The organism is Verminephrobacter aporrectodeae subsp. tuberculatae (assembly GCF_026127385.1).
GTDB lineage: Bacteria > Pseudomonadota > Gammaproteobacteria > Burkholderiales > Burkholderiaceae_C > Acidovorax > Acidovorax aporrectodeae.
This window is the reverse complement of sequence record NZ_QZCX01000001.1, coordinates 1,306,436-1,981,233: the sequence shown is the minus strand read 5'-3', so window position 1 is coordinate 1,981,233 and position 674,798 is coordinate 1,306,436. Positions and strand designations below refer to the sequence as shown.

547 protein-coding genes, 3 tRNA genes, 3 rRNA genes, 1 other RNA gene, 15 pseudogenes and 1 riboswitch (1 of these 570 cut by a window edge) are annotated in these 674,798 nt (G+C 66.1%); of the genes and pseudogenes, 264 read left to right on the top strand and 305 right to left on the bottom strand.

From position 1 onward, the window contains the following. Window positions 1-17,755 (bottom strand): SwmB domain-containing protein (locus D5041_RS08485; protein ID WP_265284353.1); only part of this gene is annotated, 17,755 nt, incomplete at its 3' end. Window positions 17,756-18,518: 763 nt separating this feature from the next. Between D5041_RS08485 and D5041_RS08480 the strand changes: the two are divergent. The 5 genes and pseudogenes from D5041_RS08480 to D5041_RS08460 all read left to right on the top strand — a co-directional run. Then, window positions 18,519-18,797 (top strand): annotated as a pseudogene (locus D5041_RS08480) (BrnT family toxin); the annotation flags it as partial. 23 nt (window positions 18,798-18,820) lie between these two features. Further along, window positions 18,821-19,117, top strand: a complete 297-nt coding sequence (locus D5041_RS08475; protein WP_265283267.1) for a BrnA antitoxin family protein — start codon at window positions 18,821-18,823, stop codon at window positions 19,115-19,117. A gap of 105 nt (window positions 19,118-19,222) precedes the next feature. After that, complete coding sequence (map, locus tag D5041_RS08470) at window positions 19,223-20,038, top strand: type I methionyl aminopeptidase (RefSeq protein ID WP_265257719.1); 816 nt, start codon at window positions 19,223-19,225, stop codon at window positions 20,036-20,038. Window positions 20,039-20,088: 50 nt separating this feature from the next. After that, complete coding sequence (locus tag D5041_RS08465; RefSeq protein ID WP_265257720.1) at window positions 20,089-20,424, top strand: STAS-like domain-containing protein; 336 nt, start codon at window positions 20,089-20,091, stop codon at window positions 20,422-20,424. After that, window positions 20,421-20,909, top strand: coding sequence for a hypothetical protein (locus tag D5041_RS08460; protein WP_010104955.1), 489 nt, complete (start codon window positions 20,421-20,423; stop codon window positions 20,907-20,909). Before D5041_RS08465 ends, D5041_RS08460 begins: the two co-directional genes overlap by 4 nt. Before the next feature lie 65 nt (window positions 20,910-20,974). On the opposite strand, the gene D5041_RS08455 is transcribed toward D5041_RS08460, so the two are convergent. The 14 genes from D5041_RS08455 to D5041_RS08390 form a co-directional block, all read right to left on the bottom strand. Continuing rightward, window positions 20,975-22,516 (bottom strand): alkaline phosphatase family protein, encoded by a 1,542-nt coding sequence (locus D5041_RS08455; protein ID WP_265257722.1) that lies wholly within the window; start codon window positions 22,514-22,516, stop codon window positions 20,975-20,977. A 161-nt stretch (window positions 22,517-22,677) separates the two neighbouring features. Beyond that, complete coding sequence (locus D5041_RS08450; protein ID WP_010104961.1) at window positions 22,678-23,574, bottom strand: ABC transporter permease; 897 nt, start codon at window positions 23,572-23,574, stop codon at window positions 22,678-22,680. A gap of 1 nt (window position 23,575) precedes the next feature. Further along, a complete protein-coding gene (locus D5041_RS08445; RefSeq protein WP_010104962.1) occupies window positions 23,576-24,508 on the bottom strand; it encodes an ABC transporter permease in 933 nt (310 codons plus the stop codon). A 5-nt stretch (window positions 24,509-24,513) separates the two neighbouring features. Next, window positions 24,514-25,512, bottom strand: coding sequence for an ABC transporter ATP-binding protein (locus D5041_RS08440; protein ID WP_502321495.1), 999 nt, complete (start codon window positions 25,510-25,512; stop codon window positions 24,514-24,516). 207 nt (window positions 25,513-25,719) lie between these two features. Then, the gene (locus tag D5041_RS08435) at window positions 25,720-26,652 is read right to left on the bottom strand and encodes a MurR/RpiR family transcriptional regulator (RefSeq protein WP_265284351.1); all 933 of its coding nucleotides are present in this window, start codon (window positions 26,650-26,652) and stop codon (window positions 25,720-25,722) included. 140 nt (window positions 26,653-26,792) lie between these two features. After that, a complete protein-coding gene (locus tag D5041_RS08430; RefSeq protein WP_265257726.1) occupies window positions 26,793-27,965 on the bottom strand; it encodes a Gfo/Idh/MocA family protein in 1,173 nt (390 codons plus the stop codon). 25 nt (window positions 27,966-27,990) lie between these two features. Next, complete coding sequence (locus D5041_RS08425) at window positions 27,991-29,016, bottom strand: ABC transporter permease (RefSeq protein WP_265258691.1); 1,026 nt, start codon at window positions 29,014-29,016, stop codon at window positions 27,991-27,993. A gap of 124 nt (window positions 29,017-29,140) precedes the next feature. Further along, the gene (gene iolG / locus D5041_RS08420; protein ID WP_265284350.1) at window positions 29,141-30,145 is read right to left on the bottom strand and encodes an inositol 2-dehydrogenase; all 1,005 of its coding nucleotides are present in this window, start codon (window positions 30,143-30,145) and stop codon (window positions 29,141-29,143) included. Window positions 30,146-30,180: 35 nt separating this feature from the next. Next, window positions 30,181-30,963 carry a TIM barrel protein gene (locus D5041_RS08415; protein WP_265257728.1) on the bottom strand — a complete coding sequence of 261 codons (783 nt, stop codon included), beginning with the start codon at window positions 30,961-30,963 and terminating at the stop codon, window positions 30,181-30,183. Window positions 30,964-31,019: 56 nt separating this feature from the next. Continuing rightward, window positions 31,020-31,817, bottom strand: a complete 798-nt coding sequence (locus D5041_RS08410) for an ATP-binding cassette domain-containing protein (RefSeq protein WP_029554388.1) — start codon at window positions 31,815-31,817, stop codon at window positions 31,020-31,022. A gap of 1 nt (window position 31,818) precedes the next feature. After that, window positions 31,819-32,922: an ABC transporter permease gene (locus tag D5041_RS08405; protein WP_010104972.1), complete on the bottom strand. Its 1,104-nt coding sequence runs from the start codon at window positions 32,920-32,922 to the stop codon at window positions 31,819-31,821. 40 nt (window positions 32,923-32,962) lie between these two features. After that, a complete protein-coding gene (locus D5041_RS08400) occupies window positions 32,963-33,904 on the bottom strand; it encodes a sugar ABC transporter substrate-binding protein (RefSeq protein WP_265257729.1) in 942 nt (313 codons plus the stop codon). 62 nt (window positions 33,905-33,966) lie between these two features. Continuing rightward, complete coding sequence (locus D5041_RS08395) at window positions 33,967-35,511, bottom strand: sugar ABC transporter ATP-binding protein (RefSeq protein WP_407702240.1); 1,545 nt, start codon at window positions 35,509-35,511, stop codon at window positions 33,967-33,969. Window positions 35,512-35,594: 83 nt separating this feature from the next. Beyond that, window positions 35,595-36,527: a sugar ABC transporter substrate-binding protein gene (locus D5041_RS08390; protein ID WP_265284349.1), complete on the bottom strand. Its 933-nt coding sequence runs from the start codon at window positions 36,525-36,527 to the stop codon at window positions 35,595-35,597. 279 nt (window positions 36,528-36,806) lie between these two features. Here D5041_RS08390 and D5041_RS08385 point away from each other — a divergent pair, with 279 nt between their 5' ends. The 4 genes from D5041_RS08385 to iolB are packed head-to-tail and all read left to right on the top strand — an operon-like array spanning window position 36,807 to window position 42,580. Continuing rightward, complete coding sequence (locus D5041_RS08385; RefSeq protein ID WP_265284348.1) at window positions 36,807-38,789, top strand: bifunctional 5-dehydro-2-deoxygluconokinase/5-dehydro-2-deoxyphosphogluconate aldolase; 1,983 nt, start codon at window positions 36,807-36,809, stop codon at window positions 38,787-38,789. Between the two features lie 50 nt (window positions 38,790-38,839). Continuing rightward, the gene (gene iolD, locus D5041_RS08380) at window positions 38,840-40,738 is read left to right on the top strand and encodes a 3D-(3,5/4)-trihydroxycyclohexane-1,2-dione acylhydrolase (decyclizing) (protein WP_407702239.1); all 1,899 of its coding nucleotides are present in this window, start codon (window positions 38,840-38,842) and stop codon (window positions 40,736-40,738) included. 38 nt (window positions 40,739-40,776) lie between these two features. Beyond that, entirely contained in the window at window positions 40,777-41,709 is a 933-nt protein-coding gene (gene iolE, locus D5041_RS08375) for a myo-inosose-2 dehydratase (protein ID WP_265257732.1), read from the top strand. 31 nt (window positions 41,710-41,740) lie between these two features. Continuing rightward, window positions 41,741-42,580: a 5-deoxy-glucuronate isomerase gene (iolB, locus tag D5041_RS08370; RefSeq protein ID WP_265284347.1), complete on the top strand. Its 840-nt coding sequence runs from the start codon at window positions 41,741-41,743 to the stop codon at window positions 42,578-42,580. A gap of 33 nt (window positions 42,581-42,613) precedes the next feature. Here iolB and D5041_RS08365 read toward each other — a convergent pair whose 3' ends face one another. Genes D5041_RS08365 through D5041_RS08355 form a run of 3 tightly spaced genes read right to left on the bottom strand, consistent with a single transcriptional unit; the run spans window position 42,614 to window position 46,265 of the window. Then, a complete protein-coding gene (locus D5041_RS08365; RefSeq protein WP_029554602.1) occupies window positions 42,614-43,048 on the bottom strand; it encodes a GNAT family acetyltransferase in 435 nt (144 codons plus the stop codon). A gap of 22 nt (window positions 43,049-43,070) precedes the next feature. Then, on the bottom strand, window positions 43,071-43,550 hold the full coding sequence (locus D5041_RS08360) for a hypothetical protein (RefSeq protein WP_138927979.1): 480 nt from the start codon (window positions 43,548-43,550) through the stop codon (window positions 43,071-43,073). Between the two features lie 48 nt (window positions 43,551-43,598). Continuing rightward, complete coding sequence (locus D5041_RS08355; RefSeq protein ID WP_265284346.1) at window positions 43,599-46,265, bottom strand: DUF349 domain-containing protein; 2,667 nt, start codon at window positions 46,263-46,265, stop codon at window positions 43,599-43,601. A gap of 18 nt (window positions 46,266-46,283) precedes the next feature. On the opposite strand from D5041_RS08355, the gene D5041_RS08350 reads away from it, so the two are divergent. The 3 genes from D5041_RS08350 (at window position 46,284) to D5041_RS08340 (ending at window position 49,013) form a co-directional block, all read left to right on the top strand. Beyond that, complete coding sequence (locus D5041_RS08350; RefSeq protein ID WP_010110003.1) at window positions 46,284-46,601, top strand: hypothetical protein; 318 nt, start codon at window positions 46,284-46,286, stop codon at window positions 46,599-46,601. 402 nt (window positions 46,602-47,003) lie between these two features. Further along, the gene (locus D5041_RS08345; protein WP_265284345.1) at window positions 47,004-47,780 is read left to right on the top strand and encodes a lytic transglycosylase domain-containing protein; all 777 of its coding nucleotides are present in this window, start codon (window positions 47,004-47,006) and stop codon (window positions 47,778-47,780) included. Between the two features lie 327 nt (window positions 47,781-48,107). Next, complete coding sequence (locus D5041_RS08340) at window positions 48,108-49,013, top strand: DMT family transporter (protein ID WP_081479944.1); 906 nt, start codon at window positions 48,108-48,110, stop codon at window positions 49,011-49,013. Window positions 49,014-49,067: 54 nt separating this feature from the next. On the opposite strand, the gene D5041_RS08335 is transcribed toward D5041_RS08340, so the two are convergent. The 3 genes from D5041_RS08335 to D5041_RS08325 are packed head-to-tail and all read right to left on the bottom strand — an operon-like array spanning window position 49,068 to window position 51,206. Next, window positions 49,068-49,742: a hypothetical protein gene (locus D5041_RS08335; protein ID WP_010109996.1), complete on the bottom strand. Its 675-nt coding sequence runs from the start codon at window positions 49,740-49,742 to the stop codon at window positions 49,068-49,070. A 37-nt stretch (window positions 49,743-49,779) separates the two neighbouring features. Beyond that, a complete protein-coding gene (locus D5041_RS08330; RefSeq protein WP_265257738.1) occupies window positions 49,780-50,646 on the bottom strand; it encodes a biotin--[acetyl-CoA-carboxylase] ligase in 867 nt (288 codons plus the stop codon). Between the two features lie 8 nt (window positions 50,647-50,654). After that, window positions 50,655-51,206: an SET domain-containing protein gene (locus tag D5041_RS08325; protein ID WP_265257739.1), complete on the bottom strand. Its 552-nt coding sequence runs from the start codon at window positions 51,204-51,206 to the stop codon at window positions 50,655-50,657. Window positions 51,207-51,348: 142 nt separating this feature from the next. On the opposite strand from D5041_RS08325, the gene D5041_RS08320 reads away from it, so the two are divergent. Beyond that, window positions 51,349-54,237, top strand: a complete 2,889-nt coding sequence (locus D5041_RS08320; RefSeq protein WP_265284344.1) for a DNA topoisomerase III — start codon at window positions 51,349-51,351, stop codon at window positions 54,235-54,237. Between the two features lie 112 nt (window positions 54,238-54,349). Here the strand turns inward: D5041_RS08320 and clpA are convergent, their stop codons facing one another. The 3 genes from clpA to dnaE all read right to left on the bottom strand — a co-directional run bounded on the left by clpA (window position 54,350) and on the right by dnaE (window position 60,761). Beyond that, a complete protein-coding gene (gene clpA, locus D5041_RS08315; RefSeq protein ID WP_265284343.1) occupies window positions 54,350-56,701 on the bottom strand; it encodes an ATP-dependent Clp protease ATP-binding subunit ClpA in 2,352 nt (783 codons plus the stop codon). A gap of 55 nt (window positions 56,702-56,756) precedes the next feature. Further along, window positions 56,757-57,116 carry an ATP-dependent Clp protease adapter ClpS gene (gene clpS, locus D5041_RS08310; protein ID WP_010105939.1) on the bottom strand — a complete coding sequence of 120 codons (360 nt, stop codon included), beginning with the start codon at window positions 57,114-57,116 and terminating at the stop codon, window positions 56,757-56,759. Between the two features lie 84 nt (window positions 57,117-57,200). Next, on the bottom strand, window positions 57,201-60,761 hold the full coding sequence (gene dnaE / locus D5041_RS08305) for a DNA polymerase III subunit alpha (protein WP_265284342.1): 3,561 nt from the start codon (window positions 60,759-60,761) through the stop codon (window positions 57,201-57,203). Window positions 60,762-60,965: 204 nt separating this feature from the next. Between dnaE and bamD the strand changes: the two genes are divergently transcribed. The 5 genes from bamD (at window position 60,966) to D5041_RS08280 (ending at window position 68,258) form a co-directional block, all read left to right on the top strand. Next, entirely contained in the window at window positions 60,966-61,763 is a 798-nt protein-coding gene (gene bamD / locus D5041_RS08300; protein ID WP_265284340.1) for an outer membrane protein assembly factor BamD, read from the top strand. A gap of 187 nt (window positions 61,764-61,950) precedes the next feature. Then, window positions 61,951-63,690 carry a type I secretion system permease/ATPase gene (locus D5041_RS08295; protein WP_265284338.1) on the top strand — a complete coding sequence of 580 codons (1,740 nt, stop codon included), beginning with the start codon at window positions 61,951-61,953 and terminating at the stop codon, window positions 63,688-63,690. A 52-nt stretch (window positions 63,691-63,742) separates the two neighbouring features. Beyond that, on the top strand, window positions 63,743-65,482 hold the full coding sequence (locus D5041_RS08290) for a type I secretion system permease/ATPase (RefSeq protein WP_265284337.1): 1,740 nt from the start codon (window positions 63,743-63,745) through the stop codon (window positions 65,480-65,482). A 112-nt stretch (window positions 65,483-65,594) separates the two neighbouring features. Beyond that, window positions 65,595-66,911, top strand: coding sequence for an HlyD family type I secretion periplasmic adaptor subunit (locus tag D5041_RS08285; protein ID WP_265257743.1), 1,317 nt, complete (start codon window positions 65,595-65,597; stop codon window positions 66,909-66,911). A gap of 6 nt (window positions 66,912-66,917) precedes the next feature. Beyond that, a complete protein-coding gene (locus D5041_RS08280) occupies window positions 66,918-68,258 on the top strand; it encodes a TolC family outer membrane protein (protein ID WP_010105926.1) in 1,341 nt (446 codons plus the stop codon). Window positions 68,259-68,334: 76 nt separating this feature from the next. On the opposite strand, the gene D5041_RS08275 is transcribed toward D5041_RS08280, so the two are convergent. Both D5041_RS08275 and aptA read right to left on the bottom strand, forming a co-directional pair. Beyond that, window positions 68,335-69,855 (bottom strand): CoA-acylating methylmalonate-semialdehyde dehydrogenase, encoded by a 1,521-nt coding sequence (locus D5041_RS08275; protein WP_010105924.1) that lies wholly within the window; start codon window positions 69,853-69,855, stop codon window positions 68,335-68,337. Between the two features lie 90 nt (window positions 69,856-69,945). Next, window positions 69,946-71,307 (bottom strand): omega-aminotransferase AptA, encoded by a 1,362-nt coding sequence (gene aptA, locus D5041_RS08270; RefSeq protein ID WP_265283253.1) that lies wholly within the window; start codon window positions 71,305-71,307, stop codon window positions 69,946-69,948. A gap of 111 nt (window positions 71,308-71,418) precedes the next feature. On the opposite strand from aptA, the gene D5041_RS08265 reads away from it, so the two are divergent. Continuing rightward, the gene (locus D5041_RS08265) at window positions 71,419-72,396 is read left to right on the top strand and encodes a LysR family transcriptional regulator (RefSeq protein ID WP_407702238.1); all 978 of its coding nucleotides are present in this window, start codon (window positions 71,419-71,421) and stop codon (window positions 72,394-72,396) included. 97 nt (window positions 72,397-72,493) lie between these two features. On the opposite strand, the gene D5041_RS08260 is transcribed toward D5041_RS08265, so the two are convergent. Further along, the gene (locus D5041_RS08260) at window positions 72,494-73,363 is read right to left on the bottom strand and encodes an LpxL/LpxP family acyltransferase (protein ID WP_010100233.1); all 870 of its coding nucleotides are present in this window, start codon (window positions 73,361-73,363) and stop codon (window positions 72,494-72,496) included. Further along, window positions 73,360-74,214 carry a lysophospholipid acyltransferase family protein gene (locus D5041_RS08255; RefSeq protein ID WP_265257746.1) on the bottom strand — a complete coding sequence of 285 codons (855 nt, stop codon included), beginning with the start codon at window positions 74,212-74,214 and terminating at the stop codon, window positions 73,360-73,362. Before D5041_RS08255 ends, D5041_RS08260 begins: the two co-directional genes overlap by 4 nt. A gap of 132 nt (window positions 74,215-74,346) precedes the next feature. On the opposite strand from D5041_RS08255, the gene metK reads away from it, so the two are divergent. Together metK and D5041_RS08245 are read left to right on the top strand one after the other, a co-directional pair. Then, complete coding sequence (gene metK / locus D5041_RS08250; RefSeq protein WP_010100236.1) at window positions 74,347-75,531, top strand: methionine adenosyltransferase; 1,185 nt, start codon at window positions 74,347-74,349, stop codon at window positions 75,529-75,531. A gap of 47 nt (window positions 75,532-75,578) precedes the next feature. Beyond that, a complete protein-coding gene (locus D5041_RS08245) occupies window positions 75,579-76,598 on the top strand; it encodes an adenylyltransferase/cytidyltransferase family protein (RefSeq protein ID WP_010100237.1) in 1,020 nt (339 codons plus the stop codon). Window positions 76,599-76,730: 132 nt separating this feature from the next. Here the strand turns inward: D5041_RS08245 and rrf are convergent. The 11 genes from rrf to holA form a co-directional block, all read right to left on the bottom strand. Further along, a 5S ribosomal RNA gene (gene rrf / locus D5041_RS08240) occupies window positions 76,731-76,843 on the bottom strand. Window positions 76,844-76,976: 133 nt separating this feature from the next. Beyond that, window positions 76,977-79,859 (bottom strand): 23S ribosomal RNA (locus D5041_RS08235). Window positions 79,860-80,200: 341 nt separating this feature from the next. Beyond that, window positions 80,201-80,276 (bottom strand) — tRNA-Ala (locus D5041_RS08230). A gap of 38 nt (window positions 80,277-80,314) precedes the next feature. Continuing rightward, a tRNA-Ile gene (locus D5041_RS08225) sits at window positions 80,315-80,391 on the bottom strand. A gap of 74 nt (window positions 80,392-80,465) precedes the next feature. After that, window positions 80,466-81,998, bottom strand: a 16S ribosomal RNA gene (locus D5041_RS08220). Together the 16S, 23S and 5S rRNA genes with 2 tRNA genes alongside form the textbook arrangement of a ribosomal RNA operon. 396 nt (window positions 81,999-82,394) lie before the next feature. Then, on the bottom strand, window positions 82,395-83,351 hold the full coding sequence (gshB, locus tag D5041_RS08215) for a glutathione synthase (protein WP_265284336.1): 957 nt from the start codon (window positions 83,349-83,351) through the stop codon (window positions 82,395-82,397). A 37-nt stretch (window positions 83,352-83,388) separates the two neighbouring features. Then, entirely contained in the window at window positions 83,389-84,576 is a 1,188-nt protein-coding gene (locus D5041_RS08210) for a benzoate/H(+) symporter BenE family transporter (RefSeq protein ID WP_265284334.1), read from the bottom strand. A 32-nt stretch (window positions 84,577-84,608) separates the two neighbouring features. After that, entirely contained in the window at window positions 84,609-86,477 is a 1,869-nt protein-coding gene (locus tag D5041_RS08205; protein ID WP_265284333.1) for a potassium transporter Kup, read from the bottom strand. A gap of 255 nt (window positions 86,478-86,732) precedes the next feature. After that, complete coding sequence (gshA, locus tag D5041_RS08200; protein ID WP_265284332.1) at window positions 86,733-88,022, bottom strand: glutamate--cysteine ligase; 1,290 nt, start codon at window positions 88,020-88,022, stop codon at window positions 86,733-86,735. A 128-nt stretch (window positions 88,023-88,150) separates the two neighbouring features. Continuing rightward, complete coding sequence (locus D5041_RS08195) at window positions 88,151-89,431, bottom strand: glutamate-5-semialdehyde dehydrogenase (RefSeq protein WP_265284330.1); 1,281 nt, start codon at window positions 89,429-89,431, stop codon at window positions 88,151-88,153. A 69-nt stretch (window positions 89,432-89,500) separates the two neighbouring features. Beyond that, window positions 89,501-90,556, bottom strand: a complete 1,056-nt coding sequence (gene holA / locus D5041_RS08190) for a DNA polymerase III subunit delta (RefSeq protein ID WP_265283247.1) — start codon at window positions 90,554-90,556, stop codon at window positions 89,501-89,503. 199 nt (window positions 90,557-90,755) lie between these two features. Between holA and rocF the strand changes: the two genes are divergently transcribed. Continuing rightward, on the top strand, window positions 90,756-91,766 hold the full coding sequence (gene rocF, locus D5041_RS08185; RefSeq protein WP_265284329.1) for an arginase: 1,011 nt from the start codon (window positions 90,756-90,758) through the stop codon (window positions 91,764-91,766). Here the strand turns inward: rocF and D5041_RS08180 are convergent. From D5041_RS08180 to D5041_RS08170, 3 genes are all read right to left on the bottom strand, one after another. Further along, window positions 91,732-92,238, bottom strand: a complete 507-nt coding sequence (locus D5041_RS08180) for an LPS-assembly lipoprotein LptE (protein WP_265257754.1) — start codon at window positions 92,236-92,238, stop codon at window positions 91,732-91,734. The two genes, rocF and D5041_RS08180, sit on opposite strands and share 35 nt — an antisense overlap. A gap of 75 nt (window positions 92,239-92,313) precedes the next feature. After that, window positions 92,314-94,989, bottom strand: coding sequence for a leucine--tRNA ligase (gene leuS / locus D5041_RS08175; RefSeq protein ID WP_265257755.1), 2,676 nt, complete (start codon window positions 94,987-94,989; stop codon window positions 92,314-92,316). A 141-nt stretch (window positions 94,990-95,130) separates the two neighbouring features. After that, a complete protein-coding gene (locus tag D5041_RS08170; RefSeq protein WP_265284408.1) occupies window positions 95,131-96,201 on the bottom strand; it encodes an aldo/keto reductase in 1,071 nt (356 codons plus the stop codon). A 220-nt stretch (window positions 96,202-96,421) separates the two neighbouring features. On the opposite strand from D5041_RS08170, the pseudogene D5041_RS08165 reads away from it, so the two are divergent. The 14 genes and pseudogenes from D5041_RS08165 (at window position 96,422) to D5041_RS08100 (ending at window position 112,282) form a co-directional block, all read left to right on the top strand. After that, window positions 96,422-98,297 (top strand): annotated as a pseudogene (locus tag D5041_RS08165) (glutamine--tRNA ligase/YqeY domain fusion protein). Between the two features lie 29 nt (window positions 98,298-98,326). Beyond that, window positions 98,327-99,622 (top strand): AAA family ATPase, encoded by a 1,296-nt coding sequence (locus D5041_RS08160; protein WP_265284328.1) that lies wholly within the window; start codon window positions 98,327-98,329, stop codon window positions 99,620-99,622. Further along, window positions 99,615-100,124: a hypothetical protein gene (locus D5041_RS08155; protein ID WP_265284327.1), complete on the top strand. Its 510-nt coding sequence runs from the start codon at window positions 99,615-99,617 to the stop codon at window positions 100,122-100,124. The genes D5041_RS08160 and D5041_RS08155 overlap by 8 nt, the downstream gene beginning before the upstream one ends. Window positions 100,125-100,311: 187 nt before the next feature. Continuing rightward, window positions 100,312-101,256, top strand: a complete 945-nt coding sequence (locus D5041_RS08150) for a MurR/RpiR family transcriptional regulator (RefSeq protein ID WP_010107539.1) — start codon at window positions 100,312-100,314, stop codon at window positions 101,254-101,256. Between the two features lie 52 nt (window positions 101,257-101,308). Beyond that, entirely contained in the window at window positions 101,309-102,280 is a 972-nt protein-coding gene (locus tag D5041_RS08145) for an isoaspartyl peptidase/L-asparaginase family protein (protein ID WP_265284407.1), read from the top strand. Between the two features lie 49 nt (window positions 102,281-102,329). Next, window positions 102,330-103,031 carry a creatininase family protein gene (locus D5041_RS08140; RefSeq protein ID WP_265284326.1) on the top strand — a complete coding sequence of 234 codons (702 nt, stop codon included), beginning with the start codon at window positions 102,330-102,332 and terminating at the stop codon, window positions 103,029-103,031. A 43-nt stretch (window positions 103,032-103,074) separates the two neighbouring features. Next, window positions 103,075-104,052 carry an ABC transporter permease gene (locus D5041_RS08135; RefSeq protein ID WP_265257760.1) on the top strand — a complete coding sequence of 326 codons (978 nt, stop codon included), beginning with the start codon at window positions 103,075-103,077 and terminating at the stop codon, window positions 104,050-104,052. After that, entirely contained in the window at window positions 104,049-104,957 is a 909-nt protein-coding gene (locus D5041_RS08130; RefSeq protein WP_265257761.1) for an ABC transporter permease, read from the top strand. Before D5041_RS08135 ends, D5041_RS08130 begins: the two co-directional genes overlap by 4 nt. Then, complete coding sequence (locus D5041_RS08125) at window positions 104,954-105,982, top strand: ABC transporter ATP-binding protein (protein WP_265284325.1); 1,029 nt, start codon at window positions 104,954-104,956, stop codon at window positions 105,980-105,982. The genes D5041_RS08130 and D5041_RS08125 overlap by 4 nt, the downstream gene beginning before the upstream one ends. Beyond that, window positions 105,979-106,965, top strand: coding sequence for an ABC transporter ATP-binding protein (locus D5041_RS08120; protein WP_265284324.1), 987 nt, complete (start codon window positions 105,979-105,981; stop codon window positions 106,963-106,965). Before D5041_RS08125 ends, D5041_RS08120 begins: the two co-directional genes overlap by 4 nt. A gap of 39 nt (window positions 106,966-107,004) precedes the next feature. After that, complete coding sequence (locus tag D5041_RS08115) at window positions 107,005-108,603, top strand: ABC transporter substrate-binding protein (RefSeq protein ID WP_265284323.1); 1,599 nt, start codon at window positions 107,005-107,007, stop codon at window positions 108,601-108,603. A gap of 40 nt (window positions 108,604-108,643) precedes the next feature. After that, window positions 108,644-109,891: an aminotransferase class I/II-fold pyridoxal phosphate-dependent enzyme gene (locus tag D5041_RS08110; RefSeq protein WP_265283243.1), complete on the top strand. Its 1,248-nt coding sequence runs from the start codon at window positions 108,644-108,646 to the stop codon at window positions 109,889-109,891. A gap of 170 nt (window positions 109,892-110,061) precedes the next feature. Next, window positions 110,062-110,949: an Rpn family recombination-promoting nuclease/putative transposase gene (locus D5041_RS08105; RefSeq protein WP_265284322.1), complete on the top strand. Its 888-nt coding sequence runs from the start codon at window positions 110,062-110,064 to the stop codon at window positions 110,947-110,949. Window positions 110,950-111,130: 181 nt separating this feature from the next. Then, window positions 111,131-112,282: an MFS transporter gene (locus D5041_RS08100; protein ID WP_265284321.1), complete on the top strand. Its 1,152-nt coding sequence runs from the start codon at window positions 111,131-111,133 to the stop codon at window positions 112,280-112,282. A 275-nt stretch (window positions 112,283-112,557) separates the two neighbouring features. On the opposite strand, the gene D5041_RS08095 is transcribed toward D5041_RS08100, so the two are convergent. Further along, complete coding sequence (locus D5041_RS08095) at window positions 112,558-113,646, bottom strand: DEAD/DEAH box helicase (RefSeq protein WP_265284319.1); 1,089 nt, start codon at window positions 113,644-113,646, stop codon at window positions 112,558-112,560. Next, window positions 113,631-115,193: an ATP-dependent nuclease gene (locus D5041_RS08090; protein WP_265284318.1), complete on the bottom strand. Its 1,563-nt coding sequence runs from the start codon at window positions 115,191-115,193 to the stop codon at window positions 113,631-113,633. The genes D5041_RS08095 and D5041_RS08090 overlap by 16 nt, the downstream gene beginning before the upstream one ends. A gap of 229 nt (window positions 115,194-115,422) precedes the next feature. On the opposite strand from D5041_RS08090, the gene D5041_RS08085 reads away from it, so the two are divergent. From D5041_RS08085 to D5041_RS08030, 12 genes are all read left to right on the top strand, one after another. Then, a complete protein-coding gene (locus D5041_RS08085) occupies window positions 115,423-116,955 on the top strand; it encodes an NAD-dependent succinate-semialdehyde dehydrogenase (RefSeq protein ID WP_265284317.1) in 1,533 nt (510 codons plus the stop codon). Further along, entirely contained in the window at window positions 116,948-118,339 is a 1,392-nt protein-coding gene (locus D5041_RS08080; RefSeq protein WP_265284316.1) for an aspartate aminotransferase family protein, read from the top strand. The genes D5041_RS08085 and D5041_RS08080 overlap by 8 nt, the downstream gene beginning before the upstream one ends. Window positions 118,340-118,573: 234 nt before the next feature. Then, window positions 118,574-119,935 carry an SWIM zinc finger family protein gene (locus D5041_RS08075; RefSeq protein ID WP_265284315.1) on the top strand — a complete coding sequence of 454 codons (1,362 nt, stop codon included), beginning with the start codon at window positions 118,574-118,576 and terminating at the stop codon, window positions 119,933-119,935. Beyond that, the gene (locus D5041_RS08070; RefSeq protein WP_265284314.1) at window positions 119,932-121,479 is read left to right on the top strand and encodes a DUF5691 domain-containing protein; all 1,548 of its coding nucleotides are present in this window, start codon (window positions 119,932-119,934) and stop codon (window positions 121,477-121,479) included. Before D5041_RS08075 ends, D5041_RS08070 begins: the two co-directional genes overlap by 4 nt. Then, window positions 121,476-122,555, top strand: a complete 1,080-nt coding sequence (locus tag D5041_RS08065) for an ATP-binding protein (protein ID WP_010104501.1) — start codon at window positions 121,476-121,478, stop codon at window positions 122,553-122,555. The genes D5041_RS08070 and D5041_RS08065 overlap by 4 nt, the downstream gene beginning before the upstream one ends. Before the next feature lie 20 nt (window positions 122,556-122,575). Further along, on the top strand, window positions 122,576-124,927 hold the full coding sequence (locus tag D5041_RS08060) for a DUF5682 family protein (RefSeq protein ID WP_265284313.1): 2,352 nt from the start codon (window positions 122,576-122,578) through the stop codon (window positions 124,925-124,927). Further along, window positions 124,924-126,135 (top strand): VWA domain-containing protein, encoded by a 1,212-nt coding sequence (locus tag D5041_RS08055; RefSeq protein WP_265284312.1) that lies wholly within the window; start codon window positions 124,924-124,926, stop codon window positions 126,133-126,135. Before D5041_RS08060 ends, D5041_RS08055 begins: the two co-directional genes overlap by 4 nt. Window positions 126,136-126,485: 350 nt before the next feature. Beyond that, a complete protein-coding gene (locus D5041_RS08050; protein ID WP_265284310.1) occupies window positions 126,486-135,221 on the top strand; it encodes a two-partner secretion domain-containing protein in 8,736 nt (2,911 codons plus the stop codon). Next, on the top strand, window positions 135,205-135,582 hold the full coding sequence (locus D5041_RS08045; protein WP_265257776.1) for a chalcone isomerase family protein: 378 nt from the start codon (window positions 135,205-135,207) through the stop codon (window positions 135,580-135,582). Before D5041_RS08050 ends, D5041_RS08045 begins: the two co-directional genes overlap by 17 nt. A gap of 63 nt (window positions 135,583-135,645) precedes the next feature. After that, a complete protein-coding gene (locus tag D5041_RS08040) occupies window positions 135,646-136,023 on the top strand; it encodes a hypothetical protein (RefSeq protein WP_265257777.1) in 378 nt (125 codons plus the stop codon). A 63-nt stretch (window positions 136,024-136,086) separates the two neighbouring features. Further along, the gene (locus D5041_RS08035; RefSeq protein ID WP_265283233.1) at window positions 136,087-136,515 is read left to right on the top strand and encodes a hypothetical protein; all 429 of its coding nucleotides are present in this window, start codon (window positions 136,087-136,089) and stop codon (window positions 136,513-136,515) included. A 109-nt stretch (window positions 136,516-136,624) separates the two neighbouring features. Then, the gene (locus D5041_RS08030) at window positions 136,625-138,151 is read left to right on the top strand and encodes a ShlB/FhaC/HecB family hemolysin secretion/activation protein (protein ID WP_407702249.1); all 1,527 of its coding nucleotides are present in this window, start codon (window positions 136,625-136,627) and stop codon (window positions 138,149-138,151) included. A gap of 174 nt (window positions 138,152-138,325) precedes the next feature. Here the strand turns inward: D5041_RS08030 and D5041_RS08025 are convergent, their stop codons facing one another. The 14 genes from D5041_RS08025 to D5041_RS07960 form a co-directional block, all read right to left on the bottom strand. After that, entirely contained in the window at window positions 138,326-138,727 is a 402-nt protein-coding gene (locus D5041_RS08025) for a hypothetical protein (RefSeq protein WP_265284309.1), read from the bottom strand. Between the two features lie 8 nt (window positions 138,728-138,735). Further along, window positions 138,736-139,386 (bottom strand): hypothetical protein, encoded by a 651-nt coding sequence (locus tag D5041_RS08020; RefSeq protein WP_265284308.1) that lies wholly within the window; start codon window positions 139,384-139,386, stop codon window positions 138,736-138,738. Then, window positions 139,376-139,891: a phage tail protein gene (locus D5041_RS08015; protein ID WP_265284307.1), complete on the bottom strand. Its 516-nt coding sequence runs from the start codon at window positions 139,889-139,891 to the stop codon at window positions 139,376-139,378. Before D5041_RS08015 ends, D5041_RS08020 begins: the two co-directional genes overlap by 11 nt. Further along, the gene (locus D5041_RS08010) at window positions 139,888-140,658 is read right to left on the bottom strand and encodes a phage tail protein I (RefSeq protein ID WP_265284306.1); all 771 of its coding nucleotides are present in this window, start codon (window positions 140,656-140,658) and stop codon (window positions 139,888-139,890) included. Before D5041_RS08010 ends, D5041_RS08015 begins: the two co-directional genes overlap by 4 nt. Further along, on the bottom strand, window positions 140,651-141,757 hold the full coding sequence (locus D5041_RS08005) for a baseplate assembly protein (RefSeq protein WP_265284305.1): 1,107 nt from the start codon (window positions 141,755-141,757) through the stop codon (window positions 140,651-140,653). The genes D5041_RS08010 and D5041_RS08005 overlap by 8 nt, the downstream gene beginning before the upstream one ends. Next, complete coding sequence (locus tag D5041_RS08000) at window positions 141,754-142,107, bottom strand: GPW/gp25 family protein (RefSeq protein ID WP_265284304.1); 354 nt, start codon at window positions 142,105-142,107, stop codon at window positions 141,754-141,756. The genes D5041_RS08005 and D5041_RS08000 overlap by 4 nt, the downstream gene beginning before the upstream one ends. Window positions 142,108-142,173: 66 nt before the next feature. Then, window positions 142,174-142,707 (bottom strand): phage baseplate assembly protein V, encoded by a 534-nt coding sequence (locus D5041_RS07995; RefSeq protein ID WP_265284303.1) that lies wholly within the window; start codon window positions 142,705-142,707, stop codon window positions 142,174-142,176. 1 nt (window position 142,708) lies between these two features. Then, window positions 142,709-143,875, bottom strand: coding sequence for a phage late control D family protein (locus D5041_RS07990; protein WP_265284302.1), 1,167 nt, complete (start codon window positions 143,873-143,875; stop codon window positions 142,709-142,711). After that, a complete protein-coding gene (locus D5041_RS07985) occupies window positions 143,863-144,069 on the bottom strand; it encodes a tail protein X (protein ID WP_265284301.1) in 207 nt (68 codons plus the stop codon). Before D5041_RS07985 ends, D5041_RS07990 begins: the two co-directional genes overlap by 13 nt. Continuing rightward, entirely contained in the window at window positions 144,069-144,974 is a 906-nt protein-coding gene (locus D5041_RS07980; protein ID WP_265284300.1) for a phage tail protein, read from the bottom strand. The genes D5041_RS07985 and D5041_RS07980 overlap by 1 nt, the downstream gene beginning before the upstream one ends. Further along, window positions 144,974-145,753, bottom strand: coding sequence for a phage tail tape measure protein (locus D5041_RS07975; protein WP_265284299.1), 780 nt, complete (start codon window positions 145,751-145,753; stop codon window positions 144,974-144,976). Before D5041_RS07975 ends, D5041_RS07980 begins: the two co-directional genes overlap by 1 nt. A 40-nt stretch (window positions 145,754-145,793) precedes the next feature. After that, entirely contained in the window at window positions 145,794-146,474 is a 681-nt protein-coding gene (locus tag D5041_RS07970) for an IS630 family transposase (protein WP_265284006.1), read from the bottom strand. Beyond that, entirely contained in the window at window positions 146,471-146,896 is a 426-nt protein-coding gene (locus D5041_RS07965) for a helix-turn-helix domain-containing protein (protein ID WP_265256950.1), read from the bottom strand. The genes D5041_RS07970 and D5041_RS07965 overlap by 4 nt, the downstream gene beginning before the upstream one ends. A 42-nt stretch (window positions 146,897-146,938) precedes the next feature. Beyond that, window positions 146,939-148,672, bottom strand: coding sequence for a phage tail tape measure protein (locus D5041_RS07960; protein ID WP_265284297.1), 1,734 nt, complete (start codon window positions 148,670-148,672; stop codon window positions 146,939-146,941). Window positions 148,673-148,702: 30 nt separating this feature from the next. Between D5041_RS07960 and D5041_RS07955 the strand changes: the two genes are divergently transcribed. Continuing rightward, window positions 148,703-148,984: a hypothetical protein gene (locus D5041_RS07955; protein WP_265284296.1), complete on the top strand. Its 282-nt coding sequence runs from the start codon at window positions 148,703-148,705 to the stop codon at window positions 148,982-148,984. Window positions 148,985-149,043: 59 nt separating this feature from the next. Here D5041_RS07955 and D5041_RS07950 read toward each other — a convergent pair whose 3' ends face one another. The 24 genes from D5041_RS07950 to D5041_RS07835 form a co-directional block, all read right to left on the bottom strand. Then, window positions 149,044-149,349, bottom strand: coding sequence for a phage tail assembly protein (locus D5041_RS07950; RefSeq protein WP_265284295.1), 306 nt, complete (start codon window positions 149,347-149,349; stop codon window positions 149,044-149,046). Window positions 149,350-149,376: 27 nt separating this feature from the next. Further along, complete coding sequence (locus D5041_RS07945; protein WP_265284294.1) at window positions 149,377-149,901, bottom strand: phage major tail tube protein; 525 nt, start codon at window positions 149,899-149,901, stop codon at window positions 149,377-149,379. A gap of 2 nt (window positions 149,902-149,903) precedes the next feature. After that, the gene (locus D5041_RS07940) at window positions 149,904-151,334 is read right to left on the bottom strand and encodes a phage tail sheath subtilisin-like domain-containing protein (protein WP_265284293.1); all 1,431 of its coding nucleotides are present in this window, start codon (window positions 151,332-151,334) and stop codon (window positions 149,904-149,906) included. 3 nt (window positions 151,335-151,337) lie between these two features. Then, complete coding sequence (locus tag D5041_RS07935) at window positions 151,338-151,565, bottom strand: hypothetical protein (protein ID WP_265284292.1); 228 nt, start codon at window positions 151,563-151,565, stop codon at window positions 151,338-151,340. Beyond that, complete coding sequence (locus D5041_RS07930; RefSeq protein WP_265284291.1) at window positions 151,562-152,026, bottom strand: Gp37 family protein; 465 nt, start codon at window positions 152,024-152,026, stop codon at window positions 151,562-151,564. Before D5041_RS07930 ends, D5041_RS07935 begins: the two co-directional genes overlap by 4 nt. Next, on the bottom strand, window positions 152,026-152,460 hold the full coding sequence (locus D5041_RS07925; RefSeq protein WP_265284290.1) for a gp436 family protein: 435 nt from the start codon (window positions 152,458-152,460) through the stop codon (window positions 152,026-152,028). The genes D5041_RS07930 and D5041_RS07925 overlap by 1 nt, the downstream gene beginning before the upstream one ends. Window positions 152,461-152,463: 3 nt before the next feature. Then, the gene (locus D5041_RS07920; RefSeq protein WP_265284289.1) at window positions 152,464-152,796 is read right to left on the bottom strand and encodes a capsid cement protein; all 333 of its coding nucleotides are present in this window, start codon (window positions 152,794-152,796) and stop codon (window positions 152,464-152,466) included. After that, window positions 152,793-153,164 (bottom strand): hypothetical protein, encoded by a 372-nt coding sequence (locus D5041_RS07915; RefSeq protein ID WP_265284288.1) that lies wholly within the window; start codon window positions 153,162-153,164, stop codon window positions 152,793-152,795. Before D5041_RS07915 ends, D5041_RS07920 begins: the two co-directional genes overlap by 4 nt. Before the next feature lie 15 nt (window positions 153,165-153,179). After that, window positions 153,180-154,103 (bottom strand): major capsid protein, encoded by a 924-nt coding sequence (locus D5041_RS07910; RefSeq protein ID WP_265284287.1) that lies wholly within the window; start codon window positions 154,101-154,103, stop codon window positions 153,180-153,182. A 10-nt stretch (window positions 154,104-154,113) separates the two neighbouring features. Next, complete coding sequence (locus tag D5041_RS07905; RefSeq protein WP_265284286.1) at window positions 154,114-155,247, bottom strand: peptidase; 1,134 nt, start codon at window positions 155,245-155,247, stop codon at window positions 154,114-154,116. A 192-nt stretch (window positions 155,248-155,439) separates the two neighbouring features. Further along, window positions 155,440-155,892, bottom strand: a complete 453-nt coding sequence (locus D5041_RS07900; RefSeq protein ID WP_265284285.1) for a phage virion morphogenesis protein — start codon at window positions 155,890-155,892, stop codon at window positions 155,440-155,442. Window positions 155,893-156,005: 113 nt separating this feature from the next. Continuing rightward, window positions 156,006-157,163 carry a phage head morphogenesis protein gene (locus D5041_RS07895; RefSeq protein ID WP_265284284.1) on the bottom strand — a complete coding sequence of 386 codons (1,158 nt, stop codon included), beginning with the start codon at window positions 157,161-157,163 and terminating at the stop codon, window positions 156,006-156,008. Further along, window positions 157,156-158,616: a DUF935 domain-containing protein gene (locus tag D5041_RS07890; protein WP_265284283.1), complete on the bottom strand. Its 1,461-nt coding sequence runs from the start codon at window positions 158,614-158,616 to the stop codon at window positions 157,156-157,158. Before D5041_RS07890 ends, D5041_RS07895 begins: the two co-directional genes overlap by 8 nt. After that, window positions 158,613-160,136, bottom strand: coding sequence for a hypothetical protein (locus D5041_RS07885; protein ID WP_265284282.1), 1,524 nt, complete (start codon window positions 160,134-160,136; stop codon window positions 158,613-158,615). Before D5041_RS07885 ends, D5041_RS07890 begins: the two co-directional genes overlap by 4 nt. Next, window positions 160,133-160,678: a DUF3486 family protein gene (locus D5041_RS07880; RefSeq protein ID WP_265284281.1), complete on the bottom strand. Its 546-nt coding sequence runs from the start codon at window positions 160,676-160,678 to the stop codon at window positions 160,133-160,135. Before D5041_RS07880 ends, D5041_RS07885 begins: the two co-directional genes overlap by 4 nt. Then, window positions 160,678-160,989 carry a hypothetical protein gene (locus D5041_RS07875; protein WP_265284279.1) on the bottom strand — a complete coding sequence of 104 codons (312 nt, stop codon included), beginning with the start codon at window positions 160,987-160,989 and terminating at the stop codon, window positions 160,678-160,680. The genes D5041_RS07880 and D5041_RS07875 overlap by 1 nt, the downstream gene beginning before the upstream one ends. Next, complete coding sequence (locus tag D5041_RS07870) at window positions 160,982-161,359, bottom strand: hypothetical protein (protein WP_265284278.1); 378 nt, start codon at window positions 161,357-161,359, stop codon at window positions 160,982-160,984. The genes D5041_RS07875 and D5041_RS07870 overlap by 8 nt, the downstream gene beginning before the upstream one ends. Window positions 161,360-161,374: 15 nt before the next feature. Then, on the bottom strand, window positions 161,375-162,010 hold the full coding sequence (locus tag D5041_RS07865) for a hypothetical protein (protein WP_265284277.1): 636 nt from the start codon (window positions 162,008-162,010) through the stop codon (window positions 161,375-161,377). Then, complete coding sequence (locus D5041_RS07860; RefSeq protein ID WP_265284276.1) at window positions 162,003-162,140, bottom strand: hypothetical protein; 138 nt, start codon at window positions 162,138-162,140, stop codon at window positions 162,003-162,005. Before D5041_RS07860 ends, D5041_RS07865 begins: the two co-directional genes overlap by 8 nt. After that, window positions 162,137-162,769: a transglycosylase SLT domain-containing protein gene (locus tag D5041_RS07855; RefSeq protein ID WP_265284275.1), complete on the bottom strand. Its 633-nt coding sequence runs from the start codon at window positions 162,767-162,769 to the stop codon at window positions 162,137-162,139. Before D5041_RS07855 ends, D5041_RS07860 begins: the two co-directional genes overlap by 4 nt. 2 nt (window positions 162,770-162,771) lie before the next feature. Continuing rightward, window positions 162,772-163,116, bottom strand: coding sequence for a putative holin (locus tag D5041_RS07850; RefSeq protein ID WP_265284274.1), 345 nt, complete (start codon window positions 163,114-163,116; stop codon window positions 162,772-162,774). A gap of 376 nt (window positions 163,117-163,492) precedes the next feature. Next, window positions 163,493-164,308 carry a hypothetical protein gene (locus D5041_RS07845; RefSeq protein ID WP_265284273.1) on the bottom strand — a complete coding sequence of 272 codons (816 nt, stop codon included), beginning with the start codon at window positions 164,306-164,308 and terminating at the stop codon, window positions 163,493-163,495. Between the two features lie 113 nt (window positions 164,309-164,421). Further along, window positions 164,422-164,862 carry a hypothetical protein gene (locus tag D5041_RS07840; RefSeq protein ID WP_265284272.1) on the bottom strand — a complete coding sequence of 147 codons (441 nt, stop codon included), beginning with the start codon at window positions 164,860-164,862 and terminating at the stop codon, window positions 164,422-164,424. Between the two features lie 2 nt (window positions 164,863-164,864). Then, window positions 164,865-165,281 carry a helix-turn-helix domain-containing protein gene (locus D5041_RS07835; RefSeq protein ID WP_265284271.1) on the bottom strand — a complete coding sequence of 139 codons (417 nt, stop codon included), beginning with the start codon at window positions 165,279-165,281 and terminating at the stop codon, window positions 164,865-164,867. A gap of 100 nt (window positions 165,282-165,381) precedes the next feature. Here D5041_RS07835 and D5041_RS07830 point away from each other — a divergent pair, with 100 nt between their 5' ends. From D5041_RS07830 to D5041_RS07775, 12 genes are all read left to right on the top strand, one after another. Continuing rightward, complete coding sequence (locus tag D5041_RS07830; protein ID WP_265284270.1) at window positions 165,382-165,630, top strand: helix-turn-helix domain-containing protein; 249 nt, start codon at window positions 165,382-165,384, stop codon at window positions 165,628-165,630. Beyond that, on the top strand, window positions 165,627-165,818 hold the full coding sequence (locus D5041_RS07825) for a hypothetical protein (protein ID WP_265284269.1): 192 nt from the start codon (window positions 165,627-165,629) through the stop codon (window positions 165,816-165,818). The genes D5041_RS07830 and D5041_RS07825 overlap by 4 nt, the downstream gene beginning before the upstream one ends. 4 nt (window positions 165,819-165,822) lie before the next feature. Further along, the gene (locus D5041_RS07820) at window positions 165,823-166,131 is read left to right on the top strand and encodes a helix-turn-helix domain-containing protein (RefSeq protein WP_265284268.1); all 309 of its coding nucleotides are present in this window, start codon (window positions 165,823-165,825) and stop codon (window positions 166,129-166,131) included. 16 nt (window positions 166,132-166,147) lie between these two features. Beyond that, complete coding sequence (locus tag D5041_RS07815; RefSeq protein WP_265284267.1) at window positions 166,148-167,188, top strand: hypothetical protein; 1,041 nt, start codon at window positions 166,148-166,150, stop codon at window positions 167,186-167,188. 3 nt (window positions 167,189-167,191) lie between these two features. After that, window positions 167,192-168,970, top strand: coding sequence for a DDE-type integrase/transposase/recombinase (locus tag D5041_RS07810; protein ID WP_265284266.1), 1,779 nt, complete (start codon window positions 167,192-167,194; stop codon window positions 168,968-168,970). Beyond that, the gene (locus D5041_RS07805; RefSeq protein WP_321162200.1) at window positions 168,967-170,265 is read left to right on the top strand and encodes an ExeA family protein; all 1,299 of its coding nucleotides are present in this window, start codon (window positions 168,967-168,969) and stop codon (window positions 170,263-170,265) included. The genes D5041_RS07810 and D5041_RS07805 overlap by 4 nt, the downstream gene beginning before the upstream one ends. A gap of 1 nt (window position 170,266) precedes the next feature. Continuing rightward, window positions 170,267-170,476: a hypothetical protein gene (locus D5041_RS07800; RefSeq protein ID WP_265284264.1), complete on the top strand. Its 210-nt coding sequence runs from the start codon at window positions 170,267-170,269 to the stop codon at window positions 170,474-170,476. A 184-nt stretch (window positions 170,477-170,660) separates the two neighbouring features. Further along, window positions 170,661-171,158 (top strand): HI_1489 N-terminal domain-containing protein, encoded by a 498-nt coding sequence (locus D5041_RS07795; protein WP_265284263.1) that lies wholly within the window; start codon window positions 170,661-170,663, stop codon window positions 171,156-171,158. Continuing rightward, entirely contained in the window at window positions 171,155-171,535 is a 381-nt protein-coding gene (locus D5041_RS07790; protein WP_265284262.1) for a hypothetical protein, read from the top strand. The genes D5041_RS07795 and D5041_RS07790 overlap by 4 nt, the downstream gene beginning before the upstream one ends. After that, window positions 171,532-171,810: a hypothetical protein gene (locus D5041_RS07785; protein WP_265284261.1), complete on the top strand. Its 279-nt coding sequence runs from the start codon at window positions 171,532-171,534 to the stop codon at window positions 171,808-171,810. Before D5041_RS07790 ends, D5041_RS07785 begins: the two co-directional genes overlap by 4 nt. Window positions 171,811-171,839: 29 nt before the next feature. Continuing rightward, window positions 171,840-172,466, top strand: a complete 627-nt coding sequence (locus tag D5041_RS07780; protein WP_265284260.1) for a DUF3164 family protein — start codon at window positions 171,840-171,842, stop codon at window positions 172,464-172,466. Beyond that, window positions 172,463-173,098, top strand: a complete 636-nt coding sequence (locus D5041_RS07775) for a gp16 family protein (RefSeq protein WP_265284259.1) — start codon at window positions 172,463-172,465, stop codon at window positions 173,096-173,098. Before D5041_RS07780 ends, D5041_RS07775 begins: the two co-directional genes overlap by 4 nt. A gap of 185 nt (window positions 173,099-173,283) precedes the next feature. Here D5041_RS07775 and D5041_RS07770 read toward each other — a convergent pair whose 3' ends face one another. Beyond that, on the bottom strand, window positions 173,284-174,243 hold the full coding sequence (locus tag D5041_RS07770) for an IS5 family transposase (protein WP_265284258.1): 960 nt from the start codon (window positions 174,241-174,243) through the stop codon (window positions 173,284-173,286). Between the two features lie 115 nt (window positions 174,244-174,358). Here D5041_RS07770 and D5041_RS07765 point away from each other — a divergent pair, with 115 nt between their 5' ends. From D5041_RS07765 to D5041_RS07755, 3 genes are all read left to right on the top strand, one after another. Next, on the top strand, window positions 174,359-174,637 hold the full coding sequence (locus tag D5041_RS07765; protein ID WP_265284257.1) for a Mor transcription activator family protein: 279 nt from the start codon (window positions 174,359-174,361) through the stop codon (window positions 174,635-174,637). Window positions 174,638-174,642: 5 nt separating this feature from the next. Continuing rightward, complete coding sequence (locus tag D5041_RS07760; protein WP_265284256.1) at window positions 174,643-175,011, top strand: DUF1353 domain-containing protein; 369 nt, start codon at window positions 174,643-174,645, stop codon at window positions 175,009-175,011. A gap of 479 nt (window positions 175,012-175,490) precedes the next feature. Further along, window positions 175,491-176,009, top strand: coding sequence for a toxin-activating lysine-acyltransferase (locus D5041_RS07755; protein ID WP_265284255.1), 519 nt, complete (start codon window positions 175,491-175,493; stop codon window positions 176,007-176,009). A 61-nt stretch (window positions 176,010-176,070) separates the two neighbouring features. On the opposite strand, the pseudogene D5041_RS07750 reads toward D5041_RS07755, so the two are convergent. The 3 genes and pseudogenes from D5041_RS07750 to D5041_RS07740 form a co-directional block, all read right to left on the bottom strand. After that, window positions 176,071-176,595, bottom strand: a pseudogene (locus tag D5041_RS07750) (nucleotidyl transferase AbiEii/AbiGii toxin family protein); the annotation flags it as partial. Next, complete coding sequence (locus D5041_RS07745; RefSeq protein ID WP_265284253.1) at window positions 176,579-177,400, bottom strand: type IV toxin-antitoxin system AbiEi family antitoxin domain-containing protein; 822 nt, start codon at window positions 177,398-177,400, stop codon at window positions 176,579-176,581. The pseudogene D5041_RS07750 and the gene D5041_RS07745, both read right to left, overlap by 17 nt. Window positions 177,401-177,662: 262 nt before the next feature. Then, the gene (locus D5041_RS07740) at window positions 177,663-178,115 is read right to left on the bottom strand and encodes an Lrp/AsnC family transcriptional regulator (RefSeq protein ID WP_265284405.1); all 453 of its coding nucleotides are present in this window, start codon (window positions 178,113-178,115) and stop codon (window positions 177,663-177,665) included. A 149-nt stretch (window positions 178,116-178,264) separates the two neighbouring features. Here D5041_RS07740 and D5041_RS07735 point away from each other — a divergent pair, with 149 nt between their 5' ends. Beyond that, entirely contained in the window at window positions 178,265-179,392 is a 1,128-nt protein-coding gene (locus tag D5041_RS07735) for a saccharopine dehydrogenase family protein (RefSeq protein ID WP_265283231.1), read from the top strand. 54 nt (window positions 179,393-179,446) lie between these two features. On the opposite strand, the gene D5041_RS07730 is transcribed toward D5041_RS07735, so the two are convergent. Next, on the bottom strand, window positions 179,447-180,094 hold the full coding sequence (locus D5041_RS07730) for a GntR family transcriptional regulator (RefSeq protein WP_265284252.1): 648 nt from the start codon (window positions 180,092-180,094) through the stop codon (window positions 179,447-179,449). Window positions 180,095-180,286: 192 nt separating this feature from the next. Here D5041_RS07730 and scpA point away from each other — a divergent pair, with 192 nt between their 5' ends. Genes scpA through D5041_RS07690 form a run of 8 tightly spaced genes read left to right on the top strand, consistent with a single transcriptional unit; the run spans window position 180,287 to window position 188,376 of the window. Further along, complete coding sequence (gene scpA / locus D5041_RS07725) at window positions 180,287-182,455, top strand: methylmalonyl-CoA mutase (RefSeq protein WP_265284250.1); 2,169 nt, start codon at window positions 180,287-180,289, stop codon at window positions 182,453-182,455. Further along, window positions 182,452-183,462 (top strand): methylmalonyl Co-A mutase-associated GTPase MeaB, encoded by a 1,011-nt coding sequence (gene meaB, locus D5041_RS07720; RefSeq protein WP_265284249.1) that lies wholly within the window; start codon window positions 182,452-182,454, stop codon window positions 183,460-183,462. The genes scpA and meaB overlap by 4 nt, the downstream gene beginning before the upstream one ends. Window positions 183,463-183,495: 33 nt before the next feature. Then, the gene (locus D5041_RS07715) at window positions 183,496-185,028 is read left to right on the top strand and encodes an acyl-CoA carboxylase subunit beta (protein ID WP_265257783.1); all 1,533 of its coding nucleotides are present in this window, start codon (window positions 183,496-183,498) and stop codon (window positions 185,026-185,028) included. A 15-nt stretch (window positions 185,029-185,043) separates the two neighbouring features. Beyond that, window positions 185,044-185,361 carry a hypothetical protein gene (locus D5041_RS07710; protein WP_265284248.1) on the top strand — a complete coding sequence of 106 codons (318 nt, stop codon included), beginning with the start codon at window positions 185,044-185,046 and terminating at the stop codon, window positions 185,359-185,361. A gap of 13 nt (window positions 185,362-185,374) precedes the next feature. Continuing rightward, complete coding sequence (locus D5041_RS07705) at window positions 185,375-185,557, top strand: hypothetical protein (RefSeq protein ID WP_265284247.1); 183 nt, start codon at window positions 185,375-185,377, stop codon at window positions 185,555-185,557. Next, window positions 185,554-185,838: a hypothetical protein gene (locus tag D5041_RS07700; RefSeq protein ID WP_265283225.1), complete on the top strand. Its 285-nt coding sequence runs from the start codon at window positions 185,554-185,556 to the stop codon at window positions 185,836-185,838. Before D5041_RS07705 ends, D5041_RS07700 begins: the two co-directional genes overlap by 4 nt. A gap of 13 nt (window positions 185,839-185,851) precedes the next feature. Beyond that, window positions 185,852-187,900 (top strand): acetyl-CoA carboxylase biotin carboxylase subunit, encoded by a 2,049-nt coding sequence (locus D5041_RS07695; RefSeq protein WP_265284246.1) that lies wholly within the window; start codon window positions 185,852-185,854, stop codon window positions 187,898-187,900. Then, window positions 187,900-188,376, top strand: coding sequence for a VOC family protein (locus D5041_RS07690; RefSeq protein WP_010104771.1), 477 nt, complete (start codon window positions 187,900-187,902; stop codon window positions 188,374-188,376). The genes D5041_RS07695 and D5041_RS07690 overlap by 1 nt, the downstream gene beginning before the upstream one ends. A gap of 17 nt (window positions 188,377-188,393) precedes the next feature. Here the strand turns inward: D5041_RS07690 and lplT are convergent, their stop codons facing one another. After that, window positions 188,394-189,698, bottom strand: coding sequence for a lysophospholipid transporter LplT (gene lplT, locus D5041_RS07685; protein ID WP_265284244.1), 1,305 nt, complete (start codon window positions 189,696-189,698; stop codon window positions 188,394-188,396). A gap of 143 nt (window positions 189,699-189,841) precedes the next feature. Here lplT and alr point away from each other — a divergent pair, with 143 nt between their 5' ends. Further along, entirely contained in the window at window positions 189,842-190,996 is a 1,155-nt protein-coding gene (alr, locus tag D5041_RS07680) for an alanine racemase (RefSeq protein ID WP_265284243.1), read from the top strand. 44 nt (window positions 190,997-191,040) lie between these two features. On the opposite strand, the gene D5041_RS07675 is transcribed toward alr, so the two are convergent. The 7 genes from D5041_RS07675 to D5041_RS07645 form a co-directional block, all read right to left on the bottom strand. Then, the gene (locus tag D5041_RS07675; protein WP_265284242.1) at window positions 191,041-192,360 is read right to left on the bottom strand and encodes a tryptophan--tRNA ligase; all 1,320 of its coding nucleotides are present in this window, start codon (window positions 192,358-192,360) and stop codon (window positions 191,041-191,043) included. A gap of 20 nt (window positions 192,361-192,380) precedes the next feature. Next, a complete protein-coding gene (locus D5041_RS07670) occupies window positions 192,381-193,049 on the bottom strand; it encodes a site-2 protease family protein (protein ID WP_265284241.1) in 669 nt (222 codons plus the stop codon). A gap of 49 nt (window positions 193,050-193,098) precedes the next feature. After that, a complete protein-coding gene (locus D5041_RS07665) occupies window positions 193,099-193,740 on the bottom strand; it encodes an L-threonylcarbamoyladenylate synthase (protein WP_265283221.1) in 642 nt (213 codons plus the stop codon). An 11-nt stretch (window positions 193,741-193,751) separates the two neighbouring features. Beyond that, entirely contained in the window at window positions 193,752-194,618 is an 867-nt protein-coding gene (locus D5041_RS07660; protein WP_010105731.1) for a 3',5'-nucleoside bisphosphate phosphatase, read from the bottom strand. A 39-nt stretch (window positions 194,619-194,657) separates the two neighbouring features. After that, window positions 194,658-195,431, bottom strand: coding sequence for a metallophosphoesterase family protein (locus D5041_RS07655; protein WP_010105729.1), 774 nt, complete (start codon window positions 195,429-195,431; stop codon window positions 194,658-194,660). An 87-nt stretch (window positions 195,432-195,518) separates the two neighbouring features. Further along, window positions 195,519-196,811: a Glu/Leu/Phe/Val family dehydrogenase gene (locus D5041_RS07650; protein ID WP_265257790.1), complete on the bottom strand. Its 1,293-nt coding sequence runs from the start codon at window positions 196,809-196,811 to the stop codon at window positions 195,519-195,521. Between the two features lie 186 nt (window positions 196,812-196,997). Next, the gene (locus D5041_RS07645; RefSeq protein ID WP_265284240.1) at window positions 196,998-197,879 is read right to left on the bottom strand and encodes a PPK2 family polyphosphate kinase; all 882 of its coding nucleotides are present in this window, start codon (window positions 197,877-197,879) and stop codon (window positions 196,998-197,000) included. A gap of 123 nt (window positions 197,880-198,002) precedes the next feature. Between D5041_RS07645 and phaR the strand changes: the two genes are divergently transcribed. From phaR to D5041_RS07610, 7 genes are all read left to right on the top strand, one after another. Further along, window positions 198,003-198,581, top strand: coding sequence for a polyhydroxyalkanoate synthesis repressor PhaR (gene phaR, locus D5041_RS07640; protein ID WP_010105725.1), 579 nt, complete (start codon window positions 198,003-198,005; stop codon window positions 198,579-198,581). A gap of 48 nt (window positions 198,582-198,629) precedes the next feature. Then, window positions 198,630-200,033, top strand: coding sequence for a 30S ribosomal protein S12 methylthiotransferase RimO (gene rimO / locus D5041_RS07635; protein ID WP_265284239.1), 1,404 nt, complete (start codon window positions 198,630-198,632; stop codon window positions 200,031-200,033). A gap of 40 nt (window positions 200,034-200,073) precedes the next feature. After that, window positions 200,074-201,087 (top strand): fumarylacetoacetate hydrolase family protein, encoded by a 1,014-nt coding sequence (locus D5041_RS07630; protein ID WP_010105721.1) that lies wholly within the window; start codon window positions 200,074-200,076, stop codon window positions 201,085-201,087. Window positions 201,088-201,265: 178 nt separating this feature from the next. Next, window positions 201,266-202,411, top strand: a complete 1,146-nt coding sequence (locus tag D5041_RS07625; protein ID WP_265284238.1) for an ABC transporter substrate-binding protein — start codon at window positions 201,266-201,268, stop codon at window positions 202,409-202,411. Between the two features lie 336 nt (window positions 202,412-202,747). After that, on the top strand, window positions 202,748-203,896 hold the full coding sequence (locus D5041_RS07620; protein WP_265284237.1) for an ABC transporter substrate-binding protein: 1,149 nt from the start codon (window positions 202,748-202,750) through the stop codon (window positions 203,894-203,896). A gap of 138 nt (window positions 203,897-204,034) precedes the next feature. Next, window positions 204,035-205,489 carry an exodeoxyribonuclease I gene (gene sbcB / locus D5041_RS07615; RefSeq protein WP_265284236.1) on the top strand — a complete coding sequence of 485 codons (1,455 nt, stop codon included), beginning with the start codon at window positions 204,035-204,037 and terminating at the stop codon, window positions 205,487-205,489. Between the two features lie 19 nt (window positions 205,490-205,508). After that, complete coding sequence (locus tag D5041_RS07610) at window positions 205,509-206,756, top strand: cystathionine gamma-synthase family protein (RefSeq protein ID WP_265257797.1); 1,248 nt, start codon at window positions 205,509-205,511, stop codon at window positions 206,754-206,756. 12 nt (window positions 206,757-206,768) lie between these two features. Here the strand turns inward: D5041_RS07610 and D5041_RS07605 are convergent, their stop codons facing one another. Beyond that, window positions 206,769-207,419: a lytic transglycosylase domain-containing protein gene (locus D5041_RS07605; RefSeq protein WP_265284235.1), complete on the bottom strand. Its 651-nt coding sequence runs from the start codon at window positions 207,417-207,419 to the stop codon at window positions 206,769-206,771. 26 nt (window positions 207,420-207,445) lie between these two features. Beyond that, window positions 207,446-209,173, bottom strand: a complete 1,728-nt coding sequence (locus tag D5041_RS07600) for a proline--tRNA ligase (protein ID WP_265283216.1) — start codon at window positions 209,171-209,173, stop codon at window positions 207,446-207,448. Window positions 209,174-209,266: 93 nt separating this feature from the next. Between D5041_RS07600 and D5041_RS07595 the strand changes: the two genes are divergently transcribed. The 13 genes from D5041_RS07595 to D5041_RS07535 all read left to right on the top strand — a co-directional run bounded on the left by D5041_RS07595 (window position 209,267) and on the right by D5041_RS07535 (window position 221,104). Next, window positions 209,267-209,926, top strand: coding sequence for an RNA pyrophosphohydrolase (locus D5041_RS07595; RefSeq protein ID WP_010100172.1), 660 nt, complete (start codon window positions 209,267-209,269; stop codon window positions 209,924-209,926). An 80-nt stretch (window positions 209,927-210,006) separates the two neighbouring features. Further along, window positions 210,007-210,957, top strand: a complete 951-nt coding sequence (locus tag D5041_RS07590) for an ABC transporter ATP-binding protein (RefSeq protein WP_010100170.1) — start codon at window positions 210,007-210,009, stop codon at window positions 210,955-210,957. Next, a complete protein-coding gene (locus tag D5041_RS07585) occupies window positions 210,954-211,709 on the top strand; it encodes an ABC transporter permease (RefSeq protein WP_010100168.1) in 756 nt (251 codons plus the stop codon). The genes D5041_RS07590 and D5041_RS07585 overlap by 4 nt, the downstream gene beginning before the upstream one ends. Before the next feature lie 14 nt (window positions 211,710-211,723). Then, the gene (locus D5041_RS07580; RefSeq protein ID WP_010100167.1) at window positions 211,724-211,966 is read left to right on the top strand and encodes a BolA family protein; all 243 of its coding nucleotides are present in this window, start codon (window positions 211,724-211,726) and stop codon (window positions 211,964-211,966) included. A 13-nt stretch (window positions 211,967-211,979) separates the two neighbouring features. Beyond that, window positions 211,980-213,254, top strand: coding sequence for a UDP-N-acetylglucosamine 1-carboxyvinyltransferase (gene murA, locus D5041_RS07575; protein WP_265257801.1), 1,275 nt, complete (start codon window positions 211,980-211,982; stop codon window positions 213,252-213,254). After that, entirely contained in the window at window positions 213,251-213,922 is a 672-nt protein-coding gene (gene hisG / locus D5041_RS07570; protein ID WP_010100164.1) for an ATP phosphoribosyltransferase, read from the top strand. Before murA ends, hisG begins: the two co-directional genes overlap by 4 nt. After that, window positions 213,919-215,292 carry a histidinol dehydrogenase gene (hisD, locus tag D5041_RS07565; protein WP_265284234.1) on the top strand — a complete coding sequence of 458 codons (1,374 nt, stop codon included), beginning with the start codon at window positions 213,919-213,921 and terminating at the stop codon, window positions 215,290-215,292. Before hisG ends, hisD begins: the two co-directional genes overlap by 4 nt. 88 nt (window positions 215,293-215,380) lie before the next feature. After that, on the top strand, window positions 215,381-216,064 hold the full coding sequence (locus tag D5041_RS07560; RefSeq protein WP_029554014.1) for an N-acetylmannosamine-6-phosphate 2-epimerase: 684 nt from the start codon (window positions 215,381-215,383) through the stop codon (window positions 216,062-216,064). Then, entirely contained in the window at window positions 216,051-216,938 is an 888-nt protein-coding gene (locus D5041_RS07555) for an ROK family protein (RefSeq protein WP_265284233.1), read from the top strand. Before D5041_RS07560 ends, D5041_RS07555 begins: the two co-directional genes overlap by 14 nt. A gap of 22 nt (window positions 216,939-216,960) precedes the next feature. Next, window positions 216,961-218,280, top strand: coding sequence for an extracellular solute-binding protein (locus tag D5041_RS07550; RefSeq protein WP_265284232.1), 1,320 nt, complete (start codon window positions 216,961-216,963; stop codon window positions 218,278-218,280). A gap of 60 nt (window positions 218,281-218,340) precedes the next feature. Next, window positions 218,341-219,204 (top strand): carbohydrate ABC transporter permease, encoded by an 864-nt coding sequence (locus D5041_RS07545; RefSeq protein WP_040891662.1) that lies wholly within the window; start codon window positions 218,341-218,343, stop codon window positions 219,202-219,204. After that, complete coding sequence (locus D5041_RS07540; RefSeq protein WP_265284231.1) at window positions 219,201-220,031, top strand: carbohydrate ABC transporter permease; 831 nt, start codon at window positions 219,201-219,203, stop codon at window positions 220,029-220,031. The genes D5041_RS07545 and D5041_RS07540 overlap by 4 nt, the downstream gene beginning before the upstream one ends. A gap of 11 nt (window positions 220,032-220,042) precedes the next feature. Further along, window positions 220,043-221,104 carry an ABC transporter ATP-binding protein gene (locus tag D5041_RS07535; RefSeq protein ID WP_265284230.1) on the top strand — a complete coding sequence of 354 codons (1,062 nt, stop codon included), beginning with the start codon at window positions 220,043-220,045 and terminating at the stop codon, window positions 221,102-221,104. Window positions 221,105-221,145: 41 nt separating this feature from the next. Here the strand turns inward: D5041_RS07535 and D5041_RS07530 are convergent, their stop codons facing one another. Then, entirely contained in the window at window positions 221,146-221,454 is a 309-nt protein-coding gene (locus D5041_RS07530) for a DUF2917 domain-containing protein (protein WP_265284229.1), read from the bottom strand. A 201-nt stretch (window positions 221,455-221,655) separates the two neighbouring features. Between D5041_RS07530 and D5041_RS07525 the strand changes: the two genes are divergently transcribed. From D5041_RS07525 to tatC, 13 genes and pseudogenes are all read left to right on the top strand, one after another. Then, window positions 221,656-223,107: an aminotransferase-like domain-containing protein gene (locus tag D5041_RS07525; protein WP_265284227.1), complete on the top strand. Its 1,452-nt coding sequence runs from the start codon at window positions 221,656-221,658 to the stop codon at window positions 223,105-223,107. A gap of 95 nt (window positions 223,108-223,202) precedes the next feature. Then, entirely contained in the window at window positions 223,203-224,345 is a 1,143-nt protein-coding gene (locus tag D5041_RS07520; RefSeq protein WP_010101377.1) for a pyridoxal phosphate-dependent aminotransferase, read from the top strand. 97 nt (window positions 224,346-224,442) lie between these two features. Further along, window positions 224,443-225,045: an imidazoleglycerol-phosphate dehydratase HisB gene (hisB, locus tag D5041_RS07515; RefSeq protein WP_010101374.1), complete on the top strand. Its 603-nt coding sequence runs from the start codon at window positions 224,443-224,445 to the stop codon at window positions 225,043-225,045. Window positions 225,046-225,096: 51 nt separating this feature from the next. Then, entirely contained in the window at window positions 225,097-225,750 is a 654-nt protein-coding gene (gene hisH / locus D5041_RS07510) for an imidazole glycerol phosphate synthase subunit HisH (protein ID WP_265284226.1), read from the top strand. A gap of 37 nt (window positions 225,751-225,787) precedes the next feature. After that, entirely contained in the window at window positions 225,788-226,528 is a 741-nt protein-coding gene (hisA, locus tag D5041_RS07505; protein WP_010100340.1) for a 1-(5-phosphoribosyl)-5-[(5-phosphoribosylamino)methylideneamino]imidazole-4-carboxamide isomerase, read from the top strand. 42 nt (window positions 226,529-226,570) lie between these two features. Then, window positions 226,571-227,371 (top strand): imidazole glycerol phosphate synthase subunit HisF, encoded by an 801-nt coding sequence (gene hisF, locus D5041_RS07500; protein WP_010100342.1) that lies wholly within the window; start codon window positions 226,571-226,573, stop codon window positions 227,369-227,371. Window positions 227,372-227,439: 68 nt separating this feature from the next. Then, window positions 227,440-228,252, top strand: coding sequence for a bifunctional phosphoribosyl-AMP cyclohydrolase/phosphoribosyl-ATP diphosphatase HisIE (hisIE, locus tag D5041_RS07495; RefSeq protein ID WP_029554033.1), 813 nt, complete (start codon window positions 227,440-227,442; stop codon window positions 228,250-228,252). Further along, window positions 228,249-228,638, top strand: a complete 390-nt coding sequence (locus tag D5041_RS07490; RefSeq protein ID WP_265284225.1) for a DUF4870 family protein — start codon at window positions 228,249-228,251, stop codon at window positions 228,636-228,638. Before hisIE ends, D5041_RS07490 begins: the two co-directional genes overlap by 4 nt. Next, complete coding sequence (locus D5041_RS07485; RefSeq protein ID WP_265284224.1) at window positions 228,631-229,659, top strand: patatin-like phospholipase family protein; 1,029 nt, start codon at window positions 228,631-228,633, stop codon at window positions 229,657-229,659. Before D5041_RS07490 ends, D5041_RS07485 begins: the two co-directional genes overlap by 8 nt. Before the next feature lie 30 nt (window positions 229,660-229,689). Beyond that, a complete protein-coding gene (locus D5041_RS07480; protein ID WP_265284223.1) occupies window positions 229,690-230,046 on the top strand; it encodes a histidine triad nucleotide-binding protein in 357 nt (118 codons plus the stop codon). Window positions 230,047-230,100: 54 nt separating this feature from the next. After that, window positions 230,101-230,454: pseudogene (tatA, locus tag D5041_RS07470) on the top strand (Sec-independent protein translocase subunit TatA). A gap of 28 nt (window positions 230,455-230,482) precedes the next feature. Then, entirely contained in the window at window positions 230,483-230,944 is a 462-nt protein-coding gene (gene tatB / locus D5041_RS07465) for a Sec-independent protein translocase protein TatB (RefSeq protein ID WP_265284222.1), read from the top strand. 58 nt (window positions 230,945-231,002) lie between these two features. Continuing rightward, a complete protein-coding gene (tatC, locus tag D5041_RS07460; protein ID WP_010100355.1) occupies window positions 231,003-231,797 on the top strand; it encodes a twin-arginine translocase subunit TatC in 795 nt (264 codons plus the stop codon). Between the two features lie 3 nt (window positions 231,798-231,800). On the opposite strand, the gene D5041_RS07455 is transcribed toward tatC, so the two are convergent. Continuing rightward, complete coding sequence (locus D5041_RS07455; protein ID WP_265284221.1) at window positions 231,801-232,943, bottom strand: S1C family serine protease; 1,143 nt, start codon at window positions 232,941-232,943, stop codon at window positions 231,801-231,803. Between the two features lie 186 nt (window positions 232,944-233,129). On the opposite strand from D5041_RS07455, the gene D5041_RS07450 reads away from it, so the two are divergent. The 3 genes from D5041_RS07450 to D5041_RS07440 all read left to right on the top strand — a co-directional run bounded on the left by D5041_RS07450 (window position 233,130) and on the right by D5041_RS07440 (window position 234,580). After that, the gene (locus D5041_RS07450; RefSeq protein WP_010100359.1) at window positions 233,130-233,432 is read left to right on the top strand and encodes a ribbon-helix-helix domain-containing protein; all 303 of its coding nucleotides are present in this window, start codon (window positions 233,130-233,132) and stop codon (window positions 233,430-233,432) included. Next, complete coding sequence (locus D5041_RS07445) at window positions 233,432-233,740, top strand: type II toxin-antitoxin system RelE/ParE family toxin (RefSeq protein ID WP_010100361.1); 309 nt, start codon at window positions 233,432-233,434, stop codon at window positions 233,738-233,740. The genes D5041_RS07450 and D5041_RS07445 overlap by 1 nt, the downstream gene beginning before the upstream one ends. Window positions 233,741-233,812: 72 nt before the next feature. Then, window positions 233,813-234,580, top strand: a complete 768-nt coding sequence (locus D5041_RS07440; protein WP_040891715.1) for a Nif3-like dinuclear metal center hexameric protein — start codon at window positions 233,813-233,815, stop codon at window positions 234,578-234,580. 21 nt (window positions 234,581-234,601) lie between these two features. Here D5041_RS07440 and D5041_RS07435 read toward each other — a convergent pair whose 3' ends face one another. Next, complete coding sequence (locus tag D5041_RS07435; RefSeq protein WP_010100365.1) at window positions 234,602-235,351, bottom strand: LytR/AlgR family response regulator transcription factor; 750 nt, start codon at window positions 235,349-235,351, stop codon at window positions 234,602-234,604. Further along, window positions 235,332-236,519: a sensor histidine kinase gene (locus tag D5041_RS07430; RefSeq protein WP_010100367.1), complete on the bottom strand. Its 1,188-nt coding sequence runs from the start codon at window positions 236,517-236,519 to the stop codon at window positions 235,332-235,334. The genes D5041_RS07435 and D5041_RS07430 overlap by 20 nt, the downstream gene beginning before the upstream one ends. A gap of 53 nt (window positions 236,520-236,572) precedes the next feature. Between D5041_RS07430 and argH the strand changes: the two genes are divergently transcribed. The 3 genes from argH to D5041_RS07415 all read left to right on the top strand — a co-directional run bounded on the left by argH (window position 236,573) and on the right by D5041_RS07415 (window position 241,727). Next, a complete protein-coding gene (gene argH, locus D5041_RS07425) occupies window positions 236,573-238,063 on the top strand; it encodes an argininosuccinate lyase (protein ID WP_265257810.1) in 1,491 nt (496 codons plus the stop codon). Between the two features lie 138 nt (window positions 238,064-238,201). Next, the gene (locus D5041_RS07420; protein WP_265284220.1) at window positions 238,202-240,487 is read left to right on the top strand and encodes a bifunctional diguanylate cyclase/phosphodiesterase; all 2,286 of its coding nucleotides are present in this window, start codon (window positions 238,202-238,204) and stop codon (window positions 240,485-240,487) included. A gap of 40 nt (window positions 240,488-240,527) precedes the next feature. Continuing rightward, window positions 240,528-241,727 carry an alpha-hydroxy acid oxidase gene (locus D5041_RS07415; protein WP_321161777.1) on the top strand — a complete coding sequence of 400 codons (1,200 nt, stop codon included), beginning with the start codon at window positions 240,528-240,530 and terminating at the stop codon, window positions 241,725-241,727. Here the strand turns inward: D5041_RS07415 and D5041_RS07410 are convergent. From D5041_RS07410 to D5041_RS07390, 5 genes are read right to left on the bottom strand one after another with little or no spacing between them, the layout of a single operon-like run. Next, window positions 241,717-243,048, bottom strand: a complete 1,332-nt coding sequence (locus tag D5041_RS07410; protein WP_265284218.1) for a TolC family outer membrane protein — start codon at window positions 243,046-243,048, stop codon at window positions 241,717-241,719. The two genes, D5041_RS07415 and D5041_RS07410, sit on opposite strands and share 11 nt — an antisense overlap. Window positions 243,049-243,103: 55 nt before the next feature. Next, a complete protein-coding gene (locus D5041_RS07405) occupies window positions 243,104-243,442 on the bottom strand; it encodes a rhodanese-like domain-containing protein (RefSeq protein WP_265284217.1) in 339 nt (112 codons plus the stop codon). Between the two features lie 9 nt (window positions 243,443-243,451). Beyond that, window positions 243,452-244,159, bottom strand: coding sequence for a protein-L-isoaspartate O-methyltransferase family protein (locus tag D5041_RS07400; RefSeq protein ID WP_265284216.1), 708 nt, complete (start codon window positions 244,157-244,159; stop codon window positions 243,452-243,454). Between the two features lie 45 nt (window positions 244,160-244,204). Continuing rightward, window positions 244,205-247,402, bottom strand: a complete 3,198-nt coding sequence (locus D5041_RS07395) for an efflux RND transporter permease subunit (protein ID WP_265284215.1) — start codon at window positions 247,400-247,402, stop codon at window positions 244,205-244,207. 6 nt (window positions 247,403-247,408) lie between these two features. Continuing rightward, a complete protein-coding gene (locus D5041_RS07390; protein WP_265284214.1) occupies window positions 247,409-248,587 on the bottom strand; it encodes an efflux RND transporter periplasmic adaptor subunit in 1,179 nt (392 codons plus the stop codon). A 373-nt stretch (window positions 248,588-248,960) separates the two neighbouring features. Here D5041_RS07390 and D5041_RS07385 point away from each other — a divergent pair, with 373 nt between their 5' ends. The 10 genes from D5041_RS07385 to D5041_RS07340 all read left to right on the top strand — a co-directional run bounded on the left by D5041_RS07385 (window position 248,961) and on the right by D5041_RS07340 (window position 257,261). Beyond that, complete coding sequence (locus D5041_RS07385) at window positions 248,961-249,329, top strand: hypothetical protein (protein ID WP_265257813.1); 369 nt, start codon at window positions 248,961-248,963, stop codon at window positions 249,327-249,329. 154 nt (window positions 249,330-249,483) lie between these two features. Next, a complete protein-coding gene (msrA, locus tag D5041_RS07380) occupies window positions 249,484-250,020 on the top strand; it encodes a peptide-methionine (S)-S-oxide reductase MsrA (protein WP_010100383.1) in 537 nt (178 codons plus the stop codon). A 111-nt stretch (window positions 250,021-250,131) separates the two neighbouring features. Further along, window positions 250,132-250,551 (top strand): Fur family transcriptional regulator, encoded by a 420-nt coding sequence (locus D5041_RS07375; protein WP_265283287.1) that lies wholly within the window; start codon window positions 250,132-250,134, stop codon window positions 250,549-250,551. Continuing rightward, complete coding sequence (locus D5041_RS07370) at window positions 250,548-251,222, top strand: ATP-binding cassette domain-containing protein (RefSeq protein WP_265283202.1); 675 nt, start codon at window positions 250,548-250,550, stop codon at window positions 251,220-251,222. The genes D5041_RS07375 and D5041_RS07370 overlap by 4 nt, the downstream gene beginning before the upstream one ends. Further along, entirely contained in the window at window positions 251,219-252,454 is a 1,236-nt protein-coding gene (locus D5041_RS07365; protein WP_265283201.1) for an FtsX-like permease family protein, read from the top strand. Before D5041_RS07370 ends, D5041_RS07365 begins: the two co-directional genes overlap by 4 nt. Window positions 252,455-252,500: 46 nt before the next feature. Next, a complete protein-coding gene (locus D5041_RS07360; protein WP_010110464.1) occupies window positions 252,501-252,740 on the top strand; it encodes a hypothetical protein in 240 nt (79 codons plus the stop codon). A gap of 12 nt (window positions 252,741-252,752) precedes the next feature. Beyond that, complete coding sequence (locus tag D5041_RS07355) at window positions 252,753-253,346, top strand: hypothetical protein (protein WP_265283200.1); 594 nt, start codon at window positions 252,753-252,755, stop codon at window positions 253,344-253,346. Between the two features lie 41 nt (window positions 253,347-253,387). Next, complete coding sequence (locus tag D5041_RS07350) at window positions 253,388-253,783, top strand: hypothetical protein (protein ID WP_265283199.1); 396 nt, start codon at window positions 253,388-253,390, stop codon at window positions 253,781-253,783. 189 nt (window positions 253,784-253,972) lie between these two features. Further along, window positions 253,973-256,066, top strand: coding sequence for a TonB-dependent receptor domain-containing protein (locus D5041_RS07345; protein ID WP_265283198.1), 2,094 nt, complete (start codon window positions 253,973-253,975; stop codon window positions 256,064-256,066). 322 nt (window positions 256,067-256,388) lie between these two features. Continuing rightward, window positions 256,389-257,261 carry a MurR/RpiR family transcriptional regulator gene (locus tag D5041_RS07340; RefSeq protein WP_265284213.1) on the top strand — a complete coding sequence of 291 codons (873 nt, stop codon included), beginning with the start codon at window positions 256,389-256,391 and terminating at the stop codon, window positions 257,259-257,261. Between the two features lie 39 nt (window positions 257,262-257,300). Here D5041_RS07340 and D5041_RS07335 read toward each other — a convergent pair whose 3' ends face one another. The 10 genes from D5041_RS07335 to D5041_RS07290 all read right to left on the bottom strand — a co-directional run bounded on the left by D5041_RS07335 (window position 257,301) and on the right by D5041_RS07290 (window position 267,245). After that, window positions 257,301-258,299, bottom strand: a complete 999-nt coding sequence (locus D5041_RS07335; RefSeq protein ID WP_265284212.1) for a porin — start codon at window positions 258,297-258,299, stop codon at window positions 257,301-257,303. Between the two features lie 124 nt (window positions 258,300-258,423). After that, on the bottom strand, window positions 258,424-258,960 hold the full coding sequence (locus D5041_RS07330) for a cucumopine synthase-related protein (RefSeq protein ID WP_010101086.1): 537 nt from the start codon (window positions 258,958-258,960) through the stop codon (window positions 258,424-258,426). After that, on the bottom strand, window positions 258,957-259,382 hold the full coding sequence (locus D5041_RS07325) for a DUF3830 family protein (RefSeq protein WP_010101084.1): 426 nt from the start codon (window positions 259,380-259,382) through the stop codon (window positions 258,957-258,959). The genes D5041_RS07330 and D5041_RS07325 overlap by 4 nt, the downstream gene beginning before the upstream one ends. A 40-nt stretch (window positions 259,383-259,422) precedes the next feature. Beyond that, window positions 259,423-261,207 (bottom strand): urocanate hydratase, encoded by a 1,785-nt coding sequence (hutU, locus tag D5041_RS07320; RefSeq protein WP_265283194.1) that lies wholly within the window; start codon window positions 261,205-261,207, stop codon window positions 259,423-259,425. A 15-nt stretch (window positions 261,208-261,222) separates the two neighbouring features. Beyond that, window positions 261,223-262,788, bottom strand: coding sequence for a histidine ammonia-lyase (gene hutH, locus D5041_RS07315; RefSeq protein ID WP_265284211.1), 1,566 nt, complete (start codon window positions 262,786-262,788; stop codon window positions 261,223-261,225). Window positions 262,789-262,803: 15 nt separating this feature from the next. Further along, the gene (locus D5041_RS07310) at window positions 262,804-263,595 is read right to left on the bottom strand and encodes an ABC transporter permease (RefSeq protein ID WP_265284210.1); all 792 of its coding nucleotides are present in this window, start codon (window positions 263,593-263,595) and stop codon (window positions 262,804-262,806) included. 8 nt (window positions 263,596-263,603) lie between these two features. Further along, a complete protein-coding gene (locus tag D5041_RS07305; RefSeq protein ID WP_265284209.1) occupies window positions 263,604-264,479 on the bottom strand; it encodes an ABC transporter permease in 876 nt (291 codons plus the stop codon). Beyond that, window positions 264,476-265,531: an ABC transporter ATP-binding protein gene (locus D5041_RS07300; RefSeq protein WP_010101075.1), complete on the bottom strand. Its 1,056-nt coding sequence runs from the start codon at window positions 265,529-265,531 to the stop codon at window positions 264,476-264,478. The genes D5041_RS07305 and D5041_RS07300 overlap by 4 nt, the downstream gene beginning before the upstream one ends. Window positions 265,532-265,551: 20 nt before the next feature. Beyond that, window positions 265,552-266,547 carry an ABC transporter substrate-binding protein gene (locus tag D5041_RS07295; protein WP_265283190.1) on the bottom strand — a complete coding sequence of 332 codons (996 nt, stop codon included), beginning with the start codon at window positions 266,545-266,547 and terminating at the stop codon, window positions 265,552-265,554. Window positions 266,548-266,888: 341 nt separating this feature from the next. Beyond that, entirely contained in the window at window positions 266,889-267,245 is a 357-nt protein-coding gene (locus D5041_RS07290) for a TfoX/Sxy family protein (protein ID WP_265257819.1), read from the bottom strand. Between the two features lie 145 nt (window positions 267,246-267,390). Here D5041_RS07290 and D5041_RS07285 point away from each other — a divergent pair, with 145 nt between their 5' ends. Together D5041_RS07285 and D5041_RS07280 are read left to right on the top strand one after the other, a co-directional pair. Further along, the gene (locus D5041_RS07285) at window positions 267,391-268,305 is read left to right on the top strand and encodes a dihydrodipicolinate synthase family protein (protein ID WP_265284208.1); all 915 of its coding nucleotides are present in this window, start codon (window positions 267,391-267,393) and stop codon (window positions 268,303-268,305) included. Between the two features lie 23 nt (window positions 268,306-268,328). Continuing rightward, entirely contained in the window at window positions 268,329-269,363 is a 1,035-nt protein-coding gene (locus D5041_RS07280; protein WP_010101067.1) for an Ldh family oxidoreductase, read from the top strand. Between the two features lie 24 nt (window positions 269,364-269,387). Here the strand turns inward: D5041_RS07280 and D5041_RS07275 are convergent, their stop codons facing one another. Further along, window positions 269,388-270,056: a GntR family transcriptional regulator gene (locus D5041_RS07275; RefSeq protein WP_265257825.1), complete on the bottom strand. Its 669-nt coding sequence runs from the start codon at window positions 270,054-270,056 to the stop codon at window positions 269,388-269,390. Between the two features lie 158 nt (window positions 270,057-270,214). On the opposite strand from D5041_RS07275, the gene D5041_RS07270 reads away from it, so the two are divergent. From D5041_RS07270 to D5041_RS07265, 4 genes and pseudogenes are all read left to right on the top strand, one after another. Further along, a complete protein-coding gene (locus D5041_RS07270) occupies window positions 270,215-271,324 on the top strand; it encodes a mandelate racemase/muconate lactonizing enzyme family protein (protein WP_265284207.1) in 1,110 nt (369 codons plus the stop codon). 57 nt (window positions 271,325-271,381) lie between these two features. Continuing rightward, window positions 271,382-271,468: pseudogene (locus tag D5041_RS22105) on the top strand (hypothetical protein); the annotation flags it as partial. A gap of 64 nt (window positions 271,469-271,532) precedes the next feature. After that, a pseudogene (locus D5041_RS22100) lies at window positions 271,533-271,730 on the top strand (enolase C-terminal domain-like protein); the annotation flags it as partial. Between the two features lie 49 nt (window positions 271,731-271,779). Continuing rightward, entirely contained in the window at window positions 271,780-271,923 is a 144-nt protein-coding gene (locus D5041_RS07265) for a hypothetical protein (protein WP_265283186.1), read from the top strand. 14 nt (window positions 271,924-271,937) lie between these two features. Here the strand turns inward: D5041_RS07265 and D5041_RS07260 are convergent, their stop codons facing one another. The 6 genes from D5041_RS07260 to D5041_RS07235 form a co-directional block, all read right to left on the bottom strand. After that, entirely contained in the window at window positions 271,938-272,969 is a 1,032-nt protein-coding gene (locus D5041_RS07260; RefSeq protein ID WP_265284206.1) for a proline racemase family protein, read from the bottom strand. Window positions 272,970-272,984: 15 nt separating this feature from the next. Next, window positions 272,985-273,707 carry an amino acid ABC transporter ATP-binding protein gene (locus D5041_RS07255; protein WP_265257829.1) on the bottom strand — a complete coding sequence of 241 codons (723 nt, stop codon included), beginning with the start codon at window positions 273,705-273,707 and terminating at the stop codon, window positions 272,985-272,987. Continuing rightward, window positions 273,700-274,350 (bottom strand): amino acid ABC transporter permease, encoded by a 651-nt coding sequence (locus D5041_RS07250; RefSeq protein ID WP_010105577.1) that lies wholly within the window; start codon window positions 274,348-274,350, stop codon window positions 273,700-273,702. Before D5041_RS07250 ends, D5041_RS07255 begins: the two co-directional genes overlap by 8 nt. Before the next feature lie 8 nt (window positions 274,351-274,358). Further along, window positions 274,359-275,030 carry an amino acid ABC transporter permease gene (locus D5041_RS07245; protein WP_010105576.1) on the bottom strand — a complete coding sequence of 224 codons (672 nt, stop codon included), beginning with the start codon at window positions 275,028-275,030 and terminating at the stop codon, window positions 274,359-274,361. A gap of 20 nt (window positions 275,031-275,050) precedes the next feature. Then, window positions 275,051-275,872, bottom strand: coding sequence for an ABC transporter substrate-binding protein (locus tag D5041_RS07240; RefSeq protein ID WP_201766147.1), 822 nt, complete (start codon window positions 275,870-275,872; stop codon window positions 275,051-275,053). 245 nt (window positions 275,873-276,117) lie between these two features. After that, complete coding sequence (locus tag D5041_RS07235; RefSeq protein ID WP_010105573.1) at window positions 276,118-276,738, bottom strand: hypothetical protein; 621 nt, start codon at window positions 276,736-276,738, stop codon at window positions 276,118-276,120. Between the two features lie 278 nt (window positions 276,739-277,016). On the opposite strand from D5041_RS07235, the gene otsB reads away from it, so the two are divergent. Continuing rightward, the gene (gene otsB / locus D5041_RS07230) at window positions 277,017-277,775 is read left to right on the top strand and encodes a trehalose-phosphatase (protein ID WP_010105571.1); all 759 of its coding nucleotides are present in this window, start codon (window positions 277,017-277,019) and stop codon (window positions 277,773-277,775) included. Window positions 277,776-277,855: 80 nt separating this feature from the next. Then, entirely contained in the window at window positions 277,856-279,235 is a 1,380-nt protein-coding gene (locus tag D5041_RS07225) for an alpha,alpha-trehalose-phosphate synthase (UDP-forming) (RefSeq protein WP_010105569.1), read from the top strand. Window positions 279,236-279,284: 49 nt separating this feature from the next. Here the strand turns inward: D5041_RS07225 and D5041_RS07220 are convergent, their stop codons facing one another. The 4 genes and pseudogenes from D5041_RS07220 to D5041_RS07205 all read right to left on the bottom strand — a co-directional run bounded on the left by D5041_RS07220 (window position 279,285) and on the right by D5041_RS07205 (window position 282,602). Next, window positions 279,285-279,581 (bottom strand): BTH_I0359 family protein, encoded by a 297-nt coding sequence (locus D5041_RS07220; protein WP_010105567.1) that lies wholly within the window; start codon window positions 279,579-279,581, stop codon window positions 279,285-279,287. 204 nt (window positions 279,582-279,785) lie between these two features. Further along, on the bottom strand, window positions 279,786-280,895 hold the full coding sequence (locus tag D5041_RS07215) for a DUF3108 domain-containing protein (RefSeq protein ID WP_265284403.1): 1,110 nt from the start codon (window positions 280,893-280,895) through the stop codon (window positions 279,786-279,788). A gap of 79 nt (window positions 280,896-280,974) precedes the next feature. After that, the gene (locus D5041_RS07210) at window positions 280,975-281,511 is read right to left on the bottom strand and encodes a GNAT family N-acetyltransferase (protein WP_265283183.1); all 537 of its coding nucleotides are present in this window, start codon (window positions 281,509-281,511) and stop codon (window positions 280,975-280,977) included. 139 nt (window positions 281,512-281,650) lie between these two features. After that, window positions 281,651-282,602: pseudogene (locus D5041_RS07205) on the bottom strand (Bug family tripartite tricarboxylate transporter substrate binding protein). Window positions 282,603-282,946: 344 nt separating this feature from the next. Here D5041_RS07205 and rimP point away from each other — a divergent pair. From rimP to rbfA, 4 genes are all read left to right on the top strand, one after another. Beyond that, window positions 282,947-283,531, top strand: a complete 585-nt coding sequence (gene rimP, locus D5041_RS07200; protein WP_029554405.1) for a ribosome maturation factor RimP — start codon at window positions 282,947-282,949, stop codon at window positions 283,529-283,531. Between the two features lie 93 nt (window positions 283,532-283,624). Further along, window positions 283,625-285,109, top strand: a complete 1,485-nt coding sequence (gene nusA / locus D5041_RS07195) for a transcription termination factor NusA (protein ID WP_010105166.1) — start codon at window positions 283,625-283,627, stop codon at window positions 285,107-285,109. 23 nt (window positions 285,110-285,132) lie between these two features. After that, window positions 285,133-288,000, top strand: a complete 2,868-nt coding sequence (infB, locus tag D5041_RS07190) for a translation initiation factor IF-2 (RefSeq protein ID WP_265284205.1) — start codon at window positions 285,133-285,135, stop codon at window positions 287,998-288,000. An 8-nt stretch (window positions 288,001-288,008) separates the two neighbouring features. Then, window positions 288,009-288,380, top strand: a complete 372-nt coding sequence (gene rbfA / locus D5041_RS07185) for a 30S ribosome-binding factor RbfA (RefSeq protein ID WP_265284204.1) — start codon at window positions 288,009-288,011, stop codon at window positions 288,378-288,380. 46 nt (window positions 288,381-288,426) lie between these two features. Here rbfA and D5041_RS07180 read toward each other — a convergent pair whose 3' ends face one another. From D5041_RS07180 to D5041_RS07140, 9 genes are all read right to left on the bottom strand, one after another. After that, on the bottom strand, window positions 288,427-288,720 hold the full coding sequence (locus D5041_RS07180) for a hypothetical protein (protein ID WP_010099965.1): 294 nt from the start codon (window positions 288,718-288,720) through the stop codon (window positions 288,427-288,429). Between the two features lie 58 nt (window positions 288,721-288,778). Then, window positions 288,779-289,051, bottom strand: coding sequence for a FixH family protein (locus tag D5041_RS07175; RefSeq protein ID WP_265257832.1), 273 nt, complete (start codon window positions 289,049-289,051; stop codon window positions 288,779-288,781). 60 nt (window positions 289,052-289,111) lie between these two features. Continuing rightward, complete coding sequence (ccoG, locus tag D5041_RS07170; RefSeq protein ID WP_265284203.1) at window positions 289,112-290,557, bottom strand: cytochrome c oxidase accessory protein CcoG; 1,446 nt, start codon at window positions 290,555-290,557, stop codon at window positions 289,112-289,114. 33 nt (window positions 290,558-290,590) lie between these two features. Continuing rightward, complete coding sequence (ccoP, locus tag D5041_RS07165; protein ID WP_010099961.1) at window positions 290,591-291,505, bottom strand: cytochrome-c oxidase, cbb3-type subunit III; 915 nt, start codon at window positions 291,503-291,505, stop codon at window positions 290,591-290,593. Between the two features lie 31 nt (window positions 291,506-291,536). Further along, entirely contained in the window at window positions 291,537-291,674 is a 138-nt protein-coding gene (locus tag D5041_RS07160) for a cbb3-type cytochrome oxidase subunit 3 (protein ID WP_010099960.1), read from the bottom strand. Window positions 291,675-291,689: 15 nt separating this feature from the next. Further along, entirely contained in the window at window positions 291,690-292,334 is a 645-nt protein-coding gene (gene ccoO, locus D5041_RS07155) for a cytochrome-c oxidase, cbb3-type subunit II (RefSeq protein ID WP_010099959.1), read from the bottom strand. A gap of 18 nt (window positions 292,335-292,352) precedes the next feature. Next, complete coding sequence (gene ccoN / locus D5041_RS07150; RefSeq protein WP_265283180.1) at window positions 292,353-293,792, bottom strand: cytochrome-c oxidase, cbb3-type subunit I; 1,440 nt, start codon at window positions 293,790-293,792, stop codon at window positions 292,353-292,355. Window positions 293,793-293,857: 65 nt separating this feature from the next. Next, window positions 293,858-293,995: a cbb3-type cytochrome oxidase assembly protein CcoS gene (ccoS, locus tag D5041_RS07145; protein WP_010099956.1), complete on the bottom strand. Its 138-nt coding sequence runs from the start codon at window positions 293,993-293,995 to the stop codon at window positions 293,858-293,860. Further along, window positions 293,995-296,370, bottom strand: coding sequence for a heavy metal translocating P-type ATPase (locus D5041_RS07140; protein ID WP_265284202.1), 2,376 nt, complete (start codon window positions 296,368-296,370; stop codon window positions 293,995-293,997). The genes ccoS and D5041_RS07140 overlap by 1 nt, the downstream gene beginning before the upstream one ends. A 132-nt stretch (window positions 296,371-296,502) precedes the next feature. On the opposite strand from D5041_RS07140, the gene D5041_RS07135 reads away from it, so the two are divergent. Both D5041_RS07135 and D5041_RS07130 read left to right on the top strand, forming a co-directional pair. After that, a complete protein-coding gene (locus D5041_RS07135; RefSeq protein WP_265257837.1) occupies window positions 296,503-296,946 on the top strand; it encodes a universal stress protein in 444 nt (147 codons plus the stop codon). 55 nt (window positions 296,947-297,001) lie between these two features. Beyond that, a pseudogene (locus tag D5041_RS07130) lies at window positions 297,002-297,218 on the top strand (universal stress protein); the annotation flags it as partial. Window positions 297,219-297,290: 72 nt separating this feature from the next. On the opposite strand, the gene D5041_RS07125 reads toward D5041_RS07130, so the two are convergent. The 9 genes from D5041_RS07125 to D5041_RS07085 all read right to left on the bottom strand — a co-directional run bounded on the left by D5041_RS07125 (window position 297,291) and on the right by D5041_RS07085 (window position 307,827). Beyond that, complete coding sequence (locus D5041_RS07125) at window positions 297,291-298,844, bottom strand: malonate--CoA ligase (protein ID WP_265284201.1); 1,554 nt, start codon at window positions 298,842-298,844, stop codon at window positions 297,291-297,293. Between the two features lie 86 nt (window positions 298,845-298,930). Next, window positions 298,931-299,914: a Bug family tripartite tricarboxylate transporter substrate binding protein gene (locus tag D5041_RS07120; RefSeq protein ID WP_265284200.1), complete on the bottom strand. Its 984-nt coding sequence runs from the start codon at window positions 299,912-299,914 to the stop codon at window positions 298,931-298,933. Window positions 299,915-299,995: 81 nt separating this feature from the next. Further along, a complete protein-coding gene (gene mfd / locus D5041_RS07115) occupies window positions 299,996-303,460 on the bottom strand; it encodes a transcription-repair coupling factor (RefSeq protein ID WP_265284199.1) in 3,465 nt (1,154 codons plus the stop codon). A 202-nt stretch (window positions 303,461-303,662) separates the two neighbouring features. Next, the gene (locus D5041_RS07110; RefSeq protein ID WP_265284198.1) at window positions 303,663-303,926 is read right to left on the bottom strand and encodes an EamA family transporter; all 264 of its coding nucleotides are present in this window, start codon (window positions 303,924-303,926) and stop codon (window positions 303,663-303,665) included. A 62-nt stretch (window positions 303,927-303,988) separates the two neighbouring features. Continuing rightward, complete coding sequence (locus D5041_RS07105; protein ID WP_265284402.1) at window positions 303,989-305,002, bottom strand: IS701 family transposase; 1,014 nt, start codon at window positions 305,000-305,002, stop codon at window positions 303,989-303,991. 155 nt (window positions 305,003-305,157) lie between these two features. After that, entirely contained in the window at window positions 305,158-305,574 is a 417-nt protein-coding gene (locus D5041_RS07100; RefSeq protein WP_265257841.1) for an NUDIX hydrolase, read from the bottom strand. A gap of 27 nt (window positions 305,575-305,601) precedes the next feature. Further along, window positions 305,602-306,435: a protein phosphatase 2C domain-containing protein gene (locus D5041_RS07095; protein ID WP_265284197.1), complete on the bottom strand. Its 834-nt coding sequence runs from the start codon at window positions 306,433-306,435 to the stop codon at window positions 305,602-305,604. A gap of 11 nt (window positions 306,436-306,446) precedes the next feature. After that, on the bottom strand, window positions 306,447-307,193 hold the full coding sequence (locus D5041_RS07090) for a TauD/TfdA family dioxygenase (protein WP_081479766.1): 747 nt from the start codon (window positions 307,191-307,193) through the stop codon (window positions 306,447-306,449). A 61-nt stretch (window positions 307,194-307,254) separates the two neighbouring features. Then, window positions 307,255-307,827, bottom strand: coding sequence for a DUF6444 domain-containing protein (locus D5041_RS07085; RefSeq protein ID WP_265284196.1), 573 nt, complete (start codon window positions 307,825-307,827; stop codon window positions 307,255-307,257). A gap of 106 nt (window positions 307,828-307,933) precedes the next feature. On the opposite strand from D5041_RS07085, the gene D5041_RS07080 reads away from it, so the two are divergent. The 10 genes from D5041_RS07080 to D5041_RS07035 all read left to right on the top strand — a co-directional run bounded on the left by D5041_RS07080 (window position 307,934) and on the right by D5041_RS07035 (window position 318,819). Continuing rightward, complete coding sequence (locus D5041_RS07080; RefSeq protein ID WP_265284400.1) at window positions 307,934-308,941, top strand: ABC transporter substrate-binding protein; 1,008 nt, start codon at window positions 307,934-307,936, stop codon at window positions 308,939-308,941. Between the two features lie 179 nt (window positions 308,942-309,120). Further along, a complete protein-coding gene (locus D5041_RS07075; protein ID WP_265284195.1) occupies window positions 309,121-310,173 on the top strand; it encodes an ABC transporter ATP-binding protein in 1,053 nt (350 codons plus the stop codon). After that, on the top strand, window positions 310,170-311,030 hold the full coding sequence (locus tag D5041_RS07070; RefSeq protein WP_029554234.1) for an ABC transporter permease: 861 nt from the start codon (window positions 310,170-310,172) through the stop codon (window positions 311,028-311,030). The genes D5041_RS07075 and D5041_RS07070 overlap by 4 nt, the downstream gene beginning before the upstream one ends. Further along, a complete protein-coding gene (locus tag D5041_RS07065; RefSeq protein ID WP_265284194.1) occupies window positions 311,027-311,821 on the top strand; it encodes an ABC transporter permease in 795 nt (264 codons plus the stop codon). The genes D5041_RS07070 and D5041_RS07065 overlap by 4 nt, the downstream gene beginning before the upstream one ends. Then, on the top strand, window positions 311,818-312,927 hold the full coding sequence (locus tag D5041_RS07060; RefSeq protein WP_265284193.1) for an NAD(P)/FAD-dependent oxidoreductase: 1,110 nt from the start codon (window positions 311,818-311,820) through the stop codon (window positions 312,925-312,927). Before D5041_RS07065 ends, D5041_RS07060 begins: the two co-directional genes overlap by 4 nt. Then, entirely contained in the window at window positions 312,920-313,231 is a 312-nt protein-coding gene (locus tag D5041_RS07055; RefSeq protein ID WP_029554236.1) for a (2Fe-2S)-binding protein, read from the top strand. Before D5041_RS07060 ends, D5041_RS07055 begins: the two co-directional genes overlap by 8 nt. Beyond that, window positions 313,228-314,649, top strand: a complete 1,422-nt coding sequence (locus D5041_RS07050) for an FAD-dependent oxidoreductase (RefSeq protein WP_265284192.1) — start codon at window positions 313,228-313,230, stop codon at window positions 314,647-314,649. The genes D5041_RS07055 and D5041_RS07050 overlap by 4 nt, the downstream gene beginning before the upstream one ends. A 16-nt stretch (window positions 314,650-314,665) precedes the next feature. Continuing rightward, window positions 314,666-314,815 (top strand): hypothetical protein, encoded by a 150-nt coding sequence (locus D5041_RS07045; protein WP_265284191.1) that lies wholly within the window; start codon window positions 314,666-314,668, stop codon window positions 314,813-314,815. A 50-nt stretch (window positions 314,816-314,865) separates the two neighbouring features. Beyond that, complete coding sequence (locus tag D5041_RS07040; RefSeq protein ID WP_265284183.1) at window positions 314,866-317,409, top strand: DNA internalization-related competence protein ComEC/Rec2; 2,544 nt, start codon at window positions 314,866-314,868, stop codon at window positions 317,407-317,409. A gap of 102 nt (window positions 317,410-317,511) precedes the next feature. Continuing rightward, window positions 317,512-318,819: a circularly permuted type 2 ATP-grasp protein gene (locus D5041_RS07035; RefSeq protein WP_265284190.1), complete on the top strand. Its 1,308-nt coding sequence runs from the start codon at window positions 317,512-317,514 to the stop codon at window positions 318,817-318,819. 82 nt (window positions 318,820-318,901) lie between these two features. On the opposite strand, the gene D5041_RS07030 is transcribed toward D5041_RS07035, so the two are convergent. Continuing rightward, entirely contained in the window at window positions 318,902-319,738 is an 837-nt protein-coding gene (locus tag D5041_RS07030; protein WP_456119845.1) for a DMT family transporter, read from the bottom strand. Window positions 319,739-319,860: 122 nt separating this feature from the next. On the opposite strand from D5041_RS07030, the gene D5041_RS07025 reads away from it, so the two are divergent. Then, window positions 319,861-320,778, top strand: a complete 918-nt coding sequence (locus D5041_RS07025) for a LysR family transcriptional regulator (protein ID WP_265284189.1) — start codon at window positions 319,861-319,863, stop codon at window positions 320,776-320,778. Here D5041_RS07025 and D5041_RS07020 read toward each other — a convergent pair. From D5041_RS07020 to D5041_RS07005, 4 genes are all read right to left on the bottom strand, one after another. Beyond that, window positions 320,742-321,911 (bottom strand): fatty acid desaturase, encoded by a 1,170-nt coding sequence (locus D5041_RS07020; RefSeq protein ID WP_265284188.1) that lies wholly within the window; start codon window positions 321,909-321,911, stop codon window positions 320,742-320,744. The two genes, D5041_RS07025 and D5041_RS07020, sit on opposite strands and share 37 nt — an antisense overlap. 10 nt (window positions 321,912-321,921) lie before the next feature. Beyond that, complete coding sequence (locus D5041_RS07015; protein ID WP_265284187.1) at window positions 321,922-322,776, bottom strand: aspartyl/asparaginyl beta-hydroxylase domain-containing protein; 855 nt, start codon at window positions 322,774-322,776, stop codon at window positions 321,922-321,924. Between the two features lie 92 nt (window positions 322,777-322,868). Next, the gene (locus D5041_RS07010) at window positions 322,869-323,660 is read right to left on the bottom strand and encodes an iron-containing redox enzyme family protein (protein ID WP_265284186.1); all 792 of its coding nucleotides are present in this window, start codon (window positions 323,658-323,660) and stop codon (window positions 322,869-322,871) included. Between the two features lie 268 nt (window positions 323,661-323,928). Beyond that, a complete protein-coding gene (locus tag D5041_RS07005; protein ID WP_265284185.1) occupies window positions 323,929-324,615 on the bottom strand; it encodes a hypothetical protein in 687 nt (228 codons plus the stop codon). 114 nt (window positions 324,616-324,729) lie between these two features. Between D5041_RS07005 and D5041_RS07000 the strand changes: the two genes are divergently transcribed. The 3 genes from D5041_RS07000 to D5041_RS06990 all read left to right on the top strand — a co-directional run bounded on the left by D5041_RS07000 (window position 324,730) and on the right by D5041_RS06990 (window position 329,792). Continuing rightward, a complete protein-coding gene (locus D5041_RS07000) occupies window positions 324,730-327,273 on the top strand; it encodes a DNA internalization-related competence protein ComEC/Rec2 (protein WP_265284183.1) in 2,544 nt (847 codons plus the stop codon). Between the two features lie 102 nt (window positions 327,274-327,375). Next, on the top strand, window positions 327,376-328,839 hold the full coding sequence (locus tag D5041_RS06995; protein ID WP_010103490.1) for a circularly permuted type 2 ATP-grasp protein: 1,464 nt from the start codon (window positions 327,376-327,378) through the stop codon (window positions 328,837-328,839). Beyond that, complete coding sequence (locus D5041_RS06990; protein ID WP_265257864.1) at window positions 328,833-329,792, top strand: alpha-E domain-containing protein; 960 nt, start codon at window positions 328,833-328,835, stop codon at window positions 329,790-329,792. The genes D5041_RS06995 and D5041_RS06990 overlap by 7 nt, the downstream gene beginning before the upstream one ends. An 18-nt stretch (window positions 329,793-329,810) precedes the next feature. Here the strand turns inward: D5041_RS06990 and D5041_RS06985 are convergent. From D5041_RS06985 to D5041_RS06975, 3 genes and pseudogenes are all read right to left on the bottom strand, one after another. Beyond that, a pseudogene (locus D5041_RS06985) lies at window positions 329,811-330,041 on the bottom strand (hotdog fold thioesterase); the annotation flags it as partial. A gap of 122 nt (window positions 330,042-330,163) precedes the next feature. Beyond that, on the bottom strand, window positions 330,164-330,586 hold the full coding sequence (locus D5041_RS06980; protein ID WP_265283169.1) for a hotdog fold thioesterase: 423 nt from the start codon (window positions 330,584-330,586) through the stop codon (window positions 330,164-330,166). A 126-nt stretch (window positions 330,587-330,712) separates the two neighbouring features. After that, on the bottom strand, window positions 330,713-332,695 hold the full coding sequence (locus tag D5041_RS06975; RefSeq protein ID WP_265284182.1) for a DNA topoisomerase IV subunit B: 1,983 nt from the start codon (window positions 332,693-332,695) through the stop codon (window positions 330,713-330,715). Window positions 332,696-332,837: 142 nt separating this feature from the next. Between D5041_RS06975 and D5041_RS06970 the strand changes: the two genes are divergently transcribed. The 3 genes from D5041_RS06970 to D5041_RS06960 are packed head-to-tail and all read left to right on the top strand — an operon-like array spanning window position 332,838 to window position 335,121. Then, window positions 332,838-334,049: an MFS transporter gene (locus D5041_RS06970; RefSeq protein WP_407702235.1), complete on the top strand. Its 1,212-nt coding sequence runs from the start codon at window positions 332,838-332,840 to the stop codon at window positions 334,047-334,049. A gap of 11 nt (window positions 334,050-334,060) precedes the next feature. Next, window positions 334,061-334,219 (top strand): hypothetical protein, encoded by a 159-nt coding sequence (locus tag D5041_RS06965; RefSeq protein ID WP_265257868.1) that lies wholly within the window; start codon window positions 334,061-334,063, stop codon window positions 334,217-334,219. Then, window positions 334,219-335,121: an EamA family transporter gene (locus D5041_RS06960; RefSeq protein ID WP_265284180.1), complete on the top strand. Its 903-nt coding sequence runs from the start codon at window positions 334,219-334,221 to the stop codon at window positions 335,119-335,121. The genes D5041_RS06965 and D5041_RS06960 overlap by 1 nt, the downstream gene beginning before the upstream one ends. A 28-nt stretch (window positions 335,122-335,149) precedes the next feature. On the opposite strand, the gene D5041_RS06955 is transcribed toward D5041_RS06960, so the two are convergent. Both D5041_RS06955 and D5041_RS06950 read right to left on the bottom strand, forming a co-directional pair. Beyond that, window positions 335,150-335,431, bottom strand: coding sequence for a helix-turn-helix domain-containing protein (locus D5041_RS06955; protein WP_265257870.1), 282 nt, complete (start codon window positions 335,429-335,431; stop codon window positions 335,150-335,152). Next, window positions 335,428-335,766: a type II toxin-antitoxin system RelE/ParE family toxin gene (locus D5041_RS06950; RefSeq protein ID WP_029554102.1), complete on the bottom strand. Its 339-nt coding sequence runs from the start codon at window positions 335,764-335,766 to the stop codon at window positions 335,428-335,430. The genes D5041_RS06955 and D5041_RS06950 overlap by 4 nt, the downstream gene beginning before the upstream one ends. A 42-nt stretch (window positions 335,767-335,808) precedes the next feature. On the opposite strand from D5041_RS06950, the gene D5041_RS06945 reads away from it, so the two are divergent. Then, the gene (locus D5041_RS06945; protein ID WP_265284179.1) at window positions 335,809-336,369 is read left to right on the top strand and encodes a class I SAM-dependent methyltransferase; all 561 of its coding nucleotides are present in this window, start codon (window positions 335,809-335,811) and stop codon (window positions 336,367-336,369) included. A 16-nt stretch (window positions 336,370-336,385) separates the two neighbouring features. Here the strand turns inward: D5041_RS06945 and nadA are convergent, their stop codons facing one another. From nadA to D5041_RS06910, 7 genes are all read right to left on the bottom strand, one after another. Next, on the bottom strand, window positions 336,386-337,522 hold the full coding sequence (nadA, locus tag D5041_RS06940) for a quinolinate synthase NadA (protein ID WP_265284178.1): 1,137 nt from the start codon (window positions 337,520-337,522) through the stop codon (window positions 336,386-336,388). Next, complete coding sequence (gene nadC / locus D5041_RS06935; protein WP_265284177.1) at window positions 337,519-338,388, bottom strand: carboxylating nicotinate-nucleotide diphosphorylase; 870 nt, start codon at window positions 338,386-338,388, stop codon at window positions 337,519-337,521. The genes nadA and nadC overlap by 4 nt, the downstream gene beginning before the upstream one ends. Before the next feature lie 22 nt (window positions 338,389-338,410). Next, a complete protein-coding gene (locus tag D5041_RS06930) occupies window positions 338,411-339,505 on the bottom strand; it encodes a zinc-binding metallopeptidase family protein (RefSeq protein ID WP_265284175.1) in 1,095 nt (364 codons plus the stop codon). A 103-nt stretch (window positions 339,506-339,608) separates the two neighbouring features. Next, entirely contained in the window at window positions 339,609-340,820 is a 1,212-nt protein-coding gene (locus D5041_RS06925; RefSeq protein ID WP_265284174.1) for a M48 family metallopeptidase, read from the bottom strand. Continuing rightward, window positions 340,820-342,061, bottom strand: a complete 1,242-nt coding sequence (locus tag D5041_RS06920; protein ID WP_265284173.1) for a YjgN family protein — start codon at window positions 342,059-342,061, stop codon at window positions 340,820-340,822. Before D5041_RS06920 ends, D5041_RS06925 begins: the two co-directional genes overlap by 1 nt. Window positions 342,062-342,394: 333 nt before the next feature. Further along, window positions 342,395-343,225 (bottom strand): Fic family protein, encoded by an 831-nt coding sequence (locus D5041_RS06915; protein WP_236610617.1) that lies wholly within the window; start codon window positions 343,223-343,225, stop codon window positions 342,395-342,397. After that, entirely contained in the window at window positions 343,185-343,538 is a 354-nt protein-coding gene (locus D5041_RS06910) for a DUF6444 domain-containing protein (protein WP_138927772.1), read from the bottom strand. The genes D5041_RS06915 and D5041_RS06910 overlap by 41 nt, the downstream gene beginning before the upstream one ends. A 65-nt stretch (window positions 343,539-343,603) precedes the next feature. On the opposite strand from D5041_RS06910, the gene D5041_RS06905 reads away from it, so the two are divergent. The 4 genes from D5041_RS06905 to D5041_RS06890 all read left to right on the top strand — a co-directional run bounded on the left by D5041_RS06905 (window position 343,604) and on the right by D5041_RS06890 (window position 347,191). Then, window positions 343,604-344,191 carry a 3'-5' exonuclease gene (locus tag D5041_RS06905; protein WP_010100501.1) on the top strand — a complete coding sequence of 196 codons (588 nt, stop codon included), beginning with the start codon at window positions 343,604-343,606 and terminating at the stop codon, window positions 344,189-344,191. 127 nt (window positions 344,192-344,318) lie between these two features. Next, window positions 344,319-345,248, top strand: a complete 930-nt coding sequence (locus D5041_RS06900; RefSeq protein ID WP_265284398.1) for a polyprenyl synthetase family protein — start codon at window positions 344,319-344,321, stop codon at window positions 345,246-345,248. A gap of 44 nt (window positions 345,249-345,292) precedes the next feature. Next, window positions 345,293-345,369 (top strand) — tRNA-Pro (locus D5041_RS06895). 436 nt (window positions 345,370-345,805) lie between these two features. Next, window positions 345,806-347,191 (top strand): Fic family protein, encoded by a 1,386-nt coding sequence (locus D5041_RS06890; protein ID WP_265284172.1) that lies wholly within the window; start codon window positions 345,806-345,808, stop codon window positions 347,189-347,191. 108 nt (window positions 347,192-347,299) lie between these two features. Here the strand turns inward: D5041_RS06890 and D5041_RS06885 are convergent, their stop codons facing one another. The 15 genes from D5041_RS06885 to D5041_RS06815 all read right to left on the bottom strand — a co-directional run bounded on the left by D5041_RS06885 (window position 347,300) and on the right by D5041_RS06815 (window position 400,094). Continuing rightward, window positions 347,300-348,274: a sugar kinase gene (locus tag D5041_RS06885; RefSeq protein WP_265284171.1), complete on the bottom strand. Its 975-nt coding sequence runs from the start codon at window positions 348,272-348,274 to the stop codon at window positions 347,300-347,302. Continuing rightward, complete coding sequence (locus D5041_RS06880) at window positions 348,271-349,791, bottom strand: mannitol dehydrogenase family protein (RefSeq protein WP_265284170.1); 1,521 nt, start codon at window positions 349,789-349,791, stop codon at window positions 348,271-348,273. The genes D5041_RS06885 and D5041_RS06880 overlap by 4 nt, the downstream gene beginning before the upstream one ends. Window positions 349,792-349,805: 14 nt before the next feature. Further along, window positions 349,806-351,017 carry a D-mannonate dehydratase ManD gene (manD, locus tag D5041_RS06875; protein ID WP_265284169.1) on the bottom strand — a complete coding sequence of 404 codons (1,212 nt, stop codon included), beginning with the start codon at window positions 351,015-351,017 and terminating at the stop codon, window positions 349,806-349,808. Window positions 351,018-351,056: 39 nt separating this feature from the next. After that, entirely contained in the window at window positions 351,057-351,842 is a 786-nt protein-coding gene (locus D5041_RS06870; RefSeq protein ID WP_265284168.1) for an amino acid ABC transporter ATP-binding protein, read from the bottom strand. Continuing rightward, entirely contained in the window at window positions 351,839-352,498 is a 660-nt protein-coding gene (locus tag D5041_RS06865) for an amino acid ABC transporter permease (protein ID WP_010103357.1), read from the bottom strand. Before D5041_RS06865 ends, D5041_RS06870 begins: the two co-directional genes overlap by 4 nt. Window positions 352,499-352,509: 11 nt before the next feature. Then, entirely contained in the window at window positions 352,510-353,175 is a 666-nt protein-coding gene (locus D5041_RS06860; RefSeq protein WP_265283156.1) for an amino acid ABC transporter permease, read from the bottom strand. Window positions 353,176-353,226: 51 nt separating this feature from the next. After that, entirely contained in the window at window positions 353,227-354,264 is a 1,038-nt protein-coding gene (locus tag D5041_RS06855) for an L-idonate 5-dehydrogenase (RefSeq protein WP_010103355.1), read from the bottom strand. A 30-nt stretch (window positions 354,265-354,294) separates the two neighbouring features. Continuing rightward, window positions 354,295-355,149, bottom strand: a complete 855-nt coding sequence (locus D5041_RS06850) for a substrate-binding periplasmic protein (RefSeq protein ID WP_265284167.1) — start codon at window positions 355,147-355,149, stop codon at window positions 354,295-354,297. 25 nt (window positions 355,150-355,174) lie between these two features. Beyond that, entirely contained in the window at window positions 355,175-355,993 is an 819-nt protein-coding gene (locus D5041_RS06845; protein WP_010103353.1) for a substrate-binding periplasmic protein, read from the bottom strand. Between the two features lie 44 nt (window positions 355,994-356,037). After that, window positions 356,038-356,778, bottom strand: a complete 741-nt coding sequence (locus D5041_RS06840) for a FadR/GntR family transcriptional regulator (protein WP_265257886.1) — start codon at window positions 356,776-356,778, stop codon at window positions 356,038-356,040. A 250-nt stretch (window positions 356,779-357,028) separates the two neighbouring features. Continuing rightward, window positions 357,029-357,238, bottom strand: a complete 210-nt coding sequence (locus D5041_RS06835; protein WP_010103350.1) for a hypothetical protein — start codon at window positions 357,236-357,238, stop codon at window positions 357,029-357,031. A 55-nt stretch (window positions 357,239-357,293) separates the two neighbouring features. Beyond that, a complete protein-coding gene (locus tag D5041_RS06830) occupies window positions 357,294-371,639 on the bottom strand; it encodes an Ig-like domain-containing protein (RefSeq protein ID WP_265284166.1) in 14,346 nt (4,781 codons plus the stop codon). A 368-nt stretch (window positions 371,640-372,007) separates the two neighbouring features. Continuing rightward, window positions 372,008-382,201 carry an Ig-like domain-containing protein gene (locus tag D5041_RS06825; RefSeq protein ID WP_265284397.1) on the bottom strand — a complete coding sequence of 3,398 codons (10,194 nt, stop codon included), beginning with the start codon at window positions 382,199-382,201 and terminating at the stop codon, window positions 372,008-372,010. Next, window positions 382,167-388,208, bottom strand: a complete 6,042-nt coding sequence (locus tag D5041_RS06820; protein WP_265284165.1) for an Ig-like domain-containing protein — start codon at window positions 388,206-388,208, stop codon at window positions 382,167-382,169. The genes D5041_RS06825 and D5041_RS06820 overlap by 35 nt, the downstream gene beginning before the upstream one ends. 441 nt (window positions 388,209-388,649) lie before the next feature. Next, window positions 388,650-400,094, bottom strand: a complete 11,445-nt coding sequence (locus D5041_RS06815; RefSeq protein WP_265284164.1) for an Ig-like domain-containing protein — start codon at window positions 400,092-400,094, stop codon at window positions 388,650-388,652. 294 nt (window positions 400,095-400,388) lie between these two features. On the opposite strand from D5041_RS06815, the gene D5041_RS22095 reads away from it, so the two are divergent. Further along, complete coding sequence (locus D5041_RS22095) at window positions 400,389-400,586, top strand: Ig-like domain-containing protein (RefSeq protein WP_407702248.1); 198 nt, start codon at window positions 400,389-400,391, stop codon at window positions 400,584-400,586. A 215-nt stretch (window positions 400,587-400,801) separates the two neighbouring features. On the opposite strand, the gene D5041_RS06810 is transcribed toward D5041_RS22095, so the two are convergent. The 10 genes from D5041_RS06810 to D5041_RS06765 all read right to left on the bottom strand — a co-directional run bounded on the left by D5041_RS06810 (window position 400,802) and on the right by D5041_RS06765 (window position 422,087). After that, window positions 400,802-412,825 carry an Ig-like domain-containing protein gene (locus D5041_RS06810; RefSeq protein ID WP_265284163.1) on the bottom strand — a complete coding sequence of 4,008 codons (12,024 nt, stop codon included), beginning with the start codon at window positions 412,823-412,825 and terminating at the stop codon, window positions 400,802-400,804. Window positions 412,826-413,172: 347 nt separating this feature from the next. Beyond that, on the bottom strand, window positions 413,173-414,438 hold the full coding sequence (locus D5041_RS06805) for an ABC transporter substrate-binding protein (protein ID WP_050809512.1): 1,266 nt from the start codon (window positions 414,436-414,438) through the stop codon (window positions 413,173-413,175). A gap of 85 nt (window positions 414,439-414,523) precedes the next feature. Continuing rightward, entirely contained in the window at window positions 414,524-415,528 is a 1,005-nt protein-coding gene (locus D5041_RS06800) for a CobW family GTP-binding protein (RefSeq protein ID WP_265284162.1), read from the bottom strand. Then, window positions 415,528-415,845, bottom strand: a complete 318-nt coding sequence (locus D5041_RS06795) for a hypothetical protein (RefSeq protein WP_265282637.1) — start codon at window positions 415,843-415,845, stop codon at window positions 415,528-415,530. The genes D5041_RS06800 and D5041_RS06795 overlap by 1 nt, the downstream gene beginning before the upstream one ends. A gap of 14 nt (window positions 415,846-415,859) precedes the next feature. Further along, window positions 415,860-416,744, bottom strand: a complete 885-nt coding sequence (locus D5041_RS06790) for a polysaccharide deacetylase family protein (RefSeq protein WP_265284161.1) — start codon at window positions 416,742-416,744, stop codon at window positions 415,860-415,862. A 76-nt stretch (window positions 416,745-416,820) separates the two neighbouring features. Continuing rightward, window positions 416,821-417,948, bottom strand: a complete 1,128-nt coding sequence (locus D5041_RS06785; RefSeq protein ID WP_265284160.1) for an ABC transporter ATP-binding protein — start codon at window positions 417,946-417,948, stop codon at window positions 416,821-416,823. Further along, entirely contained in the window at window positions 417,924-419,141 is a 1,218-nt protein-coding gene (locus D5041_RS06780; RefSeq protein ID WP_265257895.1) for an ABC transporter substrate-binding protein, read from the bottom strand. Before D5041_RS06780 ends, D5041_RS06785 begins: the two co-directional genes overlap by 25 nt. Before the next feature lie 58 nt (window positions 419,142-419,199). Continuing rightward, window positions 419,200-420,051, bottom strand: a complete 852-nt coding sequence (locus D5041_RS06775) for an ABC transporter permease (RefSeq protein WP_265284159.1) — start codon at window positions 420,049-420,051, stop codon at window positions 419,200-419,202. Window positions 420,052-420,053: 2 nt separating this feature from the next. Then, a complete protein-coding gene (locus D5041_RS06770; protein ID WP_265257896.1) occupies window positions 420,054-420,920 on the bottom strand; it encodes an ABC transporter permease in 867 nt (288 codons plus the stop codon). A 21-nt stretch (window positions 420,921-420,941) separates the two neighbouring features. Then, window positions 420,942-422,087, bottom strand: coding sequence for an ABC transporter ATP-binding protein (locus D5041_RS06765; protein WP_265284158.1), 1,146 nt, complete (start codon window positions 422,085-422,087; stop codon window positions 420,942-420,944). A gap of 308 nt (window positions 422,088-422,395) precedes the next feature. On the opposite strand from D5041_RS06765, the gene D5041_RS06760 reads away from it, so the two are divergent. The 5 genes from D5041_RS06760 (at window position 422,396) to D5041_RS06740 (ending at window position 427,889) form a co-directional block, all read left to right on the top strand. Then, window positions 422,396-423,403, top strand: coding sequence for a GntR family transcriptional regulator (locus D5041_RS06760; protein WP_265257898.1), 1,008 nt, complete (start codon window positions 422,396-422,398; stop codon window positions 423,401-423,403). Between the two features lie 143 nt (window positions 423,404-423,546). Beyond that, entirely contained in the window at window positions 423,547-424,962 is a 1,416-nt protein-coding gene (locus tag D5041_RS06755; RefSeq protein WP_029554499.1) for an ABC transporter substrate-binding protein, read from the top strand. Between the two features lie 18 nt (window positions 424,963-424,980). Then, a complete protein-coding gene (locus tag D5041_RS06750; RefSeq protein WP_265257899.1) occupies window positions 424,981-425,751 on the top strand; it encodes a 6-phosphogluconolactonase in 771 nt (256 codons plus the stop codon). A gap of 17 nt (window positions 425,752-425,768) precedes the next feature. Continuing rightward, a complete protein-coding gene (locus tag D5041_RS06745) occupies window positions 425,769-426,785 on the top strand; it encodes an N-acetylglucosamine-6-phosphate deacetylase (protein WP_265284396.1) in 1,017 nt (338 codons plus the stop codon). 18 nt (window positions 426,786-426,803) lie between these two features. Continuing rightward, window positions 426,804-427,889, top strand: a complete 1,086-nt coding sequence (locus D5041_RS06740; RefSeq protein WP_265284157.1) for a Gfo/Idh/MocA family oxidoreductase — start codon at window positions 426,804-426,806, stop codon at window positions 427,887-427,889. Between the two features lie 28 nt (window positions 427,890-427,917). On the opposite strand, the gene D5041_RS06735 is transcribed toward D5041_RS06740, so the two are convergent. Next, entirely contained in the window at window positions 427,918-428,844 is a 927-nt protein-coding gene (locus D5041_RS06735) for a hypothetical protein (RefSeq protein ID WP_265284156.1), read from the bottom strand. Window positions 428,845-429,059: 215 nt separating this feature from the next. On the opposite strand from D5041_RS06735, the gene D5041_RS06730 reads away from it, so the two are divergent. Continuing rightward, the gene (locus tag D5041_RS06730; RefSeq protein ID WP_265257903.1) at window positions 429,060-429,767 is read left to right on the top strand and encodes a PD-(D/E)XK nuclease family transposase; all 708 of its coding nucleotides are present in this window, start codon (window positions 429,060-429,062) and stop codon (window positions 429,765-429,767) included. Between the two features lie 54 nt (window positions 429,768-429,821). Here the strand turns inward: D5041_RS06730 and D5041_RS06725 are convergent, their stop codons facing one another. Further along, entirely contained in the window at window positions 429,822-430,352 is a 531-nt protein-coding gene (locus tag D5041_RS06725) for a molybdenum cofactor biosynthesis protein MoaE (RefSeq protein ID WP_265257904.1), read from the bottom strand. Between the two features lie 68 nt (window positions 430,353-430,420). On the opposite strand from D5041_RS06725, the gene D5041_RS06720 reads away from it, so the two are divergent. Then, window positions 430,421-430,738: a hypothetical protein gene (locus D5041_RS06720; RefSeq protein ID WP_010106284.1), complete on the top strand. Its 318-nt coding sequence runs from the start codon at window positions 430,421-430,423 to the stop codon at window positions 430,736-430,738. Window positions 430,739-430,760: 22 nt separating this feature from the next. Here the strand turns inward: D5041_RS06720 and moaD are convergent, their stop codons facing one another. From moaD to D5041_RS06690, 6 genes are read right to left on the bottom strand one after another with little or no spacing between them, the layout of a single operon-like run. Next, complete coding sequence (gene moaD, locus D5041_RS06715; RefSeq protein WP_010106286.1) at window positions 430,761-431,012, bottom strand: molybdopterin converting factor subunit 1; 252 nt, start codon at window positions 431,010-431,012, stop codon at window positions 430,761-430,763. Then, window positions 431,009-432,280: a molybdopterin molybdotransferase MoeA gene (locus D5041_RS06710; protein ID WP_265284155.1), complete on the bottom strand. Its 1,272-nt coding sequence runs from the start codon at window positions 432,278-432,280 to the stop codon at window positions 431,009-431,011. The genes moaD and D5041_RS06710 overlap by 4 nt, the downstream gene beginning before the upstream one ends. After that, window positions 432,265-432,834 carry a molybdopterin-guanine dinucleotide biosynthesis protein B gene (gene mobB / locus D5041_RS06705; RefSeq protein ID WP_010106287.1) on the bottom strand — a complete coding sequence of 190 codons (570 nt, stop codon included), beginning with the start codon at window positions 432,832-432,834 and terminating at the stop codon, window positions 432,265-432,267. Before mobB ends, D5041_RS06710 begins: the two co-directional genes overlap by 16 nt. Before the next feature lie 34 nt (window positions 432,835-432,868). Then, the gene (thrC, locus tag D5041_RS06700) at window positions 432,869-434,308 is read right to left on the bottom strand and encodes a threonine synthase (protein ID WP_265284154.1); all 1,440 of its coding nucleotides are present in this window, start codon (window positions 434,306-434,308) and stop codon (window positions 432,869-432,871) included. A gap of 7 nt (window positions 434,309-434,315) precedes the next feature. Further along, complete coding sequence (locus D5041_RS06695) at window positions 434,316-435,650, bottom strand: homoserine dehydrogenase (RefSeq protein WP_010106291.1); 1,335 nt, start codon at window positions 435,648-435,650, stop codon at window positions 434,316-434,318. A 27-nt stretch (window positions 435,651-435,677) separates the two neighbouring features. Beyond that, on the bottom strand, window positions 435,678-436,937 hold the full coding sequence (locus D5041_RS06690) for a pyridoxal phosphate-dependent aminotransferase (RefSeq protein WP_265284153.1): 1,260 nt from the start codon (window positions 436,935-436,937) through the stop codon (window positions 435,678-435,680). A gap of 100 nt (window positions 436,938-437,037) precedes the next feature. Between D5041_RS06690 and D5041_RS06685 the strand changes: the two genes are divergently transcribed. The 4 genes from D5041_RS06685 (at window position 437,038) to D5041_RS06670 (ending at window position 440,301) form a co-directional block, all read left to right on the top strand. After that, window positions 437,038-437,409, top strand: a complete 372-nt coding sequence (locus tag D5041_RS06685) for an Mth938-like domain-containing protein (RefSeq protein ID WP_010102866.1) — start codon at window positions 437,038-437,040, stop codon at window positions 437,407-437,409. 160 nt (window positions 437,410-437,569) lie between these two features. Continuing rightward, a complete protein-coding gene (locus D5041_RS06680) occupies window positions 437,570-438,055 on the top strand; it encodes a peroxiredoxin (RefSeq protein WP_010102864.1) in 486 nt (161 codons plus the stop codon). Between the two features lie 115 nt (window positions 438,056-438,170). Beyond that, on the top strand, window positions 438,171-439,913 hold the full coding sequence (locus D5041_RS06675; protein WP_010102862.1) for a PhoH family protein: 1,743 nt from the start codon (window positions 438,171-438,173) through the stop codon (window positions 439,911-439,913). Window position 439,914: 1 nt separating this feature from the next. After that, entirely contained in the window at window positions 439,915-440,301 is a 387-nt protein-coding gene (locus tag D5041_RS06670) for a hypothetical protein (RefSeq protein WP_010102860.1), read from the top strand. A gap of 34 nt (window positions 440,302-440,335) precedes the next feature. On the opposite strand, the gene pyk is transcribed toward D5041_RS06670, so the two are convergent. The 4 genes from pyk to D5041_RS06650 all read right to left on the bottom strand — a co-directional run bounded on the left by pyk (window position 440,336) and on the right by D5041_RS06650 (window position 443,730). Then, window positions 440,336-441,772: a pyruvate kinase gene (gene pyk / locus D5041_RS06665; RefSeq protein ID WP_265284152.1), complete on the bottom strand. Its 1,437-nt coding sequence runs from the start codon at window positions 441,770-441,772 to the stop codon at window positions 440,336-440,338. 137 nt (window positions 441,773-441,909) lie between these two features. After that, window positions 441,910-442,656 (bottom strand): SDR family oxidoreductase, encoded by a 747-nt coding sequence (locus D5041_RS06660; protein WP_265284151.1) that lies wholly within the window; start codon window positions 442,654-442,656, stop codon window positions 441,910-441,912. 96 nt (window positions 442,657-442,752) lie between these two features. Further along, the gene (locus D5041_RS06655; RefSeq protein ID WP_265282621.1) at window positions 442,753-443,274 is read right to left on the bottom strand and encodes an EVE domain-containing protein; all 522 of its coding nucleotides are present in this window, start codon (window positions 443,272-443,274) and stop codon (window positions 442,753-442,755) included. A gap of 18 nt (window positions 443,275-443,292) precedes the next feature. Beyond that, on the bottom strand, window positions 443,293-443,730 hold the full coding sequence (locus D5041_RS06650; RefSeq protein ID WP_010102851.1) for an SRPBCC family protein: 438 nt from the start codon (window positions 443,728-443,730) through the stop codon (window positions 443,293-443,295). Window positions 443,731-444,052: 322 nt separating this feature from the next. Between D5041_RS06650 and D5041_RS06645 the strand changes: the two genes are divergently transcribed. The 4 genes from D5041_RS06645 to D5041_RS06630 all read left to right on the top strand — a co-directional run bounded on the left by D5041_RS06645 (window position 444,053) and on the right by D5041_RS06630 (window position 447,896). Further along, the gene (locus tag D5041_RS06645; protein ID WP_407702234.1) at window positions 444,053-445,036 is read left to right on the top strand and encodes a YncE family protein; all 984 of its coding nucleotides are present in this window, start codon (window positions 444,053-444,055) and stop codon (window positions 445,034-445,036) included. Window positions 445,037-445,052: 16 nt separating this feature from the next. Further along, window positions 445,053-445,877: a polysaccharide deacetylase family protein gene (locus D5041_RS06640; protein WP_265310984.1), complete on the top strand. Its 825-nt coding sequence runs from the start codon at window positions 445,053-445,055 to the stop codon at window positions 445,875-445,877. Between the two features lie 31 nt (window positions 445,878-445,908). Then, window positions 445,909-446,919 (top strand): sterol desaturase family protein, encoded by a 1,011-nt coding sequence (locus tag D5041_RS06635; RefSeq protein WP_265257913.1) that lies wholly within the window; start codon window positions 445,909-445,911, stop codon window positions 446,917-446,919. Window positions 446,920-447,053: 134 nt separating this feature from the next. Further along, window positions 447,054-447,896 (top strand): EI24 domain-containing protein, encoded by an 843-nt coding sequence (locus D5041_RS06630; protein ID WP_010102844.1) that lies wholly within the window; start codon window positions 447,054-447,056, stop codon window positions 447,894-447,896. An 11-nt stretch (window positions 447,897-447,907) separates the two neighbouring features. Here the strand turns inward: D5041_RS06630 and fabI are convergent, their stop codons facing one another. After that, window positions 447,908-448,699: an enoyl-ACP reductase FabI gene (gene fabI / locus D5041_RS06625; protein ID WP_265257915.1), complete on the bottom strand. Its 792-nt coding sequence runs from the start codon at window positions 448,697-448,699 to the stop codon at window positions 447,908-447,910. 44 nt (window positions 448,700-448,743) lie between these two features. Between fabI and D5041_RS06620 the strand changes: the two genes are divergently transcribed. Genes D5041_RS06620 through D5041_RS06605 form a run of 4 tightly spaced genes read left to right on the top strand, consistent with a single transcriptional unit; the run spans window position 448,744 to window position 454,382 of the window. Then, complete coding sequence (locus tag D5041_RS06620) at window positions 448,744-450,588, top strand: extracellular solute-binding protein (protein ID WP_265284149.1); 1,845 nt, start codon at window positions 448,744-448,746, stop codon at window positions 450,586-450,588. 20 nt (window positions 450,589-450,608) lie between these two features. Continuing rightward, the gene (locus D5041_RS06615; protein WP_265284148.1) at window positions 450,609-451,634 is read left to right on the top strand and encodes a microcin C ABC transporter permease YejB; all 1,026 of its coding nucleotides are present in this window, start codon (window positions 450,609-450,611) and stop codon (window positions 451,632-451,634) included. A 4-nt stretch (window positions 451,635-451,638) separates the two neighbouring features. Further along, entirely contained in the window at window positions 451,639-452,685 is a 1,047-nt protein-coding gene (locus tag D5041_RS06610; protein WP_010102838.1) for an ABC transporter permease, read from the top strand. 29 nt (window positions 452,686-452,714) lie between these two features. Next, window positions 452,715-454,382, top strand: coding sequence for an ABC transporter ATP-binding protein (locus tag D5041_RS06605; protein WP_407702247.1), 1,668 nt, complete (start codon window positions 452,715-452,717; stop codon window positions 454,380-454,382). A gap of 14 nt (window positions 454,383-454,396) precedes the next feature. Here the strand turns inward: D5041_RS06605 and D5041_RS06600 are convergent, their stop codons facing one another. Next, window positions 454,397-455,836 carry a sensor histidine kinase gene (locus tag D5041_RS06600; protein ID WP_265282612.1) on the bottom strand — a complete coding sequence of 480 codons (1,440 nt, stop codon included), beginning with the start codon at window positions 455,834-455,836 and terminating at the stop codon, window positions 454,397-454,399. Window positions 455,837-455,838: 2 nt separating this feature from the next. Then, the gene (locus D5041_RS06595) at window positions 455,839-456,513 is read right to left on the bottom strand and encodes a response regulator (RefSeq protein ID WP_010102832.1); all 675 of its coding nucleotides are present in this window, start codon (window positions 456,511-456,513) and stop codon (window positions 455,839-455,841) included. A gap of 281 nt (window positions 456,514-456,794) precedes the next feature. Here D5041_RS06595 and D5041_RS06590 point away from each other — a divergent pair, with 281 nt between their 5' ends. The 5 genes from D5041_RS06590 (at window position 456,795) to tfpZ (ending at window position 461,501) form a co-directional block, all read left to right on the top strand. After that, on the top strand, window positions 456,795-457,574 hold the full coding sequence (locus D5041_RS06590) for a Stp1/IreP family PP2C-type Ser/Thr phosphatase (protein WP_010102825.1): 780 nt from the start codon (window positions 456,795-456,797) through the stop codon (window positions 457,572-457,574). A 7-nt stretch (window positions 457,575-457,581) separates the two neighbouring features. Further along, window positions 457,582-458,220: an FHA domain-containing protein gene (locus D5041_RS06585; RefSeq protein ID WP_265284146.1), complete on the top strand. Its 639-nt coding sequence runs from the start codon at window positions 457,582-457,584 to the stop codon at window positions 458,218-458,220. Between the two features lie 218 nt (window positions 458,221-458,438). Beyond that, complete coding sequence (locus D5041_RS06580; RefSeq protein WP_265284145.1) at window positions 458,439-458,954, top strand: pilin; 516 nt, start codon at window positions 458,439-458,441, stop codon at window positions 458,952-458,954. Between the two features lie 88 nt (window positions 458,955-459,042). Then, window positions 459,043-460,737, top strand: coding sequence for a PglL family O-oligosaccharyltransferase (locus D5041_RS06575; RefSeq protein WP_265284144.1), 1,695 nt, complete (start codon window positions 459,043-459,045; stop codon window positions 460,735-460,737). Then, window positions 460,734-461,501 carry a TfpX/TfpZ family type IV pilin accessory protein gene (gene tfpZ, locus D5041_RS06570; RefSeq protein ID WP_265284143.1) on the top strand — a complete coding sequence of 256 codons (768 nt, stop codon included), beginning with the start codon at window positions 460,734-460,736 and terminating at the stop codon, window positions 461,499-461,501. The genes D5041_RS06575 and tfpZ overlap by 4 nt, the downstream gene beginning before the upstream one ends. 34 nt (window positions 461,502-461,535) lie before the next feature. On the opposite strand, the gene moaC is transcribed toward tfpZ, so the two are convergent. Continuing rightward, entirely contained in the window at window positions 461,536-462,027 is a 492-nt protein-coding gene (gene moaC / locus D5041_RS06565; RefSeq protein WP_010102819.1) for a cyclic pyranopterin monophosphate synthase MoaC, read from the bottom strand. Window positions 462,028-462,194: 167 nt separating this feature from the next. Here moaC and D5041_RS06560 point away from each other — a divergent pair, with 167 nt between their 5' ends. After that, entirely contained in the window at window positions 462,195-463,685 is a 1,491-nt protein-coding gene (locus D5041_RS06560) for a M48 family metalloprotease (RefSeq protein WP_265284142.1), read from the top strand. Here the strand turns inward: D5041_RS06560 and D5041_RS06555 are convergent. From D5041_RS06555 to D5041_RS06530, 6 genes are all read right to left on the bottom strand, one after another. Then, complete coding sequence (locus D5041_RS06555; RefSeq protein ID WP_265257926.1) at window positions 463,653-464,006, bottom strand: phage holin family protein; 354 nt, start codon at window positions 464,004-464,006, stop codon at window positions 463,653-463,655. The genes D5041_RS06560 and D5041_RS06555 overlap by 33 nt on opposite strands. 25 nt (window positions 464,007-464,031) lie before the next feature. After that, window positions 464,032-464,787, bottom strand: coding sequence for a TerC family protein (locus D5041_RS06550; RefSeq protein ID WP_010099694.1), 756 nt, complete (start codon window positions 464,785-464,787; stop codon window positions 464,032-464,034). Between the two features lie 382 nt (window positions 464,788-465,169). After that, complete coding sequence (locus D5041_RS06545) at window positions 465,170-465,433, bottom strand: hypothetical protein (RefSeq protein WP_265284141.1); 264 nt, start codon at window positions 465,431-465,433, stop codon at window positions 465,170-465,172. Further along, entirely contained in the window at window positions 465,430-467,343 is a 1,914-nt protein-coding gene (gene feoB, locus D5041_RS06540; protein WP_040891508.1) for a ferrous iron transporter B, read from the bottom strand. Before feoB ends, D5041_RS06545 begins: the two co-directional genes overlap by 4 nt. Continuing rightward, window positions 467,340-467,684 carry a FeoA family protein gene (locus D5041_RS06535; protein ID WP_265282669.1) on the bottom strand — a complete coding sequence of 115 codons (345 nt, stop codon included), beginning with the start codon at window positions 467,682-467,684 and terminating at the stop codon, window positions 467,340-467,342. The genes feoB and D5041_RS06535 overlap by 4 nt, the downstream gene beginning before the upstream one ends. Window positions 467,685-467,817: 133 nt before the next feature. Continuing rightward, the gene (locus D5041_RS06530) at window positions 467,818-469,368 is read right to left on the bottom strand and encodes a fumarate hydratase (RefSeq protein ID WP_265284140.1); all 1,551 of its coding nucleotides are present in this window, start codon (window positions 469,366-469,368) and stop codon (window positions 467,818-467,820) included. A gap of 133 nt (window positions 469,369-469,501) precedes the next feature. Here D5041_RS06530 and fumC point away from each other — a divergent pair, with 133 nt between their 5' ends. The 4 genes and pseudogenes from fumC to D5041_RS06510 all read left to right on the top strand — a co-directional run bounded on the left by fumC (window position 469,502) and on the right by D5041_RS06510 (window position 474,384). Then, on the top strand, window positions 469,502-470,914 hold the full coding sequence (gene fumC, locus D5041_RS06525) for a class II fumarate hydratase (protein WP_407702233.1): 1,413 nt from the start codon (window positions 469,502-469,504) through the stop codon (window positions 470,912-470,914). A 151-nt stretch (window positions 470,915-471,065) separates the two neighbouring features. Then, complete coding sequence (locus tag D5041_RS06520; protein WP_265284139.1) at window positions 471,066-471,983, top strand: hydroxymethylglutaryl-CoA lyase; 918 nt, start codon at window positions 471,066-471,068, stop codon at window positions 471,981-471,983. Between the two features lie 63 nt (window positions 471,984-472,046). Then, a complete protein-coding gene (gloB, locus tag D5041_RS06515; protein WP_265257930.1) occupies window positions 472,047-472,823 on the top strand; it encodes a hydroxyacylglutathione hydrolase in 777 nt (258 codons plus the stop codon). Further along, window positions 472,820-474,384, top strand: a pseudogene (locus tag D5041_RS06510) (LysM peptidoglycan-binding domain-containing protein). The gene gloB and the pseudogene D5041_RS06510 overlap by 4 nt, the downstream one beginning before the upstream one ends. A gap of 33 nt (window positions 474,385-474,417) precedes the next feature. On the opposite strand, the gene recR reads toward D5041_RS06510, so the two are convergent. The 3 genes and pseudogenes from recR to dnaX all read right to left on the bottom strand — a co-directional run bounded on the left by recR (window position 474,418) and on the right by dnaX (window position 477,313). Then, on the bottom strand, window positions 474,418-475,008 hold the full coding sequence (gene recR / locus D5041_RS06505) for a recombination mediator RecR (RefSeq protein WP_010101497.1): 591 nt from the start codon (window positions 475,006-475,008) through the stop codon (window positions 474,418-474,420). 74 nt (window positions 475,009-475,082) lie between these two features. Further along, window positions 475,083-475,415: a YbaB/EbfC family nucleoid-associated protein gene (locus D5041_RS06500; protein WP_010101499.1), complete on the bottom strand. Its 333-nt coding sequence runs from the start codon at window positions 475,413-475,415 to the stop codon at window positions 475,083-475,085. Window positions 475,416-475,463: 48 nt separating this feature from the next. After that, window positions 475,464-477,313 (bottom strand): annotated as a pseudogene (gene dnaX, locus D5041_RS06495) (DNA polymerase III subunit gamma/tau). Window positions 477,314-477,381: 68 nt separating this feature from the next. Here dnaX and ffs point away from each other — a divergent pair. Next, window positions 477,382-477,478: signal recognition particle sRNA small type (gene ffs, locus D5041_RS06490), an RNA gene on the top strand. A 73-nt stretch (window positions 477,479-477,551) separates the two neighbouring features. Here the strand turns inward: ffs and D5041_RS06485 are convergent. Both D5041_RS06485 and D5041_RS06480 read right to left on the bottom strand, forming a co-directional pair. Next, window positions 477,552-481,019 (bottom strand): UvrD-helicase domain-containing protein, encoded by a 3,468-nt coding sequence (locus D5041_RS06485; RefSeq protein WP_265284137.1) that lies wholly within the window; start codon window positions 481,017-481,019, stop codon window positions 477,552-477,554. Window positions 481,020-481,042: 23 nt separating this feature from the next. Then, window positions 481,043-483,523 (bottom strand): PD-(D/E)XK nuclease family protein, encoded by a 2,481-nt coding sequence (locus D5041_RS06480; RefSeq protein WP_265284393.1) that lies wholly within the window; start codon window positions 483,521-483,523, stop codon window positions 481,043-481,045. A 182-nt stretch (window positions 483,524-483,705) separates the two neighbouring features. Here D5041_RS06480 and trxA point away from each other — a divergent pair, with 182 nt between their 5' ends. Then, window positions 483,706-484,038, top strand: coding sequence for a thioredoxin TrxA (gene trxA / locus D5041_RS06475; protein ID WP_010100671.1), 333 nt, complete (start codon window positions 483,706-483,708; stop codon window positions 484,036-484,038). 215 nt (window positions 484,039-484,253) lie between these two features. After that, entirely contained in the window at window positions 484,254-485,516 is a 1,263-nt protein-coding gene (rho, locus tag D5041_RS06470) for a transcription termination factor Rho (protein WP_010100669.1), read from the top strand. A 237-nt stretch (window positions 485,517-485,753) separates the two neighbouring features. Here the strand turns inward: rho and D5041_RS06465 are convergent, their stop codons facing one another. Continuing rightward, window positions 485,754-486,929, bottom strand: coding sequence for an MFS transporter (locus tag D5041_RS06465; protein WP_265284392.1), 1,176 nt, complete (start codon window positions 486,927-486,929; stop codon window positions 485,754-485,756). A 195-nt stretch (window positions 486,930-487,124) separates the two neighbouring features. Here D5041_RS06465 and uvrA point away from each other — a divergent pair, with 195 nt between their 5' ends. From uvrA to D5041_RS06445, 4 genes are all read left to right on the top strand, one after another. Beyond that, entirely contained in the window at window positions 487,125-490,199 is a 3,075-nt protein-coding gene (uvrA, locus tag D5041_RS06460) for an excinuclease ABC subunit UvrA (protein WP_265282603.1), read from the top strand. Window positions 490,200-490,379: 180 nt separating this feature from the next. Continuing rightward, window positions 490,380-492,101, top strand: coding sequence for an arginine--tRNA ligase (gene argS, locus D5041_RS06455; protein ID WP_265282602.1), 1,722 nt, complete (start codon window positions 490,380-490,382; stop codon window positions 492,099-492,101). A gap of 12 nt (window positions 492,102-492,113) precedes the next feature. Further along, the gene (locus D5041_RS06450) at window positions 492,114-492,722 is read left to right on the top strand and encodes an SPOR domain-containing protein (RefSeq protein ID WP_265284136.1); all 609 of its coding nucleotides are present in this window, start codon (window positions 492,114-492,116) and stop codon (window positions 492,720-492,722) included. Between the two features lie 159 nt (window positions 492,723-492,881). Next, a complete protein-coding gene (locus D5041_RS06445; protein ID WP_010105780.1) occupies window positions 492,882-493,535 on the top strand; it encodes a thiol:disulfide interchange protein DsbA/DsbL in 654 nt (217 codons plus the stop codon). A 29-nt stretch (window positions 493,536-493,564) separates the two neighbouring features. On the opposite strand, the gene D5041_RS06440 is transcribed toward D5041_RS06445, so the two are convergent. The 6 genes from D5041_RS06440 to D5041_RS06415 form a co-directional block, all read right to left on the bottom strand. Continuing rightward, the gene (locus D5041_RS06440) at window positions 493,565-493,837 is read right to left on the bottom strand and encodes an STAS domain-containing protein (RefSeq protein ID WP_010105778.1); all 273 of its coding nucleotides are present in this window, start codon (window positions 493,835-493,837) and stop codon (window positions 493,565-493,567) included. 16 nt (window positions 493,838-493,853) lie between these two features. Beyond that, entirely contained in the window at window positions 493,854-494,495 is a 642-nt protein-coding gene (locus tag D5041_RS06435) for an MlaC/ttg2D family ABC transporter substrate-binding protein (protein WP_265284135.1), read from the bottom strand. Window positions 494,496-494,575: 80 nt separating this feature from the next. Then, on the bottom strand, window positions 494,576-495,346 hold the full coding sequence (locus tag D5041_RS06430; protein WP_010105774.1) for an MlaA family lipoprotein: 771 nt from the start codon (window positions 495,344-495,346) through the stop codon (window positions 494,576-494,578). Window positions 495,347-495,402: 56 nt separating this feature from the next. Then, a complete protein-coding gene (gene mlaD, locus D5041_RS06425; RefSeq protein ID WP_010105772.1) occupies window positions 495,403-495,891 on the bottom strand; it encodes an outer membrane lipid asymmetry maintenance protein MlaD in 489 nt (162 codons plus the stop codon). Between the two features lie 31 nt (window positions 495,892-495,922). Continuing rightward, window positions 495,923-496,705, bottom strand: a complete 783-nt coding sequence (gene mlaE / locus D5041_RS06420; protein WP_010105771.1) for a lipid asymmetry maintenance ABC transporter permease subunit MlaE — start codon at window positions 496,703-496,705, stop codon at window positions 495,923-495,925. Then, entirely contained in the window at window positions 496,702-497,520 is an 819-nt protein-coding gene (locus D5041_RS06415; protein WP_029554454.1) for an ABC transporter ATP-binding protein, read from the bottom strand. The genes mlaE and D5041_RS06415 overlap by 4 nt, the downstream gene beginning before the upstream one ends. Window positions 497,521-497,877: 357 nt before the next feature. On the opposite strand from D5041_RS06415, the gene D5041_RS06410 reads away from it, so the two are divergent. From D5041_RS06410 to D5041_RS06395, 4 genes are read left to right on the top strand one after another with little or no spacing between them, the layout of a single operon-like run. After that, window positions 497,878-499,251, top strand: a complete 1,374-nt coding sequence (locus D5041_RS06410) for a glutamine synthetase family protein (RefSeq protein WP_265257939.1) — start codon at window positions 497,878-497,880, stop codon at window positions 499,249-499,251. Further along, window positions 499,232-500,035 (top strand): gamma-glutamyl-gamma-aminobutyrate hydrolase family protein, encoded by an 804-nt coding sequence (locus tag D5041_RS06405; RefSeq protein ID WP_265284134.1) that lies wholly within the window; start codon window positions 499,232-499,234, stop codon window positions 500,033-500,035. Before D5041_RS06410 ends, D5041_RS06405 begins: the two co-directional genes overlap by 20 nt. Then, entirely contained in the window at window positions 500,032-501,405 is a 1,374-nt protein-coding gene (locus D5041_RS06400; protein WP_265284133.1) for an aldehyde dehydrogenase family protein, read from the top strand. Before D5041_RS06405 ends, D5041_RS06400 begins: the two co-directional genes overlap by 4 nt. Before the next feature lie 18 nt (window positions 501,406-501,423). Then, the gene (locus D5041_RS06395) at window positions 501,424-502,212 is read left to right on the top strand and encodes a 3-oxoacyl-ACP reductase (RefSeq protein WP_265284132.1); all 789 of its coding nucleotides are present in this window, start codon (window positions 501,424-501,426) and stop codon (window positions 502,210-502,212) included. A gap of 51 nt (window positions 502,213-502,263) precedes the next feature. Here D5041_RS06395 and otnI read toward each other — a convergent pair whose 3' ends face one another. The 24 genes from otnI to D5041_RS06275 all read right to left on the bottom strand — a co-directional run bounded on the left by otnI (window position 502,264) and on the right by D5041_RS06275 (window position 543,514). Continuing rightward, window positions 502,264-503,103: a 2-oxo-tetronate isomerase gene (gene otnI, locus D5041_RS06390; protein WP_265284131.1), complete on the bottom strand. Its 840-nt coding sequence runs from the start codon at window positions 503,101-503,103 to the stop codon at window positions 502,264-502,266. 90 nt (window positions 503,104-503,193) lie between these two features. Beyond that, on the bottom strand, window positions 503,194-504,453 hold the full coding sequence (otnK, locus tag D5041_RS06385; RefSeq protein ID WP_265284391.1) for a 3-oxo-tetronate kinase: 1,260 nt from the start codon (window positions 504,451-504,453) through the stop codon (window positions 503,194-503,196). Window positions 504,454-504,460: 7 nt separating this feature from the next. Then, complete coding sequence (ltnD, locus tag D5041_RS06380; RefSeq protein ID WP_265284390.1) at window positions 504,461-505,456, bottom strand: L-threonate dehydrogenase; 996 nt, start codon at window positions 505,454-505,456, stop codon at window positions 504,461-504,463. An 84-nt stretch (window positions 505,457-505,540) separates the two neighbouring features. Further along, a complete protein-coding gene (locus D5041_RS06375) occupies window positions 505,541-506,374 on the bottom strand; it encodes a carbohydrate ABC transporter permease (protein ID WP_265284130.1) in 834 nt (277 codons plus the stop codon). After that, window positions 506,371-507,264 (bottom strand): carbohydrate ABC transporter permease, encoded by an 894-nt coding sequence (locus tag D5041_RS06370; protein WP_265284129.1) that lies wholly within the window; start codon window positions 507,262-507,264, stop codon window positions 506,371-506,373. Before D5041_RS06370 ends, D5041_RS06375 begins: the two co-directional genes overlap by 4 nt. A gap of 22 nt (window positions 507,265-507,286) precedes the next feature. Further along, window positions 507,287-508,621: an ABC transporter substrate-binding protein gene (locus D5041_RS06365; protein ID WP_265284128.1), complete on the bottom strand. Its 1,335-nt coding sequence runs from the start codon at window positions 508,619-508,621 to the stop codon at window positions 507,287-507,289. Between the two features lie 88 nt (window positions 508,622-508,709). After that, a complete protein-coding gene (locus D5041_RS06360) occupies window positions 508,710-509,093 on the bottom strand; it encodes a VOC family protein (RefSeq protein WP_265284127.1) in 384 nt (127 codons plus the stop codon). 176 nt (window positions 509,094-509,269) lie between these two features. Next, a complete protein-coding gene (locus D5041_RS06355; RefSeq protein WP_265284126.1) occupies window positions 509,270-510,316 on the bottom strand; it encodes an ABC transporter ATP-binding protein in 1,047 nt (348 codons plus the stop codon). Beyond that, entirely contained in the window at window positions 510,313-511,296 is a 984-nt protein-coding gene (locus D5041_RS06350; protein ID WP_010105752.1) for an ABC transporter ATP-binding protein, read from the bottom strand. The genes D5041_RS06355 and D5041_RS06350 overlap by 4 nt, the downstream gene beginning before the upstream one ends. A gap of 15 nt (window positions 511,297-511,311) precedes the next feature. Further along, a complete protein-coding gene (locus tag D5041_RS06345; RefSeq protein ID WP_265257947.1) occupies window positions 511,312-512,223 on the bottom strand; it encodes an ABC transporter permease in 912 nt (303 codons plus the stop codon). 31 nt (window positions 512,224-512,254) lie between these two features. Continuing rightward, window positions 512,255-513,829 carry an ABC transporter substrate-binding protein gene (locus D5041_RS06340; RefSeq protein WP_265284125.1) on the bottom strand — a complete coding sequence of 525 codons (1,575 nt, stop codon included), beginning with the start codon at window positions 513,827-513,829 and terminating at the stop codon, window positions 512,255-512,257. An 80-nt stretch (window positions 513,830-513,909) separates the two neighbouring features. After that, window positions 513,910-515,127, bottom strand: a complete 1,218-nt coding sequence (locus D5041_RS06335) for a M20 aminoacylase family protein (protein WP_010105745.1) — start codon at window positions 515,125-515,127, stop codon at window positions 513,910-513,912. Then, the gene (locus D5041_RS06330; protein WP_010105742.1) at window positions 515,127-516,107 is read right to left on the bottom strand and encodes an ABC transporter permease; all 981 of its coding nucleotides are present in this window, start codon (window positions 516,105-516,107) and stop codon (window positions 515,127-515,129) included. The genes D5041_RS06335 and D5041_RS06330 overlap by 1 nt, the downstream gene beginning before the upstream one ends. Window positions 516,108-516,165: 58 nt before the next feature. After that, entirely contained in the window at window positions 516,166-517,749 is a 1,584-nt protein-coding gene (locus D5041_RS06325; protein ID WP_265284124.1) for an ABC transporter substrate-binding protein, read from the bottom strand. Between the two features lie 174 nt (window positions 517,750-517,923). After that, window positions 517,924-519,504, bottom strand: a complete 1,581-nt coding sequence (locus D5041_RS06320) for an ABC transporter substrate-binding protein (RefSeq protein ID WP_265284123.1) — start codon at window positions 519,502-519,504, stop codon at window positions 517,924-517,926. Between the two features lie 136 nt (window positions 519,505-519,640). After that, on the bottom strand, window positions 519,641-521,221 hold the full coding sequence (locus D5041_RS06315) for an ABC transporter substrate-binding protein (RefSeq protein ID WP_265284122.1): 1,581 nt from the start codon (window positions 521,219-521,221) through the stop codon (window positions 519,641-519,643). Window positions 521,222-521,238: 17 nt separating this feature from the next. Further along, entirely contained in the window at window positions 521,239-522,822 is a 1,584-nt protein-coding gene (locus tag D5041_RS06310; RefSeq protein WP_265284121.1) for an ABC transporter substrate-binding protein, read from the bottom strand. A gap of 77 nt (window positions 522,823-522,899) precedes the next feature. Beyond that, the gene (locus D5041_RS06305; protein WP_265284120.1) at window positions 522,900-524,483 is read right to left on the bottom strand and encodes an ABC transporter substrate-binding protein; all 1,584 of its coding nucleotides are present in this window, start codon (window positions 524,481-524,483) and stop codon (window positions 522,900-522,902) included. 160 nt (window positions 524,484-524,643) lie between these two features. Beyond that, entirely contained in the window at window positions 524,644-526,227 is a 1,584-nt protein-coding gene (locus tag D5041_RS06300) for an ABC transporter substrate-binding protein (protein WP_265257953.1), read from the bottom strand. Between the two features lie 115 nt (window positions 526,228-526,342). Next, window positions 526,343-528,445, bottom strand: coding sequence for a methionine--tRNA ligase (gene metG, locus D5041_RS06295; RefSeq protein ID WP_265284118.1), 2,103 nt, complete (start codon window positions 528,443-528,445; stop codon window positions 526,343-526,345). Window positions 528,446-528,554: 109 nt separating this feature from the next. Continuing rightward, window positions 528,555-528,698 carry a hypothetical protein gene (locus tag D5041_RS06290; RefSeq protein WP_265284117.1) on the bottom strand — a complete coding sequence of 48 codons (144 nt, stop codon included), beginning with the start codon at window positions 528,696-528,698 and terminating at the stop codon, window positions 528,555-528,557. 76 nt (window positions 528,699-528,774) lie between these two features. Further along, the gene (locus D5041_RS06285; protein ID WP_265284116.1) at window positions 528,775-530,262 is read right to left on the bottom strand and encodes a trypsin-like serine peptidase; all 1,488 of its coding nucleotides are present in this window, start codon (window positions 530,260-530,262) and stop codon (window positions 528,775-528,777) included. Between the two features lie 329 nt (window positions 530,263-530,591). Continuing rightward, window positions 530,592-541,772: an Ig-like domain-containing protein gene (locus tag D5041_RS06280; RefSeq protein ID WP_265284115.1), complete on the bottom strand. Its 11,181-nt coding sequence runs from the start codon at window positions 541,770-541,772 to the stop codon at window positions 530,592-530,594. A gap of 485 nt (window positions 541,773-542,257) precedes the next feature. Then, window positions 542,258-543,514: a patatin-like phospholipase family protein gene (locus tag D5041_RS06275; RefSeq protein ID WP_265282575.1), complete on the bottom strand. Its 1,257-nt coding sequence runs from the start codon at window positions 543,512-543,514 to the stop codon at window positions 542,258-542,260. A 149-nt stretch (window positions 543,515-543,663) separates the two neighbouring features. Between D5041_RS06275 and apbC the strand changes: the two genes are divergently transcribed. After that, window positions 543,664-544,755 carry an iron-sulfur cluster carrier protein ApbC gene (gene apbC, locus D5041_RS06270; protein WP_265257958.1) on the top strand — a complete coding sequence of 364 codons (1,092 nt, stop codon included), beginning with the start codon at window positions 543,664-543,666 and terminating at the stop codon, window positions 544,753-544,755. Between the two features lie 2 nt (window positions 544,756-544,757). On the opposite strand, the gene D5041_RS06265 is transcribed toward apbC, so the two are convergent. Further along, window positions 544,758-547,283 carry an Ig-like domain-containing protein gene (locus D5041_RS06265; RefSeq protein WP_265284114.1) on the bottom strand — a complete coding sequence of 842 codons (2,526 nt, stop codon included), beginning with the start codon at window positions 547,281-547,283 and terminating at the stop codon, window positions 544,758-544,760. Between the two features lie 601 nt (window positions 547,284-547,884). On the opposite strand from D5041_RS06265, the gene D5041_RS06260 reads away from it, so the two are divergent. The 3 genes from D5041_RS06260 to trhA all read left to right on the top strand — a co-directional run bounded on the left by D5041_RS06260 (window position 547,885) and on the right by trhA (window position 549,242). Beyond that, window positions 547,885-548,328: a CBS domain-containing protein gene (locus D5041_RS06260; protein ID WP_265284113.1), complete on the top strand. Its 444-nt coding sequence runs from the start codon at window positions 547,885-547,887 to the stop codon at window positions 548,326-548,328. 123 nt (window positions 548,329-548,451) lie between these two features. Further along, a complete protein-coding gene (locus D5041_RS06255) occupies window positions 548,452-548,583 on the top strand; it encodes a hypothetical protein (RefSeq protein WP_010110371.1) in 132 nt (43 codons plus the stop codon). After that, complete coding sequence (gene trhA / locus D5041_RS06250) at window positions 548,583-549,242, top strand: PAQR family membrane homeostasis protein TrhA (protein WP_265282572.1); 660 nt, start codon at window positions 548,583-548,585, stop codon at window positions 549,240-549,242. The genes D5041_RS06255 and trhA overlap by 1 nt, the downstream gene beginning before the upstream one ends. A 15-nt stretch (window positions 549,243-549,257) precedes the next feature. On the opposite strand, the gene D5041_RS06245 is transcribed toward trhA, so the two are convergent. Continuing rightward, window positions 549,258-549,401, bottom strand: a complete 144-nt coding sequence (locus D5041_RS06245; RefSeq protein WP_265284112.1) for a hypothetical protein — start codon at window positions 549,399-549,401, stop codon at window positions 549,258-549,260. After that, complete coding sequence (locus D5041_RS06240) at window positions 549,395-549,769, bottom strand: AMP-binding protein (RefSeq protein WP_265284111.1); 375 nt, start codon at window positions 549,767-549,769, stop codon at window positions 549,395-549,397. Before D5041_RS06240 ends, D5041_RS06245 begins: the two co-directional genes overlap by 7 nt. A 236-nt stretch (window positions 549,770-550,005) precedes the next feature. Here D5041_RS06240 and D5041_RS06235 point away from each other — a divergent pair, with 236 nt between their 5' ends. Continuing rightward, window positions 550,006-550,431: a hypothetical protein gene (locus tag D5041_RS06235; protein WP_265284110.1), complete on the top strand. Its 426-nt coding sequence runs from the start codon at window positions 550,006-550,008 to the stop codon at window positions 550,429-550,431. A gap of 93 nt (window positions 550,432-550,524) precedes the next feature. Here D5041_RS06235 and D5041_RS06230 read toward each other — a convergent pair whose 3' ends face one another. Continuing rightward, the gene (locus tag D5041_RS06230) at window positions 550,525-551,517 is read right to left on the bottom strand and encodes a Bug family tripartite tricarboxylate transporter substrate binding protein (protein ID WP_265284389.1); all 993 of its coding nucleotides are present in this window, start codon (window positions 551,515-551,517) and stop codon (window positions 550,525-550,527) included. A 23-nt stretch (window positions 551,518-551,540) separates the two neighbouring features. Continuing rightward, window positions 551,541-551,909 (bottom strand): annotated as a pseudogene (locus D5041_RS06225) (AMP-binding enzyme); the annotation flags it as partial. 852 nt (window positions 551,910-552,761) lie between these two features. On the opposite strand from D5041_RS06225, the gene D5041_RS06220 reads away from it, so the two are divergent. Next, window positions 552,762-555,527, top strand: a complete 2,766-nt coding sequence (locus tag D5041_RS06220) for a hypothetical protein (protein WP_265284109.1) — start codon at window positions 552,762-552,764, stop codon at window positions 555,525-555,527. A 1,960-nt stretch (window positions 555,528-557,487) separates the two neighbouring features. Here the strand turns inward: D5041_RS06220 and D5041_RS06215 are convergent. Then, window positions 557,488-558,795 (bottom strand): ISL3 family transposase, encoded by a 1,308-nt coding sequence (locus D5041_RS06215; RefSeq protein WP_265284108.1) that lies wholly within the window; start codon window positions 558,793-558,795, stop codon window positions 557,488-557,490. An 11-nt stretch (window positions 558,796-558,806) separates the two neighbouring features. On the opposite strand from D5041_RS06215, the gene D5041_RS06210 reads away from it, so the two are divergent. The 4 genes from D5041_RS06210 to D5041_RS06195 all read left to right on the top strand — a co-directional run bounded on the left by D5041_RS06210 (window position 558,807) and on the right by D5041_RS06195 (window position 566,016). Further along, window positions 558,807-559,871, top strand: a complete 1,065-nt coding sequence (locus tag D5041_RS06210; RefSeq protein ID WP_265284107.1) for a hypothetical protein — start codon at window positions 558,807-558,809, stop codon at window positions 559,869-559,871. A 145-nt stretch (window positions 559,872-560,016) separates the two neighbouring features. After that, window positions 560,017-562,773 carry a hypothetical protein gene (locus D5041_RS06205; RefSeq protein WP_265284106.1) on the top strand — a complete coding sequence of 919 codons (2,757 nt, stop codon included), beginning with the start codon at window positions 560,017-560,019 and terminating at the stop codon, window positions 562,771-562,773. Between the two features lie 66 nt (window positions 562,774-562,839). Further along, complete coding sequence (locus D5041_RS06200; protein ID WP_265257567.1) at window positions 562,840-564,177, top strand: IS4 family transposase; 1,338 nt, start codon at window positions 562,840-562,842, stop codon at window positions 564,175-564,177. Between the two features lie 150 nt (window positions 564,178-564,327). Then, a complete protein-coding gene (locus D5041_RS06195) occupies window positions 564,328-566,016 on the top strand; it encodes a hypothetical protein (RefSeq protein ID WP_265284105.1) in 1,689 nt (562 codons plus the stop codon). A 37-nt stretch (window positions 566,017-566,053) separates the two neighbouring features. Here the strand turns inward: D5041_RS06195 and D5041_RS06190 are convergent, their stop codons facing one another. The 12 genes from D5041_RS06190 to D5041_RS06135 all read right to left on the bottom strand — a co-directional run bounded on the left by D5041_RS06190 (window position 566,054) and on the right by D5041_RS06135 (window position 577,371). Beyond that, on the bottom strand, window positions 566,054-567,061 hold the full coding sequence (locus D5041_RS06190) for an Ldh family oxidoreductase (RefSeq protein ID WP_265284104.1): 1,008 nt from the start codon (window positions 567,059-567,061) through the stop codon (window positions 566,054-566,056). A 2-nt stretch (window positions 567,062-567,063) separates the two neighbouring features. Next, window positions 567,064-567,993, bottom strand: a complete 930-nt coding sequence (locus D5041_RS06185; RefSeq protein ID WP_265257964.1) for a hydroxyacid dehydrogenase — start codon at window positions 567,991-567,993, stop codon at window positions 567,064-567,066. Window positions 567,994-568,006: 13 nt separating this feature from the next. Next, window positions 568,007-568,987 carry a Bug family tripartite tricarboxylate transporter substrate binding protein gene (locus D5041_RS06180; protein WP_265284103.1) on the bottom strand — a complete coding sequence of 327 codons (981 nt, stop codon included), beginning with the start codon at window positions 568,985-568,987 and terminating at the stop codon, window positions 568,007-568,009. 5 nt (window positions 568,988-568,992) lie between these two features. After that, window positions 568,993-570,168 (bottom strand): UxaA family hydrolase, encoded by a 1,176-nt coding sequence (locus D5041_RS06175; RefSeq protein WP_265257966.1) that lies wholly within the window; start codon window positions 570,166-570,168, stop codon window positions 568,993-568,995. A gap of 33 nt (window positions 570,169-570,201) precedes the next feature. Further along, the gene (locus tag D5041_RS06170) at window positions 570,202-570,483 is read right to left on the bottom strand and encodes a UxaA family hydrolase (RefSeq protein ID WP_265257967.1); all 282 of its coding nucleotides are present in this window, start codon (window positions 570,481-570,483) and stop codon (window positions 570,202-570,204) included. A gap of 130 nt (window positions 570,484-570,613) precedes the next feature. Beyond that, window positions 570,614-571,615 carry an alcohol dehydrogenase catalytic domain-containing protein gene (locus D5041_RS06165; protein ID WP_010099890.1) on the bottom strand — a complete coding sequence of 334 codons (1,002 nt, stop codon included), beginning with the start codon at window positions 571,613-571,615 and terminating at the stop codon, window positions 570,614-570,616. A gap of 27 nt (window positions 571,616-571,642) precedes the next feature. Then, window positions 571,643-572,410: an SDR family NAD(P)-dependent oxidoreductase gene (locus tag D5041_RS06160; protein WP_265284102.1), complete on the bottom strand. Its 768-nt coding sequence runs from the start codon at window positions 572,408-572,410 to the stop codon at window positions 571,643-571,645. An 11-nt stretch (window positions 572,411-572,421) separates the two neighbouring features. Continuing rightward, on the bottom strand, window positions 572,422-573,735 hold the full coding sequence (hpsN, locus tag D5041_RS06155) for a sulfopropanediol 3-dehydrogenase (RefSeq protein WP_265282562.1): 1,314 nt from the start codon (window positions 573,733-573,735) through the stop codon (window positions 572,422-572,424). 103 nt (window positions 573,736-573,838) lie between these two features. Further along, a complete protein-coding gene (locus tag D5041_RS06150; RefSeq protein ID WP_265282561.1) occupies window positions 573,839-574,888 on the bottom strand; it encodes an ABC transporter substrate-binding protein in 1,050 nt (349 codons plus the stop codon). Window positions 574,889-574,935: 47 nt separating this feature from the next. After that, the gene (locus tag D5041_RS06145; protein WP_265284101.1) at window positions 574,936-575,733 is read right to left on the bottom strand and encodes an ABC transporter ATP-binding protein; all 798 of its coding nucleotides are present in this window, start codon (window positions 575,731-575,733) and stop codon (window positions 574,936-574,938) included. Between the two features lie 37 nt (window positions 575,734-575,770). Beyond that, complete coding sequence (locus tag D5041_RS06140) at window positions 575,771-576,553, bottom strand: ABC transporter permease (protein WP_265284100.1); 783 nt, start codon at window positions 576,551-576,553, stop codon at window positions 575,771-575,773. After that, the gene (locus tag D5041_RS06135; protein ID WP_265284099.1) at window positions 576,553-577,371 is read right to left on the bottom strand and encodes an ABC transporter permease; all 819 of its coding nucleotides are present in this window, start codon (window positions 577,369-577,371) and stop codon (window positions 576,553-576,555) included. The genes D5041_RS06140 and D5041_RS06135 overlap by 1 nt, the downstream gene beginning before the upstream one ends. A gap of 157 nt (window positions 577,372-577,528) precedes the next feature. Between D5041_RS06135 and D5041_RS06130 the strand changes: the two genes are divergently transcribed. Then, complete coding sequence (locus tag D5041_RS06130) at window positions 577,529-578,572, top strand: LacI family DNA-binding transcriptional regulator (RefSeq protein WP_010103315.1); 1,044 nt, start codon at window positions 577,529-577,531, stop codon at window positions 578,570-578,572. A 91-nt stretch (window positions 578,573-578,663) separates the two neighbouring features. On the opposite strand, the gene D5041_RS06125 is transcribed toward D5041_RS06130, so the two are convergent. Both D5041_RS06125 and D5041_RS06120 read right to left on the bottom strand, forming a co-directional pair. Further along, window positions 578,664-579,413: a GntR family transcriptional regulator gene (locus D5041_RS06125; RefSeq protein ID WP_265284098.1), complete on the bottom strand. Its 750-nt coding sequence runs from the start codon at window positions 579,411-579,413 to the stop codon at window positions 578,664-578,666. 101 nt (window positions 579,414-579,514) lie between these two features. After that, window positions 579,515-580,570 (bottom strand): LacI family DNA-binding transcriptional regulator, encoded by a 1,056-nt coding sequence (locus tag D5041_RS06120; RefSeq protein ID WP_010103321.1) that lies wholly within the window; start codon window positions 580,568-580,570, stop codon window positions 579,515-579,517. Between the two features lie 196 nt (window positions 580,571-580,766). On the opposite strand from D5041_RS06120, the gene D5041_RS06115 reads away from it, so the two are divergent. From D5041_RS06115 to D5041_RS06075, 9 genes are all read left to right on the top strand, one after another. After that, a complete protein-coding gene (locus tag D5041_RS06115) occupies window positions 580,767-582,080 on the top strand; it encodes an ABC transporter substrate-binding protein (protein ID WP_265284097.1) in 1,314 nt (437 codons plus the stop codon). A 51-nt stretch (window positions 582,081-582,131) separates the two neighbouring features. Further along, complete coding sequence (locus tag D5041_RS06110) at window positions 582,132-583,001, top strand: carbohydrate ABC transporter permease (protein ID WP_010103325.1); 870 nt, start codon at window positions 582,132-582,134, stop codon at window positions 582,999-583,001. Between the two features lie 13 nt (window positions 583,002-583,014). Next, window positions 583,015-583,830 (top strand): carbohydrate ABC transporter permease, encoded by an 816-nt coding sequence (locus tag D5041_RS06105; RefSeq protein ID WP_010103327.1) that lies wholly within the window; start codon window positions 583,015-583,017, stop codon window positions 583,828-583,830. Window positions 583,831-583,840: 10 nt separating this feature from the next. Beyond that, window positions 583,841-584,815, top strand: a complete 975-nt coding sequence (locus D5041_RS06100) for an alcohol dehydrogenase catalytic domain-containing protein (protein WP_265284096.1) — start codon at window positions 583,841-583,843, stop codon at window positions 584,813-584,815. A gap of 11 nt (window positions 584,816-584,826) precedes the next feature. Further along, window positions 584,827-585,888, top strand: a complete 1,062-nt coding sequence (locus D5041_RS06095) for an ABC transporter ATP-binding protein (RefSeq protein ID WP_010103329.1) — start codon at window positions 584,827-584,829, stop codon at window positions 585,886-585,888. 7 nt (window positions 585,889-585,895) lie between these two features. Further along, window positions 585,896-586,852: a PfkB family carbohydrate kinase gene (locus tag D5041_RS06090; RefSeq protein ID WP_265284095.1), complete on the top strand. Its 957-nt coding sequence runs from the start codon at window positions 585,896-585,898 to the stop codon at window positions 586,850-586,852. A gap of 6 nt (window positions 586,853-586,858) precedes the next feature. After that, window positions 586,859-587,905, top strand: a complete 1,047-nt coding sequence (locus D5041_RS06085) for a tagatose 1,6-diphosphate aldolase (protein WP_236610684.1) — start codon at window positions 586,859-586,861, stop codon at window positions 587,903-587,905. Window positions 587,906-587,979: 74 nt separating this feature from the next. Continuing rightward, a complete protein-coding gene (locus D5041_RS06080; RefSeq protein ID WP_407702229.1) occupies window positions 587,980-589,410 on the top strand; it encodes a phosphomannomutase/phosphoglucomutase in 1,431 nt (476 codons plus the stop codon). Between the two features lie 96 nt (window positions 589,411-589,506). After that, window positions 589,507-590,850, top strand: a complete 1,344-nt coding sequence (locus D5041_RS06075) for a 3-deoxy-D-manno-octulosonic acid transferase (protein WP_265284093.1) — start codon at window positions 589,507-589,509, stop codon at window positions 590,848-590,850. 33 nt (window positions 590,851-590,883) lie between these two features. Here D5041_RS06075 and D5041_RS06070 read toward each other — a convergent pair whose 3' ends face one another. From D5041_RS06070 to D5041_RS06060, 3 genes are all read right to left on the bottom strand, one after another. After that, window positions 590,884-591,900: a D-alanine--D-alanine ligase family protein gene (locus D5041_RS06070; RefSeq protein ID WP_265284092.1), complete on the bottom strand. Its 1,017-nt coding sequence runs from the start codon at window positions 591,898-591,900 to the stop codon at window positions 590,884-590,886. Between the two features lie 8 nt (window positions 591,901-591,908). Then, on the bottom strand, window positions 591,909-592,601 hold the full coding sequence (locus D5041_RS06065) for a glutathione S-transferase family protein (RefSeq protein WP_265257981.1): 693 nt from the start codon (window positions 592,599-592,601) through the stop codon (window positions 591,909-591,911). Window positions 592,602-592,672: 71 nt separating this feature from the next. Beyond that, window positions 592,673-593,245: a 5-formyltetrahydrofolate cyclo-ligase gene (locus D5041_RS06060; protein ID WP_265284091.1), complete on the bottom strand. Its 573-nt coding sequence runs from the start codon at window positions 593,243-593,245 to the stop codon at window positions 592,673-592,675. 15 nt (window positions 593,246-593,260) lie between these two features. Between D5041_RS06060 and D5041_RS06055 the strand changes: the two genes are divergently transcribed. Then, complete coding sequence (locus D5041_RS06055) at window positions 593,261-595,276, top strand: lytic transglycosylase domain-containing protein (RefSeq protein WP_265284090.1); 2,016 nt, start codon at window positions 593,261-593,263, stop codon at window positions 595,274-595,276. 42 nt (window positions 595,277-595,318) lie between these two features. Here the strand turns inward: D5041_RS06055 and dgt are convergent, their stop codons facing one another. Both dgt and D5041_RS06045 read right to left on the bottom strand, forming a co-directional pair. Beyond that, window positions 595,319-596,710: a dGTP triphosphohydrolase gene (gene dgt / locus D5041_RS06050; protein WP_265284089.1), complete on the bottom strand. Its 1,392-nt coding sequence runs from the start codon at window positions 596,708-596,710 to the stop codon at window positions 595,319-595,321. A 43-nt stretch (window positions 596,711-596,753) separates the two neighbouring features. Beyond that, window positions 596,754-596,915 (bottom strand): hypothetical protein, encoded by a 162-nt coding sequence (locus D5041_RS06045; protein WP_265257985.1) that lies wholly within the window; start codon window positions 596,913-596,915, stop codon window positions 596,754-596,756. 579 nt (window positions 596,916-597,494) lie between these two features. Here D5041_RS06045 and D5041_RS06040 point away from each other — a divergent pair. From D5041_RS06040 to D5041_RS06015, 6 genes are all read left to right on the top strand, one after another. Beyond that, complete coding sequence (locus D5041_RS06040; protein WP_265284088.1) at window positions 597,495-598,403, top strand: hypothetical protein; 909 nt, start codon at window positions 597,495-597,497, stop codon at window positions 598,401-598,403. Between the two features lie 126 nt (window positions 598,404-598,529). Then, window positions 598,530-599,147, top strand: a complete 618-nt coding sequence (locus D5041_RS06035; RefSeq protein ID WP_265284087.1) for a hypothetical protein — start codon at window positions 598,530-598,532, stop codon at window positions 599,145-599,147. Window positions 599,148-599,276: 129 nt separating this feature from the next. Further along, on the top strand, window positions 599,277-599,873 hold the full coding sequence (locus D5041_RS06030; RefSeq protein ID WP_265282551.1) for a hypothetical protein: 597 nt from the start codon (window positions 599,277-599,279) through the stop codon (window positions 599,871-599,873). Window positions 599,874-599,999: 126 nt separating this feature from the next. Continuing rightward, complete coding sequence (locus tag D5041_RS06025; RefSeq protein ID WP_265284086.1) at window positions 600,000-600,641, top strand: hypothetical protein; 642 nt, start codon at window positions 600,000-600,002, stop codon at window positions 600,639-600,641. A gap of 100 nt (window positions 600,642-600,741) precedes the next feature. Beyond that, the gene (locus D5041_RS06020) at window positions 600,742-601,728 is read left to right on the top strand and encodes a tripartite tricarboxylate transporter substrate-binding protein (RefSeq protein ID WP_010107730.1); all 987 of its coding nucleotides are present in this window, start codon (window positions 600,742-600,744) and stop codon (window positions 601,726-601,728) included. Between the two features lie 4 nt (window positions 601,729-601,732). Next, window positions 601,733-602,776, top strand: a complete 1,044-nt coding sequence (locus D5041_RS06015; protein WP_010107728.1) for a Bug family tripartite tricarboxylate transporter substrate binding protein — start codon at window positions 601,733-601,735, stop codon at window positions 602,774-602,776. 12 nt (window positions 602,777-602,788) lie between these two features. Here the strand turns inward: D5041_RS06015 and D5041_RS06010 are convergent, their stop codons facing one another. From D5041_RS06010 to tsaD, 9 genes are all read right to left on the bottom strand, one after another. Then, window positions 602,789-603,106, bottom strand: coding sequence for a DUF1840 domain-containing protein (locus D5041_RS06010; protein ID WP_265257991.1), 318 nt, complete (start codon window positions 603,104-603,106; stop codon window positions 602,789-602,791). Continuing rightward, entirely contained in the window at window positions 603,067-604,404 is a 1,338-nt protein-coding gene (locus tag D5041_RS06005; RefSeq protein WP_265284085.1) for a class I SAM-dependent methyltransferase, read from the bottom strand. Before D5041_RS06005 ends, D5041_RS06010 begins: the two co-directional genes overlap by 40 nt. A gap of 32 nt (window positions 604,405-604,436) precedes the next feature. Then, on the bottom strand, window positions 604,437-605,645 hold the full coding sequence (locus tag D5041_RS06000; RefSeq protein WP_265257993.1) for a winged helix-turn-helix domain-containing protein: 1,209 nt from the start codon (window positions 605,643-605,645) through the stop codon (window positions 604,437-604,439). A 7-nt stretch (window positions 605,646-605,652) separates the two neighbouring features. Then, a complete protein-coding gene (locus D5041_RS05995; RefSeq protein WP_265284084.1) occupies window positions 605,653-606,285 on the bottom strand; it encodes a glutathione S-transferase family protein in 633 nt (210 codons plus the stop codon). A gap of 294 nt (window positions 606,286-606,579) precedes the next feature. Further along, complete coding sequence (locus tag D5041_RS05990; RefSeq protein WP_010107723.1) at window positions 606,580-607,128, bottom strand: phosphonate degradation HD-domain oxygenase; 549 nt, start codon at window positions 607,126-607,128, stop codon at window positions 606,580-606,582. Window positions 607,129-607,148: 20 nt separating this feature from the next. After that, the gene (phnE, locus tag D5041_RS05985; RefSeq protein WP_010107721.1) at window positions 607,149-607,952 is read right to left on the bottom strand and encodes a phosphonate ABC transporter, permease protein PhnE; all 804 of its coding nucleotides are present in this window, start codon (window positions 607,950-607,952) and stop codon (window positions 607,149-607,151) included. A gap of 61 nt (window positions 607,953-608,013) precedes the next feature. Further along, entirely contained in the window at window positions 608,014-608,958 is a 945-nt protein-coding gene (gene phnD, locus D5041_RS05980) for a phosphonate ABC transporter substrate-binding protein (protein ID WP_265282549.1), read from the bottom strand. A gap of 43 nt (window positions 608,959-609,001) precedes the next feature. Further along, a complete protein-coding gene (gene phnC / locus D5041_RS05975) occupies window positions 609,002-609,856 on the bottom strand; it encodes a phosphonate ABC transporter ATP-binding protein (protein WP_010103381.1) in 855 nt (284 codons plus the stop codon). A 226-nt stretch (window positions 609,857-610,082) separates the two neighbouring features. Further along, entirely contained in the window at window positions 610,083-611,111 is a 1,029-nt protein-coding gene (gene tsaD / locus D5041_RS05970) for a tRNA (adenosine(37)-N6)-threonylcarbamoyltransferase complex transferase subunit TsaD (RefSeq protein ID WP_265257997.1), read from the bottom strand. A gap of 127 nt (window positions 611,112-611,238) precedes the next feature. Here tsaD and D5041_RS05965 point away from each other — a divergent pair. Further along, window positions 611,239-611,502: pseudogene (locus D5041_RS05965) on the top strand (type II toxin-antitoxin system RelB/DinJ family antitoxin); the annotation flags it as partial. A gap of 90 nt (window positions 611,503-611,592) precedes the next feature. Beyond that, on the top strand, window positions 611,593-611,919 hold the full coding sequence (locus D5041_RS05960) for an addiction module antidote protein (protein WP_265258713.1): 327 nt from the start codon (window positions 611,593-611,595) through the stop codon (window positions 611,917-611,919). 58 nt (window positions 611,920-611,977) lie between these two features. Here the strand turns inward: D5041_RS05960 and put2H are convergent, their stop codons facing one another. Beyond that, window positions 611,978-613,117, bottom strand: coding sequence for a putrescine 2-hydroxylase Put2H (gene put2H, locus D5041_RS05955; RefSeq protein ID WP_265257998.1), 1,140 nt, complete (start codon window positions 613,115-613,117; stop codon window positions 611,978-611,980). Window positions 613,118-613,384: 267 nt separating this feature from the next. On the opposite strand from put2H, the gene xseB reads away from it, so the two are divergent. The 4 genes from xseB to D5041_RS05935 all read left to right on the top strand — a co-directional run bounded on the left by xseB (window position 613,385) and on the right by D5041_RS05935 (window position 617,707). Next, complete coding sequence (gene xseB / locus D5041_RS05950; protein ID WP_265257999.1) at window positions 613,385-613,621, top strand: exodeoxyribonuclease VII small subunit; 237 nt, start codon at window positions 613,385-613,387, stop codon at window positions 613,619-613,621. Further along, entirely contained in the window at window positions 613,618-614,568 is a 951-nt protein-coding gene (locus tag D5041_RS05945) for a polyprenyl synthetase family protein (RefSeq protein WP_265258000.1), read from the top strand. Before xseB ends, D5041_RS05945 begins: the two co-directional genes overlap by 4 nt. Before the next feature lie 8 nt (window positions 614,569-614,576). Continuing rightward, window positions 614,577-616,472, top strand: a complete 1,896-nt coding sequence (dxs, locus tag D5041_RS05940; RefSeq protein WP_265284083.1) for a 1-deoxy-D-xylulose-5-phosphate synthase — start codon at window positions 614,577-614,579, stop codon at window positions 616,470-616,472. A gap of 152 nt (window positions 616,473-616,624) precedes the next feature. Further along, complete coding sequence (locus D5041_RS05935; protein WP_265284082.1) at window positions 616,625-617,707, top strand: TRAP transporter substrate-binding protein; 1,083 nt, start codon at window positions 616,625-616,627, stop codon at window positions 617,705-617,707. Here the strand turns inward: D5041_RS05935 and D5041_RS05930 are convergent. Beyond that, on the bottom strand, window positions 617,704-620,091 hold the full coding sequence (locus D5041_RS05930; RefSeq protein ID WP_265284081.1) for a 2OG-Fe(II) oxygenase: 2,388 nt from the start codon (window positions 620,089-620,091) through the stop codon (window positions 617,704-617,706). The genes D5041_RS05935 and D5041_RS05930 overlap by 4 nt on opposite strands. Window positions 620,092-620,150: 59 nt before the next feature. After that, window positions 620,151-621,113 (bottom strand): Bug family tripartite tricarboxylate transporter substrate binding protein, encoded by a 963-nt coding sequence (locus D5041_RS05925; protein ID WP_265282545.1) that lies wholly within the window; start codon window positions 621,111-621,113, stop codon window positions 620,151-620,153. Between the two features lie 428 nt (window positions 621,114-621,541). Between D5041_RS05925 and D5041_RS05920 the strand changes: the two genes are divergently transcribed. From D5041_RS05920 to D5041_RS05895, 6 genes are all read left to right on the top strand, one after another. Continuing rightward, on the top strand, window positions 621,542-622,033 hold the full coding sequence (locus D5041_RS05920; RefSeq protein WP_029554391.1) for a universal stress protein: 492 nt from the start codon (window positions 621,542-621,544) through the stop codon (window positions 622,031-622,033). A gap of 101 nt (window positions 622,034-622,134) precedes the next feature. Next, on the top strand, window positions 622,135-623,355 hold the full coding sequence (gene pncB, locus D5041_RS05915) for a nicotinate phosphoribosyltransferase (protein ID WP_265282544.1): 1,221 nt from the start codon (window positions 622,135-622,137) through the stop codon (window positions 623,353-623,355). A 47-nt stretch (window positions 623,356-623,402) separates the two neighbouring features. Further along, the gene (locus D5041_RS05910) at window positions 623,403-624,854 is read left to right on the top strand and encodes a sodium:proton antiporter (RefSeq protein WP_265258005.1); all 1,452 of its coding nucleotides are present in this window, start codon (window positions 623,403-623,405) and stop codon (window positions 624,852-624,854) included. A gap of 18 nt (window positions 624,855-624,872) precedes the next feature. Then, window positions 624,873-625,868, top strand: a complete 996-nt coding sequence (locus tag D5041_RS05905; protein ID WP_265284080.1) for a 2-hydroxyacid dehydrogenase — start codon at window positions 624,873-624,875, stop codon at window positions 625,866-625,868. Window positions 625,869-625,993: 125 nt separating this feature from the next. Beyond that, window positions 625,994-626,326 carry a type II toxin-antitoxin system RelE/ParE family toxin gene (locus D5041_RS05900; RefSeq protein ID WP_265258006.1) on the top strand — a complete coding sequence of 111 codons (333 nt, stop codon included), beginning with the start codon at window positions 625,994-625,996 and terminating at the stop codon, window positions 626,324-626,326. Next, entirely contained in the window at window positions 626,319-627,446 is a 1,128-nt protein-coding gene (locus tag D5041_RS05895) for a helix-turn-helix domain-containing protein (RefSeq protein WP_265258007.1), read from the top strand. Before D5041_RS05900 ends, D5041_RS05895 begins: the two co-directional genes overlap by 8 nt. A 10-nt stretch (window positions 627,447-627,456) precedes the next feature. Here the strand turns inward: D5041_RS05895 and D5041_RS05890 are convergent, their stop codons facing one another. The 5 genes from D5041_RS05890 to D5041_RS05870 all read right to left on the bottom strand — a co-directional run bounded on the left by D5041_RS05890 (window position 627,457) and on the right by D5041_RS05870 (window position 632,904). Further along, entirely contained in the window at window positions 627,457-628,395 is a 939-nt protein-coding gene (locus tag D5041_RS05890) for a cation diffusion facilitator family transporter (RefSeq protein WP_265258008.1), read from the bottom strand. A 188-nt stretch (window positions 628,396-628,583) separates the two neighbouring features. Continuing rightward, entirely contained in the window at window positions 628,584-630,860 is a 2,277-nt protein-coding gene (gene gspD, locus D5041_RS05885; RefSeq protein ID WP_265284079.1) for a type II secretion system secretin GspD, read from the bottom strand. Between the two features lie 126 nt (window positions 630,861-630,986). Then, window positions 630,987-631,604, bottom strand: coding sequence for a hypothetical protein (locus D5041_RS05880; RefSeq protein WP_265258010.1), 618 nt, complete (start codon window positions 631,602-631,604; stop codon window positions 630,987-630,989). Further along, on the bottom strand, window positions 631,604-632,221 hold the full coding sequence (locus D5041_RS05875) for a hypothetical protein (RefSeq protein WP_265258011.1): 618 nt from the start codon (window positions 632,219-632,221) through the stop codon (window positions 631,604-631,606). Before D5041_RS05875 ends, D5041_RS05880 begins: the two co-directional genes overlap by 1 nt. A 68-nt stretch (window positions 632,222-632,289) precedes the next feature. Then, window positions 632,290-632,904 (bottom strand): hypothetical protein, encoded by a 615-nt coding sequence (locus tag D5041_RS05870; RefSeq protein ID WP_265258012.1) that lies wholly within the window; start codon window positions 632,902-632,904, stop codon window positions 632,290-632,292. A gap of 238 nt (window positions 632,905-633,142) precedes the next feature. On the opposite strand from D5041_RS05870, the pseudogene D5041_RS05865 reads away from it, so the two are divergent. From D5041_RS05865 to D5041_RS05845, 5 genes and pseudogenes are all read left to right on the top strand, one after another. Next, window positions 633,143-633,838 (top strand): annotated as a pseudogene (locus D5041_RS05865) (IS5 family transposase); the annotation flags it as partial. A 438-nt stretch (window positions 633,839-634,276) separates the two neighbouring features. After that, window positions 634,277-635,149, top strand: coding sequence for a fumarate hydratase (locus D5041_RS05860; RefSeq protein ID WP_029554255.1), 873 nt, complete (start codon window positions 634,277-634,279; stop codon window positions 635,147-635,149). Between the two features lie 6 nt (window positions 635,150-635,155). Then, window positions 635,156-635,800 (top strand): fumarate hydratase C-terminal domain-containing protein, encoded by a 645-nt coding sequence (locus D5041_RS05855; protein ID WP_265258013.1) that lies wholly within the window; start codon window positions 635,156-635,158, stop codon window positions 635,798-635,800. After that, window positions 635,797-636,783 (top strand): Bug family tripartite tricarboxylate transporter substrate binding protein, encoded by a 987-nt coding sequence (locus tag D5041_RS05850; protein WP_265258014.1) that lies wholly within the window; start codon window positions 635,797-635,799, stop codon window positions 636,781-636,783. The genes D5041_RS05855 and D5041_RS05850 overlap by 4 nt, the downstream gene beginning before the upstream one ends. 12 nt (window positions 636,784-636,795) lie before the next feature. Beyond that, window positions 636,796-637,545 (top strand): HpcH/HpaI aldolase family protein, encoded by a 750-nt coding sequence (locus D5041_RS05845; RefSeq protein WP_265284078.1) that lies wholly within the window; start codon window positions 636,796-636,798, stop codon window positions 637,543-637,545. Here D5041_RS05845 and D5041_RS05840 read toward each other — a convergent pair. The 10 genes from D5041_RS05840 to D5041_RS05795 form a co-directional block, all read right to left on the bottom strand. After that, entirely contained in the window at window positions 637,520-638,287 is a 768-nt protein-coding gene (locus D5041_RS05840) for a DNA-binding transcriptional regulator (protein ID WP_010103657.1), read from the bottom strand. The two genes, D5041_RS05845 and D5041_RS05840, sit on opposite strands and share 26 nt — an antisense overlap. Window positions 638,288-638,338: 51 nt before the next feature. After that, window positions 638,339-639,175: a hypothetical protein gene (locus D5041_RS05835; protein WP_265284077.1), complete on the bottom strand. Its 837-nt coding sequence runs from the start codon at window positions 639,173-639,175 to the stop codon at window positions 638,339-638,341. Between the two features lie 18 nt (window positions 639,176-639,193). After that, the gene (locus D5041_RS05830) at window positions 639,194-639,823 is read right to left on the bottom strand and encodes a flavin reductase family protein (RefSeq protein WP_010100510.1); all 630 of its coding nucleotides are present in this window, start codon (window positions 639,821-639,823) and stop codon (window positions 639,194-639,196) included. Between the two features lie 42 nt (window positions 639,824-639,865). Further along, window positions 639,866-640,315 carry a nuclear transport factor 2 family protein gene (locus D5041_RS05825; RefSeq protein ID WP_265258017.1) on the bottom strand — a complete coding sequence of 150 codons (450 nt, stop codon included), beginning with the start codon at window positions 640,313-640,315 and terminating at the stop codon, window positions 639,866-639,868. A gap of 23 nt (window positions 640,316-640,338) precedes the next feature. After that, the gene (locus D5041_RS05820; protein ID WP_010109920.1) at window positions 640,339-641,238 is read right to left on the bottom strand and encodes an amidohydrolase family protein; all 900 of its coding nucleotides are present in this window, start codon (window positions 641,236-641,238) and stop codon (window positions 640,339-640,341) included. A gap of 119 nt (window positions 641,239-641,357) precedes the next feature. Further along, complete coding sequence (locus D5041_RS05815; protein ID WP_010109919.1) at window positions 641,358-642,551, bottom strand: His/Gly/Thr/Pro-type tRNA ligase C-terminal domain-containing protein; 1,194 nt, start codon at window positions 642,549-642,551, stop codon at window positions 641,358-641,360. Between the two features lie 51 nt (window positions 642,552-642,602). Beyond that, window positions 642,603-643,679 (bottom strand): asparaginase, encoded by a 1,077-nt coding sequence (locus D5041_RS05810; protein WP_010109918.1) that lies wholly within the window; start codon window positions 643,677-643,679, stop codon window positions 642,603-642,605. Window positions 643,680-643,872: 193 nt separating this feature from the next. After that, a complete protein-coding gene (paeA, locus tag D5041_RS05805) occupies window positions 643,873-645,225 on the bottom strand; it encodes a polyamine export protein PaeA (RefSeq protein ID WP_010109917.1) in 1,353 nt (450 codons plus the stop codon). Between the two features lie 132 nt (window positions 645,226-645,357). Then, window positions 645,358-646,368, bottom strand: coding sequence for a cytochrome d ubiquinol oxidase subunit II (locus D5041_RS05800; protein WP_265282537.1), 1,011 nt, complete (start codon window positions 646,366-646,368; stop codon window positions 645,358-645,360). 64 nt (window positions 646,369-646,432) lie between these two features. Continuing rightward, entirely contained in the window at window positions 646,433-647,803 is a 1,371-nt protein-coding gene (locus D5041_RS05795) for a cytochrome ubiquinol oxidase subunit I (protein WP_265284076.1), read from the bottom strand. Between the two features lie 692 nt (window positions 647,804-648,495). Between D5041_RS05795 and htpG the strand changes: the two genes are divergently transcribed. The 14 genes and pseudogenes from htpG to D5041_RS05725 form a co-directional block, all read left to right on the top strand. Then, a complete protein-coding gene (gene htpG / locus D5041_RS05790; RefSeq protein WP_265282535.1) occupies window positions 648,496-650,481 on the top strand; it encodes a molecular chaperone HtpG in 1,986 nt (661 codons plus the stop codon). Between the two features lie 198 nt (window positions 650,482-650,679). After that, the gene (ribBA, locus tag D5041_RS05785; RefSeq protein WP_265284075.1) at window positions 650,680-651,801 is read left to right on the top strand and encodes a bifunctional 3,4-dihydroxy-2-butanone-4-phosphate synthase/GTP cyclohydrolase II; all 1,122 of its coding nucleotides are present in this window, start codon (window positions 650,680-650,682) and stop codon (window positions 651,799-651,801) included. Between the two features lie 5 nt (window positions 651,802-651,806). Beyond that, window positions 651,807-652,271 (top strand): 6,7-dimethyl-8-ribityllumazine synthase, encoded by a 465-nt coding sequence (gene ribH, locus D5041_RS05780; protein WP_010100400.1) that lies wholly within the window; start codon window positions 651,807-651,809, stop codon window positions 652,269-652,271. Continuing rightward, window positions 652,268-652,834, top strand: a complete 567-nt coding sequence (nusB, locus tag D5041_RS05775; protein WP_265258023.1) for a transcription antitermination factor NusB — start codon at window positions 652,268-652,270, stop codon at window positions 652,832-652,834. Before ribH ends, nusB begins: the two co-directional genes overlap by 4 nt. Window positions 652,835-652,870: 36 nt before the next feature. Continuing rightward, window positions 652,871-654,058, top strand: a complete 1,188-nt coding sequence (locus D5041_RS05770) for a pyridoxal phosphate-dependent aminotransferase (RefSeq protein ID WP_029554037.1) — start codon at window positions 652,871-652,873, stop codon at window positions 654,056-654,058. A 95-nt stretch (window positions 654,059-654,153) separates the two neighbouring features. Next, window positions 654,154-655,020 (top strand): sulfurtransferase, encoded by an 867-nt coding sequence (locus D5041_RS05765; RefSeq protein WP_265284074.1) that lies wholly within the window; start codon window positions 654,154-654,156, stop codon window positions 655,018-655,020. A gap of 56 nt (window positions 655,021-655,076) precedes the next feature. Continuing rightward, window positions 655,077-655,745, top strand: a complete 669-nt coding sequence (locus D5041_RS05760; protein WP_265258025.1) for a GNAT family N-acetyltransferase — start codon at window positions 655,077-655,079, stop codon at window positions 655,743-655,745. A 171-nt stretch (window positions 655,746-655,916) separates the two neighbouring features. Further along, entirely contained in the window at window positions 655,917-657,530 is a 1,614-nt protein-coding gene (gene lnt, locus D5041_RS05755) for an apolipoprotein N-acyltransferase (RefSeq protein WP_407702228.1), read from the top strand. A gap of 99 nt (window positions 657,531-657,629) precedes the next feature. Then, complete coding sequence (fabA, locus tag D5041_RS05750; protein ID WP_265282531.1) at window positions 657,630-658,160, top strand: bifunctional 3-hydroxydecanoyl-ACP dehydratase/trans-2-decenoyl-ACP isomerase; 531 nt, start codon at window positions 657,630-657,632, stop codon at window positions 658,158-658,160. Further along, window positions 658,157-659,371: a beta-ketoacyl-ACP synthase I gene (fabB, locus tag D5041_RS05745; protein ID WP_265258027.1), complete on the top strand. Its 1,215-nt coding sequence runs from the start codon at window positions 658,157-658,159 to the stop codon at window positions 659,369-659,371. The genes fabA and fabB overlap by 4 nt, the downstream gene beginning before the upstream one ends. Window positions 659,372-659,395: 24 nt before the next feature. Beyond that, entirely contained in the window at window positions 659,396-659,779 is a 384-nt protein-coding gene (gene crcB / locus D5041_RS05740; protein WP_010102026.1) for a fluoride efflux transporter CrcB, read from the top strand. Window positions 659,780-659,827: 48 nt separating this feature from the next. After that, window positions 659,828-660,691 carry an LOG family protein gene (locus tag D5041_RS05735; RefSeq protein ID WP_265282530.1) on the top strand — a complete coding sequence of 288 codons (864 nt, stop codon included), beginning with the start codon at window positions 659,828-659,830 and terminating at the stop codon, window positions 660,689-660,691. Between the two features lie 156 nt (window positions 660,692-660,847). Beyond that, on the top strand, window positions 660,848-661,258 hold the full coding sequence (locus D5041_RS05730; protein WP_265258030.1) for a DUF5990 family protein: 411 nt from the start codon (window positions 660,848-660,850) through the stop codon (window positions 661,256-661,258). Then, window positions 661,258-661,686, top strand: a pseudogene (locus D5041_RS05725) (GNAT family N-acetyltransferase); the annotation flags it as partial. The gene D5041_RS05730 and the pseudogene D5041_RS05725, both read left to right, overlap by 1 nt. Window positions 661,687-661,796: 110 nt before the next feature. On the opposite strand, the gene D5041_RS05720 reads toward D5041_RS05725, so the two are convergent. Further along, window positions 661,797-662,603, bottom strand: coding sequence for a PP2C family protein-serine/threonine phosphatase (locus D5041_RS05720; RefSeq protein ID WP_010101506.1), 807 nt, complete (start codon window positions 662,601-662,603; stop codon window positions 661,797-661,799). 194 nt (window positions 662,604-662,797) lie between these two features. On the opposite strand from D5041_RS05720, the gene yoaA reads away from it, so the two are divergent. The 4 genes from yoaA (at window position 662,798) to D5041_RS05700 (ending at window position 667,301) form a co-directional block, all read left to right on the top strand. After that, window positions 662,798-664,840 carry a DNA repair helicase YoaA gene (gene yoaA / locus D5041_RS05715; protein WP_265284386.1) on the top strand — a complete coding sequence of 681 codons (2,043 nt, stop codon included), beginning with the start codon at window positions 662,798-662,800 and terminating at the stop codon, window positions 664,838-664,840. A gap of 288 nt (window positions 664,841-665,128) precedes the next feature. Next, entirely contained in the window at window positions 665,129-665,809 is a 681-nt protein-coding gene (locus D5041_RS05710; protein ID WP_265282529.1) for a GspH/FimT family pseudopilin, read from the top strand. Between the two features lie 70 nt (window positions 665,810-665,879). Continuing rightward, a complete protein-coding gene (locus tag D5041_RS05705; RefSeq protein ID WP_265258034.1) occupies window positions 665,880-666,305 on the top strand; it encodes an NfeD family protein in 426 nt (141 codons plus the stop codon). A 75-nt stretch (window positions 666,306-666,380) separates the two neighbouring features. Continuing rightward, window positions 666,381-667,301, top strand: a complete 921-nt coding sequence (locus D5041_RS05700; protein WP_010104478.1) for an SPFH domain-containing protein — start codon at window positions 666,381-666,383, stop codon at window positions 667,299-667,301. Window positions 667,302-667,306: 5 nt separating this feature from the next. On the opposite strand, the gene metW is transcribed toward D5041_RS05700, so the two are convergent. The 3 genes from metW to D5041_RS05685 form a co-directional block, all read right to left on the bottom strand. Beyond that, on the bottom strand, window positions 667,307-667,891 hold the full coding sequence (gene metW, locus D5041_RS05695; RefSeq protein WP_010104476.1) for a methionine biosynthesis protein MetW: 585 nt from the start codon (window positions 667,889-667,891) through the stop codon (window positions 667,307-667,309). Further along, on the bottom strand, window positions 667,888-669,015 hold the full coding sequence (gene metX / locus D5041_RS05690) for a homoserine O-succinyltransferase MetX (protein WP_029554333.1): 1,128 nt from the start codon (window positions 669,013-669,015) through the stop codon (window positions 667,888-667,890). Before metX ends, metW begins: the two co-directional genes overlap by 4 nt. Window positions 669,016-669,150: 135 nt before the next feature. Continuing rightward, the gene (locus D5041_RS05685) at window positions 669,151-669,717 is read right to left on the bottom strand and encodes a TMEM165/GDT1 family protein (RefSeq protein WP_265282528.1); all 567 of its coding nucleotides are present in this window, start codon (window positions 669,715-669,717) and stop codon (window positions 669,151-669,153) included. Window positions 669,718-669,723: 6 nt separating this feature from the next. Continuing rightward, window positions 669,724-669,929: riboswitch (yybP-ykoY riboswitch) on the bottom strand. Between the two features lie 237 nt (window positions 669,930-670,166). Between D5041_RS05685 and rbp (D5041_RS05680) the strand changes: the two genes are divergently transcribed. Beyond that, on the top strand, window positions 670,167-670,499 hold the full coding sequence (gene rbp, locus D5041_RS05680) for an RNA-binding regulator (RefSeq protein ID WP_029554332.1): 333 nt from the start codon (window positions 670,167-670,169) through the stop codon (window positions 670,497-670,499). 237 nt (window positions 670,500-670,736) lie between these two features. Then, window positions 670,737-671,246, top strand: coding sequence for an RNA-binding regulator (rbp, locus tag D5041_RS05675; protein WP_265284073.1), 510 nt, complete (start codon window positions 670,737-670,739; stop codon window positions 671,244-671,246). Window positions 671,247-671,324: 78 nt separating this feature from the next. Here rbp (D5041_RS05675) and D5041_RS05670 read toward each other — a convergent pair whose 3' ends face one another. The 4 genes from D5041_RS05670 to D5041_RS05655 form a co-directional block, all read right to left on the bottom strand. Further along, window positions 671,325-672,098 (bottom strand): SDR family oxidoreductase, encoded by a 774-nt coding sequence (locus tag D5041_RS05670; RefSeq protein ID WP_010104467.1) that lies wholly within the window; start codon window positions 672,096-672,098, stop codon window positions 671,325-671,327. Between the two features lie 40 nt (window positions 672,099-672,138). Next, window positions 672,139-672,447, bottom strand: coding sequence for a winged helix-turn-helix transcriptional regulator (locus D5041_RS05665; protein ID WP_010104465.1), 309 nt, complete (start codon window positions 672,445-672,447; stop codon window positions 672,139-672,141). A gap of 185 nt (window positions 672,448-672,632) precedes the next feature. Then, complete coding sequence (locus tag D5041_RS05660) at window positions 672,633-673,073, bottom strand: gamma-butyrobetaine hydroxylase family protein (RefSeq protein ID WP_265284071.1); 441 nt, start codon at window positions 673,071-673,073, stop codon at window positions 672,633-672,635. Between the two features lie 116 nt (window positions 673,074-673,189). Continuing rightward, a protein-coding gene (locus D5041_RS05655) for a GMC family oxidoreductase (protein ID WP_265284070.1) crosses the window boundary here: on the bottom strand, window positions 673,190-674,798 show its 3' portion. 5 nt of this gene lie beyond the right edge of the window; the window shows 1,609 of its 1,614 coding nt (coding positions 6-1,614); its start codon lies beyond the right edge, outside the window; it ends in the stop codon at window positions 673,190-673,192.

Genomic DNA, 674,798 nt, shown 5'->3' with positions numbered 1-674,798 from the left:
CCCCCGTGTTGGTCACGCCCGCGAGGTTCACGCGGATGGTGTTCGTCGTGTCGTTCACGTTGGCCGTGGGCGTGAAGGTCGCCGTCCAGGTTCTGCCGTCTGCCGCGGCCGTGAGCGGGCCCAGCGTGCCGTTGGCGTCGGTGAGCACGACGTCGTCGGCCGCAAAGCCGCTGACGGCCTCGCTGAAGCGGAAGGTGACGGTCGTCGTTTCTCCCGCAGTGAGCGCGACGTCGGCCAGCGTGATCGTGGCCGTAGGGCCTGTGGTGTTACCGCCGGAACGCGTGTCCACGCTGTACTTGGCGCTGGTGAATATGCGCGCATCGCTATTGCCCGCCACGTCCGTCACGCCGCCCTTGACGCCGATGGCGTTGTCCGCTCCGCCGTTGGTGTTGGCCGTGGGCGTGAAGGTCGCGGTCCAGGTTTTTCCGTCTGCGCCGGCCGTCAAAGGGCCCAGCGTGCCGTTCGCGTTCAAGAGGTCTATCTTGCTGGCATCAAAGTTCGTGACGACCTCGTTGAAGCTGAAGGTGACGGTGGTGGTTTCGCCAACGGTCAGGGTGCTGTCGGCCAGCGTGATGGTGGCGACGGGGGGCCGAAGGTCGACGTCGTAGCGGACCGTGGAGTCCGCTGTGCCCACCCCGGTGTTGCCCGCGAGGTCGGTGATTCCGGCCAGGTTCACGCGGATCTTGTTGCCCGTCGAGTTGGGGATGTCAGGGGATGCCTGTATGTAATCCTCGCGACTCGGGGCCGCCAGCGTGACCGTCCAGGTCGTGCCGCCGTCGGTGCTTTGCAGGTTGGACAGCGTCACGCCGGACCCCTCCGCGGTCAGGTCATCGAGGCTGAAACTGCTGGCAGCGATGGCTTCGGAGAAGCGGATGGTGACGGTGGTGCTTTCGCCAAGGCTCAGTTTGTTGTCGCCGATCGTGATCGGGTCGGTGGCGGCCAGCGTGGGACGCTGGGTGTCCGGTGCAGGAGGTCCCATGACGGGGATGGCCAAAAAGCTCCCCAGGTGGTTGCCGACCTCGTCCCGTATGCCGCTGGTGTCGCTGGGCGTGCTGTCGCTGTAGGCGACGGTGACGCTCTGGCCCGGTGTCGCGTGACTGGTCAGCGTCAGCGTAATCGTTTTTGCCTGCGCATTCACAAGCACATTGGTGACGTTGTTGCGCTCACCACCAGAGCCGCCCATCCGCACCGTGAAGTCCTCGTCCGCCGGTTTGTGGATCGGGTCTGCGTCCAGATTGCTCGCGTCGTTGAAGCTGAGCACCAGTTGGTCGCCGTTGACCGTGGCGGTGTTGATCGCCGGGGGCGTGGTGTCTGCTGGCGCGGGCGTGTTGTTCGTCACCGCCTGGCCGCTGAAGCTCACTGCGTCGTTGCCCGCAGCGTCCTGCACCACGGCGCCGGATGCGGGCTTGGTGTAGCTGACGGTCACCGTCTCCGTGCTGGCCACGGCGCGGCTCAGTGTCAGCGTCACGGTCTTGGTCGTGGCGTTCACCACGGCGCTGCGCACGGTGATGGCCGCCGTGCCTGCGGCGTTGTTCACCGCATAGCCTGCGTTGCCCGCGAGCGCTGCTCCGTCCAGGGTGCCCGCTTCGGTGTAGCTGATCACCAACTGGTCGCCGTTGACCGCGGCGCTGCTGAACACCGGGGGCGTGGTGTCCGTTGGCGCGGGCGTGTTGTTGGTGACAGCCTGGCTGCTGAAGCTCACTGCGTCGTTGCCCGCAGCGTCCTGCACCACGGCGCCGGATGCGGGCTTGGTGTAGCTCACGGTCACCGTCTCCGTGCTGGCCACGGCGCGGCTCAGCGTCAGCGTCACGGTCTTGGCCGTGGCGTTCACCACGGCGCTGCGCACGGTGATGGCCGCCGTGCCTGCGGCGTTGTTCACCGCATAGCCTGCGTTGCCCGCGAGCGCTGCCCCGTCCAGGGTGCCCGCTTCGGTGTAGCTGATCACCAACTGGTCGCCGTTGACCGAGGCGCTGCTGAACTCCGGGGGCGTGGTGTCTCCGGTGGTGGAGTCTCCGGCGGGGGGACCTCCGGTGGTGTCTACGGTGTAGTTGGTGCTGCTGACTCGACCCGCGCCGGCGTTGCCAGCGGCGCCGGTCACCCCGGCGAGGTCTACGGTGATGACATTCACCGGGGCGTTGACGTTGGCCGTGGGCGTGAAGGCGGCCGTCCAGACCGTGCCCGCAGCGTTGGCCACGGGCGCGCTCAGCGTGCCGTTGGTGCACACGATGTCGCTGATCTCAAAGCCGTTGACGGGCTGGGTGAAGGTGAAGGTGACGGTGGTGGCCTCGCCCCTGGTGAGCGCGTTGTCGGCCAGCGTGATCTCGACGCCGAGCGTGTTGTTCGTCACCGCCCGGTTGCTGAAGCTCACTGCGTCGTTGCCCGCAGCGTCCTGCACCACGGCGCCGGATTCGGGCTTGGTGTAGCTGACGCTCACCGTCTCCGTTGCGGTCACGGCGCGGCTCAGCGTCAGCGTCACGGTCTTGGCCGCCCCGTTCACCACGGCGCTGCTCACGATGATGGCCGCCGTGCCTGCGGCGGTGTTCACCGTAAAGCCTGCGTTGCCCGCGAGCGCTGCCGCGTCCAGGGTGCCCGCTTCGGTGTACGTGAGCACCAGTTGGTTGCCGGTGACCGTGGCGCTGTGGAACTCCGGGGGCGTGGTGTCTGCTGGCGCGGGCGTGCCATGGGTCGGGATCACTCCGTTGAAGTTCGCCGCCTGGTTGCCGGCAGCGTCCCGCACCCCGTTGCCAGATTCGGGCTTGGTGTATCTGACGACCACCGTCTCCGTTTCGGCCACGGCGCGGCTCAGTGTCAGCGTCACGGTCTTGGCCGTGGCGCCTACCACGGCGCTGCTCACGGTGATGGCCGCCCTGCCTGCGGCGGTGATGATCGTAAAGCCTGCGTTGCCCGTCAGTGCCGCCGGGTCCAGGGTGCCCGCTTCCGTGTACGTGAGCACCAGCTGGTCGCCGGTGACCACGGCGGTGCTGATTACCGGGGGCGTGGTGTCTGCTGTCACGGGTTTTTCGTTGAAGTTCGCCGCCTGGTTGCCGGCAGCGTCCCGCACCCCGTTGCCGGATTCGGGCTTGGTGTAGCTGACGGTCACCGTCTCCGTTTCGGCCACGGTGCGGCTCAGCGTGAGCGTGACGGTCTTGGCCGTGGCGTTTACCACGGCGCTGCTCACGGTGATGGCCGCCGTGCCTGCGGCGGTGTTCACCGTAAAGCCTGCATTGCCCGCGAGCGCTGCCCCGTCCAGGGTGCCCGCTTCCGTGTACGTGAGCACCAGCTGGTTGCCGGTGACCGTGGCGGTGTTGATCACCGGGGCCGTGGTGTCGGCTGCTGGCGTGTTGTTGAGCACCGCGGTGGCCGCAAAGCTGGCCGCGTCTTGGCCGTAAATGTCCTGTATTGCGTGGGTGTCGTCGTAGGCCACTCTGGGGTCGGCGTAGGCGACGGTCACTGACTGGCCCTGGGTGACCGCGGTGGCCAGCGTCAGCGTCACGGTCTTGGCCTCGGCATTCACGACGACGTCGCGGACGGCCCGGGCGGTGCCAGCGACGAGCACCGTAAAAGCCCCCGTGGCCGGCTTGTTGGTCGCGTCCAGGTTGCTGGCGTCAGTGAAACTGAGCACCAGTTGGTCGCCGTTGACCCTGGGGCGTTGCGTCTCGTCGGTGGTGATCAACACCGGGGCCACGATGTCCGTGCGCACCGCTGTGGTCGGAAAGCTGAGCAGGCGGTTGCCGGCTGTGTCCTGTATGGCACTCTCGTTGGTGGGCGTGCTGTCCTGGTAGGCGATGGTCACGGTCTGACCCGGTCGCACGGAGGTGCTCAGTGTCAGATAAAGGACTGTCCCGGATGCGTACTCTGCGGCCGTGGCCGTGACGGCTTGGCCATCGACGAGCACCGTGAAGTCGTTGTGGTTCGGTCGGGCCGTACCATCTTTCAGGTCGCTCGTGCCGTGGAAACTGAGGAACACCAAGTTGGCGTTGACCCTGGGCCCCTGCTGACCGGTGGTGATCAACACCGGGGGCGTGGTGTCTGCTGGCGCGGGGGTGTTGTTCGTCACGGCCTGGCTGCTGAAGCTCACTGCGTCGTTGCCCGCAGCGTCCTGCACCACGGCGCCGGATTCGGGCTTGGTGTAGCTGACGCTCACCGTCTCCGTTGCGGTCACGGCGCGGCTCAGTGTCAGCGTGACGGTCTTGGCCGTCGCGCTCACCACGGCGCTGCTCACGGTGATGGCCGTTGCGCCAGCGGCGGTGTTCACCGTAAAGCCTGCGTTGCCCGTGAGCGCTGCCGCGTCCAGGGTGCCCGCTTCGGTGTACGTGAGCACCAGTTGGTTGCCGGTGACTGTGGCGCTGTGGATCACCGGGGGCGTGGTGTCTGCTGGCGCGGGCGTGCCATGGGTCGCGATTACTCCGTCGAAGTTCGCCGCCTGGTTGCCGGCAGCGTCCCGCACCCCGTTGCCGGATTCGGGCTTGATGTATCTGATGACCACCGTCTCCGTTTCGGCCACGGTGCGGCTCAGCGTCAGCGTCACGGTCTTGGCCGCCCCGTTCACCACGGCGCTGCTCACGGTGATGGGGGCCGCCGTGCCAGCGGTGTTGATCGTAAAGCCTGCGTTGCCCGTCAGTGCCGCCGGGTCCAGGGTGCCCGCTTCCGTGTACGTGAGCACCAACTGGTTGCCGGTGACCACGGCGGTGCTGATCGTGGGGGGCGTGGTGTCTGCTGACGCAGGCGTGCTGTTGGTGACGACCTGGTTGCTGAAGCTCACTGCGGCGTTGCCCGCAGCGTCCTGCACCACGGCGCCGGATGCGGGCTTGGTGTAGCTGACGCTCACCGTCTCCCCGTGGGTCACGGCGCGGCTCAGCGTCAGCGTGACGGTCTTGGCCGCCCCGTGCACCACGGCGCTGCTCACGGTGATGGCCGCCGCGCCTGCGGCGGTGTTCACCGTAAAGCCGGCGTTGCCCGCGAGCATGATGGCGGCTCCGTCCAGGGTGTTGGCTTCGGTGTACCTGAGCATCAGCTGGTTGCGGTTGACCGTGGCGGTGATGAATACCGGGGGTGTGGTGTCCAGTGTCATGTTGTCCACTGCCGTGGACAGGAAGCTGGTCAGGTGGTTGCCGGCTGTGTCCTGTATGCCCTTGTTGTCTGCGGGCGTGCTGTCGTTGTAGGCAACGGTTACGCCGCGCTGACCATGCGCTATGGGGGTGGTCAGCGTCAGGATCATGTCCTTGGAGATTCCATTGATGCTGACATTCGTGACGATATTCGCCACGCCATCGACGAGCACGGTGAAATCCCCATTGGCTGGCAGGCGGTCCCGGGCTTGGACCATGTTGCTCTGGTCGCTGAAGTTGAGCGCCAACAGATTGCCCGAGACCCTGGGGCGACCGTCGCCGGCGCCGATCAGCTGCGGGGGCGTGGTGTCTGCTGCAGACGTGCTGTTGGTGACGACCTGGTTGCTGAAGCTCACTGCGTCGTTGCCCGCAGCGTCCTGCACCACGGCGCCAGTCGCGGGCTTGGTGTAGCTGACGGTCAGCGTCTCGGCCGGGGCCACGGCGCGGCTCAGCGTGAGCGTCACGGTCTTGGCCACCCCGTTCACCACGGCGCTGCTCACGGTGATGGCCGCCGCGCCCGCGGCGGTGTTCACCGCAAAGCCGGCGTTGCCCGCGAGCGCGGCCCCGTCCAGGGAGCCCGCTTCGGTGTACCTGAGCACCAGTTGGTCGCCGGTGACCGTGGCGCTGTGGAACGCCGGGGGCGTGGTGTCTGCTGATTGGGTGTCCACGGTGTAGTTGACGCTGGTGGCGATGCCGGTACCGAACGTGTCTCCCAGGTCGGCTACGCCGCCCAAGTTGACGCGGATGGTGTTGGTCGCGTCGTTGCAGTTGGCCGTGGGTGTGAGGGACGCGGTCCAGGTTTTGTTGTCGGTGGTCGTGAGCGGGCCCAGCGTGCTGGTGGTGGCGTCGAACATGACGTCATGGATCGAGAATTCGAGGACCTCCTGGTTGAAGGTGAAGGTGACGGTCGTCGTTTCGCCCACGGTGAGCGCGGTATCGGCCAGCGTGATCGTGACGGCAAGTGGCACGGTGCTCACGGTGAAGTTGTCGCTCGTGGCGCGGCCGGTCCCGGCAACGCCTGCGGCGTCGGTCACGCCCCTGAGGTCCACGCTGATGGTGTTGCTCGCGTCGATGACGTTGGCCGTGGGCGTGAAGGTGGCCCGCCAGGTTCTGCCGTTGCTGCCGAGTATGAGTTCGTTGAGCGTGCCGTTCGCCTGGGTCAGGTCCACGTCATCGCGCGTGAAGCCGGTGACGGGCTTGTTGAAGGTGATGGAGACGATCGTCGTTGTTCCCGTCGTGAGGTGCTCGTCGAACAGAGTGATGCTGGCGGTCAGGTCGCTGGTGTTGGACGCTGGCGTGTTGTTCGTCACGGCCTGGTCGCTGAAGCTCACGGCCTCGTTGCCCGCAGCGTCCCGCACCACGGCGCTGGTCGCGGGCTTGGTGTAGCTGACGCTCACCGTCTCCCCGTGGGTCACGGCGCGGCTCAGCGTGAGCGTGACGGTCTTGGCCGCCCCGTGCACCACGGCGCTGCTCACGGTGATGGCCGCCGCGCCCGCGGCGGTGTTCACCGCAAAGCCGGCGCTGCCCGCGAGCGCTGCTCCGTTCAGGCTGCCCGCTTCGGTGTACGTGAGCACCAGCTGGTTGCCGGTGACCACGGCGCCGTGGAACGCCGGGGGCGTCGTGTCTGCTGCTTCCGATCGCGTGTCGTTGAGCACTGCGGGGGCCGCACGGCTGGCCGCTTCTTGGCCGTCCATGTCCCGCGTTGCGCTGCTGGTCCGCGTGTCAATGCTGTACGGCCTGCTGACGGTGGTCATTCTTGGCACATTGCCCGCCAGGTCCGATATGCGGCTCAAGTCGAGGCGGATGGTGTTGCCGCCGGCGTTGACGTTCGCGGTGGGCGTGAAGGTGGCGATCCAGGTTCTGCCATCTGCGAGGGGGGTCAGCGGGCCCAGCGTGCCGTTGGCCCCGGACAGGTCGATGTCACCGAGCTCAAAGCCGGTCACGGGCTCGCTGAAGCTGAAGAGGGCTTTGGTGGTTTCGCCCGCAGTGAGGGCGCTGTCGAGCAGTCGGATGGTGCAGCGGGGAGCGATGACGTCGATGTCGTAGGTGACCGTGGAGACGGCCTGGCCCGCACCGGCGGTGCCTGCGGAGTTGCTCACGCCGGCGAGGTTGACGCTGATCCGGTTGCCCACTGAGTTGTATGTGCGGGGGTTTGGGACGCGTGCGAGATCATCCGCGTTCGGGGCCGTCAGCGTGACCGTCCAGGTGCTGCCGCCGTCGGTGCTGCTCAGGTCGTCGGACAGCCTCGCGTAATCGCCCACGCTCAGGTCGGCGGTGCTCAGGCCCCTGATGGCTTCGGAGAAGCGGATGGTGACGGTGGTGCTCTCGCCAAGGCTCAGTTTGTCGTCGCCGATCGTGATCGGGTCGATCGCGGCCAGCGTGGGGCCTTCCGTTGCCGGCGTGTTGCGCGTGTCAATGCTGTACGGCCTGCTGACGGCGGTCATTCTTGGCACATTGCCCGCCAGGTCCGATATGCGGCTCAAGTCGAGGCGGATGGTGTTGCCGCCGGCGTTGACGTTCGCGGTGGGCGTGAAGGTGGCGATCCAGGTTCTGCCATCTGCGAGGGGGGTCAGCGGGCCCAGCGTGCCGTTGGCCCCGGACAGGTCGATGTCACCGAGCTCAAAGCCGGTCACGGGCTCGCTGAAGCTGAAGAGGGCTTTGGTGGTTTCGCCCGCAGTGAGGGCGCTGTCGAGCAGTCGGATGGTGCAGCGGGGAGCGATGACGTCGATGTCGTAGGTGACCGTGGAGACGGCCTGGCCCGCACCGGCGGTGCCTGCGGAGTTGCTCACGCCGGCGAGGTTGACGCTGATCCGGTTGCCCACTGAGTTGTATGTGCGGGGGTTTGGGACGCGTGCGAGATCATCCGCGTTCGGGGCCGTCAGCGTGACCGTCCAGGTGCTGCCGCCGTCGGTGCTCCTCAGGTCGTCGGACAGCCTCGCTTGACCGCCCACGCTCAGGTCGGCGGCGGTCAGGCCCCTGATGGCTTCGGAGAAGCGGATGGTGACGGTGGTGCTCTCGCCAACGCTCAGTTTGTCGTCGCCGATCGTGATCGGGTCGATCGCGGCCAGCGTGGGGCCTTCCGTTGCCGGCGTGTTGCGCGTGTCAATGCTGTACGGCCTGCTGACGGTGGTCATTCTTGGCACATTGCCCGCCAGGTCCGATATGCGGCTCAAGTCGAGGCTGATGGTGTTGCCGCCGGCGTTGACGTTCGCGGTGGGCGTGAAGGTGGCGATCCAGGTTCTGCCATCTGCGAGGGGGGTCAGCGGGCCCAGCGTGCCGTTGGCCCCGGACAGGTCGATGTCACCGAGCTCAAAGCCGGTCACGGGCTCGCTGAATCTGAAGAGGACGTCGGTGGTTTCGCCCGCAGTGAGGGCACTGTGGGCCATTCGGATGGTGCAGCGGGGAGCGATGACGTCGATGTCGTAGGTGACCGTGGAGACGACCTGGCCCGCACCGGCGGTGCCTGCGGAGTTGCTCACGCCGGCGAGGTTGACGCTGATCCGGTTGCCCACTGAGTTGTATCTGTTGTGGTGGTTTGGGTCGCGTGCGAGATCATCCGCGTTCGGGGCCGTCAGCGTGACCGTCCAGGTGGTGCCGCCGTCGGTGCTGCTCAGGTCGTTGGACAGCCTCGCGCGGCCGCCCACGCTCAGGTCGGCGGTGCTCAGGCCCCTGATGGCTTCGGAGAAGCGGATGGTGACGGTGGTGCTCTCGCCAAGGCTCAGTTTGGCGTCGCCTATCGTGATCGGGTCGGTCGCGGCCAGCGTGGGGCCTTCCGTTGCCGGCGTGTTGACCGGGGCGCAGCGGAACGCCGGGGGCGTCGTGTCTGCTGCTTCCGATCGCGTGTCGTTGAGCACTGCGGGGGCCGCACGGCTGGCCGCTTCTTGGCCGTCCATGTCCCGCGTTGCGCTGCTGGTCCGCGTGTCAATGCTGTACGGCCTGCTGACGGCGGTCCCTCTCGGCACATTGCCCGCCAGGTCCGATATGCGGCTCAAGTCGAGGCCGATGGTGTTGCCGCCGGCGTTGACGTTCGCGGTGGGCGTGAAGATGGCGGTCCAGGTTCTGCCATCTGCAAGGAGGGTCAGCGGACCCAGCGTGCCGTTGGCCCTGGACAGGTCGATGTCACCGAGCTCAAAGCCGGTCACGGGCTCGCTGAATCTGAAGAGGACGTCGGTGGTTTTATCCGCAGTGAGGGCGCTGTCGTCCAGTCGGATGGTGCAGCGGGGAGCGATGACGTCGATGTCGTAGGTGACCGTGGAGACGGCCTGGCCCGCACCGGCGGTGCCTGCGGAGTTGCTCACGCCGGCGAGGTTGACGCTGATCCGGTTGCCCACTGAGTTGTATGTGCGGGGGTTTGGGTCGCGTGCGAGATCATCCGCGTTCGGGGCCGTCAGCGTGACCGTCCAGGTGCTGCCGCCGTCGGTGCTCCTCAGGTCGTCGGACAGCCTCGCGCGGCCGCCCACGCTCAGGTCGGCGGTGGTCAGGCCCCTGACGGCTTCGGAGAAGCGGATGGTGACGGTGGTGCTCTCGCCAAGGCTCAGTTTGTCGTCGCCGATCGTGATCGGGTCGGTCGCGGCCAGCGTGGGGCCACCCGCTGCTGGCGTGGGGCCTCCCGCTGGCGTGTTGTTCGTCACGGCCTGGTCGCTGAAGCTCACGGCGTCGTTGCCCGCAGCGTCCTGCACCACGGCGCCGGATTCGGGTTTGGTGTAGCGGACGGTCACGGTCTCCGTTGCGGCCACGGCGCGGCTCAGCGTGAGCGTGACGGTCTTGGCCGTTGCACTCACCACGGCGCTGTTCACGGTGATGGCCGTGCCCGTGGTGCTGCTCACCGCAAAGCCTGCGTTGCCCGCGAGCGCTGCCGCGTCCAGGGTGCCCGCTTCGGTGTACGTGAGCACCAGCTGGTTGCCGTTGACCACGGCGCTGTGGAACACCGGGGGCGTGGTGTCTGCTGATTGGGTGTTCACGGTGTAGTTGGCGCTGGTGGCCATGCCGGTACTGGGCTTGCCTGCAAGGTCGGTGACGCCGGCCAAGTTGACGCGGATGGTGTTGGTCCTGTCGTAGAGGTCGGCCGTGGGTGTGAGCGATGCGGTCCAGGTTTTTCTGTCGCGGGTCGTGAGCGCGCCAAGCGTGCTGGTGCTGGCGTCGAACACGACGTCATCCCTCGAGAAGCCGTAGACCCTCTGGTTGAAGGTGATGGTGACGGTCGTTGTTTCGCCCACGGTGAGCGCGGTATCGGCCAGCGTGATCGTGGCATCAGGTGGCGCGGTGGTCAGGATGAAGTTGTCGCTCGTGGCGCGGCCGGTCCCGGCAACGCCTGCGGCGTCGGTCACGCCCGCGAGGTTCACGCTGATGGTGTTGGTCTCGTCGATGACGCCCGCCGTGGGCGTGAAGATGGCCGACCAGGTTCTGCCGTCGGCGCTGAGTATGGGTTCGCTGAGCGTGCCGTGGGTCTGGGTCAGGTCGATGTCATCGCGCGTGAAGCCGGTGACGGGCCTGTTGAAGCTGATGAAGACGGTCGTCGTTTCTCCCGTCGTGAGATGCTGGTCCCAGTCGGACAACCAGATGGTGGCGCTCAGGCCGCTGGTGTCGGGCGCTGCGGTGCTGGTGCGCGTGTCAATGTTGTACTCGTAGCTGACGGAGGTGGTTCTCGGCGCATTGCCCGCCAGATCCGATACGCGGGTCATGTCGAGGCGGATGGTGTTGCCGCCGGCGTTGACGTTCGCGTTGGGCGTGAAGGTGGCGGTCCAGGTTTTGCCATCTGCGAGGAGGGTCAGCGGACCCAGCGTGCCGTTGGCCCTGGACAGGTCGAAGTCACCGACTTCAAAGCCGTTCACGGGCTCGCTGAAGCTGAAGGTGGCGGTGGTGGTTTCGCCCGCAGTGAGGGTGCTGTCGGCCAGCCTGATGGTGCAGTAGGGATTGAGGACGTTGATGTCGTAGGTAACCGTGGAGACGGCCCGGCCCGCACCGGCGGTGCCTGCGGAGTTGGTCACGCCGGCGAGGTTGACGCTGATCTGATTGCCCGTCGAGTTGTATGTGAGGTAGTCGAAGTTTGGGTCGCGTGCGTAACCGCGTGTGAAATCATCCCAGCCCGGGGCCGTCAGCGTGACCGTCCAGGTGATGCCGCCGTCGGTGCTCCTCAGGTTGTCGGACAGATGCGCGCCTCCGCCCACGACCAAGTCGGCGGTGGTAAAGCCACTGATGGCTTCGGAGAAGCGGATGGTGACGGTGGTGCTCTCGCCAAGGCTCAGGTTGTTGTCGCCGATCGTGATCGGGTCGGTCGCGGCCAGCGTGGGGCCTCCCGCTGCCGGCGTGTCGTTCGTCACGGCCTGGTCGCTGAAGCTCACTGCGTCGTTGCCCGCAGCGTCCTGCACCACGGCGCCGGATTCGGGTTTGGTGTAGCGGACGCTCAGCGTCTCATTTCTGGTCACGGCGCGGCTCAGCGTGAGCGTGACGGTCTTGGCCGCTTCGTTCACCACGGCGCTGTTCACGGTGATGGCCGTGCCCGTGCTGCTGCTCACCGCAAAGCCGGCGTTGCCCGCGAGCGCTGTCCCGTCCAGCCGGTTGGCTTCGGTGTAGCTGATCACCAGTTGGTCGCCGTTGACCACGGCGCTGTGGAACACCGGGGGCGTGGTGTCTGCCACTCCCGATGGCGTGTTGTTGAGCACTGCGGTGGCCGTGAAGCTGGCCGCGTCCTGGCCGTAAATGTCCTGTATTGCGGAGGGGTCGTCGTAGGCCGGTCTGGGGTCGTCGTAGGTGACGGTCACCGACTGGCCCCAGGTGACCGCCGTGGCCAGCGTCAGCGTCACGGTCTTGGCCTCGGCATTCACGGCGACGTCGCGGACGGCCCGGACGCTGCCATCGACGCGCACCGTAAAAGCCTCCCTGGCCGGCTTGTTGGTCGCGTCCAGGTTGTTCTCGTCCTGAAAACTGAGCACCAGCTGGTCGCCGTTGACCCTGGGGCGCTGCGCCTCGTCGCTGGTGATCAGCACCGGGGCCGCGCCGTCCATGTCCGTGCGCACCACCGTGGTCGGGAAACTGAGCAGGCGGTTGCCGGCTGCGTCCCGTATGGCGCTCTCGTCGGTGGGCGTGCTGTCCCGGTAGGAAACGGTCACGGTCTGACCCTGCCGCGGGGCGGTGCTCAGTTCCAGGATCATGTTTTTTCCGCGTCCATGGAACGTGGTCGTGGCGGCGACGGCTTGGCCATCGACGAGCACCGTGAAGTCGCTGCCGTTCGGTTTGTGGGCAGTAAGACTCTGGCTCAGGTCGCTCGCGGCGTAGAACCGGAGGTACAGGTCACTCCCGTTGACTCTGGGGGCATTGATACCGGTGGTGATCAGCTCCGGGGGGGTGTTGTTCGTCACCGCCCGGTCGTTGAAGTGCACTGCGTCGTTGCCCGCTGCGTCCTGCACCACGGCGCCGGATTCGGGTTTGGTGTAGCTGACGGTCACCGTCTCATCCGGGGCCACGGCGCGGCTCAGCGTGAGCGTGACGGTCTTGGCCGCCCCGTTCACCACGGCGCTGCTCACGGGGATGGCCGCCGTGCCTGCGGCGTTGTTCACCGTAAAACCGGCGTTGCCCGCGAGCGCTGCTGCGTCCAGGGTATTGGCTTCCGTGTACGTGAGCACCAGCTGGTTGCCGATGACCGTGGCGCTGTGGAACTCCGGGGGCGTGGTGTCTGCTCCGGGCGTGGTGTCTGCTCCGGGTGTGGTGGCTGACGTGTTGTTGGTCACCGCCCTTTCGCTGAAGTTCGCTGCGTCGTTGCCCGCAGCGTCCTGCACCACGGCGCCGGATGTGGGTTTGGTGTAGCTGACGGTCACCGTCTCGGCCGGGGCCACGGCGCGGCTCAGCGTCAGCGTGACGGTCTTGTCCGTTGCATTCACTACGGCGCTGCTCACGGTGATGGCCGCCGTGCCTGCGGCGGTGTTCACCGCAAAGCCAGCGTTGCCCGCGAGGGCTGCTGCGTCCAGGGTGCCCGCTTCGGTGTACGTGAGCACCAGCTGGTTGCCGGTGACCACGGCGCTATGGAACTCCGGGGGCGTGGTGTCTACTGGCGCTGGCGTGTTGTTGATGACGGCCCGGTCGCTGAAGTTTGCTGCGTCGTTGCCGACAGCGTCCTGCACCACGACGCCGGATTCGGGTTTGGTGTAGCTGACGGTCAGCGTCTCGCTGTTGGCCACGGCGCGGCTCAGCGTGAGCGTGACGGTCTTGGCCGTGGCGTTCACCACGGCGCTGCTCACGGTGATGGCCGCCGTGCCTGCGGCGGTGCCGACCGCATAGCCTGCGCTGCCCGCGAACGCTGCCGCGTCCAGGGTGCCCGCTTCGGTGTACGTGAGCACCAACTGGTTGCCGGTGACCACGGCGGTGCTGATCATCGGGGGCGTGGTGTCTGCTACCACGGGGTTTGCGCTGAAGTTCGCCGCATGGTTGCCGGCAGCGTCCTGCACCACGGCGCCAGATTCGGGCTTGGTGTAGCTGACGGTCACCGTCTCCGTTGCGGCCACGGCGCGGCTCAGCGTGAGCGTCACGGTCTTGGCCGTGGCATTCACTACGGCGCTGCTCACGGTGATGGCCGCCGTGCCTGCGGCGGTGTTCACCGCATAGCCTGCGTTGCCCGCGAGCGCTACCGGGTCCAGGCTGTTGACGTCGGTGTAGCTGATCACCAGTCGGTTGCCGGCGACCGCGGCGCTGCTGAACACCGGGGGCGTGGTGTCTTCTGGCGGGGACGTGTTGCTTGCTCCCACGGGCGTGATGTTGGTCACTGCCATCCTCTGGAAGTTGGCCGCGTGGTTGCCCGCCGCGTCCTGCACCACATTGCCGGATGCGGGCTTGGTGTAGCTGACGCTCAATGACTCACCGTGGATCGTGATACGCCCTTCGAATGTCAGCGTCACGGTCTTGGCTATTGCGTTCACCACGGCGCTCTTGATGTAGAAGCGTTCTACTGCCCGGCCGCTGCTGTCGTTGATGTCTACCGTAAAGCCTCCAGTGCCCGACAGCGCTACGTCGTCCAAGTTGTTCTGGTCGGTGTAATTGATCACCAACTTGTCGCGGTTGGCCGTGGCGCTGTGGAACACCGGGGGCGTGGTTTCGGATACGCCTGTGTTGTTGGTCACCGCTGTGGCCGCGAAGCTGGCCACGTCGTTGCCGAGGACGTCCTGGATTGCATTACTGTCGTCGTAGGTCGTGGGGTCGGTGTAGGCAACGGTCACGCTCTGACCCTGCACCACGGGGGTGCTCAGCGTCAGCGTGACGGTCTTGGCCGCCCCGTCCACGGCGGTCGCAGTGACCGCGATGGCGTTGCCTCCGACAAGCACCGCAAAGGCATCGCCCGCCGGCCCGCGATACGGGTCCGCGAGCTGGTTCGCGTCGTCGAAGCTGAGCACCAGTTGGTTTGCGTTGACCACGGCGCTGCTGAGCACCGGGGGCGTGTCTTCCGCATGGAGCACGGGCTTTTCGCTGAAGTTCGCCGCATAGTTGCCGGCAACGTCCTGCACCCCACCGGATTCGGGCTTGGTGTAGCTGACGGTCAAGGTCTCCGTTTCGGCCACCTCGCGGTCCAGAAACAGCGACACGGCCCTGAGCGTTGAGTGCACCACGGCGGCGTTCACGGTGATGGCCGTGCCCGTGCTGCTGCTCACCGTAAAGGCGGTGCTGGGCGTGAGCGCTGTCACGAGCAGGGTGTTGGCTTCGATGAAGTTGATCACCATTCCGATGCCACGGACCATGGCGCAGCTGAACTCCGGGGGTGTGGTGTCTGGTGGCGCTGGCGTGTTGTTGGTCACCGACGTGGCCGCGAAGCTGGCCACGTCGTTGCCGGCTGCGTCCTGGATGGCGTTGGCGTCGTTGCCGGTCGTGGGGTCGGTGTAGGCAACGGTCACGCTCTGACCCCATGCCACGGGGGTGGTCAGTGTCAGCGTGACGGTCTTGGCCACCGCGTCCACGGCGGTCGCAGTGACGGCGTTGGCGTTGCCTGCGACGCGCACCGCAAAGGCCTCGCCCGCCGGCTTGCGGCCCGGGTTCGCGTCCAGTTGGCTCGCGTCGTTGAAGCTGAGCACCAGTTGGTTGCCGTTGACCGCGGCGCTGCTGAGCACCGGGGGCGTGGTGTCTGGTGGCGCTGGCGCGTTGTTGGTCACCGACGTGGCCGCGAAGCTGGCCACGTCGTTGCCGAGGATGTCCTGGATTGCATTCCCGTCGTTGTAGGTCGTGGGGTCGGTGTAGGCAACGGTCACGCTCTGACCATGCACCACGGGGGTGCTCAGCGTCAGCGTGACGGTCTTGGCCGCCCCATCCACGGCGGTCGCAGTGACGGCGTTGGCGTTGCCTCCGACAAGCACCGCAAAGGCATCGTTGGTCGGCCCGCGATACGGGTCCGCGAGCTGGTTCGCGTCGTCGAAGCTGAGCACCAGTTGGTTTGCGTTGACCACGGCGCTGCTGAGCACCGGGGGCGTGTCTTCCGCATGGAGCACGGGCTTTTCGCTGAAGTTCGCCGCATAGTTGCCGGCAACGTCCTGCACCCCACCGGATTCGGGCTTGGTGTAGCTGACGGTCAAGGTCTCCGTTTCGGCCACCTCGCGGTCCAGAAACAGCGACACGGCCCTGAGCGTTGAGTGCACCACGGCGGCGTTCACGGTGATGGCCGTGCCCGTGCTGCTGCTCACCGTAAAGGCGGTGCTGGGCGTGAGCGCTGTCACGAGCAGGGTGTTGGCTTCGATGAAGTTGATCACCAGTCCGATGCCACGGACCATGGCGCAGCTGAACTCCGGGGGCGTGGTGTCTGGTGGCGGGGGCGTGTTGTTGACCACCGACGTGGCCGCGAAGCTGGCCACGTCGTTGCCGGCGGCGTCCTGGATGGCGTTGGCGTCGTTGCCGGTCGTGGGGTCGGTGTAGGCAACGGTCACGCTCTGACCCTGCGCCACGGGGGTGGTCAGCGTCAGCGTGACGGTCTTGGCCACCGCGTCCACGGCGGTCGCAGTGACGGCGTTGGCGTTGCCTGCGACGCGCACCGCAAAGGCCTCGCCCGCCGGCTTGCGGTCCGGGTTCGCGTCCAGTTGGCTCGCGTCGTTGAAGCTGAGCACCAGTTGGTTGCCGTTGACCGCGGCGCTGCTGAGCACCGGGGGCGTGGTGTCTGGTGGCGCTGGCGCGTTGTTCGTCACCGACGTGGCCGCGAAGCTGGCCGCGTCGTTGCCGAGGACGTCCTGGATTGCATTACTGTCGTCGGTCGTGGGGTCGGCGTAGGCAACGGTCACGCTCTGACCATGCGCCACGGGGGTGGTCAGCGTCAGCGTGACGGTCTTGGCCACCCCGTCCACGGCGGTCGCAGTGACGGCGTTGGCGTTGCCTCCGACAAGCACCGCAAAGGCATCGTTGGTCGGCTTGCGATACGGGGTCGCGTCGAGCTGGTTCGCGTCGTCGAAGCTGAGCACCAGTTGGTTGCCGCGGACCGTGGCGCTGCTGAGCGTCGGGGGCGTGGTTTCCTCACTGGTCTGGATCACGGCCTTTTCGCTGAAGTTCGCCGCATAGTTGCCGGCAACGTCCCGCACCCCACCGGATTCGGGCTTGGTGTAGCTGACGGTCAAGGTCTCCGTTTCGGTCACGGCGCGGTCCAGAAACAGCGACACGGCCCTGAGCGTTGAGTGCACCATGGCGGCGTTCACGGTGATGGCCGTGCCCGTGCTGCTGCTCACCCTGAAGCTGGTGGGCGTGGCGAGCAATTCCCCCAGCAGGGTGCTGGCTTCGGTGTAGTAGATCACCATTCCGATGCCACGGACCCTGGCGCTATGGAACTCCGGGGGCGTGGTGTCTGCTGGCGGGGGCGTGGTGTCTCCCGGCGCGGGCGTGGTGTCTGTTTGCTCGGCCGTGTTGTTTGCTGGCGTGTTGTTGACCGCCGCTGTGGCCGCGAAGCTGGCCACGTCGTTGCCGGCGGCGTCCTGGATTGCGTTGGCGTCGTTGCCGGTCGTGGGGTCGGTGTAGGCAACGGTCACGCTCTGACCCCGCGCCACGGGGGTGCTCAGCGTCAGCGTGACGGTCTTGGCTGCCGCGTCCACGGCGGTCGCAGTGACGGTGTTGGCGTTGTCTCCGACGCGCACCGCAAAGGCCTCGCCCGCCGGCTTGCGGTCCGGGTTCGCGTCCAGTTGGCTCGCGTCGTTGAAGCTGAGCACCAATTGGCTTGCGTTGACCACGGCGCTGCTGAGCACCGGGGGCGTGGTGTCTGCTGTCGTGTTGTTGGTCACCTCCTTGTTGCTGAAGTTCAGCGCATTGTTGCCGCGAACGTCCTGCACCCCTTGACCGAACGTGGGCTTGGTGTAGCTGACGGTCACCATCTCCGCTACGGCCACGGCGCGGCTCAGTGTCAGCGTCACGGTCTTGGCGTATATGTTCATCGCGACGCTGGTGACGGTGATGGCCGCCGTGCCTGCGCCGGTGTTGACCGTAAAGCCGGCATTGCGTATGAGTGCTATCGGGTTCAGGGTGCCGGCTTCCGTGTACGTGAGCACCAGTTGGTGGCCTTCGACCGTGGCGGTGTTGACCTCCGGGGGCGTGGTGTCTGCTCGCGCGGGCCCTGTTGGCGGCATGGGCCATATTTTTGTTTTGGCGCTGTCCTGCTCGGTGGCCGTATCGACTATTTCGGTCGGTGATGTGTTGTCAGGCATGGTTTTCCTTCGATGGTGAATGGGTGTTGGATGGGGTTTGGGCTCCTGCCACGCGGTGGACAGGGCCCTTGGTTTGCGCTGGTGCTACTTCATGCGGGCGATGCGGCGGCGGGCGCGCCGCGTGCCCGGGGTGATGGGCTTGCCCGTGGCTTGGATGCCTTGGTCGTTGATCCTGGCGTGCTCCGTTGCTGCGCACGGGGGTGCTTGCGAAGTCCGCCGGCAATGTGTGATCGTCCCCTTGTCTCTGCTGCCGGCCCCGGCAGGGGGTTGCGTTGGACCCCGCGCCAGCGGCGCAGGATGCGGCGGCTGGCGCCCGAGCCCTTGGCGATTCGGCAGACGGGGAGCAATGCTTGGCACGGTTGTGTGTCATGTGCTGTCATAAATTGCTTTTTGAAACGTTGGTAGTGTAACCACTGTTTACGGAAAATTTTCAATTCCAGTTTATTTTTTGGGCATTTATCTGCTTGCCCCTTGCTTCGCCACCGTGCGGCGCCTCCCCCGAGGGGTCTGCGGCGGGGATGGGCGCTGGCGATCGACCGCGGCGCGGCGCCGCTGTTCCCTGGGCGGCTCCCTGTAGCGAGGGGCCCGAAGCGGGGGCTGCGGTTCGGGGCGGTCAGCGGATTCGTCGACTGCGCGGGGAGCCAGCGGTTCGCCGAAGGGGACCGGGGCGATCTGGCGTTTGTTGGTTTTTATACAAGAATAAACGTCAGATATGTGACTGTTTTGCTCATGGAATACCCACCGGGCGGCGGATTTTTGGGCATTGCATCTATTCCCCCATGGCCTTGCTCCCTCCGGAGGATGGGGCGTTGGCGGTTGCTGGCGATCGCCAACGGGCGGTCCTGGAAGCGAGCGCGCGCGTGGCCTTCCGTTCTCGGTGGTTGAGCCGTTGGACTGGTCTGACGCAGTGATCGAAGAGAATGACCGCAAGGACTACGGCGAGCGCCGATTCCGTGTTCTCGGCTTCATTCGGGACCGATTGCACGCGATGGTGTTCCCGCCACGTGCTGGCAAGGTGCATGTCATCAGCCTGCGCAAAGCGAACCAACGTGAGGTGAGACAAGCATGCGCAAGAAAACCAGGCCTGAACTTCCGGACGACGAGAACCCGGAATGGACGCAGGAGGACTTCGCCAAGGCGCGTCCGGCGAGCGAGGTATTGCCCCAAATTTTTGGCGCGGAGGTCGCCAAGAAAATGCTCAGGCCCCGTGGCCGCCCACGGGCCGAGTTCCCGAAGGAGCGCATCAACATCCGGCTGTCGCACACGGTGATTGCGCACTTCAAGTCGGCAGGCGAAGGCTGGCAGACGCGCATTGACGCCGCCCTGCGCGCGTTCATCGCCAAGCATCCGCGCGGTCGTTGACGGGCTGCCCGGCCCCCCGATGGGCTCCTCGTGGAGGGGCGCCCCCGGTGTCGCTCCCGGGAGGCCCGGCGCCTGCGGCCGGAGGGCGATGGATAATCGCGCCCCATGAGCATCCTCATCAAAAGCGCCGAAGACATTGCCGGCATGCGTCTGGCGTGTCGCCTGGCATCCGAAGTGCTGGACCATATTGGAGCGCACGTCCGGCCCGGAATCAGCACCCACGACATCGACCAGCTGGGCGCCAAATGCATGGCCCGGCAGGGGACGGTGTCGGCCACCGTGGGTTATCAGCCGCCCGGTTATCCGCCCTACCCGGCGTCGCTATGCACCTCGGTGAACCATGTGGTCTGCCATGGAATTCCGAACGACAAGCCGCTGAAAAAGGGCGACATCGTGAACGTGGACGTCACCGTCATCACCCCGGACGGCTGGCATGGCGACAACAGCCGCATGTACTTGGTCGGCGAGACCTCGATTGCCGCCAAGCGCCTGTGCGCCGTCACTTTCGACGCGATGTGGCACGGCATCGCACAGGTCAGGCCCGGCGCGCATCTGGGCGACGTGGGGTACGCGATCCAGAAGTTCACCGAGAGCCATGGCTTTTCCATCGTGCGTGAGTTCTGCGGCCACGGCATCGGCAAGAGGTTCCACGAAGCGCCGCAGGTGCTGCACTACGGCAGCCCCGGAACGTTTGAGGAGCTCCGCCCCGGCATGGTCTTTACCATCGAGCCGATGGTCAACGCGGGCCGCCGCGAGGTCAAGGAATTGGGCCGCGACGGCTGGACCATCGTGACCCGGGACCACAGCCTTTCGGCGCAATGGGAGCACACCGTGCTGGTCACGCCCACCGGGTACGAGGTGATGACCCTGTCGGCGGGGTCGCCGCCGCCGCCGGCCTTTGTGGCGGCGACCACCACATAGAACCCCGATCTATTGCAGTCGAGTCTGCCCTCTGCATCCGGAGAATCCCCATGACCACCACATTGCGCATAGCAGACTTTACCCGGTATCCAGGCGGACGATACAAGAGGATCAGCAAGTTCAGCGGTGAAGAATATCGGGACGATTACTTGGCCCCCGCCCTTGAAAAGGAAGAAATGGTCGTTGTGGTGCTGGATGGTACCGTTGGCTACGGCAGCAGCTTTCTGGATGAGTTGTTTGGCGGCATCGTCCGAAAAATGCATTGGCGCTCCGTGAGCGACTTCGACGCGCATATCTTGCTGCAATCCGAAGACCGCAGCTTCATCACCGAGACGCGGCAGTACGTGGCGGACGCCGTCAGTTCAAACAACACCGTTCGCCCATGACCCCCACAGCCTGGGATGCGCTGGCCAAGATCATTCCCCCTGTGTTGATCGTTGCCGGCTGGTACGTGGTGGTGTCCAACCAGGCGCGCCAATCCCGAAGGAAGGTCATCCGGGAAGAGTTGGAGACCTTGCTCACCCTCGTCACTGAGTTGGGTGAGATGGCGATAAAGTTTCACACGCATTCCTACGATGATGATCTGCGCCGGAATATATTGATTCGATTCGCGCGGATTACTCGGCGGGCGGAGTTGTTGCCCCGCATTGCCAGAACAAGCTGGATAACATGGGATGCGGTTGCGGCAAAACGCCTTCCGGACCCGACTGATCGCATTATCGCGCTACGCCAGGCAGTCACACTGCACCACTTTGATGACCCCAAACAACCCGCCCTGGGCACGGATTCCCGCGAAATGGATTTGATTGTGAATGCCTGCCACGATCTTCTGATGTCTCTGGACGAGATACTGATTACGGCGTTGGACTGAGCGCGTGTGCATTGGATGGACTGCACAAGCAAGGCAGGAGCGCCCGCCTCTGTGGCCCCAGTGGCCTATCCCCGCGAGCGCAGTCCCTCGGGCGAGGCGGCGTAGCCGGTCAACGTCCGCTCCGCGTGCAGCAAACGCCAGTCGAGCATTTTTTGCGCGTAGACCAGTTGCTGCGCGGCGTATTCGGGCTGTCCGGCGACGCTGTTCATTTGCTGCGGGTCGCGCCGCAGGTCGAAGAACAGGGGCGCGCTGGCGGCGAAGTGCACGTATTTGTAGTGCTCGTCCTGCACCACGGCCAGCGCGCATTCGTCCATCTCCAGGCCGAGTGCGGTTTCTGCCTGGGACGTGGAGATGTTGCGGAAGTCGTATTCGTAGTGGACCTCGGTGCGCCAGCGCGCAGGGGCTGCGCCTTCCCGAACGAAGGGCAGCAGCGAGCGGCCGTCGCAGGCCCGGGGCGTGGGCTGCCCCAACCAGTCGAGCAGGGTCGGCATGGTGTCTACGACCTCGGTGAAGTGATCCACCTGCGTGCCGCGCGTGCCGTCGGCCGCGCGCGACGGGTCGCGGATGACCAGCGGCACGTGGTAGCTCTCGTCGAAGTAGCCGATCTTGCCCAGCAGGTGGTGGTCGCCGAGTTGCTCGCCATGGTCGCTGGTCATCACGATCAGGGTGTCGTCCCACTGGCCCGTTTCCTTGAGGTAGCCAAAGACCCGGCCGAGCTGGTCGTCGATTTCGCGTATCAGGCCATAGTAGGTCGCGCGCATCTGGCGCACTTCGGCGTCGTCCATCGCGCTGCCCAGGCCCTGGCCGTTCTGGAAGAAGTTGCTGCGCGGGATGCTTTCCACGTAGTAGCGCAGCAGGGGGTGCTGCTGCCCTTCGGCCTGCGCGCTGGCCGCGCGCACGGGGGAGGGGCAGCGTGCGGGGTCGTACATCTCGTTGTAGGGCGCGGAGGCAATGAACGGCGGGTGCGGGTGCCAGTAGCCCAGGTGCAGAAACCAGGGCTTGTTGCGCGTGCTGCGCAGGTAATCGATTCCGAGCCCGGTGAACCAGGCCGTGTTCGACAGATGCGCGGGGATGCGGCTTGGCTTGCGGCTCGCGCCGATCTCGCCGGGGCCCAGGTCTTGCGGCAGAAAGAGGTCCCAGGGGTTCTCGGGCACGGAGAAGCCCTGCGCGGTGAGCCACGGGAAGTAGGTCTCCAACTTGGTCAGCCCCCAGGAGCCGACGGGCCGCCAGGCCTCCATGTCGGCGCCGAGCGAGCGAAAGCGCGGGTCCGCGTGCGCGGTCACGCGCGGGTCGGGGGTGGTGGTGGTGTAGCCGACCAGCGCCGGGTCGTAGCCGGCCTTGCGCAGTTCGAGCGCGAGGTTCGTGTGGCGCGCGTCCAGCGGGGTGGTGTTCTGGACCTCCCGGTGGTTCATCATGTACAGGCCGGTCAGCAGGCTGGCGCGGCCCGGGCCGCAGGGGACGGCCTGGGTGTAGTGGCGTTTGAAGGTGACGCCTTCGGCGGCCAGCGCGGCGATATTCGGCGTCTCGACCACCGGGTGCCCGAGCATGGACAGGCAGTCTCCCCGCCACTGGTCGGCGATGATGAACAGCACGTTTTTTTTCTTCATGGTTTTCTCCTTACGGGGAATCATGGATGGTTTCAATGGGGCAGCGCAGCGGGATGGGGGCGAGCGCGCGGCCGGTCCCCGAGCATACCCAAGGTCGGTGAACGTCCGCTGCCGCGTGCGGCAAGCGCCCGTTGCGCATGCGCGCAGGCGAGTTGGTCAGGTCAGCGCAGGCTGGGGTCGAGGCGATCGCGCAACCAGTCCCCGAGCATGCCCACGGAGAAGCTGGTCAGGACGATCACGGCGCTCGGGGTGAGCAGCATCCAGGGCGCAGTTTGCAGGTATTCGCGGCCATAGCCGACCATATTCCCCAGGCTGGTCATCGGGGGCTGCACGCCAAGCCCCAGGAACGACAGGCCGGACTCCAGCAGGATCACTTCGGGGAAGGTCAGCGTGACGCCCACGATCAGGGTGCTGGCGATGTTCGGCAGCACGTGCAGCAGGTATACGCGCAGCGGCGAGGCGCCGATGTCGAACGCCGCAGCCGCGTACCCCTGCTCGTTGGCCGCGATGCACAGGCCGCGCGTGATGCGCGTCGAGCGCTCCCAGCCGTACAGGCCCATGAGCGCGATGAACAGGGTCAGCGTGTTGCCAAAGAAGGCCAGCACGGCGAGCGCAATGATCATGAACGGCATGGCCGCCTGGAAATCGACCAGGGTCAGCACGAGTTGCTCGACCCAGCCCCGGAAATGCGCCGCCAGAAATCCCAGAAAGACCCCCAGCGTGGCCGACAGCAGGGTGCTCACGAGGGCCACCAGCAGGCTGATGCGGATGGAGAGCATCAGGCGCGAGAGGATGTCCCGGCCCAACTCGTCCGTTCCCAGCCAGTGCTGCGCCGATCCGCCCATGAAGTACGGCGGCGCCAGCCGGGCCTGCAGGTCGATCTGGTTGTGCGCGTAGGGCGCCAGGTGGCCGGCGAGCAGCGCGACGGCGACGGTGGCGAGCATCCACAGCGCGCACAGCAGCACCAGCGGCGGGTAGGCGCGCAGCAGGTAGCGCAGGCGCTGGCGCCAGCCTGCGGTGGTGGGGACGGTGCTCTGCGGCAGGGCAATCGCAGACATATCAGTCCTTGGCAGCCCGGCCGTGGTGCAGCCGGGGGTCGATCCATCCGTACAGCGCATCGACGATGAGGTTTGACGTCACCATGGTCGCGGCCACGAGCAGCAGCAGGCTCTGCACCACGGCCAGATCGCGGTTGGCGACGGCAATGACCAGCAGCCGCCCGGCGCCGGGCCAGGAAAAAACGCTTTCCACGACCACGGTGCCGGCGATCAGGCTGCCGACCATGAAGCCGATGATGGTCACGGTCGGAATGGCGGCATTCGGCAGGGCGTGCCGGCGCACGACCGCGCGCCAGAGCAGGCCCTTGGCCGACGCCGTACGGATGTACGCCTGGCCCATCACCTCGAGCATCGCCGAGCGGGTGAAGCGGGCCAGCACGGCAGCGCCCCCCAGGCTCAGCGTGAGCACCGGCAGGATCGCGTGCCTCCAACTGCCCGCGCCGCCGCTGGGCAGGCAGCCCAGGCCGACGGCGAAGACCAGCACCAGCACCAGGGCGAGAACGAAGCTGGGGATGGTGTGGCCGGCGACGGACAGGCCCATCACGCAGCGGTCCATGGCCGAGTTGCGGTGCAAGGCCGCGCAGACGCCGGCGGGCACGCCGATCAGCAGCTTGAGCACGAAGGCCGGCAGCGTGATCGCCAGCGTGGCGGGCAGATGCTGCATGACCAGCGCCATCGCCGGGCTGTTGTCGCGCATCGAGTAACCGAAATGGCCCTGCAGCAGGTTGCGCAGGAATCCCAGGTACTGCTGCCACAGCGGGGCGTCGAGCCCCCAGCTGCGGCGAAACGCTTGCAGCGCCTCGTGCGGGACGTCGGGCGAGAGGATCATCAGCGCCGGATCCCCGGACGAGCGCAGGATCAGGAAAGCAAAGCTGAGCACCAGAAAAATCGTCAGCAGCGCCCGCAGCAAGCGCACGACGAGGTAGGCCGGCATGCGCGTCAGGCCTGCGCCAGGAGGTGGCACGCGGCCGCGTGGCCGGGTGCGATTTCGCGCAGCGCAGGCCGCACGGCGCGGCACGCGGGCATGGCCTGCGCGCAGCGGCTGTGGAACGCGCATCCCGCAGGCGGCGCAGCGGGGTTGGGTGGCTCGCCGCGGAGCACGATGCGCGGCGCTCGCGTGCTGCGCCATGGCGACGGGACCGCCGCGACCAGGGCCTGCGTGTAGGGGTGCGCCGGATGGCTGAAGAGCGCTTGCGCCGTGCATTGCTCGACGATCCGGCCCAGATACATCACGGCCACTTCGTGGCTCAGCTGGCGCACGACCTTGAGGTCGTGGCTGATGAACAGGTAGGCGAGCTGGTGCTGTTCCTGGAGGTCTTGCAGCAGATTGATCACCTGCGCCTGGATCGAAACGTCGAGCGCGGAGACGGGTTCATCGCAGACCAGCAGCGCAGGCCCGAGGATCAGCGCCCGCGCCAGCACCACGCGCTGGCGCTGGCCGCCCGAGAGCTCATGCGGGTAGCGCGCCATCAGCGCGGGGGTGAGCCCGACCGCGGCGAGCATCGCGCGGGCGCGCTCGCGGCGCTCGGCCGCCGTCCCCCGATGGAAAATCGCCAGCGGTTCCGCCACCTGGTCTTGCGCGGGCAACCGGCGGTCGAGCGCCGCGAGCGGGTCCTGGTAGACCATCTGCATCCGCTGGCGCAAGGCGCGCCAGCGCGGGCCGCGCACCGAGGGCACGGGCTGGCCCTCGAAGAGCACCTCGCCGCCGGTGGGCGGCAGGAGCCCGAGCACCAGGCGGGCGGTGGTGGATTTTCCGCAACCCGACTCGCCGACCAGGCCCAGGGTCCGGCCCGCGGGCAGGCCGAGGGAGACACCGTCCACCGCGCGCAGGGTGGCGGGCCGGCGCCAGGGGGCGCTGCGCACCGGGTAATGGCGCGCGAGGTCCCGGACTTCAAGCAGGGGGTTCATGCGGCGCGCAGGGGGTGGATCGACGGCCATGCCGCCGCGGTCAGCGCCGTGCAGGCAATGGCGCGCGCCATCAGCCGGTCCAAAGTTGTCGTTGTCATGGGGGGTCTCCGTGTGCACCCCTGGACTATGGAAAACAAAAATGTCCGGACAAAGGCAGTTGGATGACGCGTTCATGAACGCTGCGCTGCCCCTCCCCCTCTCGCACCCACGCACCCACGCACCGTGCGCGGCCGTGTCTCAGGTGCCGGCTTTCTTCAGCAGCGACAGGTGCGCGTGCGCGACGGTCCTCAGGCCGCTGCCGCTGCGGCGCCCGGCGTCGCCGGACTGGGAGGAGAGTTCGAGGCGGTACGCGAGCGCGACGAACAGGCTCTGCGCCAGGCCCATCGCGGCCGTGAGGGCGCGAAAGCCGAAGGTGGCGCTGTCTTGCACGATCAAGCAGGCCTCGGCCGCGCCCGCGATCGGGCCCATGCGGCTGTCGGTGATGGCGATGAGCCGCGCGCCGCGCTGCCGGGCCTGCTGCGCGAGCTGCACGGTTTCCTCGGCGTAGGGGGCGAACGAGATCGCAATCAGCGTGTCGCCGGCGCGCACCGAGCGTATCTGCCCCTGCTGCATGCTGCCGAGCGCGTTCAACAGGCCGATGCGCTTTTCGGTGTGTTGCAGCGCGTAGTCCAGGTACACGGCCACGGGAAACGAGCGGCGCGAGCCGGCGATCCAGATCGCCTGCGTGTTCGCCAGCAGTTCCACGGCGCGCGCAAAGTCCTGCTGGTCCAGCGTCTGGCGCAGCTGCTGCATCCCCGCGATGCTGCCCTTGATGAATTCGTCGGCGATTTCCTCGGGTTGCAGGTCCGGGGACCCGGACTCGATGAGCTCGCGCAGGCGCAGCTTGTACGCGCGCCCCGGCGCAATCTGCTCGGCCAGCCCTTCGCGGAACAAACGCTGCATCTCCGAGAAGCCGGAGAAGCCGAAACGCTTGGCAAAGCGCACCATGGCGGATGGCTGCACGCCGCATTGCCCGGCCACCGACTGTATGCCTTCGAGCCCCAGCTGGTCGCGGTGCGCCTCGACGTGGCGCGAGATCACCTTGAGCTGCCGGCTCAGGCCGTCGTATTCCTGCGTGATGCAGTGCAGGAACTGTTCAACGGATTCGGGGGGGGGCGGGGGTGGTTTCATCGCAGGGCACGAAATCGGCGATCGCGGCAGGCCCGATCGTAACCGCTCGTATGTTCCCGTTTCCGATGGCAATGCTGCGGCGCAGGCCATGCGCGGCTGCCGGGGCGGCGGACCCATGCGGACCATGCCAAGCGCACGCGTCAGCAGTAATCGACCCAGACGCCGCCGGCGTCGGCCGAGCGCACGCAGTTCTCGACCCAGCGCACGCCCTCGACGCCCGCGTCGATGTCCGGGTAGTGGATTGTGCGCAGCGCCTCGGTGTCGCGCCGGTCGCTCGCGTCCATCGCCAGCGCAAAGCGGTAGTAGAGGTTCGACCAGGCCTCGAACAGCCCCTCGGGGTGGCCCGCGCTGATGCGGTCGTCGTGCAGCGCGTCCGGGTGCAGGTAGTCCATCCCGCGCTCGAACACCTGCGCCGGCGCGCCCTGGACCTCGTAGCGCAGTTGGTTGGGGTGCTCGTCCCACCATTCCAGGCTCGCCCGGGAGCCGATGACGCGGATCTTCTGGCCGTGCATGGAGCCGGCGTTCACCGCGCAGGCCCACAGGTAGCCGACGGCGCCGCCGCGGTACTGCATGATGGTGAAGGCGTTGTCCTCCAGCGGCGCGCGGCTCTTGACGAAGCTTTGCCGCGAGCACATCAGCCGCTCGATCTTCAGCCCGGGCAGCATCAGGCCGCAGATGTACAGCGGGTGCGTGCCGATGTCGCCGAGCACGTAGCTCGGGCCGGCGAACTTCGGATCCACGCGCCAGCGCGTCGATGGGTTGTCGCTCTCGAGCGGCGCGCTGTGGAAGCCGTGCGCGAACTGCATGTGCACGATGCGGACGTCGCCCAGGTCGCCGCGCGCGATCATCTCGCGCGCCTGCGTGATCAGCTGGTGGCCGGAGTAGCCGTAGGTGACCCCGACGATCTTGTTCTTTGCCTGCGCGAGTTCCCGCAGTTCCAGCGCCTGCGCGCTGCTCACGCACAGGGGTTTTTCGCAGACCACGTGCAGCCCGGCGTGCAGCGCGGCCTGGCAGATCTCGAAGTGGGTGTCGTTGGGCGTGGCGACGGATACCGCGCGCATGCCGTCCGGGCGGCGCGCCTCGGCCTCGAACAGGGTCTTGTAGTCGGCGTAGCAGCGCTGCGCGCTGAGCCCGAGCCGCTGGCCGAATGCGCGGCCACGTTCGGCGTCGATGTCGAAGGCACCGGCGACGAGCGCGAAGCTGCCGTCGCGCAGCGCGGCCGAGCGGTGGACATAGCCAATCTGGCTGCTCTGCCCGCCCCCGACCATGCCCCAGGGGATGGGCAGGCCGGAAGGGATTTCTCCGTTGATCATGCTGCAAATACTCCTTGGTGGGTGTTCATGCGCGGCGCTTCTTGTTGCGGTACTGGTCGGCGATCACGGCCGCGACGATGATCACGCCCTTGACCATTTCCTGGTAGTAGGCGTCGATGCGGATAAAGGTAAAGCCCGAGGTCATGACGCCGAGGATCAGCACGCCGATCACGGTGCCGGTGATGCGCCCGAGCCCGCCGGCCGTCGAGGTGCCGCCGATGACCACCGCGGCGATCGCGTCGAGTTCGTACATCACCCCCATTCCGGACTGGCCGGAGATCGCGCGCGCGGCCGTCACGGTGCCCGCGATGCCGCTGAGCATGCCCGCGATCACGTAGATCCAGACCAGGTGCTGGCGCACGTTGATTCCCGAGACGATGGCCGCCTGGCGGTTCGCGCCGATGGCGTAGGTGGATTTGCCAAAGCGCGTGTAGCGCAGAACCACGTGGAACACCCCGGCGACGAACAGGAAGATGAGGACCGGGTTCACGCCCGAGCCGATGGCCGCGAAGTCGTCGGTGAGCATGGACACCGGCATGCCGTTGGTGAACCATTTGGCAAAGCCGCGCACCGCGACCATGGTTCCCAGCGTGGCGATGAAGGGCGGGATCGCCGTAAAGGCCACGAGCGAGCCGTTGATCAGGCCGACGAGCAGCCCCACGGCGGTGCCGGCGAGCAGCGGCCAGATCAGCGGCAGGTCGGTGAGCTGCGGAAACACCGCGCGCGGAAAGTCCGACACCTGCGCCAGGCTCGCCGAGACCACGGCGGCGGCGGCGACCACGGAGCCGGAGGACAGGTCGATGCCGCTGGTGATGATGACCAGGTTCACGCCCACGGCGATGACGCCGATCACCGCCATCTGCAACACGATGATCTGCAAGCGCTCGGTGTTCAAGAGAAAGCTCTGCCCCACCACGGCCCAGCCCACGGCCTCGAAGAACAGGCCGATCCCGAGCAGCACCAGCAGGGTGCTCAGCTCGGGCGGCCACCTGCGCCTGCGCCGCCGCGTCTCCAGCGGCGCGGCCGGCGCGCCCGGGGTTGGCTGCGCCATGCCCATGCCCACGTCCGCCGGCGTCGTTGTCGTCTTCATGTCCTGTCCTCCTGCGGGGTGCGCGTTGCAAGCTGGAACCACTCCTGGAACGCGCGCAACAGGGTGCAGGGCGGGGCCCGGGGGTTCAGGTCGGGCGTCCGCCGATGAGTTTCACGGTCCTGCCTTCTTGCCACGAGAGCGTTGCCGCGTCGGCCACGGCCAGCGCGTGCACGCCGTCGCGCAGCGTCACCGGGTAGTCCGATCCGGACTGCACGGCGTCCACGAAGGCGCTCCACTCGGCCGCGTAGGCTTTCATATAGCGTTCCAGGAAAAAGTATTCCGGCTTGGCGGCCTGCGCGCCTGCGGTCGTGATCCGGGTGACGGTGTGCTCCAGCACGTTGCCGGCAGACAGCAGACCGTCCGAGCCCAGGAGTTCAATGCGCTGGTCGTAGCCGTAGACGGCGCGCCGGCTGTTCTTCACGACCGCCATGCGACCGTCTGCGAAATGCAGCGTGATCACGGCCGTGTCCAGGTCCCCCGCGGCGCCAATCGCGGGATCGACGATGCTCGAGCCGATCGCGGTGACCGAAGCGGGGGCCGCGCCGAAGATCCAGCACGCCATGTCGAAGTCATGAATCGCCATGTCGCGGAACAGCCCGCCGGACAGCTTGACGTAGCCCACCGGCGGCGGCGCCGGGTCGAACGAGGTGATGGACAGCAACTCGCCCTTGCCGATTTCACCGGCGTCGAAGGCGCGCTTGAGCGCGGCAAAGTTGGGGTCGAACCGGCGGTTGAAGCCGATCATCACGGGCCGGCCGACCTTGGCCACCACGGCCTGGCAGGCCAGCGCCCGCTCCAGGTTCAGGTCCACGGGTTTCTCGCACAGCACGGCCTTGCCCGCGCGCACCGCGGCCTCGATGAGCGCCGCGTGCGTGTCCGTGGAGGTGGCGATGAGCACGGCGTCGATCCCCGGGTCGGCCATGATCTCCTGCGAGGACAGGGGCCGGGCGCCATGGGTCGAGGCCAATTCACGCGCCGCCTGCGCGTCGATGTCGGAGACCGCCACCAGCTGGCTGCGCCGGTCGGCGGCGATGCTCCTGGCGTGCACTTTGCCGATGCGTCCGGCACCGAGCAGACCCACTTTGATCATGATGACTCCTGAGAAATGAAAACGGTCGAGGGGGGTTAAATCGTGAACGCCGCCCGGAAGGCTTGCAGCGCCGCCTCCGGGTCGCCCGAGGCAAAGGCCTCCAGGGCCACGGGGCCGCGGTAGCCCATGGCGTGCAGCGCGCGCGCGACGCCGGCGTAGTTGATTTCGCCGCTGCCCGGCTCCCGGCGCCCGGGAACGTCGGCCACCTGCACCTCGCCGATCCAGGGCAGGCATTGGCGGCACAGTTCGATCAGATTGCCTTCGCCGATTTGCGCGTGGTAGAGGTCCAGATTCAGGCGCAGGCGCGGATGGTTCAGCGCCGATACCAGCGCCAGCGTGTCCTGCGCCCGGGCGAAGGGAACGCCGGGGTGGTCCACGGGCAGGTTCAGGTTCTCCAGCGTGAAGGTCACGCCCTCCTCGTCGGCCATGTCGGCGATGCGCGCCAGGGTGTCGCGCGCCTTGAGCCACATGGCGCCAGTCACCGTCTCGCAGGCCGCCACGGGCAGGCCGTGCTCGTCCAGGCCGGTGCCGTGCAGGTTCAGCCGCGCAACGCCCAGGCGCTTGCCGACCTGCGCGGTCTCGCGCGCGCTGCGCAGCAATTCGGCCGCGCCTTCGTCGTCCGCAAGGCGGCCGTGCAGGTAGCCGTTCATGATGGAAAAGCGCGCGCCGGATTTCTCCAGCATCGCCAGATCGTGCGCGGGCCAGTTCCACAGGCCGACCTGGAATCCGAGTTCGGTCAGGCGCTTGACGCGCCACTGCATGGGTTTGTCGCGCCAAAGCATTTCGGCGCACGCGGCAAGCTCAAAACTGTCGTGCATGTTTTCGGGTTTCCTGTGTGGAGTGCGTGGACTGTGTGGATCGGGGCCGGCCGCGCTCAGACCGTGCCGCCCAACGAGCCGTCGAGCGTGGCGAGTTCCTGCCCGCTGGCCATCAGGTTTTGCAGTTGCTCGGCGCTGATTTCGCTGCGCGTTGCGGTGCCCAGGGTCTTGCCGCGGTCGAGCACGGTAAAGCGGTTCCCCACGGCCATGGCGTGGCGCACGTTGTGCGTGATGAAAACGACGCCGATCCCGAGTTTGCGCACGCGGTCGATCGTGGCCAGCACGTTCGCCGTCTGGCGCACCCCGAGCGCCGAGGTCGGCTCGTCGAGGATCAGCACCTTGGCGCCGAAGTACACCGCGCGCGCGATCGCCACGCATTGGCGCTCCCCGCCGGACAGGGTGCCCACGGCCTGCCCGGGTTCGCGCAGGCGGATTCCCATGCGCTGCATCTCGGCCATGGTGATCTCGTTCGCACGCTGGACGTCGAAGCGCTTCAGCGGCCCCCAGCCCTTGGTCGGCTCACGCCCCATGAAGAAGTTGCGCGTCACCGACATCAGCGCAATCATGGCCAGGTCCTGGAACACGGTGGCAATGCCGGCGTTCATCGCCTGCCTGGGGCTCTCGAGCACCACCTCCACCCCATTCACCAGCATGCTTCCGCGCGACGGCCGGTGCACGCCCGACATGGTTTTGATGAAGGTCGATTTGCCCGCTCCGTTGTCCCCGAGCAGGCAGTGGCATTCGCCCGCGTTCACGCTGAACGAGACGCCGGAGAGGGCGATGATGTTGCCGAAATGCTTTTCGATGCCGCGCATCTCGACCAAGGGATGCACCACCTCAGGGGGGGATTCCATCTCAACGCTCCCCGGTCGCACGCTTGCGGATGATGTTGTTGAAGAGCACGGCCACCAACAGCATCGTGCCCAGGAAGACCAGGTACCAGTCCTGATCGATTTTTGTGTAGGTCAGCCCGATCATGACCATGCCGAAGATGATCGACCCCAGGAACGCGCCGACGGCCGAGCCATAGCCGCCGGTGAGCAGGCAGCCGCCAATCACCGCGGCGATGATGGCCTCGAACTCCTTCTGGAATCCCCGGCGCGCGTCCGTCGATCCGCTGTCGAGCACCGTGATGATCGCCACCAGCCCCGCGCACAGCGCGGCAAAGACGAACAGCCCCGTCTTCACCCTGCGCACCAGCACGCCCGAGTTCTCCGCCGCCGTGGCGTCGCCACCGGAGGCAAAAATCCAGTTGCCCAGCGGGGTGCGCAGCAGCACCCAGGTGGCCACCGCGGTCAGCAGCACGAACCAGACGATTTCCACGGGAATTCCCGTGATCATCGGCTCGCCGGTCGGAAAGCGCGGGATCAGCCCGCGCGCGTCCAGCGCGGCGAACGTTCCTTCCAGCGCCTTGCCGCTGAAGAGCTCGAGCAGCGCGCTGTCCTGGACGGCCTCGCTCACGCCGCGCAGCTGCGTCGATCCCCCGGTGGCCCATTTCAGACCCACCAAGCTCAGGCCGCGCAAAACGAAGAGGAACGCCAGCGTCACGATGAAGCTTGGCAAACCGGTGCGCAGGACGATCCAGGCGTTCACCGCGCCGATCGTGCCGGCGATCAACAGGGTGATGAACACCGCGACGATCAGCGGCAGCTTGAAGACGACGATGGCGCTGGAGAAAACCAGGCCGGCGAAGGCGATCATGGATCCGATCGAGAGGTCGAATTCGCCGCCGATCATCAGCAGGGCCGCGCCCAATGCCAGGATCCCCAGCTGCGCCGCCGGGGTCAGGAAATTCACCAGGCCGGCCAGGCTGAACATCACCGGGTCCGCGCAGAGCATGAAGAACACCGTCACCAGGACCAGGCCGGCGACGGCGCCGAGTTCGGGCCGCGCCATGAAGCGCGCCAGCGGCGACATGCGCTTGAGGCGGTCGTCGGCGTTCTTTTCCGGGGCGTTCATGGCGTCTGCATGCAAGAGGGGGTGCTGCGCCGTTGCCGCATCAGCGGATTCCCTTGGCGGACAGCTCGATCACCTGCGCGGCCTTTTCTGCGGTCACCAGGTTCGGGCCGGACGGCACGTTGCCCGCGGGGATCAGACCGTACTTCGCGTGCAGCGCCAGAAAGCTCACCGGCAGGTAGCCTTGCAGGAACTGCTGCTGGTCGATGGCGAACGCCGCTTCCTTCGCGGCAATGGCCTTGAGGAAGCCCGCAGACAGGTCAAAGGTCGCCAGATGGATCTTCGCCATGCGGCCCGAGTCCTTGGCCGCGGCCAGCGCGGGTTCGCCCACGGTCGCGGCGCCGAGCAGCATGATGGTGTCGAGGGTCGTGTCCGAATCCAGCGCCGCCTTCACCTTGGCGCGCGCCTCGGCGGGGTCGTTGCCCGTGGGCAGCACCTTGGACTTTCCGGCAAAGCCGTCCGCAAAGCCCTTGCAGCGCTGGTCCAGCGAGACGTTGCCCACCTCCTGGTTCACGCAGATGCCATTCTTTCCGCCCATGGCCTTGAGTTTCTCGCCGGCAACGCGGCCCGCCTCGTATTCCGATTGGCCAACGTGCAGCAGGGCCCCGAGCTTCTTGGAAAACTCCTGCCCGGAGTTGATCGTGATCACCGGGATTCCGGCCTTCACCGCGCGCTGGATCGCCGGGCCCAGGGCCGATGCGTCGGGCAGGGACACCACGAGGCCGTCGGGTTTCTGGTTCACTGCGGCGTCGATGAGCCGGCTCATCGCGACCATGTCAAAGCTCTCGGGCGCGCGGTAGCTGACCTTGATTCCCGCGTCCTTGGCCGCGGCTTCGACGCCGTTTTTCACGACCGACCAGAACGCGTCGTTCGCCTGGCCGTGCGTCACGACGGCGATGTTCTGCGCGTGCGCGGCGCCGGACGCCAGGGCCACCAAGGCCGTTGCAGCCAGCGCCGTCACGGCCATCTTGCGGGTGAATTTCATGTTTGCTCCTTGACTTGTTTGCGTAAAAAAAACCGCTCTTGCGCGCTGCTGCAACCGGGCCCTCAGCGCGATGCCAACTCCATGATGCGCACCTGGTCCGCGTCCTTGCGCTCGACGATTCCGGTCATCCGGCCCTCGTGCATGACCAGGATGCGGTCGCACATGCCGAGCACTTCGGGCAGCTCCGACGAGATCATCACAATGGCCACGCCCTCGGCCGCGAGCCGGGTCACGAGGCGGTGGATTTCGGCCTTCGCGCCCACGTCGATGCCGCGCGTCGGTTCGTCGAGGATCAGGATCCGGGGCCGGGTCAGCAGCCAGCGGCCGATGAGCACCTTCTGCTGGTTTCCGCCCGAGAGGTTCTGTATGGTTTCGTGCAGCCCCGGTGCCTTCACGCGCAGCGTGCGCAGCATGTCCTCGCAGCCCCGGCGCAGCAGCCTCTGCTGCACGAAGTTGCACTTCACGTAGCGCGCGCGCAGCACCGCCGCTTCCAGGTTCGCGAGCAGGTCGAGGATCAGAAAGCAGCCGCTCTCCTTGCGGTCCTCGGTGAGAAAGGCCATTCCCTGGCGCATCGCCTGCGCGGGCGTGGCGATGCGCACCGGCCGGCCGTCGATGCGGATCTCGCCCGAGGTCGCCGGAACCACGCCGAACAGCGCCTCGGCGACGTTCGAGCGGCCCGAGCCGACGAGTCCGGCGAGACCGAGGAACTCGCCGGCGCGCAGGTCGAAGCTCACGTCGCGGAAAACGCCCTCCACGGCCAGGTTGCGCACGGACAGAACGACCTCGCCGATCGGCAACTCCTCCTTGGGGAACAGCTGCGCGATCTCGCGCCCGACCATCATGCGGATGATCTCGTCGCGCGTGACGTCGCAGGCGGCGTGCGTGCCGATGTAGCGGCCGTCGCGGAACACCGAGAACTCGTCGGCGATCTCGAACAGCTCGCTCATCTTGTGCGTGATGTAGACGATTCCCTTGCCCTGCGCGCGCAGCTGGCGAATGATGCCGAACAGGTGATCGACCTCCTTGTCGGTCAGCGCCGAGGTGGGTTCGTCCATGATCAGCACGTCGGAGTCGAACGACACCGCCTTCGCGATCTCGACCATCTGGCGGCTCGCCACCGTGAGGCTGCGCACCTCGGCCTCGGGGTCCACGTCGATCGCCAGGCGCTCGAACAGCGCCTGCGTGTGCCGGCGCAGCGCGCCGTGGTCGATCAGGCCGAAGCGGTTCTTCGGCTCGCGCTGGATCCAGATGTTCTCCGCCACCGTCATATAGGGCATCAGGTTCAGTTCCTGATGGATCATCGCGATGCCCCGATTGAGCGCGTCCAGCGGGCTGCCCAGCGTCACCGGCTGGCCCTTGACGCGGATCTCGCCCCGGTCCGGCGCGTGCACGCCGGCAAGAATCTTCATCAGCGTCGACTTGCCCGCGCCGTTCTCGCCCAGCAACGCGTGCACGCTGCCCGGGCGCAGGCGGAACTGCACGTCGTCGAGCGCGCGCACGCCGGGAAAGGACTTGCCCACCTCGCGCACTTCGAGCAGGTAGTCGGGTGCGGCCGGTCGTTCGCCCCCGGCAAGGGACGCTGGCCGATCCATCAGGACGCTGGACATGGAAGGACTCTCCTCGCAAACCATTCGCAATGGGCCGGGTAGTGCACGCGCCGATCCGTCGGCCGTGCACGCCCGGACGACCCTTAGTTCTTGCCCGCGTATTGGGCCAGGTTCGCGGGCGTGACGAGCTCGAACGGCACGTTCACGAAACGCTCCACGCTCTGCTTTTTCGCCAGCCGGATGGCCGCGTCGATCGCACCCGCACCCTGCCCGGCGGCGTTCTGGAAGACCGTGACCTTCAAATCACCGGCCTTCATCGACGCCAGCGCGTCGGGCGTTGCGTCTATGCCCGCAACGACGGTCTGGGGCGTCCATTTCTTGGTCGCCTTGAGCGCGTTGATCGCGCCGATGGCCATCTCGTCGTTGTTCGAGACGATGGCGTCGAACTTCAGGCCCGAGCTCAGCCAGTTGGTCGTGATGTCCTGGCCCTGGGTGCGGCTCCACTTGCCCTCGCGCTTGTCGATGATCTTCATGGCGGCGCATTCCTGCGTCGCGAGCAGGTCTTCGACCGCCTTGGTGCGCGTGCGCGCCGCCTCGTTCGAGAGGTCGCCCAGCAGCATCAGGATGCTGCCCTTGCCGCCGAGCAGCTTGCACACCTGCTGCGCCTGCAAGCGGCCCGACACCGTCTCGTCGGACGCGACCACGACCACGCCCGCGGGCAGCTTCTCGAAGTCCACCGGCTTGCGGTTCACGTAGACCAGGGGGATCTTCGCGTCGAGCGCCATGCGGGTCATCTTGGGCGTGGCGTCGGTGTCCACGACGTTGACGATGATCGCCTCGACCTTCTGCGCGATCATGTTCTGGATCTGGCTCAGCTGCTTGCCGACGTCGCCGCCGGCGTCCTCGATCTGCACGCTGGCGCCGGCCTTCTTGGCCGCGTCGGAGATGCCGGTGCGCAGGATGGTCAGGAAGGTGTCGTCGAACTGCGCCATGGTCACGCCGATTTTCTGCGCGCAGACCAGCGATGAAGCCAGCAGGGTGGCGGCCGCCGTCGCGGCCAGGAACAGTTTTTTCATCCCGATGTCTCCTCTGATGGGTATGGGTGCCGGGCGCCCGGATCGGCCGGATCGGACAGGCGCCAGCAGGATGCCAGTGTAGTTTTGCAGCGCCGGTTTTTAGAAAATATTTTCTAAGTGATTTCACCTAGGGAATTTTATTTCCAGCCTGGCTAGACTCCGCTCGCCTGCCACGAGAGCGCGGCAGGGGGTCGCCCCGGCACGCCCGCGGGGAAACGACCGCCACTCCATCCACATCGCCGCCGACAACGGGCAACGGGCCTGAGAACTGACACTGACATGAGCGTCCTGAAATTTCCAAGTGGTCGCCGCATCGACCTGGCCTGCCTGGGCCGGGTGGCCGTGGACCTCTACGCGCAGCAATTCGGCAGCCCGCTCGAAGACGCGCGCAGCTTCCAGATGTACCTCGGCGGTTCGTCCGGGAACCTGGCCTTCGGCGTCGCCCGGCTGGGGCTGAGGACGGCGATGATCTCGCGCGTCGGCGACGAGCAGATGGGCCACTTCCTGCGCCAGACGCTGGAGCGCGAGGGCTGCGACACCAGCCAGTTGCAGACCGACCCCGAGCGCCTGACCGCGCTGGTGCTGCTCGGCCTCAAGGACCGCGACAGCTTCCCGCTGCTCTTCATGCGCGAGAACTGCGCCGACATGGCGCTGCGCGCCGACGCGATCGACGCGGACTTCATCGCCGGCTGCCGCGCGCTGTCCATTACCGGCACGCACCTGTCCACCCCGACCACCCGCGCGGCGGCGTTGACGGCGCTCGGCCACGCACGCACGCATGGCCTGGTGCGCGTGCTGGACATCGACTACCGGCCCGTGCTGTGGGGCCTGACGCCGCGCGGCGCGGGCGCGAACCGCTACGTTCCCGACGCCAGCGTCACGCAGCAGTTGCAGGAGGTGCTCGGCGAATTCGACCTGCTCGTCGGCACCGAGGAGGAGTTCCTGATCGCCGGCGGCGTGCCGCACGCGCTCATGGCCTCGCTGCAAGCGGTGCGCCAGCACAGCCAGGCGGTGCTCGTCGTCAAGCGCGGCGCGCTGGGCTGCTGCGTCATCGAGGGCGCGCTGCCCGCGCGCATCGAGGACGCGCCAAGCTACCCCGGCGAGCGCGTCGAGGTGCTGAACGTCCTCGGCGCGGGCGACGCCTTTCTCTCTGGGCTGCTCACGGGCCTGCTCCAGGGCCGGGACTGGGCCGAGTCCACGCGCCTCGCCAACGCCTGCGGCGCGATCGTGGTCTCGCGCCACGCCTGCTCGGCGTCCATGCCCACGCCGGCCGAGCTGGCGCACTGGTTCGGTGGTCAGCGCCATCCCCGGGTGGACGCCGACCGGCAACTCGCGCACCTGCACCGCGTGAGCGTCACGCGCCGGCGCTGGGACGATCTGTGCGTGATGGCCTTCGACCACCGCAGCCAGTTCTACGATCTGGCGCACACCGCCGGCGCCGACGAGGCGCGCATCAATCCGCTCAAGCTGCTGCTGCTGCGCGCCGCCGAGCAGGTGGAGCGCAGCCACCGCTTGCAGGGCCGCGTCGGGGTGCTGATCGACGGCGGCGCCTACGGCTGCGACGCGCTGGCGCAGGCCACCGGGCGCGGCTGGTGGGTCGGCCGGCCGGTGGAACTGCCGGGTTCGCGCCCGCTGCGCTTCGACGGCACGCGCTCGCTGGGGTCGGCGCTGGTGCACTGGCCCACCGAGCAGGTCGCCAAGTGCCTGGTGCACTACCACCCGGACGACCCCGTGGACCTGCGCCTGGAACAGGAACAGACCCTGCTCGAACTCTGGGAGGCGACGCGCGCGAGCGGCAACGAACTGCTGATCGAGCTGATCCCGCCGCGCCTGCAAACGCCGGCCACGCCGGCAGCGCAGACGGACGGCGCGGACGAGGTGCTGCTGCGCGCCGTCAAGCGCCTGTACAACCTGGGACTCCGGCCCGAGTGGTGGAAGCTCGCGCCGATGCGCCCCGATGGCTGGTCGCAGCTCGCGGCGCTGATCGCCGAGCGCGACCCGTATTGCCGCGGCGCGGTGATCCTGGGCCTGAACCAGCCGCTGGAGTATCTGGCCGAGAGCTTTCGCTGCGCGGACAACCCGATCGTCAAGGGCTTCATGGTCGGGCGTACCCTGTGGGCCGAGGCCGCGCTCGAATGGCTGCGCGGCCGGATCGGCGACCAGGCCCTGATCGACGCGGTCGCCGGCAACTTTGCCCGGCTGGTGGACGCCTGGCAGGGGCGCAGCCTGCACGGCCCGACCGGGGCGCCGAGCCCGCAATGACGACGACAACGATGACAACAACGATGACCATGACGATGGAGCCGACCGCAATGACGATGCAAACCGCCCAGGCCAGCGTGCGCCTGACCGTGGGCCAGGCGCTGGTGCGCTACCTGGCCGCGCTGCAGGCCGAGGTCACCGGGCCCGACGGCGAGACCGAAATCCTGCCCTACTGCGCGGGCGTTTTCGCGATCTTCGGCCACGGCAACGTGACCGGCCTGGGCGCAGCACTGGAGGCCGAAAAGGACCGCTTGCCGACGCTGCGCGCGCACAGCGAGCAGGGCATGGCGAACGCTGCCGTGGCCTTCGCGAAGGCCCACTTCCGCCAGCGCATCATGGCCGTGACGTCGAGCATCGGCCCGGGCGCGACGAATATGCTGACCTCCGCGGCGCTGGCGCACGTGGCGCGGCTGCCGCTGCTGCTGCTGCCCGGAGATGTCTTCGTCTCGCGCCTGCCCGACCCCGTGCTGCAACAGTTGGAGAGCTTCGAGCAGGGCGAGCTCAGCGTCAACGACTGCTTTCGCCCGGTGACGCGCTACTTCGACCGCATCACGGCGCCCGAGCAACTGCTCGTGGCCCTGCCGCGCGCCATACAGGTCATGACCGACCCCGCGCAATGCGGCCCGGTGTGCCTGGCGCTGCCGCAGGACGTACAGACCTTCGCCTGCGACTGGCCCCTGGACTTCTTCCAACCGGCGCGCATCCGCCTGCGCCGCCCGCCGGCAGACGCCGTGGAACTGGCCGCGGCCGGCGCGCTGCTCAGATCGGCAAAGAGGCCGCTGATCGTCGCCGGCGGCGGCGTGCTCTACAGCCAGGCCTGGGACGCGCTGCGCGCCTTTGCGCAAACGCACGGCGTCCCGGTGGCGGAATCGCAGGCCGGCAAGGGCAGCCTCGCCTGGGACCTGCCGCTGAACCTGGGCGCGATCGGCGTCACCGGCTCGCCCGCAGCGAACCGCGCCGCCGGGGAGTGCGACCTGGTCCTTGCCGTCGGCACGCGCCTGCAGGACTTCACGACCGGATCGCACGCGCTGTACGCGCGGGCCCGGCTGCTGAGCCTGAACGTCCAGCCCCTGGACGCCGGCAAGAAGCGCGGCCAGCAGCTCGTGGCCGACGCGCGCACCGGCCTGGAGCAGCTCTCGGCGGAACTCGCCGGATGGCGCGCCGACCCGGACTGGACCGCCGGCTGCCGCGAGCAGGCCGCCGCCTGGGTCGCGCGCGTGACGCAGCTGACCACCCGCCCCCCGGAAAACGCGCTGCCCTACGAGGCCGAGGTCATCGGCGCGGTGCGCGAATCCGCCGCCGACGCGGGACTCGACAGCGCGCGCAACGACGTCGTCGTGTGCGCCGCGGGTACGCTGCCCGCCGAACTGCACAAGCTCTGGCGCAGCGCATTGCCGGGCAACTACCACATGGACTACGCCTATTCGTGCATGGGCTACGAGGTCGCCGGCGGCCTGGGCGTGAAGCTGGCGCGGCCCGAGCGCGAGGTCATCGTGATCGTCGGCGACGGCTCGTACATGATGCTCAACTCCGAGCTCGCGACCTCGGTGCTGCTCGGGCGCAAGATCATCGTCGTGCTCCTGGACAACCGCGGCTTTGGCTGCATCGAACGGCTGCAAACCCGGACCGGCGGTGCGAGCTTCAACAACCTGCTCGACGCCTGCGTTCCCGAGGGCGGAACGCGCTCGGCGATCGACTACGCGCTGCACGGCCGCGCGCTCGGCGCCGAAGCCGTGCACGTGCGCAGCGTCGAGGAACTGCGCCGCGAAATGCGCCGCGCCCGGGCGGCGACGCAGAGCCAGCTGCTGGTGATCGACACCACGCACCAGCGCACGACCGACGACGGCGGCGCGTGGTGGGAGGTGGCCGTGCCGCAGGTCTCCCCCCGCCCCGGGGTGGCCGCCGCGCAGCGCGACTACCTCGAAGCCAAGACCCGGCAGCGCCGCTGAGCGCCAGCCCCGAACCACCCGACCCGACCCATACCACCATGACGACCTGGAACGTCCGCATCGGCATCAATCCGCTGTCCTGGATGAACGACGACCTGCCGCAACTCGGCGGCGAGACCGCGCTCGAGACCGCGCTCGCCGAAGGCGCGCAGATCGGCTACGCCGGCTTCGAGCTGGGCCACAAGTTTCCCGGCGACGGCCCCGCCTTGCAAGCCAAGCTCGCCGAGTTCGGCCTGGTCTGCGTCTCGGGCTGGTACAGCGGCATGCTCGCCGAGCCCGCGCCCGGCCAGAGCGACGCGCAGGCCGTGGCCGCCGAGATCGAGCGCTGTGAGGCGCATATGCGCAAGCTGCAACACAACGCGGTGCAGGTGGTGGTCTACGGCGAATGCGCCGCGACCATCCAGGGCCAGATCGACACACCGCTGTCCCGGCGCCCGCGCTTTGCCGACGCCGCCGCGTGGCAGCGCTACGCCGCGCGCCTGAACGCCTTTGGCGCACACCTGCTGGCCCGCTACGGAATCCGGCTCGCGTACCACCACCACATGGGCGCCTACGTCGAGTCGCCCGCCGACATCGACCAGCTGATGGCGCTGACCGACCCGCAAAGCGTCTTCCTGCTCTTCGACACCGGCCACGCCTTCTTCGGCGGCGCCGCCGACCCGGTGGCGCTGCTCGGAAGGCACGTGGCCCGCGTAGCGCACGTGCACTGCAAGGACGTGCGCGCGCAGATCGTCGCGCAGGCGCGCAGCAGCGGCTGGAGCTTTCTCGACGCCGTCGTCAACGGCGCCTTCACCGTTCCGGGCGACGGCGCCCTGGCCTGGGAGCCCCTGCTGCGCGTTCTCCGGGACGCCGGCTACGCGGGCTGGCTCGTCGTCGAAGCCGAGCAGGACCCCGCCGTCGCGCCCAGCCAGCCATACGCGCGCAAAGGCTACGACACGCTGCGCGCGCTGGTCGATCAGTTGGGCCGCTAAGTACACCCCCCCGCGCGAGGAGAACACCCCGATGCCGATTTCCCCCCTGCTGATCAAGGCCGCGCCCGGGCGCGAGATATGCTGCGTCACGCCGGCGTCTGCCGGTTGGCAGCACGTGGGCTTTCGCGCGCTGCGCCTCGGCGCCGGCGAGCACGAGAGCCTGGAGACGGGAGCGCGCGAGCTGTGCGTGGTGGTGCTCACCGGGAGCGTCGACGTGCAGGTCGGCGGGCAGCGCTTTGCAGGACTCGGCAAGCGCGACAGCGTTTTCGAGGAAATCTCGCCCGACGCGCTGTACCTGCCCGGCGGCCAGCAGCTGACGATCACGGCCACGCGCGCCGCCGAGGTCGCCCTGTGCAGCGCGCCCTGCGTCGAAGGCAAGCGGCCCGTGTGCCGCATCGACGGCGCGGGAATGCGCCGCAGCACCCGCGGGGCGGGCAGCAACGCACGCCATGTCTGCGACATCCTCATGGGCGACAACCCGGCGGCCGAACGGCTGCTGGTGGTCGAGGTCATCACCCCCGCGGGCCACTCCAGCAGCTACCCGCCGCACAAGCACGACCGCGACGCAGCGCCCGACGAAACCCTGCTCGAAGAGACCTACTACCACCGGCTCGACCCGCCGCAGGGCTTTGCGTTCCAGCGCGTCTACACCGACGACCGGAGCCTGGACGAGGCCTGCGCCGTGGAGAACCACGACGTGGTCCTGGTGCCGCGCGGCTACCACCCGGTGGTGGCCCCGCACGGCTACCGGCTGTACTACCTGAACGTGATGGCCGGCCCGGGCCGCACCTGGGTCTTTCGCAACGACCCGGCGCACGAATGGATGCTGCACCCGGCAGCCAGCGGCCCAGCGCAGAAGACCCGGCCGTGAGCACCCCGGCACGGATGCTCTCCCCGGTGCGTTTCACAGATCCGGAATCAGGCGCTTGCCCAACGAGAAGACCTCGTCGCGCGCGTATCCCAGTTGCGCATAGAAGCCGAGCACCCGGGAATTGTTGCTGCGCACCAGCACGTTGATCTTCGCGCAGCCGAGCGCCAGCAAGCGCTGTTCCACTTCGGCCATCAGGCGCCGCCCGACGGACAGGCCTTGCACGCCGGGGGCCACGGCCAAGTAGTAGACGGACCCGCGGTGCCCGTCATAACCGGCCATGGCGGTGCCCAGCAGTTCCTCGCCAGCGCCCTCGGCCGGTCGGGTGGCGACCAGAAACAGCCCGGGCTGCACCCGCAGCTTGCGGGCAATATCCTTGTGCGGGTCGTTCCAGGGCCGAAGCAGGCCGCAGCCATGCCAGAGCGCGATGGCTGCGGGCTCGTCGGCCGGATCGAACGGGCGGATGCGCAGCGCGTCCACGGTTTTCCCATTTTCAGCGGTGCGAATCGCCCAATCTGGCCAAGTGAACTTCGTTAATGTGGACGACGGCATTGTGCCCGTCCCTCACATTTGGAATTACAAGTTCGCTGGCCTTCGTGAAGCGATGGCCGACCCTGATCGAATAGGAATTGAAAGCCCAGCTCACAAAGCCGGTGAAAAAAACGGCGTCCTCGACGTCTCGCCACTTCACGCCGGTGATGCCTTTGTTCCAGGGAAAGACACCGCGAAAGAACCAAACGCCATCATCGTCGGTGAACAAGATCATGCTGCGCAGGTAGAGCACCTGATAGACAAATATCGCCAGTGCTACCAGGGCAGCAACGACGCCCAGGGACGGATTCAGTGTGCCCAGGACAACGGCCAGCGCCGAGAGGAGGAAGAACACCACCCCGGGCCGGACGTATGCCACCCACGACATCCGATATTGATTGAACCGTATGCCGCCCGATGTTTCGTTATTTTCTGATTCCATGGTAGACCATCCGAAAAAAACAGGGGAGCGCGCTGGTCCGCTTTCCCGTCATTTGCGCAGCAGCGTCTTCAACGCGCCCTGCAGGCGGCGTGCGCTGCCCGCATCGCTGGCGCTCGCGAGCACGCGGGCCGCGTCCTGGCCCCAGGTCTGGGCGGGCGCGGGGTCGTTGCGCCGGGTGAGCAACTGCAACTGCAGCATGCGCCGCGCAGCGATGTGCTCTGCCGGGGTGGGCGCCTCGGCCGCCATCTCCAGGCGCAGCAGCGCTTCGGACGCATCGCCCTGCGGCGCGCACGACAGGGCCTGCACCCAGGCGCTGCGCACCGCGGGCGGCACACGCCCCCCCAGGTCCTGCGTCGCGGGGACCTGGGCCGCATCGCGCTTTTCCCAGGCCGTGAGCAGCTGCGTCAGGGCCTCGCCATGCGCCTGCGCCGCGAGCTTCTTGAGCGCCAGCTGGGCGTTCTCCATGGCCTCACGCTGCGCGCGGAAGGCGGTGTCGCCCAGGCGCGGGGCGCGCTCCTCGGGCGCGGGGCGCTGGCCTCGGGCGTTGCGCTCGTCCCCGCGGCCTGCGGCGCGCGGGCCCCGGCTGGCGTCCCGATCCCCCACACGGGCGTCGCGCCACTCGCCGGGGCGCGCGCCCCGGCCAGGCGCGGCGGGCGCGTCCTTCTTCATTCCGGGGCGGTCGTCGCCGCGCACCGCGCGCACGGGACGCTGCGCGGCCTTGGGCGCATCCGCAGTGGCCGCGCCCGCGCCAGCGTTCTCCGGCACCGTGTCAGGCGCTGTATCAGACGCTTCCGCTTCGGTCGCATTCGGGGAAGGTTGCGCCTGCGCCGGCTCGTCACTGCGCGCCTGCTCTGCCGCCTGGGACTGACCGCGCAAGGCCGCTTCCAGCGCCTGCAGGGCCGTGCGGATGCGCTGCGTGTCGCCGCTCGCGTTGGCGGCTTCGAGGGCCTTGGAGGCGTCGAGGACCATGCGGTCGTGCGCCGTCAGCTCGGTGAGCGCGCGCTCGCGCTGCGCCGACTTGCGGCTGAAGGCCTCGTCGATGGGCTTGCGAAACGCGTCCCAGAGCTTTTGTTCCTGCCTGCGCTCGAGCGCAACGGTCTGCGCCTCGACCTGCCAGCGCTGCTGCAGGGCCTTTATGGCGTCGATGCGCAGCGTGGGCGCGGCGCCCAGCGCCGCAGCCTCCTCGACCAGGGCCTGGCGGCGGACCAGGCTCTCCTTCTGCGCGGCCTCCAGGGGCGCGGCGGCCAGGTCCATGGCCTGTTTCCACAGCGGCTGCAACTCGGCAAAGAGCTTCTCTCCCACGTGGCCGCCCTCGCGCCAGCGCTCGGCAAACTGCTGCAGCGCACGGTGCGTGGCCTTCCAGTCTCCGGATGCGGCGTGCGCCTGCGCCCAGACGCTGAGCTCTTCGATCAGCGCCAGGCGCCGGGCCTTGTGTCCGGCGGCCTCGGTGCGCAGCTTCTCGAGCCAGACCTCGACCACCTTGTGCGCGGTGTTGCAGGCCGTATCAAACCGCTTCCACAGCGCGTGGTTCGGCGCGCCGCCCTGATCCGCCTGCTTCCACTGCTCGCGCAGGCGGCGCAGGGTTTCCTGCATCTTGCGCCCGCCCAGCGCCTGGCCTTCGGGGCGCTCGAGCAGCGCCTCGGCCTGCGCCACGAGGTCTTCGCGCAGTTGGTCGGCGCTCCAGCGCTGCCAGCCCTCGAGTTCCCCCGCGGCGACCAACGCGCTGTGCACCTGCTGCTCGAGCGCATTGTCTATGTGCCTGCCGTGCTGTTTGAGAACGGCGCGCAGCGCGGCCGCGGCACCGACGCTCGCCTTGCCGTGGCCTTCGGCGGTTTCCTTTTCCAATGTCACCAGGGCTTCGCGCACGGTCTGGACGGCCTTCTCGAGCACCTCGGGCGCCACCTTGGGTTTGGGCGCATGCGCCGGCTCGGCGGGCAGGCCGCGCGCGGCGCGCAGCTCGTCGGCCCACACGGGCACCGGCGGCAAGGGCGCGGCCGCGTCCTCGGCGGCGGCGATGGCCTGCGCGAGCGCCGGCTGAAACGCATCCCAGACCACCAGCAACTGGCTGCGGGACGCGTCGAGCAAGGGGGGAAAGCGCATATCCACGCTCGCCCAGCACGCATCGCCGGTGAGTTCCCGGGCCTGCTCCTGCCAGCGGGCGACGTCCGTGCGCAGCGGTTCGAGCGCTGCGAGCGCGTCGCGCCAGGGCTTGGTGGAGAACACCTCGATGCGCTGCGCCAGCAGCACGGCGGCCTCGCGCTGTACCTGCACGCGATGCTGCAGGTCTTCGATGACCCGCACCCGGTCCGCCAATTGCAGCTTGAGCAGCGACAGCGGCTCGCGCGACAACGGCGCGCCGGCCTTGGCCGCGTCGCGCTGCCAGGCCATCGCGTCGGCGATGTTCAGCTTTGGCGCAGTGAGCAGCGCCTGGGCCTTCTCGGCCCATTCGGCGGCAATGGCTTCCTGCTCCTTCGCGCGGCGGATTTCATTCAGGCGCTCGCGCACCGCACGGGCTGCGCCCTTGTCGCGCGCGCTGAGCTCCTTGAAGACTTCCTGCAACTGCCCGGATGCGGGCTCGGTGGCCAGCCAGTCGCGGATGCGCGCGGCGCGCTCGCCCGAGGTGGCGGCAGAAAAGGCGCCGCCGGTCAGCGCGTCGAGCGCATGCGGCGCCTGGGGTTTGGCCGGGACTGGATTCACTTCAGATGCGTCGGACATGTGGCTGCAGGAAAAAAAATGGAAACAGGGATCCAGTGGACGGCGGAGGCCACGTTGCGCGCGCTCCGCCTGGGGGTCTGCCGTGGCGGGCGCAGCGCACGCGCCAAGGCAGCAACTATGGAAAAGGCTATTTTCACCGGGTTTGGCACACTGCGGAAACAAACAAGAAAGCCCGACGGACAGCACCTCGTGGCCTGCCCGCCGGGCTTGACGGCTGACACAACGGTCTTTGCCATCGCTCGCAACGCGGAGATGAACGGTCCGCATGGCGCGGAGGCAAGGTATTGCCCCCAAGGGTTTGCCATGGAAGCGGCATCTGCTGCACCTTGGCACTGAATGCCCTCGGAGGGAGACTTCGCTTCGTCTGGCGACGCCTGAATTCCACAGGCCATGCGGACCTTACCAAAGTCGCAGCGACAACTCAAACAGGATTCTCAATGGAAACAAGATGATCGATTGAATTTTTCATGAGCCCCCACGGAACAGCGCCCATCCTGCGCTGCGCAGTTCTGGAGGATTTTCTGAAACTTTTCATAACCAAAACGTCCTAAAATTACTTTTGTTAGTATTGACTGTGTATTTCGCAGGCTTCTAGAATCCGCCGCTTCACCAACGAGCCCCACAAGAAAAACCGGCCCACAGCCGAACCCGGCTCAATCAGATCAGGGAATCCCCCCTCGAAATCCGATGGCGATCTGCCCAAGGGGCGCAGTCCCGCCTCCAGAGAAAAGGAGATTCATGACAGCATCAGAAAAAACCGTCTCCGGCCTGCGCCGCCTTGCCGTGCGCGCGACCGGGGAGGCTCTTGCCATCACCCGCAACGGCCTGACCCTCGTCGGCCTGGCCGTTGCCTTTGTACTCATCGTCCTCACGGCCCGCCCGGACCTGCGCCAAGCCGGCAAGGAGCAGCTCCAGCACTGGTTGCAGGCGCGCCAGGTGGACCCGGTGGAAATCCCCGCCCCCCTTGCTGAGCCCAAGGCCAGCGAGCACGCCACGGCCGGAAACCCCAAGGAACTGCCCCGGGAGCAAGCCGCCGTGGCCTTCTGGCTGAGCAAAAAGTACCGTGTGGCCACCGAGCCGCTGGGCGTGCTGGTGGCCGAAACCTACGGCATCGGCGCGCGCTCCAGGATCGATCCGGCGCTGATCTTGGCCATCATGGCCATCGAATCGAAATTCAATCCGTTCGCGCAGAGCGCCATGGGCGCCCAGGGCCTGATGCAGGTCATGACCCGGGTGCACGCCGACAAGTACCAGAACTTCGGCGGGCACGCCTTCGACCCGGTGAGCAACCTGCGCGTGGGGGTCAAGGTCTTGCAGGAATGCATTGCGCGCGCCGGCTCCCTGGAGGGCGGCCTGCGCCATTACGCGGGCGCGGCCAACACCGACGACGGCGGCTATGTGGCCAAGGTAATGGCCGAGTACCTCCGCCTGCGCCAAGTCGCTGGCCGCCCGCTGCCCATCGACCCGCCACAGGCTCCTGCGGCCCCGAGCATTTCGTCCGACAGCGCTGCATAGCACGGCGGTGCTCTCCGGCCTCTGACGCCAGGCCACCGCCGGGCCCGCCGAACGCAGGCGTCCCGACTGCCGCGTTTCGTCCAGGTGTTTTCCTTCGCGCCGAGGTGGCGCGCTCAGCGGGACGCCGGCATCCAGATCGCGCTTGAGGCTTTTTATCGACGCAACGCCCTGGCTGAGAACGCTGGGCAGCGGGTTTCTGGTAGAAAGCATTGGCAATGCACGCGGCCGAGCCACAGTTGACAGGCACGCACGCCAACGCCAGCGCACCATGCGATCCAGGATTTGTGCCACCGCGCCGGATCCGACCCCTATCCGGAGAATGATTTGATGGCACGGGCAAAGGAAAATCCAGTGTGGGCCCAGGCAGCACTGGTCCTCGCGGTTTTCTTTTGGGCAAGCTCATTTGTTGCCATGAAACACGCCGTGGGTCATATGGACCCGGGATTGATCGTCCTCATCAGAATGATCATTGCCTCGTCATGCTTTATCCTGATATACAGGCTATGGCGTGGCATGGCATACACGCGCGGCGATTGGAAATACTTTCTCATCATGTCGGTGTGCGACCCGGGCCTTTACTTCTTTCTTGAATCGCAGGCGTTGAAGTACACGTCTGCGTCCGCAGCAGGGACGATCAACTCGCTGCAGCCCCCTCTGCTCGCCCTGTCGGCCTGGGTCTTCCTCAGGGAGCGTCCCAGCCTGGTGACTTTCATTGGCGCCGCGATCTCCATCGTCGGCGCAGTCCTGCTGACAGCCGCTTCGCCGAGCATCGAAAGCTCGCCCAATCCCTGGCTCGGGAATACGCTGGAATTCGGGGCCATGGCGTCCTCGACGATCTACATCGTGGTGCTGAAAAAACTGTCCGACCGCTACAGCCCGCTCTTCCTGACCGCCCTGCAGGCGTTTGGTGGCGCGCTTCTCTTTGCACCCCTGCTTTGGACCGCCGATATCCCCGCCACAGTGCCCACCAGTGCGTGGATCGCCATCTTCTACCTCGCGACCTTCGTCACGTTCGGCGGGTATTTTCTATACAACTGGGGCGTCGCAAAATCAACTGCCATGATCGCCAGCGCGTATCTCAATCTGATCCCGGTATTCTCGGTGGGGCTGGCGTTCGTATTTCTCGACGAACGATTGACGATATTCCAGATTTGCATGGTTCTTGTGATCATCATGGGCGTTTTTGTGAGCCAAAGCGCCCAGTTTCGCCGCCCGGCCGCCCTGCATCAGTAGCCTGACCCACCCTCGCTCGATGAAGCGCTGCGGTTGGTCGCCCATGCACTCGGCTCAGCCGCAGGCGCGCAGCGTCTTGCCGGCCATGGCGTTGCGCAGGGTCTCGAGTTGCGGGCGCAGCGCCTCGTTGACTGCGGGCAGGCGCAGCGTAAAGCCCGGGGATTCGGGGCGTTCCTGGACCACGCGGGCCGTGCGCACGCCCTGGCTGACCAGGTTCGCCAGTTCGCGCTTGGCGGCGTTTTCCGAAGAGAAGCGGCCCAGCGACAGGCCCGGCTCCAGCGTGCCGCCCGCGCGGTCGAAATCCACTTTGCGCGTGCGCAGTTCGGTGCGCTTTTTGTCCAGCGTTTCCAGGTCGTCGAAACGCCCCATGTAGACCATCCAGCGGCCGGTCTGCAGGGGCGTGGGCTCGAGCACCCAACTGTCCTGGGGCAGGGCCGCGGTTGCGGCGCGCAGGGCGGCCGCCTGGCGTTCGTCGAAAACGCCGGCCTGCAGGCATTCGCCGGCGGGTTGCGCGGACACAGGGGGCTGCGGGTCCGGGGGGCCTGCCGCTGCGCCCGGGTTCGGATTCGACTTCAGGATCTGCAGCGTCTCGGGCCGGATCTGCTGCCGCATGCGCTGGGGTTCGGTCTGCTCTTGCGGGGCCAGGCCCCAGGGGCGCAGCAGGCCATGCGACCAGGCGCCGTAGCCGGCGTTGGCCAGCAGCAGCACGATCAGTGCAAAGCGCAGCATGGAACGGACCCTTTCGACAGAGAAAACATCACACCGATCACACCGGCTGCGCGGCGCTGGGCCGGACGCTGATTTCGGCGCCGCTGATGGCCTGCAGTGCGCCGGCCATGCGCACCAGCAGCGCGCCGTCCTCGCGCACGCCATGCGCGCTGCCCGTGCGGCCGTCGCTGAGCGCCACGGCGCGGCCGTGCAGCAGGTCGCGGGCCGCAAAACGCGGCTGCACGGGGCCAAAGCCGTGCTGCTCGAACGCCTGCAGCATGGCCACCAGCGGTCCCACGATGCGCAGCAGCGCGGCGGGGGCGTCGAGCCCGGGCTCCAGGTCCTGCAGGCTGCCTGGCGGCAGGCTCAGGCCCTCGGCGCTGCGCGGCAGCACGTTGATGCCTATGCCAAGCACCGCGTAGCGTGCTGCGCTGCAGGAGGCCGCGGGCCCGCGCGCTACGAGGCTGGTCGTCTCCAGCAGGATTCCGCCCAGCTTGCGCTCGCCCGCTGCGCTGTCCAGCCACAGGTCATTCGGCCATTTCAGGCCCAGGCGTGCGGGCCGCTGCGCACCCCGGGGGGGCAGCACGGGTTGCAGACTCTCGGCCACGCTCACCCCCACGGCGAGCGAGAGGCCGGACCAATCCCGGGGCGCAAATGGCAGCCCCAGGGACATCGTCAGAGAGGGGATTGCGCCCCCCGCGCCGTGCGCCGCGCCGTGCGCCGCGTCGCTGTGCCACACGCGCCCCAGCCGCCCGCGCCCTGCGGTCTGCCGTTCGGCCACGAGCAGGCTGGGCGCGCAGCGACCGGCGCGCGCACGGCGCATGAGCTCGGTGTTCGTCGAATCGACGCTGGGCAGCACTTCGACGGCAAAGCCCGGCAGCAGCGGTGACACCGCTGCGCACAGGGTCTCGACGGGCCAGCGCATGGGGGTGGTCACCGGGCGGCCTGCCGGTTGCGTTTCGGCGCCGCGTCCGGGGCCGGGTGTGCGGCCGGCGCCCGGCGGCGCTTGGGGGCGAGCAGCGTGCCCCGGCAGTTCCTGCTGCCGCACCAGCAGGGGTACTCGGCTTTGAGCCGGGGCGTGTAGCGCTCGTCAACGACCAGGCCGTAGTCGTAGTTCAGTTCCTCGCCGGCCTTGATGCGGCGCAGCGCCGTGATGAAGATGCGCCCGTCGCGCATGTCGGCGTGGCAGTTCGGGTCGCAGCTGTGGTTGATCCAGCGCGAGGCGTTGCCGCCAAACTTCCCGTCGATCACGTGCTCCTCGTCCACATGGAAGTAAAACGTGTGGTTGGGCTGCAACGGGTCGTGCGGATGGCGCTCCTGCGCTTCCTGCCAGCGGATGATCTCGCCGACGTACTCCAACAGGACCTCGCCTGCGGCAATGTCCTGCATGGCAAACACGCCCTTGCCATGCACGCCCGAGCGCCGGACCTGGATGCGGCGCCCCCGCGCACGGGTTGGGGCTGCGGGCGATGTGAAACGGGACATGGAAAAACTCTGTTAACTTGATGGTGCACGCAGGTGCGCGCGCGTAGGCGTGCGCGCGAAAGCCCGGATTGTAGAAGCTGTAGAGGCTTGTGAAAGCGCCCGGGCCGACCCTGGCGCGCAAAGACTGGTAGGGAGCCCCCAAATGACCAAGACCCTGGTAATTGCAGAAAAACCCTCGGTGGCGCAGGACATCGTGCGCGCACTCACGCCCGTGGCCGGCAAGTTCGTGAAGCACGAAGACCACTTCGAGAGCGAGCACTATGTAGTCACCAGCGCCCTGGGCCACCTGGTCGAAATCCAGGCCCCGGAAGAATTCGACGTCAAGCGCGGCAAGTGGAGCTTTGCCCACCTGCCCGTGATCCCGCCGTACTTCGACCTCAAGCCCGTGGACAAGACCCGCAGCCGCCTGAACGCCGTCGTCAAGCAGGCCCGGCGCAAGGACGTCACGCGGATCATCAACGCCTGCGACGCGGGCCGCGAGGGGGAGCTGATCTTCCGCCTGATCGAGCAGTACGCCGGCGGCGCCAAACCCCTGGGCAAGCCGGTCCTGCGCCTGTGGCTGCAGTCCATGACGCCGCAGGCCATCCGCGACGGCTTCGACGCGCTGCGCAGCGAGCAGCAAATGGCGGGCCTGGCGAGCGCCGCGCGCAGCCGCTCCGAGGCCGACTGGCTGGTGGGGATCAACGGCACGCGCGCCATGACGGCGTTCAATTCGCGCGACGGGGGCTTCTTTCTGACCACGGTGGGCCGGGTGCAGACGCCCACGCTGTCGCTGGTGGTCGAGCGCGAAGAGAAAATCCGCGGCTTCGTGAGCCGCGACTACTGGGAAATCCACGCCAGTTTTGGCGCGCAGGCGGGCGCGTACCCCGCCAAGTGGTTTGACCCCGAGTGGAAAAAAAGCGCCGACGCCGAGGCCAAGGCCGACCGCGTCTGGTCCGCGGACCAGGCGCAGGCGATTGCCGACGCCGTGCGCGGCAAGCCGGCCAGCGTCACCGAAGAGAGCCGGCCCACCACGCAGGCCTCGCCCCTGCTGTTCGACCTGACCAGCCTGCAGCGCGAGGCGAACGGCAAATTCGGCTTCTCGGCCAAGACCACGCTGGCGCTGGCGCAGAGCCTGTACGAGCGGCACAAGGCGCTGACCTATCCGCGCACCGATTCCCGCGCTCTGCCCGAGGATTACCTGCCGGTGGCCAAGCAGACCTTCGAGATGCTCGCCGCCAGCGGCATGCAGCATCTGGCGCCGCACGCCCACACGGCGCTCAAGAACGGTTACCTGCGCGCGTCCAAGCGCATCTTCGACAACACCAAGGTGAGCGATCACTTTGCCATCATCCCCACGCTGCAGGCCCCCAGCGGCCTGAGCGACGCCGAGCAAAAGCTCTACGACCTGGTGGTGCGTCGCTTCATGGCGGTGTTCTTCCCGAGTGCCGAGTACACCGTGACCATACGGATTTCCACCGTCGCCCCGCACCGCTTCAGAACCGAGGGCAAGGTGCTCGTCAAGCCTGGCTGGCTGGCGATCTACGGCAAGGAAGCCGCCGCCGAGGTGGAGGGCGGCAAGGACGGCGACAAGGGCCAGAACCTGGTTCCCGTACTGCCCGGCGAAATGGTGCACACCCTGGCCGCCGAGGCCAAGGGCCTGAAGACCCGGCCGCCTGCGCGCTACTCCGAAGCCACGCTGCTGGGGGCGATGGAGGGCGCCGGCAAGCAGCTCGACGACGACGAACTGCGCCAGGCCATGCAGGAAAAGGGGCTGGGCACGCCGGCCACACGCGCGGCGATCATCGAAGGTCTGCTGCACGAGAAATACATGCTGCGCGAGGGCCGCGAAATCATCCCCACGGCCAAGGCCTTCCAGCTCATGACGCTGCTGCGCGGGCTCGGGGTCGAAGAGCTGTGCCGCGCAGACCTCACGGGCGAGTGGGAGTTCAAGCTCGCGCAGATGGAAAAGGGCCGGCTCAGCCGCGAATCCTTCATGGCCGAAATCGCCACCATGACCGGGCGCATGGTGAAAAAGGCCAAGGAATACGACCGCGACACCATCCCCGGCGACTACGCCACCCTGCAAGCGCCCTGCCCCAATTGCGGCGCCGTGGTGAAGGAAAACTACCGCCGTTTTGCCTGCACCGGCGCCGGCGGCAAGGGCGAGGGCTGCGGCTTCAGTTTTGGCAAATCGCCCGCGGGCCGCACCTTTGAAACCGCCGAGGCCGAGGCCCTGCTGCGCGACCGCAGGATCGGCCCGCTGGAAGGCTTTCGCTCCAAGGCCGGCTGGCCCTTCCGCTCGGAGATCGTCATCCGCTACGACGAAGAGGCCAAGAACTACCGGCTCGAATTCGACTTTGGCGACGACCGGGCCGCCGAGGAATCGGGCGAGTTGGTCACGTTTGCCGACCCGTCCCTGGGCCCCTGCCCCCTCTGCGGCGCCGAGATACACGAGCACCGCGGCAATTACCTGTGCAGCAAGGCCGTTCCCACGGCCGCGCAGCCCACGCCCAGTTGCCGTTTCAAGAGCAGCACGGTCATCCTGCAGCAGGCCGTGGAACGCGGGCAGATGGAGAAACTGCTGGCCACCGGAAAGACCGACCTGCTCGACAAGTTCGTGAGCCAGCGCACGCGCCGCGCCTTCAAGGCCCACCTGGCCTGGGACAAGGACGCGGGCAAGGTCGGCTTTGAATTTGCGCCCAGCAAGTTCCCGCAGCGCAAGCCTGCCGTCGCCGCTGTCGCTGCCAAGGCGGCGTTGCCGGCAAGAAAGGCCGCAGCCAAGAAGACCGCCGCGGCCAAGACCTCCCCCCGCGCCAAGGCCAGCGCAGGCAAGCTCCCCAACGCCGCGCTGGCCGCCGTGATCGGCAGCGCGCCCGTGACCCGCCCCGAGGCGATCAAAAAGCTCTGGGAATACATCCGGGAGAACAAGCTGCAGGATCCCCGGAACAAGCGCAGCATCGTCGCGGACGCGAAGCTGCGCGCCGTGTTTGGCAAGGACCAGGCGGGCATGTTCGAGCTCGCGGGAATCCTTGGGCAGCATCTGGGCTGATGCTCCCTGGCGTCAGCTGTCCGTGGCGACAGCCGCAGCCCGCATGGCCCCGGACGGGCGTTGCTCAGCGGACGCGCGCTCCGGCGCTTGGGGCGGCGCGTGGCTTGCCGAATCAGTCGGCAGTCGCCTCTTCGGGCGCAGTCGGTTCCCCCTTGGCGCTGCGGTCCTTCTTGGGGAAGGACTGAATGTCGAGCAGCACCTCGGGCGTCTCCACGCCCTTGTCGCCGGTCTTGAGCTCGATGTCCACCGTCAGGCGCCCGCCTTCGGTCAGGCGCCCGAAGAGCAGTTCGTCCGCCAGGGCCCGGCGGATGGTGTCCTGGATCAGGCGCTGCATCGGGCGCGCGCCCATCAGGGGGTCGAAGCCCTTCTTCGCCAGGTGCTTGCGCAGGGCGTCGGTGAAGGTGACTTCGACCTTTTTCTCGGCGAGCTGGGTTTCCAGTTGCAGCAGGAACTTGTCGACCACGCGCAGGATGATCTGCTCGTCGAGCGCCTTGAAGCTGACGATCGCGTCCAGGCGGTTGCGGAACTCGGGAGTGAACAGGCGCTTGATGTCGCCCATTTCGTCGCCCGCTTGGCGCGAGTTGGTAAAGCCGATGTTCGCCTTGTTCATGGCCTCGGCGCCGGCGTTCGTGGTCATGATGATGAGCACGTTGCGAAAGTCCGCCTTGCGCCCGTTGTTGTCGGTCAGCGTGCCATGGTCCATCACCTGCAGCAGCACGTTGAAGATGTCCGGGTGCGCCTTCTCGATTTCGTCGAGCAGCAGCACGGCGTGCGGCTTCTTGGCGATGGCTTCGGTGAGTAGCCCGCCCTGGTCGAACCCGACGTAGCCGGGGGGCGCGCCGATGAGGCGGCTGACCGCGTGGCGCTCCATGTACTCCGACATGTCGAAGCGGATCAGCTCGATTCCCATGATGTACGCGAGCTGCCTGGCCGCTTCGGTCTTGCCGACGCCGGTGGGGCCGCTGAACAGGAACGAGCCGATCGGCCGATCGCCCTTGCCCAGGCCCGAGCGCGCCATCTTCACCGCGCTGGCAAGCACTTCCAGGGCATTGTCCTGCCCGAAGACGACGCTCTTGAGGTCGCGCTCGAGCGTCTGGAGCTTGCTGCGGTCGTCGTTCGACACGTTCGCCGGCGGGATGCGCGCGATCTTCGCGACGATTTCTTCGATCTCGGTCTTGCCGATGGTCTTCTTGCGCTTGCTCGGAACCAGGATGCGCTGGGCGGCACCGGCCTCGTCGATCACGTCGATCGCCTTGTCGGGCAGGTGGCGGTCGTTGATGTACTTGGCGCTGAGTTCGGCCGCGGCCTGCAGCGCCGCGATGGCGTACTTGACGCTGTGGTGCTCTTCAAAGCGGGATTTGAGCCCCTTGAGGATGTCGATGGTCTCGGCCACGCTGGGCTCGACCACGTCCACCTTCTGAAAGCGGCGCGACAGCGCGGCGTCTTTCTCGAAGATGCCGCGGTATTCGGTGAAGGTGGTGGCGCCAATGCATTTGAGCTGGCCATTGGAGAGCGCCGGCTTGAGCAGGTTGGATGCGTCGAGCGTTCCGCCCGAGGCGGCGCCGGCGCCGATCAGCGTGTGGATCTCGTCGATGAACAGGATGGCGTTGGGCTTGTCCTTGAGCGACTTGAGAACGCCCTTGAGGCGCTGCTCGAAGTCGCCGCGGTACTTGGTTCCCGCGAGCAGGGCGCCCATGTCGAGCGAGTACACCACGGCCTCGGCCAGGATCTCGGGCACGTCGCCCTGCGTGATGCGCCAGGCCAGGCCCTCGGCTATCGCGGTCTTGCCGACGCCGGCTTCGCCCACCAGCAACGGGTTGTTCTTGCGCCGGCGGCACAGGATCTGGACCGTGCGCTCGACCTCGTAGTGGCGGCCGATCAGGGGATCGATCCGGCCGTCCTTCGCCGCCTGGTTCAGGTTCTGCGTGAATTGCTCCAGCGCAGACGCCTTCTCGTTGCGCTCGGAGACGTTGTTTTCCTCGCCCTCGGTCTGGCTGCTGTCCACCTTGGCGGGCTCGGGCGGGTCGCCCTTCTTGATTCCGTGGGCGATGAAATTCACCACGTCCAGGCGGGTGACGCCCTGCTGGTGCAGGTAGTACACGGCGTGCGAGTCCTTCTCGCCGAAGATCGCCACGAGCACGTTCGCGCCGGTGACTTCTTTCTTGCCGTTGCCCGTGGACTGCACGTGCATGATGGCGCGCTGGATCACGCGCTGAAAGCCCAGCGTGGGCTGGGTGTCGACCTCGTCGGTGCCGGCCACCTGGGGCGTGTTGTCCTTGATGAAATTCGTCAGCGCTACGCGCAAATCGTCGATATTCGCAGAACAGGCGCGCAGCACCTCCGCCGCGCTGGGGTTATCGAGCAGTGCCAGCAGCAGATGCTCCACGGTAATGAATTCGTGGCGCTGCTGGCGGGCCTCGACAAAGGCCATGTGCAAGCTGACTTCCAGTTCCTGGGCAATCATGTGAACTCCTTTGTGCTTGCGTGGAAGGGATGGGGAATCGGGATGGAAAACCGGGTCATTCAATCGGCTCACTCACACATTGCAGCGGGTGGCCCGCCCTGAGGGCGGCGTCCAGCACTTGATCCACCTTGGTGGCGGCGACGTCGCGGGAATACACGCCGCAGATGCCTTTGCCGTCGAGATGGATTTTCAACATGATCTGGGTCGCCGTTTCACGGTCCTTGTTGAAAAACTCCTGCAGCACCACGATGACGAACTCCATGGGGGTGTAGTCGTCATTGAGCATGACCACCTGGTACATCTGGGGCGGCAGGGTTTTTTCCGGGCGCCTTTCGAGCACGACCGAACCGCCATCGTCCTGCGCAGGCCCGGGCACGGATGGGGGTGAGGGTGGTTTTGTGACCATGAAAATCATTCTAGCGATCCGCGCGCGCTGCTGGCGTGAAAGAAATGTGGGGTAGGTCCGGTTTTTTCCAAGCCGGCGCCCGCACGCCGTGTACTACCTGGCCTGCCCTGTCGCCTGCGCTTCATAAACCACGCAGACCGCGCCGCCGCCGGCCTGCGCCGTCCAGGCGGCGAGCGCGGCGTCGCTCGGGTAACAGCGCGCGCCGTCGCCCAGTTGCAGTTGCGCGCCGGCTGCGCCGTCCTGCGCCACGCAGCGCAGCTGCATGCGCACGCGCAGGCCGTGGAGCAGTTCCTCGCCTTCGGCGCTGTCTTGCCGACGCGCGGGAAACTCCTGCAGCAAGCGCTGGACCTGCGGCCTGCGCGCTCCCGCCGTCACCTGCAGGTATTTGCCAAAACGGCAGCGCGCCCCGGCCAGATCCCAGATCTGCTGCACCTTCATGCGCAGCCCGCCGCTGAAGTAATCGGGTTGCAGGCGCCCCGCGAGCACCACGAATTCGTCTTCCTTGAGCTGATTGCGGCAGGCCTCGAGCAGGGGCTCGTCGGCCGAGGCCTCGATGCTGCCGGATTTGTCGTCCAGGCGGAACAGCCCGAGCTTGCCGCGCAGGCCACTGATCACGCGCAGCTCGGTGATGATCCCGGCCAGCAGCAGGGGCTCGCGGCTGTCTTGCAGCGCGCCGATGGGCGTGTGCACGAAACGCCGCACCTCCGTGGCCACCTCGTCGAACAGGTGGCCCGACAGGTAAAACCCGATCGCCGTCTTCTCCTGCGCGAGCGTCTCCCGGATTCCCCAGGGAACGGCCTCGACCAGGTCCGGCTCCTGCGTGCTCGATCCGTGCGCGTCGTCGCCCATCGCGTCGAACAGGCCCCCCTGGTTCATGTTCGCCAACGTGGCCGCAGCGAAATCGAACGCCCTGTCGATCGACGCGACGAGCGCGGCACGCTGGCGGTTGATCGAATCGAAGGCACCGGCCTTGATGAGCGCCTCGACCGTGCGTTTGTTCAGGCGGCCGCGGTCCACGCGCACGCAGAAATCGAACAGGCTCTTGAAAGGTCCGGCGCTCGGCCCCTGCGGCCCCTCGCCGCGCCCCTCGCGCGCCGCGACGATGGCTTCGATGGCCTGCTGGCCCGTGCCCTTCACGGCGCCGAGCCCGTAGCGGATGATCTTGTCGGTGACGGGCTCAAAGCGGTGCACGCCGCGGTTCACGTCCGGCGGCTCGAACGCGAGCCCCATCTTCTGCGCGTCCTCGAACAGCAGCTTGAGCTTGTCGGTGTCGTCCATTTCCACGGTCATGTTGGCGCAGAAAAACTCCGCCGTGTAATGCACCTTGAGCCAGCCCGTGTGGTACGCCAGCAGGGAATACGCGGCCGCGTGCGACTTGTTGAAGCCGTAGCCGGCGAACTTCTCCATCAGGTCGAACACCTCGTCGGCCTGCTCCCGGGGTATGCCCTTTTCTGCCGCCCCCTTGCGGAAGATGGCCCGGTGCTCGGCCATCTCCTCGGCCTTTTTCTTGCCCATGGCGCGGCGCAGCATGTCGGCGCTGCCCAGGCTGTAGCCACCGAGCACCTGCGCGGTCTGCATCACCTGCTCCTGGTACACCATGACCCCGTAGGTCTCGGCGAGCACGGGCTCCATCAGCGGGTGGGGGTAGAGCACCTCCTCCTTGCCGTGCTTGCGGTTCACGAAGCTCGGAATCAGGTCCATGGGGCCGGGGCGGTACAGGGCGTTGAGCGCGATCAGATCCTCCAGCCGGCTGGGGCGCGCCTCTTTGAGCATCCCCTGCATGCCGCGGCTTTCAAACTGGAACACCGCCTCGGTCCGGCCCTCGGAGAACAGGCGGTAGGTCGGGCCATCGTCGAGCGCAATGGCTTCGTAGCTGAAGTGCTCCTGCCCCTTGTGGCGCGCGCGGATGAAGTCGCGCGCGATTTCCAGGATCGTGAGCGTGGCCAAGCCCAGGAAGTCGAATTTCACGAGGCCGATGGCCTCGACGTCGTCCTTGTCGTACTGGCTCACGGCCGATGCGCTGCCCGGCTGCTGGTACAGCGGACAGAAGTCCGTGAGCTTGCCCGGCGCAATCAGCACCCCGCCGGCGTGCATGCCGACGTTGCGCGTCAGTCCTTCGAGCTTTTGCGCCATCTCGATGACGGTCCTGACGTCTTCCTCCTTGCGCACCCGCTCGGCGAGCAGGGGTTCGAGCTCGAGCGCGTAGTGGTTCTTGTCGCCTTCCTTTTTCGGGTCCGGCGGGTACTGCAGCGTGTACGACACGCCGGGCTTTCCCGGAACCAGCTTGGCGATGCCATCGCACAAGCCGTAGCCGAAACCCAGCACCCGGCCCACGTCGCGGATCGCGGCCTTCGCGGCCATGGTGCCGAAGGTGGCGATCTGGCTCACGGCGTTCTTGCCGTACTTCTCCTTGACGTAGTCGATCACGCGGTCCCGGTTGGACTGGCAAAAATCGATGTCGAAGTCGGGCATCGAGACGCGCTCGGGGTTCAGGAAGCGCTCGAACAGCAGCTTGTATTCCAGCGGGTCCAGGTCGGTGATCCCGAGCGCATACGCCACCAGCGAGCCCGCCCCCGAGCCCCGGCCGGGCCCTACGGGACAGCCATTGTTCTTGGCCCAGCGGATGAAGTCCCCGACGATGAGAAAGTAGCCGGGAAAGCCCATCTCGATGATGGTCCCGATCTCGAACTCCAGGCGCTCCACGTAGCGCGGGCGCTGCCGGTCGCGCTGCGCCGTGTCCGGGTACAGGCGTTGCAGGCGCTCTTCGAGCCCATCGAACGAGGCGACGCGGAAATAGGCTTCGATCGGCATGCCGTCGGGCGTGGGAAAGTCCGGCAGCTGCGGCTTGCCCAGCGCCAGCGTGAGATTGCAGCGCCGGGCGATTTCCAGCGTGTTCCCGATGGCGGAGGGCACGTCCGCGAACAGGGCCTGCATCTCGGCCGCAGACTTGAAATACTGATCGCGGGTGAACTTGCGCACGCGCTGCGGGTTGGCCAGGATCTCGCTTTGCGCGATGCAGACGCGGGCCTCGTGCGCCTCATAGTCGTCCGCAGCGGGAAACTGCACCGGGTGCGTGGCCACCACGGGCAGGTTCAGGCGCGCGGCGAGCTGGGCCGCCGCCGCCACGTGGCCCTCGTCGTCCGCGCGCCCGGCGCGCTGCAGTTCAATGTAGAAGCGGTGCACGAAGATCCCGGCCAGCCGCAGCGCGAGGTCGGCGGCACCGGATGCGTCGCCCTTGAGCAAGGCCTGGCCCACGGGCCCCGCCTGCGCGCCTGCGAGGGCGATCAGCCCCCCGGAAAGCTCCTCCAGCCAGGCCCAGGTGCACAGCGCCTGGTTCTTCACGGTGTTGCCCGTCCAGGCGCGCGCGAGCAGTTCCGACAGATTCAGGTAGCCCTGGTGGTTCTGCACCAGAACGATGAAGCGCGTGGGCCCGGCGCCGTCCTCGCCCTGCAGAAAAATCTCGGCACCCAAAATCGGCTTCACGCCCTTGGCCCGGGCTTGGCTGTAGAACTTGATCGCGCCAAAGAGGTTGCTCAGATCGGTGATGGCCAGCGCCGGCTGACCGTCCCGGGCGGCCGCCTCGGCCACCTCGTCGATCCGGTTGGTTCCGTCAACGACGGAAAATTCGGTGTGCAGGCGCAGGTGAACAAACATGCAGCGATTGTAGAAAGCCCTGCGCCGATTCCCGACGCCTCTGCGCGCGTGCGCCCGTCCTGACCGCCAGGTGCGCCGGTACAATGCCCCCTGTCCGGCGTGGCGCGACTGCTTTGGCGGATGCGCACCATGTGCGCCGCACGCCCGAGCAGAAAGAAACGCCCCTGCCCCCCTGTTTCCCCCATTTGCCGAAAGCTGCTTGCGATGCTGCGTGCCCCACTGCCTTTTGTTTCTGCCCTGCTGGCCGTTGCCTTGCTGGCTGGCTGCTCCAGCACCACCGAAGACAAAACGGCGGGCTGGAGCCCCGAACGCATCTATTCCGAAGCGCAGGACGAACTGAACAGCGGCGCCTACGACAAGGCGGTGCCGCTGTTCGAAAAGCTCGAAGGCCGCGCGGCCGGAACGCCGCTGGCGCAGCAGGCGCAGATCAGCAAAGCCTACGCGCACTACAAGGCCGGCGAAAAAATCCAGGCAGTGGCCACGCTCGAGCGCTTCATGAAACTGCACCCGGCCAGCCCCGCGCTCGACTATGCGCTGTACCTCAGGGGCCTGGCGAACTTCAACGACAACCTCGGCCTGCTCTCGTTCATCTCGCGCGAGGACCTCTCCGAACGCGACCAGAAAGCGGCCAAGGACTCGTTCGAGGCATTCAGCGAACTGCTCTCGCGCTTCCCGCAATCGCGCTACGCGCACGATGCGCGCCAGCGCATGACCTACATCGTGAACGCGCTGGCGCAATATGAGGTGCACGTGGCGCGCTACTACTTTCAGCGCGGTGCGTACGTGGCGGCCATCGGCCGCGCCCAGACGGCACTGGCCGACTACCAGGGCGTTCCGGCACTGGAAGAAGCGCTGTACATCCTGATCCGCTCCTACGACGCGCTGGGCATGGCGCAGTTGCGCGACGACGCGCGCCGCGTGATGGACCAAACCTACCCGCAAAGCGCCTATATGAATGGCGGATTCAAGAGCCACTCCGATCCGTGGTGGAAGGTCTGGTGAGCCGCATGGACGGCGTGCCGCAAGCAAGCGCTGCGCATGCCCGCGCGGCCTGCTGACCCAACCCTGCACGCCTCTTGTTGCAATTGTGCGATACTTGAAACCTTTCGCCTGCCAGACCCCGGCCCCGTAACCCTCACCGTAACCGTATCCTTGCCATCCCTCGGCAGGTCTACCAACCACCCATCGCATGTCCGTACCCGCAGCGCCGTCCGAAATCCAGCAGGCTCTGGCCAAGCTCACCCCGTTCTTCCGGCGCGCCTTTGCCTTCAGCGTGCTCTCCGGACTCTTGGTCCTCGGGCCCACAGCCTATATGTTCGAGGTCTACGACCGGGTGGTGAACAGCCGCAACCACATGACCCTGGTCATGCTGACGCTGTTGGTGCTGCTGGCCATCGCGGTCATGGAAATTCTCGAATGGGCGCGTGCCGAAACCCTGCGCGAAGCAGGGTCCTCGCTGGAGCAGACGCTCGCGCCCCGGGTTTTCAACGCCATCCATGCGGCGCACCTGAAACAGGGCGTGGCCGTCGGGGTGCAGCCCATGATGGATTTGCGCGTGGTGCGCGACTTCTTCTATGCGCCGGCACTCGGGGCGGCCATGGAAACACCGGTGGCGCTGATTTTGCTGGTCCTGCTGTTCATGATCCATCCCCTTCTGGGCTGGGTGTCGCTGGCCGGGGCGGTGCTGCAGACCGGCATTTCGTGGCTCAACGAGCGCAGTACCAGCCCCGCATTGCGCGACGCGAACCGGTCGGACACGCAGGCGCGGACCTGCGTGGACGGCACCTTGCGCCACACCGACGTGATTGCCGCCCTGGGAATGGAACAGAACATGCGCCAGCGCTGGCTCGCGCTGCACGACGAGGGTCTGGGCTTGCAGTCCCGGGCCTCGGACAATGCCGGAATTTTTCAGGCCCTGGGCAAGTTCTTGCAGACCACGCTGTCTTCGGCGCTCCTGGGTCTTGGCGCCTGGCTGCTGATGTACGACAAACTGCTCGGCGGGCCGGGAATGCTGATCGTCGGCTCGGTGCTCGGCGGGCGGGTGCTCGCGCCGCTGGTGCAGGTGGTGTCGCAATGGCGCGCGGTGGTCCAGGTCCGCGGGTCGTGGGAGCGGCTCAAGCAGCTTTTGCAGCGCCTGCCGCCGCCGACGCCGGACATGCCCTTGCCCAAGCCCAAGGGACGGGTGGCGGTGGAGAACCTCGTCGCCGGCGTCAGCGCCGGCACGCCGCCCTTCATCAAGGGCCTGTCGTTCGCCTTGCAGCCGGGAGAAGTGCTCGCAGTGCTCGGCTCCTCGGCGGCGGGCAAGACCACGCTGGCGCGCATGCTGATGGGGCTGTGGTCTCCGGTCGCCGGGAGCGTGCGCCTCGATGGCGTGGACGTGAGCGTGTGGAACAAGACAGAACTGGGGCCCCATGTGGGCTATGTGCCGCAGGACGTGGAACTGCTCGCGGGAACGCTGGGCGACAACATCGTGCGCTTTGGCAAGCCCAACGAGGAAGCGATGCACGCCGCGGCCCGGGCCGTAGGCCTGCACGCGTGGATCATGTCGCTGCCTCTGGCCTACGACTCCCCCGTGGGAGACGCCGGGGTCATGCTCTCCGGCGGCCAGCGCCAGCGCGTTGCGCTCGCGCGGGCGTTGTACGGCACGCCGGTGTTCATCGTGCTCGACGAGCCCAACGCCAGCCTGGACGAGATCGGCAACATCGCCCTGATCGAGGCGCTGCACGCGTGCAAGGCGCGCGGCACCAGCTGCGTGATCATGACCCATTTGCCGAGCGTGCTCGCCGTGGCGGACAAGGTGCTCGTTCTGCAAGCGGGCACGCAGCAGGCTTTCGGGCCGCGCGACGAGGTGCTCGCCGCGCTGCGCAACAGCGTTTCCGCAGGCCCTGCGGGAACGCGTACGACGATCGCCGTACCACAGATTTCCTGAGCAATTGACCGTGAACGACCGACTGAACCCACCCCCCCAACGAACGAGCACCATGTCCCCCAGCGGTTTTTTCCCACGCAGCGAAATCACCCTGGCCCTGAAACGCCTGCGGCGTGAATGGGTCGTGGTTGCGATCTTCAGCATGGTGGCGAATGTGCTCATGCTGGTGCCCACGCTGTACATGCTGCAGGTGTACGACCGGGTGCTGGTCAGCCTCAACGAGTTGACCTTGCTTGCCATATCGCTGATCACGCTGTTTCTCTTCGCCATCATGGCCTTCGCCGAATGGGCCCGCTCGCGCCTGCTCGTGCGCGTCGGTGTGCGTCTGGACCGGCTGCTCAGGGAGCGCGTCTTCAGCGCGGGGTTTGCGCGCGGTGCCGGCGGCGGAGCGAATCCGGGGCAGCCGTTCAGCGATATGACCGAGTTGCGCCAGTTCCTCACCGGGCCCGGAATTTTTGCCTTCTTCGACCTGCCGTGGGTTCCCGTCTACCTCGGCGTGCTATTCCTGCTGCACCCGCTGCTCGGCGCCGTGGCGCTCGGTTTCACGCTGATTCAGGCGGCGCTGGCGTGGCTGGGGCACCACCGCACCGTGACCCCGCTGGAGGAACTTGCCAAATCCCAGACCAAGGCGTACTCCTACATCGACGGCAAGCTGCGCAACGCCGAAGCCGTCGAAGCCATGGGAATGCTGCAACCGCTGTACCAGCGCTGGAAGCTCCTGCACGCAGACTGTGCCGGGCGGCACGCGGCGGTGCAGGGGCTGACGCACCGCGTGATGGCCTGGAGCAAATCCGTGCGCTATGCGCAGCAGTCGCTGTCGCTGGCGACGGGGGCCTTGCTGGTGATCGACGGCCAGCTGACCGTGGGCGCGATGATTGCAGCGAACGTGCTGATGACCCGGACGCTGGCGCCGATCGACCAGTTGGTGAGCACTTGGCGCGGCTTTGTCGGGGCCCGCGCGGCGTTCCGGCGGCTCGGGCAACTGCTGGCCGACAATCCGCCCGCACCGGTTGCCAAGCCCCAGCGCTTGCACGGTGAGGTGCAACTGCGCGCACTGCAGGCGACTGCGCCGAGCCGCCCCGAACCCATTCTGCGCGGCATCGATTTGCACGCCGCCCCGGGCAGCTTGACGGTGGTGTTGGGCCCCTCGGGTTCGGGCAAGTCCACGCTGGCGCGGGTGCTGGTCGCGGCCTGGCCCGTCGCGCGCGGGGAGTATCTGATCGACGGCCGGCCCATCGCCGAATGGGCCCAGGCAGGGCTGGCCCAGCAGGTGGGTTATCTGCCGCAGGATACGGCGCTGTTTGGCGGAACCATCGCCGAGAACATCGCACGCTTTTTCCGGGTGGACTCGGCGAAAGTCATCTCCGCCGCCCGCTACGCCGGCCTGCACGAGATGGTGCTGCGCTTCCCCAAGGGCTACGACACGCCGATCGGCGAAGCGGGCAGGTTGCTCTCGGGCGGACAGCGCCAGCGCATCGGACTGGCGCGCGCGCTGTACGGCGACCCGGCGCTGCTGGTGCTCGACGAACCGAATGCCCATCTCGACGATGCGGGCGAGGCCGCGCTGCTCGAAACCATTCGCGGGCTCAAGGAGCGTGGCAAGACCATCGTCATGGTGACGCACCGCGCCGGAGTGCTCGCACTGGCCGACCAGGTGCTGGTCCTGCACGCGGGCAAAGTAGAGTTTCAGGGACCGCGCGACCAAGTTTTCGCCCAGATGCAGGCAGCACGGGATGCCCCCCCAAAAGCCCCCGGGGGCGCCTTGCCGGCCCCGCAGCCGCGGCCTGCCTGATCTTGTCTGACCCAATCCCAATGGCACGCTGCATTTTTGAGCGCCTATTTTTTAAAGCCCTATTCCCATGGACAGCACCGAACCTTTGAAACAAGCCCCTGCGGCATCTCCCATGACCGGGATCCGACCCGCTCCCGTAGCACCGCCTTCCGACACGGGGCGTGCGGCGCGTACCGGACTGTTGGTCCTGGGCCTGGGGCTGGGTGGTTTTCTCCTGTGGGCCGCTTTGGCGCCGCTCGATGAAGGCGTTCCCAGCCCGGGGATGGTCGCCATCGATACCAAGCGCAAGGCGGTGCAGCACCTGAGCGGGGGCATCGTCAAACAAGTCTTCGTGCGCGAGGGCGACGTGGTCGCGGCCGGTCAGCCTTTGATTACCCTGGACGACGCGGTGGCCAAGGCCAACTACGAGGCGGTCCGCCAGCGTTACCTCGGACTGCGCGCGGTCCAGGGCCGCCTGCTGGCCGAGCAGGCCGGGGCCGCCACCATCAGCTTTCACCCGGACTTGGTGGCGACCCGCTCGGACCCGCTGATCGGGCCGCAGATGCAGCAACAGACGCAGCTGATGCAGTCGCGGCGCGCGGCGTTGCACGCCGAAGTGCAGGCCATGGAGGAGAACATCCAGGGCCAGAACTCCCTGCTGCATTCGATTGCCGGCATGCTCGTCGGTCGGCGCGGGCAGTTGGACCTGCTGCAGGACGAACTGAACCACACGCGCGAACTCGTCAAGGAAGGCTATATCCCGCGCAACCGGCAACTCGAGCTCGAGCGCTTGGTGGGCGATTCCAACCTGGCGATCACCGAGCTTCTGGGAAATACCGCGCGCACCCAGCGCGGCATCGCCGAGGTGCGCCAGAAGATCCTGGCGCGCCAGCAGGAATACCGCAAGGAAGTCGAGACCATGCTCGGCGACATCACCCGCGAGGTGCAGTCGGACGCGGACAAATACGTGGCGCTCAAGGCGGACCTGGAGCGCACCGAAATCCGGTCGCCGGCCGCGGGCCAGGTGGTGGGCCTGACGGTGCAGTCCGTAGGGGCCGTGGTGCAAGCGGGACAGCAGCTCATGGGAATCGTCCCCCCGGACGAAGCCCTGATACTGGAAGCGCGCATCGCCCCGCACCTGATCGACAAGGTGCACCCCGGCCTGCATGCGGACGTGCGCTTCTCGTCCTTCGCGCATTCCCCGCATCTGGTGGTAGAGGGCGAAGTCGCGTCCATCTCGGGCGACCTGCTCACGGACATGCACACCAACGTGACCTACTACCTGGCGCGCGTCAAGGTCACTCCCAAGGGCATGAAAACCCTGGGTTCCCGCCTGATGCAGCCGGGAATGCCCGCGGAAATCGTGATCAAGACCGGCGAGCGCACCATGCTGACCTACTTGCTCGGGCCCTTGCTCAAGCGGGTGGCCAGTTCTTTGAAAGAGGAGTGAAACGCCATGGCATTGCTCACCACACCGCTGAAGAAGAAGCCATCCTGGCTGGCCTGCACGGCTGCGCTGGGCCTGCTCGCCGGACCCAGCGCAGCCATGGATTTGATGCAGGCCTACCAGATCGCCTTGCAACAGGACGCCACCGTGCGCGCCGTCCGCGCTGCGGCGCAGGCCAGCGACGAGTTGGTGGAGCAGGCCAAGGCCCAGCGCCTCCCGGACATTTCGTTCAACGCCACGCGCAACCGCAATGACCTGGCGAACAAGGCCAAGCCGCACGATTACTACTCCAGCCACAATGCCTCGCTGAGCCTGCGCCAGCCCATCTTCCACATGGCGACGGTGGTGGGCGTGGAGCAGGCACACAGAACGCGTGCCGACGTGGAAGCGCAGTTGCAGCGTGAATTGCAGAACCTGGGCGTGCGCGTGAGCGACGCCTATCTGCAGCTGCTGTTTTCCCAGGACCAGCTGGCCCTGATGCAACTGCAAAAGGACGCCACCACCACCGGGCTGGACGCAGCGCACAAGCTGTTGAAGGCCGGCAAGGGAACGCGCACCGACATCGACGAAGCCCAGACCAAGCTGGACATTGCGATTTCCCAGGAGCTCGAAGTCCGGCAGCAACTGGACTACGCGCGCCGCCAGCTCGAGATCCTCGTGAATCAGCCGGTCGAGACCCTCAGCCCACTCGATGCCGACCGCCTGTCCGCCTGGTCGCCGGAGCTGCGCAGCGTGCAGGACTGGCTCACGCAGGCCGAAGACAGCAGCCCGGACATCCAGCAGCTCAAGGCGCGCGTGGACGTCGCCCGGCTGGAGATCGAGAGGGCCGCGAGCGGGCATCTGCCCACGCTCGACGCGGTCGCACAGTGGACGCGCAACTACCGGGACGGTGACGCCTCTGCGCGCAACTCGAATTACACCCAGGGCTCGATTGGCCTGCGGCTGAACCTGCCCCTGTACGCCGGCGGCGAGGTGAACTCGGCGGTGCGCAAGGCCGTTGCCGAGGAACTGCGGGCCAAGGAAATGCTGGAGGCCGGGCGCCGCGAACTGAGCCTGCGCATCCACACCGAGTTTCGTGGCGTGAGTGAAGGGCGCGTGCGCATCCAGGCGCAGGAGCAAGTGGCACGCTCGGCGGCGCAAATGGTGATATCGATACGCCAATCGTTCAAGGGGGGAGTCAGAACCCTGCTCGACCTGCTGAACGCGGAGCAGGAGAAGGAACGCGCACTGCGCGACTTGGCCCGCATGCGCTACACCTATCTGATGTCCTGCGTGCGCCTGCAGTCGCTGGTCGGAAGCAACGGTGAGGCCAGCATTGCGGCAATCAACGCCTTGCTCACGACGCCCTGACCCTGAGCACACGCCCCCGTCCGCGACCCGTCAGTGATTCCTTCGGTCTACGGACGGGCGCTGGCGGCGCTGCGCTTCAGCGGTTGCTTGGAAAGCTGAATACCGCACCCTCGCGCACGCCGGCGGAGGGCCAGCGCTGCGTGATGGTCTTGCGCTTGGTGTAGAAGCGCACGGCGTCGGGCCCGTAGGCGTTCAGGTCGCCGAACAGGCTGCGCTTGAAGCCACCGAACGAGTGGTACGCCACAGGAACAGGCAAGGGCACGTTCACGCCCACCATGCCGACCTGTATATGGTCGCTGAAGTAGCGCGCGGCCTCGCCGTCGCGCGTGAAGATGCAGGTGCCGTTGCCGTATTCGTGCGCGTCGATCAGGTCCATGGCCTCCTGCAGCGTCTTCACGCGCACCACGCCGAGCACGGGGCCGAAGATTTCCTCTTGGTAGATCTTCATTCCGGGCCTGACTTGGTCAAACAGACAGGCGCCCAGGAAGTAGCCGTTTTCGTGGCCCGGCGCAACCTGCACGCCGCGGCCGTCAACCACCAGTTCGGCGCCTTCGGCGACGCCGCTGTCCACGTAGGCCCTGACCTTTTCAAAATGCTGTTTCGTGACCAGTGGGCCCATGTCGTTGCCGTTGTCGGTTCCCGGGCCGACCTTCATTTTGGCGATCTCGGTCTTCAGGCCCGCGACCACGGCGTCACCCACCGCGTCGCCCACGGCGACGAGCAGCGGAATGGCCATGCAGCGCTCGCCGCAGGAGCCGTAGGCGGCACCCATCAGGGCGCTGACGGCGTTGTTCACATCGGCGTCGGGCATCAGCACGGCGTGGTTCTTGGCGCCGCCGAGCGCCTGCACGCGCTTGCCATGCGCGCAGCCGGTGGCGTAGATGCTTTGCGCAATGGGGGTCGAGCCGACGAAACTCACGGCCTTGACGCGCGCGTCGGTGAGCAGCGTGTCCACCGCTTCCTTGTCGCCATTGACCACGTTGAGCACACCCGGAGGCACTCCCGCCTGCAGCGCGAGTTGGGCGATGAACAGCACACTCGAGGGGTCGCGCTCCGAGGGCTTGAGCACGAAGGTATTCCCGCAGACGAGCGCCATGGGCCACATCCACAGCGGAACCATGGCCGGAAAGTTGAACGGCGTGATTCCGGCCGTGACGCCCAGCGCCTGGAACTCGCTCCACGAATCGATCGACGGGCCGACGTTGCGGCTGTGCTCGCCCTTGAGCAGTTCGGGGGCGTAGCTCGCGTATTCGACGTTTTCGATTCCGCGCTGCAACTCGCCGTGCGCGTCAGACAGCACCTTGCCGTGCTCGGCGGTGATGAGGGCTGCGATCTTGTCGGCGTTTTCTTCGAGCAACCCCTTGAGCCGGGACATGACGCGCGCACGCTTGAGCGGCGGCGTGTTGCGCCACGCGGGGAAGGCGGCCTGCGCCGAGGCGATGGCCTGCTCCACCGTGGCCCTGTCGGCCAGCGCCACGCTGCTGCTGCTCAGGCCGGTGGCGGGGTTGAACACCGGCTGCGTGCGCGCGGCGTCGGCGACGATGCGGCCATCGATCAGGTGACCGATGGTGTGGGTGACGGACTGGTCGTGCTTCATGATGCTCTGCGTAGTAGATGCTGCAGCGGCCTTCCGTTCCGGCAGCTGCAACGCGGCTATGGATGGTGAACGGCCCGACTTGCTCGGTGCTTACGCGGTTTCGGCGAGTGCCTCGCCGAGCGCGTTGATCAGGCGGTCGATCTCGGCCTTTTCGCTGACGAACGGCGGCGCGAGCTGCATGGTGTCGCCGCCGTAGCGCACGTAGAAGCCCTTTTTCCAGCAGTTCATGGCGATTTCGTAGGGGCGCCTCGCGGGCTCGCCCGGCATCTGGGCGATGGTGAACCCGGCCGCCAAGCCGAAGTTGCGGATGTCCAGAACGTGCTTGACGCCCCTGAGGCTGTGCACGGCCTGTTCGAAGTGCACGGCGAGCGCCTGCACGCGGCCAAGCATGTCTTCCTTTTGCAGCAGGTCGAGCGCCGCAATGCCCGCCGCGCAGGCCACGGGGTGCGCCGAATAGGTGTAGCCGTGCGGGAACTCCGGCAGGTAGTCCGGGCCACCCGCGGCCATCAGGGTGTCGTAGATTTCCTTGCGCACCACCACGCCGCCGAGCGGCTGCACGCCGTTGGTCACCTGCTTGGCAAAGTTCAGCAGGTCGGGCGTCACGCCGAAGGCCTCGGCGCCGGTCCAGGCGCCGCAGCGGCCAAAGCCCGTGATCACTTCGTCGAAGATCAGCAGGATGTTGTTCTGCGTGCAGATCTCGCGCAGGCGCTGCAGGTAGCCCACGGGCGGGACCACGACGCCGGCCGACCCCGCGAAGGGCTCGACGATCACGGCAGCGATGTTCGACGCGTCGTGCAGCGCGATCACTTCGAGCAGGCGATCGGCGAGCTCCTTGCCCGTGGGCGGCATGCCCTTGTGAAAGGAGCCTGCGGGCGGCTGGGTATGCGGCAGGTGGTCGGCCTCGATGCCCTGGCCGAACAGCCTGCGGTTGGCGCCGATTCCGCCCACCGAGAGGCCGCCGAAGTTCACGCCGTGGTAGCCCTTTTCCCGGCCGATGAGGCGCGTCTTGCTGCCCTGGCCCTTGGTGCGCCAGTAAGCGCGCGCCATCTTCAGCGAGGTGTCCGCCGATTCGGATCCCGAGTCGGTGAAGAACACGTGGTCCAGGCCCGCAGGCGTCAGCGCCTTGATGCGGTTGGCCAGCTCGAACGACAGCGGGTGGCCGAACTGGAACGCGGGTGCATAGTCGAGCTTTTGCGCCTGTTTGCCGATGGCTTCGGCGATCTCGCGGCGACCGTGGCCCAATCCCGTACACCACAGGCCCGAGAGGCCGTCGAAGATCTTGCGGCCTTCGGCGTCGGTGTAGTAGGCGCCGCTGCCCGCAACGATCATGCGCGGGTTGGCCTTGAACTGGCGGTTTGCCGTGTAGGGCATCCAGTGCGCATCAAGCCATTCGGCGTCCATGCGGGGGCCTTGCGCGCCGGTTGCGGGTTTTTCGATATTGACGAAGCTCATGGGAAGGTCTCCAGTGCGAAACGCGACGACAAGGAATGGATCGGGCCCGGCATTGTTGCGCCGGGCGTTGATCTCTCAAATAATCCAATATCAATGTTTGCTTGACGATTCATGCAAGTAAGAACCTCTGCGACGCCCGCCAAAATCTCTGCCTCTGCGGCCCCGGCCCGACAGCGCGCCATCCTCGGCCAGCTCAGCGACATGGATTTGCGCCTGCTGCAGGTGTTCAAGAGCGTGGTCGAATGCGGCGGCATGGCGGCCGCCGAGCTTGAGCTGAATATCGGCGCGAGCACCGTGAGCCGCCACATGAAAGACCTGGAGACGCGCCTGGGTCTGACGCTGTGCCGCCGCGGCCGGGGAGGATTTGCGCTCACCGCCGAAGGCCAGCGGGTGTACGACGAGACCCTGCGCTTGCTGGCCTCGGTGCGCGGCTTTCGTGACAGCATCGACGACATCCACTGCCGCATGGGCGGGCAATTGGCGGTGGCCATTTTCGACAAGACGGCGAGCAACCCGGCGGCGCGCATCGGCCAGGCCATCGCCGCCTTCAGCGCCGCGGCGCCGGATGTGCAGTTGCAACTGCACGTGGGCTCGATCAACGCCATCGAGCGCGGTGTCATCGACGGCAGCTACCAAGTAGGAATCATCCCCGCGCACCGCAACTCGCACAGCCTGGCCTACGCCAACCTGTTTGCCGAGTCCATGCTGCTGTACTGCGGAGCGGACCACCCGCTGTTTGGTGCGTCCACACCCCCCGCCGGTTGGCAGGCGGTGCGCCACTACCAATTTGCCGGGCTGGGCTACCACTCGCCGAACATGGAACTGAGCCACCAGGCCCAGCTGCGGCGCGCGGCCACCGGTTTTGACCAGGAGTCCATCGCCACGCTGATCCTGTCGGGCCGCTTTCTCGGTTTCTTGCCGGACCACTACGCCGAGGCGTTCGAGCGCCAGGGCCGCATGCAGGCCGTGAACCCGGCGCTGTTTCGCTACAACTGCCAGTTCGTGAGCCTGATGCGCCGCTCGCTCGTACCCGCCAGAGCGGCGCAGGCGTTTGCCCAGTGTCTGCAAGATGCGCACACGGCAGGCTGATGGGGCCACGCCCCGGATGCACACGGCGCATCCCACCGGGCGTGCTCCTGCCACGCAGCGTCTGCGCAGCCGGCGCCCGGTCCGGATCAGGGAGGTCTCAGGAGTACACCGGAGGCTCGCCCTCGGGCCGCGTCTTGAAGCGCTTGTGCACCCAGTAGTACTGGCCCGGCGCGGCGTCGATGTAGGTTTGCAGCCGCGCATTCATCTGCGCCGTGTCGGCCTCGGCGTCGGCGCTCGGATAGTCGGGCCAGGCGGGCGTGATTTCGGCGCAGTAGCCGGCGCGGGTGAGGCGCGTGACCATTGCAATCACCTTCGCCCGCCCCAGCCGCGCAAAGCGCGGGAGCGAGGGCAGCGTGGCGGCCGCAACGCCGTAGAACGGAACGAACAGCGAGTCGTTGCGGCCAAAGTCCATGTCCGGCAGCAGGTACAGCAGGCCCCCCCGGCGCAGATTCTCGATGATGGGTTTCACACTGCCGCTGCGGTTGAGCATGCGCACATTGCCAAAGCGCTGGCGGCCCGCGCGCAACCAGGCGTCGACCGCCGGGCTGGGGTGGGTGGAGAAGATCGACGTGAACGCCCGCGACGTATGCAGCGTCAGCGCCGAGCCTCCGGCATCCATGCCGTAGAAATGCGGCGCAAAGATGATGCAGGGGGCATCGCCCTGCAATTCCTCCAATGCGCCCTGCAATTGCACGCGCCGCAGCACCACGTCCGCCGGCGCGAGCCACAGCCAGCTGCGGTCCAGCCACGACTGGCAGAACAGCACAAAGGTTTCGCGCGCCCATTGGCGGCGCTGCCGCGCGCTGGCCTGCGGGTAGCACAGGGCCAGATTGCGCAATGCCACGCGGCGGCGCGGCACGGCCAGCGCGTACAGAACGCGCCCGATGAACCAGCCCATGCCGCGCAGCACGGGCAGCGGCAGGCGCGCCAGCACCCGCATGAACCATACCCCCAGGCGCCCCGTCATGCGTCCACCCCGGCAGAAGAAGGGGGCACGGCGCGCGGTGGCTTGTAGCGGCCGTAGCCCCAGAGGTACTGCCCGGGGCATTGGCGAATGAGGTATTCCATGGCCTGATTGATTTGCAAGACGGCGGCCTCCAACGGGGCTGACAGCGGCTGCGCCAGCGGTTCGAAATAGGTGACGAAACCACGGCCCCAGGCCAGGCGCTCGCAGCGCGCCAGCACGATGGCAGCGCCCGTCTGCTGCGCCAGGCGCACGGCCAGGGTCATGGTGTAGGCGTCGCGGCCGAAGAAGGACGTCCATTGACCCTGCCCCTGCGGCGGCACCTGGTCGGGCAGCAGGCCCACGGCCTCGCCACGGCGCAGTGCCCGGATCATCTGGCGCACGCCCGCGAGCGTGGTGGGCAGCAGCAGCACGCCGGGCCGGTTGCGCGCGGTTTCCATCAGCTTGGCCAACCAAGCCTGGCGTGCGGGGCGGTAGAGCGCGGTGATCGGTCCGTGCTCGGCGCCCCAGCGCTGCGCGATCGCCTGCACCACGATCTCGAAACAGCCCTGGTGCGGTGAGAGGAACACGATGCCGCGCCCGGCCGCGTAGGCCCGCTCCACGCAGGACTCGCCCTCCAGGTGGCAGGACAGCGGCGCCCCCAGCCACAGGCGCGGCAGTTCGGCCACCATGCGGCCCGCATGCGCCACGGCGGCGCGCACGGCGCGAAACGGATAGCCCGCGAGCGCCGAATGCGCGCGAAAGCGGCGCCGGTACGTGGGCGACGCACAGAACGCCACCCAGCCCAAGGCTGCGCCCAGCGCATGCAAAAACCACAGTGGAAACACGGAAAGAAATCGGAAAACGACTGGCATTAGAATGGCAGGGTCGCTGAGTTAAATGAGCAACTTGCAGGGCGACGTTAAAAAAATCTGCTAAAGCGTTCGCCAAAGCTCCCACGGAGTCAGGGCAACGCCCCAAATACCGAAACCCAGGAGTTTATTCAAATGGCGAACGACTTTCTCTTCACCTCGGAATCCGTCTCCGAAGGCCACCCCGACAAGGTAGCCGACCAGATCTCGGACGCCATCCTGGACGCGGTCTTCCGGCAGGACCCCGAAAGCCGCGTCGCTGCCGAGACACTGGTCGGCACCGGCCTCGTGGTGCTGGCCGGCGAAATCAGCACCAAGGCGCACGTGGACTACACCCAGGTGGCGCGCGACACCATCCGGCGCATCGGCTACGACAACACCGACTATGGAATCGACCACAAGGGCTGCGCCGTGCTCGTGGCCTACGGCAAGCAGAGCGGGGACATCGCCCAGGGCGTGGACCACGCAAGCGACGACCCCTTGAACACCGGCGCCGGCGACCAGGGCCTGATGTTCGGCTACGCCTGCGACGAAACGCCCGAGTTCATGCCCGCGCCGATCTACTACGCGCACCGCCTGGTCGAACGCCAGGCCCAGTTGCGCAAGGACGGCCGCCTGCCCTTTCTGCGCCCCGACGCCAAGAGCCAGGTCACGCTGCGCTACGTGGACGGCAGGCCGCACAGCATCGACACCGTGGTGCTCTCCACCCAGCACGACCCCGACCAGTCGGAGACCGCGACCAGGATGAAGCAAAGTTTCATCGACGCGGTCGTCGAGGAAATCATCCGGCCCGTGCTGCCCAAGGAATGGCTGCTGCCGCACACGCGCTACCTGATCAACCCCACCGGCCGCTTCGTCACCGGCGGCCCGCAGGGCGACTGCGGCCTCACGGGCCGCAAGATCATCGTCGACACCTACGGCGGTGCCTGCCCGCACGGCGGCGGCGCGTTCAGCGGCAAGGACCCGACGAAGGTAGACCGCTCGGCAGCCTACGCCGCGCGCTACGTGGCCAAGAACATCGTGGCCGCGGGCTTGGCGCGCCAGTGCCAGATCCAGGTGGCGTATGCCATCGGGGTTGCCCGGCCCATGAACATCACCGTGTACACCGAGGGCACGGGCGTCATCGCCGACGAGCGCATTGCCGCGCTGGTCAGCGAACATTTCGATCTGCGCCCCAAGGGCATCATCCAGATGCTCGACCTGCTGCGCCCGATCTACGAAAAGACCGCCGCCTACGGCCATTTCGGACGCGAAGAACCCGAGTTCACTTGGGAGCGAACGGACAAGGCCGGTGCCCTGCGTGCGGCAGCCGGCCTGTAAGCTGCGCGGCGCCGGCGCGCAGGTCCCGCGCGGCGGACCGGAGACATATGTACGACACCGCCATCTGCATCGGGCGTTTCGAGCCCGTCCACAACGGCCACTTGGCCCTGCTGCGGCGCGCACTCGACAGCGCGCCGCAGGTCATCGTGGTACTGGGCTCGGCCTGGCAGGCACGCTCGCTCAAGAACCCTTTCACCTGGCAGGAACGCGAAGCCATGCTGCGCGCTGCCCTGCCCGCCGCAGCCAACGCCCGCGTGCAAACGCTGGCCGTGCGTGACCACTACAACGAAGCCCTGTGGGTCAACGCCGTGCGCCAGGGCGTGGCCCGGATCACGGCAGGCGGAGCGCGCACCGCTCTGGTGGGGCATTTCAAGGACGCCACGAGCAGCTACCTGGACGCATTCCCGGGCTGGGAACTGATCCCTGTGCCGCGCCAGGGCCGAATCGACGCCGCCGCGATCCGCGACGCGTACTTTGGCGCGACGCCCGACACCGTGCGCCCTGCGCTCGCCCCCCTGGCCAACGAGATTCCCCCAAGCACCCTCGCGGCGCTGGAACGCTTCGCACAAACCCCGCAATACCCCGCCCTGCAAGAGGATTGGCGCATGCTGCGCGGCTGCCGCCAGTCCTGCACGCCCGTATTCGTGGCAGTGGGCGCCGTGCTGCGCTGCCAGGACCAGGTGCTGCTGATGCGCCGCGCCAGCGCCCCCGGGAAGGGGCTGCTGGCCGTTCCCGAAGGCTGCATCGCGCCGCGGGAAACCGTGTGGCAATCGTGCCTGCGCGCGTTGCGCGAGGAAGCCCGCTGCACGCTGCCCGAAGCCGCCTTGCGCGCCGCATTCCGGTCCATGGCCGTATTCGACCACCCCGAGCGCAGCCAGCGCGGACGCACCCTGGCGCACGCGCATTATTTCGACCTTGGAACGTCGGCCTTCCCCACGGCACAGACCGGCGACGCTGCGTTGCAACTGCCATGGACGCCGATCGTGCAACTGGCGGCCATGGAGGAGGAATTCTTCGAAGACCACTTCCACATCCTGGACCACTTCCTGTCCATCACCACCGGCTGAGAAACACCCATGCGGCCATGGCTGCAAACAAATCGGCGCTGAAAAGCATGCGGGGTGACGCCCCCCCCCGAAACAGTTGCACAAAGACAAACCCCCCAGCCTTGTGGGCTGGGGGGTTTGAGGGCTGTAATAGCCTGACGATGACCTACTTTCACACGGGAACCCGCACTATCATCGGCGCAAGGTCGTTTCACTGTCCTGTTCGGGATGGGAAGGAGTGGGACCAACCTGCTATGGTCATCAGGCATAACCGGGTGTCACCCTGGCTTCGCGTCAGGGCGACGCATTCATAGAGTCTGGAATCAGATTTTGTATTTTGACTGCGTCCACATGGCATAACTATCCTGTCCTTGACGGCTCCGAGTCCATCAAAGTTATAGGGTCAAGCCGCACGAGCAATTAGTACAGGTTAGCTCAACGCATTGCTGCGCTTGCACACCCTGCCTATCAACGTCCTGGTCTTGAACGACTCTTCAGGGGGCTCAAGGCCCCGGCAGATCTCATCTTGAAACGAGTTTCCCGCTTAGATGCTTTCAGCGGTTATCTCTTCCACACTTGGCTACTCGGCCATGCCACTGGCGTGACAACCGATACACCAGAGGTGTGTCCACTCCGGTCCTCTCGTACTAGGAGCAGCATTCCTCAAATCTGCAACGCCCACGGAAGATAGGGACCAAACTGTCTCACGACGTTTTAAACCCAGCTCACGTACCTCTTTAAATGGCGAACAGCCATACCCTTGGGACCGGCTACAGCCCCAGGATGAGATGAGCCGACATCGAGGTGCCAAACACCGCCGTCGATATGAACTCTTGGGCGGTATCAGCCTGTTATCCCCAGAGTACCTTTTATCCGTTGAGCGATGGCCCTTCCATTCAGAACCACCGGATCACTATGTCCTGCTTTCGCACCTGCTCGACTTGTCAGTCTCGCAGTCAAGCACGCTTTTGCCATTGCACTATCGTCACGATTTCCGTCCGTAACTAGCGTACCTTCGAACTCCTCCGTTACGCTTTGGGAGGAGACCGCCCCAGTCAAACTGCCTACCATGCACTGTCCCCGATCCAGTTTCATGGACCAAGGTTAGAACCTCAAACACACCAGGGTGGTATTTCAACGTCGGCTCCATACAATCTGACGACTGCACTTCTTCGCCTCCCACCTATCCTACACAGATCTGTTCAAAGTCCAATACAAAGCTACAGTAAAGGTTCATGGGGTCTTTCCGTCTTTCCGCGGGGAGATTGCATCATCACAAACATTTCAACTTCGCTGAGTCTCAGGAGGAGACAGTGTGGCCATCGTTACGCCATTCGTGCAGGTCGGAACTTACCCGACAAGGAATTTCGCTACCTTAGGACCGTTATAGTTACGGCCGCCGTTTACTGGGACTTCAATCAAGAGCTTGCACCCCATCATTTAATCTTCCAGCACCGGGCAGGCGTCACACCCTATACTTCCACTTTCGTGTTTGCAGAGTGCTGTGTTTTTATTAAACAGTCGCAGCCACCGATTTTTTGCAACCCCTTCCGGCTCCCTCTGTTCGAGTTCACCTACTCAGGGCATACCTTCTCCCGAAGTTACGGTATCAATTTGCCGAGTTCCTTCTCCTGAGTTCTCTCAAGCGCCTTAGAATACTCATCTCGCGCACCTGTGTCGGTTTGCGGTACGGTCGCGTGTAGCTGGAGCTTAGTGGCTTTTCCTGGAAGCAGGGTATTACTCGCTTCGTCTGCTTGCAGACTCGTTATCACCCCTCATCTCAGCCCGGCGGATTTGCCTTCCGGGCACGACTACCGGCTTGAACCAACTCTTCCATCCGTTGGCCGAGCTAACCTTCTCCGTCCCCACATCGCACTACACTTCGGTACAGGAATGTTCACCTGTTTCCCATCAGCTACGCATCTCTGCCTCGCCTTAGGGGCCGACTCACTCTACGCCGATGAACGTTGCGTAGAAAACCTTGCGCTTACGGCGAGGGGGCTTTTCACCCCCTTTCACGCTACTCATGTCAGCATTCGCACTTCTGATACCTCCAGCATCCGTCTCCAGACACCTTCTCAGGCCTACAGAACGCTCTCCTACCACTTGCGATTCCTCGCAAATCCGCAGCTTCGGTAACTGGCTTGAGCCCCGTTACATCTTCCGCGCAGGACGACTCGATCAGTGAGCTGTTACGCTTTCTTTAAATGATGGCTGCTTCTAAGCCAACATCCTGACTGTCTTTGCCTTCCCACTTCGTTTCCCACTTAGCCAATTTTAGGGACCTTAGCTGGCGGTCTGGGTTGTTTCCCTCTTGAGTCCGGACGTTAGCACCCGGTGCTCTGTCTCCCAAGCTCTGCTCTGCGGTATTCGGAGTTTGCATAGGTTTGGTAAGTCGCCATGACCCCCTAGCCTAAACAGTGCTCTACCCCCGCAGCCAATACTTGAGGCACTACCTAAATAGTTTTCGGAGAGAACCAGCTATTTCCAAGTTTGATTAGCCTTTCACCCCTATCCACAGCTCATCCCCTAGTTTTGCAACACTAGTGGGTTCGGACCTCCAGTACCTGTTACGGCACCTTCATCCTGGCCATGGATAGATCACTTGGTTTCGGGTCTACACCCAGCGACTTCTTCGCCCTCTTCGGACTCGATTTCTCTTCGGCTTCCCTATTCGGTTAACCTTGCCACTGAATGTAAGTCGCTGACCCATTATACAAAAGGTACGCAGTCACCCCTCTCAGGGCTCCTACTTTTTGTAAGCATGCGGTTTCAGGATCTATTTCACTCCCCTCCCGGGGTTCTTTTCGCCTTTCCCTCACGGTACTTGTTCACTATCGGTCGATTACGAGTATTTAGCCTTGGAGGATGGTCCCCCCATCTTCAGACAGGATTTCTCGTGTCCCGCCCTACTTTTCTCCAGCTCAGTACCACACTCCAGTTTTCGTCTACAGGGCTATCACCTTCTATGGCCGGGCTTTCCATCCCGTTCTTCTAACTGTCTTGCTATCTCTGGAAGGCTCTTCCAATTTCGCTCGCCACTACTCTCGGAATCTCGGTTGATTTCTTTTCCTCGGGCTACTTAGATGTTTCAGTTCGCCCGGTTCGCCTCGCATGCCTATTTATTCAGCATGCGATACCTCTTTCAAGGTGGGTTTCCCCATTCAGATATCTCCGGATCTCAGCTCTTTTGCCAGCTCCCCGAAGCTTTTCGCAGGCTATCACGTCTTTCTTCGCCTGTAATCGCCAAGGCATCCACCACATGCTCTTAGTCACTTGACCCTATAACTTTGACGTCTCTTTCGAGCCGCCTCCGTCTTCTTCAAGGACCTGCCAGGTCTTTCACCTGGCGCGTTATGCCGTAATGCGACTCCGGATCTTTCGATCCTTCATCGTTTACTTGAATTTCAAACCAAGTTTGAATATTCGTTTTGACGCAATCAAAATTTCTCGTCGCCAGCCATCCCGCTTCCACCTCTTACGGCTTCGCGGTCCTCGCCGGCGACTCTGATTTCGACTCTATGAATTTTTAAGGAACAGCCGATTGATCGCTTGATGTCGATCAACAACGAAGCAGCCTCTCTCGAAGCCGCTTCGGTGTTGAATGCCTTTCCCACTGCACTTGGTGGAGGATGACGGGATCGAACCGACGACCCCCTGCTTGCAAAGCAGGTGCTCTCCCAGCTGAGCTAATCCCCCTTCTTTCCGTGCCTGCCTCGGTTGCCCGCTCCGCCTCTTGGTGGGTCTAGTTGGGCTCGAACCAACGACCCCCGCCTTATCAAGACGGTGCTCTGACCAGCTGAGCTACAGACCCCCGTCGGCTCGCGCCAACCTTCCCTCCTACAACCGATGAGTGTGGACGTTCAATCTTGAATGCTTTCTTCCCAGAAAGGAGGTGATCCAGCCGCACCTTCCGATACGGCTACCTTGTTACGACTTCACCCCAGTCACGAACCCTGCCGTGGTAATCGCCCTCCTTGCGGTTAGGCTAACTACTTCTGGCAGAACCCGCTCCCATGGTGTGACGGGCGGTGTGTACAAGACCCGGGAACGTATTCACCGCGACGTTCTGATCCGCGATTACTAGCGATTCCGACTTCACGCAGTCGAGTTGCAGACTGCGATCCGGACTACGACTGGCTTTTTGGGATTGGCTCCCCCTCGCGGGTTGGCTTCCCTCTGTACCAGCCATTGTATGACGTGTGTAGCCCCACCTATAAGGGCCATGAGGACTTGACGTCATCCCCACCTTCCTCCGGCTTGTCACCGGCAGTCTCATTAGAGTGCCCATCTTAATGTAGCAACTAATGACAAGGGTTGCGCTCGTTGCGGGACTTAACCCAACATCTCACGACACGAGCTGACGACAGCCATGCAGCACCTGTGTTACGGCTCTCTTTCGAGCACCTCTCCATCTCTGGAGTCTTCCGTACATGTCAAAGGTGGGTAAGGTTCTTCGCGTTGCATCGAATTAAACCACATCATCCACCGCTTGTGCGGGTCCCCGTCAATTCCTTTGAGTTTCAACCTTGCGGCCGTACTCCCCAGGCGGTCAACTTCACGCGTTAGCTTCGTTACTGAGTCAGTCAAGACCCAACAACCAGTTGACATCGTTTAGGGCGTGGACTACCAGGGTATCTAATCCTGTTTGCTCCCCACGCTTTCGTGCTTGAGCGTCAGTACAGGCCCAGGGGATTGCCTTCGCCATCGGTGTTCCTCCGCATATCTACGCATTTCACTGCTACACGCGGAATTCCATCCCCCTCTGCCGTACTCCAGCCATACAGTCACATATGCAGTTCCCAGGTTGAGCCCAGGGATTTCACATCTGTCTTGCATGACCGCCTGCGCACGCTTTACGCCCAGTAATTCCGATTAACGCTCGCACCCTACGTATTACCGCGGCTGCTGGCACGTAGTTAGCCGGTGCTTATTCTTACGGTACCGTCATCTGCCCCAATTATTCATCAGGACCCTTTCGTTCCGTACAAAAGCAGTTTACAACCCGAAGGCCTTCATCCTGCACGCGGCATGGCTGGATCAGGCTTGCGCCCATTGTCCAAAATTCCCCACTGCTGCCTCCCGTAGGAGTCTGGGCCGTGTCTCAGTCCCAGTGTGGCTGGTCGTCCTCTCAGACCAGCTACAGATCGTCGGCTTGGTAGGCCTTTACCCCACCAACTACCTAATCTGCCATCGGCCGCTCCGTCCGCGCAAGGCCTTGCGGTCCCCTGCTTTCATCCTCAGATCTTATGCGGTATTAGCAAAGCTTTCGCTCCGTTATCCCCCTCGATCGGGCACGTTCCGATGTTTTACTCACCCGTTCGCCACTCGTCAGCGTCCGAAGACCTGTTACCGTTCGACTTGCATGTGTAAGGCATGCCGCCAGCGTTCAATCTGAGCCAGGATCAAACTCTTCAGTTCAATCTCGTCTTCTCTTGCCCTTGCGGGCTACTCAAAAGAATCAAAGTGAATCTTCACTTCTGTCTCATGAGCATTTGCGGCCCCCAGGTTCTCACCCGGGCGCCAGTTCCTTGGAACTTGGCATTCGCCATCAAACGCCCACGCTTATCGGCTGTTTATTTTTAATGATCCGGATTGCAAGGCCGCCCCTCGGGGTTTCCTTGCCTTCCAACTCAGCCTCGATCGGCCAAGCCGCAGATTCTAGCGCAATTCCTGAAGAAGCGTCAAACTTTTTCTGACTTTACTCTTCAGTCAGTTCCGGGCTCACCGCTTGCGACAGCTTCGGAGCCCTTCCCCTGAGCGAAGCCCGCGATCATACACCGGATTCGATCGGGGAGTCCAAGAGACTGAAAAAATTCAGCGGCGCAGCGAAGCCACCGCAGCCTCCAGGGCGTCGATGAACAGGGAGGCGGCGTCGCAACCCGTCTGGTCAAAGATCTCCTGAAAGCAGGTCGGGCTGGTGACGTTGATCTCGGTCACGCAGTCGCCTATCACGTCAATCCCCGTCAGCAGCAAGCCGCGCTCGTGCAGCACCGGACCCAGGGCTTCTCCGATCTCCCGGTCGCGTGCGGACAGCGGCCTTGCAACGCCCTTGCCTCCGGCCGCCAAGTTGCCGCGCACTTCGCTGCCCTGGGGGATGCGGGCAAGGCAGAAGGGCACGGGCTTGCCGCCAATGATGAGGACGCGTTTGTCCCCTTCGACGATCTCCGGCAGGAATTTCTGCACCATCACGCTCTGGGCGCCATGGCGGTTCAGGGTCTCGGTGATGCTGCCCAGATTCAGGCCGTCGGGCCCCACGCGAAAGATTCCCATGCCTCCCATGCCGTCGAGTGGCTTGAGGATGATGTCCTGGTGCTCGGCGTGAAAGCGCTGGATGTCCGCTGCCTCGCGCGTCACCAGTGTGGGGCCGATGAACTGGGGAAATTCCATGATCGCCAGCTTTTCCGGGTGATCGCGCAGGGCCCGCGGCCTGTTGAACACCCGAGCGCCGTCACGCTCGGCCTGCTCCAGCAGGTGCGTGGCGTAGAAGTACTCGCTGTCGAAAGGCGGGTCCTTGCGCATGAGCACCGCGTCAAAGTCCGCCAGCATGGCGCTGCGCTGCGTTGCGGCCGCGTACCAATGGATGGGGTCGCCGGTGAGTTGGATGTCCCGCACCTGCGCGCTGACGGGGCTGCCGCGTTGCCATGTGATGTGCCGCACCTCGCACACCGTGAGGGTGTGCGTGCGCTGCTGCGCCGTGCGCATCATGGCAAACGTGGTGTCCTTGCAGATCTTGAAGCTTTGCAGGGGATCGGCGATGAAGAGCAGTTTCATGGTCTCGGATCAGAAAGGGTATGCGTCCGAAGCCGATCTACCCACCCCCGGCCCGCGAACGCCGGTACTGTTGCACAAACAGTGCAATGCTGCCGCAGACCACGCCCCAGAATGCGGCCCCCACGCCGGCAATGACCACGCCGCTGAGAGTCACCAGAAAGGTGATGAGCGCGGCTTCGCGGTACGGCTCGTCGCGCAATGCGCTGGCCAGACCATTGCCGATGCTGCCCAACAGCGCCAGGCCCGCGATGGCCGCCACCAGTTCCCGGGGAAACGCGGTGAGCAGTCCGGTGATCACGGCACCGAAAAGCCCGATCGCCACATAGAAAACGCCGAACGATACCGTCGCCGTGTAGCGCCGGCTGCGGTCCTCGTGCGCTTCGGGTCCCATGCACATGGCTGCCGTGATGGCGCCGAAGTTCAGCGCAAAGGCGCCAAAGGGCGCCAGCACCAGGGTCGCCAGACCGGTGAGCGTGATGAGCCGCGACACGGGCATGTCGTAGCCCGACGCACGGATCACCGCCACACCGGGCAGGTTCTGCGACGCCATGGTGACGACGAACAGCGGAATCGCCAGGCTGACCGCGGCCGCCACGCTGAACCGGGGCGCCGTGAAAACCGGCATCGCCAGTTCCAGGGGCACTGCGGACCAGACCATCTGACCTTGCAGGGCGACGAACACCACGGCGACGACGAGCGTGATGACCACGGCGTAGCGCGCCGCCAGCCTGCGGCTGAGCAGATAGGCCATGAGCATCAGGAGCACCAGCGGCAGCGCCGTCTGGGCGGCGCTGAACGCCTGCAGGCCGAACCGGGCCAGCACGCCGGCGAGCAGCGCCGCGGCAATTTCCATGGGGATGCGGTTCATCACGCGCTCGAACCAGCCGGTGATTCCCGCCAGGATCATGAGCGCCGCGCTCAGCATGAACGCGCCAATGGCTTCGCCCATGCTGAAGCCGCCCACCAGCCCGGCCGTTGCCAGTACGGCGGCGCCGGGCGTGGACCAGGCCACCATGACGGGCTGCCGCAGCAGCAGTGAAGGCCCCAGCGAGCACAGCCCCATTCCCAGACCCAGCGCCCACAGCCAGGAACTGATCTGCGCCGGCGTGGCGCCGAACGCCTGCGCGGCCTGGAATACGATGGCCACCGAACTGGTAAAGCCCACGAGCACCGCAACAAACCCGGCGACGAATGTCGAGAGGCTCAGGTCTTTGAAAAATTGCATGGGCAGGATTCTGGCATCGCCCGGTGTGGCAATCAGATTTCGATCTTCGAGCCCAGTTCGACCACGGCGTTGTTCGGCAGGCGCAGGAAGTCGGCGGCGCCGCTGGCGTTGTGGTGCATCTGGGCAAACAGTTTTTCGCGCCAGGGGGCCATGCCGCTGCCGATGGTGGGAATGACGGTATCGCGCGACAGGAAGTAGCTGGTGCTCATGGGTTCGAGTTCGCAGCCGCGCCCGCGCAGCAGGTCGAGCGCGCGCGGCAGGTCCGGGTCGTTCTTGAATCCGTAGTGGATCATGACCTGCCAGCAGTCATGGCCCAGGGGCTCGACCTGCAGCCTCTTGTCCAGCCCGATCCAGGGGATTTCGTGGTTGTGCACGGTGACGAACAGGTTCTGCTGGTGCAGCACCTTGTTGTGCTTGAGGTTGTGCAGCAGCGCATTCGGCACGGCACCGGTTTCGGCGGTCAGAAAGACGGCGGTCCCCTCGACGCGCGTGGGCGGGTTGATGAAGACCGACTCCAGAAAGGCCTTGAGGTCGATGGCGTCGGCACGCAGTTTCTCGTTGAGCAGCCTGCGCCCTTCCTTCCAGGTCATCATCAGGGAGAACACGATGCCACCGATCAGGAGCGGAAACCAGCCCCCCTGGAACAGCTTGAGCAGGTTGGAGGCAAAGAACGCCAGGTCCACCACGGCAAAGCAGCCGGTGGCCGCGACGCACAGCGCCAGCGGGTAGCCCCAGCCGTAGCGGATCACGTAGAAGGTCAGCGTGGTGGTGATCAGCATGTCCAGCGTCACGGCGATCCCGTAGGCCGCAGCCAGGTTGCTCGACGAACGGAACATCACCACCGCCAGCACGATGCTCACGAACAGCCCCCAGTTGACCAGCGGTATGTAGATCTGACCCGTGTCGCGCACGCTGGTGTGCTGGATGTTCAGGCGCGGCAGGTAGCCCAGTTGGATCGCCTGCTTGGTCACGCTGAACGCGCCGGTGATCAGCGCCTGCGAGGCGATCACCGTGGCCATGGTGGCCAGCACCACCAGCGGGATCAGCGCCCAGTCGGGCGCCATCATGTAGAACGGGTTCTGGATCGCCTCGGGCTCGACGAGCAGCAGCGCCCCCTGACCAAAGTAGTTCAGCGTGAGCGCGGGCATGACCACGGCAAACCAGGCCAGGCGGATGGGCCGCTTGCCGAAATGGCCCAGGTCGGCGTACAGCGCCTCGGCGCCCGTGACGCACAGAACCACGGCCCCCAGGATGATGAAGCTGGTCCCCGGATGGGCGAACATGAAGCTCAGCGCATGGTACGGGCTCAGGGCCCACAGAATCTCGGGGTGTCCGACGATGTGCGAGACGCCGAGCAGGGCAATGGTGATGAACCACACCAGGGTGATGGGACCGAAGAATTTGCCGATGCCACCGGTGCCGCGTTTTTGCACGGCGAACAGGCAGAACAGCACCACCAGCGTGATCGGGATCACGAACCGCTTGGAGTGGATCGACATCACCTCCAGCCCCTCGACGGCCGAGAGCACCGAAATCGCCGGGGTGATGACGCCGTCGCCATAAAACAGCGAGGTGCCGAAGATGCCCACTGCGAGCAGCGTTGCCCGCAGGCGGGGTTTGTCCTTGACGGCCTGCGAGGCCAGCGCCAGCATGGCGATCAGACCGCCTTCTCCGTGGTTGTCGGCGCGCAGCACCAGCACCACGTACTTGAGCGAGACGATGAGCGTCAGCGTCCAGAAGAAGATCGAGAGGATGCCGTAGACGTTGGTCTCGGTGAACGGCACGTGGCCGGACCCGAAGACCTCCTTGACGGCGTACAGCACGCTGGTGCCGATATCGCCGTAGACGACACCAACGGCGCCCAGCGTGAGCACCACGAGCGATGACTTGGAGTTTTGCACTGACCATCCCCGCGCACTGAGCCTGGCGGGGTTCCGTTACTTTTTAGGGAGCGCTATTGTGCGCCCGCGCTGCACCCGCTCCGCAGCAGGCGTCCGAGGGGATGCTCCATGTTGCGGTGCAACAACTGACCGCTTGACTGCGCTGCTGCACGCGCCCCGGTGCATGAAACCAGCGGCCAGCGCGCGGAGCCGGTTTCGCCGGGCCGCTGCTGGCGTCCCTCTGGGGGGGAAGACGCGCAGCGGCTCAGGGGGGACCTAATACACCTCGGCGTCCGGATTCGTCGCCTCCAGTTCGTAGCTCGCCGCGAGCATGGCCAGGCGCGCGACCACGCCGTACATGTAGAAGCGATTGGGCGCGCTCGCGCCGGGGCGCACGCCGGGCTGGGTCATGTGCACGCTGTGCTCGAAGGCCAGCGGCACAAAGCCCGCGCCCGGGGTGTTCAGGCTCTCGTCCGTGCCCCGCTCGGCGTGCATGCGGTAGAAGCCGCCCACCACGTAGCGGTCCACCATGTAGACCACGGGCTCGGCCACGGCGTCGTGCACCCGCTCCTGCGTCAGCACGCCCTCCTGGATGATGAGGTCGCTGCCCGGCTGGCCGTCCCCCCCGATCAGCGCCTTGCGCGCCCTGCGCTTGAGCGCATCCAGATCCTTGGCGTCGCGCACCGTCAGGATGCCCACGCTGGCCTTGCTGTCGTCCGCCTTGACGATGACGAAGGGCTTCTCGTCGATTCCGTATTCCTTGTACTTGCGGCGCATCTTGGCCAGCAGGGCGTCCACGCAGGTCTGCAACGGCTCCATGCCCGGGCCCGCGCCCAGTTGCGCCCCGGTGCACTGGTCGTACAGGGGGTTGATGAGCCAGGGGTCGATGCCCAGCATCTTGCCAAAGCGCTTGGCCACTGCCTCGTAGTTCTTGAAATGCGTGCTCTTGCGGCGCACGCTCCAGCCGGCGTGCAACGGGGGCAGCAGGTACTGCTCGTAAATCTCTTCCAGAATGCCCGGAACCCCCGCCGACAAATCGTTGTTCAGCAAGATGGTGCAGGGGTCGAAGTCCTTCAGGCCCAGGCGGCGCCTGCTGCGCACCACGGGCTCCAGGGTGATGGCGTCACCATTGGGCAGCGCGACCCGCGTCGGCTTCTTGATCGCGGGGTTGATCGAGCCCACGCGCACGTTCAGGCCCGCCATGTTGAAGATGCGCACCAGCTGCGCCACGTTGGCCAGATAAAAGGTGTTGCGCGTGAGGTTCTCGGGAATGATCAGCAGGTTGCGCGCCTCGGGGCAGATCTTTTCGATGGCCGCCATCGCCGCCTGCACCGCCAAGGGCAGCATTTCGGTGCTGAGGTGGTTCCAGCCCCCCGGAAACAGGTTGCTGTCCACCGGCGCCAGCTTGAAGCCCGCGTTGCGGATATCGACCGAGGTATAGAACGGCGGTGTGTGCTCCATCCATTCCAGCCGGAACCAGCGTTCGATCGCGGGCATCGCGTCAAGAATGCGCTGTTCGAATTCGTTGATCGGCCCGGTCAGGGCCGTGATGAGATGCGGAACCATAAGAGCCCTCGGGAAACGCCGGCGCCCGATTGTAGGGACTCAGGGTTCAGTCACTGCGTGCCTGGATGCGCTCAGGGGTTGGGCAGTTACAGCGGGCCATGCGCTTGCCCGCCCCGCGTACCTTGGCATCAACTGCGGACTTCGCCCTCGCCCAGCACCACGTACTTGAGCGAGGTCAGCCCCTCGATGCCCACCGGTCCGCGCGCGTGGAGCTTGTCGGTGCTGATGCCGATTTCTGCGCCCAGCCCGTACTCGAAGCCGTCGGCAAAGCGCGTGCTGGCATTCACCAGCACGCTGGCCGAATCGACCTCGCGCAAAAAGCGCTGGGCGTTCCCGTGGTGCGTGGTCAGGATGGCGTCGGTGTGGTGGCTGGAATAGTGGTTGATATGGGCAATGGCCGCGTCCACACCGTCCACTACCTTCACGCTGATGATGGGCGCGAGGTATTCCTCGGACCAGTCCTGCTCGGTCGCGGGCACCAGTTTGGCGCCGGCCACAGCGGCCAAAATCGCCAGCGCCTCGGGACAGGCGCGCATTTCCACGCCCTTGGCGGCGTACACGGCGCCGATCCGGGGCAGAAACTCGGCGGCCACGGGCCTGGCCACCAGCAGGCCCTCGCTGGCATTGCAGGGGCTGTATTTGTGGGTCTTGGCGTTGTCCGCCACTTTCACGGCCATGGCCACGTCGCAGGGGGCGTCCACATAGGTGTGGCAGTTGCCGTCGAGGTGCTTGATCACCGGCACCCGGGCATCGCGGCTGACGCGCTCGATCAGCCCCTTGCCGCCGCGCGGGATGATCAGATCGACGAACTCGGGCATGGCGATGAGTTGGCCCACGGCGGCGCGGTCGGTGGTCTGCACCAGTTGCACCGCGTCTGGCGGCAGACCGGCCTCGGCGAGCGCCTGCTGCACCAGCCGGACCAGCGCCTGGTTCGAGGCCATGGCCTCGGAGCCACCGCGCAAAATGCAGGCGTTGCCGCTTTTGATCATCAGGCTGGCGGCCTCCACGGTCACGTTCGGGCGGCTCTCGTAGACCATGCCGAACACGCCGATCGGCACGCGCATCCGGCCCACGCGGATTCCGCTGGGCTGCTGCTTGAGGCCCAGAACCTCGCCGATGATGTCGGGCATGGCCGCCAGCTGTTCGCACCCCTGGGCGCAGGTTTCCAGCACCTGGGGGCCGAGCTTCAGGCGATCGACCATGGGCGCGGCCAAGCCGGCGGCGTGGGCCTGCTCCAGGTCGCGGGCGTTCTCGGTCTGGAGCGCCGGGGTGTTGTCGCGCAAGCGCCGGGCCAGCGCCGTCAGCGCCCGGTTCCTGCTGGCCGCCGGCGCCCTGGCCATCAGCGCAGCGGCGGCCCGGGCCTGGTGGCCGAGGGTGCGCATGTGTTCAGCCAAGTGCAGCGTGTCCATCGGGCGATTGTGCCGCAGATGGCCCACCAATGGCCCACCAGGCGCGGCCCGACAGGCGGTCAGATCCGGTCAGCGCGCAGCCTGCGTCAGCCGGCACAGTTGCAGCGCCAGCCGTTGCAGCGCGAGCCAGCTGTTGGCGGGCCAGTCGGGCAGCTTCAGGCCCTTGACGATGCCGTCGACGGTGTGCGCCGATTGCAGCAGCCGGGCCAGTGCCGCGGCGCTGGCCTGGGGCAGGATGCGCTCGAACAGCCGCTCCTTGGGGCCCCAGATGCGGTTCTCGCGCAGCGCCATCGGCAGCGGGTGGCCGGCGCTCAGCGCGCCTTTCACGCGCCAGAGCGCGCGGATGTCTTCGGCCAGCACCCAGTGCACCAGCACCTCGGACACGCCTTCGGCCTGCAAGCCATCGAGAATGCGCTGCACGCGGGCGGTCTGCCCGGCGAGCACGGCTTCGGACAGCTGGAACGCGTCGTAGCGCGCCACGTCGAGCACCGCGGCTTCGACCTGGGCCTGCGTCAGCTCGCCGGCCGGGTGCAGCAGCGCCAGCTTCTGGATTTCCTGGTGGGCGGCGAGCAGGTTGCCTTCGATGCAGTCGGCAAAGAACTGCAGCGTGCGCTGGCCTTCCTCGCCGGCCCGCACGCGCTGGCCCTGGGCGGCCAGGCGCCGGGCGATCCATTGCGCCAGCGCGCCGCGCTCGACGGGGTCGATCTGTACCGCGGCGCCCTCGGCGGCAAGCGCGGCAAACCAGTCGCCGGCGCGCATGGCCCGGTCCAGGCGCGGCAGCAGCACCAGCGTCAGGGTGCTGTCGTTGCCCCGGGCCGATTGGGCCAGCTGCTGCAAGGCTGCGCTGCCGTTCTTTCCGGGCTTGCCCGTGGGGATGCGCAGTTCGACGATCTGCCGCTCGGCAAACAGGCTCAGCGAGCCCCCGGCCGCGAGCACCGCGCTCCAGTCGAAGTGCGCGCCCGACACGGTGAACACATGGCGCTCGGTGTGGCCCCGGGACCGGGCTGCGGCGCGGATCGCGTCTGCCGCCTCTTGCTGCAGCAGCGGCTCGTCGCCATGCAGCACATACAGCGGCGCCAAGCCCCGCTGAAGATGCGCGCAAAGTTGGTCCAGGGCGACTTGCATGCGGCAAAGTGTAGCGCCGCTCCGATCGGGGCCGGCAAAACGTCCCGCGCGCAAAAAGCAGGGTTTGCGGGGGCGATGGCACGGCTTTCGCGCTTTGCCCGGGTGCTGCGCCGTTGGAGAATCCGACCCCGAGCGCCACCGTGGTGCAGTATCCGTATCCGGGCGTGGACAGCGTCCGCCAAAAGAGTCCGACCAAGCCATGAACCCCAGCACCCAGCACCGCGCAGCATCCACCCGCCCGATCGCGCTCATCGGCGCCCCCACCGATATCGGAGCCAGCGCACGCGGCGCGGCCATGGGGCCGGACGCCCTGCGTGTGGCCGGGCTGCAAACGGCGCTGGAGAACCATGGCCTGCGGGTACTCGACCAGGGCAATCTGAGCGGCCCGGCGAATCCCTGGCAAACGCCGGTGCAGGGCTACCGCCATCTGCCCGAGGTGGTGCAGTGGAACCAGAGCGTGTTCGACGCGGTGTCCGCCGCGTTGCACCAGGGCCATCTGCCGATATTGCTCGGGGGTGACCATTGCCTGGGGCTGGGCAGCATCAGCGCCGTGGCGCGCCACTGCGCCGCGCTGGGCAAGCCGCTGCGCGTGCTGTGGCTCGACGCCCACGCCGACTTCAACACCAGCGCCCTGACGCCCAGCGGCAATCTGCATGGCATGCCGCTGGCCTGCCTGTGCGGCTTGGGCCCGGGGGCGCTGACGCAGCTGGCCAGCCTGCCCGGCGGCGCGCCGGCGCTGCGCCCGCAGCAGATCCGCCTGATCGGCGTGCGCAGCGTGGACCCGGGCGAAAAGCGCCTGGTGCATGAACAGGGGCTGGAAGTCTTCGACATGCGCTACATCGACGAGGTCGGCATGCGCCAGACCATGCAGCAGGCATTGGCCGGGCTCGACGCCTCGGACGCCGATTTCCATCTGCACGTCAGCTTTGACGTGGATTTTCTGGACCCCGAGATCGCGCCCGGTGTCGCCACCACGGTGCCCGGCGGTCCGACCTACCGCGAGGCGCAGCTGTGCATGGAGATGATCGCCGACAGCGGCCGGCTGGCCTCGCTGGACATTGTGGAGCTCAACCCGGCGCTGGATCTGCGCAACCGGACGGCGGAACTGGCCGTGGACCTGGTGGAGTCGCTGTTTGGCAAGAGCACGCTGATGCGCGCGCCCTCGTCCCCAGGGGTCAGGGCTGCCTGGCGGCCGCCAGGCGGCGCATGAGCTGCTGCACCAGATCGGTCCGCATGTCGCGGTACAGCAGGGCCTCTTCGGCCTCCTTGGCCAGGGCGATGCTTTCGTTGTAGCTGATGTCGCGCTGCTGCAGCAGCTCGGTTTCGGGAATCAACTCCCCGCCCGCAGGCGTGTGCAGGCGAAAGCGGATGCGCAGCCGTAGCTGCAACTCCCGCACCTGGCCCGACGCGTTCAGCCCCACGACCACGCGCTCCTGCTGCTCTTGCAGCAGGGCAAAAATGGCCTGCGCGCCCGGCAGCTCGGCCGGATCGCGCAGCACCCTGAGCTGCGTGCCCGCGCCCTCCAGCGTCCGCTGCAACTGCCGCGCGAACGGCGAACCCATGGGCGCCGCAATGTAGAGCGAATCAAAACTGAACGCCGGCACGCCCCGCGGTCGAAAACCACAGGCGGGAAGCAGCAGGGCCAGGGTGGCCAGGCACAGCCATGCGCGCCGCTTACGCATCCATGCGCTCCGTCACCCACGACCGGAGAGAACGGGCACACCCCGGGGATCCGCCGCAGGCGACTCGGGGGGATTTCATTTCAGCACCACATTCACCAGGCGTCCGGGCACCACGATCACGCGCTTGGGCGCGGCCCCGGCGGCCTGCGCGGCAAAGACCGGGCTGGCCAAGGCAATGCGCTCGATCGCGGTCCTGTCGGCCTGCGCGGGCACCAGGATCGCGCCGCGCAGCTTGCCGTTGACCTGCAGCATGAGTTCGATCTCGTCCTGCACCAGCGCCTGGGCGTCCACCTGCGGCCAGGGTGCGTCGAGCAGATCACCGAGTGCGGCCGCATAGCCCAGGCCGCTCCACAGGCCGTGCGTGATGTGCGGCGTGACCGGGTACAGGCAGCGCAGCAAAATGCCGAAACCCTCGGTCAGCGCCAGAGGATCGGCCGGGTCGCTGGCCTGGAAGTCTTCGAGCGCGTTGAGCATCTTCATCGCGCCCGAAACCACGGTGTTGTACTGCATGCGCTGGTAGTCATAGTCCACCTGCCTGAGCAACTGGTGGATCTCGCGCCGCAGGGCCTTGGCGCCCTTGCCGAACGCCGCATCCCGGGCTCCGCTGGCGCCGGCCGGCACGGCCGCCTGCACGTCGGTGGCAGACAGCCGGGCGCCAAAGCTCCACACCCGGCGCAAAAAGCGGTAGCTGCCTTCGACGGCGGCGTCGTTCCACTCGAGCGTGGCCTCGGGCGGGGCGGTGAATATGGTGTACAGACGGGCGGTGTCGGCGCCGTACTTGCCGATCAGGTCCTTCGGATCGACGCCGTTGTTTTTCGACTTGGACATGGTGCCCACGCCCTCGTAGGCGATGGCCGCTCCCGCCGGCAGGTCGCCCACGGCGCGGACCAGCCGGGCGCCAACGATCTTGCCCGCCGCGTCGTGCACATGCTCGACATCCTGCGGCCAGAAGTAGTCCCGGCCGCCGTTGTCGCTGCGGTGGCTGTAGATATGGTTGAGCACCATGCCCTGCGTGAGCAGCCGGGTGAAGGGCTCATCGACCTGCACCAGGCCCAGGTCGCGCATCACCTTGGTCCAAAAGCGCGCGTACAGCAGGTGCAAGATGGCGTGCTCTATGCCGCCGATGTACTGGTCCATGGGCATCCAGTAGTTGGCGCTATCAGTCACCATGGCTTGGTCGTTCTTCGGGTCGCAATAGCGCATGAAGTACCAGGCGCTGTCGACGAAGGTGTCCATGGTGTCGGTCTCGCGGCGCGCGCCCTGGCCGCATACCGGGCAGGTGACGCCGGCGTGAAAGCCCTCATGCCGCTGCAACGGGTTGCCCGAGCCGTCGGGGATGCAGTCCTGCGGCAGCACCACGGGCAGGTCCTTCTCGGGCACCGGAACGGCGCCATGCACGCTGCAGTGGATGATCGGGATCGGCGTGCCCCAGTAGCGCTGGCGGCTCACGCCCCAGTCGCGCAGGCGCCAGGTGGTTTTTTTCTCGCCCAGGCCCTTTTGCTCGAGCGCGTGGGCCACGGCGTGCACCGCGTCCTTGTGGTTCAGGCCGCTGAAGCTGTCGGAATTGATGGTCACGCCGCGCTGCTTGTCGGCGTACCAGTCCTGCCACCGGTGGTAGTCGAAATGCGCGCCATCGACCAGCACCACCTGCCGGATCTCGATGCCGTACTTGAGCGCGAACGCAAAGTCGCGCTCGTCGTGCGCCGGCACGCCCATCACCGCGCCGTCGCCGTAGCCCATGAGCACATAGTTGCCGACCCAGACCTCGACCGGCTCGCCGGTCAGCGGGTGCGTGACCGACAAGCCGGTGCGCAGGCCCTTTTTCTCCTGCGTGGCGAGCTCGGCCTCGGTGGTGCCGCCGGTCCGGCACTCCTCGATGAAGGCGGCCAGCGCAGGGCAGGTTCTCGCGGCGTGCGCGGCCAGCGGGTGCTCGGGCGCCACGGCGCAAAAGGTCACGCCCATGATGGTGTCGGCGCGCGTGGTGAACACGTACATCCGGCCCCCGCCGATCGGCGCGCCATCGTCGCCCGCAACGTCGTGGGTAAAGGCAAAGCGCACGCCCTCGCTCTTGCCGATCCAGTTTTCCTGCATCAGCTTCACACGCTCGGGCCAGCCGGGCAGTTTGTCGCCGGTCACGAAGTCCAGCAGTTCCTCGGCGTAGTCGGTGATCCTCAGGTAGTAGCCCGGGATCTCGCGCTTCTCGACCGGTGCGCCGGTGCGCCAGCCCTTGCCGTCGATCACCTGCTCGTTGGCCAGCACGGTCTGGTCCACCGGGTCCCAGTTCACGACCTGGGTCTTGCGGTAGGCAATGCCCTTTTCGAGCATCCTCAGGAACAGCCACTGGTTCCACTTGTAATAAGCGGGGTCGCAGGTGGTGACTTCGCGGCTCCAGTCGATGGCCAGGCCCAGGGGCTGCATCTGCTGCTTCATGTACGCGATGTTGTCGCGCGTCCATTGGGCCGGGGACATGCCGTTCTTGAGCGCCGCGTTTTCGGCGGGCAGACCGAAGGCGTCCCAGCCCATGGGCATGAGCACGTTGTAGCCGCTCATGCGCAGCTGGCGCGTGAGCATGTCGTTGATGGTGTAGTTGCGCACATGCCCCATGTGCAGCTTGCCGCTGGGGTAGGGCAGCATCGAGCAGGCGTAGAACTTCTTGCGGCTGGCGTCTTCCGTCACGCGGTAGGCGTCGCACGCGCTCCAGTGCGCGTGCGCGGCGCGTTCCACGTCATGGGGAAAGTATTTGTCTTGCATGGGAGCTCGGGGGTGGAGCAGGCGTTCATCCGCCGGCTGCGCGAATTCTAGACCGCCAGGCGCGGCCTGCCGTGCGGGCCCGCGCCGCCGATCACGGCTCACGCGCGCCCCCGCCCGGAACACCCGCCATGCGGGTGCGCGTCAATCCACCCGGGCCACATCCTGCACCGGCGCGATCGGCGCGTCCGCACGCAACAGGCCTTCGCGCCTCAGGTCCTGCCACAGCGCGTCGGGAATCGGTGCCGCCATGGAAGCAACGTTGCCGCGCACCTCCTCGGCCGTGATCGCGCCGGGAATGACGCTCACGACGGCGGGATGCATGAGCGGAAACTGCAACGCCGCGTCCCGCAGGGCGACCCCGTGCGCCTGGCACACGCGCTCGATCTCGCGCACGCGCCGCAGCACCGGCTCCGGTGCCGGCGCGTAGTTGAAGCAGGCGTCCGGCTTGGCGCCGCTGGCCAGCACGCCGGAGTTGAAGGGCCCCCCGATGACCACGCCCATGCCCCGGCTCTGGCACAGGGGCAGGAAACTGTCCAACGCCTCCTGCTCCAGCAGGGTGTAGCGGCCCGCCAGCAGGAACAGATCGACGTCGCTGTTGCGCGCCACGGTTTCGCACACCTGCCACTCGTTGACGCCGATCCCGATCGCGTCCACCACGCCCTGGCTGCGCAATTCGGACAGCGCGCGCAAGCCGCCGTCGAGGAACTCGCGCGTGCGCCGGGCGCTCGCTTCGGCGCTGCCATGGGTAAAGATGTCGATGTCGTGGCAAAGCGAAATGTCCACGCGATCGAGCCCGAGGCGCTCGAAGCTGGTCTCGAAGCAGCGCAGCACGCCGTCGTAGGAATAGTCGTAGACCACCTCCCGCGAAGGAACGTCGAAGAACTTGCCGATCCCGTCCCGGTGTTGCGCGTCGGTGCGGCGCAGGATGCGCCCCACCTTCGTGGACAGCAGGAAGTCGCCGCGTGGCCTCTCGCGCAGAAAGGACCCGACGCGCACCTCCGCGAGACCGTAGCCGTACAGCGGGGCGGTGTCGAAATAGCGCACGCCGCCGGCCCACGCGGCCTCCAGCGTGTCGAGCGCCTGGCGGTTCGGGATCGGGCGATACAGGTTGCCCAGCGGAGCGCTGCCAAAGCCGAGCGCGCTGAAGTCGAGTGGCCGTCCGCTGCGGCCTTGGTATCGTCGGCCAGGAAGGGTTGCCGGGGCTTGGCGCATCACGGATCGCTTTCCAAAAAAAACAGTGGGGAAGTATGTGGACGCTGCCAGAGCGCATGCGATGCACGCGCGCATGCAAGGCGGCGCACGCGCACTGTATGCGCCGCGCATCCGACGCCCTGCCCGTGTTTTCCCTGGTGCGCGGAGCCCAATGGAAGTGATCCCGTGCAAGGTGGCCGCGAGCCCGAGGGCCCGGCAAGCCGCCGCCTAAAATGGCCCGATGAGCACCCCGACACCGGCCCCCGCGAGCGCAGCCGCCCCCGAAGCCGCCAAACCCGGCAACTTCCTGCGCCAGATCATCGAGCACGACCTGGACCTGGGCACCTACGCCAGCCGCCGCTGGGCCGGATCGCCCGGCGACGCCACGCACCACGCCCGGGGCGAACCCGACCCCGCCCGGATCCGCACCCGCTTCCCGCCCGAGCCCAACGGCCACCTGCACGTGGGCCACGCGAAGAGCATCTGCATCAACTTTGGCCTGGCGCGCGACTACGGCGGCGTGTGCCACCTGCGCTTTGACGACACCAACCCCGAGAAAGAGGACGCGCAATACGTCGACAGCATCATCGACGCGGTGCAATGGCTGGGTTTCGACTGGCGCCAGCCAGGCAACGACCGGCCCTACCAGGCGAGCGACTACTTTGGCTTCATGTACCGCGCGGCCGAATACCTGATCGAGGCCGGACACGCCTACGTGGACGAGCAGACGGTGGAGCAGATCCGCGTCAACCGGGGCGACTTCGGCAGGCCCGGAGTGAACAGCCCCTTCCGCAGCCGCAGCCCGGCAGAAAACCTGGCGCGCTTTCGCGAAATGCGCGACGGCCTGCACGAGGACGGCTCCATGGTGCTGCGCGCCAAGATCGACATGGCCAGTCCGAACATCAACATGCGCGACCCGACCCTCTACCGCATCCGCCGCGCCACGCACCACAACACGGGCGACACCTGGTGCATCTACCCCATGTACACCTACGCGCACCCGATCGAGGACGCGCTCGAACAAATCACCCACAGCCTGTGCACGCTCGAATTCGAAGACCAGCGCCCCTTCTACGACTGGCTGCTGGAGCGCCTGAGCGAAACCACGAAGCACCCCGACGGACGCACCATGGGCGGCCTGCTGCCCGGCCCGCCCCCGCGCCAATACGAATTTGCACGCCTGAACCTCACCTACGTCATCACCAGCAAACGCAAACTGGCGCAACTGGTGTACGACCACAAGGTCAGCGGCTGGGACGACCCGCGCATGCCCACCCTCGTCGGCCTGCGGCGCCGCGGCTACACCCCCGCCGCGCTGCAACTGTTTGCCGAACGCATCGGCGTGAGCAAGAGCGCCAGCTGGATCGACTACAGCACGCTCGAAGGCTGCCTGCGCGAGGACCTGGAGTCCAAGGCGCACCGCGGCATGGCCGTTCTCAACCCGGTGAAACTCGTGCTCAGCAACTGGGACGAAGCCATGGGCGCAGGCCATCTGGAGCCCTGCACCCTGCCCGCCCTGCCCCACCCGCCCCGAAGGCGTGGACAACCCCATGCGCCACTTCCGCCTCGGCAAGGAGGTATGGATCGAACGCGAAGACTTTGAAGAGACCCCCCCCAAGGGCTACAAACGCCTTTATCCGCCCCGGCCAGGGGCTGGCGGTGAAACGCTCCAGGGAAACAGGGTGCGCCTGAAGGGCGGCTACGTCATCGAGTGCAGCGGCTGCACCAAGGACGCCTCCGGCAAGATCACCGAGGTGCAGGCCCGCGTGGAGCCCCACACCAAGAGCGGCACCCCCGGCGCCGACAGCGTCAAGGTCAGGGCCGCCATCACCTGGGTGGGCGTGGCCGACGGCGTGCCCGCCGAAGTGCGCATGTACGACCGCCTGTTCCTCGACGCCCAGCCCGACGCAGGCGGCAAGGACTTCATCGAAAGCCTGAACCCCGACAGCCTGAAAGTGCTGACCGCCATCGTCGAGCCCTCGCTCGCGAACGCCAGACCGGACGACAAGTTCCAGTTCGAGCGCCACGGCTACTTCGTCGCCGATCGGCTGGACCATCGGGCCGGCGCGCCGGTGTTCAACCTGGCTGTGGGGTTGAAGGACCGTTGGGAAAAATAACCGCACTGCCAGATGCATGGAGGATGAAAGTGATTACTGAACTCCGGCTGGAGAACTGGAAAAGCTACGAGAAGTCTTCGCTGCACATCGATCCATTGACGGTACTGATCGGGGCAAACGCCAGTGGAAAATCCAATGCTCTCGACGCTTTCATTTTCCTGCACCGCATTGCATCGGGAACAATGCTTACAACAGCGTTGAAGGGAGAAGATAAAGCATTGCCAGCCATGCGGGGTGGAGTCGATTGGGCAGCCCAAAGACCAGGCAGCAAATTTGCTGTCGGAGCCATTTTCAAAGCCGATGAATCCACCGATTACGAATACCGCATCGAATGCCGGGTTTCTGAAAATCGCTGCGACGTGACTTCCGAACAGCTGATCAGGAAAAAATACCGGACGAATAAAGACAAAGAACGCATGCCACTTTCAGGTGGAGTCCACTTGTTCAAGACAGACTCCTGCCAGGACATGGCGCCCAACGTCGTTGCCCGCCTGTATAACGGGACGAAAGGCGCACCCAAGGTGCTTGGCCGTACGCACGCAGTTTTGTTTCAGCTGGATGGACAAAAACTGCGCCAAGAAATCCAGGACGGTGTCACTCTCGCCATTTCCCGTCTCAAAGAAATTTTTTATCTGGACCCGGTTCCGTCGCACATGCGCGATTACTTGCCGCTCTCTGACAAGCTGGACTCTGATGCAAGGAACATCGCGGGAGTCATTGCCGCCCTCCCGAAGGCCCAGCAGGGGGAAATAGAGCACGTGCTGACACAATATGCGAGCAGACTGCCCGAACGAGATATCCGGCGTGTCTATGCGGAAACCGTGGGAAAGTTCAACTCCGATGCCATGCTCTATTGCGACGAAGATTGGCAGGGAATGGGTGAGCCCCACACGGTCGATGCACGCGGAATGTCCGATGGAACCCTGAGGTTTCTGGCAATCCTGACAGCGCTCCTGACGCGCCCCAAGGGAAGTTTGTTGGTCGTCGAGGAAATCGACAATGGCTTGCATCCTTCTCGCGCCAGCATGCTTCTGGAAATGCTCAAGACCGTTGGAGCGGAGCGCGAAGTCGACGTGCTGGTCACGACGCACAACCCCGCACTGCTTGACGCAATGGGCACCGGGATGATTCCGTTCATCACCATCGCGTACAGGGACAGGACGACGGGCCACAGTGTTCTGAAGTTGCTCGAAGACATCAAACAACTGCCACAATTGTTGGCACAAGGAACGGTCGGACGCTTGTCGAGCAAAGGCTTGATTGAAGGATCGCTACAGCAGCAGTCTTTTGATTTCGAAGCGTTGATCGAGCCTGGCAATGTCTAAAGTCCTGGTCCTCGATACCTCGATCCTTTGCTGCTGGCTTCGAATCCCTGGAAAAGATACGGCAGGTCCGAGAAATGACCCATGGGATTTTCATCGGATTGATGCGCTGTTGACTGCCGAGAAGAAGTTGGGGAGCCTGTTCGTTTTACCAATCGCCAGCTTGATCGAAACGGGAAACCATATTGCACAATGCAATGGAGCTCGATTCGAGCTGGCAACAACTCTGACAAAGCACCTGCTCAGATCCATAAAAGCAGATTCCCCGTGGGCAGCATTCACGGCGCAATCTGCTCTCTGGGAGGCAGACAATCTGCAAGCGTTGGCCAATACCTGGCCCCAATTGGCTGCCGGAGGTACCAGCATTGGCGACGCCACGATAAAACATGTTGCCGAATACTACGCTTTGGCTGGATTTGAAGTTCAGATCATTACTGGAGATCAGGGATTGAAGGCATACCAACCCGCCCGGCCCCCCCGCCTTCCCCGCCGACGGGGCGGTTGATTCTTGCAGTTCCCGTCCAGACAGGGCTGAGCTTCCTCCCTGAGGACCCCCTGCCTTCCCGACAACGCGACCGCGCCCTTGGACCTCGGGGCTCCATGCGAGGACACCCGACGCCCCATCCCCGGGGACGCCGGCATGGATGAAAAAAAAGATTGCAAAAAACGCGGGACATGAAAAAATAGACCCAATGGCGCGCCCCACCCCCCAACCTCCCGCCTCGACGACGATGTTCGAGACCCCGGCGATGCAGCGCATCATTCGCCTCTACCCGTCGCTGTCACGCGCGCAGCAGCGCATTGCGGACCATGTGCTGCACCATGTGTTCGACGTGGCGACGGCGTCCATCGAGGAATTGGCGCAGGCCACCGGCGTGTCGGTGGCGACGGCGAATCGTTTCGCGCGCACCATCGGCCATGAGGGCTATCCCGAGTTCCGCGCCGACCTGCTGCAAACCTTCAAGGCGGCGCTGGAGCCGGTGGAAAAGCTGCGCGCACGCCAGACCGGCGCACTTGCGCACGACACCCTGGCCACGGTGATGGCGCAATCGGCCGACAACCTGGAGGCCACGGCCCGCATGCTCAGCGCGCACACCTGCGAACAGCTGGTGCGCGCCTTGCGGCAGGCTGAGCGCGTCTACATCGTCGGCTTTGGTGGCAGTGCCTTTCTCGCCAGTTCGGCGCTCCACCATCTCGACCCCCATTGCCGCAACGCACACCTCATCGGCGGAGAGGGTGGCGGCGAGCAGGCGGTGCGGCGCATGAACAAGCTGCGCGCCAAGGACCTGGTGCTCGGCATTTCATTTCCACGCTACTCGGCCGACACCGTGCGCCTGATCGACTTTGCCCAGCAGCGGGGCGCGCTGGTGGCGGCGCTGACCGACGGGCCGGCATCGCCGCTGGTGGGCTTTGCGCAGCACGTTCTCTACGTGAAGGCCGACAGCACCCTGCTGTCGCACTCGAACGTCGCGGCGCTGGCTGTCATCGAGGGGCTTGGCGCCGCCCTTGCGCAGGAGCATCCCGACGCGCTGGCGCAGGCGCGCGATCTGACCGGGCAGCTGATGCCCTACCTCTACTTCGAACGCGCGACTGCCCCGCGCGCCCGGTCTGCCGCGCGTGCCAAACGCAAGCCCTGAATCCTCCCGATCCGACCGCCGCCCGCCCGGGGGCGACGGCCGCCTTGCGCCCGTGGTCGCCATCCATGGCGGCGCGGGAACCATTAGCAGGACCCGCATGACGCAGCAAGGCGAGCAGGCGCACGCGCAGGCCCTGCGCGACATCCTGCTGGCCACGCAAGACGTTCTGCACGCGGGCGGCAGCGCGCTCGACGCCGTGACCCTGGCCGTCCGGCTGCTGGAGGACTGCGAGCTGTTCAACGCGGGGCGCGGTTCCGTCTTCACCCGGGACCAGACGCATGAGATGGACGCCGCCGTCATGGAGGGCACGGGACTGCGCGCCGGGGCGGTTGCCTGCGTCAAGCGGGTGCGCAACCCCGTGCTCTCGGCGCGCCTGGTCATGGAGCGTTCCGAGCATGTGCTGCTGGTCGGCGAAGGCGCCGATGCCTTCGCCCAGGTTCACGGCATGGCGATGGTGCCCGCTTCCTATTTCTCCACGCCCGAGCGTTTGCGCCAATTGCAGCGTGCCAAGGAGTCGGGGGGCGCGCAGCTGCTTCTGGACCATGACGGCGCGAGCCTCGCGGATGGCGCGCAGCAGGCCCCGGCGGGCGCGCCCCTTGATGGCGACACCAAGCACGGCACCGTGGGTGCGGTGGCCTGCGACGCGCAGGGCCATGTGGCCGCAGCCACCTCCACGGGCGGCCTGACGAACAAGATTCCGGGCCGCGTCGGCGACACGCCGCTGATCGGCGCTGGCTGCTATGCGGACGACGCGACCTGCGCCGTTTCGTGCACCGGCATCGGCGAGGCGTTCATGAAGGCGGTCGCCGCGTACGACGTGGCTGCGCTCATGGCGTATGGCGGACTCAGCCTGGACCACGCCGCGACGCGGGTGGTGCAGCACAGGCTCGGCCGCTTCCATGGGCGCGGCGGATTGATCGCGGTGAATGCGCATGGCGAGGTGGTGATGCCCTTCAACACCGAAGGCATGTACCGCGGCCATGCCCGGGTGGGCGCGGAGCCGGTCGTCGGCATCTACGCCTGAAACGCGGCGCAGGGGCGTAGCGCTCGCGGCGGAATCGAAAGGAACACACATGCGAATCCGGGATTGCAACTGGATGCAGATCGAGGCCTATCTCCAGCGCGACGACCGCGTGGTCCTGCCCATTGGCAGTACCGAGCAGCACGCCTACCTCAGCCTGTGCACGGACGCCATCCTGGCCGAGCAGGTGGCGGTGGACGCCGCGCAAGCCATCGGGGTGCCGGTCTACCCCGCGTTGCCCTTTGGCCTTTCGCCCTATTTCATGGCGTTCCCCGGCACCGTGTCGCTGCGCGTCGAGAGTTATCTCGCGCTCATCCAGGACATGCTCGATAGCGTGGCCGCGCATGGCTTCAGGCGCATCCTGATCGTCAACGGCCACGGCGGCAACCAGCCCGCGGCCAGCCTGGCCATGCAATGGATGGCACGCAATATGCAGGTGCGGGTCAAGTTCCACAACTGGTGGAACGCACCCAAGACCTGGGCCAAGGTCAGGGAGATAGACCCCGTGGCATCGCACGCATCCTGGATGGAGAACTTCAGCCACACCCGCATCGCGGGCGTGGGGCAGCCGCAGCACCAGCGGCCCATGATCGACCTGGAGCGCCTGCGCCAGATGCACCCCGGGGAGGTGCGCCGTTACCTGGGCGATGGCAACTACGGCGGGCACTACCACAAGCCCGAAGACGTGATGCAGGCGCTGTGGCAGGTGGCGGTGTCCGAGACGGCAGAGGTCCTGGACGGCCCATGGCTATGACCGGCAAGGCGATGCGGGCCGTCGGCCGCCCGGAGGTGGCGCGGTGCTGAACTTCGTGCTGCGCCGCAGCGTGCAGGCGCTCGCCGTGCTGCTGCTGATGTCGCTTCTGGTGTTCGCGGCCGTGTACGCCATTGGCAACCCGATCGACATCCTGATCAATCCGCAGGCCGATCAGGCGCTGCGCGAGGAGACCATCGCACGCTACGGACTCGACCAGCCGGTGCTGCTGCAATACCTGCTCTTTCTGAAGAACGCGCTCGCGGGCGATTTCGGCACCTCCTTCATCTACGACACCCCGGCGCTGGGCCTGATCCTTTCCTGTCTTCCGGCGACGCTGGAGTTGGCGCTGGTCGCGATGCTGCTGAGCGTGTCGCTGGGCGTGCCCCTGGGCATGCTCGCGGGCTACCGGCCGCATGCGTTTTCGACCCGGCTCATCATGGGCGCGACGGTGCTGGGCTTCTCCGTTCCGGCGTTCTGGATGGGTCTGATGCTCATGCTGCTCTTCGCCGTGCAACTGGGCTGGTTCTCTTCGGGCGGGCGCGGCGAGACCGTCGCGCTATGGGGTGTCGAATGGTCGGTTCTGACCCTGGACGGCTGGCGCCACCTGCTGCTGCCGGCGCTCAACCTGGCGCTCTTTCGCTTGGCGCTGATCGTGCGGCTCACGCGCGCCGGCGTGCGCGAGGCCCTGCTCGCCGACTACGTGCTCTTCGCCCGCGCCAAGGGCGTTGCGCCACTGCAAGTGATGCTGCGCCACGTGATGCGCAACATCATGATTCCCATCGTGACGGTGCTGGGCCTGGAGTTCGGGCACATGATCGCCTTCTCGGTGGTGACCGAATCGATCTTTTCCTGGCCGGGCACCGGCAAGCTGGTGATCGACGCCATCCGCACGCTGGATCAGCCGGTGGTCGTCGCGTACCTGCTGCTGGTGGTGTTCCTCTTCATCCTGATCAACACCGCGGTGGACATCCTGCACCCCCTGCTCGACCCGCGCATGCGCCGCCTGGGAGCGAATCGATGAGCGCCGGCCCGCGCGCGAACCCGGCCGCCCCCGGTGGCGGGCTCGTCCAGGCGCTGTGGCGCGACTTCTCCCGGAGCCATCTGGCCGTGGTGGCCCTGGCGGTGCTGGTGCTGGTCGTGCTCGGGGCACTCGCCGCACCCTGGATCAGCCCGCAAGACCCCTACGACCAGGCCGCACTGAACCTGGCCGACGCCCGCCTGGAGCCCGGCAGCACGGGATCGGGCGGCTACACGCACGTTCTGGGCACCGACGCGGACGGACGCGACCTCTACAGCGCCATCGTCTACGGCACGCGCCTGTCGCTGGGCATCGGGCTGCTCGCGGGGCTGATTGCCTTGCTGCTCGGAACCATGCTCGGGCTGCTGGCGGCGTTTCGCGGCGGTTGGGCGGAGAGCGCCATCATGCGCGTGGTGGACCTGCAGCTGTCGTTCCCGCCGCTGATGCTGGCCCTGGTGCTGGTCGCTTCGATGGGGCAGGGCAAGCTGCAGGTGATCGTGGCGCTGGTGGCCGCGCAGTACGCCTATTTCGCGCGCACGGTGCACGGCGCGGCCTCGTCGGAGCGGGAAAGGGAATACATCGAGGCCGCCGCCGCCATTCCCCTGCCGCCGTACACGGTGGCCGTCGGCCATTTGCTGCCGAACGTGCTGCCGCCGCTGATCGTGGTCGGCACGGTACAAATTGCCAGTTCCATCGTGCTGGAGGCCACGCTGTCCTTTCTGGGCGTGGGCCTGCCGGTCACCGAGCCCTCGCTGGGAACGCTCATCTACCGGGGCTTCGAATACATGCAAAGTGGCCGCACCTGGATCAGCGTCTACCCCGGCGCGGCGCTGGTCATCCTGATGCTCGCCATCAATCTGGTGGGCGACCAGCTGCGCGACGCGCTGAACCCGCGATTGAAGAAATGACCCCCCGGCCATTGCCCTTGCCTGCCACGGCGCTCCATGCGGCGGCGCCGACCCCGGTCCTCGAAGTCCGGGGATTGAAGACGCACTTCCACACCGACGCCGGCGTGCTGCGGTCGGTCGATGGCGTGTCGTTCACGCTCGGGCGCGGCGAGATCCTGGGCATGGTCGGCGAGTCGGGGTCGGGCAAGAGCGTGACGGGCTTTTCCATCATGGGCCTGGTCGATCCTCCCGGGCGCATCGTCGCAGGCTCGATCAAGCTCAACGGGGTCGAATTGGTGGGGCGCCCCGAGAAGCAGCTGCGCGCCTTGCGCGGCCTGAAGATCGCCATGGTCTTTCAAGACCCGATGATGACCCTCAACCCGGTCCTGCGCGTCGCCACCCAGATGGTCGAAGCGATCCAGGTGCACGAAGCGGTGGGCCGGCGCGAGGCCATCGAGCGCGCCCGCGCGGGCCTGATCCGAGTCGGCATCGCGGCGCCGGACGAGCGCCTGAGGGCCTACCCGCACGAGCTCTCGGGCGGCATGCGCCAGCGCATCGCCATCGCCATTGCGCTGCTGCACAGGCCCGATCTGATCATTGCCGACGAGCCGACCACGGCGCTGGACGTGACCATACAGGGCCAGATCCTGGCCGAGGTGCAGCAGCTGGTGCGCGACGAAGGCGTCTCGGTGCTGTGGATCACGCACGACCTGTCGGTGGTCGCCGGGCTGGCCGACCGGGTCTGCGTGATGTACGCGGGCCGCGTCGCCGAATACGCCGGCGTGGACGCGCTGCTGGACACCCCCTTGCACCCGTATACGCAGGGCTTGATCGGGTCGGCGTCGAGCCACGCGAGGAAGGGCGCGCCGCTCTACCAGATTCCGGGGATGACCCCCTCTCTGTCCGAACTGCCGCCGGGCTGCGCCTTTCAATCACGCTGCCCGCGCGCCGACGCGCAATGCACGCGGCCGCCCCCGATGCAGGAGCGAACGGCGGGACACCGTCTCTGGTGCTGGCATCCGGCGCTGCAAGGAACTGCCGCATGAGCCTGCTGCAACTGAGGAACATCTCCAAGCGCTTTGCCACGGCGCCGACGCTGGTGCAGCGCGTGGGCGCCGCGCTGGGGCGCGCCAGGCCGCCGGCGACCGTGCACGCGGTCAGCGACGTGTCGCTGGAGATCGCGCAAGGCGAGGTGCTGGGCCTGGTGGGGGAATCGGGCTGCGGCAAGTCCACGCTGGCGCGCGTGGCTGCGGGAATTCAGCTGGCCAGCAGTGGCCAGGCCCTCTACCGGGGCCAGCCCGTGGCCGTGCAACGCGGCACGCGGGTGCACAAGAGCACGCGCCAGGTGCAGATGATTTTTCAGGACCCCTACGCATCGCTCAATCCGCGCCACCGGGTCGAGCGCATCGTCGGCGAGGGCGCGTTCGTGCATGGCCTGATCGACAAGCCGGGGCTGAGGGACTACGTCTGCGACTGCATGCTGCGCGCGGGCATCGATCCGGCTTACCGCCTGCGGTACCCGCACCAGTTCTCCGGCGGACAACGGCAGCGCATCGGCGTGGCCCGGGCACTGGCCATGCAGCCGGAGTTTCTGGTGTGCGACGAGGCAGTGGCCGCGCTGGACGTGTCCATTCAGGCGCAGGTGCTGAACCTCTTCATGCAGCTGCGCCAGGATTTTTCGCTGACCTACCTCTTCGTGAGCCACGACCTGGGGGTCGTGCGCCACTTGTCCGACCGGGTGGCCGTGATGTACCTGGGGCGTCTGGTGGAACTGGCGCCGGCCGAGGACATCTTTGCACGCGCGAACCACCCCTATACCCGGGCCCTGCTGGACAACATGCTCACGCTGGATGCACGGCGCCGGCGCTTTCGCGCGATTCAGGGCGAGATCCCTTCGCCGCTCGATCCGCCCAGCGGTTGCGCATTCCATCCCCGCTGCCCGCACGCCCTGCCCCGCTGCAAGCAGGAGACACCGCAGCCCCAGCGCATTGCACCCGGGCATTTCTCGGCCTGCCACCTCAACGGCTGAGCGGCCCCGCATCCTTCACCATCCAACAGGGGAAAACACATGCAAGTCCTGAAATACGCCGTGCCGAGAACCGTGCTGGGAGCCGCCCTGGCCGGCGCGATGCTGTTCGGCGCCACCGCCGCGGCGCATGCGCAGGAGCTCAGAATCGGCGTGCGCGCCGGCCCCGAAGCCATGGACCCGCACTACATGGCCATCGGCAACCAGATCGCCGCCATCAAGAACGTCTACGAAGCGCTGGTGTCGCAGGACGAGCAGCTCCGGATACAACCCGCGCTGGCCACCGCATGGAAATTGCTCGACGACACCACCTGGGAGTTCAAGCTGCGTCCCCAGGTCAAATTCCATGACGGCAGCGAACTGCACGCGCGCGACGTCAAGTTCTCGCTCGAACGGGTGCCCAGGGTGGCGGGACCGAATGGCGGGCTGGTGATCAACACGCGCAACATCACCGAGGTGCTCGTCCTCGACAGCCTGACGGTGCGCATCCGGACCTCCATCCCGAATCCCTCGCTGCCGCAGGATCTGGCGCGCATCATGATCGTTCCGGCGCACATTGGCGACGACGCCCAGGTGGCTGCGTTCAACAGCGGCAAAGCGGCCATCGGGACCGGCCCGTTCAAGCTGCTGTCCTTCAAGCCCCGCACCGAGTTGCTGCTCGAGCGCTTTGATTCCTACTGGCGCGGCCCCGCCGACTGGAAGCGCGTGCAATTGCTGGAAATCTCCAACGACGCGGCGCGCCTGGCCGCGCTCGCGTCCAGGCGCGTGGACCTGATCAACTTCGTGCCCTATGGCGACGTCGCCAAACTCAAGAAGAACAGCGACTACACGGTGCTGCACGGCGATTCGATCTACATCTTCTTGCTCTACCCCGATTTCAGGGCGCAGAGCGACCTGATCACCGACAAGGCGGGCAAGCCCCTGGCGAGCAATCCGCTGCGCGACAAGCGGGTGCGCGAGGCGCTGTCGCTGGCGGTGGACCGCAGAACCATCGCCGCGACGGTGCTCGAAGGCCTGGCCAAGCCGGCCAATCAAATCATCGTGGACAAGTTCTTTGGCGCCATCGAGAAACCGGCGCCAGCGCAAACCAATCTCCAGAAAGCCCGGGAACTGCTGGCGCAAGCGGGGTATCCGGACGGCTTCGCGCTGCCGCTGCATTGCACCAGCGACCGGCTGCCCGGCGACGCCGCGCTGTGTTCCGCCCTCGGCCAGATGCTGGCCAAGGTCGGCCTGGGCGTGAAAGTCAACGCGGTGTCCCGCACGGTCTTCATTCCGGCCCGCGCGCGGGGCGAGTACGTGCTGTCGCTGGCCGGCTGGGGCTCGCTCACCGGCGAAGCCGGCTACACGCTCGCAGCCCTCGCGCATACCAACGACAAATCCAAGGGCTTTGGCGCGTTCAACTTCACGAACTACTCCAACCCCGGCACGGACGCGGCGATTTCGGTGGCGATGCGCGCAATGGACAGCGACCGGCGCCGACTGCTCCTGTCCGGCGCAATGCAGGCGGTGCAGGAGGACTACGCCATCATCCCGCTGGTACAGCTGTCCTCGGTATGGGCCACGCGCGCGAAAACACTGGCGTTCACACCGCGCGTGGACGACGAGACCCTTGCCTATTTCATCCAGGCCGTCAAGAAATAAGGCGCCGCCTACGGAACCCACGGAACCCACGGAACCCCCGATGAAGCAGTTGCTCAGGAGCCAGTGGACGCAGACACGGCGCTGGCTGCAAGGCAAACCGGTGCGCCTGCAACCGCTGCTTTGCGCGACGCTGGACAGGGACGACGTGGCCCTGGCCCGCGCCTGGCGCGCGCAACCCGGGCAATGGCAGTCGCGCGCGCCGGTGGACGAATTCACGCGCCAGTTTTGCCACTGGCTGGGGGTGCGCCGCGGCTGGGCCTTCATGGGCGGGCGCGCGGCGCTGTACGCCATCGTGCAGGCCCTGGAACTGAAGGCCGGCGACGAAGTGGTGCTGCCGGCATTCACCTGCCAATGCGTGCTCAACGCCTGCACGTACCAGGGCGTGCGTGTGCGCTGGGCGGACATCGAGAACCAGAGTTTTGGCATGGACGCCGACGCCCTGTCCAAGGTGCTCGGCCCCGCGACCAAGGCGATCATGATCCAGCACAGCTTTGGACTGATCAACCGGGACTTCGAGCGCCTGCTGCAACTGGCGCGCGAACGGGGGCTGTGGGTCATAGAGGATTGCGCGCACGCCACCGGGGCCGAATGGCGTGGCCGCAAACTCGGCACCTTCGGGGACATCGCGCTCTTCAGCAGCGAGCGCTCCAAGATCATCAACACCATTCACGGAGGCATCGTGGTCGCGCAGCACGACACGCTGGCGCGGCGCATGGACGCAATCCACGCGCGCGCCGCAGTGCCCAGCGACGCCGAGATCGCGCGCCTGCTGAATACGGTCGAATACGGCTGGTACGTGCACAAGCACCGCTGGCGCCCCTTCACCGCCGCCTGGGCCGAGTGGCGCTTTGGCGCGCAAGTCCTCGCGCAAATGCAGCCCGAGGAATTCGAAGGCCGCTTCGTGCCACGCTACGCGCAGCGCATGGTCGCGCCGGTCGCGGCGCTGGGACTGAACCAGTTGGCGAAGATGGCGCACTACCAGGAAAAGCGGCGCGCGGGCGCAGCGCACTGGGACGCCTGGTGCGACAAGCAGGGCCTGCGCCGGCCCCTGGTGCTGCCCGATTCGCAGCCGGCGTATCTGCGCTACCCCGTCCTCGTCGAGCCGCAGCAGCGCGCGGACCTGCGCTGGGTCGCGGACAGGCTGGGAATGACCGCCGGCGTCTGGTTCAGCAGCGTCACGCACCCCGTCGCGCGCGACAGCGTGGGCTGCCCCGTGGGCGAGGACGCGGTGCGCCGCGTGCTCAACCTGCCGACCATTTTTGTGGAAGCGGTCCGGGCCAGCCCCTGAGCCAGCCATTCCCGTTCAGCGCGCCGGTGCCGTGATGCACACCCGGCAGGTCCATGCAAGGCATTGCTTGCCATGAAATACACTGCGGCGTCGGGGGCCGTCGGATCCGTTGGCGCAGCGCGCCCACGCCTCGCCGACGGCGTGTTCCATGCCAACCGGAGTCCTCGCCCATGAATCTGAGCTACCTCGACCCCAAGATCGATCTGGTCTTCAAGCGCATCTTCTCGCGCGCTGATCTGCTCAAGGATTTTCTCAACGCCGTTCTGCCGCTGGACGCTCCGGTCGAAACGCTGACCTATCTGCCCGCCGAACAGGCGCCGCAAATCCCGGGCATGCGGTTTTCCATCGTCGACGTCAAATGCCACGACCAGAGCGGCCAGGTGTTCGTCGTCGAGATGCAGATGCTGTGGACCGACGCCTACTTCTCGCGCATCCTGTTTGGCGGCGCGCAGGCCATCGTCAACCAACTCTTCTCGGGCGCACCCTACCAATCGCTGTGCCCGGTCTACTCGGTCACGGTGCTCAACGACGTTTTCAAGCAAGATGCCAACGAGAAAGACTGCTGGCTGCACCACTACAAGATCACCAAACTCGCAGACCCCGGAGATATCCTGCAAGGCTTGCAGTTCGTCATCCTGGAACTGCCCAAATTCACGCCCCAAACGCAGGTCGAAAAACGAGTGACCGCGCTGTGGCTGCGCTTTCTGCGCGAGGCCGGCAAGCCGGACTTTGTCCCCGACGAGAGCCTGCTGTCCTACGCGCCGGTCGCCGACGCGGTCAAGCTCACCGAGTTCGCAGGGTATAGCGCCGTCGAAATCGAGAACTACCAAAAGTATCTCGATGCGCTGCGCAACGAAAAAAGCGTGCTGCTCGATGCCGTGACAAAGGGGCAAACTGAAGGGCGGACCGAGGGACGGACCGAGGGACGGATCGAGGGACGGATCGAGGGACGAACGGAGGTTGCGCGCAATCTTTTGCCGCTGCTCGATGACGAGGCCATCGCGCAAGTCAGCGGCCTGACCCTGTCGGCCATCAAAAAGCTGCGCGAAGGGGCTTGATCCGTGCATGACAGAGGTCCCTCCCCCAAGTGCCTCGGTGAGGCCATGAACATCGTCAGAAGGCAGGCCCCCCCGCATGGCCTTGCTTGTCGCCAAACGGGCAAGTCGCCATCGGCGGGCCGCAAGTCTTCGGCTCAGCAGTTGGCGTTCAAGGTACCTGTGCAACGACTGGAGCTATTTCATGAATGAACGGCGCCACGCAATGCCCCTGGCGTTTGCACTGTGCGTCATCACCGCCGGCGTCAACTTGCAGGCACCGCTGTACGCGACCTACGCCCGGATCGACGGTGTGGGTGTCATGGCCACGACCATCGCCTTTTCCTTCTACGTCGCGGGGGTGCTGCCCATCCTGCTGGCGCTCGGCGGCTTGTCTGACCGCATCGGCAGGCGGCGGGTCATGCTCATTGCGCTGCTGCTGTCTGCCTCCGGCACCGGCCTGATGCTGGCTTACCCGCATATCCCCGCGTTGGCCCTGGCCCGTTTCGTCCTGGGCGCCGGCACCGCGCTCATGTCCGCCACGGCAACGGCTTACATGATGGAGTTGATCGGTTCGGAAGACACCTCTGGCGCCGCCAATTGGGTCACCGCGAGCACCTCCATCGGCTTCGGCCTGGGCCCGGCGCTGACCAGCGCCTGCCTGATGTTTCAGGAGACCGTGCGTCCCCCGAGCTTTCCGCTGCACCTGGCGGCCACGGCACTCGCCGTCTGTCTGGTGTGGCGACTGCCCGAGACCGCGTCCCGGCGCGCAGGGGCTCCCGCGTCGATGCTGCGGCTACCCTGCTTTACCCGCAAGGGCCTTTGGTATGGCAGTGCCATCTTGCTGTGCTGGGCCACCACCGGACTGGTGATTTCCATCCTGCCGTCGGCGCTGGCAACGCATGGTCTGTCCATGTATTCCGGTCTGTCCACGATGCTGGCGATCAGCTGCGGCCTGCTGTTCCAGCCCATGGCCCGAAAGCTGGAGCCCGGCCGCTCGACAAGAATCGGCCTGTTGATCCTGCTGCCTGCCTACGCCATGTTGGCGTGGGGGGCCTGGTCAGGCACCTTGGTCGCCGTCCTCGCAGGCTCCCTGCTTGCCAGCAGCGCTTGTTATGGCTTTGTCTATCTGGGCGGCCTGGCCGGCACGGCCAAGGCGGCTGCGGCCCCCGAGAGAACCCGAGCCAGTGCAGCCTATTTCCTGATGGCCTATATCGGCTTTAGCGTCCCCGTGGTCTTTACCGGGCTGATTGCCGACCACTACGGCATGCCCATTGCGCTGCTTGCTTTCGGGATTCTTCTGCTTGCGGGCACGGCCATGCTGCTGCCCACATGGAAGCGACCCGCCAAATGCTAAGGGCAAGGGGAGGCGCTGCGCGCAGGCAGAACGCAGAAGAGATGGCCAAAAACGCCAGGATTCCAAGCCGAATGGCCGAGACACCCTGCTGGCTCGGAGCAGAGCCCGAGAGCCCGGCAACGTCCGCCGAGACGCGACCACCTTATTCGCTGCGCAGTAAATATTTCCGAAGCATAGAATATCCGCCATCGCTCGTTCCAGATTCGAAAGGAACTGGCAGCGACGATTCGATCGAGATTTTTGGGGAGAAAGAAAATTGAACGCACGGCCGACTATCAAGCCTTCTTCCCCTTGAAGCGGCGTCGCTTCGTCGCCACCTCAACGGCAGGTGACACTGGCCACACAGTCTTGAATCCGGCAAGCAGCTGCTCTGTCACTAGATAGAGGTTGCCACGAGCTCTCGAGAAAGCCACGTAAAGCTTATTACGCGTCAGTGGAGCAGCCTCTTGCAGCTTCTTCGCAGTGAAAGCCTCGGAGGTCGTCTTGTTCAGCACGACGCAAACATCCATATGATGATCATCTCCTTTGGATCCGCCCCAGTTCTGCGAATAACAGCCATAGTCGTGATGTTTTTGGTAGAAGAGTTTTATGGTTTTGTCGTTTGCATGCATACGGTTGGCATCTTCTTGCGATTCCAGAAAACGCATCTCCGTGGCGAAGTCGGAATGAGACTGGATATCGATACCCAGATGCTCGCGAATAAAGTTGCAGATGGTCGGACTGCAACGATGGCTTTTAGCAAGTGACGTTGTGTCCACGCGCAACCCCGCATCGGCGAAACGCTTCTTGTACTTCTCATAGTCCTCATGAAGTGTGGCATTTTTCCTACCGTCATGGCTTGTTACATAAGTATGCTGGAAAAAGTCTCCGACCAGGAGAATGTCAACTTTGCAGTCGCATAGTCTGAGTATCAGGTCGAAGTCATACCCTCCCATATCCTGTACTTCGTCGATACAAACCACGTCGAAATACTTTTCGACCCGGGCTGCTACATCGTCCATCGCTTGTTCTGCGATGAGGAGCGCAATTCTGCTGTGATACATCCATTGCGCCCCATCGACATAGTAGTCGCGCTCTTTTGCGCTGGCGCGACCTCTCGGAGGCTGATTGAACGTTACTCCACGGGTACGCCATTCCATGGCCAGAACTGGCCGGTAGCAAAAGCCATAGAGAAACGAGAAATAGGTTTTCAGGACGATGTTCGGTGGCATGTGGCCGAACTTCTCGATGATTTTTCGACGTAGATTGGTGAAGTTGTTGTCTGTGTATGTCAGGAGCAAGAAACGCCGCTCTAGATCCAGTCCATTGACGATGCGCGTCGTTTTCCCGGCTCCGGCAACGGCAAAAATTACGCTCTTATCCATACGATTGCCTCAGACAGGTATGCCGGAGCTGAGAGGGCTGCTTCCTTCTTGCTCAGTAACTCGAAGGCGGCTTCGGTCTTGTTTTTAAGCATATAATCCTGCGCTGTCAGTTTGACGCGTCTCGGTAGGAACAACTCATCGCAGATAGTTTTGTTGTCCTGATAGAAGCAAATCTCGAAGGTGTCGCGGCCCGGGTCCTTGTCAGAGAAGATTCGAATGTGCGACACGGCATAGTCTGCATAACGGTCCACACAATTGCTCTGGTAGTCCCCATCGTTGTCTCGAACGACGGCTGTCTTGATGCCGAGCAGTTTCGCCAGATCCAGATAGCGTTTGAAGCTTGTGCCACCAACAGATATCACGTGGACGCCGTCTTTTTCGAGCGTCACCTCGCCCGGGTGCTTCTTGTAGAGGGCGTCGAGCAGGATGAATTCCGCATCGCCTTCGACCAACATGACTTTGGCGGAGAGTGCGAACTCAAGAACGTTATTGTCGGGCGCCTTAATGAAGAAGGTAGCTGTCTCCTCAGACAAATCCTTCAGCCTCACAGGACTATCCCCCTTGCCGAGCAGTACCGCCTTTCGAAGGTCTAGGCGAGCGCAAATCTGGTTACTGTGAGTAGCAATGAAAAGCTGCTTTTTCTCAGACTCGGAGATGCGCGCAATGAGCCGCTTCATGTTTGAGTGGCTCAGGTGATTTTCAGGCTCTTCCAAGAGCAAGACGTCCAGACTGTGGCCGGCATTGTTTCTCATCAGCGCAAATTCTGTCTTGATCAGGCACTGCCGTCCCTTTCCCTTGCTGTTGATGGGGATGTCTTGCTCTGTGATAACCAAATCGCTCTCAAGGTTCGATCGAGGATCTGTCCGCACCGCGAACTTGTAGTTCGGCAATTTTTCGTTGAGATCACCCAGCGACCCACTCTTAAATACAGATTTGCTCTTCCGATACAAATTCTCATGCTTGTTTCGCTCCAAGACCGTCGCATGCGCAGAGTAGACCGAGCGGGTGTACTCCCTTGTGGCATATTCGTTGTTGATCAGCGAACTGTCGATCACGAGATGCTTGATTGGCCGCCTCTGAGAGTAGGGTTGATCTGCAAAGGTCGTGAACTTGATCGCATAGAACTCAAAAGGGAAGTTGTGGTGTTCATCCTTCAGAACTTCCGCGATCTCCTTGCTGTATTCATCGATGGGCTCGCATGCCATGCGCAGACCATCGCGCATGATCCCTTTTGAATTGTTCTTCCCGTTGAGATCGGCATTGTTCTGCTCGGAAAGATAGATCTCGACGAAAAGCTTAGGTAGATCCTCGTATTTTTTTTCGCCATCCAAGAACCGCTTGACGACGTCGAGGTTGAAGAGCGTTTCGAGCCCGATCGCTTCGACCTTGCTGCGGCTTCCGCTAAGTACCAAGTCCAGTGCCAGTAGGACTGAGCTCTTGCCAGCCTCGTTGTCGCCAATGAGGATATTGAGGCTTTCGTCGCACTCCAGTTCGAATGTCTCGAACCGCTTGAAATTGGACAGGATGATTCTTGTTATCGTCTTCATTCGGATGCCTTTGCGGTGAGGGCCTGTTGGATGTACGAGAGGACTGCGTCGAGCAGTTCCTTGGATTCTATGGGATCGTCGCCGTGCCACCAGCACACCCATCCCATCCGGCGTTCTCTCGCAAAAGCGGCGCATTATCGAGATTCCTTCGGCGCCGCCACGGTGTTTCAGAAGCACTCTCGCCGACCCCATGCCTAGACTCCCGCAAAGCCAAGGGAGAACTGTTTTCATGCATGCACTGACCCATAGCGCCGCAGCGGGCCTGCATCCGGCCCTGGATCGGCTTTCGGATCGCGGGCTGCTCAGGGAGTGCGCTTATATCGGCGGGCGCTGGAGCGCTGGGGAAAGTGAGAAATTTGCCGTCACCGACCCGGCGAGCGGCATGTTGTTGGCGCGCGTTGATGCGCTTGGCGCGGCCGACGCGCGCCGGGCCATCGACGCTGCGTCCGGCGCCCTGCCGGAGTGGAAGGGCATGCTGCCCGCGGCGCGGTCCGAGCTGCTGCGCCAGTGGCATGCGCAAGTGCAGTCGGCGCGCGAGGATTTGGCGCTGCTGATCACGCTCGAACAGGGCAAGCCGCTTGCGCAGGCGCGTGGCGAGGTCGCCTACGCTGCGTCCTTTATCGCGTATTACGCCGACGAGGCGCTGCGCGTGAACGTCGAGGGCGTGACCAGCCATTTGCCGGACGCGCGCATGTGGCTCCAGCGCGAACCCGTTGGCGTGGCCGCGCTGCTCACCCCCTGGAACTTCCCGTGCGCCCTGCTCACGCGCAAGGCGGCTGCGGCGCTGGCGGCCGGCTGTACGCTGGTGTCGCACCCTTCCTCGCATACGCCGCTGTCGGCCCTGGCGCTGGCCGAACTCGCCGGGCGCGCGGGCCTGCCGCCCGGCGTGTTCAACGTCGTCACGGGCGACGCGGGCCCGATTGCCGAGACCTATTGCAGCGACGGGCGCGTGCGCGCCATCAGCTTTACGGGATCCACCGAGATCGGGCGCATCGTCGCCCGTGCTGCGGCCTCGAGCGTGAAGCGCGTGGTCATGGAACTCGGCGGCCACGCGCCGCTGATCGTCTTTGACGACGCCGACCTCGGGCGCGCCGTGGACATTGCGCTCGACGCGAAATTTGCCACTTCGGGGCAGGACTGCCTCGCGGCCAACCGCATCTACGTGCAGCGGCGCCTCTACGCGCGCTTCTGCACGGCCTTTGCCCACAGGGCCGCCGGTTTGCGCGTCGGCGAAGGGCTGGACGAGGCCGTGGATATCGGCCCGCTGATGCACGCCGGCGTGAAACGCAAGGCGCAGGCGCAGATCGCCGACGCCCTGCAGCGCGGCGCACGCCAGCTCACGCCGCAGCGCGCCGTTCCGGGTCCGCTGTTTCTTGCGCCGACCGTTCTCGCCGACGTTCCGGACGCGGCGCTGATCATGCGCGAGGAGACCTTCGCCCCGGTCGCGGCGCTGTGCCCGTTCGACACCGAGGACGAGGTGCTCGCGCGGGCCAACGACACCGAATACGGCCTCGCCGCCTACGTCGTGACGCGCGACGGCGCGCGCGCCGCGCGCATGGCGAATGCGCTGGACTACGGCATGGTGGCCATCAATCGCGTGAAGATGACCGGCGCGCTCGTCCCTTTTGGCGGGATGAAGCAATCCGGGCTCGGCCGCGAGGGCTCGCGCCACGGCCTCGAAGCCTTTACCGACTTGAAATACATCTGCCTCGACCTGCAGCGCGAGCACACGCTTTCCAACGGAGACCCCCACCATGCTTGATCCAACCGAACCCGCCACGAATGAACTGGGCGCCTGGGACCGCGACCATCTCTTTCACCCCTCGACCCATATGGCGCAGCATGCGCGCGGCGAGACGCCGAACCGCGTCATCGTCGGCGCCGAGGGCGTGTACATCATCGATCGGGAGGGCCGGCGCAGCCTCGACGCCTTCGCCGGGCTCTACTGCGTGAACGTCGGCTACGGCCGCAAATCGATTGCCGAAGCGATCGCCAGGCAGGCGGCCACGCTGCCCTACTACCACGCCTACGCCGGCCACGGCACGGAGCCCTCGATCCGGCTCGCCAAAATGATCATCGAGCGCGCGCCGGCGGGGATGAGCCGGGTCTTCTTCGGCCTCTCCGGCTCGGACGCGAACGAGACCAACCTCAAGCTGGTCTGGTATTTCAACAATGTCCTCGGACGGCCGGAGAAGAAAAAAATCATCTCGCGCTGGCGTGGCTACCACGGCTCGGGCGTGATGACCGGCAGCCTGACCGGGCTTGCGGCCTTTCACAATCAGTTCGACCTGCCCAAGGCGCCGATCCTGCACACCGAGGCCCCGTACTACTACCGCCGCGCCGACCGCAGCATGGGCGAGGAGGCTTTCTCGCAGCACTGCGCCGACAGGCTGGAAGCGCTGATCCAGGCCGAGGGGCCGCAGACCATCGCGGCCTTCATCGGCGAGCCGATGCTCGGCACCGGTGGCATCGTTCCGCCGCCCGCGGGCTACTGGCCCAAGATCCAGGCGGTGCTGAAGCGGCACGACATCCTGCTCATTGCCGACGAAGTCATCACCGCCTTCGGACGGCTGGGCAGCATGTTCGGCGCCGGGCATTACGGCATCGAAGCCGACCTCATCACCGTCGCCAAGGGCCTGACCTCGGCCTACGCCCCGCTGTCCGGCGTGATCGTCTCGGAGAAAATCTGGCGCGTCCTGGAGCAGGGCTCCGACGAATACGGACCGATAGGCCATGGCTGGACCTATTCCTCGCACCCGCTGTGCGCCGCAGCGGGCGTGGCGAATCTCGAACTCGTTGACGAGCTCGACCTCGTTGCGAACGCGCGCACCGTCGGTGCCTATTTCAAGGGCGCGCTCAGCGACGCCGTGGGCGGCCAGCGCTGCGTCGGCGAGGTGCGCGGCGAGGGGCTGCTGGCAGCGATCGAACTGGTGCGCGACAAGGACGACCGGGTCTTTTTCGACGCCAGCGAAAAGGTCGGCCCACGCGTCGCGGCCGCGCTGCTGGCGCACGGTGTCATCGCGCGCGCCATGCCGCAGGGCGACATCCTCGGCTTTGCGCCGCCGCTGTGCCTGACGCGGCAGGAGGCCGACACCGTCGTCGATGCCACGCGCAAGGCGATCGCGCAGGTCATGGCCGAGCGCTGACCGGCGCCCGTATGCATGGCGGACTGGTAACGCGGTCGCGGCGCCGCCGCGTAGCGCCAGTCCCCAGGGATCGTTTGCAAAATATCGCAACCTCCGCGCGCGCCCCGAATGGGGTCGGCGCGGGGGTCCGGCAGTTACGCGCATGGCATATCATTTGCGCAGGCTCGTGCCCCCTCTGCGGGCATGGCCCTGGCCCCACCCTTTCCCGAGAACTCCAGAAAAAACCTTCGTCCCATGCAACTGACTGCGCAATCCGTCCTGAGTCTGGCCCCGGACGAGGCCTCGGCCAAGGCCGCCAAGGGGCTTTTGGCGCCGGGCAAGTGGGGATCGAGCCTGGGATCGAGCGAACGCGCGGTGTGGGGCGCCTGCCAGGGGAGCGGGGCCAAGCCGTATCAAACCCAGGTCGACGTCACGGGGGCCGCGCCAACGTTCAAGTGCTCCTGCCCAAGCCGCAAATTTCCCTGCAAGCACGGCCTGGCGCTGATGCTGCTGCGCGCCGATTGCGCGAACCTTTTCGCCTCCGTCCAGGAACCGCAGTGGGTCTGCGACTGGCTTGACTCGCGCAAGGAGCGCGCGCAAAGAAAGCAGGACAGGACCGATGCCATTGCGCTGGATCCGCAGGCGGCAGCGGCTGCGCAGACGGCTTTGGCCAAGCGCGAGGGCGAGCGCTGGAAGCGCATCGAGGCCGGTGCCGACGATCTCGAGCGCTTTCTCATGGACCGGATTGCGCAGGGCCTGGCCACCCTGGAGCGCGGGAATCTCGAAGCCTGGAACCAGTTGGCCGCGCGCATGGTCGATGCGCAGGCTCCCGGGCTCGGGGAGCTCCTGTGCCGCGCGGCCGCCGCCGTGGGAGTCGGCCCGCAATGGCCCGCCGCGGTGCTGGCCCTGATGGGGCGGATGCAGTTGTGCATCGACGCGCTGCGCCATCGGGAAGACCTGCCCGGCCACCTCGTCTGCGACCTCCAGGCTGCGCTCGGCTGGGCCGCCGACTCCGACGCCGCCCTGGCGCAGGGCGAGCGCGTCGAGGACACCTGGCTGGTCGTTGGCTGCGTCGTCCAGGAGCGTGCGCAGCGGCTCAGCGAGCGGCGCGTGTGGCTCTACGGCGCGCGTTCCGGGCGCAGGGCGCTGGTGCTTGATTTCAGCCACAACGGCCGGGGCTTCGAGACCCATTGGCCCCTCGGCTGCGGCGTGCGCACGACGCTCGCGTTCTACCCCGGGGCAAGCCCGCTGCGCGCCCTCCCCTGCGCCGCGGTCGAAGCCGCGCAAACACCGGCCTGGCCCCATTTGCCGTCGTCCGGCGAGTGGCAGCTGGCGGCGAATCAGCTGGCGGCGAATCCCTTCGCGCCGCTGTCGCTGGTGCTTTTGCCCAAGGTCGCCGCGGCGCGCCATGAGGACCGTTGGTGGCTGCACATGCTCGACGGCGACCCCGGGCGCGCCGTCCCCCTGGAGACCCGCACGGACTGGGCCTGGGACCTGCTGGCGCTGACCCATGGGCTGCCCGCACAGCTGGCCGGCGAGTGGGACGGTCAGGTCCTGCGACCGAGCTGCGCGCGCTCTCCGGAAGGGTTTCTGACATTTGCCGATCGGATCGCATGAACCCGGACATCCTGCTGGACTGCGCGCTCCCGGGCACGGACCGGGCCCCCGGCCTGCCGACCTTTGAGGGCGGCGGCAGCGTCGCGCATTTCCTCGCCCAGGTCAGCCGGGCGCAGCAGCCGCCCGCGCTGAAGTTGCTGCGCAGCGCGGCCATCCTCGGCGTGTGCGGGCGTGCGGGATTCGAGCCCCCGCTGCGCGACGAGCCCCCCTTGGCAGACGCGGGCGCAGAGCCTGAGTCTGCGGCCCGGGCCGCGCTCCTGGAGCAGGTGCTGGAGCAGCCAACGCAGCGCCTCGTGCACGAAGCGCTCAGCCGGATGGCCGCCGCCAAGCTGTGCATCCCGACGCCCTTGCTGCGCCAGGCACTGGACCTGGGGGCCAAGACTGCGGCGCTGCGCGACGCGGTGACGCGCGTTCTGGGCGCGCGCGGCCGCTGGCTCGCGCTGCAGGACGCCTCCTGGTCCTACGCCAGGTCGGCTGCGGACGACCTGGACGACGCAGCGATATGGAACTTCGGCTCACTCCAACAGCGCACCGACGTTCTGCAGCGCCAACGCCAGTGCGCGCCCGACGCGGCGCGCACGCGCCTGTTGGACGGAATCGAACAGCAACCACCCGGCGAGCGGGCAGTTCTGCTCGGTACCCTGCGCGTGAATCTTTCGCTGCGCGACGAGCCCGATCTCCAAAAGCTCCTGCCGAATCGCGCACGCGAGCCCCGGCGCGTCGTGGTCGGCCTGCTCGCATCCCTGCCACAGAGTGCTTTCGCGCAGCGGATGCAGTTCCGCCTGGCAACATTGCTGAAGAAAAAGAAAGGGCTTTTCGGAGGATCGTGGGAAATCAATCCGCCCGAACGGTTTGAGGAAGGTTGGAAGTCCGACGGCCTGCTGTCGGAAAAGCCCGCCGGGCAGCCACTCGGCGAACGCGCCTGGTGGCTGCTGCAGCTGGTCGCATCGACGCAGCCCGCGTGGTGGTGCGAGCACACCGGTTTGCCGCCGGACAAGCTGGTCCGTTGGGCCGCGCAGGGCCTCTGGGCCGATTCGCTCATCGGAGGGTGGATCCAGGCCCTCGAGGTCATGGACGCCCCGGGCTGGCCCCAGGCGCTGTTGCGGCACGCGCGCGAGCAAGACCTGCTGAGCAGCGAAGACATGCTCACGCAGCGGGTCCCCGCTTCCGAACCCAATGCGGCCTGGCTGCGCCAGTTGGAATCGGACAGCGCGATGAACGTTGCCCAGACCATTGTGCTGCGCTGCCCCATGGGTCAGAGCGTCTCTGCCGCGCTGTCGAAGGCCCTCGTGGCCGGCCTCCTCGGCGAATACGCGCAGGAGAAAAACATCTGGTCCACGCGCCTGCTCTTGCCCGAAATCGTCTGTGCCCTCGACCCCGGCGCGCTCGGCCCGCTGCAGAACCTGCCTGTCCCCGAGGGGGCTGGCGCGTCGATGCAGGAGGCCCTGCGGCAGACCCAGACCAACATCCAGATCCGCTTGGCGTTCCCCGCGTGGATCGCCACTGCACCCGATTCGACCCCACCCGAGCACACAGCACCATGAGCCAACTTCTCCGCCACCACGCCGAACAGGTCTTCGCCCAGGAGATCGAAGAACTGATCGCGCAAGACACGCATCAGCGCCCGCAGAACTGGAAGATGTCGCCCTGGGCCGTGGTGACCTACCTGGTCGGCGGCAAACTGCAAAATGGTTTCGCCGTCACGCCCAAGTACATCGGCCAGCGGCGCCTCATGGAAATCGCGGTTTCCACGCTGACCACCGACCGCGCGCTGCTGCTGTACGGCGTTCCCGGAACCGCCAAGTCGATCGTCTCCGAGCACTTGGCCGCCGCCATCTGTGGCGACTCGACACGCCTCATCCAGGGCACGGCCGGAACCAGCGAGGAGCAAATCCGCTACGGCTGGAACTACGCGCTGTTGCTGTCCCAGGGGCCCAGCGATGCGGCGCTTGTCCCCAGCCCCCTGATGAACGCCATGCGGGACGGGGCGATCTGCCGCATCGAGGAGCTGACGCGCATTCCTGCCGACGTGCAGGACACGCTGATCACGGTCTTGTCAGAAAAAACCATGCCGGTTGCGGAGCTGAACTCCGAAGTCCAGGCGGTGCGCGGCTTCTCGGTGATCGCCACGGCAAACAACCGCGACAAGGGCGTGAACGAACTGTCGAGTGCCTTGAAGCGGCGCTTCAACACCGTGATCCTGCCCGTGCCGGCAAGCGAAGACGAGGAGGTCCGGATCGTCGTCCAGCGCGTCACCGAAATGGGTCGCGCGCTCGAACTCCCCGCAGAGGTGCCCGCGCTCAAGGAGATCCGCCGGGTGGTCCAGATCTTTCGCGAGCTGCGCAATGGCCACACCGAAGATGGCCGATCCAAGGTAAAGACGCCTTCCGGAACGCTTTCCTCGGCGGAGGCCATCTCCGTGCTCACGAATGGCATGTCCCTGGCGGCGCACTTCGGCGACGGCGAATTGCGCGCCGACGACATCGCCAGCGCAATGATCGGCGCCATCGTTCAGGACCCGGTCCAGGACGCCGTGGTCTTCGGCGAGTACCTGGACACGATCGTCAAGGAGCGTTCGGGCTGGGCCGATCTGTATCGCGCGCTGCGCGAGCGCGTCTGAAGGGCGACGCAGTCGGCACCATGACCGGACCCGCATCCCCATTCCACATCTTCGGCATCCGGCACCACGGACCGGGGTGCGCGCGCACGCTCGTGCGCACGCTCGACGCGCTCGCGCCCGACTGCATCCTCGTCGAAGGCCCGCCCGAGGCGAACGACATGCTCGGGTACATCGCGCACGCGCAGATGGAGCCGCCCGTCGCCCTGCTCGTGCACGCGAGGGACGACACGGCCAACTCCTTGTTCTATCCGCTCGCCGAGTTCTCGCCCGAATGGCAGGCCCTGCGTTGGGCGCTCGCGCACGCCGTCCCGGCCCGGTTCATGGATCTGCCAGCGGCGAACATCCTGGCCCTGCGCCCCGAAGCGGCTGCGCAGATCGAGCCCGCGGCAGACGCGCAGCCGGACCCCGACCAGGCGCTGCCCGAGCCCTGCGCGCCTGCGGCCGATGCATCCAATGCCGATGCCGATGCCGACATCAACACCGACGCCACCGATCAGCAGCCTTGGTCGAACGATCCCCTGGACTGCCTCGCCCAAGCCGCGGGCCACGCCGACGGCGAGGCCTGGTGGAATCACCTGGTCGAGGAACGCGGCGAGGGGCAGGACCTCTTCCTGGCCATCGCAGAAGCCATGCGCGCCCTGCGCGAGCAGTTGCCCGATGGCCTGCACCGCAGCGCAGACGACACCCGGCACGAGACGCTGCGCGAAGCGCATATGCGCCAGACCATGCGCCAAGCCCTGAAGGACGGGTTCGGCCGCATCGCCGTGGTCTGCGGGGCATGGCACCTGCCGGCCCTGGAGACGCATCCCCCGGCAAAGGCAGATGCCGCGCTGCTCAAGGGGCTGCCTGCGACCAAGACGAGCGCCACCTGGGTGCCCTGGACTTACCCGCACCTGAGCCGCACCAGCGGCTATGGGGCGGGCGTCCATGCGCCCGGCTGGTACGAGCACCTGTGGTCGCACGACCCCGCGCTCAGCCCGCGCTCGGTCGCGTGGCTCGCGCACGTCGCCGCCCTGCTGCGCAGCAAGGACATCGACTGCTCGTCGGCGCACATCATCGAAGCCGCGCGCCTGGCGGATACGCTCGGCACGCTGCGTGGCCGGCGGGCGCCGGGCCTGGAAGAGATCAACGAGGCCATCGTGAGCGTCATCTGCATGGGCAACACCGCGCCCATGCAGCTGATCGGGACGCAGCTGATCGTCGGCGAGCGCATCGGGCGTGTTCCGGACACCGTCCCCATGGTCCCGCTGCAGCAGGACTGCGAACAGTCGCAAAAGCGGCTGCGCCTGCGGCCGCAAGCGCTCGCCAAGATCCACGAACTCGATCTGCGCAACGAGACCGACTTGGCCCGCAGCCAGTTGCTGCACCGCCTGCGCATCCTCGGCGTGGACTGGGGGACGCCCAAGGGCGCAGGAAGCACGCGCGGAACCTTCAAGGAAGTCTGGGAACTGGAGTGGGCGCCGGGGTTCTCCGTCGCGCTCATCGAAGCCAGCCGCTGGGGCGCGAACCTCGAAGCGGCCGCAAGCGCCAAGCTCGTCGACGCGTGCCGCAGCACCGAGGAGCTCACGGAACTTGCCCAGGCCATCGACAAGGTCTTGCTCGCGGATCTGAAGTCGGCCGTCGGACCGGTGACCTCGGCCCTGGAGAATCGCGCGTCGCTCACGGGGGACGTGGGTCAGCTTCTCGCCGCGATCGCTCCTCTGGCGAACATCCACCGCTATGGCAGCGTGCGCAAGCTCGATACCGCCGTCGTCGCACGGGTTCTCGACGGCATCATCGTGCGCGCCGGAGTCGGTCTCCTGGCCGCCTGCAGCGGCATCGCGCAGGACCTCGCGCAGGCGCTGCGCGAGCACATTCTGGCTGCGCACGCGGCGATCGGCATGCGCCAGGACGCGCAGCTGTGGGCAGACTGGTCCCGCGCGCTCGGTCACGTGGCGCACGCCGAAACGGCCGACACCCTTTTGCGCGGCATGTCCTGCCGCCTGCTGTTCGACGCGCAGGTCTTCGACGGCGCGCAGGTGGCGCAGCAGCTCACGCGGAATCTTTCGCCGGCCAACGACCCCTTGCAGGCGAGCAACTGGCTCGACGGATTCCTCAACCGCAACGCCCTGGTCCTGCTGCACGACACGGCGCTCTGGAGCCTGGTCGATGACTGGGTCGCGACGCTTGCGCCAGAGCCTTTCATCAGCATTCTTCCCCTCGTCCGGCGCACTTTCTCGGCCTTTGACAAGACCGCGCGCAGCAGCCTGGGCCAGCTTGCCGCGCGCGAAGCCAGCGCGCCCGCCCTCCCCCGTGCAAGGCTTTGCTGGAACGAGGAGCGGGCCGCGCAGGCCCTGCCCGTCCTGGCCAAAATCTTCGGAATCACCGCATGAACGAGCCCATGGACAACGACGACCCGCTGCGCGCCGACACGGCCGGGCGCCTGCAACGCTGGCGCCTCGTTCTCGGGGCCGCGGCCGAGGAAAGCTGCGGCAAGCCCGACGGCTCGTTCGAAGAAATCGACAAGGCCCTTGCCGCGCTATACGAACCTGACGAACAAGCATCTCTTGGCAAGGGCCGCCGCAGGCCCGCTGTCGCCCGCTGGCTGGGCGACATTCGCAAGTACTTCCCCTCGGCGGTCGTGCAGGTGATGCAACACGACGCCATGGAGCGCTTGAATCTGCGCGAACTGCTCCTGCAACCTGAAATGCTGGAACACGTTGCGCCGGACGTTCATCTCGTGGCGGACCTCATGGCACTCAACGGGGTCATCCCCGAGGAGACCAAACACACTGCGCGGATCGTGGTGCGCAAGGTCGTCGACGCACTCATGCAAAAGCTCGAAGCGCCAATGCGGACGGCGGTTTCCGGGGCCATCAACCGCAGCGTGCGCAACAACCGGCCCCGGTTCGCCGAAATCGACTGGAACCGGACGATCCGCGCCAACCTGCGCCACTACCAAGCGGCGTACCGCAGCATCGTCCCGGAGCGCCTCATCGGCTTCGGCCGCAAGATGCGCAGACCGCAGCGCGAAGTGCATCTGGTCATAGACCAAAGCGGATCGATGAGCCACTCCATCGTCTACAGCTCGATCTTCGGCGCGGTCATGGCGTCCATGCCGGCGCTCATGACCCGCCTGGTCCTGTTCGACACGCACGTCGTGGACATGACCGATGCGCTCGAAGACCCCGTTGACCTCCTCTTTGGCGTCCAGTTGGGTGGCGGCACCGACATCGAAGGGGCCGTGGGCTACGCACAGGGCTGCATCCGCGATCCGCGCAACGCGATCATGGTGCTCATCTCGGACCTCTACGAGGGCGGGGTGAGCGCCAAGCTGATCGCCCGCGCCATGGAACTGCTGGCGTCGGGCGTGCAACTCATCGTCCTGCTGGCGCTTTCGGACGAGGGCAAGCCAGCCTACGACCGGGCGCTTGCCGCCAAACTGGCCGCCATCGGCGCTCCCTGCTTCGCCTGCACGCCCGCGCATTTCCCGGGGCTCATGGCCGCCGCAATCAAGCGCGAGGACGTGAATATTTTTGCTTCCAAAGCGGGGATGGTCACGGTCGCGCCCGAGCAGCAGTCATTGCGCCAAACCGCGTAGCCGCCCCCATCCCCCCCCGCACGCCGGAGTCCATTGGCACAGGGGACGATTCCGCGGGCCCCGTGCGCATGGCGGATCTCCACCCGGTTGCGGCCAGCGCAACACCAAGGGTTTTTCCGAGTTCAAACCGCGTCCCGATTACGTTCATTCGTTACTTGAGTAACGTACAATTGGCGACTATTACTGCAAGCCCAGCGCAAGAACACCGGCCAGCGAGCCGGGCCAGCGCACCAGACCCCGGGTGTCACCGCACAGCGTGTGGCTGATTGCCACAGGCGGTGGCGCCATCGCGTCGCCAAGCGTTCCCGGGAATCACCCTCTCCCAGACTTCTGTGTTCAAAGAGTAATCCATGAACCAACACCGCCATCGCATCATCTTCAACCAAGCGCGCGGCATCCTGATGGCCGTCGCCGAAACGGCGCGGGGCCATGGCGGGGCAGGTGGCGAAGCGCCGGCCCCCGCGCACACCTTGCTTGCAACGATCAAACCGCTGACCTTCCTTGTCTGGGGTTTGCTCGGGCTGGTCATGGCCCCCGCGGCCCGGGCGCAAATCATTGCGGACCCCAACGCTCCCGGAAATCAACGCGCGACGGTCCTGTCCGCGCCCAACACGGTGCCGCTGGTGAACGTCCAAACGCCCAGTGCCGCGGGGGTTTCACGCAATACCTACAGCCAATTCGACGTGCAGCCGCAGGGGGCGATCCTGAACAACAGCCGGACCAACGTGCAAACCCAACTCGGCGGTTGGGTTCAGGGAAACCCCTGGATGGCCAAGGGCAGCGCGCGCGTGATCCTGAATGAAGTCCATTCCAGCAACCCGAGCCTGCTGCGCGGCTACGTGGAGGTCGCCGGGCAGCGCGCGCAGGTCGTGATTGCGAATCCCTCGGGGGTGGGCTGCGACGGCTGTGGCTTCATCAACGCGCAGCGCGCCACGGTCACCACAGGCACGCCGCTCATGAACGGCGGCAATCTGGAGGGGTTTCGCGTGCAGCGTGGCACGGTGACGGTCACGGGCAATGGCATGGACGCCAAGAGCACCGATTACACCGACCTGATCGCCCGGGCCGTGCAGGCCCATGCGGGCATTTGGGCCAAGGAGTTGAAGGTGCTCGCGGGCGCCAACCAGGTCCGCGTGGATCCAGGCACCGGCGACTCCAGCGTGGGCCAGACCACGGCCGGCACGGGCACGGCCCCGGGGTTTGCCATGGACAGCGCGCAGCTCGGCGGGATGTACGCTGAAAAAATCACTTTATTGGCGACCGAGGCGGGCGTTGGCGTGCGCAACGCGGGCAAGCTCTACGCCAGCGCGGGGGACGTGCTCATCAGCGCCGACGGCCAGTTGCAGAACGCGGGGCAAATCACCAGCAGCGCGCAGACCCGGATCGACACGCAGCAGGGCGTGCAGAACACGGGCACCATCCACGCCCGGGGCAACGCCGAAATCACCACCCGCGCAGACATCGACAACCGGGGCGTTCTCGCCGCGCAGGGCGACACCACGCTGAATGCGACCGGTGCGCGGAGCCAAATCACCAGCCACAGCGGCTCCGTGCTGGGCGCGGGCGTGCGCACCGACGGCAGTCTGGGCGCCACCGGAGCGCTCAGCGCGAACGCCAGCCAGTCCATCGCAGCGCATGGACAAAACCTGAGCGGCGGCGATCAGCGCCTGAGCGCAGGGGCCATCGATCTGTCGGGCAGCCAAACCAGTGCGCCCAATCTCTCGGCGACAGCCAGCCAGGGGGACATCGATTTTGCCCACGCCACGGTCGTGGTCAGCCAAACGCTGAGCGCGAACGCGCACCAGACACTGCGCACCGATGGGGCCCAGGTCTCGGCCGAGCAAATCCATGCGCGGGCCCACGACCTCTCGAACGTGGACGGCCAGATCGCCCAAACGGGCCAGGCCGACATGGCGCTCGATTTACCGGGAAACCTGGACAACACCCGAGGTCGGCTGGCGAGCAACAGCAGCGACATAAACATCCGCGCCAACACGCTGACGAATACGCAGGGCCGGATCGAGCACGCGGGCACGGGCACGCTGGCGATCGGGGCCACTGCGCTGCGTGGTGCCCAGGGCACGATCTCCAGCCATGGCGCCCTGGAGCTGACGGCCCCTTCCGCGGTGCTCGATCGGGCCACGACAACCGCCCGGCAACTGAATATCCGCAGCACCCGGCTCTCGCACCGGGGCGGCCGCATGACGCACACCGGCAACGATGCGGCCCACATCGCCGCGAGCCAGCAACTGGATAACACCGGGGGCACGATCTCCAGCCATGGCGCGACCACGCTGACCGTCGGTGCGCTGAAGAACCAGGGCGGCAGCATACAGACGGCGGGGTCCGAGGACGCGCACCTCACGATCACGGCCAGCGCCGGGATCGACAACGGCAACGCGGGCAGCATTTCCAGCAGCGGCAACGCGGCGATTGCGGCGCAGAGCATCGACAACACCGAGGGCAAAATCAGCGCCGGGCAAGCGCTGACCGTGCGCACCACGCAGGCCATCGAGAACACCCGCGGCACGATCGCAGCCACGGACCAGCTCAGCCTGAGCGCGAATCAAATCAACAACCAGGCGGGCACCATCGGCTCCGTCCAGGGCGGGGTCGAACTCACGGTCCAGGGCGGCGCGCTGAACAACCGGGAAGGGCGCATCGAAGCCGCGCAGGCAACGACGATTTCCGCATCGGGAATCACCAACACCGATGGCGTGATCTCGGGAAAGACCCTGAGCGCCAACAGCCAGAACCAGAGCTTCGACAACACGCGCGGCAAGTTGATCGCAACGGGCACGCAGGAGACCGACACGCTGGCCATTCGGAGCGGGGCCCTGACGAACGACCGCGGTCTGATCCAGAGCGCATCCACGTTGACGGTCGATACCCACGGCCAAACGCTGCGCAACACCCAATCGGGGAGCAGCGGCGGCATCGTGGGCCAAAGCAGCGTGCATCTGCGCACGGGCGACCTCGACAACCAGGCGGGCTATATCGGAAGCAAGGCCGCGCTGCGCATCGACGGCGCGGCGCTCGCGAATACGCAGGCCGGAAAAATCGTCAGCAGCGCAGCCACGACGATCCATGCCGACTCCCTGGACAACCAAGGCGGGCAGGTCCAGGCCGTAGGCGATATCGACCTTCGCCTGCGCGGCAGCCTGGACAACACCGGCAGCCTGCTGCGCTCCGGTCAGCAACTGCGCATCGACGCGGAAAGCTTGCGCAACGCCAACACCCGCGGGGACAACCAGGGTCTGGAAGGCAAGGACCTGGTCCTGCGCGCCGCCCACATCGACAACACCGCAGGCGCAATCCGCTCGAGCAACGACGTGACCCTGACCAGCAGCGCAAGCCTGAACAACGCGCAAGGGCTGATCAGCGCAAGGAATACCCTGACCCTCCAGGACACCGGGGCCACCAAGGCGCTGGCGATCACGAATACCGGGGGGACGCTGATTGCCGATCGGCAACTCAGCGTCCACAGCGCCAGCCTGTCTGGCGACGGGGAGGCCATGAGCCTGGGTGATTTGCACATCCAGCTGAGCCAAAGCCACGTGAACGCCGGCAGGATCGTGGCCAATGGCAACGCCCGCGTGGAAGTCGGCGCCACGTTCACGAACCAGGGCACGCTGACGGCCGGGAACACGCTCGATGTCAGGGCCGCAGACATGGACAACCAGGCGGGCGGCAGCATTTCCGCGAACCGGGTCGAACTGCGAGCCACCGGTGCGTTGGACAACCGGGGCAGCATCAACGCCAGGGAAACGGTGCTCAAAGCCCAGACCCTGAACAACCTGGGCACCGGAAAAATCTATGGGGACCACGTCGCCATCGGCGCGAGCACGGTGACGAATACCGCCGAGGACGGCAAGGCAGCGGTCATTGCCGCGCGCAATCGGCTCGACGTGGGCGCGGACACCATCCACAACCGCGAACACGCCATCCTGTTCAGCGGCGCGGATCTGGCCATCGGCGGCGGCCTCGACTCCAGCGACCGCGCCACCGGGCAGGCCACGGCGCTGAACAACGCGAGCGCCACCATCGAGGCCATAGGCAGCGCGCACATCAGCGCCAAGACCGTCAGCAACACCAACCAGGACTTCCACACCACCATCAAGACCTCGGAAAAAAACATTCTCGAATACCAAGGCACTTGCATCGCCCCCACGGAATGGGGGGACCAGGACTGCAAACCCGCAGGCCCGACCAAGCGCTACGCCGCGGGCACGCCGGGTGTCGAGATCTTCCACGACGAATCCGATCATCTGCGCACCCCGGACAATGGATATGAAATCTGGCTCGCGTACAACTACACGCGCCGCATCCGGGAACCCCATATCGATAAAACGGACCCCGGAAAAATCATCTCCGGCGGCGCCATGCAGATCACGGCGGACACCGTCCACAACGACAAGAGCCAGATCATTGCCGGCGGCAGCATCACCGGCGCCATCGGCAAGCTGAACAACACGGACGCCAAGGGCCAGCGCGTTACCACGGATACCGGCACCGAGACCACTCACTCGCGGGAGCGCCATAAGGGACGCGACAAGAGCAAAAGCCTCGTCGCGGACTACAAGCCCGCAGACACGGTTGAGGAGGTCTCCCTGGAATCCGTGGTCTACCGCGAAAACGCCGATTCCAGCGCCGGCACGGGCCCCGAGATTGCGCGCCTGTCCACCGATGCCGTGGACCAAACGCCGGACGCGGTGGGCAAGGCCAGCGGCTCCACGCAGGGGGCCCAGCGCCTCACGCCGATCACGGAGGTGGTGCCCGCCGCGCGCAGCAACGCCAGCGGCCCGGCCACCGTGGTGCGCACCGGGGGCATCAACACCACGGTGCCGAACAACAGCCTGTTTGCGCTCACGCCCAATTCCGCAGCGCATTACCTGGTGGAAACCGACCCGGCCTTTGCCAACTACCAAAACTGGCTGGGTTCAGACTACCTGCTGAGCGCCCTGTCCATCGATCCGGCGCGGGTCCAGAAGCGTTTGGGCGACGGCTTCTACGAGCAGAAACTGATCCGCGAACAGGTCGCGCAGCTCACGGGCCGGCGCTTTCTCGCCGGATACGAGAACGACGAAGCGCAGTACCGGGCCCTGATGAACAGCGGCGTGAGCTTTGCCAAGGCGCATCACCTCGTCCCCGGCGTCGCGCTCTCCGCCGCACAAATGGCGCAGCTGACCAGCGACATTGTCTGGCTGGTAGAAAAAGACATTACCCTGGCCGACGGCAGCACGGCCAAAGCGCTGGTGCCCCAGCTCTATGCGCAGGTGCAAAGCGGCGATTTGCAAGCCGGCGGCGCCCTGATTGCGGGCAATAACGTCCAGCTCGATCTGACAGGCAATCTGCTCAATAGCGGAACCATTGCGGGGCGGCAGGTGGTTTCCCTGAGCGCCGAAAACATCGACAACCTGGGCGGACGCATTCTCGGCCAGGACGCACACCTTGCTGCGCGCACCGACCTGAACACCATCGGGGGCAGCATTACCGCCAGCGACAGCCTGGTGGCCCAGGCCGGGCGCGACATCAACGTCGAATCCAAGACCCGCACGCAACACAACGCGCAAGGCAGCCGAACCCACGTCGATCGCGTCGCCGGGCTGTACGTCACGGGCAGCGCAGGCACCCTGTTGGCCAGCGCCGGGCGCAACGCGAATCTGATTGCCGCAGCGATTCAGAACCAGGGCAGCGGCGATACCCGCATTACCGCAAAAAACAACGTCAACCTCGGCACGGTCACGCAGGGCCAGAGCGACCACATCGTCTGGAACCACACGACCCAGCGCAGCGATGCGCGCCAGAGCGAAGTGGGCACGCAAATCCAGGCCCAGGGGAACGTGCGCCTGCAAGCGGGCAACGACCTCAACGCCAGAGCCGCCGACGTCACGAGTACGCACGGCGCGCTGACCGCCATCGCGGGCAACGACGTGAACCTCTCCGCGGGCCAGGCCAGGGCCCAAATCGACGACGCGCGCCAGTCCAGGAGCCGCAGCAGCATTTTCTCCAGCAAGACCACGACCCGGCGCGACACGCTGGATCAGACCACCGCGCAGGCGACGACATTCTCCGGAAAAACCACGACCATCCTCGCCGACCGGGACATCACCCTCACGGGCAGCAACGCCGTCAGCGACAATGGGACCACGCTTGTCGCAAAAAACAATGTCCGCATCCAGGCGGCCACCCATACCACGCAGGAAAGCCAGTTCAAGGACGAGAAAAAATCCGGCATCTTCAGCGGCGGTGGCCTGAGCGTCACGATCGGCACGCAGCAGCAAAGCACCGACAAGAAAGGGGTTTCCACGACCGCAGCCGCCTCGACGGTGGGCAGCACGCAGGGCGACGTCATCATTCGCGCAGGCCAGAGCTACACCCAAACGGGCAGCGACGTGCTCGCGCCCCAAGGCAATATTGCGATCGACGCCAAACGCATCGAGGTGCTGGAAGCGCGCGAAACCAGCCGCGACCAGACGGAGACCCAATTCAGGCAAAGCGGCCTGACGATTGCGCTCAGCAACCCCGTGACCAACGCCATCCAGACAGCAGAGCAAATGAAGTCTGCGGCGAGCAAGACGAGCGACTCGCGCATGCAGGCACTCGCACTGGCCAGCACGGCGCTCAGCGCCAAAAACGCCATGGACGCCGTGCAGGCCAACCCCGGCGAAGCCGGCGGAATCAACCTGAGCATCAGCATCGGCTCCTCCCGCAGCCAGAGCAATAGCACGCAAACCAGCAACCGGGCCGCAGGATCGACCGTGGCCGCGGGCGGCAACGTCAGCATGGTCGCCAGCGGCGCCGGACAGGACAGCAACCTCACGATCCAGGGCAGCACCGTCCGGGCGGGAAACAATATCCAGCTCAGCGCCGACAACAAGGTCAACCTGCTGGCCGCGAAAAACACGACCGAACAGCACAGCACGAACAAGAACTCCAGCGCCAGCATCGGGGTGTCGTTTGGCACCGATGGCTTTCTGGTCACGGCCAGCGCCAGCCGCGGCCGCGGCAAGGCCGACGGCAACGACGTGACGTGGACCAACACCCACGTGGACGCCGGCAATCAACTCAGCATCCGCTCGGGCGGAGATACGACCCTCCAAGGCGCGGTCGCAAGCGGCAAGCAGGTCATCGCCGACGTGGGCGGCAATCTGAAAATCGAAAGCCTGCAAGACACCAGCCAATTTGCCAGCACACAGCAAAGCGTTGGTGGAAGCATCTCCGTGGGCGTCGGCAAGGTGGGCGGCAGCCTGAATATCAGCAAGAGCAACGCCCAGGGCGATTTTGCCAGCGTGACCGAGCAATCGGGAATCAAGGCCGGCGACGGCGGATTCCAGATCAACGTCAAAGGCAATACGGACCTCAAGGGCGCCGTCATCACCAGCACGGACCGGGCCGCGCAAGACGGAAGAAACAGCCTGAATACCGCCACGCTCACGCAGAGCGACATCCAGAACCGCGACAACCACGATGCGAGCGGCTTCAGCATTGGCGTTTCCTCCAGCGGTGGCAGCAGCGCAGGCATTGGCTCGGACAAAGGCAGCCAGAGCAGCACCACGCAGTCCGGAATCAGCCAAGCGGCCGTCACGATTACCGACAACGCCAAACAGCAGGACCTGACCGGAAAAACCGCAGCAGAAACCGTCGCAACGCTGAACCGCGACGCATCAACGGACAAGAACACCAGCGCAGCCCTGACCCGGGCGCGCGACGGCAACCAGCTGATTGCCGACGTGCAGGCGCAGAGCCAGATTACTGCGGCGTTTGGAGCCAATGCCGCCAAACAGGTGGGACACTACGCGGGCAACAAGGCCAGAGAACTGCGCAGCCAGGGCAACGACGCCGAAGCCAAGAAATGGGACGAAGGCGGCGAATACCGCGTCATATTGCACACCGCAGCCGGGGCGCTCGGGGGCGGACTGCAGGGCGCAGCAGGGGCAGCAGCCAGTGCGACCGCCATGGCCGAAATCGGCAAGGCCATCGACAACATGGACGTGCCGGCCCCCGTCAAGCAGGTCCTGGGCGCCGTGGCCGCCGCGGCCATTGGCACGGCCGCAGGAGGTGGGGCAGGCGCTGCGGCGGCATTCAACACCGATTTGAATAACCGGCAGTTGCATCCCACAGAAATCGAATGGATCCGATCCAATGCCAAGCGCTATGCAAAGCAACAAGGCATTACGCCCGAAGAAGCCGAACAGCGTCTTTCAGAGCAAGCCTTCCGACAAGTGCAGACTGGAACAGAAGGCAATGCAACCACAGAGGACGTGCAAGCCTCGGCATTCCTGAGACAAGCAGCAAATCAACTGCTCCCAGGTGATCCCCACGTTCCGGAGCAAAACGTTGGCTACATGTTTTATGCCACACCGGATCAGAGAACCAATGCCAGTATGTATTTGGCAAGCACCGTTGCCTACGCTGACTTTTACAAAAAAAATGGTCTCAAGCAACCCACAGCAGAGCAACTGACCCAGGCAGCGCAACGAGATGCGCAAATTCGTGCCAATTTGAGTACCGCCACCAAGGCAGCATTGGGTGCAGCCGCGTCGATAGCACTGGGTGGTCTGGGTCCGACTTTGCTGCAATGGGCCTTGAGCAATCCCATTGCGGCCACACAGGCGGGGACCATTACTGCCGAAACTGCTGCAGCGATTGTGAGCGGAGCCGTTACACCCACTGGTCTGTTGCAGCAAGTCAGCAATCCACAAGCTGCACGCGTTGTGTACAATAGGCTGGCTGCAGCTGCCACAAAAAATATCGGAAGCCGGGAGGTGGTGCTGGGTCGCTTCCATGCGGGCAGCGCCAATTCTTATGAGCAGATAGCCCAGGCTCGTGGTGCAACGTATTACGAAGTAGCGGGTTGGAATGGCATTGAGAAAGAACTGGGTAGCAGAGAAAAGATGTGGGAGATCAATAAATCATTTCTCGACACAGCGATTGCCGATGGGAAACGTTTTGTGTTTACGAGTGATCCGGAGAAAATTCTGAATAGTGCACCTGGATCATTTTCAGCAAGAGAAGTCAACCATTTGAAGAATTTCTTCATATTTGAACAGAAAGGAGATCTGTGGCATGGAATTAAGAAATGATCCCCAGAGCCATTATGCGCTCAATGCTTGCATTGATAAATACTACGGAAGCAAGGGTCTGCCCTGCCTTCCCTATGGGGGAGTGCAAATTAGAACGAGCGTTATCGATGGACAGATTCATGAGGATGTATATGAAAAAGTCTATTTCGTTGCCAGAAAGTACTTCATCAAATACAGCATACCGATTGACACGAAGAACTGCTTTGCAATGCTTTCGTTTGCCATCGGTCCAAACTATGTCCCGATGACATGGTTGGTCACCGAAGAGAATGAGTCAAAATTCCGCGTGGACAACACAACAGAAGCCGTTGTGCACAACCTTGCCATGCTGGATGAATATTTGGCGGGCCGATTGATTTGAGCAAGAATATGAAACAAACAACACACCCCGATGAATTGGTTGAAGTGCAAAGGAAAACTTAATATGAAATTGAAAAATGATCCCCAAAGCTATGCTGCGCTCGATGCTTGTATTGATAAATACTACCGAAATAAAGGCTTGCCTTGCCTACCCTATGGAGAAGGGATAGTTAAAACAAGCGTTATCGATGGAAGGATTTATGAAGAGGTATATGAAAAAGTCTATTTCGTTGCCAGAAAGTACTTTATCAAGTACGGCATACCAATTGACACGAGAAACTTCTTTGCGATGCTTTTTCTTGCGATCGGACCAAACTATGTTCCGATGTTTTGGTTGGTCACCGAAGAGAATGATTCAAAATTCAGCATGGACAGCACCACAGAAGCAGTTACGCATAATCTTGCCATGCTGGATGAATATCTGGCAGGTCGATTGATTTAAGCAGAAACATGAAACAAACGACGCGCTCCGATAAATTAGTTGAAGCATAATGGCAAGTTTGATATGGAATTGAAAAATGATCCACAAAGCCATGCTGCGCTTGATGCTTGTATTGATAAATACTACCGAGATAAAGGCGTGCCTTGCCGACCGTATGGGGAAGGAATAGTCAAAACAAGCGTTATCGATGGAAAAGTTTATGAAGATGAATACGAAAGAATTTATTTTGTCGCCAGGAAATACTTTATCAATTACAGCATACCGATTGACACGAGAAACTTCTTTGCAATGCTCTCGCTTGCTATCGGACCAAACTATGTCCCGATGAGGTGGTTGGTCGCCGAGGAGAATAAATCCAAATTCAGCATGGACAGCACCACGGAAGCGGTTGTGCATAACCTTGCCATGTTGGATGAATATTTGGCGGGTCGATTCGATCGCGTGGACAAGGCAGGGTCGATTACCGGATGGGTGCGGCGCATTCTTGGCTGATGGCTTAATCGACGCGAAACCCGAAACTTGAAAGGACCTTCACTTGATCAAACCAAAATCAAAAAACATCCCGGCTGCCCCGCAGGAAGCCGGGTATTTATCCGCATTACTGGGTTCAACGCTCGCCTGCGCAACGGCGCTGCTGGCCGCCACGGCACTCCCTGCTTTTGCGCAGCCGACTCCGGCCCAGTCCGCCGCGGATGCGCTTTTGCGCCAGCAAGAGCGTGAGCGTGTATTGCGCGAGCAGCAGGAGCGCGCGCCGGATGCGCGCCTGCCCCAACCGGAGGCGCCCCAGGGGCTGGAGCGCTTGCCCGACAGCGAAACGGACTGCGTCCACATCAAGGGCATCACCTTGATCGGGGACAGTGCGGACTCGTTTCAGTGGGCGATTTCCCATGCAAACCAGCTGGCCGATGGCAGCCCCGATCCGGCGACGGACCGTTGCTTGGGTACGCGCGGTGTGAATCTGGTGATGCGGCGCATCCAGAACGCCATCATCGCGCGTGGTTTTGTTGCCGCGCGTGTCCTCGCGGGCCCGCAGAGCCATTTGGCCGAAGGCCGGCTGGAGCTGACCCTGTTTCCGGGACGGATTCGCCACATCCGGTTTGCGCCCGAAACCGATAGCCGCGCGACGCAGTGGAACGCCGTTCCCGCCCGGCCTGGCGATCTGCTCAACTTGCGCGACATCGAGCAGGCCCTGGAGAACTTCAAGCGGGTTCCTGGCGCTGAAAGCGATATCCAGATCGTTCCCGCCGAGGGGCCGGATGCCGAGCCGGGTCAGAGTGATTTGATCATCCAGTGGAGGCAGGGCTTTCCTTTCCGGGTCAGCCTCTCGGCGGACGATTCCGGGAGCCGGGCCAGCGGGAAATACCAGGGCAGCGTCACCGTCTCCTACGACCACTGGTGGACGCTGAACGACTTGTTCTACATCAGCCGCAGCCACGATCTGGGCGGGGGCGATCCGGGCGCACGGGGCACGCGGGGTCATACCGTGCATTACTCCCTGCCTTTTGGCTATTGGTTGCTCGGGTTCACGGCAAGCCAAAACCGCTACCACCAATCGGTTCCGGGGGCCACCCAGACCTATGTCTACAGCGGAACCAGCCAGAACGGCGAGGGCAAGCTCTCCCGTTTGATCTACCGCGACGCGGTGCGCAAGACCACGCTGTCCTTGAAGGGCTGGACCCGCGCATCGAAGAATTTCATCGACGATACCGAGGTCGAGGTGCAACGCCGCCGCACGGCGGGGGTGGACGTCGGCGTTGCGCACCGTGAGTTCATCGGTTCCGCCACGCTCGATGCGAATCTCAATTACCGCCGGGGCACGGGCGCCTGGAATTCCTTGCCAGCGCATGAGGAGGCCTTTGGTGAGGGCACTTCGCGCCCCAAAATCATCACGGCAGACGCACAGTTCAACGCCTCCTTCAGTCCGGGAAACCAGCGTTTGCGCTACACCGGCGCTTGGCGTGCGCAATGGAACAGAACCCCTCTGGTGCCGCAAGACCGGTTTTCCATTGGCAGTCGCTACACCGTGCGTGGCTTCGACGGGGAGAACCAGCTTCTCGCGGAACGGGGTTGGCTGCTGCGCAATGATCTGGGATGGGCCCTCGGACAATCCGGCCAGGAGCTTTATTGAAGCGGCGCGCGATAAATGGGCGCGGAAAAGCGCGATAAATGCGATCTCAGTTGGTTTCGCTGGCCGCAAGAAATTTTCACAAAAGCACCCTCGACGCCACGTTGGCCAGATCAAAGACGCATCCGATCGCGTCCCCCTCACCCCCTTGGCGCCCATGCGGGCATCAAGTTTTCCTTAGACAACGGGCCCAGGCGCCTGGGCCGCTGCGAGCGCGGTGGACACAGAGTTGGACAGCCGGGTCATGTCGGCCAGCACCTTTTCGGGGCCGCCCGTCTTGACCATGAAAGGCAGCTTCAGCGCGCCGGATTTGACCGCCATATCCACCGCTGCGCCAATGGCCGCCAGAGGCTCTGCGGCCGCGTTGACCTCAGCCAAAGACTTGGCCTTGGACAGCCCCACGGTCAGTTGCGACAGGCCAACCACCACCACTCCCAGAACATCGGCCATCACGCCTTCACGGCTCTGTGGGTCGGCTTGGCGGTCAATGGCCGCACGGATGACAGACTTGCGCGCCTCCTCGGCATCTCTTTCAGTGGCAGGGGTTGGCAAAGCAAAAGATGGATTGTTTTCACTCATGATGTTCCTTAAAGGGCAAGAAGGTTGATCAGACCAAATCCGGTGGTTGCACCGGTAGCGGGAGCGGCGCTGTTGTCGTTGACCACACTCCAGTCTGCGGGGTTTGTCGACGGCGAGGTATTGAAATGGAAGATCACATCGACCACAAATGCCACATTGAAGTTTATGGCCTGCGGCGTACCAAAGACTAGGCAAGCGTTGTTGGTTGCGGGGTCTTCTGCCAGCCAGACGCCATTCTTCGTGGTGTTCCCCCGGCGCAGCACGCTGCGGTTTGTATAGAGGCCCGCTGTCCCGTCGCTTGATCGAGCGCCCCGGCTGATGTAGCTCGCCACGACGAAGTCAATGATCTTTGCCTCTCCGTAGTCATATCCTTGAACCTCAAAACGCACCATCGAATTGGCGGTAAACGAAATCGGCGTCTTCACAATCCAGACCCCGTCTTTCGAAGAGCTAGATCCATCTCTGCCACGATAATGAGCGACAGACAGAGCCCGCGTGACCCCTCCAAGGGTATAGACGCGATTGGCCTGCATGGCAGTCACAGCCTGCTGCGCGAGAGCCTGATTTGATGCCTCGATCTGGCTCTTCCACAGCGCGACCGCCTGGGTCAACGCGTTCTGAGCCGTGATGGCGTCAGATAGTTGTTGTTCAAGACTCACGATTCACCTCTTTCATTAGGTAGTGGTTTTGCAGGACAAGCCGATTCGTGTCGCACAGGGAGCGCAGCACGGTGGCCAGTTGCGGGGCGACGGTCAGGCCCACGTTCGGGGCCTGGGCGGTGATCTGGATGACACCGTCCACCGCCTCGTTGAGCGCCAGATCAAGGCCGAGCAGCCACTCAAAGTTTTGGCTCTTGTAGCCCAACTCGGCCCCTGCTGTTGACCAGTAATAGACCAGCGTGTTGGCGGCCCAGATGCCCACCTCACGCACCCAGAACGCAGCCGCGCCGTCAAAGACCGCGTCGAGGTGAATCTGGTCCGTGCCCACGCGGCGGCCATAGACCGAGACCCGCTCGCGCTCGCTACGCAGATTGGTGCGGGTATCGTCAATCGCCCCGGCGCCATCGCCGATGGAGATATGGGTCAGATTGATCGAAATACCGGAGTTGTTGGCGTTGAATGTCGCCTGCCTTCCGGCCACGGTCTTCGTGGGGTGCAAGATCATTGGGGAGCTCCTGAAACAGTGGGCAAAAGCATCAGCGCCCGGCGCTGCGTCAAGCGCAGTGCACAGCAACTGCGGGTGCGGCAATCGGCGGTCATGCGCGTGGCGCCAGGGTGAGCAGAGACATGCACAGGCTGCGCAGGCCGGGCGATCACTGCGCTCGCTGTGCTGGTTCGCGCACAGTGGGCCGTCTTGTCCCTGGCATCTGCGCGTATGACCGCAGCGGGCCGCAGCACGGCCACCGACCGGGTTGTGGTCGCCAGACCAACCCCCACCCGCGCACGAAAATGGCTCCTGACCGGTTTCCAAAAGCGCACCAAGCGCAAAACAGCATCGGTGCGTTCAGGGCTCAACACCGGCTGGCCCGCAGGGGCCTCGGTCAACAGCAGGTCGATCAGAAAGGTGTGCGGTGCGCCCTGCGGCGTCTGCTCCCACCATTCGGTGATGCGCGCAGTCATGTGCATCAGATCGAGCGCACGTTGCACTGCATAGCGCGTTCCTTTGATCCGATGCAGCGCTACGGCTTCTTTGAGCAAGGCTCGCTTCTTTGCTTCGGTGGCCGGGCCAAAGCCCGCGAAGTCCCAGCCCGCATCGCCCAAGACGTTAAATTGTTCTGCCAGGTGCGACAGCGCTGACACATGCACCGTATCGACAAGATAGACCAGCAACGAGGACAGATTGATGTCGCTGATCCGCGCGGCCAGTTGACCCAATGCCCGAAAGCGTGCATCGCCGGCCAGCGGCGGCGCGAGCAGCAGTCCGTCAGCCATCGACCGTCCCCGCAACGACCAAGTTGATGCTGGTGCAGCGTGCCCATTCGTTCGTGGCAAGCACGATCTTCGCGGGGGAACTGCGCACGACGTCGTACACGCCTGCGACCTTGAGCGCCGCATCCACCTGCACCGGCACCACGTCGCGACCGAGGCCGGCTGCGCGGTCGGCTCTGTAGGCTTGCGCGGCGGCCTGCGCCTGGGCCAGCACACTGGTGGCGTCGGTGTTTTTGTAGAGCACCAGCTCGGCGCTGATGGTGTAGTCAATCGCCCTGGGCGCCAGCGCCTGCACTTGATCTGTCAGCGGGCGCACGCGATCCGCAGAGCATGTGGCCTGGACCAACGCGAGCATGTTGGCGTCGGGCAGTCCGGTGGTCAGCAGCGGGTAGAGCTGGACCACGCCGGGCGTGGGCGATAGCACCGCGACGTCGACGATGCTCTGGTGCGCGCTCTTGGCGTGGAAGACGTAGGCCAGGCGGCTGCCCGCGGTGCTGAAAACTTCCGGCGCGAGCTTGATGCGTTCGCGCAAGCGATCGTCTTCTTCTTGTCCGATGCCGCCGTAGGTGATCGTGGTGTTCGCGGCCGCCACGTCGGCGTCGCCGAGCGCGTCGACCAGGTTGTTGATCTGCCCCGGCTGCCAGGCGTTGGCCGCGACGCCGGGCTCCTCGCTGGTCGCGGCTGCGTCGAGCGACAGTTGGCCGGACTGCAGAGTGACATCGGCATCGGTGGCGAAGGTGACGCTGCCGTCGCCCCCCTCGACGCGGGTGCCTGCGGGGATCAGCAGGTTCGTACTCATCGCTTGCGCGAGGACAAAACGCAGGGTGGTTTTCGCCGGCTGCGCGGGCAGGCGCGTGACGCCCACGAGCTCGCCCAGGTAGTCGAGCATTGGCGCGCGGGCGTAGGCGACAAGGTTCTGTTTTGCGACCTCCTGGATGCCGATACGCACCAGGGTCTCACGGTAGGCGATGATGTCGATCAGCAGGCACTCGACATGCGCCGGGTAAAGGGTCTTGCCGCTCAGTTGCTCGTACTGCGCGACGATCTCGGCCGTGATGGCCTGCGGATCACGGTCGATGAAACTCGGCTCGGGCAGGCTCACAGGCGCACCGCCGTTTCATGTTTCACGCCATCGGCCAGCTTCCACTGCACACGCAGGGTGATCCGGGACTCTTCGATCGCGGTCTTGACCTGGACGAGCTCGCAGCGCGGCTCCCACAGGCGGATGGCTTCGACGGTCTCGCGCACCAGGTGCGGCACGGCTTTGTCGATCGGGTAATCAAGGTAGATGTGCACATGCGAGCCGAAGTCCGGTCGATGCGGGTCGCTGCCCTTGGGGGTACCAAGGATCACACGGATGGCCTGGTGGATGTCCGCTTCGGCCTCGACCACATCGAAGCTGCCCAGGGCGGGCTGCCAATGAAGGGAAGAAATGTCAGACGGCCTGGTCATCGGTCTATCGTGCCGCCCTGTTTTGCCGATGGATATTAATGAACGTTAAGGCTCGCGCCTTCACCTTCAGTGCCTGTGGTGGTTGGAGTTGCCGCCGCCATCCATCACCGTGCCGTCAGCGTCGAGGTTGCCACTGATCCGGACGTTGCCGGTGATTTCGGTCTGCGGCGCGTCGAGCGTGATCTTGCCGCCGGCCTTAAGCACGATGTCGGCACCGACCTCGACGACCAGCTTGCGGATGCCCCCCTTGACCGTCAGTTGATGGCGCACGCGGTCATACTCGATCTCGGCGCCGTCGTCAAAGCGCAGATGGTGTTTGTCGCCGCTACTCACCGGCGGGGCATCGGCGCTGGAATAGACCGCGCCCAGCACCATGCCGTCTTCGCCGTGCGCGTCAAGGAGCACTGCGACATGTTCACCAATGTCGGGCAGGTGGTAATGCTTGTCGCGCAGCGTCTTGGCTTGCAGCACCGGCAGCCAGGCGGTGCGCAGGTTGTCGCAATCTGGCAAGCGCACACGCACGCGGCAGGCCGCAGCGTCGACGGCCGAGACCGTGCCGAATTTGAAGCTGGCGCCGGATTCTTGCAGGGTCTCGCTCATTTCATTTCTTCGTGCGTGCCGGGGTGGTGTCAACCACGGCGACCTGGCCATTTTTTTGAACGCCGTAAACGTTCAGCGGCTTCTTGTGCGACTTCTTCTTTGCCGCTGTGCCCGACGTGCCCGGAGCGACACGCTTGACTTCGAGCTCGGTGACATAGCCGCCCCGGTCGATGCGGTGGCGCGCCGATTCAACCAAGTATTTGCCGCCCAGTCTGCCGCAGTCGAGCAGCATGAACGTGGTGCCGGCGACCAACAGAGGGTTGCCCGGCAGGCTCAGGCTGCCTGATGTCTGCTGCAGGTTGGCTGCTGCCAGCGCCGCCTGTGTCTTCGCTTGTACGGCCGCTCTGGAGCCACGAGAGGACAGCTTGAGCGTGTCGCCACTGGTGGATTGACCGGACTGTTTCTTCGCACCTGCTCTGCTCTGGCCGACCTCGGTCACTTGGCCGTCCTTCACGCCGTAGACCACGAGCTTCTTGCTCTTGGGGTCGTGGTACTTGCCCTTGGCCTCTTGGTAGACGTCCTTGATCTTGTCGCGCATCCGGATCGAAATCAGGTCCGTCGCCCGGAGGATGGCCACTGCGCTGCCATCGCGCAGGTCGGCCAACTCGGTGAAGACGAGCTTGCGCCCGACGATTTTGAAGGCGTAGCCGTACTCGCGCGCCAGGCGCGTGAGGAACTCGACATCGCGTTCCTGATACTGCGTCACCCGGTCGATGCGGATATCGCGGATTTTTCCGGTCAGCGTGAGCTTGTTGCGCCGGGCGATGCGCTGGGCAATCGCCGCCAGCGTGGTGTTTTCAAACGGGCGGCTTGCGCGCGTGCGCACCGACTTCCTGATGCCGGTGGACAAGCCCCGAATCGACACTGTTGCCGGTGGCTGGGCGAACTCGATCTCGTCGATCTCGAACACCCCACAGGGCAGCAGCGGGGCCGCCTGGTAGCCGATCCTGAGCGACAGAGCGTTGCCCTTTCCCGGGTACCAGTGCCGCACCCAGCGGCCGTCCGCGTCTTCGAGCTCGACCTCGATTTCGTCGGACTGCCCGGACAGGTAGTCCGTATAGGTCACCGAGCGCACGTAGGACGTGATGTCGCTCGTGATGTTCTTTTGCTCGTAGGAGAGCACGAACACCGGGTGCGCGACCTGCGTCACGGCGCTCAACGCAGCCACGGCGGCAGTTCCTCGAACAGGTCTTGCCGCTCGATCACCGGCACTGCAAGGCTCAGGCCGCCGGGCAAGGTGGTGCTCAGCGGCGCATGCGGGTTGATGGCAACGATGCGTTCGTACTGGAACGGATCGCCGTAATAGCGCTGCGCAATCTGGTCCCAGCGCTCGCCTTCGGTGGTGATGTGCGTCAGGTACATCAAAGCGCCCGCGTCACAACCTTGGTGGCCAGACGGCTGATGCTCGGCGCCACCGACGCCAGCGCACCGGCCGCGGCCGAGAGCTGACCGGCAACGTAGTCGATGCGGCCCACGATGGTGCCGACGTGCACCACCGACAGCGCGCGCTGCGCATTGCGCACCGCGCCCAGGGCGTCATCACCGGCGCGCAGGAGGTCGGACGCCTCGGGCAGTTTGCCGCTCAGGCGCGCCAGCGTCAGCGAAAGGTTTTCCAGCGGGGCAGCGACCCGTTTCATGCCGTTGAGCAGACCGGGCGCCCGGCCCAGCGCCGCCACCGGGTTCGCGTGCAGCTTCTGCGTCATGTGCACGTCGTCCACCGTCACCCGCAACTCCGACTGCGCCTGGGTTGCCGAGGTCACCGCCTGCGGAATGCTGTCGCGCACGGCACCACTGCTGGCCGGCGGTGCGATATTTGCGCCCACGGGCAAGGTCCGGGCGGTGGCCGGCGGCAGCCGGGGCTGGACGGCCAACGGCGGCCGCGGGTTTTTCTTGTCGCCCACGAATTCGCGCAGTGTGATGCTTGCTTCGAGCGCGATCAGCGTACCGGATTTGTCCGTGTGCTTGGCGATAGCCTGCACGTCGGTCAGCACGAAGCGGCCTTTGTAGCTGCCGTTACCGAGCACCAAGGCCATTGCCTCGTGCGCCGACAAGGCGCCCCGGAGTTTGGCCAGTTCGGCCTCCGGGTCGCAGTAGTGCAGATGGAAGGCGAGCTGGATGCGTATTTCGTCGAGCTTGTCGCCGATGAACTGCAGGCGCGGCTTGCCCTCGATCAGCGCATGCTCGGCGAAGTCGGCGCCCAACTGCGACTCGAAACCGTCGAAGTAGGCGATCAGGTCGAACTGGACGTGGCCCAGGAGCGCAAACATCAGTAGGCCCTGCGTGTTTGTTGCGCGGCTATGCGCTTGATCAGTTGTTCCAGCTCACGCAGCGAAATGTTCAGCGCCTCGGTGATCTGGCCTTTGACGGCACCGGCCGCGCCGCCCTGGACCTGGATCGTCGGGCTGAAGTGGATGGTCACTGCGCCGGCGCCGCCGGCCGCCGCACCTGCTGCACCGGCGCCAGTGCGGCCCGTGTTGATGCGCTGTGCGGCGGCCGCCGCCGTGTCCGAGGCCATGCCGGCGGCCGCTTTGGACGCCAGCCTGGCAGAGCGGCCGATGCCGATCGCCGTGCCCTGCGCGATGTTGTCGCCAAACCCCATAAAGACACGCGACGGTGACTTGATGCCCAGCGTGTTCGTGAACCAGCCCTTCACGTCTTTGCCGAAGCCGACAATGGCGTCCCGGGCCGCGCCGAGCTTGGCCTTGACGCCGTTGACCAGGCTGCCGACCAGGTTCGCGCCGAAGTCTGTGAAGCTTTTTGGCAGGTCGATGCCAAACCATTTCAGCACGCTGGCGAATGCTCGGTAGAACAGACCCAGCGGCGACCACTTGAGGATCAGTCTGGCCACGCCGCCGATGCCTGCGGCGAAGGCTGATCTGACCTCGCCCCACAAGCCCAGGAAAAAGCGCTTGATCGGCGACCAATAGCGATAGATCAGGTATGCGCCCATGGCGATGCCGGTGATAGCCAGCCCAATCGGGTTCATGAACAGTGCGCGGCCGAGCCAGAAGACGGCCTGCGTGGCCAGACGCAGACCGGTCAGCAAGCCACCCGCGAGCGTTCTGCCTAGTACAGACGCCTAGGAGTTATGAAACATAATGGCGTCCCAATTTTTCATCCGCATCCTGCCGCGTGAACTTCCACTCAATGGTTCGCCGCTGAGCGTTTCTAGCCTGCTGCCACGCATCGACTTCGTCTCGCAGAAATTCTCGACTGCCCATCCGTCGGTCCAAGCACTGACGACTCAGGACGCTGATTTCAACCTCGGCCATGTTCAGCCAACTGGCGTGTTTGGGGGTGTAGTGAAAGTCCACTCGGCGCAAGAGCTTGTCTGCCGCTGTCTTGCCCAGCACGTCCTCGAAGGACTTTCTGAAGTGTGTGTTCAGATTGTCCAAAACCAGATGAACCCGGCGCGCATTGGCGTAGTTGTTCGTCAGCAACTCTTGGACGAACGCTACGAAATCCACCTTGCACCGGCGTTCAGTCACCGTGACTACGCGCCTGCCTGCCTTGGGTTCGACAGCCACAAACAGATTGCTCGTGCCCTTACGCACATATTCGTAGTCCACCTTGGCAGGACTGCCCCGATCCATCGGCAGCGGTGCACGGCTGTGCTCGACGAGTTGAAGACTCTTCTCGTCGATGCAGATCACTGGCTCAGTTGCCCGCAGCGGCTTGGCGTACAGCCTAAGCACGTTGTACATGCGCCGCCGGTACTCTTGCGTCAGCAGGCCGATGCACCACATCACCCTGCGCCAGGGTTTCAAGTAGTTTTTTTTAGTATGCGTCGCACGGTATCCCGACCCATGCAACTGAGGCCAGGCTCTTGGCGTATAGCGTGTTCGAGCTCCATCAGCGTCCAGCGGTTGCGCCCCGAAGGAGGTGCCGAACAAGCCAGCGCCACCACCCGCGCTTCGTCGTCCGTGTCGTACTTGCAAGGCCCACCTGAGCGCTTCAAATCGAACAGCGCCAACGTTAGTCCACCTTCCAGATACGCCAAGCGTGTGCGCCACACAGTGGTCCTCCCTATCCCCAGCACGGCCATGATCTGGGACTCCGGAACGTTCTGATCTAAGCACCACAGCACATGCGCACGGTTGACCTCTCGCGAATGATGCAGTCCCTTGCTGCGCATCTTGCCCACCGTTTTGCGGTCTTTGTTGGTCAAGTGCAGTTCGGTCTGGCGCATAGCAACACCCCTGGTCATCAATTGGTGATCGCATGATTTTACTCATGTTCCATGAATCCTAGGCGTCGGTACTAGTGACAGTGCCCAGCCGCCCAGCTTGCCGAACCAGCCGGCGAGCTTGGCGGCACGTTCGGCGCCCATGCCGAAGAACTGCAACAGCAGGGAAAAGCGGGATGCGCCGCCGGCAACCAGCGCCCGGAAGATGGTGAAACGGCTGGAGAGAACGCCCCAGGCCGTGGCGACGGAATTGGCCGGTGCCAGGAACAGGAAGTTGCCCAGGAAACGCAGACCGAAAACGGCGGTGCGCATGGCGATCATGCCCCCGACCAGACCGACGATGCTGCGAAGCACAACGGGATTGGCCTTCGCCCACTCGCCAAAACTGCGCACCGTTGGGCCAAGCCCGTCGAGCGCGTCCGAGAGCGCCGGCAGGAAAACGTTGCCCACGGTGATCGCCACGTCTGTGATCTGCGTGGTGAAGCGCTCCCACGCCTTCTGCATGGTCTGCGCCCGCTTGATGTAGTCGCCGTCAATGGTGCCCAGCGCCTGCTGGCCGCCCATGTCCTTCTTGTTTTGCTGGTACTTGTCCCAGCCCTGGCGCATCGCGATCAGGTGATTGACCGTCTGGATGTCCTGGAACACCGACGACAGACCGAAGGACTCCATCAAGGCCCGCATCGCGTCCTTGTCGCCCTTGGCCCCGGCGGCCTCCCACTTCTTCATGAAGTCATCGCCCTTTTTGTCGATGAACTTCATGGCAATCATCAGTGACGATTCGTACTGGTTGTAGCCCGCCGCCACATACTCGGCCATCGACTCCTCGTAGGCCACGCCCGCCTTCTCGAAATGATCCTTGGTGGTTTTGACGTTCATGTGCGACAGCCAATTGGTGAGGTTGGTCACCGCCTCTCCAGGCGTGCCTGTTGCGCCCATGCCAACTTCCAGACTGGCCACGATTTGCGTCAGCGCCTCCTGGCCCTTGATACCCTTGGCCGCGAACTGCGCCGCCAGGGTCGGCAGAGAGCCGGCCATGTCTTTCAACTCGAAGCGCCCCAGCTTGGCACCGAAAGCCGCCCGGTTGAGCGCTTCCTTCATCTGTGCCTCGCCCTGGATGCCCAGCGTTTGCGAGAGGGAGAACATCATCTTGGCCAGATCGTTCATCTCGGCATTGGTCGCCGTAGCCGCCTTGCCCAGCAGCGCGGAGAGCTTGCCCGCCTCATTGGCGTTCATGCCCGAGGCCACCAGGGTACTGACGCCCCGAACGATCGCCTCGTGTGACTGATTGGTGGTCAGCGCGGCCTGGCGCATCGCTTCGCCCAGGGCAATTTCTTCCTTGGCCTCGAGATTGCCGGTGATGGCGATGTCGCGCAGGCCGGCCTCGAACTTGGCGGCCTGTTTGACCGATGCGAGCAAAGGTGCGCCCACGGCCACCGCCGTGGCGGCGCTCTCCTTCATACCGGCCCAATGTTCCTGCCGGGCGTTCTTGAGTTCTACCCCCTTGGCCATACTCGCCGCCAGCGCCTCCTGTTTCTGGCGCAGGGTGTCGAGGGTGCGTCCCAGCTTCTCGTAGTCGCGGTTGATGGCCGCCAGCGTGCCGCCGCCGAGCTTGCCCATCGCCCGTTGCATGGCCTCGCCCATCTGGTCGTGCTGCTGCTTGAGTTTGGCCGTCGTGGCGCCCAGCGCGTCCAGCGTGCGCTTGGCGCCGCCGAACACCGCCATGTAGGAGCCTTGCAGCACGGCGCCGATGGCGACACTGACCAACAACTCTTTCGCCATCAGAAACTCCCTTCGCTATACTGCAAAATCATGAACGCCACTCCCAATCCCAATCCCAAAACCGACGACATCGGCGCCACCATCGGCGCCGTGGCGCAATTCATTGGCGCAGCCGTCGCCTGCATCGGGCTGGTGCTGTGGGCATGGAGTCTGGCGGCCGGCAGCATCCTCGGCTTCGTCCTGCTGTTCCTGCTCGGGGCGCTGTTCGTCGCGCCGCTGGTGGCCTGGGGCCTGCCCGCCGTAGCGCTGGCGGCGGGGCTGATCGCGCAAGGCGTGGTCGCCCTCATCCATTGGCGCCGTTCTCGCGCCTGATCTGCGCGCTTGCTTCGTCGACCCAGCGGCAAAACTCTGCGACCGTCAGCCGGTCGATTTCACTCGGTTGGAACCGGAACCACCGCGCCAGCAGCGACGCCCCCGTCCACAGCGTTGCCGGTGATACCCAGCACGTCCAGAAATCGGCCTTTCAGCACTTGGTAGTCGGCGGCGTCCATTTCGTCGAGGTCTTCCGGCACCAGGCTGGCCATGCGCGCCACGCCCAGCAACTCCATTTGCGCCGGATTGCCATTGGCCTGGTCGCTGATGGCCTTGATGTCGCGCACCTTCAGGCGCCGCGTCGTGACGATCTCGATTTTCTGGCCGGTCTGGGTGGTGAAGGGGAATTTCAGTTTGATTTCCATGATGAGCTTCCGTGTGGTTTTGATAGGTCAACCGCCAATGTTTCTGCGGTAGTCGGCCAGCATGTCCTCGCCGCCGACGCGAAAGATGTTTGCCAAGTAGTCCAGCTCCAGCATTTCTTCTGCATTGACCACTTGCTTGATATAAGTGGCCGAGAAGGCCGAGCCGAATTCGGCGTTGTCATGCTGCTTGTAGGTGCCCAGCGGGTTCTTCTTGAACATCACGGTCAGGAAGGTGACCAGGCTGACTTCCTGGATGCGGCCCTGCGCGCCGTAGGTCTCGATGCTGGAGCGGCACTGCAACTGCACCGCCTTGAATGGGTTGGCCACGGTCTTGGCCACGTCCGTGTACAGCGAGTTCCACTTGATCTCGCCTTCGAGCTTGTCAAAGCCCGCGGGCAGTTCGATCTTGCCGACCATGCCCAGCGCCTTGTGCTCCTGCATGATCGCCGAAATGTCGGGCAGCTTGATTTCCTCGGCGCGCCCGAGCAGCGAGTTGCCGTTCACGTAGATGTTGGCATTGGTGATGCGGTTGATTTCAATCTTGCCGGCCATGATCAGTTGCCTCCCTTGAGCGTCAGCAGGTATTCCGAAGTGATCTCGGTCTCAAACGTCAGACGCTCCAGCGGCGGCGGCGGGGTGTACTTGTAGCTGATCAGCAGATGCCCATTGGCCAGCTCAGTCTCCTCGTTGCGCGCCGGATCGAACCACGCCTTGAAGCCCAGCAGCGCGCCGTCGCCGATCAGCTTGCGGCCGTAGCCGTTGACCGACTCCACCAGGGCATCGATCAGCGCCTGGCTCAGCGGCATGTCGATGAACTGCTGGCTGAAGTAGCGCAGCGACTCGTTGATCACGTCGCCCGTGCGGCGCACGTTCTCGAAGTTGCGCATGTGGCTGACGCTCGGCCATGCCGCGGTGCGATTGCCCCACAGCCGAAAGCCCGTGCCGTAGCTCGAAAACACCGTGGTGATGCCCTGTTCGTTGAGCAGGTTCACTTCCGACTGCGGATCGTCGATCATCGCCGAGAGTTGGCGCTCGACGCCGGTCACTCCGGCCAGTTCCTGGTTGGAGCTGGACCACCAGAAGCCCTTGTCCAGATCGACCTTGGCGCGCAGACCCGCGGCGCGCGCCGACAAGGGCTCCAGGCGCTCGGCGTTGCGCACCGGGTCGTACACCTTCACATGCGGATAGCACAGCCGGACGCGATCGCTGGAGGTGTTGAAGTTGATGCTGCCTGCCGATCCGCGACCTGCCAGTGCCTGGGCGTAGGTGGTGCCGATCGGCGCGTCGATGTAGGCCACCGCGTCCAGTTGGTTGGCCATTGCGATCATTTCGGTCGCCACCGAATTCTGCGTGCAGAAGGCCGGGGCGATCAGAATCTTGGCGAAGAAGCCGAACAGGTTGTAGGTGTCCTTGAGCGCCTTCAGGCCCGTGCGCACGCCGGCTGCGTCGACGGCGCCGATGATGTCGGCCACCGTGACCTTGGTCGGGTCGGCGTAGTCGTAGCTGGCTTTGACGCTGGCACTGGCCACGATGCGCCCGCCCTTGACACGGGTCAGTGCACCGGTGAGCGTGTCCGCCGTGTAGTCGGTGCCGGGCGCGTAGATGGTCGCGCCGTCGTTGCTCTTGACCACCAGGGCGGCCACCGCGCCGTGGGCGAGCTTCGCGCGGTCGGTGGATGCGTCAAAGGCAATGCTCTCGGACGCCACGGCCGTTTTGTGGGTCGCGGGGTCGAGCACGTTGATCACGATCACCGTGCCGGCACCGTGGTCGTAGATCGCATCGAGTGCTTGCGGGATGGTAAAGCCCGCAAGCTGCGAGCCGAACGCGGCAGCATCCTTCTCGGACAGGGTCAGGGTGGCGCTGTTGACCGCGCCGATCGGCGCGGTGCCGATCAGGCCGATCACGGCCGACTTCACCGCGCGAACGGGACGCTTGCCTTTTTCGACCTCGATGGTCTCCACACCATGCAGGTAGTTTGCAGCCATCGCTCACGCTCCTTTCGCTGCGGGTTCATCGGTGCCGGCGCTGGTGCGCGTCGGCGTCCTGGCGGCCGGCTTGACCGGGGTCAGGTGACCCAAAGCCAGCAGCGTCCTGGTGTACTCGTGCTCTTGCGGCAACTCGACCTCGGCGCCGGGGTGGAGCATCACTTCTTCCTGGGCTTCTTCGCCCTTTTGCAGCGTCACGCCGCTGATCGGCCCGATGTAGCAGTATTTCATTGGCTTTCCTCGTAAGTAACCAGGGTCAGGGGTGTTTCGGTGTTGACGTCGGCGTTCTCGATCTGCATGGCCTCGGAGGCCACATCCACGGCGTACTGCCAAAGGCCGGCCGCCTCGCCCAGGAACTTCTCGGACACGATCCAGACCTTGCGGCAGTCCGGCGGGCGAAAGCCCACCAGCGCCTGCCGCACTGCATCGAGCACGTCGACGGCGCCACCGCGGCCATTGAGCTGGCGCAGGATCACCGTGATCGACAGCTTCACGGTGCGTGGCTGGGCGATGTAGGTGACATCGACGGTCGTGCTGAATTGGCTCCCCAGATAGCTCACCAAGAGCGCGCCTTTGGGGTGATTGAGCCGGTATTGCGCCGGCTGCTCGGGGAAATACTCAACGGCCAACTGGGGGAGCTTGACCTTCAGGTGCTCCACCACGGCGTCGATGATCTGCAAGGTTGTGGCCATCAGTAGCGCACCAGCAGGTCAGAGCCGAAGTGGCGCGTGCGCGCCCGCACCTTCATCTCGCCCGGCTCCGGGGCGGCTTGCCCGGTCGGCACGCCGAGCGTCAGCCTGGCGTCGCGGATCGCTTCGAGCATCTGCAGCGCCGCCTTGTACGTACGCGTGACCGCTTCGGGAAAATCGCGCCCTTCGGGCCGCCGGGCATACAGCCAGTGCCGCGCCAGATTGACCGTCATGTCCTTGACGGTGGACGGCACCGGGTCGAGCGGCAGACTGTAGCGTCCGCGCAGATGGGCATCGACCAGCTCTTGCGCCTGCCTGACGGATTCCTCGATCACCGCCTGGTTCATGGCGGTGGCCGCTTCGTCGTCATTGGAGAGCCAGATGAGCGTCTGCGGCGGGATGGCCAGTTGCAGGTCGGCCAGCGCGCAGTACCGCATGGCTCAGATGCCCCGAACGATGCGGATCACGTCACCGGCAGCCGCAGCCGCGTCCCAGGCAACCCCATTGGCCACACCTTCGGACTGGGTGATCGCCCGGCCGTTGGCGTCGGACTCGACCTGGGCACCGGCGGCGATTGCGGCGCCGGCCTGGACCAGGATCGAGCCCAGAACGTTGGCCGGTGCCACGCCTGCATTCTCGGTGTCGGCCTCGACCACGCCGAGCGCCCTGGCGCCGGCCGCGCAGACGTTGCCGTCAAAACCGACGAAGTGGCGACGGGTCAGGTCGGCGGCGGCGATCACCGAAGTGGTCAGGATCACTTGTTGCGGCTTCATTTCTTGCCTCTTTCTGCTGTGTCGCCAGCCTTGTCTTTACCACCGGCGCTTTTCTTGATGTCGTCGGTCTTTGGCTCTTCGAGCGGAGCCACAGGCTCCGGCCAGCGCCCGATCCTGGTGGCTTGCTCGTCGTCCAGGTCGATCTCGCGGCCCTGCGGGCTTTCTGCTGCGTCGCCAGCCTTGTCTTTGCCATCGGCGCTTTTCTTGATGTCGTCGGTCTCCGGCTCTTCGAGCGGAGCCACAGGCTCCAGCCAGCGCCCGAGCTTGGCGGCTTGCTCGTCGTCCAGGTCGATCTCGCAGCCCTGCGGAAAGCGCTTGCCGTCGTGGTCCAGGTCAATGCCGTGCACGCGGCAGGTTTGGCGGTTCATGGCTTGCCTCATGCCTTACACGTTGGTGTCGCAGATCAGGTAGCCGGCGTCCGCGCCCACCACCACCGGCTTGTAGACGTCGGTGTGGCGCACGAAGCGCACCTTGCCGCCCTCGGCGTCGTACTTGTCCGTCTCCGGCATGCCCTTCTTGCGCAGGGTGTAGCCAAAGGACGGCTCCTCGTAGTCGGCCGCGCGGTCCGCGCCCGGTCTGCTCACGTAGGCGAGGATCAGGTTGTCGCCCCACACGTCGCCGGTCGCGCTGTCGCCGGCAAGGGCCTCGCCGACGAAGATGTCGTTGATGCCGAACAGCACGCGCAGGTGCTCCAGGGTGACCAGCTTGCGCTCGGTGCTGCCCAGCGCGGCCTGCAACTTGGTGTGAAACTTCAGCGACTGATAGACCGCCGCACCCATCACGATGGTGTTGGGGCGAATGCCGATGCGGCTGCGCACGACTTCCTTGCCGGCCTCGATCACCGCCACCGGATCGCCCCCGTTATTGCTCCACTGGCTGGAGCCGGACAGCGCGACCTTGCCGCCGGCCAGATAGGTATTGGCGTTCTGCGCCAGGGCGGCACAAGCCCACTCGCAGCGCAGATCGATCGCATCCTTGACGCGCTTGGCCGCACGGGCCTCGGCGTCGAACATCGATTCCTGCTGCTCGCGGTAATCCACCGGGTAGGCCAGGTCGTGCTCGCGCAACACGACGTCGATGGTGTCGATGTCGTCGGGCGTCATCACGTTGGACTTGGCGCGGATGGCGCGCTCGGTCTCCCAAAGCCGAAAGGCTTCCTTGCCGAACAGCGGCACCACGGCGCCCTCCTTGTCCACCAGAGCGACCGGGAACAGCGATTGCCCGATGTACTGCGCGTTGCGATAGCCGCGCGCGATGTTGGTCAGTACCGGATCGACGACCCGCAGTTGTCTGAGACGATCAGCCATGTCGGCTCCTTCAGTTGATTCCGTTGGAAATAAGTTGGCGGGCGGCCTGCTCGTAGGGAATGCCCTTTTGCGCGGCCAGCTCGGCGGCGCGCACATGCAGGTTGAGGCGCCCGGGGTCGGTGGACTTCTCGGCAAACTCGGCGACATGCATGTCACCGCCCTTGCCGGACCTGCCCTTGGTCGCGCTCTCACCAAACTCGACCACCTGGCGCATGTCGCCCAGGAAGGACTTGAAGGCACCGATCAGCGGCTGCCTTGCGTCGCCCTCGCCGAACTCCAGCGCGCTTTCGCCATCGGCAAAATCGAGAAAGGCGACCACGGCATCCTTGTGCCTGGGTGCGAGCCTGCCTTCGCTGACGAGCTGCTCGGCGTAGGTCAGGTGTTCGGCGTGGCGCTGGGTCGCAGCGGTCGTTTTCTGCTGGGCTTGGGCCTGCGCCAGTCTCTGTTTCAACTGGGCGTTTTCGGCCTCCAGCGCGGCTTTTTCCTCGGGTGTCACTGCAGGGCTCTCCTCATGCGGTTGGTGGGTCGTGGAAGCGGGATCAGCGAACGCGGCGCGCGCAATGTCGTCGTCCTGGCGCGCGGCTTCGCGGATGGATTCGATCTGCCAGTCGGGCGTGACCTGGTCGGCGACCTCCTGGCCAAACTTGGCCAGCAGCCACTCGCGCATCCGGCGCCACAGGCCGGCATCGGTCTGCATGCCCCAGTCGCCGAACTCGACCACGCCGTCCTCGGCGTCGGCGAACTCGGCCGGCTTCAAGCCCTTGACCGCCGGCGGCTGCGCGCCCAGAAAGCCGACGTGGCGCAGGTAGTAGACGCCGGGCACCGGGTTGTTGGGCGCGTCGGGCACATAGAAGCTGGCGCTGATCTTCTTGTAGCGGCCCGCGGCCACCAGTTCGGCGAAATCCGCGTCGATCTGGTGCGTCTGGGCGCTCAGGCCATCGGCATCGCAGGCCAGCGACTTCACCCAGCCGTAGGCCGGGGTGTCGTTCCTGGGGTGTCCGACGACGATCGGCGCCTCATGCTTTGCCAGGTCGTAGGCGCGGGCGCTGGCCGCGAGGTCCGCTTCGGAAAACTCCAACGCCAGACCCGACATCGCAACCTGGCGACCGGGCTTGAAGATGTGCAGTCGTTTGCTCTCGTTCATGTCGCCATGATCGGCAGACTGCGGCAGCGGGTCTTTTAATCGGCTTTACATTCAGCGCGCCGAAGAAGAAAACGCGCGCGCAGCCACGGTCCGCCCGACTGCGCGCAAAGCCTTTATAAACCTCCGCAACGCGCCGATCAGCACAGCGTGCCACCGTGGCATGTCCCGGGCCTTCTAACGCCTTCAGCGCGGCTAAACGCCGGCCGCCGTTTTGAGGTGCCGCACGATGGTGTCGAGGACTTCTTCTTCGTCCGCCTTCGACAACCCGACAAAGGGCCGCGCCGGGATGTCACCCCACAGGTGCCCGAACGCGCTTTTCTGGCCACCGAACTGCTGCATCGCAGCGTATTCCTTGCTGCTGCCGACCACCACGTGCGTGCGTCCGGCGTCGTAGTGGATTTCGGTGGCCAGCAGCCTGGTCTCGCCGATCAGGGGCTTTGCGCCTTTCTTCCTGGCCAGCGTCACGGGCCGGTTCTCTGCCCAGCGCGCGCCGTCCGGCCCCCGGCTTTCCTCGAAGCGGTCGCGGGTGCTGTTGATGAGGGTCTCGCCTATGTCCTTGAAGGCTGTCGTGAGGTTGCGTCCGGCCCACTCCAGATGGGTCAGCGCCCGCTCCAGCGCAGCGGTGGAAATGGTGATTACGATCATGGTTGTGGCTTTACAATGAAAGTGATCCGGCCGTCGTAAATTCGCTTACGAACCCTTTCCCTTCGGGGATTGATGAGGTCTGGCGGGGAGAGCGTGCCCCGCGGCTGGATCGCCTATCTGATGCGGGTGCCCGGTTTTGACCGGGTACCCGATTCGTTTCTGAAGAGCGTCAGGAAGTAGTTCTTCCTGCCATTGAGCGTGCGCTTGAGGGCCGCGCGGTAGGTCACGCCGTCGATGGCAAGGTAGGCCAGCCGCGTCTCACCCTGCTTGTAGACCTCGCCTTTGTCGAGGATCGTCTGAATCTTTCGGTAGTCGGCCAGCGTGATCTCCGGGTGCCGCGCGACATGCGCGGCCAGGCTGTCCTGCGACAACAGCACCACGCTCGATTCAGCGCCCAGCGCGGCGCGGTCAACAGGCAAGAGCACCGCGATCGGGAACTCCCCCGCCAAATCGCCGCCGAAGAAGCGGTCAAAAATGCGGCTCTTGACCAGGGCTTCAACGTTCAGGCGCGCAACCGCGGTGTCCAGCGTCTCCAGCCGGTTCTGCCGCGCCGCCAACGCGGTTTCGGCCGCGGCCCTGCCGGGCGCGTAGTCCCAGCCGTATTGCACGCCCTTGGGCAGTTCAATGGTCTCGCCGGTGGCAGGCACGGTGTAGGGCACGACGGCGTCGTCTGGCGCGCGGTCCGGGCCAGTCTTTCCCAGGCGCTGCAAACCGCGCTCATTGAGGGTTTCGATGCTGCACTTGCAGCCCCAGCCGTTGGGCGGGTAATGCGTGTTGAACCACGGATCGCCGGCCGGCAGGACCGTGTCGTGCCAAGCCTTGTGCGCCAGGCGCGGGTGTTCGATGCTGCGGTGCACGTAACGCCAATACGGCCGCGCGGCCATCACCTGGGGGTCGGTCATTTGCGCCCAGCGCCCGGCCTGGTAGCTGGTGCGCAGGTTGGTCGCGTAGATGACGTGCGTGCGCCAGGCCACGCCGCGCCTGGTCGCCTCGCCGGTCCAGCCGGTCCAGCCATGGCGCCGAACCGTGCGCTCAAACTCGCCGCGAAACCACTGGATGCTCTTGCCTTGGTCAATGGCCTGCCCGATCGCGTCGCGCAGGTCGGCCACCAGGTCGGCCTTCATCGCCCCGGCGACGACGAAGGCCCGATCGTGCTGCTCGCGCAGCATGTCGTCCCAGCGCTCGGAGGGCAGGTTGAGCTTGTTGCGAAAGAACGCGGCTTGCTCGGCGAAGGGCCGGGCGAAAACGCCGCGCAGACCCCGCTCAGGCATCGCCCTGCACCTCGGCGCGCCCGGCCAGGTCAGTGCACGCGAACGCCAGCGCCATCACCTTGGACAGGCCAGCTTCGTCGAGCTCGGCAAACTCGACCAGCAGAGCCTCTTGCAAGCCTTGCAAGTCGCTCGCAGCGTCGATGCGCCGGCGCACGCGGCTGAGCCAGTCGTCCAGCGTGGGCTGCGCGGCCTGCTCCAGCAGCGCCGCGGCGCCGTCGGCATAGTCAGGATCGCTCTCGGCAAAGTCCTCGGCGCGCGGCGGCGCTGCCTGCGCGATTTCGTCTTCATTCAAACTGTAGGCGCGCATGAAGTAGGCGCGCGTGAGCCGTGCTCCGGCGCGCGTGAGGATTTCATCGCGCTGCGCCTGCACCATGTCCACTTCCCGCTGCTCCCACATCTCGAACACGGGGCGCGCGTCGTCGTTGAAGTTCAGCGCGCAGACCCAGCGAATCAAGGTGTTGAAGGCTTCCTGCACGATGGCCTTGTCACCGTCTCGAATGTCGCGCGTCACCTCCAGCCCGGCCCGCGCCGAGGCGTGGGTGGCGCTCGCTTCGGTGGTCTGGTTCTGGCCCAACAGCGCGATCGACACCTCGGATCGACAAAAGTGCAGCAGCCGCTCGTAGACCTCGGCGCTGCCCGTCTTGCCCGCCGCTTCCTTGATCTCGACGCTGGAATCGTCCGGCACCACCGCCACCGCGTCCTGCACCATGTCTTCCAGGCAGTCGAGCAGCAGGCTGGTCTCACTGTCCGAGGCGCTGCGCGGGTGCTTGCCTATCACCCAGGGTGCGCCGTATTTCTCGGTGAACTGCACCCAGAACTTGAGGCCGCCTTTCTTGAAGGTCGTCGGCCAAAAGCACATCGACATGTCGGCAAACCCGTAGGGGTTGTCGTAGCTGGCGTCCTGGCGCGGCACGAGGAATTTGCGCGGCGGCAGTTCCTCGCCCTTGATCGGGTCTTGCCTGGTGCGCAGGCGCAGCAGGTTGTCTGCGTCGTACACGAACCAGTCGGCGGGCTTGCCGACGATGTCGATCGGCACCAGGTAGCCGCCGACCTTGCCCCACATCACTTCCATCGGCTGGTAGCCGTAGAGCACGGCGTCGAGCATCTCGGTAATGATGCGCGACAGGTCCAGGTCAGCAAAGATGGCCTCGACCGACCTGGCCACGCGGCCCTTGGCCCGGCCACGGTCCAGACCCCATTCGAGGCTCTTCACGGCCGCCTTGCGGCGCCGGATGCAGCCGCCCACGTGCGCGTCAGCGCGCAGCTCGCGGTAGACCTTGATGTCCCGGCCCAGCGCCTTGAGCACCGGGTCCGGGTTGGGCAGGTACATGCCCAGCCCGGCGAAATCGATGCTGCGCCCGCGCGTGGCAATCTGCGCGGACAGCGATTTTTCCGGCTCGCCGAACTGGACGAATTCGTGGGGGCCGACCCAGATGCCTTTGGCTCTCATCATTGATACCCCTGCATGATTGCGCCGCCGCTGCGGCGCTGGCGCGATTTCACCTTCACCGGGCCTTTGTTGATCTCACGGCTGGCAAAGTAGGCCAGCGCCACCGCAACCGCGGCATCACCGTGGCGCCGGCCCTTGTCCTCACCGGTCGTCCGGGTCTCGGGAATGCGCGGCACGCCCCGGATGACCTGTACCGCGCGCAGGTCAGCGAGTACGTCGGCGTCGCGCGGCAGGCCGTCCAGGGTGCCATCCTCCAGCGCGGCCTTGAGCGCAGGCATGTGTTCGCGATACCAGGACTCGGACAGCATCACTTGCTGGATGCGCGACGCCCCATAGCGCTGCATGGCCACCTCGGCCAGGAACTGACCGTTGCCCCGCGCGTCGAACGCGCCGCCGGTAAAGCGCGGCAGGCGGTCGATCAGGTAGAAGGCGATCTGCTCTTGCTGGCGAAACGGGACGTTGCGCAGTTCAACCAAGAAGGGCACCCGGCGCACCAGGTTGTGCTGCTGGATCAGCGGTACATGCACGCTCAGGTCGCCGCTGCGGCCAAAGTCTTCGCCATTGAACGAGATCGCGTCCACCGGCAGGCGCGCCAGCAACGGCGCCATGTGGGCCTGCAGCCAGTCGTGGCACTCGGCAGCGCGCACAGGGTCGGGCAGCAGCTCGAAGCCGGCCTTGCATTCCCAGCGCAGCACCGGTGTGTCAGCGGACATGCGCGATTCGATCAAGGCGCGCGACAGCCAGGCGCCGCCCGAGTGGGCCGGCACGCAGTCGAGTTCCTCCGCGGCGCCATCGCCGTAGAAGGCATAGACGCCGGCCATCCAGGCCGCCTCCTCGGCGAGCGTCGATTCCTTGCCCAGGCGCAGGCAGACGCGGCGGTACAGGCCATCGGCCACGGCCTCCTGGAAGGTGACCCGATGCACGCTGCCCCGGCGCTTGCCCGAGCGGATGTCTTGCACCAGCGCATTGAACGGGTTCTCCGCACCGTTGTGCGTGGAGATGACGCGCACCCGCCCACCCCAGATCAGCATGGCCAGCGCCGCCTTGAGCAGCTCGTCGAGCTGCTCGTGAAACGCCGCCTCGTCGATCACGATCGTGCCTTGGCGCCCGCGCAGGTTCGCCGGGCGGCTGGTCAACGCGACGATGCGAAAACCCGAGGCCGGAAAACGGATCGTGAATGTCTTGATGTTCCTGTCCGCGTCCTCGTCTTCCCAAAAACCCTCTTCGATCTGCGAGGCCGCGTGGTTGAACGCCCGCGCCCACATCGCGCACGCCTGGATGTACTCGACGGTCATGTCCTGGTTGTACGCAATGTAGTAGACGTTCTGCCCACCCGCCGGGCGCCCGGACGCAGCCGTCAGCACGTCGTCGGCAGCCTCGCCCCAGGTCAGGCCCGTGCGGCGGCTCTTCTCGATCACCTTCAGCGGCGATTTGTCCGCGACCCAGCGCTGCTGGTAGCCCATCAGCACGACCGGAGCTTCGGCCATGGCCGTGTCGGGCAGGCGCGCGGCAATGCTGCTCATGCGGCGATGCCCAGGATTTCTCGGCGCAACTTCTCGACGGATTGCGCCGACAGGCCGCCCTTCTGGGCAATCTTCTCAACGTTCGCCGCGGCCACCTCGGCACGCGCCTGGACCTCGAGCCGAAACTTCTTCTGATTCACACTCGCGCGCGCCAGCGTGGCAATGTTCTTGGCCGCGCAGGACAGCAGGCCAATGCGTTTGGCCGGATCGATGTCTTCGTCGCTCGCCTCTTGCAGGTTGATGATCGAATCGAACATCTCGCTTTGCACCAGCGCGATCATCGCTTCGGAGCGCGCGTCCTGGTCGTCGGACGCGCCCTCGGTGAGCAGGCGGGCGACCTCGGTGCTGGCCCGGATCGCGGCAAAGCGGCGCTCGATCTTCTGGCCATGGCGATGGATCGCGCTCTTGCTGATCGCGTACCCGCGCTCGCGCAGCATGTCTTCCAGCGCCACGTAGCCACCAAAATTGCTCTGCGCCAGTGCACGTTCGAGCCACCGCCGCACTTCCTCGGGCAGGCCCTCGATGCTCGAGCGGCGCGCCATCACGCGCTCCAGTACTTTTCTGGCCGGGCGACGCCAGGCTCGCAATCGATCGTGTACTCGGCCATGTCGACGCCGTAGCGCGTCAGATCGGCAAACCAGGCGCCCGATGGCGTCTTGTTCACGTCAACCAGCCTGCGGTCGGCCAGGTAGTCCAGCTCGCGGCGCATTTCCAGCGCCGTGGCGTCCGGGTAGATTGCGCGCATCACGTCAAGCAAAAACTGCTCGCTGCTCGTGTGCGGCCGGGCTTTGTCCAAGGTGTTTATAAGATTCCAGCGCATGGACTCGCGCCGAACTTTTGCATGGTCAACCATGGTGCGATCCCTTCATTTGAACGACTTCGAGCTTGTTGTAGAGCGCGTCGAGCTTGGCTTCAATCACGCTTTGGCCTCGAACGTAGTCCTCGCGGCGCACGTAGTGCAGCGGCAGCTCGGCCTGGAATCTCAGGAATTCGCGCTCGACGTTGCGCAGCAGGTCGGTCTCCCGCCGGTACCCCTCCAGGTGCTGCACAAAGGTCTCGCGCCATGTCGCCTGGCCTTCCTCATGCGCCTCTTCGATCGTCTCAAAACGCTCGTTCAAACGCCGGTCGATCTGCGACAAAAACAGCTTGCCGGCCGCAAAAAGGAAGCCGAGAAACGCGATCAGCAGCGTAATCAGCTGCCAAAATTCCACTTGTACGGTCATGCGCTCGGTCCCTATTCAGCGGTATTCATCCGCGGCCTCCTGGCTGCGATCAATCAGGCGATTCACCTGGGCGTCGAGGTTGCGGCAGCGCTCGCCGTAGTCGGCGATGTGGGCCAGGATGTCGGCCTGGCTGAGTCCTGCGTCGCGTAGCCAGGCGTCAGGGGCCGGGGCGGCTTCGGCCGTTGCGCCAGCTCCGGCGGCAGCGGCGCCCGTGTCAGCGGCGGGCAGGCCAATGGCCCCGATGGCGCCGTTGTACTCGCGCACGAAACCAGCAGTGAACACGGCACGAGGCAAGGGCTCAGGCGCTGCGCCAGGAGCCGGAACATAAACAGTAGTGACATTCGGAATTCTCCTGAGCACGGATCGTTTTTCCTGCGCGTGTACAGCCTTCTCGTCGACCATTTGCTGCGCCAGCCGGTGGCCGCGTTCGACTTCAGCGACCAAGCGCAGGCGCGCCTGGTCGGCCGCTTTGGCCAGCGCCACGGCATGCACGCGCTGCAACTCGGCCAAGGCAGCCTCGCCGCGCGCCCTGGCCAGGCGCTGGCCGAACCCATAACCCGCGCCACCGGCCACCACGGCCGCGACGCCCGCGAGCACCAGAGCGCTCAGCACGGCGTTCAGCCGATTGGTGATGAAGGGCGTGTCAAACATGGCGCGCCCTGCGCCCGGCGGTGCGAACACCGCAGACGCAGCCCTGGCGGATCAGCAGCGCCGGCACGTAGCCCCGCGCAAAGGACAAGCGCAGCACAAAGTTCAGCAGCAAGAACAGGTAGCCCATCATGCGCAGCTCCCTGGCCCCCAACCGGCGGCCACGTAGCGCGGCTCGAAGCTGCGCAGGATCAGGCGCGGATAGCCCCGGTTTTCCTGGAACGCACCCGCGTGGCGGCCCGCATTGAAGCGCTCGACCTCGTCGAACCACCGCGCGCTGTCGGCCCCTTGTGACGCAGCCAGTTTCTGGTCGCGCCAGACCCAGCCCAGCCCGCCGTTGTAGGCAGAAAGCGTCATGGCCATGCGCTCGCACGCTGTGCTGGCTCTGATGCGATCCCACAGGTGGCGGTCATAGGTCACCAGCGCGCGCAGGCCCCAGCCCGCATTGAAGGGCTGCCTGGCAGCCAGCACCGGGTAGGCTGCAGCAATCCAGTCGGCGGTCGCAGGCATGAACTGCGCAATGCCCTGGGCGCCGACCGGGCTGATGGCATCAGGGCGCCAGCGGCTTTCCTGATGCACCTGGCCGGCGAACGTGGCTACCGGGGCATCAAGGCCCCACACGGCGCGGGCATTGCGCGTCAGGTCAGCGCGGTGCCTTTGCGCACCGGGCGCAATGTCCGCGGCCGCCGCGTCCCGAATGCCCGGCAGGCCAGCGACCACCAGGGCCAGCAGGTAGCCGAATTGTTTGACGCAGCGGCGCATGTTCACAGCCCCAGCGCCACGCCGATCACCACGGCGCCAACGATGATCGCCCGGCGCAGCATGGCGGCCGCAAACACCTGGTGGTAGCCTGGGGAGACTTGGTAGTCGGCGTCCAACTCGCAGGCGCCGCCGGTGTCGCGCCAGTGGTGTTGCAGATACCCGTCGGGCCGGGCATAGGGGAACAGCGAGCGGTCGAGCCAGTAGGCAACAACCGCCGCCAGGCTGATCAGGGACAGCTTGTACAGCGCCACGGGCAACTGCTGCGGGGAAATGAGCGCGATCGCAATGATCAGCAACAGGGCGGTCAAAAACCACCCTGCCATGCGCGGAATGCGTGTCAGCGTCATGCGCTACCTCCTGCGGGTTGAAAGTCGGATCAGCGCCAACCGAACCCGCGACACCAGGCGCATGCCAGCATCTTCGCGCCAGCATGCGGATCGGGTCTTTTAATCTGGATTAGAGAGCGCAGCGTGCCTGGACGCCGTCCCGACATCCAAAGCGCCCGGACCTCCCAGGAGCCGCAAAACTCCGGACCGTCCGGAATTTCAAACGGGCCTTTGTCAAAGAAATCAATGACTTAGAGGAAGGCGGACTCCGGACGGTCCGGAGTTTTGCGGCTCCTGGGAGGCTCAAGCGCTTGATAGATCAGGTCGATGAGGACCAAAGTTGCCGACGTCGGCAACTTTGCCCGTCCGGAGTCTGTGGCGCCGATGCCACTGGCATTTAGAGCGCGCGCGCGGGCGTCTTGCAATGGGCCGGCTTGGGCTTGTCCACCATTTCGCCCGTCTGTTTGTCCACCTCGAAGACGGTCAGACAATCGCGACCGCCGAACTTCCTTTGCAACTCCGCATCTTCGGCCGCAATAGCCGCCTTGATTTGGCTGTCGGTTGCCTCGAGTTGCTGCTCGCACTTCTGCTTTTCCTTGTGATACCTGGCTTCGCCCTGGCGCACGTATTTCATGCTGTCTACTGTTCGTTCGTGCGTCACGATGGCCGACAACTGCTGAAGTGTCATGGCTGCAGTTTGACAGTACGAGAAATGCTGGCGATGGTCGTCAGGCTGGCGCTCAATCATCGTGGGCCATCGCCCAAGTTCCTCCACCAGCGGCCGCCATACGTGCCTGGTAATGCCTGACTGGTCGCCAAGCTGAATGCCATCCATCAGGGACTCTTCAGCCTCGTTGATGACTTGCAGAGTACCTTCGGCGAACAAACGCGCCTCTGCCAGATCAAGCGGTTTTTTGGGCTCCGGTGTGTCTGGTTTGTCAGCCGAAGCGGGAGGTGCGGCCAGGGAACTTGGCGTTGATGCCTGCGGTTTGACCTCCTGGACAACCTCGGACGGTGCGTCCTCCGGTGCGATCCATGCCGCAACGATAAAGGCAATCCCTGCAATCAGCAAGCCTCCTATCAACAGTTCAATCCGCTTGGGAATCTCCCCCGTCTTTTTGTCCTTGAAGGTGTTCGGAGCAACGACACCTGCGACTGTCACCAGGAGCATCAGCAATCCCAGCAGCCCAATCAGTACAGCTAAAATCGACATTCACAACCTTCCTTCCTGTTCTTGCTGGAAATTCAACACCCGCTTTCGGGCATTGTTTCTTCCCGTGGCAACTGCGCTACGCTGCCCACGGCAGAGCGCTCGCGCAGTGCCCTCTACGTGCCATTCGGTGGCCCGTTTCGTTCACGCCGCTTGGTTGGATCATCGCACGCACTTCCTCGGCGAGCGATGATCGTCTCGACATACCTGCGCACCCGAAACACCTGATCGGGCTGCAGTTCAATCACCATGCCGGTGCCGAACTCCCTGCGCATAAATTCCAGCACCTTGATGCGCGCAGGTTTGTCCAACTGGTCCATGAGCGCAAGAACGTCGCGTTGAGCCGCAGTCACAACAGCAGGCACTTGACTGGCCTTGTTCCGTGCGACCGATGCTGCCGTGGGCGAGTCGCCGTAGAAATGATGGTGTACTTGCGTGACGCTGTGAACGCTGCCACTCACTTGGCCCACATGCACGGTGCCGCTACCGCTACTTTGGTGTTGTTGCGACGTCAACCGCTTGATCCAGTTGCGTAGCCATTTCGGAATCCATCCCACGTTTATTTCCGTCGTTTGGTCGGTGTGTTGCCCACGCCTCCAATGTGGATGGCACCATGCCCGCTGCTGTGCTGGCTATGCGTGCCGCCAACGTGGGTTGCTGACGCGGCTGTGGTGGCACCAACCAAGGCACCAAGCGCGGCCCGGCGGACCTCTTTCGAGGCGTCACGGAAGTACTCCAGCAGTAGCTTTTCTTCAGCTGACAAGCCGCTGCCACGCTGTCCAGTCAAGACGAATTGACTATCAATTCCCGTGCCTTTCACGAGCGCGCCCAGAAGGTCGGCCGTCAGGCGCTTGCGGCCGCTGAGGACATCGCGCAGGCCTTGCGAATCACTCTCCCCGGCATCTCTCGCTGCCCGGGCGGCAGAGAGCCCATGTGCCTCCAGTTCTGCACGCAATCGATCGTGTATTTTTTCCACACAACACCCTTGACAATGTGGATTTGTTCCACAAAAATGCGGCTCAACGCAGAAATTTTCTGCCACCACCTAAACAAGTTTAGTCGAAAGGTAACAGCTCATGCATCCTGAGCAAATCAAAGCGGCAATCCGCATGCAGGGCACCACTCCTGCGGCCATTGCCGATTCGCTGGGCGTGTCGCGATCGATGGTTTCGCACGTCATCAGCGGTGCCGCCAAATCGGCACGTATTGCTGACCACATTGCCCGGTTGGTGGGCAAGCCCGTCACCGTGCTGTGGCCGCCCAAGCCGCAAACCAACACTGGCCTGCGCCGCATCAAGCCTGCCGCTGCGAGGACCTCGGCATGAGCGCCAAGACGCCCCCCGTAGACGCCGTGCGTGCCACGCTGATGTGCGCCGTCATCAAACGAAAAACGGCGGGCCACGAGGTCGGCGGCAAGCCGCACGGGTGCACCGCCGCCTTCACCGGTTGTGTGCTGCCCACATCGCCGACCTGCCACGACCGCGATGCACGGCCTGACCTCTCGACGGAGTGACGCGGTGAGCAAGCAAGACGAGGATCGCGGAGCGGCAATCAAAGTTCTGGATGTGCTCGATGCGCTGTCGGGCCATGCCGTGCGCGGGGTATCGAACACGGCGCTCTCCAGACAACTGAACCTGACCGCCAGTGCCGTCACCCGCGCCATGGGCGTGCTGACGGACAAGGGCTGGGCGCGCAAGGACGAAGCCACTGGCCACTTTCACCCGACGCCCCGGATGGGCCGGGTGTTTGGCCGGGTACTGGCTGACTTGAACCGCGCTGAACAGGTGCTTGCCGAAATCCGGCACAACTTTACCCGCACAGACTAAGCAGGAGAACACCACGATGGCTCGACCCGCCAAAACCCTTCCCGTCCCGGCCGATGATGGCTTTGATGCGCAGCGTCTTGAACAAGCAGGGCTTGCTGCCCAGCAGTTGGGGCAATTGCAAGGCGCCTACAACGATGAACGCGACCTGGTCAACCAGCTCTTTGGGCAGGCACAGATGGCCGGCATGTTCGAGGAATTTTCCCGAACCGTCCGGACTTCCAAATTGGCCTTTGTCAAAGAAAACAAGCTGTATCAACAACTTAGAGGAATGCGGACTCCGGACGGTACGGAGTTTTCCGGCACTTGGGGGGATTTCTGCAGCCTGCTCGGGCGCTCAGTGGATCAAGTCGATGAAGACATCAAAAATCTTCACACCTTTGGCGAAGAAGCCCTGGAAAGCATGTCGTGCCTGGGAATCGGGTACCGCGAACTACGCCAGTTCCGCAAGCTGCCCGCTGACCAGAAAACCGCGCTGATCGAAGCCGCAAAGACGGGCGACAAAGACGGCTTGCTGGAACTGGCCGAAGACCTGATTGCCAGGCAAGCCAAGGAAAAGGATTCGCTGACCCGGCGCGCCGAGGACGCCGAGGCCGACCTGCAAGCCCGCTCGCGTGTGCTGGACGACAAGAACAGCAAGATCGACCAACTCACTGCGGAGTTGGCGAAGGTCAAAAAGCGTGTCAAGGCGCTGCCAGCGGCCGATGTTGGCGAGGAAATCCGCAAGGAGGTGACGATGCTGGCCGCCCAGGCCGAGGTGGGCATCCGCACCATGCGCGCCGGCCTGCAGGCACTCGCCGAGCACACCGAGGCGCACGGCATCGACCACGGTGACTTCACTGCCGGGCTGATCTGCCAGTTGGAGCTGACTTTGCGCCAACTGCGCGGTGAGTTCGACGTGAAGACAGCGCCCGATGGCGATGACACGCCCGAATGGATGCGCCCCGGCGCCTCGCAAGCGGCGGCTGCCCGCGTGGCGGCAGACATGGCCGCCTCTGGTTGGAAGCTCGATGCCGAGGGCCGAATGGTTCCGGCCGACACCAAGAGCGTGGGCGCCTGATCCATGGGCGCCGTCCTGACCGAAAGACTTGTCGCCGTGGCCCTGGCTGCTCGGGTGGCCGGGCAGGGCGGCAAGGGGGCCGTTTATGAAGCCGCGTGCCGAGAGCTGGGCATGTCCCGCGCGACCTTGGCACGCAAGATCAGGGAGGTTGCCGTCATGGCCCCACGCAAACGCCGAGCCGATGCAGGACAGAGTGCCTTGACTCCCGATGAGGCCAGGCTGATCTCGGCCGCGCTGATGGAGACCACCCGCAAGAACGACAAACGGCTGTATTCGATCAAGGATGCGGTGACGATGCTGCGGGCCAACCGGGCGATTCGCGCGGAGTTTCTGGACATGGAGACCGGCGAGCTGCGGGCTTTGTCGGAGAGCACCATCCACCGTGCCCTGCGCATGTATGGACTGCACCCCGACCAGTTGCTGGCCCCGGCGCCTGTGACCGAGATGGCCAGCCGCCACCCCAACCATGTGTGGCAGATCGATGCTTCGTTGTGCACTTTGTACTACCTGTCCAATGGCCTGAAAGGATTGGACGGGCAGGTTTATTACAAGAACAAGCCGGGCAACCTGGAGCGGGTGTCTGCCAACCGGGTGTGGCGCTATGTGGTGACGGACCACGCGAGCGGCTGGTTGTATGTTGAGTATGTGCTCGGCGCCGAGAGCGGCGAGAACCTGTGCTCGGTGTTCATCCATGCCATACAGGAGCGCGGCGGCGCCGACATGATGCACGGCTGCCCGATGATGATTGTCACCGACCCTGGTGCCGCCATGACCGGCGCGTTGTTTCGCAATCTGTGCCGCGCCTTGGGTGTTGATCTGGTGATCAACGCGGTGGGCAATGCCCGCGCAAAAGGCCAGGTGGAGAACGCCAACAATTTGGTGGAGACCAAGTTCGAGCCTGGTCTGGCGCTTCGGCCGGTGAGCAGCCTGGAGGAACTCAACGCGCTGGCCAAGGCATGGCGGGAGAATTTCAACGCGACCGAAGTCCATCGCCGCCACGGCCGGCCGCGCAGTCTGGTCTGGATGGCGATCCGCGCCGACCAGTTGATCAAGGCGCCATCGATCGATGTGTGCCGCGAGCTGGCGGTGGCCACGCCGGAGAGCCGCAAGGTCACTCCGAAGCTGCGCGTGTCTTTTCAGGGGCGCGAGTATGACGTCTCGACGGCGCCGGGCGTGATGGTCGGCGAGAAGGTGATGCTTACCCGCAACCCCTGGCGCGATGATGCGGCCCAGGTGGTGCTGGTGGGCGAAGACGGCCGCGACGTGTTCCACGTCGTCCATCAGGTGTTCAAAGACGAACTCGGCTTTTCCGTGAAGGCCGCCGTGTTTGGCGAGAGCTACAAGCGCCACGCTGATACCCCGGCGCAGACCGCCCTCAAGGACATCGGGAAACTGGTCACCGGCACCGACAGCCAGACGGACGCGAAGGCCGCCCGCAAGACCAAGTCTGTGCCGTTTGGTGGCCGGCTCGATCCATACAAGCACATTGACGACGCCACGCTGCCTGTGTTCTTGCCGCGCCGTGGCACGGTCCACGGCCTGGTGGCGCCGACGGTGGAACTGCCGCCGCTTTCCCATGTGGATGCTGCCAGGCAGATCAAGCCGAGGGTCGAGTCGGCCGGTGGCCAATGGAGCGCCGAGCACTTCCGGTGGCTACAGCAGCGGTATCCGGCTGGCGTGCACCAGGATCAGTTCGACACGATCGTCGCCGAGCTTTGCGGCCCGCGTGCGGGGCTTCAGAGACCGCTGCAGGTGCTGCGTGCGGTGGCAGGGGGTGGGTGATGTTGAAGCTGAAAAATGTGTTGCTCAAGGCCGGCTGCAGGCAGGCTGACTTGGCCAGGGCGCTGCATGTTTCGCCGGCGAGCGTGGCACAAATCGTCAATCACGGTGAATGGCCCAGGAGTCTGGATGTGCCGGGCCTGCGCGAGCGCATTCGCAGATTTCTGGTGGCCAGGGGCGTCGCGCCGACCAGCCTGGCCAGCATTTTTGACGTTGTGGATCAGCAGGCCGATGTGCGTGAGCGCATCGGCGTTTTCCTCAGCGCGATCGGTGCCGATCCGGCCGATCTGCCCCGTGTTCTTCAAGCAAAGAAGGTGAGCGGTCCGCGCACCAACGCGGACCGCTCGGTCCCCCAGTCGAAATCTGAATCTGCCACCGAGTCCAACCAGGAGGAATCCATGATACTGCGCAAGAAGACTTTGTTTCCAGCCGCCCGCAAGCATTTCGGGCTGTTTCGCGATCCGTTCCAGGATGACGTCCTGTCCCACGAGGATTTGTATGTCAGCCCGGACATCCGCTACGTTCGCGAGGCGATGTTCCAGACTGCCCAGCATGGCGGCCTGCTGGCCGTGGTCGCCGAGAGTGGCGCCGGCAAGACGACGCTGTTGCGTGATCTGGATGCGCGCATCGCGCGTGAGAACCAGCCGATCTTGCTGATCAGGCCCTACGTGTTGGCGATGGAGGACAACGACCAGAAGGGCAAAACGCTCAAGGCGACCCACATCGCCGAGGCGCTAATGGCCGCGGTGGCCCCGCTGGAGAGACCCAGGTCCAGCCCCGAGGCGCGTTTTGCGCAGTTGCACAAGGCGCTGCGCGAGAGCCATGCCGCTGGCTACCGGCACTGCCTGGTGATTGATGAGGCGCATTCGCTGCCGATCCCGACTATCAAGCACCTGAAGCGTTTTTTCGAGCTGGAACTGGGCTTCAAGAAGCTGCTGTCGATTGTTCTGATCGGCCAGCCGGAGCTCAAGGCCAAGCTGTCCGAGCGCAATCAGGACGTGCGCGAGGTGGTCCAGCGCTGCGAGATGGTGGAGCTGGCGCCGCTCGACGGCGGCTGTCTCGATGAGTATTTGAAGTTCAAATTCGACCGCCTGGGCAAGTCGGTCGGCGAGGTGATCGACTCCGGTGGCATCGATGCCCTGCGCGCCAGGCTGACGATTACCACCCGGCGCGATCGCCCTGATACGGTCTCGCTGCTGTATCCGCTGGCGGTGGGGAATCTGCTGGCCGCTTGCATGAATCTGGCCGCCGAGATCGGTGTGTCGACTGTGACCGCTGATGTGGTCAAGGGGGTGTGACATGACTCCCACAGCAGAAAACCTGCACTGCGCCCAGGCGGGCTGCAACACGGCTGACAGGCCGCTGGTCAAGTGCGTGGTGCGGGTCGATGCGGGCGAAGATCGGCACACCTACAGCGGCCTGTTCCCGTCCACCTGCTATGCGGTCATCGACGCGATGGAGCGTTTCGATGACGCGACCCGGGTTCGCGTCAAAAGGGTGTCTGCATGAAAGTCCATTGCTGCCGCGCGCCGGGCCGATGCGGCCCCGGCCAGGTGCCTTACGCGCCCGGCGTGATCGCAGGCCCGTACCGGCGCACGCCGCGTCAGCGGCCGTGGCGCTGGATGCGCCGCACCCTGGCCCAGGCGGCCGTCGTGATCGCTGTCGCAGTCTGGTGTTTGTGGGGGCTGCGCTGATGCAAATCCGATGCCCTTCATGCGGTGCGCAGGCGAGCCTGGACGTGATCGTCGATGACGGTGCCGCGGCCCAGGCGCTGCAGGCCGCGCTGGAGATGAGCGCCATGGGCTCCCTGCTGATCCGCTACCTGGCGCTGTTTCGCCCGGCAAAAAACAGGCTGACCTGGCCGCGCGTTGCCGCGCTGCTTGGCGAGTTGCTGCCGCTGATCCAGCAGGAGCGCCTGGAGCGCAATGGACAACTGCATGAGGCCCCGCTGCACGCCTGGGCATCGGCCATTGAGAAAACCATCGCAGCCCGCGACGCAGGCGCGCTGCGCCCCCCGCTCAAGACGCACGGCTACCTGTTCGAGGTGGTCATCGCCGAGTCGGCACGCGCCAGCGCCCACGCCGCCATGGCGGCGCAGTCTGGCCAGGCCGCCAGCATGGCCCGGCCCCTGTCCAGCACGGCCCAGGCGATTGCCCGCCTGGAACAGCGCAAGCGCGGAGACTTCAAATGAAAGCGCCACGCTGGCTGGAGGTGCGGGTGATCGAGGGGCTGCAAACGCTGCTCACCCTGCGCCTGCGCAACGCGCCAGCGGCAGACACCATCGAAGCGGTGATGGAGGTGTGGCTGGCCGTGTTCATGTCGCGCAGCGTTCGCTGGGAAGAAGCGCGTGACGCGCCGCGCATCCGCGGTGCCTTTCTGAGCATCGCGGGCAGCGTCGATTTCTGGCCTGCCCCGGCGCAGGTGTTTGCTGCCATGCCGCCACCGCCCGAGTTGCCCAGGCTGACCGCGCCGCGCCCAGGCCCTATCCCTGCCGAGGTGAGGGCCAGGCTCGATTCTCTGCTCAGGAGCATGCGCAGCCCGAAATTCACACCAGGAGAAAAACCATGACGACAAAGACCCAAGCCTCAACTGGGGATATGAGCGGCGCCAGCGTTCCTGCGCAACTGCAGGTGAACGTGGTCGGGGCATGGAAGACGGTGCTCGCTTTCGACGCCGGTGACGTGTTTGCCGCCGAGAACGTGCAGCAGGGCGCGCGCCTGCTGTTCGAGGCGGCGCCCGGCACCAGTTGGCGCATCGCCACGCGCGAGGGGCGTCCGCAGGTGCTCAGTCACCTGGGTCAAAACACCTACGGCATCTGGATCGCTCGCAAGGCGCGCATGTGAACCGCCTGTTTTAAAAAAGGAGAAACGCCATGGCAACTCAAACCCCGACCCCCGTGCTCGATGGCTACCGCGTCGATGCCAAGGGCTGCCTGATCCCCGAACATTTGATCCGGCCCATAGACCGGGCACGCGATGAGCTGGTCAAGGAGCTGGCGCACCAGGCGGCATCCGTCAACGCCCGCCTGCGTGCTTTCAAAACGCGGGTTTTTGACGACATCAACGCCTTCGTCGATCTCAGTGGCGAAGAGTACGGCGTGAAGCTCGGTGGCAAGAAGGGCAACCTCACGCTGTTCAGTTTTGACGGCGCGTTCAAGGTGCAGGTGGCCATCTGCGAGCACATGGTGTTTGACGAGCGCCTGCAGGCCGCCAAGCACCTGATCGATGCGTGCATCACCGATTGGTCGCAGGGCAGTCGTGCCGAGATCAAGGTGTTGGTGCAGGCGGCGTTTCAAACAGACAAGGAGGGAAAGATCAACACGGGCCGCGTGCTGGCGCTGCGTCGCCTGGACATTGGCGATGCGAAGTGGCTGACCGCCATGAAGGCCATCGGCGAGAGCCTGCAAGTGGTGGGCAGCAAAGAGTACGTGCGCTTCTACGAGCGCATCGGCAACACCGATCAGTACCGCCCGGTCAGCCTGGACATGGCGGCGGTATGAAACCCGTAGCCGCGCAGGATTCCCGCCGCCGTGAGTTGGCGCAGATTCACGTCGCCCTGCAGCAACTGGGCATTAGCGACGAAGACCATCGCTGCCTGCTGTGGTCGGTGTGCCAGGTCAGAAGCGCCGCTGACCTGGATTGGACGGGCCGCAGGCGCTACCTGGAGCACCTCAAGAAGCTGGGCTTCAAGCCCCGCCCCAAGGCCACAAAACCGGGTCAAGAGGGGCCGCAAGGGCCGGGTCGGGGTCACGTCCCTCGCGCGCTCGCGCAGGACGCGCAGAGCCGCAAAATCCGCGCACTGTGGCTGTTGCTGCACCAACTCGCAGCCGTGCGCAATCCATCCGAGGCGTCACTGGCCGCCTACGTCAAGCGCATCACGCGGGTCGATGCCTTGCAGTGGATCAGCGGCGAGCAGGCCGAGACCTTGATCGAGACCCTGAAGAAGTGGGCCATGCGCTACCTGCCGCTGGCTGTGAAAGAGCTGATGTCGCAGGTCAACGCACTGCAGTTGTCTGACATCGACCGAGGCCAGCTCGATGCCGTGCTGCATAAGGCGTTCACGCACCAGACCTTTGACCCAATGCACTCTGCCTGGGAAAGCTTGAACGACGTTTTGAAGCGAGGGAGATAGACATGGCCGAAGCTGGATTCCAGGACGAGCGCCAGAAGAGCGATTTTTTTAAAAGCAAGGGGCCGGAGCTGCTGGTCGATCTGGCCGCGCAATGCGCCTTGGTGCTGAAGGAGTGTGCCGGCCTCGACAGGGGGCGTTGTTGCATAAATCGACCTTCGAAGATGTACCTCCCCAGGAACACTAATTCAGGTGAGGCGTGCGGACTGCGGGCGAGCCAGAGAGGCCATGCGATTGAGCACGCCCGCACGGATGGCAACCTCGGTGGCCTGCGAGCCAATCGTGCGTGCCCACAGGAAATGGCTGGTCAGCGTCTTCAGACGGTACATCAGGTTCTCCACCAGCGAGCGCTTGTGGTAGCCGCTGGCTTTTTTCCATTCGCGTCGGCTGCTCTTTGCGATCTCGTCAATGGCCGCATTGCGCCAAGTTGCGCCCGGCGTGGCCTGCGGCCAGGGCATGGCGCCTTCGCGCGGGGGAATCGAGGGCGTCGCATCGCGTGCGGCAATCTGCGCGTGGCACGCTTTGGTGTCGTAGGCGCCATCGCCGCCGACGATGCCAATCGGCGTTTCGGACGGAATCTGCTCAAGCAAATCGGTCAGGGCCTCGCTGTCGCCCATCTCTTGGTGGGTCATCAACGCCGCGCAAATCTGGCCGGTCTTTGTGTCCATCGCCAGATGGACCTTGCGCCAGGTGCGGCGCTTGGACCAACCGTGTGTGCGCACCTTCCATTCGCCCTCGCCGTAGAGTTTGAGGCCTGTGCTGTCAACGGCCAAGTGCAGTGGCTCGCTCGGGCGCAGCGCGGGCAAGACGACTTGCAGGCTTTGCGCGCGGCGGCTCAAGGTTGTGTAGTTGGGTACCGGCAGATCCGGGAAGGCAAGCTGGCGCAGGCTTCGAGCGAATCCTTGCAGCGCACGCAGCGGCAGATCAAACACCTGCTTGAGACTGAGCAAGCCTTGGATAACGGCATCCGGGTAGATGATCGGACGTCCGCGCCTGCAGACATCCGCAGCCGGTGCGGGCCTCAGAAGGTTCTTGTCGATCCACACCTCGATATCTCCTCTGGCAATCAGTCCGGCGTTGTACTGCGCCCAGTTCTTGACACGGTAGGTCGCCTTGGGCTCGGTTCGTTGGCTGGTGTCTCTGCGCATGTTCTCTGGCAAAAGGTCGGAAATGTACCTGGTCCGTGTCGCGACTGACAGCAGCGCTTGCTGCTTGCATCGCCGTTGTGCGCACAAACATCAGCACGCTTGTGGTTCGGGATTTATGCAACAACGCCTCGACAGGGACAAAGCCGATCAGGTGGGGCGCGAAATTGCCGACCGCATGGCCGCGCACTGGGGAGGCCAGAACGTCTATTTTCCGATGGGCCTGTCCTACAAGCTCTCGCAACGTGATCGAAAAATTTACGACGACTTCACCGGCGCCAACCACAGCGAACTGGCCCGGAAGTACGGTGTCTCACTTCAGTGGATTTACAAGATCGTGAAGACGGCACGCCAAGAAGAGATGGCACGGCGACAGGGCGCGTTGTTCGCCGAATAAGAGTCATGAGCGCATTCACCACGCCTGCCGACCTGCGCATGCTGGACAATTATCAGTGGCAATTGCTCACCGCGTTTGAGTACCACGTTGGGGCACTTCCAGGCGCCACGGTGATCCGCATCCCCGCAGGAACGATCACCGACCTGGCCAGCGTTCCCCGCTTGCTCTGGGCCATCTTCCCGCCGCATGGCCGCTACGCCAAAGCAGCTATCGTGCATGACTACCTCTACAAGGAGGCCATTGGCTCCAAAGCGTTTGCCGATCAAGTGTTTCTCGAAGCGATGCAAGTTCTCGATGTCCCGCGTTGGCGGCGCGTCCTTATGTACTGGACGGTGTGTCTGTTTGGCCGGGGGAACTATACCCATTCAAGTTGATTTTTGGCCCATGTCACTGGCCGCGACATGTAGCCACAGTGGTTCTGCGAGCCAGACCGCTATCGACGTTACCGTGCGCACCCTGCGAACCGGGAATCGCCAGGCCAGCCCAGATCAAAGCCTGATTTGCCCATTTTCCCGGGGCGGTTGTCGTTTTCGCCCGGTGCAAGTGTTTTTCAGTGCCCATCCCTTCTCTTCCCGACTTTTCCTGCATCTTCCCAGATTTATCGCGCTCTTCCCTGAAAGTTATCTCACCTTTCTTCACTTTATGTCGGGGCCGATTATGGCCAGGTGCGCGGCCCGAGCAGTGGTGTTTTGCTTGGCAAACATTTGAGTGGCGCGGCGATCGGTTTGCGCGGTGCCCTCAAGGGGTTTTCCTACGAAGTTTTTGCCGGCCGGCCCATCAGCCGGCCCAAGGGCTTCAAAACCTCCGGCAGTGTTGCCGGGTTCAGCGCCAACTGGTCGTTTTAACTGCCCGCATGGACAAGACCCCGCTCTCCCTGATCGCCCCCGGTCTGATCGCGCAGACCTGGAGCGAGGCGCCGGTACTGGGAAGCGCCGTCTGGTTGTGGATGCAATCGACATCCCATCGCAATCTTCCCCTGCATACCCTGCCGGTCCTGCTTCTTCCCGCGATCAAGAGCCGCCAGTTCATTCTGGCCAGCGAAGCAGGACGCCCCGTTTTCTATCTCTCATGGGCCAATCTCGACCTGGAAGCGGAACGCCGGTATCTGGCAAACAGCCCGCTCCTGATGCCCGAAGCCGATTGGAATAGCGGGGATCGCATGTGGATTCTCGATTGGGTGGCCCCCTTTGGCCACACGCGGGCCATGAACCATATTCTCAAACGGCAGTTCTTCGCCAATCGCTGCATGCGCGCGCTCAATCACCGGGGCAACGAGCGCGGTCTGCGGATCAAGGCGTATCGCGGCGCGGCCGTCTTGCACGAGGAAGCCAGGGAGTGGTTCACGACCCATCCGGCAGCCTGCCCTGATTGACGCGCGCGCTCCGCGCCGGCGCCCTCCGGTGCTTGTGGGTTGCGTTCGGCGCGGGCCCGGGGAGCAGCGGGCCGATGTCGAACAGGTCGCGAGGATGCTGCCGCGACAACGCGGCAGCCAGCTTGCCGGCATAGAGATCGGCAAAGTCCAGCACCTGCGCGCAAGCGAAGCCGAAGGCCTCCTCGACCCTCGGCCGAACCACCATGTTGCGCACCGGATGCACCGTGCCGCGCATCACCGGCGTCGTCTCGATCTGCACGCGGGCACGACCTCGGCTGGCGACCAGGCGCGTGACGGTCCGCGTTCCCTCGCCCGCCGAAATCTGCACCTGCAACTGCATCGGGCGGGCTCGAAGCAGATTCGCCAGTTGCTCCAGGGCAGCCGCAATCTGGACCGCATCCTCGGCGAAGTCGTGGACGGGCAGCCAAGCAAGGTCGATGTCCACCGACAGCCTGGGAAGGTCATGCTCAAACAGGTTGATCGCCGTCCCGCCCTTGAGCGCGAAACGCGGCTCGCGCGCCAGCACGGGCAGGATGTCGACCAACAGTTGCACCCTGTCGGTGTAGCGCTTATCCCAGGTGCTCATCCAGGTCTCCCGGCAAGGTGATCTGATAGGTGGGGTGCAGGCGCCCACCCGGCACCAGGGATCGCTTGCCCCGGCCCAGGTCCACGCCTTCGAGCGGCGTATGGGACAGCCATGCGTGCCCGTGGCGATGCGCCAGCGCCAGGAACAGGCGCTTGGCCTTGACGCTGCCGCAACGGCGCAGCAGCATGCCGACCCGTTCGGGGCGCAAGGTCGCCATGCCCTGCATCAGCGCATCGGCTTCATAGACCGCCGGCGCGTCCAACACGCCATCGCAGAGTTCCAGCATGGCCCGCTCCGGCGTGGAGCAGACCACGGCATCCATGCCCGGGCCGGACTCGCGCCTGTCCAAGCCTTGTTCCAGCAACGCCTTGTCCGGCACCTCTGGCGTGAAATGGAGCACCGGCGGGTCGAACGGCCTCTTGCCGCAGGCCTGCAGGCGCTCGGCCAGCGGCATCTTGGTGGCCCATCCCGGCAACCGATCCGACCCGTAGAGCGTCACCGCGGCCGCCTCGCCCAGGCGCAGGTAGTGCTCATGCCCCTGCCAAGCCAGTGCGAACCGGCCGCCCACGTGCAGGGAAAGCGCTTCCCGCACCTGCAACGCGCGCACCACGCCCTCCCATTGCAGTCGCCCGCCCTGGCGCATGTACACGCCACGCGCGGGCGACACCAGCCAGCCGCTGGCCGCGTAGCGCGCGATCAGGCTGTTGGAGTAACCGTGCGCCTTCAGCCAGCGGCTGGAAACCAATCCGGTATCGCCCAATCCGGCCAGCAGCGGTTTTAGCTTTGACTTATTTTGATCACTCATAGTGATCAAAATACACGTTTCATAAACTTCTGACAATCCCCATGGGTTTAAAAAGTCTTTGAAATGATCACTCCGGGTGCCCTTTCTGCAACTTTTACGAACTCCTTGGGCGCTCGCCCATCTGAGCATCCGCAGGTCAACACCGCCCGGACCCAGCGTTCGAATCGGTCACGGTTCCGAAGTTGGCGGTCACGTTCGCCGAAATACCCAGTTGATGGGCTTGCGCCGGGGGCTGAGCCAATTACGGAAAATTCACACGCGCTCAGGCCCCCGCGCTGCGGCGGTCGATCTTGCGGCTGAGAACGATGCTTGTCTGCGTCTGGTGCACGCCGTCGAGCTGGCCCACGCGGTCGAGCAGGGTGTCGAGTTGCTCGTGGCTCGCGCAGCGCAGGAACACCAGGTAATCAAACGCGCCGCTTACGGCAAAGACCTCCTCGACCTCGGCCATGGCCTGCAGCGCGCCCAGCACGGTGGGCGCCGTTCGGGGACGCACGCTGATGGAGCACCAGGCGCGCACCGTGCTGGCGTCGAGCCGGGCGCCCAGCCGCACGCCGTAGCCGGCGACCACGCCGGAGCGTTCCAGCCGCGCCATGCGCGCCACCACCGTGGTGCGCGCCAGCCCGAGCTGGCGCGCCAGCGTGGCCGTGCCCGCGCGCGCGTTGGCCTGCAGCAAGCTCAGCAGCCGGCGGTCGGTGGCATCGAGCGGTGGGGCCATGGAATCCATGGTGGCGATTGTATTCGCCGGTATGACGATATAAAAACAAGATTCCGACGCTTTTGACGCTACACATTGACCTTGATCCTGCCTACCATCGATTCTTCTCTGGAACCATCCGATCAGCCGACACGACAAGGAGCGCCTCCATGACACAGCATCCATCCCGTTGCAACGGCCCGCGCCGCGCAATCACCATCCTGGGGGCGGGCCATATCGGCTTTGCCATGGCGCTGCTGCTGCGCCAGGCGGGCGATTACGACATCCTGGTCGCCGACCGCGACCCGGCGTGCCTGGCGCGTGCGGCCACGCTCGGTGTGGCCACGCAGCAAACCAGCGACGCCGCGGGCTGGCTGGCGGCCATCCAGGGGCGTTTTGCCGTGCTCGACGCGCTGCCGTTTCATTGCGCCGTCCAAGTCGCGACCCTGTGCGTGCAGGCGGGTGTGCATTACTTCGACCTCACGGAAGATGTGCCGAGCACCCGGGCGATCCGGGCGCTGGCGGCCAACGCCCGCCAGGTGCTCATGCCCCAGTGCGGCCTGGCGCCGGGTTTCATCGGCATCGTGGGCCATGACTTGGCGCGGCGCTTCGAGTCCCTGCACAGCCTGCGCCTGCGCGTGGGGGCGCTGCCGCGCTACCCGCAGGGCGCTTTGCGCTACAACCTGACGTGGAGTACCGAGGGCCTCATCAACGAATACTGCAAGCCCTGCGAAGCCATCGTGGACGGCGCGCGCAGCACGGTTGCGGCGCTCGAGGGCCTGGAGCGCTTTGCGCTCGACGGCGTCGAGTACGAGTCCTTCAACACCTCCGGCGGCCTGGGAACGCTCACCGAAACGCTGGCCGGCAGGGTGCGGCAGCTGGACTACCAGTCGATCCGCTATCCGGGGCATTGCGCCATCCTGAAGCTGCTGCTCGATGACCTGCGCCTGCGCGAGCGGCGCGATCTGCTCAAGGACATTCTGGAGGCCGCGATCCCGAGCACCGATCAGGACGTGGTCGTGGTGTTCGCCACGGCGTCGGGCCTGCGCGGCGGGCGGCTGGTGCAGGACTCGTACTGTTCCCGCATCGTCGGCGCCGAGGTGGCGGGCCATACGCTCAGCGCCATCCAGCGCACGACGGCGGCCGGCATCTGCACGGCGCTGGATCTGGTCGCGCAGGGCCGTTTGCCGCAAAAGGGCTTTGTCGGGCAGGAGGCCGTGGCGCTCGGGGATTTTCTGGCGAACCGCTTTGGGGCCGCGTATGCGGGCGCCTGCGTCGGGGAGGACGTGGCCGCATGAACCACGCCTGCGGTCGTCCGGGCGGCCGGGAAACCGTTCCCCCGGTCGGTCAAGTCAGTTGGGGCTTGCGGCCCTCAGGCCGCGCGCAAAATGCGCCCGCATGGCGCGCTCCGTGGCCTGGGCATCGCGGGCCAGCAGCGCGGCGAGGATGGCGCGGTGTTCCGCGAGGGAGTCCCTGATCCGCCCCTGCTTGAGCAGCGAGTTGTGGCGGTTGAGTTTCATGACCTTGCGCAGATCGGCGACCATCTGGCTGCGCCAGCGGTTGTCGGCCAGTTCCAGCAGCAGCATGTGAAAGCGTTCGTTCACGGCAAAGAAGCGCTCGCGTTCGCCGGCTGCGGCCTCGAGTTCGGCGTGCAGCGCTTGCAGCGCCTGCAACTCGGCCGCGCCCGCGCTCGCGGCCACCGCGCCGGCCGCGTCGCTCTCGAGCAGGCCGAGCAGGTGGTAGACGTCGCGCAGGTCTTGCTCGGACACCACGGTCACGTAGGCGCCGCGGCGCAGCCGCATCGTCACCAGGCCCTCCGTGGCCAAGACCTTCAGCGCCTCGCGCAGGGGGGTGCGGCTGATGCCGAATTCTTCGGCGATCTTCAATTCGTCGATCCAGTCGCCGGGCTCCAGCTCGCGGCGGAAGATGCGCTGGCGCAGTTGCTCGGCCACTTCCTCGTACAGGGCGCGGGGCGTGAGGGTGGAGACGGGGGCGGACATGGGGGTGGATTGTAGGTTGCGCGGAATATTTTGAATTAATAATTATGGGAATGCTATAAACTCCGCGCCACGCCGGCTTGCGGCTGGGCTCCCCGAGCGCCTCGCCTCGCGCGCCGTCTTGCGCTCCAATTCAGGCTCCGCCGGGCACAACAACCCGTGCCCCAACGCCCTTTATCGAAAGACGCCTTCACCATGAGTGACAAGCCCCACGATACCGCGCCCGAGTTCGCTGCATCTTCTCTGAATGGCTGGGCCCAGGCGGCCGCCCGGTCGGCGCCCGGCGGCGATGCCGCCGCCCTGAACTGGGTCACGCCCGACGGCATCACCGTCAAGCCGCTGTACACCGCAGAAGACTTGGCCGGCCTGCGCTACGCGAACACGCTGCCCGGTTTCGCGCCCTATCTGCGCGGCCCGCAGGCCACCATGTACGCGGTGCGCCCCTGGACGATCCGCCAGTACGCGGGTTTTTCCACGGCCGAGGAGTCCAACGCCTTCTACCGCAAGGCGCTGGCGGCGGGCGGACAGGGTGTGTCGGTGGCGTTCGACCTGGCCACGCACCGGGGCTACGACAGCGACCACCCGCGTGTGGCGGGCGACGTGGGCAAGGCCGGTGTGGCCATCGATTCGGTCGAGGACATGAAGATCCTGTTCGAGCAGATTCCGCTCGACACGGTGTCGGTCTCGATGACCATGAACGGCGCGGTGCTGCCGGTGCTCGCGGGCTACGTGGTCGCGGCCGAGGAGCAGGGTGTGCGCCAGGATCAACTCTCCGGGACGATACAGAACGACATCCTGAAAGAGTTCATGGTGCGCAACACCTATATCTACCCGCCCCAGCCGTCGATGCGCATCATTGGCGACATCATCGAGTACACGGCCCGGCACATGCCGAAGTTCAATTCGATCTCGATCAGCGGCTACCACATGCAGGAGGCCGGCGCGAACCAGGCGCTGGAGTTGGCCTTCACGCTGGCCGACGGCAGGGAGTACGTGCGCACGGCGATCGCCAAGGGCCTGGACGTGGACGCGTTCGCCGGACGCCTGTCCTTTTTCTGGGCCGTCGGCATGAACTTCTACCTGGAGGTGGCGAAGATGCGCGCGGCGCGCCTGCTGTGGTGCCGCATCATGCAGGGCATGGGCGCGAAGAACCCCAAGAGCCTGATGCTGCGCACGCATTCCCAGACCTCGGGCTGGTCGCTCACCGCGCAGGACCCGTACAACAACGTGGTGCGCACCACCATCGAGGCCATGGCGGCGGTGTTCGGCGGAACGCAGAGCCTGCACACGAACAGTTTCGACGAGGCCATCGCGCTGCCCACCGAGTTCAGCGCCCGCATTGCGCGCAACACGCAGCTCATCCTCCAGGAGGAGACGCACATCACCAGCGTGATCGACCCCTGGGCCGGCAGCTACATGATGGAGCGGCTGACGCAGGACATGGCGGACGCCGCCTCGAAGATCATCGAAGAGGTCGAGGCCCAGGGCGGAATGACGCAGGCCGTGGACAGCGGCTGGGCCAAGCTCCGGATCGAGGCCGCCGCTGCCGAGAAGCAGGCGCGCATCGACTCGGGCAAGGACGTGATCGTTGGCGTGAACAAGTACCGGCTGGAGCAGGAGGCGCCGATCGACATCCTGCAAATCGACGATCAGAAGGTGCGCGCCGGCCAGATCGAGCGCCTGCGCAGCATCCGCGCGCAGCGCGACGCTGCGCGGGTGCAAGCCGCCCTGGATGCGCTCACCGATGCCGCACACAGCGGCACCGGGAATCTGCTGGGCCTGGCCATCGAGGCCATGCGGCAGCGCGCCACGGTGGGCGAGGTCTCGCAGGCGCTGGAAAAGGTCTTCGGGCGCCACCGCGCCGACACGCACAAGGTCACGGGCGTGTACGCGGCGGCCTACGACTCGGCCGAGGGCTGGGACAAGCTCCGCGCCGAAATCGGCGCCTTTGCCGAGGAACAGGGCCGGCGCCCGCGCGTGATGATCGCCAAGCTCGGCCAGGACGGCCACGACCGCGGCGCCAAGGTGGTGGCCACGGCCTTTGCCGACCTGGGCTTCGACGTGGACATCGGCCCGCTGTTCCAGACGCCCGAGGAATGCGCGCGCCAGGCCATGGAGAACGACGTGCACGCGGTGGGTGTCTCGACGCTGGCCGCCGGCCACAGGACGCTGGTGCCGGCGATCATCGAGTCGCTCAAGCAGCAGGGGGCCGACGACATCATCGTGTTCGTGGGCGGGGTGGTTCCCGCGCAGGACTACGACTTTCTGTACCAGGCCGGCGTGAAGGGCATCTACGGCCCCGGCACCCCGATCCCCGCCAGCGCCAAGGACGTGCTGGAGCAAATCCGCAAGGCGCTGGCGTGACGGCTGCGGCGCTCTTCGACGGCGTCGTGCACGGCCGGGCGGCGGTGCAGCGCCGCGCCATCGCCAAGGCCATCACCTTGCTCGAATCGACGCGCGCCGAGCACCGCGCGCAGGCCGACGAACTGCTCACGGCGCTGCTGCCGCACACCGGCACGGCGTTTCGCCTGGGGATCAGCGGCACGCCGGGCGTCGGCAAATCGACCTTCATCGAGGCGCTGGGGCTGCACCTGATCGGCCTGGGCCACCGCGTGGCGGTGCTCGCCGTGGACCCGTCGAGCAGCGTCTCCGGCGGCGCCATCCTGGGCGACAAGACGCGCATGGAGCGGCTCTCGGTGCATGAAAAAGCCTATATCCGCCCCAGCCCGTCGAGCGGCACGCTGGGCGGCGTGGCCGAGAAGACGCGCGAGGCCATGCTGGTCTGCGAGGCCGCGGGCCACGACCTGCTCATCGTCGAGACCGTGGGCGTGGGCCAGAGCGAGCTGGCGGTGGCCGGCATGACCGACATGTTCGTGCTGATGCAACTGCCGCATGCGGGCGACGAGTTGCAGGCGATCAAGAAGGGCGTGATGGAATGGGCCGACCTGGTGCTCATCAACAAGGCCGACACCGACCCGCACGCCGCCACGCAGGCGCAGGCGCAGATCCGCTCCAGCCTGCGCCTGCCCGGCCAGCATGGCAGGCCGGAGAACGCCCGGCACGGCGCGCTGTGGCAGCCCCTGGTGCTGCAGGTCAGCGCGCTGCAGGGGCAGGGTGTGGACCGGTTCTGCGCCGCCGTGGCGCAGTTCCGCGCATTGCAGACGGCCAACGGGCAGTTGGTCGCGCGCCGCGAGAGGCAGGCCCTGGCCTGGATGTGGGAGCGCATCGACGCGGGCCTTGCGCGCGCGTTCCGCGAGCACCCGCAGGTCAAAAGCCTGTTGCCCCGGATGCAGGCGGACGTCGTGGCCGGGCGCGTCGCGGCCTCCACCGCGGCAAGAACGCTGCTGCTGGCGCAAGCCACGACCGAATAAACAAGCAACCGCCATTTCATCGAAGGGCAAGCCATGCAGGCCATCCTGGACCAACTGGAGAAAAAACGCGCGCTGGCCCGCCTGGGCGGCGGGCACAAGCGCATCGACGCGCAGCACGCCAAGGGCAAGCTCAGCGCGCGCGAACGCATCGAGCTGCTGCTCGACGAGGGCACGTTCGAGGAATGGGACATGTTCGTCGAGCACCGCTGCACCGACTTTGGCATGGACGCGAACAAGATCCCCGGCGACGGCGTGGTCACGGGCTACGGCATGATCAACGGCCGCCTGGTGTTCGTTTTCAGCCAGGATTTCACCGTCTTCGGCGGCGCCCTGAGCGAGACGCACGCCGAGAAAATCTGCAAGGTGATGGACCAGGCGATGAAGGTCGGCGCGCCCGTGATCGGCCTGAACGACTCGGGTGGCGCGCGCATCCAGGAGGGCGTGGCCAGCCTCGGCGGCTACGCCGACGTGTTCCAGAGAAACGTGCTCGCCAGCGGCGTGATCCCGCAGATCAGCATGATCATGGGCCCCTCGGCCGGCGGCGCGGTGTACTCGCCGGCGATGACCGACTTCATCTTCATGGTCAAGGACAGCGCCTACATGTTCGTCACCGGCCCCGAAGTGGTCCGGACCGTGACGCACGAGGAAGTCACGGCCGAAGAACTCGGCGGCGCCATCACGCACACCACGCGCAGCGGAGTCGCCGACAGGGCGTTCGAAAACGACGTGGAAGCGCTGCTGATGCTGCGCCGCCTGTACAACTACCTGCCGCTGAACAACCGCGAAAAAGCCCCGGTGCGCCTGAGCAACGACCCGGCCGAGCGCATGGACCCGAGCCTGGACACGCTGATTCCGGACAACGCGAACAAGCCCTACGACATGCAGGAGCTGATTCTCAAGACCGTCGACGACGGCGACTTCTTTGAATTGCAGCCCGAGTACGCGAAAAACATCCTCATCGGCTTTGCCCGCATGGAAGGCCAGACCGTGGGAATCGTCGCCAACCAGCCGCTGGTGCTGGCCGGCTGCCTGGACATCAAATCGAGCATCAAGGCCGCGCGCTTCGTGCGCTTTTGCGATGCGTTCAACGTCCCGGTGCTCACCTTCGTGGACGTTCCCGGCTTCATGCCCGGCACCGGCCAAGAGTACGGCGGAATCATCAAGCACGGCGCGAAGCTGCTGTACGCGTACGCCGAGTGCACGGTGCCCAAAATCACCGTCATCACGCGCAAGGCCTACGGCGGCGCCTACGACGTGATGAGCTCCAAGCACCTGCGCGGCGACGTGAACCTGGCCTGGCCGAACGCCGAAATCGCGGTCATGGGCGCCAAGGGCGCGGTGGAAATCATTTTTCGCGAAGACAAGAACGACCCCCTCAAGCTCGCCGCCCGCGAAGCCGAATACAAGGAGCGCTTTGCCAATCCGTTCGTCGCCGGCGCCCGGGGCTTCATCGACGACGTGATCCTGCCGCACGAGACGCGCAAGCGCATCTGCCGCAGCCTGGTGATGCTGCGCGACAAGCGGCTGGAAAATCCGTGGCGCAAGCACGGGAACATCCCGCTGTAAGGCGAGGGAGCGCGCATGCAAGTCGGAAAAATTTTCGAAAGGGTCCCCATGATCGAGTTCCTCGCCTACGTCGCGGGATACGTCATCGAGGTGCTGAGCTTGCGCCACATCCGCGCCGCCAAGGGCCTGGCCAAGCGCCACTGGAGCGAGGACGCGACCGACGTGGCGTACCTGGATTGGTGGCTGATCCCGCTGGTCGCGGCGATCGCCGTGGCCTGCGCCATGGTGCTGTTCTTCAGCTTTGACCTTCCCCTTTGGCTCAGCTTCGGCGCGCCGGTGGCGCTCGGTGCCGTGTACTGTTGTTACCGGTATCGGGAATTGTTCAAGCGCTGAAGGGCCGGCCACCATGTTCGACAAAATCCTGATCGCCTACCGCAGCGAAATCGCCTGCAAGCGCATCTGCCGCAGCCTGGTGATGCTGCGCGACCAACGGCTGGAAAATCCGTGGCGCACAAGCACGGGAACATCCCGCTGTAAGGCAAGGGAGCGCGCATGCAAGTCGGAAAAATTTTCGAAAGGATCCCCATGATCGAGTTCCTCGTCTGCGTCGCGGGATACGTCATCGCGGTGCTGTGCTGGCGCCGCGTCCGCGCCGCCAGGGGCCTGCCCAAGCGCCACTGGAGCGAGGACGCGACCGACGTGGTGTACATGGATTCGTGGCCGATCCTGCTGGCCGCGGCGATCGCCGTGGCCTGCGCCATGGTGCTGTTCCTCGGCTTTGACCTTCCCCTTTGGCTCAGCTTCGGCGCGCCGGTGGCGCTCGGTGCCGTGTACTGTTGTTACCGGTATCCGGAATTGTTCAAGCGCTGAAGGGCCGGCCACCATGTTCGACAAAATCCTGATCGCCAACCGCGGCGAAATCGCCTGCCGCGTCATCGCCAGCGCGCGCAAGATGGGCATCCGGACCGTGGCGGTCTACTCCGACGCGGACAAGGAGGCGCGCCACGTGAGGCTCGCCGACGAGGCCCTGCACCTGGGCGCTGCGCCCGCGCGCGCGTCGTACCTGCGGGCGGACGAAATCATCGCCGCCTGCGCGCGCAGCGGCGCGCAGGCCGTGCACCCCGGCTACGGCTTTCTCTCGGAGAACGCGGACTTTGCCAGGCGCTGCGAGGACGCGGGAATCGTCTTCATCGGCCCCAAGGCGCATGCGATCGCGGCCATGGGCGACAAGATCGCTTCGAAGAAAATGGCCCGCGCCGCCGGGGTCAACACCATCCCCGGCCACGACGCCGCCATCACCAGCCCCGAGCACGCGGTGCACATCGCCCAGGGCATCGGCTACCCCGTGATGATCAAGGCCAGCGCCGGCGGCGGCGGCAAGGGCCTGCGCGTGGCGTGCAACGACCGGGAGGCTTTTGAAGGCTTTGGCAGCTGCCAGAGCGAGGCGCGCAGCAGCTTTGGCGACGACCGCATCCTCATCGAAAAATTTGTCCAGCAGCCGCGCCACGTCGAGATCCAGGTGCTCGGCGACAGCCACGGCAACGTCATCCATCTGAACGAGCGCGAATGCTCGCTGCAGCGCCGCCACCAGAAGCTGATCGAAGAAGCGCCCTCGCCCTTCCTCTGCGACGCCACGCGCCAGGCCATGGGCGCGCAGGCCGTGCAACTGGCCAAGGCCGTGCAGTACCAGAGCGCGGGAACGGTGGAATTCGTGGTCGGCAAAGCGCAGGACTTCTACTTTCTGGAAATGAATACCCGGCTGCAGGTGGAGCACCCGGTGACGGAATGCACCACCGGCCTCGATCTGGTGGAACTGATGATCCGCGTGGCCGCCGGCGAGAAGCTGCCGTTGACGCAGGCGCAGGTCCGGCGCAAGGGCTGGGCCATGGAATGCCGCATCAACGCCGAAGACCCGCAACGCGGCTTCCTGCCATCGACCGGACGCCTGGTGCGCTTTCAGCCCCCGCAGGAGAGCCTGTTCCAGGCCGACACCACCCGGGAGTTCGGCGTGCGCGTGGACACGGGCGTGTACGAGGGCGGCGAGATTCCCATGCACTACGACTCGATGATCGCCAAGCTCATCGTGCACGGCGCCGACCGCAGCGACGCCATCGCCCGGATGCGCATGGCGCTCAACGGCTTCGTGATCCGCGGAATCGGCAGCAATGTCCCGTTCCAGTCCGCGCTGCTGGCGCATCCCGCGTTCGCCGCGGGCGACTTCGACACCGGCTTCATCGCCGAGCACTACGGCCAGGGATTTCACCCCGAAGACCTGGCGCACGACGACCCGCTGTTCCTCGTGGCGCTGGCCGCGTACATGCATCGCCGCTACCGCGCGCGCGCCGCGGGAATCAGCGGCCAGCTCGCCGGGCACGAGCTGAAGGTGGGCGAGGCCTTCGTCGTGGTCACGCTGGCTGCCTCCGGGGAAAACCGGCACCACGCAGTCACGGTGAGCGACTTTGAAGGCGCATCGGGCTCCAGCGCCGTCACGCTGGACGGCAACCGGTACCAGATCAGCAGCCAGGCGGCGCTCGGGCAGATCCGCGTGCAGGGCCAGTGCAATGGCCTGGACTTTTGCGCCCAGGTCGAGCGGGGCGTGGGCAGGAACCCGCTGGCGCTGCGCATCGCGCACAACGGCGCGCAGATCGACGCCCTGGTGCTGTCGCCGCTGGGCGCGCGCCTGCACCGGCTCATGCCCTTCAAGGCCGCGCCGGACCTCTCCAGGTTCCTGCTCTCGCCCATGCCCGGCCTGCTCGTCGACGTGGCGGTGCAGCCCGGACAAAAGGTTCAGGCCGGCGAAAAGCTCGCCGTGATCGAAGCCATGAAGATGGAGAACACCCTTTTGGCCGCGCAGGACGGCGTGGTCGGCAAGATCATGGTCGGCAAGGGCGAATCGCTGGCCGTGGACCAGGTCATTCTGGAGTTCCAGTGATGGCGGCGGCCGACACCCCTCGCCCGTTCAGGGTTCTGGGAATCCAGCAGGTCGCCCTCGGCGGCACCGACAAGCAGCGCATGAAGACCCTGTGGGTGGACCTGCTGGGCCTCGCGCAGACGGGCAGCTTCCAGAGCGCGCGCGAGAACGTCGACGAAGACATCCTGAGTCTGGGAAAGGGCGCGTTCCAGGTCGAGGTGGACCTGATGCAGCCGCTGGACATGGACAAGAAGCCCGCCGTGCACGTCCCGGCGCTGAACCACATCGGCCTGTGGATCGACGACCTGCCCCGGGCCGTGCAATGGCTCAGCGCCCGCGGCGTGCGCCTTGCCCCGGGTGGCATCCGCCCGGGCGCTGCGGGCCATGACATCGCCTTCCTGCACCCCAGGAGCAGCGCCGAGTTCCCGATCGCGGGCGAGGGCGTGCTCATCGAACTGGTGCAGGCGCCTGCGGACGTGATTGCGGCGCTGGGCTGAGGCGCTGCACCGGGTCTTCAGTGGTGCGTGTCGTGCCGCGCAATACCCAGCAGGTGCTCGACTTCCTCGCGGTGCGCGCTGCAGTTGTGCTGGTGCCAGCGGCGGATGACCCACATGGTGGCCGCGACCACCAGACCGAAGGTCGCGATGGCGCTGAACACCGACAGGCCGAGCTTGAGCGACAGGCTGTAGAACGCGCCCATGCCCAGGATGCAGGCCTGCTCGTTGAAGTTCTGCACAGCGATCGAGCGGCCCGCGCCCATGAGGTTGTGCCCCCGGTGTTGCAGCAGGGCGTTCATCGGCACGACCAGGTAGCCGCCCAGGCCGCCGAGCACGATGAGGAACGGGACCGCCAGCCAGATGTCGCGGATGAACACCATCAGGATCAGCAGCAGCCCCATGGCAATGCCCAGCGGGATGACGCGCGTGGCCTTGTCCAGGCGCATGCGCATCGACGCGACGGCGCCCAGCGCCGTGCCGATGGCGACCACGCCGGTCAACGCCGAAGCCCGCGTGGTGTCGTAGGCCAGGGCCTCGGCGGCCCAGGCGAGGACGATGAATTTGAGGTTGCCTCCCGCGCCCCAGAAGAGGGTCGTGGTGCCCAGCGAGATCTGGCCGAGCTTGTCGTGCCACAGGCGGCGGTTGCAGGCCCAGAAATCGGGCAGCAGGTTCAGCGTGTTGGCGACGGTGCTGCGCGCCAGGTCGGTGCGCAGGGGGCGCATTTCCACGCCGGTGTGCGGGATGCGGGTGTTGAACCACGCGGCCAGCGCGTACACGGCAATCAGCGTGGCAATCGCGGCTTCCGCGGGGCTGTCCACCCCCGCGTTGCCGACGAGCGGAAGGTCCAGACCCAGCAGCACGCCCGATGCGCGCTCGCCCAGCAGCTGACCGCCGAGCAGCACGCCCAGGATGATCGACGCGATGGTCAGCCCCTCGATCCATCCATTGGCCTTGACCAGTTGCGAGGCCGGCAGCAACTCGGTGAGGATTCCGTACTTCGCCGGCGAATACGCCGCCGCGCCCAGGCCGACCACGGCGTAGGCCACGAGCGGGTGCGAGCCCAGCAGCATCATCAGGCAGCCCACCACCTTGATGGCATTGCTGACGAACATCACCCGCCCCTTGGGCAGCGCGTCGGCAAAGGCGCCCACGAAGGGCGCCAGGACGACGTAGAAAAGGGCAAACATGGGCACCAGGGCAGCGCACTGCCACTCGGGGACGCCCCCCGTGCGCAGGAGCTCGAAGGCAGCCACGAAGAGTGCGTTGTCGGCCAGCGAGCTGAAAAACTGCGCCGCCATGATGGTGTAGAAACCGCGCTTCATCGAATGGCTTGTGGGGTGCATCAGCCGGGCTGATGCCCTGTCTGAATGGGAGGTCTTTGCACGTCGCGGACGGTTATATCACGCGGGCCGGCGGTGGCAGTGCCAGAATCCGGGGCTGCGCGTCCCGTCTCCCCGTCCACCCCATGCCCCGTCCGATACGAGCCACCATCCACAGCGCCGCACTGCACGCCAACCTGGAGCGCGTGCGCCACTCGGTGCCGGACGCCAAGGTCTGGGCCGTGGTCAAGGCGAACGCCTACGGGCACGGAATCGAGCGGGTGCTCGAGGGCCTGCGCGGCGCCGACGGTTTTGCGTTGCTCGACCTGGGCGAGGCCGAGCGCCTGCGCGAACTCGGCTGGCGCGGCCCGATTTTGCTGCTCGAGGGCGTGTTCGAAGCGCGCGACCTGGAACTGTGTTCGCGCCTGGGTCTGTGGCATGCCGTGCACTGCGACGAGCAGATCGACATGCTCGCCGCGCACAAGACGCAGGCGCCGCAGCGCGTGTTTCTGAAGATGAACTCGGGAATGAACCGCCTGGGCTTTGCGCCGCAGCGCTACCGCAGCGCGTGGGCGCGGCTCGACGCGCTGCCGCAGGTGGACGAAATCTCGCTCATGACGCATTTCAGCGACGCCGACGGCCCGCGCGGCATTGCGCAGCAATTGGAACGATTCAACGCCGCCGCGCGCGACCTGCCCGGCGAGCGCACGCTGGGCAACAGCGCCGCCATCCTGCGCCACGCGACCGACGTGCAGGTGCGCGCCGACTGGGTGCGCGCGGGCATCGTGCTCTACGGCAGCGCCCCGGATTTCCCGGAGCACGGCGCCGGCCACTGGGGCATCCGGCCGGCGATGACGCTCGCCACGCGGCTCCTGGGCGTGCAGCGCTTGCAGGCCGGCGACACGGTGGGCTACGGCTCGCTGTTTTGCGCCGCAGAGCCGCTCACGATCGGCGTCGCCGCCTGCGGGTATGCCGACGGCTACCCGCGCCATTGCGACACCGGAACGCCGGTGCTGGTCAACGGCGTGCGCACCCGACTCGTCGGGCGGGTGAGCATGGACCTGCTGACGGTGGACCTCACGCCGCTGGAGCGCGCGGGCGTGGCGGCGGGGTTCGGCTCCGAGGTCACGCTCTGGGGCCGGGCGGCAGGTGGCGCGCTGCTGGAAATTGACGAAGTGGCCCGCGCCGCAGGGTCCGTGGGCTGGGAGCTGATGGCGGCGCTCGCCCGGCGCGTTCCGGTGGCGGTGGACAGCGCAGCGCATGGGCCCGGATGCGGCAGCACCGGGGCGCCCGATCGATAAGCACTGCGTGCGCTCGGGAATGCGCCGCCCACCGGGAGCGCCGCTCATTCGGCCATTGCGGCGTCAGCCAGATCTTGCAAGGCAGCAGCGACCTCGGCGCGGTCCACACCGTCCACCGGGACCAGGCGGGGCGCCAGGGCCTGCAATGCAACGGCATCCTGTTGCAGCTGGCGGATCGCCTGGCCCGCTTCCCTGGGTGCGTCAAAACCCGTGCTTTGCAGCAGCAGACGGCCGTCGGCGGCCACGAGCTTGAAGTAGAACCTGCCGTCGGCTTCGCGGTACTGCTTGAACGCGGGCAGCGCGGCCTTGGGTGCCTTTTGCGCCTTTTCTGCCTTGGCCACGGATGCGCCCGTGGACGGGGCCAGGCTGCGCAGGCCCACGCTGCGGCGCAGCTCGCGCAGGAACGGCGTGGCCAGTGCGCGCGCGCGCTCGGCGCCCGCAAGCAGGGTTTGCTCGATGCGCTCGGGCCTGTCGATGAGCGCCTGGTACTGCGCGCGCATGGGCGCGATCGCCTGGTCCACGCGGTCGAGCAGCTGCTGCTTGGCGTCGCCCCAGGCAATTCCCTCGGCGTATTGCCTGCGCAGCGCCCCGGTTTCCTCGGGCCCGGCAAAGGCGCGGTAAATCTCGAACAGCGCCGAGCCCTCGGTGTCCTTGGGTTCGCCGGGGGTGCGTGAGTCGGTGCGGATCGCGGCGATCAGTTTCTGGAGCTGTGCGCGCGAACTGAACAGCGGGATCGTGTTGTCGTAGCTCTTGCTCATCTTGCGCCCGTCGAGCCCGGGCAGGGTCGCCACGTGCGCATCGACAGCCGCCTCGGGCAGAACGAAATGCGCGCCGTACAGGTGGTTGAAGCTCGTGGCCATGGCGCGCGCCATCTCGATGTGCTGGACCTGGTCGCGGCCCACGGGCACTTGGTGCGCCTTGAACAGCAGGATGTCTGCGCCCATGAGCAGGGGATACATGAACAGGCCCGCCGTCACGCCGTCGTCGGCCTCGCGGCCTGCGGCGGTATTCCTGTCGCCGGCGGCCTTGTAGGCGTGGGCGCGGTTGAGCAGGCCCTTGCCGGTCACGCAGGTCAGCAGCCAGGTCAGCTCGGGGATTTCCGGGATGTCGGACTGGCGGTAGAACGTGACCCGCTCGGGGTCGAGCCCGGCGGCCAGCCAGCTGGCGGCGATCTCCAGCGTGGAGCGCTGGATGCGCGCCGGGTCCTCGCACTTGATGAGCGCGTGGTAGTCGGCGAGAAAGTAAAAGCTCTGCACGCCAGGGCGCAGGCTGGCCGCGACCGATGGGCGGATGGAGCCGACGAAGTTGCCCAGGTGGGGCACTCCCGTGGTGGTGATTCCGGTGAGAAAACGCGTGGTGCTCATGGCGGGCGGGGGCAGCGGGATCAGTTGAACAAGGGCATCAGCGGGCTGAGCAGCAGTTTGATGGCTTCCGCGCCCAGCGCCATGAGCGGGCGCAGCCACAGCCGGCCCACGACCCCGGCGAGCACCAGGCCGAGCACGATGAAAAAGCCCCAGGGCTCGACGCGCGCCAACATGCGCGCCGGCTTTGCGGGCAGCAGGCCGACCAGAATGCGCCCGCCGTCGAGCGGCGGCAGCGGAAACAGGTTGAAGGCCCACATCACCAGATTCACCATCAGGCCGGCGTTCGCCATCTCGATGAAGAAAGGCTCGTCCACGCCGAAACCGACGAGCGACACCAGCAGCAGCGCCCAGCCGAACGCCTGGATGAAGTTCGACGCAGGCCCCGCGAGCGCCACCCACACCATGTGCTGCCGGGGCCGGCGCAGATTGCCGAACCGGACGGGCACCGGCCTGGCGTAGCCGAACAGGAACGCGCCCTGGGTGGCAAAGTACAGCAGCAGCGGCATCAGGATGGTGCCGACCGGGTCGATGTGCCGCAGCGGGTTGAGGGTGACGCGCCCCGCCAGGTACGCGGTGTCGTCGCCGAAGTAGCGCGCGACGTAGCCGTGGGCGGCCTCGTGCAGCGTGATGGCCAGCAGCACCGGCAGGGCGTAGACCAGAACCGTCTGGATGAGTTGCGAGGTATTCACCGGCGGATTGTCTCAGAACCCTGCGCGCGGTCCGCCCCGCGTGCCCACGCTACAAGCCCAGCGCCTGCAAGCTGCCGCGGCCTGCGCGCAGCAGCGTGGGGCCGACGCCGGCGCCGGCGCCCATGGGCGTGAGGTCCAGCACCGTGGTCGGCTCGAGCGGGCAAGCGCCTGCGTCGACGATGGCGTCGAGCAGCTTCTGGTAGCGCGCGCGGATGTCCTGCGGGTCGTTCAGCGGCTCGCTGGCGCCGGCGGGAATCAGCGTCGTGGCCAGCAGCGGGGCGCCGTGCAACTCCAGCAGCAGTTGCAGGCTCCTGTGGCCGGGAACGCGCAGGCCGATGGTCTTGCGCGCGGGATGGCTCACGCGGCGCGGCACCTGCTTGGTCGCTTCGAGGATGAAGGTGTAGGGCCCGGGCGTTCCCAGCCTGAGCAGCCGGTACTGCCGGTTGTCCACGTGCGCATGGCTGGCCAGCTCGGACAGGTCGCGGCACAGCAGCGTGAGGTGGTGTTTGTCGTCCACCTCGCGGATGCGGCGCAGGCGGTCTACCGCGTCCCTGTCGTCCAGGTGGCAGACCAGCGCGTAGCTGGAGTCGGTGGGAACGGCCGCGATGCCGCCTCCTTGCAGCAGCGTGGCCGCCTGTTTGAGCAGGCGCGGCTGCGGGTTCTCCGGGTGCACTTCGAAATACTGGGCCATGGCCGGGGCGCTCAGGCCGCAGGATGGATGCGCTCGGCGAGCAGTTCCCACACCGGGGTCAGGGCGCCGGGCAGTGGCGGCAGGCGGCCCAGATCGATATGCGACTCGTCGGGGCTGTGGAAGTCGCTGCCGCGCGACGCGGCCAGGTCGAACTCCTGCGCCATCGCGGCGTAGATTGCGTATTCGGCGACGCTGTGGCTGCCGGTGACGACCTCGACGCCCTGGCCGCCATGCGCCTTGAACTCGGAAAACAGCGCAAATTCCTCGGTGGCACCGAGCTTGTAGCGCGCCGGGTGGGCGAGCACGGCAACGCCCCCGGCCTGCGTGATCCAGCGCACGGCGTCGCCCAGGCCGGCCCAGCGGTGCGGCACGTAGCCGGGTCGGCCCTCGGTGAGGTAGCGGCGAAACACCTCGGCGGTGTCGCGGCACACGCCGCTGTCCACCAGAAAGCGGGCGAAATGCGTGCGCGAGATCAGCGCCGGATTGCCCACGAACTGCAACGCGCCCTCGTAGGCGCCGCCGATTCCCACCCGGGCGAGTTGCTCGGCCATGTCCCGCGCGCGTTCGCCGCGCCCGCAGCGTGTGTCGGCCAAGCCCTGCACGAGCCGGGCGTCGTCGGGGTCGAACCCCAGGCCGACGATGTGCACGGTGGTATCGGCGAACGTGACCGAGATCTCGGTCCCCGTGAGGTAGGCCATGCCCTGCTCCCGGGCGGCGGCGGCGGCGCGCTGCTGGGCGCTGATTTCGTCGTGATCGGTAAGCGCCCACAGGTCCACGCCGTTGGCCCTGGCGCGGGCCGCGAGGTCTTCGGGCGACAGGGTCCCGTCGGATGCCAGGCAGTGGCAGTGCAGGTCGGCGTTCAGGTACGTGGTGGTCACCAGGGCATTCTACGGGTGCGGCCCCGGTGGCGGGCCGGCTCAGCGGCCGAGCCTTAGCCGGGCCGCGAACATTTCCGGCAGTGCACCCGTGGCGCGGATCGCGGCGGCGGCCGCGGCGAACGCGTAGGGCACGCGTTCAAAGCGCAGCTGCCAGCGGTCCGTGTCGAGCAGGGCGTACATGGCGCGCGCGTCACCGTCGCGCGGCTGGCCCACGGAGCCCACGGTCGCCACCCAGCGGCGCCGGGGGGGCACGGGAATGGCCACGCCCGCCGGGAGCGCAAGGCGCTTGAGTCGGCGGCCCAGGCCGCGCGCGTACAGGGTTTGGCAGTGCACATGGCCGCAGAACACATGGCTCACGCCGGTGGCGCGCACGGCGGCGTCCAGGCAGCGGGCCGCCATGCCGGCGTTGTCCACGTAGCGCCAGCTCTCGGGCGCGTCGGCGCTGGCGTGCACCAGCAGCATCCCCGACAGCTGCGCCGTCAGGGGCAGCGCGGCGAGGAACTCCCGCTCCTGCTGCGTCAGCTGCGCGCGCGTCCACGCAACGCCGAGGGAGCCGAGCATGGGAGAGTCTGCCGCGCCCTCGCGCGGCGGGGTCGCGCAGACCGCCATGGCGTCGTGGTTGCCGCCGATCACGCAGGCACCGGCTGCGGCCAGCGCCATGGCCTGCTGCACGATGTAGCGCGGGTCGGCGCCGTAGCCCACCAGATCGCCCAGGAGCGCAAAGCGCTCTGCCCCCTGGCCGCGGGCATGGTCCATGCACGCGTCAAAGGCCTGGCGGTTGGAATGGATGTCGGAGAACAAGGCCAGCTTCATGCGGCCTCCTGGCGATCAGGCCGGCCCGGGCCGGCTGCGTATCTGCGCTCTCTTGCGGGAAGCGCATGCGGTTTGCCGTCATGGTCTTCATGGGTAGAGGCCGCGCATTTCGCGGGCGTTGAGGATGCGCTGGCAGGCCACGATGAAGGTGGCGGTGCGCAGGCTCACCTGGTTTTCCTGGGCCACCTGCCACACGCCGGCAAAGGCCTCCTGCATGATGCGCACGAGGCGGGCGTTGATCTCGTCCTCGCTCCAGAAGAAGCTGGAGAAGTCCTGCACCCATTCAAAATAGCTCACCGTCACGCCGCCGGCGTTGGCGATCACGTCGGGCAGCACCAGCACGCCCCGGTCGTGCAGGATGTCGTCGGCCTCGGGGGTGGTGGGGCCGTTGGCGCCCTCGATCACCAGCCGGGCGCGGATCCGGCCCGCGTTGTGCTGGGTGATCTGGCCCTCGAGCGCGGCGGGGATCAGGATCTCGCAGTCCACGCCCCAGAATTCTTCGGGCGCCAGGGCGTCGGCGCCGGCAAAGCCGTGCACGCCGCCGCTGGAGCGCACGTGCGCGAGCAGCGCGGGCACGTCCAGCCCCTTGGCGTTGCAGATGGCGCCGCTGTGGTCCTGCACGGCCACCACCGGGGCACCGGCCTCGGCAAACAGTTTGCCGGCGGTGCCGCCGACGTTGCCAAAGCCCTGCACCGCGACGCGCGCGCCTTCGATTGGCAGCCCGATGAGCTTGGCCGCCTGCACCCCCACGGTGAACACGCCGCGGCCGGTGGCCTCCACGCGCCCCAGCGAGCCGCCCAGGGCCACGGGCTTGCCCGTGACCACGCCCGTGGCGGTGGCGCCCACGTTCATGGAGTAGGTGTCCATCATCCAGGCCATGATCTGGCCGTCGGTGTTCACGTCCGGCGCCGGGATGTCCTTGGAGGGGCCGATGATGATTCCGATCTCGCTGGTGTAGCGCCGCGTCAGGCGCTCCAGCTCACCGCGCGAGAGCCGCTTCGGGTCCACGCGGATGCCGCCCTTGGCGCCGCCGTAGGGCACGTTCACCGCGGCGTTCTTGATCGACATCCAGGCGGACAGCGCCATCACTTCGGACAGCGTCACGTCCTGGTGAAAGCGCACGCCGCCCTTGCCCGGGCCGCGCGAGGTGTTGTGCTGCACGCGGTAGCCCTCGAAGTGGGCGATGCTGCCGTCGTCCATCTCGATCGGCACGTCCACGATGAGCGCGCGCTTGGGGCGCTTGAGGGTTTCGACCCAGCGCGCCAGGCGCCCCAGGTAGGGCGTGACGCGATCGACCTGCTGCAGGTAAATGCCCCAGGGGCCGAGCCTGTCGGCCTGCAGGTACGAGGGCAGGGTGTGTGCGACGGCGGGGTGCGACATGCTGAACTACTTCCTCGTGAAATCCTGTGACTGTGCGATCGGTCGATGGGTTTGGGTCCCGCAAGCTTATGCCGGGTCCCTGGCGCTGTCCATGGCCGGCCCGTTGCAGCAAGCATAGCCGTTGACGCTCCCGCCTGCGCTGCGCGCCCGTGGGGTCGCCCACGAGCGCGGACATTTTTCCTACTCTTACGCCACCGTGAGATGCTTGAGTTGCGGATCGCCGCCCGGATAGCGCAGGTCGAGGTTGCGCAGCACTTCGCGCAGCAGCGTCGCAACCATCAGGTTGCGGTGCGTCTTCGAGTTGGCCGGAACGATGGTCCACGGCGCCCACGGGGTGTGCGTGGCCGCGAGCAACTGGTCGTAGGCGCGCTGGTAGTCGGCCCATTGCCTGCGCACCTCGATGTCGCCGAGGCTGAACTTCCAGCGCTTGGCCGGGTCGTCCAGGCGCTCCTGCAGGCGCGCGCGCTGCTCCTCGGGGCTGACGTGCAGCAGGAACTTGAGCACGACGGTTCCCGTTTCGCTGAGCAGGCGCTCAAAGCCGTTGATGTGCGCGAGCCGCTGCTGGTGCTGCTGCGGCGTGATGGAGCCATTGACCACGGGAACCAGCACGTCCTCGTAGTGGCTGCGGTTGAACACGGTGATGTCGCCCGCCTGCGGCACCTGCTGGTGGATGCGCCAGAGAAAGTCGTGCGCCTGCTCGGTCTCGGAGGGCACCTTCCACCCCACCGCGTGCACGCCCAGGGCGCTGGTGCGGCCAAATACGCTGCGGATCGTTCCGTCCTTGCCCGCGGTGTCGGTGCCCTGCAGCAGCACCAGCAGCTTGTAGCGCTTGTCCGCGTAGAACAGGTTTTGCAGCGTGTCGATTTCCATCGCCAGGGCCTCGACGGCGGCCTTGTCCTCGGCCTTGTCGCCGAGCGAAAACGGTTTCGCGTCGGGGTCCACGGCGTCGAGCGTGAACGCCCTGCCCTGCGCCGCAGCGGGCTGGCAGCGGGCCCAGCGCTGCGCCAGCGTCTTGTCGCGGGCCGAGAAATACGCAGCATACGGAGGGGGTGTGGGGGTTTGCGGCATGGTCGGATGGCAGCTTGGCGTGAGGAACGAGGGCCACAGCGTAAACCATGGGCGGGCGGCATTGCCTGGCCCGGCGCAGCCTTCGGTCCGGGGCAGCACAAAATATATGCAAGGCTGCTTAGAATGTGCCGCACTGCAACATATGGGTTCGCTCCCGAGGAGTTCGTCGTGCCCGAACAGAAAAGCGCCGCGCTCAAGTCGACCCAGCGCGTCATCAAGAAATACCCCAACCGCCGTTTGTACGACACGGACACCTCCACCTACATCACCCTGGCCGAGGTGCGCCAGCTGGTCATGGCGCACCAGAACGTGGTGGTGCGCGACGCCAAGACGGGTGAGAACCTCACGCGCAGCATCCTGCTGCAAATCATCCTCGAAGAAGAGGCCGGCGGCGCACCCCTGTTCACCGAGGCCGTGCTGGCGAACATCATCCGCTTCTACGGCCACGCCATGCAGGGCTTCATGGGCGCGCAGCTGGAGCGGAACGTGCAGGCTTTTACCGACATGCAGGCCAAGCTCGCCGAGCAGTCGCAGAACGTCACGCCCGAGATCTGGGCGCAGTTCATGCGCCTGCAGTCGCCCATGCTCAAGGGCATGATGGGCAGCTACGTGGAGCAATCGCAGTCCATGCTCGCGCAGATGCAGGAGCAGCTGCAAAAGCAGACCGAACAAATGCTCGGCGCCCTGGGTCTGAAGCGCTGAGCCGGCCAAGCCATGGGAGCCCGGCGCCGGAGCGGGGAGAATGCGCGCATGAGCGAAGCACCCCCTCCCACGAAATCTCCCACGAAAACACCCAAGATCGGGTTCGTCAGCCTCGGCTGCCCGAAGGCACTCACGGACTCGGAGCGCATTCTCACGCAGCTGAGCGCCGAGGGCTACGCCAGCTCCAAGACCTTTCAGGGCGCGGACCTGGTCATCGTCAACACCTGCGGCTTCATCGACGACGCCGTCAAGGAGAGCCTGGACACCATTGGCGAGGCGCTGGCCGAGAACGGCAAGGTCATCGTCACCGGCTGCCTGGGCGCCCGCACGGGCGAGGACGGCGGCAACATGGTGCGCAGGCTGCACCCCAGCGTGCTCGCCGTGACCGGCCCCCACGCCACGCAGGAGGTCATGGACGCCGTCCACCGGCACCTGCCCAGGCCGCACGACCCCTTCACCGACTTGGTTCCCGCAGGCTTTGGCGTCGCGGGCGTCAAGCTCACGCCCAGGCACTACGCGTACCTCAAGATCAGCGAAGGCTGCAACCACCGCTGCAGCTTCTGCATCATCCCCTCGATGCGCGGCGACCTCGTCTCGCGGCCCGTCGGCGACGTGCTGAGCGAGGCCCGGGCGCTGTTTGCCGGCGGCGTGAAGGAGCTGCTGGTGATCAGCCAGGACACCTCGGCCTACGGCGTGGACCTGAAGTACCGCACCGGCTTTTGGGACGGCAGGCCCGTCAGGACGCGCATGCTGGAGCTGGTGCAGGCGCTGGGCGAGATCGCCGCACCCAGCGGCGCCTGGGTGCGCCTGCACTATGTCTACCCGTACCCCCACGTGGACGAACTGCTCCCGCTCATGTGCACGGGCAGCGTGCTGCCGTACCTGGACGTTCCCTTCCAGCACAGCCACCCCGAGATGCTCAAGCGCATGCGGCGTCCCGCCAGCGGCGAGCGCAACCTCGAGCGCCTGCGGCGCTGGCGCGAAGCCTGCCCCGAGATCGTGATCCGCAGCAGCTTCATCGCCGGCTTTCCCGGCGAAACGGAGGATGAGTTTCAGCATCTGCTGGACTTCGTGCGCGAGGCGCAGATCGACCGCGCCGGCTGCTTTGCCTACAGCGCCGTGGCAGGCGCCGCAGCCAACGAACTGCCCGGCATGCTGCCCCCGCAAGTGCGCGAGGAGCGCCGCGCCCGCTTCATGGCCGTGGCCGAAGCGGTGTCGATTGCCAGGCTGCAACGCCGCGTGGGCGCGACCATGCAGGTCCTGGTCGACTCGGCTTCCGGCCTTGGCCGCAAGGGCGGCGTCGGCCGCACCTACGCGGACGCCCCCGAGATCGACGGCAGCGTGCAGCTGCTGCCGCCCGAGAAAATCAGCAAGACCATGCGGGCCGGTGAATTCACCCAGGCCCGCATCGTGGGCGTGCGCGGACACGATCTGCTCGCGCGGCCGATCTGATTTCATACCCCAAGCACCCGAGACCCAAGGCTCTGCCCCCATGAAACTTGCCACCTGCAAAGACGGCTCGCGCGACGGCCAACTGCTCGTCGTCTCGCGCGACCTGGGAACCGCGCATTACGCGACCGGCGTTGCCGACAAACTCCAGCAGGTGCTCGACGACTGGGGTTTTCTCTCGCCCCAGTTGCAGGACCTGTACGAGCAGCTCAACGCCGGCCGCGCGCGCCACGCGTTTGCGTTCGACCCCGTCCAGTGCATGGCCCCGCTGCCCCGCGCCTATCAATGGGCCGACAGCTCGGCGTATGGCAACCCCGTGGCGTTGATGCGCAGGGCAGGCAACGCCGAGGTGCCCGAAAGCGCTGACTCCGAGCCCCTGATGTACCAGGGGGGCAGCGATGATTTCATCGGCCCCTGCGACGACGTGGTGGTGCCCGGCGAGGACATGGGAATCGACTTCGCGGCCGAACTCGCCGTCATCACCGGCGACGTGAAAATGGGCACCTCGCCCGAACAGGCGCTCGACGGAATCCGCCTGCTGATGATCGCCAACGGCGTGTCGCTGCGCAACCTGGTCCCGGCAGAGTTGGCCAAGGGCCTTGGCTTCTTCCAGTCCAAGCCCGCCACGGCCTTCGGCCCCGTGGCCGTGACGCCCGACGAACTGGGCGACGCCTGGGAACACGGCCGCGTGCACTTGGTGGTGCAGTCCACCTGGAATGGCCGCAGGGTGGGCATGTGCGAGGCCGGCCCCGAAATGCGTTTCCACTTTGGCCAGCTCATCGCGCACGCGGCCAGGACGCGCAGGCTGCGTGCCGGCTCGATCATCGGCAGCGGCGCCGTGAGCAACCAGGGCGTGGAGCGCGACGGCCGCACCGAGTGGCCCAAGGGCTACAGTTGCATCGCAGAAAAACGCTGCATCGAAACCATTCAGGACGGCGCGCCCAGCACCGAATTCATGCAGTACGGCGACACCATCCGCATCGAGGTCAAGGGCCGGGACGGCGCCAGCGTCTTCGGCGCCATCGAGCAGCGCATCGCCGCGCCGGACGGCGCCTGAACGGGCCGGGTTGCGCGACCAAAGCCACCGGGAACGCACCGCCCCGACCGTGCCTTGGTCGATGGGAAAGTGTATTTATTGGTCACACCAGCTTGCTGATCAATTACAATCGCTCCGCATGCGCTGTGCGCAAGATCGTCTTCACTTTTTCACGAAACACAGGAACAGGGATTCGAACATGAACCAAATACAGGGCCGCAGACGGTTTTCCGTGGGCCTGGGTGCCTTGGCGCTGGGGGGCTTTCATCTGGCGCGGGCGCAGAGCGACAACCGCATCGTGCTCGGGCAGTCGGCCCCCTTCACCGGCCCCGCTTCCCAGCTCGGCGCGCAGCTCAACCTCGGGGCGCAACTCTTTTTTGACCAGTTCAACGCCCAGGGCGGCTTGGGCGGGAGGCAGGTGGAAATCCGTACCCTGGACGACGGCTACGAGCCCGAGCGCTGCGCCGAAAACACCCGCAAGTTCATTGCCGACGACGTGTTCGCGCTGTTTGGCTACGTCGGCACCCCCGGCAGTCTGGCCGCGATGCCCTTGTTCACCAAGGCCAGGCTGCCGTTCTTCGGCCCCTTCTCGGGGGCCGAGGTGCTGCGCCAGCCGTTCAACCGCCTGATCTTTCATGTGCGCGCCTCGTACTACGACGAGACGGCGCTCATCGTGCGCCACCTGACGAGCCTGGGGCTCAAGAAGATTGCGGTGTTCCACCAGAACGACTCCTACGGCATGGCCGGGCTCGACGGCGTGACGAAGGCGCTGACCACGATCGATCTCGCCCCGGCGGCCACGGCGACGGTGGAGCGCAATTCGACCAACGTGAAGGCGGCCATCGACAAGCTGCTGGCCGCCGCACCCCACGCCGTGGTGCTGGTCACGACCTACGCCTCGGCCGCAGCCTTCGTGCGCGCCGCGCGCAAGGCGGGCTTTCGCGGGACCTTCTACAACGTGTCCTTCGTGGGCACGCAAGCGCTGGCCGACACGCTCGGCGCGGACAGCGCCGGTGTCGTGATCTCGCAGGTGGTTCCCTCGCCCTACCGGCCCGCGCACCAGCTCACGCGCGAGTTTCTCGACGCCATCAAGAAGGGCGGCTACAAGGTACAGCCCAACTACTCGAGCCTGGAGGGCTACTTGGCCGCACACGTGTTCGCCGAGGGCCTGCGCCAGGCGCAAGACAGCGGCAGGCTCACGCGCGAGAGCTTCATCGCGGGCACCGAGGCGATCGGCAACCGCACGATCTCGGGCTTTCCGGTGTCGTTCAGCGCCAGCAACCATGCCGCGTCGAAGTTCGTCGAAATATCCATGCTCACCGGCGACGGGCGCGTGCGCAGCTGATCCCTGAACTGCGCGCGGGAATCGGCCCGAGTGGTGGGGAGATTGCGACGGGTCTGGTGCTTGCGGCGCAGGGGATGGTAAGGGCGTGTGAATTTTCCAATTTCGACTCCGCGCGCCGACCCGATGCGCGCCGGATTCCTTCCCCCGGGGCGCCCTTGCTTTGCTTGCCAGGGCCGGCGCGCCGTGGCCACCCGCTGCGGCTGCCATTCCATTACAGACCCTCGGTAAATTGCCGCAGACAATCGCCGACATTGTCTACCGGCACACCACCGGAAACCGGTAGCAAGAGGCCACCTCCTTGGCTCTCTCACGCAACACCGGGACGGGGATTTCAGCATGAACCAAGCCGCATGGGGTCGCAGACGGTTTTCCGTGGGCCTGGGCGCCGTGGCGCTGGGGGGCTTTCATTTGGCGCGGGCGCAGGGCGATGGCCGCATCGTGCTCGGGCAATCGGCCCCCTTCACCGGCCCCGCGGCCCAGCTCGGTGTGCAGTTCAACCTCGGGGCGCAGCTCTTTTTTGACCAGTTCAGCGCCCAGGGCGGCTTGGGCGGGCGGCAGGTGGAAATCCGCACCCTGGACGACGGCTACGAGCCCGAGCGCTGCGCCGAAAACACCCGCAAATTCATTGCCGACGAGGTGTTCGCGCTGTTTGGCTATATCGGCGCCCCCGGCAGCCTGGCTGCGCTGCCCTTTTTCACCAAGGCCAAGCTGCCGTTCTTCGGCCCCTTCTCGGGGGCCGAGGCGCTGCGCCAGCCGTTCAACCGCCTGATCTTTCATGTGCGCGCCTCGTACTACGACGAGACGGCGCTCATCGTGCGCCACCTCACGAGCCTGGGGCTCACGAAAATCGCGGTGTTCTACCAGAACGACTCCTACGGCATGGCCGGGCTCGACGGCATGACGAAGGCGCTGACCGCGATCGGTCTCGCCCCGGTGGCCACGGCGACGGTGGAGCGCAATTCGATCGACGTGAAGGCGGGAATCGAGAAGCTGATTTCCACCGCACCCCACACCGTGGTGCTCGTCACGGCCTACGCCTCGGCCGCAGCCTTCGTGCGCACCGCGCGCAAGGCGGGCTTTGGCGGGACCTTCTACAACGTGTCCTTCGTGGGCACGCAAGCGCTGGCCGACGCGCTCGGCGCGGACGGCGCCGGCGTGGTGGTCTCGCAAGTGGTTCCCTCGCCCTACCGGCCCGCGCACCAGATCACACGCGAGTTCCTCGAAGCCATCAAGAAGGGCGGCGACAAGGTGCAGCCCAACTATTCGAGCCTGGAGGGCTATCTGGTCGCGCGCGTGTTCATTGAGGGTCTGCGCCAGGCGCACGACAGCGGCAAGCTCACGCGCGAGAGCTTCATCGCAGGCACCGAGGCGATCGGCAACCGCACGATCTCGGGCTTTCCGGTGTCGTTCAGCGCCAGCAACCATGCCGCGTCGAAGTTCGTCGAAATATCCATGCTCTCCGGCGACGGGCGCGTGCGCAGCTGATCAGGGCCCGGTTCGGGGATGACGGGAAGATAAGTCAGCGCCGCGAGGGCGGGCCCGCGAACCGATCGGGCGGGCGCTCATTGCGCTTGCGCTTCCGGTTACAGTGGGCGCCTTTCCCCAACCGTCGGCCAATCAGCCATGCTGCCCCATACCTTTCTCTGGCACGACTACGAGACCTTTGGCACCGACACGCGCCGCGACCGCCCGGCGCAGTTTGCCGCGATCCGCACCGACGCCGAACTCCATGAAATCGGCGCGCCGCTGATGCTCTACTGCCAGCCCGCGAATGACTATCTGCCCGACCCGCAAGCCTGCCTGTTGACCGGGATCACACCGCAGCACTGTCTGGAGCAGGGCCTGCCCGAGCACCAGTTTGCGGCCCGCATCGAGGCCGAGTTCGCCCGGCCCGCAACCATTGGCGTGGGCTACAACAGCATCCGCTTCGACGACGAGATCACGCGCTTCATGTTCTGGCGCAACCTGATCGACCCCTACGCGCGCGAATGGCAGAACCAGTGCGGTCGCTGGGACCTGCTCGACGTGGTGCGCATGACCCATGCGCTGCGCCCCGACGGCATCACCTGGCCCCGGCAGGAAGACGGCAAGCCAAGCTTTCGGCTCGGAGACCTGAGCCGGGCCAACGGCCTGCTGCACGAGGCCGCGCACGATGCGCTCTCGGACGTGCGCGCGACCATCGCGCTGGCGCGGCTCGTGCGCGAGCACAACGCCAAGTTGTTCGACTTTGCGCTGGGCCTGCACAAGAAGGACCGGGTGGCCGCCGAGCTGCGCCTGCCCACCAGCGCCGCCGTGGCGCGGCCGTTTCTGCACGTCTCGGGAATGTTCCCGGTCGAGCGCGGCTGCCTGGCCGTGATGTGGCCGTTGGCCAACCACCCCGTGAACAAGAACGAATTGATTGCCTGGGACCTGTCCCAGGATCCCGCAGCCTTGCTCACCTTGGGCGCCGACGAGATCCGCCTGCGCCTGTTCACCAAGGCCGACGCCTTGCCCGAGGGCCTGACGCGCCTGCCGATCAAGACCATCCGCCTGAACCGCTCGCCGATGGTGGTGGGCAATGTGAACACGCTCACGCCCGCGCTGGCGCAGCGCTGGGGCATCGACCTGGCCCAGGCGGCGCAGCACGCCGAAGGCGCGCGCGCGTTACCCGACATGAGCGCCATCTGGCCTGCCGTGTTCGCCCGCGCGCCAGAGCCTGACCCCGATGTGGACCAGGACCTGTACGGCGGCTTCGTCGGCAACAACGACCGCCGCCTGCTCAACGACCTGCGCAGCAGCGCCGCAACCATGGGCGGCGGCCAAGGGGCCAAGCCGCGGGCGAGCTTTGACGACCCCCGGTTGGCCGAACTGTTCTGGCGCTACCGGGCGCGCAACTTCCCGGGCACGCTGTCGCCCGAAGAGACCGGGCGCTGGGATGCACACCGCGCCGCCTGCCTGTTCCATGGCGCGGGCGGGGCGCGCACGGTGGAGCAGTTCTTCGCCGAAATCGACGCGCTGTCTGACACCGCAGACGAGCGCGCGCAGGGCATCCTCGGCACCTTGTACGATTACGCCGAGCACATTGCACCCGAGCGCTGATGCGCGCCGGACAGCCACCATGACCGCACCCAGCCCCCCCCGTTTCACCACCCGCATCGTGCACGCCGACCGCTGGGGCGGCGCCGAGCAGGGCGCCGTCCACCAGCCGATCCACACCTCGGTCCAGTACGGCCATGCCCGGGTCGAAGACCTGATCGCCGTGTTCCAGGGAACGGCCAAGGGCGGCTTCAATTACGCGCGCCAGGGAACGCCCACCACGGCGGCGCTGGAGAGCAAGATCACGCAGATGGAACAGGGCCACGGCTCCATCGTTTTCGCCACCGGCATGGCGGGCATCTGCGCCGTTTTTCTCACCCTGCTCAAAGCCGGCGACCATCTGGTGGTGAGCCAGTTCGTATTCGGCAACACGAACAGCGCGCTGGGCACGCTCGCGGACCTGGGAATCGCGGTCAGCACGGTGGACGTGACCGACGCCGCGCAGGTGGCCGCCGCGCTGCGCCCCAACACGCGCATGGTGTTTCTCGAGACCATCGCCAACCCCGGCACCCAAATCCCCGACCTGGATGGCATTGGCGCGCTGTGCAAGCAGCACGGCCTGCTCTATGTGGTGGACAACACCGTCGCCTCGCCCTACCTCTTTCGCGCCGCCAGCGTGGGCGCGGGGCTGGTGGTCAACTCGCTGACCAAGAGCATTGGCGGGCATGGCGACGCGCTCGGGGGCGCCGTCACCGACACCGGCCTGTACGACTGGTCCGGCCATCCGAACATCTTTGCCGCGTACCGCAAGGGCGACCCCAAGGGCTGGGGGCTGCAACAGCTGCGCAAAAAGGGGCTGCGCGACATGGGCGCAACGCTTTCCTCGCAGGCCGCGCACCAGCTGGCGCTGGGCGCGGAAACCCTGGCATTGCGCATGGAGCGCAGCAGCGCCAGCGCGCTGGCGCTGGCGCAGTGGCTGGAGCAGCACCCCGCGATCGCGCGTGTGCTCTACCCGATGCTGCCGTCGCACCCCCAGCACGCGCAGGCGCGCCGGCACCTCAGGGCCGGTTCGTGGCTGCTGTCGTTTGAACCGCGCGACCCGGCGCAATGCCTGCCCCTGTGCAACCGCCTGCGGCTGCCGATCAGGGCCACGGGGCTCGCGGACACGCGCACGCTCATCATTCCGGTGGCGCATACCATCTTCTGGGAGACCGGCCCCGCGGCGCGCGCCGCCATGGGAATTACCGACGGCATGATCCGCCTCTCGGTCGGGCTCGAGGAGATCGAGGACCTGCTCGCCGATTTCGAGCAGGCGCTGGCGCCGGCCTGATCCCTGCGGTTTCTATGGTTTCTCGCTGAACGACCAGTTGCGCTGGGCGCCGAACACCGCGTCCGGGTACGGCGCGCGGCCGCGGCTGCCGTTGTAGCGCCCGAGGGCCATGAACAGGTTGCCCTGCTCCCGGTCGATGTAGTGGCGCAGGATCACGCAGCCGTAGCGCAGATTGGTCTGCATATGGAACAGTTTTCCCGGGTCGCCGTCACCGATCACGCGCGCCCAGAACGGCATGACCTGCATGTAGCCGCGCGCGCCCACGCTGGACACCGCGAACTTGCGGAATCCGCTTTCCACCTGGATCAACCCGAGAACCAGCGACACCTCGAGCCCCGCGCGCTTGGCCTCGTACCACACGGTCTGCAAGAACTCGTGGCGCACGCCCCATTCGGGCTTGCGGTGGCGCAGCCGATCGCTCATGGCGGTGAGCCAGCGCAGGTAGTGCAGGCGGGATTCGGTGCTGAAGAACTCCGGCTCGGGCGGCGCCCGATTGCCGATCGCCGAGCTCAGGGCCGTGCGCACGGAGTCCATCAACGGCTCCTCCAACTGTCCCCCCGCATGCGCGGTCTGCGGCGCGGCAAGCCACGCGGCAGGGGCCGAGAGCGCTGACAGGAAGCGCAGGCAGACGCGCCGCGACAAACCGCCCGGGATGGCCGGCATGGCACCGCATGCAGGCACCCGCTTGCTCATACGGCCATGCGACCCTTCACGTGCGCCAGGACGTCGGCGCAGGCCACCCTGGTGGCCGCCGGGTCGCGGCGGTGCTGGTATTCCAGCTGGCCCTCCCCGAGGCCGCGCTCCGAGATCACCACCCGGTGCGGAACGCCGATGAGCTCCCAGTCGGCAAACATGGCGCCCGGGCGCTCGCCGCGGTCGTCGAGCAGCACGTCGACTCCCGCAGCCAGGAAGTCGGCGTACAGTTTTTCCGCCGCCGCCTGCACGGCGGCGCTGCGGTCCATGCCGATGGGGCAGATCACGGCCGTGAAGGGCGCAATCGCGTCGGGCCAGATGATTCCGCGCGCGTCATGGTTCTGCTCGATCGCGGCCGCGGGCAGGCGCGTCACGCCGATCCCGTAGCAGCCCATCTCGAACAACCGGGGCTTGCCGTTTTCGTCCAGGAAGGTCGCGTTCATGGCCTGGCTGTACTTGGTTCCCAGGTAGAAGACATGGCCCACCTCGATGCCCCGCTCTATCGCCAGCAGCCCCTTGCCGTCGGGGGAGCGGTCGCCGGACAGCACGTTGCGCAGGTCCGCCACGGCGTCGGGCTCGGGCAGGTCGCGGCCCCAGTTCACACCGGTGACGTGGAAATCGGGCGCATTCGCGCCGCAGATCCAGTCCGCCATGAGTGCCACTTCGCGGTCGGCGACGATCCTGAGCGGCTTCTTCAGGCCGATGGGGCCCAGGTAGCCGGGCGGGCAGCCAAAGTGGTCTTCGATTTCGTCCCGCGTGGCGAAGCGAAAGCCCGCGTCCAGCCCCGGCACCTTGGCCACCTTGATCTCGTTCATCTCGTGGTCGCCGCGCAGCAGCAGCAACCAGACTTGGCTCTTGCTGCCCTCGTCCGTTGCCAGTACCAGGGACTTGACCGTGGTCTGCAGCGGGACGCCCAGCAGTTCGGCCACGGCGGCGCAGGTGCTGCTGCCCGGGGTCGCGGTCCTGGTCAGGGCCTGCGTGGCAGCGCCCCGGGGACCCGCGGGCGCCAGGGCCGCAGCCTTCTCCCTATTCGCCGCGTAGTCGCTCTGGGGACAGTAGGCGATCGCGTCCTCGCCGGTCGCAGCGAGCACCTGGAATTCCTCGCTCAGGTCCCCGCCAATGGCGCCGCTGTCCGCCGCCACCGCGCGGTAACTCAGGCCAAAGCGGTCGAAGATGCGGCGGTACGCCTGCGCCATGGCCTGGTAGCTGGCCTTCGCGCCCGCCTGGTCGCGGTCGAAGCTGTAGGCGTCCTTCATGATGAACTCGCGCCCGCGCATCAGGCCAAAACGGGGACGGCGCTCGTCACGGAACTTCGTCTGAATCTGGTAGAAGTTCCGGGGCAACTGCTTGTAACTGTGCAGTTCCTGCCGCGCGATGTCGGTGATCACCTCTTCGCTCGTGGGCTGCACGACGAAGTCGCGGCCATGGCGGTCCCGGATGCGCAGCAACTCGGGGCCCATTTTGTCGAAGCGCTGCGTCTCCTGCCAAAGCTCCGCGGGCTGCACCACGGGCATGGTCAGTTCCACCGCGCCGGCCCGGTTCATCTCTTCCCGCACGATGCGCTCCACCTTGCGGATCACCCGAAGCCCCATGGGCATGTAGCTGTAAATTCCTGCACCAAGCTTCCGGATCAGCCCCGCGCGCAGCATGAGTTGGTGGCTGATGATTTCGGCGTCGGCCGGGGCTTCCTTGAGGGTGGAGACAAAAAATTGGGAGGCTTTCATCGGGGTCGATTCCGGGCAGGGCAAGGCCGCCCACTTGTCGCGCACCAAGCGCCGTGCATAATGGACGCAGTTTAAAAATTTGGGGTTTCGATTATGCTTGACCAGGATGGCTTTCGGCCGAACGTCGGCATCATCCTGCTCAACCAGAAGAACAAGGTGTTCTGGGGCAAGCGCATACGCACCCACAGTTGGCAGTTTCCGCAGGGCGGCATTGACCGGGGCGAAAGCCCCGAGCAGGCCATGTTCCGTGAGCTGCACGAAGAAGTGGGCTTATTGCCCGACCACGTGCGCGTGGTGGCCCGCACCCGGGACTGGTTGCGCTACGAGGTGCCTGACCGCTACATCCGCCGCGATGCCCGCGGACATTACAAGGGCCAGAAACAAATCTGGTATTTGTTGCAGCTGACCGGACACGACTGGCAGCTGAATCTGCGCGCCACCAGCCATCCCGAGTTTGACGCCTGGCGCTGGAACGACTACTGGGTTCCGCTCGACGTGGTGGTGGAGTTCAAGCGCGGCGTCTACGAAATGGCGCTCACCGAACTGGCCCGCTACCTGCCACGCCCCGAGCAGCGCAATCGCTACCTGCGCGGCGGCATGCGCGCGCGCGAGGACACGGTCGCCGGCATGTACCGCAACGGTTCCATGCCCATCAACCCCTGCATGGAATTCCCGCCGGGTGCGAGCTTCGACCCGAGCCCGCAGGGCGACATGCCCGGGGAAGCAGCATTGCCCCTGAGCACGCCGCGTTGATTCCCGCATGCGAAACGCCTGCGCCGGGCAGGGCGCGCCCGGGGCGAATGCAACCTTATTAGCTTAGAATCGCAGGCTTTATGCCCGCAGTCTCCTTCCAAGCTGTCTCCAAGGCCTTTGCCACGCCCAAAGGTCCGCTGCAGGCACTCGATCAGGTCAGCCTGGACATCGAGGAAGGCGAGTTCTTCGGGCTCCTGGGTCCCAACGGGGCCGGCAAAACCACCCTCATCAGCATTCTTGCCGGCCTTGCGCGCGCGAGCAGCGGGCGCGCGCTGGTGCAGGGTTGCGACGTGCAGACCGAATTCGCCGCGGCCCGGCGCAAGCTCGGCGTGGTGCCCCAGGAACTGGTGTTCGACCCGTTTTTCAACGTGCGCGAATCGCTGCGCATCCAGTCGGGGTATTTCGGCGTGCGGAACAACGGCGCCTGGATCGACGAACTGCTGGAGAACCTGGGTCTGGCCGACAGGGCCGGCGCCAACATGCGCCAGCTCTCGGGCGGAATGAAGCGCCGGATGCTGGTGGCGCAGGCGCTCGTGCACAAACCGCCCATCATCGTGCTCGACGAACCCACGGCGGGCGTGGACGTGGAACTGCGCCAGACCCTCTGGCACTTCGTTGCACGCCTGAACCGGGAGGGCCATACCGTGCTGCTCACCACCCACTACCTGGACGAGGCCGAGGCCCTGTGCGGCCGCATCGCCATGCTCAAGTCAGGCCGCATCGTGGCCCTGGACCGCACCAGCGTGCTGCTCCAGGAGGCTTCGGGCAGCGTGCTGCAATTCAAGACCGACTCCGCCCTGCCCCCGGCGCTGGCCCGTCTGGCGCGCGTCACGGGCCGCGTCGTGCAATTGCCCGCGCACGACACCGTGGACATCGAGGGCCATCTGGCGGCGCTGCGCACGGCGGGGGTCGAACTGCACGACCTGGAGATCCGCCGGCCCGATCTGGAGGACGTGTTTCTGCAAGTCATGTCCGGCGCGCACGCGTCCCGACCTGCGGCTGCGGCTGCGGCTGTGGAGGGACAGGCATGACCGGCTGGAGCACCCTGTTCTACAAGGAAATCCTGCGCTTTTGGAAGGTGAGCTTCCAGACCGTGGCCGCACCGGTGCTCACGGCCGTTCTCTACCTGCTGATCTTTGGCCATGTGCTCGAGGGCCATGTGAAGGTCTACGAGCGCATCAGCTACACCGCGTTCCTGATTCCCGGCCTGGTGATGATGAGCGTGCTGCAGAACGCCTTTGCGAACAGCTCGTCGAGCCTGATCCAGAGCAAGGTCATGGGCAGCCTGGTGTTCGTGCTGCTCACCCCCCTGTCGCACTGGGCCTGGTTTGCGGCGTACGTGGGCTCGTCCATGGTGCGCGGGCTGGTGGTGGGGCTGGGGGTGTTCGCGGTGACGCTGGCGTTTGCCTGGCCCGGGTTCGCTGCGCCGCTGTGGATTCTGGTCTTCCTGATCCTGGGGTCCGCGCTGCTCGGCACGCTGGGGCTGATCGCCGGGCTCTGGGCCGACAAATTCGACCAAGTCGCGGGGTTCCAGAACTTCGTGATCATGCCCATGACCTTTCTCTCGGGCGTGTTCTATTCGATCAAGTCGTTGCCGCCGTTCTGGCAGGCCGTGAGCCACCTGAACCCGTTTTTCTACATGATCGACGGCTTCCGCTATGGCTTCTTTGGCCAGAGCGACCGCTCGCCGTGGATCAGTCTGGCCGTCGTCACCGTGGCCTGGCTCGCCGTAAGCGCCCTGGCCATGCATCTGCTGCGCACGGGCTACAAAATCCGCCACTGAAAACACCGGGCACCATGACCGCCGAAGAAATCAGGAAACTCATCGCATCCGGCATGGCCTGCGAGCACATCACGCTCGAAGGCGATGGCCGCCACTGGTACGCGACCATCGTCTCGGCCGAGTTCGAGGGCCAGCGCGCCATCGCGCGCCACCAGCGCGTGTACGCCACGCTGGGCGCAAGAATGCACACCGATGAGGTGCACGCGCTGTCGATGAAAACCTTCACCCCCGCAGAATGGGCCGCACAGGCGCAGTGAACGCTTTTTCGAGATGGACAAACTCCTGATTCGCGGCGGCCGCCGCCTGCACGGCGAGTTGCTGGTCTCCGGCGCAAAGAACGCCGCCCTGCCGCAGCTGTGCGCCGCGCTGCTCAGCGCCGACCCCGTGACCCTGCACAACGTGCCCCGGCTGCAAGACGTGCGCACCATGCTCAAGCTCTTGCGCAACATGGGCGTTGCGGCCGAGCGCTCGGACGACGGCGCGGTGCACGTTGACGCGCGCGTGCTCAGCACGCCCGAGGCCCCCTACGAACTGGTCAAGACCATGCGCGCCTCGGTGCTGGCGCTGGGCCCGCTGCTGGCGCGCTTCGGCGAGGCCACGGTGTCGCTGCCCGGGGGCTGCGCCATCGGCTCACGCCCGGTGGACCAGCATGTCCGGGGCCTGAGCGCCATGGGGGCGGAAATCGTGCTCGAGCACGGCTACATGATCGCCCGGCTATCCGCAGGCCGCACGCGCCTGAAGGGCGCGCGCATCACCACCGACATGGTGACGGTGACCGGAACCGAGAACTTCCTCATGGCCGCCGCGCTCGCAGAGGGCGAAACGCTGCTCGAGAACGCGGCGCAGGAACCCGAGATCGCCGACCTGGCCGAGATGCTGATCGCCATGGGCGCGCGCATCGAGGGCCATGGCAGCAGCCGCATCCGCATTCAGGGCGTTGAGCGGCTGCACGGCTGTAGCCACCGCGTGGTCGCCGACCGCATCGAGGCCGGCACCTTTCTGTGCGCCGTCGCGGCCACGGGCGGCGACGTGCTGCTGCGCCATGGCCGCGCCGACCATCTGGACGCGGTGATCGAGAAGCTGCGCGCAGCCGGCGTCGAGGTGCAGGCGGTGCAAGACGGCATCCGCGTGCAAAGCCCGGGCAGCGCCAAGCTGTGTGCCCAGGGCTTTCGCACCACCGAATACCCGGGATTTCCCACCGACATGCAGGCCCAGTTCATGGCGCTCAACTGCATTGCCCAGGGCCGCTCCACGGTGACCGAGACGATTTTCGAGAACCGCTTCATGCACGTCGACGAGCTGCTGCGCCTGGGCGCCAGGATACAGGTTGACGGCAAGGTCGCGGTCATCGAAGGCGTCGCCCGCCTGTCGGGTGCGACGGTCACGGCCACCGACCTGCGCGCCTCGGCGAGCCTGGTCATCGCGGGGCTGGTGGCCGACGGCGAGACCGTGCTCGAACACGTCCACCATCTGGACCGCGGCTACGACTGCATGGAGGCCAAGCTGCGCGGCATCGGCGCCGACATCGAAAGAGCGTCCGCATGATCACCCTGGCACTCTCCAAGGGCCGCATCCTCGACGCCACCCGGCCGCTGCTTGCGGCCGCCGGCATCGCGGTGCTGGACGACCCGGAGCACCCGCGCAAGCTCATCGTGCCCACCAACCAACCCCATCTGCGCGTGGTGCTGGTGCGCGCCAGCGACGTGCCCACCTACGTGCAGTACGGCGGCGCCGACCTCGGTGTCGCGGGCAAGGACCAGCTGATCGAGCACGGCGGCCAGGGCCTGTACCAGCCGCTGGACCTGGGAATTGCCCGCTGCCGCGTGAGCGTCGCGGTGCGCCACGACTTCGACTACGCGCAGGCCGTGCGGCAGGGCGCGCGCCTGAAGCTGGCCACCAAGTACACCAGCATCGCGCGCGACTTTTTTGCCGGCAAGGGCGTGCACGTGGACATGGTCAAGCTCTACGGCAGCATGGAGCTGGCCCCGCTCACCGGGCTGGCCGACGCCATCGTGGACCTGGTCTCCACCGGCAGCACCCTGCGCGCCAACCAGTTGGTCGAGGTCGAGCGCATCATGGACATCAGCTCGCTCCTGGTGGTCAACCAGGCCGCGCTCAAACTCAAACAGGCGCCGCTGCGCCGCATCATCGACGCGTTTGCCGCAGCCATCCCCGCAGAAGCAACGGCCGCGCCGAACCGGATCACGGCATGACCCTGGCCGCCGCCCCCGCACGCCTGAGCACCGCCGCAAGCAGCTTCGAGGCCGATTTCGTCGCGCTCCTGCGGGGATCTGCGACCACCGACGCCGCCATCGAGCAGCGCGTGCGCGCCATTTTGGCCGACGTGCAGCAGCGCGGCGACACCGCCGTGCTCGAGTACACCGCCCTCTTCGACGGCCTCAGGGCCCCGTCGCTGGCCGCGCTGGAACTCACGCAGGCCGACTTCGCGGCGGCCTTCGACGCCATTCCCGCAGCCCAGCGCGAAGCCCTGCAGGCCGCCGCCGCCCGCGTGCGCAGCTACCACACGGCGCAGAAAAGGGCCTGCGGCGAGAGCTGGAGCTACCGCGACGCGGACGGCACGCTGCTCGGCCAGAAGGTCACGCCGCTCGATTGCGTGGGAATCTACGTGCCGGGCGGCAAGGCGGCGTACCCCTCGAGCCTGCTGATGAACGCCATTCCCGCGCACGTCGCCGGGGTGCAGGAAATCATCCTCGTGGTCCCCACCCCCATGCGCGGCAGCCTGGCCACGGGCGGCGCGGGCGGGCAGGCCGCGTCGGGCCCGGGCGAGCGCAACGCACTGGTGCTCGCCGCCGCGCACGTGGCCGGCGTCACGCGCGCCTACACCATCGGCGGCGCGCAGGCCGTGGCCGCGCTGGCCTACGGCACGCAGACGCTGCCCCGGGTGGACAAGATCACCGGCCCCGGAAACGCCTACGTGGCCTGCGCCAAGCGGCACGTGTTCGGCACGGTGGGAATCGACATGATCGCCGGCCCGAGCGAAATCCTGGTGCTCGCCGACGGCAGCACACCGCCCGACTGGGTGGCCATGGACCTGTTCAGCCAGGCCGAGCACGACGAACTGGCGCAGAGCATCCTGCTGTGCCCCGACGCGGCCTATCTCGACGCCGTGCAGCACGCCATCGACCGCCTGCTGCCCACCATGCCGCGCGCCGCGATCATCGCCAAGAGCCTGAACGACCGCGGCGCGCTGATCCTGACGCGGGACATGCCGGAAGCCTGCACCATCAGCAACCGCATCGCCCCGGAACACCTGGAACTGAGCTGCCAGGACCCGCAGCGCTGGGAGCCGCTGCTCAGGCACGCCGGCGCGATCTTTCTGGGCGCGTACACCAGCGAATCGCTGGGCGACTACTGCGCCGGAGCGAACCATGTATTGCCCACCGGCGGCACGGCACGTTTCAGCTCGCCACTCGGGGTGTACGACTTCCAAAAGCGCAGCAGCCTCGTCGAGGTGAGCGCGGCCGGCGCGCAAACGCTGGGCGCCATCGCCGCCGAACTGGCCCAGGGCGAGGGCCTGCAAGCGCACGCGCAGGCAGCGCAGATGCGGCTCCAGCCACGCTGACCCGCACACCCGGGGCACCGCGCGGCCGGTGCACGGCAGGCGCTGGCCCGCTTCCGCTTGCAGAAAACGGTCCTCTATGATCCGGCGCATGCCTTCCTCCGTTCTGCATCAGCTGCACAAACGCCTCATCGTCTCTTGCCAGCCCACCCCGGGGGGCAGCATGGACTCCGTGCATTCAGTCCTTGGTTTTGCCGGCTCTGCCTTGGCTGGTGGTGCCGCCGGTCTGCGCATCGAAGGGGTCGATCGGGTCAGGGCCGTCAAGACGGCGTATTCCGAGCCTGTGATCGGACTGATCAAGCGCGACTTGGCCGACAGCCCCGTGCGCATTACCCCCTTGCTGGACGACGTAGAGGCTCTGGCCCTGGCCGGCGCGGACATCATCGCCGTGGACTGCACGGACCGTACCCGGCCGGCCACCGTGCGCGAGCTGATCGCGTGCATCCGCTCCCATGGGCGCTTGGCGATGGCAGATTGCGCCACTTTGGCGCAGGCACAAGCGGCGCTCGCCATGGGTGCCGACGTCGTGGGCTCGACGCTGTCCGGGTACACCGGCGGCCCGGTGCCGCACCCGCCCGATTTGGACTTGGTGCGCGCATTGCGAACGCTGAAATCTTTTGTGATTGCAGAGGGGCGCTTGAATACCCCCGAATTGGCCGCCCAGGCAGCTCGCGCAGGCGCTGACGCCGTGGTGGTGGGCAGCGCCATCACCCGCCCCGACGTCGTCACGTCGTGGTTTGCCCAAGCTACCATGGGTGCTTATGCCGAATGCTGAGCACCCTCCCGTTCTGGCGCTGGATATTGGCGGAAGCAAAACCATGGTCGCTTTGGTGCGGGGTGCTTCGGTGCAGGACGTGCGCACCCAGCCGACGACACAAGGCGTCAACCCGGCCCAATGGATACGCCAGGCTGCAGAGATGGCCGCACCGTGGCGCGGCGAATTTGGTTTGGTTGCCGCCGCGGTCACTGGCTTGGTGAGCCAGGGCGTGTGGAGTCCGTTGAATCCCAAGACGCTGCAATTCCCGGAGTTCTTTCCGCTCCAGCAGGCGCTGCTTGAACAATTCGCGTGTCCGGCCACGGCCATGAACGATGCGCAGGCAGCTGCCTGGGGCGAGTACCGCTTTGGCGCGGGCAAGAACAGTGACATGGTGTTCCTGACCGTCTCCACGGGCATCGGGGGCGGCATCGTGCTCCAGGGGCGCCTGCACCAAGGACGCCATGGCGTAGCAGGACATTTCGGCGTGAGCGCCGCCACCTGCGACGCAGGCCAGGAAACCGTCCGTTTGGAAGACACCCTCTCGGGACGCTGGATGGCAGAGCAGGCCGCATCGCTGGGCCACGGCGCCATGGATGCACAGCAGGTGTTCGCTTCAGCCCATGCGGGTGCCCCATGGGCTCAAAACCTGGTGCGCACTTCGGCACACAGATTCGCCGCACTGTGCTCGCACATTCAACTCGTTCTTGCACCTGATTGCATTGTTTTAGGCGGTGGCATTGGCTTGGCGCCGGGCTACCTGCAATGCGTGCAAGAGTATCTCGTACGCACTTCGGACGCTCTGCGACCCCATCTCGTCGCGGCCTCCTTGGGCTCTCACGCGGGAGCCATCGGGGCATCCGACTTCGCCACCCACTTTCAGCACCAACCATAAAGGAAACGACATGAGTATTTCTTTGACCAGGAAACTGGCGCGCTTGGCCGGCAGCCTGTTGCTGTCCGGACTGGGCGCGGCCCAGGCCGCAGTCACCGTATTGGGTTGGCCCGGCGGCCCCGAAGAGGCCGCGCTGCGCGCGGCGGTCAAGGTTTACAACGAACGCAGTGACGTGGCTGCGAACGACAAAGTGGCGCTGATTTTCTTCAGCCGGGACGGTTTCTATGACAAGCTGCAAGCCGACTTGGCAGCAGGCACCAAGGCATTTGATGCCAACCTCATTGCCACTTACTCCATTGGCCGTTACGCGCCGTTCATGAAGCCCGTCGATCTGGGAGTCAGTGCGACCGACTTATTTGGCAAATCGGTTCTCAGCACCATGCAATATCAGGGCAAACAGTTCGGCGTGCCCACCGACTTGAGCCTGCACTTCATGTACTTTCGCAGCGACTTGATTGACGGTTTGCTCAAGGACAAGGCCGCACACGGCGAATACGCTGCCATTGCCCAAAAGTATCTGGGACAATCCTTGACGCCCAAGGACCCCAACGAATGGACCTGGGACGACTACGCAGCCACGGCACTGTACTTCACCAAAGCCATCAACCCGAAAAGCCCCACCCGCTACGGAACTGTGTTGCAGCTCAAGAACCTGCTGTTCAACATGATGGTGTTCCATTCGCTGCCGCGCGCGTATGGAGCCGACTGGATGGATCCATCCGGAAATATCAGCGTGAACTCCGAGGCTTACAAGAAGGGCCTGCAAATCTACAAGACCCTGCTGGATGCCGGGACCACGCCAAAGGATTCCTTGTCGTATGAATACGCAGAGGCGAATGCCGCTTTCGCGTCCGGCGAAGTGGCCACCATGATGCAGTGGAACGCGGCAGCGGCCGACCTGAAGGACCCCAAAAAGTCACCCAAGGTTGCCAGCAAAACGGCATTCACAGCACCTCCCTCCGGCCCACAAGGCCGCTTCACTCACGTACATGGACTGGGCTTGGGCATCAATGCGCGCGGCACCAACACCGAAGGCGCAGCCAAATTCCTGCGCTGGTTGGCCACGCCCGAGGCCATGACCACCTATGCGCTGGCCGGTGGTGCTCCTGGCTTGTCGGAGTCGGCAGTGAAGGCTGTGGCAGACAAGCGGCCTGATCTGGTGCCCCTGGGAACCTATGCGACCCGGCACGGTTTCATGATGAATGGCGCAACTTCCGCCAAGGCATTGGGCGTGTATGAACTGCAAGCCAAGGAGTTCACCGGGTATTGGTCCGGCAAGCAAAGCCTGGAAAAAACCCTGGAAAAAACCGCAGCAGGCATGGCCAAATTGCTCAAGCCCTGATTCAGCTCCATCACCACGCCCCTTCCCCAGACACCGCCCTGGCCAGTCTGGGGGTATCGCATGCCTCACCGCTTCCAAAATCAGGCGCTGCTATTGCCGGTAGTGCTGTTCCTGCTGTTGATGCTGGGATTTCCCACGCTACTCAACATCGTCTACAGCTTCTCTGAAATCAGTTTCGAGAATTTACGCAGCCCGCGTCTGAGTGGCTGGGAAAATTATGCGGAGGTCTTGCGCGACGATGCCTTCTGGCAATCACTGGGCTTCTCGCTGCGCTTTGGCTTGGGCAGTGCCATTGCGGAAACGGCGCTGGGGTTTTTTCTTGCCATCTTCCTGGCACCCCTGATCCGCCAGCACCGCTGGACCTTGGCCATTTTGATGATGCCGATGATGGTGGCCCCCTCGATGATGGGACTGATGTATCGCTTGGTACTGCACGAATTCGTCGGGCCCATTCCTTACTACTGGGAACTGTACCTGGGCAGCAGCCCCTCCTTTTTGGGCACCGAATGGGCGTTCAGCACCATTTTTCTGATCGAAGTATTGCAGTGGACCCCCTTTACGTTGCTGCTTTTCTACATGGCCTACGAAGCGATACCACGCGACATGTGCGAGGCCGCCGCGGTGGACGGCACACGGCCCTGGCGCATGTTCTGGGCCATTGAGGCGCCGCAGTTGCTGCCCACCTTGGTCATCGCGCTGCTGATACGCTGCATTGACGGATTCCGGGTCTTTGACAACATCTATGTGCTCATGGGCAGCGGCCCGGGGGGCAGCACCATGTCCCTGTCGATTTACATCTACGAGTCATTCTTCAAGTCGGCGCAGTTGGGCAAGGCACTGGCCGCCTCCATCTTGCTGTTCTTGGCAGCGTTTGGCCTGCTGTACGCCAGCAGCCGCCTGATACGCCGTGGAGCCAAAGCATGAGCCGTGGCTACTCCTTGCTGCGCTGGGGTGTATTTCTGAGCGTCGCCCTGCTGTTCAACTTGCCGGTCATCAGCACGGCGGTCACCGCACTGAAGTCTGCTGCCGAGATGGGCACCAACCCGGGCTTTTGGATAGAACAACCCACGCTGAACAACTTGCGGGTCGTCCTCACGGTGAGTGAGCGCCTGAATGTGTATGGCTTCCTGAAGAACAGCCTGATTGCCGCGCTGATTGGCTCGGTATTGCCCATTGTGCTGAGCCTGCCGGCTGCCTACGCCATGGTGCGCAGGGGGGTAGGAAACCACGTGCTGCTGCCCCTGGTCGTGAACCTGCGGGCCATGCCACTGATCATCTTTGCAATTCCCTTGTACATGGCCTACCAGTACTTGGGGCTACTGGATACGCCCTGGGGCCTGGGGCTTATTTTGGCCGTGGTGAATTTGCCATTGAGCCTGATGCTCGTGGTCAACGCCGTATCTGAAATTCCTCTGGAAATGGATGAGGCCGCTCAAATGGACGGTGCGCGCATGCGCCACATGCTGTGGCAAATCGTGGTGCCCATTTGCCGACCCAGCCTGGCCACTGCCCTGGTGTTTGGCTTTATCAATGCCTGGAATGAATTCCTTTTCGGCCTGATGCTGACCACGCGCGATGCAGTGCCGATGACCGTTGGCGCTTCCTTCTTCTTTGCCTCCGGCGGTGGTGGGGTGGACTGGGGCTTGGCAGCCGCAGTGATTCTGGTGGCCTGCTTGCCTCCCATGGTGCTGGGCCTGCTGATGTACCGCCAAATCAGCAGCAGCATGCTGGCTGGCGCCGTCAAGGGATAAGTATTCACGTCATGGCAAGCATTCAATTACGACAAGTGAAAAAGACCTTTGGTCCGGTGGACGTGATCCAGGGCATTGATCTGCACATCAACGACGGCGAGTTCGTCGTGTTTGTCGGCCCATCCGGTTGTGGCAAATCAACCCTGCTGCGGCTCATTGCCGGCTTGGAGCAAGTCAGCGCCGGTTACATCCTGATAGATGGCAATGACGTCACCCATGCACCTCCTTACGATCGCGGGCTTTCCATGGTTTTCCAGTCTTACGCGCTCTATCCCCACATGAGCGTGTATGACAACATCGCTTTCAGCCTCAGAACACAGGGCATGGACAAGGGCAGCATTGCGCGCCGCGTCGATGAAGCCGCCCGCATGCTCCAGTTGGGCGACTACCTGGACCGCAAACCCAAGGCACTGTCGGGCGGCCAACGCCAGCGCGTAGCCATTGGGCGCGCCGTGGTCCGGAATCCCTCTGCTTTCTTGTTCGATGAACCGCTCTCGAACCTGGATGCCGCCTTGCGCGCAGATACCCGGTTGGAGATTGCGCGGCTGCACAAACAGTTGGGGACCACCATGGTGTACGTGACCCACGACCAGACCGAGGCCATGACCCTGGCCGACCGCATCGTGGTTTTGCAGGGTGGCAACATCATGCAAGCCAATACCCCCTACGACCTCTACGAGCGCCCAGGCAACACCTTCGTGGCCGAGTTCATTGGCAGCCCCAAAATGAATCTGATGGCGTGCGCAGGCGACTCGGCCCAGCATCTGCACATTGCAAACGGGCCCACCTTGGAGGTCCCGGCATTCCACTGCGCAACGGCCCATCAGATCGGCATCCGTCCGGAGCATCTCAGCCTGTGTGGTGCGGACACCGCTCTGCTGCAAGGCAGCATTGAGCAAATAGAGTACTTGGGCGCCGACTCTTGCTTGCATGTGAAACGCGAAGACGGCTCAATGATTACGGTCCGCGTTGCGGGCCGCAGCCGCTGCGCGCCCGGTGAAACCGTGCACCTGACTGCCGCGCTGGAGTCAGTGCACGTGTTTGACGTCGCTGGGCAGTCGCTGCGGCGATGATTTTTGCGTGCCGCAACGCTCGCTTGGCACGCCAAACTGGCTCAGACCACGCTGACCCGCACGCCCGGGGCGCCGCGCAGCCTGACCGCCTGCGCCGCCCAGACCAGATGCGCCGGCTCCTGCCCCACGGCGCTCATGCGCAGCCGCGCGGGGCCGCTGCACCACAGGCGCTGGCCCGCTTGCAGAAAATGGTCCTCCGGCCGGCCGTCGCAGGTCACCCAGGCGCAGCCCTGCTCGGCCTCAAGCAGAGCCCCTTCCCCCGCCCGAAAGCTCAGCACCTGAACGGCCTGCAGCGGCGCAAGAAACAGACGCTGCCATGGCCGGGCCGGGGCTTCGCGAACGGATTCCAATGGCCGGGACGGTCCATGGGCTGGCAGAGGGGGGCACAAGGTCTTCATGCCCGACACTGTGCCGCTGCCGCCCGCCAGCCACCAGCCACAGGCCGGTGCCACCTGGACCAATACAGAGAGCCAGAGTGGAGCTTCTGTACTGCCTGTACTCGCGCGCTTCTGTACTGCCAGAAAGACGGGTCGCCGGTACAGAATGCGGGCATGCTCCCCGACGATGACGCCCCCGCGCTTTATCTGCAGATTGCCGAACAGCTGGCCCGGCTGATCCGCAACGGCGCCCTGGCACGCGGTGCAAGGCTGCCCTCGGTGCGTGCCCTGGCGCGCCAGCATGGCGTGGCGCAGAGCACCGTCGTGCAGGCCTACCACTGGCTCGAAGATGCGCGGCTCGTGAGCGCGCGCCCACGCTCCGGGTTCTTCGTGACCGCACCGGTGGTCAGCCTTCCCGAGCCCAGCACTCCACGCCCCATGCGCCGCCCGCGCGAGGTCACGGTGGACTACCTGGGTCAGCGCATCCTGGGGCACAAGCAGCCCGAAGAGATCGTCTCCTTCAGCAACGGCACGCCCGGCATCGATTTGCTCGACCCCGACCGTGTGCGCCGCGCCGTCAGCCGCGCCGTCCAGCGCCACCGCAACCTGCTGTGCATCTACCCCTGGCCGTCGGGGCACGAGGACGCGCGCCGCGCGCTGGCGCGCTACGCGGTGAGCCTGGGCTGCGGCCTGGACCCCGAGAACATCGTGCTCACCAGCGGTTGCATGGAGAGCGTCGCGCTGTGCCTGCGCGCAGTGACCCAGCCGGGCGACGTGGTGGCGCTCGAATCGCCCACGCATTTTTCGTTTCTGGAACTGCTGCGCGACCTGCACCTGCGGGCGCTGGAGATTCCCACCCATGCGCGGCATGGCCTGTCGCTCGACGCCCTGCAACTGGCGCTGGACACCCAGCCCGTGAAGGCCACGCTGGTCGTTCCCACGCTGAGCAACCCCCTGGGCAGTTGCATGCCCCAGGCCGGGCGCAAGCGGCTCGCGCAGATGGCGGCGCGCCACGGCATGGCGGTGATCGAGGACGCCATCTACAACGACCTGGTGGAGGTCGACGAGATGCGCCGCAGCGTCAAGTCATACGACAGCACGGGCCATGTGATGCTCTGCGACTCGTTCTCCAAAACCCTGGCGCCAGGCCTGCGCCTGGGCTGGCTGGAGGGCGGCCGCTGGGCCGAGCGGCTGCGCGCAATCAAGGGCTTGCAGGTGGGCGGGCAGTCGGCGGTGCTGGAGCTGGCCCTGGCCGACCTCATCTCCCAGGCCGGCCATGCGGCTGCGATGCGGCAATTGCGCGCCGCCGCGGCCGCGCGGGTGAGCACGGCGCGCCACAGCATCGCCACGCATTTCCCGCAAGGCACGCGCGTCAGCGATCCGCCCGGTGGCCTGCTGCTCTGGCTGGAACTGCCGCGCGCGCTCGACACGGTGCAACTGCACCAAGCCTGCCTCGCCAAGCGCATTCTGATCGCACCGGGCAGCGTGTTCAGCGCCAGCGGGCGTTTTCGCAACTGCCTGCGCATCGGCGTCGGCGACTGGTCGCCGGCGCACTGGGCGGCGCTGCGCACCGTGGGCGAGCTGGCCTGCGGCATGCTGCGCTCACCGCCGCTGCTCGCCGCCTGAGGGGGCGTTCAAGGCTCCGGGCGTATGCCAGAATGCACGGAGCCACTGCGGCCCGAACGACCGGGACGCGCCCACCCCGTCCACCCGCCCGCCCCATGCCCGCCTCCGCCGCTGCCACCCCGAACGCCCCCGCGGCCCTGGACCGCATCCGCCCCGACGTGCGCGCCATGCGCGCGTACCAGGTGCAGCCGGCGGCGGGAATGCTCAAGATGGACGCGATGGAGAATCCGTTTCGCCTGCCCGCGCAGCTGCAGGCCGCGCTGGGCCAGCGGCTGGGCGCGCTCGCGCTGAACCGCTACCCGAACGAGGAACACTTCGCCGCGCTCAAGGCCGCGCTCGCGCGCCACGCCGGCCTGCCCGAGGGCTGCGGCATCGTGCTCGGCAACGGCTCGGACGAGCTCGTCACGCTGATCGCCCTGGCCTGCACCCGGCTTGGCACGGCCGAGCGCGCATGCCTGCTCGCGCCGACGCCCGGCTTCGTGATGTACGCCACGAGCGCGCAGTTGCAGGGGCTGGACTTCGTGGGCGTGCCGCTCACGGCCGACTTCGACCTCGACGTGCCCGCGATGCTCGCCGCTATCGCGCAGCACCGGCCCGCCCTGACCTTCATCGCCTACCCGAACAACCCCACGGCCACGCTGTGGGACGAGGGCGCGGTGCAGCGCATCGTCGACGCCGCCGGCGCGCAGGGCGGCATCGTGGTGTTCGACGAGGCCTACCAGCCCTTTGCCAGCCGCAGCTGGATCGACCGCCTGCGCGCCGAACCCGCGCGCAACGCCCATGTGCTGCTGATGCGCACGCTCAGCAAGTTCGGCCTGGCCGGCGTGCGCCTGGGCTACCTGATCGGCCCGGCAGCGCTCGTCGGCGAAATCGACAAGCTGCGCCCGCCCTACAACGTGAGCGTGCTCAATTGCGAGGCCGCGCTGTTCGCGCTCGAACACGCCCCGGTGTTTGCCGCCCAGGCCGCCGAGCTGCGCGCGCAGCGCGAACTGCTGGTGCATGCGCTGCGCCGCATGCCCGGCGTCGAAAAATGCTGGGACAGCCAGGCCAACATGGTGCTCGTGCGCGTCGCCGATTCCGCCCGGGTCCACGCGGGCATGAAAACCCGCGGTGTCCTGGTGAAAAACGTCTCTACAATGCACCCGCTTCTGACCAACTGCCTGCGCCTGACGGTGGGGCAGGCCGAGGAAAACGCGCAGATGCTCGCCGCACTCGGGGATTGCCTGGTGCCGGGATGAATCCGGAACCGGGCGGGCAGTCTCCCCAAGGCGCTGCCGCGCACAAGTCCATCAAGCTCCAGACCCGGTTCTACCCTCGAATATGCCCGCCGCCCCCATGCCAGACCTTCCCGAGCGCATTGCCGAAGTCAGCCGCAATACCGCCGAAACGCGCATCAGCGTGCGCCTGAACCTCGATGGCACGGGCCAGGCCAGGCTGCACACGGGAATCGGTTTCTTTGACCATATGCTCGAACAGCTTGCGCGCCACGGGCTGATCGACCTGGAGATCAACTGCGCGGGCGACCTGCACATCGACGGCCACCACACGGTGGAAGACGTGGGAATCACGCTGGGCCAGGCACTGGCGCGGGCCGTGGGCGACAAGCGGGGGATCCGCCGCTACGGCCATGCCTACGTGCCGCTCGACGAGGCGCTCTCGCGCGTGGTGGTCGACTTCTCGGGTCGCCCGGGGCTGCAACTGCATGTTCCGTTCACCGCGGGCCGCATCGGCGACTTCGACACCCAGCTTGCCGGCGAATTTTTCCAAGGCTTCGTGAACCACGCGGGCGTCACGCTGCATATCGACAACCTGCGGGGCGTGAACGCGCACCACCAGTGCGAGACCGTGTTCAAGGCCTTTGCCCGTGCGCTGCGTGCGGCGCTCGAGCGCGACCCGCGTTCGGCGGACGCGATTGCATCGACCAAGGGCTGTCTGTAGAGTTTTGAACCAAATCGGTCGGATGCGCTGAATCCACATACCCTGTTTGCCATGAATGCAGGAGCAAAAACCGTCGCCGTGGTGGATTACGGCATGGGCAATCTGCGCTCGGTATCGCAGGCCGTGCGGGCTGCGGCCCAGGGCAGCGGTTGGGGCGTGGTGGTCACGCAGCACCCCGAGGAGGTGCGCGCAGCGCAGCGCATCGTGCTGCCGGGCCAGGGCGCGATGCCCGACTGCATGCACGAGCTGCGCAGCTCGGGGCTGCAGGAATCGGTGCTCGAAGCCGCCGCCGCCAAGCCCCTGTTTGGCGTCTGCGTGGGCATGCAGATGCTGCTCGACCACAGCACCGAGGGCGACACGCCCGGCCTCGGGCTGATCCCCGGCACCGTGCTGCGCTTCGATCTGGCGGGCAGGACGCAGTCCGACGGCAGCCGCTACAAGGTCCCCCAAATGGGCTGGAACCCGGTGCGCCAGACGCCGCACCCCCTGTGGGCGGGCGTTGCCGACCTGAGCTATTTTTACTTCGTGCACAGCTTCTACGCCGCTGTGCAAAACGCAGCGCACGGCGCGGGCCAGGCCGACTACGGCGGCTGGTTCGCCGCGGCCATTGCCCGCGATAATATTTTTGCCACGCAGTTTCACCCGGAAAAAAGTGCGCAGCAGGGCCTGACCCTGTACCGCAACTTCCTGCACTGGAACCCCTGACCCTTCCCCGCCCGCTTCCCCTCCCCCGAACCGACACATGCTGCTCATCCCCGCCATCGATCTCAAGGACGGCCACTGCGTGCGCCTCAGGCAAGGCGACATGGACCAATCGACCACCTTTGGCGAAAACCCCGCCGCCATGGCGCGCCAGTGGCTGGCCGCCGGCGCACGCCGCCTGCATCTGGTGGACCTGAACGGCGCCTTTGCCGGCATGCCGAAGAACTACGGCGCCATCCGCTCCATCGTCCAGGCGGTCGGCGAGGACATTCCGGTGCAGCTCGGCGGCGGCATCCGCGATCTGGACACCATCGAAAAATACATCGACGACGGCCTGCGCTACGTCATCATCGGCACCGCTGCGGTGAAGAACCCCGGCTTTCTCAAGGACGCTTGCAGCGCCTTCGGCGGCCACATCATCGTCGGACTCGACGCGCGCGACGGCAAGGTGGCCACGGACGGCTGGAGCAAGCTCACCGGCCACGAGGTCGTGGACCTGGCCCGGAAGTTCGAGGACTGGGGCGTCGAGTCCATCGTCTACACCGACATCGGCCGCGACGGCATGCTCTCGGGAATCAACATCGACGCCACGGTCCGGCTCGCGCAGGCGCTGAGCATCCCCGTGATCGCCTCGGGCGGCCTGTCGAACATGGCCGACATCGAGCAGCTGTGCGCCGTGGAGGACGAGGGCGTCGAAGGCGTGATCTGCGGCCGCGCGATCTACAGCGGCGATCTGGACTTTGCCGCCGCGCAGGCACGCGCCGACGAGCTCAATGGCTGAGCCCGGGCAGATACTGCGACTGCGACACCCTCCCGACCCGCCATGCTCGCGAAACGCATCATCCCCTGCCTGGACGTGACCGCGGGCCGCGTGGTCAAGGGCGTGAACTTCGTCGCGCTGCGCGACGCAGGCGACCCGGTCGAGATCGCCGCGCGCTACAACGACCAGGGCGCCGACGAACTCACCTTTCTGGACATCACCGCGACCAGCGACGGGCGCGACCTGATCCTGCCCATCATCGAGGCCGTGGCCAGCCAGGTGTTCATTCCCCTGACCGTGGGCGGCGGCGTGCGCACGGTGCAGGACGTGCGCCGCCTGCTCAACGCGGGCGCGGACAAGACCTGCTTCAACTCCGCGGCCATCGCCGACCCGCAGGTGATCGACGCCGCGTCCGCCAAGTACGGCGCGCAGTGCATCGTGCTCGCCATCGACGCCAAGCGCCGCTCGGCAGAGCAGGCGCAGCGCATCGGCGCCGAGGGCCATGCCGTGGGCGCGGGCTGGGACGTATACAGCCACGGCGGGCGCAAGAACACGGGACTCGACGCCCTGGCCTGGGCCCGGGAGATGGCGCGGCGCGGCGCGGGCGAGATCCTGCTGACCAGCATGGACCGCGACGGCACCAAGGCCGGCTTCGACCTGGAACTCACGCGCGCCGTGAGCGACGCCGTGGACGTGCCGGTGATCGCCTCGGGCGGCGTGGGCTGCCTGGAGCATCTGGCCGAGGGCATACAGACCGGCGGCGCCGACGCGGTGCTGGCCGCCAGCATCTTCCATTACGGCGAGTACACGGTGGGCCAGGCGAAGCAGCATCTGGCCGGACGCGGGATTGCAGTGCGGCTGTGATGCCGTGGTGACGTGGTGACGTGGCAGCACCGGGCATGCGCTGCGCCGTGGCACCCAAATCGCCGACAATCGGCCCCATGAACTGGATCGACGAAGTGCAATGGGACACGCAGGGCCTGGTGCCCGCAATCGCGCAGGAGCGGGGCACGGGCGACCTGCTGATGCTCGCGTGGATGAACCGCGAGGCGCTGGAGAAAACGGCGCAACTCGGCCGCGCCGTGTACTTCAGCCGCTCGCGCGGCCGGCTGTGGCACAAGGGCGAGGAGTCGGGCCACGTGCAGACGGTGCACACAATCCGCCTGGACTGCGACCGCGACGTGCTGCTGCTCGAAGTCACGCAGCACGGCCACCGACCCGGCATCGCCTGCCATACGGGACGCCACAGCTGCTTCTTCAGCGTCCTGCAGGACGGCGCCTGGCGGGCGGTCGATCCGGTGCTGAAAGAACCCGAATCCATCTACAGCCAGCGCATGCGTTCGCATGGCTCCCATGACGCCCCCGCACCGGCCCCGCAGGACACGCTGGCGCGCCTGGCGGCCGTGATCGAGAGCCGCAAACCCGACCAGGGCGGCGACCCCGAAAAGAGCTACGTCGCGCGCCTGCTGCACCAGGGCCCGGACGCGTTCCTGAAAAAAATCGGCGAAGAGGCCACCGAAGTAGTCATGGCCGCGAAGGACGTGGAGCATGGCGCCGACAAGTCCCGGGTCGTGCGCGAGACGGCCGATCTGTGGTTTCACTCGATGATCGCGCTGGCGCATTACGGCCTGGCGCCCGCCGACGTGCTCACCGAATTGGAGCGCCGCGCGGGCTGCAGTGGCATCGAGGAAAAGTCCCTGCGCAAGGCGCTTGCGCGCAGCGCCGAGGAGGCCGCTTCCCCATGACCGATATCTTCGACCTGGATCGCCACGAGCAAAAGGCCCAGAACCTGCGGGCCATCGGCTGGCTCAGCTACATCCTGCACCTGATCGTGGCCGTGGGCACGGTCGTTCCCGGCGCGCAGCCGGGGGCGGTGCTGCTGATCATTGCGCTGGTGATCGACCTGGTGAAGAAGGACGACGCCGAGGGCGGCTGGCAGGCGAGCCATTTCTCGTGGCGCATCCGCACGGTGCTCTGGGCGGGGCTGCTGTACATCGTCACGGCGCCGCTGTGGCTGCTGTTCGTCGCGCCGGGATGGATCGCCTGGTGCCTGGTCTCCATCTGGTTCCTCTACCGCATCGTGCGCGGCATGGTGGCGATGCACGCGGGCCGGGCCGTCGTGAATGACTGAATCGGCAAAGGCGCCCATGCGCCTGAACTTGGCATTGCAAGGGGGTGGCTCGCACGGCGCGCTCACCTGGGGCGTTCTGGACGCGCTGCTCGAAGACGGACAGTGGCAGTTCGACGGTGTGAGCGGCACCAGCGCCGGCGCCATGAACGCCGTCGCCCTGGCGCATGGTTTCGCCCAGGCCGCGCAGCAGCACAAGGACCCGCAGGAAGCGCACCAGGCCGGCTGCGCGCTGGCGCGCGAGGCGCTCACACGGCTGTGGGAGGGCGTGGGCACGCTGGGCAGCCTGATGTGGGGGCTGCCCATGTCGGCCACCAACCCGGTCATCGGCATGGTGCGCCAATGGCTCTCGCCCTACCAGACCAACCCGCTGGGAATCAACCCGCTGCGCAGCCTGCTCGAGCACGAGGTGGACTTCGACCTGCTGCGCGGCGCACCCGGGGGGCCCAAGGTATTCGTCTGCGCCACCAAGGTGCGCACCGGGCGCAGCCAGATCTTCTTCGGCCCCCGCCTGAGCGTCGACGCGGTCATGGCGTCCGCCTGCCTGCCGCTGCTGTTCAAGGCCGTGGAGATCGACGGCGAGCATTACTGGGACGGGGGCTACTCGGGCAACCCCGCGCTGCACCCGCTGATCTACCAGACGCAGACCTGCGACATCCTGCTGGTGCAGATCAACCCCATCGCGCACCTGGAACTGCCGCATTCGGGGCCCGAGATCATGGAGCGCATCAGCGAGGTCACCTTCAACGCCAGCCTGCTGGCCGAACTGCGTGCCATCGAATTCGTGCGCCGCCTGCTCGCCGAGGGCAAGCTCGACCCGCAGCGCTACAAGAACGTGCGCATGCACCGCATCGACGGCGGCTCGGTGCTCATGCCGTTTGGCGCCGACAGCAAGATGCGCGCGGACCTGGCCTTTGTGCGCAAGCTGTTTGCGCTGGGCCGCACGGCCGGGCAGGAATGGCTGCAAGCGCACCGCCAGGACGTGGGGGTGCGCCCGAGCATCCGGATCGCAGACAATGCGTAGCGCGAACAGCACCCCCCTGCCCTACCCACCATGCACGATCCAAACTGCCTTTTCTGCAAAATCATCGCCGGCCAGATTCCCTCGAAAAAGGTCTACGAGGACGAGGGGATTTTCGCCTTCCACGACATCCACCCCTGGGCCCCGGTGCATTTTCTGATGCTCCCCAAGCTGCACCTGCCTTCGATGGCGCAGGTCACCATGGAGCACGCGGGCCTGCTCGGGCGCATGCTGGCGCTGGCGCCGCAGCTGGCGCTGGAGCAGGGCTGCAACCCGTACCCCGCGGGCGGCTTTCGCGTGATGGTGAACACGGGGCGTGACGGCGGGCAGGAAGTCCACCACCTGCACATCCACGTCATCGGCGGCCCCCGTCCCTGGCTCAAGGGCTGAATCCGTCGTCACCGCCCCTGGCTAGAATGGGGGCAATTCGTCAAGAGGTATTCCATGGGCTTTTCCATTTGGCACTGGCTGATCCTGCTGCTGATCGTCGCCTTGGTGTTTGGCACCAGGGATCTCGATAATCTGGATTGACCGCAATTCGTCAGGAGATATTCCATGGGCTCTTTTTCCCTCTGGCACTGGCTGATCGTGCTGCTGATCGTCGTCTTGGTGTTTGGCACCAAGAAGCTCAAGAACATGGGCACCGACCTTGGAAGCGCCGTCAAGGGCTTCAAGGACGGCATGAAGGACGGCTCTGCCGAGGCCCCCGCGCCCCCCGCCCCAGGCCAGGTCGCAAACAACCAGACGGCAGATGACAGAAAAACCACCATCGACGTCCAGGCCAAGCAGCCAGACTGAGCGGCCAGCCACACCCTGCGCCTGATCCATGATCGATATCGGCCTGTCCAAGATGGCGCTCATCGGCGCGGTGGCGCTCATCGTCATCGGCCCCGAAAAGCTGCCGCGCGTGGCGCGCACGGTCGGCGCCCTGCTGGGCAAGGCGCAGCGCTACGTGGCCGACGTGAAGGCCGAGGTCAACCGGTCCATGGAGCTCGACGAGCTCAAGAAGATGAAGGACCAGGTGGAAGACAGCGCACGCGACGTGCAGCAATCCCTGCAGGCCGGCGCCAGCGCGTTTGAAAAAGACTGGGCCGATGCCGTCGGCAGCACGGACAGCGCCCCGCAGGAGCAATCTGCCGTGGTGCCGGCGTACAGGCACCCGGGGAAGAACTGGCGCCTCAAGCGTGGGGCCACTCCCCGGTGGTACAAGGCCCGGAACGGCGTGCGCAGCAAGGCCCAGTCCGGTGCGGCCCGCGTGGCACGCCACCGCCCAAAAAAATCCCGCTGACGCAGCGTCCCCCGCGCGCCGCATGGGCGACGAGCCAGCCGCCCGCAAAACCCCCGACATGTCCGAAACCCCACCCCCAGAAGACGAGCTCGCCGGCACCGAGCAGCCGTTCGTGCAGCACCTGATGGAGTTGCGCGACCGCTTGATCAAGGCCCTCGTCGCCATCGCCATCGCGGCGGCGATCCTGTTCTTTCTGCCCGGCCCGGGCGCGCTCTACGACTTTCTCGCCGCGCCCCTGGTGGCGCAGTTGCCCAAGGGGGCCACGCTGATCGCCACCTCGGTGATCTCGCCCTTCATGGTGCCGCTCAAAATCCTGCTGATGTCGGCCCTCATGCTGGCCCTGCCCTTTGTGCTGTGGCAGGTCTGGGCCTTCGTGGCGCCGGGCCTGTATACGCACGAGAAAAGGCTCGTGCTGCCGCTGGTGATCTCCAGCACGCTGCTGTTCTTCGTCGGCGTGGCGTTTTGCTACTACCTGGTGTTCGGCCAGGTGTTCGCCTTCATCCAGAGCTTTGCGCCCAAGAGCATCACGGCCGCGCCCGACATCGAGGCCTACCTGGGTTTCGTGCTGTCGATGTTCCTGGCCTTCGGCTTGGCGTTCGAGGTGCCGATCGCCGTGGTCGTGCTCGCGCGCATGGGCCTCGTGAGCGTGCGCAAGCTGCGCGAATTCCGCGGCTATTTCATCGTCCTCGCCTTTGTGGTCGCGGCCATCGTGACCCCGCCCGACGTGGTCTCGCAGCTGTCCCTGGCCATCCCCATGTGCCTGCTGTACGAGGTCGGCATCTGGGCCGCGCAGCTCTTCATCAAGCACACCCGGGCGCCCGACGCGGACAGCGAGAGCACGGCCTCGTCGTGACGATCAGCGCTTGCGCTGCTGTGGCCGCGGGCGGGCACCGGGCTGGATGCGCAAGTCCACCGACTTGTCCCCGCGCCGCACGTCGAATGCCGATGCGGTCCCGGGCCTGAGCGCCGCCACGGCGCTCAGCAGTTCGGGCACGTTGCGCACGTTCCTGCCGTCCACGCGCACGATCACGTCGCCGGGCCGCATTCCCGCCTGCGCGGCCGGGCCGTCCTGCAGCACACCGGTGATGATCACGCCATCGGTGGCCTTCACGCCAAAGGTCTCGGCCAACTCGGGCGACAGCTCGTTGGGCTCCACGCCAATCCAGCCGCGCGTGACCTGGCCGTCCTTGACGATGCCGTCGAGCACCAGGCGGGCCGTGGACACCGGAATCGCAAAGCCAATGCCCATGCTGCCGCCGGAGCGTGAATAGATGGCGGTGTTCACGCCCATCAGGTTGCCGTTCACGTCCACCAGCGCGCCGCCCGAGTTGCCGGGGTTGATGGCCGCGTCGGTCTGGATGAAGTTCTCGAACGTGTTGATTCCCAACTGGCTGCGACCCAGCGCGCTCACGATGCCGCTGGTCACGGTCTGGCCCACGCCGAAGGGGTTGCCAATGGCCAGCACCCTGTCGCCCACGCTCAGCCCGTCGGAATTGCCCAGAACGATGACCGGCAGCTTGTCGAGTTCGATCTTCAGGATCGCCAGATCGGTGTCCGGGTCGGTCCCGATCACACGGGCACGGGTGCGGCGGCTGTCGGTGAGCGTGACCTCGATCTCGTCAGCGCCCTCGACCACATGGTTGTTCGTGAGGACATAGCCGTCCGGGCTGACGATCACGCCGCTGCCCAGCCCGGCCTGCGCCTGGCTGCCCTGGTCGCCAAAGAAGAACTGATACCAGGGGTCGTTGCTGCGCGGGTGGCGCACCTCCTTGCTGGTATTGATGCTGACCACGGCGGGCGCGGCCTTGCGCGCCGCCGCGCTGAAACTGCCGGCGACCGGCTGCAGCACCGGGGTGGCGGGGGCCTCCAGCAATGCGATCCCCGCGCCGGAGCGCGTCGCCACCCGGCCCAGCCACTCGGGCTGCAGGGTGGCGACGACGAAGTAGGCGGCAACGAATACCGTCACGGCCTGGGAAAACAACAGCCAGATGCGCTTCATGGAATCTTGGTGTACAGGTGGTGGAGATGCAGGAGAGGGTTTTGCCAGTGCGCCGGCCAGGACCGTCTCCCAGGGCGCATTCTCCCTCAATGCGCGGGGAGGCATTCCCGTTCGGGTCCCGGGCAGTGCACGCGGCATGAATCATTGCTACCATCGGCCGCAGGACAGGACAGGAGTGCATGTGCCATGATTACCGTTACCATCCCCCCCGCCGAGAAGCTCAGCATTGCCCTGCCGCCGGAAATCGCCACCCTGGTGCGCCATGCCGTGGAGGCCGGCGAGTATCCATCGAGCAGCGAGCTGATCCGCGACGCGCTGCGCGACTGGAATGACAAGCGCCAGCGCCAGCAAGGCCCGGACGAACTGCGCCAGCTGTGGCAGCAAGCACTCAACGACCCACGCCCCCCGGTGGCCGCCGACGCCGTGCTGGACCGTCTGGAGCACAGGTACCAAGCGATGATCGACGGCGGCGCTGCACTGCGCAGCTGATGCAGCTCGCGTTCTCCGCGTTCGTCGAGGACGACCTGCAGGCCATCGGCGACCATATTGCAGCAGACAACCCGGCGCGCGCGGTTTCCTTCGTGCGCGAAATCCGGACGCAGTGCCACAAGCTCGCCGAATACCCGTTGCGATACCGTCTGCGCCCGGACATCGGACCAGAAGTCCGCCTCGTTCCCATACACCGCTACGTAATCCTGTTTCGCGTCGTCGGCGACACCGTCAGGGTCGAGCGCATCGTGCATGGTGCACGCGACCTGCCCATGCTGCTGCCCGGGCCTGGGAGCGATGACGGCTGATGAGCCAGACGATGAGCACGCTATATGTAGCTCGCATCGGTTCCATGAAAATCCCACTTTTTGTACAAGAGCATGAGCATCCCCCGTTCCCAACTTCTGCAGGCATTTGACAGCCTGCTGCAACCCGGGCGTTTCCAGGACTACGGCCCCAACGGCCTGCAGGTCGAGGGCAGGGCCGGGATCGCGCGCATCGTCAGCGGCGTGAGCGCGAGCCGCGCGCTGATCGAGGCGGCGATTGCCGCGCGCGCGGACGCCCTGTTCGTGCACCACGGCCTGTTCTGGCGCGGGCAAGATGGCCGCGTGACCGGCTGGATGAAGCAGCGGCTGCAACTGCTGCTGGCGCACGACATCAACCTGTTCGCCTACCATCTGCCGCTCGACGCGCACGCCGATCTGGGGAATAACGCGCAGCTCGGCCGCGTGCTCGGCTTGTGCGCCGACGCGCGCTTTGGCGAGCAGGACCTGGGCTTTGCGGCGCCTGCGGCGTTTGCGCATGCCCAGGCCCTTGCGGACCATGTGGCGCAGGCCCTGGGGCGCGCCGTGACGCTGGTCCAGCCGCTGGCCATGGACGGCGTGCCGCCGCGCCCCATCCGCCGTGTGGCCTGGTGCACGGGGGGCGCGCAGGGCTGGTTTGAAGCGGCCATCGCAGCCGGTGCCGACGCCTTCATCACCGGAGAAATCTCGGAACCCCAGGCGCATCTGGCGCGCGAGATGGGCGTGGGCTTCATCGCTGCCGGGCACCACGCGACCGAGCGCTACGGCGCACCCGCGGTGGCGGCGCAGGTGGCCGCGCAGTTCGGGCTATGGCACCAGTTCATCGAGATCGACAACCCGGCGTAGCCAGCCGCCGCCCGGGGGCTTTTACCGGGCCAGTTCCTTGCGCACCGCCGCGACCTGGCGGCGCGAGACGGCGAGCAGTTCGGTCGAACCCTGGAGCCGCACGGCCCAACCTTCCCCTTCCTCGGAGTCGTAGTGCTTTTCGAGGGCGCGCATGGCGCGGCGTGCCACCAGCGCGTTGCGGTGGATGCGCATGAAGCGTGGCGCGAACCGGGCCTCCAATTCGCTCAGCGCGCTGTCCACGATGTAGCTGCGCACGGTGGTGCGCACGGTCACGTACTTTTGCTCGGCCTTGAAATACAGCACCTCGTCCAAGAGCAGGCGCTCGGTGCGGCCCCGGTCCTGAATCAGCAGGGACTCACCGTCGGGCACGCCCGCGGCAGCCGCGGGAGCACCCGCGCCCGCGCTGCGCTGCACCTTGGCCAAGGCCTGCAGCAGGCGCTCGCGGCGCACGGGCTTGGTCAGGTAGTCCAGGGCCTCCAGATCGAACGCACTCACCGCGTGCCGGGCATGCGCCGTCACGAACACCACGGCCGGGGACCGGGGCAGGGCCCTGAGCTGGTGCGCCAGGGCCAGGCCGTCGAGCCCGGGCATGTGGATGTCCAGCAGCACCAGGTCAAAGGCGCTCCCGCCCGTGGGGCCCAGCCGCGCCATCGTTTCGGCGGCGTTCGCGGCCTCGGCCAGCGTTCCGTGCTGCGTCTCGGCGCAGTCGGTCAGCAGGCTGCGCAGGCGGCTGCGCGCCAGGGCCTCGTCGTCAACGATAAGAATGTTCATGGTCGATGGGGGCAGGCTCTGCGGTGGCTGCGGCGCCGCGCGGGGATATGCCCCTTCCCGGGGCCGGGCGCTGGCGGGTTCTTGGGGGATCGGCGGCGGGCAGGGTAATGCGCACTTGGTACAGGCCGTCGCGCACGCTGGCGCTGAACCCGCCCTGCACGTCGTGCAGCAGCGCCAGCCGGGCGCGCACGTTGGCCAGCGCAATGCCATGGCCGGCGCGGCCCTCGCGCGCGCCGTTTCGCTCTTCTCCCGAAGGCAGGGTATTGCTGATGCGCACCACCACCCGGTCGCCGCGCAGTTCGGTCCGCACGCACAGCCGCCCGCCGCGCGGGTCGGGTTCGATGCCATGCTTGACGGCGTTTTCCACCAACGGCTGGAGCAGCAGCGGGGGCAGGCGGGTGCCATCGGCGCGCGGGTCCAACTGCCACTGCACCTGCAGGCGCGCGCCAAAGCGCACCGCCTCGATCGCCAGATAGTGGCGCGCGAGCGTGATTTCTTCAGCCAGGGTGATCGACTCGCCCTGTTCCACGAGCGCGTGGCGGAACAGGTCGCTCAGGTCTTCGAGCAGCGCTTCGGCCCGGGCCGGCTCCTGCCGCACCAGCGCAATCGCGCTGTTCAGGGTGTTGAACAGAAAGTGCGGGCGGATGCGCGACTGCAACTCGACCAGGCGCGCCGTGGTGGCCGCGGGCGTGCGCCCGCGCGCGCGCAGCACCAGCGCCGTCACCAGCAACGCCGCCAGCAGGCTCCCCGCAGCGGCGCTGGCCGACCAGGGGGGCGCGTCCGTCATGCCCACCAGCGCCAGCATGGCGCAGGCGTAGACGCCGGCCAGGGCCCCCAGCAGCACGCCCGCAACGTATTGCTGCGCGGTGCGCAGGCGCTGCAAAACGGTCTTCAGGCTACAGGCGGTGATGAGCCACACCAGGGTCGCGGGCAGCGTGCCGCTCGTCAGCAGCGCCAGGGTCATGCTCCACTCGCCGAGGCTGCGCGATTCGAACAGGGCGCCCACGCCCACCACCAGTTCCACGAACAGCACGGCGCGCAGCACCACGCCGAGCTGGCAGGCGTCGAACACCAGCACCGGCCTCCCCGCGGGCCAGGCGCCGCGCAGGCCGGCTCCGGGCGGGGTCGAATCCGGCTGCGGGGTCGATAAAATCTGGCTGCTTTGCATTGCGGCATCCGGGCGACCCGGGTGTCTGGACACCACCGGATTATTCCCCTCCCATGCCCAAAACCCAAGCCAATACAGACGCCTGCGCAGCGCCCGCGAACCAGCTCGAGACCAAGGCCCGCGCCTGGTCCGCGCTGTTCTCCGAGCCCATGAGCGATCTGGTCAAGCGCTACACCGCCAGCGTGTTCTTCGACCAGCGCCTGTGGCGCGCGGACATCGCGGGCAGCCTGGCGCACGCCGAGATGCTCGCCGCGCAGGGCCTGATCTCGGAGCAGGACCATGCGAGCATCGGGCGCGGCCTGGCGCAGATCGCGTCCGAGATCGAATCCGGCGCGTTTGCCTGGAAGCTCGATCTGGAAGACCTGCACCTGAACATCGAGGCGCGCCTGACGCAGCTGGTGGGCGACGCCGGCAAGCGCCTGCACACCGGGCGCAGCCGCAACGACCAGGTGGCGACCGACCTGCGCCTGTGGTTGCGCGGCGAAATCGACCTGATCGTCGGCCTGCTCGGGGAGCTGCAGCGCGCGCTGCTCGACCTGGCCGAGCAGAACGCCGAGGTGATCCTGCCCGGCTTCACCCACCTGCAGGTGGCGCAGCCCGTGAGCTTTGGCCACCACCTGCTGGCGTACGTGGAGATGTTTGCGCGCGACGCCGAGCGCATGCAGGAGGTGCGCCGGCGCGTGAACATGCTGCCGCTGGGCAGCGCCGCGCTCGCCGGCACCAGCTACCCGCTGGACCGCGAGCGCGTGGCGCGCACGCTGGGCATGGTGGACGCGAGCGGCTTGCCCGCGCTGTGCCGCAACAGCCTGGACGCGGTGAGCGACCGCGACTTCGCCATCGAGTTCAGCGCCGCAGCGAGCCTGTGCATGGTGCACGTGAGCCGATTCTCGGAGGAGCTCGTCCTCTGGATGAGCCAGAACTTCGGCTTCATCCGGATCGCCGACCGCTTCACCACCGGCTCGTCGATCATGCCGCAGAAGAAGAACCCCGACGTGCCCGAACTCGCGCGCGGCAAGACCGGGCGCGTGTTCGGCCACCTGGTGGGGCTCCTGACCCTGATGAAGGGCCAGCCCCTGGCGTACAACAAGGACAACCAGGAGGACAAGGAGCCCCTGTTCGACACGGTGGACACGCTCAAGGACACGCTGCGCATCTTTGCCGAGATGGTCGGCGGCGAGACCGACCCCGCCAGCGGCAGGAAGGAGGGCGCAATCACCGTGAACGCCGCCGCCATGGAGCAGGCCGCGCGCAAGGGCTACGCCACGGCCACCGATCTGGCCGACTACCTGGTGCGCAAGGGTCTGCCCTTTCGCGACGCGCACGAAACCGTTGCCCACGCCGTGCAGGCAGCCGTAGCGCATGCCTGCGACCTGTCGGAACTGCCGCTGAGCGTGCTCCAGGGCTTTCACCCGCAGATCGAAAAAGACGTGTACGAGGTGCTGAGCCTGCGCGGTTCGCTCGCTGCGCGCAACACGCCGGGGGGCACGGCGCCCGCGCAGGTACGCGCCCAGTTGGCCTACCACCGGGCGCGTCTGGCGCAGTGACCGGAGGCTGCGCGTCTTGCCCCAGTGGGGCGCCAACAACAGCCCGCAGGATCCGGCCTCGCGCGGGCCCTTGTCCCGAAACACATTCGCTGCATCACTCTTAGAATTCTTACCAATCGTCGCCGCCATTGCCCTGCCATGCGCCCTTTCCCCCACCGCCTGATCTGGCTGGCGCTGCTGGTCTCCCTGGGGATTGGCGCATTGTTCGCCCATGCAATCTGGACCATCCGCAGCGACAAGTGGGACTACGCACGCCAAACCAATGACAGCCTGGCCCGGACCCTGGGCCATGGGCTGAGCGGGTCGCTGGAGTCGTATGACAAATCGATCGACGGCGTGGCCCGCGAGGTGAGCCGGCCCGACGTCTGGGCCTTGCCGCCCGCGCTGCGCGCGCGCGTGGTGTTCGACCACTCGCCGCACACGCGCGGGGTGAGCGACATTCTGGTGCTCGACGCGCGCGGCGATGCGGTGCTCGACTCGGCGAGCCTCTCTGCGCGCAAGGTCAACTTTGCGGACCGTGAGTTCTTCCTGGCCTTCAAATCGGGCGGGCACAAGGGCTTGTACATCGGCAAGTCCACCCTCTCGCGCCTCTCGGACCAGAACATCCTGCCCATGGCGCGGGCCTACCACCACCCGGACGGCAGCTTTGCCGGGGTGGTTTCCGGCGTCCTGTTTCTGCGCTATCTCGACGAATTGTTTGGCACCCTGAATCTGGGCTCCGACAGCGAAGTCACCCTGTTTCGCCTGGACGGCACCGTGATCGCGCGCTTTCCCCATGAAAACGCGAACCCTGGACACCCCGCCGCAGACCCCGTCATGCTCGCGCATTTTCAGGCGCAGAACAGCGGCAGCTTCGTGGACGCGGCCCCGTCCAACGGCGTGCAGCACCTGCACTCGTTTCTCCGTCTGGGCGATTACCCGCTGGTCCTCGACGTGGCCCAGTCCACGCAAACCATCGCGGCCCGGTGGTACCGCAGCGCCCTGGTCCTGGGCGCCTTCACCGCGCTGCTCATGGCCGGCTGCGTGGGGCTGGCGCTGCTGTTCGTGCGCGAGTTGCGCCTGCGCCAGCAGGTCTCGGCGCGGCTGCACGAGGCCGAGCACGACCTGCGCACCATCTTGAACAACATGCCCTCGATGATCGGCTACTGGGACCATCTGCTGCGCCTGCGCTTCGTCAACCAGGCCTACGTCGCATGGTTCGGCATGCAGCCCGAAAAACTGCGCGGAATGCACGCCAGCGAGTTGCTCGGCGAAGCGCTGTTCGGCCAGGACCGGCCCTTCCTGGAGCGCGCATTGCACGGCGAGCCCCAGCTGTTCGAGCGCACCCTCACCGACGGCCGAGGCCAGACGCGCCACACCCTGGCCTCGTACCTGCCAGACCCCGAACCCGGCAGTGGCCGGATCCGCGGAATCTTCGTGCAGATCACGGACATTTCGGAGCGCAAGCGCATGGAGAACGAGCTGTTCGACGAAAAAGAGCGCATGCGCCTGACGCTGCAATCCATCGGCGACGCCGTGGTGTGCACCGACGCCAAGGGCCACGTGAGCTATCTGAACCCGGTGGCCGAGCGCCTCACCGGATGGTCGTGCGGCGACGCATCGGGGCGCGACGTGGACGCCGTCGTCAGCCTGCGCAGCCCGGACGGCGCGAGGATTCGCCGGCTGCACACGGTGATCGAGGAGCGGACCGACCTGGGCCTGATGCGCGGCGTGGTCGTGCACCGCAAAACGGGGCAGCGCTTCACGGTGGAAGAAACCGCCAGCCCCATCACCGACCGCCAGGGCTGCGTGACCGGCGCCGTCGCCGTGCTGCGCGACGTGACGCAGACGGTCGCCATGTCCGAGCGCATGGCGCACCTGGCCCAGCACGACGCGCTCACCGACCTGCCGAACCGGGTGCTGCTGCAGGACCGGGCGCAATTGGCCATCGCGCAGGCGCGCCGCGACGGCAGGTCGCTGGCCGTGATGTACCTGGACCTCGACGGATTCAAGCAGGTCAACGACAGCCTGGGGCACGCCGTGGGCGACCTGCTGCTGGTGCAGGTCGCGCGGCGCCTGAAGGCTTCCGTGCGCGCGTCGGACACGGTGTGCCGCCAGGGCGGGGACGAGTTCGCGGTGCTGCTCCCGGGGCTCGACGGCGAGGCGCCCGCGTGCGCCGTGGCGCGCAAGATCCTGGCGTCCTGCGAAGGGACCTTCGACCTGGCCGGGCAGCCGCTGCGCATCGGCGTGAGCGGCGGCATCGCGCTGTATCCGCAGCATGGGGACAGCTTCGACACGCTCTCGCGCCATGCGGACAGCGCCATGTACGTCGCCAAGCGCGGCGGGCGCATGCGCTTCATGCTCTACCAGGGGCCGGGCGCCGAACCCCTGTCCGTGCTCGCCGACGCGGCGCCGCCCGCGGCCTCGAACGCAGGCAGTGCATGATCGCGCGCTGCGAGAGCGCAACCCTTTCTGGAGTCTCCCCATGCCCGACCTGAGCAAAATCACCTGCATCGAAGACCTGCGCGCCATGGCCCGGCGCCGCGTGCCACGCATGTTCTACGACTATGCCGATTCGGGCTCGTACACCGAGGGCACCTACCGCGCGAACGCGGCCGATTTCCAGCGCATCGGGCTGCGCCAGCGCGTGGCCGTGAACCTGGAGAACCGCAGCACCCGCACGACCATGGTCGGGCAGGACGTGGCCATGCCGGTGGCCATTGCGCCCACGGGGCTCACCGGCATGCAGCACGCCGACGGCGAAATCCTGGGCGCGCGCGCGGCGCGAGACTTCGGCATTCCCTTCACGCTATCGACCATGAGCATCTGCTCACTCGAGGACATCGCCGAACACACGGGGCGCCACCCCTTCTGGTTCCAGCTGTACGTGATGCGCGACCGCGATTTCATCGAACGCCTGATCGACCGCGCGCGGGCCGCGAACTGCTCGGCGTTGCAGCTCACGCTGGACCTGCAAATCCTCGGGCAGCGCCACAAGGACGTGAAAAACGGCCTGTCCGCGCCGCCCCGACCCACGCTGCGCAACCTCATCAATCTGGCGACCAAGCCGCGCTGGTGCCTGGGCATGCTGGGAACGCAGCGCCGCAGCTTCGGCAACATCATCGGCCACGCCAAGGGCGTGGGGGATCTGTCCGCGCTCTCCGCCTGGACCGCCGAGCAATTCGACCCCCGGCTCAACTGGGGCGACGTGGAATGGATCAGGAAGCGCTGGGGCGGCAAGCTGATCCTCAAGGGAATCATGGACGCCGAGGACGCGCGCCTGGCCGCAAACACCGGCGCCGACGCGCTCATCGTGAGCAACCACGGCGGCCGCCAGCTCGACGGCGCGCCCTCGTCGATCGCCGCGCTGCCGGAAATTGCCGCGGCGGTGGGCAAGGACATCGAGGTCTGGATGGACGGCGGAATCCGCAGCGGGCAGGACGTTCTCAAGGCCCGCGCGCTGGGCGCGCGGGGCACGCTGATCGGGCGCAGTTTTCTCTACGGCCTGGGCGCCTTCGGCGAGGCCGGGGTGACGCGCGCGCTGCAAATCATCCACAAGGAACTGGACATCACCATGGCGTTCTGCGGCCAGACCGACATCGAGCGCGTGGACGCGTCGATCCTGTTGCCGGGCAGCCATCCGGGCGCACCCCGGAATGCATTCGTTGATTCGTTCAGGGCCTGAGCAGCAGCGCGTCTACCGCCTCGATGTCCTGCTGCGAGAGCGTGCCGGCCGCCTGGCGCAGTTTGAGCGTTCCCAGCAGCAGGTTGTAGCGCGCCTGGGCCAGGTCGCGCTGGGTCTGGAAGAACTGGCTTTGCGCGTTGAGCACGTCGATGTTGATGCGCACACCCACCTGGTAGCCGAGCTTGTTCGCGTCCAGCGCGCTCTGGCTGGACGCTTCGGCGGCCTCCAGGGCCTGGATCTGGGCCCTGCCCGACTGCACGCCAAAGAAGGCCGCGCGCGCCGCCTGGGCTGCGCTGCGGCGCGCGGTCTCCAGGTCCGTCGTGGCTTTTTCTTCGAGCGCCAGGGTTTCCTTGATGCGGTTCTGTACGGCAAAGCCGGAGAACAGCGGCAGGTTCAGCGCCACGCCCAGGCTGGCGTTGCGCAGGCGGCTGTTCACGCCGGGCGCGGAGATCGTGCCGTTCGGGTTGCGCGTGATGGTGTAGCCCGCTTGCAGGTCCAGCGTGGGCAGGTGGCCGGTTTGCGCCTTGCGGGTCTCCAGGCGCGCGCTCTCCAGGGCCGAGGCCGCCTGGCGCACCACGGGCTGCTGCGCGCGCGCGCTATCGACCCAGGCGCTCACGTCGTCGGGCTGCACGCCGGGCAGTTGCACGGGCCAGGCCAGTGGCTGCGGCCGGGCGCCGCTGCTGCCCACGAGTTGGTCCAGCGCCAGGCGTTTCACGCGCAGGTCGTTGTCGGCGGCGATCTCCTGCGCCACGACCAAGTCGTAGCGCGCCTGGGCCTCGCGGGAATCGGTGATGGAGGTGGCGCCAATGTCGAAGTTGCGCTTGGCGAACGCCAGCTGCTCCGAGACGGCGGTCTTTTGCGCCTGCACGAAGCCCAGGCTGTCCTGCGCGGCGAGCACGTCGAAATAGGCCTGGCTCACGCGCAGCAGCAGGTCCTGCACGGCCGCGTCCCACTGCGCCTGCGCCATGTCCACGCCGCGCTGGCCCTGTTCCAGGGTGATGCGGTTGGCCGGGCGGTACAGCGGCTGGGACGCGCTCAGGCCCAGCGTCTGCGTCGTTCCGGTGTTGTCCACCAGGGGGCGGCTCAGGGCCGCGTCAACGCGGTTCACGCCGCTGCTCAACGTGGCGCTGGGCAGCAGGCCGGCGCGGGCCTGTTCGGCGCGGTGCAGCGCTGCGTCGAACTGGGCGCGGGCCGATTGCCAGGGGGTGTCGTAGGCGCGGGCCGATTCGAGCAACTGCAACAGGCTCTGCGCCCGGGCCGGGGCGCACAGCGCTGCGGCCAGGAGCGCGAGCGCCAGGACGGGAGTGCGGGGCAGGGTCATGGGTTTCTTCGCATGGGTTTGCGCAGCCGGGGCGTGTGTCGTGCGCAGCAGCCCGTCAGTAGCGGGGCACGCCGGGGTCGCTTTCCTGCGACCAGGCGTCGATTCCGCCGGTGACGTTCGCCACCTTCGCGAAGCCCTGCTGCTCCAGAAACGCGGCCCCGCGCAGGCTGCGCGCGCCGTGGTGGCACAGGCAGGCGACGGCGCGCTCCGGGTCGAGTTCGGCAAGCCGCGCGGACAGTTCGCCCATGGGGATGGCGCACAGCTCGAAGCCCTGGGCGCGCACGCTCGCGGTTTGCCGCTCCCAGGGCTCACGCAGGTCCAGCACCACAGGGTGGCCATCGCCTGCTGCGGCGAACCAGGCCGGCAATTGGGCGGGGCGGACGTGATCGATCATGGCCGGGTGTCAGAACGCAAAGCCCGATGGCTCGGGGAAATGCAGCAGCCGCGGCGCGCAGGTGTCCCAGGGGCTGCTGGTTTCCACGCGCCCGTGCGTGCGGCGCGCAACGCGGAAACGCATCATCGGCTCGCTGCCCACGATGGCGCCCAGGCGGCCGCCGTCGCCGAGTTGCGCGAGCAACTCGGCGGGCAATTCGGCCACCGAGCCGCTGAGCACGATCACGTCGAAGGGGCCGCCGGCAATGGTGTCGCGGGCGCCGTCGGCCTGGCGCACCTCGGCGTTGTGGATCGCGGCGCGGCGCAGGTTTTCGCGCGCCATATCGGCCAGCGCAGGGACGATTTCGAGCGTGATCACCTGCGCTGCGCTGCGCGCGAGCAGGGCCGCCATGTGGCCGCTGCCGGTGCCGATTTCGAGCACGCGATCGCTGGGCCGGATTTGCAGGTCCTGCAGCATGCGCGCCTCGACGCGCGGCGCCAGCATGCAGCGGCCCAGGGCGTCCTCGGCGTCGCCGCCCGGCAGCGGGATCTCCAGGTCCATGAACGCCATGCCGCGGTAGACCGCGGGAACGAAGTCCTCGCGGTGCACGCTGGCCAGCAGGCCGAGCACGCCGGCGTCGAGCACGCTCCAGGGGCGGATCTGCTGCTCGATCATGTGGTAGCGGGCCAGGGCCGCGGGGTCGCTGCCGTCGGCGGACATGTTCAGGGGCATGCTCATGGGATTTTTCCAGGGGTGGGGCGCGGGCGGCTCGAGCCCTCGATTCTAGTGTCCTGCCTCGCGCACATCAGGCGCCGCCGCCGCAGCGCGCCTGAAGCCGCGCAGCGCCCAGCGCGCGAGATCGTCCATATAGCAATACACCACGGGAACCACCACCAGCGTGAGCAGCGACGAGGTGATCACCCCGCCGATCACCGCCTGCCCCATGGGCGCACGCTGCTCGGAGCCCTCGGACAGGGCGAACGCCAGCGGCACCATGCCGAAGATCATGGCCAGCGTGGTCATGATGATGGGGCGCAGCCGCACGCGCGCGGCGAGCAGCAGGGCCTCGGTCCGGGGCAGGCCGGCGACGCTGCGGCCCTGATCGTCCAGGTGCTCCTGGCACGCGCGGATCGCAAAGTCCACCAGCAAGATGGCGTTCTTCGTCACCAGGCCCATGAGCATCACCACGCCGATGACGGAGAACATCGACAGCGTGGAGTGGAATACGAGCAGCGCCAGCACCACGCCGATGAGCGTGAGCGGCAGCGAGCTCATGAGCGCCAGCGGCTGCAAAAAGCTCTTGAACTGGCTCGCCAGAATCATGTAGATGAAGATCACGGCCAGCACCAGCGCCGAGGTGGCGTAGCCGAACGACTCGGCCATGTTCTTGGTGGAGCCGCCAAACTGGTAGCGGTAGCCGGGCGGAAAGACCATGGCATCGAGCGCCTCTCTGATGTCGGCCGACACCTCGCCCGCCGCGCGCTGCGCCGTGTTCGCGTTCACGGCCACCTCGCGGGTCATGTCGCGCCGGGTGATCTGGTTCGCGCCCGTGGATTCGACGACGCGGGCCAACTGGTTCAGCCGCACGATGCGCGTGCTGCCGTCGGTCGCCGTGAGCGCAAACGGCAGGCGCTCCAGGTCCTCCACGGTGCTGCGCGCCTCGGGGGCCAGGCGCACGTTCACGTCGTAGGTCTGGTCGTCGGGCGCGCGCCAGCTGCCCACCAGGGTGCCGGCCACCAGGGTGCGCAGCGCGGCAGCCATCCGGGCCAGGTCCAGACCCAGGTCGGACGCGGCGTCGCGCCGGACCTCGAGCGCGATCACGGGCTTGGCGGGCTTGGCGCTGCTGTCCAGATCCACCAGCCCGGGGATGCCGCGCAGATTTTCGACGGCGCGTGCGGCGAGCCGCTCGAGCTCCTGCTGGTCGGGGCCCTTGAGCGAGAACTCGATCTGCTTTTGCCCGCCCACCGGGTCCAGCAGGCCGACGTGGGTGACGGTGATTCCCGCCACCTGCGCCAGGTGCTCGCGCAGCACGCCGGACATCTGCTCCACGCTGCGGCTGCGCTCCTTGCGGTCCACCAGGCGCACGAAGATGCCCGCGTAGTTCTTGCCCTTGACGTTGCCGGTGTTGATCGTGGTCAGCGTGTAGCGCACCTCGGGCAGCGCGCGCAGCACGCCCTCGACCTGCCGCGCCTTGGCCTCGGTGGCCTCGAGCGACGAGCCCACGGGGGTGTAGAAGGTGATGACGCTTTCCGAGAAATCGGCCTTGGGGACGAATTCGGTGCCGAGCAGCGGAAGCATGAAGAGGCTCAGCACAAAGGTCCCCAGCGCGATCGCCAGGGTGGCGATCTTGTGCAGCAGCGACCAGCGCAGGATCCGCTGGTAGCCCTCGGCCAGCGCCTCGGTGGCGTATTCGAACCAGCCGGTCACGCGGCCGATGCTCTTGTCGTACCAGGTGCGGGGCGCGGCACGCTGCCCGGGGACATGGATGCTCGGGTCATGCCAGACGCTCGAGAGCATCGGGTCGAGCGTGAAGCTGACGAACATCGAGAGCAGCACCGCGACCACGATGGTGATGCCGAACTCGTGGAAGAACTTGCCGATGATCCCGCCCATGAAGCCGATCGGCAGGAACACGGCGACGATGGACAACGTGGTCGCGAGCACCGCCAGGCCGATCTCCTGCGTGCCGTCCATGGCAGCGGCGTAGGCGCCCTTGCCCATCTGCACGTGGCGCACGATGTTCTCGCGCACCACGATCGCGTCGTCGATGAGCAGGCCCACGCACAGGCTCAGCGCCATCAGCGTGATCATGTTGATGCTGAAGCCGAACAGGTGCATGAACAGGAAGGTGCCGATCAGCGCAATCGGCAGCGTGAGCCCCGTGATCACGGTCGAGCGCCACGAGTTCAGGAACAGGAAAACGATCAGCACCGTGAGCGCCGCGCCTTCGATCAGCGTGTGGCGCACATTGTTCACGGCCACGCGGATCGGGCGCGCGGTGTCGCCCACGGCCTCCAGGCGCACGCCCGGCGGCAACTCATTGCGCAGTTCGGCGACGGCGGCGTTCAGGCCATCGACCACCTCGATGGTGTTCTCGTCCTGCGCCTTTTGCACCGTCAGCAGCAGCGTGCGCTGGCCGTTGTACAGCGCCAGGTCCTCGAGTTCCTGCGCGCCGTCGTGCACGCGCGCCACCTGCTCCAGGCGCACCGGCGCGCCATTCCTGCGCGCCACGATGATGCGGCCGAAGTCCTCGGGGCGCTGCATGCGGGCGTCGATGCGCAGCAAGCGCTCCTGCGTCAGCGAGCGGATGGCCCCCAAGGGCAGGTCCTGGTTCTCGTTCTGCACGGCGCTCACCACCTGCTCGGGCGCCACGCCAAAGGCCTCGAGCGCCTGCGGGTTCAGGTAGACGTTGATCTCGCGCCGGGTCGCGCCCACCAGGTTCACCGCGCCCACGCCGCGCACGTTTTCCAGGCGTTTCTTGAGGGTCTGTTCGGCCCAGGCGGTCAGCTCCATCGCGCTGCGGGCGCTGCCGCCGGCCCCGTCCTCGGGCAGAACGGCGAGCGACCACACGGGGCGGCTCGCCGGGTCGAAGCGCAGCACGCGCGGCTCCTTGACCTCGGTGCGCAGCAGCGGGCGCACGGAGGCCACCTTCTCGCGCACGTCTTCCGCGGCCTTGCGGCCGTCGATGGACAGCTGGAACTCGACGCTCACCACGGACGTGCCCTCGTAGCTGCGCGAGGTCAGGGCGCTGATTCCCGAGATCGAGTTCACCGCATCCTCGATCTTCTTGGTGACCTCGCTCTCGACGATCTCGGGCGCCGCACCGGGGTAGTCCGCAATGACGATGACGATGGGAAAGTCAACGTTCGGAAACTGTTCGACCTTGAGCCGCTGGTAGGAGAAAACACCCAGCACCACGATGGCGAGCATCACCATCGTGGCGAACACGGGGTTCTTCAGGCTGACCTTGGTGAACCACATGGCGCGTCAGGGCGTCGTGCGCGATACGGCCGCCGGGGGCCGCGCAGGGGCTGCCGCTGCGGCGCTGGCGACGGCCGTGCCTTCGCGCAGCGCACCGATGTGGCCCGCGATCACCGGCGTTCCCTCGGCCACCCCCTCGACCGCCACCAGCGTCTGCCCGTCAACCACGGCGCGGTTTGCGGTCCTGACCTGCACATGCCGCACCTGGCCGTCCTTGAGCGTCTGCACATAGGGCGCGGGCTTGTCGGTGCGCACCGCGTCCAGTGGAACGGCCAGCAGTTCGGCGCGCCCCGTCTCGAGCCGACCCTGCGCAAACAGCCCCTGGCGCAGCGGCGCCCCGGCGCGCGACGGGTCCACGCGCAGATAGACCGGCACGGTGCGGCTGCCGGCCTGGGCGCTGGGGCTGATGCGCACCACGCTGGCGGGCACCGGGCCGGGCGCGCCTTCGATGGCCAGCTGCGCCTGCTGGCCCACGCGCACGGCCGTGGCGTCGGCCGGGCTGAGCAGCGCCTCAAGCTCCAGGTGCGCGATGTCGAGCACTTCGACGATGCGCGCGTCCACCGCCACGCGCTCGCCCGGCTGCGCGAGCCGCTGCGCGACCTGCCCGTCGATGGGGCTGCGCAGCACCGTGTCGTCGAGCGCCTTGCGCGCCACGTCGGCGGCCGCAACCGCCGCCTGGTGGTTCGAGCGGGCCGCGTCCAGATTGGCCTGCGAAGTCGCCAGGGCCGTGGTCGAAATGAAGCCCTGCTCGACCAGCGCCTGGTTGTTGTCGTTCTGGCGCTGCTGTATATCGACCTGGGACTTGGCCGCGTCGGCCTGCTGCTGCGCCTGGCGCAGCCGGGCGCGGGCCTCGGTGGGGTCGATGCGCGCGACCTCCTGGCCCGCGCGCACGCTGTCGCCCTCGCGCACCGTCAGCCCCTGAAGCTCGCCCCCGACGCGCGCCTTCACCATGGCCGAATGCAGCGCGTGCAAGGAGCCGGACACGGGCACCTCGAGCGGCAGGCTCTTGCGCTGCACGAACAGCAGCTCGCCCGCCTCCAGCCGCAGCGGCGCCTGCCCGCGCTGCGCCGCGGCGTCCGCGAGGGCCTTTCTCTGCGCCTGCCGCTCGGCCAGGGTGCGCCAGACGCCGCCGCCAAGCAAAACCAGGACGATGGCTGCCGCCATCCAGGGAATCCAGCGTTTCATGGTCACAGACTCGGGCGCGCAGGGAGAGGGAAGGAGAGACAGGGCATGGTGCGGCGCACGATTGCACACAAAGCGCGGCGAGTGTAACGGCCTGCACGGGTCATCGTTACCAAGTTTGCTAGCAATCTGGTAAACGTTTGTCAAGAAACACAATCGCTCTGCAAACCATTGCCTCGGACCGCGGCTGCTTTTGGTGCGCCAAGGCCGTTTTCGGGCAGGTACACGGCGTTGCATATCCAACCCGCATTACACGCATCCCTCCGTAACCCCATCGGACTGCTCACAAGGACAAGGCACGGAAAGGCTTGGGGCACTGGCGAGCGGCATCGCGCGACACTGCTACATTTCGCCACCTGCAATAGAAAAAAGTGCCATGTATTCAACACTGCAAAAAACCTTTGGTGACATGCCCAGGTCCTACTACCTCCAGCAGTTCTTCTTCGGATTGCTGATTGCTGCCGTCGTCGTGCGCACTGCGTTCCAAAGCACACAGGGCCCAGGGTTCGCCCTAATTCTGGTGGTGGTCGTCGTGAATACCTTCCTGTACCCCTGCGCGCGCTCTGTGTACCACCGCATGATCGACTTCATCTTCGGAAAAATCCGGCTCGTCGCCATCCTCACCGAGGTGTTTCCCAGCCTGCTGGCCCGGATATTTGGCATGCTGCTGTGCTTCTTCCTGACCCCGCTCATCGTTCCGTTGAGCCTGTACTACGGCCTGGGTAAGACGCCACCCACCCCATGAGGGCCACAGGCCACCGTGTCGAGTGGCAAGCCCCCCAGAACCAGGCCGCAGAGGGCGGTGGCGGGTCCGCTGTCCGGTTGCCGCGCAGGTCCATGGCAACGTGGTTGCCGCCCGCATAATGGCGGGCTCTGAGAAACCTCCAACAAAAAACACCATGGCCTTGCAAACCATTGCCCTGGGCGGCGGCTGCTTCTGGTGCACCGAAGCCGTTTTCGGGCGGGTGCGCGGCGTTGCGCATGTGGAAAGCGGCTACGCCAACGGCAACACCCCGGCCCCGAGCTACGAGCAGGTCTGCCGGGGAGACACCGGCCACGCCGAGGTGGTGCGCCTGCGCTTCGATCCCGCCGTCATCGGCCTGCGCGAGTTGCTGGCGATCTTTTTTGCCACGCACGACCCCTGCACGCGCAACCGCCAGGGCAACGACGTGGGACCGCAGTACCGCAGCGGCGTCTACTTTGACGACCCCGAGCACGGCGCCATCGCCCGCGACGTGATCCGCGAGTTGGAGCAGGACCGGCTGTTCGATGCCCCCATCACCACCGAGGTGCAGCCGCTGACGAACTACAGCGCGGCCGAGGACTGCCACCAGGACTACTTCGCACACCACCCGCAGCAGGCTTACTGCACGTTCGTCGTGGCACCCAAGGTGGACAAGCTGCGCCAGCGCTTTGCGCGTTACATCAGGAATTGAGCGCCGCGTTCGCGGAAGACATAATGCAATCCGATTGCATTAACGAGTTACCGCGCCATGCCCACCCCCTCCCCTGCGCCCATGCGCGCGCCCTGGACGCTGCCGCCCGGAATGCGCGCCACCCGGGCCACGCGGGCGCTCGCGCAGCTGTACGCGCAGCAGCCGGACGCCGCGCTGTCCGAGGCGCAGGTGGAGGCGGGCCTGGCCGCTGCCGGCGCGCCGGTGAACCGGGTCACCGTGTACCGCATGCTCGATCGCTTTGCCGCCGCCGGTGTGCTGCACCGGCAGGTGGACGCGGCCCGCGTCACGCGCTTCGCACTCGCGCCGCAGGGCGCCGCGCGCCCCCGGTTCGAATGCGACGACTGCCATCGCCACTTCCAGCTGCCGCAGGGCTGCGCGCGCGTGCACAGCGCGCTCGGGCCGGTGCTGGAGGCGCTGGCCACGGCGGGGCATGAGAACCTGGCCGTGGAGATTGCGGTGCGCGGCCGCTGCGTGGGCTGCGCGCATCCGTCCGCAGGTGCGTCCGCATGATCCGCACGCGCGGTCTTTGTTTTTCCCATGCGGGCGGCGCCGCGCCGCTGCGCTTTGCGGACCTGGACCTGCAACCGGGCGGAACGCTGCTGCTGCGCGGGCGTTCGGGCGCGGGCAAGTCAACCTGGCTGGCGCTGGTGGCGGGCCTGCGGCGCGCGGCGGCAGGGGAGCTGTGCGTCGCGGGCCAGGAACTGGGCGGGCTGCGCGGTGCCGGACTCGACGCCTGGCGCGCGCGCACCATCGGCTACCTGCCCCAGAAGCTGCACCTGAGCGGCGCGCTCAGCGTCGCCGAGAACCTGGGCTTGGTCTACTTTGCCGCCGGGCTGCCCTGCGACGCCGCGGCCATTTCCCGTGCACTCACGCAGTTGGACGTGGCCGCGCTGGCCGCGCGCAAACCGCACCAGCTCTCCGGCGGGCAGGCGCAGCGCGTGGCCCTGGCGCGCGCCGTGCTGCGGGCGCCGCGCCTGCTGCTCGCCGACGAACCCACGGCGAGCCTGGACGACGACGCCGCCGCTGCCGCGCTGGCCCTGCTGCGCGCGAGCGCCGCGGCCTGCGGCGCGGGCCTGGTCATCGCCACGCACGACCAACGCGTGCTGCGCGCGCTGAGCAGCGCACAGCAGCTCGATCTGGACGCAACGGCGCACGCGCAGCAGGAGTGCATGGCGCCATGAGGACCGTTCCCGATCTGGTCCGGCTGTCCTGGCGCTACCTGTGGTCGCGCCCGCTGGCGGCGCTGCTCAACCTGCTGCTGCTCGCGCTGGGCCTGGCCGCCATCACGCTGGTGCTGCTCGTCGCCACGCAGTTGGACGCGGCGTTCGAGCGCGACCTGAACGGCATCGACCTCGTGGTCGGCGCCAAGGGCAGCCCGCTGCAGCTCATCCTCGCGGGCGTGTTTCATATCGACGTGCCCACGGGGAATATTCCGCTGCAGGAAGTGCAGGCCCTGCGCAACGACCCGCTGGTGGCGCAGATCATCCCGCTGAGCATGGGCGACAGTTACCGTGGCCGGCGCATCGTCGGCACCACGCCCGACTATGTGGCGCATTACCACGCCACCCTGGCGCAGGGGCGGATGTGGCAAGAGCCCATGGAGGCCGTTCTGGGCGCGTCCGTGCTGCGCACAATGGCCGACGCCGCACCCGACGGCGCAGCGCTGCTCGGCGCCCGCTTCATCGGCAGCCATGGGCTGGGCGAGGGCGGGCATGCGCACGGCGAGCACCCCTACCGCATCACCGGCGTGCTGGCGCCCTGCGGTTGCGTGCTCGACCGCCTCATCCTCACGGCCACCGAATCGGTCTGGCGGGTGCACGAGGACGCCACCGCGGACGACCCCGGAGACCTCGAAATCCTTGCGCAAGAGCGCGAAGTGACCGTGGCCCTGGTGCGCTACCGCTCGCCCCTGGCCGCGGCCACGCTGCCGCGCCGGATCAATTCCGACACCGCGCTGCAGGCGGCCGCGCCGGCCGTCGAGATCAGCCGCCTGCTGCGCCTTCTGGGCCTGGGCGCGGACGTGCTGCGCGCCTTCGGCGGCGTGCTGCTCGCCGTCGCGGTGCTCAGCGTCTTCATCGCACTGTGCAACGCCGTGCGCGAGCGGCGCGCCGATCTGGCGATGCTGCGCATGCTCGGTGCGCCGCCGCGCCGCGTCGCCGGCCTGCTGCTCTGCGAGGCCCTGTGGCTGGCGGCACTGGCCTGCGCGCTGGGCCTGCTGCTGGGCCACGCTCTGGCGCACGGACTCGGTCGGGTGCTGCAAGCGCAGGGCCTGCTGCCGGTCAGCGGTCTGCTGTGGCTGCCCGCCGAGGCCGGCCTGCCCCTGCTCGCCGGCGCGCTCGCCGCATTCGCGGCGCTGCTGCCCAGCGTGCTGGCCTACCGCACCGACGTGGCGGAACTGCTGAGCCAGCCTTGATGAACCGATACCCACGCTTCCCCCACCCCCTCCGAAAGGTCCTGCCATGAAGAAACTGTTCACCGCCCTGGCCATTGCCACCCTGCTGCTGACCGAGGCCAGCGCGCATTCCGACAAGGAGACGCAGGCGGACATCGAGCGCCACCGCGCCATGGCCGCCGCGCACGAGGCCGCGGCCAAATGCCTGGAATCCGGCAAGGACCACGACGCCTGCCAAAAGGAACTCCAGAGCGCGTGCAAGGGCCTGGGCATTGGAAAATACTGCGGCATGCGCCACGAGCACTGATCCCCTGCCGCCATGCCCGCCACACCACGCCTTGCCGTCCAAGCGCCCGCCCCTGCGCGCCCTGGCGTCCGTTCTGCCGTTTTGGCGCTGACCCTGAGCGCCTGCTGCATGGGCGGCGCGGCGGCGCAGGGCGCCAGGCCCGCAGCCGACGCGCCACTGCTCAGTTCGCCGCTGCCGCCCGGCCTGCCATCGGGCACGGGCGCGGGCTACCACAGCCCCGCCAGCCCGATCGCGCCGCTGCCCCCGCGCACCGACGTGCTGCCCTGGTCCGTGTTGGCCGATCTGACCCGCAAGACCACCAAGGACGGCGTACTGCCCGTTTTCAGCGCCCAGCAACTGAGCATGCACCAGACGGTGCAGCGCATCCAGGGCTTTATGGTGCCGCTCGATTCCAGGGCCGCGCAGACGCATTTCCTGCTGACCTCCGTGCCGCTGACCTGCCCGTTCTGCCTGCCCGGCGGGCCCGAGAGCATGGTCGAGGTGCGGACCAGGACGCCCGTGCGCTACGCGATCGAACCCGTCGTGGTGCAGGGCCGTTTCACTCTGCTGCACAACGACCCCTATGGCCTGTACTACCGCGTGCTCGACGCCGTTGCGGTGGAATAGGCGCGCTTCGACGCCGTTGAGACTGCCCCTTTCTGCCCGCTGTGCACGGCCATCGCCTCCCCCATCATGACCCCCTGCGGCCCGCTGCGCGCAGGGCCGCGCTGGCCCGGATCGCGCTGCTGTGGCTGCTGCTGTCCTTGGTGGCCATGCCCACGCTGGGGCATCTGCACCGGGTCGTCCATGCCGACGCGCCGCACCGCGTGCATGCGGACCATGCCGACACCCACGGCCTGCTGGAACGCCTGCTGGGGAACCATGATTCCCCGCTGGACTGCCTTTCGTTCGACCAGCTGGCGCTGGGTGATGGCCCCTTGCACAGCGGCGTCCCGGTTGCGCTGCCGACCCTGGCAGCAGCGCAGGCGCCCGTTGCAACAGCCGCCGAACGACCCGCCGCGCAGCGGGTCGTGCCGTTCCAGGCGCGCGCTCCCCCCGCATGAATCGGCGCGGACCCGGCCGCCTGCGCGCCGGGCCCCCGCGCTGCACGCTGCCTGAGCACGCCACGGTGCCTGCATGACCGCAGGCATACGCGGCACCTTTTCATTCACCTCCTCATGCCCCGGGGCATGAGGCCGCGCCCGCGCGCATGGCCGCGCCATGCCGTCGCGCCCCCTTGTTGCAACATCCCCATGACATACCCTGCATCCAGACTCCATCGCCCGCTTCTCCAGCCCATCGCCCTCGCCGCCCTGAGCACGCTGGCCGGCGCCGCTCTCGCGCAGACAGCGCCCACCGACATCCCCGACCTGCCCCCCGTCACCGTATCCGCCAGCGGCCTTCAGTTGGGAACGAACGAGATGATCACCCCCGTCAGCGTGCTCGAAGGCGACGAACTCGCGCACCGCCGGGAAGCCACGTTGGGCGAGACGCTGGGCAACGAGCCCGGAATCACCCAGAGTCACTTCGGAGCAGGCGCCAGCCGCCCCATCATCCGCGGCATGGACGGCCCGCGCGTGCAGTTGCTGAGCGACGGCGCGCAGATCCACGACGTCTCCACCATCAGCCCCGACCACGCGGTGACCTCCGAGCCCATGCTCGCCACGCAGATCGAAGTGCTGCGCGGCCCTTCGGCCCTGGTGTACGGCAGCGGCGCGGTCGGCGGCGTGGTCAACGTGCTCGACGGCAAGGTGCCCACGGCCGTCCCCCCCAAGGGCCATGAAGGCAGCGCCGAACTGCGCGCGAACACCGGTGCGCGCGAGGGCACGGGGGCCTTTGCGCTCACCGGGGGCGCAGGCCCGTTCGCCGTGCACGTGGAAGGCGCGGCCCGCGATGCCGGTGCGTACCGCGTGGGCAAGGGCTGGACGCCCGAAGGCGTGCCGACGCGCAAGCTGCCGGGCAGTTTCAACCGCAGCGACGCCGGCAGCCTGGGCCTGTCCTGGGTGGGCGAGCGCGGCTACCTGGGCGCGGCCTACACCCACCAGACCGCCCGCTACGGCCTGCCCGGCCACGAGCACGGCCATGCCGGCTGCGACGCCGATGGCAACCGACTGCACTGCGGCGAACACGGCGAACACGAGACCGGGGAAGACGGCCATGACCATGGCGCGCACGACGCCGGGGGCGAGGACATTCCCGTGGTCGACCTGCGCAGCGCGCGCATGGACATCCGGGGCGAGCTGCGCCAGCCGTGGCCAGGCTTTGCGGCACTGCGCCTGCGCGCGGGCGTGACCGACTACGTGCACGACGAGGTCGAGGACGGCGCCATCGCCACCACGTTCAAGAACCGGGCGCACGACGCCCGCGTCGAACTGCAGCATGAGCCGATTGCCGGCTTCAAGGGCCTGTTCGGCTTGCAGACCGCGCAGCGCAACTTCAGCGCCGAGGGCGAGGAGGCCTACGTACAGCCCACCAGCACGCGCAAGACGGGCCTGTTCATGCTGGAGGAATACCGCCTGGGCGACTGGCGCCTGGAAGCGGCCCTGCGCCACGATCGCCAGACGACGCAGGCCCGCAGCAGCGGCGTCGAGCGCAACCACGACGGCGTATCCGCCGCGCTGGGTGCGGTATGGCAGTTCCGGCCCGGCTACGCGGTGGGCACGTCGCTGACCCGCGCCAGCCGCGCCCCGACGGCCGAAGAACTGTACGCGCGCGGCCTGCACATGGCCACCAGCACCTACGAACGCGGCGACGCCGATCTGCGCCCGGAAACCGCGCGCAACGTGGACCTGAGCCTGCGCAAGACCAGCGGCGACACCACCTTCGGCGTGAGCCTGTTTCACAACCGCATCGGCAACTACATCTACGGCCGCACGCTCGACGCGCGCGATGGCCTGCAACTGCTGCAATACAGCCAGGCCGACGCCCGCTTCACCGGCGTCGAGGGCCAACTGCGCCAACGCCTGAACCGCCACCTGGGCGTCACGCTGTTCGGTGACAGCGTGCGCGCCCAGCTCGCCGACGGGGGATTGCTGCCGCGCATTCCCGCGACCCGCGCCGGCCTGCGTCTGGACGCCAACGGGAACGCCTGGGAGGGCCGGATCGAGTGGGTGCAAGTGGCGCGCCAGAACCGCGTGGCCGCGTTCGAGAGCGCCACCCCGGGCTACGGCATGCTGAACCTGGGCCTGAGCCACACCGTCCAGCTCGGCAACACAACACCCTGGCAGCTGTACCTGAAGGCAAACAACCTGACGAACCGCTTGGCGTATGCGCACACTTCCTTCATCAAGAACGCCGCACCGCTGATGGGGCGCAGCATCACGCTGGGCAGCAGGGTGGCGTTCTGAGAGGCATCAGCCGGTTCTGCGAAGCCGGTGCAACACCACGGGCCGTTGCCATGGCGGGTACGGCCCCGGTGTTGCCGTCCGGGCGGCGCGCGCCTGCTCCGAAGTGACTGCGGGCGTATCCGGGACTGCACGCGGCAGCCGGGAAGTCATCGTTTTCGCTTCGGTTTTCCTGGCTGGCTGACGTACCGGATCGCGTTGCGCCTGGGGTCCCCCAGGTTCATGCTCTTGAGGGGGGACGTATAACGCGATGGACTCTACCCTTCGCGATATACTGCGAATACGCCTGTCGGCTATCAATCAGATTAGAAGACCAACGCCATTCATGACTGTCGCATCAGAAACGCCAACAAAATTGCAGCTTCGGAGAAAAATAGAGTTGCTTACTCATGGGCGCAGACTGACTCCGACGCATCGAAGAATTATTCATTGCCTTCTTGAAGGCGTTGAGAATGTTGGTCTGCTCTCGAGCGCAGAACTGGCCACTCTCGCCAATGTGAGTCAACCTTCGGTCTCACGCTTTGCAATGGCTCTCGGTTATTCTGGATTTCAGGAAATGAGGGCTGATCTCCGAGAGCCAGCCCCTCCGGGAATTTTGAACGACGGCTATAAACTGCAAGTCGGAAATAAATTTCAAGCCGCAATTGAAGCTGAGATTAAAAACTTGGGAGTGGCTTTTTCCGCACTTCAAGACATTTCTCGACTGCAAGAAGCCGGCCGCTCCATCATGCAATCAAGACCATTCCCTGTTCTCGGGGCACGAGCATCTTCAGGTTACGCAACACAATTTGCCTACTACGCAGCAAAAATACATCCTTTCACTCGGCTCATTTCCGATGGAGGCTCTTTGGTTGACGATCATCTGGAACAAAATCGAGCAATGGGAGCAACCACCTTGCTCACTTTCTTGCTCCCGCTCTATCCGCTTGAAGTTATCAATTCTTTGAAATTTGCCAAAAACCTGGGCTACTTCAACATCGTCATCACCGATGCGTCGAAGGAAAAACTGCAAGACAGCGCCGACATCATTCTTCCAATTTCTGTAAATTCCTCGCTTGTATTTGACTCCAGTTGTAGTGCGAACATGACGAGCTTCTTTTTGCTTGAGTCAATGAGTGATGCTGCCATTGAGTACGTTGATGGTCGACTGCAAGCTTCTGAGCAATCCACAAAAAAACGCCGGGTTTTTGCAAAATAAAAAGGCCCCGCACCGGAGCCTTTTTGAAAATGATTTCCATTAAAAATTGTGCGTGATCCCAGTTGCCCAACTGCCGCGACGACCGGCCGTTTGGTAAATTCGCGCGTCCTCATTCATCCTGCCGGCATTGAAGTACAGTGAGGTTCGTTTGGACAAATAATAGTTTGAGAAGAACCCGACGACTGCTGGTTTAACGCTCTTCTTGTCGACGATCGCACCTCGATTCCAAGCGTATTGCAGTCCCACGTTAAGTGCGCCGATAGGAACCAAGACACTCAAGCCATAGCCCTTGCCGTCGGAATCATAGTGGTTATCGAAATAGGTAGCTGCAGCAACAAAGCTGCCAAAATCGTACCGCACGCCAGTTCCCCAAGCGTTTGATGATCCAAGAGTGTTGTCCAGTTTTGACTCATGGGCCAAGCCAATGCTCAGTTTTTCTTTCTTATATGTTCCCGCGACCGAGAAGAGATTGTCCACATTGCGATTCTCTTGCGTGAACCCGCGATCTCCTTTGAAGACATAAGAACCACGGATGGTTACACCGCCCATGTTTGGACTGATGAATCTGATCTGATCCGACTGCCGAGCTCGAATGCTGGTCAGGATCTTCTGATTGACACCGGTGACACCAGCAAGACTGAAAGCGCCACCACGGTTCGGAGACCAGCCCAAGTCATATTCGCCAAGCGTCGTGTTTGCCAGTGTCTGCATGCGACCAAGATCGATTTGCCCCCAGTTACTTCGCAGACCGACTGTGGACAAACGCGCTGACCCCACCTTTTGATTCACGATGGCCCATTCCAACGCGTAGCTTGCCGATAGACCGCCACCCAGGTCTTCTTTTCCTCGGATGCCCCAGATCGGAGTGACCCCACCTCCCAGGATTTCCGAGAATCCTTTGGAATTTTTACCTTCGTAATAACCCCCATTCCCGTTGCCAAGGCCACTATCCATTCGGCCATACAGCGTAGCATTGGATTGGGCATGCGCCATAACCCCAGCCCAAGCACCTGCGACAAGCGCAAGAATTTTATTCATGATTTCTCCTCGACTTTACTTCCAAAGGATATGAAATACCCCCACTTCATTTCCATGAAATGGAACAATTCGTCCAACAGAGTCAAGAGTTGGGGGATGAATGGCGCGTTGAAGCGCTTCGAAATCAGAGACTGGCGACCAGCGACTTCAGCTTCGCAACATCTGCGTGCGGGAACGCGACACCGAGATTCCAAGGGAAAATATAGTGGACCCACCGATGCATGCGGATCACGTATGTCATCATCGTGCCGGTCAACTCGACGTATTCTTCCTTGGTCTGCACGAGGTCGAGGGCGGCCGCATAGCGATCACCCATTTCATGCATGTGAGTAATGCCAAGGTCCGTCAAAAATTCAAATGCATTGAAAGTTCCAACGAGGAATTCCTTGGTCATTTTGACCAATTCCGGGAGTTGAATGTTCTCGTATTGGGAAACCTTGAGGAATCGATACATCACATCGGCACCGACCAGCATCAAATAGGCTTCGAGGTGAACAAGAACACTGAACGATTGCTGTCCGCTACCCGCGCCGCTATCAATGATTCCGTGACGAATTTTCGTGATTTCCAGAGGCTCGTTCAACCAGACTCTTTCAATCTCCCGCACGATGTCTTTTTTTACCGCGCGCCAATCTTCCACTGTCACTTTATCGTGGCTCATTCCGTCACCTCGCTAATTTCAAAATTGACCTGTTCGCGCTGGAAATCGGCAACCGTTTTTTGCCAAACAATCTTCCCCAGTTGCTGCAGTCCGGGCAGATGCTCATCAATAACTTGTGCAAATTTATTGACCAAGGCACTTTCCGTAATGCTTCCATAGGTCATGCAAATTGTCTGACCCGGCGCATACAGATATACGGCTCCGGGCGTACGAGTCACCATATTGCTTTTCCCGAGAAAAACGATCTGAGTCGGGGTCCAGATCGCTTCACCGGAGATCACAACGTGACCCAGAACGCTTTTGAAGGGCAATTTTTCTCGCACAGCCCTGATCACATCCGGATTTTCATCCAGAAGGAGCTTCGCCTTGAATTCAATGCCGTGGTCGGGCGCATTGAAAAGAATAAAAGATGGTTTTGTCATATCAAATGAGCAAGAGCTCCTGTGGTTGGAAAAATGGTAACTACGCAGCCCCCGGGCCCACGGCCCAGCCGATCTCGGGTGGCGCATGGATGGCTTTGCTGATCATCGGCAGCTTCAGGCCCTGTTTCTTCGCCGTGGCGACCGCGATGTCGTAGCCCGCGTCGGCATGGCGCATCACGCCGGTGGCCGGGTCGTTGAAGAGCACGCGTGCGATGCGCTTGGCCGCCGCGTCGGTGCCGTCGCATACGATCACCACGCCCGAGTGCTGCGAGTAGCCCATGCCCACGCCGCCGCCGTGGTGCAGGCTGACCCAAGTCGCGCCGCCCGCGGTGTTGAGCAGCGCGTTGAGCAGCGGCCAGTCGCTCACGGCATCGGTGCCGTCCTTCATGGCTTCGGTCTCGCGGTTTGGGCTGGCGACCGAACCGGTGTCCAGGTGGTCGCGACCGATGACGATCGGGCCCTTGAGTTCACCGTTCTTCACCATCTCGTTGAAGGCGAGGCCGGCGATGTGGCGCTCGCCCAGGCCGAGCCAGCAGATGCGCGCGGGCAGGCCCTGGAAGGCGATGCGCTCGCGCGCCATGTCGAGCCAGCGGTGGGTGTGGGTGTTCTCAGGGAACAGCTCCTTGATCTTGGCATCGGTCTTGTAGATGTCTTCCGGATCCCCCGAAAGCGCCACCCAGCGGAACGGGCCCTTGCCTTCGCAGAACAGCGGGCGGATGTAGGCTGGCACGAAGCCCGGGAAGTCGAAGGCGTTTTCCACTCCTTGATCGAACGCGACCTGGCGGATGTTGTTGCCGTAGTCAACCGTGGGAACGCCCATGGCCTGGAAGTCAAGCATGGCCTGCACGTGCACCGCGCATGACTTCGCTGCGGCGCCCTGCAGTGCAGCGTGTTGCGCCGGGTCTTTTTGCGCAGCTTGCCACTGCGCAACGCTCCAGCCCGAAGGCAGGTAGCCGTTGATCAGGTCGTGCGCGGAGGTCTGGTCGGTCACGAGGTCGGGCCTGAGTCCGCCGGCCTTCGCGCGCTTGACCAGCTGGGGCAGGAGGTCAGCCGCGTTGCCGAGCAGCGCGATCGACACGGCCTCCTTGGCGGCGCAGTGCTGCTGGATCAGCTCGAAGGCGTGGTCGAGGTCGCGCGCCTGCTTGTCGACATAGCGCGTGCGCAGGCGAAAGTCGATGCTCGACTGCTGGCACTCGATGTTGAGCGACACGGCGCCCGCCAGCGTAGCCGCGAGCGGCTGCGCGCCGCCCATGCCGCCGAGGCCGGCCGTGAGAATCCACTTGCCCGCGAGGCTGTTGTCGTAGTGCTGGCGGCCGGCTTCGACGAAGGTCTCGAAAGTACCTTGCACGATGCCCTGGCTGCCGATGTAGATCCAACTGCCCGCGGTCATCTGGCCGTACATGAAGAGGCCCTGGCGGTCGAGCGCGTTGAAGTGCTCCCAGTTGGCCCACTTCGGCACGAGGTTGGAGTTGGCGAGCAGCACACGCGGTGCGTCGGCGTGCGTCTTGAACACGCCGACCGGCTTGCCCGACTGGATGAGCAGCGTCTCGTCGTCTTCCAGTTCCTTCAACGACGCGAGGATCTGGTCGTAGCAGGCCCAGTCGCGCGCGGCGCGGCCGATGCCGCCGTACACCACGAGGTCTTGCGGGCGCTCGGCCACCTCGGCATCGAGGTTGTTCTGCAACATGCGGTAAGGCGCTTCAGTGAGCCAGCTCTTGCAGTTGAGCTCGGTGCCGCGCGGCGCGCGGATCACGCGCGTCGCATCGTGGCGGGGAGCGGAAGCGGCGCAGGCCTGTCGGGTGCTGATGGGTTCAGAAGCGTTCATCATGGTTCTCCAAAGTCACGCCACTGCAACCACTTGGGCTTGGCTCGGCAAAATCGCGGTCAACGAAGCAGGCCAGGCACGGCCCTGCGCGCCATGCGCCCACAAGCGCATCGCCTCTACATCCGTCGCAAGGAAACGGTCTTGATGGAGGAAGGCAACACGTTGGCGAATGGCGGCAAACTCTGCCTCAATGCTTGGCGAGGACTTCAGCTTGCGCTTGAGTTCAATGCCCTGGCACGCGGCCATGGCCTCGATGCCTACCACCACCGCGGTGTTGTTGACCATGTCACCCAGACGGCGTGCCGCAAAGGTGGCCATCGACACGTGGTCTTCCTGATTCGCCGACGTGGGCAGGCTGTCTACGCTGGCGGGGTGTGCGAGTGATTTGTTTTCTGATGCGAGCGCGGCGGCCGTGACCTGCGCGATCATGAAGCCGGAGTTAACCCCACCGTCACGCACAAGAAATGGCGGAAGCCCCGAGAGGCCGCTATCGAGTAGCAGTGCCATCCGACGCTCAGAGATCGCACCCATCTCGCTGACTGCCAACGCGATGATGTCAGCCGCAAACGCGACGGGTTCCGCATGAAAGTTACCTCCGGAGATAACCTCGCCGGTATCAGAGAAAACCAATGGATTGTCAGAAGCGGCATTGGCCTCGGTCACCAGGACGCGCGCCGCATGATTGAGGTTGTCCAGGCAAGCGCCCATGACCTGCGGCACACACCGGATGGAATACGGGTCCTGCACACGACCGCAGTCGGCGTGCGAGGGAATGATCTCGCTTCCGTCGAGTAGCGTGCGCACAGCGGCGGCGACCGCGATCTGGCCGGGTTGACCGCGCGCGATATGAATGCGCTCGTCGTAAGGCTTGATGGAACCCTGAATTGCTTCCAGCGACAATGCACCAGCCATCAGTCCAGCACACAGAACATTCTCGGCACCGAAAAGGCCCGCCAAGGCCAGCGCGGTCGATACCTGCGTGCCGTTGAGCAGCGCCAGGCCTTCCTTGGGGCCGAGCACGAAGGGCTCCAGGCCGATGCTGCGCATGGCTTCAGCGCCGCTGACCTTGTGGCCGTCGGCCAGAGTCGCTTCACCCTCGCCGATCAGCACACAGGCCATATGCGCGAGCGGTGCCAAATCGCCCGAAGCACCGACCGAGCCCTTGCACGGAATGCACGGCAGCACGTTTGCATTGAGCAGGGCGAGCAGGGCATCAACGATTTCAGGTCGAACACCGGAATGGCCTCGCGCCAGGCTCACGGCCTTGGTCGCGAGAATCAACCGGACGATGCCAGGCAGAAGATTCGTCCCCGTCCCCACGCTGTGCGACACAACGAGATTGCGCTGCAAATCCGCGAGCCGGTCCGCTGGAATAACCGTCTGCGCCAGTTTGCCAAAGCCTGTGTTGATGCCGTAGACCACCTCGCCAGCGTCCAAGATGTTGCGCACCGCTTGTTGCGATGCCAACAACTTATTCCGAGCCGATGCCGCCATCGTCACACGCACCTCACCCGCATGGATACGCGCGAGGTTTTGCAGGCTGACAGTGCTTGGCACAAGTTCAATCACATGCTGAGACATGGAAATCCTTTAAGGTCATTTGGCTTGGCTGCGGGAGGCCACACCGAAAAATCGTTCGGAAACGAAGAGAAGAAACGCCGAGAAAATGATGAGGACAGTTGACATTGCTGCGACAAATGGCTCGTACTCGTATTGCAGATAAGCCCGCAACTGCAATGGCAGCGTCACCCAGTTCGTCCCCGCAAGAAAGATCGAAACGGTGTAGTTGTTCCACGAGAGAACAAAGACCAACAGAAAAGCCGGGACCACACTCGCACGAATCAAAGGCAACGTGATGCGAAAGAAAACCGTGATCGGCTTTGCGCCCAGAGACATTGCAGCCTCCTCCAGCCGGGAATCGAAGTTGGCCAACTGGGCCAATACGTTGCGCAGTGGGTACGGCATCGTGACCACCACGTGAGCCATCAGAAGCGCGAGAAAACTGACCTCGACCCCCAGCGTCGTGATGACTTGAAAGGTGGCCAAAGCGACGATCACAGCAGGAAAGAAGAGGGGCGACTGCAACATCGCCAAGACCACCCCGGAGATGCGTCCTTTCAGTTTCCTCATGCCCAAGGCCGCAAGAACGCCAAGGACCACTGAAACGGCTGAAGTTGCCAGCGCGAGGATGAAGCTCGAATAGGCAGCCGACAGAAACTCCTCCTTTTTGAAAATTTCGGCGTACCACTTCAAGGAAAACCCGCGAGGCGGAAATGCCATTACCTGCGGGTTGACTGAGACGGCGACCAGAACCAGCAGGGGAAAGAGCAGAAATCCAAGAAACAGGACCAGCACCACGTTGCGAGCGATTTGATTTCTGTATGCCATAGGGATCCTCAGTAGTGAGAGGACAGGAAGACCCTTTTCATGGCCCACTGGTAGAGAAAAATCGCAAGAAATGTCGTCGCGAGAAGAATCATCCCGATGGTTGCAGCGAACGGAAAATTGTTCGAGACGGTTGCCATCTCGTACGCCGCCACGCTCATGAAAGTCACGCGTCCGCCTCCCAACAAAATGGGAACAACGAACGACTCCATGTTGATACCCAGCGCGAGCACGCCTGCAGCAATCAAGCCTGGCACGCTCAGCGGAAGAAAGACGCGCACGAAAGCCCTGAGCGGCGTGGCGCCAACCGTCAGTGCGGCACTGGTCAGTTCGTTCGGGATTTGCTTCAGGACTCCGTACAGAGTCAGGAACACGAATGGGGTCGACATTTGCACCATTCCGAATAGAACGGCCCAGTCGTTGTAGAGCAGTTGAATCGGCTTGGGTACGATTCCTGTCGCCACCAGAAATCCATTCACCACCCCGTCACGGCCCAGAATGACCATCAGACTGAGGGTACGGACCACCAGATTGACCCACAGCGGACACATCACCAAAAACAGCATGGTGGACTGGGCCCGCTCGTCCAGCCGAGTAACGAAATAGGCACCCGCGTACCCGATGATCAGGGCAAGAAGAGTTGCTGTGCACGACAACCACACAGTGCGCCAAAGCAACCCGGCAACGTAGTGAGAATCGGAAAAGAAGCGTGCGTAGTTGGAAAGACTCAGCGTGAATCCGGGTGCCCGAACGTCCGTCAGGCTTTGCACGCCAATCCAGATCAACGGAATGAAAAAGCAAAGCGTCAACACAATGTATGCAGGCAAGACAAGCAGCGCGGCGGAGCGCGACGGCTGACTGTGAGCGACGGCACCCATCGCGATCATCCCGCTATTTCCTGAAGAGCGAACTGCAAGCGAACTTGCTCGCCCACTTTGATCGAACCATCAACCGTATTGACATGGATCAAGCGCTCTCCGACACGGGCGTAGTAATCGACGGCAGCACCGAGAAATACCTTGCGCTCGATCGTCCCAAGAACGCCAGAGTCGGCCGACAGATCCCGTTCAATGCGAATCCACTCGGGGCGAACAAAATAGTGCGATTCGTCCCCGCTGCTCGCTCCTTCACGGGGCGAGTTCACCCGATGGGTGTGCCCGTCCGCAGGCAGAAACGTCCCTTCCGGTGTGGTCACCGGGTGGCCCGAGAAGAGGTTTGTCTCGCCAACAAACTGCGCGACATAACGGTCCACAGGATTGCTGTACAGACGCTCGGGCGTATCGATCTGGACGATCTTCCCGGCGCGCATGACCACGATTCGATCCGAAAGAGACATGGCCTCTTCTTGATCATGGGTGACGAAAATCGTGGTGATCCCCAGCTTTTGCTGAATAGACTTGATTTCAAGCTGCATGTCTTTGCGCAAACTCTTGTCAAGGGCACTCAACGGCTCATCCAGCAGGAGTACGGATGGATTGATGACCGTCGCCCGTGCGATCGCTACGCGCTGCTGCTGCCCTCCGGATAGCTGAGAGGGGTACCGCGTGGCCAGATGCTCCAGTCGCACCAATCGGAGAGCTTCAAGCGCTCGGCGTCGACATTCATCCTTGGACAGCTTTCGCAACTCCAGTCCAAACGCAACATTCTCCAACGCCGTCATGTGTGGCCACAGCGCAAAGTTCTGAAAGACCAGGCCGATCTCGCGCTCCCACGCAGGAAGATGCGTCACGGCTTTGGCGCCGATGAGAACTTCACCAGAGGTTGCGAAATCCAGCCCCGCAACAATCCTGAGAATGGTGCTCTTCCCACAGCCGCTGGGCCCCAAGATGGAGATGAACTCCCCCGTCTTGACATCCAGGTTGACGCCCTGCAATACCTCGGTCGAAGCAAAACGCTTGACGAGATTTTTTATAGAGACAGGTTTACCCGGAGTGGCCATGACTCGTACCTGTTGAAGATTCAGTGAACGACGCGCTTTTCCCAGGTCTCTTTGATCTGGTCCATATTGGGGGCGAGCTTCTTCCAATCCGATATGAGCAACGAATTGACGACGACCTCGCCATACGGCACGTTTTCACCCAGGGTCTTAGGGTCCAGATCAGCTCGAGCAGGCGTGTAGCCCAGTGCGACGGCATACTGGGTCTGCGAGTTCTTGCTTAGCAGGTAGTTGACGAACGCCATGGCGAGCGCTTTGTTCTTGGTGCCCTTCACCACGTGGACAGTGCTGGCCAAGCCAATAGCACCTTCCTTGGGCACCACAAACTTGAGATCGACACCCCCCTCCTTGTTTGCCCAATCCACTCGACCCCTCAGCCAGCGGGCCAGCCACACATCTTCGCTACGGAACAGATCAAGCAGTTGCGGATGCTGGCTGTAGAAAACACTTACGTTCTGGCCGAGCTTCTCCATCACCTTGAAACCCGGTTCAAGGTTGTCCTCCCCTCCACCGTTTTGCTTGGCAAACAGCACCAGCAACTCGACGTTGGCGAAATCAAAACCAGCCGTGGTCACATGCCCCTTGAACGCAGGATTCAAAAGGTCTTGCCAAGATGTGGGTGCTGCCTTGAGCAACTTGGGGTTGTAGGCAATGCCGTACTGTCCAAAGTTGGTAATCACACCGTATTTCGAGAATCGCGCCCGGGCAAAGGTTGTCGCAAGGTTTGGAATCTTCGCAGGCTCCAACTCCTCAAACACACCCTGTGCCTCCCCCCTATTTGCCCACCCCACGTCGGCATGAACAACATCAACCTGCTTGGCCTTGGCCTTGGCAAGCGCATCAGCACCCGAGCCTGGAACAAACTTCACCCGAACATCGTTTGCCCGCTCAAATTCAGCGATGTGTGCTTTGATCGCATTGGTATAGGCCCCACCAAAGGCCGAAACGACAAGCTCATTCGTCTGCGCCCAAGTCGCGGCCGAGAAGCTCATGAGGGCGATCGTCAGAAATTTATTCATTTTTCATTCACAATGAAGTTGAGGAAAAGCAAGAGGTAGCAGCCCCCTCGAAGGCTGGATACCGTACTATCCATGAGTGAATCATATCTGTTAGTTCAGACTGTATTCTCACATCGATTCATTTTTCATTCAATCAGGGTTTATCCCTAACGTGAAAAATACCGCCTCCGAAGCGAGCACGGTCCTGACCTGACGTCAGCCGGGACGCCGGTTCTGCGAAGCCGGTGCAACACCACGGGCCGTTGCCATGGCGGGTACGGCCCCGGTGTTGCCGTCCGGGCGGCGCGCCTGCTCCGAAGTGACTGCGGGCGTGTCCGGGACTGCACGCGGCAGCCGGGAAGTCATCGTTTTCGCTTCGGTTTTCCTGGCTGGCTGACGTACCGGATCGCGTGCGCGAGCCACACGCCCAAGCGCTCGCGCTCGCTGTCGTTCAGCAGCGCGTCGGGGACCAGCACGTACTGCTTGCTGGGCGGGCTGCTTGGCTCGTACTGCAACGGCCGCGCGCCGCGCTCCTGCAGCAGCGCGGCGTAGTGCGCCGCATCGAGCTTGATCGCCAGGCCGACGTTGGACAGCGACGCGAACGGCTTGCCGTTCGCATAGGCCATCACGCCGCCGAACATCGGCCTGAAGTGGATTGCGTTCGGATCGGGCACCGCGCACATCACCGGCGCCTGCAACTTTTTCGGATCGTGGTTCACTGTGCGCTCCCCGTGCCTCGCGTCGGTCGAACCGCTGCGCCGGGCTCTTGCACAGCATTCTTACAAAATATTTTTAACATGTTGGTAAGATATTAGCCAACCTGCGGGACCTCCGTGCCGCTTGTTGATTCCCAGGAGCACCCCCATGAACATCCCCCGCTGGAAGGGCATCTTCCCGGCCATCACCACCAAGTTCAACCCGGACGAAAGCATAGACGCCGAAGGCACGGCACGGCACATCGATTTTCAGATCAGGAACGGCATCCATGGCCTCGTGACCTGCGGCTCCTTGGGTGAGGCGAGCACGCTTTCGCTGGAAGAAAAGCTTCAGGTCACCCGGATTGCGCTGGACGCGAGCGCCGGGCGCGTTCCGGTGCTGGCCAACGTTTCCGAGACCCGCACGCGGGAGGCCCTGCGCTACATCGACGGCGCCAACAAGCTCGGAGTCGCGGGGTTCATGGTGATGCCCTCGGTCATCTACGTGGCCGACTCCCGCGAGGCCATGGCGAATGTGCGCGCCATGGCGCAGGCCGCGCAAAAGCCCGTGATGGTCTACAACAACCCCGTCGCCTACCGGGTGGACCTTCGACCCGAGCACATGCTGGCGCTCGCGGACTGCGCATGGATTGCCGCGATCAAGGAGAGCTGCGGCGACGTCCGGCGCATCACCGACCTGCGCAACATGGTGGGCGACCGCTACCAGCTGTTCTGCGGCGTTGACGATCTGGCGTATGAAGCCCTGGCGCTCGGCTGCGACGGACTGCTCGCCGGCGTGGGCTGCGCCTTCCCCCGCGAGACCGTGGCGCTGTATGAGTTGATGCAGTCGGGCCAATGGACGCAGGCGCGCACGCTCTACCAATGGATGACGCCGATGCTGCATCTGGACGTGTCGAACAAGCTGGTGCAGAACCTCAAGCTGATCGATGCGCTCGTGGGCGTGGGCAGCGAGCACATGCGCCTGCCGCGCATGCCGCTGATCGGCGCAGAGCGCGCGTTCGTCACCTCGGTGGTGAGCAAGGCCCTGGCCACCCGCCCGGCCCAGTACCGCTCGATCGACTAAGCGCCTTGCGCCCAGGCCCGGCCATGCGCACAGCGCCGCCCGTCCCCGACGAAACCGTTCGCCTGCCCGTCGAAGACCTGCTGGCCCTCGCGGGCCGCGTCTTCCTGCGCCTGGGGCTGTCGCCTGCCCACGCCGAGGCCATGGCGCGCACCGTGGTGGCCGGGCAGCGCGATGCATGCCCGTCGCATGGCGTGTACCGCATCCTGTCCTGCGCCCATACCCTTGGCTGCGCTCGGGTCGATCCGCGCGCGGAGCCCGTGCTGGCCGCCGCCTCGGGCGCGGTGGTCCGGGTTGACGCGCGCTACGGTTTCTCGCCGCTGGCCTTTGAACGGGGCCTGCCCGCGCTCGTGGCCAGCACGCGCGAGCACGGCGTCGGCGCCCTGGTCCTGCAGCACTGCTTTCATTTTTCCGCGCTCTGGCCCGAGGTCGAGGCCATTACCGCGCAGGGGCTGGCCGCGCTGGCGCTCACGCCCAGCCATGCCTGGGTCGCTCCGGCCGGGGGCCATGCGCCGGTGTTCGGCACGAATCCAATCGCCTTTGGCTGGCCCCGTCCGGGGCCGCACCCCTTTGTCTTCGATTTCGCCACCAGCGCCATCGCCCGCGGCGACCTGGAATTGCATCGGCGCCACGGCACGCCGCTGCCGCCAGGCTGCGGCGTCGATTCCGACGGCCAGCCCAGCACCGACCCGCTGGCGGTGGCGCAGGGTGCGATGCTGGCATTCGGCGGGCACAAGGGGTCGGCGCTGTCGGCCATGGTCGAATTGATGGCCGGCGCGCTGATCGGCGACTGGATCAGCCTGGAATCGCGGGCCTTCGACGCGGGCGCGGGCGCGATCCCCTGCCATGGCGAGTTGGTCCTGGCCTTCGACCCGGCGCGCCTGTCCGGCGGCGACGCCACGGCGCAGCAGCAACGGGCCGAGCAGTTGTTCCAGGCGATCACCCGGCAGGGCGCGCGCCTGCCCTCGCAGCGCCGCTTCGAGGCCCGTGCGCGCAGCCTTGCGCAGGGTGTGTCGGTGCCGCGTGCGCTCTACGAGGAGATTCTTGCGCTGGCCGACTGAGCGACGCCGCGGCGGATCCGGGACTTACCGGTCGATCACGCGCCGCGCAAAAGCCTCCAGATAATCGAGCAGCCGGTTCGCGCCGGTTGCTGCGGCGGCTTCGTCTCCGGTGGCGATACCCTCTGCCAGTTCCATATGGGCCCGCGCGCCCTCGATGATGTCGCCTTCATGCTGATAGGCGTACCAGAACCTGCGGCACTGGACGACCAGGGGGATGACGCTCTTGACTGCCGACTTGTTGTGGCAGGCGCTGTGATTCACCAGATCCAGTTCCTGGTCGCCCCGCATGAACTCGTGCAGATTCCCGCGCTCGGCCGCCTTCATCATCTTTTCCGCGCAGCGCACGATCTCCTTGCGCTGCATGGCGGACGCGCGCCGCGCCGAGCATTTGGCAATCAGGTCTTCGAGCACCCGCCGGGTCTGAATCAGGTCCAGGTGATCGCCCAGGTCGATGTTCGAGACGAGCAGGCCGCGCCGGGGCTGCTGGACGATCAGCCCGATCGAAATCATGCGCAAGAGCGCCTCGCGCACGGGGGTGCGTCCAAGGCCCGTCCGATGCGCAAGGTCGGCCTCGTTCACCGGGCTGCCCGGCTCGAGTTCCAGCGTCGAGAGCATGGTCTCGACTGCGTCGTAGGCGATATCCGCCGTTCTGCGCTTGGGGGCTTGGGCTGCAGGGGTCGATCTGGTGGGCATGCGGTGAGGACATGGAGGCGTGGCCCGGCGAGCATAACAACGTGGCGCGTGCACCATCAGTATATTTACAACATATTCATGAGATATCAAATGCTTACCAAGCTAGAATGGCAGCCACCCTGCTGTTGTGCCGACAGCCCTTTTGCCGGAAACACGAAATGAAGATCACGAGGATCGACGTCTACCACTTTGATCTGAGCTACGTGCATGGCGTATACACCATGTCGGGTGGCCGAAACGTCAGCACGCTGGCCTCGACGCTTGTCCGCGTGGTGGCGGACGACGGCCTGGAAGGCTGGGGAGAGGTCTGCCCGCTGGGCTCGACCTATCTGCCGGCCCACGCAGGGGGCGCACGCGCGGCATTGCAACTTCTGGCGCCGGCGCTGATCGGCGTCGATCCGACGGATCTGTCGGCGGTCAACGACGCCATGGACGCGGCCCTCGTTGGCTACGCTTACGCGAAGAGCCCGCTGGACGTGGCGTGCTGGGACCTCACCGGGAAAGCTTGGGGGGTCAGCGTCGCGACCCTGCTGGGCGGCGTCCGCCAGGACCGCTTCCCGCTGTATTTTGCGGTTCCGCTCGGCAGTCCGGAGGAGATGACGCAGTACGTTCTCGCGCGCCGTGCGCAGGGCATTCACCGCTTTCAACTCAAAGTGGGTGGCGATCCGACCCTCGACGGCATGCGGGCACAGCAGATCATTGCCGCGACGGGACCCGAGGACCTGGTGGTGGCCGATGCCAATTGCGGCTGGCGGCTGAATGACGCGCTCATCGCCGCACGCGCGATGGAAGGACTCCCCCGGCTCTACCTCGAACAGCCCTGCCCCACCATGGAGGAATGCATCGAGGTCCGCAAGCACAGCACCCTTCCCATGGTGTACGACGAGGTCGTCAACGACGTCCCGACGCTGATTCGCGCGGTTCGCGAGGGGGGCGCTGGCGCAATGAACCTGAAGGTCTCGAAGGTGGGGGGGCTGACCCAGGCCAAGCTCATGCGCGACCTGTGCCAGGAGTTGGGGGTGCAGGTCACGATCGAGGATACCTGGGGCGGCGACGTGGTGTCCGCCGCGTCCGCCCACTTGGCGGCCTCCACGCGCGCGCGCTCCTTGCTCACCGTGTCCTTCATGAACGACTGGACCCGCGAACACGTCGCCGGGTATCAGCCGCGCAGCCAAGACGGCTCTGGCAGCGCCCCGACGGGCCCCGGGCTGGGAATCGACGTGGACCCCTCCCGGCTCGCGGCGCCCCTGTTCAGCGCTGGCGCCTGAGCCGCGCGCGCGGTACGGGCACAACAGATCATCGCCGCGACGGGGCCCGAGGACCTGGTGGTGGCCGATGCCAATTGCGGCTGGCGGCTGAACGACGCGCTCATCGCCGCACGCGCGATGGAAGGACTCCCCCGGCTCTACCTCGAACAGCCCTGCCCCGCCATGGAGGAATGCATCGAGGTCCGCAAGCACAGCACCCTTCCGATGGGTGTACGACGAGGTCGTCAACGACGTCCCGACGCTGATTCGCGCGGTTCGCGAGGGGGGCGCTGGCGCAATGAACCTGAAGGTCTCGAAGGTGGGGGGGCTGACCCGGGCCAAGCTCATGCGCGACCTGTGCCAGGAGTTGGGGGTGCAGGTCACGATCGAGGATACCTGGGGCGGCGACGTGGTGTCCGCCGCGTCCGCCCACTTGGCGGCCTCCACGCGCGCGCTCCTTGCTCACCGTGTCCTTCATGAACGACTGGACCCGCGAACACGTCGCCGGGTATCAGCCGCGCAGCCAAGACGGCTCTGGCAGCGCCCCGACGGGCCCCGGGCTGGGAATCGACGTGGACCCCTCCCGACTCGCGGCGCCCCTGTTCAGCGCTGGCGCCTGAGCCGCGCGCACGGTTCAGCCGGCGAACCATGTGTCGTTGAGCCGATACCCTTCGGGAAACGGATCTTCCGGATCGGCCCCGTAGTACGACACGCCAGTCAGCCAGGCACGGCCACTGACCGTTGGAATGATCGCTGGCTGGCCGCCCACTTCGGTCACCCGGTCGAAGCGGCAGCGAAATTCCGTATCCAGCAGGGAGCGATGAAGAAACGCCTCCCCCATGGACAGTTCGCCGCGCGCGTGCATCAGGGCCATGCGCGCGGAACTGCCGGTACCGCAAGGACTCCGATCCAGGCGGCCGGGCGAAACGACGACGGCGTTCCTGGAAGTCTTCACCCCGTCGAGCGTGCAAACCGGTCCGGCAAACAGCGTCTGGTTGATGGTGTGGATCTCCGGGTTCTGTGGATGGACCGACGGCAGCTGCTCGGCCGCCGCGCGCTTGATCCGTTCACCAGCCTGCACCAGGTCCCGCGCCTCGCTGCGATCCAGTGAGAACCCTGCGGCCGCTGCATCGACGATGGCGTAGATCATCCCGCCATAGGCAACGTCCAGGGTGAGTGTGCCCATGCCCGCCACATCGACGGGCCTGGCCTGGTGCATGACGAACGAGGGGACGTTGTGAAAACGCACCCGGCGGCATTTGCCGCTCTCGCATTCGGCCTGGACCTGGACCAGGCCGGCGGGCGTGTCCACGCAGAGTTCGGTGACCGGCGAGCGCATGGGCAGCATTCCGCTCTCGAGCACGGCGGTCACGGTGCAGATCAGATTCGATCCGGACATCGGTGGGTAATAGTCCGACTCGATGACGATCATGCCGAACTGCGCCTGCGGCGAAATGGGCGGCGTCACCAAGTTCACCGCGGCGTTCACGCTCCCCCTCGGGTCCGACAACAGCATGCCGCGAATCCAGTCCTGCTGCGCCTGAAAGGCTTGCAACCGCTCGAACATGGACGCTGCGGCGGGCGCAATCACGCCCCCCGTGATGACGCGTCCGACCTCGCCCTCTGCGTGGGCGCCGACGACGGTGATGATGTTTTTGAGATGCATGATCGAAGGCTCGGCTCAGCGGGTGGACTTCAGAAAATCGATCGTTTCGGGCTTTTGCGGGTTGGCGATGACCTGCTCAGGGGGGCCGATCTCATGAATGACCCCGTTGCGAAAGAACGCCACCCGATCCGACACGTCGCGCGCGAAGCGGATCTCGTGCGTCACGACGATCATGCACATCCCCTCTTGCGAGAGCATCCGCATGGTGTCGAGCACCTCGCCGGCCAACTGCGGGTCGAGCGCGGAGGTCACCTCGTCGAACAGCATGTACTGCGGAGACATCGCGAGCGCACGCGCGATCGCCATCCGCTGCTGCTGACCGCCGGAGAGCTTGCCCGGAGAGACGTTCATCTTGTCCTGCAGCCCGACGTGGCTCAGTTGCCTGACCGCTATCTCCTCGGCCTCGTGCCTGTCCTTGCCCAGCACCTTGCGTGGCGCGAGCGAGACGTTCTCCAGAACGCTGAGATGGGGAAAGGCGTTCCACTGCTGAAAGACGATGCCTATGCGCTGGCGCAGCTTGTTCAGGTCCGTGCCCCTGGCGTGTGCGTCCACCCCATCGACCCGGATGCTGCCCTGCTGAATCGGCTCGAGTCCATTGATGCACATGAGCAGGGTCGATTTGCCGGAGCCGGAGTGGCCGATGATGGAAACCACCTCGCCCTTGTCTACCGCCATGCTCACGCCCCGGATGACCTCGAGCCGACCAAAGGACTTGTGCACGTTCTCGATCTCAATCATTCTCCTGCCACCTTTTCTCAACGAGCGCGCCGACCCGGGCGCATCCCCAACTCATGGCGTAGTAGATGAGGCCCGCCACGCAGAGCACGAACAGGGGTTCCTGTATCCGCGTGACGATCGTCTGCGCCGACCGAAGCAATTCGGTGATGCCGATCCACAGCACCAGGGAGCTGTCCTTCATCACGCCCAGCGTGAGGTTGATCCAGCCGGGAAACGCGACACGCGTGGCCATGGGCAGCACGACGTATTGGGCGACCTGGCGCTGGGTCAGGCCGAGCGATCGGGCCGCCCGGATGACGTTCCCCGGCACCGCCAAGACCCCGCTGCGGACGATTTCCGTGCAATACGCCGCGCAGTAAATTCCGAGCACCACGCAGCCTACGGCGAATACGCTCGAGTCCAGGCCCAGCATGCTTTTGAGCGCATTGAACAAAACGAACTGGATCAGCAAGGGGACGCTGCGGAATACGTCCAGCAGCCAACCCAGGGGCAGGGTCAGGCGGGGCAGCCAGGCGCGCAGAAAACCGCACAGAAGACCACCCAGCGTGCCGATCAGCATGGCCCACAGCGTCAAATCGAGGGTGACCCATGCGCCCTCGAGCATGAAGAGAAGATCGTTGGCCGTGAAACTGGAGGAGAACATGCCTGCGCTCAGTCACGGAACAGCCGCCAGGCGAGCAGCCGGGCCACCCAGCCGATTCCCTTCGCGATGGCGTAGTAGAGGACCGCGGCCAAGGCGAAGAATTCGAACGTGCGAAACGTCCGGGCGTTGTAGTCCTGGGTCACGCCCGTGAGGTCGTCGTTCAGACCGACGCTGACGCCCAGCGAAGTCATCAGCACGGCCCACACCATCTGGTTGATCAGGGGGTAGAAAACGATGCGCAGCAGTTGCGGAACGACGATCAGACGGTAGGCCTGGAACGCCCCCATGCCCAGCGACCGTGCCGCGCGGACCTGGGTTGCCGGGATGGCCCGGAGCCCGCCGCGGAAGTTCTCGGCCAGATAGCCTGCGTTGTTGAACGTTATGCCGGCCAGGAGCGCGGCTCTGGAGCCGACGTGCAGGTCGAACGACCCCAGGCCAAAGTACAGCATGTAGATCTGAAAAAGCGCTGGCGTGTTGCGTGCGATCGAAACCCATGCATGCGCCGCGCCACGCAGCACCGGGTTGCGCGTGTCGCGCATTGCGGCGAGCGCCAGCGCGATCAGTACGCCGAAAACCATGGACACCGTGGCCGCCTCGACCGTGACCCAGGCACCGGCGAGCATGTCCGGCAGCGCCTTGAACGCCGCGCGCCAGTGGAAGGTGTAGTCGAAGTCCGGCATTCGATCGGCGGCTGCGGTGATCAGTAGTAGACGCCCGGAACCGTCAGGTCGATCGGCCTGCCACCGACCCACTTCTGGTACAGCTCGGCGTAGCGGCCCGTGCGCACCTGTTGGTGCACGAACAGGTTCAGGTAATGGATCAGTCCGTACTCGCTGCGCTTGGCAGCCAGCGACACGTAGTCGATGGTGTAGGGCGCAATGCCGGCGATCTTCAGGCCCTTGTACTTCCCGGATTTGATCGAAGCGGCAGCCACCGTGGACGTCACGACGGTGGCGTCAATCTGCCCCTGGCTCACCGCAAGCAGCGTATCCGCCTGCGTTTGGTAGGCACGGAAGCTCCCCTTGGGAGCGTTCCAGGCCTTCACGGCCTTCTCCAGCGCGAGCGCCTCGAACGAGCTCGACGTATTCCCCACGGCCCGTCCCTTGAGGTCTTCGTAAGACTTGATGTTCGTGTTCTCGCGCGTCAGAACGACCATCTGGAATGCGAAGTACGGAATCGTCATCCCGACCGTCTTTGCGCGCTCCAGCGTGTCCGAGGTGGAGCCGACGATGACGTCAACGCGGTTCGAAGTGAGCGCGGGGATCCGGTCGGCGAACGGCGTCTCGACGATCTGCGCCCTGACGCCCAGAACCTTTGCCAGATCGTTGCAGTAGTCCACGTCAAATCCGACGGGGTTGTTGCTTGCGTCGCGCGAACCCATCGGCGGGAAGTCCAGCACCACGGCGCAGCGCAATTTTCCCGACTCGATGATGGCATCGAGCTTGTCCGCGGCATGCAGCGCCGCGGTCGCGCAGAGGCCGAGAGCACTCACTGCGACAAGAGCAAGGGTCTTCAATTTCACGAGGGACTCCATTGGGCAGGTTGAGGAAACGCTCCGCACCGGTGAGCGTCGCCCGGTCCCGGACAGACGCGCACAAGTCAATATCTTACTAAAATATTTTAAATATCTTTACAGGGTATCCAGCAGATTGCGTGCCACCGATTTCTGAGGAAAAGGGGCGCCGGAACCAGGATCTGCAACGCCCATGCACCCTGCTGGTGCTCCCGGGCCCCAGCTCTGTGCAAGGCCACCGGTTTTTGCCGCGCTCAGTTCTCCACCTGCGCAAACTCCACGTACATCAGCTCACACGCGCCGCCGCCGGAGTCCGTGCGGCTGAGCGAGCTGGTCCAGCGCCATCCGCTCGGGTCCGTCACCTCGACGAGCTTGCCCGTGAGGCTGATGTAGGCGCCCTTTCGGGCCTTCTGAAGGACGCGCTCCACGGCCGGGGTGGCGGCAATCATGTGCATGTTCGCGGACGATTCATTGATCTCCTGCAGCGGGATGGGCGGCTCGTCTTCCCAGGAATAGTGGAACCACCGCCCGCTCTGGGACATGCTCAACTGCCCGTATACCGCCGGATCGGCCATGCGCTTCCAGCCCAGCGCCAGATCGATGTGCGACAGATCGGCCTCTTTGCCCAAATAGTAGTTCTCGCTCGAAAGCACCCGGGCGCGCAGCGCAAACGCCGCCAACGGCCTGACCTGGTAGTCCCCCAGCGCAAAGGGCGCATCGCTGGTGGCCGTTTGCACGGGACTGTCGGCAAGCACCTGCAGGGGCGCCGCGCGCTCCAGCAGGCGCTGGTCGGCCCAGTGCACGCGCAACTTTTCCGCGGCAAAAAACACCACGCATAGCGCAATGGCAAATTTGAGGACACGGGAGGGCGTCATGGAGCACCCGGAGCATCCGGCCGATTGTGTGTTCGGCCTGCGCTGGCACGAACCCGGCTGCGTTTCCGGATTTTTCGGGTCCCAAGGACTTCTCCGTCCTGCGCCTGAAAGGGGGCATGCCTTATCGGGTTCCCGAAAGCGGCCTGGAACGGAGCCCGGGTCTGTTTCGACTGTTGCCGGCCATTGACTGGCTTGCGCAGAGAACCCGTTCCTGCGCGCAGCCGAAGGGACCGACCCCGCGGGGCTGCAATGCACCGTGTCTGCTATGGTTTCGCCGCATGCAAGCGCTCCCGCCCCTGACGCCCGCCCAGGCGCTGTTTCTGGATTTCGACGGCACGCTCGCCGAGTTGGCGCCGCGCCCGGATGCAGTGCAGGTCGCCCCCGGGCTGATCGCCACGCTGGCCGCGCTGCACACCCGGCTGGACGGTGCATTGGCCATGGTGACGGGGCGCTCCGAAGCGGATATCGATCATTTTCTGGCCCCCTTGCGTCTTGCGCTGGCCTGCGAGCACGGGGCCCGATACCGCCACGGCCTGGCGCAGGCCGCGCGCCCGGCCATTGCGCTACCCGATCTGGCGCCCGTTTTGCATGCCGCGAAGGCCCTCGCGGCGCAGCATCCCGAACTGCTGCTGGAACACAAGAGCGCGGGCCTTGCGCTGCACTACCGGCAAGCGCCGCAGTTGCAGAGCCTGTGCCGCGACACCCTGGAGCGCGCCATGCAAGCCATTGCAGGCGTGGAACTGCTGCAAGGCAAATGCGTCCTGGAAGTCAAACCCCGGGGCGTGCACAAGGGCCGGGCCATCGCCGACTTCATGGCGCAGCCGCCGTTTGCCGGCCGCACGCCGGTCTTCGCGGGCGACGACGCCACCGATGAAGCCGGCTTCGCCGCTGCCCAGGCGCTGGGGGGTTGGGGAATCAAGGTGGGCCCGGGGCCGAGCGTGGCGCAGCACCGCTGCACGACGCCCGCCGCATTGCGTGGCTGGCTCTCGGCGGCAGACAGCACCCTGGAGCACGGGACTGTTCCAGGGCGGGCGTAATCCACGCCGCCGTGCGCCTTGGGACAATTTAAGCGATTGTCTGACAACCACTCTGCCGCTACAACTGCGATGATGGGGCCATGAGCCGTCTGGTCGTCGTATCCAACCGCCTCGCCGATCCCCGCAAGCCCGCAGCCGGTGGCTTGGTCGTCGCGCTCGGCGAGGTCCTGAACCAGACCGGGGGGCTGTGGATGGGCTGGAGCGGCAACGTGCTCGAAGGCGGCGCACCCGGCGAGGGCGAACTGCACCTGCGGCAGGCCGGCGCCGTGACCCTGGCCACCATCGACCTGTGCCGCGAAGACCACCACAGCTACTACCACGGCTACAGCAACAGCGTGCTCTGGCCGGTGTTCCACTACCGGCTGGACTTGGCGGACTTCAACGCCCACTACATCGCCGGCTACCGCCGCGTGAACCAGATGTTTGCGCGCAAGCTGCTGCCGCTGCTGCGCGCCGACGACATCATCTGGATACACGACTACCACCTCATTCCGCTGGCCGCCGAACTGCGCGCCCTGGGCTGCCGCCAGCGCATCGGCTTTTTCCTGCATGTCCCCGTGCCGCCGCCACTCATCATGGCCGCCATCCCCCAGCACGAATGGCTCATGCGCTCGCTGTTTGCCTACGACCTGGTGGGCCTGCAGAGCGAGGCCGACGTCGTGCATTTCAAGCACTACGTGCACACCGAGGGCCGCGCCGAAAAACTGGGCGACCAGCACGTGCGCGCCTTCGGGGCCACGGTGCTGGTGCAGGCCTTTCCCATCGGCATCGACGTGGACGAGTTCAGCCGGCTGACCCGCGCCAGCGACGCCGTGGAAACCTGCGCGCGCCTGCGCGCCGAATACTCGCGGCGCCGCCTGCTGCTGGGAATCGACCGGCTGGACTACTCCAAGGGCCTGCCGCAGCGCGTGCGCGCCTTTCGCGAACTGCTCGAGCGCTACCCGGAAAACTGCGCCAGCGCAACGCTGGTCATGATCGCCGCGCCCACGCGCGACAACGTGCACGCCTACACCGACCTGCGCCAGGAGCTCGAAGGCCTGTGCGGCGCGGTGAACGGCGACTACGGCGAGCTCGACTGGATGCCGCTGCGCTACATCCACCGCATGGTGGCGCGCAAGCGCGTTCCGGGCCTGTGCCGCGCAGCAGCCGTGGGGCTGGTCACCCCGCTGCGCGACGGCATGAACCTGGTGGCCAAGGAATACGTGGTGGCGCAGGACCCGCAGGACCCCGGCGTCCTGGTGCTGTCGCGCTTTGCCGGTGCCGCCGAGCAACTCGACGAGGCCCTGCTCGTGAACCCCTACGACACGCAGGCAATGGCCGACAGCATGCAGCGGGCCTTGCAAATGCCGCTGGTCGAACGGCAGGAACGCCACAGCAAGCTCATGGAGCGCATCCGCACGCACGACGTGCACTGGTGGCGCCGGTCATTTCTGAGCGCGCTGCAGGCTGCGAACGATTAGCAGCGCGTCGCTCGCGCCATGGATGCGCCGCCCTTCGCGGGGCGGGACGTCAGTGCATGACGACGGGGTTCTGCGCGAGGCTCGCGTAGCGGTCCAGCGCGTCTTCCACTTCCTCCTGCGTGGGCGTGTCGCGTTGCCAGGCGAGTATTTGCTCCTGGAACATCTCGGCCCAGGAGCCGTCCAGATACACCTCTTTGCCGGAGCGCTTGTCCACGATCTCAAAACCATGGCGCGCGAGCCGGGGACCGGTGGGGGGGGTGTTGTCAAGCGCCTGCGCGCCCTGCTCCACGGTGTCGGGCAGCATGTGGACCACCACGAAGGATTCTGAGTCGTAGAGCATGTGCATGGTATTTCCCCTGGTCGTAATGGATGACAGATGACAGCGGGTGCGCAGAGTTCAAGTGGCCCGGAGCAAGCCGGGGACCGCCCGGCTACGTCGCAGTATTTCATGAAAATCCTGGGTTACCAGATTTGCAGGACTTTTCTGTGGCGATGGCGCTGCCACGCAACACTCCACCCGGGCCTGCCCGGGGAGCCGTGCGGGAGATTCTCAGGGCGCGCTGCGGCCGCTCAGTTGCAGGTCCGCAAAGTCGCCATTCGCCTGCGTGAGCCGGATGCGCACGGGCAGATAGTCCAGCGCGGGGGCCAGCCACAGCACGGCCTGTTGGTCATCCTGGTTGCGGGGCAGGCGCCGCAGCCTGAGGGCCGGCGTGTGCCCGGCGGGCAGGTCCAGCGTTTCGGGGCCTTCGACGTGGAAGGTCCAGCGCTCGGCGCTGCGGGTGCTCACGGCGGTCAGCGTGAGTTCGGTGCCGGAAACCCGGCGCTGCGGGTCGGCTGCCAGCAGCGCGCCCAGTTGGATGAACAGGCTCAGGCGGTCCTGCGCACCGGGGTCCACTGCGGCCTCGGCGGGCGTTGCGGCGCTGAACACGACCCGGCCCCCCGCATGGTCGAAATCGGCCGTCTGTACGCTGCCCCGGCGGTGCTCGGAAAAGCGCTCGGGCCGCAGGCCCTGCGGCGTGATCCGGCCCTCGCTGCTTTGCGTGCGCGAGCCCAGCAGAAACGCGCCGACCTCCTGGCGCGCCGCATACCGGCTGCCATCGTGCTGCCACAGCAATTCGGCGCGGGCGTGGTAGCTGAGCTTCCTGGTCTGTCCGCCCACCCGGAACGCCAGCCGCGCCGGCGCGGGAAGAATCGGCAGCGGCGCGGCGCCGGGCGGGTCGCCGTTTGCGCCAGCGTCCTGCGCTGGAGCGGCTGGCTGCGGCGGGTCCGGTGGATCCGGCGCTGGCGCGGCGCCCGCCCCGCTGTCGGGTGCAGCGCTCGCCATGCCGCTTGCGGCCCCGGGGTCCGGGTCGGGCGCATCGGCGAGCACCCCTGCCAGCCAATCCCCGGCGGGCGGGGGAGGCTGCTGCGCCTCGCCGGGGTTTGGGGCCTGGACCTGGACCTGGGGCTTGCGCGCCGCGCGCCTGGGCGCCGGTGCGGGCCGCGGCGCGGGTGGCTCCGGGGCCACGGGCGGCGGCGCGGCGATGCTGCGGGCGTCGAACACCCGGACAAGGTTCACGGACTGCACGGCTGGCTTCCAGGACAGGAACACCCAGCCCAGCACCAGCGCGTGCAGGAGCAGCACCAGGGCGGTGCTCAGAAACAGGGCACGCCGCCGCATCAGCGCACAACCGCCCCCGTGGATGCGCGCGCCGACGCCCGCATTGCGACCCGGCACGCGCCCATTCGGCAAGATGCGTTCAAAGTTGCTTGTGGAAGAACGTGGTGCCGCAGAACGCGCCATCCGGCATCAGCGCGTAGTTGGGCACCATGCCCACCTGCTGCCAGCCGGCACGCCGGTACAGCCGCTCGGCGTCGCCGCCGGTCACGGTGTCGAGCACCAGCACCGTCTTGCCTGCGGCGCGCGCGGCATCGTCCACGGCGGCCATCAGGCGCCGGGCCAGGCCCAGGCGGCGGGCCTGGCGGTGCACCAGCATCTTGGCCACGTCGGCACGGTGGGGCTGGTTGTCGGGCATGGCGGTCACCAGTTGCACGGTGCCGACGATGCTGCCATGCGGGTCCTGGGCCACCAGCAGCACGCGCTCCTTGCGCGCAACGCCTTCGGCCACCGTGCGCCAGAACGCCAGCGCCTTGTCATGCGACAGCGGCCACATGAAGCTCACCGATGCACCGCCCTGGACGCAGTCGATCAACAGCTCGGCCAGCGCCGGGGCGCTGGCCACCGCCTCGGCCGCGTCCAGCCGACGCACGGTGGTGGAAGAGGGGGCAAGGAGCATGGGTTTTCCTGAGAGCCTCGGGGGAGGCTGCAACTCTACCGGAACGACGATGCGTTCAGGGCGTGCGCAGACCCGGTTCAGCCAGCCAACTCGGCCCATCCCCTGAATCGATCCGCCCCGCTGCACGCGGGCTCCAGGATTATTCCGGCGTGATCCGGTACTGGCGAATCACGCCCGCCCAGCGCTCACTGTCCGCCTGCACCATGGCCGCAAACTGCGCCGGGGTTGCGGGGGCGGCGGGCTCCAGGCCCAGCTTGGCCAGGGTGGGCCAGCACATCGGGTGCCTGCATGGCCTGGGCAAAGGCCCTGTGGACGCGCTCCACCAGCGCCGGCGCGGCGCCAGCGGGCAGGTACAGGCCAAACCAGGTCACCGACGAATAGCCCGGCAGGCCCGACTCGGCCAAGGTGGGCAGTTCGGGCGCGAGTGCGCTGCGCTTCGGGCTGGTCACGGCCAACGCCCGCAGGCGGCCGCTCCTGACGTGCGGCATGCCGGTGGGCAGGGCGTCGAACAGCAGGTGCACCTGCCCGCTGACCAAGTCGGGGATGGCCAGCGCCGTGCCCTTGTAGGGCACATGCGTCATCTCCATTCCCGCCTGCGCAGCGAAGGCCGCACCGTTCAGATGCACGATGGTGCCGTTGCCACTGCTGGCGTAGTTGAGTTGGCCCGGATGGGCCTTGCCGTAGGCAATGAGCTCGGCCATGCTCTGAACCGGCAGCGAGGGAGTGACCAGCAGCACGCTGGGGGCGTCGGCCAAGTGGGCGACGGGGGTGAAATCCTGGCCCGCGTCGTAGGCCAGCCGCGGCACGAGGTGGGGGGATATCGCGTGCGTGCTGCTGGTCGTGAGCAGCAGCGTGTAGCCATCCGCACGCGCCCTGGCCGCCTCGGTGGCCCCCCGAGTGCCGCCAGCACCGGGGCGGTTTTCCACCACCATCTGCTGCCCCAGGTCCTGCGCCACGCGCTGCGTGATCACGCGCGCCACGAGGTCGGTGGCGCCGCTGGCAGGAAACGGAACGATCACCCGCACCGGGCGCTCGGGCCAGGCCGTTTGCGCCCAGGCCCCCGTCGCCCAGACTCCCGTCCCCCAGGCCATCAGCCAGGCCAGGCCAGGCCGCGCAGACCAAGTCCCCAGGACGAACGACGCATATGAAACACTCCTTGGCCCAAACAAAACAAAAAACAACACCGGCAGCAACCGCGCAGGGATTATGAACGGCCTCCCGGGCTGCCCGCGAAGGGGCTCGGAACGGCACCCGGGACGCAGTTCGTCTTTGCAAATCGCTGCTTTGCACGTTACAATGCGCGCCTCACGACCAAACGGGCAGGCAGCAACTGCCCGCTTTTTTTGGTCGCATGCTTTTCGGAACTCGAAGCTGTCGGGGAGGAGTCTCCGGGGGCTATCGGGTTTTTTGTTTTTTCGGGATGGAAGCGAGCCAAGTGGCATTGCAGCGAGTCGTGGAACAAATTGTGACGGGCCTGGGGTACGACCTGGTGGAGATTGCACACTCCGCCGGCGGCTTGCTGCGCGTGACCATCGACTGGCCCTGGGTCGCACCGCGAGCGCAGGAGCCCGCCGCGCAGCGCTTCGTCACGCTCGAGGACTGCGAGAAGGTCACGCGCCAGCTGCAATTTGCGTTGCAGGTGGACGACGTTCCATACCAGCGCCTGGAGGTCTCGTCGCCCGGAATCGACCGCCCCCTGCGCCACGAACAGGATTTCGTGCGCTTCGCGGGCTCGGTCGTCGACATTCGCCTGAAGGCGCCCATCGGCGCCGCAGCGGCGGGGCAGGTGCACGCCGCGCGCAAGAAATTTCGCGGCCGGCTGGAGCCGACCGAAGCCGGGGGCTGGCGCATCGTCTGGAGCGACGAGCCGCCGCTCCCGCCAGGTCGAAGAGTCAGCAAAAAGCGCGTCCCCGCCCCTTTGCAGACGCTGGACTTCAGCTTGGACGAAGTGCGGGACGTGCGTCTCGCGCCCATCGTCGATTTCAAGGGGCGTGGTGGCGTGGCGCCAGCACCTGCGTAGCGCCCGCCTGAACCACGCAATGAAATCGGCGCAGGATGAATCGGGTGTGGTCGCTGCACCTTCCCGGATGATTGAATACAGGAGAGTCGTCGCATGAATCGCGAATTGTTGATGTTGGTCGAGGCCATTTCGCGCGAGAAGAACGTTGAGCACGATGTGGTCCTGGGCGCCGTGGAGGCGGCCCTGGCGCAGGCCACCAAGAGGCTCTACCAGGGCGAGGTGGACATTCGCGTGTCCGTCGATCGCGACAGCGGCAGCTACGAGACCTTTCGCCGCTGGCTCGTCGTTCCCGACGAGGCCGGCCTGCAGAACCCGGACGCCGAGGAACTGCTGATGGACGCCCGCGAGCGCATCCTGGACATCGAAGTCGGCGAATACATCGAGGAAGCGGTGGATTCCGTTCCCATCGGCCGCATCGGCGCCATGGCGGCCAAGCAGGTCATCTTGCAGAAGATCCGCGACGCGGAGCGCGAGATGCTGCTCAACGACTTCATGTCGCGCGGCGAGCGGATTTTCACGGGAACCGTCAAGCGCATGGACAAGGGCGACATCATCGTCGAGTCCGGCCGCGTGGAGGGCCGGCTGCGCCGCGCCGAGATGATCCCCAAGGAGAACCTGCGCAGCGGCGACCGCGTGCGCGCAATGATCATGGAGATGGACCTGAGCCTGCGCGGCGCGCCCATCATCCTGTCGCGCTCGGCCCCCGCGTTCATGACCGAGCTCTTCCGCCAGGAAGTGCCCGAGATCGAGCAGGGCCTGCTGGAGATCAAAAGCTGCGCGCGCGACCCGGGATCGCGCGCGAAGATTGCCGTGCTCTCGCACGACAAGCGCGTGGACCCCATCGGCACCTGCGTCGGCGTGCGCGGCACCCGCGTGAACGCCGTGACCAACGAGCTCGCCGGTGAGCGCGTGGACATCGTGCTGTGGTCCGACGACCCGGCGCAGTTCGTGATCGGCGCGCTGGCTCCGGCGAACGTCTCGTCCATCGTGGTGGACGAGGAGAAGCACGCCATGGACGTGGTGGTGGACGAGGAAAACCTGGCCATCGCGATTGGCCGCGGAGGGCAGAACGTGCGCCTGGCGTCCGATCTGACCGGCTGGAAGATCAACATCATGGACGCCGCCGAATCGGCGCAAAAGCACGCCAACGAGACCGGCACGGCGCGCAAACTGTTCATGGAAAAGCTCGACGTGGACGAGGAGATCGCCGACATCCTCATCGCCGAAGGTTTCAACAGCCTGGAAGAAGTCGCCTACGTGCCGCTGCAGGAAATGCTGGAAATCGAAGGCTTCGACGAGGACACCGTCAACGAATTGCGCGCCCGCGCCAAGGATGCCCTGCTCACGCAGGAGATCGCCCGCGAGGAAAGCGTGGAGGAGGTCTCGCAGGACCTGCGCGACCTGGGCGGACTCACCCCGGAATTGATTGCCAAGCTCGCAACCGGGGGGGTGCACACGCGCGACGACCTGGCCGATCTGGCCATAGACGAACTGACCGAACTGACCGGGCAGCCTGAGGAAGAGGCCAGAGCCTTGATCATGAAGGCACGCGAACACTGGTTCGCGGGGCAAGCGTAAAGGTCCGGGAGGCACGGCCGAATATGTCCAGCAATACTGTTTCCGAGTTCGCCACCGAACTCAAAAAATCGCCCGAAACCCTGCTCGACCAGCTCAAAGCTGCGGGCGTGGGCAAGGTGGCCCCCTCCGACACGGTGACCGAGTCGGACAAGCAAAAGCTGCTTGCCTACCTGCAGGCCAGCCATGGCACGGCCTCCGCAGACCGCAAGAAGATCACCCTGGTGAAAAAGTCCACGAGCGAAATCAAACAGGCCGACGCCACGGGCAAGGCGCGCACGATTCAGGTGGAAGTGCGCAAGAAGCGCACCTTCATCAAGCGCGACGACGGCCGCGAAGGCGTAGCCGAGCCCGAAGACGCGCCCGCCGCGGCGGTGGCGGCGCCAGAGCCATCCGCCGTCTCGAACGAGGACCTGGAACTGGCCCGGCGCGAGGAGGAAGCGCACCGCCAGGCCGCGCTGATCCGCCGCCAGGAGGCCGAGCTCGTGGAAAAACGCGCGCAGCGCGAGGCCCGCGAAAAGCGCGAGCGCGAAGCCGAAGAGCGCGCCGCCGCCTACGCGGCGCAAGCGGCAGAAAAGAAGGCCCAGGCGAGCGCCGTGAAGCAGGAAGCGACCCGCGAGCAGGCCACCGAGGCCGCCGCGCGGGCTGCTGCCCAGGCCGAGGCCCGCGAGAAGGCCGCAGCCCAATCCAAGGCGCGCTCCGACGAGGAAACCGCGCGCGCCGCCGATCTCGACGCGCGCCGCCGCCGGGCCGAGGCCGAGGCCGCGGCCATCCGCTCCATGCTGGCCACGCCCAAGAAGGCCGTCATGGTCGCGAAGAAGCCCGAGGAGCCCAAACCGGCGGCCAAACCCGTCGCCGCCGAGGCCAAGAAGGGCACGCTGCACAAGCCCGCCGGGGGGACGCCGCGCGCCGGCGCCGCGGCCCCTGCGGCCGCGCCGGGCGCGGGCAAGGAAGTCAAGTCCGCCAAACTGTCGTCGAGTTGGGCGGGCGACAGCGCCAAGAAAAAGGAAATCAAGACCCGCGGCGACAGCAGCGGCGGCGTCGGGCGCAACAACTGGCGCGGCGGCCCGCGCGGGCGCCGCGGCGACAACCGCGAGCAGCGCGACGAGCACCAGCCGTCGGCTCCGGTCGAGGCGCGCAGCATCGAGGTGCACGTGCCCGAGACCATCACCGTCGCCGAGCTGGCGCACAAGATGTCCATCAAGGCATCCGAAGTCATCAAGGCGCTGATGAAGATGGGCCAGATGGTCACCATCAACCAGCCGCTGGACCAGGACACGGCGATGATCGTCGTCGAGGAGCTCGGTCACAAGGCGGTGGTGGCCGCGCTCGACGATCCGGAAGCCTTTGCCGACGACGACGTGGCGCAGCAAAACGCCGAGGTGTTGCCGCGCGCGCCGGTGGTGACCGTCATGGGCCACGTGGACCACGGCAAGACCTCGCTGCTCGACTACATCCGCCGCACCAAGGTGGCCGCGGGCGAAGCCGGCGGAATCACGCAGCACATCGGCGCCTACCACGTCGAGACGCCGCGCGGCATGGTCTCGTTCCTCGACACCCCGGGCCACGAGGCCTTCACCGCCATGCGCGCACGCGGCGCACGGGCCACCGACATCGTGATTCTGGTGGTCGCCGCGGACGACGGCGTGATGCCGCAGACCAAGGAAGCCATCAAGCACGCCAAGGCCGCGGGCGTGCCCATCGTGGTGGCGATCACCAAGGCCGACAAGCCCGACGCCAACCCCGACCGCGTGCGCCAGGAACTGGTGACCGAGGAGGTGCTGCCCGAAGAGTACGGCGGCGATTCGCCCTTCGTCGCGGTATCGTCCAAGACCGGAGCGGGAATCGACGCGCTGCTCGAACAGGTGCTGCTGCAGGCCGAAGTGCTCGAACTCAGGGCGCCCGTGGACACGCTGGCCAAGGGCCTGGTGATCGAGGCGCAACTCGACAAGGGCCGCGGCCCGGTGGCCACCGTGCTCGTGCAGTCCGGAACGCTCAAGGCCGGCGACGTGGTGCTCGCGGGCCAGACGTACGGCCGCGTGCGCGCCATGCTCGACGAAACCGGCCGCTCCACAAAAACGGCGGGCCCGTCGATTCCGGTCGAAATCCAGGGCCTGACCGAGGTGCCGCAGGCCGGCGACGAATTCATGGTGCTCACCGACGAGCGCCGTGCACGTGAAATCGCCACCTACCGCGCCGGCAAATTCCGCAACACCAAGCTGGCCCAGCAGCAGGCGGTGAAGATGGAAAACATGCTCGTCGGAATGACCGCGGGCGAGGTGAAGATGCTGCCCATCATCGTCAAGGCCGACGTGCAGGGCTCGCAGGAGGCGCTGGCCCAGTCGCTGCTCAAGCTCTCGACCGGCGAGGTCAAGGTGCAGCTGGTGTACGCCGCGGTGGGCGCGATCAGCGAGTCGGACATCAACCTGGCGATCGCCTCCAAGGCCGTCGTCATCGGCTTCAACGTGCGCGCCGACGCCGGTGCGCGCAAGCTCGCCGAGAACAATGGCGTGAACCTGCGCTACTACAGCATCATCTACGACGCCGTGGACGAGTTGCGCGTGGCAATGTCCGGCATGCTGGCCCCCGAGCAGCGCGAAGAAGCCCTCGGTACGGCCGAGATCCGCACCGTGTTCGTGGCCTCCAAGATCGGTACCGTCGCGGGTTCGTACATCACCTCCGGCATGGTGCACCGCAACGCCAGGTTCCGCCTGCTGCGCGAGAACGTGGTCGTGCACACCGGCGAAATCGACTCGATCAAGCGCCTCAAGGACGACGTCCGGGAGGTCAAGGAGGGCTTCGAGTGCGGCATCAAGCTCAAGAACTACAACGACATCCGGGAAGGCGATCAGCTCGAGTTCTTTGAAATCAAGGAAATCGCGCGCACGCTGTGATGATCCCGATGGCCGCGAAGAAATCCTCCTCCCCCGATCGCGCCTTCAAGGTGGCCGACCAGATCCAGCGCGATCTCACGGAGCTCATCGCGCGCGAGCTCAAGGACCCGCGCGTGGGCCTGGTGACGCTGCAGGGCGTGGAGGTCACGCCCGACTACGCGCACGCCAAGGTGTTCTTCAGCCAGCTCACGGGCGACCCGCAGGCAACGCAGGCGGCGCTCAACCAGGCCGCGGGCTTTCTGCGCAACGGCCTGTTCAAGCGCCTGCACATCCACACCGTGCCCACGCTGCACTTCGTGTTCGACCGCAGCTGCGAGCGCGCGGCCGACATGCACGCCCTGATCGCCCAGGCGCTTGCTTCGCGGGCCAAAGAGGACTGACCGCGCTCAGGCCCCCGCCCAGAGAGCCGCTTGCAAGCCCCATCGCTCAGGGGAACGACGAGGTCTTGCAGCAGTCCTCGGGGCGCTCGCCTTCGGCAACCGGGCAGCGGTTGAGTTCGAACGGCGACTGCGCGAGCAGCGTGGTCAGCGCGCTCGACGCCATGGTCACCGCCCAGAACGCAAAGAACGCCAGGGTGTAGACGCCCTCGCGCGACAGCGCCAGCGTCTGCCCGAACCAGTGCAGGTCCTGCGGATCGACCAGGGCAAACACCAGCATTTCCAGTACGCCCGCCATCAGAAAGGCGGGCCAGGCAATCCACATCAGGCGCTGCGTCCACATGGCTACTGTCTCCTTGTTGGGTCCGCGGCTTGGCCCGTCGGACGGGGGGATCGCGGCTTCAGTGCTGCGGCGGCTGCGGCACCGGCGTGAGCGCATGGTTGCGCCCCTGGATCGCCGGCACCAGGCTCTTTGGCGTGGCCTGGAGCGTTTTGTTGATCTCGATTCCCTGGCGGTAATAGTCCTCGGCGACCACCGGGTCCGGCCGCGCAAGCGCCAGCCACAGGGTGGCGAAGCTGGCGACGATGACGCAGGCCGGGCCCGCGATCACCAGCCAGACATGGCCGAATGTCCACCACGGTGCAGTGTTTTCCGGGCAGGGGCTTGAAGGCATGGTGGCTTACTCCTTGATGACGGTCTGATTGTGTGATGCGACGCCAACCTGCTTGGCTGCCTACCGCGGAACCAGGAACACGGATTTTTCCGTCACCCGGGCGCCGGCGCCCAGGGCCTGCACGTCGAAATGCACCGCATGCGCGCCGGGCTTTTCCGAGCCATACGGTATCTGCAGGCGCACGGCGATCCAGCGCGATTGCGCGGCGCCGACGTCCACCTCGGCGTCGGAGGCCAGCGCCAGGCCTTCGAGCCCGCGTGCAGCGATGCGATAGCGCTGCGCTTGCTCCGTCGCGTTCATGATTTGCAAGCGGTAGATGTTCTCCAGCCTGCCGCCGGCGACGATGCGCGCGAGCGCCGCGCGGTCGTGCAGCACGTCCACCTTCAGCGGGGTGCGCAGCAGCAGGCTGGCCAGCATGCCCAGGCTCAGCGCCGCGAGCAGCGCGCCGTAGATCAGCACCCGGGGACGCAGCACGCGGCGCAGCATCTGCGCCTGGCTCCAGCGCCGGGCCACGCCATTTTGGGTGGCGTAGCGGATCAGGCCCCGGGGGTACTGCATCTTGTCCATCACGCCATTGCACGCATCGACGCACAGGCCGCAGCCGATGCATTCGTACTGCAGGCCCTGGCGGATGTCGATCCCCACCGGGCAGACCTGCACGCACAGCGTGCAGTCGATGCAGTCGCCCAGGCCGCTGGCCTTGGGCTCCACGGCCTTGCCGCGCGCACCCCGGGGCTCGCCGCGCTGCGCGTCGTAGCTGACGATCAGCGTGTCCGGGTCGAACATGGCGCCCTGAAAGCGCGCGTAGGGGCACATGTACTTGCACACCTGTTCGCGCATGAAGCCGGCGTTGCCATAGGTGGCAAAGCCGTAGAACAACACCCAGAAGATCTGCCAGCCGCCCTGCAGGGCGAGCAGTTCGCTGCCGAGTTCCCGGATGGGGACGAAGTAGCCCACGAAGCTCAGCCCCGTCCAGAGCGCGAGCGCGATCCAGACGATTTGCTTGAGGCCTTTCTTGCGCAGTTTCTCCCAGGTCCAGGGGCCCTTGTCCAGCCGCAGGCGGGCGCTGCGATCGCCCTCGATCCGGTGCTCGACCCACAGGAAGATCTCGGTGTAGACCGTCTGCGGGCAGGCAAAGCCGCACCACAGCCGCCCTGCGACGGCCGTGAACAGGAACAGCGCCAGCGCCGAGATGATGAGCAGGCCCGTGAGATAGATGAAGTCCTGCGGGTACAGCACCAGCCCGAACATATAGAAGCGCCGCGCCCCGAGGTCGAACAGCACCATCTGGCGCTGCCCCCATTCGAACCACGGCAGTCCGTAGAAGACCAGTTGCGTGAGCAGCACCATGGCCCAGCGCCAGCGCGCGAACGGCCCGTCGATGGAGCGCGGGTGGATCTTCTTTTGCGCCTCGTACAGGGAGCCGCCCGCGTCCCCGGACGGGGCGTCGGATGCCACCGGGACGATCGGGATGCTCTTGCGCGCGGGTTCGGTGGACGGTTGCATGCTGGTATCGAGGATGCCCCCCGCCCCCTCGGATCAGCGCGCGGCCGCCGACCCGTGCGACAGGCCCCAGACGTAGGCCGAGAGCACGCCGATCTGCTCCGCGGTCAGCTTTTCTGCCTGCGCTGGCATCTGGTTCACCTTGCCTTCGTTGATCATCGCCGTAATCACCGCCTCGCCCCAGCCGTGCAGCCAGATGTCGTCGGTCAGGTCGGGCGCGCCCAGCGCCTGGTTGCCCTTGCCGTCCATGCCGTGGCAGGCGGCGCAGAGCGCGAACTTCGATTTGCCCAGCGACGCGCGCAGCGAGTCGTGCGGGTTGCCCGAGAGGCTCAGCACGTAGTGCGAGAGATTGCGCACGTCCTCGGGGCTGCCGACCGCTGCCGCCTGGGGCGGCATATTCCCGACGCGCCCCTTGGTGATCGTCTCGCGAATCTGCTCGGGGCTGCCGCCGTGCAACCAGTCGCCATCCGTCAGGTTCGGAAAGCCCTTGCTGCCACGCGCGTCCGATCCATGGCATTGGGCGCAGTGGTTCATGAACAGCCGCTCGCCGATCGCCTGCGCCTGCGGGTCGCGCGCCATGTCTTCGGGTTTCATCGTGGCAAAGCGCGCGTACAGGGGCTCGAGCACCGTCCTGGCCTGCGCCATTTCGGCCTCGTACTGGTTCTTCTGGGTCCAGCCCAGCTGGCCCGCAAAATTGCCCAGGCCGGGGTACGCGACCAGGTAGCCGAGGCTGAACACGACGGTGATCACGAACAGCCACACCCACCAGCGCGGCAGGGGGTTGTTCATCTCGACCAGGTCCGTGTCCCAGACATGGCCGGTGGTGTTGTCGCTGCCGGCGGACACCTTCTTGCGTCCGGCCATCCAGAGCAGCACCATGCAGGCGACGATGCCGATCAGGGTCAGCGCGGCCACGAAGAGCGGCCAGAAATTGCTCTTGAAGTCACTCATGGGGTGTTTTCTCGGGGTGTTCTGCGGAAGTTCAGTCCTGCTCGAAAGGCAGCCGGGCCGCCTCTTCAAACCGCGACCGGTTGCGGCCCCGGTAGGCCCAGACCCAGATTCCCAGGAAGCAGGCCATCGATGCCAGCGTGGCGACGATGCGCAATGTGGTGATGTCCATGGCGAATCTTTCCTTTCACTTGAGCGTGCGCCCCAGGACCTGCAGGTAGGCGATGAGCGCGTCCAACTCGGACTTCCCCCTGACCTCGTCCGCCGCCGCGGCGATCTGCGCGTCGGTATAGGGAACGCCCACGGTGCGCAGGGCCTGCATGCGCGGCGCGAGCTGGCCCGGGTCGAGCTGGCTCTTCTCCAGCCAGGGGTAGGCCGGCATGTTCGATTCGGGAACCAGGTCGCGCGGATTCGTCAGGTGGATGCGATGCCATTCATCGCTGTACCTGCCGCCCACACGGTGCAGGTCCGGCCCGGTGCGCTTGCTGCCCCACTGGAAGGGGTGGTCGTAGACGAACTCGCCGGCGACGGAGTAGTGGCCGTAGCGCAGCGTCTCGGCGCGCAGCGGCCGGATCATCTGCGAATGGCAGTTGTAGCAGCCCTCGCGGATGTAGATGTCGCGGCCCGCGAGCTGCATGGCGTCGTAGGGCTTGAGGCCCGCGATCGGCTCGGTCGTGGACTTCTGGAAGAACAGCGGCAGGATCTCCACCAGGCCGCCAATGGCGATCACCAGCAGGATCAGCACGATCAGCAGGAAGTTGCTGGTCTCGACCTTTTCGTGGCGAAAGCCGGTCGCAGCGGATGCGTTGTCGGATGTGTCGTGGCTGGACATGGTCTGGCTCCTTGGGTCTCAGGCCTGCGCCGCGTGCACGGCAGGAATGAGCGCCTTGGCCGAGCGGCCACCGATCGCGGTCAGCCAGACGTTCCAGGCCATGACCAGCATTCCGCCGAGGTACAGCAGGCCGCCGACGGTGCGCACCACGTAGAACGGATAGCTCGCCTTGACGCCTTCCACGAAGCTGTAGCTGAGCGTTCCGTCGGGGTTGATTGCGCGCCACATCAGGCCCTGCATGACACCGGCGATCCACATGGCCGCGATGTACAGCACGATGCCGACGGTGGCCATCCAGAAATGCAGCTCGATGGCCTGGATCGAGTGCATTTTCTCCCTGCCGAACAGGCGCGGAACCAGGTAGTACAGCGACCCCATGGAGATCAGCCCGACCCAGCCCAGCGCGCCCGAGTGCACGTGGCCCACGGTCCAGTCGGTGTAGTGGCTCAGCGCGTTCACGGTCTTGATGGACATCATCGGCCCCTCGAACGTGGACATGCCGTAGAACGACAGCGACACGATCAGAAAGCGCAGGATGGGGTCGTCGCGCAGCTTGTGCCAGGCGCCCGACAGGGTCATGACGCCGTTGATCATCCCGCCCCAGCTGGGCGCAAGCAGGATCAGCGAGAACACCATGCCCAGCGATTGCGTCCAGTCGGGCAACGCGGTGTAGTGCAGGTGGTGCGGACCGGCCCACATGTAGGTGAAGATCAGCGCCCAGAAGTGGACGATGGACAGGCGGTAGCTGTACACCGGGCGCCCCGCCTGCTTGGGGATGAAGTAATACATCATCCCGAGGAAGCCTGCGGTGAGGAAGAAGCCCACGGCGTTGTGGCCATACCACCACTGGACCATCGCGTCCTGCACGCCGGCGTACGCCGAGTAGCTCTTCATGAAGCCCGCCGGGACCTCCGCGCTATTGACCACGTGGAGCAGCGCCACGGCCAGGATGAACGCGCCAAAGAACCAGTTCGCGACGTAGATGTGCCGGACCTTGCGCGTGCCGATGGTGCCGAAGAACACGATGGCGTAGGCCACCCAGACGAGCGTGATCAGGATGTCGATGGGCCATTCGAGCTCGGCGTATTCCTTGCCCGTGCTATAGCCCAGCGGCAGGCTGATGGCTGCCGCCAGGATGACCAACTGCCAGCCCCAGAAGGTGAACGCCGCGAGCCGCCCGGCAAACAGCGACACCTGGCTGGTGCGCTGCACCACGTAGTAGCTGCTGGCAAACAGCGTGCAGCCGCCGAACGCAAAAATCACCGCGTTCGTGTGCAGGGGGCGCAGGCGCCCGTAGCTGAGCCAGGGAATGCCGAAGTTGAGCTCCGGCCAGGCGAGCTGCGCGGCGATGAGCACGCCCACCAGCATGCCTACCACGCCCCAGACCACGGCCATCACGGAGAACTGCCGCACCACCGTATCGTCGTAATGCGCGGCATCTGTTTTTCGAGCATCCATCGGGCACCTCATCATTATTGCGATCGAAGTGTGCGGGAATCCGGCCAGACAGACATTGACCCAAGTCAACCGTCCTGGAGAATGCGCTCGCCTTCCTGCTCCAGGCTCTCGAACTGGCCGTGGTGCACCGCCCACCACAGCCCCGCCAGAATCATCAGCACCAGCACCACGGAGAGCGGGATCAGGAGGTAGAGGATGTCCATCAGAGGGGCTCCCGGGAGGTCTTGGAGAAATCGCCGCTGGTATCGGCGCTGGTGCCCGTGGGCAGCGCGCGCGCCAGGCGCGCGGCGTTGAGCACCACCAGCAGCGAACTGAGCGCCATGCCCAGGCCGGCGAGCCAGGCGGGCATCTGGCCCGCGAGCGCCAGGGGAACGCACAGCGCGTTGTACGCCGCGGCCCAGCACAGGTTCTGACGCACCACCTGCAGGCTGCGGCGCGCCAGCAACAGGGTCTGCGGCACCCGCTCCAGGCTGTCGCCGAGCACCACGAAATCCGCGCGCGACTGGGCCAGCGGCACGGCGCGGCCAAAGGCGAACGACACATGGGCACCGGCGAGCACCGGGGCATCGTTCAGGCCGTCGCCGACCATCGCCACACGGCGGCCAGCGGACTGCAAGGCCTGCAGCGCGACCAGCTTGTCCTGCGGCGTGCACCCGCCCTGCGCCCGGGCAATTCCCGCCTGCGCCGCGACGCGCTGCACCGCCTGCGTCCGGTCGCCGGACAGCAGTTGCACCGTGACGCCGGCCTGCTCCAGCGCGCGCACCACGGCGGGGGCCTCTGCGCGCAGGTCTTCCACCAGTTCAAAGCGCGCCAGCTCGTACCAGCGGTCGGCGCCGCGCTGCTCGGCCAGCACGACCTGCAACGCGGCGGCGCCATCCTGCGGCGCCGCATCCGCATGGCCGGCGGAGCCGAGCCGCAGCCTGCGCACCGTGCCCGAGGTCTCGCGCACCGTGGCGCTCAGCCCCTGCCCGGCCTGCTCCTGAAGATCCGCCACGCGCCAGCCGGCGTCCGGCGCGGGCGCTGCCGCGGCCAGGGCGCGCGATGCGGGGTGCAGCGAGTGGCGCGCCAGGGCAGCCGCGAGGCGCAGGACCGCGCCGGTGCTCCAGCCCTCGGCCACGTGCACGGCGCGCAGCGCCATGCCGTCGCGGGTCAGCGTGCCGGTCTTGTCGAACACCACGCAGTCCACCGCAGCCAAGGCCTCCAGACCCTGCAGGTTGCGCACCAGCACCCCTTGGCGCGCCAGGGTTCCCGCAGCGGTGAGCATGGCCACGGGCGCCGCCAGCGAGAGCGCACACGGGCAGGTCACGATGAGCACGGCCACCGCCACCATGAGCGCCTGCCCCGGACCGGCGTGCCACCAGAACAGCGCCGCCAGCGCCGCAGCCAGCAGCACGGCGAGCAGGAACGGCCGGGCGATACGGTCCGCCAACTGCACCAGCCGCGGCTTCTGCAAGGCCGCGCTCTCCATCAGCGCGACGATCTGCGCAAAACGGGTCTGCGCGCCCACGCCCTCGACCCGCACCTGCACCGGCGCCTGCAGGTTGTGGCTGCCCGCGGCGACGGCGCCGCCGACGCTGCGCGCCACGGGGGTCGATTCCCCGGTGAGCAGCGCCTCATCGACCTGCGTGCTGCCCTCGGTGATGCAGCCGTCGGCCGGAAACGCCTCGCCCGCGAGCACGCGAATGACGTCGCCTGCGGCCAGACGGCGCGTCGCCACGCGGCTGAAAGCACCGTCCGCGCCACGCCGCTCGACGCTGTCGGGCAGGCGATTGAGCACCGCCTCGAGCGCGCCCGCGGTGCGCTCGCGCAGGCGCGACTCGAGCAAGCGCCCGGTGAGCAGAAAGAACACGAACATGCTCAGCGAGTCGTAGTACACCTCTTTGCCGAAAATCCCCGTGGGGTTGAACGTTCCCGCCATGCTCACGCCGAAACTGATGGCCATGCCCAGCGCAACCGGCAGGTCCATGCCGACGCGGCGCGCGCGGATGTCGCGCAGCGCGGCGGAGAAGAACGGCGCGCACGAGAAGACCAGCGTGGGCAGCGTGACGACCCAGCAGGCCCAGCGCATCAGTTGCTCGGTCTCGCCGCTCAGATCGCCCGGCCGCGCCACGTACGCGGGCCACGCGTACATCATCACCTGCATCATGCAAAGCCCCGCCACCAGCCAGCGCCACAGCGCGCCGCGGCCCTCGCGCAGGCGCCGCTCACGGGCCTGTGAATCCATCGCGGGCAGGGCGCGGTAGCCCGCCCTGTGCACCGCGTCCAGCCATTGCGAGGGGCGGACCTGGCCCGGATCCCAGAGCACGCGGGCGCGGCAGCTGGCAGCGCTCACCTCGGCCCGGAGCACGCCGGGAACGGCGCGCAGCGCGTTCTCGACGGTGAGCGCGCAGGCCGCGCAGCGCATGCCTTCGAGCACCACCTGCGAGTCCCATGCGCAGGCCGCAGGGTCCTCCGCAGCGGCGCCTGCCAGCGGCACGGGATGGCCAAATGCCGGCCATTCTTGCGGGTCGTCGAGCAGCAGGATGGACGCGGCGGACGGGGGGGTCGAAGGCGGCTGCGGTGCAGCAGCACGGGACATGGTCACAGGCATGGCGCTAGTGTCGCATCCCGACCTGACACCGCGCCCCGGCAGACGCATTGACTTGTATTAAACGCGGCGACATGATCGCTCCCCAAACGCGTTCCGTGGGGGAACGCCAAGGAGAGTCCGATGTACAAATGCATCCTGATCGCCACCGACGGCTCGCCGCTGTCGGACAAGGCCGTGGAACACGGCCTGTCTCTGGCCGCGCTCGCGGGCGCCACCGTGATCGCCCTGAAGGTGGTGCCGCGCTACGCGCGCAGCTACTTTGAAGGCACCATGCCGGTTGACATGAAGGACGTGGACCGCGTGGAGAAGCAATGGAGCGACGCGGCGCAGGCCGTGGTCGATGGCATCAAGACCCGGGGCGACGCCCAGGGCGTGGTAGTCACGCCCATGACCACGCAATCCGACCTGGTCGCCGAGGCGCTGATCTCTGCCGCGAAAAAGCACCAGTGCGACCTGATCGTGATGGCCTCGCACGGCCACAAGGGCCTCAAACGCCTGCTGCTGGGCAGTGAAACCCAGCACGTGCTCACGCACTCGCACATCCCGGTGCTGGTGCTGCGCTGAGCGCCGGGGGACAAGGGCCCCACCGGCTCAGACAAGGTGGTGCCGCGCTACTCTGGGCGACGCCCAGGGCGTGGTGGTCACGCCCGTGACCACGCAATCCGACCTGGTCGCCGAGGCGCTGATCTCTGCCGCGAAAAAGCACCAGTGCGACCTGATCGTGATGGCCTTGCATGACCTCGCACGGCCACAAGGGCCTCAAGCGCCTGCTGCTGGGCAGTGAAACCCAGCACGTGCTCACGCACTCGCACATCCCGGTGCTGGTGCTGCGCTGAGCGCCGGGGGACGGGGCCCCGCCGGCTCAGGCGGCACTGCGCTGAGGGCCGGGGAACGAGGGCCCCGCCGGCTCAGGCAAAGAGATCCTGGTACTGCGCGCGCAGCAGGCTCTTCTGCACCTTGCCCATGGCGTTGCGCGGCAGTTCGGCGACCACGAAGCAGCGCTTGGGAATCTTGAAGTTCGCGAGCTGCGCCTTGAGCGTGGCGCAAATCGCCTCGCCGTCGAGCTGGGCGCCCGGCCTGGGGACCACCACGGCCACGCCCACCTCGCCAAAGTCGGGGTGCGCAACGCCCACGAGCGCGCTCTCGGCGACACCGGGCAGGCCGTTGATATGGCCCTCGATCTCGGCCGGGTAGACGTTCAGGCCACCGCTGATGATCAGGTCCCGGCTGCGCCCGACGAGGCTCAGGTAGCCGCGCGCGTCGATCCGACCCAGGTCGCCGGTCCGGAACCAGCCGTCGGGCGTGAATTCTTCAGCGGTTTTCTCGGGCATGCGCCAGTAGCCCGGGAACACGTTCGGGCCCCTGACCTGTATGCCGCCGGTCGCGCCCACGGGCAGGGGCTTGTCTGCGGCGTCGGCCACGCGCAAGCCCACCCCGGGCAGGGGAAAGCCCACGGTCGCGCCGCGCCGCTCGCTCTGACCAGCGTGGCGCGCGTCCACGCCGCAGGGGTTGGAACTGAGCATGAGGGTCTCGCTCATGCCGTAGCGCTCCAGGATGGTGTGGCCCGTGCGCTGCTGCCAGGCGTTGAAGGTTTCGAGCAGCAGCGGGGCCGACCCGGAGATGAACAGGCGCATGTTCCGCACGGCCTGCCGGTCCAGCCCCGGCTCGGCCAGCAGGCGCACGTAGAGCGTGGGAACGCCCATGAAGACGGTGGCGCGCGGCATCGCGGCGAGCACGGCCCGGGGCTCGAACGACGCCAGCCAGATCATTTTGCTGGCGTTCATCAGCGCGCCGTGGATGGCCACGAACAGGCCATGCACGTGGAAGGTGGGCAGCGCGTGGAGGAGCACGTCGCCGGCCTGCCAATCCCAGTAGTCCCTGAGCACCTGCGCGTTCGACAGCAGGTTGCCGTGCGTGAGCATCGCGCCCTTGCTGCGGCCCGTGGTGCCGCTGGTGTAGAGGATCGCGGCCAGGTCGTGCGCGCGCCGGACCGCCGGCGGGTGCGCGTCGCCATGGTGCGCCGCACGCTCGAGCAGGCTGCCCTTGTGGTCCGCGCCGAGCGTGAAGACATGCCGCACGCCCCGGATGAAGGCGATCGTGCTCACCCAGCCGAAGTTGCCCGGGCTGCACACCACCACGGCGGGATCGGCGTCGCCGATGAAGTCAGCGATCTCGGCGCTCTGGTAGGCCGTGTTCAGCGGAACGAACACATGGCCCGCGCGCAGCGTGGCGAGGTAGAGCAGCATCGCCTCGACCGACTTCTCCACCTGCACCACGACGCGGCTTCCCGGGGGCAGGTTCAGCGCCGCCAGCAGGTTCGCGATGCGCGCGCTGGTCTGCTCCAGGTCGCGCCATGTGTAGCGCAGCGGGCACCCGTCGGGCGCCGTGGCTTCCACGGCGCAAGCGTCCAGGTCGGCGGGGAATGCTGCGCGCAGCGCGCTGAAAAGATTTTCTTGTTTCATGGCGGTTTCCCGGGGGTCTCACTATTTTCGTTTTCCATGCTGCTGGTGGCGCGCCCTTGAGGGGGATGGATTCGGCAAGGGGTGCATCAGCGCAGCCTTGCACCCGCTACCCTGACCACGGCCGCCCAGCGCCGGAGTTCGTTGCGCACCAGGCCGGCAAGCTGCTGCGCATCCAGGCTCCCGTACTCGGCGCCGTTGCGCGCCCAGATGGCCCGGACCTCCTCGTCCGCGCCCAGGCGCCGCATCTCCTCGATGATGCACGCCTGCACGTCGGGGGGCGTTCCCTTTGGCGCCCACAGGCCGTACCAAGTGCTCACGTCGTAGTCGGGCAGACCCACTTCGGCTGCGCAAGGAACGTCCGCAAGGGCCGCGTTGCGCCGGGAGCCGGAGACCATGAGCGCCTTGACGCGCCCGTCCCGGATATGCGCGGCGGACGGACCCAGGCCGTCGAACATCATGTCCACGTTGCCGGCGGCGAGGACCTTCCATACCCAGTCCGCTCCGTAGGGAGCATGCTCGATCGAGACTCCCGTCTGCTGCTGGAACAGCTCGCCCGCCAGATGCTGCAAGCTGCGCCTTCCGGCCGTGCCGTACTGGAGCTTTCCGGGCTTGCTGCGCACCTGCTCCAGGAACTGCCCGAAGTCGCTGACCGGCACCGTCCCGGGGTTCACCACCAGCACCTGGGGCATGCTGACCAGAAGACATAGCGGGATGAAATCCTTTTCCAAGTCGTAGTCGAGCCGGGGGTACATCGTCGGGGCGATGGCGTGCTGCGCCCCGCCCATGAACAGCGTGTAGCCATCGGGCGCGGCCTTGGCTGCGTAGCTGGCGCCGAGCGTGCCGTCCGTGCCGCCCCGGTTGCTGGTCACCAGCGTCCTGCCCTGGGCCCGGGAGAACTGCGCGGCCAGCGGCCGGGCAAAGGCGTCGGCTCCGCCCCCTGCGGGGAAAGGCACGACCAGGGTGACCGCCCTGGTGGGCCACGTGGAAGTGGGCTGCGCCCAACCGCTGCCGCTGGCCAGGCCCGCGGCGCCGAGCAGCATGTCCCGGCGCCGGATGCGCAGATCGTTCATACATTCGCTCCCTGTCGTCGTTGCAAAAAATGCTGCACGGGGCGCGCCTGGCATGGCAGTCCAAGGCCGGCCGCGGCCCCGTCACGCCGCAGCCGGCTGCGCCATCGGCCGGCCCAGGCTGCGCAAAATGTCGCGCACGAGCTGGGCGCGCTCCCGGGGTTCCTTCGATTCGCGTTCTATGCGCAGCTTCTCGTTGCCCACCAGCTTGATGTGCCGGTTCTTCCGGATCAGCTCGACGATGCGCAGCGGATCCACCGGGGGCTGGGGGCAGAAGCTGATGTGGATCACGCCGGGCGCCGCGTCCACCTTCAGCACGCCGTAGGGCTGGCTGAGCACGCGCAGGCGGTGTACGTCGATCAGCGTCTGCGCCTGCGGCGGCAGCTTGCCGAAGCGATCGACGAGCTCTTCGAGCAGGCCGTCGATCTGCTCGGGCGCCTTCGCCGTGGCCAGCTTCTTGTAGAAGGACAGGCGCAGTTGCACGTCGCCGCAGTAGTCGCTGGGCAGCAGCGCGGGGGCGTGCAGGTTGATGTCCGTGGTCGCGCTCAGCGGGCCGAGCAGGTCCGGCTCCTTGCCGGCCCTGAGCGCCCTGACGGCTTCGGAGAGCATCTCGTTGTACAGCTGAAAGCCCACTTCGAGCATGTTGCCGCTCTGGTTTTCGCCGAGCACCTCGCCCGCGCCGCGGATCTCCAGGTCGTGCATCGCCAGGTAGAAACCGCTGCCCAGTTCCTCCATCTGCTGGATCGCATCGAGCCGCTGCGCCGCCTGTTTGGTCAGGCCCTCGATGTCCGGCACCATCAGGTAGGCGTAGGCTTGGTGGTGGCTGCGGCCCACGCGCCCGCGCAGCTGGTGCAACTGCGCCAGGCCGAACTTGTCGGCGCGGCTCATGATGATGGTGTTCGCCGTGGGCACGTCGATTCCGGTCTCGATGATGGTCGAGCACAGCAGCAGGTTGTGCCGCTGGGCCACGAAGTCGCGCATCACGCGCTCGAGCGCGCGCTCGGGCATCTGGCCGTGGGCCACGGCAATGCGCGCCTCGGGGAGGATCTCTTCGAGCTTTTGGCGCCGGTTGTCTATGGTCTCGACCTCGTTGTGCAGAAAGTACACCTGCCCGCCGCGCTTGAGCTCGCGCAGCACCGCCTCGCGGATCACGCCCGTGCCCTCGTTGCGTACAAAGGTCTTGATCGCCAGGCGCCGCTGCGGTGCGGTGGCGATCACGCTCAGGTCGCGCAGGCCCTCCAGCGCCATTCCCAGCGTGCGCGGGATCGGCGTGGCGGTGAGGGTGAGCACGTCAACCTCGGCGCGCAGCTGCTTCATCTGCTCCTTGTGGCGCACGCCGAAGCGGTGCTCTTCGTCGACGATGAGCAGGCCCAGGTTGTGGAACCGGGTGGACTCGGACAACAGCTTGTGCGTGCCGACGACGATGTCCACCATGCCGTCGCGAATGCCCGCCAGGGTGGCCGTGATCTCCTTGCCCGATCGAAAGCGCGAGACCTCGGCCACCTTGACCGGCCATTTTCCGAAGCGATCGACCAAGGTCTGGTAATGCTGCTCGGCGAGCAAGGTGGTGGGCGCGAGAAACGCCACCTGCTTGCCGCCCGTGACCGCGACGAAGGCCGCGCGCAGCGCCACCTCGGTCTTGCCAAAGCCCACGTCGCCGCAGACCAGACGGTCCATCGGGCGGGGCGAGAGCATGTCCTGGATCACGGCCTGGATCGCGGCATGCTGGTCGGCCGTTTCCTCAAAGCCGAATTCGTTCGCAAAGGCCTCGTAGTCCTGCGCCGCAAAGCGGAACGCATGGCCCTCGCGCGCAGCACGGCGCGCGTAAATGTTGAGCAGCTCGGCGGCGCTGTCGCGCACCTGCTCGGCGGCCTTGCGCCGGGCCTTCTCCCACTGGCCGCTGCCCAGCCTGTGCAGCGGGGCCTCGTCGGCGCTCACGCCGGTGTAGCGGCTGATCAGCTGCAACTGGCTCACCGGCACGTACAGCACGGCCTGGTCGGCGTATTCCAGTTGCAGGAACTCCTGCAGCGCGGGGGCGCCGTCGGCGTCGGGCTGGCCCAGATCCATGTGCACCAGCCCCCGGTAGCGGCCAATGCCGTGCGCGCTGTGCACCACCGGGTCGCCCAGGCTCAGCTCCGACAAGTCCTTGATCAGCGCCTCGACGTCGCTGACCTGCTCCTGCTTCTTGCGCCGGCGCGTGGTCGGGCCTGCGGAAAACAGCTCGGTTTCGGTGACGAAGTCGATTCCGCCCGCAACCCAGCCAAAGCCCGCGCTCAGCGCCGCCGTGGCCATTCCGAGCTTCTCGGCGGGGGCGCCCTGGAACGCGGCCAGCGAATCGAACACCGGCGGGTTCAGGCCGCTGGCGCGCAGAAAATCGAGCAGGCTCTCGCGCCGGCCGTCACTTTCGGCCAGCAGCAGCACCCGCTGCGCTGTGCTGCGCACATGCGCCTGCAGGCGGGCCAGCGGGTCTTCGGCGCCGCGCAGCACCGACAGATCGCCGAGCGTGCGCACGTCCGGGTTCTCCTGCTCCGCGGCGCGCATCAGCAGCTGCGCCTGCAAGTTGGCCCGGGTGTGGAACTGCTCGGCGGACAGGAACAGCGCCTCGGGCGGCAGCGCGGGGCGCTCGGGGTCGGCCTGGATCAGTCGGAAGCGCTCCCGGGTGTCCTGCCAGAAACGCTGGAAGACCGGCTCCAGCTCGCCATGCAGCACCACGGTGGCGCTGCTGCCCAGGTAGTCGAACATGGTCGCGGTGTCGTCAAAGAACAGCGGCAGGTAATACTCGATTCCCGCCGTGGCCACGCCGTTGCCCATGTCCTTGTAGATGCGGCTCTTCGTCGGGTCCCCCTCGAGCAGTTCGCGCCACCGGCTGCGGAACTTGGCGCGCGCCGCCTCGTCCATCGGGAACTCGCGCCCGGGCAGCAAACGCAGTTCGGACACCGGGTGCAGGCTGCGCTGGCTGTCGGGGTCAAAGCTGCGGATCGAGTCGATCTCGTCGTCGAACAAATCCACCCGGTAGGGCTCGGACGCGCCCATCGGAAACAGGTCGATCAAGCCGCCGCGCACCGCGTACTCGCCCGGGCTGACCACCTGCGACACATGGCTGTAGCCGGCGAGCGTGAGCTGGGCCTTGAATTTCTCCGCATCGAGCCGCTGGCGGAGCGCAAAGTGAAAGGTATAGCCCGCCAGAAACGCCGGCGGCGCGAGCCGGTACAGCGCCGTGGTCGCCGGCACCAGCACCACGTCGGCCGCGCCCTGCCGGATGCGCCACAGCGTCGCCAGCCGCTCGCTGATCAGGTCCTGGTGCGGCGAGAAATTGTCGTAGGGCAGCGTCTCCCAGTCGGGGAACAGCGCGCAGCGCAACCCGGGCGCAAAGAACGCGATCTCGTCGATCAGGCGCTGCGCGTCGCTGGCGTCGGCCGCAACAATGGCCACGCTGCGCTGCGCCGCCCGCTCGCGCTCGGCCAGCTGCGCCAGCAGCAGGGAATCGGCGCTGCCCGGAGGGCGGGCCAGGATGCATCGTTTTCCGGGGGAGAGTTTGGGCAGTTCCATGCAGACACGGGCGTCGGACTCGCCAGACCCCCTGCGCGAAGCGCGCACGGGCGGATGGGGCAAGCTGCGGGCTATTCTAAATTCCGGGGCCGGGCTGCCGGCATCCCTTTTGGCCGATGAAGAGGGCATCTTGTGTCGTGCTCACCCGATGGCGCCCGCACTGCCCGGCTTGCCTGCGACGTTTGGCCCATTTATCGCCATTTCATCTCCAAGGGCTCCAATGCAGCTTCACGCCCACAGCCGACACCAAGATCAGCATGGCACCGATTGATTGACCGATGGATATGACGTGATCAAAAAAGAGGTAGTCGATGACAACCGTCGATACCGGATACAGAAAAGTCAGGATGGCTACCGTGCCAAGTCCGATTTTGGAAATTGCCGAATATATCAACCAGTACAGGAATGCCGTATGCACGACACCCAGCGCAACGATGAACTGCCACTGCTGAACATCCGGATTCATCGTGGCTAGGACTTACGCAAACCAAGCGCAGCTAGCGCGCAATTCGGACTTTTGTAGTCAGTTCAGACGAAGGTCATGAGCACGCTGGGTTGGATCAACTCCTGCCTCATATAAGTCGATAGCATCTTTTTTTTGAGATTGTAAATATTCGTCTTCAACTTTTCCGCCAGCGCAGACATGCAATTCCATGCCAATATAACACATCCAATATGATTGCGTTGCGCTCTGACCGATCTGCACTGGCACTTCTCGATTCCGAGCGTCTGTTTCACTTCACGATGATACTGCTCAATTTTCCAGCGTATGGTACACATCTCTTTTGCATCGTCGGTTGATGCTTGATCGAGATCATTAGTCACAATCCATTCCGTGCGATTAGTTGTAATCGCAACCCGAAATAACTTGACCTTCGTTGCACCTGGAAAACCATGTATCTTGATCAGTTTGCCATACGCTGCGTCCTGTTGGCTCCACTGCAGTTTGCTCACGGCCTGATAGGGTTGCTTGCCACCGCTGTCGTCCACCAGGCGGTTGCTCTTGAGCGGGCAGTAAAAGGTCTTACCCTCACGGTGCAAGTGCAGCATCAGATCCTTGGTGGCGTACCAAGAATCCATCAGCACCACACGGAACGGCAGTTTTTTTATGTTCAGCGCGTCGTCGAACATTTCCTTCATATGGGTGAGCTTGGACTTGGCATCAATGTCCGGCTCATAGACGCGCCAATCTATGATCCAGTAGCGCTTGGTTCGTGGGTTCACGTACAAACAATTGACGACACCAATTCCCTTGATCAGGCGATGCTCGTTACCACTATATTGCAAGCGTACCAATCCCATCTTGTGCGAATGGTTCTTGTCCGAAACGCTGTCGTCAAACACGAGAAAGCCATCGGGAGAAGTTTCAATCACACCTTTGACCTCCTCCCAGACAACATCCGGCGTTACATTGTCATTCTGCAAATAGCGATTGATGGCGTCATGCGAAAAATGCTGATGATGATCGGCAAACCAAGTTTGCGTGTAATTCGTCTGCGACGAAATGAGAAATTGACAGTAATCACAGCATGTTGGCTTCATGTTCATGAAGTGTGGAGTTGAAACCATGCGAGTATACACCACAAAACATTACAAAAAAACTATTTTCTCGATTATTTATTTTAGTTTGCGTAAGTCCTATCCAAAAAAACAACGTGCCGCCTCTGTGGTTGGCGATGGATATGACGCAGGAGTTTTCATGTGTTTGCAATCGCATCGCTAATCGTGGTCCGATAGCCCATGGGGAGGCGAATTGTGTCTAGTTCTGAGAGGTCGAACGTAGCTATCTCTTTGTGTTCATTGCTTATGCGCAGCGAGTCAAAATTCTCACATTCACAGATGAAGGGGACTATCAATACCGGAACTACGTCTGCTACCCAATAAACGTAGGACCGAAGCGGTCGAGTAATGCGAACGGAAATGCCTGTTTCCTCCAAAATTTCGCGTGCTAGGCAATCGGTCGGCTCTTCATGTAGCTCTAATTTTCCGCCGGGTAGTTCCCATTCATCGCGTTCATTCTTTAGCAACAAAATCCGATGATCGTTTATGAGTACGCCTTTAACTGAAACGGGAAATTTAGTGGCTTTGCTATCGCTGGGGGTAGGGGGATTCATCACGGATGATTACAAGAAATTGGGCGATTAAATTCGATTTGATACAAGCAATGCGCTCGCATCGTCCTGTAGCTTTACGCGTGGATAGAGCTCCGCATTGGGATCCGCATCCTCTAGTGACCTGAGTTCTTGGACAAGTATCGAAAGTCCTGCAGGTTCGAATGCGCGACTAAAAAAAGTCTCCGCATCCATGCTGAAGTAAGTGTCTACAAGGCGGTAAAGTCCGTCGGTAAGCAAAATTGCACGCATCTCAGAGGAAAATGGGACTTCCTTGCGCTGCATATACGGAAGTCCTTTTCCGTCAGGACTAAGTATCCAATAGCCATCGGACGTATTCATCCGTTGCCGATTTGCGCGAATAGCCGGGACAAGATGCTTCCATGCCTGCTGATGAGTCATGCCGGGCTCTGCCTTGCGGACTTTGAGATACTCTCCCAGAAGCGCATGGTCAAATTTATGCACTTCGCTGCTCCCAAAAAATGAAATTGGGCCGCCATCAACTTGATAGATTATTTTGCAATCGCCAAGATTCAGAAATGTGCTTGAGCCTGGCTTCAGCGTCACATGTGCAAAGCTTGCAGAAGGAACATCGGTATGAGACCAGTTTTCCCAGTTGAGAGGTCCATCTGCTTCAAGTTTTTGCAATTCACTGGTGGCCCACCGTTGCAGATGCGGCTCCAGGGAGCGGTGACTCAGTCCCTTGGAAAACTCTCGCACAAACCACGATGCATCCGTTTCCAGACCTTCTGAAGTTTCGCGGCGTCGACCAGAAATGCTGGTCGCACCATCGAGCACCCAACCCTCATCGCGACTAAATCCGACAACGTCCTCATTCACCGCAGAGACTGAATGGGAGAGCATGTGAAAGTAACTCATATTGGACTTAGGTGTGGGCGCTTCATGAGAAGACGGTATGCAGATCGCGCACCAGCAAAGTGTGTCCTGCCATGAAGCCATCTATGATTGTTCACCAAGTATCCATCGCCTGAAGTCAAATTGATCTTCATTGTTAGCTGGCGCACCAGCGCATTGAATTTGGGCATGACGGCGGCGACATCGGGCGACAGATAAACCATCCTGTCGAAGCGGAAGCGCATTAAAAATTCATCACCTTCCAGGCTGATAACGCTGCTTTCCTTAAGTCCTTCTTCAGACTTGAACACCACTGACTTTGGTCGCGTTAATACCTGAACGGCTTCGGGCTCATGCGCCGACATTTCTTCAATCAACCGATGGCCGTCGACAAACGTACTTGCACCACCTATGCAAGATTGAGACTCAATCCAAAACGCAAGAAATTCAGGTGGTAGGGTCATACTGCTGCGATCACTGTGTGGCGTTAGAGCCATACCAGTGAGTCCCAGCTCGTTTCTATCAGCTGCGTGAGCGTGATCTGAAGAGCTGCCCACAACTTGGACGTGCGTGAGTCCAGAAGCTTCTGCGTGAGGATGATGGTAGACCCCCCCCATCTCACTCAAACTGTTGAGAAACTCTAGTTTGGATCGGATGTTGCGAAGCATGACTAGCCCATGCTTCCTATACGCGGCGCGTAACTCTGATATGCCTTCGGATGCTTGCCAAACTGGAATATCTATCTTGTTCCCTAAATTCATTTTCATCCCTTGCCTTTGAATTTGTACATCTAATCTCGTTGTTTTTCGAACCGTACATAGTCGACATTCAACACAAGAGGTCGCCCATCACTTGCCCCGTGCGCTTGAGTGGCAGCATCTGATACTGGTTCAGGTGCACGGCCGCGGCCTTCGCGCGCGGGCCGTATTGCACCGCTGCGGTGACGTCCGGGGGGAACACGCCACGATGGGTCTTGCCGCAGTTGCACACCGCTTGCAGAACGCGGTGCTCGGTGACCTGGTAGCGCAAATCGGGCAGATCGTGGACCTGCCGGGCCTCAACCACGCTGGCCTGACCCAAGGAACCGTGGCAGACATCGCAATGCTCGGGCGGTGCATGGGTGACGACCACATTGGGCTCGGCCGCTTGGCTCAGGGTATGGCCCTTGTGCCCCTTCTGTCCGCCGACCGGCCGTTGCCCGGCCTTGCGCAATGACTTGGGTTGAGGCTTGTTGAGCCCATCGCTTGAGGGCGGCTTGCTGGAGTTGCGGCTGTTCAGATTGAGCCGCGCTTGCAGTTCGTTGATCTGCGCCGTCAGCGTCTGCACCATCGCCCATAGCTCCAGAACCAGTGCACCCATCTGGGTCGAACTGAGTGTGCTGAGGTCGGGTAGCTGTTGCATTGAGTTGCGGATTATGGCCTGCGGCGAGGGGGCCTGAGTAGTTACCCCTGCTCACAACCACCTGGAGACATCGATGACACAGCGCAAATGCACACCCGCCCTCGGGATGCTGGCCTTGGCGGTCGCCTCGTTCGGCGCCCTCGCCACCGAGACGATCTACGTCGGCGGATTCGGAGGCTCGACCGAGCAGTTCTTCAAGGAAAAGATCATTCCTCCCTTTGAAGCAAAGACGGGTGCCAAGGTGGTCTACATCCCGGGCAACTCCACGGACACCCTGGCCAAGCTGCAGGCACAAAGGGGACGACAGGAAATCTCCGTGGCACTCATCGACGATGGCCCGATGTACCAGGCCGTCGGTCAGGGCCTTTGCGCCAAGGTGGAGGACGGCGGCCCCATCAAGGATTTGTATCCCACGGCACGCATGGTCGGTGACAGATCCGTCGGCATCGGTTTCATTGCCAGTGGTTTGGCCTACAACAAGGAAGTCTTTGCGAAGAACGGCTGGAAGGCGCCGACTTCGTGGCAAGACCTGACCGACGCGAAATACAAGCAGAAGGTCGTCATCCCACCCATCACCAACGGCTATGGACTGCTGACGCTGGTCATGATGTCCCGCCTCAACGGGGGTGGCGAGGACAAAATGGACCCGGGCTTCGATGTGATGCGCAAGAAGGTCGCTCCCAATGTGCTGGCGTGGGAACCTTCTCCGGGAAAGATGGCCCAGATGCTGCAAACCGGCGAGGCCGCGCTGGTCGTGTGGGGCAACGGCCGTGTGCAGGCAGTCGTGGATCAGGGTGCGTCGGTGGAGTTCGTTTATCCAAAAGAAGGCGCGGTGATGATCATGACCGCCGGCTGCGTGGTTGAAGGTGCGCCGCAAGCCAAGCTCGGGCAACAGTTTCTCCAACACATCGTGTCGGCCGAGTCGCAGGCCGTGCTGGCCGGTGCGCAGAGCTGGGGCCCGGTGAACAAGACCACGAAGCTGGCGCCGGACGTGGTCCGGAAGGTGGTGTACGGTCCGGAGAGGGTCGGTGCGCTGATCGCGCCCAACTACGAAGTGATCAACGCCAAGCGCGCCGAGTGGACCACCCGCTGGAATCGCACGGTCGAGCGCTGACACAGCGTTCGAGCCAGACGGCGCTTGGGCACGCGGCCAGCGCCGTGTGCTGGGGTCCGCCCGGCCCTGGCCGCATGTCCTGAAGGGGCCGGTTGAACGAGGCGTTTCACGGGAACCACTCCAGCGGGGCCGGTCTTCGCATGCGCGCCAGCGGTACATCACTACATCCAGGACATCCCATGAGCTTCCTCGAACTGAAGGGCCTCTCCAAGCGCTATGACAACGTCGTGGTGGTGGCCCCAAGCAATCTTTGCGTGGACCAAGGCGAATTCGTCTGTCTTTTGGGCCCGTCAGGCTGCGGCAAGACCACGACGCTGCAGATGGTGGCGGGCTTTGTACGACCCACGAGTGGCCGCATCTTGCTCGACGGAGCAGACATCACCGATGTCCAGCCCAACCGGCGTGGGCTGGGCATCGTGTTCCAGCGCTATGCGCTGTTCCCCCACATGACGGTGGCCGAGAACATCGCATTCGGCCTGGAAATGCAGGGCATCGCCGCTGGCGAGCGACGCCAGCGTGTCGGGGCGATGCTGGACCTGGTGCGCCTGAGCACCATGGCCGGGCGCTACCCACGCGAACTCTCGGGCGGCCAGCGCCAGCGCGTGGCCTTGGCCCGCGCCTTGACCATTCAACCGCCGGTGCTGCTGCTGGACGAGCCCATGGGCGCACTGGACGCCAAGCTGCGTGAAGAGATGCAGATCGAACTGCGCGCACTACAGCACCGGGTGGGAGTCACGACCATCATGGTGACGCATGACCAGGCGGAGGCCATGACACTCGCAGACCGGGTCGTTCTGATGAACAAGGGTTGCATCGAGCAAATCGATCGGCCCTTTGAGATGTACGAGCGCCCCAACGGTCGCTTCTCGTCCACTTTCCTCGGCAAGGCCAACGTTTTCGCGGCCACGCGCGCGCAGTCCGGCGATTGCGTTGACGTTCAGGGACACCGGCTGCCCTCCAGCGACCTGGCGTGCACCGGGGCCCTCGACTACATCGTGCGCCCCGAGAAGATCGCGTTCACCGGCGACGCGAACGCCCTTGTCCGGGGGCGCGTGACGGCGCGCGCGTTTCTCGGGAATCACTGGCTGTTTCAGATCGATACGCCGCTGGGCAGCATGCAAATGACCCACGCCAACACCGGTTCGCCTCAGGCCAACGAAGGCGATGCCGTGGGCCTGTGCTGGGCGCCGCAGGACGCTCGGCTCGTGCCGCGTGCGCAGGCCGCGAAATGACGCATCCGTCCAGGATGTTGCCCTACTGGCTGACGGCGCCTGGTGCGCTGATCGCGCTGGCCTTCGTCGCCGTGCCGTTGGTGATGACGCTCTCGCTGAGCCTGTACCCATTCGTCCCGGGCGGTGGCGTCGGCGAGCAGATGACGATCGCCAACTTTGCCGATGTGGCGCGCGACGATTACTTCCACGCCATCTTCGCGCGGACCTTCGGCATGGCTTTTCTCGTCACGCTGATCTGCATCGTGATCGGCGTTCCCGAGGCCCATGTCCTGGGCCGACTGTCCGAACGGTGGCGCGCGGTGTCGATCGTGATCGTGCTCGGACCGATGCTGATCTCGGTGGTCGTTCGGACGCTCGGCTGGGCGGTGCTGCTCGGCAACGAGGGCGTGATCAACAAGCTGCTGCTGGCCACCGGCCTCGTGCACGAACCCGTGAAGATGATGTTCACGTTCACCGGCGTGGTGCTCGCGCTTGTGCATGTGCTGGTCCCCTTCATGGTGCTCGCTGTGTGGGCGTCCCTGCAGAAGCTCGACGCCACCACCGAACAGGCAGCCGAATCACTCGGCGCCGGTCCTTGGACCGTGCTCCGGCGCATCGTCTTCCCACAGGTGATCCCCGGGGTTCTCTCCGGCAGCCTCATCGTCTTCTCGCTGGCGGCGAGCGCTTTTGCAACGCCAGCCATCATCGGTGGCAGGCGCTTGAAAGTGGTGCCGACCACGATCTACGACGAATTCCTGGGCAATCTGAACTGGCCCTTGGGCGCCGCGCTCGCCGCAGTGCTGCTGGTCATCGTTCTTGCGGTGTCGATGGGCGCGAACCGGTTTGTCGAGCGGCGCTACAAGCAGGTGTTCCCATGAAACATGCACACCCTTTGCTGCGGGTGTTCCACTGGCTGTTCGCGGCCTTCATGCTGGCGCCTCTTCTGATGGTGGTGCTCGTGTCGTTCACTGACAAGGGCTACATCGCGATGCCCTTCGATGGTGCTTCGTGGCGCTGGTACGCCGCCATCCTGAAGGACGACGATTTCATGCGCGCCTTCTACCGCAGCCTGGCCCTGGGTGCCGGGGCGGCGACGCTGGCCACCTTGGCCGCGGTGCCCGCGGGCATGGCCATCGCCTGGCAGCGCTTTCCTGGCCGCGAGGCCATTCTCGGACTGCTGCTGTCGCCCCTCATGGTGCCGCACGTCGTGCTGGGTATTGCCCTGCTGCGTTTTCTCACGCAACTCGGCGCGTCCGCAACCCTGTGGGGGCTGACCGCGGCGCACACCGTGCTCGTGCTGCCCTACGTGCTGCGCCTGGTCGTGGCGGCGGCCACCGGCTTCGACCGCACGGTGGCCCAGGCCGCGGAGTCGCTGGGGGCTTCGGCATGGACGGTGTTTCGCCGTGTTGAACTGCCCCTCATCACTCCCGGCGTTGCGGGCGGCTGGCTCATCGCGTTCATCAACAGCTTCGACGAGCTGACGATGTCCATCTTCGTCGCCTCGGCCGGCACGCAGACGCTGCCGGTCAAGATGTACAACCACATCGCCCACACCATTGATCCGCTGCTGGCGTCCATTTCCACCGTGTTGATCGTGCTGACGCTGGTGCTGATGATGCTGCTCGATCGCTTCTACGGCATCGACCGTGTGTTGGTGGGCAAGCCATGAACGCGAATCGGGCCATCGACACGCTGGTCATTGGTGGCGGCGCGGTCGGCATGTCCGTCGCCTATGGCCTGGCACGTGCGGGCGAGCGCGTGCGCGTGCTCGATGAGGGCGACGATGCATTCCGTGCTGCACGCGGCAACTTCGGCCTCGTGTGGGTGCATGGCAAGGGCGTGGGCAACCCTGCCTATGCACGCTGGTCCATGGCCGCCGCAAGTCAGTGGCCCGCCTTTGCGGCCGAACTCCAGGAACTCACGGGCATCGCCGTCGAACTCTCGCAAAACGGCGGACTCACGATGTTCCTGACCGAGGAGGAACTGGCCGCGCGCGCCGCCGACTGCATGTCGATCCGGAATGCGCTGGGTGGGCACTATCCCTTCGAAGTGCTGGACCCCGCGGGGGTCCGTGCCATCTCTCCCCATAGCGGACCGGACGTGGTCGGTGCGATCTTCGGCCCGATGGATGGCCACGTCAGTCCCTTGCGTCTGCTGCGCGCGCTGTTCCAAGGTTTCAAGTCACGGGGCGGCGATCTGGTCACCGGGGTTCGGGTCGAACGGATCGGCCATCGTGCTGGTGAATTCCATGTGGCCGCCGCAGGCGCCACGCACGTCGCGGCCCGCGTGGTCCTGGCGGCCGGGCTCGGGAACCGGGAGCTGGCGCCGATGGTCGGTCTGCTGGCTCCCGTCAGACCCAGCCGCGGGCAGATCCTGGTCACCGAGCGTGTGCAACCCTTCCTGAACCACCCGACGATGCACGTGCGCCAGACCGGCGAGGGCGTCGTGCAGATCGGCGACTCCAAGGAGGACGTGGGGTTCAACGACGGGACCACGGTGGAACAGCTCGCGCGCATCGCGCAGCGCGCCAGCCGCCTTTTCCCGATCCTGGGCAAGGTCAACGTGGTGCGCACCTGGGGCGCTCTGCGGGTCATGACGTCCGATGGCTTCCCGATCTACCAAGCATCGCGCGATTGCCCCGGCGCGTACCTCGTCACCTGCCACAGCGGCATCACTCTGGCGTCCATGCATACGGGTCCGCTGGTTCGCTGGATGCGTGGTGGCGCCGAGCCTTCCGAGATTCAAACCTTCAAAGCGGAGCGCTTTCATGTTTAGAACGATGCCGCTCCCCACGCGCGATCAGCGGCGCGTGGTGGAGATATTCGTCGAGGGGCGAAGCGTGCCCGCCCGCGAGGGCGATACGCTGGCCGCAGCACTTCTGAATGCCCGGGTCGTGCCGTTTCGGCGCACGCCGGTATCGGGCCAGCCGCGCGCGCCGCTGTGTCTCATGGGTGTCTGCTTCGACTGCCTCGTCGAGGTGGATGGCGCCCGGAACGTGCAGTCTTGCATGGTTCAGGTCCGCGCCGGCATGCAGGTGCGGCTGCCCACGGGAGCACGGCAGATGAGGGCCCCGGCATGACAGAGAGGACACACGACCTCATCGTCGTCGGTGCGGGGCCGGCGGGCATGTCTGCCGCGCTGACGGCCGCGTCCATCGGCTTGAAGACGCTGTTGCTGGACGAGCAGCCGCGCCCGGGCGGGCAGATCTACCGCAACATCACTGCGGCTGCGCCGTCCGTGGCCGCGCTGCTCGGCGCCGACTATCGCCATGGAGAGACGTTGACGGACCGGCTCGCCCGGTCGGACGCCGATCTTCGTTTCGGCACGGCGGTGTGGGACGTTGCGCGCGACCTCACCGTCACTGCACAGCAAGATGGCCAGTCATTTCGCGTGCAGGCGCCGCAGCTCATCGCCGCCACTGGCGCCATGGAGCGGCCCTCCCCCATTGCGGGCTGGACGCTGCCGGGCGTGCTCAATGCCGGGGCGGCGCAGATCGCGTTGAAAAGCGCGAGCGCCATCCCTTGCGGCCGCGTCGTGCTCGCGGGAGCGGGCCCGCTGCTGCTGCTGGTCGCCTGCCAGTTGCTGGACGCCGGGGTGTCACTGGGCGGCATCGTGGAGACTGCGCCAACGGCGAACCGCTGGCGCGCGCTGCGCCATCTGCCGACGGCGCTGCGCGCGCCAGCCTACTTGGCGAAGGGCGTGCGCATGCTGCAGCGTGTTCGCCGATCCGGCGTGCCGACGTTCTCTGCCGCCGCGTCGGTGCGCGTCGAGGGCAACGAGCGGGCTCAGGCACTGGTGTTCGCGGCCGGCGGCAAGGAGCATCGTCTGGATGCCGATGTCGTGCTGCTGCACCACGGGGTCGTGCCGAACAACCAGCTCAGCCGGCTGCTGCGGGTCGATCATGACTGGGACCCCGTCCAGCTCGCGTGGTGCCCGCGCGTTGACGCCTGGGGCGAAACCTCGCTCGCGGGTTTTCGTATCGCGGGCGATGGCGCGGCCATCGCCGGTGCGCTTGCCGCGGAGCCCGGCGGTGCGCTCGCTGCCTTGGGAGCGGCGCGGGCCCTGGGCAGGCTGAGCGCGCCCGCGTGTGAGGCGCGCGCCACGCCCGTGCGCCGGGCGCTGATGCGCCAACTGCGCATTCGTCCCTTCCTCGATGCGCTGTATCGGCCACCCGAGTGGCTGTCCACACCCGCTGACGAGACCGTGGTTTGCCGCTGCGAGGAAGTCACGGCCGGTCGCATCCGCGAGATGGCTCGGCTGGGATGCCAGGGCCCCAACCAGACCAAGTTCTTCAGCCGTTGCGGCATGGGGCCGTGTCAGGGCCGCATGTGCGGGCTGGCGGTCACCCAGATCCTTGCCAGCGAATTGGGCAAGCCGCCCGGCCAAGTCGGTGCCTACCGCATCCGCGCACCCTTGAAGCCGGTGTCCGTGTCCTCCATCGCCGCGTCGGCTGACACAGCAGCCATCGAGATTTTTGAAGTCGGGGAAAACGCATGAGCGAACCGGGGAATGAATGGCCTCGGCGCGCCAGCGTGCGCTGAGCCTTGAATTGCGCCGCATCGGGCCTTTTCCAGAGCGCAAAGTGAAAGGTATGGCCCGCCAGATACGCCAGCGGCGCCGGATGCGCCACAGCGTCGCCAGCCGCTCGCTGATCAAGTCCTGATCCTGATTTAGCATCAGCCCATGCCCGCCGTAAGCGCCCCTGCCGCCCTTATGACCGACCCCGACCGCGCACCGGGTGCAGGGGGCCTGCCGCGCGCCGCTGCCTGGCTGCTGCCCGCCCTGCTGCTGGGCCTTGTGGCGGGCGCGGCGCTTGCGTTGCAGCAGCCTTGGCTGTGGCCACCCCTGGTGTACTGGGCCTTGCTGTGCTGCGCGCTTGTGCCGGCAGCATGCTGCGCGCTTGCGGCGGCCAGGCCCCGCGCATCGCGGTGGGCCTGGGCTCTGGTGATGGCGTCGCCCGTGCTCGCCGGGGGAAGCGGTGCCGCAGCCATGTTCGCGGTCTGCGGTCTGCGCGCTTCGGGCTACATGGAGCTGGCCCTGGCGCCCGCGCTGGAAGGGCGGGACATCCGCGTAACGGGGCTGGTCGCGGCCATGCCGCAGACCCACGCGGCGGGTACCCGCCTGCGTCTGGCGGTGGAGACCGCACACCTGCAGGGCGCGCCCGTGCGCCTGCCGCCGCTTGTCGAAGTGGCCTGGTACGGCGGGGCCTTGCGCGGCGCGGACGAGGCCGTGGACGCAGACGTGCAGCGCCGCCCCCCCACGGTGCGCGCGGGTGAGCGCTGGGATCTGACGCTGCGCCTGAAAGCGCCGCACGGCCTGTACAACCCCCATGGTTTTGACTACGAGCTGTGGCTCTGGGAGCAGGGCGTGCAGGCCACCGGCTATGTGCGCACGGGCCCGAGGGACGAAGCGCCGCGGCGCCTGGCGTCCACCTGGTGCTACCCCGTGGAGCAGTTGCGCCAGTCCGTGCGCGACACCATCCTGGAGCGCCTGGGCCGCAGCGCGCAGGGCGCGGAAACCGCAGAGGGCGGCGACCCGGGCCGCGCGCGCATTGCCGGTGTCGTTGCGGCGCTGGTCACGGGCGACCAGCGCGCCATCGACCGCGCGGACTGGGATCTGTTCCGCGCCACCGGGGTGGCGCACCTCATGAGCATTTCGGGCCTGCACATCACCTTGTTCGCGTGGCTCGCCGCGCTGCTGGTGCGCATGCTCTGGCGGCGCTCCGCGCGCCTGTGCCTGGCGGTGCCGGCGCCGTCTGCGGCGCTGGTCGCCGGGGTGGCGCTGGCCGCCGCGTATGCGCTCTTCAGCGGCTGGGGCGTTCCCGCGCAGCGCACGGTGATCATGCTCGCCAGCGTGGCGCTGCTGCAGCTGAGCGGGCGGCGCTGGCCCTGGCCGCAGGTCTGGCTGCTGGCCTGCGCGGCGGTGGTGCTGGTCGATCCCTGGGCGCTGGCGCAGGCGGGCTTCTGGCTGAGCTTCGTCGCGGTGGGGATGTTGTTTGCCACGAATCCGGTCGCCGACAGGGCTTCCGCTTCTGGCGCCATCGGCCGATTCCACGCGCTGCTGCGCGAGCAGTGGGTGGTCACGCTGGCGCTCACGCCCCTGGGCCTGCTGCTGTTTGCCCAGGTCCCGCTGCTGGGTTTCGTGGCCAACCTGGCGGCGATTCCCTGGGTCACGCTGGTGGTGACGCCGCTGGCGCTCGGCGGTGCGCTGTGGGCGCCGCTGTGGGACCTGGCGGCGCTCAGTCTGCAACCGCTGATGGCCTGGCTGCAATGGCTCGCGCAATGGCCCTGGGCGGTGCTGTTTCTGCCTGCGGCGCCGCTGTGGGCGGGTAGCGCGGCGGTGCTGGGCGGCGCGCTGCTGGCGCTGCGCATGCCCTGGCGCTTGCGCCTGCTGGCGCTGCCATTGCTCTGGCCGGCGCTGTGCTGGCAGCCCGCGCGGCCGCCGCCGGGGCAGTTCGACTTGCTCGCAGCAGACGTTGGCCAGGGCGGCGCGGTGCTGGTGCGCACCGCCAACCACACGCTGCTCTACGACGCGGGTCCGCGTTTCAGCCGCGAGAGCGACGCCGGGCAGCGCGTGCTGGTGCCCTTGCTGCGCGCGCTCGGCGAGCGGGTGGATCTGCTCATGCTCAGCCACCGCGACGCGGACCACAGCGGCGGCGCCGCGGCCGTGCTGGCGCAGCAGCCACAGGCCGCGCTCAGCGGCTCGATCGAGGCCGGGCATGCATTGCAGGAACTGCGCCCCGTCCAGCCCTGCCTCGCCGGCCAGCGCTGGGAATGGGACGGCGTGCGCTTCGAGCTGCTGCACCCGCTGCCCGGAGACGCCGCCCCCGGGCAGCGCCGCGCGCCGCGTCCGAATGCCCTGAGTTGCGTGCTGCGCATCGCGGCCGCAGGGGCGCCCGCGGCCCTGCTCGCCGGGGACATCGAGGCCGCGCAGGAGCGGGCCCTGGTGGCGCGCGGCGCGGCGCTGCAGGCCGACCTGCTGCTGGTGCCGCACCATGGCAGCAAGACCTCCTCGTCGCCCGCGTTTCTGGACGCCGTCCGGCCACGCGCCGCCTTGGTGCAGGCCGGCTACCGCAACCGCTTCGGCCATCCGGCGCCCGAGGTGTTGCGACGCTACCAGGCGCGCGGCGTCCGGGTGCTGGAGTCCGCGCGCTGCGGCGCCGCCAGCTGGTCCTCGGCCCGGCCCGGGGTGGTGGCCTGCGCACGCGACACCGGGCGCCGGTATTGGCAGCACCGCGTGCCCCCACGCGGCGAATGACCCCTGGCGCGGGGTGGATAGGCGACGGCGCGCTGCCGGCAGGGGCTGCTGCGCCGTGCACGGGCGCATAACTTGCTATCCTCTGCGCCAGGAGGCCGGTTCATGCAGCAATTCGACGAGATGTATGCCAAGCAGCCTATGGACGGCGGCGCCGTGCGGGCGCATTACGCGCGCTACGCGCAGTGGCTGGACCAGCAGCCCCCCGAGGGAATGCAGGCGCGCCGGGCCGAAGCCGAGATGATCTTCCGGCGCGTGGGGATCACCTTTGCCGTCTACGGCGCCAAGGACGAGGACGGAGTGGGCAACGAGCGCCTGATCCCGTTCGACCTGATCCCGCGCATCATCCCGGCGCACGAGTGGAGCCGCCTGCAACAGGGGCTGGTGCAGCGGGTCACGGCGCTCAACCGCTTCATCCACGACATCTACCACGGCCAGGACATCGTGCGCGCCGGCGTCGTCGCCGCCGACCTCATCGTCGGCAACGCCCAGTACCGGCCCGAAATGGCGGGCCTGTCCGTGCCGCAGGACATCTACGCGCACATCGCCGGAATCGACATCGTGCGCGCGCCCGACGCGCAGGGCGTGGGCGAGTACTACGTGCTCGAAGACAACCTGCGCGTCCCCAGCGGCGTGAGCTACATGCTCGAAAACCGCAAGATGATGATGCGTCTGTTCCCCGAACTGTTCAGCCTGCACAAGGTGGCGCCGGTCGCGCACTACCCCGACATGCTGCTCGAGACCCTGCGCGCCAGCGCCCCCGCGACGTCGGACGAGCCCACGGTGGTGGTGCTGACACCCGGCATGCACAACAGCGCGTACTTCGAGCACGCCTTCCTGGCGCAGCAGATGGGCGTGGAACTGGTCGAAGGGCAGGACCTCGTGGTCCGGGACGGCTTCGTCTACATGCGCACCACGCGCGGCCTGCAGCGCGTGGACGTGATCTACCGGCGGGTGGACGACGATTTCCTCGATCCGCAGGTGTTCCGCCGCAACTCCACGCTGGGCTGCCATGGCCTGATGGACGCCTACCGCGCAGGCCACGTCGGCATCTGCAACGCCGTGGGGATCGGCGTCGCGGACGACAAGTCGGTCTACCCCCAGGTGCCCGAGATGATCCGCTTCTACCTGGGCCAGGAACCCATTCTCAAGAACGTCCCCACCTGGATGTGCCGCAGGCCGGACGAGTTGCAGTACGTGCTCGGCCAGCTGCGCCAGCAGCAGGGAATCGGCGCTGCCCGGGGGGCGGGCCAGAGTGAATCGTTTTCCGGGGGAGAGTTTGGGCAGTTCCATGCAGACACGGGCGTCGGACTCGCCGGACCCCCTGCGCGAAGCGCGCACGGGCGGATGGGGCAAGCTGCGGGCTATTCTAAATTCCGGGGCCGGGCTGCCGGCATCCCTTTTGGCCGATGAAGAGGGCATCTTGTGTCGTGCTCACCCGATGGCGCCCGCACTGCCCGGCTTGCCTGCAACGTTTGGCCAATTTATCGCCATTTCATCTCCAAGGGCTCCAGGGCATTCTCCAATGCAGCTTCACGCCCACAGCCGACACCAAGATCAGCATGGCACCGATTGATTGACCGATGGATATGACGTGATCAAAAAAGAGGTAGTCGATGACAACCGTCGATACCGGATACAGAAAAGTCAGGATGGCTACCGTGCCAAGTCCGATTTTGGAAATTGCCGAATATATCAACCAGTACAGGAATGCCGTATGCACGACACCCAGCGCAACGATGAACTGCCACTGCTGAACGTCCGGATGCATCGTGGTGATGCTGGTTATCGGAAACGTTGCCAGCGCACCCGCCAGGGTTTGAACGAAAACGATGAACAGCGGGGGAATTCCGGATAACTTCTTTGCAATCAACACCGAGCCGGAATACAAGCTGGTTGCCAACAGAACCAATCCGATACCGGCAAACTCCTGCAGCGCCAGCCTTGCATCACCGAACCCAACGATGGTCAGCAATCCGATGAAGGCCAACACCGTCCAGACTCCATCCGAAAGCGCAATTTTCTCTCTGAAAACAAATGCACCGGCAAGAAGAATGATGAACGGATTGACGTGATATACAATGGTCGCCAACGATATGGACATCATCGAAAAAGCATTGAACAAGAATATCCAATTAAAAACCACGAACAGGCCCGAAACGACCATCCACGCCAGTTTTCTGGACGTCATGTTCTCCCTGCATTTCCGTCCATGAAACAGACATATCGGAAGGACACAAACACATGCAATGGCACATCTGAAAAAAACCACGTTTTCCGGAGCCTGCCCTGACTTGATGACAAACAGTCCAATGCTCCCGGAAACCAACATGGCAACGGCCATTTCAATGGTCCCCCGCCACTCCTTCCTTTTTTCATACTCCATCAATTTCCCCTTTCACTTTTGGTAAGTTGCTTTCTAAGTCTTGATGGACTTACTATTGGGAGTCACAAATGAAGAGTTTTCACTTTGATGTTGATCTGCTAAGAACATTCGTCTGTGTCGCAGATGCAAAAAGTTTCACCATCGCGGGTGAACGATTGCACAGAACACAATCGGCCGTTAGTGTGAAAATTAAAAAACTGGAGGACCAGCTTGGTCACAGGCTCTTGGATCGCACTTCGCCTGTTCGACCAACATCCATTGGAGCACATTTCCTGGAGACTGCCCGGCGCCTGATCGATGCACATGAAGACGCATTCATTGAATTGACTCAAGCCTGCCAAGTCGAGCGCATTACAGTAGGTACATCAGAGACATACGCCGTATCGCTTCTTTCCCCCGTTCTCAAGAACTTCAAGAAATGCTTCCCGCAGCTTGAGATCGAAATTCGCTGCGGTCATAGTTGGGATCTCCTCGAAGCTCAGTCATCCGAGCGAATTGATCTGGTGTTGGCAACCCATTCACCCAAGCACTCAGGGGTCACGCTCCAGCGTCAGAAGTTGATCTGGGTTTGTGGCCCCAATAGCATCGCCTACCAAGAGGAGCGTCTGCCCTTGGCTGTTTTTCCAAACGGCTGCTTGTATCGAGACGCGGCCATAGCCGCATTGGTACAGATGAGACGTCCTTGGTCGATTGCTTATACCTGCTCCCATTACGACGGACTTCTCGCTGCAATCTCGACAGAAAGCGCATTGACAGCTCTGACCGAAAGTGCGATTCCATCGCAGTTCAAACGCTTGGATCGTTCTCACGGTCTCCCGGATCTTCCAACCATGGATGTTGCGCTCTACAGAGCTCCCGAGATTTCGCCGGTGGCAAGAAAGTTGGGATCCGTAATCGAGGCGTACTACCTTGGTGACCAATCGGTAGTAAATCCAGTAGATAGTAGTAATCAACATTCTCGCGATCCCTCTACGTCGCTCAGCTGATTCGATGTGATTATTGGTGCACGTGCGACATTCGCCCCAGTAATCGCGATACCCAAAAACACATGATTAATTGCACGATGCAATCCCCAAAATTCCATGGATGGTTCCTTGTTTTTCTGCAAATGTTGTTGCCTAGCATAGGCTGCATTAGGCCACTCTGTAGTGTTCGGTGATCGATGATGAAAATCGTGCTGAGGAAGATCACCTGGTAACACCAATAACCGCACGGGGATGTGGTACAGTAATTGCGCACTCCACCAGACCAACCAGCACCCGTAGTACGATGTGGCACTGTGCGTAGCACTGCGCATTGGTGTTGCACTTCCACAAAATCGAGCCCAAGAATGAGTATAATGAACGCTCCTTGCATGCCCAACGTGCTGCGTGGGAACCAACCAAGCGTGCTCACTAACAAATTCCAACATCACACTTATCTGATAGAGAAATATTATTGGAACTATCACACCAAAGAAAATTTCCTCCTGACTCACCCATCCCAGTACCAAGGCTCCACCCCAGATCAATAGATACACATAGACCATTACCAAGCGCATAGGCCTTTTGTGCACAAAATTACTCCGAATCCGCTGAGTAATAAAATACAAATGAAACTTGGGTGAAAAAATGTTCAGGAGAAGTCTGATCCACAGTGCCTTTACGGACATACCAGGTTTAAAGCCACTCTTCATGAGAAACTGAACAGATGGATCATCTTTAGTCGAAAAAATACCAAAGCGGTGATGTTTCTCGAAATGTTCCCTGCGATACTCTTCTGCCGTTTGAGTAAATGTCAAAACCGTTAGTAACTCGCCAATGACATAATCAATCTTTCGCCAACCAGAGAAGCGACCATGAATGCACTGATGCACGACTGTGCTGACCAGACGTCGCGCCCCACTCACAACCAAACACCAACCGGTGATCATACTAACCCACGACCACCCGCCAGTATTCATCACTCCACCAATAGACAACGCAATGCCACCGATGTAGCTCGTTGCAGCCATTAGCAGAAAGGACTTGGCGCTATGAACGAGCAATGGGCGTTCCCCCTCAAGCGGAACACCGGTCAGCCATGTCCAAAACCAACTGCTCCAACTCGGAAGCACTCGATAGGTTTCTCTTGGTTCCATGGTGAAGTCCCTACAATGTGAACCGCTGATGCATAATACGTTCGGCGCGGAGAAATCGGCAGAAAGTTTCCGACTTATCAAACACTGCTGCAGAACCTGAGTGTTTTGATATCATAAGCAACCAGTCAAAGAACTGCGACAAATCTGCTTTGCGATAGAAATGTACTTTTGAAAGTAAGCCAACGATATCCCGATAATTGTAATCACTAATTATTCTCGATAGCCCCATCAGACCTGTCATGAATGGCTCGTCCAATGCAGGACGTTCTATCATTTTAGGCTTAGGTAGCTTGGTTGAAACTACGGATTTCTTGAAGACAGACTCGGCGGGTGAATCACCAATGTTGAAATCCAAGCATAGGTTCAGTCTTCTCTCATTGGAGAAATTTGTCGCAGAATGGAGATGCACCGCATCGAGATGCCAAATTTCACCCACTCGCATATGGAAAACGTCCTTCTCCTCCGAGTGAAGACACGCAACATTGGTCTTGATCGGGATATGCAACCGTAACCATCGATTGGCGTGTTCATCAAACTCAAGAAAATCACGGTGAGGAATAAGAGTTCCATCTCCCATTGAATGCACTCGCACAAGTCGTAGGTGCTTGGTCTCGAAATATGAGTCGATCCATTGATTAATTGAATTCAATTCTGCACCACGTGGAGTAATCTTCAGAGGAATGTTACTCTCCGTCACCAGCCCGTCATCATCCAATCCACTGACATTACGAAGAACAAAGGTTTTCCAATCACCTACGCAAAACTCGCTGTAATTTTTATTATCTTGTGTGAAATACATGATACGACCAATGTCGCTTTGAAAGTGAGCGATGTCATTAGTAGTGTTCATAATTTTAGAGTACATGTAAAACCTCCGTGAAGATCATTCATCACATCAGCATCGCGCTGATGCGAACCAGTAGATGGGGTACTGATCCGGAATCAGTATTTTCCTTTTTAGACTACTCGCTGCATCTCCTTGGCAATCGCATTCCAAAATACCCCGAAGAGCTCAATATGTTGGTGGAAGCCGTTTTGGATACGCAGCCAAGAGTTTGCATCAATGTAAAACTGCCGAGCACCGTTCAGTGACTCGATCTTGTGCTCTTTTTCCGCTGCACCGATGTGAGCATAGAAGTACTCGCATGCTTCGTGAAACTCGTCTTCAATCACCCATAGGTGCTTGTATTGCACCGCACCGTCATACATCTTACGCAGCATGGTGTAGGCTTGCCACTCAAGCGCCAGTTGAGCACCAGAGCCTGTGGCATTATCACTCCCATACATGGATTTCTCCCCTTCGATCAGAGCGTACGTCTCCGGAAGTGGAGTAATGTTTCGCTCAATTGTTTTCCAACTCAGCATCTCCGGTTCACCAAGTTTTTTCCCAAGCTCGAACAACCAACTATCAAACAGATTAGAGTGGGCTTTTTCTACCACTCCATAGCCCATTTCAGAGTACAGAGTTTTTGCGTATTCGGTACGTGCATACACATTCCGCGTGCTGCTGATCATAACGGACAGAACTTCCGGAAATGCTCGATTGAATTCACCGTAGTTCCTCGCGAAAACCGCGATCTGCACCGCAACCAGAGGCCTGGATGTCCACAAATCGTAGAATTCATTATTGAGAGCCGAACTGCTGTAGACAGTACGAGCCAGTGCTTCGATCGGATCATCCAATTGCGATTGACCAGCGTGGCTGGTGTGATCCAGATTGAACGGGAGGATAGCAACGAGTTTGTTCATGAAATTCCTTCAAAGGTTGAACAGTCCCCGAAATTGGAACAGTAGACGGTTCAAACTATGCCGAATCAGGCCGACACTGTCCAATGAGTAATAACGATGCACTTCATTCGAAAAAGTAATACCCCACGAACGGGCTCGCTGGTCAAATCCCGAACGACACAGTAGATATCCCCCTTTGGAGTGCCGCCCTCTCCTGCTCGGCCTTGGCCTGGGCATCGGCGGCCAGCTTGGCGAGTCGATCCAGCAAGGGCCGGAGCTTGTCGGCCGCCTACTTGCATTGGCGCGCGGCATCGCCCAGCCGCATCACGTTGAACCACGAAAGCACATCGAAGCCCGGATTGAAGACCAGATCCACCACGAGATCGCACAAGTCGCCAGGCAGGTCCATCGAAGCCTGTTCCGCATGCTTCGGCAGCGCCTCGGCCAGCGCCCGGACGGCCTGGCCGGCGCGCATGATCAAATCGGCCGCGCTCGACGTGCTCATGCACGAAAGCACCGAGATCGCCTTGCTCTTGCTTACCGCATCCAGCAGTTCGGTCGTGGAAGCCGATTCGCAAGCTCTACGCGCATCGGAAAGTCGGCTGTCGGCCTCCTGGGCCAGTTCCAGCCAGCGCCGCACCTGTCCTGCCCTCGCCTGCACGCACTCCAGCCGCTGGCCCTGGTCGCGGTGCTGCCCTGCGTCTGCGGCCTGCTCTGCAAGACGTTGGCAAGCCGTTTCAACGATCCACTCGCGAGCCGCCGCCCTGCCCTTCTGCGTGACTTCCGCAAGCCGGGCCTGGGCGGCGTTCAAGACGGCCTCGGGCTGTGTCGTGGTGAGTGCGTCCACAAGGCGCGCAGCCAATGAACCAGCTCGCTCCTGCTTGTCGTGGGCCACCACGCTCCGCGCAGAATCGACGTCTCTCTGCGCTGCCTGAAGCTGGGCGGCCAGCTCGTGCAGGTCCGTAACTTGTTGCATCGTTCAGTCCCCGGTCCTGTTCTGTTCTGCTGCGATCGTGGCACATGCACAGGGCCTGCGCCAGCGCTGCATTAGCATCCGTCCATGCACGCCATAAGCGCCCCTGCCGCCCTTATGACCGACCCCGACCGCGCACCGGGTGCAGGGGGCCTGCCGCGCGCCGCTGCCTGGCTGCTGCCCGCCCTGCTGCTGGGCCTTGTGGCGGGCGCGGCGCTTGCGTTGCAGCAGCCTTGGCTGTGGCCACCCCTGGTGTACTGGGCCTTGCTGTGCTGCGCGCTTGTGCCGGCAGCATGCTGCGCGCTTGCGGCGGCCAGGCCCCGCGCATCGCGGTGGGCCTGGGCTCTGGTGATGGCGTCGCCCGTGCTCGCCGGGGGAAGCGGTGCCGCAGCCATGTTCGCGGTCTGCGGTCTGCGCGCTTCGGGCTACATGGAGCTGGCCCTGGCGCCCGCGCTGGAAGGGCGGGACATCCGCGTAACGGGGCTGGTCGCGGCCATGCCGCAGACCCACGCGGCGGGTACCCGCCTGCGTCTGGCGGTGGAGACCGCACACCTGCAGGGCGCGCCCGTGCGCCTGCCGCCGCTTGTCGAAGTGGCCTGGTACGGCGGGGCCTTGCGCGGCGCGGACGAGGCCGTGGACGCAGACGTGCAGCGCCGCCCCCCCACGGTGCGCGCGGGTGAGCGCTGGGATCTGACGCTGCGCCTGAAAGCGCCGCACGGCCTGTACAACCCCCATGGTTTTGACTACGAGCTGTGGCTCTGGGAGCAGGGCGTGCAGGCCACCGGCTATGTGCGCACGGGCCCGAGGGACGAAGCGCCGCGGCGCCTGGCGTCCACCTGGTGCTACCCCGTGGAGCAGTTGCGCCAGTCCGTGCGCGACACCATCCTGGAGCGCCTGGGCCGCAGCGCGCAGGGCGCGGAAACCGCAGAGGGCGGCGACCCGGGCCGCGCGCGCATTGCCGGTGTCGTTGCGGCGCTGGTCACGGGCGACCAGCGCGCCATCGACCGCGCGGACTGGGATCTGTTCCGCGCCACCGGGGTGGCGCACCTCATGAGCATTTCGGGCCTGCACATCACCTTGTTCGCGTGGCTCGCCGCGCTGCTGGTGCGCATGCTCTGGCGGCGCTCCGCGCGCCTGTGCCTGGCGGTGCCGGCGCCGTCTGCGGCGCTGGTCGCCGGGGTGGCGCTGGCCGCCGCGTATGCGCTCTTCAGCGGCTGGGGCGTTCCCGCGCAGCGCACGGTGATCATGCTCGCCAGCGTGGCGCTGCTGCAGCTGAGCGGGCGGCGCTGGCCCTGGCCGCAGGTCTGGCTGCTGGCCTGCGCGGCGGTGGTGCTGGTCGATCCCTGGGCGCTGGCGCAGGCGGGCTTCTGGCTGAGCTTCGTCGCGGTGGGGATGTTGTTTGCCACGAATCCGGTCGCCGACAGGGCTTCCGCTTCTGGCGCCATCGGCCGATTCCACGCGCTGCTGCGCGAGCAGTGGGTGGTCACGCTGGCGCTCACGCCCCTGGGCCTGCTGCTGTTTGCCCAGGTCCCGCTGCTGGGTTTCGTGGCCAACCTGGCGGCGATTCCCTGGGTCACGCTGGTGGTGACGCCGCTGGCGCTCGGCGGTGCGCTGTGGGCGCCGCTGTGGGACCTGGCGGCGCTCAGTCTGCAACCGCTGATGGCCTGGCTGCAATGGCTCGCGCAATGGCCCTGGGCGGTGCTGTTTCTGCCTGCGGCGCCGCTGTGGGCGGGTAGCGCGGCGGTGCTGGGCGGCGCGCTGCTGGCGCTGCGCATGCCCTGGCGCTTGCGCCTGCTGGCGCTGCCATTGCTCTGGCCGGCGCTGTGCTGGCAGCCCGCGCGGCCGCCGCCGGGGCAGTTCGACTTGCTCGCAGCAGACGTTGGCCAGGGCGGCGCGGTGCTGGTGCGCACCGCCAACCACACGCTGCTCTACGACGCGGGTCCGCGTTTCAGCCGCGAGAGCGACGCCGGGCAGCGCGTGCTGGTGCCCTTGCTGCGCGCGCTCGGCGAGCGGGTGGATCTGCTCATGCTCAGCCACCGCGACGCGGACCACAGCGGCGGCGCCGCGGCCGTGCTGGCGCAGCAGCCACAGGCCGCGCTCAGCGGCTCGATCGAGGCCGGGCATGCATTGCAGGAACTGCGCCCCGTCCAGCCCTGCCTCGCCGGCCAGCGCTGGGAATGGGACGGCGTGCGCTTCGAGCTGCTGCACCCGCTGCCCGGAGACGCCGCCCCCGGGCAGCGCCGCGCGCCGCGTCCGAATGCCCTGAGTTGCGTGCTGCGCATCGCGGCCGCAGGGGCGCCCGCGGCCCTGCTCGCCGGGGACATCGAGGCCGCGCAGGAGCGGGCCCTGGTGGCGCGCGGCGCGGCGCTGCAGGCCGACCTGCTGCTGGTGCCGCACCATGGCAGCAAGACCTCCTCGTCGCCCGCGTTTCTGGACGCCGTCCGGCCACGCGCCGCCTTGGTGCAGGCCGGCTACCGCAACCGCTTCGGCCATCCGGCGCCCGAGGTGTTGCGACGCTACCAGGCGCGCGGCGTCCGGGTGCTGGAGTCCGCGCGCTGCGGCGCCGCCAGCTGGTCCTCGGCCCGGCCCGGGGTGGTGGCCTGCGCACGCGACACCGGGCGCCGGTATTGGCAGCACCGCGTGCCCCCACGCGGCGAATGACCCCTGGCGCGGGGTGGATAGGCGACGGCGCGCTGCCGGCAGGGGCTGCTGCGCCGTGCACGGGCGCATAACTTGCTATCCTCTGCGCCAGGAGGCCGGTTCATGCAGCAATTCGACGAGATGTATGCCAAGCAGCCTATGGACGGCGGCGCCGTGCGGGCGCATTACGCGCGCTACGCGCAGTGGCTGGACCAGCAGCCCCCCGAGGGAATGCAGGCGCGCCGGGCCGAAGCCGAGATGATCTTCCGGCGCGTGGGGATCACCTTTGCCGTCTACGGCGCCAAGGACGAGGACGGAGTGGGCAACGAGCGCCTGATCCCGTTCGACCTGATCCCGCGCATCATCCCGGCGCACGAGTGGAGCCGCCTGCAACAGGGGCTGGTGCAGCGGGTCACGGCGCTCAACCGCTTCATCCACGACATCTACCACGGCCAGGACATCGTGCGCGCCGGCGTCGTCGCCGCCGACCTCATCGTCGGCAACGCCCAGTACCGGCCCGAAATGGCGGGCCTGTCCGTGCCGCAGGACATCTACGCGCACATCGCCGGAATCGACATCGTGCGCGCGCCCGACGCGCAGGGCGTGGGCGAGTACTACGTGCTCGAAGACAACCTGCGCGTCCCCAGCGGCGTGAGCTACATGCTCGAAAACCGCAAGATGATGATGCGTCTGTTCCCCGAACTGTTCAGCCTGCACAAGGTGGCGCCGGTCGCGCACTACCCCGACATGCTGCTCGAGACCCTGCGCGCCAGCGCCCCCGCGACGTCGGACGAGCCCACGGTGGTGGTGCTGACACCCGGCATGCACAACAGCGCGTACTTCGAGCACGCCTTCCTGGCGCAGCAGATGGGCGTGGAACTGGTCGAAGGGCAGGACCTCGTGGTCCGGGACGGCTTCGTCTACATGCGCACCACGCGCGGCCTGCAGCGCGTGGACGTGATCTACCGGCGGGTGGACGACGATTTCCTCGATCCGCAGGTGTTCCGCCGCAACTCCACGCTGGGCTGCCATGGCCTGATGGACGCCTACCGCGCAGGCCACGTCGGCATCTGCAACGCCGTGGGGATCGGCGTCGCGGACGACAAGTCGGTCTACCCCCAGGTGCCCGAGATGATCCGCTTCTACCTGGGCCAGGAACCCATTCTCAAGAACGTCCCCACCTGGATGTGCCGCAGGCCGGACGAGTTGCAGTACGTGCTCGCGCACCTGGGCGAGCTGGTGGTGAAAGAGGTGCACGGCGCGGGCGGCTACGGCATGCTCATCGGCCCGGCCGCGACGCAGGCCGAGATCGAGGACTTCCGCCGCGCGCTGCAGGCCAACCCCGCAGGCTATATCGCGCAACCCACATTGAGCCTGTCGAGCTGCCCCACTTACGTGGAGCGTGGCATCGCCCCGCGCCACATCGACCTGCGCCCCTTCGTGCTCAGCGGCCGCACAGTGCAGATGGTCGCCGGCGGCCTCACGCGCGTGGCGCTGCAGGAGGGCTCGCTGGTGGTGAATTCCTCGCAGGGCGGGGGAACCAAGGACACCTGGGTCTTGGGCCATGGAGGGACCGAAGCATGCTGAGCCGCACCGCCGACCATTTGTTCTGGATGTCCCGCTACACCGAGCGGGCAGAGAACACCGCCCGCATGCTCAACGTCAGCTACGAAACCTCGCTGCTGCCGCAGTCCGCCGACGTGGCGCAGGAGGGCTGGGAGGGCCTGCTGTCCATCAGCGAGCTGATTCCCGCGTACAGCGCGAGACATGGCCAGGTCACGCCGCAGCGCGTGCTGGAATTCATGGTGCGCGACGGCAACAATCCGTCGTCCATCCTGTCCTGCCTGCGCGCAGCGCGCGAGAACGCGCGCGCCGTGCGCGGTGCGCTCACCACCGAGGTGTGGGAGACGCAGAACCAGACTTGGCTGGAACTGCAGCGGCAACTCGCAGGCGACGCCTTCGAGCGCGACCCGGGGCAACTCTTTGAATGGGTGAAATACCGCTCGCACCTGTCGCGCGGCGTGGTGCTGGGAACCATGCTGCAGGACGAGGCCTTTCACTTCCTGCGCATGGGGACCTTCCTGGAGCGCGCCGACAACACCGCACGCCTGCTCGACGTGAAGTTCCACGCGGTGAAGAACGACTTCTTCGGCCGCGCCAGCGAGCGCAACCAGGAGCGCGACTTCTACCACTGGAGCGCCATCCTGCGCAGCGTCTCGGCCTTCGAGGTCTACCGCAAGGTGTACCGCGACGTGATCACCCCCGGGCGTGTGGCCGATCTGCTGATCCTGCGCCGCGACATGCCGCGCTCGCTGCACGCCTGCCTGCGCGAAGTGGTGGACAACCTGGCGCTGCTCGCCAACGAGCAGTCTGCCGAAACCCGGCGCCGCGCCGGGCGCCTGCTGGCCGACCTGCAGTACGGCCGCATCGACGAGATCCTGGCGACGGGGCTGCACGCGTTCCTCACGCAGTTCCTGGACCGCATCAACGACCTGGGCGGCGGCATCAGCCGCGATTTCCTCGCGACCGCGGGAGATTGACCCGGGCCAGGGGCCCCCTCAGCGCTGCACCAGGATGGCCATGGTCAGGCGCGAGACGCAGGTCAGCTCGCCGGCCTCGTTGACCAGGTCGATCTGCCACACCTGCGTGCTGCGCCCCAGATGCACCGGCCGCGCCGTTCCCGTGACCCAGCCGCTGGTGACAGGGCGCAGGTGGTTCGCGTTGATGTCCAGGCCCACGGCGTTGTGCCCCTCGGGGCTCGCGCAGTAGGCGCCGATGGAGCCCAGCGAAACGAAAGACGGGGCTGCACGCGTTCCTCACGCAGTTCCTGGATCGCATCAACGACCTGGGCGGCGGCATCAGCCGCGATTTCCTCGCGACCGCGGGAGATTGACCCGGGCCAGGGGCCCCCTCAGCGCTGCACCAGGATGGCCATGGTCAGGCGCGAGACGCAGGTCAGCTCGCCGGCCTCGTTGACCAGGTCGATCTGCCACACCTGCGTGCTGCGCCCCAGATGCACCGGCCGCGCCGTTCCCGTGACCCAGCCGCTGGTGACAGGGCGCAGGTGGTTCGCGTTGATGTCCAGGCCCACGGCGTTGTGCCCCTCGGGGCTCGCGCAGTAGGCGCCGATGGAGCCCAGCGACTCGGCGAGCAGCACGCTCACGCCCCCGTGCAGCAGCCCGAACGGCTGCCTGGTGCGCTGGTCCACGGGCACACGGCCGCGCAGGAAATCGTCGCCCAGCTCGACGATCTCTACGCCCAGGTGCTGGGCGGCGGTGCCTTGGTTGGCGGCGTTGAGCTGGTTCAGGTCGGTGGGTTTTTTCCAGATCGGCATGGAATCCTCGGTTGGGCAGAGAGCGGCGCTACGGCTGCGCCGGCAAAACGAAAACCCGTGTCGGCGGCTTGCCGGGTCGGTACGCCGTTGTTCCCGGGGCCCGCCATTGTGCTTGTTCTTCCCGAGTCAGATGTCGATCTCGACCGCGTCGCCGTGCAGTTCCATGAGCGCGCGCCGGGCCGCCGCCTCGCCCTTGCCCATGAGCTTGGTGATGCGTTCCTCGGTGGCGGCAAAGTCCACGCTGCCCAGTTGCACCGGCAGCAGGCGCCGGGTGTCGGGGTTCAGCGTGGTCTCCCACAGTTGCCCGGCGTTCATCTCGCCCAGGCCCTTGAAGCGGCTGATCTGGCATTTCTCGCGCGCCACGCCTTCCTTGGCGCATTTGTCGAGGATGGCGCCGAGTTCGCCCTCGTCGAGCGCGTACATCTTGGCCGCAGGCTTCTTGCCGCGCGCGGGCACGTCCACGCGAAACAGCGGGGGGCGCGCCACATAGACATGGCCGGCCTCGATGAGCCCGGGGAAATGCCGCAGGAACAGCGTGAGCAGCAGCACCTGGATATGCGCTCCGTCCACGTCCGCGTCGCTCAGGATGCACACCTTGCCGTAGCGCAGGCCCGACAGGTCGGGTACGTCGCCGGGGCCATGGGGATCCACGCCGATGGCCACCGAGATGTCGTGGATTTCGTTGTTCGCAAACAGCCGGTCGCGCTCCACCTCCCAGGTATTGAGCACCTTGCCGCGCAGCGGCAGGATGGCCTGGCTTTCCTTGTCGCGGCCCATCTTGGCGCTGCCGCCGGCGGAGTCGCCCTCGACCAGGAACACCTCGTTGCGGCCGAGGTCGCGGCTCTCGCAGTCGGTGAGCTTGCCGGGCAGAACGGCCACGCCCGAGCCCCTGCGCTTTTCCACCTTCTGCCCCGCCTTCTGGCGCGTCTGCGCGGCCTGTATGGCCAGTTCCGCGAGTCTCTTGCCGTATTCGACATGCTGGTTGAGCCACAGCTCGAGCGCCGGGCGCACGAAGCCGCTGACCAGCCGCACGGCGTCGCGCGAGTTCAGCCGTTCCTTGATCTGCCCCTGGAACTGGGGGTCCAGCACCTTGGCGCTGAGCACGTAGCTGGCGCGCGCAAAAACGTCTTCGGGCAGCAGCTTCACGCCCTTGGGCAGCAGGCTGTGCAGTTCGATGAAGCTTTTGACGGCGTTGAACAGCCCGTCGCGCAGGCCGCTCTCGTGCGTTCCGCCGGCGCTCGTGGGAATCAGGTTGACGTAGCTCTCGCGCATGGGCGCACCGTCCTCGGTGAAGGCCACGCACCAGGCTGCGCCCTCGCCTTCGGCAAAGCTCTCGCTGCCACCGTCAACAAAGCCCTCGCTCTCGAACAGGGGGATCACCGGTTCGGCGCCCAGGCTCTGCATCAGGTAGTCGCGCAGGCCGCCCTTGTACTGCCAGGTTTGCGTCTCGCGGGTCTTTTCGTGCACCAGCGAAACCGACACGCCCGGCATCAGCACTGCCTTGCTGCGCAGCAAATGGCTGAGCTCGCCCATGGGCAGCGCGCTGGATTCGAAGTACTTGGCGTCGGGCCATACGCGCACCGTGGTGCCCTGCCTGCGCTCGCCCGCCTCGAGCGGCCGGCAGACCAGGGGTTCGACGACTTCGCCGCCCGCGAACACCAGGCGCGCGGACTGGCCTTCGCGGTGGCTCGTGGCCTCCAGGCGCGTGGCCAGCGCGTTCGTCACGCTCACCCCCACGCCGTGCAGGCCGCCCGAGAAGCTGTAGGCGCCGCCCTGGCCCTTGTCGAACTTGCCGCCCGCGTGCAGGCGCGTGAAGACGAGCTCGATCACCGGGGCCTTTTCCTCGGGGTGCATGCCAAAGGGAATTCCGCGCCCGTCGTCCTCGACGCCCACCGAACCATCGGCGTGCAGCGTGACGCGGATCTTTTTTCCGTACCCGGCGAGCGCCTCGTCGGCGGCGTTGTCCAGCACCTCCTGCACGATGTGCAGGGGGGTGTCGGTGCGGGTGTACATGCCCGGACGCTGCTTGACGGGCTCCAGGCCCTTGAGAACGCGGATCGAGCCTTCGGAGTATTCGCCCGCAAAGACGGAGGAGGGTTTTGCAGCCATGGGCGCGAATTGTAATGTGGCATTGCAGCAAAATCTGGATAAAAAAACAGATGTCCGCCCCCTGCCCCGCGCCCCGCTGCACCGGCGCGCAGCAGGCAATCCGGCTACATTCTTGTGGATGCACATGTACAGGGATACGCGTATGAATCCGCCCAAACTGTCGATGCTCCAGGTGCTCGTTTGCGGAGCGGCCATCGTGACCCTGTCCATGGGCATCCGCCACGGCTTCGGGTTATGGCTGCTGCCCATCACGCAGGAGCGGGGCTGGACGCGCCAGTCGTTTGCCCTGGCGCTGGCGATCCAGAACCTCTCCTGGGGATTCATCGGCATTTTTGCGGGCATGCTCGCGGACCGGTTTGGCGCCTTGCGCGTGCTCCTGGGCGGCGCCGTGCTCTACGGCCTGGGGCTCGCGGGCATGGCGCTGGCGCCCACGCCGACGCTGTTCGCGCTGACCGCCGGGGTGCTGACCGGCGCGGCGCAGGCCGGCACCACCTACGCCGTGGTCTACGGCGTGATCGGCCGGCAGATTGCCCCCGAGCGCCGGTCCTGGGCCATGGGCATGGCGGCGGCCGCCGGATCGTTCGGCCAATTCCTGATGGTTCCCGTGGAAGGCTGGCTGATCGCCAGTCTGGGCTGGCAACAGGCCCTGCTGGCGCTGGCGGCCATGGTGCTGCTGATCGCGCCACTGGCCCTTGGCCTGCGCGAACCCGGGTTCCGGGGCGCGGCGCCGCCCAGGCGCGAGCAGACCATCGTGCAGGCGCTCGGCGAGGCCCTGCGCTACCCCAGTTTCAACCTGCTGATGGCGGGCTACTTCGTGTGCGGTTTCCAGGTGGTGTTCATCGGCGTGCACATGCCCAGCTACCTGCGGGACCACGGCCTGTCGCCCCAGGTGGCCAGCTACGCGCTGGCACTCATCGGGCTGTTCAACGTGTTTGGCACCTACGTCGCCGGCATGCTGGGCCAGCGCCTGCCCAAGCGCCAGATCCTGTCCTTCATCTACTTTGCGCGCGCCGTGGCAATCAGCCTGTTTCTGCTCGCACCGCTCTCGCCCGCGTCGGTGTACCTGTTCTCCGCCGTGATCGGCGCGCTGTGGCTCTCGACCGTGCCACCGACCAACGCCACCATCGCCCAGATCTTCGGCGTGCAGCATTTGTCCATGCTCGGCGGCTTTGTGTTCTTCAGCCACCAGATCGGCAGTTTCATGGGCGTGTGGCTGGGGGGCTATCTGTACGACACCACCGGCAGCTACGACATCGTCTGGTACATCGCCATCGCCCTGGGCGTATTCGCCGGCCTGGTGAACCTGCCCGTGAACGAAAGCCCCATCCGGCGCAACGCGCCGCAACCCGCCTGAGCCCGCGCACCATGGACGACGCCCCCCGCCCCACACCCCCCGCGCTGCCACGTGCGCTGCGCTGGCTGGGCTGGGCCGTGGCGCTGCTGCTGTGCCTGCTGGTGTTTGGCATGTACACCGCACCGGGCTTCATGGTGATGCTGGCCGACCAGATCTGGGCCTGCTTCTAATGTTCTGCCCAATCAATACGCGCTATGTGTTGGCAGCGGGAGCTGGCGTGGTCGCGAATGTGATCCTTGGCGCGTCCTCGCTTTACTGGAAGCAGCTCGCAGTGATTTCACCGGAAACCCTGCTTGGCTATCGCATCTTCCTGTCCCTTGCAACATTGGCTCTGGCGATGCTGATGTTGCAGCGTTTCAGGGCTCTCGTAGAGAAACTCACTTGGCGTACCGTCGGCATCCATGCCGCAGCAGCATACCTGGTTGTGTTGAACTGGGGCACGTTCATCTGGGCATCCATTCACGGACATGTCGTTGAAAGTGGTCTCGGCTACCTGATTGCGCCGTTCATCGCAATTGCAATAGCCAAGGTGGTGATTGGCGATACGCTGAGCGCGGTGCGGCTGGCGGGATTGGTGGTGATTGCGATGGCCGTTGCTGCGCTGATGCTGCGCAGTGGTGAACTCAATCATTGGGTGTACTTGGTCATCGGGGTGACCTGGGGCGGCTACGCCTGTGCAAAGAAACTGACGCCACTCGACCCCTTTGGTGGGCTCTTCATGGAAACTTTCACGCTGTGCGTGCTGTGGCTGCCTCTTCTGGCCGCCTCGCAGGTTTCACTGACCTTGCCTGGCAACCTGCCGGCGGCAACGGCCGTGCTGCTGCTGGTATGCGGCCTGGTGTCCGTGGTTCCGCTGTGGCTGTTCGCGTATGCGGCAGGGCATTTGCCGCTGTCTGCCATGGGCTTCTTCCAGTTCGTCTTGCCGACGACACAGCTGTTGGTCGCCCTCGTTTTCTATCGCCAGCCCTTGTCGAACAACACGCTGCTGTGCTTCTCGGTCATCTGGGCGGCGTTGCTGGTCATCCTCAGCGAGCCCCTATGGCGCTTCGGTCGGCTGCGGCCGAGAAACTGAGCGCGGGGCAGGACACTGGCCCACGGCATCATGCGGTTTCCCGGATCCGCACCTCGATGTGCAGGCCCGCAGCCGCAGCCATGTTCACCAGCGCATCCAGGCTGAACAGGTTGATCTTTCCACGCACCAGGTCGGAGACACGCGGCGGGGTCACGCCAAGAATCTGCGCGGCCTGTACCTGGCTGATTCCGGTTTTGATCAAGTGGTTCTTCAGCGCCGTCATCAACGCGGAACGCAGCTTCATGTTTTCCGCTTCCTCCGGGGTGCCCTCAATGGCGTCCCAGACGCTGGTAAATCGCTGGCTTCTCATTGGCCCATCTCCTTCAACAAATCGCGGTACCGCCTGGCGGCCAAGTCCCCATCGGTCTTGCTGGTCTTCTCTGTCTTTTTCTGGAAACAGTGAAGCACGTAGACGGCATCAGAAAACTTGGCAACGTAGAGGACTCTGAATGCACCGGCGGCATCCCGAATCCGGATCTCTTTCACACCCTGACCCACCGTATTCATGGGTTTCCAGTCGTCAGGCTCCTGACCATTTTGCACACGATCGAGTTGATGACCCGCTTCGCGTCTTGCCGCAATCGGGAACCTCCGCAGGTCATTGAGGGAGCTACCACGAAACTCAATTGGTTTTGGCTCGGTCACGCCCTGACCATACAATATTTTGTATTGAAAGACAACACCCCCATGCACACCGCCGAAGCCCCCAGTGAATGGCTTTGCCGCTGGAGCCACCTGATCGCGCCCGGCAGCACGGCGCTGGACGTGGCCTGCGGTGCGGGGCGCCATCTGCGCTGGCTGCGCGGCCTGGGGCATCGCGTCGTGGGGGTGGACCGCTGCGCGCAGGCCATCGCCGCCTGCGCCGGGTTGGGCGAGATGCTCTGCGCCGACGTCGAGGGCGGCCCCTGGCCCCTTGCCGGGCGGCAGTTCGGCGCCGTGGTGGTCACCAACTACCTGTGGCGCCCCCTGCTGCCGCGCATCGTGGACAGCGTCGCGCCCGGTGGTCTGCTGATCTGCGAGACCTTTGCGCAGGGCCAGGAAACCGTGGGCCGGCCCACCCGGCCGCAATTCCTGCTGCGGCCCGGCGAACTGCTCGGCGCCTGCGCGGGTCTGCGCGTTCTGGGGTACGAGGACGGTTTTCTGGAGCAGCCTGCGCGCTTCGTGCAGCGCATCGCCGCGCTACGGGAGCTCCCGCAGTCCGACGCCCCCGCGCGGCATCATCTGCCCCCGAGGGGCGGCGCGGGGTAGAACCCCCGGACCCTCCTCAAACGGCCCCCAGATGCGGCAGCAGCCCGGCCGCAGGCTGCCCGCTGCGCAGCGCCGCGGTGAAGGCCAGCATGCGGTCGATGGGCTGGCGCGCGCGCGCGATGAGCGCCGGGTCCACGAGGACGGCGTTGGCGCCCGTCTCCAATGCATGGACCACACCGGCCAGGCCGTTCATGGCCATCCAGGGGCAGTGCGCGCAGCTCTTGCAGGTGGCGCCATGGCCCGACGTGGGGGCCTCGTGGAAGACCTTGTCGGGGTTTTGCGTGCGCAGCCTGTGCAGCATGCCGTTGTCCGTGGCAACGATGAATTCCTGCGCGTCCATTTCGCGCGCGGCCTTCAGAATCGCCGAGGTGGAGCCCACGGCGTCGGCCAGCGCCACCACCTCGGCGGGGCTCTCGGGATGCACCAGGACCTTGGCCCGGGGGTGCTCCTGCTTGAGCGCCTCGAGCTCGAAGGCCTTGAATTCGTCGTGCACGATGCAGGCGCCGCTCCAGAACACCATGTCGGCGCCCGTCTCGCGCTGGATGTAGGCGCCCAGGTGGCGGTCCGGCGCCCACAGGATTTTCCGGCCCGCGGCGCGCAGCGCACGCACGATCTCCAGCGCGCAACTGGAGGTGACGACCCAGTCGGCCCGCGCCTTCACTGCGGCGCTGGTATTCGCGTACACCACCACGCTGCGCTCGGGGTGCTCCGCGCAGAACGCGCCGAACGCGTCCGCCGGGCAGCCCAGGTCGAGCGAGCAGCTCGCGTCCAGGTCGGGCATGAGGATGGTTTTTTCGGGCGAGAGAATCTTCGCCGTCTCGCCCATGAAGCGCACGCCCGAGACCACCAGCGTCTGCGCGGCATGGTCGCGGCCAAAGCGGGCCATCTCCAGCGAATCGCCGACCAGCCCGCCCGTCTCCTCGGCCAGGTCCTGCAAGTCCGGGTGCACGTAGTAGTGCGACACCATGGAGGCGTTTCTTTCCTTGAGCAGGCGGCGGATTCTTTCCTTCAGCGCCCCCCGCTCGGCCTGCGCAGGCTCGGGCGGAACGCGCGCCCAGGCCTGTCGGGTGGCGCATCTGCCGTCGGCGGCGTGCGCGTCCAGCGGCTGCTCGTAGGCCACGCCGATGCGGTTCAGTACAGCGGTTGCGTTCATGACAACTCCTGCAGGCGCATGGAAAAGTCGGTGGCCTTCACGTCCTTGGTCAGCGTGCCGACGGAGATGCGGTCCACGCCCGTCTCGGCCAGCGCGCGCAGCCCTTCGAGCGTGACGCCGCCCGAGATTTCCAGCACCGCGCGGCCCGCGTTCACGCGCACGGCCTCGCGCAGCATGGGCAGCGGCATATTGTCCAGCAGCACCATCTGCGCGCCCGCGTGCAGCGCCTCGGTCAGCTGCTCCAGCGTTTCCACTTCAATCTGGATGAATTGCGCCTGCGCGGCCAGCTTCCCTGCGGCGTGCAGCACGGCGGCCACGCCACCGGCTGCGGCAATATGGTTTTCCTTGATCAGCACCGCGTCGTACAGGCCGATGCGGTGGTTCCCGCCACCGCCCACGCGCACGGCGTACTTTTGCGCCAGGCGCAGGCCCGGCAGGGTCTTGCGCGTGTCCACGATGCGCGCGCGCGTGCCCGCGACCGCATCCACATAGATGCGCGTCTTGCTCGCCACGGCGCTGAGCAGTTGCAGAAAGTTCAGCGCCGTGCGCTCGGCGCTGAGCAGCGCACGCGCCTGGCCTGCGACCTCGAGCACCACCTGGTCGGGCGCGCAGCGCCGGCCCTCGGCCACATGCCAGGTCAGCTGCACGGCGGGGTCCAGCGCGCGCAGGGCGGCCTCGGCCCAGGGCGCGCCGCAGATCACGGCCGCCTCGCGCGCACGGATGCAGGCGCGCGCGCGGCACGCGGGGTCGATCAGGCCGGCCGTCAGATCGCCGGCACCCAGGTCTTCGGCCAGGGCCCTGGCCACGTCGGCGTGGGCCAGCGCAAGTACCTCGCTGTCTGGTGTGGGGGGGGTCGGATGCGTCATGGGCTGCGAGCATAGCGGCAAGTCAGCGACCGGCGTCCCGGGCCTGACGCGACACCGACACCAGATCGTGCACGAAGCGCAGCTTGTCGATGGCCCCGGATGAGAGCGCAAACGGGTAGGCGTCGCTCTGCCCCAGGCTGCGGTTCAGGCTGTTGAGCATGAGCGTGAGCGGAACCCACTGGCGCACCATGTCCAGAAAAGCCGGGCGCGGCGCGGCAAACGGGTCCGCCACCTGGTGGCGCAGCGCGGACTGGGGGGCGGGAACGGTGATCCCCACCTGGTAGCTGGCGGCCGTCTCCAGCAGATCGATCATGTGCAAATAGTGCGCCCAGGTTTCCGCCCAGTCCTCCCAGGGGTGCGCAGCGGCGTACGCGCTGACGTACTGCTCCGACCAATCGCCCGCCGCGCTGCCCTTGGCGTAGTGGGCGTCGAGCGCGGCCGCATAGTCTTGGCGCTCGTCACCGAACAGGCTGCGGAAGGCGTCGATGCACCCGCCGTCGCGCACCAGCGGACTCCAGTAGAAATGACCGGACTCGTGGCGCAGATGGCCGATCAGCGTGCGGTACGGTTCGCCCAGCGCGATGCGCCGGCACGCGCGCTCGCCATCGTCCGCTTCGGACACATTCAGCGTGATGGTTCCGTTGTTGTGCCCCGTCAGGATGGCGGGCCCCCCCGGAAGGTCCGCCAGAAATTCAAACACCGGGCCCGAGCGCCCCGGCGCAGGCTCCAGCCCCAGGCAGGCCAGGGTGTAGAACAACTGGCGCTTGGCCGCCTCGATCTGCTTGCAGCGGCCCAGGTTGGCTGCATCCGAGAGGTCCGGCAGCACGCGGGTCTGGCGGCAGGACGCGCACAGGACCGCAGGGTCGTCGGCAGGAACGGCAAAGTTGCAGGCTTGTTCGGTCTGGTTGCAGCACATGCGGTACCGGCGCCCGCCGTCCGGGAGAGCGCCGCCCCCGCCCAGGCGTCGCCACAGGCCCGGACCGTCCCGGAACGCCGGCGCCAGAGCCGCCATGGTCAGCGCATCCGGCAGAAACGCCAGCGCGCTGCCGCAGTGCAGGCACTGCACGCTGTCAAAGAAAACCAGGTGGGCGCAATGCCCGCAATTGAATACCCGCATGCCGTAGAGCTTAAGGCAAGGCCAAGCCGAAATCGCGCGGACTTCCATGCGCGCTGGTGGCAAGCGTTGGCGCGGGGGGCAGCAGCACGTCGAAACTGCGCAGTCAGTCCCCGGGACAGTGCGGAGCCTGCCCCCGTTCCAACTCCGTTGCGCGCTGCACGGTGTCGGGGTGGCTGTTCAGCAGGGACCAGACCGGGTGCGCTGCAGATTCCTGTCCGGCCCTGCGTTTGGTTTTGTGCGCGCCGGACGGAGGCGAGGCACCCGTGCTGACCGGATCCTCGTCCTCCTCGTCGTCATCGTCATCGTCCTGCGCAATGGCCAGCAGCAATTGGGCCATGGGCCTCGTCGGCAAGGCCGCTTGGCCCATCAGGGCGATGGCGTAGCAGTCGGCCTCGCGTTCATGGCTGCGGCTGTAGGCCAGTCCGGTGAGCAGTGATGCGCTGGTCGAGAGCACGCCGGAAACATCGCCCAGCGCCAGCTCCATTCCCATGTAGAGCACGCCCTGTTGCACCAGCATGCGGGTGGTGTGGCGCTGCACTGCATGGCCGATCTCGTGGGCCAACACGCCGAGCAGCGCGTTGTCGTCCAGACCATGGGTGGCTGCGACCCGGACCATGTCGTCGGTCATCAGCACCTTGCCGCCAGGCAAGGCGAATGCGTTTGCGCCCAGGCCGGAGCGAAACTCCAACGCCAGCTGCGGTCGGTATCCGGGGTAGCGCTGCGGGCCGGACAGGCTGTGCTGCACCAGTGCATCGAAGCGCGAGCGCAGCTGCGCCTGCCGCTCCTGCGGGAGCTTGCTGGCTTTGAGCAGGTCGTGATCGAGCTGCTGCAGGACGTTTTCGGCCACGCGCTGCTCCCAGGCCAAGGGCACGAAACGCGTGATCTGCGTAGCCGCCCAGGGCGTGCCGTAACGGTAGAACAGCGCCAGGCCAATGGCCACCACGGCGGCCACGCCCAGCAACCAGCGCCAGCGGGTTTGCATGCGCTGCACGATGTCGGGGCGCTGGCCGCAGGCAGCCAACGCAGCACGCCATTGGCTGACCGCATCGATCTCCAGGCTGCCCCGCTCGCGCAGGTCGACCACCACGCACTGTGGCGGGCGGCGCTCGTCCCAGACTTCGGGCCAACCGACCTCGGCAAAGCCCAGGACGCTCGGCGCAGCGTCTGCCGGTGACAGCGGATGCAGCACCAGCGCAGGCCCCCGGGGCGTGGCCTGCAGGCCCACCTGCACCGGCCGGGCCTGGCTGCTCAGGCCGTCAAACCAGCGCCCTGGCAGCAGGGCCCCGGTAAGGGATTCGACAGCGGGGGGATGCATCAGCCAAACAGCTCCAGGCCCGCCGCGTCGGCGAGCGCATCGCCAAGACCGCCTGGCTGCTGGCGCAGCATCGCGTCGGCCACCTGTTCCACGTGGCCCTGGACGTGCATGCTCACCGATTCCAGCTTCATGCGGTATTCGCTGACGCGCGCAAACGGGCGGTAGAACCCCAGCGTGAGCAGGGCCAGCAGGGTGTTTTTGATGCGCAGCAGGATGTAGCGGACCATGGACAGCCGGCATTGGAAGCGCGCCACCCGGCCCAAGCCGATGTTGTTCCACATGATCTGGAACATGCGTGCATCCCGGTACGCGCGCGCCGGTACCGTTGCCAGAATCACTGCCAGGATGCTGATCCCGACGAAGAGCATCGTGGCCGCCGCGGACCACCCGGGGGAAAGCGATTCGAGCGAACGGGGCCATTCCATCGTCTTCGCCCGCTCCGAGAACAATGCAAGCGATACGAGCAATACGAGGAGGCTCACCAAGCCCAGCACGAGCATTGCCGCTGCGACCAACCAGACTTTCGCGAAGTCCATGTACCCCAGCTTCCAGCGACCGCGCTCAGCGCCCAACTGGGCCCTGAGCACCAGCAGGCGCTTGTAGTTGTAGTCGGTGCCGGTGTAGCACAGCGCCGCCACCACCAGACCCAGACCCAGCAGCCCCCTTATGGCAGACGTCGAGGTAATGTTGGTCTCGGACAGATCGGGCGACAGCACCAGCAGGCCCGCGACCACGCTCCAGCACACCAAGGGCAGCACAAACAAGGGCCAGCTGGCAAGATAGACCTCGCGCCAACTGGCGACAAATTGCCAGCGCAGGCCGCGCCAGCGTGTGGCGTTCAGCCGAAAGCGCATGGCAGTGCCCCAGATAAAGGGCGCCAGCGCCGCACCCGCCAGAAAAAACAGCAGCACAACCAAGGCCTGCCCGGTGCTCGATGCAATGCCGTAGGTCAGGTAGAGCAGGATCAGCAGCACAAAGCCGAGCACCATCTTGCGCAACGACCCGGTGAATTCCAGGGGGCTGCCGGCCACCAGGGTGTGGTTGTAGAAATACTGCGCCGTGCGGCGCCGGGCCCAGGGCGTGTAGATGCCCAGCGTCATGCACTGCAATAACAGGTTGACGATCCACACCCGGAAATACCCGCCCCCGCTGCCAATGAACTCCAGCGAATAGGTGTCGATGTCCTGTGGCGGAAAACTTCGCAGCGGCTGCGCCGCGTCGTCGGATGGATTCTGGTTCATGGGCCTTTCCCCCTCCCTTGGGGCCGCGCAGTGTAACAGCGGCATGCGGCCAGAAAATTTTTTCCGCCGCGCGGGCGCGCATCCGGCAGGCCAGCGCTGCGGGCGAGCCGTACCAGGGAAGCGCACCGCCCCGCTCAGGGGCCGCTTGCAGGGCGGAGCCGACGCGCTGCTTGCCGCGGCCGCAGCGGGCCCAGCCCGGAGGCTCATGCGGCGCATTGAAACGCGCCGTAGCGGTCATTCCCAGCCTGTCCGCGACCCAGCGCAAATACGCCGGCTGCGAATCGGGCAGCACCAGGGGTGGACGCAGGCCCTGCTTATTGCACCAATCGCCCCTCAAGGTGAACCGTCGTGATCGTCGCCAGCGCGTTCGTCCAGCAATGGATCTGGCTTGCATCCAATCACGACTTCAAGGTAAGTACCCAGCGACCGAGCAATACCCTCGGCCACCATTTGAGTAATATCTTCGTAATCCCTTGTTGCGCACGCCTTATCCAATGCGTTGTAATACGCGAGGCGATCTTCTTTTCTGATGATGACCGGAGGGAATCCCTCGCGCATCAACTCGAAGTTGAGCAGGAGCCTTCCCGTCCTCCCATTCCCGTCGAGGAATGGATGAATTCCTACGAATCTCGTATGCAGCTGGGCGGCTCGCTCAATGGGGTGAAGTGATTGGCCGTCCGCGCCGTACCATGCCATGAGGTCGGCCATCACTTCCGGCAATCGGACATGATCGGGCGGGATCGTGCTGGATCCAGTAATGACAACATTTTCCCGGCGATAGCGGCCCGCCTCGTTTGAGGCTATGTTTCGCAGAACAAGCTGGTGGATGTTTCTGATGTTCCATTCATTGATGTCCGCAGATTTTCCAACCAAGTCCTCCACGAATTGAATTGCCTCTTGGTGGTTGATTGCCTCGAAGTGCTCACGAAGGGTTTTGCCTCCAACCGTAATGCCTTCAAGAACCACCTTCGTTTCGCGAAGCGTGAGAGTATTTCCCTCGATGGCGTTGGAGTGATATGTCCATTCCAATGCGAGCTTCTCACGAAGCGAAGCCGCCGTGACCGCTGGAAGCGGTCGGCAGTCATCCAGTTCTGCCTTGCGCTGATCGAGGGCGCTGAAAATATCATGCAATTCCATCATGCGCTCCTGGAAAAACCGGGACATATCCTGCTGCTTGAATGAAACGCCAAACGTCATCCTTGTAAGCATGGGTGACGACCATATCGGGCTCGGCCACTTGGCACAGGGTATGACCCTTGTGGCCCTTGTGCCCCCCGACCGGCCGTTGCCCGGCTTTGCGCAATGACTTGGGTTGGGGCTTGTTGAGCCCATCGCTCGAGGGTGGCTTGCTGGAGTTGCGGCTGTCCAGATTGAGCCGCGCTTGCAGTTCGTTGATCTGCACCATCGCCCATAGATCCAGAACCAGTGCATCCCTCCGGGTCGAACCAAGTGTGCTGAGGTCGGGTAGCTGTTGCATCAAGTTGCGGATTATGGCTTACGGCGAGGGGGCTGAGTAGTTACAAGAACTTCAGCTTCAAAAGCGTGGGTATTCAGGCGCAGGGACGCACCACCATTCTCAAAATCAATTACCGCAACACCCGGCAAATCCTGGAAACCGCCTACCGCATGGCCGGCCACTTGCTCACCGCCGAAGACTGCGACGACGACGGCATCCCGTTGGTCAAACCCGTCAGTTGCGGCCGCGACGGCCCCGAGCCCCTGATCATCGATCTGCCCACCCTGCCCGGGCAGGCCGCGCGCATTGCCCAGTCGCTCGAAGACGCACATGCGGACGGCTTTGCCTGGGGGGATATGGCTGTTTTGTGCCGCGACATCGATACCTGCGCGTTGTGCGCCCAAGCGCTGGCCCGGCGCAAGCTGCCGCTGGAAAACCGCCGGCGCCCGGGTGACTACCACCCGCTGGCCGACACCATCAAGGTGCTGACCATACAGGCCAGCAAGGGGCTGGAGTTTCCGGTGGTGGCGATCCCGGGAATCGAGCGCCTCACGGGTCCGGACTGCGCCACGCCGGAGGATGCGGCCCAACAGGCGCGGGTCTTGTATGTCGCGCTCACCCGGGCAACGCACAGGCTGGTATTGGGGGTGGGGGTGGGGTCGGAGCGCGGCTGAAGGCCATGCAGGGCCGGCGCAGTGTCCCGGAAAGGACTTCCTATAATTCGGGCACTCTCCGTGCCCCCACATCTTGACCCACCATACCGCCCCCGCAGCATTTCCTCTCCAGCTCGTTGCGCAAGACATGCACGAGGTCGACGAGATCATCGGTCGGCGCTTGGCGTCGAGCGTACCGCTGGTGGCCCGGATATCGCAGCACATCATCGCCGCAGGCGGCAAGCGCCTGCGGCCGGCTCTGCTGCTCATGGTCTGCGGCGCGCTTGGTTATGGGGGGCCGCACCGCTGCAGCCTGGCGGCCGTGGTCGAGTTGATCCATACCGCCACCCTGCTGCACGACGATGTCGTGGACGCGTCCACATTGCGGCGCGGCCGACCCACGGCGAACGAGACCTTTGGCAATCCGGCCAGCGTGCTGGTCGGCGACTTCCTGCACACGCGGTCCTTCCAGATGATGGTCGAGGCGGGAAGCATGCGCATCATGGAAATCCTCTCCGAGGCCACGAACGTGATTGCCGAGGGCGAAGTGCTCCAGCTGATGAGCATGCACGATGCGTCGCTCGACGAAGCGGGCTACCTGCGCGTCATCCGCTCCAAGACCGCGAAACTCTTTGAAGCCAGCGCCCGCCTCGGGGCCGTGCTGGCGCAAAGCGGACCCGAAATCGAAGACGCCTGCGCGGCGTATGGACAGGCCTTGGGCACCGCCTTCCAGATCATCGACGACGTTCTGGACTACGACGGCGATACCGCGGAGATGGGCAAGAATCTGGGCGACGATCTGCGCGAGGGCAAATCCACGCTCCCGTTGATCGCCGCCATGGAGCGGGGCTCACCGGGCCAGGCGCTGATCGTGCGGCAGGCGATTGAACAAGGCTCGACGGAGCGCTTGGCGGAGATCGTGGGAATCGTCCGGACCACGGGCGCGCTCGAGGTCACGCGCGCGGCAGCCTTCTCCGAGGCCCGCAGGGCCATGGCCGCCGCGGAGCAGCTGCCGCCGAATGCCCATTCCAAGGCTCTGCTAGAATTGGCCGCGCAGTTGCTGACGCGACGCACGTGACGCCCCCGGGCGAATGCGGGCCTCACATCACACATCAGCGTTTTCGGGGTGTAGCTTAGCCTGGTAGAGCGCTACGTTCGGGACGTAGAGGCCGGAGGTTCGAATCCTCTCACCCCGACCAAATTTACCTTGTAATTTCCAAGGACTTGCAGAAGCTGCGGACTCCGCAGCTTTCGTGTTTTCGGGGGATTCTGTTCCAAATCAACAGGGTCAGCTGGCACAGACACCCCGGAAAATAAACGGCGGCGCTCCGGGAATCTCATCATCAACTGAAGATTCCGATAGCAGACCAGCACCAACCACAGCCGCTTGCCGAGTCATCGGCAAGCCCGCCAGCAGGCCAAACTTCGGGCATTGAACGCGGGTGCATGAACTGCCCTGCCTTGCCGCCGAGTCCAGCGCGGAGATGCCGCAACCGGGCTTGGCATAGCTGTTGCGCCAAGCGCTTCCCCACTCCACAATCGGCTCGAATGATTTAGTATCAGCTCAGAAATCGAGCCGAAAAGGCTGAATTGGCTCGGATACGATAGAATCAGCTCAGACTATCGAGCCGATTCATGCCATACGAAGACCGTCTGACATCCGATGCAATGCTGCGAGCCATCGCCATCCTGGCGTCTGCGGGGCAGGAACTGGTCTCCTCAACCCAGCTGGTCGAAGTCACCCGCTCAAGCCTGCCTGCCGTCAAGCGCATGCTGTCCAAGCTGGTGGAGGAAGGGCGCGTCGAGGTCACCGGCAAAGCTCGCGCGACTCGGTATCGACTGCTGGTAGCGGCCGCACCTGTTCCGACTGCCACCCCTGCCACTGCGCCACCTGCCGAGGCAGTTGCAAGCCGCGCGGTGCCGACCTGGCGCACTGCGAGCTTGGAGCTCAGGCAGCAGCTGACATTGCCGCTGGCGGCGCGCGTGCCGGTCACGTACCGGCGTGAATTCGTTGACAGCTACCAGCCCAACGAGACCTTCCTGCTGCCGCAAGAACTCGCCGAAGAATTGGCTGAGCTCGGTCGCCTTCCGGGGCAGCTGCCAGCGGGCACCTACGCCCGCAAGGTTCTCGAGCAACTGCTCATCGACCTGTCGTGGTCGTCATCCCATCTCGAAGGCAACCGCTACACGTTGTTGGACACCGAGGAGCTCTTCAAGAGCGGCGCGGCGGCCACGGACAGTGATGCGGTCATGCTGCTCAATCACAAGGCAGCCATCGAATTTCTTGTGGATGCCGTTCCGACCCAAGGCCTCATCTCCGGACTTGTTCGCAACCTGCACGCAGTGCTGATGCAGGACCTGCTCGCGGAGGTCGGAGCACTTGGTGCCATCCGCGAAAAGGTGGTCAACATCAGCGGCACCACCTACGTCCCAACCCAGGTTCCGGCGGTGCTGCAGGAGATGTTCGAACGCATCATCTCGACGGCCCAGCACATCAAGAACCCGATGGAGGCAGCATTCTTCCTCTGGGTCAACCTCGCGTATCTGCAACCCTTCGAGGATGGCAACAAGCGGGTGAGTCGGCTCGCGGCCAACGTCCCGCTGATGCTATACAACCAGGCTCCGCTGTCGTTCCTTGATGTCGACCGCGAGGACTACGCGCTGGCCATGATGGGTGTCCATGAGTGCTGCGACGTCTCCATGGCTGTGGACCTTTTCGATTGGACGTATCGGCGGTCCCAGGCCAAGTACAAAGTTGTGCTGGAGTCCATGGGCTCGCCGGACCCCTTCCGCGTCCACTACAGGCAAGCGCTGAACGAAGCAGTGGGTTTGGTAGTTCGAAGCCGCAGGCCTGTAGCACAAGCGCTGGCCGGCTTGGGTCTGCCCGCCGACGATGCAACGAAGTTCGAGCAGTTGCTTGCCCAGGAACTGAAAGCGCTCGCTATCTTCAACTGCGCTCGCTACCGGTTGGGCATCAAGGAAACGCAGGCCTGGATTGATGAAGGTCGGCCTCAGGGGTAACCGTTCCCTGGTCACAAATCTTTCGTTCAAGGTAACTGCCCAGTCCAATAGCCAACGCGGTCGCATCCAGCAGAGCAAGGCCGCCAACCTGATCGGTCGGCTACGCGATTACAGCGATGACGTTTGGCGTTTCATGACGGACCCGAGCTGGTGCCTGTAAGGCAGGCCCTCCATATCGCCCCGCACCTGGATCGCCTGCGCGCCGATCCAGTTCGCGCGCTCCAGCGCTGCGGGCCAGGCGAGGCCCTCCAGTTGGGCGCTGATGAGCCCGGCGGCAAAGCCGTCCCCCGCGCCCACCGTGTCCACCACCTTGGGGACTTTGACGCCGGCCACGTGACCGGCCTCGCCCGCGCGCGTCTCGTAGTACGCGCCTTCGGCGCCGAGCTTGATCACGACCACCTGCGCGCCCTGGTCGAGGTAGTGCGCGGCAATGTCTTCGGGGCTGTCGCGCCCGGTCAGCAAGCGCCCCTCGGCAATGCCCGGCATGACCCAGCTGGCCGTGCGCGCCAGGCGGTTGATTCCGGCGATCATCTGCGCCTGCGAGGCCCACAGGCTGGGGCGCAGGTTCGGGTCGAAGGACACGCTGCGCCCGGCCGCGCGCGCGCGCTGCATGCTGTGTTCGCAATACTCGAAGGTGTTCGGCGCGAGCGCGGCAAAGATTCCGGTCGCATGCAGGTGGCGCGCCGAGAGCAGGTAGGACTCGTCGAGCTGCGCGACCTGCATGGCGCTGGCCGCCGACCCCTTGCGGTAGTACTCGACCTGGGGGTCCGCGCCATCCGGGCTCAGGGTCTTGAGCATGAATCCGGTGGGCCGCGCGGGGTCGATCACGAGCTGCGAGCAGTCCACGCCCTCGCCGGCCACCGTGCGCTGCACGAAGTCGCCAAAGGAGTCGGCGCCGAGCCGGCTGATCCAGCCGACGCGCAGGCCGAGGCGGGACAGGCCAATCGCGACGTTCGTCTCGGCGCCCGCGAGCCGTTTGGTGAAATGCCGTACCTCGGCCAGCGGGGCGGGCTGCTCGGCGGCGAACAGCGCCATCGATTCGCCGAGCGTGACCACGTCGAGTGGGGGGAGCTTGGTGTTCATTCCAGGGTCTCCAGCGTGCGCACGACGCCGTGCCCGCGCAGGGCGTGCAGCTGCGCGGCGACGGCGCGTACAAAGGCTTGGTTGTGCTGCAGGTCGCTGCCGAACACCGGCGCCAGGCCGGCGAACGCCTGCACCCAGTCCCGTGCGGCCTGCGCGGGGTCGCCGCCCGTATCGGCGGCGGCGTCGGCGAGCGCCTGCTGCTGCGCCAGCGCGTCGGCGAGCGGGTCGTGGATGGCGTAGCCCTGGCCGTGTTCGTCGCGGCCGCGCAGGTGCTGTAGCCAGGCGGCCACGGCGAGCGCGAGCAGCCCGATCGGCGCCCCTGCGGCGAGCCGCTCGCGCACCGTGGCGAGCAGGCGCTGCGGCAGTTTCTGCGAGCCGTCCATGGCGATCTGCGCCGTGCGGTGCGCGAGCGCGGGGTTGGCGAAGCGCTCCAACAGGCGCGCGCGGTAGGCGGCGACGTCCAGGCCGGCGAGCGCGGGCAGCGTGGGCTCGATCTCCTCGTGCATCAGGCGCCCGAGGTAGCGGCGCAGGGCCGGCTGCGCGAGCGCGCGGTCCACCGTTTCGATCCCGGCGAGCAACGCCAGGTAGGCGAGCGCCGAATGCGTTCCGTTGACCATGCGCAGCTTGAGCGTCTCGAACGGCTGCACCTCCTGCACGAAGCGCGCGCCGCTGCGCTCCCAGGCCGGTCGGTTGGCGACGAAGGCGTCCTCGAGCACCCAGTCCAGAAAGCGCTCGCCGAGCACCGGCCAGGCGTCCTGCGCGCCCAGCGCCGCGTGCACCAGCGCGCGGTCCTCGTCGGTGGTGCGCGGCACGATACGGTCCACCATGGAGCAGGGAAAGCTGCAGCGCGCGGCGATCCAGTCGGCCAGCGCGCCGTCCACGCGCGCGGCAAAGTCCAGCACCAGGCCGCGCAGCAGCTGGCCGTTGGCCGGCAGGTTGTCCAGCGAGAGCAGCGTCACCGGCGCCAGGCCCTGCCGCTGGCGTTCGCGCAGGCCGGCGACGATGAAGCCCAGCGCGCTGCGCGGTCGATCGAGCGCGGCCAGGTCGTGCTGCACGTCCGGGTGCTGCGTCTGCAAGGCGCCGCTGGCCGGGTCGTGGCAGTAGCCTTTTTCGGTCACGGTCAGGCTGACGATGCGCGTGTCGGGGTGGGCGATCAGCGCGACCACGGCCGCCGGGTCCTCGGGCGCGACGAGCAGCTCGCGCAGGCAGCCGATGAGTTGCAGCGCCATGCGCGGCGCGCCGGTCGGGTCCAGATCGCGCAGCGCCAGCGTGTAGAGACCGCGCTGCGGCGCGAGCGCGTCGCGCGTGTCCGGGCTGCGCAGCGACACGCCGGCGATTCCCCAGCACAGGTCGCCGCTGGCCTGCAGCGCGGCCTCGTTCACGGCCGCCAAGTGCGCGCGCGCGAAGGCGCCCAGGCCCAGGTGCACGATGCCGGTTTTCAGCGCCGTGCGGTCGTAGCCGGGGCACACCACCCCGGCCGGCAACCGGACCAGGGTGTGGGGCGAGAGGCGTTCCATCGCGGCGCGCCCTGCTACCAGCTGTGCAGCGTGCCGTCGTGCTGCAGGCGGTTCACCGGCAGATAGGCGCGCTGATAGGGGTATTTGGCGGCCAGCGCCTCGTCGATCTCGACGCCGTGGCCGGGCGTCTCGCCGGGGTAGAGCATGCCGTCCGCGAAGTGGTAGCTGTGCGGGAACACGGCGTCGGTCTCCTCGGTGTGGCGCATGTATTCCTGGATGCCGAAGTTGGGCACCCAGATGTCGAAATGCAGCGCCGCGCCCATGCACGCCGGCGACAGGTCGGTGGCGCCATGGCAGCCGGTGCGCACCTGGTAGAGCGCGGCCAGGTCGGCGATGCGCCGCAGGTGCGTGATTCCGCCCGCGTGGACCACGGTGCTGCGGATGTAGTCGATGAGCTGGTTCTCGATCAGCTCCTTGCAGTCCCAGATGGTGTTGAAGACCTCGCCGACGGCCAGCGGCGTGGTCGTGTGCTGGCGGATCAGGCGAAACGCCTGCTGGTTTTCGGCCGGCGTCGCGTCCTCCATCCAGAACAGCTGGAAGGGTTCCAGCGCCTTGCCCAGCCGCCCGGCCTCGATCGGCGTGAGGCGGTGGTGCACGTCGTGCAGCAGGTGGTGTTCAAAGCCGAGCTTTTCGCGGATGCGCTCGAACAGCCGCGGCGTGTGGCGCAGGTATTTCTCGCTCGACCAGTCGTGCTCGGACGGCAGGTCGGCGTCGGCCGGCTCGTAGAACAGCGTGCCCTTGCCGACGCCGTAGACCTTCTCCAGGCCCGGCACCCCGCTTTGCGCGCGGATCGCCTTGTAGCCGGCCTCGGCGTAGCGCAGCACCTCGTCGAGCGTGTGCTCGATGCCGCTGCCGTTGGCGTGGCCGTAGACCATCACGCCGGTGCGGCTCTTGCCGCCGAGCAGCTGGTACAGCGGCAGTCCCGCGGCCTTGGCCTTGATGTCCCACAGCGCCGTGTCCACGGCCGCGATGGCCGACATGGTGACCGGGCCGCGGCGCCAGTACGCGCCCTTGTACAGGTACTGCCAGATGTCCTCGATCTGCTGCGCGTCGCGCCCGATCAGGCAGGGCACGACATGCTCGCTGAGGTACGCGGCGACCGCCAGCTCGCGGCCGTTGAGGGTGGCGTCACCGATCCCCGTGAGGCCCTGGTCGGTCTCGATCTTGAGGGTGACGAAGTTGCGGCCGGGGCTGCAAACGATGACGCGGGCGTTGGTGATTTTCATGGCGTTGGCAAAGAGAACAAGGAAACCGGGTGCTGCATTTCATCCATTCCAGCCGAGATGCCCCAGGAAATCGCGCGTGCGCTCCACCGTGGGGTGGTCAAAGATTTGCCCGGGCGGCCCCTGCTCGATGATCGCGCCCGACTCGAACACCACCACCCAGTCGGCGACCCGGCGCGCAAAGCCCATCTCGTGCGTCACGACGATCATGGTCATGCCCTCCTGGGCGAGCTTTTGCATCACGCTCAGGACCTCGCCCACGGTCTCGGGGTCGAGCGCGGAGGTCGGCTCGTCGAACAGCATCACCTCGGGCTCCATGGCCAGCGCGCGCGCAATCGCCACGCGCTGCTGCTGGCCGCCCGAGAGGTTGGCCGGAAAATTGTCCGCCTTGGCGGCCAGGCCCACCTTGTCGAGCAGGCGCCGCGCGCGCTCGCGCGCCGCGTCCTGCGGCATGCCGAGCACGGTGACCGGGCCCATGGCCACGTTGTCCAGCGCCGACTTGTGCGGGAACAGCTCGAAGCTCTGGAACACCATGCCCATGCGCTGGCGCAGTTTGCGCATCTGGCGCTCGTCGCCCGGCAGCGGCTGGCCGTCGAGCAGCACGCGGCCGCCGTCGATCGTCTCCAGCGCATTGGTACAGCGCAGCAGCGTGGACTTGCCCGACCCCGAGGGGCCGATCAGGCACATCACCTCGCCCTTGTTCACCTGCAGCGACACGCCGTCGAGCGCGACGAAGTCCCCGTAGAGTTTGCGCACCTTGTCGTAGACCAGCACCGAGGGTTGGTCGGCGTTCTTGCGTGCCGCGTGGGGGGAGGTGCTCATGTTCATTCCCTGACTCCGTATTTGCGGTGGATCCAATCGACCAGCTTGGCCTGGGGGTAGCCCATGAGCCAGTAAATGGCGGCCATCGCGGTCAGCATTTCGAGCACGCGAAAGGTCTGGGCGCGGATCTGCATGGCGCTGTAAGCGAGCTCGCCGACGGCGATGACCGAGACCAGCGAGGTGTCCTTGAACAGCGAGACCCAGGTGCTCGCGAAAACGGGCAGGATGCGCCGCACCGCCTGCGGGATCACGACCTTGAACATCGCCTGGTGGCGCGACATGCCCATGGCCAGCGCAGCCTCCATCTGCCCTTTGCGGATCGAGTTGATTCCGGCGCGGAAGGTCTCCGCGTTGTACGCCGAGATGTTCAGCACCAGCGCCACCAGCGCGGTGAGCAGCGGCGACAGCTGCAGGCCGGTGGCCATGGGCATCACGTAGAACGCCCAGTAGATGACCAGGATCAGCGGCAGGTTGCGGAAGAACTCCACGAAACACAGCGCGGCGCGCTGCATCCAGCGGTTCGGGGCGATGCGCATCAGCGCCAGCACGATGCCGCCGGGAACGGCCAGCAGCATGGTCAACACGGTCAGGCCGACGGTCAGCGCAGCGCCGCCGAGCAGGGCCTGCCAGTGCGTCCAGATCACGGACCAATCGAATGTCATGGCATGCCCTCTCAGGAACGGCCCAGGTGCGCCAGGCGCTGGTACAGCCGGTCCACGCCGCGCGTGACGGGAAACAGGATCAGGAAGTACGCCAGCATCACGGCGGTGAACACCTCCACCGGGCGGTAGCTCTGGCCGGCCACGGTCTCGGCCCTGTGCATCAGCTCGGGCACCGCGATCACGGTGGCGATGGCCGTGTCCTTGATGGCAATCGTCAGGATCGAGCCGAAGGCCGGCAGCATGCGGATCGTCGCCTGCGGCAGCAGCACCCGGCGCAGCAGCTGCGCGCGCGACATGCCCAGCGCCAGCGCGGCCCGCGTCTGCCCCGGCCGGATGGACTCGATTCCGGCGCGCATCACCTCCGCCGCGTAGGCCGCGATATGCAGCGTGAGTGCCACCAGCGCCGCCCAGAACGGCGGGAAGGTGATGCCGGCGAGTATCGGAAAAGCGAAGTAGATCCAGATCAGCACCACGAGCACCGGGATCGCGCGCATGCTGTCGATGTAGAACACCAGCAGCGGCCGCAGCCAGCGCGGCCCGTAGAGCCTGAGCAGCGCGATCACGAGGCCGGCGAAGATGCTGGTGACCGCACTCACCGCGCTCAGCGCGAGCGTGACGCCCAGGCCCGCGGCAAAAAAGCGCCAGTTCTCGGCAATCGGCGAAAAGTCGAAGTCCATGGTGGGCGGCCCGGGTGGATGGTGGGAGTGGACGAGCGCCTGCGCTCAGGCTCAGAACGTGACCATGACCTTCATCGCCTGCTGCCGGTCCGCTGCGAGCGCAAAGGCCGCGTGCACCTGCGCCACCGGCAGCGCCTGCGTGAGCAGGGGCGAGACGTCGAGCACGCCGCGGCTCAGGTAGTCCACCGCCCAGGCGTATTCGTCGACGAAACGGAAGGTACCGACGTAGCGCAGGCTCTTGACCATGATCTGGTTCAACGGGCAGCCCTCGCTGCTGCCATGGAGCGAACCCACCTGCACCACGGTGCCGCGCGGGCGCGTCGCGCGAATGCAGTGGGCCAGCGCGGCGTAGCTGCCCGAGACCTCGAAGCACACATCGACCTGGCCCTTGCCCTCGGTCAGCGCCTCCAGCGCGGCCGCGTCGCGGGCCACGTTGATGGTCTGCGTCGCGCCCACGCGGGCGCAGGCGGCCAGGGGTTGGTCCACGATGTCCACCGCGATCGACTCCCGGGCACCGGCCAGGTGCGCAGCCATCAGGACCAGCGCGCCGATGGGTCCGGCGCCCACGACCATCACGCGCTGGCCGAGCAGCGGGCCGGCCTCGTTGACCGCGTGCAGCGCCACCGCGAGCGGCTCGCCAAAGGCCGCCATCTCGTACGAGAGCGCGTCGGGAACGGGAATGCACTGCGCGGCGTCGATCAGCACCTGCTCGCGCATCGCGCCCTGCATGTGCGGCCACTTGCTGGCGCTGCCGAAGAAGTGGACGTTGTCGCAGTGATTCGCCGCGCCGGCGCGGCAGAAGCGGCACAGGCCGCAGTTGCGCGAGGGATTCAGCGCCACGCGCTGGCCGACCCGCAGGCCCTGCACCTGCGCACCGAGCTCCAGCACCTGGCCGGAGGCCTCGTGCCCCGGGGTCAGCGGCGCGCGGATGACGAAGTCACCGACCCGGCCGTGCAGGTAGTAGTGCAGGTCGGAGCCGCAGATGCCCACCGCCCGGATCCCCACGCGCACCTGGTGCGCGGCGAGCGGCTCGGTGGGGGCTTCGGTGACGCGCAGGTCGCGCGCGCCATGGATTTCGCAATTCAGCATGGGGGCTCCTCGGGGACGGTTCAGGGGGCTTCAGCGCAGACTCCGCGTGGCGCGCTGCTCTTCCTCCGTGAGCGCCGACTGCATGCGCCGGGCCACGCTGCGCAGCCAGTCCAGGTACACCTGCTGGTCCTTGGCGACGCCCATGCCGGTGTCGATCTGGAAGATATTGCTGTCCTGGCAGTCGTTTTCCTTGGGGAACGCGGCCAGGCCCTTGAGCTTTTTGCTGATGTTCGGCCAGAGCATGCGGTTGATCGGGGCCACGTCGGAGCGGCCCGCGAGCACCTCCTCGATGGGCGCCACCGAGCCCGAGTTGGCCACGCCGCGCATCTTCGCGTTGGGAAAGCGCTGGCGCACCAGCGGCTCCTCCCCCGCGCCCGAGAAATAGGCCATGGTGATCTCGGGCTTGTTGAAGTCGTCCAGCGTTTGCGCACCGGTGAACTTGGGGTTGTCGGCGCGGCCGAACATGCACACGCCGGTGCTCGAAAAGGTGACGAAGTCGATGATCTTGGCGCGCTCGGCGGTCTCGTTCAACGGGCCGATCATGATGTCCATCTGGTTCGCCACCAGCGCCGGCACCTTGGTCTCGTGGCTCACCGCGACGGGCTGGATGCGCACGCCCAGCAGCTTGGCGAACTCCTTGCCCAGGGTCCACGACGGACCCGACCAGGGCTCGCCCATCCCGCTGGTGTTCTGCGCCAGCCAGGGCGGGTTGTTGACCACGCCCACGCGCAGCGCGCCGGCCTTGCGGATCGCGTCCACGCGGACGCTGGCGCCGGGCGCCGGCGGGGTCTGGGCGCTGGCGCCGGTGCTGACCCCGACGACCACGGCGGCAAGCACCGCGCGCGGCCACGTGCAGCCACGGCTGCTTTTCAGAGGGAATGACATGGAAAGTCTCCTTTCGGGTTTGCGTTCATTGCATTGCCTGGACCATGCGCGCCTCGTCCGCGTTGAGCCTGGCCTGGTGCGCGCGCGCCACCTGGCGCAGCCAGTCCAGGTAGACCGGCTGGTTCTTGTCAACGGCCAAGCCCACCGGCGAGGCCTTCTCGGCGCTGCTCTGGCAATTGTTTTCCTTGGGCAAAGCCGCCAACCCCTTGACTTTGCGTTGCAGGCCGACCCATGACACACGGTTGATCGGCGCCGCGTCGGCACGGCGCGCCATGATTTCCTCCACCGGCGCCGTGGCGCCGGAGCTGGCCACCGCGCGCAGCTGCGCCCGCGGGAAGCGCGTCCTGATCCAGCCCTCCTCCGCGCTCCCCGTGAAGTAGGCGATGGTCACTTCGGGCCGGTTCAGATCGTCCACCGAAGCGGCTTGGGCGAATGGGGCCGCCTTGTCTGCGCGGCCAAACATGCAGACGCTGGTGGTCGAATAGGTGACGAAGTCCACCACGTTCAGGCGCTGCGGTGTTTCGCCCAAGGGGCTGATGGTCATATCGACCTGGTTGGCGGCCAGCACCGGCACCTTGGTCTCGTGCGACACCGCGACGGTGCGCAACCGCACCCCCAGCAGGCGCGCGTATTCCTCGGCCAGCAACCAAGCCGGGCCACTCCAGGGTGCACCGCTGCCGGTGGTGTTCTCCACCAGCCAGGGCGCGTTCTGCAACACGCCCACGCGCAACGCACCCGCTTTGCGGATCGCATCCAGCCGCGGACTGGCGCCCGCCGCAGGCGCCGGTTGCGCCTGCGCCACCGCGCACAGGCCGGCCAAGCACCACACCACCATCGGCACCATCCGCTTGTTCCTGAAAACGTATTGCATCGATGACTCCTTAGGGTTCAGCGCCAGCTTTGGGCAAATTCGCAAATCACCTGCTCCAGGTGCGCGCGCATCGCGAGCCGGGCGGCTTCGGCCTGCCCGGCGACGATGGCCGCGAAGATTTGCTGGTGGTCCTCTTGCGACTTCTGCCGCAGTTCGGGCGAGTGGAAATGCTGTTCGATCTGGGTCCACAGCGGGCCGCGCTCCTGCTCGCGCAGGCCTTGCACGGTGCGGCGCAGCACGCTGTTGCCCGAGGCCTCGGCGATATGCACATGGAACTGCACGTCCGCGGCCTCGTTGGCGGCCTTGTCGTGGAGCTGTTCGCGCATGGTCTTGAGCGCGGCAAACAGGCGGTCGAGGTCCGCGTCCTTGCGCGATACCGCGGCCACGGCCGCGACCTCGGACTCGATCAGGCAGCGCGCGCGCAGCAGTTCAAACGGCCCGACCCCCGTCTCCCGGGCACCGGGCAGCGGCGGCACGGCGGCGCCCTGCGCCTGGCACACGTAGATGCCCGAGCCCCCGCGCACCTCCACCACGCCCTGGAGTTCCAGCGCAATGATGGCCTCGCGCACCGCCGTGCGGCTGACGCCGAAGCGATCCGCGAGCGCGCGCTCCGAGGGCAAACGCTGGCCCGGCAAGAACTCCCCCTGTTTGATCAGTTTATGAACGCTGGCTGCCAGACGCAGATAGGCCCTGTCGTGGAGCTTGTCCTCGTTGTCGAGGAACTGCTCGGGTTGTGGGTGGACGAGTTCGAGTGTCATGGCGGGAAGTGGATGGACCAATTATTCGTTGGTTTACCAGAATGGGGGTTAGTGGTTTACCACTAGCGCTCGACCCTGAGCGCCTTCGCGAGGCGTGTTGGATGCCCCGGAAAGCGAAAGGCCTCCCTTGCGAGGAGGCCTTCACACGCTTCTGCCCGGGGCTCCCGGCTCCCTCTCCTGATGGAGGATTTCCGGGTGCCTTCGGACAAGCGACGGAGCGGATATCTACGGCGTCATCCGCTCAAGGTGCCTACGCCACTTTCGCGGGAAATCCACCGCCGAGCGCCTTTGCGATCTTCTGCTCGGTCTCGTACTGACCCAGCGCGAACACCGCCCAAGTCATGGCAAAGATCCAGCCAACCAGCGTGATTTGCAGCAACAGGCAGACGATTCCCGCAATCGGCCTGCCAATCGTGAAGAACGCCAACCAGGGCAATACCATGGCAATGAAGAGACGCATAAGGGATCCTTTCGTGAGTTGATGAATAGTCAAACCCGGCCTTATATCACGCCGATCAGAGCCAAAACCCGTTGGACGCCAAATCGGACGCCAGGCCCACGACGGACAGCTGCATCTGCGCCGGGGCGCCGGGGGCGGTAATGGCGCCGTTGGCCTGGCCGTCGGCGTCGAACGGTCCGCCATCGCTGATTTCAAAGTCCAGCCGCAGCCGCCCGCCCTCGCTCACCATCTTGCCGCCGTAGGCTGCGCTGCTCAGGTTGATCCAGGTGCCGCTGCCGTCTTGCATCCAGTAGCCGTTGACGCCCAGCGCGGGGTCCAGGTACAGGCTGAACTTCTCGCTGCTGCGGCCTGCGGCCAGCGTCGCCCGGAAGCTGAGCAGCCCGAGGGGCATCTCCATTCCATCGGGCCATTGGGCGGGGGCGTCCTCTTGCGCCAGGCGGGTGATGCGCGCGCCGCTGTCCGGATCGACCTTGCCGTCCTGGCTGCCTGCCACCAGGGTCACGGGGGTGCTGGCTGCGCTCTCTGCGGTGGCGCGGACTCTGGCGCTGGTCGATCCCACTGCCGCCTGCGTGCCGTCCTGGACGCCGTCGCCGTTGCCGTCGCCGGCCACGGGGGCTGCGCCGTCGGGGCCGGGGAGGCCGGGGGTCGGGTCTTCGAGGCTGTCGGGAATGCTGTCGCCGTCCGTGTCCTTGCTGTCCTTGGGCGCCGGGCCTTCCGGGGGCGATGGGCTCGGGCTCGGGGCTGGATTCGGACCCGGACCCGGACCCGGACCCGGAGCCGGACCCGGAGCCGGACCCGGTGGCGCGGGGGTGTGGTTGTCCACCGGCGTGGCCGCGAAACTGGCTGCGTCGTTGCCGGCCGCGTCCTGTATGGCGTTGGCATCGTTGCCGGCCGTGGGGTCGGTGTAGGCGAGGCTCACGGCCTGGCCGTTGGTGACAGCGGTGGCCAGCGTCAGGCTCACGGTCTTTTCCTGCGCGCTTACCGCGATGGCGGTGACGGCGGTGGGCACGTTATCGACGCGCACCGTGAAGGCCGTGGTGGGCGGGATATGCGTTGCGTCCAGGCTGGTCCCCTCGGTGTAGCGCAGCACCAACTGGCTGGCGTTGGCCGTGGCGCTGGCGAGCACCGGGGCGCGGGTGTCGATCTGGTAGCGGGGGCCATGGGCGTGGCCGGTGCCGGCGCGGCCTGCGGCGTTGCGCACGCCCTCCTGGTTCACGCGGATGGTGTTATTGCTGTTCTCAACGCCGGCCGTGGGGGTGAATGTCGCCGTCCAGGTTCTTCCTTGGTCATTCGTCGTGGGGTCGGTCAATGTGCCGTTGGCCTCGCTGAGCACGACGTCGTCGCGCGTGAAGCCGGTGACGGGCTCGTTGAAGGCAAAGGTGACTGCTGTGGTTTCGCCAACGGTCAGGTAGGTGTCGGCCAGTGTGACCGTGGCTGTTGGGCCCGCGGTGTCTGCCGGTCGGGTGTCCACGCTGTAGTTGGCGCTGTCTGCGCTGCCGGTACCGGTGTTGCCTGCGTCGTCGGTTATGCCGGCGAGGTTGACGCGAATGGTATTGGCCAGGGCGTTGACGTTGGCCGTGGGCGTGAATGTCGCTGTCCAGACCGTGCGCCCGGCGTTGGCCGTGGGCGAGCTCAGCGTGCCGTTGGGGCACAGGATGTCGCTGGTGTCCAAGCCGGTGACGGGCTCGCTGAAGGTGATGGTGACGGTTGTGGTTTTGCCTGCGGTGAGTGTGCTGTCTGCCAGCGCGATGGTGGCCGTGGGGCGCTTGGTATCCACGCTGTAGTTGGCGCTGGAGGCGCTGCCGGTGCCGGCGTTGCCTGCGTCGTCGCGCACGCCGGCGAGGTTCAGGCGGATGGTATTGGTTGCTGCGTTGGTGTTGGCCGTGGGCGTGAGGGTCGCCGTCCAGACCGTGCGGTCCTCGCTGGCCGTGGGCCAACCGAGCGTGCCGCTCGTGCACAGGATGTCGCTGGCGTCAAAGTCTTCTACGGGTTCGCTGAAGGTGATGGTGACGGTTGTGGTTTTGTCCGCGGTGAGCGCGGTATCGGCCAGCGTGATGGTCGCCGTGGGGCGCGTGGTGTCCACGCTGTAGTTGGCGCTCTCTGCCCTGCCGGTGCCGGTGTTGCCCGCGTCGTCGCGCACGCCGCTGAGGTTGACGCGGAGGGTATTGGCTGGGGCGCTGGTGTCGGCCGTGGGCGTAAGGGTCGCCGTCCAGACCGTGCGCTCGGTGTTGGCCGTGGGGGGGCTTAGCGTGCCGCTCGTGCATACGATGTCGCTGGCGTCGAAGCCGGTCACGGGCTCGTTGAAGGTGATGGTGACGGTTGTGGTCTCGCCCGCAGTGAGCGCGGTGTCTGCCAACATGATGGTGGCGGTGGGGCGCTTGGTGTCCACGCTGTAGTTGGCGCTCTCTGCGCTTCCGGTGCCGGTGTTGCCTGCGTCGTCGCGCACGCCGCTGAGGTTGACGCGGATGGTATTGGCTGGGGCGCTGGTGTCGGCCGTGGGCGTAAGGGTCGCCGTCCAGACCGTGCGCTCGGTGTTGGCCGTGGGGGGGCTTAGCGTGCCGCTCGTGCACAGGATGTCACTGGCGTCGAAGCCGGTCACGGGCTCGTTGAAGGTGATGGTGACGGTTGTGGTTTTGTCCGCGGTGAGCGCGGTATCGGCCAGCGTGATGGTCGCCGTGGGGCGCGTTGTGTCCACGCTGTAGTTGGCGCTGATGGCGCTGCCGGTCCCGGCGGTGCCTGCGTCGTCGGTCACGCCGGCGAGGTTGACGCGGATGGTATTTGCCCCGGCATTGGTGTTGGCCGTGGGCGTGAATGTCGCCATCCAGACCGTGCGCTCTGTGTTCGCCGTGGGCGCGCTCAGCGTGCCATTGGGACACACGATGTCACTGGTGTCCAAGCCGTTGACGGGTTTGTTGAAGGTGATGGTGACGGTTGTGGTTTTGTCCGCGGTGAGCGCGGTGTCGGCCAGCGTGATGGTCGCCGTGGGGCCGGTGCTGTCCGTCCGGGTGTCCACGCTGTAGTTGGCGCTGATGGCGCTGCCGGTGCCGGCGGTGCCTGCGTCGTCGCGCACGCCGCTGAGGTTGACGCGGATGGTATTGGCTGGGGCGCTGGTGTCGGCCGTTGGCGTGAAGGTCGCCGTCCAGACCGTGCGCTCTGTGTTCGCCGTGGGCGCGCTCAGCGTGCCGTTGGGACACACGATGTCGCTCGCGTCCAAGCCGTTGACGGGTTTGTTAAAGGTAATGGTGACGGTCGTGGTCTCGCCCGCGGTGAGCGCGGTATCGGCCAGCGCGATGGTCGCTGTGAGGCCGGTGCTGTCCGTCCGGGTGTCCACGCTGTAGTTGGCGCTGATGGCGCTGCCGGTGCCGGTGTTGCCTGCGTCGTCGGTCACTCCGGCGAGGTTCACGCGGATGGTATTCGCCCCGGCATGGACGTTGGCCGTTGGCGTAAGGGTTGCTGTCCAGACCGTGCGCTCGGCGTTCGCCGTGGGCGCGCTCAGCGTGCCGCTCATGCACACGATGTCGCTCGCGTCCAAGCCGTTGACGGGTTTGTTGAAGGTGATGGTGACGGTCGTGCTTTCGCCCGCGGTGAGCGCGCTGTCGGCCAGCGCGATGGTCGCGGTGGGACGCGTGGTGTGCACGCTGTAGTTGGTGCTGGATGCTGTTCCGGTCCCGGCGTTGCCCGCGTCGTTGCGCACGCCGGCGAGGTTCACGCGGATGGTATTCGCCTCGACATCGGTGTTGGCCGTGGGCGTGAGGGTTGCTGTCCAGACCGTGCGCTCGGCGCTCGCCGTGGGCCAGCCCAGCGTGCCGTTGGTGTACACGATGTCGCTCGCGTCCAAGCCGTTCACGGGCTCGCTGAAGGTGATGGTGAGCGTCGTTGTCTGGCCCGCGATGAGCGCGTTGTTGGCCAGCGCAATGGTGGCGGTGGGGCGCGTGGTGTGCACGCTGTAGTTGGTGCTGGAGGCGGTGTCGACTCCGGCGTTGCCCGCGTCGTTGCGCACGCCGGCGAGGTTCACGCGGATGGTATTCACCCCGGCATCGGTGTTCGCCGTGGGCGTGAGGGTTGCTGTCCAGACCGTGCGCTCGGCGCTCGCCGTGGGCGCGCTCAGCGTGCCGTTGGTGTACACGATGTCACTGGCGTCCAAGCCGTTCACGGGCTCGCTGAAGGTGATGGTGAGCGTCGTTGTCTGGCCCGCGGTGAGCGCGTTGTCGGCCAGCGCGATGGTCGCGGTGGGGCGCGTGGTGTGCACGCTGTAGGGGCTGCTTTCGGCGCTGCCGACTCCGGCGTTGCCTGCGTCGTCGCGCACGCCAGAGAGGTTCACGCGCAGGGTATTCGCCCCGGCGTTGGTGTTCGCCGTGGGTGTGAGGGTCGCTGTCCAGACGGTGCGCTCGGCGTTCGCCGTGGGCGTCGTCAGCGTGCCGTTTGGGCACACGATGGCGCTCGCGTCCAAGTCGGTCACGGGCTCGCTGAAGGTAATGGTGACCGTCGTGGTTTCGCCCGCGGTGAGCGTGCTGTCGGCCAGCGTGATGGTCGCCGTGGGTCCCGTGCTGTCCGTCCGGGTGTCCACGCTGTAGTTGGTGCTGATGGCGCTGCCCGTGCCGGCGTTGCCTGCGTCGTCGCGCACGCCGGCGAGGTTCACGCGGATGGTGTTGGTTGGGGCGTTGGCGTTGGCCGTTGGCGTGAAGGTCGCCGTCCAGAGCGTGCGCTCGGCGTTCGCCGTGGGTGTTGTTAGCGTGCCGCTCGTGCACACGATGTCGCTGGCGTCCAAGTCGGTGACGGGCTCGTTGAAGCGGAAACTGACGGTTGTGGTCTCGCCCGCGCTGAGCGCGGTGTCGGCCAGTGTGATGGTCGCCGTGGGTCCCGTGGTGTCCGCCCGGGTGTCCACGCTGTAGTTGGCGCTGAGGGCGCTGTCGGTGCCGGCGTTGCCCGCGTCGTTGCTTACGCCGGCGAGGTTCAGGCGGAGGGTATTGGCCGGGGCGCTGACGTTGGCCGTGGGCGTGAGGGTCGCCGTCCAGAGCGTGCGCTCGGCGTTCGCCGTGGGTGCGCTCAGCGTGCCGTTGCTGCACACGATGTCGCTGGCGTCCAAGCCGGTGACGGGCTCGTTGAAGCGGAGGGTGACTGTCGTGGTTTCGCCCGCGCTGAGCGCGCTGTCGGCCAGCGTGATGGTCGCCGTGGGGCGCGTGGTGTGCACGCTGTAGTTGGCGCTGTCTGCCCTGCCAACCCCGGCGTTGCCCGCGGCGTCGGTCACGCCGGCGAGGTTCACGCGCAGGGTATTCGCCCCGGCGTTGGTGTTCGCCGTGGGCGTGAGGGTCGCCGTCCAGACCGTGCGGTCGGCGCTCGCCGTGGGCCAACTCAGCGTGCCGCCCGTGCACACGATGTCGCTCGCGTCAAAGCCTTTGACGGGCTCGCTGAAGGTGATGCTGACCGTCGTTGTTTGGCCCGCGGTGAGCGCGGTGTTGGCGAGCGCGATGGTCGCCGTGGGGCGCTTGGTGTCCACGCTGTAGTTGCTGCTGTCTGCCCTGCCGGTGCCGGCGTTGCCCGCGTCGTTGCTTACGCCGGCGAGGTTCACGCGGATGGTATTGCTTGGGGCGGTGGTGTCGGCCGCGGGCGTGAAGGTGGCCGTCCAGACCGTGCGCTCGGCGTTCGCCGTGGGCGCGCTTAGCGTGCCGCTGGTGCATACGATGTCGCTGGCGTCCAAGCCGTTCACGGGCTCGCTGAAGCGGAAGCTGACCGTCGTGCTTTCGCCCGCGATGAGCGTGTTGTCTGCCAGCACAACGGTCGCTGTGGGCCGCGTGGTGTGCACGCTGTAGTTCGCGCTGATGGTGCCGTCGGTCCCGGCGTTTCCCGCGTCGTCGCGCACATTGGCGAGGTTCACGCGGATGGTATTCGTCGCTGCGTTGGTGTTGTCCGTTGGCGTGAAGGTGGATGTCCAGACCGTGCGCTCGGCGTTCGCCGTGGGTGCGCTCAGCGTGCCGCTCGTGCACACGATGTCGCTCGCGTCCAGGCCGTTCACGGGCTCGCTGAAGCGGAAGCTGACGCTTGTCGTTTCTCCTGCGCTGAGCGCGCTGTCCGCCAGCGCGATGCTCACCGTGGGGCGCACGGTGTCCACGCTGTAGTTCGCGCTGATGGCGCTGCCGGTCCCGGCGTTGCCCACGTCGTCGCGCACGCCGGCGAGGTTCACGCGGATGGTGTTCGCCCGGACGCTGGTGTCGGCCGTTGGCGTGAAGCTCGCCGTCCAGACCGTGCGCTCGGCGTTCGGCGTGATCGCGCCCAGCGTGCCGCTGGGACACACGACGTCGCTCGCGTCCAAGCCGTTCACGGGCTCGTCAAAGCGGAAGCTGACCGTCGTCGTTTCGCCCGCGCTGAGGGCGGTGTCGGCCAGCGTGATGGTGACCGTGGGGCCGCTGCTGTCCGTCCGGGTGTTCACGCTGTAGTTGGTGCTGACGGCGCTGCCGATCCCGGCGTTGCCCGCGTCGTTGCGCACGCCCGTGAGGTCCAGGTGGATGGTGTTCGTCCCGGCGCTGACGTTGGCCGTGGGCGTGAAGGTCGCCGTCCAGACCGTGCGCTCGGCGTTCGCCGTGGGCGCGCTCAGCGTGCCGCTCGTGCACACGATGTCGCTCGCGTCCAGGCCGGTGACGGGTTCGCTGAAGCCAAAGCGGACGGTCGTGCTCTCGCCTGCGGTGAGCGCGCTGTCGGCCAGCTCAACGGTCGCTGTGGGCCGCGTGGTGTGCACGCTGTAGTTGCTGCTGGCGCTGCCCACCCCGGCGTTGCCCGCGTCGTCGCGCACGCCAGTGAGGTCCACGCGCAGGGTATTCGTCTCGGCGTTGACGTTCGCCGTGGGCGTGAAGGTCGCCGTCCAGACCGTGCGCGCGGCGTTCGCCGTGGGCCAGCTCAGCGTGCCGTGGGTGTAGACGATGTCGCTCGCGTCGAAGTCCCTGACGGGCTCGCTGAAGCGGATGGTGACTGTGCTGCTCTCGCCCGCGGTGAGCGCGCTGTCTTCCAGCGTGACGGTGGCCGTGGGGCCGGTGGTGTCGCGCGTGTCCACGCTGTAGTTGGCGCTGCGCGCGTTGCCGGTGCCGGCGTTGCCCGCGTCGTTGCGCACGCCGGCGAGGTTCAGGCCGATGGTGTTCGTCGCGTCGTTGACGCCCGCCGTGGGCGTGAAGATGGCCGTCCAGACCGTGCGCGCGGCGTTCGGCGTGATCGGGCCCAGCGTGCCGTTGGCGTCGCTGAGCACGACGTCGCTGGCGTCCAGGCCGGTGACGGATTCGTTGAAGGTGAAGCTGACGGTCGTCGTCTCGCCCGTGGTGAGCGCGTCGTCGGCCACCGTGATGCTCGCCGTGGGGCCCGCGGTGTGCACGCTGTACTGGGCGCTGGAGGCGTTGCCCACGCCGGCGTTGCCTGCAGCGTCGGCAACGCCCGCGAGGTTCACGCTGATGCGGTTGCTTGCGGCGTTGGCGTTGGCCGTTGGCGTGAAAGTTGCCGTCCAGGTTTTGCCGTCACTGCCTGCCGCAAGCGGCCCCAGCGTGCCGCTGGCCTCGCTGAGCACGACGTCGCTGGCGTCAAAGCCGGTGACGGCCTCGCTGAAGGCGAAGGTCACGGTGGTGCTCTCGCCGGCGCTCAGGCGCGTGTCGGCGAGCGTGATGGTGGCGCTGGGCCGCAGGGTGTCCACGCGGTAGTTGGCGCTGCTCGCGTGGTCTGCGCCGGCGTTGCCTGCGGCGTTGCTCACGCCGGCAAGGTTCACGCGGATGGTGTTGCTGCTGTCCTCGACATTGGCCGTGGGCGTGAAGGTGGCGCTCCAGGTTTTGCCGTCGGCATTCGCCGTGAGCGGGCCGAGCGTGCCGTTGGCGTCGCTGAGCACGACGTCGGCGGCGGTGAATCCGGTGACGGTTTCGCTGAAGGCAAAGCGGACGGTGGTGGTTTGGCCGGCCGTGAGATGGGTGTCGGCCAGCGTGATGCTCGCGCCCGGCCGCGTGGTGTTCACGCTGTAGTTGGGGCTGATGGCGTGGCCATCGCCTGCGCGGCCCGTGGCGCCGGTCACGCCGCCGAGGTTCACGCGGATGCTATTCATCGCGTCATCGACGTTCGCCGCGGGCGTGAAGGTGGCGCTCCAGGTTCTTCCGTCAGCGTCCGCCGTGAGCGGGCCGAGCGTGCCGTTGGCGTCGCTGAGCACGACGTGGGCGCTCGTGAAGCCGGTCACGCGCTCGCTGAAGCGGAAGCTGACGGTGGTGGTTTCTCCCGGGGTCAGGCGGGTGTCGGCGAGCGTGATGGTGGCGTTCAGGCGCGTGTCGTCGAAGGTGTTGATCTGGTAGTTGGCGCTGCTGCCCAGACCTTCGCCCGCGTTGCCCGCGTCGTCGCGCACGCGGCTCAGGTTCACGCCGATGGTGTTGTTCGCGGAGCTGATGTTCGCCGTGGGCGTGAAGGTCGCGGTCCAGTTTCTGCCGACGGTGTCGGGCGTGAAGTGGCTCAGCGTGCCGTTGGCGCCGGTGAGCACGACCTCGTTCTGCGTGAAGCCGGTCACGCGCTCGTTGAAGGTAAAGGTGACGAAGGCCGTCTCGCCCATGGTGAGCTCGGTGTCGGACAGCGTGATGCTCACGGTGGGGCGCACGAGGTCGTAGCTGAACGGCTCGGAGGACGGGGTTCCCTCTCCCTGGTTGCCCGCCAGATCGGTCACGCCGGAGAGGTTCACCCGGACGCGGTTGCTGCTCGTCGAGCGGCCGACGGCAGGCGGGGCCGTGAGGGTGCACTGCCAGGTGATGCCGTCGTCGCTGCGCAGGTCGGAGAAGATGCCGCCGCTGGACGCGGGGTTGATCGTGAGGTCCGACAGGGTGAAGGCCTTGCCGTCCGTGGGAGGCAGGCTCCGGTCCAGCGCTTCGGAGAAGACGATGGTGACGCTGGTCGCTTCGTTGCCGCTGAGCTTGCTTTCAGCGAGCGTGATGGAGCGCACCGAGGGCCGCGTGGTGTCCACCTGGTAGTCGGCGCTGCTCGCGTGGCCGAACCCGGTGCGGCCGACGGTGTTGGTCACGCCCGCGAGGTTCACGCGGATGGCGTTGCTGCTGTCCTCGGTATTCCCATTCGGGGTGAACGTGGCGCTCCAGGTGCGGCCGTCGGCGTTCGCCGTCAGGGGCCCCAGCGTGCCGTTGGGCGCCTCGACGTCGTCGGCCGTGAAGCCGAGGACCGGCACGTTGAAGCGGAAGGTGACGGTGCTCGTCTCGCCGATCTTCAGGGCGCTGTCGCTCAGCGTGATGGTGGCGCTGGGGCGCGTGGATTCGATGGTGTCTATCTGGTAGTTGGCGCTGGTGGCGCTGCCGAAGCCTGCCCGGCCTGCACGGTTGGTCACGCCGGCCAGGTTCACGCGGATGGTGTTGCTCGTGTCCTGCACGTTGAGCGTGGGCGTGAAGGTCGCCGTCCAGGTCGTGCTGAGTGAATTCCCCGTGAACAGGCTCAGCGTGCCGTTGGCGTCGCTGAGCACGATGTCGTCTGCCGTGAAGCCCCTCACTTGGCTGTTGAAGACAATGGTGACGGTGGTGGTTTCGTCGATCCTGAGGTCGGTGTCGGCCAGCGTGATGGTGGCGGTGGGGCGCATGGCCGTGGTGTCGATGGCGTAGTCGGCGCTGCTGGCCGTGCCCTCGCCCGTGTTGCCTGCGGCGTTGCTCACGCCCGCGAGGTTCACGCGGATGGTGTTGCTCGCGTTTGCGGTGTTCGCCGTGGGCGTGAAGGTCGCCGTCCAGGTCTTGCCGTAGGCATCCGCGGTGAGCGGGCCCAGCGTGCCGTTGGCGTCGCTGAGCACGACGTCCTGCTCGGTGAAGCCCATGACCTCCTCGCTGAAGGCGAAGCGGACCGTGGTGGTCTGGCGCATCGTGAGGCTGGTGCTATCGAGTGCGATCGTGACGCCGGGGCGCACGGTGCTGACGCTGTAGCTGGCGCTGCTGGCCTGGCCAGAGCCTATGGTGTCGGCCGGGTTGACGGCGTCGGTCACGCCGAAGAGGTTCACGCCGATCGTGTTGCTCGCACTGTGGACGTTGGCCGTGGGCGTGAAGGTCGCCGTCCAGGTCTTGCCGTCGGCGTTCGCCGTGAGCGGGCCCAGCGTGCCGTTGGCGTTCGTGAGGATGACGTCGTCTGCCGTGAAGCCGTTGACGCGATCGTTGAAGACAATGGTGACGGTGGTGGTTTCACCGGCCATCAGCTGGCGGTCGGCGAGCGTGATCGTCGCGGTGGGCCTGATGACGAGGTCGCGGGTGTCTACGTTGTACCAGCCGCCGTGGAACCCGCCCTCGCGGGACATATTGCCCGCGAGGTCGCGGATGCCGTGCGCCGCCCCCATCACGACGCTCAGCTTGGCCCAGGTCACGGAGGTCCGGAACGTCGGGGCGCTGAGGGTGATGCTCCAGATCTTTCCGCCTTCGCTGGAGTTCAGGCCGGACATCGTGCCACCGGAGGCGCCGGCGGAGCTGTATATGTCGTCGAGGCCAAAGCCCGTCACCGGTTCGTTGAAGGTGACGGTGATGGTCAGCGTGCCGTTGGATCGCAGGTTGTGGCTCGAGACGGCGATCCCGTTCACCTGGGGCGGGGAGCTGTCGTTGGCGTAGGCTTGGTCGTTGGCTATGTAAGTCCCCGCCGGGTCGCCGGGCACGTTGCCCCCGCCGACCGTGTTGCCCGCGGCATCGCTGATGTCGCGCAGCTTGATCGCGATGCAGTTGTCGGGCATGTTGTCCGCAGAAGGGGACCGGAGCGTGACCTTCCACGTGGTTCCGCCGTCCGTGGTGCGCAGGTTCGACAGCGTTCCCCGCAGGCCATTGATCGACTGGTTGCGCTGGGTCAGGGAATCGATGATCTCCAGGTCATCGAGCGTGAAGCTGCTTGTATCGATTGCCTGGGAGAAGGTGATGGTGACGGTGGTCTCCTCGTGCGCCGCCAGGAGGCGGTCGTCGATGACCAGACTGCGCAGCATGGGCCGCACGGTGTCCACGACGTAGTTGGCGCTGCTCGCGCTGCCGACCCCGGCCACTCCCGCGGCGTTGCGCACGCCCGCCAAGTCCACGCGGACGGTGTTGTTCGCGACCTCGGTGTTCGCCGTGGGCGTGAAGGTCGCCGTCCAGGTCTTGCCGTCCGCGCCGACGGCCAGATCGCTCAGCGTGCCGTTGCCGCTCGTGAGCACGATGTCGGCGGCGTCAAAACCGGTGACGACCTCGTTGAATTGGAAGGTCACGATGGCGTGCGCGCCCACGGTGAGCGGGCTGGCCAGCGTGATGCGCAGGCTGGGGCGCCCGGCGATGGTGTCGATGTCGTAGCTCACGCCGGTGGCAACCACCCCCTCGCCCGCGTTGCCCGCCAGGTCGTTCACGCCGCGCATGTTCACGCGAAAGGTGTTGTTCGACGAGCTGATGCCGGGAGTCGGCGCGCTCAGGGTCGCGGTCCAGACGCTGCCATCGCCGGTGGACGTGAAGTGCGACAGCATGCCATCGCGCAGGCCGTTGACCAGCAGCACGTCGTTCAGGCCAAAGTCCGTCACCGGTTCGGAGAAGGTGAAGCTCACCAGCGCGCTTTCTCTGTACTTGAGGACGGTGTCGCTCTCGCCCGCGCCGTAGCTGATGCGCGTGCCAAGCAGCGTGGGCCGAATGGTGTCCACGCTGTAGCGCAGGCCCGTGGCCACGATGCCCAGGCCCGCGCTGCCCTCGCGGGTGTTGACGCCCGCGAGGTTCACGCTGATCGGGTTGTACGCCGATGTGACGCCGGCGCCGGGGGCATTCAGCGTCACCTCCCAGGTGTCGCTGCTGCCGTCGCCCCCGGGCTGCCAGGCGGTGAACACTTGGCCCACGCTGCCGCTACCGGGGGCCAGGACTACGTCGGAGGCGTCAAAGCCCTTCACGGGCTCGCTGAATTTGATGGTGACGTAGGCAGTCTGGCCAATGCCGAGCCGGTCGTCGTCGATGCTGTGGCCGCTCGCGGCCAGCGTGGGCAGCACGGTGCCCACGGTGTAGGCGTTGCTCGAGACCGGGTCGCCCAGGCCCGCGGTGCCATGCGTGTCGCGCACGCTGTTGACGTTCACGCGGATCACGCCGCTGGCGTTGCGCGTGTCGACCAGGGGCGTGAGGATGGCGGTCCAGGTTTTGCCGCCGTCGGTGCTCGCGGGCTCGCCCAGCGTGCCCCGGGCATTCGAGAGGTCCAGGGCCGCCCTGAGGCTGGTGACGCTGACTTCCTTGGAGAAGGCAAAGGTGACGATGGCGGTCTCTCCGGCATTCAGGTGGGTGTCGGAGAGCGTGATGCCGTCGAGTTGGGGCCGCGTGCTATCCACGGTGTACTCGGCGGACTCGTACATCCCGGAGCCCGGATTGCCGTTCTCGTCCTTGACCTTGGACAGGTCCAGGGAAATGCGGCCCATGCCCTTGCCCATGGTCACGTTCGGGGTGAACGTGGCGGTGCAGACCTTGTCGGTATCGTCCCATCCCAGGGCGGACAGAACGCCCAGGGGCGAGACCACGTGGCGGATGAAGTCCTCATCCGGCAGCGCGGCGCTGAACGCGAAAGTCACCGTCGTGCTCTCGCCCCGGCTCAGGTAGGAGTCACCCAGGCGGATGACGACGTTATTCAGCGTGGAACTCCAGCTGCTGCCCACAGCGGTCACGACCGTGTACTCGCTGGACTGGAACACCCCCGTGCCCTGGTTGCGGAACTTGTCCGTGACGTTCGTCAGCTCCAGCGTGAGGCGGCCGTGGAGCCCGCGCACGTCGGCATTCGGGGTGAACGTGGCGGTGTAGATTCGGGCGTTGTCCGTCGCCCGGGTCAGGTTGGACAAGTGGCCATACGGCGTTGCCACGTCGCCGATGGCGAAGCTGTCGAACGACGGCCATCCGTCGAACTCGAAGGTCACCGTCGCGGTCTCGCCCGGGGTCAGGCGGGTGTCGCTCAGGTGGATGCTGACGCGGCTGAAGTCGGAGAGCGGCGCGTTGTCCACGGTGTACTCGGTGGACTGGAACACCCCCGTGCCCGGGTTGTCGTCGCTGCCGTTGAGCTTGGCCAAGTCCAGCGTGATCTGGCCTACGGCCTGGCGCGTTCTGCTGTGCGGCGTGAAGTGGCCGGTGTAGATCCTGGCGTTGTTCGGGTCCTTGACCAAGTCGCGAAAGACGCCCAGCGGCGCCACGACGTCGCTGAGGGCGAAACTCGATTCCAACGGCGCTGCGTTGAACTCGAAGGTCACGCTCATGCTCTGGTCCAGCGTCAGCAGCGCGTCGCTCAGGCGGATGCTCACGTGATTCAGATTCGGGTTGCTCTGCGCGTTGCGCGGCATGGTGTCCACGACGTACTCGGCAGACTGGAACGTCCCGGCGCCCGGATGGCCCTTGTAGTCGCCGGCGTCCGAGACGTTCGCCAGGTTCAGGCTGATGCGGCCGACGGACCGGCTCGTGTTCGCATTCGGTGTGAACGTGGCGGTGTAGCTCGTGCCGCCGACCACTTCCGTGTTCAAGTTCGACAAAACGCCATTCGGCACCACCATGTCGGGGATAAGAAAAGTCCCGTTCCACGGTCCTTCGTCGAAATCGATTCTGACCGTCGTCGTCTCGCCTTCGGTCAGATAGGGGTCGTCGAAGCGGATGGAGACCTTCGTGACGTTCGCCGGCACCATGGTGTCCACGGTGTATTCCCTGGACTGGAACACCCCGGTGCCGTCATTACCAATTTCAGTCGAATCCCTGAGGTTCGCCAAGTTCAGCGTGATCCGGCCCACGGCCCGGTTTATGTGGTCATTCGGTGTGAATGTGGCGGTGAATATCTTGAGGTTGTCGGGGTTCTGGACCAAGTTGGACAGCGTGCCATGGGACACCTCCACATCGTGGGTCGTGAAACTGTGCGACCGGTTGTGGGACGGAGGGGGTACGTCCGCGGGTAGGACAATGGGCGACCACGGCACTTCGTTGAACTCGAAAGTGACCGTCATGGTCTCCCAATAGGTCAACACTTCGTGGCTGAGGCTGATGGTGACGTGGTTGAGACGGGGGTTGGAGACCGCGTCGGGCGACGTGGTGTCCACGGTGTACTCAGCGGACTGGAATACCCCGGCAAGCCGCCAGAAATAGCCATACTGGATGTTCGCGGCCAGGTCCAGGGTGATGCGGCCCTTGCCCTTCATATTCTCAGTCGGTGTGAACGTGGCGGTGTAGACCCGGGAGTTGTCCGTCTCCTGGGTCAAGTCGGACAAAGCGCCAAGGGGTGAATCCAGAACATCTGTACGGTCGCTCGATGCGTACGAGAGTCTGAAGGAAGAGCGCGTGGAGTTATACCAATACGGTCCTTCGTTGAATATGAAGGTCACCGTCATGGTTTCCCCAGCGGTCAGATAGGTGTCGCTGATGAGAATGGTGGCACTGGTGACGTGCGTGGAGTGGCCGTCGTATGGGTGGGTCATGGGAGACTCCTTTGAAAATAATTCCGTTATGGCGCGGAAAATTTCAGGTAATAAAATTCTCGCCCTTGTAATCCGGTCGAGCGCCCGATTCGCTGCATTACAGTGTGTGCGGGAACTTCACGCGGCGGTAGCATCCAGTGCGAATGCAATGACAAGTGGTATTGCAAGAGCAATTAAAAGAGAGAATGAAAGCGCAATAAAATTTCACGGCATCGCCCCCACTTGGCTGCGGTGCCAAGCACCGATGCGTTCGGAATCACGCGCCGGGTGGACTCCCGGGCAAGCGACGAGGTGATGCGCGTGTGCTGGCATGACCGGAAATACCCTGGACGGCTGAATAATTGCCCGGACCCGGGGTCGCACGCCGATCAAAGCCAGAACCCGTTGGACGCCAGATCGGACGCCTGGCCCATGATGGACAACGGCATCTGCGCCGGGGCGCCGGGGGCGGTGATGGCGCCGTTGGCCTGGCCGTCGGCGTCGAACCGACCGCCATCGCTGATTTCAAAGTCCAGCCGCAGCCGCCCGCCTTCGCTTGCCATCTTGCCGCCGTAGGCTGCACTGCTCAGGTTGGTCCAAGTGCCGCTGCTGTCTTGCATCCAGTAGCCGTTGACGCCCAGCGCGGGGTCCAGATACAGGCTGAACTTCTCGCTGCTGCGGCCCGTGGCCAGCGTCGCCCGGAAGCTGAGCAGTCCGAGCGGCATCTCCATCCCATCGGGGAATGGGGCGGGGGCGTCCTCTTGCGCCAGGCGGGTGATGCGCGCGCCGCTGTCCGGATCGACCTTGCCGTCCTGGCTGCCTGCCACCAGGGTCACGGGGGTGCTGGCCGCGCTCTCTGCGGTGGAGCGGACTCTGGCGCTGGTCGATCCCACTGCCGCCTGCGTGCTGTCCTGGACGCCGTCGCCGTTGCCGTCGCCGACCACGGGGGCGGCGCCGTCGGGGCCGGGGAGGCCGGGGGTCTGGTCTTCGAGGCTGTCGGGAATGCTGTCGCCGTCCGTGTCCTTGGTGTCCTTGGGCGCCGGGCCTTCCGGGGGCGATGGGCTCGGGCTCGGGCTCGGACCTGGAGCCGGGCTCGGACCTGGAGTCGGGCCCGGTGGCGCGGGGGTGTGGTTGTCCACCGGCGTGGCCGCGAAACTGGCTGCGTCGTTGCCGGCCGCGTCCTGTACGGCGTTGGCATCGTTGCCGGTCGTCGGGTCGGTGTAGGCGACGCTCACGGCCTGGCCGGTGGCGACAGCGGTGGCCAGCGTCAGGCTTACGGTCTTTTCCTGCGCGCCTACCGCGATGGCGGTGACGGCGGTGAGCACGTTATCAACGCGCACCGCAAAGGCCGTGGTGGGGGGGATATGCGTCGCGTCCAGGCTGCTCCCCTCGGTGTAGCGCAGCACCAGCTGGCTGGCGTTCACCGTGGCGCTGGCGAGCACCGGGGCCCGGGTGTCGATCTGGTAGATGGCGCTCGGGGCGTGGCCGGTGCCGGCACGGCCTGCGACGTTGCGCACGCCCGTCAGGTTCACGCTGATGGTGTTGCTGCTGTTCTCGACGCCGGCCGTGGGCGTGAATGTCGCCGTCCAGGTTCTGCCATGGTCATTCGTCGTGGGGTCGGTCAATGTGCCATTGGCCTCGCTGAGCACGACGTCGTCGCGCGTGAAGTCGGTGACGGGCTCGCTGAAGACAAAGGTCACTGTTGTGGTTTCGCCAACGGTCAGTTGGGTGTCGGCCAGCGTGATGGTGACCGTGGGGCCCGTGGTGTCTGCCGGTCGGGTGTCCACGCTGTAGTTGGTGCTGACGGCGCTGCCGGTCCCGGCGTTGCCCGCGTCGTCGCGCACGCCGGCGAGGTTCACGCGGATGGTGTTCGCCCCGGCGGTGACGTTGGCCGTGGGCGTAAAGGTCGCCATCCAGACCGTGCGGTCGGCGCTCGCCGTGGGCCAACTCAGCGTGCCGTTGGTGTACAGGATGTCGCTGGCGTCAAAGTTTCTGATGGGCTCGCTGAAGGTGATGGTGACGGTTGTGCTCTCGCCCGCGCTGAGCGCGGTGTCGGCCAGCGTGATCGTGGCCGTGGGGCGTGTGGTGTCCACGCTGTAGTTGGCGCTGGAGGCGATTTCGGTCCCGGCGTTGCCCGCGTCGTCGGTCACGCCGGCGAGGTTCACGCGGATGGTGTTCTCCCGAGCGTTGGCGTTGGCCGTGGGCGTGAATGTCGCTGTCCAGACCGTGCGCTCGGCGTCCGCCGTGGGCGCTGTCAGCGTGCCGTTGGCGTCAGTGAGCACGATGTCGCTGGCGTCCAAGCCGTTGACGGGCTTGTTGAAGCGGAAGCTGACTGTCGTGCTCTCGCCCACGGTGAGCGCATTGTCTGCCAGCGTGATGGTCGCCGTGGGGCGCGTGGTATCGACGGAGTAGTTGGCGCTGATGGCGCTGCCGGTCCCGGCGTTGCCCGCATCGTCGCTCACGCCGGCGAGGTTCACACGGATGGTATTCGTCGGAACGTTGACGTTCGCCGTGGGCGTGAAGGTCGCCGTCCAGACCGTGCGCTCGGCGTTCGCCGTGGGCGCGCTCAGCGTGCCGTGGGTGTAGACGACGTCGCTGGCGTCAAAGTCGTTGACGGGCTTGTTGAAGGTGACGGTGACTGTCGTGCTTTCGCCCGCGGTGAGCGCGCTGTCGGCCAGCGCGATGGTGGCCGTAGGGCCGGTGCTGTCCGTCCGGGTGTCCACGCTGTAGTTGGCGCTGATGGCGCTGCCGGTCCCGGCGTTGCCTGCGTCGTCGGTCACGCCGCTGAGGTTTACGCGGATGGTGTTCGTCGGGGCGTTCACGTTCGCCGTGGGCGTGAAGGTCGCCGTCCAGACCGTGCGCTCGGCGTTCGCCGTGGGCGCGTTCAGCGTGCCGCTCGTGCACACGACGTCGCTGGCGTCCAAGCCGTTGACGGGCTTGTTGAAGGTGAAGCTGACTGTCGTGCTCTCGCCCGCGGTGAGCGCGCTGTCGGCGAGCGCAATGGTCGCAGTGGGGCCGGTTCTGTCCGTCCGGGTGTCCACGCTGTAGTTGGCGCTGTCGGCGCTGCCGGTCCCGGCGTTGCCCGCGTCGTCGGTCACGCCGCTGAGGTTTACGCGGATGGTGTTCGCCTCCGCGCTGACGTTGGCCGTGGGCGTGAAGGTCGCCGTCCAGACCGTGCGCTCGGCGTTCGCCGTGGGTGCGCTCAGCGTGCCGTGGGTGTAGACGACGTCGCTGGCGTCAAAGCCGTTGACGGGCTTGTTGAAGGTGAAGCTGACTGTCGTGGTTTCGCCCGCGGTGAGCGCGCTGTCGGCGAGCGCAATGGTCGCAGTGGGGCCGGTTCTGTCCGTCCGGGTGTCCACGCTGTAGTTGGCGCTGTCGGCGCTGCCGGTCCCGGCGTTGCCCGCGTCGTCGCGCACGCCAGTGAGATTCACGCGGATGGTGTTCGCCGGAGCGTTCACGTTCGCCGTGGGCGTGAAAGTCGCCGTCCAGACCGTGCGCTCGGCGTTCGCCGCGGGTGCGCTCAGCGTGCCGCTCGTGCACAGGACGTCGCTGGCGTCCAAGCCGTTGACGGGCTTGTTGAAGGTGAAGCTGACGGTTGTGCTCTCGCCCGCGGTGAGCGCGCTGTCGGCCAGCGTGATGGTGGCAGTGGGCCGCGTGGTGTCCACGCTGTAGTTGGCGCTGGAGACGATGTCGGTGCCGGCGTTGCCCGCGTCGTCGCGCACGCCGGCGAGGTTCACGCGGATGGTGTTCTCCGGGGCGCTGACGTTGGCCGTGGGCGTGAAGGTCGCTGTCCAGACCGTGCGGTCGTCGCTCGCCGTGGGCCAGCCCAGCGTGCCGTGGGTGTAGACGACGTCGCTGGCGTCAAGGGTTCTGACGGGCTCGCTGAAGGTGATGGTGACGGTCGTGGTTTCGCCCACGCTGAGCACGCTGTCGGCCAGCGTGATGGTGGCCGTGGGGCGCTTGGTGTCCACGGAGTAGTTGTCGCTGCTGGCGTTGCCGGTCCCGGCGGTGCCCGCGTCGTTGGTCACGCTGGCGAGGTTTACGTGGATGGTGTTCGCCGGGGCGCTGACGTTGGCCGTGGGCGTGAAGGTCGCTGTCCAGACCGTGCGGTCGTCGCTCGCCGTGGGCCAGCTCAGGGTGCCGCTCTCGCACACGATGTCGCTGGCGTCAAAGCCGTTGACGGGCTCGTTGAAGGTGATGGTGACGGTCGTGGTTTCGCCCACGCTGAGCGCGCTGTCGGCCAGCGTGATGGTCGCCGTGGGGCGCGTGGTGTGCACGGAGTAGTTGTCGCTGCTGGCGCTGCCGGTACCCGCGTTGCCCGCGTCGTCGCTCACGCCGGAAAGGCTCACACGGATGGTGTTCTCCCGGGCGTTGGTGTTGGCCGTGGGTGTGAAGGTCGCCGTCCAGACCGTGCGCTCAGCGTTCGCCGTGGGCGCGCTCAGCGTGCCGCTCATGCACACGACGTCGCTGGCGTCAAAGTGGTTCACGGGCTCGCTGAAGCGGAAGCTCACGCTTGTGGTTTCGCCCGTGGTGAGCACGGTGTCGGCCAGCGTGATGGTCGCCGTGGGGCGCGTGGTGTCCACGGAGTAGTTGTCGCTGCTGGCGCTGCCGGTCCCGGCGTTGCCCGCGTCGTCGCGCACGCCGGCGAGGTTCACGCGGATGGTGTTCGCCCGGGCGCTGACCTCGGCCGCGGGCGTAAAGGTCGCCGTCCAGACCGTGCGCTCGGCGTTCGCCGTGGGCGCGCTCAGCGTGCCGCTCGTGCACACGACGTCGCTGGCGTCAAAGTCGGTGACGGGCTCGTTGAAGCGGAAGCTGACGCTTGTGCTCTGGCCCACGGTGAGCGCGTTGTCGGCGAGCGTGATGGTCGCCGTGGGGCCGGGGCTGTCCGTCCGGGTGTCCACGCTGTAGTTGGCGCTGTCGGCGCTGCCGGTCCCGGCGTTGCCCGCGTCGTCGCGCACATTGGCGAGGTTCAGGCGGATGGTGTTCGCCGGGGCGCTGACGTTGACCGTGGGCGTGAAGGTCGCCGTCCAGACCGTGCGCTCGGCGTTCGCCGTGGGCGCGCTCAGCGTGCCGTTGGGGCACACGACGTCGCTGGCGTTCAAGCCGGTGACGGGCTCGTTGAAGTGGAAGCTGACGCTTGTGCTCTCGCCTGCGGTGAGCGCGGTGTCGGCCAGCGTAATGGTCGCCGTGGGGCGCACGGTGTCCACGCTGTAGTTGCTGCTGATGGCGCTGTCGGTCCCGTCGTTGCCCGCGTCGTCGCGCACGCCGGCGAGGTTCACGCGGATGGTGTTCTCCTGGGCGGTGACGTTGGCCGTGGGCGTGAAGGTGGCCGTCCAGACCGTGCGCTCGGCGTTCGCCGTGGGCCAGCTCAGCGTGCCATTGGTGTAGACGATGTCGCTGGCGTCAAAGTCTTCGACGGGCTCGCTGAAGCGGATCGTGACGGTCGTGCTCTCGCCCGCGGTGAGCGCGCTGTCGGCCAGCGTGATGGTCGCCGTGGGGCGCGTGGTGTCCACGCTGTAGTTGGCGCTGCTGGCCCTGCCGATCCCGGCGGTGCCCGTGTCGTTGGTCACGCCGGCGAGGTCCACGCGGATGGCGTTCGTCCGGGCGTTGGCGTTCGCGTTGGGCGTGAAGGTCGCCGTCCAGACCGTGCGCTCGTCGTTCTCCGTGAGCGCGCTCAGCCTGCCGTTGGGGCACACGATGTCTCTGGCGTCAAAGTTGTTGGCGGGCTCGTTGAAGGTGAAGGTGACTGTCGTGCTCTCGCCCGCGCTGAGCGCGCTGTCGGTCAGCGTGATGCTCACCGTGGGGCGCGTGGTGTGCACGCTGTAGTTGGCGCTGCTGGCGCTGCCGGTCCCGGCGTTGCCCGCTTCGTTGGTCACGCCGGCGAGGTTTACGCGGATGACGTTCGTCGGAACGTTGGCGTCGGCCGTGGGCGTGAAGGTCGCCGTCCAGACCGTGCGCGCGGCGTTCGCCGTGGGCGCGCTCAGCGTGCCGCTCGTGCACACGATGTCGCTGGTGTCCAAGCCGTTGACGGGCCCGTTGAAGCGGAAAGTGACGGTTGTGGTTTCACCCGCGGTGAGCGCGCTGTCGGCGAGCGTGATGGTCGCCGTGAGGCGCGTGGTGTGCACGCTGTAGTTGGCGCTGTTGGCGCTGCCGGTCCCGGCGTTGCCCGCGTCGTCGCTCACGCCGGCGAGGTTCACCCGGATGGTATTCGTCGCAACGTTGACGTTGGCCGTGGGCGTGAAAGTCGCCGTCCAGACCGTGCGCTCGGTGTTCGCCGTGGGTGCGCTCAACGTGCCGCTCGTGCACACGATGTCGCTGGCGTCAAAACCGGTGACGGGCTCGTTGAAGGTGAAGCTGACGGTTGTGGTTTCGCCCGCGGTGAGCGCGCTGTCGGCCAGCGTGATGGTGACCGTGGGTCCCGTGCTGTCCGTCCGGGTGTCCACGCTGTAGTTGGTGCTGCTGGCGCTGCCGGTGCCGGCGTTGCCCGCGTCGTCGGTCACGCCGGCGAGGTTCAGGCGGATGGTATTCGCCTGCACGTTGGTGTTCGCCGTGGGCGTGAAGGTCGCCGTCCAGACCGTGCGCTCGGCGTTCGCCGTGGGTGCGCTCAGCGTGCCGCTCGTGCACACGATGTCGCTGGTGTCCAAGCCGGTGACGGGCTCGTTGAAGCGGAAGGTGACGGTTGTGCTCTCGCCCGCGGTGAGCGCGCTGTCGGCGAGCGTGATGGTGGCCGTGGGGCCGCTGCGGTCGCGCGTGTCCACGCTGTAGTTGGCGCTGCTGGTGGTGCCGGTGCCGGCGTTGCCCGCGTCGTCGGTGACCCCGGTGAGGTTCACGCCGATGGTATTCGCCTCCACGTTAACGTTGGCCGTGGGCGTGAAGGTCGCCGTCCAGACCGTGCGCTCGGCGTTCGCCGTGAGCGGGCCCAGCGTGCCGTTGGCGCCGGTGAGCACGACGTCGCCCTGCGTGAAGCCGGTGACGGGCTCGCTGAAGGTAAAGGTGACGGTGGTGCTCTCGCCCACGGTGAGCGCGCTGTCGGCCAGCGTGATGCGCACGGTGGGACGCACGAGGTCGTAGCTGAACGGCTCGGAGGACGGGCTTCCCTCTCCCTGGTTGCCCGCCAGATCGACCACGCCGGAGAGGTTCACCCGGATGCGGTTGCCGGTCGTCGAGAGGCCGACGGGAGGCGGGGCCGTCAGGGTGCACTGCCAGGTGATGCCGTCGATGCTGCGCAGGTCGGAGAAGATGCCGCCGCTGGGCGCGGGGTCCATCGTGAGGTCCGACAGGGTGAAGGCCTTGCTGTCCGTGGAAGGCAGGCTCCGGTTCAGCGCTTCGGAGAAGACGATGGTGACGGTGGTCGATTCGTTGCCGCTGAGCTTGCTGTCGGCGAGCGTGACGGAGCGCACGGAGGGCCGTACGGTGTCCACGCTGAAGTGGGCGCTGCTGGCCTGGCCTGTCCCGGCCTGGCCTGCGGCGCTGGTCACGCCGGCAAGGTTCACGCGGATGGTGTTGCTGCTGTCCTCGGTGTTCGCCGCGGGGGTGAACGTGGCGCTCCAGGTGTTGCCTTCGGCACTCGCCGTGAGCGGGCCGAGCGTGCCGTTGGCGTCGCTGAGCACGACGTCGGCGGCGGTGAATCCGCTGACGGTTTCGCTGAAGGCAAAGGTGACGGTGGTGGTTTTGCCTATTGCCAGCTGGGTGTCGGCCAGCGTGATGGTGGCGTTGAGCGGCGCGGTGTGCACGCTGTAGTTGGCGCTGATGGCACGGCCTTCGCCGGCACGGCCGGTGGCGCCAGTCACACCGCTGAGGATCACGCTGATGGTGTTCGTCGCGTCATTCACGTTCGCCGCGGGCGTGAAGGTGGCGCTCCAGGTTTTGCCGTCGGCATTCGCCGTGAGCGGGCCGAGCGTGCCGTTGGCGTCGCTGAGCACGATGTTGGCGCTCGTGAAGCCGCTCACGCGCTCGTTGAAGCTGAAGGTGACGGTGGTGGTCTCCCCCAGGGTGAGGCGGGTGTCGGCCAGCGTGATGGCGGCGTAGGGGCGCGTGGGGTCGATGGTGTTGATCTGGTAGCTGGCGCTGCTGGTGATGCCTTCGCCCGTGTTGCCCGCGGTGTCGCGCACGCGGCCCATGTTCACGCCGATGGTGTTGCTCGCAACACTCACGTTCGCCGTGGGTGTGAAGGTGGCGGTCCAGTTTCTGCCGAAGGAGTCGGGGGTGAGGTTGCTCAGCGTGCCGTTGGCGCCGATGAGCACGACGTCCTCCTGCGCAAAGCGGATGCCGCGCTCGCTGAAGGCAAACACGACGGTGGTGGTTTCGCCCACGGTGAGCTGGGTGTCGGCCAGCGTGATGGTGACGGTGGGGCGCGTGAGGTCGTAGCTGAAGGGAGCGGAAGACGGGGTTCCCTCTCCCTGGTTGCCCGCCAGATCGACCACGCCGGGGAGGTTCACCTGGACGCGGTTGCCGGTCGTCGGGGAGCCGGCAAGCGGGGCCGTCAGGGTGCACTGCCAGGTGATGCCGTCCGCGGTGCGCAGGTCGGAGAATGTGCCGCCGCTGGACGCGGGGTTCATCGTCAGGTCGCGCAGCTGGAAGGCCCTGTCGTTTGCGGGAGCCATGCTCCGGTCCAGCGCTTCGGAGAAGACGATGGTGACGGTGGTCGACTCGCCGATGCCGAGCTTGTCGTCAGCGAGCGTGACGGAGAGCACCGAGGGCCGCCGGGTGTCTACCTGGTAGTTGGCGCTGCTGGCGCTGCCGAGCCCGGCGCGGCCGACGGTGTTCGTCACGCCCGTGAGGTTTACGGTGATGACGTTGCTGCTGTCCTCGACACTGCCCGTGGGGGTGAACGTGGCGGTCCAGGTGCGGCCGTCGGCGCCGGCCGTCAGGGGCCCCAGCGTGCCGTTGGGGGTCTCGACGTCGTCGGCCGTAAAGCCGAGGACCGGCGCGTTGAAGCGGAAGGTGACGGTGCTGGTCTCGCCGATCTTCAGGGCGCTGTCGCTCAGCGTGATGGTGACGGTGGGGCGCGTGGATTCGCTGGTGTCTATCTGGTAGTTGGCACTGGTGGCGTTGCCGGTGCCTGCCCGGCCTGCGCGGTTGGTCACGCCGGCAAGGTTCACGCTGATGGTGTTGCTCGTGTCCTGCACGCCGGTCGTGGGCGTGAAGGTCGCCGTCCAGGTTTTGCCGTCGGTATTCGCCGTGAGCGGGCCCAGCGTGCCGTTGGCGTCGCTGAGCACGATGTCGTCGCGCGTGAAGCCATTCACGGGATCGGCGAAGACAAAGGTGACGGTGGTGGTTCTGTCGATCCTGAGGTTGGTGTCGGCCAGCGTGATGGTGGCGCTGGGGGGTAGCGCGGTGTCGATGGCGTAGCTGGCACTGCTGGCGTTGCCGACGCCTGCCCGGCCTGCGCGCTGGGTCACGCCGGTCAGGTTGACGCTGATGGTGTTGCTCCCGTCGAGCACGTTGATCGTGGGCGTGAAGGTCGCCGTCCAGGTTTTGCCGTCGGCATTTGCCGTGAGCGGGCCCAGCGTGCCGTTGGCGTCGCTGAGCACGATGTCTTCCGCCGTGAAGCCATGCACGCGCTCGGCGAAGGCAAAGGTGACGGTGGTGGTTTCGCCGGTCGTGAGGTTGTTGTCGGCCAACGTGATGGTGGCGGTGGGGAGCGCTACCGCGGTGTCGATGGCGTAGTTGGCGCTGCTGGCGTGGCCGACGCCTGCCCGGTCTGCGCGGTTGGTCACGCCGGCCAGGTTCACGCGGATGGTGTTGCTCGCGTCCTGCACGTCGAGCGTGGGCAGGAAGGTCGCCGTCCAGGTTCTGCCGTCGGCATTTGCCCGGAGCGGGCTCAGCGTGCCGTTGGCGTCGCTGAGCACGATGTCGTCTGCCGCAAAGCCATTCACGACATCGGAGAAGACAAAGGTGACGATGGTGGTTTCGTCCATCCTGAGGTCGGTGTCGGCCAGCGTGATGGTGAGCGTGGGGCGCACGGCCCTGGTGTCGATGGCGTAGCTGGGGCTGCTGGCCTGGCCTTCGCCCGTGTTGCCCGGGACGTTGCGCACGCCCGCGAGGTTCACGCGGATGACGTTGCTGGCGCTTGCGGTGTTCGTCGCGGGCGTGAAGATCGCCGTCCAGGTCTTGCCGTCTGCATCCGCCGTGAGCGGGCCGAGCGTGCCGTGGGCGTCGGTGAGCACGACGTCCTCCGCGCTGAAGTCCGTGACCGCCTCGCTGAAGGCGAAGCGGACCGTGGTGCTCTGGCGCACCGTGAGGCTGGTACTACCCAGCGTGACCGTGGCGCTGGGGCGCACGGTGTGGACGCTGTAGCTGGCGCTGCTCGACTGGCCGACGCCTATGGTGTCCGCCGCGTCCGCGGCGGTCACGCCGGCGAGGTTGATGCGGATGGTGTTGCTGGTGGCGTTGACGTTGGCTGTGGGCGTGAAGGTCGCCGTCCAGGCCCTGCTGTCGGTATTCACCGTGAGCGGGCCGAGCGTGCCGTTGGCGTCGCTGAGGACGATGTCGTCCGCCGTGAAGCCGTTGACGCGATTGCTGAAGACGATGGTGACGGTGGTGGTTTCACCGACTGTGAGGTTGGTGTCGGCGAGCGTGATGGTCGCGGTCGGCGGGCCAGACCGGACCGGCGGGAGCGGCGGCGGGGGTGGAGGGGGCGGCGCGGGGCGGCGGCGGGGGCGGCGGGGCAGCGGGTTCGCGGGTGTCGACGTTGTAGAGGAGGTCGCCGGCGGTGAAGTACCCGCCCGATCCGATCACGTTGCCATGGACGTCCTTGAGTCCCGCCTTCCCGATGGCCAACTGGACGTTGGACGCGGTGGTACTGAACGTCGGGGCTGTGATGGTGAGGAGCCAGGTCGTTCCGCCGTCGGTGGATTGCAGGCTGGACATCGTGCCGCTGGAAGCGCCGGCGGAGAGATACATGACGCGGGTGGTAAAGTCCACCAACGGTTCGTCGAAGGTAAGGGTGAAGGTGATGGTGCCGCCGGTTTTTAGGGAGCGGCTCGAGAGCAAGATATCACCGATCAGCCGGGGCGCGGCACTGTCGTTGGCGTAGGTTTGGTCGTAGGCTATATAGGTCCCCCCCGTCGTGTCGCCGGGCACGTTGCCCCCGGTGGCCACGTTGCCCGCGCGATCGGTTATGTCGCGCAGCTTGAGCGCGATGAGGTTGCCCCTCGTGTTGTCCGCAGCCGGGGCCTTGAGCGTGAGCTTCCACGTGATTCCGCCGTCCGTGCTGCGCAGGTTCGACAGCGTTCCCCGCAGGCCATCGGTCGCCTGCTTGCGCTGGGTCACGGGGTCGATGATCTCCAGGTCGTCCAGCGTGAAGTTGTTTGCATCCAGTGCGTCGGAGAAGACGATGGTGATGGTGGTTGTCTTGTTCGGACCCAGGACGCGGTCCGCGATGACCAGATTGCGCACCGTGGGGCCGTGGTAGGTGGTGTTGATGTCGTAGCTGACGCCGGTGGCAACCACCCCCTCGCCCGCGTTGCCCGCCCGGTCGTTCACGCCGGCCATGTTCACGCGAAAGGTGTTGTTCGTCGAGGTGATGTTGCGCGTCGGGGCGCTCAGGTTCGCGGTCCAGACGCTGCCGTCGCCGGTGGACGTGAAGTGCGAGAGCATGCCATCGCGCAGGCCATTCACCAGCAGCACGTCGTTCAGGCCAAAGCCCGTCACCGGTTCGGAGAAGGTAAAGCTCACCAGGGCGGTTTCGTAGCGCGTGAGAACGGTGTCGGTCTCGCCCGCGCCGTGGCTGATGCGCGTGCCGAGCAGCCTGGGCCGGGTGGTGTCCACGCTGTAGCTCAGGCCCGTGGCCTCGGTGACCAGGCCCGTGTGGCCCGCGCGGTTTCTGACGCCCGCGAGGTCCACGCTGATCGGGTTGTTCGTCGACGTCGCGCCGGCGCCGGTGCCGGGGGCATGCAGCGCCACCTCCCAGGTGTCGTTGCTGCCGTCGGTCCCGGGCTGCCAGGCGGCGGACACTTGGCCCACGCTGCCGGTGCCGGGGGCCAGGATCACGTCGGAGGCGTCGAAGCCCGTCACGGGCTCGCTGAATTTGATTGTGATGTAGGCGGTCTGGCCAATGCCGAGTTGGTTGTCGTCGATGCTGTGGCCGGTCACGGCCAACGTGGGCCGCACGGTGCCCCCGGGCACGGTGTCGATGACGTAGATGGCGCTGCTGGCCTGGCCTTCGCCCGTGTTGCCTGCGGCGTTGCGCACGCCCGCGAGGTTCACGCGGATGGTGTTGCTCGCGTTTGCGGTGTTCTCCGCGGGCGTGAAGGTCGCCGTCCAGGTCTTGCCCTCGGTATCTGTGGAGAGGAGTGCGCCAAGCGTGCCGTTGGCGTGGGTGAGCACGACGTCCTCCGCGCTGAAGCCCGTGACCGCCTCGCTGAAGGCGAAGCGGACCATGGTGATCTGGCCCGCCGTGAGGCTGATACTGTCGAGCATGATCGTGGCGCTGGGGCGCACGGTGTTGATGCTGTAGCTGGTGCTGCTCGCCTGGCCGACGCCTGCGGCGTTCGTCGCGTCTGCGGCGGTCACGCCGGCGAGGTTCACGCGGATGGTGTTGCTGCTGGCGTTGACGTTGGCTGCGGGCGTAAAGGTCGCCACCCAGGTCCTGTCGTCTGCATGCTCCGTGAGCGCGTCCAACGTGCCGTTGGCGTGGCTGAGGACGATGTCGGCTGCCGTGAAGCCGTTCACGCGCTTGCTGAAGAAAAAGGTGACGGTGGTGCTTTCACCGGCCGTGAGGTTGTTGTCGTCGAGCGTGATGGTCGCGGTGAGCGGGCCAGGCTGGACAGGCGGGGCAGCGGGGCCGCTGGTGTCGACGTCGTAGAGGTTCGCGCTGGCGGCCTGGTACTCGCCCGATCCGGCCCCGTTGCCCGCGAGGTCCCTGATTCCCTCCTTCACGATGCTCATCCTGACGTTGGACGCGGTGGTACTGACCGTCGGGGCGCTGATGGTGACGATCCAGGTCCTTCCGCCGTCGCTGGAGTTCAGGCCGGACACCGTGCCACTGGAAGCGCCGGCGGAGAGCTGTATGGCGCTGGTGGTGAGGCCCGTCACCGGTTCGTCGAAGGTGACGGTGAAGGTGATGGTGCCGCCGGTTCCGAGGGAGCGGCTCGAGATCACCATACCGGCCATCTGGGGCGCGATGCTGTCGTTGGTGTAGGCCTGGTTGTAGGCTATACAGGTCCCCCCCGTCGTGTCGCCGGGCACGTTGCCCCCGCTGACCGCGTTGCCCGCGCGATCGGTTATGCCGCTCAGCTTGAGCGCGATGAGGTTGCCGCTCGTGTTGTCCGCAGACGGGGACTTGAGCGTGAGCTTCCACGTGGTTCCGCCGTCCGTGGTGCGCAGGTTCGACAGCGTTCCCCGCAGGCCATCGGTCGCCTGCTTGCGCTGGGTCACGGGATCGATGATCTCCAGGTCATCCAGCGTGAAGCTGTTTGCATCCAGTGCGCTGGTGAAGGTGATGGTGACGGTGGTTTCCTCGTTCGCAGCCAGGAGGCGGTCCTCGATGAGCAGACTGCGCACCGCGGTGGTGCCCACGGTGTTGATGCCGTAGCTGACGCCGGTGGCAACCACCCCCTCGCCCGCGTTGCCCGCCAGGTCGGTCACGCCGCGCATGTTCACGCGAAAGGTGTTGTTCGACGAGGTGATGTTGCGCGTCGGCGCGCTCAGGTTCGCGGTCCAGACGCTGCCGTCGCCGGTGGACGTGAAGTGCGACAGCATGCCATCGCGCAGGCCATTCACCAGCAGCACGTCGTTCAGGCCAAAGTCCGTCACCGGTTCGGAGAAGGTGAAGCTGACCAGCGCGTTTTCGCGGAATTTGAGAACGGTGTCGGTCTTGCCCGCGTCGTAGCTGATGCGCGTGCTGAGCAGCGTGGGCCGGGTGGTGTCCACGCTGTAGCTCAGGCCCGTGGCCACGGTGCCCTGGCCCGTGCTGCCCCCGCGGGTGCTGACGCCCGCGAGGTTCACGCTGATCGGGTTGTTCGTCGACGTCGCGCCGGCGCCGGGGGCATGGAGCACCACCTCCCAGGTGTCGCTGCTGCCGTCGGCCGCGGGCTGCCAGGCGACGAACACTTGGCCCACGCTGCCGCTGCCGGGGGCCAGGATCACGTCGGAGGCGTCGAAGCCCGTCACGGGCTCGCTGAATTTGATTTTGATGTAGGCGGTCTCGCCCACGCTGAGCCGGTTGTCGTCGATGGTGTGGCCGGTCGCGGCCAACGTGGGCCGCACGGTGCTCACGGTGTAGGCGTTGCTGGAGACGGGGTCGCCCAGGCCCACGTTGCCATGCGGGTCGCGCACGCCGCTGATGTTCACGCGGATCACGCCGCTGGCGGTTTGCACGTCGGCAAGGGGCGTGAAGGTGGCGGTCCAGGTTTTGCCGCCGTCGGCGCTCACGGGATCGCTCAGCGTGCCCCGGGCATTCGCGAGGTTGATGGCCGCCTTGAAGCTGGTGGCGCTGACTTCCTTGGAGAAAGCAAAGGTGACGGTGGTGGTTTCGCCGGCACTCAGCTGGGTGTCGGCGAGCGTGATGCTGAGCTCGGGCCGCGCGGTATCCACGGTGTACTCGGCGGACTGGTACGTCCCGGAGCCCGCATTGCCGTCATCGTCCGTGACCTTGGACAGGTCCAGGGAAATGCGGCCCACGCCCTTGGCCATGTTGACGTTCGGGGTGAACGTGGCGGAGCAGAACTTCTCGTTGTGGTTGTAGTCCCATTTCAGGTTGGTCAGGGTGCCCAGGGGCGAGACCACGTGGCGCAGGAAGTCAACTTGCGCCGGCTCGGCGTTGAACTCGAAAACTACCGTCACGGCCTCGCCCCGGCTCAGGTAGTTGTCGCTCAGGCGAATGTTGACGCGATTCAGCCTGGTGCCCGCGTTGTTGGACGCAGCGCTTTCTACGCTGTACTCGCTGGACTGGTACACCCCGGTGCCCGGGCTGCCGAGCCCGTCCGTGACGTTCGCCAGGTCCAGCGAGATGCGGCCGTGGACCCCGCGCGCATTCGCATCCGGGGTGAACGTGGCGGTGAAGATCCGGGCGTCTTCGGTGGACCTGACCAGGTTGGACAAGCGGCCATGGGTCGCCACCACGTCGGCGAGGGCGAAGCTTTCCTCCAACGGCCATCCGTTGAACTCGAAGGTCACCGTCATGGTCTCGCCCGCGGTCAGCTGGCTGTCGCTGATGCGGATGTTGACGCGGCTGAAGTCGGTGGTGGACGGCAAGTTGTCCACGGTGTACTCGGCGGACTGGTACACCCCGGTGCCCGCAGTGCCGTCGCTGTCCTGGAGCTTGGACAGGTCCAGCGTGATGCGGCCTACGGCCTTGCTCGTTTTGTTGTGCGGCGTGAATTTGACGGTGTAGATCTTGGCGTTGTTCGGGGCCCTGACCAAGTCATGCAAGACGCCAAGGGGCGCCACGATGTCGCTGATGGTGAAACTCGACTCCAACGCCCATCCGTTGAACTCGAAGGTCACGGTCATGCTTTCGTCCTTGCCCAGGAACGTGTCGCTCAGGCGGATGCTCACGTGATCCAGGGCAGGGTTGCTCTGCGCGTTGCGCGGCATGGTGTCCACGGTGTACTCAATGGACTGCCGCACCCCCATTCCCGGATGGCCTTCGGTACCCGTGTCCTCCTGTCCATCCGCGATATTTTTCAGGTCCAGGGTGATGCGGCCGACGGCCCGGTTCGTGTTCGCGTTCGGTGTGAACGTGGCGGTGTAGACCTTGGCGTTGTTCGAGTCCCTGACCAGGTTGGACAAGACGCCATTGGGCGCACTCACGTCGGTGAGGGCGAAGCTCTCCTCCAACGCCCATCCGTCGAACTCGAAAGTCACCGTCGTCGTCTCGCCCGCGGTCAAATGGTTGTCACCAAGGCGGATGAAGACGTTCGTGAAGTTCGCCGGCATCAGGGTGTACACGGTGTACTCTTTGGACTGGCGCACCCCGGTGCCCGCGTTGCCGTCCGCATCCGTGAGTTTGGCCAAGTCCAGCGTGATCTGGCCCACGACCCTGTTCTTGTGGTGATCCGGTGTGTATGTGGCGGTGTAGATCTTGGCGTTGTTCGGGTCCCGGACCAAGTCGGACAGTTCGCCATGCGACGCCGACACGTCATCGAGCGAGAAACTGCTCTCCAACGGCCATCCGTTGAACTCGAAAGTGACCGTCATGGAGCGCCCCCCGATCAGAGCGTCTTTGCTGATGCTGATGGTGACGTCGCTGAGCTTGGGGTTGCGGACCGCGTTGGCCGGCATGGTGTCCACGGTGTACTCCACGGACTGGAAGACCCCGCAAGGCTTCGTCGCTTTCGTCACCCAGAGATCGTTCAGGTCCATGGTGATGCGACCGCGGGCCTTGTCCACGTTCGCATTCGGTGTGAATGTGGCGGTGAATATCCGGTCGTTCTCCGAGTTCTGGACCAAGTTGGACAAAACCCCGTTGGGTGTGTCCTGGGTCGCCATACTCGAGAGATTGAAGGAGGACACCCTCGTTGTGTAGTTATAGGTCGGCGCTTCGTTGAACACGTAAGTCACCGTCATGGTCTCCCCAGCGGTCAGATGCGTGTCGCTGATGAGAATGATGAGGTTGCTGATACCCGTAGAGTGGGTGTGGGCCATGGCGGAAATCCTTCAGTAAATAATTCCGTTATAACGCAAAAAATAGCATGTAACGAAATTTCCGCTCTATCGTCTCGGTGAACCGCTCCATTCACCGCATTAACAACCCGCACCGGAGACTCGCACGCCGATACCATCAAGTGCAAATGAGAGTACAAGTTCTATTACAAATGATATTACATGTGTAATTACATATGCAATTCAATCCGCAATCAAAAGCGTAATTGAAAGTGCGTAATTTATTGCGCCCAGCCCGCTGCGCCGCAGCCATCGCAGGCACGCAAAAGTCCTTATCGGGACACCGGACAAGTCGCCTGGGCCCGGGGCGTTGACCGGCACCCTTTGCCTCCGGTTATTTCGGGGGTGGTTGCTCGCGGGGCCCCGTGCGCGCATGCGCGGAGCGCGCGCCGGGTGATTGCCCGACCCGGGGCCGCGCGCGGATCAGAGCCAAAACCCGTTGGACGCCAGATCGGACGCCAGGCCGACGACGGACAGCTGCATCTGCGCCGGGGCGCCGGGGGCGGTAATGGCGCCGTTGGCCTGGCCGTCGGCGTCGAACGGTCCGCCATCGCTGATTTCAAAGTCCAGCCGCAGCCGCCCGCCCTCGCTCCCCATCTTGCCGCCGTAGGCTGCGCTGCTCAGGTTGACCCAGGTGCCGCTGCCGTCTTGCACCCAGTAGCCGTTGACGCCCAGCGCGGGGTCCAGGTAGAGGCTGAACTTCTCGCTGCTGCGGCCTGCGGCCAGCGTCGCCCGGAAGCTGAGCAGCCCGAGGGGCATCTCCATTCCATCGGGCCATTGGGCGGGGGCATCCTCTTGCGCCAGGCGGGTGATGCGCGCGCCGCTGTCCGGATCGACCTTGCCGTCCTGGCTGCCTGCCACCAGGGTCACGGGGGTGCTGGTCGCCCTCTCTGCGGTGGCGCGGACTCTGGCGCTGGTCGATCCCACTGCCGCCTGCGTGCCGTCCTGGACGCCGTCGCCATTGCCGTCGCCGGCCACGGGGACTGCGCCGTCGGAGCCGGGGAGGCCGGGGGTCGGGTCTTCGAGGCTGTCGGGAATGCTGTCGCCGTCCGTGTCCTTGCTGTCCTTGGGCGCCGGGCCTTCCGGGGGCGATGGGCTCGGGCTCGGGGCTGGATTCGGGCTCGGGCTCGGAGCCGGACCCGGTGGCGCGGGGGTGTGGTTGTCCACCGGCGTGGCCGCGAAACTGGCTGCGTCGTTGCCGGCCGCGTCCTGTATGGCGTTGGCATCGTTGCCGGTCGTGGGGTCGGTGTAGGCGAGGCTCACGGCCTGGCCGTTGGTGACAGCGGTGGCCAGCGTCAGGCTCACGGTCTTTTCCTGCGCGCCTACCGCGATGGCGGTGACGGCGGTGAGCACGTTATCGACGCGCACCGTGAAGGCCATGGTGGGCGGGATATGCGTTGCGTCCAGGCTGGTCCCCTCGGTGTAGCGCAGCACCAACTGGCTGGCGTTGACCGTGGCGCTGGCGAGCACCGGGGCGCGGGTGTCGATCTGGTAGCGGGGGCCATGGGCGTGGCCGGTGCCGGCGCGGCCTGCGGCGTTGCGCACGCCCTCCTGGTTCACGCTGATGGTGTTGCTGCTGTTCTCGACGCCGGCCGTGGGGGTGAAGGTCGCCGTCCAGGTTCTGCCATGGTCATTCGTCGTGGGGTCGGTGAATGTGCCGTTGGCCTCGCTGAGCACGACGTCGTCGCGCGTGAAGCCGGTGACGGGCTCGTTGAAGGCAAAGGTGACTGTTGTGGTGTCGCCAATGGTCAGGTGGGTGTCGGCCAGTGTGACTGTGGCTGTTGGGCCCGCGGTGTCTGCCGGTCGGGTGTCCACGCTGTAGTTGGCGCTGTCTGCGCTGCCGGTACCGGTGTTGCCTGCGTCGTCGGTTATGCCGGCGAGGTTGACGCGAATGGTATTGGCCAGGGCGTTGACGTTGGCCGTGGGCGTGAATGTCGCCGTCCAGACTGTGCGCCCGGCGTTGGCCGTTGGCGGACTTAGCGTGCCGTTGGGGCACACGATGTCGCTGGTGTCAAAACCGGTGACGGACTCGCTGAAGCGGAAGCTGACTGTTGTGGTCTTGCCCACGGTGAGCGCGCTGTCGGCCAGCGTGATGGTGGCCGTGGGGCGTGTGGTGTCCACGGAGTAGTTGTCGCTGCTGGCGCTGCCGGTACCGGCATTGCCCGTGTCGTCGATCACACCGCCAAGGTTTATGTGGATGGTGTTGGCCAGGGCGCTGACGTTGGCTGTGGGCGTGAAGGTCGCTGTCCAGACCGTGCGCCCGGCGTTGGCCGTGGGGGGGCTCAGCGTGCCGCTCATGCACACGATGTCGCTGGTGTCCAAGCCGGTGACGGGCTCGCTGAAGCTGATGGTGACGGTTGTGGTTTTGCCTGCGGTAAGTGTGCTGTCGGCCAGCGTGATGGTCGCCGTGGGGCGCTTGGTGTCCACGCTGTAGTTGGCGCTCTCTGCCCTGCCGGTGCCGGCGTTGCCCGCGTCGTCGCGCACGCCGCTGAGGTTGACGCGGATGGTATTGGCTGGGGCGCTGGTGTCGGCCGTGGGCGTAAGGGTCGCCGTCCAGACCGTGCGCTCGGTGTTGGCCGTGGGGGGGCTCAGCGTGCCGCTCGTGCACAGGATGTCGCTGGCGTCGAAGCCGGTCACGGGCTCGTTGAAGGTGATGGTGACGGTTGTGGTTTTGTCCGCGGTGAGCGCGGTATCAGCCAGCGTGATGGTCGCCGTGGGGCGCTTGGTGTCCACGCTGTAGTTGGCGCTCTCTGCGCTTCCGGTGCCGGTGTTGCCCGCGTCGTCGCGCACGCCGCTGAGGTTGACGCGGATGGTATTGGCTGGGGCGCTGGTGTCGGCCGTGGGCGCAAGGGTCGCCGTCCAGACCGTGCGCTCGGTGTTGGCCGTGGGGGGGCTTAGCGTGCCGCTCGTGCATACGATGTCGCTGGCGTCGAAGCCGGTCACGGGTTCGTTGAAGGTGATGGTGACGGTTGTGGTTTTGTCCGCGGTGAGCGCGGTGTCGGCCAGCGTGATGGTCGCCGTGGGGCGTGTGGTGTCCACGCTGTAGTTGGTGCTGATGGCGCTGCCAGTGCCGGCGGTGCCTGCGTCGTCGGTCACGCCGGCGAGGTTGACGCGGATGGTATTCGCCCCGGCATTGGCGTTGGCCGTTGGCGTGAGGGTTGCTGTCCAGACCGTGCGCTCGGCGTTCGCCGTGGGCGCGCTTAGCGTGCCATTGGGACACACGATGTCGCTCGCGTCCAAGCCGTTGACGGGTTTGTTGAAGGTGATGGTGACTGTCGTGCTTTCGCCCACGGTGAGCGCGGTGTCGGCCAGCGTGATGGTCGCTGTGAGGCCGGTGCTGTCCGTCCGGGTGTCCACGCTGTAGTTGGCGCTGATGGCGCTGCCGGTCCCGGCGCTGCCTGCGTCGTCGGTCACGCCGGCGAGGTTGACGCGGATGGTATTGGTTGGAGCATTGGCGTTCGCCGTTGGCGTGAGGGTTGCTGTCCAGACCGTGCGCTCGGCGTTCGCCGTGGGCGCGCTTAGCGTGCCATTGGGACACACGATGTCACTGGTGTCCAAGCCGTTGACGGGTTTGTTAAAGGTAATGGTGACGGTCGTGGTCTCGCCCGCGGTCAGCGCGGTGTCGGCCAGCGCGATGGTGGCAGTGAGCCGCACGGTGTCCACGCTGTAGTTGGCGCTGATGGCGCTTCCGGTCCCGGTGTTGCCTGCGTCGTCGGTCACGCCGGCGAGGTTCACGTGGATGGTATTCGCCCCGGCATTGGCGTTGGCCGTGGGCGTGAGGGTTGCTGTCCAGACCGTGCGCTCGGCGTTCGCCGTGGGCGCGCTCAGCGTGCCGCTCATGCACACGATGTCGCTCGCGTCCAAGCCGTTGACGGGTTTGTTGAAGGTGATGGTGACGGTCGTGCTTTCGCCCGCGGTGAGCGCGCTGTCGGCCAGCACGATGGTCGCGGTGGGGCGCGTGGTGTGCACGCTGTAGTTGGTGCTGGAGGCGGTGTCGACTCCGGCGTTGCCCGCGTCGTTGCGCACGCCGGCGAGGTTGACGCGGATGGTATTCGCCTCGGCATCGACGTTGGCCGTGGGCGTGAGGGTTGCTGTCCAGACCGTGCGCTCGGCGCTCGCCGTGGGCCAGCCCAGCGTGCCGTTGGTGTACACGATGTCGCTCGCGTCAAAGCCGTTCACGGGCTCGCTGAAGGTGATGGTGAGCGTCGTTGTCTGGCCCGCGGTGAGCGCGCTGTCGGCCAGCGTGACGGTGGCTGTGGGGCGCGTGGTGTGCACGCTGTAGGGGCTGCTTTCGGCGCTGCCGACTCCGGCGTTGCCTGCGTCGTCGCGCACGCCAGCGAGGTTCACGCGCAGGGTATTCGCCCCGGCGTTGGTGTTCGCCGTGGGCGTGAGGGTCGCCGTCCAGACGGTGCGCTCGGCGTTCGCCGTGGGCGTCGTCAGCGTGCCGCTGGGGCACACGATGGCGCTCGCGTCCAAGCCGGTCACGGGCTCGTTGAAGGTAATGGTGACCGTCGTGGTTTCGCCCGCGCTGAGCGTGCTGTCGGCCAGCGTGATGGTCGCCGTGGGTCCCGTGCTGTCCGTCCGGGTGTCCACGCTGTAGTTGGTGCTGATGGCGCTGCCCGTGCCGGCGTTGCCTGCATCGTCGCGCACGCCGGCGAGGTTCACGCGGATGGTATTGGTTGGAACGTTGGCGTTGGCCGTTGGCGTGAAGGTCGCCGTCCAGAGCGTGCGCTCGGCGTTCGCCGTGGGCGCGCTCAGCGTGCCATTGGGACACACGATGTCGCTGGCGTCCAAGTCGGTGACGGGCTCGTTGAAGCGGAAGCTGACGGTCGTGGTCTCGCCCGCGCTGAGCGCGGTGTCGGCCAGTGTGATGGTCGCCGTGGGTCCCGTGGTGTCCGCCCGGGTGTCCACGCTGTAGTTGGCGCTGAGGGCGCTGTCGGTGCCGGCGTTGCCCGCGTCGTTGCTTACGCCGGCGAGGTTCAGGCGGAGGGTATTGGCCGGGGCGCTGACGTTGGCCGTGGGCGTGAGGGTCGCCGTCCAGAGCGTGCGCTCGGCGTTCGCCGTGGGTGCGCTCAGCGTGCCGTTGCTGCACACGATGTCGCTGGCGTCCAAGCCGGTGACGGGCTCGTTGAAGCGGAGGGTGACGGTCGTGGTTTCGCCCGCGCTGAGCGCGCTGTCGGCCAGCGTGATGGTCGCCGTGGGGCGCGTGGTGTGCACGCTGTAGTTGGCGCTGTCGGCGTTGCCAACCCCGGCGTTGCCCGCGGCGTCGGTCACGCCGGCGAGGTTCACGCGCAGGGTATTCGCCCCGGCGTTGGTGTTCGCCGTGGGCGTGAGGGTCGCCGTCCAGACCGTGCGGTCGGCGCTCGCCGTGGGCCAACTCAGCGTGCCGCCCGTGCACACGATGTCGCTCGCGTCAAAGCCTTTGACGGGCTCGCTGAAGGTGATGCTGACCGTCGTTGTTTGGCCCGCGGTGAGCGCGGTGTTGGCGAGCGCGATGGTCGCCGTGGGGCGCGTGGTGTCCACGCTGTAGTTGCTGCTGTCTGCCCTGCCGGTGCCGGCGTTGCCCGCGTCGTTGCTGACGCCGGCGAGGTTCACGCGGATGGTATTGCTTGGGGCGGTGGTGTCGGCCGCGGGCGTGAAGGTGGCCGTCCAGAGCGTGCGCTCGGCGTTCGCCGTGGGCGCGCTGAGCGTGCCGCTGGTGCATACGATGTCGCTGGCGTCCAAGCCGTTCACGGGCTCGCTGAAGCGGAAGCTGACGCTTGTCGTTTCTCCTGCGCTGAGCGCGCTGTCTGCCAGCACAACGGTCGCTGTGGGCCGCGTGGTGTGCACGCTGTAGTTGGCGCTGATGGTGCCGTCGGTCCCGGCGTTTCCCGCGTCGTCGCGCACATTGGCGAGGTTCACGCGGATGGTATTCGTCGCTGCGTTGGTGTTGTCCGTTGGCGTGAAGGTGGATGTCCAGACCGTGCGCTCGGCGTTCGCCGTGGGTGCGCTCAGCGTGCCGCTCGTGCACACGATGTCGCTCGCGTCCAGGCCGTTCACGGGCTCGCTGAAGCGGAAGCTGACGCTTGTCGTTTCTCCTGCGCTGAGCGCGCTGTCCGCCAGCGCGATGCTCACCGTGGGCCGCTCGGTGTCCACGCTGTAGTTCGCGCTGATGGCGCTGCCGGTGCCGGCGTTGCCCACGTCGTCGCGCACGCCGGCGAGGTCCACGCGGATGGTGTTCGCCCCTGCGCTGGTGTTGGCCGTGGGCGTGAAGCTCGCCGTCCAGACCGTGCGCTCGGCGTTCGCCGTGGGCGCGCTCAGCGTGCCGCTCGTGCACACGACGTCGCTCGCGTCCAAGCCGTTCACGGGCTCGTCAAAGCGGAAGCTGACCGTCGTCGTTTCGCCCGCGCTGAGCGCGGTGTCGGCCAGCGTGATGGTGACCGTGGGGCCGCTGCTGTCCGTCCGGGTGTCCACGCTGTAGTTGGTGCTGCTGGCGCTGCCGATCCCGGCGTTGCCCGCGTCGTTGCGCACGCCCGTGAGGTCCAGGTGGATGGTGTTCGTCCCGGCGCTGACGTTGGCCGCGGGCGTGAAGGTCGCCGTCCAGACCGTGCGCTCGGCGTTCGGCGTGGGCGCGCTCAGCGTGCCGCTCGTGCACACGATGTCGCTCGCGTCCAGGCCGGTGACGGGTTCGCTGAAGCCAAAGCGGACGGTCGTGCTCTCGCCCGCGGTGAGCGCGCTGTCGGCCAGCACGACGGTGGCCGTGGGCCGCGTGGTGTGCACGCTGTAGTTGCTGCTGGCGCTGCCCACGCCGGCGTTGCCCGCGTCGTCGCGCACGCCAGTGAGGTCCACGCGCAGGGTATTCGCCTCGGCGTTGACGTTCGCCGTGGGCGTGAAGGTCGCCGTCCAGACCGTGCGCTCGGCGTTCGCCGTGGGCCAGCTCAGCGTGCCGTGGGTGTAGACGATGTCGCTCGCGTCGAAGTCCCTGACGGGCTCGCTGAAGCGGATGGTGACTGTCGTGCTCTCGCCCGCGGTGAGCGCGCTGTCTTCCAGCGTGACGGTGGCCGTGGGGCCGGTGGTGTCGCGCGTGTCCACGCTGTAGTTGGCGCTGCGGGCGTTGCCGGTGCCGGCGTTGCCCGCGTCGTTGCGCACGCCGGCGAGGTTCAGGCCGATGGTGTTCGTCGCGTCGCTGACGTGGGCCGTGGGCGTGAAGATGGCCGTCCAGACCGTGCGCGCGGCGTTCGGCGTGATCGGGCCCAGCGTGCCGTTGGCGTCGCTGAGCACGACGTCGCTGGCGTCCAGGCCGGTGACGGGTTCGTTGAAGGTGAAGCTGACGGTCGTCGTCTCGCCCGTGGTGAGCGCGTCGTCGGCCACCGTGATGCTCGCCGTGGGGCCCGCGGTGTGCACGCTGTACTGGGCGCTGGAGACGTTGCCCACGCCGGCGTTGCCTGCGGCGTCGGCAACGCCCGCGAGGTTCACGCTGATGCGGTTGCTTGCGGCGTTGACGTTGGCCGTTGGCGTGAAGGTCGCCGTCCAGGTTTTGCCGTCACTGCCTGCCGCAAGCGGCCCCAGCGTGCCGGTGGCCTCGCTGAGCACGACGTCGCTGGCGTCAAAGCCGGTGACGGCCTCGCTGAAGGCGAAGGTCACGGTGGTGCTCTCGCCGGCGCTCAGGCGCGTGTCGGCGAGCGTGATGGTGGCGCTGGGCCGCAGGGTGTCCACGCGGTAGTTGGCGCTGCTCGCGTGGTCTGCGCCGGCGTTGCCTGCGGCGTTGCTCACGCCGGCAAGGTTCACGCGGATGGTGTTGCTGCTGTCCTCGGTGTTCGCCCTGGGGGTGAAGGTGGCGCTCCAGGTTTTGCCGTCGGCATTCGCCGTGAGCGGGCCGAGCGTGCCGTTGGCGTCGCTGAGTACGACGTCGGCGGCGGTGAATCCGTTGACGGTTTCGCTGAAGGCAAAGCGGACGGTGGTGGTTTGGCCGGCCGTGAGCTGGGTGTCGGCCAGCGTGATGCTCGCGCCCGGCCGCGTGGTGTGCACGCTGTAGTTGGTGCTGATGGCGTGGCCATCGCCTGCGCGGCCCGTGGCGCCGGTCGCGCCGGCGAGGTTCACGCGGATGGTGTTCGTCGCGTCATCGACGTTCGCCGCGGGCGTGAAGGTGGCGCTCCAGGTTCTTCCGTCAGCGTCCGCCGTGAGCGGGCCGAGCGTGCCGTTGGCGTCGCTGAGCACGACGTGGGCGCTCGTGAAGCCGGTCACGCGCTCGCTGAAGCGGAAGGTGACGGTGGTGGTTTCGCCCGGGGTCAGGCGGGTGTCGGCGAGCGTGATGGTGGCGTTCAGGCGCGTGGGGTCGAGGGTGTTGATCTGGTAGCTGGCGCTGCTGCCCAGGCCTTCGCCCGCGTTGCCCGCGTCGTCGCGCACGCGGCTCAGGTTCACGCCGATGGTGTTGTTCGCGGCGCTGATGTTCGCCGTGGGCGTGAAGGTCGCGGTCCAGTTTCTGCCGACGGTGTCGGGCGTGAAGTGGCTCAGCGTGCCGTTGGCGCTGGTGAGCACGACTTCGTTCAGCGTGAAGCCGGTCACGCGCTCGCTGAAGGTAAAGGTGACGGAGGCGCTCTCGCCCACGGTGAGATCGGTGTCGGACAGCGTGATGCGCACGGTGGGGCGCACGAGGTCGTAGCTGAACGGGGCGGAAAACGCGCTTCCCTCCCCCTGGTTGCCCGCCGGATCGGTCACGCCGGAGAGGTTCACCAGGACGCGGTTGCTGCCCGGCGAGCGGCCGTCGGCAGGCGGGGCCGTGAGGGTGCACTGCCAGGTGATGCCGTCGTCGCTGCGCAGGTCGGAGAAGATGCCACCGCCGCCGGGCGCGGGGAAGATCGTGAGGTCCGACAGGGTGAAGGCCTTGCCGTCCGTGGGAGGCAGGCTCCGGTCCAGCGCTTCGGAGAAGACGATGGTGACGGTGGTCGCTTCGTTGCCGCTGAGCTTGCTGTCAGCGAGCGTGATGGAGCGCACCGAGGGCCGCGTGGTGTCCACCTGGTAGTCGGCGCTGCTGGCGTGGCCGAGCCCGGCGCGGCCGACGGTGTTGGTCACGCCCGCGAGGTTCACGCGGATGGCGTTGCTGCTGTTCTCGGTATTGTCATTCGGGGTGAACGTGGCGCTCCAGGTGCGGCCGTCAGCGTCGGCCACCAGGGGCCCCAGCGTGCCGTTGGGCGCATCGACGTCGTCGGCCGTGAAGCCGAGGACCGGCGCGTTGAAGCGGATGGTGACGGTGCTCGTCTCGCCGATCTTCAGGGCGCTGTCGCTCAGCGTGATGCTGGCGCTGGGGCGCGTGGATTCGATGGTGTCTATCTGGTAGTTCACGCTGGTGGCGCTGCCGAAGCCTGCCCGGCCTGCACGGTTGGTCACGCCGGCCAGGTTCACGCGGATGGTGTTGCTCGTGTCCTGCACGTTGAGCGTGGGCGTGAAGGTCGCCGTCCAGATCGTGCTGAGTGCATTCCCCGTGAGCGGGCCCAGCGTGCCGTTGGCGTCGCTGAGCACGACGTCGTCTGCCGTGAAGCCGTTCACGGGACCGTTGAAGACAATGGTGACGGTGGTGGTTTCGTCGATCCGGAGGTCGGTGTCGGCCAGCGTGATGATGGCCGTGGGGCGCTCGGCCGTGGTGTCGATGGCGTAGTCGGCGCTGCTGGCCGTGCCTTCGCCCGTGTTGCCTGCGGCGTTGCTCACGCCCGCGAGGTTCACGCGGATGGTGTTGCTCGCGTCCAGCACGTTCGCCGTGGGCGTGAAGGTCGCCGTCCAGGTCTTGCCGTCGGCATCCGCGGTGAGCGGGCCCAGCGTGCCGTTGGCGTCGCTGAGCACGATGTCCTGCTCGGTGAAGCCCGTGACCGCCTCGCTGAAGGCGAAGCGGACCGTGGTGGTCTCGCGCATCGTGAGGCTGGTACTGCCGAGCGTGATCGTGGCGCCGGGGCGCACGGTGCTGACGCTGTAGCTGGCGCTGTGGGACTGGCCAAAGCCTGTGGTGTCGGCCGGGTTGACGGCGTCGGTCACGCCGAAGAGGTTCACGCTGATCGTGTTGCGCGCACTGTGGACGTTGGCCGTGGGCGTGAAGGTCGCCGTCCAGGTCTTGCCGTCGGCGTTCGCCGTGAGCGGGCCCAGCGTGCCGTTGGCGTTCGTGAGGACGACGTCGTCTGCCGTGAAGCCGTTGACGCGATCGTTGAAGACAATGGTGACGGTGGTGGTTTCACCGGCCATCAGGTGGTTGTCGGCGAGCGTGATGGTCGCGGTGACGAGGTCGCGGGTGTCTACGTTGTAGTAGCCGCCGGAGTGCCCGCCTTCGCGGGACATATTGCCCGCGAGGTCGCGGATGCCGTGCGCCGCCCCCATCACGACGCTCAGCTTGGCCCAGGTCACGGAGGTCCGGAACGTCGGGGCGCTGAGGGTGATGCTCCAGATCTTTCCGCCTTCGCTGGAGTTCAGGCCGGACATCGTGCCACCGGAGGCGCCGGCGGAGCTGTATATGTCGTCGAGGCTAAAGCCCGTCACCGGTTCGTTGAAGGTGACGGTGATGGCCAGGGTGCCGCCGGATCGCAGGTTGTGGCTCGAGACGGCGATCCCGCTCACCTGGGGCGGGGAGCTGTCGTTGGCGTAGGCTTGGTCGTTGGCTATATAGGTCCCCCCCGGGTCGCCGGGCACGTTGCCCCCGCCGACCGTGTTGCCCGCGGCATCGGCGATGTCGCGCAGCTTGATCGCGATGCGGTTGTCGGGCATGTTGTCCGCAGAAGGGGACCGGAGCGTGAGCTTCCACGTGGTTCCGCCGTCCGTGGTGCGCAGGTTCGACAGCGTTCCCCGCAGGCCATTGATCGACTGGTTGCGCTGGGTCAGGGAATCGATGATCTCCAGGTCATCGAGCGTGAAGCTGTTTGCATCGATTGCCTGGGAGAAGGTGATGGTGACGGTGGTCTCCTCGTTCGCGGCCAGGAGGCGGTCATCGATGACCAGACTGCGCAGCATGGGCCGCACGGTGTCCACGACGTAGTTGGCGCTGCTGGCGCTGCCGACCCCGGCCACTCCCGCGGCGTTGCGCACGCCCGCCAGGTCCACGCTGACGGTGTTGTTCGCGACCTCGGTGTTCGCCGTGGGCGTGAAGGTGGCGGTCCAGGTCTTGCCGTCCGCGCCGACGGCCAGATTGCTCAGCGTGCCGTTGCCGCTCGTGAGCACGATGTCGGTGGCGTCAAAACCGGTGACGGCCTCGTTGAAGCTGAAGGTCACGGTAGTGCTCTCGCCCACGGTGAGCGTGCTGTCGGCCAGCGTGATGCGCAGGCTGGGGCGCCCGGCGACGGCGTCGAGGCTGTAGTTGACGCCGGTGGCACCCCCCCCCTCGCCCGCGTTGCCCGCCCGGTCGTTCACGCCGGCCATGTTCACGCGAAAGGTGTTGTTCGACGAGGTGACGTTGCGCGTCGGCGCGCTCAGGGTCGCGGTCCAGACGCTGCCGTCGCCGGTGGACGTGAAGTGCGACAGCATGCCATCGCGCAGGCCATTGACCAGCACGCGGGTGTTGACGCCCGCGAGGTTCACGCTGATCGGGTTGTTCGTCGATGTCGCGCCGGCGCCGGGGGCATTCAGCGCCACCTCCCAGGTGTCGTTGCTGCCGTCGGTCCCGGGCTGCCAGGCGGCGGACACTTGGCCCACGCTGCCGCTGTCCGCGTCCAGGACCGCGTCGGGCGGCGTGGTGTCCACGGTGTACTCGGCGGACTGGAATACCCCGGCAAGTCGCCCGCCCATGTCGTAGCCATACTTGAGCTTGGTCAGGTCCAGGGTGATGCGGCCGACGGGCCTGCTCACGTCCGCAGTTGGTGTGAACGTGGCGGTGTATATCCGGGCGTTGTCGGAGTCCTTTTGCAAATTGGACAAAGCGCCGAAGGGTGACTCTGGAGGACCTGAATGACTTCCGCTCGCGGGTTTCAAAAGTGTGAAGCCAGGACCGAGCGCATCCACCCACGGCTCTTCGTTAAATATGAAAGTCACCGTCATGGTTTCCCCGACGGTCAGATAATTGTCGCCAAGGAGAATGATGACGCTGGTGACGTGCGTGGAGTGGGATTTGTATGGTGTGGTCATGGGAGATTCCTTTGAAAATAATTCCGTTATGATGCAGAAAATTGCATGCAATAAAATCCTCGCCCTTGCAGTCCGGTCGAGCGTCCGATTAATTGGCCCACGGCGAGCGCCGACCGTACGGTCTGGACGGCGACATTCACGCCCACGGCCAACGTCAGCACCCGGGAGAACACCATCCGCGTGAACCTCGCCGGCGTGAGCGACGCCGGTACCGGCTGCTGCATTGCAGTGTGTGCGGGAACTTCATGCGGCGGTGCCATTCAATGCAAATACAATTACAAGTGATATTGCAAGACCATGAACGGAACGCTGGGTAATCTGTTGCATTCGCCCGGGTCGTTGGCCGACACCATTTGCCGCCCGCTGCAGAGCGAGACCTGCGTGGCCAAGCACCGATGCGTTCGGAATCACGCGACGACGTGATGCGCATGTGCTGGACAAGCATGGCCGGGAATGTCCTGGACGGCTAAATGATTGCCCGACCCGGGGCCGCGCGCGGGTCAGAGCCAAAACCCGTTGGGCGCCAGATCGGACGCCAGGCCCACGATGGACAGCGGCATCTGCGCTGCGGCGCCGGGGGCGGTGATGGCGCCGTTGGCCTGGCCGTCGGCGTCGAACCGACCGCCATCGCTGATTTCAAAGTCCAGCCGCAGCCGCCCGCCCTCGCTCCCCATCTTGCCGCCGTAGGCTGCGCTGCTCAGGTTGACCCAGGTGCCGGTGCCGTCTTGCATCCAGTAGCCGTTCACGCCCAGCGCCGGGTCTAGGTAGAGGCTGAACTTCTCGCTGCTGCGGCCCGTGGCCAGCGTCGCCTTGAAACTGAGCAGCCCGAGGGGCATCTCCATTCCCTTGGGCAGCGCGGGTGCGTCCTCTTGCTTCAGGCGGGTGATGCGCGCGCCGCTGGCCGGATCGACCTTGCCGTCCTGGCTGCCTGCCACCAGGGTCACGGGGGTGCTTCTGCTTTCTCCCGTGGGGCCCCGTACGACGCTGGTCGATCCCACTGCCGCCTGCGTGCTGTCCCGGACGCCGTCGCCATTGCCGTCGCCGGCCACGGGGGCTGCGCCAGAGGGGTCGGGGAGGCCGGGGGTCTCGTCTTCGAGGCTGTCGGGGATGCTGTCGCCGTCCGTGTCCTTGGTGTCCTTGGGCGCCGGGCCTTCCGGGGGCGATGGAGCCGGGCCCGGTGGCGCGGGGGTGTGGTTGTCCACCGGCGTGGCCGCGAAACTGGCTGCGTCGTTGCCGGCCGCGTCCTGTACGGCGTTGGCATCGTTGCCGGTCGTGGGGTCGGTGTAGGCGACGCTCACGGCCTGGCCGGCGGCGACAGCGGTGGCCAGCGTCAGGCTCACGGTCTTTTCCTGCGCGCCTACCGCGATGGCGGTGACGGCGGTGAGCACGTTATCGACGCGCACCGTGAAGGCCGTGGTGGGCGGGATATGCGTCGCGTCCAGGCTGGTCCCCTCGGTGTAGCGCAGGACCAGTTGGTTGGCGTTCACCGTGGCGCTGGCGAGCACCGGGGCCCGGGTATCGATCTGGTAGCTGGCCCCCGGGGCGCGGCCGACTCCGGCGCGGCCTGCGGCGTTGCGCACGCCCTCCTGGTTCACGCTGATGGTGTTGCTGCTGTTCTCGACGCCGGCCGTGGGGGTGAAGGTCGCCGTCCAGGTTCTTCCTTGGTCATTCGTCGTGGGGTCGGTCAATGTGCCATTGGCCTCGCTGAGCACGACGTCGTCGCGCGTGAAGCCGGTGACGGGCTCGTTGAAGGTGATGCTGACGGTGGTGGTTTCGCCAACGGTCAGATGGGTGTCGGCCAGCGCGATCGTGGCGGTCGGGCCCGTGGTGTCTGCCGGCCGGGTGTCCACGCTGTAGTCGGCGCTGTCGGCGCTGCCGGTGCCGGTGTTGCCCGCGTCGTCGCGCACGCCAGTGAGATTCACGCGGATGGTATTGGTCGGAGCGCTGACGTTGGCCGTGGGCGTGAAGGTCGCCGTCCAGACCGTGCGCTCGGCGTTCGCCGTGGGCGGGCTTAGCGTGCCGCTCGTGCACAGGATGTCGCTGGTGTCCAAGCCGTTGACGGGCTCGCTGAAGATGATGGTGACGGTTGTGGTTTTGCCTGCGCTGAGTGCGTTGTCGGCCAGCATGACGGTCGCGGTGGGGCGCCTGGTGTCCACGCTGTAGTTGGCGCTGGAGGCGATTTCGGTCCCGGCGTTGCCCGCGTCGTCGCGCACGCCGGCGAGGTTGACGCGGATGGTATTGGCCAGGGCGCTGACGTTGGCCGTTGGCGTGAAGAGCGCTGTCCAGACCGTGCGCTCGGTGTTCGCCGTGGGCGGACTGAGCGTGCCGCTCGTGCACACGATGTCGCTGATGTCAAAGTCGTTGACGGGTTCGTTGAAGCGGAAGCTGACTGTCGTGGTCTCGCCCGCGGTGAGTGCGTTGTCGGCCAGCGCGATGGTCGCCGTGGGGCCGGTGGTGTCCGTCCGGGTGTCCACGCTGTAGTTGTCGCTGCTGGCGCTGCCGGTCCCGGCGTTGCCCGCGTCGTCGCGCACGCCGGCGAGGTTCACGCGGAGGGTGTTCGCCGGAGCGTTGATGTTGGCCGTGGGCGTAAGGGTCGCTGTCCAGACCGTGCGCTCGGCGTTCGCCGTGGGCGGGCTGAGCGTGCCACCCGTGCACACGATGTCGCTGATGTCCAAGCCGGTGACGGGCTCGTTGAAGCGGAAGCTGACTGTTGTGGTCTCGCCTGCGGTGAGCGCGCTGTCGGCCAGCGTAATGGTGGCCGTGGGGCGCTCGGTGTCCACGCTGTAGTTGGTGCTGACGGCGCTGCCGATCCCGGCATTGCCCGCTTCGTCGCGCACGCCGGCGAGGTTTACGCGGATGGTGTTCGCCGGGGCGCTGACGTTGGCCGTGGGCGTGAAGGTGGCCGTCCAGAGCGTGCGCTCGGCGTTCGCCGTGGGCGGACTCAGCGTGCCATTGGTGTAGACGATGTCGCTGGCGTCAAAGTCTTCGACGGGCTCGCTGAAACGGATCATGACTGTTGTGCTCTCGCCCACGGCGAGCACGCTGTCGGCCAGCGTGATGGTCGCCGTGGGGCGCCTGGTGTCCACGCTGTAGTTGGTGCTGATGGCGCTGCCGGTACCGACGTTGCCCGCGTCGTCGCGCACGCCGGCGAGGTTTACGCGGATGGTGTTCTCCCCGGCGCTGACGTTGGCCGTGGGCGTGAAGGTGGCCGTCCAGAGCGTGCGCTCGGTGTTCGCCGTGGGCGCGCTCAGCGTGCCGCTGGGACACTCGATGTCGCTGGCGTCCAAGCCGTTGACGGGCTCGCTGAAGCGGAAGCTGACTGTTGTGCTCTCGCCCACGGTGAGCGCGCTGTCGGCCAGCGTGATGGTCGCCGTGGGCCGTGTGGTGTCCACGGCGTAGTTGGTGCTGGAGGCGCTTCCGGTCCCGGCGTTGCCCGCGTCGTCGCGCACGCCAGGGAGGTTCACGCTGATGGTATTTGTCGCGGCGTTGGCGTTGGCCGTTGGCGTGAAGGTGGATGTCCAGACCGTGCGCTCGGCGTTCGCCATGGGCGTGCTCAGCGTGCCGCTCGTGCACACGATGTCGCTGGCGTCCAAGCCGGTGACGGGCTCGCTGAAGCGGAAGCTGACGGTTGTGGTTTCGCCCACGGTGAGCGCGTTGTCGGCCAGCACAATGGTCGCCGTGGGGCGCTCGGTATCGACGGAGTAGTTGGTGCTGGAGGCGCTGCCGGTCCCGGCGTTGCCCGCGTCGTCGCTCACGCCGCTGAGGTTCACGCTGATGGTGTTTTCCCGGACGCTAACGTTGGCCGTGGGCGTGAATGTCGCTGTCCAGACCGTGCGCTCGGCGTTGGCCGTGGGCGCGCTCAGCGTGCCGCTCGTGTACACGATGTCGCTGGCATCCAAGCCGGTAACGGGCTCGCTGAAGCGGAAGCTGACTGTCGTGCTCTCGCCCACGGTGAGCGCGTTGTCGGCCAGCGTGAGGGTCGCCGTGGGGCGCTCGGTATCGACGGAGTAGTTGGCGCTGCTGGCGCTGCCGACCCCGGCGTTGCCTGCGTCGTCGCGCACGCCGCTGAGATTCATGCTGATGGTATTCGTCGCAACGCTGACGTTGGCCGTTGGCGTGAGGGTTGCTGTCCAGACCGTGCGCTCGGCGTTCGCCGTGGGCGCGCTCAGCGTGCCGCTCATGTACACGATCTCGCTGGCGTCCAAGCCGGTGACGGGCTCGCTGAAGCGGAAGCTGACGGTGGTGGTTTCGCCCACGGTGAGCGCGGTGTCGGCCAGCGTAATGGTGGCAGTGGGCCGCGTGGTATCGACGGAGTAGTTGGCACTGGAGGCGCTACCGACCCCGGCGTTGCCCGCGTCGTCGCGCACGCCGGCGAGGTTCATGCTGATGGTATTCGTCGCAACGCTGACGTTGGCCGTTGGCGTGAGGGTTGCTGTCCAGACCGTGCGCTCGGCGTTCGCCGTGGGCGCGCTCAGCGTGCCGCTCGTGCACACGATGTCGCTGGGGTCCAGGCCGTTGACGGGCTCGCTGAAGCGGAAGCTGACTGTCGTACTCTCGCCCACGGTGAGCGCGCTGTCGGCCAGCGCAATGGTAGCAGTGGGCCGCGTGGTTTCCACGCTGTAGTTGGTGCTGCTGGCGCTGCCGGTCCCGGCGTTGCCTGCGTCGTTGGTCACGCCGGCGAGGTCCATGCTGATGGTATTCGTCCGGGCATTGGCGTTCGCGTTGGGCGTGAGGGTCGCCGTCCAGAGCGTGCGCTCGGCGTTCGCCGTGGGCGGGCTCAGCGTGCCGTTGGGGCACACGATGTCGCGGGTGTCCAAGCCGTTGACGGGCTCGTTGAAGATGAAGCGGACCGTCGTGCTCTCGCCCGCGGTGAGCGCGTCGTCGGCCAGCGCAATGGTGGCCGTGGGGCGTATGGTGTGCACGCTGTAGCTGGCGCTGCTGGCCCTGCCGGTCCCGGTGTTGCCCGCGTCGTCGCGCACGCCGGCAAGGTCCACGCGGATGGCGTTCGTCCGGGCGTTGGCGTGGGCGTTGGGCGTAAAGGTCGCTGTCCAGACCGTGCGCTCGGCGTTCGCCATGGGCGTGCTCAGCCTGCCGTTGGGGCACACGATGTCGCTGGCGTCCAGGCCGTTGACGGGCTCGTTGAAGATGAAGCGGACTGTTGTGCTCTCGCCCGCGGTGAGCGCGCTGTCGGCCAGCGTGATGATGACCGTGGGGCGGATGGTGTCCACGCTGTAGTTGGCGCTGATGGCGCTGCCGGTCCCGGCGTTGCCCGCGTCGTCGGTCACGCCGGCGAGGTTCACGCGGATGGTGCTCGCCCGGGCGCTGATGTCCTCCGCAGGCGTATAGGTGGCCGTCCAGACCGTGCGCTCGGCGTTGGCCGTGGGCATGGTCAGCGTGCCGTTGGTGTACACGATGTCGTCGGTATCAAAACCGTTCACGGGCTCGCTGAAGCGGAAGCTGACGGTCATGCTCTCGCCCGCGGTGAGCGCGGTGTCGGCCAGCGTGATGGTCGCCCTGGGTCGCACGGTGTCCACCCTGTAGTTGGTGCTGATGGCGCTGCCGGTCCCGGCGTTTCCCGCGTCGTCGCGCACATTGGCGAGGTTCACACGGATGGTGTTCGTCGGCGCGTTGGTGTTGGCCGTGGGCGTGAAGGTCGCCGTCCAGAGCGTGCGCTCGGTGTTCGCCGTGGGCGCGCTCAGCGTGCCGCTGGTGCACACGATGTCGCTGGCGTCAAAGTCGTTGACGGGCTCGTTGAAGCGGAAGCTGACTGTCGTGCTCTCGCCCACGGCGAGCACGCTGTCGGCCAGCGTGATGGTGGCCGTGGGGCCGCTGGTGTCCGTCCGGGTGTCCACGCTGTAGTGGGTGCTGATGGCGCTTTCGGTCCCGGCGTTGCCCGCGTCGTCGCGCACCCCGGTGAGGTTGACGCGGATGGTATTTGTCGGCGCGTGGATGTTGGCCGTGGGCGTGAAGGTCGCCGTCCAGACCGTGCGCTCGGCGTTCGCCGTGGGCGCGCTCAGCGTGCCGCCCGTGCACACGACGTCGCTGCTGTCCAGGCCGGTGACGGGCTTGTTGAAGCGGATGCTGACCGTTGTGGTTTCGCCCACGTTGAGCGCGCTGTCGGCCAGCGCGATGGTCGCCGTGGGGCGCACGGTGTCCACGGAGTAGTTGGTGCTGACGGCGCTGCCGGTCCCGGCGTTGCCTGCGTCGTCGGCCACGCCGCTGAGGTTCGCACGGAGGGTGTTCGTCGGCGCGCTGGTGTTGGCCGTGGGCGTGAAGATCGCCGTCCAGACCGTGCGCTCGGCGTTCGCCGTGGGCGCGCTCAGCGTGCCGCTGGTGCACACGACGTCGCTGGCGTCCAAGCCGGTGACGGGCTCGTTGAAGCGGATGGTGACTGTTGTGCTCTCGCCCGCGATGAGTGCGTTGTCGGCCAGCGCGATGGTCGCCGTGGGGCGCAGGGTATCGACGGAGTAGTTGCTGCTGATGGCGCTTCCGGTTCCGGCGTTGCCCGCGTCGTCGCGCACGCCGCGGAGGTTTACGCGGATGGTGTTCGTCGGCGCGCTGGCGTTGGCCGTGGGCGTGAAGGTGGCTGTCCAGAGCGTGCGTTCGGCGTTCGCCGCGAGCGCGCCCAGCGTGCCGTTGGCGTCGCTGAGCACGACGTCGTTGGCGTCAAAGCCGTTGACGGGCTCGTTGAAGCGGAAGCTGACTGTCGTGCTCTCGCCCGCGCTGAGCGCGCTGTCGGCCAGCGTGATGGTGGCAGTGGGGCCGCTGGTGTCGCGCGTGTCCACGCTGTAGTGGGCGCTGCTGGCCATGCCCACCCCGGCGTTGCCTGCGTCGTCGGTCACGCCGCTGAGGTTTACGCGGATGGTATTCGTCGGGACGATGACGTTGGCCGTGGGCGTGAAGGTCGCTGTCCAGAGCGTGCGTTCGGCGTTCGGCGTGAGCGCGCCCAGCGTGCCGTTGGCGTCGCTGAGCATGACGTCGCTGGCGTCAAAGCCGTTGACGGGTTTGTTGAAGCGGATGCTGACCGTTGTGCTCTCGCCCGCGGTGAGCGCGCTGTCGGCCAGCGTGATGGTGGCCGTGGGGCCGCTGGTGTCGCTGGTGTCGCGCGTGTCCACGCTGTAGTTGGCGCTGCTGACTGTGCCCACCCCGGCGTTGCCTGCGGCGCCGGTCACGCCTGCGAGGTTCACGCGGATGGTATTCGCCGCGTCGTTGACGTTGGCCGTGGGCGTGAAGGTCGCTGTCCAGACCGTGCGTTCGGCGTTCGCCGTGGGCGCGCTCAGTGTGCCGTTGGCGTCGCTGAGCACGATGTCGCTGGCGTCGAAGCCGGTGACGGACTGGTTGAAACGGAAGCTGACGGTCGTCGTTTCCCCGGCCCTGAGCTCGGTGTTCGCCAGCGTGATGCTGGCGTAGGGGAGCGTGGGCTCGACGGTGTCTATCTGGTAGTTGGCGCTGCTGGCGCTGCCGACGCCTGTCCGGTTTGCGCGGTTGGTCACGCCGGCCAAGTTCACGCGAATGGTGTTGCTCGCGTCCTGCACGTGGGCCGTGGGCGTGAAGGTCGCCGTCCAGATCGTGTTGAGTGAATTCCCCGTGAGCGGGCCCAGCGTGCCGTTGGCGTCGCTGAGCACGATGTCTTCTGCCGTGAAGCCATTCACTTGACTGTTGAAGACAAAGGTGACGGTGGTGGTTTCGCCGGCCGTGAGGTGGCTGTCGGCCAGCGTGATGGTCGCGGTGGGGCGTACGGCCGTGGTGTCGATGGCGTAGCTCGCGCTGCTGGCGTCGCCTTCGCCCGCGTTGCCCACGGCGTTGCGCACGCCCGCGAGGTTCACGCGGATGGTGTTGCTGGTGCTCGCGGTGTTCGCCGCGGGCGTGAAGGTCGCCGTCCAGGTCCTGCCGTCGGCATCCGCGGTGAGCGGGCCCAGCGTGCCGTGGGCGTCGCTGAGCACGACGTCCTCCGCGCTGAAACCCGTGACCGCCTCGCTGAAGGCGAAGCGGACCGTGGTGCTCTGGCGCATCGTGAGGCTGGTGCTGTCGAGCGTGATCGTGGCGCCGGGGCGCACGGTGTGGATGCTGTAGCTGGCGCTGCTGGCCTGGCCGACACCCGCGGCGGCCCCGGTGTCGGTCACGCCGGCGAGGTTCACGCCGATGGTGCTCGCGGTGCTGTTGACGTTGGCTGCGGGCCTGAAGGTCGCCGTCCAGGTCTTGCCGTCGGCGTTCGCCGTGAGCGCGCCCAGCGTGCCGTTGGCGTTGCTGAGAATGACGTCGTCTGCCGTGAAGTCGTTGACGCGATCGCTGAAGGCAAAGGTCACGGTGGTGGTTTCGCCGACTATGAGGTGGTTGTCGGCGAGCGTGATGGTCGCGGTGGGCGGGACCGCGCGGTTGGTGGTGTCGACGCTGTAGCGGTTCCCGAGGTCGGTGTTTGCCTCTCCCTCGGCGGACGTGTTGCCCGCGAGGTCGCTGACTCCCTGTGCCCCCAGCCTGACGGTCAGCCGGACGTCGGATGCGGTGGTCCGGAACGCCGGGGCGATGATGGTCGCGGTCCAGGTGGTGCCGCCGTCGGCGGAGTTCAGGTTCGACAGCGTGCCGCCGGAGGCGCCGGCGGAGAGGCTGATGTCGTCGAGGTCAAGGCCCGTCACCGGTTCAGTGAAGACGATGCTGAAGATGAGGGTTTCGCCGGCTCTGAGGACGCGGTTGTCCGCCTCACCGGACCCGTGGGTGACGCTGACCCGCTCCACCCGGGGCCGGATGCTGTCGTTGGCGTAGGCTTGGTCGTAGGCGATGTAGTTCCTCCCCGCCGTGTCGCCGCTCACGTTGCCCCCGCCGACCACGTTGCCCACGAGATCGGTCATGTCGCGCAGCTTGAGCACGATGAGGTTGCCGGCCGTGTTGTCGGCGGACGGCGACTTGAGCGTGGCCTGCCACGTGGTTCCGCCGTCCGTGGTGCGCAGGTTGGACAGCGTTCCCCGCAGGCCGACCGACTGTTCCCGCTGGGTCAGGGGATCGATGATCGCCAAATCCGCCAGCGTGAAGTTGCCTGGATCCAGTGCCTTGGAGAAGGTGATGGTGATGGTGGTTTCCTCGTTCGCAGCCAGGCGGCGGTCCGCGATGAGCAGACTGCGCAGCATGGGTTGCACGGTGTCCACGGCGTAGTTGGCGCTGCTCACGTTGCCGACCCCGGCCGTGCCCGCGGCGTTGCGCACGCCCGCCAGGTCCACGCGGATGGTGTTGTTCGCGGCCTGGGTGTTGGCCGTGGGCGTGAGGGTGGCGGTCCAGGTCTTGCCGTCCGCACCGACGGTCAGATTGCTCAGCGTGCCGTTGCCGCTCGTGAGCACGATGTCGTTCGCGTCAAAACCGGTGACGGCCTCGTTGAAGTGAAAAGTCACGGTGGTGCTCTCGCCCACGGTGAGCGTGCTGTCGGCGAGCGTGATGCGCAGGCCGGGGCGCCCGGCGACGGTGTCGATGTCGTAGCTGACGCCGGTGGCAACCACCCCCTCGCCCGCGTTGCCCGCCCGGTCGTTCACGCCGCGCATGTTCACGCGAAAGGTGTTGTTCGACGAGGTGATGTTGCGCGTCGGGGCGCTCAGGGTCGCGGTCCAGACGCTGCCGTCGCCGGTGGACGTGAAGTGCGACAGCATACCGTCGCGCAGACCATTGACCAGCAGCACGTCGTTCAGGCCAAAGTCCGTCACCGGTTCGGAGAAGGTGAAGCTGACCAGCGCGCTTTCGCGGAATTTGAGAACGGTGTCGGTCTCGCCCGCGCCGTAGCTGATGCGCGTGCCGAGCAGCGTGGGCCGGACGGTGTCCACGATGTAGCTCAGGCCCGTGGGCAGGGTGTGAAAACCCGCGCTGCCCGTGCGGGTGTTGACGCCCGCGAGGTTCACGCTGATCGGGTTGTACGCCGATGTGACGCCGGCGCCGGGGGCATGGAGCTCCACCTCCCAGGTGTCGCTGCTGCCGTCGGACCCGGGCTGCCAGGCGGTGGACACTTGGCCCACGCTGCCGCTGCCGGGGGCCAGGATCACGTCGGAGGCGTCAAAGCCCTTCACGGGCTCGCTGAATTTGATGGTGGCGTGGACGGTATGGCCCATGCCCAGTTGGTTGTCGTCGATGCTGTGGCCGGTCCTGGCCAACATGGGCCGCACGGTGTCCAGGGTGTAGGTGTTGCTGGAGACGGGGTCGCCCAGGCCCGCGTTGCCATGCGGGTCGCGCAGGCTGTTGGTGTTCACGCGGATCACGCCGCTGGCGTTGCGCGTCTCGGACGGGGGCGTGAGGAGGGAGGTCCAGGTTTTGCCGCCGTCGGCGCTCACGGGCGCGTCCAGGATGCCCGGGGCATTCGAGAGGTCCAAGGCCGCCCTGAGGCTGGCTTCGCTGACTTCCTTGGAGAATGCAAAGGTGACGGTGGCGGTTTCGCCGGCACTCAGGTGGGTGTTGGCGACCGTGATGCGGTCGAGCTGGGGCCGCACGGTATCCACGGTGTACTCGGCGGACTGGTACATCCCGGCGCCCGGATTGCCGTCCTCATCCTTGACCTTGGACAGGTCCAGGGAAATGCGGCCCACGCCCTTGCCCATGGTGACGTTCGGGGTGAATATGGCGGTGCAGACCCTTTCGGTATCGTCCCATCCCCGGACGAACAGATCGCCCAGGGGCGAGACCACGTGCCGGATGAAGTCCTCATCCGGCAGCGGGACGTTGAACGCGAAAGTCACCCTCACGGCCTCGCCCCGGATCAGGTAGGAGTCGCTCAGGCGGATGTCGACGCGATTCAGCCTGGCGCTCCCGCTGCTGCTGGACGCAGCGTTCTCTATCGTGTACTCGCTGGACTGGTACACCCCGGTGGCCGAGTTGCGGGCCTCGTCCATGAGGCCCGCCAAGTCCAGCGTGATGCGGCCGCGGGCCCCGTGCACATTCGCATCCGGGGTGAACGTGGCGGTGTAGATCCGGGCGTTGTCGGCGGCCCTGACCAGGTTGGACAAGCGGCCATGCGGCGCCACCACGTCGGGGAGGGTGAAGCTGTCCTGCACCGGCCCTTCGTCGAACTCGAAGGTCACCGTCGCGGTCTCGCCCGGGGTCAGGTGGCTGTCGCTGAGGCGGATGCTGACGGTGCGGAATCGGGCGGGCGGCAAGTTGTCCACGGTGAACTCGGCGGACTGGTACACCCCGGTGCCCGCATTGCCGTCGCTGTCCTGGAGCTTGGACAGGTCCAGCGTGATCTGGCCTACGGCCTTGCTCGTTTTGTTGTGCGGCGTGAACTTGACGGTGTAGATCTTGGCGTTGTCCGGCTCCCTGACCAAGTCATGCAAGACGCCAAGGGGCACCACGATGTCGCTGACGGTGAAACTCGACTCCAACGCCCATCCGTTGAACTCGAAGGTCACGGTCATGCCCTGGTCCAGGGTCAGCAGCGTGTCGCTCAGGCGGATGCTCACGCGATTCAGGGCGGGGTTGCTCGGCGCGTTGCGCGGCATGGTGTCCACGGTGTATTCCATGGACTGGCGCACGCCGGTGCCCGGATGGCCTTCGTCATACGTGTTTCGCCCGTCCGAGACATGCATCAGGTTCAGGGTGATGCGGCCGACGGACCGGTTCGTGTTCGCATTCGGTGTGAACGTGGCGGTGTAGATCTTGTCGTTGTCCGGGTTCACGACCAGGTTGGACAAGACGCCATTGGGCGCCACCAGATCGGTGAGGGTGAAACTCCCGCTCCACGGTCCTTCGTCGAACTCGAAAGTGACCGTTATCTCCTCGCCGGTCAGATAGTCCTCGCTGAGGCGGATGAAGACGTTCGTGACGTTCGCCGGTGGCATGCTGTCCACGATGTACTCTGCGGACTCGAACACCCCGGTGCCATCATTCCCCGCGTCCGTCGAATCCCTGAGATTGGCCAGGTCCAGCGAGATCCGGCCCACGACCCGGTTCTTGTGCTCAGTCGGTGTGAATGTGGCGGTGTAGATCTTGTGGTTGTCGGAGTTCTGGGTCAAGTCGGACAGCGTGCCATGGGACACCCTCACGTCGCTGATCGAGAAACTGTGCCACCACGGCTCTTCGTTGAACTCGAAAGTGACCGTCATGGTCTCATCACGGCTGCTCACAACGTTGTCGCTGAGGCGGATGCTGACGTGGTTGAGATGGGGGTTGGAGACCGGGTCGGGTGACCGGGTGTCCACGGTGTACTCCACGGACTGGAAGGTCCCGCAGGGCCGCGTGCCGTACTGATACAAGATGTCGTTCAGGTCCAGGGTGATGCGGCCGACGGCCTTGCCTGTGTTCTCATTCGGTGTGAATGTGACGGTGTAGATCTTGGTGTCGTCAGAGTCCCTGACCATGTTGGACAAAGCGCCATGGGGTGTATCCATAGGGACACCCTTGTCGGTACCTTTGGTGAGTCTGAATCTGGCGAACGGACCCCACCACGGCGGTTCGTTGAACATGAAGGTCACCGTCATGGTTTCCCCGGCGGTCAGATAGGTGTCGCTGATGAGAATGACGACGCTGCTTACGTACGTGGAGTGGGAGTACTGGCCCATGGGAGATTCCTTCGATGAATAATTCCGTTATAACGTAAAAAAATAGCATGTAACAAAATCCCCGCCATTTTGTTCCGGTCCAGTGGCCAATTCGTTGCATTACAGCGCGCGCGGGAAGCGCGCACGGGGCTGCCATCCCGTGCGCATAAAATGACAAGTGCAATGACAAGTGCAATGACAAGTGCCATTACAATCGCTGTTACACGTGCCACAAGAAGCGCGATTAAAAGCGCAATAAAAGTTCCGGGATTAACGCAGCCATTGCGCGGACAGCAAGGTCCGGGACGGGAACTGCGTTGCCAGGTACCGGATTCGGGGCGTCCGCTGGCGACCCCGTGCGCGCATGCTCAGCGCGGTCCGGTGGCCCCGGCGGGGATGGCTTCGCCGATGAAGTCCCTCCAGCGCCGTGCCAGATAGTTGTGTTCGTCCATGGTGGTGTTCCAGACTGCGATCCGGCTCGCCTTGCGCGCGTACGAGCCACCGGAGCGCAGTGCGCCGGCGCGCACGACGACGCGGCCATCGGGGCCGCGCAGGTCGCAGGCGGCGGGCCTGCCCTCGTACCAGTAGTCCCACTCCGCGGGCGCGAGCCAGTCGCGCACCCTGCCCGGCGCCGCCATGTAGCAGCCCTGGCGCGCCATCACCGCGCCGGGCCAGCCCGAGAGCCACCAGTTCAGATAGTCGTAGGCCACGCCGAGCATGCGGCCCTTGAGCTGCCGCGACAGGCACATCCCGCCGTGCCAGGCGCGGTAGCCCTCGCGCGGCACCACCTCGATCACCGGAACGCCTTCGGCGGCCAGCGCGGTCAGCGCCGAGGCCCAGATGCTTTGCCCGCCGACGATGCCGCCTTGCATCAGGCGCACCGAGTCGGCAGCGGTCTTCCAGAATCCGCCGAAGTGGCCGCGGCGTTTGCGTTCGAGCAGGATGCCGATGAGCTGGTCGATTTCGCGCAGGCTCAGATTGCCCATGTCGCGCGGCTCGAATTCGCCGCTGGACCGGGCCGCCAGCGCGGCGTCGAAGACCCCGATCGCCGGCTCATCCACCAGCGCGATGCGGCCGCTCAGGCGGGCGTCGAGCAGACAGCCCCAGCCGATCTCGTCGCCCATCAGCGCCCGTATCTGCGGGGTCACGGCGAAGGCGTCCATGTTGTGCACTGCGGGCAGCATCGCGATCCGCTCCGACTGCGCAGCGCCCAGCGTCGCGTCGGCTTGCACGTAGAGCTTGCGCACCGGGGCGTCGCCACAACCGAGCGGCGCGCCGGGGGTGATGCGACCGATCTTCGTCAGGTCGCTGACCTCCGCCCAGAGCGCGATGCGCCGCAGGTCTATGGGCTGGATTGCATGCCAGAACCAGACGATGTCCAGGCTGTGGAAGCACTGGTCGTAGACGTCGTAGCTCTCGGTCTGCGTGGCAGCGCGCTGCTGCGCGGCGAGAAAGTCGAGTCGCTCGAAGTGGATGCGGATCCCGAGGTCGGCCTCGGCGCGCTCGCGCACGCTCTCGAGCAGAGTGATTTCGGTGCCCAGCACGCGCAGACACGGTCTGCCCCCGGTATGTACGGCGGGTGCCTGCGGGTCAGCGCGCGCGGCGCGTGTCGTCTGGGCGGCGGATCGCGGCATGGGAGTCTCCAGGGCCGGTGGCAGGGACCATGCAGCGGCGGCGGCAGGGTACCCGGTCAAATAGCAAGCACCACGCCACGTGGGATCACGCCGTCAGGTAGCGCTGAAAACCACGCCACGAGGCCTGCACCTGTTCGGGCGCAAGGCCTTGCACGATGAACACCACGCAGGATGCACGCAGCCCCTCGGGCCAGCGGTCCAGGTGCTGCGGCGGGTGCATCAGCTGCTGCACGCCGTGGATGGCCACCGGCGTTGCCGCGCCATCGACGTGGAGCAGGCCCTTGACGCGCAGCACGCGCTCGCCATGGCGATGCAGCAGCAGCGACAGCCACAGGCTGAACGCCAACCAGTCAACGTGGTTTCCCGGCTCCAGCAGAAAGGAGGCGATTGCGCCCTGCGCGCCGCCATGCGGCAGCGGCGCGTAGCGGCGCTGCCGCGCGGCGTCGAGCCAGCGCCCGAGTTCCTCGCTCTTGCCGGTTTCCTGAAACATGTCCTGGCCGAGCAGCGCCTGCACGTCCAGGGCCTGCGCTCCGGTTCGGCAGACCAGCGCCGCCGGGTTCAGCTGCGCGAGGGTGTGGAGCAGGGATTGCAGCTGCCCGGGGCGGACGAGCTCCGACTTGGTCACGATCAGCCGGTCCGCGACGGCCACCTGCTTGCGGCCTTGCGCATGGCGCTGGAGCTGCCCCTGGGCGTGCACGGCGTCCACCGTGGTGAGCACGTTCGCGGCGCGCAAGTGCTGGCGCAGCACCGGGTCGTGCATCACGGTGGCGAGCACCGGCGTCGGGTCGGCCAGCCCGGTGGTCTCTATCAGCAGCCGGGCGAATGGCGCCGTCGCCGCGCGCCCGAGCAGGCGCTGCATCGCCGCGCGCAGGTCGCCGCGGATCGTGCAGCAGACGCAGCCCGAGGCCAGCAGCACCAGGTCGCCATCGACCGCTTCGACCAGGTGGTGGTCTATGCCGACGGCGCCAAACTCGTTGATCAGCACCGCGCTGTTGGCGAACGCCGGGTCGCGCAGCAGCCGGTTCAGCAAGCTCGTCTTGCCCGAGCCGAGAAACCCCGTGAGCACGTTCACCGGCAGCCGGTGGTCCATCAGCCGCCTCCGTCAGGCGCGGGCGGCGGGTCCAGCCACTGCGGCGCGAGCGGGTCGATGGCGGCGCCGCTGCGTCGATCGAGCGCGAACCAGACCTGCGCGAGCGATTCGGCCAGCTCCTGCCCGCCGGTGGCGCCGCTGACCAGGTACGCGCAGCCCTGCCAGTCGCTGATGCGCACGCTGCGGGTGCGCGCGATGCGGTCGAGCAGCGCAACCATGCGCGCCCGCTCGGCGCGCGCGGGCCGCTCGCGCCCGATCCCGGCCTGCGGGCGGCTCCAATCGGCAGAGCCCCCCAGAACGCCACATAGCGCGCACATGGACCGGGCTGGCGTCAAGTCCCCGGCGCCGGTTCGCGGCGCGCAAAGTCGTCGGCCATTTCGTCCAGCGTGACGAAGCGCACGCCCGGGTGCGCGCTGATGTAGGCGTACAGGCGCTCGAGCATGAGCAAGACCTGCGGCCGGCCCGCGACGTCGGGGTGGATGGTGATGGGGAACACCGCGTAGTCCATCTCGCGGTAGACCCAGTCGAACTGGTCGCGCCACAGCTGCTCGATGTCGCGCGGGTTCACGAAGCCGTGGCTGTTCGGCGACTTCTTGATGAACATCATCGGCGGCAGGTCGTCGAGGTACCAGTTCCCGGGGATCTCGATGAGCCGCGTTGGCGTGCCGCGGCGCAGCGGCTGCATCCATTCGTGCGCCTGCCGGCTGAAGTCGATCTTGGTCCAGCTGTCGCCGACGCGCACGTAGTACGGGTGGAAATCGTTGTGCATCAGCGAGTGGTCGTACTTGATCCCCTTCTTGAGCAGCAGCTCGTTGCTCACCGCGGAGAACTCCCACCAGGGCGCAACGTAGCCGGTCGGGCGCTTGCCGGACAGTTCCTCGACCAGGCCGATGCATTTGTCGAGCACCGCTTCCTCCTGCTCCGGCGTCATCGCGATCGGGTTCTCGTGCGAGTAGCCATGGATGCCGATTTCATGCCCGGCCTCGGCGACCGCGCGCATCTGCGCCGGAAAGGTCTCTATCGAATGCCCGGGGATGAACCAGGTCGTCCGTATCCCCAGGCGCTGGAACAGTTGGAGCAGGCGCGGCGCTCCGACCTCGCCCGCGAACAGGCCGCGCGAGATATCGTCCGGCGAGTCTTCCCCGCCATACGAACCCAGCCAGCCGGCGACGGCGTCCACATCGACACCAAAGCCACACAGAATTTCCTTTGCCATCTTGCACTCCTTGAAGGTTTCGCCAACACGGCCCCGGGGCGGGGCCTGATTCAAAGCACCGGTTCCCACTCCGGCCTCAGCCCGACGCAGCAGCGGGGATCACCGATGCCTCGGCCACAGGCCAGGACAGCAGCACCCTGGCCGCATGGGGCAATCCGTCCGCGTGATCGACGTGGCGCTCTACCGTCAGGCATTCGCCGTCGGCCAGTTCGACGTGCAGCCGCACGGTCTGCCCAGTGTAGGTCCGACCGACGACGTGGCCAGCGATCTGCCCCGCGGGCGGGGCGCTGTCTTGCGGTACCTGCCGCAGGTCCATGGCTTCCGAGGGCACGACCAGCAGCGCGCGGTCTCCGACGCGCAGACTGGCCGGCCCGGCGGCCGTGCCCTGGAGCAGGCCGAGCGCCGTGGCGACCTGCACCACGTGGTGTTCGATGCCCTGCACCCGCCCTGCGAGCAGCGCGTTGCGGCCGATGAAGCACGCGACGAACTCCGTCGCCGGGCGCGTGTACAGGGCGCAGGGCGTGTCGATCTGCTCGGTATGGCCGCGGTTCATCACGACCACCCGGTCCGACAGCACCAGCGCTTCGGACTGCGCATGGGTGACGAACAGGAAGGTGATTCCGACCTCGCGCTGGAGCAGCTTGAGCTCATGCTGTATCGAGCGGCGCAGGTTGGCGTCGAGCGCGCCGAGCGGCTCGTCGAGCAGCAGGATGTCGGGCTGCACCGCCAGGCCCCGGGCCAACGCGACGCGCTGGCGCTGCCCGCCCGACAGCTGGCGGCCATGGCGCCCGGCCACCGGCCCGAGTTCGAAGAGCGCCAGCATGTGCTCCACGCGCGCCCTCTGCGCCGCCGGGTCCAGTCGCCCGTGCAGGCCGAACGCAATGTTCTCGCGCACCGTCATGTGCGGGAACAGCGCAAAGTCCTGAAAAATCGTCGCCGTCGGCCGCTGCTCCGGCGGCAGGTGCCCGATGCTTCGGCCGCGCAGCAGAATCCGGCCGCTGCTGAGCGCCTCGAACCCGGCGAGCATGCGCAGCGTCGTGGTCTTGCCGCAGCCCGACGGCCCGACCAGCGAAATGAACTCGCCCCGCCGGGCTTGCAGGCACAAGCGGTTCACGGCCCGGTGCCCGCCAGGGTAGACCTTGCACAGGTCGAGCAGTTCGAGGTCGTGCTGCACGGGGCTCAGGCCGTGAGGAACTCGTTCCACTTCTGGACCAGGTGGTCGTAGGAATCGGGCCATTGGTGCCAGTAGGCCACCTGCGCTGCACGCTGCGCGAGCGCGCCCCCGTCGCGCAGATCCCCTTCCCTGATGCCGCGCTCGGTGGCGCCGACCCAGGGCGCGCCCTCGTACCAGAACGCGTATTTTTGCGGCGCCATCACCTGCCGGACGCTGGTGCTCGGCGAGTAGTAGCCCTGCTCGGAGACGGCGATCGCCGGCGGCCCGGACAACCAATAGTCGGCGTACGCGATCGCGGCCTCGCGGTGCGGCGTCGTGGCCAGCACCGCGACGCCGATGGCCCAGGCGCGGTAGCCCTCCTTCGGGGTCGCGTACTTGCAGGGACGGCCCTGCGCCTTGACCGCCATCACCGCCGGCTGCCAGGCGTCGCAGACCACCATCTCGCCCGACGCGAGCAGGTTCACGAGTTCGCCGAAATCCCCCCAGAGCGCGCGGAACTGGCCCTGCTTCTTCTTGCTGATCAGAAAGCCGATGGCCTCGTCGATCTCCTTCTTGTTCGGGTTGCCCGGGTTCTTCACGTCCGACAGGCCGAGCGAGTTCATCGCCAAAATGGCTTCGCCGGTCGCAATCAGGGGGTCGGTGTTGAGCCCCGAGCGCCCCTTCCACTTCTTGTCGAACAGGGCCGTCCAGCTGTTCGCCTCCTCGGCGCTGAGCACGCCGGGGTGGTAGCCGATCGAGTCATAGTTGTAGACGGTGGGCACCATGTACAACGCAGTCTGCGCCGCGTCGGCCCGGATCTGCCCGGCAATCTGGGCCTTCGCCGGCAGCTTGGGGTCTGGCCGCGTGAAGGTGTCGCGGATCTGGCCCCAGTGCTTGAGCGCCGCCGTCGGCACCGGGGTGAGCTTGTTCGTCATCACCAGGGCCGGCAGGCGTTCGGCGTTGGTTTCCCAGACGTCGAAATCCTTGGCGCCGGACAAGATCCGGGTTTGCGCGTCCGGATGCGTTGCCGCCGTGCCCACGGTCTTGGCGACGCCGGACTGGGCTTTGAAGTCGGCCAGGATGCGCTCCTGCACCGTCACCGACAGCCCGATGGTGCGCAATTGCTGCTTGGCCAATGGCACCATCTGCGCCAGCGCGGCGCCTGCGGGCAGCAGCGCGCCGCTGCCGAGCGCGAGCCCCTGCGCCAGCGTGTGGCGGCGTGATGCGTCGAAGCGTGTCGTCATGGGAGTCCCTTTCAGTGGAAAAAGAAGCGCAGCGCGCGCAGCGCGCAGTCACGGGGCATTACCGGATCGCCTCCTGCAACGCGACCTGGCGCGCACGGCGCAGCGTCAGCGCCATCAGCGCGCCGTACACGGCCAGCAGGCTGAACGAGGCCAGGGTCGTGAGCACGCCGAACGCAAAGAGGTTGGGATGGATCTCGACCGAGAACGATCCATAGATGGTCAATGGCAGCGTGGGATGGCCGCCGGCGGTAAACAGCGTGCGCGAGAACTCGTCGTAGGACAGCGTGAACGAGAACAGCATCGCGCTCAGCACCCCCGGGAAGATCAACGGAAAAGTGATGCGCCGGAAGGTCGTTGCCGGGCTGACCCCGAGGCTCCACGCGGCCTCCTCGACCGAGCGGTCAAAGCGGTTGAAGACCGCGAGCATCACCAGGAAGGCGAACGGGTAGGCGTAGACCACGTGCACCACGAACGAGGTGCCCCACCATGCCCGCGGCAGGTCCAGCGCATTCGCCAGCAACGCGACGCCCAGACCGACCAGGATTCCCGGAACGATCATCCCCAGCACGGTCAGATAGAAAGCCAGCCCCGCCGCGCGAAAACGCCGCCGGAAGGCCTGCGCCGAGAGCACCCCCAGCACGGTGGCGACCAGCGTCGTTGCCAGCGCGAGCGCGAGCGACCGGAGCAGGGCGTCGCCCAGGTCCAGAGGCGCAACGCGCGACGGCGCAGCCCGCCCCAGCAGGTGTGCGTACCAGTAGGTGGACCACTCGACGATGGGGAACTGCGGCCCGCCCTCGGGGCCGGTCTGAAAGCTCAGGATGGCCAACACCCCCATCGGGCCGTACAGGAACACGAGGAACGCGGCGGTGAACAGCGCCAGGAAGGCGCGCAGCGGGGTCTTGCCTTGCATGCTCAAAGCTCCTCGCGCAGGTTGACCAGGCGCAGCAACAGGGCCACGACCGCCGCCGTGAGCGCCGTCAGGATCACGCCGGCGACGGCCGCGAAAGCCCATTTCAGCGAGCCGACCTGGGTCACGATGATGTTGCCCAGCATGTTCACCTTGCGCCCCGAAAGCGCTGCCGGGGTCGCGAACTCGCCGAGCACCATGGTGCTCACGAAGACCGCGCCGACGACCACGCCAGGCATGCTCAGCGGCAGCACGATGGTGCGCAAAATCCTCCCGGTCCCGGCCCCGAGGTCGCGCGCGGCCTCGATCAGGCCGGGGTCGATGCGCGCGAGCATGAAGGCCACCGGACCGACCATGAAGACCACGTAGATCTGGACCATGCCGATCACCACCGACAAGGGGCTGAACAGCAGGATCTGCAGCGGCGCGTCGATGACCCCGAACTGCATCAGGAGCAGGTTGATTGCGCCCTCGCTGCCGAGCATCGGCCGCCAGGCCAGCACACGGATCAGGAACGGGGTCCAGAACGGGATCACGCACAGCACCAGCAGCGCTGTCTGCACGGTCTTGTTCTTCACGCACAGGCCGATGTACAGCGCCACCGGGTAGCCCAGCAGCAGGCAGACCAGCAGCGTGATGAGCCACAGGCTGACCGTGGTCCACAGCGCGCCGACGTAGGTCGGCGTGGCAAAGAAGGCGCGCCAGCTGTCCAGCGTCAGCGTCGGCTCTATCGTGAACGTGGTCTGGGTCCAGAAGCTGACGCAGAGCATCGTCAGCATCGGCAGCAGCAGGAACAGCAGCATCCAGAGCATTCCCGGCGCCAGCAGCCAGGCGTGCTGGCGCGCTCCCGGGGCGGGACTCGAGGGGGGCATGGCCGGGGCGTTCATCGGCACTCAGGCGGCGTAGGCCAGCGTCTCGGCCGCCTGCCAGCGCAAGGCGTAGCGCCGGCCCGCAACGAATGCCGGCGGGCGCCGGTGGCTCAGGTGGTACTCGACCTCGAAATGCGCGCCGGCGCCGGTCCGGAAGATCGCGAGCACGCGCGAACCGGCGTATTCGCTCGCCAGATACGTGCCCGTGATATGGGCCAGGCGGGGGTCACCGCCGCCTCTCCCGCCATTGCCCGGTTGGTCCGCATCGACCTGCACCCGGTCGCGCCGGACCATGCACAGCGCCGCCCCGTGCCACTGCGCGGCAACGTCCGGCAAGGGCACGTCGAACGCCGGCCCCGCCAGGCGCCCCCCGGCGGCCTGCCCGGACAGCGGGTTGAAACAGTTGAGCAAGCGGGCCACCTGGCTGCTTGCCGGCCGCTCGAACAGCCGGCGCGGCGTATCGATCTGCACCAGCGCCCCCTGGTCGAGAACGGCCACGCGGCTGCCGAGCGCCAACGCCTCCTGCTCGTTGCCGGTGACGTGCAGGAAGGTGCCTCCCAGCTGCCGCTGTATGCGCGTGAGCTCCAGCGCCATCTGATCGCGCAGGTTGGCGTCGAGCGCGCCCAGCGGTTCGTCGAGCAATACCACCCGGGGTTTGCCCACTAGGCAACGCGCCAACGCCACGCGCTGCTTTTGCCCGCCCGATATCTGGGCGACGCTGCGCGCACCCAGACCGCTCAGGCCGACCAAGGCCAGCGCTGCGTCCACTTCGCGCCCGACCTGCGCCGCGTCGATCACCGGCGCATGCCTGCGGTAGCGCAGGCCAAAGGCCAGGTTCTCGAAAACGCTCAAATGCGGAAACAGCGCAAAGGATTGGAAGACGAAGCCGACCCCGCGTTCATGCGCGCTCCGGCCCGCGAGGTCCTGGCCAAGGACCTCGACCCGGCCGGTGTCGGGCCGATCGAACCCGGCAATCAGGCGCAGCAGCGTTGACTTGCCCGAGCCGCTGGGGCCCAGGATGGTGATGTATTCGCCCGGATCGACCGCCAGCGTGACCGCGCGCAGCGCCGCCACCCGTCCGAACGATTTGCCCACGGCGTGCAGGTGCAGCGCCGCCGTCACGGCACGGCCTTCGACGACAGGCGCGCGCACCAGCGTAGACCCAAGCATTCAACACCTGCCTTCAGTGAGCCGCGCACGCGGCGGGATGACTTGGGGGCGAATGTACTTATCTTGTCTTAAGAATGCAATAGACATTTACAAGGATGGAAACCCCGCTCCACGGGGTCGGATTCAGGGAATGGAATGGCAGAAAACTTTCGGAAATGCATTGAAGCAGTGCCGGCAGGACCCCATGAGGCAATCGGGTCCGCAGAGCCTCGAGATCGGTTTTTACATACCAAAAGTCAATTGTTCAACCCCCCATCGCCCCCCGCCTGCGGTGCCCTAAACTGCTGGACCGTCCTGCGCCCAGCGACATGACCCCTGCCAACGACCTCCTGAACTCTTCGCATCTGTACGCAGTCATCGCCGAGGTGCTCGACGAACACATCCGCATCGGGCGGTTGCCACCGGGTCTGGTGCTGTTGGAAAAGCCGATTGCCGAAGTCTTTCAGACCAGCCGTGCACCGGTGCGGCGCGCGCTCGCCGAGTTGGAGTCGCGCCAGCTGATCCAGCGCTTTGACGGACGGGGGTTTCTGGTCGGACCGCCGGCGCAATCCGTACGCCCGATCCGCACGCCGTTCAAGGCGCTGAACCTGTCGCTCGACGCGCAGGCCGACGCGGCCTTGCAGACCCGGACCTCGTGGGAGCGCATCTACGCCGAAGTGGAGCGCAGCGTGGCCTCGTGCCTGGTGTTCGGCCAGTACCGCATCGTCGAAGCCGAGCTGGCCGAGCATTACCGGGTCTCGCGCACGGTCGCGCGCGACGTGCTGAGCCGCCTGCAGGAGCGTGGCCTGGTGCGGAAAAACCAAAGCTCGCACTGGGTCGCAGGCCCGCTGACCGCCAAGGACATCCGCGAGCTCTACGAACTGCGCACCGCGCTCGAACCCGTCGCCTTGCGCGGCGCCATGCAGCAAACGCCGCGCGCAACGCTGCAGGCCCTGCGCGCACGCTGCACGGGCCGCGACCCGTCGCAGTGGACTGCGGAAATGATCGACCGCATCGAGTCGGACCTGCACGAATCGCTGCTGCTGGCAACGACGAACGACCGGCTGGCGGAGAACCTCCGGCATGTCCAACTGCCGCTGGTGGAGACCGAGCGCTTTCTGCGCAGCCTGGGCCTGCCCATGGACCCGCGCATCGTCGACGAGCACCGCATCATCTACGAGCTGCTGCTGCACGACGCCGTTGACGCCGCAGCCGCTGCGCTGATCGAGCATCTGCACGCCGAATCGCGGCGCAGCCTCATCCACCTGAAAACCGCTGCGGTGTTCTCCGATCCCCCGCCACTGGCCTCCTACCTGGCGCGGCGCGTCGATGACTGAGAGGGGCCCGGAGGGAGTCGCGCAGGCAACGCGCTCTAGTGGTAAACCCCGGGCGGGAATTGCGCCAAACACGTTAATGATTGTTTCAAACTGTGTGACCATCGTCGCCGCCCGTCAGCAGCAGCACCAGGAGACCAGGATCCATGAAAAACACCTTGGCCCGCAGCCTTGCTTTTCGGCTCGGGAGGGCCGTTGGCTTGGCCGCATGCGCGCTCTCCCTCGCGGGCGTCCCCGCTGCGCCGGCGTTTGCACAGCAGCAGCTCAGGGTCTGGTGGGCCAAGGCCTTCTACCAAAGCGAGGACTTGGCCTTGTTCGAAATGATCCGCAAGTTCGAGGCCAAATACCCGGCGATCAAGGTCGAGTTATCGCAATATCCGCCGCAAGACATGCTTCCCAAGACCGTCGCGGCGCTTGACTCCGGCGCTCCACCCGATGTCGCGTATTCCGATGTCTACGACTTTCAGGTCACCGCCAAATGGGCTTACGAGGGCAAGATCGACGATCTCTCCGAACTCCTCGCCCCCATGCGCGAGCGCTTCGCGCCCAGTGCCGTCGAGGCCGTCCATCTCTACAACCATGCGACCCGGAAGCGCGCCTATTACGCGTTTCCCATCATGCAGCAGACGATCTACACCATGTACTGGAAGGACATGCTGGAGACGGCCGGTTTCAAGCAGTCGGATATTCCAACGGGCTGGAAGGATTACTGGCGTTTCTGGTGCGAGAAGGTGCAACCCGCGTACCGCAAGAAAACCGGCAGCCGCGTGTACGCCGTGGGCCAGTCATTGGGCGTGGACTCGACCGATGCCGCTTGGGCGTTCCTGACCTTCGCGGACGCTTACAACGTCAGGCTGGTCGATGGCGAGGGCAAGCTGCTGGTAGACGATCCGGCGGTGCGCCAGGGCCTGATCGATGCGCTCACGGATTACACCGATTTGTACGCCAAGGGCTGTGTTCCTCCCTCGGCGATGAGTTGGAAGGACCCGGACAACAACGTCGCGTTCCACAACCGGACCACGGTGCTCACGCACAATCCAACGATTTCGATCCCGGGCAAATGGCTCGACGACATGAATAATCCCGTGTTGACCGATTCCCAACGGGCAACGGCGAGGAAGAATTACACGGAGCTGATCGTGACCGGCGGATTTCCCGACAAGCCCGACGGCTCCAGAATGACCTACAGGGCGTCGGTCAAGACCGGCGTCATCTTCAGGGACGCAAGGAACAAGGCCGCAGCCAAACAGTTTGTGGCGTTCCTGCTCGACGAGGCGAATCTGACCCCCTACGTCGAGGGCACACTCGGTCGCTGGTACCCCGTGACCCGGGCCGCTCAGCAACGCGCATTCTGGCAGTCCGACCCGCATCGGCTCGCGGTCCACAAGCAATTTACACACGGAACGGTGCCCTTCGAATTCACCAAGGACTACCGGTTTGCCGTGCTGAACAACGAGAACGTCTGGGCCAAGGCGATGAGTCGCGTGGTCAACGAAAAGCTCGCGGTGGACAAGGCGGTCGATGAGATGATCGCGCGCATCAAGACCGTGGTGGCGCAGTAATGGCGAAAAGGAATACCGGTGAAAGTGGAAATCCTTCAGGACAAGCAGGCCCTGGGAAGAGCCGCCGCGCGCGCCGGAGCGGATGCGCTGCGCCAAGCCCTGGCGGAAAAACCGGAAGCCGGTGTAATCGTTGCCACCGGGGCCAGCCAGTTCGAAATGCTCGATGCATTGGTTCAGGAGCGCGGCATCGCGTGGCCGCGCGTCAGCATTTTTCACCTCGACGAATACGTCGGCCTGCCCCCGAGCCATCCCGCGAGTTTCCGAAACTATCTGCAAACCCGCCTGCTTGCGCGCTTGCCGACGCCCAAGGCCTTTGTCGCCATTGACGGCACGGCGCGCTCGATTCCCGATGAAATCAGCCGCCTCAACGGATTCATCAAAATACACGAGATTGCGGTCTGTTTCGCAGGCATTGGCGAAAACTGCCATCTCGCGTTCAACGATCCTCCAGCCGACTTTGAAACCCGAAGCCCCTTCATTTTGGTGAATCTGGACGAAGCCTGCCGCCGGCAACAAGCGACCGAAGGCTGGTTTCCCGCTCTCGACGCGGTCCCGCGGTGCGCGATCACGATGAGCGTGCAACAAATTGCCCAGTCCCGAAAAATCATTCTCTCGGTCCCCGATGCGCGCAAGGCGGCCGCGGTGAGCGCGGCGATCGAGGGACCCATTACGCAAGACAGTCCGGCATCCTTTCTGCGAACGCATGCCGATTGCACGCTCTATCTCGATCCCCACTCTGCCAGTTTGTTGCAGCACACGGAGAGGCGCGGGCCATGGCAGGGAGAGTGAGCGCCGGATTGTTTGACGTGCAGGTCAACGGTTTCTCCGGGGTCGATTTCAACGACGCTCGCACGATCACGGGCGCGGCGCTCGACCACGCTCTGGGGGCCATGCTGGCGACGGGTGTGACGGCCTGTCTGCCGACCATCATTACCGCGGCAGGCGACGCAATGAGTGCGCGGCTGCAGGCGCTCGATCGCGCGCTCAGGGAGAGTCGTTTGGGCGCCGCGATGATCCCCGGTTACCACCTCGAAGGACCGTTCCTGAACCCCATGGAGGGCTACGCGGGGTGCCACCCCGCAAATGCCATGCGGCGCCCCGATGCGCAGTGGATCTCCCGGATCGAGCGCGCATTGTCACGCCCCATTCTCATGCTGACCTATGCGCCCGAGTTGGATGAAAGCGGCTGCTTTGCGAAAAGCCTGCATGCACAGGCAAAAGTTCTTGCCATCGGGCATTCGGCGGCAGACGCGGAAACCATCGACCGGGCGACGCATGCCGGTGCACGCCTGTGCACGCATCTGGGCAATGGCGTGCCGCAGCTGCTGCCGAAATTCAACAACACGATACAAGCGCAGCTGGGCTGCGACGGACTGTGCGCCAGCTTTATTGCCGATGGTCTGCACGTCCCCCCGCGTGCTCTGCGGTCCATGCTGCGGGCCAAAGGATTGGCGCGTTCCATTCTGGTCACGGATGCGGTCAGCGCCGCGGGTGCCGCCCGGCCCGGAAGCTATCGCTTTGCAGGTTTCGACGTCGAATTGGGAAGCGACGGTGCGGTGCGCACTCCGGGATCGGCGTATCTGGCGGGGTCGAGCCTGACCCTGGATCGCGCGCTGCGCAACGTCGTGGCCTGGGGATGCGCCAGCTTTGAGGAAGCCATCGCGATGGCTTCGGAGAACCCGCGACGCATTTTGGCGGATGCGTTCCAGCGCCATGGAATTGCGCTGCCCCCCAGCGAGGTCGAATGGAGCGATGCACTGGAAGTGCATGCTGCGCGCGTGGGCGATCACCGGTGTCGCGCGCAATCCAGCGGATCGCACTGACCGGATTTGGAGAAGAAGATGACCCAAAAATCCAGGCCGCGCATCGCCGTGGTCGGCGCAGGCGTTTATGGCAGCGCCATGCTCAAGTGTTTTGCGGCCTTGCACAAGCAGGGGCTGCTGGACTTGGTTGCACTGGCAGAAATCGACAAAGAAATTCTCGACCGCCAAGCCAAAAGTTTTGCCATCCGGGGATACGCGGACTACCGGGACATGTTCACGCATGCCGGTCTTGACGCCGTCGCCGTCGCAACCCCCGACCATCTGCACGGCGAGGTGGTGCTGGCCGCGGCCGACGCGGGCTTGCACGTGCTCGTGCAAAAGCCGCTGGACACCCGCAGCGCGCGCGCTCAGCAGATGATAGCCGCCTGTCGCCAGCGCGCGGTCATGCTGTTCATCGATTTTCACAAACGCTTCGACCCCGCGCACATGCGCTTGAAAAGCGATATGCAAGCCGGTCGGCTCGGAAAAATCCAGTACGGCTCCGTTTGCATGGAGGACAAGATCGTCGTGCCCTCGGTATGGCTGCGCCAATGGGCTGCACGCAGCTCACCCTCCTGGTTTTTGGGGGTGCATTTTTATGATCTCGTCTACTGGCTGCTGCAAAGCCAGCCGCGCAGGGTGTACGCCACGGGCCACAGGGGGAAATTGCAGTCCATGGGCGTGGATACGCTCGACAGCGTCAACGCCCGCGTTGAATTCGCCAATGGCGCCAGCTTTTCATTCGACCTCTCCTGGATCCTGCCCACCGGATTTCCGTCGATCGTGAACCAACAGATCCGGATGGTTGGCGAGGAAGGTGTGGTGGAGGTCGATAGCCAGGATCGCGGCATGTTCAGTTGCTACGCTGACGTGCCGGAGAGTCTGGTGATCAACGCTTTTGGCGCGCAGGAGTATGAACATCCCGTGTGGGGTGCGCAGGTGCAGGGCTATACCTTCGCGTCGATGATCCGGTTCGTCGAACTGCTCAGGGCCATGCAAAGCGGCGCGGTCACGCTCGACGAACTCAAGGGAAAATACCCCGATGGAGAGGATGCCCTGGTGTCCACCCGGATCGGAGAAGCCGTGGACCGCAGCATGGCTTGCGGCGAATGGATTTCATTGTGATTCGATAATGCCGGAGCGGCCTTCTTTTTCAGAGCGGAATGAATAACCCCTCACCTCCGATGCCGTGGATTTTGACGGGGCGATTATTCTGAATGACCGTGGCGAATTCCTGGTGCAGCGCCCTTGTGCACAACGGAGTTCCATTGGGAACATGAAGCCCCCCTTGGTAGCGAGCGACACCTTTGCGCGATAGCAGGAAATCAAGCCTTTGCCGCCAACTGGCCGTCTTCATATAAGAGGAAAGTGCCGGGGAAAGGGCATGCACTGCGTCATCATAGATCCGTAGCAGTCGCGCAAATCGTTCCATGGTGCCCGTCTCGTTGGTGGACGCAGGAGCGACGATGACTTTCTGTGTCACTGCATCCATGACCTTGGGGAATTTCCAAAGAGGCTCCAGATGCGCGATTCTGTTGCGCACCTCTTTCATCTCGAATATTTCGGCCAATGCGGAATTTCGGGCTGCTGCATCTGACCAATTGGGCAGTGCCCCTGGCTGGCTAAGCGGATGTCCCGGGAGAATATTGTACATGGCAGGCGTTCGCGATTTGGCGATCCATGCCAGGATGTTTGGCCAAAACCCGAATGAAAGCCGGGAAACAATCTCATCTGGACCCAAACGAACCGAGGAAGCATTTATCACGTCGGTGATCTTCTTTTTTGTCCCCGGTTTGAGCTGTGCGCCGATGGACGAAGCGTTCCACCACGCACTGCTCGCAGAGGTCCCCATAACGCCAGCCGGCGTCGGCAATGGGGTGGTCAAACTCATTTCGCGGTGAATGTTGTTTCGCAAAGCGATCTCGAAGTACGCAAGCAGTTTCGACACTTCGGCGCACACTTCTCCGTTCCATATGTACAAACCCACCGCCCCATCGGGATCCACCTTCCAGTACGCTCTGTAACTGTCGAGCCTTGGCTTGGAGATGATCTGTTCGAACTCACTGGATGGGGGATGCATGAGGGAACTGCTCTTGACAAGTCTGGCGGAAAACGCGTAGAGTCTCACTTTGACGCGCTGCAAGGCCAACCCGGCCAACCCGAGAGGGAGCCGGGAGCTCCAGTGTAGAGAGTGTGAAGGCCTCCCCGCAAGGGAGGCCTTCCGCTTTCCGGGCCTCGAAAAGCGTGAGGACCCGCATGCGATAGACTGCGCGGCCAAAGCAGGCGCGCCCATTCATGAACCTGAACCACCTCGATCCCAAGATTGGCTTGGTCTTCCAGCGCGTCTTCGCGCGCGCCGATCTGCTCAAGGACTTTCTGAACGCCGTCCTGCCCTTGGACGCTCCCATCGAGTCCCTGGCCTACCTGCCCGCCGAGCAGGCGCCGCAAGCCTCGGGCATGCGGTTTTCCATCATCGATGTCAAATGCCACGACCAGGGCGGTCAGGTGTTCGTCGTCAAGATGCAGATGCTGTGGTCCGCCGCCCACTTCGCGCGCATCCCGTTCAGTGGCGCCCAGGCCGTCGTCAGCCAGTTCTCCTCGGGCGCGTCCTACCAGCCGCTGTGCCCGGTCTACTCGGTCACGGTGCTCAACGACGTTTTCGAGAAAGACCCCGACGAGAAAGACTGTTGGCTGCACCACTACAAGATCACCCAGCTCGCCGATCACGACAAGGTTTTGAAAGGCTTGCAGTTCGTCATTCTGGAGTTGCCCAAATTCACGCCCCAAACGCGGGTCGAGAAGCAAGCGACTGCGCTGTGGCTGCGCTTTCTGCGCGAGACCGGCGAACCGGGCTTTGTTCCCGACGAAGCCCTTCTGTCCTACGCGCCGGTGGCCGACGCGGTCAAGCTCACCGAATTCAAGGGCTATAGCGCGGCCGAAATCGAGAGCTACCAGAAGTATCTCGATGCGCTGCGCAACGAAAAAGAGCTTCCTGCTCAATGACGAAGCCATCAAGCAGGCCAGCGGTTTGACCCTGCCAGCCAGCAAAAATTGAAGTCAAGGGCCATGCCCGCTTTGCTTGATGGGCGAGGCCGTGGGGCGAGGGGCTGAGTCCTTACTCCCGGCCATGATTGCCCAGCGCGCGAGCGCCGCGTCGTCGCTTGCCCTGGCGTCCACCCAGCGCGCACCCTGGGGGGTCTGCTCCTTTTTCCAGAACGGCGCCTGGGTCTTGAGGTAGTCCATCAGAAACTCGCAGGCCCGAAAGCTCTGCTCCCGGTGGGCGCTGGCCACGGCCACCAGCACGATCTGCTCGCACGGCAGCAGCCGCCCCACGCGGTGGATGACGCGGGCGCCCAGGATGTCAAAGCGCTGGAGAGCCGCGTCCAGCATGGCCTCGATCGATTTCTCGGTCATCCCGGGGTAATGCTCGAGCGTCATGGATTCCACGGCGTCGCCCGTGTCTTGCCCGCGCACCGTGCCGACGAAGCCGCAGACCGCCCCGACACCCGGGTTTGCGCGGCGCAGGGCCGCGATTTCGGTGGACAGGTCAAAGTCCTCGGTCTGTATGGATACGCGGGGCAGGGTCATGGGGGAGCGCAGGAATTTGTCGGTACGATTCGCCAGCCCCCGCACTGTACCCCCCCCACCGCTCCCCAATGGACGACGAGAACCAGATCCACGTACCGCAATCGTTCCTCGCGCTGTACAGCGACGCGCAGCAGCGCCTGCGCGCGCCAGCCGACGCGGTGCGCGCGCGCTACGAACTCTGCGAGGACTTGGCGGGCCACTTGGTGGAGCGGGCGCAGACGCTGCATCAGGTGCAGGCACCCTGCGAGGAGGACATCCTGCGGCGCATGCACGCCGGGCTCAGCAGCGCTGAGTCGGGGGTATCGCTTCCCGAGGCGGTCTGGATCGTCACGCGCCTGGCCGAGTTGCTGGCGTGGCCGTGCCCCGCGTTCACCGCGCCGCGCTGAAGGGCCGTGCTTCAGCCGCCGTTCATCCACCAGTCACGGGCGGAAAGAACGCCACCTCGGCCCCGTCGGCCAGCGGCGCGGTCTCGTCGCCCATGCTCTGGTCGAGCGCCATGCGCAGGGCCCTGCCGCGGGCCAGGCTCGCGGCGTGCGCGCCGCCGCGTGCAATGAGTTCGTCGCGCAGCGCGCCGAGCGTGGTGCACGCCGTCTCCACGGTCTCGCTGCCCTGGCCGATGGCCTCGCGGATGGAGGCGAAATAGCGCACCGTGATCTTCATGACAGCAACTCCGAGAACGCAATGAACGCAACGCTGTCGCCCGGTGCAATCGTCTGGCCGGCCGGGTTGTCGACCACGCCGTCGCCCCAGGTGGCCGAGGTCAGCACGCCCGAACTCTGGTTGCCAAACAGTTCCAGCCCCCCCGCGGGGTTGTGCCGCACGCGCAGGAATTCACGGCGCTTGTCGGCCCGGGGCCAGGCGAAGTGGGCGGTGGCGGGCAGCGCCTTGGGCGCAACGGCCAGCGCGCCCTGCAAGCGCAGCACAAAGGGCCGCACCAGCAGCGCAAAGGTGAGAAAGCTCGATACCGGGTTGCCGGGCAGCCCCATGAAATGCGCCGGCCCGACCTGGCCGTAGGCAAAGGGTTTTCCGGGCTTCATGGCGATCTGCCAGAGGTCCAGCCGGCCCAGCGCCTCGACGGCGGGTTTGATGTGGTCTTCTTCGCCCACCGAGACGCCGCCGCTGCTGAGGATCAGGTCGTGCGCGGCGCTCGCGTCCTGCAGCGCCTGCATGGTGGCGTCGCGCCGGTCGGGGACGATTCCCAGGTCGCTCACCGTGCAGCCCAGGCGCAGCAGCATGGCGCGCAGAAAGAAACGGTTGCTGTTGTAGATGGCGCCGGGGCGCATCTGCGCGGGCGGCACGGCGCCGGGCATGACCAGTTCGTCGCCGGTGGAGAACAGCGCCACGCGCGGGCGGCGCGCCACCTCCAGTTGGTGCAGGCCGATGCTCGCAGCCAGCCCCAGCCCGGCCGGCGAGAGCCGCGTTCCGGCCGCGAGCACCACGCTGGCGCGGCGGATGTCTTCACCCGCGCTGCGGATCCACTGGCCCGGCCGGGGCATGGCGTGGATACGCACCCGCCCCAGGCCGGCGCCGGCCAGGGCCTCGCAGTCTTCCTGTATCAGGACCGCGTCGGCGCCGGCAGGCACGGGGGCGCCGGTAAAGATGCGCGCTGCGCTGCCGGGCTGCAAGGGTTCGCCCGCGCTGCCTGCTGCAATGCGCTGTGATACGGGCAGTTCGACGGGCAGTTCGGTCGGCTGCGCCAGGCGCGCGGCCGCCACGTCGGCGCAGCGCAGCGCGTAGCCGTCCATCGAACTATTGTCCTGCGGCGGCACTTGCAGCGCCGAGATGCAGTCCTGCGCGAGCACGCGGCCGTCCGCGTCCATCGTGGCGATCCGGTCGGTGCCCGGCAAGGGCCGGGCCTGCGCGAGCAGTTCGGCGAGCGCCTCGTCCAGGGGCTTCAGGGGGCCGAAGGGATTTATCGCGGGGCGCATGGCAGCAGTCCCGCGTGCAGTCCGGATGCGTATTCAAAGCGCTGCGCGTGCTCCAGCAGCCAGTGCGCCACCCGCGCGGGCGCGTTCAGGTCGAGCACGGGCAGCCGCGTGGGCTCGGGCAGGCGCTGCGGCGCGTCGGTGACCACGGCGAGCACCCGGTCGTCGCCGGGGTAGCGCACGGGCTTGGCCAGCTGGCCGGGCTCGGGGGCGCGCCAGACCTCGATCTTGCGCAGGTCGCTGTCCTTGAACCCCTCGACGAGCACCCAGTCCACGCTCGGGCAGAGTTCGGCCAGCAGGTGGTGCACGCTCAGCGCCGTGGCCTGCCCGAACTCGCGCATCAGCACCAGGCGCTGGTCGGACGCCGCGACCACCTCGAACGCGCCCGCCGCGCGGTGGCGGTAGGTGTCTTTTCCCGGGTGGTCGATGTCGAAGCTGTGGTGCGCGTGCTTGACCACCGAGACGCGCAGGCCGCGCAGCCGCAACGCGGGGATCAGCTGCTCGATCAGCGTGGTCTTGCCGCTGCCGGAAAAGCCGGCAAAACCGACGACCTTCATGCGCTGCTCCTTGTTCGCCGCGGTTCTCGGGTCGTCAGGCGGACGGGGCGCAGTGGCGCTCGATATAGGCCCTGACCTGCTGCACGTCGGCGGGCAGCCGCTGCACGCGCCGGGGCAGGTCTTCGATTCCGACGAACTGTGCGGGCCGCTCGGGCGCATGGCCCAGGGCTTCGACGATGGTCTCGGAAAACTTGATGGGCAGCGCCGTCTCCAGCACGATCATCGGCAGCGTGGCCTCGCCATGGTGCGCGCGCGCCACCTTCACTCCGTCGGCGGTGTGCGGGTCCAGGGTCACGCCGCGGCGCCGGTAGGTGTCGCGGATGGTCTCCAGGCGGTCGGCGTGCGTGCTCTTGCCGCTTGCCAGACCATAGCGCGCTGCGGCCTCGGCAAAGTGCGCATCGGCGCTCAGATCGAAGTGGCCCGCGCGCGCCAGCGCCGTGCCAAACAGCGCCGCGACGCGCGCGCCGTCGCGGCCCAGCAGGTCGAACACGAAGCGCTCGAAGTTGCTCGCCTTGCTGATGTCCATCGAGGGGCTGGAGGTCTCGTGCGTATCCGCAGCGCTGCGCACGCGGTAGACGCCGGTGCGAAGGAATTCGTCGAGCACGTCGTTCTCGTTCGTCGCCACCACCAGCTGCGCGATCGGCAGGCCCATCATGCGCGCCACGTGGCCCGCGCAGACGTTGCCGAAGTTGCCGCTGGGAACCGCAAAGCGGACCGGCTGCGCGTTGCTTTCGGTGGCCTGGATATAGCCGGCAAAGTAGTACACCACCTGCGCCAGCAGGCGCGCCCAGTTGATCGAGTTGACGGCGCCTATCCTGTACCTGCGCTTGAAGTCCAAGTCGCCACTGACGGCTTTGACGATGTCCTGGCAGTCGTCGAACACGCCTTCGATGGCGATGTTGTGGATGTTCTCGTCTTGCAGGCTGAACATCTGCGCCTGCTGGAAGGCGCTCATGCGGCCATGCGGGCTGGTCATGAAGACGCGCACGCCCTTTTTGCCGCGCAGCGCGTATTCGGCCGCGCTGCCGGTGTCGCCGCTGGTCGCGCCCAGGACGTTGAGCTGCTCGCCGCGGCGCCCGAGCTCGTACTCGAACAGGTTGCCGAGCAACTGCATGGCCATGTCCTTGAACGCCAGCGTGGGGCCCTGCGAAAGGGCCTGGATCCACAGGCCGTCTTCGAGGTGGCGCAGCTCCGCGATCTTGCCGGAGCCAAATACCTCGGCGGTGTAGGTCTTGGCGCACAGGGCGTGCAGGTCGGCGGGCGGAATGTCGTCGATGTACAGCGACAGGATCTGGAACGCCAGCTCGGCGTAGCCCTGCGTGTGGTAGGCCCGGCGCAGGCGCGTGAGGGCTGCGTCGTCGATGCGCGGGTAGTGCGCGGGCAGGTACAGGCCGCCATCGGGCGCCAGGCCCTCGAGCAAGATGGCGCAAAACGGTTTGCGCTCTGCGTGGCCGCGGGTGCTGAGGTATTGCATGTCGGAATCAGCTCAGGGCTTCCTTGCGGATGCGCGTGATCGGCGCCAGCACCGTGGGCAGCGCCTGCATCTGCGCGATGACGGCGTCCATTGTCCCCTCGCGCGTGTCGTGCGTGAGGATGATCAGGTCAGTCTGCGTGGAGCCCTCGCCGCCCACCTCGTCGGCTGCGCGCTGCAGCACGGCGTCTATGCTCACGCCCGCGTCGGCGAGCAGCGCCGTGACCCGGGCCAGCACGCCGGCCTGATCGACCACGCGCAGGCGCAGGTAGTAGCTGGTGACGACCGCGCTCATGGGCAGCACGGGCAGGGCGTCCATGGCGTCGCTCAGCGTGTGCGGCTGGAAGGCCAGGTGCGGCACGCGGTGTTCGGGGTCGGCCGTGTGCAGGCGCGTGATGTCCACCAGGTCAGCGATCACGGCGCTGGCCGTGGGCTCCGAGCCCGCGCCCTTGCCGTAGTACAGCGTGGTGCCCACGGCGTCGCCCTGCACCACCACGGCGTTCATCGCGCCTTCCACGTTGGCGATCAGGCGCTTGGCGGGAACCAGGCTCGGGTGCACGCGCAGTTCCACGCCCTCGTCAACGCGTTTGGTGATTCCCAGCAGCTTGATGCGGTAGCCCAGCTGTTCGGCGTAGCGGATGTCGATCGCGCTCAGCCGGGTGATGCCTTCCACATGCGCCTTGTCGAACTGCACCGGGATGCCGAAGGCGATGGCGCTCATCAGCGTGAGCTTGTGCGCGGCGTCCACGCCCTCGATGTCGAAGCTCGGGTCGGCCTCGGCGTAGCCCAGGCGCTGCGCCTCCCGGAGCACCCGGTCGAAGTCCAGGCCCTTGTCGCGCATCTCGGACAGGATGAAGTTGGTCGTCCCGTTGACGATTCCCGCGATCGACTGGATGCGGTTCGCCGTGAGGCCCTCGCGCAGCGCCTTGATGATGGGGATGCCGCCGGCCACCGCGGCCTCGAAGGCCACCATCACGCCGCGGGCCGACGCGGCGGCAAAGATCTCCGTGCCGTGCACCGCGAGCAGCGCCTTGTTCGCCGTGACCACGTGCTTGCCGGCGGCAATGGCCTCGAGCACCAGTTCCTTGGCAATGCCGCAGCCGCCGATGAGTTCGACGACGATGTCGATGCCGGGGTGGGCGATCACCGCGCGCGCGTCGGCGACCACCTGCACCTGCGCGCCGACCACGCTCTGCGCGCGCGCCACGTTCCGTGCAGCGACCATGCGGATCTCGATGCCCCGGCCCGCACGGCGGCTGATTTCGTCCTGGTTGCGCTGCAATACGTGGAATACGCCGCTGCCGACGGTGCCTATGCCCAGAAGGCCGACTTGAATGGCTTGCATGCTCATGAACGATCCGGGGCTTGAATCTCAGGAAAGAGGAGGGGAGGGAAGGGACGGGGCCCCGGGCCGGCTGCGCCTGCGGTACTGCTCCAGAAAGCGCGCCACCCGGCCGATGGCCTCGCGCAGGTCGTCCTCGTGCGGCAGGAAAACGATGCGGAAGTGGTCCGGCGCGACCCAGTTGAAACCCGTTCCCTGGACCAGCATCACCCGCGTTTCCTGCAGCAGTTCCAGGAAGAACTGCTGATCGTCCCCGATGGGGTAGACCGCGGGGTCGAGCCGCGCAAACATGTAGAGCGCCGCGCGCGGCTTGACGCAGCTCACGCCCGGGATCGCCGTGATGAGTTCGTACGCCAGATCGCGCTGCCTGCGCAGGCGCCCGCCTTCGCCGACCAGTTCGTGGATGCTCTGGCGGCCGCCGAGCGCGGTCTGAATCGCCCATTGGCCCGGCACATTCGCGCACAGGCGCATGTTCGAGAGCATGTTCAGGCCCTCGATGTAGTCGCGCGCAGGTTTTTTCTCGCCCGACACCACCAGCCAGCCCGCGCGGTAGCCGCAGGAGCGGTAGCTCTTGGAGAGCGAGTTGAACGTGAGCGTGAGCACGTCCGCGCTCAACGAGGCCATGGCCCTGTGCCGGGCGCCGTCGTAGAGCACCTTGTCGTAGACCTCGTCGGCAAAAATCACCAGGCCATGCGCGCGCGCGATCTCCACGATGCCCGCGAGCAATTCGTCCGGGTACAGCGCGCCCGTGGGGTTGTTCGGGTTGATGACCACGATGCCCTTGGTGCGCGGCGTGATCTTGGCGCGCAGGTCGTCGAGATCGGGCATCCAGCCCCTGGCCTCGTCGCACAGGTAGTGCACGGGCGTGCCGCCCGAGAGGCTGGCCGCGGCCGTCCACAGCGGGTAGTCGGGCGCGGGCAGCAGCAGTTCGTCGCCGGTGTCGAGCAACGCGTTCGTGGCCATCACGATGAGTTCGCTGGCGCCGTTTCCCAGGTAGATATCGTCGAGCGTGACGCCCTCGACGCCCTGCTTCTGCGTCTCGTGCATCACGGCCTTGCGCGCCGCGAAGATTCCCTTGCTGTCGGAGTAGCCCGAGGAATTGGGCAGGTTGCGGATCATGTCCTGCTGGATTTCCTCGGGCGCATCGAAGCCGAACACCGCCAGATTGCCGATGTTGAGCCGGATGATCTTGTGGCCCTCTTCCTCCATCTGCCTGGCCGCGTCCATGATCGGCCCCCGGATGTCGTAGCAGACATTGGCGAGCTTGGCGGATTTCTGGACGGTTTTCATGCGCTGGCGGGTGGTTCGGTACCGGAGCCTATGATTGTAGTTTGCGCACGGACCGGCAACGCCGCCGTCTGCCCCTCCTCCTCCCGCCTGCCGACAGCCCATGAAATTCCAGCCCGACCCATCGACCGCGCAAACCATCAGCGGCTACGGCCCGGGCTGGATCAGCATGGGCGCGGAGAAAATCACCCGCAGCGTCATCATCGGCTCCGGCGGTCTGCGCCAAGAATGGCCCTGCGCGCGCTTCGAGGATCTGAGGCCGGAGCATTTCGCGCAGCTCGCCGCCCTGGACGCGCAGATCATCCTGTTTGGCAGCGGCGCCCGCACCCGCTTTCCTCCCGCGGCGTGGCTTGCGCCCCTGATCGCCCGCCGGCTGAGCCTGGAGAGCATGGACACGCGCGCCGCCTGCCGCACCTACAACATCCTGGCCGGCGAAGGCCGCGAGGTGGCCGCGGCCCTCCTGCTGGAAGCCTGATGCGCCCTGCCCCGGGCGCCGTGAGGGTCCACGGCCGCGCGATTGGTCGGGAAACGATTTCAGGGTAAAATCGCCGGATTCGGTCAGGAGCGCGCCCCGGCACCGCGATGACTGACCCGCTGGCTTACCAACGACTACATCCTGAGAGACCTGAAGCGATATGGCGATCGTTGTCAACAAACCCCTTCCCGAATTTGAAGCCAACGCAACCGGTGGTCTCAAGGTCTCCAACACTTCGCACCTGGGCCAGATTCTGGTCCTCTATTTCTACCCCAAGGACAACACGCCCGGCTGCACCACCGAAGCCATGCAGTTTCGGGACCGCTACAAGGACTTCGTGAAGACCGGCGCCGCCGTGTTCGGCGTGTCGCGCGACAACATGAAGTCGCACGACGATTTCAAGGAAAAGCTGGAGTTGCCGTTTGAACTCATCGCCGACACCGAAGAAAAAATGTGCCACATGTTCGGCGTGGTGAAGAACAAGATCATGTACGGCAAGAAGGTCAAGGGCATAGAGCGCAGCACCTTCCTGATCGGCCCCGATGGCCTGCTCGCGCAGGAGTGGCGCGGCCTGAAGGTGCCAGGCCACGTGGATGAAGTCCTCAAGACCGTGAAATCCATCAAAGCCCTGAAAAAGGCCGCCTGATTCTCCGGGCGCAATGGGGATCCCCAGCCGCTCCCCTCCCGAAAGCCGCCTGGGTCTCCAGGCGGTTTTTTTTGCTTTCACTGACCGCGCATTACCGACCGAGGTTCCTGCCACCATGCCCCTGCCCCCCGCCCCCAGCCGGCGCGCCGCGCTCCTTGCGCCCGAAGCCTTTGCGATCACCGCGCCCGCCCGTGCGCCGCAGCCCCCGGTGAGCGCGCCGATTGCCCAGGAGCCTGCCCGTGCGCCATCCGCAGCCCGCGCAAGGCGCAAGCCGCAGCGTCCGGAACCAGCCTTGGCCGCAGCGGCAGCGCACGCCGCACCACCACCACCCACCCAGGTCGAGACGCGCGCACGCGCAAGCGGCACGCGCCAGAGGCAGGGAGCCAACGCCGCGTCCTCCGCGGGTCCGAGCGTGGCCCCCCCGATCCCGTCCGGCGCACGCAGCAAGAAACCCGCAGCGCAAGGCCCGGCCAAGCTCTTCGTGCTGGATACGAATGTGCTGCTGCACGATCCCACGAGTCTGTTCCGGTTTGAAGAGCATGACATCTTCCTGCCCATGATCGTGCTCGAAGAGCTCGACAGCCACAAGAAAGGCATGACCGAGGTGGCGCGCAACGGCCGCCAGGCCAGCCGCACGCTCGACGCGCTGGCCGCGGCCGCCCAGGGCGCCGACATGGCGCAGGGGCTCCGGCTGGATTCCACCGGCCAGCGCGCGGCCGGCGGCCATCTGTTCTTCCAGACCGCCGCGCTGGACTACAGCCTGCCCATCAGCTTCCCCCCGGGAAAGGCGGACAACCAGATCCTGGGCGTGGTCCAGGCCCTGCGCACGCTGCACGCCCCGCGCGAGGTGGTGCTCGTGTCCAAGGACATCAACATGCGCGTCAAGGCGCGCGCGCTGGGCCTGGCCGCCGAGGACTACCAGAACGACAAGACGCTGGAAGACGGCGACCTGCTCTACGCGGGCGTGCTCGCCCTGCCCCCCGACTTCTGGGCCAAGAGCGGCAAGAACATGGAGAGCTGGCAGAGCGGCGCGCAGGTGTACTACCGCATCGGCGGCCCCGTCGTTGCGCAGCTGATGATCAACCAGTTCGTCTTCTTCGAGGCACCCGGCGAACCCAGCCTGTTCGCGCGGGTCAGCGAGATCCGCGAGAAGACGGCGGTGCTGCGCACGCTCAAGGACTATGGATCGACCCGGCACGCAGTATGGGGCGTGACCACGCGCAACCGCGAGCAGAACTACGCCATGAACCTGCTCATGGACCCCGAGATCGACTTCGTCACCCTGACCGGGACGGCAGGCACCGGCAAGACCCTGCTGGCACTCGCCGCGGGCCTGACCCAGGTGCTCGACGAGCGCCGCTACACCGAGATCATCATGACCCGCGCGACGGTGAGCGTGGGCGAGGACATCGGCTTCCTGCCCGGGACCGAAGAGGAAAAAATGGGCCCCTGGATGGGCGCGCTCGACGACAACCTGGAGTTCCTGGCCAAGGGCGACGGCGGCAACGCCGGCGAATGGGGGCGCGCCGCGACGAACGAACTCATCCGCAGCCGCATCAAGATCAAGAGCATGAGTTTCATGCGCGGGCGCACCTTCCTGAACAAGTACGTGATCATCGACGAGGCGCAGAACCTCACGCCCAAACAGATGAAGACGCTGATCACGCGCGCCGGCCCGGGAACCAAGATCATCTGCATGGGCAACCTGGCGCAGATCGACACCCCCTACCTCACGGAAGGCTCCTCGGGACTGACCTACGCGGTGGACCGCTTCAAGGGTTGGCCGCACGGCGGCCACATCACGCTGGCGCGCGGCGAACGCTCGCGCCTGGCAGACTTTGCGAGCGAGGTGCTTTGAAGTGGCCGCCTGGTTCACGGTGCTCAAGCTGGTCCCCTGGGGCCAGGTCATCGAGGCCACGCCCCAGGTCCTGCAAGCCGCCAGAAAGCTGCTCAGAAACCGGCGCGCAGGGAACACCGCGCAGTCCACCGCCCTGGTGCAGGGCGCAGACGGGCAATCCGCGCTCCCCACCGACGTGCAGTTGCAGCAGCTGCGCGAGCGGGTCCGGTGCCTGGAACAGGAGCAGCAGGATTGCGCCGCGTTGATCGAATCCCTGGCCGAGCAAACCGCCCAGGTGGTGCGCGCCGTGGAAACGCTGCGCCTGCGCGCCCGGCGCCTCACCGGGGCCGTGCTGGTACTGGGCGCAGCGTGCCTTGGTCTGCTGGTGTGGGGGCTGCGGCAGCCATGAAGTCCCGGGCCGCCGCAACGAACCACTCCGCGGGCTACCCGGCGACGCAGATCTTCAGCATGTTCGTCCCGCCCGGGGCGCCCATGGGCTCGCCGCAGGTGATGGCGTAGACATCGCCCTGCTGCACGATGCCGCGGCTCTTGAGGTGGCGCTCGGCCTGCGCGAGCGCGGTGTCGCGGTCGGCGCTGGTGTCGATCAGCAGGGGGCGCACATTGCGGTACATGGCCATCTTGCGCTGCGTCGCCACCTTGGGGGTGAGCGCGTAGATCGGGACGTGGATGCTGTGCCGGCTCATCCACAGCGCCGTCGCCCCGCTGTCGGTCATGGCCACGATGGCCTTGGCGCCCAGGTGGTGCGCCGTGAACAGCGCGCCCATGGCGATGGACTGGTCGATGCGGCCAAAGGTCCGGTCCGTGAAATCGGCGTCGAGCCGGCGGTCCTGCGCGGCCTCGGCCGCGGCGCAGATGGTGGCCATTTCTTCCACGGTCTCGAGCGGGTAGCGGCCGGCGGCGGTTTCGGCGCTGAGCATCACCGCGTCGGTGCCGTCGAGCACGGCGTTGGCCACGTCGCTGACCTCGGCCCGGGTGGGAACGGGGTTGGTGATCATGCTCTCCATCATCTGCGTGGCGGTGATCACGACCTTGTCGAGCTCGCGCGCCATGCGGATCATCCTCTTTTGCAGCGCGGGCACCGCCGCGTTGCCCACCTCCACCGCCAAGTCGCCGCGCGCCACCATGATGCCGTCGCTCACGCGCAGGATGGCTTCCAGATGCGGAATGGCTTCGGCGCGCTCGATCTTCGCGATCAGCCCCGGCCGGTGGCGCGTCTCCGACGCGGCCACGTTGCACAGCTGGCGCGCCATTTCCATGTCGGTTGCGTTCTTCGGAAAGCTCACCGCAACGTAGTCGGCCTGAAAGCCCATGGCCGTGCGGATGTCTTCCATGTCCTTGGCCGTCAGCGCAGGCGCCGTCAGGCCGCCGCCCTTCTTGTTGATGCCCTTGTTGTTCGACAACTCGCCGCCCACCTTGACGGTGGTGTGCACCTCCTCGCCGCGCACGGTGTCCACGGTGAGCACGATCAGGCCGTCGTTGAGCAGCAGCAGATCGCCCGCCCGCACGTCGCGCGGCAACTCCTTGTAATCCAGCCCCACGCCCTGGACATCGCCCGGTTCGGTGCGCGAAGCGTCGAGAACGAAGCGCGCGCCCGATTTGAGTTCGACCCGGCCCTCGGCGAACTTGCCCACGCGGATCTTCGGCCCTTGCAGGTCGGCCATGATCGCCACCTCGCGCGCGGCGCGCTGCGCCGCCGCGCGCACGCTGGCGGCCCGGTCGATATGGTCCTGCGCCTTGCCATGGCTGAAGTTCAGCCGGACCACGTTGACCCCTGCACGGATCATGGCCTCGAGCAGCGCCGGGTCACTCGACGCAGGACCCAGGGTGGCAACGATCTTGGTGGCACGGCGCGTAGGCATGGGTCGCTCTCTTTCGGTGAATGTGGGAATCGGGTTCCGATTCTCACATGCCGGCGGTGGCGCGCCGGTCAATGGCCTGCGGCGAAGCGGCTGAGTCGTTACAGAAAATTTTCCTGTCTTTCCTGTCTCTATCGGGTTCAGGTCGCCCCGCCATCTACCGTGATGACCTGCCCCGTCACCCAGCGCCCCCCTTCGCTGGCCAGAAAGGAAACGGCCTCGGCAGCGTCCTGTGGCGTGCCCAGGCGCTTGAACGGCGAAGCGGCGGCGAAAGCCGCTTGTCGCTCCGGCGGTGCCTTGGCGAACATGCCCGGAATGGTTGCACCCAGCCGCAGCGTGTTCACCGTGATGCCCCGCGGACCGATCTCCTTGGAGAGGACACGGCTGAACGCTTCGAGCGCCGCCTTGCTCGCCGCATACAGGGCAGAGCCGGGGATCGGCGCGCCAACCAGGGTGGACGAGATGTTGATCACGCGACCACCGTCTTGCAGCCGCTTCGCGGCCTCCCGCATCGCCAACAGAGCGCCGCGCACGTTCACGTCGAACACGGTGTCGTAAGTGTCCTCGGTCACGTCGGCGATCATGCCGGGGGCAATGACGCCGGCATTGTTGACGAGCACGTCAATGCGGCCGAAACGGTTGATCGTCGCGTCGAATGCCTCCTGCACGTCCTTGGCATTCGAGACGTCTGCACGCACCAGCGCAGTTTCACCGCCGGCTTGCGCGATTGCATGCAGGATTTTCTCCGCCGCCTCAGCCGACTTTGAATAGGCGATCATGACGGCAAAGCCGTCGATCGCCAGGCGGCGGGCGATTTCACTGCCAATACCGCCCGACCCGCCGGTGACGAGTGCCACCTTGGTGGTCTTTTGTTGAATAGCTGTCAATGCGTTCCCCTGTATTGTTGAAAATGCGGCCCGCGCCAAGCGCAAACCCTGTTGCACCCCATGTCGCCGCGTCGATCCCGGCCCGATCGACCATGCTCAGTCCAGCCGGGTAAACAGATCCGGACCGGCCGGTTTGCCGGCGGCGATTCCCGAGCAGACGCTTTCCCAGGAATCCGGCAGCATGGATTGCGCAATCAGCTGGAAATCCTCCTCGGTTATCTCGAAATGCCCGCGCCGGAACGGGAATCCCCAGCTCGTTTTGCCGCGGGTGAATGAGAGCTGCTCGAGCATCGGCCGGATCGGTGCGTCCATCGCGCTATCGAGATACCCGATGTCGCGCCGATAGGGAATGAAATCCGGCGCCATTTGGAACGGGTAGGTTTCGTTGCCGACCACCTTGCCGATCGCGGTGAATTTCTGGCATTTCTCGTCGCCCTGGAATTTTGTCACCGGCGAATAGAAGACGATGCCGTCGCCAATGGACATGCGCGCCAACGGGGCCCGCTTGCCGTGGCAGACTTGGCAGAATCCACCCGCCACACCGCGCATGATGTGTTCCTTTGAGACGACGCCACACCAATACTTCGCCATGCTGCTCTTTGTTTGCTGTTTGCTCAAATTCGACCCTTCGCGGTGTCACTGCGCCTGGACCAGCGCAATGATGTTGTTCACCGACTCCGGCAGTCCGGACTGCATGTGCGGCCAGATTTCCTTGCCGAAGAAGCCTGCGGCCTCTTCCTTGATCTCGGCATGAACCTCGTGCGTGAGTTGCAGCTTCTTGCCAAGCATTTGCATGCAATGCACGTTGCGGATCACGCCAAACGGCAACACGGCTTCGTCGGAGAACTCTTCGCCCTGCGTGACGGTCTTCAAATGAACCTGGATCGGTTCGCCACCTTGCGGGGTCAATGAGAACGCATTACCAACCTGGAAGTTTTCGCGGATTTCTGCGTGTGCAATGCCCTTGTCCCACTGCATCCAATGATTCACGTCCACCCAGATCGCCCAGACATCCTGCATGGATGCGTCGGCCGTGGCGGTATATGCGGAGTGAAATTTGACGGTATCAACCATTCTTGAGTTCCTTTGCCTGTTGTCGGAATCGGGTGCGCAGAGCGTTTCACTGCTTCTCACCCGGCGGATGCGCGCGCGCGGGCGATCCTACTTCAAGCATGGCGCCGCAGAAAGTGTCGGTTACACAAAAATCCTGGGCCGCATGGCGCGCCGCGATGTGCGCACAACGGCGCCGCGGACTGCGTACATTTCCCCCAAGTGCCAGGAACGCCCACCGGGGACGGCGGGCGAGCCGGGAAGAGACCGCAGGCCATGTTGCGTTTGGACGCAGATCGGGAGCGGGTCCGGCGCTAGACTCTCGGGCTGTGTTGAAAGCGATTCCGTGAAGATGTTTTCGATTGCGCGCGCGTGCGCCGCCTTCGGCGGGTTCTGGATCTTCATGCATGGGGCACTCGCAGAGGCCCCGCCTTTGTTCGTCCTGAACTCTCTGGATGCGGATGTCAGCGTCGTCGATCCGGTGACCTGGACCGAGACGGCGCGCATTGCCGTGGGCAAGGAGCCGCACCATCTCTACCTCACACCCGACGAAAAGTCGCTCATCGTGGCGAACGCGCTGGACGATTCGCTGACCTTTGTCGATCCGCGCACAGCCCAGGTGCAGCGCACCGTGCGCGGCATCGTCGATCCCTACCACCTGCGTTTCAGCCCCGACATGAAGTGGTTCGTGACTGCGGCGAATCGCTTGAACCATGTGGATCTTTATCACTGGAACGGGAAGGACCTGGCGCTCGTGCAGCGGGTCGCTACCGCGCGCACACCCAGCCATTTGTGGATCGACAGCCGCAGCACCACGGTCTACGCGACCATGCAGGACAGCGATGAACTGGTCGCCATCGACCTCGCGACCCAGCGCATCCGGTGGCGTGTCCAGACCGGCGCCATGCCGGCAGACATCTATGGCAGCGCGGACGACAAGCGTCTGTTCGTCGGCCTGACCGGCGACGACGCCGTCGAGGTGTTCGACGTCTCCGGGCCCGAACCCGTGAGCGTCCACAGGATCAGGACGGGCAGTGGAGCGCATGCATTCAGGGCCGCGGGTGACGGCCGCCATCTGTACGTGAGCAACCGCGTCGCGAACTCCATCAGCAAGATCGACATGCACACGCAGCAGCTGGTCGAGTCCTACCCCGTTCCCGGCGGGCCCGACTGCATGGACCTGTCCGCCGACGGCCGATTCATCTACGTCAGCGCGCGCTGGGCGCGCAGGCTCTCGATCGTCGATACCCACGCCAAGCAGGTCGTGCGGCAGGTCACGGTGGGCAAGTCTCCGCATGGCGTGTGGACGCTGCAGCATGCGCCGCGTTGACCGGGTGGGTGGGCGCATGCGCGCTGCGGGCTCTCGCGCAGCAGGCTGCGGCCGCCGATGGGCCGTCTTGCTGCTGGCGTTTGCGGCGCCTATCCCGGGCGCCGGCGCCCAGGGGGACTGCAAGCGGCCGCTGTACCTTACGTTTGACACGGGCCATATGGAGATTGCCCCGCTGGTCGCCGAGGTGCTCAAACGCCAGCAGGTCCGGGTGAGCTTTTTTGCCGCCAACGAGCGCACCAAACAAGGCGACGGCAGCCTGGGCGATCACTGGGCGCCCTGGTGGCGTGCCCGCGCTGCCGAGGGACACGAATTCGCCTCGCACACCTGGAGCCACGTCGGCTGGCGCGCCGACCTGGGGAGCGCGCAGGACCCCGCGTTTCGTGTGCGGCCCAGCGCCGGCCCGCGCGCGGGGCAAAGTCTCGTGCTCTCGGCCGCCGAATATTGCGCAGAAATCGCCCGCGCGGCCGATCGTCTGCAAGCGCTGACCGGCAGGGCGCCGCTGCCGCTGTTCCGGGCCCCGGGCGGGAAGACCTCGCCGCGCCTGCTCGCCAGCGCGCGCGCCTGCGGCTACACCCATGTGGGCTGGTCTCCGACCGGGTTTCTCGGCGACGAATTGGCGAGCGAACAGGTCAGCAACGCGGCGCTGCTGCGCCGGGCGCTGCAGAGCGTGCGCAGCGGCGACATCCTTCTGGCGCACCTGGGAATCTGGTCGCGCAAAGACCCCTGGGCCCCCGCGGTGCTCGAGCCCCTGATCGTGGGCCTGAAGCAGCGGGGTTTCTGTTTTCGCACCCTGCGCGAGCACCCCGATTACGCTGCGCTGGCAGCGCCGGCAGTGCGCTGACGCGGCGCGGGATCGACGGAGCGATCGCGCGATGGCGCAATGGCTGAGCGACGGCTTCGACGGCCTGCAGCAGTGGCTTTTTGAAAGCCTGCTGCAGCCGCTGATGTTTTCCATGGGCTGGGCCAGTTTTCTGGAAGACGGCTACGCGGCTTGCGGCTGGCTGCTCGTGGGCCTGTTGCAGTTGGGGGTGATCGGGCTGCTGATCGGGCCGCTGCAGCGCCTCTGGCCCGTGGAGCCCGTGACCGACCGCGCGACGATCCGCACGGACATTCTCTACACCCTGGTGCATCGGCTGGGCCTGTTCCGGCTGGGCCTGTTCGCTACCGTGGAGCCGCTCGCGGACGCGCTCTTCGGCGCCCTGCGGGTGGCCGGCGTCAGCACCTTCCACCTCGACGGCGTCTGGCCGGGCGTCTCCGACGTCCCCTGGGTGAGCCTGCTGCTGTACCTGCTGGTGCTCGATTTCTTCGGCTACTGGATACACCGCGCGCAACACCACTTTGAGTGGTGGTGGCGCCTGCATTCCCTGCACCACGCGCAGCGGCAGATGACCATGTGGAGCGACAGCCGCAACCATCTGCTCGACGACCTGCTGCGCGACGCGCTGCTCGTTGCCGTGGCGCAGTTCATCGGCGTGATGCCGGGCCAGTTCATCGCCATCGTCGCCATCACGCAGCTCAGCGAGAACCTGCAGCACGCGAATCTGCGCCTCAGCTTTGGCCGCTGGGGCGAGCGGCTGTGGATCAGTCCCCGCTTTCACCGCCTGCACCACGGCATCGGGATCGGCCATGAGACGACCGTGCCGTCCGTGGGCGCCGGCGCGTCGGGCGCGCAGCCGCGCGTGGTTCCGGGCGGCGCCAACTTTGGCGTGCTGCTGCCCTGGTGGGACATGCTCATGCGCAGCGCCAACTTCGATGCGCGCTACGGCCCCACGGGCGTGCGCGACCAGGTGGAACCCGGAGCGGACGGGCGCTTGCGCGACTATGGCCAGGGTTTCTGGTCGCAGCAGTGGCGCGGGGTTCTGCGGCTGTTTGGCAGGGCGTGACAGCGCACGACCCGGCCGACGGCAGGGGCGCCCGCTTGCCATCCAGGCATTTCTCTGCAAGCATCCCCACGCCCCGCAAGCGCTTCGGCGCGCCGCGGGTTCCCCGGCTCCAAACGACGAAAGGACGCGCGCCAGTGGATTTGCTGTTCGATTCCTTCTGGCGCGCCGCGGTCGGCTGCCTGCTGCCGCGCGTGCTGGCCCTGTCGCTGCTGCCCTTGCTGCTGATTGCGGCTTTGGCGTTGGGGTGGGGCTATTTCTACTGGGACGCGGCGGTCCTGGGAATGCGCTCGCTGCTCGACGCATCGGCGCTCGTGAGCAGCCTCTGGCGCTGGATGCAGGAATCGGGTCTGGGCGACGTGGTCTCGGTGCTCGCTCCGCTGCTCGTGGTCCTGGCCGTGGCGCCCGTTCTGGTGGTGTTGTCGCTGCTCGTGGTGGCGCTGCTCATGGCGCCGGCTCTGGTGCCCTGGGTCGCCGCGCGGCGCTTTCCGGACCTGGAGCGCAAAAAGGGCGGCTCTTTCATGGCCAGCGTGGCCTGGTCGATTGGCTCCACCCTGCTCGCCCTGGTGGCCCTGGTGCTATCGATTCCGCTGTGGTTCGTGCCCCCGCTGGTGCTCGTCCTTCCGCCCCTGATCTGGGGCTGGCTGGCGTACCGGGTGCTGGCCTTCGACGCGCTCGCCGAGCACGCCAGCCGGCAGGAGCGGCAAGAGATTTTCCGGCGCCACCGCAGCAGCCTGCTGGGCATCGGCATCATCACGGGCTACCTGGGCGCAGCGCCCGGCATCCTGTGGGCGTCGGGGGCGGTGTTTGCTGCCGCGTTCCTGATCCTCGTGCCGCTGGCGATCTGGATCTACACCCTGGTCTTCGCGTTCTCGTCGCTCTGGTTCACGCACTACTGCCTTGCGGCCTTGCAGCGCCTGCGTGCCGAGGCGCCCCGGGCGCGTCCCTTGCCCGGCATGGACCGCCCGCGCGAAGCTTAGTGGCCGCGTCGTCAAGTCACCATGTCACGGCTGATGCCGGCCGTCTGGCTAAAGCCGCCGTCAACGTAGCTGATTTCCGCGGTCATGCCCGCGGCCAGGTCGGACAACAGGAAGGCGGCCACATTGCCCACGTCCTCTATGCTCACGTTGCGGCGCAGCGGGGACGCGCTTGCGACCCGCGCCAGCAGCTTGCCAAAGTCCTTGATTCCGCTGGCCGCCAGCGTCTTGATCGGGCCGGCGCTGATGCCGTTGACGCGCATTCCCCTGGGGCCCAGCGCTTCGGCCAGGTAGCGCACGCTGGCCTCCAGGCTGGCCTTGGCCAGGCCCATGGTGTTGTAGTTCGGGATGGCGCGCAGCGCGCCCAGGTAGCTCAGCGTGACGAGCGAGGACCTGTCGCTCAGGTACGGCAGCGCGGCCCTGGCCATCGCCGGAAAGCTGTACGCGCTGATGTCGTGTGCAACGCGAAACGACTCGCGTGACAGACCTTCGAGAAAGTCGCCGGCAATCGCCTCGCGCGGGGCAAAGCCGATGCTGTGCACGAAGCCGTCGAACCGGGGCCAGTCCCGGGACAAGTCGGCAAACATGCGCTCGATCTGCGCGTCGCTGGCCACGTCGCAGTCAAAGACCAGCCCGGAGCCGAACTCGGCGGCAAATTCGGTGATGCGCTCCTTGAAGCGCTCGCCCACATAGCTGAAGGCCAATTCGGCACCCTGCGCATGGCAGGCCCGGGCGATGCCATAGGCAATGGAGCGGTTGGACAGCAGGCCCGTGATGAGCAGCCTTTTGCCAGTCAAAAAACCCATGGTCGTTCTCTCCTGTGGAATGCGGCGTAGTGCAGAATTGTCGCATGTGGTTTTGGCGGTTTTTTTTACTGATGCTGTGCGCTGCTCCGGCGTGGGCCGCGCATGGCTATGCGTTGTGGGACGAGCTCAAATACCCGCCCGGGTTTGCGCATTTCGACTACGTCAACCCCGATGCTCCCAAGGGGGGCGAGTTGCGCATGGTGAGCAATCTGCGCAACTCCACCTTCGACAAGTACAACCCCTACACCATGAAGGGTTCCGCGCCCGCCTACCTGGACGATCTGCTGTTCGAGACGCTGCTCACGGCCTCCATGGACGAGACCGCGTCCGCCTATGGCCTGCTTGCCGAGAGCGTGGACGTAGCCGGGGACCAGATGAGCGCCACCTTCCGCCTGCGGGCCGAGGCGCGCTTTCACAACGGCGACCCCGTGCTGGCCGCCGACGTCAAGCACAGCTACGAGACACTGATCGGCCCCCATGCCGCGCCCGGCTACGCCACCCTGCTGCAGGAGGTAGCGGGCCTGGACGTGCTGGGCCTGCGCAGCGTGCGCTTTCGCTTCAAACAGCCCGACCGCGAACTACCGCTCACCGTGGGCAAGATGCCGATTTTCAGCCGCGCCTGGGGCCGGCAGGCCGACGGCCGGGCCAAGCGCTTTGACGAAATCGTCACCGACATCCCCATCGGCAGCGGCCCCTACCGCATCGGACCGGTGAAGTTCGGCCGCGACATTACCTACCAGCGCGACCCGCAGTACTGGGGTCGCCACCTGAACGTGCGCCGGGGCGCGTTCAACTTCGAGCGCATCACCGTCAATATCTACAAGGACAATACCGCGCGGCTGGAGGCCATGAAGGCCGGTGAGTTCGACTTCATGATCGTCTATTCGGCGGGCGACTGGGCACGCCGCATCGACGGCAAACTCTTCACACAGGGCGTGCTGGTAAAGAAGGAAATGCCGCACAGGCTGCCTACCGGGTTCCAGAGCTATGTGCTGAACACGCGCCACCCAATGCTGCAGGACCCGCGCGTGCGCGAGGCGCTGGGCCTGACCATAGACTACGAGTGGATGAACCGCCAGATGTTCTACGGCAGCTACCCCCGGGTGAAAGATCTGTTTGGCAACACCCGCTGCGCGGCCAGTGGCCTCCCCGGCCCTGAGGAGCTGGCCCTGCTCGCACCCTGGCGCGGCAAGCTGCCCGACGCCGTTTTCGGCCCCATGTACAGCCCGCCTGTGACCGAGGGCGCGGGCCATTCGCTGCGCGCCAACCTGCGCCGTGCACGCGAACTGCTTGCCGACGCGGGCTGGAACTACCGCGACGGTGCCCTGCGCAACGCCCGGGGAGAGCCCATGGTGATCGAGTATCTGGACAGCCGGGAGGTTGGCGTGCGCATGGTCGGACCGTGGACACGCAACCTCCAAAAGCTGGGCATCACGCTGCGCTTTGTGTCGGTGGATTTCGCGCTGTACCGGCAGCGCCTGGACAAGTTCAACTACGACATCATTGGCTTGGCCTACCCTGGCACGCACAACCCGGGCCAAGAAATGAAGGAACTGTTCGGCAGCCAGGGCGCCGACGTGGAAGGATCGAGCAACTATGCGGGTGTAAACAGCCCCGCGGTGGACGCGCTGGTCACGGCTCTGGTCCGCGCACGCAGCCAAGCCGAACTATTGCCCGCCTGCCACGCGCTGGACCGCGTCATCATGCACAGCCACTACCTCATTCCGCAGTGGGCGCTGGCCTCGCACCGCGTGGTGTACAACCAGCAGCGGCTCGCCTACCAGGAACCCATGCCCCCCTACGCTGGGGCGCAGGAGTGGCTGATGTCCTCTTGGTGGAGTCGGGAAGCTGCGACGAGATCCCCCCTGTCGACGACGCTACGACCCTGACCCCCCGGCCCACCGCTCCCATGCTCTCCTACATTGCGAAACGCCTGCTGCTCATACTGCCCACGCTGCTCGGCGTGCTGCTCGTGACCTTTGCGGTGATCCAATTCGTTCCCGGTGGCCCGGTGGAGCAGTACTTGGCCGAGGCGCGTCACGCTGCGGGCAGAGGCGGTGTGGAGGGCATGTCGTACCGCGGCGACCAAGGTGTGGACCCCCGGCGGCTCCAGCAAATCAAGGCGCTCTATGGCTTCGACAAACCCGCGCACGAACGCCTCCTGCAGATGCTCGGCCAGTTCGCACGCTTTGATCTGGGCCAGAGCTTTTTTCAGAACAAGGACGTGTGGAGCCTCATCAAGGAAAAGCTGCCGGTCTCCGTCAGCCTGGGGTTATGGAGCTTTTTCATCAGCTACCTGGTGGCCGTTCCGCTGGGTGTGGCCAAGGCGGTGCGCGCCGGATCGCGCTTTGACCTGGTGACCACGCTGCTGGTTCTGACGGGCTACGCGATCCCGGGCTTTGTGCTCGGGGTTGCGCTGCTGGTGATCTTTGGCGGGCAGTTGCAATGGTTCCCGCTGCGCGGCCTGACCTCGGCGCATTGGGACGATCTGAGCTGGGGCGCGCGCGTGGCAGATTACCTGTGGCACATCACGCTGCCCGTCACGGCCATGGTGCTGGGCAGTTTTGCCACGACGGCCATGCTGACCAAGAACGCCTTTCTGGAAGAGATCCGCAAGCAGTACGTGCTCACGGCCCGCGCCAAGGGTTTGTCCGAGCAGCAGGTGCTGTACCGGCATGTGTTTCGCAACGCGCTCATTCCCATCGTCACGGGCTTTCCGGCGGCCTTCATCGGCGCGTTCTTTACCGGATCGCTGCTCATAGAGACGCTGTTCTCGCTCGACGGCCTGGGCCTGCTGAGCTACGAAAGCGTGATCCGCCGCGACTACCCGGTGGTGCTGGGCACGCTGTATCTGTTTACGCTCATCGGGCTGCTGACCAAGCTGGTCAGCGACCTGTGCTATGTGTGGGTGGACCCGCGCGTAAAGTTTGATTGACCCGATGGGCACCGCTTCCTCCCCCCCTTCGCTCTCGCCCTCACGCCGTGCCTGGCTGCGCTTTCGGCGCAATCGGCTGGGCTACTGGAGCCTGCGGATCTTTGCCACCCTGGTGCTGATCAGCCTGTGCGCGGAACTGCTGTGCAACGACCGGCCACTGATCGTGCGCTACCAGGGGCAGACCTACTTTCCGATACTCCGCGACTACCCCGAAACGGCCTTTGGCGGGGACTTCGCGACGCCCACCGACTACCACGACCCCTTCATCAAACAGCGCCTGCGTGCGGACGGCAACTGGGCGCTGCGCACGCTCAACCCCTACGGGCCGGACACGCTGAACTACTTTTCCCGAGAGCCCAGCCCCTCGGCGCCCAACAGCGAGAACTGGCTGGGAACCGACGACCGGGGGCGCGACCTGCTCGCGCAGCTGCTCTACGGCTTTCGCATCAGCGTGCTGTTCGGTCTGGCGCTCACGGTCACGGGCGTGCTGCTGGGCGTGGTCACGGGCGCGATCCAGGGGTTTTTTGGCGGCCGGACAGACTTGGCGTTCCAGCGCTTCATCGAGATCTGGGGCTCCATGCCCGAGCTCTACCTGCTGATCATCTTCAGCGCCCTGTTTGCCCCCAGCGTCGCGCTGCTGCTCATCCTGCTGAGCCTGTTCGGCTGGATGGGCCTGTCCGACTACGTGCGCGCCGAGTTCCTGCGCAACCGCCAACTGGACTACGTGAAGGCCGCGCGCGCGCTGGGCGTGGGCAATGGCCAGATCATCTGGCGCCACATCCTGCCCAACAGCCTCACGCCCGTGGTCACTTTTCTGCCGTTTCGCATGAGCGCGGCGATTCTCGCGCTGACCTCGCTCGACTTCCTGGGCCTGGGCGTTCCGCCCGGAACACCGTCGCTGGGCGAGTTGCTCAGCCAGGGCAAGAACAACATCGACGCTTGGTGGATTTCGCTGTCCACCTTTGGCGTGCTGGTCGTCACGCTGCTGCTGCTGACCTTCATGGGCGACGCGCTGCGCGACGCGCTCGACCCGCGCCAGGCCGCGCAATGAGCGACGCTCCCGCTCGTCCCGGCGCCGACATGCCCTGCGCCCCGCCCCTGCTGGACGTGCGCAATCTCCGGGTCCGCTTTGGCTCCAAGGAAGTGGTGCGGGGCGTTGACCTGCGCATTGCCGCGGGCGAGAAGCTCGCTCTGGTGGGCGAGTCCGGTTCGGGAAAAACCATCACCGCGCTGAGCCTGCTGCGCCTGGCGGACGACGCCAACGTCAGCGGCCAGGCGCTGCTGCAGGGGCGCGGCGACCTGCTGGCCCTGTCCGAACGCCAGATGCGCGGCGTGCGCGGCGGCGACGTCGCCATGGTGTTCCAGGAGCCCATGACCGCGCTCAACCCCTTGATGGGCATCGGCAGGCAGATTGCCGAGGTCCTGCAACTCAAACAGGGCCTCACGGGCGCGCAATGCGCGCAGGCGGCCGTGGAGCTGCTGGCCCGCACCGGAATCTCCGAACCCGCGCGCTGCGCGAACAGCTACGCGCACCAGCTCAGCGGTGGCCAGCGCCAGCGCGCCATGATCGCCATGGCCCTGGCGAGCGCGCCCCGGCTGCTGCTCGCCGACGAGCCCACGAGCGCGCTCGACGTGACGCTGCGCGGCCAGATCCTCGACCTGCTCTCGGACCTGCAACGCAGCAGTGCCATGGCCGTGCTGCTCATCACGCACGACCTGAACCTGGTGCGCCGCTTCGCCGACCGCGTGGCCGTGATGGAGCAGGGCCTGCTGGTCGAGCAGGGGACGGTGGCCGACGTGTTTCGCGCGCCGCAGCACGCCTATACCCGCCGCCTGCTCGCCAGCCGGCCGCGCCGCGACGTCGTCGAGGTCGCCCCGCCAGCGGACACCGCCCCCGTGCTGCAGGTGCAGAACCTGCGCGTGGCCTACCCCACGCCGCGGCCCGGCCTGCGCGGCTGGTTCGGCAAGGCGGAATTCGTCTCGCTGCAGGGCGCCAGCCTGCGGCTGTTGCCGGGCCGCACGCTGGGTGTGGTGGGCGAGTCCGGGTCGGGCAAGTCCACGCTGGCGCAGGCCATCCTGGGCCTGCTGCCCTCTGCGGGCCAGTTGCAACTCGGTGGCCAGGCGTGGCAGCAGCCCGCGATGCACAACACACCGGCGAACCAGCGGCTGCGCCGCCTCGTGCAGGTGGTGTTTCAGGACCCGTACTCGTCCCTCTCGCCGCGCCTGACGGTGCAAGAAATCGTCGGCGAAGGGCTGAAGGTGCACGCGCCCGAACTCGACGCCGACCAGCGCCGCGCGCGCGTGCAGGCCGCGCTGGCCGAGGTGGGCCTGACCGAGGAGCAATACCCGCACCTGCTGGAGCGCTACCCGCACGCCTTCTCCGGCGGCCAGCGCCAGCGCCTGGCCGTGGCGCGCGCGCTCATCGTGCAGCCGCAGCTGCTGGTGCTCGACGAGCCCACCAGCGCGCTCGACGTGACCGTGCAGCAGCAGGTGCTGGGCCTGCTGCAGCGCCTGCAAAAGGAAAAGGGCCTGAGCTACCTGCTCATCACGCACGACGTGGAGGTCATCCGCGCCATGGCGCACGAGGTGCTGGTGCTCAAGGACGGCACGGTGCTCGAGAGCGGCAGCGTGACCGAGGTGCTCAACGCCCCCCGACACCCCTACACCCGGCGGCTCGTGGCCAGCGTGCTCAGCGCCGACGGCGCGTCCGACGCAGCGGCGCAGCTGTCCCCAAAAAATCCGGACTGACGCGCCCTCCCCGCTCAGCGACCCACCAGATCCCGGAGCGCAAAGCGCACGCTCAAGCGCGTGCCTGGCGGGTGCCGGCCGGGCCGGGCGTCTTCGAGTGCCACCCCGGCGCCGTGCCGGCGCGCGATCTCGCGCACGATGGACAGGCCCAGGCCCGAGCCGTCGGCGTCGTTGCCGAGCGCACGGTAGAAGGGCTGGAACACCAGCTCGCGTTCGGCCTCGGGAACGCCGGGGCCCGAGTCCTCGACCTGCAGCAGCACCTGACCCGGACTGTCGGCCAGCACGCGCGCCGTGACCACGCCGGGCCTGTCGGGAAGCGAGGGCGTGTAGATGATGGCGTTGTCGAGCAGGTTGCGCGCCAGTTCCTTGAGCAGGGTCGGATTGCCATCGAGCAGCACACCGGGCGTGCCGGGCGCGGCGCCGTCGTAGCCCAGGTCGATGTGCTTTTCGAGCGCGCGCGGGACCGCATCGTGCACCACCTCGATGACCAGGCGCGCCAGGTCGCAGGGCTGGCGCGCGACGCTGCTGCCTTCGGCGCGCGCCAGCGCCAGCAGTTGATTCACGGTGTGCGTGGCGCGAATGCTCGAGCGCCCGATCTGCTGCAGCGAGCGCTTGATCTCTTCGGTGCTGGTGCCCTCGCGCAGGGCCAGGTCGGCCTGCATGCGCAGGCCCGCGAGCGGCGTCTTGAGCTGGTGCGCGGCGTCGGCCAGAAAGCGCTTTTGCGTGGCCAGCGAATCGTTCAGGCGCGTGAGCAGGTCGTTCACCGACGCCACCAGCGGCGCCACCTCCAGCGGCACGGTGCGGTCGTCCAGCGGCGAGAGGTCGTCGGGCTTGCGCGCGCGGATGCGCTGCTCCAGTTGGTTCAGCGGCTCGATTCCGCGCGCCAGCGCGAGCCACACCAGCAGCACGGCGAGCGGCAGGATGACGAACTGCGGCAGCATCACGCCCTTGATGATCTCGGTGGCCAGCACGCTGCGCTTTTCGCGCGTCTCGGCCACCTGGACGAGCGCGCTGGGCGCGTCCGGCAGCGCCAGCCGCACCCGGATCCAGGCCACCCGGATGCCGACGCCGTGCATTTCGGCGTCACGCAACCGCACCTCGCCCGGCGTCGGGGCCTCGTCGCCAAGGGGCTCGGGCAGCCCGCGCTCGCCCGACAGAAACTCGCCGTCGGGGCCGACGACCTGGTAGTAAACGCTGTCCGAGCCGTCGGCGCGCAAAATCTCGCTCGCTGACCGGGGCAGGTCGAACTGCACCTTGCCGCCGACCACGCCGACGAACTCGGCCAGCGCCCGGGCGTTGTATTCCAGGGCGCGGTCAAACGGCTTGTTCGCCAGGCCCTGCGCCACCAGCCAGGTCAGCGCCAGGCTCACGGGCCACAGCAGCAGCAGCGGGGTGAGCATCCAGTCGAGGATCTCGCCGAACAGCGAGCGCTGCTCGCGCTGGAAGATCTTCAAACTTACCCCGACATTTTCTCGAGACAGTAGCCCAGGCCACGCACCGTGGCAATGTGGATCGACCCCCGCTCGATCTTCTTGCGCAGGCGGTGGATATACACCTCGATGGCGTTGTTGCTGACCTCCTCGCCCCACTCGCACAAACGCTCGACCAGTTGCTCCTTGCTCACGAGGCGGCCCGCGCGTTGGAGCAACACCTCGAGCAGCCCGAGTTCGCGCGCCGAGAGTTCGACCATCTTGCCGTCTATGGTGGCCACGCGCCCGGCCTGGTCGTACACCAGGGGGCCATGCCGGATGGTGCTGCTCGCACCGCCCATTCCGCGCCGCGTGAGGGCGCGCACGCGGGCCTCGAGCTCCTGCAGGCTGAACGGCTTGGCCATGTAATCGTCGGCGCCAAAGTCCAGCCCCTTGACGCGCGCCTCCACGCTATCGGCGGCGGTGAGGATGAGCACCGGCAGGGCCGAGCCCCGACTGCGCAATTTCTTGAGCAGTTCCAGCCCATGCATCCGGGGCAGACCCAGATCCAGGATCAGCAGGTCGAACCCGGTGTTCGTCAGCAGCGCAGCGTCGACCTCGCTGCCGCTGGCGAGGTGGTCCACCACGGCCCCCGAAGCGCGCAGCGTGCGCAACAGGCCATCGGCCAGAACCTGATCGTCTTCTGCAATGAGGATGCGCACGCGGCTGTCTCCTGGTGGGTGGCTGAGAATTGGGCAGCGCGGTTTCTGTTTCAGGCGCCGAATCGTGCATGCTTTCCAGGAAACTCGCAAGTGTCTCCGATGGGGCAACGCTGCGGCAGAAGGCTTATCGATCCCCCCCGGAGCAGTGGTCTATGATGCGCACCGCAAGCAGCAGCGCATGCACCGGCGGATTCTCAGGAAGCCGTGATCGGGTGCCCGCTGTGCGGGAAGCGGCAACCCTCCCGATTTTCAGGCGCCCGATGGCGCCCGCCCCAACATCCATGACCTACGAATTTTTCGCGCGGACCGACCAAGGCCGCGTGCGCCCGAACAATGAGGACGCGGTGGCCATCGACCACGGCACGCAGATCGCCATCCTGGCCGATGGCATGGGGGGCTACAACGCCGGAGAGGTCGCCAGCGCAATGGCCACGGACTTCATCCGGACCGAAATGGTCTGCTGGCTGACGCAGGCCGGAGCCAGCCCCCCATCCAGCGAGGTCCGCCAGGTGCTGGAGTGCTGCGTGGAGCGCGCCAACCATGCCATTTGGGACGCATCCCGCGCGACCCCCCGGTACGCGGGAATGGGCACCACGCTGGTGGTCGCCGTCTTTCACGGCAACCGGCTCACCCTGGGCCATATCGGAGACTCGCGCTGCTACCGGCTGCGCGCTGGCGCGCTGCAACAGATCACGCGCGATCACTCGTGGATCCAGGAGCAAATTGATGCGGGCCTGCTCACGCCCCGGCAGGCCACGTTCTCGACCCAGCGCAACCTGGTCACCCGGGCACTGGGGGTCGGGCCCAGCGCCATGATGGAGGTCAACGAATTCCAGGTGGCGCCCGACGACCTGTTTCTCCTGTGCACGGACGGGCTCACGGACATGGTGCCGGACGCCGACCTCGCGCACATGCTGCGCGCACCGCTGGCGCTGGAAGAGAAAACCGCGCGGCTCATCGATTCCGCGAATGCCCATGGCGGGCGTGACAACGTGAGCGTGCTGCTGGTGCAGGCAGGCAAGCGCCAGGGTCTTCACAACCACGCACCACACCCGGAGTGAATCCATCATGCCCAGAATGATTTTTTCAATCGACGGAAACGTCATCAAGGACGTACAACTGACCCAGACGCGGACCACGCTCGGCCGGCGCCCGTACAACGACATGGCGATCGACGACCTGGCCGTGAGCGGAGAGCATGCCGTGATCCACATGGTCGGCCGCGAGGTCCAGATCGAGGACCTGGGAAGCACCAACGGCACCTACGTGAACGCCAAGCCCGTGAAACGCCAGACGCTGCGCGATGGCGATACGCTGGAAGTGGGCCAGTACAAGATCCGCTTTCTGCAGGAGGCCAAAGACCAGAGCGGCGCCAGCCCGGCGCCCGCCGCACCGGCTTCGACGCCGATGTCCGCCATCATCCGGGTCCTGTCGGGGCGCGCGGCGGGGGGCGAGGTGTCCTTGCAGAAAGTGGTGACCACCATCGGCCAACCGGGCGTCGCCATCGCGGCCATCACCAAGCAGCCGCAGGACTTTGTGCTGACCCATATCGAAGGCCGGGACAGCCCGCTGCTCAACGGCGTCTCCGTCGGGCCAGCGCCCATCCCGCTCAAGCACGGTGACCGGCTGGAGTTGGCGGGAACCCAAATGCAGTTCGAACAAAGCGAAATGTCCGGGGCCGGTGCTGAGGGCGGGGGCGGGCGGTGAAATGACATTGCTGGGTGACAGGAATGTAGGTGCCGACAGGGAATGGCCCTCGGTCAATGCGTTTGGCTTACAGTTTGAAATAGCCTCCAGGCACCGGCCCCGCGGCGTCCCCCTGCGAGGAACACCGCCAAAGCACTTTCTCATTTGCCTGCATGCAGATGGCATGGCAATTGCTCGAATACGGTGTGATTGTTGCAATTCTACCCAGGAGTTTTTTCATGAAACGCGCTTCCCAAAAGGGTTTTACCCTGATCGAGCTGATGATCGTGGTCGCAATCATCGGCATTCTGGCCGCCGTGGCACTGCCGGCGTACCAAGACTACACCAAGCGTGCCAAGGTATCTGAAGCAATTTTGGCCGCTTCCTCCTGCCGCACCACCATTACCGAAGTCATTCAGACCGCTGCGTCAGGCGCGACAATTGCCGCCGATGCTTGGGGCTGTGAAGCCGGGGGGACAAGTGGCGTAACAAAATATGTAAAGTCTGTTAGTACCACTGAGGCAAAATTTGGCAAGACTGGTGGTGTCAATATCGTTGTGACGGTGCAAAATATCCCCGATGCGAACGGAACCCTCAGATTGGCTCCCTGCAATGCAAGTAATCAGCTAACTTTTACGGCTTGCACCCAACCTGCTATAGGCGCTAATGTGAACAGTTGGATCTGCGGCCCTGGAGCGACAACCCCTGTCCCCGCAAAATTCCTGCCAGGTTCGTGCCGCGCAGCAAACTCTTGAACACGATATGTCGTAACGTTTCTTGACACGCCGACTCATGTACTAATGGTGTCATTCCAAAAAGCGGCTCCGGCCGCTTTTTTTATTAATGCATGCATCTCTCCTCCACACCTTTGGTATTTTTGTTTTTGCCGGAGCGTGGTTGGTTCCAGACCACTACTCTCCATGGGCCAGTTTTCACGCCGAAGCCCTGGCGCTACTGGGCATCAGCTTGCTCGCCGCAGGCAAATTGGTCAGCCCGGGCATGCAAAAAGGTTTCGCCATCCCGCGGCTGACTTGGGGCTTGGTCATACTAGCCCTGTTGCCATGGATGCAGTGGTTTGTGGGAATATCCTTGTTTGCCGGGGACGCTGTCATCGTTTCTCTCTACCTGTGCGCTCTGGCCGTTGCCGTGGCACTTGGCTACGCCTGCGCACACGACGCAACGGATACTCAGCAGGGACTGGCCCCGGTTTTCCTCGTCATCTGTTTTGTCGCATTCGCTTCCGCAGCCATTGGCCTGCTGCAATGGATGGACCTGCAAGGCATGCTGGGAATATATGCTACGCAGACAGCCCTTGGAACCCGTGCCATGGGGAACCTGGGCCAACCCAACCAGTTGGCCAGTTTGCTTCTCATGGGCATTGCGGCGCTGGCCTGGACTTACGAGCGCAGACGCATTGGCCCGCTGGGCCTGGTTTGCGGCGTAGGATTCCTGTCCCTGGTCCTGATGCTCACACAATCGCGCGCAGGGATATTGAGCGCCATTGCCGCGGTACTGCTCTTCGCCTGGAAAAGCCGCAGCACGGCGCTGCGCATTCGTCCCGGACACGCAGCCGGCTGGCTTGTGTGCTTTCTGCTTGCCCTGCAATTGCTGCCTTGGGTGCATGCAGCGCTGTTGATGGACGAGGGGCGCAATCTGAGCCTGATCCGGGACAACGGGCGTTTCATTATCTGGAGGCAGGTATTTGGCGGCATCCTGGAGTCACCCTGGGTCGGATATGGATGGAATCAAACCCCCACGGCACAGGCACTCAGCCCCGTCGATCTGGCGCCAAGTTCGGCGCACTATACCTATACCAATGCCCACAACGCAGTGCTGGATCTGATGGCCTGGAATGGCATTCCCTTGGGCTTGGCGTTGGCCTTGGCTTGCATTTACTGGTTTTTTTCACGCACCAAGGCCATCAAGGAAGCCAATCCGCTGTATGCAATGCTTTGTCTACTCCCCATTGCCATCCACAGCTTGTTGGAATATCCATTTGCATATTCGTACTTTCTCCTGAGCGCGGGATTGATGATCGGGATCGTGGAGGCATCGTGGAGGAACTCCGCCCCTGTCACCATGCGGCGCGATATCTGCGGCGTCTTTCTCGGTGCATGGTTTGTCGTTGGTTGCTACGCAGCCTACGAGTACATACAGGTAGAACGGGATTTTCGCGTCGTGCGCTTCGAGAGTCTGCGGATTGGTAAGACCCCTGCAGAATACCGACCGCCAGACGGCATCTGGATGCTTTCGCATCTGAGCGCCATGCTCAAGGCCGCACGGCAGGAAGCCAAAAGAGACATGGCGCCGGACGAGATGCAGAACCTGCGCAAGGCTGCTCTGCGTTTTCCTTATGGAATGCTCGCATTGCGCTACGCACTTGCGCTGGGGCTCAATGGCCACCCGCAAGATGCGGAGCGGCAAATGCTGGCCATCCGGAGAATATATGGAAAGAACTATTACCAGGCAGCCGTGTCTGTCTTGCGAACCATGGAACGAGAGAAGTACCCTGAACTGCGGGAGGTAAAAACACCATGATGCACTGGAAACAATGGAAAGAACGCTTGCGTGCCAGCGGAATTCATTTCGGAATCAGCCTCGGCATGGCAGCCCTGGCAGCCCTGCTCGTGTTCGGGCTGTGGTATCCATACCCCTATCGTGAGATTTCCGGGGGCCGCGCGTTGTTTTTGCTGGTGGTGGCGGTGGACATCGTGATCGGTCCCTTGATCACGCTGACCATATTCAACCGTGCCAAGCCACGGCGCGAACTGCTCATGGATTTCACGGTGATTGGCGCCCTGCAATGCGCCGCACTCGGCTATGGCCTGTGGACGGTATTCGTGGCGCGTCCGGTGCATCTGGTGTTCGAGTATTCGCTGTTCCGCGTCGTGCATGCCGTCGATGTGGATCCGGCGCTCTTGGCGCAAGCCCCCGCCACGCTGCGGGAACTGCCGCTGACAGGCCCCAGCGCCATTTCGCTGCGCCCGTTCAGGAACGCGCAAGAACAGTTTGATTTGACGATGCAAGCATTGAACGGCGTGCCGCTGGCAGTGCGCAGTGAGCTCTGGCAGCCGTATGAGGCCGCCGCCGCAGAGATTGTCAAAGTCTCCAAACCGGCTGCAGATCTGAAAACGCGTTTCCCGGCCCATGCGTCTCAAATAGACGCTGCGGTGGCGGCGACAGGACGGCCCATCGAAAATCTGCGTTACCTCCCGTTGGTAGGCCGCCAAAAGGCCTGGACGGCGCTGATCGACCCTGCGAACGCCCGACCCATGGGCTTTTTTCCACTCGATTCCTTCTGACGGGGCTGTTGGATCAACAGGCGCCAGGACGAAACTAGGCCGGGGCGACAAAGCTACCCGACGCGCCCCCGTGCTTTTCCAGAACCCGCACATCATGTATCGACATCCCGCGGTCCACGGCCTTGCACATATCGTAGATGGTGAGCAGCGCCACCTGCACAGCGGTCAGCGCCTCCATCTCCACGCCGGTGGGACCCCTGGCCTCGACGGTTGCGGTACAGACTATGCCCGCAGCGTCCTGAAAACGCATATCCGCGGTTTCGAACCCGATCGCAACCCGGGTCAGCGCCAGGGGATGGCACAAGGGAATCAACTCACTGGTCTTTTTGGCCGCCTGGATTCCCGCAATGCGCGCGACGCCCAGCACGTCTCCCTTCTTGGCCGTACCGGCCTCGATCAGCGCCAAGGTGGCGGGCAGCATCCCGATGCGCCCGCTGGCGATGGCAATGCGGTGGCTACAGGCTTTGGCGCCAACGTCGACCATGTGGGCTTGGCCACCGGCGTCAAAATGCGTGAGTGGTGACATGGTTCCTTTGACCCTGTTTGGCAAACGCTTGAATCGAATGGGGAACTCCCCTGCGGCAAGGCATCATACGGCCCATGAGGAATCATCGACGCATACTCGGCGCTGTCAAACAGTGGCTCCCTGGCCGCAGCACAAAGCAGGAGGAAAAAGCACCGCATGCGCCCGCCATGCGGGTGTTGTCAGCCACTGTTTTGATCGCCCTCGCAGCCTTGTCTTGCACTTCCGTCCTGGCCCAGTCCCCACTGCCCACCCTGGGCGACGGCAGCGAACTCACGGCCAGTGCCGAACGCCGCCTGGGCGAGCGCATCGTCCGTGCGCTTTACCGGGACCCGGAGCATATTGACGACCCGGTGCTCGCGGACTATGTGCAGGGCATTTTGCAAGCGCTGCTGGGTGCGGCCCGGGCGGGGGGGACGCTTTCGCCGGAAATCGATGAACGCTTTGCCTGGGACATCCTGCTGAGCCGCGACCGGACGGTGAACGCCTTTGCGCTGCCCGGCGGCTACCTGGGTGTGCATCTGGGTTTGATCGGCCTGACCAGCACGCGCGACGAACTGGCCTCAGTGCTGGCGCACGAGTTGAGCCACATCACGCAGCGCCATATCTCGCGCCTGATCACCGACCAGGACCGGCAGACGCCGCTGCTGCTGGGCGCCATGCTGCTGGGCGCGCTGGCCGCGAGCAAGAACCCCGCTGCGACCCAGGCCCTGGTGGTGGGCGGCCAGGCGCTGGTGTTGCAGAACCAGCTCAACTTCTCGCGCACCATGGAGCGCGAGGCCGACCGCATGGGCTATGGCCTGATGGCCCCGGCGGGCTTTGCGCCCCAGGGCTTCGTCGGCATGTTCGACAAGCTGCAGCAGGCGAACCGGCTCAACGACAATGGCTCCTGGCCCTATCTGCGCAGCCATCCGCTGACCACCGAGCGCATCGCGGACATGCAGGCACGCATTCCCCCGGGGCAGGCGACCGCGCAGCCACCCACGCTGGAACACACCCTGATTGCGGCACGGGCCCGGGTGCTCGCAAGCCCCGGGGTGGATGCCTTGCGCCAATGGATCGCCGAGCCGCAGGCGACGGGATTCGCCAGCCAGCCGGTTCCCCGCCGCGCGGCGGCGCTGTACGCGGCCGCCCTGGCGAGCAACCAGCTGCGCGATGCCGCGGGCGCACGCGCTGCGGCCCGGGCGCTGGACGATTTGCTGCGCGATGAGCCGGCCGCCCGGAGGCTGGGGCGTTTGTTGAACGCAGAGATCGAACTCGCGGCGGGCGACGCCGACGCCGCGCTCGCGGCCCTGCCCGAGGGGAGCGCTCGCCGGCCGGAACTGCTGCTGCGCATGCAGGCGTTGCTGCACGCCGGCCGTCCCGGCGAGGGCACGGCGGCGCTGCAAACATGGATCGTCGCGCACCCCGGGGACGCCAGCGCGTGGCAATTGCTGGCCTCGGCCTGGCAGGCCCTGGGGCAGCCCCTGCGCGCGGTGCGCGCCGAGGCCGAGGCGCACGCTGCGCGCTGCGACTATGGCGCCGCACTGGACCGGTTTCGCGCCGGTCAGGACCTGGCGCGCCGCAGCACGGCAGCGGCGGACCATATCGAGGCGTCGATCATCGACACCCGGCTGCGCGCCATGGAATCACTTCTGCGCGAACAAGCGGCCGAGCGCTGAGTCGATGAGCACCCCCAGCAGCGAATAGATCAGCGAACCCAGCAGCGCCGCGCCAAAGCCCGTGACGCGAAAACTGTCGAGCACGCCGGCCGCAGCCCAGAACATCAGCGCGTTGATGACGAACAGGAACAGGCCCAGGGTGACGAAGGTGACCGGCAGCGTCAGCAGCACGAGCACCGGCCGCAGCACTGCGTTGAACAGGCCGATGGTGAAGGCCGCGATCAGCGCAGCGGAAAAGCTCCTGACTTCCACGCCGCTGTAAACCGAGGTCACGAACAGCAGCGCTGCGGCGCAGAGCAGCCATTTCAAAAAGAGTTTCATGGCCAGGGCAGGCCGCGCGCGCGGGTCAGTGGCCGTCCGCCGCAGACTCGGCGCCCGCGCGGCGCGCAAGAATGATCTTGCCGGCGAGCAGCACGAGCAGGGCGCCCGCGACGCTCGCGCCGTACTTGATCGGGCTGCTCACCGCGCCGCTCGCGCCATTGAGCGGCAGCTTCAGCATCCATTGCCATTTGCCAGGGTCGGTCAATACGGGGTCGGTGACGAGCATGTCGCCCGCAATCCAGCCCAGCAGCATGCCGCCCAGCGTGATGATCATCGGAAAGCGCTCCATGAGCCGAATGACCAGCTGGCTGCCCCAGACGATGATGGGGATCGAGATCAACAGGCCGAGCACGACCAGCAGGAACGAGTGCTCGCCCGCGCTCTGCGCCGCGCCGGCGATGGCGATCACGTTGTCCACGCTCATCACCAAGTCGGCCACGATGATGGTCTTGATCGCCGCCAGCAGCTTGTCGCTGCCCTGGACGTCGCCATGGCCTTCCTCGTCGGGGGCCAGCAGCTTGACGCCGATCCACAGCAGCAGCAGCGCGCCCACGACCTTGAGGAACGGCAGCGCCAGCAGGGTCACGGCGAAGGCGACCAGAATCACGCGCAGCACGATGGCCCCGGCCGTCCCCCAGAGGATTCCCCGGGTTCTCTGCGCCGGGGCCAGCCTGCGGCAGGCCAGGGCGATGACCACGGCGTTGTCTCCCCCCAACAGAATGTCGATGAGAATGATCTTGCCGAGTGCGATCCAGAAGTCGTGCGAAACCAGAAAGTCCATAAATTCCTCGATGTCAGTGCGCGCGAAAGGGAGGGCCTGCGGCCGGGGAATCAGGACTGCCCACCCTGCCGGAGGGTGTGAGCCCAAGCGAAGGAAGAGATGGCCCCGATCGGCCCGCAGCGGGCCCATCAAAGGTCTTGCCCGGTTCGGCGCCTGAACGGTCTGCCAAACCCGGACCGCCGGAAGCGACACTGCGCTTCGGATTGATGACGATTCCGATGCCCTGCACCACAGCCGCCGGAGGCGGGCCGGAGCGCAAATCAGGAACTACTCCCCTCCGAATGCGCGATTGGAACATCGCCAGCGCGCGCACGCAAGCCGCAACGGCGGCAAATTTGTCCCGGTGGAGGCGGCGAGCGGACAGAAGAAAGGGAGGGGGCGCTCAAGAGCGCCGACCGCTCTGCCCCGGCATGGACATCGGCTGCGCCTGCGCAGCAGCCGCTGCCGGCGTTTGGGCGGCGTCCGCAGCGCCCGACGTGGAACAACCCGCGCAGCGGCTGCAGCCACCGCCGCAACCCGGGGCCTCCTGCGCCATCGCGGGGTGCACCCGTTGCAGCCACCGGCGCAGGCGGGCGGGCATCCAGCGCCACAGCACATACGCAGCCGCCAGGGCCACGATCAGCGCGCTGATCCATTGCTGCGTCATGCGCCGCCTCCCAGCGCCAGGGCGACGCGGTACGTGACGTAGCTGGCGCCGTAGGCGAGCACGAACAAATAGCCCGTCATGAGCAGCGGATAGCGCCAGCTATTCGTCTCGCGCCGCACGGCGGCGATGGTGGAGATGCACTGCGGCGCGAACACGTACCACGCCATGAGCGACAAGGCCGTCGCGAGGGACCAGGATCCGGTGATCAGCGCCTCCAACTGCTTGGCCGCCTCGTCCCCCGTGGCGGACAGCGCGTACACCGTCCCCAGGGCGCTGACTGCAACCTCGCGCGCGGCCATGCCGGGAATCAGCGCGATGGCGATCTGCCAGTTGAAGCCGATGGGGGCCACGATCGGCTCCAGCCACCGACCCAACTGGCCCGCGTAGCTGTAGGTGATGGCCGCCTGCTGCGCCCCCGGCGGCGCTGCGGGGTAGGTGGACAGGAACCACAGCAGCACGGTGATGGCCAAAATGATGCCCCCCACCCGCCCGATGAAAATCATCGCCCGCTCGTACAGGCCAAACGCCAGGTTGCGCAGGCTGGGCCAGCGGTACGCGGGCAGTTCCATCATCAGCGGCGCGGCCCGCGTGTCGCTGCGCGCCAGCTGGGTCACCGCGGCCGCCGCCATGGCGCTGGCGATGCCCACGAGGTACAGGCTGAAAAGCACCACCCCCTGGAGGTTGAAGACGCCCGCCAGCGTGCGCTCGGGGATGAAGGCGGCGATCAGCAGGGCGTACACCGGCAGGCGCGCGGAGCAGGTCATGAGCGGGGCGATCATGATGGTCACCAGCCGTTCGCGCCACTGGGTGATGGAGCGCGTCGCCATCACCCCCGGAACGGCGCAGGCAAAGCTCGACAGCAGCGGGATGAACGAGCGCCCGGACAGGCCCACCGTGCCCATCACGCGGTCCAGCAGGAACGCGGCCCGCGGCAGGTAGCCCGAATCCTCCAGCGCCAGGATGAACAGGAACAGGAACAGGATCTGCGGCAGGAACACCAGCACGCTGCCCGCGCCGGCCAGAACGCCGTCGGTGAGCAGGCTGCGCAGGGGGCCGTCGCCCATGCCTGCGTTCACCTGCTCGGTGAGCCAGGCCATTCCCGCTTCGATCCAGGACTTGGGCAATTCGGACCAGCTGAAAACCGCCTGGAACATCAGAAACAGCGTGGCCGCGAGGACCAGCAGACCCCAGACGGGGTGCAGCAGCAGCGCGTCGATGCGGTCGTCCATGCGCAGACCGCGCGCCGGCACGCGCACCGCGAGGCCCATGATCCGCCGCACCTGCTCGTGGGTGCGGATGACCTCGGCCTGCGTCTCCAACCCGTCCGCATCCGGCGCCGGGAGCGCCGCCACGGGCGCTTGCACGGAGCGCTGCGGCGACGGCATGGTCTCCAGCCACTGCAGCAGTTCCCTGGCGCCGTCGCCGCGCACCCCCACGGTGGCCAGCACGGGCAGGCCGAGTTCGCGCTCGAGCACCGCGCGGTCTATGGCGATGCCCTGGTGCTCGGCCAGATCCATCATGTTGAGCACCAGCACCATGGGCAGGCCCAGGGCGCGCACCTCGAGCACCAGGCGCAGGTTCAGGCGCAGGTTGGTCGCGTCCGTGACGCAGACCAGCACGTCGGGCGCGGGCTCTCCGGTCCGCGCGCCGCGCACGATGTCACGGGTGATGGCCTCGTCCAGGCTGCGCGCATGCAGGCTGTAGGCACCCGGCAGATCCAGCACCCGCACGCGCCGGCCGGAGGCGGTCTGCAACAGGCCCTCCTTGCGCTCCACGGTCACGCCCGCGTAGTTGGCCACCTTCTGGCGCGCGCCGGTGAGCAGGTTGAACAGCGCGGTTTTGCCGCAGTTCGGGGTGCCCAGCAGCGCAATGCGCAGGGGCGGCGTGGCAAGGGTCTGTGTGCTCATCATGCCTCCCGGCCGGAAGTCTGCGGCGGCTGCGCCGCCAAGTCCTGCGGGCCCTGCAAGCGCACCTGCACCATGGACGCTTCCCTGCGCCGCAGGGCAAAAGTGCTCTGCCCCACGCGCACCGCGATGGGGTCTGCCCCCACCCCGCCGCGCGCGAGTACGCGCACCGCCTCACCCGGCAGAAAACCGATTTCCAGCAAGCGCAAGAGAACGCCCTGCTCCAGCGCGTCGCTGGCCGGCAGCAGTCCCGTGACCACCGCCTGGGCGTGCAGGGGCAGGGAATCGAGCCCTGCGCGGGCAGGTCCGGCGCCGGAATGCGGCAACGCTGCGGCGTCAATGTTCATGGTCTTCATGCTGCCCCGCCTTGATACTACAAACAATAGCGATTCGTATTCTAGCAACTCCTGCGGAGCAAACCCGCCTGCGCGCCCCGACAGGCCCGTCGCGCCGCAGTTGCCCGTCGTGCATCCGGCTGTCTCAGCAAACCCCGATGCCCTTGAACGCCCCCGTGGCGATGCGCTTTTGCCATTCGGCAGGGCCGGTGCTGTGGACGCTGGTTCCGTCGCAGTCCACGGCCACGGTCACGGGCATGTCGACCACGTCGAACTCGTAGATGGCTTCCATTCCCAGGTCTTCAAAGCCCACGACCCTGGCGCTCTTGATGGCCTTGCTCACCAGGTAGGCCGCGCCGCCCACGGCCATGAGGTAGGCGCTCTTGTGCTGCTTTATGGCCGCGATCGCCACCGGGCCGCGCTCGGCCTTGCCGATCATGGCGATCAGGCCGGTCCTTGCGAGCATCATGTCGGTGAACTTGTCCATGCGCGTGGCGGTCGTGGGGCCGGCGGGGCCCACGGCCTCGCCCCTGACGGGGTCCACGGGGCCCACGTAGTAGATGACGCGGCCGCTGAAGTCCACGGGCAGCTTCTCGCCCCGGGCAAGCAGGTCCTGGATGCGCTTGTGCGCGGCATCGCGGCCCGTGAGCATCTTGCCGCTGAGCAACAGGGTGTCGCCGGGCTTCCAACGGGCCACTTCTTGCTTGGTCAGGGTGTCGAGGTCGACCCTGCGGCTCTTCTCGCAGTCCGGCGCCCAGCCCACGTCGGGCCACAGGTCCAGGCTCGGGGGCGGGAGGTACACGGGGCCCGATCCATCGAGAACGAAATGCGCATGGCGCGTGGCTGCGCAGTTGGGGATCAGCGCGATCGGCTTGCTCGCCGCGTGCGTGGGGTACATCCTGATCTTCACGTCCAGCACCGTGGTCAGGCCCCCCAGTCCCTGCGCGCCAATGCCCAGGGCGTTGACCTTGTGAAACAGTTCCAGGCGCAGTTCTTCGACCTTGTCGAGTTGGGCGCCCGCGGCGGCCCTGGCCTGCAATGCGTACATGTCCAGATCGTCCATCAGGCTTTCCTTGGCCATCAGCACGGCCTTTTCCGCCGTGCCGCCGATGCCGATGCCCAGCATGCCGGGGGGGCACCAGCCGGCGCCCATGGTGGGCACGGTCCTGAGCACCCAGTCCACCACGTCGTCGCTGGGGTCGAGCATCTGCATCTTGGCCTTGTTCTCCGAACCACCGCCCTTGGCTGCGACGGTGATTTCCACAGTGCCGCCGGGAACGATCTCGGTGAAGATCACGGCGGGGGTGTTGTCCCGGGTGTTCCTGCGCTCGAACTGGGGGTCGGCGACCACGCTCGCGCGCAGGCCGTTGTCCGGGTGCTTGTAGCCACGGCGCACGCCTTCGTTGATGGCCTCGTCCAGGCCTGCCGTGAAGCCCTCCCAGCGCACGTCCATGCCGACCTTCAGGAAGACGTTGACGATTCCGGTGTCCTGGCACATGGGGCGCCGGCCGATGGCGCTGAGCCGGCTGTTGGTCAGGATCTGCGCCATCGCGTCCTTGGCCGCAGGGCTTTGCTCGTGCGCATAGGCGCGGGCCAGGTGGGCGATGTAGTCGCCGGGGTGGTAGTAGCTGATGAACTGCAGCGCGCCGGCGATGGATTCGATCAGGTCTTCCTGGCGGATGGTCGTGGTGGTCATGGCGGGTGGGGGAATCGCGGGTCGCGAATTATCCCCTGCGCGCCGGCGCGGTTCTGTCCGGATGGCGTTGCACGCTGGCGCCGCGCGGGTATGCTGCGCCCTGGTGTTCTGCCCCGCAAAAAGCGACCCGACCATGATGACATCCCGACCCGACGCGACCGCATCCCGCACCGAAAAAGACAGCTTCGGTCCGATCGATGTTCCCGCCCAGCGCCTGTGGGGCGCGCAGACGCAGCGCTCGCTGCAGCACTTTGCGATCTCCGGGGAACGCATGGCGCCCGAGATGATCCGGGCGCTGGCCCAGGTCAAGCGCGCCAGCGCCACGGTGAACCACGCGCTGGGCCTGCTGGACGCGGCCAAGACCCGGGCCATCGTCGCTGCCGCGGACGAGGTGATCGCAGGCGGCCACCTGCAGGAGTTTCCGCTCGTGGTCTGGCAGACCGGGTCGGGAACGCAGACGAACATGAACATGAACGAGGTGCTCGCCAACCGCGCCAGCGAGTTGCTGGGCGGCGCGCGCGGCATGGCGCGGCTGGTGCACCCCAACGACGAGGTGAACCAGAGCCAGTCGAGCAACGACGTCTTTCCCACGGCCATGCACCTGGCCGCCGTGGACGCGCTCACGCACCGCCTGCTGCCCGCCCTGCATGGCCTGCACGCGACCCTGGCCGCCAAGGCGCAGGCGTTCGCGGGCACCGTGAAGATCGGCCGCACGCACCTGCAGGACGCGACCCCGCTCACGCTGGGGCAGGAGATATCGGGCTGGGCCGCGCAGCTGCAGCATGGCGCGCAGCATTTGCGCGCCGCGCTCGCGCACCTGTGCGAGCTGGCCCTGGGCGGCACCGCCGTGGGCACCGGGCTGAACGCGCCCACGGGCTACGCGCAGGCCGTCGCGCAGGAACTGGCCGGGCGCACGGGCCTGCCGCTGGTGACTGCGCCAAACAAGTTCGAAGCCCTGGCCGCCTGCGATGCGCTGGTGCACGCGCACGGCGCGCTCAAGACGCTGGCCGCGGGCCTCATGAAGATCGCCAACGACGTGCGCTGGCTGGCCAGCGGGCCGCGCAGCGGCCTGGGCGAGATCACGATTCCCGAAAATGAGCCGGGCTCGTCGATCATGCCCGGCAAGGTCAACCCCACGCAGTGCGAGGCGCTCACCATGCTCTGCGCCCAGGTGCTGGGAAACGACGTGGCGATCAACATCGGGGGCGCGTCGGGCAACTTCGAGCTCAACGTGTTCCGCCCCATGATCATCCACAACTTCCTGCAGAGCGTGCGCCTGCTGGCCGACGGCATGCGCAGCTTCGACGCGCATTGCGCCGTGGGCATAGCGCCCGACCAGGCCCGCATCGACGAACTGCTGGAGCGCTCGCTGATGCTGGTGACGGCGCTCAACCCCCACATCGGCTACGACAAGGCCGCGCAGATCGCGAAAAAAGCGCACGCCGAAGGCAGCACCCTGCGCGCCGCAGCCGTGGCCTCGGGACACGTCACGGGCGAGCAGTTCGACCAGTGGGTCGTTCCCGCGCAGATGGTCGGGCGCGGGTGAAGTCTTTGCACGGCGCTTTCGCGGGACTGCTGACGGACTTGTTTGGCAAGCAGGACACCGACGAAGGCGGATTCCTTCGGCTATTGCGCCTCGGCTCGCATGGCGCGCTCTTCAACTGCATCCGTCCCCCACCCACTCCGGCAAGCACACCATGCGCATTCCAAGCAAAGTCAAACTCGTCGACGTCGGCCCGCGCGACGGTCTGCAGAACGAGGCCGCCCCCGTTCCCGCCGAAGTCAAGATCGCCCTGGTGCAGCGCCTGCAGGACGCGGGGCTCCAGGGCATCGAGGTCACGAGCTACGTGTCGCCCAAATGGGTGCCGCAAATGGCCGACAGGCACGTGGTGATGGCGGGCATCGCGCGCCGCGAGGGCGTCGTCTACTCGGTGCTGACGCCCAACCTCCAGGGCTTCGAGGCCGCGCTGCCCGACCGGCCCGACGAGGTCGTGGTCTTTGGCTCGGCCAGCGAGTCCTTCAGCCGCAAGAACATCAATTGCAGCATCGCCGAGAGCATCGAGCGCTTTGCGCCGGTGGTCGAGGCCGCGCGCGCCGCGGGAATCCCCGTGCGCGGCGCGATGAGCTGCGCCCTGGGCTGCCCCTGGGAGGGCGAGATCGCGCCCGGGCGCGTGGCGTACCTGGCGGGGCTGATGAAGCAGATCGGCGTGCAGCACGTGGGCGTGGCCGACACCATCGGCGTGGGCACGCCGCGCCAAGTGCAGCGCGCCATCGAGGCCGCGCTGCAGCACTACGGAATCGACGCGGTCTCGGGCCATTTTCACGACACCTACGGCCAGGCGCTGGCGAACACGCTGGCCGCGCTCGAGGTCGGCGTGTGGCAGTACGACACCGCGGTCGCCGGCCTGGGCGGCTGCCCCTATGCGCGGGGCGCCACGGGCAACGTGGCCACGGAAGACGTGGTGTACATGCTGCACGGCATGGGCATCGCGACGGGAATCGACCTCGACAGGCTCGTTGACGCGGGCGCGTACATCAGCGGCTTTCTGGGCCGCAAGCCCCATTCCCGCGCAGCGAATGCGCTGCTCGCCAGGCGCGCGCAGCAGCCGGCCTGACATGCGCAGCGCGGCGCTTGCGGCCAGGACGCCCAATGCGGATGCCGCATAATTCGGGCGCCCATGCATCTGCTGCCACTGCCCGCCTTTGCCGACAACTACATCTGGATGCTGCACGATGGTCGCCAGGCGCTCGCCGTGGACCCGGGCGACGCCGCACCCGTGGCGCAGACACTGGAGCGCCTGGGTTTGCAGTTGCAGGCCCTGCTGATCACGCACCACCACGCCGACCATGTCGGCGGGGTCGATGCCCTGCGCGCCGCCACGGGGGCCGTCGTCCATGGTCCGGCGCGCGAGCGCATTGCGCCCCCCCTGGAACGCCTGGCGCAGGGGGACACGGCGCACGCCCTGGGCCTGCGCTTTGCGGTCATCGACGTGCCCGGCCATACCGCGGGCCATATTGCCTACTACTGCCCGCAGGTGGACGCTGCGCCGCTGCTGTTTTGCGGCGACACCCTGTTCTCCGGCGGCTGCGGGCGGCTGTTCGAAGGAACGCCCGCGCAGATGCTCGATTCGCTGGACCGGCTGGCCGCCCTGCCCGGAGACACCCGGGTGTGCTGCACGCACGAATACACGCTGGCGAACCTGAAGTTCGCGTGCGCCGTGGAACCCGGCAACGCCGCGCTGCTCGACTACAGCCGCCATTGCGCGGCCCTGCGGGCGCAGCACCAGCCCACGCTGCCGTCGTGCATCGCCCTGGAGCGCGAGATCAACCCTTTCCTGCGCGTGCGCCAGGCCGCAGTTGCCCAGGCGGTGCAGGGCTACGACGCGCGCGTGCAGCGGGACGACGCGGTGGCGGTATTCGCCGCGCTGCGGGAATGGAAAAACGATTTCCGATGAAAAGCAAACTCTTGTACGGCGCCTGCCTCGCAGGCCTTCTCTTGCTCGCGGGCTGCGCCACCACGGAGCCGCAGGAGCGCATTGCCAGCGGCGGTGATCCGTCGGCCCCGGGGGCAGCGTCGGCGCGCGGGCCGCAGAACCTTCTGCGGCCCGGGCATGCATCCGCCATCCCCGACGGGCCGCTGAAACCCATCGCCGCAGCCCGCGCGGTCAGCGGCGAGGTCGCTTCGCTGTCCGCCCCCGCGGACCTGTGGGAACGCATCCGCCGCGGCTTTGCCATGCCCGAGTTGCACCACCCGCTGGTGCAGGACCGCGAACAGTGGTACGCCACGCGCCCGGACTACATGCAGCGCATGACCGAGCGCTCGGGCAAGTACCTGTTCCATATCGTCGAAGAGCTCGAGCGCCGCGGCATGCCCACCGAGTTGGCGCTGCTGCCGTACATCGAGAGCGCGTTCAACCCCCAGGCCATCTCGAGTGCCAAAGCCGTCGGCATGTGGCAGTTCATGCCGGCCACCGGCAGCTATTTCGACCTCAAGCAAAACGCTTTCCGCGACGACCGCCGCGACGTGCTCGCGTCAACGCGCGCCGCGCTGGACTACCTGCAAAAGCTCTACGGAATGTTCGGCGACTGGCACCTGGCCCTGGCCGCGTACAACTGGGGCGAGGGCAGCGTCGGCCGCGCCATCGCGCGCAACCAGAAGCTGGGCCTGGGCAGCGGCTACGCCGACCTGAGCATGCCCGCGGAAACGCGCATGTACGTGCCCAAGCTCCAGGCCGTGAAGAACATCGTGGCCAACCCCGAGGCGTTCGCGACCGAGTTGCCGCCCATCGGGAACCACCCCTACTTCCAGACGGTGGACATCACGCACGACATCGACGTGGCCCTGGTGGCCACGTTGGCCGGGGTGCGCGAGGAGGATTTTCGTGCGCTCAACCCGTCGTTCAAGCGCCCGGTGATCCTCGCCGCAGGCACGCCGCAGATCCTCCTGCCCTGGGACAACGCGAAGGTGTTCCAGCGCAATCTGCAAGCCCACAGCGACGGCCAGTACGCGAGTTGGACGGTGTGGTCCGTTCCCGCGACGATGAGCGTGGCCGAAGCCGCGCAGCGGGCGGGAATGAGCGAGCGCGACCTGCGCAGCGTGAACGACATCCCGCAGCGCATGCTGATCAAGGCGGGCTCGGCGCTCATGGTCCCGCGCTTGGCGAGCGGGCAGGACGTGTCCTTGCACCTGGCAGACAACGGCCAGATCGCCCTGACCCCGGAGATCGTCACGCGCCGCACCACGGTGCGCGCCGGCAAGGGCGAGACCGTTGCCGGCATCGCGCGGCGCTACGCGCTGAGCGCCGCGAACGTGGCCAACTGGAACGGCATGCGCGCGAGCGCCGCGCTCAAGGCGGGGCAGTCGGTGGTGCTGTACCTGCCGGTGCGCAGCGCGCAGGCCGGCAGCGCGTCCCGAACCAGCACCGGCAAGCGCAAGGCGGCCGCGGCGCCCGCGCGGCGCGGCGGGGGGCGCCCGCGCAGCGCGGCGGAACGCCCGCCAAGGTGAAGCGCCGCTGAGCCTGCGTCACCCGGCCTGGTGGCGCCCGCGTGTCAGCGCCGGTCCGCGAGCGCGTGCGCGATCGTTCCCAGGTCCACGTACTCCAGTTCGCTGCCCACGGGGACCCCGCGCGCCAGCCGCGTCACGTGCAGCCCCCGGCTCTTGAGCGCCTCGCTGATCACATGCGCCGTGGCCTCCCCCTCGGCGTTGAAGTTGGTCGCAAGAATCACCTCCTGCACCGCACCATTGGTGGCGCGCTCCATGAGTTTTTGCAGGCCGATCTCCTTGGGGCCGACGCCATCGAGCGGGCTGAGCCGTCCCATGAGCACAAAGTACAGCCCCTTGAACGCCCCCGTGCGCTCCAGCGCCGACTGGTCTGCGGGCGTCTCGACGACGCACAGCCGCGTGGCATCGCGCTTCGGGTCCAGGCAGGTGTGGCAGACCCCGGCCTCGGTAAACGTATGGCAGCGCGCGCAGTGCTGCACCGACCCTGCCGCCTCGTGCAGCGCGCGCGACAGCACGCGCGCGCCTTCGCGGTCGCGCTGCAACAGATGAAACGCCATGCGCTGCGCCGATTTCAGCCCCACCCCGGGCAAGCGGCGCAGCGCCTGAATCAGGGCGTCAAGGGAGTCGCTGGAGGACATGAGGAAACCGTGCCAGGCCAATGCCAAACCGCCCGCGGACCCGGTAGGCGGGGCGGGCGGTCAGCCGCAGGGCGTCAGAACGGGAGTTTCATTCCGCCGGGCAGGCCCGGAAAGCCCTGCGTGAGCTTGCCCATCTTCTCCGCAGCAGTCTCCTCGGCCTTGCGCAGCGCCGCATTGAAGGCGGCGGCCACCAGGTCTTCGAGCATGTCCTTGTCCTCGGCCAGCAGGCTGGGGTCGATGGTGATTCGCTTGACGTCGTGCTTGCAGGTCATCAGCACCTTCACGAGGCCGGCGCCGGATTCCGCCTCGACCTCGATGAACGCCAGTTCCTCCTGCGCCTTCTTCAGGTTGTCCTGCATTGTCTGGGCCTGCTTCATGAGGCCGGCGAGCTGTCCTTTGTTGAACATGGGGGGTCCTTTGCGTGAGAGAAATTGCAGGCTGTGGGGAGCGGGAACTCACTCCGGTCTGACGCTGCCCGGAACGATTTTCGCGCCATGCTCGCGCATCAGCGACTGCACGTAGGGGTCGCTGGCGACGATTTCTTCTGCGCGGAGCCTGGCGGCGGCGGCGGCGGCGGCGATGCGGCGGGCGGGGCTGTCGGCGACGGCGCCCAACTCCACGCTGATCTGGCTGGCGTGGCCCGCAGCCTGCAGCGCCTCGCGCAGGCGCTCGCGTGCCGTGGGCTGGCTGATGAGCGACTCGCTCTCCACGCGCAGCAGCCAGTGCGCGCCGTCGCGCGCCACCAGCTGCGACTGCAGGGCCAATTCGCGCGCCAGTGCCTCGATGGCCCGCGTGGAGACCAGCTGCTGCACGGCGGCGTACCACACGTCGCCCTCTGGCGTGGGGCTGTGGCGCGACGGCGCAGGCTCGGGCGTGGATTCCGGCTCGGGCATCACGCGCACCGGGATGGCGTGCAGCGCGGCCCGCGTGGCTTGCGCCGGTTTCCCATCGCTGGAGAAGTGCTCCGCGCTGCGCACCGGCAGCGCCGTGGCGGCGGCCTGCGTGCGCGGCGGTCGGTCCGAATCCGGCGGGGAGGGTACGCCGGCACTGTCTGCTGCGCATGCCGGCGCGGCAGGGGGGGGCACGGGCGGCGGCGGGGGAGCGGCGCCGCGCCCTCCCCTGGCGCCCTGTCCGGGGGCGCCGCCTCAGGCTGCGTCAGGTTTTTTTTTTCCACCACCGCGGCGCCGCCGGGCTTGAAGGCCAGCAGGCGCAGCAGCACCATGGTCAGCGCCGCGTACTCATCGGGCGCCAGGCCCAGCTCCCCCCGCCCGTGCAGGCACAGGCTGTAGAGCAGCTGGGTTTCGTCCGCGGGCATCAGCGCGGCCAGGCGGGCCGTTTGCGCGGCCTCGGGGTCCTGCGCATCGGCGGTGTCAGCGGTATCGGCGCTCCGGGGGGGCGCGACCTGGAGCACCGCCATGCGCTGCAGCACGGCGGCCATGTCTTCCAGCGTGGACGCGGCGGACAGGCCATCGCGGCGCAGCCTGTCCGAGGTTTCCACAACGGTCCGGCCGTCGCCCCGGGCGAGCGCGTCGATGAGTTCCAGGACATGCGCGTGGTCCACCGCGCCGAGCATCTGGCGCACGGCGGCCTCCTGCAGCTGGCCGTTGCCGAAGGCGATGGCCTGGTCGGCGAGCGACAGCGCGTCGCGCATGGAACCCCGCGCGGCGCGCGACAGCAGGCGCAGCGCCTGGGGCTCTGCGGGCACCTGCTCCGCGGCCAGCACCTGCACCAGCTGCGCGTGCACGGTCTCCGGCGCCATGGGGCGCAGATTGAATTGCAGGCAGCGGCTGAGCACCGTGACCGGCACCTTCTGCGGGTCCGTCGTGGCGAGAACGAACTTGAGGTATTCGGGCGGCTCTTCCAGCGTCTTGAGCATGGCGTTGAACGCCGTGTTCGTGAGCATGTGCACCTCGTCGATCATGAAGACCTTGAAGCGCCCCTGCACCGGCTTGTACACCGCCTGCTCCAACAGGCTCTGCACCTCGTCGACGCCGCGGTTGGACGCGGCGTCGAGCTCGGTGTAATCGACGAAGCGGCCGCTGTCGATGTCCGTGCAGGCCGGGCACAGGCCGCACGGCGCGGCGGTGATTCCGCCCTGCCCGTCGGGCCCCTGGCAGTTGAGCGCCTTGGCCAGAATGCGCGCGACCGTCGTCTTGCCCACGCCGCGCGTTCCCGTGAACAGGTAGGCGTGGTGCAGGCGCTGCCGGGTCAGCGCATTGCTCAGGGCCTGCACCACATGCTCCTGCCCTGCCATTTCGGCAAAATTGCGCGGGCGGTACTTGCGGGCGAGCACGAGGTAGGACATGCGCCCGATTCTACGGTCTGGATCCCGGCCGGCCAGGGCCCGTGCGCATCCGGCATACAATCCCCGGCGACGGGCCTCCTCGCATGGTGAAGCGGCCAACCGGGTCAGGTGGGGAACCAAGCAGCCCTCACTGTGGAGCCAGTGCCGGGGGCAAGGCCCGTCAACTTGGACGCTTGTCCACGCGGCGCTCCCGGATCGGCCGCACCCCCTCCCCCTCCTGCCTCGATGTCAAAGGCGCTCAGAACAAACGGCCCTGCGGCGAATCCGCATCGGGGCCGGAAATCTGCTGCGCGCCGCCGCCGTCGCCCTGGCCCGGCGATCCATTCAAGTCCAGCTGCGCAATGGCGTCGCCATCGGGCAGCGCGAGCATGCGCCCGTCGCCCGTGAGGAACGCGGCGCGCACGCGCTCGCCCGGGGTCTGCGACTGCACCGCTTCGCGGTAGCGCTGCAACTGCAGCATGAGCGCGGGCTGGCGCCCGGGTTCGGCGGCGCTCTTGTAGTCCAGCACCCACCAGCCCGCGCGCTCGGGGGGCTGGTGGCAGTGCACCAGGCGGTCGATGCGCAGGCTCTGCCCCTGGTGGCGCAGGGGGGCTTCGTTCATGGCCTGGTCCACGGCGGCGCCATCCCAGGCCCAGGCGCCCGCGCCCGTGAGGATGCACCGGGCGGTCCGCGCGGCCTGCCGGGCGGCGTCCAGGGTGATGTCAAAGTCCTGCGCAAGCCGCGCCACGCGGGCCGCGGGCCAGCCCTGCGCGCGCAGCGTGGCCAGCGGCGCGCCGGCCACGCCGGCCTGTTCCAGCAATTGGTGCATGGCCTCGCCTTGGCGCGCTGCGGGGGGGCTGGCTCCGTCCGCGCGATCAGCGGCGCCATGGTTCTGCGCCGCATCCGGCGGGGGGGCTGCGGGCAGGGTGGGCAGGGTGGGCAATTCGGCCAGGGTGATGTGCGTGTGCGCCTGCGCGCCTGCCGCGTCCCCGGCGGCCGCAGGACTGTCCGGCGCGGGCGCGTCGTCCGCGAGCGGCGCGAGGCGGCTCCACCAACTGCCGCAGGCGCCGGACTGCGCCGACTGCACCGCCGACAGGGCCAGGCAGTGCTTGGCGCGCGTCATGGCGACGTAGAGCATGTTCAGCTCTTCGCGCTGGCGCGCCTGCCGCTCGGCCGCGAGTGCGTCCCGGGCGCTGGGCGGCGGGTCCGACTCGCTGGCCAGGAACACGAACCCCGTGGGCGCGGCCTGCTCGCCGGGCCAGTCGAGCAGCACGCCCATGGTCTCGGCCTTGGGCGGGGGGGCGTCGGTGTCGAGCAGCAGCACGCAGCGGGCCTCCAGGCCCTTGGCGCCGTGCACGGTGAGCAGGCGGATTGCCAGCGCGTCAACCCGCCCCGGTGCGCGCACGCCGCCCCTTTTCATCGCCCGGACCAAGGCGTAGGGCGTGAGGTAGCGGCCGCCGCCGTGCTGCAGGGCGGCCGCCAGCAGGGCGCGCAGATTCGCCTGCACCGCCAGGCGCTGCGCGGCGGGCGCGGCGGCGGCAAAGCGCGCCAGCACATCGCCGTGTTGGTAGATGGCGTGCAGCGCATCGTGCGGCGGCAGCCGGTCCACCCAGGCCTTGTATTCGGCCAGAACCGCTCCATGCGCCCGCAGATCCTCGGGCAGAAGCTCCCTTTTTTGCAGCAAATCGAACCAGCTGCACGCCGCGTGCTCCGGCATGCGGCGCAGCTGCGCGAGCGCCACCAGGGCGTCGTCGCCCAGGCCGAACAGCGGCGACTTGAGCGCGCGCGCGAGCGCCAGGTCATGCCCCGTGGACACCAGCGCGTCGAGCAGCGCCACCATGTCCTGCACCTCGGGGGCGTCGAACAGGTCGGCCTTCTCCGGCTGCACGCAGGGCAGGTGCAGGGCGCGCAGCGCGTCCTGCATGGGCGCGAGCCGGTCGCGCTTGCGCGCCAGCACCAGCACCTCGCCGGGCGGCGTGCCGGCGGCGATCCACTGCGCGACCCACGCGGCGGCCTGCGCGCATTCGCGCATGCGCCGGGTTTCCTCGGCCTCCTGGTGCGCTTCGGTGAGGCTGTCGCGCCAGGCCAGGGGGGCGGCGGCCTCGGTCCCTTCGGCGCCGCCGGGGGCCTCGGCGGACGGGATCGCGGGCAGGCGCAGCAGCGCGCCCGGGTCTTGCGACTCGGTGGTGTGCGCGCGAAAACCGCTCGTCTCGTGCTGCGCCTGCGCGCTGTCCATGACTTGGTTCACGGCGGCAATCACGCGCGTGGCGTTGCGCCGCGTGTGCTCGCAGCTGAGCAGATCGCCGCCGAGGCCGTCGCGCACGAAGGCCTGCGCGGCGATGAATACCTGCGGCTCGGCGCGGCGAAAGCGGTAGATGCTCTGCTTGGGGTCGCCCACGATGAACACGCTGGGCGCGGTCGCGCCACCGCCCGCGCCCGCGTAGCCCGAGAGCCAGGCGTGCAGCGCCTGCCACTGCAACGGGTTGGTGTCCTGGAACTCGTCGATCAGCAGGTGGCGCACGCGCGCGTCGAGCCGCTCCTGCACCCAGCCGCTGAGCACCGGGTCGGCGAGCATGGCCTGCGCGGCGCGCTCCACGTCGTTCATGTCCACCCAGCCGTGCTGCCTTTTGAGGTCCGCAAACTGCGCGCTCAGGCAGCGCGTCAGCCGCGCCATGCGCTGCTGGTGCTGCCACGCCGCGTGCTGGCGGCGCGCCGCGAGCAGGCCTTGCAGCTCGGGCTCGGCTGCGCACGCGGGCGCGAACTTTTCGAGGTTCTTGGCCAGCCGGTCTTGCGCGGCGACGAAGAGCGCCTTGCGCAGCCCGTCGAGGCGCTGCTGCGGGTCGGCGCAGTCGAGCGCGGCGTCGAGCGCCTGCGCCGCCTTTTGCGGGGTTTTTCCGGTCTGCTCCCCCAGGGTCTTGGCCAGCGCGCGCCAGCGCTGCACGCAGGCAGCGTCGCGCAGCGCGTGCGCGGGTTCGGCGTACGCGCGCAAATCGGGAAACTGCTCCTGGAAGGGCGGCACCGAGGCATCGACCACGCCCGCCGCGTCGGCGAGCGCGAACTCCACCCGCTTGGCCAGCGCTGCCGCCAGCGCCTTGTGCGTCTGCGCGCGGCCATGCAGGGCGACCATGGCCGCGTAGTCCGCGCGCAGGCTGGCGTCCGCCACCACGGTGTGCAAAAACGGCCCCCATACCGCGCGCACGGCCTGCGCGTCGTCTTCGAGCAATTCGAAATGCGCGGGCAGGCCCAGCGCCTGCAACAGCGCCAGCGGGGCCGTTCCGAGCAGCGCCGCAAACCAGCTGTGAAAGGTGCGAATCTGCACCGGGCGGCCGCTGGCCAGCGTCTGGCGGTAGAGGTTCTGGAGCGCGGCGCGCGCTTCCAGCGCGCGCTCGGGGTGAACGCCGCGCGCGCGCAATTCCCCGGTCAGGGCATCGAGCGGTTGGCGCGCAAATTCGCCGAGCCACTCGTGCAGGCGCTGGCGCATTTCGCCCGCGGCCTTTTTGGTGAACGTGATGGCCAGGATCTCGTGCGGCGCGCAGCCATCGAGCAGCGCGCGCAGCATGCGCGAGACCAGCATCCAGGTCTTTCCCGCGCCCGCGCAGGCCTGCACCGCCACGTTGCGCGCCGGGTCGCAGGCAATGGCGTAGAACGCCGCGCGCGTGACGCGCTGGCCGTTGTGCTCGTAGGCGGCAGGTGCTCCGGATGGAGCCTCGTGCGGGGCTGGATTCATCGCTGCGGCCTCATGCGTCCCAATCATGCGTCCCAAAAATCTTTGCGGCACAGGCCGCGTGCCGCGCAGTGCGTGCAGGCCGCGCCCTCGCCCAGGGCGGGCAGCGGCGCCCCCGCGGCGATGCGCCCGAAGTCGTGCGCAATGCCCGCGAGCAGCAGGTCGCGCAGGGGCAATACATCGGCCTGCTCGTACATCTGCGTCTGGCCGCGCTCGCCCACGTTGACGTAGGCGGCGCGCAGCCCGTCGTCGTCGCCGAGCAGCGCGGCGTAGAAGGCCAGCTGGGTGTCTTGCGCGCCGGCGCGCAGGCGCTGGCGCGTCTTGCCGACGTCCTCGGTCTTGTAGTCGATGAGCAGCGTCTGCGGCCCGTTGGCGGCTGCGTCTGCGGCCGCGACGCAGTCGATGCGGTCGATGCTGCCCACGAGTTGCACCGGGCCCAGGGGGCGGGTGGCGCGCTGCTCGGCCTGCCGGAAGCTGGCGCCGGCGCCCTCGTGCTGCGCCAGCCAGTGCAGATAGCCGTCGCGCAGCGGGGGCCAGCCGGCGGCGAACGGCAGAAACTCGCCCGCGCCCAGGCCCTGCTTTTGCGTGACGGCCTGCGCCGCGCCGTCCAGGCGCGCCACGCGGGTCGCGGGGTCGTCCGCGGGCGCGCGCAGAAGGTCCTCGTGAAACGCCTGCAGCACCGCGTGCAGCCAGTTGCCGAAGTCGCGTTTGTCCACCTCGCCGGCGAGCTCGTCGGCCGCTTGCAGGCCCAGCTGGCGCAGCGCGAAGAAACGGTAGGGGCAAAGCCGCAGGTCGGAGTACGCCGTGGACGAGAGCGTCCGCAGCGCCAGCGCCTGCCCTTGGGGCAGGGGACGGGGCGTGGGCGCTGCGGCCACGCTGCGCGGGCGGCGCGCGTCCACGCCGGTGCACGCCGCGCCTTCGAGTTGCAGCGCGAGCACCAGCGCGCTGGCCAGCAGCGGCTCGCCGCCGTCGTCGCCGCTGCGCCAGAGCAGGTCCACCACGGGCGTGTGCAAGGCGTTGTGCCACGCGGCGCGTTGCGCCGCCGCCAGCGTCTCGCGCGTGGGCAAGCCCCAGGCCTGGCGCTGCGCCCGACTCCAGCTGCCCACGGGGTCCGGCACGGGCGGCAGGCGCTTCTCGTCGCAGCCGGGAAGCACCAGCGCCGCGAACGGCCGCGCCAGCAGCTGGGGCAGGGGCAGGATGACCACGGGGGCGTCGCCCACCGGGGGGGGGACGAAGCGCTCGGCTTCGAGCACCTCGTCAGCCCAGCGGGTGAATTCGGCCAGCGCCATGCGCCGGCCAGCGCCGTCGCAGCCGTCGAACTGCGCCTCCTGGCCCGCCTGCAACCGCAAGGCGGCGAGCACGCGGGCGCCGGCGGCGTCCTGCGCGAGCCCGTTCCATTGGCCGCTGGCCACGAGCAGAGCGCGCAGCGCCTGCAACCACTGCGCGAGCGGGCGCGGTGCGTGCAGGCCGGCGCGCCATTCCTGCGCGCGCGCGACGCACGCGGCCACGGCGGGCTTGCCCGACCAGTCGCGCGCGGCGGCGTCCGTCCAGGCGGCCACCGGGGCCTGGCGCAGGGCCCGCTCGAGCGCGGCGAGCGCGTCCGGCGCGATGGCGGCGGCGTGTTTCAGCGCGTCGAGCAGGTCGTCGGCGGACGCGTCCCGGGCGCAGGCCCTGAGCGTCGCCATCAGCTGCGCGGCGGCCCGCGTGGTGGAAAGCGTCCACCCGCTCTCGTCGCGCAGCGCGACGCCGCAGCCGGCCAGGTGCGCGGCGATGCGGCGCGTGAGGGCGCGGTCGTTGGCCGCCAGCGCCACCGGGGTGCGGCCGGCGGCCATGTGCGCCAGCACGCAGGCGGCGGCGCGCTGGGCTTCGTCCTCGGCGTCCTGCGCCGTGTGCAGCGCGATGCGGCCCGAGGCGCCGGGCTGCGGCAGCGCCAAGCTCAGCGCCTTGGCGCCCCAATGGGCCCGCAGGGCCTGCGCCAGCGGATCCTCCTGAAAGCCCTGCAGCAGCACCAGGGCATCGACCGCGCCGCGCACCCCGGGCTCGAACAGCACGTCGCTGGCGTGGCGCGAGGCCAGCGCCCATTCCAGCGCAATGCGCAGCGCGGTGGCTTCGAAGCGCAGCGCCGAGCCTGCGTCCGCCGGCGGCAGCAAGCCGCGCGCCTGGACGGCCCAGGCCGCACGCTGCTCAGGGACAACGGCCGCCACCACCGGCGCCAGTTCGGCGGCCGCCTCCTGCAAGGGCGTGGCCAGCATGTCGCACTGGGCCGCAAGGCCGGCGCGCTCGAGCAGCGCGCGCGCACCCAGGGTGTCGCGCGCCGCATCGCCCGAGAAATCGTCGCCCTGGGGAACGAAGGCCGCGAGCCTGCAGGCCCAGCTGCGCGTGGTCTCGAACCGCGGGGCAAACCCCTCGGCGTGCTGCAGGGCCCAATGCTGCTGCGCCCAGGGCATGAGCTGGGCGTACGGCAGCAGCACCACGGTGCGCGCAGGGTGCGCGCCCTGCGCGTGCATATGCTGCGCCACCCGCGCGAAAACACCCTGCCACAAGGCAGCGCAGCGCTCGCCCGGGACTGCGCCAGCCGGAGCCGCGCAAGCGCCGGCCGCAGCGCCGTGCGTGGGATGGGTTTCTGTCACAATTCCCGGACTTTAAGCGAACACGGGGCGCCACCCGCGCCAAAACCAGGAATCCGCCCATGGCCAGCGAACTCATCAAACATGTCTCCGACGCCAGCTTTGACGCCGACGTGCTGCAGGCCGGCACCCCGGTGCTGGTGGACTGCTGGGCCCCATGGTGCGGCCCTTGCAAGATGATGGAGCCGATCCTGGACGAGGTCGCGGACAACTACCAGGGCAGGCTGCAGGTGGCGAAGATGGACGTCGACAAGAACCGCGAGACGCACGCGCGCTTCGGCATCCGCGGCGTCCCCACGCTGATGCTGTTCAAGGACGGCCAGCTGGCCGCGACCAAGGTCGGCGCCATGGCCCTGACCCAGCTCACCGCCTTCATCGATCAGCAGCTGGCCTGACCCATCGGGCGCCGTGCGGGCCTGCTTGCGCGATGGCGTCCCCCCGTGCAGCACACCCATTTTTCCTGTCATAATCGCCCCCGACCATCGGGCTGCACACCGCTTATGGCATGCAGCGCCGAGACCCCAGGCAGACCGGACCTGCTAGCCAGCAGCCCACCCGGCGCCCACCCTCCCCCAAGATTCACCCCCCCACTCCGTCCAGGAGTCGATCCATGCACTTAAACGAACTCAAGGCACTGCATGTGTCTGAAGTCCTCAAGCAGGCCGAAGAACTCGACATCGAAAACACCGGCCGCATGCGCAAGCAGGAGCTGATGTTCGCGATCATCAAAAAGCGCGCCAAGGCGGGCGAGCAGGTGTTTGCCGACGGGGTGCTGGAAATCCTGCCCGACGGCTTCGGCTTTCTGCGCAGCCCCGACACCAGTTTCACCGCGAGCACCGACGACATCTACATCTCGCCGAGCCAGGTGCGCCGCTTCAACCTGCACACCGGCGACATGATCGAAGGCGAGGTGCGCACGCCCAAGGACGGCGAGCGCTACTTTGCCCTGACCAAGCTCGACGCCGTCAACGGCGGCCCGCCGGAGCAGAACAAGCACAAGGTGATGTTCGAAAACCTGACGCCGCTGTTCCCCAAGGAGCAGATGCGCCTGGAGCGCGAGATCAAGGGCGAGGAGAACATCACCGGCCGCATCATCGACATCATCGCGCCCCTGGGCCGCGGCCAGCGGGCGCTCATCGTTGCCCCGCCCAAGAGCGGCAAGACGGTGATGATGCAGCACATCGCCCACGCCATCACGGCGAACAACCCCGACGTGCACCTGATGGTGCTGCTCGTCGACGAGCGCCCCGAGGAAGTGACCGAAATGCAGCGCACGGTCAAGGGCGAGATCATCGCCTCGACCTTCGACGAGCCCGCCGCGCGCCACGTGCACGTCGCCGAAATGGTCATCGAGCGCGCCAAGCGCCTGGTCGAGCTCAAGAAGGACGTGGTGATCCTGCTCGACTCAATCACCCGCCTGGCGCGCGCCTACAACAACGTGGTGCCCTCCTCGGGCAAGGTGCTCTCGGGCGGAGTGGACGCCGCCGCGCTGCAGCGCCCCAAGCGTTTCTTTGGCGCCGCGCGCAAGGTCGAGGAAGGCGGATCGCTGACCATCGTCGCCACGGCGCTGGTCGATACCGGCAGCCGCATGGACGAGGTGATCTTTGAAGAATTCAAGGGCACGGGCAACTGCGAAATCCACCTCAACCGCCGTCTGTACGAAAAGCGCGTGTTCCCGGCGATCGAACTCAACAAGAGCGGAACGCGCCGCGAGGAACTGCTGCTCGCGCCCGAAATCCTGCAAAAGACCCGCATCCTGCGCCAGTTCATGTACAACATGGACGAGATCGAATCCATGGAGCTCATGATCAAGAACATGAGGGCCACCAAGACGAACGTGGACTTCTTCGACATGATGCGCCGGGGCGGTTAAGGCCTGCTCCCGCCGCATGCAGCGGGGCAGAAACTGACCCTGAGCCAGGCCGCAGGCGGCTCGCTCAGGGGTGTTTCAATAAAGGCTTGCTGCCGGCCTGTTCGTGCCGACGACGCAGTTCAACCTCCATCCACTCCATGGATTGCTTCATGTCTTGCCGCAGCGATTCGATCTCGGATGGAGTCAACGGACGCGGCCGCGCGGAGGTGTCCGGCTTCTGACTACTTGGCTGGCAACTCATGGGCTTCGCCCCACGGGCCGCAAGGGCCAGGTCAGCAGCAGCCACAGGGCAGTGAGCGCGCTGGTCGCGGCAAACAGACCGGGGGCGCCGGCCCATTTCAGCAGCGCACCGCCCAGCGCGCCGCCGGCGAACAGGCCCAGCGACTGCATGGTGTTGTAGCTGCCCAGCGCCGCGCCGCGCAGCGCAGCAGGCGCCATGCGCGAGACGAGACTGGGCTGGCTCGCCTCGAGCGCGTTGAAGCCGCAGAAAAAGACGAACAGCAGGGGGCCGAGCAGCCACAGCGTCGGCGCGCTGCCGCTCGCGGCCAGCACGCCGAGCCCGGCCTGCACCGCAAGAATCAGCGCAATCGCCCCGAGCAGCGCGGCGCGCAGCCGGCCGGCGCGCTCCAGCGCAAACAGTCCGCCCAGGGTGGCAAACGACAGCACGACGGCGGGCAGGTACAGCTGCCAGTGCAGGTCCTTGGCGAGGCCGGCCTGCACGAGCAGGGCGGGAACCGCGACCCACATGCACAGCTGCACGGTGTGCAAAACGAACACGCCCAGGTTCAGGCGCAGCAGGTCCGGGTGCGCCCAGGCGTCGGCCAGCCGTGCACGCACGGCGTCCCTGCGCCGCTCGGCCTCTGCCGGAACGCAGCCCAGCAGCACGGCAACGCCCGCGAGCGCCAGCGCGCAGGTCAGGCCGAACAGCCCGGAAAGCCCGATCCGCGCCGCCAGCACGGGCGCCGCGACGAGTGCCACGGCAAACACCAGGCCCACGCCGCCGCCGACCAGCGCCATGGCCTTGGTGCGCACGGCGTCGCGCGTCTGGTCGGCGAGCAGCGCCATCACGGCGGCCGACACGGCGCCGGCGCCCTGCAGCGCGCGGCCCGCGAGCAGCCCGGTGAGCGAATCGGCACGCGCGGCGAGCAGGCTGCCGGCGGCAAATACCAGCAGGCCGAGAACGATCACCGGCTTGCGGCCCAAGCGGTCCGACGCCAGGCCCAGCGGCAATTGCAGCAGCGCCTGCGTCAGGCCATAAATGCCCATGGCCAGACCGACCAGCGCGGGGTCGTCCCCCCCGGGGTAGCTGCGCGCTTCCAGGGCGAACACGGGCAGCACCAGGAACAGCCCCAGCATGCGCAGCGCGAAGATCAGCGCCAGGCCAACGCTGGAGCGGCGCTCCAGCGCGGTCATGGAATGGCTGGCGTGGGCGGGGAGGGCTTGCTCCGACACTGCGGCGCCCGAAGAAGGTATGGACAAGGGATCTGGCACGGCGGTGCGCATGGGGCAAAGCCGGCATTCTCGCGCATCCCCTGCCCGAGGTCTGCGCTCTGGCGCTCCGGGACCGATGGGCCGCAGGCGCCGCCTGCCGCTGGCCCGTCGCCTATCATGGCGGGTTTTCCTCTCCGAACCTGCGCCGTGAGCTCATTTCCTGCTGCCGATGACGATCTCCCTGCCGACGACAAGTATCTGGCCCGCGCGCTGCGCGCGCAGCGCATCAGCATCCGGGGCGCGCGCACGCACAACCTCAGGAACATCGACCTCGACATCCCGCGCAACCAGCTCGTGGTGGTCACCGGGCTGTCGGGGTCGGGCAAGTCCAGCCTGGCGTTCGACACGCTCTACGCCGAGGGGCAGCGGCGCTACGTGGAGAGCCTGTCGGCCTACGCGCGCCAGTTCCTGGGGCGGCTGGACAAGCCCGACGTCGATCTGATCGAGGGCCTGTCGCCGGCGATTGCGATCGAGCAAAAGGCCAGCAGCCACAACCCGCGCTCCACCGTGGGAACGGTCACCGAGATCCACGACTACCTGCGCCTGCTGTACGCGCGCGCGGGCACGCCGTTCTGCCCCGAGCATGGCCTGCCGCTGGCCGCGCAGACCGTGGGCCAGATGGTCGATGCCGTGCTCGCCCTGCCGCAGGACACGCGCCTGATGGTGCTGGCCCCCGTGGCGCGCGGCAGAAAGGGCGAATTCACCGACCTGTTTGCGCAGATGCAGGCGCTGGGCTACGTCCGTTTTCGCGTGGACGGGCTGATCCACGAACACGAAAACCTGCCCGCGCTCAGGAAGACCGAGAAGCACGACATCGACGTGGTGATCGACCGCATCAAGGTGCGCCCCGACATGCAGCAGCGCCTGGCCGAGAGCATGGAGGCCGCGCTGCGCGTGGGCGGCACGCAGGGCCGGGTGCTGGCGCTGGAGATGGACAACGGCCAGGAACACCTGTTCAGTTCCCGGTTCGCCTGTCCCCTGTGCAGCTACGCGCTGGCGGAACTCGAGCCGCGCCTGTTTTCCTTCAACTCGCCCCTGGGCGCCTGCCCGGCGTGCGACGGCATCGGCCAGCGCGAAGTGTTCGACGCGGTGCGCGTGGTGGCCTTTCCCACGCTCAGCCTGGCGAGCGGCGCGATCAAGGGCTGGGACCGGCGCAACGGCCACTGTTTTGCGCTGCTCGAAAGCCTGGCCAGGCATTACGGCTTCGACGTGGAAGCCTCCTTCGAATCGCTGCCCGCCAAGGTCCAGCGGGCCGTTTTGCACGGCTCGGGCGAGGAGCAGATCGCCTTCGACTACGTCCTCGACGGCGAGAAGACCGGCCAGACCCGGATCAGAAAGCACGCCTTCGAAGGCATCGTGCCGAACCTGGCGCGGCGCTACCGCGAGACCGATTCGGCGCTCGTGCGCGAAGACCTGGCGCACTACCGCAGCACCCAGCCCTGCCCCGAATGCCAGGGCGCGCGCCTGCGCCGCGAGGCGCGCCACGTGATGCTCGGCGAGGGCCCCCAGGCGCGCGCGATTCATGAAATCGGCCGCGCCACGCTGAACGACGCGCAGGCCTGGTTCCGCGCGCTCAGGCTCAGCGGCGCGAAGGCGGAAATCGCCGACCGGGTGGTGCGCGAGATCGCCACGCGCCTGCAATTCCTCAACGACGTGGGCCTGGGCTATCTGAGCCTGGAGCGCAGCGCCGAAACGCTCTCCGGCGGCGAGGCGCAGCGCATCCGCCTGGCGTCGCAGATCGGCTCGGGCCTGACCGGCGTGATGTACGTGCTCGACGAGCCCAGCATCGGCCTGCACCAGCGTGACAACGAACGGCTCATCGCCACGCTGCAACACCTGCGCGACATCGGCAACAGCGTGATCGTGGTGGAACACGACCGGGACATGATGCGCGCCGCGGACCAGATCATCGACATGGGCCCGGGCGCGGGCGTGCACGGCGGCTGCGTGATGGCGCAGGGCAGCTACGAGCAAGTGTGCCAGCACCCGGATTCGCTCACCGGCCGCTACCTGGCCGGCAGCCTGTCGATCGCGCTGCCCGGGCGCCGCAGGCCCTGGCTGCCGCTGCCCGCGCCCGCGCAGGATGCGCCGGTGGCGGCGACCAAGGGCAGGCCGCGCTTTCCCGAGGCCCGGGCCGGCAAACGCCACGCCGAACACCCCGCCCGCCAAGAGGGCACGCTGCAGACGCTGCGCGTGGTCGGCGCCACGGGAAACAACCTGCGCGGCGTGAGCGTGGACTTCCCCGTCGGCCTGCTCACCTGCGTCACGGGCGTCTCGGGTTCGGGCAAGAGCACGCTGGTCAACGACACGCTGTACGCCGCCGTGGCGCGCCGGGTCCACCGCGCGCACGAAGAGCCCGCGCCGCACGAGGAGATCGTCGGAATCGAATACTTCGACAAGGTCATCAACGTCGATCAGTCGCCCATCGGGCGCACGCCGCGCAGCAACCCGGCGACCTACACCGGCCTGTTCACGCCCATCCGCGAGCTCATGGCCGAGGTGCCGAGCGCCAGGGAACGCGGCTACGGCCCCGGGCGCTTCAGCTTCAACGTCGCCGGCGGCCGCTGCGAGGCCTGCCAGGGCGACGGCGTGGTGAAGGTGGAGATGCACTTTCTGCCCGACCTGTACGTGCCCTGCGACGTCTGCCACGGCGAGCGCTACAACCGCGAGACGCTGCAGGTGCTGTGGAAGGGCCGGAGCATCGCGCAGATTCTGGAACTGACGGTGGAAGACGCGTTTGCCTTCTTCAAGGACCAGCCCGCGATCGCGCGCAAGCTGCAGACGCTGCTCGACGTGGGCCTGTCGTACATCCGCCTGGGCCAGGCGGCGACCACGCTCTCGGGCGGCGAGGCGCAGCGCGTGAAGCTGGCGCAGGAACTGAGCAAGCGCGACACCGGCCGCACGCTCTACATCCTGGACGAGCCCACGACCGGTCTGCACTTTGCCGACATCGACCTGCTGCTCCGGGTGCTGCACCAGCTGCGCGACGCGGGCAACACCATCGTCATCATCGAGCACAACCTGGACGTGATCAAAACCGCCGACTGGCTCATCGACATGGGCCCCGAGGGCGGCGCCGGCGGCGGCAGCGTGGTCGGCGTGGGAACCCCCGAGGACCTGGCGGCCAACCCGGCGAGCCATACGGGGCAGTACCTCGCGCCCTATCTGCGCACGCCGTCCATGGCGCTATAGCAAGCGGCTTCCATTCGGAACCGGGTACTCGAGAATGAAGGTTTGGCGCTGTCCTCGGTCCTATTCCCGCCGCCCAGAAAAGAAGCCCTGCCAAGGTCCAGCGCAGCGCGTCGGCCATTGTGCTTGCCTCGTGGGTTGCGCGGCAGCGGCCCCGCGCGGTCGCCCCGGTAAAATCCGCCGATGCTCAGAGCCAAAAATGAACTGCTCGCTGCGCTTGCAGCCGAGTTGGAAATCCTGTCGCCAGGCGCTGGCGCCAAGGCGGCGTTCGAATCCCCGAAGGTCGCGGCGCATGGCGATTTCGCCTGCACCGCCGCGATGCAACTGGCCCGCCCGCTCGAGCGCAATCCCCGCGAATTGGCCGAAAGCCTGCGCAGCGCGCTGCGCGGCAGGCCGGCGTTCCAGCGCTGGGTGTCGGACATCGACGTCGCGGGCCCCGGTTTCATCAATATCCGCCTGCTGCCCGCAGCCCGGCAGGAAGTCGTGCGCGAGGTGCTGGCCGCGGGCGCGCGCTATGGCTGCGCGCCAGAAAACGGCCGGCAGGTGCTCGTCGAGTTCGTCTCTGCCAACCCCACGGGCCCGCTGCACGTGGGCCACGGCCGCCAGGCCGCGCTCGGCGACGCGATCAGCAACCTGTTTGCCACCCAGGGCTGGAAGGTGCACCGCGAGTTCTACTACAACGACGCGGGCGTGCAGATCGAGACGCTGACGCACAGCACGCGGCTGCGCGCCAAGGGCTTCAAGCCTGGCGACGCATGCTGGCCCACCGACCCCGGGGATCCGGCGAGCAAGGCGTTCTACAACGGCGACTACATCCAGGACATTGCAAACGACTTCCGCGCCCGCAAGACCGTGCGCGCCGACGACCGGGAGTTCACGGCCAGCGGCGACGTGGACGACCCCGAAGCCATCCGCCAGTTTGCCGTGGCCTATCTGCGCAACGAGCAGGACAAGGACCTGCAGGCCTTCCACCTCCGGTTCGACGCGTACTTCCTGGAGTCCAGCCTGTACACCGGCGGCCACGTCGAGGCCACGGTCCGGCGGCTGGTGGCGAACGGCAAAACCTATGCACGCGACGGCGCCCTGTGGCTCAGGAGTACCGACTACGGCGACGACAAGGACCGCGTCATGCGCAAGCAGGACGGCACGTACACCTACTTCGTCTCCGACGTGGCCTACCACATCGACAAATGGGAGCGCGGCTACGCCAAGGTCGTGAACATCCAGGGAATGGACCACCACGGCACCGTCGCCCGCGTGCGCGCCGGCCTGCAGGCGGCCGGCGCGGGAATTCCCCAGGGCTACCCCGACTACGTGCTGCACACCATGGTGCGCGTGCTCAGGGGCGGCGCGGAGGTCAAGATCAGCAAGCGCGCGGGCAGCTACGTGACGCTGCGCGACCTGATCGAATGGACCAGCAAGGACGCGGTGCGCTTCCTCCTGCTCAGCCGCAAGCCCGACACCGAATACAGCTTCGACGTGGACCTGGCCGTGGCGCAGAACAACGACAACCCGGTGTACTACGTGCAGTACGCGCATGCGCGCATCCGCTCGGTGCTGCGCACCTGGCAGGAGTCGCTGGCGCAGCCGGGCGACGACGCGGCGGCCACGCTCCGGGACGCGGACCTGTCCAGCCTGGAAGCCCCCCAGGCCCAGGCCCTGATGCTGCATCTGGCCAAATACCCCGAGATGCTCGTGGCAGCGACCGAGGGCACGGCGCCGCACGACGTCGCCTTCTACCTGCGCGACCTGGCCGCCAGCTACCACAGCTACTACGACGCGCAGCGCATCCTGGTAGACGATGAAACCGTCAAGCGCGCACGCCTGGCCCTCGTCGCTGCGACCGCGCAGGTATTGCACAATGGCTTGGCCGTTCTGGGCGTATCGGCCCCAGACAGAATGTAGACAGTCATCACCATGAAAAAGCAACAGACGGGGGCAGGCCTCGCCGGTTTCATCGTCGGCGTCGTCGTCGGCCTGGGCCTTGCCCTGGCCGTGGCCGTTTACGTGACCAAGGTACCGATTCCGTTCCTCAACAGGAGCCTGGGCTGGGGCGCCGACATGGACGCCGCCGAATCCCGCAAGAACAAGGACTGGGACCCGAACGCGCCGTTGTACGGAAAGAATCCGGCCCGCCCCGTCACCCCGGCCTCCGCCGCGTCGGCCCCGGATTCCGCCGCAGCGCCGGATGCGCGCGCCGCAGCGTCCGAGGCCAAGGTCGAAAGCAAGCCCGGCGACGACCCTTTGACCGATCTGGCCATGGCCAAGGCGGCCCAGGGCAGCCCGGACCCGTTCGACTACTTTGTGCAGGCCGGCGCCTTCCGCACCCAGTCAGACGCCGACACGCAGCGCGCCAAGCTCGCCATGCTCGGCTGGGAGGCCCGCGTGAGCGCGCGCGAGCAGAACGGCCGGCCCGTTTTTCGCGTGCGCGTGGGCCCGTTCACCAAGCGCAGCGACGCCGAGCAGTTCAAGGAAAAGCTCGACGGTGCCGGGGTGGATTCGACGCTGATCCGGGTCGCACACTGATGCGCCGGCCCGTAAATAGTGGCACGAAATGAAATCGCTGCATTCCTTCTGATGCGCCTCAGTACACTGCGCAAGCCGCGCAATGTTCCTGCCTGCGGGCTTGCGCTTCCCTGCCCCCTCGGGCCGCGCTTTTTTCCCTGAACCTGGAGAGTCTTTGCCATGAAACGCCGTGAGTTTTCCCTGTCTGCCGCGGTCACCGCATCTGCCCTGGCGCTGCCCGCGGCCCCGCCTGCGCTGGCCCAAGTGCGCCAGTTCATGGAGGGCAAGGACTTCAAGCGGCTCGATCCGCCCGTGAAACCCGACGCGCCCGCCGGCAAGGTCGAGGTGCTCGAATTCTTCTGGTACTACTGCCCGCATTGCCATGATTTCGAGCCCATGCTGCAGGCCTGGATCAAGGCCGCGCCCAAGGACCGGGTCATCCGCCGCGTGCCCATCGCGTTCCAGGCGAGCTACGTGCCCCAGCAAAAGCTGTTTTACGCGCTCGAAGCCATGGGCAAGATCGACGAACTGCACGCCAAGGTGTTCCGTACGATCCACGTGGAGAAGAAGCCCCTCGGCAGGGACGAGGAAATTCTCGCCTGGGTGGGCGCGCAGGGCGTGAACGCCGCCAAGTTCAAGGAAATCTACAACTCGTTCAACGTGGCGAACAAGGTCCGGCACGCAACGCAATTGCAGGATTCCTACGCCGTGGAAGGGGTCCCCTCAATGGGCGTCGCGGGCCGGTACTACGTTGACGCCGGCATGATCCGCGGCGGCATGCCGGCCGTGCTCCAGGCGGTGGAATACCTGATCACCACGATCCGCAAAAGCTGACGCCCGCTCCCGGGGCCGGGGCCGCCGGCTCAGCCCGCTGCCGCGAGCAGGCTGTCCACGCCGTAGAGCCCCGCCATGCCGGCGAGCGCCGCCGGCATGCCTTGCACGGCAAAGGTCCGGCCCTGGGCCAGCACCGCGCGCCGGCATTCGAGCAACACGGCCAGCGCCGCGCTGTCAAACACCGCCGTGGCCGTCGCGTCCACGACCACGGCGGGCGCCTGCTCTGCCCTGAGCCCCTGCATGAGTTCGCGCAGACAGGCCGTGGCCTGGCGCTGGGTGAGTTCGGAAGGGAGTACCAGCATATTCGCAGGGAGCCTGTCAGCCCTTGGCCGCATTCGCCTTGTTGCGCTCGACCAGCGTTTCGATCAGGCCATCGATGCCCCGGGTGTTGATCACCTGCGTGAACTGGCTCCGGTAGGTCTCCGCCAGCCAGACGCCGAGCACGTTCATGTTGTAGATCTTCCAGCCAGCGCCATTGCCTGGGGTTTTTTCAAGGCGATAGTCGAGTTGTATGGGGGCTCCCCGGCCGAGGATCTCGGTGCGCACGAGCACGTCCTTGTCCTGCGGCGCGGCGCGCAGGGGCCGGACCTGAACGGTTTGCTCACTGACCCGCGTGAGCGCGCCCGCGTAGGTGCGCACGAGCAGTATCTTGAATTCCTCCTGCAGCCGCTTTTGCTGCTCGGGCGTGGCCTGGCGCCAGCCCGGGCCCACCGTTGCCGCCGTGATGCGGCGGAAGTTGACGTGCGGCATCACGGTCCTGTCGACCAACGCAACGAGCTTGTCCAACTCGCCGTTCTGGATGCTCTTGTCGGACTTCACGGCGTCGAGCACACCGTTCGTCAAGCGCTTGACCAGCGCGTCTGCGGCCTCATCCCCGGCCAGGGCCGGCAACGGCAGGCCCAGCGACGCGCTGGCCGCCAAGCAAAGGGTGGTACGCCCCAGGGAACGTCGGTTCATCATGGTCTTGCCTTTCAATCAGTGTGGGCAGTTGCTTTGAATTTCAGGGGGCTGGCATGCATGCGAGCCAAGAGGGTGCGTCGTCAAGGGCGTGCCGCGCCGGGTTTCTTGCGCGGCGACGCATCGCCGAAGGGCTCCTCGGGGAGCACGCCCTCGTTGGTGTCCTCCTCGTCTTCGTCCGGGTTGTTCGCCTCGCCGGCCTGGCTGCGCACCTGCAGGAACACATCGCGCATGAAGCTGTACTTGTCCAGCGCGGCGCTGTCGAGCACGGAACTGGCGCGCAGCAGGTTGCTGCGCAGGTCCACCACGCGCAGCGCGTACAGCGAATTGCGCGCCGAGAGGGGGTCCACATGATTGAGCAGATTGCCCTGCGTATCCACGGGCAGCGCAAAGGCGTCGCGCACCGTTGACGGCCCCAGAAGCGGCAACACCAGATAAGGCCCCGTGCCCACGCCCCAACGCCCGAGGGTGAGGCCAAAGTCCTGCCTGTAGCGGTCGATTCCCATTTCGCTGGCAATGTCCAGCACGCCGCCCAGGCCCAGGAAGGTGTTCACGTTGAAGCGTATGAAACTATTCCCCGCCGCCTCGCCACGCCCTTGCAGCACGTTGTTCACGAACGACCAGAGGTCTCCGACGTTTGCAAAGAAGTTGCTCACGCCCGTGCGCACGGGAGCGGGCACGGCCTCCCGGTAGGCCGTCGCCACGGGCCGCAGGAGCAGGGTATCGACATGCTCGTTGAATGTCGTCATGCCCCGGTTGTACGACTCCAGCGGATCGCGCGGGTCCGGGTTGGCGACGGTTGCGCAGCCGGTAAGCAGGGCTGTGCTGAGCGCCAGGCTGGCCACCAGACGCATTGCGGGGGGCCTGTTGCCCACGCCATGGGGCCGGGTCGTGTGGTGTGCAGGGTGCGTCATTTTCTGTTGCCCGTCGCGGCAGATTTTCCGCTTTCTTCGGCCTTGCCATAAAGGAATTGTCCGATGATGTTTTCCAGCACCACGGCCGACTGGGTCGCGGTGACCGTATCGCCCGCGGCCAGATTCTTCTCGTCCGCTCCGGCTTCGACGCCGATGTATTGCTCACCCAGCAGGCCGCTGGTGAGTATCTTCAGCGAGCTGTCCTTGGGGAACGCGTAGCGCTTCTCCATGGCCAGGGTGACCTGCGCCTGGTAGGTCTTGTCGTCGAATGCGATGGACTCGACGCGCCCGACCAGCACGCCGGCGCTGCGCACCGCGGCCTGGGGTTTGAGCCCGCCAATGTTCTCGAAACGGGCCGTGATGCGGTAGCCCGGCTGGAAGTTCAGGCTCAGCAGGTTGGCCGACTGCAGCGCCAGAAACACCAGCGCCGCAACCCCCAGCATGACGAAGAGACCGACCCAGAAATCGTTTTTGGAAGCTTGCATGGAATTCCTTCATCTGCCGGCAGCGCCGGCCTCAAATATTGAACATCAGCGCCGTGAGGACGAAGTCCAGCGCCAGCACGCACAGGGACGCCAGCACCACCGAACGCGTGGTGGCGCGCGCCACGCCTTCGGGCGTGGGCTTCGCCGCGTAGCCTTGCAAGAGGGCGACGAAGGTCACGGTGAATCCGAAAACCAGGCTCTTGAGCACGCCATTGCCCAGGTCCTTCCAGACGTTCACGCCCCCCTGCATCTGGCTCCAGAAAGCCCCCGGGTCGATGCCGATCATGAGCACGCCCACGACCCAGCCGCCGATCACGCCCACGGCGCTGAACACCGCTGCCAGCAAGGGCATGGTGATCACGCCGGCCCAGAAGCGGGGCGCCAGGATGCGGCGCACCGGGTCCACGGCCATCATCTCCATCGCGCTGAGCTGCTCGCCCGCGCGCATGAGGCCGATCTCGGCCGTGAGCGAGGTGCCCGCACGGCCCGCGAACAGCAGCGCCGTGACCACGGGCCCCAGCTCCCGCACCAGCGACAGGGCCACCAGCAGCCCCAGGGCCTCGGACGAGCCATAGCGTTGCAGCGTGTAGTAGCCCTGCAGGGCGAGAACGAAACCCACGAACAGACCGGATACGGCGATGATCGCCAGCGAGTGGTTGCCCAGGAAATGCACCTGGTCGCGCACCAGCGCGGGCCGCATGCAGGTCGCAGCGGCGAGCCGCAGCAGCCGCGCAAACAAGCGTGCGCCCGTGCCGATGTCGGCCAGCTTGCAGCGCACGGCAAAGCCGATGTCGGAAGGCCGGTACCCGCTCATGGTGCATTCCCTCCCGCGGGGCCGAAGTCCTGCGCCAGCGCGGGGCCCGGGTAGTGAAACGGCACCGGCCCCGCCGGCAGGGCGTTCACGAACTGGTGCACCAGCGGGTCGCGGCTGGCGCGCACCTCGTCGGGCGTTCCCTGCGCCGCGACCACGCCCGCGCCCAGAATGATTACTTGATCGGCCAAACGGAAGGTCTCCTCGACGTCGTGCGACACCACGATGCTCGTCAGCCCCATCGCATCGTTGAGCTGGCGGATCAGCTGCGCGATCGTTCCCAGCGAGATCGGATCGAGCCCGGCAAAGGGCTCGTCGTACATGACGAGCTCCGGGTCCAGGGCAATCGCGCGGGCCAGCGCCACACGCCGCGCCATGCCACCCGATATCTCGTTGGGCATCAGATCGCGTGCGCCGCGCAGCCCCACGGCGTGCAGCTTCATGAGCACGACGTCGCGGATCAGCGCCTCCGACAGGTCCGTGTGCTCGCGTAGCGCAAACGCCACGTTCTCGAAAACGCTCAGGTCGGTAAACAGCGCGCCGAACTGGAACAACATGCCCATGCGCCGGCGGGCGGCGTACAGGCCGCGCGCGTCCAGGTGGCCCATGTCGTGGCCGTCGAACAGGACCCGGCCGCTTTGCGCGCGCTGCTGTCCGCCGATGAGCCGCAGCACCGTGGTCTTGCCACCGCCCGAGGCGCCCATGAGCGCCGTGACCTTGCCGCGCGGAATCGTCAAGCTGACGCCGCGCAGGATCGCGCGCTCGGCGTAGGAAAACCGGACGTCGCACAGTTCGGCAAGCAAAGAGGGTTCAGGCATGCAAAGAAAGGTCTCACAGAAATCCGGGGCGGCTTTCCCGGCGGGAAGCCATACCCCGATCAGGGCTACGGACAGGCTCCGACGTGCATGTCCGCAAATTGAAGCACCCGAATGGCGCCGGGCATTCCCGCTTCGGGTCAACCCGGAATCAAGTACCCGCCGATTGTGCCAACAAAAGAGGCTGCGGTGCACGAATCGAATATCGACAGGCGGTGCGCCGATACATTTGTAAAACCCAAGTAACCCACGGTTTCGTTCGTTTCTTTTGTGCTGTAATCACCGGACGCCAAGATCAGTTCCACCGTCGCCCGCCCGCCGCGCCGGGCCCCACCGCGACACCCACACCGCGAGGCTCTCATGGAGACGAATTCACCCGCCGGATACCTTAGTCTCGAGGGCCTGCGCTCAGCCGTCGCCGGGCTGCACGTGGACACCGTCATCCTGGCCTTTACGGACATGCAGGGGCGCCTCGTCGGGAAACGCATTTCGGCACGGTTGTTTCTTGACAACATTGCCGCGCACGGCGCCGAGGCGTGCAACTACCTCCTCGCGGTGGACGTCGAAAACAACCCGGTGGACGGCTTTGCCATGGCGAGCTGGGATCGCGGCTACGGCGACATGGCGCTCATCCCTGACTTTGCGACGCTGCGCATGCTGCCCTGGCTTGAGGCAACGGCGCTCGTCACGGCCGACCTGCGCTGGATGGACGACTCGCCCGTCGAGCAGGCGCCACGGCGCATCCTGCAGCGCCAGTTGGAGCGCCTCGCGGAACGCGGTCTCACGGCGCTGGTCGGAACCGAGCTGGAGTTTCTCGTGTTCGACGACAGCTACCGCGAAGCGTGGCGCAAGGGCTACCGTGACCTCACTCCGGCGAGCGACTACAACATCGATTACGCGCTGCTCGCGTCGTCGCGCATGGAGCCGCTGCTGCGCGACATCCGCAATTCCATGGACGGCGCGGGCATGTACTGCGAGGGGGTGAAGGGCGAGTGCAATCTGGGTCAACAGGAAATCGGCTTTCGCTACGCCAACGCGCTCACCACGTGCGACAACCACTCGGTGTACAAGAACGGCGCGAAAGAAATTGCCTTCAAGCACGGAAAATCCCTCACGTTCATGGCGAAGTTCAACGCGCGCGAAGGCAATAGCTGCCACATCCACATCAGCCTGCGGGACACGGCCGGCAAAGCCGTCTTCGCCGATCAGAATGCAGCGCACGGCATGTCCACCCTGTTTCGGCAGTTTCTCGCGGGGCAGCTTGCCGTGATGCGCGAACTCACCCTGTTTCAGGCGCCGAACGTCAACTCGTACAAGCGCTACGTTCCCGGATCGTTCGCACCCACCGCCCTGGTGTGGGGATTCGACAACCGCACCTGCGCGTACCGGGTGGTCGGTCAGGGTTCGGGGATGCGCGTAGAGAATCGGCTGCCCGGCGGGGACGTGAACCAGTACCTCGCCGTCGCTGCGTTCATCGCCGCCGGCCTGTACGGCATCGACCACGGGCTCGAACTCGGGGACGCGTTCACGGGCAACGCGTACAAGGGCGACGTGCCGCGGGTTCCCGCGTCCCTGGACGAAGCCGCAGCGCTGTTCGAGCACTCGGCAGTCGCCCGGGAGGCATTCGGCGACGCGGTCGTTGCGCACTACCTCAACGCCGCCCGGGTGGAACTCGCCGCGTTCGGGGCGGCCATCACCGATTGGGAACGAATCCGTGGTTTCGAACGGCTCTGAGAGCCACGCAACGGCATCCCCTGCGCCGCTCATCGGCGTGACGACGTACCTTGAGCAGGCCCAGACCGGGGTCTGGGACGTGCGTGCATCGTTCCTGCCCAAGGTCTATCTCGATGCCGTCACCGACGCCGGCGCCATCGCGCTCCTGCTGCCGCCACAGCCCGTCACCGCGCAGATTGCCCGCGCGGTGCTCGCGCCGCTCGACGGGCTCATCGTCACGGGGGGCGCCGACGTGGACCCGGCCCGCTACGGGCAGCGGTCCCACGAACGCACGACGACCCCACGGACCGAGCGCGACGAGTGGGAGGCGCAGCTGATTCGGGCAGCGCGCGCCATGGACCTCCCCCTGCTCGGCATTTGCCGGGGCATGCAATTGCTCAACGTCACCCTCGGCGGCACCCTCGTGCAGCACCTGCCCGATCGCATCGGCTCCGATGCGTACCAACCCGGTGCGGGTCAGTTTGGCCGCGCCACGGTCACGCTGGAGCCGGACTCGGCCCTTGCCGCGATCTTCGGCAACCCCGAAAAAGGAATGGCCGTCCCGGTGTACCACCACCAGGCCGTGGACACCGTCGCGGGCGGGCTGCGGGTCACCGCGGTCACTGCGGACGGGGTCATCGAGGCGGTCGAATGCGCGCGCATGCGCTTTTGCATCGGGGTGCAGTGGCATCCCGAAGAAAACGCCGAAGATCGGCGCATCTTTGCCGGACTGGTGCGTGCAGCGCGCGCGTACCGCACGGCCCGGCACGCCCGCAACGAAGAACCCGCAGGACACGGCGCATGAGCTACACCATCATCAACCCCGCCGACGAGAGCATCGTCGCCACGGTCGAGGCCACGACGATCCACGCAACGGACGCGGCCATCGCGCGCGCCGCGCGTGCGCAGCGCGACTGGTCCGCGCGCGCGCCCGCGGACCGGGCCCTGTTGCTGCGCCGATTCGCCGATGCAGTGGATGGCGCGCGCGAGGAACTCGCGGGGCTGGAGGTGCGCAACGCGGGCCACCCCATCACCCAGGCCCGGTGGGAGGCAGGCCACGTCCGCGACGTTCTCGCGTATTACTCCGCGACCCCGGAGCGCCTGTTCGGGCGGCAGATTCCCGTGGCCGGCGGGCTGGACATCACCTTTGCCGAACCCCTCGGTGTCGTCGGCGTCATCACCCCGTGGAACTTTCCCATGCCGATCGCGGCATGGGGGTTTGCACCCGCCCTCGCGGCGGGGAACGCCGTCGTGCTCAAGCCCGCCGAGTGGACGCCGTTGACGAGCATCCGGCTCGCCGAGCTCGGCCTCGCGGCGGGGCTTCCCGAGGGCCTGTTCCAGGTGCTGCCGGGCAAGGGATCGGTCGTGGGGGAACGCTTCGTGGACAACGAAACGGTGCGCAAAATCGTGTTCACCGGGTCCACCGAGGTCGGCGCCCGCATCATGGCGGGCTGCGCGAAGCAGATCACCCGGGTGACCCTGGAACTCGGGGGAAAGTCCGCGAACATCGTTTTCGCGGACTGCGACCTGGAGAAGGCCGCCGCCACCGCCCCCTACGGAGTCTTTGAAAATGCCGGGCAGGACTGCTGCGCGCGCAGCCGCATCCTCGTCGAGCGCAGCGTGTACCAGCGCTTCATGGCCCTGCTCGAACCCGCGGTGCGCGGGGTGGTGGTCGGTGACCCGGCGGCAGAGAGCACCGAGATGGGCCCCCTCGTGACCGCGAGCCACCGGGACCGGGTGGCCGCCTTCGTCCCGCACGACGCCGACGTCGCGTTCCGCGGTACCGCCCCCACGGGCCCGGGGCACTGGTACCCGCCCACCGTCCTGACCCCCGCACGCAACGCGCGCGCCGCGCGCGAGGAAATCTTCGGCCCCGTCGTCTCGGTGTTTCCGTTCGACGACGAAGCCGACGCCATCGCGTTCGCCAACGCGAGCCCCTACGGCCTGTCGGGATCGATCTGGACGCGCGACCTCAGCCGCGCAATCCGTGTCGCCCGCGCCATCGATTCGGGAAACCTCTCGGTGAACTCGCACTCCTCGGTGCGCTACGCCACCCCGTTTGGCGGCTTCAAACAATCGGGGCTCGGACGCGAGCTCGGGCCCGACGCGCCCCTGGCCTTCACCGAGACCAAGAACGTATTCATCGCCGTTGACCCGTATTCCGCAAAACACTAACCCCCAACAAGGAGCACCATGAGCGTCCCCCGCATCCACCTCACACAGCGTCTCGGCGGCCGGGTTGCCGTCATCACCGGCGGCGCTTCGGGAATTGGCCTTGCGAGCGCCAAACGGCTCGCCGCCGAAGGCGCCCGTGTCGTCATCGGCGACATGGACGCGGCCGCAGGGCAGGCCGCGGCCAGCCTCGTGGACGGACTCTTCGTGCGCGTCAACGTCACGGACGAAGCCGAGGTCGACCACCTCTTCGACGAAGCCGCCCGCGCGTACGGATCGGTCGACATCGCGTTCAACAACGCGGGCATTTCGCCGCCCGACGACGACTCCATCGAGACCACCGAACTGCCCGCATGGCAGAAGGTTCAGGACGTCAACCTGAAGTCGGTGTACCTCTGCTCGCGCGCCGCACTGCGCCACATGCTCGCGCAGCGGCGCGGATCGATCATCAACACCGCCTCCTTCGTCGCCGTGCTGGGCTCGGCGACTTCGCAGATCTCGTACACCGCGTCCAAGGGCGGCGTGCTCGCCATGAGCCGCGAGCTGGGCGTGCAGTTCGCCCGGCAAGGCGTCCGGGTGAACGCCCTGTGCCCGGGGCCGGTGAACACGCCGCTCCTGCAGGAACTCTTTGCCAAGGACCCGGAGCGCGCGCAGCGGCGGCTCGTGCACATTCCCGTGGGGCGCTTTGCCGAACCCGATGAAATCGCCGCCGCCGTCGCCTTCCTCGCGAGCGACGACGCATCGTTCATCACCGGCTCGACCTTTCTCGTCGATGGCGGAATCAGCTCGGCCTACGTCACGCCCCTGTGACGGGTCGCGCGGGGGCTCCGCGGAACGGGCACGGCCCGCTGTCCTGAAGATTCATGCTCCGGGCCTGCGCGCTGGCGGGTCCTGGAAGTTGCCTGAACGGAGCCAATCCAGACCGGCCGAGGTGCCCCCGGCCGCCGCCTGCCGCGGGCGGTACTCGCAGCCGATCCAGCCGTCCCAGCCGCACTGCGCCGCCACCTCGTCGATCACGGCGAAGAGATAGGCGTGGTTCAACTCCCCGACGTCTGGCTCATGCCGTTCGGGAACACCGGCAATCTGCAAGTGACCGACGCGCCCGCTGGGCAAGTATTTGCGGATCTTCGTCGCCACGTCGCCCTCGACGATCTGGCAGTGGTACAGGTCCATCTGCACCTTCAGGTTGGCTGCGCCAACCAGTTCAATGATGGCGTGCGCGTGGTCCTGGCGGTTCAGGAAGAAGCGCGGGACGTCGCGCGTGTTGATCGGCTCGAGCAGCAGGTCGCGGCCCGACTTCGCGGCCTCGGCCGCGGCCCAGCGCAGGTTTTGCACGTAGATCGCTTGCACCGCGTCGCGCGCGCTGCCATGCGCCACCAGACCGGCCATCACATGGATGCGCGGGCAGTCAAGTGCCTGCGCGTAGTCGAGCGCGCGCACGATGCCTGCGCGGAACTCGGCCTCGCGCCCGGGCAGGCTTGCCAGGCCGCGCTCACTCCCGTCCGGATTCCCCGGCGGCGCGTTGAAGAGCACTTGCTGCAGGCCGTTGGCCCGGAGCCGCGCAGCGAGTTCGAGCGCAGGATACGCATAGGGGAAGAGGTATTCGACCGCGCGAAAGCCGTCGCGCGCGGCGGCCTCGAACCGATCGAGGAAATCGAGCTCCGGGTAGAGCATCGAGAGGTTGGCGGCAAAGCGGGGCATGGCCTGTCTTCCAAAAATAAAGTGGGAATGCCGGCAGCAGTCCAGCCTCCGGGCGAACGCAGCAGCTCTTGTCGCACGCCGGGCCTTCGTTCATGAGAGCGCCCTGAACGCCTTGAGGAAGAAGTCCGTGCTGCCGAAGTTTCCGGACTTCAGCGCAATGTGCAGCGGCGCAGCACGGGCTGCGCTGTGGCACCACGGGACGCCGGGGTCGATCTGCGCGCCGATCTGCAACTGCGTGATGCCCAGCGCCTGGACGCAGGCGCCGGACGTCTCGCCGCCAGCGACGACCAGCTGGCGCACGCCCTGCGCCACCAGCGCGCAGGCGATCGCCGCGAGTACGCGCTCCACCATGGCGCCCGCCGCGTCCACGCCGAGCTGCGCCTGCACGGCCTTCACGGCCGCGGGTTCGCTCGTCGAATAGACCAGCACCGGACCGTCGGCGAGCCGCGGTGCGGCCCAGGCCATGGCCTGCGCGACGGGGTCTGCGCCATGCATGAACTGCAGCGGGTCCAGCGCAAGGGCCGCGTGGCCGGCGTCGATGAAGGACTGCACCTGCCGGTTCGTCGCCACCGAGCAACTGCCCGATACCACCGCCTGCAACCCCGCCGCCGGCGGCAGTGCGCTCGCGGTTGGCGAGGGCGCAAGGCCGAAGTTGGCCGGCAGGCCGATCGCCACGCCGGAACTCGCCGTGACCAGCGGCATGCCGGCGAGCGCCGGGCCGAGCCGCAGCAGATCGTCGTTCGTCACGGCATCGACGATCGCCACGCCCACGCCTTGCGCGCGCAGTTGCGCGATGCGTTCGCGGATCGCCGTGCTGCCCTGCGCGACCGCAAGGTAGTCGATCAGCCCCACCTTGCGCCGCGTCTGCGCCTGCATCACGCGCACGAGGTTGGCGTCGCCCATCGGCGTGAGCGGATGGTCCTGCATGCCACTCTCGCTGAGCATCACGTCGCCGACGAAGAGATGGCCCTTGAACACCGTGCGCGCGGTGTCGGGGAAGGCCGGCGTGGCGATGGTGAATTCGGTTTGCAGGGCGTCCATCAGCGCCTCGGTGACCGGGCCGATATTGCCTTGCGGCGTGCTGTCGAAGGTGGAGCAGTACTTGAAGTAAATCTGCTGCGCGCCTTGCGCCTGCAACCAGCGCAGCGCGGCCAGCGACTGCCCGATGGCATGCTGCGGCGCGCTGGTGCGCGACTTGAGCGCCACGACCACCGCGTCCCCCTCGGCGGCGAGCGACTCCTCGGGTACGCCCATGACCTGCACCACGCGCATGCCGGCGCGCACCAAGTTGTTCGCCAAGTCGGTGGCGCCGGTGAAATCGTCGGCGATGCAGCCGAGTCGCAGGCCCATGGCTTGATCAGGCATCGGGGCCGGTTGGCACGGTGCCCGAAAAATTGCCCGCGTCCGTAGCCTGTGCCTTCGGCAGTTCGATCCCCGGAAAGATCTTGATCACCGCACTGTCGTCCTCCTTCGCGAAGCCCGCCGTAGACGCCTGCATGAACATCTGGTGCGCCGTCGAGGCCAGCGGCAACGGAAACTTGCTGGCGCGCGCCGTGTCGAGCACCAGACCCAAATCCTTGACGAAGATGTCTACCGCCGAGAGCGGCGTGTAGTCGGCCGCGAGCACGTGCGCCATGCGGTTCTCGAACATCCAGCTGTTTCCGGCGCTGTGCGTGATCACCTCGTAGAGCGCTGCGGCGTCAACCCCCGCGCGCAGGCCCAGCGCCATCGCCTCGGCAGCCGCCGCGATGTGCACGCCGGCCAGCAGCTGGTTGATGATCTTCACCTGGCTGCCCACGCCCGCGCGCTCGCCCAGGCGGTAGACCTTGCCGGCCATGGCCTCGAGCACCGCGCCCGCGCGCGCATAGGCTTGCGGCCTGGCTGACGACATCACCGTCATTTGCCCGGCAGCGGCCTTGGCGGCGCCGCCGGAGATCGGCGCGTCGATGTAGTGAATGCCGACCTGGCCCAAGCGCTCCTCGAGCGCGACCGACCAGTTCGGATCCACCGTGGAGCACATGATGAAGGTGCTCTCGGGCTTCATCGCCGCGGCGGCACCGCCTGCGCCGAACAGCACGGACTCGGTCTGCGCCGCGTCAACGACGACGCTCACCAGCACCTCGCAGGCCGCTGCGACTTCGGCCGGGGTGCCGCAGGCGACGCCGCCCTGCGCGGCGAAGGCCGCCGCCGCGCCCGGCCGCAGGTCGCACGCATGCACCTCGTAGCCGTTGGCGCGCAGTGTCCGCGCGATGCCGGCGCCCATCGCGCCCAGGCCGATGATTCCGACTTTCTTCACCACGGGACGCACAGATTCTCCCGGGATGCGCGCGCAGGCTCCGGCCTGGAGCGCCATGCCGTCGGGTCCGAAGCCGGTCCCGACGGACGAGTCAATCAACGCTTGTCGGTCCATGCTCGATATCCTTGCTTGCTACGGGCCTCAGCCCTTGACGGAACCAGCGGTCAGGCCGGTGATGATTTGCTTGGCCGCAACGAAAGTGAAGATCAGTGGCGGCAGCGCGATGAGCACGCCCGCGGCCATGATCCTTCCCCACTCCACACCGGTGTCGGTGATGTAGTTGGAGATCGACGCGGGCAATGTGCGCGTGATCCGGTTGGTCAGGATGAAGCCCAGGATGAACTCGTTCCACGCGAGCCGGAAGGTGAAGATCGCTGCTGCGGCCAGTCCCGGCCGCAGCAGCGGCAGAACGATCTTGTAGAACACCTTGAAGGGACCGCAACCGTCGATGGCTGCGGCCTCCTCGAGTTCCACCGGCACCTGGTCGATGAAGCCGTAGAGCAGCCAGATGGTGAACGGAAGATTCAATGCCACGTACACCAGCACCACGCCCGAGAGCGTGTCCCCGATGCCCCAGTCCGACCAGATGACGAACACGGGCACCGCGAGCACGGCCGGCGGCAGGGTGCGCAGGATCAGCGTCGAATAGCTCAGCGGTGCGCGGCCCAGGAAGCGGAAACGCGCCATCGCGTAGGCGCACATGCTGCCCAGCGTCAGCGTGATGAGCGTCGCGCAAAGCGAGACCTTCAGGCTGTTGAGCATGTAGCGGTCGATGTGCTGGTCCTGGATCACCGCGCGGTAGTTCTCCAGGGTCGGCGCAAACAGCCAGGACCACCGCGTGTCGAATATCTGCGCCTCGGTCTTCACCGAGGTCAACGCCATGATCAGCATCGGCAGCAGGCAGGCAGCGGCCAGCAGCGTCAGGATCGTGTAGTGCAGCGGCGAGCCGCGCGGCGTGGCTTCGGCGTGGGTCATCGACGGGACGCGGCCTTGAGGGGGTTGGAGATCAGCAGGATCGCAAGCGACAGCGCCGACACGATGACCAACAGCAGGATCGACAGCGCGGCCGAGTAGCCCAGCTTCTGGCTGATGAATGCCGCCTTGAAGATGTGCAGCGAGAACAGTTCCGTGCTCAGGCCCGGGCCGCCAAAGGTCATGACGTAGATCACCTCCAGGCTGCGGAAGCCGTCGATCATGCGCGCCAGCAGCGTCACGATGAGGATCGGCTGGACGATCGGGAGCTTCACGCGCACGATTTGCTGCCACCCGTTGGCGCCGTCCATGCGCGCTGCATCGAGCACGCTCTCGTCGAGCCCCTGCAGGCCGGCGAGCACCATGATCAGCACGAAGGGCGTCCACTGCCAGACGTCGGTGAGCACCATCGCGCCGAAGGCCAGCGCCGGGCTGGCGAGCCATGCCTGCGGCGCGATGCCGACCCACGCGAGCGCCTGGTTGATGGGGCCGAAGTTGGCGTCGAACAGGTAGCGCCAGATCAGGCCGACGCAGATCGGCGCGATCATCATCGGCAAAACGAAGAGGGAGCGGAAAAAGCGCATCCCGCGGACCGGTTTTTCGAGGAAGAGCGCGAGCGCCACGCCGAGCAGCAGCTCTGCCGTGACGGCGATGAACACGAAGGCCAGGGTGACTCCCATGGAGGTCCAGACCTGCGGGGACTCGAGCATCTGGACGAAGGCCTCGATCCCGACGAAGCGTGCGGTATCGAAATCCGTCCCCATCGGCCAGTCGTAGAAACTGAGCCGCACCGCGTTGGCGATCGGGTACACCAGCCCCGCGAGCATGACGAGCAGCGCAGGCAGGATGTAGGCATACGGCGTCAAACGCGCCATGCGTGCTGCCGGGGTCATCGGGGTTTGCGGGGTTTGCGCGTCAGTTCCTGATCCACCCGCCCTTGCGCAGCACGTCCTCGGCGTTCTTCACGACCGCGTCGAGCGCCTGCTTTGCGGGCCGGCTCCCGGCAATCACGTCGGACAGGGCCTGGCCGAGGATCTGCTGGCTGATGTGGTCCCACTCGGGGATCAACGGCCGCCAATCGGGGTTGGTGATCTTCAGTGCCGCGCGCAGGGCGGGTATCTCGATGGCGTACTTCTTGCCGACGTCGGCGTTGTCCACCGTGCTCCAGCGGTTGATGTTGCCGCCGGCCAGACCGATCTTCAGGTCCGCCTGCTTGCTGGTCATCCACTGCATGAAGAGGAAGGCGGCGTCCTTGTTGCGCGCGTTCCGGGGGATCGCCAGCGCGAATCCGCCGCTTTGGGCCGAATGCTGCGTGCCCTTCGGATGCACCGCGTAGCCGACCTTGCCGACGATCTTGCTCTTCGCCGGGTCCCGCACCGGGCCGAATACCGAAACCGAATCGAGGTACATCGCCGCCTGTCCCTGCAGGAACGCGTTCTGCATCTCGCCGAAACCATAGCTCGGGATTCCGGCCGGCCCGGTCTCGACGATCTCCCGGAGCACTTGCGCCGCGCGCACGCCCTGCGCGTTGTTGAAGGCCGCGCGCCAGTTGCCGTCGAACACCGCACCGCCATGCGGCGTCAGATGCAGCAGCCAGGCCGCAGTGACCTGATGGCCGGTCTGCCCGCGCGAGGTCAGGCCGCCGATGCCCTCCCGGTCCCTGATGGTGTGGCAGGCCCGGAGCAACTCGTCGTAGGTCTTGGGCACCGCGATCCCGTGCTTTTCCAGGATGTCGGCGCGGTAGGCCAGAACGCCGGTCTCCGCGCCGAACGGAATGCCGTAGGGCCGCGCGCCGGGTCCGGGCAGGTACGTCTTCGGGCCGCCCACCAGGGCGTTCGTCTCCCAATACCTGGTGATGATGTCGTTCTGGTCCCAGGCGGGATCGGCGAGCGCCTTGTTGCCGAAGTACGGCTCCAGCGACTCCAGCAGGTTCTTCTTCACGTACTCGGTCTTCCACATCACCACGTAGACGATCACGTCGTAGTCGCCATGGCCCTTCTTGCCCATTTCGAGCACCTGCTTGTCCTTCATGCGCAGGTACTGCATCTTGTCGCGCTCGACCCGGATTCCGGTCGTGGCACTGAACTCGGCGAACAGCTTCTCGGCTTGGTCGTAGTGCGGGTGCGCCGGGTAGTTGACGACGAGGGTCTGGCCCCGGTACTTGGCGTAGCGGTCCTGCGCCACCGTGTGGACCCAGGGCCCGAGCGCCGCGCCGGCTGCGACGCCTTGCAGCAGGCCACGCCTTTTCATGCGCTTGTCCCCGGTCGCCGGGTCAGCGCCGGCTGCGGCGTACCGGCCGGGCCGAGCGCGAAGCCCACACGGGCGCAGGGCGCGGACATCAGTACGCCACCGCTCGGGTCGAGGGGCCGGCCAGCGCGAGCTCGGCGGCGTCGAAAGTGAGCTCGATCCTGAGTCCCACGGGGTCGCGCAAGAAAAGCTGGTGCAGCGCAACGCCCGGCACCGATGCCTCCTGCCAATCGACGCCCTGCGCCGCGAGGTGTTCGCGTGCGCTCTTCAGGCCGCAGGTGCGCAGCGAGACGTGGTTCAGCTTGCCCGTGGGCAACGCATCCGCTGGTGCAGGCTCGCCGTCGGGCGCATTCCCGGCCAGGTGCACGAGCGCCTGCGCGTCGGCGTACAGCCAGTGCCCGGGAAACGGGAACGGTGGCCGGTCTCCCTCGCGCAAGCGCAGGACCCGCGAGTAGAAATCCAGCAGAACGGGCAAGCTGTCTGCAGCAACCCGCAAAGTGAAGTGATCGATCTGGACGGCTCTCATCCGCGTGCCTCCGAGATGGCCATCATGCGGCTTGCGGGAGCCCCTGCGCATACTCGTTTTCACCAGGGTGAAGAATCCGGCGCTGCGCGCATGCGTCGGCGCGCACGCCGCGCACGGGCGGGAATTCAAACCCGCCCCTCCTGCACCGCATGGCAGGCGATCCGTATGCCGCCCAGGCTCTGGAGCTGCGGCCGCTCGGCGCGGCAGCGCGCATTCGCATGCGGGCAGCGCGGGTTGAAGGCGCAGCCCGGCGGCGGGTTCAACGGGTTCGGCACCTCGCCCTGCACCGGCGTGCGCGGGCGGCCCGTGTCGTGCATCTTCGGGATGGCGTCGAGCAGCATGCGCGTGTAGGGGTGGCGCGGCGCGTCGAACAGCTGGCGCTTGTCCGCGAGCTCCACCAGACGGCCCAGGTACATCACGCCCACTTGGTCGCTCACATGGCGCACCACGGCCAAGTTGTGGCTGATGAACAGATAGGTCAGCTGCCGCTGGCGCTGCAGGTCCTTCATGATGTTCAGCACCTGCGCCTGCACCGACACGTCGAGCGCCGAGGTGGGCTCGTCGCAGACCAGGAACTCGGGCTCGGTGGCCAGCGCCCGCGCGATCGAGATGCGCTGGCGCTGGCCGCCCGAGAACTGGTGCGGGTACTTCGCCATGTCCTGCGGCGACAGGCCCACGGACCCGAGCAGTTCGCCCACGCGCTGCGCGAGGGCGGCCTTGTCCGTCACCAGCCCATGCTCGTGCAACGGCTCGCCGACGATGTCTGCCACCTGCCAGCGCGGGTTCAGGCTCGCGTAGGGGTCCTGGAAGATCATCTGGATGCGCCGCCGCATGGCGCGCGCGCCGCGGCCCTGGAACGCGGCGTGCGCGTCCTGGCCGTCGAACACGAAGCCGCCGCGCGTGGGCGGGTACAGGCCCACGAGCAGGCGGGCGACCGTGCTCTTGCCGCAGCCGGACTCGCCCACCAGCGCCAGCGTCTTGCCCCTCTCGATGCCGAAGTCCACGCCGTCTACCGCGTGCAGCAGCGTGCGCGGCCGGCGCTCGAGCACGCGGTTCAGCCAGGGGGCGGAGACGTCGAAGGTCTTCGCCAGGTCGTGCGCCTGCACGAGGGGCGGGGCGGCGTTGCCCGGGTCATTGGCAGCGGCGCCGGCGGCGGGAGCGGCGGCGCTCATGCGGCCTCCTGCGCTTGCGTGGCGCCGGCGTGCAGCCAGCAGGCGGCGCGGGTGGCGCCGGCGGGCAGCAACTCGGGGCGCTCGCTCAGGCAGCGCGCATGGGCCCTGGGGCAGCGCGGGTTGTACGCGCAGCCTGCGGGAATGGCGTTCAGGCGGGGCATGGCGCCGTCGATCTGGTTCAGGCGCTCGCGCTCCTGCGTCATGTCCGGGATGGAGGCCATCAGGCCGCTGGTATAGGGATGCGCGGGCCGGTTGATGACCTCGTGCACCGGGCCGATCTCGGCCACACGGCCGGCGTACAGCACGGCCACCTGGTCGCAGGTCTCGGCGATCACGCCCATGTCGTGCGTGATCAGCATCACGGCCGCGCCGCGCGATCGGCAAATGTTTTTCAGCAGCGTGATGATCTGCGCCTGTATCGACACGTCGAGCGCCGTCGTCGGCTCGTCGGCGACGATGAGTTGCGGCTCGGCGGCCAGCGCCAGCGCAATCACCACGCGCTGGCGCATGCCGCCGGAGAACTGGTGCGGGTAGTGATCGATGCGCTGCGCAGCGGCGGGAATTCCGGTGTCCTGGAGCAGCGCAATGGCGCGCTGGCGGGCCTCGGCGGGCGTCACGGGCAGGTGCGTCAAAATGGTTTCGCTGAGCTGGCGGCCCACCGTGTACAGCGGGTTCAGCGAGGTCAGCGGGTCCTGGAAGACCGCGCCGATGCGCCGGCCGCGGATATGGCGCAGCTGCTCGTTGTCGAGATTGTCGATGCGCCGGCCTTCGAGCAGGATCTGGCCCGACGCCACCCGGCCCGGCGGCTCCAGCAGTCCGATGATGGCCGCGCCCGTGAGCGATTTGCCGGCGCCTGACTCGCCGACCACGCCCAGGATTTCGCCGGGGGCGATGGAGAAGCTGATGTCGTCGAGCGCGCGCAGCGTGCCGCGGCGGCCCGGGAATTCGACGACGAGGTTTTTGACTTCCAGAAGCGGCATGGGGGCACCGGTTGTTCAGCGCAGGCGCGGGTTCAGGGCATCACGCAGCCAGTCGCCCAGCAGGTTGACCGACAGGGCGATGAGCACCAGCATGGCGCCGGGGAATACGGTAATCCACCATTCGCCCGAGAACAGGTAGTCGTTGCCGATGCGGATCAGCGTTCCCAGCGAGGGCGAGGTGGGCGGCGCGCCGACGCCCAGAAAGGACAGCGTGGCCTCGGTGATGATGGCCGTCGCCACCTGTATCGTGGCCAGCACCAGCACCGGCCCCAGGACGTTGGGCAGCACGTGGCGGCGCATGATGCGCAGCGGGGAGACGCCGGTCACGCGCGCGGCCTGCACGTATTCCTTGTTGCGCTCGACCAGCGTCGAGCCGCGCACCGTGCGCGCGTACTGCACCCAGCCGGTGAGCGAGATGGACAGGATCAGCACGCCAAAGGCCAGCGACTCGTGGGCATGGGGAAACAAGGCCCGGCCGACGCCGGCAATCAGCAGCGCCACGAGGATCGCGGGGAAGGACAGCATCACGTCGCACAGGCGCATCAGCACGGCGTCCACCCAGCCGCCGCGAAAGCCGGCGAGCAGCCCGAAGCTCACGCCGACGCACACCGACAGCAGCACCGAAGCGAGTCCCACGATGAGCGAGATGCGCGCGCCGTAGATCAGCGCGGAGAGGATGTCGCGCCCCTGGTCGTCGGTCCCCAGCAGGTACTTCATCGAACCCTCTGCGGCCCAGGCGGGGGGGCGCCGCGCATCGCCGAGTTCGAGCGTGCTCAGGTCAAAGGGGTTGTGCGGCGCGACCCATCCGGCAAACACCGAACAGAACACGCAGAGCAGCGCAACCGCCGCGGCCAGCATGGCCACCGGCGAACTGCGAAAGCTGTGGACGATATCGCTGTCCAGCCAGCGGGCAAGGCTTGTTTTCATTGCGGCAATCGTGCGCGGCGCTGCGGGTGGGTCACGGGTTGATGCGCATCCATTTGAACTGCATCGTGTTGTCCGCCATCTGCACGAGCTGGACGTTCCTCTTCACACCCCAGGCCAGCACCTGCTGGTGCAGGGGCAGGTGGCCAATGTCCGCGGCGTGCAGTTCGAACGCTTCCCTGATCAGGGCGTTGCGCCGGGTCTTGTCGTTTTCGGACTGGATCCTGAGCGTCAGCTCGTCGAGCTTGGGGTTGCAGTACGCGCCCAGGTTGTACTGGCCGGAGCCGGCCTCGTCCGGGCAGTGCATCAGTGCGTTCAGCGCGTTGTGCGCGTCCGAGGTCGGCGGCGTCCAGCCGAGCAGGTAGAAGCTGGTGTCGCGGCGCAGGATCTTGGGGAAGTACGAGCCCTTGGTCTCGGCCTGCAGCTTGATCCTGACGTGGATGCGCGCCAGATTCGCCGCAACCGTCTGGCAGATGCGGCTGTCGTTCACGTAGCGGTCGTTCGGGCAGTTCATCGCGACTTCAAAGCCATTCGGGTAGCCCGCTTCGAGCATCAGTTTCTTCGCCGCTTCCACGTCGTAGGGCAGGCGTTTGGCGTCGGGCTGGAAGCCATTCACGCCCGGGCCCACCATCAGCGCCGACGGGTTGGACGCGCCGCGCATCACGCTGCGCTTGATGCCCTCGATGTCGATCGCCTGGTAGAAGGCCTGGCGCACGCGCCGGTCCTTGAAGGGGTTTTTTCCCTTCACGTCGGCGTAGAGCAGTTCGTCGCGCTTCTGATCCATTCCCAGGAAAAGCGTGCGCAGCTCGGGGCCGGTGACCACGCGGGTGTCGGCGCCGCGGTTCACGCGCTCGATGTCCTGCACCGGGACCGGCTCCATGACGTCCACCTGCCCCGAGAGCAGGGCCGCAACCCGGGTGGCCTCGTTGCCTATGGGCAGGTACACCACCTCGCTGGCGTTCCCCTCGATCTGGCCCCAGTAGCTGCCATTGCGCGTGAACACGGTGCGCACACTGGGCTGGCGCTCGCGCAGGCGAAAGGGTCCGGTGCCGTTGGCACGGAACGAGGCCGCGTTCTCTATGCCCTTGCGGCGGTCCACCGGCCCCAGCGCCTGGTTCGCCTCGCACCATTTCCGGCTCATGACGTACACGCGCGTGAGCGCGTCGGGCAGGATGGGGAACGGCGCCTTGGTCTCGATCTCCACGGTGTAGTCGTCGATCTTGCGCACCTCCTTGAATTCATTGCTGTAGGTCTTCATGTCCGAGCCTTCGACCTGGGTGCGCGCCAGGCTGAACACCACGTCGGCGGCGGTAAAGGGGGTGCCGTCATGGAATTGCACGCCCCGGCGCAAATCGAAACGCCATACGGTGGGCGCCGTTTGCTTCCAGCGGGTAGCCAGCATGGGGGCCAGGCTCATGTCCTTGTTGCGCCCGACCAGTGGCTCGTACAGGTTGCCGGTGACGCTCAGTTGCAGCGTTTCGTCGAAGGAATGCGGGTCCATGGAGAGCGCGTCGCCCTGGTTCGCGATGCGGATCGTCTGCGCATGCGCCGCCAGACCCGCCATTGCCAGCGTGGCAGCGGCCACAGCGGCTTTCCTTCGGAATTTCATGGCAAATCTCCTGCTGCCCCCAAAGGGGACGAAAAAAGGGGTGGAACTTGCGGCTGGCATGACTCGGCTGCGCCCCGCCTTCAGGGCGCGGCCAGCGGCATCGCCCGCTCGATCAGGCCGGCGTGCAGCGCGGCGCCCAGCGGCAGGATGTCGTCGTTGAAATCGTAGCGGCTGTTGTGCAGGGCGCTGCCGCTGGCACCCGCGCCCTGGCCGATGCGCAGATAGGCCCCGGGGACGGTCTGGAGCATGAACGCGAAATCCTCGGAGCCCATGCTGGGTTCGATATCGCGCAGCACGTGGTCCGCGCCCACCAGGGACTCGGCCACGTCGCCGGCAAACAGGGACTCGCTCTCGCTGTTGATCGTGGCCGGATACATGCGCTCGTAGTGCACGCTGGCGCTGGCGCCCAGGCCCAGGGCGATCGCGGGGCACAGTTCCTTGAGGCGCTTTTCCACCATCTCCTGCACCTGCGGGTCGAAGCTGCGCACGGTGCCCACCAGCTTCGCCGTTGCGGGCAGCACGCTGAACGCGCCCAGGTCGCCCGCCTGCACGGCGCACAGGCTGAGCACGGCGCTGTCGATGGGCCGCACATTGCGCGCCACGATGCTCTGCGCGGCCGTGACGATGTGCGCGGCGACCAGCACCACGTCCACGGTCTGGTAGGCGTGCGCGCCGTGGCCGCCGCGGCCCGTGATCTCGATGGTGACGCGGTCGGCCGCAGCCATCATCGGGCCGGAGTTGATTCCCACGGTGCCGGGGGGGAGCGCCGGCCAGTTGTGCATGGCAAAGATGGACTGCACCGCAAAGCGCTCGAACAGGCCGTCGTCCATCATCGCGCGCGCGCCGGCGTAGCCCTCTTCGCCCGGCTGGAACACGAGCACCGCCGTGCCGTCGAAGTTGCGCGTTTGCGCCAGATAGCGCGCCGCGCCCACGAGCATGGCGGTGTGGCCGTCGTGCCCGCAGCCGTGCATGAGCCCTTGCTTGCACGACTTCCAGGCGAAGTCGTTGTGCTCCGCCAGGGGCAGGGCGTCCATGTCGGCGCGCAGTCCCACCAGGGAACCGCTGGAGGTGCTGCGGCCCCGGATCACGCCGACCACGCCCGTGCGCCCCATGCCCTCGTGGATCTCGTCAACCCCGCACAGCGCGAGGGCTTCCTTCACGCGCCGGCTGGTATAGACCTCTTCAAAACCGAGCTCGGGGTGCGCGTGCAGGTCGCGCCGCAACGCGGTCAGCTCGGAATGGTATTGGGCGATATGCGCAAACGGCCGCCCACCCGCCTTCAGACGCACGGCTTGCATCAATGGCCTCCCGCCTTGTCCACGCGCAGACGGGGATCGACGGCAAAGTACAGCAGGTCCACCACCAGATTGATCAGCACGAAGATCAGGGCGATCAGGCACAGATAGGCGGCCATCACGGGAATGTCGGCAAAGGTCACGGCCTGTATGAACAACAGGCCCATTCCGGGCCACTGGAACACCGTCTCGGTGATGATGGCAAACGCAATCAGGCCGCCGAGTTGCAGCCCGGTAATGGTCATCACGGGAACCAGCGTGTTCTTGAGCGCGTGGCCAAAGTAGATGGCGCGGTTCGTGAGGCCGCGGGCGCGCGCAAACTTGATGTAGTCGGTGCGCAGCACCTCGAGCATCTCCGCGCGCACCAGCCGCATGATCAGCGTGAGCTGAAAAATGGCCAGCGTGGTCGCCGGCAAGACAATGTGGTGCCAGCCCTTGGCCTTGAGCAGCCCGGTGCTCCAGCCCCCGAGTTGCACCACCTCGCCCCGGCCAAAACTCGGGAACCAGCCCAGGGTCACGGAGAACACCAGGATCAGCAGGATGCCGATCAGAAAGGTCGGCAACGACACCCCGAGCAGCGAGAGCATCATGAACAGCTGGCTGGTGAACGTGCCGCGCCGCAGGGCCGCGTACACCCCCATGGGAACGCCGATCGCCAGCGCCAGCAGCGCGGCCACCAGGGCCAGTTCCAGCGTCGCGGGGAAGCGCTCGGCGATCAGGCGCGACACCTTCGCCCCCTGGCGCAGGCTCAGGCCGAACTCGCCCTGCACCGCGTTCAGCAGGAAATGCCAGAACTGCACGACGAAGGATTGGTCCAGCCCGAGGGCGCTGCGCAGTTCGCGGATCTGCTGCGCCGTGGCGTCCTGCCCGAGCAGGAAAACCACGGGGTCTCCGACGTGCTGGAACAGCAGGAAGGAGATGAAGGCCACCGTGACCATGACGGCCACCGCCTGAATCAGGCGACGCAATACGAAGGCAAGCATCGGAGGGTCGGGTGACTATTCAATGGGTGCGCCACGGCTGTGCTTGCGGGCAGGGGAGTCAGTTCACCCGGACCATGCGGATGTCCACGCGGTTATCCGCGCGGTGCACGAGATCGACGTTCCGCTTCATCGCCCAGGGGATCACCTGGTCGTGCAAGGGGATGTGCGATACGGTGTCGTTGGACAGCTGCAGCGCCTCGGTGAGCATGCGCGCGCGCACGGGCGCGTCCGTCTCCACCTTGATGCGGTCCACGAGGTAGTCCATGCGCGGATGGCTGTAGCGGCCCATGTTGTTGTTCCCGTCCACCGAGCTTTCGCCCTTCGTGCGCACCAGCGATTGCAGGCCGTTCAGCGCGTCGAACGTGGCCACGCCCCAGCCCAGCATGTAGATGCTGGCCTCGTAGCGCTTGACCATCGGAAAGTAGCTCACGAGCGGCAAGGTGCGCAGCCTGGCCCTCACGCCCACACGCGACCACATGGCCGTGACGGCCTGGCAAATGGCCTCGTCGTTGATGTAGCGATTGTTCGGGCAGGCAAAGTCCACCTCGAAGCCGTCCGGGTAGCCGGCCTCGGCGAGCAGCTTCTTGGCCGCCTCGACGCTGTACGGCAGCCGCTTGCCGACCGCCTCGGTATAGCCAGCCACCATGGGCGCCACGAGGGTGCCGTTGGGTCTGCCCAGGCCGCGCATGATGCTGCGCGCAATCGCCTCCGCGTCGATGGCCTGGTACAGGGCCCGGCGCACGCGCACGTCCTTGAGCGGGTTCCTGCCCTGGATGTTCGAGCCCGGCAGTTCCTCGCGGAACTGGTCCATGCCGAGAAGAATGGTGCGGAATTCCAGTCCATCGACCACTTTCATTTCGGGGTTGGCACGCAGCCGCGCCAAGTCCTGCGGCGCGGGGTCGAGCACCATGTCCACCTCCCCAGAAAGCAGCGCCGCGATGCGCGTCGCGGCGGACTTGATCGGGAGATAGACCATCTCGCTCACGTCGCCCTCCATCGTGCCCCACCAGTGGGGGTTGCGCTTGAACACCATCTTCACGTCGGGCTGCCACGATTCCAGCATGTAGGGCCCGGTTCCCATGGCATTGCGGTGCGCGAAGTTTTCCTCCGTGCTCGTGAGTTCCTTGGGATCGAGCGACTGGTTCTTCTGCGCCCAGGAGCGGCTCATGATGCGCAGCTCCGTCAGCTGGCGCAGCAGCACCGGATTCGGCGCGGACAGGAAGATGTCGATGGTCCGGGAATCCACCTTGACGACCTTGCCGATGCCCTGCGCGAACAGCGCGAACGCCGAGGTCCTGGCCATCGCACGCTGCAAGGAAAACACGGCGTCGTCGGCGCTGAACGCCGAGCCGTCATGGAACTTCACGTCCGGGCGCAGCGCGAACCGCACTTGCGTGGGGCTGATTTCCTTCCAGGAACTTGCCAGCGCAGGCTCCACCGCGAAGGTTCTGCTGTTGTAGTAGACCAGGCTCTCGTAGACATACGCGTGCAAGCCGTTTTGCAGCGAAATGTTCTGGGTATGAATGTCCCAGGACCCCACCTCGGACTGGCTGGTCCATGTGAAGGTTTTCGCGTGCAGTGCGGGCGCAAGCAGCAGCGCTGCCGCGGCAGCCATGGACAGGAAACGGTATTTGGATTGCATGGACCAGGCTCGATTTTCAAGGTTTCACTGTGCAGCAAAGCCGGCGCTGCGGCCAAGGGGTAATCCCTCTCCCCGGGCAAGCGCATCGGGAGCATCGCATGCAAGGATGGCGCCAAGAATTGGACAAAAGGCACAAAGGAGACAAAGACGCTGCGCGCCGGCTGCGGCAGCGCCTCAGTGCACCCGGACCATGCGGATGTCCACGCGATTATCCGCGCGGTGCACGAGATCGACGTTCCGCTTCATGGCCCAGGGGATCACCTGGTCGTGCAAGGGGATGTGCGATACGGTGTCGTTGGACAGTTGCAGCGCCTCGGTGAGCATGCGCGCGCGCACGGGCGCGTCCGTCTCCACCTTGATGCGGTCCACGAGGTAGTCCATGCGCGGGTGGCTGTAGCGGCCCAGGTTGTAGTAGCCGTCGGCACCCGCGCCCACCGTGCGCACCAGCGATTGCAGGCTGTTCAGCGCGTCGAACGTGGTCACCCCCCAGCCCAGCATGTAGATGCTGGCTTCCTGGCGCTTGATCATCGGAAAGTAGCTCACGAGCGGCAAGGTGCGCAGCCTGGCCCTCACGCCCACACGCGACCACATGGCCGTGACGGCCTGGCAAATGGCCTCGTCGTTGATGTAGCGATTGTTCGGGCAGGCAAAGTCCACCTCGAAGCCGTCCGGGTAGCCGGCCTCGGCGAGCAGCTTCTTGGCCGCCTCGACGCTGTACGGCAGGCGCTTGCCCACCGCCTCGGTATAGCCCGCGACCATGGGCGCCACGAGGGTGCCGTTGGGTCTGCCCAGGCCGCGCATGATGCTGCGCGCAATCGCCTCCGCGTCGATGGCCTGGTACAGGGCCCGGCGCACGCGCACGTCCTTGAGCGGGTTCCTGCCCTGGACGTTCGAGCCCGGCAGTTCCTCGCGGAACTGGTCCATGCCGAAAAAAATGGTGCGGTACTCCTGCCCATCGAGCACCTTCAACTCAGGGTTGGCACGCAGACGCGCCAGATCCTGCGGTGCGGGGTCGAGCACCAGGTCCACCGCCCCCGACAGCAGCGCCGCGATGCGCGTCGCGGCGGACTTGATCGGGATATAGACCATCTCGCTCACGTCGCCCTCCATCGCGCCCCACCAGTGGGGGTTGCGCTTGAACACCATCTTCACGTCGGGCTGCCACGATTCCAGCATGTAGGGCCCGGTTCCCATGGCATTGCGGTGCGCGAAGTTTTCCTCCGTGCCCTTGATGTCCTTGGGATCGAGCGACTGGTTCTTCTGCGCCCAGGAGCGGCTCATGATGCGCAGTTCCGTCAGTTGGCGCAGCAGCACCGGGTTCGGCGCGGACAGGAAGATGTCGATGCTGCGGGAATCCACCTTGACGACCCTGTCGATGCCCTGCGCGAACAGCGCGAACGCCGAGGTCTTGGCCATCGCGCGCTGCAAGGAAAACACGGCGTCGTCGGCGCCGAACGCCGAGCCGTCATGGAACTTCACGTCCGGGCGCAGTGCGAACCGCACTTGCGTGGGGCTGATCTCTTTCCAGGAACTTGCCAGCGCAGGCTCCACCGCGAAGCTTCTGCTGTTGTAGTAGACCAGGCTCTCGTAGACGTACGCGTGCAAGCCGTTTTGCAGCGAATTGTTCTGGGTATGAATGTCCCAGGACCCTATCTCGGACTGGCTGGTCCATGTGAAGGTTTTCGCGTGCAATACGGGCGCAAGCAGCAGCGCTGCCGCAGCGGCCATGGACAGGAAACGGTATTTGAATTGCATGGAGCACGCTCGATTTCCAAGGTTTCATTGTGCAGAGCAAAGCCGACGCTGCGGCCAAGAGGACACCCCTCTCCCCGGGCAGGCGTCTTGGGAGCCTCGCACGCAAGGATGGTGCCAAGCCGGCTGCTGCCGCGCCTCAGTGCACCCGGACCATGCGGACGTCCACGCGGTTATCCGCGCGGTGCACGAGATCGACGTTCCGCTTCATCGCCCAGGGGATCACCTGGTCGTGCAAGGGGATGTGCGATACGGTGTCGTTGGACAGTTGCAGCGCCTCGGTGAGCATGCGCGTGCGCACGGGCGCGTCCGTCTCCCCCTTGATGCGGTCCACGAGGTAGTCCATGCGCGGGTGGCTGTAGCGGCCCAGGTTGTAGTTTCCGTCGGCGCCCGCGCCCACCGTGCGCACCAGCGATTGCAGGGTGTTCAGCGCGTCGAACGTGGGTACGCCCCAGCCCAGCATGTAGATGCTGGCCTCGTAGCGCTGGAGCATCGGGAAGTAGCTCACGAGCGGCAAGGTGCGCAGCTTGGCTCTTACGCCCACCCGCGACCACATGGCCGTGACGGCCTGGCAAATGGCCTCGTCGTTGACGTAGCGGTTGTTCGGGCAGGCAAAGTCCACCTCGAAACCGTCCGGGTAGCCGGCCTCGGCGAGCAGCTTCTTGGCCGCTTCGACGCTGTACGGCAGGCGCTTGCCCACCGCCTCGGTATGGCCAGCGACCATGGGCGCCACGAGGGTGCCGTTGGGCTTGCCCAGGCCACGCATGATGTTGCGCGCAATCGCCTCCGCGTCGATGGCCTGGTACAGGGCCCGGCGCACGCGCACGTCCTTGAGCGGGTTCCTGCCCTGGACGTTCGAGCCCGGCAGTTCCTCGCGGAACTGGTCCATGCCGAGAAAAATGGTGCGGAATTCCAGCCCATCAACCACCTTCATTTCGGGGTTGGCACGCAGACGCGCCAAGTCCTGCGGCGCGGGGTCGAGCACCATGTCCAGCTCCCCCGAGAGCAGCGCCGCCATGCGCGTCGCGGCCGACTTGATCGGCGTGTAGACGATCTCGGTCACGTTGCCCTCCATCGTGCCCCACCAGTGGGGGTTGCGCTTGAACACCATCTTCACGTCGGGTTGCCACGATTCCAGCGTGTAGGGCCCGGTTCCCATGGCGTTGCGGTGGGCAAAGTTCTCGTCCCTTCCCTTCATGTCCCGGGGTTCGACCGACTGGTTCTTCCGCGCCCAGGCCCGGCTCATGATGCGCAGTTCCGTCAGCTGGCGCAGCAGCACCGGATTTGGCGCGGAGAGCAGAACGTCGATGGTGTACTCGTCCACCTTGGTGACCTGGCGGATGCCCTGCGCATACGGCGTGAACGTCGATGTCTTGGCCATCGCACGCTGCAAGGAAAACACGGCGTCGTCGGCAGTAAACGCCGAGCCATCGTGGAACCTCACGCCCTGCCGCAGGACGAAGCGCACTTGCGTGGGGCTGATCTCTTTCCAGGACGTCGCCAGCACGGGCTCCACCGCGAAGGTCCTGCTGTTGTGATGGACGAGGCTCTCGTACACGCTGGCATGTATGCCGTTTTGCAAGCCATTGTTTTCGGCGTGGATGTCCCAGGTCGCAACGTCCCCCTGGCTGGCCCATTTGAAGGGCCTGGCGTGCAGTGCGGGCGCAAGCAGCAGCGCCGCCGCGGCGGTCATCGACAGAAACCGGAGCCTGGCTTGCATGACGACTGCGCAGCGCCTCAGTGCACCCGGACCATGCGGACGTCCACGCGGTTATCCGCGCGGTGCACGAGATCGATGTTCCGCTTCATGGCCCAGGGGATCACCTGGTCGTGCAAGGGAATGTGCGATACGGTGTCGTTGGACAGTTGCAGCGCCTCGGTGAGCATGCGCGCGCGCACGGGCGCGTCCGTCTCCACCTTGATGCGGTCCACGAGGTAGTCCATGCGCGGATGGCTGTAGCGGCCCACGTTGTAGTTTCCGTCGGCGCCCGCGCCCACCGTGCGCGCCAGCGATTGCAGGGTGTAGAGCGCGTCGAACGTGGTCACGCCCCAGCCCAGCATGTAGACGCTGGCCTCGTAGCGCTGGAGCATCGGAAGAAAGGTGGACAGCGGCATGGTGCGCAGCTTGGCTCTTACACCCACCCGCGACCACATGGCCGTGATGGCCTGGCAAATGGCCTCGTCGTTGATGTAGCGATTGTTCGGGCAGGCAAAGTCCACCTCGAAGCCATCCGGGTAGCCGGCCTCGGCGAGCAGCTTCCTGGCCGCTTCGACGCTGTACGGCAGCCGCTTGCCCACCGCCTCGGTATAGCCCGCGACCATGGGCGCCACGAGGGTGCCGTTGGGCTTGCCCAGGCCGCGCATGATGCTGCGCGCAATCGTTTCCGCGTCGATGGCCTGGTACAGGGCCCGGCGCACGCGCACGTCCTTGAGCGGGTTCCTGCCCTGGACGTTCGAGCCCGGCAGTTCCTCGCGGAACTGGTCCATGCCGAGAAAGATGGTGCGGTATTCGAGCCCGTCGATCACTTTCAGCTCGGGGGTCGCGCGCAGACGCGCCAGGTCCTGCGGCGCGGGGTCGAGCACCATGTCCAGTTCGCCCGACAGCAGCGCCGCCATGCGCGTGGCGGTGGACTTGATCGGGGTGTAGACCATCTCGGTCACGTTGCCCTCCATCTTTCCCCACCAGTTGGGATTGCGCTTGAACACCATCTTCACCTCGGGCTGCCACGATTCCAGCGTGTAGGGCCCGGTTCCCATGGCGTTGCGGTGCGCGAAGTTTTCCTCCATGCCCTTGATGTCCTTGGGCTCGACCGACCGGTTCTTCTGCGCCCAGGCCCGGCTCATGATGCGCAGATCCGTCATCTGGCGCAGCAGCACCGGATTCGGCGCGGAGAGCAGAACGTCGATGGTGTGCTCGTCCACCTTGACGACCTGGCGGATGCCCTGCGTGTTCGGCGTGAACGTCGAGGTCTTGGCCATCGCACGCTGCAGCGAAAACACGGCGTCGTCGGCGCCGAACGCCGAGCCGTCGTGGAACTTCACGCCCTGCCGCAGGACGAAACGCACTTGCGTGGGGCTGATCTCTTTCCAGGACGTCGCCAGCAGGGGCTCCACCGCGAAGGTCCTGCTGTTGTAGTAGACCAGGCTCTCGTACACCCAGGAATGAATTCCCTGCGCCAGCGAGTTGTTGTCGGAATGAATGTCCCAGGTTCCGATCTCTCCCTGGCTCGCCCATTTGAAGGGTTTGGCGTGCAGCAGCGCGGGCGCAAGCAGCAGCGCGGCCGCAGCGGCCAGCGACAGGAAGCGTTTCTTGGGTTGCATGGAGTCCTTTCGATACCAAGTTTTGCTGTGCAGAAGAGCCGGTGCTGCGGCCAAGGGGAGGTCCCTGAATTCCCGGGTCAGTTCACTTTGACCATGCGGATGTCCAGGCGGTTATCCGCGCGGTGCACGAGATCGACGTTCCGCTTCATGGCCCAGGGGATCACCTGGGAATGCAGGGGAATGTGCGCTACGGTGTCGTTGGACAGTTGCAGCGCCTCGGTGAGCATGCGCGCACGCACGGGCGCGTCCGTCTCCCCCTTGATGCGGTCCACGAGGTAGTCCATGCGCGGATGGCTGTAGCGGCCCAGGTTGTGGTTTCCATCGGCGCCCGTGCCCACCGTGCGCGCCAGCGATTGCAGGCTGTAGAGCGCGTCGAACGTGGGAACGCCCCAGCCCAGCATGTAGACGCTGGCCTCGTAGCGCTGGATCATCGGAAAGTAGGTCGCCAGCGGCATGGTGCGCAGCTTGGCTCTTACGCCCACCCGCGACCACATGGCCGTCACGGCCTGGCAAATGGCCTCGTCGTTGATGTAGCGGTTGTTCGGGCAGGCAAAGTCCACCTCGAAACCGTCCGGGTAGCCGGCCTCGGCGAGCAGCTTCCTGGCCGCTTCGACGCTGTACGGCAAGCGCTTGCCCACCGCCTCGGTATAGCCCGCGACCATGGGCGCCACGAGGGTGCCGTTGGGCTTGCCCAGGCCGCGCATGATGCTGCGCGCAATCGTTTCCTCGTCGATGGCCTGGTACAGGGCCCGGCGCACGCGCACGTCCTTGAGCGGGTTCCTGCCCTTGACGTTCGAGCCCGGGAGTTCCTCGCGGAACTGGTCCATGCCGAGAAAGATGGTGCGGTATTCGAGCCCCTCGACCACCTTCAACTCGGGGTTGGCACGCAGACGCTCCAGGTCCTGCGGCGAGGGGTCGAGCACCATGTCCACCTCCCCCGACAGCAGCGCCGCCATGCGCGTGGCCGCCGACTTGATGGGCGTGTAGACGATCTCGGTCACGTTGCCCTCCATCGTGCCCCACCAATGGGGGTTGCGCTTGAACACCATCTTCACGTCGGGCTGCCACGATTCCAGCGTATAGGGCCCGGTTCCCATGGCGTTGCGGTGCGCAAAATTCTCGTCCTTGCTCTTGATGTCCTTGGGCTCGACCGACCGGTTCTTCCGCGCCCAAGCCTGGCTCATGATGCGCAGTTCCGTCAGCTGGCGCAGCAGCACCGGATTCGGCGCGGAGAGCAGAACGTCGATGGTGTATTCGTCCACCTTCACGACCTTGCTCACGCCCTCCATGTAGGGCGTGAAATTCGAGGTCTTGGCCATCGCGCGCTGCAAGGAGAACACGGCGTCGTCGGCGCTGAACGCCGAGCCATCGTGGAACTTCACGCCCTGCCGCAGGACGAAGCGCACTTGCGTCGGGCTGATCTCTTTCCAGGACGTCGCCAGCACGGGGTCCACCGCGAAGGTCCTGCTGTTGTAGTAGACGAGGCCCTCGTACACGTTGGCGTGTACGCCGTTCTGAAACCCAGTGTTGTCGGCGTGGATGTCCCAGGTGGCAACGTCTCCCTGGCTCGCCCATTTGAAGGGCCGGGCGTGCAGCAGCACGGGCGCGAGCAGTAGCGCGGCCGCAGCGGCCAGCGACAGAAAGCGGTGTTTGGATTGCATGGAACCCTTTCGATACCAAGTTTTGCTGTGCAGAAAAGCCGGCGCTGCGGCCAAGAGGAAGTCCCTGAATTCCCGGGCGGGCATTCTGGAGATGGACACGCAAAGATGGTGCCAAGCCCAGCATTGGACCAAGACGCCGCAGGCCGGCTGCGCAGCCGGGTCAGTTCACTTTGACCATGTGGATGTCCACGCGGTTATCCGCGCGGTGCACGAGATCGATGTTCCTCTTCATGGCCCAGGGGATCACCTGGTCGTGCAAGGGAATGTGCGACACGGTGTCGTTGGACAGTTGCAGCGCCTCGGTGAGCATGCGCGTGCGCACGGGCGCGTCCGTCTCCCCCTTGATGCGGTCCACGAGGTAGTCCATGCGCGGATGGCTGTAGCGACCCCGGTTGTAATGGCCGTCAGCGCCCGTGCCCACCGTGCGCACCAGCGATTGCAGGCTGTAGAGCGCGTCGAACGTGGGAACGCCCCAGCCCAGCATGTAGATGCTGGCCTCGAAGCGCTGGATCATCGGAAAGTAGGTCGCCAGCGGCATGGTGCGCAGCTTGGCTCTTACGCCCACCCGCGACCACATGGCCGTGACGGCCTGGCAAATGGCCTCGTCGTTGATGTAGCGGTTGTTCGGGCAGGCAAAGTCCACCTCGAAGCCATCCGGGTAGCCAGCCTCGGCGAGCAGCTTCCTGGCCGCTTCGACGCTGTACGGCAGGCGCTTGCCCACCGCCTCGGTATAGCCCGTGACCATGGGCGCCACGAGGGTGCCGGTGGGCTTGCCCAGGCCACGCATGATGCTGCGCGCAATCGTTTCCTCGTCGATGGCCTGGTACAGGGCCCGGCGCACGCGCACGTCCTTGAGCGGATTCTTGCCCTGGATGTTCGAGCCCGGCAGTTCCTCGCGGAACTGGTCCATGCCGAGAAAGATGGTGCGGTATTCCAGCCCCTCGACCACCTTCAACTCGGGGTTGGCACGCAGCCGCTCCAGATCCTGCGGCGAGGGGTCGAGCACCATGTCCACCTCCCCCGACAGCAGCGCCGCCATGCGCGTGGCCACCGACTTGATGGGCGTGTAGACGATCTCGGTCACGTTGCCCTCCATCTTTCCCCACCACTGGGGGTTGCGCTTGAGCACCATCTTCACGTCGGGCTGCCACGATTCCAGCGTATAGGGCCCGGTTCCCATGGCGTTGCGGTGCGCAAAATTCTCGTCCTTGCCCTTGAAGTCCTTGGGCTCGACCGACCGGTTCTTCTCGGCCCAGGCCCGGCTCATGATGCGCAGTTCCGTCAGCTGGCGCAGCAGCACCGGATTCGGCGCGGAGAGCAGAACGTCGATGGTGTATTCGTCCACCTTCACGACCTTGCTCACGCCCTCCATGTAGGCCGTGAAATTCGAGGTCTTGGCCATCGCGCGCTGCAAGGAGAACACGGCGTCGTCGGCGGTCAGCGCCGAGCCATCGTGGAACTTCACGCCCTGCCGCAGTACGAAGCGCACTTGCGTGGGGCTGATTTCCTTCCAGGACGTCGCCAGCAGGGGCTCCACCGCGAAGGTCCTGCCGTTGTAGTAGACCAGGCTCTCGTACACGCTGGCGTGTACGCCGTTCTGAAACCCATTGTTTTCGGCGTGGATGTCCCAGGTCGCAACGTCTCCCTGGCTCGCCCATTTGAAGGGCTTGGCGTGCAGCAGCGCGGGCGCAAGCAGCAGTGCGGCCGCAGCAGCGAGCGACAAAAAGCGGTGTTTGGATGGCATGGAACGCTCCTGATGCAAACTTTCACTGTGCCGCAAAGCCGGCGCTGCGGCCAAGGGGAAATCCCTGAACTCCCGGGCGAGCATCCTGGAGACAGGCGTGCAAAACAAGGCCTTTTCAGCGCACGCGCATCCCGGGCGTGGCGCCGGGCCAGGGGGTCAGCAGGTAGATTCCGGGGTGGGCTTTCTCGTCGCCATGGCTCGCGCACAGCACCATGCCCTCGCTCACGCCAAACTTCATCTTGCGCGGCGCGAGGTTGGCCACCAGCACCGTGTGCTTGCCGACCAGGTCTTGCGGCGTGCAGGCGCCGGCGATTGCGCTGAACACGTTGCGCAGGCGGCCCTCGCCCGCGTCCAAGCTCAGGCGCAGCAGCCGGGTGGAGCCCTCCACGGGGGCGCAGTCCACGATCAGCGCGATGCGCAGGTCGATCTTGCCGAATTCGTCGATGCTGATCGCGGGGGCCAGCGCCGCGCCGCCGGGGGCGGGGCCTTGCGCGCCCTCCGCGCCATCGGCCCCCTCCCCCACGGCGCGCGCGGGGTCCTCCGGGGGCGCGAACAGGGCGGCGAGCTGCTCGGGCGCCACGCGCCGCATCAGGTGCTGGTAGGGCGCGATGGCCTGCACCGCATGCTCCGCATTCCACTGCCGCATGCTCACCCCGAGAAAATCCTGCACGGCGTCGGCCAGTCCGGGCAACACGGGCGCCAGGTAGCGCGTGAGCTCGGCAAAGGCGTTCATCAGCACCGAGCACACCTGGTGCAGCGCCGGGTCGTTGGCCGCGTCGCGGGCCAAGTCCCAGGGCTTGTTCTGGTCCGCGTAGGCGTTCACCCTGTCGGCGAGCAGCATGATCTCGCGCGTGGCCTTGCCGTATTCGCGGGCCTCGTACATCCGGGCGATGGCGTCGCGCGCGCCCCGCACGTCGGCCAGCAGGGCCGCGCCGGGGGCGCCGAAGTCGCCCGTCAACCGGCCGTCGAAGCGCCGGCTCAGAAAGCCCGCAGCACGGCTCGCGATGTTCACGTATTTGCCGATCAGGTCGCTGTTCACGCGGGCCATGAAGTCTTCCGCGGTGAAGTCGATGTCCTCGTTGCGCGCCGAGAGCTTGGCCGCGAGGTAGTAGCGCAGCCACTCGGCGTCCATTCCCAGGCGCAGGTACTTGAGCGGGTCCAGCCCCGTTCCACGGCTCTTGCTCATCTTCTCGCCGTTCACCGTGAGAAAGCCGTGCACGAATACGTTGTCCGGCGTCTTGCGGCCGCTCAGGTGCAGCATCGCGGGCCAGAACAGGGTGTGGAAGGTGACGATGTCCTTGCCGATGAAGTGGTACTGCTCCAGCGCCGGGTCGGCCATGTAGGCGTCAAAGCTCTCGCCGCGCCGCTCCAGCAGGTTCTGCAGCGACGCGAGGTAGCCCACGGGGGCGTCGAGCCAGACGTAGAAATACTTGCCCGGCGCGTCGGGAATCTCGATTCCGAAATAGGGCGCGTCGCGGCTGATGTCCCAATCGCCCAGGCCCTCGCTGCGGCTGCCGTCCGGGAGGCTGCGCACGCTGAACCATTCCCGGACCTTGTTCGCCACCTCGGGTTGCAGCCTGCCGTCCTGCGTCCATTTCTCCAGGAACTCCACGCAGCGCGGGTCGGAGAGCTTGAAGAAGAAATGCTCCGAGTCCCTGAGTTCGGGCCGGGCGCCGGAGAGCGCCGAGAACGGGTCGATCAGGTCGGTGGGGGAATGGACCGCGCCGCAGACCTCGCAGTTGTCGCCGTACTGCGCCTTGGCGTGGCACCGGGGGCATTCGCCCTGGATGTAGCGGTCGGGCAGAAACATGCTCTTTTCGGGGTCGAAGAACTGCGCGATGCGGCGCACCTCGATCAGCGAGCCGTCGGCCCGGTCGCGCAGGTCGCGGTAGATCTGGCGCGCGAGTGCGTGGTTCTCGGGCGCGTCGGTGCTGTACCAGTTGTCGAAGCCGATGTGAAAGCCGTCCAGGTACTGCTTGCGGCCGGCGGCGACGTCGGCGACGAACGCCTGCGGCGTCTTGCCCGCTTTTTCTGCGGCAATCATGATCGGCGCACCGTGCGTGTCGTCCGCGCCCACGAAGTTCACCGCGTGGCCCTGCATCCTCTGAAAACGCACCCAGATGTCGGCCTGTATGTACTCCATGATGTGGCCGATGTGGAAGCTGCCATTCGCATAAGGCAGCGCGGTGGTGACGAAGAGCTTGCGGGCGGGCGGCATGGGAGCGGTTTTCTCGGGCGGAGCCGGCGATTCTAGGCGAGGCGGCTGCGCGGCTGCCGCCTCACGCCGCCGCCCCGGCCCCGGTCAGAGACCGGGGGGACTGCCACATTCAGAGCCAGAGCTCGCCATGCGCCACATCCGACGCCTGCCCCACGAGGGACAGATGCATCCGCACTGCGGCGCCGGGGGCGGTGATGGTGCCGTCGGCGTCGAACCGTCCGCCATCGCTGATCTCGAAGTCCAGCCGCAGCAAGCGCTAGCTGGAGGGGGAAACCGGCTATCTCAATGCGTGAAGCACAGCCGGTCCGGGCTGGAGAGCATCCCGATCCTCAGTCGGGATTGAGCCAGTTCTTCAGGACGCTGTGAAACGGCAGGTCAAAGCGGCCGTAGAAGTCTTTTCCGGAGGAGGAGCTTACCGGGGGATCGATTTCCTCGAAAGGGTTCGACGACGGGGGGCGACAACGAGAGCTTCCGCCATACAACTGCCCCACCAGATAGCGGGAGCCGTCGATGGTATGGAACAAGCCCGAACCACTGCTGCCCGGCTCGGTGATGCCCTGATTCCAGGCGATGGAGAAGAACTTCCCGCTCTGCGCGTTGCTGGGGATGCAGTAGAAGGAGGACGATGTTATCGGCATGCACTGGTTGTATGCCGTGATGGTGCCGATGCTGAGCTTTTGCAGATCGCCCCTGGGATGGTGGACTCCGACGACATTCGAGGACGTGGGCACGACGCCAGCGTACGAGCCCGCGTAGACGCTGCCTTCCGGAGGTTGTGCATTCAGGCGCATGAAGGAAACATCCGTGGCGGCATCGTTGTGCAGCAGCGTTGCGCCGCCCGTGACGCGCTGCGTGCCCGCGTTCAGCGTCCCGCTGTTGCAGGCCGCGGCGTGATGGAACCAGTCGGTGGTCAGCGTGGACGCCTCCGCCTGCGTGGAGATGCAGTGGTTGGCGCTCAGGAAATAGGGGATACCGCTTGAATCGACGTCGTTCAGCAAGGTGCCCGTGCACAGATAACTGGCTCCGTTCCTCACGTAGTTCATGAGCGCCACGGAGCGGCTCTCGTCGAGGTACTGGGCGTTGCACGTCACATCGACGGTGCAACTGGCCCCATCCCCCAGAGCCTTGGCGACGGACGCTGTGTCCGTCCTGGAGGGCGATACGAAGAAATGCGAGAGCGTGGGAATGGCGAGATTCAGTTCTGCCAGATTCGCCCTGGCAGGCAGTTCCAGTTCCAGCGTGGTTTCGGCGCCGCCAAAGTCGGGCACCCAATAGGTGCGCGCCGCGTCGCTGGTATCGCCCGCGGCCAAGTTGCGCTGCACCGTGCGCAGCACCTCGTCGCCCGAGACCTGAATCACGTCGGTGCCGGCTTGCGCATAGAAACGCAGCGTGGTGTTTGCCGGCAGACTGCGTACCAGCAGGCCCGGGCGCACGCCCCATGCGCCCTCTGAGGTAAAGCTGATGGATGCACGCTGCATGCCGCCCGGGGCGGGTTGCCAGCGCAGTTGCGCGCGCGTGCCCTGCGCGGTGGCCGTTGCAGCGAGGCTGCGCGGAACGCCAATCTGCCAGGGAATTGCTTGGTCGGCCGCCGCCGCTTGCGACTTCTTTTCCAGGCCTGGCTCTTCATCCAGCGGGTCGAGCCGCACGCTCGTCGCCCGCACAAAACGGCTGCGCGGGAGCGCCGCTGGGGTCGTGGATTTGGCGGTGCTTCGTGGCCCCGTGTCGTGGGGTTCGATGCGGACGCTTGCCGCCGGGGCCGAGGCCGGGGCCGGGGCCGGATCACCATCGCTGCCGCCACAGGCGGCTAGCGTCAGCATGGCGAACAGGCCAGCGATTCTTATTGGAAAGCGAAACATGGGGCCGTCCTTTCTCTCTTTTTGCGGCAGATATGCGTTCTTGCGCACGGTGGATTGCCTGGGCAGATCCAGGCATTCGCCCACTGCGGACAGTTTGCAGAAAGCCTGATTCATGCGCCCCGCCGCAACACCCAGGTCGCCTGGCATGGCCGTGCTGTGGATATGGTTTGCCCCGGGGCTGGGCAAAAAATGCAACAGAAAATTATTATAAATGTAAATGTTTACAAAACTGCTGCGCAGCATGCGCCTCGCGCCGCCGCCCCGGCCAGAGACTGGGGGGACTGCCGCCTTCAGAGCCAGAGCTCGCCATGCGCCACGTCCGACGCCTGCCCCACAAGGGACAGCTGCATCCGCGCTGCGGCGCCGGGGGCGGTGATGCTGCCGTCGGCCCGGCCATCGGCGTCGAACCGTCCGCCATCGTGGATCTCGAAGTCCAGCCGCAACCGTCCGCCCTCGCTGAGCATCTTGCCGCCGTAAGGTGCGCTGCTCAGGTTGGTCCAGGTGCCGGTGTTGTCCTTGATCCAGTAGCCGTTCACGCCCAGCGCCGGGTCCAGATACAGGCTGAACTGCTCGCTGCTGCGGCCAGCGGCCAGCGCCGCATCGAGGTTGAGCAGCCCGAGGGGCATCTCCATTCCCTTGGGTAATGGGGCGGGGGCGTCCTTTTGCTCCAGGCGGGTAATGCGTGCGCCGCTGTCCGGGCTGACCTTGCCGTCCTGGCTGCCGACCACCAGGGTCACGTGGGTGCTGGCCGCACCTGCCGGCTTGCTTGCTCCGGTGGGGCTGCGCACGACGCTGGTCGATGCCACTGCCGCCTGCGCGCTGTCCCGGATGCCGTCTCCGTTGCCGTCGCCGGCCACGGGGGCTGCGCCACCGGGGCCGGAAATGCCGGGGGTCTGGTCTTCGACGCTGCCGGGAATGCCGTCGCTGTCCGTGTCCTTGGTGTCCTTGTCCGTCGGGCTTGCCGGGGCTGAGGGGGACGGGGCCGATGGGGCTGACGAAGCCGGTGGGGCCGATGGGGCCGGACTCTGTGGCGCGGGTGTGCGGTTGTCCACCGCCATGGCCGAGAAAGTGGCCGCGTCGTTGCCGGCCGCGTCCTGCACGGCGTTGGCATCGTTGCCGGTCGTGGGGTCGGTGTAGGCGACGCTCACCGCCTGGCCATTGGCGACCGGGGTGACCAGCGTCAGGCTGACGCTCTTGTCCTGCGCGTTCACCACGATGGCGGTGACGGCGGTGAGCACGTTATCGACGCGCACCGCAAGGGCCGTGGCGGACGGGATATGCGTCGCGTCCAGACTGTTCCCTTCGGTGTAGCGCAGCACCAGCTGGCTGGCGTTCACCGTGGCGCTGGCGAGCACCGGGGCCCGGGTGTCGATCTGATAGCTGGCGCTATGCGCGCGGCCTGCGGCGTTGTTCACGCGGATGGTGTTGCTGCTGTTCTCGATATCCGCCGTGGGCGTGAAGGTGGCCGTCCAGGTTCTGCCATTGTCATGGGTCGTAGGCTCGCCCAATGTGCCGTTGGCGTCGCTGAGCTCGACGTCGTTGCGCGTGAAGCCGTTCACGGGCTCGCTGAAGCGGAAGGTCACTGTCGTTGTTTCGCCTGCGCTGAGCGTGGTATCGGCCAGCGTGATGCTTGCTGTCGGGCCGGTGGTGTTGACCGTGTAGTTGTCGCTGCTGGCGCTGCCGGTACCGGCATTGCCCGCGGCGTTGGTCATCACGCCCGTGAGGTTCACGCGGATGGTGTTGCTCGCGTCGTTGACGTTGGCCGTGGGCGTGAAGGTCGCTGTCCAGGTTCTGCCATTGTCATTGGTCGTGGGCTCGCCCAATGTGCCGTTGGCATCGCTGAGCTCGATGTCGTCGCGCGTGAAGCCGTTGACGGTCTCGCTGAAGCGAAAGGTCACGGTCATTGTTTCGCCTGCGGTCAGCGTGGTATCGGCCAGCGTGATCGTGGCTGTCGGGCGCTGGGTGTTGACCGTGTAGTTGTCGCTGCTGGCGATACCGGTCCCGACGTTGCCTGCGTCGTCGCTCACACCGGCGAGGTTTACGCGGATGGTATTTGTCGCGTCGTTGACGTTGGCCGTGGGCGTGAAGGTCGCTGTCCAGACCGTGCGCTCGGCGTTGGCCGTGGGCGGGCTCAGCGTGCCGCTCGTGCACACGATGTCGCTGGTGTCAAAGTCTTTGACGGGCTCGCTGAAGGTGATGGTGACCGTTGTGGTTTCGCCCGCAGTGAGTGCGCTGTCGGCCAGCGTGATCGTGGCTGTCGGGCCGGTGGTGTCTGCCAGCCGGGTGTTCACGCTGTAGTTGTCGCTGCTGGCGCTGCCAGTACCGGCATTGCCTGCGTCGTCGCGCACACCGGTGAGGTTTACGCGGATGGTATTTGTCGCGTCGTTGACGTTGGCCGTAGGCGTGAAGGTCGCTGTCCAGACCGTGCGCTCAGCGTTGGCCGTGGGCGGGCTCAGCGTGCCGTTGGCGTCCGTGAGCACGATGTCGCTGGTGTCAAAGCCGTTGACGGGCTCGCTGAAGCGGAAGCTGACGGTTGTGGTTTCGCCCGCGGTGAGTGCGCTGTCAGCCAGCGTGATCGTGGCTGTCGGGCCGCTGGTGTCTGCCGGCCGGGTGTTCACGCTGTAGTTGTCGCTGCTGGCGCTGCCGGTACCGGCATTGCCTGCGGCGTTGGTCACGCCCGTGAGGTTCACGCGGATGGTGTTGCTCGCGTCGTTGACGTTGGCCGTGGGCGTGAAGGTCGCTGTCCAGGTTCTGCCGTTGTCATTGGTCGTGGGCTCGCCCAATGTGCCGTTGGCATCGCTGAGCTCGACGTCATCGCGCGTGAAGCCGTTGACGGTCTCGCTAAAGCGGAAGGTCACGGTCGTTGTTTCGCCTGCAGTGAGCGTGGTATCGGTCAGCGTGATCGTGGCTGTCGGGCGCTGGGTGTTGACCGTGTAGTTGTCGCTGCTGGCGGTACCGGTACCGGCATTGCCTGCGGCGTTGGTCACGCCCGTGAGGTTCACGCCGATGGTGTTGCTCGCGTCGTTGACGTTGGCCGTGGGTGTAAAGGTCGCTGTCCAGGTTCTGCCATTGTCATTGGACGTGGGCTCGCCCAATGTGCCGTTGGCGTCGCTGAGCTCGATGTCATCGCGCGTGAAGCCGTTGACGGTCTCACTAAAGCGGAAGGTCACGGTCGTTGTTTCGCCTGCGCTGAGCGTGGTATCGGTCAGCGTGATCGTGGATGTCGGGCGCTGGGTGTTGACCGTGTAGTTGTCGCTGCTGGCGCTACCGGTACCGGCATTGCCTGCGTCGTCGCTCACACCGGCGAGGTTTACGCGGATGGTATTGACCCGGGCGCTGACGTCGGCCGTGGGCGTGAAGGTCGCTGTCCAGACCGTGCGCTCGGCGTTGGCCGTGGGCGGGCTCAGCGTGCCGCTCGTGCACACGATGTCGCTGGTGTCAAAGTCTTTGACGGGCTCGCTGAAGGTGATGGTGACCGTTGTGGTTTCACCCGCAGTGAGTGCGTTGTCGGCCAGCGTGATCGTGGCTGTCGGGCCGGTGGTGTCTGCCGGCCGGGTGTCCACGCTGTAGTTGTCGCTGCTGGCGCTGCCGGTACCGGCATTGCCCGCGGCGTTGGTCACGCCCGTGAGGTTCACGCGGATGGTGTTGCTCGCGTCGTTGACGTTGGCCGTGGGCGTGAAGGTCGCTGTCCAAGTCCGTCCATTGTCATTGGTCGTGAGGTCGCCCAATGTGCCGTTGGCGTCGCTGAGCTCAATGTCATCGCGCGTGAAACCGTTGACGGTCTCGCTAAAGCGGAAGGTCACGGTCGTTGTTTCGCCCGCGCTGAGCATGGTATCGGCCAGCGTGATCGTGGCGGTAGGGCGCTGGGTGTTGACCGTGTAGTTGTCGCTGCTGGCGGTACCGGTACCGGCGTTGCCTGCGGCGTTGGTCACGCCCGTGAGGTTCACGCGGATGGTGTTGCTCGCGTCGTTGACGTTGGCCGTGGGCGTGAAGGTCGCTGTCCAGGTTCTGCCATTGTCATTGGTCGTGGGCTCGCCCAATGTGCCGTTGGCATCGCTGAGCTCAATGTCATCTCGCGTGAAGCCGTTGACGGTCTCGCTAAAGCGAAAGGTCACTGTCGTTGTTTCGCCCGCGCTAAGCGTGGTATCGGCCAGCATGATCGTGGATGTCGGGCGCTGGGTGTTGACCGTGTAGTTGTCGCTGCTGGCGCTGCCGGTACCGGCGTTGCCCGCGGCGTTGGTCACGCCCGTGAGGTTCACGCGGATGGTATTGCTCGCGTCGTTGACGTTGGCCGTGGGTGTGAAGGCCGCTGTCCAAGTCCGTCCATTGTCATTGGTCGTGAGGTCGCCCAATGTGCCGTTGGCATCGCTGAGCTCGACGTCGTCGCGCGTGAAGCCGTTGACGGTCTCGCTAAAGCGGAAGGTCACGGTCGTTGTTTCGCCTGCAGTGAGCGTGGTATCGGTCAGCATGATCGTGGCTGTCGGGCGCTGGGTGTTGACCGTGTAGTTGTCGCTGCTGGCGCTACCGGTACCGGCATTGCCCACGGCGTTGGTCACGCCCGTAAGGTTCACGTGGATGGTGTTGCTCGCGTCGTTGACGTTGGCCGTGGGCGTGAAGGTCGCTGTCCAAGTTCTGCCATCGTCATTGGACGTGGGCTCGCCCAATGTGCCGTTGGCATCGCTGAGCTCGACGTCGTCGCGCGTGAAGCCGTTGACGGTCTCGCTAAAGCGAAAGGTCACGGTCGTTGTTTCGCCTGCAGTGAGCGTGGTATCGGTCAGCGTGATCGTGGCTGTCGGGCGCTGGGTGTTGACCGTGTAGTTGTCGCTGCTGGCGGTACCAGTACCGGCATTGCCCGCAGCGTTGGTCACGCCCGTGAGGTTCACGCCGATGGTGTTGCTCGCGTCGTTGACGTTGCCCGTGGGCGTGAACGTGGCCGTCCAGGTTCTACCTTCGGCATCCGCCGTAAGCGGGCCCAGCGTGCCGTTGGCATCGCTGAGCTCGATGTCATCGCGCGTGAAGCCGTTGACGGTCTCACTGAAGCGGAAGGTCACGGTCGTTGTTTCGCCCGCGGTGAGCGCGTTGTCGGCCAGCGTGATGGTCGCCGTGGGGCGCACGGTGTCCACGCTGTAGTTGCTGCTGATGGCACTGCCGGTACCGGCGTTTCCCGCGTCGTCGCGCACGCCGGCGAGGTTCACACGGATGGTATTGGCCAGGGCGCTGACGTTGGCCGTGGGCGTGAATGTCGCCGTCCAGACCGTGCGCTCGGCGTTGGCCGTGGGGGGGCTCAGCGTGCCGTTGGCGTCCGTGAGCACGATGTCGCTGGCGTCAAAGTCTTCGACGGGCTCGCTGAAGCGGATCGTGACTGTTGTGCTCTCGCCCGCGGTGAGCACGCTGTCGGCCAGCGTGATGGTTGCCGTGGGGCGCGTGGTGTCCACGCTGTAGTTGGTGCTGAGGGCGCGGCCGGTCCCGGCGGTGCCCACGTCGTTGGTCACACCGGCGAGGTCCACGCGGATGGCGTTCGTCCGGGCGTTGGCGTTCGCGTTGGGCGTGAAGGTCGCCGTCCAGACCGTGCGCTCGGCGTTCTCCGTGAGCGCGCTCAGCCTGCCGTTGGGGCACACGATGTCACGGATGTCAAAGTTGTTGACGGGCTCGTTGAAGGTGAAGGTGACTGTCGTGCTCTCGCCCGCGCTGAGCGCACTGTCGGCCAGCGCGATGGTCGCCGTGGGGCGCGTGGTGTGCACGCTGTAGTTGGCGCTGCTGGCGCTGCCGGTCCCGGCGTTGCCCGCGTCGTCGGTTACGCCGGCGAGGTCCACGCGGATGGTGTTCTCCCGGGCGTTGGTGTTGGCCGTGGGCGTGAAGGTCGCCGTCCAGACCGTGCGCTCGGCGTTCGCCGTGGGCGGGCTCAGCGTGCCGTTGGCGTCCGTGAGCACGATGTCGCTGGCGTCAAGGCCGTTGACGGGCTCGTTGAAGCGGAAGCTGACTGTTGTGCTCTCGCCCGCGGTGAGCGCGGTGTCGGCCAGCGTGATGGTCGCCGTGGGGCGCACGGTGTCCACGCTGTAGTTGGCGCTGATGGCGTTGCCGGTACCGGCGTTGCCCGCGTCGTCGCTCACACCGGTGAGATTCACACGGATGGTATTGGCCAGGGCGCTGATGTTGTTCGTGGGCGTGAATGTCGCCGTCCAGACCGTGCGCTCGGCGTTCGCCGTGGGCGCGCTCAGCGTGCCGCTGGGGCACACGATGTCGCTGGCGTCAAAGCCGTTGACGGGCTCGTTGAAGCGGAAGCTGACTGTTGTGCTCTCGCCCGCGGTGAGCGCGGTGTCGGCCAGCGTGATGGTCGCCGTGGGCCGCACGGTGTCCACGCTGTAGTTGTCGCTGCTGGCGCTGCCGGTTCCGGCGTTGCCTGCGTCGTCGCTTACACCGGTGAGGTTTACGCGGATGGTATTTGTCGCGGCGCTAACGTTGGCCGTGGGCGTGAATGTCGCCGTCCAAACCGTGCGCTCGGCGTTGGCCGTGGGCGGGCTCAGCGTGCCGTTGGCGTCCGTGAGCACGATGTCGCTGGCGTCAAAGCCGTTGACGGGCTCGTTGAAGCGGAAGCTGACTGTTGTGCTCTCGCCCGCGGTGAGCGCGGTGTCGGCCAGCGTGATCGTGGCTGTCGGGCCGCTGGTGTCTGCGGGCCGGGTGTCCACGTTGTAGCTGTCGCTGCTGGCGCTGCCGGTCCCGGCGTTGCCTGCGTCGTCGCGCACACCGCTGAGGTTTACGCGGATGGTATTGGCCAGGACGCTGACGTTGGCCGTGGGCGTGAAGGTCGCCGTCCAGACCGTGCGCTCGGCATTGGCCGTGGGCGGGCTCAGCGTGCCGTTGGCGTCCGTGAGCACGACGTCGCTGGCGTCAAAGCCGGTAACGGGCTCGCTGAAGCGGAAGCTGACTGTCGTGGTCTCGTCCACGGTGAGCGCGTTGTCGGCCAGCGTGATGGTCGCCGTGGGGCGCGTGGTATCGACGGAGTAGTTGGTGCTGATGGCGCTGCCGGTCCCGGTGTTGCCTGCGTCGTCGCTCACGCCGCTGAGGTTTACGCGGATGGTGTTTGTCGCGACGCTGACGTTAGCCGTGGGCGTGAATGTCGCCGTCCAGACCGTGCGCTCGGCGTTCGCCGTGGGCGGGCTCAGCGTACCGTTGGCGTCCGTGAGCACGATGTCGCTGGCGCCAAAGCCGTTGACGGGCTCGCTGAAACGGAAGCTGACTGTCGTGGTCTCGCCCACGGTGAGCGCGGTGTCGGCCAGCGTGATGGTCGCCGTGGGGCGCGTGGTATCGACGGAGTAGTTGGTGCTGATGGCGCTGCCGGTACCGGCGTTGCCCGCGTCGTCGCGCACGCCGCTGAGGTTCACACGGATGGTATTCGCCAGGACGCTGACGTTGGCCGTGGGCGTGAAGGTCGCCGTCCAGACCGTGCGCTCGGCGTTCGCCGTGGGGGGGCTCAGCGTGCCGTTGGCGTCCGTGAGCACGACGTCGCTGGCGTCAAAGCCGGTAACGGGCTCGCTGAAGCGGAAGCTGACTGTCGTGCTCTCGCCCACGGTGAGCGCGGTGTCGGCCAGCGTGATGGTCGCCGTGGGGCGCGTGGTATCGACGGAGTAGTTGGTGCTGATGGCGCTGCCGGTCCCGGCGTTGCCTGCGTCGTCGCTCACGCCGCTGAGGTTCACACGGATGGTATTCGCCAGGACGCTGACGTTGGCCGTGGGCGTGAATGTCGCCGTCCAGACCGTGCGCTCGGCGTTCGCCGTGGGCGCGCTCAGCGTGCCGTTGGCGTCCGTGAGCACGACGTCGCTGGCGTCAAAGCCGGTAACGGGCTCGCTGAAGCGGAAGCTGACTGTCGTGGTCTCGCCCACGGTGAGCGCGTTGTCGGCCAGCGTGATGGTCGCCGTGGGGCGCGTGGTATCGACGGAGTAGTTGGCGCTGATGGCGCTGCCGGTACCGGCGTTGCCTGCGTCATCGGACACGCCGCTGAGGTTCACACGGATGGTATTGGCCAGGGCGCTGACGTTGGCCGTGGGCGTGAAGGTCGCCGTCCAGACCGTGCGCTCGGCGTTGGCCGTGGGCGCGCTCAGTGTGCCGTTGGCGTCCGTGAGCACGATGTCGCTGGCGTCAAAGCCGTTGACGGGCTCGCTGAAGCGGAAGCTGACTGTTGTGCTCTCGCCCGCGGTGAGCGCGTTGTCGGCCAGCGTGATCGTGGCTGTCGGGCCGGTGGTGTCTACCGACCGGGTGGTGTCCACGCTGTAGTTGTCGCTGCTGGCACTGCCGGTACCGGCGTTGCCTGCGGTGTCGGTCACGCCGCTGAGGTTGACGCTGATGGTGTTGGCCGCATCGTTGATGTTGGCCGTGGGCGTGAAGGTGGCTGTCCAGGTTTTGCCGTCGGCATTGGCCGTGAGCGGGCCCAGCGTGCCGTTGGCGTCAGTGAGCACGATGTCGCTGGCGTCAAAGCCGTTGACGGGCTCGCTGAAACGGAAGCTGACTGTTGTGCTCTCGCCCGCGGTGAGCGCGTTGTCGGCCAGCGTGATGGTCGCTGTGGGGCGCACGGTGTCCACGCTGTAGTTGTCGCTGCTGACGCTGCCAGTACCGGCGTTGTCTGCGCTGTCGCGCACACCGCTGAGGTTCACACGGATGGTATTCGCCCGGGCGCTGACGTTGGCCGTGGGCGTGAAGGTCGCTGTCCAGACCCGGTAGGAACCGGCCGTGGCCCTGGCCGTGAGCGTGCTCAGCGTGCCGTTCGTGCACACGATGTCGCTGGCGTCAAAGCCGATGACGGGCCTGCTGAACCAGAATGTCACGGTCATTGTTTCGCCCACGCTGAGCGTGGTATCGGACAGCGCGATGGTCGCTGTCGGGCCAGCGGTGTTGACCGTGTAGTTGGCGCTGCTGGCGCTACCAGTGCCTGCGTTGCCCGCGGCGTTCGTCACGCCCGTGAGGTCCACGCGGATGGTGTTGGTCGGGTCGTTGACGTTGCCCCTGGGCGTGAAGAGCGCTGTCCAGGTCCTTCCATCGTCATTAATTACGGGGTCGCCCAATGTACCGTTGGCATTGCTGAGTTCGATGTCATCGCGCGTGAAGCCGTTGACGGGCTCGCTGAAGCGAAAGGTCACGGTCGGTGTTTCGCCCTGGGTGAGCGTGGTATCGGTCAGCGTGATCGTGGCTGTCGGGCGCTGGGTGTTGACCGCGTAGTTGTCGCTGCTGGCGCTACCCGTACCGGCGTTGCCCGCGGCGTTCGTCACACCGGTGAGGTTCACACGGATGGTGTTCTCCCGGGCGCTGACGTTGGCCGTGGGCGTGAAGGTGGCCGTCCAGACCGTGCGCTCGGCGTTCGCCGTGGGCGCGCTCAGCGTGCCGCTGGTGCACACGATGTCGCTGGCGTCAAAACCGTTGACGGGCTCGCTGAAGCGGAAAGTGACTGTTGTGGTTTCGCCCGCGGTGAGCGCGCTGTCGGCGAGCGTGATGGTGGGCGTGGGGCCGGTGGTGTCCGTGCGGGTGTCCACGCTGTAGTTGGCGCTGATGGCGCTGCCGGTCCCGGCGTTGCCCGTGGCGTTCGTCACACCGGTGAGGTGCACACGGATGGTATTCGTCCGGGCGCTGACGTTGTCCGTGGGTGTGAAGGTCGCCGTCCAGACCGTGCGCTCGGCGTTCGCCGTGGGCGTACTCAGCGTGCCGCCCGTGCACACGATGTCGCTGGCGTCAAAGCCGGTGACGGGCTCGCTGAAGCGGAAGCTGACGGTTGTGGTTTCGCCCGCGGTGAGCGCGCTGTCGGCCAGCGCGATGGTCGCCGTGGGGCGGACGGTGTTCACACTGTAGTTGTGGCTGGTGGCGCTACCCACCCCGGCGTTGCCTGCGCGGTCGGTCACCCCGGTAAGGTTCAGGCTGATGGTATTCGTCGGGTCGTTGACGTTCTCCGTGGGCGTAAACGTGGCCCTCCAGGTATTGCCGTATTCTTCGTCGCGCTCGAGCGGGCCCAGCGTGCCGTTGGCGTTGGTGAGCACGATGTCCCCGGCGTCAAGGTCGTTGACGGGCTCGTTGAAGACAAAGGCGACGGTGGTGGTCTTGCCCACGGTGAGCACGCTGTCGAACAGCACGATGGTGACCGTGGGGCCGGTGATGTCCCAGATGCTCACGCTGTAGTTGGCGCTGATGGCGCGGCCCACCCCGGCGTTGCCTGCATCGTCGGTCACGCGGGTGAGGTCCACGCTGATGGTATTCGTCGAATCGACGACGCCGGCCGTGGGCGTAAAGGTGGTCGTCCAGACCGTACGGTCTTCGCCGTGTCGAAACGGGCTCAGCGTGCCGTTGGCGTTGCTGAGATCGATGTCGCTGAGGTCAAAGCCGTTGACGGGCTCGCTGAAGCGGATGGTGACGGTGGCGGTCTGGCCCTTGGTGAGCGCGCTGTTGTCCAGCGTGATGGTGGCCGTGGGAGCGATGGTGTCGCGGGTGTCCACGCTGTAGTTGGCGCTGCTGGCGCTACCCACCCCGGCGTTGCCTGCGGCGTCGGTGACGCCGGCAAGGTTCACGCCGATGGTATTCGTCGAATCGTTGACGTAGGCCGTGGGCGTGAAGCGGGCCGTCCAGACCGTGTTGTCGGCGTTGGGCGTGAGCGGGCCCAGCGTGCCGTTGGCGTCGCTGAGCACGACGTCGCTGGCGTCAAAGCCGACGACGGGCTCGTTGAAGCGGATCGTGACGGTGGTGGTCTGGCCCTGGGTGAGCGCGCTGTCGGCCAGCGTGATGGTGGCCGTGGGGCCGGTGGTGTCGCTCGTGTCGCGCGTGTCGACGGTGTAGTTGGCGCTGGTGATGGTGCGCCTTCCGACGTTGCCCGCGAGGTCCGACACGCCTCTCAGGTTCACGCTGATGGCATTCGTCGCGTCGCTGACGTTGGCCGTGGGCGTGAACGTGGCCGTCCAAGTTCTACCGTCGGCATTCGCCGTGAGCGGGCCCAGCGTGCCGTTGGCATTCGAGAGGTTGACGTCGCTGGCGTCAAAGCCGGTGACGGGCTCGCTGAAGGCGAAGGTGACGGTGGTGCTTTCCCCTGCGGTGAGTCCGCTGTCGGCCAGCGTGATGGTGGCCGTGGGGCGCCGGGCGTCGAAGTCGTAGGTGACCGTGGAGACAGCCTCGCCCACGCCCGCCTGGCTTGCTCTGTTGGTCACGACGCCGGCGAGGTTGACACGGATCCGATTGCCCGTCGAGTCGCGCACTGTGCCGGGATTGGTGGAGTCAGGGTCCGGATTCCCCGGGGCCGTCAGCGTGACCTGCCAGGTGGTCCCACGGTCGGTGCTGCGCAGGTTGGACAGTTGCGCGCCACCGCCCACGGTCAGGTCGTCGGTGGTGAAACTGCTGGCACGGATGGCTTCGGAGAAGGTAATGGTGACGGTGGCCCTTTCGCCAAGGCTTAGTTTGTTGTCACTGATCGTGATCGTGGCAGTGAGGGCTGTGGTTGTTGCCATGGCGTTCCTTGATCGGTGGGCGGGTACTGTGGATGGCGCGGGAGTACCTGTCGCCTGTGGCCAGATTCGGTGGTTTGCCTTGCCTCATGCAGGCCTGCTTGGCAATGCGGTGCCCACAAGGGGGAAGGCAACTGTTTGAGATGACACATCATTGTACGTAACCAATGATGCGACGTGTAACTGCTCTTGTCCCTTCAGTGCAAACGGTAATTCCCGCTCCTCTGCACTGGTGTCATGCCCCGCAAATATCAGCACATCAAAATGCGCCTTTATCGCCATGGATGCGTTGCAAACCTTCTCGATAGAAAAGGATATCCATGCAGTTTTCGCCTTGCCATGGTGCGAGATGCAGCCGTTTCATTTTGTGCTGCTATTTTCGGGTCAAAATACGGGTTCTGCCGCGAAGCCGAGCAGACCGATGGTCTCCCCCCTTGGGCCACTGGACCGATGCGTTCTCCTGGCTCCCGCCAAGTGGCCCTTGGAAATCAGGATGCAGGCAAGAAGGCGCCGCCGTCGCTCCAGCCAAAAAAGCGGCACACCTTGTCGCGCAGGGCCAGGGTGTCGGCCCGGCCCAGGGCCATCAGCTCGCGCGTGTAGCCCCCCTCGAACAGCAGGTAGCTGGCCAGCGCGGCGCTGCGCGCGTCCGCCTGGCTGGAGCTCACGCCGAGCGCGCCGAGCATGGCGCGCACGGGCGCGGGCAGATCGCCCACGTGGCGCGCGGCCACGGCGTCGAGCCGCTGCGAGGGGGCGATCACCAGCAGTTCGATGGGGCGCAGCGCGCTCTGCGCACGCCTTTCTTCGGGGATCAGCGACAGGGTCTGGTTGATGCGCAGCACCCGTTCCACGTCCACCGCCAGGGCGTCCAGAAAGATGTTCGACAGCGCGTGCCCCGCGATCTGCGCCAGCGAGGGGTAGTCGGGCGTGGGCTGCACCGCAGTGTGGTCCCGGGGCTCGTGCATGCGGCCCGCGCCAATCACCACGATGCGCTCGGCCCCGAGGTGGATCGCGGGTGCGATGGGGGCCGACTGGCGCATGGAGCCGTCGCCAAAATACTCGGTGTGCCCGTCCAGCACCAGGCCCCGGGCCGGAAAGACGAACGGGATCGCCGAGGACGCCAGCAGGTGCGCGTGCGTGATCGGGCCACACACGGCCTTGCGCTGCGAGCGCACCCAGGGCCTGAGGGGCTGGGCCGCTTCAAAGAAGGTGACGTGCTCGCCCGAGCTATAGCTCGAAGCCGTCACTGCCAGCGCGCTCAGCTGCCCCCCGCGGATGAGCTGGGGCAGGCGTTCCAGGGGAACCATCTCGGCGAGCAGTTTTTCCAGCGGCGCATTGTCCAGCAGCGAGTGCGGGTGCATGCGCCGCCAGCGCGCCAGCGCCCAGCCCACGGAAAGCAGCGTGAGCCAGCGCGCGCCGCTGCGCATCACGCTCAGCGAATCGGCGCCGTACACCTGCTGCGCGTGGACCTGGCGCCACGCGCGCGCCATGCGGCGCACCGTCCGCCCGAAGTCGTCGGCGCCGCAGGCCAGCGCCGCCGCGTTGATCGCCCCGGCCGAGGTGCCGGCGATGATGGGAAACGGGTTCGGCGCGCGGCCCACCCCGCAGGCGCGGCGGATGTCGGCAATCGCCTCGAGCACCCCCACCTGGTACGCGGCCCGGGCGCCGCCGCCGGTCAGCAGCAGGCCGGTTGCGGGCGCCCGGGGAGCGTGGGAGTCGGGGGTTTCAGGGCGGGCGGTGGATGGCATGGGCGGTCTGCGCGGGCGGGGGCAGATTGTCCCGCAGAGCGGCCAGCCGATCGCGGCCCATCCGGCTCGGCGGCACGGTGCCGTGAAGAATGTGCGAGGCCGGGCGCTTCGATAGACTGCGCCCCACCGCCCCACAGGAGTGAATTTGCATGGCAGTCACAGAACAAAGCCTTTTGGCCGCGCTTTCCCGCGTGCAGGACCCGCATACGGGCAAGGATTTCGTCAGCACCCGGGCGCTGCGCGATCTGCGCATCGACGGCAGCGACGTGGCCTTCGACGTGGAACTGGGCTACCCCGCCAAGAGCCTGCTGCCCGAATTGCGCCGCAGCCTGGTGGCCGCGGCCAAGGGCGTTGCGGGGGTCGGGAACGTCTCGGTCGATATCCGCACCCGGATCATTGCCCACGCCGTGCAGCGCGGCGTGCCCCTTCTGCCCCAGGTCAAGAACATCGTCGCCGTGGCCTCGGGCAAGGGGGGCGTGGGCAAGAGCACCACGGCCGCGAACCTGGCCCTGGCCCTGGCCGCGGAAGGCGCCAGCGTGGGCGTGCTCGACGCCGACATTTACGGCCCCAGCCAGCCCATGATGCTGGGCATCAACCGCCGCCCCGAGAGCGCGGACGGAAAGACCATGGAGCCGCTGGAGAACTACGGCGTGCAGGTCATGTCCATCGGTTTTCTCGTCGATCAGGACGAGGCCATGATCTGGCGCGGCCCCATGGCCACCCAGGCGCTGGAGCAGTTGCTGCGCCAGACCCGCTGGCGCGACCTGGACTACCTCATCGTCGATATGCCGCCCGGCACGGGCGACATCCAGCTCACCCTGAGCCAGCGCGTTCCCATGACGGGCGCCGTGATCGTGACCACGCCGCAGGACATTGCCTTGCTCGACGCGAAAAAGGGCATCCGGATGTTTCAAAAAGTGGGCGTTCCGATCCTCGGCATCGTCGAGAACATGGCGGCGCACGTGTGCGGCCGCTGCGGCCACGTGGAGCCCATCTTTGGCGCCGACGGCGGCAAGAAAATGGCGGCCGACTACGGCATGGACTACCTGGGCGCGCTGCCGCTGAGCATGGACATCCGCTTGCAGGCCGACAGCGGCAGGCCCACCGTGGTCGCCGACCCCGACGGCGAAGCGGCGCAAATCTACAAAAAGGTGGCGCGCAGCGTGGCGCTGAAGATCGCCGAACAGGCCAAGGATTTTTCCAGCCGCTTCCCGACGATCTCGGTCAGCAAGGACAGCTGAATTCAGATCCAGATCCCGCCATGCTCCACGTCCTGCGTCTGCCCCGCAATGGACAAGGGCATGCGCGCTGCGGCGCCGGAGGCGGTGACGCTGCCGTCGGCCCGTCCGTCGGCGTCGAACGGTCCGCCATCCTGGATCGAGAAGTCCAGCCGCAGCCGCCCGCCTTCGATGGCCATCTTGCCGCCATAGGGCTCGCTGGCCAGGTTCACCCAGGTGCCTGCGTTGTCCCTGACCCAGTAGCCGTTGGCGTCCAGCGCCGGGTCCACGTACAGGCTGAACGGCTCGCTGCTGCGGCCTGCGGCCAGCGTTGCGTCGAAGCGCACCAGACCGAGGGGCATCTCCATCCCCTTGGGCAACTGGGCGGGGGCGTCCTCTTGCTCCAGGCGGGTGACGCGCGCATCGCTGCCCGCGGCGATCTTGCCGTCCTGGCTGCCTGCCACCAGCGTCACGCTGGTGCCGTCCTCGATGCCGTCGCTGGCTGCGGTGGCTGCCCCATCGGGGCCGGGGGTCTCCAAACTCTGCTCTTTCACGGTCATGGCGGTGCGCCGGAGAACGACGGCCTTGCCCAGGATGCCCGTCAGCGCTGGCGGTGTGCGGTTGTCCACCGCCATGGCCGCAAAGCTGGCTGCGTCGTTGCCTGCCGCGTCCTGCACCCCGTTGCCGATCGTGGGCTGGGTGTAGCTGACGCTCACCGTCTGGTTGGCCGTCACGCCGCGCGCCAGTGTCAGCGTGACGGTCTTGGCCTGGGCGTCCACGGCGACGGAGCTGACGGCGTTGGCCGTGCCGTTCACCAGTACCGCAAAGGCGCTGTTCTCCGGTCTGTGGTTCTCGGTCGCACTCAGGGTGGTGGCCTCGGTGTAGCCGAGCACCAACCGGGAGGCGTTCACCGTCGCGCTGCCCAGCACGGGGCGCTCGGTGTCGATGCTGTAGCTGCTGCTCGTCGGCGCAAGATCGCGACCGCCCGCGTTGCCCGCGACGTCGGTCACGCCGCTCTCGCGCAGGCGGACCCGGTTGTCGGTGGATGATTCGCCGCTTGTCGGCGCCGTCAGCGTGACGAACCAGGTGATGTCGTCGTAGGTGCGCAGCCTGGACAGCGTGCCCCTGCCCGGATCGATTTGCAGGTCCTCCAGCGTGAAGCTGTCGTGATCCAGCATTTCGGAGAAGCGCAGGACAAGGGTCGCGGATTCGCCGGCGCTGAGCTGGGCGTCACGGTACCAACTCTCGGCCAATGCGGGCCGCTTCGTGTCGATGCTGAAATGCTCGCTGTCGGCCCAGCCCTGGCCGGCGCTGCCTGCGGCGTTGCGCACGCCACCCAGGTTCACACGGATGGTGTTGTTCGCCGCATCGGTGCCGGCTGTGGGCGTGAAGGTGGCCGTCCAGGTTCTGCCGCCGGCATGCGCCGTCAGCGGACCCAGCTGGCCCGCGGCATCGTCCAGGTCCAGGTCATCGGACGTGAAGCCGGTGACAGCCTGGCTGAAGTTGAAAGTGACGGTAGTGGTTTCGCCAGCGATGAGCCGGCTGTCGGCCAGCGCGGCGAGCACGCGCGGGCCGCCGGAGCTGTTGTTCGTGACTGACAGGGCCTGCGTGCTGGCCGCGTGGTTGCCTGCGGCGTCCTGTATCGCGTTGTTCCCGGTGCTCGGCGCGGTGTAGCGGACCGTCACCGCTTGGTCGGCTGTCACGGCGCGCTCCAGCGTCAGCGTGACGGTCCTGGCCTCGGCGTCCACGGCGATGGAGGTGACGGCGTTGGCCGCTCCATTGGCCCGTACCGCAAAGGCGGCGTTGGCCGGAACATGCGCCGGGGCCGCACTCAGGGCGTCGTCTTCGGTGTAGCGCAGGACCAGCTGGAAGGCGCTCACCGTGGCGCTGGCCAGTACGGGGCGCTGGGTGTCGATGCTGTAGTAGTCCGAGAACATGTCGAAACCAAAGCCCGCGTTGCCCGCGACGTCGGTCACGTCCGAATTGTGGAAGACGACCGCGTTGCTGGCCGATGCGTCGCCGGTCGTTGGCGCCGTGAGCGTGACCTGCCAGGTGATGCCGTCGCTGCTGCGCAGGTTGGACAGCGTGCCCCTGCCCGCAGGATGGGTGCGCAGGTCCCCCAGCGTGAAGCTGTCCCGATTCAGCGCTTCGGAGAAGACGATGGTCAGGGTGGTGGATTCGCCGGCGCTGAGCTTGTTGTCCGCGAGCACACCCCGGCGCCACAGGGGGCCCCCGCCGGTATCGACGCTGAAATTCTCGCTGCGGGCCTGGCCCTGGCCGGTGTTGCCTGCGGCGTCGGTCACGCCGCCCATGTTCACCCGGATGGTATTGCTGGAATCCTCGACGCCGTCCGTGGGCGTGAAGGTGGCGCTCCAGGTTTTGCCGTCTGCTCTCGCCGTGAGCGCGCCCAGCGTGCCGTTGGCGTCGCTCAGGTCCACGTCGTCGCGCGTGAAGCCGCTGACGGCCTCGCTGAAGCGGAAAGTCACGGGGGTGGTTTTGCCGACGCACAGGCTGCTGTCGGCCAGCGTGATGGTGGCGGAAATTATGGTCATGGAAGTTCCTCGGTGATTGGCATGCGTTTACGGGTCCGGCCCGGGTGCCCGTGGTCCCGGCTTGTTGCCACCCGTGCCGAAGCGCAGGAAGGCAGGAAAAACCAGGACGCCCGGCGCGTATGTAATTGAAAAGCATTAGAACTCACATTACGACATAGTCGCAGGCGGATTGTGGTTTTTGCAACTTCTCCAAGGGAGATTTCTCTTGGCTTGCTTGAATATTTGTGCTGGGAGTTTTCAGAAACGCGCGGCCGGCCCAGGCCCACCGGTTCCTGCGCACCGGCCGGGTGCGCACGAGAAAAAGGCGCTGGGATCGCCAGCGCCTGAAGGGAACACGCACCTCGTCGGATGCCTGGAATTTGCTTGGAAATTGGAAAAACTGTCTCCTCGAACTCCTCGTTTGGGCACACTGAGCGAACGCAGCGCGCTTTTCGAGTGGCGTGACTGTAATGACCGCACCCCCGTGGTGCATTGGGAGTTTCCCACCCGTGGGGCATGGCAATGCAGCCACGCTGCCGGGCTTGCACGGGTTGCGCCGGGAGGGCTTATAGGCTGAAATTCCTTCGTGTGATTTACTCCGGTCTGCACGAAGGAGGCTTCAATGACCCTGGTTGCCAAGATTCTTCACTCCAAACCCGACCCCACCGTGCACACCATTGCGCCCACGGCGTCGGTGTTTGACGCGCTCAAACGCATGGCCGAAAAGGGCATTGGCGCCTTGCTCGTGACCGAGCACGACGCCATCGTGGGCATCCTCACCGAGCGCGACTACTCGCGCAAGATTGTGCTCATGGGCCGCACCTCGGCCGCCACGCTGGTGCGCGACGCCATGACCACCCCGGTGATGTTCGTGCGCTCCAGCCAGACCAGCGAGCAGTGCATGCAGCTCATGACCGCGAACCGCGTGCGCCATCTGCCGGTGGTCGACGATGGCAAGCTCGTGGGGATGGTTTCGATTGGTGATTTGGTCAAGAACATCATCTCCGAGCAAAAATTCATCATCGAGCAGTTGGAGAACTACATCACGGGGGCGCCGGGCCCGTGAACGCGCTCCCGCACGGCGCGCGCGACGGCCCGGATTGCGCCAGATGCCGCAAAACCGTCACACACCGGCGTTAGCCTGTCCAGCATTCTCAACCCCCCTCTGGGACTTTGGAAAGGGCGCACCATGCTGTGGAAATGGCTGGGATTGCAGTGGTTGCTGGATGACCTGTTCGATGAGCGGGGTGGCTTGCGCTTCGATCTGCCGCGCACGGATGGATGGGCGTACGAGGACGCACCGGCCCTTGCGCAGGACTGATGCCAGGCTCCCAGGGCGTGCATGACGCGCACGAGGAGGCCGCGAACAGCCTGAGCCACGGCGTGGCCCTGCTCGGCGCCTGCTTGGTCGTGCCCGAACTGCTGCGCTCGGCACGACATGTCCAGGGCGCGAGCTACCTGGGCGTGCTGGTTTTCGTGGTGACGATGGCCCTGCTGTACGCTGCGTCCACCATCTACCACGCCCTGCCGCCGGGGCGATTCAAGCAGTGCTTCCTGAAACTGGACCACGCGGCCATCTACCTGTTCATCGCGGGCAGCTACACCCCTTTTGCGCTCGGCTCGCCCGACGACAGCCTGTTCAACGGGATCGGGCTGGCCCTGGTCTGGCTGGCTGCGGCCGCAGGGTTCACGCTCAAGGTACTGTCGCGGCTCGCGTCGCCCCTGCTGTCAACGGCGCTGTACGTCGTGATGGGCTGGCTGGTGTTGCTCGCGGCGCTGCCGCTGATGGGGCACGTGCCCGCGGTCAGCGCCGCGTGGCTGGTGATTGGCGGGGCGGCCTACACGCTGGGGCTGGTCTTTCTTGCGTTCGACGCGACGGTGCGCTACGCGCATGCCGTCTGGCATGGGTTCGTGGCAGCGGGAACCGCCTGCCATACGCTGGCGCTGCTGAGCAGCCTGTCGCACCCCTGGCGCTCCTGAGCGCCGCCCCTCCGCTCATGCGGTGATGACCCCCGGGGCCGCAGGGCTGGCGTAGAGCGCGGCCACGTCCCCGGCGCGGCGCAGCAGCACGGCGCCTTGGTTGATGTAGCCCTTGTCCGTGATCTCGCCCGCGTCGGGGTCGGGCGGCGCGCTCAGCACGAGCGCCCGGGTGGGGCAGCGCGCAGCGCCTGCTCCAGCCGGCTGCTGTCCGCCACCCCCGTGGCCGAAGGAAAGACGAAGCAGGGCGTGATCCCGACGTGCATGGCCGCGAGCATGGGCACGGCGTGGTCGATGGCATTGTCCGAAAGGATGGCGATGGGCCGGCCAGCGGGCAGATGCAGATCAAGCAGGGACTGGGCAAGCGCCCCCACGTCGCGGCGCAACTCGCCATAGCTCACGCGGCACCAGTGCTCCCCACGCGCGTCGCGCTGCGCCAACGCCAGCGCCTGCGGGGTCTCACGCGCCCAGCGCTCCAGCCATTCGCCGACGCAGCGCGCAGAGGGGCGCAGGGCCATGGGCGAGCGCATGGTAGGGGGTCTGCTTGCATCCCCGGTGTTCGTCCGCAGTGGCGCCGATTTCGGGATTTTTTCGTAACTGCTTGGCTTGACCTCTCTCCATAAACCATAATTTCTGATGCAATAGTTACCCGGCTCCAACGCAATCAGCCACTCCCCAAGAGGGCTGATTTTGGTTGATGGGCCAGGCCAGGGACTTCGGAACGGAGCAGGTACTTTTTTTCATAAACCACAACGGGAGAGCCCTGATGGGTACACGCTTCAACCGCCGCGCAGCGGATGACGCCGCCGAGCAGGCCGCAACGGCGACACCTGCGCCTGCCGGCTTCAGCCCCCCGGATGGCAGCATCGCGCCCTACGAGGAGGAGGAGGAGTCGCTGCGCACGGCCGAGAGCAACGAAAACGACGACGTACGCGCATTCCGGTCCGGGTTCTTCGCCCTGCTGTTCAGTGGTGCACTGATCTACTTCGCGCTGTCGAGTTTCGTCGTGGGCTGGCCAAAATGGCTGCGCTTCAGCCTTCTGATCGTTGGTATCAGCGGCATGATCTATGGGCTGAACAAGACCGCCGTGCTAATCAAGCTGATCTGGTACCTGTTCCTGTGGCTGTTGCTGATCTGCGTGCTGCTCGGCGTCCTCTATGGCATTGGCTGGATGATCTGGCAAGACATGTGAACCCGTCCCCAACATCACCCCCTCCACCACACGACCCCCTGTCGTTCAGCACAACAACCCGGGCGCATCCGCCTGGGCCTTGGAATCCCCCCTTCAGGACTCGGCGCTAAAACCGATTTTCTTGACCAGCGGCCCCCAGCGCTCGAACTCCACCTGCTGGGAAGCGAGCATCTCGGCCGGGGTCGATCCCTTGGCGATCAGTCCGACGACGGCCAGGCTGTCCACGACGGACTTCTCCTTGATGGCGGCGTTGATCGCCGCGCTGGCGGCCGCGACGACGCTGGCCGGCGTCTTGATCGGGGCGTAGAAACCAAACCACTCCTCGACGGTCAACCCGGCAAAGCCCTGCTCCGCAAAGGTCGGCACTTCGGGCGAAAACGGGGAACGCGCCTTGCCCGAGGTGGCCAGCAGCCGCAGCCTGCCGACCTTGTGGTTCGGGATGAAGTCCCCGCTGGGCGCGACCATGGCCGTGACCTGCCCGCCCACCAGGTCGGTCACGCCGGGGATGGAGCCGCGATACGGCACGTGCCTGAGTTCGACCCCGCTGTCCAGACCGAGCAGGGCGCCGATGAAGTGCGTGCTCGATCCGGCTGCGGGCGATCCATAGTTGGCCTGCCCCGGGTTCGCCTTGGCCCAGGCCAGGAAGTCCTTGACCGTCTTCACGGAAGCGGGCACCAGCGGGCCCACGGCCAGCCCGTGGTGCATGATCGCGCCGATGGACACGGGCGCGAAATCCTTCACCGGGTCGTAGCTCAGCTTGCTGTAAATATGGGGATAGATCGTGGTGCACGAGAACGGCGCCAGCACGAGTGCCGTGCCGTCCGCGGGAGCGCCCTTGAGCACTTCCAACGCGATCCGCCCGCTCGCGCCGGGCTTGTTCTCCACCACCGCCGAATTGCGGGTGTAGGCGGAGCCCGCGAGCTTTTCGCCGACCCTGCGCGCCACGCTGTCGCCGGCGCTGCCCGCGGGAAAACCATAGAAGATCTTCACCTGCCCGATCGCCTGGGCCCGGGCGGCCAACGGGGACAAGGCCCCGAGCGCCGTGGCGCAGCCGGCCTGGTGCATGAATTGGCGGCGTGTGTGCATCATCCTTGTCTCCTGTTTGTGAATTATTGGGGCGACGGGCACGGCCCTTGCACCTCGCGCAGCCGAAAGCGCTGAATCTTACCGGTCGCCGTCTTGGGCAGGCCGGTTACGAATTCGATGAAACGGGGGTACTTGTGCGGCGCCAGGCGCTCTTTCACAAAGGCTCTGAGTTCGTCCTGCGTCGCCGTCTGGCCGTCCTTGAGCACCACGAGCGCCTTTGGTTTGATGAGGCCGTCGGCGTCCTGCTTGCCGATTACCGCCGCCTCGAGCACCGCGGCGTGCTGCACCCGGGTCGCCTCGACCTCGACCGGTGAAACGTACATGCCGCTGACTTTGAGCATGTCGTCGCTGCGCCCCGCGCAGGTGTAGTAGCCCTCGGCGTCGCGCAAGTAATGGACTGGGACCGGCTCGGGCAGACGCTCGCGCGCGAAGGGCGTCTGCATCTGGAGACATACTGAGCCGTGCCAGCGCCAGTGTTCTGCCCCGCGAATAGCGGCACAACGGTGTGCCATCGTGCGGGCCCATCCCCGCCATGACGTCCCCTCTGGCTCGCACCATGTCGCCAAATGGCGACAAGGCCCACGATCATGCCGGCCGGACGCCTGAAGGCGTGACGATTTATCTGAGAAACAGGGCTTAAGCGATTGATTCATATGGAATTTATTGCCATTGCAAGCCGTTCATCTTGCCCCATGGCAACATGAATTGCCGTCCACAAGCCGGCCAATTCCTTGCCCACGCAGTCCTTCTTGTCGCCAGATGGCGACATGAACAACGACCTGCTGGATGGACGCATGAAGCCGTGAAGGCTTATCCGAGAAAACAGGGATAACTGATTGATTCATATGGTATTTATTGCCATTGCAAGAGTTCATTTTGCCCCATGGCAACATGAACTACCTTCTGCAAATCGGTCAATCCCTTGTCAACCTGTCACCTCCTGTCGCCAAATAGTGACACAAAATCCCCGATTTGCCGGCTAAACCACAGGGATTGCAGCTGCTGATATCGAAGACGCGATCCAAGTCCTTGATATAAAACGGTTTTTTACCACCTGGCACAGAGTTTGCCTTAGGGGCGATATGCCAGTCGTGCGTATCCGTTTCTCGCGCTCCACCTGCCTCAGCGCAGCGTCGGTGGTCAGGGCGTTGTTGCATGAATCGATTGGCTGGCCGTGATACCCATCATGCAATAACGCCATACGAAAGTACCGTCAATCATGTGTTCCAACAAAGGAGTCCGTCATGATAAAAACTTTGCTCACCCTCATGCTTCTGGTCGGCGCCCTGCTGACCGCCTGCGGAGACGGGGACGGCGTGCAGACGCAGCCGCCTGACGCAGCGTCCGCGCCCGAGCCCGTGGGAAGAATCGATCGTTCCGATGTGGGTCCGGCGCAAGTGATCTCTCTCTCGCTCAAGGAACTGGACCTTCCTGCGGGCGCCGACAAGGTCACGCCCTCGGGCGCCGTATCGGACGCCTTGCTCAAGGACGGGCAACTGCGCTTTTCCACCCCCGGCGACACCGGGGAGGATCAGGAAGCGGCGTTCGAGATCAGGAGTGGCGCCACCACGTCGGTGCGCCATCTGTTGCTCAGGTCCCCGCGGCCGACTGACGTAGAGGCGAACGAGCACACGCTCGGCGAGTCCCCACCGCTCCCGGAACTGACCATTGAGGGCCTGGGGCCAGACAATGCACTGACCGGCGCCCCACTGACTTTCAGGGTGAAAGGATTGTCCGCGCCGGACCTGAAGGACTTCAGCAGAGGGTGGATCGCCGGCGCCACCGCCGAAAGAGCTTATGACCTCTTGGTGAAGTTGGATGACTTCTGGTCTTTTAATCCGGAAGATTCCAGCCTTTCGATCTCGGGCCCGGCCATGCAGCGAATACTGGGCATGCTGCCAAAGGGCGACTTTGAGTTGGGACTGAACTTGAGTTCCAGGGCCAACGGCAAAGAGTTTACGGCTGTCTATTACGCGCGGGTGATGAAGGCGGACGCGCGGCTGTCGGGCAAGTTGCTCTCGCAGCAGGGCGATCCGGTCAGTTCGCTGGCGGGCCGCAAGGTTTTGCTTGAGGGGATTCATACGCAGATGCGGGCCGTCGCCGTGCTGGACGCCAATGGCGCCTTTGCGTTCGAGCGCGTATTGCCCGATGTCTATTTTCTGACCTTGAGCGACTTGGATTATCCGAATGCCATCAGAATCAGTTTTCCGATCTACGAAGACAGCACGCAGGCCCAAGTCTCCATGGTGGTCCCGCCGGGTCTGGGAGTCGATACCGGCGCCAAGACAGCCGCAAAGCGAACGCCCTCGGGTTCGCTGGCTGCCAGGAGCAGCGTGACGCAAGACGGCAAGGGGCCCGCCGCACGCAGCATCCCCGCGACCAAGCGCTCGGCACCATCGGCTCCGCTCTCCGCAGAGGGGGTCGATCGCGCGGTCTTTAGCGCCACTGCGGTCGAGCAGGACCAACCCGTGAACAAGAAGATTGACTTCATGGTGCCGGTCGGCACCGAGAGCGTTGGCGTCAAAATTACCGTGTTTGCCGAGGAGTCTCTGTTCTACCCCGTCATGAGCATGGCCGAAATGAGGCAACTGGCCGAGAAACGTCTGCAATCCGGGGAGCGTCCACCAAAGAAAAGAAAGTACAACGATTCTTGGTCGTACTCTGTCGTGGGACTTCCGGACACCCAGCTTTCGGCCAGCGGGGTGATAAGCGAAGTGCGTCGTTATGATATCCAGGGCCGCATGACCAAGACCATGTGCGTAGACGTGGCCAAGCAGACCAAGAACGCTGCTCTGAGCATCAGCGGCAGCGTGGGCGCGACGAATATCGGAGACAAGCTTCTGCCAATCACCACGACGGTCGAACTGACGCTGGAATGCAGGAAGCTCAAAAGCTCGTCGGCCAAAATCGAAGTCTCTTCGGCCAAATTCCTGTCGCCGAACAAGAATTCCGAACCGGTAATTTCCCCGATAAGAGTTGGAGGTAATACCCGTGACGAATTGATCAACAAATTGGCTGGCAACTTGGCTGGTCTCTACCTGTCAATCCCGAAAGGCAGCAGCGACAACACCCACACGATTCCGCTTGAAATCAACTATTCGCCAGCCGATGCGAACATCACCGAAGTGAACGTGGGGATTAATGGGCTGATTTCGGGTAGCACGGGGGGCATTCCCCCGAATTTTTCCACCGTCAATCTGTTGACGCAAAATCATACCAGCACGCCTGGCCAGATCAAGTTCCCTGGAATTTCTCTGCCCATCTTCCCTAATCAAGTGATCAGGGAAAGGGGAGGGGTAGCCATCACGGTCCGTCTCAAAGGCAGCGTAGGGGGCGTCGAGGTGAGTTCCGATCCCGCGGCAGGTGGCCGGGTCGCATTTTCTGATGGAAGGAATGAATTTAAGCCACTCTACCTTGCAGGAGAGGTTGAAGGCCTGTCCGGCCGACGCTACGGCCCGCGCGATAACGGCGGCGATTCGTGGGCTACCGCACAAACCATCGAAAAGCTTCTCGCCAGTCCTTACCCCTTCAATGACATCAGCAGCCAGCATGTCACCCAAAACAGCGCCGGAGGTTCAATTCTCATACATAAAGGCCATAGCGATGGCCAGCAGATCGACATGCGCTACGCCGACGGCCAAGGTGGCTATAGCGAAGCGCTGGGCGGGGCGAATAATGGCGAATACATCAAGCAACTGATCTACGCCGCCGCGTCCGAGGTAAAAAACAACGTAACACCAAAACCAAAAATGATAGCATTGAACGATTGGATTCTCAAAAACCGCAGCATGCTTACGGTTGAGGCGCGTCATCACAAAACCCGCATCATCTATATCGGAGACTCGTTCATCGAAGATGCACTTGTCCACGGGAAATTCCCGTCCGCCTCGGCCGCCGGGTCAGTCGCTATTCCCGGCTGGGGTGAATGGACGGACAAGCCATGGATTGTCAGGCCCGAACGCGAGCACCTGCACCATTGGCACCTGAGCTTCTCGGACGAGAAGGTCTGAGCGTGCCGGAGCAACCGTAAGCGTTTTGTGCTCGCCGGGGCCGCTGCAATCCGGTAGCGGCCCCAGCGGCTGGCCGTGATATCCGTTATGCAATAACGCCACACGAAAGTACCGTCAATCATGTGTTCCAAAGGAGTTCGTCATGATAAAAACTTTGCTCACCCTCATGCTTCTGGTCGGCGCCCTGCTGACCGCCTGTGGAGACGGGGACAGCGTACAGACGCAGCCGCCTGACGCAGCGTCCGCGCCCGTGGGAAGAATCGATCGTTCCGATGTGGGTCCGGCGCAAGTGATCTCTCTCTCGCTCAAGGAACTGGACCTTCCTGCGGGCGCCGACCAGGTCACGCCCTCGGGCGCCGTATCGGACGCCTTGCTCAAGGACGGGCAGCTGCGTTTTTCCACCCCCGGCGACACCGGTGAGAACCAGGAAGCGGCGTTCGAGATCAGGAGCGGCGCCACCACGTCGGTGCGCCATCTGTTGATCAGGTCACCGCGGCCGACTGTCGTAGAGGCGTACGAGCACACGCCTGGCGAGTCCCCGCCGCGCCCGGAGCTGACCATCGAGGGCCTGGGGCCAGACAATGCACTGACCGGCGCTCCACTGACTTTCAGGGTGAAAGGATTGTCCGCGCCGGACCTGAAGGACCGTAGCAGAGGGTGGATCACCGATGGAAGAACCAATACCATCTTGGTGAAGTTGAAGGACTTCTGGTCCTTTAATCCGGAAGATTCCAGCCTTTCGATCTCGGGCCCGGCCATGCAGCAAATTCTGGGCATGCTGCCAAAGGGCGACTTTGAGTTGGGACTGAACTTGAGCTCCAGGGCCAACGGCAAAGAGTTTACGGCTAACTATTACACGCGGGTGATGAAGGCGGACGCGCGGCTGTCGGGCAAGTTGCTCTCGCAGCAAGGCGATCCGGTCAGCTCGCTGGCGGGCCGCAAGGTTTTGCTTGAGGGGATTCATACGCGGATGCGGGCCGTCGCCGTGCTGGACGCCAATGGCGCCTTTGCGTTCGAGCGCGTATTGCCCGACGTCTATTTTCTGACCTTGAGCGACCTGGACTATCCAAATGCCATCAGAATCAGTTTTCCGATCTACGAAGACAGCACGCAGGCCCAAGTCTCCATGGTGGTCCCGCCGGGTCTGGGAGTCGATACCGGCGCCAAGACAGCCACAAAGCGAACGCCCGCGGGTTCGTTGAATGCCAGGAGCAGCGTGACGCAAGACGGCAAGGGGCCCCCCGCACGCAGCATCCCCGCGACCAAGCGCTCGGCGCCATCGGCTCCGCTCTCCGCAGAGGGGGCCGATCGCGCGGTCTTTAGCGCCACTGCGGTCGAGCAGGACCAACCCGTGAACAAGAAGATTGACTTCAAGGTGCCGGTCGGCACTGAGAGTGTTGGCGTCAAGATTACCGTGTTTGCCGAGGAGTCTCTGTTCTACCCCGTCATGAGCATGGCCGAAATGAGGCAACTGGCCGAGAAACGTCTGCAATCCGGGGAGCGTCCACCAAAGAAAAGAAAGTACACCGATTCTTGGTCGTACTCTGTCGTGGGACTTCCGGACACCCAACTTTCGGCCAGCGGGGTGATAAGCGAAGTGCGTCATTATGATGTCCAGGGCCGCATGACCAAGACCATGTGCGTAGACGTGGCCAAGCAGACCCAGAACGCTGCTCTGAGCATCAGCGGCAGCGTGGGCGCAACGAATATCGGCGACGACCTTCTGCCAATCACCACGACGGTCGAACTGACGCTGGAATGCAGGAAGCTCAAAAGTTCGTCGCCCAAAATCGAAGTCTCTTCGGCCAAATTCCTGTCGCCGAACAAGAATTCCAAACCGGTAATTTCCCCGAAAAACATTGGGGATGGGACCAGGGGCAACTTGGCTGGTCTCTACCTGTCGATCCCGAAAGGCAGCAGCGACAAGGCCCTTCGTCGTTTCGTGTGGAACACAACAACCTCATGTGCCCCCAACGGGCGCAAACGGGCTGACAGGCAGATGCTTGAGTTTGGACATGCGCAGGTAGGCGATGGTGATGAAGTTGTCGCTCGTTCGGAACCCACGGGCTGCGCGCTTGGCCTGCTGCAAGAGTCCGTTCATGGCCTCCACGTAGGCGTTGCTGCGATGCCCCAACATGCCGCGCACCACCGCAGCAAAGCGTTCCTTGAGGCTTCTGGCCAGCTTCTTGAACGGCTCCAGCCGGCATCTGAACGCCCAGCTCAACCAAGCCTGCAGTTCGACACTCGCCTGCTGTTCGCTGTTGTGCTCCTTGGCCCTCGCATACACCGCGCGCAACGCCATCTTCAACCGCCACGCCCGCGCGCTCTTGAGCATGGAGCGCTGCAACCAATGCATTGCGTCGGTTTGCTTGGCGCTCCAGCTTTCGGGGTTGCGCCGCATCCCCCACATCAGTTGCTTGAGCGTCTTGTGCTCATCGTTGTCAACTGCCGACTCCAAGGCTTCTCGCACCGCCGGGGCGTCCTGTGCCATCTCCGTGCGCCGCACCTGGTCCATCGCATCCATGGCCATCGCCACAACATGGAACCGGTCGTAGCTGATCTGCGCCTGCGGCAACGCCAACCCCACTCCCTTGGCGTAGGCCGCGCTCATGTCCATGCACACATGCTTGACCTGCTCGCTGTCGCCACCATGGGCCTTCAGATCGTCAACAAAATCGAGCACCGTCTTGTGATCGCGTCCCTCGGTGGCGAACAGCAGTCGTTTGGCATCGAGGTCATGCACGACGGTGATGTAGTTCTGTCCCCGGCGCATACTGGTCTCGTCGATGCCCACAGTGCGTACATCCGTAAAACGTTCTTGGGCGCGGGCTTGCTCGACATAAAACTCGATGCGCCGCCACAGTTGCTTGTCAGAACAGCGCAGCAATGCCGCCGCCTGGCTCACCGGCAAGTCACGACACAGGGCCAAGGCGAATGCTTCAAAGGCCGCCGTGAAGCCCGAGCCTGGACGGGCCCAGGGCACCAGCATCTGCGTGGTCTTGCCACAGTCGCTGCACGCGATGCGCGGCACCTCGCAATGCAGCCAGGTCTCGAACTGGAAGAAGTCCAGATGACGCCAAGAGCGGAGCAGCCGGTCATGAATGGGCTGTGCTCCAGCACCACAGGCCGGGCACGCCAAGCCAGCGCCTTGGCAGCCAATCTCGAAGTCGATCCGGCGGTCGGTGGTGTTGAGCTTGACGTTCTCGACAACCCACGGCGCTTGCAGGCCCAGCGCATTGGTGAACAGCGCTTCCAGTTCAACACCCATCAGACACTCCCATGTTCAACATCAACTTGGTGGACCTGTGGACAGGCCCAAGACGACCTGTCCTCCAGCATCCACTACCAGCGGCTATTGTGCATGTTGGTTTCCACACGAAACGACGAGGAGCCAGCGACAACACCCACACGATTCCGCTTGAAATAAACTATTCGCCAGCCGATGCGAACATCACCGAAGTGAACGTGGGGATTAATGGGCTGATTTCGGGTAGCACGGGGGGCATTCCCCCGAATTTTTCCACCACCAATCTGTTGACGCAAAATCATACCAGCACGCCTGGTCAGATCAAGTTCCCTGGAATTTCTCTGCCCATCTTCCCTAATCAAGGGACCAGGGAAAGGGAAGGGGTGGCCATCACGGTTCGTCTCAAAGGCAGTGTAGGGGGCGTCGAAGTGAGTTCCGATCCCGCGGCGGGTGGGCGGGTCGCATTTTCTGATGGAAGGAATGTATTTAAGCCACTCTACCTTGCAGGAGAGGTTGAAGGCCTGTCCGGCCGACGTTACGGCCCGCGCGATAATGGCGGCGATTCGTGGGCTACCACACGAACCATCGAAAAGCTTCTCGCCAGTCCTTACCCTTTCAACGACATCAGCAGCCAGCATGTCACCCAAACCAGCGCCGGAGGTTCAATTCTCATACATAAAGGCCACAGCGATGGCCAGCAGATCGACATGCGCTACGCCGACGGCCAAGGCGGCTATAGCGAAGCGCTGGGCGGGGCGAATAATGGCGAATACATCAAGCAACTGATCTACGCCGCCGCGTCCGAGGTGAAAAACAACGTCACACTAAAACCAAAATTGAAAGCATTGCAAGATTGGATTCTCAAAAACCGCACCATACTTGCGTTTGAGGCGCGTCATCAAAAAACCCGCATCATCTATATCGGAGACTCGTTCATCGAAGAGGCACTTGTCAACGGGAAATTCCCGTCCGCCTCGGCCGCCGGACCAGTCGATATTCCCGGCTGGGGTGCATGGACGGACATGCCAGGGAAGGTCAGGCCCGATCCCGATCACCGGCACCATTGGCACCTGAGCTTCTCGGACGAGAATGTCTGAGCGTGCCGGCGCAACCGCAAGTGTTTTGCGCTCGCCGGGGCCGCTGCAATCCGGTAGCGGCCCCAGCGGCTGGCCGTGATACCCGTCATGCAATAACGCCATACGAAAGTACCGTCAATCATGTGTTCCAACAAAGGAGTCCGTCATGATAAAAACTTTGCTCACCCTCATGCTTCTGGTCGGCGCCCTGCTGACCGCCTGCGGAGACGGGGACGGCGTGCAGACGCAGCCGCCTGACGCAGCGTCCGCGCCCGAGCCCGCGCCCGTGGGAAGAATCGATCGTTCCGATGTTGGTCCGGCGCAAGTGATCTCTCTCTCGCTCAAGGAACTGGACCTTCCTGCGGGCGCCGACCAGGTCACGCCCTCGGGCGCCGTATCGGACGCCTTGCTCAAGGACGGGCAACTGCGCTTTTCCACCCCCGGCGACACCGGGGAGGATCAGGAAGCGGCGTTCGAGATCAGGAGTGGCGCCACCATGTCGGTGCGCCATCTGTTGCTCAGGTCCCCGCGGCCGACTGTCGTAGAGGCGTACGAGCACACGCCCGGCAAGTTCCCGCCGCGCCCGGAACTGACCGTCGAGGGCCTGGGGCCAGACAATGCACTGACCGGTGCTCCACTGACTTTCAGGGTGAAAGGATTGTCCGCGCCGGATCTGAAGGACCGCAGCAGAGGGGAGATCACCGTCGCCACCGCCGAAAGAGCTTATAACCTCTTGGTGAAGTTGGATGACTTCTGGTCTTTTAATCCGGAAGATTCCAGCCTTTCAATCTCGGGTCCAACCATGCAGCGAATACTGGGCATGCTGCCAAAGGGCGACTTTGAGTTGGCACTGACCTTGAGTTCCAGGGCCAACGGCAAGGATTTTACGGCTAACTATTACACGCGGGTGATGAAGGCGGATGCGCGGCTGTCGGGCAAGTTGCTCTCGCAGCAGGGCGATCCGGTCAGTTCGCTGGCGGGCCGCAAGGTTTTGCTCGAAGGGGTCCATACGCGGATGCGGGCCGTCGCCGTGCTGGATGCCAATGGCGCCTTTGCGTTCGAGCGCGTATTGCCCGACGTCTATTTTCTGACCTTGAGCGACCTAGACTATCCGAATGCCATCAGAATCAGTTTTCCGATCTACGAAGACAGCACGCAGGCCCAAGTCTCCATGGTGGTCCCGTCGGGCCTGGGCGTCGATACCGGCGCCAAGACAGCCGCAAAGCGAACGCCCTCGGGTTCGCTGGCTGCCAGGAGCAGCGTGACGCAAGACGGCAAGGGGCCCCCCGCACGCAGCGTCCCCGCGACCAAGCGCTCGGCGCCATCGGCTCCGCTTTCCGCAGAGGGGGTCGATCGCGCGGTCTTTAGCGCCACTGCGGTCGAGCAGGACCAACCCGTGAACAAGAAGATTGACTTCATGGTGCCGGTCGGCACCGAGAGCGTTGGCGTCAAGATTACCGTGTTTGCCGAGGAGTCTCTGTTCTACCCCGTCATGAGCATGGCCGAAATGAGGCAACTGGCCGAGAAACGTCTGCAATCCGGGGAGCGTCCACCAAAGAAAAGAAAGTACACCGATTCTTGGTCGTACTCTGTCGTGGGACTTCCGGACACCCAGCTTTCGGCCAGCGGGGTGATAAACGAAGTGCGTCATCATGATATCCAGGGCCGCATGACCAAGACCATGTGCGTAGACGTGGCCGAGCAGACCCAGAACGCTGCTCTGAGCATCAGCGGCAGCGTGGGCGCAACGAATATCGGCGACAAGCTTCTGCCAATCACCACGACGGTTGAACTGACGCTGGAATGCAGGAAGCTTAAAAGTTCGTCGGCCAAAATCGAAGTCTCTTCGGCCAAATTCCTGTCGCCGAACAAGAATTCCAAACCGGTAATTTCCCCGAAAAACATTGGGGATGGGACCAGGGGCAACTTGGCCGGTCTCTACCTGTCAATCCCGAAAGGCAGCAGCGACAACACCAACACGATTCCGCTTGAAATCAAGTATTCGCCAGCCGATGCGAACATCACCGAAGTGAACGTGGGGATGAATGGACTGATTTCGGGTAGCACGGGGGGCATTCCCCCGAATTTTTCCACCGTCAATCTGTTGACGCAAAATCATACCAGCACGCCTGGTCAGATCAAGTTCCCTGGAATTTCTCTGCCCATCTTCCCTGATCAAGGGACCAGGGAAAGGGGAGAGGTGGCCATCACGGTCCGTCTCAAAGGCAGTGTAGGGGGCGTCGAGGTGAGCTCCGATCCCGCGGCGGGTGGGCGGGTCGCATTTTCTGATGGAAGGAATGAATTTAAGCCACTCTACCTTGCAGGAGAGGTTGAAGGCCTGTCCGGCCGACGCTATGGCCTGCGCGATAATGGCGGCGATTCGTGGGCTACCGCACGAACCATCGAAAAGCTTCTCGCCAGTCCTTACCCCTTCAACGACATCAGCAGCCAGCATGTCACCCAAACCAGCGCCGGAGGTTCAATTCTCGAGCATAAAGGCCACAGCGATGGCCAGCAGATCGACATGCGCTACGCCGACGGCCAAGGTGGCTATAGCGAAGCGCTGGGCGGGGCGAATAATGGCGAATACATCAAGCAACTGATCTACGCCGCCTCGTCCGAGGTGAAAAACAACATAATACCAAAACCAAAATTGAAAGCATTGCAAGATTGGATTATCAAAAATCGCACCATGCTTGCGTTTGAGGCGCGTCATCACAAAACCCGCATCATCTATATCGGAGACTCGTTCATCGAAGAGGCACTTGTCCACGGGAAATTCCCGGCCGCCTCGGCCGCCTCGGCCGCCGGGTCAGCCGATATTCCCGGCTGGGGTGCATGGACGGACAAGCCAACGAATGTCAGGCCCGATCCCGATCACCGGCACCATTGGCACCTGAGCTTCTCGGACGAGAAGGTCTGAGCCATCTCTTTATACACAAGCCCCCGAGCATAAGCTATGCTACCTATTTCATAGCGAAAGCACACAATGAACTGGGTAGCCACGGAATTCAAGAGCATGAACCTGGGGGACCCCAGACGCAAACAGCGTGCGATCCACCTGATCGAGAGCTTGAGCGCCAAGCCCACGGCCAGTATCCCCCAAGCCTGCGGCGATTGGGCCGACACCATCGGAGCCTACCGCTTCTTTGGCAATGAGGAGGTCCAGTGGGAAGACATCCTGGCGCCGCACATCGAAAACTCGGTGGCCCGCATGGCGGCGCACGAGCATGTTTTGTGCATCCAGGACACCACCGAACTGAACTTCAATGGGCAAAAGGCCAAGGGGTTGGGGCCACTGAGCTACGAGGCCCAGCGCGGCATGTACCTGCACCCCACGTACGCCATCTCCACCTCGCGCGAGCCGCTGGGTGTGCTTGATGCGTGGATGTGGGCACGACAGCCGCGCCAGAGCGATGGTAGCCGTCCTGGCGTCAGCGAAAGCCTGCGCTGGATAGAGGGCTACGAACGACTGGCCGAGATGGCCCCGCAGTTGCCCAATACACGACTGGTCTACGTGGCCGACCGCGAGGCTGACATCATGGCCCTGATGGTGCGAGCACGTGACTTGGGCGAGCCAGTGGACTGGTTGCTGCGCAGCAAACACAACCGAGTTCTCGGAGAAGACGACAAACTGTGGAGCCGGGTGACGGCGGGTGATTCGCAGGGAGAGATTCGTTTCACCCTTGCCTCGCGCCAGGGGTCGCGCCCTCGTGAAGTGGTACAGCAAGTGTGGGCGCAAGCGCTGGAGTTGCCCGATGGCCACGGCGGGTTTGTGCAGGCCACATGCATCGTTGCCCGGGAGGAGCCGCTGGCGAATGGCGAAAAGCCCATCGAGTGGAGATTGCTGACGAACTTGCCCGTGGAGACCCTGGAGCAAGCCGCGCGGATGATCGACTGGTACCGGGCGCGCTGGGAGATCGAAATGTTCTTTCATGTGCTCAAGAACGGTTGCCGGATTGAAGCCTTGCAGTTGGGCAGTGTCAGCAAGATAGAACGCGCGGTGGTGCTGTACATGGTGGTGGCCTGGCGCATTGCCCGGCTGATGCGACTGGGGCGTAGCTGCCCGCAACTGGATGCGCAACTGATGTTCGAGCCCGACGAATGGAAAGCGGCATACATCCTGAACAAGCAAGAGTTGCCCAAGGAGCCGCCCACGCTCAACGAGGTGGTGCGGCTGATTGCCAGGCTGGGGGGCTTTCTTGCGCGAAAGCGCGATGGTGAGCCCGGAGTCAAGACCATCTGGCTGGGAATGCAGCGCATTCTTGACTTTGCCGCTGGCATCAGGTTCTGTCGCGAGCTTCAGGCTCAGGGGAGCTGTGTATAACGAAATGGGTCTGAGCGTACCGGAGCAACCATACGCGTTTTGCGTTCGCTGGGGCCGCTGCAATCCGGTAGCGGCCCCAGCGGCTGGCCGTAATACCCATTATCCATACGAAAGTACCGTGAATCATGTGTTCCACCGAAGGAGTCCGTCATGATGAAAACTTTGCTCACCCTCATGCTTCTGGTCGGCGCCCTGCTGACCGCCTGTGGAGACGGGGACAGCGTACAGACGCAGCCGCCTGACGCAGCGTCCGCGCCCGTGGGAAGAATCGATCGTCTTGATGTTGGTCCGGCGCAAGTGATCTCTCTCTCGCTCAAGGAACTGGACCTTCCTGCGGGCGCCGACCAGGTCACGCCCTCGGGCGCCGTATCGGACGCCTTGCTCAAGGACGGGCAACTGCGCTTTTCCACCCCCGGCGACACCGGGGAGGATCAGGAAGCGGCGTTCGAAATCAGGAGCGGCGCCACCACGTCGGTGCGCCATCTGTTGCTCAGGTCACCGCGGCCGACTGCCGTAGAGGCGAACGACCACACGCCTGACGAGTCCCCGCCGCTCCCGGAACTGACCATTGAGGGCCTGGGGCCAGACAACGCACTGACCGGCGCCCCACTGACTTTCAGGGTGAAAGGATTGTCCGCGCCGGATCTGAATGACTTCAGCACAGGGGAGATCGTCGATGGAAGAACCAGTACCATGTTGGTGAAGTTGAAGGACTTCTGGTCCTTCAATCCGGAAGATTCCAGCCTTTCGATCTCGGGCCCGGCCATGCAGCAAATTCTGGGCATGCTGCCAAAGGGCGACTTTGAGTTGGGACTGAACTTGAGTTCCAGGGCCAACGGCAAAGAGTTTACGGCTGTCTATTACGCGCGGGTGATGAAGGCGGACGCGCAGCTGTCGGGCAAGTTGCTCTCGCAGCAGGGCGATCCGGTCAGTTCGCTGGCGGGCCGCAAGGTTTTGCTCGAGGGGATTCATACGCAGATGCGGGCCGTCGCCGAGTTGGACGCCAATGGCGCCTTTGCGTTCGAGCGCGTATTGCCCGATGTCTATTTTCTGACCTTGAGCGACCTGGACTATCCGAATGCCATCAGAATCAGTTTTCCGATCTACGAAGACAGCACGCAGGCCCAAGTCTCCATGGTGGTCCCGCCGGGTCTGGGAGTCGATACCGGCGCCAAGACAGCCACAAAGCGAATGCCCTCGGGTTCGCTGGATGCCAGGAGCAGCGTGACGCAAGACGGCAAGGGGCCCGCCGCACGCAGCATCCCCGCGACCAAGCGCTCGGCGCCATCGGCTCCGCTCTCCGCAGAGGGGGCCGATCGCGCGGTCTTTAGCGCCACTGCGGTCGAGCAGGACCAACCCGTGAACAAGAAGATTGACTTCAAAGTGCCGGTCGGCACCGAGAGCGTCGGCGTCAAGATTACCGTGTTTGCCGAGGAGTCTCTGCTCAATCCCATATTGAGTGCGTCCGAAGTGGAGCAACTGATCAAGAAATATGAGCAATCCCGGGAGAGTCCCCCAGAGAAGAAAAAGTACAGCGATTCCTGGTCGTATTCTGTCGTGGGACTTCCAGACACAGACATCCAGCTTTCGGCCAGCGGTTTGGCAAACAAATTGGAGTACGATGCCCAGGGCCGAATGACCAAGACCATGTGCGTGGACGTGGCCGAGCAAACCAAGAACGCTGCGTTGAACATCAGCGGCAGCGTGGGCGCAACGAATATCGGAGACAAGCTTCTGCCAATCACCACGACGGTCGAACTGACGCTGGAATGCAGAAAGCCCAAAAGTTCGTCCGCCAAAAGCGGACGTCCGCTTGACCAGGCTATCCGCCCAGCTTGAAAAGCAGCAGGACCACGAGAACCGCCCCCCAGTTTGATCAGGCCATGCCCGCCAACACCCGGATCGGAACCAGCGTCGCTTCGGGAACGTCGATGCCCAGGCTCTGCGCCCTGAGCGCGAGATCAAAGCGCCGGTACCCCGGCACGCGCACGCCTGCGTCCGCCAGCATCGCCGACATCAGCGCCTCCACCCGTGCGAAGTAGGTGGCCGAACCGGACAGCGCCGACGGGTCCACCACGATGAACGCCTGACCCAGCTTGGGCCGATTGCCTTCCTTGACGAAGAAGGAATCGGCCTGCGCGCCAAACTGTGCACCGGTGAGCGAAGTCACCAGCAGTTCGACGATCAAAGCCAGCATCGCGCCCTTGGCGCCGCCCGCCGGCAGCATGGAGCCTTCCAGTCCCTTGGCGGGGTCGGTGGTCGGATTGCCTTGCGCGTCGAGCGCCCAACCCAACGGAATGGCTTCGCCCTTCCTGGCCGCGAGCATCAACTTGCCGCGCGCCACTTCGGACAAGGAAAGGTCCACGGTCACCGGCTTGGCGCCCTGGCGCGGGAACACCGCAGCAATCGGGTTGGTGCCGAAAAGCGCGCGCCTCCCGCCGGCGGCGGGCATGGCGGCCGGAGCGTTGCCGAAAGCCAGGCCGACCAGGCCCTCTGCGGCCACTGCCTCCAAATGATGCGCAGCAACACCGAAATGGTGGCTGTTGGTGACGGCCCCGATGGCGATGCCGCAGGCCCTGGCGCGCGCAATGGCTTGCCCGACAGCGAGTTCGCAGGCCGCGAAGGCAAAGCCATCGCCAGCGTCGATCAGCACCGCGCCGGCCCGCTCGGCCTGAATGCGCGGCCGGGCGTTGCCGACAACGCGGCCGGCCTCCATGTGGCCGACGTACATCGGCACGCGCGCGAGGCCGTGCGAGGCCAGCCCCTGCGCTTCGGCGGCGACCAAGGCGCGCGCCGTGGGCTCGGCCTGAGCGGCAGACGCACCGGCATTTTCCAAGGCGCGCCGGGTCAGCGTTTGCAGTTCTTGCAGGGTATGCAGCGGCATCGTCAAGCGCCCAGAACCCTGGCCACTTCGGCCGCGATCCTTGTGGAGACCCGTGCGTTGGCCTCGGCGGTGACGCCCGCCACATGGGGTGTGAGGATCACGTTCGGGCAAGCGGCCCACGGGTTGCCGGCTTTGAGCGGCTCGGGATCGAACACGTCGATCGCCGCACCGCCCAGCGCACCCGACTTGATCGCGCGGGCCAGCGCAGCTTCGTCGGCAATGCCGCCACGCGCGGTGTTGATGACGATCGCACCCTTCTTCATGCTGCCGATGCGCTCAGCGGACAGGAGGTTCCTGGTATCCGGGGTCAGCGGCACGTGCAGGCTGACCACGTCTGCGCGCGCCAGCACGTCGGACAGGCGCATGCTCTCGACGCCGCTGTGCGTCCACACCGCATCGTCGTTGTGCAGCAGCGGGTCGTGCGCGACCACGTGCATGCCCAGGCCTTGCGCGAGACGCGCCGTGAGACGGCCGATGCCCCCGAAGCCGACAAGACCCAGGGTCTTGCCCGCCGTCTCGCGGCCGGTGGAGAGCTGCGCGCGCGGCCATGCTCCGCCGGCCACCTCGCTGCTGGATTGATACACGCCGCGCAGCAGCACCATGCAGGTGGCGATCACGTACTCCGCGACCGCCACCGAATTGGCACCGGTCGCGCAGAGGACTCTGATGCCGCGCGCCTCGCAGGACGCGACGTCGATGTTGTCCAGGCCCACGCCCAGACGCCCGATCACGACGGCCCTTGTGCAGGCGGCGAGCAACGCGCCGCGCACCTGCGTGCGATTGCGCACCACCACCGCATCGGCCTGCGCGACGGCAGCCATGAGCCGCGCTGCGTCATCGACCAGCTTCGGGTCGTAGACGACGTGGAACTTCTGGCAGAGCGACTCAACCGCCGGGAGGTCCATGAATTCAGTGATGACGATTTTTTTCATGACGAACCCAGAACTAATCAGCGCGAATTCCGCGCTCCTGGATGATGTTGCGCCAGCGCGCGACGTCCTGCTGAATCACGCGGCCAAACTCGGTGGGGCCCAGGCCCGTGGGCGTGAAGCCCATGCCGAGCATCCTGTTGCGCAGCTCCGGCAGCTTCAGCGCCTTGATGACTTCGGCGGCGACCTTGTCGACGACCGCAGCGGGCGTTCCCGCAGGCATCACCAATCCCGTCCAGTTCTCGAGTTCCATGCCCGTCAGACCCGCTTGCGCAAAGGTGGGCACGTCCGGCAGCAAGGGATGGCGCTGAACGGACGTGACGGCCAGCGCGCGCAGTTTGCCGGCCCTGACGTAGGGCGCGGCCTCCGGAAGGTTCGCCACGATGAAATCGAGCTGACCGCCGAGCAGATCGTTGAGCGAGGGAGCGCCCCCCTTGTAGGGCACGTGCTGCGCGCTGATCCTGCCACTCAGCACGAGCAACTCCAATCCCAGGTGCGGTGGCGTGCCGTTGCCGGAGGACCCTCCGTTGAGCGACTTGCCCCGCGCATCGAGCAGGAATTCCTGCAATGTGTTTGCCCGGTTGTCGGCATGCACCACCAGCACCAACGGGCTGTTCGCCAAGTGGACCACGGGGGTCAGATTCTTCGTCAGGCTGTAGGGAAGGTGCGCAAAAAGCGACTGGTTCACCGCGTGCGTGAGCGTGATGGCCAGCCACGTATAGCCATCCGCCGGTGACTTGGCCGCCAAGTCGGCGCCCAGGCTGGCGTTGGCTCCCGGCTTGTTGTCGATCACCACCGGCTGCATCAGCGACTCGCTCGCCTTCTGGCCGACCAGCCGCGCAATGGCGTCGGTCAGGCCGCCCGCGGCAAACGGCACGATGTAGCGCACCGGTTTGCCGGGGTAGTCGGCGGCCTGGGCCTGCGCGCGCATCGGGAGCACGACCAGACCTGCTGCCGCAGCCACGATGACCGAAAGCACCCAGCGCCGCGTATTCATGCGACTCAAGCGCTTTCAAAGAGTCTCGTCAGCACGAACTCGCGGTGACCCAGCGCCTCGGCGGCGGTCCAGCGCCCATTGATCGTGCGCATCATCATGTCGAGCAGCTGATCGCCGGCCTGGTCCAGGGTGCGTTCGCGCTGCAACAGGCCCGAGCAATCGACGTCGATGTGCTCGCCCATGGTTCGCACGGTGCGCGGATTGGCGCAGATCTTGATGACCGGGACAATGGCGTTGCCGATCACGTTGCCCTGCCCCGTCGGAAAGAAGTGCACCACGAAGCCCGAGGCGGCGCACAGGGTGACCATTTCCGCAGCGGCCGACGACGAGTCCATGAACCAAAGGCCCGGATGCAGGGGGCGCTCGGCCTTGTCCAGCACGCCGTCCACGGTGCACTTGCGGCCGATTTTCTGGATGTTGCCCAGCGCCTTTTCTTCGATGGTGGTCAGCCCGCCCGCGATGTTGCCCTTGGTCGGCTGTGACTCGGAGAGATCGCTCGTCTTGTTGCGCTGGATCATGTCCTGATAGCGCTGGAACATCTTCATGAAGTCCTCGCGCACCTGGTCGTTCGCGCAGCGCGCCGCCACGATCTGCTCGCCGCCCGTCAGCTCCGATGTTTCACCGAACACCAGCGTGGTGCCCAAGGCATGCAATTTGTCGAACGCGTCGCCCACCGTCGGATTCGCGCCGCAACCCGACGTGGTGTCTGACTCGCCGCATTTGGTCGATACCCAGAGGTCGGAAATGGGGCATTCGACTCGCTGCATCTCGCTGGCGTGCTGAACGTACTGCCTGGCGGCCTTCGATGCCTGCATGATGGTCTCGTGGTCGCCATGGCCTTCGATGCCAAAGCCCACCACGGGCTTGCCCGTCGTGGCGATGCCGTCAACCACTTTCCGGGTCCAGCCCTCTTCGATCCCGATGACCACGACAGCGGCCACGTTCGGGTTGCAGCCCGCGCCGATCAGGGTCGCGAAATGCAAGTCCAGGTCGGCGCCGAATTGCAGGCGACCATACGGATGGGGAATGGCCATTGCGCCCTTGACGTTGTGCGCAACGGCCTCGGCAGCAGCATTCGAGAGGTCGTCCAGCGGCAGGATCACGACGTGATTGCGCACGCCGACGCGGCCGTTTTCGCGGCGGTAGCCCCGGAAGAAGGTGTCTTTGGTGATGCTTGACATGGAAAGGTCCTGGATGAACTTGATGCGGGCGGCTTACCAGCGCTTGGTCCTGATGTTTTGCACGTGCGCGTGCTCGCCGGCCTTGACCGCGGTGACCACCTTGCCGATGTCGGTGCCGTACTTGATGACCGTCTCGCCTACGGCGAGGTCCTTCATGGCGACCTTGTGGCCCAACGGAATGTCGGCCTTGCACGGAATCTGGATCGTGCGGTCTTCGTCGAGGATCAACGCCGTGAGGACCTGACCGGCCTGGACGCCCTCAGTGACCACGACCGCAACGCTGTCGTCGGGGTCGTGCAATACGCAATGGATCATGGGTTCTCCTTCGAGAGTGGGGGGCGAAGACAAGTATGCGTTTCCGAATAAGTCAACCATATCATCCATATGACTTGGTTGATGAAGTGTTTTCCCTTAGGGCAACCGATCCGCCCGATGGCCGCGCCACTCAGGGCAGCAGAACAATCTTGGCCGCCGCGGTACGGCCCTGATCAAGGTCTTCGAAAGCGCGCGGGCCATCGGCCAGCGGCCGCTGCTCCACCCAGGACAGATCGCCGAATACGCCGCCGTGCAGTGCGGCGACCGCCGCGCGGAGGTCTGCCGTCGTATAGGTGTAGGTGCCCAGCAGCGTGATCTCGGCCAGGGTCAGCTTGCGCATGTCGATCTCGCTCGCCCCGTCCTGCAGTCCCACGTGCAGGACGACGCCGCCGGGCCTGATGGCGCGCAGCGATTGCTGCCGCGTCACGCCGGCGCCCACCGCGTCCAGCACGTAGTCAAACTGGTTTTCGCCAGGGGCCTGTTGCCGGGGGTCGAGCACGGTGCACGCGACGTGGGTTCGCAGGGCCGCTCTGCGCAATGCGTTGGCTTCGCTCATGCTCAGCTCGGTCACGCCAAGGCGCTTCAGGAGCAAGCCCGCCAACATGCCGATCGCGCCGCCCCCGATCACCAAGACCTTGCACGCGTGCACCGGGCGCTGAAGGACCCGCAGGGACCCGTGGATGGCGTGCCACGCCGTCGCCGCGGGTTCCGTGAGAGCGGCCGCCCAATCCGGCATGTCCTGCGGCATCGCGATCAGGGAAGCGGCCGGAATGCCCATGAACTCTGCATACGCGCCTGGGCGAGTCATGCCAAGCATCGTGCGGGCGCTGCACAGGTTGTTGCGCCCCTGAACGCAGTACGCGCAAACACCGCAGGTGATGAGCGGATTGCCCGTAAAGCGCATGCCGCGCTCGAAGCCAGCGGCCGCCGTCTCGACCACCGTCCCCACGAACTCGTGCCCGAGTACCAGGCCAGGCTTGCGGCGCGGATCGTGTCCGCGCCATGCGTGCAGGTCAGAGCCGCAGATGCCGACGGCATCGATCCTGAGCACCACTTCGCCGGGACCCATCCCGGGAAAGGGACGGTCCTGCATTTGCAGTTCCCTGGCTTGGGTGTAGACGAGTGCCTTCATGTTCCATTCCTCAAGCGTGCCGGTGACTCACCGCGCGGTGAATCCCCCATCGACCATGAGCGTCTGGCCGGTGACGTACGCACTGGCATCGCTCGCCAGGAAGACCGTGGCTCCATGGAGGTCCTTCAACTCTCCATTGCGGCCCATGGCCGTCTGTTCGGCGTTGCGCTGCCAGTGCTGCGGGTCTGCAAGAACCGGAGCGGTCAACGCGGTCGGAAAGAAGCCCGGTCCGATGGCATTGCAAGTAATGCCGTAGGGCGACCACTCCTGCGCGATGGCGCGCGTCATCTGTACCACCCCGCCCTTTGCGGCGCCATAGGGCGCGCTGTTGGCGAATGCCCGAAAGCTCTGCAGGGAGGCGACGTTGACGATTCGGCCCCAGCCGCGCCGCGCCATGCCGGGTGCCAACGCTTGCGTCATGAAGAAGGGGGCCGCGAGATGCAGGTTCAGCTGCGTCTGCCAACTCGCGGGCGTGACTTCGGCGAACGGCTCCCTCAAGTTCACGCCGGCGGCGTTCACGACGATGTCCACGCCGCCCCAATCAGCCTCAGCGGCACGCGCCGCCGCGGTGACGGCGGCCGGGTCGGCGAGGTCGGCGGCCACGGAGCTCACCACGATCCCCCGTGCGCGCAGCCGTTCCTGCGCAGCATGCAGCGCGGGCCATCGCCGGGCCATCAGCAGCACGCGCGCACCGGCGCTGCCCAGCGCGAGCGCCATGGCTTCGCCGACTCCGGAACTGCCTCCGGAGACGAGCGCACGCCGGCCGGTCAAATCGAAAAGCTGCGCCAGACGCATGGCGGCGCAGCTCAGGCGACAACGGGTTCGCCGAGCTCGAAGCGCTGCCCGGGAAAATATTTCGCCAGCCGGGCGTCGGCCGTGCGCGCATGGGCTTCCATGCCTTCGAGGCGCGAGATGCGCGCGGTGACCTCAGCGATTTCGCGCACGCCCTCGCGCGTCATGCGCTGCCACGTGAGCGTCTTCATGAACTTGTGCACGGACAATCCACCCGAATAGCGCGCAGCGCCCTTCGTGGGCAGAACGTGGTTCGGCCCGCTCGTCTTGTCGCCGAAAGCCACGGTCGTTTCTTCGCCCAGGAAGAGCGAGCCGTAGCAGGTGAGATGCGCCAACCACCAGTCGAGGTCCTGGCAGTGAACTTCCAGATGCTCGCAGGCATATTCGTCGGACACGGCGCGCACTTCCTCGCGCGTGTCGCAGACGATCACCTCGCCATAGTCACGCCATGCGCAGGCCGCGGCGTCCCGGGCGGTCGGCGGCAGCGCACCAATCAGCGCGGGAATGCGCTGCATGACGTCCCGCGCGAGTTCCTTCGACGTCGTGAACAGCCATGCAGGAGACTCGTGCCCGTGCTCGGCTTGGCCCACCAGGTCGCTCGCAACCATTGCCGCGTCGGCGCGCTCGTCCGCGATGACGGCCACTTCGGACGGACCCGCGAATACGTCGATGCCCACCTGGCCGAAGAGCCTGCGCTTTGCTTCGGCGACGAACTTGTTGCCTGGCCCCACGATCACGTCGGCCGGCTTTTCCGTGAAAAGGCCGTAGGCCATGCTCGCGATCGCCTGGACTCCGCCCAAGGTCATGATGACGTCTGCACCGGCCCGATCGAACGCATACATCAGGCAGGGGTGCATGGGCCCGCCGCGAAACGGCCCTGAGCAAGCAATGACCGTCTGCACACCGGCAGCCTTCGCGGTCGCCACGCCCATGTAGGCGGACGCGATGTGGGCGTATCGGCCGGCCGGTGCATAGCACCCGGCCACATTCACTGGCAGCACGCGCTGTCCGGCCGTGACGCCCGGGTGGAGGCCCACGGAGAACTCCTGCATGGAATCGCGCTGCGCGGCGGCGAAGTCACGCACTTGCCCGATGGCGAAATCGATGTCGCGGCGCACGGCCACCGGGACCTCTGCGGCGCGGCGCCGAATCTCGTCGCGATGCACGACGATCTCGCCATCCCACGCGTCGAGCTTCTGCGCATATTCGCGAACCGCCGCTTCGCCGCGCGCGCCGATGGCGGCAAGCATCTCGCGCACGACCTGCTGCGCAGCCCCGGTTTCCGTCTCAAGGGTTTTGTCGGCCTTTTTCAGATAGGTCACGGTCATATCGATCTCCGGAACGCGGCGGGGACGGCCGCTTGAAGGTTTTGTTTTGATAGCGCTTACAGCATCCGACGCGGTCATGTGCCGCTATTTGCGGGGCAGGACACTAATTGGTACGGTTCGCGAACTCGCGCAATTTCGGGTCCGCGTTGACGCGCTTCATGTACGCCTCGGTGATGTATGCGTTTGACGCCGGAGCGTTCTGGATGGCGCCCGTGCCGCGCATGAAGTGGGCAATCTGGCTGAACCACCCGTCCATCTCCGAGTCGCCCCGGCTGCGATCCATGCGCGCCAATTGCTGATCGAGCCGGAAGGTGGGGCGCGTCGCAAATTCCTTTTGCAGGGAAACGTCATCGACCTGCGTGCCGCCCTGTTCGTAGAACCTGCGCATCATCGCGATGGCCTCGCCACGGTTGGCGTGCATCCACGACCAGGCGCGCAGGTAGACCGCCAGGAACTTGGCCACGTTCTCCGGATTTTGCTGCGCGTAGTCTCCGCGCGCGACCAACGCGCCAGGGACTATGACTCCACCGTCCTTGCCCGAGCACAGTTGGACCGCGCCGGCCTTCTCTTCCACTTGGTAGGTGTTGGGCGCCCAGAGCCCTGCCAGCGCTCCGCCCCCTGACGAGAGGGCCGAGATGATCTCGGCCTGGCCCATGTTCCTGATGCTGACGTCCGACTTCGACAGGCCGTATTTCCTCAGGCATGCCTGCACGGCGAAGTCCCCCGTCGAATTGCTGGTCACGAGAATTGTTTGGCCCTTGATCGACGCCGGGTTCTTCACGAATTGCTGCGCAGCCGCCTGGCTGGCCATCAACGCATTCGTGCCGGACTCGTCGTTGCTCAGCCCGACCGTCCGGATCCCGAAACGCAGAAATCCCAACACGGCCGGCACGGAGCCCGTCGCGCCAACGTCCCACGACTTGGACGCAGCCGCAGCCATCTGCGGCACGCCGGCGGGAAAGACGCTGAACACGGGCCTCAACCCGACCTCGGCCCACCAGTTCTTTTCCGTGGCGACGAAGAAGGGCAGCGCCCAGTACAGGGCCGGCTGGTAGCTCACCTTGATTTCCGTGAGTTCGGTCGGCTGGGCATGCGCCCCCAGCGTCGCGCCCACCGCCACTGCGGAGAGGATCGCCTGCTTTATGCGGTTCATGGAATGTTTCCTGGTTCCAGTCAGAGGACGGCGCACGGGCATGGAAATCAATGCACGCCGCGGCCCTGCTGCTCGCGCAGCAGCTTCCCTATTTGGGTGCGCAGGCGGACGAACGCCGGCTGATCCATCACGTCCTCGATGCACGGCAAAGCGTCCCATTGCTCTGCCTCCCGAATGGACTTGACGTCGATGATTTCGCGAACCGTTCCGGGGCGCCTGGACATGACGACGACCCTGTCGGCCAGGTAGACCGCCTCGTCCACCGCGTGGGTGATGAACAGCACCGTCCGCGGGTGCCGGCGTGCCAGCCGCACGAGTTCCTCCTGCATGGCCACCCGGGTCTGCGCGTCCAGGGCACCGAAGGGCTCGTCCATCAGCAGGACCTTCGGGTCGAGAACGTAGGCGCGGGCGATTGCCACACGCTGCTGCATCCCGCCAGACAACTGGTGAGGAAATGCCTTTTCGTAGCCGCTGAGGCCCATCAGGGCGATGTACTGCTCGATGCGCTGCGTGCACTCCTTGGCGGGAACGCGCAACGCGTGCAAGCCGAATTCGATGTTCTCCCAGACCGTCTTCCATGGGAACAGCGCAAACTGCTGGAAAACCACGGCCCGGTCCGGTCCAGGCTTCGTGATCACTTCCCGGTCCACCCGGACGTTGCCTGCGCTGGGCTGCTCCAGCCCAGCGGCCATGCGCATGCACGTGGTCTTCCCGCATCCCGAGGGTCCGACGATGGCCACGAACTCGCGGTCTCCGACCTCCAGGTTGACCCCCTTGAGCGCAACGAAGCTCTGGTCGCCCTGGTGGAACGTGCGCCCGACGTTGTTGAATTCGATCGTCGCCATATGTATGTCTCCTTCGCTGGTGTTCGTGCCTTGGCGCTCAAAGGCCTCGGCGGGCTTCCATGGCTCGTTGCATGCGGCGCAGCAGCGCATCGATGGCGGAGCCGACGATGCCGATGGCGATCATCCCGCTCATCACCGTTGCGGTCGAAAGACCGGCCTGTCCTTTGACCATGAGGTAGCCAACCCCGCTGGACGCGACGATCAGTTCGGCGCCGACCAAGGACTGCCAGCCAAGCCCTGCGGAAATTCGCAGGCCCGAAACAATTGACGGCAGGGCCGCCGGGAGCATGACCTGGGTGATGCCGCGCCACGCACCTGCACCGAGCATGCGCGAAGCTTCGATGTATTTGCGATCCACGAACTGGGCGCCGCGGTAGGTGTTGATCAGCACCGGAGGGAAGGCACCCAGGAAGATGATCAGCACGGGGCCGCCGATTCCCGTGCCGAACCAGAGTGCGGCAAAGGGCACCCAGGCAATCGGTGCAACGAAACGAACGGCCTCGAAGACGGGTGCCACGATCCTGTCGATCGCCCGGAACCACGCCATGAGCAGGCCCAGCGGAATTCCGACAGCGACTGCGAGGGCGAAGCCCAACGCAAATCTTCCCAAGCTGGAGAGCAAATGATTTTGCAGGGTATTGCCGGCGAAGGGTTGGTGCGTCAGCTCGATGAGGCGCAAGAGGACATCCCGGAGCGTGGGCAGGAAGGTCCGCGGCACGATCCCCGAGGCAGCGGCAACACTCCAGAACAGGACAAGGCCGGCGGCGCCCAGCGCGCTGAGCATCCGCAAGCGGGTCGCAGGCAGGCGTGCTGGCACCATCAGTGCGCCCTCCAGGGCATGGCGCGACGCTCCACCCAGCCCAAGGCAAGCGTCATCAGCCACCCGAACGACGCCACACTGATCATGCCGACGAGAATCATCGCGGTGTAGATGTCTTGTGCGCCCTGATTCAGGATCTGCCCCAAGCCTGCGACGGCACCCACCAGTTCGGCGGCCACCAGCGTTGTCCAGGATGCTTGCAGCGACAAACGCAGGCCGGTAAAGATGCTCGGCAAGGCGCCGGGAATCAGCACCTCCCGCCAATAACGCCACCCGCGCACGTCCAGCATCGCGCTGGCCTCGAGCAAGGGCGCGTCGATCTGGCGCACGCCGCTGAAACTGTTGATCACCGAGGGCACGAACGCGGCCACAAAGATCACCATCCCCTTGGCCGAGTCCCCGAGCCCGAGCCAGACGATTGCCAGCGGAATCCAGGCGAGCGGAGGGATCGGTCGCAGGAAGAGAAATGCCGGATTGACCAGGGCCTCGATCGTTCGACTGGAGCCCATGGCGAGGCCCAGCGCGACCCCGAGCGACGCGGAGGCGGCAAAGCCCAGCGTCACCAGCGCCACGCTGCGGATCACGTGCTCATGCCACCGGGCGCTGCCGTAGCCTTCCCACAGGATCTGCTGCCAGGCGCCCCACGTCTCCGAAGGGGAAGGAAAGCGAACGCTGGAGACAAGGCCCGTGCCGTCGGTTGCCGCCCACCAGACGAATAGCAGCGCACCGATGGCGCTGAGTGCACGCGATGCCGACCCCAGGAATAGCGCAACGCCGGAACCCGGGCCCGAACCTGCGGCGATTCGGCGCTGATGCATCGGCTGTGCAGGGGTCACGTGGGGGTCTCCGTTTTGTAAGCGCTTGCAGTATCTGCGCTGAGGAGAGCAGCGTCAACCGATAGGATCGCCTATCTTTTAGGGGATTTCCCCGGGTCATCGGGTGTCAAAATCGCTTGTAAACGCATACAGTCCCAGCATGGATACTCGAGAAAACAAGCGCCCGACCATCGACGACGTGGCGCAGATGGCAGGCGTCTCCACCGCCACGGTCTCGCGCGTTCTGAACCAGCCCGGCGCGGTCCGCGAAGCGCTGCGCAAGAACGTTCTCGGGGCAGTCGCTCGCCTGGGCTACGTTCCCCACGCCGGAGCGCGGGCGCTGATGCTGCACCGCACAGGGACGGTGGGAGCCGTCTTCCCGACCGTGGACAACGCCATCTTCGCCCAGGCCATCGACGCATTGCAGCGGCGTCTTGCGCTGTCAGAAGTGCATTTGCTGATTGCGACCAGCGGGTATGACCCGGGCAGCGAGACGCGGCAGGCCGTGAATTTGGTCACCCGGGGCGTGGACGCGTTGGCCTTGTGCGGCTTCAGCCAGCACCCCGATCTCCTGCATTTTTTGCAAAAACGCGGCCTGCCCTGCGTACACGTCATGGTGCACCAGCCGGATTGCGCGCTGCTGAGCGTGGGCTTCGACAACGCAGCGGCCACGGCCCGGGCCACCCGGTACCTGATCGACCTCGGTCACCGCCGCATCGCCATGCTGGCGGGGATCACGCAATTCAACGATCGCGCCGCACAGCGCTTGGCGGGCGTGCGGCAGGCGCTTGCGTCGATCGGGCTCGAACTGCCGCCTGCGCGTGTCGTGGAGCGTCCATACGGCCTATCCGAAGCGCGCGAGGGCCTGCGTCAACTGATGGCCCACCGTCCCGCGCCCACCGCGATCGTTTGCGGCAACGACGTACTCGCCTTTGGCGCGTTGCTGGAATCGCGCTGCATGGGCCTGGAAGTGCCGAAGGATCTTTCCATCGTCGGCTTCGACGATCTGGAAATGGCCAGCCACCTGCAGCCAGCGCTCACCACGATGCGCGTGCCGACGGAGACGATGTGGTCCACCGCGGCCGACCGCTTGCTCGCGACCTTGGCCGGAGAGACACCGCCCCGCAGCACCGAGGTGGAGGTTGCGTTGATCGTCCGGGAATCGACCGGCCCGGCAAGGCGACTGCCCCCCGCTGCGCCCTGAGCAGGTGGCCTGCGTCATGCCTGCGTCATGCCTGCGTCATGCCTGCGCGTGCCCGCCTGGAGCAAACGGCGCGCCCTGGCCGCGCGGTCCGTCATGCCGTTGGCTGCGCGCTGGAGACGTAGTCGAACTCCCGCGTGTCCACAATGGACACGCGAAACTCCGCCGGCTTGTTATCGAAGGTGAGCGCCAGACGCTCGATGCGAAGTACCGAATCCCCGGGGGACAGACCCAGCAGCCGGGCGCTGCTCTCGCCCGCGGCCTGCGCGCGCACGCGCTCGTCTGCGCCCACGATCGTCAGGCCAAAGGCGCTCTGATAGAGCTCGTACACGGTCCCTGCGCGTTGCTCGAACATTCTCTTGCCCAGGCCCGGGAACAGCGCCGCGGCGATCACGATATGGTCGTGGATCACCGGCCGCCCCTGGAGCGCCAGGATGTTCTCTATCCGAAAGACGGGCGCGGCCCCCTGCAGGGCCAGAGCCCTCGCCTCTCCCGGGGTCGCGCGCGACCTGGCGAACGAATGCAGGCGTACCTGGGGAAACTCCCGCGTCCCGTCGCGCGCGGCGATCTTGAAGAACTGGAACATGAAGCGTGCACGATCCAGGCGCCCGACGAAGGTGCCGCGGCCCTGCTGCCGCACGAGTATGTTGTCGGCCACCAACTCATCGACCGCACGGCGCACCGTGCCGATGGAGACATCGAAGCGTTTTGCCAAATCGCTTTCGTTGGACAGTGCGCCGCCGGGCGCAACGGCTCCCGACTGGATATCTGCAATGAGTTGCTTCTTGACTTCGCGATAGAGCAGCGGGATGCCCGAACGGCCCGCGAGCGATGAGCTAGTCATTTTTTGAGGGGTCCTTCGTCGATTGCATTGCATTCATCGTGCGCCGCGATGGATCGCGTCCCGTCTGTGAGCTCGGCGTAGTCCAAGAAATCCTCCTCCTGTCATGAGCGATGTGCCTGAATGGGATTCTTACGCAAGGGCGCCCGCCGGGGCCTTGCCGTCGACTCCCGAACCACGAGGGAGACATCGACTTCATGGTGCAATGCCACCGGCCGCCCCGCGAGCGACTTGACCAAATACTCCCCGGCACGCGTCCAGACCTCGTCGGTGGGCACGTGTATGGTGCTGAGGCTGGGGCGCAGGTGCCGGCTCCATTCGAGGTCGTCGAAGCCCATCACGGACAGGTCGCCCGGCACGTTCAGGCCGCGACGCTCGACCTCGAGCACCACGCCGTAGGCGATCACGTCGTTGCCGCAAACCACGGCCGTGGGCCAGTCCGACGCGGACAGCAGCGCGCGCGCACCCTGCCGCGCGTCATCGAGGTGGTAGGGCACCTCGATGTACCACTCGGGCCGGAGCGACAAGCCGCCCTGCGCGAGCGCGCGGCGCACGCCCGCCACGCGCGCCGTCGCACGGTCGTTGTTCGCAGAGAGGGCCGCGACCATGCCGATCTTCCGGTGGCCCAACTCGATCAGGTAGCGGCAGGCACGCCATGCCGCAGCCTCGTTGTTGCCGCCGACGGAGGCATACGGCTTTTCGGGGTGGTAGACGCCCACGTTGATGAAAGGAATGCGCTGCGAGGCCAGCAGCCGCCGCAGCGCATCGGTATGCGTGTCGCCGCGCAGGATCAAGCCATCGATGCCGCGGCTGACCATGTTCTGGGCCTGGCGCGCCTCGGTCTCGGGGTCGTAGTCGCTCGTGGACAGGAGCAGCAGGTAGCCCTGCAACGACAGGTAGGTCTGCAACGCCTCGATGCCGCGCGCGAACATGGCGTTGTCCACCGTCGGGATGATCGCGCCGATGGTGCGCGTGCGCCGCGACGACAGCGCCCGCGCCGCCGCGTCGGGGATGTAGCCCAGCTCGGCGATGGCCGCGTCGATGCGCACGCGCAGCTCGGGGCGCACCGACTCCGGGTTGTTGAGCGTGCGCGAAATCGAAGCCGTGGACACGCCCACGTGCTTGGCAACGTCCCGGATTCCCACGGATTTCGGCTTCATGATGAAACAGTTTACAGGAAACGATACCTGGCTGTTTTTCGGCAATTCCAAGGGAAATCCCCTAGCAATGAGCGCGGAATCTCCATCCTATTGCGCGTTGACACCCAGTGCGTTGGTTCGGATAATTTTGTAAACGGTTACATAACAATTCGCTCGTTTCGATGACCTGCCCTCGAGACGCCACAGGAGACAAGAAATGAACCCAGACTTCCGCCGTCCGGCCGCTTGCGCCGTGGCCTTCGCCGCCGTGGCCTTCGCGTCCGCGTGCGCCGGCAGCGCCTGCGCGCAGGAGTTCCACTGGAGGAAGCACCAGGGCAAGACCCTGACCTTCCTTGCAAACAACAACCCGGTGGCCAACGCGCTGCTCAAGTACAAGGCCGACTTCGAGCAGCAGACCGGCATGGTGCTCAAGGTCGATTCCTACCAGGAGCAGCAGATGCGCCAGCGCCTGGTCACGGTGATGAACGCGCGCAGCGACGAGGTTGACGTGTTCATGTCGCTGCCCTCGCGCGAGGGCATGCAGTTCGCCAGGGCCGGCTGGTACGCGAATCTCTCGGACCTGGTGCGGAACGCCAGCGCCAAGGACTACGACTTTGCCGACCTCAGCACCGGCATGCTCAAGGACGCCACCTACGACCAGCAGCTCAGCGGCATCCCGATGAACGTCGAGGGTCCGGTGCTCTACTACCGCAAGGACCTGTTCCAGAAATGCGGCGTCACGCTGCCCAAGAGTCTGCCCGAGCTCGACGCGGTGTCTGCGCAGCTCAAGCGCTGCGTGCCTGGCGTCACGCCTTTCGTTTCGCGCGGCCTCAGGTCCGCCCTTCCCTTCACGTACAGCGTGTTCCTGCACAACATGGGCGGGCAGTACCTGAGGGACGGCAAGTCGCAGCTCTGCAGCAAGGAAGGCCAGGCCTCGCTGGCGCTGTACGCCAAGCTGCTGAGGGACTACGGACCGCCCGGCGTCGTGAACTACAACTTCTATCAGACCTCCTCGCTCTACAAGGAAGGCCGGGCGGCGATGGCCTTCGAGTCGTCGAACGAGCTGCGCAACCTGATGGACGGCGGCGCGCGCCTGAACGACACCGCGGTCGCCGTGCTGCCCGCGGGCCCGGGCGGCTCGCACCCCACCGTGATCGGCTGGACGATGTCGGTGTCGGCGCACAGCAGGCACAAGGAGGCCGCCTGGTACTTCGTGCAGTGGGCCACCAGCCCCGCCATCCAGGCCAAGCTGGCGCTCGATGGCGTAGCGCCTGCGCGCTCGGCCGTGGCCAAGTCACCGGGCTACAAGGCGTGGATGGACGAGCAGCCGGTGCGCGCCGAGTGGGTCGCGGCCGTGAATGAGCTGAGCCGCACCGGCACCTCCGAAGTGGGCTACCCCATCGTCGCCAACCCCGCCTCGCGCGACTTCATCGGCCAGGCCGCAACCGAACTGCTGCTGGGCCAGAAGACGCCCGCGCAAGCCTGCGCCGACGCCGACAAGCAGCTCGACGCGCTGATCGCCAAAGACTGATGACTGATCGTATGCGCGCAGTCGGCGGCGGCGCTCTCGCGGGGTGAATCGATGATCCAGTCGATCGGCACGCGCGGCCAACTCGCGTTTCTCTCCCTTCCGGCGGTGCTCTTCACGACCGCGATGATCGCCTTCCCCTTCGCCTACACCGTGTGGTTCAGCCTGCACGAGTACCGCTTCGGCGACAAGCCCAAGCTCAGCTTCGGCATGAACTACGTCGAGCTGGCGGGCGACGGCGAGTTCTGGAATGGGCTCCGGATCACGCTGGCGCTCTACCTGCTGTCGCTGGTGCTGCAACTCGTGCTCGGCACCTGGGTCGCGTTGCTGCTGCACGGCTCGCGGAAGCTCTCGGGCACCGTGCGCACGCTGATGATCTCGCCCTTCGTGCTCCCGCCGGTGGTGGTGGGCATGATGTGGCTGGTGGTGCTCGACCCCTCGATCGGCGCCGCCAACTACCTGCTGGAGAGCGTCGGCCTGCCGCGCTCCGACTGGCTCGCTTCGCCGGCATGGGTGATCCCGACCGTGGCGCTGATCGACACCTGGCAGTGGACGCCCTACGTGGCGCTGATCGTGCTCGGCGGCCTGCAATCGCTTCCGCCCACCGTGTACGAAGCCGCGCAGATCGATGGCGCCTCGCGCTGGAGGACCTTCTGGCGCATCACGCTGCCGCTGCTCGCGCCCACGCTGGTCACGGCCGCCATCCTGCGCAGCGTCGATCTGCTGCGCTTCTTCGACATCATCTACGTCACCACGCAAGGCGGCCCCGGCAACGCGTCGAACACGCTCAACATCTACGGCTTCCGCAAGGGCTTCGAGCTGTTCGAGATCGGCTACTCGAGCGCGCTGATGATCACGCTGTCGGCCATCGTGCTCGGCGCGGTGATGGTGCTTACGCAGGCGCGCAGGCGCGTCGCATGGTGAGGGAGACGCCGCCATGAACGACCGGCTCGTGCTGCGCCTGAACCTGCTGCAGATCGCCTTCGTGGCGCTGCTGATCCTGCTGCCCATCGCGTGGATGCTGCTCTCGTCCTTCAAGCCCTCGGCCGAGGTGACGGCCTACCCGCCGAAGCTGATCTTCTCGCCCACGCTCGAGAACTACCGCACGCTGTTCGGCACGACGCCCTTCCTGCACTACGCCTGGAACAGCACGGTGATCACTCTGGGCTCGACCGCCATCGGCCTGCTGCTGGGCATTCCGGCCGCATTCTCGGTCTCGTGGACGCGCATCACCTGGCCCGCCACGGTCACGCTGCTCGCGCGCATGGCCCCGGGAACGCTCTTCCTGCTGCCGTGGTACGTGATGTTCCGCGAGGCCGGGATGATCGGCAGCTACGGGGCGCTGATTCTCACGCACGCCGCGATCACGCTGCCGATCGTCATCTGGGTGCTGCTGCCCTTCTTCGACAACATCCCGCGCAACGTGCTCGAGAGCGCGCAGGTGGACGGTTGCAGCAGCGTGCCACGCATCCTGTGGCGCATCGCGCTGCCGCTGGTGATGCCGGGCGTGGTCGTGGCGGCGATCCTTTCCTTCGTGTTCTCGTGGAACTACTTCCTGTTCGCGCTCGTGCTGTCGAACGGCGACAGCAAGACGCTGATCGCGGCGTCCTTCAACTTCATCGGCGAGGGCGCCTCCAACTGGGGCGCGCTGATGGCGGCGGCCACCCTGATCGCGCTGCCGCCGCTGGTTCTCGCATTCATCGTCCAGCGCAGGCTCGTCTCCGGGCTCTCGATGGGCGCGGTCAAAGGCTAGGAAACATCTCATGCAAGCTGCAATTTTTCATGGCGACCAGCGCATCACCGTCGGCGAGACGCCCATGCCCCGGCCGGCCGCAGGCGAGGTGCTGCTGCGCGTGCGCCGCACCGCGCTGTGTGGCTCGGACACCAAGCTGTGGCTCAGCGGCGCCCGCTGCACGCCGGGCCACGAGATCTTCGGCGTGGCGCAGCAACCGGGCCATGCGCTCGACGGCAGGCGCTGCCTGGTCTACATCCCGGTGCATTGCGGCGATTGCGCATCGTGCCTGGCCGGCGACACCCAGATGTGCCTCAGCGAATCCGTGCTGATCGGCTGGAACCGTCCGGGCGGCTACGCCGAATACCTGGCGGTGCCCGAGCAGTGCCTGCTGCCCGTGCCCGACGACATCGAAGACGAACTCGCGCCGCTGTTGCTCGACACCATCGGCACCGCGGCGCACGGCATCCGCTTCGTCCAGCCGCTGCTGCCGCCCAAGGCGACGGGCGCGGTGCTGGTGACGGGCGCGGGGCCGGTCGGCATCGGCGCGCTGATCGCGCTGCAGAACATTGGCTACACCGACGTCCACGTGTCCGACCCGAGGGAAGAGCGGCTGCAACTGGCCGAGTCCTTCGGCGCCAAGCGGCACCCGGCGGGTGACGCCAGCAAGCGCTTCCAGCTCATCGTCGAATGCAGCGGCGCGCACGCCGCACGCAGCCTCGGCATGGAGATCGTGCTGCCGCGCGGCGTGCTCATTCTCATCGGCGAGAACGACAAGCCCTGGCCTGTTCAGGAGAACAAGGCGATTCGCCGCAAGGATTTCTACATGGTGCGGACCTTCTACTTTCCGAAGTCCGACTTCCCGCTCAACGTGGAGCTGCTGCGCAGCAGGAAGGCCCGCTACCGCAAGCTGGTCGATGCCCAGTTCGGCATCCATCAGCTGCCCGAGATGTTTCGCCGCTTCGCTGCGGGCGAGCTCGTCAAGCCCCTGCTGGCGTTTGCCTGAGGCGCACGAGCATGGCGGCAATCCGCATGCACGGGCTGGTCAAGCGCTTCGGCGAAGTGTCCGTGATTCCCTCGCTCGACCTCGACATCCGCGACGAGGAGTTCGTGGTCTTCGTCGGCCCCTCGGGCTGCGGCAAGTCCACCCTGCTACGCATCATCGCGGGCCTGGAGCCGGTGGACGGCGGCGATCTCTTCATCGGCGACAGGCGTGTGAACGACGTGCCGCCGGCGCAGCGCGACATCGCGATGGTGTTCCAGGACTACGCGCTCTATCCCCACATGACGGTGCGCGACAACATGGGCTTCGGCCTGGAGATGCGCAACACCCCGAAGGACGAGATCCGGCGCCGCGTGGACCGCGCGGCCGGCATGCTGCGCATCGCGCCCTACCTCGACCGCAAGCCCAAGGCGCTCTCGGGCGGCCAGCGCCAGCGCGTGGCGATGGGCCGCGCGATGGTGCGCAATCCCAAGGTGTTCCTGTTCGACGAGCCGCTGTCGAACCTCGATGCCAAGCTGCGTGGCGAGGTGCGCACGGAGATCAAGGCGCTGGCGCAACAGCTCCGGACCACCATGGTCTTCGTCACCCACGACCAGGTGGAGGCCATGACCATGGCCGATCGCATCGTGGTGCTCAGGGCAGGCGTGGTGCAGCAGTTCGGCACGCCCGAGGAAGTCTACAAGTCACCCGCGAACCAGTTCGTCGCCGGCTTCATGGGCTCGCCGACCATGAATTTCTTCGCCGTACGGGCCGAGGGCACGCACGTGCGCATGGACGACGGCACGCCGTTCCCCATGCCGCCGCGCTGCGCCGGCGTGACCGGATCGGCCACGCTCGGCGTGCGGCCCGAGCACATGCAGGTGCTGTCGGGCGACGCGCCGGGACTGCGCGTGCAGGTCAGCGTGGTCGAGCCCCTGGGCTCCGACACGCTGGTGTACTTCGACCGCGGCGGCACACGCTACGTGGTGCGCGCCCAGCCAGACCTGCCCGTGCGGCCCGGCAACGCGATCACGCTGGGCTTCGAGATGGACAAGAGCCACCTCTTCCACACCACCGACGGCGCCGTTCTGCGCTGACACCGGCATGCAACGGAAAGCCCCGACGCTGCCGAGCGCGCAACATGGCGCCCTTGCGCGCCCCCGGCTCATCTGCCTGGGCCTGTCGGCGCTGGACATCACGTGGAAGGTCGATGCGCTGCCCAAGGGCGCAGGCAAGACCCGCGCCGACGACCTGCACACGGGCGGTGGCGGCATGGCCGCGAATGCCGCTGCGGCCGCCGCCCGATTGGGCGCCGAGGTGCACTTCTGGGGCCGCGCCGGGCAGGACGGCGCGGGCCATGAAATGAAAGCCCAGCTCGCCGCCCTCGGTGTCGACGTGCGCCAGTTCAGGCTGTTCGAAGGCGCGCGCTCCTCGGTCTCCGGCGTCGTGGTCGATGCGCAGGGCGAGCGCATGATCGTCAACTTCCGCGGCGCCGACCAGCCGGTCGATGCAAGCTGGCTGCCGCTCGAAGAAGTCGCGCAGGCCGACGCGGTGCTGGCTGACCCGCGCTGGCCCGAGGGGGCGTCGGCGCTGTTTCGCGCCGCCCGTGCGCACGGCATTCCGACCGTCCTCGACGGCGACGTGGCCGACGCCGCAGTGTTCGACGGCCTGCTGCCGCACACCGACCATGCGGTGTTCTCCGAACCCGGTCTGGAAGGCTACGCGCCCCCGGGGCGCAGCGTCGAAGACCGGCTGCGCTTCGTTCTCGCCCATGGCTGCCGGCTCGCGGCCGTCACGCTCGGCGCGCATGGCCTGGTCTGGGCCGACGCCGATGGCGTGCAGCGCCTGCCGGTATTCCAAGTGGACGCCGTCGATACCACGGGCGCCGGCGACGTGTTTCACGGCGCGCTGGCCCTTGGGCTTGGCGCCGGCTGGCCCGTGCGCCGCGCGCTCCAGTTCTCTGCCGCGGTGGCGGCGATCAAGTGCACCCGTCCGGGAGGACGCGCGGGGGTGCCTGATTTCGCGACCGCGATCTCTTTGCTCGACCATTTGAAGGAGTAAACCCCCGTGACTGCCGAACTGCGACTTGGAAAAAAATGGGGGCTGCGCCGCATGGCCACCCCCGAGGGCCATTTCACGATGGTGGCGTTGGACCAGCGCCCGCCCATCACCGCCCTCATCGCCGCCAAGCGCGGCATTGCGCCGGCCGACGTGGGCTTTGCCGACATGGTCGCGATCAAGCGCCTGCTGGTCGATGCGCTCGGCGCGCATGCGAGCGCGATGCTGTTCGATCCGAACTACGCGTTTCCCGCCGCGTTGCAAAAGCTCCCTCCACACACCGGCCTGGTCGTGACCTTGGAAGACCATCGCTTTCGGGACACGCCCGGCGGCCGGCTTTCGCATTCCATCGTCGATTGGAGCGTCGAGAAGATCAAACGCGCCGGCGGCGACGGCGTGAAGGTGCTCGCCTGGTACCGCCCCGACGCCGAGCCCGACGTGCTGGCGCACCAGAGGCGCTATGTGCAAGAGATCGGACAGGAATGCCGGCGCTGGGACATCCCGCTGGTGCTCGAACTGCTGGTCTACCCCTTCCCGAAGAGCGCGCGCCACACGGTGGACTACGTCGAGTCGCCCGAGAAGATGCCCGAGCTGGTGCTCGAGAGCGTGCGCGAATTCGCTCAGCCGAAGTATGGCGTTGACCTGTTCAAGCTCGAAAGCCCGCTTCCCGGTGCTGCCTTGCCGGTGCGCGACGGCAGTCCGCAGCAGACCACCGCGCAGAACGGCTTCGATCGGATGGGCAGCATCTGCCAGGACGCCGGCATTCCCTGGGTCATGCTGTCGGCCGGCGTCACGTCGCCGCAATTCGTGCGCGTGATGGAGTACGCCTACGCGGCTGGCGCGCACGGCTTCCTCGCCGGGCGCGCCGTCTGGTGGGAGCCGCTGCAGCATTTCCCCGACCTCGGGCGCTGCGCCGAGCAACTGCGTCAGCAGGGCAAGGCCACGCTCGTCGAATTGGCGCAGCTGACGCTGCGCGCCGGCAATGCCTGGCACGCCGACTACAGCGCATTCGACACCATGCAGGCCGAGGGCGAACTCTGCGCCGCCTACGCATAGTGTCCTGCCCCGCAAGGCGGCACACGGCATCGGTCGCGCCGGCAAATCGAGGCTCTGGCGCAACACTGCGTAGAATGCGGCGCTCCCTTGCAAGCCTCTCGCGAAAGCCCCCTCCCGTGCAAGCCGCGCGCACCCTGTTCAAAGCCTACGACATCCGGGGCACCGTGCCCTCGCCTCTGACCGACGAACTGGCCCGGGGCCTGGGCCGCGCCTTTGGCACGGCGGCACACGCTGTGGGGCAGGGCTGCGTGGCGGTGGGGCGCGACGGGCGGCTGTCGGGCCCGGCGCTGTCGGCGGCGCTGATCCAGGGACTGATCGATGCGGGAATCGAGGTCATCGACCTGGGCCCCGTGACCACGCCGCTGCTGTACTTTGCCGCCAGCACCCTGTGCGCCAGCGGCATTCAGGTCACCGGCAGCCACAACCCCCGGGAACACAACGGCTTCAAGATGGTGCTCGGCGGCCGGGCCATCCACGGCGAGGAGATCCAGGACCTGCGCCGCGCCATGGAGCAGGACAACTGGCTCCCGCGGCCCGGCGGCGCGCTGCGCCACGCCGACGTGCTGCCCGCGTACCGCGAGCGCATCGTCGGCGACGTCCGGCTCGCACGCCCGGTGAAGATCGTTCTCGATTGCGGCAACGGCATCGCTGGCGCTTCGGCCCCGGCCATCTTTCGCGCGCTGGGCTGCGAGGTGATCGAGCTGTTTTCCGAGGTGGACGGCAACTTTCCCAACCACCACCCCGACCCGAGCAAGCCCGAGAACCTGCGCGACCTGATCGCGACCCTGCGCAGCAGCGACGCCGAACTGGGCCTGGCCCTGGACGGCGACGGCGACCGCCTGGGAATCGTCACGCGCGACGGCAGCAACATCTTCCCCGACCGCCAACTGATACTGTTTGCGCAAGACGTTCTCACGCGCGCGCCCGGCGCCGAGGTCATCTTCGACGTCAAATGCAGCCAGCGCCTGGCGCCCGCGATCGCGGCAGCAGGCGGTGTGCCGGTGATGTTTCGCACCGGCCACTCGCTCATCAAGGCGCGCATGAAGGAGAGCGATGCGCCCCTGGGCGGCGAGATGAGCGGCCATATCTTCTTCACGGACCGCTGGTACGGCTTTGACGACGGCACCTACGCCGGCTGCCGCCTGCTGGAGATTCTGAGCCGCAGCCGCGACCCGGGCGCGGTGCTGCATGCCTTGCCGAGCAGCTTTTCCACGCCGGAACTGAACGTGGCCTGCGCCGAGGGCGAGGCGCACCGCCTGACGGCCGAACTGCAGGGTCTGGCGCCGGGCCTGTTCGCGGCGCCCGCGGCGCTCAGCACCATCGACGGCCTGCGCGTCGATTGGCCCGACGGCTTTGGCCTGATCCGCGCGAGCAACACCACGCCGGTGCTGGTGCTGCGCTTCGAAGGGCACACGCGGGAAGCCCTGGCGCGCATCGAGGCCACGATGCGCGCCCTGCTGCTCCGGGTCAAGCCCGACGCCCAGTTGGCTGCGGTCGGCCACTGACGCAGGCCGCATGAACCTGCCCCGCCCCCCACGCAGCGCTGCGCCAACGGGCAGCGCATCGGCGCTGCGGGCGCGCTGCGTGCGCAACCGGCCGGCATGAGCGCTGCGCGGGCGCTGTATTCGCTGCTGACCTGGTGCGCGCAGCCGCTGCTGCGCCGCAAGCTGCGCCGCCGCGCCGTCGCCGAGCCGGCTTACGCGCAGGCCATGGACGAGCGCTTTGGCCGCTACCCCGCCGCGGCCATCGACCGCCTGCTGGCACCCGGCGGCAGCGCGGGCCGGCTCGTGTGGCTGCACGCCGTCTCCCTGGGCGAGACCCGGGCGGCGGCCGTCCTGCTCGAACGGCTGCGCGAACAACTGCCCGGGATGCGCCTCTTGCTCACGCACGGCACGGCCACGGGCCGCGCCGAGGGCGCGAAACTGCTGCGCAGCGGTGACCTGCAGGTGTGGCAGCCCTGGGATACGCCGGGCGCGGTGGCGCGCTTTCTGCGCAGCTTCCGCCCTGCGGTCGGCGTCCTGCTGGACACCGAGGTCTGGCCCAACCTGGTCGCGGGCTGCCGCCGGCATGGCGTTCCCCTGGTGCTGGCGAATGCGCGCCTGAGCGAAAAATCCTTGCGCCGGGCGCAGCGGCTCGCGGCGCTGGCCAGGCCGGCCTACGGCGCGCTGAGCGCCGTCTGGGCGCAGACCGGGGAGGACGCAGCCCGGCTGCGCTGCCTGGGCGCCGAGGTGCGCGGCGTGCTCGGCAACCTGAAGTTCGACCTGCTGCCGAACGCCGAACAACTGGCGCAGGGCCGCGCCTGGCGCGCGCAAACCGGCCGCCCGGTGCTCATGCTGGCCAGCAGCCGCGAGGGCGAGGAGGCGCTGTGGCTGGAGCATTTCCAGAAAGCGCGCGCGCATCCCGCCGCCGACGCGGGCCAGGCTGCGGACGTGCAGTGGCTCATCGTTCCGCGCCACCCGCAGCGCTTCGACGCGGTGCAGCAACTGTTCGAGCGTGCGGGGCTGAGCGTCTCGCGCCGCAGCGCCTGGGCCGCGCTGCCCGAACCCGCGGACCTGTGGCTCGGCGACTCTCTGGGCGAGATGGCGCTCTACTACGGTCTGGCCGACGCCGCCCTGCTCGGGGGCAGCTTTGCGCCGCTGGGCGGTCAGAACCTGATAGAGGCCGCCGCCTGCGGCTGCCCCGTGCTGCTCGGCCCGCACACCTTCAACTTTGCCCAGGCCGCCGAACTCGCCTGCGCGGCCGGCGCGGCGCAGCGCGTTGCGCACATGGCCGCGGGCATGGCACTGGCCACGCAGTGGGTGCACGATGCCGCGCAACAGGGCGCGGCCAGCGCGCGCGCCACGCGCTTTGCCGGCGCGCACCGCGGCGCCGCACAGGCGACGGCGCAGGCCATTGCAGCGATCGTTCAGTCTGCTCCCGCGCCACCCGGCAAGCCCATGCGGTGAGGCCGGTTCGTCCGGACCAACACACGCCGCCGGTCACCTGGAGTGGCGCTGCAAAGCCAACGCGCAGATGCGCTCGCACAGTTCAGGGACGTCGATGCCGGAGGCTGCCGCCGATTGCGGCAACAGGCTCGTGGCCGTCATGCCGGGCAGCGAATTCACCTCCAGGCACCAGAGCTGCCCCTGTGCATCCAATCGGAAATCGGTGCGGCTGTATCCGTCCAGCTTGAGCAATCGATGCGCCCGCAGCGCCACCGCTTGGGCCATTTCCTGCGTGGAATCCGGCAGATTCGCGGGAAACACCTCGCGCGTGCTCCCCTGGTATTTGTCCTCATAGTGGAACACGGCGCCGGGCTCCAACACGATTTCGCCCACCGAGAGCGCCTGCGAACCCAGCACGCCGACGGTGATCTCACGCCCGGCAATGAACTGCTCGAGCATCACCTCGCGATCGTGCTCCCGCGCCAGCGGAATCGCGCGATCCAATTCCTGCGCATCGCGCACCAAGGACAGGCCGATGGTGGAGCCTTGCCGATTCGGCTTGACGATCACCGGAAAGCCCAGGTGTTGGCCCGCTTCGTCCGCGGTGACCGGCGCCATCAGCCACGCGGGCGTCCGGATACCGGCCGCGACGAACAACTGCTTGGACATATCCTTGTCCATGGCCACCGAACTGCCGAGCACTCCGCTGCCGGTGTACGCCATGCCTGCCAGTTCGAGTGCCGCCTGGACGGTACCGTCCTCGCCGGTGCCGCCGTGCAGTGCGAGGAAAACCACGTCCACGCCGCGCAACTCGGTTTTGCCGAGCACATTGTCCTGGCCGGAGCGCAGCGCCACCAAGCTGTCCGACGTGGGCGGCACCTCCCCCACCTTGGCGCTCAGATAGCGCTGTTCCTCGTTGGCCGGGAGCAAGCCGAAACAGGTGTCGACCGCGAGGACTTCATGCCCTCTTGCACGCAAGGCCTGCACGACCTGCGCGCCGCTGGCGATGGATACGTCGCGTTCACCGCTGCTGCCGCCAAAAAGGACGGCGACTTTGAGCCTGCGTTGCACAAGAGCCCTCAGCCCTGGGCAGGGCGCAGGCGGTAGGGTTCTTCAAAGTCGAGGAAGTCTCTCTCCGCCAGCGCGTCGTCGATCCAGGCCTGCACACCGGGCAGTTCCTGCACGCGCCGCACGTAGTCTGCGATGTGCGGCGGCAGGGGCAGGGCGTAGGTGGCAAGGCGCATGCACACGGGGGCGAAATAGGCGTCGGCGATGGAGAACGCGCCAAACAGCATCGGGCCGCCATGCTCCTGCAGCAAGGCGCTCCACATGTCCACGAGGCGCTGCACGTTGGCGCGCACGCCCGCCTGGTCGCGCCAGATGAGCGCGCCGGTGTCGGCCAGGCGGGCTTCGATGTTCATGGGGCAGCTGCCGCGCAATGCGCCAAAGCCGCTGTGCATTTCGGCGCAGAGGCTGCGGGCATGGGCGCGTGCCCCGGGGTCCGCAGGCCACAGGGCCTTGTCGGCATGGGTTTCTGCAAGGTACTCGGCGATCGCCAGCGTGTCCCACACCCGCAGATCCCCATGCTCCAGCACGGGCACCTTGCCCGTGGGGCTCACGGCGGCGATGCTGCGCTTGAACTGCGAGCCGGCCTGGAAGCTGTCAAAGCGCACGCGGACTTCCTGAAACGCAATGCCGGCCTGGCGCAGCAGCACCCAGGGCCGCATGGACCAGGAGGAGTAGTTCTTGTTGCCGATGTAGAGCTTGAGCATGCTGGGGCCTGTCGCGCAAAAAAAGGGAGGGGGAAGGGAGAATGCAACGCTGCGGAATCCGCAGGCCGGCGTCAAATCGGCCAGACCACCCCATTGTCATTCAGGATGGTGTCCAGCGGCAGGTCGAATTCCCCGGGTTCGAAGTCATCCAGGTAGCCGTGCGTAAAACCCAGGCCCACGGCGAACGGCCTGGGCCGCAGCGTCGCCAGGGTGCGGTCGTAGAAGCCACCGCCGTAGCCAAGCCGGTAACCGCCCGGTGCATAGCCCACGCAGGGAACGAATATCAGCGTCGGGACGATGGCCTCGGTGTCCTTGGGTTTGGGAATTCCGTAGGCGTCTTCCTCCATCGGGCAACCGGGGTGCCAGGAATGGAAGCTCAGCGTCTTGTTCTGCTTGTCGACCACCGGCAGGCCGATGCGGCGCAGCTGGGGTTCGTCGAGCAGTTCGCCGTCTTCCTTCCAGCGGTGCAGGGCAGGCAGGGGGTCGAATTCGCCCTTGATCGGCCAATAGGCGCCAATGACGGTGTCGGACCGGTTCACCAGCCAGATGCGCATGACCTGCCGCAGGTGCTCGGCCCGCAGCAGGCGGTCGGGCAGGTTCATGCGCTCTGCTATCAATGCGCGCCGGAGAGCGGCTTTGTCCATCCGATAATCCCTTCCATGCAATTTTCCGCAGCGATTCTGACACCGTTTCTCGCCAGCGCCCTGCTGGCGGGCGCCGCACCCCTTGTCCGGGCGCAAAACAAGGGCGACGCGACCCTGCTGGAAATGCAGCAGGCTTTCCGCAAGGGCGAGCGCAAGAAGCTCGAACAACTCCTGCCCGCCGTGCGCGGACACGCGCTGGAGCCCTGGGCCGCTTACTGGGAACTCAGGAGCCGTCTGGAGGACGCCACGCCGCAGGAGGTCGAGTCCTTCATGCAGCGCTACGCCGGCAGCTACCAGGAGGACCGCCTGCGCAACGACTGGCTGCTGCTGCTCGGCCAGCGCCGCGACTGGGGGCGGTTTGCCGAGCAGCTCCCGCATTTCCGCATGTCCGACGACCGCGAGGTACGCTGCTACGCGCTGCTCATCGAACACATCGGGGGCCGGGCGGACGCTGCGCTGGCGCAGGACGTGCGCAGCAACTGGTACGCGCTGCGCGACGCCGACGACGGCTGCACGCATGCGGCAGGCGAGTTGTACGGCGCCGGCAAGCTCAGCGCGCTGGACATCTGGCGCAAGGCGCGCCTGGGCGCGGACGCGGGTCGGCCCCGCGTGGTGCGCAACGCGCTCGAAATCGTCGCGCCCGACGCGCTGGCGCAGCTCAAGGAACTGCACGATGCACCCGAGAAATACCTGCGCGGCCGGGGCGCGGCGCACGGCCGCATGCGGCAGGAACTGGTGCTGCTGGCGCTGATCCGCCTGGCCGGCAGCGACCCCGACGGTGCGGCCCGGCAACTCGACAGCCAATGGAGCGCGCAGCTCTCGCCCGAAGAGCGCAACGCGGCCTGGGGCGCGATCGGCAAGGCCACCGCGCTGAAACTCTCCAGCCGCGCCGTGGACTACTTTGCCAACGTCACCCGGGACAGCGACCTGAGCGACGAGCAACTGGTCTGGAAGGTGCGCGCGGCCTTGCGCGCGGGCCGCTGGCGGAGCGTCGCCAAGGCGCTGGACGCCATGGGCCCCGAGGCCCGCCGGGACAGCGCCTGGGTGTACTGGAGGGCGCTCGCCTTGCTCGAAGGGCGCGCGCTCCCCGCGCTGCCCGCCGGCAAGCCCGGCGACGCCGAGCACGAGAGCGCCCGGCAACTGCTGCAGGGCATTGCCGGGACGCGGGGCTTCTACGAGCAGTTGGCGCTCGAGGAACTGGGCGAACGCATCTCGGTGCCGCCCGCGCCCGCGCCCCTGACCGCAGAGGAGAAGGCCGCCGCGCGCGCCAACCCCGGGCTCAACCGGGGGCTGTACGCCATCTCGCTGGGCCTGCGCAGCGAGGGCGTGCGCGAGTGGAACTACGCCACCAACCTGCACCAGAGCGGCGGCATGTCGGACCGCGAGCTGCTCGCGGCGGCCGACTTCGCCTGCCAGCGCGAGGTGTGGGACCGCTGCATCAACACCAGCGAGCGCACCCGGAGCGTGGTCGACACCGGCCAGCGCTTTCCCATGCCGTTTCGCAACGCAGTGCTCGGGCGCGCCCGGGACATCGGGATCGACCCGGCGTACGTGTACGGCCTGATCCGCCAGGAAAGCCGCTTCGTGCTCGACGCACGCTCGCACGCGGGCGCATCGGGGCTGATGCAGGTCATGCCCGCCACGGCCCGCTGGACCGCCAGACAAATCGGCCTGACGAACTTCAGCCCCGGCCAGATCACCGACCGCGACGCGAACATCACCATCGGCATGACGTACCTGAAACTGGTGCTCGACGATTTCTCGGGCTCCCTGCCCCTGGCTGCGGCGGCCTACAACGCCGGCCCGGGGCGCCCGCGCAACTGGCGCAACGGCCCGGTGCTCAGCACCGCCATCTGGATCGAAAACCTGCCCTTTGCCGAAACGCGCGACTACGTCAAGAAGGTGCTGTCCAACACCACCAACTACGCCGCGCTGCTCACGGGCCTGCCCCAGTCGCTCAAAAGCCGCCTGGGCAACACCATAGGCCCGCGCGACGCGTCTGCGCCCGAGGTAAACAAGGAATTGCCCTGAGCCGGGGGTCTACCCGGCAAGATCGCCCAGCGCGGCACCGCCTCATAACGGCTTGAAAATGCTTGCACCCGACTCCCGCAATCGAGAGTAAAACTCGACAGCATAGCGATCCGTCATGCCGGCGACAAAGTCGCAGATCAATCGCCGTCTCGAGCCTGTGTCCTTCAATCTTTCGTACATGATCTGAAGATCATCCGGGAGCAGCAAATGGCCTTCTTCCGAGTCCAGGGTATCAAATATGGTTTTTACGACCTCGTAGCCCCGGTACTCAACCACCTTCAGGCGGGGAGACATGATGGTCAGCAGATAGCTCAGGTGCTTCAGTGTCTCGATCTTGATCCGGATACCCCGCTCAACGATTATCTTGGAGAACCGAACGTCCTTGCCGGGCTGCATCTCTGCTCCGACACCGTGCATGAATTTTCCCACCAGATCCGAAAAAAATGCACACCGGGTCATTCCGTCGGATGCGACCAACTTGGAAGTCTCGTAGCTGCCAAGACTGCTGGATTCTCCGCGCGAATCCATCTCGTCAAGGTTCAGCAGATCGTCGATTGCGTTGAAGAGATCAAGCTCGGTGATATTGGAGATTTCTCGCTTGAGCTTCTCAAGCAGCTTTTTTGCAATAAGGCTCTGACCCCCGAGAACCTGCGCCCGCAATTGGAGCGGGTGTGCAAACCCGCCCTTCATTGCATCCTCCAAGTCATAGGAGGAGTAGGCAATATCGTCAGCGATATCCATTATCTGGCATTCGATGGTTTTGAATGCTCCAGGGGCTGGGGGATTGCCTACATGCTCTTTGATGCGCTGGACCAGAGAATTCTCGCTGGCATAGTACCCCTTCACAAGAGATGCGCCTTCGTCGCGTCGCAAAGGAATCTGCTGGTCATATTTGAGCACGGAGGCAAGGCTTCGATAGCTAAGATTCAGGCCCAGCCGCCGATCATGGCCATCTGCAGAAATACCGCATACATCCGCGTCTTTGCCATCGGTGTCCCGGAGTTTCTTCTTTTCGACGCATGAAAGAATTCGCAAGGTCTGGGCATTCCCCTCGAAGCCGCCATTGTTCTTCATGCAGTCGTCGAGAGCACGCTCCCCGTTATGCCCGAACGGAGGATGCCCCAGATCATGCGCCAAGCCAGCGAACTCCACCAGATCGAGATCGATCGGATCGTTCTCGAGTTCCGGTTTTGTTGTGTTGAGGATTTGGGCAATCCCTTTTGCAATCTGCGCCACCTCAAGCGAATGGGTGAGTCGGTTGCGGAAAAAGTCGGACTCATTTCCGGGAAACAGTTGCGTCTTGCCTTGAAGGCGACGGAAGCTGGGCGAGTGCAGCAACCTGCCGTAGTCACGACGAAAGGCTGAGCGGCCAACATCCTCTTCCTCGATTTCAGGCTTTTCGCGCAGGAGATCGCTGGCCTTGTCGTAGAGCATTTCCCTCGTCTCCAAAAAAAAACCACCCGAGGGTGGCCTGCTTTTACTTCTTCTGCAATTTATTCGCAGCCGGTCGTTGCGTATCGGCTTCGTTTCTTTCCGGCACCGCAGGCTTGGCCTTGGCCATAACACGAAAGTAGTGATCAAAACGGCTGTGCGCAACACGACGAGCAATCTTGACGGCTTCAAAGTCAGCGGTTTTCATGATTCTCTCCTGGGATGCGGCCCTCGATTGTAGCGCCGCCATGGGAAGCTTGGTCGCGCAGGCTCAGCCTGGCGACCCGGTAATCGCACTGGCGCCGTCCGGGTGAGCACCATCGGCAGCAGCGATCCGGCGTTCAGCAGGGTCCCGTTTCGCGTAGTGACCCGCCGGGCTACTCACTCAGTAACCCCCTCAGCGTAGGCCATAATCCGCGGCCTTATGCAACAGCGCCCCACCCTCAGCACACTCCGTTCGACCCGAAAGGGATGCACTGATTCTGGAGCCATGAGCGATGGTGCAGACACTGACGGTGCAGATCAACGAACTGCAAGCGCGGCTCCATCTGAATCTGCCCGATTTGCACGACCAAGTCACCGCGTTGGCTGAGGCGGCATGAGCAACGCGGCGCGGTAGCGTTCGTGGAGCGGGCATCCTTGCCCCAGTTCAAAGGCACGCGGTGCATGACGGCTGGGCACCCTATCGCACGCTGGGCAGTCGGCACAGCCTGTGGCAAATCGCCGGCGCCAAAGCGGGCTCCGGCAATCCATCCATCCACATCAACCCAGAGAAGGAGAAAGCACCATGTTTGAGGACGACTACACCTCCGAGGACTACGACGCCCCCGAGGACTACTACGCATCCGATGAGGACTACTACGCCGCCCTCAAGGACAGACACACCGCCCTCCAGGACGACTACCTTGCCCTCATGAGCAAATACCTCGCCCTCAAGAGTGACTACCTTGCCCTCAAGAACGGTGCTGACACCCCCGTGGCCGACGGCGGCAACGGGGACGGAGCCACGGACAGCAAAACCAGCCTGGAGAAAAAAGACGCTCCCGCAGACCTGCCCAAGGGGATGGAGACGCCCGTCGAACTGGGCAAGAAGGCGTTGGCGTCAGACACCCACACCGCGCATTTCAGTCCCTCCGTGGACTTGGAGCAGGGAAACACCACCTACTGGGTGGAGGACGAGACGGCGCCCCGGGTGAACCCTGCCAGCGGCCCCGTGTGCAAGGTGGTGATGGAAGACGAGCGATGCGGGCCGAACTCCCGGATCACCGATGGCGGCAAGTACGCGGCCGGCGGCGAGTTGGTCATCGTCGGGCAGGGGCTTGATGCACAGACGCCCGGGAACGGTGACACCCCCGTGGCCGACGGCGGCAACGGGGACGGAGCCAACAGCCTGGAGCACGCCCCCGCAGACCTGCCCAAGGGGATGGAGATGCCCGTCGAGCTGAGCAAGAAGGCGTTGGCGTCAGCCACCCGCACTGAGCATTCCAGCCCCTCCGTGGACTTGGCGCAGGGAATCACCAACTACTGGGTGGAGGACGAGACCGCCCCCCGGGTGAACCCGGCCAGCAGCCCCGTGTGCAAGGTGGTGATGGAAGACGGGCAATGCGGGCCGATCACCGATGGCGGCAAGTACGCGGCCGGCGGCGAGTTGGTCATCGTCGGGCAGGCGCTCGATGCAGAGGCGCCCGGGTTCTGACTCTGACGCTTCGACCTGTGCGCTTGAGCGACACCATGGGGTGTTGGTTCAGGCGCAGATAGATCGCCGACGCCCAAGCGGGATCCGGCCATCCATCCACGTCAATCCAGAGAAGGAGAACGCACCATGTTTGATCCCGGCGAAACCACCTCCAAGGACGGGCACACCGCTTCCGAGAACGACTCCGCCACCCTCGCTGGCGACTACACCGCGCTCCAGGAGAACTACACCGCTCTCACGGAGAACTACACCGCGCTCAAAGAAAACTACACCGCGCTCCAGGAGGGTTGCACCGCTCTCAAGGAGTTCCACACCACTCTCAGAGACGACTACATCGTCCTCATGAACGACTACCTCGCCCTCATGATCGACTACCTCGCCTTCAAGAACGGTGACACCCCCGTGGCCGACGGCGGCAACGGGGACGGAGCCAACAGCCTGGAGCACGCCCCCGCAGACCTGCCCAAGGGGATGGAGATGCCCGTCGAGCTGAGCAAGAAGGCGTTGGCGTCAGCCACCCGCACTGAGCATTCCTGCCCCTCCGTGGACTTGGCGCAGGGAATCACCGACTACTGGGTGGAGGACGAGACCGCCCCCCGGGTGAACCCGGCCAGCAGCCCCGTGTGCAAGGTGGTGATGGAAGACGGGCAATGCGGGCCGATCACCGATGGCGGCAAGTACGCGGCCGGCGGCGAGTTTGTCATCGTCGGGCAGGCGCTCGATGCACAGACGCCCGGGTTCTGACTCTGACGCTTCGACCTGTGCGCTTGAGCGACGGCACCATGGGGTGCTGGTTCAGGCGCAAATCGCCGACGCCCAAGCGGGATCCGGCGATCCATCCATTCACATCAACCCAGAGAAGGAGAACGCACCATGTTTGATCCCGGCGAAACCACCCCCAAGGACGAGCACACCGCTTCCGAGAACGACTCCGCCACCCTCGTTGGCGACTACACCGCTCTCCAGGAGGGCTACGCCGCTCTCGAGGAGTTCTACACCGCTCTCCAGGAGACCTGCCCCGATCTCAAGGATATCTGCACCGTTCTCAGGGAGATCCGCAGCACTCTCATGAACGACGACGTCGCCTCCAAGAACAGTGGCATCCCCGTGGCCGACGGCGGCAACGGGGACGGAGCCACGGACAGCAAAGCCAGCCTGGAGCACGCCCCCGCAGACCTGCCCAAGGGGATGGAAATGCCCGTCGAGCTGAGCAAAAAGGCGTTGGCGTCAGACACCGGCACCGAGCATTCCAGCCCCTCCGGGGACTTGGCACAGGGAATCACCGACCCCTGGGTGCAGGACGAAACCGCCCTCCGGGTGAACCCGGTCAGCAGCCCCGTGTGCAAGGGGGTAATGGAAGACGATCGATTCGAGCCAAACTCCCGGATCACCGATGGCGACCAGTACGCCGCCGGCGGCGAGTTGCTCATCGTCGGGCAGGCGCTCGATGCACAGACGCCCGGGTTCTGACTCTGACGCTTCGACCTGTGCGCTTGAGCGGCACCATGTGCTGCTGGTTCAGGCGCAAATCGCCGACGCCCAAGCGGGATCCGGCAATCCATCCACATCAACCAACCCAGAGAAGGAGAACGCACCATGTTTGATCCCAGCGAAGCCGCCCCCGAGGAGGAGCACACCGCTTCCGATGACGACTACTCCGCTTCCGAGAGCGACTCCGCCGCCCTCGATGACAGCTACACCGCCCTCAAGGAGAGCTACACCACCCTCCGGAACGACTACGCCGCGCTCAGGGAGAACTACACCGTCCTCAAGGACGACTACATCGCCCTCATGGGCGACTACGTCACCCTCAAGGACGGTGATGACGTCCCCGTGGCCGACGACGGCAGCGGGGACGAAGCCACAGCCAGCAAAGCCAGTGGGGAGCACGCCCCCGCAGACCTGCCCAAGGGGATGGAAATGCCCATCGAAATGACCCCGATCTGGCAACGGTGCTGGAGCCGTTGGCTGCCCAAGGGGAAGGAAATGCCCGCCGGGCTGACCAAGGAGGCGTTTGCGTCAGCCCTCCGCACCGCGCATTCCAGCCCCTCCGGGGACGTGAAGCAGGGAATCACCGACGCCTGGGTGCAGGACGAAACCGCCAACCCGGTCGGCAGCCCCGACGGCCAGGTGATGGGGGTGGAAGGCGATCGATTCGAGCCGGACTCCCGGATCACCGAGGGCGGCGAGTTGCTCATCGTCGGGCAGGCGCTCGATGCACAGACGCCCGGGTTCTGACTCTGACGATTCGGCCGGGGGGCTGCGGGGTATCCCCGCACTGCCCCGGAAAATTCCCTCGCTATCATGGCCCGCCATTTAACGAACGAGAGGAACATCCATGAAAACCACGCTGAAAATTGCACTGCTCGCTGTGGCCGCTGCCGCTGCCTTTGGCGCCGCGGCCCAGGGCTTTCCCGCCAAGGACAAGGTGATTACGCTCGTCGTGCCCTTTTCCGCGGGCGGCCCCACCGACCGCGTGGCGCGTGACCTGGCCGAGGCCATGCGCCGGCCCCTGGGCGCGAACATAGTCGTCGACACCACGGCCGGAGCCGGCAGTTCCATCGGTTCCGCGCGCGTGGCACGCGCCGCGCCCGACGGCTACACGCTGCTGATCAACCACATCGGCATGTCCACCATGCCCGCGCTCTACCGCAAGCTGTCGTTCAACGTGCTCAACGACTTCGAGTACCTGGGCCTGGTCAACGAAGTGCCCATGACGCTGATTGCGCGCCCCACCATGCCGGCGAACAACTTCAAGGAACTGAGCGCCTGGATCCAGCAGAACAAGGGCCGGATCAACCTGGGCAACGCCGGCCTGGGCTCCGCCTCGCACCTGTGCGGCCTGATGCTCCAGAGCGCCATGCAGGTCGACATGACCCCCGTGCCCTACAAGGGCGCGGCCCCCGCGATCACCGACCTGATCGGCGGCCAGATCGACCTGCTGTGCGATCAGAGCACGAACACCGTGGGCCAGATCGAGGCCAAAAAGGTCCACGCCTACGCCGTGACCACCAGCCGGCGTCTGACCACGCCGGCGCTCAAGGACCTGCCCACGCTCGCCGAGGCCGGCCTGAAGAACTTCGACGTGAGCATCTGGCATGCGCTGTACGCCCCCAAGGGCACGCCGGCCGACGTGCTGAAGAAGATCAACGACGCCCTGAAGGTGGCGCTGAAAGACCCCGATTTCATCAAGAAGCAGGAGGGCCTGGGCGCGGTGGTCATCACCGACAAACGTGTTGATGGCGCCGAGCACAAGAAGTTCGTGGCCGCAGAAATAGAGCGATGGGGAGCGGTCATCAAGGCCGCGGGCGCGTATGCCGACTGAGCCCATGGCACGACCGCTGCCCCGCGCAGCGCGCCGCAGCAGCAGCCTGGTGCGCGCTGCCGCTGCACTCGCGCTGGCCTGCACGGCTGCGCTGCCGGGCATTGCAGCCCGGGCCCAGGGCGTCGCCGCCTGGCCCGGCAAGCCGGTGCGCATCGTCGTGCCCTTTGCTCCCGGCGGCAGCACCGACATCCTGGCCCGGGCCATGGTGCCGGAACTCACGCGCGCGTTCGGCCAGCCGTTCATCGTGGACAACCGCGCGGGGGCGGGCGGCAGCGTGGGGAGCGAGATCGTCGCCAAGGCGCCCGGCGACGGCTACACGCTGCTCATGGGAACGGTGGGAACGCATGGCATCAACCGCGCCCTGTACGCCAAGCTGCCCTACGACCCCGTGAAGGACTTCGCGCCCATCACGCTCGTGGCCGCCGTGTCGAACGTGATGGTGATGAGCGCCGACAGGGCCAAGAGCCTGGGCGTGCACAGCGTACAGGACTTCATCCGCGTGGCCCGGGCCAGGCCGGGCAAGATGAACATGGCGTCGAGCGGCAACGGCACGTCGAGCCACCTCGCCGGTGAACTGTTCAAGAGCATGACCGGAACGTTCATGCTGCACCTGCCCTACCGGGGATCGAGCCCCGCGCTTGCGGATCTGCTGGCGGGCAACGTCGACGTGATGTTCGACAACCTGCCCTCGTCGATGGCGCAGATCAGGGCCGGCCGGCTCAGCGCGCTGGCCGTGACGAGCGCCGAACGCGCGAGCGCCCTGCCCGACGTGCCCACGGTGGAGCAGGTCGGCGGCCCCGCGCTCAAGGGCTACGAAGCCAGTGCATGGTTCGGCCTGCTCGCGCCCGCAGGAACGCCGCCCGAGATCGTTGACCGGATACGGCAGGAGGTCGCCAGGTCGCTGGCCACGCCCGCGATGAAGGAGCGGTTGACGGCGCTGGGCGCGATCCCCGGCGGCAACACGCCCGCCGAATTTGCCCGGCATATCGACGCCGAGCACCGCAAGTGGGCGCAGGTGGTGCAGGCGTCCGGGGCGCGGGTCGATTGAGCCGCCCTGCCCTCATACCGCCCAAACCACGTCCGCATCCTGCGCGGCACTGCGCCTGAGCAGTTCGATGAACGGCGCGGCGCGCTGGCGCAGGCCGACGGTGTGCGCGCGTTCCTCCGTCTCTGCTGCATCCGGCAAATCCGGCTCGGGCGGCCGCTCCTCGTCCGCAGCCACGGCGGCCTGCAATGCGGCAATCGCCGCCGGGATCTGCGCTGCGGTCACGATTCCGTCGGCACCCGGGGTCTTGCCGATGATCGCCAGGATGCGCCGTCCCTGGGGTTCGAGCATGATCAGCTCGGCAGCGGCGCGGGACTTGAATCGGTAGAGCATGCTTGGGGGTTTTTCCGGGGAGCGTTTGCGCCGCCCGTGTAGATGTAGTCGCGCGTGAACGGGTAGTCCGATTGTGCGCCGGGAAGCGCGCCCGTGGACCGCTGGCCGTCGGGTTTCGCGGCCAGCATCTGGTGCAGCGCGATCCAGCCGCGCTCGAACCCCAGGGCGCAGCCCGCCAGGTACAGACGGTACGCGCGCAGCACCTTGTCGCCGCACGCCGCGCCCGCCTGCGCGTCGAGCGCGGCGCGCGCCGCGGGCAGGCGGGCCTCGAGCGCGTCGGACCAGGCCCACAGCGTGCGCGCATAGTGCGGGCGCAGGTTTTCGGTATCGACCATTTCCAATCCCGCGCGCGCCATGTCGTGCAGCACGGCGCTGGCGTGCAGCAGCTCGCCGCCCGGGAAGATGTAGCGCTCGATGAAATGGCCCAGGCCCGCGCCCAGCCGCGCGTGGTCCACCGCGCCCGCCGTGATGCCATGGTTCAGCAGCAGCCCGCCGGGGCGCAGCAGGCGCGCCACGGTATCGAAGTAGCGCCCCATGCGGGCGCGCCCCACGTGCTCGAACATGCCGACGGATGCGATCTTGTCGAAAAGCGGGTCGGCCCGCAGTTCGCGGTAGTCGCACAGTTGCACGCGGACCCGGCCCTGTAGCCCGCGCTCTTCAATGAGCCGCTGCACGTGCGCGTGCTGGTTGCGCGACAGCGTGATTCCCGTGGCGTGCACGCCGTAGTGCTCGGCCGCCCAGAGCAGCAACCCGCCCCAGCCCGCGCCGATGTCCAGAAAACGCTCCCCGGGTTGCAGCCGCAGCTTGCGGCAGATGAGGTCGAGCTTCGCCTCCTGCGCCTGCGCCAGGGCCATTCCCGATTCCCGGAAATAGGCGCAGGAGTAGACGCGCCGCGGATCCAGCCACAGGGCGTAGAAATCGTCCGACAGGTCGTAATGGAAGCGCACTTGGCGCGCGTCGCGCTTGCGCGTGTGCACGGCCAGCGAGCACGCCTGCGTCAGCGCGCGCCGCCACCAGCCGTGGCGCCGGCCGTGGGTGAAGTTGCGCCCGAGCAGTTCCGCCGTAGCCGCCATCAGGTCGCGCATGCCGCCTTCCAGCGCCACACGGCCCTCCACGATGGCGGCTCCCACCTTGCCGATCTCGCCCGCAACCAGCGCCGCCAGCGCCATGCGGTCCTTGAAACGCAGGGTCACGGCGGGGTCGGGCGCGCCCAGCTGCCGGCCGGCCGGCAGTTCCACCGCCATGGGCACCGGCAGCGCCGCCAGCCGCGCCTCCAGGGTATGTAACAAGTGTTTCATGCCGGCTATTCTTGGATTTGTGCGGCACGGCGTCAAGCCCTGGCCTTGTCCAACGAGGTATGCGTCTGAAGCGGTGCTTGAACAGTTTGACGACGGCGCATGCGATCGATTGCGCGCACGTCGAGGATCGGACATTTGTTGAAATCGGCAAACCGTTGCATCTCCCCGCCCAATGCCTGGAAAAACGCGTCTTCATCCAACTTTCCGTTTTCCAGATGCAGGCTCAAAACCTCGAGCCGTTGTTCGCCACGGTGTGCCTTGCAGTCGATGCGACCGACCAATCTGTCGCCGTACAAGATGGGCAGACAAAAGTAGCCGAACAGGCGCTTGGGCGCCGCGACATAGCATTCAATCCGGTAGTCGAATTCGAATAACGAAGCCAAACGATCACGGTGAATGACGAGGTTGTCGAAAGGAGAAAGAATCTTCACTCCCGGGTCAACCGTCGGCGCCTGTTCGAACGCTGCAACATCGACGTAGGCGGCCATCCCCTCCGTGCTGTCCAAGGCCTTCACGGCACCGGCGTCGATGCGCTCATCAAGAACCTTGCGCATGGCATCGCGCAAGGGCTTGCCCACCTTCAGGTGCAATAATTGCTTCCAGGTGAAGACGCCATGCGCTCTGAGCGTGGTGTCCAACAAATAGGCCGCATACTCGATGAGCGTTGGCATGCTCAGATCGATATTGCCGGGCAAACAGCGTTCTGCAAGGTCATAGACTTTCTCCATGCCATTGCGCTCGCACACCATCAAATCACCTTGCATGAACAGGGTCTCGACGGCGCGCCGCCCGGGCCCCCAGTTCCACCAGTTGCCCTGGCCCTTGTCGCCCTTATCGACATCGCGCTGCCGCATGGGCCCCTGCGCCTTCACACGCGCCAGGATCTCGTTCATCAGGCGCTTGTCACCATGGCTGTAATAGCGGTTTTCGCCGCTACGCACCAAGGCCATTTGCGGCAGCGCATAGCGGTAGTCGCGCATTGGAAGATAGGCGGCGGCGTGGTACCAGTACTCGAAAATATGCTGGTCGCTGATCAGGCTGTTCAGGTGGCCCCGGTCATAACCGGGGACTCGATTCCACAATACGTGGTGATGCGCGCGCTCGACCACCGATATCGTATCAATCTGCACATAGCCAAGATGCTCGATCGCGTGGCGTGCCCCGGACAATCCCTCGCCAAACTGCTGCGGCGTCCCCAAACCCTGCTTGAACAAGGCCAGACGCCTCCATTGCGACAGCATGGGAATATCAAGTCAGGTACGGTTGGATGACATCGGAAGCAAATGCCTTCTGAGCCGATGGCTGTAACAAATTCATTTTCAGGTAGCACTTGACCCGTGGAAAATCATTCAGCTCAATCTTTGCATGTACCAAAGCGGTCAGGACTTCACTGACGATCAGGTCCGCAATGGTGAAGCGCTTGGCCACCAGGAACCCACTCTCTTGGATCGCTTCCTCAATCATCGACAGACAACGCGACACCTCGGCCTGCTCACGCGCGGCAATATTGGCATCGCGCTTGGGTGCAGAAAACCAGGTCACGTGAAGCGACGCCGTTTCATTGTGCTTCTCAAGCTCGGTCATTGCCCAAACAGACCATTGAAGCAAAAGCCCTTCGTCCCGGATGGACTCGACGTACAAACTGGTCGGCGCGTATTTTTTCGCGATATAGAGGCAAATGGGCACCGATTCAAACAGGATCAAACCCTCGTCGTTGATTGCAGGCACCAGTCCGTTCGGGTTGATCGCGCGAAAGCGCTGGGACCCCGTCCCCTCCGGGCCAAGAGAGAGCGTTTCCTCTTCGTATTTCGCACCCGCCGCTTCCAGCGCCCAGCGCACACGATTGGCACGTGAGTAGGGGTTTCCGTACAGTTTGATCATATTTTCCTCTTGGTTGAAAGATTTGTCCGACGTATCGCTTCGATATTTTCGTGGAAATGGCTGATCGATTGCTCATAATCATGAGCCAAAGCACCGACTCGCGACGAATTTCGCACCGCTCACCACTCCCAAGTTGGGGTACGGCATATGCTCGACTGAGCCGAACCACTCCTCGGCGGGCGCGATGATAAATGAAACTGCGCCTTTCGCCATGACGCGAAAGGCGCAGTTTCACCAGGCTGGGAAACGAAAAGCAGCGTCGTGGCGCGCGCGATCCTTGCCTGCCGGACGCCGTCAGGCCGCCTGCGGCAGTTGCACGCGCTCGAGCAGCGCCAGGTAATGCGCCAGCGGGGGCGTGACCAGGCCGGGCTGCTTGGCATGGTCGTCGTAGCGTCGCAGCCGCAGGGCCTCTGCGGAGAAGGGCAGAGCGGCAAAGTGCGCGGCCTCGGACGGCGTGAAGAAACCGCCTTGCAGCGTCAGGCTGTGCTGCGACGCCAGCGAGAGCGTCTCCCAGTAGCCCGGCTCGGTCGCGCACAGGTGGCGCTTGGCGTCCACGTGCAGGCGGATGGGCTCGAGCACCGCGTCGGGCAGCAGGGCGCGCAGGAACGGGATGACCATGTACTGGTGCAAGTCGTCCTGCCCTGCGCCATCGCCGCCGGGCGCCAGCAGATGCCCGAGGTCGTGCAGCAGCGCCGCCACCACCGTCTGCGGCGTCTCGCCCGCCTGCTCGGCAAGCTGCGCGCATTGCAGCGCGTGCGCCAGCTGGCTCACCGCCTCGCGGCCGTACTGCTCGCCCCCCTGGGTCGCCAGCAGGCGCCCGATATCGTCCACACTCAATGCCATGACGGGTTCCACTCGCTGGATTAAATCAGGGCCCTGCGCACGCGCGCCGACACCAGGTCGATGGCGCTCACAGTGGCCACGATGATGAGCATCACCGCGCAGGTTTCGGCGTACTGAAAGCCGCGGATGATCTCCCACAGCACCACGCCAATGCCGCCCGCGCCGACCATGCCGACGACCGTCGCGGAGCGCACGTTCGCCTCGAAGCGGTAGAGCGTGTACGAGATCCACAGCGGCATCACCTGCGGAATCACGCCGTAGATGATTTCGTGCAGCGCGCCCGCGCCGGTGGAGCGGATGCCTTCGACCGGCTGCGGGTCGATCGCCTCCACCGCCTCCGAGAACAGCTTGGCCAGCGTTCCCGCCGTGTGGATCCACAGCGCGAGCACCCCGGCAAAGGGCCCCAGGCCCACGGCCACGACGAACAGCATGGCGAACACCATTTCGTTGATCGCCCGAAACGCGTCCAGCACCCGGCGCATCGGCTGGTAGACCCACCAGGGGACGATGTTCGAGGAGGCCAGCAGCGCCAGGGGAACGGCGCTGAGCACGGCGAGCGCCGTTCCCCACAGCGCGATTTGCAGCGTGACCAGCATTTCCCGCAGGTACAGCCGCCAATGCGCGAAGTTGGGCGGAAAAAACTCGGCCGCGTAGCGCGCCATATTGCCCGGTTCGCCGAGCAGGTCGAGCGGGCGCATGTCGGCGCCCCGCCAGGACGCCGCCAGCAGCGCCAGCAGGACGCCCCAGCACAGGTACCAGCGCAGGCTGCGTTGCGGCGCCGCCGCGCTGCGGGTCGCAGGCGATGGGTTCAGGGCAGAAGACATGGGGCAGACCCGTGCGTGAATGCGCGTGCGAACGGAGGGCGAAGGGCGGCGGCGCCCGGGCTTACTTGAGCACCGCCAGTTTCTGGTCGATCTCGGCCAGCCGGGTCCGGCGCTCGGCCTCGGACAGCGTGGTGTCAGCCTCGATCTTGTTGCGCTTGCCGAACAGGTCGAGTTGGCGGATCGGCGTGAGCTGCTCATTGCTCGACGGCTTGAAGCCCGAGAGCTTGGAGATCTTCATGACGATCTCCTTCTCGCGCGCGTCGGTCTTGGCGTAGTTGTAGAAAAACTCCTTGATCTTCGCCTTCGTGGCTTCGGCAAGCCCCTTGTGCATGAGCAGCGGATCGAGCGCGATCAGCGGCGAGGTCCACACGATCTTGATGTCCTTGAACTTCTCGGGATAGCGCTCCCGGAGCTTCTCCAGGTTCTCGCTGTTGTTCGTGGCCACGTCGACCTGCCGGTTGGCCACGGCCAGCGCGTTGGTTTCGTGGTTCGCACTGCGCACGATCTTGAAATGCGTCTTGGCATCGACCTTGTTCTGCGCAAAAGCGTAGTAGCCCGGCACCAGAAAGCCCGAGGTGGAGTTCGGGTCGCCGTTGCCAAAGCTCAGCGACTTGCCGTTTTTCAGCACCTCGTCGAGCGTGTTGTACGGGCTGTCCCGGTGCACGATCAGGTGCGAGTAATAGCCCTGCGCGCCGCTGGCGTTGACCATCTGCGCGAACACCTCGCCGTTGGCGCGGTCCACTGCCTCCATCGCCGCCTTGTTGCCCATCCAGGCCAGTTGCACCTTGTTGAAGCGCATGCCTTCGATGATTCCGGCGTAGTCGGGCGCGAAGAAGGCGTGGATCTTCAGGCCGGTCTGCCGCTCCATGTCGTCGAGCAGCGGCTGCCAGTCGGCCCGGATGTTCTGCGAGGTCTCGGTCGAGATAAAGCCAAAGTTGACGTCCTGGGCCTGGGCCCCGGACAGACCCAGGCCCAAAGCCAAGGCGGCACACAGTTTCTTGAACATGCGAAGTCCTCAAAAAAAAAGAAAGAAAAACCGCTGCCCGCGCTCAGACCGCTGCGGGGGCCATGGTCCATTGCGGCGTGGGGGACGGGACGCAGGGCGCTGCGGCGGGCGGCGCCGCGTCCGCCAGGATCTCGTCGGCTTGCACGCCGTACAGGCGGCGCAGCAGCGCGGGCGTGAGCGCAGAGGAAGCCCCGTCGTACACCACCTGCCCATGGTGCAGCGCCACCACGCGCGGGCAGTACTTGATCGCCACGTCCACTTGGTGCAGCGAGACGATGACGGTACAGCGGTCCTCGCGGTTGATGCGCGCCAGAATGTCCATGACCTTGCGCGAGGACTCGGGGTCCAGCGACGCGATCGGCTCGTCGGCCAGCACCACCTTGGCGCCCTGCACCAGCGTGCGCGCAATCGCCGCACGCTGCTGCTGCCCGCCCGACAGCGTGGACGCGCGCTGCGCGTGGCAGTCGGCAATGCCCACGCGGGCCAGCGCCTCGAGCGCCAGCGCGCACTCCTGCGGCTGGAACAGGCGCAGCCAGCTGCGCCACCGGGGAATGCGGTGCAGCAGGCCGACGAGCACGTTCATCAGCACCGGCAGGCGATCGACCAGGTTGAACTGCTGGAACACAAAGCCCACCTGCGCGCGCAGTCTGCGGATGTCGTGGTGGATGCGCCCGCCCTGCTGCACGCAGCAGCCGTCGATCTCGATCAGCGAGGGACTCTGCGCGTCGGCCGCGACCAAACCCGCCACATGGCGCAGCAGCGTGGATTTCCCCGACCCCGAGGCTCCTATCAGCGCCACCATCTCGCCGTGCTGCACGGTCAGGCTGACATCGCGCAAGGCCTGCCGGCCATTGGGAAAATGCTTGTTCAGTCGATGGATATGAAGTGCCGCTGGCATGGCTCGCTCCTGTGCGTTGGGTTGTCTAGACAACTGGACTGTGCTTGCCGCACGTGACAATGCTTTGACAGTTCGGAGAAATTTATGGAGCCGTCCGCCCGGCGCAGGCACGCGCGCGGGGCCGCGCATCCGCAGGAACCGTTGGCCCCGGGCCACAGTGTCGGATCGGGTGGCATGGCAGCGCCCCCGGCGCGTGCGCATCGGGGGCGCAGGGCTCCCGGGAAGATCAGCGCAGCGGCCAGCGGGGCCGGACGTCGAACGCGTAGTCCCTGCTGGCCTCCTGCTGCCCGGCCTGCAGGCGCATGGCGGCGGCCAGCGCAATCATGGCGCCGTTGTCGGTACACAGGTGCAGTTCGGGGTAGTGCACGCGCAGCCCGCGCTCGGCGCAGGCGGCGTCGAGCTGGCTGCGCAGGCGCCGGTTGGCCCCCACGCCACCGGCGACCACGACGCGCCCGATCCCGGTCTGCCCGAGCGCGGCCAGGGTCTTGCTGACCAGCACATCCGCGATCGCCGCCTCGGTGCTCGCCGCCAGGTCCGCCTTGTGGGCCTCCAGGCTGTCCCCCAGCTTCCTGGCCTGCGTGAGCACGGCGGTTTTCAGGCCGGCAAAGGAAAAGTCCAGATCGCCGCTGTGCAACATGGGCCGTGGCAGCTTGAACGCCGTGGCACTGCCGTGTTCGGCGAGCCGCGACAGCGCGGGGCCGCCGGGGTAGCTCAGGCCCATGAGCTTGGCGCATTTGTCAAAGGCCTCGCCCGCTGCGTCGTCGATGGTTTCGCCCAGCAAGCCGTAGCGGCCCACGCCGTCCACGCGCATCAGCTGCGTGTGGCCGCCCGATACCAGCAGGGCCACAAAGGGAAACTCCGGCGGTGCCGCGCTCAGAAAGGGCGACAGCAGATGCCCCTCCAGGTGGTGCACGCCCAGCACCGGCCTGTCCAGGGCCGCCCCCAGGGCACAGGCCACGCCGGCACCCACCAGCAGCGCCCCGGCCAGACCGGGGCCGCGCGTATAGGCCAGCACGTCCACGTTCGACAAGGACTCGCCGGATTCGCGCAGCACCTGCGTCATCAGGGGCAGCACATGGCGGATATGGTCGCGGCTGGCCAGTTCGGGCACCACGCCGCCATAGTCCCGGTGCATGGCGACCTGGCTATGCAGCGCGTGCGCCAGCAGCGCGGGAACGGCGCCGCCCGCCGAGCGGACCAGCGCCACGCCCGTTTCGTCGCAAGAAGATTCAATGCCCAGGATCAAGAGGTCCATGCCCGCAGTGTAGGGTGTGGGCGGTCAGACGGATGCCGGCCCATGCAAGGCTGCAACACGGAGCTTTCGGCCAAGGTTCGGGTCCAAATACACTGCGCCTTGAATCGGAATACCACAGGAGTCACTCATGGCTGCTACTACCGTGCTTCACGTCCGCGTGGACGAGAACGTCAAGGCGCAGGCTACGCAAACGCTGGCCTCGATGGGTCTGACCGTCTCCGACGCGGTCCGCGGCTTCCTGACTCGCGTCGTGGCCGACAAGGAACTGCCGTTTGCGATCAAGACACCGAATGCCAGCACCCGCGCTGCCATGGCCGAGGCCCGCGAGATCATCGAGAGCCACCGCGCGCGCTTTGCCACCGCTGACGCGCTGATCGATGACCTCGAGGAAAAACCAGCCGCAAGCCAAGCGTATGCGGCCAAACCTGCCGCGCACCTTTGCCTTGATGGGGTATTGGAGAGATTGGCAACGGAGGTCAGCATGAAAGATCGAAGCCACGACGAAGCCATGGCCGAGTTGTTCAAGGAAGACCCGGCATTTGCGGCCGAGTACCTGAATCAGCTTTTGCAAGATGGCGAGCCCGCGGATCTGCTGGTTGCGCTGCGCCAGATGGCGCAGGCGCACGGTGGTGTGCGTGCTCTTGCCCGGGAAGCCGAGCTGAACGCGAACCAGCTCTATCGCATGCTGTCGTCCCAAGGCAATCCCGAACTGCGCAGCCTTTCGGCCGTGCTCCAGGCGCTGGGCCTGCGGCTGGCCGTTCAAGTCGCGCCGACGCCGCAGCAACAACCGCGCGCTGCAGCGGCCTGATTCCAAGCCCGGACAGAGAAACGCCCAGCGCGCAGGTGGGGCGCTCCATGGACCTTCGTCAACCGTGCCGAGGTGCCGCGCCCATGGCCCTGCAGTACCACTCGTGAAAATGCTGCATGCCGTCTTCCATGGGGCTCTGATAGGGCCCCACTTCGTTGTCGCCGCGCGCGCGCAAGGCCCTGCGGCCGGCGTCCATGCGCTCGCCGATCTCGTCGTCCTCGGCGCAGGTTTCCAGGTAGGCGGCTCTTTGCGCCTCGACGAATTCGCGCTCGAAGGCGGCGATTTCCTCGGGGTAGTAGAACTCCACCACGTTCAGCGTCCTGCCCGGGCTGACGGGGTGCAGCGTGGAGACCGTGAGCACGTGCGGATACCACTCGAGCATGATGTGCGGGTACAGCGTGAGCCAGATGGCTCCGTGCTTGGGCGGCCTGCCTTCGCGGTAGGTCAGCAGGGCTTTCTGCCAGCGCTCGTAAGCGGGGCTGCCGGCCTTGCCCAGGCGGTTCGCGACACCCACCGTCTGCACCGAGTGGTTCCTGCCAAACTCCCAGCGCAGGTCGTCGCAGGTCACGAAGCTGCCCAGGCCCGGGTGGAAGGGGCCGACGTGGTAGTCCTCCAGATAGACCTCGATAAAGGTTTTCCAGTTGTAGTGGCAGTCGTGCAGTTCCACGTGGTCCAGAACGTGGCCGTCGAAGTTCAGGTCGGCACGCGGACCCAGTTGCGCCAAATCGGCTTCCACGCTGTAACCATTGTCTTCAAACAGCAAACCATTCCATTCGTGCAACGGATAGTTGCCAAGGTTCAGGCAGGGGGAGTGCGCAAAGTGCGGCGCGCCCAGCAGTTCGCCCTCGGGGCTGTAAGTCCAGCGGTGCAGGGGGCACACGATGTTGCCGTCCGCGCTGCCCTTTTGCCGGGTGTGCAACGACCCCCTGCCCTGGAGCATGACGGCCTGGCGGTGGCGGCAGACGTTCGAGATGAGCTCGACGCCGCCCCGGGCGTTGCGCACCAGGGCGCGGCCCCCGCCCTCCTGGGGCAGGGCGTGGTAGTCGCCCGGGTTGGGCACGGACAGCTGGTGCCCCACATAGCGCGGCCCGCGCTGAAAAAGGGTGTCGCGCTCGCGCTGGAAGAGCGCGTCGTCAAAGTAGCTCGAAACGGGTAGTTGGCTTGCAGCCTGCTGCAGTTGAAGACTTAAATCAGACATGGGTGACCTGACCTAAAGACTCCCCACAGGGAGGTGCGCCGGGGCGCATCTGGAGAAAAAAAGAAACCGGCCTGTGGTCACCTGGCTTGTGTCTCCAGGTGGCCCGGGTGGCCGGCTCGACGGGAGGGGGGATTATAGATTTATGGATCGTGGGGGTATTCCAACGCCCCTCCTGCATGTATCAAAACCCGGGCGGCAACGCGCATTTTTTGCATACCGCGACACTAGAATCACGGCTTTGCCACCTGCGCGCTCTGCCGCCCCTGCATGCCCAAGGCTCTCCCCGCTTCCCCCGCCGAACCCGCCAGCTATGAGGCCGCATTGCAAGAGCTGGAGCAACTCGTGGCACGCATCGAGTCGGGTCAGCTGCCGCTGGACCAGATGCTCACCGGCTACCAGCGCGGCGCCAGCTTGCTGGCCTTTTGCCGCGAGCGCCTGGACGCCGTGCAAGACCAGATCAAGGTGCTCGACGATGGCCAGCTGCAACCCTGGACGCAGGAATGAGCGCGCTGCCCACGCCTTCCTCCCCGGACCGGTCATTCGACCTGCCCCTCTGGAGCCACAAGCGCCTGGCCCACGTGGAGCAGGCCCTGTCGCACTGGGTCGGGCATGGTGCCCCCGCGGGGCTGGGCGACGCCATGCGCTACGCCGTGCTCGATGGCGGCAAGCGCCTGCGGCCCCTGCTGGTGCTGGCAGCGCACGAGGCGGTGTGCGGCGGCAAGGCCCGCGCCACGTTCGACGCTGCGGCGCTGCGGGCGGCCTGCGCGGTGGAACTGATCCACGCCTATTCGCTGGTGCACGACGACATGCCCTGCATGGACGACGACGTGCTGCGCCGCGGCAAGCCCACGGTGCACGTGCGCTTTGGCCAGGCGCAGGCCCTGCTCGCGGGAGACGCCTTGCAGGCGCTGGCGTTCGAGCTGCTCACGCCCGATGACGGCGCCATTCCCGCCGCGACCCAGGCCGCCCTGTGCCGCCTGCTGGCGCGCGCCGCGGGGTCGGGCGGCATGGCGGGCGGGCAGGCGATCGACCTGATCAGCGTGGGCGCGGCGCTCACCGAGGACCGCTTGCGCCAGATGCACCGCCTCAAGACCGGCGCGCTGCTGCAGGGCAGCGTGCTCATGGGCGCCATCTGCGGCCATGCAGACCCCATCGCAGATCCCACCGTCTACGCAGCGCTGTCCGACTATGGCGCGGCCATGGGGCTGGCGTTCCAGGTGGTGGACGACATCCTCGACGTGGTCGCCGATTCGGCCACCCTCGGCAAAACCGCAGGCAAGGACGCGGCCGCGGCCAAGCCCACCTACGTCTCGCTGCTCGGTCTGGACCGCGCGCAGGCGCAGGCGCAGGAACTGCTCGAGCAGGCGCATGCCGCACTGGCGCGCAGCGGCCTGCCCGATGCCCGCGCCCTGGCCGCATTGGCGGACATGCTGGTGCGCCGCTCCTGTTGAGACACGCCATGTCCATGCCGTCCTTTCCCCTGCTCCAGACCATTGATGACCCTGCGGATCTGCGCCGGCTCACGCGCGCAGACCTCCAGACCCTGGCCACGGAACTGCGTGGCTTCATGCTCGAGAGCGTCTCGCGGACCGGCGGCCACCTGAGCTCCAACCTGGGAACGGTGGAACTGACGCTGGCGCTGCACCATGTGTTCGACACCCCGCACGACCGCCTGATATGGGACGTGGGCCACCAGACCTACGCGCACAAGATCCTGACCGGCCGGCGCGAGCGCATGCACACGCTGCGCCAGCTCAACGGCATCTCGGGCTTTCCGCAACGCACCGAGAGCGCGTACGACGCCTTCGGCACGGCGCATTCGAGCACCAGCATCTCGGCCGCGCTGGGAATGGCCATGGTCGCCAAGCGCCAGGGCGAGAAGCGCCACGCCGTGGCCGTCATCGGCGACGGCGCGATGAGCGCGGGAATGGCCTTCGAGGCGCTGAACAACGCGGGCGTTGCGGACTGCAACCTGCTCGTGATACTCAACGACAACGACATGAGCATCAGCCCGCCGGTGGGCGCGCTCAACCGCTATCTGGCGCAGCTCATGAGCGGGCAGTTCTACGCCGCGGCCAAGAACGTGGGCAAGACCGTGCTGGGCCCCATGCCCCCCTTGCTGGAGTTTGCCAAACGCCTGGAGCAGCAGGCCAAGGGCATGGTGGTGCCGGCCACGCTGTTCGAGAAATTCGGCTTCAACTACATCGGGCCGATCGACGGGCATGACCTCGATTCGCTGATCCCCACGCTGGAGAACATCAAAAGCCTCACGGGCCCGCAGTTCCTGCACGTGGTGACCAAGAAGGGCCAGGGCTACAAACTCGCCGAGACCGACCCCGTGGCCTACCACGGCCCGGGCCAGTTCGACCCCGCCGTGGGGCTGGTCAAGGGCAGCGCCGCGCCCCGGCTCAGCTTCACGCAGGTCTTCGGCCAGTGGCTGTGCGACATGGCGGCGCAAGACGCGCGCCTGGTCGGCATCACGCCCGCGATGCGCGAGGGCTCGGGGATGGTCGAATTCGAAAAACGCTTTCCCGAGCGCTACTACGACGTGGGCATCGCCGAGCAGCATGCCGTGACCTTTGCCGCCGGAATGGCCTGCGAGGGTGCCAAACCCGTGCTGGCGATCTACTCGACCTTCCTGCAACGCGGCTACGACCAACTGATCCACGACGTGGCCTTGCAGAACCTGCCCGTGGTGTTTGCGCTCGACCGCGCGGGCCTCGTGGGCGCCGACGGCGCGACGCACGCCGGCGCCTACGATATTGCGTTCCTGCGCTGCATTCCCAACATGAGCCTGGCCTGCCCCGCGGACGAGCGCGAGTGCCGCCAACTGCTGAGCAGCGCCTTTGAACAGAACCACCCCGTGGCCGTGCGCTACCCGCGCGGCAGCGGCGCCGGTGTGGTGCCCCTGGACGGGCTGGATAGCCTGCCGTTCGGCAAGGGCGAGATCCGCCGCGAGCGCAAGGCAACGCCGCCGGCCAAGGCGCCGCGCATTGCCATCCTGGCGTTCGGCAGCCTGCTCTACCCCGCGCTGGAAGCGGCCGAGGCGCTCGACGCCAGCGTGCTCAACATGCGCTGGGTCAAGCCCCTCGACGAGGCCCTGCTGCGCACGGTCGCCGAGCGGCACGACGCCCTGGTCACGCTGGAAGAGGGCTGCGTCATGGGCGGCGCCGGCAGCGCGGTCACCGAGGCGCTGAACGCCGCAGGCATCGTGCGCCCGGTGCTGCAACTGGGTCTGCCCGACCAGTTCATCGGGCATGGCGACCCGGCCAGGTTGCTCGCGCTCCAGGGGCTGGACGCGGCAGGCATCGGCGCGGCGATCGCCGCACGCTTTCCCGCACACGGCGCTGCCTGATTGCGCGCCGGCATGCGGTGCGGTTTGCCCGGGAAAACCCGCGAAAGTCCCCGGGACCATGTTCCTACAATGGGCCCGGGCAAGACCCCCCGTGGCACAACACAACGCGGACTGCCCAGGCTTTGCAATCAATGAATCGGAGAAGAAATTCCATGGATCGTCGTTCAATCATCAAGCACGCGGGCATCGCCGGTGTTCTGGCCGCAGGCGCAGCGCCCGCCGTGCACGCGCAGGCCGCCATCCGCTGGCGCCTGGCATCGAGCTTTCCCAAGTCGCTGGACACCATCTTCGGCGCGTCCGAAGTGTTCACCAAGGCCGTGAAGGCGATGTCGGGCGGCAAATTCGAGATCTCCGTGCACGCCGGTGGCGAGTTGATGCCGCCCTTCAGCGTGGTCGATGGCGTGCAGGAAGGCACCGTGGAAATGGCGCACACGGTGCCGTACTACTTCTACGGCAAGAGCCCGGCGTTCGCACTCGGATCGGCCATCCCCTTCGGCTTCAACGCACGCCAGATGAGCGCCTGGATGCTGCATGGCAACGGCCGCAAGCTGATGAACGAGTTCTACAGCGCCTACAACATCATCAGCTTTGCCGGCGGCAACACCGGCGCCCAGATGGGCGGCTGGTACCGCAAGAAAATCGAATCCCCCGCCGACTTCAAGGGCCTGAAGATGCGCCTGGGTGGCGGCCTGATCGGCGAAGTGATGCAAAGGCTCGGCGCCGTGCCGCAGAGCATTCCCGGCGGCGAGGTCTACCAGGCGCTGGAAAAGGGCACGCTCGACGCCGCCGAGTGGATCGGCCCCTACGACGACCAGAAACTGGGCTTCAACAAGGTCGCCCCGTACTACTACTACCCCGGCTGGTGGGAGGGCGGACCGGAAATAAGCCTCTTCATCAACAACAAGGCCTTTGACGGCCTGTCGGCCGAGAACAAGGCCATCGTCGAAGCCGCCTCCCACCTGGCCCATACCGACATGCTGGCCAAATACGACGCGCTGAACCCCACGGCCCTCACGCAACTGGTCGCCGCCAAAACCAAGGTGCTGGCGTTCCCGCAAGCCGTGCTCAAGGCAGCGTTCAGTGCCTCGATGGAAGTCTTCGCGGAAAACGACACCAAGAACCCCGCGTGGAAAAAAATCTACGCCGACATGCGCGTCTTCCAGCGCAGCCAGATCCTGTGGTTCCGCTTTGCCGAAGGGCACTACGACAACTTCATGTCCACGCAGAAGATCTAATCGGGATTCGACGGCCCTGCACCTTCCCCGGCCGGGCCGCCGTTCGTGCCGTCGGCCTCCATGCGCGCGCACTTGCGCAGATCGTCCATGCGCTGTTGCGCGCCCCGCTGGTAGCTGGCCTGGTTCTTGGTGCAGATCAGGCTGTACGGCCTTCCGACTTGGCTGGTCTCGCAATCCAGGTCGCACGCCGCTGTGCGGATGCTGTCCTCCACGTGGCCGCGTACCGCCTGGCCCGCCTTGAGGACGCACCTCTCGCGCTGCGGGTCCTCCAGGAAGCGCCCCAGCTCGGCGCAATCGCGGCAAGCGCAGCGCAACGAATTCGCTCGCGCAAAGTCCTTCGGGGGCTGCAAGGACTCGCCGATGCGCTTGCGCAGATGCGTGAGGCACGCGGCACGCATGCGCTGCACGCTGGCCATCTGCACCATGGACGCACGCTCGCTCAGCGCCAGAACGGCCGGAACGAGCACCGCGTCCAGGTCATAGGGCACGGGATGCTGCAGGACGTGCGCGAGCGCGAGTGCGTCGAGTGCCGGCGCGTCGATCCCTGCGAGCATCCTGAACAGGTCTTCAACCAGGCCGGACGTGACGGGTTCCGGGCGGCGGGAGTAGCCGGGGCGCGCGGGGTTGGTGCGTTGCCCGGTCAGCGTCTGCACGAGCACCGTCGCGGCGGGGTGCAGCAGTTCGGGAGAATCACCGAACGGGCCACTGCTGCACATGTGCAGCAGCAAATCGGCGCAGATACCGGGAATGGGCTGCGCATTCCAGGCAATGATCTGCCCCACGCACTCTGCCACGCGCGCAGCAGGCAGAAGGCGCGCGGCACCGGCCAGGGCCTTGTTTTCGCCGCCGTTGTATATCCCCGGCAGGATGGACAACAGGGCGTCGAGCGACTCCGTGTCGCGCAGCTGCGCCAGGCTCTTGAGCATGCTGTTGACCTTATCGGCGGAATTGGCCGCGAAGCTGTCTTCCACTCCCGGCCAGTCGCGCAGCATGCACGCTGCGAGCGCATGCGCTTCGCACCAGAGGGGCGCGCCCTGATCCGCGCCACTGCGTTCCCAGCGTGCAGCCAGGTCCCGCAAGTACGGCAAGGTCACATGAAGGCCGGCACTGCTCAGCACGTCCATGCGTTGCGCCCGGGGCCACAGCACGAAGGCGGCCTGCCGGTAAGTGCGCTCCAGGGTCGCCCCGGCGTTGCCGGTGGCCTCGTGGAAATGCTGCTCGTCAGGCTCGAGATCGTCGAAGTATTCGGGAGGGCAGAGCTCGTCCTCCTGGAAAGGCAGGGAATGGATCGCCGGCCGGCTCCCGTCGGGGTGCCGCCAATCCGATACCGTGAGATCCCTTTCGATGATGTCGCCGACCTCGTAGTCTTCGCCGTCGCCGTCATCGTCGTCCTCGCCCTCCTCGTCCTCGTCCCAGTCACGATGGCGGCGGCCGTAGTCGCGCCCGTAGCCGATGTACTCGGCGCTTGCCATCTCCTCGATCGATACCAGCGCCAGGTACAGCTCGCAATCCGCTTCGGCGGCAGCGCGCACGAGCACGCTCGCGGCAGCGGCGTCGGCGTTCTTCAATGCACCAAACGCCAGCTCCGCCTGCGTGTACGCGTGCTCCAGCGGGTAGATCACTTTCTTCGGCGCGCCGCCATCGGCCACGTCCTGAGCCTGGGCGTCGTCGCCCCAGCGCCGCAGCAACGCGGCAATCGCAGATTGCTCCTTGTCGTACACCGGTGGCGCCGACGCTTGGCGCCCCTTGGTGCGCACGAGGTTGTAGATGAGGACCGGGCGAAACCCCGATGTGACGGGGCGTACCTCGTGCACGCAGTCCGCGTAGAACGTGGCAAACGACACCACGGCCGAGTCACTGCCCCCCAGATCGAGGCACACCTCACGCCCCCGGTGGCGGACGACGAGTTCCCCGCCGCTGCTCGCCGAGGGCAGCGCCAGCACCAGGGTGGCGAACATCCCCGGGGCCTTCTCCGTGTCGCGGTGCTCGACGAAGAAGCTCCCGGTGTCGTAGATCAGCAGCTTGTACAGCTGCGCCGTCACGGGGGCGGTCACCCCCAGTCCGTCTGCTGCCTGAGCAACGATGCGCTCCAGCGTCCGGGGCCAGTCGTCCCCGGAGAGATGGATGCGGTCGGCGTCGATCTGCCAGGTTCGCCGAACCGCAGTATCGACGAGCGTATCTTCGCCGCGGCCATAGGGCGCGCGATCGGCTGCGCGGACCAGCGCATCGCCCTGAACGTCGAGCAGGGGTAGCGCGATGCGGCCAACGCCATCCACGTCCAGATTCGGCATGATGATCGCGGTTCGGCCCGAGGCGTAGAAATCGCCGTGGCAGCGGATGGTCGAAATGATTTCCGCCAGTTTGCGGGTGATCTCGTTCTGCAAAACTCGGTCTCCTTGGGTTTCAGCTTGCACAAAGGGGGCATTCTCTGCCCGGGCACGGCTCACTCATTTTTGATTCCCAGCTCGCGCACCAGGCTGCCGTAGCGCGCGGCGTCGTCGCGCAGCAGCCTGGCAAAGTGCTCCGGGGTGTCTTGCACGATCTCCACGCCAAGCGCTTGCATGCGGCTGCGGACCTTTGGCTGGTCCAGCGCCTTGTTGATTTCGGCGTTGAGTTTGTCCACCAAGTCCCGGGACATGTTTGCCGGACCGAAGACCCCGTACCACACGCCGAGCGCGTAGCCGGGCAGCGTTTCGGCGAGCGTTGGCGCGTCGGGCAGCAGCGGCGAACGCCGGGCCTCGGTCACGCCCAGCAGGCGCAGCTTGCCGGCCCTGACGTGCGCCAGCGTCTGCGTGCCGGCCGAGAAAAGCACCTGCGTCTGGCCCGCCACGGTGCCCAGCACGGCGGGCGCGCCGCCCTGGTACGGCACGTGCAGCATCTGCACGCCGGCGGCGCTCTCGAACAGCGCGGCGCTCAGATGGTTTGTCGAACCGGGGCCGGCCGATGCGTAGGCCAGCCGGCCAGGGTGGGCCTTGGCGTAAGCGATGAGCTCCTGCACGTTCGTCGCCGCAACGGACGGGTGGAGCACCATGGTGTTGATCACGTTCGCCAGCTGCGCAATGGGCGTGAAGTCCTCGACGCCGCGGAAAGGCATGGTCGTCATCAGGGCCGGGTTCATGGCGTGCGTGCTCATCGAGCCGATGAGCAGCGTGTAGCCGTCGGGCCGGGCCCGGGCAACGAAATGCGAGCCTATGTTGCCGGACGCCCCCGCACGGTTGTCGACGATCACCGCCTGATCGAGCGACTTGGTGAGTTGCTCGGCCAGCGCGCGCGCCAGAATGTCCGCCGAGCCGCCGGGCGCCCAGGGAACGACCAGGGTGATGGGCCTGTCGGGCCACGCGGCGGCCCATTGCGCGCAGCCGCAGAGCGCGAGCCAGGCGATGCCACGGCGGATGCGGGAGAGCATGGAGCACACCCGCCCCTTCTTCAGGACCCGTCGGGCAAGCCCGCGCCCGCCTGCCCAAGACAGGTCCGCCTTCCGGACCGTGACCGACTGCGGCGTTTTTGCTCCAGGAAGATGCGCATGCAGCGCGCTGCCTTTCATGTCAATCCACTGTGATCGCTTTGAAAATCCGATTGTGCCGCAATCAGATGCACAAAAAATCACCAGAGAAATAAATGGAAACCCGGACTTCCCGAGGAGACGGCATGGATGCCTCCCCCGCAAGGGCGCGCCGCCCAGGAGACGCGGGCCGGTCGGTGCGATGCGGATGGCGCCCGCCGCGGTGCAAGAATGCGCTACCGCAGGCTGCGCGACGGATGAGGGCCAAGCCCAGTGCTTGGCGTGCACAGCGCCCGGGCGGGGTCAACGAACCAACGGATGGAATGCACAGCATGCTCAAGATACTCATTGCCGTGGACGGCTCGGAACTCTCCCTGGACGGCGTGCGCCACGCGCTGACCCTGATACGCCAGGGGCTCGCGGCCACCGTGGTGCTGGCGCACGTGCAGGAGCCCGCCACGCTGTACGAAATGGTCACGGTGCGCGACCCGGAACTGATCGCCGCCGCCAGCCTCGAAGCCGGCGAGCACCTCATGGCCCGGGCGCGTGCACTGCTGGAGGCGGCCGGCGTCCCGTGCGAGACCGCGGTCGGCGTGGGCGACGTGGCGCACACGCTGGTGGACATGATCGAGCGCTCGGGCTGCGACCTGGTCATCATCGGCGCCCGGGGGCAGGGAGCCATCAGCAGCGCCCTGCTGGGCTCGGTGTCGCAGGAAGTCGCGCACGCCAGCCCGGCTCCCGTGACCATCGTCAAGCACGCCGAGGCGCCGGAGGCCGCCGCTGCGGACAACGCCGCCGAAGACGCCGAAGACACCGGGGTCTGAAAACAGGCCCCGGGCCCGCAACCCTGCCCGGCGGCGTCCCCGGATGGCCTACACTTCGCGAGCTTCGCGTCCGGTCTGCGGACCTTGGAGCCGCCCTGCCCATGATCATCACCAGCCTGCTCGACACCGACCTGTACAAGTTCACCATGATGCAGGTGGTGCTGCACCAGTTTCCGGGCGCGCAGGTCGAGTACCGCTTCAAATGCCGCAACCCTGGCGTGCAACTGGCGCCGTTCGCCGAAGAGATCCGCGCCGAGATCCGCGCGCTGTGCAGCCTGCAATTCCAGGACGCCGAGCTCGCCTGCCTGCGCTCGATGCGCTTCATCAAGAGCGATTTCGTGGACTTTCTCGGGCTGTTCCGGCTCAACGAGAAATACATCCACGTCACGCCCCGCAGCAACGGCGAGATCGACATCAGCATCCGCGGGCCCTGGCTGCACACCATCTTGTTCGAGATACCGGTGCTGGCGATCGTGAACGAAGTCTACTTTCGCAACACGCAAAAGGTGCCGAACTTCGCCGAGGGCCGCCGGCGCCTGGACGACAAGATCGCGCTCTTGCAGGCCGACGGCCTGGCGCAGCTCAAGATCGCCGACTACGGCACGCGCCGGCGCTTCAGCCGCGCCTGGCACGAGGAGGTTTTGCGCTCTCTGGTGGCCCGGCTGGGAACCGGCGACCAGCGCCCCGGAGCGCCCGCCGGCCCGGGGCAGTTTGCCGGCACCAGCAACGTGCTGTACGCGATGAAGCTGGGCGTGACGCCGCTGGGCACCATGGCGCACGAATACCTGCAAGCCTGCCAGGCGCTGGGCCCGCGGCTGCGCGACAGCCAGGTGTTCGGCTTCGAGATCTGGGCCAAGGAGTACCGGGGCGACCTGGGAATCGCGCTCTCCGACGTGTACGGAATGAGCGCCTTTCTGCGCGACTTCGACCTCTATTTCTGCAAGCTCTTCGACGGCGCACGGCACGACAGCGGCGACCCCTTTGACTGGGGCGAGCGCTTGCTCGGGCATTACCGCCAGCACCGCGTGGACCCGCGGAGCAAGACGCTGATCTTCAGCGACGCGCTCACGGTCGCGCGCACCATCGATCTGTACCAGCAGTTCCGCGGCCGCTGCCAGCTGGCGTTCGGCATCGGCACCCATCTGACGAACGACCTGGGCAGCCCGCCGGCGCATGAGCCACTGCAGGTGGTCATCAAGATGGTGCGCTGCAACGACCAGCCGGTGGCCAAACTCGCCGACTCGCCGGGCAAGGGCATGTGCGACGACGAGAAGTACCTGGCCTATCTGCGCCAGGTGTTCGATATCCCTGCGCCGGCGTGAGCCAGGGCGCCCGGGTTTTTTTTGACCATCCGATGAATACAAGACCCATGAACCCTGCGCGCGCACGAATTGCTCTGACCCGGCTCGCCGGACTGAAATGCGCCGGCCCCTGCGCCGCCCTTCTGGCGGCGTTGCCGGGCACGGCCCGCGCGGGCGAGATCGACGGCAGCACGCTGTCCTTGCTCTGGGGCGTTCCCTTTGCGGGAATCCTGCTGTCGATTGCGCTCCTGCCGCTGCTCGCGCCGCACTTCTGGCACCACCATTTCGGCAAGGTCGCGGCGGCGTGGGCGCTGGCGTTCTTGCTGCCTTTTGCGGCCCGCTTCGGACCCGGGGTGGCGGGCGCGGGTCTGGTGCACGTGCTGCTGGCCGAGTACCTCCCGTTCGTGCTCCTGCTCACCGCGCTGTTCACCGTCGCCGGGGGCATCCATATCCGGGGCAACCTGCACGGCAGCCCGGGGGTGAACACGGCCATCCTGGCCATCGGCGCGCTGCTCGCCAGCTTCATGGGAACCACGGGCGCGTCCATGCTCATGATCCGCCCGCTCATCCGCGCGAACGACGACCGCCAGCACGTGGCGCATGTGGTGGTGTTCTTCATCTTCATCGTGTCCAACGCCGGGGGCTCGCTCACCCCGCTGGGCGACCCGCCGCTGTTCCTGGGCTTTCTCAAGGGCGTGGATTTCTTCTGGACCGCGGGCCATATCTTCCCGGAGACCCTGTTCCTGGTGGGCGCGCTGCTGCTGATTTTCTTTGCGCTGGACTCGTGGTACTACCACCGGCGCGAAGAACTGCTGCCGCGCGACCCCACGCCGGACAACCGCGCCATCGGTTTCGACGGCAAGGCGAACTTCGTTCTGCTCGGCGCAGTGGTGGCGCTGGTGCTGCTCAGCGGCATGTGGAAATCCCCGGTGTCCTTCAACATCGCGGGAACCGACGTCGGCCTGCCCGGCGCCGTGCGCGACGTGGGCCTGATCCTGGTGACGCTGGCGTCGCTGCGCATCACCCCCGGGCAGGTGCACGAAGACAATCGGTTCGGCTGGGCTCCGATGCAGGAAGTGGCGATGCTGTTTGCGGGAATCTTCCTGACCATCACCCCGGTGATCGCCATGCTGCGGGCGGGCGCCGAAGGCCCGTTCGCTGCCGTGATCGCGGCGGTCACGCGGCCCGACGGAGCGCCCGATCCGGCCATGTACTTCTGGGCCACGGGAATACTCAGTTCATTTCTGGACAACGCGCCCACCTACCTCGTCTTCTTCAACACCGCCGGCGGCGACGCGGCGGCGCTCATGACCCGGCTCGCGCCCACGCTCGCGGCGATCTCCGCGGGCGCGGTGTTCATGGGAGCCAACACCTACATCGGCAACGCCCCGAACCTGATGGTCAAAGCGATTGCCGAGGACCGGGGCGTGAAGATGCCCGGTTTCTTTGGCTATATGCTGTGGGCGTACTGCGTGCTGCTGCCGCTGTTCGGCGTCATGACTTTCATCTGGTTCCGTTGATTTGATTGGAGACATCCCATGAGCCTGCCCCGGATCCTGGTCACCCGCGCGATCTTCCCCGACGTCGTCGAACGCCTGCGCGCGCATTTCGAGGTCGAGGCGAACCCCGAGGACGCCATCTGGACCCCTGCCGAACTGGCCGCCCGGCTGGCCGACAAGGACGGCGCCTTTACCACCGGCAGCCAGCGCATAGACGCCGCGCTGCTCGCCTCCGCGCCGCGCCTGAGGATCGTCGCCAACATGGCCGTGGGCTACAACAACTTCGACCTGGACGCAATGAACGCCGCCGGCGTGCAGGGCACGAACGCGCCCGACGTGCTCACCGAAACCACGGCCGACTTCGGTTTTGCGCTGCTCATGGCGACCGCGCGCCGCATCACCGAGAGCGAGCACTACCTGCGCGCCGGCCGATGGACGCAGTGGAGCTACGACATGTTCGCCGGCGCCGACATCCACGGCAGCACGCTGGGAATCATCGGCATGGGCCGCATCGGCCAGGGAATTGCGCGGCGCGGCGCGCATGGCTTTGGCATGCAGGTGCTCTACCACAACCGCTCGCGCCTGACGCCCGAGTTGGAAGCGCAATGCAAGGCCACCTACCGGGACAAGCAAGACCTGCTGCGCAGCGCCGACCACGTGGTGCTGGTGCTGCCCTACAGCGCTGCGTCGCACCATCTGATCGGCGCGGCGGAACTCGCGCTGATGAAGCCCGGCGCGACGCTGGTGAACATTGCGCGCGGCGGCATCGTCGACGACGCCGCGCTCGCGCAGGCGCTGCGCGCACGGCGCATCGCTGCCGCGGGGCTCGACGTGTTCGAAGGCGAACCGCAGGTGCACCCGGACCTGCTCGCGCTATCCAACGTGGTGCTCACGCCGCATATCGCCAGCGCCACCGAGCCCACGCGCCGCGCCATGGCCAACCTCGCGGCCGACAACCTGATCGCCTTCTTCGACGGGCGCGGCGCGCTCACGCCGATCAATACGCCCAACGCCACGGCGCGCCAAGGGGGGTGAGGGGGATCGATCCTGGCGCAAGAGACGCGCGCTGATGTCGCACGATTCCTTTTGGCAAACGGGCTTTCCTTGATTTACCAATCTGGTAAACTCGGTGATTCGCTCAATCGAATCAAGGAGCGTTCTTGGAAATTCGATTCAAGGACAAGCGACTACGGCAACTGTGTGAGGAGAAGAGTGCCGTCGCAACGAAGAAGCTTGGAGACTCCGGAGCACGCAAGTTGCGCGCTCGTTTGGCAGATTTGACGGCAGCCTCGTGCGCGAGCGATCTGTACGCAGGCCATCCGCATCCGCTCAAAGGAGATCGGCTGGGACAGTTTTCTCTGGCGCTTGATGGCGGCAGGCGTCTGGTCTTTGCGCCAGCCAATGACCCCGTTGCACGTCGGGAAGACGGGGCCATTGATTGGTCCGCCGTGACCATCGTATGTATCGAATTTATTGGGGACTACCATGACTGAAGCGCTTGAAATGGACACTGCTTTTGCGCCGCAATGGGTGTCGCCGCCAGGGGACACCATCCTGGACCTGCTGGAGGAGCGTGGGTGGACCCAGCAACAACTGGCGGATCGTCTCGGCTTTTCTCCCAAGCATGTGAATCAGCTGATCAACGGCAAGGTGCCTTTGTCCGAAGATGCGGCCATACGCCTCCAGAACGTGCTGGGCGCTCGGGCCGGCTTCTGGCTGACCCGGGAGGCGCAGTACCGGGAGCGCGTAGCGCTGCAAGACGCGGCGCAGCGCCACGCCACCATGGTACCGTGGCTTGAACGCTTTCCAATCAAGGAGCTGATGGATCAGGGCGTGCTCGTCAAGCGCCGGCTCAGTGCCAAGACAAAGCCGGATCTTGTGGGAGAACTGCTGGCCTTCTTCGGTGTTGCGAGCTCCGAACAATGGGAACGCCACTATGGACAAATGGAAGTCGCGTTCCGCCGCAGTCGCGAAGACCAAGCGGATGTTGCCGCCATTTCGGCGTGGTTGCGGATCGGTGAACGGGAGGCCGAAAAAGTCGATGGGCCTCGGTACGACGAACTGCGGTTGCGCCAAGCGCTGGAGAAAATCCGGGCGCTGACCCATCAACCGCCGCAGGAGTTCGTCCCCGAACTGCAACATCTGCTGCGTGAAGCTGGCGTGGCTTTTGTGCTCGTTCCAGCACTGCCGAGAGCGCATGTCTCTGGTGTGGCGCGCTGGCTCAGTCCACATCGCCCGCTGATTCAGTTGTCGTCGTACGGAAAAACCAACGACAAGTTCTGGTTCAGCTTCTTCCACGAAGCAGCCCACATCCTGCTGCACAGCCAGCAGAAGAACGCGGTGTTCCTCGACGATCCCGACCACACGGGCCGGAGTTCCGATAAAGAGGGGGAAGCCAATGCCTGGGCACGCGACTGGCTGATTCCGCCACAGCATGCCCGCGCCATGGAAGAACTGCCTCGCACCCGTGCCGCCGTGCAGGCGTTTGCAAAACAGGTTGGCGTTCACCCGGGTATCGTGGTCGGCCGCATGCAGCACGACCGACTGTTGGACATCAGTTGGCTGAACGACCTCAAAGTCAGGGTCCTCTTTGCCCAAGCAGACCGGACCTGACGCCCCCTGATCACTCCGCACCGCCCTGCAAGCCAGCACCATACGTCTCCATATCGGCAGGCAATAACTCGATGGTCGCGCGCAGACCGGGCACGGCGCGCATCAGGGCCTGCTCGACCTGGCCGCGCAGTTCGGCGGCATGGCGCAGGCTCCAGTCGGCCGGCAGGTGCAGGTGCAGGTCAACGAACTGGCGCTGGCCCGCGCGGCGGGTCGATACGTGGTCGAAGCGCACGGCGCCGGGCGGCTGCAATTGCACGAACTGCTGCAGCGTGGCGTCGATGCGGACCTGCGCTTCGGGCTCGACAGCGCTGTCCATCAGGCCCTGGGACGAGCGCCAGACCAGTTCCACGCCTTCCTTGAGGATGTTCAGCGCCACCCCGATGGCCGCCAGCGCGTCCAGCCAGAGCCAGCCGGTGAGGGAGACACCGACAATGCCGACCAGCACGCCGGCCGAGGTCCAGACATCGGTGACCAGGTGGCGCGCGTCGGCCTCCAGCGCGATCGAACGGTGCACGCGCGCCGAGCGATACATCACCCAGGCGAGCAAGCCATTGAGCGCCGAACTGAGCACCGACAGCCCCAGGCCCCAACCGACCTGCGCGATCGGCTGCGGATCCAGCAGCCTGTGGCCGGCGGCCCAGAAAATGCCCGCCGACACGCCCACGATCAGGATGCCCTCGAAGCCGGAGGAAAAGTATTCCGCCTTGTGGTGCCCATAGGGATGGTCGTCGTCGGCGGGGCGCTGCGCCACCGTCACCATCGCCAGTGCAAACATGGCGCTGGCCAGGTTGACGAACGACTCCATCGCGTCCGACAACAGGCCCACCGAATCGGTGACGTACCAGGCCAGCGTCTTGAGCGCAATCGTGACCAGCGCCACGGCCACCGAGGCCCACAGCAAATGGCGCGGGGTCAGCCAGCGGTACGGGGCGGTGGCGCAAGTGGGCATGGGGCTTGTCAGGTGGGGTTGAGGAAAACCCTGATTACACCAGAGCGGGGAGCGCGCATGGCTGCGCGGTGCCGGCGCAAACGGAACGGGCGAACTTTCCGGCTGCTGAAAACGGCTTGCCGGCGTTTCACCACCGGGACAACGATGCGTGGTCTTGGCCAAGCATCTGTCAGAAATTTTGAACCCGATTACTTGGACGCCGCCGGAACGTCTTCGGTGCGCAACCCCAAGGGCTGCGAATCCAGGGTCATGCTGCGCATGCGCTGGCGCATTTCCGCGCTCACGGCGCGCAGTTGATCGTCGTCTTCGAGCGCGCGCGGCGTCATCAGCACGAGCAGCTCGGTGCGGTTGTTGTTGTTCGTGGTGTTGGCAAACAGCGCGCCCAGCAGCGGGATGCTCGACAGGATGGGAACGCCGCTGCGGCCGTTGCTGTCGTTTTCGCGGATCAGCCCGCCGAGCACGATGGGCTCGCCCGAGCGCACCGCGACACGCGTCTGAATCTGGCGCGTGAGGAACGCGCGCTGGCCCGTCGCCGAGTCCAGGTCGCCGACGTCGGTGACCTGCTGCGAGATGTCCATGGTGATCAAACCGCCCGCGTTCACGGACGGCGTGACGGAGAGCATCACCCCCGTGTCCTTGTAGGTGATGGATTCGGTTATGAGGTTGCCCGCGGTCACCGCGGTGGAGTTCTTCACGGGCTGCTGCTGGCCGACCTGGATGGTGGCGTTGTGGTTGTTGAGCACCAGCACGGAGGGGCTGGAGAGCAGGCGGACCTGCGATTTTTCGGCCAGGGCATTGAGCGTGGCGCGCACGATGCCGGCCTTGTTCAGCAGGGTGTACGAGAAGCCGGGTTGCTTGGCGCCGATGTCTCCGTTCTTGTTCATGTTCAGCAGCGCCTGCCCCTCCCGGCTTCCCGAGAGGCTGTTTTTCACGAACCATTCGACGCCGTATTGCAGGTTGCCCGTGAGGCTGACCTCGACGATGCTGGCCTCGATCAGCACCTGCGACGGCGCCTTGTCGAGTTCGCGCAGCGCCTGCTCGATGCGCCGGTATTCCGTGCGCGGGGCCCGGATGAGCAGGGCATTGCGCTTCTCGTCGGCGACGATGCGCACATTGCCGTCGAGTTGGTTCGCGGATACGGACGTGCTGCTGCCGGGCGCAGGGGCATTGCCGCCCGGATTTTGCAAGGGCGCTGCGCCCGGCGTTGCACTGCCTGCAGTGTTGACGCTGTCGGCGAAAAAAGCGTGCCCGACGCCCCGGGCAAATTGCGGGGGCGCGGAGCCGGTGGCCACGCCGCCACCCGGCTTGGCGGACGCGGACTCACCGCCGAACAGGCTGCTGAGCATGTCCGCCAGCTGCTGCGCGGAACCGTTTTGCACCGGGTAGACAAAGAGGCCCGCTTCGAGCGCGTCGGTGGGGCGGTCGAGGCGCCGGATCCAGGTTTCCACCTGGGTCAGCAGCTGGCTGCGCGGGGTGACCACGACCAGCGCATTCAGACGTTCGACCGGGAATACCCGGATCAACCCCTCCAAGGGGTTGACCACCTGCGCGGACGCGCCGGCCGCTGCACCGGCGTTCCCCGCATAGGGACTTGCCAGATTCTCGGGTCCGAACATGGCCTGCAAGGCCTCACGCACGACGTTCACGTTCACGTTTTCGAGAACGAACACCCCCAGCGACATGCCGGAGAGGAAGTCAACGTCAAACGCCTCGACCATCTCCAGCCAGCCGCCAAGTTGCGCCTTGCTGCCTTGGAGCACGAGCAGGTTGCGCAGGGTATCGACGTAGACGATGGCCTCGCGCGGCGCAAGCGGCCCGAGGATCTTGGCCATTTCCACAGCAGCGACGTGGTTCAGCGGAACGATGACCGTGCCGGCGCCCGACAGGTCCCTGAAGCGCGCCGCGCCGACCACCGGGCGCGCACCGATGGTGACCGCACGCTGGGTCACGTGGTACATGTCGGCGCTGTCGCGCACGATCGCCAGGTCGTGCGGCAGGAGCACGGCATCGAGCACGTCCAGGACCTGGTCGCGCGGCAGCGGCTGGCGGGTATGCAGGCTGACCACCGTATCGCCGCCGGCGTCGATGGTGTAGTTCAGGCGCAGCAGGTCGCCGAGCAGCGCAGACGCGAGGCTCGCGACGGTGACGTTCTCGAAGTTCAGCGAGACCTTCGCGCCCGTGCTCAGGACCGGGTTCACCCGAGGGGCGATGTCGTGCTTGAAGAGCTGGTCGGTCCCCGGGAAAAGGAGCGAACCGGTGACGGGGGCGGAGCGCTGCGGGTCCTGGTCCTGCAGGTCCGCGGGCGCAGCGCCGGATTGCGGATTGCCTCCCGTCTGCGGCGCCGGCTTGGTCACCGCAGCAGGGGCGGGCGCAGACTCTGCTGCCGGAACGGGAGGAACGCTGCGCGTGCCGGCGCAGCCCGCAGTCAACATGGACAGCAAGAGAATGGATGGCCGAATCTTCATGGGGGAGGGTGACTCCGGTGTAGGGGAATGCGTCGCGCGGGGGCTCGGCCACTCCGATGGGTCTTCCCGCAGATGCATTGCGCTTGTAATTGTAACTTGGTTGCGCGACTCGGTAGTTACAAACCATCAATCAAGATTCAATATCTTTTCCAGAATTTCCAATACATCAGCCTTGCTCTTTGATGGATGTCCTGCGTAGCATTGGTCCTTCAAATAAAACTCGTTGTGAACCATATCCACTTCCGTTGTCCATGCAAATTTCCACATACATTCTGTAGTCGATGGAATTGCCATGGATATCGAAAGAACACCTTTGCTTGATCTGAATTGTGTGTTGATAAATTCCTTTGGGACACAGATTCGCGCCTTATCATCTCTCAAACTCCATCTGGTCAACATTGCATCCACACCGTTGACTGAATATATTGTGTTCACTCTATGTGCAGATTCAGGCATGATATGTGTCTTTCCTATGTTTTCCTGATTTGGATGAAAATCAATTGTCTTTGTTTGTTGAAGATTTTTAAAATGATTTATAATATTCATGTATTCAATTTCAGTACCGATTGAAAGATAATCATCATTTTTGATTGTCGATGCATAGTAGAAATCCCTATCCGCATCTGCAATATCAGTATATTTAATTCCAATCCCGCCATCGCATTGTGGGATTTGTGCAAAAGGCTGGGCGAACGCAGATGATGTGAACAAGCCAGCGATAATTATTGATTTGACTGGATACATCATCGCTCCTGAATACCCCAATTTGACAGGTTGCAATCCGTGGCCGAGGACCCATTGAGAAAGTTTGTCAATTTGGTTTCCGGGTCGTAGTAAGCATGCACACCCACAACAAACATATCGTGCATTTCATCCCAACGATAATCAACAGCCTCTACGAAATCCGGATTTCCTGCCCTGACGCTAGTGATTAGCTCGCGATTATGTTTGAAAATTGAAAGTCGCGAATCTTTGAATACCTCAGGATCAACGTTCCTATTTCTCCAACCATCACTTATGTAATTTTTATATTTTCTGAATTCAGTTGTTCTATAAGTAGGGTGAATGAATTTTTTGTAAACCCTGCTTTCTGCAAACAGATAATATCTTACACTTCCGTAATCTGTCGTTATGGATTCAAATATCGCGTGGCGAGCTTGCTCGTTTTTACTCTTATTTCTTAATTCGTAGAATCGGTCAGGCATACCAAGATATTTGAAGAAGAGCAGTGCTTCCTTTGCAATTTTCAAATCGCGAAGCTCTGATATAAAACATGCACGAGACACGCCCCCCACTGCAAATGACATCTTGGAGAGACAAATACAAACAATAATAACCAACAAATGACGAAGCATTGACATGGTATTCAACTTTCCGAATCGAACTGGTTGATGCATGAGAACTGGCACATGAAAATATGATGGATTTACTAATAGCACATGTAATCATCGCATCGTTCCCAAATTACCTTTGGCACCGGCGGTTTTGGGCCAAGATCATTCTCTATCATCGGACGAGGCGTGGGGATAACGTCAAAGGGATCTGAAGCAGATGATGCGGGTGGTGAGGGTGGCTTTGGAGGATTCTGCGTGGGGTTGCTTGCACCAAAAAATATCTTCACAGGGGAATTAGATATCTCCTTGGGGGAGCCGGCTCTGGGAATAATAAAGACGTGCACATCATGCCACTTGTTGTCAATGAGATTGGCCGGAATGGAATAATTCACAACAAATCCGTGATTTGAGTGCGTGCTGGCACATGCAGTTCCAACGGCAGCTTCCCTGGGCAGCTTCGATTCTGTCCCTGTGAGAAAGTGCTTATCATCACGCAATATATCACTCCACATGTGCACTGGAACCTGATAATCAGGATCATGCTTGTCACACGCCCATCCCGATATATAGGTACTATTGTACTGTTCTACGTAGCCTGCAGGTTGCACCGCAAACACGCCAGTAACGGCCATGGACGACAAGATGCCAATGGATATTTTCTTTGCACGCACAGGACTCTCCTTTACATATTCAACGAAATTTGCAATCACTCTGCTACCCGGCCCATCAGCCAACGCAAGGCTGAAATGGAGAATCCAAGAAGACTTGGCATGCTCGCATCAGTTGCGGGTGTCTCCCAATGCGGCCACCCGCTTGATCAGCTGAATTGGTGTCCTCCGGGATATCCATCTTGGGCCGCATGGCGCGCTTACGCGCAGCGGCGGAGCGGGCGCTTGTGCCAGTTGCGACACGGAGACCACGCACATTCCCGACCTTTTGCCAGAGAACATGCGCAGAGACACCAGCCAACGAACCGAGCCCAGGGCGACCTACCGTGTCAGGAACTGGGCGCAGTACAACGCAGGGCTGATTGCCAGAGGAGATGTCGCGATGTGGATTGACGAGAGCCTTCTGACACCCGCATCCGCTGCGGCTGTCTCCAGGCGCGGACACCCGCTCGTCTACCCGGACGCCGTCATCCAAGGCTTGCTCAGTCTCAAGCAGGTGTTTGATCTGCCGCTGCGTGCGCTGCAAGGATTCGCTCAAAGCCTGCACCGGCTCGCCTTCCCGAATCTGCCGGTACCCGGCTACACGACCCTGAGCCGCCGCGCGCAAAGCCTGCAAGTCGTCTTGCCCGCGCTGCGCCCGGGCGAGCCACTGCACTTGGCCGTTGACAGCACAGGCCTCAAGCTCTGCGGCGAGGGCGAATGGAAGGTGCGCACACACGGTTGGCCCAGGCGCCGCACTTGGCGCAAGGTCCATTTGGCAATGGACACAAGGGCCGGCCCAATTTGCGCGGCGCTGATGACCCATCAGGAGATGGGCGACAGCGAGGCCCTGACCGATTTGCTTGAGCAGATTCCGTTCGGAACACCGATTGACATCGTCGGCGGCGATGGGGCCTGCGACACCAAAGCGTGCCACGCGCAGATTGCCGCGTGCGCAGGTGTCATGCCCTGGCCGCAGGCCACACTGGGTGCAACTTGACACAACGCCGCCATTGACGAAATCGCAAAGGTCCTCGGTCATAGCTTGACCTCGCTGGTACTTGGCGGTGCGTGCATCGGAGAGAGTGCGGACCATGTCAAACCTCTTTGGGGAGTGGATGAAAAGCATTCGCGTTCAACTTTGCGCAGGCATTGTCACTTAAGTTCCAATGCGTGTCAAACGCCCGCCTTGTCCAACGTGGTGTGCGTCTGAAGGGGCGGTTGCAGGCCCCGAGCGAGGGTGGGTTGATCATCAGGAAATGGTGGTCCACATGGACGAGCTCAGACCCATACCTGAAATGGAAAAGACTGCGCGGTGCCGGCGCAAACGAAGCGGTGGAACTTTTCTGCTGCTGAAAACTGCAAAGAATGCGCTTGAACAATGGTCCGCGGCGGCGCATCGTCGGGCCATCGAGACAAGCGGACGCAAGCCACCATGGCCATCGACAGTGCAACCTTGCAACGGGTGACGGCGCAGCTCTATGAGCGCTGCCTGAAAGCCATCCCTGACGACACGCGTGCCGCGCTGGAACGCGCCGAAACCACCGAGACCGGCGCCACCGGAAAACATACGCTCAGGATCATGCTGCAGAGCGCGGACGCCGCGCAGCAAGGCAACGCGCTGCTGTGCACCGACGTCGGCATTCCGGTCTACAGCATCAAGATCGGCACGCGGGTGCAGTTCGACGGTCCGGTGCGCGCGGCGATCACCCGCGGCTTCGCCGATCTGGTGCAGCACATCGATCCGCCCATCCTCAAGATGGTGACCAACCCGCTCACGCATGAGCGCAGCCATGCCGGCAAGGACGTTCCCTTGCTGGGTTTCGACCTGATCGACGACGCGGACTATGTCGAGATCGTCTGCGCCCCCAAGGCCATGGGCACCGGCCGTTGGGAGGCGATCGATGCCTTTGTCTACCCGACGCTGGCGCAGATCGAGAAGTTCGTGCTCGACACCGTGCTGCGCGCCGGCTCGCAGCCCTGCCTGCCCATCGTGGTCGGCGTGGGCATAGGCGGCACCTTCGACCATGCGGCGCGGCTGGCCAAGGAGTCGGTGCTGCGCCCCTTCGGCCGCACCAACCCCGAGCCGATTCTGGTGGCCATGGAGCAGCGCCTTCTGGAGGCCATCAATGCCATGGGCTTCGGGCCGATGGGCACCGGCGGCGCTGCGAGTGCGCTGGCGGTGCACGTGGACTACGCCGCCAGCCATGGTTTCGTTCCGGTGGCGGTGTGCCTGAACTGCTGGATCAACCGGCGCACCGCCGCGCGCATCTACAACGACGGCCGCGTCGAAGACCTGGGCTGGTGAGCCCCCATGTTCCACGCGCTTGAACTTCCCCTCGCGCGCGAGCAGGTGCGCGCGCTCGCCGTGGGCGACATGGTGACGCTCGATGGTGTCATCACCGTCAGCATCGGCCTGCCGACGCACCAGCGCATGGTGCAGGCCGTGGCCCATGGGGATCAGGCCCTGCCGGCGGCACTGCGCGGTGGCGCTTTCTTCCACCTCAGCACCTGCCTGCGGGAGAGCCGCGACGGGCCGCAGCCGCTGTACATCAATCCGAGCACGAGCACGCGCTACAACGCCTGGATGCCGGCGCTGGTGCGCGGCCTCGATCTGCGACTCACGGGCGGCAAGGGCGGCCTCGATGCGGCCTCGGCGCAGGCGCTGCGCGACACCGGCTGCGTCTACCTGTCCTTTCTGGGCGGCGGCTCCCCCTTGTTGTCGCGTGGCTTGCGCGGCCTGGTGTCTTCCTGCTGGGACGAGTACATCCCGCAATTTCGCTTGCTGACCTTGCGCGTGGCCGCGTTCGGCCCTGCCACGGTGGCGATCGATGCGCATGGCAACAGCCTCTACGCGCAGCTGCGCGACCAGGCGCAAGCGCGCATGCCGCACTTGCTGCAGCGTCTGGACGCGGCGCGCCAGGCATCCCTTCAGAAACCTCCAGGAGACCCGGAATGAACCGAAGACATTGGCTTGACGCAGCCCTGTGCGTCGTCGGCACGGCGGGCCTCGCGCCATTTGCCGCAAGGGCCGGGAGCAGCGCATGGCCGAGCCGGCCGATCCGCCTGATCGTGCCCTTTCCGGCCGGTGGCGGCGCCGACCTGGTGGCCCGCCATCTCGCGCAAGGTCTGGGTGAGCAGCTGGGCGCACCCGTCATCGTCGACAACCGGACTGGCGCAGCCGGCAACATCGGCACCGACGCGGTGGCCAAGGCGGCGCCGGACGGATACACCATCGGCCTGGTCACTTCCGGGCCGATGGTGAACAACAAATTCCTCTACAAGGCCATGCCCTTCGACCCGGACAAGGACCTGGCACCGATTGCTTCGGTCTGCGAGATTCCCATGGTTCTGGCCAGCAATCCGCAGCAGTTGCCGCTGCGTGACCTCAGGGAGTTCATCGACGTGGCGCGGACCCGGCCTTCGGCGTTCGTCGTCGCCACGCCCGGCAACGGAACCATCGGCCACCTGGCGCTGGCCGCGTTGTCGCTGACCGCCGGGGTCCGGCTGCAGGACCTGCCGTATCGCGGCGACGCCCCTGCGCTGACGGACCTCCTCGGCGGCGTCGTGCAGGCGGCTTGCGCGCCGGTCTCGGCTTTCATCCCGCAGATACAGGCGGGCAGGCTGCGCGGGCTGGCGGTCACTTCGCAGGCGCGTTTCCCCGGTCTGCCCGATGTCCCGACCGCGCAGGAGCAAGGGGTCGATCTGACGGCGACGGTCTGGTTGGCCGTGGTCGGACCGGCCGGCATGCCGGCCCCCCTGGTGCAGCGGCTGAATGCGCAAATCAACCGGCTGCTCGATTCCGTATCGGGCCGCAGCAGCTTGCAGCAGCATGGCGCCGTGGTCGCGGGCGGGTCGCCCGAATCGCTGCGCCAGCGCATCCATGCCGACAGCCAGAAATGGCAGCAGGTGATCAAGGCGGCGCACATCCGGATCGACTGAGGGCGCCCTGCCATGCACCGCACACGCTCTGCGCAGATCGGCACCTTCGTCAAGACCGGTGCGCCGCAATTGATCGAGGTGTTGGGCACCACGGCACTGGACTTCGTCGTGATCGACGCCGAGCATGCGCCCTTCGACCGCGGCATGCTCGATCTGATGGTGATGGGCGGCCACGCCGCGCGCATTCCGGTCTTCATCCGCATTCCCGAGATGAATCCGGCGGTGATTCTTTCCTGCCTCGACATCGGCGCCGCCGGCCTGCTGGTGCCGCACGTGGACAGCGCCGAACAGGCGCGCGAAGTGGTCGCGATGGCGCGCTACCGGGGCGGGCGGCGCGGCTATTCCGGGGGGCCGCGCTGCGCCCGCTACGCGAGCCTGAGCATGGCGCAGGCCCTGCACCAGGGCGACCAGGCGCAAATCATCTGCCAGATAGAGAGTGCCCAGGCGGTCGCGCAGGCGCAGGCCATTGCCGAGGTACCGGACGTTGCGGGCCTGTTCGTGGGCCGCGCCGACCTGGCGCTGGCCATGGGGCTGGACGATGCGCGCGCGCCCGCGGTGTTGCAGGCGACGCAGGCGGTGCTGCAAGCGGCGACGCGCGCGGACAAGCTCGCCGGCATGCACGTGGGCGGGACGCCGGAGCGCGAGCAGTTCATGCACCAGGGCGCAAACTGGTTCGTCGTGGCCTCCGACCAGACCCTGCTGCGGCAGGCCGTGCAGGCCATTGCCGGGGCTGGACCTAAAGACCGTTCAGCCGCTGCCTGATGTGGCGGGCCATCTCCTGCATCGGCGGCAGGAATTTCTGCACCGCCTGTTCCTGGCCCACGGCGCGGGCAATCCATGTGAGCCCGATGCTTGCGACGGCCCTGCGGCCCTCGAACACGGGAACGGCCAAGGTGTTGGACACCGGCCTGACGCCGGGCATGCGCAGGGCATAGCCCTGCTGCCGGATCTGGCGCAGCATCGCGGACACGGCACGCGCTTGCCGTGCCAGCGCGTCTTCCGGATCTTCCGAGAGCTTGAGGATGTCCAGCAGGGCGCGGCATTCCTGCGCCGTGCACGCGGCCAGATAGGCGCGCCCGAGCGCGCGGCTGACCAGACTCAGGCGCATGTTGATGCTCGAATGCAGCAGCGACAGCGGTGAGCCGGGAATCGTGCTGTAGCGGATCACGACCGCGTCATGGTCAGGGACTGCCAGCGCGATCGGCCACTTGAGCTTGCGCGTCAGCTCGTCCATGGACGGCATCGCCGCCTCGACCAGGCGGGGCACACCGTGATAGCCGCAGGACAGCTGGCGCACGCCCGAGCTCAGGCTGTAGGCCCCGTATTGCGGCGCCCGCGTCACCAAGGCCTTGCCTTGCAGCGTTTCGAGCAGGCGGACCAGCGTGGGTTTGGGGATGCCGGTTCTGCGGTGCAGCGCGTCCAGCGTGCAGACCGGGGAACGATTCAGCGCGCACAGCAGGTCGATGGCGCGCTCGACAGCGCGGATGGGAGGAAAGGATGCCATGGCGGTCGCAGTGCGGACAGTGCATCAGTTTCCCACGCAGCGGGGGGCGCTTCATTCGCGCCGCTCATAGTCGCCCGCGTTGGCCACCCAGCCCTTGTCGATGAAGTCCTGGCGCGGCGGGGAAAAAACGTCGATCAGCAGATGCCGGCCCGGGCCGACGCCTTCGCTGGTGTGCACCAGCAGCACCGGCACCGTGATCATCGAAGGCGAGGGCGCGTGCAGGTGTTCATCCCCGCGCCATTGATCGGCGTCGCTGCCCCAGTTGACGCGCAGGTGGTGCACGAAATCGCCCGCCATGGCGAGCGACCCCTGCTCGAAGTCGGCGTGCTGGTGCGGGCTCAGTTGCCTGCGGTCGCGCGGACCCTGGTATTCGACCCAGTTGATGCTCAGGGTGTCGCTCTGGAACATTTTGAGCCGCGGCTTTTCGGCCGGGGGTCGGACCGCGTCGACCGCCATGACCTGGACCGCCAGCGACGGGGTGCGGCGCCGGTAGCCGGCGCCGACCGGGCGAATCCGCGCATCGGGCAGCGCGTAGTCGGCCTCGTTGAGCACCGCGCCGGCCGCCAAATCGGGGCGCGAGGAGGCGAGCAGCGCGGCCCGGCCGGCCCCTGCCAGGCGCACGCTGACCGCGCCGGGCGGCAGCACGCAGACGCTGCGGCCCGGCACCTGGCGCACTTCGGGCGCTGCGGTGTGGGTGTGCACGGTGGCGCCGTCGTCGTCAGGTAACAGCAGCAGCATCTCGCTGTGGCTGCTGGCTTTGGCCGCGGCCGGGCCTGCGATCCATTGCACCCAGAAGTTCTGCCCACGCGCCACCGAGCCCGGCAGGAGCGGGTGCACTGCGGCGCGGCGCACCCCGGTGCCTTGGGTCTCTTGGGTCTGGTCTGTCATGGCATTCCTTGGCTGTCGTCAATCGCGGCGCGAACTCGGCCGCAAGAGTTCCACCAGGGGGCCGACCGACGCGTACTGGTTGCCCCCCAGTCGGGTGAGCGGCAGGGTGCGCGCGATATCGAAGTGCCCGCCCGGGTCAACGAAGGCCGGATCGAGGTGGATTCCGACCACCTGGCCGAACACCACGCAGCTGCGCGTGTCGCCCGGTCGCTGCGGCTCGATCTCGACGATGCGCAGCAGCTTGCATTCCATGCTGGCCGGAGAAGCTGCGACGCGCGGCGGCCGGACCTTGCGGCTCGGCGCCTTCGCGAGACCGGCGAGCGCGAACTCGTCGGTGCCGTAGGGTGCGTCGATCGAGCTGGTGTTCATCGAATTGCGCAGTTCCCAGGTCACGAGGTTGGTGACGAATTCGCCGTTCGCGCGCACGTTCCTGAGGCTGTCTTTCTCGTGCCGGTCGGCCGGCGCGTTGCAGGAAAAGATCAGCACCGGCGGCGCCGTCGATACCAGGTTGAAATGCGAGAACGGAGCCAGGTTCGCCCGGCCCTCGGGGTCCACGGTGCTGATCCAGCCGATCGGCCGCGGCGCGACGATGGCGTTCAACAGACTGCGTTTGAAGTCGGGGGTGTTTTCGGGGTCTATGAACAACATGGGGCGTCTCTCATGGAAGTTTTCCGGGGGCGGTGTTCCGGATCATCCCGTTGTCGGTGTGTCGTCGCGAAACAGCGGCCGCAGCGTGCGCAGCGCATAGAGCCAGCCGCCATCGGCTTGCCGCACGACCGTCTCGCGCACGTCGGCGATCATGATCGCTGGCCTGGAGGCCAGCACGCCCGCGCCGTCCGCGGCGAACAGGCTCATCAGGTAGTTGCATTGCGCGCGATCCGGCGCGCTCGGCTGCGCGCGGAAGTTCTGCACCACGTGCAGCGAGGTGCGCGCACCGCGCGCCTGCCGCGCGCGGTAGAAGTCGGCGATCATGGCGCGGCCGGTGCGCGATTTCTGGCTGGTCGTGAACACCGCATCCTCGGTGTAGTAGGCGTGGGCGTTTTGCCCCCAGTTGAAATCCACCTCGTACCAATAGTCGATGGCCAGCGCTTGCAGCGTGTGGCGCAGTGCCAGGGTCTCGCCCGGTGGTGTCAGGTTCATCTGCGTCTCCTCGTCCGCCGTCCTCAGTCCGGCCAATACAGGCGCCCGGGGTTGTCCACCAGCAGTTGCTGCAACACGGCCGCGTCGTCGCTGAAAAGAGGCAGCAGGTCAACCAGTTTGCCGTCGTCGGGCATCTCGCGCACGCTCGGGTGCGGCCAGTCGGTGCCCCAGAGCACACGCTCTGGCGCAGCCTCGATGAGTCGGCGCGCGAAGGGCACGGCGTCTGCGAAGGGCAGGCCCGCAGCGCGGGAGAGAAGCTGCGAAGTCCGCTCCGCGCCGCTGAGCTTGACCCAGCAGCGCGGGTCCCGCATGAGTGCGAGCAAGGCCTCGAAAGGCGCTTGCTGCAAGCCGTTCTGCGCCAGCACGCGGCCCATGTGGTCGATCACATAGGGCAGTGGCAGCGCGTCGAGGAACGGGCGATAGACCGGCAGGTCCTGCGGATCGAAATGCAGGACCAGGTGCCAACCCAGCGCGTGCACGCGCTGGGCCAGACTGCGGACCGCGTCCAGGTCCGGCGCCCCGCCCAATCGGCGCACGAAGTTGAAGCGCAGTGCGCGCACGCCGCCCCCGTGCAGGGCCTGCAACCCGGCGTCGCTGATCGACGCGGGAACCATCGCCACGCCCCGGTAGTTCCCGGGGGACTGCGCGATGGCGTCGAGCATCGCGCGGTTGTCGTGGCCATGCACGCTGGCCTGCACCAGCACGGCACGTTCGACGCCGAGCAGGGCATGCAATGCGCGCAGCTGCGCTGCCGGAGCGTCCGTCGGTTCATAGCTGCGCTGGGGCGAATAGGGAAAGCGCGCGGCCGGGCCGAACACATGGCAATGCGCATCGCAGGCACCGGGGGGCAAGCGAAACGTCGGCCGGCCGGGATTCGGGTGGGGCGGCGGATTGCGCGGCCCCGGTGTGCTGTGGTCGGTCATGGTGCGCCCATCTTTTCATCGGGCGGGGGGCACTGCAATCGGGAATTTCGCAGTTTTCACCAGAAGAAAAGTTGTCCGCTGGCCAAGAGCGCGCTGGCGGCGCTGTGGGGCCGATCGGTTCAGTAGGCTCTGGCGAAGATTGCCCACTGGTCCGTGGGTTTTCCCGTGAACAAACAGGCGCTGCGGCGCTGTGCTTGCTCGAAGGGAATGCAGCGCACGGAGACCTTCAGGGCGGCAAGCTGCGCGGCGATGCGCGGATCGTCAACGAACGGGCAGAGCGCGAAGCCGCCGTGAATGCCCTCTTCCGCCCCCGCATACCAGCGCTCGAATTCCTCGCGCTCGGTGATCTCGCGCGTGTGCTCGCGGCGAAAGGCCAGCGCGCGCTGGAACAATCGGGACTGCATGTCTTCGAGGATCTCGCCAATGCTTGAGACGAACTGCTCGTGCGCCATCGATTCACGCTGCTGGGCCGGGCGGTCACGCCGGCCCAGCGTGACGCTGCCCGCGTCCAGGTCGCGCGGGCCTATTTCGAGGCGGATGGGCACGCCGCGCTTGATATGCGACCACGTCTTGCCGCCGCCGCCCATGTTGCGCGCATCGATCTCGACGCGCACCCGGCCTTCGCCAAAGGGCTGCGCGCGCAATTCCTTGGCCAGCCGCTCGCAGTATTCCATCACCCGAACGCGGTCGGCCTCGTTGCGCTGGATCGGCAGGATGACCACGTGGTGCGGCGCCAGCCGCGGAGGGATCACGAGGCCGTCGTCGTCACCGTGGGCCATGATCAGCGCGCCGATCAAGCGTGTCGAAACGCCCCACGAGGTCGTCCAGGCGAATTCCTCCTGGCCCGCCTCGTTCTGGAACTTGATTTCGGAGGCGCGTGCGAAGTTCTGCCCGAGGAAGTGCGAGGTGCCAGCCTTCCACTTCGCGAATGCCGCACCGATGATGGTTTCGCTGGTCGGACGCACGATCAGCGGCTCCTCCAGTTCGCCGGCGGGTTGCAGGCCGCCACCGGGTTTGGCCTCGAGCCTGCGGTGCGTGACGACCGCGCACTCCTTGGCAAATCCCTCGACGTGGGCGGCCTCTTTCTCGAAAAAAGAAAGGGGAATGAACAGCGGGAAATAGACGTTCTGGTGCCCGGTGTCCTTGAACATCCGGTCCAGGGTTTGCTGCATGTTCTCCCACAGCCCGTATCCCAGGGGCTTGATGATCATGCAGCCGCGCGCCGGTGACGTTTCCGCAAGGTCGGCTTCCCGAATGACCTGCTGATACCACTCGCTGTAGTCTTGTTCGCGCGTCGGATGGATGGCGTGCATGAAGGATCGGGGCTTGTTGGGCGGGATGCCGGCCGACGCCGGCGCGCCCCGTCAATATTCCCAGAAAATGCGTTGCAGCTCCTTGCTGTCCCGTGCCTTGGTGAGCGCCACCATGGCCAGAATGCGCGCCTTTTGCGGACGCAGGTCGTGCGCCACCACCCAGTCGTACTTATCGTCGGGCTGCTCGGCGTTGCGCAGCACGAAGCCGTCGGGGACGCGCGACGAGCGCACGATCTGCACACCCTGGGCGCGCAGGGCCTTGAGCGCATCGACCGCCTGCGCCGCCACCGAACCATTGCCCGTGCCGGCGTGAATCAGCGCCTTCACGCCCGCCTTGCCGTAGGCCTCGATTCCCGTGGTGTTCATGTTGCCGTAGCCGTAGACGATGTCCACCGCAGGCAGGGTCTCGATGGCGTCGATGTCGAACTCGGAATGGACGGTGTGGCGCTTGACGGGCGCGCGGAACCAGTAGTTGCGGCCTTCCACCACCATGCCCAGCGGGCCCCACTGGCTCTTGAACGCCTCGGTCTTGATGTTGATGCTCTTGGCCACGTCGCGGCCGCTCTGGATCTCGTCGTTCATGGTGACGAGCACGCCCTTGCCGGCCGCGTCCTGGCTGGCCGCCACGCTCACGGCGTTGTACAGGTTGAGCGCGCCATCGGCCGACAGGGCCGTTCCGGGGCGCATCGAGCCGACCACCACGATGGGCTTGGCGCTGTGCACCACCAGGTTCAGGAAGTAGGCGGTTTCTTCGAGGGTGTCGGTGCCGTGCGTGATCACGATACCGTCCACGTCCGCCTGCTTGGTCAATGCCGAGACACGCCGGGCGAGCGTGAGCAGGTGTTCGTTGTTGAAGCTCTCGGACGCAGTCTGGAAGACCTGCTCGCCCGTCAGCCGGGCCACGCTGGCGAGTTCGGGCAGCCCTGCCAGCAGTTTTTCGACCGGCACCTTGGCAGCGACGTAGGTGACGCTGTTCAGCGTGGATGCGCCGGCGCCGGCAATCGTTCCGCCCGTGGCCAGAACCACCACGTGGGGTTTTGCGGCCTGGGCCTGGGCCAGGGCAAGGGCCGAGGCGGCGGATAACAGCAGGCCGGCGAACCAGCGGTGAGCGGGTTGTGCGATGCGCATGAGAAGCTCTCCTGAACGGGGTTTGGGATGGGGTGCAGGGGCGGTTCGTCGCGTTTCTGCGCACAGGGACAATGCGCGTTTGCGCCGCCTGCACGATGGTACGGTGGAGAACCGCATACCCGCAAGCTATTTGCGCCGCCTGCGCAAATAGTACGGCATCCCATGCGGGCCTGCGGCGTCTCCCATGAGGCGCTCAGGGCGCCGCCACTGCTGCGCGCTCCACCGCCGGTAGTGGCGCCAGGTTCCCGCCGCTGCTTGCGGCTTGCGCGCGCGAGACCATGACCTGGTCGATGCGGTGGCTGTCCACGTCCATCACCTCGAATGTGTAGCCACCCCAGTGCACGCTGTCGGTGCGCCGCGGCACCCGGCGCAGCATCACCATCAGGAAACCCGCCAGGGTCTCGTACTCCCCGGCGTGCGGCAATTCGTCGAGAGACAGGGTCCGCAGCACGTCCTGGATGGGCGTGACACCGTCGATGAGCCACGAATTTTCGTCGCGCTGCACGATCTGCTCCTCGTCCATGGGGGCGATGAGATCGCCCATCACGGTGCTCATCACGTCATTCAGGGTCACCACGCCGACCACCAGGCTGTATTCGTTCACGATGACGGCAAAGTCCTCGTGCACCTGCCGGAACTGTTCCAGCACCTCGGACAGCGTGAGCCGGTCGGGCACGATGAGCACCTTGCGCACCAGGCTGTCGTCGGCCAGCGAGATCGGCTGGTCATTCAGCACGCGCTGGAACAGGTCCTTGGCGTCCACGTAACCCACCACGTGGTCGATGTCGCCCTCGCAGACCGGATAGGTCGAGAACGGTTCGGCGGCAATGCGCAGGCGGATGACGGCGTCCGGGTCGTCGCGCAGGAAGAAGGCGACGCTGTCGCGCGGTGACATGGCGCTGGAGACGGTGCGCGTGTCCAACTCGAATACGTTCGTGATCACCTGCTGTTCGCGCACAGCCAGCACGCCGGCCCGCGCTCCCGCGTCCATCATCGCCAGGATGTCGTCCGAGGTGATGCTTTCGTCGCGCAGCGAGGACAGCCCGAACACGCGAAAAAGCGCGTCGGCGCCGCGGCTGTAGAACCATGTCAGCGGACGCAGGAGCGCCATGCAGCACGCCATGGGCCGTGCCAGCCGCAGTACCAGCCGTTCCGGTTCGGCCATTCCGAGCCGCTTGGGGAACAGGTCCGCAAGCAGGATGAAGAGGGAGGCGATGATCAGAAAAGACACCAGGACCGCGCCGGTCTGGGCCACTGGTTCGGAAAACCACAGGCTGAGCAGGGCGTGGAAATGCGGGCCGAGCGCGCCCTCGCCCACGATGCCGCCGAGGATCGCGACGGCGTTTTGCCCGATCTGCACCACGGTGAAATAGTCCCCGGGCTGCTCCTGCATGCGCAGCACCCGGTCCGCACGCGCGTCCCCTTCGTCGGCCATCTGCCGCAGGCGCAGGCGGCGCGCTGCGGCAAGCGAAATCTCGGCCATGGAGAAGAAGGCGCTGGCTACGATGAGCACGCCAATGGTGAAAATACTTTGGGACAAGGTCATGACGGGCTCGGCAGTGGTGGGACAGAACACACTCGTTTGGCCTCCCGTCAAGTGTAGCGGCGCGCCCCGGTTGGACGCCACACACCCCGTGGGCCAGCGTGCAGGCGGCCCACGGCCACCCCGCAGTCCAGCTCACAGACCGTAGGTCAGCGCCCGCGCCTTGCCCCAGAAAACGCGATACATGTAGATCGTGTACGCAATGATCACCGGCAAGGTGATGGCCACGCCCACGCCGATGACGGCCAGCGATTCGGTCGCGCTGGCCGCTTGCCAGACGGTGATCCGGTCGATCACGATGTACGGGTAGATGCTGTACGCCAGCCCGAAGAAGGCCAGAACGAAGATCGCCACCGTGGCCACGAAAACGATCCAGCCGTAGCCCGCCTCGAGCACGTGCGGCGCGCGCAGCACGTGGCGGATGGCGAAGAAGGCGGTCGCGCAGGCCAGCGCAATGGGCAGCAGCGCAAACAGTTCGGGCAGCATGAACCACTTGGCAGACACCGTCTGGCTGACCAGGGGGGAGGCCAGCGAGATTCCCGTGAGGGCAAAGCCCATGGGCCACAGCACCCTCCGGCCCCAGCGGGCGGCCTTGCGTTGCAGGCTGCCCTCGGTCTTCATGATGAGCCAGCCCACGCCCAGCATGGCGTAGGCCGCAGGCAGGGTGAGGGCGATGCCGGCGGAAAACAGCAGGCTCCAGGCGTCGTTCTGGAAGCCCGTGATGTAGGCGCCCAGCATCCAGCCCTGGGCCAGCGAGGCGAGCAGCGAGCCGGCGGCAAACAGGCGGTTCCAGGTGGTCTTGTGCGTGTCGCGCGCCTTCACGCGAAAGTCGAACGCCGTGCCGCGCAGGATCAGGCCCACGAGCATCAGCGCCACGGGCAGGTACAGGGCCGAGAGCACCACGCCGTGCGCCATTGGAAAGCACACCAGCAGCATGCCCACGCCCAGCACCAGCCAGGTCTCGTTGGCGTCCCAGAAGGGGCCGATGCTCGACACCATCACGTCCTTTTCGGTGTCGGATGCGTAGGGCAGCAGGATGCCCACGCCCAGGTCGTAGCCGTCCAGAATCACGTAGACCAGCAGGGCCAGGCCCATCACGGCCATAAAAATCAGGGGCAGGGCATGCGCCCAGTTCAGCGTATTCATGGGAGGAAACTCCTTGCTCGCAAGTCAGAAATAGGGGAAGGCGGAAGGGCGCCGGATGCCCGCCTCATGTGCCCATGGCGCCCGGGGCCGTGGGAAGCGGCGCGGCGGGCGGGAGCTTGGCCGGGTGTTCGGCCATGTACTTGATCACGCCCACGTAGGCCAGCAGCAGCAGGACGTACACCACGAGGTAGGTCACCAGCGTGCCGGCGACCATGCCGGCGGGGTGCGGCGCCACGGCGTACGCCGTCTCGAGCAGGCCGTACACCAGGTAGGGCTGGCGGCCGATCTCGGTCACGCACCAGCCGGCCAGCGTGGCGACCCAGCCCGAGAACGTCATTCCGACCAGGGCGTAGAGCAGCGGCCGGGGCAGACCCGCCAGGTCTTGCCCGCGGCGGCGGTACAGCACCAGGGCGCCCGTCCAGGCCATGGCGAGCATCAGCAGGCCCACCCCGACCATCACGCGAAAGCCCCAAAACACGGGCGCCACGGGCGGGTGCGCGCCGGGAAATTCGTCCAGTCCCCGCAGCTGCGCGTCGGGGTCGTGCGCCAGGATCAGGCTCGCGGCCTTGGGGATCTGCACGGCGTAGTCCGTGCGGCCTTGCTGCTCATTGGGCAGACCCAGCAGCGTGAGCGGCGCGCCCCTTTCGGTATGCCAGATGCCTTCGATCGCGGCGATCTTCGCCGGCTGGTGCTCCAGGGTGTTCAGGCCGTGCGCGTCGCCCATGAGAATTTGCAGCGGGGTCGCGATGGCCACGGCGATGATCGCCGTGCGCAGCGCCCGGCGCGTGCCTTCGGTGGCCGTTGCGCGGATGAGCTGCCAGGCGCTCACCCCGGCGATCAGAAAGCCCGCGGTCAACGCCGACGCGAGCAGCTTGTGCCCCAGGCGGTAGGGGAAGGAGGGGTTGAACACGATGGCCAGCCAGTCCGCCGCGTGGAACTTGCCGTCGATGAGCTCGTAGCCTGCGGGGGTCTGCATCCATGAATTCAGGCTCAGAATCCAGAACGCGGACAGCGTGGTGCCGAAGGCCACCATCAGCGTGGCGACGAGATGCACCCGATCGGACACGTGGCCCCGGCCAAACAGCATGATTCCCAGGAAAGTGGCCTCCAGAAAGAACGCCGTGAGCACTTCGTAGCCCAGCAGCGGCCCTGCGATGTTGCCCACCTGCTCCATGAAGCCCGGCCAGTTGGTGCCGAACTGAAAGCTCATGGTGATTCCCGAGACCACGCCCATGGCAAAGCTCAGGGCAAACACCTTGGTCCAGAAGTAGTAGGCCTGCTCCCAGCCCAGCGCGGCAGGGGTGCCCCGCGTGGCCGTGTGGCGCAAGCGGAAGAACACCAAAAACCAGCACAGCGCGATGGTGATGCTCGGAAACAGGATGTGAAAACTGATGTTCGCCGCGAATTGGATGCGCGACAGCATGAACGTGTCCATGGCCTTACTGGGATCCCCCTTGGAAGCGCCACCCTGGTCGGTCAGTCTTGGGCACGCGGGTGGCGGCCGTGCTCAAGCCCATGCGTCGCAGCGCGGGGTGTCTCGTCGGGCAATGCCGTGCGCAGCATCGACGGCCCGAGCCCGTTCGCGTAGCGCCAGCGCTCTTCGAATTCAGTACGCGGAAAAAATTCCGCGCATCCCTGGACGCCGCGAGGTATTCGCGCCGGTCATCCGGCTGGTGGCGGCGCTGGGGCGAGCCGCCAGGCTTGCAGTTCCTTGGCGTCCCGGGCTAGATGGATGTTGGAGCGCTTGGGGCAACGCCGTCCGCATTCCAAGCGGGCGCGGCGACAAAGAAGAAAGAGACGAGCGCCTACATCTGGCCAACGGGGCGATTGCTGCCCCAGCGGCTGCCGATTTCGCCGATTTCGCCGAAATGAGCCATGAATTGACGGTCCAGTGGAGGAAAAGTTTTGACAGAAGTCATGACTGCGTATTGTGCCCGTGTTTTTAAAACCCGCTAAACGGCAGGGATTGCACCGCTGCGGGGCGCCATCGGACTTGGGACCACCACGCCGCACCCTTGAAACCCCTTGGGCCGCCCATAGATCACGCCTGCCGGTATCGGCGGAACGTGCCGCCGGGCCTATTGCATTTTTCGTATCGACCAATTTCACCGAGAGAAATACCCTGTCATGAACAAGCAAACCCTGTCGTTTCAGGCCGAAGTGGCGCAACTGCTGCACCTGGTCACCCACTCCCTGTATTCCAACCAGGAAATCTTCCTGCGCGAGCTGATTTCGAATGCTTCGGACGCCTGCGACAAGCTGCGCTTTGAAGCCCTGAACGATTCCGCCCTGTTCGAGGACGCGCCGCATCTCGAAGTGCGCGTGGCCTTCGACAAGGACGCCAAGACGCTGAGCATCACCGACAACGGCATCGGCATGAGCCAACAAGAAGCCATCGAGCACCTGGGAACCATCGCCAAAAGCGGAACCCGGGACTTCATGGGCAAGCTCTCGGGCGACCAGAAGCAGGACGCCCAGCTCATCGGCCAGTTCGGCGTGGGCTTTTACTCGGGCTTCATCGTCGCCGACAGGATCACGGTGGAGTCGCGCCGCGCCGGCCTGAAGGCCGCCGAGGGCGTGCGCTGGGTGAGCGGCGGAACGGGCGATTTCGAGGTCGAGACCATTGAGCGCACCGCACGCGGCACCTGCGTCATCCTGCATTTGCGCGACAGCGCCGAGGAATACCTGAACAACTGGAAGCTCAAATCCGTCATCGCCAAGTATTCCGACCACATCAGCCTGCCCATCCTGATGGAAAAGGAAGAGTGGAGGGACGGCGAGCTCATCAACCCCGGCGACGAAAACGGCGGCCGCCAGCCCGGCAGCATGCTCAAGACCGGCGAGTGGGAAACCGTGAACAAGGCCAGCGCACTGTGGACCCGCCCCAGGAAGGACGTAACCGAAGAGCAGTACACCGACTTCTACAAGACCATCAGCCACGATTCGCAGGCCCCGCTGACCTGGGCGCACAACCGCGTGGAAGGCAGTACCGAGTACACGCAGCTGCTGTACATCCCGGCCAAGGCGCCGTTCGATCTGTGGAACCGCGACAAGAAAGCGGGCGTGAAGCTGTACGTGAAGCGCGTGTTCATCATGGACGACGCCGACTCCCTGCTGCCCACCTACCTGCGCTTCGTCAAGGGGGTGATCGACTCGTCCGACCTGCCGCTCAACGTGAGCCGCGAACTGCTGCAGGAAAGCCGCGACGTGCGCGCCATCCGCGAGGGCTCGACCAAGCGCGTGCTCAGCATGCTGGAAGACTTGGCAAAACACGACCGGCATGACGCCGCTGCGGCCACGGCCGACGGCGTGTCCGACGCGGCCGAGGTCGTTGACGCCGACGACCAGGCCAAGGAAGGCAAGTACAGCCAGTTCTACGCGGAATTCGGCGCGGTGCTCAAGGAGGGACTGGGCGAGGACCTCGCGAACCGCGACCGCCTGGCCAAACTGCTGCGTTTTGCCAGCACCACCAGCGACGCGGTGCGCGTGGGCCTTGCCGACTACAAGGCGCGCATGAAGGAGGGCCAGGAGGCCATCTACTACATCACCGCCGATACGCTGGCCGCGGCAAGGAACAGCCCGCAGCTCGAGGTCTTCAAGAAAAAGGGCATCGAGGTGCTGCTCATGACCGACCGGGTCGACGAATGGGCGCTGAACTACCTGCACATGTTCGACGGCACGCCGCTGCAAAGCGTTGCCAAGGGCGCTGTCGATCTGGGCAAGCTGCAGGACGAGGCCGAGAAAAAGGCCGCGCAAGAGGCCGCCGAAGCCTTCAAGCCGGTTCTCGCCAAGCTCAAGGAGGCGCTCAAGGACAAGGCCGAGGACGTGCGTGTGACCACCCGCCTGGTCGATTCGCCCGCCTGCCTGGTGGTGCAGGACGACGGCATGAGCACGCAGCTTGCGCGCCTGCTCAGGCAAGCCGGCCAGCAGACCCCCGAGACCAAGCCGGTGCTCGAGGTGAACGCCGAGCACGCGCTCGTCAAAAAGCTCGACGGCAGCGTGCATTTCCACGACTTGGCGCATATCCTGTTCGACCAGGCGCTGCTCGCCGAAGGTGGTCTGCCGCAGGACCCGGCGACCTACGTCAAACGGGTGAACGCCTTGCTGGTCTGAGGGCGGACGGCTGCGCCCCGCGGGTGAACTACAATCGGGCGCTTCTCGGGGGCGCATGACGCTGCCTGCGCCCAAGCCCCTTGGACCACACGGCAGTGCCGCAGCGCATGTTTCTTGGGCGGTTGCGGGGACGCATGGCCCCGCTGAGCCTGCGCTGCAATGCCCCGCGAACCCGCAGCCCGAACGAAAGCCCGTGCCATGAACACCCCCCAGACCCCTGTGCCGATCTCGCCGGTGCAGGACATCGTGGCCGATATGCGCGCCGGGCGCATGGTCATCCTGGTGGACGAGGAAGACCGCGAAAACGAGGGCGACTTGGTCCTGGCCGCGGACCACGTCAGCCCCGAGGCGATCAACTTCATGGCCCGCTTCGGCCGCGGCCTGATCTGCCTGACGCTCACGCGCGCACGCTGCGAGTTCCTCGAACTGCCGCCCATGGCGGCGCACAACGGCACGGTGTACGGCACGGCCTTCACGGTCTCCATTGAAGCCGCCGAAGGGGTGACCACGGGCATCTCCGCGGCCGACCGCGCGCGCACCGTGCAGGTGGCAGTGGCGCCAGACAGCCGGGCCGGCAATCTGGTGCAGCCAGGGCACATCTTCCCGCTGCAGGCGGTCGATGGCGGCGTGCTGATGCGCGCGGGCCATACCGAAGCGGGCTGCGATCTGGCCGCAATGGCGGGCTGCAGCCCGGCGGCCGTGATCTGCGAGATCATGAACGACGACGGCACCATGGCCCGTCTGCCCGATCTGCAAGCGTTCGCCGCAGAGCATGGCCTCCGGATAGGCTCCATCGCCGGCCTGATCGAGCACCGCAGCCGCAATGAATCGCTGCTGCACAAGCAGGGCAGCCGCGCATTGCAAACCGCCTACGGAGAGTTCAGCGCCCACGCCTTTCGCGACAAACCCAGCCAGGCGCTGCACCTCGCCCTGGTCAAGGGCCAGTGGAACACCGACGATGTGGTGCCGGTGCACGTGCACGAGTCGTTGTCGGTATTCGACGCGCTGGAGATCAACCGCTCCACGCATTCCTGGGGGCTGAACACGAGCCTGCAGTACCTGGCGGCCCAGGGCCGGGGCGTGGCCGTGCTGCTCAACTGCGGAGAAAGTGCCGCACAGTTGCTGGCCCGGTTCGAGGGCGCGGCCCACACGCCGCAAGCCCCCGGGCATGGCCGCATGGACCTGCGTACCCATGGCGTGGGTGCGCAGATTTTGCGCGCCTGCGGCGTGCACAAGATGGCGCTCATGGGCCAGCCCCCCCGCATGCCGAGCATGACGGGCTACGGTCTGGAGATCGCCGGTTTCATTCCAAAGGAGTAAGGAACATGTTTCACGCAGACAAGGGAACAGCAGGGCAACTGGACGGTAGCGCGCTGCACGTCGGCATCGTGCAGGCCCGTTTCAACGAGCAGATCACGAACACCCTGGCCGCAGCCTGCCACGCCGAGCTGCTGGCCCTGGGCGTGCAGGAGCAGCACATCACCCACCTGCGGGTGCCCGGCGCGCTGGAGGTCCCCCTGGCCCTGCAGGCCCTGGCCGAGAGCGACGACTACGACGCGCTCATCGCCCTGGGCTGCATCATCCGCGGCGAGACCTACCACTTCGAGCTGGTGGCCAACGAATCCGGCGCGGGCGTGACGCGCGTGGCGCTGGACTACCAGATCCCGATCGCGAACGCCATCATCACCGCCGAAAACCCCGAGCAGGCCGCTGAGCGCCAGAGCGAAAAAGGCGTGGACGCGGCCCGCGTGGCCGTGGAGATGGCGAATCTGCTGGCCAATCTGGAATGAGCGAAAACGCCCCCGCGCCTGTTTCGGCGCGCGCCCCGCGCCAGCCCCGCGCCAGCCCCGGCAAAGCTGGCGGCATGCACAAGGCGTCCGCGCATGCGCGCCGCAGCCGCGCGCGCGCGTTCGCACTCCAGGCGCTGTACCAGCACCTCGTGGGCGGCAGCGACGCCGCGTCCATCGACGCATTCACGCGCGACCTGACCGGTTTTCACAAGGCGGACGCGGCGCATTACGCCGCCCTGCTGCACGGCTGCATTGCCGCTGCGGCCGCTCTGGACGCGCTCATCACCCCGCTGCTGGACCGCAAGATGGCCGAGATCTCGCCCGTCGAACACGCCACGATGTGGATCGGCGTATACGAGTTCCAGCACTGCCCGGACGTGCCATGGCGCGTGGTGCTCAACGAGTGCATCGAACTGGCCAAGGAGTTCGGCGGCACCGACGGGCACAAGTACGTGAACGCCGTGCTCAACGGCCTGGCCCCCCACTTGCGTGCCATGGAAGTGGCGGCCGACAGGACCCGCAGCGCAGCAGCGCCGCCATCCGGCGCGTCGAACCGACCCTGAACGACGCCCGCCGACAAGGGCGGGCCATACCTGAACATGAAATTCTCAAAACGCGCCGAGCGCATCGAACCGTTCTACGTGCTGGAAATGGCCAAGGCCGCGCAGGCCCTGGCCCGTGAGACGGCGGGCCAGGGCGGCGCGCCGATGATTTTTCTGAACATCGGCGAGCCCGACTTCAGCGCGCCCCCGCTGGTGCAAGAGGCCGCGGTGCGGGCCGTGCGCGACGGCGCCACCCGGTACGGCGACGCGCTCGGCCAGGAAGCGCTGCGCGAGCGCATCAGCGGCTGGTACCAGAGCCGCTTTGGCGTGCGTGTTCCCGCAAGCCGCATCGTGGTGACGGCGGGGGCCTCCGCCGCGCTGCAACTCGCCTGCCTGGCGCTCATCGACCCGGGCGACGAAATCCTGATGCCCGACCCCAGCTACCCCTGCAACCGCCACTTCGTGGGCGCCGCCGAGGGCCGGGCCGTTCTGCTGCCGACCACGGCAGCACAGCGCTACCAGCTCAGCGCCGACACGGTGCGCGCCGCCTGGACCGAAAAGACCCGGGGCGTGCTGCTGGCGTCGCCGTCGAACCCCACGGGCAGCTCGATCGCGCCCGATGCGCTGCGCCGCATCCAGGACGTGGTGCGCGCGCACGCCGGCACCACGCTGGTCGACGAAATCTACCTGGGCCTGTCGTACGAGGAGGCGTTCAGCCGCAGCGCGCTGAGCGTCGATGACGACATCATCAGCATCAACAGCTTCAGCAAATACTTCGGCATGACGGGCTGGCGCCTGGGCTGGATGGTGCTTCCCGAGGCCCTGGTTCCGGTGGTCGAGCGCCTGGTGCAAAACCTGTTCATCTGCGCCAGCAGCTTGTCGCAGCACGCGGCCCTGGCCTGCTTCGAGCCCGAGAGCATTGCCGAGTACGAACGCCGCCGCGCGCAGTTCAAGGCCCGGCGCGACTACTTCATTGCGGCGCTGCAGTCCATCGGCTTCGAGGTGCCCGTGATTCCCGACGGCGCCTTCTACGTCTGGGCCGACTGCCGCCACGTCGCGCATCGCCTGGGCGTGACCGGTAGCTGGGATTTCGCTTTCGAGCTGATGCGCCGCGCCCATGTGGCCGTGACGCCGGGGCGCGACTTCGGCACCGCGCAGACGCAGCATTTCATCCGTTTTTCCACGGCCCAATCGATGGCCCAGTTGGAGGAAGCGGCGGCGCGCCTGCGCGCTCTGCTGGCCTGAGCGCGCAGGACGGGCTCTCGGCTGCAGAGCCCCGGCGCCGGGACGGACACAATGGAGTCCCGCGCGCCGCCGCCTCCGCCATACGTTCCACACCGATGCCCACCTACACCACGCTCATTTGCGCCCCCGACCTGCAATCCCTGGCCGCCAGCGGCGCACCGTTGATGGTGTTCGACTGCAGCTTTGAACTCACGCAGCCCGCAGCGGGCGCCGGGCAATATGCCCAGGCGCACATTCCCGGCGCCCTGTACGCCGACCTGAACGCCAACCTGAGCGCCGGACATGGCGCGCCCGACGCCGTCTGCGGCGGACGCCACCCGCTGCCCGGCCGCGAGCGCTTTGCGCTGTGGCTGTCCGGCCTGGGCTTTTCCAACGCCATGCAGGCCGTGGTGTACGACCGCCAGGGCGCGAACTACTGCGCCCGCCTGTGGTGGATGCTCAAGTGGCTTGGCCACGACGCCGTGGCCGTGCTCGATGGCGGGCTACAGGCCTGGCAGGCCGCAGGCGGCGCGCTGGCCCAGGGCGCAGAGCCCGCGCGCCCTGCCGCGCATTTTCAGCCGGCTCCGGCCTTGCTCCGGCTGGCCACGGCGGCGGACGTCCTGCGCCAACTGCGGCAGCCCGGCCAGACCGTGGTGGACGCCCGCAGCGCAGCGCGCTACCGGGGCGAGGTCGAGCCGCTGGACCCCGTGGCGGGCCATATCCCCGGCGCGCTCAACCGGCCGTTCACCGAGAACGTCGCGGCCGACGGCCGCTTCAAGCCGGCCGCGGTGCTGCGCGCGGAGTTTGACACGCTGCTCGCAGGCCGCGACCCGGCCACGGTGGTGCACCAGTGCGGCAGCGGTGTGAGCGCCGTGCCGAATCTGCTCGCCATGGAGGTCGCGGGGCTCGGCAGGACCGCGCTCTTCGCGGGCAGCTGGAGTGAATGGTGCAGCGATCCGGCCCATCCGGTCGAGCGTGGGTAGGCTGCCTGCAGTCGGATGACAAACAAAGACTGGTGAAAACCCTTAGACTGCCTGCCATGATCGCAATCAAGGAATCGCCCACGGCGACCGCTGACAGAAATCCGCCGGCCCCGGCGATGGTCCCCATCCGTACTCTGGAGCCTGCGGACCGCGCGTGGATCGCCCGGCATCTGCTCGAACTCAACCCCGCGGACCGGTACCTGCGCTTTGGCTACAGCGCGAATGACGAGCAGATCCACCGTTACGTCGAGCAGCTCGACTTCGACCGGGACGAGGTCTTTGGCATCTGCAACCGCCAGCTCGAGCCCATCGCGCTGGCGCACCTGGCCTTCCCGAAGCCTGCCGAACACAAACAGTGCGCAGAATTCGGCGTCTCGGTGCTCGAGCGGGCCCGCGGCCGTGGCTTTGGCTCGTGCCTGTTCGAGCGCGCCGTGATGCACGCGCGCAATGAGGGGGTGAGCATGCTGTTCGTCCATGCGCTGTCGCAGAACACCGCCATGCTCAAGATCGCGCGCAACGCGGGCGCCAGCGTGCGCCGCGACGGGCCGGAGACCGAGGCCTACTTGCAGCTGCCGCCCGCGAACCTGGATACGCGCGTGGCCGAACTCGTCGAACAGCAGTTTGCCGAGATGGACTACCAGTTCAAACGGCAGGCCAAGCAGTTCTGGGACTTTCTCGCGTCCGTCCAGGAGGTGCGACGCGAGCACCACCCACCCACCCAGTGAACCGCGGCCGGCCTGCGGCCACGGCTATCGGCTATCCTGCGGGGCCCACTCCCTACCGCATGCGCATGTCCTGCGCTCCAACACAGTGTCCGCCGCGCAACCCGCACACCCCACGAGATCGCCCGAAGAGCAATCAAAGCGCCGTTTCCTGCAGAAAGTCGCCGGCGATCGATGCTGATGCGCGCCCATCCGAACGTGCTGCAGGCGCTCGTGGCGCTCGCCGCAGGGCTGGCGCAGGCCGCGTCGCTGGCCTGGCCCGGTAACGGCGCGCCCCTGTGGTGGCTACAACTGGCGTCGTTGGCCGGGCTTGCCTGGCTGCTGCGACCCGGCGCGGGCCGGGCCCTTGCGTGGCGCCGTGGCGCGCTGATCGGCGGCCTGTTTGCCATGGCTTGGCTGGCGGGCACGCTCTGGTGGCTGTTCATCTCCATGCACGTCTACGGTGGGTTGCCCGCGCCGCTGGCGGTGGCCGCAGTGCTCGGGTTGGCGGCCTTCATGGCGAGTTTCTACGCCACCGCTGCGGGGCTGTTCTGCCATCTTGCGCCGGGCGGCACGCTGTCGGCGGCGCTGCTTTTCGCGGCGCTCTGGTTGCTCGCCGAACTGGTGCGGGGCAACTTGTGGACGGGCCTTCCCTGGGGGGCCGGCGGCTACGCGCATGTCGATGGGCCCTTGTCCCCGCTCGCGCGGTGGGGGGGCGTCTACGGCGTGGGGGCCGTGGCCGCAGGCGTGGCCATGCTTGCCGCGCAGGCGCGCCGCGCGCATCTGCGCAGCCGGCGCGCATGGGCGCTGGTGCTCGCGGGCGGGACGCTGCTCGCCGCCGCTGCGCTGGCCCGCCACTGCGCGCTCGGCGCGTGCGACACCACGCCGCGCCCGGAACCGGTCCTGAGCCTCGCATTGCTCCAGGGCAATATCCCGCAGGACGAGAAATTCCAGCCCGGCGGCGGCGTTGCCGTGGCGCTCGAGTGGTACGCCGACGCGCTGCGCAACGCCAAGGCGGACCTGGTGGTGACGCCGGAAACGGCACTCCCCCTGGTGCCCGGGCGGTTGCCCCCCGGCTACCTGGACGGCCTTCGGCAGCACTACGCCCAGGGCTCCCAGGCCGCGCTGCTGGGCATTCCATTGAACGACGCGCAGGGCTACAGCAACTCGGTGCTCGGCCTGAGCCCCGGGATGGCGCTCTACCGGTATGACAAGCACCATCTGGTGCCGTTTGGCGAGTTCATTCCGCCATTTTTCAAATGGTTCATGGCGCTGCTGCGCATCCCGCTGGGGGACTTCGGGCGGGGGGCCGTGGTGCAGGCCCCGTTCGAGTGGGCAGGCCAGCGCATTGCGCCGAATATCTGCTACGAGGATCTGTTTGGCGAAGAGCTCGGCGCGCGCTTTGCCAACCCGGCGTGGGCGCCGACGGTGTTCGTGAATTTCAGCAATATCGCCTGGTTCGGCAACACCGTCGCCATCGACCAGCATCTGCACATCAGCCGCATGCGGGCGCTGGAGTTCGAACGCCCCATGGTGCGCGCCACGAACACCGGCGCCACGGCGATCATCGATTACCGGGGCCGGGTCACGCACCAGCTCGCGCGCCATACGCGCGGCGTGCTCACGGGCACGGTGCAGGGCCGGGGGTTCGACGCGCACAGCGGCTCGGCCATCACGCCCTACGCGTGGTGGGTCTCGCGCTGGGGTCTGTGGCCGCTGTGGATTCTGGGCGCCGTGGTGCTGGCCATTGCCGCAGCGGCGCAGCGGGGCTTGGCGCGCCGCACCCGACGGAGCGCATGCATGCCTTGATAATGGGAGGCCACCGCCGCGCGAGCGGCCGTGGCGCCTGTGTTGCCGCACAACCATGATTTGCAGCGCGGCAGCCACTGTTCTGGAGCACAACTGAAAATGGCAGATTCCTTTTCCTACGAACAACTGATCGCCTCGGGCGAGGGCCGGCTGTTCGACGCCGACAGCGGGCGTCTGCCGCTGCCGCCCATGCTGATGTTCGACCGCATCACGCATATCGACAGCGACGGCGGCGCGCATGGCCTGGGGGGGGTCCGTGCCGAGCTCGACGTGCGTCCCGACCTGTGGTTCTTTGCCTGCCACTTTCAGAACGACCCGGTCATGCCCGGCTGCCTGGGGCTGGACGCCATGTGGCAGCTCATCGGCTTCTACCTGACCTGGCTGCGCTTGCCGGGCCGGGGCCGCGCGCTGGGCGCGGGCGAGGTCCGGTTCAGCGGCGAAGTCGGGCCCGGGGTACAACTTGTCACCTACGAGATTGACATCAAGCGCGTGATCCGGCGTAAGCTGGTCATGGCCGTCGGCGACGCCCGCCTGCTCGCCGACGGCAAGGAAATCTACGTCGCCCAGGACCTGCGTGTGGGTTTGTTCAAACGCGAGGCAGACGGCGCAGCACAGGGAGCCGCAGCATGAAGCGTGTGGTGATCACGGGCGCGGGGATCGTCTCGTGCATCGGCAACGACATGGCCACGGTCACGCAGTCGTTGCGCGCGGGCCGCTCGGGAATCCGCGCCATGCCCCAGTTCACCGAGCTGGGCATGCGCAGCCAGGTCGCGGGCGTGCCGCAGATCGACCTGGAAAAGCGCATCGACCGCAAGCAGCTGCGCTTCATGGGCGACGCGGCCGCCTACGCGCACGTTGCACTGGCCGACGCGATCGCCCAGGCGGGCCTCGCGCCCGGGCAGGTCTCACACCCGCGCACCGGCCTCATCATGGGCTCGGGCGGCGGTTCGCCGGCGAACCAGATCGAGGCGGCGGACATTCTGCGCAGCAAGGGAATCCGCCGCGTGGGTCCGTACCAGGTCACGCGCTGCATGGGCTCGACGGTGTCCGCCTGCCTGTCGACCCACTTCGGCGTCAAGGGCGTGAACTACTCCATCACCTCGGCGTGCAGTACCTCGGCGCACTGCATCGGCGCGGCCGCGCAGCAAATCGCCTGGGGCATGCAGGACGTGGTGTTCGCCGGCGGCGGCGAGGAGGTCACCTGGGGCATGGGCCTGCTGTTCGACGCCATGGGCGCCATGTCCAGCGCGTACAACGCCACGCCCGAGAAGGCTTCGCGCGCCTACGACGCGCACCGTGACGGCTTCGTGCTCTCGGGCGGCGGCGGCGCCGTGGTGCTCGAGAGCCTGGAGCACGCGCAGGCGCGCGGCGCGGCCATTCTGGGCGAGATCATCGGCTTTGGCGCCACCTCCGACGGCGCCGACATGGTGGCCCCCTCGGGCGACGGCGCCGTGGCCTGCATGCGCCAGGCCATCGCCACGGCCACCGAGCCCATCGACTACATCAACACCCACGGCACCTCCACACCCGTGGGCGACGTGCCCGAACTGCACGCCATCCGCAGGGTGTTCGGCGCGCAGGTCCCGCCGTTCTCTTCGACCAAGTCGCTCACGGGCCACTCGCTCGGCGCCACGGGCGTACAGGAGGCCATCTACTGCCTGCTCATGCTGAGCCAAGGCTTCATCGCCGGTTCGGCGAACATCGAAACGCTGGACCCCGCAGCCGAGGGCCTGCCCCTGGTGCGCGAGACGCGCGCCGCGCCGATCCGCACGGCGCTGTCCAACAGCTTCGGCTTTGGCGGCACCAACGCCAGCCTGGTGCTGCGCCGCTGGGAGCACTGATTTTTCAGCCCGTCGGACCGGTCGATGCCACATGTTCTTGCCATCTGCATCGGGGCCTGCGTGGGCGCGCTGGCACGCTGGCGCCTGGGCCTGTGGCTGAGCCCCGGGGGCCTGATTCCCTGGGGCACGCTGGCCGCGAATCTGACGGGCGGCTATCTCATTGGCGTTTGCCTCGCCGTCTTTCACGCCATGCCCGCGTTGGACCCGGCGTGGCGGCTGGCGCTGGCCACGGGGTTTCTGGGGGCGCTCACCACCTTCTCGGGCTTTTCGGCCGAAGTGCTCGAAATGCTGATGGCGCAACGCTATCTGCTGGCCCTGGGCTGCACGGCGCTGCATCTGCTGGGCTCCCTGGGACTGACGCTGCTCGGCATGCGCAGCGCTTCCTGCCTCATGGCAGCGCACGCCTGACGTCCCTGCGCGGGCCTTTCTTTCACCGACCGACACCGCGAGCCCGGCATGCAAGCCAACACCCAACTCAACGAATGCCGCCTGACCGACGCCCGGACCGAACTGCGCCAGCAGGCGCACAACGGCAAGCCCTTGCAGGCAGACGCGCATTGCCTGGCCTTTGCCGACCCGGAATTCATGTCCCGCCGCGAGACGCGCGGCATCCGCTTTCAGTTGGAGATGCTCAAGCCCGATCTGGGGCAGGCCGAGCAGGGAATCGAAAACACGGTGGTGGTGTACGGCAGCGCCCGCTTTGTCGCACCCGACGAGGCGGCGGCCCAGCTGGCAGAGGCCGAGGCCAGCGGCGACGCGCTGCGCGTGCAGCGCGCGCGCCAGGCGCTGCGCAACGCCGGCTACTACGACCAGGCACGCCAGTTCGCCCGGCTGGTCGCCGATTACAGCGAGCGCCAGCGCCCTGCCGACCGCATCTATATCTGCACCGGCGGAGGCCCGGGAATCATGGAGGCCGCGAACCGCGGGGCGCACGATGCTGGCGCGCTGAACGTGGGCCTGAATATCGTGCTGCCGCATGAGCAAAGCGACAATCGCTTCATCTCGCCGTCGCTGAGCTTCAAGTTCCACTACTTTGCGCTGCGCAAAATGCATTTCATGATGCGCGCCAAGGCCCTGGTGGCGTTCCCCGGCGGCTTTGGCACGCTCGACGAATTGTTCGAAGTGCTCACCCTGGTGCAGACCCGCAAGGCCAAACCCGTCCCCATCGTCCTGTTTGGCTCCGACTACTGGAAGCGATTGATCCATTTCGACGTGATGGTCGAAGAGGGCACGATCTGCGCGCAAGATCTGGACCTGTTTCACTACACCGACGATCCCCGGCAGGCCTGGGATCTGATCCGGACGTTTTATCGTTTGTAAAAGCGGCCGCAGCGCGCTGGTCATGGAGCAGCGCGCGGACGGCATGGTTGGCACGCTGGTGTACGCGACGGCGCTGTACGAGCGCGGCACCGTGGAACGTTTTCTGGACAACTACCTCGCCGTGCTGTGCGAGATGACGATACAAGGAGCTTCCCTATGAGCGTTCTTCCCCGCGAGCTGCGCGTCACCCTGGTGTGCAGGACGCTGCCGGCGGTCAACGAGCCCGTGACCGTGGGCATCCAGGACAAGAACCAGGACGTGCACGAGGGCGCGCGCAAGCGCGACGGGCCGGTCGAGTTCAAGTGCGAGGTCCAGGCGCGCGACGCAGGTGGCGGCAAGCTTGATTTCGCGGGGCCGTTCGTGCACGGCAAGCCGGGCGCGCGCTTTCTCTACCTGAGCTGGAAACGCTCCGATTCTTCCGACGTGCTCTGGCTCCAGCGCGTTAAGGTGCCGCTGGCGCTGACGGCGGCCGAGCTCGGCGCAGCGAGCGCGATCCAGGCGGATATCACCGGCCGCCGGCCGCACGCGACCGAGCCAATCGCCTGGACGGCCGGCGGGTGCCGCTGATGGACGCGGCCCCGACGCTGCTCGACACCGCCCGGCTGCACCTGCAGCCGCTGCGGCCTTGTGACGCGCCCGCGCTGTTCCCGCTGTTCCACGATCCCGGGGCGATGCCGTACTGGCACACCCTGCCGCACGCATCCGTGGACGACACGCGCGCGACGATCGAATCCATGCTGCGGCCGCCGCATGCGCGCTGGTGGACGCTGCGCACCGCGGCCGATCCCGCGCGGGCCATCGGCTTCCTCGGGTTCCTCGGCTACGCCGGCATCCCCGGCTTCGGCTATGCGGTGCACGCCGACCACCGTTCGCAGGGCTACGTGCGCGAAGCCGCGCGCGCCGCGCTGGACGAAGGCTTCCGGCAGCTGCGGCTCGACCGCGTCGAGCTGTGGATCCACGAAGCCAACCTGCCGTCGCGGCGCGTCGCCGAGTCGCTCGGCTTCGTGCGGCGCGGGTGCTTCCGCCAGATGTACCCGCGCGAAGGGCGCTCGCGCGAAACCTGGGTGTACGGCGCAACGCCAGTGAGCTGGTGCGCAGGCCGTGCTCATGGAGGACCCGTGCCCATGGCTGCGGGATGGGCCAGCGGTTCTTCCTGCGCCAGCGCGGCAATCTTCACGATCACCAGCGACAGGTTGTCGCCCTTGCCGCACGCCCGGACCCGGGCTTCTTCGACGAGCACCTCCGTCGCTTTCCGGGGTGGCAAGCCGTCCACCACGGACGCGAGTTCGGCCTGCGTGAAGTAGTTCCACAAGCCATCGCTGCAAGCCAGCAGCGCATCGCCTGGTTGCAGCTGCGCGATCGCGTGCGCCGTGACCGGGGGGTCGCGTTCAGCGCCCAGGCAGCCGAGCAGGATGTTCGATTGCGGGTGGCGCTGGGCTTGTTCCTCGGTCAATTCACCCCGGTCCACCAGGGCTTGCACGTACGAGTGGTCGCTGGTGCGAAAAACCAGCTGGTCCCCCCGGAAGTGGTAGATGCGCGAGTCGCCCGCGTGCACCCAGTGGCAGTCGCCACGCGGGTTGATCAGGAAAGCCGCGATGGTGCTGTGGGGTTTCTGCTCGGCCGATATGGCGATCAGCCGGATGACGAGGTGCGTTTCTTCGACCATGTTCCTGAGCAGGGCCGCCGCGTCGTCGGCGTCGGGCGAGTAGCGCTCGAACAGCTGCTGCGCCGTGAACACGATCTGGTCGGATGCATGGCGCCCGCCGCTGCGCCCGCCCATGCCGTCGGCAATCACGCCGAGCACGCAGCCATTGTGCCTCTCGTGCGAGATCAGGGCCACCTGATCCTGCTGGTATTCCCGGTCACCCTGGTGGATGCCGGTGGATGCAATAAGGCGGAACCCTTTGGTCATGCTGGTGGTCGTGTGGGGGCGGCGCGCGCACGCGGTCGTCGGGAAAAGCGGGTCGAGCGCGTATTATCCGGCCGCCCGGGGCGTTTTTTCACTCCCACGGCACCCCCGCCTTGAAACCCAACCCCCACGCGCCCCCCACGGACAGCGGATCGAACGCACCGCGACGCACAGGCGCGAGCCCCGGCCGCAAGAGCCTGCCGACGACCCTGCCCGAGCGGGTTGCGCAGGTTTTTGCCCCGGACAACGTGCTGGCACGGGTGGATGCGCATTTCCAGCCGCGCGAGGGGCAGACCCGCATGGCCATGGCCGTCGCGCGGACCATTGAAACCGGTGGCGCCCTGGTGGTGGAGGCGGGAACGGGCGTGGGCAAGACCTTCTCCTATCTGGTCCCCGCGCTGCTCAGCGGCGAGCGGGTGCTGCTGTCCACGGCCACCAAGGCGCTGCAGGAGCAACTCTTCGCGCGCGACCTGCCGCGCCTGGTCGAGACGCTGGGCCTGCCCGTGCGCACGGCCCTGCTCAAGGGCCGCGCCAGCTATCTGTGCCGCTACCGCATGGAACTCGCGCGCCAGGATGCCCTGGCGCAAGAACGGGATATTGCGCGGGTGCTGGCCCGGGTGCAGGACTGGTCACGCCACACGCGAGCCGGCGATCTGGCCGAGCTTGCCGGGCTCGACGAGCGCTCGCCCGTGATTCCCCTGATCACGTCCACGCGGGAAAACTGCCTGGGCTCCCCATGCCCGCGGTTTCGTGAATGCCATGTGCATCTGGCGCGGCGCGAGGCGCTTGCGGCCGACATCGTGGTCATCAACCACCATCTCTTTTTTGCCGACGTCGCGGTGCGCGAGTCCGGCATGGCCGAGCTGCTGCCGAGCGTGCGCGTCGTGGTGTTCGACGAAGCGCACCAGATCAACGAGACCGGGGTGCAGTTCCTGGGCGCGCAGCTGTCCACGGGCCAACTGCTGGATTTCGGCAAGGACCTGCTGGCCGCGGGCCTGCAATATGCCCGCGGCATGGCGGACTGGGCGGGGCTTGCCACCCTGGTGGAACTTGCCGCACGGGACCTGCGCCTTGTGGCGGAAAAAACGCCGGTCGGGTCCAAGCTGCGCTGGACGCAGGAGGCCCCCGAGGGCGTGCCGGGCGCGCAGTGGCAGGACGCGCTGCGCCGTGTCGCAGTGGCTTGCACGCAGGCCCGGGATGCGCTCGCCATGGTCAGCGAGATGGCTCCGGACTTTGTGCGCCTGCATGCGCGCGGCAGCGAGTTGCTGGCGCATCTGGCCCGCTTCTCGGACCCGGCCCCGCCGGATGCGGTGGTGCGCTGGGTCGATGTGGGGGCGCAGCTGCGCCTGATCGAGTCACCGCTGGACATCGCGGTGGCCATGCGCACGCGCGTCCTCGCGGATCCCGCCGAATCCGAATCCGAGTCCGCAGACGGGGACGCGCAACCGCCGGCAATGGACCCCGGAAGGGCCTGGATCTTTACCTCGGCGACCCTGGGTGAGGACGAGCAGCTGACCTGGTTCACGCAGCGCGCGGGTTTGCAGGATGCAGAAATTTTGCGCGTCGCCAGCCCCTTCGACTACGCAGCGCAGGCGGCCCTGTACGTTCCCCGCCATCTGCCCCCGCCCGCAGAGCCGACGCACAGCCGGACCCTGGCGCAGTGGGTGGGAGACGCCGCAGAGCCGCTGTGCGGCCGCACCCTGGTGCTCACCACGACGCTCAAGGCCTTGCGCACCATCGGCGACGCGCTCAAGGCCCGCTTCGAAGCCCGGGACGATCTGCAGGTGCTGGTCCAGGGCGAGTGGCCCAAACGGCGGCTCATGGAGCGCTTTCGCGCCGGGGCCACAGCGGGTCAGCCAGGCTGCGTGCTGGTGGCCTCCGCCACATTCTGGGAAGGCTTCGACGTTCCGGGGGACGCGCTGCAACTCGTGGTCATCGACAAGCTGCCGTTTCCACCGCCGGGAGACCCCTTGGTCGAGGCGCGCGCGCAGCGCATCGAAAAGGCGGGCGGGAAGGCGTTCCCTTCGTATTCGCTGCCCGAGGCCGCGGTGGCGCTCAAGCAGGGCGCGGGGCGCCTGATCCGGCGCGAGTCGGACCGGGGCATTCTGGTGATCGGCGATACCCGGCTGCTCACCATGGGCTATGGCCAGCGCCTGCTGGCTGCGTTGCCGCCCATGCGGCGGCTCGCGTCCGAACAAGAGTTTGCCGCCGCCTTGCAGGCACTCAGAACCGCTCCCTGATCCAGAAAGAAAGCACGCCGCAGCGGCGCGCGCCGGTGCCCGGCGGAGAACCATGCTTCGCAGCGCAGGGAGTCACGGATGCAACACGCTGATGACACACTGCTCCGCTTTTGCATGCGTCTCCCCCGATGCTTGCCGCATCCTGGCTTGTCTACCCGACCCGGTTTCGCAAGGCTTGAACCCGGATCACCGTGCGCGCAACCAGCGGTTGGGGCCCCGGAGGGCTGACGTGGCGCAATTGTTGCTGCCACAGGAGCACCGCATGCGCAGCCGCGACAGCCAAGGGCCTTGCCATGCGAAATCTTTTCCGCAGACCGACTCAAGGCTTGGCACATCGACATGCTCGACGCAGGCGGGCACAGGACCCGGACTTTGCTGGCCATGGGGCACGCCGGCCAGCGCATTGATCGCGGCTGGACACTCATCGAGCTGCTGCTCAGCGTCGCGCTGGCAGCGGTGCTGATGGGCTTGGCGGCGCCCAGCCTTGTGCAGTATCAGCGCAACTCCGAGCTCAGCGCGCTCACGAACACGCTCCTGGCCTCGATCAACGCGGCCCGGTGGGAGGCGTTGAAAACCGGCAAGAATGCCTTTGTCCGGCCGCGCGGCACGGGCTGGAACAGCGGCTGGGTCGTTTATGTGGACGCCAACCGGGACAGTGTGTACACGCACGCCGCGGACATCACGGTGCAGGTCCAGGGAGCGGTGAAGAGCCATTTCAACGTCACCGGGAACAACACTGCCGCAGGCGCCTCCCCCTACGTCAAATTCGACAGCTCCGGCTACTCCACGAACCTGGGCGGGGCGCCCGTGGCCCTGAGCCTGTCGATTGCACGCACCGACGTACCCCCTGCCCGCGTGCGGGAGGAGACACGGCGCATCGTCGTGGCGCGCACGGGCAGGGTGAGAACCTGCAAACCCGGGCACGCGGGCTGCCCCGCCTCGACGACCCGACAAGTTGGCGCAGAGTAAACTGCGGCTCCCCTGCCCCGGAGCGCCCGGGATGGGGATCCTGAAAACATGCACACAAAGGAATTCCAACATGGCGGATTCCACCATCTGGTGGCTTATAGCGGGGACCGTGGTCGTGGCGGAGCTGCTCACCGGAACGTTCTATCTGCTCATGCTGGCCCTGGGGTCGGTTGCCGCTGCCGTTGCGGCGCATCTGGGCCTGTCCGCGGCACTGCAAACGGCAGCGGCCGCCATCGTCTCCAGCGCGGCGCTGCTCGCCTGCTACCAGCTGAAGAAAAAACGCCCTGGAGATCCCCGTGCTCCTTCTGAGCACAGTGTGAGCCTGGATGTCGGCGAGACCGTCCTGATCGAGCGCTGGGGCACCGACGGCACGGCCACCGTGAAGTACCGGGGCGCCCAATGGACCGCCATCCACCGCCCCGATGCCACACCCTGCACCGGACGGCACCGCGTCGTGGAACTGGTGGGAAGCCGCCTGCTGGTCGATCCGCTGTAAGGGAAGCGGCACGCCAACCGCCAACCGCCCCCCGAGTTCCCCGTTCCCCTGTTTGCCAGCAAAGAAAGTTTTTTCATGGAAATCCTTGCCATCATCCTCCTGATCATTGCCGTGATCTTCATCGCGCGTTCCGTCCAGGTCGTTCCCCAGCAAAACGCCTGGGTCAGGGAGCGCCTGGGCAAATACGCAGGCACCCTCACGCCGGGGCTGAGCTTTCTGCTGCCCTTCATCGACAAGGTGGCGTACAAGCACAGCCTCAAGGAAATCCCGCTCGATGTGCCCAGCCAGGTCTGCATCACCCGCGACAACACCCAGTTGCAGGTGGACGGCATCCTGTACTTCCAGGTCACGGACCCGATGCGCGCGAGCTACGGTTCGTCGAACTACATCGTGGCCGTGACGCAGCTGGCGCAAACCTCGCTGCGCTCGGTCATCGGCAAGCTGGAACTGGACAAGACCTTTGAAGAGCGCGACATCATCAACGCCCAGGTGGTGCAGGCCATCGACGAGGCGGCGCTGAACTGGGGCGTGAAAGTGCTGCGCTACGAAATCAAGGACCTGACGCCGCCGAAGGAAATCCTGCACGCCATGCAGCAGCAGATCACCGCAGAGCGCGAGAAGCGCGCGCTGATTGCAGCCTCCGAGGGCCGCCGCCAGGAGCAGATCAACATCGCCACGGGGGAGCGCGAGGCCTTCATTGCGCGCTCGGAGGGCGAGAAGCAGGCGGTCATCAACAAGGCGCAGGGCGAGGCCGAGTCCATCAAGGCCGTTGCCGAAGCCACGGCGCAGGCGATCGAGCGGGTGGCCGGCGCCATCCGCCAGCCCGGCGGAGAGCAGGCGGTCCAGCTCAAGGTCGCCGAAAAAGCCATCGAGGCCTACAGCCAGGTGGCGTCGGACGCCACGACCACCCTCATCGTGCCGAGCAATATGACCGAGGTGGCGGCGCTGCTTGGCTCGGCCATGAAGATGCTCCAGACGACACCCAAGGGCAGCTGACTCCTTCAGGCCCGCTCGAAGTGGAACACCGCCGTGCCCGCGCGGGCATTGGGTAGCCAGCGCACAGTGCGCCCATCCTGCAGGCCGAACGACTCCAGGATGCGCAGGCTGTTCTTGGTGGCCAGCACCTCGAAGTCCTTGTACGTGCCCACGCGGATGTTGGGCGTGTCGTACCACTGGTAGGGCAGGCGGCGGGTCACGGGCATGCGCCCGCGCAGCACGGACATGCGGTTTGGCCAGTGCGCAAAATTGGGGAAGGCGACGACGCCCGTGCGGCCCACGCGCGCGGTCTCGCGCAGCATGGTCTCGGCGTTGCGCAGGTGCTGCAGCGTATCGATCTGCAGGACCACGTCGAACGAGTCGTCGTCGAACAGGGCCAGTCCTTCGTCCAGGTTGAGCTGGATCACGTCCACGCCCCGCCGCACGCAGGCAAGCACGTTCGCGTCGGCAATCTCCACGCCGTAGCCGCTGCAGCCGCGTGCACGCTGCAGGTAGTCGAGCATGGCGCCGTCGCCGCAGCCCAGGTCGAGCACGCGCGCGCCCTGCGGCACCAGACGCGCCAGCGCTTCCATGGTGGCTTTGCCGGTCATGGCAGCTCCTTTGCAATGCCATCGAAATAAGAGCGCATCACCCCCATGTAGCGGGCGTCGTCGAGCAGGAAGGCGTCGTGCCCGTGGGGCGCGTCGATCTCCGCGTAGCTCACGCTGCGGCAGTTGTCGAGCAACGCCCTGACGATTTCGCGGCTGCGCCGGGGCGCAAAGCGCCAGTCGGTGCTGAAGCTCACCAGCAGAAAGCGCGCGCTGGCCCGCGCCAGCGCGCGGGCCAGGCTACCGTCGTGCGCGCGGGCCGGATCGAAGTAATCCAGCGCCCGCGTGATCAGCAGGTAGGTGTTGGCGTCGAAGTAGTCGCTGAACTTGTCGCCCTGGTAGCGCAAATAGCTCTCGATCTGAAACTCGACGTCCTGCGTGCTGTATTTGAGCGCCAGTCCCGCGCGCAGCTGGCGGCCGAACTTCTCGTTCATCACGTCGTCGCTGAGGTACGTGATGTGACCGATCATGCGTGCGATGCGCAGCCCGCGCTTCGGAATCACGCCGTGGCGGTAGAAATGGCCGCCGTGGAAGTCCGGGTCGGTCACGATGGCGCGGCGGGCCACTTCGTTGAAGGCAATGTTCTCGGCCGTGAGATTGGGCGCGCTGGCGACCACCACCGCATGGCGCACGCGCTCGGGGTATTGCAGCGTCCAGGACAGCGCCTGCATGCCGCCCAGGCTGCCCCCGAGCACGGCGGCCAGTTGCCCGATGCCCAGCCGGTCCAGCAGCCGGGCCTGCGCGTCCACCCAGTCCTCCACCGTGACCACGGGAAAGTCCGCGCCGTAGACCGCGCCCGTGTCGGGGTGCCGGTGCATGGGCCCGGTGGAGCCAAAGCAGGAGCCCAGGTTGTTCACGCAGATGACGAAGAAGCGCTCGGTGTCCACCGGCTTGCCGGGGCCGATCATGTTGTCCCACCAGCCCTCGCTCCTGTCCTGCCCGGCGTAGACGCCCGCCACGTGATGCGATGCGTTGAGCGCATGGCATACGAGCACGGCATTCGAGCGGACGGCGTCGAGCCGGCCGTAGGTCTCGAACGCCAGTTGGTAGTCGCGGATCACCGCGCCGCTTTGCAGCGGCAACGCGTCCGGAAAATGCATGGTCTGGGGCGTGGCAATGAGCGGCATAAAAAAACCCGGCGTCGCTAAGAACGAGGCCGGGCGGAGATGTCGGTCGGGTCTTTAGCAGGATTTATAGAGCGCCCGCAAGCGGTGGCAAATCGGCGCGTGCGGCAAATATACCAAAAGCGCCCGCCGCGCCCATCACGGCGCAGGCGCAAACATCGCCAGCAGCCCCAGCAGCAGAAAAATCACGGCGCAAACCAGATGCACCACGCGGATCGGCAGCCTGCGGGTGATGCGCTCGCCGAACCAGACCACCGGGGCGTTTGCCAGCACCATGCCCAGCGTGCTGCCCGCCACCACCCAAAGGGTGGCGTCGTAGCGCGCGGCCAGCATGAGCGTGGCGAGTTGCGTCTTGTCGCCCATCTCCGCCAGGAAGAACGCCACGACGGTGGTGCCAAACACCCCCCAGCGCGGAGTTCCTCCGGCCTTGTCCGCGTCGGGTTTGTCGGGGATCAGCATCCACGCCGCCATGGCAAGGAACGATGCGCCCAGAATCCAGCGCAGCATCTGCGGGCCCACGAAGGCGGTGACCCAGGCCCCCACGGCCGCAGCCAAGCCATGGTTGGCCAGTGTGGCGGCCAAAATGCCGAGCACGATGGGCCAGGGCCTGCGAAAACGCGCGGCAAGAACGAGCGCCAGCCATTGCGTCTTGTCGCCCATCTCGGCAAGCGCGACGATGGCCGTGGAAATGAAAAAGGCTTCCATGGGGAGGGGTCCTATCCGGCCGGATGGATGGATGACGCATTGACTGCACCCCGACTCCGGCACTGTGGATCGGCGTGCAGTCAATGGTCTCGCCCAGCTCGAAAACCGCATGCGCCATGGGCCGGAACGGCCCAAGTGTGTTGACGCATGCCCCCGGCGCATGGCCTTGCCACACGGTGCCGGGCGGGCTACTCCCCAAAGACCCGCGCAGTCTACCCCACTTACCCGGAAAAGCACTGCAAAACCACGCAATTCCTGCTTTTGGCGTGCGCAGCAGAAATAAAATGCCACGGCTTGCACGAAGTGATCGATAATTGCCGAGTTTTCGTGCTTGGGCACGGAGACTTGGCTCAGCGGTGAATGGTCGGTTTCGCGTCTTTGAAGTCGTCACAGGTTTGTTGATTGCGTCGGGCTCCATCGCGTTTTCATGTTTTTTTCAGGAGTCCTTCATGGGCAACAAACTCTACGTGGGCAATCTGCCCTACTCTTTCCGCGACGAAGACTTGCAACAGACCTTCAGCCAGTACGGCTCGGTCGGTAGCGCCAAGGTCATGATGGAGCGCGACACCGGCCGCTCCAAGGGCTTCGGCTTTGTCGAAATGGGCAGCGATGCCGAGGCGCAGGCCGCAATCCGCGGCGTGCATGGCCAAAGCTTTGGCGGCCGTGACCTCGTGGTCAACGAAGCGCGCCCCATGGAGCCCCGCGCTCCCCGCAGCGGCGGCTATGGGGGCGGTGGCGGTGGCGGCGGTGGTGGTTACGGCGGTGGCCGCAGCAGCTATTGAAAAACCTTGGCAGCAATCCCCGGGGTCTGCCGACGCCCAGGGGGCTGCCACAGCATGTATCGCGGCTTGCTTTTTCCGCAAAAGTATGGCCCATAATGGGCGGCGGGCCTGCCCCGCACCCCAAGTTTGCGGTGATCCGTCAGTTTCACGCTGAGAGCGTCATTGAGATTAGCTGGCTGCGTTTTCGGGACTCCATCGCTTAGATGCTTTTTCCACGTGTTTTTGAGGAGTCCCTCGATGGGCAACAAACTGTACGTCGGCAACCTGCCGTACTCGGTGCGTGACGGCGATTTGGAACAGGCTTTTGGCCAATTCGGCGCCGTGACCAGCGCCAAGGTCATGATGGAGCGCGACACGGGTCGATCCAAGGGCTTTGGCTTCGTGGAAATGGGCAGCGACGCAGAGGCCCAGGCCGCGATCACCGGCATGAACGGCCAGCCTCTGGGCGGCCGCAGCATCGTCGTCAATGAAGCCCGTCCCATGGAGCCCCGTCCACCCCGCAGCGGTGGCTACGGGGGTGGTGGTGGAGGGGGGGGCGGCGGCGGTGGTGGCAACTACGGCGGCGGTCGCAGTGGCGGTGGTGGCTACGGTGGCGGTCGTGATGGTGGCGGCGGCCGCGAAGGCGGTGGCGGCGGCTACGGGGGTGGTGGTGGCCGCGGCGAGGGCGGTTTCCGCAGCCCCTACGGCTCGGGCCCCCGCGGCGGAGGTGGTGGCGGAGGCGGCGGCCGCAACAACAGCGGCTACTGAAAACCGCTCTCCCGCCGACCCCGCGCGCTTCCTCCCAGGGGCGCGCAAACCCCCACACACCCAGCGCAGACGCAGCGGCTACTGCTCGCCGTGGCGTTGCTTGCGCGGGCGGCCCGCGAACAGTTTGTCGAACAGCACATTCGGCATCCCGCGCAGCAGCTTCGCCACCACGGCCATCTGCCAGGGGATGACCCGGTAGCTCGCACCCGCGCCGATGGCATCGAACGCGCGCTCCGCAAAATCACCCACAGGCAGCAAAAAGGGCATGCGGTAGCGGTTCCGGCGTGTGAGCGGGGTATCCACATAGCCTGGCAACAGAGTGACCACGCGCACCCCGTGCGCCCGCAGTTCGCCGCGCAGGCTTTCGCAGTAGCTGACGACCGCCGCCTTGCTCGCGCAGTACGCCCCATGCCCGGGCAGACCCCGGATTGCGGCCACGCTGCCAATGCCGACCAGCGTGCCGCTGCCCCGCTGGACCATGGCGGCGACAAACGGCTGGAACGTGGCGGCCATGCCGACGGTATTCGTGGCAAAGGTGCGCGCCATCACGTCGATATCGCCGCGCACGGCGCTATCCATGCCGACGCTGATGCCGGCGTTCGCGATGACCACATCGGGCAGGCCCTGGCGCGCGATGCATTCCTGTCCGGCGGCGACGATGCTCTCGATGCGCGTGACGTCTGCCGCATAGATTTCGCAGCGGTCGGCGCTTATTTTCTCTGCGTCCGCCCACGCGCTGAGCTCGGCACTGCGGCGTGCCACCAGGGCCAGACGGTAGCCCGCCCGGTGGAAGCGCAGGGCCAGTGCCTGGCCAATTCCGCTGGACGCGCCCGTGATGAAAACGAGGCCCATGGGCAGGGGTTGGCAGCGGGTCAAACGATTCACCGGGCTTTCAAACGGTCTTCATCCGGCCGGTGGTCCAGCGGGAGGCGAAGGCCGGAACGTCGCTCAGGCGCCGGAGCAGATCGGCCCCCGAGGGGGTGACGACGTAGCCCTCGCTGCCATGATCGACGAAGCCTGCTTCGCGCAATTCCTTGATGCGGGTATTCAGCGTATTCGGGGTGATTCCGCCCACGCTGTCTTGCAGCAGACGAAAGGTCTGAGGGTGGCCGTCCTTCAGGGCCCACAGCACGCGCAGCGCATAACGGCATTCGAGTTTTTCGAAAAGCTGGTTGATGGCGGCATTTTCTTTGGCACGCATGGACGCACCTCCTTGCGCAAATGGTGGATCAAAGTTCGTAGCAGGACTGCTTTGCGGTTCCACCAATCCGCCGGAACCACTATAGCGCGGAGCCTGTTTCGCTACAAGTTTGGTAGCTGCAACAGCTGTCGCCAAGGGAGCAGCGCCGAGGAAACCGACGGCCGCCTCGGCGCAGGTGCAGGCTCCTAATCCGGATCGGGCGCATCGGGGCGGCTGCCGCAGCCATGGGCCCCTGCTGCGGCGCGCAGCATCGGCGCATCGCGGTCCACGCCAGCGGCGGCCAGCCGCTGCGTGTACTTGGCCCACAGCGCATCCTGCTGCTGGCCCAGTTCATAGAGATAGTCCCAGGTGAAGATGCCGCTTTCGTGGCCGTCGGAGAAGATCGGCTTGACGGCGTAGTTGCCCACCGGCTCGAGCCCCAGCAGGCCTACCTCGCGCTTGCCGGTCTGCAGCACTTCCTGGCCCGGCCCATGGCCCTGCACCTCGGCCGATGGCGAATACACGCGCATCAGCTCGAAGGGGATGCGAAACCGGGCGCCGTCGGAGAACACCGCTTCGAGCACCCGCGATTTCTCGTGCACCGTGAGGGCCTGCGGCGTGGGCGCGCCCGCTGTCAAACCGGCCATGGATTTTCCTTGTCCTGAACCCGAACGACCGCCTGCCCGATAAGTGTCGGGGGGTGTCGGCATGGGGCGAGTATCACCGATTCACGCCCTGCTACCCCCGCCCACGGCAGCCACGGTCAGCCATGCTCGTCCAGGATGATTGCTGCCCCTTTCTCCGCCACCATCATGGTGGCGGCATTGATGTTGCCGGACGTGATGTTCGGAAACACCGACGCATCGACGACCCGCAGGCCCCGCACGCCATGCACCTTCAGCGCCGCGCTCACCACGGCCGTCTCCGGGTCCGGTCCCATCGCGCAGGAGCCGCACAAGTGATAGATCGAGCCGGCTCGTTCACGAAAGAACTGCAACATGCTGGCGGCGTCGGTCACGCTGCTGGCCGGACTGACTTCTTCGGCAATCAGAGCGCACAAAGCCGGCGTCTGGACCAACTCACGAACCAGACGCGCGCCCTGCACCGCTTCATCGCGATCCTTTTGCGTGCTCAGATAATTCGGGCGTATCGCTGCCGGCACGGCGGCATCGGCCGAAGCAATCTCAATGCTGCCGCGGCTGCTGGGACGGCAGGCATTGAAGCACAGCAGAAATCCGGAATACGGATCCGGTTTCAGACGGGTCTTGGGATTTTCCGGGATCGTATAGGACAGCGGATTGAAATACAGCTGGATGTTGGGGTTGCGCTCCTGCGGGCTGCCTTTGAAAAACCCGCCCGCCTGGTTGACGCTGAGCGCCAGCGGTCCGCAGCGCTTGAACAGGTATTGCATGCAGGCTTTGATCTGCCCATACCACGAACCCAGTTCATCATTCAGCGTCTTGCGCTTGGCGCGAAAATGGAACGAAGCGCACAGATGGTCTTGCAAGTTGCAACCGACTGCGGGCAAATGGTGGCGCAAGGCAATGCCATGGCGCGCCAGCAATGCGCTGTCGCCGACGCCGGACAATTGCAGCAATTTCGGTGAATCCACCGCGCCCGCAGCAAGGAGGACCTCCCGGCGGGCACGAAATGTACGCAACTGGCCGCGCTGACGCACCACCACGCCGCTGGCACCCCGGTTGCCGTCAAACAAAATCTGTTCGGCCACAGCGTCGGTCTCGACCTGCAGGTTGCCGCGCCCCAGGGCCGGGTGCAGATAGGCGACAGCGCTGGAATCGCGCATGCCGCTGCGGATATTGGCTTCGTAGATGCCAGCGCCTTCGAAGTGCTCGCCGTTGAAATCGTCGGTGAGCGGGTAGCCGGCCTGCGCGCAGGCTTGCAGATAATCATGGCAAATCGGATGCGCGGCCTGTTTCATCTGCGTGATGCCGATCGGGCCACGGCCGCCACGCAGTGGCGTTTCACCCAACGGATGGCTTTCCAGCTTCTTGAAATACGGCAACACGTCGCGATAGGCCCAGCCGGGATTTCCGGCAGCCTCCCAGTCGTCGAAATCGCAGGGCTGGCCGCGCACATAAACCATCGCGTTGATCGCGCCGGAACCGCCGATCACCTTGCCACGCGGCGCATACAGCCGGCGCCAGAATATTTTCGCTTCCGGCTCGCTGTAGTACATCCAGTTATAACGCGGGTCGTAGTACGTCTTGACGAAACCGATCGGCAACCTGAGCCACCATGAGGTATCCTGACCGCCGGCTTCGAGCAATAGCACGCTGTGCCTGCCCGATTCGCTCAGGCGGTGGGCAAGAATGCAGCCGGCCGAACCGGCACCGATGATGATGAAATCGAAA

Excerpts from the sequence above, each read along its gene's own strand:
- D5041_RS07650 (WP_265257790.1), bottom strand. The coding sequence starts at position 196,811 with ATGTCGCACCCCGCCGTCGCACACACCCTGCCCTCGTACCTGCAGGCC.
- D5041_RS07345 (WP_265283198.1), top strand. The coding sequence starts at position 253,973 with ATGACATACCCTGCATCCAGACTCCATCGCCCGCTTCTCCAGCCCATC.
- phaR (WP_010105725.1), top strand. The coding sequence starts at position 198,003 with ATGTGCCGCACTGCAACATATGGGTTCGCTCCCGAGGAGTTCGTCGTG.
- tfpZ (WP_265284143.1), top strand. The coding sequence starts at position 460,734 with ATGATGCACTGGAAACAATGGAAAGAACGCTTGCGTGCCAGCGGAATT.
- lnt (WP_407702228.1), top strand. The coding sequence starts at position 655,917 with ATGCTGATGCGCGCCCATCCGAACGTGCTGCAGGCGCTCGTGGCGCTC.
- D5041_RS06550 (WP_010099694.1), bottom strand. The coding sequence starts at position 464,787 with ATGGACTTTCTGGTTTCGCACGACTTCTGGATCGCACTCGGCAAGATC.
- D5041_RS06130 (WP_010103315.1), top strand. The coding sequence starts at position 577,529 with ATGGATACTCGAGAAAACAAGCGCCCGACCATCGACGACGTGGCGCAG.
- D5041_RS05945 (WP_265258000.1), top strand. The coding sequence starts at position 613,618 with ATGAGCGCGCTGCCCACGCCTTCCTCCCCGGACCGGTCATTCGACCTG.
- D5041_RS07815 (WP_265284267.1), top strand. The coding sequence starts at position 166,148 with ATGGCTCGACCCGCCAAAACCCTTCCCGTCCCGGCCGATGATGGCTTT.
- trhA (WP_265282572.1), top strand. The coding sequence starts at position 548,583 with ATGCCAGGCTCCCAGGGCGTGCATGACGCGCACGAGGAGGCCGCGAAC.
- D5041_RS08445 (WP_010104962.1), bottom strand. The coding sequence starts at position 24,508 with ATGCCGGCCTACCTCGTCGTGCGCTTGCTGCGGGCGCTGCTGACGATT.
- D5041_RS07330 (WP_010101086.1), bottom strand. The coding sequence starts at position 258,960 with ATGAGCCACGATAAAGTGACAGTGGAAGATTGGCGCGCGGTAAAAAAA.
- D5041_RS07795 (WP_265284263.1), top strand. The coding sequence starts at position 170,661 with ATGCAAATCCGATGCCCTTCATGCGGTGCGCAGGCGAGCCTGGACGTG.
- D5041_RS05800 (WP_265282537.1), bottom strand. The coding sequence starts at position 646,368 with ATGAATACGCTGAACTGGGCGCATGCCCTGCCCCTGATTTTTATGGCC.
- mlaE (WP_010105771.1), bottom strand. The coding sequence starts at position 496,705 with ATGAGCGGGTACCGGCCTTCCGACATCGGCTTTGCCGTGCGCTGCAAG.
- D5041_RS07410 (WP_265284218.1), bottom strand. The coding sequence starts at position 243,048 with ATGACCCTGCCCCGCACTCCCGTCCTGGCGCTCGCGCTCCTGGCCGCA.
- D5041_RS07915 (WP_265284288.1), bottom strand. The coding sequence starts at position 153,164 with ATGAACCGCCAAACCTGCCGCGTGCACGGCATTGACCTGGACCACGAC.
- hutH (WP_265284211.1), bottom strand. The coding sequence starts at position 262,788 with ATGTCTCAGCATGTGATTGAACTTGTGCCAAGCACTGTCAGCCTGCAA.
- D5041_RS06010 (WP_265257991.1), bottom strand. The coding sequence starts at position 603,106 with ATGCTCTACCGATTCAAGTCCCGCGCCGCTGCCGAGCTGATCATGCTC.
- D5041_RS07675 (WP_265284242.1), bottom strand. The coding sequence starts at position 192,360 with ATGAGCACCACGCGTTTTCTCACCGGAATCACCACCACGGGAGTGCCC.
- argS (WP_265282602.1), top strand. The coding sequence starts at position 490,380 with ATGCTCAGAGCCAAAAATGAACTGCTCGCTGCGCTTGCAGCCGAGTTG.
- D5041_RS06400 (WP_265284133.1), top strand. The coding sequence starts at position 500,032 with ATGAGCTACACCATCATCAACCCCGCCGACGAGAGCATCGTCGCCACG.
- D5041_RS06800 (WP_265284162.1), bottom strand. The coding sequence starts at position 415,528 with ATGGACCACCGGCTGCCGGTGAACGTGCTCACGGGGTTTCTCGGCTCG.
- htpG (WP_265282535.1), top strand. The coding sequence starts at position 648,496 with ATGAACAAGCAAACCCTGTCGTTTCAGGCCGAAGTGGCGCAACTGCTG.
- D5041_RS07705 (WP_265284247.1), top strand. The coding sequence starts at position 185,375 with ATGTTCGACAAAATCCTGATCGCCTACCGCAGCGAAATCGCCTGCAAG.
- D5041_RS07610 (WP_265257797.1), top strand. The coding sequence starts at position 205,509 with ATGACCGCACCCAGCCCCCCCCGTTTCACCACCCGCATCGTGCACGCC.
- D5041_RS08120 (WP_265284324.1), top strand. The coding sequence starts at position 105,979 with ATGAGCCTGCTGCAACTGAGGAACATCTCCAAGCGCTTTGCCACGGCG.
- D5041_RS08245 (WP_010100237.1), top strand. The coding sequence starts at position 75,579 with ATGTACGACACCGCCATCTGCATCGGGCGTTTCGAGCCCGTCCACAAC.
- msrA (WP_010100383.1), top strand. The coding sequence starts at position 249,484 with ATGGCCTTGCAAACCATTGCCCTGGGCGGCGGCTGCTTCTGGTGCACC.
- D5041_RS05925 (WP_265282545.1), bottom strand. The coding sequence starts at position 621,113 with ATGCTCTCCCGCATCCGCCGTGGCATCGCCTGGCTCGCGCTCTGCGGC.
- D5041_RS06445 (WP_010105780.1), top strand. The coding sequence starts at position 492,882 with ATGAAACGCCGTGAGTTTTCCCTGTCTGCCGCGGTCACCGCATCTGCC.
- D5041_RS08100 (WP_265284321.1), top strand. The coding sequence starts at position 111,131 with ATGAATGAACGGCGCCACGCAATGCCCCTGGCGTTTGCACTGTGCGTC.
- D5041_RS06925 (WP_265284174.1), bottom strand. The coding sequence starts at position 340,820 with ATGCATCCCCCCGCTGTCGAATCCCTTACCGGGGCCCTGCTGCCAGGG.
- D5041_RS05855 (WP_265258013.1), top strand. The coding sequence starts at position 635,156 with ATGTTCCACGCGCTTGAACTTCCCCTCGCGCGCGAGCAGGTGCGCGCG.
- D5041_RS07605 (WP_265284235.1), bottom strand. The coding sequence starts at position 207,419 with ATGCCGGCCATCCCGGGCGGTTTGTCGCGGCGCGTCTGCCTGCGCTTC.
- D5041_RS07340 (WP_265284213.1), top strand. The coding sequence starts at position 256,389 with ATGACTGTCGCATCAGAAACGCCAACAAAATTGCAGCTTCGGAGAAAA.
- D5041_RS07730 (WP_265284252.1), bottom strand. The coding sequence starts at position 180,094 with ATGTCCGCCCCCGTCTCCACCCTCACGCCCCGCGCCCTGTACGAGGAA.
- D5041_RS05700 (WP_010104478.1), top strand. The coding sequence starts at position 666,381 with ATGGAAATCCTTGCCATCATCCTCCTGATCATTGCCGTGATCTTCATC.
- manD (WP_265284169.1), bottom strand. The coding sequence starts at position 351,017 with ATGAAAATCACCAACGCCCGCGTCATCGTTTGCAGCCCCGGCCGCAAC.
- D5041_RS06485 (WP_265284137.1), bottom strand. The coding sequence starts at position 481,019 with ATGAATCCAGCCCCGCACGAGGCTCCATCCGGAGCACCTGCCGCCTAC.
- D5041_RS06005 (WP_265284085.1), bottom strand. The coding sequence starts at position 604,404 with ATGAAACACTTGTTACATACCCTGGAGGCGCGGCTGGCGGCGCTGCCG.
- hisH (WP_265284226.1), top strand. The coding sequence starts at position 225,097 with ATGAATGCAGGAGCAAAAACCGTCGCCGTGGTGGATTACGGCATGGGC.
- D5041_RS08070 (WP_265284314.1), top strand. The coding sequence starts at position 119,932 with ATGAACCCGGACATCCTGCTGGACTGCGCGCTCCCGGGCACGGACCGG.
- D5041_RS06395 (WP_265284132.1), top strand. The coding sequence starts at position 501,424 with ATGAGCGTCCCCCGCATCCACCTCACACAGCGTCTCGGCGGCCGGGTT.
- D5041_RS07810 (WP_265284266.1), top strand. The coding sequence starts at position 167,192 with ATGGGCGCCGTCCTGACCGAAAGACTTGTCGCCGTGGCCCTGGCTGCT.
- D5041_RS08400 (WP_265257729.1), bottom strand. The coding sequence starts at position 33,904 with ATGAAATTCACCCGCAAGATGGCCGTGACGGCGCTGGCTGCAACGGCC.
- D5041_RS06365 (WP_265284128.1), bottom strand. The coding sequence starts at position 508,621 with ATGAAAAGGCGTGGCCTGCTGCAAGGCGTCGCAGCCGGCGCGGCGCTC.
- D5041_RS07930 (WP_265284291.1), bottom strand. The coding sequence starts at position 152,026 with ATGGCCACAACCTTGCAGATCATCGACGCCGTGGTGGAGCACCTGAAG.
- D5041_RS06235 (WP_265284110.1), top strand. The coding sequence starts at position 550,006 with ATGGGTACACGCTTCAACCGCCGCGCAGCGGATGACGCCGCCGAGCAG.
- D5041_RS08035 (WP_265283233.1), top strand. The coding sequence starts at position 136,087 with ATGGAATTGAAAAATGATCCACAAAGCCATGCTGCGCTTGATGCTTGT.
- D5041_RS07890 (WP_265284283.1), bottom strand. The coding sequence starts at position 158,616 with ATGATGAGAGCCAAAGGCATCTGGGTCGGCCCCCACGAATTCGTCCAG.
- uvrA (WP_265282603.1), top strand. The coding sequence starts at position 487,125 with ATGGCGGGTTTTCCTCTCCGAACCTGCGCCGTGAGCTCATTTCCTGCT.
- D5041_RS08340 (WP_081479944.1), top strand. The coding sequence starts at position 48,108 with ATGGCACGGGCAAAGGAAAATCCAGTGTGGGCCCAGGCAGCACTGGTC.
- D5041_RS08125 (WP_265284325.1), top strand. The coding sequence starts at position 104,954 with ATGACCCCCCGGCCATTGCCCTTGCCTGCCACGGCGCTCCATGCGGCG.
- D5041_RS07710 (WP_265284248.1), top strand. The coding sequence starts at position 185,044 with ATGCAAGTCGGAAAAATTTTCGAAAGGGTCCCCATGATCGAGTTCCTC.
- D5041_RS06915 (WP_236610617.1), bottom strand. The coding sequence starts at position 343,225 with ATGTCCCGGTTTTTCCAGGAGCGCATGATGGAATTGCATGATATTTTC.
- D5041_RS07445 (WP_010100361.1), top strand. The coding sequence starts at position 233,432 with ATGCAGCTCGCGTTCTCCGCGTTCGTCGAGGACGACCTGCAGGCCATC.
- D5041_RS07010 (WP_265284186.1), bottom strand. The coding sequence starts at position 323,660 with ATGAACAAACTCGTTGCTATCCTCCCGTTCAATCTGGATCACACCAGC.
- gspD (WP_265284079.1), bottom strand. The coding sequence starts at position 630,860 with ATGAAGATTCGGCCATCCATTCTCTTGCTGTCCATGTTGACTGCGGGC.
- D5041_RS06930 (WP_265284175.1), bottom strand. The coding sequence starts at position 339,505 with ATGCGGGTATTCAATTGCGGGCATTGCGCCCACCTGGTTTTCTTTGAC.
- D5041_RS07770 (WP_265284258.1), bottom strand. The coding sequence starts at position 174,243 with ATGCGCAGAGACACCAGCCAACGAACCGAGCCCAAGGCGACCTACCGT.
- D5041_RS05890 (WP_265258008.1), bottom strand. The coding sequence starts at position 628,395 with ATGCCCACTTGCGCCACCGCCCCGTACCGCTGGCTGACCCCGCGCCAT.
- D5041_RS08360 (WP_138927979.1), bottom strand. The coding sequence starts at position 43,550 with ATGGAATCAGAAAATAACGAAACATCGGGCGGCATACGGTTCAATCAA.
- rbfA (WP_265284204.1), top strand. The coding sequence starts at position 288,009 with ATGGCCGCGAAGAAATCCTCCTCCCCCGATCGCGCCTTCAAGGTGGCC.
- crcB (WP_010102026.1), top strand. The coding sequence starts at position 659,396 with ATGCCACATGTTCTTGCCATCTGCATCGGGGCCTGCGTGGGCGCGCTG.
- D5041_RS08045 (WP_265257776.1), top strand. The coding sequence starts at position 135,205 with ATGGAATTAAGAAATGATCCCCAGAGCCATTATGCGCTCAATGCTTGC.
- D5041_RS08010 (WP_265284306.1), bottom strand. The coding sequence starts at position 140,658 with ATGGCTGACGGACTGCTGCTCGCGCCGCCGCTGGCCGGCGATGCACGC.
- otnK (WP_265284391.1), bottom strand. The coding sequence starts at position 504,453 with ATGGGCCTGCGACTCGGCTGCATCGCCGACGATTTCACCGGCGCCACC.
- hisF (WP_010100342.1), top strand. The coding sequence starts at position 226,571 with ATGCTCGCGAAACGCATCATCCCCTGCCTGGACGTGACCGCGGGCCGC.
- D5041_RS08260 (WP_010100233.1), bottom strand. The coding sequence starts at position 73,363 with ATGACGGGGCGCCTGGGGGTATGGTTCATGCGGGTGCTGGCGCGCCTG.
- D5041_RS07960 (WP_265284297.1), bottom strand. The coding sequence starts at position 148,672 with ATGGCGAAAGAGTTGTTGGTCAGTGTCGCCATCGGCGCCGTGCTGCAA.
- D5041_RS07740 (WP_265284405.1), bottom strand. The coding sequence starts at position 178,115 with ATGGCCCCACCGCTCGATGCCACCGACCGCCGGCTGCTGAGCTTGCTG.
- D5041_RS08140 (WP_265284326.1), top strand. The coding sequence starts at position 102,330 with ATGCGAATCCGGGATTGCAACTGGATGCAGATCGAGGCCTATCTCCAG.
- nadA (WP_265284178.1), bottom strand. The coding sequence starts at position 337,522 with ATGAACGCAACCGCTGTACTGAACCGCATCGGCGTGGCCTACGAGCAG.
- D5041_RS06880 (WP_265284170.1), bottom strand. The coding sequence starts at position 349,791 with ATGGAACGCCTCTCGCCCCACACCCTGGTCCGGTTGCCGGCCGGGGTG.
- D5041_RS06000 (WP_265257993.1), bottom strand. The coding sequence starts at position 605,645 with ATGCTGTCGCAATGGAGGCGTCTGGCCTTGTTCAAGCAGGGTTTGGGG.
- metX (WP_029554333.1), bottom strand. The coding sequence starts at position 669,015 with ATGCCGCTCATTGCCACGCCCCAGACCATGCATTTTCCGGACGCGTTG.
- D5041_RS06305 (WP_265284120.1), bottom strand. The coding sequence starts at position 524,483 with ATGCAATCCAAACACCGCTTTCTGTCGCTGGCCGCTGCGGCCGCGCTA.
- D5041_RS07435 (WP_010100365.1), bottom strand. The coding sequence starts at position 235,351 with ATGAACATTCTTATCGTTGACGACGAGGCCCTGGCGCGCAGCCGCCTG.
- D5041_RS08455 (WP_265257722.1), bottom strand. The coding sequence starts at position 22,516 with ATGAAGAAAAAAAACGTGCTGTTCATCATCGCCGACCAGTGGCGGGGA.
- D5041_RS08280 (WP_010105926.1), top strand. The coding sequence starts at position 66,918 with ATGGCATTGCTCACCACACCGCTGAAGAAGAAGCCATCCTGGCTGGCC.
- D5041_RS07995 (WP_265284303.1), bottom strand. The coding sequence starts at position 142,707 with ATGAGCGAGACCCTGCAAGAATCCGGCGCCAGCTTCAAATTCGGCACG.
- D5041_RS06690 (WP_265284153.1), bottom strand. The coding sequence starts at position 436,937 with ATGAAAACCGTCCAGAAATCCGCCAAGCTCGCCAATGTCTGCTACGAC.
- D5041_RS05660 (WP_265284071.1), bottom strand. The coding sequence starts at position 673,073 with ATGGCCGGTTTGACAGCGGGCGCGCCCACGCCGCAGGCCCTCACGGTG.
- D5041_RS07135 (WP_265257837.1), top strand. The coding sequence starts at position 296,503 with ATGTACAAATGCATCCTGATCGCCACCGACGGCTCGCCGCTGTCGGAC.
- bamD (WP_265284340.1), top strand. The coding sequence starts at position 60,966 with ATGCTGCGTGCCCCACTGCCTTTTGTTTCTGCCCTGCTGGCCGTTGCC.
- D5041_RS06620 (WP_265284149.1), top strand. The coding sequence starts at position 448,744 with ATGTGGTTTTGGCGGTTTTTTTTACTGATGCTGTGCGCTGCTCCGGCG.
- D5041_RS06135 (WP_265284099.1), bottom strand. The coding sequence starts at position 577,371 with ATGCATCAGCGCCGAATCGCCGCAGGTTCGGGCCCGGGTTCCGGCGTT.
- D5041_RS06640 (WP_265310984.1), top strand. The coding sequence starts at position 445,053 with ATGCGCGCTGCGGGCTCTCGCGCAGCAGGCTGCGGCCGCCGATGGGCC.
- D5041_RS06310 (WP_265284121.1), bottom strand. The coding sequence starts at position 522,822 with ATGCAACCCAAGAAACGCTTCCTGTCGCTGGCCGCTGCGGCCGCGCTG.
- D5041_RS06015 (WP_010107728.1), top strand. The coding sequence starts at position 601,733 with ATGGCACGACCGCTGCCCCGCGCAGCGCGCCGCAGCAGCAGCCTGGTG.
- D5041_RS07450 (WP_010100359.1), top strand. The coding sequence starts at position 233,130 with ATGATTACCGTTACCATCCCCCCCGCCGAGAAGCTCAGCATTGCCCTG.
- D5041_RS06680 (WP_010102864.1), top strand. The coding sequence starts at position 437,570 with ATGGCGATCGTTGTCAACAAACCCCTTCCCGAATTTGAAGCCAACGCA.
- thrC (WP_265284154.1), bottom strand. The coding sequence starts at position 434,308 with ATGCAATACCTCAGCACCCGCGGCCACGCAGAGCGCAAACCGTTTTGC.
- D5041_RS06120 (WP_010103321.1), bottom strand. The coding sequence starts at position 580,570 with ATGAAGCCGAAATCCGTGGGAATCCGGGACGTTGCCAAGCACGTGGGC.
- D5041_RS07370 (WP_265283202.1), top strand. The coding sequence starts at position 250,548 with ATGATCCGCACGCGCGGTCTTTGTTTTTCCCATGCGGGCGGCGCCGCG.
- otnI (WP_265284131.1), bottom strand. The coding sequence starts at position 503,103 with ATGCCCCGCTTTGCCGCCAACCTCTCGATGCTCTACCCGGAGCTCGAT.
- D5041_RS06990 (WP_265257864.1), top strand. The coding sequence starts at position 328,833 with ATGCTGAGCCGCACCGCCGACCATTTGTTCTGGATGTCCCGCTACACC.
- D5041_RS07100 (WP_265257841.1), bottom strand. The coding sequence starts at position 305,574 with ATGAATCCCCCTACCCCCAGCGATAGCAAAGCCACTAAATTTCCCGTT.
- D5041_RS07665 (WP_265283221.1), bottom strand. The coding sequence starts at position 193,740 with ATGGCCCAGTATTTCGAAGTGCACCCGGAGAACCCGCAGCCGCGCCTG.
- D5041_RS07655 (WP_010105729.1), bottom strand. The coding sequence starts at position 195,431 with ATGAAGCTGGCCTTGTTCTCCGACATCCATTCCAACCGCCAGGCCTTT.
- D5041_RS08265 (WP_407702238.1), top strand. The coding sequence starts at position 71,419 with ATGCAAGTAAGAACCTCTGCGACGCCCGCCAAAATCTCTGCCTCTGCG.
- ccoO (WP_010099959.1), bottom strand. The coding sequence starts at position 292,334 with ATGTCCAGCCACGACACATCCGACAACGCATCCGCTGCGACCGGCTTT.
- D5041_RS06100 (WP_265284096.1), top strand. The coding sequence starts at position 583,841 with ATGCAAGCTGCAATTTTTCATGGCGACCAGCGCATCACCGTCGGCGAG.
- D5041_RS06790 (WP_265284161.1), bottom strand. The coding sequence starts at position 416,744 with ATGGCAAAGGAAATTCTGTGTGGCTTTGGTGTCGATGTGGACGCCGTC.
- D5041_RS07400 (WP_265284216.1), bottom strand. The coding sequence starts at position 244,159 with ATGAGCATGCCCCTGAACATGTCCGCCGACGGCAGCGACCCCGCGGCC.
- D5041_RS07880 (WP_265284281.1), bottom strand. The coding sequence starts at position 160,678 with ATGGCGCGCCGCTCGAGCATCGAGGGCCTGCCCGAGGAAGTGCGGCGG.
- D5041_RS06330 (WP_010105742.1), bottom strand. The coding sequence starts at position 516,107 with ATGCTTGCCTTCGTATTGCGTCGCCTGATTCAGGCGGTGGCCGTCATG.
- aptA (WP_265283253.1), bottom strand. The coding sequence starts at position 71,307 with ATGAGCTTCGTCAATATCGAAAAACCCGCAACCGGCGCGCAAGGCCCC.
- D5041_RS05820 (WP_010109920.1), bottom strand. The coding sequence starts at position 641,238 with ATGACCGACCACAGCACACCGGGGCCGCGCAATCCGCCGCCCCACCCG.
- D5041_RS05850 (WP_265258014.1), top strand. The coding sequence starts at position 635,797 with ATGAACCGAAGACATTGGCTTGACGCAGCCCTGTGCGTCGTCGGCACG.
- D5041_RS06850 (WP_265284167.1), bottom strand. The coding sequence starts at position 355,149 with ATGTCATTCCCTCTGAAAAGCAGCCGTGGCTGCACGTGGCCGCGCGCG.
- D5041_RS08440 (WP_502321495.1), bottom strand. The coding sequence starts at position 25,512 with ATGGCCGTCGATCCACCCCCTGCGCGCCGCATGAACCCCCTGCTTGAA.
- D5041_RS07735 (WP_265283231.1), top strand. The coding sequence starts at position 178,265 with ATGACACAGCATCCATCCCGTTGCAACGGCCCGCGCCGCGCAATCACC.
- D5041_RS06580 (WP_265284145.1), top strand. The coding sequence starts at position 458,439 with ATGAAACGCGCTTCCCAAAAGGGTTTTACCCTGATCGAGCTGATGATC.
- phnE (WP_010107721.1), bottom strand. The coding sequence starts at position 607,952 with ATGTCTTCTGCCCTGAACCCATCGCCTGCGACCCGCAGCGCGGCGGCG.
- D5041_RS06615 (WP_265284148.1), top strand. The coding sequence starts at position 450,609 with ATGCTCTCCTACATTGCGAAACGCCTGCTGCTCATACTGCCCACGCTG.
- D5041_RS08110 (WP_265283243.1), top strand. The coding sequence starts at position 108,644 with ATGAAGCAGTTGCTCAGGAGCCAGTGGACGCAGACACGGCGCTGGCTG.
- D5041_RS08075 (WP_265284315.1), top strand. The coding sequence starts at position 118,574 with ATGCAACTGACTGCGCAATCCGTCCTGAGTCTGGCCCCGGACGAGGCC.
- D5041_RS08460 (WP_010104955.1), top strand. The coding sequence starts at position 20,421 with ATGACCCCCACAGCCTGGGATGCGCTGGCCAAGATCATTCCCCCTGTG.
- D5041_RS07305 (WP_265284209.1), bottom strand. The coding sequence starts at position 264,479 with ATGATCGCGATGGGTGCCGTCGCTCACAGTCAGCCGTCGCGCTCCGCC.
- D5041_RS06300 (WP_265257953.1), bottom strand. The coding sequence starts at position 526,227 with ATGCCATCCAAACACCGCTTTTTGTCGCTCGCTGCTGCGGCCGCACTG.
- D5041_RS07885 (WP_265284282.1), bottom strand. The coding sequence starts at position 160,136 with ATGAGCAGCATTGCCGCGCGCCTGCCCGACACGGCCATGGCCGAAGCT.
- D5041_RS07785 (WP_265284261.1), top strand. The coding sequence starts at position 171,532 with ATGACGACAAAGACCCAAGCCTCAACTGGGGATATGAGCGGCGCCAGC.
- D5041_RS06520 (WP_265284139.1), top strand. The coding sequence starts at position 471,066 with ATGCGCATTCCAAGCAAAGTCAAACTCGTCGACGTCGGCCCGCGCGAC.
- D5041_RS06610 (WP_010102838.1), top strand. The coding sequence starts at position 451,639 with ATGGGCACCGCTTCCTCCCCCCCTTCGCTCTCGCCCTCACGCCGTGCC.
- D5041_RS07325 (WP_010101084.1), bottom strand. The coding sequence starts at position 259,382 with ATGACAAAACCATCTTTTATTCTTTTCAATGCGCCCGACCACGGCATT.
- D5041_RS08115 (WP_265284323.1), top strand. The coding sequence starts at position 107,005 with ATGCAAGTCCTGAAATACGCCGTGCCGAGAACCGTGCTGGGAGCCGCC.
- D5041_RS07275 (WP_265257825.1), bottom strand. The coding sequence starts at position 270,056 with ATGCCCACCAGATCGACCCCTGCAGCCCAAGCCCCCAAGCGCAGAACG.
- D5041_RS05815 (WP_010109919.1), bottom strand. The coding sequence starts at position 642,551 with ATGCACGCCATCCATCCGACGCGCGAACAAGACTACAGCGAGTGGTAT.
- D5041_RS05960 (WP_265258713.1), top strand. The coding sequence starts at position 611,593 with ATGAAAGATCGAAGCCACGACGAAGCCATGGCCGAGTTGTTCAAGGAA.
- D5041_RS07390 (WP_265284214.1), bottom strand. The coding sequence starts at position 248,587 with ATGAAACGCTGGATTCCCTGGATGGCGGCAGCCATCGTCCTGGTTTTG.
- D5041_RS08060 (WP_265284313.1), top strand. The coding sequence starts at position 122,576 with ATGACCGGACCCGCATCCCCATTCCACATCTTCGGCATCCGGCACCAC.
- D5041_RS06835 (WP_010103350.1), bottom strand. The coding sequence starts at position 357,238 with ATGCGTCTCTTCATTGCCATGGTATTGCCCTGGTTGGCGTTCTTCACG.
- nadC (WP_265284177.1), bottom strand. The coding sequence starts at position 338,388 with ATGACGCATCCGACCCCCCCCACACCAGACAGCGAGGTACTTGCGCTG.
- D5041_RS06575 (WP_265284144.1), top strand. The coding sequence starts at position 459,043 with ATGCATGCATCTCTCCTCCACACCTTTGGTATTTTTGTTTTTGCCGGA.
- D5041_RS07375 (WP_265283287.1), top strand. The coding sequence starts at position 250,132 with ATGCGCGCCACCCGGGCCACGCGGGCGCTCGCGCAGCTGTACGCGCAG.
- rocF (WP_265284329.1), top strand. The coding sequence starts at position 90,756 with ATGAACCCCAGCACCCAGCACCGCGCAGCATCCACCCGCCCGATCGCG.
- D5041_RS06080 (WP_407702229.1), top strand. The coding sequence starts at position 587,980 with ATGCGGCGCTCCCTTGCAAGCCTCTCGCGAAAGCCCCCTCCCGTGCAA.
- D5041_RS07355 (WP_265283200.1), top strand. The coding sequence starts at position 252,753 with ATGCCCGCCACACCACGCCTTGCCGTCCAAGCGCCCGCCCCTGCGCGC.
- nusB (WP_265258023.1), top strand. The coding sequence starts at position 652,268 with ATGAGCGAAAACGCCCCCGCGCCTGTTTCGGCGCGCGCCCCGCGCCAG.
- D5041_RS05795 (WP_265284076.1), bottom strand. The coding sequence starts at position 647,803 with ATGGACACGTTCATGCTGTCGCGCATCCAATTCGCGGCGAACATCAGT.
- D5041_RS05770 (WP_029554037.1), top strand. The coding sequence starts at position 652,871 with ATGAAATTCTCAAAACGCGCCGAGCGCATCGAACCGTTCTACGTGCTG.
- D5041_RS08395 (WP_407702240.1), bottom strand. The coding sequence starts at position 35,511 with ATGTCCAGCGTCCTGATGGATCGGCCAGCGTCCCTTGCCGGGGGCGAA.
- D5041_RS06730 (WP_265257903.1), top strand. The coding sequence starts at position 429,060 with ATGAACCTGAACCACCTCGATCCCAAGATTGGCTTGGTCTTCCAGCGC.
- holA (WP_265283247.1), bottom strand. The coding sequence starts at position 90,556 with ATGCAAGTCGCCCTGGACCAACTTTGCGCGCATCTTCAGCGGGGCTTG.
- D5041_RS06995 (WP_010103490.1), top strand. The coding sequence starts at position 327,376 with ATGCAGCAATTCGACGAGATGTATGCCAAGCAGCCTATGGACGGCGGC.
- D5041_RS07715 (WP_265257783.1), top strand. The coding sequence starts at position 183,496 with ATGCAGGCCATCCTGGACCAACTGGAGAAAAAACGCGCGCTGGCCCGC.
- D5041_RS08345 (WP_265284345.1), top strand. The coding sequence starts at position 47,004 with ATGACAGCATCAGAAAAAACCGTCTCCGGCCTGCGCCGCCTTGCCGTG.
- D5041_RS06055 (WP_265284090.1), top strand. The coding sequence starts at position 593,261 with ATGCAATTTTCCGCAGCGATTCTGACACCGTTTCTCGCCAGCGCCCTG.
- D5041_RS08155 (WP_265284327.1), top strand. The coding sequence starts at position 99,615 with ATGTCTAAAGTCCTGGTCCTCGATACCTCGATCCTTTGCTGCTGGCTT.
- D5041_RS07585 (WP_010100168.1), top strand. The coding sequence starts at position 210,954 with ATGACCGGCTGGAGCACCCTGTTCTACAAGGAAATCCTGCGCTTTTGG.
- D5041_RS06685 (WP_010102866.1), top strand. The coding sequence starts at position 437,038 with ATGAAATTCCAGCCCGACCCATCGACCGCGCAAACCATCAGCGGCTAC.
- D5041_RS07525 (WP_265284227.1), top strand. The coding sequence starts at position 221,656 with ATGCTCCCCGACGATGACGCCCCCGCGCTTTATCTGCAGATTGCCGAA.
- D5041_RS05995 (WP_265284084.1), bottom strand. The coding sequence starts at position 606,285 with ATGATCAAACTGTACGGAAACCCCTACTCACGTGCCAATCGTGTGCGC.
- D5041_RS06980 (WP_265283169.1), bottom strand. The coding sequence starts at position 330,586 with ATGCCGATCTGGAAAAAACCCACCGACCTGAACCAGCTCAACGCCGCC.
- D5041_RS05670 (WP_010104467.1), bottom strand. The coding sequence starts at position 672,098 with ATGGGCCTCGTTTTCATCACGGGCGCGTCCAGCGGAATTGGCCAGGCA.
- D5041_RS08285 (WP_265257743.1), top strand. The coding sequence starts at position 65,595 with ATGACCGGGATCCGACCCGCTCCCGTAGCACCGCCTTCCGACACGGGG.
- D5041_RS07055 (WP_029554236.1), top strand. The coding sequence starts at position 312,920 with ATGTTTAGAACGATGCCGCTCCCCACGCGCGATCAGCGGCGCGTGGTG.
- D5041_RS08325 (WP_265257739.1), bottom strand. The coding sequence starts at position 51,206 with ATGTCCCGTTTCACATCGCCCGCAGCCCCAACCCGTGCGCGGGGGCGC.
- D5041_RS07005 (WP_265284185.1), bottom strand. The coding sequence starts at position 324,615 with ATGCAACAAGTTACGGACCTGCACGAGCTGGCCGCCCAGCTTCAGGCA.
- D5041_RS06585 (WP_265284146.1), top strand. The coding sequence starts at position 457,582 with ATGCCCAGAATGATTTTTTCAATCGACGGAAACGTCATCAAGGACGTA.
- D5041_RS07690 (WP_010104771.1), top strand. The coding sequence starts at position 187,900 with ATGGCGGCGGCCGACACCCCTCGCCCGTTCAGGGTTCTGGGAATCCAG.
- iolG (WP_265284350.1), bottom strand. The coding sequence starts at position 30,145 with ATGATCAAAGTGGGTCTGCTCGGTGCCGGACGCATCGGCAAAGTGCAC.
- D5041_RS06190 (WP_265284104.1), bottom strand. The coding sequence starts at position 567,061 with ATGCCGCTGCATACCCTGCAAGAACTGCAAACGCTGACCCGGCGCGCC.
- D5041_RS07540 (WP_265284231.1), top strand. The coding sequence starts at position 219,201 with ATGAGCCGTGGCTACTCCTTGCTGCGCTGGGGTGTATTTCTGAGCGTC.
- D5041_RS06410 (WP_265257939.1), top strand. The coding sequence starts at position 497,878 with ATGGAGACGAATTCACCCGCCGGATACCTTAGTCTCGAGGGCCTGCGC.
- D5041_RS07600 (WP_265283216.1), bottom strand. The coding sequence starts at position 209,173 with ATGAAAGCCTCCCAATTTTTTGTCTCCACCCTCAAGGAAGCCCCGGCC.
- map (WP_265257719.1), top strand. The coding sequence starts at position 19,223 with ATGAGCATCCTCATCAAAAGCGCCGAAGACATTGCCGGCATGCGTCTG.
- D5041_RS08095 (WP_265284319.1), bottom strand. The coding sequence starts at position 113,646 with ATGGATAAGAGCGTAATTTTTGCCGTTGCCGGAGCCGGGAAAACGACG.
- rbp (WP_029554332.1), top strand. The coding sequence starts at position 670,167 with ATGGGCAACAAACTCTACGTGGGCAATCTGCCCTACTCTTTCCGCGAC.
- D5041_RS07310 (WP_265284210.1), bottom strand. The coding sequence starts at position 263,595 with ATGGCATACAGAAATCAAATCGCTCGCAACGTGGTGCTGGTCCTGTTT.
- D5041_RS07385 (WP_265257813.1), top strand. The coding sequence starts at position 248,961 with ATGTATTCAACACTGCAAAAAACCTTTGGTGACATGCCCAGGTCCTAC.
- D5041_RS07035 (WP_265284190.1), top strand. The coding sequence starts at position 317,512 with ATGCAGCAATTCGACGAGATGTATGCCAAGCAGCCTATGGACGGCGGC.
- D5041_RS07250 (WP_010105577.1), bottom strand. The coding sequence starts at position 274,350 with ATGTTCTCCTCCAGTTTCACGGCCAACGATCTTCTCTTCATGCTCGAG.
- D5041_RS06555 (WP_265257926.1), bottom strand. The coding sequence starts at position 464,006 with ATGAAACTCTTTTTGAAATGGCTGCTCTGCGCCGCAGCGCTGCTGTTC.
- D5041_RS08355 (WP_265284346.1), bottom strand. The coding sequence starts at position 46,265 with ATGTCCGACGCATCTGAAGTGAATCCAGTCCCGGCCAAACCCCAGGCG.
- D5041_RS06430 (WP_010105774.1), bottom strand. The coding sequence starts at position 495,346 with ATGCGTCTGGTGGCCAGCCTGGCGCTCAGCACAGCCCTGCTTACCGGC.
- D5041_RS06035 (WP_265284087.1), top strand. The coding sequence starts at position 598,530 with ATGTTTGATCCCGGCGAAACCACCTCCAAGGACGGGCACACCGCTTCC.
- D5041_RS05730 (WP_265258030.1), top strand. The coding sequence starts at position 660,848 with ATGAGCGTTCTTCCCCGCGAGCTGCGCGTCACCCTGGTGTGCAGGACG.
- D5041_RS08295 (WP_265284338.1), top strand. The coding sequence starts at position 61,951 with ATGTCCGTACCCGCAGCGCCGTCCGAAATCCAGCAGGCTCTGGCCAAG.
- D5041_RS07455 (WP_265284221.1), bottom strand. The coding sequence starts at position 232,943 with ATGAAGCGCATCTGGCTGTTGTTTTCCCAGGCCGTGACGGTATTCGTT.
- otsB (WP_010105571.1), top strand. The coding sequence starts at position 277,017 with ATGCAAGCGCTCCCGCCCCTGACGCCCGCCCAGGCGCTGTTTCTGGAT.
- D5041_RS06370 (WP_265284129.1), bottom strand. The coding sequence starts at position 507,264 with ATGACCCCGGCAGCACGCATGGCGCGTTTGACGCCGTATGCCTACATC.
- D5041_RS07285 (WP_265284208.1), top strand. The coding sequence starts at position 267,391 with ATGAACATCCCCCGCTGGAAGGGCATCTTCCCGGCCATCACCACCAAG.
- D5041_RS06065 (WP_265257981.1), bottom strand. The coding sequence starts at position 592,601 with ATGCTCAAGCTCTACATCGGCAACAAGAACTACTCCTCCTGGTCCATG.
- D5041_RS08105 (WP_265284322.1), top strand. The coding sequence starts at position 110,062 with ATGAATCTGAGCTACCTCGACCCCAAGATCGATCTGGTCTTCAAGCGC.
- D5041_RS06590 (WP_010102825.1), top strand. The coding sequence starts at position 456,795 with ATGACCTACGAATTTTTCGCGCGGACCGACCAAGGCCGCGTGCGCCCG.
- D5041_RS08025 (WP_265284309.1), bottom strand. The coding sequence starts at position 138,727 with ATGAGTGAAAACAATCCATCTTTTGCTTTGCCAACCCCTGCCACTGAA.
- hpsN (WP_265282562.1), bottom strand. The coding sequence starts at position 573,735 with ATGACCGTGACCTATCTGAAAAAGGCCGACAAAACCCTTGAGACGGAA.
- D5041_RS07595 (WP_010100172.1), top strand. The coding sequence starts at position 209,267 with ATGCTTGACCAGGATGGCTTTCGGCCGAACGTCGGCATCATCCTGCTC.
- fabI (WP_265257915.1), bottom strand. The coding sequence starts at position 448,699 with ATGGGTTTTTTGACTGGCAAAAGGCTGCTCATCACGGGCCTGCTGTCC.
- D5041_RS08065 (WP_010104501.1), top strand. The coding sequence starts at position 121,476 with ATGAGCCAACTTCTCCGCCACCACGCCGAACAGGTCTTCGCCCAGGAG.
- D5041_RS05705 (WP_265258034.1), top strand. The coding sequence starts at position 665,880 with ATGGCGGATTCCACCATCTGGTGGCTTATAGCGGGGACCGTGGTCGTG.
- D5041_RS06040 (WP_265284088.1), top strand. The coding sequence starts at position 597,495 with ATGTTTGAGGACGACTACACCTCCGAGGACTACGACGCCCCCGAGGAC.
- mlaD (WP_010105772.1), bottom strand. The coding sequence starts at position 495,891 with ATGCAAGCTTCCAAAAACGATTTCTGGGTCGGTCTCTTCGTCATGCTG.
- D5041_RS06650 (WP_010102851.1), bottom strand. The coding sequence starts at position 443,730 with ATGGTTGATACCGTCAAATTTCACTCCGCATATACCGCCACGGCCGAC.
- D5041_RS06110 (WP_010103325.1), top strand. The coding sequence starts at position 582,132 with ATGATCCAGTCGATCGGCACGCGCGGCCAACTCGCGTTTCTCTCCCTT.
- D5041_RS06325 (WP_265284124.1), bottom strand. The coding sequence starts at position 517,749 with ATGCAATCCAAATACCGTTTCCTGTCCATGGCTGCCGCGGCAGCGCTG.
- D5041_RS07695 (WP_265284246.1), top strand. The coding sequence starts at position 185,852 with ATGTTCGACAAAATCCTGATCGCCAACCGCGGCGAAATCGCCTGCCGC.
- D5041_RS07440 (WP_040891715.1), top strand. The coding sequence starts at position 233,813 with ATGAGCATCCCCCGTTCCCAACTTCTGCAGGCATTTGACAGCCTGCTG.
- D5041_RS07865 (WP_265284277.1), bottom strand. The coding sequence starts at position 162,010 with ATGTTTGACACGCCCTTCATCACCAATCGGCTGAACGCCGTGCTGAGC.
- D5041_RS07765 (WP_265284257.1), top strand. The coding sequence starts at position 174,359 with ATGCAACAACGCCTCGACAGGGACAAAGCCGATCAGGTGGGGCGCGAA.
- D5041_RS07335 (WP_265284212.1), bottom strand. The coding sequence starts at position 258,299 with ATGAATAAAATTCTTGCGCTTGTCGCAGGTGCTTGGGCTGGGGTTATG.
- D5041_RS05880 (WP_265258010.1), bottom strand. The coding sequence starts at position 631,604 with ATGTATCCAGTCAAATCAATAATTATCGCTGGCTTGTTCACATCATCT.
- D5041_RS07645 (WP_265284240.1), bottom strand. The coding sequence starts at position 197,879 with ATGCCGCAAACCCCCACACCCCCTCCGTATGCTGCGTATTTCTCGGCC.
- D5041_RS06910 (WP_138927772.1), bottom strand. The coding sequence starts at position 343,538 with ATGCAACAGCTACCCGACCTCAGCACACTTGGTTCGACCCGGAGGGAT.
- D5041_RS06200 (WP_265257567.1), top strand. The coding sequence starts at position 562,840 with ATGAACTGGGTAGCCACGGAATTCAAGAGCATGAACCTGGGGGACCCC.
- D5041_RS08435 (WP_265284351.1), bottom strand. The coding sequence starts at position 26,652 with ATGAAACCACCCCCGCCCCCCCCCGAATCCGTTGAACAGTTCCTGCAC.
- moaD (WP_010106286.1), bottom strand. The coding sequence starts at position 431,012 with ATGAAGATCACGGTGCGCTATTTCGCCTCCATCCGCGAGGCCATCGGC.
- D5041_RS07080 (WP_265284400.1), top strand. The coding sequence starts at position 307,934 with ATGCTGGCCTTGGCGGTCGCCTCGTTCGGCGCCCTCGCCACCGAGACG.
- D5041_RS06240 (WP_265284111.1), bottom strand. The coding sequence starts at position 549,769 with ATGCGCTCGCCCATGGCCCTGCGCCCCTCTGCGCGCTGCGTCGGCGAA.
- D5041_RS07125 (WP_265284201.1), bottom strand. The coding sequence starts at position 298,844 with ATGAAACAAGAAAATCTTTTCAGCGCGCTGCGCGCAGCATTCCCCGCC.
- D5041_RS05990 (WP_010107723.1), bottom strand. The coding sequence starts at position 607,128 with ATGGCATTGAGTGTGGACGATATCGGGCGCCTGCTGGCGACCCAGGGG.
- rbp (WP_265284073.1), top strand. The coding sequence starts at position 670,737 with ATGGGCAACAAACTGTACGTCGGCAACCTGCCGTACTCGGTGCGTGAC.
- leuS (WP_265257755.1), bottom strand. The coding sequence starts at position 94,989 with ATGCAAGACAAATACTTTCCCCATGACGTGGAACGCGCCGCGCACGCG.
- D5041_RS08350 (WP_010110003.1), top strand. The coding sequence starts at position 46,284 with ATGGAAACAGGGATCCAGTGGACGGCGGAGGCCACGTTGCGCGCGCTC.
- D5041_RS06755 (WP_029554499.1), top strand. The coding sequence starts at position 423,547 with ATGAAAAACACCTTGGCCCGCAGCCTTGCTTTTCGGCTCGGGAGGGCC.
- D5041_RS07580 (WP_010100167.1), top strand. The coding sequence starts at position 211,724 with ATGACCGCCGAAGAAATCAGGAAACTCATCGCATCCGGCATGGCCTGC.
- D5041_RS08410 (WP_029554388.1), bottom strand. The coding sequence starts at position 31,817 with ATGGAATCCCCCCCTGAGGTGGTGCATCCCTTGGTCGAGATGCGCGGC.
- D5041_RS06440 (WP_010105778.1), bottom strand. The coding sequence starts at position 493,837 with ATGCTGGTACTCCCTTCCGAACTCACCCAGCGCCAGGCCACGGCCTGT.
- D5041_RS06860 (WP_265283156.1), bottom strand. The coding sequence starts at position 353,175 with ATGGACTTCGACTTTTCGCCGATTGCCGAGAACTGGCGCTTTTTTGCC.
- D5041_RS07745 (WP_265284253.1), bottom strand. The coding sequence starts at position 177,400 with ATGAGTGATCAAAATAAGTCAAAGCTAAAACCGCTGCTGGCCGGATTG.
- D5041_RS07895 (WP_265284284.1), bottom strand. The coding sequence starts at position 157,163 with ATGCCTGAGCGGGGTCTGCGCGGCGTTTTCGCCCGGCCCTTCGCCGAG.
- D5041_RS06095 (WP_010103329.1), top strand. The coding sequence starts at position 584,827 with ATGGCGGCAATCCGCATGCACGGGCTGGTCAAGCGCTTCGGCGAAGTG.
- hisA (WP_010100340.1), top strand. The coding sequence starts at position 225,788 with ATGCTGCTCATCCCCGCCATCGATCTCAAGGACGGCCACTGCGTGCGC.
- moaC (WP_010102819.1), bottom strand. The coding sequence starts at position 462,027 with ATGTCACCACTCACGCATTTTGACGCCGGTGGCCAAGCCCACATGGTC.
- tatC (WP_010100355.1), top strand. The coding sequence starts at position 231,003 with ATGTCCGAAACCCCACCCCCAGAAGACGAGCTCGCCGGCACCGAGCAG.
- D5041_RS06450 (WP_265284136.1), top strand. The coding sequence starts at position 492,114 with ATGAAAAAGCAACAGACGGGGGCAGGCCTCGCCGGTTTCATCGTCGGC.
- rho (WP_010100669.1), top strand. The coding sequence starts at position 484,254 with ATGCACTTAAACGAACTCAAGGCACTGCATGTGTCTGAAGTCCTCAAG.
- D5041_RS07420 (WP_265284220.1), top strand. The coding sequence starts at position 238,202 with ATGCGCCCTTTCCCCCACCGCCTGATCTGGCTGGCGCTGCTGGTCTCC.
- D5041_RS06075 (WP_265284093.1), top strand. The coding sequence starts at position 589,507 with ATGAGCGCTGCGCGGGCGCTGTATTCGCTGCTGACCTGGTGCGCGCAG.
- D5041_RS06210 (WP_265284107.1), top strand. The coding sequence starts at position 558,807 with ATGTTCAACATCAACTTGGTGGACCTGTGGACAGGCCCAAGACGACCT.
- D5041_RS06180 (WP_265284103.1), bottom strand. The coding sequence starts at position 568,987 with ATGAATACGCGGCGCTGGGTGCTTTCGGTCATCGTGGCTGCGGCAGCA.
- D5041_RS06185 (WP_265257964.1), bottom strand. The coding sequence starts at position 567,993 with ATGAAAAAAATCGTCATCACTGAATTCATGGACCTCCCGGCGGTTGAG.
- D5041_RS07535 (WP_265284230.1), top strand. The coding sequence starts at position 220,043 with ATGGCAAGCATTCAATTACGACAAGTGAAAAAGACCTTTGGTCCGGTG.
- D5041_RS06720 (WP_010106284.1), top strand. The coding sequence starts at position 430,421 with ATGGACGACGAGAACCAGATCCACGTACCGCAATCGTTCCTCGCGCTG.
- D5041_RS06900 (WP_265284398.1), top strand. The coding sequence starts at position 344,319 with ATGCACGAGGTCGACGAGATCATCGGTCGGCGCTTGGCGTCGAGCGTA.
- D5041_RS08085 (WP_265284317.1), top strand. The coding sequence starts at position 115,423 with ATGCATGCACTGACCCATAGCGCCGCAGCGGGCCTGCATCCGGCCCTG.
- alr (WP_265284243.1), top strand. The coding sequence starts at position 189,842 with ATGCCCCGTCCGATACGAGCCACCATCCACAGCGCCGCACTGCACGCC.
- D5041_RS07235 (WP_010105573.1), bottom strand. The coding sequence starts at position 276,738 with ATGACGCCCTCCCGTGTCCTCAAATTTGCCATTGCGCTATGCGTGGTG.
- D5041_RS06885 (WP_265284171.1), bottom strand. The coding sequence starts at position 348,274 with ATGAACACCAAGCTCCCCCCACTCGACGTGGTCACGCTCGGCGAATCG.
- D5041_RS05760 (WP_265258025.1), top strand. The coding sequence starts at position 655,077 with ATGATCGCAATCAAGGAATCGCCCACGGCGACCGCTGACAGAAATCCG.
- hisD (WP_265284234.1), top strand. The coding sequence starts at position 213,919 with ATGACCCTGGCCGCCGCCCCCGCACGCCTGAGCACCGCCGCAAGCAGC.
- D5041_RS08320 (WP_265284344.1), top strand. The coding sequence starts at position 51,349 with ATGACCAAGACCCTGGTAATTGCAGAAAAACCCTCGGTGGCGCAGGAC.
- D5041_RS08430 (WP_265257726.1), bottom strand. The coding sequence starts at position 27,965 with ATGATCAACGGAGAAATCCCTTCCGGCCTGCCCATCCCCTGGGGCATG.
- D5041_RS06030 (WP_265282551.1), top strand. The coding sequence starts at position 599,277 with ATGTTTGATCCCGGCGAAACCACCCCCAAGGACGAGCACACCGCTTCC.
- D5041_RS06830 (WP_265284166.1), bottom strand. The coding sequence starts at position 371,639 with ATGACCCACCCATACGACGGCCACTCCACGCACGTCACCAGTGCCACC.
- D5041_RS06805 (WP_050809512.1), bottom strand. The coding sequence starts at position 414,438 with ATGCCGCGATCCGCCGCCCAGACGACACGCGCCGCGCGCGCTGACCCG.
- D5041_RS06045 (WP_265257985.1), bottom strand. The coding sequence starts at position 596,915 with ATGAAAACCGCTGACTTTGAAGCCGTCAAGATTGCTCGTCGTGTTGCG.
- D5041_RS07140 (WP_265284202.1), bottom strand. The coding sequence starts at position 296,370 with ATGTCCCGTGCTGCTGCACCGCAGCCGCCTTCGACCCCCCCGTCCGCC.
- mobB (WP_010106287.1), bottom strand. The coding sequence starts at position 432,834 with ATGAAGGTCGTCGGTTTTGCCGGCTTTTCCGGCAGCGGCAAGACCACG.
- D5041_RS06280 (WP_265284115.1), bottom strand. The coding sequence starts at position 541,772 with ATGGCAACAACCACAGCCCTCACTGCCACGATCACGATCAGTGACAAC.
- D5041_RS07520 (WP_010101377.1), top strand. The coding sequence starts at position 223,203 with ATGCCCGCCTCCGCCGCTGCCACCCCGAACGCCCCCGCGGCCCTGGAC.
- D5041_RS08290 (WP_265284337.1), top strand. The coding sequence starts at position 63,743 with ATGTCCCCCAGCGGTTTTTTCCCACGCAGCGAAATCACCCTGGCCCTG.
- D5041_RS07000 (WP_265284183.1), top strand. The coding sequence starts at position 324,730 with ATGACCGACCCCGACCGCGCACCGGGTGCAGGGGGCCTGCCGCGCGCC.
- D5041_RS08275 (WP_010105924.1), bottom strand. The coding sequence starts at position 69,855 with ATGAAGCACGACCAGTCCGTCACCCACACCATCGGTCACCTGATCGAT.
- D5041_RS07395 (WP_265284215.1), bottom strand. The coding sequence starts at position 247,402 with ATGTGGTTCACCAAGGTCAGCCTGAAGAACCCCGTGTTCGCCACGATG.
- D5041_RS06020 (WP_010107730.1), top strand. The coding sequence starts at position 600,742 with ATGAAAACCACGCTGAAAATTGCACTGCTCGCTGTGGCCGCTGCCGCT.
- D5041_RS07760 (WP_265284256.1), top strand. The coding sequence starts at position 174,643 with ATGAGCGCATTCACCACGCCTGCCGACCTGCGCATGCTGGACAATTAT.
- D5041_RS07700 (WP_265283225.1), top strand. The coding sequence starts at position 185,554 with ATGATCGAGTTCCTCGTCTGCGTCGCGGGATACGTCATCGCGGTGCTG.
- D5041_RS06125 (WP_265284098.1), bottom strand. The coding sequence starts at position 579,413 with ATGACTAGCTCATCGCTCGCGGGCCGTTCGGGCATCCCGCTGCTCTAT.
- D5041_RS08335 (WP_010109996.1), bottom strand. The coding sequence starts at position 49,742 with ATGCTGCGCTTTGCACTGATCGTGCTGCTGCTGGCCAACGCCGGCTAC.
- apbC (WP_265257958.1), top strand. The coding sequence starts at position 543,664 with ATGGCAGTCACAGAACAAAGCCTTTTGGCCGCGCTTTCCCGCGTGCAG.
- D5041_RS06890 (WP_265284172.1), top strand. The coding sequence starts at position 345,806 with ATGCCATACGAAGACCGTCTGACATCCGATGCAATGCTGCGAGCCATC.
- D5041_RS06115 (WP_265284097.1), top strand. The coding sequence starts at position 580,767 with ATGAACCCAGACTTCCGCCGTCCGGCCGCTTGCGCCGTGGCCTTCGCC.
- D5041_RS07910 (WP_265284287.1), bottom strand. The coding sequence starts at position 154,103 with ATGGCTGATCGTCTCAGACAACTGCGGGTCGTCGATCCGGTACTGACC.
- D5041_RS06105 (WP_010103327.1), top strand. The coding sequence starts at position 583,015 with ATGAACGACCGGCTCGTGCTGCGCCTGAACCTGCTGCAGATCGCCTTC.
- ccoN (WP_265283180.1), bottom strand. The coding sequence starts at position 293,792 with ATGGATGCTCGAAAAACAGATGCCGCGCATTACGACGATACGGTGGTG.
- D5041_RS07040 (WP_265284183.1), top strand. The coding sequence starts at position 314,866 with ATGACCGACCCCGACCGCGCACCGGGTGCAGGGGGCCTGCCGCGCGCC.
- D5041_RS07940 (WP_265284293.1), bottom strand. The coding sequence starts at position 151,334 with ATGGCTGCAAACTACCTGCATGGTGTGGAGACCATCGAGGTCGAAAAA.
- D5041_RS07935 (WP_265284292.1), bottom strand. The coding sequence starts at position 151,565 with ATGAAATACTGCTACATCGGGCCGATCAGCGGCGTGACGCTGCAAAAG.
- D5041_RS05875 (WP_265258011.1), bottom strand. The coding sequence starts at position 632,221 with ATGTCAATGCTTCGTCATTTGTTGGTTATTATTGTTTGTATTTGTCTC.
- D5041_RS06165 (WP_010099890.1), bottom strand. The coding sequence starts at position 571,615 with ATGAAGGCACTCGTCTACACCCAAGCCAGGGAACTGCAAATGCAGGAC.
- D5041_RS07625 (WP_265284238.1), top strand. The coding sequence starts at position 201,266 with ATGAACCAAATACAGGGCCGCAGACGGTTTTCCGTGGGCCTGGGTGCC.
- D5041_RS07900 (WP_265284285.1), bottom strand. The coding sequence starts at position 155,892 with ATGATCGTAATCACCATTTCCACCGCTGCGCTGGAGCGGGCGCTGACC.
- D5041_RS06970 (WP_407702235.1), top strand. The coding sequence starts at position 332,838 with ATGAATCCGCCCAAACTGTCGATGCTCCAGGTGCTCGTTTGCGGAGCG.
- D5041_RS07095 (WP_265284197.1), bottom strand. The coding sequence starts at position 306,435 with ATGCTCTCCCATTCAGTCTCTGCGGTGAATGAGGACGTTGTCGGATTT.
- put2H (WP_265257998.1), bottom strand. The coding sequence starts at position 613,117 with ATGTCTGATTTAAGTCTTCAACTGCAGCAGGCTGCAAGCCAACTACCC.
- D5041_RS07590 (WP_010100170.1), top strand. The coding sequence starts at position 210,007 with ATGCCCGCAGTCTCCTTCCAAGCTGTCTCCAAGGCCTTTGCCACGCCC.
- D5041_RS07620 (WP_265284237.1), top strand. The coding sequence starts at position 202,748 with ATGAACCAAGCCGCATGGGGTCGCAGACGGTTTTCCGTGGGCCTGGGC.
- clpA (WP_265284343.1), bottom strand. The coding sequence starts at position 56,701 with ATGATTGCCCAGGAACTGGAAGTCAGCTTGCACATGGCCTTTGTCGAG.
- D5041_RS08195 (WP_265284330.1), bottom strand. The coding sequence starts at position 89,431 with ATGGACACGCTGCACTTGGCTGAACACATGCGCACCCTCGGCCACCAG.
- D5041_RS07060 (WP_265284193.1), top strand. The coding sequence starts at position 311,818 with ATGAACGCGAATCGGGCCATCGACACGCTGGTCATTGGTGGCGGCGCG.
- D5041_RS06530 (WP_265284140.1), bottom strand. The coding sequence starts at position 469,368 with ATGACCACCACGACCATCCGCCAGGAAGACCTGATCGAATCCATCGCC.
- D5041_RS08050 (WP_265284310.1), top strand. The coding sequence starts at position 126,486 with ATGAACCAACACCGCCATCGCATCATCTTCAACCAAGCGCGCGGCATC.
- D5041_RS08425 (WP_265258691.1), bottom strand. The coding sequence starts at position 29,016 with ATGGCGCAGCCAACCCCGGGCGCGCCGGCCGCGCCGCTGGAGACGCGG.
- D5041_RS07265 (WP_265283186.1), top strand. The coding sequence starts at position 271,780 with ATGAACGACTGGACCCGCGAACACGTCGCCGGGTATCAGCCGCGCAGC.
- ccoG (WP_265284203.1), bottom strand. The coding sequence starts at position 290,557 with ATGCAACCGTCCACCGAACCCGCGCGCAAGAGCATCCCGATCGTCCCG.
- D5041_RS07830 (WP_265284270.1), top strand. The coding sequence starts at position 165,382 with ATGCATCCTGAGCAAATCAAAGCGGCAATCCGCATGCAGGGCACCACT.
- D5041_RS08000 (WP_265284304.1), bottom strand. The coding sequence starts at position 142,107 with ATGACCAGGCCGTCTGACATTTCTTCCCTTCATTGGCAGCCCGCCCTG.
- nusA (WP_010105166.1), top strand. The coding sequence starts at position 283,625 with ATGAATCGCGAATTGTTGATGTTGGTCGAGGCCATTTCGCGCGAGAAG.
- D5041_RS08080 (WP_265284316.1), top strand. The coding sequence starts at position 116,948 with ATGCTTGATCCAACCGAACCCGCCACGAATGAACTGGGCGCCTGGGAC.
- D5041_RS07945 (WP_265284294.1), bottom strand. The coding sequence starts at position 149,901 with ATGGCCGGCAAGATTGAAATCAACCGCATCACCAATGCCAACATCTAC.
- D5041_RS06350 (WP_010105752.1), bottom strand. The coding sequence starts at position 511,296 with ATGCCGCTTCTGGAAGTCAAAAACCTCGTCGTCGAATTCCCGGGCCGC.
- D5041_RS05910 (WP_265258005.1), top strand. The coding sequence starts at position 623,403 with ATGAACCCTGCGCGCGCACGAATTGCTCTGACCCGGCTCGCCGGACTG.
- phnD (WP_265282549.1), bottom strand. The coding sequence starts at position 608,958 with ATGTTCAAGAAACTGTGTGCCGCCTTGGCTTTGGGCCTGGGTCTGTCC.
- D5041_RS07085 (WP_265284196.1), bottom strand. The coding sequence starts at position 307,827 with ATGCAACAGCTACCCGACCTCAGCACACTCAGTTCGACCCAGATGGGT.
- D5041_RS07780 (WP_265284260.1), top strand. The coding sequence starts at position 171,840 with ATGGCAACTCAAACCCCGACCCCCGTGCTCGATGGCTACCGCGTCGAT.
- fumC (WP_407702233.1), top strand. The coding sequence starts at position 469,502 with ATGATGACATCCCGACCCGACGCGACCGCATCCCGCACCGAAAAAGAC.
- D5041_RS06560 (WP_265284142.1), top strand. The coding sequence starts at position 462,195 with ATGCGGGTGTTGTCAGCCACTGTTTTGATCGCCCTCGCAGCCTTGTCT.
- metK (WP_010100236.1), top strand. The coding sequence starts at position 74,347 with ATGGCGAACGACTTTCTCTTCACCTCGGAATCCGTCTCCGAAGGCCAC.
- D5041_RS05860 (WP_029554255.1), top strand. The coding sequence starts at position 634,277 with ATGGCCATCGACAGTGCAACCTTGCAACGGGTGACGGCGCAGCTCTAT.
- trxA (WP_010100671.1), top strand. The coding sequence starts at position 483,706 with ATGGCCAGCGAACTCATCAAACATGTCTCCGACGCCAGCTTTGACGCC.
- D5041_RS06480 (WP_265284393.1), bottom strand. The coding sequence starts at position 483,523 with ATGCACGCGCAGGGCGCGCACCCTGCGCGCACCGTGGTGCTGCTGCCG.
- D5041_RS06435 (WP_265284135.1), bottom strand. The coding sequence starts at position 494,495 with ATGATGAACCGACGTTCCCTGGGGCGTACCACCCTTTGCTTGGCGGCC.
- D5041_RS07020 (WP_265284188.1), bottom strand. The coding sequence starts at position 321,911 with ATGGAACCAAGAGAAACCTATCGAGTGCTTCCGAGTTGGAGCAGTTGG.
- D5041_RS07545 (WP_040891662.1), top strand. The coding sequence starts at position 218,341 with ATGCCTCACCGCTTCCAAAATCAGGCGCTGCTATTGCCGGTAGTGCTG.
- D5041_RS07850 (WP_265284274.1), bottom strand. The coding sequence starts at position 163,116 with ATGACGCTGACACGCATTCCGCGCATGGCAGGGTGGTTTTTGACCGCC.
- D5041_RS08465 (WP_265257720.1), top strand. The coding sequence starts at position 20,089 with ATGACCACCACATTGCGCATAGCAGACTTTACCCGGTATCCAGGCGGA.
- D5041_RS06535 (WP_265282669.1), bottom strand. The coding sequence starts at position 467,684 with ATGAACATTGACGCCGCAGCGTTGCCGCATTCCGGCGCCGGACCTGCC.
- ccoS (WP_010099956.1), bottom strand. The coding sequence starts at position 293,995 with ATGGACATCCTCTACCTCCTGATCCCGCTCTCCGTGGTGCTGGTGCTG.
- D5041_RS07360 (WP_010110464.1), top strand. The coding sequence starts at position 252,501 with ATGAAGAAACTGTTCACCGCCCTGGCCATTGCCACCCTGCTGCTGACC.
- D5041_RS08150 (WP_010107539.1), top strand. The coding sequence starts at position 100,312 with ATGGCGCGCCCCACCCCCCAACCTCCCGCCTCGACGACGATGTTCGAG.
- D5041_RS06965 (WP_265257868.1), top strand. The coding sequence starts at position 334,061 with ATGGACGACGCCCCCCGCCCCACACCCCCCGCGCTGCCACGTGCGCTG.
- D5041_RS07090 (WP_081479766.1), bottom strand. The coding sequence starts at position 307,193 with ATGAAAATGAATTTAGGGAACAAGATAGATATTCCAGTTTGGCAAGCA.
- D5041_RS05835 (WP_265284077.1), bottom strand. The coding sequence starts at position 639,175 with ATGACAGACCAGACCCAAGAGACCCAAGGCACCGGGGTGCGCCGCGCC.
- D5041_RS06855 (WP_010103355.1), bottom strand. The coding sequence starts at position 354,264 with ATGCTGAATTGCGAAATCCATGGCGCGCGCGACCTGCGCGTCACCGAA.
- D5041_RS06415 (WP_029554454.1), bottom strand. The coding sequence starts at position 497,520 with ATGCCTGAACCCTCTTTGCTTGCCGAACTGTGCGACGTCCGGTTTTCC.
- D5041_RS07210 (WP_265283183.1), bottom strand. The coding sequence starts at position 281,511 with ATGCTCCTTGCCCCCTCTTCCACCACCGTGCGTCGGCTGGACGCGGCC.
- D5041_RS08090 (WP_265284318.1), bottom strand. The coding sequence starts at position 115,193 with ATGAAGACGATAACAAGAATCATCCTGTCCAATTTCAAGCGGTTCGAG.
- fabB (WP_265258027.1), top strand. The coding sequence starts at position 658,157 with ATGAAGCGTGTGGTGATCACGGGCGCGGGGATCGTCTCGTGCATCGGC.
- D5041_RS06375 (WP_265284130.1), bottom strand. The coding sequence starts at position 506,374 with ATGACCCACGCCGAAGCCACGCCGCGCGGCTCGCCGCTGCACTACACG.
- D5041_RS06740 (WP_265284157.1), top strand. The coding sequence starts at position 426,804 with ATGACCCAAAAATCCAGGCCGCGCATCGCCGTGGTCGGCGCAGGCGTT.
- D5041_RS07860 (WP_265284276.1), bottom strand. The coding sequence starts at position 162,140 with ATGATGGGCTACCTGTTCTTGCTGCTGAACTTTGTGCTGCGCTTGTCC.
- D5041_RS07920 (WP_265284289.1), bottom strand. The coding sequence starts at position 152,796 with ATGAAGCCGCAACAAGTGATCCTGACCACTTCGGTGATCGCCGCCGCC.
- D5041_RS06465 (WP_265284392.1), bottom strand. The coding sequence starts at position 486,929 with ATGACCGCGCTGGAGCGCCGCTCCAGCGTTGGCCTGGCGCTGATCTTC.
- feoB (WP_040891508.1), bottom strand. The coding sequence starts at position 467,343 with ATGATGAGCACACAGACCCTTGCCACGCCGCCCCTGCGCATTGCGCTG.
- hisG (WP_010100164.1), top strand. The coding sequence starts at position 213,251 with ATGATCACCCTGGCACTCTCCAAGGGCCGCATCCTCGACGCCACCCGG.
- D5041_RS07120 (WP_265284200.1), bottom strand. The coding sequence starts at position 299,914 with ATGAACGATCTGCGCATCCGGCGCCGGGACATGCTGCTCGGCGCCGCG.
- argH (WP_265257810.1), top strand. The coding sequence starts at position 236,573 with ATGCCCAAAACCCAAGCCAATACAGACGCCTGCGCAGCGCCCGCGAAC.
- D5041_RS05845 (WP_265284078.1), top strand. The coding sequence starts at position 636,796 with ATGCACCGCACACGCTCTGCGCAGATCGGCACCTTCGTCAAGACCGGT.
- D5041_RS06870 (WP_265284168.1), bottom strand. The coding sequence starts at position 351,842 with ATGAACATGAGCACCTCCCCCCACGCGGCACGCAAGAACGCCGACCAA.
- D5041_RS06735 (WP_265284156.1), bottom strand. The coding sequence starts at position 428,844 with ATGCATCCCCCATCCAGTGAGTTCGAACAGATCATCTCCAAGCCAAGG.
- D5041_RS07560 (WP_029554014.1), top strand. The coding sequence starts at position 215,381 with ATGCCTTCCTCCGTTCTGCATCAGCTGCACAAACGCCTCATCGTCTCT.
- D5041_RS06175 (WP_265257966.1), bottom strand. The coding sequence starts at position 570,168 with ATGTCAAGCATCACCAAAGACACCTTCTTCCGGGGCTACCGCCGCGAA.
- dnaE (WP_265284342.1), bottom strand. The coding sequence starts at position 60,761 with ATGTTTGTTCACCTGCGCCTGCACACCGAATTTTCCGTCGTTGACGGA.
- D5041_RS06220 (WP_265284109.1), top strand. The coding sequence starts at position 552,762 with ATGATAAAAACTTTGCTCACCCTCATGCTTCTGGTCGGCGCCCTGCTG.
- D5041_RS05895 (WP_265258007.1), top strand. The coding sequence starts at position 626,319 with ATGACTGAAGCGCTTGAAATGGACACTGCTTTTGCGCCGCAATGGGTG.
- D5041_RS06170 (WP_265257967.1), bottom strand. The coding sequence starts at position 570,483 with ATGATCCATTGCGTATTGCACGACCCCGACGACAGCGTTGCGGTCGTG.
- D5041_RS08390 (WP_265284349.1), bottom strand. The coding sequence starts at position 36,527 with ATGAAAAAACTGTTCCTGGCCGCGACGGCGGCCGCCACCCTGCTGGCT.
- D5041_RS06285 (WP_265284116.1), bottom strand. The coding sequence starts at position 530,262 with ATGCTGACGCTAGCCGCCTGTGGCGGCAGCGATGGTGATCCGGCCCCG.
- D5041_RS06820 (WP_265284165.1), bottom strand. The coding sequence starts at position 388,208 with ATGGCCCACACCCACTCTACGGGTATCAGCAACCTCATCATTCTCATC.
- gshA (WP_265284332.1), bottom strand. The coding sequence starts at position 88,022 with ATGGTTCCGCATCTCATCACGGCCCTGACCGGGCCGATCAACGAATTC.
- D5041_RS05665 (WP_010104465.1), bottom strand. The coding sequence starts at position 672,447 with ATGCGTGCCAAAGAAAATGCCGCCATCAACCAGCTTTTCGAAAAACTC.
- D5041_RS07070 (WP_029554234.1), top strand. The coding sequence starts at position 310,170 with ATGACGCATCCGTCCAGGATGTTGCCCTACTGGCTGACGGCGCCTGGT.
- D5041_RS06960 (WP_265284180.1), top strand. The coding sequence starts at position 334,219 with ATGTTCTGCCCAATCAATACGCGCTATGTGTTGGCAGCGGGAGCTGGC.
- D5041_RS06780 (WP_265257895.1), bottom strand. The coding sequence starts at position 419,141 with ATGACGACACGCTTCGACGCATCACGCCGCCACACGCTGGCGCAGGGG.
- D5041_RS07065 (WP_265284194.1), top strand. The coding sequence starts at position 311,027 with ATGAAACATGCACACCCTTTGCTGCGGGTGTTCCACTGGCTGTTCGCG.
- paeA (WP_010109917.1), bottom strand. The coding sequence starts at position 645,225 with ATGACCTTGTCCCAAAGTATTTTCACCATTGGCGTGCTCATCGTAGCC.
- D5041_RS07790 (WP_265284262.1), top strand. The coding sequence starts at position 171,155 with ATGAAAGCGCCACGCTGGCTGGAGGTGCGGGTGATCGAGGGGCTGCAA.
- D5041_RS07875 (WP_265284279.1), bottom strand. The coding sequence starts at position 160,989 with ATGGTTGACCATGCAAAAGTTCGGCGCGAGTCCATGCGCTGGAATCTT.
- D5041_RS06145 (WP_265284101.1), bottom strand. The coding sequence starts at position 575,733 with ATGGCGACGATCGAATTCAACAACGTCGGGCGCACGTTCCACCAGGGC.
- iolB (WP_265284347.1), top strand. The coding sequence starts at position 41,741 with ATGCCGATTTCCCCCCTGCTGATCAAGGCCGCGCCCGGGCGCGAGATA.
- D5041_RS07050 (WP_265284192.1), top strand. The coding sequence starts at position 313,228 with ATGACAGAGAGGACACACGACCTCATCGTCGTCGGTGCGGGGCCGGCG.
- D5041_RS07280 (WP_010101067.1), top strand. The coding sequence starts at position 268,329 with ATGCGCACAGCGCCGCCCGTCCCCGACGAAACCGTTCGCCTGCCCGTC.
- D5041_RS08475 (WP_265283267.1), top strand. The coding sequence starts at position 18,821 with ATGCGCAAGAAAACCAGGCCTGAACTTCCGGACGACGAGAACCCGGAA.
- D5041_RS05920 (WP_029554391.1), top strand. The coding sequence starts at position 621,542 with ATGCTCAAGATACTCATTGCCGTGGACGGCTCGGAACTCTCCCTGGAC.
- D5041_RS05735 (WP_265282530.1), top strand. The coding sequence starts at position 659,828 with ATGCAAGCCAACACCCAACTCAACGAATGCCGCCTGACCGACGCCCGG.
- D5041_RS07110 (WP_265284198.1), bottom strand. The coding sequence starts at position 303,926 with ATGAATCCGGATGTTCAGCAGTGGCAGTTCATCGTTGCGCTGGGTGTC.
- D5041_RS05830 (WP_010100510.1), bottom strand. The coding sequence starts at position 639,823 with ATGTTGTTCATAGACCCCGAAAACACCCCCGACTTCAAACGCAGTCTG.
- clpS (WP_010105939.1), bottom strand. The coding sequence starts at position 57,116 with ATGATTTTCATGGTCACAAAACCACCCTCACCCCCATCCGTGCCCGGG.
- D5041_RS07480 (WP_265284223.1), top strand. The coding sequence starts at position 229,690 with ATGCACGATCCAAACTGCCTTTTCTGCAAAATCATCGCCGGCCAGATT.
- D5041_RS07245 (WP_010105576.1), bottom strand. The coding sequence starts at position 275,030 with ATGCCGGACTTCGACTACACCTTCCACTGGCGCGCGGCGTTCAAGGCG.
- D5041_RS06795 (WP_265282637.1), bottom strand. The coding sequence starts at position 415,845 with ATGTGCGCGCTATGTGGCGTTCTGGGGGGCTCTGCCGATTGGAGCCGC.
- D5041_RS07295 (WP_265283190.1), bottom strand. The coding sequence starts at position 266,547 with ATGAATAAATTTCTGACGATCGCCCTCATGAGCTTCTCGGCCGCGACT.
- D5041_RS08330 (WP_265257738.1), bottom strand. The coding sequence starts at position 50,646 with ATGCGCTGGCCCGTCGAGACCCTGTGCGCAGCGGTGTCACCGCTGCTG.
- tatB (WP_265284222.1), top strand. The coding sequence starts at position 230,483 with ATGATCGATATCGGCCTGTCCAAGATGGCGCTCATCGGCGCGGTGGCG.
- D5041_RS06335 (WP_010105745.1), bottom strand. The coding sequence starts at position 515,127 with ATGCAAGCCGTGCGTCTGAAGGCGGGTGGGCGGCCGTTTGCGCATATC.
- D5041_RS06675 (WP_010102862.1), top strand. The coding sequence starts at position 438,171 with ATGCCCCTGCCCCCCGCCCCCAGCCGGCGCGCCGCGCTCCTTGCGCCC.
- D5041_RS08055 (WP_265284312.1), top strand. The coding sequence starts at position 124,924 with ATGAACGAGCCCATGGACAACGACGACCCGCTGCGCGCCGACACGGCC.
- D5041_RS06770 (WP_265257896.1), bottom strand. The coding sequence starts at position 420,920 with ATGCCCCCCTCGAGTCCCGCCCCGGGAGCGCGCCAGCACGCCTGGCTG.
- dgt (WP_265284089.1), bottom strand. The coding sequence starts at position 596,710 with ATGCTCTACGACAAGGCCAGCGATCTCCTGCGCGAAAAGCCTGAAATC.
- D5041_RS06275 (WP_265282575.1), bottom strand. The coding sequence starts at position 543,514 with ATGCCATCCACCGCCCGCCCTGAAACCCCCGACTCCCACGCTCCCCGG.
- D5041_RS06255 (WP_010110371.1), top strand. The coding sequence starts at position 548,452 with ATGCTGTGGAAATGGCTGGGATTGCAGTGGTTGCTGGATGACCTGTTC.
- D5041_RS07255 (WP_265257829.1), bottom strand. The coding sequence starts at position 273,707 with ATGATTGAGATCGAGAACGTGCACAAGTCCTTTGGTCGGCTCGAGGTC.
- D5041_RS07025 (WP_265284189.1), top strand. The coding sequence starts at position 319,861 with ATGAAGAGTTTTCACTTTGATGTTGATCTGCTAAGAACATTCGTCTGT.
- D5041_RS06340 (WP_265284125.1), bottom strand. The coding sequence starts at position 513,829 with ATGAAATTCCGAAGGAAAGCCGCTGTGGCCGCTGCCACGCTGGCAATG.
- D5041_RS06725 (WP_265257904.1), bottom strand. The coding sequence starts at position 430,352 with ATGACCCTGCCCCGCGTATCCATACAGACCGAGGACTTTGACCTGTCC.
- D5041_RS07175 (WP_265257832.1), bottom strand. The coding sequence starts at position 289,051 with ATGCCTTCAAGCCCCTGCCCGGAAAACACTGCACCGTGGTGGACATTC.
- sbcB (WP_265284236.1), top strand. The coding sequence starts at position 204,035 with ATGCTGCCCCATACCTTTCTCTGGCACGACTACGAGACCTTTGGCACC.
- D5041_RS08180 (WP_265257754.1), bottom strand. The coding sequence starts at position 92,238 with ATGCGTAAGCGGCGCGCATGGCTGTGCCTGGCCACCCTGGCCCTGCTG.
- D5041_RS08210 (WP_265284334.1), bottom strand. The coding sequence starts at position 84,576 with ATGCAATTTTTCAAAGACCTGAGCCTCTCGACATTCGTCGCCGGGTTT.
- D5041_RS07485 (WP_265284224.1), top strand. The coding sequence starts at position 228,631 with ATGACTGAATCGGCAAAGGCGCCCATGCGCCTGAACTTGGCATTGCAA.
- D5041_RS07870 (WP_265284278.1), bottom strand. The coding sequence starts at position 161,359 with ATGACCGTACAAGTGGAATTTTGGCAGCTGATTACGCTGCTGATCGCG.
- dxs (WP_265284083.1), top strand. The coding sequence starts at position 614,577 with ATGTCCATGCCGTCCTTTCCCCTGCTCCAGACCATTGATGACCCTGCG.
- D5041_RS06060 (WP_265284091.1), bottom strand. The coding sequence starts at position 593,245 with ATGGACAAAGCCGCTCTCCGGCGCGCATTGATAGCAGAGCGCATGAAC.
- tsaD (WP_265257997.1), bottom strand. The coding sequence starts at position 611,111 with ATGGACCTCTTGATCCTGGGCATTGAATCTTCTTGCGACGAAACGGGC.
- D5041_RS06205 (WP_265284106.1), top strand. The coding sequence starts at position 560,017 with ATGATAAAAACTTTGCTCACCCTCATGCTTCTGGTCGGCGCCCTGCTG.
- D5041_RS07965 (WP_265256950.1), bottom strand. The coding sequence starts at position 146,896 with ATGCGCCAGACCGAACTGCACTTGACCAACAAAGACCGCAAAACGGTG.
- D5041_RS05720 (WP_010101506.1), bottom strand. The coding sequence starts at position 662,603 with ATGACCAAAGGGTTCCGCCTTATTGCATCCACCGGCATCCACCAGGGT.
- gshB (WP_265284336.1), bottom strand. The coding sequence starts at position 83,351 with ATGAAACTGCTCTTCATCGCCGATCCCCTGCAAAGCTTCAAGATCTGC.
- D5041_RS05810 (WP_010109918.1), bottom strand. The coding sequence starts at position 643,679 with ATGCGCATCGCACAACCCGCTCACCGCTGGTTCGCCGGCCTGCTGTTA.
- D5041_RS06710 (WP_265284155.1), bottom strand. The coding sequence starts at position 432,280 with ATGCGCCCCGCGATAAATCCCTTCGGCCCCCTGAAGCCCCTGGACGAG.
- D5041_RS06840 (WP_265257886.1), bottom strand. The coding sequence starts at position 356,778 with ATGACACTCGAACTCGTCCACCCACAACCCGAGCAGTTCCTCGACAAC.
- D5041_RS06260 (WP_265284113.1), top strand. The coding sequence starts at position 547,885 with ATGACCCTGGTTGCCAAGATTCTTCACTCCAAACCCGACCCCACCGTG.
- D5041_RS08405 (WP_010104972.1), bottom strand. The coding sequence starts at position 32,922 with ATGAACGCCCCGGAAAAGAACGCCGACGACCGCCTCAAGCGCATGTCG.
- D5041_RS07950 (WP_265284295.1), bottom strand. The coding sequence starts at position 149,349 with ATGGAAATCAAACTGAAATTCCCCTTCACCACCCAGACCGGCCAGAAA.
- metW (WP_010104476.1), bottom strand. The coding sequence starts at position 667,891 with ATGACCGGCAAAGCCACCATGGAAGCGCTGGCGCGTCTGGTGCCGCAG.
- D5041_RS06945 (WP_265284179.1), top strand. The coding sequence starts at position 335,809 with ATGCACACCGCCGAAGCCCCCAGTGAATGGCTTTGCCGCTGGAGCCAC.
- D5041_RS07985 (WP_265284301.1), bottom strand. The coding sequence starts at position 144,069 with ATGTACCTGACGCACATCACCACCGAAGGCGAGCGCTGGGACCAGATT.
- D5041_RS07800 (WP_265284264.1), top strand. The coding sequence starts at position 170,267 with ATGACTCCCACAGCAGAAAACCTGCACTGCGCCCAGGCGGGCTGCAAC.
- pncB (WP_265282544.1), top strand. The coding sequence starts at position 622,135 with ATGATCATCACCAGCCTGCTCGACACCGACCTGTACAAGTTCACCATG.
- D5041_RS06355 (WP_265284126.1), bottom strand. The coding sequence starts at position 510,316 with ATGAGCGCCGCCGCTCCCGCCGCCGGCGCCGCTGCCAATGACCCGGGC.
- scpA (WP_265284250.1), top strand. The coding sequence starts at position 180,287 with ATGAGTGACAAGCCCCACGATACCGCGCCCGAGTTCGCTGCATCTTCT.
- D5041_RS07905 (WP_265284286.1), bottom strand. The coding sequence starts at position 155,247 with ATGAACGAGAGCAAACGACTGCACATCTTCAAGCCCGGTCGCCAGGTT.
- D5041_RS06760 (WP_265257898.1), top strand. The coding sequence starts at position 422,396 with ATGACCCCTGCCAACGACCTCCTGAACTCTTCGCATCTGTACGCAGTC.
- D5041_RS06215 (WP_265284108.1), bottom strand. The coding sequence starts at position 558,795 with ATGGGTGTTGAACTGGAAGCGCTGTTCACCAATGCGCTGGGCCTGCAA.
- rimO (WP_265284239.1), top strand. The coding sequence starts at position 198,630 with ATGAGCGAAGCACCCCCTCCCACGAAATCTCCCACGAAAACACCCAAG.
- D5041_RS06230 (WP_265284389.1), bottom strand. The coding sequence starts at position 551,517 with ATGCACACACGCCGCCAATTCATGCACCAGGCCGGCTGCGCCACGGCG.
- D5041_RS06545 (WP_265284141.1), bottom strand. The coding sequence starts at position 465,433 with ATGACGCAGCAATGGATCAGCGCGCTGATCGTGGCCCTGGCGGCTGCG.
- infB (WP_265284205.1), top strand. The coding sequence starts at position 285,133 with ATGTCCAGCAATACTGTTTCCGAGTTCGCCACCGAACTCAAAAAATCG.
- D5041_RS08015 (WP_265284307.1), bottom strand. The coding sequence starts at position 139,891 with ATGATCTTGCACCCCACGAAGACCGTGGCCGGAAGGCAGGCGACATTC.
- D5041_RS07365 (WP_265283201.1), top strand. The coding sequence starts at position 251,219 with ATGAGGACCGTTCCCGATCTGGTCCGGCTGTCCTGGCGCTACCTGTGG.
- ltnD (WP_265284390.1), bottom strand. The coding sequence starts at position 505,456 with ATGGCGCTCCAGGCCGGAGCCTGCGCGCGCATCCCGGGAGAATCTGTG.
- D5041_RS08255 (WP_265257746.1), bottom strand. The coding sequence starts at position 74,214 with ATGCCAGTCGTTTTCCGATTTCTTTCCGTGTTTCCACTGTGGTTTTTG.
- D5041_RS06845 (WP_010103353.1), bottom strand. The coding sequence starts at position 355,993 with ATGGTGCCGATGGTGGTGTGGTGCTTGGCCGGCCTGTGCGCGGTGGCG.
- D5041_RS06775 (WP_265284159.1), bottom strand. The coding sequence starts at position 420,051 with ATGCAAGGCAAGACCCCGCTGCGCGCCTTCCTGGCGCTGTTCACCGCC.
- D5041_RS07300 (WP_010101075.1), bottom strand. The coding sequence starts at position 265,531 with ATGGCCACTCCGGGTAAACCTGTCTCTATAAAAAATCTCGTCAAGCGT.
- D5041_RS06810 (WP_265284163.1), bottom strand. The coding sequence starts at position 412,825 with ATGGGCCAGTACTCCCACTCCACGTACGTAAGCAGCGTCGTCATTCTC.
- D5041_RS07555 (WP_265284233.1), top strand. The coding sequence starts at position 216,051 with ATGCCGAATGCTGAGCACCCTCCCGTTCTGGCGCTGGATATTGGCGGA.
- D5041_RS06320 (WP_265284123.1), bottom strand. The coding sequence starts at position 519,504 with ATGCAATTCAAATACCGTTTCCTGTCCATGGCCGCTGCGGCAGCGCTG.
- D5041_RS07775 (WP_265284259.1), top strand. The coding sequence starts at position 172,463 with ATGAAACCCGTAGCCGCGCAGGATTCCCGCCGCCGTGAGTTGGCGCAG.
- D5041_RS08415 (WP_265257728.1), bottom strand. The coding sequence starts at position 30,963 with ATGCACGACAGTTTTGAGCTTGCCGCGTGCGCCGAAATGCTTTGGCGC.
- D5041_RS08130 (WP_265257761.1), top strand. The coding sequence starts at position 104,049 with ATGAGCGCCGGCCCGCGCGCGAACCCGGCCGCCCCCGGTGGCGGGCTC.
- ribBA (WP_265284075.1), top strand. The coding sequence starts at position 650,680 with ATGAACACCCCCCAGACCCCTGTGCCGATCTCGCCGGTGCAGGACATC.
- D5041_RS07855 (WP_265284275.1), bottom strand. The coding sequence starts at position 162,769 with ATGCGCCGCTGCGTCAAACAATTCGGCTACCTGCTGGCCCTGGTGGTC.
- D5041_RS06160 (WP_265284102.1), bottom strand. The coding sequence starts at position 572,410 with ATGCGTCTGGCGCAGCTTTTCGATTTGACCGGCCGGCGTGCGCTCGTC.
- D5041_RS07845 (WP_265284273.1), bottom strand. The coding sequence starts at position 164,308 with ATGTCGATTTTAGCTGTACTGATTGGGCTGCTGGGATTGCTGATGCTC.
- xseB (WP_265257999.1), top strand. The coding sequence starts at position 613,385 with ATGCCCAAGGCTCTCCCCGCTTCCCCCGCCGAACCCGCCAGCTATGAG.
- D5041_RS07105 (WP_265284402.1), bottom strand. The coding sequence starts at position 305,002 with ATGAAGCCAACATGCTGTGATTACTGTCAATTTCTCATTTCGTCGCAG.
- D5041_RS07075 (WP_265284195.1), top strand. The coding sequence starts at position 309,121 with ATGAGCTTCCTCGAACTGAAGGGCCTCTCCAAGCGCTATGACAACGTC.
- D5041_RS07270 (WP_265284207.1), top strand. The coding sequence starts at position 270,215 with ATGAAGATCACGAGGATCGACGTCTACCACTTTGATCTGAGCTACGTG.
- D5041_RS07220 (WP_010105567.1), bottom strand. The coding sequence starts at position 279,581 with ATGCACATGCTCTACGACTCAGAATCCTTCGTGGTGGTCCACATGCTG.
- D5041_RS08450 (WP_010104961.1), bottom strand. The coding sequence starts at position 23,574 with ATGTCTGCGATTGCCCTGCCGCAGAGCACCGTCCCCACCACCGCAGGC.
- fabA (WP_265282531.1), top strand. The coding sequence starts at position 657,630 with ATGGCAGATTCCTTTTCCTACGAACAACTGATCGCCTCGGGCGAGGGC.
- D5041_RS06150 (WP_265282561.1), bottom strand. The coding sequence starts at position 574,888 with ATGAACCGCATAAAGCAGGCGATCCTCTCCGCAGTGGCGGTGGGCGCG.
- D5041_RS06765 (WP_265284158.1), bottom strand. The coding sequence starts at position 422,087 with ATGCTTGGGTCTACGCTGGTGCGCGCGCCTGTCGTCGAAGGCCGTGCC.
- D5041_RS06345 (WP_265257947.1), bottom strand. The coding sequence starts at position 512,223 with ATGAAAACAAGCCTTGCCCGCTGGCTGGACAGCGATATCGTCCACAGC.
- D5041_RS07825 (WP_265284269.1), top strand. The coding sequence starts at position 165,627 with ATGAGCGCCAAGACGCCCCCCGTAGACGCCGTGCGTGCCACGCTGATG.
- D5041_RS07160 (WP_010099960.1), bottom strand. The coding sequence starts at position 291,674 with ATGGACATCACCACATTGCGCATCGTCGCCACGCTGGCATCGATGGCC.
- ribH (WP_010100400.1), top strand. The coding sequence starts at position 651,807 with ATGTTTCACGCAGACAAGGGAACAGCAGGGCAACTGGACGGTAGCGCG.
- D5041_RS07015 (WP_265284187.1), bottom strand. The coding sequence starts at position 322,776 with ATGTACTCTAAAATTATGAACACTACTAATGACATCGCTCACTTTCAA.
- D5041_RS06975 (WP_265284182.1), bottom strand. The coding sequence starts at position 332,695 with ATGGCTGCAAAACCCTCCTCCGTCTTTGCGGGCGAATACTCCGAAGGC.
- D5041_RS07225 (WP_010105569.1), top strand. The coding sequence starts at position 277,856 with ATGAGCCGTCTGGTCGTCGTATCCAACCGCCTCGCCGATCCCCGCAAG.
- D5041_RS07405 (WP_265284217.1), bottom strand. The coding sequence starts at position 243,442 with ATGATCGATCACGTCCGCCCCGCCCAATTGCCGGCCTGGTTCGCCGCA.
- hutU (WP_265283194.1), bottom strand. The coding sequence starts at position 261,207 with ATGAACGCTTCTGAACCCATCAGCACCCGACAGGCCTGCGCCGCTTCC.
- D5041_RS08040 (WP_265257777.1), top strand. The coding sequence starts at position 135,646 with ATGAAATTGAAAAATGATCCCCAAAGCTATGCTGCGCTCGATGCTTGT.
- D5041_RS06140 (WP_265284100.1), bottom strand. The coding sequence starts at position 576,553 with ATGGTGCCAGCACGCCTGCCTGCGACCCGCTTGCGGATGCTCAGCGCG.
- iolD (WP_407702239.1), top strand. The coding sequence starts at position 38,840 with ATGACGATGCAAACCGCCCAGGCCAGCGTGCGCCTGACCGTGGGCCAG.
- metG (WP_265284118.1), bottom strand. The coding sequence starts at position 528,445 with ATGCCGCCCGCCCGCAAGCTCTTCGTCACCACCGCGCTGCCTTATGCG.
- D5041_RS06090 (WP_265284095.1), top strand. The coding sequence starts at position 585,896 with ATGCAACGGAAAGCCCCGACGCTGCCGAGCGCGCAACATGGCGCCCTT.
- D5041_RS06265 (WP_265284114.1), bottom strand. The coding sequence starts at position 547,283 with ATGACCATAATTTCCGCCACCATCACGCTGGCCGACAGCAGCCTGTGC.
- murA (WP_265257801.1), top strand. The coding sequence starts at position 211,980 with ATGGACAAACTCCTGATTCGCGGCGGCCGCCGCCTGCACGGCGAGTTG.
- D5041_RS07215 (WP_265284403.1), bottom strand. The coding sequence starts at position 280,895 with ATGCGGCGGCGTGCCCTGTTTCTGAGCACCGCCCTGGTGCTGCTCCTG.
- recR (WP_010101497.1), bottom strand. The coding sequence starts at position 475,008 with ATGTCCTCCAGCGACTCCCTTGACGCCCTGATTCAGGCGCTGCGCCGC.
- D5041_RS05935 (WP_265284082.1), top strand. The coding sequence starts at position 616,625 with ATGGATCGTCGTTCAATCATCAAGCACGCGGGCATCGCCGGTGTTCTG.
- D5041_RS05825 (WP_265258017.1), bottom strand. The coding sequence starts at position 640,315 with ATGAACCTGACACCACCGGGCGAGACCCTGGCACTGCGCCACACGCTG.
- D5041_RS06500 (WP_010101499.1), bottom strand. The coding sequence starts at position 475,415 with ATGTTCAACAAAGGACAGCTCGCCGGCCTCATGAAGCAGGCCCAGACA.
- D5041_RS06605 (WP_407702247.1), top strand. The coding sequence starts at position 452,715 with ATGCCCTGCGCCCCGCCCCTGCTGGACGTGCGCAATCTCCGGGTCCGC.
- D5041_RS07045 (WP_265284191.1), top strand. The coding sequence starts at position 314,666 with ATGGCCTCGGCGCGCCAGCGTGCGCTGAGCCTTGAATTGCGCCGCATC.
- D5041_RS07430 (WP_010100367.1), bottom strand. The coding sequence starts at position 236,519 with ATGCAAAGCAGCCAGATTTTATCGACCCCGCAGCCGGATTCGACCCCG.
- pyk (WP_265284152.1), bottom strand. The coding sequence starts at position 441,772 with ATGCCTACGCGCCGTGCCACCAAGATCGTTGCCACCCTGGGTCCTGCG.
- D5041_RS08385 (WP_265284348.1), top strand. The coding sequence starts at position 36,807 with ATGAGCGTCCTGAAATTTCCAAGTGGTCGCCGCATCGACCTGGCCTGC.
- D5041_RS06920 (WP_265284173.1), bottom strand. The coding sequence starts at position 342,061 with ATGAACCAGAATCCATCCGACGACGCGGCGCAGCCGCTGCGAAGTTTT.
- D5041_RS07630 (WP_010105721.1), top strand. The coding sequence starts at position 200,074 with ATGAAACTTGCCACCTGCAAAGACGGCTCGCGCGACGGCCAACTGCTC.
- D5041_RS06865 (WP_010103357.1), bottom strand. The coding sequence starts at position 352,498 with ATGACATTCGATTGGTCCGTGATCTGGACGCACTGGCAGGCCCTGCTC.
- D5041_RS07755 (WP_265284255.1), top strand. The coding sequence starts at position 175,491 with ATGGACAAGACCCCGCTCTCCCTGATCGCCCCCGGTCTGATCGCGCAG.
- mfd (WP_265284199.1), bottom strand. The coding sequence starts at position 303,460 with ATGGAACTGCCCAAACTCTCCCCCGGAAAACGATGCATCCTGGCCCGC.
- D5041_RS05765 (WP_265284074.1), top strand. The coding sequence starts at position 654,154 with ATGCCCACCTACACCACGCTCATTTGCGCCCCCGACCTGCAATCCCTG.
- D5041_RS07260 (WP_265284206.1), bottom strand. The coding sequence starts at position 272,969 with ATGCATCTCAAAAACATCATCACCGTCGTCGGCGCCCACGCAGAGGGC.
- gloB (WP_265257930.1), top strand. The coding sequence starts at position 472,047 with ATGCATCTGCTGCCACTGCCCGCCTTTGCCGACAACTACATCTGGATG.
- D5041_RS07490 (WP_265284225.1), top strand. The coding sequence starts at position 228,249 with ATGACCGATATCTTCGACCTGGATCGCCACGAGCAAAAGGCCCAGAAC.
- ccoP (WP_010099961.1), bottom strand. The coding sequence starts at position 291,505 with ATGAGTGACTTCAAGAGCAATTTCTGGCCGCTCTTCGTGGCCGCGCTG.
- D5041_RS07180 (WP_010099965.1), bottom strand. The coding sequence starts at position 288,720 with ATGTGGACGCAGCGCCTGATGTGGATTGCCTGGCCCGCCTTTCTGATG.
- D5041_RS06695 (WP_010106291.1), bottom strand. The coding sequence starts at position 435,650 with ATGCAAGCCATTCAAGTCGGCCTTCTGGGCATAGGCACCGTCGGCAGC.
- phnC (WP_010103381.1), bottom strand. The coding sequence starts at position 609,856 with ATGCCAGCGGCACTTCATATCCATCGACTGAACAAGCATTTTCCCAAT.
- D5041_RS05905 (WP_265284080.1), top strand. The coding sequence starts at position 624,873 with ATGAGCCTGCCCCGGATCCTGGTCACCCGCGCGATCTTCCCCGACGTC.
- iolE (WP_265257732.1), top strand. The coding sequence starts at position 40,777 with ATGACGACCTGGAACGTCCGCATCGGCATCAATCCGCTGTCCTGGATG.
- lplT (WP_265284244.1), bottom strand. The coding sequence starts at position 189,698 with ATGAAGCGCGGTTTCTACACCATCATGGCGGCGCAGTTTTTCAGCTCG.
- D5041_RS05840 (WP_010103657.1), bottom strand. The coding sequence starts at position 638,287 with ATGGCATCCTTTCCTCCCATCCGCGCTGTCGAGCGCGCCATCGACCTG.
- D5041_RS06025 (WP_265284086.1), top strand. The coding sequence starts at position 600,000 with ATGTTTGATCCCAGCGAAGCCGCCCCCGAGGAGGAGCACACCGCTTCC.
- D5041_RS08170 (WP_265284408.1), bottom strand. The coding sequence starts at position 96,201 with ATGCGCCAAGCCCCGGCAACCCTTCCTGGCCGACGATACCAAGGCCGC.
- D5041_RS05685 (WP_265282528.1), bottom strand. The coding sequence starts at position 669,717 with ATGGAAGCCTTTTTCATTTCCACGGCCATCGTCGCGCTTGCCGAGATG.
- D5041_RS06195 (WP_265284105.1), top strand. The coding sequence starts at position 564,328 with ATGATGAAAACTTTGCTCACCCTCATGCTTCTGGTCGGCGCCCTGCTG.
- D5041_RS07925 (WP_265284290.1), bottom strand. The coding sequence starts at position 152,460 with ATGCGGTACTGCGCGCTGGCCGACCTGCAACTGGCCATCCCGCCGCAG.
- D5041_RS06955 (WP_265257870.1), bottom strand. The coding sequence starts at position 335,431 with ATGAGAAGCCAGCGATTTACCAGCGTCTGGGACGCCATTGAGGGCACC.
- D5041_RS07030 (WP_456119845.1), bottom strand. The coding sequence starts at position 319,738 with ATGTTGGTTTCCGGGAGCATTGGACTGTTTGTCATCAAGTCAGGGCAG.
- hisB (WP_010101374.1), top strand. The coding sequence starts at position 224,443 with ATGCCAGACCTTCCCGAGCGCATTGCCGAAGTCAGCCGCAATACCGCC.
- D5041_RS07955 (WP_265284296.1), top strand. The coding sequence starts at position 148,703 with ATGAACGCCACTCCCAATCCCAATCCCAAAACCGACGACATCGGCGCC.
- D5041_RS06635 (WP_265257913.1), top strand. The coding sequence starts at position 445,909 with ATGGCGCAATGGCTGAGCGACGGCTTCGACGGCCTGCAGCAGTGGCTT.
- D5041_RS07980 (WP_265284300.1), bottom strand. The coding sequence starts at position 144,974 with ATGTTTGCGCTCCTGGGCCACGTCCAGTTCGACCTGATCGCCTACTTC.
- D5041_RS07415 (WP_321161777.1), top strand. The coding sequence starts at position 240,528 with ATGCCCGACCTGAGCAAAATCACCTGCATCGAAGACCTGCGCGCCATG.
- D5041_RS06315 (WP_265284122.1), bottom strand. The coding sequence starts at position 521,221 with ATGCAAGCCAGGCTCCGGTTTCTGTCGATGACCGCCGCGGCGGCGCTG.